Genomic DNA, 898,086 nt, shown 5'->3' on the forward strand with positions numbered 1-898,086 from the left:
TAGAGGAACGTCGTTACGCGGATATGTCGCGTTCGTGACGAAAATGTAACGGCTTTGTGGCAATCTCTTCGGGAATGTTTCCGAAGGGTAACGGCGGAAAACGAACGAGGCAGGACGGGCGCCGGAGAAAAACGAGGGAAGAAGCGAGAGAAGGAAAACAGATCGCCGTGGAGGATTCCCAGGCCGCGACAAAGGGGAAGGAGGCGCCGTGCGCTTCCTTCCCCTTCGACAGAACCGGACAGGATCAGGCGCCGTGAAACGAAAAAGACGTCAGGTCTACTGAGAGATGGCGCTCACGGGGCAAGCGGCCACGCAGGCACCGCACTCGACGCAACTGTCAGCATCAACCTGGGCTTTGCCGTCGTTCATGGCGATGGCGCTCACGGGGCAGGTGCCCACGCAGGCCTCACATCCGACACACACATCCTTGTCAACTACTGCCTTTGCCATTTGTCATCCCTCCTCTTTTTTCACAAGCGACCGAAATCGGCAACGACATCATACCATTGCGGCAATAGGGGCACAAGCGAGCAGGAACGTGTCATTTTCGTGACGGCGGAACGTTCATGACTCCAGAGACAACAGCAGAGGAAGGACAAACAGTAGAAGTACCGGCGAAGCGAACCCGGCGGAACATCCACCGCCTCCCGACCCCGAAGGATTTTCAGGCGTGGGTTCGACCGTCGGCGTGGTGACCGTCACACGGTCTCTGTTCACCGCCACGGAGACCAGAGAAAACTCCGTCGTGATGGTTCCACGGAGCCCTTCCTCGTCCAGGGAGGCGTTGTCCTCCACAGTGTAGCGAAAATTTTCCTCGATGACCCAGGACGCGCCCTCTTCGGCGACAAGCGGGGAGAAGGGGCCTTTTCCCTTCTCCGAGGGAAGAAGCAGAGAAAAGCCGTTCATCGCCCGGGTCGTCGTGTCGAAGGTGGACACGGCGAGAAAAACGCCGCGGGCGATGGTCTCTTCGCTCGGCTCCCGCTGAATGTCCATGGAGACGAAGAGCGGACCGGTCATCATGTCGGCACTGACGAGAATCGCCGGGGCGACGAGGAGAGACGCGTTGGCCCCGTTGATGTCCGGAACCCCGAGCCACGCGGCGATGAGCTCCCTTGCCCGCGCACCGTCCCCGCCCCATGCGGCGGCATCAAAGGCACCATCCCCGCCACCGCCGTTCAGGATGGCGTCCTCCACGTTCCACGCCCTCTGAAGTCCCAAAGGATCGTCGGAAATGGAGCGGACGATGTAGTGTCCGGCTCCTCCCACGAAGGCACCAACGAGACCCGGACTGAAGGGCGGTGGGGGCGACGGTGCGACCCCCGTGGGGGACGGACGGGGAACCTCCGTGGGAAGAGGCTCCTCCGGAGGACGGGGAGGAAGCGTCGGTTCGGGAGAGAGAGTCGGCCTCGGCGTCACGAAAGGCTCCGGCGTCGGTGTTACCGGGGTGGTCGGCACGGGCGTCGCGGTGGGCCTCGGCGTCGGGGACGGAGACAGAGTCGGTTCCGGCGTGGGAGCCCGCGTCGGGGTGGGGGTAGCGCAGGAGCGGACCGCCGTGAACGTGGGAACCTGCAACTCCTCATTGCCGAGGGAGACGGTCCGGATCGCCGGGGTGTATTCACAGAAAACAGAGGGAAGAACGAGAATCCGATAGGTCGCTCCTCCCTCGAGATCCTTCGAGTAGACACCGTTGCCATCGGTGGCGACGGTGTGAAGAAGGGTCACGCCGTCGCCGCTCAGAATCCTCACGTCCACGCCCTTCACACAGGCCTCGCAAGCAGCCGCCACGTCGCCACTGACGGTCCACACCAAAACAAGGAGAAGCGTCGTCTCCTTCTGGATTTCGTAGTCCGAGAGCGTTTTTTCGTTCTCCAACTCCACGCCATCGAAAAAGAGACGCTGTCTCTCCGGCACATAGCCTTTCTTATCCTGGATCTTCGCCTTCACACTCTCAATGGAGTCTCCCGCCTCCACTTCAAGCGTGATCGTGCCTTCTGCGCCCTTTTCCTTCACGAAGATCTGCATCGCCTGGGCCGCGGATCCGAACACGGCGAAAAGAGCCGCCGCGAGAAGCACCGCGAAAAAGGTGCGGCGACAGGACCGATGTCCCCGCCGACGGAGGTCGGAAAACATCGCAACATCTCCTAGAAATCATAGAGCCGGAAGGTCCACCGCTGGGGAGCGTCCTTCTCGGTCCCGTTGGTGTAGAGCGTCTTTCCGTTTTCCGCCTCCCGCAGATAGTCGTGATCCTTCGTCTTGATGAAAACGTGGATGCCCTCCCGGGGGTAAGCCGGTTCCTTGGTTTCGGTGTAGAAATCCACGAAACGGGACATGATCACCGGCACGGGCTCGAGCGTTGCCGTATCGACGACCCTGGCGTAATTGCATTTGTTTTTGTACGAGGGAAACTGAAGTTCTCCGCTGTGGCTCTTCAGAGAAAGAAGATCTCCGTAACGGACGAAGGTCTTCGTGGCATCCACGGCTTTATATCGGACGAGCCCGTGTCGTTCCGCGCCGCCGTCTTTCCGCCATCCGCCCAGGCAGGAGACATAATATCCTTCGCCTTTCAAATATTCCCAATTCGTTGCCTTGATGCCGTACTCGGCGACCGGTTCGTCCTTTTTCTCGGGCGTCGTGGCGAGCAGTGGGGCACCTCCGGCCTCGTCGGGCACCCCATTGCGAAGAAGAGCGGCGTCGGGAAGCCAGGCGAAGAGCGGGACCGTGGCGTAGGGCTTCTCTTCCGTCAGCGTGAGCCAGATGGTCGGCACTTTCGCATCGTAGCTGAAAGTGCTGTTGAGGAGTTTCTTGCCCACCGCTCCGGGAACAGGGGGTTCGTTGTCCCCGAGGTTGAAACGGCGGACCTCGCTTTCACCGGCGACGAGGGTGAAGCGGGTCTGCAGCGGCATGTCCCGGAAGATGTACCGGAGCACCACCGCCCTGGTGGGGCTCTTTCCGGGATCCTGCCAGGCAACGACGTTCACCGTGCCGTTATAGCCTCCTATCGGTGCTGATATGTCGCTTTCATTCACCCTCAGATAGAGGGGCAGCGCGGTGCCCTTGTTGCCGTCTTTCTTCGCCTCCAGGTCGCGCATACGATCCTTCATGAAGGTGAAAAAGACATTGTAATCCTTCGGTCTGGAGCCCCTCCAGTAATAGGTATCCGCCACCAGGGAATCCCAAAGGAGGCGCACCACCACCTGCGACGACGCTCCCACCGCGTCTCCGACATGATCGTCGAAGGTGAAGTAGGGCGATCCTCCCGCGTCGTGCGGCATGTCACTTCCCCGATGATAATCCATGGTGCATCCTCCCCGGGGAAGGAAGACACCCATCATCTCCACGCCGTCGAGGAAGATCTCCGACTGGGCGGCGATCCGGTCGGTGTGCTTCGCCTGCCACCGCAGCACGTTGTTCTTGACGTCCTCCGGGTCCTGAAAAAGATGATAGTGTTCGGTGATGAGGATCAATCCCTTGCTCTGGATGCCCACGAGGAACAAATAGGTCTGGAGATAGGTGTCGAGGGCGTCCTCGATAGAGGTCTTTCCTCCCCTGACCTGGTCCAGCAGATACGTCGCCAGCTTGGTGTAGAAGCTGGTTCCCACCAGAGGGGCGGTCAATTTCTCGTTGATCAGGTCGAGCCCGAGTTCCACGTCGAGGGTCTTGGCGTCGATGGCCTCCGCCTCCTTCTTGGATCTTTCGCGGTCCTTGTTTTTTGGAAGCGGCATCAAGTTGTCGTCATAAAGGGTCCGGATCAGCGAAATGGAGGAGAGCATGGTGTTGTAGTCGGCCTCCACCTGCATCTGCCGCAGCAGATCCGTCATGGCCTTCTCGAAGTCGATCAGGTTCTTGCTGATGAAGGTCATCTTCTCCGAGAGCATGTCCAGCTCGGACTGAATGTCCTTCGTCGGGTCACCGAAGATGAGTTTCTCCACCCAGCCGAGCCCCTCGCCGGTGGCCCAGCCCACCGCTCCGGCACCGATCTCATTCAGCAGCCACTTGAAGATCTTGCTTCCCGCACCCTGAACGGAGCCGGGAAAGGGGTGAGTCCCTCCCGCCTCGGCCTCGTCGATAAGGGTGTCCAGAAAGGCGTCGAAGGAAAGCCCCGAGTCGACCCAGGCCCAGCCGAAGAGCGAAAAGGAGAAATTGTTGCGATCCGACGCGCCCGGAACGAGCCGGGAGGGAGAGGCGCTGTATTTCAGCTCCAGGAACGTTCCGATGGCTTCCTCCGCCTCGGCGAGGGTCTTTCCCGTGCGAATCGCGTAGCGGGCGACCAGCGACGAGAGGGGCGTCACCCGCACCAGCGCGTCGCGTTCCTCCACCAGCGCATAGAGTGAGGAGGGTGCCGGAAGGGGTGCCTGTCCCGAAAGCGTCGAACTGGAGGTGTCCCTCGTGGTGATGTCCGTCACCACCGCGAGAAAGGGCGAGGGGAGAATCTCTCCGGGGGAGATCGCGAAGGAGCCCGTGGTGTGCACGTCATCCGAGAGGTCGAAAAGAACATCGCCGGAGAGGGTCTGCAACGTCACTCTTCCCGCGGTGACGTCATCGCTGAACGTATAGGTCAGGCCACGCACCACCGGCGGGGGAGCATCGTCGTCTCCGCCGCATCCTCCGAGCAGGAGAGAGCTTCCGACCAGCAACAACAGGAACAGTGGAAAGAGCGCCTTGAAAGAGCGATTCATCCGTGATGGGTTCCTCTCCATGAAAAACACTCCCCTCGTTTTTTCTCCGCCCCGAAGGATTTCCTCCCGTTCCCGTCGGACCTGCGGAGAGATGGGTCATTTTTTTCTTTGTTTCTCGTCGAAAAGACACAGTGAACACTGTGGTGCTCTGAAAAAAATCTCAAAAACACAATAATTTTCAATTTTTGTCTCTTTGCATTCTAGCATGCACAATGACAGGAATTCAAGAAGCTGACGCCGCCTTGTGGTCGGACAGTGAGCGTGTCACCTCTGAGCGGGGCGATGAAAATGTCACCCATGACGAACAGGGGCGACGTCTTCATGAAGACGAAGGAAGTGCGGCGGTTGCTGCTGATTGGACAGGCATCGGCCGGGAAGACCACGGTACGGGAGGCCGGCGAAAGGCTCGGATTGAGTTCTCGGCTGTGATTCGACGCAAAAACAGGTTTCGCAAGCGGAAACTTCGGGACTCATTCACAAGGGACGGGGCTGTGCGCAACATGCCTGTTTCCACTCCCGCAAAACGGAACGGAACCTTCTCCGCTTCGGGATTGGCACATTCCGATCATTTGAGAGAAAATGAAATCCCCAGGGGTTCCCGTTTGAAGATGCGGGGAAGCAGTTGCACGCACCGAAACGTGAAGTACCGGGAAGAGCGGGAAATTTGCAGGCTCCGCTCCGACGTTCCTCCGGCCGAGGGCCGGCGATGTCGGGTACGGGAAGGGCATTTTCCATCGGAGAGACCACGGTTCTTGAAGCAAGGGAGGGATCGACAACCATGCGGGTTCTCTTTGCGGACACCATTTTCGAAAAGGTCTTCGGACGGGCGGGAGTCTCCCTGGAAGGACACGAGGTGCGGATGGCCACGCCGGAGACGCTCTTCGACGAGCTTCCCCGGGCGGAGGCGGTGATTCTTCCGCCGCTTGCTTTCGGAGAGAAGCACCTCGCCGCGGCGCCGAATCTGCGCCTGGTGCAGCAATGGGGTGTGGGCGTGGAAAACATCGATCTGGAGGCGTGCCGCCGGAGGAACGTGCCGGTCTGCAACGTCCCCTCCAGGGGAACGGGAAACGGAGAAAGCGTCGCCGAGATGGTGCTTCTCCATCTCCTCCTCCTCTCCAGGCGTTTCGCCGCGAGCCAGGAGAATCTGCGCAAAGGGCGGCTTCACGCGCCGCTGGGGAGCACGCTCTGGGGAAAACGGGCCTGCGTGGTGGGACTGGGCAATCTGGGGCACTGCATCGTCGAACGCCTTCTCTGTCTCGGCGTGACGGTGGTGGGCGTCAACCGAACACTCCGGGAGGAACACGCCTTCTGGGGGATGGAGCAGGTTTTTCCTCTGCACGCCCTCGGCGAGGCCGTCCGGGGATGCCACTTCATCGTTCTCGCCGTTCCCGAGACCGCGGAAACGCGGGGACTCGTGAACGCCGAGGTGCTGAACGCCATGGAGAACGGAGCGTTTCTCGTAAACGTGAGCCGGGGCAGCGTGGTAGTCCGCAAGGACTTGGAGGAGGCGCTCCGGACGAAGCGTCTCGGAGGCGTGGGGCTCGATGTGTTCTGGGAGGAACCTCCCTCTCCGGAGGATCCGCTTCTCTCCCTCCCCGAAGTCGTTGCCACGCCCCATCTCGGCGGCGTGACCCGGGAAGCCCACGAAGGTATCGCCCGGTTCGTTCTGGAAAACCTGAACCGCGTCGCCCGAGGAGAAGCGCCGCTCTCTCGCGTCACCGACTGAGCACGCCTCCTCTCAAACGCCGCAACAGCGCGCCGGTTCGCTCCGGAACGCTGCTCCGAAGAATGAGCAGACATCATCCGGAGGTACGCGATGGCGCCCTTTTTCTTCGCGTCGTGGTCGCTGTTCTCTTTCCGAAAAAGATTGGCGTAGGCGACGTCCAGCGCGTACCTTCCCCACAGGACGCAGAGTTGTTCCGCCACCGCTTCCAATGCTTCGGTACGGCTCTTCGCCTCCGCGGCAGCGGAAAAGGGAGCAAATTCCCCGAAAAGGAACAGCGCGAGAACAAGGAGCACAAGAAGAGCAAAAAACACGGCGGATCATTTCATTGTCCACGTCACTCCTTTGTTCCTCTGGATTTCAAGAGGTGTGTCACCGTACGGCATCGCATCGTCCGTCTGAACAACCGGAAGGCTCACTCAAAGGGGACAGAAAAAGCTCCCGGAAAGGAGCGGAACGTCCTTACGCAGGAGCTGTTTCTCAGGCGTCTCCGAAGAGTTCTCGGAAAATCCCCTCCACCGTCTCGATGGAGGAACAGCGGGATACGTTGTCGCCGCAGAAGAAGAGTCCCTCCTCCCAATCGCCGCGATAGGCGTCCACGAGGGCCTGGGCGATGCAGAAGGCCTTGCGGTCCTTCTTGTAGGAGCAGTGGGAGAGGCAGTTGGCGATGCAGGGTTTGCTCGTCACGTCCCCTTCGAGATACTTCGCGACGAAGGGGTTTTTGATGGCCCGTCCCGGAATGCCCACGGGGCTCATGATGACCACCACGTCCTCGTCCTTCGCGTCGAGATAGGCCTGTTTGAAGCGGTCCGAGGCGTCGCACTCCTCGGTGCAGGCAAAGCGTGTCCCCATCTGGACGCCCCGGGCTCCAAGGGCGAAGGCGCGCTGCATGTCCTCGCGATTCCAGATTCCTCCCGCGGCAATGACCGGGATGTCCGCCTTCACTTCCTCCTCGAGGTACGCCACCAATTCGGGAACGACCTCCTCAAGGGAAAATTCCCGGGCCGTCACGTGTTCCATCTTCGTCGCTCCAAGGTGTCCTCCCGCGTGAAGAGGTGTCTCGACCACGAATCCGTCGGGCAGCCTCCCATAGGACTTCTCCCATTTCCGGAGTACGAGCTGTGCCGCCCTGGTGGAACTCACGATGGGCACCAGGGCGACCTGGGGAAAGTCCCTGGTGAGTTCCGGAAGCTTGAGCGGAAGTCCGGCGCCGGAGATGATCACGTCCGTGCCTCCTTCGCAGGCTGCCTGGATGTGGGTTTCGTAGTCCGTGAGAGCGACCATGCAGTTCACCGCAAGGATGCCCTCCGGAGCGATCCGGCGGGCATCCCGGAGCGCGTCACGCAATGCCAGTCGGTTTGCCTCGAAGTAGTTCCTTCCGTTGTAGTGCGGCGACGCACAGGCGACGCCGACACTGGCGATGGTGCCGATGCCTCCCGCTTTCGCCGCGGCGCCGGCGAGGCGGGGTCCGGAGATCATGACGCCCATGCCTCCCTGGATCAGCGGAAATACAGGTGTGTGCTTTCCCAGGGTGAGTGTCGGATTGGTCATTTTCGCTCCACTTCCTCCCGTGTAGGTACCCGCGCTGCGGACGCGGTACGTTTCCTGGAAACAGGGTTTCTATTGTACACTCTTTAGCGTTTCTTCTCCACGAAAAAACAAGGAAAAGAAGACGATGGCACCATCCCGGAAACAACGCTCTCAGCGAGAATGGCCTCCCGTTTTTCCGGGAAAGCGCTTCCGATACACCGCCATGAGCCTCGCCAAGGATTCCGCCACATCACCCCGCTCCACCTTCTCCGCGACGACATCCAGGGCGGCATGTACCTCTTCGGCCGGAACGGAGCCGAGGGGTCTGTCTACGGGAGGTGCGCCATCCCGCGGCGGTGGCGGAACTCGTCCGACCGTCACGGTGATGCCGGAGACGAGGATGTTCCACTCTCTTTCCAGGTTTTTCACGATGCGCGCTCCCCGCATGACGAGTTCCTGAGCTGCCGCGGGGCTCTCCGCCACGACGAGGAGTTTTCCCTCCACGATCCGCCTCGGGGCGCTTCGTTTCGCCAGAAGCGGGCCCACCACGCTCTCCCAGTTCCGGGCACTCGCAGCGACCCGGATCCGGACTTTCGCTCCCTCGGGAAGGGAGTTCCAGAGCAGTTCCGAAAGAGGCTTCGCCGATCCCCTCCTCACGGTGCGTCTCATGACGATCCTTTCCTCCGACGCCGTTCCAGGGCGATCCAGAGCAGCTGGAGATCCGCGGGGGTAACCCCGGAAATCCGCCCTGCCTGTCCCAATGTTCTCGGATGTACCGATTCGAGCTTCTGCAGCGCCTCGGAGGAAAGACCCGGAACGCCGCGCCACTCGAAATCGACAGGGACCTCAACCTTCTCCATGCGGGCGAGCCGCTCACAGGCCCGTTCCTGTCTCTTCACATAGCCTGCGTACTTCACCTCGATCTCCACGCGCTCCCGAATCTCTTTCTCCAACGGCTCGTCGGGAGGAGCGATGCGGACGAGAAGCGCATAATCCGCCTCGGGACGGCGGAGCAACTCCTCCGCGGTGACACTTTCCGAGAGAGGGGTGCTTCCCGCCTCCAGAAGAAGGCGGTTCACTTCAGGAGAGGGAGAAATTCGAATCGAGCGAAGCCGCTCCAGTTCCTCTTCAAGAGTTTTCCATCTCCGAAGCAGAACGTTCCAGCGGAAATCATCCAGGAGCCCCAGCTTTCTTCCCAGAGGAGCGAGGCGGCGGTCTGCGTTGTCGTGCCGCAGAAGAAGACGGTATTCACAGCGGCTGGTCAGCATGCGATAGGGCTCTCTCGTTCCCTTGGTGACCAGATCGTCCACGAGAACACCCATATAGGCCTCGGAGCGGCCCAAAACCACCGGGGACTCGCCGCGGAGAGTGAGCACCGCGTTGACTCCGGCAAGGATCCCCTGAGCCCCCGCTTCCTCGTAGCCGGAGGTTCCATTGATCTGTCCCGCGCAGAAGAGTCCTTTCACGCGTTTCGTCTCAAGCCAGGGAGTGAGCTGCGTCGGAGGAAGATAATCGTACTCGATGGCGTAGGCGGGACGGAGAATATGCGCCTTCTCGCACCCGGGAAGGGAGCGGACCATGCGCTCCTGGGCCCAGAGAGGAAGGCTCGACGAGAAATTCTGCATGTACACCTCGGCGCTGCCTCTCGCAGTGGGCTCGAGGAAGACCTGATGGCTTTCCTTGTCGGGAAAGCGCACCACCCTGTCCTCGATGGAGGGGCAATACCGCGGACCGATGCCTTCGATACGCCCAGTGAAAAGCGGCGATTCGCCGAGGGCCTCCCGGATGATTCCGTGGGTTACCTCGGTCGTCCTCGTGAGATAGCAGGCAAAACCATCGTGCACCGCTCCTTCACTCCAATGGGAAAAGCAGAGGGGATCTCTCTCGCTTTGCTGGGGGGTGAGGGACTTCCAGTCCACCGTATCCGCATGGATGCGCGGCGGCGTCCCCGTCTTCAAACGCCCAACTTCGAATCCGTGCCGTCGCAGATCCTCCGTAAGTCCCTCCGCCGCAACCTGGCCGAGAGGTCCGGAGGCAAAATTGACCAAGCCGATGTGCACCTTTCCTCCGAGATAGGTTCCCGTGGTGAGAACGACCCGAGGTGCTCCGAACCGCACCTGTTCTCTGGTGACCACTCCTTCGACACGACCTCCGGAGACGAGGAGTCCTGTCACGAGACCTTGAAAGATATCGAGGGAGGAGGTGGATTCAAGAACATGTTTCATAGTACGGTGATATTCCACAAGATCGCACTGGGCGCGCAGCGTACGCACCGCAGGCCCCTTGGAGGTGTTCAGCACCCGAATATGCAGTGTCGAGGCGTCCGTGACCCGCCCCTGCTCACCTCCGAGGGAGTCAATCTCTCTGATGAGGTGTCCCTTCGCAGGGCCTCCCATGGCGGGATTGCAGGCCATGAGAGCGGTATTGTCCAGGGAGAGATTCAAAAGCAGCGTGGAAGCGCCCATGCGAGCCGCTGCAAGAGCCGCCTCGGTCCCCGCATGACCTCCTCCCACAACGATCACATCGTAGTGCTCCTTCATCTTCCTTCGCCTTCCTCATTTCAAAGGAGAAATATGCCCTTCGTGAACTCTCCATTCTTTTCCGGGCCACTCGTAGGGCGTCCCCTCCGCCGTTGCGGCGAAGATCTGCCATCCCGTTGCAGCGAGAGAGGAGAAGAGAAGTCCTCTTCCCTCTCCATCGAGTTCCGCCGCAACTTCATCAAGAAGAAGCAGGGGGCAACGCCGCAGACGACGCTCTACCACGTATCCCGCGGCGAGCATGAGAGCGACGGCGAGACGACGACGCTGTCCCCGACTCAACACGACCGAAGCCGCCTGTTCCTCCACACCGAGAAAGAGGTCGTCCCGATGGGGACCCACAAGAGGAGAGCCGACGAGACGCTCTCTTTTTTCCAGAAGAGAGAGGGATTTCCAGTATTCCTCCATGGGATTTCCCTCTCCGACACATCCTCCTCGGGAAAAAACGAGGGACACCTCCGCGGGAAGAAGCGCATGCATCGCGGAGAGTCCCTCCACAAGGAGACGAACGGCCATCTCTCGGGAACTCCAGAGCCATCCCGCAAGAGGCGCCAGGACTCTTGCGGTGAGTTCCACGTTTTTTCCCTGGCGCAGGAGAATGACCCTCGACCGAAGAGCCCGCTTGTACTCATGAAGTTTCGATGCATACAGAGGAAGAAGAAGTGCACAGAGCTGATCCAGAAATCGTCTCCGGATTCCCGGAGATCCCTCCACGAGAGCCAAATCTTCCGGAAGAAACGCGAGGGAAGGAATCCTCGGGCGAAGATCAGCCGCACCACACCGTTTTCCGTTGCATCCGAGCTGTGTAGATCTACCTACCACGGCTGCGGACACAACCCTTTCCTCCCCCTCGAACTCTCCCGAAAGATACACCCCCCCGTCCCCTCCCCAGGCCCGCATCTGGGAGGTCTTCCTTCCAGGAAAGGGACCCCACCCGGTCATCAGAGAGAGCGCCTCCAGAGCGTTCGTTTTTCCAGCCCCATTCGGCCCCACGAGAAGATGAAGTCCTTCGCCCCATTCGATGCGCTGGACAGCAAGATTGCGAAATCCTCTCCATTCCGTCCGCTTACAGCGCATTCTCCTCCGAAAAAGCATCCTCCTCCGAAAGAGCGATGGGCATGGCCACATAGAGAAACGCATCATCGTCGGGACGCGACATGGTCATCTGCCCTACGGAACCGTTGAAGGAAAGATGCACCAGAGTTCCGGAGACCGCCTTGAGACCGTCAAGGAGGAACCGCACGTTGAAGGCGATCCGGAGAGGCTCTCCGTCTATCTCCGCGTCGAGTTCCTCCATCGCGTCTCCCACCTCGGGAGCTTGAGCGGAAATGTGGAGGTTCCCCGCAGGTGAAAGTTGAAGCACCACCATACGGGTGAAATCGCGAACGATAAGGTCCATTCTTTCCACCGCGGCAAGGAGTGCATCCTTGTCCATCACCATCCAGGTTGTTCGGTCCTTGGCGAGAAATTTCTCGTAGGCCGGAAATTTGGTATCGATACGCCTGACCGAAAACTCCCCCCCTGGAAACTGGAAGAAAGCCTGGGCTCCATCGACGAGAATCCGCACAGGATCCTCGCTCTCGCAGGAGGAGAGAACCCGGCCAAGCTCTCGGAGACCGCGGATGGGAAGAACGAGTTGTGCCCCCTGAGTCCCTTCCCTCACCATCGTTCGAGAGAGAGAGAGCCGCCGTGTATCCGTGGCAGCCACGGTGAGCCGCCCTTCCTCAAGCTGCAGGGAAGCGCCACTCAGATACTGAGGAAACTCGTCATTTACAGACCCGGAAATACTTCCTTCTCCAAGAACACGAAGCAGTTCTCCACAGGAAAGATCGCAGTAGTATTCCCCCGTGGCGGAGGAAGGAATCCGCGGAAATTCCTCAACCCTGTATGTTCCAAAACGATACTTGTTTCTTCCGGCAGTTATGAGAGCGCTTCCCTCGCTCACTTCCACAGTGAACTGCTTTGCCGGAATCTTCTTGAATATATCCCCCACAACCTTGACGGGAAACACGGCGGATCCATTCCTCTCCACAGTGATTCCTTGGGCATTGCAGGTGAGACATGTCTTCAAGTCCGTTGCCTGGAGCGTAATGTGATTTTCCTCAGCGGTACAGAGAACTCCGGTAAGAGTGTTCACAGCGCTGGAGGTTCCCACATTCCGTTCGGCGAGTTGCCAGCTTTTGAGAAAAGGAACTTTGTCGATGTTGAGTCTCATCGGCGGTCACATCCTTCCACAATTAGTACTGCTTTTTATCTCTTGAAGAACAGTCGTATAAGTAATAGGGACTGTGTGAACTGTGGAAAAGTCCTACGGAAACCTACAACGAAGGAAAAGAGCCTGTGGAAAAGAAGAAGAGGAAATCCTCTTTGTTATCCACATTATCCACAGAACTATTGTGGAAATACCCTCCTTAGTTCGTTTTCCACAGTGCAATGCACCGGGAAATCACAGCTTTTTACGGATGTTATCCACAATACTTGCCACGCGAATATTGGTCCTGACAAGTTCCTCTATTTTTCTGCAGGCATGGAGCACCGTCGTATGGTCCTTCTTGTTATAGGCGAAACCCACCTGTTGCAGGCTGGCTTCGGTGAGTTCCCTGCAAAGGTACATTCCCACCTGGCGGGCCAGGGCTATTTCAGAGGTTCGTTTGGCGCTCGAGAGATCCTCCACGCTGAGACCGAAGGCTTCCGCCGTGAGCTGTTGAATGAGGTTCACACTCACCGGGCCCCGAGAGACGTTTTTGATGATGTCCTTCAGCCATTCCGAGACATTTTCCACGGTGATAGGTTCCATGTTCAGTTGAGAGCAGGCGACGACCCGATTGAGTGAACCCTCCAATTCCCGGATGTTACTGGGAATGTTTTGGGCGAGAAAATAGATGACGTCTTCGGGGACGCTGTAACCGCGAAATTCCGCCTTTTTCTGGAGAATGGCGATGCGTGTCTCCAGGTCGGGAGGCTGTATGTCAGTGACGAGACCCCATTCGAAGCGGCTTACCAGACGTTCCTCGATGCGTTGAATTTCCTTCGGCGGTCGATCGGAGCTGATGACGACCTGTTTTTTCGCGTCATAAAGACTGTTGAAGGTATGAAAGAATTCTTCCTGGGTGCTCTCCTTGTTTGCGAGAAACTGAATATCATCAATGAGAAGAACATCTACATTTCGATACTTTGCCTTGAAGTCCTGAGTACGGTTGTTTTGAATGGCACTGATGAGTTCATTGGTGAATTTCTCGGAACTCACATAGACCACTTTTGTGGAGGGATTGCTGTCCCACACGTAATGTCCGATGGCGTGCATGAGGTGTGTTTTTCCCAACCCCACTCCTCCCCAGATGAAAAGGGGATTGTAGGCCACACCGGGGGACTCCGCCACGGCAAGGCTGGAGGCATGTGCGAGACGATTCGCTTTTCCCACGACAAAGGAATCAAAGACATACATGGGGTTGAGTCCGCCCTTGTTTCCCTGGGGAGGCTGAGCGGCGCGCTCGGCACGCTTTTGTTCGTCACCTCGAACCTCCGTCCCTACTTGAAGGATGACGCTCTCGGCAATCTCAAGCTGTTGCGCGATCTTGTCCAGAGACGGGAGGAATCTCGTCTGGATTTGTTCCTTCACGAATACGTTCGGGACGTCCAGCACAAGCTTCCTCTCGCTGAGAGAGACGGGAAGGCAGGTCTTGAGCCAAATCTCTGCCGCTCCGGCAGGGAGGTCCTCTTTCGCTGCAGAGAGAAGAGCGGTCCAAAGGGTGTTCAGTTCATCTGTCATAACAATCACTCCAAAGAAAAACGGCGATATGAGACAAAAGGTTTTCCACAGCGGTGCAGTCCATCTTACCATACAAGCCCCTTAGGGGATGATTTTTCGTGGAAAACTCGAAGGAAGAGCGTGGTCGAAAAATTGTGTATAAAGGTCCATTCTCGTTTGAATTCTTACCTTGTTTATGGATATATGCATCCCCCATGCCTCCAGTTTTCCACAAAAGAGGAAAGTTGGAGGAGAACTCTGTGGATAGAGCGGAAGACGTTGCGGGAAGGGATGAGAAAGTTGTCCACAAAAAATACCGTTTTCGATATCATCCTTAAGGCTTGAAAGCGCGAAAAGAAAGGTTATCCACACCCTTATCCACATATGTGGATAAGGCACGTCATTTTTCCCCTCGATTCCACCGTTTTTGTCTTTCTCCTTCGCGCTCTTCCTGAAAGATACAAGGAGAACTATACTTGGGGTGTGAAAACGACGATACGAGTGAAGGAGGATGGCTATGCAGCCTTTACTTCACATTGTGAGCCACACCGATATGGACGGAGTGACCGCTGCCGCCGTGGCATGGCACGCCCATTATCCGGAGAATGCACCCCTTCGAGTGAGTCTCGCCGGATACGGCGAGGTGGATGAACTCATGCTGGAAACACTTCGGGGAGATGCGAGACTCCTGGTGCTTGATCTGTTCTGTCAGCGCCGGGAAACGGTGGACGAGGTGGACACTCTTTTTCCCGAAGGAGACGAACCGTTGCTCTTCGACCATCACAAGACGACGGAGGAGCGTTTCGGCAACCGGAAATGGATGGTCATCGACACGAGTGCCTGCGCGGCCAAAGTGTATTACGACTGGGTTCTGAAGAGGGATCTTCCGGCCGCTCCGCGGCGGCGGCTTGAATCTCTTGCGGATCTCGTGGACATCGCCAACGACAGGGACCTCTGGCTCGGGAAAAGGACGGAAAGCCGTCTGTGGCAGGCTTTAGTGACTCTCTGCGGTCCCTGGAGCGTCTTCGCCCGTCTCGTGGCGAGTCCCTCCTCCACGCTGACGGAGGAGGAAAAGGATACGGCGGAGCGTTTCGTGGTTCGTCAGGAGGAGCGATTCTCCCGGGCGAGGGAAAAGGTGATCCGCTCCGGGGACGCCCTCGTCTGGGTCGGGGCGGACCTCCTGGAGTACGGGGACGTGTCCGATTTCTGCGGTCTTCTTCTCGATCGCTCGGACGATCCCCCAAGACTGGTGGCGGTGGCGAACCGCAAGGTCTCCGGCGATTGGGCCATCTCCATGCGGAGCCGGGAAGGACTCGCGGGACGTCTCGTCGGACTGCTCAGGGATGGGCGGAAGGTCCGCGGCGGCGGTCACGGGGACGCGGCGGCGCTCTACTACCCCTCTTCGTACAAGGAAGGACAGATCCGGGACACGCTGCTCTCGGGAATTCGTACCGCCGATGACCAGGACCGCCCCATGGGGCTTTCCCTGGGAGATCTTCTGCAGGCGAAGCTGGGCAAATGAAAGAGGGAAGACGGGCAATGAAGGAGCGACTTCGCAAGAGCTATGTGCTGCGCATCGCCGTGGTATGCGTTCTCTCCCTGCTTCTGGGATTTCTGGCGGATCGGGCGGTGTTCTCCCTTTGGTCCAGCGAGGGAACCTGGATCGTGCGCGTGGAGTCCATCGGCGAGAGAGAGCCGGTTCCCCTCGACATGCCGGAGCCGCAGAACGAAGACCCCCAGGGCAACGAGTCCCTCGGAGAGTGGCAACAGGTCCGCATTCCCCTGGTTGTGCGCTTCCTTACGGGCGACCGGAGGGGTGAGCAGGAGCAGGTCGTGGTGGAGCAGCTCGCCAACAGCGGCATTTCCCTGAATGACGGAGACCGCTATTTTCTGGGATGCGACACCTTCCCCGACGGCTCCGTCCAATGCTACGTGAGCGACTTTTACCGGGTTCCCTGGGTGGTGGGATTCATCTCCCTCGCCGCGGGAGGCCTCGTTGCGAGCGCCGGTGTCGCGGGCATTCGGGCTCTTCTGGGGCTTGTCCTCTCTCTCGTGGCGCTCCTCGGATGGTTCGTCCCGGCGGTGCACGACGGGGCGTCGCCCATTCCCTACTCCATCGCCGCGGTTGCACTCGTGACGGCCTTCACGGTGCTTCTCGTGGTACGGCGCAAACACTGGCGCCCTGTGGCCTTCCTCGGCGCCGTGGGTGGCGCCGTCACCGCCTCGGTCATCGGTTCCGTCATGGTCTGGTTCTGGAAGCTCTCCGGCATGGCCGGGGAGGGGGGGGCTCTTCTGGCCTCCACACTTCCCGGGCTTTCCCTCAAGGGGCTTTTGTTGGCGTCGGTCATCGTCGGCTCCATCGGTGCCGTTTTGGACGTGGCCGTCTCGGTGACCTCTACGGTAGCAGAGCTTTCTACCTACGATCCGCAGATCACGCCGACCCGTCTTTGGCAGGCGGGGCTCGGCGTGGGGCGTGAGGTGTTGGGGAGCATGGTGAACACCCTCATCCTGGCCTATCTCGGAGGTTCCCTCCCCTTCGTGGTGCTCATCGCCGAGGCGGGGCCGACCTTCTTCGGCTTCTTCAACGACCCCAGCATCGCCGAGGAGATCGTCCGCAGTCTTGCGGGAACTATGGGGCTTTTGCTCACGGTGCCAATCACGGCTTTTCTCGGTATGTGGTGGCACAGACGGGACCAGCGGAGAGAACAGGGCCGGCCGGGCATGCGAAGACCTTTTTCGAGCTGAGTTCGACGCTGCGGCGCACGCGGGAACAAGCCCGCAGCCGTTTTTTCCGCGGTCCTTGACTTTTGGGGCGGCATGGAAAAAGGGGGGAAGAAGAATGCTTTTGAGACGGGAATTCTCCTTCGACGCGGCCCATCGATTGGAACAGTATCACGGCAAGTGCGAGGCACTGCACGGCCATACCTATCGTTTTTCCGTCACCCTCGAGGGCGACCCCGATTCCGAGGGAATGGTGCTTGATTTCGTGGAACTCAAGAGCATCGTCTCCGAAAACGTCCTGTCTTTTCTGGACCACTCCTATCTCAACAATGTGATTCCCCAACCCACCGCGGAATACATCGCCCTCTGGATCTGGAGGAGGATCGAGCCGTTCCTCCGTGGACGCGGCGCGTCTCTCTCCGAGGTCCAGGTGTGGGAGACCGCCACCTGTTCCGTGATCCTCCGCAGGGAAGACCTGGAGAGAGTCTCGTCGTGACGCTCTGGGAGGAGTCTCTTGCCCGGCCGGAGGCCCTTCGCCGGAGGTTCGAGGAGATGGGCTGCTCTCCGGAGGACATGGTCAGTCCGGAGCTGGTGGAGGGCGTTCTCGCCTTCCATCTCTTTTGGGCGCCGGAGACCTTGCGGAACATCCTCTCCAGAGAGGCTGCCGCAGTGGGAGTCCGCATAGTATGGTCCCGTCCGGAGAAGGGAACGGTTTCCAAGGAAGCGCTCCTCCTCGGCACGCCGAAACAGCTCGAAGGAATTGCGGCACGTCTCGCCTCTGCATCCGAAACGGAGGCGAGGACATGGGGAGAGCAACTCCGGCGCGCTCTCGCGGGCAGAGTGATCCGGCAATGGAGGCTTCCGTTGCCCCGGGGGCGCGAGCTGCGTCTGGGAGGGCGCACTCTGATCATGGGGATCCTCAACCTCACGGAGGATTCGTTTTTCGCCGGAAGCCGCGTGACCGGCTCCTCCTGCATCTCCAGGGCTCTTTCCATGGTCGAGGATGGGGCGGACATCCTCGATCTCGGTGCCGAATCCACCCGGCCCGGTGCAGTTCCTGTCTCCGAAGAGGAAGAGACGTCCCGCCTCGTTCCCGCCCTGAGGGCGATTCGGGAACGTCTCCCTGAGGCGGTGCTCTCCGTGGACACCACGAAGGCATCCGTGGCGAGGGCCTGTGTCGCCGCAGGAGCCGATCTGGTGAACGACATCTCCGGACTCGGTTTCGACCCGGATCTCGCCTCCGCCGTAGGAGAACTCGGCGTTCCTCTGGTGCTCATGCACATCCGCGGAACTCCTGAAACGATGCAGAACGATCCGAATTACGAGAACCTGGCGGCGGAGATGAATGCGTATTTTGAAGAACGCCTCTCCAGGGCCGAAGCGGCGGGCATTCCGAGGGACCGGATCGTCCTCGATCCCGGCATCGGCTTCGGCAAGACCACGGCTCACAATATGGCACTCCTGCACCATCCGGAGTTCTTTCGCGCCTTCGGAAGACCTCTTCTCGTGGGACATTCGAGAAAAAGCTCCTTTGGCAAGATTCTCCGTCTGCCGAATCCGGAGGATCGACTGGAGAGCACTCTGGCGGTTACCGCCCTCTGTGCCTGGCAGGGCGTGGAGATTCTCCGGGTCCACGACGTGCGGGAGAACGTACGGGTGGTGCGCACCATCGAGGCGGTGAAGACCCTCGGCGCCTGACGGCGATTCGCCGGGCAAATGAGGCGTGCCCTCCGCCGGAAACTTCTTCTCCGGTATTTTCCCTTTAGAAACATGTCGTCATGTCGTCCGGATGCGGACCACCCGAACAAGCCGTCCCCTGCACGACAAGGTTTCCTCACGCCGTTTTCGTGGCATCTTCCCCGCGCCTCCCTGTTTTCCGGAGTGCGCCTTCCCCTGGATGGCTTTACACACGTCAAGCACAACAAGGGCTAAGAGAGAGAACTCCGGAAAAAGCGGAGAGTCTCATGGCACGTTCTTCGCTGAGATGGAGTCACCGCGGCAGCCGGTCAAGAGAATCCGGATCTAAAAAAGAATTTTTTGTTTGAAAAAAATGAAATTATCAAGAAAATTACTGGGGAAATCATTCGTTGACAAAATCTTTTGCATGCGTTATTCTATGCTCGCTGATGTGCTTGCAGAGCACTCTGATTTTTTGACACGCGGAGAATATATGGCTTCATTTCAGTTTTTACAAGGCGTCGCCACTCTTCGTTCTCTTCGATTTCCCTTGGATGCACTTCGAAAAGGTCCTCCGTTCTTCGTTGCCGCCATCGGTTTTTTGACTTAAAACCACCTCTTGTATGTAAAAAGACTCCCTAGAAATGAAAAAATTATAAAACCCCTCTTTTTTCTCCGGGAGGGATCCTTGGGATCGGCAAAGCGTTTCCGAAGGAGGACGCGAGGGAGGTGAGCGTCGGGAGAAACGTGGAAGGAACGGATCTTTACGCGAAAAAGGGTGGCCCGAGAGGAACTGTAGTGGATTCATTGATGGATTCGGAGGTGAAACGAGGATGTCGATCCACGAAAAGATGATCAAAGAGGCGGTCGGAGCGACGCGTTCCGTCTATGGCGTCATCAAGGAAAAGCGGGGAGGCGTGTTCAAGCTGACGGATGCCAAGCCCTACGTGGACGCGGTCAACACCATGACCGCCGAAGGAGGGCAGTGCAAGGAGGTCATCGATCTCCACGTCAAGTCCGTGAACGCTCATTATGAGATTTTGTGCGGTCTCACCGACACGATTCGTCCCGAGGACGATCCCTTCGTGGAGCACTACCAGACTCCGGCGATCCTGGAAGTCCTCTACGAGAGCGATCCGGCGTTCAAGAAGTCCATGTGGCAGTTCATCGACGCCATCGCCGCGAACAAGGCACTCATCGGCCTTGAGGCGGTACGGCGCTACGGCGGCATGTACGGTCCCACCTGCGTGGTGGACTTCGCCATGTCCGTGGGTTCCGTTCCGAACCTGGTGAACCGGATTCTTCGCAACATGGACATGCCGAAGGCGCACAAGAAGACCATTCTCGCCTCCAAGTCCTGGGGGATGAACACGTCCTACGGTCTCGGAGGAGCCTTCCGGGCGGCTCTGGAGGCGGGCAAGAGCGCCGCCGAGGCGGAACAGGCCGAGGTCGAGATGCTCCAGTTCATCTACCGGGAACCCATCGCCGCCCAGACCCACCTCATGGCCACCCACAATCTCGGTGGCCACGGCGGCCACAGTTCCTTCGACGTGGGAAAATACATGAAGCAGTACAAGGACAGGATGCGGGGCTCCATCGAGGCAGCGGCGAAAGCAGGGGTGCATTACGCGAACATCTGCGCCGTTCCCGCCTACTGTGTGGGCGACGTGGGGCACCATATCGCCCAGTCTGCCTACAACATGTTCAAGGACGACATGGTCTTCGGCATTTACGAATCGGTGATGGACGTCTTCGAAGCGACGCTCCGGAAGGGAATCGAGATGGAGGCCTTCAAGAGTGAGTGGGACGTTCTCGCGGTGGCCACGGGAGCGCCCGCGGCGGCGTCGGCCTACATCCTCTGGCTCGACAGTTTCACTGTTCCCATGGTGGTGGATCTCCTCACGAAGCGCTTCTACAATTACGCCGCCATGAATCCCAAGCGCGGCGAGGCGGACGAGCTGCACAATGTGGACTTCATGGATGTTCTGGCCAGAGGGGAGCAGATTCTGGACATTTCCCCCATCGGCGCGGGAGCAAAGATCAAGGGAATTCCCCTCGACTTCTCCCCCATCGACAAGCATCCCGTGGTGTCCAATCCGCAGCGCTACACCTACCCCGCCTGCGCCATCACGCAGCGCTTCGCCGCCCTTATGAGCCTGGCGGATTTCCCCTGCTATCTCACTCCCGAGTGCACGACGGCGACACTGATGACGAACATCATCGCCCTCAATCCCGACAAGCCCGGTGCCCCCGTCCGGGCCTGTAAAGGATGCGCCGTGACGTCTCTGATCAAGCGGAACGTTCCCTACGTGAAGGGGTGCGGCCAGGGCGACAACGGTTACTGCGAGTGGCATCTGTCGGTCTAGGTTCGGCTCCATCCCCGCGGGAGGCCGGAGCGTGCTCCGGTTCTCCCGCTTCGTTTCGGGAGGGAAGCGCATGAAAAAAATACTGCTGCAGCTCGACGCGGATGAACATCCCAGCGTGTTCGACGCGGTGACGGCCCTTGACGCGGAGGTGGATGTGCTGCTTCGCCACGGAAACGTCCGGGCAGCGTCCGTCCAAGCCCTCATTCACGGGCTGCTCTTTCCCCGTGGTCCCGAGGAACTCCATCATAGCGCCGTTTTCATCGGCGGCTCCTCCGTCACTGCGGGAGAGGAAATTCTCGACGCGACAAAGGCCGCCTTCTTCGGCCCTTTTCGCGTCTCCGTCCTCTTCGACGCCAACGGCTGCAACACCACCGCGGCGGCGGCGACGGCGAAGATCGCCGCCGCCGCGGGAGGACTTGAGGGGAAACACGTGGTGGTTCTCGGAGGCACCGGCCCGGTGGGATGTCGGGCTGCGGCGCTTCTGGCGAAGGCGGGCGCGCGGGTGTTCCTGACGTCGCGGACCTTCTCCCGGGCGGAGGCGACGGCCCAGTCCCTGCTGGAGCGCTTCGGCGCCACCGTTTGTCCCGTGGTCGCCAGGTCGCCTGAGGAAACGAGGAGCATCCTCGAAGGAGCGGAGATCGTGCTCGCCGCGGGTGCCGCAGGTGTGACGCTCCTTCCCGAATCTGTCTGGACTTCTCTTTCCGAACTGAAGGTGCTGGCGGACTGCAATGCCGTTCCTCCAGCGGGCATCGAGGGCATCAAGCCCGGCTGGAACGGCCGGGAGCGGGAGGGCAAGATTCTCTTCGGCGCTCTCGGCATCGGGGAGTTGAAGATGCGGGTCCACAAGGCATGCCTGAAACGTCTCTTCGAGGCGAGCGACCGCATCTGGGACGCCGAGGAGGTCTTTGCGGAGGCAAGGGAGCACATGACGACGTGACCATTCTTCTGGTGGCCTACAGCGCCCGCTTTCTGGCGGAGTCCGCCCTCTCCGGAGGCTTTCAGGTCCGCGCGGCGGATTACTTCGGCGACAGGGATCTCCGGGAGCGGGTGGAGAGCGCCTCGGTCCTGAGGGATCTCGGGGAGGCCTTCTCTCCGGCGGCGCTTCTCGCCGTGGCGGAACGGCTTGGTGGAGAAGCCCTCGTTTACGCAGGAGGACTGGAAAATCACCCCTCCCTTGTGGCCAGGCTCAGCCGGAGGCGGGAACTTCTGGGAAATCCGCCGGAAGTGCTTGTGGCGGTTCGCGACTGGAAACGGCTGGGTGAGGTTCTGCGGAAGGCGGACCTCCCCGCGCCGGAGATGTTCTTCCCCGGAGAGGAAGGACGAGCGGAAAGCGGAGGACGGTGGCTCGTAAAACCCCGGTGGAGCGCCGCCGGCGCGGGAATCCACTTCTGGAGGGGGGAGGTTTTGCCCCGGGGGAACGTGCTCCAGGAATTTCTTCCGGGTCTTTCGGGAAGTTTCACCTTTCTCGCGGACGGGCGGCGCGCCGTCCCGGTGGGATGCACGGAACAACTGATCGGAAGGAAGGAGTTCGGAGGAAAACCCTTTGCCTGGTGCGGCAACGTGACGCCCCTTGCCTTCGCTTCGGGCGGAGAGGAGGCGGAACGCACGGAGACGCTCCTCCGGCGGATGGCGGAGGTCCTGGCCGAGATGTTTTCCCTTCGGGGTCTCAACACGGTCGATTTCGTCCTCGCCGGAAAAAGAGGGGAACGCCTTCCCGTCCCCGTGGAGATCAATCCGCGCCCCTCCGCCTCGCTGGAGGTGTTGGAAATGCTTTTGGGACGGTCCCTCTTCGGAGAGCATGTCCGGGCCTGCCGGGGTGTGCTCCCCGAAGAGCCCTTCCGTCCGAAAAGCGGTTTCTTCGGAAAGGGGATCGTCTTCGCCAGGCGGAAGGTGACCGTCTCCGCCACCGGAGAATGGCGGGCATCGGGCCGCGCCGACATTCCCCACGACGGGGGGGTGATCGACCGGGGCAATCCCGTCTGTACCGTTTTCGGACAGGGAAAAACCCGGGAGGAGTGTCTCGAAGCGCTTCAGGCAGCTGCGCTCCGGGTCCGTAGGGAGATCGGGGATCGTCTTTTTCGCCGGGAGAGAGGGGAGGCGGAGCGATGAGATTGCGGCTCGTCCTCGTGACGGGAAGGACCCTGGAGCAGGCGGCGGGGATGCACAAGGGAAAGTGCTCGGAGGAGTATCGTGCCGCCGTCAGCCGAGGGGAGATCGCCCCGGAAAACCTGGCGGCCCTTTCCCTCGCCGAGGGAGGAGCGGCCCTTCTCCGCACGGAGCACGGTGCGGCGGAGGTGCGGCTCTTTTCCGCGGACCTGCCGGCGGGACTTCTCTTCCTTCCTCTGGGACCTTGCGCGAATGCCCTCGTGGGCGATGAGACGGAGGGAACGGGCATGCCCTCCTTCAAGGGAATTCCCGTGGAGGTGGAGCCCCTGTGATGGAACGGACGGAACACGTGACCTGCACGTTCTGCGGTTGTCTCTGCGACGACATTGCCGTGGAGCACGAGGATGGCCGCATTTCCTCGGTGAGCCGGGCCTGCCCGAACGGCAGGGCCCATTTCCTGGATTATGCCTCGGCACCTCACCTTCCCCGCATTCAGGGTGAGGAAGTCTCCTGGGAGGAGGCCCTCGCCGAGGCGGCGCGCATTCTGAACGCCGCTCGAAGCCCACTTCTGTACGGCCTCTCCTCGGCCTCCACGGAGGCGATCCGGAAAGCGGTCGCTCTGGCGGATCGCCTGGGAGCCTTCGTGGACAGCACCTCCTCGGTCTGCCACGGCCCGACGGGCCTTGCCATGCAGGCCGTGGGAGAACCCACCTGCACGCTCGGCGAGGTGCGGAGCCGGGCGGATCTGCTCCTCTTCTGGGGGTGCAATCCGGCGGCCTCGCATCCACGGCACTTCGCCCGCTATTCCACCGCCGCGAAGGGGCGCTTCGTCCCCGAGGGACGCAAGGGAAGGACGGTGATCTTCGTCGATGTGCGCCTCACGCCGGGGGCGCGCAGCGCGGATCTCTTTCTCCGGGTCGATCCGGGGTGCGATTTCGAGGTGCTCACGACCCTTCGTGCCCTGGTCCGTGAAAAACCTCTCCGGGGGACAGAGGAGGCTTGCGTCGGCGGCGTGCCTCTCGGGGTGCTCCGGGACGTGGCGACGCGGCTCAAAAGCTGTCGCTACGGAGTCGCCTTCATGGGCATGGGGCTCACCATGACCCGGGGAAGAGACGTGAACGTGGCGGAACTGTTCCGCCTCGTGGCGGAGCTGAACACCTACACCCGTTTCTCGGTGATTCCCATGCGGGGGCACGGCAACGTCACCGGTGCCGACCAGGTCCTCACCTGGCAGAGCGGCTTTCCCTTCGCGGTGAGCTACGCCAGGGGATATCCCCGGTACGGTCCGGGGGAGTTCACCGCCGTGGACCTGCTTCGCCGAGGGGACGCGGACGCGGCGCTCATTCTCGCCTCCGATCCGGCGGCGCATTTTCCGAGCAGGGCGGCGGCGCGTCTCGCATCGATACCGACGGTCGTCCTCGATCCCGAGGAAAGCCTCACCGCAAGGGGCGCCACGGTGTGGCTGCCCACGGGAAAGGCGGGTATCGACGTCTCCGGGAGCGCCTACCGGATGGATGGCGTTCCCCTGCGGCTTCGGCCTTTTCTCGCGCCTCGGCGCCCCTCCGACGAGGAGGTCCTGGGGTGGCTTCTCGAGGAGGTGGCGCCATGATCCGCATACGGGGTGGGCGCGTCGTCGATCCCGCGAACGGCGTCGATGGAGAGGTCCGGGATCTGTGGATCCGGGAGGGGCGCATCGTGGCCCCACCTCCGGAGCCGGTACCGGATGTGGAGGTGCTCGACGCGGAGGGGATGGTGGTCCTTCCGGGAGGCGTGGACCTACACAGCCATGTGGCGGGAGGCAAGGAGAATCTGGGACGGAAGCTCCGTCCCGAGGATCACCGGGAGCACGTGCGCCCCCGGGAGGGATCTCTCCGCTCCGGATCGGGGTTCACCGTTCCCTCCACCTTCCTCTCGGGCTATCTCTACGCCGAAATGGGCTACACCACGGTGATGGAGGCCGCGTCGGCGCCGCTCTTCGCCCGCCATGCCCAGGAGGAGCTGGAGGATCTCCCCATGGTGGACAAGGGGCTCTTCATCACCCTCGGAAACAACCACTTCGTCCTCGAATGTCTCGCCGGGGGGGAGGAGGAGCTGCTCCGCAACTACGTGGCTTGGCTCCTCCGCGCCACCGGCGCCTACGCGGCGAAGGTCGTCAATCCGGGGGGCGTGGAGAACTGGAAATGGGGACGCAACGTGTCCTCCCTGGACGAGGAGGTGCTTTCCTTCGGCGTAACGCCCCGGAAAATTCTCTCCGGCCTCGCCGGGGCAGTGCGGAAGCTCGGCCTTCCCCATCCGCTGCACGTGCACGGCATCAACCTCGGGCAGACCCGCAGCGCGGGCACCACCGTGGACACCGTGAAAACCCTCGACGGAATGGGAGGACACCTCTGCCATCTCCAGTTTCTGAGCTACGAGGAGGTCGGCGAGGGAAGCTCCCTCTTCCGCTCCGCCGCCTCCCGGGTGGCGGCGGCTCTGGAGACGACGGAACTCTCTCTCGACGTGGGGCAGATCGTCTTCGGCGGGGCCACGACCATGACCTCCGATGGGCCGCTGGAGTATGCTCTCCACCGCCTCACCGGGGCGAAGTGGATCAACGACGACGTGGAGGGCGAGGGCGGCGGCGGCGTTCTTCCTCTCGCCTACGACCGAAGGAGCCGTCTTTCCGCGGAACAGTGGATCACCGGTCTGGAACTCTTTCTCCTCCTTCGGGATCCCTGGCGGCTCGCTCTCACCACGGACCACCCCAACGGAGGTCCCTTCTTCTGCTATCCTCAGATCATGCGGCTCCTCATGGACCGGAGCTACCGGGAGGAGGTCATCGCCACCCTTCCGCCGAAGGTCCGCTCTGGGGCGCTCCTTTCCTCCCTGGACCGGGAGTACTCCCTCTCCGAGATCGCCGTGATCACCCGGGCGGCTCCGGCGAGAATTCTCGGCCTGCGGAACAAGGGACATCTCGGCATCGGGGCCGACGCCGACGTGGCGCTCTACGACCGGGTCTTCACCGACGGAACGCCCTGCCGTTGTGCGAAATATCCTTCCTGCCGCCGCGCTCTTTCCCGGGTTCGGCATCTGGTGAAGGGAGGCGAGGTGGTCATCCGGGACGGCAAAATCGTCAAAGAGGTCTCGGGGAGGAGGCTCTGCGTGATTCCGCCCTTCGACGAGAGCCTTGAGCCGCGACTCCGGAAACAGTTCTCCGAGACCTATTCCGTGGCCTTCGAGAACTATGCCCTGGAAGAGGGAGAATTTCCGCACCGGGAGGTGGTGCCGTGCTCGAAAACATGAACATGAACGGGGACGAGCGGATCTTTCTGAGCCTGGGGGCGAACCTCGGCGACCGCCAGGGGAATCTCCTCCAGGCGTTGCAGTACCTGGGAGCCCGGGCCACCGTACGCCGTCTTTCCTCCTTCTACGAGACGGATCCCGTTGGGTGCGAGGGAGCACCGCCCTTTCTCAACGCCGTGTGCGAGGTGGCCACGGACCTAAAGCCCCGGGAACTGCTGGAATTTCTGCTGCGCATCGAAAAGCGCATGGGCCGCCTGCGCCCCTTCCGAAACGCACCGCGCCCCATCGACATCGACCTGCTTTTCTACGGAAAGCGGTGCATCGATGAGCCGGATTTGGTGGTGCCCCATCCCCGCATCGCCGAGAGGGGGTTCGTGCTGATCCCGCTGGCGGAAATCGCTCCGGAGTTTCCGCATCCTCTTTTGGGGCGCTCCGCGGCGGAGCTGGCCGAGGCGGTGGGAACCTCTGGAGTGAAGAAGGTGGAGCGGAGCCTCCGACTTCGCCTCTCCGGCGATCCCCAGCAATGCGCTCCCGAGGTGTCCGTGGGCCTTTCCCGGGTAGGGGTGACCAACCTGGAGCGGGTCATTCGCCTCGGAGGCTCGGAGCGGTCGGATCCCGCCCTGTTTCACGCCTGGCTCGACCTCTTCGCCGACCTCGGCCCGGAACAGGCGGGGGTGCACATGTCCCGCTTCTCCGACGCTCTGGAGGAACTGGTGGAAGAGCTCACCACAAGCGCCTTTCCAGACGTGGAATCCCTGGCGGAGCGCCTCGCCCTCGCCGTCGCTCGAACGCAGAAGGCCCGTTTCTCTCAGGTCAGCATTCGTGCACGCTATCCCCTCACCCGGATCACCCCCATTTCGGGAAAGCGCGTGGAGGACATGGCCACCTTCCTGAGCATCGCCGCAAGCGACGGAGAGCGGACGCGCCACCTCGTGGGCGTCGAGATGGACGGTCTCACGGTCTGTCCCTGCGCTCAGGAGATGGTTCGCTCCTACGAACGGCGGCTTCTCCTGGACGAGGGTTTTTCGGAGGAGCAGGCCGAGAAGATCCTGGACCTGCTCCCCATCGCCTCCCACAATCAGCGGGGACGTGGCACGCTTCTCATGGGAGGCGGCGAGGGCATTCGGGCGGAGCATCTCGTGTCCATCGTGGAGGTCTCCATGAGTTCCGAGGTCTACGAACTCCTCAAACGCCCCGACGAATTCTTTCTGGTCAACAAGGCGCATCGCAACCCCCGCTTTGTGGAGGACGTGGTGCGGGAAATGCTCCAGAACCTGCTCCTCGTCTACGCGGATTTTCCAGGGAACACCTTCGTGCTCGCCCGGCAGGAGAATCTGGAAAGCATCCATCGCCACAACGCCTTTGCGGAATATCAGGGAACGCTCGCGGAGATCCGCGGAGAGATCGAGGAAGGGCGCCCGAGGGTGAAACACACCTCCCTCGATGCGTGGCTTCGGGAGGGATGGTCGTGAGGAACGGAACATGCGCGGGGCGCATCGCCTGGTGCATCACCGGGGCGGGGCACTTTCTCGAGGATTCGCTCCGGAGCGCCACATCCCGGGACGATGTGGACTTCTTTCTCTCCCGGGCGGCGGAGGAGGTGGTGCGGATGTACCGTCTCGGGGATCTCCTCGCGGGACGACAGGTGTTCCGGGACACCACCGCGTCGGTGCCGATCTCGGGACGGTTCTCCGGAGGCCGCTACCGCCTTCTGGTGGTCGCTCCCGCGACATCCAACTCCGTGGCCAAGTTTGTCCTCGGCCTGTCGGACAGCCTGGTCTCCACCCTCTTCGCCCAGGCGGGAAAATCCGGCGTTCCCGCCCTCGTCCTTCCCACGGACACGGTGACGGAAACCTGGTCCCTCACGCCCTCGGGCAACCGGGTGCGCATCCGGCCCCGGGCGGTGGACCTGGAGAATTCGCGCCGGCTCGCCTCCTTCGAGGGAGTGACCGTCGTGGCCGATCCGGAGGAGCTCGCCCGATGGCTCGCACGCTTTTTGTGACGGGAACTCTCGCCGCGGAGGCCCTGGAGGAAGTTCTTCGAGGCCTTGAGGATGTCGTGTGCTGGCGGATCGAAGTCATGCCCATCACCGTGGCGGCCCTCATGACCGTGGAATGGATCGCGGAGCGCCTCTCCTTGCCGGAAGAGTGCGATTTGGTCGTGCTTCCCGGCCTCGTTCGGGGCGACCCGGCGGTTCTGGCGGAGCGCCTGGGCGTTCCCGTGGAGCGGGGCCCCCGGGACTTGAAGGAGCTTCCCCGCCGCTTCGGACAGCGGATGGAACTGAGGGGATACGGCACCTACCGCACCCGCATCGTGGCGGAGATCACGAACGCCTGGACGCTCGATGCGGCGGCCCTCCTCGCCGCCGCCCGGGTCCGGGCCGCGGCGGGAGCGGACATCATCGATCTGGGCGGCCCGCCGAAGGAGCCCTATCCCCGGGTGGGAGAAGCGGTGTCCCTGCTGAAGCGGGAGGGATTTTCCGTCAGCGTCGACTCTCTGGATCCGGAGACGCTGAACGAGGCCTCCCGGGCCGGAGCGGACCTGCTCCTCTCGGTGCACGCGGGAACGCTCGACAAGGTTTCCTCGGACTGTCCCGTGGTGGTGATTCCCGAGCCGGAGACGGACATGACCTCCTTCCACCGCTGTCTGGAGAGAGCCCTCGCACGGGGGCTCTCCGTCGTGGCGGACCCCGTGCTGGACCCCCTTCTCTTCGGGTTTTCCGAGTCCCTGGTGCGCTTCGCGGAGGTACGACGCCGTTATCCCGGCATGCCTCTCCTGATGGGGGTCGGAAACGTGACGGAACTGGTGGAGGCGGACAGCGTGGGGATCAACGCTCTCCTCGCGGGGGTCGCCGAGGAGCTGGAGGTGGACTATCTCCTGACGGTGGAAGAGATTTCCTGGACCGCGGGCAGCATCCGGGAACTCGATCTCGCCCGACGTCTCATGCACTACGCCGGAAGCAGGCGCATGCTCCCGAAGCACCTCGTGGGAAGTCTCGTGGTGGCCAAGGAGATCCCCTTCGAGGAGTACACGGAGGAGGAACTCCGGCGGATCGCCGCCAAGGTGCGGGACAAAAACTTCCGCATCTTCGTCGGAGAGGGGCGGATTCACGCGTTCAACGGCGAGCGCTTCGTCTCCGGAACGGAGGCGGGAGAGCTTTTTCCGGCTCTGGGCGAGGTGGACGCCGCCCACGCCTTCTATCTGGGCCGGGAGCTCGAGCGGGCCCAGACGGCGCTGCGTCTGGGGAAACACTATGTCCAGGAAGAGCCGCTTCGCTTCGGCTACCGGAATGACCGTCATGATCCTTGAGGTCCTGCTCTCCACGCTGGACCAGGACGGATCTCCCCGCATCGTTCCCGCGGGGGTCCGTTGGGGGGAGACGCACCTGGAACTCGTCTCCTACCGGACGAGCCGGACCTGCGACAATCTTCTCAAGGGGCGGGGCGCCGTGGCGAACCTCTGCGACGACGCGCTCCTCTTCGTTCGCTGCGCCCTTGACGAGGCGGCGAAGAAGGAACAGCCCTGCCGCCCCTCCGGCAGGGTTCCCGGGGCCATTCTCGAAAGGGCCTGCTCCTATCGGGAGCTGCGCCTCCTCGCCGCTCTCGGCGAGGGAGAACGGATTTGTTTTTCCTGCGAGGTTGTCGGAACGGGGACGATTCGGGAGTTTCTCGGGTTTAATCGTGCGGCGGGAGCGCTCCTGGAGCTGGCGGTGGCGGCCACGCGCAGGGCCCTGCTTCCCGAGGAGGCGTGGAAGCCCCTGTGGAACCAGGCATGTCGCTGCGTGGAGCGCACCGGAGGTCCTCGGGAGCTGGAGGCGCTCTCGGTCCTTCAGGATTGTTTCTTCGGGGAGGAGGAAAAGGTGTGAAGGTTCGCGTCGAAACGGGCTCAAGGCTCCACCTGGGGTTTCTGGATCTCGAAGGAGGGGTGGGGCGTCGCTATGGCAGCCTTGGCATCTCCCTGAACCGCCCCGGTGTGCTCCTTGAGGCGGAGGAGGCTGCCGCCTGGTTCTACCAGGGTCCAGAAGCCTTCCGCGAACGGGTGGAGGAGGCTGCCGGCGCGGTGTCGCTCCTCGCGGGGAGAACGGAGGGAGTTCCACCGATCCGGCTCTGTCTTCGCAAGGTCATTCCGCCCCACGTGGGGCTCGGCTCGGGAACGCAGGTCTCTCTCGCGGCAGGGACGGCCGTGGCGGAACTCTTGGGCGTTCGGACGGACCCTCGGCAGCTGGCCACTCTGCTCCGGCGGGGACGCCGCTCCGGGATCGGCGTGGAGGCCTTCGCCGGAGGAGGGTTTCTCCTCGACGGCGGGATCCGGGGGGACGGCGGCACGCCGCCGCTGCTCCTCCGGCGGTCTCTTCCGGCGTCGTGGCGTTTTCTCGTGGTGCTTCCCGAGACGGCGCCGGGCATCTCCGGAGCGGCGGAGGAACAGGCTCTGGCGACGCTTCCTCTCGTAGATCCTTCGGTGACGGGCGAACTCTGCCGTCTCGTTCTTCTGGGCCTGCTGCCCTCCCTGGTCGAGGAGGACGGCATCGCCTTCGGGCGGGCGCTGACGGAAATCCAGCGCCTTGTGGGTTCCTGTTTCCTCGCCGCCCAGGGAGGCGTCTACGCCTCCCCGCTTTCAGAGCACCTGGTGACCCTTCTCCTGGAGATGGGAGCCCTGGGAGCGGGGCAGAGTTCCTGGGGGCCTGCGGTGTTCGGTTTCTTCGACGACCCTCTGACGGCGGAACAGGTGCGAAAGCGCCTCCTCGGGTCCAGGGAATTCGCGGGAGGGACGATTTTTGCGGCGGGGGGTGCGCGGGAGGGTGCGCGTATCCATTGCCGGAAGGATGCGGAAGGGGAGAAAGTGTCGTGCGGTTTGCCGGAGTAGAGATCGAGGATACCTACGCGGAGGCCTTCAAGATGTGGGGAACCCGGCTACTCGTCACCGGAAGTTCTCCCGAGTGGGCGAAGACCGCTGCCGAGGCCGCGGCGGGTTTCGCCCACTCGGTGATCGGCTGTGGCTGCGAGGCCGGGGTGGAACGGTTTCTTCCGCCCGAAGAGACGCCCGACGGCAGGCCTGGCGCGACGGTGCTCCTCTTCGCCTCGTCCCGGAAGGACCTGGAGAAGCAGTTGCTCCTTCGGGTGGGACAGGCGGTCATGACCTGCCCCACCAGTGCCTGCTACAATGCTCTCGCCGGAGAGGAGGAACTTTCCGTGGGAGGCAAGCTCCGCTACTTCGGCGACGGCTGGCAGGGAAGCAAGGTTTTGGAGGGGTCCCGTTTCTGGCGGATTCCCGTCATGGACGGAGAGTTTCTCGTGGAGGACCGCTTCGGCATCCGGCGGGGCATCGGAGGCGGCAATTTCCTCATCCTCGGCGCGGACGCCCGGGCGGCCCTCGAGGCCGCCGAGGCCGCCGTCCGAGTCATGCGGCGCGTTCCCGGGATCATCCTCCCCTTTCCCGGGGGGATCGTCCGGAGCGGTAGCAAGGTGGGGTCCCGCTACAGGTTCCTCTCCGCCTCCACGAACACCGCCTACTGTCCTTCCCTGCGCCCCCTCGTGGAATCGGCGTTGCCCGAGGGAGTGAACTGCGTCTACGAGATCGTCGCGGACGGCCTGGAGGAAGAACCTCTTCGGCAGGCCCTCCGGGACGGTGTGAAGGCCGCCTGCCGCGAAGGGGTCTGCCGCATTTCCGCAGGGAACTACGGAGGGAAGCTCGGGCAGTACGTCTTCGCTCTTCGAGATCTCCTGGGAGGTGATGCACCGTGAAGGTGCTGCGGCCCCGATGTGCCCTCGACTGCCCTGTGGAGGCGGAAGGTCTCGTTCCGGAGCGGCTCGCGGAGATGACGACGGAAGCACTCCTCCGGCTGCCTCTGGCGTACGGACGGTTTTCCGTTCCTCTCGGAGAGCTTTTCGACGTGGAGGCGGACGGCGCGGCGGATGCCGCGGTGGTGCTGGAGGGGGATTTTTCCCGGGTCAAGCGCATCGGGGAGAACATGGCCGGGGGCTCTCTTGAAATCCGTGGAAACGCTGGCATGCACCTTGGAGCGGGCATGTCCGGCGGGACGATCCGCGTTCTCGGCAACGTCGATGCCTGGGCAGGTGCTATGATGTCCGGAGGGCGCATCGAGATCACCGGCAGTGCCGGTCCCTCCCTCGCGGGGGCCTACCCCGGGGAGACTCGGGGGATGCGGGGCGGCATGGTCCTTGTCCGGGGGGATACGGGACTCCGGGCAGGCGAACGACTCCGCCGCGGCCTTATCGTTGTGGGAGGTTGCACCGGCGATTTTCCGGGGCTCGGCATGCTCGCAGGGACGCTTGTGGCCTTCGGTACGCTGGGCATCCGCGCCGGGGCTGGCTCGAAACGAGGCACCCTCGTGGCGCTGGGCGGTGCCCGAGGAGAGATGCTTCCCACCTACCGGGAGGCCTGTGCCTATCGGCCCGTCTTTCTGGACCGCCTTCTGCGTTTTCTGGAGCGGGAGGGGTTTCCCGTCACTGCGGAGCACCGGAGCGGTCGATTTCGGCGCTGGGTGGGCGACGCGAACGAGTTGGGAAAGGGGGAGATTCTTGTCCATGAAAAAGACCTGCAATGAACGGAGCGTCGAAGTGGTCCGTCAGCTCGTGGAGGAAGCGGATGTCCTCGGCGTGGCGGTGCACCGCCTCGGAAACGGAACTCTGTGGATCGACTGCGGCATCGAGGTGGAAGGATCCCTGGAGGCGGGAAGACTCTACGCGCTCGCCTGCCTCGGAGGCATGGCGGACCTTCGGTTCGACACGTTCGATCTGGACGGGATCACCTGGCCCTCCCTCTCCGTCTCCGTGTCGCGTCCTCTGCTGGCCTGCCTGGGATGCCAGTACGCGGGGTGGAACATCGAGGTGAAGGGGACGTCGGGGACGTATCGGGCCATGGGATCGGGTCCGGGCAGAATGCGCGGTTCAAGGGAGCCGCTGCTGGACCGGTTCGGCCTGCGAGAGCGGACGGACGATGCGGTCCTCGCTCTGGAGACCCGAACGCCCCCCGACGAGGAGACGGCCACGGCCATCGCCTTTTCCTGCGCGGTCTCGCCGGGAAAGCTTGTGCTCCTCACGGCGCCCACGGCGAGCCTTGTGGGCTCGGTGCAGATCGCTTCCCGGGTGGTGGAGACGGGAATCCACAAGATGATCGAGGTGGACTTTCCCGTGGAGACGCTTTTCGCCGCAACGGGAACCTGTCCCATTCCGCCCCTCTGCGCGGACGATACCGAGGCCATGGGACGCACCAACGACGCGGTCCTCTACGGCGGCTCCGCCTGGTATGCCCTGCGCTCCGGAGAGGATCTGTCCGTTCCGGCGGAACGGCTTGCCTCGTCGAGTTCCCCCGACTTCGGTCTTCCCTTCCGGAAGATCGTCGAGCGCTACGAGGGGGATTTCTACAAGATGGATCCCCTGCTCTTCAGCCCCGCGGAGGTGGCGGTGAACGACCTGGCGACGGGAAGGACCTATTGCGCGGGACAGATTCGTGCGGATCTGCTCCGGAAGGAGTGGCTCGGGTCGTGAGAGCGGCCCTCGTGGGCAACCCCGAGGGATGGCACGCAACCCAACTCGCGGCGGCGCTGGAGCGCCGGGGTGTCACGGTGAGCCGCTTTCCTGCCACGCGGCTCTCCGGCTCCATCGGCGCCTCTCCGGGTGCGTCCTCTCTCGGGGCATCCCTCGCTGACCAGGATCTCGTCCTGGTCCGGGCGATTCCTTCGGGCTCCCTGGAACAGGTGATCTTCAGGCTCGACATGTTGCACCTCCTCCGGCGCAGAGGCGTCCGGGTGGTCAACTCCCCGGAGGCGCTGGAGCGCTCGGTGGACAAGTTCACCACCAGCGCTCTGCTGGAGGAGGCGGGGATTCCCACACCCCGCACGGAGGTGACGGAGAATCTCGACGAGGCCCTGGCGTGCTTTCGAAGGCTCGGCGGGGACGTGGTGGTGAAGCCTCTTTTCGGCTCCGAGGGGAAGGGGATCGTCCGCCTCCGTGATTCCGAGACGGCATGGATGACCTTCCGCGCCCTGGATCTGGGGCGTTCCGTGTTCTATCTTCAGCAGTTCGTCCCCCACGGCAACGAGGACTTCCGCCTCTTCGTCGTGGGCGAAGAAGTGGCGGGCGCCATGGTCCGCCGCGGGGAGGACTGGCGCAGCAATCTCGCCCGGGGTGGCAGGGGGGAGCGCTTCGCTCCCGACGAGCATCTCCGGTCCCTGGCGATTCGGGCCGCCCGCGCCGTGGGTGCCTTCTACGCCGGAGTGGACATCCTTCCCGGTCCCGACGGTCCCCTGGTGGGAGAGGTGAACGGCATTCCGGGGTGGAAGGGGCTTGAGGCAGCCCTGGGGGTGTGCATGGCGGAGTTGTTGGTGGAGCGTCTTCTCGGCGCTTCCCTCCCCGGGGATGTGTCATGAAGGGCGGACGGACCCGGATGGAGGTAGTTCGCCACGTGGAGTTCGCCTGTCTTCTGGAGGTGGGGGCGCCCAAACCGGGCAACGTGAACCGTTTCGCCGACTTCAGCGACGCCACCCTGGAGGATTTTCTCGTGAGCGCCGTCGCCGTGGGTGAAACCTTCCGGCGGATCCGGCGCTGGTCCGTGGGAACGCTGGTGCTTCGGGGCGTCACCGCGACCCGGCGTCTTACGGGGACCAACACGAACCTGGGCATGCTCCTTCTGCTGGCTCCTCTCGCCATGGGGGCTCTCGCCTCTCCCCGAGGAAAGCTGCGACAGGGCGTTCAAGAGGTGCTGCGCGGAACGGACGCGGAGGATGCCCGGCAGGTCTACGAGGCCATCCGGCGAGCCTCGCCGGGAGGACTCGGCAACGCTTCCGCCCACGACGTGACGGATAAGACAGCAGACCCTCCCTCGTTGTCGAAGGCCATGGAAGCCGCCGCGGAAAGGGATTCCGTGGCCCGTGAGCACGTTCGGGATTTTGAGTACACCTTCGGTCTCGTCCTGCCCGCGCTGCGCGGACACCTCGCCGCCGGAGCGGACCTGAGCGACGCGGTGGTGCGCACCTTTCTGCAGGTGCTCGCGGCCGTTCCCGACACGCTCATCGCCCGAAAGGCCGGAGACGAGGAGGCACGGCGCATCTCCCGCCTGGCGGCGGAGCTTTTCGCCGCCGCGCCTTCCGCCGCTGTCTCTCCGCTGGAGCGACCGTTCCTCCGGGAGTTCGATGCCCTTCTCCGCTCCGGAGGAAACCGGACCAATCCCGGGACCACTGCGGACCTGATCGCGGCGGGACTCTTTTGCCTTCTCTCGGAGAATCCCGGCGGGCGGGACGAAACGGTGCTGCGCTTTCGCAGGAGCGCCACCGGAGAGGAGTTCCTGCAGGTGCAATAAAAAAGCGCCCCCGCGGGGGCGCGCACACTGAAAAACGGACAGATCGCCCCGGTGCTTCGGAAGCCATCGGGGTGGTTCATAAGACGCACGCGAAGTCGCCTCACGCGCCGGTGATGATCTGCAGGATCACCTCGTCCGTGTCCTTCATGCCGGTGGTGCTGATGCGTCCGAGATGGCGGATGCTCTCCTCCGCGCTGGAGACGACGATGCCGTTCTTGCCGCTCATGGCCACGCCCTTTTCGGCGAGGAGCGCCGCGAGAAGGGCCTCTCCCGCGGAGGTGGCGATCTTCAGCGCGCAGTCGTGCTTGGCCCCGTCGCAGAGCAGCCCCGCGAGGTTGCCGAGCATCATGTTGATCGCCGCTGCGATGGCGTCGTCGTCGCCGCCGAGCATCCAGGTCATTCCCGCGGCGGCTCCCGTTCCGGCGGCCACGGCGCAGCCGCAGACCGGCGAGAGCCGTCCCGTGAAGTTCTTGATGTAGAGCGTCACCAGGTGACTGAAGGCCAGCCCCCTCACGAGAACCTCTTCGCCCAACCCCCGGGCGTCCGCAAGGACCTTCAGCGGAACGACGGCGGTGATGCCGTGGTTGCCGCTTCCCGCGCTGCTCATCACCGGAAGGGGAACGCCTCCCATGCGGGCGTCCGTGGCGGCGGCGGCGACCATGCGGACCTTGCAGAGCAGGCTGTCCTCGATGACCCCCTCCTGCAGCAGCTCCCGGAAGGACCTCCCGATACCGAGTCCGGCCCCGAGACGGAGCCCCTCCTCGGCCATGGCCATGTTCATGGTCACGCCCTCCAGCAGAAATCGCAGCTCCTCCGGAGGAATCTCCCCGATCTCCCGGCGGAGCTCCGCCAGGGAGAGGCACGTCACGTCGAAGTCGTCTCCGGAATTGCCGGAAGCGCCGCTTTCCGCGCACCGAGCCGACGCGAAGACGATCTCGCCGTTGTGCGTGATGCGAACCACCTCGTCGTGTCTGTTCGCGATGACCGCCTCGGCCGCGTCCGTGGCCGTCTCGACCGTGGCTGACACGTACACGCCGGTCTTGTCCCGGTCGAAGCGGACCTCCACGAAGGGAAGCAGCTCCTCCGCCCGTTCGTAGTCCTCTTTCGAGCAGTTCTTCAGCACCTCCAGGCCGAGGTCCGGATTTCCTCCCGCGAAGGCGAGGGCCGCCGCGTAGGCGTTGCCCGTCTTGTCCGTTCCGGGGATGGTGACGCTGAAACCGTTCTTGTAGATGTTCGGGCTCACGACGACGAGAATCCGCTCCGGTTTCCCCCGGACGAATTTTCGTGCGTTCGCCGTCGCCAGAGCGACGGCGATGGGTTCCGTACAGCCCACGGCGGGTTTCACCTGTCTTCGCAGTGTCTGGAGCAGTTTCTCCCTGTACATGATGGGTGCTCTCTCCTTTGGGGACCGCCGAGAGGGAGACGAGGATCTCTCCTTTTCGATGCGGACGCGGGGAAGATCGTTTTCCGAAAAGACAGAAAAGCAGTGCTGCTTTCGGAATCCAGAAGCAACAGTACCACATCTCGAAAGTCCTCTTCAAGGGAAATGATATTTCCGCGGGGGCGCCTCTGTGGCGCAAAACCCACGAGGCGCGGACGGAGCCCAGCCCCTACCTCAACATGAACCTGTTGCTCGAACACAAAAAGGCACTCCTGGAAACGTGTGGCTCACCGCCGCAGGTGGCAGCCAGACACCATGAAAACCTTTTTTCGCAGGAGTGATCACACAGCTCGTCCTCGTCGCCGGGCGGTTTCTTCGGGGTGTGGGGGAATGTTCCTACAGAAGGCGCGAAAGGGTACCGGAAACTCCTCCGGGAAAGAGGGGTGTCCGGTACCCGTCGCCTGCGCAGTCGGGTGAAAACGAGCGCGTTCAGGCTCTTTCCGAGGCGGTGAAGGCCGGAATGGCTCTCTCCACCACCGTCGTCGCCGTTTCGAGATCGTCCAGGTTGAGCCGTTCCTGGTCCGTGTGGTCCAGTTTGCTGTCTCCGGGGCCGTAGGCCACGAGGGGGCATCCCCAGGCGGCGGCGAGATTGAAATCCGCCGTGCCCCCTTTGGCGAGCAGACGCGGAGCGGTGCCAAGCACGGAGCGCACCGCTGTGCGAAAGGCGAGCACGGCGGGGTCGTTCTTCGGGCGTTCCGCCGCGGCTACGGAGTCCAGGACCTCCAGCTCCACCTGCTGAAGCGTCGCGAGAATCTCCAGGTTCCGGGTCCATTCCTCCGGGTCCGCTCCGAGAGGAAGGCGCAGGTCCAGCTCCACCAGCGCATGCCGCGCCCCCTCCTCCCGTCCTTCCATGAAGGCCACCGAGCCGGAGGTGCGGGCCGCGAGAGGGGCCGTTTTGTCGTCCCGGAGTTCCACTTCGTCCAGAACGGCGGCGGCGGCCCGGAGGCAGGCCGTCAGAGGGCCGGAGGAACCGCTTCGGTGCGCACCTCCGTCCCGGGCGGAAAGGCGCAGGAGGAGCCGTCCCCGGTAGGCGAGGGTGACTCCGTCCGTTCCCGAGGGCTCGCCGATAACACAGCCGCACGGGGTGTGTCGGGAGAGGCGATGGCGCATGCCCAGGGAATCTCGCTCCTCTCCCACGACGCCCACGAAGGTGAGGCGCCATTTCTCGGGGAGGCGTGCACGCCCACCCCCCACGGCGAGAGCGCAGAGCGGTCCCTTTGCGTCCACGGTGCCGCGCCCCCAGAGAATCCGATCGTCCCGGCGCAGTGGAGGTCCCCCGGGGACGGTGTCCACGTGTCCTACCAGCAGGAGTTCCCGTTCGCCCCGCCCTCTCGTGGCCACCACGTTGCCCACCTCGTCCAGAAAGGCCTCTTCCCATCCGAGGGAGGGAAGGGTGTCCCGGAGATGGCGGCAGGCTCGCTCTTCCTGGCCGGAGACGCTCGGAATCGCCGCAAGGTCTTCAAGGAGCCGTTCCGCCGCGGACATGTCACGCCGCCGAGAGAAGGTCCGCGAGAGCGGCCACGGCGCGTCGGACGCTTTCCTCCGAGGCGGAAAGAGGCGGGAGAAAGCGCACCGCCTTGGGTCCTGAGGAAAGGGCGAGAACGCCCCGTTCCTGCAGAGCCGTCACGATGGGAGCTGCGGGCTCGTCGAGAGACACCCCCACCAGAAGCCCCAGGCCGAGCACGCCGGTGATCCGGGGCGAGGAAATCGCCCCGAGGGCGTCACGAAAGATCTTCCCGAGGGCATCCGCCCGCTCGAGCAGGCCTTCCTGGAGCAGGCCGAAGGCGGCGTGTCCCACCGCGCAGACCAGCGGGTTGCCTCCGTAGGTGGAGCCGTGCCCTCCCGGGGGGAAAGAGCCGAGCCGCCGGCGCCACAGAAGAGCCCCTGCGGGAAGTCCCCCCGCGAGCCCCTTGGCGAGGCAGACCAGATCGGGGTCGAGCCCTGTCCTGGAAGAGGCGAGGAGCGCACCGCAGCGCCCCCATCCGGTCTGGATCTCGTCGGCAACGAGGAGCGCGCCCCACCGGCGGCATGCCTCGGTGAGAGCCTTGCCCACCCCGGCGGAAAGGGTGGCCATGCCTCCCTCGCCCTGGACGGGCTCCACGAAGACCGCCGCCACGTGCTCGTCCACGGCGTCCGGAAGTTGTTCCGGCTCCAGATGCTCCACGGAAAGGAGCCACTCCTTCCAGGGAGCGCGGTACCGTGGATTGAAGGTCAGCCCCAACGCGCCCAGGGTGCGGCCGTGAAAGGCCCGGCGGAGAGCGAGAATGCGCCTCCGCCCGGGATGGACCACCCGGAGGAGCTTCAGCGCCGCCTCCACCGCCTCGGTGCCGCTGTTGCAGAGAAAGGCCCGGCTCTCGGGGAGCACCGACTCCAGATCTGCGAGGAAACGCTCCCGAAAGGGAGAGGAGAGCCCTGCGCCGATGGTCCAGGGAGATGCCGCGGCCTCCTCCAGCGCGAGGCGAAGGCGGGGATGAGCGTGCCCGAAGAGGGCCGCGCCATGCCCGGCGAGAAAATCCACGTACTCCCGTCCCGTCGCGTCCGTCACCCGGTCTCCCGAGCCGGACAAAACGGTCAGCCCGCGAGAACCGTAGAGGAGGGACTGTTCCATAGATGCGTTCCCCTTCCTGAGAGGGCCGCTTCCAGAGGACGCCGCACGCGACTGTCCCCGAGGATGACCCTCGGTACGCCCGCTTCGAGGGCTTCCCGGCAGGCCCGAAGCTTGCGTTTCATGTTTCCCTGGGCCGCCTTCTCCAGGGAGTCCCATGTCTCGGGACTTCCCGAGGGAATGAGCGTCGTGGCGTCTCTCGGGTCCGCCAGAAGCCCAGGAACGTTGGAGAGGATGAGCAGCACCTCCGCGCCCAGGGCGCCCGCGAAGACTGCGGCGAGACGATCTCCGTCCACGTTGAGGTTTTTTCCGCTCTCTCGGTCCCGGGCGAGCGGTGGAAGGACGGGAAGCATTCCCTTCCGCCACGCCTCCTCGAGAAGCGTCGTCTCCACCCGTGTCACGGTGCCGCTCCAGTTTCCCCGGAGCAGCCGCACCCGACCGTCCTCCACGGAGCGGAGGATGTCCTTTCGCTCCGCCTCCGCCGTGTTCGCCAGGTCGGGAAAGAGCGCGACGCCCCGGACTCCCTCGGCGCGGAGGGCCCAGAGAAGATCTCGGGACACTCGGGACGCGGCGGTCTCGAAGAGCTCTCGCTCCACCTCGCCGACAAAGCGGCTCCGATATCCCGAGGGACTCATCACATGCCGCAGCGGAACGCCCCGTTCCTCGCAGAGGGTGTTCATGGCGCCCCCCGCGCCGTGAACGAGGAGCCACTGCTCTCCTTGGCGCGTTCGCTCCGCCAGCTCCCGAACCAGCCCCTTGCACTCGTTGCCGCATGCGCCGCCGAGTTTGACCACGCCTTTCATGATGCATATCGCCCCTTTCGTTCGTTTTTTTCGTTGCAGCCGCTTCGCGCGGCTGTTGTTCCGCTAGGCCGGGAAGACCGGCATCATGTCCAGACCGAGGGTTTCGTCGAAGCCCGCCATGAGGTTCGCGGACTGCAGTGCGCTTCCCGCGGCGCCCTTGATCAGATTGTCCAGGGCACACCCCGCGAGAAGCCGCCTGCCTCCGGGATGTCGTTCAAAGCCAACTAGCACCTGGTTGCTTCCGAGGACGTAGCGCGGATCGGGAAGGCGCAGATGGGTCGGCTTCGCGGCGGTGCACCGCACGAAGGGCTCGTTTCTGTAGGTGTTCCGGTAGAGGCTCCAGATCTCCCCCTCGCTCAATGGAGTGGAAAGGCGAACCGAGGCGAGGAGTTGCACGCCCCGGACGAGTTCCACCGCCGTGAGGGAGAGGGAAAGGCACTCCTCGGAAAGCGCCAGTTCCTGGGCGACCTCCGCCAGATGCCGATGGAAGAAGGGTGTGACCACCCGTAGGCTGCGGCTCCGCATGGGATGATGACTCCCCGGAGAGGGCTCGGCTCCGCCCTCGGAGGAGCCCACCCGCAGGTCGAGATGGGCCTCCTCCACCACTCCTGCCCGGGCAAGGGGAAGGAGTCCGAGAATGGCGCAGGTGGCGTTGCACCCTACTCCGGAGACGCACCGGGCCTGCCGCAGCTCCTCCCGGTGCAGTTCGGGAAGGCCGTAGACGCGTTCCGAGAGCAGCTCCGGCGCCTCGTGGGGATGACCGTACCACCGGGCGTAGCGTTCGGGGTCGGCGAGGCGGAGGTCCGCCGAGAGATCCACCACGCGGACCCCGCGGGAAAGATAGTTCTGCACCACTGGAAGAGACGCGCCGTGGGGAAGGGCCAGAAACGCCAGATCCGGCGTATTGTCCTCGGTCTCTTCCGGACCGGAGAAACGAAGCTCGTCGTAGGCGCCCCGGAGGTGGGAATGGACGCTCGTCACGGGATGCCCCGCATGGCTTCGGGAGATAACCCGGCTCACTCGAAATCCGGGATGGCGCGCAAGAAGGCGCAGCAGCTCGCCTCCGGTCATGCCCGCGCCGCCCCAGACGGCCACGGTCAGTACATTCCGCATAGTTCGACCTCCTCTTCGGGGGTAGGGAAAAAGAAAAGACCCGCGCTCCTTCGAGTCGCGGGTCGTCGGGAAACTCCTTCCGGTATGGAAGAGAACCAAAGCTCCGGTTCCTCCTCCGCCTCCGCCCACGACCCGTCTGCGGCGCTTCGCTTGGAAGCCCGCTTACAACGCTTGTTCCGTCTCGTTTTTGTTCGTGTCCGGGAAATGTTCTCCATCACGGAAGATCCTTTTCCGGGCTGCTAGGCCGCCGCCGCAAGACTCCAGGCGTGGCGCACCACTGCGCCGGGAATGTCCACGCCGGTGGGTTCGATGGAATTGCGGAATTCCGCGCTGTCGTTCACCTCGTTCACGAGCCATCCCCGGGCGGAGGCGAAAAGATCCACCGCGAGAAAATCGCCTCCGAGAGCTTCCTGGACCTGCCGCAGCAGGGTTTCGAGTGTCGTGTCGAGAGGGTGGTTTTCCGCCCGTCCTCCCCGGGCGGTGTTGGTGATCCAGTGGTCGCTCCGTCGCCGGATGGCGCAAAGCGGCTCTCCGCCCACCACGAAGGCCCGCAGGTCGTATCCCTCCGCTTTGTCCACGTATTCCTGAAGGTAGAACAAGCCGTGTCGCCCTCCGAGATGTTCCTTGTGCTCCACCAGAGCCTCCGCGGCGTCCCGGTCGTTCACCTTCGCCAGAAGGCGTCCCCAGCTTCCCGAGACGGGTTTCATCACCAGGGGATAGCCCAGTTCGTCCGCGGCGGCGAGGGCGCCCTCCACGGAAAAGGCCACGCGGTACGCGGGCTGTGGCACTCCGGCCCGCTCCAGGGCGAGGGTCGTGGCGAGCTTGTCTCCGCAGAGCCGCATCACCGCCGAGGGGTTCATCACCCGTGCGCCCCGGGTCTCCAGGAAGGCCGCGAGGGATTCATTGTGTCCGTGGGCGATGCACCGGGCCAACACGACATCACCAGAAAGAGTCCGCGAGGGATCTCCCCAGGCGTCGTCCGTCACGTCCTCCAAAAGAACGGGAATGTCCAGGCGCCGGGCCGCCTCGGCGAGGAGCTTCTCCTCCGTGCGGAGGCGGGAATGAAAGATCCGCAAGGGGCGTGCCTGTCCCATCCTACTCGCCCCAGTCTTCCTGAACCTGGGGGGCTTCCTCCACCGCCACCGGGTCCAGGGACACCACCTCAAGCTCGGTGCCGCAGTCCCCGCAGAGGAGGATTTCCCCCACCAGAACATTTTCGGGAAGCGCCACGCTTCCCTCGCAGACCACACAGACCGCCCGTCGTTCCGATTCCGCCATCGTGCTCTCTCCTTTCTTTTTGTCGCCACTCTCCACCGCGCGCCCTCCGGTTCGGTTCTTCGTCCGTCGCCCGGCAAAGCGGTTTGCACCGGTTCCGTGCATACAAAAAGGCCCGTCCCCTCTCAGGGACGGGCCTTGAACCCGCGGTACCACCCTGCTTGAGCGCACACCTGTGCGCTCCCGCTCCCGGCCTGTCACGGCGGCCGAACTCCGGGACGCGTACTCCAGGAAAACCCCTTTCCGCTCCAGCTCCGCGAGCTTTCGGCATTTCCGGAACCTTCCCGAAGGCGCCTCGCAGCCGGTGAGCGCCTCTCTCTGGCGGGATTTTTCCGTGCCTCTCGCTTCATCGCCATTGCCTTTCCGCTCGGTTCCGATCCCCTCTTCACAAAAAAAGCGCTTTCGTGATCGCGAGTTTCCTCCGGAGGGATCCTGCGGAAATTCTGTTTGCGAAGAATCTTACACGACGATCCAAAAATGTCAAGAGGAACGAAGCAGACTTGGAACGAGGCAGGGAGAATGTCATCCCTAAGGAACCTCTGAAAAATGCCACGCCGATCTCGGAAAAACGTGATGCGATTCGAGAGAGGAGCAATTCCTGCCTGATCAGAGCGTCCCTAAAACGGGACAGGGACAATGTCGTCTGTTCTTCTCTGCGGACGATGAGGAGCCAGTGTTTCCTGAGCCTGACGGAAGCGACCAAAGCGGCGGTGAGTTGTGTGCGTCACGTGGTGTAGAAAGGTTTTCATGGTGTTCGGCGGCGAGTCGGCAATGTTCCGGCACGAAAGAACCCGAGAAAGGGCTCAGTCACTTTTCCCCAGGCTGCGGGAGAGCGTCTCCGCAGCGGTTTTCAACCCCTCCGCAAGTTCGGGAAAACGCTCTTCGGAAAAACGGAAGGTGGGGCCTGAAATGGCCAGGCAGGCCACCATGGCACCGCTTCCGTCGAAGATGGGCGCCGCCGCGGAGAAGACCCCCTCTTCTCGTTCGGCGACGCTGACGGCATAGCCGTTCGCACGCACGTTTTCCAGGCGTGATCGTATGACGGCGGGGTCGGTGATGGTGTTCGCCGTGAGGGGTTTCGCCTCGGCGATGATCTGTTCCGCTTCGTCCGGATCGGAGAACGCCAAAAAACACCGTCCGGACGCCCCTGCCCACAGGGGAAATCTCGAGCCGAGCTGGGCGGAGCGTTTCAGCGTGTGGAGGCTTTCCACCTGTTCGTAGCAGACGCGGTATTTCCCCTGCTTGATGTAGAGGTTCACCGTTTCTCCGAAGAGATTCCGGAGCGCCACCATGACGGGAAGCGCATATTTGCGCAGGTTCAGGGACTCCTTTGCGAGTGCTCCGAGATAGATCAGGCGTGTTCCGAGACGGAAAGTCTTTGTCTCCGGATCGCGGTCGAGGAAGTGCTCCTCCACCAGGGATCCCAGAATCCGGGACGTTGTGGAAAGAGGGAGGTCCAGCTTTCTGGAGAGCTCCGTCATGCTCCATTCCGGAGCTTTTCTGGAGAAGCACAGCAATACCGCGAGAGCTTTCTTGATCGAGGTGTTTCCGGCCTCGATCTCCCGTTCTTCGTGAGGCATGGTTCGTTCCTCCTCGTCAAAGAATCTTTCGCCTCCCCGGAGTGCAGGAGTCGTGTTTCTCCAGGGCTGTCGAAAGCACTGGATACCTCGAGTGTTCAAAAAATCTTGACAAGGAACTTCGAAAAGCTATACTTACGCCAAGCTTCCATATTTTAGCATATAACTTCCATATTGTGGAATTTTGTTGGACCGGAAACAGCGTTTCGCACGAGAGGGCTTTTTTCGGAAAACGATGCAGAAGGGAGGGGGAAAGGAAGGACCACGCGGAGGAGTTGAGGCATGGGTGGCCGGCGCCGCAGTCTGACGCGACAAGGGAGACGGAAAGGTTCTTCTGTCCGCGAGCGCTATGGGGATGTTGTGAGACGTTCTGGGTTGTTTGATGTTTTTCGAGAGGGTATGGGAGGTGTTCTTCGTGAAGAAATGTGCGATTCTTCTCAGTCTGATGATGCTCCTCGTTCTCTCCGCCTGTGCCGGTGCGGAGGAATTCGTCCGGATCGGCACGAGCAGTGTGGGAGGCGGCTTCTATCAGATAGGCAACGTCATCGCCCAGCTTGGCGCGAAAGTCATGCCCGAGGTGAATTTCACCGCCGTCACGGGAGGCTCCATCAAAAACTGCATCAACCTGGACAAGAAAGAGGTCGAGCTCGGCATCGTCCAATCGGGAACACTGCTCGAGGCCGTTCAGGGCGTCGGCTCCTTCGAGGGGAAGCCGATCACGTCGCTCCGGTACATTACGGCCATCTATCCCATGCCCTGCCATATTTTGGTGAACCTCGACGCGGGAATCACCTCCGTAGCGGACATGAGGGGGAAACGCATCGACTTCGGTCCCGTAGGGGGCGGTATCGAGGTGAACACGGCCCAGATTCTCGACATTTTCGGCATCACGCCCAAGGACGTGAAGGTGGAGCGTTTCGGCAGATCCGAAGTTGCGGAGGCCATGAAGACGGGCACGTCGGACGCGCACATCTGGGCCACGAACGCGCCGAATGCGGAGGTGACGGACATGATCACCTCCGGCAAGGTGGGGCTCATCGGCATCGAGCCGGAGAAAATCAACGAGATCGTGCAGAAATATCCGTCCTTCGCCGCGGACATGATCCCCGCGAAGAGCTATGCGGGACAGGACGGGGACCTCTTCACCGTTGCCGCCGTGGGTGCTCTCGTGGCAGGCGCGGACATGAGCGACGAACTGGCCTACAAAATCACGAAAATGCTCTATGAAAACGAGGCGTTCCTGAAGGAGCGGCACAAGTATTTCGCGAACTTCTCTCTTCAGAAGGCCCTCGACGGGCGATGCATTCCCATCCATCCCGGCGCGGAGAAATTCTACCGCGAGAAGGGGCTTCTGAAGTAGCGACGACGGCTTGGGAGGGATACATGTCGCTGCCGACGCGGGGCGGGGCGGAACTCCTTTTCCGTCTCTCCGGTTTCACCCGCTCCGTCCGTTTCTGTAGGATGTCATGGAGGAATGAACGATGATCGGAACGCCAAACGACGGTTCCGCGCAAATGGTCTCTTCGGAAAAAAAAACCGGGGCGGAGGAAGCGCTCCTTCGCCGGGCCCGTGAAGTACGTGGTCACTGCGCTCACGGTGCTTCTCGCCGTCTTCCATCTCTACACGGCGTTCTTCGGGCTCTTTCCTTCGATGCAGCAACGGAGCTTCCACATCGCCTTCGTGCTGGCGCTGATTTTTCTCCTGTATCCGGCGACCTCCCGTTCTCCCATGGAGCGGCCTTCGCCGCTCGACTGGATCTGTGCCGGCCTCGGGGCGTTCTGTTCTCTCTACGTGTTCTTCAACTACGACGCCATCGCCTCCAGGGCGGGCATGTATCTGGACTACGAGATCTATCTGGGGATCGTGTTCACGGCGCTCGTCTTCGAGGCGGCCCGAAGAACCCTGGGTAATGTCATGCCCGTCTTCTGCAGTCTGTTCCTGCTCTTCGCCTATTTCGGAAGGTCTCTGCCGGGACCGCTCCGGCACTTCGGGCTCTCCATCCCCCGCATCGTGGAGGAACTCTACCTCACCACGGACGGACTTTTCGGCCTCGTGGCGGGCGTGTCGGCCACGTACATCTTTCTCTTCATCCTCTTCGGGGCCTTTCTGGACTCCACGAAGACGTCCACGTTCTTCAACGATTTCTCCATGGCTCTCACAGGGCACATGAAGGGCGGTCCCGCACGGATCGCCGTACTGGCCAGCGCACTCATGGGGACCATCAGCGGCAGCACCTCCGCGAACGTGGCCACCACGGGGGCCTTCACCATTCCCCTGATGAAACGGGTGGGTTTTCAACCTCACTACGCAGGAGCGGTCGAGGCCGCGGCCTCGACGGGAGGACAGATCATGCCTCCCGTCATGGGGGCGGCGGCGTTCATCATCGCCGATGCTCTGGGGGTTCCCTACATGAAGGTTCTCCTGGCGGCCATCGTGCCGGCACTGCTCTACTTCTGGGGTATCTGGTGTGCGCTGGGTATCGAGGCGGACAAGCTGGGAATCAGGGGCCTGGACCGTTCCCAGCTCCCACGGCTGCGGGACGTGCTTTTTCGGGACGGCTACAAGGCGATTCCTTTGGCGGTGATCATCTATTTTCTGCTCCGTGGCTACAATCCCCTTTACGCTGCCTGTTGGGGCATCGGTGCCGCCGTGGTCTTCAGCTATGTGCGAAAGGAGAGCCGTCTCGATCTGAAGGGGTTGGTGGCGACGCTCGAAGCGGGATCGAAAACGGCCCTTTCCGTTGCCATCGCCTGTACCATCGTGGGTGTGGTCATCGGCATGATGGGTGCCACGGGGGTGGCCCTCAAGATCGGCGACGTGGTACTCGCCGTGACGCAGGGACGGTTCTTCCCCACCCTGGTGGTCACCATGATTCTCGCGGTGATCTTCGGCATGGGCATGCCCACAACGGCGAGCTACGTCATGACCAGTGCGGTGGCCGCTCCGGCTCTCATCCTGCTTGGGTCGGAACCTCTGGACGTGCACATGTTCGTGTTCTATTTCGCCGCCCTTTCCTCCATCACGCCCCCGGTCTGCGTCGGAGCCTACACCGCGGCGGGCATTGCCGGATCGGATCCCAACAGAACGGCGTTCACGTCGGTGAAGCTGGCACTCACAGGATTTCTGATTCCCTTCATTTTCATGTACTCCCCGGAGATTTTGCTCACCAATGTTGCCTCTCCGTGGGTCACCGGGCTCGCGGTGTTGAGCGCCTTCGCGGGGGTGTACGTTCTTGCCGTCGCCACCGAGGGATACCTGTTCTCCCCTCTGCTTTTCGTGGAGCGCCTGTGTTGTTTTGCCGCGGCGTTGTTCCTTCTTATGCCCGGATCCGCCACCGACGTGGTTGGTGTGGCGCTTTTCGGAGGAATTTTCATGTTTCAGAAATGGCGTGCGCGAAAAGGGGGCGAAAGCGGACGAGCCTGACCCGGGCAATTCCGCAGGTCTTTTTTCGCAAGGTTTTTCGAGGGCCGTGCCACATTCGGGACGTGCTCCATTCTCTCTGACGGAGGAGATTTCTCATGAAGACATCGACGAAACTCAAGGCACTCATTCAGCAGCGGAAGGCCCTGGTTGTTCCCGGAGCACACGATGTGATCTCCGCAAAGCTCATCGAAAAGACCGGTTTCGAGGCGCTCCAGGTCAGCGGCTTCGGCCTGGCCGCCACGTATCTCGGCCTGCCCGACATGGCTTTCATCACGTTCAGCGAAGTTCAGGCGTTCACGTTCAACATCATCAAGGCCGTGAAGATTCCCGTCATGGCCGATGCCGACACCGGATACGGCAACAGCATCAACGCCATGTTCGTCACCGAGGGCTTCATTCGCATCGGCGCGGCGGGCATGAACATCGAGGACCAGTATTTTCCCAAGCGGTGCGGCCATATGGAGGGAAAGCAGATCATCCCCACGGAGGAGATGGTTCTCAAAATCAAGGCCTGCGCGAAAGTGCGGAACGAACTCGATCCGGATTTCGTCATCAACGCCCGTACCGATGCCATCGCCGTCTCCGGCATCGACGAAGCGATCCGTCGGGGAAATGCCTATGCGGATGCCGGAGCGGACATGATCTTCGTCGAGGCTCCCAGAACCCGGGAGGATATCGTCAAGGCCGTGAAGGAGATCAAGGCTCCCGTGAGCATCAATCTCTTCGACAATGTGGAGGGAGGCAAGACTCCCCTTATTCCCGTGGAGGAGCTGCGCGAGATGGGAGTCGCTCGGGTGAGCATTCCCGTGGGCACGACCTTCGCCGCCTTCCGCGGCGTGGAGCGCTACCTTGAGGCCATCAAGGGCGGAGCGCTCGCGCCGGGACGGACCGATCTCGTCTCCTCCTTCGCGGAGTTCAAGGAGGTTGCGGGATACACTACCTTCCGGACCCTCGAAAAGGAGTTCCTTCCCAAGTTCGTGGACTGAGCGCAGACCGTCGCCCAGAGCGAGGGCGACACGCATTCCCACCGGTGACGCAGACGGCAGGCGGAGAGGAAGTCCCTCTCCGCCTGCCGTTTCGCTGGCGCGCTGTTCCCTCGCTTTCCAGAGCTTCGAAATTCCAGGATCCCCCCCTTGCCGTCACAGGATCCATTTGCGGCGGATGTTCCGAAGGCTCGCCGCGAAGAGCCCGATGCAGAAGGCGCCGAGGATGGTGAAGTCCAGCGAATAGGACATGGTGTTGGTTCCCGAGACGGCACCATGGAGAAGATCCGCACCGTAAGTGAGGGGAAGTGCGTAGGACAGGGGGCGGAGAAAAAGGGGCAACCGCTCCAGGGGAACGAAGAGACCGCAGAGGAAGAGCATGGGAAAACGGAAAAAGTTGGAAAAAGTCTGGGCCTCGAAGACCTCTCGCACGGCAACGGCGATGAAGAGCCCGAAGAAGGTGGAGACCACGGCGAGAAGGAGTACTGTGGGAGCGAAGATGCCCCACGCGACGGGGGGGAGAGTGATGAAAAAGCCCGCGAGAAGCACGGGGACGAAGGCACCCGCCACGCCGAAGAGGACCGCCCCTGCTGTCTTGGCGAGCATGAGCAGCTCAAGGGAGATGGGCGCCAGAAGGAGCCGGTCGAAGGCGCGCTCTTTCTTTTCGAAGGTCACCGTCACGGCCAGCATGGAGGTGCTGCCGAAGAGAACGGACACGGCCACGACGCCGGGCAGGACGGAGGGGAGATCCTCCATGCCCCTGCCGGAGCGCAGGAAGAACATGCCCGTCCAGGCGAGAGGAAAGAGAATTCCCCAGCTGATGTTGGGCGGTTTCAGGTAATAGGCCCGCATGTCCTTGACGAGGATGTTCCAGAAGGCGATCCACTGCTTCATGACGTTCCCCCCTTCGCTCCCGATTTCTCCTTTTCCCGGTGCAGTGCATCCGCCTCGATGCCCGTGATCTCCACGAAGACATCCTCAAGGGAGGGGCGGAGCCGTACCGCTTCGAGCACCTGGGCGCCGTGTTCTTCCAGAAGGCGCACGAGGGGACCGATGGCAACGGGCTGGTCCGCCTCGACGAGAAGCATGTCCTCGGCGGGACAGGAAAAGGTCAGATCGGGAAAGACTGGTGGAAGGATGTCGACAACCTCTCCGGAAAGACCGCCGCAGCAAACCCGCAGGCGATGCCGCTTTTGGAGAGGCGTGAGGAGGTGCTCCACCGAGTCGATGCGGATGATGCGCCCTTTTACCAGAAAGGCGATGCGGTCGCAGAGGCGCTCCGCCTCCTCGATGTAGTGGGTTGTGAGAAAAAGGGTCGTTCCGTCGCGATGGAGATCCGCCAGAATGCGACGGATCTGCCGGGCGCTGGCTACGTCGATTCCCGTGGTGGGTTCGTCGAGAAAGAGGATTTCCGGTTTGTGGAGAAGCCCCGCAGCGATGGTGAGTTTGCGTTTCATTCCTTTGGAATAGCCTCCGAAGAGGCGATGCCCCGCCTCGGCGAGGCCGAAGATCTCCAGGAGCTCTCCGGCACGGTGTCGGCGCTCCGTCTTGCCCATGCCGTAGAGCGCACCGCAGAAGGCGAGGTTGTCGAATCCGGACAATTCCGGATAGAGATTGCTCTCGTCGGAGACGACGCCGAGAAGGTGCTGGGCGGCCTTGGGGTTTCGTGTACAGTCGAGTCCGCCCACTCGGATCGTTCCGGCGTCAGGGCGCGCAAGCCCCGTGAGAAGGTTGATGGTGGTCGTCTTTCCCGCTCCGTTGGGGCCGAGGAAGCCGAAAAATTCACCCCGGCGGACCGAGAAGGACACGTCCGCCAGGGCCTGTACGTCTCCGAATCGCTTGCGCAGCCCTGAGGCGACCAGAACGTCCGTCATCACGAAAGGGGCTTTTCGTCCTCGTTGCAGATACAGGGATGGGGCTTTTCGTCGCCGTGACACTCCCGTATCCGTTCGGGCGAACATTCTCCGGGTTTGCCCTTCAGATGCTCAGGTTTTCTGCAGCAGCATTCCTTCTCACACATGGTCATTCTCCTTTCCCGAGGGGGTTGCCCTCATCAAGTGCTTTTTGCGCCGTTGAGACGGCGATGCCGTAATGTCCCTCTTCCGGAGGAGCTGCGCCGAAAAGTTCGAGTGCCGTGCCCCGCCATGCCGCTAGCGTCTCCTCGTTGATGGCGTAATGGACGAAATAGCCGCGCTTGTCCGCCCGGACGAGCGCAGCGGCCCGAAGGATCCGCAGATGTTGGGACACCGCCGCGGGGGTGATGGACAAAGCTCGGGCGAGGGCGTTGACGCAGAGCGGACGCTGTCTGAGAAGGGCGATCATCCGCACCCTTGTCTCCACGGAAAGCACTTTGAAAAGAGCGGCCAATTCCTCCGGAGTCGTCATGGTGCCTCCTTTTTATTTAAGTATCAACGCAGATACTTTAAATCTCCTCTCTTCATCTGTCAAGGAGGGTGATGAGGTTCGCATTCGCGCTCTTCCCAATTGAAGGACGCACAGAAACCGTTTTTTTACGAACGAATCGAGAGAGTCAAGCAAAAAGGCCCCGAGGCCGGAAAGCCCGGACTCGGAGCCTGCGTTCATCTCCATGTGGACACGTAAAATTTCTTGAGCGCTTCGGAAGACCAAGGATAGATCGATAACACACAAGATCTCTCGCACAAGTGCGAGGAACGGATCAAAGGGACTTGATCGTCCCCCCTCATTTTTTGCATGTCATGCCTTCCGAGAGAAGAAGGAAGAAGGTGCGTCTCATCGTTGCCGGACGAACAACATACGGCTGCGGTCTGGCTCGGCTCGAATTCCGGCGTTCATCGCTTCAGCAGCCGCGACACGGCGTCCCGGATCTCCTGAACTTCCTTTCCAGATTCCACCGCCAACTCCTTGAGCGGACGGTCGAGGGAGGATTCTTGCGGCCAGTGTGCCTCGGCGAGGATGGCTGCGGGGTCGAGTCCGAAGGTGGACCCTACGTCGAGAAGGGTCATGGAACCCCGGACGCTGTCAGGGCTTGACGGAGGAGTGGAGGTACTTCCGGGTTGTCCCGTAGTTTGTCCCTGCGAGGTTTCCCTGGACTCCAGGGAGGTGAAATAGGCGACGAGAGCATTCTTGACGGCCTCGTCGTTCACGCCGTCGAGTTTTTTCATGGACACGTCCCTGGGAGTGTCGTCGGGAAGTTCCGCTAGGGCGAGAACCTGTTCCACCGGCAGTCCGACGGTTTTTGCCGCCTGCTCGAAGGTCATCCAGCCGAAGACGCCCTCCACGGAACGGACCCCCGTGAGCGTACCCTCCGGCGGCGCGTAGAAGGTCGCCCAGTGTCCCGTCACTTTTGCGGTGCCGTAGGCACCAAAGAAAAAGAAAAGCCCCACGAGTCCCACCGTCAGGGTGGAAAAACGGCAGGGCGGTTTTTCCGGCTTTCCGGGAGCGGCGAATTCCAGCGTGCGCGGAACAGGACAGGCGGCGATGCAGCGCCCGCAGGCAATGCATTCGCTGCTCACAGTTCGGACCGTTGTCATCGGATCGAGACGCACCGGGCAGGTCCACGTGCAGGCGGCGCAGGAGATGCATGTCGTCTCGTTCCGCTGGATCTTGGCGAGTCCGAGTTTCTGGAGCGGAGCCAGGAGTGCGCCGAGGGGACAGAGGTAGCGGCACCAGAAACGCTCGATCCAAAGAGAGGCGAGGAGCACGGCTCCGAAGAGGACTCCGTAGGCCCAGGGGCGCTCGAGAACACCCGCCCACCCTTCCGTGGCATGCATGGCCGCCACCCAGGGATCGACATCGCGCCAGGCGAGCGATCCTGTGCGCCAGGCAAGTCCCACCACGACCGCGAGAACAAGGTATTTCAGCGCACGCAGTGAACGATCCACTGCCTCGGGAAGTTCCCTGCGCCGGATGCCCAGCCTTCTTCCCAGGGTCGCGCTCCACTCTCCCAGGGTGCCGAGGGGGCAGATCCAGCCGCAGAAGACGCGCCCCACGAGAAGTCCTCCCAGCACGATTCCCGCGAGGAGGACCAAGGTGCTCGGGGCAGTGCGGCGGAGCCAGTCTCCGGAGGTAAAAACACTGTACAGGCTCTCGACGAAGCCGAGGGGGCAGTAGGCATCCACACTCCCCACTCCCTGGGGGCCACCCCCAGAACCTGATGACGCCATCCAATCCACATGAGAAAGGCGAAAAAGCTCCCCTGTACGGCGTAGCGAAGCCATTGGGTCCGTTTCTCCGTCATTGTCGTTTTCCTCCTCTCAATGTTTCTTCTTATCAGCACTATGCTATTTCGGAGGTAATACATGCCTTTGTTTTTAAGCATACTCCTCTGGGGAACGCGAGAACAGGGGGAAACACTCTAATTCCGTGTTACAATAAATGATATTCCATATCATTTGACGTGCGGCGAGGTGACGCTCCATGGCGATCTATCTGAACAATGCGGCCACCACCTGGCCCAAGCCACCCGAAGTGGCCGAGGCCGTGACGGCTTTTCTCGTCGAAGGGGGGGCGAATTTGGCGAGGGGAAGTGCCTCCAAGCGCGATCTGGGCACACTGGATCTGGTGACTACCTGCCGCGAGGAGCTGGCTTCCTTTTTCGGCGGCTACGAAAAGGGCGATCCGCGGTACGTGACCTTCACGGGAAACGTGACGGAAGCCCTGAATCTGGTTCTCAAGGGGTTCTGCAAGCCTGGCATGACGGTGCTCACCACTTCCATGGAGCACAACGCGGTGATCCGCCCTCTGCGACGGCTTCAGGAGGAGCGCGGCCTGGAGGTGAACGTCCTTCCCTGCGACGACGAGGGATTTCTTCGCCTCGAAGAGCTGGAGTACCGCCTCGGCGAGGGGGCGGACCTGATGGTGCTGAGTCACGCGAGCAACGTCTGCGGCGCCGTGCAGGACCTGGAGGAGGTGGCATCCCTCTGTTTCCGGAACGGAGTGCCTCTGGTGCTCGATGCGGCCCAGACGGGGGGCGAAACTCCCCTTTCGGCGTCGTCGCTGAACCTGGCGGCTCTCTGTTTTACCGGACACAAGAGTCTGTTGGGACCTCCGGGCATCGGGGGTGTGGTCTGGCGACCGGACTTCGCCCGGGAAGTCCTTCCCCTGCTGGACGGAGGAACGGGGAGCTTCTCCGCGGAGGAGCGGCAGCCCCTTGTGCTTCCGGACAAGTTCGAGGCGGGAACGCCGAACCTGCTGGGGGTGGCGGGGCTTCTCGCGGCGCTGCGGGAGGTACGGGGCGATGCCATGGCGGCCCGGAGGGCCCGGAAGAAAGACCTCGGAGAGATGCTGCGGCAGGAGCTGACGCGGATTCCCGGATGCCGCATCGCCGGAGGCGGGAACGACCCGGAGCGGCGGTTGTCCGTGGTGGCCCTCAACGTGGACGGATGGGACAACGGCACCCTCGCCTTCGAGCTCGCGGAGCGGTGGGGCATCGAAACCCGTCCCGGTCTCCACTGCGCTCCCCTGGCGCATCGGACGCTGGGGACCTTTCCGGGAGGGGCATTGCGCCTCTCCCCGGGGGTCTTTACCGAGGAGAGGGAGCTGCGGGTCTGCCTTGAGGGGCTGGCGACTCTTGCGAAGGAGCGACGCTGACGGAGTGGAACTGCAAAGGAGGTTTTCTCCGGAAAGCGGATTCCGATCCTGGAAAAAAGAGGAAGCGCAGTGCACACATCCCGTCCGGGGAGATCTTTCCGGACGGGATGTGTCTTTTCAGCAGTTTTCCAGGACGTAGCGCTCCAGAGCGAGGGCGACGCCGTCCTCGTCATTGGATGTCGTCACCGCGTCGGCGGCATCTTTGAGGGATTGTCTGGCGTTGTCCATGGCCACGCGGAACCCCGCGGCCTCGAAGAGTTGCAGGTCGTTCTCCGAATCGCCGATGGCAAGGGTTTCCTCCCGGGAGACGCCGAGGCGTTTGGCGAGGAGTGCCAGGGATTTTCCTTTGTTCACCTCCGGGGAGGCCATGTCCAGGAAGAGCGGGTTGGAAATGGCCGCGAAGAGGCGATCCCCGAAATGGGCCTTCACGCTGTCCCGCATGAGAAGGATCTGCTCCTCGTCGTCGGCGATGGCCAGGAGCTTTGTGGGTGCATCCTGGGGAACATAGAGTTCGAAGCCGAGGGGAACCGGGTCGGTGAAGGCGAGGTTGCCATAATACCGGGATTTGTCGTTCTCCGTGTCCACGTAGAGCACGTCCCGGATGTAGCTTTGGATGTACCAGTGCCGCTCCCGGAAAAAGCGAAGGACTTCCTTGGCCAGATCGAGATCCATGGGATGATGGAAGATGGTTTCTCCCGTTCGGGCCGTGCGGATCAGTGCGCCGTTGTAGGTGATGAGCGGCGCGTCGAGCCCGAGAGTCTCCGCCACGGGCGAGGTGGAACGGAACATGCGCCCCGTGGCGATGGTGAGCGTGACTCCCGCCTCGCCGCAGGCCCGGGCGGCGGCGAGGGTACGGGAGGAGACGGTATTGTCCGACCGGAGGAGCGTACCGTCCAGATCGATGGCGACAAGTTTGTACTTTTGGGATGTGCATGCGTGGGTCATGAAAGTCCTCCTTGGATCGCGTCGACGCCCTTTCCGGATGCACACACACCGCCGCTCCGGTGAAACCTCACCGGAGCGGCGGTGGACGAGAGAAGGGGTTCTCGTCGAACGCGGACCGAAATGATTACATCAAGTGTACTCTTTTTTCGTTCATAACTCCAGTACAGCCCCGCGGGCACCGCTGGTGACGAAATGACGGTAGCGGTTGAGGAAGGGGCTGTCCACGGGCTGCAGCTTTGGTGTCCAGGATGTCCTGCGGACGGCGAGTTCTTCTTCGGAGACGAGTAGCTCCAGCGTTCTCGCCGGAATGTCGATCCGGATGCGGTCTCCGTCCTTCACGAGGGCGATGGGACCGCCCGCCGCCGCTTCGGGGGAGATGTGCCCGGTGCAGGAACCCCGGGTGGCGCCGGAAAAGCGTCCGTCGGTGAGAAGGGCCACGCTCTTGTCGAGTCCCATGCCCGCCAGGGCGGAGGTGGGGGTGAGCATCTCCCGCATGCCCGGCCCTCCCTTGGGGCCTTCGCAGCGGATGACCACCACGTCGCCGGAGCGGATCTCCCCTTTCAGAATCGCCTGCGTGACCTCGTCCTCGGAGTCGAAGACCCGGGCGGGGCCCTCGTGGCGGAGCATTTCCGGGGCCACGGCGGACTGCTTCACCACCGCGCCGTCGGGGGCGAGGTTCCCCTTGAGGATGGCGATGCCCCCCTCGGCGTGATAGGGGTCGCTCAGGGGGCGGATCACCGTGGGATCCAGCACCCGTGCGTTCACCACGTTTTCGCCGCAGGTGCGCCCCGTGACGGTGAGGCATTCGCCGGAGATCTTTCCCGCCGCGAGGAGCTGTGCCATGACCGCCTGGACTCCTCCCGCGGCGGCGAGGTCCTGAATGTGATGGGATCCGCCGGGGCTCATGCTGCAGATGTGGGGGACGATGCGGCCGATCTCGTCGAAGCGTTCGAGAGGAAGGGTCACATCCGCAGCCCAGGCGATGGCGGGAAGGTGCAGCGCCGTGTTCGTGGAGCCTCCGAGGGCCATATCCACGGCGACGGCATTGTCGAAGGCATCTTTTGTCAGAATGTCCCTGGGGCGGATATTCCGCTCCACCAGCGTCATGACGGCGAGCCCCGCATCCTTGGCGAGGCGCTCCCGGGCGGCGGTGACGGCGGGAATGGTGCCGTTGCCGGGAAGGGCGAGCCCCAGTGCCTCCATCATGCAGTTCATGGTGTTGGCGGTGAACATGCCCGCGCAGGAACCGCATCCGGGGCAGGCGCAGTTCTCGATCTCTTCCAGCTCTTCGGCGGTCATGCGTCCCGCCGCGTGCTTTCCCACGGCCTCGAAGACGTTGGAGAGGTCGATGTCGCGCCCGCCGTGGCGTCCCGCCATCATGGGGCCGCCGCTCACGATGAGGGAGGGAATGTTGAGTTTCGCTGCCGCCATGGCCATGCCGGGAATGATCTTGTCGCAGTTCGTGACCATCACGAGGGCGTCCAGAGCGTGTCCCTGCACCATCACCTCGATGGAATCCATGATGAGTTCCCGGCTCGCCAGGGAGAATTTCATTCCGATGTGGTTCATGGCGATGCCGTCGCAGACGCCGATCACGGGGAATTCGAGAGGAAGCCCGCCTGCGGCGTAGACACCGGCCTTGACGGCCTCGACGAGACGTTCCAGGTGAACGTGGCCGGGAATGATGGAGTTGTAGGCGTTCACCACCCCGATCCAGGGACGGCGGATTTCCCAGTCCGTGTAGCCCGCCGCCTTCATGAGCGAGCGGTGCGGTGCCCGATGGGGCCCTTGTTTTGCGAGATCACTGCGCATGTCCGTTTCCCCCTTTGCAATGTGTAGAACGAGATTCCCCCAAGCCCCTGCCGCCCCTGCCTTTTCCGCGAAAGAATGAGCGGTTGCCTCCTCCGGACTGCGCGGTCAGAGAAGCAGCCGGGGAAGGAGGAGCGTGATCCCCGGCAGGTAGGTGACGAGAAGGAGCACCGCCACGAGGATGAGCACCATGGGCACGATGGCCCGGCTGATCTGCTCCAGGGTGAGCCCCGTGATGGCGCTGGCCACGTAGATGTTGATCGCCACGGGAGGTGTGGCCATGCCGATGGCCAGGCCGATGACGAGGATGAGCCCGAAGTGGATGGGGTCCACGCCGATCTTCTGGATGGTGGGGAGGAAGAGGGGCGTGAGGATGATGAGCGCCGATGCGGTCTCCATGAACATCCCCGCCAGGAGGATGATGATGTTCACCATGAGAAGGATCAACAGAGGGCGGTTGCCCGCCAGGTTCATGAGTGTTCCCGCCACGGCCTCGGGGATCTGGTAAAAAGCCAGCCCCCAGCCGAAGAGCTTTGCCGTGGCGATGATGAACATGATCAGGGACGAGGTGATCCCCGCGCCCACGACGATGCGGTAGAACTGTTTCCACGTGAGGCTCCGGTAGATGAGGAAGGCCACGAGAAGCGTGTAGTCCACGGCGATGGCCGCCGCCTCGGAGGGAGTGAAGATCCCCGAGAAGATGCCCCCGAGGATGATCACCGGAGTCAGCAGTCCCCACAGGGCGTTGCAGAAACGGCGCCACTTCTCAACTCCCGGTACGGGATCTCCCAGGGGATAGTCGTGCCGGTGGGCGATCCAGATGGCGTAGGCGATGAGCCCCGTTCCCATGAGCGCCCCGGGAAGGAAACCGCCGAGAAAGAGCTTTGCCACGGATTCTCCGGCGATGACCGCGTAGAGCACCATGGGAACGCTGGGAGGGATGACCACGCCGGTGGTGCCTGCGCTGGCGATGAGCGCCGAGGAGAAGCAGAGGTCGTACCCCTTGCGCTTGAGCGAAGGAAGAAGGGCCGACCCCACCGCCGCCGTGGTGGCTGCACCGGAGCCGGAGATGGCGGCGATGAACATGGAGGCCATGGTGGAGACGATGGAGAGCCCTCCCTTGATGCGTCCCAGGCCGCTTTCCGCAAAGGCCACGATGCGCTCCGAAATGCCGCCGCCGGCGAGGATGTCCCCGGCGAGAACGAAGAAGGGTACCGCCACGAGGGCGAAGGAGTTGTTTCCCTCGAAGAGGGTCTGGGGCACCATTTCCAGGGGAAAGCCGCTCGCCACGAAGGAGGCCAGCGCGGCGAGTCCGATGGCAAGACCGATGGGAACGCCCAGGAGCATGAGTAGAAGGAAACTGCCGCCGAGAAGAAGCCCCATGGTCATTCCTCCTGTGGAAGGCGTTTCGCCTTCCACAATGTCAGAAGTCCCGAGAGAAGATGAAGGATGATGATGCTGCCGAAAAGGGGGTACATGAAATAGACTCAGCTCATGGAGATGCCCAGGGCCGGCGTGGTCTGGGAACCCTCGGAGCGGACCAGCGCGGCGCCGTACCAAGCCACCACGGCGAAGAAGGTCACGCCAAGAATGTGCACGAGCAGGGCGAGGAGTCTCTGGAGCCCCTGGGGAAGGCGCTGCACCAGGAAGGTCACGGCCATATGACTGCCCCTTTTGAAGGCGCAGGCAGCTCCGACGAGGGATGCCAGGACGAGGAGAAAGCAGGTGAGTTCCTCCGACCAGGCGAGGGCGGTGAAGAAGAAACGGCAGACCACCTGAAGCGTGGTGACGGCGATCATGAGGAGCATGAGGAAGAAGAGGAAACACTCGCTCGCGTCGTTGATGCGGTCGCTGAGAAGAAGGAGGAGGGGGCGAGGCCCCTCCTCCCGGTTCGTCGCTGCAGTCATGACGCCCCTACTTGGTGTCCAGGATCTTCCGGATCAGCTCTTCGCCGAACTGGGGCCCGTACTGCGCGTACACGGATTCCACGGCCTTGCGGAAGGCCTCCGTGTCGGGGGTGGTGACTTCCATGCCGTTTTGCTTCACCAGCTCCAGCCATTCCGCCTCACTCTTGTTGTTCGACGCACGCTCGAACTCCGCGGCTTCCTGGGCGGCGCTCTTCACGAGTTCCTTCTGGGCGTCGGAGAGCTTGTCCCAGGTCTTCAGGCTCATGATGAAGGGTGCGGGGGCATAGGCGTGGCGCGTGAGCGCCAGGTGTTTCTGGGTCTCGTAGAGCTTGAAGGCCACGATGACGTTCAGGGGGTTCTCCTGCCCGTCCACGGTTCCCTGCTGAAGTGCCGTAAGGGCCTCCGTCCAGGCCATGGGGACCGCGTTGGCGCCGAGAGCCTTGAAGGAATCCACGTAGACGGGGTTTTGCATGACCCGGATCTTGAGATCCTTCACGTCCTCGGGAGTGTTGACGGCCCTCTTGTTGTTCGTCAGGTTCCGGAAGCCCCGCTCCGCGAAGGCGAGCCCCTTCCATCCCTGGGGCTCGAGAGCGGCGAGGAGTTCCTGGCCGATGGGGCCGTCCAGGACCTTGTAGGCATGCTCGGGATCCCGGAACAGGAAGGGCAGGTCGATGGCGCCGAAGGTGGGCACGAAGTTGATGATGGGACCGTTGGTGATGATGCCCATGTCCACCACGCCCATCTTCATGCGCTCCAGCAGGGTCCGCTCGTCGCCGAGCGTGGCGTTGGGGAAGAGTGTCACGGAGAGTTCTCCGCCGGAGCCCTTCTCCACAAGTTCCTTGAACTTCTCCGCCGCCAGGTGGAACGCGTCCTTTTCGTTCACCACGTGGGCGAGCTTGATCTCCGTCGCCGCGAGGGCGTTCCCCGCGAGGGCGAGCAGAAGACACGCGACGGTGCACAACAGCAGAAGACGTTTCATATCCCTACACCTCCTGAAAGATGAATGCCCTCCGACCGCAAGAGGAGAGGAAGGCGCACTTCTTCGGAAGCCGCCTTCCCCCGCGGACGGTGCATTTTCTATACCTCATCATCGTAGTGCCGTCAATGGAGAGTCCCGTTGACTTTTCTCCCGGGACATCTCCGGAAAAGAATGCGACGATCCGGCGGAAACGCCGCGCATCGAAGGATTCCGTTCGGTGCCTCCCCCTAAACGATGGTGTGGAGAAATTCATCCAGAGCCGCTCCGGCGGGGACCATGGGAAGGACCAGGTCCTTCTGGGGAATGCGGAAATCCGCCACCGCAGGTCCCTCGGTGTCGAAGAGCCACGAGACGGCCTCGGCCAGATCCGCATTCGAGTCCACCCGCCGGGCGGGAATGCCGAAAGCGCCGGCCAGTTTTTCCACGTCGTACCCCTCGGTGCGAGTGAAACTGTATCGCTCGTTCCAGAAAAGCTGTTGCCACTGCCGGACCATTCCCAGAGAGGCATTGTTGAACAGGGCGATCTTCACGGGCAGTCCGTAGCGGGCGACGGTGTCCAATTCCTGGCAGTTCATGAGGAAGCTGCCGTCTCCGGCGATGCACACCACCGGCGCTGGTCCCCGGGGCGTGCTTCGGGCGAGGGAGACGCCCACCGCGGCGGGAAGGCCGAAGCCCATGGTGCCGAGACCGCCGGAGGTGATGAAATTTCTGGGGATCTCGGTTGTCCAGTACTGGGCGGCCCACATCTGATGCTGTCCTACCTCGGTGACCACCGGCATATCCTTTCCCGCCCGCTCCCGAAGGGCCGCGAGAATGTTCCAGGGGGCGAGTTCCTCCCGGGGGAACGTGGACTGCAGCGGATAGGCCCGGCGCCACTCCGCGATGGCGGCGTGCCACGCCTCCCGATTCGCCTTCGTCCGTTCCCGGCCTTTCCTCTTTGTTCCTTCCAGAAGCAGGTCGAGCACTTTTTTCGCGTCTCCCACCAGGCGGTACGTGGCGGGAATGTTTTTGTCGATCTCCGCGGGATCCCGGTCGATGTGGAGAATCCGCGCTTTCGGGGCGTAGCGGTCCTTGCGTCCCGTGCTGCGTTCGCAGAACCGGGTTCCGACGCCGATCACGAGATCCGCGCCCGAGACGGCCAGGTTCGCCCAGGGCATGCCGTGCATTCCCACGAGCCCCAGGGAAAGAGGGTGTGTCTCTGGGAACGCTCCCTTGCCCATGAGGGAGTTGACCACGGGAATACCCTGCTCCTCCGCCAGACGAAGGAGGGAGTCCCAGGCCCCGCTGAGGATGACGCCGCCTCCCGCGATGAGAACGGGTCGGGACGCGGAGAGCAGTGCATCCAGGGCGAGGTCCAGATCGGCGAGATTTTCTTTTCCCTTGGGGTCGTAGCCGGGGAAAGAGATCTCCGGTGGATAGGCGAAGGCTCCGGAGGCACGCTGTACGTCCGCGGGGATGTCCACGAGGACCGGCCCAGGACGCCCCGACCCCGCGATGTGAAAAGCCCCCCGAAGAGCCCGCTGGAGGTCCTCCGTATTCTTCACGAAGAAGCTGTGTTTCACCATGGGAAGCGTGGCGCCGAAGATATCCGCCTCCTGAAAAGCGTCGGTGCCGATGAGGCTCGTCAGGACCTGCCCGGTAAGCACCACGAGAGGAACGGAGTCCATGGCGGCGTTGGCGATGCCCGTGACGAGATTCGTCGCTCCGGGGCCGGACGTGGCGATGCAGACTCCGGTTTTTCCCGAGGCGCGGGCGTATCCGTCGGCGGCGTGGCAGGCGGCCTGTTCGTGTCGTACAAGGACGTGTTTGAACTGTGCGTCGTAGAGCGCGTCGTAAAGTGTCACCACGGTGCCTCCGGGAATGCCGAAAACCACCTCCACTCCTTCCGCCTCAAGAGCCTTCACCACCATTCGGGCTCCGGTCATCGTCATGATCGTCTCTCCTCTCTTTTCTGGAGCGTTTTTCGGAGCTTTTCGCGGATCGTCTCCGTTCCGGCTACACTGCCGCCGCCACGGCGTCCCCGACGGCGCTGCAAGTGGCTCCGCCGCCGAACTCCGCGGGAAGCGTGGCCTTGTCGGCCTTGCCGAGGACGTTTTCCACGGCACTCTCGATTCTCGCCGCCGCTTCGGTCTCTCCGAGGGAAAAGAGCATGAGCCCAGCGGAGAGAATCGCCGCGAGCGGATTGGCCCTTCCCGTTCCTGCGATGTCCGGCGCGGAGCCGTGGACGGGCTCGAACATGCCGAGCCCCTTGCCGATGTTCGCCCCCGCGGCGACACCCAGTCCTCCCGCGATGCCCGCCAGGAGGTCGCTCACGATGTCTCCGAACATGTTGGGACAGAGAATGGTGTTGTACTTCCAGGGATTCCGCACCAGGTGGTAGCAGAGGGCGTCCACGTTGGCCACCTGGAAGTCCAGCCCCTGCCCGCGCACTTCGTCTCCGGCGATGGTCTCCCAGAAGCCGTAGATCTGGGGCAGGGCGTTGGATTTGGACGCCAGAAGAACGCTCTTTTCACCCCGGCGCCGTGCGGTGTCGCAGGCGTAGGCGGCGATGCGGCGCACGCCCTCTTCTGTGGCGAGGCCGAGCTGCACCGCCGCGTTCGTCTCGGGAGAAAAGGAAAGGGTCGTGGTGCCTTTGACGGAGTAGAGGTCCCGGGAGATCTCGACGGGAAAGGAGAGATCGCCCCCCCGTCCCTCGCCGCCGATGCCCATGTAGAAATCCTCCGTGTTTTCCCGGACCACCACGGTGTCGATGCGCTTTCCCTCGGGAATGGCCACGGGAAGGGGTGTGTTGGGAAAACTGCGGGCGGGGCGCAGATTCACGAACATGTCGTAGTGGAAGCGAAGCCGCAGCAGAATGCCCCGCTCGAGAAGGCCCGGCTTGACTCTGGGGTCGCCGATGGCGCCGAGGAGCACGGCCTGGCACTGTTCGAGTTCGCCGAGGACGGAGTCGGGAAAGATTTCCCCGGTGCGCAGATAGTGGTCCGCCCCGAAGGGATAGGGATGCCACTCCACACCGAAACCGCAGGTCTCTCCCGCGGCGTTCACCACTTTTTGCGCCTCGGCGGTGACTTCCTTGCCGATGCCGTCCCCGGGGATGACGGCGATTCTGTAGGATTTCGAGGTCGACTTCATGGATGCGTTTTCGCTCCTCTCGGGATATGGGGCGGTCAGGCGGAGACGGCCTGTTCCTGCGCGGCGAGGCGCTTTTTCACATAGGGCGCGAGTCCTCCCGTGGCGATAAGTTCCTGGAGAAAGGGAGGAAAGGGCGCGACGGCATAGGTTTCGTTGCGGGTGAGGTTGGTGATGACCCCGGCAACTCCGTCCACGGAGAGACGGTCTCCGGGCTGAATCTTCGCGCTCGCCTCGGGGGAGATGAAGATGGGAAGCCCCACGTTGATGGCGTTGCGGAAGAAGATTCTCGCGAAGGAGGCGGCGATGATGCACGATACCTTCGCCCCCTTCACCGCCAGGGGCGCGTGCTCGCGGCTGGAGCCGCAGCCGAAGTTCTCGCCCCCGACGATGATGTCTCCCCCGGAGATCTTGGAGACGAACGCGGGGTCCGCGTCCTCCATGCAATGCTTACCCAGCTCCGCCGCATCGCTGGTGACGAGATAGCGGGCGGGAATGATCACGTCCGTGTCAATGTCGTCCCCGAACTTCCAGGCATTTCCCTCAAGGCGGGTTTCCCGGGGAGATGCCTGGTTGCTCCGGTTCTCGGTCTCTGCCATGAAGAAGGTCTCCTCTCAGACCTGGTCGTCCTGCCAAGGGTCTCGGTACGGTTCTCCGAAGGGGCCGCAGAAAAGTCCTCCCAGATAGTCGGTCTTCTCCGGCGCACTCCGCACGTCCTGCTTCTCCCGGGTGAAGAGCGGAGATCCGTTCTCGAAGGAGAAGGCAAAATGGGAGTAGGTCTGGGGAAACTCCATGCGTTCCTTTCTTTCCGATTCCTTGCGTGTCATCTTCTCCACCTCATTTCGTTTGTTTGTGCCGCTCTATTGCTCTGTTGCACAAAAATGAAGCCTCTAATGAAGCCTCTTCCGGCTCAAAGGCCCTTCCAAAAATCCCCGGAGACGAGTTCCCGGGGATCGGTGATGTGGCCCGTCACAGCGGTGGCCGCCGCCACGAGGGGGCCCGCAAGATAGACTTCGCTCTGAGGATGCCCCATGCGTCCCACGAAGTTCCTGTTGCTCGTCGCAAGACAACGTTCTCCCGCGGCGAGAATGCCCATGTGTCCGCCCAGACAGGGGCCGCAGGTAGGGGTGCTCACGGCGGCACCCGCCTCGATGAAGATGTCCAGATAGCCCCGCTTCATGCATTCCGCGAAGACTTCGTAGGAGGCGGGGATGACGATGCACCGTACCGAATCGGCGACGCGCCGTCCCTTGAGCAGTTTCGCCGCGAGCTCCATGTCCCGAAGCCTTCCGTTGGTGCAGGAGCCGAGAAAGACCTGTTCCACCTTGGTCCCGGAGAGCTCCGCCGCACGCCGCATGTTCCCCGGAGAGCTGGGGGCCGCCACGAGTGGTTCCAGAGCTGCTACGTCGATCTCGATGCGCTGGGCGTAGGACGCATCCTCGTCGGGGTAGATCGCCTCGAAGGAGCGCCTGCCCCGGGCTTTTGCGTAGGCGAGAACCGCCTCGTCGGGAACGAAGATCCCCGCCTTGGCGCCGCCTTCCACGGCCATGTTGGCCACGGTGAAGCGGTCGTCCAGGGGAAGATCCTTCACGGCGGTGCCGCCGAACTCCAGGGCGGCGTAGCGTGCTCCCTGAACACCTATGCGCCCCAGAAGAGCGAGAATGAAATCCTTGCCGGTGATCCAGGGCGCACGCGTTCCCTCGAAATCCACCCGGATGGTGGGGGGCACGAGGAACCAGGTCTCTCCCAGCGCCCAGGCGGCGGCCAGGTCGGTGGAACCCATGCCCGTGGCGAAGGCCCCGAGGGTGCCGCCGCTGCAGGTATGGCTGTCCGCGCCCACAACGATGTCGCCGGGAAGAAGAAGCCCCTGCTCGGGAAGGAAGGCATGTTCCACGCCCACCCGTCCCACTTCCCAGTAAAGCATGCCCATCTCACGGGCGAAGTCCCGGGCCTCCTTGGCCTGCTGGGCCGCCGCGATGTCCTTGTTGGGCGTGAAGTGATCGGGCAGAATGGCGCACCGGTCCGGATCGAAGACCTTGCGGGCGCCCATCTCCCGGAATGCGCGCATTGCGGGAGGAGCGGTGATGTCGTTGGCGAAGGCGAAGTCCACCCGGACGGAACAGATGTCCCCCTCCTTGGCGGAATCAGCCGTGTGCGCCGCCAGAATCGCGCTAGGCAGCGTTCGAGGCATGCAGTGTCACTCCCTTTGCGGCGGCGAGTTGATAGAGGCGGTTCACGGCGTTCACGTAGGCCTTGATGCTCGCCTCGATGACGTCCGTGCTGGCGCCGCGTCCCCTCGCCACGAGCTTGTCCGTTTTGAGGACGATGTCCGCTTCTCCCACCGCGTCGGACTTTTCGCTCACGGCGGTGATCTTGTAGCTCACGAGTTCGGGCTTGAAGCCAACGATGCGCATCATCGCCGCGTAGGAGGCGTTCACGGGACCGTTCCCCGTCGCGGCGTCGCTTCGCTCCTCCGTGCCATCGTGGAGGGTTACCGAAGCAGTGGCTCTTCCCTTTCCGGCGAGGTTGACGCTGAAGTCCTTGAGGACGAAACGCCGGCTCGGCACAACGGCGAGGATGTCGTCCACCACGAGGGCCTCCAGATCTCCGTCGGTGACCATCTCCTTTTTATCGGAGAGTTCCTTGAAGAGAGAAAAGGCCTCTCCCACCTGGGTTTCCGTGAGGTTGTACCCCAGATCTTCCAGGCGTTTCCGGAAGGCGTGTTTTCCCGAGTGTTTTCCCAGCACGAGCTGGCTTCCCGGAGCTCCCACGTCCTCGGGAGTCATGATCTCGTAGGTGGCCTTGTTGCAGAGCACGCCGTGCTGGTGGATTCCCGCCTCGTGGGCGAAGGCGTTGCCGCCGACGATGGCCTTGTTCGGCGGAACCTGCACGCCCGTGAGGCGCGACACGAGACGGCTCGCGCCGTAGAGGCGCTTGGTGTCCAGCCGGGTCTCCACGCCGAAACGGTCCTTCCGCGTCCGCAGGGCCATGACGATCTCCTCCAGGGAGGCGTTCCCCGCCCGCTCTCCGATACCGTTCACGGTGCACTCAACCTGCCTGGCCCCGGAGGCCACGGCCTCGAGGGAGTTCGCCACCGCGAGCCCAAGGTCGTTGTGGCAGTGCACGGACCAGATCACGTCGGGTCCCGCGTTCACCCGGGTGATGATCTCCCGGACGAAGGCGCCGAATTCCTTGGAGACCGCGTAGCCCACCGTGTCGGGAATGTTGATGGTGGTCGCCCCTTCGGCGATGGCGATTTTGAAGACCTCCACGAGAAAGTCGATGTCCGAGCGGCTCGCGTCCTCCGCGGAGAATTCCACGTCCGGAACGAGAGACCGGGCGACGGCGACGGCGCGCTTGACTTCTTCGAGGACCTTTTCACGGGTCATCTTCAGCTTGTACTGGAGATGGATGTCGCTGGTGGCGATGAACGTGTGGATCCGGGGACGAGCGGCGGGACGAACCGCTTCCGCGCAGGCCTGGAGATCCTCCGTCCTCGTTCTGGCGAGCCCGGCGATGACAGGGCCGGAAATCTGCTCGGCGATGCTCCGGACGGCCTCGAAATCCCCCGGCGATGCGGCGGGAAATCCCGCCTCGATGACGTTCACCTGGAGGCGGGCGAGCTGGTGGGCGATCTGGAGTTTTTCCGCGCAGTTCAGGTTGATTCCCGCGGACTGTTCGCCGTCCCGCAACGTGGTGTCGAAAATGCGTACGAAATCCTCGCTCATCTTCTCTCAGACTCCTTCCCTGCCAAGGCCCTTCTCCGCTCCGGCGCCTCCCGAAAGCGGAGAAGGAACGCTGTTCCTCAATCCTCCGGAGCCGATTTGGCCTCCATCCAGGGCATCATCTTGCGCAGTTCCGCGCCGACCTTCTCGATGGAATGATTCTTCTCCCGCTCCATCCACTTCTTCATGACCGGACGGCCGGACTGGTTTTCGAGGATCCAGTCCCTGGCGAATTCGCCGCTTTGCACCCGGCGGAGGAGTTCCTTCATGTTCTCCCGTACGTGCGCATCCACCACCTTGGGACCGGCGACGCAATCGCCGTACTTGGCGGTGTCGCTCACGGAATAGCGCATCCAGCCCAGGCCGCCCTCGAACATCATGTCCACGATGAGCTTCAGCTCGTTGAGGCACTCGAAATAGGCGATCTCGGGCTGGTATCCCGCGTCGACGAGCGTGTCGAATCCGGCCTTCACCAGCTCCGTCACGCCGCCGCAGAGAACGGCCTGTTCGCCGAAGAGGTCCGTCTCGGTCTCCTCCGCGAAGGTGGTCTCGATGATGCCCGCCCGGCCGCAGCCGATGCCGGAACCGTAGGCGAGGGCCACATCCTTCGCCTTGCCGGAGGCATCCTGGTAGATGGCCAGGAGGCCGGGAACGCCCTTTTTCTCTACATACATGCGGCGGACCAGATGGCCCGGTCCCTTGGGGGCGATCATGAAGACGTCCGTGTCCTTCGGGGGCTCCACCTGGTTGAAATGAATGGTGAACCCATGGGCAAAGGCGAGAGTGGCACCCTTCTTCAGGTTGGGGCGCACGTCCTCCCGATAGACCTTCGCCTGGACGTGGTCGGGCATGAGGAACATGACGATGTCTCCCTTGGCGACGGCCTTTGCCACGGAGAGTACCTCGAAGCCGTCCTTTTCGGCGGTTTTTTTCGAACGGCTGCCCTCGTGAAGACCGATGAGCACCGACACACCACTGTCGCGGAGATTCTGGGCATGGGCATGACCCTGACTGCCGTATCCGAGGATGACCACGGTCTTGCCCTTGAGTACCTTCATCTGTGCGTCCTTGTCGTAGTACACGTTTGCCACGTTTCTTCCTCCTTCAGCTTTTTCCTCGATCCGATTCGGGATCTCTCCGAAAAAAGCGCGAAATGCGCCCCGGAAAGAATGCCTTGTCCTGTCTTCGTCCGATGTTGCAGCCCTTTGAACGCGTCTTTTCCGAGACGTTCTTCCCGGGTTGATGCCGGGGTCTTTTCTCCTCCCTTCCTCGGTCGTTTCAGAGATCGCGCCGGGGAGCACATCTGCTCTCCCCGGCGCGGATTCATGCGAATGAAGGTTCGGGATGTCGCAGGGATTCCGTCTTCGTCTCGCGGACGGGAATCTCCTGCCGGGACGTGCGGGAATCGGCGGCGAATCCGGCGCGTTCCATGGCGACGGCGCCGCTGGAGGCCACTTCCAGGATGCCGAAGGGGCGAACCGCCTCGACGAAGGCATCCATTTTCCCCTGATCGCCCGTGAGCTCCAGGATCACCGCATCCTCCCCCATGTCCACCACGCGACAACGGAAGACCTCCGCGGTCTGGAGGACGTGGGGACGGACATCCATGGGAGCGTGGACCTTCACGAGCATCATCCACCGCTCCACGAAGGGATTTCTGTTCAGGCTGCGGACCTCCACGGTCTCCACGAGCTTTTCCAGCTGCTTCACGATCTGGTCCGCGGGCACGTCGTCCCCGCCTACGACCAGAGTGAACCGGGAAAGTCCAGGTTGATGCGTGCGCCCCACGCTTAGGCTGTTCACGTTGTACCCTCTCCGGGACACGAGCCCGGAAAGCCGCGAGAGAACTCCGGGATGATCCTCCGTCAGAACGCTGATGGTGGTGTGTTTGTGCCGCATGCCCTTCCCTCCTCACTCGGATGGTGGTGCACTGTCAATGCTTCCCCGCCGCCCTTCGCGGCGCTCGGACTCTCCGCAGTCGTGTCTCGAACTTTTCTTTGCTACGGTAATTGCGTAAGGCAAAACATATGAAAAAAGGGCCGGGACCCGTCTTGCGGGTCCCGGCCCTGGTAGCCCTTCGGTCGGTTACATGCGACCGAGCGCTCCGGGAGGGGACCCGCAGCGAAGAATAAGGACTACAAGCAGAATAAGGGCCAGAGAAGAGCGAATCACTGTTGCGGCCTGTGTCTCGTGCACGAGTCATCCCTCCTTTTTGTGAGCTTCGGTCATCGTTCGGCTGGGCCGTTCGAGTTGTTGGACATTCTAGGCTCCTTTGTGTTCTGTGTCAACCCTCTTTTTCAAAAGTGTCATCTTTTGTTGCGGAAGGAGCAAAAATTCCGTTCTTCCGGGAACTTTCAAAAAGAACAGGCATAGGCTTTTCGTGCAGATATTGCAAGGCCTGAGGCACCCTTCTCCTCCGGCCTTGCTCGCCTGGAGGCGAGGGAAAGGAACGGAATTTTTGTCCGCGTGTTCGCGGAATCTTTCGCGGCATCCCGCGAAATCCCTGCCGCATCGCACAATCCCGGTGAAAAAAACACCTTCGGGAACCTTGCGCTCCGAAAACAGGCGGTGCGAGGTATGTCGGAGCGGGCTGCTCTCTTCTCTCTTCAGCGCCCCAGGTAGGCCGCACGTACCTCGTCCATGGCGGCCAGGTCCGACGCCTTGCCGCTGAGGACAATGCGCCCCGTCTCAAGGACATAGCCCCGGTCGGCGATGGCGAGGGCCATGTTGGCGTTCTGCTCCACCAGGAGAATGGTCATGCCGGACTTGCGGACTTCCACGATGGTCCGGAAGACCTCCTCGACGAGGATCGGCGCGAGTCCCATGGAGGGTTCGTCGAGAATCATGAGCGTTCCCCGTCCCATGAGGGCTCTGCCCACGGCGAGCATCTGCTGCTCGCCTCCGGAAAGAGTACCCGCCTCCTGATGCCGCCGTTCCTTGAGACGGGAAAAGAGCGAGAAGACTCTCTCCATGTCCTCGGCGATGGCGGCGGTGTCCTTGCGGATGTAGGAACCCAGAAGCAGGTTGTCCTCCACGGTGAGATTGGGAAAGACGAGGCGTCCCTCCGGAACGTGGGTGATGCCGGCGCTGACGATGTCGTGAGGAGGAACGCCCACGAGGTTTCGCCCCTGGTAGAGGATCTCCCCCGTTTTGGCCGGAACGAGGCCTGAGATGGCCCGGAGGATGCTCGTCTTGCCCGCGCCGTTGGCGCCCACGAGCGTGACGATCTCCCCCTTTTCCACGGAGAAGGAGACGCCCTTCACGGCCTCGATGGCGCCATAGGCGACGCGGAGGTCCTTCACGTCGAGCATCATGCCACCTTCCCCCCTTTGCCGAGATAGGCTTCGATGACCTTCGGGTCGTTCTTGATGTCCTCGGGTTGTCCCTCGGCGATGGTGACGCCGAAGTTCAGGACGGAAATGCGGTTGCAGATCTCCATGACGAGCTGCATGTGGTGCTCGATGAGGAGGATCGTCACCTGAAACTCTTTTCTGATCCAGGTGATGGAGTCCGCCAGGGTGTCCACCTCCTGGGGATTCATCCCCGCTGCGGGCTCGTCCAGAAGAAGGAGCTTCGGCGAAGTGGCCAGGGCACGGGCGATTTCGAGCCGCCGCTGGATGCCGTAGGGCAGGTTCGTGGCCAGCGTGTCGGCGAAGGGAAGCAGGTTGAGTTTCTCCAGGAGGACGAGGCACTCCTCCTCCACCTGGCGTTCCGTCTCCGCCACGCTTCGAGAGCGCAGGAAGGCGGGAACGAGCCCGTAGGTGATCCGGGGATGCCGGGCGATCTTGATGTTGTCCAGGGCGGACAGATTCTTGAAGAGGCGGATGTTCTGGAACGTTCTGGCGATGCCCCGGATCGTGTAGTCGTGGGTGGGTTTCCCCACCAGACTTTCACCGCGGAAGAGGATTTCTCCTTCCGTGGGCGCGTAGATACCCGTGAGCATGTTGAAGACCGTGGTCTTCCCCGCTCCATTGGGTCCGATGAGCCCCGCCAGCTCTCCCTCCGGAAGGGAGAGCGTGAAGTTCGTCACCGCCTTCAGACCGCCGAAGGCGATGCTCAGGTTACGCACGTCGAGAATCGGCCGGGATGTGTCCTGTGGAGTCGTCATGGCTCACTGCCCCCCTTCGTAGCCTTCGGGACGCCGGATCTTCGGGACAAGGAAAGGAAGCTCCTTGCCGCCGTAAATGCCCTGCGGCCTGAAGAGCATCAGGAAGACCAGGGCGATGCCGTAGATGACGAGGCGCCATCCCGAGAGGAAGCGCAGCATTTCGGGAAGAATCGTCAGCAGTGTCGCTCCCATGATGGAGCCCGTCATGCTTCCCGCGCCACCCGCATAGAGGTAGACGAGAAAATCGATGGACTTGAGGTAGTTGAACTGGTCGGGATGGAGATAGCCCAGCAGATGCGCCAGGAGCCCTCCGGCCACACCGGCGATGGCGGAACCGATGGTGAAGGCCATGACCTTGTACTTGGTGGTGTTCACGCCCATGGTGCCCGCGGCGAGTTCGTCCTCGCGGCAGGCGATGCAGGCTCTTCCGAAGGCGGAGTAGATGTAGTTCCGCAGAATCCAGACGGTGGCGCCGAAGAAGAGCACGATCCAGAGGAGGTTGCTGTACCGGGGAATCCCCGAGAAGCCCCGCGGCCCGCCCACCTGGGGAATGAGCCGGATGAGGGAACGGATGATCTCCCCGAAGGCCAGGGTCACGATGGCCAGATAGTCTCCCTTGAGGCGCAGGGAGGGCTTGCCGATGAGGTAGCCGAAGATTCCCGCCACGATGCCCCCGATGAGGACGGAGACGAGAAAGACCAGGGGGCGGAGGGCCGGAACGAGCACCGACGAGGGAAGAAGCAGGGTCGTCACCGCCGCGGAGGTGTACCCCCCCACGGCCACGAACCCCGCCTGGCCTATGGAGAACTGCCCCGTGAAGCCGTTGATGAGGTTCAATCCCAGGGTGACCATGCAGTTGATCATGGCGAACATAAGAATCTGCACGTAGTAGGAGGTCAGAATCCCCGCCTTGCGCAGTGCCATGACGAGGAGGTAGAAGGCGGCGAGCCCGAGAATCGGGAGATATTTTCGTAGGGTGTCCATCGCGTTTGCCTCCTACACCTTTTCGATCTTGACCTTGCCGAGCAGCCCCGCGGGGCGGAAGAGAAGAATGAGGATGAGGATCACGAATCCCGATCCGTATCCCAGCTCAGAATAGAGGGCTGTGGCCACGACCTCGCAGATGCCCATGATCAGCCCGCCCAGCATCGCCCCGGGAACGGAGCCGATGCCCCCCAGGACCGCCGCGATGAAGGCTTTGGTGCCGAGCCAGATGCCCATGAGAACGTCGATCATGGGATAGGTCATGGAGTACAGGACGCCTCCCGCTCCGGCCAGGGCCGCGCCGAGGAAGAAGGTCACGGCGATGATGCGGTTCACGTTGATACCCATGAGTGATGCCGCGTCTTTATTGAAGGAAACGGCTCGCATCGCCCGTCCGACTTTGGTGCGGTGCACGATGTAGGTGAGTGCCACCATGAGGGCGACGGAGACGAGAATGTTCACGATCTGGATGGAGTTCAGCACCGCTCCCGTGGGAAGAGTGAAGTTCTTGAAGGGGATGAGCATGGGAAACGGCCGGTAGTTGGGACCGATGAAGGGCAGCATGCGGGGAAAATTCTCGAGAAAGATGGACACGCCGATGGCGGTGATGAGAGCCGAAAGGCGCGGCTTGTTCCGCAGCGGCCGGTAGGCGAGGCGCTCGATGGCCACGCTCAGGCAGGCGGGGATGAGCATGGCCAGGAAGATGGCCAGGGGGAAATTCGCCCCCAGGAGTTCCGCGGCGAAGTAAGCCACGAAGGCCCCGATCATGACCAGGTCGCCGTGGGCGAAATTGATCAGGTTGATGATGCCGTAGACCATGGTGTAGCCCAGCGCGATGAGGGCGTAGATGACGCCCAACTGCACGCCGTAGATGAGAAGCTGAAGTGTTTCTCGCACGTTGACCCTCTCCCTGCAGCGATTCGTCTCCGAAAGAGGGCGGCATCGCCGCCCTCTTTCGGGGTCCGGAGGATGGCGCTACGGATTGATGGTGGTAACGTAGGTGGTGTTGCCGCCGATGAACTGCATGATCACCGCCGCTTTCTGGGGATTGCGGTTCTCGTCGAACTTGATCTTCCCCGAGGGGAGATCGATGTCGATGGCGGCGATGGCGTCCCGCAGGGCGGGACCTTCCACCTTGCCCGCGTCCTTCAGTCCCTTGAGGACGATGGCCGTGGCCTCGTAGGCGAGGACTGCGTTGGAATTGGGCACCGTGCCGTAGTTCTCCTTGTACTTCTCGACGAAGGCCTGCACTTCCGGGCGCTGTGCCTCGTGGGAGAAGGCGGCGGTGAAGGCCGCGCCCTCCTCGGCTCCCGCGGCGATCTTCGGAAGGTCCGGGCTGTCCCAGCCGTCGCCGCCCACGAAGGGAACGGTGATGCCCGCCTTGCGGGCCTGGTTCATCTGGAGTCCTGTCTCGAAGAACGCGTTGGGCAGGTAGAGCACTTCCGCGTCGCTGGCCTTGATGTTGTTGAGCTGGGCGTTGAAATCCCGGATGTCCGAGCCGCCGTAGGCCTCGAGTGCGACGACCTTGCCGCCCATGGCCTCGAAGCTCTGCTTGAAGAACTCCGTGAGCCCCTTGGAGAAGTCATTGCCGTTGTTGTAGAGGATAGCGGCCTTCGTTGCCTTGAGGTTCTCCATGACATACTTGGCCATGACACTTCCCTGGAAGGGGTCGATGAAGCAGGCCCGGAAGATGTAGTCCCCCACCTGGGTGACCTTGGGGTTCGTGGCGAAGGTAGTCACCACGGGAACTTCCGCAGCCTGGGCGATGGGGCCCCCCGCGAGAGAGGTGGAGGAGGCGTCGGGACCGACGATGGCCACCACCTCGTCCTGGTCGATGAGCTTCCGAAAGGCGTTGGCGGTGATGTCGGGCTTGTTCTCGTTGTCCTCGAAGATCACCTTCACCTCGTACTTCTTGCCGCCGACCTCGAGCCCGTCGGGGGCGAATTCCTTTACGGCCAGTTCGACGCCGTTCTTGATGTATTGGCCGCCGATGGCATTCTGCCCGGTGATGGGAGCCACCACGCCGATCTTGATCTGATCGGCGGCGAAGGCCATGCCGCCGAAAAGCGTGACCACTAGCAGTGCGCACAGGGACAGGAGCAGATTTCTCTTCATGATTCTCCGTTTCCTCCCTTCAGAATTGGCACATCTTCCGTGTTGCGCGCCGGAGCGCTGCGTCGCATTCGGTTCCGTCTCGCCGCGGCTTCTTCCGTCATGTCTCACCTCCAGCCCGAGAAAAGAATGGGTTCCGGGAAATGGCAGTGTTTTCCGTGACGCGAGGCGCGTCGTTTCATGCGAGAGACGTCAGAAACGCTCTCATGCGCTCCAGCGCCGTTTCGATGGTCGTCTCCGAGGCGGCGAAGGAGAGGCGCAAGAACCCCTCTCCGGCGGCGCCGAAGGCGTTTCCGGGGACCGTGACCACTCCGGCCTTCTCCAGCAGCAGCCGGGCCATCTCCTCGGAGCTTTTGCCGAAGGCGGAGATGTCGGGGAAGGCGTAGAAGGCCCCTTCGGGCATGTGACAACGCACGCCCGGAATGGAACGGAGCCCTTCCACGAGAAGATCCCGCCGTCTCTGGTAGCCGAGGCGCATCTTCTCCACCGCATCCTGGGGGCCGTCGAGAGCGGCGAGGCAAGCTACCTGGGCGGCGGCATTGACGCAGGAGGAGAAATTCTCCTGCAGCCGCGCCATGGAGGCGATGATCTCCTCCGGGCCGTGCACGAAGCCGACTCGCCACCCTGTCATGGCGTAGGTCTTGGAGAAGCTGTTCACCGTAAGAACCCGGTCGGCCATGCCGGGAAGAGAGGCAAGGCTCACGTGAACGCGCCCGTCGTAGAGAAGGTGTTCGTAGGGTTCATCGGAGATGACCGCAAGGTCGTGACGACGGATCACCTCGGCGATGTCCGACAGTTCCTCCCGGCGAAGCACCGCTCCCGTTGGATTGGAGGGTGAGTTGAGAAGAAGCGCCTTCGTGCGGGGAGTAATGGCCTCTTCAAGGGATTTCGCCCTCATGTGGAAGGCGTCCTCGGCGTAGGTGCGCACGGGGACCGCCACCCCGCCCGCGAGGTGGACCTGGCCGAGATAGTTCGGCCAGCAGGGATCGGGGATGAGCAGCTCGTCCCCGGGATCGAGCAGGGAGGAGATGCAGAGCATGAGTGTCTCGCAGGCGCCCGTCGCCACCAGGATGTTGCGCTCCGTTCCCGGAATGGCGTTTTCCGCGGCGAGCTTTGCCGCCAGAGCCTTGCGGAGTTCCGCAATACCCGCGTTGGGGGTGTATTTCGTCGCTCCCTCGCGGAGGGCCCGGACGGCCCGCTCCACAATGTGCTCCGGTGTGGCGTAGTTCGGCTCTCCCACGCCGAGATTGGCCGCGTCGGGATAGTTTGCGGCGAGAGCGAACATGGTGCGGATTCCCGAAGGGGGGTTCGTGCGGGATCGATTGCTCAGATGCATGGCACTCGCTCCTTTCCTCTTTGTGTCAGCGCTGGACTCTGCCGCTGGCATCCCCGCCCACGAGAGTGAGCACGTCCGAAACGGAGATGCGGTTGAAGTCGCCGGGGATGGTGTGCTTCAGGGCCGAGGCGCCCACGGCGAATTCCAGCGCCTCCCGGGGGCCGGCGAGCCTGCGGAGGCCGTAGATCAGTCCGGAGCCGAAGGAATCGCCGCCGCCGATGCGATCCACGATGTCGTTGATGGCGTATTTCCGGCTCACGAAGAAATTGTCCCGGTCGGCGAGAATGCCCGACCAGTTGTTGCTGTCCGCGCTGAGGCTCTCCCGGAGGGAGACGGCGAGGATACGGAGGTTCGGATAGGCCGCGAGCACCTCCTTCGCGAGCTTTCGGTAACTCTCCGCCTCGAGTTCGCCCGCCGTGACGTCCACGTCGACCTCGATGCCCAGAGTCTTCTGGCAGTCCTCCTCGTTGCCGATGAGGACCGAGACGAAGCGGACGATCTCGGGCATGACCTCCGAGGGTTTTTTCCCCCATTTCCAGAGTTTCTTGCGGTAGTTCAGATCGCAGGAGACGGTGATGTTCTTCCTGCGGCACGCCTCCAGCGCCTCAAGAGTCGCCAGGGCGGTTCCCTCGGAGATGGCGGGGGTGATTCCCGTCACGTGGAACCATTCGGTCCCCTCCAGAATGACGTCCCAGTCAAACTCGCCGGGCATGCTCTCCGCGATGGCGGAATGGTTCCTGTCGTAGAGCACCACCGAGGGGCGGGCGCAGGCACCGGTCTGGGTGTAGTAGATGCCCATCCGTTCTCCCGAGCGCCGGATGAAGGATGTGTTTACCCCGAAGCCCCGGAGTTCCCGGATGGCCGCGTCGCCGATGGGGTTCGGAGGCAGGGCCGTCACGAAGGCCACGTCCTCGCCGTAGTTGGCGAGGGAGACCGCCGCGTTGGCCTCGGCCCCGCCGAAGGTGGCCACGAAGCCCGGCGTCTGGAGGAACATTTCGTGGTGCGGTGGGGAAAGACGGAGCATGAGTTCTCCGAAAGTGACGATTTTCGACATCGCTCCAAACCTCCTCTAGCGGTTTTTTCGAATCCGGGCGATTTCCGCCACGACACGGGCCGCCGCGTCGCGGACGGCCTGCGGATCGTTCTCGCCCCCGCCCGCCTTGGTGAGGGAGCTTCCCATGCCCACGGCAAAGGCGCCTGCCTTGAACCAGGTTTCCAGGTTCTCCTCCGACACGCCTCCCGTGGGCATCATGCGGGCGTGGGGCAGCGGGCCGTGGACGGCCTTCACGAACTCGGGGCCAAGGCATTCGCCGGGAAAGACCTTCACCACGTCCACACCGAGTTCCATGGCCCGGACGAGTTCCGTCACGCTTCCCACGCCGGGCATGTAGGGAACCCCGTAGCGGTTGCAGCAGAACGCCACCTCTTCGGAGAGGTTGGGGGAGATGATGTACCGGGCTCCCGCGAGAATGCACGCCCGGGCCGTCGGGGCGTCGAGGACCGTCCCCGCGCCGAGGATAAGCGAGGAGCCCCGGTGGTGCCCGGCGAGAAAGGCCATGAGTTCCAGCGCTCCCGGAACGGTCATGGCGACTTCGATGGCGGGAATGCCGCCTTCGTAGACGGCATTGGCCACTCCGAGCCCCTTTTCCTTGTCGCTGGCCCGAATGACTGCCACGACTCCCTTTTCATGGATCGCGTCGAGGATCTGGTACTTGGCGATGGGCAACATGCGAAATCCCTCCGAGTGAAATGTGACGTGATGGTCTTCACGGATACGATGGCGGAACGCCGTCGTATCCCAACAGTTTCGAAATCGTCCTGGCCGCTTCGAGGACCTTTTCTCCCAGGGGGCGAAGCTGATCGTCAACGAAGCGATAGGCCGGCGCGGAGATGCTCAACGCTCCAACGGGGTAGCCCTTGGTGTTCAGGATGGCCGCTCCCACGCAACGGATCCCCTCCTCGTTCTCCTGGTTTTCCTCCGCCCATCCTCGTTCCCGAACGGTGCGGAGCATGGCGAGAAGTTCCTTTTGGTTCGTGAGGGTCCGTTCCGTACGGGAGACGAGGGGAACGGAGCGGAGATAGAGATCCAGCTCGGCCTGGGGAAGGCTCGCCAGAATGGCCCTTCCCGCGGCGGTGCAGTACATGGCGAGGGTCGCGCCGATGCGGGAGCGCATGCCCACGGGATGGGAGGATTCGAGCTTGTCCAGATAGAAGGTCTCTCCGTTCTGAAACCGGGAGAGATGGATCGTCTCCCCCACTTCCTGGAGGAGGTTCTTCAGGACGGGTTTTGCCAGGGTGACCAGATCGGTCTGACGCCGATAGGTCTCGGCCCACAAAAGCGGCGCCGATCCCATCCGGTAGCGGCCGTTCTCCGTGCGGAGCACCACCCGGTGCGCTTCGAGGGTGACGAGGATGCGGTGCACCGTCGCCTTTGAAAGGGCCACGGTGGAGGCGATCTCCGTGACGCCCGCGTCCTCGCGGAAGTCCACCAGAGCGTTGAGAACGGCCAGGGCGCGGTCGAGAACCCTGATGTTCGAGGAGTCCGCAGCGCCGGTCATGCCCTGTTTCCGCGCATGATCCGCAGCGCGGTGCGGCAGGCGTCTCCGAAGATCAGGCCGTCCACGCTCCAGGCGATGTAGAGAAAGCCTTCATCGAGGCGACGAAGCGCTTCCTCGGGGGAGGTGACGAAGATCCCCGTGGGTTTTCCCGCGTTGCGGGCCACGGAGAGGACTTGGGCGATGGCGCTTTTCATGTCCGGATGGTCGATCTGTCCGGGAATGCCCAGGGACTGGGAGAGGTCGTAGGGGCCTACGAAGAGCACGTCCACGCCCTCCACGGCGGCGATCTCCGGAAGCGCCTTCAGGCCGAGCACGTTTTCGCAGTGGGTCACGATGAGGGTCTCCCGGTTGGCTTCCTCGAAGGCGCGGTCCAAGGGGATGAGGCCGTAGGAGGAGGATCGGGGAAGCGCCACGCCCCTGTTGCCGAGGGGAAAATACTTGGCTCCCCGAACGATGCGCGCCGCCTGTTCGGCGCTGTTCACCTGGGGGAGCTGGATCCCCTGGGCTCCCACGTCGAGGGTTTTGAGAATCCAGGTGTCGCTCGTCTCGGGAATGCGCACCACCGGCGTGGCTCCCCGCAGTTCTGCCCCCCGCAGGAGATTCTGGAGGGACTCCGGATCCATCGGGCCGTGTTCCGCGTCGATGATGACGAAATCGAATCCGGCGATGCCCGCGATCTCCACAAGATCCGGAGAGTTCAGCGTGATGAAGGTTCCCATGACGGGTTTTCCCGCGGCGAGCATTTCCTTGATCCTGTTCTTCATGATCGTTCCCGCCTCCTCTTTGTTGTGCCTCGGGCACGTCAACGTGGCTTGCGTGAAGATTCTTCGTTTCATTCAGCGAGACAGCATCTTGCTCTATAGAACACAGTATAAGCGACGACGAACGGCTTGTCGAGATTTTTAAAACAATGTTTCGTATAGTGGAACAACAGGGCCGATCGTCTCCTCCACCACGGCACGGTGTTGACCATCCGGGGAGAGATCTTTCGGTTGCGGAAAAAACGCCGGATGAGGTGGGTCATTCATCCTCGCCTACGGGTCAATTTCTGAGATCGCTTGACACAGACGCATGCGGTTTTTTCAGCGGGAAAATCAAGCCGCTTCGGTTGTGTCATGCTCCGGACGGTGGCTCGGCGCCCAACCTCCCTGACGCAGAGACCTTTTCACGGTTTTCCTGCCGATGCCGAGTTCTTCCACTATGCGACGGCTTCCAAAACCTTTTTGATGCAGATGAAGAATCTCCGAGACGTCTTCCGGCTTTTGCATGCCCCTTCGGTCGATCCGTCGGAAGCGTACTCCCCTTACGCACCATGACCCTCCTCTCCGGGGGCAGTTTTACATGTCGTTACCGGATCAGTTTATTCTGTCGCGTAGCACGCGACGCGGGACAGACAGGGAGAAGTGAGTTCCGATATGAACCGGAAAGGTGTTCAATGATCCATCTTGACAGAAGTGGAGATCCTCGTGTAAGAAAAGACAATCGTGATGTATCCACTTATGGATCCAAAAAACGGAGTGTTCCGGATGGAAGGATGGGTTCGTGACAGGGCCACGGTCGCGAACGTCTCGAGCCATCCAGGAGGAGAAGGAGAAAACATGCCGAGAGGACGTGTCGAATCGAAGGCCCGGGACGAGATCTTTCGTCTCATCGTGGAACGCGAACTCGCCCCGGGAACGAGAATCACCGAAGTGTTCCTTGCGGAGAAGCTGGGCATCAGCCGCACCCCCGTTCGCATCGCTCTTCGGGAGCTCATCGCCGAAGGGTTGCTGGAGCGGGACAGCACCAGAGGGTGCATCATTCCTCCGCTGGAGTCGGAGGACATGCGCCACGTCTTCTCCCTTCGGGAGAAGCTGGAGGGAATGGCTGCGGTGCAGGCTGCGGAGCATGCTTCCCCCGAGGACGTGGAGAGCCTGGAGCGGATCCTCGAGGAAGGAGCGGAGGACTACACGGGGTGGCGCAGAGAGGCCTTCGCCAGACACAACGAGGAATTTCACCGGCGCATCGCTCGCATGAGCGGCAATGCCTATCTGGAGAAATACATCGGTGAATGTTTCTGGCGGTCCCAGATCTACGTGTTTTTCTTCGATACCTTTTTCCTCTTCGGTGCCGAAAAGGGAACCCTGGAGGCCACGCCCTACTATGGAACGTCCTTTACGGAACACGGGGAAATTCTCGCGGCCATCCGGGAACGTCGCTGCGAGGATGCGGGGCTGGCCATGGAACGGCATGTGAGGGCTTCGTACACGTTGCTGATCAAAAAACCGTGAGCGCAAAGGGGAGAGTGGCGTGCGCGCCACGTCCGCCCTTTGCGCTTTTCTGGGACAAAGAAGGGGCGAAGGGCGCATGCGGAACGGACGGTGCGCGTTGTCGCTCCTTGCCGCGAGACCGGACGGGACTGGCCCGCGGCGCTCGACGGCACGGTGGAACAGCATGATGCCATTGCGGGAACGGATGTTGCGGAGATGGACAGCGGAAACTCCTGGGGGAGACGTTGCCATGAACGAGAAAGGAAGGTTTTCATGAGCGAGCGGGAACATCTTGACTTCGACGATTACGGTGAGAAGTGGTTCAGCGACGACGCTTCCTTCGAGGAGGACCTGAAGCACGTCTGGGGACGCCGCTGGAGCGTTTCCTCCGAGGTGGGCAAGCTCCGGGCGGTGCTTCTGCGGCGGCCCGGCAAAGAGATCGAGAACATGACCGATCCCGCGGCCTGGCGCTGGGGTGCCGTCATGGACTCGGAAAGGGCGCGGGCGCAGCACGACGCTTTCGCCGAGATCTACCGCAAGGCCGGCGCGGAGGTCTTCTACGTGGAGGAGCAGCGGGAGGACCGTCCCAACGCGCTCTTCATGCGGGACAACGTCCTCGGCACCCCCGAGGGGGCCATTCTCTGCCGCCAGGCCACCCGCTTCCGCCGGGGTGAGGAGCGGGCCGTGGCGGCGGCTCTGGGACGCATCGGCTGCCCCATCGTGCGCACTGTCTCCGGCCGGGGCGTCTTCGAGGGCGCCTGCGGCATGTGGGTGGACCGGCAGACCATCATCCTCGGCACGGGAGTGCGCTCCAACGAGGAGGGAGTCCGCCAGGTCGAGGAGACCCTCCGGTACATGGGTGTCACGGACATCCTCCGCTTCCAGATTCCCTGGGGACACGCCCATCTGGACGGGCTGATGAACATGGTGGACCGGAAGAAGGCCCTGATCTTCCCGTGGCAGACCCCCTACGACGTGATCAAGCCCCTCGTGGATCGGGGCTTCTCCATCATCGAGGCCCCCTCCATCGAAGAGGTGAAGCGGGGCGCGGCGGTGAACCTGGTGGCCCTCGAACCCGGCGTGGTGGTCCTTCCCTCGGGCAATCCCGAGACGCGGAAGGCTCTGGAGAAGGGCGGCGTGGAGGTCATCGAGACAGACGTGACGGAAATTCTCAAGGGGTACGGCTCCCTGCACTGCATGTCCGCCTTCCTGGACCGGGACGAGATCTGAGGTAGCGGGACGGCGCCGGAGGGCTTCCGGAACGATGGAGGCTCTTCCGGGCCACGGAAGGATGGAACGTGGGCTCGAATGGGCAGAGGGGGTTTTTCCGGGCAGCGACGAGAGGAATGAACGGAGATGGAGCGGATTGAGTGTATTGTCACCGCACCGCACGTGTTCACCATGGCCGGGGAGGGCGTGGGATACCGGCCCGATACGGCTCTCGCGGTGGACGGGGGGCGCATCCTCAAGGTAGCGCCCAGAGAAGAAATTTTCGCCCGCTATACGGCCCGCCGCATTCTGGACGGGCGGAATCACGCGCTGTTTCCGGGCTTCCTCGACGTGCACATGCACATGTCCGCCTGCCTCCTCCGGGGAATGGCCCAGGACGTGGGCAACTGGATGATGCACGGTTTCTTTCCCTTTGCCCTGCACCTCGACGGAGAGACACTCCGGGCTGGCACGCGGCTCGCCGTGCTGGAGGCGCTTCGGGCCGGAACGACCACCTTCGGCGAATACGGCATGGAGGCGGATTTCATGGCGTCCCTAGCGGAGGAGGCGGGTTTCCGAGCCCAGGTGACGGTGCATTTTCGGGAGACCGAGGACCGCGTCTACGCACCGGAGGAACTCTACGTCTTCGATCCGGAAAAGGGGCGGAAGGGGGTGGAGCGCTGCCGCGGTGTCTTCGAGCGATGGCACCGCCGCGGAAACGGACGAATCACGGTTCTCTTCGGCCCTCAGGCGCCCGACGCGGTAAGCCTGGAATCGCTGCGGCGGGTCCGGGAACTGGCTTTGGAGTGCGGAACGAAGGTGCATCTCCATCTCGCTCAGGGAGACCGGGAGACGAAACAGATGCTGTGGCGTTACGGCAAAAGGCCCATTCCCTGGCTTTTGGAGATGGGCTTCGCGGACGAACATCTTCTGGCGGTGCACCTCACGGACGCCACGGAGGAAGAGGCCCGCCTTGTGGCGGAAACGGGGGCCTCGCTGGCGCTCTGTTCCGGCTCCATCGGCATTATCGACGGCGTGGTGCCCCCCGCCAGGGTGTTTCAGGACGCGGGAGGATGGGTCGGCCTGGGGAGCGACCAGGCTCCGGGGAACAACTGTCACAACATGCTGAACGAAATGAAGCTCACCGCCCTCTTCAACAAGATCCGCTACGCAGATCCGGAGGTCATGCCGGCCTGGAAGGTGCTGCGCATGGCCACCATCGAGGGTGCCCGTGCCGTGGGACTCGGGGCGGAGGTGGGCTCTCTGGAAGAAGGAAAGAGGGCCGATTTCTTTCTGCTGGACCTGAGAAAGCCCACCATGCTTCCCGTGCATGAGGATCCTCTGCGGAATATCGTTCCCAATCTGGTGTACAGCGCCCGGGGAGACGAGATCTCCCTCGTGGCCGTGGACGGAAACGTGCTCTACGAGGAGGGGCGTTTTCACACCCTCGACGAGGAGCGGATTGTCGACGAGGCGATTCGCCTCGCACGTCCCCTCGGCGCCAAGGGAGCCGCTCTGTTCCGCGAACTCCGTGGCCCCAATGCGCGCTCCATGGAGGAGGGAAAGCTCTAGGCATCCGGTTCACGTTGCCGGGGAACTCGCTTTCCCCAGGGAAGCGGCGTTCCTCTCCGGCAACGTCACCGGGTTCGCTCACCTCGGCGGGGAGAATGTATGCCCATGACATTTCGCCTTATCTGTTCGATCTGCTCTCGTTTCTTTTCTTTCGAGGCAGATCTCTCCCCGTCCCGCCTGCGGTGTTCCACCGATCTCGACGCGGTGCTCAGGTTTCGGGGAGGTACGCTCTTCGGGTGGAAGGGATACGAAAAAAAGCCGTTCCGGGGGATCGCAGCGGACCTCCGGAACGGCTTTCTTCGCTTATTCCGCAATGTCACCTTCGTTCAGGGACGATTTCGGTCCGGGCCCAGGGCCTCCTCGACGGAAGGTGGAGTCTCTCCCGGAACGTTCCAATGAGCGTTTCCCATGAGCACGAAGGATTCAACGGGGATGAGCGGGCGACGCAGAATCTCCACCGTCTCCTGGGAGAGGTTGAGGGACGTGGCGATCTCGGCTCCGGCGGTCCGGACGGCATCGAAGTACCAGGAAAGAGTTTGCCGCATCTCCGGAACATGGAGCAGTTCTCCGGTGGTGCAGAGAAGCGAGCCCAGGAAGCGCTCGTCGTCGCCGTTCGCGAGGAGTTCGAACTCCCGCACCAGGGCGTCGAAATGATGCCGTTCGGGAAAACCGCAGTTGGAAAGAAGAAAGTTCCGTGTCGTGTGCTCGGGATAGCGAGGGGGGTGGGTATAGTGTTCCCCTTTCCGGACAAACCAGGGTTTGGCCAAAGGGAGGGTTCGCTCGAGAATACGTTTCAGGCGGGCCGTCATGCCGTAGTGATAGAGCGGTGTCGCCCAGATCGTCAGGTCCGACGCCAGCATTTTTTCGAGGACCCGGGGCATGTCGTCCTTGTGGACGCAGATACCGGGCGTCTTGTTCCAGCAGGCGAAGCACCCAAGGCAGTCCCGGATCTCCATATCCACCGCGTAGAGCGTCTCCGACGATGCCCCCTGCGTTGCGGCGCCCTCCAGCAAAGTCTTGAGGAGGATGTCGGTATTGCTGTTCCGTCCCCGGGGACTTCCGTTCAGGGCAAGGATGCGAAAGGATGTGTCCGTCACGGAGCATCCGTCCTTTCTCTACTCGCCAGAGAAGGATTTTTTGCGCGGAAGTGCTTTCCGTGCTCCGTTCACTCGCTGATGAGAGAGCCGCAGAACTCGCACTCCCGGGGATGTCCCGGGGTGACGATGTTGTTGGCGCCACAGCTCCGGCAGGTGACGAGCCGCGGAACCGGCGGAACCGCACTCCGCTCCGGCGTTTCGGAAATCCGGTGGTTGGCGGAGGGGGCTTCGCTCTGTCTCGCCTCCCCGGTTTGCGCTTCCATCCGTCGTTCCAGATCGGCCTCCATGGCGAGATGGCGTTCCACTGCGGGAACCACCACGCGCTTGGCTCCCTCGTTCAGGTAGGCGTCGGGAAGATAGCCCGTGCGGATTAAAAAGCCGATTTCCGAGGCGACCTTGTCGGGGCGCTTGGAGACGATGCGGGCGATCTCGTCGATCTCGAAGAAACGCTTGTTCACGATCACGTCCAGATATTCCCGCACCATCTTTCCTCGATAGACGAGCTTGTTGCCGAAACGCCAGAGGATGAAACCGAGAAGCGTGAAGGTGATCGCCAGGCCGACCACGAACTCCCCTTCGCGTCCGAGCGTGTCCCCGTAGAGGTTCTGCTGTTCCTGGTAATAGCTGTATCCGCCGATGGCGAAGACCAGCATGACGACGATCCCCACGACTTTGAGAATGCGTCCCGTGGAGATGCTCGCATGACGGTCCCGGGCGAGGCGCATCACGAGGAGCAGCACGCCGAGGGGCCAGAAGATCATGGACACGACGATGAAGGGCCAGGAAAGATACCAGGGAACCTGAAGTCGCTTGGCGTACTCGGAAGAAGACATGACGTATCTCTCCTCCTCGGAAGGCTCTGTGCGGAAGCGCTGGCGCGCTCGACCGGGAATCTTTTCTTCGGACCGACGCTGGGGCGGTCGGGCGGTGGAAGAATTCAGGCCCGTCTCGCCGGAGTACGCTGTCTCACTTGAGACGGAGAAGACGGGCGTTGCGCTCTTTGAGAAGGCGCTCCGCCTCGGAGAGCAACCGCTCCCCTTCCTGGGGTCCACTTCCGTCGGAAGAATCCGCGCCCGACAGGCGCAACGTCTCCAGAAGGTTCGCGAGGCGCTCCTCCTCCGCTGCCAGAGAGGGATGGCTCATGGGATCGCTGTAGCGGAGCGCTTCCGCAAGGGAGCGGAGACGTGTGGCGAAGGAGCCGGTCTCTTCGCCTAGGGAGAAGGCTTCGGCGGCCTGGTCCGCTTTTGTCGCGAGATCCGCGAGGCGGAGGCGGCTGTGGCGCGCTTCCTCGTCGTTGCGACCCGTGGAGAGGACCACCATGGAAAGAAAACCTCCGAGGACGAGGAAGAGCACGGCGCCTCCCACGTGGAGCGCCACGTAGGCCGGTACGGAGAGCGTCCAACTGCGGGTGACGAGGACTGCGGCGAGGACGAAGAGATCGTAGAAACAGATCATGGTGCCGAGAGAGAAGAGAGACGGCAACGGCGCGACCCGCTCGTCCCCCGCGATCACCTGGAGAATCCCGTAGCCGAAGGAGAGGACGGTACAGAAGGCGAGCGTGCCGAAGGAGATCCAGAAATGCGTGTTCCGCATCTCCGGAGAGGTGAGCAGAAACGTCACCACCGTCGCTCCCGCCACGGCGATGCCCAGGAGAAACAGAAGGATCAGGCTGAACGTGAGCTTTCTCATGGCGCGTCTTCCTTCCTTGAGGGGGTTTCTCACGAAGCTGTTCCGGAGGAGTCGTCCGACGGGCCGGCCATCCGGGCGCCGCACTCGGAACAGAAGCGCGTTTCCGGCGCGACCTCCTTGCCGCATTCCGGACAGAAGCGCTTCGGCGGTGTCGCCGCGCTCTTCGCCTCGTCTCCGTCCACGGCGGTTCCGCAGGAGGGGCAGAACTTCATGGCCCGCGTGACGGGCTCGCCGCACTTGGTGCAGGGAAAGGGAAGCGGTGTGGCGCACTGCATGCACGCCGTCGCCCGCTCGGGGTTGTCCGCGCCGCATTTGGGGCAGGGACGGTAGGGGTCGCCGCAGGAGGGGCAGAAGCGCGATCCCTTGGGAAGCGGATTGCCGCATTTGTTGCACAGGGGCACCTCGGAGGGAGTTTCGGGCACCTTGCGCGGAGGTTCTTCACCGCGGAGGATGTTGGCCCCGCAGGTGAGGCAGAATTGGGCGCCCGGAGGGTTGTGCGTGCGGCAGCGAGCGCAGAAGACCGAACCGCCTCCGGTCTGGAGCTGCCCTGCCATCTGTCCCGCCGCGGCACCGAAGGCGCCGCCGAGTCCGAAGCCGAGCCCGGCTCCGAGTCCGGCCCCGAGGAGCCCCGAACCGCTTCCTTCGTTGCCCGCGGCGGTCTGGAGCGTGTCAAAGGTCCGCATCTGCTGGTAGGTGTATCCCATGATCTCCATCTTGGCCCGCTCCGCCAGGGCTTTCTTGAGTTCCTGCACGGCGGGATCCTCTTCCGGCACGTTGATGGAGTTCACGAAAAAGTTCACCGCTTCGATGCCGTAGTCGGCGAAGATTCCGCCGACGCGCTGTTTCATGTGTTCGGAGATCTCGTCGAGATAGGCGTTCACCTGGAGAATGCTGATGTTCTTCTTGATCAGGTAGGTGGAGATCAGATCCTTCACTTTGGTGAGAAGCACTCCGCGGAAGAAGCGCTGGAGAGTGCTCTTGTCGAAGGAGGGAACGGCGCCGACGAGTTTCACCAGAAACTTGCGGGAGTCCTCGATGCGCACGCCGAACTGCCCGTGGGACCGCACGGGAATGAAGATACGGTATGAAGGGTCCTGCAACTGGATGGGATCGGAGGTTCCCCATTTCACGTCCAGAGAGTGCACCTTGTTGATGAACCACACTTCGGCCTTGAAGGGGGACTCGCCGCCGAAGGGAAGATTGATGAGCTTGTTCAGCAGAGGAATGTTGTTCGTGCTGAGCGTATGACGTCCCGGACCGTAGAGGTCGAGGGCCTGACCGTTCTTGAACAGAATCGCCTCCTGTGCCTCGCGGACGACGAGCTGGGTCCATGTGCCCAGTTCATCGCTCCGGGAGGGATCGGCGGCGTTCGCGTATTTCCACGCGAAGACTTCGTGCGGATCCGGTCCGAGATATTCCACGACCTCCACAATGGCCATGGGGCGGACATCTCCTTTCCTGTACGTCTACGTCGCTTCGGGCTCTTCTTCCGCTTCCGAATCCGGGGGGCGGAGCAGTGTTCTTCCGGCGCGCTCTCAGTTTTTTCGGATGCTCTTCCGCCTGTGCGCCAGGGTTCCCAGAGGAAGCAGGAGCAACAGCCATCCCGAAGGTGTCAGGCCCAGGGAACAGCCGCCGCCCTCGCCGTCTCCGCTCCCCGTTGGGACGGGAGGAGGCAGGCTACCGCTCGAAAGGGCCAGGCAGAGCGGATCCAGGAGGAGGCCGTCGTAGGCGCCGTCATAGATAACCAGATAGCCGATGCCTCCGTCGTCGAGAGCGACCACGGCTTCGTCGGGAGAATCCACGAGGAGGAGGCGGAAGGTTATGGTGAACCGCCCCGTGGCGGCATCGTAGCCCGCCTCGAAAAAGTTCCGCCAGGAATTTCCCGCCAGATTCACGAGGTTCACCGCGCCCTCCTCGAAATGTTTGAAGAGATGGATCTTTTCGAAGATGGCCGTGGTCTGGTCCTGGACGGTTTCCATGGAGGCCTCGAAGTCTGCGATGGTGGCCGCGTCCCAGACGGTGAGAAGATCCGCGCTGGAGAACTCCCAGGAGATCAGGAGGGGCAATCCAGGGTATTTTCCGGGCGGGATGGTCTGATCCACGCTGATGGAGAACTGGAACGCTTTGAAGACGTCCCTCACGGAGGGCACGTAGAGAGGGTGGACCTCCTCGAAGGTCACCGGGCCTATTTTCGTGAGAAACACCACCTCGTCCAGCCCCTGGGGAACATCCGTGCTGATGGCCTGGAGCGTCGCGCTGCCCATGGCGAAGGGGGTGAAGAGCGGCGTATAGGGGACGACGTCGAGAGAGATGTCGTAGGTGACGTCCAGGCGGTATCCTCCCACTCCCGTGAGGTGCAGGTCCGGAGAGACGGTCATGCCGAGGAAGCGGAAGGACCTGAGCAGTGCTCCGAATCCGGGGAAAACGTGAGGAACGTCGGCGCTCGCTTCACCGAAGAGGTAGCGGTTCCGGACGAGTTCGCTTCCCTCCACGTTCACCGTGTTGGTTCCCCAGTTTCTCAGACGAATCCAGAGACGGTCGTTGGGTGCCGCGAGTACCCGGAGCGGAATGGCCTGATCTACAGGTTCGAAGGTGTAGGTGCGGAATCGGGAGGGTTCGACAGAGCCTACGGCGAAGCCCACCTCGAACAGGTCAGGACGCCGGAGGAGCGTCATGACAAAGGGGAGCCGCGCCGCATCCGTGTCGGGAGAGACCGCGTCGGAGGAGACCGCGAGAAAGGCGGGAAAGGTGCCGTAGGTACGGGTGCCGAAATCCCAGGTGAGCGCGGTCTCCTTCCGGACGTCGCCGGAGACGAAGGAGAGGGAACGGGCCGTGATGCCCGTTCCGCCGAGGGTCACATCCAGGGAGCGGGCCGGATCCTCGTGGGAGACCGGAAGAGTCAGGGTGCCCTTGGGAAGCACCGTGCGCACGAGGAACGGGTCGAGCTGGGATCCGGCGCAGCGGGTGTTTCCGAAGACGACGAGAGGTGCCTCCGAAGCGACGGTGACGGAAAAGGATTCCGTCTGGGAGGCCCCGCCGTCGAAGACTTCTCCCAGGGCGAAGAGGTCCGTGTTGCTCTCCAGAGGAAAGGGCGGCAGTTGTGAGATGGAGAAGGCTCCTCCCACGGCGGCTGCCGCGAGGAGGCAGAACGCAGGAAGAAGAAAGACGCGGAAAAATGTGGTCGTCTTTTTCACGACGAGCACCATCCTTTCACGGGACATAAACCAGCATGGCCTCCGGGAGGTCCGGAAGCCTTCCGGTGTGAAACGAAGAGGACGGCAACGAATGCTTCGGCCATTATACCGCGTTCGGTTCCTCTTCGAGCGCCTCGGTGATGCGAATCTCTTCGCACGCGGCGAGGGGCATCACCATGGGAGGGGTCAGTTTTCCCACCTCGGGGTGGAACGTCAGGCTCAACCTCGGACGGTGCGGTGCCTCGGCGGGAATGGCCGTGACGAGCCCCACGTGTCCCGTGGAGAGCCGAAGCCACGTTCCCACGGGATAGGGGGCCACGACGCGGAAAAAGGCCTCCACCACCCGTGGGTCGAAGAGCGAGCCGCTCCCTTCGAGAATGAGAGCGTGGGCCTCCCAGGGAGTCCGGCAGGGACGGTAAGGCCTCGGGGAGACGAGGGCGTCGTAGACGTCCGCCACGGCGACGATGCGACTGAGGAGATGGATTTCCTCTCCCCTGAGGCCGCCGGGATAGCCGCTTCCGTCCCACCGCTCATGGTGCTGCAGCGCCACGATACGTGCGGTGGGCCAAACAAGATCATGCCCCGCGAGGAGATCCCATCCTCCTCGCGGGTGAAGGTTCACGAGAGAGCGTTCCTCTCTGTCGAGAGGTCCCTTCTTGTCCACGATCTCCGAAGGAATGGCGGCCATGCCAAGATCGTGCAGCAGGGCGCCCAGTCCGAGATTGTAGAGCTGCGCGTAGGAAAAGGAAAGCTCTTGTCCGAGCAGCAGACTCGTGGTGGCCACGAGAGCGCTGTGGGTGAAAATGTACCCGTCGTGTCCCCGGATGGCGAGAAAACGGAGGACGAGACGGTCGGAGCGGTCGAAGACGTCCTCCAAAATGTCCCGAAGGACGCTCTGAATCCGCTCCATCCGCTCCGGAGGCAGATGGTTGCCCCGTGCGGCCGTGGCGGTGGCGAAAAGATCCTGCAATTCTTTCAGGGCCCGTTGGAACGTCTCGGGGTGGAGAAGGGGCTCCTCCGCCGCGTCGGGAAAACGCCGATCCCTGATGTACACGAAGGGAACCGCCTGTTTTTTCAGGAGAGCGATGGTTCGCTCCGTCAGGACCAGGTCCTCCCGGAGCAGCAGGGCTCCCGTGGAGGAGAGTATGGGCAGGGCAAGGAGCATTCCCGCTTCCAGCGCTTCCGTCCGAACGAGGCGCATGGGATCAGCTCCTCGTCAGGACCAGGGCGGTGAGAGCCGCCAACTCCCCCGCCACGGCGGAGGCGCCGAGAACGTCCCCGTTCGTGCCGCCCAGGAGATGCCGGGCGAAGCGGCACAGCCCCCATCCGGCCAGAAAGGCCGCCGTCATGGAGACGAGCCACTGTCGCGGCCCCAGCGGAAGAAGAAGGGAGGCGCAGAGCAGCCCCCGGAAGAGCTCCACCTTGCCGAAGGGAATCACATAGTCCCGGGCCAGCCCCGTCTCCCAGGGGTAGGTGCCGAAAAAAGCCGCCGCGAGGAGCGCAAAGCGTCCCGCACAGGCCCCGAGCGCGAGCAGGAGCGGCCACGATCCGGGAGGAAGGGTTTCCGTCAGGGAAGTCCACAGGCCAAGGGCGACCACCAGAAAAATCGCGCCGTATCCACCGATGCGGCTGTCCTTCATGACCTTTCGCAGCGCCTCGCCGCGTTTGCCGCTCCCCCACCCGTCCGCCAGGTCCGTCCAGCCGTCGAGGTGGAGCGACCACCCGAGCAGGGCATAGAGCGCCAGCGCTCCCCACGCGGCGGCTCGGGGAGGCATGCCGAGAGCGCAAAGGCCGCCGCCGCCGCCGGCGAGTCCTCCCAGCAGGGCTCCCACGAGGGGCGCGAACGTGAGGGCCGACGCGGGAGAAACGGGCTGTCGCGGCCAGAAGCGGGAAGGGATGGGAATTCGGGAGAGAAATCCCAGAAGAAAGACGAATTCGGCGTAGAGACGCGCCGGAATCGCGGTGGGAATCATGGCGTGAAGATCCTTTCTGTTCCGTTGGGCTCCATTGCGCCCGCAGCACGAGGACGCATCATCGTCATAGGTCCGGCATGTCCGGGGGCGTTCCCTTGAGCCATTGCGGAATGCCCGCGACCACGAAGGCCACCGCGTCTGCCCTTGCCGCAGCGACTTGGTTCGCTCGTCCCTGAAGATCGACGAAACGCCGTCCGAGATGGTACAGAGGAATGGGAGCGTGCCCCACCTCGTTGCTGACCACGAGAAAATGAGCACTCCGGGCGGGCGCGTCGAGCAGGTGCTCCAGGAGATCCAGAATCCGCTTTTCCGCCGCGTTCCATGCGGCAGGGTCCTCTCCATCGGCGGAGGGGTCCGCCAGAAGAAGCCTGGAGAGCCAGAGGGTAAGACAATCCAGCAGAAGAACGCCCCGGATGCCCCGGATTTTTTCGGGGATTTCCTCCGGTGCTCCTTCCAGGGTCTGCCATGTCTCGGGCCGTGCGGCCCGGTGCAGGGCGATGCGGGCCGCCATCTCCGCGTCTTTGACGTCCGCTGTGGCCACGTACGTGACGGTGCTGCCGCCGAGGCGCTCCGCCGTCATCTGGGCGAGATGGCTTTTACCGCTCCGCATGCCGCCGAGGAACAGGGTCAGGGATGACATGTCTTTTCTCCTTCGTCTCCTTCTCTCCACTCTTTGCGGGGGTGATGTCCGATGTCGTTCGTGACAGAGATTCTTCCAGTTTATGCTGTATGCATCCAGGTGTCCGACTTCGAGACAAGTATAGAGCCGGGAGTGGAGAGGGCGCAAGCGCCATCTTTTTGTTACGATGGGGTGGGCGAAATCCGGTCTTTTCTGTCGGAAAAGGTCCCGCGCCGGAGGAGCACTCCCCGGCGACGAATCGGGAGAGGAGTTGGCCGATCATGGAAAGGCGCAATGGCGCAGAAATCGATCCGCAGATCACCGATGTGCTTCTGGCGAGAAAAACCCTGGAGGGACGTATCCGGCACACCCCCACGGAACGTTCCGCGCCGCTCTCGCAGGCTTGTGGCGGAGAGGTGTATCTCAAGTTGGAAAATCAACAGCTCTGCGGTTCCTTCAAGGTACGGGGAGCCTTGAATCGGATGGAGCGCCTGACGCCGGAGGAGCGGCGCCGCGGCGTGGTCACCGCCTCCAGCGGAAATCATGCCCAGGGAGTGGCCCTTGCCGCGGTGGAGCTGGGCGTGGCCGCCACGGTCTGCGTTCCCGGCGTCTGTCCCGAGACAAAAAAACAGGCCATTCTCACCCGGGGAGGTTCCCGGGTGACGCTCAAGGTAGTGGGACACTACTACGACGATGCCGAATCCGAGGCAGCCCGTCTCGCCCGAGAGGAGGGGCTTACCTACCTCTCCTCCTTCGAGGATCCCTGGGTCATCGCCGGAGCGGGAACGCTGGGACTCGAACTCTTCTTCGATCAGCCCGATCTCGATCTGCTCCTCGTGCCCGCTGGCGGCGGAGGATTGATCAACGGCGTGGCCATCGCCGCCAAGGCTCTGCGCCCCGAGGTGGAGATCTGGGGCGTGCAGTCCACGGCATCCATGCCCTGGGTCGCCTCCTGGCCTGGGGGAACCGTGGTGGACGTGACGTATGAGGACTCCCTGGCGGACGGCCTCATGGGATATATTCCCCAAAGTCTCGTCGATTTGGCGAAGAAGCGCGTTTCGGGATTTCTCGCCGTGGAGGAGAAGGACATCGCCCGGGCCATGGCCTTTCTGCATCGGGAACACCATCAGGTGGTGGAAGGTTCCGGCGCGGTGGGCGTCGCCGCCCTGCTCGCGGGGAAGATCGACGTGACGGGGCGCCGGGTGGGGGTGGTCATCTCCGGAGGAAACGTGGACGAGGCGGTCCTTCTCTCCGTGCTCGGAACGGCCCTTGACGGATGAGACGCGCTATTCCGAACTCTCTCCGGGCTTGATGATCTGCTTGATCATCTGCTCCAGGATCTGCTGCTGCACCTGATCCCCAACGTCCTCGCTGGAACCGCCGCCAGGACCGACGGGAAAGAAAAGGGTGATGCGGACCTGCTCGTTGGTGTTCTTGTTCTTCGGATCTCCCGGGGAGACGGGAATGGGCGAGACCGTCTCCCTCCGGGAGACGGAAATATCCTCCAGGGAAGGAGCGTCCAGGGTTCCCTTCACTTTGAAGGAGACCTCCCTGAAATCTTTCCGGGACGCTCCGCTCACGAGGCCGCCCAGAATCTCCTGGAGCATGAGATCCGACGAGCCTCCTGCCTGGATGAGTCCCTTCAGTGCTCCGAGAAAGGCGTTGAAGGCGGTGACGTTGATCTCTCCGTAGCACTTCAGGTCCAGCGGCCCTCCGAGAGAGACGCTGCCGTCCGCGGAGAGATAGCGATAGGCGGGGTTTCCGGGAGGCGCAGCCATGCGGCTTCCCGGGATGATGTAGAACATGCCCGTGTCGAAAGCGAAGGAGCCCTTGAGAGAGCGGAAGGGAATTTCCGTGCCTCCCGTTGCTTTTGCCATGGCCTGAATGCCTGGAAAGCCCGAAAAGGCGCCGTTCTCGACGTCCAGTGTTCCCTGAGCCTCCGTTCCGAAGAGCCTTCCCAGAGTGCCGTTTCCACGCACATGGAGGTATCCCTTGCCGGAGACGTTTCCCTCGAGGGATGCCAGGTCCGCCAGGGCGGGTGCTACGTCCACGCTCTCGATGCGCAGGTTGCCGCCCCACTCCCGGGTGAAGAGGTTCATCGTTCCCTGGGCGAAGAAATTTCCGCCGTAGGCTCCGGCGTTTGCGTCCTCCACGGTGACGTATTCGTCCTGGAAGGTGAAGGGAGCCTTCAGAGATTCCGCCCGGAACCCCCAGAGAGAAATTTGCGTGGCGTCGATGAGGCCGCTGCCGCTGAAGAGCCCCTCCGCGAAACGTCCCTTCGTGCTGAAGGAAAATCGCCCGGAAAGGACGTTTTTCGTCGGGCCGAACCACTCCTTGGAAAAGGCGGAGAGATCGAGATTCTCCCCCGAGGCGGCAAAGGCCACCTTCCACGCTCCCTCCTCGAAAAGGGCGTCCATGGAGGCAACCACCGGCGAGTCCCCGACGAACCCCTGGAATTTCTCCAGGCGGATTCGTCCCGCTTCGACGATGACGAGTGCTTCCGTTTCGGTGAAGGGGAAGCCGTTCGCCACGAGTCGCGGCGCAGTGCCCCTCAGGCTGAGTCGCGGCTCGTCGAACGTTCCCGTGATCTCAAGCTCACCGCCGGCCTTTCCTCTGAGATAGACCCCTCCCCCGTCTCCCAGCGTGGTGTGGGAATTGGCCATGTCCATGGAGGAAAGGGTTCCCTTCAGATCGAGCGCAGCGGGTTTGCCTCCGCCGGGAAGATCGAGAACGCCGGAAATGCTCCCCTTCCCCCCCCAGAGTTCGCCCTGAATGTCCTGAAGACGGATGCGCCCAAAGGGAGCCGACCCCGGTCCCTTTTCGAGGCGGAGTTTGCCTCGGAGGGACTGGACGGGAAGGGGAACGCCCGCGAGGGCGCTCACCTGAAAGGCTGTCTCCACCAGCGGGGAAGAGACGTCCCCCCTCACCGTGAGGGTTCCCGCGACGCTTCCGTCGAGGGGGGCTCCCGTGGTGCTCTTTTCGGGAAGGATGTTTTTCAGGGAAATGTCCTTGTAGGATCCGTCGATATTCAAGGCAACGGTTCCGTCGGAACGCCCGAGGCCGACCGATCCCGAGGCGCGGATCTCTCCGCCTCCGAACTGCGCCAGGGCCTTGGCGATGCGGAATTCCCTCTCCGTGAGGGATCCTTCCAGAAGGACCTTCGAGAGAGTTTGTCCCTCCACGCGTAGGCTGGGTGCCGTGACCTGAAGAGAGAGAACGGGTTGGGAGACGTTTCCCGAGAGGCGCCATTTGGCCGATCCCTTTTCGGCTAGGCTGAGGGAAAATTCCGCTCCGGACGCTCCCAAGAGGGAGGCGAGGAATTCCTGAGAAAGGTTTTTGGCGGTGCCCCGAAGATCCAAGGCCCCCTGCCCGGGAAAATCCGCAACCGTGCCGGAGAATTCCAGAGGCGCCCCTCTCCAGACGAGAGTCCCTTTCTCCAGGGAAAGCCGCTTTCCTTCGTAGGTGATCCGGAGGGCCATCGCATCGAGGGGTTCCCTGCGGAAGCGAAGTCGCTCCGTCTCCAGAAGTCCCGCGACTTTCGGCGATGCGGCGGGTCCCGTGAGCGATAAGGATGCGGTGAGGTTGCCCTCCAGCGCAAGCCCTTCCACATCGGGAAAAGCCTCCGGGAGACGGTGAAGCGGCACGGACGAGGTAGTGAGCTGCACATTCAGAGAGGTCGCGTCATCCCTCCCGGCAGAACCTGTGGCGGCGAAGGGTGCGCCGAGCCAAAGTCCCCTGCTCTGAAAGGCCACATCGAACTTCCGCAATTCCGCCTCCGCGGTGGTGTCGGTCACGGTGTATCCCGCGACGGAGCCGTCGAAATTCCTCAGGCGGACGTGTCCCAAAAGGGCTCCGTCCAGAGGGCCTTTGAGATCGAGATCGAGGGAGGCGACGGTTCCGGAAAGAAAGCTCAGAAAAGGAAATTCTCCGTGCCATGCGTCGAGGGAGAGGGACGATGCGGCGAGCGTCACGGCCATCTCCGGAGAGGAGGGCGCCAGATCCAGAGAGAGCGTTCCCGAAAGAGGCGAGTTCCTCACCAGGGCGGAACAGTCCGAGAGGGTGAAGCGTTTTTCCTGCCAGGCCCAGCGGGCGGAAGCAATCTCCAGAGGAATGTCCATGAGGGTTCCCGCCTCGAGACGGGCGGTTCCTTCAGCGACGGGTTCTGTGACGGTGCCGGAGAGGCGGAAGTTTCCGGAAAGCGTTCCCCGGGCTGAGAGGAGCGCCTTCTCTGTCTCGTCGTCTCCCGTCGGAATCGTGATCCATCTCGCCATCTCCTCCAGAGAGAGGTGGTGCAGGGTTCCCTCCAGAGAAACGGCCCCATCGGGATTGAGGGGCACCTCGCCCTGAAGGACGAGGGTGTTCTTTCCGAGAGTCAGTTCTCCTCGTTCGAGGAAGAGTGCTGTGGATTCTCCCTCGGTGCGCGTTTCGCGGAGGTGTGCCGCTCCTTCGGCGGTGAAGGGGAGTCCGCCGAAGAGTCCCTCCAGGGAGAGCGCGAAGGACGATGCGTCGCCGGCAATGCGGAGGCGTCCCCGTTCGAACAGGAGTGTTCCCACCGGAGTCTCCACGGTGCTTTCCAGAAGAGAAAGCGACAGTGGAGAGATGCTCCCCGCCTCCGGTTCGTAGGTGTCGAGGAGTGGTTCGAGAGTGCTCCAAGGGAGGAAAAGTTTCTGGAGCGTCGCCGCTCGAAGTGCGGGAGCTCTCCGGAGCAGGCTGTCCAGATGAAAGGAGAGGCGGATGCCGTCGGCGGTGATCGCTCCGTTCTTGCCCAGGAGGGTCACGCCGGAGAGCTGAAATCCCGAGAGAGGATTTCCCGAGACCTGTTCCACCGACAGTGTGCCCAAATCCTTTGTCTCGACAAGGCGTTGGAGTTCCCCAAGCAGAAGAGCCTCCCCCCAGTCGAACCTGGAAAGGGAAAGAGAGCCCGCAAAGCCCAGGGCTACGGCGATGCCCATGAGAAGAAGCGACAGGCGCACCGAACGGGACCGAAACCTTCCTGTTCCGGAGGGATCTTTGGGGGTGGATGCGGATGAATTTTTCGGGGTGGCGGGCGGATTTTTCCCGGGGCGCACCTGTCCCCCTCTCCGCTCGTCGTTTCTGTCCATCAATCGGAGCTCCTCCACTCATCGAAATCCTCGGAAGATATTGTATCATCTTGAGCCATGGAGTACGTCCGCAAGATTACCCCGGAAAGCACCTTCGCTTCCTTGGGATCGGTGCAGGTTGAAGGAAACGGCTCTTCGATCCCGAAGGAGATCCGCACGGACTGAAAGGCTCCGGCAAGTGAGGCTTCGGACGGAAGATCCCTTTTCGGCCGGGTCGGTCCGGCGAGACCGGAGCGCTGACGGTCAGACGGTCATGGCGAGGAGGAACATGCATGCTTGTTCTTGAACCACATTGCGGTGTCAGTGGAGACATGCTTCTCGGAGCACTGCTCGATCTCGGAGCTTCCCGGGCACGTCTCGAATTCCTGGAGCGATTCGAAGGGCTCGGTGTCACCGGAACGGAGATCCGCATCGCGAAGACAGTGAAGCAGGGGCTCTCCGCCACCTGCGTCGATGTGCTCCCGAAGGAGCACTACCATGCCAGATCGGGAGAGGAACTCCGGGCGCTTCTGAATGCCGCGGCCACCTTCGTCGATGCGTCGGAGGAAGTTCGCCGCCGTGCCGGAGCGGCTCTGGAACTCCTTCTCTCTGTGGAAGCCCAGGTGCATGGCAGCGATCCAGAATCGGTGCATCTTCACGAGGCGGGGAGTTTCGACACCATCGTGGATATGCTGGGGTTTTTCCTCCTTCTGGAGGATCTGGGATTTCCGCCGCTCTGCTCCCTCCCCGTCCGCGTTGGAGGCGGGACGGTGCGCACCGCCCACGGACTGCTCGCGGTTCCCGTTCCCGCCGTAGCGGCCCTGGCGGCCCGCTGCGCGGTTCCCCTTGAAGGCGGACCGGTGCGGAAGGAGATCGCCACACCCACGGGGGTGGCGCTTCTCGCATCCTCTGGGGCTCGTTTTCTGCAGGATCTTCCCTCTGTGGTGCCTCTTCGGGTCGGCTACGGCGCGGGCAGGAAGGATTTCTCCGTTCCCAACGTGTTGCGTGCACTCCTCTGCAGAGGTGATGCGGAGGGCGAAGAAGAGGGTGGCTCTCTTGAAGAGGTCCTGCTCTTCGAGGTCTCCATCGACGACATGACCGGGGAGGAAATGGGGAGAGTCCTCGCGCTCCTCCAGGAGGTTGCCCTGGAAAGCCATCTCGTGCAGGCCCTCGGAAAGAAGGGACGTCCGCTCTTTCTTCTGCGCGTCCTGGCGAAACGGGAGAACTTCGACAGCGTCGCGGACCTTCTCTTCGGGGAGACGTCCACCATCGGTTTCCGCTACTGGCCCGTGGGGCGGCGGAAAATGCGGTACACTGTGGAACGACGCCCGTTGAAGAAAGGCGAGGAGCGCTTCGTTCGTGTCAAGATCTCCCGCTTCGGGGATGTGACGAAGGAGAAGGTGGAATTCGAGGATCGTTTCGATTCTTCCCGAAAAAATGATTTGGGTCACCTTCAAGGACGATCGAGTGGTCAGGTGAAAGAAGAAAACGGAGAGGAGTGTGAGGGGATATGAAAGTTTTATTGGTGAACGGAAGTCCCCATGCAGAGGGGTGCACCTACACGGCATTGAAAGAAGTGGCTGAAACGCTGAACAACGAGGGAATCGAGACGGAGATCTTTCAGGTCGGAACGAGACCTTTGGCAGGTTGCATTGCCTGTGGCCATTGCCGGCAAGCGGGACGCTGTGTCTTCGACGATGGCGTCAACGATGTTCTCGACATCGCACAAGGCGCCGACGGATTCGTCTTCGGTTCCCCTGTTCACTATGCCGCAATGGGCGGTGCCATCACATGTTTTATGGATCGTCTGTTTTTCACCGACTTAAATTCCGGGAAAAAGGCGTTCTACCTCAAACCGGCTGCCGCAGTCGTCTCCGCGAGACGGGCGGGAACGACCGCGGCGTTCGATCAATTGAACAAATATTTTATGATATCCGAGATGCCCGTGATTTCCTCAAGATATTGGAATATGGTGCATGGATCCACGCCGGAGGACGTGAAAAAAGATTTGGAGGGGTTGCAGATCATGCGCGTGTTGGGAAGAAACATGGCATGGTTCCTCAAGTGCAAGGAAGCCGGAATCAAAGCGGGCGTTCCTTTCCCGGTGCGGGAGGAGAGGATTGCCACCAATTTCATCCGATGAAATTCAGGAAGTGCTGCTCCCTTTCGAAGTCGAAAAAGTTTCCCGAACGAGCCTCCGCGCTGCTTGAAAAGCTGTTCGGAAGGGACTCTTGTTCCGGTCGGCGGGTCTTTTTCTCAAGAACATGGGTGCGGAGAAGGCGGAAAAGAGGTTCCTCAGAAAGCCTTTGGGCACTGTTTTCGATTCTTGTGCGAGAATCGGTCTTCGGAGGTTTTTTCGGAAAGGCTTTTTTCTGAGGAGCCTCTGAAAAATGCCGTGCCGATCCCGGAAAAACGCGATGCAATCGAAAATCGAGAGAGGGCGATTCCTACCTGATCAGGCTTGGTCAGGGTTTCCCTGAAGAAGCACTCTTTGAGCGGGCATTCGCACGGAGGCACTCTCCAGAGGGCTTTCCCCGGCGTTTTTCAACTCTTTCCGCTCTCTCCGACGCCGGAAAAGGAAGAGCGCGTTTTCCAGTTTCTCTTCGCTTCCCGGTGTTCCGGAACGGAGCAGCGCTTTTGCGTCACCACTATGTGCCGAGGCATTCCTGGGAGGGGCTGCAGGGAGCGGACCACGTCGTCCGCGATGCCTTCACCCTTTTCAGAAATCACCAGTTCGAGGAAGAGAGCGTCCGAGGCGCGATCGTGGTCTCCTTCGGAGAGGAAGAGGGAGAAATCCTGTACCTGCGGAAATCGCCACAGAACTTCCTCCACGTCGTACAGGCGCAGCGGCTCGCCTCCTGATCTTCTCCGGGGGAGGCGTCCACGCACCTCCAGGCGGCGGAGGACGGAGCCGCAGGAGCAACGTCCGGGAAGAATCCGCCCTTCGTCGCCGGTCCGATAGCGGATGAGCGGCATAGAGAGGCGCGTCAGAGTGGTGAGCGTCACTTCCCCCCACTCTCCCGGTGGAAGAGTGTTACCATTCTCATCCACGATCTCCGATAGTAGATCGAGTTCCCGCACGTGACACCCTTCACGGGCGGCGCATTCCACGGCGCATCCCCATCCGGATTCGGTGAGTCCGTAGTGAACGAAGACGCGGCATCCCCACCGTTCCTCGATGCGCCGTCGCAGCGAGGGCGGAGCCATGTCTCCGCTGAGAAGGACGATTGCGGGTGCGTGGCGTGAGAGCGTTGTTATTGCGACCGTTCGAGCGGGGAGCCCCACCATCACCAGAGGACGGACCTCGTCCATTCGTGCTGCGGTCTCGACGGGGCTCTCTCGGAGGGGAAACACGTGTACGGAACAGTTCATGCGTCGCAAGGCCCGTTCGAGAAGCCCTCCGATTCCGTCGGGCCCGGTTCCCCCCATGAGGACTCCCACGGTACTTCCCGGAGGGGTGAAGGTGGTCATGCCTCGAAAGAAGAATTCCTCCGTTGCGTTCAGATCCTCGGCGGTGAAATGAAGGCGTTTCGCTGGTGACGTGGTTCCCGACGTGGTGAGCGTGATCACCCGGCGGATTGCGGACTGCGAGACCGTGAGAAAGCGGGATTCCGCTCCGGCGAGATCCGATGGGAAGGTGAAGGGCAATTCCCGAAGAGGGGCGTCCTCAAGGCCGCGAAGGCATTTCCGGTAGAAGGGGGCGTTCGCGGCGGCATGGCGGACGAGAATGCGCAACGCTCTCTCCTGTGCCGTCTCCAGGTTGTTTCGGTCCACCGGTCGAAGAGTTTCGGCGGAGTAGCCGCCCCCCGGCGTTTCGTCTTCCAGGCGGCGAGCGATCCAGGCGTCGAGGGGGGTGATGGGGATGTTCACGGGCGACGGTGCAACGGTGTACCATCTCGGGCGGTGAGGTTCCACGCGCAGAAGGGGACGAGGCGTCCGTCCGGCGCGGCTGCATGGACGCAGCAGAAGCGGAGCCGCTCGAGGTCGAGATTCTCCGCGTCCTGGAAGGCCATGGCGCTGATGCTGAAGTTGCCCCTTTTCCCAAGGCGGAGAAACCGGTCGAGATCGTCCTCCGGTGACGAGGCGGAGGCGCAGCGGTTCGCAACACCTTCTCCGGAGACTTCCCGGGAGACGTCCGCTCCCCAGCGTCGCCGGATGCTCTCCACAGCTCTGAGCGGGCCTTCCGCCCTGGGCCGTGTCCCGCAGCAGGGTTCATGTCCCACGGGGTAGATCCGGTCCGGGGCTTCCACAAGGTACACCGCGCGGAAGGAGCAGCGTTCGTGCTCGCATCGGGAGGGACGGAAGTGCGAGAGTTCGGTGAGCCCCCCGGTCTGTGCGACAAGATGCCGCAGGATCCGGGGCAGGGTCAGGCGCGTCTCGTTCCGGGGTGGGTCGGGATAGCGGCCGAAGAAGCTCAGGGGCTGAAAGTGCACGCCCCGTACCGTGGGGAAGAGGGAAAGACCGTATCGGACGATGTCTCCCATCTCGTCGTCGTTCACTCCCCGCAGAAGGGTCGGCACGAGAACCACCCCCAGTTCCGCCCCGGCGCAGGCGCGGAGAGCATCTGTCTTGACCGCTCCGAGGTGTCTTCCCCGAAGTGCGAGATGCGTCGCCTCCCGAAGGCCGTCGAACTGGAGGAACACCCATCCCAGCCCTGCCTCCCGAAGCCTTCGGGCGTATCCGGGCTCTTCGGCGAGGCGGAGGCCGTTCGTGTTGAGCTGAATTCCGGAAAAACCGAGACCGGATGCCAGACGGAGGAGTTCGGGCAGGTCGGATCGTTCCGTGGGTTCACCGCCGGAGAGTTGAAGTATCGCGCCCTCGGCTCTGTCCCGGACCTTTCGGAGCAGGGTCTCCAGGGTGGCGAAGTCCGGTTCGTCCCCGCTCCCCGCGTCGGCGAAGCAGACCGGACAGCCGAGTCGGCAACGCTTCGTCACCTCCACCACGACGGTACAGCTCCGCTGTTCATGGAATTCGCAAAGGCCACAGCCCCGGGGGCAGTCGTCGTGCGGTGTGTCCTCCGGACCGGAAAGGGGAAATCGGGAGGATGTCCAGGCGCGCAGGTCCGGCGCTCCCTCCCAGACAAGGCAGGAAAAATCTCCGTGGTCGGGGCATCGTTTCCGGAGAAAGACGTTTTCCTTCTCCGTCTCCAGAGCGGCGGAAACGCGCCTGAGACAGACGGGACAGAGGCTGTGCGTGCGTCGCAGGAGCGCCATCAGGAGGTGCGTCCTTCCTGGAGGTCGAAGCCCTGTTCTTCGAGTAATTGCAGTGTCTTTTCGAGCGTTGCGGCGACCATGGAGGAACAGGAGAGCGGATCGGGAGCGGCTGTGCCGCCCAGAATATCGCCGCAGCCCACGCGCTCTCCTCCGGCGCCCCAGCGTTCCCGGAACCAGCGGTGCAGCTCCTCCGCCATGAAGAGAAGCCGGGGGTCCTTCTGCTCCCACGATGAACCCTTTCCGGCGTAGAAGCCGAGGAGACAACAGGCGCCGCTCAGGGCGCCGCAGGTCCCCCAGGGAACGTATCCGCCTTTGCAGAGTCCCCCCAGAGAGGCGACCAGGTCCGGATTCTCCCGCCCCGTATAGGCCAGCCCAGCCAGAATCAGAATCTGGGAGCAACAGAATCCCTCCCGTGCCCATTCCATCACCGCAGTGTGAAGATCGTCCATGCTCTCCCTCCTCGATACCTAGGCGCGAATGGTTTCGACCGGTCTGTCCGGGGACGATTTTTTCCGTTCAGCGCACTTGTTCCACTGTGCTCGGAGAGAAGCACTCCTGTCGCTCCGCATCGCCAAAGCCGGATGCGTTCTTCCGTAGGAACACCCAGAGACCGTAGCCGAGGGAACGGCAGGGTTGACGCGGTGGCTCCAGGATGCCCTCCCAGACGAGTCGTGCCGTACATTCCCGGAGCAGTGCGGAGTGATCCTCGAAAAGCAGAAGCGCGAATCCGTGCTCCGAAAGGGCTGTTTCCAGCTCTTTTCGGGAACGGGCTCCCTGCGCGCAGGACTCCCCTTCTCCACCGCAGGGTTGGCCGCTACGGCGGAAGAGGTCTGTCACGCCGAACCGGCCGCCGCGTCTCAGAACGCGAGCGATCTCCCCGAGGACGGGAAAAAGCGATTTCTGCAGGGAAAGGACGCATTCGCAAATCACGCCCTCGAATGTTTCCTCCCCAAAGGGAATGTGGCGGAGATTCCCCTCCACCACCGGGCCCTTCGCCGCAGCCCGGGAAAGAAGAGCCGCGGATCTGTCCAATCCCACGGCGCGGACGCCCTGCGCTTGGAGCAGTTCAAGGGTCGCTCCTCCGCCGCACCCCGCGTCGAGAACGGCCGTTCCGGAAGAAAACCCGCACAGGCCGAGCAGCCGGAGGGACAGTGCCCTTCCACCGGGGTGCATGGCCTCTCCCATGACAGTACGCCACAGGGGGTGTTCGTAGGGAAGCGACACTACTTGTCCTCCAGAATTTTCTCCACTTCGAGCATCTTGCCCAGGGCAAGGGCTTCGGGAACGAGAACGAGCCCACAGACGGCACAGGCGGGCAGCTCCACCTCGAAGCGGCTGCCGAGATAACAAGCGGCCACCTTCCGGGGCTTGAGTTCGCCGCCGCAACCGCACCGCCAACCTGTTTCGTCCTTGAAACTGAGTCCCGTCTCTCCGCTCATGACAGAACCTCCACGGTCATGCGATGGCTCCAGGCGTTGACGATCCGAAAGGAAGCCCCTTCGGTTCGGTATTCCACCCAGAAGGTGACGTTACCGATGCGTGAGGTTGCCAGCATCCTTCCCTCCGGTGAAACGAGAAGGCGGGCCGAATTGGAGGCCTCCCAAAGAGTTCGCCGGAGATCGCTGTCGAGGATGTGGCGTTCTTCAAGGCACCGTCGTACGTCGGGAGACACGATGAGATCCACATCTTCCCAAGGGTCCGGCGGGAGATCGCAGGTTCCGAGAAGTCGTCGTCGCAACTGCTCCCGGTTGGTTTGTCTCGCGGAGAACCCCACCGCCTCGTAAGGTGCCTCGGGAGGAAAGAAGAGGTCCAGAAGGTGCGCCACCGGTTTGCCCGAGTCGGAGAGACTTTCCCGGCACATGGCGCAGTAGGCGAGAAAATCTTTGTCGCTTTCTTCGAGCCGTCGTCGCACCCCTTTTTTCGCCAGATCCGGATCCACAAGAGACTGGAGACCGCCGTAGCCGCAGCAACGTGTGGTCTCGCCCGTCATGGACAGTTCCTCGAAGGGCTGCCCCAGGGCTCGGAGAATGTCCCGAACGGCATTACGCCAGGCCGGAAGAGAGCGGGTCGTACAGGGATCGTGAAGCGCGAGTGGGTTCGGCAGGGGATGGCCCGGAGGCAGCCCCTTTTCGCGGAGTACTTCCCAGAGGGAAAGAAAAGAGGTTTCCGGAAGCAGGCGACGAAAAACGTCGCCGCAGGAGGAACAGGCAAGGATCAGCGGAGGATTTCCGAGGGATTTCAGGGTTTCCCGCAGGGTATCGAGAACTTTTTGAAGCATGTCCCGTCGCCCTGCCCACCAGGCCGGAGCGCCGCAGCATCCCAGGAGCACTCCGAGGGTTCCGGAAAAGCGTTCGTCCAAAAAGGAGACAAGTGCCTCGGTCTGCTCCGGCATGGTGCCCGCGAGCTGGCATCCCGGAAAGAAAAGGGCCTTCGTTGCCGTGCGGCCCGGGCGGAACCCCGCGGCCCGGGGGCCGTTCGCATGATCCATGTCCAGCAGGGCGAACTCGTGGGCCGAAGGAGGCATGAGGCCGCGCTCCACGAGTTCCTCCCGGGCGGCGCGGCAGAGGTCCGCCATGGAGAAGTCGTTGGGGCAGAGCGTTTCGCAGAGTCCGCAGAGCGCGCAGGAATTGATCATCCTGTTCGCCTGGTGGTATCCCTGGACGACGGCGAAGTTGTTGTAGATTTCTCTGGCGTACGCCCTGGGATAACGCTTGTACGTCTCCAGAAAAACGCACTCTCTCACGCAGTGGCGGCACTCGCACTGGAGACAGCGCTGGGCTTCCTCCGCGGAATCGTTCCTCGGAGGGATCGACGCCACATCGCGGAGCGGTGTGTGAAGTCGGGTCGCGTTGGAAATTTCCTTCTCTCTGCCCGAGGAGAGGGATGCCCCCTGGAGAAACCGGTCCAGGGAGTTCGCGGCGCGCTTTCCATCGGCAGCCTCCCAGACGGGAGAGGACGATCCGTTCCGGAGAAAACCTCCGGCGAACAAGCCTTCGATGGTCGTCTCATACGTCGCGGAATCCACTGCCCCGACGGTGGAAAGATGCGCCAGGGCGGGATCGTCCATGCCAAGGTAGGCCGCCTCGCCCTCCCGGAGGGCCGGGAGAGAGAGGGGTTCCTCGCTTGAGCGGGTTACGCCGAGCTTCTGCAGAAACGCCCATGTTTCGGCGAGGATGTTTTGCGGAAGCGTTTCCTCGGGGAGGGAGAGAAGGCGCCCTCCCGGCAGCGTTCCCGTGAATCCCAGAAGGACCCGATACCCCTTCTTGGCCAGTTCACAGGCGCAGACCAGCGAGGAAAGGCCGCCTCCGAGCACGGTGACGGTTTTGCCTTTGGCAGGAAGGCGCAGGGGCGGTGCGGCGGGGCTTGTCCTTTCGAGACAGGCCCGCTCCAGCCGGCCGAGTTCCACTGCTCCCCCCGTTTCGGCCCGAATACAGGCGCTCTGGCAGGGGTGGTCGCAGATTCGCCCCAAAATGTCCGGTAAGGACATGGTCTTTGCCAGGATCTTTCGGGCTTCGTCGAAGCGCTCCTGCGCCATGGCGGCACAAAAAGCCCGTGCGTCCACCTTGAGGGGGCAGGCAGTCTGACAGTAAGGGGGTTCTTCCTGAATACAGCGATGCTCCAGGTCCCTGAGCATATTCTGTTCCATGGATCGCCTCCGAAGGAAAAGACGTTTCCGACGGTTCGTCTCCCCCCGGGAAGGGCGGCGAGTTGTCGAAGAATTCCAGAAAATGCGGGTTCGAAGGCGTTCTGGATTCGCGACAAACACGGCCATTGAGCCGGCAGACTACGTTCCGGGAAGAGTTTAGAAACGTTCGGGCTTCTTGGCAAACCGGTTCCGGATCGAGATCTCCGGGTTTCCGGAAGAGCCGTTCCCCCGCTTTCTCGCTCAGAGGAGAAGCGGGGGAACGGAGGGACGGGACCTTGTCTAGACGTGCTCTCCCCCCAGACCCGCGAGAATTTTTTCCGGGCGGGCGGGAAGCCGATGGACCCGTACGCCGCAGGCGTTGTAGATGGCATTGCCGATGGCGGCGTGGGGACTCGAGAGAGGAAGCTCCCCCACTCCTGCCGCGCCGAAGGGGCCGAACTCGCGCGGATAGTTCTCGAAGTAGACGATCTCGATGTTGTCCGGAATGTCCTTCGCGAAGGGAAAGCCAGCACCGAGGAGCGTGGAGTGCTTCTTGATATCCTCGAAATCCTCGGAAAGAGCGAGGCCGATTCCCTGAGCGATGCCGCCGTAGATCTGTCCGTCCGTGACGAGCCGATTGTTCACCTTGCCGATGTCCGCCATGAGGGTCATCTTGTCCACGGTGACCTTACCGGTCTCGGTGTTCACCGACACCTCGGCGAGGAAGACGCCGTACATGTAAACCACGAAAGGTTTTCCCTGTCCCTTTTCATCGCAGGCCACGCCGGGAACGGTGAATTTTCCCACGTATTTCACGGGTTTTCCCGCTGCGATAGCCTCCGCGTAGGTCATGCAGGTGCCATCGGCCTTACGGAGCCCCGCCACCATTTCCGTGCAGGCCACGCGAATGGCGTTCCCCGTGAGCACCTGCTGACGTGAGCCGCCGGAAGGACCTGAATTGGGTGTTTGCGACGTGTCGGGCCAGGTGAAGCGCAGCCGGTCCGGGGTGATGCCCAAGGGGCGCAGTGCCTCGTGGGCGGTGCCAATGGCGCCCATGTCCGCTCCCTGACCGTGATCCTCCCAGGCGGAGACGATGGTGACGGTGTCGTCGGGATTGAGCACCGCCCAGGCCTCGGAGCTGTCCGGTCCGTCGAGCCCGCAGCCGTAGCAGGCCATGGCGAGGCCGACACCTTTCTTGATTGTGTCGGTGGATTCCTTCTCCGCCTTTTTCTTCGCCGCCTCGTACCGGGGTTTCAGTGCCTCGAGCATTTCTGGATAGCTGAAGACCTCCGGTTCCTGACCGCTGGGGTTCGTCGCGCCGGGGCGGTAGCAGTTTTTGAAGCGAATCTCCCAGGGATCCATGCCGAGTTTCTCCGCCAGTTCATCCATGAGAAGTTCCGACGAGTAGAGGGACTGGGGAGAGCCGTAGGCGCGGAAGGCGGAGCCCCAGGCGTGGTTTGTGCACACCGTGCGTCCTGTCCCTTTGATGTTGGGAATATTATAGCCCGCGCCCATGAACTGGGCGCCTCGAAGGGTGAGCAGGTCGCCGAACTCGGAATAGGGGCCGTGGTCCACGTTGTAGTCCGTCTCCATGGCGAGAAGTCGGCCCTCTTTGTCGGCGGCGTACTTGATGTTCACGAAGAAGGGCGAACGCTTCCCCGTGTAGGTCATGTGCTGAAAGTAGGTGTACCGGAGGAAGCAGGGTTTTCCCGTGGCGAGGGTGGCCGCGCCGACCAGGGCTTCCATGGTGGGGCTGAACTTGTAGCCGAAGGTGCCTCCCATGGGGTTCGACACGAGGGCGATCTTGTCGGGTTCCACGCCGAGCCCTGGGGCGATCATGTAGAGGTGCAGATGGGCGCCGATAGTCTTGGAGTGGATCTTGAGAATTCCGTCGTCCGTCATGTAGGCGAAGCCCACATCGGGCTCGATGGTCATGTGGGGTTGTCTTCCCACGTAGAAATCGTCCTCCACGGTGACGGCGGCCGTTTCGAAGATCGGTCCCGTGGGGTCGCCCTTCTCCAGGTTCTGAATGTAGTAGATGTTGGGCGTGCCGGGGTGAATTTCCAGGGCGTCCTCCGCCATGGCTGCGGGGGCGCTCATGTAGGCGGGAAGGATCTCCAGGTCCACCTTGACCTTCTCCGCCGCCGCGCAGGCATTCTCGTAGGTGTCGGCGCAGACGATGGCGATGGCATCGCCGAACTGGAAGACCTTTTCGTCGCAGAGAATGGGCCGGTCCCAGCCGTCTCCCTTGTTGGTCGGGAACGTGATGAGTCCCGTGATGCGGTTCTTCCCCTTCACGTCCTTGTGGGTGACCACCTTGTAGACGCCGGGCATCTTCTCCGCCTCGGACGTGTCGATGCCCCGGATGTTCGCGTGGCTCACCGTGGCCTGCACGAGCGCGAGCTGCAGCGTCTCCTCCGGAAGTTTCAATCCGAGGTCCGCGCCGTAATCGAGCGTTCCCGTGGCCTTCGCCACCGCGGTGGGGCGTGGATAGGTGCCGCCCCAGATACGGCCGTTCTCGGGGAGGCGGTATTCCAGCTCGCTCTCGCTCATTTCGCCACGAAGTACCTTCGCCGCGGCCATCACGGCATCGACGATGGGGATGTACCCCGTGCAGCGACAGGCGTTCCGGTTCACGTGGAACCACTCCCGGACCTCTTCCCGGGTCGGCTTGGGATTTTGGTCGAGAAGTGCCTTTGCGGAGACGATGAAGCCGGGCGTGCAGAAGCCGCACTGGGCTGCGCCGAACTTGACCCAAGCCTTCTGGAGGGGATGCAGCTTTTCCGGTGTGCCGATGCCTTCGACGGTGGTCACGCAATCCCCTTCGGTGATTCTGTTGATTTTGAACACGCAGGAACGAATCAGTTTCCCGTTGAGAATGACATTGCAGGAGCCGCAATGTCCCGTTCCGCATCCCACTTTGGTTCCCGTGAGACCGAGCTGTTCCCGCAATACCTTCGCCAGGGTGTCCTCCCCATCGACAATGACATTGCGCTCCACGCCGTTGACGAAGAAACGTTTCTGAATCACCGTTCTTCAACCTCCCTTGAACTCTTTTTTGTGTGTCCTGTAATTTCCCGGCTCACTCGTGCGCTCTCGTTCTGTTTCATGGGATTGGCGCAGAAGATGCGTTGCGCTTCCATTCCCCGCCTTTTCACGCCCGTCGCTTTGGTGACATGTCCTTCTTTCATCACCTCCAAACAAAAAGGGACTGCCCGTGCGCAAAGATGGCAGTCCCGAAAGAAGAACATTCTTCTCCGCCTTCCTTGCCAAACACGGGAGGCGTGTCCGTTTCCAGACACACCCTAACGGCTGCATGCCGTGAGATCGCTCTTGTAGGCGATGCAGCTCGGAAGGTTTCTTTATTTTCGGTTGTAATACCTGATACCGAGCGAAAGGGTCCGCTTATGTCCCTTTCAGTCTGATTCTCCGAAACGGAAAGAGAACTTTCTCCCGCTCCGGGAATTCAGCGGTCGGCTTACTTGAGAAGAATCGCCGCTCCTGCGTCGGCGCAACGCTCGTCCTCGTCGATGGTGCCGCCGCTGACGCCGATGGCGCCGACGATGACTCCGTCCTTGTTCTTCAGAGGAACGCCGCCGGCGAAAATAATGACGCCGTCGTTGGACACTTCGATGCCGTAGAGAGGACCATCGGGGAGAGATGCGGCGCCGAGCTGTCGGGTGGTCATGTTGAAGAAGCGAGCGGTCTTTGCCTTCTTGATGGAAATGTCCACGCTGCCGATGAACGCACCGTCTTGGCGGGCGAAGGCTTTCAGGTTGGCCCCAGCATCCACCACGGCAATGTTCATGGGCACGCCCTGGGCGACTGCGTCGGCCAGGGCGGCCTCAAGGACCATCTGGGCCTGCTTCAGGGTGAGATCTCCGGGAAGTTGAAGCTTGGAAACATCCACAGCCATCGTTGTTCTCCTCCTTTGTGAATGGAAAAACTCATGGAACTGCAAATATTTTCCTGTGAATGAAGAATTCTGTCAAGTGATTTTGAGAAGAGACGGTTTTCTTTTGAAGATGTATATTGTGCACGAAATCAAAGGGTGGCAAGATATTGATGCAAAACGTCAATATACAATCAAATAAAAAGAATTTTTCGAGATTTTTATCCTAAAAAAAGAACAAAACTGGACAAAAGAGTTCCCGTCTCGAAGAGTCCTTTGAACAACGCTTTGGAGTGGGCGCCGTTTTCGAATTTTGAAGAAGGATGCGTTTCTTGGGCGGAAAGAGCGGCGTACCAGTTCACCGGCCATGGAGCAGATGCGGATTCGCGTGCGCTCCTCTGCGGAGGAAGAGGTTTTTTGTGGACGAACCCACCCTGAGTACGCGTCTGAAGACGTGGCGTGCCCGGGGTGGGAGAAGGTCATCCCAGAAAGGGGCGTCTCCAGTTCGTGGCGGGAACGGTGGTCTCCTTGATGTTCCGGGGTGAGAGCCACCGGGTGAGATTGTTCCAGAATCCCGCCTTGTCGTTCGTCCCGGAATGACGAGATCCTCCGAAGGGCTGACGCCCCACCACGGCTCCCGTGGGCTTGTCGTTGATATAGAAATTGCCCGCGGCGTGCCGGAGGAGACATTCCGCCGTGGCGATGGCGGCGCGGTCCCCGGCGAAAACAGCCCCCGTGAGAGCGTATTCCGTGGTGACGTCGCAGAGGCGGAGCGTCTCCTCGTAGGCGTCGTCGGGGTAGACGTAGACGGTGATCACGGGACCGAAGATTTCCTCGGTCATGAGCTTCCCTCGTGGATTGGACGTGCGGATAACCGTGGGTTCCACAAACCATCCCTTCCGGTTGTCGCAGCCGCCTCCCAGGAGAAGTGTGTATTCCTCGGGATGGTTCCGGGCGTAGTCGAGATAGCCCTTGATCTTGCGGAATGCCTCCTCGTCGATGACGGCTCCCATGGCATTGCCCAGGTCCTCCACGGGGCCCATGGAGATGAGGGGAACCTCTCTCCGGAGGTACTCCTCCACGCTGCCCCAGAGGCTCTCGGGAATATAGGCCCGGGAAGCGGCGGAACATTTCTGTCCCTGCAGTTCGAATCCGCCGCGCAGGAGATTCGCTCCCAGGGCAATGGGGTCCGCCGACGCGTGGGCGAAGATGAAATCCTTTCCTCCGGTCTCCCCCACCACGCGGGGGAAAGAGCGATAGGATTCGACGGAAGAGCCGATGGTCTGCCACAGGGTGAGAAAGGTCGCATAGCTTCCGGTGAAATGGAGACCGCTCAGGAAAGGGTGGCGCAGGACCGTGGCTCCGTCGGCGCTGGAGAAGGGGACGTAGTTCACCACTCCCGGCGGCAGTCCCGCCTCGAGGAGGAGTTCCATGATGAGATAGTTTGCGTAAAGGACACTCTTCGCGGGTTTCCAGAGGACGACGTTGCCGCACATGGCGGGGGCCGTCGGCAGATTTCCCGCGATGGAATAGAAGTTGAAAGGGGTGACAGCGACGATGAACCCTTCCAGGGGACGCCAGTCGAAACGGTTGATCTCCATCCGTCCTTGAAGGGGCTGCTCCTGATAGATCTCGTGGAGGTAGAAGACGTTGAAGCGCCAGAAATCCACGAGTTCCGCGAGATCGATCTCCGCCTCGAAGGGTGTTTTGGAGAGATTGGTCATGATGGCGGCGATGTGCTCGGTGCGCCGCACCGTGGCGAGCATGTCCGCGGCACGTTGAAAAACCGCCGCTCGTTGATACCATGGTGTGGTGGACCAATCTCTCCATGCTTCGAGAGCGTTCTCCACAGCGGCCTCGAGTTCCCTCGGTCCTGCGAGATGCGCGTTTCCCAGAAAACGTGTCGCATCGTGGGGAACGCGAAGCGGAATCGTTTTGCCGGTGTACACTTTTTCCCCACCAATGAGACAGGGCAACTCCCGGGGTGTTTTCCTCACTCGTTCCAGTTCCGCGAGCAGGCGTTCCCGCTCGGGGGAACCAGGGCCATAGGTCACAAGAGCATCCGCGTCGTTTTTGGGACGATCCATTTTCCACATGGAACTCTTCCTCCTTTATGCACAGATTCCACCAGGGGTGTGGATATGTGGATAAGAAATGTGGATATCTATGGAGAAAAGAGCCTTCGAGAGGCTGTCGTTACCGAATTGTCACGCCCAACGATGCCTGTGGAAAAAGAAGTCAAAAGAAGAATGCGTCATCATGTTGTTTCTTTGTAGGGGTATGTTTTTCGAGAAAAATGCCGAAAAAAGCACAGATGTTATGGGCTCAAAGTCACGATCTGAGTGGGATCTCTGAGAATGATTTCCGCTCCTTCCCGTCCTGTTTGGACCTTTCCCATCAAGACCAATTTACCCGAGGCAAGCATGTCCAGAGAGGGGAGGTGCGGTCTGTCACTTTCGTAGACTACTATTGCCGTGTGTCCTTTCTTTTCGAGGAGAAGAGAGCGCGTTCCCTTCTTTTCCACTCTTGCCGTGCGGAACTCCAGCGTGACGAAGCAGCCTGCGAGAGTGGGCAGCTCCGCCCAGATCTGTTCTCCCGTGAAATGTCGCCCCGCGGCGGCGTTCCAGAGACCACGTCGCTGTTCTCGGGCTTCCCGAAAGGCGTCGCGAATGCGCTCCACATAACGGACGTTGGGTGGCAGGGTGAACGGCATGGCCACTCCTCGCCGAACGAGTTCCTCATTGACGAGCACTTCGCCGTCAGGTCCTTCGGTCCACACATAGGCGAGGAGGCGGTTATAACGGTCCCGGCGTTCCACGTCCTCTTCCAGTCGGACTTTTTTCCCCAGGACGAGGTTTTTGTTTTCCAACGCGGCGATCCTTCCGAGTTCCTCTTCTCCGCGGGTGGGATGGTGCAGCTCCGGCGTGTCGATGAGGAGGTAACGAACTTTCTCGCTTTTTCCATCCTCGGTGGTGACGACGATGGTGTCTCCGTCGATAACCTCTGTGACAAGGCCGAGAGAGGCGTCTCCTCTGTCAAAAAAATGAACGGTCGCGACGAGAAGTGCGAGGAGAAGCGCTGAGAGTGATTTCACCTTGCGACGGTTTCGCAGGATGTTTGACGGCATGGTGCTTCTTTTCACGGAGCAGGCCCTCCTCTCGGAGGAAAGCTCGTTTCGTTCTTCACCGCTTCCTGCCTTGTCTCTGTCTGTGACGCGTGAGGGTTGTCGCTTCTTTCCGGAGGAAAGGGAAGAAGCGACGACGAAGACGTGGAAAGAAGAGAATGGAGGCGCCAGAGTACGGAAGGACAGGACAAGGGATTTCCTCCTGCCTCGATATATGTGAGAATGGAAGGAAAGTCTCTTTTGGACCAGGAGGGGAGGAGGAGGTGTGTAATGCCCGCCTCCACCAGCACTTCCGGCGACCAGGGAATTCCAGGACCCTGAAGGATGCATCCTTCCATGGACTTGAACGTGGGCATGAGAGAGAGAATCTGTCTGTCCCGAAGCGCTTCGGCGCTGATCCATGCCCAGGAGCACGATCCGGCGAGGTGCGCTCCCGACCAGGCGGGAAAGACATCGGGAGCGGAGTGAAGGTCGTCGAAGATTGCCAGGCTCCATCCCCACTCCCGAAGAAGCGGAACCAGTTCCGCATCATAACCAAGGAGCGCCACCTTTCCCCCTCGCGGAAGGAACCGGAGTGTTTCGAGAGGAAAACCCTCTTTCGGAGGAGGAAGCAGCGCCGCCGCCGCCGCGGATGCCGCGGCGAACTCCTGAGGAAAGGGCGAGACGAGCAGTTCCGCCAATCCCTGGGCGCTCTGGCGGAGAAGGTTCTCCGTATGGGAGTGGATACTGCGGAGCACTTCGTGGCCGGGCAATGGAACAGTGCCGATGCCGCATCGCCCGTCCCGGAGAAGCACACAGCTTCCGTGCCATCCGAGAACGAGTCGTTCCACGACGCCGTCGGGAATGCTGCGGATGTGGTCGAGGATCTTCTCGTACAGTCGCATGAGGTCCTCCCTCTCGTGATGGGGGCTTTTGGCTGAACGCCCACATCATCCCGTGGTTCCTATGGTACCGTATTTTTCGAAAAAGACACGGGCAAAACCTTGAAAAATCTCCGGGTAAGTTCCATTGCGCTTCTCGTGAACGACCTCCTCTTGAAGGATGAGAAAGGTCCGTCATTAAGGTGAAACGAAGGCCGATCTTCGTCGCAGATGCGAAGACACCTTGGGAAACAAACGATCTTCTCGATTCCTCATCTTACGTCGTTGATGATTACGTCGTTGATGAAGCGTGTAACCCTTCCTTCATACATAGAACGGAGCAAAATGCTCACACGAAATGCTCATACGAGGAGAACGGCGTCATCGCGGCGGTTTTTGCCTCACCACTTTTGAAATGGGTGTGTGCAATGTCGGCGCACGCGATGTTGCGCGCTCAGAAGTCCTTGAAAGACGGATTTTTGAGGAAAAAAAGCGCATCGGGGAATCGTCGTGAAAAGCTAGGGAAGCCCTGAATAAAGACCTTTTGCTTTCCCTTGACTCGGGTCGCATTAGGCTCTGCGAGGCGCCCTGCGGGGCTGAAGCAGTCTTATTCAGAGATTCCCTAAAAAATCGAACACGCCCTCCTTTTTTTTCGAGAAGACTCGCGTCCTGAGGATGGAGAAAAACGAAAGGGGTTCCGAGCATGATCGTGTTGGATGAGAAACAGGAAGCCCTGCTGCGCCGCTATGTCTCCCTTCTTGTGGAGGCAAACTCCCGAGCCCGGTTGATTGGCCCTTCCGATCCGGAGATCATCTGGTCGGAACATGTTCTGGACTGCCTTGCCACGGTGGATGTTCTTCCCCGGGAGAGAGGACTGGTTCTTGACCTGGGCTCGGGAGGAGGATTGCCGGGGATGATTTGGGCCGTATGCCGTCCGGATCTTCAGGTCGTACTCTGTGACAGCGTTCGGAAAAAAGCGGAACAGCTGCGCCTTATGGTGGCATTCCTCGGTCTGGAGAACGTTCGGGTCGAGGCGGTTCGTTCGGAAGAACTGGCCGCACGGGAGCGCGAAACGTTCCTTCTGGTGGGTGCGAGGGCGCTGAGTCATCTCGGGACGGTTGCCGAATTGTGTGCCCCTCTCGTGCAAGTGGGTGGGAGTGTTCTCGCCATGAAAGGACCGGGTGTTGAGAAGGAGCTGGCGGAAATTCGAAATCCCTGGGCCTTGCTCGGTCTGGCATCTCCGGAGATGATGTCCTATGAACTGAACGGCAAATCACGGTATCTCGTCCTGCTGCGCAAGAATGCGGCATGTCCTTCCGCCATTCCACGAAGACCCGGAATGGCGGAGAAGCACCCCTGGTGGAGGTGAATGATTCGTGCGAGTTTTCGCGGTAGCCAATCAAAAGGGAGGCGTCGGAAAGACTACCTGTTGCATCAATCTCGCTGCAGCATTGGGCATATTGGGCGTTGAAACACTGGTCCTCGACATGGATCCTCAGGGCAATTGCACGAGTGGATTGGGCATTGAAAGAAAAAGCCTCTCGAAGAGCATCTATCATGTTCTTGTCGAGGGTACGAGCATGGAGGAAGTTCTCGTTCCCACCGCCTGGAAAGGAGTTCATCTTGTTCCTGCAACGCTCGATCTGGCCGGAGCGGAGGTCGAACTGGCGGGAGCCATGAGCCGGGAAAACCGCCTGCGCCGTCAGCTCCACTGTTCCCATCCCTACGACCTCGTGCTCATCGACTGCCCTCCCTCGCTAGGGTTGCTCACGGTGAACGCCCTTGTGGCTGCGGAAAGGATCCTTGTTCCCATCCAATGTGAGTATTTTGCCCTTGAAGGAGTCGGCCAGCTTACTCGCACCGTTCGGCTCATCCAGGGATATCTGAACGAAACGCTCACCCTCGGAGGTGTGGTGCTCACCATGTTCGACGGAAGAACCCGTCTTGCGAAGGAAGTCGCCGAGGAGGTACGGCGTCAGTTCGGCTCGGATGTCTTCGAAACCATCATTCCAAGAAATGTTCGTCTTTCCGAGGCCCCGAGCTTCGGGAAGCCCATTGCCTATTACGACCCCACAAGCGCGGGAGCCGATGCCTATGATGCACTGGCGAAGGAGGTGCGGGCGCGATGGTTCGCGGAAAAGCGCTAGGAAAGGGATTGGAGGCTCTTTTCCCGGACTCGGGAAACGGAGAACCGCAAAGGAATCCGCGCAAACTTCCGCTCTCTCATCTCGTTCCAAATCCAGAACAGCCTCGGCGGTTCATGGACCCGGACGCCCTTCAATCTCTCGCGGATTCAATTCGTGAACACGGAATCGTGCAGCCCCTCCTCGTTCGGGAGCTTCCCTCGGGAGAATACCAGATTGTGGCGGGCGAGCGGCGGTGGCGCGCCGCTCGCATGGTGGGACTTGAAGATGTTCCTGTGCATGTGCTCTCCGTTGAGGATGGAGAACTCCTGGAAGTTGCCCTTGTGGAGAACATCCAGCGGGAAGATCTCTCACCTCTTGACGTCGCCGAAGCCCTCTCTCTTCTCATCGAAAAGTTTGGACTCACGCAAGAGGAGGTGGCGACCCGCGTCGGCTGGAGCAGAAGTGCGGTGACGAACAAGCTGCGCCTACTCCACTTGCCCGAAGAGGTGCGAGCGCTTCTCAAAGACGGTGGCCTTTCTGAAGGACATGCGAGAGTGCTCCTTTCCTTCCCCCGAGAGACGATGCTTTCTTTTGCGAAAAAAATTGTGGCTCAGGGGCTTTCTGTTCGCGAAGTCGAGCGTGCGGCTCAGCGGTGCGGCATGTCTCGGAAGCGGCGATCTCCCACGGACGAGACCCTTTTCTCCGATGTGACGCAACGTTTTGCGGATCGCTTCGGCATGAAAATCCAAATCTCCGGCCGAGGATCGCGAATGCGGCTTAAAATGGAAGGGCTCGACAAAGGGCAGATTACGGCACTGCTCGAATTTTTGGAGGAGCGAGGATCGCAATTATTTCCCGGGAAATAGCTGAGAGAGAGGAGGGCGATTGGAGAGAAGAGGTCGATGAGGAATTGAATTTTTTGGTGGGGACGAAAAAGATGGCGCAAAAAACAGGACGTATCTTCAAATCATCGCAACCAGATCATGCAGGGAGCGATGCGGATCATGGAGAGAAAGAGGCAAGTGGGTTTCTCGGATTGTGATGAGATGCGGCGATCGTGTTTGATCTTGTTGAAGAAGACCTCCACGAGGTGTTTCTTGCGAGGGCATCAGGAAGTCGCACTCCCGGGGGGTTTTGGGTTCGACCGAGGTGGTGCGGCGGCGATGCTCCCGCGTCGTTCGATCGGCGAAGGCGGAAGTGTCACGGTCATTCCGTTCTCTCCGAGGGCGTAGATTTGCCTCTGTCACACGCAGCGAAAAACTCCGGAACGATGGCGATGTCTGCCGCGATTCCTTCCGTCGGAAGAAATCGAAACGGATTGCCGCATTCGTCTACGACCGCGTGAGTTTTTGAGGAAATCCACTGCGGAACCGACCGAACGCCTGTGTGTTCTTCTCCCCTTGCCGGGGTCCTATGTTGGTACGCTCAGACGGCGTGCGGTCGATCATCAGAGATTCGATGTCTGTTTCGGGACGCATCTTTTTCTCAAGAGTCCGTTGTCATATGCCGTGTGCTTTCCGTCTCCAAAAGCGCGTGAAACCCTTCTGTCAGGGACCGTGCTCGGAGAGAGTGTTCTTCCACGGGCATCCGTTCGAAGAATTCAGAGTAGCGCATTGACGCTCGCTCGGTTATCCTTGCAAGGGCGCTCATTCCTCCCGCTTCGGTCCGGGGCGGAAGTTTCGAAAAGTCGTTCCCCTGCCGCATCATCGATGTCATGTCGGCTTGTCGCTATGCATGAGAACTGACCCCACGTGCTTGTCCAATTTTGTAAACACGCCCTAATACATAAAGAGGAATGTTTCATGTTCATTGGGAAATTGTTTGGATCGCCAGAGTTTTTCTATTGTGATCGTGCCGTTGTCTTTTCTTCACGAAAAGCGCTTGCTCTCTTGTGTTACTTGTTAGTGGAAGGAAAAGTCACCAGAGAGAAGGCTGCCGGCTTGTTGTGGAGTGAAAAGGAGGAGGCGACGGCGCAGAAAAATCTACGCAATACCCTGTATCTCTTGAAAAAAATGACTCCCGAAGGATGTGTTCTGTCCGATAGGCAGTGGATTTTCCTCGGAGCCCGCGACGCAATCCGAACGGATCTTGAAAAACTCGACGAAATGGAAACGATGAGCGTTGAACAGTGCCTCGGTTTCATCCCTCCCTTTCTTGATGGCTTGTACATCAAGGAGTGTCCTGTGTTTGACGAGTGGTTGCAACAGGTGAGGTATTTCTACGAGGAGCGAGCTGCGGTCGCCTTGAAAAAAAGGGCCGCAAGAGCATGCGAAGAAGGGCTTCTTGAGGATGGGCTGAGGTTGCTGCACGCTTATTATGGAAAAAACAGACTTGATGAAGAGGCGTGCCGCCTCTTGATGACGGCCTATGGAAAACAGCAGGACAAGAACAAGATCCGGGAACTCTATCGCAATCTGGAGCGTCATTTGAAAAAAGAACTGGGAATGTTTCCAGGAAAGCGCACGAGGAATGTGTACGAAACTTTCTTGGAGGGGGAGCTTCCCGATGGCGAAACAATTTTCGTTGAGGAAAGCATGCCTTCCGAATGTCGTGATGACTGGTTTTATGGTAGGGAAAGGGAGATGGATGAGATCCGTTCTTTCTTGGACGGAGCTTCCAGGGTACTTCGTTGCTTTCTGGTCATCGGAGAAGCGGGAGTTGGAAAGAGTTGTTTGATTGGAAAATTTTTGGAAAACTCTGATAAATACCTCCTTCTCTCCGCAAGAGGGGTCGAAGAAGGCAGGGAGATTTCCCTTTTCCCGTTTCATGATCTCATGAAAAACCTTGCTGCACAAATCGATCTGGGGAAGGTTGCGCCATCCTTTCCGGAAAGAGTGAAAGTGGTTCTGGGAGAGACATTTCCGGCACTCAACCTGGAGGTCGCCTTCGAGTCGACGAGCTTTTCAAGAATCGGTCGCATGCTGGCTGAGCTGTTCAGGGAGCTGCGTGCAAACGGTCCGATCCGTCTTGTTTTGGAAGACCTGCAGTGGTTTGATGACGCATCTTTACAGGTGCTGGAAAATTTCCTCGGAGGGGATCCCGGTGAGATCGAGATCCTTATGGCCTCCAGGCTCGATGTGAGCCCTAAAATCGTGAAAACATTGAAATCTTTCGCTGGCATGGGCCTTATCAAGTACAAGATGATCTACCTCAAGAGCTTCGATATGGAAGATGTGGAGCGATTTTGCAGGAAAGGTCTCGGCGGCCGGCGTCTCTCGCCTCAAATCGTGGAAAAGCTTTACGAGTACAGCGGAGGCCTTCCGCTGTATTTGAAGAATTATTTGAGCCTTATCGTGCAAAAGAAATCTATCGAGGATATTCCGGATAATGTCAAGGAGGCGATCGAACGAGTTCTTGCCGGTCTTGGCGACAAAGAAAGGCGGATTCTGGAGTGCATGTCCGTTTTTCTTAACGAGGTGAACTGGGATCTTTTGAGAAACGTGTGCGAATGCACCGAAGAGGTGTTGGCGGAGGCCGTCGAACTCCTGTGCCGGAAAGGTATCGTAAAGGAACTCCACCATGATTCGGGGGACCGCCTTTTCTTTCTTTTTAAGCATGCGAAGGTGAAAGAACATGTTTATGGCTCCCTTTCGGAGACCAAGCGGCGCATGCTTCATCAGAGAGTAGTCCATGCCCTGAAGGTTGACGACAACAGAGATCAGTGGAAGGATTTCGAAGGGGCCAAAATGATCTTTCACTGCCGAAGAGCGGGAATGATCCTGGACGAGCTATATTTATCACTGAAGAGGCTAGATTTTCAAAATCGATTAAATTATGAATTGTTCCCCTTGTTGGATGATGATACGTTGCATCGCAGTTCGGCGGCTTTCGAAGACATCGAAGAGACGAGAAGACGCTTCCTTGAAATCCAGGGTCTTCTTGGAAAAGTACGAGAACAAATGGGCGAAACAGATGCTTACAAGAGCCTCGAAATGACCTACCGGACATTGTTGGGTGGATATCTGGTGTGGTGGGGAGAGCACTCTCGAGGAGGAGCTTTTCTGAGAAGCGCTCTCGGTTGGGCGGCGCTGAAAGACGAGAGGGAACTGGAGCTGAAATGTCTTCAGAATCTCTGTTATCTTTTCATCCAGACAGAAGAGGGTCAGAGATTGGACTCTCTTGCGGAAAGATACATGCACGCCGCGGAGCGTTGCTTTGACGAACCGGCCTATGGAGCGGCGCTACGGTTCAAGGGATTGGCAGCGGCCTTTGAAGGAGATTTTGAAAAGGCTCTAGAATATTTTGATTCGTCAAACGGTTTTTTTGAGGACATCGAAGTCGCAGGAAAGTGCTTTACTCTTCAAAAAGAGGCGGCAAGGAAATATCAAGGCGAAGTCTTCCACAAGAAGGGAATTTTTAATAAAGCTGTTGAATCTTTTAATCAATGTTTAAAAAATTGTGATTTAAAGGGTATTCACCGGGGGAATTCTAGTTTTCATAGTAATTTGGCTCATGTGTTCTTTGATATGGGAGAATTTGATCTCGCAGAGAATCATGTTCAAGAAGCGCTGGATTTTATGGAAGATCGTAAATGGTGGAGAGGGAATTCTGTAGTTTATAGCATAAAATCTTTCTTATGCGCAAGAATTAAAAACGAACGCCTGGCTCTGGAATATTTAAAAAAAGCAGATGATATTTGTTTAAAATTAAATAAAAAATATTGGCTAGCGTTGCAGTTGTTTGTTAAGGGGGTCATTTCGAAGGAGCGTTTGGAGCAGGAGGAACTGAGATCCTTCCTCTCTTTGCAACCCGTCACCTATTTTTATGAAGCTGGGAGAATCTACGAGGACATCGGTGTCGAATTCATGGCGAAGAGGATGCGGGAAATGGAGATCTCTTTTGCGCTGCCGCAGGAAGCAAAGGGGGGCGGTGAGGAGTAAGGAGCGAAACCACAAAAAATCGGTTCTCTTGTGGTTTCGCTCGCGCAAACCGGTTGCTTCGTTCAGAATGGGCCGTATCCGATTGCGGTGGCGATGAGGAGAAATCCTGCCGCCATTGCCCAGGAAAGCAGCATGAAGGGCATGATGAACCTCAGCCACTTGTTGAAGGGTACCTTGGTGTACAACAGAAAGGCCACCAGGACGCCTACCGTTGGATAGCAGAGGTTGGAGAGTCCGTCTCCGAACTGGAAGGCGAGAATGGCGATCTGACGATTAAGCTCTATGATGTCCGCCACGGGGAGCATGATCGGGAGTGTGACCAGCGCCTGCCCGCTTCCGGAGGGGATGAAGAAGTTGATGATGGTCTGAACGACGAACATTCCGATGGAAGTGACGCTTTCGGGAAGGCCGGAAAGAGGCATGGAGATGGCTCGAACCAGGGTGTCCGTAATGTTTCCCTGATCCATGATCACGTTGATGCCTCTGGCCATGCCTACGGCCACGACTCCGATGAAGATCGCCCGTCCACCCTCGAGGAGGGTCTCAGCGAGTTTGTTGCTGTTGTACCCCGCAATGACCCCTCCGACGATGGCTCCGATAATGTAGGTCCCTGACATCTCGAAGAGCCCCCACTTCCAGTTGAAGGTCCCGAAGAGGATGACGGCGATTGTTGCGGCGAAAGTCAAAAGAATCAACGAGTGCCTTTTTGTGAAGGGAATCTTCTCGTGAAGCGCACTGCTTTCGAGGTGGGAAAAATCGAGATCGCCGACAATGCTGGAGGAGGGGTCTCTTTCGAGCATCCTGCAGTATCGCAGAACGAAAAAAATGCTCAACGCGAGGAGCGCGATCCAGATCACAAACCTGTAGCCGAAACCTGAGAAGAGAGGAAGCTCGGCCAAATTTTGCCCGATGCCGACTGTCCATGGGTTTGAGGGGCCTGCGGTCCAGCCAACGACGATGGCGATCAAGGGGATGGCAATTCCGACGAGCGGGTCATATCCCAGGCTCAACGCGATTCCCACGCAGAGTGGAGCGAAGGGGATCGCTGCCTCGAGCATTCCTGGAAAGCCGCCAAGGGCGGCGAAAAAAACCATGAGTGCCGCGATGACCCACTTTTTGCGCGCCTCTCCGATGATGTCCAGAAGCTTGAAGATGGCGGCTTTGATGGCTCCCGTGCTGTCGAAGACCTGAATTGCGGCTCCGATGATGAGAATCATGAAGATGAGTGCTCCGGCGTTATGCATACCCAGAGGAATGGCCTTGAAAACATCGAAAATCCTGACCGGAGTCTGGGAGATATAGTGGAAACTGCCCGGATCTACGACGCTGCGTCCGTTCACCGTGATTTTTTCGAATTGCCCTGCCGGCACAATGTACGTCAGAATCGCCACGAAAACGATGATCCAGAAAAGGATCACGATTCCGTTGGGAAACCTGAACGTCTTCTCCATGTCAGATTTCGTGTTACTGTTTCTCAAAGTAATTCCTCCTTTATCTTTATGAATTATGAATGGCCGTCGTAGAAAAAGCGACCGGATCGCGCCTCTCGGAATTCGTGGCCGGTGCTCAAAAATCCCCGGAGCCTTTCTCTCCTTTCGCAGCAATCGCCTCTATGATTTTTTCCGGCGTGAGAGGGAGGTGTGTGAGGTGCGTGTTCAAAGCTCTGTTGACGGCGTTGACAACGGCGGCTGCCGTCGGTACGGTGCTGATTTCTCCGATGCTTTTTCCACCGAAGGGCCCTCCGGGTTCATGTTTTTCAACGAGAAGAATTTCCACGTTGGGCATGTCCTGGGCAGTGACAAGATGATACCGTCCCAGGGAGTCGTTTTTCGGACACCCCGCCGCATCGTAGAGAATTTCTTCGGAGAGAGCCATTCCGATACCCATCTGCACCCCCCCGTAAATCTGACCTTTTGTCATCTGGGGGTGAATCGCTTTCCCGATGTCGTGGACCGCAAGAAAATCTGTCACCTTGACCAGCCCCGTGAACGTGTCCACCTCGACCTCCGCGAAATGAACGCCATAAGAGGCGGGGTTCGCACGGGGAGTATAGGTGAGAAAATCTCCGACTTCCTCTCCTAGTCCATGTGCGATTGCAACGACCATTGTTCCGTAATCGGCGATATTCTTGTCTCGTATGAAGACGCGCCCGTTTTCCAGTTTGATGTCGTCGCACATTTCTCCGAAGAGCCTCCCGAGTTGCTGAATGAAGCGGCGTTTTACTTTCTCGGCAAGCGCCGACATGCAGGACCCGCAGACGTACGTGACACGGCTCGCGATACATCCGGTATCGAAGGGGGAAAAGTGCGTGTCCCCCTCGGTGACGACGATTCTTTCCGGAGGAAGATCCAAGATCTCCGCCGTAATTTGTGTCATGACCGTAAGAGTTCCGTTTCCGAGTTCATGAAATCCGGCATTGACGATCACGGAGCCGTCCTCGCAGAGACGTAGTGCAATTCCGGTGAAATCCGGATAAGGGCTTCCGTAGTATCCGTTTCCGTGGGTTCCGCAGGCGAGGCCGATTCCTCGTCGATAACGACCGTCTCCAGAGGGCCGACGGAGGCGTTTTTTCCAGTCGAAACGTTCCATTCCCAGCTGAAGACATTCTCGAACGCGGGCGTTTCCGAGCGAGGGGGCGCCCGTCGGATCTTCGTCGCCGGGATGAACCAGATTTTTCAACCGAAGTTCGGCCGGATCCATGTCAAGCTTTTCCGCCAGGAAATCTAAATTGATTTCCGTTGCCGCGTGGATTTGGGGTGAGCCGAATCCGCGACAAGCGCCACTGGGCGTAGTCGTGGTGTAGGTTGTTTTTCCGATAAAAATTTGCGACGGAATTCTGTAGAGTCGCGATGTTTTCTTTCCCATCGCCATGGTTACACGGTGACCGCCGGTTAAATATGCGCCTGAGTCGGAGAGAACCTCCACTCGCCGAAAGACAAGGGTTCCATCGGGACGGGCGAGCGTTCTCACCGCTCCGATCGTGGCCGTTCTGGTGCGTGTTGCGATGATCGTTTCTTTCCTGCTCAGCGCGAGGCGCACGGGCCTTTGCGCTTCCATTGCCATCAGTGCGCAGGCAGGTTCCAGAATGACGTCCTGTTTGCCTCCGAAAGATCCGCCTACAGGGGCTTTGATCACGCGGACCTTTCCGAGGGGTAGGCCGAGGGTCTGTGCAAGGAGATAGCGGACTGTAAAGATCATCTGGCAAGGGGATTCCACGGTCAGGGTGCCGTCGTGATCCACATAGGCCAGGCAGATGTGATTTTCCATAGCGGCGTGGTGGATTTTCGGAGTTCTGACGATGGAGTCGGCAGCGACAAGCCCGTGTTCGTCAGGCTCCTCATCCCCATAACACAGGCGTCCCTCGAGAACCTGGGGTCGCCCTTCCAGTAACGGAGGGGCGACCAGCGCCTGTTCCGGGTCCAAAATGGGTTCGAAAGTCTCATACGTTATTTTTACCAATGAGGCCGCCGTCCGTGCCGCCTGGGCATTTTCGGCGAGCACTGCACCGATGCGGTCTCCGACGAAAAGAGGAAGATCGGTAAAAATACGTTCGTCACGGAAATCCTCCTGATCGGGGAGGGAGACCTGGCTGTTGAACCGGACGCCAGGGTCATCTCTGAAGGTAAAGACTCTTTTTACACCGGGGACTTTCATGGCTTCGGAATCGTCTATCGACAGGACTCTTCCATGCGCGACCGTACTGAGAAGAAGGCAGGCGTGAAGGCTTCCGTTCGGAGGGAGGTCCGCAAGATAGTGAAAGCGGCCGTCGATCTTTCGTTCGATGTCGATTCGCACAATGTCCTTCCCGACGTACTTGAGGACGGTGTCTTCTTCTTTTGCGACGATTTGGGTGGTTTTTTCGACAGAAGACATTTCTTTGTTCATTCAATCACCTCCCCAAGGTTTCTCCATAACTGATGTCCGAGGCCTTTGACGGCCTGGCGCTTATAGGGCATGGAAGCCCTCTTCGGTATCGTTCTCTCCACCGTCGCCGAGAGAATGCGGAGAAATTCCGATTCGGAAAGGTCGTATGACGGCGCTGAGGACAAGAACTCTTCGGCCTCTGATGCCCTTATCGGCCAGGAGCCCAGGGCTCCAAGATAGAGGCGCGGTTTCACGATGTATCCTTCTTGACGTCTCCATGAAGAAGAAAGATTGATTTTTGATATGGTAACTGCTCGACGGCTTCCTATTTTGCTGAAAAAAGAAAAATCATTTTCATTGAGGGGGATGAGGAATTTCCTGATATATTCTCCATGGCGTGCGAGAGAGGTCATGTCTATCGGATTCGCTTCTCCGGCAGGGACTGTCCTTCGGCTTCCATCGTAACGTTCGATGACAACCAGGGCGTTCAAGGCGCAGAGCACGGGAGGAAGATCCGCGGCGGCGGATCCATTGGCCACATTGCCCCCTGTCGTCCCTCTGTTTCTGATCTGGCAGGAACCCACCAGAGACGCGACGCCGGAAAGAGATTTGATTCCTGAGGAGATTTCCGTGGATTCTTCGAGTTCTTGAAACGTAACGAGCGCCCCGATTTCCAGGCAATGGCCCTTTCGCTCGATTTTCTTCAGCTCTTCGATTCCTGTCAGGTCCACTAAGTGCCATTTTTCCTGCGGATTTCTGTTGAGATGCACCACAAGATCGGTCCCTCCGGCGAGAAGACGCACGTCCGTATCCCCTCTTCCGAGAATGTGTCGCAGCTCGGAAAGCTCCTTAGGACGGCTGCTTCGCATGTTCGCCCATCCTTTCCGCGGCATTCAGAACGGCTTTGATGATCGGAATATATCCTGTACAGCGGCAAAGATTCCCCTCGAGGGCTCTTCTGACATCTTCTTCGGTGGGCGTCGCGTTTTTGTCGAGAAGAGCCTTGGCGGAAATGATCATTCCGGGAGTGCAAAAGCCGCACTGGACCGCGTCGTTTTCAATGAAGGCTCTTTTGATCGGCTCAAGTTCTCCGCGTTTTTCAAGACCCTCCACGGTTACGATCTCGCTGCCGTCGGCTTGAAAGGCCATGATTGTGCACGAAGTGACGGCCTTTCCGTTCATGAGGACGGTGCAGGCGCCACACTCTCCCTCCGAGCATCCCTCTTTGACGCTGGTGAAACCAAGCGTGTCTCTCAAGAGATCCAAAAGCCGCAAAGAGGGAGAAACCTCAGAAGAATATCGGTGGTCATTGACCGTCAGCGTTATCAGCACCTCGCCCACTCCTCTCTTCGGTTGTCTCGTTGTTTTCCATATTGAGAAATCTCTGAATAAGGCTACGTCAGCCCCGCAGAGCCTGATGCGACCCGCGTCAAGGGAAAGCGAAAGGTCTTTATTCAGGGCTTCCTCGAGATTGTTGAAAAAGAACGTCTCGCAAACGTCTTTTGGGGAAATGTTCTAAACGGTGAGCATGACTCAGGAGTGACGTAAAAATGATGCGATTCGCGTATTGCTATCATCGTGCAATTGTCCGTGGGAAGAGCGCATGCGAGGAAAGGAACGTCACGGAAATGTTTATGTCTTGTCTTGCAGTTTGATTTTTTATTAGAGGAAAAGGCGGGACCGAAAGGGGGGATATTTCTTTCGCCGGATGGATTTTGAGACGGGAATTCTCGTTGTAAGCAGAAAAATGAGGGAGGTAGAGCGATGTTCCGAAGACAGAAAGGGTTCCTGGCGTTCGTGGTTGGTCTTGGTGTGTTTTTTGCACTCGCAGGAGTGGTGGCGGCGTCAGAAACGCCTCTGGTGCTGACCGGAAAGAATCTCACCATTGAGGACATCGTCAGCGTCGCGGTGGAAGGCAGAAAAGTAGCGGTGTCCGAGGAAGCCATGAAAAACGTATCGCACAGCTATGATACAGTCATGAAGGCCGCCGTTGAGGGGATGCCGGTGTACGGTCTGACGGTGGGGGTGGGCTGGAACAAGGATCGTCCCGTTTTTACGACCGTGGAGGGTAAAAAAGTCCTTTCAGATGAACTGCTTAATATGTCAAAAAAATTTAATATTATTTCCCTCCGAGCGCATTGTGCTGGTGTGGGTTCCTTTTTGCCGGTCGAGGTAGTCAGAGCGGGCATGCTCTCACGGCTAAACCAGTTTTTGACGGGGATTCCCGGTGTGCAGCCGTATGTCGTAAAAATTTATGAGAGATATCTGAATGAGGGCATCACACCGTTAGTTCCCTCAAAGGGAACCGTCGGTCAGGCGGATATTACCCTTTCTTCTCATATCGGACTCGCGATGGTGGGAGAATGGGATGTGTTGTACAAAGGCGAAAGAATGCCTGCCCTCGAGGTCATGAAGGCGCTTCAAATCGAGCCCCTGGTTCCCGTCGGAAAAGATTTTCTTTCCATCCTGAGCACCAACGCCCTTGCTCTCGGGCAGGCCGCGTTGGCAGTTGCGGAGGCCGGGCATTTCCTTGAAATCTCTTATCCCGCCTTCGGTCTTTTCCTGGAGGGGTACAACGGCAATGTGGCGCCCTTCATGAAGGAAGTCGCGGAAATACGCCCCTTTGAGGGATATGTGGAAGCGGCGGAAAAGATGCGTAAAACTCTAGAAGGTTCGTATCTTTATAAACCGAGTGAAACACGAGCCATGCAGGATCCTCTTTCCATTCGTTCGATGGCGTACACGTTGGGAAACGTGGAGGTCGCTCTGAAGCGAGCACGTGCAGCCCTGATTCTCGCAGTGAACCATACGGACGACAATCCGGCGGTGATCTGGGATGCGAAAAAGGGTAAAGACAGGGATCCGCAGACATCTCGTTACTTCCTGGGAGACGAAGGAGCGATCTTTCCGACGGCGAACTTCGAGATTCTCCCCGTCGTAAGGGAACTCGACAGTCTGAACGTTGCCCTCGCTCAGATGTCAAACCGCCTTGTCATGCAGACAATCCGCCTTGAAGACCCGAAATTCACGAACCTGACGAGGTTTCTCTCCGATCCGGAGAATCCCGGTCATGCCTTTGGAGCCATCCAGAAGCCTCTTGTTGAAATGGATACCGAAAATCGCATGCTTGCCGCTCCGACTCAACTCGGAGCCATTGCGCTGGCTGGCAATATCGAGGATACGGCCGGATGTACGTTGATATCGGTCCGCTCGCTCGAACAGATAACGGAAAATCTTTATGGTATTCTTTCGCTTCAGCTTCTGCATTCCACGCAAGCAGTGGATCTCAGGAAATCTCAGATGAAGGACGAGCTTTTCATGGCGGAAACAACTCAAAAATTGTATGATGCCTACAGAAAAGTGGTTCCCTTCGTTGATCAGGACAGACCTTTCACAAAAGATATCGCCGAAGGCATCGAATTTTTAAAAAATATGCATTAAATTGTTAAAGTCACCTTCTCGGGGAGTCGTGTCGAAAATGCGCACGTGTTCTCCCGTGCAATCGTTGGTTGGATGAAAAACCACGACGCCGGTGTTTTCTGTAGAATTGTGCATCATGTTTTTGGTCTATGTGAAGGGCCTTTCGCGAGCCGGGCGAAGGCCCTTCCGTCTTTTTCAGATTATGGGAATCTCTGAATAAGGCTGCGTCAGCCCCGCAGGGCGCCTCGCAGAGCCTGATGCGACTTGAGGTCAAGGGAAAGCGAAAGGCCTTTATTCAGAGCTTCCTATGCTCTAAAGAGTGTGCAAAAAGTGCTTGCGGAGGGGGATTCAAAAAAAGAAGGTCATGGTGTATGTAGGTTGTCTGCAGCGCACAAGCAACCCTAGCCCTTAGGAGGCGATACACCATGACCGGAAAGAAGCATAGCAGTCGTTTCGCTGGAATGAAAGCCCTTTTCGGGAACGAAACGGACGCCCTGAAGACCCTGATGAAGGAAGTGCTGCAAGAAATCCTTGACGGGGAAATGACGGAACTCCTTGGAGCCGAACGACATGAGCGCAACACAGAACGTACGGGTTATCGGTCAGGCTACTATACCCGAAGTCTGGTCACGCGAATCGGCAAGCTGGAACTGCGGATTCCCAGAGACCGCAACGGAGAATTCTCCACGGCACTGTTCGAGCGTTATCAGCGCAGTGAGAAGGCATTGGTGGCGGCTCTGGCGGAAATGTATGTGCAGGGCGTGTCCACGCGCAAAGTGACGGCGATCACCGAGGAATTGTGCGGACATCGTTTTTCCGCGAGCAGCATCAGCGCCATCAACAAAGGTCTCGATGAAGCCCTGTCTCGTTTTGCGAACCGTCCCCTTGACGAAGAGTACCCGTATTTGATTCTGGATGCCCGCTACGAGAAAGTTCGCGAGAACGGAGTTATCCGTTCCCAGGCGGTACAGATCGCCATCGGAATCAACCGGGAGGGGCAGCGGCAGATCTTGGCGGTGGAATTGGCTCCCCGTGAAACGGCAAGCAGTTGGAAAGAGTTTCTTCTCGGGCTCAAGCTACGGGGTTTGCGCGGTGTCGAATTCGTGGTATCCGACGACCACGCAGGACTTCGTTCGGCCATCGGAGAGACCCTGCTCGAAGCATCTTGGCAGCGTTGCTACGTCCATTTTCTGCGGAATGCTCTGGATCATCTGCCCCGTAAGGCCGATGACGATTGTCTCCAGGAACTCCGCTGGATCTACGACCGCCGGGACATTATGGAGGCCCACCGGGATCTGACGTCCTGGATCACCAAATGGCAGAGGAAATATCCGAAGCTTGTTGACTGGGTGGAGGAGAACATAGAGGAGACGCTGACCTTCTACCGGCTTCCCAGAGCACATCACAAGCATCTGAAGTCAACCAATATGCTGGAACGGCTCAACGAAGAGATCAAGAGAAGGACCCGGGTCGTCCGTATCTTCCCAAACACCGATGCATGTCAGCGCCTGATACGGGCACTGTGCGTCGAAACCCACGAGGCGTGGCTGGAGTCCAGTCGCTACCTCAACATGGACCTGTTGATCGAACACAAAAAGGCACTCTTGGAAAAGTGTGGCTAATCGCCGCAGACGGCCGCCAAACACCATGAAAACCTTTTTGCACAACTTGACGCACACAACTCTTTTTCAGGAGAGAATGCGCGATCGTATCGGACGCTCAGAGGGTTCGGTGCGCGAAAGAAATGGACACCCTGATAACGTATAATACGCCTAGGAAACGACTTCTCAAGGAAGAAAGTTCCTCTCTTGCCTTCAGCGAGAGCGCAGCGCTATAGGACAGCGCTTGCATCTATTGCGCTCGCCTTCTTCGATGCTCCGATGAAGTGCATCGCTTTTGTTTCACGTGAAACCTTTCGTTCGCGTTCGAAAAGGGAGGACGTTTTCGGGCGGCGAAGCCGATCTGTGGCGGAGATGTGCTCAAAAGGATTCGAGCGTGAGGAGCGGTAGAGGCGTTCGTTCTTGTGTTATTCTCTGGGGAGGCATTGTGGTTGTCTTTTCGACGGAGCCTTATTCAGAGATTCCCTATGCCACAAGAGGTGAGGCGCCAGACTCCTTGACAAAATTCGCATCCCAAGGCTGCCCCCGGCGACTTCCAAGCTGCATGCTCCTATTATGATCGCAACTCTTCGGGCTATTTCTGCTCCCCAATTGAAACAACTTTATTCTAGGAGGTGTACGCATGAAAAAAATCTTTGCTCCCTGGAGAATGTCCTACATCGGTTCGATTCCTCCGAGTGACTGTATTTTCTGCGATTTTCCCGCCCGCGGGGACGATTGCGCCACATTCATTCTCCATCGTGGAGAGACCTGTTTCACCATCATGAACATCTATCCGTACAATCCCGGGCATGTCATGGTCATCCCTTTTCGACACGTTGCCGATTACGATGGACTTCGTGACGAAGAATTGCTTGAAATGCACCGGACGGTGCGGCAATGGCTGCGTGTGATACGCAAGATCATGGCTCCGCAGGGCTTCAATTTGGGGGTCAACGTCGGAAAAGTCGCGGGAGCGGGTGTCGCTGGACATGTCCATTTGCATATTGTGCCGCGATGGAACGGGGATACGAACTTCATGCCGGTCTTCGGCGACGTCCGAGTTGTCCCCGAAGCACTGGAAGCCACGTACGGCAGGCTCAAAGAGGGATGGAACGAAGATGTCCCGAGCGACGCATAAGGTGGAACAACAGGACTGCTTTCTTGAGCCCGCCACGTCATCGGACGTGGCGCGCACCATTCGTCGATCCCTTTTTCTCGGTCATGTTCGGCGGGCCACGACGGAAGAGGAAGCGCGAGACCACATTCGAGACATTTCAAGGCAATATGCGGATGCAAACCACAATTGCTGGGCTTATCGGGTTGGATATCCCTCCGTTCGTGAATATTATTCGGATGCGGGAGAACCTTCGGGATCTGCGGGGAAACCGATCTTGGGTGCCATTCTCCGGAGTGGGCTCACGCATGTTGTCGTTGTGGTGACGCGCTATTTCGGCGGCATTAAATTGGGAGTTCGTGGCCTCATCGATGCTTACAGCGGCGTGACCACCGAAGCCCTGTCCTTGGCGGGAGTGCGGGAATCACGTCTGTCCAGCCTTTTTCGCGTGACCGTTCCTTACGAGGGGTACCAGCTTCTTTTGCGTCGCCTCGCTCCGTTTGGTGTCACGGAGAGCGATCTCTTTCCGGATTTCGGTGCTTCGATCGTCTTTGACGTTGCCGTACCGCGCTCAATGGAGGATGAAGTGGAAGCGCTTTTCGACGGACATGCGAAGCGGGGACTGCTTCTCGCCTGGGAGCGTCGATCATAAAGAATGCCTGTGTGCGCAGCGTTATCCCGTAGTTGTATGCTGTTCGGGAGTCCGGAGGAAAGATTTTTCCTTCGGTGTTTTTTTTATAGAGAACACCCATGGAGCGGGTGCCGAAAATTCCGGTGCGATGACCTTTTGTAGGCTCCGAAAGTTTTTTCAGTCGGGACGAGAGGAACTCGTTCAAATCCTCCTTTACAATGTGCTTTCTCGCGGTCTTCCAGACGTTTCCAGACTTCGCCAAGGTGACTCCTCTTCGTCAAAAGGGGCTTTTCTGATTTCGTTGATCCGGGTCATCGCGAGTATTTCCCCTTCCTTCTCCTTCGGCGTTTGAAAAAAACCCTCAAAGAGATAACGGGATTCTGATTCGGGTCGTGCTTTCAATGACCTCTGTGCGACTCCTGGGATTTCTCCTCTGCAAAATGAGAAAATTCCACTTCACAGCGTCGGCCATTTTTCTCTTTTGCAACAAACACAAACGGACCGCCAGGAGCAGCGAAATGTGGACCACTCCGGCATTTTTCCGAAAGTCTACTCTTCCTCTGTCCATGATGAGCCATGCTTTTCCGGGAGTGAGATGAATCGATTGCTCTCCGGGAGGAAAAAGGCGCTTTCGTGTGCTCTGTCTTTTGGTGGGTCGGATGGTGTTTTGGAAGCTTTCGCCAGAGGAGAACTCTTTTGCTCTGATGCTCGGGGACCGAGTACAGGGTACAGCATTTCTTTCCTGTTGCAAGGACGCGTTTTCCCTCTGGGCGTGTCACGGAAAGAGAGACGTTTCTTTATCTTTGGAAGACCCTGAACACGCTTCTCGAAAAATGTTCACAGCGGGTCGAAGAGGCGAAACTCCTCCGCACAGAACCTGTTTCCCGCACCCAGAACGGCAGAAGTGAGGAATGTTGCGGTCTTGCGGGCCTTTTTTTAAGCGCAGTTTCGATTTTTGGAGATCCCCCATGGGCAGGAGAAAGTCTCTCGTCATGGTGAGATTGCACAGAGCCAAGAGCGCGTGCACGGACACCGGTATTTTTGGCGAGACGCTTGTAGCGGACTTTGGGAAATCCGAAGACGCATGTGACGATGGAGAAGACATGTTCGGGCTTTCCGAAACGGACCTTTGAAAGAGGACGGGTTTTCTCTTTCGCTTCTTCGGGGAGCGTTTGTGCTTCGTGGCGCTCTTTTGAGTATGGTCCACGGGCAGGGGGCTGGTCCAGATCGTCTCCTCCACCACGGCACGGTGTTGGCCGTCCTGGGAGAGAACGTTCAGTTGCGGGAAAAGCACCGGATGGAGGAGGCACGAAGATGCGACGCGCAGGAAGACAAGCTGGTTTGGCGAAAAAAGTTGCACAGTTTCGTCCGGTTCATATTCGTTTGCGGCTGGGGTGGGTCAATTCTTCGTGTCGCCTACGGGTCAATTTTTGATATCGCTTGACATCTCTTTACATGGGAGCCGTCAATACCTGTCTTTTGCGGGGCGATTCTCTCGAGTCGAAAGTTCCGCAGGGGATCGCACAAATCTCTTGCCTGAAATGCCCGGAGAAAAGCGACGTCGAAGAAAAGATGCGACGTCAAAAGAACAAAAAAAGTCAAGCCTTTTCAACGCTCTCGTCTGTGAAAATCTTCCCTCAATCGCTTTCGCGTCCAAAGCACCACGTGCCGGAAGTTCTCGGAAAGAATGTCGTGTACGTCGCCTCTGTGAGGATTTCCGCAAGGGGCGTCGATGTCCGAGAGCGTGCGTTTGATGAAACAGTCTCGCTTGCGCAAAAAAAGGGTTTCTCGTATACTCTCATTGTCAACCATAAATAAAAAATAAGTTGACAATGAGGGGCGATTGTGGATGGCACGCACGCGTACAATGGTTCTTGCTTCGCTGTTCGCTGGATTGACGGCTGTGGGAGCACAAATTGTTCTTCCATTTCCGCTCGTTCCGATGACTCTCCAGACGTTTTTCGTGCTTCTTTCGGGAATCCTTCTGGGAGCGAGGGGAGGCGTCCTCGCGCAGACCCTGTACGTTCTTATGGGCCTGCTCGGTCTTCCCGTTTTTGCCGGAGGTTCCGGAGGGCCACAGACGCTTTTTTCTCCCACCTTTGGCTTTCTCGTTGGATTCATCGCGGCAGCCTGGATCGGAGGGCGCATTGTGGAGCTTCCCACGAAGAGCGAGTCTCCCTGGCGGTACATCCTCGCCAGCGCAGTGGCTCTTGTGGTCATCTACGTTTTTGGCGTGGCAGGAGTCTTCCTGAACTTGAACTATCTCGCCGGAAAGCCGATCTCAATGCTCGCGACATTGAAAATCGCCCTTCTGCCCTTTCTTGTTCCGGATCTCCTGAAAGGGACCGTCGTCTCGTTGATCGCGATTCGAGTGGGAACGAGAGTGCGTGAACTTTCGCCGCTCTCTGGAAACATCTAGGTAGGGCCTTCTTTACAGAAAAGCTCCGAGATCGAGGTGTCCGGACTGAAAAAGGGCGTTCCTTCCGTTTGATGACGGAGGGAGCGCCCTTTTTCTCTTTCTGCTCCACCGGTCAGATTGTAGAACGGTGAGGAAGAGGAAGAAGCTTGAGGAGGAACGCGGAGGGGCCTCTCTCGAAAGAGGCGGTTTCCTCGGAGTTCAGCCCAGAAGCGTGCAGAAAAAGAGCGGATAAAGGAATTGACCTATTCTGATCAAAAAAAGAGTTCCTCTCTCCGGGGCTGTCCCGAAAGAAAAGAAAGCTGCCCTGCGGAGAAAGAGCATCGTTTCACGTGAAACACATGGCGTCGCAAAAGTAAAAGAGGAGGGACGTCGGGCTCTCTGCGCGGAGGGGTGAAAGCAGGCGTTGCGTTCGTTGTTGCAGCGAGAGAGACATGCCACAGCGACAGGGGGGCTGGGCCGAATCGCTCCCGGAAGGCCTCGGGCGGTTTCCACGGTACACCGTGGGAACCGAGAGGAAAAGCTGCTCCCGGTGAATCACCTGCGCCGGGGACCAGTGCTTCTTCATTCCCCGGCGCAGGATCTCCAGAACGAAGGGATCGGACAGTTTCAGAGACCTTCGACAGAATTCGCGAACCTTGCCAGAGCGGTCCTGAGCTCGAACTCCACTGTCGTCACGGGCGCCGCCGCCTGCGCGGAATCTCCCGGCGGATGGCGCTCCTGGAACGCCCGATCCGGGAAGCGATCACCTGTGGAGATACTCCGATTCGCAGGCCGATGACGATGATGATCTCGCGCTCGTCTCTGGGAAGATGGTGGTGGCTCATGGCCGGTTTCTCCCGCTAGTTGGCTGTTATGGTGACTCCATCTTAGCGAAGGACTTGTCATGGACCTACTTGTTTTTTTCTCGGGGGAGCTCTCCCTTGGTCCTTGTTGCGTTTGAAGTGTAAATCCGTCAGTGGTAAATCCACCGAGCAAGAACGCCTCACAAAAAAGCCAAGGGAAGCTCTGAATAAAGACCTTTCGCTTTCCCTTGACTCGGGTTGCATCAGGCTCTGCGAGGCACCCTGCGGGGCTGACGCAGCCTTATTCAAAGATTCCAAAAGAGGAAGCGGTGAGGCGTGGGAGTGAAATTTCGGTGTTTCGTCTCCGTTTTTGGGGGGTGTCTCCGGGAGGGGTGTTCCTTTCGTACCGCCTGTTCAGGTGTCACGCGACGGTGTGTGTCGCCTTGTCGAGGAAATTTCCGAAGCCGCATGCCCCTGATGCCTCCTCCGGAGGAGGAGCTGGCCGGAAATCAGGAGGGGGCCACGTGGATTATCAACGCTGAGGCATCATCGGTAAGATTCCCCGGACGTGCGAGTTCAAGAAGAATCGTTTCCGCTTCCTCCAGTGAGAGGTCCGGGTGACATCGTTCCTTCGGGAAGAGCTCATGGAATCCGTCACTCAAAAAGAGGAAGGCGTCATTCGGGCCAATGGGCATGGAGTGTTCGTCGTAGGACGTGTCGGGGTCGACACCGAGGAAAAAGCCTGGGGAGCGAACGAATCCCCGAAACGAAGCCGCGATGGCGAGAAACTGGCCGCCTCCTGCGGCGGCGTAGTGGAGTGTTTTTCGGAAAAAATCGAAGAGAAAGACGATGCCGGCGACGAAGGATTCTTCCTGCATGCAGGGCACGAGTTCTCTGTTCAGAAAGGCGAGGGTCTTTTCAGGAGAGAGGTTCCGCTCGCAGCTCTGCCGAAAGAGGAGGCGAAGGGCGGAGACCTGGAGCGCCGCAGTGAGTCCGTGTCCCATCACGTCCAGAAGACATCCCTGGAGGAAACGCCTGTTCTTGGACCATCGATAGTCGAAGAAGTCGCCGCTGACGTGTTGCATCGGGAAAAAGCAGGTGCGCACCGAGGCGGGTTTTTGTCCTGTGTCGTCCGCTGGAAGAAGTTGGCGTTGGAGTACTCCTGCTACACGAAGATCTCTTTCGAGTGCCTCGTGGTGACGCTTCAGTTCTTTTTTAAGCCGAATGGTCGCGGAACTTTTTTGCAATACCTCCAGGCATTGTGCCTCCCGAATTGGCTTGAGAAGATAATGGTTTACCCCCAGGCCGATGAGCTGGAGAAAGTATTCCGTGTCACTGTAGGCGGTGGCGACAATGACGATGCACTCCCGGTCGATCCGGCGAAGGTGTTCCACGAGAGAAATGCCGTCCATGACGGGCATGCGGATGTCCGTCATGACCGCATCGGGGCGAGCCGTTCGAAAAACGGCAAGCCCTTCCTCGCCGTTGGAGGCGGTGTGCAGTTCCCGCACGAATCTGCGGAGCATCTGCACTACGTCCAGGCGAATGAGTGCCTCGTCTTCCACATAGAGTAACGAGATGTCGAGTTTATCCGACACGGTTTTCTCAATCCTTTCAGGGAGGCGGTGTGCCTTTCCCTTACTATCCTATCCTATCCTATCCGAAAGGAACGAACAGAGAAACAATCCTCGCCTCGTGGGGAAGGTTTTCTTTTTGGAGGAGATCCGTTTTCCGTGTGGAGGATGGAGCGCTCCGAATCGTACTTTGAGCGTATCGCTCCGTTCCTCTGCGCGTGAGAAGATGTTGGGTCGCTGCCGTGTCTTCGACTGCGACAAAATGTTCCTTCCGGAAGGGTGGTGGAGAGAGAGGCAAGAGAGTGTTTCAAAACGTCATGCATATTTCGCCGCGGATGGAAAAATCGAGGGAAAACACAAGAAAGGATTGTTAAGGTCATCAATGATCAACTTCTTCTCCCTCTTCTTCTCCCTCATTTTTGAAGGAGCAGCCCCCCGAAAGAGCGCCGCCGGAGGGTGAAAAAGTTTTGCATTGCCTTCCGAGAGGAGTCCGCGGCGCCGTCTTTTCTGTCGTGTCCAGGTGAGTCGCCTTTTCTTTCTTTGCGGTTCGGCGCAGAGCCTGGGCTGGGTTTGCCGGATACGTGAGAGATTGCGTGTGGAGAAGCGAAGAGGAAATGAGATAAAATCTTGTGGAAGTTCTGAACAAACGTTTCGGAAAATGTTCACGGCGGGATGAAAAGAGAAGATATCCTGCAAAGAACCCGTTTCCCGCACTTCTGGCAGCGGAAAGGAATGATTTCCTCCATCTTCCGCCCTTTTAACCCCGGCAGCGATTTTTGGAGACACCACCTCCTGTGGACAGAAGAAACCCTCTCGCCATGGTGAGGGTACACAGGGCGAAGAACACGCACATGACACCGGTCTTTTTGGCGAGGCCTTGCACGCGCACCTTGGGAAATCCGAAAACGCATTTGACGATGGAGAAGACAGGTTCGACGGAAAAACGGCGACATCGGCGTCAGCGTTTTCAGAGATTTTTTGTATAATATAAAGGAAGCTCTGAATAAAGACCTTTCGCTTTCCCTTGACTCGGGTCGCATCAGGCTCTGCGAGGCGCCCTGCGGGACTGACACAACCTTATTCAGAGATTCCTAAGGAGCCTCTGAAAAATGCCGTGCCGATCGCGGAAAAACGCGATGCAATCGAAAATCGAGAGAGGGCAATTCCTACTTGATCAGGGTTTCCCTAAAGGTATTTCTATTCAAGGAAGTGAGTTTTCCTCCGTTTTGTTGTCCTGTGCGTGTATGCCTGCGGGTCCTCCGCAGGAAAGTCTGTATGTACGCTCCTTGTTGCAAGAGCGGGTTCGCCCGAAGCGTCTTCCGGCGGACAACGGACGAGGAGAGGTTTTCAAGAGACAGATCGACGAAAGGAGTTCGATGGCCGTGTCGTGTGCAATGCTCTCCCAAGGAACTCCGATGACATTGCTCTCGGGAATGTTTTTTGCGGGAGTGCTCCGGTCGTGTGGGTTCCGCCATGCGGCGTGACGAGCAACGCGAGTATCTGAAGGTGGTGGATGCGGCGCTCCTGCATCTGGAAACGGGGGGTGAGGCGGACCTGCTCCCGCGGAACATGCTGCAACTCCCTGCGGCGGGACGTCTCGTCTGCCATTTCCTCGTGGTGGAACACGGGGTCTTTTTTTCTGATCCCGATATCCTCATTCTCTGCGGCGAGGACGGTGTCTCCGTGGCCCATGTCATGGCGCTCGTCCTTCCTCTCGAACAGCTTCTCCGAAAGACGCCCCTGAGGTCTCTCTTTTCCTCCCCGGAAATTCTCGCCCTGACCTCCGAGGAGGAAATTCGCGTGGTGGATTACCTTGCGGCGCGACGAGAGATTCTCTCCATGCCGGAGGTAATCCTGGTTCAGCCCGCTCTCTGGCGCTCGTTCAGGCATCTTGAGGAAGCGAAGGCCTTTGCCGAGTTCGTGGCGAATTCCTCCGTGATGGGACATCCCGTCGTCACCCAAACTCCCTCTCTTCTGCAGCGCCTCTGGGCCCTGGCCGCGCTTGAAGGATGGAGGGCTCCCCTGCCGAAGAAAACGGAGGACATGCTCAACGCATTTCTCCGGAACATGAGCCGGGAGGAACGCCTTTTCGTCCTGTCCCGGAACGTGCGGGACAGCTTCGCCTTTCTCTGGGGAAGTCCTCTCACGGAGTGTCTTGCAGGGCAGGAAGAGACGAGCGAGATTATCTCTCTCCGGCGTGCCCTGCAAAGACTTCCCGAGACGTTGGTGGTAGGGGAGGTGCTGCGTTCCCTCGCGGAGGGACGACATGCGGAGGAGGAATTCCCTCCCGTCTCGGAGATTCCTCTTCAAGAGGTGTTTTCCGAAGCTCGGTGCGTCTCGCCCGAGGCTGTGGCCTCTCCCCAAAGACCGGCGCACCTTCGGAAACCGGGAACGCCCCAGGAATGGCCTGCCGAGGACGTTCGGGCGGACAGAAATGGGGAGCCGCCCGACATCAGTGCCCTTCTCCGTTTGCAGCGACTGCGTCGTATGGAAGGAAAGGAGCGGTCCTCCTGAGAAGGAATCTTGCCGCAGCAGCGCTTCTGCTCTTGCTCGCGATCCTTCTCTCGGTGGTGGCGCCGGAACTCCGCACCAGGGATGTCGTGGTCGCGATCTGCACCGAAGAGGAAGGATCTCTTCTCTTCGGCGCTTCCCGCATGGAAGAGGCCCTTCTCTGGGGAATGGACTACCTCAACCAGGATGCCTCGAAAAAAGGTGTGCGGTATCGCCCGGTGCTGCTCAGGGAAAGTCGCCCCCATCTTCTCGTGGAGGCCGCGAACCGCGCAGGGGCTCATGTGTTCCTCGCCGCAGTGACATCCTCCTTCGCCGAGACCCTGCTTCCCTACCTGGACTATGCAGGCATCGCCGCCATCTCTCCCACGGTGAGTTCGGGCGTGCTGGCCCGCCAGGGGGACCTGCTTTTCCGGACGCGTTCGGACAGCGCAGAGGAAGGGGCGTTCCTCGGCGGGATGGCGAGAAACCAGGGAGCCGGTCGCTATGTGGCGGTTCTGGGCAAGACGAATTTCACCTTCTCCGGGCGGTTTCTGACCCGCTTTCGGGAAGAGCTGGGAAAGGCGCCGCTGCGGGTGTTCACCGTGAGCGACTTCCTCTCCCGGGAGGAACTCCTCTCTCTTCTTCGGGAGGAGGAGCGTCTCGACGGAGCGCTTCTGGTTCTCGTGGATTACCCAATGGCCATGGTGGCGCAACAGTTGCGTCTTTTTTTCCCCGGTCTCTCGCTCTGGGTCGCGAGCCTCGGCACGACCGAGCGGGGGTCGATGCTCCTGGGGCGTTTCGGAGAGGGGGCGCATGCCGTGCTGAGGGTGCCTCCGGACCTGCTTTCCCGGGAACATCCCTTCGCGGTGTTTCTGCGGGAGCGGTATGCGGGGCAGCTGGAGCCCGTTGCCGTCTGCTCCGCCTTCACCGCGCTGGCCATGCTGGATGAGGCGGTACGCCTCGGAGGGCCGGACAGAAAAGGTATCATCAAGGGTCTTCGGTCGCTCGAACGAGTGCAGGGCATGGACGGCCCCTTTACGGTGGATGCCGCGGGGGACGCACATCTGCCGCTCTATCCCGCCACGTTCCGCCGGGGTGTCTGGCAGGTTTGGGACAGGATCTTCTTTCCATGACTCTCCGAAGACTTTTTCTCCACCTCGTGGTTTCCATGTCGCTTTTGGGAATGGTCATCCTCGGATTCCAGGCGGTGACCGCGGTTCGTATGGAGACGGAGCACCTGTTTCAGCGGGGAAATCTTCTCGCCGAGGAAACCCGGTTGCAGCTTCGCCGTCTCGCAGAGCGGGTGCTTGCTCAGGTGGCGTTGCTCGCGTCGGGGAATCCCCGGGAGACGGAACACCTTCTGCCGGATCTTAAAATCCTCGCCGTGGTGGAAGAAAACAGGGTGACCCGGGTGATCCGGGGAGCGCTCGTTCCGGGGATCGAACTGCCCAAGGAACTCTTTTCCGCGAGGAGGGGGGATGGGTTTTCCGGATGGGTGATCTCGCCCCTTCTCGATCCCCGGGGAGAGCTGCTGCTTGTCACGGAGGTGTTCTGGAGGAACACGTCCTATCTGCTCGCCCTCCGTCCGAACTTCGACGACCTGTCCATCCTCACCGGGTCGAGCCTCGTCCCCCTGCTTCTCCGCACCGACGGCCGGGTGATCTGGAGGGCCCCCAGGGAGAGCGTGCACCCCCTGGGCAATATTGTGGCGGATCGGGGCATCCTGGAGCGGAAACTTCTCGGAAAAGAGGGGTGGCATTTCGTCCCCTTCCCCTCCGTCGGCGAGTCCCTGTGGGTTCGGGTGGAACCGCTCGACGTGGAGGGGATCGCTGCGGCGGTGATCCTGCCTTTCTCCGCGGTGCTCCGAGCGCTGTTCCGTGCCCTTGTCCCCTCTCTTCTGCTCTCCCTTCTTCTGGGAGGAGTGCTCCTCTTCTTTCTCCATCTCTGGCGGAACAATTTCCGCCCCCAGATCCTCCGTCTGGAAGGGCTTTTGCGCCAGGTACGGCAGCAGCTCGAGAGAACGAGGACATCCGAGGAACTCGCCCTCGCCATCGAACGTACCGGCGAGGCCGTGGCGCGGCAGCGGGAACGGGTTACGTTCCGGGAAATCGCCTCCGTACTGGACACCATTGCGGAGGTTTTCGGCGTCATCGCGGGGCAGCAGGAAGAGCTCAACGCCTTTCACGAGGAAGTGCACGCCATGAACGTTGCCCTGACGGAGACGAACGATGCCCTTCGTGAGCGCGAGCGCGTTTGGGGCAAAACACTCGAGGTGGCTCAGACGGTGAGTCGGAGCGGAGACATGGTGTCCGAGATGAAGCGCATCGCCGAGACGATTCTTGAGGTGGGGCACGCTTCGGGAGTGATCATCGACCGCCTGGAGGAGGAAACGCTTTTTCCCGTCGCGTGGGCGGGATACGACAGAGCACCTCTCTTGATCCCCGTGGCGCTCTCGAAATCCCTCGTCGGAAGGGCGGTGCGGACGGGAGAGCCCCAATGGATAGAGCGGGTGGGGGAGGACGAGGAATATGTGGCTGTCGTGGAAGGAATCGTCTCGGAGGTGGTCATGCCGCTGCTGCAGGGAGGCGAGCCCGTGGGGGGGCTTACCATGAGCTTCACCCGTTTTCGCGGGAAGGATAGTGAACTTCTCGATACGCTCGTTCCCGTGGCGTCGGCCCTGGCGGGTTTCCTCTACATGGAGCGGGCTCAACGGGAGATCAAGGAATCCTACCACTACCTTGTGGAAAAACTCCAGGAACTCACCGCGCTCTACCATGACGAGACCGCGGAACACCTGCAGCGCATGGGGGCCTATTGCCGGATGCTTGCGGAAGTACTCGGACGCAGCCCGGAAGAGCAGGAGGAGATGTTCTTTCTCGCCAGAGTGCACGATCTGGGAAAGTTGCGGATCCCCAGGGAACTTCTGACAAAACCCGGTCCCCTCACCGCGGAGGAGTTTGAGATCGTGAAGGAGCACGCCCGGGCCGGGGCGGAGATCCTCGGTGACGCCCGGTGGCTCTCCATGGCCAGAACCATCTGCGTCAGCCATCACGAGCGATGGGATGGCAGTGGGTATCCCAATGGCCTCAAGGGGATGGAGATTCCCTGGGAGGGGTGCGTGGTGGCTCTGGCGGATGTGTACGATGCCCTCCGTTCTTCCCGGGCCTACAAGCCGGAACTCTCCCACGAGACAGTGCGCCGCATCATTCTCGAAGGGGACGAGCGCGTGCGCCCCGAACATTTCCATCCTCGCCTGCTGGATTTCTTCCGGGAGCATTCGGACCGGTTCGCCGTCATCTACGACAGTGCCCGCGAATAGGTCGGACCTTTCCCCGCCGCCGGCGGGAAAGCTGTTACGTGGTTGCGAGAAATCCGTAAGCAAGAGATGGTACCCTTGCTGCGCAGGAATGCGGGAAGGGTGATAGTGCATGGGGCTCGCTGTGATGGCGCCGGATGTTGCGCGCGAGTGGGATGTGCTTGTGGAGACGATTGAGGAGGGGGCCGTGTATTCGGTTTTTCAGCCCATCGTCGACGTGGGAGCAGGGAGCGTGTGGGGATACGAGGTCCTTTCCCGGGGTGAGATTCCTCCTCTTGAATCCCCTGCGGCGCTCTTCAGCATCGCTGCATCCTGTTCGTTGGACTGGGAGACGGAAGAGGTGTGCCGCGAAGCGGCTCTTGCATCCATCGGAGCAATGAAGGAGAAGGGCGGTGCCCGCTTCTTCTTCAACGTGAGTCCCTCGGTGTTCATGGACCCTCGTTTTATCGACGCCTTCACTCCGGAGATCCTGCGAAAGTCGGGACTTTCTCCGGAAATGATCGTGTTGGAGATCACCGAGCAGAGTCCCGTGGAGGACGACCGGCGTTTCTCCGAAACAGCGGCCCGTTTCCGCGCCGCAGGGATTCCCCTCGCCCTGGACGACCTCGGAGCCGGGTTCAGCGGCCTTCGGATGCTCATTCTCAGTTCGCCCCAGTATCTCAAGCTCGACATGACCCTCGTTCGGGATATTCAGAACGATGGCTACCGGCGTCAGTTGGTGCGCACTCTCTGCGACTTCGCGGCCCAGGTGGACGCGAGGATCGTCGCCGAAGGAGTGGAAACCCTGGAGGAGCTGCAATGTCTCGTTCGTCTCGGGGTGCGCTATGCCCAGGGCTATCTTTTCGCCGCGCCGGCGCGGACCTGCGTCACGCCTCCGGGACATCTTCTCGAGACGGCAAAGGTGCTCTGGGCCGCCTCCCAGGGTGCGTCGACGGACACGCTGGAGAGTATCGACTTCCTTGTGCGCCGCTGTCTCGCCCTGCCCAAAGGAGGAATGCGCGGCGAGGACGTGCACCGTCTTTTCCGCAAGGACGGGAATCTGGACCACTTCGTCGTCCTCGATGGGGCGAAGCCGGTTGGTCTCGTCACGCGCGAAGGGTTTTCGGCCCGCACCGGCGGCGCCTTCGGCTATCATCTGCACGAAAAGCGCCCCGTGGAAAGTCTGGTGCAGAGTTCCTTTCTCTCCGTTCCCGAGGGGTGCGCCGTGACGGAGCTGGCGAGCCTCGCCATGGAGCGCTCCCGGGACACGCTCTATGATCCCGTGGTGGTTGTGGATGAGGAAGGCGCCTTCGTCGGTACCGTGACCATGAAGCAGATCGTCACCCGGGCGGGTGTCCTGGAAGTGGAGATGGCGAAAAACAGCAATCCCCTGAGTGGTCTTCCGGGAAACCGTCAGATCGAACGGTGGATCAAGACCATCCAGGAGGACGAGCCCCTGTTCTCGGTGGTCTACGCGGACCTGGACCGCTTCAAGGAGTTCAACGACCGGTACGGTTTTCTCCGGGGGGACCAGCTCATCCGGCTCACCGCGGAAATTCTCCAAAGAGGGCTCTCCCTTCTGCCTCCCCGGAGCCGCCTGGGGCATGTGGGAGGGGACGATTTCGTCTTCGTGGTGCCGGGAGAAGTGCCCTGCGAAACGTTGGAAACGCTATGTGCGGCCTTCGACGAGGAAAAACGGGGGCTTTTCAGCACCGAGGATTTCTGTCGGGGATGCTACGAGGCGGAGACGCGGACGGGGGAGCACTGTACCGTTCCCCTGGTCACGCTGAGTCTCGCCGTCGTGGAGAGCCGGCGCCTTCCTGGTGAGGTGCATCCGGGGCTTCTCGTAGAGGTTGCGGCTTCCCTGAAGAAGAAGGTGAAACAGATCACCTCCAGGGAAGGGCGCAGTTTCTATTTCTTCGACCGTCGCGACCACGGAAAATGATGAAAAAGGACGCATGCGCGAGACGCCAGGGGACTATCCCCGGGCGTCTCGCGCATGCGGAGGAGCGGTCGTTCCTCCCGAAGTGGAGGTTGCGCCGATTTCTTCCGCGTCGCATCTGCGCTTCAGCTGTGCTACACTTTTCAGGAAGCGAAGTTCTCACGAACCTTTTTTATCGAAGGGAGGCTTTTTCATGGAAAAACCCGCTGTCACCGATGTCCCTCTGAACGAGCTGCTTCGTCGTCGCTGGAGTCCTCGGGCCTTCGAGCCCCGTCCCGTGGAGAAGGAGGTGTTGCGACGCATCTTCGAGGCGGCGCGCTGGGCTCCCAGCGCCTACAACGAACAACCCTGGCGTTTTCTCCTCGCGTCGAGAGACCAGGAACCGACCTTTTCACTGCTCCTGGGATGTCTCGTGGAGCAGAACCAGGTGTGGGCCGCGAACGCGGGAGCTCTCGCGGTGGGGGTTACCCGAAAGTTCTTTACGCACAACGAAAAACCGAATCGTCACGCTCATCACGATCTTGGGCTCGCAGTGGCGCAGCTCACCCTCCAGGCGGTGGCGGAGGGGATCTTCGTCCACCCCATGGCGGGGTTTTCCCTCGAACGGGTACGCCAGGTCTGGAGTGTTCCCGAGATCTACGAACCGTTGGTGGCCCTGGCTCTGGGATATCCGGGCGATCCGGATACTCTGGGCGAGGATCTCCGGCAGAGAGAATATGCTCCTCGGGAGCGCAGATCCCTGGAGGAACTTGTTTTCAGCGGAGCCTGGAACGATCCGTTCTGGAAATGAGCATGCCCTGAGAGGGTGAAAAGATGGAAATGTCCCCTGAAGAAGCGCCTGAGAGTGTGGGGCGATTCAAGGCCCTGAGGGCGAAGCTGTTGGCTCCTTTCGGCCGATTCGCCTTCCTTTCCCGGCGCAAGCTCGGTCTGAGCGCGGCGGTCGTGCTTAGTGTCGCCATTTTCGGATGGGGAGCGTGGGTTCAGTACCGGGAGCGGGGTGCTCCGGGGCCGTCCTTTTCCCGCTTGAACCGCCTGGAGGAGTTTCTCTACGCGCCTCTGGGCGTGCCGCTCCGGGAGGATCCGGAGGCGGATCTCCTCGCCCTGGGGTGTCTTTCCGAGGATCTCCTGTCCTTGAAAGAAGGCTCGCTTCCCGACTTCGCGGCATTCCTGACGGTTTCACCGGAGGACGGCGCAGGAAACGGAGGCATGTCCGGCGAGGTCCCCGCTCCCAGAGATTCCCGGTTTTTTGCCCTTGATGGAGAGGGTGTGTTCGCCCTCTTCGAGCGGCGGGAGGAAAAGCCCTTTCTCCGGCTTCTCCAGGTGGAAGAACGCCGGGTCCCCGTCAAATGGGGGCTTCGGGTGGGTGAGCCCGAGGAATATCTGCTCCGAGCCCTGGGACGTCCCACGGTTTCCTCGGCGGATCTCCGGTTCTATCGGGATCGCTGGGGAAGCGAGGTCTTCATCCGTGTGGACGAGGAGCGTATCGTCGCGCTGGAGTGGCGTTATCCGGAGGATCTGCACTTCCGATGACGTCGAAAAATACAGCGCAGCTCAAGGCTGCCGTGGCAACGCTCTCCTGGGGTGCGTCCTTCGTGGCCACCAAGATCGCCCTCCGGGAGTGCGCGCCTCTGACGATCATTTGGATTCGATTTCTCCTGGGGCTTCCCGTTCTTTTCCTCCTGGCGGCGTTTTCGGAACGAGAACATCTCCGGAAGGAGGGCTTTTCCCTCGGTTGCCTCCGGTCCGCCCTTCCCGAGAGAAGAGAATGGCTTCCTCTGACAGTGCTGGGATTTCTGGGAGTGCCGTTCCACCATCTGCTGCAGTCCACGGGCCTGCGCACCGCTCAGGCCGCTACATCCGCATGGATCGTCTCCACTATTCCGGTCTTCATCGCGATCCTGGGGCGGCTCTTTCTGAAGGAACGTTTCGGGAAGAGGGGCGTTCTGGGGCTCCTTCTCGCCGCCACGGGAGTGCTCACCGTGGTGACCAGGGGGCATCCGGAGCGTCTGCTTCTCCTTCAGGATTTGGGATTGGGAGATATTCTCGTGCTCCTCAGCGCCGTCAACTGGGCGGTCTTCTCCGTGGCGTCCCGGAAGCTCCTGGGATCTTCCGGTCCGGGAAAAAGCACCTTCTGGGTCATGGCCCTCGGGTGGCTCCAGACATCGCTGCTCTTCGTCTTCAGCGATCATGTGCGGGAGCTGGTGGCCCTTTCGGGCGCCGTCTGGATGAGCCTTCTCTTTCTGGGAATCTTCTGCACGGGGTTGGCCTACGCCTTCTGGTACGATGCACTGCGCACCCTTCCCGCCTCCAAGGTGGGGGTTTTCATGTACCTCAATCCTCTTTCCGCCACGGTGGTGGCGGCGGTCTTCCTCGGAGAGGTACTGACGGGAGCGACCCTCACAGGAGTTGCGGCGATCTTTCTCGGCGTGTGGTGCGTGAACAGCCGTTGAGCGTTGGGGTTATTCCTCTTGGAGTTTTCGATTCTTCCGCAGTCGCAGTACGTAGGCTGCCACGAGAACGACACAGAGCCCCAGGGTGACGACGGTGATCTTGTGAAGGGAGTTCATCACGAGGACCTGATTGTTGCCCACCCAATAGCCCACCAGGGCGAGGACCACCACCCAAATTCCCGCGCCGAGGGCGGTGAAGAGGGAGAAGACCGCCAGGTTCATCCGGGCCACTCCCGCCGGAAGGGAGATGTACTGGCGGATGCCCGGGATCAGCCTCCCCACGAAGGTGCTGATGTGCCCGTGCCTGGCGAAGAAACGGTCGGCCTTGTCAAGTGTCTCGGAGGAGACGAGGACGTATTTCCCGAAGCGCTCGAAGAAGGGGCGACCGAAGCGAACGGCGATCCAGTAGTTGAACCAGGCTCCGAGGAGACTGCCGAGGATGCCCATGGCGATCACCACGGGAAGGCTCATTTCCCCCTGGGAGGCGAGATACCCCGCGGGAGGAACGACGACTTCACTGGGGAAGGGAAAGAAGGACGACTCCAGGAACATGAGGGCGGCGATGCCAGGATAGCCGAGTTTACCGATGGTGGCGACGATCCACGAGATGACGGCGGACAGCATGAAACACACTCCTTCACAAAACGTATGGGAAAGCGGAGGTCTTGCATGACATGACTCCAGGGCAAGCGTACCATGCCCGGAGAGATCGGGAAAGGGGATTTCCATGAGTGTTTCGTTCCTCCTCCGAATGCTCCTCCTCGCTGTGGTGCTCTTCGGACTCTGGGGTGTCCTCTTCCGAAGGAATCTTCTCTTCAAGGTCCTTGCCATGGACATCATGAACACCGGTGTGGTCAGTCTCTATGTCCTCTCCGCCCGGAGAGGCGGCGTCGCCCCCGTGGCGGGAACGGGAGGCGATGCCTTTGCCGATCCCCTTCCCCAGGCGGTGATCGTCACGGCCATCGTCATCGGCTTTTCCATTCTCGCGCTCCTGATCGTCTATGTCATGGATCTTTCCCGGCATTTTCACACCCTGGACGCGGACCGCATCGAGGAGCGCTGGCGCCGTGACTGAGGCGGGAGCGGGATATCTCTTCGTCCTCCTCTTCGTCTTTCTTCCTCTCTGCATGGGCGTCGTCGCCGCAGTGACCGGCAGAGGAGGAACGGTGCCACTCGGCCTCTGCGCGGTCCTCTCCCTCGCGGGAGCGCTCCGTCTCCTCGCGGGAGAGGAGGAGGTCCGCCTCGTCCTGCTTGGGAGCTACGGAGTGGAGCTTCTGCTGGACCGGGTCGCCGCGACGTTCATCTTCGCCAATGCGGCGGTGTGCCTCGCCGTGGCCCTTCATCTCCGGCACGGCTCGGCTCCGTCCCTGCTCGTTCCTGTGATGACCATGCTTTCCGGAACGGCCAACGCGGTCTTTCTGAGCTACGACCTCTTCAATATTTTCGTGACGGTGGATCTCTCCACCATCCTCGGATTCCTTCTGATCCGCATGGGAAGAAAACCCCGCCAGATCTGGTCATCCATCAAATACCTCTTCGTGAACAATCTGGGGATGATCTTCTATCTCCTGGGCTGTCTCGACGTGTATCGGCAGACAGGGACGTTTTCCTTGAGCGTCCTTTCCGGGGCACCCCTGTCCGCGGTGGTCCTCCTGATGGGGGGGCTCGTGGTGAAGGGCGGTCTCTTTCTTCCCGGCCTCTGGCTTCCCGAGGCTCACGGAGAGGCGGACGCTCCCGTCTCGGCCCTGCTCTCCGGAGTGGTGGTGAAGATCGGCCTCGCGCCGCTTCTGCGCATCGCGGGGGAAAACGAGGCGGCCCGGGGGCTTCTGCTCGTCCTCGGCCCGGCGGCGGCGCTCTGGGGTGTGTGTCATGCGCTCTTCGAGAAGGACGCAAAGCGCCTTCTCGCCTACCATACCCTTTCCCAGGTCGGGTTCATCGCGGCGGTCCCTTCGGTGGGACATCTCTACGCCGCGGCCCACGGGCTCTTCAAATCCTGGCTCTTTCTCTCCGTGGGGCGCCTGTCCAACCGGCGCATCGCCGCCCTCTCCCGGGAAACGGTCTCGCGCTCTCTGTGGATCGCCCTTGTCCTCGGCAGCCTCGCCATCTCCGGATGTCCGCCCCTCGCGGGTTTCGGTGCCAAGCTTCGGGTCATGGGAGGTGCGCTTCCCTGGCAGGAGCCGCTGCTGCTTCTCGCCGCGGTGGGAACGGCGGCATCCTTCGCGAAGTTCCTCTTCCTTCCCCGCAAGGGTGCCCCTTGCGTCTCGAAAGACGCGGCGGAAAAGGACCTTCCACCGGTGTCCCCCGCAGGGGGCATGACGGTGCCCTCCCGCGGGGCCGGTTTCGAGGATGTCTGGCTCGGGGCCGCGCTTTTCGGAATGGGACTCTTCCTCGGCGGTTTCGAGGCGAAGGAGATCGTCAAGGCCGTACTTGTGCTGGGAGGCGGATGGGGGATGTTCGCGTTGCTCCGGGGGTGCTCCCTGCAATTTTCCCGGAGCCTGGAGACGATGGAGAATCTTGTGGGTGTGCTGGTCCTCTTTCTGGCCGTGGCGCTTCTGGGGGTGCGGACATGGTTCTTCTGATCGGTGCGGGGACACTCTTCTGGATCGTCGTGTCGGGAGATGCCTCTCTCCGAGGAGTGTTCCTGGGGTGTGCCTTTTCGGTTTTCGCGGGGCGCCTCCTCGGCCTGAATCCCGAGGCGGGGCACATTCTCCGGTTCGCGTTGCGTCTTCTGCGGACGCTGCCCCAGGCGTTTCGGGAGGGAATCGAGCTGATGACGGGGCGTTTTTCGGCGCGCCGCTTCGCGCCGCAGAAGGCACCGCCTTCTCCGTGGAACGTTTTCGAGGAGGTCTATCTGGTGACACTCACACCGAGAACGCTGGTGGTGCACGTGGATCGGCTCCGAACGATGCTGGTGCACTGCCTCGACGAGGAAAAACGCGGATGACCGTTCCGTGGATCGCCGCGGCGCTTCTGGTACTGCTCCTCCTGCTCGTGACGGCGGCGTTTTTTCTCGCCTCCGGAGTCTGGACGGAGCTGCTCTGTTTCGCCTCCTTCTCGATCAAGGCGGCCCTTTTGGTGCTCCTCTGGGATCTCCTCACCGGAGGTGCCGCCGCGGGGGGTGTCGTGGCCCTCTCGCTGCTCCTTCTGGGAGGGGCGGGGGTTCTCGTGCTGGCCATCTTTCTGGAACGGAGGCGGCGTGAATGACGCTTCTTGGAGATCTGTTGCTCTGCGCCGGGTCAGTCCTCCTCTTCTGGGGGACCTGTGCGCTCTTCTCGAAGAAACCCGTGGTGGTGAAGCTTCATGCCCTGGGCGTGGGAGACACCCTGGGCGCGTTTCTCTTCGTCCTCGGCCTTTTGCTGCGCAGCACGGAAGGACGGGGTCTCCTCGCGGCGGCGGCAGTGGCTCTCCTGCTCTGGGGGCCCATCCTCTCCTATGCGCTCGGACGCGGTGCCGTGGGTGACGAGGGGAGGGAAGGGGAATGAAGGCGCTCCTCTCTCTTTCCGGAACGGACATCCTTGTGATCGCCTGTGCGGCCCTGTTGCCCCTGATGGCCTTCGTCACGCTCCGCCAGGAGCGGATTCTCGCCGCCGTCATCGCCCGGGGGATGCTGGGCATCGCCGCGGCGCTCCTCTACACGCTGCTCGGTGCTCCGGACGTGGCGGTCACGGAGGCTCTCATGGGAGCGCTCCTGGTGACGCTCCTCTACGTGGTTGTGTTCAAGCGTTCCGGCGAGTTCCGGGTCGGGTGTCTCGAACTGTCTCCGCTTGTTGAGACGCTTCCCGGGCGAGGCGAAGAATTTGACGGCCTGGACGTGGCCTTTCTTCGGGCCTTCGCTGCCTGGGCGGGATATCGTCCCCGGTTCGTGCGCTTTGACAGCCGGGAGGAGCTGCTCTCGGAACTGCGGGAGGGCGTGGTGGACATCGCTGCGGGTGGTCTGGTGGAGGGCAAGGACGATCTCTCCGGAACCGTTCTCTTTCCCCTTGTGGAAACACGCATTCTTGAAGGAGAGGGAGGTGTCTGGATTGATCTTCTCCGGGCCCGACAGCGGCTCGGCGCGGGAGGGGACGTTGCGGTGGGGATGGTGGAGCGGAGTTCCCGATACGGCATTCTCGTCTCTTCTTCCTCCCATGACCTGGAGGAGCAACTTCGCCGGTACTGTGACGGCGATGGCGTAGAGGAACTGCGTCGCCTGAGGGAACAGTATCTTGGGGGTGGTCCTTCGTGAACGCAGAGAAAGAGCGGAAGGATCGGCAGGGGAACCATTTCCGCCTCGTGCTCCTTCGCCGGGTGCTCTACGGGGTTGCCTCGGTGGTGTTGTTCGCGTTTCTTGTCCTTTCCTGGGCTCAGGGAGGAGGGGGCGCGCACGTGCTCCGCGTGGCGGAGGAGTCCGGAGTGCCCAACGCCGTCGCCGCGCTCTATCTGCGAAACCGCCTCTACGACACGCTCTTCGAGGTGGTGGTCTTTTCCGTGGCGGTCCTCGGGGTCGCCTTCTTCCTCGACGGAAAGGAGCGGGCCGGAGCGCTCAAAGCCCTTCGGGACGCACCTCTCCTCGCCATGGCCAGGGGAGCGGCTTTCTTCGCCTTTCTTCTCGCCGCGCTGTTCGCCTTCTACGGCCATCTTTCTCCGGGAGGGGGCTTCGCCGCGGGTGTCGCGGGGGGAACGGCGCTGGTGCTCGTTTCGCTGACGCCGGAACGGGAGCGCCTGGAGCGCTTTTTCCCCAGGGCGGTCCAGGTGAAGGGAGAAAAATGCGTCCTTTTGCTTTTTCTTGTCCTTTCCGCCCTTGCCTGCGGCGGCGTGCTTCTTCCCGCCGGAACCTACGGGAGCGTTCTCTCCGGAGGGTGGATTCCCCTGCTCAACGGGATGATCACGCTCAAGGTCGCCGCGGGAACCTGGGTGATCGGCATGCGTTTTCTGGACTCCGAGTGGCTTTTCTGATGCCCCCTCCCGGGGGTATGCGGACTGCCGGCGGAGAAACCACAGGAGTGAGAGGAGAGGATGAACATGAACGCCGAAGCGTTTGCGGAATGGCCCGCGAGGGAACTGGAACGTCTCGTGGCGACCTTCGTCGCCACGTCGCCGGAGAACTCCATGAAGACCGTTTCCGAGGAGCCCGCCTGGGACGAGCCCCTTGTGGGATTTGCCTCGGGAGCGGATCCGATCTTCGAAACATACAAGGAGCACGTGGGGCCCTTCGCCTTCACGCCGGAGGAACTCTTTGCCCTTTCCTTTCCGGAGGAACCGGTCCGGGCGGAAGAGCTGACCGTGATGGCCTGGATTCTTCCCCAACGGACGGCCACGAAGGAAGACAATCGGCGGGAGCGGCTTCGGGGGGCGGAGCGCTGGGCCCGGTCCCGCCTGTATGGAGAGCGGTTCAATGTCCTGCTTCGAGAGCATGTGGTGGCGTCTCTGGCGGAGGTTGGCATCTCCGCCGTGGCGCCGCAGCTGTCGCCCCACTGGAAGGGAGAGATCTCTCCCCTCTACGGCAGATCCTCGAGGTGGTCCGAACGGCACGCCGCCCACGCCTGCGGCCTGGGAACCTTCGGCCTCTGCGACGGGCTCATCACCCCCAAAGGAAAGGCGCACCGGGTCGGTTCGGTGGTGTTGCACCGGGCCGTGCCTCCCACGCCGCGCCCCTATGCCCATCATCGGGCCTGGTGTCTCTTCTACGTGGACGGAAGCTGTTCCGCCTGCGTTCGTCGCTGTCCCGCCGGGGCCATTTCCGAAGCGGGGCACGACAAGGAGCGCTGTGATCGTCATCTCGAAGAGGTTTGCCTTCCCTACGCCAGAGAGGTCTGGGGCATCGAAACCTACGGGTGCGGGCTCTGTCAGACGGGCGTTCCCTGCGAGAGCGGCATTCCCAAGAGGGTCGTTCTCTGAAGAAGGCGTCAGGGTGCGCAAACGACGAGGGGCGTTCCGTCAGGAACGCCCCTCGTCGTTATGGGTGTGCGTCTCCTCCTGCTGTTCTTACGGTCGGAGCAGCTCCTTGCCGACGGAAAAGGCCCTGCCCGCAAGCGCCCCAAGGCCGTAGTACCCTGCGGGGCCGTAGCAGAGAGGGTCGAGCGCCCGCACGTCCAGTTCCCCCTGGGGGGTGAGGACCGATTCCTCCGCCGCCACGGCGACGATCTCCGCCACCACGAGCATGTGGCTGCCGAGTTTCGTGGTGGACACGAGGCGACACTCGAGGACGAGGGGAAAACGGTCGATCACCGGCGCGTCCACCTCCGAGCCGGGAGTGCAGGTCATGCCGGTCTTGGCGAGCTTGTCCTCGTTCCTTCCCGAGACGAGCCCGAAGTAGTCCGTTTCCTTCACCAGATCCACCGAGGGGACATGCACGGTGAGCGCTTTTCGGCGGAGCAGATTTTCGTAGGTGAGGCGGCTCTCCCGGATTCCGATGGTGAGGCAGGGCGGTTCGGAGCAGCAGATCCCCGCCCAGGCGGCGGTCATGGCGTCGGGATGTCCCTCGGCGTCGTAGGTTCCCACGACCACCGCGGGAAGCGGGTACAGGGTCGGTTTCGTCTCCAGTCTTTTTTTCACGGTTCTGACCTCCTGAAATAAAGTAGTCGCAATTCCTGTTTGAAAAGCTCGGGGCGTCACCGTCCGGGAAGGGCGGGCGCCTTTTCCCGAGGATGCCTCCTGCTCCTCCAGTCTGAAGCTTTTGGTCATCGTGTCAAGCTCCACTGCGGGAGTGCTTGCCTCCTGCGCTCCGGCAGCCACATTCTCCATGTTCGCCGCATGTTCGTCCGTGCGCTCCGCCAGACTTGCCGTCGCGTCGATGATGACGATGATCCGGTCGGATTTGGAGACTTCCTCGCCGGTGACGGAGGAGATCTTCCCGAGTCTTTCACGGAACCCGCCACTGCGTCCAAAATGGTTCCCAGCCCCGACCCCGCCCGCTATACCAGGGAAACTCCCTCTTCCACCTTCTCGCGGCTCTCGCGCATGGAGGACACGGCAAGAAGAAATCTCCGTTTCCGGTCTGGACGGCAAGCTCCATGATGTTCCGTATGGGATGGACGATGGTGTTGTCGATGAAGAAGGAGATGCCGCTGAGGACGAGTACGGCGATGAGCATTGCCATGAGGAGCAACTTCGCGGAACGATTTGCCGTTGCGTGGAGTTCCTCCGGGGATATCATCGTGGCAAGGGAGTATCCCGGAGCGTGCGGAACGGCGAGATCCCGGAAGTCCAGTGTTTCCGAGTCCAGATGGTTGTTGCTGTCGATAGGGAAAATATGTCGGAATTTCGACGATGCCACATCATTGAAAAGATGTCTTTTCGCGGCGCCATGCGCTATAGTCGATGGTAGATGTTCGTTTGCTCGCAGGGAGGGGAATGCTTGACCTGCCCTGTTCGGGACAGGATTTGCGGCGAGGGGGCAAAAATTCCACGCCCCACTTGCTTCGTTCCCCTTCCGGGGGGCGGCGCAAGGCGAGCACGCGATGTTTTGAAGACGCAGCGGGTATCTCTTCGTTTGCTCATCGGGGTGGAGGCGTTTGCCGGTGCATTGTGGAGGAGCCTTTTCCGTTTGCGGGGAGTTCTTTCCGGTTCTTCTTCCCGTGCAAGGACTTTTTCAGGAGGGATCGCCGTGATTTCCCGAGGACTGGTGGAACTGTTCTTCTCCGGATTCAGCATCGAGCGGTGGAACGACCATCCTCGCCCGGTGCAGCTCACCGAGATGGACAAGCAGGCCCACAAATGTCTCATTGCCTGGGCCATTGCGTCATGGGAGGAGGGGGGGCACGGGAACGCCTCGCTCCATCCGTCTCAAGCGGACGGGACGTTTTTGGCGGACCTCGTGGAGGGAGCGATCTTCGAATTTCTTCATCGCCTCGTGCTCACGGACATCAAACCCCCGGTTTTCTCGAAAATGATGGAGCGGCACGGCGATGAACTGAACGCCTGGGTGATCCGGGAGCTGTCTCCGTTCCTCGAACCGCTGAAGGGAAATGTGGCGGAGCGCTTCGTCGCCTATTGGATGGAAACCGGTGCTCCGGGCCCGGAAAGGGCGCCTTTCGGAGTGCGACGGATCCTCCGGGCCGCCCACTATCTTGCTACCCGCTGGGAATTCGAGCTGCTCTATCCCCTGGCGCGGAACCTCTACGGCGCGGAGCGCACCCGGGAGAACATCAACGGGCGCCTTCGGGAGCATTTGGATATGCCTGTGGTAAAGAATGTCCTCGATTCCCTAGCGGGAATGGGGACGAGTTGCTTCGCGGATTTCGTGAATCTTCTGGGACAGCTCCGCTTCCAGAAGCGCTGGAGCCGCACTCCCCGGGTTCCCCAGACCTCGGTGCTCGGGCACATGCTCTTCGTGGCGCTCCTGGCTTATTCCGTCTCCCTGGAGGCGGGCCTTTCCAGGGAACGGGCGGCGATGAACTTTTTGGGAGGGCTCTTTCACGATCTTCCGGAAGTGCTCACCAGGGACATCATCTCCCCGGTGAAACGGGCTGTGGAGGGACTGGACGACCTGGTGAAAGAGTGCGAGCGGGAGATGATGGAGGAGACCGTCCTTCCCCTTTTGCCCAAAGAAGCCGCGGCGCGGGTGCGGTTTCTCACCGAACGGGAGTTCGAGGACCGCCTTTTCGCCCCTTCCGGAATCGTTTCCTTCCGGAACGACGAAGAAATTCCCGAGGGAGCCTTCGCCGTGAACGGCACCCTCCTGGACGGATGCGACAAACTCGCGGCCTTTCTGGAGGCGTCCTTCTCCATCCGCCACGGCATCACCTCCCCGTCCCTGGAGGAGGCCCGGACGAGGCTCTTCGAGGCCTACGCGAAGAAGACCTTCCGGGGGGTGTCGTTGCAGTATCTTTTCGAGTTCTTCCGGTGAACTCCGGAAGCCCGCCTTGTTCGGGCATCTTGACGTATACCCCATAGGGCTATATACTTCAAAATAAACAGACGAATGGAGGGAAAACAATGCTTCAGGAAAAGCGCGCGGTGAAGACCCTGATCATCGGCGGAGGACCGGGAGGACGGATGTCCTACATGATGCTCCGGAGGATGGGCGTGGATTCGGTGGCTCTTGTGGCGGACGAAGAGCCCACGGTGATCTGCAGCCTTCCCTACGGGGTGGGGCGGCGGCTCGTGCCCGACGGCCCCGAGGCCACGGTGGTGAACCTCGAAACGTCGCACCGGCTTCCTCCGGACATGAGCAAGGATGTCCTGTGGGGGCGGGCGGTCGCCGCGGATGGAGCGTCCCGAACCGTTACGGTACGCACCGCCGAAGGCGATGTGACGGTGACCTACGAAACGCTCATTCTCGCGCCGGGAGCCGTTCCCTGGATTCCACCTCTGGAGGGGATCCTTGAGGAAAAAAGCAACGTTTCCCGACCTGGACCGAAGGTGATGGTGGGCGATCGCCTTGTGGAGAAAAGCGCCCTCGCTCCTCATGTGCACGTGCTCCGGGGTGCTCAGGACGCACGGCGGCTTGACCGGTTGGCCGAAACGAAGGGCACTGTAGCGGTGATCGGCTCCGGCGCCATCGGATTGGAGGTCGTGGAGGCTCTTGTGGACCGGGGAAACCGGGTGATCCTTCTGGAGGCTCTTCCCCACGTTGTGGCCGCTCTGGATGCGGACATGGCCGCTCTCGTGGCGCGCCGCCTCGAAGAGCGTGGGGTCTCTGTGTTCACTGACGCCAAGGTCACGGGCGTGTCGCCTCGGGGGCTTTCCCTGGCGGACGGACGCGATCTTGCGGCCACTGCGGTGGTCTTCGCCGCGGGCGTTCGTCCCGATACCTCCCTCGCGGCCTCGCTGGGGCTCCGGATTGAACGGGGAATCGTGGTGAACGAGGGAATGGAGACAAGCCTCCCCGGTGTCTACGCCGTGGGAGATGCGGTGCAGATCCCAGACGGTGCCACGGGGCTGCCGGTTCTTCCTCTCATTGGCACGCTCGCGATGCGGCAGGCCATGGTCGCCGCAGGCCGCATCGTGGGTATGCCCATGGCACTGCCGCCCGCGACGGTCTGGGGAGTGAGCGAGATCTTCGGTCTCCACTGGGGCGCCGTGGGATGGTCCCGCGAGGTGGCCGAACGTGCGGGGCTCCAGGTGGACGCGCTCTCCCTGCCCGTTCGCTCCCGGGATCCCTTCATGCCCTCCGGAAAGGACGGGATGTGGAAGGTGGTCGTGGCCGCCGAGGACAGGGGAGGACTCGTCAAGGGGCAGATCCTGGGGTTCCAGGTGGTCACCGAGGGTGATTCGCCGCTCTTTCTGGCGGAACGGTTCGTCGACATCATCACCCGCAGGGAGCGCGTCTCTCACCTCTTCGGTCATTACTTCATTCACTCACCCTCGCACAACGCCGTGGACGATCCCTTTTTGGGATTTCTCCAGATGGGCATGCCCAAGGGGTATTGAGCCGAACCGGTTCGCGACGAAAAAGCGTACACCGTGCCCCGGAGTACTCCGGGGCACGGTGTACTGTAACTACGGGATTGACCGCATGGGGTCCATGGCCTTTGTTGCGTTTGAAGTGTAAATCCACCGCCGGAAAGCATCCGCCTGTTTCGGAGAGTCCCGGGGGCGGATTTCCGGAAAAGACAGTCTTTAGGACGATGTTTCCGCGTTGCCGTTCTCAGAACTGTTGTGCCACCAGCGCGGCCCCTATGCCCAGGAGCAGGGAGAAAAAGAGGCTTCGGGTAAAGCGAGTGGCAACGACCGTGACCCCGATCGCCGCAAGGCCGACGGTGCCCTGTCTCCATGCGCCTCCGGCCACGAGGGCGACAAGAATGCATCCGGGAAGGGCGTCGATGAGGCGACGGAAGGGGCCGGTCTTGGGAAGGCGCTCCGCCAGGAAAAGCCCCCCCGCCTTGAGGGTATAGTTCACCGCTGCCACAAGCCCGAAGAGAAGGAGGATCTCACTGTGGGTCATCGGGATGCCTCCGTTTCGTCCTTCCGGAAAACCGCCACGAGAGCTCCCACGGCGCCGCCGAGGAGGACGTGCCATGTTCCCGGAAGGATGGGATCCAGCAGAATGCTTCCGAGCGCCGCCGTTATCCAGGGAAGGGCATCCCGCCTGCCCCTCCAGAGTCCCACGGCCAGAACCGTGAACACCGCGAGAAATGCCACGTCGAGGCTCGCCAGAAGCGCTGCGGGAACAGCCTCGGAGAAGAGATTCCCCGCCACCGTTCCTGCCACCCAGGCGGCCATGACACACACGCCGCCGCCGAAGAGAAACGCCGGGCCGCCCCTCCCCTCCCGGAAAGCCACCATGGCCACGGCCCAATTCTCGTCCGCCACGAGGTGGAGGAGAAGGAGTTTCCGGAGGGTCGATGCGGACGCCAGCATGGGCTGCAGAGAAGCCCCCACGAGAAGATAGCGGAGATTGATCGCGAGAATGGCCGTCACGAGCCCTCCCAGGGAAAGCGCGGTGTGCCAGAGATCAAGGATGATGAACTGGGCCGACCCCGAAAAAATGGTCACGTCCATCACGGCCACCTGAAGGGCACTGACGCCCTTCCCGGCGGCGAGGACGCCCAACACCACCCCGTAAGCTCCCACGCCGACTGCGACGGGAGACGTTTCCAGGAACCCCTTTGTAAAAGACATGTTCTTCCTCCCCTGCCTCTTCCAGGATATATCCTCTCTGTTCCGCCAGGTTCTTCGAGGAGAAACCTGCCGGTGGAGGAGTGTCCTCCTGACCGGAGCGTCTTCGTGCGAAACAGGCCCGAGAACGTTTCCGGCATGTTTCGTCGTCGTTCCGCAGCGAAAGGCTTCTCTTTCTGGAGGTCTCACGGTAGCCGAAAAAACAAAAGAAGAACAGATACAGAAAAATATCAAAGACACAAAACAGTTTTGTGTCCCTCTCCGAGCCTCCATACATTACATTCGGGAAAGTACATTCGGGAAAGATGGCACCGGGCGTCTCGCGAACGTGTGCAACAGGATACAAAAAAGGGAGTCGCTTCGGAGAGCGCTCCCCTTTCTGCATCCATCTGTTTCGTGATGTGATCCGCCGGTCTCACACGTCCAGGTTGCGGACCTCTCGGGCGTGGGTCTCGATGAATTCCCTCCGGGGTTCCACCTTGTCTCCCATGAGGATGCTGAAGTATTCGTCCACCGAGACGGGGTCGTCGATCTCGATGCGTTTCACGATGCGCGAGGTGGGGTCCATAGTGGTCTCCCAGAGCTGTTCCGGGTTCATCTCTCCCAGCCCCTTGTAGCGCTGGACGGAGTACTTTTTCCCCTCGTACTTTCCGGTGATCTCCTTCAGTTGTCGGTCGTTGTAGCAGTAGTGCACGTCCTTGCCGGCCTGGATGCGGTAGAGGGGGGGCTGGGCCAGGAAGATGTGTCCCTTTTCCACGAGCTGGGGCATGAAGCGGTAGAAGAGGGTGAGGAGCAGCGTGCGGATGTGGGCGCCGTCCACGTCGGCGTCACTCATGAGAAGGATGCGATGATACCGGAGCCGGGAGATGTCGAAGTCGTCGCCGATGCCGCAGCCGAGGGCCTGAATGATGGTGCGGATCTCCTGGTTCGACAGGGCCTTGTCGAGGCGGGCCTTTTCCACGTTGAGAATCTTTCCCCGGAGAGGAAGAATGGCCTGGAAGTTCCGGTCCCTTCCCTGTTTCGCGCTGCCTCCGGCGCTGTCTCCCTCGACGATGTAGATCTCGCATTCCTCGGGGTTGCGGCTCGAGCAGTCCGCAAGTTTTCCCGGAAGCTCCATGCCGGAGAGTGCGCTTTTGCGGCGCACCAGCTCTCGTGCTTTTTTCGCCGCCTCTCTGGCCTGGCGGGCTTTGAGGGCCTTGTCCACGATGGGGCGGAGAATGTCCCGCCGCTCCTCCAGAAGGGCGAGCAGGCCCTCGTAGACGAAGGAATCCACGATGCCCTTCACGTCGCCGTTGCCGAGCTTTGTCTTGGTCTGCCCCTCGAACTGGGGTTCGGGAAGTTTCACGGAGATGACTGCGGTGAGTCCCTCTTTCAGGTCGTCTCCCATGAGGTTCACGTCCTTCTCCTTGAGGAGCTTCTCCCGGCGGGCCATTTCGTTCACGCCTCGGGTGAGGGCGGTGCGGAATCCCGAGACGTGGGTTCCGCCCTCGCCGGTGTGGATGAGGTTGGCGAAGGCGAAGATGCGTTCCAGATAGGTGTCGTTGTACTGGAGAGCCACGTCCACATAGATGCCGTCCCGCTCTCCCGAGATGCACAGGGGAGGTGCAAAGAGCGGTTCCTTGCCTCGGTTGAGATATTCCACGAAGGAGCAGATGCCTCCCTCGTAGGCGTAGGTGGTCTCCTTTTCCTGTCGGAGATCCCGAAGGCAGATGGCCACACCGGGCGAGAGGAAGGCCAGTTCCCGGAGGCGCGCGCTCAGGACTTCCCAAGAGAAGTCGATGGTATCGAAAATCTCGGAATCGGGAAGGAAATGCACTTTGGTCCCCGTGCGTTCCGTGTCTCCCGCCGGTTCGAGCGGGCGTTGGGCGATACCCCGCTCGTAGCGCTGGCACCATTCCTTGCCGTTGCGCCAGATCGTGAGGGAGAGCCATTCCGAGAGGGCGTTCACCACGGACACACCCACGCCGTGCAAGCCCCCCGAGACTTGGTAGGACTTCTTGTCGAACTTGCCGCCCGCGTGAAGTACGGTGAGCACCACTTCCGCCGCGGATTTCCCCGTCTGGGGATGGATGTCCACGGGGATGCCCCGTCCGTTGTCCTCGACGGAGACGCTGTTGTCCGGATGGATGGTCACTTCGACCCGGTTGCAGTAGCCCGCGAGGGCTTCGTCGAGAGCATTGTCCACCACCTCGTAAACGAGATGGTGAAGTCCTCTCGGTCCCGTGTCGCCGATGTACATGCCGGGGCGTTTTCGAACCGCCTGGAGTCCCTCGAGGATCTGAATATCCTTTGCTGTATACTGCTGTGCCGCTTCCGTTGCCGCGCTCATGCCGCGCTACCTCCTCGAAAAATGGGAAGCCTTGGCTGCGAGGGCCGCTTCCCGAACGAAATTCCGATGCCGTTTCGCCAGGGTCCTGGGAGTGAAGCCCGTGGCCATGACGGTTCCATCCCGGAGAACAACGGCGGTCTCGCCCTCGTCGCGCACAAGAGCCACCACGCGACCCAGATGGATCAGGTCGTCCCCTTCGAGAGGAAGAAACATGTTCACCGCCTCCTCGGAATGGAGAGAAAGGAAAAATGCACAACTGGAGATGTTTCTCCATAGATTATAGCAAAAAACAAGCCCCATCACCGAAGGCGGGGTGTTTTCTCCCGCATCCGGTGATGGGGCGTCGGATCGTTTCAGTCCGATGGGTGTTCGGAGTAGCGTTGTTCTCGTTCAGGAGATGGTGAAGACCTTGGTGAGGCGCGTGAGTTCGAAGAGTTCCTGCACGGTGCCGTGCAGGCCTCTGATGGTCACGCCGCCTCCGCGCTGAACGCAGCGCTTGTGGATGGAAATGAGCACTCCCATGCCGGAGCTGTCGATGTACTCGAGGCCCGACAAGTCCACCACGACGTTCTTGCCGTCGTTTCCCAGGGCTTCAAGGGCTTTCTCCCGCAGTTGGGAGGCATCCTCCACGTACATGTGTCCCGAGACGGAAATGTGAATGCCTGAAGTGTCCTTGTGAACGGTAAGCTTCATCTGTGCATTCCTCCCTGGTGGTGCCTCGTGGTTATGCCCTCCGGGCATGTCGGCGAATGAGTCGGTTCAACAGTGCGATGACCTTTTCCGAGTGCTGTTCCAGGTTGCGCAGGGCCTTTCGCGCTCCGGAAAGATCCCCTTCCTGGTAGGCCGCGGCCGCTTCCGCCGCGGCAATGTGCACGGCCTTATGGGGTTCGTCGAGAGCGGTGAAAAGCGGGTCCGCAGCGAGTTCCTGTCCCGGGCCGAAATACCAGGTGCCGAGGAGGCAGTGCCGATGGGAGGTGACATCCTCGGGGCGCACCGTTTCAAGTCCCTCGAGCATATACTGGATGCGCATCTTCCAGAGAAGGTGATCCGATTTGGCTCTCTGGAGAATCTGTTCGGAGGTGAGGGCGGACGTGTCCGTCTCCACCTTGAAGCGGGCCGTTCCCTCGTGAAGTCCCTGGGCCAGGGCGGCCACCTCTTCCGCGGCGGTGGAAACGGTCTCGATGGCCGCGGTGGTCTGTTCTGTCGCGGAGGCCACCTGGTGAGCGTGATCGTTGGTCTTCTCCATGATGGAAGCCATGCTGTCGATGATCTCCACGATCTTCTCCGACGTGGCCACCTCCTCGCCGGCGACGTTGAGGATCTGGCGCACGCTCTCCACCGTGGAGGTCACGGCGCCGAGGATCTGTTCCAGTGCGTCGCCGCTTCGGCGGATCTGATCCGCTCCCAGGTCCGCCTCGCCGGAACTCTTCTCCATGGAATGCACGGCAAGGGTCGCCTCGTGGCCCACCTTGACGATGTTCGTGGTCACGTCGGCGGCTCCGCGGTTGGATTCCTCGGCGAGCTTGCGCACTTCTTCGGCGACGACGGCGAAGCCGCGCCCCGCCTCACCCGCCCGGGACGCCTCGATGGCGGCGTTCAGGGCGAGAAGGTTTGTCTGCTTTGCGATGCCCGTGATCGTGCCTGCGATGGTCTGGATCTGCTGCGTATAGCCGTTGAGGGTGGTGATGACCTCCCGCGTCTCCCGAACCTGGTCACGGAGGTTGCCCATGAGATGTACCGCCTCGTCCACGGTGGCCTGCCCCTGTCTGGCGGTGCCCATGGTGACGTCGGACTTTTCCAGAGCGTGCTCCGCCTGGGTCCGAGATATCTGGAGGAGCGACGAGAGTTCCAGGAGATCCTTGGAAGCCTGAATGACCGAGGCCTCGCCCTTATTCACGCCCTCCGCCACGTCGGCAATGCTCCGGCTGATATGTTCCGCCGTGGCGGAGACCTGCTCCAGCGACGCGGCCATTTCCTCCGATGAGGCGGACATTTCCTCCACGGCTTTCTTGATCATTCCCACGAGCCGGCTTTGGTGATGGATCATGAGGTTGAAGGAGGCGTACAGTTCGCCGATTTCGTCGTTTGTGTCCACGATGCCCCGTACCGTGAGATCTCCTCCTCCCGCGGCGGCCATGAGGCGCTGGAGTGTCCTGATGGGGCGCACGAATCCGGCGACGCTGCAAAAGATGACGCCCCCGGAGACAAGCAGAATCGCCAGGGATGCGAGCCCTACCCGGAGGATGGCGGCAGTCCTGGCATTCTCGTAGGACGTGGTGGGAAGTGCCGCCTGGACGACGCCGAGAGGTTTGCCGTCGGGACCGGTGAGCGGTGCAGTACAACTGAGGAAAGAGGTGCCCCCAAGCGTGAGGTGTCCCCGGAGAGTGCTCCCCTCGGAAAGAGCGCGTGCCTCGGGCGTTCCCTCCGCGAAGGTCATCGAAGGGGGGATCGCTCCGTCTCCAAAGGTGGAGGCCACGATCTCCTTGCCAAGGGAGAGGGCGAACTCCACGCCGAAGAGGCGCTTCGCCTCTTTCACAAGGCTGTTGCTGCTCGCCACGATTCCCGTGGAAAGCGCTCCCACAAGGTTACCCGACTCGTCCCGAAGGGGAACCCCAGCGCGCACGGAGAGACGCACGACCTTCCCTTCCTCCAGAAAGGCTCCGGAGCGCCCCTGCATCGCTTCCCGGATATTCGCCTGCCCGGCGATGCTGTCGTCCGGGGCGGGACGTTTCTCCGGCTCGTGGGCGCGGACGAGAACCTTCCCCTGGGGGTCCGTGACCACCAGATATTCCATGCCGCTCGCCTTGAGGAGGAACACTGCCCGGTCACGCACCTCCTCGAAGGTGCCCGACGCGACGGCGCGCACGAGGACGGGATCGGCTGCCATCAGCGAGGCCGTTTCGAGGGCGTGCGTCTTCTTGTTCTCGAGAAAGGCGAGGAAGCGCAGGGCATTGCGTTCCGCCCTGCCTGCCGTCTCGTCGTACATGGAGGAGGTCGTGGTGCCGATGGCGAGAGCGGCGACGGCGGCGACGGCGACGACGAGGAGGAGGAGAAAGCCGAGGGAGAATTTCCACTGCAGGCGTTTCAGAATCTTCTTCATGAACATGACCGATGTCACCTCCGAAAGTCTCTCGCGGGGCGCTGTCCTAGGATCTGCGCTGTCTGTGTCATGTGGAGGAGCGGCGTTTTCGCAGCGTCACCTCGTTTCCGGCGGCACTGAACGTGACCTCGTCGGCGCAGTGGGCCATGATGTGAAGTCCGCGTCCCGATTCCTTCAGCGCCAGCGCCTCGTGAAGGAGAAATTCTTTCGGGCTCTGGGGAAAACCAGGCCCCTGATCGCGCACGACGACCAGCACATCCGCATCCGTCCATTCCACGATGAGCGTGACCAGATGAAGAACGCCATTTCTTCGACCGTGAAAGAGGGCGTTGTTCACGGCCTCGTTCACGGCGACGAAGAGCAGCATGCCCTCTTCGGGGAAAAGTCTGTTCAGCAATGCAAGGAGTTCCTCTCTCAGGGGAGCGAACGCCTCAAGGGTATTGAATGTGTAGGTTCTTCGGCGGAATTCGTCTCTCGTCATTCTCCCCTCACTCCGTCCGGTGTGTCTATGGACAGAATTATAACAAAATAATAACAAAGATGTGGAAAGTGAACAGAAAAGGGCGGCGGCATGCGCCGTCGCCCCTAGAGACGGGGAGCGGAGTCGCCTCCGGCGTCTCTCAATCTCAGCCTCCGCCCACCACGGGGAAGATGGAGATTTCGTCGCCATCCTTGAGAGGCGTGTCGCCGCCTCCCGTGTGGGCGATGTGGCGGCCGTTCACGAGAACGATGAGTTCTCCCGAGACGTCGTCCCCTTCGAGGACTTTCGTGCGGAACGCGTCGCCGTACCGGTCGGCCAGGACGTGCAGAAGAGTTTTTACGGACGGAGCCGGAGGGAGCTCGATCTGCCGCTCCTTCGTCATGTCCCGGATCAGACTGAAGAACGTCACTCGTATCAAGGGGAGCCCGCCCTTTTCAGTTCAGAGGGAAAGCCCGAGTTCGGCGAGCTTCTCCTTCGTGGGAATGCCCTGGGCATCCCATCCTCGGAGCGTGTAATACTCGGGGATGATTTCTTTCACCCGGCTCAGTTTGCCCTTTGCGGGGCCCTCGGGAATGGGTTCTTCCAGGAGGCGTTTCGGCAGCGTGTCGTCCTTGGCAGGGTCCAGACCCTCCCGGAGGTTGAAGAGACGCTCCAGGTTCCAGATGCGGTCGCCGCAGGCCATGATCTCCTCGGTGGTTCGCTCCAGCCCCGTCACGTTCCGGAGGATCGTCGCGTAGTCGTCGGCGCCGAGGGCGAAGGAGGTGAAGAGGCACATGCCCGTGGAGTCGATGACGGCGGTGAGATCGTGGAAGATCTTGCCCCACTGGGCCTTGCCCTCGATCTCCCAGGGATCGAGCTTCTGGGGTACGCCAAGGACTTCCGGCGAGATGAGGTAGCCCCGAACATGGCAGGCGCCGCGGTTGCTCACCGCATAGGTGAGGCCGATCCCCTGGACGCCTCGGGGGTCATAGGCGGGAAGCTCCTGTTTTTTCACGGAGATGGAGAACTCGGGATGGCCGAAGGCCTCGCAGAGGCGGTAGCTTCCCAGGGCGAGCTTCTTGCCGAGTCCTTGGGCGCGGCCCATCTTCTCGACCCAGTACAGAAGTGCCTCTTCCGAGCCGAACCGGAGCGCCGGGCCGCCTTCGAGTTCCGCCTCGGGAAGATGGCCCTTCTCGTAGAGTTCCATGGCGGCGGCGATGGTGGTTCCCGCGCTGATCGTATCCAACCCGAGTTTGTTGCAGAGGAAATTCGCCTTGATGATCGCGGGGAGTTCCTCGATGCCGCAGTCACCGCCGAAGCACCAGATGGACTCGTACTCGGGGCCCTCGCCCTCGAGATCGTCCACTTTCGTCACCCGTCCGCAGGCGATGGGGCAGGCGAAACAGCCGCGCTTTCCCGTGAGGTATTTCTCCGCCAGGGTCTCTCCGGCCTGTTTCTCCGCCTCGGTCATGTAAGCGCTCTGGAAGTTCTTGTAGGGATAGCTGCCGATCCCGTTCACCACGTTCACGAGCACCGCCGTGCCGTAGGTGGGAAGCCCCTGGCCGGTGACGCCGTGTTCCTTGATCTTCTGCATGACGCCACGAAGAGTTTCCTTGAGCGCCTCCGGAGCGGCTGGGGTCACGGTGCCCGAGCCCCGGACGACCACGGCCTTGAGATTTTTGGATCCCATGACGGCTCCCACGCCGCTCCGTCCGGCGGCGCGGTGCTTGTCGTTCATCACGCAGGCGATGAGGGAGAGTTGTTCTCCCGCGGGGCCGATGCAGGCCACCTTGGCCTTGTCGTCCCCCACCGCTTGGATGAGCGCGTCCGTGGTGACGTCCACGTCCTTGCCCCAGAGTTCCGACGCGTCCCGGAGTTCCACCGTGTCGTCCTTGATCCAGAGGTACGCGGGCTTTTCGGCCTTGCCCTCCAGGACGAGATAGGCATAGCCCGCCCGGGCTAGTTCGGCTCCCCAGAACCCCCCGCTGTTGCTCGAGGCGATGAGCCCCGTGAGAGGGCTTTTGGTGACGACCATATAGCGTCCTCCCGTAGGAACGTTGGTGCCGCTCAGGGGGCCGAGGGCGAAGACGAGCTTGTTCTCCGGAGAAAGGGGATCGACCTTCGGCGTCAGCTCCTCGTAAAGGAGGCGCGTGGCGTATCCTCTGCCGCCGATGAAATCCTTCAGCCACTCCTGGCGGAGTTCCTCGCGCGCGATGGTTCCCGTGGAAAGGTTCACTCGCAGCAATGCCTTGGACATGTTCCCACTCCTTCCCTGCCTCACTCTTCCGCCTTTTGGGGCGGAACTGTTTTCCCTGGGTCTTTCGAGCATCTCTCGTCTCTTGCAGCTCTTCATTTCGGGGGCCTTCACTCTCGTTCCTGTCTGTGGGGATACGATTTCTTCTCGTTCTCAGCTCTTCTGTCGCGCCACCTCCTCAGGGGCACCGCACGAGATTGCGGTCCCAGAGACAGTCGCTGCATGCCGGAGAATCACCCCAGCAGTCACTCTCGGTGGTTTTGGGATATTCGCACACGGGAAGCAGGTGGCAGTCCAGGCAGGAGGCGTAGAGAGCCCGCCGGAGGCGCCACCGGAAACTTACGTAGCGCTCGTCGTCCCAGATCGCTGGGAGGGAACGTTCTTTCAGGGAACCGAAGGAGGCGGCCACCACGCTCTTTTCTCGCCCAAGGACCCATTCGGGATAGGTGTGGGCCAGCCGGTAGCAGGGCACCACGGCGCCGTCGGAACGGATCACGGCGCTTTCGGAGCGCACGAAATTGCAGTGCTTTTCCGAGGAAAGGGCGAATCTTGGCAGCAGGGCCGTCACGCCCGCCCGTTGACAGGCGACGAAAATCTTCCGCTGAAGTCGCGCCTCCTCCTCCAGGGAGAGGGGATAGAGGACGAGTTGCGTCAATTCTTTCGTCAGGGGAACGAGATTGCTCATGGAGAGCACCGTCACTCCCACGGAGGAGAGCGTTGCGGGGATATCCGCCGCATGGTCCACATTGGATCTGGTGAGGACGAAGGCGGCACGGAGTTCCGGAAGCAAACGCCCGGCGCGTTTTTTCTCTTCCTGGAGCATGCGGAACGTTTCCAGATGTGCCGCCGCCAGGGTCTCCCGCCCGGGAAGGAGCGCCTGTTCCGCCTCGAAGGAAATGTCCACCGCGTCCACGCCGAGCGCCACCAGTTCGCGGGCCATCTCCCGGGTCACGAGCGTTCCGTTTGTGGTGAGGGAGACGCGCAGGCCCCGCGCCTTGGCGCAGCGTACCGCGTCGAGAAAGCGCGGATGCACCAGTGGTTCTCCGAGTCCGGCGAAGTGAAAGGTCTCCAGGTGGGGAAAATCGCCGACGGACTGAAGAAGATTTTCGTAGACGTTCCAGTCCAGATCACCCTCGCCGTCCTTCCGGAAGAGGCGGAAGCACATGGGGCAAAACAGATTGCACCGGGAGCTCAGCTCGAGATAGAGCTTCCGGAGACGTCGGTCCCGTGGAATGAAGATGATGCTGTCTTCCAGAGAAAATCGGGCCCCCGACGTGGAGTCCATGGGGAAATCGTTCACGCGTTCCTCCTCTTTTTTCTCTCGCTCTTTTTGCGCCTTGGACGGGGGATGGAAACGCGAGAAGGGAGGCCCTCGAGGGCCTCCCTTCTTTGCGAATCCGGCAGGCGGAAAGATTACTCCTTCCACCCATTGCCCGTAGCGCCTCGGAGAGGTGCGACGGGTCGAAGGTGCGTTTATTCTGCTTGGGATCTCTTGCTCATGCGAACAATTTATTTTATTTGGAAAGCATAGCATGTCTTCCCTTTCCTGACAAGATGATGGAAGCCGGAAGCGTGGATATCATTTTTTTGCAGAGGAGCTGCGGCGTCATTTCGGAAAGCTCCGAAAGAACGGGTTTTCTCAATCCGGAACGTGCATTTCCAGTGCGTTCCGGATTGAGGAGTCGTGCCGTGAAATGCCTACCGTGTTTTATCGTTGAAGCCGTCAAAAAAGAAAAAAGAACGCGATTTCTCGAGGAAAGATTCGAATATGACGATCTATTTTTCGGAGAAGAGTGATGGCGATCTTTTTTGACCAAAACTGATATTTGACTAATACTAACCTTTTGACTATCCTTTGACCATCACGAGGGAAAACCGCCGGAAATCCGGCGAACAATACGAGAACGAAGGAGGAGGAGCACCATGAAAAATCTTGTACGGTATTCCAGACCAGCGCCCATGAGTCTCATGCCCGAGGTTGACGAGTTCTTCAGGAGTTTTTCGGATCTCTTCAATGCGGCGAACACGTCCCTGCCGGTGGAGATGTACGAAGAGAACGGCGAAGTGGTCGTTTCCTTGGATGTGCCGGGAATCGATCCCGACAAGATCGAGGTTCGGGCTTTTCCCGATCGGCTCCTCGTCCGGTCGAGCCAGGAGACGGCGGAGGAGTGCCCCGAAGGACGGACCTACCACTGTCGGAAACGGGCGACGAAGGTCAACTACAGCATTGCCGTGCCCGCAGAGGTGGATCCCGAAAAGGTGCGGGCTTCCGTGAAGAACGGCGTCATGACAATCCGTCTTGCCCGGAAGGAGCGCGACGAGGGGCGGGTTGTGGAAATCAAAAACGAGTGACGGAGGAATGTGCCGAGAGAGGGGCGACGCACGCCCCTCTCTCTTTGTCCTTCCGGAAATGACCTGGTATTTCATGAGCCGGGGGTTTCCGGGACCGTTCGGGTGGGTGGTGCGCACGAAAAGGCCGGGGTATTCCTCCGGCCTTTTCGCGTTTCTGGAAGGATTTGGAAGGATTGGAAGAAGTGGCACGCAGCGGTTGTGCCGAATCTGTCCTCGCGCTTTATGGATTCAGGGGGACGAGCCCCTCTTGCGGAATGGTGACGCTACCGAGGATACACCGTCATCGCAAGAGCCGCCTCTGGAGAAATCCCGAAACGATGCTCCGTAAAAGGGCTGGAAGCACGGGAACGTCGAGTTCGTCCGAGGTGTGGAGCACCAGCGCCTCAGAGGGTGCCGTATCTTCATCCGGAAACCGTGACGGGTCTTTTTCGGACCGCCGGCGGCATGTGAGGAGGTGTCCCTGGATGACAATTTCGCAACACCCACTTGACATGTTGGGAAGAAGCGTGTAAAGTGCTCCACAACACAAAAATCCGAGTTGAAGGGAGGCAGGGCGATGCGTTCTCAGAACAAAGAAGTGTTCATGCAGAGGAACAGTTCTTCCGGGAACGACGCGCAGTGCCTCCGGAGTGCGGTATCTTCTCTTCCTGACTCCCGATATTATTACGTGTTCTCCTTTACCAGCGGCCAGTGGCGGTATTACGCCAGTGGCCCTTCGCATTTGGGAACACCGATATTCGGCAGACCGGGGGCAGAAAGCGTATTCTCGGGAGGAGGACGGAAGGGCCGGGTGGCCTGAAACGTCGAAGATCCTCCGAAAGCAACCGGGAAGAGGTAAAGAAGGCAAGGCCGGATTCGGGTTCCCACCGAATCCGGCCTTTTTCGTTTTCCCCTTCGGGGGAGAGAGCTTTTCGAGGAGGTGCTCGAACGATGATGATTCTGGAAGTGGACCGCAGCTGCCCCAAGGGAGACATGGCACGAATGATCCAGCGCGCGGAGGAGCGCGGGTGCTACGCTCGGCTCGTTCCCTGCGAGGACGTGTACTTCATTCTCGTGGACGCCCGCGTGGAGGAGATGGCGAGCCTCGCCGCCGATACTCGGGTGCGTCGCGTGGTGGAGACGAAGAGTTCCTTTCCGCTGGCGAGCCGGGATCTCTGGAGCGGCACCCGCCCCGTGGAAGTCGCGCCGGGGATCTCCGTGGGCGGGAGCGGTGCGGTGGTCATGGCCGGTCCCTGCTCGGTGGAGAGCCGGGAGCAGATCCTGGAGACCGCCTTCGCCGTGAAGGACTCCGGCGCGGCGATTCTGCGGGGCGGGGCGTTCAAGCCCCGGTCTAACCCCTACTCCTTCCAGGGCATGGGCAACGAGGGCATCCGTCTGCTCTGCGAGGCCCGGAAGGAGACGGGGCTTCCTCTGGTGACGGAGGTCATGGAGGCCGAATCGGTGGGGCTGCTCCTTCCCTTCGTGGACATCTTTCAGGTGGGGACCAGAAACATGCAGAACTACTCCCTCCTCAAGGAACTGGGCAAGGTGGACAAGCCGGTCCTTCTCAAGCGGGGCATGTCCGCCTCCATCGACGAGTGGCTCCAGGCGGCGGAGTACATCCTCGCGGGGGGCAACTTCCGGGTCATCCTCTGCGAACGGGGCATCCGCACCTTCGAGACCCGCACGCGGAACACGCTGGATCTCTCCGCCATTCCGGTGGTGAAGTCCCTGAGCCATCTTCCCGTGGTGGTGGACCCCAGTCACGGCACGGGGCACCGACACCTGGTGGCGCCCATGTCCCTCGCGGCGCTCGCGGCGGGGGCGGACGGTCTTATCGTGGAGGTGCACTCCGATCCCGACAAGGCACTCTCCGACGGTCCCCAGTCCCTCAACCCCGCCCAGTTCGGGACGCTCATGGGGCAGATCGAGGGAATGCTCTCCGCCCTCGGGCGGAACGTTCTCCGGGCGGACGGCCTGGAAACGGCATCCCGCCGGGGGTGCGGAGAAATACCGCTGGCAACGCCGGTGGTTTCGGGAGCGATCTGACGAAGCGGAAAGAGAACGGCGCGGACAGTGCGCCGAAGAGAGGACGAGAGGACGCCCACCGCGAAGACCGCCGTGGTGCGTCCGCTGAGGGAACGAGAACGTAAGGAGGACACGGCAATGCGGATGAAACAGGCACATGTGGGTATTCTCGGATTGGGACTTCTGGGTGGATCTCTCGCGCTGCGGCTCGGCGGATCGGGAGGAGTGCGGCGGGTTTCCGGATGGGATGCGGATCCGGCGGTGCGGGCCGAGGCGGCTCGAAAGGGTATCGCCCATGTACCGGAACATCTGGAGGACATGCTGTGCGGTGTGGACGTTCTCATCTTCGCCGTTCCCATGCGTTCCCTGGAGGAAGCGAATCGCCGGGTTCTCGGAGCGCTCCGGCGGAACGCCGGAATCGGTTTCTCCGAATGGCCGGACCTGGCTCCAATGGAACCCCTTGAGGGACCCCGGGTCGTGATGGATCTTTCCAGCGCCAAGGTGGAGCCGGGAGAGCTGCTCCGCGGAGCCTGGAGGAGCCGTTACGTGGGGTTCCACCCCATGGCGGGAAAAGAAAACGGCGGCATTGCCAACGCCACGCCGGATCTTTTCGAGGGGGCCTGCTGCGCGGTGGTGCCTTTTGCGGAGACCTCCGAAGAGGCCTTGGCTGTGGCAGAGGAACTCGCGCTCCTTCTCGGCGCCGGTGCTGTGCGGATCGATCCCGCCGAACACGATGCCATCGTCGCCACAGTGAGCCATCTCCCTCTTCTGACGGCTGCGGCCATGGTGCTCACGGCAAAGGCGGAGGGAAAATCCCACGCGGCCCTCGCGGCCCTCGCCGCCGGAGGATTCCGGGATGCCACGAGAGTGGCCTCCGGTCCGGCCTGGCTGGGGACGGACATGGTGGATGCCAACGGAGACCAGATCCGGCGCGTGGCGGAGCGGTTCATCGCCTCCCTGAAGGAGATGCTCGCCCTGCCGAAGAAGGAGCTGGAGGCCCTTCTCGCCGAGGCCGCGAATGCCCGGGATGGTCTGGTGACGGTGGTCCATAAGGGGAGGGCCGCATGAGGCGCGTCGTTCCCGCTCACTCCGTCCAGGGGACCGTGACGCTTCCCGGGGACAAGTCCATCTCCCATCGGGCGGCTCTTCTCGGCGCCCTGTCGGTGGAGGGCGTGACGGTGACAAATTTCTCCGGAGGTGCGGATTGTGCGTCCACACTCGCCTGTCTGGAGAAGATGGGGGTGATGGTCCGTCGTTGCGATCCGGGAACGGTGTACGTCGCCAAAAACGAGGCGTTTCTGGAGCCTGGGGATGTGCTTGACGCGGGCAACTCCGGGACGACGGCGAGAACGCTCTGCGGTCTTTTGGCGGGTGTTCCGGGCCTCTACGCGGTGCTCTCGGGAGACGAAAGCCTGCGGCGGCGACCCATGGGACGTGTGGTGGACCCTCTCCGGGTCATGGGCGCCCGCATCGACGGGCGCGCCGGCGGCGCCTCGCTGCCGCTCTGCATCAAGGGGACGCGCCTTACGGGAGGAACGCATCGCCTGCAGATCGCAAGCGCTCAGGTAAAGACCGCCCTCCTGCTCTCGGGGCTCTCCGCCTCGGAACCCACCACTGTCGTGGAGCCCCTTGGAACGCGGGACCACACGGAGCGGCTTTTTGATTTCCTCGGCATTCCCTGTACCAGGCGGGACGATGCCATCACGATCTTTCCCTGCGAAGAGGTGAAGGGGGGGGCATGGCGCATTCCCGGGGATGTCTCCGCCGCGGCGTTCTGGCTCGTGGCGGCGGCTATCCTTCCGGATTCGGGGGTGCACCTTCCCGGATGCGGGCTCAACCCGACCCGGACGGGAATGCTTTCTGTGCTCCGGCGCATGGGGCTCGCCGTCGAGGTGACGGAAGAAGACTGCTCCGGCGGGGAGCCCGTGGGGGATCTCCTGGTACGGAGTGCTTCCCTCGAAGGGACGAAGGTGTTTCCCGAGGAAATTCCTTCCCTTGTGGACGAACTGCCCGTGCTGGCCGTGGCGGCTACCCAGGCGAAGGGGATCACGGAGATTCGCGGCGCGAAGGAGCTTCGGGTGAAGGAGTGCGATCGCATCGCCGCCATGGCGGAGGGATTGAGGACGCTCGGAGCGGATGTGGAGGAGCTGGAGGACGGATGGATCCTCCGCGGGCCGGTGCGCCTTTCCGGAGGGCGGGTGCGCAGTTTCGGCGATCACCGCATCGCCATGGCCTTTGCCGTGGCGGGGCTCGCCGCGACGGGACCGGTGGAGATCGACGATTCCGCCTGCGTGGACATCTCCTATCCCGATTTTTTCGAGACCCTGGAAACTCTTGTCTGCCGGGGGTGTGCCGTCTCATGACCCTGCGTTTTCTCACCAGTGGAGAATCCCACGGACGGGGATTGCTCGTCGTTGTGGAAGGTCTCCCCGCAGGGCTTTCCCTCGCGCTCGAGGATCTGGAGGGCGAGCTTGCCCGTCGTCGCCGCGGCTACGGCCGCGGCCCACGCATGGCACTGGAGCGCGACGCCGTTCAGGTTTGGGGAGGGCTCCGAAACGGGCGCACCACGGGGGCTCCCGTCGGATTGTCCCTGGATAACGCCGAGGCCGCCCTCTGGGAGCCCGCCCTCGGTCCTTGGCACAACGATTCCGAGGCGGCCAGAGCGCGGCGCATCACCGCTCCCCGCCCCGGACACGCCGACCTGGCTGGGGCCGTGAAGTACGGGCACGAGGAGTTTCGGGACGTTCTCGAGCGCGCCAGCGCACGCACCACCGCTCCCCGTACTCTTGCGGGAGTGCTTGCCCGGCGCCTTTTGGCGGAATTGGACGTGGACGTGGCCGGTGCTGTGGACGCCATCGGCGGGGTCCTGGTGCGGCTTCCCGAAGATGACGAGGGGTGGCGCACCGCGAGACATTCCTCTCTGGGGTGCGCTTTTCCCGAGGATGAAAAAACCGTCGAGGAACGGATCCGTGCCGCGAAGGAGGCCGGGGACAGCCTGGGAGGAACCTTCGTGGTCGCCCTCCGGAACGTTCCCGCTGGAATCGGCAGCGGTGTAGAATGGGACCGGCGCCTGGATGGACGTTTCGGCGCGGCCCTCCTTGCCGTTCCCGGTATCAAGGGAGTGGAGATCGGCGACGGTTTCGCCGCCGCCGGAGCGGAGGGCAGTGCCGTGCACGATGAGATCATCGTTCGGGACGGGCGCTGGGAGCGTCTCTCCAACCGTGCGGGGGGCATCGAGGGAGGCATGACCAACGGGTGTGATGTTTTCCTCCGGGCGGCCATGAAGCCCATTCCGACTCTGGTTAGGCCCCTGCGCTCCTACGATGTGGAGACAAAAAAGCCCGCTTCGGCCCACGCGGAGCGCAGCGACGTCTGCGCCGTTCCGGCGGCCTGCGTGGTGGCGGAGAACATGGCCGCCTGGGTTCTGGCGTCGGCGGTGCTGGAACAGTTCGGCGGCGACACGATGGAGGAGCTGCGGGCACGGGTGGCCGCCCATCGGGAGCGGGTCGCGAGGTGGCTTCTGTGAAGAAGGAACGAACGGAAACGTCTCCGGGAACGGTCCCTGCTGATTCTGCCGCTGCTGCGGGTTGTCCGGGGCTCTCCTGCCCGGTCTTTCTCGGCGGATTCATGGCCTCGGGAAAGACCACGGTGGGGCGCCTTCTGGCGGAACGCCTCGGCGTTCCCTTTCTGGATACGGACGATCTGGTGGAGCGCCTCGCCGGGCTTTCCGTGGCGGAACTCTTCGCCCGCCGGGGCGAGTCGGTGTTTCGCGCTTTCGAGGCGGAGGTGGTAAAGGAGCTTCTGCCGTTGCGAAACGTCGTGGTGGCCCTCGGCGGGGGTGTGCCGACGAATCGCGAACTGCGTTCCCTGCTCCTGGAGCGGGGATTTCTGGCCATGCTCTCCGTCTCGGCGCCCACGGCACTCTTCCGGGCGGGCACGTCCGGATCGCGCCCTTTGCTCGATCCGGAAAGAGCGGAGGTGCTTCTCGCCTCACGGTCGGAGGCCTACGCGTCGGGGCACGTGACGGTGGACACGGAGGAGCGCACCCCCCCGGAGGTGGCGACGGTCCTTCTGCACCTTCTCGAGGAAAAGGGAATTCTCGAAAAGAACGCTCTTTCCGGAAGGGGGCACGAGACGTTCCGGAAGACCGTTTCCGGAGCGCACGACGAAGAGCCCGCCGGGGTCTTCGTGGGAGAGGGGCTCCTCTCCCGGCTTTCCGAGCTGGTCCCGACCCTTCCGCCCGAGGGACCCTTCGTGGTGAGCGATCACCTTGTCGGCTCCCTCTTCGGCGGGAGCGTTCGACCTCTTCGGGGACTGCACCTCCTTCCCCGGGGGGAGGAGGCGAAAACCCTGGACCAGACGCGGTCGCTCTACGATGCCCTCGCGGAGGCCCGGATCGACCGAGGTGACTGCATCGCCGCCCTCGGCGGCGGCACCGTGGGGGATGCGGCGGGGTTCGCCGCCGCCACCTGGCTCCGGGGAATCGCCTTTCTCCAGTGTCCCACCACGCTGCTCGCCATGGTGGACAGCAGTCTGGGAGGCAAGGTGGGGGTGAACCTTCCCCAGGGCAAGAATCTCGTGGGAGCCTTCTATCCTCCCGTGGCGACCGTCATGGATGTGGCTACGCTGCGGACGCTCCCCGACGAGGACTTCCGCCAGGGTTTGGCCGAGGTCGTCAAGTACGGCATCGGCGAGGACCAGGACTTCCTCGGGGAACTCTCGGAGAAGCGGGAGGCGATCTCCCGACGCGATCCCGAGATCCTCGTCCGCCTTGTTCGGAAGTGTGCCCTGCTGAAGACCGCCGTGGTGGCCGAGGACGAGAAGGAAACGTCGGGTGTGCGAGCCCGTCTGAATCTCGGCCACACCATCGGACACGCCCTGGAGGGCGCGTCCGGTTATGCCTGGCGTCACGGCGACGCCGTTGCGGCGGGGCTCGTGGTCGCCCTGGAGATGGGAAAACGGCGCGGGACCTGCAGTACCGCCTTTGCGGAGACCGTGGCGGAACTGCTCCGCTTCTTCGGGCTCCCGAATCGTCCCGACCGCTCCTGGGAGGAACTGTTTCCCTTCCTCAACCGGGACAAGAAATTCCGCAGAGGGGTTCCTTGTCTGGTGCTTCCCCGGGAAGGCGGGACATGCACCCTGGAGGAATGTTCCCTCGAAGAGCTGCGGCAGGCCTACGAGGCCGTTTCCGGAGGAAGAGGCTCCGTCGCGTTCTCCTGATCGGCTCCGGGGCACGGATGGGCTGTCGCAGTTCGTTTCGTTGCCGCACGCGTGGACGGCGAAGTGTCCTTCCGGGGGTGCTCCGCCGTTTTCCGCGCTGTGGTATCGTATGTCCGAGAGAGGGAGGAACGGGAAATGCGCGTGATGCCCACGAGATCCCTGACGGCAAGGGGCAAGGTTCTGGGAGGAGAGCGCCCTCTCGTGTGCGTGCCCCTCGTGGGGAGAACGCCGGAGGGCGTTCTGGAGGAAGCACGGACCGTCGCCGCCGCCGCGCCGGATCTCCTGGAGGTGCGGGCGGATGCCTGGGAATGCGCGGAGCGGACCGGCGAGGCGATGGCACTTCTGGCCCGTCTTCGGGAGAGTGTGGAGCATCTTCCGCTCCTTTTCACCTGCAGAAGTGCCGCCGAGGGAGGCTTCCGCCCCGTCGGCGAGGACGCCCGAACCCGCCTCTTCCATGCGGCCGTGGAAGAACGGCTCGTGGACTTCGTGGATCTGGAGCTCTCCTGCGGTCGGGAGCGCCTTGCAGCGCTGAAGCGCCGCGCTGCGGAGCGGGGGATTTTTCTCGTCGTCTCCTTCCACGATTTTGAGGGAACGCCCTCCCGGGAGGCGCTTCTCGCCACCGTCGCCGCTCAGGTGGAGGCGGGGGCGGATGTGGCCAAGGTGGCGGTCATGCCGCAGCGCCCCGAGGACGTGCTCACGCTTCTCGCGGCGACCCTGGAGGCACGACGCCTCTTTCCCGAGACACCCCTCGTCACCGTGTCCATGGGAGAGCTCGGCGCGGCGAGCCGCGTCATGGGATGGCTCTGCGGCTCCGACCTGACTTTTGCGGTGGGGACCGCCGCTTCCGCGCCGGGGCAGATTCCTCTGGCGGCACTCCGCGGGGTGAACGATGTGCTGCTGTCCCCGAAAGACTCTGCCTGATCCGGAAATTTCTTCTTGCGAAAAGGGTGCGGCGTGAAGTCGGTGGAGATCTGTTAGGAGCCAGCTCCGCCGCTGTTGCATTTGCATGGACAAGCCAAGCTTCTATAATGATGATAAAGAAAGAGGGATTGCATGACCTTCTGCCCCACTCCGGCCACGAAGTATGTCGTGCTCTTCGGCAACCCCCTGGCGCATTCCCTGTCGGCCCGGCTCCACAACGCGGTGTTCCGGGCATGGAAATGGGACTGTCTCTACTACCCCCTGGAGAGCGACGGCGCGGAGGCGCTTGGACGCATCCTGTCCGTGCTGCCCCTTTTTCACATCGTCGGCGCCAACGTCACCATGCCCTACAAGGAGACGGTGATTTCCTTTCTGGACCGGCTCGATGCCGGTGCCGCCGAGTGCGGCGCGGTGAACACCATTGTGGTCACCGCCTCGGGGCTGGTGGGGCACAACACGGACGGCACGGGATTTCTCCGTTCCTTCACGGAGACCTTCGGAGAGTCCCTCGAGGGAAAGCGCCTTCTCGTGGCAGGGGCCGGAGGCGCGGCGAAATCCCTCGTCTTCGCCCTGCTCCGGGCAGGTGTGGAGCGGGTCGTGGTGTACAACAACAACGAGGCCAGAGCGAAGGGACTCGTGGAGAGGGTGGAGGCGTTCCATCCGGGAAAATGCGTCTGGCATCCTTTGGAAGACAAACCCGTGCCCGCCGCGGCGGTGCGCGAGGCGGACATTCTTCTGAACACCACGAAGATGGGCATGCGGGGTGCCCTCGAAGGCGCATCTCCCTTCAATTTCGCGTCGCTGCGTCCGGGACAGTTCGTCTGCGACGCGGTCTACAATCCTCCCGAGACACGGCTCCTTGCGGAGGCGGCTGCGGCGGGGTGCCGCACCCTCGGCGGCGAGGGCATGTTCCTGCACCAGGCGGCGGAGGCGTTCTTTCTCTGGTTTGGTCAATATCCGGATGTGGACCTCATGCGCGATGTTTTCCGGGAGCACTTCCGCACGGTCCAGCATTCGGGAGTGCGGCGGACGAGTGCCGAAGTGCGTACTCCACGCTGTGACATGCCGACATAGGCGCCGCAGGACGGGTGCATCTCCTCCGCGCCGCAGGAACGCACTCTCCGTTGCTTTTCGCGTTTTTCCGGAAAAATCCCGGGTGTTCTTGTCGTCCGAAAAAACGGGGCTTCCCCGGCGTCGTAATCGGCGAGAGAAGCCGCACATCGAAGGAGGCTCCCGATGATGTCCGATTCCCTGTCGTTTCGTCCGGGGCGCGGTTCCGACGCGCCTCTTCTTTCCCGTATCGCCCTGGCTGCCAAGGCCTCGTGGGGTTATAGCGCTGAGACACTGCGGCGATGGCTTCCCGAACTCACCGTCTCGGCGGCCTTCGTCGAGGCCCACACCACGCTCGTCGTGGAGGAACCGCTCTCGGGCGCTGTTTCGCCGTCCTGCGCGGACTACGTCACGGAGGGCATGTGTCTTCTCGGCTTCAGCGTTCTCGTCCCCACCGACGAGGAGGACGTGATCGAGCTGGATCATCTCTGGATCATTCCTGAGCGGCAGCGGACCGGTCTCGGGCGTCTTCTCTTCGAGCGAACCCTCGATCTCGCCAAAGCCTCCGGAGCGACCCGGCTCCGGGTCGTGGCGGACCCCCATGCGGAGGGTTTCTACAAGAGGATGGGATGCCGGAGAGTCGCCGAAATCCCCGCCTTCGTCGAAGGGGTGGAGGACCGGGTGCTCCCCGTGCTCGAAAGACCTCTGTGACAGGCTCTTTCTCCAGGGCAGGATGCGCCCCCGTTTCTCCGACATTGCGTGACAATCCGGACTGAAACAAGACGCTTTAAGGCGCCTCAAAGCGCTTCGTCGAAGAGCCTTTCACGACACGTCCAACCCCTTTTCTCGATTGACCGACTTCTCTCCCCGCCCGTGCGGGGCCTTTTTGTGTCTCTTCCGAACAAACGTCCAGGAATTGTCAGACGACATCAGAAATTGACTCATCGGCGACATGAAGAATTACCCACCCAAGTCGCAAACGAATATGAACCGGTGGGGTCTTTTTGTGTCTGTCCTGAACAGGCGCCCAGGAATTTCCTTCTCACGCCGCCTGCGCGGATCCTTTCCTTCGATGACATGCCGCGACTCGGTTTCCAGAGAAGAAAAACGCAGAGATCGGCCGGCACATCCGCGAAAGTCCTTCGGCAACATGAAATCGCATCAGGCGACAAAAGCTCTGTCCTTGCGATGAGTCTTCCGGACTATTGCTCTAAAAATGACGAGAAATTATACTTGGAAAGAATTTGAGATGGCGAGAATTCTCTTCTTTGTCTTTCGTAATAACTGATCAGAATTAAAATTTAAAAATTAATCTCAGGAAGATTTGCCGGGAGCATTCTTTTTCAGCGATGTCTCTGGTTTTTGTCACGGCACCGACGCGGCAGGGAGGGCTGTCCGGCGGAATGGCTTTGTGCGAGCAGATTGAAAGTCCATCCGAGACCACGTTGAAGACCGATACGTGTGCCCGACGTAGCGGAGAAGGGGCGAAGAACTCCGCTCTGACGCATTTTCTGATTGTGAAGAAATTTTTAATCGAGTCGCTTTTTGATGGAGGGTATCGGGATCGTTGTTTGAGAAAAACGCATCGAAAAACATGACGGGAGACTTTGTGTCAGCGGTGGGGGGCTTTTTACGTCGTCGCTTCCCTGTCCCGTCGCTGTGGGTGCTCTCTTTTCTCCGCTCGCTCGCACGGCGATTCCCGGTCGGGCTCTGTCTGTCTGTTTCGTTTTTCCTGTGCACGGCGGCGGGAAATGCCCTGGACATGCGGCCTTCACCGAACGTGACTTCCTCCGCCTCGCCCGTGGTGCGGTACGGTATGGTGGAACACCCCCCTCTCTTTTTCCGGGATGCTCAGGGGACCTATCAGGGGTTCTTCGTCGACCTGCTCCGTTACGTGGCAGAGCGGGAGGGGTGGCGTCTGGAGTTTACTGAGGCGCCGGGAGAGCGTCTTGTGGAGATGCTGCAGGCGGGAGAGCTCGATCTTTTGAGCATGGCGCCCACGCCGCGCCTGGAAAGGCTCTTCGACTTCAACACGGTGCAGCATCATGCCACCTGGTACACCTTTTTCACCAGGCCCGGCGTACAGATGCTGACCTACGCGGACCTCAACGGCCGCAGCGTGGCCATCCAGCGTGGTTTTTACGCCGTGAGCGAACTCCGCTACCTGACGGAGCAACTCGGCCTGCGCTGCACCATTCTGGAGACGTCCAGCATGGAAGAAGCCTTCGACCTGCTCCTGCGCGGGGAGGCGGATGTCTGTGCGGCGGAGCAGCTCACAGCCCTTTCCTTTGCGCGGCGCCACAATCTCCGGCGGAGTCCCGTCGTCTTCGCCCCGTCCCGTATCTATTTCGGAACGACGAAGGGGCGGAACGCCGCCATCCTCCGCGCGCTGGACGCGCATCTTCGGGAACTGCTCGATTCTCTCACCTCACCCTACTACCGTTGGCAACGGAAATGGTTCTACGACGAAGAACTCACGTTCTTTCCTCAGTGGGCTCTCATTGCCTTTCTCTGTTCCGCCGTCTTCCTCGTTCTCCTGGGGGCAGGCGTGGTGCTTCTCGGAAGAAAGGAGAGGGCGCTCCGCAAAGCGGGAGAGCGCACGGCACGGCATCTCGCCTACGAGAAGGTCCTTTCGGACTGTGCTCGTCTGTTTCTCACCCCCGGGGAAGGGGAGGAGGTGCTCTCCCGTGTCTGCGAGCGCCTGTGCGACCTCTCGGAGGTGAGCTGGGTGGCAGTGTACCGGAATCAACGGCACGCCGAAGAAGGATATGTGGCCCAACTCGTTGCTGAAACAGGCCTGTCCCTTGCCACTCCCCACGTTGCCCAAATCGAGAGGATGCTGTTCCGAGAGGTCCCCCGGGAGTGGGTGGCAGCCCTCGCGGAAGGGCGCCCCTGGCAGGAGGATGCGGGAGCGCTTCAGGAGCGGCGGGAACTTTTCCCCGTAAACACGGGAAACGACTCCCTGCTTCTGCTTCCTCTCCACGAGGGGAAGCACTGGTGGGGAACGATGGTCTTTGCGGGCGCGAGGGAGCGCCTTTGGAATGCCGAGGTCACGGGCATTCTCGAAACGGTGACGAACATGGCGGGAACGTACCTCTCCCGCCGAAGGGCGGAGGAAAAGTTGCTGCGCCTTGCCGCGACGGACGGACTCACCGGGCTTTCCAATCGCCGGGCCTTCTTCGGTGCGCTCGAACGGGAGATCGCTCGGAGCACCCGTCACGGGAGTCCCCTTTCCCTGGCGATCCTCGACGTGGATCGCTTCAAGGAGGTGAACGACCGCTACGGTCACGATGCGGGAGACGCGGTTCTCCGGGAGCTGGCCCGGCTTCTTCTTCGGGGGGTCAGAAAAGAGGATTTTCTGGGGCGCATCGGGGGCGAGGAGTTCGGCGTGCTTTTCCCCGAGACGGCGGACGAGTTGGCCTTCGCCGTCGCGGAGCGCCTGAGAAGACTTGTGGAACAACATACATTTTCCGTGGATTGTGAACGCGGACGACACCCCCTGCATCTCACCGTGAGCATCGGCGTGGCACCCTTCCTCGGCAAAGGAGATTCGGCGTGCCATTTCTACCGCAGGGCGGACGGCGTTCTCTACGACGCGAAGACCTCCGGCAGGAACTGCGTTCATGTTTGGAGATCCCCGGACGAGCCCGGAGAAACGGAGAAGTGCACGGAGACTTTCCGGGCTGAAGAATCCAAAGAATAACGTTTCTGCTTTCCCCTCCCCGTTGTACAATGCAGGAACCATTCCGCATCGCATCCATCTGCAAAGGGGAGACGACGACCATGGACAGCGCCTTCTGGCTTGCCTTCGGACTCACCGCCTTTGCCGGTCTCTCCACGGGAATCGGCAGCGCCATCGCATTCTTCGCCAAACGGACGGACTATCGCTTTCTCTCCTGGGCGACGGGTTTCTCCGCGGGGGTCATGCTCTACGTGGCCTTTACGGAAATTCTCGGCAAGGCCTCGGAAGCCCTCGCCGCGGCCCGAGGCGAGACGGTGGGAAACTGGCTCACCGCGGCGTCCTTCTTCGGCGGAATCCTCCTCATTCTCGCCATCGACCGCTTCGTTCCCGCACCGGAGAACCCCCACGAAGTGCCGGACGTCATGCCCAAGGGAATGGCCAAGGCTTCTCCGGACCCCAAGGGAGGGCGCACCCTTGCTCCTCATCCCTCCGCCGTTCCCAAGGGAGAGGCGGACCTGCATCGCATGGGGCTCTTCTGTGCCCTCGCCATCGGCATCCACAACTTTCCCGAGGGGCTCGCCACCTTTCTCGCCGCCCTGGAGGACCCGACCCTCGGCGTGGCCATCGCCGTCGCCATCGCGCTGCACAACATTCCCGAGGGCATCAGCGTCTCCGTGCCGATCTACTACGCCACGGGCAACCGCCGCAGGGCCTTTCTCTACTCCCTCCTTTCCGGGCTCGCCGAGCCCGTGGGGGCCCTCGTGGGATATCTGCTCCTCCTCCCCTTTCTCAGCCAGGAACTTATGGGGTGCCTCTTCGGAGGGGTGGCGGGCATCATGGTGTATATTTCTCTCGATGAACTGCTTCCCGCGTCGCGGGCCTACGGAAAGGGACACGACTCCCTCTACGGATTGCTCGGCGGCATGGGGGTCATGGCGCTGAGCCTGCTGCTTCTGCAGTGAGCGGAAACGGAAGAACGGGGTGACGGATGTGGACGGGGAAAAACTCGCGGAACTGCGTCGGGACATCGACCGCGTCGATGGAGAGATCGTGGCGCTTCTTCTGGAGCGGGTCGGGGTGGCGCGACGGATCGGCCTCGCCAAGGGGGATGGGCCGGTGTACGATCCCGCCCGGGAGGCGGAGGTGCTGGAGCGGGTTCGGGGACATGCCTGCTCCGGAGATGCCGAACCGGACAGGGCACTTGCGGCCTCTCTGGGAGCGATCTACCGGGAGGTGCTCTCCCTGTGCCGGGGGGTACAGAGCCCGTTGCAGGTCGCGGTGCTCGGGCCCCAGGGTTCCTTCTCGGAGGATGCCGCCCGGACGGCTCTGGGATCGGCGGTGACGCTGCGGTACCAGGGTTCGATTCCGGACATCTTCAGGGTCCTCGACAACGGCGGAGCCGATCTCGGAGTGGTGCCCATCGAAAACACCATCGAGGGAGCGGTGCTCTTCACGCTGGATGCCTTCGCGGGGGCTTCGAAAGGTCTTCGGGTACAGAGCGAACTCTCGCTGCCCATCCGGCACGTTCTCGTCTCGGAAGCGGCGTCCCTGGCGGACGTGACGGAGGTTCGCTCCCATCCCCAGGCGCTTGCCCAGTGCCGCGTCTGGCTCCGGACGAACCTTCCCGGCGCGGTCCTGGTCGCCGCGGAGAGCACCAGCGGTGCCGCCGCATCGGTGAAGGGCCTTCGGCATGCCGCAGCCATCTGTTCCCGGAGAGCCGCGGCGCACCACGAGCTGCCCGTTCTCGCCGAGCATATCCAGGACCAGCCGGGAAACTCCACCCGTTTCTGGATCGTGGGAAAGGGACCGGTGCGCCCGGGCCCGAAGAACAAAACCTCCGTTCTCTTCAACGTGGCGCATCGTCCGGGAACGCTTTTCGCCGCCCTCGAACCCCTCTACACCGCGCTGCGGAATCTCACCCACATCCAGTCGCGCCCGCTGGCGGGCAATCCCTTCGAGTATCTCTTCTTCGTCGATTTCGAGGGACACGAGGAGGAGGAGACGGTGAAGAAGGTGCTCGCCGCCATGGCGGAACACTGCACCTTCTTCCGCGTCCTCGGTTCCTATCCCTTCCGGAGCGTGGAGGACCTGTAGAAGCTTACGCTCCCGCTCCGTGAGGCGCCGCTCCGGCCATGGCGCTCTTCACGGAGCGGACGAACTCCTCGAGCGCCGCGACGAGCGCCGGTCTGTCGTTTCCGAAGCGTTCCACGAGGCGCACCAGAGCGCTTCCCACCACGATGCCGTCCGCGTGGGGAGCGATGCGCCGGGCCTGCTCCGGGCCGTCGATGCCGAAGCCGACCACAGCGGGAATTTTCGTGAAGCGGCGGACCCTGCGGAGATAGTCCTCCAGCCCCCCCGACCCGGTCGCTCCGGTCGTCACCGTGGCGGCGAGCTTGCCGCTGTTTCCCGTGGTGCCGAGAATGGAGACGCAGTAGAGAAACCCCTCGGCGTTTTCCCCGATTTCCCTGAGGCGCTCCTCGGAAGAGTTCGGAGCCACCATGGCGAGAAGGGCGATTCCCTGACGCGAGAGGGCGGCGGCGAAGCGCCCCCTCTCGGAGAAGGGCAGATCGGGAATGAGAACGCCCGCCACGCCCGCGGCGGCGGCGTCTGCGGCGAAACCTTCACCGTAGCGGAGCAGAGGATTGGCGTAGCTCATGAGAATGCGCGGTGCCCGCAACTCCTCCCTGAGCGAGCGGAGGAGTTCCAGCACCGACGCCGTCGAGACGCGTTGCTCCAGGGCGCGGATGGCCGCCGCCTGGATCACCGGTCCGTCCGCAAGGGGATCCGAAAAGGGAATCCCCACCTCGAGGAGATCCGCCCCCGCCCTGTCCAGGGTGCGGAGAATGGTTTTCGTGGTCTCCAGGTCCGGATCCCCCGCCATGATATAGGAAAGAAGGGCCTTTCCGCCCGAAAAGGCCTGAGAAATCGCCGTGCATCCGTTCATGTCCGTAACCTCCTCGGAGTGTTCTCTCCGTCACCTGTTTTTGCTGTACGCTCGGGTCAAGTTGCCCTGCTCCGCCGCCTTGCCTCTGCGAAATCACCAGGGGAGCCTGTCCTGCCTTCGCCGAAAGGCGCGATTTTCTCCGAAGTGTGCGCGAGGGAGGACGGAGAAGCGGGTTCTCAGCTCTTTTTTCGTTCCTTCATGTAGGCCAGGATGGTGTCCATGTCCTTGTCGCCCCGCCCGGAGAGGTTCACGAGCACGCGGCTTCCTCCGGGAAGGGCCGGTGCCTCCCGGAGAACCCAGGCGAGGGCGTGGGAACTCTCCAGAGCCGGAATGATCCCTTCGAGACGGCAGAGCGTCTCGAAGGCGTTCACCGCCTCGTCGTCCGTGGCGGAGGCGTACCGGGCCCGTCCCGTGGCGGCGAGATGGCTGTGCTCCGGCCCCACGCCAGGATAGTCGAGCCCCGCCGAGAGGGAGTGGGCGGGAAGAATCTGGCCGTTCGCGTCCTGGAGGACGAAGGAGTGGGCACCGTGGAGAATTCCCGGCGACCCCGCCGTGAGGGTCGCCGCGTGCAGCCCCGTGTCCACGCCTCGTCCCGCGGCCTCCACTCCCACGAGTGCCACCGAGGGATCGTCGAGAAAGGCGGCGAAAATGCCCATGGCGTTGCTGCCGCCTCCCACGCAGGCCACCACCAGATCGGGAAGCGTTCCTTCCCGCTCCAGGAACTGTCGGCGTGCTTCGTCGCCGATGACGCGCTGGAACTCCCGGACCATGGTGGGATAGGGATGGGGACCCATGACGGAGCCGAGGACGTAGAAAGAATCCTCCACGTTGGTCACCCAGTCCCGGAGCGCCTCGTTGATGGCGTCCTTGAGCGTTCGCGATCCCGAGAGCACCGGTTCAACCCTGGCGCCGAGGAGGTGCATGCGCGCCACGTTAGGCGCCTGGCGCAGCATGTCCTCCTCGCCCATATAGACCACGCACTCCAGGCCGAACCGCGCCGCAGCGGTGGCGGTGGCCACGCCGTGTTGTCCCGCCCCGGTCTCGGCGATGATCCGCCGCTTGCCCATGCGGGACGCGAGGAGAACCTGGCCGAGGGCGTTGTTGATCTTGTGCGCTCCCGTGTGGTTCAGGTCCTCGCGTTTCAGAAAGACGCGCACGCCTCCAAGTTCCTCCGACAGGCGCTCCGCCGGAGAGAGCGGGGTGGGACGCCCGCCGAAGTCGGTGAGGAGGAGCCGAAGCTCTTTCTGAAAGGTCTCGTCCTCCCTGGCGTCGGCAAAGGCCGCCTCCAGCTCGTCCAGGGCCGGAATGAGCGTCTCGGGAACGAATTGGCCTCCAAAGGGGCCGAAATAGCCGCGTGTGTTCGGGGTCATGAGAGGCACTCCTTTTCGTCAGATTCGCCCCTCCGGGGCGAGGTTTCCCGGCGGGAAATGCCGCCGGAGGATTTTCGGGAAATTGTCGCGCCCGGATCTCCCCGGGGTGCCGTTGTTGCCTTTTCGTTCCACGCTTCGACGAGCGCGAAACAGCGTCGCAGAAGAACCGGATCTTTCTCTCCGGGAGCGCGCTCCACCCGGCTGTTCAGGTCCACCGCCCAGGGGGAGAGCGCATCGAGGGCTTCCCGGAGATTTTCCGGGCCAAGTCCTCCGGCAAGGATGAAGGGCCTCGAAAAGGCGCTCTTCCGGAGCAGCTCCCAGTCGAACCGTTCTCCCGTGCCGCCCGTGTGTCCTCCCCGGCGAGTGTCGAAGAGAATCGTCGCCTCCGGAAAGCGCGTTGCCGCAGCCAGATCCGCCGCATCCGTCACGCCGATGGCCTTGACGGCCTTCAGCGGCGACCGGGCGACCAGTTCGGGCGGTTCCTCTCCGGAGTACTGAATCCGGGTGAACAGGCCGCTTGCGGCGATGCGCTCCGTCTCCTCCCGCGTCGGGTTCACCACCACCGCCACGGCCTCCACGAAGGGAGGAAGATCCGCCGCGAGGAACGCCGCCTGGTCCGGCGTGATCCTCCGGGGTGAGGGCGCCAGGATGAAACCCACCGCGTCCGCACCGAGCGCCACCGCAAGCTCCACATCCTTCCGGCGGGTGAGGCCGCACACCTTGATCCGGACCCGGCGCGTCACGGTGTTCCCGCCTCGGCAAACTCCCGGAGGAGCCGCTCCGGCTCTTCCGCACGCACCAGGGCTTCGCCCACGAGCACCGCATCCGCGCCGCAGCGGCGCAGAAAGCGGGCATCCTCCGGAGCGCGCACGCCGCTTTCGGCGACCACCAGGCGCTTCGTCCCCGGCTCTCTGGAGCGGAGCAGGTCCAGAAGACGCTCCGTGACGGAGAGATCCACCGAGAACGTCCTCAAATCCCGGTTGTTGATGCCCAGAATGGCCGCGTCGGTGTCGAGCACCCGGAGCAGCTCCTCCGGGGTGTGCACTTCCACGAGGGCCTCCATGCCGAGTTCCGCCGCGAGAGAGAGCATGTGCTGCAGCTCCCTTGGATCTTCCAGGGCCGCCGCGATGAGGAGGACCGCGTCGGCGCCGAGAAAGCGGCTCTCGTAGAGCTGGAGGGGATCCACGAGGAAGTCCTTCCGCAGCAGCGGCAGTTCCGTGCGCGCCCGGAGCGCCCGGAGAACCTCGCCGTCGCCGGAGAAATACTCCCGGTCGGTGAGAACGGACACTGCGTCGGCGCCGCCCGCCTCGTAGGCGGCGAGGAGCGTTTCCGGCTCCAGATCGTTCCGGATCACTCCTTTGCTCGGGGAGGCTCTCTTGATTTCCGCGATGACCGAGAGCCCTGGACGGGAAAGGGCCTTTGCCAGGGATCTTCGGGGTCGCCGCAGTGCCGCCACCTCCCGGCGTTTCGTGGCGAGAATGCGCTCCAGGATCATGCGAACACTCCCGGAAAGAGCGCCCCCCTGTGGAAGAGGTCGCGCCGGGCCGCGCACTCCTGCTCCGGCACGAAGCCCATGAAACAGGGGTCTCTGAAGGCGTCCTCCCCGGTGGATTTCGGGAGGGACGTGGTGGAGAGCGTCCCCTTCCGTGCGGAGGTTCCGTCGCCCCGGGGCTCGGAGGAGGAGCCCTTTCCGGAGGGGAGGGCCGCGACGAGCCGGTCGAGAACACGCTTCGCCTCGCCGGAATCGATGCTTGCCGCGGCTTTTCCGAGGGCCTTTTTCCAGCGGTCGGTCCTTGTCTCCGGAGCGGTGTCGTCATCGTTCAGGAGGAACGCCGCCGCGGCGTTGAGGAGCACCGCGTCCCGCCTGGGGCCGGGCGTTCCCCGGAGCACGTCGAGAAGAAGGCGCGCGTTTTCCTCGGGGGTGCCGCCCCGGAGTTCCTCCAGGGAACAGCGGGAGAGGCCGAGATCCTCCGGGGTGAGGTCGTATTCCTCGATGCGGCCGTTCCGCAGTTCCGCCACGTGAGTGGTCCCCGTGAGAGAAAGTTCGTCCAGGCCGTCCGCGCCGTGCACCACCAGCGCTCCCCGGAGGCCGAAGTCGGCGAGGACCTCCGCGAGGGGACGGACCAGGTGGGGCGCGTAGACGCCAAGAACCTGATGCGTGGCTCCCGCAGGGTTCGCGAGAGGGCCGAGAAGGTTGAAGAGGGTCCGCATGCCCAGTCCCTTGCGCACCGCCGCCACGTTCTTCATGGCGCCGTGGAAGAGCGGAGCGAAGAGGAAGGTCATGCCCGCCGCGTCAAGGCAGCCCAGAACCTCCTCGGGGGAACCGGGAAAGGTCACGCCGAGCTTTTCCAGCACATCCGCGCTGCCGCAGGTGCTCGAAACGGAGCGGTTTCCGTGCTTCGCCACGGGAAGGCCGCCCCCGGCCACGACGAAGGCCGCGGCGGTGGAGATGTTGAAGGTGCCCGTGCCGTCTCCTCCGGTACCGCAGGTGTCCACCAGGGTGCTCCGTCCCGTGTCCACCCGGAGTCCCTTGTTTCGCAGCGCCCTCGCGGCGGCGGCGATCTCCGTGACGGTCTCTCCCTTGCTCCTGAGCCCCGCGAGGAAGCCCGCCACCTGGATGTCCGGCACGGAGTTCTCCAGCATGCAGACCATGGCGTGTTCCATGTCGGCGGGGCTCAGGTCGCGCCCCTGCACGACCTGTTCGAGGCAGTGCCGAAAACGGACCGCATCGGGCAGGGGTGCCCCCGGCGCTGCCTGCGGCCTGGGTCTTTCAGCCCCTTTCGGAGACGGAGGAAGAATGTGGGCGGTTCTCTGCAACGCAGGAGCGGAGCGCCCGCAGGTTCGTCGCGGTGCGGGCGGCGTCGTGCGGGTCCTGGAGGCCCCGAGGGCGCAGAAGTTCCGGAGCAGCGTACGTCCTCCCTCGGTGAGCACCGATTCGGGGTGGAACTGCACGCCGAAGAGCGGATGGTCCCGGTGCCGGATTCCCATGACCTCTCCCGCGTCGGTCCAGGCGGAGATTTTGAGTTCCTCGGGGAGCCCCGCCTGTTCCACGAGAAGGGAGTGATAGCGGCCCGCCTCGAAGGGCGTCCTTACGCCCCGGAAGAGGGCGCTTCCGTCGTGGTGGACCAGGGAGATTTTGCCGTGGCGGGGAATCGAGGCGCGGCACACCGTGCCGCCGAAGACGGCGCCGATGCACTGATGCCCCAGACAGACTCCGAGAATGGGGATTTCGCCGGCGAGTTCCGCCACGAGGCGGGGGCAGATTCCCGAATCGTCGGGGCCGCCCGGCCCGGGAGAGAGGACGATTCGATCCGGGGCGAGGAGCCGGATCTCTTCGACGGTGATGTGATCGTTCCGGACCACCTTCACCTCGTCGAGGACGGAAAGATACGCCACCAGGTTGTACGTGAAGGAATCGTAATTGTCGATGAGCAGAATCATGACCGGTCGCCTCCTTGTGCGGCAGTCTCCAGGGGTGCGGCGACGATCTCCGCGTCGCCGAGGGCGCAAAAGAGCGCCCGTGCCTTGTTCAGCGTCTCCTCGTACTCCGCGTCGGGATCCGAATCGGCCACGATGCCCGCCCCGGTCTGGAGCCGAAGGATGTTCTCCCTGATCACGAAGGTGCGGATGGCGATGCAGGTGTCCAGATTGCCCCGGAAGTCCACGTATCCCACGCCTCCGGCGTAGACCCCCCGGAACAGCCCCTCCAGATCGGCGAGAATCTCCATGGCGCGGATCTTGGGCGCTCCCGAGACGGTTCCCGCGGGAAAGCTCGCCCGAAGGGCGTCGAGGGCGTCCCGGTCGTCCCGGAGGACGCCCTCCACCTGGGAGACGAGGTGCATGACCCGGGCGAAGCGCTCCACCTCCAGATACTCGGACACGACCACGCTTTCGGGACGGCAGATCCGGGCCAGGTCGTTTCGGGCGAGATCCACGAGCATCACGTGTTCCGCCCGCTCCTTCTCGTCCTTCCGGAGTTCCGCCTCGAGCGCCCGGTCCTCCCGGGGCGTGGCGCCCCGCCTTCGCGTGCCCGCGAGAGGGCGGGAGATCACCTTGTGTCCCTGGACGCGGAGAAGAACCTCCGGCGAGGAGCCCACAAGGGCCAGCTCGGGGAATTCCATGCAGAACAGATAGGGCGACGGGTTTGCCGCCTTGAGGGACCCGTACAGCGTCAGCGGGTCCGCCGGAGCCGGACACTCGAAGCGATGGGAGAGCACGATCTGGTAGGCGTCTCCCCGGGCGATGTGTTCCCTGGCGGCCTGCACCATCTCTCCGAAACGCGTCCTCGAAACGGAAGGGACCAGGCGTACCGGGCCGGTTTTCCCGGTTTTCCCGCCATTGGTCCCATGCGCCGACGGTGCGGGCTCGGGGTCGGCAAACAGTTTTTCGAGAGCGGCGAGGCGGTGGCGGGCATTTTCGTAGCTTCGCCGAAGGCGCGCCACATCCTCCGCGGCGTTTTCTCCCCGCGGTTCGGGAGGCTCCGCCAGGACGAGAAGCGTGAGGGAATGCTCCACCGCGTCCGTCACCGCCACGACCCCGGGCACAAAGAGGACCGACGCGGGATGGTCCGGAGAGGGCAGCCTTTTTCCGGGTTGGTCGTGAAAGAGATCTTCCCAGAGTTCCGCCATCTCGTAGCCGAAGAAGCCCACCACGCCGCCGCGGAAGGGGGGCAGCGTTCCGTCGTCGTAGAGACGCACGCCTGCCAGAAAGGAGCGTATCGTCTCCAGAAGATCGGCTCCGGGAAGCAGGGATTCCCGCCCCTCCGCGTCGGTTTCGGCCACGCCTTCCGGAACGGCCCGGAAGATCCGCAGCGGCGCCGCGCCGAGAAGAGCGTAGCGCCCGCCGTGGAGGTCGCGTCCGTCTCCTTCGAGGAGAAAGACGCTTCTGTCCAGAGTGCGGAGTCTCTCGTACACATTCTCCGGGGACATTTCTCCGAGGGGGAGCCGGAGGGCGAAGGGGATCAGGGAATACTCTCCGGCGAGGGCGCAATACTCCTCCGCGCCCGCTCCCGTTCCTCCCTCTTCCGCCCGCTGCAACGCACTCTCCGCCCGGAAGAACGCCTCCTTCGCATCGGGAAAAGGCGTCGCGGTTCTGGTTTGCCTCATGTCTGCTCTCTCCTTTCGAAATCTCCGGGATGCGGGCGTTCCGCCTTCGCACCCCTTCTCTGCTCTGCTGTTCTCGCATCCCCCTCGGGGAAATGTCCGCTCGGCATTCTGCCGATCCAAAAGAAAAACGGAGGAAAGACATCCTCGCGGCGTCTTTCCTCCGTTTTGCAGTGCAAACAGAAAAGGCCGCGAAGAAGATCCCTGGAAAGGGACCTGCCTCCACGGCCTTTTCGAACGCTTCGGATCACCCTGAGGTGATCGGCGCTATGGCGTTCGCTTTATCGGCTCGGGCGGCAGGCTGTTAAGCCCGCCACCACCAGTTTCGAAGAAGAGTCTGTACGTTCACGGAAAATCCTCCCGGAAATCGTTTTGTGGCACTCTATCACGGAGAATGCGGAATGTCAATCCCCAATCTCCTCTTTATGACGAGACAGGGATCATGTCATCCTGAGGAAGCCCTGAACACGCTTCCCGAAAAATATCCACAGAGGAACGAAGAGGGGAACTCCTCCGCATAGAACCCGTTTCCCGCATTCAGAAGGGCGAAAAGGAGGAAGTCAGCGGTCTTGCGGTCCCTTTTTCAACTCCAGTGGCGATTTTTGGAGATTCTCCCCCCAATGGACAGGAGAAACCCTCTCGCCATAAGGGTGTGCGCTGTTCCGACGTGGCTGCCCCCGGGATCTCGGGAAAGAAGGCCGAAGAGTGCTCCCCGTCAGGGGCGCATGTATCGGTCTCCTCCGTCAACGGTCATCCTTTCGGATACGGTGTGCGCACGCGCTTTCCACGCCCTCGGCGGAGGAGAAACGCCCCGGGCAGGAGGAGCGGCAGGGCAAAGGGCATGGCACCGGTATTGCAACCGCCGCCGCCACTGTTTCCGCCGCCTCCGGAGGAGCGCACGGTGAGGAGGAACTCCTCCTCCGTGCCTCCCACGGCATTTCCGTGGCTGTCGAAGGCGGAAAGACGCACCGTGATGGTGCGGGCGTCGATGTCCCCGGACAGGGGAATGTCATGGCGGAATTCGTAGAGGGACGGCCGGTTGTCGACGCCGAAACGGGTCAGTTCCACCATGCGGTCGAAGGAAACGACCTCCTGCCCTTCCTCGAAGAGCGCGTAGCGTACCGTATCGATGCGGTTGTTCACGGTGTAGGTTCCGTCGGAGGAGACCACCACGTCGGAGAGAGCGGGCTGGATGGGCACGACGACGCCGAAGAGGCTCACGAGCTGACCGGGCTTGGCCTCCACGCCGTCGGCGACGTTCCAGTCCACCTGCTTGTCCGCCAGATCGGGGGAACAGACATAGTCCGCGGCGGGCACGTTCGAGATGCCGTTTCCCCGGATCTCCGCCCGGGTGAGGACGAGGCGGTCGTCGGTGTTGAAGGGGACGATGGTTCCCTGACGGATGGCGACGGTTCCGTCTCCCACGTCGTAGCTCACGGCGGGATCGCCGATGTCGTAGTGGTGACAGAGCAGCGACGGTGCCCGGAGCCGGAGGGCATGGGCCATGCCGCCGATTTCCACGACCTGGCTGGTGCTTGTGGCGTGGATGTTGTAGAGAATGGCCCGGACTTTTCCGCTCAGGTATTCCAGGGTATCGTTGGGACGCCAGCGGCGTACGATCTCGTAGAAGAGCGAACCGCCTCCGGGGAGGTCCGAGGCGCTCCAGTAGCCCGGAAAGGGGTCGAGGTAGAGGTGAGAACCCTCTGCGGCGGCGAAGGCGGTCACTTTGTCCATGTGGCTCTTCGGACTGAATCGGGCGAGGATCTTGTCCGGCACGGAACCGAAGACCAGAGGAATGCTCACGGAGGCGAGCGGCACTCCCGCGTTTCCCACGGCGGAGAGCGTGAGGGTGTAGTTCCCTTCCTCAAGGTCCGTCGTGTAGGCAAGGGCGTAGGTGCTGTCGAAATCCTTCGTTCGTCCTCCCTGGATGACCGCGGCGCAGTAGGTCTCCTGCACCACCGCCCGAATCGCCGGGTCGTAGATGCTCCCGGGGCGGGCCGGGTCGTACACCAGATCGGGAAGGGGCGCTGCCAGGATGTCCGCAGTGGTGTAGGGAGTCCGGCCGTTTTCGTACTCCGTGAGGATCGCCGCTGCCGGCGTGAGTCCCGAGGCGTCCACGGCGCTGGTCACGGTGCGCACCGGCGAGGGGTTGCCTTCTCGGTAGAGTTCGAAACGGACGTTGAAGGGTTCTTCCTCCGGTGTTTTCCCCTCTCTGTCCAGAGAACAGACGACGGTGAAGTCCCGGGTGGGAGCCAGTACCCGACCGCTCTCGGAGGGAAAGAGAACGGACATGCGAAGCGCCTCGGCCTCGCGGACGGCTCCGCAACAACAGAGAAGCGCGCAGAGCGACACGACGAGTCTCTTCATTGACGGCACCTTCTTCTTCGAGATTTTCGAGCCGAAAGAACGAAAATTTTTCCCGTCTCCGGGCGGTTTCGGAATGTTCCGGCGACAGCCGGGAAACCTTCCGGCTCGCGCCCGTTCCCGCTTCGTAAAGCCTCCAAGCTCCCATAGTACGCTGGAAAAGCCGGTGTTTCAATGCGTTCAATGCGGGCTACCGAGCTACGCCTTGGCACGTCGCGTTGTGTGCTTCTCTGAGACGAACGCAGGGGCTTTCCCCTCTTTTCGTTCGCTCCCGGATGTCCTATCCTAACAGAAAGATGCGAGGAGACATGGCGGCCCATTCATGCCATGCGTCGCCACGTTGTACCGCTCCGGAGGGAGGGAGGACCGTGACACTCGACGCGTTCACGGAGATGGCCCATCGCGTGGTGGATGAAATTCCCCCGGTGCTCTGTCGGGGGCTCTCGGGAGGCTTTCTCGTCGTGCCCCAGAGAATGACCGACCAGGGGTATCTCGTGTTGGCTCACTATGTGTCCGAGGGATCCCTCGGAAGCCGTGTCGTTTTCTACTATGGTTCTTTTCGGGAGATGCTCGCCGGAGAACCGCCTGAGGTGTGGGAGGAGGAACTGCGGGAGACCGCCTGGCACGAGATCCGTCATCACGTGGAGAATCTTGCCGGTGTGGACGATCTCGGCATGGAGGATGACCTGCAGGTGGAAGAATGGAAACGCGCCGCCCGTGAAGCGTCTGCGTCGCCCGAAGCGCCATCCCGGAAACGGAGAGGTTTCGGAATGCGCCGGCAGTGAGGGCGGTGAACGGAAAGCGCGAGAATTCCCGGAAATCGTCGTTGCAGCGGAAATGCATCGAGGAGGTGGCGAGGCCATGAGGGATACTGCACGTGGTGGAAAGCGCGTTTCGACGGCGTCTTCGGAGGCCATGTGCGGGAACGGGCATGGCACGGAGCTGTTTTACGAGTCCCCTCTGGGGGTGCTCGAGATACGGGGATGTGTCGAGGGAGTGACCTTCCTCGGATTTTCCGGAAGCGCTCCGGAGGGCGTGCCGGAGAAGAGAGGTGCCGCCCTGGAGGGCGTGTGGCGGAATGGAGGAGATGCTCTGCTGCGGGGGAAAGGGCTTCTCGCCTGTTTGGAACGCTGCGCGCAGGAGCTCGACGAATACTTCGACGGAACGCGACGGAGCTTTTCGGTTCCGCTGTGCCTGGCGGGGACACCCTTTCAGCGCAGCGTCTGGAACGTTCTGAGGCGTATTCCCTACGGAGAGACCTTTTCATACCAGGACGTGGCCCGGGCCGTGGGAAACGAGCGGGCACTCCGGGCCGTCGGAGGAGCGAACAATCGCAATCCCGTGGGCATTCTCGTCCCCTGCCATCGGGTGATCGGCAAGGACGGTCGGCTCGTCGGATACGGTGGTGGACTCTGGCGCAAGGAGTGGCTTCTCGCCCACGAAAGGTCCCACGCGGAGAAGGTGCGGCCATGACGGACGACATGGTCCGCGAGAGGGTGGAAGCGTACCTTCAACTGCTCCGGGAGCGTGGGTGCCGCCTCACCGAACAGCGCCGCATCATCATCGAGACGCTTCTTGAAAACGCCGAGGCCTCGGTGAGTGTCCGGGATCTCGCCGCGAAGGTTCACGAGAAGGATGCTTCCGTCGGTTTCGCGACGGTGTACCGCACGCTCCTGATCCTGGAGGAAATGGACATTCTGCATCAGACGAACCTGGGGGAGGGGTTCTCCCGCTTCGTTCTCTCCGAGAAGGGGGTACATGTTCATGTGCGGTGCCGTGTCTGCGGTGCCGTGACACGACTGGAGCAGGAGGACGCGAAGGAGAAAATCCTGGAGGAATGGGTCGCCGAAAAGGGATTCTCCCTTGTCCCGCAAAGTGTGCAGCTCGCCGGAATCTGCGAGGAATGCCGGCGAGCCGGACGACGTGAGGAAGACGCGTCGCCCGGCCCCGCTTTTTGTGATCGTGCCGGGCCGATGCGCCCTTTCTGCCGGCGAAGGCGTTTCAGGGGCGAGTTTGCATAAAGGGATCTTTCTCCACGACGCAGCGCCCTCCGGGAACACTCCGGAGGGCGCTGCGTCGTGGAGGGAGCGGGAGCTGCCCGGAGTGCTCCGCGTCAGAGCACTATCGCTCTTTGGAAGGGCTTGACGCATTTCGGGGAAAGGGGTAGTCTCTGTGGTAAATGATAGAGATTGTCATTATCAAAAGGAGGATGTCTCATGATCGCCGTTTCCGCAGAGGAAGCCCATGCATCGAGCGACGTTTCTTCCCGGTTTGCGCGCGCTCCCTTCGTGTTGCTTTTCTCCGACGAGGGGGTCTTTTCCGAAGCCCTTGTCGGCGAAGGAGGAGTCGATTCGGGCGCCGGAGGCACCATGGTACGGAAGCTCGCCGAGCGGGGAGTGACCGACGTGCTCCTGCCCCAGGTCGGTCCGAAGGCCGGGGCCGCACTCGCGGCGGCGGGTATGCATGCGTGGGGGCTTTTCGGCGACGCGTGGAGCGCCGAGAGGGCCGTCCGGGCGTTTCTCGCGGGAGAACTGCGGGAGATGCCGCTGTAGACATCACACATCGAGGAGGTTCTTCTTTCATGTCCGATTCTGTTGCATCGTCCTGTTCCGGTTGCCCTGAGGCGGCGACCTGCAACGAAACACCCGAGACCTGTTCTCTGCCCCCGAAGAAGGAAAAGGGCTCGGTGCGCCGGCTCGTTGCCGTGGGGAGCGGCAAGGGAGGCGTGGGCAAGAGTTCCGTCACGGCACTCCTTGCCGTGGCGCTGGCGAAAGAGGGGAAGAAGGTGGGGATTCTCGACGCGGACGTCACCGGTCCCTCCATTCCGAAACTCCTCGGGATACGGGCTCTTCCGGAAGGTTCACCGCTGGGCATGGTCCCTCCCCGGTCGCCGGAGCTTGGCATTTGCGTCATGTCGGTGAACCTCCTCCTGGAGGATCCCGCAAAACCTGTGATATGGCGCGGTCCTCTGGTGGGAAATCTCGTGCGCCAGTTCTGGGAGGACGTTTTCTGGGGCGAGCTGGATGTCCTCCTCGTGGATCTTCCTCCCGGGACGTCCGATGCGCCCCTTACGGTCATGCAGAGTCTTCCGCTGGATGGCATGCTCGTGGTGACCTCTCCTCAGGAGCTTTCTCTCATGGTCGTGGAGAAGGCCATGCACATGACGAAAATGCTGAACGTGCCGCTTCTCGGCATGGTGGAGAACCTCTCCTTCGCGGAATGTCCGAAGTGCAAGGAGCGCATCGAACTCTTCGGCCCCAGCCATCTCGACGCGTTTGCAAAAAAATGGAACGTTCCCGTTCTCGGGTGTCTTCCCTGGGATCCTTTCATTTCCCGCCTGGGAGACAAGGGCCGGCTGGAGGAGTACGCCGATCTCGCCCAGGGAGATTCTCTCGATGCTCTGGCGACGACCTTCCGGGAGATACTGCAGCTCGCCTGAAGAGAGACGGACGCAAGAACGACGGAAAGGCTCCCGAGACTCTTGGGGAGCCTTTCCGCGTCTTTGTTTCTCGGCGGGGGATTTTTCCCTGTTGGGCATCGAAAAAATGCGGAAGAAGTCCTTGACGAATGTTGACATCCGCCTTATTATTGATATAGATTTTCAATATCAAAAAAGGAGGAGTGCAGCCATGCCGGGACGCAACGGAACAGGTCCACGCGGAATGGGGCCGGCCACGGGGTGGGGGTGTGGACCCTGCGGTATGGGATTTCGGAGAGGATTCTGCAGAGGAGGAGCCTTTCGGGCCCAAGGCGGTTGGGGTGGTGGTATGCCACTGTCCCAGTGGGTGCCTTCTTCCGAGGTGGAACGCAACGCCTTGGAGCAGGAGGCGGAATACCTGGAGCAACGCTTGAACCAGGTGCGGAGCCGTATGGCGAGTTACGGGAAAACGGAGGAATGATCGTGACGATGACGTCGAAGGTGGCTTTCGCGACTGAGGGGGGACTGGTGTCGGCTCATTTCGGACATGCCCCGGTTTTTCTGGTGGTGACCATCGAGGATGGTCGCGTTCTTTCCCGAGAGGAGCACCCCAATCCCGGGCATGTGCCGGGTGCCCTGCCCAAGTGGCTTGCGAGTCTCGGAGCGACCTGTGTTGTCGCGGGAGGCATGGGAGAGCAGGCGCGTCGTCTTTTCGAGGCGAGCGGCATCCGGGTTGTCGTGGGTGCTTCGGGGAATGTGGAGCAGGTGCTCGAGACGTATCTCTCGGGAACGCTTTCCGGAACGGAAAGTTTCTGCAGCGGCAGTGGCACCTGTGGGGACCATTCCCATCACGCTTCCTGAGGAGCGGCGGAAGGTGCCCTTTCGTCTCGCCGTCGCCAGTGGCAAGGGTGGAACAGGCAAGAGCTGTGTCGCCGCGTCGTTGATCCTCGCTGCGGAGGATCGGGTTCTGGCCGTGGATGCGGACGTGGAGTGTCCCAATCTCGGCGGTCTTCTGGACTGGGAGAAGCGGGAGAGCGCTCCCGTCCGTATTCCCCGTCCCCAGGTCGATCCGGATCGCTGCGACGGGTGTGGCGCCTGTGCCGATGCGTGTCGTTTTTCCGCCATGCTGGTCTTCGGCAAAGGCCCCGCCCGGGTGAACGATCTCTGTCACGGTTGTGGCGCCTGCGCGCTCGTCTGTCCTAAAGGGGCGATTTTCGAGGAAGGCGTTCCCGTGGGGTGGATGACGAGAGGGCGCGGACGGGGCAGGGATGTTCTGGAAGGGCGCCTTTCCGTGGGGCAGGCCAATCCTGTCCCCGTTCTGGAGGAACTGCTCGCCGTGGCGGTTGGTGAAGGGCGTGATCTGGTGGTGGACTGCCCTCCAGGAACGTCCTGTTCGCTCGTGGCGGCCCTGCACTTGTGTTCGGAGGCGCTTTTCGTCACGGAGTGCACTCCCTTCGGCGCGGCGGACCTCTCTCTTGCGCTGGACGTTGCGGAAGCGCTGCAAAAACCCGCCATGGTGGTGCTCAACCGAAGCGACCTCGGGGACGGCGGCGCGGAGGAACTCTGCCGAAGGCGAAACATTCCCGTGGTGGCGCGTTTCCCCTTTTCCCGCGCTGTTGCGGAGGCCTATGCCTCGGGGATTCCTCCCTACCTTGTGGACGAGGCCTGGCGGAGTGCCATGGGTGCTCTCTGGACCGAGCTGAAGGAGCGTTCCCGATGAGTGTCTTGCGGGAGATCGTGTTTCTGAGCGGAAAGGGCGGCGCGGGCAAGACCTGCATCACCGCCTCTCTCGGTGCCGTCCTTCCGGGAGCGAAGGTGTTTTGCGACGCCGACGTGGACGCGCCGAACCTGGAGCTGCTCCTCGCTCCGGAAATTCTTGAGGAGGAGCCCTTCGAGAGCGGTCTTCGCGCGGAAATCGATCCGGGTGCCTGCACAGGCTGCGGCCGATGTGAGGTGGCCTGCCGTTTTCGTGCCGTCGCGGTTCGGGACGGACGTGCCCAGGTGGATGCTTTTGCCTGTGAGGGATGTGGCGTCTGTGCCCTGGTCTGTCCGGAAAAAGCCGTGTCCTTCGTTCCCGTCGTGCAGGGGCGCCTTTTCCGGAGCCGCACCGTTCTCGGATGTTTCGAACATGCCCGTCTCCGGCCCGGAGGGGCCAACTCGGGAAAACTCGTGCAGCTCCTGCGGCGGCGGGCCCGGGAGACGGCGCTTCGAGAAGGCGTCTCGGTGCTCCTCGTGGACGGACCTCCCGGAATCGCCTGTCCTGCCATCTCGTCCCTCGCCGGTGCGAACGTGGCCCTGCTGGTGACGGAACCCACCGATTCGGCCCGAGCCGATCTGCTGCGCATCGCCGAGCTGGCCGGGCGTTTTCGCGTTCCCTTCGGCATTGTTCTCAACAAGGCGGACCTTTCCCGCGAGGGTGCCCACAGGACGGAAGAACTCTGTGCGGAGCGCCACTGGCCGCTTCTTGCTCGGTTTCCCTTTGTTGAAGAAATTCCGCGGTGCATCGCCCGACGAGAGGTCCCGGTAAAACCCTTGGGGGAGGAGCTGCACCGCCTCGCGGAAGGTCTTTCTCTTTTGCTCACCAAAGCGGCGGAGTGCGGAACGGGAGTGTAGCGGAGGCGCTTGTTCCCGGTGAGAGGAGAACGGTGTTTCGCGCAGTTGTGTGCGTTCCGACTGCGCAAAAGGATTTTCGTGGGGTGCGGCCGCCGCCTGCGGCGGTCAGCCGCACTTTCCCGGGAGTACCTTTTTGTGGTTGAGCAACAGGTCCATGCCCGCGGTAGCGACTGGACTCCAGCTACACCTCGGAGGTTTCGACATACCCTGTCCGTATCAGGCGCCGCGCTGGTTGGGCACGTTTTTTCGGAGAAGAGCCAAGGCCGTCGTTCCTTTTGGGGCGGCGGCTTTTATCGTGAACGGTTGCTCCGGAAGGCGAAGTGTGGTACGTCTCTGGGGTCTTCCGGAGAAGAACGTGGAGAAAATGGTAAGGAAGCCCTGAAAAAAACGTTTCCATTTTACCTTGACTCGGGTTGCATCAGTGCGAGACGCCCTGCGGGGCTGACGTAGCCTTATTTCAGAGGTTGCGAACATTGAGGAAAGGACGGGGAAAGCGATGAACAGGATCGTCGTTGCCAGCGTGTGTGCAAGCGCTCGCCGGAAGGATCCCAAGTCGCCCGTGGAGGAGGGGCTCTTCGACGCGGGCAAGGGGCTGCGAAACGATGCACACTGGGGTTTTTCCGACAGGCATGTGAGCCTTCTCCGGGAGGAGGACGTGGCTGCGGCGGAGTCGGAGGCGGGGTTTCCCTTTCCTCCGGGCAGTCTCGCGGAAAATCTGAGGCTTCGGGGGCTTCCGGAGGAACTCCCGCTCGGAGCGCTTCTCAAAGGCCCCGAGGAAACGCCGGTTCTCCGGATTAGGGAGCGTGGCAAACGAGCGGACGAACCCCATTCTTACGATTACCGGGGGTGGTGTCTACTGCCGAAGGTGGGATATTTTCTCGAAGTCGTCCGAGGCGGTGTGCTGCGCCCCGGAGACGCGCTGCGTCTCGAAGAGACGGGCGGATCCGGAGAAAACCGCTGAAGGAGTGCTCCGAGGGGGAGTGTTACCGGGATGTGCTCTGGTCGAGGCACTCCACCCGGTTCTTCCCCTTGCGCTTTGCCGCATAGAGGGCCTGGTCGGCTCGGTTCAGAAATTCCGAAGCGCTCTCTCCCCGTCTGTATTGGGTGATGCCGAAGCTGGCGAAGACGGGCATGCCGCCTCCCGCGTCCAGCGAGGCGATCTCTCTGCGGAGTCGTTCCGCCAGGGTGCCCGCATCGGAGGCGTTTGTCGGGGTCAGGACGGCGAATTCCTCTCCGCCCCACCGGGCGAAAATGTCCGAGGAGCGGATGTGACGCTGCACCAGCTCGGACACGGCGACGAGAATGCGATCTCCCTCCAGGTGTCCCCGGCTGTCGTTGATGGCCTTGAAGTTGTCCAGATCGACCATGACCAGAGAGAGTGGTCGGCTGTGCTCTCGCGCACGCTCCATTTCCAGGGAGAGAAGTTTGTCGAAACGATGCCGGTTCAGGGCGTTCGTCAGGGTGTCCATGCTCGCGTCCCGTTCGAGCTGACCGATGAGCCGACGGTTGTTTTCCTCCAGAAGTTTCCGTTCCGTCACATCCTCCAGAATGAGGGCGACCCGTCCTGCCTGGGGGCGATAGAGCGTGTAGGCAAAACAGCGCCATCCCCCCAGAAGGGGCGTCTCTCCGGAGATCCGTTTTCCCGTTCGTGCGACGCGCCGCATCTGTTCGAACAGAAGGTGCGTTCGCCGGGCGAGGTCGCCTTTTTCGCCGCAGAAAAGTTCGTGGAGATGGGGAAAGAGGGTGGTGTCCCCGAGTCTGTTCTCCAGGAAGGTTGAGAAGAGAATGTCGTTACTCCTCTCCTGCGGTTTCTGCCCGGTGAGGCGCCGGAAAGCGGGGTTCGCGTCGAGAATGCGGAAATCGTCGGGAGCGCCGCCTTCGCCCGGGAGGAACTCGAAGAGGACGAAGCCGTTGTGCATGGTGTCGAAAAGGGACCGATAACGGCTCTCGCTCTCGGCGAGGGCCTGCGTGGCCCGCAGCTCCTCCGAGATATCCCGCGCGGCGACCAGAAACCACGTGGGAATGCCCTCGAGGTTCGGCACGGCGGAGACGGAGACCTTCAGAGGGAGGATTGTGCCGTCCCGACGGAGAATGCTGCAGGAAATATCGCAAAGCGCATGTCCTGCAAGAATGCGTTCGGCTCGTTCCGCAGTAGCGCGGTGTTCTTCCGGAGAAAGGAATTCCAGGACGCTCGTTCCCCGGATTGCCTCCGGCGAGGCGGCGCCGAGAAGGTTCGCGAAAGGGCCGTTGCAGAGGGAAAAGGCGAGGTCGAGATCGGCGAGAGCCATGGGAAGCGGCGATGCCTCGAAAAGTGCGAAGCAGGCAGGAACAACATCTCCTCGTTCCGGGGCGGAACAGGAGTGGTATTCCCCGGGTCCTGGTGTTCGTGCCGTCCCAGGGGTACGGTGCGGCGAATCCCTCCGGGGAGAATGGATCGTCTCGACACAGGCTGGTCTGTCGTGCAGTTCCGAAATGAGATGTCACCTCTTGCTGCGCGTGCCACTGCCGTCCCGCCGAGGGCGGCTTTTTCGCGTTTCTTCCGTCATCGTACCCGCTCGGAAAAGCGAGGTCCCAGAAAAGGCGGGATCTCTGCCTCATTCTCCGATGACGTGCGCCCTGTGGCGTGGAGACGAACGAACGAAGAATTTCCGGATAGTTTGATTGAGGAAACAAGGAGCATTATGATCCATAAGGCATTTTTGAAAAGAGTCTTGGGACTCATCTGCTTGTGAGAAGGTCGTTTTCCGTGATTTGACGGAATTTCGACAAAATCGTGTGATGGCCGGATCGCTCAAAGAACAGGATGGTTTCGGGCCGGAGATGGCGAGAAGAAGCGATCGTGTGTCGAGATGTGGGGAAAGAGTGGTGTGCGCCAGGGTGTGCAGAAAGGTTTTTCTTGTGTCCGACGACTGCCTGCTGGCGATGAACCGCACGTGCCCGGGAGTGCCTTTTTGTGCTCGATGCGTGTGTTCGGTCGGCGGGGCTCCGTCGGGAGAGTAGCCGGCCTGCCGCAGCCGGAGGGTGAAAAACGCCCGGAGGATTTTGGAAGGTCCCTCCCGTTTTTCTCGAAATGCTATACTTCGAGGCGTCAGCCCGGAACATGTGGGTCATGTGTGGCTCTTGGCTCCGGGGTGCCGGAAACAGGCTCTTTCTCCGTGTTTCATTCAAATTTGCCGGACGAGGGGGACTCTTCGGAGTGACCGGCCAGACGGAAACCCCCGCCGGAACGCAGGTGATGCATCGTGTTGGAGAACACCCGAAAAGGCATCTACACATTGCTGCTGGATCTCGTGCGGATTCCCAGCGTCTCCGCCTCGCCCTCCGGGGAGAATCAGCTCGCCGCATTTCTCAGGAACCGGCTGGCGGAGCTTCCCTATTTTCAGGAGAAGCCGCAGAACCTCTTTCTCGCGGATCTGGAAGGGGACCCGCTTCGTCGCACGTCGCTCTTCGCCTTCGTGGAGGCCGTTCCCTCAACGCCGCGGACGGTGATTCTCACCGGTCACTACGACGTGGTGGACGTGGACGTCTGCGGAGCGCTCAAAACCTGGGCCTTCGACGCCGAGGAGTACACCCGTCGGATTGGTGACGTTCCCCTTCCGGAGGATGCCGCTCGCGATCTGGCATCGGGGAATTATCTCTTCGGCAGGGGTGTCATGGACATGAAGTGCGGTCTCGCCATCCAGGCTGCTTTGCTGGCGGAGTATGCCGCCGATCCGGGAAAGCTGGGAGTGAACCTGCTCTTCCTCGCCGTTCCCGACGAGGAGAACAACTCCGCGGGCATGCGTCTCTCCGTGTCGCATCTGGTGCGCTTCGCCCGCGAACGAGGGCTCGACTATCTGGCCTGCATCGACGGTGAACCCTCCAACGCGGGGTTCTGCGGCGGCAAGGGAGGCGGGAACGCATCCCGGCGCATGTATTTCGTGGGCACCGCGGGAAAGATCATGCCTGCCTTTCTCTTTCTCGGCAAGGAGGCCCACGTGGGAGAATACTTCGGAGGTTTCAACGCCACTCTTCCCGCGTCCCGTCTCGTGCGGCTTCTCGAGGGAAATCCACGGTTCGTGGAGCGCCTCGGTACCGAGGCGCTCACGCCTCCCACGTGTCTCAAGCTCAAGGATCTTCGGGACATCTACTCCGTCACGCTTCCCGAGCGGGCGGCGGCGTACTTTAACGTCATGACGCTCTCCCGCACGCCAGCGCAGGTTCTGGAGGAGATGACCGCCCTCGCCGGGCAAGCCCTGGCGGAGGCGCTCGGGCAGGCTCGGGAGAACGCGAAATCCTTCGGGGACGAGGCGTTCCGCACCTTTACGGAGGAAACGCTCCGGGGGGGCACTTCGGAAAGGCGGGAGTGCCTGGTTCGGACCTATCGGGACGTGCGGGCCCTGGCAAGGGAAATCTACGACAGGGAAAACGCCTCCGCCGGAATGAGCCTGGAAGCGTATGAAGAGGCGTTTCTCGCCGCTCTTCCTTCCGGAATGGACGAGAGGGACCGGGCGCTGGCCCTCATGGGCGAGGTGGTCAATCTCTCAGGACTCAAGGGGCCGCTGGCGGTGGTCGGCTTCGTGCCCCCCTACTATCCGCATCGGGGCAATCTGCGCCGTTCCGACAAGGAGCACGCTCTTCTCGCCGCTCTCGCTGCGGTGGCGACAAAAGGACGCGAGGAGTTCGGCGAGGAGATCACCTATGTGGAGTATTTCGGTGGCATCACCGACATGAGCTTTCTCGGATTCCAGGGAGAGCCCGAGGCGCTTGCCGCGCTCGCGGAGAACATGCCGGGATGGGGGAAGCTCTACTCGCTTCCTCTGGAGGATCTGCTGCGGCTCGACGTCCCCGTGGCGAACATCGGTCCCGCCGGCAAGGACGCTCACAAGGATACGGAACGGCTGGAACTGGATTTCTCTCTCCGGGTGGCGCCGGAACTTCTGCGCTGCGCCGTGGAGCATCTCGGTCGTTCCTGAGGATCGCATCGATGGACCTGGCCGGGCTGGAGAGGTCCGGAACGGAAGAAGAGCGGGAGGTGCCCTGTGACGAACGGAAACGGCAGAATGAAACAGGTGGCGACGGCGTTGGACGAGCGCATCGACGCGCTCTTTCCCGCCTATCTGGAGGTGCTTCGGGAAAGCCTTCGCATTCCCAGCGTAAAGGGTGAGCCCCGAGAGGGTGCTCCTTTCGGTGTGGAAGTGCGGGCGGCCCTGGATCATGCTCTGGGTGCGGCGGCCTCTCTCGGCTTCCGCACCGTGGATGTGGACGGCATGATCGGCTACGCCGAGTACGGCGAAGGGGAGGAGATGGTGGCGGTCATCGGTCACCTCGATGTGGTGCCCGAGGGAACGGGCTGGACCGTTCCCCCCTTCGAGGGCGTGGTACGGGACGGCTTTCTCTACGGAAGGGGAACCGGCGACGACAAGGGCCCCATCTTCGGTGCTCTCTTCGGCCTGGCGGCCATCCGGGATCTGAAAATACCCCTGAAACGACGCATTCGCGTTCTCTTTGGCTGCGACGAGGAGAGCGGCTTCGCCGACGTGGCCCACTACGTGACGAAGGAGGAGCTTCCGGTGCTCGGCTTCACGCCCGACGCGGAATTTCCCCTGGTGAACGCGGAAAAGGGCGGTATGAACATGGAATTGCTGCGAACCTTCCGCGGGGACGGCGCGATCAGACTCCTCTCTTTTCTCGGCGGCAGCGCGCCCAACGTGGTCCCCGATCGTGCCGAGGCGCGTCTCCTCGTTCCTTCCAGCGAGGCCCGGGATATTCTCGCGACTCTCACCGCCGAGGCCTCCGCGAAGGGATGGAGCCTTGAGAGTGGCACCGAGCCGGCGACGGAACCGGACACGACGGTGCTCTTCCTGCGGACCCGGGGGATTGCGGCGCACGGCAGCACGCCAGAGAAGGGAGAGAACGCCGTAGCCCGCCTGCTGCTGCTCCTGACCGCGCTTCCCGGGGACGGCGAGGTGGCGCGGTGTGCCCGGGACTTCGCCGCCGTTCTCGGTGAGGAGACCGACGGAACCTCTTTGGGGGTTCCTCTCGAGGACGCCGTCTCGGGAAAACTCACGGTGAACCTCGGCATGGCTCTCTGGACTGCCCGGGGCGAGCGCGCCGGCGAAGGCGTGCTCGATCTCACCCTCAATGTGCGCCATCCCGTGACGTTCACCGCCGACGATGTGGTTCCCGCCCTGCGTGCTTCCGTGGAAAGAGCTGGGTTTGTGCTGGAGAACGTGCGGGGAAAGGCGGCGGTGCATTTCCCCGTCGAATCCGAGCTTGTGCGCAAGCTCCAACAGGCCTACACGAGCAAGACCGGCCTCGACGCGACGCCGCGCTCCATGGGCGGCGGGACCTACGCGAAGGGGCTGCCGAACGTGGTGGCCTTCGGAACCCGTTTTCTCGATGAACCGGAACTGGCCCATCAGGCGGACGAACGAATTTCCCTGGACCGCATGCGCCTTGCAATGAAGATTCTCGCCGAGGCCATGGTCCTTCTGGCGCAATAGGGCATTTCAGCCGACCGCTCCGGAAACCTCGGCACCGCCGGAGGGTTCCGGAGCGGAGAGAAGTCGCTTCTCCAAAGATTCCAGTTCCGCTCTCGTCTCCGGCGGAAGAGACTCCAGCAATTCCTTCCGCAGGTCCTTGCCCAACGCTTCCCGGGATGCTCCTTTCCGCCTGTCCGAGTCGGTCCAGCTTATCTTCCTGCGGCGGCAGTAGAGGTCGATGTCGAGAAAGCGCTCTCCCTCGGCGGAGTACTCCAGTCCCATGAGAAAAGACTTGATCCTTTCCGGGGCGTGGAAGGTGAGGAGGCGCAGCCGATAGGTCCGCACGGGAAGCAGAATGTGCGCCGTGTCGGTACCCCATCCCTCTCCGAGGACAAATCCTGTCTGGTGGGCCTCCAGCACGAGTTCCACCCGCCGGAGATGCTCTTCGTAGCGTTCGAACTTGTCGTACACGTGGATGAGCACCTCATTCCAGTCCTTGTTGCCCATGCTCTCGTTGAAGAGTTCCAGAGCCCTTGGCTGGAGTCTGCGGAAGGCCTCGTCGAAGGGCAGAGGGAGCACCAGCACCTGATCGAGGAGTTCCCGCATCAGAAGAAGGCGGTTCAGCGGTTTTGTAGTGAAGCAGACCACGGTTCCCTCCGAGGGGGTCCAGCGGAGCAGCTCCTTGAGCGTGCTCGGTGTTCCGTGGAAATCCTTTCCCAGTTCCTCCACGAGCGAGGACGTGTCCGGGCAGGTGCAGCAGAGCCGGAACAACAGGATCCGGGGGAGAAGGGACGCCGCCGCCAGGAAATGGGCGAGGCCGTCGTTCACGAAATGGCAGAGAATTTCCCCCGGCGAGGCGTTGCAGACGGCGAGGGATGGCTCCTCCAGCTCGATGTCCCAGAGAGGACGCGCCCTTCCTTCCGAAGCATCCACGAGGTAGACGACGGTCTGTCCCTCCCGGGTTTTCTCCGCAATTCCGTGGTTCCTGTGGATCTCCGCCGAGAAGACATCCGCAAGATACCGCTGCAGTGCGTCCTTTTTTCCTTGAAGCAGCAGAAGCCATGGACCTCCGCGGACGAGAGAGAGCACGAAGTCATTCTCCTTTCTTTCTTTGTGATTCTCCGGATTCTGTTTTTCCCCTTTTCGTCGGCACCGTTTTTGGGGTGCCGGCCGCCTTTTTGAAGCGTCCTGTGTGTGCAGGGATGTCAGAGAACACTGTCCCAGCGTTCCTCCGTAAGGGTTTTCCCCCAGATATAGTGCTCCTTCGTCTCCATAAGTGTGAATCCCCATTTTTCATAGAGATGTCGTGCCGCCAGCAGGTCGGACACGGTCCAGAGAAAGACTCGTTCGTATCCTTCGCTCGCACAGAAGTTCACGGCCTTTTCCATAAGACGGTTCCCGAACCCCTTGCCGCGGTATTCAGGCTCCAGAAGAAACCAACGAAGCTGGGCCGTTTTCTCCTCCGTTTCGACGACCGCGATGGAGCCTCCGAAGAGGCCGTCCTGTTCGACGACCCAGACGTTTCCCTTCCCCTTTCGGCGCGGATCGCCGCAGCCGCTCCAATCTTTCAGGAAGGATGCCATGCCCGCCATCACGTAATATTCGAACGTCGCGTCGAAACCGTATTCTTCCTCGTAGAGACGGGCGTGACGGGAGGCGATGCAGCTCAGGTCTCCGGGAAGGAAGGTGCGAATGTCCGGCTCCGGAGCGCTTCCGGCGTCGAGGAGGTGTTCGATGGCCCCCATCGAGAGGAGAAGACGGTGCATTTCCCGTGGCGACAGGTGTCCCAGCAGGGTTCCGAGCTGCCGATCCGACGCCGCTTCGAGCTGTTCCAGGGCGTTTTTGCCGTCCGAAGTGAGCTGGAGAACGGTACTTCGTCCATCCAGAGGTGACGGCGCCCTGACCACGAGACCGATGCGGCAGAAGCGCGAGAGCATGCGGCTCAGATAGCCCGGATCGAGGTGCAGAAGCGTGGACAGGTCCCTGGCGGTGCATCGTTCCTGGTGGCCGATTTCAAAGAGCACTCGCGCTTCGGCGAGAGAAAACGGACTCTCCAAAAGAAAACGGTTCGTCAGGCTCAGTATGTTCGTGTAGAACCGATTGAAGCGGCGGATGCCCGCCACGGCATCCCCAGAAAGATGTGGCATCGCCTCTTCCTCCCCGCCGGGGTGTTTGTTGTTCCGGGCTATGGTTGCATGAAACTCGACCGTTCTTTCCGCGAAAGACGGAACGATCCTTTTTGAGGTGTTGCGAAGAAGCCTAGCAAATAAACTTGACAAAGTCAATCAAATAAAAATCGAAGTGCACTGTTCTCTCCACATCACATCCGTGAAAGGTCCCTGAATCCACGACTCCTCAAGCGATCGGGGCGAGACCGGTTCGTCTTGTTCCGCCTGGCCGGGTTGAGTGCACGAGGACACCTCCAAACGCCTTGGAATGTCAACCCGAGGAAGTTCTGAACAAAGATCTTTCGCTTTTCCTTGACTCGGGTCGCATCAGGCTCTGCGAGGCGCCCTGCGGGGCTGACGTAGCCTTATTCAGAGATTTCCCCAACCAAACGTCCAAACGAAACAGAGGTGGAGCCGGTTCCTTCGTCCATGCCTCTCTGGCGGCGGGTTGCGGCTGGTCCAAATGAAACAGAGGTGGAGCCGGTTTCCGAGAGATCTCCGCCCAAAATGCGCCGAAAGAAAAAGGCGGAGAGGACTTCTCTCCGCCTTTTCGGGGAAATGCGGTTCGCGAGGTGCCGTTTTTGAGAAGACTACCGTCTCCGGAGGAAGAGCGCGGGAAGAAGGAGCAGCAGCAGGGGTGCCAGGTGGAATCCGCTTCCCGCGGAGCATCCGCCGCCACCGCCACCACCGCCGCCGGGTGTGGGCGAAGCGGTGGGGGTGGGGCCTTCGGTAGGCGTGGGCGTTCCGGAGGGGATGACGCCTCCCTCGGCCTTCACCTGGAAGGAGGTGGTGCGAAGGAAGTTCGTCGCCACGGTGGCGCCGTCGGGAGAGAAGACGAGCGCCTCATCGCCGGGGCCGGGAATGGACGGAGAGCCGTTCCGATAGGTTTCCACGGCGGCTCCCGAGGAATTCGAGGCGGTGACGTTGATTTTGTAACTTCCCTCCTGGTAGCTCGTGAGGATGGCGGAGAAGAAACCGTCGTTCGCCGTGGCGTCTCCTCCGGTCCCGTCATCGCGGAGGGTGAGCGGGGAGGTCGTGCCGTCGGGTGCGGTGAGTGTGGCCTCCATGGTCACTCCCCGCAGGGGGATGCCGTTTCGGCTCGCCCGGGCGAGGAGGCGGATCGGATCAGGGGGTGTCACGGTGCTGCCTCCGTCGGCAAGCCCCACCACGAGGCCGAAGCCTGTTCCCGTCTCGGGCTGCCCCGTGGCGGAAACGGAGACTTCGAGGCTCTGCGAGCCCGGATTGTGCAGTTCCACCCGCCATGTCCCCGCGGAGGGATTTGAAATCGCCGCGGTGTAGTCCACGATTCCTCCCTCTTCCTGGTACTCTCCCGAGGCGGTGACGTCTCCGAGCACGGGATCTCGGAGGGTGATCTCCGCGTCGGAAGAGGCGCCGCGCCAGCTCACGAAGAAGGTGACGCCGCCCAGGGTTCCGTCCACGAGGAAGGTCGCCACGTCATTTCCTCCGGCGGCGAGGGTTTTTTCCACGGCGCCGAGGTTCACCGTGTCCGAATAGTTTCCCAGGGCGGCGAAGAAGACCTCCTGGAGTTCCGTCTGGTTCGTGGGAGAGGCGAAGTACTGTCCCCCTGTCTCGTCCGCGAGCTGGGTGAGGGCCGAATTGCCGATGCCGCCCGAGCCGTAGCCGACGGTGATGAGCGGCACCTTCGCGGCCTGGTGCTCCGCGATGACCTCACCCATGGACTTGGTGGAGCTGTTGTCCGATCCGTCGGTGAGGAGATAGGTCACGCCCAGCACGTCCCCGCTCGCGGTCCCCTTGTAGGTGAGGAAATTCGCGAGCGCCGTGGAGGCCGCGTCGTAGATGGCGGTCATGTTGCCCGGGGCGAGGCCGCTGATGGCGGCCTTCGCCGTGTTCTTCACGGCCCGGGCGCCCACGTCGTCGGAGGGAATGAACGTGATGGGATAAATCTGCTCCACCGTGTCGTCGAAACGCACGACCCCGACGGCGCTCTCCTTGGGCAGGGATTCCACGAGGTTCCGCGCCGCCGCCTTGGCGTAGTCGAGGGGGCTCGGCGCTTCCGGCGTGAAGGGGTCGGAGCCCATGCTTCCGGAATTGTCGATGACGATCTGGTAGACCATGGCGGCCTTGGTGAGCCAGACGATCTTTAGATTCGCCTGGGCCGCGGCGAGGTGTGTTCCCGGCGTCACCGCCGTGGTGTACCAATCGGGGGAGGCGGGAGGATTGGCGAAGGCGTACTGGACCCGCCCCGGAGCGACCACGTCGCCGCTGACGCCGTCGGAGGAGGGATCCTGGAGGAGCACTTCCCAGCAGCTCTTGCCGTACATGCGTTTCTGGGCCGTGTCGGTGCTCGCCACGTAGATGTTCGCCGTGGAGTGGTTCAGCCATTTCACCTCGTTCTCGGACGTGGCGTTCCACTGGCGGTTCATGAGAGACGGGCCGGCGGGAGAGACGTCGGACGACCAGGGCCAGCTTCGGGGAGGATTGGTGTAGGTCGCCACGTATTCGTCGTAGAGCCCGTAGAGGAAATGCCCCGATTCGTGACCGAGGGTGTAGCCTCCGTCCGCTCGGCTCGTGGGGGTGCTCGCGACTCCCACGAAGGTGTTGCTTCCGAAGACGTCGCCGAAGTTGATGTGCTGTCCGGGTTTGCCGTAGCCAGCGATGGCTCCCGTGGGCCACGTGTCCGCCTGCCAGACCACCGACGCCTTGTCGGCGAAGGAGCCACCCTGATAGATGTAGACTGTTCCGAGCATGTGCTGGCCGTTGGACTGCTCGTAGAGTGCGTCGGACCAGAACTTGATCACCTCTTCCACTTCCTGGGCGCGGGTGCGCTTGGGATCTCCCGGGGGGATGCTGTCTGCGGAGAGGGTGTCATGGTAGCTGATGGTGATGTCGAAGGCGGTCTTGGTCACCGCCGCCGGATCGAAAGCGCCGGAAGTGAAGGTTTTCCATTCGCCGTCCACGAGCACTCTTGGTCTGGAGAGAAAGGCGTTGTCCGCGCAAGCCGGGCTCACGCAGAGCGCAACCAGGGCGACGACACAGCAGAGAAGGAGAAGGGTTGCCGGGAGTGCTTCGGAGAAGCCCTTTCCTTCGAACGGACGCGACACGACACGGAGACGTCCGCCTCTCAGTGTCTGGATGTTCTCCATGATCGCTCATCTCCTTTTCTCGTTCACACAGGTTTGATCCGGATATGCTGTCGCTGTACCAAAATGCCTTGAAAGCTCTCACATCTCTTTCCTTCATGTCTCACCGCTCTCTTTGGCCTGGTCGAAAACGCTTGCCAGTGTCGTCCCCGGGGGATGGCGGAGAAGTCGGGAGACCGGAGAGACGACAGGAGTGGAAGATGTATCGCTGCCATTATAAAAAATCATGCTGGGAAAATGTTACTTGTGCAGCGAAAAACGTCCCTATGGTTTTTATCCTGTATGCGTTGCGTGTAAAATGATATTTTCGCCTCCGGCAGGCGCTCTTCGCGTTGCTTTGTCCGTGTCGATTTTCCGAAACACGCGGTTTATACACCGTGAGACTTTGAGAATTCCGTTTTTCCTCCAGGGGTGATCGATGTTCCACGCCGCGAGGCAGCATTGAAAATCGCAGAAGTGTCCTTTTACGCGCCTTCCAGTGGGCGTACAATGGAAAAGAAAAAAGCGCGTTGAAAGGCGTCGGGGCGGAAAAATGCATTTTCGCCGCGGAAAGCGGGACGGGAAAGTCTTCTTTGCGACGGGGAGAAACTGAGCCCTGAGTGTGAAAAGAGGAGCTGACATGGACAACTACGCGAAGGTGACGCCGGAAATTCTGACAGCGCTTGAATCCGTCGTGGGCGTGCGGAACGTGTCCACGGATCGGGAAAAGCGCGAGGTCTATTCCTACGACGAGGTGAATCGGGGGTATTGGGACGGCGAGTACGTGGCGGAGGTGGTGGTCTTTCCGGAATCTCCGGAGCATGTGGCGGCCGTTCTTGCTCTGGCGAACGAGCGGCGCATTCCCGTCACGCCCAGGGGCGCCGGAACGGGACTCTCCGGCGGGGCGGTTCCCCTGCATCGCGGCATTGTGCTCTCCTTCGAGAAGATGAACCGCATTCTCGAACTGGATACGGACAATCTCACCATCACCGTGGAGCCCGGCATCGTCACGGCGGAGATCACCAAGGCAGCCCGTGCGGCGGGGCTCCTTTACGCGGGAGACCCCTGCAGCGGCGATGCTTCCTTCATCGGAGGCAACGTGGCGGAAAACGCGGGGGGAAACAAGGTGGTGAAATACGGCTCCACCGGTGCCTCGGTGCTGGCTCTCGAAGCGGTGCTTCCGGACGGCTCCGTCACCTGGTTCGGAGGCAAGCGCCGCAAGGACGTGACGGGATACGACTTCGTCCATCTGCTCGTGGGTTCCGAGGGAACCCTTGCGGTGGTGACGAAGATCGTCCTCAAGCTCCTTCCCCTTCCGGCTCGGGTGGTGGATCTTCTGATTCCTTTTCCCGATACGGAGAGCGCCGTGTCCTTCGTTCCCCGGATTCTCCGGGAGGCGAAGGTGGTGCCGTCCTCCATCGAGTTCATGGACAGGACCTCCATTCTCCTTGCCCAGCGCTATCTGAACATTCGTCTTCCCCACGACGACGCGGGAGCGCATCTCATCGTCCAGCTCGAAGGAAACGATCCGAAGATGCTTGCCGACGAATACGAGCGCGTCGGCGACCTCTGTTTCGCCCACGGAGCCCTGGAGGTCTTCGTGGCGGACAACCGAAACGTGCGGGACAAGCTCTGGAAAGCCCGAAAGTGCCTCGCCGAGGCGATCATGGCCTTTTCCGCCCACAGCTGTCTCGAGGACATCGCCGTTCCCTCCAGCGCCGTTCCGGAACTCATGCGGCGCACGGCGGCGATCACCGACAGATGGGGCATCGAGGGAGTGCATTTCGGCCACATCGGCGACGGCAATATGCACATCAATTTCATGCTCCCTGAAAAACGTTCAGACTGGCACGACCTCTTCTGCGGAGCGCTCCGGGAGCTTTACGCGGCGGCGAGAGACCTGGGGGGGACGATTTCGGGCGAGCACGGCATCGGATTGAAACGCCGGGACTATATCACGACGGTGCTCGATCCAGCCCAGGTGGAACTCATCCGGCGGGTGAAACGCGCCTTCGATCCGAACAACATCCTGAACCCCGGAAAGATCGTCCCCGAAGCGCTTTCCTGACGCGTTCTCCCGGGAAACCGCGCTTCCGGTGTCTTTCGTTCAGGGAATCTCTGAATAAGGCTACGTCAGCCCCGCAGGGCGCCTCGCAGAGCCTGATGCGACCCGAGTCAAGGGAAAGCGAAAGGTCTTTATTCAGGGCTTCCTCAGAATAGCCGGTTTCCGCCGGTTCTAGCGCCGCGTCGCGAGATCCTGGAACGTGAGATACTCCATCACGGCCTTCTTGCGCGCTCCCTCCGCGTCTCCCTGCGCATTTCCCCGCAGAATGGTCAGGTAGTCTTCGAAGGCGGTCCGGAAGCGTTCCCGGGCGATTCGCAGCGGTGCGTTCTCTCCCGGGATGGGATGACTTCCCATGTCCTCCGGAAGAGCGAAGAGGGTGACGATCACCTTGCCGCTCCGCAGCAGCGAGACGGTGAGGTCCTGGCGGCCCCGGGGAAGGTCCATGCGGATCGTCACACGTTCCCCCTGCGTGGTGGAGAGTACGCCCTCGAGCCTCTCCGCTCCCGCGGGTTTCACGGAGAAGGATGCGCCGTCCCCGGTGAGGACACGGAACTGCTCGCCTTCGAGGCGGAGCGTGAGGAGTCGGAAGGCCTCCGAGGCTTTTCCGTAGGACGTGTCCGCCTTCATGAGCACAGCCCAGGTCCCCTCGAAGGGGCTCAACGGAGGAAGGGGGATCTGGTCGGAAAGTCCCGGGCGGGAGTCCTCGGGGACCGTGGTGGGGATGGGCGGCAGTGCCACGCCGAAGGGGTCGCCCATTCCTTCGGGGAGCGGTGGCAGAGGAGGAAGGACGAGCACCCCCTGTTCCGCCTCTCCGGAGAGTGTGGTTTGATCGGGGGCTCCGCCCTCGGGCAGAGGAGGAAGGCCCACGCCTTCCGTCGGTCGAGGCACGTCCGGAGACCTGTTCATCTCGGGAAGGGCTGGCAACGCAACGTCCTCCGCCGGGGATGGAACGGTAGTCGGCGAGGACTCCGGCTCCGGCAGGGGCGGCAGTTCCACGCCCGTCTCGGAAGGCGCGTCCGGGGAGATCACGGGCGGCGTGTCCTTCCGGGACGCCGGAACCTCTTCGGAAACGGCTGTTTCGGAGGGGGCAGCGAGCTGTTCCGGTAAGGGAGGAAGCTCGGATCGCCCATCCTCCAATGCAGGCGAAACGGCTTCATCTCCGTCTCCGGAGATGTCGGGCGAGAGCAGGGCATCCACGCGCTCCTGAGGAGGTTCGGAAAGAGAAAACGGTGCCTGGTCTCCGGAGACCGCGGGCTGTGTTGTCAGTGTTTCCGGAAGGGGTGGTAGTTCCGTTGCCGTCGGCGCCGTTTCGCCTGCGGCGGGATGTGCGGCGGAAAGCGCGAGAACGAGGAGAAATGCAATGGGAGCCCTTCCTCGTGCGCGGGCAGGAAGACTGTTCCGTGGAGGGACCGGAGTCTCTGCGGCGGAGGGAAAACGCCGTGTGAACAGTTCGGGGAGGCGCGGGTTCTCCGGACGTTCCCTGTGCATGATCATCTCTCCTTTTGTTGACGATGTTGCTTCCACGGCTCATTGTAGCACGAGGCATTTCCCATCCGGCACGGCCTGTTTTCGTCCGTGTGCCTTCTTCTGTGGAGAGACAGGAGTGGCGGAGAAAGAGAAAACATGGTATTATTCAAGGTAGATATTTATCATAGCGATGCAAGAAAGGAGTAGGAGACGTGGAACTGCACGAATTCCAAGAGTATTGTCGCCTGAGGAACATTCTCGAACAGCGCTGTGAGGAGCTGTGCCATCTCTATGTGCAGATCTATTTCGATCTGGAGCGGGATGATCGGGAGATCCATGTGAACAGTGTGGAGACGGGGAAGAGCGGGCGCATTCTCATCCAGTATTCCACGGGACAGGAAGAAGAGATGCTCTATCTGCCTCCGGAATATCTCTGGCGGACCAATGAGGAAGTGCGGGTTCTCATGGAGCTGGATCGGGATAAAAAGGACAGGGAACTCAGGGATCGCCGGGCGGCGCGGACCTGAAAGGCAGCGCTCCATTCTGTGGAGGACGGTGTGGAACATCGTCGTATCCGGGAGTGATTTCCTCATGTACGGAGCCTTCGAAAAAGAGGGCTCCGTGTGTTTGTGTATTTTTTGAGATCCTTACGAAGCACACAAAAAATGATACACTGAGCGTGGACGGACATAACCGCCTCCCAGAATGAATATTGCATGGGAAACGTCGGTATCCGACAACTCCAGGGTTTTCCACGTCACGGAGGGACGACGGCCGTGGTGTTCGAATGTACAAAAAATGTACGGAAACGGAAGAGGAAGCGTTCTTCATGAATCAGGCGAAGTGTCCGCCTCCTGGTGAGACGGCGAAGACGACTCTGTCGGAGAACGAGGCGGGACAACACATGAGCGAAGCGCAGAACAATGGGGTGTTCCGTCTTTTGGGGCGCCTGGTGGAGGAGAGTGCTGTCTCCTTCGCCCTGCATGAGCACTGTGCCACCCGGACGGTGGCGGATGCGATGGACGCGCTTCGGTTCGACGTGTCGCGCCTCGCTAAGAAAGACCGTGGCGTTCCACGTTCGGGGAGGAGGTGTTGTCCTCGCGGCACTTCCGTTCCCACGGTCTACTGCGGTATCGGACGTCCCGACCGGACGCTGGAGATCGCTCCCGCCGATCTTCTGACGCTCTCGGGCGCTCGGAGCGAACGGTTTTCCCGCTGAGAGCGGAGGTGGAGGAGTCGGGGCTCTCCGTAAAATCTGTTCCGGACATCGCGTCTCCTTCGCTCTGTGGTCAACCGAAGAGGGCGGTGTGCGGCTTCATTGAGGAATTTCTTGTCGCTGCCGCCCAGCGGGAGAAGGTGCCTCATTCTCGCCGCATGAATGTATTTTCTTTCCCGATGAGTTGGTGTTCATGGTTCCGAACATGATGGTACAATACACACGGTGCGTTCCGTACTGTACCCCGTCATTGTAACGACTACAGAGGAGGTGGCCCCGGTGGCGGCCGAACAGCGACACGGCATTTCTTTGAAAATCCAGATTTTGGCGGGAGCTGCACTCATCATGGTGGGTCTCATCGCGGCGGTGTTCATGGGGAGTTATTTCGCTGCCAGGGACCGATTGCTCGAAGCATCCACAAAACAGGGGCTTGGTTCCTCATCGAGCCTGCAGATGGCCGTGGAAAGCGATCTTGCGCTGGTAAAACGCATGGCCTCGGCAAATCTCGAGATTACCGCGGGGCTCGTGCAGGGAGGGCGTCTCATGACGTCCATGAATACCGTCAAGGTCGGCGAGCGGGAGGTTCCCATCGTCTTCGTCTCCATTGGGGGGCTTCGGCAGATCACGGGGGATCACGCCATGGTGGACGAGTGGTCGAACCGGCTCGGCGGAGCCTTCACCATCTTCCAGGTCATCGAGGAGAACGGAAAACAGGAGATGGTCCGGGTGGCCACCACCATCGCCGACGAGACGGGGAAGCGCGTGGTGGGGTCGTCGATCTCCGCGGACGATCCGGTCTTTAAAGCCGTGGTGGAGCGCAAAGAGACCTTTAAGGGCGTCGTGGAGGTGCAGGGTACGATGTTTTACGGCGCGTACCGCATGCTCACCGCCGATCAGGAGGACAGTCCGAAACTCGTTCTCTTCGCCGGCATCGAAATGAGCCCTCTTCTGAATCTCATTCTCAACGCCCGCATGGGGGAAGGAAGCTACGCCTTCGCGTTCACCCAGGACGGAAAGGTCCTCGCGCATCCGGCGCTCGAAAAGGGAACGGACATTTCCTCGGCAGCGCCAGAATTCTGGGAGGCCTACGCCAAGACCGGAACAAGCGAAGAGGTCGTGAACTTCAGCTATCTTTTCCAGGGCAAACAGCGGGAGGGCTTTGTCTTTCCCATCAAGGAACTCGGCTGGAGCGTCGGCTTCTCCGTTCCGGACGAGATTGTCCTCAAACCCCTTGCGGCCATGCGGAACCAGATGCTCGTCACGGCGATTCCGGTTCTTCTCGTCGGCCTCGGAATACTCGCCCTCTTCGTGGGGCGCCTCGTGGCGCCGTTGCGGCGCGTGGTGGACACCGCCGGTGAGATCGCCCGGGGAAATCTCGCCGTCACGGTCACGGGGGACGAGACGAGCCGGAACGAGATCGCCGTCGTCCTGGGGGCCTTCGCGAGAATCACCGAATCCTATCGTGGCCTGGTGGAGAGAATGCTCGATCTGCGCCGTCTCTTCGACGAGCGTGGGGCGGACATGGCCCGCATCGGTGCCGATGTGGAGGAGGCCATCACAGGAACTCTCGATGCTGCCCAGGAAATGGTGGGAACGGTGAGTTCCATTTCCTCCGCCGCTGACGAGACGAGGGCCGGCGTGGACGAGGTGACCACCACGGCGCAGCACACCGCGCAGATCACCACGTCTTTGAGCGAAAAGGCGGGAGGCATTTCCGAAAAAGCCTCCGGCGACGGTGAAGCCGTACAGCATCTCGCGTCCGAGATCGAAAAGGTGGGAGGCGCGGGCAAACGGATCCGGGAGGCCATGAAGGCTCTGGAAGAATCCGTATCCCGCGTGTCCGATTTCGTGAACGCCATCACCGGCATCGCGGACCAGACGAATCTGCTCGCCCTGAATGCCGCCATCGAGGCCGCTCGTGCCGGAGACGCCGGTCGCGGGTTTGCCGTGGTGGCCGAGGAAGTGCGAAAATTAGCGGAGCAGTCCAATGAGGCGGCCCGGCAGGTCCAGACCATCATCGGAGAGATCCAGGAGCGTACCAAGAGCGCTACGAAGGACACGGAGCAGACCGTGACCCTCATCGGCGAGGCCATGGGCACCTCCACGACCACGGCGATGCGCATCCGGGAGATCGTTCCCCAGATCGCGGAGATCTCCGAGGGGGTTCAATCCATCGCGGCGTCCTCGCAGGAACAGCTCGCGAGCAACGAGGAAATCGCCGCCGCCATGGACAACATCCTCCATCAGGTCGGAGCGGGGCAGCGTGCGGCGGACATGGTGGAAAAAGCGTCCCGAAAGGTGGCGGAGCAGATGGACGCGCTTCGGGCCATTCGTGAGGAGCAGGGGCAGCTTCTCGAGTCGCTGGAGGAGATCCTCTCCGTGTACGTCCTAGAGGAGAAGGGCGCTCTCGGCGCGCCGCTCCCCGCTCTGCGGGGAGGAAAGAAGGGGTAGAGACGCCGCCTCCTGCCGAGGGGAACGAGGGTGGGGGCGAGCGCACGGAAACGTTTGAAAGGCTGGAGGAGACCTTCGGGAAATCCGGAGGAGAGTATGACCGGGAGGGACTTTCCCCTCCCGGTCTTGTTTTTCAGAATACCGCGTAGTCGCTGTCTTTCGGGTTGCAGAGGAACATGTGACCTGGCGAATGGGTGATCGCGAAGGGGGGACGGCTTGCCATCAGGGCCGCCTGGGGGGTCACGCCGCAGGCCCAGAAAACGGGTGTTTCGCCCTCGTGGATCGGAACGGCCTGGCCGAAGTCCGGCTGTCGGATGTCCGCGATGCCGATAGCAGCGGGGTCGCCGATGTGCACGGGCGCGCCGTGAACGGCGGGAAAGCGCCCCGTGCAGAGCACCGCCTTGGGGACCAGGGAGTGAGGAATGGGGCGCATGCTCACCACCAGAGGACCGGAGAGGCGTCCCGCGGGCATGCAGGGAATGTTCGTCTTGTACATGGGAACGTTCAGGCCGAGTTCCATATGACGTACCGGCACGCCTGCCTCGAGGAGCGCCCCTTCGAAGGAGAAGGAGCAGCCCAGAAGAAAGGCCACCAGATCGTCCCGCCAGTATTCCCGGATGTCCTCGGGTTCTGCCACGAGCTGTCCCTCTTTCCAGATGCGATATTTGGGCAGGTCGGTCCGAAGGTCCGCTCCAGGCGCGGTCAGTTTCGGCTCGGGATCGCCGGGTTCCGTGACGTCCAGAATAGGGCAGGGCTTGGGGTTGCGCTGGGCAAAGACGAGGAAATCGTAGGCCCACTCCCGGGGAAGGATCACAAGGTTCGCCTGTACGTGTCCGCGGCACAGGCCCGAGGTGGGGCGGGGCCATTCTCCGTTCCGGATCCGTTTCCGTGCCTCCTCGGGGCTTACGTGGGCCAGTGCATCCAGGGTCAGGGTCATGAAAAGAGCACCTCCTTCAGGGGGGTCACAGTGACATGGGCGTCCTCGAGTGCTTTGCGTATCTTCGCGGCGAGAGCCACCGCCTCGGGGTTGTCCCCGTGAAGGCAGATGGAGTGGGGACGCAGGTGCAGGATCGTGCCGTCCACGGTCTCCAGCGTTCCCTCCGTGGCCATGCGGAGCACCCGGGCGGCGGCCTCGTCGGGGTCCGAGATCACCGCTCCCGGACGATTCCGGGGTGTGAGCGATCCATCCGCTTGGTAGCTCCGATCCGCGAAGGCCTCCGCGGCGAAGGGAATGCCCGCCTTTCGGGCAGCCTCCTCGAAGAGTGAATTTGCCAGCCCGAGGAGAATCAGGCCCTCCGCGGCGTCCCGCACCGCCCAGGCCACGGCCTCCGCGAGGAAAGCGTCCTTAGCGGCCTGGTTGTACATGGCACCGTGAGGTTTGACGTGCTGCAGGGGAACGCCGGCGGCGCGACAGGCTGCGGCGAGACCGCCGATCTGCACCAGACAGTCCGCGTAGACTTCGTCGGGTGTGCAGGCCAGATTCCGTCGTCCGAAGCCCACGAGGTCCGGATAGCCCGGATGGGCTCCCACGGCCACGCCCGCCTCCCGGGCGGCCTTGACGGTGCGGACCATGCAGGAGGGGTCTCCCGCGTGAAAACCGCACGCCACGTTGGCGGAGGTCACGCAGGCCAGGACTTCCCTGTCCATTCCCATCCTCCAGGGACCGAAACTTTCGCCGAGATCGCTGTTCAGGTCAATGCGAGGCATGTGCACAATCACGTCCTTTCCTTTCGGAGGTTCACAGTTCCTGCCAGGAAACGTCGTAACTCTTGCCCTCCACAGTCATCCGCCATGCGCCGGAAGTCGGCGAAACCTGCAAGGGCGCAGCTTTCGGACGGCTCCGGTACGTCGAACGGAGGAGAAGAAGCTCCGCCAGGCGATTCGCCCTCTCCTGCAGCGCCCGGGCCCCTTCCTCCGGGGTAGCCCGGACGAAACGCACGCCCTGGCCTGGCATGCGCTGGGCCAGAACGGCCAGATCCGCCGTGGCCACCACGGCGATCTTCGTGTACCCTCCCGTGGTCTGGCGATCCGCCAGCATCACGATGGGCTTGCCGTGCCCCGGCACCTGAACGGCTCCGAGGGGAATGGCGTCGGAGACGATGTCCGCGCCCTCCCGGTGGGGGATGCTCGGTCCCTCCAGTCGGTAGCCCATGCGATCCGACTGTTCGGAGATCGTGTAAGCGGACTCGAAGAAGAGCCGGAGCCCTTCCTCGGAGAAGGCGTCGTCCTGTGGTCCCGGAACCGCCCGGAGGGGCGCTTCAAGGTCCCGGTGAGGGCGGAGGCGCTCGGGGCAGGAGAAGTCGAACGTCCGTTCCGCAAGCGGAGGCGCCTCGCCGCAGCACAGCAGGTCTCCAGCTTTCAGGTTGCGCCCCTCGAAGCCGCCGATGCGGGCGCGGAGATAGGTGGAGCGGCTGCCCATGACCACGGGAACGTCGATGCCCCCGGAACAGGCGAGATAAGTCCGGCACCCGCCTCCTGCAGTGGAGGTGTCCGACCCCCTGGTTCCGTCGAAGGAGAGCACGTCCCCCTCCCGCACGAAAAGGTTCGTCATCAGGGGCGCCTTTCGTCCGTTCAGAGAGAAGCCCAGATCCGCTCCGGCGACGGCCACGGCGCCCTGCCCTTCCACGAGGAGCGTCGGTCCGAGGACGGTTACCTCCAGCGCGGCGTCGTTCGGAGCATTGCCCGCGAGAATGTTGGCGATCTGGAAGAATTCGGGATCCATGGCTCCCGCCACGGGCATGCCCATGGCCTGGTATCCCCAGCGTCCCAGATCCTGCACGGTGGTGAGGAGTCCCCCCGACCGGACCCTAAGCCGAAGCGCCATGGCTCTTTTCCTCCTTTTTCTCCGTCCTCGGGACGAAGCGTCCCGCTCTGGCCTCGGCTTGAATGGAGAGAAAGGTCTCCTCATCCACAGCTTCGAAGCGGACCCAGTCACCTGCCTCGATGAGGATGGGCGGCGTCCGCAAAGGGTCGAACACGGCGAGAGGAGTTCTGCCGATGAGCTGCCATCCTCCCGGACTGTCGATGGGATAGATTCCAGTTTGCTTTCCCGCGATGCCCACGCTGCCCGCGGGGATGAGTGCTCGGGGATTCTCGAGCCGTGGCGTGGCGAGCGCTTCATCCATGCCGCCCAGATAGGCGAAGCCCGGCGTGAAGCCCAACATGAAACAGTAGAGATCACGTCCGGAATGGCGTGCGATGACCTCTTTTCGGGAAAGGCCCGTGGCGGCGCAGACATTGTCCAGGTCTGGTCCGTAAGCACCGCCGTAACAGACGGGAATGATCACGATCCGTCCTCCCGATTCGGTTGTTTCGCCGCCTTTTCTAAGAGCGAGGCGGAGAGATTCGACCAGATCGGAGCGTTTCAGCCGGAGCGGATCGTAGTAGATCGCCAGGGAGCGGTAGGTGGGAACCGTCTCCACGACGCCCGAAGGCGAGAGGGCCTCCAGGGCTTTCTTCAATGTCTGGACCCGTGCATTCAGCGCTCTGTCCACAGTGGTGCCGAATTCGACGAAGAGACAACTGTCCCCGGCGTCGCAGAGACGTGCGTCTTCGATTTTTTCCAAGAGGATCACCTCGTTTCCGTTGAAGAGGAGCGGAGAACGTCAACTGCCGCTCCTCCCCATTCTACGTCATTGTTCCGTTCAGGTCGGGGCCGTGCTCTCCGCTGTCCCGTCCCGTTTCCTTCCCGATTGTACGCCATTCTACCGGATCAGATCGACGATCTTGCTCAAGGACTGCCATCCCATCCAGGCCGTGAAGGCCACCATGACGTAGCCCGAGGCGGTGAGAAATCTGGGATGGCGGTACAGCTCGCCCACGATGTCCTTGCGGTGGGCGGCGAGCAGCATGGAGAGGAGCGACAGGGGCAGAATGAGTCCGTTGATGGAACCGGCGAAGATCAACAGGTTCACCGGTCTTCCCAACGTGGTGAAAATGGTGGTGGAGGCTACGATGAAGCCGATGATCCACCAGCGCTGATGCGTTTTCACGACCCGGAAGAGGGTCTGCAGGAACGAGATGGAGGTGTAGGAGGCACCTGCCACGGACGTGACGGCGGCGGCCCAGAGGACCACACCGAAAATCTTGTAGCCGATCATGCCCGCTCCGATCTGGAAGGCCGAGGCGGGGGGATTGGACGGGTCGAGCGGTTTGCCCATGGCCACCACGCCGAGGATGGCGAGGAAGAGGAGAAAACGCATGATACCCGTGATGGCGATGCCCTGGACGGAGCCGAAGCTGATCTGCCTTACCTTGTCCACGCCGGTGATGCCCGCGTCGATGATGCGGTGTGCTCCCGAGAAGGTGATGTAGCCGCCCACGGTGCCGCCCACCAGGGTGAGCACGGTCATCCAATCGACGGTGCTTGGAAGGATGGATTCCTTGAGGGCCAAGGCGACGGGCGGCTGGGTCTTGAAGACCATGAAACAGACCAGGGCGATCATGAGGAAGCCGAGGATTTTTGTGAAGGTGTCCATGGTCTTGCCCATTTCCTTGTTCAGGAAGATCAGAATCGCCACTCCGGCGCTGAAGATCGCCCCCAGAGCGAGGGGGGCGCCGAAGAGGACATTCATGCCCAGGGCAGCCCCGGCGATGTTGCCGATGTTGAAGACGAGCCCTCCCAGGGCGACCGCGAAGGCGAGAAAATACCCGAGGCCCGGAATGACCCGGTTCGCCACGTCCTGGGCGCGCATGCCCGAAACGCCGAGAATGCGCCAGATGTTGAGCTGTACCACCACGTCGATGAGAATGCTCGCGAGAATGGCGAAGGCGAAGGCGGCCTTGAGCTTGTCCGTGAAGACCGCCGTCTGGGTGAGAAAACCTGGGCCGATGGCCGAGGTGGCCATCAGGAAGGCCGCGCCCAGAAGGACGCTCAGCATTTCCTTGCGGGATGCCACGGCATCCCCGATGGAGCCGGGTTGGGATGGGGTAGTGCGGGTCGGATCGGACATGAGGAACACCTCCGGAAAAAGATGATAGAACTCCTGCCCGATATACAAGCAAAAAAGTTGCCGATTTCGGAAAAAACAGTGCCGAACTCCGCTTCGGAGGAGAATATCCCTGCAACGACGGAGACGACACGAAATGCGCCCTTTCTTCGGAAGCGTCGGAATGCAAGGAGAACAGGACTTCCTTCGGGAAAAACGTGCGCGGAAGGGCCGAGGCTGTGCGCTCAGGCGCGCTTTCTTCGGGGCAAGCCCAGTTCCCGCCTATGCCAGGTCACTGTGCGGGGTGGAACGCCCAGTTCCCGTGCGAGAGCGGCGTCGCTCTTTCCCTCTTCCCATCCGCGTCGGATGGCGCCCCGAAGGGCCGCGACGGTCAGGTCCGGACGGGCTGCCGTGCCTCGGGCGAGAAGCGCTGCAAGAAGGAGTGTTCCCCGGGGCGTGGAGGCCCATGTGGAGGAAGCGGTGCGCTGCACCGTAGAGGGAGCCAGACCGGACAGGGACGCCGCCTCGGAGAGCGTCATCGGCTCCGGTGTATCGACCTCGCCCCGGAGAAACCGTTCCTGTCTTTCTCCGAGAAGAAATCCAAGGCGCAGTTTCGTGCGGTACCGTGCGGCGAGGGCGCCGAGGGCGGATCGGGTGCAGCGGGGAAGTGATGCCGTCTTCCCCGTCGCCGCTCTCGCCATGCCCATGTCCAGGGTCAGGCGGGGCAGGTTTTCCCGCAGAAGCCGCACGGAAAGCGTTCCCTTCCGATCGAAGCGGAGTTCCAGCTCGGGAAGGATGAAGTGGGGGCGGCAAAAGGAGCTGCCGGGATGCGGGTCAAGGCGCCGCAAGATTCCGAGGGCTTCCTCGATGCGTTTTTTCTCCCATCCCAGGCGCTTTTGCAGGGAATGCCAGTCCCGTCGCTCCAGCTCCTCCCGCCCGAAGCGCAGCAGAAGGGGCGGGTCCGAAGCGCCTGGAAACGTGCGACGGAGCTGCAGCAGAAGGCATTCCGCAAGGTCCGGGGCGAAGAGCCCCGGAGGTTCCACCGTCTCGCGAAGACGGAGGAGAAGTGCTTCAAAATCCTTTTGGTTCACTCCGAGCGTTCTCGCCAGTTCCTCCGGCGGTGCGGCGAGATATCCCCGACCGTCCAGACAGAGGGAGAGCTTTTCCGCGGCATTTTCTCCGAGAATGTCCGCTTCGGGAATCAGCGGCAGTTGCAGGGCGAGATGCTCTTCGAGGGTTGTCGGTGCGGCGAGATGTTCCCAGAACTCCTCGTCGTGGAGGTGCTCGTCCTGGATGGACGCCGCGGAAGGAGGAAGGACCGAGAGGAGCGGATCCTCTCCGATCAGGTTTTCCAGCGCGGCGGCGAGATCGCCCGCCGGAGTGGTCAGGAGAGCGAGACGTCCCAGGAGCAGCGGCAGGGGAAGAAGGGTCAGTTTCGGTGCCGCGTCGAGCCGGAGTACTACTCCTCTGGAAGCGGGCACGGTCACACCAGGTGGTGTTTCTGAAGCTTCCGCAACAAGGCGTAGCGGGAGATGCCGAGACTCGCCGCGGCTTTCGTGCGGTTGCCCTCGTGTTCCGCCAGAACGTTTTTCAGGATGGTCCGCTCCCCCGCCACAAGGCGGTCCTGAAGGGAGCCCGTTTCCTCGGCGCCGTAGGGCTCCCGGGAGAGGGCTTCCACCATCTCCGCCGGGAGGTCGCAGAGGCGGATGTCCGTCTCTGCGGGGTTTTTCAGGATGCAGATACGCTCCAGGAGATTGCGGAGTTCCCGCACGTTTCCGGGCCAGGAGTAGCGGAGGAAAACCTCCTGCACGTCGGGGGTGAGGCCGCGAAGCGTTCCGCCCCGTTTCCGGTTGAACTCCGCGAGAAAGGTCTCGGCCAGGAGAAGCACGTCCCGTCCCCGCTCCCGAAGAGGAGGGAGTGAAAGAGGAATGGTGGCGATGCGGTAGTAGAGATCCTGCCGGAAGGTCCCCTTTTCCACCCGTTCCCGGAGATCCGCCGCAGTGGCGCAGATCACACGAAGGGAGACCTTCCGCTCCCGGGTCGCTCCGAGGGGGCGCACCGTGCGGTCGTCCAGGAAACGCAGGAGTTTTCCCTGCAAAGCCTGGGGGAGGTCGGCGATCTCGTCCAGGAAGAGCGTGCCGCCGTCGGCGCTCTCGATGAGCCCGATTCGGTCCTGGGAGGCTCCCGTGTAGGCTCCCCTGCGAGAGCCGAAGAGTTCCACCTCCAGGAGAGACTCCGGAATGGCGGCGCAGTTCAGGGCGATGAAATCCCCGGAGTCGTCCGAGACGTGGGCAATCAGGCGGGCGAGCACCTCCTTTCCCGTGCCGCTCTCTCCCGAGAGAAGTACGTTCACGTCCCGGTGTTCCGCGATGCGTTCCACCGTGTCCCGGAGAGTTTCCAAGGCGGGGCAGTCCCCCACGAGGGGAACGGTCTTGTCCCGCTGCAGCCTCGAAATGCGGCGCTTCAGCAGAATCGACTCCGCCGCCCGGGCGACGAGATTCGTCACCGCTTCGAGGGGAAAGGGTTTGTCGAGGAAATCGTAGGCACCCTCCTGGATTGCCCGAACGATGGTGGGAGAGTCGCCGTAGGCGGTCATCACCACCACCTTCGCGTCGTTTTTAGTCCGGAGGATGGAGGGGAGCGCCCCGATGCCGTCCCCGTCGGGAAGGCGCACATCCAGAAGGACCACATCGGGGGACCGTTCCTGCAAAAGCCGCTCCAGATCGGCGAGGGAGTAGGCCGAGGCGACCTCGTATCCCTCCTTTTCGAGAGCCACCGCCAATCCTCTGTTCAGGTTCTTTTCGTCGTCCACGATCCAGACTTCCATGACGTCATCGCTCCTTATCCTGTTCGGCGGTGGCGGGGAGGACCACCGTGAAGGTTGTCCCCTCCGGGGAGGTATCCACCGACACGGTTCCTCCGTGTCCTCCGACGATCCGGTGCACGATGGAAAGTCCCAGACCCGTTCCTTCCGGGCGGGTGGTGAAGAAGGGGTCGAAGATCCGCTCGAGCAGCTCCGCGGGAATTCCCGTTCCCTCGTCGGTGACGGAAAGGGCGATTCCGTTTTTGTGCCGGAATGCCCGGAGGATGACCCGTCCACCTCCGGGCTGGGCGCTCACGGCGTTCAGCGTCAGGTTGAGCAACACCTGTTTCAGCTGTTGCGCGTCCCCCCAGAGGGAGGGGCAATCCGCTTCCACCTCCCGGAGCAGTCGGATGTTCGCGGCGCTGCAGGAGGAGGCGGTCATCTGCTCCGTCCAGACGAGGAGTTCCCCCGGATCCACCGGGCCGAAAAGCGGTGTTCCCGGTCGTGCGTAGGTCAGAAGCTGGGAGACGGTCTGATTCAGTCGGTCCACTTCGCTGCCGAGCACCGCCAGATGTTCGGCGTCCCGGGGGGAGATACTGTTCCGCAGCAGATCCAGGCGAATGCGCATGCTGGCCAGGGGGTTCTTCACCTCGTGGGCCACCGCGGCGGCGACGGAGCCCAGGGCCGCGAGGCGTTCCACCCGCGCCGCCTCTTTCTGGAAATTCTGCCATTGTTGCAGATTGTCCACCATCTCGTTGAACGCCTCGTGCAGCGCCTCCAGTTCGTAGGGACTTCGGGAAAGCGGGGGAAGGCGCACCCAGCGGCCGGAGCGCATCTGTTCGCACCCCCAGGCGAGAATCTTCATGGGGCGGGTCAGGCTATAGGCCAGAAACACCGCAAGCTCCACGGCGACGAGAAATCCGATGAGTCCCACCACGAGGACATAACGCTGATGATAGACAAGAGCGGTGAGAATCGCCGTCCGGTCCAGGGAAAAGCGGCGGACCATGCCGTCGGCGCTTTTGATCTCCTCCCCCGGCTGCTCCGGAGACACCTCTCGCCAGGAAGGGGCCAGGGTCTGAAGAAGAACCTCCGTCCGGTCGGCGCGGAGATTTTCCGCGGCGGAGCGGGTGTTGTCGAAAAGAATGCGGGCCTCCTGGACGCGCTCCAGAAATCCCTGGGTCAGGGCTGTTCCCACGGTGAGGCTCGTCAGTCCGATGGCCGCCGCCATGAGCAGCGCCTTGATGCGCGTTTCCGTGCTCCATGACCGAGGGCGCCTCATCGCAGACTCCTCCAGGGGCTGAAATAGAGTAGTCCCTCCAGGGCCAGGGCGGGCAGCAGGGCCAGCTCCGGGAGAATTCCGAGGACGACCGTGAGGAACAGGTGGAGCAGAAGCGCCGCGGCGAGAGGAAAGAACAGCTCTTTCCTGCGGGGTCTCCGGATCACGTAGAGGGGGAGGAAAAAGCAGATGGCCACGACGGTCCAACTGTAGCGTCCGATGAGCAGGATCCCCGGCAGGCGGAGTTGGCTCAGAAAGAGCGCCACCGTTGCGATGAACGCAATGGCCAGACGGTTTTTGAAGAGGAACCGATCCTCCGCGACGAGATCCGCCCGTCCGCGTCCCTCCCGGGGAGAGAGATCGTAACAGAGGGAGCACGCGGCGAGGAGGAGCTGTGAGTTCGCGGTGCTCACCGCCGAGGCCAGCACCGCCAGAAAAAGCCCGAGGGCGGGAAGAGGCGGGAGCACGCTCTGGACGAGATCCGTGAAGGCCAGTTCGTCGCTGGGAGCCGAAACCCCCGGGAGAAGGACGAAGGAAGCAAGGCCGATGATCGTGAGTCCCACGTAGATGCTCCCGATGATGAGGGCCGAGAGCGCCAGGGTCGTGTAGGCGTCACGGGCGGTTCGGGCCGAGAGGAGACGGATGGCGTACTGGGGGTTCGCCGCCACGCCCAGCCCCCAGGAGAGCATCATGAGCAGCGTCACGAGGGGGCTCCATTCCTGATTCCAGGGATGCAGCATGGCCGGTGCGGTCTGTCGGAGCGCCTCGTGCACCGCCGAAAACGACCCCGCCCTGTTCAGGAGCGTCAGAGCCGCCAGTGCCACTCCTCCGGTGATGATGGCCAGATTCAGGACATCGCTCTTGGCCACCGAGGGAAGGCCGCCGAAGGTGGTGTAGAGGACGAAGAGGTAGACCAGCGACGAGGCCAGCAGGATCTTGATGTCCAGAAGCGCCCCCACGATTGTTCCGAAGGCCCGGAACTGGATGACGATGTAGAACGTATAGGCTCCCAGGAGGGACAGGGCGGAGAGAACGCGCAGACGCGGGTCTTCGAAGGTGTCGCCCAGCCATTGGGGAAGCGAGAGTGCCCGGCTCATCCGGAGTTTGCGGACGAGAAAGGGCATGAGGACCAGTCCGATGAGCCAGCCGTTGACGCTGCCGGTGAAGGCCACGTAGCCGTCCGTGTAGAGCCACATGGTGTATCCGAGGATGGACGCGGCGCTCATCCAGGTGGCGACGAAGGTTCCCACCATGGGGCCCGGACGGAGCCTGTTGCCCCCCACGTAGAAGAGCCGACGGTCCTCCTTCCAGGAAAAGGCCTGTCCCGCGAGAAAGACGAGGGCCAGGGTGTAGGCGCCGAAGGCGCACAGCTGCAGCAGCAGAACAGGCATCACCGGCGCCTCCTCCGGAGAAAGAGGCAGAGGGCGACTGGTGCCAGGACGAGGAGGGCGAAGAGCCCCCAGTCCACGAACAGAAACGAAGAGAGTGAGAACGAATCCGGAATCGTCAAAGCGTCGTCGGGCTCCCTTGCGTTGAAATGGGTGACGGCGCGAGTTTTCGCCGGTCCCCTGAAGAGGCGGCCTGTCGGAACGGAGGCGTTTTTTCCCGGGGGTCGGTTTTTCCGCGCGGACACCGCCGTCATTGTACCATCCGGTGGATTGTGGCATCATGGCGGCAAAGTACGGAACGGGGAGGGATGCTTCGTGTTCACGCTCACCGCGGAGGAACTCCGTAACATGGCCATCGCGCTGGAGGAGACGGGGGCGAAGTTCTATCGCAACGCCGCCGGACTGCTTTCGCCAGGTCCGCTTGCGGACCTGTTCAACCGTCTCGCGGACTGGGAGGACCGGCACAGAGACTTTTTTTACGAACTCGGCTTCGACACGGAGGCAGGAGAGTTCGTCATCACCGATCCCGACGAGGAGACCGCGGCGTATCTTCGGGTTCTTGCAGGATCGCGGGTTTTCTCGGCGGAACCGAAGTGCCTTTCCGGCGACGCTCCGACCCGCAGGGACATTCTTCAGGACGCCCTGGACCGGGAGAAGGAGAGCGTCGTCTTCTACTCGAGCCTCCGACAGGTCGTCACCTCCTATCGGGGAAAGGAGATGCTGGAGCGCATCACCCGGGAGGAGCTCCATCATCTCCAGGTGCTCGCCCGGGAGCTTGAGGCGTCGTCCTGATCCTGTGCGGTGCCGAAGCGCGAAGATGGAGAACGAGGAGGAACGTGCATGACGGAAATCTTTCGACGTACCACCCTGAGCCGCACCGCCGATGCCGAGCCCGTGCGCATCGCCTATCTGGAGAAGGGGCGACCCGAGCCGGGAACGCCCTCCTTCGTTGTGGCGCCGGGAATCTGGGAGCCCGCGGAGCGTGCTCTGCCGCTTCTGGAGGCTGTGGATGGCCATGCCGTGGCGGTGAGTTTTCGCGGGCGGGGTGACAGCGACACCCCGCGCCGCGGTTACGACCTGGAACATCACCTGGGTGATCTCGAGGCGGTGGTGGACGCCTCCGGAGCGGAGTGCCTGTGTCTTCTCGGATTTTCCCGGGGTGTCGGCTATGCGCTCGGCTATGCGGCGCGTCACCGCTCCCGGGTGGCGGGGATGGTTCTGGTCGATTCCAAGGCCCGGCACAGTGCGCCTCAACCCGGCACTGCGGACATGTGGAAGGGACGAACCCATCTCGGGCGCCCCATTCCGGAGTTCATTCGGGGAATCGCGCTGGACGGCATGGAACGGGAATCCCGGGAGGTCCTTTTCTGGGACGAGCTGCCTCTCCTCGACGTCCCCGTTCTTGTTCTGCGGGGAACCTGGCGGGAGAGTCCCATTCCCTCGAACGTGAGCGAAGAGGATGCGTCCCGCTACGAGAGACTGCTTCGCTTCGGAGAGGTCATCGAGTTCGAGCGCTCGGGGCACATGATTCCCGACGAGGAACCCGAACGTTACGCGGCGACGGTGAAACGTTTCTTTCACGCCCTGAGGAAGAAATGCGTTTTCTGAAGAAGAGGACATTGCTGAAGGCGGTTTTTCGTTCCCCGGAGCCGCTCTCCGGGACCGTTTTGATGCCGTTTTCCGATTTTTTCCGGCTCCGGGCTTCTCTCAGAAGTATGCGAGAAGGAGCTGTTTTCGCCCCACAGCGGGGATGTTCCGTAAAAGGAGTGACGAGGCCGCGGAGGGATTCCTCCGCGGCCTCGTCACTCCTTCGGGGCATTGCCCCAGGGTCCGTTCACCTGGGGAGGAATTTCTCGACGATCCGCACCAGGTCCTCGATGGCGACGGCGCCTGCCGTCCAGGTGAGGCAGGTGTTGTCCGCATCGGCCAGGATCATGTAGGGGACGGTGCTCACGCGGAAATCGTAGACGGCGGAACCGTCCGCGTCGAGGCATTCCACGGTCGTCCCGAGTCCCGCGGCGACTTCCCTCCATGCGGCGCCCCCCAACTGGGCTTTCAGGTCCTTTTCCTCGTACCAGGGAGTGACGCTGACGATGGTGAGGAGATCCGTGCCGAAACGTTCCCGGAGCACGGGAAGGAGCCGGAGTTCCTTCAGACAGACAGGGCAGTCGGTTTTCCAGAAGACATAGAGCGTGAGCGGTGTCTCGCTCAGCGTGGAAATCCGCTTCGTCGTTCCGTCGGCCTTGACGAAGACGCGGGTACGCGGAAGACGCTCCCCCACGTTGACCACCTTGCCCACAAGGCGGGGAAGCTGCTCCGCCTCGCAGATCCTTTCCGTCTCGGTTGCCGGAGATGTCGCTGCGAAAGAGAGCGTTTGCGCGCTCGGAAGGAGAAGGCCACAGAGCAGCACAAACACGAACAGAAGCGAAGCCGTTCCATTGTGGTGGCGAGAGAGTATGGCCTCGCCGTGGGCGGTGGATTCGTGTCGAACGGGCATAGTGGAAACATTCCTCCTCAATATCGAAGTGATGCCGAGTACTTTGTTCCAGAGGCAATCGCGTGCACTACACGCTGTCCACAAAGGGAACCCGGGCAAAACTTCCGGAGTACGTATGCTTCTCTCGGCGCATTCCCGGAAAGTGCCGGTGCCGCCGGTGCGACGTAGCGTTGCATCGGCGAAGTTTCCTTGTATGCCCTCCGTTCGGTCTTTTCCGGAAGTGTTCTGTTTTCGCCTATCCGTCGCGGCAGCAGTCGATAAAGGCTTTCACGAGCCGGGTGATGCCCGAGGTGGCTTTCCCGGTGGCATTTCCGGTCCGTCCCGACGAGATGCTCCCGGCGGAGGCGGTGCTGAAGGCGACTTTGTCGATGACGCCGGGAATGAATTCCTCGGCGCTTCTCGGGGAGGAACTCCGGGGTGTCTTCGTCTCCCTGGGCTGGGTGGAGGTTGCTCTTCCCGAACCGGTCACCTCCGCCTCTTCCGGGGCGTCTCCCGTGAAGGTCCAGAAGAGGGACCAGAGCGTGAAGGCCTTGTCGATGAGATCCCGCGATGCCGCTTCCTTGCCGTCGGCCTGTCGCTTGTTGGCCACTTCGAGCAATCTCATGGACGAGGCGAGGAGATGCTTCGAGATGCACCATCCCTCGCCGTTGCCCTCGCGAACGAGCTGTTTCATGAGGTCCCGCCGCATGTCCCGGATCTCCGGAAGCAGTTCCAGAAAGGCCTGGTCGTCCGTCCTGGCGTAGCTGCAGGCGAGATGTTCCTCGATGGAGATGAGGTTCATGAGAGCGAAGGAGAGATCCTCACCCGCGGAGAGATCGACGAACCCCTGCCTGTGAAGGACCACGGCGAGCCGCTCCGCCCAGGCCGAAGAGGGAGATTCCTCCTCCGGGACATTTCCCCCGGGAAGATTTTCGGCGAGAGGAAGGGGGGTTTCCGTTTCGGAAAGATCCGAGAGACGCTGTTCCTGTGTCATGGACGACAACTCCTTCTTCGTTTTCCTGCGGACAAGGGCGGCGGAGGGGTCTGTTTCCGCAGGTCGGAGATCAGAGATAGGTATCCGCCAGGGCTGCGACGATTCCCGCGCCCACGAGAGCTCCCACGGTGACGAGAACGGACTGGTAGGGGATGAGGGTGTGCCCTGTCACACGTTTCTGGGCCTTGCTCAACATGAGGGCGACGAAGAGCAGCACGCCGCCGAACCAGCCCCAGACGGAAACCGTGGCGAAGAAGCCGAGGCTGAGGAAGGCGTCAAACGAGGCGAGGCTGCCGGGGTAGGTGAGGAGAACATTGTTGAGGAGCACGAAGAGAAAGCTCAGCGCGACGGGGCGGTAGGGAAAGCGGTACCGCTTGGTGGCGTAATGCATCCAGAGGGCGAAGACGACGGAAATGGCTCCGCTGGTGGCGCCCACCACAGACATGCCCAGTCCGAAGGTCCTTGCGAGGAAGAGGCCCGCTCCGGCGGTGATGAAACAGAGAGGGCACGTGGCCTCGGCGGGAGGAGCGGAGAAAAAAACGCCCAGCGAGAGAAGGAGCGGTGTGAGAACGACGGCACGTCGCACTGCCGGTGTTGCTGATCGGAGTCGTGGAGAACCTGCCATGGATCTGTTCCTCCCCGTGTCGGGTTTTCGTCTCGACCGGAAATCCGGCCAAGAAAGGACGACATCCTTCATATTGTCTCCCTGAATGCGTGAGGAGTAAAGACCGCAAAGCGTGAGGATATGCACACTCTCACCTCTGGTCGATTTCGCCAAGCCTAATTCATGGTACCATGAGAGCGGAGAAACGGCTATCCGCGGTGTTGCGCCGAGGTGCAATCGTTGCGAGACGGCGTGAGGGTCGTCTTTTTTCGCTTTTTGGTGTGCCGAGGAAGGAGTTTCTCGTCAAAATGCGCGTGTTTTTTCTGGCGGAAAAGACATGGTGCGCGTATACTGCTCTGGAAAGAACGAAACGGGGCGACGACCGTATTGGTGGGCAGGCCCGATGGCGTCGTCGCGAGAAAGGGTGATAGGGTTATGGCACGGAAGTTTTTTCTGTTTTTGATGATCCTGAGTGTTTCCGTCGTTCTCGTCTCCGGAGCCTTCGCCGACTGCAATTGCGAGGGGAGCGACACGGAGGGCGGTGGGAATCGTGATGCTGCGGCGCTCGGGGGTTTCTCCGTCCTTCAGGACGGCATGAAGCTTCTCGGCGCGGGAAACTTCGTCGAGGCGGGAAAGGCTCTCGAGAAATCCCTGGCGGCGATGGACCCCAAGCTTCGGGGTGATGCGCTGCGCCTGCTCCTCTTCGCCGATCTCGGTGCCGGGGAGTACGACCGGGGAAAGGCGCGCCTGGAGGAACTGCTCTCCAGGTACGGCGATGCCCGTTCTCTTCTCGTCGGCGACGGCGAGCGGGTGCGCGGTGCGGCGGTACTCCGCTTCGTGGAGGTTGCGGCGGAGAGAGGGAACGTGGCGGACATCGACGCGGTGCGGGAAGCCCTCGGACCTGCCCTCAAGCTCGATTGGGTCACTGTGGTGGACGCAACGGGACATGCGGGAGGGCGGACAAAGCTCTTCGTTCCCGTGGAGTTCGCCCGTGCCCAGGCATTGGCTGCGTCGGGGCGGAACGCCGAGGCGGCGGAGAGTCTCCAACGGCTTTCCTTCAGCTCCGGACGGGTCCTTTGGAAAGGACGGGTTCTCGATCTGGACGAGGCGGTGGAGGAACTGCGACGCACCATGGCCGGCTGAGGCCCGGGCGGAAGGACGCAAGACGAAACGGCGACCGTCTTTGGGCAGCGGCCTGCCCTGAAGAAAACGCCGCGAGAGATGCGCGGAGGCCTTGCGGAGCAGGAAGGAAGCGGTGTCCGGCAACCCTCTCCGGAAGGCTTTCGGGACCGGGATGCGACGCAAGGCTTTTTCGGAGATGCCACGTGGCGTATGGATGGAAACATCGGGATCGGACGAAGCGGAACGGATGAAAGAGGCAAAGGCCGGATCGTGAAAAAGCGCTTCGGTCGCCCGGGGTTCTCCCTCGGGTGGCCGAAGCGCTTCGTTGTCTGCCCTTGGTCAGACCTCCTGCGTCAGGTCGTGCATGAGGTCCTTGGTACGCTCGTAGAGGTCCCGATAGATGCGGTGCGCCCTGTCGTAGAGCGGTTTCGGCGCAGGGTCCGGGGCGACCGTCTCGAGGCGCCGCACCCAGCGGGAAATGTCGCTGTAGGACGCGAAGAGCCCCGTGCCGAGTCCCGCGAGAAAGGCGTCGCCGTAGGAAGCTCCGAGCGTGACGGCGGGAACGAGCTGCGCCCTCCCGGCAATGTCGCTCACCATCTGGAGCCATGGGCGGTTCTTCGTTCCGCCTCCCACGGCGCGCACCTCGAGCGGCGCGGCGTCGATCTCGTCCAGCACGTCGAAGTGGTGGCGGATACCGTGCCCGACTCCTTCCAGCACTGCCCGATAGAGGTGTTCCCGGGTGTGGGAAAGCGTGAGGCCGAAGAAGACGCCCCGTGCCTGGGGATCGTTGAGGGGCGTTCGTTCGCCGCTGAAGTAGGGGAGCACCACCAGTCCCTCCGCACCGGGAGGGATCGCTGCGGCCAGGGCGGCAAGACGGCCGTAGGCGCTCTCGCCGCCTTTCGCCTCGGCCTCCACGAGTTCCCGGGCGAGCATGTCCCGGAACCAGCGGGTGAGAACCCCTGTGGTGGCCATGCCCGCCATGATCGCCGACGTGCCGGGGAAGAGATAGGGAGCTGACCAGAGGCGACGGTCCCGGACGGGACGGTCCACCACCTGGATGTAGAACATGGTGGAGCCGTACATGAGCATGGCCTGCCCCGGCGCGGTGACGCCAGCGCTCACCGCCTCCGCCGCCGCGTCGATGGTGCCGACGATCACGGGCGTTCCTGTCGCGAGCCCCGTGGCCGCCTCGGCCTCCGGGGTGATCCTTCCGGCGATCTCCGACGTCCAGGCGATGTCGGGAAGGCGCTCCGGCTCGATGATGCCCTCGCAGAGATCCTTTCCCCAGGTGCCCGCGGCCATGTCGTAGAGGGGGACGAAGCAGGAGGCGCTGTAGTGGTCCAGCATACACCGTCCCGTGAGGCGTGCGCAGAGGAACGTGGTGGCCGCCACGATCTTCGCCGCCTTGGCGTAACATTCGGGCTCGTGTTTTCGAAGCCAGAGGATCTTGGGTCCCACGGACTGGGAGGAAAGGGCGTTTCCCGTCCGGGCGAAGATGGTCTCCGTGCCCATCCGGGCATCGAGTTCGCGGATCTCCTCCACGGCCCTGGTGTCGATGCCGTAGAGCACGGCATTGCGCAGGGGGCGGCACGCCTCGTCCACGGGAAGCATCACCGGGCCGATGGCGCTGCACCCCACGGCGGCGATGCGCTCCGGGGCGATGCGGGAGGTCTCCAGAAGTTCCCGGGTGATGGCGCAGAAATCGCCCCACCAGGCCCGTTCCGCGTCGTGCTCTGCCCATCCCTGGCGGGGGAGGAGCAGTTCATGGGGGCGAACCGCCGTGGCCACCACGTCGCCCGCCAGGGTGACGAGCACTCCCTTCGATTCGTAGGTGCCGATGTCCACGCCGAGAAGATAGCGCTCTTCCATGGCAATCCCTCCCGCCTACCGGCGCAGGTCCGTTTCGGGGCCCCAGGAGAAAAGCAGCCCCTCCAGAAGATCCGAAAGTCCCTCCAGATCGCGAAGGTCGCAGAGTTCCACCGGGGAATGGGTGTACCGGGCGGGAAAGCTCAACTCCAGTGGAGCGACGCCCCGTCCCACGAGCTGCACGTAGGAAAGGTCCGTGAGCAGTCCCCCCGTGGCGTTACGCTGCAGGGGAATGCCCGCCGCAGCCGCCACGTCCCGGGTGGAGCGCACCAGGGCGGGGTGGGGAAGAACTCCGTTCAGCGTCCCCCGTCCGTGGAAGCTGTACATGCCGAGCACGGGGCCTCCGCCGAGTGCCGCCTCCGTGCGGTCTTTCAGGTCCGGCGTGTCTCCCGACACCACCACGTCGAGGGCGATGGCGATGTCCGGGCGGATCTGCTCCGCCGCCACCATGGCCCCTCGGAGGTTGAATTCCTCCTGGACCGTACCCACGATGAAGACCGTGCAGCGGTGAGGTTTCTTGCGCAGACGGCGGGCGGTCTCCACGAGGACGGCACAGCCCCCCCGGTTGTCCACGGTCGTGCCTGCCACCCGATGTTCTCCCAGAAGGTCGAAACGGGGGCGGTAGACCACGGGGCACCCCACCTGCACTCCCCGGGCGACGGCTTCCTCCCGGGAGGAAAACCCCAGATCGAGGAAGAGCGCGCCGTAGGGTGTGACCGAGTTCTTTTCCTCCTGGGGCGTGGCGTGGTGGGCCTTGGGGCCGATCACGCCGGGAAGAAGTTCGCCTGCCTCCGTCTCGAGGAGCATGGGAGTTCCGGGGAGCACCTTTTCCGGAACGCCCCCGAGGCGCTCCAACCGCACGAATCCTCCATCGTCGATCTTTCGCACCACCATGCCGAGCTGGTCCATGTGGGCGAAGAGCATCACCCGGGGCGCCTTTGCGTCCGTGCCGTCGAAACGGGCGATCACGTTGCCCGGGCGGTCCGTCTCGACCTGGTCCGCAAGAGAGCCGAACGCGTTTTCCATGAGGCGCATCATGCGCTCTTCCCGGCCTGACAGGGCAGGGGTGAGCATCATGGTGCGCAGCGAATCCCGCAAGGTCACCGTCGCGGATGTCATCGACGCTCCTCCGTTTCTCCGCCCGCCTGCGGGGCGGTCCCATTCTTTCGTCCCTGCGTTTTCCGGGATGCGCGGTCTCCCAGAACGTTCAGGGCCATCACCACGAGGAGCAGCGCCCCCCAGACGAATTCCTTGGAAAAATTGCTGAACCGGAGCATGGCGAAACCGCTGGAGAGAAACTGCAGCGAGAGAATAGCCAGCACGAGTCCCGCCATGGAGCCGAAGCCTCCCGCCACGTTGGTGCCGCCCAGGACGGCCACGAGAATGGCCTGCAGGGTGTAGGAGACGCCGTAGTCCGCCTTGGCCGAATTGGTCCGGGCGAACATGACGAGTCCCGCGGAGGCACAGAGAACACCGCTGAGCATATAGGTTTTCACGAGGATCGCCGCGTTGTCCAGCCCGGCGAATCGTGCGGCCGTGGGATTCGTTCCCACCAGATAGAGGGAGAAGCCGAAGGAGGTACGGCGCAGGAGCACTCCCACGAGAAGCACCGCCGCGGCGAAGAGCACCAGGGGGACGGGCACGGAGAAGAGATAGCCGTTGCCGAGGATGAGAAAGGCGTCGGGAAAGCCGTAGAGGGCGGTCCCTCGGGTGAGAACGATGGCGAGACCCGAGAAAAGCTGCATGGTACCCAGCGTTGCGAGGATGGGAGGAATGCCCACCCTGGTCACGAGGAGTCCGTTCAAGAGACCGCACCCCGCTCCGACGGCGAGGGAGATGCCCATGGAAACCGCCACGACGAGCGCCGCCCAGGTTCCTCCGCTTCCCTCGGGAGCGTAATGCAGCAGGAACTGACTTGCAAGAATTCCCGAGAGGTTGGCGATTCCCACGGCGGAGAGGTCGATCCCTCCGGAGATCATGGCCGCCATCATGGCGATGGAGAGGAGCCCGATTTCGGGAATCTGGAAGGACATGGAGGCGAAGTTCCGAACGCTGAGAAAACGTCCGGGAACGAGGAAACTCAGTGCGGCGAAGATGACCGCCGTCACCAGGAGCAGGCGCCACAGGCCGTTTTCGTCCCGAAGAAAGCGCAGCGGTATCTTCATGGCCGTTCCTCCTCTCCGGCGTGGGGTCGCTTTCTCGTTCGGGCGAGAAGAATGGGTGCCGCGGTGCCCGCGAGGAGGAGAAGGCCCACGGCCACGCGCTGCCAGTAGGAGGGGACACCGAGGAGAATCAGACTGTTGTTCATGATGACCACCAGTCCCACCCCCAGAAGCGTTCCCGGCACCGAGCCGTGTCCTCCCGTGATGCGCGCTCCTCCGAGGACGACCGCGGCGAGGACGTTCATCTCCGTTCCCACCAGGTCGAAGGGGTTGGCCATGCGGGAGAGCGAAGTGTGGATGATGCCTCCCAGACCCGCCAGAACGCCCACGTAGCCGTAGATGAAGAACTGAATGCGGGAGAGGGAAAACCCTACCCGCTCCGCCGCCACCGCGTCGCCGCCGAGGGCGTAGATGCCCCGCCCCAGCATGGAGTACCGCAGCAGCGCCCAGGTGAACAGCGCGGCCCCGAAGAGAAAGAGCACCGCTCCGGGCAGGCTGTAGAGAACCCCGTCTGGCGTTCTTCCCCGCAGAAGATCCCACTGGGAGAAGGCCACCATGGCCTGGGGAAGAACGGAGATGTGGTTGCTCCCGATGAACGCCAGCAGAAATCCCCGAAAGGCGCTCATGGTACCCAGGGTGACGATGAGCGTGGGGAGCCGGAAAGCGGAGATGAAGAGAGCGTTCACGAGACCCAGGCAGAGCCCGATGCCGCAGGAGAGAAGACAGATCCAGAGAAACGGTCCGGAGTATCCCTCGGCGAGGAGTAGCTTCGTCGTGATGTACATGGAGAGCACCGCCACGGCGGTGAAGGAGACGTCGATGCCTCCGGAGACGATGACCACGAGCGCGCCGAGGGCGAAGATGCCCATGACGACGCTGCTCCGGAGGAGGTCGAAGAGATTAGGCAGACTCCAGAAGGCGCTGTTCACGCTGCCCACGAAGAGGCAGAGCCCCAGGATGGTGAGTCCCACGAGGAACTCGTTCTTCCTCCACAGCGTGTTCCATCGGCTTGGCATGGTCATCCCGCCAGTTTCCGGGCCAGCTCGTTCTCGTCCGTGGCGGCCCCGTCGAACTCCTCCACGATCCTGCCCCGTTTCATGAGAAGGATGCGGTTGCAGTTATGCAGCACTTCCGGAATATCGTCGGACATGATGAGAATTCCCATTCCCTTCGCGGCGAGATCCTCGAGGATGGCGTGGATCTCCGATTTCGAACCGATGTCCACTCCCACCGTGGGGCCGTTGAGGACGAGCACCTTCGGCGAGAGGGCGATCCATCGGGCCAGGACGACCCGCTGTTGGTTTCCCCCCGACAGGTTTCGCACGGGGACGCTCGCCGAGGGCGCGGAGATGTGGAGCCTTCGAATCCAGTCCTCGCCGAAGCGGAGTATCGTCCGGGGAGGCAGCAGTCCGAAGCGCCCCGCGAGGCGGCGTGCCATGCCCGCGGCGGCGTTGTCGGCGAGTGATTTGCTCAGAAAGAGTCCCTCGGTGAGGCGGTCCTCCGGTACATAGCCGAGACCGTTTTGGAGGGCGTCGTGGATGTTCCGGATGGACACTTTCCGGCCTTCGATGCGGATCTCTCCCTCCGTGGCGGGTTCCATGCCGAAGAGTGCCAGGGCGAGTTCGGTCCGACCCGATCCGAGGAGTCCCGTGACGCCCAGAATCTCTCCCGGCCAGAGATCGAAGGAGACGTCCCGGAAACTTCCCCTGCGGGACAGGTGTCTCAGGGAGAGCAGGGGAATGTCCGTCCTCTCCGGAGCGGCTCTTCTGCGGGATTGGGCGATGCGCCGTCCGGTCATGCAAAAGACGAGCCGAGCCGCGTCGAAGGCGGCCCTGGGTTCGTCCGCCACGACCCGACCGTTTCGGAGGACCGTGATCTGTTCCGACACGTCCATCACTTCGTCGAGCTTGTGGCTCACGAAGAGGGTGGCGATGTTCCGTTCCTTCAGAGCGCGGATGATCTCCAGGAGACGCCGCACCTCCGGCCGGGTGAGCGCCGCCGTGGGTTCGTCCATGATGATGAGCCGTGCGTTCTGGAGCAGCGCCCTGCCGATGGCGACGAGCTGTTTGGAGGCCACGGGAAGATCCTCCACAAGAGCTTCCGGGTCGAGTTCCACGCCGAGGCGCGAGAGCGCTTCTCCGGCGATGTCCCGGATACGCCGGCGAGTCACGAGGCGGCGTCTCTCCGCGAGAAGGGTGTTCATGGCCATGTTCTCCGCCACGGTTAGGTTCGGAAAGAGGGAGAAATCCTGAAAGATCACCTGGATCCCCTCGCGGATGGCGTCGATGGGGTGCAGCCGCGAAAAGGAGTGCCCGTTGATGCGGATTTCCCCGCTGTCGTGGTGAACCACGCCCGCGACGATCTTGATGAGCGTGGATTTTCCCGAGCCGTTCTCACCCACGAGACAGCGGATCTCTCCGGGAGCCACGGAGAGATTCGCTCCATCCAGGGCGCGGACTCCCGAGAAGTCCTTGCAGATGTCCTTCAGTTCCAGGTAGGGGGTTGGCGCCATGAAGACCGTCCTTTCCTTCACGGGGAGCCCCGCGAAGGAGGCTCCCCGAACGGAACGAGATGCCGTTTCGATGCTAGAAGCTGTATTTGTCCATGTTCTCCTTGGTCACGTCCACCCAGGCTTGGCCGTAGATGACCTTGCCCTTGAGCATGATCTTCTCGTAGCCGGGGACGCCCAGATCCATGCCGTCGGTGATCTCTTTCCCCTCGAGAAGGGTGAGGGCCACCTGGTTCATGGCGTAGCCCGCATCGGCGGGATCCCAGAAGCTGATCATGTCCACTGCGCCGGTCTTGAGGTACTGTCCGGAGACGGAGACGAGGCTCGTGCCCACCACGGCGATCTTATCCTGAATGCCCATCTCCTCGATGGCGAGTCCTGCGCCCGCGACATCGACGGCGGAGCTGCCCTGGAGACCCTTGAGGTTCGGATAGGCCTTGAGCAGTTCCCGGGTCTTCGCGTAGGCGGTCTGCTGGTCGTCGTTGGTCTCGATCTTGTCCCCCACGAGCTTCATTTTGGGGTACTTCTCTTTCTGACGGGCGATGGCGGCATCGACCCATTCGTTGTGGGTCTTGGAGGTGAGGCTTCCCACCATGACGGCGTACTCGCCCTCTTCGTTCATGAGCTTCGCCAGGGCGTCCATGAAGTGCGCGCCGTAGGCGGCGTTGTCGAAGGCCTCCACGTCATAGTTCACGTTCTTCTGGTTCGAAGCCTCGTGGGTGACGACGATGATTCCCTGATCCATGGCCTTCTTGAGCACCGGTTCGAGAGCTTCCGGCGAGAAGGGGACGACACAGAGCGCATCCACCTGCTGGGCGATGAGGTCCTCGATGACCTGGACCTGCAGCGCCGCGTCGGCCTTTGCCGGTCCCTGCTGGAACGTGGTGTGCCCCGTGGCCTTTCCGAAGGCGAGAACGCCTTCCTCCATGCGTTGGAACCAGTTGACGCCGCTCAACTTCACCACCGTGGCAAGGGTGTAGGTCTCCGCCGCGGACGCGCAGAGCGCCCCGCCGAGAATCGCGCCGAACACGAGCAGACCTGTCAGGAGCACTGCGATGCGTTTCATGAATCTCCCTCCTTGAATTTCCGTCGATGAACTTCCTTCGGTCCGGAAGACGCTTCCCCCACAGCTTCCGCCGCAGGAGCGTTCCGGAAAATCTCTGCTCCGTCCCGTTTTTGCCTCCTGCCCCTCCATTCTTTTTTCCGCGCTCTCACCCCTTTCCGCAAGCGTTTCGGATCTCTTTACCGCCGCAGCTTTTTCCCGCCGGGAGCGACTCAGGCGAGTTCCACCGCCGTTCCGTGCCGTTTCAGCTCCGAAAGCACGGTCTCGTCGAGCCCCGTGTCGGTGACGATGCGGTGCACCGCATCGAGGGGACAGACGTTCACGAGAGCGACTTTGCCGAACTTGGAATGGTCCGCCACGAGGATCACCTCCTGAGTCGCCTCGACGATGCGCTGTTTCACCGCGTGCTCGGAGAAGGTGGCATTGAAAACCCCCTGCTCGGGGTGAATTGCATCGGCCCCTAGAAATGCCTTGTTCACGCGGATTTTGCGGAAGAAGTTCTCCGCCTCGGAGCCCACGAGGACGTTGAAGCCGGGGCGGAGCGTGCCCCCCGAGACGAGGACGGAGGTAGTGTCGTCGTAGTCCACCGAGCCGGCGATGAAGAGGTCGTAGGTGATGATGGTGAGGTTTTTGTGATGCGTCAGGTGGCGCGCCACCTCGATGGTGGTGGAGCCGGAATCGAGGATGATGGTCTCTCCATCGCGGACGCGGGCCGCCGCTGCGGCGCCGATACGGCGCTTCTCTTCCTGGAGTTGGGTTCGCTTCTCCGCGTAGAGTTTTTCAAAGGCGGTGCTCGTCTCGGGAAGAACCGCCCCGCCGTGGGTACGATCGATGAGCCCCCGGGCGGTGAGAACCTTCAGATCCCGGCGCACCGTGGCCTCCGAGACGTTCAGCAGCCTGGAGAGGAGCTGGATTTTCGCGCTTCCCCGGGAATGGATGCTCTCCAGGATCTTTCGCTGGCGTTCCGCGGGAAGGCTCGAAGGGCGGCGGAGTTTCATTGCCGGAATCCTTTCAGGAGGCGCTGGAGGCTGTGCTCTTTGAGCGGAAAGCGCGCACCCGCTCCATGAACTGACGTACCCGCGAGGGGTCCACCGGGTTCTCGAACACGCCGTCCTTCTTAAAGGTAGTTCCTACCACGGCACCGTCCGCGATGGAGAGCTGCTTCTCCACGTTGTCCAGGCGCATGCCCGTGTTCGCCAGCACCACCGTCTGGGGGACCGCGTCCTTGACACGTTTGAGAATCGAGGAGTCCGTCTCGGCACCCGCCACGAGGCCGGACACGCAGAGGGCGTCGGGACGGTTGTTGAACACGGTGGACCGGGCGATGCTCTCGATGTCGCGGTCCGCCAGATAGCGTGCCGCTTCGGGAACGATGTTGAAGAGAAGCCGTACGTCTTCTGCGTTCACATGGCGCCGGTGCCGCACCGTCGCGCCCACGTCGGTGTTCCAGAGGCCGAAATCACTGGCGTAGACGCCGGTGAAGATCTCCCGCACGAAGCATGCTCCCGTGGCCGCAGCCAGGTCGAGGGATTTCCGGGCGTCCCAGAGGACGTTCACCCCGAAGGGAATCCGGATGTCCCCCATCAGTTCGCCGATGACGCGCGCCATAGCCGCCACGGTCTCCGTTTCCACCCTGGTCAGGTAGGGAAGGCTGAATTCGTTGGAGAACATGACCGCGTCCACACCTCCTTCCTGGAGGGCGGAAAGGTCCCGGCGGCACATGTCCACCACGTATCCCATGCCTTTTTTCGCGTCGTAATGGGGATCCCCGGGAAGGGGAAGCATGTGGCACATGCCGATGATCGCCTTGTCCGTGCCGAACAGGTCCTGCAGCCAGCTCATAGGCTTGTCCTCCTTGAAAACATGGTGCGTCCATGATAGATCTTCCGAAAAAAACCGTCAATATCTTTCATAAAAAGTGAGCGTAAGTGATCATTTCTGAGTGATTTGATACGCGCCTCTCCTCTCCTGGCCTGGTCGTTTCCCTGTCCAACCGGTCTGGGATGGACAGAAAAAGACTCAAGGAAGAGGTGTTCCTGCGCCTCTCAGTCGCTCTTCCGTCAGGGCGTGTTGTTCGGTGCCATGGGGTGGAAACGGTGGTGTGTGCAGGTTACAGATTGTTCTGCAGAAGGCATGGAGTTCTGCTATGATGAGTTCCAGTGGTGCGGTGGTTTGTGGATGTGTGGTACATTTCCGGCGGAGAGGAGTGGAGAGCCGTGATGTGGTTTCTGAAATGGGACCGGTGGTACGGAGAGATGGAGAGGCGAAAGAGGAACGGGAATTTTGGAGGTTCGCTTCTCGTTTCGCCGAGGAACCGCACGGTTTCACCCATCCTCGTCCTTCTCGTTCTGCTCGGCGTGGTTTTCTGGAGTGGAGAGGCTCCCGCCGACGGAGGAGTATCCGGATCGGGTGTAAAGGAGGGCACGTCCCTGACGGAGCGCATCGCCCTGCTCGAAGAGGCACTGGCGGCGCGGAACGAGGGGGAGCGTCTCGAAGCGCTCGGCGCGTTCCGGAAGGCTCTCGTCTTGTATGAACGGAGTCTGGCGCTCTTCGCCGATCCGGTTCTCGCGGCCCGGGTCGCCTCCCTCCGGGAGCGGATCGGCGCGTCGGACGACGGGATGGCCGCGACCGGCGTTCCCGAATCCGTTCCGCCCGCCTCGCCCGAGGGACGTGCCCTCAAGGAGCGGATGGAACGGCTCGAGCGGGCGTTGACGCTTCGAAAAGAGGGCGAGAACGCGGAGAAGGCTGGAAGGCTTTCCGAGGCGCTCGCGGCGTACCGGGAAAGCCTGGCGCTCTTTGCGGACCCTTCCCTGGCGGAGCGGGTGGAACGCCTTGAAGCGCTTTCCGCCACAGCTCCTCCCGGAGCGCCTGTCCTTTCCTCCGAAACCGGGATCGTCGAGGCGCCACCTTCCGTGACGGCAACGCCGGTTTCCTCCGGCGAGAGTGAAGACCCTCTGCCGACGCCGGTCTACGCGGAGGGGGCGGTTCTTTTGGAGACATCCGTCCCCAAGGGCGGAACCACGGTACACATTCCCGAAGGTCCTGTCGTGACCGTTCCCGCCGGTGCCCTTTCTTCCGGCGTGTCCCTGCGGGTCGCCAGGGCCGAGGCCGCGCCGGTGCCGCTTCTGGCAGGCGAGGCGCCGCTCCTCGGAGCGTGGAAGTTCGACGCCGGAGGAGGCCTCTTCGACAGGCCCGTGGAAATGTCCCTCGCGCTGCCTGCCGTGGAGGATCTTTCGGAACTCCGACTCGTGCTCCCCGTCACCTCCCGGGACGGCCGGGACTGGACGGTGCTTCCCTACCGCAGGGAGAACAACGTGCTCTATTTTCAGGCGACGCACTTCAGCATCATCGGGGCCATTCTCATCGGCACCCTCATCGGCGGCGGTGTAGTGATTCCCCTCGTTCGCGCTCCCACGGAGCTGCCTCAGTACTTTCAGGAGGACGCGCCCTTCGTGAAGTTTCTCGCTCCCGATCCGGAGGGCATCGATCTCTCCTGGTCCCACAAACTGGGGGACGGAACGACGGGGCTCAAGGACAAGGCGGCCTTCGAGAAGGCCCTGCAGCTCGCCTGGGAAGAGCACATGCAGCGGGTCAGAGACATCTCGGCGATGCGGGACCGGGAGCTTGCCCGGGCCCGGGAGGCAAACCTCGGCCTCGCCGCGCAGGAGAAGATCCGCGCCGAAACACTTCGTCTCGCGGAGGAATCCCTCAACGCCTATGAAAAGGCCCGGTTCGCCGCCTTCGAGCGGCATGCCGTGCCCGACGAGGTATTGGAGATCCGGCGCGCCCTCTCCCTCGCTCGGACGTATCTCCTGGGGACGACCTCGGGAAATCGCGGCTTCGTCGATCCGGGACCCGTGGACGTGTACGTGACGAACACCGTTGCCCAGAACGACGGCGAGACGGTCATCCGCTGGGTGGGTGTTCCCTACCTCATCCTCTGGAAAGGTTCTCCGAGGGACGATCTCTATGTCGCGGCCCTGCACGAGTATTTTCACCACGTCCAGAGGAAGTATTTCGCCGACGACAACCGGGCGATCTTTCTCTCCGAGGCGTCGGCGGTGCTGCTGGAGCGGGAGGCGAAGGCCGCCTACGCGGCCCGGGCCGGCGTGACCGTCAAGAACTATCTGGCGGACATGAACCGCCTCAAGACCGGCCTGGACGGCCCACCTCTTCCGGGGCGTCTCGAACGTCTGGGAAAGACCATCACGCTCCAGTCCATCGACGCGAAACCCTTTCAACGCATGGGCTACGGTCTTTCCTGGTTTCTGGAGTGGCTGCTGGCGGAGGTGCGCGCCTCCGGAGGCGGCGCGTCGCCGGTGGAACAGTACCACAACTTCTTTCTCGCCTCCTGTCGCGACGCGGGAGGCGCCCAGCTCCCGGTGGACGCCTTCGCGAAGTTCGTCGGCGGCGACAGGAAAAAACTCGGGGCGCTCTTCGCCAGATTCGTGAAGGAAGCGGTTCTGGAGGGATTTCCGAAGAACACCCTCTTCGAGAAGAAATACGGAACGTCGGCGACCCAGGAAATCACCGTCTTCGATCCGGCGGTGCCCTTGTTCGCGCCGCTTTCCTTCGACGCGACGCCTATCGCGGAGTTCGCCGACGCAGCGATCAAGCCCTGGTCGTTCCAGGCCTACGCGCTCCAGCCGCCGAAGCGTCCCGCGGGAACCCCCGAGCCGCGGCTCGTCCTCTCCTTTCCCGCGGAGTGGTTCGACAAAAGCGCCACGGACGGACGCCACGTCTTTCTCCGGGAGCGGGGGAGCACCTCTCCTCGGGAACTCGTTTCCACCGCTTCGGGGGGGAAGATCGCCGCGGCGGTCTCCTTCGATCTCCCCGTTGAACTCTGCCTGGTGGACACGGGACAGACCGGGTCGGGGTGGATCTACGACTATTCCCCCGGCAGAGCCTTTCTTCTCGAGCCGCCCCTGCGTCTGAAAGGGCTTTTCTCCTCCGGAACGACGCCCCAGGAGTCGGTGGTGCGTCTTTCCTGGGAGGCGCCGCCGAGCGTGAAGGCGAAGCAGGAACTCTTCGCGGGCTACTTGGTCGAAGTTTTCCAGGACCCGAAGGAGACGACCCCACTCTTTTCGAAAAAGGTGCCCGAGGAGGAGACGTCCCTGGAGGTGCCCGGAGGCATTCCCGGGCTCGGGCCGAACAGAAACGCTCTGGTTCGGATGCGCACGCTCACCGCGGGAGACCCCTCCTTCGCGAGCGAGCCCGTGGAGACGCTTCTTCTCGCGGACGCGTCGAAGAAGATCCCCTTCTTCGAGAACCGAACCTTCTGGATGACCGCCTCTCCGCTTGGCAACGACCCGTCGGTGGTCCTTCCCTCGGTGATTCTCTCCGTCACGCCCTCGGTGGCAGGACTTTCCGGAAGCATCGACCAGAAGAGCCCCGAGTGGAAGCGTTTCACCGAACTCACCGGGCAGGTCGCCAAGGCGGAAGATTTTCTTAAGGAACAGATGAAGAAGGAAATGGAGAAGATGGGGGTCACCCTGAACGAGGCGCAGATGGCGGAGGCGATGAAGATGATGCAGCTCGCCGGCGTTGGGCTGCCCGAGACGGCCCAGCAGAGCCGAGCCGTGCTGGGAAGCGGCTATCAGGAAGTCGGAAAACCCGTGACGGTCTCCGTTACGGTGTCCCTGCCGCCGATTCCGCGAATTCCCGTGGTCTTCGGAAGCGTTCAGGACAATTCCGCCCGAGCGCTTGACGCCCAGATCAGCGTGCGAAATTGGTTTTTCACCACCGGAACGGCGTTGAGCCCGAAGGTGGAAGGAAGCTCCGGCACGACCTCTGTGACGTGGACGCCCCAGGAGACGACGCCGGACACCTTCGGTGTGGAAGTTGTCTTTACCTACGATCTGCTCTTCTTCGAGCGAGGAACGGGAAAACCCTTCGCAGACGAAGGTGTGCCGTTGCTGTACAAGGATTTTTCCGTCTCCTTCCCCGTGGGAATCTGGTTCGCGCCGTTGAAGAAACAGTGACAGCAGGCCATGAAACTGTTTTTCCCTGAGGAAGACCTTGGCGAAGGATCTGTTCCTCCCGTATCGGTCGTGGAACGCCTGCGAGGAAAAGCGATAAAGAGACGGAAGAGATATTTCGCGGGGAGGGAAGAAACATGAAGGAACCGAAAAAAGAGACCGTTTCGAGGAAGAGCGCATGCCGGCGACCGGGGCCGGGGGGGATTCTCCTGTTGCTCGTGGGGATGTGTTCCCTCGTCTTTTTCGCCGACGGAGTCGCCCGGAGAGCGTCTGCGGCGGAAGAGGGCGTTCCGGAGGGAATGGTGCTCCGGTGGGCGAACGCACTCTATCTCGCGGTTCCTCGGGAATGGAAGCCCGTTGTGGAGCGGGATGGGGTTGGTTTTTTCAAAGGAAGTCGCCCCGATGCCGGGGCGGACGGCCCGGTGACGATGGTCATGGTGGGGCTCATGGAAGCGCCTGGAGAGGGCGGCTATCGGGCCTTTCTGGAGGATATCGAGAAGGGCGCGAAAAAGGACAACGTCGCGAACTTCACGAAGCGGGAGGAGGACATCACCGTCGCGGGACTTCCCGCCCTGTTCTACTCCTTTTCCGGCGACGTGCGGAAGGGGGAGGTCTCCCGCTCCGTGGAGGGACACCTCGTGATCTGCAAGGAGCCTTGGAAGGATGACAAAATGGCCGATTCTCCCCCGGCGCTTCCCGGGGATCCTCCGGCGGAGCGCTTTCTCCTGGTGATGCTCGGCGGTGACGCCGCTTCCATCGAAGCGGAGCGGGAGACCATCAAGCACATGCTCGGCTCTGCCCGCAGGGATGCGCCGCCGCTGCGGGAAGCGGCGCGCATGCCCTACGGCACCGAGGGAGAGCGGTTCCGGTTCACCTTCGGCCCGGCCGTGGCCGCCGACGGGGTGCTCGCCCTGGGAGATTCTCGGGCCTACAGGGTGACCCTCTTCTCGCCCGATGGGGCCGTGCTCGCCGAATGGGGTTCCAAGGGAGAGGGGGACGGCGCCTTTTCCTATCCGAGGGCGCTCGCCTTCGGGCCGGATGGGTCCGTCTACGTGGCGGACGATCGTTCCGGCTATACGGGGGACGTGCAGCGCTTCTCCAGGGACGGAAGGCTTCTCGCCCGGGTGTCCGTGGGCACCAAACTGCTCGGAGAGCAGGGAATCAACTACGTCACCCATCTTGGGGTCAGTGAACGCGGAGAGATTTACCTTGCCGGACAAAACTCCCTCGGCGATGGAAATTCCGCGGGGGTTCTCCGTCTCTCCCCCGAGGGAAACGTTCTCTCACGGTTTCAGGTTCCCCAGGGTTTCCGGGCCATGACGCTCCTGCCGGAAGGAAAGATCGCCCTGGCCTACGCCCCGGAGGGGGACGTCAGGGCGGAACGCATCGCCGTCCATGCCCCGTCGGGGGAGCGTCTCGCGGAATGGAGCATCTACGGAACCGGAGCCGGCGGGGAGGACATTGACGAGGGTGTGTACTTCCGCCCAACCTTTCTCGCGGGAGACGCGGAAGGGCGTATCTACGCCTTTGACGACGCGGAGGAGGCACTCTGGATGTACGGGCCGGACGGGGTGTTTCTTCAGGTCGTTCCGCTGGGGAGGAGCTTCGGGATTCTGGAGGGGCTCGCCGCCACGCCCCGGGGAGACCTGATCCTTCAGGAGAGGCCCGGTTCCATGTCCGCCTCGCCCGCGGCGCTGGTGCGCTTCGAGAACGCCTTCCCCGCGAAGGTGCCCGAGGGTGCCCCCTCCGTGTCAGTATCGCCGCCGGTCGAGACCGCTCCTCCCGTCGCCGCCGGCGAGGATGCTCCGGGCGATCCCCTGCTGGAGGAACTGGAGCGGCTTCGCATGGCCCTGACCTTGCGGGAGGAGGGCGCGGCGAAGGAAAAGGCCGGTGACCTCTCCGGCGCGGCGGACCTTTTCCGCAGAAGCCTGGCTCTCGCCCCCGACGCGGAGCTGGAGGCGCATCTCGCTGCGCTCGAAAAAAGCCGGGAAACGTCACCCGGGAGCGACGCCTCGCCCGCGCCTCCCTCCGTGCCGACGGACGCTCTCGCGAGATACGAAGAGGGAGTGTCCCTGCAGCGGCAGGGGCGCTACTACGAGGCCCTCCTCAAGTATCGGGAGAGCCTGGCGGTCAACGAGGATGCCGCTCTTGCGGACTACGCGGACTCTCTGGAACGCCTTCTCCGGGAGCGTGCGCAGACGCTCGTGGCGCGGGCCATCGCGTACCAGAAGGAAGGACGTCTGGAAGAGGCCCTCGCGGCATACCGAAAGAGCCTGGAAAGTTATCCCGATCCGCGCATTGCCGCATATGCGGACAAGCTGGAGGCGATCCTGAAGGCCCGCAAAAATCCCTGAGCGCTTCGGGGCGCGTTTCTTCCGAGACGATTTCCCCGATGCCTTTCGGCGTTTTCCTGTTCCGGGGTGCGCTCCATCGCTTTCCGGACGCAAGGATGGAGCATCGCTTGAAAAAGCGGAGGATATTTTCCTCACGGAATGAACTTTTGGGGTAGAATGTGGCCGTGGAAGCGCACAGAGAAATTCCACACTTTGAAAGGAGATGGAAGTCGTGGCAAAGAAGGGACGTCTGGAATTCGTCAAGATGAAGCAGGCGGGAGAACAGGTCGCGTGGGTCACCGCCTATGATTTCCCCACGGCGCAGTTCGTCGAGGCGGCTGGCATGGACATGATCCTCGTGGGCGACTCTCTCGGCATGATCGTGCTGGGCTACCAGGGAACCATTCCCGTCACCATGGAGGACTGCATCCGTCATTGCCAGGCCGTGCGCCGGGGTGCACCGAACACGTTCTGCGTGGGGGACATGCCCTTCCTTTCCTATCAGATCTCCGACGAGGACGCCGTTCGGAACGCGGGACGCTTCCTCAAGGAAGCGGACATGGACTGCGTGAAGCTCGAAGGAGGCCGCCGGGTCATCACCCGCATCAAGGCCATCGTGGATGCGGGCATCCTCGTCATCGGCCACATCGGCCTCACCCCCCAGAGTTCGGGTCCTCTCGGCGGCTTCAAGGCCCAGGGGCGCGACGCCGCGAGCGCCCGGGATCTCATCGAGGATGCGCTGGAGATCGAAAAGGCCGGGGCTTTCGCGCTTCTGCTCGAGGCGGTTCCACCGGAACTCACCCAGTTCCTCGCGAAGAAGCTCACGATTCCCGTCTATTCCATCGGCGCGGGTGGTCCCTGCGACGGGCAGCTTCTCATCTGCGGCGACATGCTGGGCTACTTCCAGGCCTTCACGCCCAAGTTCGTCAAGAAGTACGCCAACGTGGCGGAGATCGAGATCAACGCCTTCAAGGAATACGTGTCCGACGTGAAGACCGGCAAGTTCCCCACGGACGATCACGTGTACCACATCCTGAAGGGCAAGGAAGACGAATTCTACGCCATGCTCAAGGAGTACGAGTAGACGGAAGCGGGAACGACAGAACGCGAAGGAGACGGGAGGCACCTCATGCGATTTGCCGAACGCGTGTTTGCCCTTCAGGGAGAGAGCGCCTTCGACGTTCTCTCGAAAGTGCAGCGCATGGAGCGGGACGGACGGGACGTGGTGAGCTTCGCCATCGGAGAGCCCGATTTCGACACGCCCGAACACATCAAGGCCGCGGGCATCCGCGCCATCGAGGAGAATCACACCCATTACACCCCCTCCGCGGGAATCCTTCCCTTTCGGGAGGCCATTGCCCGCTACGTGGAACGTACCCGAGGCATCGATGTCTCTCCCGACGAGGTGGTGGTCACGCCGGGGGCCAAGCCGATCCTCTTCTGCGGCATTCTGTGCTGCGTCAACCCCGGCGACGAGGTGCTCACGCCGAGCCCGGGATTTCCTACCTACGAGTCGGTGATCCGCTATGCCGGAGGCGTTCCCGTTCCGCTGCCCTTCGTGGAGGAAAAGAACTTCAGCTTCGATACCGAGACCTTCCGGCGTCTGGTGACGCCGAAAACGCGCATGGTGCTCCTCAACTTCCCTCACAATCCCACGGGAGGCGTCGCAAGCCGGGAAGACCTCGAAGCCGTCGCGGCCATCGCCCGCGAAAAGGATCTCTGGGTTCTCTCCGACGAGATCTACCGTGAGATGGCCTACGAGGGAGATGTGCCGAGCATCGCCTCCCTGCCGGGAATGAAGGAGCGTACTATCATTCTCGACGGGTTCTCCAAGACCTACGCCATGACGGGGTGGCGTCTCGGCTTCGCTGTTCTTCCCCGGGAACTTGCCGCACACGTTACCAAACTCGTCACCAACTCCGTCTCCTGTACGGCCGCCTTTGTGCAGATGGCGGGAATCGCCGCCCTCGAAGGCCCCCAGGACGCGGTCCGCAGCATGGTCGCCGAATACCGTGCCCGGCGGGATCTCCTCTGCGACGCCCTCGCCACGTTCCCCGGCGTCGTCTGCCAGAAGCCACGGGGTGCCTTCTACGCCTACGCCAACGTTACCGAGGCCTGCCGCCGTCTTGGCGTGAGCGACAGCAGGGCTTTCCAGGAAAAACTGCTGGAGGAAGCGGGTGTGGCGGTGCTTTCCCGGAACTGTTTCGGTTCGCGCAATGTCGGAGAAGACCAGGAATACGTGCGTTTCTGCTACGCCACCTCCCGGGAGCGCATCGCCGAGGGGCTTCGCCGTATCCGGGAATTTCTCGAAAAGTGACCCCCCGTGTCCGCCCTTTCCATGAAAGAGTGCGGGTGGGAACCGGAGGGGCTGACAACGGGGAGAAAATGAGAGGAGGGGAGCGCCATCGGCGCTCTCCTCCTGCTTTGTGAGGTGGCGCACTATGGATAGCAAGGGGAGTATAGCCTCCTGCCGCATTCCGAAATGCTAGGGAATCCCTGAAAAACTCGCGGATGTCGCCGTTTTTCCCTTGAGACCGTACAATGAATTCCAAAGCCGCCGTATTTCTGCGGCGCGACATTTCTTTAAAAAGCCGCGGCGTCTTTCACAAAGAGTCTGAGATGAGAAACGCCTTCGTCGATGCACACGCAGATCGATTCCGGATACGGACCATGTGCCGCGTATTCCACTGATTCGCCCGGAGCGGCTAGTATGCCTGGAAAACCAGAGGGAAACCTCCCTAGGAGCGGGGAGGGGCGACGCTGTCACCTCCAATTGTGTACAATTATTATCTTGCCCGTCACAGTGCCATCGGGAACGCGAATCCCGAAACCTTTGCGGTGATGTGTGCCGTTTAGCCGTGTGTCCCCGATTGGTGAGCAAGATCATTTTGCGAAAGATATTGCATGTTACCCTTTTCTTGCGGTGTCCGGTTACACTGATGGCGCTCCCGCACTTGAAGGTGGTTCCCCCTTATGTTAGCATGCGGTGTATGCGTTCTTCACGCAGGCAGCGTTGTCCTTTTCGGAGGTGGAGGTCATGTCGGCTGGTCCGGCCGCTTTCCGTGCCCTCTTTACCGGGGCTTTGCGGAAGAGTTTTTCGTGGTGCCGTGGAAGCGCATCTTCTGCAGGCGCCCGCCGCGATGACATCGGTTTCCGGTTCTCTTTGTGCGATGTGCCATGAGCGTACCCCGGGGGAGGGGAAAGATGATGAAGACGCGCTATTTTCGGGCAATCTACATCGACCTGGAGAACATTTCTCCCGAGACGGACCTCCGGCTCCTGTTGGAGGAGATCGCCCTCAAGTCCGACGACGAAGAGCTGACCAACGTTTACGCCATCAAGCTGGCCTGCGGGGACAGCAACTCCATCAAAAATTTCCGGGAACAACTTCTGCAGCTCAATTTCGACATCAGGGAAACGCCCCATCTCTCCAAATCGAGCAAAAAGAACCGCGCAGACCTGATCATTTCCATTGAAGCCTTCGAGAGCCTTTACCAGAAAAACCCCGAGATCGACCAGTACATCTTCATCACTTCCGATGCGGATTTCACCGTGGTGATGGACAAGCTCCGGAAATACGGCAGGGAGGTCTGGCTCGTCACGAAGAAGAGCGACGCGGAGCGTCCCATCTTCAACAGTGCCTGTGATGCGGTGCTCGTGCTGGAGGACTACCGGAAGGGACGCGAGCGGGAGAGCAACGATTCCGGGGGGAAGAAGTGGGAGTTCCTCTCCGACCTGGGTTTCACCCGGGAAGAGGCGAGCCAGATCAAGCTCGTCCTCGAATCCTTTCCCAAGGATGAATGGCATCACTTTTCCTCCTTCGGCAACAAGATCAGGAACACCTACAAGGCCTTCACGTACCGGGGAAAGAAACTCAACAGCCAGACCAAACTTTTCAAGGAACTCCGGGACCGGAAGATCGTGGAGATCCGCAAGAGCGACGGGGCGGATCAGTTCCGGGTGGAATAGGGTCGTTCGTGCCGCACGGGCCGTCCCCGGGTTTTTCGGGAGACGGCCCGTTTGCTGTTTCGTGGTCGTGTCGGTTTTCGAAAAGGGAAGTGATGTCCATGGATAGGTTGCGGAAGGGTGCTCACGTTTTTCTTCGGAGGCCCGTCGCGGCGGACGAGGATGAATTCCTCGCGCTGATGCGGCGGAGCCTGGAGTTTCTCGCTCCCTGGATTTATCCTCCATCGGACGGGGAGGCTTTCCGGGACTACCTCCGCGGCCGGGACGGCGAGCGGGACGACGGGTTTTTCCTGTGCCTGAACGACACGGGGGAGATCGCCGGAGTGATCAACCTCAATGCCATCGTGCGGAGGTGGTTCCAGAGCGCCTATCTCGGCTACTACATGGGTGCGCCCTTCGCGGGGCGGGGGTTCATGACCGAAGGGATCGGGCTCGTCATGTCCTTTGCCTTCGGCGACCTGGGGCTCCACAGGCTGGAGGCGAACATCCAGCCGGGAAACGCGGCCTCCATCGCCCTGGTGCGCCGCTGCGGTTTCCGCAAGGAAGGGTATTCTCCCCGCTATCTCAACGTGAACGGCGAGGGGTGGAAGGATCACGAGCGCTGGGCCCGGCTCGCCGACGACGAAGCCTGAGGTGCCCGGCACCACTCTTTCCACCGGTGCGGATGCTCTCCGCAGGCCGTTGACGCACGGAAGCCGTTGCTGTGCGGAAGCCGCAGAGGCTTTCCACCTCTTCGGGGTGGTACGCCGAAAACAATGGTGAAACGCAAGAGTCCCCTCCGCGCCTACTTCTCCGCCCAGCTTTCCGCCACAACCGCCTCGGCCACGACGGGAACGGATGCAAGAAAGCGGGCTCCCGCGTCCTCCATGGTGCGCGACAGGATTTCCGCGGCGACGGTGGCGTGCTCTTCGGGCACTTCGAGGAGAATTTCGTCGTGCACGGAGGCGACGATGCGCGCTTCCGTTCCGGAGAGGGCGGCGGGCAGCCTGCCCAGGGCCTCCTTGAGAATGTCCGCTGCGGTTCCCTGGACGGGAGTGTTGAGGCGCCCGGGAAGCCCCTCGCCGGGAGGAATGCGGCGCAGCCTGCCCGAGAGGGTCCGAACCTCCGCGGAGGGATTTTCCGCTTCCTTCCGGTGCCAGGCGGCGATACCGGAATAGGCGTCGAAGAAGCGGGAGCGGAAGTGCTCCGCCTCGCCTCCGGTCATGGCCGCGCCGAAGGTGCTCTGGGCGTAGCGCTGCAGCCCCCGTGCTCCCATGGCGTAGATGAGGCCGAAGTTGATGGCCTTGGCGAGCTGGCGTTCGCCTTTTGTCACGTCCTCCGGGGCTTTTCCCGTCACAAGCGAGGCGGTGACGCGATGCAGGTCCTCGCCCGAGCGGTAGGCCTCTCTCATCCGGGCGTCCCCGCTGATTTCCGCGGCCACGCGCAGCTCGATCTGGGAATAGTCCGCAAGGACGAGGCGCTTGCCCGGCGGCGCGGCGAAGCAGCGTCTGAACCGGGCTTCCCGGGGAATCTGCTGGATGTTGGGCGCCGCGCAGGCAAGGCGACCCGTGGGGGTGCGCACCTGTGCGTAATGGGAGTGCAGGCGCCCCGTGACGGGATGAATGTGCGCGGCAATGGCATCCCCGAAGGCAGAAGCGGCCTTGGCGATCTTTCGGTACTCCAGAAGGGCCTTCACGGCGGGATGATCCGCGAAGGGCTCCAGGTCGCTTCGGGATGTTCCCGTCAGCGGAAGGCCGCCCCGAAGCCGGAGCGCTTCGAGGAGCTGCTTCGTGCTGTCGGGGTTCACCAGAGCGCCGTCGTCGAAGAGGGAGAGCTGCCCTTGCTGCGGAAGCGCTCCGAGGGCAGCCCGGAGCGCCTTGAGGGCGGTGGCCTTCTCCTCCCCCAAAGTCGTTCGAAGGGCGTCGAAGCGCTCCCGGGAGAGGGGCATTCCTGTGGCGTGCATTTCCGCAATCGCGAAAACGCAGTCGAATTCGAGCTTCGCCGTCCCAACGAGTCCCTTGCTTCGCAGGAGGGCCACGAGGGCCTCCCGGAGGGGAAGCAGGATCGCCGCATCCCGTGCGGCGTAGCAGAGCTGTTCCGGCGACAGGAAGGCGGTGCGCCAGTCGCTGCGTCCCAGCTCTTTGGGGAGGTCCACGCCGAGATGGCGCGCCGCCAGGGCGCCCAGGCCATGACTGCCGTCGTCCTCGCCGCAGGCCGCAAGCTGGGCCGCCAGCATGGTGTCGAAAAGGGGAGGGGCCACGGGGAGTTCCTCTCCGGCGAGGAAGGCCAGATCGAAGGCGGCGTTCTGGAAGATCTTCACGGCTTTACCCGTCAGAAGGCGCCGCAGGGGCTCCCGCGCCTCCGCGCTCCGGATGCGGAACAGGTCCGCCAAAAGCACCGGGCGCTCCGGCGCGGCGATCTGCACCAGGCGGACCCGGCATCGGATCGGGTCGAGTCCCGTGGTTTCCGTGTCGATGCCGAGGAAAGGGCTCTCGTCGAGGTGGAGTTCTCTGACCGCCTCGGCCAGATCGTCCGCGGAGGAGGCCACGAGAAAGGAGACGGGCAATCCGTTGTCGTCCTGGTATCTTTTCACGGCATCGCCTCCGTCGCGGATGTTTCCGGCGGGGAAAACGCACCCTCCTGCATGGTTTCGCTGCACCTGTCATTGGAGCGCGAGGGGCGGGAGCGGCGTTGCCCCTCCGAAAGGAGTGCTCCGCATTCTGCGATGGTAACACGTGCCGAGAAGAGATACCAGCCACCCGAAGGGTGACTGGTATCGTGGTGGGGCTCCTCCGCGCACACGCTTCTTTGAAGAGTTGCTACCGAAGTGGAACCCGGATTTCCGTGAGGAGTTCCTCCGGAGGGGTGGTGGTGCAGTCGTTGAGATAGATTTCGAAGGAGGGCGTTTCCTTGGGCTCTCTGCCGCTCGCGGGAATCCATTCTCCGTAGAGCGCCCGGTAGACGCCGTGCAGGCCGTCGTAGCTTCCCTTGTGGATCACCCGGGCGTACTCGCCGCCCTCGATGGTCTGCACCTCGATGCCGTCTTCGGGGACAAAGGAGGCGTCCACGCTCACGCAGACGTCCATGCGGATCTTGTCCGCCTCGGTCACGTCGGGATCGTCGTAGCAGATGCCGATGAAAAGAGATTCCGGAGTCAGGCGTGACTGCACTGCCGGATTGCCGCAAAGGCGTCCCCAGGCCGCACCGCTTGCGGCGTAGGGATCGACCTCCCTGCGTGGTTCTACCTTACCGAATAGATCCCCGTTGTGCCTGACAGCTCTTGCGCAAAATCTATGGAAGCCCTGAATAAAGATCTTTCGCTTTCCCCTGACTCGGCATCACGCTCCGCGAGGCACCCTGCGGGGCTGACGTAGCCTTATTCAGAGATTTCCTACATCTGCTAGGTTCTTCCTTAATTTTCCGAAAGGTCATGTCGAACATCTCTTCCGAAGAGCGGTGTCGTCCGCGTTGTTCCCGGGTCAGGCACTCCGCCGTAGAGCGCCCTCGTCGTCCCTGCGCGCTCTTCTCCAGGATCCGTTTTTTCCAAGAAGACGTAGTGCCTTGTTCCGTGCTCTGTGCATCCCGATGCGAGGAGTGCTTTGCTCCGCAGTTCGGTACGGGCCGGCGCGAGGTGCACCCGTGGTGGCGACATGTCCGTTTTCGGCGTTTTGGAAAGATGTCGTTCGGTGCACATTGCGAAAAAGAGAACGTGCCGGAAAAGTCTTGACATGGTGCATTTTAATGGCTATTGTGGCTTTGAAGGTATACATAATTCGTATACATATTCGGAGGTGTTCGGCGTGATTCATGCGGCGCGATGGGGAGTGCGGAGCACCGTTCTGTCCGAGGAGGAGTTGCGTCGTATCTCGGACGCGAGTCTTCAAATTCTTGAAAAAACAGGGATGAGAATGCCTCTCTCCGCCGAGAGGCGGGATGCTCTTGCGGGAAAAGGCCTCTTTTTCGAGGAGGAGGAGTGGAACGGCTCGCCCAGTCTTCGTGTCCGATTTTCTCCCGAATCCGTGGCGACAGCCCTGCAAAGCGCCCCAAAAACGTATACGCTTTGTGCCCGCAATCCCGAGAACGATCTCTTTTTGGACGGAAGACAAGGATACCTGACCCTTGACGGAAGTGGTCTTTACGTCCTCGATGCCGAAACGGGAGCGGTGCGTCCCTCCCGAAAGGCGGATCTGGAGACGGCGGTCCGCCTCGCCGATGCACTTCCCGAGATCGCTTTTCTCTGGCCCGTGGTGAGCGCCCAGGACGTTCCGCCTCCGGTACAGCCCCTCCACGAACTAGAGGCGCTCCTTCGCTTCTCCTCCAAACATGTGCAGGCCATGACGGCGGTAACACCCACGGCAGCCCGGGGAAGCATCGAGCTCGCCGCGGCTGTCGTCGGAGGCCGCGAGGCGCTCCGCAAGCGTCCGATCCTCTCGAATTTCCAGTGCAGTTTCAGTCCCCTCTCCTATGACAGAGACAGTCTCGAAGCGGCGTTCTGTTTCTCCGAGGCGGGCATTCCCACGGGGTTTCTCAACATGACCATCGGATGCGCCACCGCTGGAGCTACTCTCGCGGCGAATCTCGCCCAGGGAAATGCGGAGGTCCTTGCAGGAATCACGCTCCAGCAGCTTCTCTTTCCCGGCACGCCCACGTTCTACGGCTCCTGCGCCACCGTGCTGGAACTTCGTCGGGGTGGTGTCACCTGCGGCGGCCCGGAGGATTGTCTTCTCCAGATGGCGAGCTGCGCCCTGGCCCATTACTACGGTCTTCCCGCCAACGTGGGAACCTTCGCTTCCGGCGCGCGGATGCCGGACTGGCAGGCGGGATTCGAGAACGCCCTCTCGGGCATGGCGAGTTTTCTCGCCGGGGCGGACATGATGTGTGGTGCGGGGCTGCTTCAGGGCGCGACGATCTTTTCCGCGGCGCAGACGGTGTTGGATTGTGAGATCTTCGGATTCCTCCGCAGGGCCGTAGAGGGCCTCTCCGTGGACGACGAGAACCTTGCCCTCTCCGTGATCGAACGTGTCGGGCCGGGGGGTAACTATCTCACCGAGGAGCACACTCTGGCGCACATGCGCAAGATCTGGCAGCCCCGCGTTTTGGATCGAAGCTCCACCCGGGATGAGTGGGAGGCTGCGGGGCGTCCCTCTCCGGCGGACCTGGCGGAGAGGCGGGCACGAAAACTGTTGGAGAAACACGAGCCGGAACCCCTTCCCGGAGAGGCGGAGGTGCGGGAAATTCTCCGGGAGTACGAGGCGCGTCTCGTCTGAATTCGGAGCGCGGAGGTTGTTCCCGGGCGAAATGGGGAGGGAATGCGTCTTTCGTGTACGAAGCGGAGGATTCTGCTCCGGGAAATGTTGGCATGCGTTCGGAGGAGCGTTGATCGTCGCGGTCTTCGGAAGGCGCACCTGCCGGAACGGCGGGAGTGCGGAAAAATGAAGGAGGGTTTGTCCATGGGTTTCGTGTATGCGGTGCTCGGTGGCGGAAGGCAGGGAACGGCGGCGGCGTATGACATGGCGAAGAACGGGGATGCCGATCGGGTCCTTGTGGGGGATGCGGATCTGGAGGCGGCGGTGCGGTCCGCGGCGAGGGTGAACACCCTCTTGGGGCGTTCCGTCGCGGAAGCCCACCAGGTGGATGCACGGGATAGCGCGGCACTCCGTCGTTTTCTGGAGCCGGTGGATTCCTTCCTCTCCGCCGTGCCCTACTGGCTGAACCCTTCGGTTCTGGAGGCTGCCATCGACGCGAAGGCCTGTATGTGCGACCTGGGGGGCAACACGGACCTGGTTCGGGAACAGATGAAGCGCAGCGACGCCGCGGAGGCGGCGGGAATCGCCGTGGTGCCCGACTGCGGGCAGGTGCCGGGAATGGGAACGGCCCTCATGAGCTACGCCATGACCTTCCTCGACCGCACGGAGGAACTGCTCATGTGGGACGGTGGCAATGACCAGCATCCGAAGCCTCCGTTCAACTACATTCTCACCTTCAACATCGCGGGCCTCACCAACGAGTACTACGGGGTGGCCCATTTCCTCCGGAACGGGAAAAGGGTGGAGGTTCCCACCTTCCTGGAGGAGGATTACGAGACGGTGGATTTCGGCGGAAAGATCGGCGTCATGGAGGCCTTCGTCGCCGGAGGCGGCACGTCAACAATGCCCTGGACCTACGAGGGAAAGGTCAGGACGCTCTGGAACAAGACGCTGCGCTGGCCGGGGCACTTCGCCCAGTGGAAGGCCTACATGGACGCGGGACTCCTCGAAGAGGAGCCTGTCGATGTGGACGGAGTGCAGGTCTCTCCCCGGGCACTGCTGCATCGGGTGCTCGATCCCAAACTGCGGGCACGTCCCGAGGACCGGGATTTCGTCATTGTCCGGGTGAAGGGTATCGGCGAAAAGGACGGGCTCCGGGCGGAGGTGCTGCTCGACCTGATCGACTACTACGACGAGGCAACGGGTTTCACCGCCATGGAGCGCACCACCGGATGGGATGGCTCCATCACGGCGATTCTGAACGCCCAGGGGGTGACGCCCCGGGGCGTGCATCCCGTGGAACTCGCCGTTCCGGGAAAGCGCTTCGCCGAGGAGTTGCGGAAGCGGGGATTTTCCCTGAAGGAGTCCTTCACTATCCATAGAGATTGAGACAGGAAAGCACTAAAGAGCGGGAGCGGGAGCGAAGGTGTTCCACCTGGAGCCCTTCGACACACGAACAGGAGGGGTTGTCGTGAAGAAAAAGGTGATTGTGTTGGGATGTGGGCTCGTGGGGTCTGTCATGGCGCTTGATCTGGCGGCGGACGATGCCTACGAGGTGACCGTGGCGGACGCCAACGAAGAAGCGCTGAAAAAGGCCGCCGCAAAGGCGAAAAATCCCGTGAAGACCACGACGGGGATCGATTTCGCCTCTCCCGCGTCCATCACCGAAGGTGTACAGGGGCATGATCTCGTCATCGGTGCCGTGCCGGGATCCATGGGGTATGCCGCCATCGGTGCGGTGATCAGGGCGGGAGTGAACATGTCGGACATTTCCTTCATGGGCGAGGAATATCGCGACTGGGACAAGGCCGCCAAGGAAGCGGGGGTCACGCTCTTCGAGGACGTGGGGGTCACCCCCGGCGCGTCGAGCATCCTCATCGGAGACGCCTGCCGACGGCTCGACCGCGTCGATGACGTGACGATCTACGTCACGGGGCTTCCCAAGAATCCCGAGCCCCCCTTCAACTATCGCCTCGTCTTCTCCCCGGACGACCTGGTGGAGGAATTCGTTCGCCCAGCCCGCATCAAGAGAAACGGGAAGATCGTGGAGGAGCCCGCCCTTTCGGGACGGCAGCTCCTCACCTTCGACATTCCCGGCATCTCCGTGCCGCAGATGGAGGGATTCTACACCGATGGTGCCCGGTCGCTCCTCGATTCCATTCCCTGTCCCAACGTGAAGGAGATTACCCTCCGCTATCCCGGGACGGCTCGGGACATGGAGTTTCTCCGGGAGATCGGCCTGTTCGACACGGATCCGGTGGACGTGAAGGGGCAGAAGGTGGCGCCTCGGGATCTCTTCGCCGCTCTTGCCTATCCCAAGATGAAGCTCCGGGACGACGAGATCGAGTTCACCTTTTTCCATGTGCTGGTCACGGGAGAGAAGGACGGAAAGAAGGTTCGGGAGGAATACGCTCTTTACGACGAGCGGGACCCCGGAACGGGCTACCATTCCATGGCCCGGACCACGGGCTTTCCCTGCGTGATCGTGGGGCGTCTGATCGCCGAAGGAGTCCTGCGCATGCCCGGCGTGAACCCTCCCGAGGCGGTGGGTACCTGCGCCCCCGCAGTGGAGCGGTTCCTCCAGGAGATGACGAAGCGGGGTGTGAAGATCATCCATCGGGTGACGGAACTTTAGGGGGGCTGGGCGAAGCCATGGCACGGGAACGGAAGAAAGGCTACGGCCCCAAAAAGCCCATCGCTCCCATACCGCGCTACTGGAATCCTCCCATCGTGCTGGTTCAGGAGGAGCAGCGCCGGGCCATTCACGGCGCCTCCCTCACGGTGCTGGAACATGCGGGCATGCGCATCGCCTCGGAGGAGGCCCGGGAGATCCTCGCCCGGGCGGGTGCCCGCGTCGAGGAGGATCGGGTCTTCTTCCCTTGGACGCTCGTGGAGGGTGCCCTGCGAAAGATTCCTTCGGTGATTCGCCTTTGTGGGCGCACTCCGGAGGAGGATCTTCTCCTGGACGGGCGTCACACCTACATGAATCTCGACGGAAACGGGATGGAAATTCTGGATTTCGAGACCGGAGTCCGCCGTCCCACTACCCTCGCCGACCTCGAAACGGCCACGCGGATGGCGGACTACCTGGAGCAGATCGGTTACGTGTGGCCCATCGCCACCGCCCGGGACTGTCCCGTGCCTGTGCAGCCCCTTTACGAAACGCGATGCCAACTCCGCAACACCACCAAACACGTCATGACCATGACCGTGGCGGACGGTTTCTGCGCCCGGGGCGTCATCGACATGGCCGCGGCGGTGGCGGGAGGACGCGAGGCGTTGCGCCGCCGCCCGCTCATCTCTCTTTTCGAGAGCGTCACCAGCCCTCTCGCGCTGGAACGGGGTGCCTGCGAGGCGCTTCTCGCCTTTGCGAGGGAAGGTCTGCCCACGGGAATCATGACCATGCCTCTCTCGGGGGCCACCGCGCCGGTCACCGTGGCGGGGAATCTCGTGCTCGCCAACGCGGAGGTTCTCGCAGGGCTTACGCTGGTGCAGTGTGTCACGCCGGGGTGTCCCTCCTGGTACGCCTCGTGTTCCACCGTGATGGATCTCAAGTCCGGCGGCGTCACCTCCAACGGTCCCGAGGACTACCTGATCCAGGCGGGAACCATCGCCATGGCGCGGATCCACTACAATATTCCCGTCATGACCGGCGTCATGGGGACCGAGGCACGTGCTCCGGGATGGCAGTCCGCCGTGGAGGATTCCCTCTCCGTGTACACCTCCGCGCTTTGCGGCGCGGACCTCATGCCCGGCGCGGGGCTTTTGAAGAACGCCACGGTGCTCTCCTACGAGGAACTTGTCCTGGGGTGCGAGATCTACGAGATGGTCCGCCGCGTCAAGGAAGGATTTCCCACCGACGCGGAGGCCCTCGCCGTGGAGGCCATCCTGCGGGTGGGGCCTCGGGGGGATTTCATGACCGATCCCCACACGCTGGAACACATGCGGGAGTTGTGGCAACCCGATGTGCTGCGTCGGTGCAGCTTCGACGCCTGGGAGAGTTCGGGACGTGCCGATGCCCTGGAGCGTGCCCGGGAGAAGGCGGCGTGGATCATGGAACACCACGAGCCGGAACCGCTTTCCGCCTCGGTGGATGCGGAACTCGACCGCATTCTCGAGACCTACGCCGAAGAAAAGGGAGGGATCTGACCCCGGCTGTATGCGAGTACGTTTCCATCCCGTTCTTTCCGGAGCGTTTCCCGGGTGCGCCGCCGCAGTTCGCCGTACCAGCTTCGGTGGCGCCGGAGCGGATGCTTTCCCGGCGGAGCGTGTTGCTCCGCCGGGAAAGCGTCCCGAGCCGAAGAGAAGAAGAGGGAGGCTGAAGAGACATGTCCAGAGAGTTGCCGCCGGAAGTGCAGGAATACCAGGAGGAAAAGGAGCTCGGAGAAAAGCGGGGAGGCCAGGGGAAGACCCCGACGCTCACCGAGTCCGTCGGCGTGGTGGTTGCCATCGCGGGGGTCATCACCGTGTGCATTCTTATGCTGGGCCTCGACGCGCACATTCCCATCTTTCTCTGCGTTCTTTTCGTCACCGTTCTCGGACTGCGTCTCAAGAATACCTGGGAGCACCTGGAGGCAGGATTCGTCTCCGCCATCAACGCCAGCATGTCCGCCTTCTTCATTCTCATGCTCGTGGGCATTCTCGTGGGCGTGTGGATGATCTCCGGCGTCATCAGCACCATGATCGACTATGGTTTGGCCATTCTCTCGCCGAAGATCTTCCTCATCGCCACCTACGTCATCTGCAGCATCGTCGCCCTCGCCACGGGAACCTCCTGGGGCACGGCGGCCTCCATCGGCGTCGCTCTCGTCGGTGTGGGAGCCGGTCTCGGCATTCCCGCGGGCATGACGGGAGGCGCCATCGTCGCCGGTGCCTACTTCGGCGACAAGATGAGCCCTTTGTCCGACACCACGAACCTTGCTCCCGCCGTGTCCGGGGCCAAGCTCTACGACCACATCGGCGCCATGATCTACACCACGGGACCCACCTGGATTCTCGCTGGGGCGGCCTTTATCGTTCTGAGCCTGCTCTACGGCGGCGGCGACTTCGATCCCACCCGGGTGAACCAGATCCGGGAGGCTCTGGCGAGCGTGCAGAAGATCCATCCGCTGCTGCTCCTGCCGCCTCTGTGCGTCATCGGCATGGCGCTCCTGAAGATTCCCGCCGTGCCGGGCATGTTCGTGGGGATCGTCATGGGCGCCCTCTGCGGCATGGTCATCCAGGGAGTTGGATTCGTCGACATGATGACCGCGGCGAACTACGGCTACGAGGGGGCCGTCTCCGCGGAGGTCTTCGGCGAAGAAATCGCGGAGCTCGTGAACGGTCTGCTCACCCGTGGAGGCCTGCAGAACATGATGTGGACCATCTCCCTTTCCTGGATGGCCATCGGGTTCGGCGGCATGCTCGAAGCGGTGGGATATCTCCACGTCATTCTCCACGCGGTGGTGAACTACATGAACCGCGTGGGAAACCTCGTGACGGCCACGCTGGCCTCTTGCTTCGCCGTGAACCTCCTCATCGGCGACCAGTATCTGGCCATCATCCTGCCGGGGCGCCTCTTCAAACCCGCCTACGAGGAACTCGGCCTGGAGCCGCGCATGCTCTCCAGGACACTCGAGGATGCGGGAACGCTCACGTCACCTCTCGTCCCCTGGAACGCCTGCGGGGCCTATATGGCGGGGACGCTCGGCATTCCCACCCTCACCTACGCGCCCTACGCGATCCTCAACTGGCTGAATCCCTTCGTCTCCGCCTTCATCGCCTACGCGGGGTTCAAGATCTTCTGGCGCGAGGGATATGGGCCGGCGGCGAAAAGCGACGCGGTTCCCGCGGCGGGCACGGGGAAATAGTGTGAGGAAGCCGTCGGCATTTTCTTTTGCCGTTCCACCGTCGGAAGATCGGTCACCGGGTGGTTCCGGCATTCGGACCTGAACATCCATGGAAGAGAGGACCGTCATGCGGAACGGAGACGAGGGAACGGACTCGCCGGAGAAGACGACACTGGAGGATCTGGCCTACGGGCGGATCCGTGCGGCCATTCTTGCCCGTAAACTCCCGCCGGGAACCCGGCTTGCGGAACCGACGCTGGCGAAGAAGATCAACATCAGCCGCACGCCCGTTCGCGGGGCACTGCGGCGCCTCGCCTCGGAGGGGTTGGTGACGATCTCCGCAAACCATGGGGCCACGGTGACCGTTCCCTCCCTCCGGGATATCGAGAACGCCTACCAGGTTCGAGAAGCCCTCGAATGTCTCGCCGCCTCCGTTGCGGCGGAGAGGGTGTCGCGGGAGGACACGGTACGGCTTCGCGAGGCCGAGCGGGAGGAGCGACGCTGTCTCGCCCAGGGAGATCTGGAGGGGTACATCCGGATCAACGAGAGGATTCATCTCCTTGTGGCCTCCCTCTCGGGCAACCGTCTTCTGGAGCAGGCGGTCGAGTCCGCCATGAACCGTACCAACGTGTACCTGTCCCTCCTGGATCCGTTTTACGAACTGGCGGATTCGGGAGACCGCCAGACCTGGGAACACGCCATCATCATCGATGCCCTGGAGGCCGGAGACAGCCTCTGGGCGGAGGCGGCCATGCGGGTGCACATCCGCTCCTCCCGGGCGGTGATGGACCTGGACCTCGCACAAAAGAAGCCTTTCCCGGTCGATGACATTTGAGAAGACGAACGAGACGGAGACAAAAAAGGAGTGACCCGGACGTGGAGAAACACTACGAGGCGGTTCGAGAGCATGTCGTGGAAGGACAGGTAACACAGACGGAAAACGCCGTCCGCAAGGCCCTCGACGCGGGATGTCCTCCCGAGGAAATTCTCCGGAAGGGGCTTCTCGCCGGCATGGACGAAGTGGGAGCCCTTTTCAAGGATGGGGAGATGTTCGTCCCCGAGGTGTTGGTCTCTGCCAAGGCCATGAAGGGCGGAATGGAGATCCTCCGTCCCTTCCTGGCGACAGGTGCGGCGGGGCAGGGCGGGCGCATTCTCACCGCCACCGTGGAGGGCGATCTTCACGACATCGGTGTGAAGCTCGTGGGCATGATGCTCGAAGGCGCGGGATTCGAGGTGCGTAATCTCGGCGTGGACCTTCCGGCGGCGCGCATCGTGGAGGAGGTGCGGAGTTGGCGTCCCCACGTGCTGGGTCTCTCCGCCATGCTCACCACGACAATGACCAACATGAAGGGTGTGGTGGAGTCGCTCCGGGAGGAAGGGCTCGCGGAGGGACTCGCGATCATGGTGGGGGGTGCTCCCGTATCGAAGGAGTACGCCGAACGTCTCGGCGTACATTATTCCGCCGATGCCGCCGAGGCGGTGGGTGTGGCGAAGGCGCTTCTTCAGAAGTTTCGGGAAGGGGCGCTTTCCGAAGCGCGCTAGAAACTCCTGGTGCCGCAGTCCGAATCGAAAAGCGCGAGAGAGAGCCGTCTCCGATCCGCCGGAGACGGCTCTCTTCTTGTCGCTTCGTGCTGTCGGGGCGTACGATTCCTGTGCCGGCGAGCCTTGCTTCAGGGAAGGATGCGGAGCGCCACGTCCACCACGGCAGGGTCGAACTGAGTCCCCCGGTGACGCTTCAGTTCCCGGAGGGCCTCGCTCTTTGCCATGGCGGGGCGGTAGGAGCGGCAGCTCGTCATGGCGTCGAAGGCGTCCGCCACGGAGAGGATGCGTGCGCCGAGCGGGATCGCCTCTCCCGAGATGCCCTCAGGGTAGCCAGTGCCGTCCCAGCGTTCATGGTGGTGCAGCACGTCCCGGGCGATTTCCCCGAGGTGTGCCGAGGAGGAGAGCACCGCGTATCCCCAGCGGGGATGCATCTTGATGATCTCGTACTCTTCGTCTTCGAGCGGGCCCGGCTTGTTCAGCACCGTCACGGGCACGAGGAGTTTCCCCAGGTCGTGGAGGAGTCCCGTCCAGTAGATGCGGGAGATGTCGTTTTCATCCATCTTCAGCGCTGCGGCGAGACGGCATGCCAGTTGGGCCACGTTCTCGGAATGTCCCTTGGTGTAGTGGTCGTAGATCTCCAGAATGCCGATCATCACGGAAACGAGCTGTTTCTGGAAGGATGACGAAGTGGCGACGTAGCGACGAATGCCGAGATAGGCCGAGGCTATGTTGCCGAAGGCGGCGAGAACCCGCTCCGACCGGAGGGAGAAGGCGCTCGCTTCGCTGCGCCCCTGGGAGATGTCCAGACAAATTTGTCCCACCATTTCCTCGTCGAGGAAGAACGAGTGCAGAAGAGACTGGCGGATGGGGAGCACGGCGGTGCGGAATTTCTCCGCCAGCGAAGGCGGCATGCGCTGATCGAGATCGTCGTAGACGAAGGGAACGACACTTGTTCCCTTCGTTACACGAAGGTGCGTCCGTTTCAGGGGGAGCGTGCGAAGGCATTCCGCGTCGTGTCCCACTGCGTCGACGATGCGCCATTCCTCGCCGTTCACCTCGGAGATGCTGCCGCAGTCTGCCTCGGGGATGAACTGGAGCGCCATGTGGAGCAGCTCCGGAAGAAACGTCTCCTCTCCGGAGGTGGCTTCGGAGGTGAGGCGTCCTGTCGCGCCGAGGATATGCTCCAGTTCGTCGTTCAGGATCCGGGTTTCTCCGTAGAGGGCGCGGGCCTGCTGCAGCGCCGCCTCTCGCTCCTCCATGGTCGCGCTGAGTTTGACCGCCATGCCGCGGAAGGTGTCGAGCAGCGCCTGAACCTCTGTCACGGAGGAGGACTTCAGGTTTTGGTCGGGTTCGAACTCCCCCGGATTCGCCGCAAGAGCCGCCATATTTCGCGCAAGCTGTTCGAAGGGTGTCGTGAGAGTGTCCACGATCCTGCCGAAGGCGATGGAGAGTCCTCCTGCCCCTAAAAGAAGAAGAAAGAGAATTCCCAGAAGAAACGCCCCGAAGAGGTTGCCCAGAAGAGTGAAATCGAGGGAGAGGAGCAGCAGTTTCGGCTCCTCCACGACAACGTTGTCCTCTTCGGGAGGGCGGACATAGAGGAGCAGGCGCCTCTTCAGGAGTCCGTCCCGGAGAAGGAGGCGCTCTTTTCCTCCCCGCACGGCCTCCCGGACGAGAGCCCAATCCTCCGAGGTCGTCAGGGTGGGGTCTCCCGTTTCGAGCCTTCTCGTGGCGAGGCTGGCGAAGGCGAGGGAGTTCACGAAAGGAAAGTTCAGCATGCCTCGGATCTTCTCCAGATATTTGTCCATGTGTTTCCGCGGCACGGAGACGCTCACCTCGAGAATCGTATCGTCCTGCAGTTTCCAGTAGGCGTACTTGTTGTAGTCGTCGGTCATGGTGGCCGATGTGGCCCGTTGGAGTCGCACCTCTCCGGGAACCATGGTGCGGAGCGTTCTCCAGAGCCGTGTGAATTGAGAAAGATCGAGCCCGAGGTCGGGAGGATGGTTGGTGCGCGTCACTCGTCCTTTGGAATCGATGAGGTAATAGCGAAAAGTTCCGGGGTCGAAGGGGGATGTGCCGGAGGCGCGGACGAAGCGTCGCATCAGAGAGGCGAGTTCCTCGTCGGGAGCTTCCGAAGGAAGCCGCCCCTCCTCTGCGTAATGCATCTTGAGATCCTCCAGAAAGCGGAGGAGAAGCGCATCGCCGTTCTCCTCGAGGAGATCGAACATGTCCTTGTACTCCGCAACCTGGCGGGACGCCAGGGTGGCGAGGTGATCCTCGAAGAAGGCCATGCCTTTCGTGGTTGCCATCCACCCTCCCCAGAGGAGTATGCTCAGGAAGAAAACCAACATGAGCGTTCCCACTGCGGAAAGAGTACGGAAAAAATGTTGTCCCAGCGATTTTGGCGTCATCGGCGCACCTGCCATGAAAGAGCGGAATTCGGACCTTTTATAAAGCATACCATAAAGGCGACATAGGGAAAGCGTTTTGAAAAGGTCGGGCATGGTCGAGCAACGAAAAGGGAAAAAGACCGCAGAGTTCCCCTTTCCAGTCAGGAGGCTTTGCGCTAGAGTTGCTTCATGCTTCTGGCCGGAGTTCCCTTTTTCCGGAGACGGACTATCGGCAGCGGAAAAAGGACGGTTCCCTTCTCTGCCGCATCCTTTTGAGGCGAAAGGGCGCGAAAGTGTTTTTCGGAAACCCCGGGAGGAGCGTGTGCATCGGAGAACTCGTCGAAGTGGGTGGGATCTGTCGGAAAAAGAAAGTGAGGGAGTTCTGATGAAATCGAAAGGAGTGCTGATTCCATTGACCTTGTGCCTTATGCTGTTGCCCGCCGCCGCCTCGGGTGCTCCGGGGACGGGCGCGCTTCCCTCCAGGGACGAGATGGATTCCCGCTGGACCTGGGACCTCTCGGTGCTCTACGCCGACGATGCCGCCTGGGAGCGGGATTTCGAAACCCTGGAGAAACGACTTCCCGAGATGGAGGCCCTCCAGGGGAAGGTGGGAGCGAGCGCGGCGGATCTTTTGACGGCATTGCGTCTCCAGGACGAACTGGGGCAGACCATGAGTCGTCTCTACGTGTACGCCCACATGAAGAGCCACGAGGACACGACGAACCCGACCTACCAGGGGTTTGCCGAGCGGGCGGTCTCCCTCGCGGTCAAGGCGGGAAGCGCCGGATCGTTCGTGGAGCCCGAGATCCTGGCGATTCCCGAGGAGACGCTCGCAAGCTTCCTTTCGGAGGAGAAGGGGCTTGAGGAGTACCGTTTCGCCCTTGCCCGGATCACCCGCATGCGGGAACACGTGCTTCCCGCGGAGCAGGAACTTCTCCTTGCCCGCTCTGGGGGCATGGCGCAGACGGCGGAGACGGTCTTCTCCATGCTCACCAACGCGGATCTCACCTTCCCCACCATCCGCGACGAGGATGGCAACGAGGTGGAACTCTCGGAGGAGCGGTACGGCAAGTACATCTATTCCCAAAACCGTCAGGTCCGCAGGGATGCCTTTCTGGGGCTCTTCACCACCTATGGGAAGGTGAGGAACACGCTCGCGGCGACCCTCTCGGGGAGCGTCCGGAAAAACCTCTTCTACACCCAGGTCCGCAAGTATCCCTCCTGCCTGGACGCCACGCTCTTTCCCAATGCCATTCCTGTCGAGGTCTACGAGAACGCGGTGAAGACCGTGAACGCGCACCTCGAGCCGCTGCACCGCTACATGCGGCTCAAGAAACGCGCCCTCGGCCTGGAGGAGCTGCACATGTACGACCTTTACGTTCCTCTCGTGGAGGAAACGCAGAAGGACATTCCCTACGAGGAGGCCCTGGAGACTGTTCGGAAGGCCCTGGCTCCCCTGGGGGAGGAATATCTGGCGGAGCTGAACACGGCCTTCGCGAACCGCTGGATCGACGTCTACGAAAACCGGGGAAAACGGAGCGGCGCCTACTCCTGGGGAACCTATGGAGTGCATCCCTTCGTGCTCCTGAACTACAAGGGAACGTTGCGGGACACCTTCACCATCGCCCACGAGATGGGGCATGCCCTTCATTCCACCTTTACGGACCGAAGCCAACCCTTCGCCTATTCAGGGCACGCCATCTTCACCGCCGAGGTGGCCTCCACGACGAACGAGGCGCTTCTCCTGGACCATCTCATCCGTACCTCCGCGGATCCCCAGGAGAAGCTCTTCCTTTTGAACTATGCGTTGGAGCAGGTGCGCACCACCGTATACCGCCAGCTCCTCTTCGCCGAGTTCGAACTGGAGATCCACCGGCGGGCCGAACGAGGAGAGCCCCTTACGCCGGATGTGCTCGCCTCGGTCTGGCGGGAGCTGAACCTGCGGTACTACGGACCGGACGTGGTGGTGGACCCCGAACTGGACGTGGAGTGGGCGCGAATTCCCCATTTCTACAGCGCTTTCTATGTGTACCAGTATGCCACGGGGTTCGCCGCCTCCACGGCGCTGTCGCGGCAGATCCTCTCCGAGGGTGCTCCTGCGGTAACCCGCTACCTGGAGTTCCTCAAGTCCGGGAGTTCCGACTATCCCATCGAGCTGCTCCGCAAAGCCGGAGTGGACATGTCCGCCCCGGCTCCTCTGGAAGCGACCTTCGCGCTCTTCGCGGCACGGCTGGACGAACTGGAGCATCTTCTGGACGAGCTGGAACCCCCGAAATAGCATCCACCCCGAAGGGCGGCGGTTCCCCGGAACATCTTCGGATTCCGGAGACCGGCCGTCCTGCGGGAGAATGCGAGGACGACCCTGTTGACTGAAACAGGAGACGGAGACAGGGAAAAAGGAGAGAGGTGGGTCGCGTGAAATTCCTGCGGTTCGGTTCTCCAAAACGGGTTTTTCTGGAACTTCTCGCGCTGCTTCGGCGGGAATGGGCAACGTTGCTCCTCATTTCCCTCGGGTCCGGTGTCGTGGCCTTCGGCATCATGGCGCTCACGCTCCCCTATCGTTTCCCCGATTCGGGGGTGACGGGGCTGGCCGTGCTGGGAACCTATGTCTGGAACATCTCTCCCGCATGGATTGTCGCGGTGGTCAACGTGGGACTTCTGATCTGGGGATGGCGGGAGCTGTCCCCCCGCTTCGTGGGATGGACTGCCTACGGCGTGCTGCTCCTCACGGTCCTCCTCAAGGTCTTCGACGGTTTTCCCGTTCCCCATTTCGAGGATCGTCTCCTCGTGGCGATCCTGGCCGGAGTGGTGAAGGGGCTGGGAGGCGGTATCGTCTTCCGCGCCGGGGGCTCCCTGGGGGGCACGGACGTGATCGTCACGGCCCTGCGAAAGCGCTACGGCGTAGAGGTGGGCATGTTCACCTTCTACATCAACATCGGTATTCTCGCCCTCTCGTCCTTCATCGTGGGCATCGAGGGGGCCGTGTTCGGCCTGGTGAGCGTCTACACCAACGGTCTCGTGATGGACAACGTGCTTCGCTCCTTTGACCGGAGGCGACAGGTTTTCGTCATCACCAACATCCCCGACGAGGTGTCGCGCTTCGTGCTGCACGAGCTGCACCGGGGTGTCACCCGCCTGGAAGGACGGGGTGGATTTTCGGGCCAGCCACGCCCGGTGCTCCTCTGCGTTCTCTCGCCGAGACAGACCATGGAGCTGAAACGCTTTCTCGCGGAGCACGACCATCGTTCCTTCACCATCGTCTCCGACGCGTCGGAGGTGGTGGGGCGGGGATTCAAGTCCTGGAAGGGACTCTAGCGGCGGATCCTGATTTTTTGCTGGAGACGTGAGACGGAGCGGAGGAGCATTCCCGTCTCACGTGCGACGTTGATACGTTGAGGAGCCGTGTCGCACCGGTTTCCTCCGACGCACGGAAGCGTCATTTTCGAAGGGGTACGCGTTCGAGGCGCGGGGAACTCTTTGTTCCCGGCAATGCGGCGCCTGCTCCGGACTGTTTGAAGAAGGGGAGACGACATGGCCGGCGAACCGATTCGACTTGGAAAACAGACCTGGGTGCTTCCGGGTTCGGTGAACATCGGGCTTTTCGAGGACGAAGGAAAGGCGGTGTTGCTCGACAGCGGCGGTGACGATTCGGCGGGGAGGAAGCTCCTCCGGGTTGTGGAGGAGCGGGGGTTGTCTCTTTCGCTTGTGGCCAATTCTCACTCTCATGCGGATCACATCGGCGGGAACGCTCTGTTGCAGAAGCGCACGGGGTGCGGCGTGGCCGCGAGTCCCCTGGAGGGAGCGCTCATCGAACAGCCGGCGCTGGAGCCGTTCTATCTCTGGTCCGGCGCGCCCCCCCGGGCGCTGCAGACCAAGTTTCTCCAGGCACAGCCGTCCCGGGTGACCCTGGAGGCCCTGCCAGGAACCCGCCTGGGGGAAACCTCCCTCGACGTGCTTGACTTGCGGGGACACGCCCTGGGAATGGTGGGGTTCCGCACTCCCGACGATGTGCTTTTCGTGGCGGACACGCTTTTTTCCGAGGATATCCTGGGCAAGTACAAGGTTTCCTACTGTGCGGACGTAGGGGCGGCGCTCGAAACCCTCGAACGCCTGGAGACCCTGGAGGCCGCCTGGTTCGTTCCCTGTCACGCCGCTCCGAGCGAGGACATCCGCGGGCTCGTGGCGGCGAACCGGAGGGCTTTTGAAACCGTGTCGGCGCTTCTGGCCGAGGCGGCCAGGGAACCGGCAATTCGGGAGGAACTCTTCGCCCGAGTTTTGGAGCGGTTGGATGTGGCGCTGGACTTCGTTCAGTACGGCCTGCTGTTCGCTACCCTGTCGGCTCACCTCACTTTCCTTCACGAGAAGGGAGTTCTCCGTCCGGAGTTCTCCGGAGGACGGCTTTTCTGGGAACGCTGCACCTAGGCAAGGATTTCCGACGGGTCAACGACAGAACACCGTCTCTCTCGCATGTGCAAAGGAGACGGCACCTTTTCTTTTCAAAAAGCGGCGGCATTCCTCTCCGGAGCGGACAAACGAGTGCTCCTCCGGACGTGGAGGCGACTCAGGGAAACATCGAGAGGATTGTCTCCACTTCTTCGGCGATGTCCCACCCCTCGTCGGAAGGGAAGATATCCCTCATCTCCTCGGTCCAGCCGAAGGGAAGAAGTGCCAGCACCTTGCCCGGGAGATACACCACCAGTGCCGCCGCGTCTTCCTGGGCTCTTGACAGCGCCTCTTCTCCGCGGCGGGCGGCGAGAACGCCACCAATCCCATCCTCCCGGAGTTTCTCCATCCCTTCCCGGATCGCCTGTCCCGCGAGGGCACGCAGGTCCAGCACGTTTCGCCTTCGCCAGACGGCACGTTCCGTCAGTTCGGCCAAATGGGGTGCCACGAGCGATGCCAGCAGGGCGAAGAGTTCCGACGTTTCCACCGAACGAAGGGGAAAATCTGTAAGGGGAGGAATTCCAAGCGCTCCCACCAGAAGGGTCCCTCTTCGGAGAGGAACGACGAGGATCTCTCCTGCTTCTGCATCCTTCCAGACCCTGGGCTCTTCGGACTCTTCGGCGAGGGAGAGGAGCTTCGCCGACGCGGGGACCGGGTTTCCCGCGAGGGCGAGGCGGATGTCCTCCGTCCGGAGGACGTTTCGCAGGATCCGGAGAAGGCTCTCCAGAAAAAGATCCGCGTCGCGGATGCGATGGATTATGTTTGCCAGCTCTCTGAGCAGTCTGGAAAGATGCATCCACCGTTCGGCGGCTTCCTTTTGGGCGAGGGTTCGCTCGAGAAGAAAGAGACGCTCCAGCCCCACGGCGATGGTGGAGGCGAGAATCTCCACCGTATCCGGGTCGCCGTAGTGCTCTCCCGTCACACTGGGGGCAAGCCCCGCCATGCCGAGAAGTCCCTCCTTGCCCTTGAAGAAAAGGGTTCGCGCCACTCTGCGCTCTTTCCAGAAGGGTGAGGCGGCGGCGAAAAGCCGTTCCGCCGCGGGTGCTTCCGGAAAGGACAGTCCTTCCGTACAGAAGGGAATCGTCTCCGCAGCGACAGGCGCCACGTTCTGGACGAGGAGACGACCGTCCCGCCGCACACCTCCCTGGGCGTTTCGGAGCGAATGGAGCACGTACCCGGAGGATTCGGGCTGCCACGTCACGAGGGTCAGGGAGGATGTCTGGGTCATCTCCCCCAGTACGTCCGTGGCGGCGGTGAGGAACTGTTCCCGGTCCTGGAGGGCGAGCAGGTAAAGGCTTGCCTCGTGGAGCCCCCGGACGGCAAAGATCTTTTCGGAGATCGCTTCGAGGCGTTCCGCGTTTTCCACCTGAAGGGCGTTCATCTCCATCGCCTTGGAGGCCACGTGGGCGAAGAGGGAGAGAAAGTGGAGCACCTCCTGTTCGGGCGGAGATGCCCAGGAGAGAAAACAGAAAAGAGTGGTCTTCCCACCCGAGAGGGGGAGGACCACGTGGATCCGTTTCTGCCGGAGCAGAAGAAGGTTGGAGGCGCCGAGGGTCTTCGCGTGTTCCTCGTCCACGGGAATCGGAGCGGGGGCGGTGCGTCGGCTTTTGAAAACGCCCTCTCTGCGGGGGAGAATGTCGCGAGCGCCGAGAAGAGGTCTCCAGGAGTGCCCTTCGTCGAGGATCACCTGCACGGAGACGGCGAAGACCCCCTCGGAGAGCACGTCCCCGAGGAAAGTCGCGAAATACTCCACGGGAAGGGGTTCGAAGATGGAGGAGAATGCCGCTTCCGTGACGAGCAGGTGGTAGGAGAGGCGGGAGAGGCGCATTTCCAGGTCGGACACGGCCAGGTGGTCCTGCCACATGGCGAAGAGCCGCACCAGGTAGGGCAACTCGGCCTCCAGGCCCGGAGGGATCTCGGAACTCCCGAGCAGCAGGTAGAAAACCCATCTCGCGCTCCGGAGGCAGATTGCCCTGGACCATGGAACGTCACCGAAGAACTCTGCCGTCTCTTCCGGCAGGAGGGTCGCAAGCGTGTGTGCCGCGGGAAAGGTCTCGCAGGGAGGGAAAAGTTTTTCCAGAAGTGCCGCGCTGTCGGAGAAGAGCAGTGATGGAGGAGAAAAACGGGTAGCCCACGTAACCACGAGATCCCGTCCTTCTCTGCGGAGGAGCAGGGCCGGTGTTTCCGTCGCATCCAACACTTCTCCGAGAAGAGAGGGAACTCCTCCGTTGAGCAGGAAATGCGTGCGTTCACATGCGTCCCGAAGAGACATGAGCGCGCCTCCTCAGCCTCGAAGGGCGACGATGCGCCGTTCGTCGGGGTCGAAGAAGAGGGTGAGAGCGGAAGCTCCGTCCCGGATGAGATCTCCGTACCCCTTGAGGCGAAGATTCACTCCCGGGGATGCCTCGCCCCTCACTCCGAAGGTGGCGTCTCCCTTCAGCTTTTGGAAAAGAAGCCGGTAGGATTCCACTCTCTCCCTGAGATCGTCGTATTCTCTGCTCATGTCCACGTAGCGGAGGATACGCTCCTTGGTGGCCTGGTCCAGCTCCTTGCCCAAGGCGAAACCGCTCCGGATCTGTGCCGTGAGGGAGACGAGAATCTCCTCCACCGTCTCCAGGCGCGCCTGGAATTCCTTGTATTCCCGGTAGAGGGCGTTCCGGGACACCCCGGAGACCTCGATCTTCGTGTCCCCGTGCCGCAAGGAGCGGATGTTGCGGGCGTGCACATGGGCTGCGGAGTGGATTTCCGACGAAGCGATGACACCCTTGCGTCCCTCCACGAGGACACCCCGTTCGGTTCGGACGATGCATCGGAGCAGGTATTCGTTCACTTCGAGCGTTTCGCACTCAATGATGGCATCCTGAGCGAAGCGAAGTCGAATCTCCTTATGCGCCTTGAGATGCGCTTCTCCCTTGCCCTGCACACCGTAGAGGACGGCAATGCGTCCCTCTCTGCTCTCCACGAAGGCTTTTTCCACGGAGCCGCGAATGTCCACGTCGCCTGTGGCGGAGACGGAGAAGCCGTCCCGAATGGTTCCACGGACGAGAACGGGACCGTTGAAGGTGATGTTTCCCGTGGAGTAGTCTACATCGCCGGAAATGATGAGGAGCGGGATGACGGAGACCACATCGCCCTTCCACTCCAGCCGTCCATCGAGCTTTGCCCGGAGGTCGTCGCCTTCCCAGGCGAGTCCCTTTCCGAAGCGGAGTCGGGCCGGTTTTCCCTTTCGCTGGGGGACGATCTCCCCCTGAACGTTCCGTCCCGGCGTTCCCGGTGTGGGGGGGATGCGGCGGGCCACCACGTCGCCCCGGCGTATTTCCTGGACGAGGTCGAGATTGTAGAAATCCACCCGACCGTCGGGGTTGTCATCGGGGCGCCCTGATGGCGGTGCGAAGAACATCTGTATGGTTCCGTCCAGGCCGTTTCGAGGAGGAATTCCTCGGGCCAGCGGCTTCCGGAGAACCTCTTTTCCCGAGCGGGAGAGCTCCAGAGCCTCCGTCAGTGCGTCCTCGTCCACGCCGAAGACGATATGGTCCTTCGCGAGAAGTTCCCGTAATCGTTCCTCGTCGCTCCATCCCGGCGGCAGAGAGAGGAGGCAAGTCATGCCCCCGTCCTCGACGAGGAGTTCGGGAAGCCGCTCCGATTTGGAAGAGGACGGTTCCAGGACGGCGCCGAGAACGAATTCCCCCCGTTGTGCGATGTACCGGATGAGTTCCTTCAGCGTGATCCGCAACGTCACGTCGAGTTCCTGGATTCTGGAGAGCACCTCCACGGCGGAAAGGGATGTGTCCCGCACGTCGAGGACGAAGGCGCCTCCTCTTTCGAGAAGACGAAAGCGCGGTTCTTCGTGGAGAATCCGTTCCCCATCACTTTCGGTCATGAGCATCCCCCTCGCTTGATTCCCGCCTGGGCGAATCATGGGGACAATTCGGACGGCGTCTTGTGAGACTAACGTAGTATTCGCTCAGTATAGTTCAAAGGCGACAAAAATGAAAAAGGGTCTCGGGATGCGTCTTTGTAGTTATTCCATCATCATGAAAGATCTTCTGTGTGGGTCTTCGGTCACGGGCCTGAGGGGATGGGGTAGTTTTACATGTCGTTACCGGGTTCGTTTATCCTGTCGCGTAACGGTGTGGCTTGTCTCTGGATGTCTCATCGTTGGTGTTTTTCTCTTCTCTATGATGCTTCTTTCCCGAAGAGTGAGTTTTCAGGTGCGCCACGTGCCCGAATATCGAAGAATGATAAAATGATCCTGAAAAAAACGAGTGACCGAGTGATCTCCGGGCGGAAGTCTGTCCGATGCCCGGGAAAACGACGTTGGAAAAAACGTTCCGGAGGAGGAATGTTCCATGGAGAAACGAGAATTGTTCCGGAAGTACACGGGCATCTTCGGCATTCTGGTGCTCTTTGCGGTTGGACTCTTTCTGTTCGGACGCCATGAACGGAAGGAGGAGACCGTCTCCAGGGCGCCGGTGGCGCGCCCCGTGAAGACGCTGGTGCTTTCCGCACCGGCGGCGCGGGATGTCCGGACCTATCCCGGCAAGATCCTCGCGTCCCAGAGGGTCGATCTCGCCTTTCGTGTCTCCGGTCCTCTTGTGGAGCTGCCCGTCCGGAAAGCCCAGAACGTTGCGAAGGGTGATCTCCTCGCCCGGCTGGACCCGAGGGATTTCGAGATTCAGCTCCAGAATGTCAAAAGTACTCTCGCGAACGCCCAGGCACAGCTTGCAGCCATGCGAGCTGGGGCCCGCAAGGAAGAGGTTTCCGCCCTGTCGTCCCAGCTTGCATCGTCCCGGGCGCGCATGGAGGAGGCGGAAGCCCAGTACCGTCGTTTCGAGCGGCTTTACAAGGAGGGTGCCATTGCGGCGGCGGAGTTCGACCGCTACAAGACCGCCTACGAGGTCTCCAAGGCCACGGTGAACGAGGCAAGCCAGGAATTGCAGAAGGCGAAAACAGGAGCCCGCCCGGAGGACATTCAGGCCATGGAGGCGACTATCCGCGGTCTCGAATCCTCGGTGAAGGCTGCGGAGAGCGCGCTTTCGGACACAGAACTTCGGGCGCCCTTCGACGGAATCGTGGCGGATCGCTACGTGGAGAACTTTCAGAGCATCCAGCGGGATCAACCCATCCTCGCCCTCCAGGATCTGAAAGACCTCGAGGTGGTCATCTCCGTTCCGGAACAGGACCTTACCCGGGCGAGGAGCGCCGACGCCGTGACAGTCCAGGTACGCTTCGAAAACATCCCCGGGAAGACTTTTTCCGCCACGTTCAAGGAGGTCGCCACCCAGGCGGATCCCCAGACTCAGACCTATCCCGTGACCTTCCGCATGCCCTACCCGGAGGAACTCATGGTGCTTCCCGGCATGACTGTGGAAGTTCTTCTGGGATTCCAGAGCAACGCCACCGGAGACGGGGGATTCGTGGTTCCCACCGAAGCGGTTGCCGCGGGTGAGGGTACGTCGCATTTTCTCCTGGTCGTGGACGAACCGGCCCTGACGGTACGGCGCGTCCCTGTGGACGTGCTCTCCTTCCGGAAAGAAGATGCGGTGGTGAGCGGCGATCTCGCTCCGGGAACCCGGGTGGTTGTTGCGGGGGTGAGCCTGCTTGCCGAGGGAGAGGCTGTGACGCTCTACGCCCCGGAGGAGACACCGCTCCCCGCCGCGGAATAGGTGGACGCCATGAATATCGCCACAGCGAGCATTCGAAAGAGCACCGTCACATGGTTCATCACCGGTCTCCTTCTCGTGGGGGGGATGCTGTCCTACACAGGTCTCGGAAAGCTGGAGGATCCCGCCTTCACGATCAAAACCGCCGTGGTGACCACTCGCTATCCCGGCGCGTCTCCCGAGGAAGTTGAGAACGAGGTGACGGAGGTGGTGGAGAGCGCCATCCAGCAGCTCGGGCAGGTGGACATCGTGCGCTCCCTCTCCCAGGCCGGAGGCTCCGTGATCTACGTGGACATCAAGGATACCTTCACCGCGAAGGATCTTCCCCAGATCTGGGACGAGCTGCGCCGGAAGGTGAACGACGTGCAGGGCAATCTTCCTCCCGGGGCGGGGCCCTCCCTGGTGAACGACGATTACGGCGATGTCTTCGGCGTGTACTTCGCCCTCACCGGAAAGGGATACACGTTACGCGAGCTCGAGAACTTCGCGGATTTTCTCCGCAAGGAACTGCTTCTCGTCCCCGGCGTGGCGAACGTCCGCATCGCGGGAGCGCAGCGGGAGACGGTCTATGTGGAGCTTTCCCGGTCTCGCATGACCCAGCTCGGCATTCCTCTCCAGACGATCTTCGACACGCTCAAGGCCCAGAACCTCGTGGTGGACGCGGGAAGTGTGCAGGTGGGGAAAGAATATCTCCGCATCGAGCCCACGGGACTCTTCGCCACGGTAGAGGACATCGGAGATTTGTTCCTCCGGAGCGGCTCCGGAACACTGCTGCGACTCCGCGACGTGGCGACCGTCAAGAGAGGGTATCTGGATCCGCCGCGGGCGCTCATGCGCTTCAACGGCGAGCCTGCACTCGGCATCGGCATCTCCAACGTGGAAGGGGGCAATGTCATCACCATGGGCGAGGCGGTGAAGAAACGCCTCGCGGAGCTGCTTCCCCAGACGCCTCTCGGCATGGAACTCGGGCTCATCTACTACCAGTCCGACACGGTCAAAGAGGCCATCGCGAACTTTCTGGTCAACCTCCTCGAAGCGCTGGTCATCGTCATCGGTCTGCTGCTCCTCTTCATGGGCATGCGCTGCGGTCTTCTCATCGGCGCCGTGCTGCTCCTGACGATTCTCGCCACCTTTATCGCCATGAAGGGTTTTCGCATCGACCTGCACAGCATTTCCCTGGGAGCGCTCATCGTCGCCCTGGGGATGCTTGTGGACAATGCCATCGTTATTGCCGACGGCGTTCTCGTGGGAATCCAGAAAGGGCGGGACCCTTTCCGTTCCTCCGAGGACATCGTGGGGCAGACCCAGTGGCCCCTGCTCGGTGCGACGATCATCGCCGTTCTCGCCTTCGCTCCGATCGGTCTTTCTCCCGACAGTACGGGAGAGTATTGCCGCAGCCTTTTTCAGGTGGTGGGAATCTCCCTTCTGCTGAGCTGGATCCTCGCCGTGACGATCACCCCCCTTGCGGGAGCGCACTTTCTCAAGGTGGCCCCGATGCGGGAGGGGGAAGAACTCTACGGATCGCTTCTCTATCGTCTCTACCGGAAGTTCCTTGAAGCGTGCCTTGCGAAGCGGCTGCTCACGCTGGCCGTTCTGGCGGGACTTCTTGTGACGGGCGTTCTCGGCTTCAACATGGTGGACAAGTCCTTTTTCCCCAGCGCGTCGAGCCCCATGTTCACCATCGAGTTCCGGCGCCCCAAGGGGGCGTTTATCAACGAGACTCTTGAGGACGTGCGGAAGTTCGAAGCGTTTCTTCGGGAGCAGCCCGAGACCAAATCCGTGACCTCCTTTGTGGGCGAAGGGGCGTTGCGCTTCCTCCTCACCTTCACCGCGGGCGATCCCGGAGACGAGTACGGAAGTTTCGTGGTCGGGACCGAAAACGCGGAGGAGACGGATTCGCTCATGAAAAAAGTGGAGGAGTTCGCTGCCCGGGAGCTGCCGTATCTGGATCCACGGGTACGCCCTTTCGGGAAGGGGACGGGAAGCGGCGCGAAGATTCAGGTGCGCTTCTCCGGGGAGGATCCGCTCGTGCTCCGCGGCCTCGCCGACCAGGCCACGGCGCTCTATCGTGCCGCGGGTGCGGTGAACATCCGCAGCGACTGGGGGGAACGGGTCAAGGTCATCCGTCCGGTCCTCGATGAGGTTCGGGCGAGGCAGGTGGGGCTCACGCGAAAGGACATCGCGGAGGCCCTGGAACTCTCCTTTTCCGGTGCGACCGCAGGCCTCTATCGCGAGAAGGACAAACTTCTTCCCATCGTGGCCCGCTTTCCCGAGGCGGAACGGGCCGATGCGGGAACCCTTCCGGAGGTGCAGACCTGGAGTCCTTCGCTGCAGCGTTATCTCCCTCTCTCTCAGGTGGTCCGGCGTTTCGACACCGTTGCGGAGGATTCCGTGATCTACCGGCGGAACCGCATGCGCACCGTCACCACGGAATGCGATGCCGCCGACGGTCTTGCGGGGCCGCTGTTCACCAGAGTGCGCTCCTCGGTGGAAAATCTTCCTCTTCCCTTGGGGTACAGCATGGAGTGGGGCGGTGAGTACGAGAGTTCCGGCAAGGCTCAGGGCGGGCTTTTGCGCATGATTCCCCTGGCCTTTGCCGCTATAGTGCTGATCCTGGTGGTTCTTTTCAACGCCCTGCGGCAGCCCGCGATCATTCTGCTCTGCCTGCCTCTTTCGGTGATAGGCATGACTGCGGGGCTCCTGCTGTTGCGGAAACCTTTCGATTTCCTCGCGCTGCTCGGTTTCCTGAGTCTCGCGGGGATGCTCATCAAGAACGCCATCGTGCTTATCGACCAGATTGATCTCGAGATCCGGGAAGGGCGCGATCCCTATGAGGCCATCGTTGATTCCGCATTGAGCCGGGCCCGTCCGGTGCTCATGGCGGCACTCACCACCGTGCTCGGCATGGTTCCCCTCTACTTCGACGTGCTCTTTTCCTCCATGGCGGTGACCATCATGTTCGGTCTCACTTTTGCCACAGGACTCACCCTCGTGGTGGTCCCCGTTCTCTACGCGCTCTTCTTCCGGATTCATCCTGCGCCGGAGGGTGAGGGCGTGCCCGGGTAAGCGTAAGGGACGGGGCATGCCGGAAGGGAGAAGGGGAGGAGGATGCTTCCATATTCCGCGAGAAGGAACGCTGCCCCAAAGCAAAGGAGTTCGTCGGAGAAAAAGCGGGAAAGGGCCTCGTCACAGGCCCTTTCCCGCTTTCTTCGCTCTCGTTCCGGTTCATTGCGGTTTTTCTCTCTAGCTTGCGGCCGTGCCCGTCCGCTCAGGGAACGTTGTGTCTCATTCCTCCTCGGAGCCGGCGATCTTCCATTTGAACCACTTGTACTGATCCTTCTCCAGCACGCGGTACCCTCGAATTTCCTTGGTGACCCACAGAAGGTATTCCTTGGAGAAGGATTCCTGAAGGGCCATGATGGATTTCCCCTTGTTGCCCTTGAGTCCGGCGTAGGTGTCCTTGAGATCCCGGTCGTCGTCGGCATCCCAGCGGAAGAGGGCCATGGCCTGGGCCACGGATTTCTCCGGCGTGTCCGCAGGGATAAGAGGAAACTGGAGCACGTGTTCCTCCCAGTTGTAGACGCCATTCCCCTTGCCGGGCACGACCACCACCCGGGGACAGCCGTGGATCCGGATCCGGCTCAGGCCGAGAATTCCCGGATCGGCCTGGAGAAGATGCTCGATCCCCTTGGAGATAGCGCTGAACGTGAGAAGATCTTTCCCTCCCGAAGGGGAAAAGAGGGGCGAAACGTCCAGATGACTCCTTTTTGCGGACATCTCCATGAACATCTTCCGGGTCTTTATGGATTCCTTCATGACAAGGCGAAGTTCACCCTCGCCCTTGCCCTTCCATTTCTCCGCGAAGCGTCCGACCTTCTGAGTTTGGCGGCGGAGTTCCTCCTGGGTCCGGACGAAGAAGATCGCCATGTCCTCGATCTCCTGGTCCAGGGCGAGAAGCTGTTCGAACTGGTTGAGGAGTCCCATCTGTTCGAGCCCGCTTCGGAGAGGATCGAGGAGGCTTTTTCGTTTTTCCAGCGCTCCTCGGTAGGCCGAGGCGGCGTCGATGATCTTCTGCCGTTCCTGGTTGTCCGCCATGCGGACCCGGAGCGTGCGCAGTGTGTTCTCCACGAAGTTCATGAGATTTCCATCGATGGTGGCGAGGAGCGTATCCGCCTCTTTCGTCTGGGGAAAGTTGATGTGTTTCAGGAGAATTCCCTGAATTCCCTTCCGCTTGCGGATGTTCACGTTCAGGACTTCTTCGAGGTGATCCGTCTTCGCCCGGAGGCTCATGCCCGCACGCGGACTCTGGAGAGGGCGGGCGTAGAGCAGGGTGAACTCCTCGGCGATGAGATCGGACAGGCGGTAGTACTGAAAACGGTCCAGCGGGGGCGCCTTCTCCGTGGAGGCGAGGAGCGCGACGGAATCTCCCGGAGTGATCCGGGAATCCAGAAAGCCGAAGTCGAGGAAGAGGCGTTCCTCGGGAGTGAAGTCGATCCGCTGTGGAGCTCCCGTGCTGGTGCGGATATGTCGTTCCACCACACTCCAGAGAAGGTTCCAATAGGCGGTGGCAAGCTTTTCCCAGAGTTCCCGCGTGCGCTTGCGGACTTCGATGTCATCGCTCGGCTGGGGCAGGAGCACATACTCCTCCACGTCGGCGCGGAGCTGCTTGAGAGTGGTACGGTCCTCCTCGTTCGAGAGGTTCTGTTCGAGGAAGATGAGCGGTTCCAAAAGCCCACCTTCGGCGTTGGTGCCGCCCGAGGTTTCCCTTTCCGAAAGCGGAGGCGCATTTTGGGCGGATTGGAGTGTTGCGGATAGTTCCTCTGCCATGGTCGGACCTCCTTGTTTCCTCGAAAAAAGAGGAGGAAACCCTAAGGAATCTCTGAATAAGGCTACGTCAGCCCCGCAGGGCGCCTCGCAGAGCCTGATGCGACCCGAGTCAAGAAAAATCGAAAGGTCTTTATTCAGGGTTTTCCTAAAATTGAGTCTCAGGACCCATTCTACTCGCTCAAGGGCGATTGTGCCAGATCAAGAACACATCGCGACGGATCTTTTTCCGCAAGGGCGTCATGAGTTCTCTCGAACGAGAGAGGCGCCGCAAACAACATTTCTCCTGTACGGATGCCCGCTCTGGTTTCTGCCGCGGCGGTCCGTTGCGGTGCCGTCAAGGAAGATCGAACTTCCGAGAGGCGAAGCGGAGAAACCGTTCCGCCCATTCGGGATCGAACTGAGTGCCCGCGCAGCGCCGGATCTCCTCCCGTGCCTCCCCGGGAGAAAGACGCGGTTTATAGAGTCGGTTCGTCATGGATTCGAAGGCGTCAACAAGGGTCATGATGCGGCTTTCCAGAGGAATCGACGTTTCTCTTCCTCCAGCGGGGTACCCCTCACCATTCCACCACTGGTGGTGGCAGCGGATGCCCTCGGCGATGTCGAAAAGCGCGGGAACGGCGAGGGCGATGCGATGTCCGATCTCGGGATGCCGTCGGATCTCCACGAACTCCTCCTCGGAGAGCGGTTCCGTTTTGGCGAGCAGGCCCGGCTGAATGCCCACCATGCCGATGTCGTGCCAGGCGGCGAGGCGGATCAGACGCTCTCGAAAAACAGGTTCAAACTCGGGTATGGTACTGATGAAATCCTCCATGATGACTGCGCAGTTCTTCATGTGGTCCTTTCGGTTTTTCTCCTCCTCGTGGATTCGGTAAAGAAAGAACTTCAGGATCGCCTCCCGAGCCTTTTTTCGGTGCTCATCCTTTTGAGCGTACATGATCTCGTCGGCATCCTTGAAAAGTTCCAGGATGCTTCGTTCCGCCGTTTTGCCCGTGCGCATTCCCCAGGAAAAGAGGACGGGCAGATGTCCCTCCGGGGCGTTGTGGAGGGAGAGTGCTTCCTCAAGCCGGAGCATCATCCGCTTTTCCGTCTCGGGTGAACTGAAGGGAACGAGAACGGCGAATTCGTCGCCGCCGATGCGGGCGACCACGTCGGCGGCGCGAAACGTGTTCTGAAGTAGCGATGCAGCCTTGCGGATCAATTCGTCTCCCCAAGCATGTCCCAGGGTATCGTTCACGAGTTTGAGTCCATCCAGATCGCAGATCACCACCGTGACGGGGTCGAATCGTCCTGTGCCGTGGCGGTGCATCTCTTCTTCGAAGAGCGTACGGTTTGCAAGGCCGGTGAGAGAATCCTGGAGCGAGCGTTCTCGGAGTTGCTGCATGGCGACCTGAACCCGTTCTTTCAGGTCGTCCACGGCGAGGGCGACGGTGCCGAGTTCCTGGGGAAGCCGTTCGACGGTTTCGGAAGGATATTTGGTGTAGTTGCCCTCTCCCACGGCGGAGACTCCCGCGAGGAGTGTGGAAAGGGCGCGGGACATGCGGGAGAAAAGAAGCAGGAAGAAGAGAACTCCCAGTGCGGCGAAGAGCGTGACGGACAGAATACTGAAGCGGACCATACGAGTTGTGGACTGCTGGTACTCCCCCAGGGTCATTTCCGCGCCGAGAATCAGGTCCCGCCCCTCAAGAAAGGTGAGGAGTCTGTAATAGTGTTCTCCTCTTTCGTCTTTCCCCTGGAGGAGGAGGGAACCTTTTCGTCCTGTCAGGAGCGGGTGGGCTCGAGGATCCTCCGCGAGGTTTGTTCCGAATATCCGCTCGCTTGCCTTCGGGCCGGACAGAAGATGACCCATTCCGTCATAGAGGAGAAAACGCCCTGTTTCACCGAAGTGCATTTTTCCGATAAGGTGGGCCAGATTTTCCAGGAGGGCCGAGCCCAAGACCAGCCCATCGAAAGTTCCCTGTCGGAAGACAGGAACGGAGAAGAGGATGAGCGTGTTACCGGAAACTCTTCCCACGAGAGGTGGTGTGATGAATTCCTCTCCCCTGTGGGCGGCCTGGAAATACTCCCGGTCCCGAAGATCCGGCGAATTTTCGGGACGTATGCCGAGACTGCTGTCGACCAGGAAACGCCCTTCCTCGTCGACATACGCCACGCCGGCCAAATCTTTCCGGCTCTCGGCGAAACGAAGGAAATCCCTGTACATCGCTTCCAAGTCTCTGTTTTCGACGGAGCTGATCCCGGCAATGGCGCGGATTTCCTCGAGATTCGCGAGATACCAGCGGGAGAAAAAGGCAACCTGAAGGTTCAGAATACTCTCGAGGCGTTCCGTGAGAGAGACGTGCGTATGGTGGCGTTCGGTCAAAAAGAACGCCAAGGGAGAAAGGGCAACCACGAGGAGGAACAGTAGCAGAAAGACAATGAACATGCCGCGAATGCTTTTCGGCGGAATCGTCATAGCGGGAAGATTCTCCCTTTCACAGAAACGGATGTCGATCGCCATCGCCGAGTAGTGGCCGAGAAGACGACGAAGTCGTTTCATAGTCCTCATGTCGATTGTACGCTCTCAAAGAGCGTTGACACAAGGTAGATCGAGGGTTTTCCCCGTGTGTCTTTTGCGGACTCTCCGTGAAGAAGGGGCCTGAAACTGGGATTCGCCTCCACCGCAAGGATGTGTCTTCTCCAAGGTGAGGAACATCGAATGGACTGTTGGAAAGACAACGGGATTGCCGACGTTGTGTAACACTTTTCCTGGTATTTTCCTGGTATTCTTGGAAGGTACAAAGGAGTGCTTTCTCCTTCTCCGACGCGTGGTCTTTGGAAAGTAAAAAACAATGGTCCGAGAGTCCTTCTGGAAGGTGAAAAACATGGAACGACAGTGACGAGCCGAACGGGGTCTGCGCATGCGAGAGCTTGAAGCGCTTACGGGAGAGACGAAGGCCACCATCCTCGGGAGTGAGAGGGTTGGCTGCGGATCCGCTTCCCTGAAAGCAGCCGACAGTGAAAGAGAAGAAAATCGAGGATGCGAGAGAGAGGGATTCGCATGTCCGTGAGAAGAACCCATTCCGTGCCGTTGCGGTGTCCTCAGGTACATCGCCGTTTTTCGAAAGAGCGTTCCGCCTGGTGGACCCATGGGATGGCCTGCCCCGAAACCTCAGGTCTTCGCGGCATTCTCGCGGTGTTTCTTTTCATCGTGGGCGTTCTGGTGGTGTCCTTTCCCGCAGTCGCTGCGGAGATTTCCCTGCCGGAGTACCTGCACCTGGTTCTCGGGGAAAACAAGGAGGCCAAGGCGTCCCTCGCCAGGGTCGAGAGCGCCCGCGCCTCGGTGGCATTCACCGCGGCGGAACAGCGCATGAACGTGGGCGTCAAGGGGGAGACCGCCAGGGTTCTTCGGGAGGAGGAGGGGCAGTACGCGCTTTCCCTGGCTCTCAGCCAGCGCATCGATCTGTGGGGAAAGTACGACCTCCAGGAACGGGCAGCTCTTCTGGCCTTGGACGCTCGCAGGGCGACGCACGCCCAACTCGTGAACACCCTGCTCACCGATGCGGAGGGTGCCTACTGGACGGCTTTCATGGCCCGCAAGAATCTGGTTCTCTATGAGAGCCTCATCCATCAGCGCGAGGAGGATCTGCGTGTCGCGGAGGAACGCTATCGCGTGGGAGCCGCTCCCCGCCTCGACGTGATTCGTGCCTCGGTGCAGCTCGAAAAAGTTCGGGGTGAGGCGACCCGGGCCGAGGCGATCCATCGCGATGCCCTGGCCTCTCTCGCGAGACTCGCGGGAGGAACGGCGGTGGAACCTCCCGAGACGCAACTGGAGAAACCGGAGCTTTCGTTCCCCGTTGACCTTTCTCGGGCGGAGAGACAGCGCCCAGACCTGCAAGTCGCCCGCATCACGGAGGAGCTGGCTAAAGTGGAGAGGGATCTGGCCAAGCTTGGCATGAAGCCCACGCTGGATGCGTCGCTTCAGTACACCATCCTCACCGATTCGTCCAAGGCGAGCGTTCCCCAGGAGGACGGCATGCTCTCCCTGGTGCTGGGAGTCACCCTGTACGACGGAGGCGCCACGAAGGCCGATACGGCACGAAAGGAACATCTCGTCGCCGCGGCGGGTTTCGACCGCGAGGACCGGCGGGATGCCCTTGTCAAGGAGCTTGCGTCAGCGACGCACCGGTGGGAGAAAGCTCTGGCGCTGGAACGGACCAAGGCCAAGGAAGTGGAGCTTGCGGTGGAGGAACTCCGCATTACCAGGCTCCGCTACGAGACCGGGGCCGGAACCCAGCTCGACCTTCTGGATTCCCAGGTGAACGAGCAGAGTGCCGCCACGGAATATCTGGATGCGGTGAAGGAGATGTACCTCGCGTTGGTGGATCTGCGGAGCGCCCTGGGGGAATACGCGGTGCAATACGCGCACGAGGCGGGATCGACCACGTCCATTCCCTGAGCGTCGGTGGCGTACGAGTGGCCATGAGGGGTGCGACGAGGCGCCCTTTTTTCCGACCATCCTGGAGGAAGAATGATTATGGCGGGGAAATAGGCGAACATCTTCCGTCAGAGGCTCTCCGGAGCGAAAGATGCGCCGTGTCGTGGAGGTGAACAATCTCACCCGTACAACAACAACATGTGGCGTGATCCCGGGCGATGCACACGATTTCCGGAGGCTTTGTCCAGGGAAGGGATGGTTCATGCCGCATTTTGAGGCGACGTGTTGAAGAACAGCGCTTCCACGGGAGTGCGACGGCTTCTCTTAGAAAGGGAAGGTGTTTTGCACTCAAGAAAGCGGCGAAGACTCGGAGGTGTTCTTTCCGGGTTTTCGCCGCTTCTTTTGGAATGTTTCGCCGGAATTTCGCTGGAAAACTCAGGCCAGGCGATCAGCAGGCGTTTTTTTGTTGGGAGAGATGAGGCTCTGAATGCGGTCCCTGGATTTTTCCAGGTGGCGTATCGATGCGGCTTTTGCCGCTTCGGAATCCTGTCTCTCGATGGCCTCCACGAGATCCCGGTGCTCCGAGAGAACCGTGTCGGGCCATTTTTCGTAGGGAAGCTTCTCCCGCTCCTGATGGCCCACGGACGCGATGGCGTCCGTGTAGAGCTTCGACAGGCCCTCGTACACCCGAAGGAGCACCGCATTGTGCGCCGCCTTGACGATCAAGGAGTGGAGGATCGCATTGTAACGGGCTCCGAGGACGCCGATGTCCGGATGGTGTGTTCTCCAAAGGTTCTCCAGATAATCCAGGGCGTCCCGGATCTGTTCCATGTCCCGGTCGGTTCTGCGGAGTGCCGCGAAGGCCGCGGTGGGGCTTTCGATCATGACCCGCAGCTCGAAGACCTGGGCGATGGAATCCACGGGCCAGGCAGTGAGGAGATTCAGGCTGTCCAGGATGCTGTTGGTGCCCTCCCCGCCGACGAACATGCCCTGGCGCTCCCGGATGTCGATGACGCCCAACGCCTCCAGGGCGATGAGTGCCTCCCGAAGATAGGAGCGCTTGACGTCAAAGTGTTCGGCCAGATCCCGCTCGGGGAGGAGCATGTCTCCCTTGGTGATTTCTCCCGCCTGGAGAGCCAGGTAGATTTTTTGGATGAGTTGTCGTTTTCCTTCGTTCATGTCTTTTTCGCTCCCGTCAATGTCGGCGTTTCCCGTTTTTGTCCGCGTCGTCGCGATCCAAACGTGAAGACAGTAGCACAGTTTTCCCCTCCTCTGCAATTTCCGTTTGCTCCGGGGCATTCCCTATGGTACGATATTTTGGAAATTTGGTCGAGCTTGGTCGATCAGAAATTTCGTTCAACAGCGAACACGTGAGGAACACATTTCTCCGGAAGTGCTTTTCTCTGGAAAATTCCGGTACAGCATCTTGGACGGGTACATATGTTGCGAGGAGGATGGGTCCATGGCCATGAAGGAAGCACTGCGCATCGCCGAAGGAGACAGCGTTGCGGTGGCTCTCACGCCCCTCGGCGAGGGAGAGGTGGTTACGGTGGGCTCGCACACTGTTCTGGTGTGCGAGCGGATCCCCGCGTATCACAAGTTCGCCCTGGAGGACATTCGAGCCGGGGAGAAGGTCTTCAAATACGGGGAGATCATCGGAGAGGCCGTCACGGACATCACCAGGGGAAGTCACGTGCACGTCCACAATGTGAGAAGCCTGCGGGGGTAGAGCGAATGCGAACGATCAGGGCGTACAAGAGGACCGATGGTTCCGTGGGCATCCGCAACAAGGTGCTCGTCCTTCCCTCCGTGGTCTGCGCCGCGGAGACGGCGCGCATGATCGCCGGACAGGTCCAGGGGGCGGTGTCGCTGCAGAACCATCTCGGATGCGGGCAGATCGGCGAGGACGCGAAAATGACCATCGACACGCTGGTGGGGCTGGGAAGAAACCCCAACGTGTTCGGCGTTCTCGTGGTGGGGCTCGGGTGCGAGACCGCAAGGCCCCACGCCGTTGCGGAGGCTATCGCCGCCTCGGGAAAACCTGTGGAGTGCGTGGTTATTCAGGAACTGGGGGGCACTCTCAACACCATCCGCGAAGGTGTCCGCCTTGCCATGGATCTGGTCCAGCGGGCGAGCATGGAGGAACGCGTTCCCTGTGACGCGGCGGATCTTTGCGTGGCGGTGGAGTGCGGCGGTTCGGACCCCACGTCGGGCATCGCCGCCAATCCCTCCGTGGGCTCCGCCTGCGACCGGGTGGTCGCCGCAGGGGGGACGGTGATCCTCAGTGAGACCACGGAACTCATCGGCGCGGAACACCTTCTCGCCAAGAGGGCCGTCACGCCCGAGGTCGGCGAGGCCCTGAAGGCGATCTGCCGCAGGATGGAGCAGCGCGCCGCCGACATGGGAACGAGTCTGCGCGGGGGCAATCCCTCGCCGGGCAACATCGAGGGCGGTCTCACCACGCTGGAGGAAAAATCCCTGGGCTGCGTGCACAAGGCGGGAACCTCGCCGCTTCAGGAGGTGCTCCCCTACGGTGCCGCGCCCACGAAAAAGGGACTTGTCATGATGGACACGCCCGGATTCGACATCGACTCCGTCACGGGTATGGTGGCGGGCGGAGCACAGCTCTGTGTCTTCACCACGGGGCTCGGAACACCCGTGGGCAATCCCATTGCGCCGGTCATCAAGGTGACGGGCAATCCCGTCACGTACGGGCGCATGCGGGACAACCTCGACATCAACGCAGGGCGCATCCTGGAGGAGGGGCTTTCCATCGACGAGATGGGGGAGGAGATCTGGAGGGAGATCCTCGCCGTGGCGGAGGGAAAACAGACCCGCTCGGAAATCCTCGGTTACTGTGAATCGAGCTTTTGGCGCTGCGGCACCTGCGTGTGATTCGGAGACCAGCGACGTCGTCCCGGAGGGGATGGCGTCGGAGAGAACGCTGACTCTGGAAAGAAGTGGATGAGGAACATGGCTGGACGAGGACAAGACGGGCGTGACATCACCGGAGCCTATTACTTGGGGCTCATGCACGGCGCGGGATATCGGAGCGGTGATCTCCGCAAACCGCTCATCGGCATCGTCAATTCCTGGACGGATGTGAATCCAGGGCACAGGCCGCTGCGAGAGTTGGCCGGATTCGTCAAGGAGGGCGTCTGGGCGGGGGGCGGCGCGCCGGGGGAGTTCACGGTTCCCGCTCCCTGTGACGGTATGGCCCAGGGGCATGGCATGCACTATGTGCTTCCCCAGAGGGATCTCATCGCCGCCTCCGTCGAGGCCATGGTGGAGGCCCACGGTTTCGACGGGCTGGTGATGCTCGCCTCGTGCGACAAGATCATTCCGGGTATGCTCATGGCGGCGGCGCGGCTGAATCTGCCCACCCTCTTTCTCACCGCGGGGGCCATGCTTCCCTTTTCCGAGGGAGGAAGAACCTTCGTGACCTCGGATCTCAAGGAGGCCATCGGAAAAAGGAACAGCGGCGCTATCGACGACGAGACCTTCCAGCGCTGGACCTGCGGTTTCTGCGCCTCCGGCGGCACCTGTTCCATGTTCGGAACGGCCAACACCATGGGCACCTTTCTGGAGGCGACGGGGGTGGCGCCCTTCGGCTCCGCCACCATGCTCTTCTGCGATGCCGCCAAGGTGCGACAGGCCCGGGACGTGGGAGAACGGATCGTCGCCCTGGTTCGGGAGAAGCGCCCGCTCTCGCTCTTTCTCAACGCCGCGTCCATGACGAACGGCATCAAATACGTTTCGGCCACGGGGGGATCGACGAACGCCGTGCTCCACACGCTGGCTCTGGCGAAGGTGCTCGGAATGGACCTCGACCTAAGGCGTTTCGATGCCATTCAGGAATCCGTTCCCGTCGTGGCCAAGTTCAAGCCCTCGGCGGAGCCCAACATCGACGACTATCATCGTGCGGGAGGAGTGCGGGGCGTGCTCGCCACCATCCGGGAACATCTGGACACCACGGTGTCCCTCGCCATGGGCGGAACGCTGGCGGAGAGCCTTGACATTCCGGGAACGCCCGTGGATCGTCAAGTCATCCGCTCCCTCGCGGAACCGCTTCACGAGAAGGGGTGTTTCTCCATTCTCTCGGGAAATCTGGCTCCCCTCGGGGCGGTGGTGAAGAAGAGCGGCGTGGATCCCCGCATGTTCCATCACGTGGGGTCCGCGGTGGTGTTCGACTCCGAGGAGGATGTCCGGACCTTCCTTCTCTCGAAAAAGGTTGAGCCCGGTTCGGTTCTGGTGGTACGCTACGAAGGACCCAAGGGAGGTCCCGGCATGCGGGAACTCTCCATACCGGCGGCCATGCTCGTGGGTATGGGACTCGCCTCGTCGGTCGCCATGGTTACGGACGGACGCTTTTCCGGTGCCACCCGAGGTCCCTGCGTGGGGCACGTGGCTCCCGAGGCGTGGGTGGGTGGTCCCCTGGCGCTCGTCCGCGACGGTGACCGTATCGAAATCGATCTGGAGCGCAAGCTCCTCCAGCTTCATGTGAGCGAGGCCGAACTGGAACACCGCCGCGGCGGGGTGAGACGTCCGGAACGGCCCCTTCGCGGCATGCTCGCCGCCTATCGCGCCGGAGTCGGATCCGCTCATGAGGGTGCGCTCTGGCTCTACCGGGAGAATTCCGAGAAATAGGACACGGACGCTACCAGGAAACGAAAAGGAGAGGACGACAAATGCGTTTGGCGACGATCCGCCTTGAAGGTTGTGAAGAAGCGGCGGTGCTGGTGGGGAGCGTTCCCGTTCCCCTGACTTCGGTGAACCGGAATCTGGGAACGAGCTGGATTCCCTCGGTCTTCGATCTTATCGTGTCAGGCGAGTTGTTTCGCATGACCGAGTGGTATCGTGCCGAGGGTGCGGCGGATCTCGAATCTCTCGCGGAGGAATGCGGCGTGAAGGACGTCACCTATGCCCCGCTCTACCGGACGCCCGGAAAGATCTGGGGTATCGGGCTCAACTACGTGGACCACGCCGCCGATCTGGCGGAAAAGGCGCCTCAGTCCGAACCGGCGAGTTTTATGCGCCCCGCGAGTACCGTCGTCGGATACGGTGATCCCGTGCGGATTCCCCTGCAGTCCGAGAATACCACCGGTGAGGCCGAACTTGGCGTGGTGTTCGGGAAATATGCCCGGAATGTTTCCCGGGAGCGCTGGCTCGACGTGGTGGCGGGGTTCGTGTGCATCCTCGACATGACCGCCGAGGACATCCTGCGGCGCAATCCCCGCTATCTCACCCGGAGCAAGAGTTTCGACACCTTCTTCAGCTTTGGTCCCCATCTCGTCACGCCGGACGAGATTTCCGACGTGGCGGCTCTCCGGGTGGCCACGGTGAAGAACGGAGAGGTTTGGGCGGAGAACACGCCGAAGAACATGATGTTTCCTCCGGACGAACTGGTGGCCTTTCACAGCCGGGTTTTTCCCTGGTGCCCCGGGGACATCCTCTCCACGGGAACACCCCGGGCGGTGTCCTTGGAGCACGGGGATCTTCTCGAATGCCGTATCACCGGCTTCGAGCCGCTGCGAAATCCCGTGGAGGACCTGAAGCGCCTCTGAGGCGAGAAAGAATGCCGGGGATTCCGGGAACTCGATTCCACGGGAACGTCCGGTCGGTGTCCTTGGAGCACTGAGATTGTATCAAATACAGGGAAGCTCTGAATAAAGGCCTTTCGTTTTCCCTTGACCTCGGACCGCATCAGGCTCTGCGAGGCGCCCTGCGGGGCTGATGCAGCCTTATTCAGAGATTCCACAGTATCATCGTCTTTCGCCGGAAGGGCTGTCGGAATGGGGAAACGCGCCCGCTCGCGGGCTTTCCTTGCGAAGGGTTTCCGGAATCGAACGCCCTTTCCCGAAGCTTCGTCGTGCGGCGGGGATAATGCGGAAGGAGGAGCGGCATGGCGTTTCTCGATCTTGTGCGACGTCGCGGGAGCGTTCGGGCCTACGCGCCCGATCCGGTTCCGCGGGAGATACTCGACCGATGCGTGGAGGCGGCGCGTCTCGCGCCGAGCGCCTGTAATTCGCAGCCCTGGACCTTTCTTTTGGTGGATGACCCGGAGCGCCGGAGGTGTCTTGCCGAGGCCGCCTTCGACGGGGTCTACCGCATGAACTCCTTCGCAGCCCAGGCTCCGGTGCTCGTGGCGGTGCTCACCGAGCGCTCTCGTTTTGCCGCTCTACTGGGGGGATTCTTCCGAGGGGTTCAGTACAGTCTTCTCGATGTGGGCATCGCAGTGGAGCATTTCGTGCTCCAGGCCGCGGAGGAGGGGCTGGGTACCTGTTGGCTCGGATGGTTCGACGAAAGAGGCGTCAAGCGCGCGCTCGACCTTCCCGCCGGGGCGAGGGTGGACGTGTTGCTTTCCGTGGGATTTCCCCTTTCCGCCGAGGGGGCGAAGCCCCGGGCCTCCCGAAAGCCCCTGGAGGAGATGCGGCGCTATTGCTGAGGTGCCGCTTCCGGTTTCTTCCTCGTACCGCCCCGTGCTCTTTTTTTCGGGAGGGCTTTCTTTTGCTGCGCCCAGTACTGGAACTGAATGCCCCCGACTCTCGACTCTCTCCGGCGCACGGTTTGCGTTTCAGCCGCGCAGGCGGAGAATGGCCGCGACGATGCTTCGAGGGGTCCCGAAGGCCCCCGCCTTGGTGACGAGAGGAAGGCCGTTCAGGTCGCCACCCTGGACGCGGAGCAGGGGGATGCCCGGCTCGATCTCCTCGGTCACTACCGTTTCAACCACGGAAAGCCGCTTGAGAATCTTTGCCGCCACGTCGCCGCCGGAGAGAAAGAGGCCGCCCAGCCGGTGGCGCCGGGCCAGGGCGCACGCGAGATCGCCGAGAAAGGTGGCGATGCGGATGGCGTCGTTGCCGCGGTGGGTTGTCGAAGAGGGATCCTCCGGGCGCGAGCTGGCGATGAGAACGTTTTTACCCTGGAGGAGCAGGGGACTCACGGTCTCGACGGCCCCTTCCAGGGCTCCCGGAGCATTTTGGAGAAAGGCGCTCATGTCGGGAATGTAGCCCATTGCGGTACCGCTGTTCAGAACCTGTTTCACCTGTTCGATGCTCCTTGGGTGAACGCTTCCCACCACGGCCAGAACAGGGAGGTCTCGCCTGACGAGGGCTTCCGCCAGGCCGGCGGAACCTGCCCACAGCACCGTCTCTGGAGCGACGGAGGCGGTCACCGCCCGGACGAGACGCCGCAAGTCCTCGTCGGTCTCGGCATCGAAGGTGTAGCACCCTTCTTCCCGCAGATTCCCGCATCGTGCTCCCCGAGGCGGAAGAAGAAATCCGCCCCGGAGTTCCTCCAGGCGGACGTGGCGGGGAGAGCACGCTCCCGTTCCGCAAAGGAGCAGGGAAATGTCCGAGGTTGTCACGGGCTTGAGGGGATCTCTGGCCATGGCCGTCTGGGAGACTGGGATTCCCTCCACGGAGAGAATCGCATTCTTCACAGTGCGTCCCATCTTGGGGAACGCCGGAGCGAAGACCACCGTTGAAAGTCCGAGACCCCGCTGTAGCGCCTCGACCTCGACCGCCGTGTTGCCCCGGAGCGTGGAATCCGTCTTCAGATAGAAGATGGTGGTGCCGACGAAACGATGCAGCTCCGCGGCAAGGGCGGCGATTCTGGAAAAGGCCTCCTCCGCGGGCAGGTTCCGCGTTTCCGTGTCCACCACTAGAACGTTCGAGGCTCCTGCGATCCCCAGGAGGTTTTCCGGGTCGAGAAGAATCCTGGGGAGGTCATTGCGGGAACGGAGGAACTGTAGGGCCGTGTCGCAGGCGCCGGTGAAGTCGTCCGCGAGGACGACGTAACGAGAGGACATGCCGTCAGGCGGCGCCGTGTCGACCGGCGATGCGGTGTCGGGCGAACCGCACGGCGAACTCGATGGCCGTGCGAAGGCTCGTGGGATCCGCGGTTCCCTTTCCGGCCTTGCCGAAGACCGTTCCGTGGTCCACGGAGGTGCGGATGATGGGCAGTCCCACGGTGATGTTCACGCCTCCCATGAAATCGAGCAGTTTGAGCGGGATGTGTCCCTGATCATGGTACATGACCACCGCAATGTCGTACCTGCCGTTTTTGCAATGAAGGAACGCCGTATCCGGCGGAAGGGGGCCGGTCACGTCAAACCCCTCGTCAAGGGCGGCCTCGATGGCGGGGACAATGTGATCCGTTTCCTCCGTGCCGAAGAGACCGTGTTCGCCCGAGTGGGGATTGAGGCCGAGCACGGCGATGCGGGGGTTTTCGATGTCCAGCCCGCGCATGGCGCCGTCGGCGAGACGGATCACGTGGAGGACTCGTTCCTTCGTCACCCGGTCGCAGGCTTCGCGGAGAGAGACGTGAGTGCTCACGTGAATCACCCGGAGCGGTCCTCCCACGAGAAGCATGGCGGTTCCCCTGGACCTGGTGAGATCCGTAAAGATCTCCGTGTGTCCCGCGTAGTCGTGTCCTGCCAGGTTGAGGGCTTCCTTGTGCAGCGGTCCCGTCACCGTGGCGTCCACCTTGTCCGCCAGTGCCAGTTCGATGGCGCGCTTCACGTAGGCGTAGGCGGCTTCGCCGCAGGAAGCCTGAATTTTCGCGAAGGAGTAGTCCTCTTTCAGGGAACCGCACTCCACCAGATTGATGCATCCGGGAGCGTAGTCGTCGGGATCCTCCAGAATGTGAAGTTTCCTCGTGGAGCCCACGATGGGCTTTACCTTTTCCACCACCAGTGCGTCGCCCACGAGAATGGGGCGACAGGTCTCCTCGAAACGCCCTTCCTCGATGACCATGAGAGCGATTTCGGGACCCGCTCCGGAAGGATCTCCAAGAGTTATTGCCACTTTCGGCTTCATGGGGAACAGTCCTTTCGCGTCGAGTGAAAAAAGTCCGACGGCCCGGAAGAGGGGGAGGCTTTGGGTACGGGCCGCCGGAAGAGGTTTGGTGGACGGAGGATCAGAAGAGATTGCCCTCCTCGTTGAAGGGCAACTCCCGAGGTTCGCCCAGAACTTCCAGGTTCGGATGTGCTTCCGCATAGGGGATGAGGTTTTCGGAGATCGCTATCTCCTCCAGGCTCACCGTGTTTTTGATGCGCACGAGACGGACGGCGTCACGATCGGCAACGTTGCTCATCTTCACTGCCGCCTGGATGGCCTGGCGGTCGTTTCTGAGAACCATGGGAATCTTGACGCTCATGGGTACCGTGGAGGTCAGGGCGTTTGGATAGGTCTGTTCGAAGTCGAACTTTCGGTAGGCCCGAATGGTGGTGAGGTCCAGAATGCCCAGACCATTTCCGTTGCCGCCGGATTTATCGGTGATGTCCAGCACCGCCACACGAGTGATCCTGGGTCCCCCCGATGCGTAGGGGGTGTGGTAACGCCCGACGATGTTCGTGTCGAAGCCGGTGCCGCAGATGTCCTTGCCGATCTCGTCGATGACCAGCACGTCCAGCTCGTCGAAGAAAATTCGTGGATAGAGTTTCCAGGCCTCCTGCAGCAGCTCAGGCTCGCGAAGTTCGATGCGATCCTTGGGAAGAACCTCCAGAAGCGCCGTCTCGTGGAAGGCATTCTCCACGACGCCGACGGCGCAGAGAACGTTCTTCTTGGCCAGCGTCACCCGTGCGACGGAGGGAATGTTCGCCGCCATTTCGCCGAAACCGAGGCGATGTGCGTGATCCGCGCCACGCTGTTTTCCCATGCCGATGGTGACCATCTTCATGAGGCCGCTCTCGTAGGAGCCCCGAAAAGCAGGGTGAGGTTTGACGCGGTTGACGATCACGATGGCGTCCGCTTCGTCGGCGTATTTATCGAGGTAGACGGGGCATCCCGTGTCGGACGTGCCGAGCTGGACCGTCTCCATGGTGGCCCGGATAGGGGCTCCCACGGACTCCTCGGTGATACCCATCTTGGCGAGGAGATGAGTCTGTCCCTCGGCGGTGGCGCCGCCGTGGCTCCCCATGGCGGGGAAGAGAAACGGCTCTCCCCCCGCGGCGCGGATCTCCCGCACGAGCACCTTGAGCATGAGCGCCAGGTTCGTCACGCCACGGCTTCCCGCGGTGACCGCCACGGTCTGTCCCGGGCGGATCGCCTGCAGGGTTCCGCTCTCTCGGAGTTTCGCGGTGAGTATCGCCTCCACATCGTCTATCCGCGGTCGGGGAAAGATCTGGCGCACCTTCACGACTCGAGGAAGCGGTATGGGTGCCAACAGAGTGTCGATGGCCGACATGGGCTTGCGCCTCCTTGCAGAACTAGATACGACGATCAGGGTTTCAGAGCTACCCGGAGACAGTCGTGACTCGTCGCGGCGAGGTTGAATCCGTCCTCCCACTGGGACAAGGGGAAGGCGTGCGTCACGAGGGGGTCGAGAACCACGTCGCCGGTGCCAACGAGATGGATGGCGGTCTTCCAGTCGTAGGGAATCTGGGAGATTTCGCCCTTCACGTCGATTTCCTTGACGATGATTTTGTGGGTGTCCACGGGAGCCGTGATGCCTCCCCGAATGCCGCCGCCCGCCCAGAGAACCTTGCCACCCTTGCGGACGATGTCGAGGGATTCCGCGATGGGCTCCACGGAACCGGTGTTCTCGAGGACCACATCCACGCCGATGCCGCCGGTCAGTTCGGCGATGCGCTTTCGAATGTCCTCTTTGTCCACATTGATCACCACGTCGGCACCGAGCTTTTTCGCCATGACGAGCCGGAAATCCGCGTCGCGGTCGAGGCCGCTCATGAAGATGGGGCCGGCACCGATGGCCTTGCAGACCTGCATGAGCAGGATCCCCCGTGCGCCGGGACCGAGAATGGCCACGGACTCTCCTGCCCGGACACCCATGCGGCTGATGATGCTGTGTATCGATCCCGCCGTGGGTTCGAGCAGCACGGCGCTCTTGGAATCCACGTTGTCGGGCAGGACATGGAGCTGGAACTCGGGCCACACAGTGTACTTGGCGAAGCCGCCGCCCGTGACGTAGTGGGCACGTCCGTCCATGGGGCGCAAAGTGTTGCAGATGTTGAAGCGCCCTTCGAGACAGGCGGGACAGTGGCCGCAGTAGAAAGTGACGATCTCACAGACCACGCGGTCTCCGGACTTCACGCGGGTGACTTCTGGACCGGTCGCGATGACCCTGGCCACGATCTCGTGCCCTTGCACCACCTTGCGGGGCGGGTGCAGAACGGCGGCCTTCTCCGCCTCGCTGGCGGTCCATTTGTGAATGTCGCTGCCGCAGATTCCGCAGTATTCCACTTCGAGCAGCACGTCGTGGGGGGCGTAGGGGTTCTCTCCCAGCTTCGGTACGGGGACTTCCTCAAGTCGCACATCCCCGTTCGGATAGGTCACAAGTCCGAGCATCGTTTTCTCCATGGTACGGTTCTCTCTCCCTTCGTGGATCATACGGGCGATGTGCCCGATGGGTCCTTCTTCCGCGAGGCCCTCCAGCGTTCGTACATGGGTGTGGACTGAACGAGCGAGAGAAGGGCGAGAAACAGCAGTGTGGCCGAAATGGGATTCGTGAGAAAAACCGTCCACGATCCCTGGCTGATGAGCAGGGACTGGTGCAGGCTCACGTCGAGCATTCTGCCCAGGATCAGCCCCACCACGAGGGGGGCCACGGGAATTTTTAGTTTGTCCATGAAGTAGCCCAGGATGCCGAAGGCGAACATGAGCCCCACTTCGAAGAGATTGTTGTTGATGGCGAAGGCCCCGATGACGCAGAGGACCACGATGGCCACGGACAGCACCCTGTTGCTGATGCGAGTGACGAAGATGCATGCCTTGGTGAAGAGCAATCCCTCCGCGAACATGAAGAAATTGGACAGGAGGATCGCCCAGAGGAGTGTATAGGTCACGCCCGCGTATTCCGTCATCAGGGTGGGGCCGGGCATGATGCCGTGGATCATGAGCCCTCCGAGAAGGATGGCCGTGGCGGAACTGCCGGGAATGCCCAGAGAGATGGTGGGAATGAGCGCTCCACCCACCACGGCGTTGTTGGCCGCTTCGGGAGCGGCGATGCCGTAGGGGTTTCCCTTGCCGAAGGATTCCTTGTCCTTGGAGAACCGTTTCGCCTCGTTGTAGGCGAACCAGCAGGCCGTGTCGCCGCCCGTGCCGGGAATGATGCCCGTGAAGACGCCGATGAGTCCCGAGCGAATGAAGGTGGGAATGAGGGGACGGATCTCTTTCCAGGGGCGAAGGATGCGGTCCTTGATGGAGTTCACCCGCTCCGTCACCACCTCATCGCTTTCGACGAGCCGCAGGGCCTGGGGAATGGAGAAGAGGCCGATGAGAGCCACCGTGAAGGGAATGCCCGAGAAGAGGTTGATGTTTCCCAGGGTGAACCGGGGAATACCCGTGATGGAATCCATGCCTACCGTGGAGAAGAGAAGCCCGAGCATGCCCGCGAGCAATCCCTTGACGGTAGATCCCTGAGAGAGAGAAGCGATGATGGTCATGCCCAGCACCGCCACGGCGAAGAGTTCCACCGGCCCGAACATGAGGGCGACGCGCCCGAGAATGGGAGCGATGGTGAGGAGAAAGAGGCTGCTCACCGTGCCGCCAACGAAGGAGGCGGTGAGGGAAATTCCCAGAGCGCGTCCTGCCTCGCCGCGCTGGGCCATGGGATATCCGTCGAGTACCGTGGCCGCCGCGGAGGGTGTTCCCGGGGTCCGCACCAGGATGGCCGCGATGGAGCCGCCGTACATGGCCCCCATGTAGATGGCGGCGAGCATACTGATGCCCGTTTCCGGGCGGAGCACGAAGGTGACGGGCACCAGGAGGGCGATGGCCATGGTGGCGGAGAGTCCCGGCATGGCCCCCACCAGGAGGCCGAGACCGGTTCCGAAGGCGACGGCGAGGAGATTCGCCGGAGCCAGAACGGAAGTGAAGCCGAGAAGAATGTTTTCGAGAATCATGACGGAAGCACTCCTTTCCCGGGCCTAGCTTCCCAGAAGAGATTCCAGGCAACCCATGGGAATGGGGAGCTTCAGGAACCACACGAAAAGGAAATAAATGAAGATCGAGAACCCGACTCCCACCAGGATCGCCCTGACGAGGCCCATGGCGCGTAGAAAGACGTAGCCGAGAATCATGAAGAGCGGTGTGGCGACGAAATAGCCGATGCGTGGAATGGCGTAGATGTAGGTAATGATTGCAACGACGTAGGCGACGACGGTTCCTTTATTGATTCGCTTCTCCGGGGAAGCGGGTTCTCTTTCTTCGTTGTTTCCGGCGGTGGACTGTCGTTGTTCCCTGATGGCCATAAGGACCATGGCGCCGGAGAGGATGAAGACGAGAATGGACACGAGCTTTGGAAAGAGGCCCGCCGAGGCGGGCATTGAGGATGCCTTGACGAAGAAATAGGCCCCGAGGCCGGTGGTGGCCAACGCGAAAAGGCTATGATCGAGAACCTGTCTCAAGATTTGTACCTCCTGTACTGCTTGATCAGAAACGTCCCGGTCAGAGTTGTTCGGAGCATCCCGCAGAAAGACGTTGTCCGAGAGGAAACGTGTTTCGCTGCGAGAACTTTCGCGGAAGGCCGGACGCCGTGACGGCGTTCCGGGCCTTCCGCGAAAAGGGTTTCTATTTCCCCTGGTACTGTTCCTTCACTTCATTCCAGATAGCCTTGAAGGCCGTTTCCTGCTCCGCGAGCATGGCGGCGTATTCGTCGCCGTACTTCATGTCGATGATGGAGGCTCGGTCGTTGCAGGCCTTCACGAATTCAGGCATCTCCGCCATCTTCTTGAATGCCTCGATAAGCGTGTCCCGGGCTTCGGCGGGAATGCCCTTGGGAGCGCTGTAGCCACGGGACGAACCGGAGACGACATCGTAGCCGAGTTCCTTCATGGTTGGCACGTCGGGCAGCATGTCCACGCGCTTCTCCGCGAAGATCACCAGAGCGCGGAGGTTGCCCGCTTTGATCTGCGGATAGGTGATGCCGAGATTGTTGAAACTGGCGTTGATCTTGCCGCCCATCGCGGCCTGCCAGGAAGGGCCGTCCCCTTCGAAGGGAACCATCTGGAACTTCAGTCCCGTGGCCTTCTCCACGATGAGGGTGGTGAAGAAATCGTCGCCGCCCACACCGGAATTGCCCACGGTGATCTTTCCGGGGTTCTCTTTTGCGGCATTCATGAATTCTTCCATGGTCTGGTAGGGGCTGTCCTTTGCCACCACCACGATTCCGGGATCGGTGATGACATTCGCGATGGGCTCGAGTTCGGCGATGGTGTAGGTGATCTCGGGGTTCATGATGTAGTTCGTCTGGAGCATCGGAGTGTTGGTGATGCTCAGGGTGTACCCGTCCTTCTTGGCGGTCTTCGCGAGCTGTGTCCATGCGATGGCGCCGGTGGCTCCGGGAATGTACTGGTTGATGAAGGATTGACCGAGGACCTTTTCCAGATAGGGTTGCGTGAGCTGCGCAAGAGTGTCGCTGCCGCCGCCGGGCTTGAAGCCCTGAAGAACCGTGATCTGCTTCTCCGGATACGCCGCGAACGCTGCCTGTCCCAACAATGCGAACAGAACAACCGCCAGGATTCCCACTACCCACTTGGATTTTCTCATAACGCGTTCCCCCCCTGAAATATGATGGAATCGGTGAAGCCGACCAGCGAAGCCTTCCGGCCCGGAAGGGCCTTCCGCTTCGCGTACGTCCCGCGCATGTCGCTCCGGAACGGTTCCCGCTCCGGAGGAACCCCATCCTCTCCTGGTTGTGACGAAAAGCCCCGTGAAAATGTGGTTTTGCGTTGTCCTGATGCGATAATTTGGCGTTGCTAGAATAGCATAAGGGATCTCTGAATAAGGCTACGCCAGCCCCGCAGGGCGCCTCGCAGAGCCTGATGCGACCCGAGTCAAGGGAAAGCGAAAGGTTTTTACTCAGAGCTTCCATAACATAAAAGGAAAGAATTTTCTGCTCGACCAAGATCAACCAGAAATGTTCCGAAACATCGACAGAATAGCCGGGAAACACACGCTTGTCAATCCTGACTTTTGCCTTTGTGTGACAAGACAGGGAGAACGTCATCCCTTAAACGGGAGGGAACTCTGATCAAGTAGGAATCACCCTCTCTCAATCTCGATCGCATCGCGTTTTTCCGAGATCGGCGTGGCATTTCTCAGAGGTTTCCGGGACAGGGAGAACGTCGTCTGTCCTTCTCCAGAGATGATGAGGAGCGATGTTCTTCAGAGCCGGGGATGCCAGACGACGCCGTCTTCGCCGGCGTAACGGGCGAAGGAGACGCCGTAGGCTTTTCGGAGGAGATCCTCCCGGAGTACCGCTGTCACGGAACCGGCGGCGAGGAGTTCGCCGTCCAACAGGACCCAGACATCGTCGCACCAGCGGGCGGCGAGGTTGACGTCGTGCACGGAGGCGACGACCGTTCGCCCCTCCAGGGCGGTCTCCCGGAGAAGCGCGAAGAGTTCCGCTCCGTGGCGGGGATCGAGAGAGGACGATGGCTCGTCCAGGAGGAGCACTTGCGGATTCTGGGCGAGAATCTGCGCGACGGCCACGCGCTGTCGTTCTCCGCCGGAGAGTTCCGCCACGCTTCGGGAGAGAAGGTCTCCAAGGCCGAGGCGGGATGCCGCCGATGCGGCCATTCGGCGGTCCTCTTCCGCATATCCCGCAAGAGAGCGCACATGAGGAAGGCGCCCGAGGAGGATGACCTCGTACACCGCGAAGGGATAGCGCAGCAGGGGGTCCTGGGGAACGAAGCCGATGCGGAGTCCGAGTTCCCTTCTGGAGAGCTTGCGGACGCGATGTTCCGAAGGAGGTGGGGCGGCTTGACCGGTCTCTTTCTTTTTCGGAATGTCCCGGAGAAAGAGGTTGCCCTCGTGGGGGAGGAGGCCCGCGAGGCAGCCGAGAAGCGTGCTTTTGCCGCTGCCGTTGGGACCGAGAAGCGCGGTGATGCGTCCTGGCTTGATCTCTCCCGAGAGGTTTCGGAGCACTGGACGTGCCCTGTAGCCGGCGAAGAGGTTTTCCAGACGGTAGCTCACGAGGAGGCGCGCCCCCGGGTGCGCAGAAGAATCCAACAGAAGACGGGGCCTCCCGCAAGGGCCGTCACGACTCCCACGGGAAGTTCGCCGAGCTGTTGGGCTGCTCCGTCCGCGCCGGCGAGGAGGAGACATCCCGCGACGAAGGCGAGGGGGAGGAGGGTGCGATGGGCAGGGCCTGCGAGAAGGCGCAGGAGGTGGGGACCCACGAGACCGACGAAGCCGATGATGCCGAAATGAGCCACCACCAGGGAAGCCGCCAGGGATGCCGCTCCCAGGAGAACGAGGCGGAGCCGCTTTTCGTTCACGCCGAGGAGCGCCGCCCGTCCTTCTCCGAGGGACATGGCGTCCAGCTCCCGCCCCCACCACCAGGCGGGAAGCGTCACGGCGGCCGCGCCGATCCAGGCGGAGCCCGCCGCGGAGGCGGAAGCGCCGGAGAATCCTCCCATGAGCCAGAGGACGATGGCGGCCATGCGCTCCTCCGAGATGGCTTTGAGGAGTGTCACTCCCGCGGAAAGGATGGCGCTTACCACGATGCCCGCCAGGACGAGATGCACGGGAGAATTACCGCCGGATCTCCAGGCGAGGGTGAAGGCGAGGGAAAGGGCGAGGGCGGCGCCGCAAAAGGCTGCGGCGGGCACCCAGATACCGCCGAGGAAGATTCCGAGGGAAGCTCCCAGGGCAGCTCCCGCGGCGATGCCCAGGGTGTAGGGCTCCGCAAGCGGATTGCCCAGCAGCGCCTGGAGGACGACGCCCGAGACGGAGAGGGCCGCCCCCGATGCGGTGGCCGCCAGAAGACGGGGGAGGCGGACGGTGCGCACCACCAGGGCCTGCTGCTGTGGCAGGGTTGTTACGTCGGCGAAGGGGTTCAGGAGAGAGAGCACTGCTCCGGGAGGGACGTCCATGGGGCCCGCGAGGAGCCGCCAGGTTCCCACCAGGAGGAGGCCGACAAGGAGCAGTGCTCCGAGCTGCAGCGCTCTTCTCCGGCGGGATGCCTCCAGAGCGGTCATGCGGCTGAGGGTGTCATCACCGGCGGAAAGAGAACCGCCCTGGGAATGTTCGGGACCGGTACTGGTGCCGGTGGCGGATTCCGATAGGGGCACGGAGCATTCCTCCCTGGGGTGTGTCGCCATGAAAAAAGCCGAATCTGTCGGGGCTCCAGGAAAAAGAGTCCGGGAGCCCCGATTTCTTTTGCGTGTCCTGGTGTTTCTAGAAGATGTGCTGCGCCGTGACGCGGAGATGTTCCACGAAGAGAGCCGCCACCTCGGGATTGCTTCCGAGCCCTTCGATGACGGGGTTCACCCGGTATCCTTTCGACTCCAGAACGCTGCGCCAGGATTCGGGATCCTCCGGATCCGCCATGTCGTTCCGGGCGTGGTCTCCCGCGACGATCATGAAGGGCACCAGGGTCACCCGCTTTGCCCCCATGGTCTCAAGGCGTTCCAGAACCATGTCGAGGGAGGGGAACCCCTCGACGGTACCGAGGGCGAAGCGTAATCCCCGCTCGTCGAAGAGAAGCTGCATCTGCGAGTAGGCGGCGTTCGCCGGATGGGGTGAACCGTGTCCCATGAAGACCACCGCGCCGTCGCCCTTCGCTCGGTCTCCGTAGGTTCTCTGGAGAATGGAGACCATCTTGCCGTAGTCCTCGAAGGAGGAGAGGAAAGGATCGCCCATGGCGACGGCCCTGAAGGAGTATTTTCGCTCCAGGCGGGCCAGGGCGTCCGTCACTTCCGCGAGATCGTCGAATTCCTCGCCGCGGATCACGTGGGTGGGCTGTACCACCACGTGGGTGAAGCCCTCGTCCTGCATGCGGGCCAGGGCGATCAGCGGAGAGTCGATGATCTTGCCCTCTTCGGCGAGGACTTTTCTGCGGATGATGTTGGACGTATAGGCCGTGCGGACCTCCGCGTCGGGGAAAGCCTTCCGTGCGGCGTCCACGAGGGTGTCGATGGCGTTCCGCGCCTCGGGTACGGAGGTGCCGAAGGCGACGACGAGAATTCCCTTTTTCTCGGGGGCCGCCTTGCCGTGTCCCATGGCGAAGGCCTCGCCGGAAGAAAAGGCCGCGAGGAAAAGAGCGCAGCAGAGAAGTATCAATCCGGAACGGGTCATGTCTGCTTCCTCCTGTTCGAGAGTCTTGTTTTCCGGGGGAAAAGATTTCGATGAACGAACGAATCCGTTCTCTCGAAGCGCATTTTTCGATCCGTTCGCGTCGAGAGATGGCCGAAACGGACGGTGAGGCGTCCGTTTGCCTTTTCTCACGAGCGATTCAACAGGACGGGACCGCGGCGTACACCGCGGTCCCCAAGACGAGCTTGGGAGCGCGTCCGCCCACGCAGACATCACCTCCTCACCCGTTTCCGGCCGGTCTCCTGACTCGCGGTCTTTCTTCGCCGCCCCTTCCCGAAACCTGGGGTTTCAGTGGTTCCATGCGGCGTCGTCGCGCTTACAGTGGCGGGGCCGTGCCGGCTTTGCACCGGCTTCCCGTTCGGAAAACTTCTGTGACGCCACCGAAGGGCACGGCGGCGGTTCTCCGAAAACCGGAAACGTTTCCTTTCGAGTTGTGGGGTGTCGCCCAAAGAGCTGGGGCGACACCGGAAAGACCCGATGCCGAAGTTCCCTTCAGAGGGTCTCATCAGGGAAAAGTATACGCGAAAACGGGACGAGGGGAACCCCCTCCCGTTCTCAATGTCCGGAGGTTTCCTCCTGAGCGATGCTCCGGGTGAGCGTCTCCGTCACGAAATCCAGTGCCTTTCGGAATCCTCCGGCGGAATCGCCCGCGAGCGCTGTTCTTTGAGCGGAGAGAGATTCCGCAAAAGCCCGACGAAGAACGGGCATTTCCACCAGAGGGCTCCGCCCCGAGGCGAGGGATTCCATCACGATATATCCCGCGTCCGTAAGCGACGGCAGAAGCGGGCCGCCGACTCGTTCGGCCACGAGTGCCCCTCGTGCCAGGGCGGCACGCCGGTACCATGAAGGTTCTCCGCTACGGTGCACAAGGCGGAAGGTTTCTCCCGGAAGCTCCGGGGAGGAGCGCGTTGTTTCCCCGTCTTGTCCCTTCAGAAGAGATTTCAGGGATGCTTCAAGGAAGGGGACGAGCCCTTGCCCGTCGTCGAGGAGATTTCCGAGAGACACGCTTTCGGTTCTTCCGTCGGGGAAAACCAGGAGGACGAAGTGCCCCTCCAGAAGACGCCCCCAGGTCGGATCGTCCACCTCCGCCGCCTGTTTTATCGGGAGAAGGGCCGCGTCCAGGGTGGTTCCAAAGGTTTGGGCAATGCGTTCCACCATGGTTTTCCATTCCGAGGACGTGGCATGCAGCCGCAGCACTCGGAGGGCGAAGGCCTCCTGCACCAGTTCTCCCGTATCGGCCACGAGTTCCCCGTCCGAGGGAAGAAGAGGAGCGGTGCGAACAAACCAGCGCTGCCAGGCCATGGTGAGCCAGGGAAGAAAATCCGCGTCCAGACGTCGGGTTTGTGCGTCAAGCCAAGCGTCGGCAAGGGTCGTGACGGTATTTCCCGTCCGCGTTGCCGACGTCGCGACGGCCTCGGAGAACGCTTTTCCGGAAAAAGCGGAGAGCGCTCCGGTGATGTGCCGTTCCCTGCTTTCCCGGAAATGGGGCGACGGTTGGAAAAGCCTGTTCCGCAGGACAAAGTGACCGCCTCCAGCAGCGAGGACGACGAGGACGAGAAAGGCCAGTCCGAGGCCGAGCCGTTTTCCGGCACCACTTCCTCGCTTCGGAGGAGAACTGCGTCTTTCCGTTTCGACGGCATCCTCCGACATGTTCATCTTCGGACCGTTTTCCTCGACGAGATCCTCCTCATCGGTCCTCCGTCTGGAAGAGACGAGGGAAAGAAAGATCCAGAGCAGCAGGAGGCTTCCTGCGCCGAGAAAGACCGAGGGTGTCCCCCAGGGAGGAAGCAGGTTCAGAAGCATGGCGGGAAGCAGGAACAGGCGACCCGCGGGAACCATGAGGCGGGCGATGCCGGGTGACACCGCTCCGAGCGAGGCGAGTCGGGTATCGCCCTCGCGGAGAGCCAGATAGGCCGCAAGACCGAAGGCTCCCTTGGGATTTCTCCGCAAGCCCTCGAGAAACGCCTGAGGTGCTTTGATTTCTCCGAAACGGCGGGAGGCGGCGAGTCCCCACTCCCGGGTGATCTCCAGAAATGCCCGATTTTCCGGGCCGAGACGTTCCAGCATGGCCGACGCGTCGGCGAGGTCCTCCCAAGAGGCGGCCATGCTCAGAATGGACCACACCGACGCGGCGTGCCACCCTGCATTGCCGTAGAGCGTCCACAAGAGGGTTGTCGCCTCTGGAGAGGATGCCGTCAGAAGCGCTCGCCCCGCCTCACCGGGCGAGGCGATGCCGCTCGTATTCGAGCCTTTGGTCGAAAGAGTTTTTTCGGCAGTTGCAAGAAGCGTTGCGAGCTCCTTGCCGGCGGAAACGATCGTCGGAGCGCCATCGCTGCCTACCGAGGCAAGAACCTGCTCCACCCGGAGAAGGTCTCCCGGCCCGTAGGCGTGCACCGTTCCGGTCGTTGCCCCGCTTTCCCGGGTACCGGTGAGCCATGTTCCGGGGAAGACGGACCACCCCAGAGAGGTATCCAGACCAAGGCGTCGTACCAGTGCCCCCCGAAGGACGTCCTCGTCAAGCGATGCTTCTCCGGAAGGAACGAACGTCCGCAATGCTCGCTCCGCCGGAGGAGGCACGAGGCGCTCCCGGAGAATTTCCAGTGATTCCACGTCGCCGATTTCCTGGGCTTGGCAGAAATCGACGAGACTGAGCGCCGCGGCAGGCCGTCCCTCCCGGGAGGTGGCGATGGCGAGGGAGACGAAATCCGACGGCGCCAGTGCGCTCAGGAAAAGTCCGAAGAAGGACGCGCCGAAGAGTCCCGCGAGAAGCAGAAAGGAAAACGCCCCCCAGAGAAGGCGCACGATTGTGCCGATCATGAAGGTCACCTCCGGTATAGCGGGCCGGGCTGAAGTCCCCCACCCTTTTCGGCAAGTATAGCCCAACTCCGCAATGCCGTCCTCGGCAAAAGCCCCCGGGCGAAGGTCCTTTGTGCAGAAATCGGTTCTGGACTTCCGCTCTTCCGTGAAAGATCCCGGGAATGTGCGGCTGTCTCGGGTACGCAGATCTGAACGTTCGGGAACGTTTCTTGACGCTTCTTTACCTTCCTTGACCGCGTCGTTGCATACTCAGGGCTACACTTTCGTCGTGGAACGCGAAGCGTGGCGGTCCGGGTCAGGACGGAGGGACCGCATCGGGTGCGACAGTATCTGGTTACAAAAGATCCTCGGATTCCGGTGATGTGCGCAAAAGAGAAGGAACGGAGACGCCTTCTCCGGGCGCGGGAGGATGCCTACGTCCGGGGGTGTGGCGCATCTCCTTCATCGATTGCCAAGGTTCCCTTGCCCTTCCGGCGCAGCGACGTGCGCCGGAAGTAGAGTACCGCTCATCGTGAAGGACAAGCGACGGAGAATTCCGAATTCCCGCGGACGCGACGCACGAGGTGAAGCCGGTCGGGGAACTGGTATGATTGATTGGAGAAACTCGAGACGTTTCTCGCCCGAGGAACGATCAACGATCAAGGAAGGTGTTTTCCGTGAAGATCTTCTCGAAAGTGCTGGTGGTGGCTCTCTGCTGCCTTGTGGGAGGAGCGGCCTGGTATGTGGCCTCGGCGGAACGGGGCGACATCACGATTCCGGAGCCAGAGGCGCGTCCCTTCGAAACGCCTCCGCCCGTGCCGGATTCCACCGTGGGGGTTCTCCTCGAAGTGCCCCTGGCGGAACTCCAGACCGTGGTGAGTCGGGAGCTTGCCTCGGATCTGGACGGAACGAGCCCCGTGAACGAGGGGGCGCTCAGGGGAACACTCGCGTACCGTGTCCGCGCCGACGGAACGCCCAAAGTTTCGGGCCAGGACGGACGACTCCGGATCGATCTCCCCATTGCCTTCTCCTTGCGCCTGGACGGGACGGCCAGCGGGCTCGGGTTGTCCCTTCCCATCCGTACCGGAACGGAGGGGGCCCTCACCGTGACGGTTTCGCTGGCACCCCGGGTGGACGAGGAATGGAACGTCCGGAGCGACCCGAAGCTCTCCTTCCGATGGCGCCGCTCGCCCCAGGTAGAGGTGCTCGGAGCACGGATTTCCATCGAAAGCGTCGCCACGGAGTATCTGGAGGGACGCATGCAGGACGTGCTTCCCCGTATCGAAGAGGCCCTGTCGGACTCGTTGCGTTTGCGGGAACGCGCCGAGGAGGTCTGGAAGGACCTTTGCGAGCCACGGCTTTTGGCGGAATCGCCGGATCTCCGGCTCTTCGTCGAGCCGAGGGCGATCTTTCTCGCCAGGCCTGAGGTAGACGGGCAGTCCCTGCGTTTCCGCCTTTCCGTGACGGCGGGGCTCTCTCTCCGCGGCGGAACTCCCTCCGGAGAACCCCTTTCCGCGCCCCCCTTGCCGCCTCTTGTTCCGTCCGGCGCACACCTGGAGGGCATCTTCCTGCGCTTCCCCGTGGCGGTTTCCTGGGAGGAACTTTCCGACTGGGCGCAGTCCGAGGCGGCGGGACGGCCCATGGATCTCGGGGACGGTACGAAGGTGATCATTCGGAAGGTGCGGGTCTTCGGAAACGGAGACCGCCTCGCCGCCGCGGTGGACGTGGAGGCGGAGCGACAGGGAGGACTTCTGGGGAGACGCGCCTCGGGGCGGATCTATCTCGAAGGGAGGCCGGACTATGATCCCGCATCGCGGGTACTGGGCCTTCGGGAGTTCGATTTCGACGAGAACACCACCTCGGGACTCGCCAGGGCCGCGGCGTGGCTCGCGAAGCCCCTTCTCGTGCGCCGCATGGAGGACTCCCTTCGTTTTCCTCTGGCGGAGAAGACCGACGAGGCGAAGGAACTTCTCCGCCGGGCTCTGGAGAATCTGACGAACGAGGAGATGTCCGTCTCCGGGGATGTGTACGATGTGACGGTGGAGGGACTTTTCGTCACGCCCCAGGCGCTTGAGGTGGTACTCGCGGTGAGCGGCGACGCCCGGATGGTGTTCCATGTCGGGCCCTAGCCTCCGGGCGGCGATGACGGTGGTTCTCCGATGAAGAACGAGGCGGACAGTGGAGCGCGAATGAAGGAGCGGTTGCCTTCGGCAGTTCACGCTCTATGGGGTTTCTTTGCCGCGGCAGGCATACCTGCTTGGATTGTGGGCGGATGCGTTCGGGATCTCCTTCTCGGGCGTTCCTTCGCGGATGTGGATTTCGTGGCGGACGCGCCGGCGGAGGCGATCCTCGCCCTTGTGGAACACTGGGGGAAAAATCGCTTCGGTCGCTTTGAAGGAACTCTCGTCGGCAAGCCTCCCGCCGCGACGGTGCTTCTCGCGGTGGAAGGAACGGGCGTGGAGATCGCACCGCTCGTCGGGGGCTCCCTGGAGGCGGATCTGGGCCGAAGGGATTTCACGGTGAACGCCATGGCGCTGGACCTGAAGGGCGCTCTGTGGGATCCCTTCGGAGGGCGGAGGGATCTCGAGGAGAAACGGCTTCGTTTCACCGGAAGCGCCGCGGATCGCCTCGCCGAGGACCCGATTCGGGCCCTCCGTCTCTGCCGGTTTGCCGCGGAACTGGCCTTTCATCCCGATTCGCCGGGGCAGGAGGCCGTGCGCGCTCTGGCGCCCTTGGCACGAGGAAGAGAGAATTTCTTCGTCGCCTCGGAACGCGTCGGTCGGGAGGTCCTGAAGGCGCTGTCCGGGCTTTCGGTCTTTCTTGAGCTGGCGGACGCTCTGGGGGTGCTTCCTTTTTTTCTGCCCTTCCTGGAGCGCCTCAAGGGGGTGGAGCAATCCCCGGACTATCACCCGGAGGGAGATGTGTTCGTTCATACGCTCCGCACCGTCCGGGCCGCCGAGGAATACGGCGTATCCTCCGTGACGGCGGCGGCGCTGCTGCACGATCTGGGCAAGCCCGAGACGTTTTTCCGCGATGGGAGTGGGCGAATTCGTTTTTTCCGCCACGAGGAGCGGAGCGCCGAACAGGCCCGGCGTATTCTCACCGCCTGGGCCTGGCCCGGCGTGCTCGCGGAGGAGACGGTCTTTCTCGTGGCGCGTCACGACATTCTGCGTCATCCCCTTTCCCTCCGGGGAGCGGTGCGTCTTCTCCGGGAACTGGAGACTGTGCCGCGCCTCTCTGCTGCGGAGTGCTCCGGAAGGGCGGCGTGGCAGATGCCTCTCGAACACCTCGTGGCCCTCACCAGGGCGGACATCGCCGGAGGGAACGGCAACGATGCGGTTCTCAAGGAAAATCTGCGGCTTCTGGACGAGGCGGCTATTCGCCTGGAGACGGTTGTTTCGCCGGGAAAGAGGCGACTTCTCTCTGGGCACGACGTCATGAAAGTGCTCTGTCTGCCGCCGGGACCGAAGATCGGGGAGCTTCTGGAGGAGCTCGATCTGGGTGTCGCCAAGGGGAGAGTGCGCACGAGAGAAGACGCTCTCGCCTGGCTGGACTCTCTGAAGCAAGAGTCAACAAGCACCCCTTCCTGAGCCTGCCCAGGGGGTGCTGCGGCGTCCACGAGAACGCTTCCGCACGAGCGCCTTTGCTTCTTCTCGCTTCGGCACGTTGCGTTGGAAGCGAAACCGGGAAAATCGGCGTGGCTCTTCCGGAAGCGTCGAGCGGGAGAGTGTCTTTTCAGACCAGGGGAATCTCCTTTTCCGCATCGCCGCTCTCCATCTTGTGCGACGAATGCCTCGAAACGGAACGCAGGCTCAGCAGGGCGCAGAGGGCTCCGGCGCCGCACAGGACCGCCGCGGTGAACCATACCGTCCGGAATGCCGCAGCCATGGCCTCGGTGGCGATGCTCCCTCCGAGGCATTGAACGTAAAGTGCCTCGAAGAGGCTGACGCCGATGGTCAGGCTGAGGCGGCTCGAGGTGCTGAAAATGCCCGAGGCGCCGCCGCGTTTTCCCCCCGGAACGCTGCTCATGACGAAGGCGTTGTTCGGGGAGAGAAACAGACCGAACGAGGCGGCGATGCCCACGAGGAAAAGGATGACATGTCCCATTCCGGGAGAGGAGAGGGTTGTGGCGATGAAAAGGCACGCTCCCGTGGCGAGGGCCATGCCTCCGAAGCAGACGAGCTTGGGGGAGAGGCGGTCTGCGAGGCGTCCCGCGAGATAGGCCGTGCTCATGTACGTGAGGGAGTAGAGGAGGAGAACGGTTCCTGCTTGCTGAGGAGAAAGTCCCTTATAATTCTGCAGGAGGAAGGGCATGAGAATGCCCACGGCGCCGAAGACCAGATAGGCGGGGACGCCTCCCGCGATGGCGAGGGAGAAATCCCGATTCCGGAAGAGGGAGAGATCCATGAGGGGAACGGGTGTGCGGACCTCCCGGAGTGTGAAAAGCGCGAGAAGGATCGCCGCCGCGAGAAAGGCCCCCAGGATGGACGGTGACGACCAACCCAGCTGACTTCCTCTGTTCAGAGCGATCAGGAGGGCGAGGAAACCGAGAAAGCTCGCGACACTGCCCGGAAGGTCGAGTTCGCCTATGCGATGCCGCAGTGTCCGGAAGGGGTGCCGTTCCTCGTCCGCGGGAAGAAGGCGCAGGGCGGCGAAGGTGGCCAGGGCTCCCACGGGAAGGTTGATGAGAAAGATCCACCGCCATGACAGTGTGCCGGTCAGGAACCCTCCGAGAGGAGCGCCGATGATGGTGCCCGCCGATGCCATCATGGCGAGCAGGCCGAAGGCCTCCCCCCGGCGTTCCCGCGGGGCGACAAAGGGAACGAGGGCGAAGGCGGTGACGGTGAGCATGGCGCCACCCACTCCCTGGATCGCTCGGGAGAGAACGAGCATGTTCAGCGAAAGCGCGGCACCGCACAAGAGCGATGCGCAGGAGAAGAGAAGCATTCCCCAGCGGAAGATCCGGGAGGCGCCGACAATGTCGGCGAGGCGTCCGAAGAAGAGCAGCATCCCCGAGAGGAAGAGGAGATACGCCAGCACCACCTCCGAACCCAGCGCTCCCTGCACGCCGAAGGATCGGGCCACCGTGGGGAGCGAGACGTTCACGATGGAGCTGTCCAGGGCGGAGACGAAGGCGGCGGTGCTCACGCAGAGGAGCGCCGGAAAGTAGGGACGTTTCAGGATGCCGACGGTGCCTGCGGAATCCTCTCCGGCGGGGTGCTTCCGAGACGGCGCGCTTTCGGGGGATTTCCTCACGGATGCCACTCCTCCTTCTGCGTGAAGGCGCATGTGGGAATATGGAATGACTTGCCTGCTCAAAAAGATGACATCCTCATTGTAGCAGAGACATCCTGTCGCCTCGCAAGAGACGGCGATGTGGAAACGGAGGCGGATCATGGAGAGGAAACGGGCGATGCCGTCGCGTCGGACTTTCCGGGAACGACCGTCCTCACCCCGTCCGTCGGCGGTGAGGTGGGGGTGGCTGTTGCTCGGTCTTTCCTTTCTCGGAGGCGTTGTTCTCGGGGTGCGTTCCCTCCGTACCGGCGGAGGTGTTCCGGAAGAAGGCACCGTTATCGTCCGGGAAGCGCCGACAGTGCCCAGGGAGGACAGCGCGTCTCCTCCTTCGGCGGGTTCGGAGACGACTTCTTCCGGAACAGAAGCGCCTCGGAACGGAACACCGGTCAAGGGTGTCCCCCGGGTTCAGGAAAAAAGTGCGCCCTCTCCGTCCCTCTCGGACACGCGTCCTCTGCGCATCACCGCACCTCCCGGTTTCGATGTGGGACCGGCGGGACGGACGGATCTCCGGGGCGTCGCGGCGGATGTGAACGGGGGCGGGAAGGAGGAAGGCTACACGCCTCCCCGCATCGTCGCGGACGTGGCGGAACAGCTTCGGAAGATCGTGGAGGAAGTGGATGCCTCCACGCTTCGGATCGCCCGGGACGTATTGGAGGAAGCGCCTTTCCTGAATCTGACGCCGGAGAAAGCGGAGCTTCGTCCGGCGGGAGACGGCGTGAACCTCAAGGTGGTCATTCCGGCGGACACGATCACCCTCAAGGGGAAGACAAAACCGGTTTCGTCGGAGCAGGTCCTCTCGAAGGACGAAAAAAAGGGGAAGTGAGGCATTCACCAACGCCTCGTGTGTGCGTGCCCGGAACGATGCCCGGTGTCGCCTGCCGTGGTTTCGGAAACATGCGACGATTCCGGCGACGTGCCCGGGGAGGAGAAACACAGGGCCTCTTCCGAAAGGAAGAAGCCCTGGAAGCGCCGGAGGCGCGGATGCTTTCGAGGGAACGCCCGTTTTCCCCCTGGGGAAAACGGTCTGAAACACGGGTGCGATTTTAGGCCCGTCTGTCCCATTCCCGGCGGTTTCCCGTCGTGCCTCTGCTTCGGGATGCTCCGGAGGAGCGCACGAGACCGCGGCGCTCGAACTCGGTGATCTCTTTCTCAAAAGCTTTCTCGGCGAGGGGGGAGAGTTCCACGAGCACATGGTCCTCCCGGAGACGGATCGAGCCCACTTCCTCGCGGTTCACGCGGAGCCCGATGCAGACTTCCCGCAGAACGCGCCCCACATCCCATCCGTCGGATCGTCCCTTTTCGAGGCGCATCACCGCGCCGCGCATCTCCGTTCGTCCGCCGCTCCGCCCGGAGGAGTAGGTTCCAATCTCCCGTTTTCCGAAGGAGCGTCCGTTTCTCGAATCGGGACGATCCTCGAATCGGCGGTTCTTCTCGCGGTTCGTCTCCCGCTCGAGCTCCTCGGCAAGAGAATAGCCGCTCCGCCGAAGATGGGTCGTGCGTCCGAGAAGGGCCGCCACGAGAGACGCGGGATCGTCGGATTTGCCGAGCAGTTCTTCGGCCCAGGCGATCATGGCCGCATCGGGATTCTCCGCCAGAAGCGTTTCCTCGAAGGCGGTCTTTCCCACGCGACCGATTTCTTCCGCGTCGGGAACGGGAAGCCACTCCACCTGCACGTCCGTGCCGCGCAGCATGGACCGGAACCGTCCCGCTTCCCTGGGAGAAAGGATGACCACGTTGCGTCCCTCGTGTCCGGCCCGGCCGGTGCGGCCACTTCGGTGCACGAAGGTGTCCAGACCGTCGGGAAGGCCCATCTGGATCACGTGCGTGACGCCCGCGACGTCAAGGCCGCGGGCGGCTACGTTGGTGGCTACGAGGACGGCGGTTCTCCCCTGCCGGAAGGATCCGAGCACGGTGTTCCGCTCCCGCTGCGTCATTTCGCCGTGGAGCGTTCCCGCGGCGAATCCCTCTTCGGCCAGTTTTTCCGCGCAGGTCATGGTGTCACTCCGAGTGGGGCAGAAAACGAGGGTTCTCTGGGGGCGCTCCCAGAGGAGGACATTCACCAGACCGTCGATTCGCCGCCGCTCGGGAGCCAGATAGACCCGATGTGCGATGTCCTCGTGCTGGACTCGCTCGGAGCAGAGAGAGATGCGCGTGGGTGTCTTCATGTAGTTCTTGGCCAGAGAGAGCACCTCGTCGGGCATGGTGGCGGAGAAGAGCCACGTGCGCGTCCGGTTCGTCGCGGCGTTGAGGATCGCCTCCAGCTCCTCCCGGAAGCCGAGGTCAAGCATGTGGTCCCCCTCGTCGAGGACCACCGTGTGGACCTGGGACATGTCCAAGGTCCCCCTTCTGATGTGATCGAGGGTCCGTCCGGGAGTGCCCACGATGATGGCACTTCCCTGACGCAGGTCGTTCGTCTGGGTTTCCATGCTCATGCCGCCTACGAGAGAGGCGGCGCGGATGCCGAGATCACGGCCGAACCACTGGGCTTCCCGGGCGATCTGGAGGGCGAGTTCCCTGGTGGGAGAAAGAACGAGCACCCGGGGGCGCCGCTCTCCCTGAGTCATGTCGTCAAAGAGGGGCAGTACGAACGCGAGGGTCTTTCCCGATCCCGTCTTGGCCTGAACGACCAGGTTGCCGCTGCGGTCTTCGAGGCTCAGCACTTCCGCCTGAACCGGCGTGGGTTCCGTGAAACCTCTTCTGTCAAGGGTTCGGAGCAGTTCGGATCTCAGGCCGAAGCGGCTCCAGTTCTTCGCGGTGCTTTCCACGGTGTTCTTCACTTCCGTCTGTTGCGTGCAGTTCATAGGTTGTCAGTTTTCCTCCCCGCGGCGTTCGCCGCACAAAAAATGGCTCCTTCCGCGGGACGGAAACAGTCCGAACCTTCAGGCGGACAGATCCGCATCTGGGAGCAGCCATTCTGCCAAACTCTCCTCGAAAGCCGTTCCATTATCCCGTTGTTTCGCCTTTTGTCAAGATACCCCTGGCGGAATTGTTCGAGAAAATGTTCCACGGTGTTTTCCGGCGGCGAAAGTGTGCGGCGGAGAAAGAGAACGGAGGTGTGCTTGTGACGATCCGCAATGAAGAGTGGAGGGGTTTTTTACCCGGGAGGGCCGGTGTGTGAAGGAGATCCGCAAGAGGGGACGGCGGCGGGAGTTTCTCGGCGGAAGAAAAGCGTAGTATTATGGAATCTCTGAATAAGGCTGCGTCAGCCCCGCAGGGTGCCTCGCAGAGCCTGATGCGACCCGAGTCAAGGGAAAGCGAAAGGCCTTTATTCAGAGCTTCCTTATAGTAAAAACGGATTCATGATGCATGCCGGGGAGGAACGACTCATGGTTGCGTACAACCTGCAGGTGCTCATTCTGGCCGGAGGTTCGGGAACACGTCTCTGGCCTCTTTCGCGGGAGGAAATGCCCAAACAGTTTCTGACCCTTTTCTCGAATCGAAGCCTGTTGCAGGACACGATCTCCCGGATGTTACGGGTGGCTCCGGCGGAGGCGCTCACCGTCGTGACCGGTGAAGAGTGGAAGGCTCTCGTGGCACATCAGGGGAGAGATGTGTGTTCCCTTGCGCCGGAGCAGGTGGTGGTGGAGCCGATTTCCCGGAACACCTGCCCCGCCATCGCTCTCGGCGCGGTGTCTCTTCTGGAGACGAAGCGCGCCTCCGAGGAGGATCTGCTCTTCGTCGCTCCCAGTGACCATATCGTGGTGGACGGAGCTGCTTTTTCCGCTGCGGTGGAACTTGCCGCTTCCGCCGCGATGCGGGGTGACCTGGTGCTCTTCGGCGTACCGCCTCTTTATGGGGAGACGGGATACGGGTATGTGGAGGCGACGGAATGTGCCGGTACTTTCCCCGGTGGTGCCCTTCCGGTGCGGCGTTTCGTGGAGAAACCCTCCCGTGAAAAGGCCGAGGAGTATGTCGCCTCGGGGAATTTCTATTGGAACAGCGGCATGTTTTGCTTCCGGATCGGGGAGTTTCTGCACGCCCTGGAAGAATACATCCCCGAAATCGGTCTTCCCGCCCGCAAGGGCGTGGCGGCGCTGCTCGAGGCGTTCCCTCGCCTTCCAAGCCTTTCCGTGGACTACGCCGTGATGGAAAAGGCCCGAAACGTCGCCATGGTGCCCCTTCGGGCTGGCTGGTCCGACGTGGGGAGTTGGGATGCCGTCTACGACGTGCTTCCCAAGGACGATTCCGGCAACGTGGTCCTCGGTGATTGCGTCCTCGACGATGCGTCGGGAAATCTCGTCTTCGCCGCGGATCATCTTGTGGCCCTCCAGGGAGTGCGGGACAGCATCGTGGTGAGCACCTCCGATGCCGTTGCAGTGCTTCCCCGGGGCGCCTCCCAGGGGATACGGAACATCGTGGCCGCCCTGCGGGGGAAGGGACGGAAAGAGGTCTCCCAGACGCCGAACAGCGTCCGTCCCTGGGGGAGTTACCACATTCTGGACGAGTCGGAGCGCTATAAAATCAAACGCATCGTCATTGCTCCGGGAAAACGGTTGAGCCTTCAGTACCACCTGCACCGGAGTGAGCACTGGATTGTGGTCCGCGGTACCGCCTGGGTTCGGATCGGTGACACGGATCGTTTCGTCCACGAGGGCGAAAGCATCTTCGTCCCCAAGGGGTCCATACACCGCCTGGGAAACCAGGGAAAGATTCCCCTGGAACTCATCGAGGTTCAGTGCGGGGAGTACGTGGGTGAGGACGACATCGTTCGCGTGGCGGACGACTTCCGAAGGCGTCCGGAACAAGAATAAATGAAGAACGTTCAGGAGAAACCTCACGGCATTCAGAGCGGGTTTGCGTTCCACACGAGCCAGTAGTAGCCGAGAACTTTCATCAGTTCAAGGAACTGAGAGAAGTCCACGGGTTTCACCAGATAGCTGTTCGCATGGTTCGCATAGGCACGAACCATGTCGCTCTCCGCTGCGGAGGTGGTGAGGACCACCACGGGGATGGACTGCAGATCCGGGTCCTCCTTGATACTCTGGAGTACCTCCAACCCGTCCACCCGTGGAAGTCTGAGGTCCAAAAGAATGAGTCCGGGACGGGGTGCGGTTTCCTGGTCCGTGTAACGCCCCTGCCGGTGGAGGTAATCCAGCGCCTCCTGTCCGTCCTCCACGTGTTCCAGGCGGTTGGCCATGCGAAACTCCCGGAAGTTCCGCCGGACGATCTCCGCGTGGGCGGGGTCATCCTCCACGAGAAGAATGACGATGGGCTCACCTTTCATGATTTTCTCCCCCCTTCTTCGAGGAATGTTGCAATGCTCCGGGAAGGGTGAAGCGGAAGCATGTTCCGCGTCCTATCCCCTCCGATTCTACCCAGACTTTTCCGCCGTAGAGTTCCACGATGCGCTTCACGATGGCGAGCCCGAGACCGGATCCCTCGCTCTTGCCGTCGAGCTTCTCGAAGAGTCCGAAGATCTTCGCGGCGAAGCGGGGGTCGATGCCCATGCCGTTGTCGCACACGAAGAAGACCACGTCCTTTCCGTGTCCTCCCACACCGAGATGGACCAGCGGAACCGGCTGGTCGCCCATGTACTTCACCGCGTTCTCCAGCAGGTTCTGCCAGATCTCCACAAGGCGCCGCCGGTCTCCGCGCAGGGTGAGCAGGACCGGATCTACCCGGACGGCCACGCCACGCTGCGCGATGGCCCCCGCGACGGCGTCGAGGGCTTCACGGACCAGCTCGTCCCACGGAACGGTCTCGGGTTCGTGCAGCATGCGTCCGATGCGGGAGATCTGGAGCAGTTCGTCCAGAAGCTTTCCCATCTTGTCCGCGGCGTTCCGGAGAAAGGTCATGTCCTGGGCGGCTTGGTCCGTCTCGCCTCGGGCCACGTCCTGTTCCAGGTAGCCGAGAAAGGTCTTGATGGTCACGAGAGGGCTCTTGAGATCGTGGGAGACGAGATAGACGAAGCGCTCCAGTTCGGCATTCTTCTCCTCCAGCTCCCGTTCCTTTCGGCGCAGGTCCGTTACGTCCTGAACCACGCCGGAGACCTTCTCGGGCTCTCCCCGTTCGTTGCGGTGGAGAATGCCCTGAGCCGCCACGATGCGCTCGCGTCCTCCGTCGGCGGAGAGAACGGGAAATTCCACTTCGTAGCTGTTGCCCGTGATGACGAGATCCATCAGGGATGCGCGCACCCGCTCCCGCTCCCTGTCCGGAATGCGCGCCGCGATCTCGTCGAAGGGCACCTTCCCCGATGGGGGCGCTTCCATTCCCCAGATGCGGAAAGTTTCCGCGGATCCCCAGATGGCATCCTCCGATGGCAGATATTCCCAGCTTCCCGCATGGGCGATGGCCTGGGCCATCTCCAGCCGTTCCTGGTGAATGCCGAGCAGTGCTGCTGCGGCCAGACGCTCCCGATCGAATCTTCCCCGGAGATGCTTCAGGAGGAGCAGAACCCCCGCGCCGGAAGCGCCCAGAAGGCTCCCGACCAGGAGATAGACGATCCAGACCTGTTCCCGCAGAGGTGCGTCTCTTTCCGCCAGATCCATGCGGGCTACGAGGAACCAGGGTGACTCGGGAACGGGCCGCGTTGCAGCGAGGACCGGCTCGCCTCGGTAATCCACGCCCTCTTCGACGCCGAATTTTCCCAGTACGGCCTTGGTGGCGGGAAGGTCCGTCTTTGTCAGCGGTTGACGCAGGGTCAACGCCGTACCCGCTTGAAAGCGGAGTTCGTTGAGGAAGACCAGCGAGTCCGCCTCCCTGCGGACGATGAGCGTTTCCCCTGTGGCGCTGGGAACGGGCCATCGGCTGATGAAGGGGTAGAGGTATTGCTCCGGGTCGATGCGCAGGGCAAGTACCGCTCCGCTCGCGCCTCCGGGGCCGGGCTCCCGGAACGGAAGTGGCGCCAGGACGGTGAGATAGATGCGACGGTCGTGTTCGTCGCGGTAGAAATCCTGGAAGGTCACCTTGCCGGAGTGGAGCGCCTCGCGGGCACCTTCCGCGACGATCCGGGAACCCGGATAGAGCGAAGCCGGGATGGAGAAGCGTTCGTTTCCCTCGGCGTCGAGGAGAAAGACCCTGTCGTACCCATAGGCGCTCCAGGTTCTCAGGAGCCAGATGCGGATTCGCTCCCTGTTCTCTTCGTTCCCGGGGTCGAAGAGAAAACGCTGCACCAAGTTGCAGAAATTCGCGTTTCCCGAGAAGAGGGAGCCGTCTCCCAGACGCTCCGTCCGCCACTGGAGGAGTTCTCCTGCCTTGAGATCCGCGATGGCGGAGAGGGAAAACGCCACCTCCTCGCGGTAGTGGAGGGCATGATGGTCGTAGTAGACTTTCGCGGCGACGATGATGCCTCCCGCGAGGACGAGAAAGAGGGCGAAAACGATCCATGAGGCGTGTTTTTCGCGGATGTCGACGGATGTCATCTTCGCTCCCTCCGATGCATACTGCCTCGGTAGCAGTCTACACGATTTGGGAAGGAAAAGACAGAGAAAGGAAAGAAGTCCGCGGTATGGGGCGAAAGGGGATTTCGGAGAAGGTCCTTTCCGATCCGCGGCGCTCGGAAAGGAACATTCCATGTGGTCAGCGGTTGAGGATTTTTCCCAGGAAATCCCTTGCCCGCTCGGTTTTCGGAGCGGAGAAGAATTCCCCGGGCGATGCCGTTTCCAGGATCTGTGCGTTGGCCATGAAGACGATCCGGTCGCAGATTTCCCGGGCGAAGTTCATCTCATGGGTGACCACCACCATGGTGATGCCCGTCTCGGCGAGGCTTCGGATGGCGTCCAACACTTCCTTGATGAGTTCGGGATCGAGCGCCGATGTCGGCTCGTCGAAGAGCATGAGCTTGGGTTCCATGGCCAGGGCGCGGGCGATGGCGACGCGCTGCTGCTGTCCGCCCGACAACTGGGCCGGAAAAGCGGAGACCTTGTCGGCGAGGCCGAGGGAGGCGAGGATCGCCGTACCCTTTTCCTCCGCTTCCGCTTTGGACATCTTTTTCACGTGCAGCGGGGCGAGGGTGACGTTGTCCAGGACCCGAAGGTGGGGATAGAGGTTGAAGGACTGGGCCACGAAGCCGATGTTCGCCCGAAGGGCGTTGATGTCCGTTTTGGGGTCCGCGACGGAAATGCCGTCCACGAGGATCTCCCCCGCCTGGATGCCCTCGAGAGCGTTGATGGTCCGCACGAGGGTGCTCTTTCCCGCGCCGCTCGGGCCGATGAAGGCGAACACCTGGGAGCGGGGGATGTCGAGGGAGACGTCCTTCAGCACCTCGAGGGTGCCGAAACGCTTGGACACGTTGCGGATGGAGACCATGACGTCGTTCATGGGAGGAACTCCTTCTTTCGGGGATGACTTCGGCGCGGTCATTGCCATTCCGCCCGGAATTTTCGCTCCAAAAGGGCGATGATCTTGGAAAGCCCGAAGGTCATGACGAAATAGAGCAGAGCGATGAAGCTCCACACCTCGAGAGAGCGGAAGGTGGTGGCCACCAGATTTTTCCCGATGAGGGTGAGATCCACCACGGAGATCACCGACACGAGGGAGGAATCCTTGATGAGGATGATGAACTGAGATGCCAGGGGTGGCAGGACTTTTCGGATCGCCTGGGGAAGGATAACCAGTTTCATGGCCTGAATGTAAGTCATGCCAGAGGCCCGGGCTGCCTCCATCTGTCCCTTGGGAACGGCCTGAATGCCCGCCCGGACCACTTCGGCCACGAATGCGCCGGAAAAGATCGCCAGTCCCACGATGGCGGACCAATAGGCGCCAAGACGCAAAAAGCGCCCCAAAACGAAGAAGATCCAGATGAGGAGCACCAGCAGGGGAACGCCGCGGAAAAACTCCACGTAGCAGGCGGAGAAAAAGGCAATGACCCTGTTGCGGGACACCCGGCACAGTCCGGCGAAGATTCCGATGGGAAGGCTCAGGACGAGCGACAGGGCCGAGATGGTGAGGGTGAGGCGCACTCCTTCCAGAAAAAGGGGCAGATTTTGGGGAATAACGCTCCAGTTTGTAGTGTACAAAAAATCGCCTCCTTAAATTCGTGGCGTGTTCGCGGAGGTTCATTGCCTCTTGGTGACGCACGTTACTGACTGAAGATGACGCGGTTCCCTTTGGCGTCGCAGAGAACGTCGGGGCTCGTTCCCGCTGCGACGGCTCCGGAGGAGGAAGCGGTTCTTCCTCCTCCGGAAGGTTCTTTCCTCCCAACGAGCAACGCGGGCGGAAGGGCGTGCGATGGGTGCCTCTACTGAGCCATCTCCTGCATCCATTCGGTGGAATTGAACCATTTTTCCCGGGATTCCAGTTCCTGGGGACTTCCCAGATAGTGGAAGAGGAAGGAGTTCAGCCACTGAATGAAGGCGAAATCGTTCAGGCGGACCGCCATGCCGAGATTCTCGCTGCTGATTAGGTCGTAGATGCCGCGCACGCCTTCCTTGTGCATGATCTCGTACATGCGGATTCCCGGTTCGTCGTAGACGATGCCATCCGCCTCTCCCTGGACCAGGGCTGCCGATGCCTCGGGAAAGGTGGGGAAATCGAGCACCGTGGCTTCCTTGTAGATTTGTTTTGCCAGAAGCGCTCCCGTGGTTCCCTGGGAGACGGCGATCTTTTTGCCCTTCTTGTCCAGGTCGCTCCAGATCGTTGTTTCCGTGTCCTTTGCGGGAACCATGAGCACCTGTCCCGTGGAGTAATAGGGGTTGGGGAAGCTCACGGCAAGGGCGCGGTCGCCCCGGATGGTCATTCCGGCGATGAGAATGTCGATCTCGCCCGTCTGGAGCGCGGGAATAAGCCCGGAGAACTCGAACTGCTTGAATTCCACCTCCACGTTCAGCGCTTTTGCCACAGCTTTGCCCAGATCGATGTCGTAGCCGATGAAGTTCCCCTTCTTGTCCTTCATCTCGAAGGGAAGGTATCCCGGCGCGGTGCCGATGACGATTTTCTTTGCCGCAAGGATCTTGTCCAGCGTGGACGGAGTGTCCGCGGCGAACGCGACGGATGCGGCGAGGATCACCGCCAGGAACAGGACGAGGCAGAGCAGCGCGAATTTCTTCATTACACACACCTCCCGATGATGGAAAGCACCGTTACATTCCGTATTTCTCCATCCCGCCGAAGGCGGTTCGGCGGGATGGAGAAATGCGGATGGCGCTCCCGTTATGGAACGAAATTTTAGCAGGCGATCTAAAAGGGAACAAGAGTCCCTTTTTTCGGAAAAAGTGAGGTTTTCCCCTTTCCGGTGGTTTTGTTCGGATTTTCAAAGACCTTCTTTCGGAACGCGTCGGTTCCCCTTCCGAGCGAGTGTGCCGGAGAGATGCCGCGCTCATCGTCACTGATCGGGGCCAAGGATGAGGGCAAAGCGCCCGAAATCGTACTTCCGCATACCTCCCTTGCCGACCGTGAAGGGAGTTTGCCCCTTCCGGATTCCTTCCGCGGCGGCGAGAACGTCTTTGAGGATCTCCTTGTCCAGCCAGGGTTCGTTGTGGCTCGGCATGATCTTGTCGTAGAGAGGGAAGAGGTCGATAAGTTTTCGGTAGCTTGCGAGAAACTGGTCGAAATCGCCACCGGGAAGAAAGGTGTAGATCGATCCGGTGTAGAAGAGATCGCCCACCCAGAGCAGGCGCGCCGTCCGGTCGAGGAGGGAGACGGAGTCCGGCGAGTGCCCGGGAGTCCAGATGACCTCCAGGACGCGGTTGCCCAGGTCGATGGTGTCTCCATCCTTGAGCCAGCGCGTGACCGAAAAGGGCGGCATATGGTACGTCGCGGGATCGAACCCTTCGGGATAAGGTTTCCACACGTTGCCGGGAGCGATGAGATCCAGAGCCTCCTCGTGAGAAAAGCCCTCCGCGGCGGCTTTTCTCGCCAGACCGAGAGGGTCGTCGAAGAGAGCCACGTCGTCGAAAAGGTAGTTCTGGGCGACATGGTCGATGTGGTGGTGGGTGTTCACCACCGAGACGGGGAGGGACGTGAGTTCCTCCGCGAGGGTGCGGATGTTTCCGATGCCGTCCCCGGTATCGATGAGGACCGCCCGTTCTTCGCCGGGGACGAGATAGCTCAGGGTTTCCTCGAACTGCCCGTCCTCGTAGATAGCGAACACATTTCCGGGAGTACGGTAGACCTCGAACCAGGGTATGCCGGTGGTCACCCTTTCCAGATTGCGGTAGGCCGCCCTGGGAAGGGCGCTCTCCCACCCCTTGGCCCTGACCACGTCCTGGTTTTGGGTTGTGTCGCTGCTGCACTCGGTCACGGAAATCCTCCTCTCGCGGTTTGCGGCCAGTCTCTGAGGTGGCCGGTCCTTCTCTGGACGAGTCGCGCTGCGGAAAGGTGAACCGGAAGGAGCGAACGCGGGCTCCGGTTCGCCTTTCCGCAGCGATGGAATGAAAATTCTCAATCCTGAGGAATCACCTTCTGGTACAGTTTTTCCACGCTGCCCTCGAAGACCAGGATTGCCGTGGGCTTGTTGTGGGGCGTGTTCGTGGCGGGATCCACCGTGAGGACGAAGTCGGGAAGCTGCAGTCCCTGCGTGTTCGCCAGGGCGTCCCGGATCTTCGCTCCGTCGTACTCGCCGGCCCGTTTGATGGCATCGGCGATCCACATGATGGTGTCATAGGCGAGGGTGCAGCTCACGATCTCCACGGGCTTCTTGTTGAAGCGCTTTTCGTATTTCTTGACGAGGGGTTGCACGTCCGGATCATCCGTGGCGATGTGGGTGAGCCAGTAGGTCCCGTTCATGGCGTCTCCGGCGATCTCCGTCATGGCTGGGCTGTAGCCGTCGCCGCCGATGAACACGGGTTTCCAGTCCATCTCCGCGGCCTGCTTGATGATGAGGGCCATTTCCTTGTACATGCCGGGCAGGAAGACCGCTTCCGCGCCGGTCGCCTTTGCCTGGGTGATCTGGGCCCGGAAGTCCACGTCGCCGTCGCGGTAGCCGTAGGTGCCGACCACCTTGCCGCCCACCTTGGGGAAGTGATCCTCGAAGAACTGCTTCATGCCTTCCGAGTAGTCGCTGCCCACGTCGTGGAAAATGACGGCGGTCTTGAGGTTCAGCGTGGTGCCGAGAAATTCCGCGATGGCCTTTCCCTGGTAGGGATCGGTGAAGCAGACCCGGAACGAGTAGGGGCGCACCTTACCGGTCTGGGGATCCACGGTGACCGCCGGGTTCGTGGCGGAGAAGGAGACGATGGGAACCTTGTGCTGTTCGCTGATGGGAACGATGGCGATCTGGCAGCCGCTGAAGTTGGTTCCCGCGATGACCTGGACTTTGTCCTCGAGAATCAGACGTCGTGCGGCGTTCACCGCATCTTCCTGGCGACCGCGGAAGTCGTAGATCACCAGTTCGACGGGGCGTCCCAGAAGGCCTCCCGCGGCGTTGATCTCTTCCACGGCGATGATGGACATGTCTCGATGGTGCTCTCCCCAGGTTGCGCCGGATCCCGTGAGTTGAACCAGGCAGCCGATTTTGATGGGTTCGGCTCCTTCGGCCACGGTTCCGACCAGGAGTACAAGAGCGCACAAAACAAGCAGCACCTTCTTCATCCCGTTACCCCTCCCCTTCTTCATCTCTTCCGACTCATCGGAGCGCTTCGGCCTCCAATCCCTTCCGGAGACCTCGGTGCCGCCGTCCCGACTTTTCCCCCGAGCGCCGGTGCTTCGCATTACCCTTCCGACCGTCCCACCTCCTCGTTTTCCGCACGATCAGGGATCGTCTCCCTACCGCTACAGAGACATTTCCTTCTCTTCGAAGACGATGCCGTTGCGTTCCAATTCCGCCAGAGTCGGTTCGTAGATCTGGGGATACACGGGGGCGACGACGCCACGCAGGGTGATCGTTCCCTTCAGAATGAGATCCGCGCCGATTGCGGGGGGAAATCCCGTGGTCACGGCGATGGCGCTGTCGCCGCCCGCCTCTCCGTAATGGACGAGCGTGGAGAGGATGCGTCGCGTCTTCGCTCCGAAGACCACCTCGTATTCGTGACGCATGATGAGCAGGTCCCGTTCATCCTTGTCGAAGCCGAGCTTGCGGGAGAAAAGATCGAAGACCACATCCCGGTTGCACCGGATTTTATCCGAGAGGAGTTCGTCACTGAAAAGGCCGAGCCATTCCAGCCGCTTGAGAGGCATTGCGAAGGCGGGCATGCCGAGAAACGCCGCCAGGGCTTGGATGAGGTCGCTTTTTTCATCGGCGCCGCAAAGCCCGGCGGTGAACTGGCGCAGCGTCTTTCCCGCGAGCGGGCGGGATGTGGTGTCGAAAAGCCCAAGCATCTGCATGGCCCGAATGGTCTCACACCAGCCGGGGAAACGCAGCGTCGCCCGGTAGATGTTTGGAGTGTTCGGGATGCCGTACAGTTCAGCGTAGGGAAGGGAATTTGCGTTGGCATACTCTTCGAACCAACCCACCCCCTCGATTTCTTTGAGGGTGGAACGCTGGAAGACCTCCTCCGCGGGGACGAAAATTTCTTTTCCGTTCCGGAGATAGTGCGAGGGGCGGACGCAGGCGTGGAGAAGGTCTCCGGGAGACCAGGAAAGCTTGTAGCCCCAGGGGTTGGTGTTCGCCTCCAGGGAGGGGAGTGCGCCGCACCAGGAGCTGAAGGACTTCACGAAACCGCCCCGCTTTTCCACTTCCCGGATGGTTCGCACCGCCGTCATGTGGTCGATGCCCGGATCGCATCCCATCTCGGCGAGGAAGGTCAGCCCCTGTCGCTCGGCATCCTTGGAGAACGCCTTCATCTCGTCGTTCATGTACGAGGCGTTGATGAAGTGCTTGTTCTCCCGAAGACAGAAGGGCGCGACGTCCTTGTGAAAGACCCAGGGCAGAAGGGAGATCACCAGGTCCGCCTGAGGAACGAGCCGGGCCGCTTCCTTCAGTCCGTCTCCGACGACGGGAATACCATTCTCGTGTCCGCCGAGAACGTGCTCCACGCGCTCGCGGACGGTGTCCACCACGGTGACGCGATGACCCTGTTTCAAAAGGTACTGCACGCAGGGGCGGGCTACCATGCCCGCGCCGAGAACGAGAACATGTTTCACGAAAACACAGCCTCCTTTATGAGGGATTGAGGTAGTCCAAAGATCGATGTCCCCACGGATCGCCGCGTCCATTTCCGGAGCTTTCGCCGGCCTTGCGGAAAGGCGGCACCGTCCGAGAAACAGAAACGGGGGTCGTTGGAGACGATCACGAACGTTCGCGCACCAGGGGAAGCGTGCTGCAGTGAATGCCTCCGCCGTGTTTCGAGATCTCCTCCCAGGGAATGAGGATCGTCTCCATGCCGAAAGACGCGAGTCGCTCCGCCGTGTACACCGCCCGGTCGTCCATGATCACCTTTCCAGGGGAAAGGGTGAGACAGTTCACGGCCATGGATCCTTCGCGGTAGTCCGCGGGGATTTTCTGGATGCCCAGTTCGTCAAGCGTGTCGAGAAACCAGTAGGGAAGGCGCTCCACGTTGAGAAGAGCCTTGTCGTGGTCCACCATGACGATGCCGCCGTCCAGATGCATGGCGTACCCCGGCAGGGGAACCTGGATCAGTTCGACCTCCTGATACTGGAGAACGTGCCGGAGTTGTTCCGCACCGCTTGGATTGCCGCGGAAACTCAGGCCGATGGCGGCGTGTTTCTCGTCGAGGAAACAGAAACTTCCGCCTTCGAGCAGGCCGTCGCCGGCGATGGTGCGGAGGATGGGCATGCCGATCTCGGCGAGCTTCTGGAGCACGAAGCGCTCTTCGCCGCGGCGTCCCGTGCCGTGGGCCTTGCCCACGGGACCCATGCGGGAGATGATCGCTCCACCCTTGACCACCATGCCGCAGTCCCGGACGAACATCGCGTTGGGATCGCGCGGTGCGCCGCCGACGGTCACGATTTCCACTCCGTGTGTTTCGAGGACCCTCACAAGGGCGGCGAACTCATCCTGCATCTTCACAAGGTCCGGCCCCCTGTCGTCCCGGAAGTACCACTGCTCCGCGTCGTCGATGAGGGCATCGATCTCGGGGTCGTACTTGTCCGATGTCATGACGAGGATTTCTTCTCCGGGCGGATGAAGGAGGATGGTCCGGAGCGTGCCGACATCGTTGTAGACACCCCAGCGACGTCCCCAGACCCGGCGTTGCATCTCCTCCTCGTGAAAGACCGGAGTGGCTCTCGGAGGAATGCGCGAGAGTACGACATGGTAGTATTGAGAACTGCTGCGAAGAGTACCCATGGAACACCTCTTTCCGTCGCTTTGCGGTCCTGCCCCCGAGGCCCTTTCCTCGGTGCCGTTCCGTCGTCTCAACCCTCATCCCCGGTCCGGGAAGACGGACATGCGGTGAGGGATCCGACATCTTTCCGAGCGTGTTCGCCACGTCCGTCTCGGTAACTTTCCCGCTGTTTTTGCAGCGTCTGTCCTGTTTCGAACCCCGCGTTTCTTTATCTTTATCGAGCGGATGTCGTCGTTTCGTTCCTCTGGGAGGGCGCTGTTTTGTTGTGTTGGTTGTATAGGCGATGTTTTATGATGCACTCTTTTTCGGATCAAAATCGAAAAAAGAACATTTCTTTTAGTAGAGAGGGTTTTTCGGAAATGTGCGAAAACCGTTACCGTCTGGAATTGGTGAGCCACTTGTAGGTGGAGAGAACATGCTTTTCCATGGCGTTCCGTGCTCGTTGCCCGTCCCGATTGCGGAGTGCCTCGAGGATGTCGTTATGTTCTGCGAAGGAGTATCCGTAGACAGGTTCGGGATCCATGGCGGAGTCGAACCCGTGGAGGAAGAAGGAGTCGAAGAAGAAAACGTAGATCTGGGAGCGCCAATAGCTCTGAAGAATGTATTTTTCCAGATAGGGATTGCCGCTCATGCGGCAGATGCAGTGGTGGAACTCCTGACTGTTCCTGGTGAAATTCTCCGTGTTCCAGTTGCGGTAGATCCGCTCCTCCTCTTCCTGGAGAACTTCGATCTGTCTGAGGGAGGTGGAGTAGCAGGGCTCTGGGCTTTCCGCCGCGAGGGCCGCCGCCATCCCTTCGAGTTTCTGTCGGATCTGGAAGACCTGGAGCATGTCCGGAGGCGTGAGAGGAGGAATGACATATCCCTTGGGTTCGTCCCGCTCGAGAATTCCCTCGGCGATGAGTTCCCGGAGGGCCGTTCTCACGGGGGTGCGACTCACTTCGCACAGTTCCGCGAGGCTTTTCTCCGTGATTCGTTGTCCCGGAACGAGTCGCCTCTTGAGGATGAGAAGCAGAATTTCCTCGCGGGCCTTGCTTTCCGCCTGACTTCTCGACATGATTCGTTCCCTCCGGCAGATGAGCTTGTGGAAGCTCTGAATAAAGGCCTTTCGCTTTCCCTTGACTCGAGTCGCATCAAGCTCTGCGAGGCGCCCTGCGGAGCTGACGCAGCCTTATTGAGAGATTCCTTGTACATGTGTTGCGGGAGTGTGGAAAACGAATGCAAAGAAGAATACTCTTTGGGATCCCAAAATGGATATATCAAGAGAAGCCCTTTTCGTCAACCTGGAAAATGAAGCTCGAAACCGCGGGGTTTTCTCTGCGAGGGGTTTGAGTAAACCCTTCCCACAAGGGCTTTTCGGAGAACATAGTTCCGCCCGGCGAGTTTCGGAGTGAAAGGAGAATACGTCGTGTTTGCAAGGAGGCAAAGGTGTTTGCGAACATGTCTGCGGATGAAGTAAAGAAGACTCTTTATCTTTGATCTATCTTGATCTATACTTCCTTTCCGGGAAGGATGCCCTGTTGTCGAGGCTAGGGCCGGGGGTGCCTTCGGAGTGGAGGTACTCCACATCTGCGGTTTTTTAAAACATCAAAGGAGGCTTGGTGCGATCATGGCTGCGCGAGAGACCTTTGCATTTCAGAGTGAGGGAAAGCAACTCCTGGACCTCATGGTTCACTCCGTCTATTCCAACCGAGAAATTTTCCTGCGGGAGCTCGTGTCCAACGCGTCGGACGCCCTGGACAAACTGCGTGTCGCCTCCCTCACGAACGAGGCGTTGCGGTCCTCTTTTTCGGATCCCCATATTCGCATTGCCGTGGACAAAGACGCGAGGATTTTGCGCGTATCTGACAACGGCATTGGCATGAACCGGGAGGATCTTGTGACCTACCTCGGCACCATCGCCAAGTCGGGAACGAAAGAATTTCTGCAGTACATGGCGGAGCGGAAGGAGGCGCTGACGCCGGAGCTCATCGGCCAGTTCGGCGTGGGCTTCTATTCGTCCTTCATGGTGGCCGATTTGGTGGAAGTGTTGACCCGAAAGGCCGGAGAGGAAACGGCGTGGCTCTGGAGATCCTCCGGGGACGGCACGTACACCATCGAGGAAGGATACCGCGACACCTGCGGCACCACAGTGACGCTTCATCTCAAGCCTGTCGCGAGCGAGGGAGACGACGACGAGGGGCGCCGCCCCTGGGAGCGCACATCCGGCGAGGACGTCGCCGACGAGTGGACGATTCGCAGGATTGTCCGCAAGTATTCGGATTTCGTGGCCTATCCGATCCGCATGGAAGTGCGGCATTTCGATAAGGATGGCAAAGAGGTGGGCACGAAGGACGAAGTGCTCAACTCCATGAAAGCCATCTGGTCCCGCCCTGAGGCAGAGGTCACCGAAGAGGAATACAGGGAATTCTACACCCACGTGAGCAAGGACTGGGCGGAGCCGCTGACGCACATCGTCTACAGCGCCGAGGGGGCGACTACCTTCCGGGCGTTGCTCTATCTTCCCTCGAAGGCGCCTATGGATCTCTTTCTCCGCGAGGGAGACCGGGGCATTCAGCTCTACGTGAAACGGGTTTTCATCATGCAGGACTGCAAGGAGTTGATCCCCGAGTATCTGCGCTTTCTCAGAGGTGTGGTGGACGCGGAGGACCTTCCCCTCAACATCTCCCGGGAGATTCTCCAGCAGGACCGACGGATCGCGGTGATCCGAAAGAGCCTCACGAGAAAAGTCCTGGACGAACTGAAGCGTCTTCGAGACGGAAAGCGCGAGACTTACGTCGCTTTTTGGAGGGAATTCGGTAAGGTCCTCAAGGAGGGCATTTTTGCCGACGAGCGGAACCGGGAGACCTTGCTTTCCCTGGCGCTCTTTCGCACCACCACCCGAGAGTGGATCACCCTCGATGACTACCTGGAGGGCATGAAACCCGAACAGAAGGCGGTGTATTTCCTCTCGGGAGGCACCCTGGAGACATTGCGCAACTCACCACACCTCGAAGCCTTCCGTGATCGGGGATACGAGGTGCTCCTCCTCGACGATCCCGTGGACGACTTCTGGACCGGTGTGGTGGAAAGCTATCGAGACAAGCCTCTGACATCCGTGGCGAAGGGCGCGGCCGACCTGGATGCTCCGAAAGAACAGGAGAAGAACCTGGAGGAGAAGGAGCGGGAAGAGGCCTTCGAACCGCTTTTAAAGGCCCTTGCGGAACGCTTGAAGGACGAGGTTTCATCGGTGCGCCTGTCGAGACGCCTCACGACCTCGCCGGCGTGTCTGGTGGGGGAGACGCACTCCATGACGCCCCAGATGGAGCAGCTCCTGCGGCAGATGGGGCAGGAGGTCCCCAAGCTGAAGCGCATCCTGGAGGTGAATCCGTCCCATCCCGTTCTGGAGCGGCTCCAGCGGCGTTTCGCCGAAGGCGGATCTTTGGGGGATGTTCCGGAGCTGCTCTACGGGCAGGCACTTCTTGCCGAAGGGGGGACGCTCTCGGATCCGGCGCGTTTCGCCCGCCTCGTGGCGGAACTGCTCGCCCGGGATCTGGAGGAGGCGCGTCGGGAAGCGTAATCCTTTTCCGTCGCTCCGGAGGCGCTTGTGCGGCGGTGATTCCCGATGGGGCGTTTGTCTCCGTCCTGCCGAAGAATCTCCGCCGCGCCGCTTTTTTCGGGGGCGGCTCACGGAGATGCGATGTTCATACTCTTGTTCCGGAGGGAGCCTTCGGGCGTTCCCCCTTCAGCCGGATGTCCCGAGGGGATGATGCCCGGGCGTTGGGAAAAAGGATGCTCCGGCGGAGGATGTTTCCGGTCATGGAGGAGGCGCCGTGGAGGAGCGGAGTACCAGACGTGTTTCGAGCACGAGGTGGCGGGGGGAAAGTGTGGAGTCGGCCATGCGCTCCAGCAGAAGTCGTACCGCCAGTGCGCCCATTTCCTGGCGGGGTTGGGCCACGGTGGTGAGGGGCGGATTGAAGAACGAGGCCAGCCGGATGTCGTCGAATCCGAGGACGGAGAGATCGTCCGGAACGCGCTTGCCCAGGTCCGCGGCGGCTCGTACGGCGCCGAAGGCCATGAGGTCGTTGCAGGCAAAGATCGCCGTGAGGCGGGAATCCTCTTCGAGGAAGCGCCGGGTAATGTCATACCCGCTCTCGGGCTGAAAGGTTCCTCGGCGGATTCGTTCCTCCGGAAGGAAGAAGCCCTGCTCGCGAAGCTCTTCCCGGAAGCCCGTCACGCGCTCCCCGCTGGGAGTCACGTGGGACGGGCCGGCAATGCAGGCCAGATGCCGGTGCCCCAGATCCAGAAGATGTCGTGCGGCCCGGCGTCCTCCCAGAGCGTTGTCGATGCGCACCGAATCCACGTTCGCACCGGGAAGGGAGCGATCCACGGTCACCAGGGGCAGATCGCCGTTTTCGAGAGCCGAAGCATCGCCTCTCGGAGGTCCCGTCTCGATGAGGACCACCCCATCGGCACGTTTTTCCGACAGCATGCCCAGAAAGGCATCCTCGCTGTTCCGTCTGCCGTCGGAGTTGCAGACGATCACCGAATATCCTTCGCTTTCCGCCGCGTCGGCGATGCTGCGGGCGATCTCCGCGAAAAAAGGATTCGTCACGTCGGGAAGAATCAGGCCGATGGTGGAGGATCGTTTTTTCCGAAGACTCCGTGCGAGGGCGTTCCGTCTGTAGGCGAGTGCTTCCAGCGCGTCCAGGACGCGACGGCGCACTTCCTCCCGAACGGGACGGCTCCCGTTGACCACGTGGGAGACGGTGGTCACCGAGACTCCGGCTCGGCGAGCCACGTCCTTCATGGTTACCATACAGTGTCTTCTCCCTTTGCGTGGAGATCGGTTCCTTCGGTTTTCATTTCTATTCCGTTTCCTCCCTTTTTCTTTTCTTGCGAAAGAGAGTGTTTTTCGGAGCGCAAACGTTTGCGCAAACGTTTGCGCTCATGCTACAATTCGCAAAACGATTCGTCAAACTCCGGTGTTCTTTTCCGCGGCGGCTTTGTGGCGGCAAAGGGCGCGAAGGAAGTGAGTCCCATGTCCCGTATCGTGGTCGTCGGTTCGGTCAACATGGATCTGGTCATGCAGGCGCCCCGCCTGCCCGTCCTCGGAGAGACGCTCGCCGCGGGTCCCTTCGTCACCGCCTCCGGAGGCAAGGGGGCGAACCAGGCGGTCGCCGCGGCTCGTCTCGGCGCCTCCGTCGGCATGGTGGGCCGCGTGGGCGACGATGCCTTCGGAGGGGCGCTTCGCCTCGCCCTGGAGCAGGAGGGCATCCACGTGGAGCACCTTCTCGTCTCTTCCGGTTCCTCCACGGGGGTCGCCTCCATTTTCGTCGTCGAAGGTGACAACGCCATCGCCATCGCTCCGGGAGCCAACGCTCTGCTTTCCCCGTCGGACGTGCGGAACGCCGCACCTCTTTTCTCCGATGCCTCCTGTGCACTCTTCCAGCTCGAAGTTCCTCCCGAAACAGTCCTCGAAGGACTTCGCCTCGCCCGCGAGAAGGGCGTGCGTACCATTCTCAACCCAGCTCCCTGGACAACGCTTTCCGAGGAAGTCCTGACGCTGACGGATCTTTTCGTGCCGAACCGCATCGAACTGGCCCAGTTTTCCGGAACGGAGGATCTCCTGGAAGGCGCCCTTGCCGCACTCGACAGAGGCGTGGGCGCCGTGGTGGTCACCGCCGGAAAGGACGGGGCCTTTCTCTTCGAGAGAGTCGGCTACGGAGAGCGTCCGGCCCATCTTGCCATTGCACCGCCGAGGATCACCGCCGTGGACAGTACCGGAGCGGGAGATGCCTTCGTGGCGGCCCTCGCGGTGACGCTCGCCGAGGGCGGGTCGCTCGCCGAGGCCGTTCGTTTCGGAACGGGCGCGGGAGCCTGTGCATGTCTTCGTCTCGGTGCCCAACCGAGCCTGCCTCGCCGTGAAGAGGTGGAACGGCTTCTGGTAGACGCCGCCGGCGAAACGGCGTGGACTTCCGCCGGAAAATGAGTCCTTGCAATCCTTTCGGGCGAGGAGTCGGCGGCGCCTCCGAGGATGGATGCAGGCTCGGTTGCGACGAAGGCTTCGGGGCGAGAGCGGAGAGGGAACATGGAGGAGGAAAAGAAGAAGATGAAGTCTGGTGGTCTGCTCCATCCGGAACTGGCGTTTCAGATCGCGTCCTGCGGTCATCGCGATCTGATCTGCATCGCCGATGCGGGGCTTCCCCTTCCCCGGAATGTGCCGAGGATCGACCTGGCCTATGCGCCGGGCAAGCCCCCCTTTTTCGACGTGCTGAAGACAGTGCTCCAGGAGATTGCCCTGGAAGAGGTCTGTTGGGCCGAGGAGGCGGAGGAAAAGAGTCCGCATCTGGTGCAGCGTTTCGAGGATCTTTTCCGGGAGCTTCCTCAGGAACGCATTCCTCACGAGGAGTTCAAAGCCCGTCTCGAAGCGGTGCGCTTCGTGGTCCGCACCGGAGAGTTCACTCCCTACGCGAACGTGCTTCTCCGCTGCGGCGTTCCCTTCTGAGGCCCCGCGGAAACCATGCTCTCCCTGCCGTGGCGCCCCGGATCGCGAACGCTGCTTCTCCTGCTCCTCGGCGGCATCATGCTCGCCGTCGGAGCCATGGAACCGCGCTTTTTCACGGGGACGAACCTGTTGAACGTGCTGCGTCAGTCCTCCATCATCGGCATCATCTCCCTGGGAATGACCGTGGTGATTCTCACGGGGGGAATCGACCTCTCCGTGGGGAGCATCCTCGCCCTGTCGGTCCTTTTCGCCGCGTCGGCGGCAAAGGCGGGAGTCGCAGCGCCGCTCGCCTGGTGCTGTGCCCTCGCGGGAGGAGCCGGCCTGGGGTGGTGCAACGGTTTCGGAATCGCCCGGCTCCGTCTGCCGCCTTTCATCGTCACCCTGGGAATGATGGGGTGTGCCCGGGGACTCGCTCTTCTCTACACGGGAGGTGCGCCTCTCACCGGTTTCAGCGCTCTGTTTCGGTTTCCCGGAACGGGGCGTTTCGGAGGCATACCCGTGCCGGTCCTGCTTTTTGCGCTCGCCTTTCTCGCGGTTTTCGTCCTTTTGGAGCGTTGTCCCTGGGGTGAGCGCGTGCGCAGCGTGGGGTCCAATTCCGCCGCCGCCTGGGGATCGGGCATCGATGTGCCCGGAACGGTAGCAAAGGCCTATGTCCTGAGCGGCACACTCGCGGCGCTCGCGGGCCTCGTGCTCATGGGCCGTCTGGATTCGGCCCAGCCCAGCGCCGGCCTCGGCTATGAGTTCGGCGCCATTGCCGGGGTGGTCCTCGGGGGCACGAGCTTTTCCGGGGGGCAGGGGACACTCGCCGGAACGATCGTGGGTGTGCTCATCATGGGTGTGCTGGAGAACGGAATGAATCTCCTCAACGTCAATCCCTTCTCCGAGCAGGTCGTGAAGGGGGTGGTCATCGCGGTGGCCCTCGTGGCCTATGGAAGCCTGGGACGAAGGAGCCGGGTTGCGGGATGACGGAACTCCGGAGGGAAGGAGTGATGCGGCGCGTCTTGCGTCGAGCGCGTCCGGAAGGTTTTTCGGGCGGAGTGGCGCGGACGGAGGCAATGTCCGCGAAAGTCTTTGAGGAGGTGTCGATGATGTTCAGGAAACTTCTCGCGGTGTTCGTGGTGGTTCTACTCGCCGCGCTGCCTGCTGCTGCGGCGGAGAAAACGATAGGTCTCGTGATTTCCACGTTGAACAATCCCTTCTTTGTGAGCCTCAAGCAGGGTGCCGAGGGGGCGGCGGGGACGGCGGGAGTGAAACTTGTGGTTCTCGATGCCCAGGACGACTCGGCGAAGATGACCGCCGCCATGGAGGATCTGATCCAGAAGAAGGTGGACGCCATTCTCGTCAACCCCACCGATTCCGATGCGGTGACGCCCTCGATTCTCAAGGCGAACGAGGCGGGTATTCCCGTGTTCACCATCGACCGAGGCGCTTCGGGAGGCAAGGTCGTCTGCCATATCGCGAGCGACAATGAGGCTGGGGGAAAGATGGCCGGGGAATTCCTCGCCAAGACCCTTGGAGAAAAGGGTAACGTGGTGGAACTCGTGGGCATTCCCGGAACCTCCGCGGCCCGCGATCGAGGCAAGGGATTCAACGACGCCGTTGCAGCCTTCCCGGGCATCAAGATCGTCGCTGCCCAGGCGGCGGATTTCAGTCGCGACAAGGGGCTCAAGGTCTTCGAAAACGTTCTGCAGGCTCAGCCGGACATTGCGGGTGTCTTCGCTCACAATGACGAGATGATCCTCGGCGCCATCGCCGCCGCGGAGGCTGCTGGACGGAAGGGAATCGTCTTCGTCGGTTTCGATGCGGTGGACGATGCCGTGGCGGCGGTGAAGGACGGCAAACTCGCCGCCACGGTGGCGCAGCAACCTGCCCTCATGGGTGCCATGGGTGTGGAGAAGGCCGTGGCGTTCCTCGGAGGAGAGGCGCTTCCGGAGTTCATTCCCGTTCCCCTGCAGCTTGTCGTGAAGGAATAGGCTTCGCCTGAGGTCCTTCCGGAGGAGAGACGGCGTCCGCGGGCCGCGGGGAGTGCTGTCCCGCTCCCTGCGGTCAGCGGCAGGGCTGTCGCGGCTCGGAAGGACATGTCGGACGATGCCGCGACGCGGAAGGAGGCACCTATGGAAAAGACACTTACCTACGGCATGGTGGGGGGAGGCGAAGGCGCCTTTATCGGCGATGTGCATCGCCGGGCCATCGCCCTGGAGGGGGGGGCCCGGCTCGTTGCGGGGTGCTTTTCCCGCAACCCCGCTATTACCCGGTCGAGAGGACTTTCGCTGGGGCTCGACGAGGAGCGGCTCTACGAAACTCCCGCGGCCATGGCAGGCGGCGAGGCGGCCCGGAAGGATCGGATCGATTTCGTGGTGGTGGTGACTCCGAATGCATCGCACCATGCCATCGCTGCGGCGTTTCTCGACGCGGGCATTCCCGTGGTCTGCGACAAGCCGCTGGTCACGAACTCCCGGGATGCGGCGGACCTGGTGCGTCGTGTGGCAGCGAAGAAGCTCCCCTTCTGCGTCACCTACACCTATTCGGGATATCCCATGGTGAAGGAGGCCCGGGCGCTTCTCCGGTCGGGGGAACTCGGTTCCGTGCGTTTCGTGAACGCCGAATACGCCCAGGAATGGCTGACCCTTCCTCTGGAGCGGGAGGGGAACCGTCAGGCCTCGTGGCGGACGGACCCGTCCCAGGCCGGAGCGGGAAGCACTGGGGACATCGGTACCCACGTGGAACATCTGGTATCCTATGTCACAGGATTGGAGATGCGCAGCCTCAGCGCGCGGCTGGACACGTTCGTGGAGGGGCGTGCCGTGGACGACAACGCCACGGTGCTCGTCGAGTACGCGGGGGGTGCGAAGGGGCTCTATTGGTTCTCCCAGGTCGCGGTGGGCAGCGCGAACGGATTGAAGCTCCGGGTTCTCTGCGAAAAGGGATCGCTCGCCTGGGAACAGGAAAATCCCAATGTCCTTCAGGTGGCTCGTCTGGGACAGCCCGTGCAGCTTCTCTCCCGGGGCCGGGACTCCCTTTCGGCGGAGGCCCTGGGTTTCTCACGGATTCCCGGGGGACACCCCGAGGGGTATTACGAAGCCTTCGCCAACATCTATCGGGCTTTTCTGGCGCATCTGCGAGATCCTTCCGAGCCCACCCCGGACTATCCGGGCATCGCCGAGGGGGCCCGGGGTGTCCGCTTCGTGGAAAGGTGTCTCGAGAGCAGTGCTGGAGGCGGTCTCCGGCTCGATTTTTAGCGTTTGCGAAAGAGGGAGGTGGCGCACACATGGCGAGACCGGTAACCATCTTCACGGGACAGTGGGCGGATCTTTCCTTCAGCGTCCTCTGCACCAAAATGGCGGAGATCGGCTACGATGGGCTCGAAATCGCCTGCTGGGGAGATCATCTCGATGTGCGGCAGGCCGCGGAGAATGGAGCGTATCTGCGACGGCACAGGGAGATTCTCGAAGAGCACAAGCTCGGTTGCTGGGCCCTCGGCGCCCATCTGACGGGGCAGTGCGTGGGAGATGCATGGGACGAGCGGCTCGACACCTTCGCGCCCGCATCCTGTAAAGGAGACCCGGAAAAGATCCGGGCCTGGGCGGTGGAGGAGATGAAGATCGTCCCCTGGGCGGCGAAGGCCATGGGGTGTGGCGTGGTGACCTGTTTCATGGGGTCCCCCGTCTGGCGCTACTGGTATTCCTTTCCTCCCACCACGGAGAGGATGCTCGAGGAGGGGTACCGGACGATTCTGGAGCGCTGGACGCCCATCCTCGACGAATTCGACCGGGCGGGTGTGCGCTTCGCCCTCGAGGTGCATCCCACGGAGATCGCCTTCGATTTCTACACCGCAAAAAGACTGCTGGAGGTCTTCGGCGAGCGGCCCACCCTGGGTTTCAACTTCGATCCGAGTCATCTCTTCTGGCAGGGCATGCGCCCGGAGCTTTTTCTCCGCGACTTCGCCTCCCGCATCTACCACGTGCACATGAAGGACGTGGCGATCACCCTGGATGGCAGGAGCGGCATCCTCGGTTCCCATCTTCCCTTCGGCGATCTGCGGCGGGGGTGGAACTTCCGCTCCCTCGGGCACGGTCATGTGGATTTCGACGCCGTCATCCGGGAGCTGAACGCCGTGGGCTATCAGGGGCCTCTTTCGGTGGAATGGGAGGACAACGGCATGGAGCGGGAGTTCGGTGCCCGGGAGTCCCTTGCCTTTGTCCGCAGAATGAATTTCGCCCCCTCTTCGGTGGCCTTCGACGGGAGCATGGAAAACTGAACCTCGTGAAAGGCGGGAGCGTCGTGGACGACGGCTTTCTCGAAATGCGGGGAATCTGCAAATCCTTTTCCTCCGTGCCGGTGCTCCGGAACATCGATCTCTCTCTCCGGCGAGGGGAAATCCTGGCCGTCATCGGGGAAAACGGCGCGGGCAAGTCCACCCTCATGAAGATCCTCGGAGGAATCCATCAGCCCACCTCGGGGGAGATCCGTTCACGGGGACAAAGGGTCTGCTTCCGGACTCCCGCGGAGGCCCGGAGCGGAGGGATCAGTCTCATCCCCCAGGAGTTCAACCTGGTGAAAGACCTTTGCGTCTACGACAACGTTTTTCTCGGGGCGGAACTGCACGGTCCCCTGGGCATGCTCTCCAAGAAGCAGATGCAGCGCCGCACGGCGGAACTTCTGGCGGAGCTGGGAGCGGACATCTCCCCGACGGAGCGCATTGCGAATCTCTCCGCGGCGCAGAAACAGCTCGTGGAGATCGCCAAGGCCCTCGCCTTCGAGGCGGAGTTGCTCATCATGGACGAGCCCACCACGGTGCTCACTTCCCACGAGGTGCAGATTCTCTTCCGGCTCATGCGGCGCCTGAAGGAAAGGGGCATGAGCATCATCTACATCTCCCACAAGCTCAAGGAGATCAAGGCCATCTGCGATCGTGTTCTCATCCTCCGCGACGGGGAGTTCGTCTGCGAGAAGCCCGCCGCGGAGATGTCCCTCGAGGAAATGGCCTCCCGCATGGTGGGGCGTGAGCTGTCCCAGATTTTCCCCCCGAAGCGCCTCCCCCACCCCGATCAGGTGCCCGCTCTGGAGGTGCGCAACCTGTCCGTGCGAGGCCTGCTGAGGAACGTGTCCTTCTCCCTCGCCCCCGGCGAGGTGCTCGGGTTCGGAGGTCTCGTCGGCGCGGGGCGCACCGAGGTGGCGGAGACCATCATGGGGTTGCGGAGGGCCGACGAGGGGGAGGTCCTCCTCGGCGGCACGCCGCTGAAGGTTCGCTCCCCCGAGGATGCGGTGAGGGCCGGTGTGAGTTATCTCTCCGAGGACCGGCAGGGAAGCGGCATCCTCACGGGTTTTTCCGTCACGGAGAACGTGACGCTCGTCTCTCTGGGGAACTACGTGCGGCCTCTTCTCGGGGGTGCCGGGAGCTTCTTCGGCCTGCTCGACAAGAGCAGGGAGCGCCGGAGCGCCTCTCACTACCGGGATCTGTTCAACATCCGCGCCCCTTCTCTCGACGCCCGGCTGGAGTTCCTGAGCGGCGGCAATCAGCAGAAGGTCTCCATGGCGAAGAGTCTCGACACCCATCCGAGGGTGCTCATCGCCGACGAGCCGACCCGGGGCATCGACGTCTCGGCGAAGCAGGAAATGTACCGTTTCATCGCTGACCTCGCTGCATCGGGTGTTTCCTGCATCGTCATCTCGTCGGAGCAGGAAGAGTTGCTCGGGCTGTGTCATCGCGTGGTGGTCATGCGGGACGGACGGATTGCGGGCGTTCTCGAAGGAGAGTCCCTCACCGAGGAAGAGATCATGTTCCATGCCACGGGCATTCGCGAGGAGGCGAGGACAGGATGAACGACGGGACACGGCAGAATCCGCCGCAGGAGGCGCCCGCAAACTGGATCCAGCGACTGAAACGGATTGAGTTCCAGCGTTACGCGCCGCTTTTTGCCCTGCTGCTTCTGGGAACCATCTCCGCCTTTCTCAGCCCTTATTTTCTCCAGGTGCAGAACCTGGTGAATATTTTCCGTCAGGTCTCGTACACGGGAATCATCGCCCTGGGCATGACCTTGGTCATCATCTCCGGCGGCATCGATCTCTCCGTGGGCTCTGTGGTGGCCTTCGTTGGCGCCTTGGCGATTCTCACGGTGAACACCCCGGCCGTCCAGGCCCTCGGTGCGGGGACCGCGGTGCTCCTTGCCTGTGTCGTCGCCGTGGGGGCGGGGTTCCTTGCCGGGGCGGTGAACGGCCTCCTCATCACCAAGGGGCGTATCGCTCCCTTCATCGTCACGCTGGGTACGATGGCGCTCTTTCGTTCCCTTACGCTCTACATGGGAAACGCAGGGGAATTCTCCTCGCGGAACGCGCTCTTCGGAGATTTCGCCGCCGGCTCCTTTCTGCTTCTTCCCGTTCCCGTGTGGGTTTTCCTGATTCTGGCGGCTTTCCTGAGCGTCCTCCTGAACGACACGAAGTACGGGCGTCACCTCCGCGCCGTGGGAGGCAACGAAAAAGTGGCTCTCTACTCCGCCATCGACGTGGACAGAATTCGCTTTTTCGCCTATGCGATCAACGGTGCCATGGTGGGCATCTCCTCAGCGCTTCTCGCGAGCCGTTTCAACGCGGTGAGTTCCTCCAACACGGGGCTCGGTTTTGAACTCGACGCGATCGCCGCGGTCATCATCGGTGGCACGGCGATGACGGGAGGGCGGGGCACCGTGTGGGGAACCGTGGTGGGGGCGGTGACCCTGGGAGTCATCAACAACATGCTGAACATGGTGGGCATCTCCCCCTATCTTCAGGGAACCGTGAAGGGGCTGGTGATCATCGCCGCCGTGTACATCCAGAGACAGAAAAACTGAGGGGACGCGTCGTCTTGCCGATGCCGCCCGATACGCGGGGGAAAGCGGGTGTTTTTCCGAGGAACATGTACGGCGAAGGAGGTGTGGCCCGGCACGGAGACGAGAGGAAATACACGATGTGCTTCGGGGATTCGGATCTTCGCCCCGTCGGGCGTGTCCGGAGACGTTCCGCAGGGAACGAAACGCGTTTTCTTACGGAAGGAGGAAGAGACTCATGAGAAAGACTCTGCTCGCGGCAGTCCTCGTGGTCGTCATGCTTCTGGGGAGTGTGGCCTTCGCCGACGCGGCCATCAAGATCGGCGTCACCATGCCCACCGCCACCCACGGCTTCATGGGCGGTGCGAACTGGTGGGCCAAGAAGGCCATCGAGGACTGGCAGAAGAAGGATCCCAATCTGGAATTTCTCTTCGTCACCGCCGACAATGTGACGAAACAGGCCGCGGACATCGAGGACCTGATCGTCAAGGGTGTGGATGCCCTTGTGGTGTTTCCCTTCGACGCCTCCGTCACCAGCGCCGTCGAGAAAGCCTACGAGAAGGGCATCTACGTGGTCGTCCTCGACCGGGGCGTCTCCAAGCCCGTGTACGACGTCTATCTCTCCAACGATGACGAGGGATATGCCCGGACCGGCATGGAGTGGATCTGCAAGGAGCTGGGCTACAAGGGGAACATCGTCCTCATCGAGGGTATTCCCACGCCCATCAACACGGTCCGCGTCGAGACCATGAAGCAGGTCGCCGCAAAGTATCCCGACATCAAGATCCTCGACAGCCAGCCCGGTCACTGGAACCAGCAGAAGGCCCTGGAGGTCATGGAGAACTATCTCCAGAAGTATCCCAAGATCGATGCGGTCTACACCGCCGACGATGACATGCTGAAGGGAGCCCTTCAGGCCTACAAGGAATCCGGCCGCAAGGACATCAGCATTTTCCTCGGCGGCGCCTGCGCCAAGGACATCGTGAAGCGGATCATGGACGGGGATCCCCTCGTCCGGGCCAATGTGACCTATCCTCCCGACGTGTGCGCCACCGCGGTCTCCCTGGGTGTGCTCGGTGTGCAGGGGAAGACCTTCGAGGGGTTCTACCAGAAGAAGCTTCCCGTGCGGATCGTTCTCGCGGCGGAGCTGGTGACGAAGGAAAACGCGGCGGACTACTACCACCCTGATTCCGTGTTCTAGAACGCGTTCTTTCCAAGAGTAAAGCGTTCTTTCGCCCTTTGCCCCGCGTGTTTGCACCGTGCCCCAGGGCGCACGCGGGGCGCCTTCTGCGAAGAGCCGCCGAGAAGATCGGAAGCCGGAGCGAGACGTCCGGAAACCTGGAGGCGATGGTGTGACCCTCTTGCTGGACATGCGCAACGTGCACAAGCGCTATCCCGGCGTGCACGCCCTGAAGGGCATTTCCTTCTCGCTTCGCGAGGGGGAACTTCATGCCCTCGTGGGCGAGAACGGCGCGGGCAAATCCACGCTCATCAAGGTGCTGGGTGGTGTCGTTGCCCCCGACGAGGGAGAACTGCTGGTCCGGGGGATTCCCGCCCACTGGGCCGGACCGGGTGATGCCATCCGGGCGGGCGTGGGCATCATCCATCAGGAGTTGAGCCTCGCTCCGCACCTTTCCGTGGCGGAGAACATCTACCTCGGACGGGAGCCGAGGCGCGGTCCTTTCGTGGACCGAAAGCGTCTTGGGGATGATGCGGCCCGGCTCGTGGCGGGATTCGGGGTGGACATCGACGTGAAGCGCCCCGCCGGAGCGCTTCCGCCGGGCGAACAGCAGCTCGTGGAGATCGCCAAGGCCCTTTCCCAGAATGTTTCTCTTCTTGCGATGGACGAACCCACGTCGAGTCTTTCCGCCCGGGAGACGGAAAGCCTCTTCCGGGTCGTGGCGGATCTCAAGGCGAAAGGAGTGGGGATCATCTACATCTCCCACCGCATGGAGGAGATTTTCGCTCTCGCGGACCGGATTTCCGTCCTCCGGGACGGGGAGATGGCGGGAAGCGCGCCGGCGAAGGAGTTCGACCCCGAGAAAGTGATCTCCCTCATGGTGGGGCGGCGCATGGAGACCCTCTACCCCAGAACGTTCCGAGAGCCCGGCGAAGAACTTCTCCGCGTGGAGGGACTTTCCAGGAAAGACGTGCTGAAGGACATCACCTTCTCTCTCCGGAGTGGGGAGATCCTCGGCATTGCGGGCCTCGTGGGCAGTGGCCGCACCGAACTCGCCCGCTGTCTCGTGGGGCTGGACGGGTTCGATGGAGGACGCATCGTCGTGGAGGGGGCGCCTTTCGTGCCCCGAAATCCCGGCGACGCACTGCGGAAGGGGATCGTCCTCGTTCCGGAGGACCGGAAGCGTCAGGGGCTTTTCCTGAACCGCACCATTCGGGACAATGTGGCGACCATGAAGCTTCTTCAGGGGCTCCGCAGAGGACTCTTTACGGACCGTGCGGCGGTGACGCACCTGGCCGAGACCTTCGTGCAACGCCTCGGAATTCGCTGTCGGAGTGTCTTCGAACCGGTCTTCGCCCTGAGCGGTGGAAACCAGCAGAAGGTCGCCATCGCCAAGGGGCTCGCGGTTGACCCGAAGGTGCTCGTCCTCGACGAGCCCACCCGGGGAGTGGATGTGGGTGCAAAGGCGGAGATCCACCAGCTCATGAACGATCTGGCAGCCGGGGGAATGGCCATTCTCATGATCTCTTCGGATCTCCCCGAGGTACTGGGCATGAGTGACGCCGTCCTCGTCTTCCGGGAGGGGCGATGCGTCGCCCGGTTCTCCCGGAAAGAGGCGGAACCGGACCGTTTGAGCGAGCGTGTCATGGCCGCAGCGACGGGAGGTGCCGCCCATGCCTGAAGGAAAAAACTCCATTCTGTTCCGCCTTCGGGAACAGGGAGTGGGGAGCGTGCTGCTCCTTCTTGCGGTGGTGCTCCTTCTCGCGGCTTTTCAACCCGGTGTGCTCCAAGGGCGGAACATGGCGAACGTACTCGCCCAGTCCGCCATCGTGGGTGTCTGTGCCGTGGGCATGACCTTCGTCCTTCTCTCCGGCGGAATCGATCTTTCTGTGGGGAGCGTCCTCGCCCTGGCGGGCGCGGTGGGTGCCTGGTCCTGCAAGGTGCTGGGACTTCCCGTTCCCCTCGCCTGGAGCGTCGCGATGCTCACCGGTACGGTCTGCGGGATGCTCTCGGGAGCGCTCGTGGCCTTCGGCGGCGTGCCGCCCTTCATGGCCACCCTGGCCATGCTCGCCGCGGCCCGGGGAACCACGCTGCTTCTCACCCAGGGATATCCCCTTTCCGGCCTCCCTCCGGCCTTCTACACCCCCGGCTGGGCTTCCGTGGGACCATTTCCTCTGTCCGGGCTGATCTTTCTCGCCCTCGCCCTCGCTGCCTGGGTGCTGCTCCGACGAACCCCCTTCGGCATTCATCTTCGAGCCCTGGGAGACAATCCCGAGACGGCCCGCCTTGCGGGGCTTTCCGCGCCACGCCTGACGCTCGCCGTGTACGGTATCTCCGGAACGCTTGCGGGTCTTGCGGGGGTGCTCATGGTGGGGCGGCTCTGGAGCGCTCAGCCCAGCGTGGGGATAGGGCTGGAGCTGGACGTCATCGCCGCGGTGGTGTTGGGCGGGACGAGTCTCTTCGGCGGTGTGGGAGGAATGGGAGGGACCGTGGCAGGGGTCCTCGTCATGGGCTTTCTCGACAACGGCCTGCGACTTTTGGAACTCTCCAGCTACGTGCAGCAGTCTCTGAAAGGGCTCATCTTCATTGGGGCGGTGCTCCTCGACCTGGCGCTGAAGGGGTACTACCGCAAGGGGCGGAGCCGGGACGCCTGACGGGAGCTTTTTTTCGGCGAATCTCCGAAAAGAGCGGACGGGGAACCGTCAATAGGGAACGCCCGAGCCGGAGGAGAACCAGAGCATTCCCTTGTCCACCCGAATTTCCCGAATCCGCTGTTTCACGAAGAAGGACGACAGGGAGATTTTCGGGGACTTGGAGGAAAGCGCTTTCGCCACGTCCGCCTTGGACACGAGAGCGTTGTCTCCCGTGGCTTCGGTGATCTCGTAATGCGCCGTTCCTGTTGCGGGGTCGATCCGATAGGACCCCGTGAAGCGCATGAGGGAACGGAGCTTCACGAGCCCTCCTTCCCTGGAATAGACGCCCTTCACCGTCACTTTTCCTCCTTCCAGCACAACCTCCGGTTCCTTCAGATTCGGAAAGGACGCGGCGACGCTGCGGGCGAAATCCTCCACGAGAAGGCTCCCCGTGACGAGGGCCTTCTCGAAGGAGTCGATCCGTAGCCCCTTCCCGTCGGGAACATAGCGAACTCCCTCCAGGTTCACCAGAAGCTTGTCGATGCGCGTTCCCTCCATGCGTATTCCCGTGAGACACAGATAGAGCTTGGGTGCGTAGCCTTTGCGGATCCGTGCGTCTCCGCCCTCGAGCACCACCGTCACGTCCTCGGCCCCGGTTCGGGACTTCAGGTGTGCCTCAAGGAGTCGCTCCACCGGAGCTTCCGTTCCGTCTCCGAGCGCGGGCATCGCGGAGAGAAGAAGTGCCGGGCCGAGGAGGACCGGAAGAAAGAAGCAACGGAGAAAACAGCGAAAAAAAACGAGGAGCGGAAGAAGTGGCGAACATGAAAGAAATTCAGTGCGGTTCATGGAGAAGATCCTCCCTTGAAAAGGGTATCGCATCGCGCTCCGAAATGTGGACACGAAGAGGACGGCGAAACGCCCGCACAGGAGAATCGCGGGGAGGGCGTTTTTTGAAGTATAGCGCAGTTCGCTCTGAGGGAAAACGGTGAGTCATGGACATCGGAGTGTTCGAAAAGGCCGCTGTGGCGTTCGAGTGAGTTGTGTCCGTCAAATTCTGCTTGGATTGTCACGTCAAACGCAACGGAAATGGAGCCAGCTCCCGATAGACCTCCGCCGAAGTGCGCTATCCGAGGCACTTTTCTGGGAGTGTTTTTTTGTGTTCGATCGACAGGCCTATGTTTCTATGTTGAAGTAGCGGCCGGATTCCGTCTATGCCTTGTGGATTTCGACATGTATGTCCCTGCCGGTCGTCGATGTGGTGCGAGACGGAACTTGACGGACGATCCGATTCCCTTCCTGCCGGGCCGACACGGAAGCGCCTTTGGACTGGCCCGACAGGAGAGAACGCGTATGTTCGGGTATTTCGGAGAAGAGCTATTTTGCGACCAGTGTCACGCTCTTTTCCCGGGCGACGGTGAAGACCGCCGCCGCATTCTGGAGCCTCCCGCTCAGAGCGAGGAGTTCCTCCGAGATGAGCGCGAGGGATTCCACCGCTTTCTTTTGCTCTTCCATCGTCTGGACGATGCGATTTGTCTGTTCCGCCACTTCCTGTCCGGAACGGGAGACCTGATCCATTCCCGCAGTCATCTCCTCGGCGCTGGCGGATTGTTCCTGCATGGTGGCGGCGATGGACTGGACGTTCTCCGAAATAGCCGCAACCTTGGAGACCACGTCGAGGATGACCTCCCTGGTTTCGGCAGTCTTGCTCACCATGGCACTGAGTTGCTCCGACGAACGTTGGGTGTTCTCCGTGGCCCCCTTCGTCTTTGCGGTCACGTCCCCGATGAGAGCACTCACCTGAGACGCGGCCCGGTTCGATTCCTCCGCTAATTTTCGCACTTCCTCGGCGACCACGGCAAAACCGCGCCCCGCCTCGCCCGCCCGGGCCGCCTCGATGGCGGCGTTGAGGGCCAGCAGGTTCGTCTGGTCCGCGATCTGCGTGATGGTTGTGACAAAACCGGAGATCTGTCCCACCGACGCGGCGAGGTCCTTGATGGCGATGCCCACGGTTTCACCGGCGACGGACATGTCCTTGATGAACAGGGTCATTTCCTCGATGGCGCGGCCTCCGCGTTCCGCCGCGAGAGAGATGGCCCGGGCCTGCTCACCCGTCTCGGCCGCGGCCTTGGCCCCCGCCTGGGCACTCAGGGAGACTTCGCTCACCCCAGCGTTGGCCTCTTCGATGGCTGCGGCTGTGTCCTGGGTGTTGGAGTTCACGCGATTTGTCATGGATGCCACCTCGGTGATGCCTGCGGTGACCTCCTCCGATGCGGCACTCATGTCCTCCGCCTTGGCGAGGAGGGTGCCGGAGGTGTCGAGAATGGCCCTTACGGAGTCGGAAACGGCGTCGATAGTGTTGTTGATGGCTTCCACGAGGTCGCGCACTTCCCGGAGGGAGGAGCGGGTGTCGATGCGGGTTGTGAGGTCTCCCGCAGCGACGCGCCGCATTCCCTCGGCGACCGAGCGGATGGGGGTGGCGATGCTGCCGCTCAGCCAGACGGATGCGCCGACCACGAGAAGAATCAGGATGCCCAGGGCGACCAGGATGGAGGTCTTGAGGGACTGTACGGGGGCCAGAATTTCCTTGGCGGGGGCTTGCAGAACCAATGCCCAGCCCGAGGTTGAAATGGGCGCGTAGGCAGCGATGTACTCGGTGTCTTTAAAAGTATATTCCACAAGTCCTCCCGCGCCTTCAAGCGCTTTCCGCACGCCTTGAGCAAGCGGAGCGGGGACGAGCTCTCCCGCCTCGGAGATGTTCAGATTTCCCACGAGTTCCTTGTTGGGATGGGCAGTGACGATGCCTCCCTTGTCCGCGATGAAAGCGTAGCCGGTTTTCCCCCAGGTCATGGATGCGACGAAGGCCGTAAGATCCTCGGTGCGCACGGTGCTCATGAGAACGGCCACGGGGTCTTCGCCGTAGCCGATCACGGGCACGGCGAAAGCCACGACGCTCTGTCCCGTGGACTTTGAGATGAGCGGCTCACTTATAGAGGTTTTTTTTGTCTCCATGACAGCCTTGAAATAGGATCGGTTCGCATAATCGCCCGTTTTTCCGGATATAGAGCGACCTTGCCCGGTGGGGTCTATAATGAAAACATCCAGAAATCCGACGCCCTTTGTTGCTTCCGCGAGCGTCGCTTTTTGCAGTTCCCAGTTCATTCCCCTGATTTCCAGACGTTGCGCCTGGGATTCCAACAAGAATTGCAGTTGTCGGACGAGTGTGTCTATTTTTATCGCCGCCGTGTCCGCCAGGGCGAGACCTTCCTTTTTTGCCGCATCCATGAGTGCCTGTCGGGACCGATCCACGGCGATATAACCCAAGATGCCGAGAGCGCTGAGGGAGAGGATCAGGAACGTGCCGATGAGGCGTCCGCGAAGGGTCTTCATGGTCTATTTCCTCCTCGAAATGAAAATCCCCCACAGAGAGGGGTTCGCCCGGTAAAAACTCCTTTGAGCATTCCCGAAAAGGCGCGTCGCATTGTTTTTGATGTAACGATATCTGTAAAAAGCCTCGCAGCGACCTGTGGTGAAAGCAGGTTTCGTTTCTGCGGCGTGGGGGTGTGTCTTCGTGAGTGTTCCGCAACGGCAAGTGTGTTTGAAGAAAGTGAAAAGATGTTTTTATGGAATCTCTGAATAAGACTATGTCAGCCCCGCAGGGCGCCTCGCAGAGCCTGATGCGACCCGAGTCAAGGGAAAGCGAAAGGTCTTTATTCAGGGCTTCCTCATGTTTTGATACCTCCTCGGTTGCTGTTGGGAGATATGTTAGCATTATAATCGATTGTTTGGGGATTGTTGCGTGAGGAAATTCCGTTTCCGCTGGGGGGATGTTTTCCTTCGGCTTTTGCCCGGCGGGAAAATGTACGGGACAAGTTCTGTTTTGATGGTGATCATGCTGATTGCGGAACTGTGGTGACATGGGTGGAGTATTGAAGGCGCGATGTGAAAAAAGCGGGATGCCGGAACCCGGCGGTGAAATAGATAGAAGAGGGCGAAGATGACGCGTGGACAAGGCAGTATACAGGCAGTATTATAAAAATGTGCAAAAATCGCGTGTTCTCGTAGTGAGACCAACCGTATCTGTTGTCGGAGAGAAGCGCGTGTTTCGGATGAGAAAACGGGCTGTTGCCGACGGAGAAGGAATTTCGCGTTGCACGGAAAAGCGCGGAGGCTTCTTTCCCCTGCTTGGGAGAAAACGTTGCGGAGGGGGCTTCAAAGTGGAGCGGAGCGTGGAGTTGGGAGAAAGACCTCTTTCATTTCGAGATTTTCTCGCCGTCGCGAGAGACGGAGCAGCGGTGATCATCACGGAGCACGCCATGAATAAGGTGCGCCGTTCGAGAGAAATCGTGGAGGAGCACCTTATGGCAGGTGTTCCCATGTACGGGATCAACACGGGATTTGGCAGGTTTGCAGATGTTTCGATTTCCGAGGAACAATTGAGCGCGTTGCAGATCAATCTGATCAGAGCGGATGCAGTCGGTGTCGGCAATCCCCTTTTGGAGGAGATCGTCCGGGGTGTGATGCTCCTGCGGGTCAACGCTCTAGTAAAAGGATACTCGGGTGCGAGACCCGAGATTGTGTCGGCTCTGGCGGAAATGCTGAATAAGCGGGTAACGCCGGTCATTCCGGAAAAAGGATCCGTGGGCGCCAGCGGAGATCTCTGTCCCTTGGCGCATATGGTGCTTCCCATGATCGGAGAGGGGTACGCTGTGTACGGTGGAGCCCTTCTTTCTGGAGCCGAAGCCATGCGTCGTGCGGGTGTGCCGTTGGTGCGGCTCAAAGCGAAGGAGGGGCTGGCGCTGATCAACGGAACGCCCGTGATGACATCCATCGCGGCGTTTGCGCTGTGTGAGGCCGAAAATCTCATGAAATGCGCGGACATTATCGCCGCGCTGACGGTGGAAGGGTTGCGGGGCATCGCAGATGCTTTCGACGCGAGGATTCACGAAATCCGCGGACAACAGGGGCAGTGCGTAAGTGCTGAAAATCTCCGGAGACTACTTAAGGAAAGCGAGTACGTTTCCAGGCAGGGAGAACTGAGAATGCAGGATGCCTATTCTTTGCGATGCATTCCTCAGGTTCACGGAGCCTGTCGAGCGGCCGTGACGTATGTCCGCCAGGTTGTGGAGGTAGAAATGAATGCCGTAACGGACAATCCGCTGGTTTTCGAAAACGGCGAGGTGCTGTCCGGAGGAAATTTCCACGGAGAGCCCGTCGCGATTGCCATGGATGCGCTCGGCATTGCCGTGGCCGAATTGGGAAATCTCTCGGAAAGGCGGATTGCCAAGCTGGTGGATCCCGCACACAATCACGGCCTGCCCGCCTTTCTTGTTGAAGAAGGTGGCCTCAACTGTGGTTTCATGGTGCCGCAATATGCGGCGGCGGCTCTTGTCTCGGAGAACAAGGTCCTCGCTCATCCGGCCAGCGTGGATTCGATTCCCACGTCGGCGGGCCAGGAGGATCACGTCAGTATGGGAACCATTGCCGCCAGAAAGGCACGGCAGATCGTGGAGCATGTGGAGGCCGTGCTGGGTATCGAATGGATGGCTGCCGCGCAGGCGGCGGACCTGAGGCCGGGTTTTGCGGCGGGAAAAGGAACTGCTCCGGCATACGGGCTGTTGCGTGAGAAGATCGATTTTCTGCAGGAAGACAGAGTCTTTTTTGAGGATCAGGCCGCCGCATCTGCGATGATCGGGAGCGGAGAACTTGTTGACGCGATAGAGCGGGTGATTGGCCCGCTGGGATAATGGAATCGAGGCAGGCGTGCCGTCGTCTCGACATGGCTCTGTTGCTCGGACATAAAAAGGAGCTCCCTGGAAAAGGCGGAGAATCGCCGCTAACGGTTGCCGAATGCCATAACGACCTTTTTGCACAATGTTCCCCACAGCTGAAAATGTGTTCCCTCCGGATAGAGGTGATGATTTTTCGCATCTGCGGACGATGTTTTTCATGGGATTTTTATTATGGAAAGAATTTCCGACGGGGCGTGAAGAGCATGATGCTGTTCGGGACATGGGGCACAAGGAAAGAAGCGAAAGGGGTTTTCCAAGGTAAATGAACGCCGTTTTTTACGGCCATGACAGAGATCGGAAACGACGTTTTACAGTGAATGGAGTGCGTTGCTCTTTTGTTATTGGTCTTGACAGTCATAATACAGAGAGTATTATGACAAGAGCGAAATGTTTCCGACGAGGAGAACCTTGGAATGATTGAAATCAAAGATTTTTCCAGCTTGCTGCAACAGCAGAAAAAGAACCATCCCCGTCTTGCCGAAAGAGCTGCGGAGGCGATACGGGATATGATCATCGGCAATGTCTTCGAGCCGGGCGAGCCTCTCAGCGAGGTCCGTCTCGGAGAAATGCTCGGCATCAGCCGGACTCCTGTGCGTGAAGCGATCAGTCAGCTCGATCAGGAAGGATTGCTCAAGATCATTCCTGGTCGTGGAGCGATCGTCGCAGAGATGACTGTGGAGGATATCAAGGAGATCAACGATCTTCGGATGGTTCTGGAGCCATTGGCTGCGGAAACGGCACTCGAAAGCATCACGCAGGAAGAGATTCGACACCAGCGTTCCATTTGGGAACATTTTCTCGAGCGGATCGGAAAAGGTGAGGAACTGTCGCCGGAACACCTTTCGGAAGCGGATACCAATCTCCATGGTGTTATCCTCAATCATTGCAAGAACAACCGACTCCGGAATTTTCTCAACGTGTTGCGTTTTCAGATCCTACGTTACGTTTTTGCATCTTGGAAAACGCAGGAGTACGTCGAGGACACGATTCACCAGCACATGGACATTCTTCGTTTTCTCGAGATGAAGGACGCGGAGGGACTCAAGGGCGCATTGCGTGCACATATTGAATTCAATAATCGGTATCATCTGAGGAAAATGTTATAAATTTTTTGTATAGTTCATAATACAGCTTGTATAATTATAAATAAATGGTCTTTTAGATTAATCTATTTTATATAGTGAAAGGTCGGTGAAAAATGAGATTGACGGAGGAGCAAGAGAAAATGTTGGCGGGAAAACATGGAAGAGCCGTGGAATACGCCATGCGTATTCAGGCTGGTGTGGGCAGAGTGTTCGGAGCAAAGCGCATGGTTCCCATCACGCGGGCTCATGTGGCGCTGAGCGCTCAGGACGCGGATCTCTGGTTTGTCGAGAAACTGGTTGGGCTCGGAGGGAAATGCAAAATTCCTCCCACTGTCAATCCCAGTATCAATCTGGCATATCTGAACAGGCATCTTGTGGAGATTCCGAAGGCCGGCATGGACATCGTGTCGGCGACGAACACAGCCTATCGGAAAATAGGAGCTGTTCTCAGCTTCAGTTGTACACCCTATCTGCAGCAGAATGTGCCTTCCTTTGGGGAAGTGATCGCCTTTTCCGAATCGAGCGCGACGCCGTACGTGAACTCCGTATTCGGCGCCAGATCCAACAGAGAATCGTCCCAGAGCGCGCTCTGCGCGGCCATCACCGGGCTCGTGCCCGAGTACGGCCTTCTTCTCGACGAAAACCGCCTGGCCGAAGTCTTGGTCGAGGTGAAGGCGGATATTCGTACCGATTTCGACTATCAACTCCTCGGCTGGTGTTATCCCCTGAAACACCCCGGCCCGGAAGTTCCTGCCTTTGTCGGTATTGAGGAACGCCCTACGCCGGAAGGGTTCATGAATTTTGGGGCGGAGCTCAATACATCGGGATCTGTGGCGATGTACCACTTCGTGGGAATCACCCCGGAAGCCCCAGATCTCGCTGCTGCTTTCGGGGGAAAGGCCCCCAAGTATCGCGTCACGATCACGAAGGACGATATCGAGAACGTGCGGAGGAAAATCTGCGGAGCTCCCGGAAAAATCGATTTTGCTATGTTCGGCTGTCCTCATCTGACGATCAGGCAGGTGGGCGACATCGCCCGAATTGCTGAGGGAAAACGATTCGCCGTCGATGTCTGGATCCTCACAAGCTCATTGACGAGAGAGCTCGCGGATCGCATGGGGTACCTCGATACCATCACCCGTGCCGGAGGGCACATCATCACCGACACCTGCATCGATGTTCCGCCCTGCTGGTATCCCTACTACGGAAAGTCCGCCGTGACGGATTCTCCCAAATGCGCCTATTACAACGAAATCAGGAAGATCGCATTCAAGGTACGGCCCCTTGAAAAAGCCATAGAGGCTGCTCTGGTGGGGGAGGTGATGGAATGAGCGGTTCCTGTTCGTTCGCGTGTTCTCCCATTTCGGGAGGACGTTGCAGCGGTCCCGCACTGGTCAGCGACGAGGCGGTTTGTTTCTATCTCGTGGAACCCGAAACCGGTGTCGTGGTGGAAAAGGGACATGCCCTGGAGGGGCGGTCCATGGAGGGGACGATTCTCGTCGCTCATGCGGGAAAAGGGAGTTCCGTCGTGCAGATGGACGGCCTTTTCAAAATCACGAAGCATGGAAAGGGCCCGGTGGGAGTCGTTTTGCGGAACCCCGATCCGGTTTTCGTGTCGGCGCTGCTCATCATGGAAATTCCGTCGGTCTATGCGGTAGAGGATTCTTTTTTCGAAACGCTCAAGGATGGACAAACGATTGAGCTGGATGCCGACGCCGGAGTGCTCAGACTGTTGTCGCGCTGAAGAAAAGAAGCGCGGGGGAATGTCACGAAGAACGCGGAATAGTAGGGCGGAAAACGGAGAAACGTCTGCGCGGGTAGGGAGGAATTTTTTCCCCGAAACGCGTGGGGACAGATATGACATCGTCGATAACGGAATCGGACATCCCGAAGGAGGTGCGCAACATGGGCAATGCGCAGATTCTTTACTCGGTGAAGGCACAGAGAGGACCTGTTCTCCGGTGCAAAGGATGGCGGCAGGAGACAATCCTCAGAATGCTCGAGAACAACATGGAGAACGCGGAACATCCGGAGAGACTCGTCATCTACGGCGGTAACGGCAAGTGTGCGAGAAACTGGGAATCCTACCATGCCATCGTGAAATCCTTGAAAGAACTCGAGGACGACGAGACGCTGGTCGTTCAATCAGGAATGCCTGTGGCGATCTTCAAGACCCATAAATACGCTCCGGTGGTCGTCATGGCGACGACGAACATTATGAAGGCCACGTGGCCCGTCTTCTACGATCTGGAAGCGAAAAACCTGACGATTTTCGCCCAGTACACGGCAGCTCCATGGGAGTACATCGGAACCCAGGGAGTTATCGAGGGAACCTTCGAGACTCTTGGTGCGGTGGCCATCAAGCATTACGGCGGATCGCTGAAAGATCGGATCTACCTGACGGCCGGAGCGGGTGGAATGGGTGGCAACCAGAGCTGGGCCATGAAAATGCACGGCGGCGTGGCCATTGTGGTCGATACGGACAGAAAAATCCTGGAGCGGCGTATCGAGAAAAAGTACATGGATGTCATCGTGACCACCATGGACGAGGCGATCACCCTGGCGCGAAAATCCGTGAAGAATGGGGAAACCCTGGCCATCGGAGTTGTCGGAAACGCGGCGGACTGCTTCGAGGAGGCCTACGAGAAGGGCTTCGTGCCGGATGTCATGAGCGAAATGTGTCCCTGCCACGATCCTCTTTCCTACATTCCCTCGGGATATACGCCGGAAGAGGCGGCCGTTCTCCGGGAGAAGGATTTCGACGGCTATCTCGCCAAGGCCCGGGAGACCATGAAGCGTCAGCTCGCAGTCATGCTGAAGTACCTGGATAAGGGCGTTCCCGTGTTCGAATATGGCACCAGCATTCGGAAGGAGTGTCGTGATGCGGGATTTCCCGAGAAGGAAGCCATGAGGCTTCCCGCGTTCGTGGCCGACTACATCCGTCCCTTGTTCTGCGAGGGGCGTGGTCCTTTTCGTTGGACCTGCATTTCCGGGGAAGTTTCAGATCTGAAACGCACCGACGAGCTCGCGTTGGAACTTTTCGGTGATGATCCCATCGTTGGTCGCTGGATTCGGCTTGCGAGCAAACATCTTCCCATAGAAGGACTGCCTGCGAGAGTGTGCTACATGGGCTTCGGTCAGCGGAAGAAATTCGCCCTCGCTATCAACGATCTCATCAGAAAGGGAGAGATCAAGGGACCTGTGGCGTTCTCCAGAGATAATCTCGATTCTGGTTCCATCGTCAATCCAACCTTCGAATCGGAGCGGATGAAGGATGGGGGCGATCTTATCTCGGACTGGCCCATGCTGAACGGGCTGTTGAACGCTTGCGGCATGTGCGACCTCATTGCCATTCAGGCCAATTACTCCATGGGTGAGGCGGTTCACACGGGAGTTACGCAGATCGCCGATGGAACCGACGATGCCGATGTTCGGCTTGAGGTTGCCATGACGGTCGATTCCGGCATTGGTGTCATCCGGCACGCCCAGGCTGGGTACGAGATTGCCCGGGATGTCGCGAACGGCAAGGGCAAACTGACCTCGGAAAGCATCAAGGTGCCTCTTTGGTGGGAGCCCGCCGACAAGGTCACCTTCGGTCCCGAAAAGAGCACTCCGGTCAGGCCGAAATAGGGGCGCTTTCCATGAAGCCTTTCATTTGGATCATCGACGAGGAGTGGCCGGACTATGCCGTCGAGGAGGCCGTGTTGAAAGAGGCCTTCCCGGAGTGCACGATCCGGATTTCCGGCTACGAATACCGGGCCGATCTGGAGGCCTTTGGGAAAGATGCGGATGCGATTCTCTCCCAGATTTATGTCAAGCTGGACGATGAGGCGTTGTCAAAACTTCACCGCTGCAAGGTCATCTCCGTCTTCGGCGGAGGATACGATCGGGTCGATGTGGCGAGCGCGATGCGCAGAGGAATCAAGGTTACATTCGTACCCGGATATTGTGTGGACGACGTGTCGGACTATGTCATCGCCGCCATTTTTCACGTCAACAAGAGAATCGACTCCTACAGAGATGCCATGCACTCCGGGCTCTGGGGCGTCCCCGCCATGAAAGAACTACCGCATCGTGTTCGCGGGTCGAACCTGTTCGTCATCGGTCTCGGCAGAATCGGACGGGCAACGGCGAAAAAGGCAGGGCTCCTCGGCATGAACATTTCCGCCTACGATCCTTATGTGGACGAGGAAACCATGGCATCCCTCGGTGTCCGCAAGACGGACCTGTACTCCGGCCTGGCTGCGGCGGATTTCGTGACCATTCACGCGAAATTGACCGAGGAGACCGATTCCATGATCGGCGAGCGGGAGCTGGCGTGCATGAAGCAAAGCGCCTTCCTCATCAACACGGCCAGAGGAAAGATCGTCAAAGTGGACGATCTGATCCGTGCCGTGACGGAGGGAAGTATCGCCGGGGCCGTGGTCGACGTGGTTCCCGTCGAGCCGCCCACGTTCCGGGAGGCGATTTTCACATGCCCTGGAATCGTGATCACGCCCCACGTCTCCTATCTTTCCCAGGAATCGTTCTTTGAACTGAAATCACGCACGGCGGGCAACGCCGTCAAGGTTCTCCGGGGAGAGCCCGTGGACGACATCGCCGAGCCCTGATCCCATGTTGCTTTGGGCCGTGGTTGTCGCACGGCGAGCTGTTTTCCGAGAGGAGAGCCGGAAAAGATGACATGTCCCGAAATCCCGAAGGCAGGTTGGTATATCGCGGGCGCTTCCCAGGTGGTGACATGTTCTTCGGTGTGCGGAAACGCCCCGGGCGTGATTGACGGCGGATGGATCGCCGGTTCCGGGGAACATTTGCTCGCGGTGGGAACGGAAAGGGAAGTCCGTGAGGCGGCGGATCTGGACGACGCCGAGAGAATCGATGCCGCCGGGCAGGTGGTGTTGCCCGGATTCGTGGATGCTCATACACACCTTGTCTTCGGGGGATCCCGGGTGGACGAATACCTTGCGAAGGCCATTCAGGAGGATCCGGACCTTCTTCGGGTTCGAGGCGTTCAGACAGGAATCGCTGCCACCGTGGCGGCGACGCGGAATGCGGACTTTGCCTCGCTCCTGTCCCAAACGGCGGGCCGTCTGTCGAACATGATCACCTGTGGGACGACGACGGTGGAAGTGAAAAGCGGGTACGGATTCACCGTGGAATCGGAAATCAAAATGCTTGAAGTCGCCAAGGCATTGGGAAACTGTCTCCCGGTGGACGTGATTTCCACGTTTCTCGGCGCCCACGGCTGGCCCCCGGAAATGGGAAAGGCGGCCTACATCGATGTGCTCCTTGAAGAGATGCTTCCCGAGGTGGCGCGCCGCCGTCTGGCGGTTTTCTGCGACGTCTGGTGTGAAGATTCGCACTTCGACGCGGCGGAATGTGCCCGAATTCTTTCCGCCGCGAGTGCGCTCGGCATAGCCTCGAAAATCCACACGGACGCATACTCCTACATAGGGGGATCCGACCTGGCTGCGGAGATTGGTGCCGTCTCGGCGGAACATCTGAATTTCACCCCTCCCTCTGCTCTGCAGAAGCTGGCGGCTGTCGGAACGATCGGCGTCGTTCTCCCGGCGACGGATTTCGCTGTTGCCCATTCCCATCCCTTTGATCCTCATCCCATGCGGCAGGCTGGACTCTCTTTGGCTGTTGCGACCAATTGTTGCCCTGGAACGTGGTGTGAATCCGTGCCGTTTGCTCTTGTTCTCGCTTGCCGACGGCACCGCATGCTTCCTGGCGAAGCCCTGATCGCGGCAACCCTCGGAGGAGCGAAAGCTCTTCGCTTGTCCGGGGACAGGGGATCGCTGGAGCCCGGAAAACTTGCGGATCTCCAGTTTTGGAACGTAGAACGCTGGGAGGACGTTTTCTACCGCTATGGCAGAAAACTAGTGACCAGGGTCATGAAAAGAGGGCGAGTTGTCGTGCAGGACGGTTGTTTGTGCGGGTGAGGTTTTGCTGCGGAAGGGATGGAGTGGGAATGACCCTGGAAGATGTGATGGCGAGGATTTACGACTCGAAGGATTTCACCGCCGGAGGCGGGGCAGCGTCTGCAGTTGCTGCAGCAATGGCTGCGTCTCTCGTGAGCATGGTTGCACGGTTGTCCGTGGGAAAGCAGTGCGGTCTTTCCGACGAAGTATATGAAAAAACCGCCGCAGAAATGGACGAGATCTCCCTTCTGCTTCGGGATGGTGCTGTGCGGGATCTCGAAGCATTCCTGGATATGAAGGCGGCCTATGCATTGCCCAAGGTGACGGAAACGGAGAAGGCGTTGCGGAGAGAGGCCATCGGGAAAGCCGCCTATGTTGCGGCCGACGTGCCCCGCCGGAATGCGTTGCTTGCTCTGAAGGTGGAGCATGCGGCGAGAGACATGAAGGGAAGGTCCAACGGCAATGCCGGGTCCGATCTGGAAGTGGGCGCGGTATTTGCAAGGGCGGCTGTAGGAGGATGTCTTGCCAATATTCGGGCAAATCTGGGGCTCATCAAGGATCCGGAGCGCGTTGCCGAACTGGAGGCGTTTCTCCAGGAGACAGAGATGGGAATGGAAACGGACGGGGTGGAAGAGCAGAAGGCGGGGAAAGCGGAATGAGAAAAGTTCTTCTTTGCGAGTTGAACATCAGCGAAGGAACCGACTCGGAAAAAATCGGCGCCATCACGGCGGCTCTGGAGGATGTTTCCGGGCTTGTCGTGCTCGACATCAATTCCAACAGCGATCACAACCGGACCGTCTACACCTTCATGGGGGCTCCGGAGGATGTTCTCGAGGGCGCGAAGCGGGTGACCGATGCGGCTCTTGCCCGAATCGACATGACGGTTCACAAGGGAAGCCACCCCAGAATGGGAGCGGTGGATGTAGTTCCTTTCGTCCCGATACGGAATGTTTCGGAGGCGGAGGCGCTCGGTATCGCCCGGGCGTACGGATCGTTTCTCGGTGGGAGGGGAGTTCCTGTCTATTACTACGAGGACGCAGCCACGAAACCGGAACGGAAGGTGCTCGTCACAATCCGGAAAGGACAGTACGAAGGGTTTGCCGAAAAGATGAGGGATCCCGCCTGGATTCCCGACGAAGGTCCTGCGGTGTTTCCTCCCAAATGGGGAGCGACGGTGACGGGGGTCCGTTTCTCTCTGGTGGCCTTCAATGTGAACTTGAGAACCGAGGACCTGAATGTCGCGAAGGCGATCGCCAAAGCGGTTCGCTTCAGCAGTGGGGGTTTCCATTCCGTGAGAGCCATCGCGCTTCCTCTGGAAGAGAACCACCAGGTACAGGTATCGATGAATCTCGTCAATTACCGGATGACCTCCATTCCCGTCGTCTTCGAAACGGTGAAAGCTCTGGCGGAATCCTACGGTGTCGCCGTCGGCGGAGCCGAACTTGTCGGTCCCGTTCCCCTGGACGCACTCAAGGATGTCGTCACCCATTATCTTCGGGTCCACGATTTCAATATGGAACAGATCATTGAGGCGAAGCTGATCGACTAGAAGCGGAGAGGCCGGGAGGAACCGGAACCCAATGCTCTCCGGTACCGAAATCGCCCACGTTTCGACGCTGAAATCCAAGGGTTGTGTTGGTGGCCTGTTCTCAAAAAACCGTGCATGAGGGGAAGGGGAAGCGAAGTGCTCCTGACGGATGAAGAGAAACGAATGCTTGACGGGCAGTGCGGCAAAGGGATTATGAAGGCCATGGAGCTTCTGGTCGCGCTGGGAAAAGCCTTCGATGCGGAGCGGTTGATTCCCGTCACGAGAGCCCATGTGGCGTTGAGTGGGCAGGAAGGGGATACCTATTGGTGTGGTCTTCTCGCCGACGGAGGAGCCCGGTGCACGGTAATTCCCACGACGAACCCTGCCTGGGACGTGGCGAGCCTGACGAAACGCTACGAAGTCACCGCAGAGGAACTCGATCTGGCTCTGAGAACAGTCGATGTCTATCGACGCATCGGTGCGGCGTTGACTTTCTGTTGTACGCCCGGTCTTGGGACGAACGTCCCCGCTTTCGGTGAACACGTTGCTTTTTCCGAGTCCAGTGCGACCCCATACGTCAACTCGATTCTGGGAGCGCGCACGAACCGGGAGTCCTCCGTCAGTGCCCTCGCGGCAGCCGTGGTGGGAAAAACTCCGCTCTACGGACTCCACCTGGACGAGAACAGGCGGGGGCAATTTCTTATCCGTGTGGAAGCGCCTCTCGAGGAACCCTACGACTGGGGCCTGCTCGGCTGGTACGTAGGGCGATTCACCGGATCGAGGGTTCCTGTTCTCCATATGCCCCATGTGGGATCGCGGCCCTCGCCGGAATCGCTTCTCTATCTCGGTGCGGAATTGAACACGAGTGGAGCTGTGCCGATGTATCATATCGTAGGGATAACCCCGGAGGCGCAGACGCTGGAGAGGGCCTTCGGAGGTTCTGTTCCGGAGGCGGAATTCGTGGTCACGAAAGGAGACCTGCAGGAGCAGGAGGATGCCGTTTCGGAAAAGGGCGGTCGCATCAATCTCGTGATGCTGGGGTGTCCCCATTACACCTACGCACAGATCCGAGAGGTAGAGAGACTGATGAAGGGACGTCACGTCAGGGACGGTGTCGCGTTCTGGATACTCACTTCCTGCGACGCCCTCGAACTGGCATCGCGCTCCGGCGAAAAAGAGAGACTGGCGGAGCTCGGGGTCGATCTCGTGGCGGATACGTGTATCGATGAGCCCTGCTGGAAATCCTTCGAGGGGGGGCTTGGGATCACGGATTCGCCCAAATGTGCCTATTACCGCGAGCGACGAGGGCAACCGTTCGTCATACGAAGACTTTCCGGCTGCGTTGAGGCGGCCGTCTGCGGGGAGGTCCTGTAATGAGCGGAGTTGAACGAACCTATCGGTGCCGATGCATCGTGAAGGGAAGCGGGTGCGGAGAGGCCATCGTCTCTAGGGAACCCATGTGTTTCTACCTGTGCGATCCCGAGACCGGGACGGTCATCGAGAAAAGTCATCCCCTGCAGGGAAAATCGCTGGCCGGAAAAGTTCTTGTGCTCCAATCCGGAAAGGGGAGTTCCGTCGTGCAGGTGGACGGATTCTATCAGCTCTGGGTGAAAGGGAAACTTCCGGCAGCCATCATCGTCAGGGAGACCGAGCCTGTTCTCGTGTCTTCGGCTGTGGTCGTCGATGCCGTTATGGTGGATCGCCTCGAAGCGGACCCCTTCGATGTCATCCGCGATGGAGACTGGGTGGAAGTAGATGCGGACGAACAGCTTGTTCGCGTCAGGGCCGCACCGTGACGGAAAAAGCTCCTTTGTTTGAAGAATAGGAGCGGAATGGGGGGACAAGGGAAAAGCGAACGAGGAAAATGACCATATCCCAGTGAAGAAGGCGTGAACATGGACATCGGTCCCGAGAGGGAATGATCTGTGCGCGAAGGAGGATATGTCTCATGAAGGCAGCCCGGTTGTTCAAGCTCCTGCTTGCGTTGGCCCTTGTCAGCCTCATCGCTGTTCCCGCCGTGGCGGCGGAGTTCACGATCAAGGTCGGAACGATTGTTTCCGAGTCCCATCCCGACTACATCTGCATGCGTGATGTGTTCAAGAAGTATGTGGAGAGCGAGTCGAATGGAAAGATCAAGGTGGAGATTTATCCGAACGCGCAGCTGGGCGGAGATCGGGAACTCTCCGAATCGGTCCAGATGGGGACGATCCAGATCGCCCTTCCCGCCACATCGGCCATCGCGGGATTCGAGAAGCGGTTCCAGGTTCTGGACCTTCCCTTCCTTTTCACGAGCAGGGAATCTGCATTCGAAGCATTGGACGGCGAACTTGGCCAGAAGCTCGATTCTTATCTGATTCCTTTGGGATTCGTGAATCTCGGCTATTTCGAGAACGGGTTCAGGCATGTCACGAACAGCCGCAGACCCGTGTTCGTTCCGGACGACATGAAAGGGCTGAAGCTTCGGACGATGGAGAATCCCATGCACATCGCCTTCTTCAAGCTTTTGGGGGCCAATCCGACACCCATGAATTTCGGTGAATTATACACCGCGTTGCAGCAGAAGACGGTCGATGGTGAGGAGAATCCTGTGGCGATCGTCTATGACGCCAAATTCTACGAGGTTCAGAAATACTATTCCCTTACGGGGCATGTCTTCTCCGCCACGATGGCCCTGACGAGCAAGGCGTTCCTCGACAAGCTGCCCGAGGACCTTCGGGAGATCGTCATGAAGGGTGGCCGTGAATTCGTGCTCGCCCAGCGAAAGATGATCGCCGAACAGGAGGACAAGCTTCTCGAGGAACTCAAGGCGAAGGGCATGGAGGTCAACACCCTGACTCCCGAGCAGAAGGCCCTGTTCGTGGAGGCGACGAGACCCGTATACGATCAGTTCAAGGACCAGCTTGGTGAGGAAATTGTCGAAATCGCAAAAAAGGTGAAATAGCGATCATTACGTATGTGCGGCTCTCGTCTCGGACGGGGGCCGCACCTATTTCCGTGCGAGGGGAAGTGCGTATGATTAAGAAGCTTGTCTATAATTTTGAAGAATATTTCATTGTCTACTCCCTGGCTTTCATGACGCTTCTAGTCTTCGTGCAGGTTGTCATGCGCTATGTCTTTCAAAATTCCCTGTCCTGGAGCGAAGAACTTGCCAGGTACATCTTCTTGTGGCTTTCGTGGATCGGAGCAAGTTATGCGGTCAAAGAGAGAAGCCATTTCAGGGTAGAGATGTTTGCGAATAAATTGACGGGAGCGAGCAGGAAGTATTTCGAACTGTTCGTGCTCCTTGCATGGTTCGGTTTCTGTGTATTTTTAGCATATCAAGGCAGTACCGTGACGAGACATCTGCTGACGAGAGGGCAATTGTCGGCGGCCATGGAGATTCCCATGGCGTACGCCTATGCGTCGGTACCGGTGGGATCGGCTCTGATGGCTCTCCGTCTGATCGTGGAAATCAAGAAGCTTTTCAGCGGAACCCCGGGCGGAAAGGGGGCCTGATCATGGAAGCACTTCTTCTTTTCGGGCTCCTGATCCTGTTCATCGGCCTGAGCATTCCCATCGGCATCACGCTCGGATTGGCCACAGGCATCTGCCTGGCCCTCACGACCGACATACCGCTGGTTCTGATCGCACAGAAGTCGTTTACGGGACTGGATTCCTTTCCTCTGTTGGCCATTCCTTTCTTCATTCTGGCCGGTGCGCTCATGTGCAACGGAGGAATTTCGAGGCGGCTCGTAGCTCTTGCGGAGAGCCTCGTGGGGTTCATCATCGGAGGACTGGCCATGGTCACGGTCCTGGCCTGCATGTTTTTCGCCGCCATTTCCGGTTCCGGCCCGGCGACGGTCTCGGCGATCGGTTCCTTCATGATTCCGGCGATGAAGGAGAGGAAGTATCATGGAACGTTTGCGGCTTCTCTGACGGCGGCTGCGGGTACCATCGGGGTGATCATTCCTCCGAGCATCCCCTTCGTCATCTACAGCGTGGTGGCCCAGACGTCCATCGGAGACATGTTCATCGCCGGTGTCGTTCCGGGTATCCTGATAGGCATTGCCCTCATGACGGTCTGCTACTTCATCGCCAGGAAGAGAAACTACCTGAGTTCGAAGGAGCCGCCGACGCTCGGAAACGTGTTTCACGCATTCAAGGAATCCCTTGGAGCCCTGATGGTTCCCATCATCATTCTGGGGGGGATCTACGGAGGTGTGTTCACGCCGACGGAGGCGGCGGTCGTGGCCGTGGTCTACTCGGTCGTCATCGGCAAATTCGTTTACAAGGAACTTGACGGAAAGGCGATCTACGAATGCCTGAGGACCTCCGGCCTCATCAACGGCGCGACGGAATTCATGATCGGCCTTTCCATGGCGTTTTCCAACTACCTTGCCCTGGCCCAGATTCCGACGACCATCGCCGAGTGGTTGGGCAGCGTGTCGCAGAGTCCTTTCGTGATCATGCTGCTGATCAACGTGTTTCTTCTCATTGTCGGATGTTTCATCGACAACATCGCCGCCGTGATCATCCTCACTCCGATTCTCCTTCCGGTGGTTACCAGGCTCGGCATGGATCCCATTCAATTCGGCATCATCATCACCGTCAATCTGGCCATCGGATTCATCACGCCACCTTATGGGATCAACCTTTTCGTGGCGTCCGCGATCTCCGGAGAATCGATCGAGGGGATCTCGAAACAAATCTTGCCTTTTGTGTTCGCCATGCTGGTCTGTCTGATGCTTTTCACGTATGTTCCTTCCGTCAGCCTGGGGCTTGTTGAATTGTTGCGTCATTAGCGACGTCTCACCTGACAATCTGAACGATCGCGGGAAAAGGCGAGGGGCAAAGCTTGACAAAAATCAAAAAGTGCCGAAAGCTGAAAAACAGGACCAATGGAATGGGCTCCCGTTTTTGTCGTGCTGACCGGCCGGAAAGGGGGATGATGCATGAAAAAAGTGAAAAAAGCAGTCGGATCTCCGGTGCTTGTTGTGATTCTTGGCGTTTTTCTTCTTTCCCTTGGGGGGTGCGGCGGCAGTGACAACGTCGCCGAGAACGGTCCGGTGACGAATCCGTATCTTTCCGCTTCGCTGTACGGCATTACCCATTTCGATTCCTCCCAGAGCGATTCTACGCCCTACGGGCCGCCCAGGGGCATATTTTCCGTGGATCCGGCTCGGCAGCCCATTTCCTACGGCGGACCCGTGAACATCATCACCCTGGCGTCGACGAATCCGGCGTACATGTGGGGGGTTGGAACCGATCGGGTATCCTACATCCGAAATAAGGACGATGCGTGGGTGGAGACGGCCCGCATCGACGCTCCGGCCTACGTCGCGCCCGGCCTCGACCCGATTTCGAGGACTGATCACAAGCTCGTGGGAGAGATGGTGTTCGAGGGGGAGACCTCCGGCGACGTGGATCAGATTCTGAAGAGCTACTACGATGAGAACTACGCCTACCGCATCCGGAACGGCGCCTACTCCGTGGTTGATCGCGACAATGTGCTCTATGCCAACTTCGGTTCCGGCGTCTATGCCTTTGCCCTGACGGATCCCGCCGATCCCTCCGCGGGAATCCGGATTCTTCGGAGGATCGATGACGTCCGGACCATCCAGGGGGAAGATCTGCCCGAAGGGGTGACGGTGTCGCTTTTCGGCTTGAGCATGACCTACGACGGATTCCTCGTGGTGATCTTCAGCAACGGCGTCGCCGTGATCGACCGGAATCTGGATCCCGCCACGGCGCAGTTCGTGCCCTTCGGCGCCGACGAGACGGTGACCAATTCCATCGCGGTGGACGAAGAGAACGGTCTGTACATCGCCTCGAACAAATTCATGCGCAAGCTCGTCTGGACCGGGACGACTCTCTCCGAGCGCGAAGTTGACGGAGCCTGGATCAGTGCCTACGACGCACCGAGCGACGCCATTCCGCCGCTGGTGAAATTCGGGACCGGAACGGGATCCACGCCGACCCTCATGGGCTTCGGTTCCGACCCGGACAAACTGGTGGTCATCACCGACGGAGAAAAACGGATGAAGCTCGTCGCCTTCTGGCGCGATCAAATTCCCGAGGGGTTTGTCCAGAAGCCGGGTACGGCATCCCGGCGGATCGCCGGGCAGATCCGGGTCACCTGCGGCCTGACTCCCCAGCCGGAGTGGATCCAGTCGGAGCAGTCCGTGGTGGTGCGCGGCTACGGCGCTTTCGTGGTGAACAACATTCCCGGGGACGTGGCGACGATGGGCGCGGTCAACAAGATTCTGGACGTCGCGGTCATGGGGCCCATCCTCGATGCTCCCTCGGGGGTGGAACGGTTCCGGTGGGACACGGAGAGCAAGGAGTGGAAATCCGTCTGGGCCCGCCCCGATGTCTCTTCCACCAGCATGGTTCCCGTGAACAGCCGGTCGTCCAACATGGCCCTCGTGAACGGCTACACCCGCGAGGACGGCTGGGAGGTCACGGGTATGGACTGGGACACGGGGGAGACGGTGCACCGGACCGTGTTCGGCAAAAAGAACTTCGGTAACGGCGCGTATGCAATTCTCCAGTATCTTCCGAACGGAAACCTGCTCTTCAACAGTCTCGTCGGCCCTTATCGGGTGCGCTACGACCAGTAGACGGCAGCTCCGGCAGGGGACCCGAGCTCCAGAAAGAGCCGGAACCGGAATGCGGACGGGAGAGAAAAAGCCGGAGGGGAGACAACCCCTCCGGCTTTTTCTCGTCGCTCCGGCGCTTTACATTCCGGGCGGTGCTGCTTTCCGCCTGCTCGGTCGTCGTTTCTCTTTTCCCTCTCACGCGCTGGGGCATGTGTTCCGGATCCGGGCGGTGAAAACATGGTCTGTGTCCCTGAGCCGTTCCCGGCTCTTGACGTGCCGGCGGAAGACGGATAGCCTGAAGCGCGGATTTCGCGCCGGTTCATCCGGCACCAGAAGAACGGCGGTGAGGGAAATGCACCAGTACAGGAGTCTGTTGTTTCGTATCGTTCTCGCGACCTTCGGTATCTACGCCTTCACGGAGGTCTATTACCTCTTCGCCAACTACCTGGCGGAGCTGGACATGTCCTCGGCCAGAGCGGGAATTCTCGTAGGAGCCTTCTTTGCCAGCACGATTCTCTGCCGTCCCTTCGGAGGAGTCATCACCGAGCGGTTGGGCGTGCGGCGCACCATGATCGCCGCAGCCTGTCTCTGCGGCGCAGGATCGCTCGGGCTCCTCGGGGCGGGGACGTCCTTCCCGGCGATTTTCGCGGCCCGGGTTGTCATGGGGGCCGGCTTCAGCCTTTTTCTGGTGGCGCTCGCCACCTACCAGGGTCTTGCGATCCCTGAACAGGTTCGAGGATCCTTCTTCGCTCTCGCCTGTGTCGGTTCGATAGCGCCGCTTTTCACGATTCTTCCGGCGGCGGAGGCGCTCCTCTTCTCCGGGCACGTGCGGCTCTATCTCGGGCTGGCGCCCCTGGCGGCGGTTCTCTGTTTCGCCATGAGTTTCTCCCTCGAACCTCTCGACGCGAGCGGGGCGTTGCCGAAGAATTGGGGTACCTTTGCCGAACTGATGGGTTCCCGGGGATATCCCACGCTTCTTCTGTCGGCGCTCTGCTTTTCCCTGCCCGATGCGGCCATTGTCTACGTGGCCCGTATGGCCTCGGAGGGAGGGCTTTCACCGTCGGCCTTCATGATTCCCGTGGCGCTCGCCGCCATCGGTGTGCGCATCTTCGGCAGAGGTCTGCTCGACCGCATACCGCGCACTTCCGTGGCTGCTCCCGCTTTCGCCCTGATGGGCGTGGCCCTTTTCGGCGCCTCCTATGCGGCATCCGCTTTTGTGCTCGCCCTCTGCGGCACTCTCTACGGCGTGGGTGTCGGCTATGCCCACCCCATCCATCTCGCCCTCGTGTCGGACCTCGCGGTGCCCTCACTTCGCGCCAAGGGAACGTCCCTGCTCTATCTCACCATGGACATCGCCTGGTTCGCCGTTCCCCTGGGACTCGGTTTTCTTGGAGGAATCACGGGGTTGCCCGACGCCTTTCGCGCCGCCGCCTTCGTGACGCTTGGAGCTGCCGTGGGTGTACACTTGCTCTGGCTCCGGGTGGGGAGGGCACGAAGCATGGAGAAGGCATCCGAGCCTGGTCTCGCCGAATAGGAAGAATCGGAGCCGTTGACGAACAGGACGAGGCGGTGCTCCATTTTCAGGGGCACCGCCTCGTCCTGTTTTCCGTGCGTTCTCTCCGCATTGGTGGTGATTGGGAGAAATGCCGCTGCGGTTGTTCGGGGCGAAGGAAGAACACCTTGTTCAGCGGTGCACGGAGCTTTCACTGCCGGAGTGCGGAACGGTTTTCCCCGACGTTAGGCCGGGAGTTCTTCCCGTTCCTGGAAGACGATGCCGAGACGTTCCAGTTCCGCCAAGGACGGTTTGTACACCTCCGGTAGTACCGGAGCGTGCACGCCCGTGAAGGGAAGTTTGCCCTCCAGAAAGAGCCGGGCACCGATTGCGGGGGGGAGTCCCGTGGTGCGGGCGATGGAGGTGTCGCCTCCTTTGATGCCTAGATTCACGAGAGTGGAGACGAAACGCTTGCGTCGGCCATCGGTGAAGGATACTTCGTAGCGATGTTCCATGACGACCAGATCCTGCTCGCCGGGCTCGAAGACGAGCTTTTTCAGATAGAGATCCGCCACGACGGAGCGGGCGCTTCCTCTGGCAAAGGGGAGAGGAGTGTCGTCCAAAAGCCCCAGCCATGCGAGCTTGTGAAGGATCGACGAATAGGGTTCAAGCTTCAGCACTCTGCAGAGGGCCGCTTCGGCGCTCTCGCAGGAAGTCGCTCCGGCGAGGCGGGCGGTGAACTCCCGATAGGTGAGTCCCGTCAGATCGAGTTCCTCCTCCTCGAAGAGCCCCAGATCGAGCATTTTCCGGATGGTCTCGCTCCAGCCGATGTACCGGATGGTGCCCCGGTAGACGTTCTTTGCCTCGGGCATGTCGTAGAGGCGGATGTAGGGCAGGGAATCCGCGTTGGCGTACTGCTCGAACCAGCCGAGGCCCTTGATCTCGATGAAACTCGTGTGGCGGAACGTCTCACCGGGAGGATAGACCACCACTTCGCCGTTCTTCAGAATGCGTGCCTCGCGCTTGCTGGCGCCGATGAGGCCCGAAGGCGACCAGGACAGTTTGTACCCGAAGGGGTTGGTGTTCGCTTCCTGGGAGGGCAGTGCCCCGCAGCAGGACCAGAAGGACTCGAGCTTGCCGCCTCTGTCGTGGATCTCCCGAATGGTCTTCGCCGCGGACATGTGGTCGATGCCGGGATCGAGTCCCAGCTCGCAGAGAAGCAGCACGCCCGCGTCCCTGGCGGGTGCGTCGAGGGCGCGCATGTCCTCCTTGATGTAGGAGACGTTGATCATGTTCGTTCTTGTGGCGACACAATCCCTTGCCACGGGGACCATGAAGGCCGCGGGGAGAAGATTGATCACCAGATCCGGTTTGGTGGAGGCGAGGAGTTCCTTCGTTCCCTGCGTGGCGTCGAAGGCGGAGGTGGTGACTCTGGAGCTGCCTCCGGCGACGGCATCGGCGTTGTGCTTGTCCTGATCGACCAGCGTGAGTGCGGCATCGGTATGCTGAAGCAGGTAGTCCACACAGGGATGGGCGACTCGCCCCGCACCGAGAACCAGAATTCGTTTCACGAAAAACACCTTCCTTAGTCTTTTAAAAGTCTATCGGGCCTCTTCGCTCCGAAAATCGGAGACTTTCGCCCCCCAGATCTTTCCGAAGACGAGAATGAACACAAGAACCAGTCCCAGGGCGAGCCCGAGGAGCATGGGCGATTCCACGTATCCCGAGGCGATGTAGGCGATGGCGCTCGCGAGGGCCACGGTCAGCGCGTAGGGAAGCTGGGTCTTCACGTGGTCGATGTGGTCACAGGCGGCTCCCATGGAGGAGAGGAGCGTCGTGTCCGAGATGGGGGAGCAATGATCGCCGAAGAGTCCTCCCGAGAGCACCGCTCCGATGGCGGCGTGGACCGGTGCTCCCAGAGCGTTTGCCATGGGGATGGCCAGGGGCATGAGGATCGCGAAGGTTCCCCAGGAGGAGCCCGTGGCGAAGCTGATGCAGGCGCCGGTGACGAAGATCAGCACGGGAACGGCCCATCCGGGGAGTGTGCCCTGGGAAAGTCCCACGATGTAGTTCGCCGTTCCAAGGGCTTTGCACACGGATCCGAGGGACCAGGCGAGGACGAGAATCATGAGGATGAACACGATCTCCTTGGCGCCCTCCATGTACATGCTGAAAGCCTGACCCGCGGTCTTGACCTTGTGCTGTACCATCAGGAAAAGGCAGGAAAGGGCTCCCAGAAAATAGCCCGTGCAGAGGGCGGTGCGGAGCACGGCGCCGGGAATGCGCTTCACCGGGAAACCGTGGGGGATGAGGAGACCGAAGATGCAGACGAAAAGCACCACGATGGGAATGACCATCATGGAAGCCCTCGGCTTCACGCCCTCCTCCAGGTTGATGGAGACCGAGGGGCGGGCGGGTTTTGCATCGGGCCACATGGGCTGTCCCGTCTCGACGGTGCGTTTCTCCGCCTTGTACATGGCGCTGAACTCGAAGCCGAGGAGTGCCACCAAGGGAATCATGAAAAGCGTGCCGATGGCGTAGAACTGATAGGGAATAACCTTGAGGAAGGCGTCGAAGTCGGTCTCGGGGATACCCAGGGCGGTGAACTCCTTCTGAATGAGCCCCATGATGTAGATGCCCCAGCCGATGAAGGGAATGAGGATACATACCGGCGAGGAGGTGCAGTCCAGGAGCCACGCGAGTTTTTCGCGGCTCACCCGGAGTTTGTCCGTGATGGGCTGGAAGGTCGGTCCCAGGATGAGGGGGTTCGCCGAGTCGGAGAAGAAGATGGCGATGCCGCCGAACCACACCGCGAGCTGTGCCTTGGCGCGGGTGTTGAACCAGTGGGACGCCTTTTCCGCGAAGGCCGCGGCGCCGCCGGAATGGGTCACCACGCCCACGAAGCCGCCGATGAAGACCATCATGACGAGCAAGCTGGAGTTGTAGCTGTCAGAAGCCTGTACGAAGATATAGTCCTTGATGAGCGTGGTGAGACCCGCCAGGGGATTGCCCCCCATGAGAATGACCACGCCGAGATAGGCACCGATGAAAAGCGAAGCGAGCACGTTCTTGAAAAGCATGGCGAGAATCACCGCCACGAGGGGAGGAACGATGGAGAGTACGCCGTAGCTCTTCGGAGGCAGACCCTTCACGGTGATCTTCGCGTCCTGCACGGCGTGAAGTGGATTGCGCCCCTCGAAGGCGAGGAGCTTGATCGGCGCGTCCTTGGCGTCCTTCAGGGTTTTGAACGTGAGGGTGAAAAGGCGGAATTCATCGCCGGGGCGCACGCCGTCGGGATTGTCCGCGCCGAAGGCGATCTTGACGTTTCCCTTGCCGCGGTTGTCCTCTTCGTTGAGGACGGAAAGTCCCAGATCAGGGGTCTTCTCGATTCCCTGCAGTTCCAGGATCGCCGGATCAAAGGTGAGGAGGGTGGTCACGCCGGGAAGCGTTTTGTCCTGGGGCAGGCGCACCAGAACCTCCGCGGAAAACGAGTCTCCCACAGTGACGGCTTCCTCGGAAACGCGGAGTTCCATGGAGGGGGCATCCTCCGCTCCGGCGGGAGGAGCCATTCCGAAACACAATACCGCTGCAAGCAGTGCGAACAACAGAGACCTTCTCATGCCGTCCTCTCCCTTCTTTCGGGAAAAAATGCATCGCTGAAGCACCGATTCCTGCGCACGCAAAAATGAAAAAGCGGGGTTATTTTTCTGTCTCGGCGACTCCGGCGTCTCTTCACCTCCTCCTGGTCTTTCCAATGGGCAAGGTTGGTAGGGTCAGGCCTTTCCCGATTGAGGTTGCAGGCATGCGGGGGTGTGATAGAGAGGCATTCTCCGCGTGAGCAGTGTGTAGGTCGTGCGGAGATGGTCGCTCATGGCGGTGGTGGCGGCCTCCTTGTCCTTGGAGGCGATGGCCTCCACGATGCGGTCGTGCTCTCGGCAACTCACGGATTGGTCGGGATCGCGGAGCGGTGCCTCTCCGCCGGGAGGGATATAGAAACGGTCGAAGAAGAAGACGTAGAGTTCGGATCGCCAGTAGGTCTGGCGGATGAATTTTTCCAGATAGGCGTTTTGGGCGAGGGATGCGATGGAGAGGTGCAGATCCTTGTTTGCCGCGGCGTAGCCCGAGATGTCTCCGCAGCGATAAAGTTCCTTTTCCCGCTCCAGAAGCACTCGGAGAAAGGCTACATCCTCGGGAATGAGCCGTCCCGCCGCCGCTCCCGCTGCCTGGCCTTCGAGGGAGATGCGGGCTTCGAAGACCTCGCGCATGTCCATGGGCGTGAGCTTCGGAATGAAGCAGCCCCGATTGTCCCGGTTTTCCAGAAGCCCCTCGGCGATGAGTTTGCGCAGAGCGTTGCGCACGGGCGTGCGCGACAGACCGAGCGCTTCCGCAAGTTCACTCTCGATGATGCGATCTCCCGGCGCGAAGTGATGGGAGAGCACGCGCTCCACGATCTGGTGATAGGCTCGGTCTTCGGCGCTCATGAGGCTCATTTGGTTTGCTCCTTTTATCACAAAATCGTATCCAATATCGTATCCGACAAAACTCTATCAAGTTTCAAGCCTTCCTGTCAAGGAGGAAGGCTGAATGTTTCGAACACTGCGGCAGGAGCCGGATTTTTCTCTTTTCGGAAAAAGACGCGTTTTGCGGAATGTACGGCGTGCAGGAAAGTCCGCTCGTAGAAACTGGAAAACGGTCGTGGTACCCGGGACGCCTCGACGACCAGCTCGCTCTATACGCCAAGCCGAAACTCCTGATTGTCGATGAACGGGGCTATTTGTCCCTGGAAAGCAGTGCAGGACAGCTCTTCTTCCAACTCGTTTCAAGGCGCTATGAGTGCGGGAGTATGCTGATGACGAGCAACCGCGCCGTCGGGGAATGGGGAATGGTTTTCGGCGATGCCGTGGTGGCGACGGCCATCCTCGATCGTCTCCTCCACCACGGCACGGTGTTGACTCTCCGGGAGAGCGTTTTCGATTGCGGGAAAAACACCGGATGGAGCAGGCACGCAGATATGACACGCAGGAGGACGATCTGGTTCGGCGAAGGATGTTGCAGTCACGTCCGGTTCGTATTCGTTTGCGGCCGGGGTGGGGCATTTCTTCATGTCGCCTGGAGGTCAATTTCCGATGTCGCTTGACACCATGCGCGGATGTTGTTGCAAACGGGGGACGGTATCTTCTGGAAATTCCTTGCCCGACCGGTGGGCTTCGAGGCATTCGGAGCGACGGAAAGCGCGATGTCGCTGCGTTGTTCCGACGGATCGGCTCCAGGATTTTTCTGTGCCATCTTGTCGGAACAAAGGGAAATCAGTACAATCATGCGGAAGCGCCACCCCTCGTGCGGAAGTCCTGGACTTCCGGGTCGTTCGCCCATGCCGGTGAATTTGGCCCGGAGAGCACTTGAGCCACCTTCCGGAAGCGCTCCGTCATGCGGGAAGAAACATACGGTCGTTGTCGTTCGTTACGAAGCCGTGAGGAGTCCGTCACATCCCGGGGCTATACTTCCCGGTGAGCGGAAAAGGAACTCGCCGCGAGATGTTGTGTTTTTCGGCGATTTCCGTGGTTCCTGTGGTTTTTCGGAAGTGGTCCACCTGAAGGTTCCTTGTTCGTCTCCGCTCCGCAGCGTTTTCCCTAGCCGCGGACGATGGGAGGGAAGTTCATGGTATTTCGCAGCCCCACCTGGGGTTCCGTCACGTGTGAGGATATGGTGGCGAAGATCCGGATGATGTCCGAGCGCACCGCAAGGGTGCCTACCATCATTGTCGGCGCCGACTCCCAACGGGCCGGAAACGGTGTGAAGTTCGTCTGTGCCGTGACGGCCTATTTCCCCGGCAAGGGGGGCATCTATTTCTACCGCGTCAAGCGTTCGCAGGCTCGGATGGGATTGGCGGAGCGCATGTTCCGAGAGGCTTCGCTGAGTCTCGAGATCGCGGATATCCTTCGCCCCATTTTGGACGTGGACAGTCTTTTTCAGTCGAGCGACGGTCACGTGCATCTGGAGATCCACCTGGACCTCGGTCCCAACGGCAAGACGCGGGATGTGCTCACTTCCGTGGTTGGGATGGTGCGCGGGTGCGGCTACACCTGCCGCACCAAACCGGATTCCTTCGTGGCCACAAAGATCGCAGACAAACACAGCAAATGAACGCCGACCCCCCTGTGGAGGTCGGCGTTCATTTGCTGTGTTTGGAGGATTTTCCCGGAAGCATGGGTGTTTCCCAGCGTCCCGGCATTTCTTTTCCCTGTCAGGAGTCGGAGGCCCGGGGCAGGTCGCGTCCTTTCAGGATGAACCACACGGTTCCCGCCAGGCCGCAGGCGGAGGCGACGAAGAAATTCAGTCCCGGCGAGATCATCCACAGAAAGGCGCCTCCGAAGGCCGCCACGGAGACCACGGTGTCCCGAAGCAGGTAGTAGAGACCGAACATGCCCGCCTTGCGCTCCTCCGGCGCAAGGTCCATGATGAGTGCCTTGCGCGTGGGTTCGCCGAACTCCTTGAGCCCCCGCACCACGAAAGCTGCCGCGAGGGCCCCGAAGGAACGGCTGAAATAGAGCATTGCGGGAAAAAGGGTGAAAAAGACGAAGGTGAGGGCCACGAAAGGTTTCTTTCCCATGCGGTCCGCCATGGCTGCCACGGGAATATAGACCAGCATGGCCACGATCATCTCCACGGTGGTGAGCAGGCCGAACTGGAAAGCACTGACGGGAGAGGAGATCTCCTTCATGGCCCAGAGCACCACGAAGGCGTAGGGAATCTGTTCGCAGAAGCGCACGAGAATGTCTGCCACGAGGAGATTCTTCAGGTCCGGACCCATGAGGGCATACAGGCGAAGGGGATTTTTCTCCGCTCCGGAGGTGCCTCCCTTTTTCGGCGGATCGTCCTCGATGAGACGCTGCTGTGCCACCAGTGCCACTCCTGCCATGAGGAGGGCCGCCACGAAGGCGAGGCGCACGCCCCAGACTTCTCCGAAGAGCCCGATGAAGGCTCCTCCCACGAGGGGGCCGAGCGCCATGGGAATGCGTCGCACCAGGGAGTGCATGGAGACGCCCATGGTTCTCTTGTTTGAGGGCAGAACCCGCGCCACCAGGCCCATGGTGGCGGGGAGAGAGATGGCCGTCCAGGAGAGAAAGAGGACGGAGCCGAGGATCACCGCCTTCCAGGAAGGAATGAGGATGACTACCAGAAAGCCCGCCATGGCGAGCACGTTGAAGACGAGCAACGCCCTTTTCGTTCCGAGCCGGTCCGAGAGATAGCCTCCCGGAAAGGAGTAGAGGGCGGAGAGCAGGTTGTCCAGCCCGTTCAGCAGTCCCACCGAGAGAGCACCGCCTCCGAGGGCGACGAGATAGATGGGGAGAAAGCGTTCCGCCATCTTCTCCCCCATGCCCACGAGGATTACCATGGTCAGAAGTCCCACCATGCTCTTCCGCAACGCGAGAAATTCCATGAGAGAACGCTTGTTCATTCTGATCCTCCTTTTCCGTGAAGATAGAATTTCCCCTCCGGTATGAAAAACACTGCAAGTACAGGTGGTTCCCCCGTGCCGCCTGATCCGGGAGGCTTCCACCGGGATGCTCCGATCCGCACGCCGACGGCGATGATCTGGTGCACTCCGCCGACAGGAAGGTGGCGGCTCATGGCAGGTTCCTCCCCGCTGGCCGGCTGTCGGGGAACTCCCTCTTGGCGAAGGGCTTGCCATGGTCTCTTTGTTTTTTCTCGGGGCGCTGTCCCTCAGTCCTTGTTAAGGAGGCTCTGATCAAGGAGGAATTGCCCCTCTCACGATTGCGATCGCATCACGTTTTTCCGAGATCGACGTGGCATTTTTCAGAGCCGCCTGATGGTTGAAGTGTAAATCTGCCCCTTGAAATGCTGTTTTTCGCTCGGTACGTTTGAAGTGTAAAGCCACTCTCCGGGCTTTGCAAACGGAAAGTCGCGCATATCGGATGGACGGAACGGAATCGCTCCGTCGTTCGGCTCGCTGTAGCATTTCGACGGAGCCTCCATCCGCCAGCATGGAGAATCTTCTTTTTCGATGTTTCGCGTCTGCGCCATGATGGGATGGTGCCGTGGCCTTTGCGGCAAACTGGAAAACCGTGTTTTTCCACCTTCTGCGCTAAGATAGGAGCGGCAGATGGGATACGTTTCGTTTTTCACGGACGCCGTATCGGTCCGGAAGGTGTACGCATTCCGCCACGCAAAAAGGTTTTCATGGTGTTCGGCGGCCGTCTGCGGCGATGCATCACACTTTTCCAGGAGCGCTTTTTTTTTATGTTTGAGCAACAGGTCCATGCCCGCGGGAGCGGCGGGACTCTCGCTGCGCCTCGGAGGTTTCGACGCACAGTGCCCGTATCAGACGATGGCATATCTGTTCTTTTATGGAGGCTCTGATCAAGGAGGAATTGTCCCTCTCACGATCTCGATCGCATCGCGTTTTTCCGAGATCGGCGTGGCATTTTTCAGAGCTTCCTTATTATTGAAACGGTTTTTCGGAACTGTCGGGAGGGTTTTTCGTACCTCCGAAAACAGAAGATGCATTCTTCGGAAAGGGAGGACGAGCCGTGGACAGAACAAAATTCTTCGCTTGCAGTTGCCGGTGGAATCCTCCGGAAGGGGGTGCTTTCTCGCCTTCTGCAGCGACGGTGTCGCAACAAACGCCTTTGCGAAAAGGGCCTTCCCGTTCACGGAGCGTTCTGAAACACGCCATCGTGGCGCTGGCCTGTCTTGTCCTGCTTCTTCCGCTCGTTTGCCCTGCTCCGGGATGGAGCGCCGCAGGCGCACTCCGTTGGAACGACGACATGCTCGCCCGCATTCCCCGGGATGTGGAGACCTTTTCCTTCCTTGTCCTCGGAGACACGCGCGGGCCTGGGTCGAAATTCCCTGCCGTTCTGGCCGCCATGAACGAAGAACGGGACGTTCTCTTCGCGCTCGACGTGGGGGATCTCGTGAACTATTCCCGTTCTCCCGAGGATTACGAAAAGGAGTTCTTCGCTCCTGCGAAAAAAGCCTCCATGCCTCTTCTTGCCGCCATGGGCAACCACGAGCGCGCTGCCGATCCCAAGGGGCTTTTGTACCAGCGCCTCGTGGGTGATCCCTGGTACGCCTTTTCCGTGGGCGACGCGGTTTTTCTCGTCCTCGACAACAGCAACGCCCACTCGCTCGGGCGGGAACAGGAGCGTTGGCTCGAAGAGCGGCTTTTCGAGGCCCGGAAGGCGCGTTTTCGTTTTGTTTTCCTGCACGTTCCACTGGAGGACCCGAGGGGAGGGCGTTTCAAACACGCCATGTCCGATCCCTCCTATGCCCGAAAGCTCCTGGAAATCTTCGAGCGCGGAAACGTGACGCTCCTCTTCGCCTCCCACGTACACGCGTATTATGCGGGGAGATGGGGAAAGATTCCCTTCATCGTCACCGGAGGCGGAGGAGCTTCCCTGTACGGAAAAGATCCCGCTGCGTCCTTTTATCACTACCTTCGCGTGGATGTGGACACGACCGTGCCGGAACCGGAGAAGGCGCTGCGGATCACGGTTCGTCCAGTGCACCCGTAAAGAGCTGGCATGGCGGGAAGGCTCTTCCCCGGGAGCGCTTTTCGGAAACATTTTGCTCAAAGATCCGGAAAAGAAACGAAACACCGTTTGATCTACGTACCCACCCCGACCGCAACGCCGAACGGGGTGCTCGGATCAAAAGTGCCTTGTCGCCGGAGAATACGCTCCACGAGGCTTGTTTGACCTGTACTACGGGAAAATCGCTCCGGAGGTGAGGAGCGATCTGCCTCTGTTTTCGTATTTTTCGGGGTACTATGAGTAAGAACTGTGGAAGCTCTGAATAAAGACCTTTGGCTTTTCCTTGACTCGGATCGCATCAGGCTCTGCGAGGTGCCCTGCGGGGCTGACGCAGCCTTATTCAGAGATTTCCTGTATTTGTCAAGGAGGAAAGAGAATGGACGAGCCCTTTCACATTCTGTTCACCACGGGCGTCCTGGTCCTGCTGAGCATCCTGGCGAGCAAGGTCTCGGACCGCTTCGGCGTGCCCGTGGCGGTGATGTTTCTCGCTTTGGGCATGCTCGCGGGGTCGGACGGCCTGGGAGGCATCTACTTCGACAATGCCGTGGCGGCGAACTTCGTGGGAACCCTCGCGCTCGCGTTCATCCTCTTCTCGGGAGGACTCGATACGAACTGGAGAGTCGTGCGCCCCGTGTTCGGAAGAGGTCTTGTCCTTTCCACCGTGGGAGTGGCGATCACGGCACTTCTGGTGGGACTGTTCACCTGGAGAGTGCTCGGCTTTTCCTTCGGCGAAGGTCTGCTTCTGGGATCGATCGTCTCTTCCACCGACGCGGCGGCGGTGTTCGGTGTGCTTCGTTCCCGTGGCGTGGGACTTCGGGGTGAACTAAAACCCCTCCTTGAGTTCGAGTCGGGCAGCAACGATCCCATGGCGGTGTTCATGACCCTCGGCGTGCTCGGATTTCTGCAGCACGGCGGTTTTGCCTGGACGTCCCTGGCAGGGGCCTTTGTCCTCAACATGGCCGGAGGCGTTCTGACGGGAGTTGCCCTCGGAGTCGCCGCGGGATGGATCTTCAACAGAATACGCCTCGACTACGAAGGACTCTACCCGACGCTGAGCATCGGAGTGGTGCTCTTCGTCTACGGGGTGAGTGAGTACGTTCACGCCAATGGATTTCTCGCGGTCTACGCCTGCGGCATGACCCTTGGAAACACGGATTTTCCAAACAAGCGCTATGTGCTGAAGTTTCACGACGGACTTGCCTGGCTCATGCAGATCGGCATGTTTCTCGTGCTCGGATTGCTGGTGTTCCCCTCCAAATTTCCCCAGGTGGCCGTTCCGGCGCTCCTCGTCGCAGGGTTTTTGATGTTTGTGGCCCGCCCGCTGGCGGTCCTCACCGCACTTCTGGGAAGCCGTTTTTCTCTGGCGGAACGGGCTCTCGTCGCCTGGACGGGATTGCGCGGCGCGGTTCCCATCGTGCTCGCCACGTTTCCGCTCACGGCGGGATATGCCGGTTCGAGCAGCATCTTCCACATGGTTTTCTTCACGGTACTTGCGTCGGTGTTGGTTCAGGGAAAGACACTCATGCCTGTGGCGAGCCTGCTGGGAGTGGACGAACCCATGTCCGCCCGGCCGAAGAATCCTCTGGAATTCGAGCGGACGCCTCAGATGCAGGGAGACGTGCGTGAGTTCGAGATCCTGCCCAACATGGCTGCGGCGGGAAAAAGCATTGCCGAACTGGAACTGCCCCGGGACGTGCTCATCCTCCTGATCCGGCGCAACGAAGGGTTTGTCGTCCCCAGGGGGCATACCCGCATAGCGCCCTACGATACCCTCATGGTGATGGCAGAGCCCGGGGGCTTCGGGCGGCGAGGGAAATCCTGTCCGCACCGTCCGTCAGGGAGCCCCTTGCCGGGAATCCGAAGGAAGCGTCCGCCGAAAAAACCAAGAAAGGAGAGAAGACGTTGCACTTCCCCTGAGATCCGAAAGAGGGAGACATCCGGAGGAAAATCGCAACGCTGCGGTCTCCGCCGGATGTCTCTTTGTTCCTTTGTTTCCTGTCTCGTTTCCTTTCTGCCCGGCGTTCCGGAAAACCTTCCGTCCTCTTCCTGCGGCGGATGTCCCTTTCAAAGGGGCATCCGCCGCAGGAAAGGTGTTCTCGAACTTTCGGCACGCGAACGCCGTGTATGACCTTTTTCAGAGGTGTTTCCTGTTGTTCAGGATCATTTCGAGAGGAGTACCCGGAATCCTTCGTCGGCACTCTCTGTCCACGTGACCTGCCAACCCTGGCTTCGGGCGAAGCGGCTCACATTTTCCCGGGATGTGACCGTGTCCACCAGGATTGTTCCCTCTCCGGAGGTACGCCCTGTCAGGGCTTTTTTCGTCTCCAGGACCGGCTGTGGGCAGGACAGGCCCCGGGCGTCCACCTCGAAACGGTGTGTCTTTTCCTCGTGTGCTGCGTTCATCGCGTATGCGCCTCCTCTCCGAAATCGGCTTCTAGTCCAGTCGTTCCCGCATGAGAAAACCGGTGGCAAGACAGAATATCAGCCCGATGCCCACCGCCGTCGGGCCGTAGGGTGAGGGTCCGGAGGCGGAGCTGGCGAGGGAGAAGTTGTGGGCGAACCCCGCCCCGACGAGCATGCCGAGAACAAAGATGCCCGCGTCACCGTCTCCCTCGCCGCTCAGAATGAGCTGGCGTCCCGGGCAGCCTCCGGCGAGAGTGAAAGCGAGCCCCGCAAGCGTCATGCCGAGAAAGTTCCACAGGTGGTTCGTGTGGGCCACCGGTTGCCCTTCGAAGCCGGGTTTGAACTGCCCGAGGGCGAGGTTGGTCGCGAAGGCGGCGAGGACGAAGGCGAGCACGCCGAAGAAGAGATGTCCGTCCCGGAGCATGAAGAGATCTCGCAGCGCCCCCACGGTGCAGAAGCGGCTTCGCTGCGCCAGCCAGCCCACCGCGAGCCCCACCGCCAGGGAGACGGCGAAAAGGGCATGTTGCGATCCCGGCCCCTTTTCCGAGAAAAAGATGGGGCCGACGGGAGTGCCTTGTGCATCTCGACCAAAGAGCGGCGCCATCACGAGGAGAACCATGATGGCCACCGCTGCGAGAGGCATGAGATATCCGGCGGCGGAGAGGTTTTTCGAATTCTTGCCGAGGGAGAACCCCTTCCAGAGGAAGCCGATGCCGATGCCGATACCGGAGGAAAGTCCTGCGATACCTGCGATGGCCGTCCAATCGCCTCCAGCGAGGCGGAGATAGGCCCGCCAGGGACAGCCGAGAAAAATCAGGGCGCCTACCATGGCGAAAAAGCCGAGGAAGAACCGCACCAACGGCGACGAGCCCGAACGGGGGCGGAATTCCCGGAAGAGCAGTGCCGAGCCGAAGGCTCCGAGCACGAGTCCGGCGATTTCCGGACGGAGATATTGCACCGCCGCGGCCCTGTGCAGCCCGAGGGCACCCGCGATGTCCCGGGTGAAACAGGCTACGCAGATTCCCATGTTGCCAGGATTTCCCCACGTGACGAGAAGCGCTGCGAGCACTCCCGCAACTCCTCCGGCGAGGACTGGGCCGAGACGGGAAAGAAGCAGCTTGTCCAAAGAACGCATGATCGTCCACCTTTCTGTCCGGTGTTGTCTGTTGTGATGTTCCACCGCCGGAATCGGAAGCCTGAGGGGGCGCTTCGTCGCCCTTGTGTGAGGCCGTTTTCCGGTGTGGAATCGGAGTCGCCGGAAGGGCGCGTCCTGTCGAGTGAAAAAGCACCAGTGTGGTTTTCGAGCCTTTTTTCGGGGTGTTCCGGAGTACTCCCCCCTTTCGACTTCGCATCGGATCAATGCAGTCCTCTTTTGTCAGGTCCGTGTCGTTTTTCCGGAGAATGCATAAACAAAAGACATAAAGAGTATAACTCCTCAGCCCCTTCGAGATATTTCGGGCATGCATCGTTTTCTTCATCCTCGCCGCTTTGCACGGCGAAGGTGTGGAGGGTTCCGAAGAGGTCCGGCCTGCCTCGAAGACCGCGCGGTGAGGCGGCGGTGCTTTCGAGGCCCTTGCGGACGCGGGTGTTTTTCCCGGGGTGAAGGAGCGACGGTTTCGCCGGAGCGTTTTTCTGCAAACATTTCCACACTGCGATAGAATTGTTGTAATCAGGTAAAATACGCTCGACAGGGGGGATGAGCTGTGCTGGACCAGGTGGATCTCAAAAAGAAACTGGACAGAAAGACCTACAAGGAGACCGCGCCTGCTTTGCGACTCCGGCTTGCGAAACTGCAGCGGGAAGTGAAGGAGACGGGCATGCCCGTTCTGGTGGTTTTCGAGGGATGGGAGACCTCCGGCAAGGGAACGGTGCTCAATCAACTTCTTCAGCCTCTCGACCCGAGAGGCTTCCGCGTGGAGAATGTCGGGCGTCCTGGAGAAGACGAGCGGTTTCGTCCTTTTTTCTGGGCTTTCTGGCGCCGAACTCCCGCGAACGGTCGCATCGCCTTCTTCAATCGGAGCTGGTATCGTCGTGTTCTGGACGACCGGCTCACCGAAGCGCTTTCGCCGCATCGCCTCGACGAGGCGTTTCAGGAGAGCCTTGAGTTCGAGCGCCAACTGACCCAGGAAGGAGCACTGCTCGTCAAGTTCTTTCTCCACATCTCGAAGAAAGAACAGAGAAAGCGTCTCAAGGCCCTTGAGGCGGAAGAGGCGACAAGCTGGCGTGTCACGAAGGAGGATTGGGAGCGGCACGAACGCTACGACGAGATGGCGGGGTATGTGGAGGAGATGCTGCTCCGCACCGATCGGGGCGAGGCTCCCTGGACGCTCGTGGAATCCCATGACCGGGAATACGCGGAGGTGAAAATCCTCGCCACGCTGGTGAAGGCCCTGGAGGAGCGGCTCGCCGCTTTGAAGGCAGATGTCTTTGGAAAAAAGCCTCTCCCTGATCCCGTTGCGCTTTCGCAGGAGACGCCTGCGTCTGTCGCGGAGGGAGACGAAGCGGACCTTTCCGGGGGGGATGCGCTTCGGAAGGAAATGGACGACGTGCTCCGCCCCACCGTGCTCGGCCGGGTTGACCTGTCGAGGAACATCTCCTTCGAGGAGTACAAAAAACAGCTTCCCCGTCTCCAGGACCGTTTTCGAGAGATTGAATACGCGCTGTACCGCGAGCGGATTCCCGTGGTGGTCCTCTTCGAGGGATGGGACGCTGCGGGCAAAGGAGGGTGTATCAAGCGCCTCACGTCGCGCCTGGATCCAAGGGGATACGAAGTGAATCCCGTGGCGGCGCCGAACGACATCGAGCGGGCCCATCACTACCTCTGGCGCTTCTGGACCGCCTTCCCCAAGGCAGGACACGTTGCCATCTTCGACCGAAGCTGGTACGGGCGCGTTCTGGTGGAGCGGGTGGAGGGGTTTTGCTCCGAAGATGCCTGGCGAAGAGCCTACGGAGAGATCAATGAAATGGAGAGCCAATGGAGTCGTTTCGGTACGGTTGTGATCAAGTTCTGGCTCCACATCGACAGGGAGGAGTGAGGTACGTTGAAAATATCGGACACCAAAGTTACTATCCAACCAAAACGGAGGTGTCTGAATGGCAAAGAACGCAACGAACGGTCGCTATTCGAAAGAATTTCGGCATGAAGCCGTCAACATGATCATTGAAGGCGGCTTGACAGCATATGAAGCATCGCGTCAACTCTCCCTGCCCAAGTCGACCCTGGAAAACTGGGTGAGAGCGTACAAGGCCGGAAAACTTTCCGATATTGGCGGCGAGCGGCGGCCTCTCACTCAGGTTGAGGAGGAGCTTGAGCGCGTCAAACGAGAGCTTGCTCAAGTAAAACAGGAGCGCGATATCTTAAAAAAAGCCGCCGCGTACTTTGCCCGGGAGTCGCTGTCCGGTACGCGGTAATCAGGCGGTTTCGATCGAAGTATCCGGTTCCTCGGCTATGTCGGGTTCTGGAGGTTTCAACCAGTGGCTACTACGCCTGGCTGAAACGACCGGATTCTCCCCGGAATCAAGAGGAAAAACGGCTCGAACTCGAAATCATAGCGGCTCATAAAAGAACGGAAGAAACCTACGGTCCGGAACGTCTGCAGAAAGAGCTTGCCTGCCACGGCGTTCACATTGGAGTTCACCGGATCAAACGGATTCGCAGGAAACTGGGGCTTCGCTGCAAACAGGTCAAAAAGTTCAAAGCAACCACAAACGCAAACCACAAGCTGCCGGTTGCCACAAATCTTTTAGAACAAAACTTTGTCACGGAGGCCCCGAATCAAGTCTGGGTAACGGATATCACTTACATCCCCACAGCCGAGGGCTGGTTATATCTTGCCGGTCACAAGGATCTTTTTACCGGAGAGATTGTGGGCTACGCCATGGGAGAACGCATGACAAAGAATCTGGTCACCCAGTCCCTGTTTCGCGCTGTCGCTGCCAAGAGGCCTGCGGCTGGTTTGATTCATCATTCCGACCGTGGCAGTCAGTACTGCGCCGCGGGCTACCGAAAACTCCTTGACCAGTTCAAAATGCGGGCATCGATGAGCCGCCGTGGGAACTGCTATGACAACGCGCCCATTGAGAGTTTCTGGGGTGTGCTGAAAAACGAACTCGTTCATCATTGCCGTTACGAAACCCGGCAGGAAGCTATACGGCAGATCACGACGTACATCGAAATCTTTTACAATCGGCAGCGACGGCAGAAGAGACTTGGTTATCTCTCCCCTGCCGCCTATGAGAAACAATTTTTCAAAGAGCAGTAGGCTGCTTACATATTTTGGTGTCCGCTATTGACGACCGACCCCAGAGCAGCTCCGGCGTTTCACCGAGCGGAGCGAAACCCCCGAAAAAATGTGGAAGATCACCGAAGAGGACTGGCGGAATCGGGAGAAGTGGCCGCTTTACGAAAAGGCCGTGGAGGAGATGCTCTGGAGGACCAGCACTCCCTGTGCTCCCTGGACGGTTGTGGAGGCGAATTCCAAGGAATATGCCCGGATCAAAGTGCTCAAAACCGTTGTCGCCGCCACGGAAGCGGCGTTGGAGAGAAGGCGAATTCCCGGCGGCGTGTGACGGTTTCTGGGACTTTTGTCCGTGTTTGTCCTGCCGGTGAAGGAAACGAGACATTTTCGTCCTCTGGAGCGGCAGTCAGTACTGTTCCGCTCAGTACCAGACGCTGTTGACGTGGCACGACCTGGTTTGCAGCATGAGCGGCAAGGGCAACTGCTTCGACAACGCCTGCGCCGAAAGCTTCTTTCACTCGCTCAAGGTCGAAACCATCCACGGCAACCGGTTCCAGACGCGGGAAGCCCTGCGCCGGACGGTCTTCGAGTACATTGCCGTCAACGACAATCGCATGCGTCGTTCCAGCTCCATGGGATACCTGAGCCCCGAATCCTTCGAGGCGAAATTTGCCGCTTAGCTCGGTGTCCACGATTGGGGGGCAAGATCAGGGGAGCTTTGAGGCGTTCAGCTGGACTTCCCCTGGGGAGAGTGCGTCCGTATCGGTGCGATTCAAAGACGAAAGCCTTTCCGCCTCGTGGGACGGAACGAAGAACGGGCATCTTGCCGGCGTGACCTTCAGGGAAGTGTTGTAAGCCCCTCTCCGGAGGGGCTTACGTTATGCCTTTATTCCCAGGCGGGTTTTCAGCCCTTCCTGAAGAACCTGGGAGTAGCTTATTTTTGCCGCCTTCGCTTCCGCATCCAGCCACCGGGGAAGTGTAACCATCCTGTTCACAGCCCTGTTGTTCATCTTCTCCCGGAACGGGGGCATGAAAACGTCCACAAGCACGATCACCTGATCTTTCCCCGGGGAAAGCTCCGTCGGGCGGGTAGGCTCCGGGATCTCGTCCCCATCCTCTTCCATTCCGAAAAGGTGCAGGGAAAGAGCTTCCCTGGCCATGCGCAACGCCTCTTCTTCGGGGGTTCCCTGGGAGACGCAACCCGGAAGGTCGGGAAAGACAACCCCGATTTCCCCACCCTCGTCGTAGCAGAAAAATGCGGGATACACGTATTTGTCTTTCATGGGAAAAACCTCCTTTGAGGCTCTATATCTTGAGCCCCGATTGTTTCCTGATACTTTCCAAAACCGAGATGTTCAAATCTTTTTTGGGATGGGGGACCGTCACTTTGCCTTTCTTTACCGGGTGTTTGAACTGATGGTGATCCCCCGTGGTTTTGTAGAGAAACCATCCGTCCTTTTTGAGCAACTTGATGATTTCCGATGAAGAATAGCTTTTGCCCATGGCCACAACTCCCTTCGAGGATAAGATAACATATGTTGAAACATATGTCAATGGATTTGGAGAGGAGATGTCGCAATGCCGCGCGGATCAAGCGCCTACAGGACTGCTGCGACGGCGGCGGAGATCACGACGGCCTGGCTGGTCGCGATTCCGTCGCTTCCGGTCATCAATGATCCATCGACAACCATCGAGCTTTTCTTCACCGACTTCCCTGGCTCTACCTCGCCGTCGTCATCGACCTCTTCTCCCGCATGGTCGTTGGCTGGGCCATAGGGAAACGCAGAACGGCGAATCTGGCGTGCGACGCACTGCAGATGGCCTTGTGGCGGAGAGGGACGCCTCGTGGCGTCATCGTCCATTCCGATCGCGGAAGTCAGTACTGTTCCGCTCAGTACCAGACGCTGTTGACGTGGCACGACCTGGTTTGCAGCATGAGCGGCAAGGGCAACTGCTTCGACAACGCCTGCGCCGAAAGCTTCTTTCACTCGCTCAAGGTCGAAGTCATCCACGGCAACCGGTTCCAGACGCGGGAAGCCATGCGCCGGGCGGTCTTCGAGTACATTGCCGTCAACTACAATCGCATGCGTCGTTCCAGCTCCATGGGATACCTGAGCCCCGAATCCTTCGAGGCGAAATTTGCCGCTTAGCTCGGTGTCCACGATTGGTGGGCAAGATCAGTGACGCGCTTTCGGGAAGCGGAGAGAGAGAGCGCATTGCGCGGTACTCGGGAACTATCCTCGACTGGGTCTGATTTCCCCGAGGTCTTGGTTTTTTTGGGCTGGCATCATCATTTGGGATTCATGAGGCGGGCACAAAAAGTTTTTTTCTGACTTTTTAAAGACTCTCTTTACTTTTCCCGATGGCCGACGTATGATCGTTGCCGTTCGTGTCATAATATCAGGTTTTTCATCGGGAGGATGGTCAATCATGAGAAAAAGGCTTTTTGCGGCAGTGTTGGCGTGTCTGTTGGTGTTGTCCGGAGTCGCCTTTGCTGGAGTGCAGGATTTTGAACTTGTGAACGCAACGGGTGTGGACATTTATGAAGTCTATGTGTCTTCGGTGAAGACGAATTCCTGGGAAGAGGACATTTTGGGTGTGGATGTTCTCGAGGATGGCGACAGTGTCATGATCAATTTCACGGGGCACGAGGGATGTAAGTGGGACCTCATGGTCAAGGATTCGGACGGGAATTCCCTGACCTGGGAAAACCTCAATCTTTGCGACATCTCCGTCGTGACGCTCCATTGGGATGGTTCCAAGGCGTGGGCGGATCTGGAGTAACTTCGGAGAAGGGAATTCACCGGGCCGGAGAACGAAAACGGTTCAAAGCGAAAACAGCACGAAGCAAAGGGGAGGCCGGAAACATTCCGGCCTCCCCTTTGCTTCGTGCTGTCCGTGTCGTGGACATGACACGAAAAGGCATGTTATTGTTTCAGTGGCTTGTGGCAGAACCACCAGTCGAAGTTCTCGTAGAGCTTGACCCGCTCCGCCGCGGTGGCGAGATCCGCTGCGGGAGGAACGATCACATGATCCTTGATCAGTTCGTTGTTCGGCCAGTTTGCGGGAAGAGCCCCCTCCTGTTCGTCCGAGACCTGAAGTGCCCGGACGGCCCGGACCACTTCGTCGATATTGCGTCCGATCTCCTGGGGGTAGTAGAGAACGAGGCGAACCTTGCCCTCGGGATCTCCCACAAAAACGGCCCGGACGGTGTTGGACCCCTTTTCGGGATGGAGCATGCCCAGTTTCTGTGCGAGCGTCTCCGTGCCGGCCACGATGGGGTAGGTGATCTCCACACCGAGAGTTTCTTTGATCCACTGGACCCATTTGATGTGGGAGAAAACCTGATCGATGGACATGCCGATGAGTTTGCAACCCAGTGCGTCGAAATCGGCGATTCGCTTCTGGAAACCCACGAATTCGGTGGTGCAGACAGGGGTGAAATCAGCGGGATGACTGAAGAGGACGAACCAGGACCCCTTGAGATCGCCGGGGATGTTCATCGGACCGTGGGTGGTGTTCACGTAGAGTTCGGGGAAGGAATCACCGAGAAGGGGCATACAAAGGCATTTCTGCTGTTCCATGTCTACACGACCTCCTTGAAGGATTTGTGGTGTGTCCGGCTCTCTTTTTCCGCAAGGAGCCTGAATGACTGAACTTGTGTTAGTATACTCAAACTTGAAATGATGTCAAGAAGAAATTCTTTTTGAAATCAAACAACGGGAAAAGGGTCCACTCTCAGGAGAGGAGATGGCGCTGGAAAAGAGTTAAAGAAAGGGAAACCCTGAACAAGCTTCTCTAAAAATGTTCACAGCGGGAGGAAAAGAGGAAATGCCCCGCAAAGACCACGTTTCCCGCACCTTTGGCAGCGAAACGTGAGGAATTATCTCCGTCTTCCAACCCTTTTTAACCCCGGTAGCGATTTTTAGAGACACTACCCCCCTGTGGACAGGAGAAAACCTCTCGCCATGTAGAGATTGCACAGAGCGAAGAGCACGTACACGACACCGGTATTTTTGGCGAGACCTTTATAGCGCACTTTGGTGAATCCGAAGACGCATTTGACGACGTGGAAGACATGTTCAACCCGCGAACGGACTTTTGAAAGAAGACGGTTTTGCTCTTTCTCTTCTTCGGTGAGCTTTTTGTGCTTCGTGGCTCTTTTTTGGGTATAATCCACGGCGCGCGGGGCTTTCGTCCGGATCTCTTCGGTTTTGCCCATGTAGGCCGAATCTCCCCGGACTTCTTTTTCTTCTCCGTGCAGGAGTTCACCGATTCGGGTGGAGTCGTGCACGTTCGCCGGAGTGGTGACGAGACTGTGGACCTGTTTGCTTTCCTTGTCCACACCGACATGGACTTTCATACCGAAGTAGTACTGGTTGCCCTTCTTCGTGGAATGCATCTCCGGGTCGCGTTTCTTCTCCCGGTTTTTCGTCGATGAAGGAGCATGGATGATCGTGGCATCCACGATGGTTCCCTCGGAGAGTTTTAAGCCCCGGGAGGCGAGATGAAGATTCACCGCCTCGAAGAGTTTCTCTGCGAGCTTGTGGGTTTCCAGAAGATGGCGGAACTTGCAAATCGTGGTCTCGTCCGGAACGGGTTCGTTGCCGAGATCGATACGGGCGAAGCGCCGCATGGACTCCACGTCATAGAGGGCTTCTTCTACACCCCTATCGCTGAGGTTGAACCAGTTCTGGAGAAAGTGGATCCGGAGCATTCTCTCCAGCCCTATGGGAGGACGTCCTCTTCCCTCTTTCGGATAGAAGGGTTCGAGACGAGCGCAAAGCTCTTTCCAAGGAACTATCTGTTCCATTTCGGCGAGAAAGAGTTCCCGTTTGGTGGGTTTTCGGTATTTCTCGAACGAAATGGCGCTCGCGAAAGTTTTCTGTCGCTTCATCGTACCTCAGCCCCCTGGAAAGAAGGTCGCACCGGAGGAACATGGTGGCTTTGGGATTCATTTTACGGTCTCAAGGAAAAAACGGCGACATCCGCGCGGAGTTTTTCAGAGATTCCAAAGGATAGGCGATCAAAAACGCGGGCGCTCGTCTCTCTTGAAGAAGAGCGCCCGCGGGACACGCTGCGGAAAGTCGCATGTTTTTTCGGAGTGCACACGGCAACCCTCGCCGTGTCGGTTGCTGAGGCTCCTATGGTGGATACCGCAGGGTTTTTTCAAATCCCCTGGCGGCGGTATTCGCTGGGGCTTTTGCCGCAGGTTTGCTTGAAGAGGGTGCTGAAATAGGCGATGTTGCCGTATCCCACCTGGAGAGCCACGTCCCGGACACTCATGCCTTGTCCGAGGAGTGCTTTGGCCCGTTCCATGCGGATCTCCTTCACCACGTCCACGAAGCGTCTCCGGAGGACCTTCTGGAAAAGACGGCTCAGATGACTCACGCTCACGTGGACATGACGCGCCACGCTTTCGAGGGTCACCTCGTCGTAGTGCTCTCGGATGAAGGCCATGGCTTGGGAAATGACAAGGGCGCCTCCGTCCTGGGCGCTCTCCCGCACACCCCAGGCACCCTCCAGGGCCTGGACGAGTATGGGATGGAGCCCCATGAAGTTGTTCGCGCCCAGGATGTTCAGCATCTGGCGGCGTGCCCAGGCCTTGACGGTGTTCAGATCGCATCGGAGTTCCAGAAGAACCGTGCAGATCTGCCCAAGGAGGCCGAGAACGAGCATTTTGGACAGCTCGACGTCATTCCAGACGGAGCGTTCCATGAGCCGGACGAGGGTATCCCGTCCCGAGGCCATGAGATCCATACGGCCGTTGCGGAAGGCTTCCACGATGTCGTCCCGGATTTCCTGCCACTCCACATCGTCGCAGCTCGCACCTTCGTCCGGAAGGAATTGGAGTTCGTCCACCCAGACCACCCGGCCTGTTCCGCCGAGGAGGCTTTCCTCGAGGGCCTCTTCAAGGGACGTCACGGTACTTCCCATGTCCTTGAGAGTGTTCACGGTCCCGCCGAAGACCACGTTTCCCTGGATGTCGTTCGCCGCCAGCACCTCGAGGATACGGGCGGCGAGTTCCTCCGCATGGGGCGTCCGGGAGACGGGAACGAGGAAGAGAATCATGGAGCGTCGCCAGGGAAGGACGATGGTGTCCGCGAAGGAACGTGCGGCAGCTTCGAGGAACTGGACCATGCTCAGATTGTTGTTCTTCAGTTCTTCGAGAGTCACCACACCCATGACATGACACGCCTCGGAGGGAGGCAGTCCCAGCTCCCGGGCGATTCCCTCCAGCGATTCCGGATCGGTACCGCCGGAGATGAGGTCCGAGACGACAGCCATGGTGAGTGGCCCTCGGTTTTCCCGCACGAAGGTCTGGATGCGCTGGAACCTCTCCTCCTCCTCGCTCTGCCTGTCCAGTTGTTCCAGCACTTTTTGCAGTGCTTCATAGAGTGTCTTGGGAGAGACGGGTTTCACCAGAAAGGAGGAGACGCCGAGTCCCATGGCGCGACGGGCATATTCGAACACGTCGTAGGCGGTGAGAACCAGGACCTTCGCTCCGAATCCCTGCTCCCGGAGTTTTTCGAGCGCCGACAGGCCGTCTCCGCCGGGAATGCGGATATCGAGGAGAACAATGTGAGGATCCCACTCCATGGCGGTTTCGCAGAATTCCGTTGCGTTGGCGCAGGTGCGTGTTTCATTCTGGAAAGGGGCTTCCCGGAGAAAGCGGGAGAGGGCCTCTCTTTCCAGGGGCTCGTCCTCGACGATGAGAATGCGCCAGTTCATGAGACGAGAACTCCTTCCCGGGCCGGAAGAGCGATGCGTACGGACGTTCCCTTCCCCGGGGCGCTTTCAACCCGGAGGCGGGCAATTTCTCCGTAGTGGAGCTTGAGCCGCTCCTGGACGTTTTCGAGCCCGACGCCTTCCTCGATCGAGGAGGGTGTACAGCCTACACCGTTGTCGGTGACTTCCACAACGAGCTGTTTCTTGTCCACCCGGCAGGAAATGCGCACCTCTCCTCCCTGGGGAAGGGGTTCGATACCGTGGATGATGGCGTTCTCCACGATGGGTTGGAGGAACATGAAGGGAACGAGAAGTTCCTCTGAGCCGTGGAGCGCCTCTACATGGCTTCGGAGGCGCTCGCCGAAGCGGACCTGATAGATCTCGAGGTAGCGTCGGATGCAGTCCAGTTCCATGCCCAGGGGGACGAGTTCTCCCTGGGACTGCTTGCGGAGCACGTAGCGGAGGTATTCGGCAAACTGGAGCGTGAGGTCCTGCGTCCTGGGGGCTTCCTCGAAGAAGGCGAGCCGGGCGATACTGTTCAGGGTATTGAACATGAAGTGGGGGTTTAACTGGCTTCGGAGAGCCCGTACCTGGGCGAGTTTGAGGTTCCGCTCGAGAGCTTCCTTGTTGCGCTGTTCATGAATGAGCGTGATGCCCCGCTGGAGAAGGCGCCGTTCGGTCAGGTGCCGTTCGCAGAGCCCGACAATGTGGGATGCCACGAGGTGCAGCAGGTCCATGGCGTCTCGAATGGCTTGTTCGTTCACCACCGAAACGGAGAGGAAATTCTCGATGAGTGCTTCCCGGTCCTTGCCCCGGGCGAAGGGCCACTCTTTGTCGGCGATCTCCTCCACCTCGGCGCGGGAGTATTTTTGAAGCAGGACCTGGCCGCAGAGGAGGATACCCACCATGCGTCCCTCCACGATGATGGGGCTCGCCATGTCCAGAAGGCCATTGCGGCAGCGATAGGCGAAGCTGTGTCCCGCCTCCAGGGATCTGCGTCCGCCGTCGGCGTCGCTCTCCCAGCAGCGGGCCCGGCCTTCGGAGAAGGTGCGTACCTTGAGGCAGAAACTCGTAAAGTTGCTCGGACTTGTCACGGGTTTGCCGTCGTTGGTGGTGATAATCGCTCCCACGCGCATGATCTTGGCAAAACGATCCTGAATCTCCTGCAGACGGGCGATTTCCGCAACCTGTTCCCACCAGGCGAGACTACCGTGCTGCATGGGTATCTCCTCCTTTCCCGAAGAAAAGGCCGAGGCTTTTCGGAGCGGATCGAAGTCTTCCGGAAGGGTGTCTTCATCCGGAGAAACGAAGCTTTCGATGTGGCGGGTACACTGGAGACACTCTTCCGAAGCGGAGGATTCCGCCTCGGGAGCTTCCGGCGCATTCGGCCAGGAATGTCGGTTCGTCTCGGAAAGGACGTTTTTTTTCATCGCGATGCCTCCGGCGTGTACAGGGTCAGGCGTTCTTCGAGAAGGGGGCGCAACGCCTCGACGAGCATTTCGTCCTTCTCCTCGGGGAAACGAAGTGTCATGGTATCCACGTGCTCCTCTCCTTTATAGACCAGAATCTCATCCTCAAGGACATCCACGAGATAGCCTCCGGAAAGGACGTCTCGCTCCAGCACCTTTTCCTCCGCGGAAGGACTTTCCAGAATGACCACATCCGCGCCTTCGTGGACGAAACCCTCTTGGAGAATGTGTTCGCTCCGGTGCTCCATCAGTCCCAGATCCACCGAGGGGTGTCGGAGAAGGAGCCGAAGCGCGTCCCCCGCCGTTCGTGGGCGGCAGAGTGGTTGCCCGTCGAGGAAGAATCCTTCTGGGCCGGCGAAGCCGAGGTGCTGCGCCGCGGCGGAGGGACAGGAGACGCTCTCCCGGATTCCCCGGAGTTCCGAAAGAAGAAGCGCCCTGAAAGTAGGAGAGAATCGGTTCCCCGCGATGAGGGGGATTCGTCGTGTGCCTTTGCCGTTACCGAACATGTTGCCTTGGGGGCAGAGGTGTTCCAGGATCGCTCCCGTTGCCTCGGGAGGAACGTTGCCCACACCGAGGTACGCTTTCGCGACGGCGAAGAGACCTTCCTTCCAGGAGATGCCCGGGTTGCGAGCGATGCAGTCCAGAACGAGCGGGGTGCTGCCGAAGAAACTTCCGAGGGCCTCCGCGAGGAGAATATTGTCCATGTGCACCAGAGAAAGCACGTCCGTCTTGCCCATGCGGGCCGCCACGCAGGCGCCTCCGGCGAGGATCATGCGCAGGACGGTTTCTTCGGTTCCTTCGGGCGATGCCGTTTGCGACGCCGAGGGGAACCCGCATCCGGCGGCGAAAGCGGCGAGTCTGTCGGGACGGGAAAGGAGAGCCAGATCGGGCACGATGTCCGTGGAGAAATGTTCTCCCGCGAGGCGGAGCTGGCGGCTTCCGTAGCCGAGAAGAAACGCATCCTCCGGGGGGAGTCGTCGGAAGGGGATCCGGCGCTTTTTCGCTTCGGCGAAGAGGGACAGGGAGAAGGGGGTGCAGATACCGGAGTCCGACACGTGTGCCAGGGTGTGTTGAAACTGCTCCTCTCCGGGAAAAGCTGTTCCCTCGGCAAGGGAAGTGAGCCATTCCGCGGCGAGGTCCGCGAAGGGTCGAACATCGAGGCCCGGAAAGTGCTCCACCGCCACGATGACATGATCTTCCCGAAGGAGCACTGCGGGAGGTGCGAGGGGGAGACCACGTCCGAGCCGACACATCTCCCTCAGGAGCGCTCCGAAAAGTTCCTCCGAAGTTTGGGGAAAGATCTCCCCAAGTCCTGGAAAGAGGCGGAGCAGGGGTTCACTGTGTGCCAGGGTGCCGAGAGTGTGGACGAGGTCGTTTCCTCCGGAGGGGTACCGCCCTCTTTCGAAAAAACACGCTGCGCACTCGTGGGGGACGAACAGATTGGGACCGTCGAAATCCATGAAGCGGGAGAATCGAAACGGGGACATGGCACACCTCCTCGCGGAATGGCCCGAATTCGCGCTCGGGGGACAAGCGCGCTCCACAGGCTTGAAACATCCTCGGCGTTTTTGTGGAAAATTTTCCTACCCTCTAGTCTACCTCATGAATCCCTCTTTGAGAGGAGACACAAAGAGGATAAGATGGCTCTGGGACAAATGTTCCGAGGAAGGTTTGTCGGATTTGGGAGGAAGACCGTGATGTGGCCGTGGAACAAGCGGAAATGGTGCGAGAGAGGCATGCGCGGAGGCGGCACAGGGGTGGGAAACGAGGAGCGGAGAGGGCTTGGGGTCGGTCGTCAATAGCGGACACCAAAATATGTAAGCAGCCTACTGCTCTTTGAAAAATTGTTTCTCATAGGCGGCAGGGGAGAGATAACCAAGTCTCTTCTGCCGTCGCTGCCGATTGTAAAAGATTTCGATGTACGTCGTGATCTGCCGTATAGCTTCCTGCCGGGTTTCGTAACGGCAATGATGAACGAGTTCGTTTTTCAGCACACCCCAGAAACTCTCAATGGGCGCGTTGTCATAGCAGTTCCCACGGCGGCTCATCGATGCCCGCATTTTGAACTGGTCAAGGAGTTTTCGGTAGCCCGCGGCGCAGTACTGACTGCCACGGTCGGAATGATGAATCAAACCAGCCGCAGGCCTCTTGGCAGCGACAGCGCGAAACAGGGACTGGGTGACCAGATTCTTTGTCATGCGTTCTCCCATGGCGTAGCCCACAATCTCTCCGGTAAAAAGATCCTTGTGACCGGCAAGATATAACCAGCCCTCGGCTGTGGGGATGTAAGTGATATCCGTTACCCAGACTTGATTCGGGGCCTCCGTGACAAAGTTTTGTTCTAAAAGATTTGTGGCAACCGGCAGCTTGTGGTTTGCGTTTGTGGTTGCCTTGAACTTTTTGACCTGTTTGCAGCGAAGCCCCAGTTTCCTGCGAATCCGTTTGATCCGGTGAACTCCAATGTGAACGCCGTGGCAGGCAAGCTCTTTCTGCAGACGTTCCGGACCGTAGGTTTCTTCCGTTCTTTTATGAGCCGCTATGATTTCGAGTTCGAGCCGTTTTTCCTCTTGATTCCGGAGAGAATCCGGTCGTTTCAGCCAGGCGTAGTAGCCACTGGTTGAAACCTCCAGAACCCGACATAGCCGAGGAACCGGATACTTCGATCGAAACCGCCTGATTACCGCGTACCGGACAGCGACTCCCGGGCAAAGTACGCGGCGGCTTTTTTTAAGATATCGCGCTCCTGTTTTACTTGAGCAAGCTCTCGTTTGACGCGCTCAAGCTCCTCCTCAACCTGAGTGAGAGGCCGCCGCTCGCCGCCAATATCGGAAAGTTTTCCGGCCTTGTACGCTCTCACCCAGTTTTCCAGGGTCGACTTGGGCAGGGAGAGTTGACGCGATGCTTCATATGCTGTCAAGCCGCCTTCAATGATCATGTTGACGGCTTCATGCCGAAATTCTTTCGAATAGCGACCGTTCGTTGCGTTCTTTGCCATTCAGACACCTCCGTTTTGGTTGGATAGTAACTTTGGTGTCCGATATTTTCAACGTACCTCAGGCTTTTTGGAAGGAATCTCTGAATAAGGCTGCGTCAGCCCCGCAAAGGCACCTTGCAGAGCCTGATGCGACCCGAGTCAAGGGAAAGCGCAAGGCCTTTATTCAGAGCTTTCGGAAGAGATACGGAAAAGAGTCCGTGATGGAGAAACAGTGGAACGGAAGGAGCGATGTGCGGTGGATGGGGACGTGTCGTGTTTTTCCGGCAAGGATGTCTCCGGGGAGAGCGAGGCCGAGTCGGAGGCGGCATCTTCGGAAGCTCTGGTGCGGTGGATGGCTGCGGGTGGAAATCCCTCGGAGGGCACGTGCGCTCCCGCCGACGAGGGAAGCACCGGCGGAGAGTCGGGAGTTTCTCCTCCGCAACGGCCCTCCTTTCTCGAAAACTTCGGGAAAAACGTCTTTATGGGCATTCTCGTTTTTCTGCCTTTGGTGGTTCTTCTTTTCATCGTTCGCTTTCTTCTGGAGATCACGCTTCAGATCGGGAGTGCTCTTTTCGGAAAGACCCAGTCCCTGGAAGCCACGGTGGGCATACTTCTCGGCATCGTGTTCTTTCTCGCCTATGCGGGGCACAAGTTTCGCTCAAGAGAAAAATGGCTTCTCACGTATATGGAGAAGCTTATCCTCTCCGTGCCGTTTCTTGGCTCGTGGTACGGCATCCTGAAGGATCTCGTCGCTTCCTTCAGCGGTGCCTCCCAGGACGAGAAATACCTAGGTGTGGTGCAGGTCCCCTTCGGCAAGGCGCATGTCCTCGGTTTCGTCACGAGGAAAGCGGAGGGGAAAGACGGTGACGCGGATCTCACCGTCTTCGTTCCCACGTCGCCCAATCCGACATCGGGACTTGTCTTTTTTTTCAAAGAACGGGATGTGGTCTACACGAATCTGACTCCGGAGGATGCCTTTACCAGGATTATTTCTCTGGGAATCAAGGCATGAGCTTTCGGAAGCAGTCGAAAGGAGAGCGTTCATTTTGAGCGAGACAGCGCAGGAAAGAGCAGCGAGACTCCAACGGGAATCCATGATCGTCGACGCCCATTTCGACCTCGCCATGGATCTTCTCTACAAGTGGGAACGAGGAAAGAAACATCCCCTTCTCCCCTGGCTGGAACGGTTTCGGAAGGGCGGATTCGGCCTCGTCGTGTCCTCGCTCTTCGTGAGTGGTTCCTTCCTTCCGGAGATGGGCCTTCGGCGGGCGTTGGATCAGTTGGCGGTGCTGGTGCGCGAGATCCGCAACACGGAAGGAGTCGCGCTCTGCAGGACCATGGAGGATATCGAAAGGGCACGCCGGGAGGGCGAGGTCGGTATTCTCCTCTCCTTTGAAGGGCTTGATCCCATCGGCAACGATCTCAACCTTCTCGACATCTTCCACGATCTGGGGGTCCGCGCCGCCGGGATCGTCTGGAGCAGAAGAAACTACGCCGGTGACGGCTGTTTCTTCTCACCGAAGCGCGAGGGAAAGAAGGGCGGACTCACTCCCTTCGGCGTGGAGGCGGTGCAGCGTGCCCAGGAGTTGGGCATGGTCATCGACGTGAGTCACCTCAACGACGAGGGGTTCTGGGACGTGATGGACATCGCGAAAGGGCCTCTCATCGCCTCCCATTCCAACTGCCGGAGTCTTGCCCATACCATGCGGAACCTCACGGACGAACAGATCCGTGCTCTCGCGGAGAAGGGTGGCGTGATGGGGATGAACGCCATCAGCTGTTTCGTTCGGGAGGATCATGCGACGCGTCGGGCGACTCCGGCGGATCTGGCGGCCCACGTGGAGCACATCGCGAATCTCGTCGGTGTCGACCACGTGGGATTGGGATTCGACTTCTGCGACGGCTTCGAGAACTACCTCACTCTGGAGGACGACATCAAGACCTACGATGTGATCGCCGGTCACGAAAACGTGTGTGACTTCACGGTGGCTCTTCTGGAACGCGGTTTCAACGACGAGGAGATGCGAAAAATCCTGGGCGGAAATTTTCTCCGCGTCTTCGGTTCCTGGCTGGGAAAATAACGCCGGTTCGTCCGGAGGATTGGAGAAGAAGGGGAACGGGCGCTTTCAAGGCGCCCGTTCCCCTTCTTCTGTTCTTTTCCGGTTTTGCCACTGGTTCTCCTCCGGTGGCGTCTTTGTCGAGGAAGCGGCATTCCCACCGAGGGGGCGGGCGGAAGGCCTCAGTGCTTTCCTGGGGCGGAAAGGGTGGAGAAAACCGCCTGGTTGAAGTGCTTCCGGAAGGGAAACAAACCGAAGGCGCCTCCGGTGTGCAGAAAAAGCACGGGCTCGTCCTTTGGAAAACGTCCTGCTGCGATCTCTCGGGAGAGGCCGTAGAAGGCCTTCCCCGTGTAGACCGGATCGAGAAGCTGTTCTTCCGTGGCGGCGGCGGTGGCGATGAAACGGAGTTGTTCGGGCGTGGTCGTTCCGTACCCCTCGCCGAGGTAGTCGTCGAGAACGGTGAGGGTTTCCCGGGGCAGCGTGCCAAGGTCGGGAAAATCGCTCCTTCGAAGTCCCTCCAGAAGATTTTGTACTGTGTCCAGGACCTGTTGCCGCGGATAGGCCACGCTGATGGCGGTGATCCTCCAGGGGAGCTTATGGAGGAGGACACCCGCGACGAGTCCCGCGAGCGTGCCTCCGGAACCCACGGCAGTGACCAGATGGCGGGGGCGGGAGGGCAGTGCCGCCATCTGAGGGATCATTTCCGTCACGGCATCCACGTATCCGAGGCACCCCAGGGGATTCGACGCACCGAGGGGGATGATGTAGGCGCGTGTGCCCTGTGTCTCGTATTCCTGGGCCAGGCGTTCCATGGTGCTGTCCCGTTCGTGTCCCTTTTCCTCCGGAAGGAAGGTGATCCGGGCGTTGAAGAGAAGATCCAGGAAGAGATTTCCCTCGGGGATCTCTTCCGGTGTGCCGTTCAGGACGAGATGGCTCGAAAGTCCCAGGCGTGCCGCCACGGCGGCGGTTGCCCTGGCGTGGTTGGACTGCACGCCCCCGCAGGTGATGAGCACCTGTGCGCCCTTGTCCAGGGCGTCGGCCACGCAGTATTCCAGTTTGCGGATCTTGTTGCCGGAAACGCCCCCGCCCGTGAGATCATCGCGCTTGATGTAGATGTCGGGGCCGCCGATCAGCCTGGAAAGACGTGGCAGCAGTTCGATGGGGGTGGGTTTTTTTGCGAGATCGAGTTTTTTCCGCTGAGTTGCCTTCATGAGCATCTCCTCCTGGATGACGGAATCAACGTTGCGATCGTCGCAGCGTGATGGATCGTCGCTCTCCATATTTCCTCCATGATACTACTTCGCCTGTCGAAAAGGTGTGCGACGGAAGAATTCTTTCGCCGCATACCCCTTCGTGAAATGGAACACCGGTTCATGAATGCTTTTGAAAAGAATGAGTGAGAATCTTTCCAGGAAGGATGTTTCAGTGGAGATTATGAAGCAAATTGTCATTGTTCTCGAAACAGAATTCGTTCGACATCTCGTTTTGTCGATAGTGCATGGCTGAAACATCACATGCCACAGAATACAAAGAGAGTGAGTCATCGTTACTGCAAGGAATGACGATGATCATTCACTTGACAGTGGCGGCTGAAATAGAGCATAGTGCTACAGTTACGTACCGCTCCTCTCAAGGAGCATCCGGCACCTTCAATTGAACTGAAAATCCGCGACAATTATTTCGGTGGTGCGAAGGAGGCGAAAACATGACGATGGCGCGAAGGGGAGAGTGGGTGCAGATCCGCCGCGTTGTGTTGTCCGCAGGTTCTCGGGCGCCTCAGGTTCCCGAGGACACGGCGGCGGTTCCCCTGGAATTGAAAGTGAAGGGGTTTCTCGTGGAAGAGACGGCCCGCTGCGGCGAAACGGTGACGGTACGCACCGCCGTTGGAAGAGAGCATCGGGGAGTTCTCATCGCCGTCGATCCTCCCTATGACGTGGGCTTCGGCCCGCCTCCGAAGGCACTGCTGGGGATCGGAGAGGAGCTTCGAGGCATGCTTCGGGGAAAGGCGGAACGGCCATGACCGGGGACTATGGCGCCGTGATGGCCCGACGTGGTGAGATCATGCGCAAATCCGTCGGCATCGACTACGAGCGTTTTGCCCGGGGGCGGCTCGCCTTCGACTATGAGGGCATGATGTGCGAGACCGGCTACTCTCTCGACGAAGTCGAGACCATTCAACGGGAGAGCAACGTGGGCAACACACCGCTTCTCGAACTGAAGAACCTCACCCGTCTGGCGCGGACTCTCTCGGAACCGGGCAGGGGAGCACGACTCTTCGTGAAGGACGAGGCGAACAATCCCGCCCGTTCCTTCAAGGACCGCAGGGCCTCGCTCTCGGTGTTCCACGCGGAGCGCAACGGATACAAAGGCGTGGTGGCTGCCACGAGCGGCAACTACGGTGCTGCCGTGGCGAGCCAGGCGGCGAGGAAGAACCTGGGCTGCATCATCGTTCAGGAGGTTTTCGATTCGAAAGGATTCGAACAGCCCGAGATCGCCGAGAAGGGACGGGCCTGCGAAGCCTATGGCGCGGAGGTCCTCCAGCTCTCCGTGGGGCCGGAGCTGTTTTACGTCTTCCTCCTCGTTCTTGAGGAGACGGCATTCTTCAACGCTTCCCTCTACACTCCCTTTTCCATCGCCGGTATCGAGACGCTGGGGACGGAGATCGCGGAGCAGACCAGACGCCTTACGGGAAGAAATCCCGATGTGGTGGTGAGTACCCACGCCGGAGGCGGCATCACCACCGGTACTGCCCGGGGACTTCTCAAGGCTGGATGTCCGGCCACGCGCATCGTGGGAGCCAGTGTGAATCTCCAGGGGCTCCACATGGCTTCGGACAGGGATTTCAATCGTAAATCCTTCACCACGGGACACACGGGGTTCGGCATTCCCTTCGCGGTGTGGCCGGACCGTTCCGATGTCCCCCGGAACGCCGCTCGGGTGCTCCGTTATCTGGACGACTACGTGACAGTCACCCAGGGGGCGGTTTTCTACATGACCGAGGCATTGGCGCAGCTCGAAGGTCTTGAACGGGGTCCTGCGGGCAACACCTCTCTCACCGCTGCCTTCGCTCTTGCACAGACGCTCCCTGAAGAGGCGGTAGTGGTGGTGAACGAGACGGAGTACACCGGCGCCGGAAAGCATCCTTACGCCCAACTCGCCTTTGCGGAGCGGATGGGTGTGGAAGTTCGTCGGGGCGATCCCGAAGAGGAGCGTCCCGGTTCGGTGATCGTCATTCCCGAACATCCTCGGCAGATCGGTGTCACTCCGGTGGATCTGAACCGTCTGCGCACATCCTATGTGCGGAATGCCTGCGCAACTCTGGGCGAGGACAAGACCGTCTCCGAAGAGGACGCGGCTTTTCTTGCTCAGGACACCCGTCTTTCGCCGGAGGAGGTCCGGCGGGTACTCCGGGAGAACGGCATCTCGGTTTCGGCGGCTCATCGGTGACGTTCGCCGGTTCCTGTTTCGGGCGGGGCCCCGCTCTCTTCCACCGGACTCGCGTGCGTGAGAAAAACCGATGCATCTCACGATGTCGTTCCGTTTCTGTTTTTGTCCCGTCGCTTTTCACGCTGCTGAAGAATCGAGGAGGAATGAAGAATGAACTGGCGCCCGACGCGCCTCGAAGTGAACCTCAACAGCATTCGCACCAACTACACCCGCATCCGGAAACACGTGGGAGGCACGCGCGTGATCGCCGTGGTGAAGGCCAATGCCTACAACGTCGGGGCTTTGCCGGCGGCGTGGGCCCTCCGGAGTGTCGGAGCGGACTTCTTCGCCGTGGCAACGCCGGACGAAGCGTTGTCGCTGCGCGACGGGGGCATCACCGATCCCGTGCTCGTTCTCGGTGCGTCCCCCTACGAGGTGGCGGCGGAATACGTGCGGTCGGGTATTCGAGCCGCTCTCACGGATACGGCCATGCTCCATGCCCTTGCAGGCGCGGCCAGGCAGAATGGAAAGCCCGCCAGGGTGCATCTCAAGGTGGATACCGGCCTTGGACGCATCGGTTTCCGGCCTGACAAAGCCCTGGAGGTCGTCGATGCCGTTCAAAGCCTCCCGGAAGTTGAATTGGAGGGAATTTTCACGCATTTTATCGCCTCCGATTCGGGGGATCTCACGGTCACGCACGAGCAATACCGGATTTTTGCCGATCTCCTGAAAACGATCGCCGCAAAGGGTATCTCCATCCCCATGCGGCATTGCTGCAATTCCGGAGGAACCCTCGAAACGCCCGAATACGCTCTTGATGCGGTTCGTCCGGGGCACCTGCTCTTCGGCATGTATCCGACGCCGGAGGTGAGACGGACCATCCCGCTCGAGCCCTGCATGGAGTTCAAGACCGCCGTGGCGGCCCTTCGGGATCTGCCTCCCGGATCGGGCGTCAGCTACGGCAGCGCTTACGTCACGTCCGGACAGGAGCGTTTCGCCGTGCTGCCTCTGGGGTACGCCGACGGATACTACCGGGAACTCTACACCAGGGGCGTTGAAGTACTCATCCGCGGGAAACGTTGTCCCGTGGCGGGAAAAATCTGCATGGACCAGACCATGGTGAACGTCTCCCACCTCGATGACGTGGCTGTGGGAGACGAGGTGGTTCTCGTCGGGCGGCAGGGAGAGGAAATGATCTCCCTTGAGGAGATGGCGCAGAAACTGGGAACACTCATCTGCGTGTTTCCCACGCTCCTCGGCGCCAGAGTTCCCCGGGTCTACAGGGACTGACGGCGGCACGCTCTCTTCAGGGAGCGAAAATTCGCCGCGGAAGAAGGAGGAGATGCACACGATGCTGGGAATCATGCACACCAAGTTCTGGAATGTCCTTGGTTTTCTCCAGAAGATGGCCATGGTGATATCCTCCCTGGCGATCCTTTTCCTGGTGCTCTTTCAGGTGTTTCTCCGGTATGTCCTGGTGAAGCCCATCATGGGAGTGGAGGAAATCGCCACGATGACGGGATTTTGGCTTTATTTCATGGGCGCTTCCTGGGGTACGGCGGAGCGGACGCACATCAAGGCGGACGTCATGAGCGCCATCGTCAAGAATCCAAAAAAACTCATCTGGATCAAGGTCTTTACGGCGTTTCTCTCGGTGGTTCTGGCGATCATGATGACCTTCTGGGGGTGGGAGTACGTCGTCTGGGGCTACACGAAAAAACAGCTTTCCCACACGCTCATGATCCCCATGATCTATTCCCAGGCCAGTGTTTTTCTGGGTGCGATCCTCATGGTCTTCTATTTCTGCGTCGAGCTTGTCGATTATTTTCTCCAGGCCATCGGGAAAAAACCCCTCGATGTTTCGCCTCAGGACGACGTACCCATTTCCGAAGCGGCCTGTCCTGTGCACACATCGAAGTAGAAAGGAGGAAAATCCGTGGTCATCGCCATCAACCTAGCAATTCTCATCGGTCTCATCGTCATCGGTCTGCCCGTTCCCCTGTGTTTCATGTCCGCCGCCATCTACATGGGATTCGTGTACAATTTCAGCTTCGGATTCCTCCTCCCTTCCGGGTACTATGCGTTGAATTCGCTCACGCTTCTTTCCGTGCCTTTTTTCATCATGGCCGGAGCTCTCATGTCCTCGTCGGGCATCGCCGAGCGGCTCACTACTTTCGCCCAGGCCTTTCTCGGGCGTCTCCGGGGAGGAATGGGCGCCGCCACCATCGTGGCCTGCGCCATTTTCGGCGCCATTTCCGGAACCTGCTCCTCCGCGGTGGCCTGTATCGGCGGAATCATGATCCCCCGATTGGAGAAACTGGGCTACCCCCGGCAGTACAGCGTGGCCATGGTGGGATGCGCCTCCGTTCTCGGCCAGCTCATTCCGCCCAGCGTGCCCATGATCCTCTACGCCTGGGTGACCCAGCAGTCCGTGGCGGCGTGTTTTCTCGCCACGGTCATTCCGGGCATTCTCACCACGATCTTCATGTGCGTGCTCAACTATTTCGAGGTCCGAAAGATTCCGAGTGTCCAGGTCGAGCCCCAGGTTCCCTTTCGGCAGAAGGTTGCCCAGATCGGACACGCGACGAAGCACGGCATCTGGAGCCTTCTCATGCCCGTGATCATTCTGGGGGGCATCTACGGGGGGATCACCACTCCCACAGAGTCCGCGGCTCTCGCCGTGGCCTATGCGATTCTTGTGGGATTCTTCATCCATCGGGAGCTTTCGACGAAAACCCTGTGGTCCGCGCTGGTCTCCTCTTCCACGACTACGGGAGTCTGCGTGCTCATGCTCTTCTTTGTGTCCATCCTCGCCAAGGTCTACACCATGCAGCAGATTCCCCAGCAATTGGCGAAATTTCTCATGACCATCTCCGACAACAAGATCGTGCTGCTCCTCATGGTGAACCTCTTCCTCATCATCATCGGCATGATGATGGACGATTTCAGCGGCACCATGCTCGCGGCGCCGCTCCTGCTGCCGCTCATGGTGCACATCGGGGTGCATCCCGTGCATTTCGCGGCCATCATGGGCACCAACCTGGGACTGGGGAACGTCACGCCTCCCTGCGCGCCCATCCTGTACCTGGCGGGGCGCATCGGAGGCGCCTCGTTCGACCAGTATTTCGGATACGCCCTGAAGTTCATGCTCTTCGCCCAGGTTCCCGTGGTCCTTCTCACCACCTATTTCCCGGACCTGTCACTGTTTCTGCCCAGGTTGCTCATGGGCATCAAGTAGAGAATGTCGCAGGCGTTTTTCTGCGGAAGAAGGAAGGGGGGAGCGGGAAAAGGCCTCTGAAAAGACGAGTCAGGTGCGAAGGGAGGGGGAGGCCCCGATTGTTTCGGGAATTTTCCCGAGGAGAGTTCCGATGAGAGCAGATTGATCTTTGGAGTGCTCGAGCGATTCGGAGGAGGTGCTGAGGAAGATGAGGAAGTATCTGGCTTTGTTTCTCGTGGCGGTGCTGACGGTGTCTTTCGCTGCCGTGGCATGTGCGGCTCCGAAATACCAGTTCAAGATGGGGCATCCGAATCCCGTGGACACCCCCTATGACCAGACGGCACACAAATTCGCCGAACTTGTCAAGGAGAAGACCAAGGGCGAGATTGAGATTTCCCTGTTTCCCAACAGTCAGCTCGGTGACTGGACGGAAACCTTCGAGCTGATCTCCCGCGGCACGGTGGAGATGGGATTCCAGATCGCCAACGCCGCCTACGATCCCAAGCTGAACTTTGCCTACTACATGCCCTATGTGGTGCGCGACCTCGAAGAGGGCAAGAAGGCCTATGCTCCCGGCGGCTGGGCCTACGACATCATCAAGGATCTCTGGGCCGAACACGGCATCAAGGCTCTTGCGGTCTATCCCATTGGCATGGCGGGGATCTCGCTTCGGGATGAACCGCCCTCCCCGGGCGATCCCAACGTCCCCAAGGGGATGAAGGTTCGGGTCATGCCCTTGCCCGCGTGCTCCATGACCTACGAGGCGCTGGGCTACATTGCCACTCCGATTCCTTATGCCGAAACCTACAGCGCCATTCAGACGGGCATCGCCGACGGCCAGATGGGCGGACCTCCCTTCCAGGCCTGGTCCTTCCGGGATGTGAACAAGGTCTGGATCCAATACAATGACTATTTCGAACAGCATTGGATCGTTATCAACGCCCAGCTCTGGGACAAGCTGGGGCCCGAGCTGCAGCAGGCTCTTCAGGAGGCTGCCACGGAGGCGTCGAACATCCGCTGGAGCCAAGTGCAGGACGAGGACCAGCACTATCGGGATGTGCTGGAGAAGGAGAATGGCTGGAAGATCATCATGCTCTCCGATGCCGAACTGGAAGCTTGCGCAAACAAGGTCCGCGAGGTAGTGTGGCCCAAGCTGAAGGAAATGCTCGGCGACGAACTCTACAACAAGATGACCGAATCGGTGAAAAAGCAGTAGTCGCAGGGTGCATTCTCTCCCGGCGGGAAAAGGTCGGCACGATGGGGGGCGGGGGGTTCTTCCGTCCCCCATTTTGATCAACCTGCGGAGACGACGAGAAATGTGTCAAAGAATGGGGAGGAACGATCATGAAGCCACTGCATCTGGAGCGCTGTTTGCGCACCGTCGAGGCCGACAAGGCGGTTCTCTGTTCCGCTGCCAGGGTGCCCTATTATCCCTTAGTTGTGAAGAAAGCTCGGGGGAGCTGGGTGGAGGACGCGGACGGCAACAGGTACATCGATTTTCTCGCCAGCGCCGCCGCGGTGAACGTGGGGCACTGCCATCCCAGAGTCGTCGAAGCGGTTCGGGAACAGGCGGAGGCGTTCATGTCCTACACGGCGGTGTACATGTATCACGAACCGCTCGTCTGCTTGAGCGAGGCCCTCTGCCGCATCACGCCCGGGAATTTCCCCAAGCGGGTGATCTACGGTCTTTCCGGTTCCGACGCCAACGACGGTGCCATCAAGCTCGCCCGGTGGACCACGGGACGCTCGAAGATCGTTGCCTTTCAGCGCTCCTATCACGGCAGTACCTACGGAGCCCTTTCTCTCAGCTCACTGAGCCTTCCCATGCGTCGCCGCATGGGACCGTTCCTCCCCGAGGTGTATCACTTTCCCTATCCCGATACGTTCCGTCCGCCCTTTTCCGGCACGGACGAGGAGATCGCCGACTACCATCTGGATCTGATCCGGAGAGCCTTTGCGGACTACATCCCCGGCGAGGAAGTGGCGGCGGTCATCATCGAGCCGATCCAGGGAGACGCAGGGATCCTCGTGCCGCCGGTTTCCTTCATGAAAGGGCTGCGGAGTCTCTGCAACGACCACGGTATCCTTCTCATCGCCGAGGAGGTGCAACAGGGGTTTGGCCGCACGGGAAAGTGGTTCGGCATCGAGCACTTCGGCATCGTCCCCGACGCGGTGATCCTGGGAAAGGCCCTTGGATCGGGTCTTCCCCTGAGCGCCATCGTGGCCCGGGAGGACCTCATGGCGGATTGGGATGCCCCGGCGCATTGCTTCACCCATGCGGGAAACGCCGTGTGCTGTGCCGCTGCCTACGCTTCGGTGCAGGTCATCGAGGAAGAAGGGCTCATCGCCCGCTCCGAAGAGATGGGGAACTACCTGATGGAACGTTTCCGGGCGCTGCAGGATTCTTATCCGCTGATTGGCGACGTGCGGGGGAAAGGGCTTTCCATCGGCGTGGACCTGGTGAAAGACGGCAAGACCCGGGAGCGTCACGGAGAGGCCGCGGCGAAGATCTGCTACCAGGCATGGCAGAAGGGGCTGCTTCTCTCCTTCTTCAGCGGCTCGGTGCTTCGGATTCAGCCACCCCTGGTCATTACCCGGGAGGAAGCGGACCGGGCCCTCGAAATCATCGAAGAGGCCATGCGGGATTTTCTTGCGGGGCGCATTTCCGACGAGGTACTCAAGACCGTGAAAGGGTGGTAGGAATCCCTGTGTGCCCCGGCGGTGCTACCGGGACACACAGGCTACGAAATGCCCTCCGTCGAGATCTTTTAACGAAGGAGAACTCTCTTTGCAGTGTGCTGATGCCTCGGGACAACGGCTGAAGAAGGCACATCCGGGCGGAGGGTCGATGGGGCTGGGAACGTCTCCTTCAAGGAGCCTCGTGGCCATCGGAGTTGGGTAAGGTCATGTTTCTCCGGTGAAAACCATGGCGGACTGCAATGAAATGCACAGGTCGGAGGTTTTGTGGATGCAGGATGTTTCTCATGGAGAAAAGGGAGGCGACGTGTCATGCCGTTTCGAAAAAATTGTGACGGTTCCCTCCTGAGGAAGGGACAAGCTTCTTCTCGGGCGCTTTGGCTCCGCAAGGGGCGAATCGTCTCTCCTGGAACGGATTTGAGTGAGAGCGAATCCCTTCTGGCCTGGGGGGAACGGATCGTCGCTGTGGGAAAGGATGACGAGGTGGCAAGGCACCCTCTCGCCAACATGGCGGAACAAGTGGACGCGGCGGGGCGACGGGTAATTCCCGGCATCGTTGATGCTCATGTGCATTTTGCCGCCGCCGTGGAGGGGCGGACCGCCGTGGATCTCAGCTCCTGTGCGACACTCGGGGAGGTTGTGGAGCGCTTGTCCCGCAGGGCGGAAACGCTTTCCCCTTCAGCGTGGGTGAGGGGCATGCACTTCGATCACAACCGTTTCGTCGAGAAACGATTGCCCGAGCGACGCGAACTCGACAGGATTTCCAATCCCGTCCTGCTCACCAGGCTCTGTTACCATGCTCATTGCGCCAACACGCCCGCACTGCGTGCCGCGGGGGTGCTGGATGCACCGGACTTGCCCGAGGGGTTTCAGCGCGATGCGGAGGGGGCGCTCACGGGGGTGGTCCTCGAGAGTGGGGCGGACCGCCTGTACCGGGCCTATCGGGCCGCAGGAGGCGACGAGGAAGCGTTGCTCGAAGGAATGGCTCGAATGATGGAGGAATGGGCATCCTTCGGCATCACCTCCTTCAATACCACCTCGGCGGAGCATATCGGCATCGTGGAGTCCCTGGGAGCGTACCAGGAGCTGCAGCGTCGGGGAAGACAGCTCCAGCGCGTGGTGGTCCACACGAACAGCCTTCCGCCTTTCGGCATGCAATCGGGCTTCGGCTCTTCCCTGCTTCGTTTCGGAGGGCTCAAACTCTTTGCAGACGGTGGCTTCTGCGCTCGCACGGGAGCCATGAGCTTCGTCTATCCCGGAGAGGAGACGAGTGGATATCGGGGCCTGCTCGCCTACGGCGACGAGGAGCTCTACGCCCTTTTCCGCGACGCCCAGCAGCGGGGGGTGCAGATCGCGGTGCACTGCATCGGTGATCGGGCCCTCGACCAGATCCTGGACGCTTTCGAGCGTGCCCAACGCACGTTCCCCAGGCCGGAACTGCGGCATCGCGTCATCCACTGCTACGTGGTGCGGCCGGACCAGCGGAAACGCATGCGCGCCCTCGGGCTTGCGGCGGACGTGCAGCCACGCTTTCTCGCCGACGAAATCGACATCGCCGAGGCGAATCTTCCCGGGCCGGTGCGTCCCTTCTCCTACGCCTGGAGATCGCTTCTCGACGAAGGCCTGCTCGTCGCGGGCAGCTCCGACTGTCCCGCCGCCCATCCCAATCCGTGGCTCGGCGTGGAAGCGGCGGTGAACCGGGTGCGTGCCCTGGAGCGGACGCCCGCAGGAGGGTGGGGGCCGGAGCAGAAACTGACCCTCGACGAGGCGCTCGCCCTGTTCACGAAAAACGCCGCCGAAGCGGTGGGCCTCGATGAGGCGGGGCGGCTCGAACCGGGTATGCTGGCGGATTTTCTTCTTCTTGAGGATGACCCCTGGGAGATGGAGTCGGAGAAACTGGGGAATGTGCGTGTCTGGCGCACCTATCGCGGCGGAGAGCTGCTCTTTGATCGCACGCGTTGACGAGAGGCAAGGGGGACCTTCCCGTGCGATCAGGGCTCCTTGGACAGCGAGGAGGCTTTCTTCTCCCGGGAAAAGAAGCGTTTCAGGGCATCCAGTGAATTGTCCGATCCCTCGAGAGTGAGCAGGGCCACGGCGCCGGCGATGGCGGCGGCGCCCAGAATGGTCTGGAGAGAGGCGTGTTCTCCCAGGAGAATACCACTCCAGAAAATGGCGAAAGCCAGCTCTGCCGTGGAGAGGATGGACGCCACCGTTCCGGGAATGACCTTCAGCGCCGCCAGAAGAATGCCGTAAGCCAAGAGCGTGGGAATGGCCACCACGTAGGCCAGAAGGAGCCATCCCTTGAGGGGGAGTCCCCGCAGACAGGCGAGGGACCCCGTTGGGACGGCGATGCACCACATGAGCACTGCACCCCAGAAGAACGTGGCGAAGTAGTTGGCGAAGGGGTCGGTTCTTCCCAGGCCGTATTTTCCGTTCAGGATGAACGCCGCGTAGGAAAACCCCGAGAGAAGCATGCAAAGAATGCCAACAAGATCAAGATGTCCCGGTTCGACTCCTCCGACGGCGAACCACACGCCCCCTAGGCCCAGGGCCAGAGCGACGAGACGGATCCGCGTGAGGGACTCCTTTCCCCAGAGGGCTGCCATGGCGATGACCCAAAGGGGAGAGGTGTAGAAGAGAACGGTGGCAAAGCCGATAGGGATGCGCACCATGCCGATGTTGCTGAGAAGATAGACGCCGACGACTCCGAAAAGACCGCTGGCAATGCGGTATGGGAGTTGCCGGAACAGTTCTCGAAAAGAATCTCGATGCCGTACCAGGGCGAAGATGGCGACGCACAGGGCGGCGCCGGTACCCCGCACGAGTCCCACGGTGATCGGTTCGACGCCGAAGGCGTAGAGGCCGCGGAAAGTGGGACCTATGAGGCCCCAGATGGCGGCGCTGGTGAGTGCCGCAAGAATGCCCAGCACGTACATGCAGGTGTTGCCTCCTTCATCGCGTCCGACGAGGGGACGGTTTTGAACGTCTTCTCTTGTTTCCCCTTCATGATATCGCGTACAATCCATTGTGTCCCGAACCAACAGCCATGATCATGAGAGAGCCATTGTTCCTCCCGCGACGACTTCCAAAAAAGAGGGACGGGCGCGTTTTTCCCTGGTCGCTCGTGGTACCATGTTTCCGCTCACGGAAGCGATACGATATGCGGGTGGATTCGGAACGAGGTACGGTGCGCCGTGCCGCCCGGCGCACCGGAGCGGAGTGCGCGGACGCACCCGAGGGAGAAGAGACGTATGATCGTTTTCATGCTCGTTCTCAATTTAATTCTCAACATTCTGGCGAGTGTCTTCATCAAGATCGGTATGCGCGGCGCTTCCGGCGAGGTGGGAGGCGCGGTGTTGCACATGCTGCGCACCTGGCAGATCTACGCGGCGGTGGCCTGTTTCGGCGGCGGCTTCGTTACCTACAGTCTCCTGCTGGCGAGAATGCATCTGAGCGTGGTCTACCCCCTGATGATGGGGAGCATCGCCGCGGGGCTCTCGTTCGTGGCGGTGTTCTGTTTCGGGGAGACCTTCAGTCTTGTGAAAGGCGTCGGCCTGGTGCTCGTCGTGGCGGGAGTCTGGTGTCTCACCAGATAGTCTATGCTTCGGGGATACGTGTTGTCGCCAAAGTCGGAAAAACGGGGTGACGCCTTCGCCCGCACGCGTTCCTCGCGGGAGGGATGGAAGGTGACTCTTTGCCGAAGAGGGAAGATGTCCGAGGGCGTGGCGTGCAGAAGCGCTGCTAAGGAGAAATACGGCTCCGCAGACCCGAAGGCTTTGGGTTTCGGAAGGAGGCTCGGGAGATGCGTGAACTCGCCGTCGTGATTCCCGTCTACAACGAGGCCGAACAGATCGCACGAACGGTGGCTGCCGTCGAGGCGGCCCTCGGGGGGTGTGCCGATCTGCGGTACCGTTTTCTTCTCGTGGACGACGGATCCGAAGATGGTTCGTGGCGGGCCATTTCGGAACTCGCCGATGGCAAGCCGCACCTCCGGGGTGTGCGCCTCAGCCGGAACTTCGGCAAGGAGGCGGCGCTCTGCGCCGGGCTCGATCTCGCCGAAGGCGTCTCCTGCCTCATCATGGACGCGGACCTGCAGCACCCGCCGGATGTGCTCCCCCGCATGGTCGCCCTCTGGCGGGAGGGATATGACGTGGTGGAGGGCGTGAAGATCAGTCGGGGAAAGGAGAGCCTTTCCTATCGCCTTCTGGCGGGTTCCTTCTACTGGATTCTCGAGCGCCTCTCGGGGTTTTCCTTCGAAAACGGCTCGGATTTCAAGCTCCTCGATGCCAAGGTGGTGGCTGCCTGGAAGCGGATGGGCGAGAGCCGAACCTTTTTTCGCGGCATGTCCGCGTGGCTTGGTTTCCGGCGTGCCACTGTCCCCTTTGCCGTGGGAGAGCGCGGGGCGGGGCGGAGCGGCTGGTCGGCTTTCAAGCTGATCCGGCTCGCCGTGGACGCCATCGCCTCCTTCACCTCGGCGCCGTTGCATGTCGTCACGATATTGGGCTTTTTTTTCTTCCTCTTCGCCGGAGTTCTCGGCGCGCAGACCTTGGCCAACAAGGTGCGTGGACTTGCCGTGGACGGGTTTACCACGGTGATCCTGCTCCAGTTGCTCATCGGAAGCATTCTCATGATGAGCCTGGGCATCATCGGCATCTACATCGCCAGGATCTTCGACGAGGTGAAGCACAGGCCCCGGTACGTGATCGCCGAGGCCACCGCCTCCACCGGGAAAGATTTCGGGGAACCCGACTGAGATGCTGTCCGGTTTTCTTTTTCTCTGCCTCTGTACCGCCGTGGGATTCGTCTTTCTCCGGGAAATGCTGCCCTCTCTTTGGGACGACGGCCTGAATGTCCATCGCCTCCTCCGGAGGCGGAGGTGCCGAGAAAGCGAAACCGGAATGGAAGACCGGGGAGCGGAGAGCGGCCTGTCGAAATACGAAGGCGAAACGGTTCGACGGTGGATGGTGCTCCTTCCGGCGTCATGGATTTCCGGGACGCTTTGCGTCACCTGGTTCGTCTATCTCGCCGCCTACGCCCTGCGGAGGACCACCGCGCCGCTCCTCTGGGCGAACGTGCTGGCTTTCCTGTTCTTCGGTACCTTTCTCTCCGTCTGGCTTCTGCGACGGCGGCGGCTCTTTTCCGGAGCCCACGGATGGAGCGTTGGGGACATCCTCGGAGAACTCACGGCCTCGAAACTTGAGATGGGCGTCCTCCTCGTCGCCGCCCTGGGGATGGGGTATCTGGATTTTCGCACCTGCTTCGAGAGCAGGGGAGATCTGGCTCTCGGCGTGTCCGCCTTCAGCGATCTCGTGACGCACGTGTCCATGATCCGCTCCTTTTCACTGGGAGCGAATTTCCCCACCGAGTACGTCTATTTCGCCGACGGGACCGTGCGCTATCACTTTCTTTTCCAGTTTCTCACGGGGAACCTGGAATATCTGGGCATGCCCCTCGCCCTTGCGCTGAACCTCACGAGCATCCTCGCCTTCGTCGCCATGATCGCACTTCTTTTCAGTCTTACCGTCGCTCTCTGCGGAGACCGGATTGCGGCTCTCCTCGCCTGCGTTCTCGCCTTCTTCCGAAGCTCCTGGGCCTTTTTCTCCTTTGCCGGAGAGGCGACATCTTTTTCCGACCTGTGGCATCGCATCCTCCGCGTGAGCGAGCACATCGGAAAAACCCCCTATGAACACTGGGGCCTCTGGAACCAGAACGTCTTCGTGAACCAGAGACACTTTCCCTTCGCGGTGGCGCTGCTGCTGTTCGTCCTGCTCTGCATGCTCCCTCCCTTCGCGGCCATGATGGATCGGCTTCGGCGGGGGCGCTTCTCCGAACGCGTCGGAGAGCTGCTGCTCGCGAGAGATGTCTGGATCCCCGGCGATCTCCGGAGAGGGTGCGCTCTGGGGGTGCTCCTGGGAGTGTCCGCCTTCTGGAACGGGGCGGTTTTCATCGCGGCCCTTCTCGTGCTCTTCGTGTTCGCTCTCTTCTCGAAACATCGTCTGGAATATCTGCTTCTGGCCGCTCTCGCCCTCGCGCTCGCCAAACTGCAGGGGGCGTTCTTTCTGGGCGATGTCCCCGCCGTGGCCCCGAAATTCTTTCTCGGCTTCGTCGCGCCGGTCAAGACGAACTACGGTGTCTTCCGGTATTATCTGGAACTCTTCGGCGTTCTCCCCTTCGCCGTGCTCGCGTCACTTTCCCTGCCCCTCTCGGGGGTCGCGGTCTTTCTGGCCGCGGCGGGAGCGCCCTTCCTCTTCGCCAACTTCGTGCAACTCACTCCGGACATCGTGGTGAACCACAAATATATCCAGATCGCGGTCTTTCTGGCGAACATTCCCGTGGCGTTTCTTCTGGCGACACTCTTCCGTGAACGGGCGACACGCCTTCTCGGGGTGCTGCTTCTCGCCGTTCTCACCGTGACGGGCGTGGTGGACCTCCGGGCGGTGCACAACATCAACGACCCCGCCCGGGCGGTGCGGATCAGGGAGCAGGATCCGGTGAAGCTCTGGGCGCTGGAGCATATCGGACCGAACGAGCTGGTCCTCACGAAGAATTACTACATGCATCCCCTCCTGGCTGCGGGGAGGAAACTCTACAATGGCTGGCAGTACTACGCATGGTCGGCGGGGTATCCCACGGCGTCCAGGGATCGGATCGTCAGAAAGATCTTCGAGGGGACCGATCCCGAGGCGGTGAAGAGGCTTCTTGCGGAAAACCGCATCGGATACGTTCTCGTCGATGGGGAGACCCGGAGGGAGTTCAAGGTGAACGAAGTGCTCCTCAACAGGGTGCTCGAAAGAGTTTTTTCCCATCCCCCCTCCGGGACGGCCATCTATCGCGTGCCGAAAAACGAGGACTGCGACGTATTGCAGGAAAAGGAATCCGCTGAATAGCAAAGGAGGGAGGAACGGAGAACGGGTGCGGGAAGAGGGCCACGGTCGCTTTCTCCGAGGAGGCGACGTGTCTCGGGACGCCCTTTTCTGCCGGGCCGACGGCGGAAAATCGAGGACCAGGGAGGAATGAACATGGCGCGGATCCAGGACAGGAGCGGGCAATCCGAGGCGGAGACGACCTCGGACATCGATCTTTCCGTGGTCGTACCCGTCTACAACGAACAGGAAGTGCTTCTGGAGAGCTACCGGCGTCTTTCGAAAGTCCTTTCCGGCATGGAGGAGCGCTACGAACTTATCTTTGTGGACGACGGCAGTCGGGATGCCACCAGAGCCATTCTCCGGGAACTCGCGAGGCGGGATCCCAACGTGCGGTTCATCGGCTTCTCCCGGAACTTCGGGCACCAGGCGGCCATCACTGCCGGCGTGGACGCTTCCGCCGGAAAGGCGGTGGTGATCATCGACGCGGACCTCCAGGACCCGCCGGAACTGATCCCTCGCATGGTGGCGAAATGGAAGGAAGGCTACGAGGTTGTCTACGGAAAGCGCACCAAGCGCAAGGGGGAGACGGCCTTCAAAAAGATCACCGCCGCGCTCTTCTACCGCGTTCTCCGCGCCATGGCGAACCAGGACATTCCCGTGGACGCGGGGGACTTTCGGCTTCTCGACCGGCGCATCTGCCGCATTCTCCTGGAGAACGTGAACGAGCGGTGCCGGTACATGCGGGGGTTGGTGAGCTGGATGGGATTCCGCCAGACCTTCATCGAATACGAGCGGGAGGAACGCTTCGCGGGAGTCACCAAGTATCCTCTGAAGAAAATGGTTCGTCTCGCCATGGATGCCATCACGGCGTTCACCATGCCGCTCAAGATCGCCACCTGGGTGGGGTTTTCCCTGTCGGGGCTCAGCTTTCTCTACCTGCTGGTGAACATCTACCTGAAGCTCTTCACAGACGTCACCTGGCCCGGATGGACGTCCCTCATCGTGGTGAGCCTCTTCTTCAACGGCGTGATCCTCATCATGCTCGGTCTCATGGGAGAGTACATCGCCCGGATCATCGAGGAGGTGAAGGGACGCCCCCTCTATCTCGTGGCGGAAACGGGCAACATGGAGGAGCGCGCCTTTCGGGACAACGGAGACCTCCGGCGGGGGGATGGGCGTTATCCTGCCTGAACGTTCGCGTTCTCCCGGGTTCTTCCTCCGACCGAATGAAGGAAGAACCCGAGAGCGGGAGTTGTGTGCGGTCAAGTTTGCAAAAAGATTTTCCTGGTGTTTGGCGGCCGTCTGCGGCGATTAGCCACACTTTTCCAGGAGTGCCTGTGCGGTGCCGATGGACAGGCACTTTCGCGGAATCGGATAGAGCGGAGCGCTCCGAGGCAAAGGGCTGGAGCGTCGCGGAAGTTCCTCGCGAGCGCATACCGTAGCGGAAGCGGCGAAGGAGAGGGAGAGGGAGTATTGCCGTCTCCGGTGCTTGGCGCACGCCCGTACCGCAGCGGTGTCGCGAAAGCGACTTTCACGTTCAAGGAAGCTCTGAAAAAACGTTACGTCGGCCTCGGAAAAAGGCGATGCGATTAAAAACGAGAGAGGCAAACTCCTTTAAGCAGAGTTTCCTCAAAGGGGTCCTGCGCTCGTGTCCTTCGGAACGCTCCGTCAGTGGGGCGTCGCTTCTTCCGTTTCGCGTTCTTCCGAGGTGGAAGGGGACGGAGGCTCCTTCCGCGCCTCCGCGGAGGGTGCCTTTCCGTCGCCGAGTTCGAGAACCACGAGGTCGCCGCTCCGGAAGACCGCGTTTCCAAGGGTGGCAAGCCCTTCCTCGTCGAGCTTGGGAAAACGCTTTCGCTCCGCCGCGCCCACCACGATGTAGCGAATGCCGTAGTGGGAAAGAAGCGCCTGGGCTTCCCCGCTCTTCGGCGCCTCGTAGATGGCGCGGACCTCCCGGGACCGGCGGTTCGGAAGGTTCGCGTCGTTCCGCCAGAGCCATTCGTGGGCGTGCCATCCGAGGATGGTGGGGAGCCCCGTGGCCATGGAGATGCGCCCGAAATCGCTGTAGCTCTCGCCGTCCGCCTCCAGAATGGGAACCTGGCCCGTCACGGTTTCGTTGAACCAGGCGATGGCGGCCCGGTCGTCCTTGGCGCGGAAATTCATGAAATCCAGGCCGTCCAGCCCTTTCCAGGCTTCCCTGGCGGGGTAGTAGGTGCCCACGGCCTTGGGAAAATAGAGCAGGGGAAGAAGCACCATGAAATAGAAGAACACGGCGAGTCCCTTGCGGAACAAAAGCCTTCGGGGCAGCTCCGCGAGGCGTACCATGACGTATCCCGAGGCGATTCCCAAGAGGATGAAGGCCTGGTAGCCGAGCTTGAACATGGTGTTCGCCCGATGGTAGTCCGGGCCGTAGATGTCCTTCACGTACACCAGCTCCGGAATGGCCACCAGGCCGATCCCCGCCAGGCAGAGCGCCCCCGCGAAGAGATCCCCCGGCGAGAGAGCCCGCCACCAGAGGACGAACCCCCTTGCCGGTCCGCGCCGTTTCATGCAGCGCCCGAGGAGAAAGAAGACGAAGCCCAGAAAGAGGGTTGCCGTGAGGAGTTTGTCTCCCCACAGGATGAGGAGTTGCCATGGCAGCGACCGGGACAGAACGGGAAAAATTCCCTTCACGAAGCTCTGGAAACGGAGCAAAAACGGCAGTGCCACCAAAAGCGACAGCGCTCCCGTGGCGAGGAGTGCTCCCGTACCCCCCGCGAGGGCGCGGAAGAACCGCCCCTTTCGTCGCCAGAGCCAGACGAAGGTGATGCCGCCGAAGAGCGCCGTGTGCACGGGGAAATCCCAGGAGTTCGTCATCTGCATGATCCCCACGAGAAATCCTCCCAGGGCGAGCCGGTCCGCCGAAGGCCCTCGTGCCGCCGTGGTGAGGAGGACTCCCAGTGAAGTCAGTGTCACGGGAATGTCCGACACGTGCCCGTGCAGATCCGCCACCACGAAGGAGTAGAGGGGAAATTCGTGAATGGTCTTGTCCTTGGCGGGAGGAAAATATCCGATATACCTTGTCGCGTCGGGATACCAGTAGCTCTTGGTCGGGCCCGCGTACACTCCCTGGTTTTTGAGAAAGGGAAGGGCATGTCCGTGGACGAAGCCGTGGAGGTTGCCTCCGCAGGCGACGAGGAGCGCCGCGATGGTTCCCGCGGCAAGATTTTTCAGGAATGCACTCTTGTCCGTCGCTGCGGCGGAGCGGACGAAACGGGAACGCCGCACCAGGGAGACGGCGGCCCATCCGAGGGAGAAGGCGAGTGTGACGGTCTGGCCGAAGAGCGTCGCGAGCATGAGGTTATAGGCCACCTGAGGCGCCACTCCCGTGAGGGTGGTGAGGAAGGCGCAGAGGTAATGTCCGAAATAGTAGTAGTTGATGGGCTCTCCCGCGAGCCACATGTCTGTGGGGGGCATGGTACCGCTTCGGAGGGCGGCGTTCACGAAGCCGAAATCCATGAATTTTTCCAGGCCGTGGATGGAGGGCTGGAATCCCCGCACCCAGGCCCAGAAAAGAAAAGCCGCGAGAAAGAGCAGTTCTGAAAAGAGAACCTGTTTCCAGGAAACCACTTTCTCCCCATCGCTTGTCGGAAGAACCGTCTTCGCGATGTGTTCCGGAGTTTCACCGCGTCGGCCGTGTTGCCACAGGAGGAACAGCGCCCCGAGCAGCGCGACGAGAGCCGTGCTCCCCAGGACGGAGGTACGGCCGAAGGAGGCGATTCCGAGCGCCGCGGCAAGCCAGCTCAGGTAGCCGGCGAAAAGAATTCCCAGAGCTTTGGCGAAGGGCCACGCACCGTCCCGGAAGACGGGAAGAAGGCGTTGGGCGAAAGGTGCCGCGGCGAGGGTCAGGAAAAGAAGTGCCACCCACCATCGGAGCGCAAGGAAGAAGAAGGGGGATTCGAGAAAGACGATCCCCTGCCGGAAAAGATGGGGAGCGTAGTCGATCACGGCACGCTCCTCCCCGGAAAGTCCAGGATCTCGGGGGAACGGAGCCCCCGCTCGATGGCGTAGTTCTGGCCCCGGTCCTCGGGGTAGATCTGGGCCATGCAGTTCAGATAGAGATTGGGAATGGGTGTGTGGTGGGGAGGAATCCGCTTTCCGTATCCCCTGGTCGCCACATGCTGGGCCGAGTCAGCCCGGAAGATGCGGATCCGTTTCAGAAGGGACGGCTCCCACCGCATCCGGCCCGGCGAGGTCCGCTCGACGGTCCTGGCGAGACGGGAGAGGCCGTCGAGAAACACTGCCGCCACGGTCTCGTCGTCCGCTCGAAAAAGCGGCGCCGAAGGGGAGAGATAACGGGAGAGATAGACCACGGAGGAGCCGTATCGGGCCGGAGGAAGCAGGTTTGTGTGCTCGATGAGGGCCACAAAGGGAAACTTCTCGTCCGCGACGGTGATCCAGTAGTAGGGCGAGAGAGGACGGGAGAGTTCCAGCAAGGCGCAAAGGTTCGCCTGGTGAGGGATGGCCGTGAGCGCTTCCCGGAATTCCTCGGGAAGCTGGGGTGCCATTCTGGCCAGTTCCGCCGGAGCGGTGGTGACGAGAACCTTGGAGAAGGGTTCTTCTCCTTCGGGGGTTCTTACCAGGAGCGTTCCTTCTTCCTGGGGTATTGCGGAAAGGGAACGGATCGTGAGGACCGGGGTGTTCAGGCGCACCTCGCCTCCCGCGGCGCGGATGCGTGCGGTGAGCGTATCGTAGAGTACGCCGAAACTTCCCCGGAAATAGCCGAGAATTTCCCGACCCTGGCCCTTTCCCCTGGTGGATCCCCGGAGTTTGGTCTTGTTCCAGAGCCAGGTGGCGCCCACCTGATCGGCGTAGTCGTCGAACTTGGAGGCCAGAAGAGGTTTCCAGATCGTCTCGTAGACCCGTTTCCCGCCGGTCTCCACGGCCCATTCCCGGGCGGTCCGCTCCTCCAGATGTTCCCAGGAACGGACTCGCCGTGCGGCGAGAACGAAGAGCCCCAGACGGATCCTGTCCATCAGGGGAAGGGCACCGAGCCGGAGAAGATCCCCCGGCGTCGTGAAGGGGTAGAGTCTCTCTCCGCTGTACAAGGCATTCCGGGGTGGGAGCCACTCCAGGCGGTCTCCCAGGCCGATCTCCTCCGCAAGGGAGACCAGGGCCTCGTCGCTGGTGAAGATGTGATGGTAGAAGGCCTCGATGCGCTCTTCTCCCACGGTGACGGTCCTGGCCATTCCTCCGGAGACGGAGGTACTCTCGAAGACCACCACGTTCGCTCCCCTTCCGGAGAGCGCGTAGGCGGCGGCGAGGCCCGTCGGGCCTGCGCCGATGACGGCGATCCGCATGGTACAGCCACCTCCGAAAATGCACGTCTGACGCGCACAGAAAGCTGAATTCGAGTATATCATGAGAAAACGAGAGATAAAGGGAGCGTCCCGAAGGGAGGGCGGTGCCGTGGAGTTGGAACAGCTTCATCTGTGGCTCTCGGGGCGGGTGCAGGGAGTGGGCTATCGCTTTCAGGTTTTCACCGAGGCGAATCGGCGTAATCTGCGTGGTTGGGTGCGGAACCTGTCCGACGGGCGGGTGGAGGTGCTCCTCCAGGGAACACGGGAAGACCTGCTCGCAATGCGCGAATGGTGCGCCCTCCGTGTCCGGAGGGCTATCGTCCTGGATGTGGAGGAACGATGGGAAACTCCCGGAATGGTTCTCGGGGAGTTCGAGATTCGGTAGCTCTTGGAGGCTTCACGGGTTTTCCCGGCGTGCCTTTCGTTTGATGGTGGTGATGTGTGGGTGACATCCCTCCGGAAAGGCCGAAGATGTCTTTTTTCGGCTTTTCCGGGTATGTTCGGCATCTCCGGAATGCCGGTGCCGGGAACCGGGACGGCGCGTTCTCCGTTCCGCAGCACCGTCGGCGTGTCCTCGAAGAAAAAACGGTGGGAGGCGAACCTGGCGAACATCGAGGAGAAGATCGGTTTTTACGAGGAGACACGCTCCGGAGGGATCGGAAAGAATCCGGCGTGACCGGAACGCTCTCTTTTCATTCCGGAGATGCCGCATGTGGCACGGAGTAGTATCTCTTATAGTCCTTTAGACTCATGTGAACGGGGACGAACTCGTCATTTTTACTCCCTTGGAGACTGCTCCGCTTTTTTGTTTCAGGCGTTACAATACAAAGAGGAAGCACGAACGCACCAGGAAGCGGGGGGAGTGGAAGCCATGGGAGATGCGCTCGATGCCTTCGAAATGGAACGGATGCACCGTCCCTATCGGGAGGTCATCAAGGTCGTGGGCGTGGGCGGTGGCGGTACCAACGCGATCAACCACATCGTTCGAAGCGGCGTGACGGGTGTGGAATTCCTCGCGGCAAACACCGATATGCCCCATCTGGAGCGTTCCGAGGCATCGATCAAGATCCCTCTCGGGCAGAAGCTTACCCGGGGGCTCGGAGCGGGTGCCAATCCCGAGATCGGCTTTCAGTCGGCGAAGGAATCCGTGCGGGAAATTTCCGAGGCGCTTGCCGGAGCGGATATGGTGTTCGTCACCGCAGGCATGGGGGGCGGCACGGGGACTGGGGCCAGCCCCGTCGTGGCGGAGATCGCCCGGGAGCGGGGCGCTCTCGTCGTGGGTGTGGTGACGCGCCCGTTCACCTTCGAGGGACGCCGAAGGGCTCAGAACGCCGCCGAGGGGATCGAGAAGCTCCGGGGAAAAGTGGATGCCCTCATCGTCATTCCCAATGACCGCGTTCTCGAACTCGTGGATAAGAAGACCCCTCTCGCCGACGCGTTTCGCCTGGTGGATGAAGTGCTCCGTCAGGCCGTCGCGGGCATCACCGATCTCATTCTCCGCCCCGGATTGGTCAACGTGGATTTCGCGGATGTACGGACCGTGCTCTCCGGTGCCGGGTCGGCCGTCATGGGCATCGGGACAGGGAAAGGGCCGGATCGGACCGTCCAGGCCGCACGCATGGCCGTCAGCAGCCCTCTCATGGAGACTCCCGCCTCAGGTGCCAGGGGTATTCTCTTCAACATCGCCAGCGGTCCCGACATCAGTCTCTGGGAGGTGAACCAGGCCGCCCAGGTGGTGGCCGAGTACGCCGACGAGGATGCGAGCATTTCCTGGGGACATGTACTGGATCCCTCCCTGGAGGGGATGGTGCACATCACGGTCATCGCCGCGGGATTTGTTCCCGGGGGCAAGGAGCGCGGCTCCGGAAAACCCGCGGAATCTCATCGGGGAGGACGGGAGCGTCGCCGTATCGAACTGGAGGAAACGGACCTGCAGGGACCTTCGGACGACGGACTGCTCTTTCCCCGCACCGACGAGGCGAGAGGACAGGGTGCGTCCGTGGACATTCCTACCATCTTCCGTAACGCCCGCCACGGCGAAAGTGGAAAACCCGTGCAGGGGAAGCGTCTCCCCGGGGGAGTTTCGAGGCGCGATGGATATACGGAGGAGCGGGGAGATCCCTCATGAGTGCTCCGAGAAAAAGGGTTTTTCCCGGAGGAAACCTTTTCGAGTTTTCCCGGGATCTGATAAGAAGCATCGAAAAAGGCGATCCCCTGGAGAAAGAGTTCATTGAGCCGTTGCTTCCGGACCGGGGAGTTCTGGTGGAGCGCATCGTCTCCTTCGGGCAGTCCTCTCCGCCCGGTTTCTGGTACGACCAGGAGCGGGACGAGTGGGTGGCGCTTCTCTCCGGCGAGGCCGTTTTGGAATGGGAGGACGGGGGTGTTCTGGAAGTGCATCCCGGAGACTGGATTTTTCTCCATGCCCACGAGAGGCATCGCGTCGCCCGCACCTCTTCGGAGCCTCCCTGCGTGTGGCTCGCCGTTCACGGGAGGATGCGAGGATGAGGTGTGCGATCACCTTGTACACGACCGTTTCTGGTGGTGTGTACCGGGCGGGTAACTCCCCGAGGGGAGCCTGCCCGGTTTTTGTTTTTCCGGGAAGGCGTTCCGCGATATAATGGTGCACAGAGACGCGAATGCCCGTCCGCCCTTTTCCGCATGCTGCGGAGGGACGGGCGGTGGAAGCCCTGGGGACGGAGGAACACGGCGGGAAAGGGAGAAAGGGTTGGTTTTCCATGGAGAAGGGAGATGAGGGAATGACACAACCGATCAATGTAGTCCAGCTCGAGGGGACGCTTCACTTCCTCAAGGGGGAGCAAGTGGGAGAGAACCGGTGCGGCAGGTACTTCCGATTCTCCGTCAGACACGAGAGCAAGGACTACAGGGGAAATGAACGACACGACTACATACTCGCCCGCGCCTACGATCCGGAGTTGCAGGATCGGCTCCGACAGTGCGGGGAAGGGGACCGGATACTTCTCGAGGGAAGCGTCCGGTCTTCTGTCGGAAGCGGCGAGATGTATGTTCTCGCCGAAAAACTGGAGCTTTCCTGAGGGGGAGTTTCATGGGGCAGGCGGGTTGTTTCTTTCCCGCGTGTCCGGCGGGGGGAGGCGACTCCCTGGAGAGGAAGGGACGATGCGGGTGTTCTCTGTCGCGGGAATGAGTATCCTTCTGATCCTGGGCGTTCTCGGCGCATGGGATCTGTCTTTTGGGGCACGGAGCGCCTTCGGAGAAGAGCCGGCGCGGTCCGAGGACGTAGCCTCCTCTCCGCCGGAAAGGGTTCACCTTTATCCAAGCGGCGCCAGAGTGGAGATCCCCGTGCCCGCCGGTGCATTTCTGGTGCGTCTCCCGGGGACCTTCGACGTTTCCCGGATCCGTTTGCAGCTTCCGGAGGGGAATTCGCCTTCTTCTCCGCCTGATATCGCGTTGCTTCCCCGGGCGGGATGGATTCCGCCTGCTCTGAAGGCTCTGTCGGAAAAAGTCGGTGAACTTCGGGCCGAGGTGGCGGTTCTCGATGCGGAGGCCGCCGCCCTTCGGCAGTTGACCGGAGCTCTTGAATCCCTGAAGCCCGAAGGCGAGAAGGCCCTCGATCTGCTCGTCGCCGCCGCCGAGCTCCGCAGAGAGCAGGAACTACGCCTCGCGGAAGTGACGGAAACGCTCCAGCGCAAGCGCCATGAAGCGGAGCTCTGGAATCGGCAGTTGCAGGAGCGTCTTCAGGAAGGCTACTCCATGGTGATCGAAGTCCGCGGCGACGGTGGGCGCGGCGGCGGCCTCCTCACCGCCTGGACGGATCAGGTGCACTGGACGTACAGGTACGTGCTCAACCTCGAAACGAAGAGCGGGAACGTTACGGGCCGTCTGGTCGCTTCGGTGATGCAACGAACCGGCATCGACTGGGACGGGCCGCTCGTCGTGCATACTGCGGATCCTCCCCGGCTTGTTCGTCCGCCCCGGTTGCGTCCCCTCGTGGTGGACATCGCACAGCCTCGCCAGGACGATTTCCGTGCGAAAGGCGCCCTTCCCGATGCAGCGCCCGCGCCCTACATGGCCGTTGAGGAGATCGCTCTCGGGAGTGCTCCCGCGCCTCCCGTCCGGGAGGAGGGCTTGCGGGGCGTGGACATCCTCACGGCAGGGCGCGTGCCTGGAGAGGGCACGTCCACCGAGATTCCTCTGGGCGACCTCGCTCTTCAGGGGAGCATGGCCATCGTTCTGGTACCGCGTTTCAGCCAGGAAGCATGGCTTCTTGCCGAGGTGGAGACGCTTCCCGAGGCCGTTCTTCCCGGAGAGGCGGAACTTTCCGTGGACGGCGTCGCCGGGGGCAAAACGACGCTTCCGGCCCGCAGCAAGGGACAGGATCTCACCGTGGCTTTCGGGACCACTCCCCTCGTCCGCGTGGAGAAGGAAAAGAGTGTTGGTGTGGAGGGAAAAAGCTGGTTGGGCAAGGGACGTCTTGCCGATGGGTACGAGCTGACCGTGACGAACGGCCTTCCCGCGGACACAGTGGTGCGCATCCTGGAAAGAGTTCCCGTCAGTGCCAACGAGTCGGTGAAGGTGGAGATCAAAACCATGGAGCCGCAGCCCTCCAGTTCCGACAGGGAAGGGTTGCTCACCTGGGAGATCCCGCTGAAGAGCGGGGAGATCCGCAAGATTGCCGTCCACTATACCCTGACCTATCCGGGGGACAAGGATCTGGTGTTTCGGGACAAGTGAAAAAAACCCATGACGTGAAGACGGAAGACTTCCCTGGGGAAGGTTTCGCCATCGCGTCATGGGTTTTGCTACGCATCTTCCCGGGAGGGTGGCGCCGGATCGGGGAATGTTGGAGGTTCCGTGCTCTTGTGAGAAAAGGCCAGCACGTCCCGCACCGTGTCGATTACCTTGATCTTGTCGAAGGGCTTGACGATGAATCCGAGAGCGCCGCTCTGCAGCGCCTTGAGAACCGTTGATTTCTGCCCCATGGCGGAAATCATGATGACACGTGCTTCGGGGTCAATGCGGAGAATGCGGTTCAATCCCTCAAGGCCGGAGAGGATCGGCATGGTGATGTCCATGGTCACCACGTCGGGACGCAGGGTCTTATAGAGTTCCGCTCCCTCGGATCCGTCCGTCGCTTCGCCGACCACGTCGAAGCCTGCATCGGTGAGGATTTTCTGCAACATGAACCGCATGAACGCCGAATCGTCCACAATAAGAATTCGGGGTGCTGTCGAGGTCACGATTCCTCACCTCCCCTTGGTGCAACGATACCGTGCCGTCTGATGCTATCAGAATACGCGCTCTCCTTCTTCCAGGCAAGGCCGTAGCGAAAATTTTGCGTGTGTTTTTTAGCAATGGAAGAAAGCGGGAAAGAGAGTTCTTGCGTTTGGTTCGACGGAATGCAAAAGAGCGAGATGTGCACAGCACTGCGAAAGGGAGTGAAATATGTGGCAGATCAAGTCGTCTACGCAGGAAAAATCAAGGATCTTCCCTCGGTAACCCTCCAAGGACACGGGGGCATCGAAAAGCGGATCGTTTTCGGTCCGGAACGCTTCTGGGAGAACTACACGGCCCGCTGTTTCACCCTGGAGGGGGACGCCGCGGTACCCCTCCATCAACACGACTGGCCCCATTACGTCTTCGTTCTTTCCGGAGAGGGGCGCGTGCGCGTGGAGGACGAGGAGTATCCTCTGGCGCCTCTTTTCTGGGCCCACGTTCCGGCGGGAAAACCCCACGCCTTCGAAAGAGCCGGCGAGGAGCCCCTCACGTTCATCTGCATCGTTCCCTCCGAGGGAGACATCACGTCCCCCGCATTCTCCTGTTCTTGCGGGTGCGACTGCGGCGGTTGAGGAATTCCCCCGGCGGTTTTTGCGGTCAGTTCTCGTCGAGGAGTGTTTGGGCGTGATCGTAGGGGGGACAGCAGACACAGAGGAATCGCAGCGTCTCTTCCGCCGCTACCCAATGATGTGTTTCCGGAGGAATGAGCGCCGCCACTCCGGGGGAGACGACATGACATTCCTTTCCAAGGGCGAGGGTTCCCCGTCCGGAGAGGAAATAGTAGATCTCGGTGCTTCGGGTGTGCACGTGGGGAATGGTGCGTTTCCCCGCGTGCACCGTGGCCTCGGCGAGGCTGTAGGGGAGACCGGGTATCCTGTCGGGATGAAAAATTTCCACGATGTCGCTGGCGTCCTTGGTGACGTAGGAGTCGGTAACGGTTTCGCTTTCGCCCGGTGAGGTTCCTTCTCTTTGAGAAGGGATGAAAAAGGCTTGCCTGAGGCTCGTTTCGACCTCTCGTCCCGTCATGTGTTTCGATCTCCTCTCTTCGCAACAACCGATTTCTCTTGATGGCGCCGATTTCGCCGTGAGCCTCCGGGAATATCCTTGCGCACGTTCTCCCATCCGCACGTTTTCCGGAAAAATCCTTGTTGTGGTCCACATCCCTCCCAAGAAAACATCCGCACAGAGATCCGCGCAGGATATCCCTTCGGGAGGTCTCCTGGAAGAACGCGGTCGCATTCCGCCGCTGCCGGCTCGGCCTGTCCCCGTTTCGACACACTTCGCTCGGAAAGGGCGCCGGATGTTCGCCTGAGTGCGGGTTCACTGCATGGCATCGACGCAGTGAAAATCATTGTTCCGGCGGCGCTGTCAGCGTCTTTTTTCCGAGTTGTTCCTCCCGAAGGAGCGACCTGGGGTTTTCCAGGCGTTCCCACGCGTCGGCGATCAGGCGCCGCACTGCGGTATGACCTTTTTCCACACGAATCGCGATGTCCTCCACGATACCCGTCTTCCGGAGTCGTTCCAGGGAAGGCGGATAGTTCAGGTCGAACACCCAGGTGAGCTGTACGAGGAGGAAGTCCGCAAGGCTCCGCACGTTCGCGTAGGAAGCGAGATGCGCGTTTTCCACTTCCCGGACAAGCGCATGTGAAAGAGGTCCCGTCTCGTCGATTCCCGGGAGGAGCTGTGTGATGCGCCCCTCCTGCACGTGACGGTGAACGATGTGGAAGACGTCCAGTTTGTCCGCGTCCCGGATGAGCCGTGCCAGAGGCAGGGCACAGAGCGGGATGGTCTCAGGGAGTGCCTTCTTGTTGTGAAGGGCGACACTCTGCAGCAGGGCTTCCCGGGTCTCTCCGGAACAGGCCGCGAGGGGTGCTTCGGTGGCGATGACGTCTCTTCCTTTTTCGCCGTGATCCAGTGAGCGCCCGTCGTAAAAGGTTCCGAAAGAGGCGTACTGGGGAAAACGCCCCACGTCATGGAGCAATCCCGCGGTTTGAGCGGCGCGGATTTCGTCGTCGTCCCATGTCAGAGCTTCCGCGAGTTCCCGGGCGATGGTGCTTACCCGGAAGCTGTGGAGGCGCTTCAATTCCAGTAGAGGTGACAGAGCGTCCCCATCCGCGAAGGAGGCCGTGAAGGCGTGAAACCACGTCACAAGTGCCTCCGCTTCGGGAGCGAGGAGTCCCCATCGTCCGAGGGTGTTCACGCTGCGTTCCATCGATGTGCTCCCAAAGGGGGTTTCAACATTTCGAGTAGCCGCAGGCATGGCACGTAACGCATCCCTCTTCCCGGACGAGAACGGCCCCGCAGCCGGGGCACATGTCCGTGGCATTGGTGTGGACAGGCATCCCGAGGGCACGTTCCAGGCATTTCGCAATGGCGTCGGGGAGAGAGAGAATGACTCCGTCCTCGTCCCACACGGGCTGGCTTCCGCCGATTCCCTTGAGCTGGTTCACGATTTCCGGTGCGGGGATACCCGTGCGGAGCGCCAGAGAGATGAGACGCCCGAGGGCTTCCGTGTGGGCCTGGGTGTCCTTGCCACTCTTGCCGAGCGTGGCGAAGACCTCGAAGGGGCGCCCGCCCGTTGTTTCGTTTACCGTGAGGTAGAGATTGCCGTAGGAAGTGGGCATTTTGATGGTCTTCCCCGTGAGAACCTGAGGGCGATCGAGAGGAAGCGTCCCCTGATTGCCCATGGGCATGACCAGTTGATGCGTCACCGTGTCGTCCTTTTTGCCGGAGGGCGTCGTGGTGAGGACCTGGCTTGCCTTGCATCCGTCGCGGTAGACGGTGATGCCCTTGCATCCCAGCTCGTAGGCGAGAAGGTAGGCCTTGCGCACGTCCTCCTTGGTTGCATCCGCCGGAAGATTTACCGTCTTGGAGACCGCATTGTCCGTGAACTTCTGGAACGCCGCCTGCATTCGCACATGCCAGGGATAGTCGATCTCGTGGGCAGTGACGAAAACCCGTTTCATTTCCAAAGGCAGAGAGTCGAGAGAGGCAAGCCCCCGACGGTGCATCTCCGCCTGGAGCACGTCGTTCACGTAGACCAGATCCTCCGTGCCGAAGGCCTTGCGGGTGTGCGTGAGGGCGAAGACCGGCTCGATGCCGGAGGAGCACTCCGCCAGGAGCGCGATGGTTCCCGTTGGGGCGATGGTGGTCACCGTGGCGTTCCGGAGCGGTTCGCCGACGCAGTTGGGATAGGGGTGCCGTTCCCGGGCGAGGTCTCTGCTCGCCTCCCGTCCGGTCGCCTGAATGAAGGCCATGACTTTCTCCGCCAGCTCCAGCGCTTCCTCGGAATCATAGGGGATTCCCAGAAGGAAAAGCATCTCCGCCCATCCCATGACGCCAAGACCGATCTTCCGGTTTCCCTTCACCATGTCCTCGATCTCCGGAAGAGGATAGCAATTGATGTCGATCACGTCGTCGAGGAAACGCACGGCGGTGCGCACGGTCTTCTCCAGACGGTCCCAGAGAATTTCTCCGTCCCGGACCATGTTCTTCAGATTGACGGAGCCGAGATTGCACGCTTCGTAGGGAAGAAGGGGCTGCTCGCCGCAGGGGTTCGTCGACGTGATGCGGCCCACGTGGGGTGTCGGGTTGTCCCTTTCGAGGCGGTCAAGAAAGATCACGCCGGGATCTCCCGTGGCCCAGGCCGCATGGACGATGCGGTTCCACAGCTCCATGCTCTTCACCGTGTCGGTGGTCTGGCCCGTGCGGGGGTTCACGAGGTGCCAGTCTTTGCCGTCCGCCAGGGCTTCCATGAATCGGTCGGTGATGCCCACGGAGATGTTGAAATTGGTGAGAATTCCTTCCTCCGTCTTTGCCCGGATGAAGGCGAGCACGTCCGGATGGTCGCAATTGAGGATGCCCATGTTGGCGCCGCGTCGGGTTCCTCCCTGTTTCACCACGTCCGTGGCGAGGTCGAACATGCGCATGAAGGAAATCGGTCCTGAGGCGACACCGTTCGTGGTGGACACCACATCTCCCGCTGGGCGGAGTTTCGAGAAGTTGTACCCCGTTCCGCCTCCGGACTTGTGGATGAGGGCGGCGCTCCGGAGCGTGGAGAAGATGGAGTCCATGCTGTCCTCGATGGGGAGAACGAAACAGGCTGCGAGCTGTCCCTCCGGGATGCCCGCGTTCATCAGGGTCGGCGAGTTGGGCAGAAAATCGAGCTGCGCCATGAGATCGGTGAAACGCTCCTCCCAGAGGGCGCGTTCAGCTTCGGGTTCCGCTGCGGCAACTGCCTTGGCGACGCGGCGGAGCATCTCCTGCGGCGTTTCGTCGCCCTTGAGGTAACGTTTCTTCAGGATCACCAGAGCGTTCTCGGAAAAAGTCATCAATGGGTACCTCCTCGGAATGGCGATACGAGAAATTCTGCGGGAATATCCTCTTCAGGCTTGTGCGGAACAAACCCATAGCAGACGGCAAGACCGCCAGCCTTTCGGAGTGCCTGCCGCAGGTTCGAGTTTGTCGCTATATATTGGGAGCGTAGAGAGTATAGCACTCTATATGTGGAAGTGTTTGGGCCTTAGGTCCCGTTCTCCGGAGGCAGCCTCCGCCTTCCGTCCCTCTTCGGGAAGGGCGAAAAGACCATGGGTGAGGCAAAGAGGAGAAAGTAAGAAAGAAAAGAGGGTGCGAACCGGATATACTGGTTGCACCCCACTCCGATGCCGCATGAAGAGGGATCCGGAGGGAAGGATCAGTGAAGGCGTCAGACGGAAAAGCGGTTGTGCTGGAACTCCGGGAAGAGCGGCCGTTTTGCCTGGATTTCTCCGTTCTGTGCGAGAACGAAGGGAAGGGCGTCCACATGTTCTCTTCCGTTCCACGCCACCGGTCGAAAAGCGCCATTGCGGAGTTCCTCCAGGAGATCCCTTTCGTTGCGGAGCGTGTTTCTGAATTCCGTGGCGAAAAGCCCGATCCGCTCGACGAGGTGCGCGTCGCTTCCGCCGAGACGAGGAAGACAGCATTCCGCGGCAAGCGCTTCCGCCTGGAGATTGTGCTTCGGAAGGGTGCTGCCGTTGAAGCTCTCCACGGCGTGGAGTGGCACGCGACTGAAAAGGGCTCCCATGCCCCTCCCGTTGTTGCGGAAAGGGTGGGCGGCAACCGAGACGCCGCCTTGGGATGTGACGTGTGCCGCGAGTTCCGGAGCTGAAAGAGGTCCTCGCGGGACCGAATCGAGACCGAAGACGAGCACGTCCCCATCGGTGGTCAGGTACTCCATGCCGACGAGGACGAGGAGTCCGAATCGTTCACTCAGGCGCTCCGCCTCGGTACGGAGAGCGAGACTTTCGTGATCCGTGATGCAGAGCCCGGCGAGACCTCGCTCTCTGGCTTTTCTCAGTGCCTGCTCCACGGGGAGTTCGCTGTCGAACGAGCCCTCTTTCGTGTGAACGTGCATGTCCAGACGCACACAGATTCCTCCCGTGTCGGAGTGAAATATTTTTATATGGAATTATTTCTATTCCAAAAGAAAGTATCTCCGAAGAAAGCACCTTCGTCAAGATGTCGGATGTCTCCGTTTCCCGGAGAGCGACGCGAGGAGGCGCGTTTTTCAGGCGACGGACGGAGAGCGACGGAGAAAGGAGATTTTCATGACGCCTCTGCTCTCGGTGGTCCTCCCCCTATTCAATAAAAAGCCTTTTGTGGAACGGACGATCGCCTCCGTGCTCGCCCAGACGGAGCGGTGCTTTTCTCTGATCGTGGTGGACGACGGCTCCACCGACGGTGGAGCCGATGTGGTGGAGCGTATTGAAGACGAGAGAATTCGGCTTCTCCGTCTTCGCCACGGCGGTGTTTCGAAAGCCCGCAACGCGGGCGTGCGTGCGGCGGAGACGGAACTCGTGGCGTTCCTCGACGGGGACGACGAGTGGGATCCAGACCACCTGGAGACGCTTCTGCGTCTCCGGCGGCGTTTTCCGGAGGCGGTCCTCTATGCCACGGCCTATCGCTTCGTTCTCCCCGGACAGCGGGTGTGTTTTCCGCGACTTGCCGGTGTTCCTTCCTTTCCCTGGGAGGGAGTTCTTTCCCGTTATTTTCGAAGCGCCGCCCTCGGTCACCCTCCCGTCTGGACTTCCGCGGCGGCGGTCGTGCGTACCGCACTTCAAGGTGTGGGGGGATTCCCCGAGGACTTTTCCCTGGGAGAAGACCTCGATACCTGGGGGCGTCTTGCCCTTGCCGGTTCCGTCGCGTTCAGCCGCAGAGGGCTTGCGACCTACCACAAGGATGCGACGGATCGTCTCTGTCTCCGCCTTCGACGGGACAAGCCCCTTCCCTTCGTCGAGACGGCCCGCAACGTGCTGGAGGAGGCACGTTGCGACGAGGTTCTGGAGCGGGACCTTCGCGCCTACCGCGGTCGCCTTCTCTCTCTTTCCTGCAGGGAGCTGCTTCGCCAGGGACGAATCGACGAAGCCCGGAACCTTCTCTCCGGGTGCGGAAGACTTCCCTATCTCGTGCCCCATGTCGTGGTAAGCCGTTTGCTCTGTGGAGTCGCACCTGTTGGTACGTTTTTTCGACGGCGTTGAACGGCGTTGCGACGACGGACGGTGTGTGCGAACGCAGTGGGCGTACTCGGATGGGACGACGTGTTCTTTTCATGACCGGGAGGGATGTGTGGTGCGGATTCTTCTGGTTTTGAGTCAACGACCCGAAGCGACGGGAAGCGGAATCTACGTCCGCGCTCTTCTCGAAGAGGCCCGGCGCCGCGGGCATGAGGCGTTTCTCGTGGCGGGCGTTCCTGTTGGGTGGGAGATCCCCTCCCTTCCCGTATCTCGTGACCGATGCCGGTTCATCACCTTCGGTACCCTGGGCGATCTTCCCTTTCCCGTTCCCGGCATGAGCGACGTCATGCCCTATGCTTCCACGCGCTTTCGGGATTTGACGACGAACCAGATCGATGCCTACGAGGAGGCGTTTTCCATCGTCTGCCGCGACGTCGTCTCCCGTTTCGAACCCCAGGTCATTCACGCGCAGCATCTCTGGCTCGTCACTTCCAGGCTTTGCAAGGACATTCCGGAACTTCCTCTTCTTGCCTCCTGTCATGGATCCGATCTTCGCCAATTTCTGCAACTTTCCCACTTGCGGGCCCGGGTACGTGCGGGATTTTCGCGTCTCGACGCGGTGGCGGCTCTCACCACGGAACAGGCGGAGGAGATCGCGACGCTTTTTGAGATTCCGCGGGGGCGTATCGCCGTGACGGGGGCCGGTTTCGACCCACGTCTTTTTTCCCCGGGGAAAACGCGGTGCGGGACGGTGCGGATTGTCTACGCGGGCAAACTTTCCCGGGCGAAAGGTGTTCCCTGGATGCTCCGCGCCTTGTTCCGTCTCCGTGCTCTTCCGTGGGAATTGCATCTTGTCGGCAGTGGCGGTTCCGAGGAGGCGGAATGCCGGGCCCTTGCGCATCCCCTGGGAGAGCGCGTCGTTCTGCACGGTCCTCTTCCTCAAAAAGCACTGGCGTCTCTTTTTCGGTCAAGCACGCTTTTCGTCCTTCCGTCTCTTTTCGAAGGGCTTCCGCTCGTTCTGCTCGAGGCCCTTGCCTCGGGATGCTGCGCCGTCGCGACGGATCTTCCTGGAGTACGGAATGTAGCGGCTTCCGTGGGCGACGACGTCCTCACCCTGGTTTCTCTTCCGGAACGAACGTGTGTTGACCAATTTTCGCCCGAGGAGGAGATCCTTTTCGTCGATGCCCTGGAGAAGTCGTTGGAGGCGATGCTGCGCCGCTGCCTTCTCGGGGACATACCGCCTCCCCACGAGGTGGCGCGGCGCGTGGAGGGGCGTACATGGGAGAAGGTTTTTTCAGGGATCGAGTCGCTTCTATTGGAGTTGTGTCATCGTCGCCGGGGGCAGTGAAGGGCTCCCCGGCGACGGAAAGCGTGTGAATGAGGAATGAGGAGCCCTTCGCGCGGCGAGGAAGACCGCTCTCATACCGCCTTTCGGAGTTCATAGGGCCAGGCGAGAATGCCGCCCTCCAAAAGAGCCACGTTGGAGAAACCCAAGCCTTTGAGAATCGAATAGGCATCCCATCCGCGCACGGAGATCTTGCAGAAGGTGACGATTTCAACATCCCGGGGAAGTTCCCCGGCGCGCTTCCACAGAGCGCCCAGAGGGATGTTCACCTGACTGTCGAAGGGAAGCCTGCCCTGGGCGGCGACCTCCTCGGGGGTGCGTACATCCAGGAGGAGAAAGCGGTCTCCCCGGGATGCCTTCGTGAGAAGTTCCGAGGGGCTGTAGGACACGAGCAGGCCGTCCATTTTGTTGCGCAGTACATTTGCCGCGTGGGTGACCGGGTCGAGGGCGGTCGAGAAGGGCGGGGCATAACCCAGATCGAGGTCCGCCAGATCGTCCACGGTGAGGTGTCCCGTAATGGCCGAAACCAGGGTATCCAGGCGCTTGTCGCCTCGGCCTGGGCCCATGATCTGTGCCCCCAGAATGCGGCGGCTCGTGCGATCGGCGACGAGGCGAATGTAGAGCGGCGCCGCTCCGGGCATGAAATGGGGAAGGTCGGGGGCGGTCACGGTGACGGCTACGGGGGCGAATCCAGCCTCGGCGGCGGCTGTCTCGTTCAGGCCGGTACGCCCCGCCGTCCAGTCGAAGGCCTTCATGATCGCCGTTCCGAGCACACCGTTGAATTTCGAATCGTGTCCCGCGATAGTGTCGGCAATAACTCTTCCCTGGCGATTTGCGGCGGATCCCATGGGTTGACGTACCCGTTTCCCCGTGAGGACATGGGTGGTCTCCACACAGTCGCCGCCGGCAAGAATATACGGATCACTTGTGCGCATCCGCTCGTCCGTTACAATGCCCCCCGTGGGACCGATGGCGAGTCCCGCCTCACGAGCGATCTCCACGTTGGGACGCACCCCCACCGCCAGCAGCACGAGATCCGCCGGGATTTCACGTGTGTCCGTCCGGACCGCCGTCACATTGCCTGCGGCGTTCCCCAGCAGTTCAAGCACACGCTCTCCTCCGAAGAAGGCCACCTGGTGTTGTGCGAGGAGTTTTTTCAGCAGATGACCGAAATCCCGGTCAAAGAGGGTAGCCAAAGGAGTTTCCAAAAGTTCGGCGATGGACACGTCGTAGCCGTTCGCCACGAGCGCCTCCACGACCTCGAGTCCGATAAGTCCACCACCGATGACGACAGCCTTCTTGCCCGTTCCGTTTTGGAGGGCCTCCTTCATGACCAAAGCATCATCGATCGTTCCAAGGGTGAAGACTCTGGCGAGATCTGCTCCTGGAAGGTTTGGCCGGATGGGAGATGCGCCCGTTGCGAGCACAAGCGTGTCGTAGGGGAGGTGTTTTTCTACTCCTGTGTCCAGTTCGAGCACGGTGAGCACACGTTTTTCCCGATCAATCCGAGTGGCCATGTGCCGTTGAAGAACTTCCACCTGCTTCACCGTTCGGAAGAACGCGCTGTCCCGAGGTACGCCAAGGGGAGTACTCAGGAGGTCACGGCTGTCCTTTACGACACCCTCGAGGAAATAGGGAAGCCCACATCCCGCGTAACTCAGGTGATTCCCCTTTTCGACGATGGTGATCTCCGCATCGGGGTCGAGACGGCGTAATCTCGCCGCCGTTTTGGTACCACATGCCACGCCTCCGACGATGACAACCCGTTTTTTCATGAGGATTCCTCCTTCCAGGATGGCATACCTTTCCCCGTATGGTATATCGTGGCGCCTCTTTTGTCCAGTGTGCCAACGTTTCGGAAGGATCGGAAACGTTGGCCTTTTTCGTGAAATCAAGCGAAGGACGGTGCGGACATGCCCGGGGATGGGGGTGTGACGGGCCGTGGATCTTTTCGGTGGCGGTGGGGACGGTAAATCCGGTGGAAATCAAGTGCTCCATAGGCGGGGGCGGATGAAGACGCTGTGACGGAAGAGTCGTATCGACCTGATGAAGAACGGATCGGGGGATCTCCTTGTCGGGACTGGACGTGGAGGGGAAGGAGCAGAAACCCTCCGTTCGACTCGGACAGGCGGTTCACGTGAGGTCGTTTCGACCGGAAACGGCGCAATTGCCGCCTCTTCTCTTCGCTTCGTACAGGAGAAGATCCGCACGGTGCAAAAGATCCGTGGGTGTTTCGTCCGGGAGCTGTTCCGTCAGGCCGATGCTCAGTGTAAGCGCGTGCCCTTCCTCCTCGATGCACTGTTCCTGGAGACATCTGCACAGGCGCTCCGCGATGAGCGTTGCGTCCTCGAGCGCTATGCCCGGAAGGAGCACCACGAATTCATCGCCGCCGAAACGTCCGACAATGTCCACGGAGCGGGTATTGTTCCGGAGGAGTTCCCCTATCTTCCTTAGGATGGAATCGCCGAAAATATGCCCGCGGAGGTCGTTCATGAGCTTGAAATTATCCACATCGATCATCATTAGGGAGAGGGGAATTCCGTGGAGTTTTCTCCGGGTCATGTGTTCCGTCAGGGCGTCCATGATGAAACTTCTGTTGTAGAGTCCCGTGAGAAAATCACGAGTGGCCTGTTCCCGCAGACTTGCCATCGCTCTCTCCAGATCCACCGTGCGCGCCGACACGAGTTCCTCAAGCTGCCTCTGGTAATGAGCCATTTCTGCATTGGCGCGTTTGATCGTCCTGTACTGGTTCTGATAGATCAGGAAAAAGGGAATGGCAAGAAAGAGGAAGACCACGGCGGTGACGAATGCCCGAAAGGTTTCGCGGGCGATGATGGTGTTCAGGGCCGAGATGTCCAGGTCGGCGCAGGCCAGGTAGATTCTCCCGCCGGGGGAGCGCTCAGAAATCGCCACGGAACGGAACGTTCCCCACTGGTCCGTGTACGTCTCATAAACGGTTTTTTTCGTGAGAAAGGCCTCCCGGAAGGATTCGGGCGCGTCCTCGTAGGGGTAGAAATACCACCGGCTCCGTGCTTCCGCCTCCTCTTCGGTCACCGTTGTCGTCGCGAAGAAAAGCGTTCCGTCCTTCTCTACGAGCGTGTACAGATAGACGAAGGGCGTCTCCATGGCGTAGGCAGCGAGACGTCGCCTCGTCTCGAGTTCCTCCTCGAGGCTGATGCTGTTTTCATCCAGGACACGGTCGTGGAAATCCGTCGGCAGCATGTACTTGAGGCTCTTTGCAGCCAAGGCGAGCGCTTTGTCCGCCTCTCCGAGCGTGCGCTGTTTCTGCTCCGCATAGGTGAAGAAGACAAATCCCGACACGAAGACGGCGTAGACGAGGAGGAAGAGCAGAAAAATCTCTTTTGAAGGAGTCTGGTGGACTTTTTTGTTCAAAAGCAGTGTCCTCCTCCCCGGGTTTGATTCTGGAGTGTTTTCTCCGGTCTTGCCGCCTTGCCGGTCAGGAAAAGAGCCTGCGAGAAGTGCGCAAAAATGTATTCATAAAATAAAAAGAAACAACAGCATTAGTTTAATTGTTATAAAACGAAAAACCTGAAGCAATTTTTAAATTTACTTCAGGCTTTAATCACTGAAAGTATAGCAGGTGCACGTAGGGTTGTCGCGTGAGTTTTGGAAATTCTTGTGAGCATTCCCCGGCTAGAGGCCCAGAAGCCTCGGTACGGTGACGGTCAGGGACGGAAAGGAGATGATCACCAGCAAAACTGTCATGGCGACGGCGATAAATGGCCAAATGGCCTTGAAAAGGTCTCCAAGCGGCACCTTCCCCACGGCGGCGACGATGTAATTGCAGGCGCCCACGGGAGGAGTGATGAGGGCGATGGTCACGTTGAGGGTCATGACGATGCCGAAATGGAAGGGGTCAATGCCGGCTCTCGTGGCAAGAGGGGCGAAGATGGGGGTGAGCAGCGTCAGCACTGCCACCTCCTCCATGAACATGCCGATGATGAAGATGATCGCGCTCAGAGTGATCATGAGCAGCCAGGGGCGTTCGAGAAGTCCCATGCCGACGATGACGGCGGCGAACTGCTGGGTGACCCGCTCCCACTTGAGAAACCACCCCACCACGGTGGCGGCGCCCATGATGAGAAAGATAGCGCTGGTGAAGCGCACCGTCTCGTAGATGGCCTCGCCCAGCTCGCGCCATGTGAGCTGTCTGGTGTAGAAAAAACCCGCGAGAAGGCAGTAGGCCACGGCGAGAGCTCCCGATTCGGTTGGGGTGACGATGCCCGTGACGATGCCTCCGATGATGATGAAAGGCGCGATGAGGGCCGCCACGGAACGGATGAGAATCGCTTTCGCCTGAGCGCGGACTGTTTTGGCGTCCGAGACGGGAACCTGATGCACCCGGGAATAATAGGCGTTGAGCAGCATGAATGCCAGGCCGAGCACAAGGCCGGGCAGTACGCCTGCGGCGAAGAGGCCGCCGATGGAGGTGTTCGTCATGGAAGCGTAGATGATCATGAAGATACTGGGAGGAATGATGGGGCCGATGAGCGAACTTCCCGCAGTGAGCCCCGCGGCGTATGCCCGGGGAAATCCTTCCTTCTCCATGGCCGGAATGAGGATGGAGCCGAGCGCGGAGGCATCCGCAGCGGCGGATCCGTTGACGCCCGCCAGAATGATTCCTCCCACGACGTTGACATACCCCAAGCCTCCTCGAACCGATCCCACCAAAAGGCGACTGAAATCGATGAGACGGTCCGTCAGGCCCGTCCGGTTCATCAGAATGCCCGAGAGGATGAAGAAAGGGATGGCCATGAGGGAGAACACATCCATGCCGCCGAAGAACTGCTGCGGAATGACCCGGAGGAGGGTCCAGTCTCCCGTGCCGGCGATGCCGAGAAAACCCGTGAAGAGAAGGGCCACGTAGAGCGGAACGCCCGTGGCCATCTGGAAGAAGAACAGCAACAGCAGCAGGATACCCGACATGAGCAGCCCTCACTCTCCCGGAGATGTTGGTGAGCCGCGTTCTTCGGAAGCGTTGTCCGAAGCGTCCGCGTCCGACGGAATGTTCGTTTTTTCGGGCACAGAGGACGAAGGTACGAGCCCCCGTTCCACCGCCAGGAGCAGGGACAGCAGGAGGAGCATCCCCATGCCCAGCGGCACCGCCGACAGAGGAATCGCCTTGGGGATGTTCAGCGCCATGGTGCGCATAGTCCACGTGCCCGCAACGTTCTGGGCGCCGAACCAGACGAGGAGCCCCAGGACGAAGACCGTCACGCCGAGGCGGAAGAGCGCGAGGGGAAGCCATGTCCACCGGGGAAACCGTGGCAGGAGAAACTCGATGGCCATATGGTCCCCCCGGTAGAGTGCTCCCGGTGCGCCGAGGAGGACGAGCCACACGAGGGAAAAGCGGGCCACTTCCTCCGTCCAGATGACGGAACTTTTGAAGATGTACCGGAAGAGCACTCCCAAAAGAATGTCCCCCACGTTGATCACGAGGAGTGCCCCCGCGAGCCATGCGCTGGTTCTTTCGAGAAACCGGGTCAGTCCTGCGATGTTTCCGAATCCGCGGCGAGGGTGTTCTTCGGGAGGAACGGAAGGAACGGCCGAGGCCGCCCCTTCCGTATCGGTTCTGTCGCAACGGGAAGCGTTCGTTTCGTTCACGGTCACTGAGCGGCTTTCTTGTTGGCTTCCGCGGCGCTTTCCAGGGACAGCTTGAGCCATTCCTCACCCACCTTGCTCTTGAGCCAGTCCACGTAGGCAGGCTGGCCTTTCTCGCGGAATGCGTCGAGCTCGGTCGGCGTCGGTGCGTAGGCGATCATGCCCTTCTCCTTGAGGAATTCCACCTGTTTGGCGTCCGCTTCCTCCACCTCCTGGCGGCTGATCTGGTTGGCCTTCTTCGCCGCCTCGACGACCACCTTCTGGTCCTCCGGAGAGAGAGAGTCGAAGAGGTCGCCGTTCATGACCAGGAACTGGTCGGAGTACTGGATGTTCGCCAGGGTAAGGTACTTCTGTACTTCGAAGAGGCTTCCCATGATGATGTACATGGCGGGGTTCATCTGTCCGTCCACGACGCCGGTCTTGAGGGCCATGTAGAGTTCGGTCCAGGGGATTGGCGTGCCGCTGGCGCCGAAGGCTTTGTAGAGCACTACCTGTCCCTCGTCCATGCCGCGGAACTTGAGGCCTTGGAAGTCCTCGGGACTCTTGATTTCCCTCCTGGAATTCGTGAAGGCGAGGAATCCTCCCTCTTCGACGGCCTCGAGGAGCAGCGCCCCCGTGCGGGCACGGAACTCCTCCTGGGCTTTCTTCCAGTAGGCGCTCTCGTCATGATAGAGATGGGCGGCTCTGTAACTGTTGAACATGAAAGGAATGGCCGAAGCATAGATTTCGGGGAAAACCGGCGCGACTCCCGCGAAGGAGGCCACGTTCATGATAGGCTGGTTCAAACCCTTCTTCATGAGGAGTTCCATGCGCTCTTCCTCGGTGCCGAGCTGACTGTCGGGGAAGAGTTGGAGCTTGACTCGGCCCTCCGTGCCTTCCTCCAGGAATTTCTGGAAATTGAGGACAAAGGCATGAACGGCGTTGTTCGCTGCGTCGGGTGGTCCGTTGTAGGAGATCTTCACTGTCACCGGATCTGCCGTGGCGGGAAGTGCAGTTGCCAGAACCGCCGCGAGGACGAGAAGGAAAAGAAAACTCCACCGGGTGGAAACGCGGGTACTGCATTTCATCAAAGATCACTCCTTCCCAAAATGAAATCACCGGGTTCCCGGAAACTCAAGGAACACGATGTCATTCTATCCGTGTTTTCCCTTTTTGGGGAGGTGGCTTTCCTTCAAAAAACTCCCACTTTTCTGCTCGAACAGAAGGAAAAGGAACACATTCCGGGGAAAGTGGAGGGTTCTCTTTCTCAGAAGCTCCTTTCCCCATGGTTATCCCGGAGAATTTCGAAAGAAATACACTCCATTTCGAAGAAAAAAAGAGGAAAACGGAAAAAATCAACAGGGAAGTTTTCTTCTTTGCGAGCCACGTCGATTCGTTCCCCTTGTCTGAAAAAGCGCAACTCCTATACTGAGAATAGGTCAAATAAGGTCAGAATTTCTCGGTGTCTCCGACGAAACCGAAAAAATGTTTCAGGGTGTGTGGATCGGAGGCCCCGGAAGGGGAGGGAAAAACCATGCCGGTCGCCTACAAAGACTACTATGCCATTCTGGGTGTGGACAGAAAGGCGTCGGAGGCGGAAATCCGGAAAGCTTTCCGTCGGCTTGCCAAGGAATGGCATCCCGACGTGAATAAAAAAACGGGAGCGGACGAGCGTTATCGTGAAATCAACGAGGCCTACGAGGTTCTCAAGGATCCGGAGAAACGCGCCCGGTACGATGCGCTGGGCGCAGACTGGCAGAATGGCGCGGACTTTTCGCCGCCTCCGGGTTGGAGTGGATTCCACGGAGGAGCGGGAGATCCGTGGCAGAACGTGGAAATTCACTTCTCTTCCTCCGATGAGAACGCTTCCTTCGGAGATTTCAGCGACTTTTTCCGTGCCGTTTTCGGAGGAGGAGCCTTCGGCGGCGGAGCGGATCGCTTTGCCGCTTCCGGGCGAAACCGGCATCGTTCCGGCGCTTCTGCGGGAGACGGTGCGGAATTTTTCGGGGAAAAACGAGGAGAGCGGAGTGACAACGGTACGGTGGAACTTACCCTGGAGGAAGCCGCCAAGGGATGCACGAAAAATTTCCTTGTGGAGACGGCTTCGGGGGGACGACGCTCGCTCGAAGTCCGCATTCCGCCCGGTGTGACCGAGGGGTCCAGGGTGCGCATCGCAGGGCAGGGGGACCCCCGCTCCGGTGGTGATCTCTTTCTTCGAGTGCATCTTCTGCCGCACCGTCACTTCACTCTAGAGGGACATGACCTTATCACTACGGTGGATATTTCTCCATGGGAGGCTGCTCTCGGAAGTGACGTTGCCGTTCCCACGTTGAACGGACCTGTTCGGGTGAAGGTTCCGGCGGGTAGTTCCAGTGGCCGGCGTCTTCGCCTTCGCGGCAAGGGCATGCCCAAGCGGAGAGGAGAGCCGGGGGATCTCTTCGTGGTGCTTCGCATCGTGGTTCCCAAATCGCTCTCCGCCAAAGAGCGGGAGCTTTTCGAGCGTCTTTCCCGGGAGTCCACCTTCGATCCCCGGGGAGAGCACAGATGATGCGCGTGAAGAAACGGGAATGCTTGCCCCGCAGGTTTTCGTTCTTTTGTCCGACCTCTTTGAGCGAAGGGCGTCCGCATGGGACGCCCTTTTGTCTGTGGACCATTCCGTGTGATCCGCGGTTTTTAAACTGTCCTGGGACGTAAATCGAGCAAAAAATCAAAACATGGCAAGGCGTGAAATCCACTGAAATGTTTCTGCCGCCGTTAGTATAAGTTGCTATAATGCAAAAAGAGTTGCAGGAGGCGGTGGAACAGAAAAAAGGAAAGGTGGGGGGGAAGCATGGATATCTCCAAGGTGGAACTGAAGGATGTCATGGACCTAGAGTTCATCCAGAAATTCCAGGATTGCTTTGCCAAAGCCATGGGAATGGCGAGCATCACCGTGGACATGAAGGGCCCCGTGACGAAGCCGTCGAACTTCACGGAATTCTGCATAGATATCACGCGGAAGAGTCCGGAGGGATTCAAACGGTGCAACGAATGCGACATCAAGGGGGGGCAGGAGGCTGCCCGCACTGGAAAGCCCTCGGTGTACTTCTGCCACGGGGGACTCATGGACATGGCGGCTCCCATCATGCTCAAGGGGCGCCAGATCGGCAGCATGCTCGCCGGTCAGGTTCTTCCGGAGCCTCCCGACGAGGAGAAGTTTCGGCGTATCGCTCGGGAGATCGGGGTGGATCCCGATGACTACATCCGTGCGCTCAGGAAGATCCGTATCGTTCCTGAAGCAAGCATCCGTGCCGCTGCGGACCTTCTTTTCCTCGTTACCAACGCCCTTTCGGAGATCGGCTACCAGCGCCTCCTCAATCGGGACAACGCGGCTCATTTCGAGGGACTTTCGGAGGAATTGCACGGCGATGTGTCGTCCATGGCGGACATGTCGAAGCGTCTTTCCGACCAGGTTGCTTCTCTCGTCACCACCTCCGAGAAACTTCTGCAGGCGTCCTCCGAAGCGCGGTCCAAGGTCTCCGAGACGGACGAAATCCTTGGCTTCATCCGGAACGTGGCGAACCAGACGAAACTACTGGGGCTCAACGCTGCCATCGAGGCGGCCCGGGCGGGTGTCCACGGCAAGGGATTCGCCGTAGTGGCCGATGAAGTGCGCAAGCTCGCCGACGTGAGCGTCAACTCCGCCGGCAAGATCGAGAGCATTCTCCAGAGTATCACCGGAGGCATGGACGCCATCGAGGACGGCATCGGCCAAACCCGAAGCGTTGTGGAGAGCCACACCGCCCACATGGCGGAGATGGCTTCGGTCATCGATCACCTCAAGGAACTCACCACCCGAATCGAGGCTGTGGTTACCACCCTTCGGGAGACTGCCACCCTGCGATAGAGAGGCGAGCCCGCTACTCCTGTTGACAGCTTTTTGTTTTCACGAAGAAAGGGCGGTTCCGGAAGGGGCCGCCCTTTCTCATGCGCAGGGGACGAGTTTCTTGGCGGAGGCCGGAAGGCTGTTCGCGCAGAAGCGCCGTTCCCAGTCGGAGAGGATGCTCAAGGAGACGCCCGTGCCACCGCAGACCACCACGAGGACGCGCCGGGCGTCTTCGAGGGCGGGAGCGTTGTCGTAGAGAACGGAGAGGGAGGCGCCGCAGGCGGGCTCCACCAGGACGCGGTGGTCGTCGGCGAAGGCCAGGCAGGCCCGGACCGCCGCCGCATCGCTCACGATGCAGGAACGGACGGGGTGCAGGGCGTTCACTTCGAGTGCTCGAGGTGTCACCTGTCTTACCGCCAACGTGGCCGCGATGGTATGGATCGTCTCCAGGCGAACGAGATGCCCAGCCTGGAGGGATGCCGCGAAGGAGGCCGCGCCTTCGGTTTCGACGGCCACGATGGGAATGTCGTTCCAGTTGTGTTTGTGGAGCCCTTCCACGATGCCCGAGAGCAGACCGCCGCCGCCGACGGAGAGAACGAGCGCGTCGGGTTTGTCCATCTGCGCGGTCAGTTCGTCCACGAGGGTGGTGTAGCCTTTCCAGAGCGAGGGATGGTCGAAGGGAGGAATGTAGGCACACCCTTCTTCCCTGGCCAGTTTCAGGGCATGGCGTTCCGCATCGTCCCAGACGTCACCCGCCGCGATGACCCGCGCCCCCTCCGAGGCGATGCGCTCCTGGGCTACCTCCGACGTGGTCACGGGAACGACGACGGTGACGGGGACGCCGAGTCTGCGTCCCGCATAAGCTACGGCGTATCCCGCGTTACCGCCGGAGGAGGAAACGAGATGGCGTTTTCCCGTCGCCACGGATTCGCTGCAGAGGCGTCCGATGCCGCGAATTTTGTAGGATCCGGCGTTCTGGAAGCATTCCATCTTGAGAAAGACGCTTCGTCCCGTGCGTTGGCTCAGAGGTTTCGACTCTACGGTGGGTGTCGTGCAGTGCAGTTTCATGGCTCTCGTCCTCCCTGTCTCTGTCGAATCAGCGTTCTGGATCGTCCCTCCGGAAAAACAAAAAAAGAGGCCGGGGCCCCTTGGTACGGGCCCCGGCCTCGCTTTCGACCATATGGCGCTAAGCGCCGGTCCTGCGAGGAGGAGCCGCGCTCGTAATAATAATGATGGCGGAGCAGAAGGAACACGTGAAAGGTGCTGTGTCGTGGTGCATGTCACTCATGTCCGTCCGCTCCTTCCGAAAAGATTTGTGCGTTTATACCACGGAATGCGCGGGAGGTCAAAGGGTTGATTTTTCTCCGAAATTCTTTGCTCTGGTTTCGTCCCACCTGAGCACGGCGTCACCATATCTGCGAAAGTCCTCAAGGTGATGTGTGGCGATGGCAAAGACCACGTTCCAATCGACGGATTTATATTCATGGATGGCGATGTTCCGAAAACCAACGGCTTTCTTCATCCGGAGCGCGAGTTCTTCCGAGAGGATGCCGAGTCCGAGGAGTCCTTCGAAGGATCCTGCCATAGACGAGGGAACTGGGGCTTTCGGCTCTTCGGAGAGGATGTGTGCTGCAATGTCTACGCAGATTTGGACGCTTCTTTGGAGGTTGAGGGCAATGATGTCCTGTGCGTCGAGGTCGTTTTTCAGCTCGGAGGCACTCTTCGGCCGTTTCAACTCGATACGGTCGATGCATCGGCGGAGGGATTCGAGTTTGACGAGGACCAGATCACGATCCATGGAAAAACCTCCTTGCGCGGGTCGTGAGAATGCGGCGAAGCAGGGGGAGTTCGTCTTCCTGAAAGGCGAGCATGGCGAGTGTCAGCTTTGTCCGTAGCTCGGGGGATTTGTTGCACAGCACGATGCCTTTCGTGAGCACCTGCGTAAGAATGAGTCCCTTGGCCGCTCCCAGATCCACCAGATCGACGTCTCGCCCCATAAGGTCCATCAGCTCTAGACGCAAGGCCTCGAGGGTATCTTGGGAAAAGGGGGTGGAAGCCGCCACGGCGAGGTCGATGTCGCTGTCGGGGCGCAACGAGGATGATGTGGCGGATCCGAAGAGGAGGGCAAGCGCAACATCGGTCCTTGCGGCAAAATAGTCCTCAAGGTGCGCGACAAGGGCCTGGAGCGTCGGAAAACGTTCCGAAAAACTCGTTTGCAGCGGGTCTAAAGGCTGGATGCTGGAATGATCGTTCTTGAGCATGTGTTCCTCCTGAGGCGGCGCGTCTGTCCCGGTGGCGGGATTGTGCGCGTCGAATCCCCTGTGAGGAAAGTATACCAGAGGGCACACTGTGTCCACGTGTTTCAAGGATAAAACGAAGCAATGCGGCGAATGAGAGAGAAAGATGGCCTTTTCAGCGAATATATTTCTGTGACGTCGAATTTTCAAGTTTGGGAGCACTTGTTTGTCCTTTACTGACCTTTATACTGGATGAAGATCAAAAAAGGTCAAAAACATCTCCGTAAAGTTGTCGAGTGTCCGCCGACGAAGGCGAGGTGCGCCGAGAAACCGGACGGAAACGTTCGGGCGAGGCGCGCGAGAAACGACACGTGAAAGGATGCTGATGCACATGGATCTGAACAGGTTGACCCAGAAATCTCAGGAGGCGCTTCTGACGGCACAGAATCTGGCCGTTTCGTCGGGGCATCAGGAAGTGGACGGGGAGCATCTGCTCCTATCGTTGCTCCGCCAGGAGGGAGGGCTCGTCCCCAGGCTTCTGCACCGCATGGAGATTCCCGTGGAGACGCTGGCCTCCGGGGTGGAACGCGAGCTCTCTCGGCGGCCCCGTGTGTCGGGCCGGGGCGTCGAGCCGGGAAAGATCTACATCTCCCAGCGTTTGCAGCGACTGTTGGTGGATGCGGAAGAACGGGCGTCGCGTCTGAAGGATGAGTATGTCTCAGTGGAACACCTCTTCGCTGCGCTCGTCGCCGAGGGGACGAACACGGCGGCGGGGCGTCTTCTCAAGGATGCGGGGATCACGGAAGAACGCTTTCTGAGTGTCCTCGCGGAGGTACGCGGGCGGGTGCGCGTGCAGAGCGCCACGCCGGAAGGAACCTACGAGGCGCTTTCCCGATACGGGCGGGACCTGGTGGAGCTCGCCAAAAGCGGCAAGCTCGATCCCGTCATCGGCCGAGACGAGGAAATCCGTTCGGTGATCCGCATTCTGAGCCGCAAGACAAAGAACAACCCCGTGCTCATCGGAGAGCCCGGTGTCGGAAAAACCGCCATCGCCGAGGGATTGGCCCACCGCATCGTCCGTGGCGATGTTCCTGAGGGGCTCAAGGATCGCTCCATCTTCGCCCTCGACATGGGGGCCCTCGTCGCGGGGGCAAAGTACCGTGGCGAATTTGAGGAGCGTCTCAAGGCGGTGCTCAACGAGGTGAAGGAATCCGACGGAAGGGTCATTCTCTTCATCGACGAACTGCACACCATCGTCGGCGCCGGCAAGGCCGAGGGCTCCCTCGACGCGGGAAACATGCTCAAACCCATGCTCGCCCGGGGTGAGCTGCACTGTATCGGTGCCACCACCCTCGACGAATACCGGGAGCACATCGAGAAGGACGCCGCGCTGGAGCGGCGCTTCCAACCCGTCTACGTGGAGCAACCCTCGGTGGAAGACACGGTGTCCATTCTCCGGGGCCTGCGGGAGCGTTTCGAGGTGCACCACGGCGTGCACATTCAGGACAATGCGCTCGTGGCTGCGGCGGTGCTGTCGAACCGCTACATCACGGAGCGTTTTCTGCCCGACAAGGCCATCGATCTCGTCGACGAGGCCTGTGCCATGATCCGCACCGAAATCGACTCGTTGCCGGCGGAACTGGACGCGGCGGCACGGAAGGTGATGCAGCTCGAGATCGAAGAGGCGGCGCTGAAGAAGGAGACGGACAGGGCCTCGGAAGCCCGGCTCAAGGTACTCCAGAAAGAGCTTGCGGAGGCTCGGGCGGCAGCGGACGCCCTGCGCGCCCAGTACGAAGCGGAAAAACAGGCCATTGCCAAGGTGCAGGCCCTGCGCGAGCAGATCGAGAAAGTGCGGCGGGAAATCGAGCAGGCCGAGCGGGCCTACGATCTGAACCGGGCGGCGGAACTCCGCCATGGTGCGTTGCCCGATCTGGAGCGGCGTCTCGCCGCGGAGGAGGAACAGCTCCGCCACAACCAGGGGACGTCTCACCTGCTTCGGGAGAAGGTCACGGAGGACGAGATCGCCGCCATCGTGAGCAAGTGGACAGGTATTCCCGTGTCGCGCCTTGTGGAGGGGGAGCGGGAAAAGCTGCTCCGCCTGGGGGACATCCTCCACCAAAGGGTGGTCGGTCAGGACGAGGCCGTGGAGGCTGTGGTGGATGCGGTGCACCGGGCCCGGAGCGGTCTGAAGGATCCCCGGCGCCCCATCGGCTCCTTTCTCTTTCTCGGTCCCACGGGGGTGGGCAAGACGGAGCTGGCCAAGACGCTCAGTGCGGCTCTCTTCGACAGCGAAGAGAACTTGGTGCGTCTGGACATGTCGGAGTATATGGAAAAGTTTTCCGTCTCCCGTCTCATCGGAGCGCCTCCGGGATACGTGGGGTATGACGAGGGGGGGCAGCTCACTGAGGCGGTACGACGCCGTCCCTATGCGGTGATTCTCTTTGACGAGATCGAAAAGGCCCATCCGGACGTCTGGAGCATCCTGCTCCAGATTCTCGATGACGGGCGCATTACCGACAGCCACGGGCGGACGGTGAACTTCAAGAACACCGTGCTCATTCTCACGAGCAACTTGGGTGCATCCCTTCTGTTGGATGGTATTTCCGACGACGGGCGCATCCGGGAGGAGGTGCGCGAGGCCGTGCTCGGGGAGGTGCGGCGCACCTTCCGTCCGGAGTTCCTGAACCGCCTCGACGAGATGGTGCTCTTCAAACCTCTCACGATTACAGAGGTGGAGCGCATCGTGGAACTCCTTGTGAACGATCTGCGGGCTCGTCTCGCCGAACGGAACGTGACGCTCGAAATGACACCCGAGGCAGTGCGATGGATCGCCCGGGAGGCTTACGATCCCGTCTACGGAGCTCGGCCGCTCAAGCGCTTTCTGGCCCGGGAGCTGGAGACGCGCCTTGCCCGGAAGATTCTCTCCGGCGAGATCCCGGATGGCGCTGCAGTGACGGTGGCGCTGGACCAGGACCGGGGGCTGACGCTCCGGGTGGCCCCTTTCGAGGCCCCCGGGAGAGAGGACGCCGGAATCAGGGAAGATGGAGGAGATGGCGCGCCTACCGTGTCCGTCGAGGGAGAGATTGTGGACTGACCCTAGCCCAAAGCTCCGGGGCGGTCCGGAGTGGGGTCATGCCGCGGCCCGCCTGCGAAGGGCATCCGCGCTGTAAAGCACCAGAGCCGCCCAGATGAAGAGAAACGTCACGAGACGTTTCGCCGAGAAAGGTTCGGCAAAGAGGAAGATGCCGAGACAGAAGGAGATGGTGGGCGACACGTATTGGAGGATGCCCACGGTGGCGAGGTTGATCCGCCGGGCGCCGAAAGTGAAGAGGAGAAGCGGCACGGAGGTGACAATGCCCGATCCCGCCAGAAGGAGCAGGCGGAGAGGGGTACCTGTGCCAAGGGCTCCGGCGCCGCCGGACTCAAAGAGGACGATGGCGCCGAGAGCGGGAATTCCGAGGAACAGGGTCTCCACGAAAAGCCCCGCGGTGGAACCGATGGGGGCTTTTTTGCGCAGCAGGCCGTAGGTGCCGAAGGAAAGGGCGAGCCCGAGGGAAATCCACGGAAGAGTGCCGAGGAGGAGGATCTGATAGCCTACTCCGACAGCGGCCAGAGCGACTGCAAGCGCCTGGAGTCGTCCGAGGCGTTCCCCGAGGAAGAGCATGCCCAGAAGAACGTTCACGAGGGGCGTGATGAAGTAGCCGAGGCTGGCCTCGAGGACGTGTCCCGTGTTGACCGCCCAGATGTAGATCAGCCAGTTCGCGCAAAGGGCAAGGCTGCTCGCCAGGAGAAGGAGCCGTGTCGGCCTCTGTGCGAGTCCTTGGCGGATCTCTCCCAGGTTTTTCGAAAAGGCGACCAGTCCCGTGAGGAAGAGGAGGGACCAGACGATGCGGTGACAGAGAATTTCAAGGGCCGGAACATCCTGCATGGCTTTCCAGTACACGGGGAGCAATCCCCAGGCGACGAAGGCCGCCGTTGTGGCGCATCCACCCCGAATGGCCTCGGAGAGGCCCGGTTCTGCCGCTGACGCAGTGTTGTGCGTGTTCTCCGATGCGTTCATTTTGCGGTGAGTCTCCTTCCCGGTCTGTCCCGTGGTAGAATAGCAAATGGTGGGAATGTCGCCAATCCTCCATAGAGAAGGCGGTTTTTCCCGCCAATGGGCTGTTCCGCGGCGGTCGTGCGACCCGCCGGGAGAAATGTTGCGAAGGATTTGGCGCAAGTGCGAAAGAAAGGACACGGCGATGGAAGGGCGACTCGGAATCATTTCCGACACGCACGGTAACCTGCGAGCCTGGCAGGCCGCTCTGAAAATCTGGGGACGGGTGGACATGATTCTCCATGCAGGGGATGTGCTTTATCACGGTCCGAAGAACCCGCTTCCCGAGGAATATGGCCCTCGGGAGCTCGCGGAGGCCATGAACGCGTCTCCCGTGCCGCTTTTTTTCGCCCAGGGCAATTGCGATGCCGAAGAGGACGCTCGAATGCTCCGCTGGCCTTTGGACGCAAGGACGGTAACGGTTTGGTGGCGCGATATGCTTGTCCTGATGCGGCACGGCGAAAATTTCAGCGCCTTTCGCGACCTGGCGCTGCGCTGCGGGGCCCGGCTTGCGGTGAGCGGACACACCCACGTCGGTTCCGTGGTCCGCGAGGAAGGGACGATCTTTCTCAACCCTGGCTCCGCGAGCCTCCCCAAGGGGCGGGATCCGGCGAGCTGCGCCATTGCCGACGGCGAAGGCATATCCATTCTCACCCTTGAGGGAACGCTCCTGCACCGCGAACCCTGGAATCTCTGAGGTTCCTCCTGGAAAAGGGGTGACGCGGCGGGCCGATATGGTAGCATGGTGTCTCCGGCCAGGTCCGTGGAAAAAATGCCCTTTGCAGCAATGAAGCTTGGGCGCCATCGTAGAAACGACAAGGCACCCGGCCTTGGAGATGCTTCCAGGGCCGGGTGCCTTGTCGTTACGGAAGCGCGGCATTGCGTGCAAGACGAAAGCGGTTCTCGCGGACTCTTCCGAGGCGTGCAGATGCGTTTCAGACCACGAGCTTCCCCGGGTTCAGAATGCCCTTGGGGTCGAAGGCCAGCTTTATCCGTTTCATCAGGGCGATCTGGGCCTCGTCGAGGAAGTGGCTGACGTATTTCTTGCGTTTGAGGCCGATGCCGTGTTCTCCCGAGAGAGTGCCGCCGAGCTGTTGCGTCACGGTGTAGAGTTCCCGGCGGGCCTCTTCCATGGTTTCCTTCCAGTTCTGCCGGTCCTCGCCGAAGAGCAGGTTCACGTGCATGTTCCCGTCTCCCACGTGGCCGAAGGTGACGGTCTCCAACCCGCGGCGCGCACAGATGTCTCCCAGGGCCTTCAGCAGTTCCGGCACGGCGCTGGTGGGAACCACCACGTCCTCCTTGGAGTACTTGCTGTAGAAGGCGATCACCGCCTCGGCGATGGATTTCCGGGCTTTCCAGAGCTTGTCCCGGCTGTTCCGGTTGTCCGCCACGAAAACCTCCAGCGCTCCCCATTTGCGGCAGAGATCGCCCACCCGTTCGTATTCGTCGGCGAGCAGTTCCGCGGAATTTCCCTCGAGTTGGATGATGAGATGCGCTCCCGCGTCGCTTCCGGGAAGCCTGGTGTTGAGAAAACGCTCCGTCAGGGAAATGGAACGATGGTCCATGAGTTCCACCGAGGCGGGAAGGATTTTCCCCTCGGTCATGATTTTCGACGCGCAGGTGACGGCACTCTCCGTGTCGGGGAAGGGAACGAGGAGATCCACCACTCTGGCGGGAAGGGGAAGGAGCTTGAGGATGATCTTGGTTATCACCGCGAGCGTTCCCTCGGAGCCCACGAGGAGGTGCGCGAAGTCGTAGCCCGTCACGTCCTTGCGGCGTTTGCCTCCGAACCAGGTGACGGAACCGTCCGCGAGCACCGCCTCCAGGGCAAGAACAGAGGCGCCGGTGGGGCCGTACTTGATCACCTTGTTGCCTCCGGCGTTCTCCGCCACGTTGCCGCCGATGAAGGAGGCGTCGCCGCTGCAGGGATCTCCCGCGTAGAGCAGCCCTTCCCGTGCGGCGGCTTTGGTGATTTCCGCCGTCACCACCCCGGGTTCGACGGTGATGGTGAGGTTCTCCGTGTCCACCTCGAGGATGCGGTTCATCCTCTCGAAGGAGAGGACGATGCCACCGCAGGCGGGAACGGCGCCGCCGGAGAGCCCCGTGCCGGCCCCCCGGGGCGTCACGGGAATATGCCGTTCGTTCGCGAAAGAGAGAAGAGCGCTCACCTGCTCGGTGGTCTCGGGGAAAACGACCACTTCCGCCAGGTGCGGTTCCTCCCAGAACTGTTTCGCCACCTCGTCGTAGGAATAGGCCTCACGCTTCTCCAGATCCGTCGCGACGTTCCGGCTTCCCAGGATCGCTTCCAGCGCGGTCGTCACCTCCGGCGTTACCGGTGCGTAGTTCATTCCCTCCCACGCGTGGGGTGTCTGTCCCCCTGAATCGTTGCCGATGCCGGTTGACGGTGCATCGCGATGAAGAACGTGCATGACGGGTTCCTCCTCAAACACCGGACCCCCTTCCGCCCTCAAGGAAGCCCTGCGGTTTCTTCTCTTCGAACGGAGATCGCCTCTCGGGTTTCGCGGTTGCCCGAAGAAGCTCTTGGCGGGCATGACAATGTTGTTCTCTTTCCGTTCCTGAACGAGAAAAAGTCTCCATTGTCTATCGTATATCTATCGTAGCGGGAGCGCGTTACGAAGCTGGTTCGCGGAATCTCTTCACCTCGAACTCGATAGCCCCTCTGGGTAGTCCGGAATTCGTGCCGTGAGAGAATTCCGGATGCTGCTGCCTGCGCTTGACAAGATCGGCTTCGGTGGGTCCTGCCCAAGGAAGCTTTGCTTCGCTCCATCCCCGGGCGCGGATAGCCCGGCCGCATCGAGCCAGGCGGAGCTTCTTCTGTGTTTATAGAGCGCAGCGATCCTTCACGAATCTGATCGACAAACCACCTGTCGTTGGCAGGAAAGCGGAAACGGCCACGCACGCCCTCTCTCTTCGTGCTCCCGTGAACCCTAGGAGCGTTTTTCCTTTTTGATGCGCTCGATGAGGCGAGGCACGATGTCGAAGAGGTCGCCGCAGAGGGCCACGTCCGCCACGCGGAAAATGGGGGCTTCGGGGTCCTTGTTGACCGCCACGATGGTCTGGGCGGTCTGCATGCCCGCCAGGTGCTGCACTGCTCCGGAGATGCCCACCGCCATGTAGAGCTTTGGCGCCACGACCTTTCCCGAGAGCCCTACCTGGTGGGGATAGGGGATCCATTTGGCCTCGACGGTGGGGCGGCTTGCGCCCACGCCGCCATCCAGGAGATCCGCCAGTTCCTGGAGGAGTCTGAACGATTCGGGGCGCTTGAGCCCCTTGCCGCCGGAGATCACCACGTCCAGGTCCTGGATGTTGGCTCCCTGTTCCTCGAGATATTCCATGCCGTCGTTGCGGATGCGGCTGGAGAAGAGATGCTCGGGCACGGCGGGATGGAGCACCTCGCCGGTTCTGCTCTCGGGGTCTGGAATGCGGAAGGTGCGTGGGCGCACGGTGGACATCTGGGGGCGGTGGTTCGGTGTCTTGATGGTGGCCATGACATTGCCGCCGATGGCGGGTCTGGTCTGGAGGAGCAGTCCCGTCTCGGGATCGATGTCCAGGCCGGTGCAGTCGGCGGTGAGACCCGTGTTCACCAGGGCGGCCACGGCGGGGAGATAGGTGCGTCCCGCCGTGGTGGCCGGGGCGAGGACGATCTCCGGTTTCTCCGTCTCGATGAGATGGGCGGTCACTTTGGCGATGATCTCCTGGTCGAAGTGTTCCAGAGAGGGATGGTTCACCGCGAGAATTCGATCCGCGCCGTAGCGGATCGGATCGGCGGGGTCATCCTTGAACTCGCCCCCGAGAAGTACGGTGGTGACGGTGCATCCACGCGCCGCAGCCAGCTCGCGGCCCTTTCCGGTCAGTTCGAGAGTGACGGAGTGGATGTGCCCGTTTCTCATTTCACCGAGGACGAAAATGCCCGAGGGCGTTCTTGTCGTTTCTGTCTGCATGGTTCTCTCCTCCCTTCTTTAGAGAAGTGCCTGTTCCTTGAGAAGCGTCACCACGCGCTCGATGCCCTCGTCGAGGCGGCTGCCGCTGAAATGTTCCGTGTTGCGGGTGATCTTCGGATAGGAGATGCGCACCACCCGCGTGGGGGAACCCGAAAGCCCCAATTCCTCCTTCGGCAGGTCTAGAGCCTCGTTTCCGGCCGTTTCCAACGAAAAGCGCCGGGCCTTTTTCTTGCCCGCCAGGGTGGGCATGGAGGGTTCGTTGAGGTCCGAGAGTACCGTGAGCAGACAGGGGAAGGAAAGAATCTGGTACTGATAGCCTTCCTCGATGGTGCGGCGCACCCGGATCTCCGTGGAGGAAATCCGTTCGAGAGCGCTCACGTAGGTGGAAAACGGGAGGTCCAGCATGGCCGCAACCTCGGGTCCCACTTGTCCCGTTTCGCCGTCGGTGGCCTTTTCTCCCGCGAGGATCAGGTCGAAGGGGCCTGTTCTGCGGATCGCCTCGGCGAGTACCCGGGAGGTGGCCCATGTGTCGGCTCCGGCGAAGGCCCGGTCGGTGAGGAGGAGGGCCTTGTCCGCGCCCAGAGCGATGGCTTCCCGGAGAGCCTCCTCCGTCTGGGGTGGCCCCATGGAGAGGACTGTCACCTCTCCGTCCCCGGCTCCTCGTTTGAGGGCGAGTGCCGCCTCCAGGGCGTTCATGTCAAGCGGATTCATGATGGCTCCCACACCCTCCCGGACCATCGTTCCCTTTTCCGGATCCATCTTCACTTCATCCGTGTCCGGAACCTGTTTGACGAGGACTGCGATCTTCATGAACCTTCCCTCCTTGTGGCGTACAGCCTGGACGAGCTTCCGCAAGTATACGGAATTTCGCCCCCCGGGCAATCCTTATTTTTCGCTTCCCGGAAAGAGTGGCTGTTCCGGCAGCGCGTAGAGAGCCCTGGCGGTTTCGTCCAGATGGGTTCCCATGGCCTTGCGGGCAGTTTCGGGATCCCTGTTCCGGATGGCCAGGAGAATGCGGCGATGTTCCTCGACGATAAGATGCGACCAGCGCCGTGACGGCTCCCGGACATGGAAGCGGCGCATGTGCGCGGTGATCCGTCCCATGACGACGGAGAATCCCTCGTAGCTCCGGAGCAGGACCCTGTTTCCCGATGCCTGGACCAGCGTGGTGTGAAAGAGCGTGTTCCAGAGCGATCCCTGGATGGCCTCGTCCGTTTCGTCCCGGGCGCCTTGTTCGCGATGGTCCTGGAGATGGAGTTGTTCCATGTGCTCCAGGCATTCCTCCATGCGGCGGAGATCCTCCTCCGAACGCCGCAGGGCGGCCAGTTCCGCCGCGGGAAGTTCAAGAACTCGTCGCATCTCCAGCATTTCCGGAAGCATTTCCTTCGGCCAGGCCAGAAGGCTCTCCAGACTTCCCGTCAGCTCCTCCAAAGGGAGACGGCGCACGAAGATCCCCTGTCGTTCCCGCACCTCGAGTTCTCCCAGCGCTTCCAGAGTGATGAGGGCTTCCCGAAGCAGAGGGCGTCCCAGTGCCAGCAGATCCGCCAATTCCCGCTCCGTGGGGAGTTTTTCTCCGGGGTGCAGGCGTCTGGAACGGACGAACTCACGGACCCGAAAGACGGTTTCCATCCTCTTGGCGTTCATGGTCGGTCTCCCTTTCCACCGGTTCTCTCACACTCCGGCGGGATATGGTTCGCAATATTGTCTGAAAAATGCGTCAACAGAGTTGTCCTTGTTTCTTCTTCATGGTACAATGCGACATGATTGGTATACCAAGATATACCACAAAACCGAAAAAAGCGCATCATTGAATTTCTTCCTTGGTTTCCGGGAGAAACGGGCGCGGAATTTTCGCGTTTTCTCCGGAGGAACGCTGCGGAGGACGAAGGAGGGAGCCTCTGTGGAAAGGCGGTACGATGTGCTCATTGTCGGTGGCGGTGTCGTGGGGTGCGCCATTGCACGGGAGCTGTCCCGGTACAGGGTGCGCACGGCACTGCTCGACAGGGAGAGGGATGTGGGTCTCGGCACGAGCTGCCGGAACAGCGGGGTTCTCCACTCGGGCATCAATTACACGCCGGGTACGCTTCGTGCCCGGCTCGCGGTGGAGGGGAACCGGCGCATGCATGCCCTCTGTCGGGATCTGCGCGTCAAATGCCGTACCATCGGCAAACTCACCGTGGCCCAGGATGAGGAAGATACGGCAACGCTTGCCCGTCTCCTCGAACAGGGCATCGCCAACGGCGTTCCGGGTCTCCGAATTCTCTGGCCGGAGGAGATGCGGCGTCTTCAGCCCGGTGTGGAGGGAATTCGAGCGCTCCACTCACCTTCCAGCGGCATCGTCTCTCCCTATGCGCTCACGGTTGCGCTCGCGGAAAACGCCGTGACCAACGGCGTCCATGTGCATCTGGGGCAGGAGGTGCTGGATATTCGGCCTCGTTTGCCCGAAGAGGGCGGCGGGTTCGTGGTGCGCACCGCCGCGGGAGACCGTTTCATCGCCCTTGTGGTGGTCAATGCCGCGGGGGTTTTTGCCGATCGCGTTGCGGCTCTCGCGGGTATCCCGGGCTTTCGGATCTATCCCTGCCGGGGCGAATACTACGTTCTGGACAAGCGTTTCAACGGCGTTCTCCGCACCCTCGTCTATCCCGCTCCCCGCCCCCGTCACCCTGGTCTCGGCATTCATCTGACACCCACCGTGGACGGCAACATTCTCATCGGACCCAGCGCGGAATATGTGGAGGACCCGGGAAATCTGGCCTGCACCGCGGCCATTCTCCGGAAGCTCCAGGAGAAAGGACGCGGTCTTCTGCCCGACCTTGCCGGGGCGGATTTCATCCGCAGTTTCGCAGGAATCCGGGCCAAGCAGTCCCCGCCGGAAGAAGGCGGCACGCGGGATTACATCATCGAAGACCGCAAGGACGTGAAGGGGTTCATCAATCTCGTGGGGATCGAGAGTCCGGGTCTTACCGCCTCGCCCGCCATTGCCAGCATGGTGGCGGAGATGGTGGGACGCCATCTGCCGCTTGAGGAAAAGGAAACCTTCGTCTCCTGCAGGGAAGGGAGACGGGAATTCTTCTGCGAACTCTCGCCGGAGGAGAAGGCGGCTCTCGTGGCGGAAGATCCGGACTACGGCGAGGTGGTGTGTCGCTGCGAGGGCGTCACCCGGCGGGAAGTGCTGGACGCTCTGGCGAATCCCCTTGGAGCGAGAACACTGGTGAGTCTCAAGTACCGCGCCCGGGTCACCATGGGTCGTTGTCAGGGAGGATTCTGTCTTCCCCGGATCGTGCGCATTCTCCGGGACGAATTCGGCTACGATCCGGAGGACTACCTTCTTCGGGGCGATTCCTCTCCGCTCTTCGTGGGAAAGGTCCGGGAGGACGCGGTACTCCGCGCGTCCGTTCCTGCGGAAGGGGTGCGGCCATGAAGCGCGAAACCCGTGGCGTGGTGGTCGTCGGCGGTGGTCCCGCGGGGCTTGCGGCGGCTCTTTCCGCGGTGGAAGCGGGATGTGGTGATGTGCTTCTCCTTGAACGGGACATCCGTCTTGGAGGCATTTTGAATCAGTGCATCCATGACGGCTTCGGTTTGCATGCTTTCGGCGAGGCTCTTTCTGGTCCGGAATACGCGGCTCGCTCTATCGACAGGGTGCGAACGCACGACATCGAGGTGCGCACGGGAAGCATGGTCCTCTCCCTGTCGCGGGACAGAGTTCTCGAGGTCAGTTCCCGAAACGGCTACGGTATGATTCGGGCCGACGCAGTGGTCCTTGCCATGGGCTGTCGGGAGCGGACCCGGGAGGCCCTGTCCATTCCGGGGTCTCGTCCCTCGGGGATTTACACGGCGGGGGCCGCCCAGAATCTCATGAACCTGGAGAACATTCTTCCGGGGAGGCGCGCGGTGATCTTGGGCTCCGGCGACATCGGTCTCATCATGGCCCGGCGCATGGTCCTGGAGGGCGCTTCCGTGGAGGGGGTCTACGAAGTGCTGCCCTATGCGAGCGGTCTTCCTCGGAACCTGCGGCAGTGTCTCGACGACTACGGCATTCCTCTGCACCTGTCCACCACTGTTACGGAAATCCTGGGTAAGGGACGCCTCGAAGGAGTTGTGGTCTCCCGGGTGGACGAGAGCCGCTCTCCAATTCCGGGGACGGAGCGGGAGGTTCCCTGTGACGTGCTGCTCCTCTCCGTGGGACTGATTCCGGAGAACGAACTCTCCAGGGGGTGCGGCATCTCGCTGGATTCCCGGACCGGCGGCGCCGTGGTGGACGAGACGTTCATGACGGATGTTCCCGGTGTGTTTGCCTGCGGCAACGCACTTCACGTGCACGACCTGGTGGACTGGGTCTCCGTCGAAGCCGCCGAGGCCGGTCGCGAAGCGGCAAATTGGGCGGCGAGCTTCCGGAGAGGCAAGGAACCGGAGGTGCCTGCCTCTCTTCCCGTAAAGGCAGGCGAGGGAGTCCGGTACGTTCTTCCCGGACGTCTCCGGGGTGGGCGGGATACCGTTTTTTCTCTGCGGGTGCTTGCTCCCGGAAGGAATCGGGATGTGGTTCTGCGCGTGGACGGCAGGGACGTGCTGCGGCGAACCTTTCCCAGGGTGCACCCGGCGGAAATGCTACGCCTTGCTGTCCCTGGAAAAGATCTTCCTCCGGGGGGGCTTGTGGAGGTGGTGTCCTCATGAGCGGGTCCCGGCTTTCGTCGCGCCTGGAATTTCTCTGTGTGGTCTGCCCGAATGGCTGTGATCTGGTCGTCGCCGTGGAGGGAGCGTCGCCGCCGAAAGTACTGGAGGTGACAGGGCATCGTTGTCCCCGGGGTGTGGACTATGCTGTCTCGGAAGTGGAGCGCCCTCTGCGGAGCATTGCGAGCAGTGTTCGGGTCCGGGGTGGAGAGATGCCTCTCGCGAGCGTTCGCACGGATCGCCCCATTCCTCTGGAAGCGGTCTTCGGCGTGATGGAGGAAATCCGGCGATGTGTCGCGGAAGCTCCCGTCCGAATCGGGGACGTGCTTCTGGAGAATCCCGCCGGAACAGTCTGCCGCATCCTGGCGACGCGGAATGTGGAGCATCTGGAGAAGGGTGGGTGTCAAAGGGGCTGAATCTGAAGGAGGCACCGCTGGAGAACACCCGGGCAACGAAGAAGTGCCGTGCGGTTTCGGGATGAGAGACGTGAGAGATCTCGAAAGGAGGACGTGTTTCATGCGGAAAAGCATTCTGTGGGCATTTGTGTTGCTCTTCTGCGCAGCGGTGCTTCTGGCGCCTCTTCATGGTGCGGCGGAAGCGCGGACGTATCGGGTGAACATTGCCACGGCCACGACTGGCGGGGCCTATTACCCCATCGGGAACGCCATGGCCCAGATCTGGACGAAGAAGCTCGATGGCGTCAAGGCCGCCGCACAGTCCACTGCGGGGACGCCGCAGAACGTGGAACTTCTGATGAACGGCGAAGTGCAGATCGCCTTCGGACAGAATGGCGTCTGTTTCTACGCTTTTAACGGAAAGGGCGTCTACGAAGGGAAACCGGGCTTTCCCTTCACCGATATTCGAGGTGTTCTCTCCCTCTATCCCAACGTGATGCATTTCATCGCTCTGAAGGACGCAGGGGTTACGAGCATTGCGGACTTCAAAGGCAAAAAGGTCGTTCCCGGACAAGTTGCAAGCGCCACAGAGATCAACACCCGCGAAATTCTTGGCATCTACGGTCTCAATTACATTAAGGACGCGAAGGACGCGGGGGAGGCGAACGTGAATGCCGACTTCGTGGGCTACAACGAAGCGGTGGACCTGCTGAAGAACCGCCAGGTCCAGGGAGCCCAGATCGCCGGAGGAGTTCCCACCGCTGCGGTGCTTGATCTCCTTTCCTCCGGGGAAATGGTCCTCGTGGACATCGAGGAGGAGAAGGCAAAGGAAATCACCGCGAAGTATCCCTGGTATTTCCCCTACACCATCAAGGCCGGAACGTATCCCAATCAGGACAAGGATGTCCACACTGTAGCCCTTGCGAACATTCTCTTCACCCGGGCGGATGTCCCTGACGAACTCGTCTATATGCTCACAAAGGCCGTTTACGACTATCATGACGACCTTGTCCGCGCTCACAAGGCCACTGAGGCGACCACCCTCGAAAACGCCATGAACGGCATGACCATCCCTGTCCACCCGGGTGCAGTCAAGTACTTTGAGGAACAAGGTATCGCCGTTCCCGACATCAAACCGGCTCAGTAAGGTTTTCCTTTCCTCGGGGGTGGCGTTCTCCTCGGGGCGCCGCCCTCACGAATCTGCAGGAACGGTCTTTCATGCCGAGGGGTCGAAGAGAGGTGATCAATGATGGCCGATGCAAGACAATCGTCAGAGATGGCGGAAAATTCCTCCCGAGCGGCAACCGGGACGATGGAGCCGGAAGCGCGGGAGATTCTCGAAGAAAAAGCGCTGGAGGAAAAAGCCGAGCGCGTTCTCGAAAAAGTCGAAGCGGAATCACGGTTCCGCCGCTACACGGGCAAGTGGGCACTCGCGGTTTCCGTCGTGGCCGTGGCCATGTCCTGTTTCCATCTCTACACGTCGGGATTCGGCGTACTCATGGCCATGAAACAGCGCAGCATCCACCTTGCGTTTCTGTTCGTGCTGACTTTTCTGCTCTATCCAGGGTCAAAGAATGCGCCGAAAAAGCGCCCCTCCGTGATGGACATGCTCTGGCTGGCCGTTTCCGTTTCGTCGGCACTGTACATCACGTTCATGTTCGATGCCTTCAGCATCCGCGGTTCCGCCGTTCTGTCCGACTACGTCATGGGGACCGTCCTCATCGTCTGCATCCTCGAAGCGACGCGGCGGTCCGTGGGAAAGGAACTCATGCTGTTGGCCATCGTCTTTCTCCTCTATGGCTTTTTCGGGGACTACATCCCCGGTGTGTTGGGGCATACGGGTTTCACCTTCAAGCGCATCATCTATCAATTGTACCTGTCGTCGGAGGGAATCTTCGGTGTTGCCCTGGGCGTCTCCTCCACGTACATCTTTCTGTTCATCCTTTTCGGCGCCTTTCTCAACGCCACGGGGATGGGGCAGTTCATCAAGGATATCTCTCTCACCTTGGCGGGGCGTACCATCGGCGGTGAGGCGAAGGTGGCCATCATCGCCAGCGGGCTCATGGGCATGATCAACGGCAGTGCCGTGGGCAACGTGGCCGCCACGGGAACGTTCACGATTCCTCTGATGGTGCAGAAGGGATTCCGCCCTGTCTTTTCCGCGGCGGTGGTGGCCGTGGCGGGAACGGGAGGCATGATCTGCCCCCCGTCATGGGCGCGGCGTCGTTCATCATGGCGGAGTTCCTGGGAATCCATTACGCCAAGATCATGCTCGCTGCCGCCATTCCTGCCGTGCTCTACTACCTGGCGGAATATGCGGTGGTCCACATCGAGGCAGTGCGGCTGGGGATGCGCAAGCTCTCCGCCGAGGAAATTCCCAGCCCGTGGAAAGTCCTGCGCGAGCGGGGTCAGCTTCTCGTTCCCATCGTGGTGATCGTCTATCTGCTTCTCGTGGGACGCACGCCTCTCTACGCGGCGTTTTACGGCATCGTAACCTCCGTGGCGGTGAGTTTCCTCAGCAAAGCCACCCGCATGTCCCTGAAGACCTTCCTTGGCGCGCTGGAACAGGGAGCCCGGGGAGCTGTTGCGGTGGGCATGGCCTGCGCGGTGGTGGGCAACGTCATCGGCGTGGTGAACCTCACGGGGCTCGGACTGGTTCTCGGGGACAACATCGTCTCCCTCGCGGGAGGCAACGTGCTTTTCACGGTCTTTCTCACCATGGTGGTGAGCGTCATCCTTGGCATGGGGCTGCCCACCACGGCATGCTACATCGTCACCGCCACCATCGCGGCCCCCGCCCTGCTGCAGCTCGGCGTGGAACCCCTGGCGGCCCACATGTTCGTCTACTATTTCGCCTGTCTCTCCAATGTGACGCCCCCCGTTGCCATCGCCTCCTACGGTGCGGCGGGTATTTCGAACCAGAAACCCGCCGAGGTGGGATGGACGGGGTTCCGTATTTCCCTCGCAGCCTTTCTTATTCCCTTCACCTTCGTGTACAATCCGCAGCTCCTTCTCGTCGGGGGCAACGCCGTCTCCATTGCCATGGCCACCGGGACGAGCATTGTCGGTGTGATCGCCCTCGCGGCGTCGCTCCAGAACTTTCTCCTCGCACCCCTTTCGCTGCTCCAGCGGGCCATGCTCTTTACTGGGGCGGTGTTGCTCATCTTCCCAGGGATCGAGACCGACGCGGCGGGGACGATTCTCGCCATTGCGGTCTGGCTCTGGCAGCGCCGGAATGTTTCCCGGGGAAGGAGTGCGCCGGAGGGCATTCCCGTCGAGGGATAACGGGTCAATGGCGCGGCAAATGTGTATACGTGTATAAATGAGTACAATGGAAGGAGCGACACTCCTTCGAGGTGCGGTGATGCTGAAGAAATTCGACACCGCGCTTCGAAGGGTTTTCAGGCTGCGAGAAACACTGTTTGAGGAGGGGCTCCGAAGGTGCTGTATTTCTTACGGTCGAGTCGGAAGAAAGGGGCGATGGTGTGTGCGGATCGGCGCGAAACTGACAGGCGCTTTTGCCGCGGTGACGCTCGTGTGTGCCGTGGTGGGATTTCTCGGATCCTTCGGTATCCAGCGGACGGCCGGGCAGGTGGAGGACATGGCGGAGGTGCGCCTGCCCCGTGTTCGCTGCCTTCTCCTGCTTCAGGAAAGCCAGCAAGGTATTCGGGCGGCGGAGCGGAGCCTCTTGAACCTCGCCGCATCGGCGGACGAACGCCGCCGGGCTTACCAGGACCTGGAGATCCAACGGAAGAAGACCGGGGAGAATCTGGAGACGCTTGCAGCTCTTCTGGGGCGCGCCACCGAGGAAGACGCGCTCTTTCAGGCTTTTCGCAGCGCCGAGGCGGAACGCACCAAGGGGATCGAGGATTTCCTTACCCTGTCCGGGAAACTCGACGAGACGGGCATTGGCAATCCCGCGGCGTTCGAGGCGGAACTTGCCGTTCTCGAGGTGGCTCATCAGAAATGGCTCCTGGACCTGAGCCGGGCGGTCATGACGGAAATGCCCTTCCGCGGCAACGTGGATGCGGCGGAAAGTGCCATGGGGAAATGGCTTGCCTCCTTCAGTGTGAAGAACCCCGCACTGGTGGATCTCTTCGGACCGCGCATCCTTGAACAATACAAGATTCTTTATGCTGCGGCGGAGGGCATTCGGGAACAGCTTAACAGGGACGACATCACCGACGAAGACATGGGCGACATCCGCTTCGCTTTCGCCTATGAATGTCTTCCTGCGGCGGATGCCATCGGGGATATCTTCGACCGGGCGCGGAAGATCGTGGGCGATGCGGTGGCGATCCAGAATGTGATGAACAAACAGGTGCTCGAAACGAACGGTGCAGCCTTCGATACCGCGATTGCCGCGCTGGATGCTCTTGTGAGCGCCGAGCTACAGGCGGTGGATGCCGCGAGGGTGGAGGCGGCTGCGGTTTCTTCCGGAGCGGGGCGTCTCGTTTTTGTGGGCATTGCCGTGGGTGCCGGACTCTCCATCCTGCTGGGATTTCTTCTCACTCGGAGCATTACGAGACGGCTGGGACGTGTCATGGCATGGCTCTGGCGAACCGTGTAAGAGAGAAGGATCTCTCCGCAACAGCGGATGCGGAGGGCGCAGCGGGGAGCGATGAACTGGGCGACCTGAGCCGGACCTTTGGCGACATGACGCTTTCCCTTCGGGACATCGTGTCGGGTATCGCCGTTGAGGCGGACGAGGCGGGGGGACGTTCCGAGGCCTTGGCTGCCCTTGCCATGGATGCGGTGACCGAGATGGTCCGGAACGCTTCCGTGTCCCTGGCCGGTACGGTGAAGGAGATGCACGCCCTCGAGGAACGGAACCGCGCGATCGTCGGTCATATGGAGCGCCTCGACGGGGCCGTGGCGGAAGTCTCTTCCTTCGTAACCACCATCACGGGGATTGCGGACCAGACAAACCTTCTGGCCCTGAACGCCGCCATCGAGGCGGCCAGGGCAGGGGAGGCGGGACGCGGTTTCGCCGTTGTCGCCGAGGAAGTGCGGAAGCTCGCCGAGGAATCCGCCCAGGCGGCCAAGCGGGTGCAGGATCTCATCGGCTCCCTGGGAACATCCGCCAAGACCTCTGTTGCCGCCACGGGAGAAATGGCGGAGGTTCTCAAGAGAACCCTGGCGGATTCCGCCGCATCAGGAGAGCGGCTCGATCTCTCGATGGAACGCATCATCCGCACGAGCGACCTGATTCGGAACATGGCTGCCGCTGCGGCGGAACAGTCCGCAGCCAGCAGTGAGATGACCGAGGCTCTCGGTGCGGTGACCCGTTCCACCGAGGCCATGGTGGAAGCCATCCGGGGCATCGAACGTGCCTCGGAGGAGACCGCGGCGGCGGCGGAGAGTGTTGCCACCGAATCCCAAGCGCTGGCGGAAAGCTCGGGGCGAATGACCGCCCACGTCTCTCAGTTCCGCCTTACCGGGGTGGAGGCACCTCGCGTCGCGCTGCCGGGTGGCAAGAGGAACGACGTGCGGACAGCGTGAGTTCGTGTCTCATCCGTCCGGAGCTTCCTCCGAATACGCCTCGACCGATGCGATGTTGCCGATGATGTAGAGTCTGGAATAGATGCGGGGGAAAAAATTGAGGCACATCAGTTCGGAGTAGATGGATCCGATCCTGCCGGGGTAGACGTTCAGATTGTAGTGGATGCCGTCGTGCATGAAGCCGGTCGCGAGTTCGGGCAACTCGTTGAGAAGGTATCGGGAAAGCGTTTCGATTGCGTCCTCGTCGAGACGGCTGACGATGCTCCCGAGATTTTTTTTCGTTATCGCGATGAGCGCGTTTCTGAAGTCGTCATTCTCGGCGTATTCTTCCTTGAAGATCTGGAGGTTGTGGCAGAAAAAAGGGTCGTAGACGATGTCCGTCCAGTCGAGGAGAACGATCTTTTCGGAGAGTTGCGGGGGAAGCGCCGACATGGCCTGATCGCACAGGAGGCGCACCTCCTCCGCTTTCCGGAAGGCCTTGTCGATTGCCGAAATCGGCTTGCTCCTGTCGAAGACAAGGTTGTTGATATGCTGAATGATGTCGACGATCACGATGGCTACGCGTTCCTTTGTTCGCACGGCGGCCCATGCCATGAAGTCGTACAGATATTCCCTCGTGAATTTTTTGTTATTGATGCTGATGCCGAGGTAGGGGTTCCACCTTCGGGATTCGATGTGTTCGAGAGTGGTATTGAAGAGCGAAGCGATTCGCATTGCCCTCACCTCCGGCTTTTCGGTTGGCGAAACGAATTCTTCGTCGGAGTGTCCGTCGAACGGGAAACGGTAGGTTCTCGCCGGGCACGCCTCATCCTCATCATGGGTTTCGCGCACGGAGTTCGGATGGGACGGTCTCTTAAGAGGAGGTGTCGAAGTCCATTCCCAGCAAAAGGTACTCCGTCGAAAGCCCATGACGCTGGTAAAAACTGCGCGCTCTTTCGTTTGCCTGCATGACTCCCACTTCAATCTCGTCCATGCTGTGTTCTCTGGCCCTGCCGACGGCATATTTCAGCAAGGAGGCGCCTGCGTTTCTGCCCCTGTGTTTTTCGGAGACGATCAGTTCGTTGATGAGGACTGTGCCGTTTCTGTGGTACAGGCTTCGGTAGAACAGGAGCGAAAGAAATCCGATTACCTCGTCCTCGTGCTCGCACACGTAGTTTTCGTATGTTTCGTCCTGTGCGTCCATGTTCGCGAAGTGACGCCGCAGGTCGTTTTCGTCGAGGGGACGGTCCTCTCCGAGGGCTGTGCTGAGTTCCTCAAGGAGCAATGCTACGCGAGGCAGGTCCGCTTCGATCATTTTTCTGACGCGCATGTTTGCCTCCACGGTGATCAGGTCTCCCGTGCGTTTTTCGATATGTACTCTCCGGGGGATTCTTTCTGTCGAGTTCCGGTTCATGTCCGTTCTTTGGGGATCGGAAAGTTCTGTTGTCTGCAAAAGGTCAGCCTGTCCCAGCAACCTCGCTGAAAAACGATTTTCGAATCGACGATCCGGAAAAAAACACACCCCCGCAGCCCCAGAGGGTCGCGCCATTCCATGATTGCCCATTTTCCATCCTTGAACATGTTTTCGACGATACAGGTCATGTTTGCGGCGGCGAAACCGTCCGTGAACATTTTTCGGATGGCCTCGCGCCCCTTGATGGGGTCTCCTGCCGCGACCTGGTGGTTGACGGTGTCATCGCTGTACAGGTTAGCCAGGGAATCCGGGTCCGCGTTGTTGAATGCCTCCACGAATTTTTGCAACACATATTTAGGGGTCATTATGCGTTTCTCCTGTGAGAGAGGCATTTCCCCTCCGGGTGATTCGTGCCGTTTTCGGCTTGACGCCGATTTGTGGTGGTGCGAATGGCACAGCATGCATGCTCAACCTGGTTCAATGGTCTGAAATAAAAGTTATCTTGTTCGCTTTATGATCACACAGCTTGCAAGGTAGAATAAAACAATGCCTACGCGTGCGTCAAGCATCAGGGATTTCAGTGGGGCTTATTGGATACATGTAGACTTCGAGATCTGAGGGATCTCTGAATAAGGCTGCGTCAGCTCCGCAAGGCGCCTCGCAGAGCCTGACGCGACCCGAGTCAAGGGAAAGTGAAAGGCCTTTATTCAGAGCTTCCCTGAAGTTGAGAAAGTTTTCGAAAGCGGAGACAGTGACAATCTCCCTCTGAAGCGGAAAGTACTCTCACAAGAGGTTCACCCCAAATACTTAATAATAAATTTAAATTTATTTTCTTAAAGATTCAATCAAGAGAGAAAGAATCCCTTGTCCTGTCTGTATAACTGGCGTACCATGGGAAAAAAGAACGCGGTTTTTCGGTGAGGGAACGGCTGACGTTGTTCTTTCCGGAAACGGCGCCAGTATTTTGTCGTCGAAGGCGATGTGTCGATTCGGTTTTCCTTCGGAAAATGTGTAATGTGTTAGGAGGTGAGCGCTGTTCATGCGTCAGGGAGACGAGTTGCGCATCGTGGTGCCCGATTCCATTGAGTATCTTGCTCCACTTCAGCGGCTGGTGGATGAGCTGGCCGCGAAGATCGGTTTTGAAGAAATGGCCCGGAGAGAGATACAGCTCGGTTTCGAGGAGGCGTTCGTAAATGTGGTGGAACACGCCTTCGATCCCGGCGAACAGGCCTCTTTCGAGGTATGCCTTCGGGCGGTTCCTTTGGGGATGGAGGTCGTGGTGCACGACGAGGGGCTTCCCTTCGACCCCGGCCTGGTGCCGGAGTACGCTCCGGAACATCTCAAGGCAGGAACACTTTCCGAGGGACAGGGAGAAGGCGGACTCGGCATCTTCCTCATGCGGCACCTCATGGACGAGGCGACCTTCGTCAACCTCGGAAGAAAGGGAAAGGAAACCAGACTGATCAAGTATCTGCCGAGAAAATCCGTGCAAGAACTCTCGCATGGAGAGGAATTGGCCGCCTGGGAGATGCCCGTCGAGGAAAAAACCGCAGTCTCCGTCTCGCCGCCGGAGCGGATCGCCTATTCCATCCGTCTTCTCGAACCTCGGGACGCGGTGGAGGTGGCTCGTTGCGCCTACCGGGCCTATGGATATTCCTACCCGAACCCTCACATCTTCTTTCCCGACCGGGTGGTTGACCTGAACGCCCGAGGAAGCCTCGTCTCCGCCCTTGCGGTGACCCCGGAGGGGGACATCATGGGCCATGCCGCGCTTGAGGTGCCTTCCGACGACCCCGGGGCCCCCGTCGAGATCGGCATGGCTTTCGTGAAACCTGCTTATCGAGGGCAGGGGTGTCTGCATGATCTGACCACCTTTCTTCTTGACGAGGCGCGCCAGAGAGGATTTGGCGGAGCGTACGTCCAGTCCGTGACCACCCATCCGGCTTCCCAGAAGGCGGGCCGTTCCGTGGGATTTCGCGAGTGCGGACTCTTCGTCGGTGCCTACCCCGAGACCATGAATTTCAAGAAGCTCGGTGGCGAGGTGGGGCAACGCCTGAGTCTGGTTCTGGCCTTCCTGCCGCTGGTTGTCTTTCCCGCTGAAACACTGCACTGTCCTCTGCGGCACCGGCGCATGCTCGAGCGCCTTTTCGTGGAACTGGACATGCACCCGCGCATGGTTTTTCCACGTGGTCTGCGCCCGGAGCTGCCCCCGGGACAGGGCGAAATGCGCGTGTCCGTCACGGAGACGACGGCGACGGCGGAGATCAACCTCGTTGCTTTCGGAATGGAGACGAAAGCGGCGGTACAGGCGGTGGTGCGGCAGCTTTGCCGAAAAAAAATCGAGTTCATCTCCCTGCGGCTTCCTCTCAGAGATCCTACGACTCCCTTCTTCTGCGACGTCCTGGAGGAAGAGGGATTTTTCTTCGCCGGAGTTCTTCCCCACGCTTCCCGGGGGCCTTTTCTTCTTTTGCAGTACCTGAACAATCAGATCATCGACTACGGCAGAATCAGGATTGCCTCGGACGTTGCGGGAGAACTGCTGGCCTACGTTCGCTCCTGCGATCCCGGTGAGGACGTGCCGTCGCCTTCCGCTGGAAACGCCTGAAATGTCTGTTGCCGGAGAGCGCGTGGTGGTGCTCCGTGCCTCGCCTTTCAGCGGGTGAGCCGGCGGGGCAATGTGTTGTGCGCCGCTATAACGGGTATTGCGAGGAGGAATGGCTATGGCGCGATGTATGGGATGTATGGAACGCCCCGAGGAGGACGCTTCCCGGAAGCGGAAGCACGGAGAGGATGCCGTTGAAATGCCTGAAGAAACAGGAAAGGATGGACTGAGAGCGTTCACCCCCGGGAACGGCGCAGAGTACGAGCGTGACGGAGGGCTTTTCCCCGTCGCGGATGCCCTCTGTTCCCTCGAGGACGCCTTTGCTTTTTCTCCGGAGAGGGATTCGCTTTTTACGGAGGCACTTTTCGAGAATTACCGGTACCAGTACGAGCGACACCCCTTTCTGCGCTTTCTTGCGGTCCGCGGCGGGTTTTCTCCGGAACGGGCGAAAGCCTCGGGAGACATCTACGACATTCCCCCCCTTTTCGTGGGAACGCTCAAGCTCCATCGTTTCTGCTCCGTTCCGGACGAGGAGGTTGTCCTAACGCTCACCAGTTCGGGGACGAGTGGTCAGAAAACACAGCTTTTGCTGGACACGCCCTCTCTCGCCAGGCTTGAGGCGCTCTCCCGGTCTGTCTTCCGGGGGCTCGGTTTTGAGAGTACCGAACCTGTGCACTATCTGCTCTTCGGCTACGAACGGGAGCACGCCGGAGCGGTGGGAACGAGCTGGAGCACCGAACAGAAGATGGTCTGTGCTCCGGCCAAGACCGTGTCCTGGCTTATCCGATGGGACGATGCCTCGCAGGAGTTCGAGTTCGACGCCGTTGCCGCGGCCCGGCGCATTGCCGAATTGGCCGAGGACGCGCCGCTCCGGTTTCTCGGCTTTCCCGCCTTCATGTACCGTGCGGTGGAAGAGCTGCGGAAGATCGCTCCCGGACTCCGGGTCGATCCCCGGAGCTTCGTCATCGCCGGAGGCGGATGGAAGAACTACGCGGGAGTTCCCCTGAGCCAGGAGGTATTTGCCCGTTTCCTCGAGGAATCCCTGGGGCTGCCGAGGGAGAACGTGCGGGACGTGTTCGGCATGGCGGAGCACGGTGTTCCCTATGGAGCGTGCCGCTATGGGCATCATCACGTACCCATCTTCGGGCGGCTCTCCGTCCGGGATCCCAGAACGCTGGAGGTGCTTCCTCCCGGTGTCGAGGGGCTCTTGCATCTGCTCACTCCCTACAACACCGCCCAGCCGAACTGCTCTCTTCTTGCCACCGACGTGGCCCGCCTCGAGGAGGACTGCCCCTGTGGTCTTCCCGGAACATACATCGCTTCGGTCCGGCGGGGAGGTACGTCCAAGCACAAGGGATGCGCCATCGCGGCTCAGGAGATCCTGGATCGCATGGCTCGTACGGGCGCGTGAGCGGAGGCATTCCTGCCCGGTGTTTCATGGATGGCTCGATGTGGGCACCGGTGTTTCGCCGTCGGGTTCCCTGTTCCGCGGTGCTGCATAGACCGTGAGAGTTCCGACAAAGACGAAATGTGAGGAGAGAGGATCATGGAAGCGACCCAGCGCCACTACTTGTTCGGTGAGTTTCTCGAGCTGCCCCAGGACCTGCCCGAGGCGACGGCGGCCCGATTTTTCAATGAGACGTTTCTGGCGGAACGATCCCGTGCCTTCGCGGCGGTTCCCGTGGACGATGTGCTTGGAGTGCTGCACCGCACGGGAAGGTTGCTCGTCGATCCCAAAGGTTCCTATCGCAGGCGCATTCTGGAGAACATGCCCGCCGTGACGGGCTATTCCCCGGCGCTCGTGGAGAAGGGTGTGGAGGTACTGGGGACGCTGCTCTCCCGGACGTTTCTCCAGGAGCGCCTCTCTTGTCTTGGGAACTACCGGGCGCTGGACTGTTTCGTCCCCTGGGGGCGGGGGAAGCTCTCCCGGGCGGTTCCGCTTGGGGCGGTCTGTCACGTCGCCGCGGGAAACATCTTCCTCGGCTCCGTGGATTCCCTCGTGCTCGGCATTTCGACGAAGAACGTGAATGTTCTCAAGATCTCCCGCCAGGATCCGCTTTTCCCGTTTCTTTTTCTCGAGGCACTTCTCGAAGCCGATCCGAAGGGGCTGGTTGCGCCCTACCTGGCTGTCACGTCCTGGAGCAGGCGCAATGCGGCGGTCGTGTCCCTCGTGAAGCGGGTTTTCGACGGCATTCTGCTTTTCGGCGGCGAGGATGCCGTGCGGGAATACAAGAAGGACCTCGCTCCGAAGACGCAGCTTCTCGCCTTCGGTCCGAAGATCAGTTTCGGCGTCGTGACGGAAGGGCTCGACGACGAGGAACTCCGGGAGGCCGCGAAGGGGTTCGCCCTCGATGTCACGCTCTGGGAGCAGAGAGCCTGCACGAGTTGCCAGAATGTCTTCGTGGAGGATGCCGGAGCGGACGCATCGGATCTCTTCGGGGACGACTCCTCCTACGTGGTGCGTTTTTCCCGCTATTTCGCGGACGCCCTGGCGGAGCAGGCGAAGGTCTTTCCGCCCGGAAGGGCGGAGCTGGACGAGCTGGTGGAGATCCGCAAGGAACGGGAACTGGCTGCGTGGAAAAGCTTTCAGGGGAAGGCGCGGTTGTTCGAGGTCGCCGGCGGTGACGCTACGGTGATTCTCCAGGAGGGGGCGGACGTGGTGCCCTCTCCGCTCAACCGGACGGTCTACGTGAACCGTGTGCGGCGGCTCGAGGATGTGACTGAAGGCAATCTCCGCGTCATGGGTTACTACATGTCCACCGTGGGTCTTGCGGCGCCGGAGGAGCGGCTGCAAAGTTCTCTGGAGGCCATGCTCGGTCTGGGCGTGCTCCGTTTCTGTCGTCCCGGCACGATGGGTCTCGGTGCCGATCCGTCCGCGCCTCACGACGGCGTTTTCATTCCTCTGCAGCTCGTGCGCTTCGTGAACCGGGAGGACATCTCCCCGGATCTGCTCGGCCAGGATTTCCTCTTTCGGGAGAGCCGGGACCGGGAGCTGCTCGCCCGGATCAACGCCATTCTGGAGACCGCCACGGCGAGTCCCTTCTATCGGGAGCGCTATGCTTCGCGTGCGCTTTCTCTTCCTCTCGCATCACTCGACGACCTGAAAAACGTTCCCTTTCTCGAAAAGGCGGACCTGGCGGCCCATTGCCCTCCCTTCGACATGACCATGCTCACCCGGGAGCCCCGGGGAGCCTATTTCTTCGCCTCCGGAGGAACTTCGGGAAAACCTCGCTATGTCGCATGGTCCGCTGAGGAGTTTGACCTTGCGGGACATCTCACGGGGCGGGGATTTCGGATGCTTGGGATCGGCCCGGAGGACACGGTGGCGAATCTCCTCCGGGCGGGGGCGCTCTGGACGGGATTTCTCGCCTTCGATCGGGCGCTCGAGGAGACGGGGTGCCGCATTCTCTCCATGACCTACAACCAAAGTGACGAGGAAACCCTGGAGATGCTCGCCACGTTTCGCCCCACGGCGATCATGGCCATGTCCAGTGCCCTCGTCTCTCTCGCGGAGGCGGTGGAGCGAACGGGCTGGAGCGGTTCGGTGCCGAAGGTTTTCTTTACGGGAGAGCCTCTTCCCGAGTCGGCCCGGGAGTACGTGTCGCGGCTCTTCCGGAGCGAGTGCATCGCCTCGCCGCTCTATGGCGCCGTGGAGATCGGTCCCATGGGATACCAGTGTCCCCACTGCAGCCCCACGGAATTCCACGTCACCGATGAATGGTGTTACATGGAACTTATGGAGGACGGAGAAATCGTGGCCACCACACTAGAGAGGCACCTTCACCCTCTGATCCGCTATCGTCTTGGAGACCGGGCGGAGTGGGTCGCGGGGGCATGTGCATGCGGCTCCCGGTCACCCCGGTTCCGCCTTCTCGGCAGGACCGACGACTACGTGCGGGTTCACTTCGGAAAACTGTATCTGGAGGAGGTCGCCCAGGCACTTCGCGCCTTTCCGGAGCTCTCCTCGGATTTTCAGATCGTTGTGGACCCGTTGGGAGAGCGTGCTCGGGTGACCTTCACCGTGGAAAGCCTTCCGGGACGCCTTTCCGGGCTTCCCAGGACTCAGGAGTCCAGGGATACGAGGGATACGGTGGAACTGGAGCGGCGCATCTGCGACGCCATCATTGCCAAGGCGAAGGTCTACGCGGATCCGCGCAATCTCAAGCTCGAGGAACTGGTAGCTCGGGTCGTTCCGCCCCAGTCCATTCCCCGGGTGGAGCGCACGGGGAAAATCCGTCGTATCGTGGACAGAAGGGTTTAAGAGAAGCCTTTTGACCTTCCTGTAAAAAATTAGTTTGGTGTGCCCAGGGGAAAATGGATTGATGGAAAGAGAGGTGTCTGATATATTACGGGACAGAGGCATCAATCCAGGCGGTTTCTTCACGAGTGATCTCATGCGTGTGCTGTGGAAAACTCGTTGTTTCAGAGAGCATTTCCTTTCTTCCTCATGGTAAAGAGGATCGTTGTTGTTTCCCGCGAGGCGGAACGTTTCTTTTTCTCGTTTGGATTCCAAGATGCGGCCGTCTCCGGTTGCTCGCATCGCGGATGTTCTTTTCATGGAATCTTTGGTGGCATGGCGGCTGCTGTTCACAGGAGCCGGGGTCTTTTGACCCCTTTCGGGTAAAGAGTTGAGATTCCTGCTACAATGTTTTTCGTGGGGGCGTGTTTGTGCCCGAGTGTTCCGTAACCGTGAGGACAAGGCGCAGCGTCGATCCTTTGCGGAAATACGTGTGGATGGAAGCGAGGTGGTGCGGGGCATCGGAATCTGCAAGGCCGGAAAGAATCCTCTTGCGCGCGGAACGGTGCACTGAAAAAAGACGATCCGGCCGCACGGAGCCGGGTGAGTGAAAAGGAGGTCGTTGCGGGTGTTCAAAAAAAGCATTTTGGGAGTCCTTGTACTTGCGCTTCTGGTGAGCCTCTGCGGCATGGCTTTCGCGGGCCAGCCCAAGGTGGGCATCATGACGGGGACCACGTCTCAGGGTGAGGAAGAGTATCGCGCCGCTCAGGAAATGATCAAGCAGTGGGGCGCGGACCGCGTCATTCACGTGACCTATCCCGACAAGTTCATGGACGAGCAGGAGACCACAATCCAGCAGATCCTCAGCATGGCCCAGGATCCCGATGTGAAGGCCATTGTCCTCGTTCAGGGCGTTCCCGGCACTGCCGCCGCCATCGACAAGGTGAAGGAAATCCGCCCGGACATGTTCTTCATCAACATCGTGCCCCACGAAGATCCGCTCATGTCCGCCCAGAAGGCCGACATCTGTCTCGAGACGGACAACCCTGCCCGCGGCATCAGCATCATTGAGATGGCCAAGAAAATGGGCGCCAAGACGTTTATCCACTACTCCTTCCCCCGGCACATGTCCTATCCGCTTCTCGCCAACCGGCGGGATATCATGATCGAGGAATGCAAGAAGCAGGGCATCGAGTTTGTCTTCGTCAATGCCCCCGATCCCACGGGTGACGCAGGGATCGCTGGTGCCCAGCAGTTCATTCTCGAGGACGTGCCTCGCCAGGTGGAGAAGTACGGCAAGGATACGGCCTTCTTCAGCACGAACTGCGGCATGCAGGAACCCCTCATCAAGTCCGTGCTGAAGACCGGGGCGATCTATCCCGAGCAGTGCTGCCCCAGCCCCTATCACGCCTATCCCGGGGCCCTCGGCATTGAAATTCCCGCCGACAAGGCCGGCGATGTGGCCTTCATTCTCGAGGCTATCAGCGCGAAGGTGAAGGAGGGTGGCGGTGCGGGACGGTTCGCCACGTGGAAGATTCCCGCCACCATGGGCATGGCCTACGCCGCGACGGAATACGCCTTTGGCATTGGCGATGGCTCCATCAAGGGATATGACAACGGCAAGATGGTGGAACTGCTGAAGAAGTACTGCGGCGACGGCATCAAGACCAGCACCTACGTCGCTCCCGACGGCAAGGAGAAGGCGGACAATTTCATCCTCTTCGTCGGCGAGTCCATCATCTTCGGTCTGTAATCCACGGGAGCAATCGAAAGCAGGGTAATTGAGGTAGTTATATTGAGGTAGTTATAATGCACGGGGCCGACCTGAGGGACGGCCCCGTGCATCGGCAAAAAAGCAGACGAGGGAAGGGGGAACCCCCTGGTGGCGGCATATCGGTTGGAAATGCGGGACATCCAGAAGGAATACTTCGGGAACCGGGTCCTCAAGGGAGTTTCGATCCGGGTCGAGCCGGGAAAGATCTATTCCATCGTGGGTGAGAACGGTGCGGGCAAATCAACCCTCATGAACATTCTCTTCGGCATGCCTGTCATCCACAATACGGGAGGATTTTCGGGGGAGATCTTCATGGACGGTAATCCCGTTCGCATCTCCTCTCCCCAGGATGCGGTGGATTTGGGGATCGGCATGGTGCATCAGGAATTCATGCTCCTTCCGGGTTTTTCCATCGCTGAAAACATCAAACTCAACCGTGAAATCACGTTCCCCAACATGGTGAGCCGTATTTTCGGGAAAAAACTCGAAAGTTTGGACATGCCAGCCATGCGGAGGGACTCGCGAAAGGCACTGGATCGCCTGGGGCTTTCGACACTGGACGAGATGCTGCCCGTGGCGGGGCTTCCCGTGGGATACATGCAGTTCGTGGAGATCGCCCGGGAGATCGACAAGGAGAAGACAAAGATCCTCGTTCTCGATGAGCCCACGGCAGTGCTCACCGAATCCGAGGCGGAGGTGCTTCTCGCTACCATGCGTCGTCTTGCGGGAGAAGGAATCTCCATTCTCTTCATCACCCACCGCCTTGACGAGGTGCTTGCCGTCTCCCAGGACATCACGGTTCTCCGCGACGGCGAGCAGGTGGCGACGCTGAAGGCAGACGAGGCCTCGGTGAGCCGTCTGGCGGAACTCATGGTGGGACGCAAGCTCGAGGCAGTGGGGTGCGACGCCTGTGCACCCAGTCCCAAGAGGGACAAGGTGCTCCTGAAGATAGCGGACCTCCGTGTGGACATGCCGGGAGAGCGGGTCTGCGGACTTGACCTGGACGTGTATGAGGGTGAAATCCTCGGCATCGGCGGTCTTGCGGGACACGGAAAAATCGGCATCGCCAACGGCGTGGTGGGCATGTATCCTGCGGAGGGCAAGCTTGTCCTCGACGGGAAGGATCTTCCCCTGAACAATACCCTCGAGGCCCTGCGGAGCGGCATGGCCTTCGTGTCCGAGGACCGGCGCGGCGTGGGCCTTCTTCTCGACGAATCCATCGAGATCAACATGACCGTCACGGCCATGCAGTGCCAGGGAAAATTCCTCCGACGGATGGGCATTCTCCTGGCCGACGGAGGTGCCATTCGCCGTCATGCCCTGAAGATGATTCGAGATCTGGACATTCGCTGCACCGGACCGGAGCAGATCGTGCGGCGCCTTTCCGGAGGAAACCAGCAGAAGGTGTGCATCGCCAAGGCGATTACGCTGGAGCCGCGGCTCATCTTCGTCTCCGAGCCCACCCGTGGCATCGATGTGGGGGCCAAGAAAATCGTGCTTGATCTTTTGGTCCGATTGAACCGAGAGATGGGCGTCACCGTGGTGATCACCTCTTCGGAACTGGCGGAGCTGCGCTCCATCTGCGACCGCATCGCCATCATCTACAACGGAAAACTCGAGGGCATTCTGCCCCCCGACGCGAGCGACGTCGATTTCGGCCTTCTCATGGCGGGTGAAATGTCCCATTCGAGAAAGGAGGCATCGTGATGGCGGATCTGGAGAACAACGGTCTGCCCCGGGAAAGTATGGGCGAACGGATCCGGGAGGCCGTCAAGGATTTCGGCATTCCCCGTTTCATCATCCTCGGATTTCTGATTCTGCTCATCGTTGCCGCGAAGGTCCTTGGGCTTTCCATGCCGCAGCTTCTGGGCAGCATCCTTACGCGTTTCGGCATGAACGGCATTCTCGTGCTGGCCATGATCCCCGCCATTCAGTCCGGAACCGGACCGAATTTCGTGCTTCCTCTGGGGATCACCTGCGGCATCGTGGCGATGACGTTGAGCATCGAACTGGACATGACAGGGCTCTCAGCCTTTCTCTTCTCGGCGGGTTTCGGAGCCCTTCTGGCGGGCATTGCGGGCTATTTCTACGGCGTTTTTCAGAACAAGGTGAAGGGACAGGAGATGACGGTTGGAACCTACGTGGGTTTTTCCGTGGTCTCCCTCATGTGCATCTTCTGGACTCTCGTTCCCTTTAAGAGCCCGGAGATGATCTGGCCCTACGGTGGTTCAGGGCTTAGGGTCACCATCACCCTTGAAAAGCGTTTTGCCGGTGTTCTCGACAACCTCTTCTCCTTCGATATGATGGGTGTCACGGTTCCCACGGGGCTTCTCCTCTTCTTCGCTCTCTTCTGCGTGCTCACTTGGCTCTACATGCGCTCCAAATCGGGCATCGCCATGATGATGGTGGGGAGCAACCCCCGTTTCGCCGAATCAGCGGGGCTCAACGTGAATCGGCTCCGGGTGTTGGGTTCCGTGCTCTCCCAGATGCTTGCCGCGGTGGGCATCGTGGTTTACGCGGAGAGCTACGGATTTCTTCAGCTCTACATGGGGCCGCTCTTCATGGCCTTCTTCGCCGTGGCGTCCATTCTCATCGGAGGTGCCTCCCTGAAGCGGGCCACGGTGACCCACGCTGTCGTCGGTACCTTTCTCTTCCAATCCATCCTGGTGGTCTCCATGCCCGTGGCCAACCTGGTCGTGGCGGACAACCTGGCCGACGTGGTGCGGATCATCATCAGCAACGGCATTATTCTCTACGCGTTGACGCGGAAAGAAGCGGGGGTGGACGTGCGATGACGAGTGCACAGGAGACCAGGACGACACAAAACGCGGTTCCACCGATGCCTCCGGCGAAGAAGAAGTTCGACCTCGCCTATGCACTTCGCAGCAACGTCGTGCCGCTCTTTTTTCTCGTCATCTGCGTGATCGGCGCTTACTACAGCGGACTTTCCCTGCCCTTCCTGCTCAACGAAATCGTGGTGCGCATGGCCCGGAATAGTTTTCTGGTCATCTCCTTGATCATTCCCATCCTCGCCGGAATGGGGTTGAACTTCGGTATCGTGCTCGGAGCCATGGCGGGACAATTCGCCTATTTCGCCACAGTGAACTGGCAGATCGCCGGACTCTGGGGGTTCACCCTCACCTGCATTCTCTCCTTCCCGTTGGCGGTCTTCTTCGGATGGCTCACGGGGAAACTTTTCAACAGCGCCAAGGGCAAGGAAATGATCACCGGGATCATCCTCGGATTCTTCGCGAACGGGGTCTATCAGCTCATCAACCTTTACTTCATGGGCAACCTCATTCCCATCCGCGTTCCCGAGATGCTCATTCCGGGAGGCTATGGCCTGCGGAACACCGTGGACCTGAAAATCATGCACTACGCGCTGGACAATCTCTGGAAAGTGCGCATCCCCATTCCAGGGTCGGTCACGCCCATCGTCGTTCCCGTCGTGACCCTCGCGATTATCGCGCTTCTCTGCGTGGGCATGCGTTTCCTCTTCAAGACCAAATTGGGGCAGGAATTCCGGGCCACCGGCCAGAACCGGCACATCGCCGAGGTCGCGGGCATTCAGGTGGACAAGATCCGCGTCCTGGCCATCATCTTCTCCACGGTCCTCGCGGCGTGGGGGCAGATCATCTTTCTCCAGAACATCGGCAACATGAACACCTATGGTGCTCACGTTCAGGTGGGAACCTTCGCCGTGGCGGCCATTCTCATCGGTGGTGCGTCGGTTTCCAAGGCCACAATTGGTCAGGCCTTGATGGGAACACTTCTTTTCCACACCATGTTCATCGTCTCGCCCCTGGCGGGGAAGAATCTGCTGGGGAACGTTCAGGTGGGAGAATACTTCCGGGTGTTCGTCACCTACGGGGTCATCGGGGTCGCCCTGGCGCTCCATGCCTGGCAGGGGAAGGCCAAGAGAAAGTCCTGACGTCTTTTCGTCGACATCCGAAGGGAATTCAGGAGCGTTTTGACTCGACGAAGTTCTTGAGCGCCCGGATTCGATGTTGAAGATCGGATCCGGGCGTTTCCTTTTCCCTCGTTGACCCATTTTCAGATATCTGATATATCATAGGACACGACAAAACCATTTCTTCCGGAGGCGGGACGCTCTTTTCGGTGTTGCCGGAGCGGAAGGCCCGACCTTCCGGAAAGGGCGCGAAGGGAGAACTGAAGATGATCAACGGCAAAGGTTTGGCGAAGTTCACGACGCTGCTCGACAAGGCCGGTTATGACGCACTGCTTGTTGGCCCCTCGCCGGACATGGAGTATCTGTCCGGGCTTGTTCTGCATCCCGATGAACGCTTCAAAGTCCTCGTGTGTTTCCGGGACGGGCGACTCTGCGCCGTTTCACCCAAGCTCTACGTGGAGCAGATGCGGAATGCCTTGGGAGATGCAGTGGAGATGGTCGTCTGGGACGATGCGGAATGGTTCGAGAAGAAGACCGTGGCGGCCTTCGAAAAATGGGGGTTGCGAAATGGCCGCATCGCCGTGAACGAGGGTATCCGCGCAGTGGACATGCTCAATCTCCAGGAGCGCTTTGCCGCGACGTTCGGAGACGGACATTTTGTCGGCGAAGAGGCCCGTCTTCGCAAGGACGCCGAGGAGATTCATCGAATGCGTCGGGCGGGACAGATCGCCGATGCGGCCCTGGAAGCTCTGACGAAGGAGATCCGCCCGGGTGTGACCGAACGGACCCTGGCGAAGCGTCTGGAGGAGCTGCTCCTTGAAAAGGGCGCGACAGATCTTTCCTTCGGATGCATCGTTGCCTTCGGCGCCAATGGTGCATATCCTCATTACAACGGAGGCGGAGCGGTTCTTCGGGAGAAGGATTCGGTGCTCATCGACTTCGGGTGTAAGTTCGAGGGATACTGCTCCGACACGACACGCACGTTCTTTGTGGGAAATCCCACGGAAGAGGAACGGTACATCTACGAGACCGTTCTCGAGGCGAATCTCGCCGGGGAGGCTGCGGTGGCGGAAGGTGCCGCCGCTCAGGACATTGACCGAGCGGCGCGGGGAGTCATTGCCAAGGCCGGATTCGGGGAGTATTTCATCAGTCGTACCGGCCACGGCATCGGTGTGGCCATTCATGAGAATCCGTATATTCGGGAGGGGAACACCCAGATGCTGGAGCGGGGCATGGCCTTCAGCGTGGAACCCGGTATCTATATCCCCGGAAAGATCGGTGTTCGCATCGAGGACGTGATGGTTCTCACCGATGAGGGCCCCGAGCCCATGAGTCGCTTCCCCAAGGAACTCACGGTTCTCTGAGCGGCTCTTGCCTGTCTCCGTGTCTTCCGGGTTTACTCCGAAAAACGGCAACGCGAAGTCCCATGGTGCTGAACCTACGGAGCTGCGTGGGGTGTAGGGCCTGCACGGGGGCGTGTTCCATGCCGGACTGAGCACGCTTGGGAGAAGTGGAGTGAAAAGAGCATGGAACATATTGCGAAGTGAAAACCCGCTCGCCGAAGGAATTTGGCGAGCGGGTTTTCTTTCGGGTGGCGGGCTTTCGGAGCCCCGTCCGGAGGGTATCCACACGCTCGGAAGCGTGTATTTTCACGAGGGGGGTTTTCCCCTTCGCTCAAGCGGATTTCTCCAACGCGTTCCACGCGGCCAGAGCAAGAACGGAAGCCCCAAAGGGAAAGGATCGTCCGCTCGAAGGAGGGGGATGTGCCAGGGATGGATCGCGCCAAGATCCGGATTGCCCCACCCCGAGCCAGAAGAAACATCCTGGAATCTGTTCCTGAAAAAGAGCGAAATCTTCGCCGCCCATAGATGGCGTCGGTACCACGACTGCGTTCGGACCGAAAAAGACACGGGCTCTTTCCCGAACCAGACGTGTCGCTTCGGGGTGGTTCAACACCGGGGGAAGATCGTGGCGAAGCGTGTTCACTGCCGCCATGAGGGGGCCTTTCTTGACGGCGATAGAACCTGCGGGGTATTCGGGATGGTTGTGGAGGCCGAAGACCATGTCCGGTTTCGGAGAGGCGAACGCGCCGTCCCGAATCATCGCTGCGGCGCCAGTGGAGCGACGGAACATCTCTTTGTGACAGAGTTGCTTCTGTGAAGCTGGGAGTGGATGGACACGGGTTTGCGAGGGAGAGAACACGCGGCGTTCTTGAGTCTGGACGATTATACCTATGATGGGTATAATATTTCCCCAAAAGATTGGAAGAAAGCGGGGAGGAAAGAACATGGCAAATCCTCTGGGAAGCGCCTGGCCGAAGGTACGGCGTATTCTGCAGGCGCAACTCGTCATTGCGTTTCTCGTAACCGTGATGATCATGAAACAATGGTGGTTCTGCGTGATGATGCTCGGGTTGGGAGCGATGCTCTCGGTGCTTCGGGGAAAAGTGTGGTGTGGCATGCTCTGTCCGAACGGAGGGCTCGCGGACCTCGTGTGGAGCCGCGTTTCTCTGCGGTTGTTTCCCTTTCCGAACTGGCTCGGAAAGGGAAACGTGCTCCGGGCGCTCTTCGTGGGAGGCATGATCGCCTGGTTCGCCGGAGTGGTCTGGTACGTAAACGTCCATTTGGGATTGCCCGTGGCCTTTGCATCCTACGATGCACACGGTCGGCTTTTTTTGTGGTTCTGCCAGAGCATGATCCTGCTCGCGGCGGTCATGGGGATCGTCTTCGAGCCCCGGGCGTTCTGCCTTCACGTCTGCCCCGGTGGAACGCTGGGGACCCTTCTGGCGGGGGCAGCGAAACGAAGTCCCGTGGCGCTGGACGTACGCAGCTGCGTAGGGTGTCGTGCCTGCACGAAGGCGTGTCACATGCCGGATCGGCTTCTGGAACCACTTTTGAACGAGGCGGCGGCGAGAAAGGCAAGGGGCGAGGATTCCGGGACGCTTCCCGTGTCCTCTTCGTGTTTCGGCTGTCTCGGCTGCGTTGCCGCCTGCCCCCGCGGGGCAATAAGGCTCAACGAGCCGAGACGACGCGAAGAGCACGGAGACGGAGAGAAGAAAACTTTTTTCCCGACTTCGCCGTTTTTCCCGAGAAAACAAGGATTTTGAAAAAAGGGATGCAGTGTTCATGGGGGTTCAGAAGATCGGGAAGCCGGAAATCAAAATGTAGTGCCTAGTATATTTGCCCTATTGACATATTGTCTTTCTCCGGATATACTTCCTTTATGTATATCCGGGTGAAATCCTCAAAGCTCAGTCCGCGAAAATCAGTCCAGATCGTCAAATCCGTCCGCACCGGGAAACGGGTCTCCCAGGTCATTCTCCAGCACGTGGGCATAGCCCACGACGAGAAGCAGCTCTCCGAGCTCCAGGAACTGGGGCGGAAGCTCATTCTGGAGATGGAGGAGAGAGAGCAGCCCTCTCTTCCGGGGTTCTCCCTCCTCGAGAACGAAGAGGCGTGGGAGCGGCCGGTCGGGGACGGGGAGCGGGTCAGCCTCCGGGGGATGAAGAACCTGGAACAGGTGACGGAAGGGCCGGGGGAAGTCGTGGAGAGCCTGTTCTCCTCCCTGGGCTTCGAGGCGATCTTCGGGGTATCCAGCCGTGGGAAGGGGAACACGGAAGTCCTGAAGAAATGCCTCGCCTGCGCCCTCGCCAATCCTTCGAGCAAGCGGGGGATGTCCCGTTGGCTGGAGGACGAGGGCGGGACGGACATGTCGCTGAACAGGATCTACCGAATGATGGACGCCCTGGCGAAGAAGACGGACCGGGTGAGGGAGATCGTGGCGCGGGAGACCGCGTCCCTCTTCGAGACGAAGGCGTCGCTGCTGCTCTTCGATGTGACCACCCTCTATTTCGAAAGCTTTGAGGCGGATGCCCTGAGGGTGTCGGGGTACAGCAAGGACAACAGGATACAGGAGACCCAGGTGGTGCTCGCCCTGGCGGTGACGCCGGAAGGATTTCCCCTCTGGTACGACCTTTTCCCGGGAAACACCTTTGAAGGGCATACTCTTGTGCCTGTGCTCAGGAGATGCATGGAGACCTTCTCCCCCCGGCAGGCGGTGGTGGTGGCGGACCGGGCCATGTTCACGGAAGAGAACCTGCACGAAGTGGAGAAGGCGGGATGCTCCTTCGTCGTGGGAGCGAAACTCCGGGGTCTCAGCCGGACCATGAGGGAGAAAATCCTGGACGCCGGGAACTACTCCCCCTGCCCGGAGGTTCGCCTGTCTTCCCGGAGAGTGAGAGAGAAACGTGCAGCCCTTCCCGTTGGTACTCCGTCCCCCTCGAAAACGGGAGAAATTTGCTCGTCACCTGGAGTGAACAACGAGCCCGGAAGGACGCCTCCGACCGGGAACGGCTTCTGGCCCGACTGCGGAAAAAACTGCAGGGGAAGAAGACTCTTCCGGGAAAAAGCCTTGTCACCAACCGGGGGACGAACAAATACCTCTCCCTTGAAAATGCAAACGGACAGGACCGCTACATCCTGGACGAAGAGAAGATCCTCCGGGACAGCCGGTGGGACGGCCTTCACGGAGTCATCACCGACCTGCCCGTGGAAAGTGCCGCGGAAGCGCAGGACATCCTCGCCCATTACGGGAGCCTGTGGCGCATCGAAGAATCCTTCCGGGTGAACAAGCACGACCTCTCCATCCGCCCTGTCTATCACTGGGTACCCCGCAGGATCGAGGCCCACATAGCCCTCACCTACCTCGCCTTCGCCCTCCTCCGGCATCTCCAGCACCGAGTGGCGGTCCGGCAGAACGCGGTGATGAGCGCCCGGGCCATCCGGACCGCCCTGCTGGATGTCCAGTCCACCCTCATGAAGGACGAAGAGACGGGGAAACTCTACCGGTTTCCGAAGGCCATGAGCGAGAGCGCCCGGAAGATCTACCGTTCCCTGGGCCTCGTCCGGGGACTGGGGAACACGGAGATCCTGTCGGTGAGGAAATACAGGAACCGGAAAGGGATCCGGAGCGCCGGGACGGACGGAGACGGAACAGCGGGGGAAGGGACGGGCAGGAACTGAACGAGCCGGGAGCAGATCTCCTGTTTCCCTTTCGAAATACCTTTCGGAGCCCCGAGACACGGTGAGACCGAAAAATCCGCCTCAAACGACAGCCCCTCTTTTCACAGAATTGAAAAGAGGGGCTGTGTAGTGCCCACCCAAGATGCACTTTCCGGTGTTTGCAAGGCTTCCCGTTTCAAACCCGGCGAAGTCGGGCGCCTGCCCCCGCGGGGCAATACGGCTCAACGAGCCGAAACGACGCGAAGAGCACGGAGACGGAGAGAAGAAAACTTTTTTGCCTGGGGCGTGAGCCGGTGTCCCCGATGTTTCGTTGAGGGCCTGAAGTGCCGGCCCTTTCCGTACCTTACCTGGGAAGTTCCTTCTCTTCTCCGATCTGGTGAAGGAGAGAAAGAGCGTCGATGATCTCTCGAAGCGCCTCGTCGAGACGGTGGCGGAGGGTTTCTTTCGCCGGGAGGAGTTCCTCGGCGATGCGGGAGGAGAGGGCGGTGCGGAAGGTCCGTTTTGCGTCGTCGAGGCACGTGTCGATGGCTTTTTCCGAAAGGAGATGTCGGGTGAGCAGTCCCGGGAGCGGAAGATTTTTCCCCGCCTTCTTTCCTGCCATGGCGAGGAAAATGCCGAACATCGCGCCGAGAAGGAGGCCGAGGGGCCCGGAGAGCAACAGGGCGGTGCCGCCGCCTCCGCAGATCGTTGCGGTGAGCATCACCGTGGCGAGGGTGGCGAATTCCACGTAGCCGCTGCCGAGTTTTCCCACATTCATCTGTGTGTGAATTCCGGCGACGCGCTCGGAGGAGAGTTCCTCCGTGTCGAGCAGCTCTTCCGGCACGTAGGCGACTCCTTCCCGGCGGAACCAGTCCCGGGACGCATCGCGAACGGCCGTGTCGAGTCCGAAGAACACCTCTTCGATGGCCTCCTCGACGATGTTCCGGAGCGATGGGGCGAATTCCTCCGCCGTCCTTTTCAGGCGTTTCTCCAGGTTCGCCACGGAACCGCCCTCGATGCGGAACTCCTCCAGGAGAGGGCGAAGTCGCTTTGCAAAGAGGCGCTCCTCCGTGTGACGGCAGATGCGCGTTTCCAATTCTCGTATCCGTTCCGCGAGGAGCGTTTTCTCCAGCGTCTCCAGGAACGCGGGAAGGCCGCGATACAGGCGCTCTTTTGTGCCTTTGCTCCGCCGTCGCAGCGCGGGATAGAGGGAGAGCCCCTCCGCCACGTTAGAATAGGGGCGTTCGCTGGTCACTACCCGCTCCGGAGGAAGCGCGAGCGTCTCGGCCACCATGGAGGGCAGGAATGGCCAGAGGCTGCTTCCTCCCGTGAGAATCACCTTGTCCACAGCGGTGATGCCTGCGCTGCCTCCGAGTCCTTCCAGAAGAGCCTCGCGGAAGCGGGCGAAAAGGTCTGTACTGCATCGGTCGGTCAGCGCGGGTCCTTGCGGTTCTTTCGAAGCGCGAAGACGTTCGAGGAATTCCCGTGACGGTGTGTAGGAGGCCGAGCGCTCCAGAAATTCCGCCTCGCTGATGTCTTCGAGACGTCCGTAGAGGCCTCCCGGTCCCACTGGAGCGTTCCAGGGAACGGAATCGCGCCCCTGTTCCCTCCGTGATGCCAAGAAGGTGGAGAACCGCTCCTTGCACTCCCGGCACCAGTGCCAGTGCACGATATATTCGTCGCCGGAGGCTTCGAGTTCCTCCCGCTTGTTCGGCTGCTGTTCCAGGTACCACTGGAAGAAGAGATCGTCGAACAGGCGTCCCCCCAGGAGCATGTCCCCCCAAGAAGAGACGAGTTTTCCCCGGAGAAGGAGGGCGAAATCGCAGGTTCCACCACCGAAATCCACAACGAGAACGCTCCGCGTCGCCTCCCGAAGCGTCAGGGAGAGGTCCTTTCGGTTCAGATGGTAGAGAATGGCCCCCCAGGGTTCCGCAAGAAGAGAGACCTCCGGGAAACCACCTTCCGAGGCGATTCGCCGGAGCGCGGCCCGATACCCCGGCGAGGCCTCGCCGGGGACTCCGAAGAGTGTTGCCGTCTTTTCCGGCGTGCGCAGAAACGTGGCGGCACATCGGGAACGAAGGGCGCCGAGAAAGAGGCGGGCGTCCTCTTCGCACTGCGGGTCACCAAGGAGATCCGGCTTGAAATGTACTCGGAGCTGCAGATCACGCCGCAAGGAAAGTGGTGTCTCACCCCATTCCTCCAGTGCCTCGTGACCGATGAGGATCGTTCCGTCCGGGCGGCGGAGGAGTGCCGTGGGAATGCCCGGTCGGCCGTTCCGGTCCAGGGAGACCGGAGAGGGGAGTGGTTCGTCGGCGCTGCAGCGGCAGAGATGGGTATTGCTCGTGCCGAAGTCCACGGCCAGAATGTCCGGGCGTGTCACGGAACTCTCCTTTTCCGGAGCAATCCCTTGGAGAGGACCTGTCCGTTCCAGAGAACCGGCTTGCGTTCCACCCGAACGGGATCTCCGGGAAGAATGTGTCCGAAGGTCTCGAAACGCGCCGCGAGGTCGTCGCTCCAGACGAGAGGCGTTTCCGGGTCGCTCTCCGCACCGGGATCGGGAGAAAAAGGCTCCAGGGAATATCCGGCGAGGGATGCCTCTTGCAAAAGGTACATCGCGGCGGCTCGAAGTGTTCCGTCTTGTTCCGTTCCTTCCGGAAGGGACTGTGCAGCAGCGGCAAGATCCTCCAGCGGACCGGCGAGACGGGAGAGAGCATCCAGAGCAGTTGGGGAGTTGGATTTTCCCGGAGAGGTTGGTGGAGGAGGAAGCGCTTGAAGGGCTCTCTCTTCCGCATTGAGAGCGGCGCGGACGCTGTTTTTGAGGGCCGCCGCCGCTTCGTGCCGTCGGAAGATCTTGCGGGGACGGCAGAGAAAGAGCAGAAAGAGAGCGCCTCCGTAGAGGAGGAGACGCCGCGTTTTCCCTCCTCCGAAGGGAGCGCCGAAAAGCCGTTTTGCCAAGGTGATCGGGCCGAATCCCGCCAGGTCGGCGAGAGTCGCTACTCCCAGCGCCGCGAAGAGTCCGCGCCACAGGCCAGGATTCTCTCCGAGGAAAAGGCACAGTTTCAAAAGGAGCCACGCTCCGAGGGGGGCGCCGAGAAAGAGTCCCATTTTGGGAATGTGCAACAGGTATGTGGCGAGTGGCTCGAGGAGAAGCATGCCGCCGAGGCTGCCCGCGGCGGCGATGGCAGCGAGACGCCCTGAAGGGATTTCATCGGCGAAGAAAGGGGCGAAAAAGTTCTCCCTTTCGCCCGCGACGGAAAAGAAATTCTCCATGACCATGGCGACGGGTTCGGAAAGACAGGTCAGGGCGGCGTTTCGGGCTTCCCGGAGCATGTCGGCCGTGGGGGGCGTTTTCTTCGCCAGGGAGTTCTCTTTCTCGGCAAGGGCCTGGAGAAACGCCTCCTCCACTCTGTCAGCGAGTTCCTTTGCCTCCTCGGGGGAGGGCAGGGCGACGTGCTTTTGGGGGATGCCTGAATCGGAAAAAGGAAACATGGAAACCTCCTTGCGAGGGATAGGGATGTTTCAGCGGAGCAAGTCCGATTTCAAGTGCTCCGTCAGTGTGGTTAAAGGAATGGAGAAGGTTGGTGTTCCATCGCAGTGGGGAGTGTAGTCTCCGTCTTCCCAGAAAAGAACCAGTGCGTCGTCGGTGAGATAAAACTGATCCGCCGTGGCCTCCACGCCCCGAAAATCCTCCAGCATTGCGGTGATCTCTCCCTTTTCCTGTTTCTGTCGGATCATGGAGGACATGCGCTCATCCAGCGCCTTTTCCCAGCCGCTGTCCGGAAGAAAGAGATCCTTCAGATCAAGGACTGCGCCGTCCTTTTCCGAGAAGGTGCGGGCGTAGAGCCACGTGCTGGGGTGGGCGGCTCCCTGAAAATAGGTGAATTGTGTGAAGAGAAGGCTCACCAGGCCCTTGTCGTTTCGTGTCGCCTCCCAGGAGAGTTCGCCAGTGAATTCCGCGGGATCCTCCTTGCCGAATTCGACGAGGACAGATTCCACAAGCTTCTGGATCTCCTCGTTGATGGCGGTTGTTGCGCCGGCATTCTTGGGGAGCAGGACGTCCGGATAGGAGAGGGTGATGCCCGGAGACGTTATGGTCTTCGAGTGCAGTGATGCTGTTTGGGCAAGGGTCATTGCAGCGAAACAGAAAAGCATCAAACCTGCCAGGAGTGAAATCAGGAACGGGAAGGCAAGGGATCTCCTCGCCATGACGTCTCATCGTCCTTTCGAAAGATGTGCTCAGTGGCAAGCCACCCCCTGCACTATATATATAATGCAGGGGGTGGCTTGCCTTTCGGAATTTCAAGGAAATGCTCTCGCCTCATGCCCCATGGAATGCCCTGGAGAGCGACGTTGCCGTGGCGGGGCGGAGGAATCGCTCCCTTCTATGCCTCCGTTGCGGGCATGGAAGCTATGTGCTTGTAGAGCTTCCACCGGGAGAGGAGGTTCTTCTGAGATGCCTCGATGAGCGCCTCCGATTCCGCCGGATGCGCCCGATGGAGCATGGCGTACCGCGTCTCTCCGTAGACGTAGTCCTTGAGGGGCAGCGTGGGGTCCTTGCTGTCCAGCTGAAGAGGGTTCTTTCCCGCCTCGGAGAGGCGCGGGTCGTACCGAAGGAGCGGCCAGTGTCCGGACTCTACGGCCTTCTTTTGCTGGCTCATGCCCGTCTTCAGATCGAAGCCGTGGGCGATGCAGTGGGAGTAGGCGAGAATGAGAGAGGTTCCCTTGTAGGATTCGGCCTCACGGAAGGCTTTCACCACATGGTTGTCGTTGGCGCCGAAGGCCACTCGCGCCACGTAGACGGAGCCGTAGCTCATGGCCATCATGGCCAGATCCTTTTTGAAGGCCTGCTTGCCTCCCGCAGCGAACTTGGCCACTGCGCCCATGGGCGTGGACTTGGACATCTGTCCTCCCGTGTTGGAGTAGACCTCGGTGTCCAGGACGAGAACGTTCACGTCGCGGCCCGAGGCGAGCACGTGGTCCAGTCCGCCGTAGCCGATGTCGTAGGCCCATCCGTCGCCGCCGACGATCCAGACGCTCCGCTTCACGAGGACGTCCGCCACGGGCAGCAAGAGCTTCGCCTCGGTTACAGTGCTCCCGGCGAGCTTGGTCTTGAGAGTCGCCACACGGTCGCGCTGGAGAGCGATGCCCTCCTCAGTGCTCTGATCCGCCTCGAGGATTCCCTTCACGAGGTCGTCGCCCACGGTACCGCCGAGCTTCGCAAGCAGTTCCCGGGCGAACTCGTTCTGTTTGTCCACGGCGAGGCGCATGCCCATGCCGAACTCCGCGTTGTCCTCGAAGAGAGAGTTTGCCCAGGCAGGTCCCCGTCCGTCGGCGTTCACCGCCCATGGGGTAGTGGGAAGATTGCCGCCGTAGATGGAGGAGCACCCAGTGGCGTTCGCCACGAGCGCCCGATCGCCGAAGAGGGCCGAGAGAAGCTTCACGTAGGGTGTCTCGCCGCATCCCGCGCAGGCTCCGGAGAATTCAAAGAGAGGACGGAGGAGCTGCACGTCCTTGACGACGTTGAGGTTCAGATCCTTGCGGGCCACGTCGGGGATGGAGAGGAAGAAGGCGAAGTTTTCCCGTTCTTGTTCCCGAAGGGGCGGCTGCGGCGCCATGTTGATGGCTTTTCGCTCCGGATTCGTCTTGTTCTTGGCGGGGCAGTTCTGCACGCAGAGACCGCACCCCGTGCAGTCTTCGGGAGCTACTTGGACGGTGAATTTCTTCCCGGGGAAATTCTTCCAGTTGGCGTTCGCGGACTTGAAAGTTGCGGGCGCTTTATCGAGGAGCGCCGGATCATAGACCTTGGACCGGATCACCGCATGGGGGCACATGACGACGCACTTGCCGCACTGGATACAGACTTCGGGATCCCATACGGGGATCTCCAAAGCAATGTTCCGTTTCTCCCACTGGGTTGTGGCGGGAGGGAAGGTCCCGTCAACGGGCATGGCGCTCACGGGGAGTTCGTCACCCTCGTTGGCGATGATGGGCCCCAGGACGTTCTTCACGAAATCCGGTGCCTCCGCGGGGACCGCGGGACGCATGTCGAACTCGGCGGACACGGAAAATCCGTCGGTCTTTACCTCGTGGAGGTGTGCCAAGGCTGCGTCCACGGCGGCGAAATTCTGCTGTACCACCGCTTCGCCCCGCTTGCCGTAGGTCTTCTCGATGGCCTTCTTGATGGCGGCGATGGCCTCGTCCTTGGGAAGAACGCCGCTGATGGCGAAGAAGCAGGTTTGCATGATGGTGTTGATGCGCCCGCCCATGCCGGTCTTTTCCGCGACCTCATAGCCGTTGATGACGTAGAAGCGTATCTTCTTGTCCAGGATCTGTTTCTGCACCTTTGCCGGCAGATGGTTCCAGACCTCGTCGGGGCCGTAGATGCTGTTCAGGAGGAAGACTCCGCCTGGCTTGAGGTTTTTCAGCATGTCGTACCGTTCGAGGAAGGAAAACTGGTGGCAGGCCAGGAAGTCCGCCCGGGTCACCAGATAAGGCGCATGGATTGGATCGGGGCCGAAGCGGAGATGGGAGATGGTGATTCCTCCGGATTTCTTCGAGTCGTAGACGAAGTAGCCCTGGGCGAAGTTGTCCGTGTCCTCTCCGATAATCTTGATGGAGTTCTTGTTGGCGCCCACAGTGCCGTCGGAGCCGAGGCCGTAGAAGAGGCAGCACTTTGTCTTGGGGTTTTCCGTGGAGAAGGAGGCGTCCACGGGAAGGCTCAGATGCGTCACGTCATCCTCGATGCCCACCGTGAAATGCTTCTTGGGCGTCGCTTTGGCGAGTTCGTCGAAGACGGCCTTCACCATGGCGGGGGTGAATTCCTTGGAGGAAAGGCCATACCGGCCTCCGATGACCGAGACAGCAGGCCTGGATTCCTTGATGACCGCCGCGACATCGAGGAAGAGCGGTTCACCTTCCGCACCTGGTTCCTTGGTGCGGTCAAGGACGGCGATGTGCTTCACCGTAGCGGGAAGGGCCTTGAGGAAATGCTCCGCCGAGAAGGGGCGATAGAGGCGCACCTTGATAACGCCCACCTTTTCGCCCGAGGCGACGAGGTAATCCACGGTTTCCTGGGCGGTCTCCGCGCCGGAGCCCATGACGATCACCACGCGTTCCGCGTCGGGGGCACCCACGTAGTCGAAGAGGTGGTACTGACGGCCGACGACCTTGGCGAAGGCGTCCATGGCCTTCTGGACGATCCGGGGACAGTCGGCGTAGAAGGGATTGCAGGCCTCTCTGGCCTGGAAGAAGACATCCGGGTTCTGGGCGGTGCCGCGGATGACCGGATGCTCCGGATTGAGTGCCCGCTTCCGGTGGGCTGCCACGAGTTCGTCGTCGATGAGGGCACGCACGTCCTCACGGGTGAGCTGTTCCACCTTCTGCACCTCGTGGGAGGTGCGGAAGCCGTCGAAGAAATGGATGAAGGGGACTCTCGCCTCCAGGGTCGCCGCTTGTGCGATGAGCGCCGTGTCCATGATTTCCTGCACCGAGTTGGATGCCAGAAGGGCGAATCCCGTGCTGCGGGCGGCCATGACGTCGCTGTGGTCGCCGAAGATGGAGAGGGCATGGGTCGCCACGGTGCGGGCCGAGACATGAAAGACTGTGGGTGTGAGTTCTCCCGCGATCTTGAAGAGGTTGGGAACCATGAGGAGGAGTCCCTGGGAGGCGGTGAAGGTAGTGGTGAGCGCTCCTGCCTGGAGTGCGCCGTGTACTGCGCCGGCGGCTCCGCCTTCGCTCTGCATTTCCGTCACCTGGGGAACGGTGTTCCAGATGTTGGTCATGTTTTTCGAGGACCATTCGTCGGCCCATTCGCCCATGGGGGACGAGGGCGTGATGGGATAGATGGCGATGACCTCGTTGGTGAGGTGCGCTACATATGCCGCCGCTTCGTTGCCGTCGAGCGTTACCTTGGGTCGTACCATTGCGAGACCTCCTTAAAAACGTTCGTAGGATCGTTCGGGAAAGCGGCGGTGGGGTGGAAGCGCTCGCGTTGGTTGTGTTTGAGGAAGGAGCCGCTTTCCTGAAAAATCCTGAAATGTGAAAACCCTCTCGGCGCCCCTCCGGGAACGCCGCCTGACACGGAAAATGCTCGTGTATCCGACCTCCGGTGCTTCTTCTTCCCCGCCCCTCTCGCTCCTGCCCGAACGAAAAAGGCGAGGAAAACCGATCATCACAAAGAGACACCTCTCCTTCCGGAGAGATGCGACCTCATGATACGCCAAAAACGTCTCTTTCACAACAATATTCCGAAAAACGCAAGGACCAAAACGTGCATGAGGGAACAACATAGAAAGAAATAGAAAGAAAAAGCGGCGTGACGTCCCGCGGCGAATAGCGTAGAATGCAAGGGACCTCCCCCGGATTGTCTGCGGGAGTTGTTGTTGTTATTTTGTAGCAAATTGCTGCATCGTTCCGGCGGCGCGTCGTCGTTTCTCCTGTTCGGCGATTCTGTTGCCGCGCTTTTCGGCGAGGGGCTGTCTGTCTGCAATGATCTGGAGGTGCATGGATGTGAAGAAAAAGCTCACCGTGCTCGTGTGCGACGATTCGATGCTGGTGCGAAAGAAACTGCGGAATCAACTGCTTGCCCTCGCAGAAATGGACGTTCTCGAGGCGGAGGATGGCGCCACGGCGGTGGAACTCTACCGGGAGAACAAGCCGGATCTGGTCTTCATGGATATCGTCATGCCCGTCAAGGATGGCATTGTCGCGCTGGAGGAGATTCGTGAGCTCGATCCGGGTGCGCGGGTCGTCATGGCATCCTCGGTGGGTACATCCCAAAACCTGAGGCGGGCCATCGATGCAGGAGCCTTCGATTTCGTCCAAAAGCCGAGCACGGATGCACGCATCGCGAACATCGTGCGTCGCATCCTGGAGGAGGGAGACCATGCTTAGCCGACTTCTGGGAGAGTACCTTCTCGAAGAGCGTCTCGTCACGCCCGAGCAGTTTCGAAGAGTACTCGACCGTGCCGCTTCCGCCAAGGTCAAGATCGGAACCCTTGCCATCAACGCGGGCTACATGGCTGCTGCGCAGGTCGAGGAGATTCACGAGCTGCAGAAGACGCGGGATCTTCGTTTCGGCGATCTCGCCGTGGAGAAGGGATATCTGACGGACGCGCAGCTTCAGGAGCTTCTGCGCACTCAGCCCAAGGAAGATCTGCTTCTCGGACAGAGTCTCGTCGAAGAGGGACTTTTTTCCTGGGGGCGCTTCGAAACCATTCTCAGGGATTACCGGGAGAAGAATGCCATCGACGAAAAGCAGTTCGAGGCGATCCGGAGGGGTGATGTGGAAGCGCTGGTGTGGATTCTCTTCCGGGGGCGGAATGTTCTGAAACAGCAGTTTTTCGTGAAGTATATCTCTCTTTTTCTCCGGAACGTGATCCGCTTTCTCGATGCGGGCGCCTCTCTCGTGCCGGAGACGGCGGATACCTATGGAGATTTTCCCCATGTGACCATACAACTGTTCAAGGGAAAAGTCTCCTTTTTCTCGGCTGTTGCGGCAAAGGAGGACGTGCTTCTTTCCCTTGCGTCCCGCTTCGCAGGAGAGAAGCTGGAGCGTTTCGACGAGTTCGCCCAGGCATCCATCGCCGAGTTCTTAAATCTCGTGAACGGTCTCTTTGCCGTGAATTGCTCTCACGAGGGCGTGGAGATGGACCTGCTTCCTCCCCTCATTGAACGGAACGTCGGATTCGGTGGAGATCTGGAGGTCGTGCGCGTTCCCGTGGGCACGAACTCGGGAGTCTTTACCCTCTTTGTCGCTCCGGAAACGCCGAGGAGCCTGCTGCGCAAGCTTGAGGGAGGGCATTGACGGGAAGTGTTCCGCTGCCGCTTTCCATTTCGGCCCGACCCTCTGGAGGAGGATCGCTTCCTTCTCCCCACAGCGCCGCTTCCGTATTTTTACGGAAGCGGCGCTGGTTCTTCCGGAGGATGCGGGAGCACGATGCGGCGGATATACTGAAACGGAACAAATCGAGGTACCCCACGCTCGCCCGGAGGAGGTTTTCGTTCATGATGCGACCGTTCCTGCTTGGCGCAATGGCGTTGGTCCTGTTGACCGGAGGCGGTCATTTTCTTGCGGCCGGTCTCGATATGGTTCTCAAGGGCATTCCCGCAGGGAAGGAGTTCTCCGTTTCTCTCTCCGAGGAGAGAGGAGGCGGCGAAAAATCCTCAAAAGCCGGTGAGGGGAGGACGAAACCCCTCTTTCAGACCTCCGCCGCGTTTGCCCGGGGGATTTACGCCGTCAGCTCCGTGCAGACCGCTGACGAGTCTCTGTCACTTATGGCGGACTGGCCTGCCGAAGCCCGTTTTGCCAGGGAGAGGGCGCTTGAACTTCGGCAGGCCGAACACGCCCTTAAAGTGGCGCTTTCCGAGCGCCCCCTGGATATCCGCACTGTGGAAGACCTGTGGCAAAAGATCGTGTTCCTCCGGAACGATCTGGGTGTTCTCTGCGCCGCGTCCACTCCGCGGACGTCCTCCCGCTCGGAACGTTCCGTCACGAATTGAATTTTTGCCGCATTGTGTCGTCGTGCGGAAAAAATGAATAATGTTTCGGAAGCTCTGAATAAAAGACCTTTGGCTTTTCCTTGACTCGGGTCGCATCAGGTTCTGCGAGGCGCCCTGCGGGCTGGCGTAGCCTTATTCAGAGATTTCTTTCATTTCACCTTCTTGCCCCGAGCGCCCAGGCTTTCGGGGTTTTGTTTTTCCGGAGGGCGACGGAGCGTACTCCACCATTGAAGAAAGCCTGTTGTTCCAGTTGATTTTCCCCGTTGCGTTCTTTCGCTTTTCTGCTACAATTCGCGTCAGAAGGGCACTTCTTTGCCCTTTGCATCAGGAGACGATGACAGTTCTCCCATATGTTCCGAGGTTTGCCTGCGGGAGTGTATGCGCGGGAGACCGCCAGAGTCAGTGGGCCGAATCGCCCTTCTCCGACAGTCGAGAAATGGACCGTATGCAGTACGTCCGAAACTGTCGGGGAAGGGCGTTGTTCGTTTCGGCAGCAAGGTAACGAGAACAGTATATCTTCACTGATGGAGGCGAGGAGGAAGGGCGAGGAGGGGTTACATGCACTGCAGAATGCATTTGCGGAGAGCGTTGCTGTTGCGTTATTTCTCATCCTCCCGAAAACGGGAGCCCGATCAATGACCCGAGGGGGCGACACCTATAATGAATGAGGGCATTCCCAAAGCGGAAGAGCCGCAACCTGCACTTACCGTGGGCATCACCTACAATCTCCGGCAATGGACCGACGACGGAGATGACCGGTACGAAGAGTACGATTCCATCGAGACCATCTCCTCTCTGGAGACGGAAATCCGCAAGATCGGTTTTTCTCCCCTGCGCCTTGAGCAGGACGAGCATTTCCTCGAAACCCTCAGCAGAGTCCGCCCGGATTTCGTGTTGAACATCGCCGAAGGGCGAGGCGGCGGACGCGGCAGGGAATCCCAGGTCCCCTGTATTCTGGAGAGTCTTGATATTCCCTTCACTGGATCCGATCCCGTGGCACTGGCGCTGACCCTCGACAAGCATCTCACGCGCACCGTTCTCGCGGCGGGACATCTGCCGGTTCCCGAGGGGTGCATGATTTCCCCGGGCGGAGAACTTTCGGAGGCGGAAATGCTTCTGAAACGGCACGGAAAGGTGATTGTGAAACCCCGCTGGGAGGGTTCCTCCAAGGGCGTTTTCGCCGATTCCACGACCACCGATGCGGAACGACTGCCCTTTCTCGTCTCCCGCATCTGGGAGCGTTACGCCCAGGCGGCTCTCGTGGAGGAATATCTTCCGGGAGACGAATACACGGTCTCCCTTCTGGGAAATCCCCCCGAGGTGGTTGGGCTCATGCGCATCCGCTCCGACAGGTATCGGGAGAATTTTCTCTATTCCCTCGAGAACAAGCGGGATCCCGACTGGATGGACCACATGGTCTACGAAGGACGGAGCGCGCTTGATCCTTCCGTGACGGCCTTTCTCGAAAACGGGGCTGTTCGGGCCTTCGAGGTCTTGGAGCTTCGTGATCTGGCGCGGATCGACTTCCGTACCGATGTGCAGGGTGTGCCCCGTATCATCGACGTAAACCCCCTTCCGGGTCTTCGCCCAGGTTACAGCGATTTCCCCATTTCCTGTCAGGTGAACGGTGTCTCCTACGAGGACGTCATTCGGGGCCTTTTCGACGCTGCGCTTCGTCGGTGTGGTCTTCTCGAACCTTTTCGTCTGCGGGTGGCGTCATGAGGCGTGCTTCGCAAAGCGACAGTCCCGTGGTGGTGGTTACCGGCCGGGAGGCGACCGAGCGGGAAGACGTGCTTGACTCGCTCCGGTGCCGCGAATCCGTGGCGGCGGCCCTCCGGGAGGAGGGGCACGAAGTCCGGCTTTTCGATGTCACCCCGGAACACCTCACGGAGGAAGGGTACACGTCGCTCCGGTCGGAACTGCTCTCGCTCCGTCCGAAGTGCGTCTTCAATCTCTTCGAGGGCTTCAGTGCCGATTCCGCCGCGGAGATTCGTTTCTGCACCGTTCTTGAGGAGCTGGGACTTGCCTTCACGGGAAATCCCCCGGAAACGCTTGCTCGCTGCCTTGACAAGGCGGAGGCGAAGGATCGCCTCCGAAAGGCAGGACTTCCCGTCGCTCCCGGTTTTTGTGTCCGAAACGACTGGAACGGTGCCATGCCCTCCCTGAAGTATCCCCTTTTCTGTAAACCCTGCTGTGAGGACGGCAGCGTGGGAATCGGTGACGATGCCCTCGTCCGAACGCCGGAACAGCTCGTGGACGTGCTGTCGTCCATGCTCGCCTCTTTTCCCGGAGGAGTTCTCGTGGAGGAATTTCTTCCCGGAAGGGAATTCAACGTGGGATTTCTCGGCAATGTCCGCTACGAGCTGCTCGGCGTTTCGGTCATCGACTACGAAGGGTACGGAGACGTGCCTCCTTTTCTCAACTATGCCTCCAAGTGGGATCCGGAAAATCCCTCGTACGCAATCGAAGTCCGCGTCGAGGAAGGAATTCCCCCCTCGCTTCGGAAGCGCATTCACTCCATTGCGGCAAAGGCGGGGAGGGTGCTCGGCTGTCGGGGATATTTCCGGGTGGATCTCCGTGAGCGGGACGGGAGACTCCATGTGCTCGAAGTGAACCCGAATCCGGACCTCAGTCCGGAAAGCGGCCTCGCCCGTCAAGGTGCCTTTCGGGGATATTCCTACCCGGAAGTGGTGTCGCGTCTTGTCCGTCTTGCCGGAAAGAGTGCTCCAAGGAGGGAAGAGCGTGAACGAAGAAATCGATGTTCTGCTGGAGATGGCCGCCCGAACTGGGGCCTTTACACCCCAGGAACTTGAGGTTCTGGAGGAAGTGTTGCGGGATGCTCTTCGAGGTGATGGGGACGCTCAGGATGAGACGGCCTACCGGCTTTGCACACTCCGAGAGCAGGATCGTCCTGCCGGTTTCCTGATCTACGGAAGGACACCCATGACCGCATTTGCCTACGATCTCTACTGGATCGTCGTGGAGCCCGCCTTGCACGGTACCGGCGTGGGACGTCGTCTCGTGGCGGTCATGGAGGATGCACTCCGGGCTTCGACGGGGCGAGGTATCGTCCGGGTGGAGACCTCCGGCAAAGAGGAGTATGCGGGACAGCGTGTCTTCTATGAACGCTGCGGATTCTCTCTTGCGGGGAGAATCGCTGATTTCTATCGCTCCGGGGATGACCTGCTCACCTACGTGAAGGTCGTGTCCTGAGAGCGAAAAAACCGGGGTGTGTCCTCTCTTTTTTGGAAGACGCTCTCTTGTTTCTGTCCATTTTGTAAAACCCTTCCGAAGACTGTTACGAGATCGGTTTGAAACAGACACGCCCTGTGGCGTCTCTTTGCAAGAGGCGTCGCAGGGCAATTCATTTTGAACGCATAAGGAAGCTCTGAAGAAAGACCTTTCGCTTTCCCTTGACTCGGCGTCAGGCTCTGCGAGACACCCTGCGGGGGCTGACGCAGCCTTATTCAGAGACTCCATAAAATTTTTCCCCACTCCTCATCCTCCGAGCTTTCTCTCGCCCGTCTGTTTCTTTTCGACATGCCTCTTCTGGCTGTCATGACAAAGCGTTACGTGTTTCCGGGACTCTCGATTTTTCCAGACACATCTTCCCCTTTGGGCTCGCTGCGTTGTGTGGTGTCAAGGCGTGCAAAAAAGTTTTCATGGTGTTCGGCGGCTGGTCACGGCCGTCTGCGGCGATGAGCCACACTTTCCCAGGAGTGCCTTTTTGTGTTCGATCAACAGGTCCATGTTGAGGTAGCGACTGGACTCCAGCCACGCCTCGGAGGTTTCGACGCACAGTACCCGCATCAGGCGCTGACATGAGTCGGCGTTGCCGAAAAAGTTTTCTATAGCCTCCAAAGGCCGACGTGAAGTGTATTTTGTATGTGTTTGTCCTTTTTGGTGAATTTTCAGGGAGAAATCACGACATCCTGGCACATTGACCGAACGAGGGCTTCTGTGTAACGTACAGAAAATATCGCGGGTGCTTTAACGAAAAAAGACCTTTGTAAAGGGAGGAGGAACACTGCGTCATGGAAGAACGAATGCAACGACTCATCGACTTTCTCCGCACGAGAAATGCTCCCTTCCTCGCTGCAAGCGACTGGATTGCCGCGCATCCGGAACTGGGACACCAGGAACATGAAGCGAGCCGCCTGTGGGAGGGTATTTTGCGGGAACATGGATTTACCGTAACGTCCTCCTACGGGGGATATGCGACGGCCTTCTGTGCCGAAGCGGGATCCGCCTCGTCACCCCTCGTGGTCTTCCTCGCCGAATACGATGCGCTTCCCGAGATCGGCCACGGCTGCGGGCACAATTGGAGCGGTGCCGCATCCGCCCTTGCCGGAGCGGCATTGGCATCTCTCTTCCCAGAGCTTCCCGGATCTGTGCGGGTGGTGGGAACACCTGCAGAGGAGACCGACGGCGCAAAGATCGGCATGGCGGAAGCCGGGCTTTTTGACGGAGTCGATCTGGCGATGATGATCCACGCCGAATCGGCACGAACGCAGGTCGTCTGCAAATGTCTGGCCATGGAGGGAGTGGAGTTCCGCTTTCAAGGCAAATCCGCCCATGCTGCGGCATCTCCCTGGGAGGGGAAAAATGCTCTCAATGGTGTGCAGCTTTTCTTTCACGCCCTGGATATGCTCCGTCAGCACGTTCGTCCCGAAATCCGCATGCACGGCATCGTCGTTTCCGGCGGAGCGGCGCCGAACATCGTTCCGGAGATCGCGGAGGCACGCTTCTACTTTCGCGCTCCCCGGAGAAAAGAGCTTGATGCGCTCCTCGAGCAGGTGTGGAATTGCGCCCGCGGCGCAGCCCTCGCCACGGACACGACCGTCACCTGGCGCACCTATGAAAAAGCCATGGACGACATGGTCCGCAACCCCACGGCGGAGCGGCTCATGACGGAGATCATCGAAGGACTGGGCTATCCCTGTTCGCTCCCGGAGGAGGCGTCGGGGTCCAGCGACGTGGGCAACGTGAGCTATCGATGTCCTACACTGCATGTCGAAATGGCCACCGTTCCGGAACGGCTCGTTATTCACTCTCGGGAATTTGCCCAGGCTATGACCTCGCCGGCGGCACACGCGTCACTTCTTGACGCCGCCCAGGCTCTTGCGACGTGTGGGTATCGTGTTCTCACGGATGCGACATTACGGGAGCGCATCCGCGCAGATTTTCGCATCTATCGAGACAAGGAGAGTGAAGGCAGATGAGCAACGAAGGCAAGGAACCAGCGGGTGTCCTTGAAAGGAAAGCGCGCAAATCCTTCTTCCAGAATCTCCATGTGTACGTGCTCCTTGTGGGTGTTCTTGTACTGCTCACGGCCCTCACGCACATTATCCCGGCGGGAGAGTTCGAGACCTACGAGGATCCCGTCACGGAGAGGACCCTCATTGTTCCCGGATCGTATCATCCCGTGGATCCCTCGCCGGTGGGGTTTTTTCAGATGGTGATGAGCATTCAGCAGGGCATGATTGATGCTGCGGATATCATTTTCTTCATCTTCTTCGCCTACGGTTTCGTCAATGTCCTCGTCGAGTCGGGCACGCTCTTCGGCGCGGTGGGTGCTTTATTGCGTCATTTCAAGGGTGTGGGTACTCTCATCATCCCATCGTTTATGTTCCTCTTCGGTGTCCTCGGTTCCACCGTGGGCATTTTTGAGGAGGTCTACGGTTTGATACCCGCCTTCATGGGCATCTTCCTCGCCCTGGGCTATGACGGTCTCGTGGGCGGCGCTGTGGTTGTCGTGGGCGTCGCCACCGGTTTTGCCGCGGCGACGCTGAACCCCTTCACCATCGGTGTAGCCCAGAAGATCGCCGAGCTGCCCTTCGGTTCGGGATGGCAGTTTCGGATCGTGGTCTTTCTCGCCTTCCAGCTTCTCGCCATTTTTTACGTGATGCGCTATGCCGCAAGAGTGAAAAGCAATCCGGAACTGAGTGTCGTCAAGGGTGTGCACTTTCCCATGGGCGAGGGGGTAAATGAGGCGCTCATTCGGGATCATCCTTTCACGGGACGGCATCAGCTGAGCGCGCTCTGCCTTGTTCTTACTGTCCTCTTCGTCATAGTGGGAACCACTCAGTGGGGATGGTACTTGGACGAGCTGGCGGCGCTCTTCATCGTTATGATGGTGGTGGTGGGGTTGATTAACGGTTATTCCCTGAACCGCATCGCCGAACTCTTCGTCGAGGCGGTAGGACGGGTGGCATTAGGTGCCCTTGTTGTGGGGGTTGCTCGGTCCCTGACGCTGGTCATGACGGAGGGGAAGATCATTCACACCGTCATCTACTGGGCCTCGGGCGTGGTGGCCGATCTCTCCCACAGCCTTGCCGCAGTGGGAATGCTGGTGGTGCAGAATCTTCTGAATTTTTTCATTCCCTCTGGGAGCGGTCAGGCCGCCGCGTCCATGCCGATCATGGTTCCCCTGGCGGACACGCTGGAGATCAAACGGCAGGTGGCGGTTTTGGCCTTCCAGTTCGGTGATGGTTTCTCGAACATGATCTGGCCCACCGCCGTAGCCACGGAATGCGGACTCATGGGAATACCCATTCAGCGTTGGTACCGCTTCATGGTGCCGCTCTTCCTGCTCATGTTCGTGCTTCAGGTGATCTTCATTCTCGTCGCCGTGGCCATCAACCTTGGCCCCATGTAATCAGTCGGACGGGAGCGGACGGAGTTTTCTTCAGGGAATCTCTGAATAAGGCTACGTCAGCCCCGCAGGGCGCCTCGCAGAGCCTGATGCGACCCGAGTCAAGGGAAAGCGAAAGGTCTTTATTCGGAGCTTCCTCAGGAAATTCCTCAGTCGATTTTCGGTGGGTGTCTCGCCGCCTCGCCCTGGCGGGGCGGGGCGGCGAGAAGGGATTCCGCAGCGAGGCCAAGTTCCAGAATGAGTCGGTCGTCTGGATTCTCCAGTGCTCTGCCGGTGATCTCCTCGATCTTGTGCAATCTGTAGACGAGGGTTTGGCGGTGGATAAAAAGTTCCTGGGAGGCACGGATCTTGTTGAGGCTTCGAAGATAGATTTTCAACGTTTCCCGAAGAGTCGTCCTGTTAGCCCTGTCGTAGTCAGCGAGAGGCGAGATGGTTCTGTCGCAAAAGCGACGCAGTTCTTCCCGGTTACGACAGGCCCGGAGAAGGTGCAATGCCTCCACGTCACGGAAGGCCGTGACGATGTCGGGGCGGCAGAGGTGCTTCCCCAGGTCCGCGGCGATGCGGGCTTCTTCGTAGCTTCTGGGGATGTCCTCGAGTTTCGCCGAGGGGTAGCCGAGGCCCATGAGACACTCCGGTGCCGAGCCGGAAAACAGGCGGGAGAACCTCTCGGCGAAAAGTTTCTTCGCGTCCTTCACGGTGGTGGAGAAGAGAACGGCAAAACAGGAGTTCCGCAAGCGCCAATGGGCGGCTTGAAAGAGGGAGGCGTCCTCCGTGAGCGATTCCAGGAGCGGAGCCTTTTTTTCAAGAAAATGAGGAATCCCCTCGGCGGAAGGGAAACGGACCACGCCGACCTGGTAAGGTAAGTCCAGCCGGAAACCGAGGGAGCTGGCGCGAACGCACATGTCGGAATAGCTCGCGGTGTCTTTCCGGTCGAGAAGATCGTCGATGAAGTTCTCCAGGAGAATTCTTGTAAGGTGTCGGGTGCTCTGCCTGCGGAGAAGGGGGGCTTCTCCCTCCTCTTCGGAGGGAAGGGCGCCGATGGCGTTGAAGAGAGCCTTGGTGATCTTGCCGAAGGTGAGCTTCGCGGGAAGACGGATGAGGGGCAACCCGTAGTGCTCTGCCGCCTCCACGAAGGCCGGAGGAATTTCGTCGATGTAGTATCCGGGTTGAAGGGCCAGTCCGGCAATGCGGTGGGAGACGAGCTGGGAGAGGATTTCCCGCGCCGAGACCGGGTCGTCCTTCAGGCCGTAGCCGGTGGAGATGAGAAATTCTCCGGGCTGGAGCTGCTCGAAGGAATCGAGAATCTCCATGAGATTGATCCAGGCGACCTGGTTGTCCACGTGTTTCTTTCCCGCGACGACTTCGACCCCCGAAACAGATCGAGGGTGAGCATGGTCGAGAGTTTCAACGCGCATCACCACCTTTCGCCTTCTCTGCGTGGCGGCCGTGGCCGATTCGCCCCGAAGGGGGGACCGTACAAAACTGTTGTACGCCCCAAGAAAAACTCGTTGGCGGAGAAGATGCCGTTCCAATGCCGCTGAAAGCGTGTTTCACTTCCGTTTTTCATAAGGAAGCTCTGAATAAAGGCCTTTCGCTTTCCCTTGACCTCGAGTCGCATCAGGCTCTGCGAGGCGCCCTGCGGGGCTGACGCAGCCTTATTCAGAGATTCCATAAAACGTCAAACGTCTCGCGGCATTGTGCCAAAAATCTTGCTCTTCATACTACGCCTTGAGCGGGGGCTTCCGCAAGCGGTGTTTCCCGCCGGGGTGTCCCTGTTGCTGTTTGCGGTGGCTTTCTCCCGATCTCGAAATACGTCGAATGAAAGTGTCTGAGAGGAGATGAGGATATGACGCGTGGAGGAAAAAAGGCAGGGTGGCTTGGCGCCGTTCTTCTCGCCCTGGTGTTTCTCTGTGGCGTTACGCCTCTTTTGGGAGGGGCGGAGGGTGGTCGTGCGGAACTTCTTCCGAGTTCTTCCCGAAGCGTTCGAGGTCCCGTTGATTTCGGGACCTTGAATTGGAATGCTTTTTTCACTGCCTCATCCGCACGGGAAAAAATGTTCGGAACGAAGGACGCGCTTCCTTCCCGCTTCGATCTTCGGGAGACGGGAAGGGTGAATCCCGTTGACCTTCAGACTCCCTCTGGGCTTTGTTGGGCCTTTGTCACGCTGGGCTCCTTTGAGTCCAATCTGCTTCCCGAGGAAAACCGAGATTTTTCCGAATGGCATCTCGCCTTCGCCGCCTTTTCCGCCACGGTCTTCGAGACCTTCGATCTCCCCGAAGACTACGACTATCCCGGAGGATTCGCCGACCACGGAGGGGACACGCTGGTGAGCGTGGCAGTCCTTGCCCGCGGGGACAGTCCCGTGGATATTGTGGATCTTCCCTTCGGAACGGATGTGGAGGGAAAGGTTCCCGAGGACTATGTGTCGCCTTCGGGCAAGAAAATCCTCAAGGAGGCCGCGTGGGTGCACGTTCTCTCGGCGAAACCCTACCCGGAATCTCTCGACGTTCCTCCTGCGGATCCGTCCCGCTTTTCCCGGGACGCCCTGAAGCGGATTCTCTCCGAGGACGGCGCGGTGTCCATCTGTTTCTATGAGGATCTTTTCTCCTATTACAACCCGAAGACCTTTGCGTACTATTGCAATGCTGCGGACGGTCCGGAGCTGGTCAATCACCTGGTGATGCTCGTGGGCTGGGACGATACCTTCCCCCGGGAGCGTTTTGTCGAAGTGCCTCCCGGGGACGGGGCCTGGCTCGCCAAGAACAGCTATTCCAGCAACTGGGGAGACGGTGGCTACTTCTGGATCTCTTACCACGACACGAGTCTCGTGGAGGGAACGGCCTTCCGTGCGGCACCCGACACCTACGCCGCCATCCACCAGTACGATCCGCTGGGGATGACCGCCAACGTCAGTCTCGACGGAGGGAAGGACGTGTGGCTTGCCAACGTCTTTGTTGCCGCGAGAGAGGAAGAGATCACCGCGGTGAGTTTTTACACGACAGACCTCGAAACGGACTATACGGTGTATGTGCTTCCAGCCTTCGGAGGATTCCCCGTTTCGGGAGGGCTCGCCCCCTATGAGGCGGCTCGGGGCACGAAAACCTACCCGGGCTACTACCTGGTGGAACTCGATCATGGTGTGACGGTTTCCGCCGGGACATTTGCCGTCGTCGTGGAACTCCACAATCCGGACTATGCCTATCCTGCAGCGGTGGAGATGCCCATCGGGGACGAGTGGTACCGGAACAATGCCACGGCAGCCGCTGGACAAAGCTACTGGAGCACCGACGGGGTGCTCTTTTCGGACCTCACCACCGCGTCCTTCGAGGGGGCGGAACGAACGAACGCCTGCATCAAGGCCTTCGCCGGAGGAGAACCGGAACCCTCGTCCGACCTGAAAGTCGACAGGCTGTACACCGACCGCACTCCCTTCGCAGAGGAGCAGGTGACGTTCGCCGCGGTTGTTGCGGGGGGAATGCCCCCCTACACGTACTGGTTCGATTTCGGTGACCGTACGGTGGTGCGCACCGGTTCCGTCCCCCAGGCCACGCATTCCTACGCCTTCGCCAAGGCATACACGGCCCGGGTCACCGTGGAGGATGCAACGGGGGCACGCGCCGTGAAGACGCTTCCCGTGCAGGTGCTCCCCTTCGCGTCTCCGGAACGTCCCGAGGAGACGCCTGACGGCGAGGCGGAACTGCCGCTCTTCTTCCGGCGGTGGAGCGGCGCCTCCAAGGCGGAGGGACGAATTGGCACCGCGGTGGAGCCGGAGGAACCACCTGAAGCGGAAGTGACCTTCTCCCTCGTGGCAGGACATCGCAATCTTCCGAACAGCGGCCCGACGGAGATCCGCATTCGTCCCGACGATTTCGACGAAGAGGACGAACGATACGGATGGGTGGACTACTACGGAAGCATCGAGGGCGCGTATTTCTACCAGGCCGCGCGCCTTCGCCTCGAGATCATTCCCAAGGAGGAATCCTACCGGGGGCCCCTCGTTCTGGAAGACCTACGTTTCGTTCTCCGGGCGGAGGCTCTCGGAAACGACTCCTCCCATCGGGGTATCGAGGAGCTGGAGAGCCATTTCGCTCTCTTTGCAGGGAAGAGCACCGCTCCCGAGGCGTTTCTCTGTCACGACTATCTGCCCGACCGCTTTGCCCAGGCGGATTCCTCCGGAACGGTGGCGCTTTTTCTGCAGAAACTCCGCGTCGTTCTTCCCGATGATCCCGAGGCGTTGGATCCGCCCTACGGCGTGCTGGTGAGCGAGGAGGCGGACCGCTATGTGGTGACCTTCACGGTGTGGGAGAAATGCGAGAGTGTTCTCCCCGCGGATGGAGGAGGATGTTCCCTGGGTATTTCGACTGGCGAGCTGCTGCTCTTTCTGTTACCCTTGACAATAACGCTGCTCTGCAGGAAAAAACGGTTTTAGGAGTGTTCCTCGAAGGGCTCACTCTCGTCTGAGAGCGTTCTCGCGGAGCGGAAGCGCATCTTCATGCGGTGGCGCGGCGAAACCGCTTTCGCTCCGCGAACGAAAGGCGATGAGATGCATCGTGGACGACGGGCATCGGCGGGGAATTTTTTCCTGGTACGGATATCTGAAGCCCCTTGAAGAACGACTGGAAAGCGTTCGCAGTGCCGGATTCGATTCTCTCATGCTCTGGTGGGGGGATGCTCTGGCCTTTTCCGAACACGGCAAGGCCGACCTGGTTCGGCTTGTGAGAAACAAGGGGCTCCGCATCGAGAACATCCACGTCCCGTATCTCGACGCCAACGACATCTGGTCCGACGACGGTGCACAGCGTCGCCGTCTTGTCGGAAATGTCACGGAATGGATCCGCGACTGCGCGGAGTTTGGCATTTCCACCCTGGTCATGCACATCTCCTATTATCTGGATCTCCCGGCGCCCACCGAGGCAGGACTCGACGCCATGATGGCGCTCGCCCTGGAGGCCCGCCGCCGCGGTGTCCGTATCGCCCTGGAGAACACGGATCGACTGGAATTTCTGGAGTACCTTCTCGACAGCGTTGACAGCCCCTGGCTTGGACTGTGTTACGACACGTCCCACGGGCGACTCCGGGAGGAGCGACCTTTTTCTCTGCTGCGGAAATACGGCGACAGGCTTTTCGCGCTCCATCTCTCCGATAACGACGGTCTCGACGACCGACACTGGGAACTCGGAAAGGGTGTGGTTGATTGGTCCGCCTTCGCCGATGCCCTTGCCGCCGGAGAACGTCCGCCGGTGCTCTGTCTGGAGGTCATTCAGGACGATCCCGAAGAGGACGAGACGACCTTTCTGCGGAGGAGCCTGGCCTTCCTCGACAGACTCGCCGGAGACGTCACGGACGTGCGGAAGGGGCGGCTCGCCGGGTGTAACGCGATGGAGTAGAGTGCGTGGAAGACGACGGGGAAAGATCTGCCTTTTTCGGGAACGTCTTTTCGGGAGCGTTGCAGTGTGGGAAGGAAGGTCTTATGGCGGTGCTCTCCGTGGATATCCAGTTCAAGGGGGCGGGAGACGTGTCCGCGGCGGTTGTCGTGCTTCTCGGAATGCGTCAGGGAACGCGGCAGTAGCGGAAGCGGGGGCGTCCCGGCTTGCCCTCCGGATCCTCCTGGATGCGGAGGGCGCTTCCCCGCTCGACCAGATATTCCAGATAGCGGTGGGCCGTGGGGTAGGCGAGACCGAGCGCGGTTGCGACGGCGCGTACGTCGAAAGGACCTTCCTCCTCCAGAAGGAGATCCTGCACACGGCGGAGCGTGGCTTCGCTGATGCCCTTTCGCGGGGTGTCTTTTCGCATGTCCCGTCGATAGCGCGCAAGTTCCCCGTGAAGGCGGATTCGGGAGGCGAAGTCCGCGAGACGGACGGGTTTGCTCACGAAGTCATCGGCGCCAGCCAGAAGAAGCTCCTTCGCCACCGTTGTCGATTCCTCCACGGTGAGCACGAGTAACACCACCGATCCCGACATCTCCCGCGCACGCCGGATGACCTCTGCACCGCTCAGCACAGGCATGTGGTAGTCCACGAGGAGGATGTCGAGACGATCCTCCCGGATCCAGGAGAGGGCTTCCTCGGGATCTGTGGTGGTGCGCATCTCCCATCCCTGGGAGACCGCCATGGCCTCCAGGGTGTAGAGGATACTCCGATCGTCGTCCAGAGCGCCGAGATAGAGGCTCAAGGTGTCTCTTTCCCGCTTTTTCCGAAGGATACAAGGGGCAGCTCCACCACAACGGCCGCTCCACCGAGCGCATCGCTCCTGCCGTATTCGAGGATTCCTCCATGTTCCCGCACGACTTCCTCAACAAAGGAAAGACCGAGTCCCGTGGAGCCCCATCCGGAGCGTCGCGGCCGTGGTGGAGTTTCCATGCCCGAGCCGTTGTCCTCCACGAAGAATTGCACCCGCCCCCGTTCCGGATCGAGGGCACTCCCCAGGAGAATCCTTGGCGTGGGATGGTTTTCCGTTGCCCGGTGGGCGTTGTCCAGGAGGTTCACCAGTGCCCTGGAGAGGCGGACCATATTTGCCGAAATCCACGCTTTTCCGGCGCTTTCGGTGTCGAGCGCGATGGCGTTGCTCCAGGGGTGGGGGCGGATCTGGCTCAGAGCGTAATCCAGAAGCCCGCTCATCTGTACCGGGCGTTGGACCCTGGGATCGAGGATCTCCGAGATCATCTGGTTCATCGTCGTGGATGCCCGGAGGATCTCTCCCACGTGATGGGCCTCCTTTCCCGGAGGAAGGGACGTGGCAAGCACGTCCGCAAGCCCTGTGACGGTGGTGAGAGGGCGTTTCAGATCATGGACGAGGCGTTGCATCTCCTCTGTGGCCCGGGCCTGCAGCTCCGCTTCGCGGAGACGGGAGAGCTCGCGTTCCTGGTTCCGAATTCGCCGGAGCTGGGCCAGCTGCTTTTCGTAGCTCGCCAAAAGTTCCGTGGTGACGAGCGCTCCCGCGAAGACGCCGAGAAAGGAGACGAGGGCCATGCCGTTCAGCACGTTTTCCTTTTCAAGAAGAAGCGCTAGGTGTTTGAGGGCCAGCGACAGTTCTCCCCAGCCGAATCCCCAGGGCGTGAGAAGAGGGATCACGTCCAGCCACTGGAAGGAGAAAAGGAGGATGCCCAGAGGGAGGGCCTGATTTACCAAGCCGGACACGTCCCTGGTGAGGATCTGGATGAGAAGCACGCTCACCAGACTCAGAATGGCGGGAATGCCGAAGTGGGGGACGCTCGGAAAGTCGAGGAAGACCACGAGCTGATAGGAGAGAGGTACGGCAAGCAGTGGAAGAAGGCGCTTCAGGATAGGACGGCGGAATGTCGATGCGGAGGCGTCGGCGAGAAGAAACCACCCTTCGTAGAGGAGAAGAGCCCGGGCCGCGTTGGTCAGCACGAGAATACCCGCCGCGGCGAAGAGAAAACCACTGTCGTCCCGCTCCGCGGCGAGTTCGAAAAAGGAAAGCACGTGGCGGACCGGCTGGTCGAAGAACTGGGAGAGGAGCCAGAGAAAAAGAAGGAGTGCCCCGACCGGGCCGGAGGAAAGGGCGGCGTGCGACGGTCTTTCGCGTTCGCGTTTCATTGTCCTGGGGACCTCCCTGGGAGACGGTGTCCATTTCAGAGTTTCAGGGGCATTATAGACGAGAGTGAGCTGAGATGGCCAATGTGTGTATGGTGTGTATGGACGGAAGTGATGGCTGTGTGAGGGTGCATGGGCGCGGGATGCCGCCCCGGGTGGATTTCGATCCGGTTTTTCGGGGAATGGCTGTGTTGGCTGCGGAAAAAGGCCGTCCCTCCGGAGTGCAACTCCAGAGGGACGAGCGCAGTGTGGCCTGTCGAATGACCGCTGTCGAAAGCACTTCACGCGTTCTTCGACGGAAAGGAACCAAGGGCCGCTGTCGCCGCCGGTTCCCCCGATTCTTGCGATGGAGAGAAAAGGGTTAGAAGTCCGCTTTTCGTGCGATCACGTCCTCGCCCTTCTCGTTGCGCCAGTAAATGCCGATGCCAAGGTAGCTCATCAGGATGGCCACGAAGGGATTGATGTAGTTGAGGAACGCATAGGGTGCGTAGGCGAGGGTGGCGACGCCGAGCACGGAGGACTGGTAGGCGCCGCAGGTATTCCAGGGGACGAGTGCGGAGGTGAGGGTTCCCGCGTCCTCCAGAGTCCGGGAGAGCATGCGCGGTGCGAGCCCCGTCTTCTCGAAGGTGGTCTTGAACATGCGTCCCGGAATGACCAGGGAGAGGTACTGATCGCCGAGGAAGATGTTGGAGATCACCGAGCTGGCCACGACTGCCGCCACGAGGGTTCCCACCTTTCGGATGTTCTTCGTGACGGTTCCGATGATGACCTCCAGGAAGCCGCAGGCTTCCATGATGCCCCCCAGGGAGAGGGCCACGAAGATGAGGGAGATGGACCACATCATGGAGTCCATGCCGCCCCGGTTGACCAGCTTGGAGATCATCTCTCCCACTTCCTTGGCTAGGTCGGGAGCGATGGTGATGCCCTTTTCCGCGAGGAGAGCCATCACGGCCGCCTCGTCCGCCGCGCCGGCCACCTCGGCGGCGAAGGTGGATTCGTAGCCGTAGTGGGCCGCGCCCAGAATGTCCGCGATGCCGAAACCGCTTGCCGCGGCCATGAGACATCCCGCGACCACACCGACGAACAATCCGGGAATGGCGGGGACCTTCAGGACCGCCGAGGCGATGACAAGGATGGGAGGAACGAGGCAGAGCAGGGAGATGGAGAACTCCCCTCCGAGCAGGGCCTGAATGGCGGCGACGCGGCTCGTGTCCACCGTGCCGCTTCCGTATTTCGTTCCGATCACGGCGAGGATGGCGAGGACGATCAGGTAGGACGGTCCGGTGGTCCAGCACATGGCCCGGATGTGGTCGAAGAGGGTCGATCCTGCCACGGCGGGTGCCAGGTTCGTCGTGTCGGAGAGCGGGGACATCTTGTCGCCGAAGTAGGCACCGGAGATGATGACGCCCGCGGCAAGGGGAGCGGGAATGCCGAGGCCGTTGGCGATGCCGAGCATGGCGATGCCCACCGTTCCGGAGGTGGTCCAGGAGGATCCCGTCGCGAGAGAGACGATGGAGCAGATGAGAAGCGTCGCCACAAGGAATATGGAGGGGTTGAGGATCGCCAGGCCGTAGGAGATCAGGCCCGGAACGACGCCTCCCAGAATCCAGGTCCCGATGAGGATGCCCACGATCATGAGGATCACCGTCGCCTGAAGGGCAACGGTGATGCTCGTGAGCATGCCTTCCTCGATGGCGGTCCAGGGTACGCGGAGGAAGAAGAAACCGACGCAGGCGGCGAAGAGGGCCGCCACGAGAATGGGCATATGGGCGTCCAGGCCAAGACCCAAGATGCCGTAGCCGATGCAGGCGGCGATGACGACGAAGACAAGGATGGAAAGGCCGAGACTCGGGGTTTTGCGGGAATCCGTGGTATTCACCGAAATGCCTCCCTTCGAGATCGAGATGGGACGTTTCGTTTCGAAGCGGTACACGGAAACATGGTGGTTTGCGGTGCGATTCCCTGCTTTTCTTTTCTTGCGCCTTCGCATCCCTCCCCTCTTTGTTTTGCGGCGCTCTTTTGGGAAATGCTCACAAATTTTTGTTTGCGCACAATGTAGCGATGTTGCACATCTTTCGTCAACGCCGCAGACATGTTTCTCCGTTGCCTCGCCCTAGGACGGTGTTTCGGAAGGATGTCTGGGCGCCGTGATTTCGCCCTGTCCAGGACGTCCTGTCTCTGGCCCGTGCCCGCTCCGCGTCAGAGGTGGAACGTTCCGGAGAGCACGATCACCGCCTCGCCGGAGATGGTCATGCGGGATTCCGTTTCCTCCGGTGCGTTTTCTCCGGGGAGCCGCAGGTGGAGCTCTCCCCCGCGTTGTGACGCCTGAAAGGCGAGAAGGCGGCGCTTACCGAGCCGTTTTGCCCAGTAGGGGCCGAGAACGGTGTGTGCGGACCCCGTTACGGGATCCTCGTCGATTCCCTCCCAAGGGCCGAAGTAACGGGAGACGAAGTCGAAGGAGGTCTGTCCCGAGCGGCTGTTCCCGCTCTTCTCCGGAGCTGTGACGATCACTCCCGTGGCGCCGTAGGGAAGGCGGATCTTCGAGAGACGCGCGAAGTCCGGAGAGAGCACTTTGACCTCCTCCGGGGAACGGAGGCGGAGGAGGAGCATAAGCACTTCTCGCCCGAGGAGGATCTCCTCCGCGGGCGAGGCGAGGCCCAGAGCGCTCGTCACCTCCTCCGGAACGTCCGCGGGAACGGGTGGGTCCTGGGGGAAGTCCAGAACGATGTGTGTGCCCTCTCTGCGTGCGGAGAGAATACCGCTCCTGGTGGCGAAACGGACGATCTCTCCCGAAGCGAGTCCCTTTTCGAAAAGGACCTTTGCCGTGGCAAGTGTGGCGTGACCGCAGAGAGGGACTTCCACAAGCGGGGTGAACCATCGGAGGTGGTAATCCTCTCCGGAGGCGGGGGTGGAACGGACGGGAGAGACGAAGGCTGTCTCGGAGAGGTTCATCTCCGCAGCAATGGCCTTCATCGTCGCCTCGGGGAGCGGGTTTTCGGAAAGGCACACGGCGGCTGGGTTACCTCGAAAAGGCGTTGCCGTGAAGGCGTCCACTTGAAAAAGCGCAAGATCAGATCCGGCTGTGCCTGGCATGGGCGGCGCTCCTTTGCGTTCCGACGTCGTTTTCTTGATCCGCTTCGGTTCGGGCGGGAGGACGAAAATGGTAACTCCGGTTGCGAAAAACAACGCTCTTTCGCTGCCGCATGCGTTCATCCCGACCGGGAAACGGATTCACGAAAGCGGTTGAATATGTTCTGAAGTATACACCCAACGTTCCCACTTTTCGATGTTGCACCGCAAAATGAGACGGAAATATGTCCGGTAGGACGCATATGTCCTTTTTTGCACGACAGTGCACACTCTGTTGACATGGTTTTGTCTCCATGTTACAAACTGAGTAGATCCTGTTCGTTGTCAATAAACAATGTTCTCCTGGAGGGAACAAGCGTGGGGAACCTGTCCAGTCCGGAAAAAGTACTCTTTCTTTTGAAGCGTCTCGGTGAGCCGCCCTACGAGATGGGGGTGACGGAGCTCGCCCGGGAGATGTGCGCGGCCAAAAGCGGCGTGCACAAGCTTCTGGCGTTGCTTGTCCGGGAGAGTTTTCTCGTGCAGAACGGAGCGACGAGGCGCTATTCCCTTGGCCCCGCGGTCTTCCGTCTCGGAAATGTCTACAGCGACATGAAGGGCATCGGTGAAGTCGCCCGGGGGGTCATGGAGGCCATTGCCAAGATCACTGGCACCAGCGTCTTCGTCGGCATTCGGGAGGGAGACGAAGCGTATCTTGCCTACAAGGTGGATAGCCCCGAGGGCTTCATCTACCAGGGGCAGGTGGGGAGACGTTTCCCCATTCACGCCGGCGCATTGGGAAAACTCCTCACGGCCTACCGTGATCCCGAAAAGGTCCGCGTTCTTCTCGCGGGCCGAACGCTCGAGAGGCGTGCCCCCCGGACCATCACCGATCCGGAGCGCATGCTTGAGGAATACGCCCGGATTCGGGAACAGGGATATGCGGTGAGCGACGAGGAAAACAGCCCTGGAGCCTATGGTTTGGCCGCTCCCATCCGGGATCGCAACGGAGAAGTTTGGGCCTGTCTCTGCATCGCCGGCCCCAAACGGCAGTTTCACGAGGAGAAGCGTTCCAACTGGCTCCGTCTCGTCATAAACGGCGCGGAGGAGATTTCCTATCGATTGGGATTTCGCTCATGAGAAACCGGGGCGCGGCTGTTTGGGTCCGTTTCCCGAAATGCCACGCTCTTTCGGGGAGGATCGGTCTTCGGCGGCTTCTCCATGCCAGATGTCGAAAGATGGATGTCGGCGAATTTTTCCACTCCGGCGTCGTGTTGTGCAGTGAGCCGCTCCTTGCGGATCGTGAAGGAGGTCGCCTGTTGTGACGGCATGGATGCAATCGCTTGTCGCCAATCCCGTTCTCGTTTTGGGTGCGGCGGTGATGTCGGGGCTTCTCGTGGGACGGATCCGTTTCTCCGGGATGACCCTCGGCGCGTCGGGAGCGCTCTTTACAGGACTACTCCTCGGTTTTGCGGGATGTTCCGTTCCGGAGACCTACTTCACCTGGAACCTGGTGCTCTTTGTCGCCGCGGTGGGACTCCTCTCCGCGGAGGACATCGTTCCGGTGGTGCGGCGCTACGGATTCCGTTTCGTCGGCCTCGGCGCGATTGTTCCCGCTGTGGGCGCGCTGGTCACCTACATCCTCGCCCGGCTTTACTCGGGGTCCGTGCCGCCTCATCTCCTCGCAGGAACCTACACGGGGGCACTCACCAGCTCCCCAGGGCTCGGAGCCGCCCTGGAAGCGACCTCCGGCAATCCCTTGGTCACCGTGGGGTATACCGTGGCCTATCCCTTCGGTGTCCTCGCGGTGGTGCTCTTCGTGCAGCTCGCCCCCAGGCTCTTCCGCATGGATCTGGAAAAGGAGCGGGCCGAACTTGCGTCAGTGCTCGCCTCGTTTTCCACATCGGCTGACCGGATCTCCCAGGAAAAGAGCTCCGTCCCCTTCACGACGCTCTCCTTTATGTTCTGCATCGTGGGGGGTGTTCTCCTCGGGAGCGTGCCGCTTCCGCTCTTCGGCTTCGGAAGCGTCTCCCTGGGTAGCACGGGAGGGGTGCTGCTCTTCGCGCTCTGCTGTGGTGCCCTTGGACGCATCGGTTCCTTGCCAATGCGCATGGACACGAAAAGCCTTGTGGCGCTCCGCGCGCTTTCCCTCGCCTGCTTTCTCGCCGCCGTGGGCATTTCGGCGGGACCGAAGGTGATCAGCGCCGTGTTGGAGCACGGAGTGCTCCTCATCGCCATCGGCACCTTCTCCGCCGTGATCGCGGAACTCGTCGGCTTTTTCCTCGGGCGGTACGTGTGGAAGCTGAACTGGATTCTCCTCGCGGGTGCCATCTGCGGTGCCATGACGAGCACACCGGGGCTCGGTGCCGCCATAGAAGCTACGGAGCGGGAGGAGTGCTCCGCTGGCTACGGAGCGGCCTATCCCATGGCCATCGTGGGCATGGTGATTTTCACCAAGCTGTTACATCATGCGTTCGACTGACGGAAATGGGGTGGCATGACGTCGTCTCGTTGCCGTCGGCATGTGAGACAAAGGGGCGTTTCGCTCTGAAGGAGGTGATGCGTCGCGGAAGACGACGCGAAGCAAGAGAGACAGCCCAGCAGCGGTAGAAAGTAGAAAGCAGGAGGAGAAAGACGCAAGAGGCAGGCGTACTCTCCGCGCCGTGTCCGAAAGAAGGGAGTGTCGGTCATGACGGAAGAGCCCCGTGTTCCCGAACAGAAGCCCCGGCGTTTCAAGGTCCCCCATACCTACGTAATTCTCTTTTCCGTGGTGATTCTCGCGGTTATCGGAACCTATGTGCTTCCCGCAGGAGTCTACGACAGAGTGAAGGATGAAAAGACGGGACGGACCGTGGTCGCCCCCGAGTCGTATCACCACGTGGAGCAGACCCCCGTGTCTCTCTTCAAACTTTTTGAATCCGTGCCCAAGGGAATGAAACAGGCGGCGGAGATCATTTTCTTCATCTTCATCTGCGGCGGCGCCTTTGCCATCATCCAGACGACGGGAGCCATCGACGCGAGCATTTCCAGGGCCGTCCTAAAGCTCAAAGGCAAGGAGAAACTGCTCATCCCCGTGACGATGGCCATCTTCTCCATCGGGGGCTTCACCTACGGCATGGCCGAGGAGGTGATCGTCTTCATTCCCATCGGTGTTGCCCTTGCCAGAGCTGTGGGGTACGACGACGTGGTGGGCGTGGCCATGATGTCCACCGGGGCCGCCGTGGGGTTCAGCGGCGGTATGCTCAATCCCTTCACGGTCGGCGTGGCCCAGGGCATCGCCGAACTCCCGCTCTTTTCCGGAATGGCTCTGCGCTGGGCGGGATATGTAGTGCTCTACATCGTGGCCTGCTGGTGGGTCATGCGCTATGCGGCGCGCGTCAAGGCCGATCCCACCCAGAGTCTCGTCTACGACTTCATGAAGGAAGATACGAAGGGACATGTCATTGACGAGAACATCCAGGTCACGGGAACACACAAGTTGGTACTCCTCGCGGTGGTGCTGAGCTTCGCCTACATGATCTACGGTGTCATCGAGGAAGGCTTCTACATCATGGAACTCTCGGCGGTCTTCCTCGCCATGGGGATCGTGGCAGGACTCATGGGCAAACTCTCCCCGAGCCACATCGCCCGCTCCTTCGTGGAGGGATGCCAGGGTATCGCCTTCGGAGCCCTCGTGGTGGGCATCGCTCGGGCGATTCTCGTGGTCATGACGGACGGACAGATCGTGGACACGGTGATCAACTCCCTGGCGAACTGGGTTGCTCAGCTTCCCGGAGGCTTTACTGCCGTGGGCATGTTCTGGGTGCAGTCCTTCATCAACTTCTTCATTCCATCGGGCAGCGGACAGGCCGCGACGACCATGCCGATCATGACGCCCCTCGCGGATCTCGTGGGCGTCACGCGGCAGACGGCGGTTCTCGCCTATCAGTACGGAGATGGCTTTTCCAACCAGATCATTCCCACCTCCGCGGCACTCATGGGCGTGCTTGGCATGGCCAAGCTGCCCTACGAGAAGTGGTTCAAGTTCATCTGGCCCCTCATGGTCTTCTGGACACTGGCGGGCTCCGTGATGGTCTACATCGCCGCCGTGACCGGCTACGGTCCCTTCTAGAAGCGCGACGATACGAAATTCCGGCGTGCTTTTTGAAAAAGGCGCGTTTTCTCAGTGGGTGTTTGTCCGGAAAGGCGAGGCGAGGGGGGAAGGAATGCTTCCCCCCTCGCGGTTTTTTCGGCGGTTTTTGGAAAAAGTGCAGCGTGGGATGGTTAGGGTGATCCATCCTGCACCTTGACTGGAAGGGGGCGGTGTCTCATGACGAGATCCTCGGAAACGGGGAACGTGTCCAAAGAGGCTGTCCGAAATCACGGCTCCATTTTTTCGGAAAGCGGATCGCGTTCCGTTTCCGAAACGGAGGGAGAGGATAAACGGGATCCGCTCTTTCTCCTCGAGGAGTTGTCGCATTTCGGGGAGCTGTTGGAACGATTCTCCAGAGCGGGAAACATTCCTCTCGCGTTGTGCGCGCCCTCGGGAGCTTCCGTGGTTAAACCCGTTACGCTTCCGCCTTTTTGCGCACGGGTTCGGGAAATTTCGTCGGGAAAGCTTCTCTGCGCGGAGAATTTCGCACGGATCGGCGGAGAGCTCTTCGCCTCCCGGAGAACCCGATTGAGCCGATGTTCCTGCGGCCTGGTTCTTGTGGGACACCCTCTCTTTTTTCAGGAGAGGCCCTTAGGTTTTCTCCTCTCCGGGCATGTCCTCTTTCGTCGTTACCGGAGGGACGAGCTGCTCGGGTTCTGCCGGCGGCGCTGGAGTTTTTCCGAGACGCCCGAGGCATTCCTCGAGGTGTTTCTGAAGACTCCTGTCGTGGACGAGCGACTCATCGGAGGGATGCGGGAATGCCTCGATTTGGTGGGGGGGCAGATTCTGGACATGGCCGGCCAGTACTCTGGACCCGGAATCTCCATACTCGGCCAGGCCAGGGTCACGCCTGCCGGAGGCGTCGCGGAAGAGCTTTCTCGTGAAGTGCGCCGGGAGATCGTCTCGCTTCGCTCTGCTGTAATTAACAGTCAACTGAATCCACATTTTCTCTTCAATACGCTAAACACCATTTATCGTTTTGCCCAGGCCGAGGAGGCCCGAAAGACCCAGGAACTGACACTGCATCTGGCGGAATACCTGCGTTACATTCTTCGTGCCCAGGCGCGGGAGGAGCTTGTTCCCCTCAAGCTGGAACTGGCTTGTGCCAGGCGCTATCTTGCGATTTACGCCACGCGCTTCGAGGAAAAAATTTCCTTTCGCATCGCGTTGGAGCCCGAGACGGAGCAGATTCTCATTCCCTTCATGCTTGTCCAGCCGTTGGTGGAAAACGCCATCCGGCACGGCCTGGAGCCCTCTCGGAATCCGGGATGTATCTCCCTCCGGGCGAGCCTCGTTGCAAAATGCTTGCTTCTCGTTATCGAGGATGATGGCGTGGGGTGCGATCTTCAGGAAATCCAGGAAGGGATCGGTTTGACGGGGGTACGTGCACGATTGAGACTTCATTACGGAGAAAAGGGACTCTTGGAATTTCTCAGCGCTCCCGGCAAGGGAACAAAAGTGTCCCTCCATGTCCCTTTCTGACGTGTGTTGTGGAAGCCCTGAGGAAAGAGAAAAGGCGGTGATGTCCTTGTCTTTCAAGGTTTTGCTGGTCGAAGACGAAGTCCACGAGCGTAAAGCGCTGCTGCGGACTCTTCAGAAGGCCTTCGAAGATTTGAAGACGGCCGAGGCGAAGGACGCGGTGGAATTTGAGGAAGCAGTGGGATCCTTTCAGCCCGATCTTGTTCTCCTGGATATCCGGATGCCTGGAGGAGACGGCCTTTCCAGCCTTGAAAAACTGCGCAAGGAAGGGTTCGATGGGGAAGTGGTTATCCTCACCGCCTTCGACATCTTCGACTACGCACGGACGGCCATGCAGCTTGGTGTGACGGCCTTTCTGGTGAAGCCCGTGACGCCCCAGGCGTTGACGGAAGCCGTAGTAAATGCCCTCGGGCACGTGAAGAACCGGAGGAATCACGAGCGGAACGTGGAGATCATGAGGGGCATGGTCCGGGAGAACCGGAGCGCTATCGCCGCCAACCTGATCCATTTCCTTCTCAGCGGCGAGGACACAGAAGGCGCCATGATGACGGTTGCCAGGGAGATCGGGCTTCTCCGGGACGACGGAGGGACGGTCTTCGGGGTGCTCGCCTTTCCCAACCATTCCGAGACGCCGCTCTGGGAACAGTTGCTCCTGTGGCACGGGCTGGAGCAGTCCCTCGGTCACGAGACGTTGGTAGTGCAGTGGAAACAGCACGCCTGTTTCGTCTTCTCCGGAGGAATGGGTGCTGCGGAGGAAAGAGAGGCGATGGCGGGAAGAATTTTCGGCCATCTCTCAGAGAAGGAAATGCAGGGAAATGTCGTCTACGGAGGAACCTGGGGTACGCTGGCGGAATTGCCGGACCTGCTTCGGGCGGTGGACACCGGGCTGGACGAGAGCGTTCTTGAAGGTTTCGGAAAAGTACTTGACCGGACGAGGGAATCACCATCGGAGATGGCTCCGTTTCCCGGTGACGAACTGGGCATCGACGAATTTCGGGCGTTGGTGTTGGAAAGCATTCGAGACGGACGCTCTTCGCTTCTCGAGGTGGTTCAGGGGCGCCTCTCGGAATCATTGAACGCCCTGGTCCGATCGGATGTGGAAATTCTCAAGGTTCTCTTCGTAGGACTTCTGGGGGGCATTGCCCAAGTGCTTCTCGATCTGAGCTGCGATCTTTCGGAAGTGCGCATCTGGTCCAGGAGAGAGCTGCTCAGTCTCTTCGCCGCCAATTCCGTTGCCGACCTGAAGAACCGGCTCTTCTTCTCCGTCTCGGGGGCACTGGAATTGCGTTCTCGCCTCCAGACGCCGGGAAATCTGGCTATCCAGGGGGCTCTCGCTTTCATTCATTCTCATTTCGAGGACGTGACGCTCGAGAAAGCTGCCGCGGCGGTACACGTGACGCCGGCCCATCTGAGCAGGCTTTTCCAAAAGGCTCTGCGGAAGCGGTTCATCGACGTGGTGAAGGAAATCCGCATCAACCGTGCCGCAGCCTACCTTGAGGCGGGCATGAGCGTCCGGGACGCCGCCATTGCCGTGGGGATGGACAATCTCTCCTACTTCAGCACTTTCTTCAAGCAGGTCATGGGAGTCAGTCCCAGGGACTACAAAAAACGAGGTGAGGTCTGAGGGATGTTTCCGCCGGAAATTTCCCGAGGGTGCCCGGGGCAAGCTTGTGGTTTTTTCTTCTTTTACTTGTAGTGCTCTCGAAAGAGTGGTCCTGGACATATCAAAAATTTGAAACTTCGAAGTGAAAACAGCGGATACGCGATACGCAACAAAAGATCCCAGGAGGACGTCACTGTTTGGAGTGCTTTCCGGAGAAACCCTTGTGAAGACGGCACGTGCCTTTTTCATAAGGAGCATGTGCGCATGGGAGAGAACAGGGGTTTGTCAGAAGGTTCATGAATGTATTTCCCGGAATGGACCGGGAAAACTCTGTGTTCTGCATGTGGTCGGAAGAATTCTCCGAAGACAAGAGGCCAATTTTTTGAAACTTTCTGAAGATGCGTTGTTCTGCATTCTTTCTACAATGGCATCAGGGAACTCGTTTGGCCAAACGAATCTTTCCCGTCCTTGATGGGAGGCGAATACCGTGCCGTTGCAAACGATCGGATTCCCGAGAATGCACAAGGAAGCTCAGGAGCGGCGGGATTTTCTTCCCGGCCTTTTCGGTCGCCTCGGAAGGCTTCAAGAAGCAGAGAGGTCGGAGATTCTTCTGGAAAAAGGATACGGCTCTGGGATGGGTCTGACGGAGGCGGACTATTTGGCGGAGAATCCGTTCCTTCGTTTCGTCTCCTACGGTGACGTTCTGAAATGTGACGGTATCGTCGTCGTCCGCTGTCCCGAGGAGGATGTCCTTCGCACACTCTCTCCGGGAAGTGTCCTTTTTTCCATGCTTCATTACGAGACGAGAGCCCGGCGGAACGCCCTTCTGAAGGAGCTCGGCGTCGTCTGTTTTTCCATGGATGGGCTCGTGGACGAGCGGAACAACCGGCTTCTCGTGAACTACGCAGGCACATCCATGGCGGGAGTTCGGGTTGCCTTTCGAGAATTGAAGACCCTCGCTCCGGACAAGTTCTTTCGGGGCGGCGCACCCCTCATGGTCACCGTGATCGGTATGGGAGAGGTGGGGCAAAAGGCGGCAAAGGCTCTTGAAATCTGCAGTGATGAGACCTTCGGCCCCGCGGCGGAAGAGGGTGCAGGGCTGGTGGTGGAGATGCTTCCTCGAAGCATCACGGAGTACCCAGAGCGGCTTGTGGCGCTTTTGGAGAGGACGGACCTCCTGGTGGATGCCACCAGGCGTCCGGATACCTCGAAAATCATTGTCCCGAACGTTCTCCTGGGCAGACTGCCCAAGCACGCGGTCATTCTGGACCTCGCGGCGGATCCCTACGACCCCGGCGCAGTCCCGCCGCAGGTGAAGGGAATCGAGGGCATACCCACGGGTACGCTGGAACGGATGGTGATAGGCCCGAACGATCCTTTGTACGAGACCATCCCCGAGGGTGTAGATTCCAGGAATCGCCGGCTTGTGGTGAGCTGCAACGCCTGGCCTGCCGTGGATGCGAAGGAATGCATGGAACTCTACGGGACGCAGATCTTCCCCTTTTTGCGGCTTCTCGTTTCCCGGGATCACGGGGATCTCGACCCCGAGAGCGACGATCTCCACGAAAGAGCGCTGGCAAGGGCAACTCTTTCCTTTTTCCTTTCCCGGAACGACGCTGCGGCCGGTCTGGAATGCGGTGGTGCGTCCTCCGGGTGCCGGCGGAAGTGTGGCTGAGTTTTCGGAGGGGGGGCGAAGAAGGTATGTACCGCATCGGCATCGATACGGGAGGCACGAATACGGACATCGTTCTGGTCGATCTTGACACGGGGGAACTCTATTCCACCAAGACGCCCACGACGACAGGCGCACTTCTCGACGGTATCAAGAAGGGTATCCGGAAGGCATCGGACATAGCGGGCATCGACTCCGGAGAGATCGGGGAACTTGTTTATGGGACCACTATTGTGGTGAACATGATTGCCCAGAAGGAGTCGGAAGCGACCGGACTGGTGACAACCAAAGGGTTCCGGGATGTACTGGAGATAGGTCGGGCGTTCCGGGACAGGAACATCTACGATTTTTTCCTGGACAAGCCGGAACCGTTGGTTCCGAGGGATCTTCGCTTCGAGGTGACCGAACGTATCGATTTTCAGGGCAATGTCCTTACTCCCCTGGACCCGGAGGAGGTACGGCGGGTGTTGCACGAACTCGTGTCCCGGAACGTGACGTCCCTCGGGGTCTGCCTCCTGCACGCCTACGCGAACCCTGTCCACGAGCAGATCATCGGCAGAATAGCCCAGGAAGAATTTCCCCATCTCTTCGTGACGCTTTCCTCGGAGATCAATCCGCAATTCCGGGAGTACGAGAGGACGTCCACCACGGTCATCAATGCCTACATGATGCCCAATATGGTGTCGCATCTGATGGAGTTCGAGAAGAAGACCGCCGTGGAGAAAATGACTCCCCGGCTCTTCATCATGCAGGGAAACGCCGGCGTTATGACCTTTCAGGCCGCTCACAAGAAGCCGGTTCACGTGGCCAACTCGGGGCCCATCGCGGGCATCATTGCGGCGAACCATCTGGGGAAGCTCACGGGGCTGGCGAACCTCATCACCCTCGACATGGGCGGAACGAGCTGCGACGTGTCGCTCATCCAGGACAATACCCTGAAATTCGCCATGAACAGTGACGTGGAGGGCTATCCCATCAGCGTCCCCACCGTGGATCTGAGCTATATCGGTGCGGGAGGGGGGAGCCTCGCCTGGATCGACGGCGGAGGCGCCCTCAAGGTCGGGCCGAAGAGCGCCGGTGCCTATCCCGGCCCGGTCTGTTACCGTCGGGGCGGCACTCTTCCCACGGTGACGGACGCGAATTTCATCACCGGAAGAATCCGCCCCGAAGTGTTCCTGGAGGACCTGACGGAAGTGCACGAGGAAACACAACAGGCCATCGGACGGCACATTGCCGGTCCTCTCGGCATGGAGATTCGAGAGGCTGCCGAGGGCATCCTTCAGGTGGTGAACTCCAACATGATTCGGGCGATCAAGCTTGTCTCGGTGGAGCGGGGACATGATCCCAGGGATTTCACTCTTGTTGCCTTCGGAGGTGCGGGAGGGCTGCATGGGGGCAAGCTGGCGGAGGAGTTGGAGATTCCCCGGGTGCTCGTGCCCTATTCGCCCGGAACCTTTTCGGCCCTCGGTCTCACTTTGGCGGACCTGAAGCACGACTACGTCCACACCCGGTTGGCGACGGAGGACATGATCGACCTGGAGAGCCTCACGGAAATCTACCGTACCCTCGAGTGCGAGGGCATGGCGGAACTCGAACGGGAGGGCATCGCTTTGGAGGATCGGGTACTCCTCCGCACCTGCGACATCCGCTATTTTGGTCAGGCCTACGAATTGAGCATTTCCGTCCCCTCGGGGGTGCTCGGCCGGAAGGAATTCGGGAATGTGGTGGAGCACTTCCATGCCCTCCACGAGCGGATCTACGGTCACAGCATGAGGGAAGATCCGCTCGAGTTCGTGAATTATCGGGTGAGTGCTCTGGGGATCACTCGGAAGCCGCTGCTGGGAGAGATGCGTTCCTGGAAAACGGGAGTTCCTTCGTTCGCTCCTTTTGCCGCAAAGGCATTTTTCGACGGCAGGGAACGGGATGTGACCGTCTTCAACCGCAACACACTCGAGCCAGGCACGATTGTCGAGGGGCCCGCCGTGATCGGCGAAATGGGGGGGACCATCGTGGTCTATCCAAACCAGAAGGCCTCCGTGGACCGGCTGAGGAACGTCCTGATCCACACGAACTGCTGACCGGCGAGGCCGGGAAGCGCATCGCGCACAACGGAGCGAAGACGGGCACGAAGGAGGGAACAGAACGTGGCCAACGCGATTCTTCTGGAAGTGATGAACAACGCATTTCGCTCCATCGCAGAACAGATGTCCGCCGCCATGATCCGGAGCAGCTATTCCACGATCGTGAAGGAAATGCGGGACTGTTCGTCCTCAATCTTCGACAGGGATGGCCGATTGCTTGCGGAGGGGGCGAATATCCCGATTCACCTGAATTGCCTCGGCCCTGCCCTGAACACGGTGCTGACGAAGTTCTTTCCGAAGGAGACGCTCAGTCCCGGTGACCTGATCGTCACCAATCATCCCTACGCGGGCGGTGCCTCCCTGGGAAGTCACCATACCAAGGATCTCATCATGGTGGCGCCCATTTTCTTCAAGGGACTCGAACTCGTCGGCTTTTCCGTCACCATGCTGCATCATCGGGACATTGGTGGCACCTGGACCGGGGACTCCTGGACCGTTGAGATCTGGCAGGAAGGGCTCCTCCTCGAACCGGTGAAGCTCTTCGAAAAGGGGAAAAGAAACGAGGCGGTGTGGAACATCATCCTCAACAACACGCGAGTTCCCCGGGATATGAAGGGAGATCTTCTCGCCCAGGTCTCGGGATGCCAGATGGGCATCCAGGGTTTCAACGATCTTGTGGAGAAGTATGGCCTTCTGGTGGTGCAGGAGACGGTCGAGGAGCTGCTGGACTATTCGGAGCGGCTGACGAGAAAGGCGATCGAAGGGATTCCCGACGGGGTCTACACCCACGAAGAGCTGCTCCTCGACGACGGCTACAAGGGCGGTCCCTATCGACTGAAGGTCGCGGCCCGTGTCGAAGGGAGCAACATTACCCTGGACTTCACAGGGACGGATCCCCAGGTCAGGGGGCCCATCAATTCGCCTCTTTCCGCCACCATTTCCGCTGCCTACTACACCATGCGAGGACTGACGGACCCGTCGATCCCGACGAATCAGGGATGTCAGCGTCCGATTCGGGTCGTCGCGCCTGAGGGGACGCTGGTGAACTGCACCATGCCCAACGGCTGCTTTCAGCGGATGGTAACGGCTCACGTGCTGGTGGATCTCATCATTGGTGCCCTTGGCAACGCGATTCCCCGGAAGGTCATGGCCGACTCCTGCGGTTGTCTCTACGATTTTTGCTCCGCCGTCAACATGGAGACTCACCCCAGGGGTGGGGAGGTAGGGCATCGCCAGTACTGGGGCGAGATCGTTCCCGGCGGACTGGGGGCACGGCCGGGAAAAGACGGCATCTCCGTCATGTCCTGCCACGTGACGAACTGCCCTGTTCCTCCCGTGGAAGCCCAGGAGATCGAAGCTCCGGTGCTTTTTCTGGAACGTTCCCTCCTGCCCGATTCAGGAGGAGCGGGGCAGTATCGGGGTGGCCTGGCTCAACGAAGGCGATGGAAGGTGCTTGGTCACGAGGCACAATTCTTTCACACCTCCCAGAAGTCCAAAGTCCCTCCCCAGGGCATGGCGGGGGGAATGCCCGGCAAACCCGGAAAATGGATCGTCAACGAGGGCACGGAGAAGGAGCACGTCCTTGAGTATGCCATGGGTGACGTGACCTTTCTGGACTACGGGGATACCGTGACCTGCGTCACCCCGGGCGGCGGCGGATACGGCGATCCCCTGGATCGGGATCTTGCGGCTCTGCGGAAAGACTTGAAGGGTGGTTACCTCTCTTCCGAAGAGGCGAGGGAACAGTACGGAGTCGTTTTCGGACCGAAGGGCGATCTGGACGAGGAAGCCACGGAGAAACGGCGGCGGATCCTGCGGAAGCAACGGAGGAGAGACACGGCGGTGGAAGGCTCTGCGGGTGTGGTTCCGGTCCGGTAGGAACGAATGGCTCCAGGGGAGTCCCCTGGAGCCATTCCGACGCTTCCGAACAAGGAAAGAAGGTGTCAGCCATGATCGGTCTTTTCTCCATCGCCCTCTTTCTCGTTCTCATTCTGCTGCGGGCACCCGTGGCCTCGTCCTTGGGATTCACCGCCTTCGTCAGCGTCTTCCTGGCGGGATATCCCGTGGAAGTCCTGATCATGACGCTGCAGAATACCGTGGAGAACGTGAACTATCTGGCCATCGTTCTCTTCATCCTGGTCGGAAACGTGGCCAACGCCACGAAACTGAGCGAGCGGATCTTCGGATTCGCCACGGACATGGTGGGACATATTCGGGGAGGACTTGCCCAGGCGAACATCCTGGCGAGCATGGTCTTCGCGGGCATGTCCGGCTCGGGCATCGCCGACTGCGCCGGTCTGGGCATCATTGAAATGAAGGCCATGACGGAGTACGGCTACAAGAGGGATTTCAGCGCCGCCGTCACCGCCGCCTCCGCCGTGGTCGGTCCCATCATTCCCCCGAGCATCAGCCTGGTCATCTATGGAGTGCTCGCCAATCAATCCATTTCGAAGATCCTTCTCGGGGGGTTGGTGCCGGGTATTTTCATCGGTGTCTCCCTCATGGCTGTGGTTTACTACCTGAGCGTGACGGGAAAGGTCCATTCTCCCCTCGTGCCGCGCCTTACCTACAGGGAGAAGGCGCGCTCCTTCGGGCGCAATCTCTCCGCGCTCTTCGCCCCGGTCATCCTTCTCAGCGGTTTTGCCTTTGGCGTCATCAGCCCGAGCGAGGCGGGCGCTCTGGCGCTGCTTTACATCGTCCTCCTCGCTCTCGTGCGACGGGAGGCGACTCTGAAGGAACTGTGGCACGAGGGATTCGCCAAGAGTCTCGTCTCCATCGCCCAGGTCATGTTCATTCTGGCCGCCGCGTCCGCCTTCACCTGGGTGTTGAGCAGGGAACGGGTCTACGTGGACCTGGCGAACTGGATCATCGCGTTTTGCGGAGGGAATAAATATTTCTTCTGGATCTTCGTGAACGTGTTCTATCTCCTCAACGGTTGTTTCATTCCGAGCATCGCCACGTTGATCATCACCATTCCCATCTTCCTGCCCCTGTTGCCCGTCTTCGGCATCGATCCGATTCATTTCGGAGTGGTCATTGTCTTCAACGACATGATTGGCATGGTCACGCCTCCGGTGGGATCGGGCATCTTCGTCATGCTCAGCGTGGGCAAGGTGAAATACAACGAACTGGTCCGTTCGCTCGTCCCTTTCGTCGTCACGCTTTTCGTCGCTCTTGTCGTACTGGTTCTCGTTCCTTCCATCACCACGTTCCTGCCGAACCTGATTTTCCGATAGGGAGGCCCGGAGCGTTTCCCGGAGGAGGTCGCGTACGCCGATTGCGCCCGAGACGGAGCAGAGAGGTATTCTGAACCGAAGGAGGTGGACGAAAGAGCATGAAAGGATTTTTCCGGATTACCGATCACCTTGCTCGCGGCGCCTTCGTCGTTGCCGTCGCAGCCCTGGCGGGAGTGTTCGTTCTCGACTGCTTCCGCATCGTGAGCAGGTACTTTTTCGGCATGCCCCAGAACTGGGTTCCGGGCATGCTTGCACTCCTGACCAACTGGGCGGTCTTTCTGGGAGTCGGATGGTATCTCTACGTTCGGGAGACCATTGTCATCGATTATTTCTACGAGAAGTGGCTGTCGCCTTCGTGGCGCCGACGGGTGGATGTTCTCACGTCCCTGGTTGTGGTCGCCTTTGCGGTGTTGGCGATTCGCTACGGATGGAACGTCTATCTCCGGGGCGATCACCAGAGTTCTCTTTCCACGCTACCCCTGGCATACAAGTGGTATACGCTCCCCTTTGTGCTAGGGATGCTCCTGGGGCTGATCGGAACGATCAAGTTTCTGGTGTTGAAACCGGAAAGAGAAGGGACGGCGTAAGGAGGTTTTCCCGGAGAGGCGCGGGAATATGCGCGCCTTTTCCCCGATGGTGCGGGGAGGCGACGGAGCGGAACGAGAGGACATGTTTCCGCTTTGCGATGTTCCACCGGTGCTCGTGGGTCGTTGGAAGGTCTTTCGGAACGGGACAAGGAGGGAAAAACATGAAGAGGAGCGGTTCGTTTTTGTTTTTCGGCGTTCTGATACTGTCGTTGGTTTTGACGCTGCCTTTCTCGGGTGTGGCCTGGGCCAAGGCAGAGTTCGAGATCAGTATGGCGACGAAGATGGGTCCTCAGAGCCCGGAGTTCAAGGCATTCGAGCGATTCGTCGAGCTTGTGAAAGAGAAGAGCGAAGGCAAGGCCGAGGTGAAGATCTTCGGTTCCGAAATTCTCGGCACGGATGAGACCGTATTTAAAAGCATGAACATGGGTGCCGTGGATCTCATCGCCGACACGCTTGTTCTGGGCGCTCGGGTGTACGTTCCCCGCATCGACTATTTCACACCTCCCTTCGTCTACGACGATTTCGAACATTTCGTTCGTTTCCTGAAGAGCGAGTACGCTCAGGAAGTCTTCAAAGAACTGGAGGAGAAGGCCGGTGTCATCTATCTCAACACGGAGTGGACCTGGCGAAGAGGACCCTTCCGGGTCATTTGCACTAAGAAACCCCTCGAGTCCTGGAATGATCTGAAGGGGCTGAAACTTCGCTTCTATCCCTCGGATCTCGAAATCAAGGTGTGGGAGTACCTCGGAACGGTCCCCACGGTGATCGCCTGGTCCGAAACCTATCTTGCCCTGCAGCAGGGACTCGTGGAGTCCGTCACGGCTCCGGTCACGCTCGTGAACGACACGAAGTTCGCGGAAGTGGCACCCTACATCACAAAAACCGACGAATATCCCCAGACTATCGCGTTTTACATGAACAAGAACAAGTTCTTTACGCTTCCCGAGGCAATTCGCAATGCTCTTGTGGAGGCCTGCAACGAAGCGGGTGCGGAATACGTCCGAGGTCTCGACGCCACGGCGGCGGCGATTCTCAAGGAGGCCGAAACGGAATACAAGGCGACCTTCGTTGACATGGACAGAAAACCGCTTATCGAGAAAGCGCAAGGTTTCTACGAAAAAGCGGAAAAAGAAGGATTGATGCCGAAGGAGTTCTGGGACGTCATTGCCGCCATCGAGGCCGCCAGAAAATAGAATTGTTGCGTTGCATTGCCAAAAGACTCCCCGCATACTAGGATGGATAAAAGTGCATTGTATCTAAGTCGCTTTTGAAAGGTGTGCACCGAGGGGGGGAGCCTCCCCCCTCGGTTTCTTCTGGAAGAAAGGAGGAGTGCAGGTGAAAGAACGAGAGGAGCGCATGTCGGAGCGGCTGTTTGCCGCGACCGGTACCGACGAGGCGATGGAATTGACCGCCCGGCTCATTCGTATCCCCAGTCACTGGGAAGTTCCGGAGAAAGAAGTCGAGGTGGTGCGGGCCATTGTCGCCTTTCTCGAGGCAGAGCGGATTCCCTACGAACTTCAGAGGGTCGAGGGTGAGCGGTACAACGTGATCGCCCGCATTCACGGAGCGGGATCAGGGAGAAGCCTTGCCCTGGTGGGACATCTCGACACGGTTCCTCCCTTCGACATGACCGTGCCCCCCTTCGACGGTCTCAGGCAGGAGAATCGCCTCTACGGACGGGGCGCGGTGGACATGAAGGGTCCCGTAGCGACCATGCTTCTCACTCTTGCCGCCTTCGCCCGCACCGGTATTGTGCCCGAGGGAGATCTCTGCTTCGCCGGAGTCCTCGCGGAGGAGACCAACAGTGACGGGTGCGAGACCCTCGTCGCCTCGGGATTTCGCACGGACGGGGCCATTGTGGGAGAGCCTTCGGCGGGGGAGTACTCCATCGGCCACCGGGGTCTGGAGTGGATCGAGGTGGAGTTTTTCGGGAAACGGGCGCATGGGGCCATTCCCGAAGCCGGGGTGAACGCCATCGTTCATGCCGCATCCTTCGTGAAGTGTGTCCAGGAAAGAATCGTTCCCGAACTGCGCCGGCGGACGCACCCCGCCATGGGGCAGTCGGTGATGAACTTTGGCACCATCAACGGCGGAACGCAGCCGAGCACCGTGGCGGATCGCTGTCTGATCCGGCTGGATCGGCGTTATCTTCCCGATGAGAGCGTTGAGAGCATCCTCGCCGAATATCAGGCGATTCTCGACGACCTTGCCCGGGAGGATCCTACTTTCAAGGCGGAACTGCGGAGAATGCCCGAGAACCTCATGCGCATCTATGATCATGTTCCTCTGGAGACGTCGCCGGAGGATCCTCTGGTGACGACCCTGCTCTCGGTCCTGGAGGATGTGAGGGGCATGCCTCCCTCTCTGTCGACGCGGCGCGGTTGGACCGATGCGGCCCTTCTGAGTCGGTACGGACGTATTCCCACCGTGGTTTACGGACCGGGGAATATCTCCCGCTCGCACACGGCGGAGGAATACATCACCGCCGAGGAACTCGCGGAAGGACTTCGCGCTTACCTGCTGCTCGCTCTCCGGTACTGCGGGGCGCGTTGACAAGGCGGAGTGGAAGTGGCAAGATGTATGCAATTCGTGCTTGCCGTGCGGCTTGTTCCCCGAGGGGTGTCTTTGTTTGTTCGGGAGCGTTTCTTCGCTGGTGAAATCTGTCGCGGCATCGTGAGAAATCGGCAAAAATCCTGGGGCTTGACGCGACGGAAAGGTTTTGGCTCGTGTGGAGAAGGAAGCGGAACGAAAGAAGATTCTTCCGCAGGAAACGCGCTTCCGACACATGGAAGAATGCGGAGCCTTTTGAAGGACCTGATGGTTTTCGAGGCCGGGATCCGTCCGAAGACGTGAAAGGATCTGAGACGACGATGGGTGCTTTGAGAAGATCTTTCGCCGAAGAGGTTCGGGCCTGTGCGGACGATGGAGAAATCGTGGCTCTCGCGGGGAAGCTGGTGTCGATTCCGAGTTGCCATGGCTTGCCGAAGCCAGAGGAGGAAATTGCTTCCTTTCTGCACGGATTCCTGCGTGAAAACGGAGTGGAAAGCTGTCTCGTTCCCCTGGGCGAAGGACACTGGAACGTTCTCGCCTCCATCGGAGGCAAGGGCGGAGGAACGGACCCCTGGAACGGCGGCGAGGCGGGACTCCTCCTGAACGGACATCTCGACACGGTGGGCGTGGACGGCATGGAGGGCGATCCCTTCAGCGGTGCCGTGGTGAACGGTATGCTCTCCGGAAGAGGTTCCGTGGACATGAAGGGGGCTGTGGCAGCCATGGTCATGGCGCTTGTGGCGTTGCGCCGCTCCGGTGTGCGTTTGTCGAAGCCGCTCCTTTTTTCCGCGGTGGCCGACGAGGAGTGGTGGAGCACGGGAACGCGGGCGCTTCTGGAGAGCGGTGTCCGGGCGCGCTACGCTATCGTTGGGGAGCCCACGCAGCTTGAGATTCACCACGGACATCGAGGGCTCGAATGGCTCGAAATCCGCGTACAGGGACGCTATGCCCACGGCGGTGCGCCCGAACGGGGCATCAATGCCATCGTGAAAATGAACGCCGTCGTGACGGCCCTGACGGAGAGGCTTCTTCCCCAAATCGCGCAGCGGGTGCATCCCATCGCGGGACCGGCGACGCTCAACCTCGGGCGTATCGAGGGAGGGCTCCAGCCGAGCACCGTGGCGGGAAGCTGTCTTCTTCAGCTTGACCGGAGATGGATCCCCGGAGAGTCCTCGAAGGGTGTCACGGCGGAGATCGCGGAACTGCTGGAGGACCTTTCCGGAAAGGATCCGGACTTTTTTGCCCAAGTGGTTCCCATGCGGGATCGGGAGGTCCATCCCGGTGACAACCCGCCTCTCTGTACGGACCCGTCGTCTCCGCTTGTGCAGTCCCTTGTGGCGTTCATGACCGAGCGTCGCGGCGGATCCCGGCTCGGACTGTTTCCCGCCTGGAGCGACGGGGGACTTCTCAGCGAGGCGGGAATCGAGACGGTGGTGTTCGGGCCGGGAGATCTCGCCCTGGCGCATTCCATGAACGAGGTCTGTCCTGTTGCGGATATCCTCGATGCCTGCGACGGCTACATCGCTGCGGCAGTGGAGCTTTGTGGCGCGCGAGGTGCCGCATGATCCGTTGTTGTGCACATGCGTGGGGTAGAAAAGGAACGGAGCACGCCCGTGCGGGGGACGTTCCATGGAGTGGTCGGACAGTGCGGAGAGACGGTCCGACCGGAAGGGGGTAATTCGCATGAGGGAGTATCGAAGCGTCGAACTGTGGAAGGATGTCGCTCCGGAACAGTGGAACGACTGGAAGTGGCAGGTTGCCAACCGGATCACCACGGTGGAACAGCTCCGGAAGGTGCTGCCCCTCACGGATGACGAGGCGAAGGTCATCGAGCAGAGCCTGAACAAGCTCCGCATGGCCATCACGCCCTATTACGCCTCGCTCATCGATCCGGCAAACCCCGAGGACCCCATCCGGAAACAGGCGGTGCCCACGCTCAAGGAGACGCACATTGCCGCCACGGATTTGGAGGATCCTCTCCACGAGGACATCGATTCTCCCGCGCCCGGGCTGACGCACCGCTATCCCGACCGGGGCATTCTCATGCTCACGGATCAGTGCTCCATGTACTGTCGTCACTGCACACGGCGGCGCAAGGCGGGGGAGACGGACAAGGCCTACACGAAGGAGTATCTCAAGCCCGCCATCGACTATCTTCGAAAGACTCCTACATTCCGGGACATCCTCTTCACCGGCGGCGATCCTTTCCTCGTGAGCGACGAGCTGATCGACTGGGTGCTCGGTGAAGTGCGCCGGATTCCCCATATCGAGATCGTCCGCTTCGGCTCCCGGACGCCGGTGGTCATGCCGCAGCGCATCACCGACGATCTCTGCTCGATTCTCAGGAAATATCACCCGCTCTGGGTGAACACCCATTTCAATCACCCTCATGAAATCACGCCGGAATCACGGAAAGCCTGCGAAAAACTCGCCGACGCGGGTATTCCCCTGGGAAACCAGTCCGTGCTCCTCAAGGGCGTCAACGACTGCCCCTACACGTTCCGGGAACTGAACCAGAAACTGCTCACCCTGCGGGTCCGCCCCTACTACATCTACCAGTGCGACCTCTCCACGGGGATCGAGCATTTCCGCACCTCCGTGGCGAAGGGTATCGAGATCATGGAATACCTTCGGGGACACACCTCCGGTCTGGCCGTTCCCTACTTCATCGTGGACGCGCCGGGTGGCGGCGGCAAGATCCCCGTTCTTCCCAACTATGTCGTCTCCATGTCGGACAAACGGGTGGTCCTGCGCAACTACGAGGGCGTGATCTGCACCTACACGGAACCGGAGGACAAGATCAGCCATTGTCCCGAGGGGTGTGAGGCCTACTGCGAGCGGCAGAAGAAATATTCCCGGGAAGGGCTCATCCAGCTTTTGGAGGGGGAGAAGATCTCCATCGAACCGTCTCACCTGGCCCGGAGGGACCGGGCGGCACACCGGGGGTGCGATGGCAAGCACTGAGAATGGTAGTGTCTGCGACGTCCCCTTTTTGACTCTGGAGAGGGTTTGAGGGAAACGGGCGGATGTGACGTTGAAGCAAAAACAGCACGGAAGGCCGCGCTCAAGGGCGCGGCCTTCCGCATTTCCGAATAAGCCCGGCTTACGACACGAAGGCGGGAACGAGAACGTGAACACTTGTGGCGGCGGAGGGGGCTGCGTTCTCCCATTCGCTCCCTGAGCCGAAGATTTGTCCTTCGACGGAAAAGGACCGCTCGGCCCGGCGAAAAGGCTCCGTCCCCGTTCGGTCAGCGTGCGAAAAGGTTCCGGATTGCCTCGATCAGCGCGTCCGCGTCCTCTTCCGTGTTGTAGCCCTGAACGGAGAGGCGGACGAAGAGACGATTTCCGTGGGAGGTCACGGGGACTTCGATGCGGAAACGGTCGAACAACGTCTCTTTCAGTCGGTCCGGGTCCGTCGGTGGAACGGGAAGGACGACCATCTGGCCGAAATCGTTTTCTCCGCAGACCGGGGACAGGCCCGTCAGGTCGCAGACGCGCCGGAGTGTTTCCGCCGCGAGCGCGTGACACGTCCGGCGCACTGTCTCCCAGCCGTGCTGTTCCTGGAAGGAAATGGCCGCGGGAACGGAGAGAAAGGGCGCGATGTCGCGCGTGCCCTGCCATTGAAGGCGGCGCTCCAGCACGGTGGAGCCCGTGTAGGCGTCGAAGCCTGTGTGCCCTGAAACATGGTCGCTGTAGCCCCAGCTCACCACGGTGGCGTCGATCGTTTCGTGGTGTTCGGGACGAACGTAGAGGAAGGCCGAACCCTTGGGAGCGCAGAGCCATTTGTGGCAGTTGCCCGTGTAGAAATCAGCGCCGAGGGTGTCGAGATCCAGCGGGATGTGGCCGGGAGCGTGGGCGCCGTCGATGAGGGTGAGGATGCCCGCTTCCCGCGCACGGTGGCAGAGTTCCGCCAGGGGAAAGATCAGGGCCGTGGTGGAGGTGATGTGGCTCAGGTAGAGCATCCGTGTCCGGGGAGTGACCTCAGCCCAGATGCGTTCGGCGAACTCCTCCGCCCGAAAGGGCAGGGGGATCGTCACGGGGAGATAGCGGGCGCCGGTGCGGCGGCAGACGTGACGCCACGTGTTGTCGCAGGCGCCGTACTCGTGATCGGTGGTGAGAATCTCGTCCCCCGGCATCAGAGCGAGCGACCGGGCCACGGTGTTGACGCCGCTGGTGGCGTTTGTGACGTAGACCAGATTTTCGGGCCGGGTTCCGACGTAGCGGGTGAGCACCTCTCGCGATTGTCGGAGCAGCTCGGCGGAGCGGCGCCCCAGAAACTCCACGGGGTTTTTTTCCATCGTTCGCTGCCATTCCTGGAAGACGGCGAAAACCTCCTTCGGACAGGCGCCGAAGGAGCCGTGGTTCAGAAAGATCAGTGAAGGATCGAGGTGAAAAAGCTCCTTCATTGCAGGTGTGTTGCTGCAGGAGTCGCCGAGAACGGTCATGTCGTTTCTGCTCCTTTTCGTGGAGTATGTCCGGGCGGAACGCCCGGCCCGTACAAGAACTCTTTTCGCCGTTGGAAGCGTGCAAATGGTACGTGCTTCATGCTCATGCGACGGATCGCCTTCCCGAAATAGCTTCCGGTTGCGTGCGGCGCGGAGAACAAGGGCGTGTTTTTCACACTGTCCGGCGCTTTCCAGAGGTCCGTTGTGTCAGGATCGCATGCTCTGTGACGGGAGGCTCCCCGGAACGTAGAGCAGGATTTCCGCGCCCTCGGGCGTGGGCGGAAGTGCTTTTTCGAAACGGAGTCCCAGCTTTTCGAGCAGGTGAATGGACGTGGCGTTGTCCTTCGAAACGATGGCCACGATTTTTTCGAGACCGAGCGTCCCATAGCCGTAGCCCAGGGTGGCGTCGGCGGCTTCGAAGCCGAACCCCTTTCCCTCGAATTCGGGGAGGAAGGCGAGACCGAGATCCACATCTTCCAGCGTGTCCCGCTTCAGCAAACCACAGATGCCGATGGGAGTACACGCCTCTCGAAGCTCCACCAGAAAGAGGCCGAAGCCGTGACGTCCGTAACTCGCGAGAGGCCCTTCCTCGATGTAGCGGCGGGCGTCCTCTTCCGTGCGGACTCCCTTGTCTCCGATGAAGCGGAGAAACGACGGCTGATTGAGCAGTCGGACGATGAACGCCGCGTCGTCGGTCGTCATGCGGCGAAGTGCGAGCCGTGCCGTTTCGATGAGAAACATGAAGGATCATCCTTTCGACATGTCGGTTTCTGTCCGGTCCATGCCTGCGTTCTTTCCGGCCTGGTCGGAGACATCCATCTCCGGTCGTGCCGCCCGCTCCCCACCGCGGTGCCCTCGCGGGGATCGCGTTCCGCATCGGGCGGAATCCTGGGATGTGCTCATAGTTTACATCCTCGTGACAAGCTTCTGACATGGCCATGACACATCCTCCCGTTCTCGGGCGTACCCTTTTCCCGGGAGGTGAGGGGTATGAAGGGAAAAGGTTTTCTGCGGTTCGGGTTGGGTTTGGGGGTGGCGGCGGTGCTGGCGGTCTTTGCCGGAAATCCCGGCGCGGTTTTTGCGGAAGAGACTGTTCCGGTTTGTTTTGAGGTACAGCCGGACACGCCGGTGGTGGAGAGTGGAAGCGGGCGGCGGGTGATCGTGCGGGCCCTGGTGCGGTCCGATGGAAGCGTGAAAAGCAGGCGGGCGCCGCTGGCGGTGGCGCTCGTGCTGGACAAGTCGGGGTCTATGGCGTCGGACCGCAAGATGGAAAACGCCAAGATCGGAGCGATGGAGGTGCTTCGGATGCTCCTGCCGAGCGATGCGGTGACCGTGGTGGCCTACGACGACGAAGCCCGGGTCCTGTTCCCCGGAAGGGAAGTCGGCAGGGGAGCGGAGGACACACGGCTGTCCCGGTCGATCCGTCGTCTGCAGCCCGGCGGCTCCACGGCCTTGTACGATGGCGTGCTCACCGGGGCAGAGGAGCTGCGATCCTTCGTGGAGGAGGGGTTTCTTCCCCGGATTCTTCTTCTGTCGGACGGCATCGCCAACGTAGGCCCCTCGTCTGCGGAGGAACTGGCCCGGCTCGGAAGAAAACTTGCCCGGGAGGAGATGACCATCACCACCATCGGGCTCGGGCTGGATTACAATGAAGACCTGATGACCGCCCTTGCGGCGGCGAGTGGAGGCAATGCCTACTTTGCCCGGCACGCGGAGATGCTTCCGGATATCTTCGCCCGGGACATGCAGGACGCGGTGACCGTGACGGCGAGGAAGGTGAGGCTTCGGCTCCGGTGCGCCGACGGTGTGCGTCCGCTGGGGATTCTCGGACGGGAGGGGACGCGGGATGCGGTGAGCATGGAAACGGTCATCGACAACTTGTACGCCACGGGCGAGAAATACGCCCTCTTCGAGCTTGAGCTGCCCCGGGGCGAGGCAGGAACGGTCCTTGACGCCGCGACGGTGGAGCTTGAGTATGTGGATGCGACCACGGGCGCTTCCCGCCGGATGACGCTGCCTGTGAAAGTGACCTTCACGAAGGACGCGAAAGAAGTGGCAGCGAACCTGGACCGCAACATTCTGGCCCAGGCGGAACTTGCGAAGAACGCCGAAGTCCGTGAGGAGGCCATCCGTCTCGTCGACGAGGGGCGCGCCGGAGACGCCGCGGACCTACTGAAGAAGCGCAAGGGAGTGCTGAGCGCTCTGCTTCCGAGCGTCGGCGCCGCCGCACCGATGATGGAAAAGGAGGCGGGTTTCTTCGAGGAACTTGCGGAGAACCTTCTCTCCATGGGAAGCCTTTCTTCCTACGAGCGCAAGCATGTCATGAACGAGGCCTACGTGCAGAAAAACCAGCAGGCACCGCTGAACCTCAGCGACGACGTGAGCGGTGATGTGAGCCCGGACCTGCACTGATTTCCGTCCGGGTCGGAAGGCGGTAAGAGCATGGCGAGAATGGGGCAAAGGCGAAGGAGGTTCTCTCTGGCGGTGGTGTTTGTACTGGCCGTACTGGGGCCCAGTGTCGGATTGAGCCTGCTTGCCCTCCGTGCGGCGAGCCGAGAGGCCCTTTTCGTGGAACGGCGTTTCGAAGGCTCGCTGCTCGCCGAGGTGAACCACGCTGCGGCCCGGATTGCCGAGGTCCTCCAGGTCGTGATGGAGGACCTCGCCGCCGAAGCGGAACGGATTGATTCCGACGTGGCGGCCCTTGCCCGCTGGAAGAAAGAAGAACCATTGGTGAGCGTACCTTTTCTGCTGCAGGATGGTCGCGTCACGATTTCCGATGCCGAGGGTGACGGAGGGGCTGCATTTCTCGCCACCTTCGGTCCTTTCCTGGAGGGGAGGTCGAATCTGCCGGTCTACGACGACATTGCCGACGTGTACCGGAAACAGATGCGGGCTGATGTTTCGGATGGGGACGGCGTTTCCGCCGGTGCCGTCCCGTTTCCGTACGACACGCCGGGGCGCAGGAACGATGGAGGAAAAGGGCAGGAAAGCGCCGCCCACGAGGAAACCGAAGGGGCGGAATTTCTCCTGGCTCCGGCGAGGGAATCGCTGTCCACCGCCGGAAAGACGGAAGCTCCCGTTTTCGAGGCGTTTGCTCCCGATCCGAGGGCAAAAATGGTCGCTCCGAAAGGTTTTGTGCAACAGCTGGTGTCGGGGTTCCTGAAAAACGACGCGGCGGTGGAGGAGGAGACCTACCAGAAGGCCGTTCGGGAAGGGTTTCAGATGCTGGAGAGAAATGTTCTTCCCCAGGCGGCGCTGCAGGCTCCGGCGCTCTTCATGGAGCGTGCAGCGCCGGTTCGTTCCAAGACGGTCGTTCAGGGGCGTCTCTTCGCCGATCTCCGGCGGGAAGGGCCGAGCGGCATCCTCCCCCGTCTTTCCGACGAAGGGTTGGAACTGCTCTTCTGGACACGGGGGCGAGAGAAGGACGGCGTGACGGGCTGCACGCTCAACATGCACCTTCTTCGGGAGCGTTTCGTCGCCGCGCTGCCGGAGATTCTTTCGGACGTGCGGGTGCTCACGGTGCTGAACGAGGCGGGAGAGCCCCTTTTCGTTCCCCCCGGAGCGGGCGGGCTGGAGTGGAAAAAACCCTTCGTGGCCCGGGAGATTTCGTCCCTGTTGCCCCGCTGGGAGGTGGGGGCCTGGCTCGTCGATCCCGGCATGATCGCTTCTCTGGCGCGGACGACGAACCTCGCGGTCTGGCTTCTCGTGGCGGTCCTCCTCGTCACCGTCGCGACGGGAGGGACCGTGGTGCTCCGCACACTCTCCGCGGAGATGCGGCTGGCGCGGCAGAAAACCACCTTTGTGGCCAACGTCTCCCATGAGCTGAAAACACCTCTCACCTCGATCCGGCTTTTCGCGGAGATGCTGCTGCAACACCGCCAGCCCGACGAGGCACGGCGCGACGACTATCTCCGTACCATGGTGTCCGAGGCGGAGCGCCTTTCCAGGTTGGTGGACAATGTGCTCACCTTTTCCCGACGTGACGCGGACAACCCGGACTGTATCAAAGAACGGTTGAATCTGGCGGAGCTGGTGCGGGAGACGGTGGAACAGCTCCGTCCCCATCTGATCCTGCATGGTTTTTCGCTCCGGGTGGAAGCGCCGGAGATGCTGCCCGTTCAGGGACACGCGGAAGGGTTGCGGCAGGTGCTGATGAACCTGCTCTCCAACGCCGAGAAATACTCCGAGGGTTGTCGCGAAGTGACGGTCATCGTATGCTCCGAAGGAGACGAGGCAGTGGTGGAGGTGGCGGACCGGGGCGTCGGCGTGCCGCCCTCCCAGGCGGCGCGGATTTTCGAGGAATTCTACCGGGGCGACGATTCGCTGACCTCCACGCGGCGGGGAACGGGGCTCGGGCTTTCCATCGCACGGCACATCGCCCGCAAACACGGCGGCGACGTGACCTTCAGGCCGAGGGACGGAGGCGGCAGTGTCTTTTCCCTGCGGATACCAGCGGGGAATGACGCGACGCGGAAGGGAGCGGGGGCGTGAACGAGCGCATTCTGGTGGTGGAGGACGATCCGGCGATCTGCACGGGGCTCGTTGATCTGCTGCGAAGCGAGGGGTACGAGGTGGAGAGAGCCCGGGACGGGGTGGGCGCTCTCGAACGCTTTCGTTCCTTTTGCCCCGACCTGGTGCTTCTGGACATCATGATCCCTCGCATGAGCGGCTACGATGTGTGCCGTTCCATTCGAAAAGAGGACCGGGTCACTCCGGTGGTGATGCTCACCGCCAAGGGGCAGGAAGTGGACAAGGTGGTCGGACTGGAGCTGGGGGCTGACGATTATGTGGTGAAACCCTTCGGCATCTCGGAACTGCTCGCTCGGGTACGGTCGGCCCTGCGTCGGGGGGCACTCGCGAAGACCGCATCGGGAGAACGCGCAGCGGAGATCTCCGAGGTTTCCTTCGGGGACGTGCGGATCGATTTCAACGGCATGTGCGGCATCAAAGGCAATGTGCACTTCCCGCTGACGCCGAAGGAAGCGGCATTGCTGCGTTTTCTCTTCGTCCACGAGGGCAGGGTGCTCGACCGCGCCACCCTGCTCGATCACGTGTGGGGCATTTCCTGCGACGTCACCACCCGCACGGTGGATCAGCATGTGGTGCGCCTGCGGCAGAAGATCGAGGACGATCCCGCGGAACCCCGCTTTCTCGTCACCGTCCATGGGGCGGGATACCGGTTCTCCCGTTCCTGACATGAACGACCTTCACGCGCTCCTCGCCGCCTCGGAGTTTCTCTTTCAGGTCATCAAATGGGCCGGTGTGGCCTTTCTTGGCCTTCGACTCCTCGGATCCGAAGGGGTCGTTCCGCTGCTCCCTCAGTTCGTTGTGGTGGAGATGCCTTGGCCTCCGCAATACCTTGTGCTCGGCGCCGTCTTCGGCGTGGTGGACTTTCTGGTGATGCTCGGATACGCCTTCCTGGGCAGGCAGGCGAGCCGCATGTGTTCTCCCCGGGGAGTTCCATGGCTGGAGCGCCTTTGCGGCGGCGTGTTCTTCATTCTCTCCGCATCGCTTGCCCTGTACCGCCGTCAGGGATGAGGGCTTTGCGCCTCCACTCCGCTCCCGGCCGATCCGTGGAGTTGACCTTGACGGAGCAAGCTGCTGTTGCGACGTGACCGAAAGCCCCCTCGCCCTTTACGGGCGAAGGGGCTTTTCGAGATTTCAGCGTTCCGCTCCGAGGGAGGAGACCAGAAAGTCGTACAGTACTTCCGCGGTCTTCGTCACCGTGTCGATCTCCACGTACTCATCGGGGCTGTGGTAGTTGGCACCTTTTGGGCCAAAGACGAGCGTTGGGATGCCGAGACGTGTGCCGAGATAATTGAAATCTCCCACGCTCGAGAAATAGGTCGGCTTCGGTTCCTTTTTCGTGACGGCGACGATGCTCCTGCGGAACGCCGACGTCCAGGGGTTGTCCTCGTCCACCACATAGGGGAGAAAACCGTCGCATTCCGGGTAGGGAGCGTTCCGAAAGGCAAGGCAGACATCTCCGGAGAGTCCGGCCCGTTCGATGGCGGCGGAGACCTCCCGCAGGATCGTCTCCTTGTTCTCGCCGGGAATCACATGGCGAAAAACGGAAAAAGACGCTTGGTCCGGCACGGAGAGCGGTGCGCCGCCGCCGGAAAAGCCCAGGGGGCAGATCGAACCGGGGCCGAGTTTTTCGTGGGTGGCGAGGGGTGTTTTCTCGATCTCCAGCAAAACCTTCGCGGCCTCGACGACGGCGTTGATGCCCAGTTCTGGATTTGCGCCATGGGCGGCGCGTCCCTTGAGAGAGACCGTGTAGTTCCATCCCCCCCGGGCGCCGAGGCCCAGATCGGGAAAGTCGCATCCGGCGAAAGCGCTGGAGGGCTCCGTCACCACCGCCACGTCCGCACCCTCCAGGAGACCGTCCCGGATCAACGCATCCGTTCCCAGGCCGAAGGGACCTTCCTCGTCGCTCACAAGGGTGTAGCACACGGATCCGCGAAAGCGCCTCACCGTTTTCGCAAAGGCTTTCATGGCGAGAAGGATTGCGGCGCATCCTCCCTTCATGTCCAGTGCACCCAGTCCGTAGAGGCGGTTCCCTTCCATTTCCGCCCCGTAGGGGTCCCGGGTCCACCCCTCGCAGAGGTCCACCGAATCCAGGTGACCGTTGAGGACGATGCGAGGCCCTGCCTCAGCCCCTTCAAGCGTTCCGAGGATGTTGACGCCGTGAAAATCGTAGATGGGCTTCACGTGGTAACGGTGCTTTTCCGCGGGAAGGCCGTGTTCGTGAAGCCAGGAGAAAGTGAAGTCCATGATCGCCTCTTCCCGGAAGAAGGGGCTTGGAATGCGCACCAGTTCCGCGAGGAGAGCGCGGCTGGCCGCGTCGGAGAAAAGAGAACCGTTCATCGGAGGAACGCACCTCCCGGTGGTGGAATACGCCGCGGAGAAATACAGGCGGCATTTTACCGTGTCCATCATAGCGCAAAGACGTCGGCTGAACATGTTCTTTGGTGGTGTCTTCGTATCTTTTTTCGAAGTGTCAGCATGTCGGTTCCAATTGACATCATGATGTCATGTCTCATAGAATGCTCGTCAGCTTCGGGTTGAACAACGGTTTTTGCCGGAAGGAAATGTGCCTTTTTATGCGATGGTCACGTCTTTGACGAGCCGATGGGTTCAAGGGTGGTGGTGCGGCGTTCGAAAGGGTTTGGGCCCAAGACGGAAAAGGACGGTTCGTATGTCGGTGGTCTGCATGCCGGAGGAAGGAGAATCGGCCGCTCTCGGGCGGCATATCCAAAGGAGGAAGAACGATGAGAAGAGTTCTTGGAGTTCTTGCGGTGATCAGCGTTCTGCTCGGTGCTTGTGTGGCCTGGGGTGCGGAGGAACCCATCCGTATCGGTTATCTCGCCACACTCACGGGAGAGGGTTCTACCTGGGGCCAACACGAGCGAGACGGCGCCGTGATGGCGGTGGAGGAGATCAACGCCGCGGGCGGCCTTCTGGGGCGGAAGGTGGAACTCGTCATCTACGACGTGAAGGGAAGGGCGGAGGATGCCATCAATGCCGCGCGTCGGCTCGTGACCCAGGACAAGGTCGTCGCCATCGGCGGCACGAACTACAGCTCTCTGAACATTGCCGCCCGACCCATCATCCAGGAGGCGCAGGTTCCCATGATTGGCAGTGCCACCACAAATCCCGTGGTGACCGTGAACCCCGACACGAATGAACCCTGGCCCTACAGCTTCCGCATCTGCTTCACCGATCCCTACCAGGGGTTGGTCATGGCTTCCTACCTGTATCAGAAGCTCGGGCTCAAGACGGCGGCCATCATCGGTGACGTGGGCAGCGACTATTCCGAAGGGATGAAGCAGTATTTCATCGAGACCTTCGAGAAATTGGGCGGAACCGTTGTGGGTTCCTGGGGATTCCGCGGCGGCGATGTTGACTTCCGCGCTCAGCTCACGGAGATCAAGGCGAAGGCACCCCAGGCACTGGCCATGCCGTATCTTTACAAGGAAATGGCCCTCACCATCAAGCAGGCGGCGGAGCTTGATTTTCACCCCGTTTTCATTGGCGGCGACGGCTACAGTCCAAACATGTACGAAATTGCCGGGGACGCAATGGAAGGATCTTGGTGGGTCTCCCACTTCGACTACGACGATCCGGTTCTCCAGCCCATTCTGGAGAAATACCGGAAGCGCTACGGCAAGGACGCCACGGAAATCGGCAACGTGGTCTTCGCCTATGACATCGTTTACTGGATCGCCGATGCGATCCAGCGCGCCGGCAAGGCCGAAGGCCCCGCGGTGCGGGACGCCCTGGAGAGCACCAAGGATCTCAAGCTGGCGCATTTTACCCTCACCCTTGACCCGAAGACCCACAATCCTCTCAACAAGCCCGCGGCAATTCTCCAGTTCCGCAAGGGCAAGCCGGTCTACGTGGAGACCTGGCAGCCTCAGGTGACGTTCTGAGCGACGTCCTTGATCGGCGCCTCCCGCGACTATGCCGCGGGAGGCGCTATCCGGTTTTTCACCATTCGCTGCAGCATGCTCGGCAAAAACAGTTGTGATGCGTTCCCGATGCGGCTATCATGGAGCAGGTTTCTGTGGTGCCTCCGAAAAAAAACGAGGTGCCTGCGGAGCTGTTTTTCGACGGAATCCCTGCTGCTGGAAAGGACCATGGCGATGTGAAGCCGTGGCGGAGGCAAGGAGAAAAGAGGACGACAGAAGGATGGACGCGAAAGAGACGAAAAAAGCCGCAGCGGAAAGACTTGCCCTCGTGAACGGGCGAGTGATCACTATGGATGAGGATCTCCCGGAGGCGGAGGCGATTTTGTTCGAGGGCGGGCGCGTTCGTGCCGTTGGGGGATCGTCGGAGATCCGGCTTCTCGCCGGGGCCGGGGCGGAGGTGGTGGATCTCCGGAAAAGAACGGTTCTTCCCGGTTTTTGCGATACCCACATGCATCTCTTGGCCTACGGCTTCTCCCGGGAGCAGGTGGACCTGAACGGCTGCCGTTCCGTGGAGGAGCTGGTCCGTCGCGGCCAGGACCATCTTCGGATGAACCCGATCTCTCCGGGAACGTGGCTTTTCGGGAGAGGCTGGAACCAGGATTTGTTCGCGGAGAGGCGTCTTCCCTCCAAAGAGGATCTGGACCGCATTTCTCCGGCGCATCCCATCCTCTTCTCCCGCACCTGCGGACACGTGGCGGCGGTCAATTCCGCGGCGCTTCGGGAGGCACACATCACGGCGGACCTCTCGGTTCCCGGTGGCGTGGTGGAGAAGAACGAGGCGGGAGAGCCCTCGGGTATTCTCCAGGAAGCAGTGGTCTTCGAGTGGATGGAGCGGTTCATTCCGGATCCTTCCCTGGAGGAGATGGTCCGGATTCTCGAAAAGAGCGCCGCAGAGGCGCTTTCCCAAGGGCTCACCACTGTGCACAGCGACGACTTTGGTGCGGGGAGAGGAGCGCGTGTTCTGGAGGCGTATCGCCTGCTCGCCGATTCGGGGCGCCTTGGGTTGCGGATTCGGGAGGAGTGTCTGTTGCCTCGCCGAGATGCGCTCGCCGGTTTTCTGGAAAAAGGTCTTCGTACCGGAGACGGGGACGACTGGTTCCGCGTCGGTCCAGTGAAAATCCTCGCCGACGGATCTCTCGGAGGCCGGACTGCGGCGCTTCGCGCTCCCTATGTGGATGATCCCTCCACATCCGGAGTGCCTATTCTTTCCCGGGAGGAGCTGACGGAGCTGGTTTCCCTCGCCCACGAGGCAGGCATGCAGGTGGCGATTCACGCCATCGGAGACCGGACCATCGAACTCTGCCTCGATGTCTTTGAAGAGATTCTGACGTCCCTTCCTCGGGAGGCGAGGCACCGCATTGTGCACGTGCAGTGCGGACATCCCGACCTGTTCCGGAGAATGGCCCGACTGGGTGTGTTGGGAGATATACAGCCCGTCTTCACCGCCTCGGACTGGCCCATGGCGGCCCCCAGGCTGGGGCCGGAGCGGGCCCGTTGGTACAATGCCTGGAAAACCATGAGGGAGTGCGGTGTCCATCTCTCCGGTGGCAGCGATGCTCCCGTGGAGCCGTTCAATCCCCTCTGGGGTCTTGCCGCCGCAGTGACCCGAAAGGACCGGAACGGCGATCCCTCCGGAGGATTTCAGCCCCAGGAGTGCCTTTCCCTGATGGAGGCACTGGAACTCGTCACCACGGGAGGAGCCTTCGCCTCCTTCGAGGAGAACACGAAGGGCAAACTCCTTCCCGGCATGTTTGGGGATGCGGTGATTCTGAACGAGGACCCCTTTACGGTGCCTCCCGAGATGATCAAGGATCTTGCCGTGGATCTCACGGTGAGCGGTGGTGTCGTTCGTTACTGCAGAACCTGAGTTCTTCTCATCCTGCTGGCGTTGACCGAAGGGGGCGGATGGATTATACTGAATTAACAGAATATAATCCGTCGTCGCCACGGTCGCTGAATAATTCGAAAACTCTGAGCGGCCCGGAGTGTCCGGGTTCTCGGAAACACGAAGGAGGAAACGTTCCATGTCCGTAACCGTGGAGGCGCTGCGCGACAAAAACCGTTTCACCATCACCGAAAAGGGCACTACGGATCTCCGCAATGCCATTGAGCATCGGGCCACGTGGTTTTACCTGCTGCTTGACGAAGCCAGAAAAAAAGGACTTTCCTGGGACGAATTCGCCCGGGCCGCCATCTTTCGCTGCGGCCGTTTTCATGGAGAACATAAATTTTCTCCGACGGACTCGCTCGTGCAGTTCGCCCGGGAGTTCGCGAACGAGGACGTGCGGAAGATTTTCGAGATGGACGTCAAGGAATCCACGGAGGAGCGGTTTGTCGTGGAATTTCACTATTGTCCGCTCCTTTCGGCATGGCTCAAGCAGGAGGTTTCCGCCGAGGATGCGGCGCATCTTTGCGATATCGCCATGGATGGGGACCGGGGGATTCTCGACGCCTTCCCCGCGTTTGCCTTCGATCTCCAGTGCACGCTTGCGCAAGGTGCGGAGGTCTGCCGGGTTGTGGTGACCCGGCGCTCCTCAACTTCTTCAAAATGATACGGCAATTTTGTGGTGTAGGGGAGGAGGTGAAGGCCACTCGAGACGGGCGCGTGCAGTTCGTTGAAACGTTGTCCGTTCCAGCCGGGCCGGGGGATTTCTGATCCCGTCGGCGTGTTTTCGGAAAATGGAGGTGCCATGTTGATGATGAAGAAAATTCTTGTCCTGTCCTTCTGCCTTCTGCTTCTCGCCTCCGCGGCCTTCGCCGCGGACCCCATCAAGATCGGGTATCTGGCCAACCTGACGGGTGACGCCGCCACGTGGGGCACTCACGAGCGGGACGGCGCCATTCTCGCCGTCGAGGAGATCAACGCCGCAGGCGGCGTGCTCGGACGTCCCCTGGAACTCATTGTCTACGATGTCCGCGCTCGTGCGGAGGATGCCATCAATGCGGCCCGGCGCCTTGTCCAGGAGGACAAGGTGGTCGCCATCGGCGGCACGAACTTCAGTGGGCTCAACATTGCCACGTACCCCATCGTTGCCGAGGCGAAGGTTCCCCAGATCGGCAGTTTCCCCACGAATCCCGCCGTCACGGTGGACCCGGCGACGGGACAGGCACGGCCTTATTCCTTCCGCATCTGCTTCACCGACCCCTATCAGGGCAAGGTCATGGCGGAATATCTCTTCAACAAGCTGGGTGTCAAGAAGGCCGCGATCATCCGCGACGTGGGCAGTGACTATTCGGAAGGGCTTTCCGAGTATTTCGTGAAGACCTTCGAGGGACTCGGCGGCACGGTGGCGGCGAACGAAGCCTTCCGCGGTGGTGACGTGGACTTCCGTGCGCAGCTCACGAACATGAAGAACAGCGGCGCCGAGGCCGTGGCCATGCCCCTTCTCTACAAGGAAATGGCCCTCATCATGAAGCAGGCCGCGGAACTGGGCTGGAAGCCGATCTTCATCGGTGGCGACGGCTACAGTGCCAACATGCACGAGATCGCCGGCGACGCCATGGTGGGAAGCTATTGGGTCTACCACCTCAGCTTCGACGATCCCATGCTGGAGCCTCTGAAGGCAAAGTTCGAGAAACGTTTCGGTGCGGCGCCCACGGAAGTTGTAAACACCGTGGCGGCCTACGACATCATCTACTGGATCGCCGACGCCATCAAGCGCGCCGGCAAGGCGGAGGGTGAGGCCGTCCGGGATGCCATCGAAGACACGAAGGACCTGAAGCTCTTCCACTTCACTCTCACGGTGGACAAGGCGACTCACAATCCGCTCAACAAGCCTGCGGCTATTTTGCAGTTCAAGGACGGCTCCGCGAAATTCCTCGAGATGTACGCGCCGCAGTCCGAGTTCTAAGTCCGGGACGGATCTTTTTTAAAGACACGCACGGCAAAAGGGGCGCCTTCTGAAAAAGGCGCCCCTTTTGCCGTGCGTGCGTTTTTTCGCCGTTTGGGTCAGTGTTCTTTGACGAGCCCCGCCAGGCGGGTGATGCCTTCCCGGATGCGATCCTCGGGCATGTAGGAGAAATTGAGGCGCATGGTGTTGCTCCCGCCGCCGTTGGCGTGGAAGGGTTCACCGGGAACGTAGGCCACTTTCCGGGAGATGCTCTCCGCGAGAAGCGCTTTTGTGTCGATTCCCTCGGCGAGGCGGAGCCAGAGAAAAAGGCCGCCTTGGGGAAAGGGGAAGGATGCGGCGTTTCCCATGGTTTCCCTGATCGCCTCGGCCATGCAGTTTCTTCTGGTTTTGTAGAGTGCCCGAATTCTGGCGACCTGAGCGTTCACGTCGAATCGCTCCAGGTAGGTGTCGATCTGCATTTGGCTGATGGTGGAGGGCTGGAGATCCGCCGCCTGCTTGGCGAGGATGATCTGTTCCAGAATGGCGGGAGGTGCGATGAGCCACGCCACCCGTAATCCTGGAGCGAGAATTTTCGAGAAGGTTCCGAGGCTGATCGTGAGATCCGGATTGCCCAGAGCGCGGAGGGAGGGAAGAAACTCTCCCTCGAAGCGGAGTTCTCCATAGGGGTTATCTTCCACGACGGGGACACCGAAACGGTCCGCCAGGTCGGTCAAGGCTCTGCGCCGTTCCAGGGACCAGGAACGCCCCGTGGGATTTTGAAAGTCGGGAATGACATAGATGAACCGTGCCTGTTTTTCCGAGGCGAGCTTTTTCTCCAGATCGTCCGGGAGCATCCCCTCGTCGTCGGTGGCGACGTCGACGAAGCGGGGGCCGTAGGCCCGGAAGGCGGAGAGTGCCGCGAGATAGGTAGGGTTCTCGCAGAGGACCACATCGCCCTCATCAAGGAAGATCTTCCCGAGAAAGTCCAGTGCCTGCTGGGAGCCGCTGACGATCTGAACATCCTCCATGCGGGTGTTTGCGTTCCAGAGTGCGCAGGATCTTTCGGCGATCTTTCGCCGCAGCGAGGGGAGTCCTTCCGCGAGGGAGTACTGCAGCGCCTTCGTTCCCGCGGTTTCCAGAACGATGGACACAGCTTCGCGGAGTTCCTCCACGGGGAAGGCTTCCGAAGCGGGAAGACCTCCCGCGAAGGAGATGATCTCGGGATTCTCCGTTACCTTGAGGATCTCCCGTATTTCCGATCTGTTCATGTGTTTCATGCGGCGTGCAAAATGAATCATGTCCGTATCTCCCCGCCTTTCCGTTGTCTCTTTTTGCATCCGTAAAATTCCTTTCCGCGGAGTTCCCTCTTGTCTGTGAAATTGTCCGTGAAAGCTCTTTGCAGAGAAAAAACTCTTCTTAAATTGACAGCATAGTGGGAATCTCGGAAAATAACAGATACAGATTTTTTGGGAAAGGACAAAACAGAAGGAGAGCTTTTCTCCGGAGGAGATGCGAAAGAAGGGATATCTTCCCGTCTTTTCCGGAAAACAATCGCACGCCTTCCGCGACAGGAAAAAGAGGTGTCGTTTCGACTGTGACGTGACAGGGCACAGGATGGGGCTCTCGGATGAAAAGGACGGGACCTTCCGGTGGAACGGAGGCAGCGGATGGAGAAGAATTTCCTCTACATGGGCGTGGCGGAGGAATTGGCAGCACGGATCCGGGGCGGCGAATTCGCCGTGGGAGACCGGCTTCCCTCTTTACGGGAACTGCGCCGCCGGACCGGCTTCGGATTGGCTACGGTCTATCAGGCGTATCTGGAACTGGAGCGGCGCGGACTGGTCGTTTCCCGTCCCCGGTCGGGGTTCGTCGTGGAAGGAGGGCGTCCTTCGCTTCCGTTGCCCGAGACGTTCCGTGGTGTTCCCGATCCCCTTCACCCCACGCGGAGCGCTCTCGCCGCAGCGGTGGTGGAAGCGGCGGCGACGCCCTCCATTCTTCCCCTCGGAGGGGCGTCCCCGTCGCCGGAATTGATGCCCAGGGCTTTTCTCGCACGCCTCACGCGAGAGGTCTTGCGCCAGGAGATGGATTCCGTCGTGGGATACGAACACCCCAAGGGCTATCCGGAGTTGCGGCGCCGCATTGCTCGGAGATGCCTGGGACGGGCCGGATTTTTGTCTCCGGAGGAAATTGTCATCACCAATGGCGCGACGGAGGCGGTTTCCCTCTGTCTTCGGGCCGTGACGCAACCGGGAGATGCGGTGCTCGTGGAGAGTCCGGCCTATCACGGTTTTCTGCAGATCATGGAGGATTTGGGACTCTTTGCCCTGGAAGTGCCCGCCCGCCCTGACCGGGGGCTTGATCCTGCCCAGGTCGAAGCCGTTCTGGCGCAACGAAAGGTCGCGGCCTGTCTGGTTGTGCCGAATGTGAACAATCCACAGGGCTTCATCATGAAGAATGAGGACAAGGAAGCTCTGGTGGAAATTCTCACCCGTCGTGACATTCCCGTCATTGAGGACGATACCTACGGAGAGCTGGCCTACGGAGAGGAGCGTCCGCGCATGCTTCGGGCCTTCGACCGCAGAGGCTTGGTCCTTTCCTGTTCGACCTTCTCCAAGACGCTCGCCGCGGGAATGCGTCTGGGGTGGGCAGCGGCGGGGCGTTTTTCCGAGAAGGTGGCGCGGTTCAAGCTCAACGCAAGCGTGGGGACGGGAAGCCTGCATCAGCGGGTAGTGGCGTCGGTGCTCGAGAAGGAGCCTACCTTCGAGCGGCACCTGCGGCATCTGCGGAACACCTTCCGCCGCTCCATCGATCTCGCGAGGCGCGGTGTGGAGCGGCATTTTCCCGAGGGAACGCGTCTTTCGGCGCCCCAGGGAGGCGCTCTCCTCTGGGTGGAACTTCCTCCCGGCGGCGATTCCCTCGAACTCTACAGGCGGGCGCTCGAGTCCCGCATCGCCATTCTCCCGGGCCTGATCTGTTCCACCACCGATGCGTACCGGAGATACATCCGTCTGAACTGCGGGCATTTCTGGAGCGAGGAGTTCGACGAGGGAGTGCGTGTTCTCGGGGGTATCGCCCACACGTTCGCGAAAGCGTGAGTGCCTTTCGGGAGGAGTCGCGTTGTCGCGTTCATTTTCCAGTGTGGTGTAGCGCGGTTTTTCCGGAAATCACGCCGGGGAGAGCGGTGGCGTATGCACTCTTCCCCCCGGCGTGGGTTCTGTGGCGGTCAGCGTCGCCGGAAGAGGAGAAGGAGCGGAAGGGCGAGCAGCAGCGCGCCCGCGGTTTCCCCTCCGAGAACGCATCCTCCGCCTCCGGATCCGCCCGGGCCCGGCGTGAGCGTCGGTGTGGTGCTTCCCGTCCCGGCAAAGGCCTTGAGGCACACGTTTGCGTTTCCGCTGATCGTGGTGAGATCATCCCAGTCGCCGCCGGTGCCGGTGGTGCTGACAAAGCTTTGTCCTGGTTGGGCGGTGGCCTTGTCGGAGTATCCTGCAACGGAATATTCCACGGGGATGAGCGTGTCGCAACCGGGAGTGGCAAGTTTTACCACGACAGAAAATTTCTCTCCCGCCGCAAGGGAGATGGGGTGAGCGAGGGGAATCGTGCGATAGCCGGGGACAGCAAGAGTACCTGCGGTATGTGCTTCTGAAACCCTTGTTCCGGAGACGGGGTCGTCGGCCATGACTCCGGTGTAGAGGTCGATCTCGTAGGTTGTGTTCGGAACGTCGGTGTAGAAGGCAACTTCCCTGATCGGTTCGGAGGATGTGGCGGTGAAGATGTTGGCGAACCACGCCGTGGAAAAGCCGGGAGAGAAGAGCTGGCCTACCCATCCGAGGGGATCGTACTGATAGATGGTTATGTCATGGGTGGCCGGTTCCGAGACATAGGCCACCACCTCGGAGGTGTTCAGGGGAGCGTCTTCATAGGAGAGCCAGAAGTACCCCGCGTTGCCCCAGGCACTTCCCCAACTGTTCTTGATGAGCCAGGCCCCATCGGAGGCGGGGGTATTTCGACCGAAATTTTCTTTGGGGAAGGCGTCGTCCCAGCCCACCACCAATACCTGGTGATCCAGATCTTCGGATCCGCCCGAGGCAACATAGAGGGCGTTGGTGACGCTGTTCCAGGAATCGGGATCTGCGGTGGCCATGTACACCGCCACGGAAAGTGCGCCGTAGGTCATGAGAGCCTGCTTCATTCTGGCTATATTGTAGCTTGATCCGTTCCGGATCGGCAGATAGAGTGCGTCCCGCACGCGAACCCGGGGAGCGCGGCTCGTGGCCGCACCGGGCAGTCCCGAATAAGGGTCGTCGCTCTCCAGGACGGGGCCGGTTCCGCGGGCGACGAGCGCGACGGATCTCCACGAATCACCTCCCATGTTGTAGGGATCGCAGGGGGCATCGCAGGTGAAAGCTGGGAGGGTGACGGTACCGGTGTCCTCGTCGGAATATCCGAACCAGGAGTGGTGTCGCTCGGAGAGGTCCAGCGTTGCTTCGCCGTTTTTGAGCAGATTGGACTCCACGGAGCCAAGGGCCGCGAAGGCCCAGCAGGTACCGTAGGCGCCCTGGTCGCGCACGGCGGTCACGTAGCTCGTTCCTCCCACGTTCCGCAGGTCGTAGCTGGCGGGGAGACTTTTTACACGGAGGTCCAGGGCCGTTTCGGAGAGGGTCGTGATGTGGCGCAGGTTCACCGGCGAGGGGACATACCCCTTTCCGTGCTCGCCTGCCGTCCGTGTGGCAAGCGTTTCTGTTTCTCCCGCCGCTTGCCATTTCAGAAAGGCCGGATTTTGGGGGGCGAAGCGAAACGGCGTCTCTGCGAAGGATGGCTGGGTCGGGAACATAAGAAGGGTGAGGAACGAGAAAAGCAACAGAGATGCTCCAATCCGGTTTCGCATGGGCGGTCACGCTCCTTGGATGAGGTGGGTGTTTCTGGAGCTTACGTTCTGTGCGCTCTTTGTGCAAGGGGGAGAAATAAGTTATCCCGAGGCTACCCGGCGGGGCTGTTTCGGCTGCGGAGAGAGACGGGGAAACTCCGGGACGGGAAATTCCGCAGAGGATAATGAGCACATGGACGACCTCGTTCTCAGGAACGAATTCCCCTCCGGGGAATATCCCAAAGCGCGTATAATGAGCATATGGACGACCTCGCTCCCTGCTCCGGAATGGACATCTACAGCATGAGGTGGTGGAGTGGTACATGAAAACGAAAGACCATGCGGCATTTTCGGGGGAAGCCGAAGACGCCGGGCGGGAATCCCTCCGGAACGCCCCGAATCGGGAGGAACTTCTCGTGCGGCGTGCCCGGACAGCGTCGCGGATCGGTACCCAGGGGCTCCTGTTGAATCTCTTTCTCACTCTGTTCAAATATCTTGCCGGGTATGTGGGACGAAGCGCCGCCATGATTGCCGACGCGACGCATTCCCTCTCGGATCTTCTCACGGATGTGGTTGTGGTGCTCGGGTTTCGCTTCGTGCAGAGGCCCGAGGACGAAGGACACGATTTCGGTCACGGAAGGATCGAGACCGTTCTCGCCCTGCTTTGCGGTGCCTTTCTGGCTCTTGTGGGTGTGGGCATTTTCTGGACCGCCGCAGTGCGGCTCCTCGAAATCCGCCGGGGTGTGCTTCCGGCCGCTCCGGGAGGCATTGCGCTGTTCGCGGCCGTTCTGTCCGTCGTGTCCAAGGAGTGGCTCTACCGCTACACACTTCTCTGGGGGCGCCGCCTCGACAGCAGCGTGCTCGTGGCGAAGGCCTGGGATCATCGCTCGGACGCTCTTTCCTCCGTGGGAACCCTGGTGGGCATCGGCGGCGCCTTTTTTCTCGGAGAGCAATGGCGCTTGCTCGATCCCCTGGCGGCGCTGGTCGTGAGCGTCTTCGTCGTCCGAGCATCGCTGCCCATTCTTCGGGAGAGCCTCCACGAACTGACGGACGGCTCTCTGGACAACGAACTGGAGACGCGCATCACCAACGTGATCCGCAATACCCCTCTCGTGACCGATTGCCACGCCCTGCGCACGCGGCGTCTCGGCTCCTACGTGGCCCTGGAGGCTCATGTTCTTGTAGGGCGGCATCTTTCCATCGTGGAAGCCCACGACGTCACCGAAGAAATCGAGGTTCGCCTCCGCCGCATGTTGGGAGAGGCGAGCCTCGTGAACCTTCATGTGGAGCCCGAACCGCAGGAAAGAGAATCCGTCCCGTCGAAGGGGACGTAGTTCGACATAGCCCCCGGTTCGGATCGCGAAAAAAGCGAGCTGTCACTTCACGGATGGCATGTTTCCCGCCTGGTTTTCGGCGTGGTTCCCGCCTCTCTCGATTTCACGTTCCGCTGCGGAGCGCACTTCCGCCGCAATGTCCTTTGCCCTGGAGGAAGCTGCGGCCACGGCCTTCATGAATGCCGTTCGGATACGGCTTTCCTCCAGTTCGTACAATCCCTCGATGGTGACGCCTCCCGGCGTCGTGACCTGGTCGCGCAGTTCTGCAGGGTGTTTCCCCGATGCGAGGAGGAGCTGTGACGCGCCGATGGCGGTATGCGCTGCGGCGCGGAGTGCAATGTCCCGGGGAAGTCCGACCCGGAGGGCACCGTTGATCATGGATTCCACCACGGTGTAGATATAGGCTGGCCCGGATCCCGACATGGCGGTGAGTACGTCCAGGAACTGTTCGTCCACCTGTTCGCATTCACCCAGACATGCGAAGGCCGCCCGGGCGAGCGTCATGTCCTCCTCCGTCGTTCGGTCGTCACGGCAGAAGACCGTGTATCCCCGTCGCACGAGCACGGCGGTGTTGGTCATGGCCCGCATCAATCTCGCTTCCGACGTCGCCTTTTTCATGAGTTCGAGCGTGACGGCCGCGGCGAAGGAGACCACGAGTTTTCCCGCACAGGCCGGAGCGATGTTCCGAAGCACGGGGATCACCTGGCCCGGCTTGACGGCCAGGATGACCAGATCGGCTTTCTCCGCCGCACTCAGATTGTTCGGAGTGATTTCCGCGCCCTTTTGCCGCAATCTCTCCAGCCTGTCTACTTTCCTTCGCGTGGCCGTAACCGTGCAGTAGGGGAGCAATGCCTCGGTGATGGCACCTCCGATGACGCCCGCTCCGATGACTGCGATCTTTCTGTTTCGAAACCGTTCCATGCCCATCCCTCCGAAGACGATTCCCCGGAGGAGCGACGGACGTTTGCAGCCCGAGCTCCTCCGGGGCGTTGGCGTGTCGATATTGCGGAAGTATAGCACTCCGAGAGAAGGGGAATGTCGTGGATATTGCATATCCGGCGGGGTGTCCGGGCATGGTGCAAAAATGTCACCGCGCTTTTGAAAATGTGCGGAAACGTTCATTGTTCATCATGCGGTAAGCGGATCATTCGCGTCATCGGCGCTTCTTTTCGGCCCTCCGGGACGCCGGGCGCCGAAGGAGAAAGCCGAGGGGAATGCTCCATGGAAACAGTGTTCCCGGGCCGATATGGCAGCCGCCTCCTCCGGTGGCATTGCTCGCGGGAGCTTCTGAGATGGGCGGGGAGGGGGAGGTGGGAGGAGTCGGCGTGCCGGACGGCACGGAGGTGATGGGTGGCGTAACGGATGGAAAGGACGTCGGTGTTCCGGTCGGCGTTCCTGTCACGTTCGGAAGCGGAGAGAAAGTGGCACGAAGCGTGTGGTCTCCGTGGAGTTCTTCGAGGTTGACGCCCAGATGTGTTTCCGCCCTCTCTACGGGAACGGAGAGACGCAGGGGAGACTGGTCCAGAAAAACCGCATCGATGCGATATCCCTGGGAGGCTGAAACGGCAAAGCGTTGTTTCTCGCCGAATCGACCTCGTATTCTTCCCGATGGGGTGATGGTTCCTCCCTGACCGGCTTCGGCGATGACGAGCCAACCCGGAGCGAACAATGCCCGTACGTACCGGTCTCGGTCGAGAAGAAGGTTCACGGACGGGCTCGTTCCCGTCACGTCGCCGCTCCATCCGTCGAAGAGCGGAATGTATTCCGCTGCGACGGCAAGGCCGATCAGGCTTCCCGCTTCATAGCTCAGGGAGTTTCTGCGCGGGTCCACTCCGGAGAACAAGTGGTCCGCCTCTTTCGCGGCGAGCGGCGGAAGAAGAGATCTCGTTTCGCGGTTTTCCGTGAAGGAATCCCCCGGCAGGCTGCGTTCCACTTCTCCCGTGCCGGAGATGCCGAGAGTGAGAATTTTTCTGTGCCAGGACTGGTAGGCCCCGATGTCGGGAGAGATTGCCTCGGGGCGTGCAACACCTCGTTGGTCGCTCGACACGACCTCCGGGGAATCGGAAATGCCCCTCGCCACAGCGGCGCTTTCCGGGAGAAGCGCACATGTCCTGGTGGGGCCGCCGTTCCAGTTCGGCGTATCCAGCAGGGGGTCGGCACCACTGTTGCCCGTGCCTCCGTAATTTCCTTCGACGATGCAGTATTCCACGACGGGCGCGGTTCCCGCATGCCGGATCTGCCCCTTGTCGTTGCTCCAGAGAATGTTGTTCCGGAGTTGTGCCGTTCCCCCGAGAATGTACAGCCCGCCGCCGTTTCCGGCGATATTTTCCACCAACGTACAGTGTCGCAGGCGTAGCGTGCCGTTCTGCTCGTAGACCGCTCCACCGGCCGAAGAGGCGCGGTTTCTGGTGAAGGTGGTGTTCACCGCGTCGAGAGTGCCCTTTGCGAGGAAAAAAGCGCCCCCGACGGAACTCGATCCCGAAGAGGCGTTTGCCATGAAATGACTGCTTTCGACGGAGAAATTCCCTCCTGAGGAGGCCGCGCCTCCACCCCTGGCGGACAGATTGTTCCGAAGAGTACAGTCTTTCAGAAGAGGCGATCCGCTTTCGTTAAAAAAGGCACCGCCTTGGCCGGAGGATGCAACAGTCGTGTTCCCGGAGAAGGTGCAGCGTGCCAGAATGGGTTGGCCGGAACTGGTGTATGCGCCACCGCCACGCTTGCCCGCAGTGTTGTCCGAAAAGAGACACCCCGAGAGCACCGGTTTCCCCGAGTGTGTGTAAAATCCGCCGCCGTAGTCACCGGCACGGTTTCCAAAGAAAAGACATGTTTCGATCATGGGGCTGCCGGTGTCGGTGTACATGCCGCCCCCGAAATTGTTCGCGGCGTTCCCCACGAACACGCAGTTGCGGATGACCGGGCTTCCCTGGGCGCTTGTGCACCCTCCTCCCGAGACGGAGGCATTTCCGCCGGTGACCACGAAACCGTCGAGGATCGTTGTCGCGTCGGCGCCGGTGACCATCGTCACCACGGTGTTGCTGTTTGCTCCGCGGACGCAGTCCGCGCTGACGGTGATTCCTCCCTCGACGCAGAGGTCATCGCCGGCGAGGTCCCCCGTGAGGATGGTGGTATGACGCCTCCAGTCCCTCTGGTCCCGGTCCGTCTCGTTTCCCGCGAAGCCGCCGTAGAGAGCGACGTTTTTCTTGAGGAGAAACGTCCTGTTCCGGTTCATTTCCAGGGAAGGGCGGTAGGTCCCCTGGGCGATGCGGAATTCGTAGGCTGTTTCTCCCCCGGCGTTCACGGCGGCAAGCGCATCGTGGAGTTCCGCCTCACCGAGGGCATTGCTCCAGTCGACGCCATTTCGCGCACCGCCGCCGGATGGAGTGACGTATCGCACCAGCGCTTCGGCAAAAACGGCGGAGGAAAAGGCCGAAGCCAGCCAGAGGAAGGCGAAGAGGATTTTCATGACCTCTTTCGTGCGTCTGGAAAAGTGGCCTGTGTGGAGGATCCTCATTTTGACTTCTTCGTAAAGAGATGCGGCGGGCACATTGACGGAAAATTTCGGAAATTGAAGAGACCGCAAGGGGATCCCTCGTTTCCTCTGTGATTTCTATCGTGATCAGTATAGCAGATACCTTGAAAATACTGGAAAAACTGGATTTAAGAGAATTTCAGTAGGGTTTTAAAAAAACATCCTGAATGCTGGCTACGTGGAGGTCATGCCTTGTAAAAGAGTCGAAATACGTATTTTGGAGGGGGTGTTGACGTATTCCTGTGCTGTTGTCTGGAAATTTACATAGCATGTTGACACGACGAATAGCATGCACAATAATGAGTGTCGCGATTTTTCCAGAAGTTCAACGGTTTATGGCACACGGACTCCGGCATTTTGCGAGTTGTCGGGAGATGGACGAATCGCTGCGGGATGTGGGGGAGAAGTTCCGGCATATCGTGGAAACGAATCGGGAGGTGTTAGGATGGACGCGAATCAGTACATCGATGAAATCATCCAGGACGTATTGACCAAGTATCCCTGGCAGAAGGAGTTCAACCAGGCTGCGCTGGAAGTTCTGGAGTCGATGCGGCTCGTCATCGAGCGATATCCGAAATATGCGGAGCACCGTATCCTCGAGCGGCTCATCGTTCCTGACAGGGTCGTCGTTTTCCGGGTTCCCTGGCAGGACGATCACGGAGGATACCAGGTCAACCGTGGGTTCCGCGTCCAGTTCTCCAACGCTCTCGGCCCCTACAAGGGCGGCCTCCGACTTCATCCCACCGTTAACCTCAGCGTTCTCAAGTTTCTCGGCTTCGAGCAGATCTTCAAGAACAGCCTCACCGGTCTCGCCCTCGGCGGCGCCAAGGGCGGCAGCGACTTCGATCCCAAGGGAAAATCCGATGACGAGGTCATGCGCTTCTGCCAGGCCTTCATGAACGAGCTGTTCCACTACATCGGCCCCGACACGGATGTGCCCGCCGGAGACATCGGCGTGGGGGTTCGGGAGATCGGCTATCTTCTCGGACAATACAAGATGCTTACCCGCATCTACGCGGGGGGCGTTCTCACGGGCAAAAGCATTCATTGGGGCGGCAGCCTCATCCGGACGGAGGCCACGGGCTACGGTCTCGTCTACTTCGTGGATGAAATGCTCCGCATCCGGGACGACGAAATCCGGGAAAAACAGGTTCTCGTCTCCGGATCGGGCAATGTCGCCCAGTACGCCATCGACAAGGTGAACCATTTCGGAGGCATTCCCATCAGTTGTTCCGATTCGAGCGGCACGGTCATCGACCTCGACGGTATCCGGGGAGAAAAGTTCGACTTCCTGCTGGACCTCAAGAACGTCCGGAGAGGGCGCATCGCCGAGTACGCCGAACGTTTTCGCACAGCGACGTTTTATCCAGGCAAGCGCCCCTGGGGGCTCGCGCCCGCGAAGATCGCTCTTCCCTGTGCCACGCAGAACGAACTGGACCTGGACGATGCGACGGCTCTCGTGGAGAACGGTTGCATGTGCGTGGCCGAAGGGGCGAACATGCCCACCACCCCGGAGGCGGTGGCCTATCTTCAGGGACACGGTGTTCTCTTCGGTCCCGGCAAGGCATCCAACGCGGGTGGCGTGGCCACTTCGGGGCTGGAAATGTCCCAGAACAGCCTGCGCCTCAGTTGGACCCGCGAGGAAGTGGACGAGAAGCTCCGGGGTATCATGCGCTCCATCCACAAGCGGTGCCGCGATGCGGCGGAGGAGTTCGGCACGCCGGACAACTACGTCAACGGAGCCAACATCGCGGGTTTTCTTCGCGTTGCCAAGGCTATGGACGATCAGGGATTGGTGTAGGCGAACCGGTTTTCCTGTTGTTGCGGTTACGGAAGAAACGAGCAAGGGCCTCCCGAAATTCGGGAGGCCCTTTTGCGGTTCTGTCGCGTGTTTTGTCTTATGCCGTGGTGTCCACATGTCGTCCGGAAGGTGCGTCCCCGTCGCTTTCGTCGGAGGCGTACACGTTTTGCCATGCCGGATTCCAGGCAGTTGGGCCGACCTGTTTTTTCTTTTTTCGGAATGTTTCCTGGAGAGCGTCTTCTTCGTCCCGAAAATCCTCCCTGCCCTCGTCTCGGGAAAAGTGTTCACGGAACACGTCATCCCAGGGACGGTTTTTCCGGGGGTCCTTCTTCTGTCCCTTCGGGTTCACTCGCCTCGGATTGACGGGGTCCACAGGAGCGATTGCAGTAACGCCGTCGATGCGCCGTTCCATGCCTCGCACCTCCTTTTCGAGGGATTGCAAAGAGGCAACACCTCTTCCCAGAGAATGTATCGGTTCTTGCCCGAATGGACCGAAGCTGTTTACAAAAATGAGTCTCAAGGCCCATGCAAACATGGATGAAATATGATAGGGTCTTCCGCTAGAAAGATAAAGGATATTGTGCCAGGATCAGCACCCTTTAATCGGGTTCCGTGAGGCCCGGAAGGAGGAAAACGCAATGCGGAGAGGGAATTGTACTCGGAAAACGGTTGCCGTGATGGCGAAGGCATGCTTTTCCGAAGGCATCTTACCGGAAGAAAAATCCGGACATATGGTGGGATCGGTAACGGTCGTGTTCTCTTCCGAAGAGGACACGACCGTTTTTTATGCATGAGGAGGGATATCCCATGACATGGCAGGAAAAGGCCCGGGTACAGACCGCCCAGGAGATGGACCGCTCTCTCCGGCGCATGGCCCACGAGATCGTGGAACGGAACAAAGGGCTCGACGGGGTGGTGCTCGTGGGCATTCAACGCAGGGGGGTTCCCCTGGCGGAGCGGATCGCAAAGCTGCTGGAGAAGTTCGAGGGCGTGCTTCCTCCTCAGGGAAAACTGGACATTACCCTTTACCGGGACGATCTCTCCCTGCGGTATCCCCAGCCCCTTCTCCGGGGGACGGACGTTCCTTTCGACCTCTCGGGACGTAAAGTGGTCCTCGTGGACGACGTGCTCTACACGGGCCGCACCGTCCGGGCCGCGCTGGATGCCCTGATGGACCTTGGACGCCCCGCGTCGGTGCAGCTTGCGGTGCTCGTGGACCGGGGACACCGGGAACTGCCTATCCATGCGGACTACGTGGGCAAGAACCTGCCCACCTCCCAGGCGGAAGTGGTGGAAGTACGGGTCGCCGAAATCGACGGTGCCGACGAAATCTGGATCTGTGAAAAGGTGGAGGAACAGGCATGAGCTGGATGCATCGGCATCTTCTCGACGTGGATGCCCTTTCGAGACCGGAAATGGAACTGTTGCTGGATCAGGCGGTGCACATGGAGGATCTCCTCGACCGCCCCATCAAGAAGGTGCCCGCTCTGCGGGGGAAGCTGGTGGTGAACCTCTTTTTCGAACCCTCCACGCGCACCCGGGTCTCCTTCGAACTGGCGGAAAAATTCCTCGGCGCCGACGTGGTGAACTGGGCCGCTTCGGGGTCGAGCACGAGCAAGGGAGAGACGCTTCGAGATACCGCGTGGACACTGGAGGCCATGGGAGCCGACGCGGTGGTGGTCCGTCACGGTATGCCCGGCGTTCCCTGGTATCTCAGGGAGAAGCTGCGAAAGGCCTCGGTCTTCAACGCCGGTGACGGCGCTCACGCACATCCCACTCAGGCCCTGCTCGACGTCTACACGGTGTGGAAGCACTGCAACCGCTCCCTGGACGGGCTTCGCGTCGCCATCGTGGGGGATGTGCTCCACAGCCGGGTGGTGCGGAGCGATGTGCAGGCCTTCCGCCTTCTCGGCGCGGAGGTGGTCCTCTCCGGGCCGAGAACGCTCATGCCCCTCGAGACGGACGCCCTCGGAGCCGTCTACGAACCCGACCCCGCCAAGGCCGTTGAGGGCGCGGATGCGGTGTACCTTCTGCGCATCCAGAAGGAGCGGGCACTGGAGGGACTCTATCCCACGGACGACGAATACCATCGCCGCTGGGGCGCCGACGAGGAACTGATGGCCCGGGCGAAGAAGGGCGCCTTCGTGATGCACCCCGGCCCCATCAACCGCGGCGTGGAGATTGCCTCCGCCGTCGCGGACGGGCCGAACAGCCTCATCCTGGACCAGGTGCGCAGCGGTGTGGCGGTGCGCATGGCCCTGCTCTATCTCTGCATGGGAGGAATGGAAGCATGAGCACGGAACGCATGGAACACTACTGCGGCGGAGAAGTGCCGCTGCTGCTCAAAGGTGGACGCATTTTCGACGGGGAACGGTTTCTCGACGGCGTTACGGACGTCCTTCTCGAGGATGGACGCGTGCGTGCCCTGGGAAAGGACCTGCCCTCCCCGGAAGGGGCGAAGGAACTTCACCTCTCCGGACTTCTGATCTGCCCCGGTTTCATCGACCTGCACGGACACTTCCGAGATCCCGGGCAGACCTGGTGCGAGGATCTCGTCTCCGGATCCCTCGCCGCGGCGGCGGGTGGCTATGCCGTTGCGGTGGCCATGCCCAATACCCTGCCTCCCCTCGACAACGATGCGCTCGTGCGGGACGTGATGGAGCGGGGGCGACGGGCCGGAGGCGCCCGTATTCTTCCCGCTGGGTGCGTGAGCAAGGAGCGTAAGGGAGAAGAGATGGCGGAACTCGCCGCCATGGCCGACGCGGGGGCGGTGTTCTTCACCGACGACGGTGCTCCCGTGCTGCGGGCGCGGCTGCTCCGGAACGCCCTGCTCTATACGAAGGATCTGGGCGTGCGGGTCCTGGAACACCCCGAGGAAAAGGATCTCACGAAGAGCGCCCAGGTGACGGAAGGGCGCTGTTCCGCCCTGAGCGGCATGCGTGGGTTTCCGATCTCCGCGGAAGTCCTTGGCGTCCTGCGCGCCCTTGTTCTTGCCAGGGAGACGAACTGTGCGGTGCACCTCACTCATGTGAGCACCGCCGCGGCGCTGGAGGCAATCCGTGCCGCCAAGGCGGACGGAGTGGATGTGACCTGCGACGTGACGCCTCATCACCTGGTCCTCTCCGAGGAGGATGTGCTTCGGAGCAATCTCAACGCCGCCTTCAAAGTGAACCCGCCGCTGCGGAGTGCCGCCGACCGGGATGCGCTTTGGCGGGGCATCGCCGACGGAACCGTGGATGCCATTGCCACGGATCATGCTCCCTGGCACGAGGATGAAAAGGATCTTCCCTTCCAGGAGGCCAATTTCGGCATCGCTTCTTACGAATGCGCCGTTGGTGCGGTGCTGGACTATCGGCGGAACGCCGAGCCGGAGGTTCCTCTCGAGCGGCTGCTTGCGCTCTGGACCTCCCGCCCCGGCGCACTGATTCCCCAGAGCGCGGCGTTTCCGGGGCGACTTGCGGAGGGGCTTCCCGCCCATGTGACGGTGGTGGATCCCGAGAGTGCTTTCCGGGTGGACCCCACGCTCTGGAGGAGCAAGGCCCGCATCACGCCCTACAAAGGAAGACATTTCACGGGGCGCCCCGTGCTCACCGTCGTGGCGGGAAGCATCGTCTTCTCCGCTCTTGAGGGAGGCGCGGTGCGTGTGTAGCGGCACGGTGGAGGAGCGCTCGGCCAGGCTGGTGGCGCGCACCTTTCTGGGGGGCGGAGCGGCCCGGGAACGCGGGCCGCTCCTTCTGGAACTGGACGCTCCGGAGATCGCCGCGAAGTCCCTGCCTGGGCAGTTTCTGCTCGTCACCTGCGGTGAGGGAAGCGACCCTTTTCTCCTGCGGCCTCTCGCCGTGGCGGGCGTCCAGGGTGAGGTTCTCTCCCTGCTCGTCCAGGTCCGAGGGGAGGGAACGCGGCGCCTCGCCGCTCTTGCGCCGGGGAGTGTACTGCGGCTTCGGGGCCCGTTGGGTACTCCCTTCACCACGCCGAAGGAAGCGGAGCGGCTTTTGTGCATCGCCGGGGGTGTGGGTGCGGCACCGCTTCTTTTTCTGGCGGAACGGTGGGGCGGTTCCGTGCTCCTTGGGGTTCCCGACGCGTCCTGGGAGGGACTTGTCCGTCACTGTGTCTCGAGAATCGGTTCCTCGAAGGTGACGGTTCTCTCTGATGACGGCAGCCTCGGCGAAAAAGGAAATCCCTGCTCGTTCCTCGCCTCCGAAAAAGGCTCCGCGTTGCTCGCGTTTCCGAACACGCGGATCTGTGCCTGTGGCCCTACAGGAATGCTTGCTGCCCTTGCGGAGGCGCTTCCTCCCTCCCTGCCCTACGAAGCGAGCCTCGAAACCCGCATGGGGTGCGGTTACGGCGGTTGTCTCGGCTGTGTCGTTCCGACGGAACGGGGGCGTCTCCGGGCCTGCGTGGAGGGGCCTGTCTTTGCCGGAAGAGAGGTGCGCTGGCATGAGCTGGGATGACGTCTGTGGAAAAAGCGAACCCGGGGTGCGCCTTTCCGTGTGTTTGGGAGGCGTGACCTTGGCCTCGCCGGTTCTTTTGGCCTCGGGAGTCTGGCCCATGGACCCCTCCCTCTGGCCGGTTCAGACCCTTCGTGGCGTCGGGGGCATCTGCTCCAAGGGACTGACCCTGGAAGCCCGGGAGGGGAATTCCGGCATCCGCATTTGGGAGACTCCCTGCGGCGTTCTGAACAGTATCGGTCTTCAGAACCGGGGTGTACGTGTCTTCGTGGAGGAAGAGTTGCCCCGCATGGCTGCGACGGGGATTCCCGTGATCGCCAACGTGGCGCCTGCGGGAAGTGCGGAGATGGAACCCCTTTTGGCGCCCCTGCGCAGTGCGGGGGCGTCTGTTGCGGCGGTGGAACTCAACCTTTCCTGCCCCAATGTGGCCGACGGCGGCATGGCCTGGGGCAAGACCCCCGAGGGCATACGGGAGGCGGTGCGAGCGGCTCGGGTGCGCTGGCCCGGCCCTCTGTGGGTGAAGCTCACGCCCCAGGCGCCCGACATGGCGGCGGCGGTGCGCGCTGCTGAAGACTGCGGTGCCGATGCGGTGGTGGTGGCCAATACCTGGCTCGGCGCCGCCATGGATCTGAAACGGCGCCGTCCCGTCTTCGATCGGGTCGTCGCGGGTCTTTCCGGCCCCGCCGTCTTTCCACTCTCTCTGCGGTGCGTCTGGGAGGCCGCGGGAGCGACGACGGTGCCGCTCATCGGCTCCGGCGGCATCGCGTCCTGGGAGAATGCCGCGGCAATGCTCCTCGCCGGGGCGACGGCGGTGCAGGTCGGCTCGGGACTCTTCCGGGACCTGGATCTTCCCGGAAAAATCGTGGACGGGCTCGCCGCCTACACGGCATCCTCGGGCTTCGGAGAAATTTCCGACCTCGTCGGAGCGGGAAGAAAATATTCCGAATATCGGTGAACACCCATGTTTCCTCTTGGGTGTCTCGACCGGTGTCGTTCCTTGATGTTCTTGCGTCGGAGGAACGTTCTTCGAGGAGCGGTTCTTTCCGTTGCTTTGGCGGCCGGTGGTGTTCCCGGCGGGAAATGGAGAGACGTGTGTCCGTGAAAGGCAGGTGCGACGCATGAGCAACGGGCATGGGATAGCGAAGATCATTGCGGCGCTGGATCTCCCGACGGGAGAGGCGGCGCTGCGTTTTCTCGAAAAAATGGTTTGCGGAACAAATGCCGGGGCGTGTGTCCCCCTCGAGTACGTGAAGGTGGGTCCCCGCCTCTTTGCCCTTGAGGGACGGCGGTTCGTGGAAGGATTGGTACGGGATGGGTACAAGGTCTTTCTCGACCTGAAACTGCACGATATTCCCAACACCGTCGCGGGTGCCGTGGACGCCCTTGCGGGCCTGGGGCTCTGGGCGTTGACGCTTCACTCCGGAGGCGGTCGCGAGATGCTTGTCGCTGCGGCGAATGCCCGGGATGCGGCGGGGAGCGCCATGCATCTTTTGGGCGTCTCCGTGTTGACCAGCGTGGACGACGCGACCTGGAAGAGTGTCGGTGGGGGCGGCTCCGTGGCCGAAACGGTGGTCTTGCGGGCCCGGCTTTGCGCCGATGCGGGCGTGGACGGTCTTGTCTGCTCTCCAAGGGAGTTGGAAGCGGTCCGACAGGCTGTGGGAGGAGCGCTTCTGACCGTCGTGCCCGGAATCCGCCCGGTCGCGGGAGGAGACGACCAGAAACGCACCGCCTCGGCGGGAATCGCCGTTCGGAACGGTGCGGACTATCTCGTGGTGGGACGTCCGCTCCTGGCGGCGGAGGATCCAGTCCTGACCTGGAAGGAACTGCAGCGCGACATGGAGGAGGCGGAAACACGATGAACGGCAGAGAAGAGTCCAGCGACGGTTGTCATTGTCACGAGGGTATGGCCTGCGGTAGTGATTCCTGTTCTCGCGGTTCCGACGACGAAGCACAGCTCCAGAAACTCTTCGTGGAGACCGGAGCGCTTCTCTCGGGACATTTTCTTCTGACCTCAGGGCTTCATAGCGGCAGTTACATGCAGTGCGCGCTTCTTCTGCGCTATCCCGAGCACGCGGCTTTTGCAGGGGTGCGTCTGGCCCGGGCACTGGCGCACCTCAAGCCCGACCTTGTGGCGGCACCGGCCCTTGGCGGGCTTCTCATCGGCCATGAGACGGCCCGGGCTCTCGGTGTGCCCTTTCTCTTCTGCGAGCGCGAGGAGGGGCGCATGGTGCTTCGCCGTTTTGCCCACCCGGGAAAGGTGAGGGTCGTGGTTGTGGAGGATGTGGTCACCACGGGCGGCTCCCTTCGTGAGGTGGGGGAGCATTTCGCCCAGGGAGGGGCCGACTGGGTCGGCTCGGGGTGTATCGTCGACCGGAGCGCGGGACGCGCCGCTTTTCCGCATTCCCTCACGAGTCTGCTTCGGGTCTCATTTCCCGTCTATGAGCCTGCGTCCTGTCCTCTCTGTGTCCAGGGACTTCCCCTTGTCAAGCCCGGAAGCCGGACCGGAAAGCGATAAACGGCGGATGGACGAATGCCGCCTCTTCTGCCAGACTAAGAGGGCTCTTCGACGGCATTGAGGACGGAGGAGAGATTCCGGAGGAGGAGATGCGGCATGGTGCAGCAGAGAAACGGATTTTCCGCCGGGAGCGCGTCGCTTCGCCCCTCCCGGGCGACGGGAGTGCGACGAGGCCGGGGAGTTCTCTCCCTGATGATTGTGCTGTGTGTGCTGGCGGGGGTGTTCTACGGAGGAAGCAGGGTCTACGGCTTGCTCACGGCGGCACGGAACGCCGGGGTGCCGTCGGCGGAAGACGGGGCCGTTTCCGCTCCGTCCGTCGTGCTTTCCTCCGACGCGCAGCCGGACAGGATCGCCGCGGGTCTTCCCGCTTCGCCCGACGTGCCCCTCGGTGCCGTGGTGGAGGGCAAAAAGGAGAGCTACTGGATCCGTATCGTGAAGAGTACTTATTCCCTGCACCTGTACAAGGGAAACCAGCTCGTGAAGACGTATCCCATCGCCATAGGGGAAAACCCCGGCAACAAGGCCCGGGTGGGAGACCGACGCACTCCCGAGGGGGAGTTTTCGGTGGAACAGATCCAGAACTCCTCCGCCTGGGTTCACGACTTCGGAGACGGCAAGGGCCCCATCGCCGGCGCCTACGGTCCCTGGTTCATCCGGCTCAAGACGGGATGGAAGGGCATCGGCATTCACGGTACCCATGATCCGTCCTCCATCGGCAAAATGATTACCGAAGGATGCATTCGTCTCCGCAACGATCATGTGGAGGAAGTGAAGGCCCGTCTCGCCCTCAAGGCCAGAGTGGTCATCGAACCCTGAGCGGCGGCTTCCGCCATTTCGGAAATTCCCCCTCGGGGGTTTTTTCTTTCATGGTATCATGGGCTGCGGTGTAGACATTCCGCGGCCCTTTTCGTCGTCGTCAACGGGATGACGGCGAAGCGAGGTGAGGCGAGACGAGAGCCGAACGTTCAGGGAGGGGTTTGTACATGGTGTTGTCGGATCTGGAAATCGCACAGGCGGCAAAGCTGAAGCCCATCGGGGAGATCGCGGCGAAGCTCGGTATTCCCACAGAGTATCTCATTCCCTATGGGCACGACAAAGCGAAGGTCGATCTCCGGTTCATGAAGACTCTTGCGGACCGTCCCGACGGGCAGCTCATCCTCGTCACCGCCACGACGCCTACCGCCGCCGGAGAGGGGAAGACCACCAACACCATCGGTCTCACCCAGGCACTGGTGAAACTGGGGAAAAAGGCGATGATCTGTCTGCGGGAGCCCTCGCTCGGTCCCTGTTTCGGCGTCAAGGGAGGTGCCGCCGGAGGCGGCTATTCCCAGGTGCTGCCCATGGAAGAGATCAATCTTCACTTCACGGGGGACATTCACGCCGTGGGCGCGGCCCACAATCTCCTGGCCGCCATGCTGGACAACCACCTGCAACAGGGAAACGCCCTCGATCTGGACCCCCAAAGGATCGTGTTCCGCCGCGTGATGGACATGAACGAGCGGGCGCTCCGGAACATCGTTCTCGGCCTCGGCGGCAAGGCCAACGGTATTCCCCGGGAGTCCGGCTTCGACATCACCGTTTCCTCGGAGGTCATGGCCATCCTTTGCCTTGCCCGGGATCTGACGGACCTGAAGGAGCGCCTCGGCCGCATCGTCGTGGGATACAGCCGGAGCGGCACTCCCGTCACCGCGGCGGATCTCAAGGCGGCGGGAGCCATGGCGGCCCTCCTGAAGCAGGCGCTGAATCCGAACCTGGTACAGACCATCGAACACGTTCCCGCCTTCGTCCACGGCGGCCCCTTCGCCAACATCGCTCACGGCACGAACTCCCTGGCGGCCACCAAGATGGCCCTCAAACTTGCGGAGTACGCCGTGGTCGAGGCTGGATTCGCCTCCGACCTCGGCGGAGAGAAATTCATGGACATCGCCTGCCGCTATGGTGGATTCCACCCCTCGGCGGTGGTCCTCGTCACCACCGTGCGGGCGCTGAAGCTCCACGGCGGTGTCGCGAAGGAGGCGCTCCGGGAGGAAAACCTGCCTGCCCTGGAAAGGGGTATCGAGAACCTGGAGGCGCATCTGGACAACCTGAACCAGTTCGGCGTTCCCGTGGTGGTCGCTCTGAACCGCTTCATCACAGACACCGACGCGGAGCTTGCTCTTGTACGCCGCACCGCGGAGGGGCGTGGTGCACGCATCGCTCTCTCCGAGGTGTGGGAAAAGGGAGGCGAGGGTGGACTGGAGCTCGCCCGTGAAGTCCTGGCGGCCATCGACAGGGGTGAGACCTATCGCCCTCTCTACGATTCCGAGCTGCCTCTTCGGGAGAAAATTCTCCGCGTCGCGACGAGCGTCTACGGTGCGGACGGGGTGGACTTCACCCCCGGTGCGGCGAAGACGCTGGAGGAGCTGGAGACCCGAGGGTACGGAACGCTTCCGGTGTGCATGGCAAAGACGCAGATGTCTCTCTCCGACGACGCGGAGTTGAAGGGACGCCCCAGGGGATTCCGCGTCACCGTGCGGGAAGTGCGGCTCTCCGCGGGAGCGGGCTTCGTCGTCCCCATCTGCGGCGCCATCATGACCATGCCGGGCTTGCCCAAGCGCCCCGCCGCGGAGAACATCGACATCGACGCCGAAGGCAACATCACAGGGCTGTTCTAGGCGGTCTCGTCGAGAGAAGTGAAGAAACGGCGCGTGTGCACGCGCCGTTTCCCATTTCGGGAAGGTGCGGTCTCTTCCATGATTGGAGCACTGGTCGGCGATATTCTCGGCTCTCCCTTCGAACGACGCCCCGTCAAACGGGAGGATGTTCCTCTCTTCGGAGCGGGAACGTGCTTTACCGACGATTCACTTCTCACCGTCGCCGTGGCGGCGACGTTCCTCTCCGGGAGGGACACGGAGGAGCGGTACGCGGCTTTTTTTCGCGAGTACGGCTCGCGCTATCCCGAGTGCGGTTTCGGAAGATCCTTCCGCGCCTGGCTCAGAGGCGAGGGGGTTCCCGGGGGCAGTTTCGGCAACGGATCGGCCATGCGTGTCAGTCCTGTCGGATACGCTTTCGAGACGCTTGAAGAGGTTCTCGACGGTGCCCGGCGGAGCGCGGCGCCCAGTCATGGGCATCCCGAGGGGATCAAGGGCGCCCAGGCCGTGGCCGCTGCGGTGTTTCTCGCCAGGAAAAGCGTCTCTCGCGACGGGATCGCCTCTTTTCTGCAGGAACGCTTCGGCTACGATCTGTCCCGCCCTCTCTCCCTTGTCCGCCAGAGCTACACCTTCGACGCCACCTGTCCCGGAAGCGTTCCCGAGGCGCTGCTCGCCTTTCTGGAATCCACAAGTTTCGAGGATGCGGTCCGCAAGGCCATTTCCCTCGGCGGCGACGCGGACACCCAGGCGTGCATCGCCGGAGCGGTGGCGGAGGCGTGGTACGGAGGCATTCCCGAGGCCATGGCCCTGCAGGCGCTCGCGTTGCTCCCGGAGGAACTGCTCCGGGTGACCGCGGCCTTTGCGGCGCGTTTTCTGCCGCATTGGCGCACTTTCCCCCTTTTCGTCGCCCTCGCCGGGAAAAAGGACGCAGAAGAGGAGAAAGAGGACAAGATGGAGCGGCTCTTCTCTGGGGAATTTTCAGGAGAGGAGAGGGACGCATGATTCCCGTGACGCGGTTTCTCCTCGGCCGTTCCGGCGGAGGAGACGGGCTTCGTTTTTCCAGGCCAGGGGCTCCCGTGGTGGTGTGGCACCTCACGCCCCGGTGTGATCTCCGCTGCCGTCACTGTTACGCCGCAACGGAGGATCGGGGTGAGCTGACGCCGCAGGAAGAGCGGCGCCTTCTGGATGAACTCGCCGCGCTGGGCGTGCCGGTTTTGCTTCTCTCGGGAGGCGAGCCGCTGCTCCATCCCCGATTCTGGACGATCCTCGACGAGGCTCGGCGCAGAGGCCTGCGGGTCGCCCTCTCGACCAACGGCGTACACATCGATGGAGAAACCGCACGGCGTCTCGGCGATGCGGGCATCGTCTACGCCGGAGTGAGCATCGACGGTGACGAGCGCACTTCCGATGCCTTCCGGGGTGTACGGGGTGCGTTCCGCCGTGCCGAGCGGGGTATCGTCGCCCTCACCGAGGCGAGAGTTCGCACGGGCTTGCGCTTCACCCTCGCCCGCTCCACCGCGGGGGCGCTGGAGGCGGTGTTCTCCCTTGCGGGGCAATGGAATGCGGCACGCCTTTGCGTCTATCATTTCGTTCCCGCGGGGCGGGGTGCGGCGGACCGGGCGGAGATGCTCTCCCGGAGTGAAACCCGTGCTGCGCTGACCCGTCTTGCGGCCCTTGCCGAAGGGGCGCCGGATCTGGAAGTCCTCACGGTGGACAATGCCGCGGACGGCATTTTCTTCGCGCTCTCCCTGTTGCGGCGGGGCGAGAAGGAAAGGGCCGGCGCGGTGTTGGAACTCCTGCGACGAAGCGGGGGTAACCGGAGCGGTGAGCACATCGTTTCCCTCCGGTGGGACGGGTTCCTCTTTCCCGATCAGTTTTCCTGGGGGCATCCGCTCGGCCGTTTCCCGGAACAATCCCTTGAGGATGCGCTGAGGAGAAGCGCGTTCCCCCTTGCCATCATGCTCCGGGACAGAAAATCCTTCGTGAAAGGGCGCTGCCGGGAGTGCCGGTGGTTCGACTGCTGCAACGGCAACCTGCGCGCCCGGGCCGAGGCGTTGACGGGGGATTTCTGGGGCGAGGACGGAGGCTGCCCTCTGGAGGACGGCGAGATTCGCTCGGCCTGACCGCAGAAGATGGGAGGAGGAGTCATGCTCATTTCCTGGAACTGTACCAACGCATGTAATCTTTCCTGTCCCCATTGCTCCCGAGACGCCGGGCAGGCCGCTCCGAGAGAACTTTCCTTTCAGGAGGGACAGAAGCTCATCGACGGAGCGGCGCGGGCGGGATTTCGTCTTTTCATCTTCAGCGGCGGTGAGGCTCTTCTGCGCTCGGATCTTCCGGAGTTGGTGCGTTACACCGCCTCCCGGGGAATGCGCCCTGTTCTCGGTTCCAACGGGACGCTCCTCGATGAGCCCCTTGCCCGGACGCTTCAAAGAGCGGGGCTTGCCCGGGCGGGGTTCAGCCTCGACAGCGTTTACCCGAAAGCGCACGATCTCTTCCGGGGTGTCGATGGCGCCTGGGACGCCACCGTGGCGGCCTGTCGCCGGTGTGCCTCCCTCGGCCTTCCCTTTCAGGTACACATGACCCTCCTCGACTGGAACGCGTCGGAACTTTCCGCCATGCACGATCTGGCGCTCGGACTGGGTGCCGCGGCGCTCCATCTGTTTTTCCCCGTCCGCACCGGACGAGGTCGGGACGCCCGGGGCATCGTGGAGTCTCCCGAGGCATACCGGACGCTCCTTGAGGAGATCGCCGTCTTGGCGGCGAAAGGCGCCCTGGACGTGAAGGCCGTCTGTGCGCCCCAGATCACGACGCTCCTCCCCCCGGAACATCGTTTCGGCAAAGGATGCCTCGCGGGAAAATCCTACTGTGTGGTGACTCCCTCGGGAGAGGTGCGTCCCTGCGCCTATCTCGACCAGGTCGCCGGAAACGTGTTGGACACGCCCTTCGAGGACCTCTGGCGGAATGCGCCGCTTTTTCGGGCCATGCGCACTCCGGAGTACCCTGGCGGTTGCGGCGGCTGTTTGTGGAGCGAACTCTGCGGAGGGTGCCGCGCCCGGGCGTTTGCCGAATCGGGAAATGCCCAGGGAAGGGACCCGCTCTGCTGGATGCCGTTATGACGCCGGGCGAGCTGGAGGACCGTCTTCTCTCGTGCCTTCAGGGCGACGGACTGCCTCTTTCTCCCGTTCCCTATGCCGACCTCGCCGAAGAGCTGGGGGTTGCCGAGGAAGAGGTGCTTCAAGCGATGGAGCGGCTTATCGGATCGGGCCTGGTGCGCTTCTTCGGCGGCTTTTTCGATGCGACGGCGCTCGGCATGCAGGGAGTGCTCTGTGCTCTCGCCGTGCCGGAAGATCGCGTCGAGGTCGTAGCGGCTCTCGTGGACGCCCATCCCGAGGTGACACACGACTACCAGCGCGAGGGAGACTATGCGCTCTGGTTCACTCTGAACGCCGGATCCTCCGGGGAGCTGGACCGGGTTCTCACCGAGATCGAGGAGGAGACGGAATGCACCGTGGCGCTGCGCCTGCCGTCGCAAGAGGTGTGGAAGCTGCGCACCGACTTCCGTCTTCCCGGGAGCCGGTCATGATCCTTTCATTCTTCGAGCGACGCGTCTTGGAGGCGCTGCAACGGGAATTCCCTCTGGAACGGCGTCCCTTCGCGGCGATCGCTTCCCGCCTCGACGCCACGGAAGAACAGGTTCTGGACGCAGTGCGCTCCCTTCGCGAGCGGGGCGTCCTGCGCCGTATCGGCGTGTCCGTGCGCCATCTCCGGGCGGGGTACACCGCCAACGCTCTTGTCTGCTGGCGCGTCGAGGAGGAGCAATTTCCCCTTTTCCGGGATCTCCTCCGGAACATGTCCGAGGTGAGCCACTGCTATCGTCGCGGAACCACCCCGACCTGGCCCTACAACCTCTATACGGTCTTTCACGGCACCTCCAGGGATACGGTGGAGCGCAGCATCGCCGCCTTCGCGAACCGCCTTGGAGATCCCGAACACCGAGTCCTCTTTTCCATTCGGGAGTTCAAAAAAAGCCGTCGCCTGCTGGCACGAGACCAGGGCGACGGCTCGGCATAGCAGGCTGTTTCTGAATCGGATCGTTCTGTAAAAGGCTGTCACGAGACTGCGAAGGATTGCCCGAGAGAGAGCGGAACTGCGGGTACTTTCAACTCCGCAGGGTCGGTCTTCTGCAAGGGAGGTGCGGTATGGGGCTCTCCGTTGCGGCGAGGTCTCGTCCGGGTTGCGTTCAGAGATGTCCTGTACGGACAAGGGGGGGGATGCGTATGGCCTGCGGGTTGGTCCTGGTGGATGTGCAGAACGATTATTTTCCGGGAGGGAGCATGGAATTGGCGGGAATGGAGGAGGCGGCCCGGAACGCGGCGGAGGTGCTCGCGTCTTTCCGGAGGACGGCTGCGCCGGCCTTTCACATACGACATGTGGCGACGCGTCCGGGATCGACCTTCTTTCTTCCCGGCACGGCGGGGGCGGACATCGCCGAAATCGTGGTGCCCCTGAAGGGAGAACCGGTGCTGGAAAAGCACTTTCCCAACAGTTTTCGGGAAACGACGCTGGCGGACCTTCTTCGGGAGAACGACGTGGAGGAAATTGTGTTCTGCGGAGCCATGACCCACATGTGCATTGACACCACCGTTCGGGCGGCCTTCGACCTCGGATTTCGCTGTGTCGTGGTGGGCGATGCCTGTGCGACGCGAAATCTCCGCTTCGGAGACGTTTTGGTGGAGGCGGCACAGGTGCAGGCCGCCTTTCTTGCGGCTCTTGCGTCGCCCTTCGCCAGGGTGATCTCCACGACGGAGCTTCTGCGGGAGCGGGCGTAGCGTTTCCGCCGCCGGGATGTTCTCCGCACTTCCGAAAACGCTTTTTTACGAGGCGGTGCCCTTTTGGGGGGATGCCGCCTCGTGCGTTTGCCTATTTTCCGACGAGAAGGAGTCCACCGGCGAGGGCGGTGAGAGGTGCCACGGTAACCAGGCCGAAGCTGCCCACGAGGGTGTTGAGGATCTCCGCCGCCACGTACTGCATGTTCAGGATGTTCGCCAGGGGAATTCCCTGGGCGATGAAGGCCATGAGCAGGCTCGAATAGCTTCCCGTGTAGGCCAGGAGGAGTGTTGTCGTCATGGTGCCCACCACGGCGCGTCCCACGGAAAAGCCTGAGAGAACGAGCTCTTTTCTGGTGATGTTCGGATTCTTGCTTCGAATCTCCGTCATGGCCGCTGCCACATCCATGGCGAGATCCATGACGGCTCCGGAAGAGGCGAGAAAAATTCCCCCGAGGAAGATCTTTGTCAAGTCCAGATGGGCGAAACCGCTGTAGAGAAGTGTCTCCGAGAAGGGTTTCACCGCGCCGTGAATGCGAAAGGCGGAGCCGAAGACAAGAGCGAGGACGCAGGTGATGCCGATTCCAGCCATGGAGCCCGCGAAAGCCACCGCGCCGCGTCTGTTCATGCCTCCCACGAGAAGGATGATGGCTGCCGTGAGAGCCGCCACGACCCCCAGAGAGGTGAGGACCGGATCCCATCCCCGCAACATCCCGGGCAGGAAGACCTTCCAGATCATCAGAGCAGTGAAGAGAAAGGACAGAAGCGCCTTCGCTCCGGTCCATCCCGCGAAGACCAGAAGGAAAAGACTGAACAGAGCCAGAACGACTAGTTCGATGTCCATGCGATAGAAATCCAGCACGTTCGCCTTGGCGACGGCACTGCCGCTCTCGTCGGGATCCAGGACGACGAAGGCCTTGTCCCCGGGCGCGAAAACCTTGTCCAACTCCAGTCGCCCCATGAGGTGATTCACTGCCTCCAGTTCCTGCCCGGCGAAACGGCCTGAAAGAACGCGGATGGTGAGTCCCTGATCGCCGGTTCGGACAATGCTGAACTGCCGCATGTTCGAATCGTCGGTTTGGAGGATCAGCGCTTTTTCTCGTTCGGCTCCGCCCGTTCCTTCGGAACGCCCCCCGAATCCCGAGGGCAGAAGGGCGAGTCCGGCAGTGAGCAGCGCCAGAAAAAGCACGAAGAGCATGTCCTTTCGCGTGGTTCCCACGAAGCGATCCCTCCCGGAGAGTGGATGTAACCGAAGGACGGCCCGAAGGCGACGTTCGATGCCTTTGGGCCGTCCTTTCGTCTGTCGTTATTGCGTTTGGTTGTTCCTTCTCCACCCGGGTGGCCTTTTCGGCGCCGGAGGGAGGAAGGTGCGTCGTTTTGTTTTCGGGGAGCGGTGGAGCTCCCTTCGAGCGACCGGCTAGTTAGGGAATCTCTGAATAAGGCTGCGTCAGCCCCGCAGGGCGCCTCGCAGAGCCTGATGCGACCCGAATCTCAAGAGAAAGCGAAAGGCCTTTATTCAAAGCTTCCTTAGTGCTTCACGCCAAGGATGGACATGGTCTTCCAGGCCACGTCGGTGTTGTCATAGTAGCCGAGGAAAAGTTCCGCGCCCACACCCATGGCGAAGAGAGGAACGGGAATTCCCGTGTGGGCGTAGGATGTCCAGCCGATGCCCGCCTTCTGGTTCAGAATATGGGTCGTCTTGACAGTGAGGGGCTCGTAGCCGCCGTAGAGAAGATAGGTCTGCTCGTCCTTGGAGCGCTCCTGCTCACCCTTCATGCTCCGGGCAAAGGCATCCTGAAGCTGCTGGAGTTCGAGTTCGGAGAGATTCATGGCGAGAAGCTTTTTCGCCTCTTTGTCGCCGCCCTTGGCCTTTTCTTCCAGCGTCTTCGCTTCGTCGGCGGGCAGGTTGGTGAGGCCGAAGACTTCCGTGATCTGGGGGAAGAATGCGTCGAAGGAGGCCTTGTCGGGGGCGTTGTTCTTTCTGAAGTCCGCCACGCGCTTGTCGAAGGCGAGGTAGGATTCCTTCTGGAAGCCGATCTTGTTGAAGAAAGTCTCGTACTGAGTTCCGGCGAAGCCGATGCTCATGCCGCCCGTCTCGTGGTCTCCCACAACGACGATGAGCGTCTCGTTGGGATGCTTTTCCGCGAAGAGCACCGCTTCCTGCACTGCGTCGGCAAAGGCGAAGGTGTCCTGAATGGCCGTGGCGGCGTCATTGGCGTGGCAGGCCCAGTCGATCTTGCCTCCCTCGACCATCATGAAGAAACCCTTGGGGTTGTCGAGAAGCTCAATGGCCTTTTTCGTGAACTCCGCGAGAGAAAGTTCCTTATCGGTACGGTCGATGTCGTAGGGCATGGCGCTGTCCGCGTCGAGAACGGGGTTTACCGCGATGATCTTTCCGTCGCCGGGCTTGAGGGCCAGGATCTCCTCCCGGGTTCGGACGACCTTGTATCCCTTGGAGGCAGCCAGTTCGTACGCGTCGGGCTGGGGTTCCTCCTTCTTGTTGCCCTTGGCCTTGTGAATGCCGCCGCCGCCGAAGAAGTCGAAATTGCTATCGAACATCTGGAGCGCGATGCCGTAGTAGTCGTTCCGGGAAGGGACGGAGGCGTAGAAGGATGCGGGGGTTGCGTGGTTCAGCGACACGGAGGTGAGAATGCCTACCTTCTGTCCCTTGTCGCGGGCCATCTGGGCTACGGTGGTGAATTTCTTTGTCTTGCCGGGATCCATGCCGATAACACCGTTGTCCGTCTTGTAGCCCGAGGCCAGTGATGTCGCCGCAGGGGCCGAATCGGTGATGAAGGAGTTCGACGAATAGGTAGTGATCATGCCCTGAACGGGGAACTGGGTGAAGGAAAGTTTCTTGATGCTGGGATTGGCGTTGCCGCCCTCGACGGAACCTGACCCGCGGTAGATTTCCGCGGCGTTCACCTGCTGCAGAGCCATGCCGTCACCGATGAACAGAAAGACATACTTGGCCTGCTCGCCTTTCCACTCGTTGTTCGTCGTCTGCCCCGAAGCCCCCCATGCGGCTCCGCAGAGCAGAAACATCGTTGCCATCACCACGCCGATTCCCTTGAGATGTCGCTTCACTACGCTCACCCTCCTCAAAATGGTTGTTCGGGAAAAGCGTACCAGCGCCATGTAACAAGGCCGAGAAAAAACCGTGTCATTTGTCCGATGGATTTACACTTCAACCGCAACAAGGGTGAGGTACGTTGAAAATATCGGACACCAAAGTTACTATCCAACCAAAACGGAGGTGTCTGAATGGCAAAGAACGCAACGAACGGTCGCTATTCGAAAGAATTTCGGCATGAAGCCGTCAACATGATCATTGAAGGCGGCTTGACAGCATATGAAGCATCGCGTCAACTCTCCCTGCCCAAGTCGACCCTGGAAAACTGGGTGAGAGCGTACAAGGCCGGAAAACTTTCCGATATTGGCGGCGAGCAGCGGCCTCTCACTCAGGTTGAGGAGGAGCTTGAGCGCGTCAAACGAGAGCTTGCTCAAGTAAAACAGGAGCGCGATATCTTAAAAAAAGCCGCAGCGTACTTTGCCTGGGAGTCGCTGCCCGGTACGCGGTAATCAGGCGGTTTCGATCGAAGTATCCGGTTCCTCGGCTATGTCGGGTTCTGGAGGTTTCAACCAGTGGCTACTACGCCTGGCTGAAACGACCGGATTCTCCCCGGAATCAAGAGGAAAAACGGCTCGAACTCGAAATCATAGCGGCTCATAAAAGAACGGAAGAAACCTACGGTCCGGAACGTCTGCAGAAAGAGCTTGCCTGCCACGGCGTTCACATTGGAGTTCACCGGATCAAACGGATTCGCAGGAAACTGGGGCTTCGCTGCAAACAGGTCAAAACGTTCGAGGCAACCACAAGCTGCCGGTTGCCACAAATCTTTTAGAATAGAACAAAACTTTGTCACGGGAAGGACCAGGGGCCCGACAGAGGACCCTTTTGAACATCCGGACAGAGCACAACCCTGAACGAGGCGGGAAACGACGATGACTCCCAAAGAAACGGGCTCGACGGAACGACACGGCGAAACGGAGAAGACGGCTCCTCCGGGGCGGGCGCGGGAGAGTGCGCCGCCGGGTGTGGAGGCGGTGCGGCGGGGAGAACGAAGCAGCAGGCGATGCGGACGGACAATGACGGCCTATGAGGCGGCGTCGGACACCCCGGCGGAGTGCGCCTGCGGTGCCGGCAACGCGGACGGAACGGGGCCGTCCGGGTTGGACTCCCGGAATTTCCGGGATGCTGTGGAAGGTGGCGCCGGGATGTCTTCGGGCGGCCCTTCCGGCGAGGCCCTTCCGTCCTTCGAGGGGTGCGACCCCGCCTGCCTCGGATGCCTCGCGGGGCGGCTTTCTTCCGCCGCGTTGGAAGAGCGTAAGGTCGCCCGGGCGCGCCGGGCTCTCGCTCCCTGGGCGGAACGCCTGGCTCCGCTGGTGACGGCCCCACCGGAGCGGCAGCTCGCCTACCGGGACCGGGTTGCCCTTGCGGCGCGCCACGACCCCGAGGCGGGGTGGCGCTTCGGCATGGAGGGGACCGCCGACCGTCGCGACGCACATCGGCGGGCCGGCGGGAGCCGCGCACGCCCTTTCGTCTCGTTGATGGACTGCCCGCTCCATTCCCTCCGGGTGAAGGCGGTGCTGCGCCTCCTCGGCGACGCCCTCTCCGCTGCGGACCCCGGAGGAGCGCTGCCTCTGGCCTTCGTCGTCCTCTCGGGCGGGCAGGCCACGCTCGTTCTCAAGAGCGCCCGCGATCCCGGCGACGCGGCCCTGGGGCTTCCGCGGCTCCGGGATTCCCTCGCGGCGGCGGGCGGAGACGGGCTCTGGCTGCACCTGCATCCCGCGGCGGGGGTGCGCCTTTTCGCCAGGAACGGGTGGCGCCTTCTCTGGGGAACGCCCCGCTCCAGGGACGAGCGGGGGCTGCGCCACGGTCCGACGGCCTTCGCCCAGCTTCTTCCGGAGCTGCACGATGCGTCCCTCGCGGCGGCGGCGGACTTTCTCCGTCCCGAGCCCGGGGACCGCGTGGCGGACCTCTACTGCGGCATCGGGGCGAGCCTCGCCCTGTGGCGCGCCCGGGGCGCCGAAGCCCTCGGCGTGGAGACCTCCCGAGAGGCCCTCGACTGCGCCGCCAAGAACGCCCCGGGGATCACGCTCCTGCGCGGAACCTGCGCGGCGCGCCTTCCCCAGATCCGTCCGTGGCTGGAGGCGGCGCCTCCCGACCGGCGCCTCGTCTACGCAAATCCCCCCCGGTCCGGGCTCGAACCGGGCCTTGCGGAGGGGCTCGCCGCCTGTCGCCCCCAGCGCATGGCCTACCTGGCCTGCAGTCCCGGCACGCTCGCCCGGGATCTGCGCCTCTTCGAGGCGCTGGGCTTCGGCGTGGCGCGCCTTCTCCCCTACGACTTCTTTCCCCGCACCGACGCCGTGGAGGTGCTGGCCCTGCTGGAGCGCTGAGAAAGCGTCGCTTCCTCCAGATGGCCGTCCCCTTGCGAAACAGGTCCTCGATGGCGGTACGCGTGGCTGCCGCCTTCATCCGGAGTGTGGCGAGAAGATCCCCGAACAGCGCTTCCCGTCGCGTTTCTGCCTCCTCGAGCGAGTCCGGCCCCAGGTCCAGATGGATTCCAGCGAAGGAAAAGCCCGAGAAGAAGCGGAGCAGGCTGAACAGGTCGTTCCGTGAGGCGGAGAGAATCCACTCGGGGTCGCCGTGAGCAGCAGCAGAAGCAGAGGTGCGGGAGCGCAACGCCGTGCGCCGCGTGCGAGTGCGAAGCCCGGCGGGTCCTGTCCCATTCCGGCCATGTCCACGAACACTCCTTCCTCCGCGGGGGCGGTGGGTGGAGCCTTTCAGAGTGCATGCTACGCAAAAAAAGCGTTTTCACAAGCGTTTCGGAAGATTCTTCCGCTCCGGAATTCCCTGCGGCCGGACAGGGCGGGTGTGACCCGCTTGTGGAACCCCGCGCCGGAGAAGGCCGGAGAACGGGGCCAGAAACCCTGCCGAAGAAGTCCCGTCTGGTCCGTTCCAGATGTGTTCCGAAAGAGCCCGTTCCTGGTACTTTTCCCTCCGTGCCGTCCCGGAGAGAATGGGGTGCGTGACGGGCCCGTCGCGCAAGACAGATCCGAGAGGAGCGACGTGATGATGAACCTGAACGTACATGCGCGGGAAGAGCGGAACGGCGGCGCGGCGGGTGACGCAGGCATGGGTGGAGATGGAGATGCGGCAGTGCCGCGGGCGGCGCGATGCGACGCGTACCCCTCCGGAAACGGGCGCCCCGGAGAGGACGATCCGTCGCCTCCCCGGGTGCGCCGGGGAACGGAGACGCTCAAGGAGGGATTGGCCCGCATGCAGGTGGGGGGCGTCATCATGGACGTGACGAACGCCGAGCAGGCCCGCATCGCCGAGAGCGCCGGAGCGGTGGCGGTCATGGCGCTGGACAGGGTTCCCTCGGAACTCCGCAAGGCCGGGGGTGTGGCCCGCATGGCCGCTCCGGAGCGCATTCTGGAGATCCGGGAGGCCGTCTCCATTCCCGTCATGGCCAAGGCGCGGATTGGCCACTTTGTGGAGGCGCAGATTCTCGAAGCCCTCGGCGTGGACTGCATCGACGAGAGCGAGGTCCTCACCCCCGCGGACGAGGAGGTGCACATCGACAAGCATGCCTTCTCGGTGCCCTTCGTCTGCGGCTGCCGGAATCTCGGCGAGGCTCTGCGGCGCATCGCCGAAGGAGCGGCCATGATTCGCACCAAGGGAGAGGCGGGAACGGGAAACGTGGTGGAGGCGGTGCGCCATGTCCGGGCCGTCGCCAGGGACCTGCGCCGGGTTCTCGCCGCCGACGGTGAGGAGCTCGTGTCGCTGGCCCGGGAACTCGGCGTGCCGGTGGCGCAGCTCCTCCGGTGCCGGGAGGCGGGGCGGCTTCCCGTGGTGCAGTTCGCCGCGGGGGGCATCGCCACGCCCGCGGACGCGGCGCTCATGATGCGGCTGGGGTGCGACGGCGTTTTCGTGGGAAGCGGTATCTTCACCTCCTCGGATCCGCGCCGTCGCGCCGAGGCCATTGTGGAGGCCGTGGCGCACTACGACGATCCGTCGGTCCTCGCCCGGGTTTCCTCGGGGATCGGCGAGGCCATGGCGGGAACGGACGTGCGCCGTCTCGCGCCGGAGGAGCGCCTGCAGGAGCGGGGGGTGTGACGGTGCGGATCGGTGTCGTGGCCTTTCAGGGAGCCTGGAGGGAGCATCTCCGTCTGCTGGAGCGGCTCGGTGCGGAGGGGTTTCCCCTCCGTTCGGGGCCGCTGCCGGAGGATCTGGCTGGGGTGGTGCTCCCCGGCGGGGAGAGCACCGTCATCGGAAGGCACCTTGCGGCCTCGGGACTTTCCGCTGCGCTGGCGGCCGGGATCGACGCGGGACTTCCCGCGCTTGGGACCTGCGCCGGGGCCATTCTCCTCGCCCGGCGCCTGGAGGGACCTGCGCCGGAGGGACGCATCCCCCGCGTGCCTTTTCTGGTCCGCCGCAACGCCTGGGGCGGTGGCGCGCCCCAGAGCGGAACCCAGCGGGACAGTTTCGAGGGCGTTCTTTCCTGGAACGACGGAAAAAGCTCCCGGGGCGTCTTCATCCGGGCGCCCCGCTTCGACGAGCCGGAGGAGGGCGTGACGGTGCTCGCTCGCTTCGGGGAAGAACCCGTGGCCCTGCGGTGGCGGAACCTCTTCGTCGCCGCCTTCCACCCCGAACTGGACGGCGGCGGGTCGCTCTATTTCCTCTTTCTGGACGCCTGTCGCCGCTTCGGGAACAACGCCGCCGTTCCGCGGAGGACGTGACGGCGGCGTCTCTTCGGTCCGTCGGTCCGTCATCCCGGGCTTTCGCCAGGGCGTTGCCCTCACCGGACGAGGATCTCCCGGGGCGGCCTGAGATCGGCGTGGATGGCGTAGTCGCACCGAAGGGAATCGAAGAAACGGTCGGGATCCGCCGAAAAGGCCGCAACCCTGTCCAGCAGGTCGATGTCGTTCCTCGAGAGTTCCTCGTCCGTGCAATGCACCAGCCGCCAGGGATGCCACGTCAGATGTTTTTCGAGACGTACCAGAAAGGGAACGGGTTCGGACTTGTTCAGCGCCGCCACATCGCGCAGAAGGTTTCCCCTGACGAACCACATGCCGTAAAGGGAATCCAGGCCGAAACGGGTGGGGTCGGCGGAGATGCCGAAGCTGCCGGGATCCCGGCGGCCGTCTCTGCACATGTTCCACGCTTTTCCCCCGGGGATGAAGTGCGTGTCGGGCACGTCGAGAGGATCGAAATCCGCACGGAGGAAACTCTGCTGGTAGGGGTCGATCTGGGGATCGACCATGATCCACCGCTCCGTGCGGTCGCACCAGTATTCGCAGGCCCAATGGTCCTCGTAGCGTCCGGGTACCGCGAAGTAGGTCGCAAAGCCGCAGCGGGCCCGCGCCGGTATGCCCTTTGCGCGCAGCAGGGCGCACAGGAGAAGGGCGTATTCTCTGCAGCAGGCGATGACCCTCTTTTCCGGCGGGCGGGGAACGGCCGGGGAACGCGGATCCAGGACGAAGGCTCTGTCGAGGAGGTCCTCCGCAAAGGCGATGTGCCCCGGGTAGTGTTGCGCCGCCGTTTCCACGGTCCCGTATCTTTCGAGCCACCTGTCGTGGACGATCAGCCCCTGAACGACCTGGAAGAGTGCCCGCACGTCGTCCGTCAGCCACGCGGCGAGATGGGCGTGCTTTCCGAGACGGGTGGTTTCCGTCGGCGTCGCGTAGAAGTCGAGAATGTCCTTTTGCATTGCATGATCATTCCTTTCAGCGGAGTGTGAAAAGCGGCGGCGTCACCTGTCGTGCCTTCGCGGACGGAAACGGTGTCTCAGGGGCGGTGGTCCTTTCGCGGCGCGAGCAGTCCCGTGGTGAGGGCCGTGCCGAGGAGGATCACCGCGGCGCCGCCGAGCATGCCCGAGGTGACCTTCTCTCCCAGGAAGACGGCGCCCCAGAGCATGCCGAAGACGGGAATGAGATAGGTCACCGCGACGGTCTTGGACGGACCGACGGTGTCCACGAGGCGGTAGAAGAGCACGTAGGCCATGCCGGGGCACACCACGCCGAGCAGCAGGGCGGAGATCCACGCTCCCGCCGGCGGGGTGACCGCAGGCCACGTCCAGACCGCCGCGGGAAGGAGCAGGAGCGCCGAGCCCAGCATGCTGCCTCCGCTGAGCACCAGCGAATCAACCCCGGCGAGGTGCTTCTTGGCGACGTTCACGCCCACGCCGTAGCAGAGGGTCGCCCCAAGTGAGGCCGCCACGGCGAGGATGCCCGCGCCGGAGGAAAAGCTTCCCTTGCTCCACACCAGCAGGATCACGCCGAAAAATCCCAGAGGCGCGTCTCTTCCCCCCGGAGAATCCGCCGCTCGAACTCCAGGAGCGCGTGTTTCAGCGCCGTTCCCGCGGCAAACCCCCGGAGTGTGCCGTCCCGGCCGAGAACGCGGTGGCAGGGAAGCAGCAGGAGCAGGGGGTTTCTGCCCACCGCGGCGCCAACGGCCCGGTATGCGGCGGGTGCGCCGATTCGTGAGGCAAGTTCCCCGTAGGAGACGGTGTCACCGAAGGGAAGGCGTTGCAACGCTTCCCAGACGCGCTCCCGAAAGGGAGTGCCCCTCGGGGCGAGGGGCAGGGTGAACTGTCGCAGTGCCCCTCCGCAGAAAGCGTCCACCTGTCTCCGCAGCTCGCGGAACAGGGGGCGGGCGTCGTCGCGCCGCCACTCCCCGCTCCGGGCGGGGGCGAAGCGCTGTCCCTCCCGGTACAGTCCGACGAGTGCCGTTCCGTCGGACAGCGCAGTGAGGAGACCCAGGGGGCTTGTCCATGTCGTGGCATGGATGGTCATTCTTCTTCCTCCAATCCGCACCAGAGGTGCATGACCGCGTAGGCACGCCAGGGGCGCCACTGTTCGTCCCCGGCGGTGTCGGAAAGGCGTTCCATTGCCCGGCGTACCGCGAGATCCGTGTCGGGAAAGGCGTCGGGCCAGGCCAGGGCGCGCATGGCGATGTACTGGGCCGTCCAGGGTCCCACTCCCGGAATGCGTTGCAGCGCGTCGAGGGTCCGCTCCACGTCGGGGCCGGGGTCCAGCGAGAACCGTTCCTCCACGAGTGCCCTGGCGAGAGCGACGAGCGTCTCCGCCCGCCGGGACGTGATCCCCAGGGAGGAAAACTCTTCCTGCGTCGCTCCCGCCACGCGCTCGGGAAGCGGAAAGAGGTGTGTCACTTCCGCATCGGCGGAGGGAAGCCGCTCGCCGAAGCGGGCGACGAAATGTCCCGCGAGGGTTCGTGCGGCTTTCACGGAGATCTGCTGTCCCAGTATGGCACGGACCGCCATCTCGAAGCCGTCGAAGGCGCCGGGGACCCGAAGTCCCGGCCTCGGTGCCGCGAGAGGGCCGAGCACCGTCTCCACCTGGTCCGGCGTGCAACCCAGGTCGAAGAGTCGCCGCACCCGGAGGAGAACCTGGGGCAGACCACCCAGAAGACTCGAGTCGAGGGCGAGTTCCAAAGCATGTCCTGTTGCCGCGGGACGAACTTCCAGCTTTCCCGCGAGGTGTTTTCCCCGGAAGGAAAGCCGTACCGATCGCCGGTAGTGTCTCTCGTCTCCCGCCTCCACGCCGGGAATGCTCCGTTTGGCCAGAAAAAGCGCGAGGCGCCGCCAATCCAGGGGTGGGCGATAGGCGAGGCGCAGTACCAGTGCCTGCGGGCGTGCGGGAGTCCCTTTGCGGAGTTCCGTGGGCGTCATGCCGTAGCGCTGCCGAAAGAGCGCATGGAAGCGGCGGAGGCTCGAAAAGCCGCTGGAGAACGCCACATCCGTTACGGGAAGACTCGTCTCCGTCAGAAGCCGTTTGGCAAGGAGGAGACGCTGGGTCTGGGCGTAGGCCACGGGGGCCACGCCGAAGGCGCGGGTGAAGAGGCGCCGCAGATGCCGCGGTGTCATGCCCATGCGTGACGCGATTCCCTCCAGTCCTTCTTCGTCGAAGACGCCCGCGTCGATGAGATCCGCGGCGAGCCGGGACAGGCGGGCTTCCTCTCCGGCGGGAGCGGCCGTTCCGGAGGGCGCCGTCTCGGGGCGGCAGCGCAGGCAGGGGCGGAACCCCGCGTGCTCCGCCGCCGCCGCGCTGGGAAAGAAACGGCAGTTCGTCGCCCGGGGCGTGCGGGAGGGACATATGGGGCGACAGTAGACTCCCGTGGAGGTGACGCCCACGAAAAAGCGTCCGTCAAACCGGGAATCCCGCGCCTTGAGGGCCTGGTAGAGTGCATCCGCGTTCATCATGGAAGGAGTATAGGTGTTTTTACGATGTTTCGCTCGCCGTTTTCGGACAGAGGGGTACGGCCTCGTCGGTGGTGGTGATAGTATATGAAAAAATTCGGAGCAGGTGCGTGTCCCCGTGTTTCGCTCCGGTGACGCGCCGTCGTGTTGCTCCGGAGAGAACCCGAAGGAGGCGTTTCGCCCGTGATGCGCTATGAGGAACTTGTTTCGCTCCTGGACCGGAACATCGCCGCGCTGTCCGGAAAGGCCTGCGCCCTGTCGGACTGGATGGCGGCAAATCCGGAGCTGTCCGGAGAGGAATTCGAGAGCAGTCGCAGGATCGTCGGAATTCTCTCCGAGGCGGGGTTTGCCGTGGAGTTTCCCTACGGGGATCTGCCCACGGCCTTCCGGGCGGTGGCGGGCCCGGGGACGGGGTCGCAGGTGGCGATCCTCGTCGAGTACGATGCCCTGCCCGAGATGGGACACGCCTGCGGTCACTGCGTCTCCGGCGCCATGTCCGTGCTGGCGGCGCTGGCCCTTGCGGACCTTGTGGGCGAGGCGGGGGGAACTCTCTCCGTGGTGGGCACCCCCGCGGAGGAGGTGGACGGCGCGAAGTGCTCCATGGCGGACAAGGGACTCTTCGACGGGTACGACCTGGCCATCATGATTCACGCCGACGCGGCGACGAGCAGCCCCGCCTTCCGCTCCCTCGCCATGGACGGCTATCGCTTCACCTTCCGGGGCAGGCCCGCCCACGCCGCCGCGGCACCCTGGGAGGGCGTGAACGCCCTCAACGGAGTACAGCTTCTGTTCCACGCGCTGGACATGCTGCGCCAGCACATACGTCCCGAGGCGCGGATTCACGGCGTCATCGACGCGGGAGGCGCCGCGCCCAACATCGTTCCCGAGGTCGCCCGGTGCCGTTTCGAGTTCCGGGCACCCACCCTGGACTACCTGAACGGCCTTCGGGAGCGCTGTCTCGACTGCGCCCGGGGAGCGGCCCTCGCCACGGGAACGGAGGTCTTCTGGGAGACCTTCGAGGCGAGCTTCGACGAAATCGTGCCCAATCCGGCGGGGGAGCGCATGATCGAGGAGATCTTCCGGGAGCTGGGCATTTCCTTTGTGCCGCCCTCTCTGCCGTCGGGCTCCACGGACATGGGCAACACGAGCCGGCGCTGCCCCGCCCTGCATCCCCTGCTCGCCATCACGCCCCGAAAGGTTGCGCTCCACACCAGGGACTTCGCCGCTGCCGTCACCGAGCCCGAGGCACACCAGGCGCTCGTGGCGGGGGCCCGGGCCATCGGTCGGGCGGTGCTGCGCACCTTCACCGACGGGGAGCTTCGGAGGGCCATGCGTGCCGTTGTGCCGCCCCGTCCCGTCGCGTAGGCGGCGGGCGGGACCGCCCGTTTGAAGCGGCACTGCACGCGGAGAATCCGGGCGGCCTGGGCGGAAACGCATCATAGGGAATCTCTGAATAAGGCTACGTCAGCCCCGCAGGGCGCCCCGCAGGGCGCCCCGCAGAGCCTGATGCGACCCGAGTCAAGGGAAAGCGAAAGGTCTTTATTCAGGGCTTCCATAGGCTTAAGGAAATCCTGATCAAGTAGGAATCGCCCTCTCTCGATTTTCGATTGCATCGCGTTTTTCCGAGATCGGCGTGGCATTTTTTCAAATGTCGAAGGAGCTGATGCCGTTGTGTTCCCTCGGCTTGAGCATGGCCTTCAGATTCGGAAACCCCTCGTCGTCCACGGAGGCGATGAAAGCCCTTCCGCTTTTTTCGATCACGGCGAGAGCCGCTTTCGACAGGTCCCTTGTCGTCATGGATCCCTCCCGTTGCTTCAAATGTTTTTCCGAAGCGCACTTTTCCGCTCTTTTTTCGCCGGAGACGACCTTACAAATCGATGGAAGAATTCAGAAAAGTTCGTGATCAGGAAACCGGAAAAAAATCCTTTCTCCGCGGTGCAGCGCCGGGGGGCGCGCGTCGTTGTAAAACGGAAAATCCTTCCGGGAGAGGTGTTGGAGAGGCGTTGCTGTGTTTCTTGCCTGGGACACCGCGAAACAGTGTCGTGCTCTGGCGGCAATCTGTCAAGATGAAAATATATCCTGATTGTTGCGTTTTGAAGGCCCGAAAAGAACGCGTTTTCGCTGGTGGTTTTTTCGGAAAGAAAAAAGAAACGACGGCGAGAAAAGATCTTCTATGAAAAAAATACTCTTGTGGAATAAAAAAGAGCAAGAGGGGAGGCTGTGGGTGTTTATTTTCAATAATTTTTTAAAAGAAATCGGGCGAGGGATTTGCGAATTGTAAAAATTGAGAACGCATGGAAAGTGCGCTATACTGAGTCAAAAATATGGGGCGTATGCAGTGGGCAATCTCCGAAAAACATTTCAGAGAAACGGAGGAGTGTCGCGTGCGAAAAAGTCTTGTCGCAAAGATCGCCCTTCTCGTTGTTGCAGGTGTGACGGTTTTGTCGGGTTCGCTCATTTTTCTTGCGGCACGGGGGCTTCAGGACATGGGGACTTCCCTGGCGAGATCCGCGGAGGTGCTTCTCGACAAGGAAAACGAAAACAAACGGGCGAGCAACGAACACTCCCTTACTGCCTACGGCGAGACGCTGGCCCAGTATCTCGCCTGGATCTCCGCAAATCCTCTCTGGAACTTCACGCTGGACATTCTCGAAGAGTACACGAAGGGCATGGAGCAGCTTCCGAACCTTGCCTACGCGGTGGTCTACGACGACAAGGGAAATGTTGCCGCGGGAGCGGCCAAAAGCGGCCAGGGGATCCGTTCCTTCTCGAAGGAGGTCGTTCAGAACGGCAAAGTCCTCGGCAAGGCCGAGATCGGCATGGACGTCTCCTACCTTGAGACGCTTCACCGGGAGAACGTGGCCACCAAGGAGGCCCTCGTGAAGACCTTCGTGGGTGGCGCGGAGGAGGCCCGAAAGGCGCTCTTCTGGAAAATTCTCCTTGTGGCTCTCGCCGGAACGGGCGGAGTCATCGCCGTCGTCATGGCGGTGTTGCTCCGCATGGTTGCGCCGCTTCGAAGGATGACGGGCATCGTGGAGGACCTCGGTCAGGGCGAGGGCGACCTCACGGTGCGCCTGCTGCTTCGTTCCGAGGACGAGGTCGGGCGCCTTGCGGCATCGCTGGACCTGTTCCTCGACAAGCTCTCCGAGCTGGTGCGGCGCATTGTGGAGATCGCCGAGGAAGTGGGTGGAGACTCGGGCCGCTTGGACGAGCTGGCCCGGAAATCCCTTGCGGCGGTGGAGAAGGTCACCGAAGCGGTGGAGCAGATCTACGTCCTTTCCGAGTCCAACGCCGCCGCCGTCGAGGAGACCAGCGCGGGCGTCCAGGAAGTGGCGGCCAACGCGAACGCCGCGGCGCGCTCGGCGGAGCAGGGGGCCGCATCCTCCGCGAAGGCCACCTCCTTCACCCAGGACGTAGTTGGGCGCATGAAGGACGTGGTGACCGCCCTGGACCGGGTGGAGAACAGTTCCACGGAGAACCGGACCAAGATCGGAACACTCTCCAAAGGGGTGGACACCATCACGGGGCTTGTGGGCGCCATCACGCAGATCGCGGACCAGACGAACCTTCTGGCCCTGAACGCCGCCATCGAGGCGGCCCGGGCGGGCGAGGCGGGGCGGGGCTTCGCCGTGGTCGCCGAAGAGGTGCGGAAACTGGCGGAGGAATCCAACCGGGCGGCCCAGGAGATCCGGGGAATCATCGCGCCGCTCCGCGCTTCCGCGGAAGAGGCGATTTCCGCCGCGTCGGAGACGGAACGGATTCTCGGAGGGGTTTCCTCCTCCGCGAGAGACGTGCAGGAAAAACTCACCGCCAGTCTCGGCGAGATCGCCGGCGTCAACGAGGTGATGCAGAACATCGCCGCCGTGGCGGCCATGCAGTCCGCGGCGAGCGGCGAAATGGCCAAGGCCATCGACGGCATCGCCAAATCCACCTCGCAGACGGTGGAACATCTGGGCGGCATCCGCGAGTCCGCGGGGGCCACCGCCGAGGCCTTCGAGGCGGTGGTGGAAGGGGCCGGAACGCTTTCCGAGAGCGTCGCGGGACTTCGGGAGCTGCTCGGACAGTTCAAAATCGCGAAGGAACAGCCCGGCGGAAAACAGGAGCTGCGGGCCCTTCCTCCCGCGTCGAGGCGGGGCTGAGCGGAACCGGGCTGGCTCTCTCGGAACGGCCCGTGCTCCGGAGCACCTGCGGAATACCCCGGGTGCGGGAAATCCTCACCGGAAGAGAACGGCGCCTCCTCCGCGGGAGGCAATGCCGAAGAGAGCAAGGGGGGATGTCCGGGATTGTGGCGAAAGGCGGCGCACGCCTCTGCGGTGGTGGTTTGCGGCTCGAAGAATCGTTTCATCGTTTCTTTGCGGCGGGAGGGTTTTTGTCGTGCCCGGCAGACCGGGCACCGAGAGCGATGGAGGTGACGCGGGGATGGTACGGCGCATTCTGTTGGCGTTGCTTGTGGTAATCCTGTCGGCAGGTTTCTGCTTCGCGGAGACGAAGACCATTACGGCGGCTTCCGATCCGTGGCCCCCCTTCATGGACCCCAATTCCCCCACACAGGGGCTGGCCATGGAGATCGTCCGGGCCGCCTTTGCGACCCAGGGCTACGAGGTCACCATGGAGTTCATGCCCTGGGCCCGGGCGGAGGACGGCGTGAAGGCCGGGACCTACGACATTCTGCCCAACACGTGGATGACCGAGTCGCGCAAGGCCTATCTGCTCTACAGCGAGCCCTACGCGGCAAACCAGGTGAAGTTCGTGAAGCGCAAGGGGGACCCTTTCGAATTTCAGGGCATGGAGAGCCTCAAGGGCAAGACCGTGGGAATCATCAAGGACTACGGCTACGGCGATGACTTCATGAACAACCCCGACTTCAAGCGCGATCCCGTGCCGGATTTCGTCACCAACGTGAAAAAGCTCGTGGCGGAGCGCATCGACCTCACCCTGGAGGACGAGATCGTGGCGAGGAATGCCATTACGGCGGCGGATCCCGCGCTGCTCGACCAGATCGAGTTCACACAGAACGCGCTCAGCGAGAACTGGCTGCACGTCACGAGCGGCCTGAAGAACCCCCGGTGCCAGGAGATCATCGACGCTTTCAACAAGGGGCTCGCCGAGATCAAGGCCAACGGTACCTTCGACGAGATTTTCGCCCGCTACGGTCTGAAGTAGTTCTTCAAGAGCCTTTCCGCAGCGCGCGCGTCCTTTTGTGACGTCGCAGATGGGAGGCTCTTGAGCGTGTTCTTTTCGTCGGGGCGGCGATAACGCCACCGGGCGCGACCGGGAGAAGCCCGCCAGGGGTCTCCCGGTCGCGTTTTTTTGCCCGGCCCAGCGGGGAGAACACGAGCGCTCCGGCCTTTCCCTCCTTCCGGAGGTGAAGCCCCCGGCATGGACCGGTCGGATTCTCGCCGCCGAAGACCATGGAACCCTTTTGACACACCTGATGCGCACGGTTGGGCATTCCGGCGTGGTACCATTGGCGCATAAGCGCAGGGTGCCCTGCGTGCGCCTGCGGCCGTGCGGAGCGAAGGCGGCGCGGTGCAGTGCATTTCGACGACACATCAAGGAGGCGATCTTCCTGTCTTTCGTGGCCGGAGTGGATGTGGGGTCCATGGGGACCAAGGCGGTGCTCTACGACGGAGCACTGGTGGACGCCGTGACGATTCCCACGGGTTGGAACTCCCGGGAGGCGGCGGAACGGGCTCTCGGAGATCTTCTCGCGCCCCGCGGGCTCTCCCGGGGCGATCTGGGCCACCTGGTGGCCACCGGATACGGCCGGGGCGCCGTGGCCGAGGCGGACGCCCGGATCACGGAGATCACCTGTCACGCCCTCGGGGCGGCGCATCTTTTTCCAAAGGTGCGCTTTGTGCTCGACATCGGCGGGCAGGACAGCAAGGTCATTGCCCTCGACGGCGCGGGGCGCGTGACGGATTTTCTCATGAACGACAAGTGCGCCGCCGGAACGGGCCGGTTTCTCCAGGTCATGGCGGCCCACCTGGAGTACGAGCTGGAGGATTTCAGCCGTCTGCCCGACGACCTGGAGCCGCTGGCCGTGTCCAGCATGTGCACGGTCTTCGCCGAGTCGGAAGTGGTGGGACTGCTGGCGGGAGGCGCGGACAAGGCCGCCCTCGCCCTGGGGCTGCTTGATGCCGTGGCCGGACGGGCCTGCGGCATGCTCGCCAAGCTGGGAGTGCGGGATGCCGTGGCCTTCACGGGGGGCGTCTCGAAGAGCCGCAATCTCGCGGCGCTTCTCGAACGGCGACTCGGGCTTCCCGTTCTCACCTCGCCGCATTCCCAGATCGCCGGCGCGCTCGGCGCGGCCCTGGCCGCCTTCGCCCGGACGCAGGAAGGCTCCGGGACCCGGGCGTGAGGACGTGGAACGCCGCACCCGGCCTTCCTCTGCATGCCCCTGCATGCCCCTCGTCGCATCGCTCCTTTTTGTGGGCTTTTCACTTCCGGGTGGGACGAGATTCTTCGAGGAGGATGTGCCGTGATGGGGAAGGCGAAGGACAAGAGTGACGACACGCGGAACGACAAGGATGTTTCGACGGAAGAGGCCCTTGGAACGGCGTGTCCGTCCTCCCGTGACGCCGGGAGGGAGAACGTTTCCCGGAGCGGGACCGGCGAGGCCGCCGGAGACTTTGTCCTGCGCCCCGTGGGAGTGGTGCGGTCGCCCCTGACGCGCCGGGAGGACTGCCCTCCCCAGGGATTCGAGGGAGCGCCCGCCGCGGAGATCCACCTCGACCCCGCCTTCGCGGAGGGGCTCGATGGCATCGAGCCGGGGCAATGGGTGATCGTTCTCACCTGGTTCCACCTCGCCCGGCGGGATCTGCTGCGCGTCCATCCCCGGGGAGACGCGACGCGTCCGCTTCGGGGCGTCTTCGCCACCCGCTCTCCGGCCCGTCCCAATCCCATCGGCCTGCATCGGGTGGAGGTGCTCTCCCTCGAAGGATGTCGCCTCCGGGTGCGTCCTCTGGAAGCGCTCTCCGGCACGCCCGTTCTGGACATCAAGCCCGTCCTCGCCGCCTCTCCCGATTTCTGAAGCCCGCTTCGGACCGCCGCGATCGTCGGGTCGGATTCGGAGTGGCACCCTCGTTCGTCGCGGTCCAGACCTGCTCGTGTCGCTTTGCCCGCAGCGATGCCCTCCGTTCTGCCGCTCTTTTCTGTGGAACCTCTGCACAAAGCGTTGCGTGCGTTCTGCCTGCGCAAAAAGGGTTTCATGGTGTTCGGCGGCCGTCTGCGGCGATTAGCCGCACTTTTCCAGGAGTGCCTTTTTGTGTTCGAGCGACAGGCCCATGCCTGAGGTAGCGGGGAGGGGCTGGGCTCCAGCCACGCCTCGGAGATTTCGACGCACAGTGCCCGTATCAGGCGCTGACATGCCTCCGCCATATGCATCGTTTGTAGCGGTTCGGACCGTCCGGACCTCGCGCAGTGGAAAGCCCTTTGTCCGTCACGAGAAGCCCGCCTGTCCTTTTCGCGCCGCCGGTTTCGTGCTATGCTTTTATGCAATACTCTGTATTCCAAAACGTGCGAGGGGGGGAATGGAAACATGGCGGACTATCACGGCATGTGGCAGGGGCTCGGCATGGACCTGGAGACGCACGACAAGCTCTGCGACGCGCTTCCGGCTCTGTTCGGGGAGGCTTTCCTCGAACAAAAGAACCGCCCGGCGGGGATGGACTACTACAACATGGTCATCGCCGAGGTGCATGGCCTGCGGATTGCGGAGCTTCTCGCCCACAAGGAGCAGGGGGGCAAGGTGGTGGGGTCCTTCTGCATCTATGTTCCGGAGGAGATCGTCCTCGCCCTGGAGGGAATTCTCGTGGGGCTCTGCGCGGGATCTCGGTTCTGGGTGCCCGCGGGCGAGGCGGTGCTGCCCCGCAACCTCTGCGCGCTCATCAAGGCGGGCCTGGGAGCCAAACTGTCCAAAACCTGTCCCTACTTCCAGTCCGTGGATCTCATCGTGGGAGAGAACACCTGCGACGGCAAGAAGAAGGCCTGGGAGATTCTGGGGGACTACGCACCCCTGTACGTCATGGACATGCCCAATCGCAAAAGCCCGGCGGGTTTCACCCTCTTCCGGGAGGAACTCGGCGCCCTGGCCCGGCGTCTGGAGGAGCTGACGGGAAAAACGCTCACCGCCGAGGGCCTGCTTCGGGGATGTGCGCTGGTGGACCGGAAACGGCGGGTTCTCGACCGCCTCTACGCCCTGCGCAAGGCCGATCCCGTGCCCCTCTCCGGTCGGGACGCGTTGCTTGTGAGCCAGATCGCCTTCTACGACGATCCCGAGCGGTTCATCGCCCAGACGGAAGCCCTTGCGGCGGAGTGCGAAGCCCGGGTTGCCAGGGGTGAGGGCGTCTTTCCCAAGGGAGCGCCGCGGATCCTCGTGACGGGAACGCCCATCGTGGTGCCCAACTGGAAGTTCCATACCATCGCCGAGACGAGCGGCCTCGCCGTGGTGGTGGAGGAGAACTGCACGGGCACCCGCTACTTCGAGCAGAAGGTGGCCCTTCCCGAGACGAAGGACGTGTCCTCCCTCCTCGACGCGCTGGCCCACCGCTATTTCGACGGCATCAATTGCGCCTGTTTCTCCCCCAACGAAGCGCGCCTCGACGACGTGGTGCGCCTTGCCCGGGAATACCGCGCCGACGGCGTGGTGAACCTTTCCCTGAGCTTCTGCACTACCTACCAGGTGGAGGAAGAGCGCCTCCGGAAGCGCCTCGCCGCCGAGGGGATCCCCTTTCTCTCCCTGGAGACGGACTACGCGCCGGGCGACGAAGAGCAGCTCAAGACCCGCATCGAAGCCTTCGGCGAGAGCCTGCGCCGCTAGCGGCGCGTCGCGGCGAACCGTGCCTCCTCCGTCCGTTCCGTGGGTTTACGCGCTCTTCGTCACCGCCTCGGACGGCATGCGTCTCGCGGCTGAACTGAAGCGGCGCGGCACGACGTGCACCCTCTGCCCCACGCCGCGCCATCTCTCCAGAAGCTGCGGCCTCGCCCTCCGCTTTGCTCCGGAGGACGAGGCCGCGGTGCGCGCCGCCGCATCCTCCGTCGCCGTCGAGGCCCGGTACGTGCGGGAAAAATAAATTGCTTGCAGCACCTATTTGCTGACCGGATAGTTCACTCCCCAGAGCGCCGCTGCCGCGGCGCTCTGCATCACCGCTCTCCTTCTCGCCCGGCAGGGCAAAACCCTCGTCGTCACAGAGGATCCGGTGCACCTCCATTTCCAGCAGACGCTGCGCCTCGCCGGGGCGGAGCTGTACCCCCTCTCCGTGGATGAAGCGGGACTACGCACGGACGAACTGCCCCGGAACGTTCGCCCCGGAGCGGTCTTCCTCACTCCCTCGCACCAGTTTCCCCTGGGAGGGACCCTCTCCGTCCAGCGGCGCATCGACCTCGTCGCCTACGCGGCGGCCACGGAATGTCTCCTCATCGAGGACGACTACGAGAGCGAGTTCCGCTTCGAAGGGCTGCCCGTGAGTTCCCTTCGGGAGCTTGCCCCGTCCGCGACGGTGTACATCGGCTCCTTCAGCAAGATTCTCTCCCCCGCCCTCCGCCTGGGCTACGCCATCGTTCCGGCGCACCTCGGGGAGGTCTTCCGGCGGATCAAGTACGACGTGAGCAACCACACCTCCTCGGTGGAGCAGCGGATCGTGGCGGACCTGCTCGACGAGGGAGTGGTGGAGCGACACATCGCCCGGATGAAACGCTTCTATCGGGAGGGACGAAAGCGGCTCGTCCGAAACCTGGCCGACGCCTTTCCCGGGCGGCACGAGATCAGGAGTGCCGGGGCCGGGGCCGGGTTGCACCTGGTGGTACGCTTTCCCGGCCTCGTCTTCGACGCGGAGCGTTGTTCCCGCATCGAGGCCAGGGGTGTGCGGATCCATCCCGTGGAGGGGCACGCGATTCGCAAGGGGCATTACGGGGAGTGGGTCATCCTCGGCTACGGCAACCTTTCCTTCGATGCCATGGACGAGGGTGTCGCACGTCTTCGGGCCGCCCTGGACGCGGAGATGGCCTGAGACGGCGAAAAACAGGAGGCGCGGCGTCACAACAAAACGCCACGGCGGTGCGGAGCACCGCCGTGGCGGAGAAGTACCGTTTCGTTCCGAGCTATTTGGTTCGATACTCGCGGAGACGCGTGTGCGTCACGAGTCGGTCGAGTGTCTTGAGCGTGAAAACCTTGCCTCGTGTCGCGAGGAGCATCTTTTTCATGTCTTCCCTTCTGACACCGAAGCCTCGGCCGCCAATGCACGCGATGACCTCGAATTTCGGGTCGTTCGGATCTCGACCCAAGATGCTCAGCTCGCCGAGATGTTGTATGCGAGTGACCTTGTCGCGGGCCGTGCCGTCGTCCTCGGTGATCTTCGCTTCGATGACGACCTTGGGAGCAAATTCGTCCGGGATGACGAAATCTGGAGTTTGGTCGAATCCGGGGAGCCTCTCGGCTCTCTTGGTTTTTCGGAAGCTGATGCCCTTGGCGGTGAGAACTCCTTCGATGGCGGATTCAAGGCCGTCTCCGACCAGCTCGCTCACGGAATCACGATGTCCCGCGAAGGGTCTTCCCAAAAAACGTTCATAGAGCAACATGGCATAGGGTGCGCCAAGATCGGCGAGAGTGCCGACGCTTTCCGCGCCGTGTTTTGTGTCGGCTTTGTCAAGGCGATGAAGGTGCTCCCCGTCAACGTCGGGTGCCCCCGTTTCGATCAAGCGACACGCTGTCTCCACAAGCGCTTCAATTCGTGCCGACGTTCCTTCGGAGAGGTTGAGCGGTTCGGTGGGGCGCATTCTGATTTTTCGGTCGAGAGTGCGAATGAATCCCTGGGGTGTCGAAACGCCCGTTCTTTGCGAGGTCACGTATCCCCATTCTGGGGGCGTGAAGCCGAGCATGGTACGCAAGACGAGAAAAGCGAGTGGAATCCGAAGGACCGCAGAGAGAACCTTCTCTGTCGAAAAGTTCCGAAAACCGGATGTGGCGCTTTTCAATGCCTCGTATCCTTCGCTGAAGACAGGATAGGTGATGAATCCCGTCCCTTTGGGCATGACGAGAAACTCTGATTCGAGGCATGAAAAAACGGCGTCCACGTAGCTTTCAGGGTTCTGCAGCAGCTCCTCCGGGGTTGCTTCAAAAGGAAATGTCGGTGTCGTCATGGTCGGCTCCTTGTTCATCCGGTCGCTTCCGGAAAAAGTTTCGTGGTTCGTGGAGACGGGAGAGATTTGCGGTATTGAGGTGAGCCTCCGTGGCCGGAGGGATGCCGAATTGCCGTGTCCAGGCATCGATGATGCTGAGTTTTTCTTCCGTGTCGATGTGACTGTCCCAGCTTTTTCGAAGGTACCACACCGCGAGCCGGATGAGATGGCCGTAGATGAGACATCGCACATCACCCAGCGTCGGCGTGACGCCGCCTTGACGAAGGTGTTCGATGTCCCTTCGGATCAGAGGAAAAAGTTCTTCCGAAGAGTCGGGAAGACTGTATCTCGAAACGGTGCCAGTGGTCCGGCAGACGAAGACCGTGTCGATGATCGACGATCCTGTTCCGTTGATGTGGATGGAAGCACCCATCTCCGCGGGGCAGGGGAGGGAGGCCGAGCAGGTCAGGCCCGCGTCGAGAAGAGCCGCTGCGATGGGGAAATAGGCTTCCAGCGAGTTGTGGTGATAGGTGAAGGCCAGCGGTGCGCCTGGTTTGAGTGCATAAGCCATACGTCGGAAGACGGCGGAGAGTCCTTCCGCGAAATGGGGTAAGCCTCTTCCTTGCTCCTGGTTTCCTGTCAATTCCCTGTCGTGTCGAGTCGATACGGGAGCAAAAAAAGCGCGTTCGGTTCCGACGAGGCGACGGAGCCAGACATAGCAGAAATCAATCAGTTCCGCGTATTGGACGTTCCCGAAATAGGGGGGATCGGTGAACACACCATCGAGAGAGGACTCGGGAATATCGAGTTCCGCTGCGTCCATACAGTGGAGAGAGACCTGTCGTCCCTCCGTGAAAGGTGCGTTTCCACCGGCCATTTCAATCTTTTCCCCGGTGATGGAAACCGTTTCTTTGTTGCGTCCCCGGTGGCGGATTTCGAAGGGGGTGAAACAATAGGTCTTTGCCTTGCGGTATTTCTCAATGATGTTTCTCCATCCCCCGCTGCCGATGCAGGATTCCTTCGCTTGGGCGGAAATCCCCAGGATGTTTGATTCGCACTGAACCAGTCCCACCGGAAAACCGTGTACCGAGAAGATGTCAAGGGACTTCAACGCCGACGTGTCGTACCGACAGAGCATGTTCTGATAGCGCAGGAGATCCGAAAGATTTGTGGCCAGTGCGTTTCGAAGGGGCGGGTCGGTGACCGCCGCGATGTATCTGGCCGAGAGTTCGAGGCCGAGCAACTGGCGGGCATTGAACATTTCCCGGTAGTGTCGATACCCCCAGCGGTGAAGACGGTTCGTTTCGTCCCCGGGTGGAATGGTGTCGTCCGGGACAAAGCGGGGGGATATCTTTCGCCACCGATCTTCACACTCTTCGAGACGGGAAAGATCTTGCTGGTCCGGGCTCTTGAAGAACCGGCCGGCATGTCCTGGCTTGCAGGCAGGACAGTGGTATTCGAGAGCGAAGAGACGATGAGAGGGGGGATTCGTCGCGTCCTGGGAAAACGAATTCCTGTCTCCGCAATGGGCACATTCGAAAGTGTTGCGGTGAGTCGTTCCCTTTGTGGAAAGCCTTTCGCCGCAATGAATGCAGTGTCCCGGTTCGTTGCGGTCGGCTGTCTCCGTCAGTTTTCCGCAGACGGAGCAGACGAAGACGTTTTTGGGATGCCGAGCGTTTCCGGCGAGGAGATAGCCGGGAAACAAGTCGGTCACCTTGCCACAGGTGCGGCAGGAGGCGGTTTTTACCCAGAGAAAATACTTTACATGCGCCTCCTCGTTGCCGCAGAGAGTGCATCGGGTGCGGTAGAGATGGCCGACTTCATCCTCAAGATGCAGAAGGAGGTCGCGTGCGGCATCCGCATAGGCCGCGAGGTCGAGAAACGCCATTTCCTGCTCCACGATCCAACAGGACATGGGGTTGATGTCGCAGCCTGTGGTGTTACATCCGATTCTGTTCGCTTCCAAAAGGGGTGTGCCGCCGCCCATGAAAGGGTCGGCGATGTTCAGTTCGTGAAACTTGTGCGGGGCGTAGAACGTCTCTCTCAAAGGGTTGCCGGCGAACTCCGCCAGCATAAGGCCCCGAAACAGTGTTCCCGGTCGCCGGGCAAACCATTTGTGAACTGCAATGATCGGTCTGTAGTTCTGTTGAATCTGTTTTTCCCGTAGTGCAAGGTCTGCGATAAAGGGGATGTCGAAATGCTTTTCAATCATCGAGGGCCTCCTGAATGTCGTGTTCGGCGGGTCCACTGCGTTCGGGAAGGATCATAACACGAATTTCAGAGCCCCCGCGGTGTGTCGCGTTCGGAGGGATGCCGTCCGTTTCCGCTATCCCACAAGCCAGAGCGCGAGGCCGGGATAGCGGATGAGCAGGGCGATCATGACGAAGAGCATGGCCACGAAGGGGATGATCCAGACCGCGAGGTCGGAGATGGAACCCCGCTGGCGCACGCCCTGGATGACGTAGAGGTTCAGCCCCACCGGTGGAGTGATGAGCGCCATCTGGATCAGGAGGATGAGGAGAATGCCAAACCAGATGGGGTCGTAGCCCAGGCTTTGGATGATGGGGTGCACCACGGGAATGGTGAGTACCATGAGCGAGAGGGTCTCGATGAAGAATCCAAGAACCACGTACATGGCGATGATGATCATAAGGGTGACGAAGGGCGTCATGCCCAGGCTGCCCACGAGCTGGGTGATCTGCTGGGAGAGTCCCAGGAAGACGAGGATGAAGTTCAGGAAGTTCGCCGCCAGAAGGATGAGCATGATCATGCCCGTGGTTTTCATGGTGCCCTTCATGGAATCCACGAGAATCTGCCAGGAGATCCTCCGGTACCACAGGGCGATGAAGAACGCCGCGAGCACCCCCAGCGCCGCCGATTCAGTGGGGGTGGCGAACCCCGTGTAGACCGACCCGATGACCACGGAGAAGATGATCCCCACGGGGAGGAGGTCTTTCAGGCTGTGCACGCGCTCGCGCCAGGACGTGCTCCGTCGGACGCCGCCCAATTCGGGCTTCACCACGCAGGCTCCCAGGATGAAGAGCATGAAGAGCACCGTGAGAATCACGCCGGGGACGATGCCCGCCACGAAGAGCTTGGGGATGGACGTGTTGGTCATGAAGCCGTAGACGATCATGTTGATCGAGGGAGGGATGAGGATTCCCAGGGTGCCGCCGGAGGCGATGCTGGCGGCGAAGAGGCCGTCGTGGTAGCCGAATTTCTTCGCCTGGGGCATGGCCACGGTGCCCATGGTGGCCGCGGTGGCCACGCTGGAGCCGGACGTGGCGGCGAAGAGGGCGCAGGTGGCGACATTGGCGTGCATGAGTCCGCCGGGCAGCCCGCAGAGCCAGGTGTCCACCGCCTTGTAGGTGCGGTCGGCGATGCCCGAATGAACGAGAAACTGACCCAGCAGGATGAAGAGGGGGATTGCAAAGAGGGTGAAGTTGGTGCTTCCCTCCCAGGAGATCTCCCCGAGAGAGCGATAGAGCGGAAAGGGTGTGAACACCTTTCCCAGGATAAGGCCGAGTCCCGCCATGGTGGCCGCCACGGGGATGCTCAAGAGGAGAAGCGCCACGAGGAGAACGAACGCCACGGCCCAGATCATCGGTCTTCCTCCCTTTTCGTTTCCGTCGCGCCGAGAGTTTTTGCCGCCAGGGCCTTTTCCTCGTCGATCTCCTCCTCGAGAAGGGGGCAGCCCGCGAGGGCCGACGCGGTTGCCGTATCCCCCCGGAGGAGGGCGGTGAGGGTTTCTCCGAGCAGAAGGAGTACCGCCCAGGCGAAGAAGGCGATGCCGAGGATCCAGAGCAGCATGGGAATCCACAGCGGGGTCTGGAGCGGCGTGTTCGCCAGGGAGCCCTTGGTGAAGGAGAGGGAGAAGGCTTTCCAGCCGTACCAGGTCATGGGGAGTGTGTAGGCGGCGAAGGCCCCCAGGGCCGCCACGTCGAGGACGAGTCGGACGTTGCGACGCAGCTTCAAATAGACCGCATCCACCCGGATGTGGGCCTTGGTGAAGAGTGCATACGAGAAGGACCAGGCGCTGAGAATCGCCAGGGCATAGCTGGAGTATTCCTCCGCCCCTCCGGTGCTGATGCGGAAGAATTTGCGGAGCAGCACCTCCACGCCGATAAACCAGGACATGCCGAAGAGCAGAAGCCCTCCCGCAACGACCGCCAGGACGGAGAATCTTTCACTCAGGGCGAGGAGCGCCGATCTTTGCCGGGGTGTTTCTTCTTTTGTCGTCGTCACGTTCGCTTCCTCCGTGTGTCGTTGACAGACCATCTCCACAGCCCAGACCGGATGTGTCGCTTTCCGGTCCGAGCGTGGATGGCTTCATGGAGAATCTCCAGGAACCCAAAAGCCTCTGCAAAACGCCCCATCGCCCTCGGGAAAAGGCGATGCGCTCGGGATAAAGTCGGGACATTACATTAAGGGAAGCTCTGAATAAAGACCTTTCGCTTTCCCTTGACTCGAGTCGCATCAGGCTCTGCGAGGCGCCCTGCGGGGCTGGCGCAGCCTTATTCAGAGATTCCTAAGGAAGAAGGAAATTCCTTTGCGCAGAGGTTTTTCAAAAGACGCGGCCAACGCGCCGTTCGTGCGGTTTCCCACGGGGGCGGTGTTTCCGCCCCCGTCTCCGTTGCCGCTATTTCGCCTTAAGTCCCGTCACCGCGCCGATGGTGCTCTCCCACCGCGCCACCGCTTCGGGGCCGGCCTTTTGTGCCCAGGCGGGAAGAACCCGCTCCACCAGGATCTTCCGGGCCAGTTCGAGATCGCCCGGGGCGACGGGGATCAGTTCAAGCGCCGCGGGAGTCTTGCCAGGGCACTCCCCCTGACCGGTCAGGCAGGCGATGCCGAGCTGGGTCTCCCGGTCCGTGGCGTTCCAGCCGGGAATCTCCAGTTCCTTTTCGATGAGCGCGGTGAGGGTCTGCTGCTCCTCCGGAGAAAGCCCCTTCCACGTGTCCATGCGCATCACGCCGATGATGTAGTCCCAGCCGCCGATGGGGAGGGGATAGAGGTACTTGGCTACCTCGCCCCAGCCGGCGTTGAAGCCGGAGAGGCTCCCCGTCACCGCGCCGTCCACCACGCCCCGTTGAAGTGACTGGGGCACTTCCGAGAAGGCGAGGTTCACTCCCGTGGCGCCAAGGGCCTCGATGAACTCTGCGGTGGTCCAGCCGCTGGCCCGGATCTTCTTGCCCTTCAGGTCTTCGAGGCTGCCGATCTTCTCGTTGGAGAAGAGCACCTGGGCGGGATAGGGCATGATCGTGAGGAGTTTCGCGTTGAAGCACCCTTCAAGAGTTTTCTCCAGCACGGGGCGGTAGGCCTCGACCACCTTGCGGGCGGTTTCGATGTCCGGCGCCAGGGCGGGAAGGTCGAGCCCGGCCAGCTCGGGGCAGTCCGAGACCACGTAATCCGCCACGGTGTGCACCACGTCGAAGAGGGACTGGTCCATGGCACGGAGCACCGCCGCGCCGGAGAGGTTCACCTGACCCAGGGAGGTCATGATGACCTCGGTCTTGCCTCCCAAGGCCTCGGGGAGTTTTTTGGTCCAGAAGGGTTCCTCCAGATTCAGATAAGCCGTGAGGTTGCTCCAGCTTCCGACGACCCGGAGCTGGGGTATTGCAAAGGCCGGGGAGGCCGCGAAGAGGAAGACCAGGATCAGGGCGAGCAGTGGATGGATTCTGCGCATGCGTATCCCTCCGTTCGTTCTCGTTCGTCGTCTTTGGAGCCCGCACAGGGGAAGCGGGGCGGGCGGTTCCGGCGGCACGCACACGGCGTCGCGCCGAATTCCGGGGCGATTCGTCCGACAGAAGCGACAAATGGGGAAACGGTGCTTTTACGTTGTTCCCTCGCGTCACCTCCTCACGCCGCACCGGCGGGTCTTTGAAGCGGGTGCGCAGATGCGATGCTCCGCGGTTTCCGGGGCGCGTTCGTCCTTTTTCGCTTCGGAGACGCTCCGTCCTGAGAAAGGCCGAAGGCGCACGTCACTGCCCCGCAGCGGCAAGGCGGTCCGTCGTGGCCTTCGGAGAGTCAGTTTCGGTCGGGAAGGACCCGGACGCGGTAGGCCCCCCGCAGTTCCCGCCCCAGGACGGGATCGGAAAGGCGTAGCTCCCACCGGGAGGCGAAGCGGGTCGCCTTGGCCGAGAGCGGGATGGTGCCGCTGAAAAGGGCGACCCGGGGCGCCTCGTAGGGGAGATCTTCCTTCGCAAGAGCGAGGAGCGTCTCCGGAGACAGAAGCAGCCCCGTCCGCCCCCGCTGGTATTCCGAGAACGGTTCGTTTCCGTTGGCGACTCGGGATTCCAGGATCAGGTCGTCCCAGTGATCCTCCAGTTCATCCAACGGCCAGACGGTGGACGAAACCACCTTGGTGCAGATCTGCTTCGCCTTCGCCACCGAGACCGCCTCGAGCTTCCGGTCCGTGTGGTCGCTCGCCAGGGCCACGTACCAGCGCCCCGCGTCGTCGGAGGCGAGAAAAAATTCCACCTCGCCGGAGGTCTCCTCACCCACGACGAAAAGCTCGCTTCCGTCGGTGATCCGCTCCGGATCGATCCAGTACATGGAAGGAATCCGAGAGGGAACGGGAACGCCCAGTTCGGCGAGTTCCCGCACGTGGGCCGCGACGCTCTCCTGATTTCGTCCCGCGTAGCCCACGGCCACGCAGGCATCCCACAGAAGGGTCACCTGGTCCACGCCCTGCCGACTCTCCACCGCGAAACTCTTGCGCATGCCTTTCACCCCGTTTCGTCGTCCGGAACTGTGGCTTTTCACATGCTGTTTCTCTTCGGGAAAGGATTCTGCTCTTCATTGTAGCATTCTCCTTTTTCAGGACAAGGTCATGTGTGCATAGGGGTTCTTTTCAGTGACGCGGGGCGGTGTGCAGCACGAGAGTGGAGCAGAATGGTATTCCGAGAAAACAAAAAGCCTCTCCGGCGGAAACGCACGTGTCGCCGGAGAGGTCGCATTTTCTCTGTCTCAGGACGTCAGAAGCTCCGGGCCGTCTCAGGAAATGCGGAAGAGGCTGTCCAGGATGGTGCCGTCCCGGTATTCGATGAGCGCCACCACGTTCTCCGGTTTCGGGTCGGGAAGGGGAGCCTCCTCGGCCTTTCCCGTCAGGCCCTCCACCTCGGCCTTGAGGTCGGCGATCTCCTTGACGGGGAGCTTCGCCTTCCGGGCCGCCTCGCGCAGGTCCGTCCGGAGGGGATTGATGCAGATGCCCCGCTCGGTGACGATGGCGTCCACGGTCTCGCCGGGAGTTCCCGGGGGTCCGTCAGCGTTCCCGTCAGGGCCGACGCGGCGGCTACCTCGGGGCTCACCAGATAGACCTGGCCCGTCTTGTGGCCGCAGCGGCCGAGAAAGCTTTGGTTGATCGTCCGGAGGGACACGCCCTCCGTGGGCGGCACGAAACCCATGCCGATGCAGGCACCGCAGCTCGATTCGAGAATGCGCACTCCCGCGGCCACCAGAGCACGCGGTCGCCGGTTTGTTGTTTTTTCGGGCGTGACTTCTTCCCCTTCGGCTGCTCCTTATGCTACGATGGAACGGTCACCAGGGAAAGTGAAGACGACGAAAAAACTCTCCGCTGCCGAGACCGGGTTCCGCCCCGTGCTTCTGGAGAGGATCGCACGTTCGGGGGCACGGATGGCTCAGTTCGAATACCGGGTCCTTGCCGGTGCGGCGGGTTTTTCGGGGGCTTTTTTTCAGTACGGACGGGAAGGGGGGTGGATCGTGTGAAGAACGGAAATCTCCTCCTCGTGGCGTCTCTCCGGGAGGCTTCGGATGTGGTTGCGACGCTCGAGAGAAATGGTTTTGCCGTGGCGGCCGTTCCGGATGTCATTCGGGCAGGGCACACTCTGGAGCGTGGTCCTTCGCCGGACCTGGCCCTGCTGGATCTCGACGTGCCGGAAAACTGCATTTCCGCGGCAATGGCGGTCCTTGCCTCCCGCCGGGAGGACGGGGCCGTGTTCGTGGACGTTGCCGACGACGGCGTCGGTTTTGCCCGCGAGGCCGTGCCCGAGGGCGGCGGAGCCGAACCGGCGGCGGACTTTCTTGTCACATCGGGAGCGGGGCTGCGCCTGCTCGATCCGCCGGCGAAACAGCTCGATGCCAGGGTGGAGCGCTTCGCCGGACCCGGGGGGAAGGGCACGTGCTTCCGCATTGTCCTTCCAGAAGAAGCGCTCGCCGGGGAAGTGGCGGACGAGGAATGAGACGGAGCGGCGACCCGAAAAGGGGCGCCGCGGAGTGGCCGAAGAAACCGGACAGACCGGACACATCAGACAGACGACTGGAGGAGGCGACCTGTTCATGGAAGGCAGATTCGGGTGGAAACGGCGTATCGGTGTGGTGCTGACGGCGCTGGTGCTGTTGGGCGTTGCCGCGGGAACGCTTTGGGCGGAGGTGCCCTCCGCCTACGAGGAAGGGTGGCGCTTCGGCGTCGCCTACCGGAGCGAGGTGGCGGGCAATCTCGCCGTAATGCATGACGCTTCCGTGGCGCGCGGGATCGACCGGACCGCCGTTCTCTCCGCGGCCCGGGAGCGGGAGGCGCTGTTCCGGGAGGTGCTCCCCGCCAAGGTGGAGTGGATGCGCGGCGTGGCCGACGGCGCGGGTGTCCCCTACGAGGACGTGCTGCTCTACAACGCAGCGGACCGTCTGATGACGGGGTTCGTGGGCGAGTGCACCACCTTCGTCGCCTCCGGAAAGGCCCTCGCGGGAGGCAAGGGAACCCTCATTGCCAAGAACCGCGATCTCGGGCCGAACACCCTCAGCGAAGTGGCCATGGAGGAGGGAGGCACCTTCGCCGCCACCGACGCCTACAAGGCCGCCTACATCGACATTCCCCAGGCGGAGACCGCCTATCGGTTCGTCGGCTCCCGTTCCGCGGGGCGCTGGGGATACGGAATGGGGATCAACGAGCATCAGGTCACCGTGGCGGACAACGACGCTCCCACCCGGGACGAACTCGCCTTCGACAAGGGGCTCCACGACAACGACTACGTGCGCCTCGTCCTCGAACGGGCGAAGACCGCCCGGGAGGGCGTGGAGGTGCTCACGAAGCTGACGGAGAAGTACGGCCAGGCCTGGAACTCCATCATCTTCGAGATCGGAGATCCGAACGAGCTGTGGATCGTGGAAGTCTCGGGAAAGCGCTGGGTGGCCAAGCAGTACAGGGACACCTTCACGGCCCGGTCCAACCAGTTCCAGATCACCGACGACTACGACCTCGCCGCGGAGGATCTGCTCTCCTTCGCCCAGTCCAAGGGATGGATCGGCAAGGATGTGACGGGCAAGATCAACTTCCGCGCCGTCTACGGCACCACCGAACTGTACCCCGAGGACAACGAGAACCTCGAGGATCGCCCCGCCGCGGAGACCCTGTACAACACGGAAATGCGGTACCGTCGGGCCATGGAACTGCTCCAGGGCATCTCCGGCCGCATTTCTCCCGCAGCCATGCTCCCCCTGATGCGGGACCACTACGACACCTACCCCCTTCCCAGCGGCAAGGTGCTCGAACTGAAGCAGGTGCCCTACTACAGCACCCCCCTCGCGCAGGACGAGCGCCAGGAGTGGATGACCGCCTTTCCCGAGGAGGACACCGTGAAAGTCTCCGTCTTCCCCAGGGCGATCTGCCACCACGCTTTCGAGGGAATCACCGCCGCAACGGCCATCCTCTCGGCCCGTCCGGACGTGCCGAACGAGCTGGGGCTGATGCTCCACGCCTACATGCAGCCGTGCAACAGCCTTTTCATCCCCTTCTACACGGGGGCCTCCTCCCTTGACGGGCGGTACAGCACCCCCGAGGCGGGATCGCGCTTCTTCCAGATCTCGAAGATGGCCTTCGGCTCCCACGAGCTCTACCACGCCCCGCTCCGCATCGTCTTCGACCCCTACGAGGCGAGCCTCTTCAAGGACATGGAGGCCATGGAAAAAGAGTACCAGCGCCTTAAAAAAGACGGTGCCGACGAGGAAGCCCAGGCGCTGCTCGACGAATTTCTCTACGCCCGGTGGGACAGCGCTCTCGCCGCCGCCGACGAGGGGCTGACCCGGATGCTCGAGGCCGCCGCGGCCTCTTCCGCCTGGTCCCGCTGACGCCCGTGCCCGCCCGGGATCTTTGTATGCCGGGCGGGCGTTTTTTCGTCGCCCTGTTTTCTGGCTGGTTTGGTTTCTTGGCCTGACGTTACCCTTTCGGCCGAGGCGGAACCCGTCGCGGTGCTGGACGACCTGGATCTTTTTCTGGCGGTGACGCGGAAACCCTCCGCGGGTGCTCGCGGAAACAGGCGGTGACCTTCTTCCTGCTTTCGTAGCAGAGTGCGTTGACGTGGTTCCTTTTCAGTGGTAGGGTTGTACTCTCTCGGTAGAAATACGTACCCGGAAGCATGCGGCGTACCGGAAAAACGGAAAGAACCGGGCGGTGAAAAAACAGGGAGGTGGCGTGGTATGGGTGGCATGAAAGGAAAGCGTCTGATCTGGCTGATTCTGGTGTTCAACGTCTTCGTTCTGGGCGGTTGTGGCGGTGGTGGCGGCGGCGGTGGCGCGCCGGACACGTCGGTGTCGGTGACATCCGTGGAAATCCTGCCCGAGGGGGATGTCCATCTCCGGAGTCCCGTGTCGTTGACGGTGGCTCTCGACAGCGCCACGGAACTGAGCGACCTCGGCATGGCCTATTATCTCGTCAGCAAGGACGAAGAAACGCAGCGGATCGAAAGCTACCACTTCGGCAGCGCATCGATTCCTCTGGTGTCCTCGGGGGAGGGGGCCTACACGCAGACCTTCGTCTTCTCCGACGATGTCCCCGCGGGAACGTACAACCTCGTGGTCCAGGTGGATCCCCTCGAATCCGTGCTCTCCCGGGCTGTGGTCTTCGAGGCTCCGGAGAGCCTCCTCGTCACCGTCGCGGACGACCGGAACCTGCCGGACCTCGTGCTGCGCGAGCTGCGTCCCCATTCAGCCTATCTGGTCCTCAACCACGACGAGCACACCGCCGACAACGTGCGACGCAGCCACATCGCCGGGACGCTCGACGTGGAATCCGTGGCATACGGCGCGTCGAACGTGGCCCTAGGAGCCTTCGTGGAAACCGACAGAGGCTACGAGGAGGTCCTGCTCTGGGATTCCGCGAGCCGTTCCTATGTGAGACACCTGATTCTTCCCTCCCTCGACGCGAACACGCTGCAGTCGCTCATGGTGGGTGTCTTCGTTCCCGAGGCCGTGCGGAACCGCCTTGCAGGGCGGACTTCCACAAATTTGAAGTTCGTTGTGGATCCCCTCGGCGCGATCGAGGAGAACGAGGCGACGGCGGTCGTTCCCACCAGGGGTGACGACAATGAGATCGTTCATCCCGTGAACATCTACGAGGGCGTGCCCGTGGCGGCCTCCGATGCGGCGGGGCTCGCCTTTCAGACGAGCTTCAGCAAAGGATTCAGCAACAATTATTTCGGCACGGAAGTGGATTTTCTGGGCAAGGCCTGGTTCGGGATTCAGGGCATCGGTGCCTCCGTCTCCGGTGGTGTTCCCGTGACGATTCTGGGGCACACCTTCGATTTCCTGAAGGCAACGTCGGACGCGCACTACAATCCGATCATGCCCACCGATTCGGCTTTCGATCTCGACGTGGAGTTTGCGGGCATGACGCTCTACAGCAAGAGCGGCAATGCGAACTTCTCCTGGGAGGAGACCTGGCAGATCGAGAAGCGCATGGGCTACTCCCAGACGTTCGTCATCGCCGTCGTGCCCGTGGAGCTGAGCGCGGGAGCGAGCGGAGCCCTGGGCATCAAGGCCACGGTGAACATCGCCGCCGCCTTCGAGGGGACCGTGTCGCCCTTCGTGGACGTCGGTGCCTACGCCTCCGCGGCGGTCAATCTCGCGGTCGCCAAGGGAGGCGTCCGGGGTACGCTCTACCTGGTGGGGTGCACCTTCGACACGACGCTGGGCGGAACCATCGCCGCCGACACGGGGGCGACGCAGCTCACGGGAACGCTCACCGAGAAGGTGGGATACACGCTCAAGGGTCCCAACGGAAAGATCGAGCTCTATGTGGACTGGCCGAAGACCTGCTGGAAATGGCACGTCATCCCCTATCCCTGCGGTTGGCACGAGGCGACCAAATCGCTCGTGAGCTGGTCCGCCTTTTCCAAGAGCGACACGCTCTTCGACAAGCAACAGTCCGTGACGGTGCCGCTCCAGTGACGGAGCTCCGCGAAGGATTTTCATGCGAGTGAACCGTCTCTTCGCCATTCTCGTGGTGCTCTTCCTCTGGATGGGCCTTTGGGGATGGTGGACTCAGCGCGAAGAACGCGAAGTACCCGAACCTCCCCTGGAGGAGGCCCCCGCGCCGGTACTGCGGTGGGAGGGCGGAGCCCGGTACGAGGTGGCGGTGCAGAGCGACATGTTTTCCGGAGAGGCGCCGGATCCTGCGGCGCCTTCCACCCTTCGTTTCTCGGGAGTGCTGCATCTCCGGGTTGCCTCGGCGGACGCGGAGTCCGTGACGGCGGACCTTCGCTTCGGGCCTCTTGCCTGCGAGGTGTTCGGGCAGCCTGCTCCCGAGATGGCGGAGCGTCTGTCCGCGCCCTTTGTCGTGCGCTTTGCCCGGGACGGACGCATTGATGCGGTGCTCCTGCCCGAGGCGATTCCCGAGGGAGAACGCATCGTGGCGGAGGAAGCGCTTCGGGCCGCCGAGATCGTGCTCTCCGGCGACGCGGCCGCCTGGACCGCCCTGGAGTCCCATCGGACGGGGGAGTATGAAGCCCGCTACGAGCGAGGCGAAGGCGGAGCGATCCGCAAGCGGAAGATACGATATCTCGATGCCGCCTCCCCGGTGCGGGTGGAGGTGCTCTCCTCGGACATGACGGCCCGGCTCTCTTCCACGGTGTGGCTTGCCTCCGCGGAGGGGGTGGAGTTCCTTGCGGCATCGAGCGGCGGCGCGCCCCTTTTTCGGACCCGCCTGGCCTTTTCGCTCCGGGAGATCTCCGGCGAGCCCGACCTGTCCGCTCCGCCGGCGAGGGCAAAGTCCGTATCCGGCAGGGCGACGTCTTCTCCGGCGCCGGGAGCGGCCACGCCCTCTTCCGGGGGGGCAGCCGCGCCCTCTCCGGCATCCGGAAGTGGTGCGGCACCGCCTTCCGAGGCCGGGCGTTTCACGTTGCTGCTTGATGCTTTCGACCGGCGCGACCAGGAGGGGTTCGAGGAGCTGCTCGCCCTGCTGCAGGCCGATCCGGAGCTGGGAGCGGAGGTGGTGGCCCGCATCCTCGACCCGAGGACCGAGGACGCCCTGCAGGCGGCCCTGGTGGATCTGCTCGGCACGAGCGGTACGCCCGAGGCGCAGCGCTTTCTGCTGGGACTGGCGGAAAACCCCGTCGCGTCTTCCATGAACGCACTGCGGGCGGTCATCGCCCTCGGCGGCGTGGCTTCCCCCACGGAGGAGGCCCAAAGCGGCCTGTGGCGGCTCGCCCGGGCGAAAGGCGACGAGCGGGTGGAGGACCTTGCGCGCACGTCTCTTCTGGCGCTCGGCGTCACCGCCGCGACGCTCGGGAGCGCCGACGACCCCGCCGCAGCCGAGGCGTCCCGGTCCATCGTGGACGGGCTGTTGGGGGTGCTCGACGGCGCGAGCGGGCCGGAGCTGCGGGTGACTCTCAAGGCTCTTGGCAACACCGGAAATCCCGCGGCGGCGGAACGCGTCGGCGCGTTTCTCCGGGCGGAGGACCCCGCCACCCGGGCCGCCGCCGCGACGGCGCTGCGGCGCATGCCTGGAGAGGCCGTGGAGACGCTCCTTCTTGCCACCCTCGCCGCCGAAGGCGTTCCCCAGGTACGGGGGGCGCTCGTGCGCAGCCTGGGTACCCGCGAGCCGGACGAGCGAATCGTCTCCACCCTCGCTGCGAGCGCGCAGGCGGAGGAGAGCCCTCTCGTCCGGGGAGAGATGATCCGCACCCTCGCGAAGGGGGGCGACCGTTTTCCCGCCGTGCGCGAGACCTTTCATCGCATGCTCGATACCGAGACGGATCCGCAGAATCTGGAGTTGCTCCGCCGGTTCCTCTCGCGGACGCCCTCCGGGCCGTGATTCCCGGGGATTCGCCTCCTCCGGGTGGAACCGCGAGGTAACTGTGCCGCCCCGCCCTTGACAGAACGACGAATCGGCCTACACTGACGGTGAGCCTGTTCTCGGGGCGGGGTGCGAATCCCCACCGGCGGTATCCCGGCTGTGCCGGGGAGCCCGCGAGCGCTCCGTTCCTCTTCGGGGGAGCGGAGGTCAGCAGATCTGGTGCGATGCCAGAGCCGACGGTGACAGTCCGGACGAGAGAGAGCGAGCCCTCCGCATTCATTTCCCTGCGGCGTGCCCTGCCCGTTGCATTCCTCCCCCGATTCAGGCCTCGACTCGATTCGAGGAGGTCGTTACCGTGAATCCCCATGTCTGTGCCTGCTCCTGTTCTTTGTCCTCTGCCGCGCCTTCACCTTCTTCCGCGGTGTCCCCGCTCCCTTCCGTTCCCGCTCCCACCTTGCCGGCCACGCCTTCCGAGCGGGTCCGCGCAGCCCTGGCGTCACTGCGTCGCGGCGAGGGTGTCCTTGTCGTGGATGACGAGGACCGCGAGAACGAGGGGGATCTGATCTACGCCGCATCATCCCTCACCGAGGCCCAGATGGCCCTGCTCATCCGGGAGTGCAGCGGCATCGTCTGCCTCTGTCTCCCCGAGGAGAAGATCCGCGAGCTGGACCTTCCCCCCATGGTGGCGAAGAACACCAGCCCCTATCAGACGGCCTTCACGGTCTCCATCGAGGCGAGCGAGGGCGTCACCACGGGCGTCTCCGCCGCGGACAGGGTCCGGACCGTCAAGGCCGCCGTGGCGGAAGGAGCCCGTCCGGAGGATCTGCGCCGCCCCGGCCACGTCTTCCCCCTCTGTGCCCGTCCCGGAGGCGTCCTCGAACGGCGGGGACACACGGAGGCCACGGTGGATCTCATGCACCTCGCGGGGCTGCCTCCCTACGGTGTGCTCTGTGAGCTCACCAACCCCGACGGCACCATGGCCCGCCTGCCCGAGATCCTGCGCTTCGGCGCGGAGCACGGACTTCCCGTGGTGACCGTGGAGGACCTCGTCGCTCACAGACGAGATGTTTCACGAGAACGCGCCGAAATCTGATTTTTTTCGGGCCGCCTTGTCGTCAGTTTTTCTCGAAGAGGTTTCAAGGAATGTGTCGAATGCGGAGGGAGACGGCGTGCGGTACCTGCGGACAGGAACTCACCTCACTCCGAAATCTTGCAAACGGCCTTGATGAACCCCCCGAGCGTGGAGACCGTATGTCACTCCGCCCGCTCCCTTCGGAGATGTGCGCCCGGGGCGTGTCCTTTGCCGGGTGCGGGGAGTTCTCTTGTGAACCCTGCGCCGCGAACCGTGGACTTTAAACAGCGGACTGCGACCGAGGCATTCTTCCCCTCAAACGCTCTTTACGCCGAACATCGAAACGTCCGCCCGCGCGCTGCGCGGGCGTTTTTTTCGCCGCCCTGTCGCACCCTTTTGTGCGGACGTCCAAAAGACGTCCGAATTCCTCCTCTAAGGTTCTCGCTCTGGTCCGATGCGAAAGAACACATTCTTTCCTATGATGCGAATGAAGGAAATGCGGCATTTCGGCGCGACCGGCGAGCGGCGTGCCCCGGCGTGTCGTGAGCGTCACGGACAACGTGCGAGAACGTGGAACGGGGTACGGAAGAGGGAAACGGATGCGGCGGTGGTGGGAAACTCCGGGGATCGCCGCGCCGGGATGGTTCGAATGCGCCGGAAGGCGCGGGGGAGGGAGGCGCATCATGCGGTTGGAACTGCACGAGGTCGTCATTCGGCGAATCCAGTGGGGAGACAGGACGGGAGCCTGGAACGGCGTCCTGACGGTGAACCGCGAGGAGGCCGCCGCGGAAGTGGCGAAGGACGAGCGTTTTGCGTCGGTATGCCTCGATCTGGCCCATCCGGGCGAGAAGGTGCGGATCATTCCGGTGAAGGACGTGGTGGAACCGCGGGTGAAACTTGCCCGGTCGGGGGAGCCCCTCGGCTATTTTCCCGGGTTCTTCGCTCCCGCGGGAACCGCGGGGAAGGGGGTCACCCTGGTGTTGCGGGGTGCTGCGGTGGTGACCTGCGGTCCCATCGTGGCCTTTCAGGAAGGGTTCATCGACATGTCCGGTCCTGGGGCGGCCTACACGCCCTTCTCCGAGACGGCGAACCTGGTTCTCACCGTGGAGCCCGATCCGCGCCTGACGAAGCACGCCTACGAGGAGGCACTCCGGCTCGCTGGGCTGCGCCTGGCGGTGTACCTCGCCACGGCGGCCAGGAACGCGACCCCGGACGCGATCTCCGTCTACGAGAAGGGCAACGTGAGCGACGAGGCGATCCGCCTGCCCGATCTTCCCCGGGTGCTCCACGTCTGCATGGCCATCACCCAGGGGCTCCTGCACGACACCTTCGTGCACGGCGGGGACATGAAGGCCTCCCTTCCCGTGCTGCTCCATCCCAATGAAGTGCTGGACGGCGCGGTGGTCTCGGGCAACTGCGTCTCCGCCTGCGATAAAAACACCACCTGGCACCACCAGAACGACCCCGTGGTGCGCGCGCTCTATCGGCGCCACGGCGAGGACCTCAACTTCCTCGGCGTGGTGGTCACCCCCGAGGATGTGCGTCTCGCTGGAAAGGAGCGGGCCGCCTCCATGAACGCGGCCCTTGCGGAGAGCCTCGGCGCAAGGGGCGTGATCGTCACCGAGGAGGGGTACGGCAATCCCGACACCGATCTCTGTCTCAACGCCAAGCAGATGGAGTGCCGGGGCATTCGCACGGTGATCATCGCCGACGAGGCGGCGGGCACGGACGGTGCGAGCCAGGGGCTTGCGGATTCCGCCCCGGAGATAGCGGCCTTTGTCTCCACGGGCAACGTGAACGAGATGATCGAGGTGCCCGCCATGGAGCGTGTGCTCGGCTATCCCGACGCCATCGCCCTTCTCTCCGGAGGCGCCCCGGAGAGCCTGCGCCCCGACGGCAGCATGTTCGTTGAGCTGCAGTCCGTCATCGGTTCCACCTGCGAGCTCGGCGCCGGTCGCTGGGGCTGCGCGGAATTCTAGGCGTGTCTCGGGAAAGGAGGAACGGACCGTGATCTATCGTATTGTCCACTACACCAATCAGTTTTTCGCGGGGCTCGGCGGGGAGGAGAAGGCGGATCTGCGCCCCCTCGTCCGCCCCGGCGCAGTAGGTCCCGCCCAGGGGCTCGAACAGGCCCTCGGAGGAGAGGCCGTCGTTGTCGCCACGGTGATCTGCGGGGACAACTACATGGCGGAGCACCTCACCTCCGCCACGGAGGAAGTTCTCGCTCTGATCCGGGAACACAAGCCCGACGCGGTCACCGCGGGACCCGCCTTCAACGCCGGGCGGTACGGAACGGCCTGCGGCGCCGTGCTGGAGAAGGTCGCCGCCGTGCTGAAGGTCCCCGTCGTGAGCGGCATGTATCCCGAGAATCCCGGCGTGGAACTCTACGGCAGGAACGTGATGCTCGTGAAAACCGGCGACAGCGCCCGGGGCATGAAGGACGCCCTGGCGAAGATGGCGGAGGTGACGCGCAAGCTCCTCCGCAAGGAGCCCCTCGGCCCGGCGAAGGAGAGCGGCCTGCTCCCCCGGGGGATCCGGCGAAACGTCCTCCACGAGAAAAGCGGCGCGGAGCGGGCGGTGGAGATGCTTTTGGCCCGCCTGCGGCAGCAGCCCTTCGTCACGGAGTACCCCATGCCGACCTTCCGTCGGATTCCCCCGGCCCCTCCCGTGGCGGATCTGCGCAGGGCCACCATTGCCCTCGTCTCCTCCGGCGGCGTCGTTCCCAAGGGCAACCCGGACCGCATCCGGGTCTCCTCGGCGGAGTCCTACGGCGCCTATGACATCAGCGCACTGGAGGACCTGACCCCAGAGAACTACGAATCCATCCACGGCGGCTACGACAGGGTATGGGCGAACGTGGACCCCGACGTGGTGATTCCCCTGGACGTGATGCGCGCCCTGGAAAGGGAGGGCGCCTACGGCAAACTGCACCCCGTGCTCTACACCACCACCGGAACGGGAACCTCCGTGGCGCACGCGGAGCGCTTCGGCCGGGAGATCGGTGCCGCCCTCAAGGAGGCCGGTGTTGACGCAGTGATTCTCACCTCCACCTGAGGCACCTGCACTCGATGCGGCGCATCGATGACGCGGGAGATTGAAGCGACGGCGAACATTCCGGTGGTGCAGATCGCCACCATCGTGCCCATCATGCTCACCGTCGGGGCGAACCGTATCGTCCCCGGCGTGGCGATACCCCATCCCGTGGGAAACCCCGCCGCGGGGCCCGAGGAGGATCGGGCGGTGCGGCGAAGCCTTCTTCTGCGGGCCTTCACCGCCATGACCACCCCCGTGACGGAGCAGACCCTCTTCTGATCGGCGGAACGCAGGCAGGGCAGCGGGAATTTTCGCCCCCCGCCTTTTTTCCGGGCGATTTTCCCGGCAGCGGGGCGGAGGTGACGCAACAACAACGAAGAGAGGAGTGCGCGGCGGCCTGGACCCGTCCGCGCAGCTTCTCCTTTTTCCGTGCCGGTTTCTTTCGGGAAGGGCACCTTTTCTTTTCGGGGCGTTTCTGCGACGATGGCTTCCGGAAACGCCCCACGCGGAGTTTGACTTCCGGACCCTGCCCCGGCGGGAATCCGGAGCGCGAAGTGACGAGGCTTCGACACGAAGAAGGGAGGAACGGACGTGAAAGTGCTGTGGCTTTCCCGCAAGGATGTGGAGGATCTGGGCATTTCCGTGCGCGACGTCACCGAGGTGGTGGAGTTGGGGTTCCGTCTTAAAGGGGAGGGAAAGGTGGAGATGCCGGCGAAGATCGGCATCCACACCAGGAAGGACTGCTTTCTTCACGCCATGCCCGCCTATGTGGGGGGCGACGTGGACCTGGCGGGAATGAAGTGGGTCGCAGGGTATCCGCCGAACCAGGCCAAGGGATTGCCCTACATCACGGGCATCTGGTGCCTCAACGACAGCGAGACGGGCTTTCTCAAGGCCATTCTTGACGCGAGCTGGATCACCGCCTGGCGCACCGGGTCGGCGAGTGCCGTCTGCGCCCGCCATCTCGCCTCGCCCGAGGCGCGCACTCTCGCCGTCGTCGGGCTGGGTGTTCAGGGGCGGACCAACTTCGCCGCCATCAAGGACGTGCTCCCCTCCATCTCCCGCGCCCAGGTGTACGACGCCTTTCCCGAACAGACGAAGCGCTTCGTGGCGGACATGTCCCCCGGCGCGCCCGACGTGGAGTTCGTCGCCGCTTCGGACGTGAGAAGCTGTGTTCGGGACGCGGACATCGTGGTCACCTGCACGCCCATCGTCGCGGACCCGCAGCGGTTCATCCCTGTGGACTGGCTCAAGAAGGACGTGCTCTGCATCTCCGTGGACTACGACGCCGCCTTCGAGGCGCCGGTCATGAAGGACGCCCGCATCTTCGTCTGCGACGACCGCCACCAGTATCTCTGGACCCAGGAGCACGGCGTCTATTTCCAGAAGGGCTATCCCCAGGAGGCGGACCTCTACGCCGACATGGGCGACATCTGCGCCGGCACAAAGCCCCCCGTGCGTGAGGGCCGCCGCGCCGCGGTGCTCATGGGCATCGCCAGCCACGACGTGATGACCGGCCACCTGGTCTGGCGCAAGGCCATCGAAGCCGGAAAAGGCATCGAGCTGGAGCTGTAGCCCCGACCGGACACACGACGTTCCCGGAATGTCCCGTGCGCGTTCTCGCGGGACTTCCGGGAATGTTTTGTTTTGGGTTTTCGTGTTGCGTTGTCGTTTTGCGTTTCCGTTTTTGTTTTCGTGTTGCGGTGTCGCACGCTTCACGGGGAACGCCCGTTTTTTCCTGCGAAAGAGAGGTGCGTTCCCCGGAATGTCGCGGTCGCGACGCATGCGGAAGCGAAAAAATCGATGCCGGCGCGTTACCTGCCGGATTTCGCCACAAAGCGAATTTCGACGGCGCAGCCTACGGCTCGGGCGTAACTCCTGAGTGTTCGCAGTGAAGGAGCGTGGTCGTTGTTGGCTTTGAGGCGCGAGACGGCGCTTTTCGTGGTCCCCATCGCTGCGGCGACCTGTTCCTGTGCGAGTCCGGCGCGCTTTCGCGCCGTCAGAAGCTCCCGTGCGAGTGCCTGTTCTTCCTCCAGCAGACCGTCCTTCATCGCCCGTGAATACGGCATTCCCAGGTCAGGGCCGAACTCCACAACCAATTCGACGGCCCGAGCGTAAGCAGCTAGAATTCCCGGCGGTCAGGATTCGATCGTAGCCAGAAGACGCCCGTATTGTTTCACGTCGGAGGCGTTTGCATAGTGCCCAAGGTGTGGGATAATTTCTCTGAACAGCAAAGAAAACTACGCAAATGGATTAAAAATTTTTTTGAAAATTCGTAAAAGCTTCGAAATGTGTTTTCATTGTTTTAGCGGCGCGCAGTCTGCTTGTTCTCCTTGCCCGCGAGCTAAGTGCGGCGGAAGTCATCGGAAAGCGGAACGTTGAAAAAAACGGAGTGGCGTATTCTTGAGGGAAGGCCTTTTTCGATTTCGGGACAAGGAGGATGACACCCTTGAGGCTGGAAGAGCTGCAACCGGATTCCGTCGTGAGAGGTATTCTTCCCGATGCCTCTGTGGTTGTCGTCAATGTCGAGTGGCACGGTTCCGAGGCGCTCACGCTGATCTACCGTAATCCGGAAGGTCGAGTGGCGGAGGAAATCCTGTACCGGTACGATGAGGCACGTCTTGAAACGACGGGATCCGGTCGTCCCTGGAGCTTCGACGGAGATGGCGCGCTCTTCCGCCTCGTTTCGGAGGCCTACCGCATCCGCCTGGCCTATCTCTTCGATCCCGTTCTCGCCGTGCACACTTCCTCCGTGGACCCTTTTCCCCATCAGATAACGGCGGTCTACGAGGCCATGCTTCCCCGGATTCCACTGCGCTTTCTCCTCGCCGACGACCCCGGAGCGGGCAAGACCATCATGGCGGGGCTTCTCATCAAAGAGCTCATTGCCCGGGGTGATCTCCGGAGATGTCTCATCGTCTGCCCCGGCAGCCTTGTCGAACAATGGCAGGACGAGCTGTACCACAGGTTTCATCTTCCCTTCGAGATTCTCACCAACGACAAACTCCAGGCGGCTCGCACAGGAAACTGGTTCCTTGAAAACGATCTTGCCATTGCGCGTCTCGACAAACTTTCCCGCAACGAGGACGTGCAGGTGAAACTCGCCGCGTCGGAGTGTCGCTACGATCTGATCGTCTGCGACGAGGCCCATAAACTCTCCGCCACCTTTTTCGGCGGTGAGGTCAAATACACGAAACGCTACCGCCTCGGCCAGCTTCTTTCACGGATCACACGGCATTTTCTGCTCATGACCGCGACGCCACACAACGGTAAAGAGGAAGATTTTCAACTCTTCCTCGCTCTCCTCGACGGTGACCGGTTCGAGGGACGTTTCCGCGACGGCGTGCATCAGGTGGATGTCTCGGACCTCATGCGCCGCATGGTGAAGGAGAACCTTCTCAAGATGGACGCCACACCTCTCTTTCCGGAACGCGTTGCCTATACCGTTCCCTATCTGCTCTCCGATGCCGAGGCGCGGCTCTACAGGGAAGTGACCGAATACGTCCGTCAGGAATTCAATCGGGCCAAGAAACTGGCCGACGACAAGCGAGCAGGGACGGTCGGTTTCGCTCTGACCATCCTGCAGAGAAGACTCGCCTCGTCTCCCGAGGCCATTTATCAGTCCCTCCGCCGCCGCCGGGAACGGTTGGAAAGACAGCTTCGCGAGCTCGAACTGCTCCAGAGGGGGACCGTGCTTTCCGTTCATACCGGTCCGCTGCTCGGGCCTGACGACGTGGAGGACCTGGAGGACGCTCCCGAAAACGAGGTGGAGAACGCAGAGAAAGAAGTCTGCGATCAGGCCACCGCCGCGGAGACGCTGGCGGAACTGCGGCATGAGATCGAAACCCTGAAGCGTCTCGAGGAACTTGCGGGCCAGGTACGTCGTTCCGAAACGGACACGAAATGGCGTGAGCTCGCCAACCTGCTCTGCGAGCTTTTTACTCCCGCCGCCATGGCGGGAGCCTCCGCAGGATGGAGGGTCGCCTCGCCCGCCGCTTCCGTGTCGAAACCGAAACCCTCTCCCAGGCAGAAACTTGTCCTCTTCACGGAACACCGGGACACCCTTGCCTATCTCGAGCGGAAGATCGGTTCCCTGCTCGGCAGACCGGAGGCCGTGGCGGTCATTCACGGCGGCATGGGCAGAGAGGAACGCAGAAAGGCACAGGAGCGCTTTCTTTACGATCCCGAGGTTCGGGTTCTCCTCGCCACCGATGCCGCGGGAGAGGGAATCAACCTTCAGCGTGCCCACCTCATGGTGAACTATGACCTCCCGTGGAACCCCAACCGCCTCGAACAGCGTTTCGGTCGCATTCACCGTATCGGCCAGACCGAGGTCTGCCATCTCTGGAATCTCGTAGCCAAGGAGACCAGAGAGGGAGATGTCTACCAGACCCTTCTGGAGAAGCTGGAGGAAGCCCGCAACGCTCTCGGCGGCAAGGTCTTCGACGTGCTCGGCAAGCTCCAGTTCGAGGGGAGGCCCCTTCGGGAGCTGCTCCTTGAGGCCGTTCTCTACGGAGATCAGCCCGAGGTCCGCGCCAGGCTCACCAGAGCCGTTGCAGACGGTGTCGATCGCTCCCGCCTCGAAAATCTGCTGGAAGAACATGCCGTGGCCAGGGATGTCATGGACCCCGGTCGCGTCGCTCGTGTTCGTGAGGACATGGAGCGCGCGGAAGCGCGCCGTCTTCAGCCCCACTACATCGAATCCTTTTTCCTGGAGGCGTTCCGAAGGCTCGGCGGCACTGTCCGCCAACGGGAACCACACCGATACGAGATCACCCACGTTCCCGCCCCCGTGCGCAACCGGGACCGGCAGATCGGCTCGGGAGAGCCGGTGCTCTCCCGGTACGAGCGGATCACCTTCGAGAAAAACCTCGTCGCACCGCCGGGGAAGGTCCAGGCCGCCTTTGTCTGTCCCGGTCATCCGTTGCTCGACGCGGTGCTCGATCTCGCTTTGGAGCGCAACCGGGACCTGCTCAAGCGCGGCACGATTCTCGTGGATGAAGAGGACTGCGGAAAGACCCCGAGAGTGCTCTTTTTTCTGGAGCACGCCGTTCAGGATGCCGCTCTCCTGGCCTCGGGCGAGCGGCGGACCATCTCCCGGCGTATGCTCTACGTGGAGCTGGACGGGGAAGGACGGACAAGGCACCTGCATTACGCTCCCTACCTCGACTACCGGCCTCTCGGGGATGACGAACCCTCTGTGGCGGAACTGCTCGCTCGGCCCGAGTGCGGCTGGATCGTCCGCGGTCTCGAACAGAAGGCCCAGAATCATGCCATCGCCACGGTGGTGCCCGAGCACATACAGGAAGTGCGGAAGAACCGTCTTGCCTGGATCGCGAAAACAAGGGCTGCCGTAAAGGACCGCCTCACAAAGGAGGCGCATTACTGGGACCATCGTGCGGAGGAGTTGCGCCTTCAGGAACAGGCGGGGAGGGCCGGAGCCCAGCTCAATTCCGCCGAAGCCAGACGCCGGGCGGAGGATCTTCGTTCCCGCCTCGAACGGCGCATGGCGGAACTGGACAGAGAGGCCCAGATATCCGCCCTGCCTCCCGCGATTTTCGGCGGTCTTCTCGTCGTTCCCCGGGGTTTGATCGAGACGATGAGAGGGCATGTCCCTCTGACGGCCGCCTCTCCGGCGGATACCCAGGCAGCGGCGGCCCGTGCCCGCGCCGTCGTGATGGAGATGGAACGTTCCCTGGGGTACGAACCTGTCGATCGGGAATTCGATCATCTCGGTTATGATATCGAGAGCCGCGCCCCCTCGGGAAAACTCCGTTTTCTCGAGGTCAAGGGACGCATTGCCGGTGCGAGGACCATCACCGTCACGAGGAACGAAATTCTCTGCTCGCTCAACAAGCCCGACGACTACATTCTGGCCCTTGTGGAATTTGACGGAGAGGGCGGACACCGCCTTCGCTACGTGCGGACTCCCTTCCGACAGGAGCCGGACTTTGCCGTCACCAGCGTCAACTACGATTTCGGGGACTTGCTTGCCCGATCCGAAGATCCCCGCTGAGGAGCTGATCCGCACAGCATGACGGAGAACACGGAGAAGAAAAAACTCATCGAGGTCGCTCTTCCCCTGGATGCGATCAACGTTGCCGCCGCCCGCGAAAAATCCATCCGCCACGGTCATCCGAGCACGCTGCATCTCTGGTGGGCCCGGCGACCTCTCGCCGCCGCCCGGGCGGTGCTCTTCGCCCAGATGGTGGACGACCCTTCCGCGCATCCCGGTCTTTTCCCCACGAAGGAAGAGCAGGACCGGGAGCGCCAAAGGCTTTTCAGGATTCTGGAGGAGCTGGTGCTCTGGGAAAGCAGCACCGACGAGGAGGTCCTCGAAAAGGCGAGGGAGGAGATACGCGCATCCTGGCGGCGGACCTGTGCGGAAAACCGGAATCATCCCCGCGCCACCGAGCTGTTCGACCCGGAGAGACTCCCTGCGTTTCACGATCCCTTCGCCGGAGGGGGTGCTCTGCCCCTGGAGGCACAGCGACTGGGGCTCGAGAGCTATGCCTCGGATCTCAACCCCGTGGCGGTGCTCATCAACAAGGCCATGATCGAAATACCGCCCCGCTTCGCCGGAAGACCTCCCGTGAACCCCGAGGCGCGAAAGGACAACAGGCTCTTTGGAACGGAGTGGAAGGGAGCGTGCGGTCTCGCCGAGGACGTGCGTCATTACGGCAGATGGATGCGCGACGAGGCGGAGCGGCGTATCGGCCACCTGTATCCCAAGGTCGGGATTACCCCGGAGATGGTGGCGGAGCGCCCCGACCTGGAGCCCTACAAAGGCGCGCAGCTCACCGTCATCGCCTGGCTCTGGGCGCGGACCGTCAAGAGCCCCAACCCCGCCTTCGCCTCCGTGGACGTGCCGCTGGTCTCCTCCTTCATGCTCTCCACCAAGCCTGGCAGGGAGGCCTATGTGGAGCCCGTCGTCGGAAACGGCGGATACCGGTTTGTCGTGAAGATCGGCAAGCCAGGCGACCCGGAAGCGGCGAAGAGCGGTACCAAGCTCTCCCGCGGGGCGCATTTCCGCTGCCTTCTGTCGGGGACGCCGATTGTCGGCGACTATATCAGGGCGGAGGGGAAAGCCGGACGGATGGGAGCCCGGCTCATGGCGATCGTCGCGGAGGGGGATCGGGGGCGGGTGTATCTTTCCCCGACTGCGGAACAGGGAAATGTTATTCGCAGTCTAACAATGCCGGAATGGGTTCCTGAAACGTCTCTCCCCGATGACCCGAGGCATTTTTCGACCGTACAGTATGGTTTAACGACATATGGCAGTCTCTTTACTCCCCGCCAGCTCGTGGCTCTGACCACTTTCTCCGACCTTGTGGGAGAAGCGATGGAGTGTGTCCGGCACGATGCGGCGGCAGCCGGTTTGCGCGACGCCTCCGCTGATGCGGAGGGTGCGGACGGCCACCTGCGGGATGGCGGCTCCGGCCCTCTCGCCTACGCCGAAGCGGTAGGAACGTATTTGGCATTTGCCGTCGATAAGGCGGCGGATTACTGGTCAACAATTTGTTCGTGGCATTCGAGCAAAGAGCTGATTCGTAATACATTCGCTAGACAGGCAATACCAATGATATGGGATTTTGCGGAGGCAAACATTTTTTCCGGATCAACGGCGAACATGTCGAGCGGAATCGAGTGGATAGGGAAGACCCTGTCCGAGCTGATGGACGGAGCGGCGGGTTTTTCCCGACAATGCGACGCTCAAGCTCAGGTGCTGAGTTATGGCAAGATCGTCTCTACCGACCCCCCCTACTACGACAACATCGGCTATGCCGATCTCTCGGATTTCTTCTATGTCTGGCTCCGGCGCTCGCTTCAGCCGGTTTTTCCGGATCTCTTCGCCACCATGAGCACGCCCAAGGACGAGGAGCTGATCGCCTCGCCCTATCGTCACGGCAGCAGGGAGAACGCCGAATCGTTCTTTCTCGGGGGTATGACGAGGGCCATGGAGCAGCTGGCCGAACAGGGGCATCCCGCCTTTCCCGTGACCGTCTACTACGCCTTCAAGCAGTCGGAGACCGATGAGGGCGGCACCGTGAGCACCGGATGGGAGACCTTTCTCGCCGCGGTGATCCGGGCCGGATTTGCCGTCACGGGAACGTGGCCGATGCGTACGGAACTCGGTAACCGTATGTTGGGCAGAGGGACCAACGCCCTTGCCTCCAGCATTGTCCTTGTCTGCCGCAGGCGCCCTGCCGACGCGCCGGTGACGACACGGCGCGACTTTCTGGCCGCGTTGAAGGACGAGCTTGCTCCGGCGCTGCGCCTGCTCCAGTCGGGAAACATCGCTCCCGTGGACCTTGCCCAGGCGGCCATCGGTCCGGGCATGGCGGTGTTCACCCGTTCCGCCGCAGTGCTGGACGCCCAGGGAAAACCGCTCTCGGTGGGAGATGCCCTGGCGCTCATCAATAAGGTTCTGGACGAGATGCTGGTGGAGCAGGAGGGGGATTTTGACGCCGAAACCCGGTGGGCGTTGGCGTGGTTCGAGCAGCATGGTTTCGACGAGGAGGAGTTCGGCACGGCGGAGACGCTCTCCAAGGCGAAGAACGTCTCCGTGGAGGGACTGGCGGAGGCGGGAATCCTCGAATCCAGGCGGGGGCGGGTGCGCCTTCTGCCTCCGGGGGAGCTGTTCCGGGAGTGGGATCCGGCGAAGGACTCCCGCCTCACGGCCTGGGAGATGGTGCACCATCTCATCCGGGTCCTCGAAAGCGCCGGAGAAACTTCCGCTGCGGAGCTGGTTGCGAAGATGAGGGGGCGGGCCGAGACGGCCCGCGACCTGGCCTATCGGCTGTACGCGCTGTGCGAGAGGAAAAAACGGACCGGAGAGGGCTTGTCGTACAACGGGCTGGTGCAGAGCTGGCCCGAGATCGTTCGTCTCGCCCGGGGCGGCGCGGTACGCCCGAGGGAGCAACTTTCGTTTGAAAGTGAGGAATAAACCATGGCCATGACGAACCGGGAGCGTGTCGAAAGAGCGATGGAGCTGTTGCGGCAGGGACTTGCCCCCTTTGTCGAGCGGGAGTTCCGCAATCAGTACGGAGTGGATCCGTCGGCGAAGGCACAGTCGCTCTTCGTGGAGGACCGCATGGCCCAGAGGCCCCTTGTCGAGTGGGATGTGTCGTTGCTTCTGAAACTCATGTGGGATGCGTGGAACGAGGTGTTTCGCCAGGTCCTCGGTTTTTCCGAGCGTTCTCTCGTGAGTGAACTGCGGGAGTGGCGCAACAAGTGGGCGCACCAGGAGACCTTCACGGGCGACGATACGGACCGGGTTCTCGATTCGGCGGCCCGGCTGCTTGCGGCGGTGTCGGCGAAGGAGGCCGACGACGTTGGGAGAATGAAGATGGAATTGCGACGCCTCATCTTCGACGAACAGGTCCGGGGCGAGAAACGCAGGATCGGGGGTTCCCTCGTGGAAGCCGCGTCGGGGGCGCTGAAGCCGTGGCGGGAAGTGATCGCCCCCCATGCGGATGTGGCGAGCGGCCGCTACCAGCAGGCGGAGTTCGCCGCGGACCTGTGGCAGGTTCACCTCGGCGAGGGTACGCCCGAATACCGGGATCCCCGGGAATTCTTCCGTCGAACTTTTCTCACGGAAAGCCTGAAACGCCTCCTCGTCGGCGCCGTGCAGCGTCTCCGGGGTTGCGGCGGAGATCCGGTGGTGCAGCTCCAGACGAACTTCGGCGGCGGCAAGACGCACTCCATGCTCGCCCTGTACCACCTTTTTTCCGGTACATCCCCGGGAGAGCTTGCGGGTGTGGAGGAGGTCCTCGCCGAGGCTGGTGAAAAGGCGCTTCCATCGGCCCGACGCGTGGTTCTCGTGGGCAACAAGATCTCTCCGGGCAACCCCGTCACGAAGTCCGACGGAGTGACGACGGTACGCACCCTCTGGGGGGAACTTGCGTGGCAGCTCGGCGGAGCGGAGGCCTATGCCCGGGTGCAGGCCGACGACGAACGGGGAACGAACCCAGGCGACGTGCTCCGGGAGCTGTTTCGGGAATACGGCCCCTGTCTTGTCCTGGTGGACGAATGGGTGGCCTACGCACGGCAGCTTCACGACCAGAGCGATCTCCCCGCGGGGAGTTTCGAGACCCAGTTCAGTTTCGCCCAGGCTCTCACCGAATCGGCCCGTCTCGCGGGGAACTGCCTTCTCGTCATTTCCCTGCCCGCGTCGGATGCGGCGGGATCTCCCCATACGAACGCCGACGATGTGGAAGTGGGGGGCATTCGTGGGCGGGAGGCTCTGGATCGCCTTCGGAACGTGGTGGGACGCCTGGAGTCCTCGTGGCGCCCCGCCACGGCCGAGGAGGGGTTTGAGATCGTTCGGCGCCGGCTTTTCGAGCCCCTCGCCGGGACGAAGTCCTTCAAGTACAGGGATGTGACCGCCAGAGCCTTTTCGGAAGCGTATCGTGCGCAGAGTTCGGAGTTTCCCCCGGAATGTCGCGAGGCGGACTACGAGGAACGGATTCGTGCGGCCTATCCCATTCACCCGGAGGTTTTCGACAGGCTCTACACGGATTGGTCCACCCTTGTGAAATTTCAGCGTACCCGGGGTGTGCTGCGCCTCATGGCGGCGGTGATTCACAGCTTGTGGGAGAAGGGAGACCGAAGTCCTCTCATTCTGCCCTCCATGATTCCCATAGACGATTCCCGGGTGCAGTTCGAGCTGACCCGTTACCTTTCGGACAACTGGGTCCCCATCATCGAAAAGGACGTGGACGGGCAGAACTCTCTTCCGTTGAGACTTGACGGAGAAAACCCCAACTTCGGTAAACTTTCCGCTGCCCGACGCGTGGCCCGCACGATCTATCTCGGCTCCGCGCCCACTGCGGCGGCGGCTCACCGGGGACTTGAGGATCGGCGTGTGAAACTCGGCTGCGTGATGCCGGGAGAAACGCCGGCGCTCTTCGGCGACGCGCTGCGCCGGCTCGCTGCGTCGGCGACCTATCTTTTTCAGGATGGTGCCCGGTTCTGGTACTCCACTCAGCCGACGGTGACCAAGCTGGTGGAAGACCGGGCCGAACAGTTGCGGCGTGATTCCGACAAGGTGGCGCAGGAACTCGACGAGCGGCTTCGTGCGGATCTCCGGCAGCGGGGAGATTTTCCGAGGATTCATGTCTTGCCGAGAGCGGGGGCGGATGTTCCCGACGATCATGTGACGAAGTTGGTGGTCCTGTCCGCGGAATATCCGTACAGCAGGGGAAAGGAAGAGACGAGCTCCGCCGAGGCGGCGGCAAAAGCCATCCTCGAATCCCGGGGAAGTGGCCCGCGTCTCTATCGGAACACGCTCGTCTTCCTCGCTGCGGACAAGGTACGGCTCCAGGATCTCGACGAGGCGCTCCGGAAGTATCTTGCCTGGAGGTCGATCCTTGCGGAAAAGGAAAGCCTCAACCTCGACCCGCATCAGGTCCGCCAGGCGGAGGAGCGAAAACGTTCCGCGAACGACGAGGTTGTCGCACGGCTACCCGAGACCTATCAATGGCTGCTCGTTCCCGAACAGGAGACGCCCCAGCCTCCCCTTGCCTGGAAGGCGCTTCGTCTGTCGAACGGCGAGGGCCTTGCCGTTCGGGCGTGCAGAAGGCTCCGCAGCGAGGAACTGCTGTTGTTCTCCATCGGCTCGACTGTTCTTCGGCAGTGCGTGGACCGGATTCCTCTCTGGCGTGGTGATTCGGTTTCGGTGAAGCAGCTCGTGGAAGATTTTGCAAGCTATCTCTATCTGCCCCGCCTCGCCGGTCCCGAGGTTCTCGTGGCGGCGGTTGCGGATGGTGTCGGTCTTCTTTCCTGGAGGAACGATTCCTTCGCTTTCGCCGAGGGGTACGACGAATCATCGGGACGTTATCCGGGCCTGAAGGCGGGAGAATCCCTTGCTCTCTCGGGCGAACCCCGCGGTCTTATCGTGAAGCCCGAGGTGGCGGAAAAGCAGCGGGAAGCGGAAAGCCGTCCCCGAAGCGTTTCCTGGGAGGAGAAAGACGGAGGGGCTGAGGGGCGGGCGGAGGAGCGCGCCGGAGAAAGCCTCGGGAATGGAGTAAGTGGAAAGAGTGGAGAAAAGAATGTCGTCGCTTCGCCTCTCGAACGGACGAAGAAGCCCCGAAGATTCCATGGCACGGTGAAGCTCGATGCCATGAGGGTCGGTCTGGATGCAAGCCTGATCGCGCAGGAGGTCGTGGCGCACCTGGCGGGACTGGTGGATGCGAAAGTCAACGTGACGCTGGAAATCGAGGCATTCATTCCCGAGGGCGCCCCCGACCACGTGGTGCGCGCCGTGACGGAAAACGGCAGAACCCTGAAATTCACCTCCCACGGTTTCGAGAGCGAGTAGCGGTGGAAGATACTCCCGACAGGAGAAAGTGCCGCGCCGGAAGACTCCGGTGCGGCGCGTCACTTCGAGAGGGGAAACCTCACGCCATGTCGAATCCCGCCACGGCGGAGAGGAGTTGCCGTGCGAAGGGGTGCGTCACGTCGCCGATGCGGCTTACGTCGCCCGTTTCCTCCACGAAGACGCCGTCGTGCATGAAGAGCACGGAGTCGCAGAGGTACGTCACCGCCTCGAGATCGTGGGTGATGAAGAGGTAGGAGAGGCCGTGTGTTTCCTTCAACTCGGCGAGCAGGTCCATGATCTGCACCTGGACGGAGACGTCCAGCGAGCTTACGGCCTCGTCCAGAAGCAGAAAACGGGGGGCTCCGGCGAGGGCGCGGGCGATGCAGACCCGCTGGAGCTGGCCGCCGCTCAACTGGTGCGGATAGCGTTCGAGAAACCCGCCGCCGAGCCCGACCCTTTCGAGAAGCTCGGCGGCCCGCTCCCGGAGTTCCCGCTTGTCGAGTCCTTCGAGAGTGCGGAGAGGCTCGTTCATGACGGCTTCGATGCGGAACCGCGGGTTCACCGAGGACGTATAGTCCTGAAAGACCACGCTGCCGCACCGGCGGGCCTTCGTCCCGCGTCGGTCGTAGAGATCCTCGCCGCACACGAGAACACGCCCCCTCTCCGGCCGGAGCAGCCCGATCAGAACCCGCCCGAGGGTGCTCTTGCCGCATCCCGATTCCCCGACGATGCCGAGGCACTGTCCCTCTCTCAGGAAGAGGGAGACGCCCTTCAGGACGGGCCTGCGCCTCCTCCGAAGGAAAAAGGGGCTCGCTTCCGGAAAGCTCACGTGAATGTCAGAAGCTTGCAGCAGCATCGGCGGTCTCCACGGAGCCCACGGCGCGGCGGAAGCGCCGCACCAGGGACGAGCGGGTTTCCATGAGATACCTGGCATGCTCGTTCTTCGGCGACAGGAACACCTTCCGGAGGTCTCCCTTCTCCACGATCTCCCCGCGGTGCATCACCAGGACCGTGTCCGCCACCGAAGAGAGGACCCCCAGATCGTGGGAGACGAAGAGCATGGCACAGGCACACTCCCGTCTCACGCGGCGGATTTCCTTCATCATTTCGAAGCGGGTGACGGAGTCGAGCGCCGTGGTCGGTTCGTCCGCGATGAGCAGCTTCGGCCCGAACAGGAGGGCGAGCCCGATCATGACGCGCTGCAGCATGCCGCCGCTCAGTTGGTGGGGATAGCATCCGAGCACGCTCGCGGCGTTGCCGATCCGCATCTGTTCCAGCATGGCGATTCCCGTCTTCACCGCATCTTTGCGGCTCGTTCTTCCGTGTGCCCGGAGCGTCTCGGCGATGTGCCCCTCCACGGTGACCATTGGGTCGAAGGATGTCATGGGATTCTGGAGAATCATGGAGATCTTCGCATCACTGCTGGAAGCACAGGTGATCATCGAAAGCTGGCGCGTTTACTACAACGAGGCGCGACCTCACCAAAGCCTCGAGTACAAAACACCCTGTGAATTCCTCGAAATCTATCGGCAAGGAGTTGATGGCATGAACGACAAAGTGCGAAAAGATCTCTCGGAAGGGGAGCCCCTTGTCACCGAAGTGCTCGCCCAGAGAGTATCGTCGTGACGTAGAGCTGATTTTCCGGGAGCTGTCGATACTAACTTTCCTCGTGGTACTCAATTTGGGGGCTGGTCAGCTCGGGTTGCTTGTGCGCTGCAGACAACCTACACCATGACCTTCTTTTTTTGAATCCCCCTCCGCAAGCACTTTTTGCACACTCTTTAGAGCATAATCGCGCTGAACTTCTCCCCCCTGAAGAAATTCTTCCACCAGCGCCCCTTCGAACCGCTTCTGCCCCTTGAATTTTCCGTCCGGGCGGGACCCGCTGCAGATCTCCCGGCACGCATCCGTCAGCGCGGAAAGGTTGTTTGTGTCGCAGACGACCACGTCGTCCGCCAATGCCACCACGGGATGCCGTTCCCCCGAGGGGGTGTATCTGTGGTAGAACTCCGGATTTCGGGTCACGAGGACAAAGCCGTGTCCCATCTCTCGTATTTTCCTGGGGAACAGCATTCCCGAGGCGAAGCACCAGCTTTCGATCATCAGAAGGTTTTTCATGAGAACCTCTTTTCGTGCAAAAATTTTACAAAAATATGAAAAAAATCATCCAAAAGACTTTTGACCAAGATGATCCACGAGAGTTTTCACGAGAACGGTTTAGTTTAGTGGATCTAACTAATAGTGTGCCTTTGCGGCTTTGTCAAGGGCGCTCCTCATGCTTCGACCCTGCATTTTTTGCGGCAGCTCCGGAGCATGCGGAAAAATCGGTTGGAGAACGTGCGTTCGGCGTACTCCACAGGTGCCTGCCTCATTGTGGTGTACGCCGTGACGGGAAACGGCGGGTCCCTGCAATGCGCCTCTCGCGATGCCGTTTTGACGGCCATCGCGGTTGGAAGTATGCTTTTCCTCGAAAACACTCGTGACGAGGAGGCGGTGAAGATGAGCAAAGTGGTTCTTGTTCCTCTCGCGGAGGGATTCGAGGAGATCGAGGCGATCACCGTCATCGACGTGCTGCGCCGGGCCGGCCTCGACGTGGTGACGGCGTCGGCGGACGACCACCTGGTTCGGGGAGCCCACGGCGTGCGGGTCGCCGCGGAGACGACCCTTGCGGCCTGCTCAGATCGGGATTTCGACATGATCGTCCTTCCCGGCGGCATGCCCGGTGCGGCGAACCTGGTGGCATCCAAGCCGTTGCAGGCGCTGCTGCGGCGGCATACCGAGGCGGGGCGTCCCCTGGGGGCGATTTGCGCCGCTCCGGCGGTGGTTTTGCACACCCTGGGCTATCTCGGAAGCGAGAAGGTCGCCTGCTATCCCACCTTCCGGGAGCGGCTCGATCCGGCGAACCGCACGGAGGAACGGGTCTGCGTGGGCGAGAAGCTCGTGACCGGTGCGGCGCCGGGTGCGGCCATGGAGTTCGCCCTCGCCCTCGTGGCGTTTCTCTTGGGCGAGGCGAAGGCGGACGAGCTGGCGGCGGCGATGCTGGTGAAACGGGTGTGAGATGAAGGGCCGGGGAGGGGCCTGTTCTTCCGGGAGTTCCGGAGACGGTTCGATTTCCCTGGAAATGGTCCGGTGGAGGCGTGCCGTGCGCGACCGTCGCGAAGGCGTCCTCCGGGTCGTGTGTTCGTGATGGACTCGGCGCGTTTGTGTTTTCCGTCTCGCCCGGTCGTCGCGGAAGAAGATTCCCCGGCGGTTCCGGCCGCCGGGTGTTTTTTTCCGCGTGGAGCGGAGAGGGTGATGCAAGGAAAGACTCCTGCGTGGAAGATGCGGAGGAAGAATGTGTGTTGCAAGGACTTTCAACGGAGCCCGGGCTCGAGGCGAACCTGAGAAACTACTTCGCGGACCTCCGGTACGAGGAGGTTGCGAAAGGGTACCATTTTGTGATGCACGAGAACCCCGACGAAGTGAACGCCCGCATCGACGCGTTCCTCAAGGACCTCCGGTAGTCGGTTAGAAGGTGCGTCAGGCGAGATCCAGGGTGAGGAGCACGTCCTTTCCGGCCGTCACGGTTCCCGAGGCGGCCGAAAAGGACGCCACCAAGGCCATGTTCGTCACCAGGACGGGAGAGAGCGCGGAGGGCGCCCGGGTCCGGATTGCGTCGAAATCACAGCGGACGATGGGATCGCCCGCCGCGACCCGGTCTCCCTCGGTGGCGAGGCGGACAAAACCCTCCCCCCGAAGCGCCACGGTCTCGACGCCGATGTGAACGAGCACTTCGACGCCCTCGGGTGTCCGGATGCCGAAGGCGTGTCCCGTGGCGAAGAGCGCCACGAGTTCGCCCGCGCAGGGAGCCACCACCATGCCGCCACCGGTGGGATCGGGCTCGACGGCGACGCCGTCTCCGGCCATGCGTTCCGCGAAGACCGGATCGGGCACCTCCTCCAGGGGAACCACCCGTCCCGAAAGGGGCGCCAGCAGGATAACGCGTTTTTTTCCGAAGCCGAACATGCAGAGCCCTCCCGTTTGTCCCGTCTCCCTTTCCGTTTACGTCCGTTCGCGGTCTCTTGCGTGCGCGCTCAGAAGAGCAGCGATGCGGCATCGTCGTCGACGATGACCGTGGCGTTCGGGTGGAGCTGCAGCACCGACGCGGGAAGATCCGGCGTCACGGCCCCGAGGACGGCGCCCCGGATGGCCTCGGCTTTTTCCGGCCCCGAGGCGAGGAGGAGAAGGCGCCGGGCGCTCATGATGGTCTTGATGCCCATGCTGATGGCACTTTGGGGAACCTCCCCTGCGGAGGCGAAGAAGCGGGCGTTCGCCTCGATGGTGCTCGGCGCGAGCCGGACCACGTGGGTTCCCTTTTCAAACTTCACGTCCGGCTCGTTGAAGCCGATGTGGCCGTCCCTGCCGAGGCCGAGAATCTGCAAATCCACTCCTCCGGCCCTTCGGACGGCCTCTTCGTAACGCTCGCATTCGGCGGCGATGTCCGGCGCGTCCCCCCTCGGAATGTGGCGCTGTTCGGGGGGAATGGAGACGAACCGGAAGAAGTGCTCCTCCATGTATCTGTGGTAGCTGTTGGGATGTTCCGGGGCGAGCCCCACGTACTCGTCGAGGTTGAAGGTTGTGACGCCGGAGAAATCCACGTCTCCTGCCTGGTGAAGCCGCACCAGTTCCCGGTAGAGTCCCTTCGGCGTGTCCCCCGTGGCGAGGCCGAGCACGCACCGGGGGTTCAGGATCACCCGGCTCGCCACGATGTAGGAGGCTTTGCGGCTCATCTGGTCATAATCCCGTGCAGTCACGACGCGCATGGTCGTCGAAGACCTCCTCTCCTGCAACGAAAGTTTTCCGCACCCGCCAGGATTCGTCGAGGAGGACGAAATCCGCCCGACAGCCCGGCTCGATGCGCCCACGGTCTTTCTCTTCCAGAAGGCGGGCGGGGTTTCCGGAGACGAGCCGCACCGCCTCCCAGAGGGGAAGTCCCGTCTCGGCGGCGAAGTTCCGCAGCGCCCGGTCAAGGGTGAGGATACTTCCCGCGATGGTGCCGTCGGAAAGTGTCGCCTCCTCGCCGCGGACCGTCACGGTCTGCCCTCCCAGGTCCCATGTCCCCTCGCCGAGGCAGGAGCCGCGCATGGCGTCGGAGACGAGCACGAGACGGTCCTTTCCTTTCATGGCCAGAACGAGTCGGAAGACTGCGGGGTGGGTGTGGACGCCGTCGGCGATGAGTTCGCAGGTGACATCCGCGTCGAGGGCGGCCCCGGACAGCCCGGGCCTGCGGTGGTGAAAGGGAACCATGCCGTTGAAGAGGTGCGTGGCGCTTTTGGCGCCGCGGCGGAAGGCCTCCATGGCCAGTTCGTAGGTGGCGGAGGAGTGCCCAAGGGAGGGAACGATTGCCGCTTCCCGCAGTGCATCAAGCAAACGCCACTCCTCGTCCTCCTCGGGAGCGAAGGTGACGAGGCGCAGCGCCCGCTGCCAGCGCCGCACGAAGTCCGGATCGGGGCGCCGCACGAAGGTGCCGTCCTGGGCCCCGAGGCGGCTGCGGCTGAGAAAGGGCCCCTCCAGGTGCGCTCCGAGCACCCGGGCGCCGCGCCGCGGCGGCGTGGTCATGGCGGTGTGCACCGCCTGGAGTGCCGCGTCGATATGGGGCTCGTCCATGGTCATGGTGGTGGGGCAGAAGGCGGTCACGCCGTGGGCGGTGAGCGCTTCGGCGATGCGTTCCAGCGAGGCGGAGGAGGCATCCATGGTGTCGGCGCCGCAGACGCCGTGGACGTGGATGTCCAGAAACCCCGGAGCGACCCAGGCGCCCTCCGCCTCCGTGACGCTCTCCACGTCGGAGGGAACAGCGCTTTCCGGCACGATGTCCCTGATGCGCTCATCGAAGAGAAGTGCCTTTCCCTCGCACCAGGTTCTGCCCGTAAGGATCTTGCCGCCTCTGAGGGCCTTCATGGCGTTTCCTCCTCCGTCTTCGTGGCGATGAGGCTTTTCGCCGGCGTGCCTCCGCTTCGGTTCCGCGGTGGCTGCTGCGTGCCCGGCGTGCCTCCGCTTCGGTCCCGCCGCAGTTCCTGCGTGCCCGGGGATCCGTCCCGCCCCCCCTTTGCCGCACCGAAGCGGCGATTTCCGGGGCATACCTGTCCGACGGGCGGAGAGCCCGCCGGACAGGCGTTCGCGCGTCTCACCGTTTTTTCAGATGGCGTTTCATGGCGAGGGCCGCCGCGGGGAGCACCGCCACGGGAAGCATCAATGCCTTGCCGAGTTTCTGCAGACTTCCGAGCATCTGTCGCACCCTCTTTTCGTGGAATTTCGGATCACTGGTCCCGGTAAACGTTTTCACCGTTCCGGGATGCCTAAATCCCGAAGGAAACCTCGTACTTGAAGCGCTTTCCCCGATAGATGCACTTGGAATACTCCACCGGCGTTTTCGGGGCTGCGTAGGCGACCCGCCGGAAGAGCAGGAGGGGCGTCCCCGGGGCGAGATCCAGGTGCTCCGCCTCGAAGTCGGAGCAGAGCACGGGCTCGATGGTCTGCCGCGCGTGGGAGAACTGCACGCCGAAACGGGTCCGCATGAGCGCGTAGAGAGATTTTCCCTCCAGAAGCTCCCGGGAGAATTCCGGAAAACGGCACGCGGGAATCCAGACATTTTCCAGCGAGAAAGGTTCGTCCTCCACGAAGCGCAGGCGAAGGATGTTGAAGACCGTTTCCTCTCCGGAACCGATCTCCAGGGCCTCGCGAATGGTCCGGGATGCCTCCTCGCGTTCGAAGAGGAGGATTTTCGTCCGCGATGCCAGGCCGGCGGCGCGGATGTTGTCGGAAAACCCCGCCAGATGGGAGGACGTGCAGGCCGATTTGGGATGGGCCACGAAGGTTCCACGTCCCCGCTCCCGGTAGAGGATGCCCTCGTTCACCAGGGCCGTGACGGCCTTGCCCGCGGTCATGCGGCTGATGGCGAAGCGCTCGCAGAGATCGCGCTCCGAGGGGACGGGATCGCCCGGGGAGAGTTCTCCGTTGTCGATCATCTCCTGGAGCGCTTCCTTGATCTGGTAGTAGAGCGGGATCGGGCTGTTCTTGTCCAGTTTGCGCAGGAAAATCACCTCCCGGAGGATGCGTGGGTTTTTGGATATATTGTCTTGTTGACATGTGGACTATGCCACTTGAGGTCCAGGAAGGCAATCCCTTTACGGGCGCCTCTGGGGTATACTGAAAAAACAGGGCGGGAGAGGCATTTCTCCAAGCGCTCTTGTGTCTCCGGTCGGGCGGGCGCCCCCGGAGACGCCCATCTTTTGCGAACGCGGGGGGACCCGGATGAACGAGAGAGAGGCTCAGGACACGAGGACGGACAGGGAGGCGGAAGCGCGGTACGCCGCCCTGGACGAGCCAGAAAAACTGGTGGTGCGCTCCGCGGGGGTGGCGTATGTTCCGCTGAACGAGACGGGGTTCTCGAAATTCTTCGGCTTCGCGTTTCCCGAGACGTTTGCCCGGACCGGCGTGTTGCGGGCGCCCCAGCGCCTGATCAAGAGCCTGGCATCGAAGGGCGTGCTGCAGGATGCGGGCAAGCTCCGGTGGCGGTGCGCTCCCGAGCTTGTGGACACGGCCTTCCGTGATGCGGTGTCGCGGAATGAGCTGACGCAGTTGCTCTACGCGGTGCGCCGGGTCGTGCCCGTTCCGCTCCGCTTCGGCCAGGAGGTGTACGAGAACGCGGACGACCTCGCCCGGGGCTTGCGCTATGCCCTCTTCAGCGGCGAAGAGGAGACGTTCCTCCGCCTTTTCAAGGGGCCGAGGCTTTCGGACGACGAACGGACGAGCCCGGCGTCGCTCGTGCGCGCGCTTCTGGCCGTTCCGGAAAATCTCCCCTTTTTTCTGGGCCTGTCCGAACGTGCCGTCACTGTGCTGGCGGGGTTTTTCACCTCGGAGGCGCTGCGGTTTCTTCGGCCGCTTCCTCCGCTGCTTTCCTTTTTGCGCGCCGCGCTGCGAAAATATCCGGGATCTTTCCACCTCATTTCCCTCGCCGCCGTCGAGGGGGTGCTCCGGGGCGACCGGGAGGTCGTGGAGGAGGCGCGTGCGCGTTTCGCAAAACTGCCGTCACCCCTTCCGGGGGAACTCCTCGCCTGGGACAGCTCCTTCGTGGCGCTGCGGCTCCTGACGGAGGAGGCGGGCGCCGCGGCGGCGGCCGCCCGGTACGAGCAGGCTCTGGAAGAGCTTTTTCCGAAGGGGAAAAAAGGTCCCCTTCCCTTTCTCTTCGCCCTTTTCTATCCCCTGGCGCGCATCGCCTGCGGCGACCGGACAAGCCTCCAGCGAGCCTATGACTACGGCGTGGCCTGCCAGGAGGCGTCCGGCAACGTTCCTTTCGCGAACGCCCCGTTCATCGCCGCGGTGACGGCGGCCTTCTTCCTGCGGCCCACCGAGCCTGTCTTTGCCCCTGAGCAGGGGGAGTCCGCCAGGGCGGAGAAGCCCGGGGAACTGCTGGTGTCCCTGCTGGCGGCGGAGGCGCGGCGGGCGGAGAAGGAGCGCGTGCGAGAGGGGGACCTTCACCCCATCGAAAGTCTGTTTCTCGCCCTCGGCGCCGCCTGGACCGGAGTGGGTGTTTCCGAGGAATACCTTGCCTTTTTGGAGAAGCTGACGAAGAAGCTCTTCGCCTGCGGCTATGCGTGGCTTGGGGGCGAGTGCGCGGCGGTGCTGCGGGCTCTCGGATACGCCGGATCGATGGAGGGCGTGCCGACGGAAGAAGGTTTTCGCCTTGTGAGGCTCTGGAAGGGCCATTCTTCCTGGGAGGTGGCGCTCTCCGGACTGGAACAGGTGGCGATGGGACCGGGAGAGGCGGAGGAGGATGAGAAACAGGCGGTGTCCAAGCGTCTCGTGTGGCATCTGATTCTGAAGTCCTCGTCGCTTCCGGGGGGACTTGCCGTGCAGATCGAGCCTCTGGAGCAATCCTTCCGGGGGCGCTGGAGCAAGGGGCGCAAGGTGGCGCTCAAGCGGCTCTCCCGGGACCGAAAGAGCGTTCCCTACCTGACGCTTCAGGATCACCGCGTCTGCGACAGCCTTGAGGAAAACAAGTACTACACTCCCTTCGGCGTCGGTTCCACCTACGACTTCGATCTTTCCCGGGCGCTGGAGGCGCTGCAGGGGCACCCTCTGCTCTTCCGGAGCGACGACCCCTCGGCGCGGCTGGAGATCGTGGCGACGGAGCCGCGCCTGGAGACCACCCGCACGGACGGGGGGATCCGCCTGCGGATCGTTCCCTGGCTCTCCTCGGAGTCCTCCTGGAGCCTCTTCGAGGAAAGCCGCTTCCGGCTCCGCTTCGTGCGTCCCCGGCAGCACCACCTGGACCTCGCCCAGCTCCTCGGCAGACAAGGGACGCTTTTTCCCGCGGAAGCGCTGCCCCGCCTTACCGCGTCGCTGTCGCAGCTTGCTTCTTTCGTGGAAATCCGCACCGACCTGGAGGGAGTGGTGACCCGGGAGGAGATTCTCCCGGGAGATCCTCGTCCGGTGGTGCAGCTCGTTCCCTCTCCGCCGGGCTTTCTGGTGGAACTCTTCGTCCGTCCTCTCGGTCTCGACGGGCCGCTCTGCAAGGCCGGCAAAGGAGGCGTCACCGTCTTCGGCCTCCGGGAGGAGGCCCGGGGCGTGGCGCAGCGCTCCTTCGCCGACGAGGAGGAGCGGGCCCGGCTCTTCCGGGAATCCTGTCCCTCTCTCGACCGGGGGGAGCAGCTCGCGCCGGACCAGTGGCGCTTCGACGATCCCGAGGACTGCCTGGAGTTCCTCCTCGAACTGGAGGAACAGGGCGACCGGGTGAACGTCGAGTGGCCCTCGGGGGGGCGCCTGGAAGTGCGGCGCCTTGTGGGGCACGGGGAGTTCCGGGCCTCCCTCCGGGGAGAACGGAACTGGTTCGCCCTCTCCGGCACGGTGGAGGTGGACGAGGAGACCGTGCTGGACCTGCGGCAGCTTCTGGACCTGATGGAAAAAAACCGGGGACGCTTTCTTCCCCTGGGCAAGGGAGGTTTTCTCGCCCTCACCCGGGAGTTCCGGCGGCGGCTGGATGAGCTGGCCCTTTTGGGAGAGGTCAAGGGAAAGGATCTGCGCTTCTCGCCCCTGGCGGCGCCGTTTCTGGAGGAGCTGGAGGCGGAGACCCCGGGACTCGTCAAGGACGAGGCATGGGAGGTGCGGATGGACCTGCTCCGGGAGGCGTCCACGCTCGCTCCGGAGCTTCCCGCCACGTTCCGGGGAGAGCTGCGCCCCTACCAGCAGGACGGCTTCCGCTGGCTCTGCCGTCTCGCCCACTGGGGCGGCGGTGCGTGCCTCGCGGACGACATGGGGCTGGGCAAGACCGTCCAGGCCCTGGCGTTGTTGCTCTCCCGGGCGCATCTGGGGCCGTCCCTCGTGGTGGCGCCCACCTCCGTGGCGGCCAACTGGACGAGCGAGGCCGCACGCTTCGCCCCCTCCCTGCGCGTGCACGATTTCCGGCGGAACGACCGGGAGCGTCTCGTGGCGGAACTCGCCCCCTTCGACGTGGTGGTGACGAGCTACGGCCTGCTCCTCGGCGAGGAGAAACTCCTCTCCCGTCCCCAGTGGAACGTGGTCATTCTCGACGAGGCCCAGGCGATCAAGAACGCCGGGGCGAAGCGCACCGCCGCGGCGTTCTCCCTGAACGCCTCCTTCCGCATGGCCACCACGGGAACGCCCGTGGAGAACAACCTGGGGGAGCTCTGGAGCCTCTTCCGCTTTCTCAACCCCGGCCTGCTCGGCTCCGCCCAATCCTTCGCCCGGCGTTTCGCCGCGCCCATCGAGAAAGAGGGGGACCGCACCGCCCGGGTGCGCCTCCGGCGTCTTCTCGCCCCCTTCCTGCTCCGGAGGACCAAGGAGGCCGTGCTGGAGGAGCTTCCGGAGAAGACCGAAGTGCTCCTCACGGTGGACCTCTCCGAAAAGGAGCGGGCACTCTACGAGTCGGTCCGCCGCCGCGCCCTGGAGACCATCGAGCAGGACGTCGGAGAGGAACGGGACCGCCGGTTCCGCATCCTGGCGGAACTCATGCGGCTTCGCCGGGCCTGCTGCAATCCCCGGCTCGTGCTGGAGGGAACGGAGCTGCCCAGCGCCAAGCTCGACGCCTTTGCGGAGCTGGTGGAGGACCTCCGGGCGAACCGTCACCGCGCCCTCGTCTTCAGCCAGTTCACGGGTCACCTGGCCCTGTTGCGCCAATATCTGGACTCGGAGGGCATTTCCTACCAGTACCTGGACGGCGCAACTCCTCCGGAGGCGCGCCGCCGCGCCGTGGACGCCTTCCAGAGCGGCAGCGGCGACGTCTTTCTCATCAGCCTTCGGGCGGGCGGCACGGGGCTCAATCTCACCGCCGCGGACTACGTGATCCACATGGACCCCTGGTGGAACCCCGCCGTGGAGGATCAGGCCTCAGACCGGGCGCACCGCATCGGCCAGAAGCGCCCTGTGACGATCTACCGCGTGGTGGCCAGGGACACCGTGGAGGAGAAGATTCTCGATCTGCACCGTACCAAGCGGGAACTCGCCGAGGGCTTGCTCGAGGGGACCGACGCGGCGGTGCGCCTCTCCACGGAGGATCTGGTGGCCCTCTTCCGGGAGGAATCCGCGTGAGCGGACCCGGCGAGTCCTACGGCCTCTTCTGGCCCGGCAAGAACGCAGCGAAAGATTTGGCGGCGGCCCCGCCCTCGGGGCGCCTCCGCCCCTGCCCGGAGGAGAGTGTGGACTGGGAGCGCACGCAAAACCGCATGATCGAGGGGGAGAACCTGGAGGTGCTCAAGCTCCTCCGGAAGGACTGCGAGGGCCGGGTGAAACTCGTCTACATCGATCCTCCTTACAACACGGGAAAGGATTTCGTCTACGCCGACGACTACCGGAGAGAGGCGCCGAAAAACGCTCCGCGGCGCGGCGGAAACGGCGGCGCGGAGGGCGCGTCCCGGCAGGAGGCGGAGGAGCGGCGCCATGCGGCGTGGCTTTCCATGATGTATCCGCGGCTTCTCGCGGCCCGGGACCTTCTGGCCCGGGAGGGAGTGCTCTTCGTCTCCTGTGACGAAGGAGAGCACCCCCGCCTGCGGCTGCTGCTGGACGAGATCCTCGGCGGAGCGAATTTCGTGGGGGATTTGGTCTGGGCGGGGGGGCGCAAGAACGATTCGCGCCTCCTCTCGGTCTCCCACGAGTACATTGTCTGCTACGTCCGGGACGCGGCGTTTCTGAGAGAGCTGGGTGTCCGGTGGCGGCAGCGCAAGAGGGGGCTGGAGGAGATCTATGCCCAGTACCGGAAGCTGCGGCGGCGCTTCCGAAGCGACCACGCCGCCGTGACCGCCGCGATGAAGGCCTGGTTCGCCGCCCTTCCCGACGAGGCTCCCGCCAAGGCGCACCGCCACTACTCCTGTGCCGATGCGCGGGGGCTCTACTTTCCGGACAACATCTCCTGGCCCGGCGGCGGCGGTCCCCGGTTCGAGGTGCTCCATCCCCGGACGGGCAGACCCGTGAAAATCCCCTCCCGGGGGTGGATGACCAGCGATCCCGAGAAAATGCGGCGGTGGATCGCCGAGGATCGGGTGCACTTCGGCGACGACGAGACCGCCGTCCCCTGTTTCAAGTCCTATCTGGCCGACCGGGAGGAGCAGGTCCCCTACAGCGTCTTTTACCGGGACGGGCGGGCCGCCACCAAGCGCCTGCGCCGCCTCATGGAGGAGGACTGCTTCGATTTCCCCAAGGACGAGGAGGTGCTGCGCGAGCTGGTGGCCATGGTCACCGATCCCGGCGACCTGGTGCTGGACTTCTTCGCCGGGTCGGGATCGACGGGGCACGCCGTGCTGGCCCAGAACGCCCTCGGCGAAGGAGACCGGCATTTCCTGCTCGTCCAGAGCCCCGAGCCGCTCGACCCCGCCAACAAGGGGCAGCGAAACGCCGCGGCCTACTGCGACCGCCTGGGCAAACCCCGGACCATCGCGGAACTCGCCAAGGAGCGGCTCCGCAGGGCGGGCCGGGCGGTGGCTCAAGACGCGACACGCCCCGGCCGCGCACGTTCTTCCGGTGAAAACGGAGCGCTGCGTTCGGAGGGAGCAGACTGCACGGAAAAGAGAGAAGCGGCCGAAAGCGGCGGAGAACGCGCGCTCCAGGACTTCGGTGCCCCTCCCGACCTGGGCTTCCGCGTCTACAAGCTCGAACCGTGCGAAAGGAGCGGCGCGGAAGACGAGGGAGCGCTTCCCTGACAGCAACAAGCGCGCTTCCGGGGGTTCTTCCTTTTCCCTTTCGCTTCCCTTTCGCGCACTCCTTTTCTCGGCCAAAATCACCCGATTCCTGGCCGATTTCCAGCCAAGGATCATTGCAAGTCGCTTTTGAGTCTGGCCGGATGTCACAGGGATCCGCGGCCTGTACGGGGTTGCACGGCCTGTTCGGATTTGGGGGCCCCTGCCACTGGTGACCGACGGTGCGCGGTCTTTTCGGGGATGTTCGCTCCACTTGTTCCATAATGGGTTTTATGGCAAACTTGCCGAAAGGACACAGGTGAGGATCCGGGAGGATCCGGAGTCGGGCACGGGTCGCCTTCTGCGGGTGCCTGGGACTTTCTTCGAGGAAGTGCCAGATCCTACCCGGCCCTGACGTCCGGAAGGTCTCTCGAGGAGGCGGAGGCATGTGGGAATTCGAAGGCAACCTGTCGAGTCCGAGGGCGCTTCCATGAGCGGAAGCGGAGACCGGCGAGGCGCGTGCCTCCCGGAATTTCTTTGCATCATGCGGTTTTTTCCCGCCCTCGCGGTCCTGCTTTTTCCCCTTCTCGCGCCGCTTCCGTTGCCGTCTTCGGCATCCGCTTGGACCTTCGCCACCGAGAACGACGGCTTCTTCCGCTCCTTCTCCGTCTCCGACGGCCTCTCCCAGTCCACGGGGCAGGACATCCTTCAGGATTCCTTCGGACACCTGTGGATCGGCACCCAGGACGGGCTGAACCGCCTCACCGGCAACGGATTCCGCGTCTACCGCAGGGAGGAGGGAAATCCCCGCTCCCTCTCGAACAACGTCATCATGGAACTTTTCGAGGACTCCCGGAAGACCCTGTGGGTCGGCACGTTCCAGGGAGGGCTGAACCGCTACGACCCCGCCTCGGATTCCTTCGAGCGGTTCACTTCCGGGACCGACGCGCGCTCCCTGCGATCCGACCAGGTGAGGGATCTCGCCGAGAACGGAAAGGGCGAGCTTCTCGTGGCCACCGACCAGGGACTCGACATCCTCGATGCGGCGCGAGAGCGGGTCCGGAGGATTTCCGCCACGGACGGCCTCTATGTGGACCGCCTTTTTGTGGACGGGGAGGGAACGGTCTGGATGGGGTGCGACACGGGGCTTGTGCGGCTCAATCCCGACGAGTCGATCTCCGTCTTCTTTCCGCCGCTGGACGGGCCGCGACAGGTGATCTCCCTCACCAGTGGTGAGGGGCGGGAGATTCTCGTCGTCTTCGAGACGGATGCGCTGTTTCTCTTCGACCCCGCCACGGAGAGGTTCCGCCCCTATGCGAGACGGCATCCGGAGCTGGCGACGGCCAACTATCTCACGGTGGAGCGCACGTCCCGGGGGACGCTCTGGATCGGGACCTTCGACAAAGGGCTCTTTCGGGACGACGGCCCGGGCACACCGATCCTCCATTTCCGAAGAAACCCCGAATATTTGGGAACCCTCGCGGGGAACGCGGTGCGCAGGCTCTACGAGGACAAAAACGGCCACCTGTGGGTGGGCACCTACTACAACGGCGTGTCGGTCTTCGCTCCGGAGCGGCAGAAATTCCACGTGGTCCGCTCGGACCCGCAGAATCCCTCCTCGCTTCTGGACAACATGGTCCGCGGGTTCTGGCTCGACGAGGAGAAGGGCGAGCTCTGGGTCGCCACGCTGCAGGGTGTGAGCCGCTGGATTCCCCGGAGTGGAGGATACCGGCGCTACACCGCCGACGACGGTTTTCCGAAAAACCTGGCCGCACGAGTGCGGGGGATGTACCGTGCGCCGGACGGACGGCTCTTCGTCTTCTGCTTCGGTGGCCTTGCCGTCTACGACGGAGCGCAGGACCGGTTCGTGCCCTACGTGCCGCCGGGGGAGTTGCCCGAGGGGTACCGGTCCGATCGGACGCTGGCGCTGCACCTGGACCGGTGGGGAAACGAGTGGATCGCCACGGAGGATGGGGTCTTTCGGCGCGATTCCCAAGGGAAATGGACTCGTTTCGTCCACGATGACGGCGACCCGAGGAGCCTGGCGAGCGACTACATCACCCGTTTCTTCGAGGACCGGGAGGGCCGGGTCTGGATCTCCTCCGAGTCCGCGGGGGTGAGCATCTGGACGCCCGGCCTGGACGGATTCGACACGCTGGCCCACCGCATGGGCGATCCGGAGAGCCTTGGGTCGAACAATCTTTTCGCCTTCGCCGAGACCGACGACGCCTTCTGGCTCGGCACCCAGGGAGGCGGTCTTTCGCGCCTCGACAAGGGAACGGGGAAAATCCGGAACTACGGTTTCGGGGAGGGCCTTCCGAACGAGACGATCTACGCGGTGCTCCCCGGCGCGGAGGGAGAGTTGTGGCTCAGCACCAACAACGGAGTCGCCCGCTTCAACCCCAGAGATGGGGCCGTGCGGGTCTTTGACGAATACGACGGGCTCCAAAGCCGGGAGTTCAATAATTTCGCCTTTTTCCGGAGCGGAGACGGCACGCTCTTCTTGGGCGGCGTGGCGGGGTTCAACTATTTCCGCCCCCAGGAGCCGGACGGTGCTCTTCCTCCCCGGGGTGTCGTGCTCGACGAACTGCTCGTTTGCGGGGAGAACCGGAACGACGCCTGGATGCTCAACACCTCCGGAACCATCGATCTCGCCTGGCACGAGAAGGATCTCACCCTGGTGTACTCTCCGATGGATCTCTCCGCGGGCGACCGCATCGAATTCATGTACCGGCTTGTGGGGTACGACGAGGACTGGAAGCGGGTGGGACACCGGCGGGTGGCGGAATACACCAACCTTCCCGACGGAGAGTATCTCTTCCGGATCAAGGCGTCCAACGGATCGGGAGGGTGGGGGGAGGACGCCGCGGAATATCGCATCCGCATCGGCGTTCCCCCCTGGAAGACGCCCTCCGCCTACGTGGTCTACGTGTTCAGCGGCTTCCTTCTCATGTTCTCCGTCTACACTGTTGCGGCCCGAAGGCAATCCAAGGCGCTGCGGAAGGCGGAGGAAGAACGGGTGCGGCTGGAGGATCTGGTCCGGGAGCGGACGTCCGAACTGGTGCAGGCCAATCGGGAGCTCGCGGTTCTCGCTTCCCGGGACACACTGACGGGGCTTTGCAACCGGCGTAAGTTCGACGAGACCTTCGCCGCGGAATTCTTCCGGGCGGAACGGTTCGACCGACCTCTTTCCCTTGCCCTGGGGGACATCGATCAGTTCAAGACGCTGAACGACCGGGAGGGACATCTCTTCGGCGACCAGGTTCTCGCCGCCGTGGCGGAAAGCCTCTCCGCGGGAATCCGGAGCACCGACGTTCTCGCCCGGTGGGGTGGGGACGAGTTCGCCCTGCTCATGCTCGAGACGGGGACCGAAGAGGCCCTGGCGGTGGTTGAACGGCTGCGGCGCGGGCTCGCCGAGGTGGGACGGCGTCTCGGCAGGGAGATTTCCATGAGCTTCGGCGTGGCGGGCAAGGTGGGGGACGAGACCCCTGAAAACCTGATGCACCGCGCCGACGAGGCGCTGCTGCGGGCCAAGCGGGAGGGACGGAACCGGGTGGTGCGGGGCGATTTTCCCGAGTGATCCCCTCTGTGCGCAGGAGATCCCCTTTGCGGAGCACCCGGTGAACGGGGCGGCGGAGAACGCAGGGAATGAAGGAACCGCAGGAAATGCAAAACATAAGGAAGCTCTGAATAAAGGCCTTGCGCTTTTCCTTGACGCGGGTTGCATCAGGCTTTGCAAGGTGCTCTGCGAGGCTGACGCAGCCTTATTCAGAGGTTCTATAAGCACGCCCTTTGAGCGGAAAGAGCTTTAGCGCTTTGTGCTCAGGGGCATTTTGTATTGTGGATCCTCAAGGGACGCCTTTTCCGCATCGCCTCCACCGTGGCGCAAGCCGCCCGCATGGCCCGGCGGTTCCGGAGGCAAGCCACTCCCTCGCCACGGCGTCGCCGCTTGGACACGGCGAGGAGCTTCCGGAAGAGGCCGGAGAATCGCCTCTTTTGCCCGCCGAACACCAGAATACCCTTCTCCGAACGATGTAACCGCCCACGACACCGCACCGATGGTTTTTCGCGGATTGGTTCGGTTCGGTTCGGTATACTTTATGCGATAGCGCTATGCTATACTGGTCTCAAAGGGCAACGTCGCCTTCCGAAAGCGATTTTTAGTTTTTGACGGAAATGCGGCGACCCGTCGGTTCGCACCGGCGAAAAAGCGACGAAGGCTCCGTTTTCGCCCTTTCCGGTTTTTTCGCGTTCTCCCTCTTCCGCCTTGCAGACGAGTGTACCCCGGGTGCTCCGCGTTACCGCCCTTCCTTGGCGCGGCGGGCACCCTCCGGAGCGGAACGGACTTTTCCCGTTTCCTACGCGCAAGGGCACTGCCCCGGGACGGAGGATCGCCATGACGCAACCCTTCCTCACCGCTCTCTGGCAACATCTGGTCATCGTGTGCACCGCCGTGGGTATTGCCGCGTGCATCGCCGTTCCCCTGGGGGTCGTCGTGTCGGACCATCCCCGGGTGGCCGGAGCGATTCTCTTCGTGGACGGCGTGGTCATGACCATTCCCTCCGTGGCGCTTTACGGGCTGCTCATGCCCGTGCTGGCCCTCGTCGGCAAGGGAATCGGCACCGTGCCCGCGGTCATCGCCATGATTCTCTACTCGCAGCTTCCCATGCTCCGCAACACCGTGGCGGGCATCCGTAACGTGGATCGTTCGGTGATCGACGCCGCCCGGGGCATCGGCATGGGGAAATGGCGGATTCTCGCCACCGTGAGCCTTCCCCTGGCCTTTCCGGTGATCATGGCGGGCATCCGCTCCTCCTTCGTCATGGGAGTGGGGGTGACGGCCATCGCGGCCTACATCGGAGCGGGGGGGCTGGGCATGTACATCATGCTTGGCATCGCCAACAGCAATCGGGATCTGATCGTCACGGGAGCCCTGGCGACCACCTTCCTGGCGCTCCTGGCGGACCTGCTTCTGGGACGACTGCAGCGCGTGCTGGAACGCCGCATGGGAAAGGGGTGACGGCCGTGGAGAAGACCACGGGCGAGATCCGGATCGTGGAGCGCACCGAGGCCGCCGAAGTCGTTTCGGAGGAGCGACCGGCGCTTTCGTCTTCCGGGGCGGATGTCGCGCCTGTGCCCGGGCACGATGGCGGAAAAGCGTGCGACGGAGAGGAAACGCCCCTCATCCGTTTCGTCGGTGTGGAGAAGCGGTACGACAACGGCGTCGTGGCGGTGCGGAATCTCGACCTTGAAGTCCACAGAGGCGAGATTCTCGTGCTCATCGGTCCCTCGGGGTGCGGCAAGACCACCACGCTGCGCATGACAAACCGCCTCGTGGAGCCCACGGAAGGAACGATCCTCTTCGCCGGGGAGGATATTTCGGGCTTCGATCCGGAGGAACTGCGCCGCCGCATGGGGTACGTCATCCAGGGCATCGGCCTTTTTCCCCACATGTCGGTCTTCGAGAACGTGGCGGTCGTTCCCCGGCTGAAGGGCATGAAAGGCGCTCCCCTCCGGGAGACGGTGGAGCGGAGCCTCGCCCTTGTGGGGCTTCCTGCGGAGGAGTACGCCCGCAAATGGCCCCGGGAGCTGTCGGGAGGACAGCAGCAGCGCGTGGGGGTGGCCCGGGCGCTCGCGGGGGATCCCGAGGTGATCCTTATGGACGAGCCCTTCGGCTCCCTCGATCCGCTCACCCGGGAGAGTCTTCAGGACGAGCTGCTCAAGCTCCAGCAGGCCCTTGGCAAGACGGTGCTCTTCGTCACCCACGACATCGCCGAGGCGATGAAGATGGGAAGCCGCATCGCCGTCCTCCGGGCGGGAGAACTCGTGCAGGTGGGGGATCCGCTGAGCCTGCTCACGGCGCCGGCGGACAGCTTCGTCCACGATTTCGTGGGGGCGTCGAATCCGCTCTCCAAGTTCGCCTTCATGAAGGTGGAGCGGGTGCGCCTGCTTACGGAGGGGCTCCCCACGGTGCGCATCGGGGAGACCTTCGCGGAGGTCCGGAAGGCCGTGAAGTCTACCTCGCTGATTTTCGCCAGAAATCCCTTCGCCTATGTGCTCGACTACGCGGGGCGCCTGCTGGGATTCGTCGATGCCGGAGCGAGCCGGGATCCCTCCATGCGGGTCGGCCCGTTCCTGCGCCGCGCCACCTCGGTGAGCCGCAACGCCACCATCCACGACGCGCTGCTTATCATGGTGACTCTGGGGATTCTGAATGTTCCCGTCCTCGGCGAGGACGGTTCCTTTCTCGGAGTGCTCACCTTCCGGAACCTGAACTCTTACATCTGGGAGCAGGGGGAGGGATCCTGATGTTCCTCGGCGTGGCCACTCCCCAGTTCATCCTTCAGTTTCTGCTGGAGCACCTGTGGCTGGTGGGGGTCGCCTGCGGCATCGCCTTTCCCCTCGCCCTGATCCTGGGCATCTGGGTCACCCGGCCCTCTTCCCGGGAGGGGCATGTGGCCCGGTACGTGACTCAGTTCGTCTTTCTCGGCCAGGCCGTGCCGAGCCTCGCCGTCATCGGTCTCGTCATGGCCGTGCTCGGCACGGGGGAGGCCACGGCGATCTTCGCGCTCACCATCTATTCCCTTGTTCCCATGGTGCGGAACGTGGTGGAGGGACTGCGCAGCGTGGACGCCTCGGTGCTCGATGCGGCAAAGGGGATCGGCATGGCGCCCCTGGGCGTTCTGGTCCGGGTGGAACTGCCCCTGGCGCTGCCGGTGATCTTCGCGGGGCTGCGCACCGCCGTGGTGATCACCATCGGCACGGCGGCCCTGAGTTCCCAGGTGGGAGGGGGCGGGCTGGGACGCATGATCTTCACGGGACTCTCCATGATGGACACGGGGCTCATTCTTTCAGGCGCGGTTCCCACAGCGCTTCTGGCGATCTTCGCGGACAAGGCGCTCGGCCTGGTGGAACGGCGCTTGCGCGGCAGTTGGTGACGCGGCGACGGAGAAGGTGGAATCCGGGGGAAGGTCCCCCGAGAGACCGAAAAAAGGAGGGATTCGCATGAGGAGAAGAGGAGGATGGATTCTTGCGGCGGTGCTCGCGGTGGCGCTCTTCGCCGCGCCGCTCGCGGCGGCGGAGAAGTTCGTCGTGGGGAGCAAGGCCTTCACGGAGCAGCTCATCCTGGGCAAGTTCGCGGCGGTCATCCTGCGCGATCTGGGATTCAACGTGGAGGAGAAGATCCCCCTGGGCGGCACGAACATCGTGCGCCAGGCTCTGGAATCGCGGCAGATTCACGGCTACGTGGAGTACACCGGCACGGCGGCGACGGTGTTCTTCAAGGCCAAGGATCCTTTCCCCAGCGGCCAGGCCACCTACGAGTTCGTCCGCGACCAGGACGCGCCGAAGGGGCTTGTCTGGCTGCCGCCCATGGCCTTCAACAACACCTACTGTCTCATGCTCCGGGCCGCCGACGCGGAACGGCTCGGTATTTCAACCACATCGGAGCTGGCGGCCTACGTGAACGCCAATCCGAAGGAACTCAAGTTCGGCGTCACCAACGAATTCTTCGCTCGCCCGGATGGACTGCCGAAGCTCCTCGCCACCTACGAAATGAAGCCCGAGCCGAGGAACCTGAACCAGATGGAGCCTGGGCTCATCTATCTCGCCGTGAAGGACGGCAGCATCGACGTGGGGACGGGCTTCACCACGGACGGGCGGATCCGGGCCTACAACCTCAAAGTCCTTGAGGACGACCGGAACATGTTCCCCGTGTACAACCCCTGCTTCGTCCTCCACAAGGACATCCTGGACAAACACCCCGAGATCGCCGAACCCTTCGCGAAACTCGGGGCGCTTCTCGACGAGGAGGCCATCACGGAACTCAACTACCAGGCCACGGAGGAAAACCGCGCTCCCGGGGAGATCGTGGAGGAGTTCCTCAAGAGGCACGGCATCATCAAGTAGACGTGCCCAAGCCCGAAACGGCGCGCCGCCGAATGCCGAGGAGAAAGGTGCGGCATGTCGCCGGAGGCGCCGCGGAAGAGCGCCCCGGAAGAAGGCGTCTCTGCAGTCTCCGTGGGTCTCCGAAGGTTTCGAAGTCCCTGAAGTTCCGTAAGTCCGGAACGTGTTCGGAAGTTGCTCGCCCCGGAGCACCGTCTCCGGGGCTCTTTTTCGACCCTGCGCGTCGCTTCTTCGAGACGGTCACACTCCCCCGGAAGCGCCCTCCCGGGATTGCTTGAAGCGGATTATGCTGAATGCTACACTGCGAGGGGTTTTTCTTTCACCGAGGAAGAAGGCTACTCCTGAAAACGCTACGAACGAAGCTCTCCCGAAAAGGGCATCGCACGACAGAACGCACGACGGAGGAGTTGAAAACGGACATGACCGACCTCATTGAAAACACGCCCCGTGGAATTTACGCACTGCTGCAGGACCTGATGCGGGTCCGGAGCATTTCCGGCACCGAAGGAGAGAACGAGCTGGTCCGCGTTCTGCGGGATCGGCTGGCGGCATTGCCCTACTTCCGGGCCCATCCGGAAAACCTCTTCCTCGCCCCGGTGGAGACGGGCGGATTGGGCCGGCACGCGCTCCTCGCCTTCGTGGAGGCGTCGCCGCGGACGGCGAAGACCGTCGTTCTCACGGGGCACTACGACGTGGTGGACGTGGATGTGTGCGGCGAACTGCGAGACCTCGCCTTCGAGCCCGAGGCCTATTCGAGGCGCATCGGTGAACGGGACATTTCTCCCGAGGCAAGGCGGGACCTGGAATCGGGAAATTTCCTCTTCGGGCGGGGCATCATGGACATGAAGGGCGGGCTTGCCATCCACGCGGCCTACCTGGCGGAGATGTCCGCCGCGCCGGAGCGCCTGAGGACGAATCTTCTCTTCCTGGCCGTTCCCGACGAAGAGGTGGACTCCGTGGGCATGCGGGGCGCGGTTTCCCACCTGGTGCGCTTTGCCGAGGAACGGGGCCTCGACTACCGTGCGGCCCTTCTGGGCGAGCCCTTCAAGCGGGGCGTCGCCGAGGGAGGAGCGGCGACCCGGGTGAGCTACCTGGGATCCACCGGCAAGGTGACGGCCCTCTTCTTCTGCGTCGGCTGTCCCACCCATGTGGGGCGCTATTTCGACGGCGTGAACTCCCTGCTTCTCGCCACCCACGTGATGGCGGAGATGGAGGGCAACCCCAACCTGCTCGACGGAGACGCCTCGGGTCCCCTCTGTCCTCCCGCGTGTCTCCGCATGAAGGATCTGCGGGAACGCTATTCCGTGACGCTTCCCGAGCGTTCCGCCGCCTACTCCAGCGTGCTCTTCGTCACCCGGACGCTCGGGGAGATTCTGGAGGAGATGCGCAGGGTCGCCGCTCAGGCGCTGGACAGGACGGCGGCGCAGCTCGCCTCGGTGCGGCGCAGCTACTGCGAGCGTCTCGGACAGGCAGATCCCGGCACGGACCTCCTCGGAGGCACCTCGGAACGGCGGGTCTACGAGGTCCGGGAGGTCTTCCGTCTCGCCGCGGCGCTTCTCGGCGGAGAGGAGGCCCTGTCCCGCCGGGTGGAAAGCATCGCCTCCGGGCTGCCCGACACGATGGACCAGCGGGAGAAGGGAATCCGCCTCCTCGACGAGGTGCTCTCCCTGTCGAAACTCAAGGGACCCTGCATCGTCGTGGGATTTCTCCCCCCCTTCTATCCCTCGAGGGTCAACGCGGGACGCACGGATCGGGAACGCCGGCTCCGGACCGCCGTGGCGGGTCTCGGCGACTACGCCCGGGAAGCCCACGGCGAGCGCCTCCAGGTTCTGGACTACTGCGGGGGCATCACCGACATGAGCTACCTGGGTTTTCAGGGCACGGAGGAGGAACTGCGCCTGCTGGAGGAGAACCTCCCAGGATGGGGAACGCTCTATGCGCTCTCCGGAAAGGACCTGCTGCGCCTCGATGTGCCGGGCTTCATCCTGGGATGCGGCGGCGAGGACGCCCACAAGGACACGGAGCGCATGGACGTTCCTTTCTCCCTGGAAACCGCTCCCAAACTGCTTCGGTACCTGGTGGAGCGCCTCGCGGCGGAGGAGTGACCCGGGAGAGCGAATGGAGGAACGTCAACGAATCTGCGGCGCATTGCCCCGAAGGGAGGCGAGCGGCATGCTTTCGTCCCTGGCGCAGGAAGTGGCCACCATCACTGCGGAGATCATCGGCCACGCGGTGCTTCTCACGGACGAGACGGCGCGGATCATCGGTTCGAGCGACCCCTCGCGCATCGGAGGACTCCACGCTCCCTCCCTGCTGGTGATGCGGGAGCGCTGCCTGGAGATCACCGACGCGGAGGAGGCGGCGCGCCTCGCCGGAGGCGTCCGCTCCGGCGTGACCCTTCCCATCGAGCTGGAGGGGCGGGTGGTGGGATCCATCGCCATCGCGGGAGATCCTTCGGTGGTGGTCAAGTTCGGCCGCCTCGTGCAGAAGCACGCGGAACTCTTTCTCCGGGAGCAGGTTCTGCTTGAATCGGCCCTGCTGCGGGAGAGCCTTGTGCAGAACCTCATGCAGGAACTGCTTTCGTCGGAGATCGCCCCCGAGGACGAACCCCGGTGGATCGAGCGGGGGCGCAGCGTGGGCGTGGATCTCACCTGTCCCCGTTTCGTCCTCGCCTTTTCCTGCCGCAGAGACGGGAAGTCTTCGGAGCGGGGGCGGAAAAGGGAGAACGCCTCGGCTGGGGGCCGCGCCCCGGAATTGCAGGCCGGAGCGCTCCGAAAGCTCGTGACGTCGAGCCTCGGGGGACATTTTCGGGAGTCCCGGACCGTGATGGTGCCCCTGAGCGAGTGCCTGTACGCGGTTCTGCTCCCTGCCCCCGGTGCGGCGGAGGGGGGAAACACCCTCTCCGGCGGCGGGGAGCGGAGAGAGGACTTCTCGCTGCTGGAGCGGATGCGCCTCGACGAGGTGCGGGCGTCCTGCTCGGAGATTCTTGCGGAACTCGCCGCCCAGGGGCTTGCGGGAACCTTCGGCGTCGGAGGAATTGCCCGGCGGCCTGCGGCGTACCCCCGGGTCTATCGGGACGCCCTGGAGACCCTGGATGTGGGGTCGCGCCTGGGCGGCGGCGTGTTCCACCGGGAGGAGCTGCTCTTCGAGCGTTTTCTTGCCTCGGCGGACCCTTCCCGGGCGGAGGAACTGCGACGGCGCTTCCTGCTCCCCCTCGAAAAGGTCGCGGACCGGGAGGAGCTGGTGTGCACCTTCGTCGCCTGGTGCGACTCGGGAGGAGCCCCCTCAAGGGCTGCGGAAGTTCTCCGCTGTCACAAGAACACCCTGTACTACCGGCTGGAGAAGATACACCGCCTCACCGGGCTCGATCCGCGGAACGTTCGCGAAGCGGGACGGCTCGCGGTGCTGCTTCAGGTGGATCGGCTGTACGCAAAGGGAAGCGACGGGCAAAACGCGGCGTCTCCGGCTTCGGTGCCGCGGAAATTCGTGCGTGGAGGTGCCCCTGAATGAAAAGCAGCAGAAGCGGAGAAAAAATGGCTGGACGGCGGTCTATCGCGGTGCGTGCCGCCGCGTCGGTGTTGGCGCTCTTCATCCTCGTCCCCCTCGCCGTTTTCGGCGGACCCTCCCGGGCCTTCGCCGCGGAGACTCAGGCAGTGCGGACCTTTTCGGGCGCCGTGGAGGAGACGGATCTTTCCACCCGGTTGCTCCGTAACCTTGTGGAGAGCCTGGCTCCGGAGAGCCTGGAGCTTGTCCTCGAAGGCGGTCCCGATGCGTCCGGGGCGGTGCGGCGGCTCTATTTCGAGGCCCGGGGGGCGAAACAGGGGGGCATTCGCATCGAGTCGCTCCGTCTCGAGGCGCTTTTCGTGAAATTCGACCTCGGAGGCCCTTCCGGAAACGACGGAAGTGTCCACGGGGAGGGGAATCTCGGGGACCTGAACGTGTCCGAGGCGGTACAGGGCTATTTCGAGGGGCGGGTTCTGGAGAAGGATCTGAACGACTTTCTCCTCGGCGCCACCCTCACGGGAGGCGGCGCGGAGTGGCGGGACCTGCGCTTCGATCTGCGCCCCGGAGGCTTTTCCGCCTCCGCCCGGTTTGCCTCGGGGGTCGTCTCCGCCCGGGTCGTGGTGGAGAGCGATCTGGAGATCGAGGATCGGGACCGCCTGCGCATGAGGAACTATCGCATCTCCGTGAACAACGCCGAGACGGACATGGCCATGATCCTGGAGGCCATCGAAAAGGCGCAGCCCCTGCTGGATTTCAGGGATTTCCCCTTTCCCGTGCGGCTCCGGGAACTTACCGTGGACGAGGACGCCCTTGTTCTCGCCACCCGGGTGGCGCCCACCCGCTTCGAAGGAACGACCCTGCGCTACGAGGCTCGCTGAAAAGCCGAAAAAAGCGTTGGCGAAAGGAGAGCGGCGCGGTGGAAAGAAAACGGAGAAAAGGCCCGGTGAAAGCCGGGCCTTTTACAGTCGCAAGTACTTGCACGTGCAATTAATAGCTGGTAGACTTTCGGAAACCCTGATCAAGTAGGAATCGCTCTCTCGATTTTCGATTGCATCGCGTTTTTCCGAGATCGGCGCGGCATTTTTCAGAGGTTCCTTTCCTTGAGGAAAACCACCTGCGCGGGGGGATGAACGTGGACCATTGGACGCCGGGAAGACTGATTTCGACGCTCTATCGCCGCTGCCAGCGCCATCTGGACCGGCGTTTCGCTGAACTGGGGATCGCCGCGGGGCACGGGCTGTACCTCTATCTGGCGGAACTGGCCCGGCGGGACGGTGTGACCCAGACCGAACTCGCCTCGTGCCTTGCCCTGGATCCCGCCTCGGTGACGCGGTCGCTGCGGCGTCTCGAAGCGCTGGAGTGGGTGTCCCGGCGGAAAGGGGAGGACGGGCGGGAGCGGCATGTCTTTCTCGCGGACCGGGGGCGGGAGGTACTGCCCCTGATCCGTCGGGTTCTAGAGGAGTGGGATGCGGCGGCGGCGAAAAACTTTTCGCCGGAGGAACGGCAGCACCTGGAAAGGCTGCTCGGAAGAATGACGGCGAATCTGGAGGAGGAAGAAAAATGACGCGAAACTGGTCGGAAGAGGCACGGAAAAGGGACGAGGCGGACAGACTCGCGCCGTTTCGCGCGAGGTTCCACGTTCCCGCCGGAACGGTCTACATGGACGGAAACTCTCTGGGGCTGGCGTCGGTGGACGCCCTGGAATCACTCGAGCGCGCCGCCCGGGAGTGGCGGGATCTGGCCATCGGCGGGTGGCTCGATGCCCGGCCCGACTGGTTCACCTACGGCGAGCGCATCGGCGCGAGAATGGCCCCTCTCGTGGGGGCCGAACCCGAGGAGGTCGCTCTGGTGGGGTCCACCACGGCCAATCTCCACTCCCTGGTGGCCACGTTCTACCGGCCAAAGGGGACGCGCCGAAAGATCCTCGCGGACGAGCTGAACTTTCCCTCGGACCTCTACGCCCTTGCCAGCCAGGTGCGGCTCCAGGGGGGAGATCCGGCGAAGGACCTGATTCTGGCGAAAAGCGCCGACGGCCGCACCCTCGACGAAGAGGCGCTCATCTCCCTGATGGACGACACCGTGGCCGTGGCGGTTCTTCCCGCGGTGCTCTACCGCAGCGGGCAGCTTCTGGACCTGCGGCGGCTTACCCAAGCTGCCCACGAGCGGGGAATCGTGATCGGCTTCGACTGCGCCCATTCCGTGGGATCCGTGGCGCACCGCCTCCACGACGACGACGTGGATTTCGCCTTCTGGTGCACCTACAAACACCTGAACGGTGGTCCCGGCTCGCCCGCGGGGCTTTTTTTGCACCGGCGGCATTTCGAGCGCGAGCCGGGGCTGGCGGGATGGTTCGGCTACGTGAAGGAGCGGCAGTTCGACCTGGCGCTTCACTTCGAGCACGCGCCCAGCGCGAGCGGCTGGCAGATGGGATCGCCCTCCATCCTTTCCGCCGCGGCCCTCGACGGAGCGCTCAACCTCTTTGACGAGGCGGGCATCCTCACGGTGCGGGCCAAGTCGCTGGAGCTGACATCCTTCCTCATCGAGCTGGCGGAGGCACGCCTCGTCCCTCTGGGATTCGAGGTGGGCACTCCCCTGGAGCCGGACCGGCGGGGCGGGCACGTGGCCCTGGAGCACGACGAAGGATGGCGGATCTGCCGCGCCCTGAAGGCCAGGGGCATCGTGCCGGATTTCCGCCCCCGGCGGGTGATCCGGCTTGCGCCGGTGGCGCTGTACTCTACCTTCGCGGAGGTGGAACACACCGTCTCCGCCCTGGAAGAGATCGTCCGGAATCACGAGTACGAGGCGTTTTCCTCCGAGCGCGCCGCCGTCTCCTAGCAAAGCGGCGGAAGGCCCGCCCGGATCACACACGCCCGGTCAACGCTTGACAAAGCGTCCGTGTATGTGGAATATCCTGCTTGAAGTTGCTCGAATTTTCTCGCCGGAAATCAAATTGTCTGCCATCATTCAAGCGACGGAACATCTGAAGATGGGGAGATTGACTGTGCCTTCAGGCGCGAAGCAGACGACCTCGGCGAAGTGCTCCGCGCCCGCAGGCCCACGCGCCTGCCCGTCGTGGTGGTTTGCGATGCAGGGAGAACCGTGCCGGTCCATCGTCGGTCCATCTTTCCGGCGACACGTGGCTGAGGTAAGACGCCCGTGGCTGTAGCCATACCCGAAAATTTCGCGAGGTGCAACATGGCGAAGCGAAAAGGCAAGGCGCAAACAGGCGGTACCGCCGGTGCCACGATCGGTTATGAGGCCGAACTGTGGCGCATGGTCGATACGTACCGCGCCTGGCGCGGCGAGAAGGGGGCCGGCAAGTACGCCGATGTGCCCGGTTTCTGCAGGAGTGTCCCGCTGGAGGAGGTGCGCAAACACGGCCACGTGCTCACTCCCGTCGCTACGTCGGCGCCGAGGTGCAGGAATACGATGGCGAACCGTTCGATGAGAAGATGCGGCGACTTGTCACCCAGCTCCGCGAGCAGCAGGCGGAGGCGGTCCGACTCGATGCAGCCATTGCTGAAAATCTGAAGGAGCTGGGGTATGGAGAATAAACCGGTGTTGGTTCCACCCGAGGGCCAGCTTCTCATCTATCAGGATGGTTCCCTTCGCGTGCAGGTGCGTCTCGACGGCGAGACCGTCTGGCTCACCCAGCGGCTGATGGCCGAACTGTACCAGGTATCAGTCAAAACGATAAACGAGCATTTGCTCAACATCTACGAAGAAGGAGAGCTGGAGCCAGAGGCAACTGTCCGGAAATTCCGGAGAGTTCAAACCGAAGGCTCGCGGCAGGTTTCCCGCGTGGTGGACCACTACAATCTGGAAGCCATCCTGGCGGTGGGCTACCGCGTCCGTTCCAGCCGCGGCGCCGCCTTCCGCCAGTGGGCTACCGCCCGGCTTTCGGAGCTGCTGGTCAAGGGCTTTACCTTGGATGACGATCGGCTCAAAGAGGGCCGCACCTTGGGGGATCACTACTTCGAAGAACTGCTCGAACGCATCCGCGATATTCGCGCCTCCGAGCGGCTGTTTTATCAGAAGATCACCGACATCTACGCCACCAGCATCGACTACGATCCCAAAGCCGAGATCGCCCAGACCTTTTTCGCCACGGTGCAGAACAAACTCCACTGGGCCATTCACGGCCACACCGCCGCGGAGATCATCTATCAGCGCTCCGATGCGAACAAGCTCCACATGGGCCTGGCCACCTGGAGAAACGCACCCCACGGTCCCATCCGCAAGGCCGATGTGACCGTGGCCAAGAATTACCTCTCGGAAGAGGAAATCCGCGAACTCAACCGCGTGGTCACCATGTATCTCGATTACGCCGAGGACATGGCGCGACGTCACAAACCCATGTACATGGCCGACTGGGTGAAAAAACTCGACGCCTTTTTGCAGTTCAACGAGAGGAATATTCTTACACACGCAGGCCGCATCTCCCATCAAGTGGCCGAAGAGCGCGCTCTGGAAGAATTTGGAAAATACGATAAAGAACGACGCAGGCTGGAAGCAGTGCAGCCCGCGAGCGACTTCGACCGGTTTCTCGAAGAGACGAGGCAACTGGCGGGTGGAAAGATAAAGGAGCCGCCGGAAAAAGACAAGGCGCTACGGAAAACAACGAGGGAAAAGAAATGAAGGACGCGCAACAAGATAGTGTCTATCAAAGGTGGGTAAGATCAGGGGCCCTTCACCATGTAGCCAGTACCGGGACGCCGGGCACACGCGGGATGTGCCGTATGAGGGTGGAGTCGTAAATCCTTCGCGGGCAGCACGGGACCGGGCGGGAGATGGTCTCTCCGGACGTGTTGCAACTCTGCCCGGAGCCGCCGTTTTTTCGCTTCCTTCAGGTCCGAGAAAATATCGCTCCTCATCGTCCGTAGAGAATGACGGATGGCATTTCCCCTGTCCCGTTTCAGGGATGACGTTCTCCCGGTTCCGTCACAAAAGGTTTTCCGGCCCGTTGACAAAATCCAGGGGGCTCTCTATACTACCCGCAACAACTGAATAGGGATCGACGCATCCAGAGCGGTGGAGGGACAGGCCCTACGAAACCGCGGCAACCTTCGCGAAAGCGAAAAGGTGCCAATTCCTGCAGGATTTCCTGGAAGATGGTCGAGGCGGTGTTGCCAATATGGTCTCTTCCTCGATTCCGGGGAAGAGACTTTTTTTGTGTTTGTGCGTTTTTTGTGCGTTCCCATGCGGCAGTTCAAGGGAAAGGAGGAGACCGACATGACCCGATGCTTCACGAAACGGTTCACGAACGGAATGATGTGCACCATGATGATGTGCGACGACGGCGGATCTCCTCCAGGAAGGACCGGCGGCTGCTGATTCGTCGCTTTCCGGACTGGCCGGGATCCGCTTGGGATCCCGGCCTTTTTTTGTGCTCTGAAAGGGAGGTGGACGCTGGTGCGGTGACGGCAAAGGCGACGGGCGGCGCACTCGGAAGAAGCGCGGAGGAAAGGATCGCCGGGGCCGGAAGACACGGCCCGGCGGGGACGATGCGGACATCACCGCAAGGGAGGAAGACGACATCATGAGAACGAATGTGGTTGTGCGTGGAGCAGTGGCTGCGGTTGCGTTTGTGCTGTGCGTTGCGGCGGGGGGAACGCGCTCTTCGGCGGAGGAGCTGGAGAAGCTCCGGGTGGGCGCCACGGCGGGCCCCCACGCGGAGGTGCTGGAGTTCGTCCGGGAGGGGGCGCGGGCGCGGGGGATCGATCTCAAGGTGGTGGAGTTCAGCGACTACATCGCGCCCAATGCGGCCCTCGACCAGGGGGATCTGGACGCCAACTCCTATCAGCATCAGTTCTTTCTGGACACGCAGAACAAGGACCGGGGCTATCACCTCGTGTCCATCGCCAAGACCGTGGTTTGCCCCCTCGGTTTCTACTCGAAGAGGATCAAGAACATTGCCGAGCTGAAGGACGGGGCCACCGTGGCGGTGCCCAACGACCCCGCCAATGTGGGGCGCGCCCTGGTGCTCCTTGAGCGGCAGGGGTTCATCAAACTTCAGGAGGGGTTGGGATACAGGGCGTCCGTGCTGGACATCGTGGCAAACCCCAAAAAGCTCAGGATCGTGGAGATCGAGGCACCCCAGCTTCCCCGCTCTCTGGACGACGTGGATCTCGGGGCGGTGAACGTGAATTACGCCGTGGAGGCGGGGCTGTCGCCCATGACGGACGCGCTGCTGATCGAGGATCCCGCCACATCCCCCTTTGCGAATCTCATCGTGGTCCGGGAGGCGGACAAGGACCGGCCGGTCTTCCGGAAGCTCGTCGAGGCCTACCAGACGGAGGACGTGAAGCGGTTCATGCTGGAGCGCTTCAAGGGCGCCTTCGTTCCCGCATGGTAGGGTCGGAAGCGACACGGGAGGTGCGGGCGATGGGTGTTTTTTCCGGAACGAGAGCAGGGGGTGTTTCGCGCCTCCGGGGACGGGCGGTCTCCGCGGGCGCGGGGGCCGCGAAAGGAGGCGGTGCGCCGTGGCGATCTCCCTGCGCGGTCTGACCAAGGTCTACGGCACCGGCACGGGGGCCGTGAAGGCCCTCGACGACATCACCCTGGAGATCCCGGACGGCGCGATCTTCGGGATCATCGGCCAGAGCGGGGCGGGAAAGAGCACGCTCATCCGCTGCGTCAATCTGCTGGAACGTCCGTCGGCGGGGACCGTGAAGGTGGGGGAGGTTGACTTCACCTCCCTCTCCGGAGATGCGCTGCGGCAGGCCCGGAAGAAGGTGGGCATGATCTTTCAGTCCTTCAATCTTCTGTCGCGTCGCACGGTCTTCGGCAATGTCGCCCTTCCCCTGGAACTGGCGGGGTGGCCGAAGGAGGACATCCGGTGCCGCGTGGCGGAGCTGCTCGCGCTCGTGGGGCTGGAGGAGCGGAGGGACCACTATCCCTCCCAGCTCTCGGGAGGGCAGAAGCAGCGGGTGGGCATCGCCCGGGCGCTGGCGAACAATCCGGAGGTGCTCCTCTCCGACGAGGCCACCTCCGCCCTCGACCCGGGAACAACCCGGTCCATTCTGGCGCTGCTTCGGGACATCAACGAAAAGCTGGGGCTCACGATCCTGCTCATCACCCACGAGATGCAGGTCGTCAAGGAGATCTGCCACGGTGTGGCGGTTCTCGAAAAGGGGCGGATCGTGGAGCAGGGGTCGGTGTTCGACATCTTCGCCGATCCGAAGGAGCGGGCTACCCGGGACATGCTGGGGCAGGACCTCGACGCGGAGCTTCCCGAGTCCTTCGCGGGGCTCGATTTTTCCCGGGAGCCCCTTCCGGGGAGCGATCTCGTCCTCCGGCTCCGCTTCTTCGGCGACATCGCCGCGGAGCCCGTCATGTGCGATCTGATCCGGCGGTTCGATCTGGACGTGAACATCCTCACCGCTCACATCGATCATCTGCGCAACATGCCCTACGGAACCCTGGTGATCGGTCTTTCCGGGGAGGAGCGACAGCGGCAGGCGGCGCTCAAGGCGCTGCGCGCGCTGGATCTCAGAGTGGAGGTGGCCGGCTATGTCGCAAAAGCTCTTCGCCGTGCTATGTAGCTCGTTTGCGGATACCCTCTGCATGGTGGGTGTTTCCAGCGCCCTCGCCTTTCTCTTCGGGCTCCCTCTGGGGGTGGTGCTTCTGGTGACCGGAAAGGGGCACATTCTGGAGAACCGTGCGGTGAACGGACTTCTCGGGAGCATCGTCAACGCGGCGCGCTCCACGCCCTTCATCATCCTTCTGGTGCTTCTTCTTCCCGTGACGAGGATGGTCGTGGGGACCACCATCGGCACCGTCGCGGCCATCGTGCCCCTGGCAATCGCGGCCACGCCCTTCGTGGGACGGGTCGTGGAGGGGGCGCTCCGCGAGGTGGACGGAGGGGTCATCGAAGCGGCCCTCGCCATGGGGGCCACGCCCTGGCAGGTCATCCGGAAGGTGCTGCTCCCCGAGGCGCTCCCCGCCATCGTGGGGGGGCTCACCCTCTCGGTGATCAACCTCATCGGCTATTCCGCCATGGCCGGAGCCATCGGCGGCGGCGGGCTGGGGGATCTCGCCATCCGCTACGGCTACCAGCGCTTCCGCCTCGACGTGATGCTCGTCACCGTGGCGGTTCTCATCGCTCTGGTGCACCTCTGTCAGGCCACGGGAGATCTGCTCGCCCGGCGCCTCCGCCGCGACGGAAAAAGCTGAGCGCCGGGGAGTTGGGTGAACGAGGGCATTGCAGACGGGGGGCGGGTGCGGCCCCGGGATGTCTCAGAGCCGCGTTCCGCCCCGCTTGCTCTTATAACGTTTCAGGAGGGTGTTGGTCTGAACCCGCCGGATTTTCTTCATGACAACGTCGACGCCCCTGCCGCGTTCATAGTTCATACGACGGCAGGGGCGTCGGCGTTGCGTGGTGTAGTCCGCGTGTGGCCCGTCGCGATTCATCCCGGCGGATTGACAGAACAAGACGGTTGGGATACAAAGAGGACACGGAGTGATGAAAAATTTTCTTCAGAAAAAATTTTTGAAGAAGAGGAGTCGTTACCGATGGCGAAGCACGTGCGAAGAACGGAAGAGCATCCGAACGGTTCCGTGCTGGAGCGCATCAGAACGATGGGGGAGCGGTTGAGCCCCAAACAGAGGCAGTTGGCTCGTTTCATCGTGGAATCCGGTTCCGAGGCGGCGTTCATGAACTCCGTCGCTCTCGCCGCTGCGGCGGGGGTCAGTGACGCCACGGTGTCGCGGCTTGCCACGGCGCTCGGTTATACGGGGTTCGCCGAGTTCCAGGCGGGAATTCAGGCGTTGCTCCAGGAGGACATTTCCTCGCTCCGGAGGTTTCCCCTGGACAGGGAGAGTTCCGGAGACACGCTCTTCGCCAAAGTTTTCGCGCTGGAGGCGGGCATTCTCAACGAAACGCGGGACGCCGTCGATGCCGCCGCCTACGACCGGGCGGTGGATCTGCTCTCCGGGGCGAAGAAGGTCCTTGTGGTGGGGTACGAGCCCAACGCCTGCGTCGCCTCCTACGCGGCGTTCTTTCTGGGTGTCCTGAGGGCGAACGTGCAGAGCGCCACCACGCTGGACGTGCGGGTCTTCAATGCCGTTCAGGACATCGGTCCCGATTCGGTGGCATTGGTCTTCAGCTTTCCCAGGTATCCCCGGCGCATCCAGACCACGGTGGAATTTCTCAAGGCCAAGGGTGTGCCGGTCATCGGCATCACGGACAGCGTGCTCTCGCCTCTGGCCCCTCTCTCGGACGTGCTCTTTCCCGTGCCCATGAAGTTCATCACCTTCATCGACCCTCTGGCGGGAGCCATGGCCCTGGTCCATTCCCTGCTCATCGGGGTTTTTCTGAAGGACGCGGAACGTTCCCGGGGGCAGGTGCGGGCCTTCGAGGAGTTCGCCGGCAAGGACCGCTATTTCCTCAGGCAGGACGTGGACATTCTCGGTCTGCTCTAGCCGGTCGGAAAAAACGGTGGCAGCAGGGAATATGTTTCAAACATCGGAGTTTTTGTGCGTTTCCGTGGTTGTGAAGGGCTCCGGTGCCTGCATCGGGTCCGGCGCGGCGGCGTTCGGGATGAACGGGAGGGGGGTGAGGGATCGGAGGGAGAGCGGGTGTATCGGTCCGAGGTGAAGGGGACGTGGCTGGCCGGCGGTGTGTCCTCCTCCGGAGGGCGATCCGGTATCGGAGGGCGCGTCGCGGAAAGGAAACCCGCAGTGGCGGTGGGTGGTTTTCGGAAGGAAGCGGAGTCAATCTTCCGCTCCGACAGAAGAAATGAGGTGACGTCATTTCATGAGAAAAATGGTATTCGGCATCCTCGTCGTTGCGTTGTCGGTTCTCTTCGCCGTTTCGGGATGGGCGGCGGAGACGGTCAAAATCCGCATGGCTGGTCAGAGCCCCATGGAACACCAGGCCACGAAGCACCAGTTCGAGTTCAAGGAAGCCATCGAGAAGCAGTCCGGCGGTCGGTTCGAGATCAAGGTCTATCCGGCGAACCAGCTCGGCGACTACACCCAGGTGTACGAAGAGATCATGCGGGGAACGCTGGAAATGGCCCTCATCAACATTCCCAGCCAGTTCGACCAGCGCCTTGAACTGACCTACGTTCCCTATCTCGTCGAGAACTATGACCAGGTGAAGACCTTCTTCGCTCCTGACGGTTTTATCGTGAGGGCCCTCGGCTCGATTCACGAGAAGCTCGGCGTGAAGCTCCTCGGCTTCAACATCGAAGGTCTCGGCGGCTTTGCAACCACGGTTCCCGTGGAGAACGCCGCGGATCCCAAGGCGAAGAAGAACGTCCTGCTCCGGGTGCCCCCCATGGACGTGTTCAAGCTCCACGCGGACGACCTGGGGTACACCACCATCTCCGTTCCCTACGCCGAACTCTACACGGCCCTGCAGACCGGCGTCGCCCAGGGATGGAGCGGCGGTCCTCCCGTTTTGACCTACCTCAGTTTCCGGGACGTGATCAAGAACTACTACCAGTACAACTCCCATCTCGAGAGCGAGTGCTGGCTCATCAACAAAAACCTCTGGGACAGCTTCTCCCCGGAGGACCAGAAGATGTTCATGGATGTCATCGCCGGACTCCAGGCCAAGAGCACCGAGATCGCCCAGCAGGACGACACGGAGTACCTCGAGAAGATGCGCGAGGCGGGCATCGCGGTGAACACCTTCTCGAACGAGGAACTTGCCGCTCTCGCGGACTACACCCGGGAGACCACCTGGCCCCGCCTGCGGGACCGCCTGACTCCCGAGATCATGGACGAACTGGCGAAGCAGTACCAGTAGAACGCTGTACCGCCGGTGAACGGCCGGGGTTCCCGGTAGAACCCCGGATCGTCCCGGCATCGCGGAAAGAAAGGAGCGTTGTCCCTTGGCGAGCGACTGCACGCCCCGGCGACGGGGAAACCCCTTCGGAAACGGCATGCTGGGGCACGCTCTTCTGGGGCTCCAGAAGGGCATCATGATCGTCTGCAGTATCGTCGTTGCCGTGGGGATCAGCATTGCGGCGGTTCTGCGCTATGTTTTCCGTACCGATCTCTACGGCAGCGAGGAGATCATCGTGATCTTCGCCTACTGGCTCTATTTCGCCGGAGGTGCCTTCGGTGCCTACGAGCGGAGTCACATCACCGCCGACGTGGTGTCGGTCTACGTGAAGAATCCCAGGCTCAAGGCGGCTCTCGCCTGCCTCGCCTCCCTGTGCACGTTCGGCCTCTCCACACTCTTCGCCTGGTGGGGGTGGCGCATGTTCGCCTGGGGGCTCGAAAAGGGGGGTGCCACGCCGGTGTGGCGCATTCCGCTGGTGATCCCCCAGAGCGCCATTTTCTTCGGCCTGGTGCTCATGTCCGTCTACTTTGCCGGCAACGTCCTCGAGGACGGAAAGGTCCTCGCTGCAGCCTGGCGGAAAGACCCGGAACATCTCCGGGAGGTGGGCGAATGATTCCGGAGGAGGATGCGGCATGATCATCGGCGCGCTTGTTCTGCTTTTCGTCACTCTCGTGGTGGGCATTCCCGTTCCCTTCGCCTTCCTCGCCTCCTCGGTGTACGTCATCGTTCTGGGAGGGTACGACCCGAGCTTTCTGCTTCCCTACGGGTACAGCAAGATGAGCACCATCGTGCTCCTCGCCATTCCGCTCTTCATCATGGCGGGGGGGATCATGGAGCGCGGCAACATCGGCGAGAAACTCATCGACGTGGTGGACCTCTTCGTGGGGCGGATCCGGGGCGGTCTCGGCGCCGTTGCGGTGGTGTCCTGCGCGGTCTTCGGCTCCATCACGGGAAGCTGCTGCGCCACCCTTTCCTGCATCGGTTCCATCATGTTTCCCCGCCTGGAGAAGGCGGGCTATTCCAAGGGGTACGCGGCGGCACTTCTCGCCAACGCCTCCGTGCTGGGCATCCTCATTCCGCCCAGCGCCATCATGATCCTCTACTCCTGGGTGGGAGGGCAGTCCGTGCTGGCCTGTTTCCTCGCCACGGTGATCCCCGGGGTGATCCTCACGATACTCTTCGCGGCGATCAACATGTGGATGCAGCGGAAGAATCCGGATCTCGTCCTGGCGGAACCCCTCGCGCCGGGAGAATTTTCGGCGCTCGTGCGCAAGCGCACCACCCGGGCGCTCCCGGCGCTCTTTCTTCCCGTGCTCGTCCTCGGGGGGATTTACGGTGGATTCATGACCCCCACCGAGGCGGCCGCCCTCGCCACGGTCTACGCGGTTCCCGTTGGGTTCTTCGTCTACAAGGGGCTGAACGGGCGGGAGTTCCTGAAGGTCCTGGTGGAGTCCGCCACCACCACGGGGGTCATCATGGTCATGCTCTATTCCGTCATGATCCTGAGCCGTCTCTACATCATGGAAGATCTTCCAGGGGAGTTGCTGGCCCTGCTTCAGTCCGTCACGAGCAGCAAGGTGGGGATTCTCCTCATGGTGAACGTCTTCATGGTCGTCATGGGCATGCTCATGGACGACGTGAGCGCGGTCATGCTCTGCACGCCCATTCTGCTTCCCGTGGTGACCGCCATCGGCGTCCATCCCATCCATTTCGCGGCCATTCTCGGCGTGAATCTCGGGATGGGGAACATCACGCCCCCCACGGCGCCGGTGCTCTACCTCAGCGGACGTCTGAACGGCGCGGCGGTGAACGGAATGCTCTATCCCACGCTGGTGCTGATCTGCTTCGGCTGGCTGCCGGTGCTGCTGCTCACCACCTTTTTCCCGGATCTCTCGCTTCTGCTTCCCAGAATGATCCTGGGCATCAGATAGAACTGACACTTCGCTCTTCGCGCTCCTGTAGAGCGCGGCCATATTCGACGGAGGTGGATCGATCATGAGAAAGACAGTCGTCACGGACAAGGCCCCGGCAGCGGTGGGCGCCTACAGTCAGGGGACCTACGCGGGAGATTTCCTCTACCTGAGCGGGCAGATCGCGCTCGACCCGGCCACGGGCAAAATGGTGGGGGACGGCGATCCCGCCGCGGAAACGCACCAGGTCATGAAGAACATCCAGGGCGTTCTTTCCTCCCAGGGGCTTTCGTTCGACCACGTGGTGAAGGCCGTGATCTACGCGGCGAGCATGAAGGACTTCCCCGAGATCAACAAGGTCTATGCCTCCTATTTCTCCGGCAGCTTCCCCGCCCGCTGTTTCGTGGAGGTTTCCGGCATGGCCCTGAACGCGAAAGTGGAGATCGACATCGTTGCCTACAAAGGATGACATGAACGGAACGATGCTTTCGAGGGAGGCCCGGGAGCCCTTTCGCCGGATGTTGCGCAGGCACACCTTCGTTACCGTGGGGTGCACCGACCCCGTTGCGGTGGGACTTGCCGCCGCCGCTGCCTACCGTCTCACCGGCGGAAACGTGCGGCGCATCGTGGTGGAGATGGACCGCAACATCTATAAGGACGCCATCTCCGTGGGCATCCCTGGGACCATGGAAATCGGTCTTCCCCTGGCGGTGGCCCTGGCGATTCTCCGGGGCGATCCCGACGAGGGGCTGCGCCTTCTCCGGGGTGTCACCGCGGACGACGTGGTCCGGGCGAAGGAGTGCGTGCGGGCCTGGCCCATGGAATTCCGTGCCGCCGGAGAGGAGCCTCCCATCTATGTGAAGGCCCTCGTGGAGACGGATAGGGGCGTGGGGGAGGCGGTCATTCGGGGCGGACACGACCGTATCGTGGAGACGGTGACGAACGGCGTGCGCACCGTCCTCGCCCAGGAAACGGCGGAGGATGACGGCGATCCGGATCTCCTCGACGTGGTCAGCGGCTGCAGCATGGAGGATCTTCTCCTCGCAGTGGAGTCCTTCGACATGGAGGAACTGGATTTCCTCGCCGAGGGAGTGGGCATGAACCTCGCCGCGGCCAAAGCGGGGGAACGGGGTGGATGCGGTACCCCCTCGTCCCCGGTCGGATTGGGGCTGGGGGCGCAGTACGCGTTTCTCGCCCGGAAGAGCTTTCTCCGGGACGATCTCGTCAACCGGGTGAAGCGCAAAGTGGCCGCCGCCGCGGACGCCCGCATGGCAGGGTGCGACGTGCCCATTTTCGGCTGCTACGGCAGCGGCAATCACGGCATCACTCTCTTTCTCACCGTGGGGCTCGCGGCGCGCCATTACCAGGTATCCTGGGAGGCCACGAACCGGGCGCTCGCCCTCTCCCTGCTCATCGTGGGGGTCATCAAGAGCCGCACGGGCATACTCACGCCTCATTGCGGCTGTGCGGTGGCGGCGGGGACGGGTGCCGCGGGAGGAATCGCCTGGCTTCTGGGCGGGCGTGCCAGGGAGATCGAGAACGCGGTGCATCTCATGATGGGCAATCTCACGGGCATGCTCTGCGACGGCGCCAAGTACGGCTGTGCTCTCAAGATGGCTACCTCGGCGGGCGCCGCCGTGGAGAGCGCTGCCATGGCGGCCCTGGGCGGAGCGTTTCTGCCCGAGCGGAATGGCATTGTGGGACGGAATTTTCAGCATTCCATGGACAACCTGCGCAAGATCACCGACGTGGGCATGCGCGATGTGGATCGGTCGGTGCTGGAAATCCTTCTCGATGGAGAGCCCTCGGAAGGGACGCGCTGAGCTTTCCCCGAGGCGCGTCGGGAGGTTTTCCGCAAGGGCGGGTGTTGCCCCGCGCCGAACCCGCTTTTTCGGTGCGAGGGGCCCGGGGCTCTGGCAAAGGGACCGGAAGGAAAAAGGCCGGAGCACGGAAAGAAAAAAAGAGCGAGGACCTTGAGCGGAATTTCCGCTCAAGGTCCTCGCTCTTTACGTTTTGCTGCGGCTGTGGTGTCCGCCTTTGCGTTCGTGGGTCGTTTTCTCAGGAGCCGCAGAACATCAGAATGGTCTCCGCAAGAACTCCCGCCGTGGCGACCACGGAGTCGAACTCCACGAACTCCTCCGCGCCGTGCAGGCCGTATCCCGTGGGGCCGAAGATGACCGTGGGAATGCCCGCCTCCGCCAGAAGGGCCGAGTCGAGCCAGCCGCTCATGCCGGAAAAGTCCGGAATGCGCCCGAGCACATGGGAGCAGGCTCCCCGGAGCGCTTCCACGATGGGAAGGGAAGGGTCCACCTCGAGGGGTGGCCGGGAGAAGAGAATCTCCAGGTTGGCCCGGAAGTTGTTGTCCCGGGAACGGATCTCCCGCAGGATTGTCTGGAGTTCCCGCTCCACCAGAGCGCTGTTCTCGCCGGGAAGCGTCCGCCTTTCCAGCTCGATGCGGCAGAAATCCGGATAGGTGGAGAGCTCACGCCCTCCCCGAATGGTCGAGGCGTGCACCGACGGCGCGCCCAGAAGAGGATGCGTCCGTTCCTTGAGGCGTTCTTCCAGCGCTTCCAGTTCGGCGAGGAATTTTCCCGCCTTCACGATGGCGTCCACGCCCTCCAGGGGACGGCTGCCGTGGGCGGCGACTCCCGCCACGTCCACCCGTGCCCAGACGAACCCCTTGTGGGCCACGCAGACTCCGAGGTCCGTGGGCTCGCAGACGATGCCCGCATCGGCCCGGACTGTTCGGAGCAACACTTCCGTGCCGAGGCTCGCGTACTCCTCGTCGGCGACGAAGCCGAGGATCACGTCGCCTTTCGGCCGCAGTCCCGCGTCCACAAGGGCTTTGACCGCCGCCAGCTGGGCGGCCACGCCTCCCTTCATGTCCATGGTGCCCCGACCGTAGAGGCGCCCGTCCCGATAGTCTCCGAGAAAGGGCGGGATCGTCATGCCCTCGACGCCCACCGTGTCCGTGTGACCGTTCAGGAGGAGCGATCTGCCGCCTCCAGTACCGCGGAGGATGCCCACGGCGTTGTAGCGGGAGGGAGCGATCTCCGCGACCTCCACCTCCAGTCCCAGGGCGGCCATGCGTTCTCCGAGCCAGGCGGCGATATCCGCCTCGCCACGCCCTCCGGGGACCAGGGAGGGGTTTACCGAGTCGATGGCGACCATGGCACGCAACGTGTCGAAGAGGTTTCCCTTGTCGATGACAGGAGCGTTCGCGGACATCGGATCAAGTCCTTTCCTTCTCGGAATGTCTCCTGTGCAGTATAGCGAATCGGTGCCCGTTCGGCATGCGCTCCCGAGAAAGGCGGAATACTCCGATTAGAGAAAAGATTCTTGTTGCCGATGAAGCACACGTTTCCTTCGGTTTTTTGCGAGACCTTTTCATTTTTTCTCAAGAAAAAGCGCACGATCCATGAAATTTTGAAAAGTCAATCGCTGCTCAGGAGGCATGGTGCTGTCCTTTCAGCGTCGTTCCCGCCAGTCCCCGTATTCCATGTACACCCGGGTTCTGTCCGCCACGGTCTTTCCGCAGAGGCGTTCCACCAGGTACAACGACAGATCGATGCCCGCGGAGATTCCTTCGGAGGTGCAGATCCGTCCGTTGTCGGTAAAGCGAAGATCCTCCCGGATGATCGCTCGGGGAGCGACCTCGCGGAGCTTGGGAAGAACCTCGTGGTGCGTGGTGGCCTCCAGACCGTCCAGAAGCCCTGCCGCGCCGAGGATGCACGCGCCGGAGCAGACCGAGAAGGTGAGTTCGCACCGCGCCGTAACATCGCGTACCCAGGCGAGGACGTTTTCCTTGTGCATTTCCGTCTTCGATCCCGCGCCTCCCGGCACCACGAGCACATCCACGGGGGGATGGTCGGCAATCCCGAAGTCCGCGAGGACCCGGAGTCCGTTCACGGCCCGGACGACCCGGGCGGTCTCGCCGATGGTGAGGACCTTGAAGAGGGTCCAGCCGCTCAATTCGCCCGTCACGGCGAACACCTCGAAGGGACCGGCGAAATCCAGCACTTCCATGTCGTCGAAAACGTAGATTCCAACTGTGCGCATTTTTTTCCTCCCTCTCTTGCGTCGGGCGGCCTCTCCGGGACGCCTCTCCGGAATGTTGTGGTGCCGTGCCCGAGGTGCTTGGCGGCGTGGAAAGGAAACGTCGTCCCCGTGCCCGTTTGTCTGGAGAACGAGGATCTCGGCGGGAAGGCGGGAGCATCGGCCTGAAACGTCGTCTCCGTCCGCTTGTCTGGAGAACGAGGGGGTTGCGAAGAGCCTTCCGCATCGGAGGAGCTCCCTCTGCCGGGGATTTTCGTGTGCTTCCGCGCTTTTCGGGAGCGCGGCGTTCTTCTCCGGGGGCAGCGGCGGTGCGCGCAGCACCGCCGGTTCGGACGGTCTCACCGGATGGTTTGCGCCTCGGCAGGCGTTTTTAGGCGCCGTTCCGCGGCGACGGTGCCGAGAACGAGGAGCAGCACCACGAGAAGAACCCATTTGGGGGAGAAGGCGAAGATGGCGAAGAACGCTCCGGCGAGGAGCAGGGAGCAGACCTTCGCCGTCGGGGACGGGAGCAGTTTCGCCCCCGCGAGGACGGCGAGCCCGGCATTGCAGATCAAAAAGGCGTTGGCGACTTCCACCGCGCCTTCGAGGGAAAAGAATCCCTGCCCCTGTACAAAGAGGACGATGCCGTGACAGGCCGCGAGAAAGAGCACCGCCGAAGCGGGAGCACCCAGGGCGTTCTTTCGGGCGAAGAGGCGGGGAAGGTGCCCTTCCTCGCCCTGGGCAAGGAGCAGGCGCGCCACGCCTCCCACGAACATGATGTAGGTGCAGCCGCAGAGAAGAAGCGCCAGGATGCCCAAAAGCGGCGCGGCGGCGGTGCCGAAGAGCGGCTCAAGGATGGCCGCCATGGTCAGGGGAGTTCCGGCATGCGGCGGGACCGCGAACTGAAGCGCTCCCACCGCCGTGCCGTAGATCACCGCCACCGCGAGGAAGGCGAGCGTCACCGCCCTCGGGACGGTGCGGCGGGGGGTTGCGATCTCCGGTGTGTAGTTGCCGAGGATCTCCCACCCGATGATGGCCCAGAAGAGAAGGAGCAGCAGCGATCCGAAGGACGACGGATCGGCGGCGGCGGCCGCATTCAGTGTGCGTTCCAGGATCTGCGTGTCCGGGGCGGTGGCCAGGGCATAGGCGCCGCCGGTGACGAGGATTCCCGCGACGAAGGTGGACGCCCAGAAGGAAAGGCTTCCCACGAAGGAGATGTTGCAGAGCAGAACGCCCGCGCACAGGGCGAGGAGAAGCGCCGAAATCATTCCCGGGGCTCCCCAAAGGCCCGGGAGGATCGGTGCGAGATAGCGCTCCGCCGTGCGGAGCACCGCCGTCGGGCCGAAGCAGACGGCGATGGTGAGGAACCAGGCGCAGAGGTTTCGCAGGGGCATGCCGAAGGCCACCCGAACGGCTCCGACGAGGCCGTCGCTTCCGGGGTAGCGGATCGCCAGCGCTCCCGTGATCCAGGCGAAGAGCCCCATGAGAACCAGCGTGACCCCCCAGGCGAGAAGAGCCGGATCTCCCACCCGCTCCAGCGCCAGCGGAGGGAGCAGGATGATTCCCGATCCGAGCACCGGACCCACGAGAAGCCCGCTCAGTGACAGCGCGTTCAGGCGCCGTGAGGATGTTTCCTTCATGTCGGTCCACCTCCGAATAGTGTGCGCTTCCCTCTTCGGAAGCGTTGTCACTATACGGGATAGGGTTCGATTGGTAAAATTGAACATAGTGATAAGAGCCATCGAAAAAATCGATGATTTGCCGGGTGCCGTCGAGGGTGGACCTTTTCGGGAGGGAAAGCTTTCCGCCCCGGACGGCGGGCCTCCGGAGTGTCTGCCTGGCGCCGGAGCGGGCGGAAATTTCCGGGAACGGGAGACAGAAAGGACGGAGAAGCGGTCATGGACACACGTTATGTCGCCACGTTTCGCAAGGTTGCTGCGCTGGGGGGGTTCACCCGTGCGGCGGAACAGCTCGGATACACCCAGTCCACCGTTTCCACCCAGATTCAGGCCCTGGAGGAAGAGGTCGGCCTGCCCCTCTTCGAGCGGTCCGGGCGCCGGGTGCTTCTCACCTCCGCGGGAAAACGTTTTCTGCGCTACGCCGAGGAAATGATGGCCCTGGAGGAACGCATTCGGAACATGGCCGGCGAGGAAGGAAAAATCCACGGAGAACTCGCCATCGCCGCGGGAGAATCCGTCACGGTGTACCGGTTGAACGGTGTCCTGGAGACCTACCGGCGAAGCTTTCCTGGGGTTTCCCTGAGCCTCCGCAATTCCCAGTGTCCCATCATGATCGACTGGCTTCGCCGGGGCGAGACGGATCTGGTGGTGCTCATTTCCCAGCCCGTGCGGCTGCCCGACCTGGAGGTGGTCACCCTCGTGGAGGAACCCATGCTCTTCGTCGCCGCCGCGGGAACGGACGAGGACCTGCTGGAGCGCGCTCTGGCGGCACGGCGCCTCGATGCCTGCCTCATCGTCACCGAGCAGGGGTGCAGTTATCGCCTTTTCATGGAGCATTTCTTCCGCGAGCGGGGCATTCTGCCGGACAAACAGATGGAATTCTGGAGCATGGAGGCCATCAAGCGCTGCGTCGAGAGCGGCCTTGGAATTTCCTTTCTTCCCCGCATGGCCGTTCGGGAGGAACTTGCCTCGGGGCGCATGACGGCGCTCCGGTGCGATGCCGAGCTGGAGCGTTTCGTCACCCAGATCGCCTGGCGGCGCAACGGGTGGATCTCTCCGGCGGCGAAGGAGTTCGCCCGCATCTGCATCGACGCCGCCCGGGAATGGCAGTGACGCCAAACGGGGGTGTTACGGAGCCGTAGGGCTTGCGTCTCTTATGGAAAGCGTATGGAGCAGGGGGCGGTTTGGATCACCGCCCAGGGAGAGCGAGGCTCTTGTCAAGGAGGAACGACATGGCTGTTTCGGTTCTGCTCGCGGATGATCATCCCCTCACTCGTTCCGGAATCGCCGCGTTCCTCCGGGAACAGGCTCCGGAACTGGAACTGGTCGGAGAGGCCGAGGATGGCGTCGAGGCGTGGCGCCTTCTCGTCGCCACCCGGCCCCAGATAGCGCTTCTGGACATTCGCATGCCCGGGGAGGACGGCATCGCCCTGGCCCGAAAGCTTCGCGCCGAGGGAGTTCCCACCCGGGCGATCATGCTCACCGCCTACAACGCCCAGGGGTACGTGCTCGCGGCGCTCGCCGCAGGGGCAAAGGGGTTCGTGGTCAAGTCCTCGGCGGTGAGGGAACTGCAGCGGGCCATCGACGTGGTGATGAGCGGCGGCATGTACCTCGACTCCCAGATCTCCCATGTGGTGGGTGCGGAGAACGTGCTGGTGGAACCCCTCACGGAGCGGGAACGGGAGGTGCTGCTCCTCGCCTCCCGGGGACTCTCCATGAAAGAGACGGGAGCGGTGCTCCATATTGCGGAGCGCACCGTCCAGGCTCATCTCGGGTCCGCCTACGGCAAGCTCGGGGCGAAGAACAAGACCGAGGCGCTTCTTCTGGCGATCAAGCACGGCATGCTGCTTCTGGACGAGCTGCTGGAGGACGGGGAGCCGTGAGGCGGCACCTGCTCCTGATCCTTTCCTTCTGGGTGGCGCTTCCCATGTTCGTGGTCTTCGCCCTCTCGGGAATCGCCCTCATGCGGCAGAAGCAGGCCGTGGAGTCCCTCGCGGCGACCTACGCGGCGAATCTCGCGGAGAGCATCGCCGCCTCCTGGAAGGACAACCAGGCCGCTCTGCAGAACGGCTCGGGCAGGAGGGGGCACGCGGTCGGTCCCGGAACGGAATCGCCCCCGAGAGGCGAGTCGCCCCGCCCTCCCGAAATTTCCCCCGGCGGGGAGTCGTTCGTCCCGCCTCCGGAGTCGCATTCCTCCATGCCCCTGCGCATGCGGGAGATGATGGAGCGGCGGCGGCAGGAGCGCCTTTTTGCCGAGGGGCCTCCCGTTCCCGGGTGGGTCGCCCTGACGACGGCGGAGGGGGGCTTTCTGCGGGGATCGCCCGGGGCCGCCGAGGCGTTTCCCGCCGTGGCGGAGCACCTCCGGTCGCTGCCGAAGGACCAGGTCACCTCTTCCGCCCCCGCCCGGATCCGGAGTCCCTTGGGGGAGCGGTTCACCGTCGCGTTTGCATCCCCGGAGGACGGGCGGTTCGTCATCGTGGTCGCCGTGTCGGTCCCTCGCATGCTCGGGCCTCTGGGGCACCAGGGGACGCTCTGGGCCGTGCTGGTGCTGGCCATGGCCGCGCTGGGGCTGGTGGCGGTGTGGTTTCAGTGGCGGTGGCTCGTCCTCCCTCTGCGCCGTCAGGCCGGAGAGGTGAAGGAACTGCGCTGGGGAGAGGAGCGGCTCGCCCCGCCCCGGGGCTTTCTTGTCGAGGAAATGCACGACCTCGGGGAGGCGCTTTCACTCCTCTCCGGCGCGGCGGTGGAAAAGGAGGAACTGCAGCACCGCTACGTGGGGGACATCCTCGCTGCCCAGGAGGAAGAGCGGAGCCGCATCGCCCGGGATCTCCACGACGGCCCCCTGCAGATCGTCTCCTCCCTGATCCAGCGGGTGCAGCTCGCCCGTCTCGCCGGGGGCGCCCGGAAGGTCGAGGCGCCCTTGGGGAACGATGCGTCCTCCGCGGATGCCCGGGAAGAGCATCTCGCCCGGGCCGAGGATGCCGCCGGCTTTGCCCTGGCGGAGCTGCGGGGGATCTGCGATGCCCTTTCCCCGCCCTGGATTGATCTTGGATTGCTTCAGGCCATGGAAGAACTGGGAAATCGTCTTGCCCGGAGCTTCGGCGTGACCGTGACGGTGACGGGCGAGGGGGGGCTCGACTGTTCGAGGGATCGCGTGCTCGCCCTCTTCCGGATCTTTCAGGAGGGGGTGGCCAATGCGGTGCGCCATGGCGGCGCGACGCACCTGCGGCTGCACCTCGTGGGCACGGAGGATGGAGTCTGTTTCGAGCTGCGGGACGACGGTTCGGGTGTTCCCGGCGGCCTCGATCCGGAAAAACTTCGCGCCGCGGGGCATCGTGGGGTGGTGGGCATGATGGAGCGGGTCGCTTTCTTCGGCGGCACTTTTTCCCTTGCCGCCGCTCCCGAGGGCGGAAGCGTCCTGCAGGTTCTTCTTCCCGGAGGGAACGGGGGGAGGATCTAGCGGAAAGGGGATGGGCTGGGCGCTCCTCGGAGCACCTCTTTGTTTCCGGGACACGTCCCGGAAGTGCAAAAGCAAGGTCCTTGCGCCGTCTCCTTGCGTGAGTCCGGGGTTTCTTTTCTCTCCGGGGAACGTGGAAAGCGCGGTCTCCCCTCACTCCGACAGAATCCGGAAAAAGTTTTCCCCCCGGAGGAGGGATGCGACGCGGGGCACCGGTGCCGGACGGATTTTCGGCGGTTGCCCCTGTCTGTGCGAAGGTCTCCGAGGGAACGGGGTGGGGTTTTCTGTTTCGGAAAGGCTTTCCGTCAGGGAAGGGGGATCTTTCCCAGATCACCCAGAATGGAGACGATCCGGGGGGCCGCTCGGTCGCTCAGATCGAGCACGGAGGTGGTTATCTGCATTCCCGCCGTGTCGTGCCAGCTCGTCTCCGAAACGAGCACCCGGGGACGTATCAGATCGCGTCCCGCGGAGGCGAGGACGATGCCGACCCGCCCGTCGGAGAGTTCCACCACCGAGCCGGGAGGAAAGAGACCGATGGCGGCGAGCAGCGTCTGGACGATGTGCGGATCGAAATGGTCCCCCGCGTGGTCCACGAGGAGATTCAGCGCCTGGCGTTTTGCGGAAGGCTCTTTGTAGACTCGTTTGGAGGTGAGGGCGTCGAAGACGTCCGCCACTGCGCCGACCCTTCCGAGAAGAGGGATCTCACTGCCGCTGAGGCGGTCGGGATAGCCGCCTCCCTGCCAGCGTTCGTGGTGGGAACGGATGACACTCAGGATGAGGGGATCCGTCACGCCACCTCGTTGGGCCAGTTCCTCTCCCCAGAGGGCGTGATTCCGCATGATGGAGAACTCTCGGTCGTCCAGTTTGGCGGGCTTGTTCAGGATCTCCAGGGGGACCCTCGCCTTGCCAAGATCGTGAAGAAGCCCTCCCGTTGTGGCTGCTTCCACCAGGTCCGTCCGGTCGGGAAAGAGCCTGGAGGCGAGAAAGCCCGTGAGAAGCGCCACGTTGAGGGAGTGCACGTAAGTGTACTCGTCGGCGTCCCGTACCGCCGCGAGGGAAAAAAGAATCTGGGGCGTCCGGGAGAGTTCCCGGGCGAGAAGGCGTCCCGTAGCGGCGAGGTCCGTGAGATCCTCCTCGGCCCCTCCGGTCTCGTACATGCGTTCGAAGACCTCGCCGATCTGGCGCACGGTCTTCATCGCAAGTTCCGGATCCACTCTGGCTACGGGAATCTCACCTTGGCGGAGCAGATTCTCCAGCTCCTCCACGGAGATGGAGAGTTCCTCCCGAACGAGGAGTGTGTCCACGCCCTGTCGCAGCAGGTTTTCCGAGACCGCCGCCGCATCCCCGTTCCAGGGATAGACCGATCCTCTCGGAAGAAGGAGGGCTCCGTCCTTTCCCACCACGTCCTCGGCGAGAATTCCCTTGCATTGATGCATGTTCGAGACAGCAACGCGTCGCACCACGTACACCGGGACACTCCCCCTCTTCCCGAAGCGTTTCTTCAATTCATGTCGAGCGGAGAATCTTTTTTGAACACCATTGTAAAGATTTTGCTTTTTTTCTGCCAGAGCAGGAATGCTCTTTGAACAGGGGCCTTTTTGCCCAGTTGGAAGCGGTGTCTTTTGTCGGTCGTGTCGTGGTGTTCCGAAAGAGGCGGGGCGTCGGGGTTTCTTTGCCGTATGCGTCACGTGGTGAAAAGGCTGTCATGGCGAGCGGCGACCAGATGTGTGCGTCACATTGTGCAAAAAGGTTTTCATGGTGTTCGGCGGGAGTCTGCGGCGATGAGCCGCACTTTTCCAGGAGTGCCTTTTTGTGTTCGAGTGACAGATTTCTGTCGGGGGGCGGATGCCCGCGGCGTTTCTTTTGCGGCGCAGGGTATTCGTGGGGCGGATTTCCGGAATCCGCGGCGGGTGATGCGCCTCTTCGTTTATAATGGAATGCAACAGCGCGGCGCGGCGGCATGTTCCCCCGAAAGGCGAGGGGCACGGTGCGCCGAAGCAATTCTGCGGTGGGGGTGCGGACTCCCTCCCGCGGGAAAGGAAATGTCCCCTCGCCCATTCGACATGAAGGAGGAGTGCGGTATGGCACGGAACACTCGGAAAGAGCAGTCGGGAACGGGCGCGTGCGTTTCCGCGGAAAATGCGGCGCGCAGGGCGAAAGCGCCAGGAGATCGGGTGTGGGGGATCTGGCTTGCGGCGGTCTTTCTCTTCGTCCTGTTGTGGGGAAGTGGCGCCGACGCGGCCCGGCTCACCATTCTCCACGTGAACGACACGCACGGGCACTCCTGGCCCTTCAATGCCGGGGGCGCGCCCGACGTGGGGGGCTTCGCACCCATGGCCACGCTGGTGAAGGCCATCCGGGCCGAAGTCGAAGCCGCGGGAGGCCACGTGCTCTTTCTCCACGCCGGGGACATCAATACGGGCGTGCCGGAATCGGACATTCAGTCCGCCATTCCGGACATCGTGGCGCTCAACATGCTCGGCCTGGACGCAGTCACCCTCGGCAATCACGAGTTCGACAATGCCAGAGACACGCTCTACCGGCAGCGGCGTTTCGCCCGCTTTCCCTTTCTTGCCTCGAACATCGTGAGCGGCGACGAACTCCCCTTCGATGCACCTCTGATCAGGGAGTTCGGCGACGTGACCGTTGCGGTGTACGGTCTCACCACCGAATCCACACCCATTGCCACCGATCCGGAGAACACGAAGGGGCTTGTCTTCCGGAACGCCGTCGAGGTCTCCCGGGCGCTCGTGCCTCTTCTGGCGAAGAGCGCGGACGTGGTGGTTGCCCTGACCCACCTGGGATGGCCCGCCGGCGCCGAGGACGAGGGGATCACCACATCGAAAGCCCTCGCCGAGGCAAAGGTCCCCGGCCTCGACGTGATCGTGGACGGGCACTCCCACACCCTTTTCGACGACCTGCAGCGCGTGGGCGATGCCATCGTCGTGCAGGCGGGAGCCTACGGGGAATATCTCGGGCGTCTGGATCTGGAGGTGGAGCAGGGCCGGATCGTCGCCGCGACGTGGAAGGCGCTTCCCATCAACGTGAAGAAGGAGATCGGAAAGGACGCGGCGGGGAAGGCTGTCTACGGGCTCGTGGGGGATTCCGTTCCCGCCGATCCGGAGGTCGCCACGGCGCTGGACTATTTCGCCGAGGTCGGCTCCGAGGGGCTCGACAGAAAAGTGGGCGAGACGAAGATCCTGCTCGACGGCGAGCGCGACCATGTGCGGAGCGGCGAGACGAACCTCTCGCACCTCCTCACCGACGCCATGCGCTGGAAGACCAACGCCAGTGTGGCCTTTCTCAACGGAGGCGGCATCCGCGCCTCCATCCCCGAAGGGGACATCTCCTACCGAAGTGTGCTCACGGTGCTTCCCTTCGGGAACACCCTCTACGCGCTCGATCTTTCCGGCGAGGATCTGCAACGTTTTCTGGACGCCGCCGCAAAGGTCTCCGCGGGCAAGGGCGGCTTCCCGCATTTTTCCGGCCTGACCGCCACCTTCGCGGACGGAACGGCCAGGGACATTCTCGTGGACGGAAAGCCCCTCGACAAGGCGAAGCAGTACCGCCTCGTCACCCTGAGCTTCCTGGCGAACGGCGGGGACGGTTATTCGGTGCTCAGGGAAATCAAGGACGCGGTGGGGCGTGGCTACGACACGGGATACACGGACGCGGACGTTTTCGTGGACTACCTGAGCTACCTGGGCGTCGTGGAGAAGACGGCGGAGGAGCCGCGCATCCGCCGGTAAAAACGAGCGTGCCGACGCTTCCTTTGGAAGGATGCCGCAGGGACTTCGAAGCCTTTTGCTCCTTGGAGTCTTCACTTGAGAGGAACGGTGGCAAGAAGCGTTCCTCTCAAGTGTCGCGGAACGTGATGATCAAAAGAGAGTTTCTGTAGTTTCTCCCATGCGAACCTTTGTATCTCCTCTATAGAATACGTATGCTTTCCGAGGCGTTCTCTTCTGAAGAAGCGCGATTTTTGAGGAGGTGAGAGGATGCGGCGCGATACGTCGGGACGTCCTATGCTGCGATCGTTGATCCTTTGGGGAGCGCTTTTCTTTGGGGCGATGGCCTTTGTCGCTCCTGGAGAGGCGGGAGAGCAGGAAAAACTTTTGGTGTGCGGTCCCTGTAGCTCCGCCTTTTTGCCCACGGCGTCCAGGGTTGTGGAGGAACTTGGGCTTTCCGACAGAATTCTCGTGAAACGGTTGTGTGCGTCAAGCTGATAACGCTCGAACAGTGCTGTGGAGAATTCTCCGTTGCGGTCTCTGGGAATCCGCAGTTCCAGCTTGCCGATTTGCGTGACCAGACTTCGGGTAGAGTAGCCTGACCGATAACCCGTACGTTCTGTGTTGCGCTCATGTCGTTCGGCTCCAAGGAGTTCCGTCATTTCCCCGTCAAGGATTTCTTGCAGCACTTCCTTCATCAGGGTCTTCAGGGCGTCCGTTTCGTTCCCGAAAAGGGCTTTCATTCCAGCGAAACGACTGCTATGCTTCTTTCCGGTCATGGTGTATCGCCTCCTAAGGGCTTGGGTTGCTTGTGCGCTGCAGACAACCTACACCATGACCTTCTTTCTTTGAATCCCCCTCCGCAAGCACTTTTTGCACACTCTTTAGAGCATAATCGTTGCATCCGCGACGGCCCGGGAGAGACTATAGTTTCTGAGCCGTCGGAACGGCAGCTATGAGTGCCGTTTCGACGTGGGAAGGCCGGAGGCTCTCTACGGAGGGGCGTAATACGGAAACCCCGGGGAGGAGTGTGCACTCCTCCCCGGGGTCTTTCGTGGTGGTGTTCCCGTTCTGCTCGCTTCGGTCTGGCGTTTCGCCTCAGGCGGTCTCGATCCAGTCGAGGCCGAGCCTGCAGAGGGTGTCTTTTTCGGGCAGGCCCGTCTCCCGGTCCCATCCCATGGCGTCGTAGAAACTGTCCAGGGCGACGGCGAGGTTCACCTTTTCACCGGCGCCCCGGCCATCCCGTCCGGGCTCGTCGGTGAAGCGCGCTGGAAGCGAATCGTCCTTGCGGGAGAATCCGAACCGGGCGTTGATGAGGCGTTCCAGGTTGATCACTGCCTCGGCCCGCTGGAGCAGCTCTTCCTTCGAGACGGGACGCCCCAGGGCACAGCTCAGCAATTTTGCCCAGGTGGAGGGTTTCACCGCGAGGGTGATGGAGGCGAACAGGCATGTCCCGAGCAGGTTCGTGGCCATGCAAAGTTCCTGGAAAGGTTTGACCCATCCCTTGTTACCGTCCTCGGTAAAACTGATGTCTCCCAGGATGTCCAGCTCGGGCTCCCTGTAGCCGAAGGCGTCGATGCTGGAGGCATAGGGGCGCAGGTGATCCGCTCCCCGGGGGGAAACGGCGTGGACCACCGCCTCGCCCTTGCTGGCCCGAACGCCGTCGGCGGCCATCTCCAGCCCTTTCACGTGCATGGCGGCCTTCTCCGCGTCCTTGCCGAGGCGCTCGGCGGCTCGTTTCACCCCCTCGGCGAGGAGGTCCCCCAGTCCTTCCCGGCGGGCGATCTTGGGCACGAGGTCGAGCATTCCCTTGACATCGCCGAAGGCGAGGGACATCCCCCAGTCGGCCTCCTTCAGGACTCCTGTCTCGAACCACTCCATGGCGGTGGCCACGGCCTGTCCGGTGGAGATCACGTCGAGGCCGAGGTCGTTAGCCCAGTGGTTTGCCGCGGTGATGGCCTCCAGATCGGTGATTTCGCACTTGCTGCCGAAGGCTGCCACGGTCTCGTACTCGGGGCCGCCACCCTCGAGTCCTTCGAAGGGGCCCTTGCGAATGCGGGTGTGTCGCCCGCAGGCGATGGAACACCCCGAGCAGGCGTAGGGCTTTACCTCAAGCGTTTCATGGTAAGCCTTGTGCCCGAGGAGGGACCGGCTTTCGGGAAACTCGTCCCGCTGCCAGTTTCGGGTGGGGAGGATCCCCAAGCCTTCGATGGCGTCGTAGAAGGAGGGGGTACCGAAGGGATGCAGCTCCTCCCGGACGAAGGTCTCGGCGAAGAGTTCCTCCCGGGCCGCCTTGGCGGCTTCACGGAGTTCCTCGGGATCGGCGATGGGGAGCGTTTTCGTCCCCCGTATCGCCACGGCCTTGAGTTTCTTGCTCCCCATGACGGCGCCGGGACCGCCCCGCCCAAAAGCGCGGTGCTTGTCCGTCATGATCGCGGCGAAGCGGACCAGGTTCTCTCCCGCGGGGCCGATGGAGGCCACCTGCCATCCCGAGCCGTCGAGCCGTGCCTTCACGGCGTCCTCCGTCTCGGCGACGCCCTTGCCCCAGAGATTCGACGCATCCTCCAGACGTGCCGCACCGTCGTCCACGACGAGGATCTTCGGGGACGACGCGGCGCCGGTGATCACCAACAGATCCACGCCGCTCCGCTTGAGTGCTGGACCGAAGTGCCCTCCGCCGTTGGAGGCCCCCAGCGTTCCTCCCGCAGGCGAGCGGAAGAAAGCCACACACCGCCCGCTGCAGGGCGCGGCTGTTCCGGAAAGCGGTCCTGCGGCGAAGATCAGGGGGTTGTCCGGCCCGAGTGGATCCGGTCCTTCCGCCGCGAGATCCAGAAAGAGCCTCGCCGCGACACCCTCGCCGCCCACATAATCCCGGAACCATTCCTCCGGAAGCCCGCGGATCTCCGCTGTGCCGTCGCTCAGGTTCACGAACAACGCCTTGCACCAGTTCCCCTTCATGCCTTTTCCCCCTCCTGTGCGGATGTCTCCGCCGGGGAATGCGCGGTCCTCCGGCGGAGCCTGTGCAGTGTCATTGTACGCCATCACGAGGGTTTCACTCAACGGTGTCTTCATGGCGAAGGGGGAAAGAATGGGTTATAATCGGCCTTGCCGAATCGGTGTCCTCGTTTGCCCGCCGAAAGAGGAATCCGCGTCCCTGCGGACCCGAAGCCGGCGGAGTGGATGCGGGTTCCGCAGAGACGCCCGTCTTCGGGAGGAGGAGCAGGCATGGATGTCCTGGAACTCTATCGCATTGCCACGGAACGCGTTCCCGCCTATCGAAGGTTTCTCGGGGAACGGCTCGGCGCCGTTCCCGCCGTCGCCACCCTGGAGGACTTCTCCGTCCTGCCCTTCACGGACAAGGAAAGCTACATCAAACGGTACGCCCTTGAGGAGATCTGCCTCGACGGGACGCTTCGGGGCAAGCACGTGCTCTGCCGGAGTTCCGGAACCTCCGGAAAGGCCACCTACTGGCCGCAGTTGCCCGAGCAAGAACGTTACGTGGCGGACTATCTCCTGAGCGATCTGGAGGAATCCTTCGCGGTGAGCGTCAATCCCGCGCTGGTGATCGTGGCCCTGGGGCTCGGTTCGTGGATCAGCGGTGAACTCACCACCTGGGGGCTGCGAAACCTGGGGGTCCAGGGCGGAAACATCACCCTCGTCTCGCCGGGACTGAACATGGAAGAGACGGTGGAGATTCTGGAAACCTTCTCTCCCCGCTTCGCCCAGACGGTGATCTACACCTATCCGCCCTTTGCGAAGACGCTCCTCGATCTGGCGGAGCAGAAGGGTATTCCCCTGAAGGAGTTGCGCATCGCCTTCCGCCTCGCCGGAGAAGGCTACTCCGAGATCTTCCGGAGTGCGCTGAACCGGCGCATGGGACGGAACGAGGGGGATCTGTCCTCCGTTCTCTCGGGGTACGGTGCCACGGATTTCGGCAGCGCCGGCAAAGAGACGCCTTTGTGTGCGGCCATCAAACGGCTGCTCTTCGAGAACGACCTTGCGGAAGCGGTGCTGGGGAGACGGGAGATTCCCTCCCTCTGCCAGTATGATCCGGAAAGCCATTTCCTCGAAACGGACCAGGAGGAGCTGGTGGTCTCCCGCTACCAGGCGGTTCCTCTGGTGCGGTACCGCACGGGGGACCGGGGTGTTCTTCTTGGATACGACGACCTTCTGGGCCGTCTCGCCGCGGCGGGGGCGGATCCTCTGGCGTTGCTCGAACACCGGGGCATATCGCACGAGACGGTGCGTCCGCTCCCCTTCGTGCTGGTCTGGGGACGCATCGACGGAGGAGTCACCTTTTTCGGCGCCAATATCCTCGTCTCCCAGGTGAAGGAAGTGTTCGAGAGCCACCCTGAGCTGGCAAGGCTCTTTACGGGGGATTTCAGCCTTCGCAAGACCGAGGACGAGCGGCTCGACCCCGTCCTGGAGATTCTGGTGGAGCCCCGTCACGGTGTTGATCCCGATCTCGGCACGGCGGCGCGGCTCGTCGCCCGGGGGCTCGAAGAGCGCTCCACGGAGTTCGCCACGGTGCGGAAGACCCAGGGGGACAAGGCGCTGCCGCGGTTGGTGCGGGCTCCGTCGGGGTTCTTCGCGGGGCACCACAAGATCCGCTACGTTTCCTGAGGAAGGAACGCCATGCCCGCCCGCGGGGCGGTGGCGCCGGGCGGGCCGTCATTCCGGAGACGTGTCCGGCCCCGGTTCTTTCAGCGCCCGCACTGCCGAGAGCAGTTCGTTCCGGATGGAGTCGTCCAGGCAGGAGAGAAGCCTTCCCAGGCAGCGAAGGGAAAGGGAATAGTAGACGTTGAGTCCCTCCTTACGGTCCCGGATGACCCCGGCGCTGCGGAGCACCGCGAGGTGCTTGCTGATGGTGGTCCGGTCGAAGGGGAACTCCGCGGCGATCTCGCAGACGCAGCGCTCTCCCTCGATGAGGCGTTCCGCGATGGCGAGGCGCACCGGATGGGCCAGCGCCTTGAAGACGGAACTCTTGCGTTCGAGGAGATAGTCGTTCATGGGATGGACCTCCCGGAAGAAGGATGAGACGGCTGTTTTTTGTGGCTTTCGTGGCTATGGTACCACGTGAAGATTACCGAGAAAACCGGCGTCGCCTGACAGGATCCGCTCTGTTTTCCGGGACGGGGTTCGGCGGAATCGGGTGGTTTTTCCCGGCGGTCGTTCCGGGGAGCGGAGGATGAAGCGCGCATGCGGATTCTGGCGCTTGCAAGGGATATTCCGGGAACGCCCCCCGAGGTGTCTCCCCATCTCGACGCCGAGGCCCTCCGCGTCTGAGAGCTGCATCAGGCGGGACTTCTGCGGGAGATCTACTTCAGAGCTTCCCGTCGGGATGCGGTGCTTCTTCTGGAGTGCGCCGGCGAGGCGGAAGCCCGGGATCTCCTCGCCTCGCTTCCCCTCGTCAGGAAAGGGCTGATCACGTTCGAGGTGATTCCTCTGGTGCCCTGCGACGGCTTCCCGAGGCGTTTCCGTTAGCGTTTCGTTGTCTGGAAATGGCTTGGCAGCGTGTATAATGATGGTGCCGCAGAGTCGTTCCCGCTCTCGGAAGTGCCCGCATGGGGCGGGGAGCGTGCGGGGCATCCGCCGGAAGAGGTGTAGTGATCCATGGATCAGCAGGACAAGACGACCCTCCGTCACTTCAAGGTCACGGCGATTCCCTTTGTGGCTATCTTTTCCCTCATTCTCGTTCTCAGCTACATGGTGGCCGTTCCTCTCGCGTCGCCCCTCGCCTGGGCGGCGCTGTTCTCCTTTTTCATGCACCCCCTGTATTCCCTGCTTTCGGAGAGGCTCTTCCGGGGACGGTTTCGGAACATTGCCGCGGCGCTTGTCACCGGAGCGATCCTCCTGCTCATCGTCATCCCCGGCGTCTTCGCGGGGACCATGCTTGCCCGGGAAGTGCTCCGCAACTACGGGCGCATCCTCGACCTGATGGTCGAGTTCTCCGGCTCCCTCGACGTGGCGGACCTGAAGGCGTTCCTTCCCCAATGGCTCGCTTCCCGCATCGGCCCCTTGGGAGACTATGTGGACTTTCTTCGGGACAATCTGCAGCAGGCGGGGGGATGGACCGCGTCCCGCCTGGCCGCTCTTTCCCGCGCGTTTGCCCAGAACGTGTTCGGTCTCGTGTGGCAGCTTGTGGTCATCACCGTGGCCTCCTTCTTCATGACCCGGGACGGCCATCTTATTGTGGAATACATCGAGGCGGTCCTTCCCCTCTCCGAGGAGGAACGCCTTGCGGTGATGAACCGGGCGAGAAAGCTGCTCCGCGCCGTGGTGTACGGCATCACCTTCACCGCGGCGATCCAGGCCGTTCTCGGCGCGACGGGATGGGCCTTCGCGGGGCTTCCCACGCCGATGCTCTTCGGCATCCTCATGTTTCTCTTCGCCATGATTCCCTTCGTGGGAACGCCTCTCGTGCTCGTTCCCGGATCCCTGTACCTTCTCGCCACAGGAGAGACGCGCACGGGGCTGCTTCTCCTCGTCTGGAGCCTCGGCGTGGTGAGCACCGTGGACAACTTCATCCGTCCCCTCTTCATTTCCGAGGGAAGCGGCGCCCACATTCTCATCGTCTTCATCGGCGTCATCGGCGGTCTCGCCGCCTGGGGGTTTCTGGGAATCTTCCTTGGACCTCTCGTGATCTCCCTCTTCGTGTTCTTCCTGGATAGCTACCGGAGGATCCTGGAGATTCAGCGGCGCCAAGAGGCGGAGCGCCCCGCGGCGGCGCGGAAGTGAACCGCCGGATGCGAAAGGGCACGCCTGCGGCAAACGGGTGCGCCTTGGGCCGTGTTGTGTGAGTGCTTTTTCTTCGAAATGCAGGGCCTGCGCCCTGAAAAAAAGCCATTGAGCACGAGAAGGAGTTGGTGTGGATGGAATCCGATCCCGCATCTATGGAGTTGTTCCTCGTGGTTCTTCTCATCGCTTTGAACGGATTGTTCGCCATGACGGAGATCGCCGTGATCACGTCCCGGAAAGCACGCCTGGAGCAGCGGGCCGCGGAGGGGGACACGGGTGCCCGGAAAGCCCTGGAGATCGGCGAAGATCCGACGCATCTGCTGTCGGCGATCCAGGTGGGGATCACCCTCGTGGGTATTCTGACGGGATATGTGGGGGGCGCCTCCCTGTCGAGGGCGCTCGCGCCCTTTCTGCGGGATCTGCCCTTCCTGGGGGCCTACGCGAGGCCCGTGGCCACGGTGCTGGTGGTGGCGCTCATCGCCTACGCGACGCTCGTCTTCGGCGAACTCGTTCCCAAGCGCATCGCCCTCAACGCTCCGGAGCGGCTCGCCTCCCTTCTCGCCCGTCCCATGTGGCTCTTCTCCCGCATCACGCTCCCGGCGGTGACCTTTCTCAGCGTCTCCACAAAGGCGGTGCTTCGTCTCTTCGGCGCGGGAGATGCGCCGGAACACGGCGTGACCGAAGAGGAAATCCGCCTCGTTCTCGCCGAGGGAACGGCGAGCGGCGCCGTGGAGGCGGAGGAGAAGGATCTCATCGAGCGCATCATCGACCTGGGGGAGCGCACGGTCGGTCGGGTCATGACCCCCCGGACCCGGGTCGTCTGGATCGACGTGGAGGAACCGGGTCCGGAGACCTTCGACCTGATTCTCCAGAGCGGCTATTCGCGCTTTCCCGTCTGCGCGGGCAACCTCGACAAGGTGCTCGGAGTCGTGCACGTGAAGGACGTTCTTCGCTCCGAGATGGGGCGGGACAACTTCGATCCGTCGAAGGTGCTGCGGAACACGCTTTTCGTTCCCCAGCACGCGAGTTTTTTCGACGTGCTGGAACGCTTCAAAGCCTCGCGCATTCACGAGGCGGTGGTCATCGACGAATACGGTGGGGTCTCGGGCTTCGTCACGGTGCACGACATCACCGAGGAGATCGTGGGGGACCTCCCCTCGGCGCACGAGGCGGACGAGCCGAAGATCGTCTCCCGGGGCGACGGCGTCTGGCTCGTGGACGGTCTGCTCCCCGTGGAGGAGCTGAAGCGGCACTTCGCCCTGGGAAAACTGCCCGACGAGGAGGAGGGACTCTACCAGACCGTGGGCGGGTTTGTGGTGGCCTTTCTCGGGTCCATTCCCGCCGAGACGGATGCCTTCGAGTGGAGGGGATGGCGCTTCGAGGTGGTGGACATGGACGGCATGCGGGTGGACAAGGTGATGCTCACCCTCGTTCCCCCCGCCGAGGAGGACGAAGAGGAAGAGGAAACTGCAGGGAAGATGTGATTTCGTCTTTTCGGTAACACTGTCCGGATCGGCTTCCTCTCGTTCGGGGATTGTCCGGGCGAAGTCGTACTTTGTGTGGATTCAGAAAGATTCCGGCCGTCGGTGTTTCACCCGATGGTCGGTTTTTTTGTCCTTTGATAGGTGGATTTTCTGCGGAGGTGGCGTTGCAAAAAGGAAAACTGTCGATTATGACAATTTTTATGATGAAAACAATGGAGGGAGTATTGGCTTTCCCGGGGAAATTGCTGGTATGCTGATGCTGGAGTTTGTGTAAAAAAACACATTTTGTCCGGGAAAGGGAGTTGAAACGCATGCTCGTCTCACGTCGTATCTACTGGCCCTCCATCAATCTTATCGGCCCCGGCTGTGTGAAGGAAGTCGGCGCGGAAGCGGCAAAGCTTGGTCTGAAGAAGGCCCTGCTGGTAACGGACAAGGTGCTCGTCCAAGCGGGTGTGGCGGGGAAAGTCATGGAAAGCCTCACCGCAGCGGGAGTCCCCTATGTGGTTTTCGACGAGGTACAGCCCAATCCCACCATGAAGAACGTGAACGACGCCCTGGCACTCCTGAAGAAAGAAGGGTGCGATTTCCTCGTTTCCGTGGGTGGTGGTTCACCCCAGGATGCGGCATCCGCCGTGTCGATTCTCGCCACCAACGGCGGCGATGTCCGGGACTACGAGGGCATCGCCAAATCCTCGCGCCGCGGACTCCCTGTGGTGGCGGTGAACACCACCGCCGGAACCGCTGCGGAGGTGACCGTGAACTACGTGATCACCGACGAGGAGCGGAAAATCAAAATGGTCATGGTGGATCCCAACTCGCTCGCCGTTGTTGCGGTGAACGATCCGGCGCTGATGATCGGCAAACCCGCTGGGCTCACCGCCGCAACGGGCATGGATGCCCTGACCCATGCCATCGAGGCCTACGTGACCAGAGGTGCTTATGAACTCTCGGACCACATCGCCTACAAGGCAATCGAGCTTATCGGCGCCAACCTTCGGGACGCGGTAAAAGACGGCTCCGATCTGAAGGCCCGCTCCGGCATGGCTTGGGGTTCTTTTGTGGCGGGGCTTTCCTTCTCCAACTGCGGCCTCGGCATCGTGCACTCAATGGCCCATCAGCTCGGATCGGAGTACGATCTGCCCCACGGTGTGGCCAACGCCATTCTGCTTCCCTATGTCATGGAGTTCAATCGGGAGGTCTGCGTGGCGAAGTTCGCCCGCATTGCCCTGGCTCTCGGCAAGAATGTGACGGGAAAGACCCCTGAAGAAGCTTCCCTCATGGCCGTGGAGGCGGTGAAGGAACTCTCTCGGGATGTGTGTATCCCCGCTCTCCGGGAGACGGCCTTCAGCCCCAAGGATGTGGACAAGCTCGCCGCCCAGGCTCTGCGTGATGTCTGTACCGGCGGAAATCCCAAGGATGTCACCGTGGATGATCTGAAGGCCCTTTATCTGAAGGCCTACGAGGGAGCGTAGAGAAGAAAAGATCGGAATTCTCCAGTCTTCTCTATAAAGGAGCGGCGCATGTCCACCGGGTGCGGGAATTTCCAGAGCCGGAGCATGCGAAACACAGGTACCGAGAGGAAGAACCCTCTCGGCACCTGTGTTTCGCTGTCCGGCCGACGACCTGCGGTCAGCGTTTCGCCTCCACGCGGTTCCGCCCCAGGCGCTTCGCTTTGTACATGGCCTGGTCAGCCCTTTCGAGAAGGGTGTCGAGAGTGTCCTGTTCCTGCCGTTCCGCCACGCCGACACTCACGGTGACGGTGAGGAGTTCCTCCCCGGAGAGGACGATCTCCGAGTGCTCCACGGCGGCCCGGAGACGCTCCGCGGCGATGAGGGCCGCATCGAGAGGCGTTTCGGGAAGCAGTGCGGCGAACTCTTCTCCGCCGTAGCGGCCGAGCAGGTCGATGGTCCGAAGCTCCCTTCGGAAGATCCCCGCCACGGCCCGGAGAACCTCGTCCCCGGCGCGGTGGCCGAAGCGGTCGTTGATGCGCTTGAAATGATCCAGGTCGAACATGAGCGCCGAAAGCGTGCGCCCGTAACGAAGCGTTCTGGTGAACTCTCTTTCTCCCTGGGTGAAGAAATGGCGCCGGTTGTCGATGCCCGTGAGGGGGTCCGTGACGGCGAGCTGCTCCATTTCCCCGAAGAGACGGACGTTTTCAAGGGCCACCGCCACCTGGGAGGCGAGGGTGCGGAAAATGTGGAGGTCGTGCTCGTCGTAAGCGTCCGGCTCGGCGCTGCGCACCCGCATGGTTCCCAGAACGCGGTCGCCGAAGAGAAGCGGCACGTGCATGTGCGATTCCGGTCGGTCCGAGACGGAGGTGTGTCGCCCGGTCCGTTCGAGAAAGGCGTCGATCTCTTCCCTGTTTCGGAAGAGCAGCGCCTCTTTGGTGGCGATGACGTGTCCCGTGATGCCGTCCTCCAGGGGGTGGCTGACCGAGAGTTCCGTGGTACCCGGTGCGGAAACGTACTGCGGTTCCCAGGTTTTTGTGACATCGTTGTAGATGGAGAGCACCAACGACCGGACATCGAGGAGGCGGGAGACCTGCTCCCGGATGGTGTCCAGGAGTGTCGTCAGATCGGTCTTCGGTGACGCCAGCGCCATCGCGGTGGAGGCGAGGGCCTCCGCGGTGTTCCTGGCGCGATGCAGTTCCGTGATGTCGTGGAGGACCACGAGCGTGCCCATCTCCTGCCCCTGCTCGTCCGCAAGCGGCGAGGAGACGAGGTGGAACCACTGACGCCCCCGATGTTCTCCAAGAGGGAACTCGCTTCGGAGCGGTTTGCCGTTGCCGTTTTCCAGAATGGTGTTCCAGGGCGGCGAGAGATCCCGGGCGACTGTGCCGAGGAGTTGCGAGCGCGGCAGGCCGACGTGGTTTTCCGCGGCGCGGTTCACGAAGGCGAGGCGATGGGTCTTGTCCAGCACGAACACAGGGTCGTTCATGATCTCCATCACCGCCTCCCGGGCTACGGGAGCCAGTTCAAAAGGACGGTAGCGGTGGAGGGAGAGGGCCACCAGAATCCCCGTGAGAACGAGCAGCGGCGGCGTGAGGTTGACTCCGGGAACCAGCCGAATGCCCAGGTTGAAGAGCGCGTCCGTGACGACCGCGAGGAAGGCTCCCGCGAGGACGAGGACCGCGTTGCCCCGGAAACGGGAAGGGACATCCCGGAGATTGCGCAGCAACAGCCACAGTGACCAGAGGAAGATGCCGTAGAAGTAGGCGATACGAAACCAGAACCAGGGACCACTGTGATAGAGCAGCGCTCCTCCGCTGCTGTCGGTGACGAGATGGAAGTTGTTCCGAACGAGAAGGGCGAAGAGGCGCGGGTCGGCGCAGAAGAGGATGTCGAGGGCGGGGACGAGCAGGAACCACCAGATGCGGCGACGAGAAAGCAGTTCGGGCCGGTTGAGGAAACGCACCGTCATGAGAAACCAGGGCAATGGGAGGAAGGTGAGCAGGGGAAGACGAAGGCGCATCCAGAAAAGTTTTTCCCCCAGCCCGACGGAGACGATGCCCATGGCGTACAGCGCGGTCCAGAGGGCGGTGGTGAACATGAAAACCGAGAACGGTGCGGCGGCGCGGTTTTGCCCCGCGTGTCCAACGCCGTAGAGGGCGAGAAAGAGAAACGCGGTGGCGGAGATCCAGAGCGGCGTGACGTAGACGGTGTGCTCCATCCGTGGAATCTCCCTTTCGCAAGAGACGCTGGAGTCGTGATCCCTTCCGCATTCCACGATGCGTTCTCCCACCGAGGGTGTCGAAAGAGGGTATGTCTCTCTTCCGGGGCGGGGTCCTTTTTGCGGAGCCCGACGAACCCCCGGAGATCATTTGTAAAAGTCCATACTCTCAAACAACAATACTATTGTACACGTTTCACTCTTTCCCTTCCAGCGAGGAAATCTCTTCCTTGCGTGAGGGTTTTTTCGGCGGTGGGCAGGGGCCCAGGCCGCATTCCGGGCAACCGCGACCGCATCCCCGGGGTTTGGTGCGCCGCCTGCCGAGCCATATGGTACCGAGCAGAAGCAGCAACGCGAAGGCGGGAAGGAGAATGGTCCGCATCATCGCCCGCCTCCTTGTCGCACCGGGGTGGTCATGACCGATCCTTTTTTTCCTGCCGGCCGGTGTGTTCCGATCCGAAACGCATGCCGATCCATCGGGAGAGAAGTCCCCGGAGTCCCGCGGTGAGACGCTGCCGGTTCGCGAGATGCGCGGCCCTGCCGATCACCTCGGCCTGAGTGGGGTAGGGGAAGGGAACGCTGTCGAGCCTGCGGAGTCCCATTCCGGCAGCCATGGCCGTGGCGATGATGCCGATGCTCTCTCCCGCGTGGGCGGACACGAGGGTCGCGCCGAGGATGGTGTCACTCCCGGAGCGGAGCAGGATCTTGAAAAATCCCTCGGGTTCTCCCTCGATGAGCGCCCGATCCACCTCGGCAAGGGAGACGCGGAGTACGGTTGCGGCAATGCCTGCTCGGGCGGCCTCCTCCTCGGTCAGTCCCACCGTGGCGATCTCCGGATCGGTGAAGGTGCACCGCGGAACCGGGACGGAACTCCACCGCCGCTTCGCGGGAAAGAAGGCGTTCTGCAGGGCGATGCGGGCCGAGGCCTCCGCGGCGGCGGTGTATTTCGTGTCGAGGCAGCAGTCTCCCGCGGCAAAGACCGCTTCGTTGGAGGTGCGCAGATGATCGTCCACGCGAATGCCGCCTGCGGGGTTGAAGGCGACAAGCCCCGTGTCGAGGTTCATGCGGCTCAGGTCGGGAACGCGCCCCGTGGCGGCCAGAATTTTTTCCGCGTGGAGCGTCTCCTCGCCCTCGGGGCGCTGGAGGTAGAGGGTTGTCCCGTTCCGGTGGAGTTCGGAGGAGCAAATCTCCGTGAAGGGCAGCAGGCGCACACCCTGCCGGACGAGGTGGGCGCCGAGAAAATCACCCACCTCCCGGTCCTCCCGGGGAAGCAGACGATTGCCGCGGAGGAGCAGGGAGACCTCGCAGCCGAGCCGGGCAAACGCCAGAGCCATCTCGCACCCCATGGGGCCGCCCCCAGGATGGCGAGCGACGCGGGAAGGCGCTCCAGTTCGAAGAGCGTCTCGTTGGTGAGATAGTCCGCCTTGGAGAGCCCCGGAATCGCCGGCTTCGCTGGGCGGGCGCCCACGGCGAGAAGCGCCCGCCGGAAATGGAGCGACGCGTCTCCCGTGGACAGGCACGCATGGGACAGGAAGCGAGCGTCCCCGAAGAAGACGTCCACGCCCTGCTCCCGCAGCCGGTGGGCGCTGTCGTTTTCCGCAAGGTCGGCCCGGATCTCCCGAACGCGCCGCATGACCTCCGCCGGGTCGGGAAGAACGTTCGCGTCCGGATGCCGGAGCGGCCATTGCCGCCCCATGGCTGCGGCCTTCGCGAGGCGGCACAGGGCCTTGGAGGGAACGCACCCCGCGTTGAGGCGGTCGCCCCCCAGGCGGCGGCGCTCCACGAGGGCCACGCGAAATCCCAGCGTGGCGGCGCCTGTCGCGGCGACGAGCCCGGCCGTTCCACCTCCCACGACGACCAGGTGGTAAAAGGGCGCCGGATCGGGATTCTTCCACTCTTCGGGGTGTACATGCTGCAGAAGCCGCCGCGTCGGGGCGTCCTCGGACGTGTGCGTCTGATTCGGCGGGGTTGTCGTGAATGGGGGTGGTGCGACCATCGGTCTTCCTCCTTTGCCGTTTGAAGTCAATTTGATTGTACTCCGTTTTTTAGGGAAGGCGCAATGCCGATGTGATGACGCGAAAAAGAGCAGGTTTTCAGAACAGGGCGGTGAACGGCGCCTTCCCGGTGAAAAGGCGAAAATCGGTGCGGCGAAAGAAATGTGGTTGTGTTTCCGGAGAGCCGCTGGTCGCCTTGATCCGACCGGAGAACTCTTCAGTTCTCGAGCACTTCCGGGCACTCTCCTTTGTGGAGAAAGGGGTGATAGAATGGCCGAAAATCGGATGCGAGGAGGACCATCATGACAGAGCGCTCGGCTTCGTCTCATGCTCATGCATGCGCGGTACCAACCGACCCGGATCGTTTTTCCGGCATTTTCCTTCCCATCCCCACCCCCTTTCGTTCCGACGAGGAGCTGGATCTCCCCGCGCTGGAGGAAAACCTTTCCCGGTGGTGTGCCACGGGTATCCGCGGCTTTGCCGTGATGGGATCCACGGGGGAATTTCCCGCCCTGTCGCGGGAGGAGAAAGGAACACTCCTCGCTGCGGTGGCGGACAAGGTGAAAGGGAAAAAGATTCTTCTCGCGGGAACAGGGTGCGAATCCCTTCGGGAGACGCTCCTCTTGAGCCGGGAAGCCGCGGCCCTCGGATACGACGCGCTTCTCGTTCTGCCTCCCCACTACTACAAGGGCAGCATGACCGACGCGACGCTGGAGCGTTATTTTCTCGACGTGGCGGATCTGGCCCCCCTGCCGCTCTTTCTCTACAACATGCCCGCCAACACGGGGATCAATCTCTCGCCGGCCCTCACGGTGCGTCTCGCGGCGCACCCCAACGTGGCGGGCATCAAGGACAGCACCTTCAGTGCCTCCCAGCTCGCGGCCATCGCCGCGGATATGCCAAAGGACTTCCGTCTCTTCGCCGGGCGCGGGAGCATGCTGCTCGCTACGCTGCTTCTCGGGGGCCGGGGCGGAACGCTCGCCGTGGCGAACGTCGCGCCGGAGTTCTGCGTCGCCCTCCACGAGGCCTGGTGCGCCGGCGACCTGGAGCGCGCCCGGCGGATGCAGTTCTGTCTGCTCCCCCTCAACGAGGCGGTGACGGTCCGTTTCGGCCCCGCGGGGATCAAGGCCGCGTTGGATCTCGCGGGATACCGGGGCGGCCCCTGCCGAAAACCCCTCCTGTCCCTCTCCTCCGACCAGAAGGAGGAACTGAAGCGCATCCTGGAACGTTTTGCCGAGGACACTCGGGACCTCCGTTAACATTCTTTCGCGTTCTCTCGCGAGGCGCCATGTCCGGAAGACGTGTCCGAAGAAAGGCACACGTTCGGCCGCGACATCGTTCTGCTACAATGGGAAAGAACAGGAAAGCGGAGGTGCGGGACAGGATAAAACGCAACGCACGCAACGCAATGCAACGGAAAGCACTTTCCGAGGGGGGGAGGTCCATGACCGCCAAGGCACGGTTTTTTCTGCTCTCGTTGGGGATCACTGCGCTGTTTCTCTTTCTCGCGGGACGGTCTTTTATGGAACTCCACTCCGCTCTGGAGGACTATGTCGCCCGGGACGGCATCGCCGCGACGGTTCAGGGCGCCCGCATGATCGACTCCTATCTGGAGCGTCTCGAGAGCGCGACCCTTTCGGCGGGACAGGTGGTTCGCCATCTCTACAGCGAGAGAGGGCTGCGCACGAAGGCCGAACTGGAGCCCGTTCTGGTTTCCCTGTTGCGGGCGAACCGGGACAGGGGAGTGCAGGACATCTTTTTCGCCTCCGAGGCGGAGGGCTTTTTCGCCGACGGCACGGCCTGGAGCCCGCCCTCAGAGTACGACCCCAGGGAACGGAGCTGGTACCGCGAGGCCGTTGCGGCGGGAAGGACCGTGCTCAGCTCTCCCTACCGGGACCTCATCACGGGGAAAATGCTCGTCAGCGTCACCGCACCCGTCCATGACGAGGGAGAACCGAAGCGGCTCCTCGGTGTCGCCGGCGTGGACGTCTCTCTCGACTATCTCGCCGGAATGGTGGCGATGCAGAAGATCTATACCTCCGGATTCGGCATCCTTCTCAACGGAAGCGGAACCTTTCTCGCCATTCCCGAAGAAGGATTCGCCCTCTCCGAGAACATCCTCGTCGCCTCGCCGGCGATTCCGGAAGAGCTTGCCCGGGTGGGAGTGCGCGTTCTCTCCGGAGAGACGGGATTCGCGGATGTCTTCTTCCTCGGTGCTTCCCAGCGCCTGTTCTTCGCCCCTTCCACGAAGGGACTCTTCTTCGCCATACTCTTTCCCAAGGCGGTGATCGCGGATCTGGTGCGCCCGCTGTTTCTTCGGTTCGCCCTTGTCGGAGGCGGTACGCCTCTGCTCGCGATCCTGCTCTTCTATCACGTGGCGAGGACGCTTCTGCGCCCCGTGAGGGACCTGCAGCGCACGGCCGGGGACGTGCACCGGGAGCTTTCCCGGGGAGTGGATCTGAGCGAGACCGCCAGATCGGTCTTCTCCCTTGCCGAGGGCGTGCGGAAGCGGAAGCTGGAGACGGCCGTCCCGGAATTTCGGGACATGCTGTCGAGCCTGGAGGAAGTGCTCGTGCTCATCTCCCGGCAGCAGGAGGAGCTCACCGCCTTCGGACAGGAGACACTGGCCATGAACATCGCGCTGGACGAGGCGAACACCACGCTCCAGAAGCGGGAACGGGTCTGGGCAAGCATTCTCGACGTGTTCCGCACGGTGGCGCATTCCTCCGAGGAAGCGCGATCTCTCGAAAACGTGGCCGGTTCCATCCGGGATGTGACGGAGGCTTACGGCGTTACCGTGGGGTGCGTCGAGGGGGATGCGATCGTTCCCTTCGCCGCGTCGGGCTACGACGGAACGGGGTCCGGTGTGGAGGAGGGGACGCCGGAAAGAGGAGTCATGGGGCCGGCGAAGCTGGAAGGTTCCGTCGCGGGCAGAGCCTTCCGGACCGGAGAGGTGCAGTGGATCGAGCATCCCGAGCAGGATCCGGAGTATCTGGAAGTGGATTCCCGCGTGGCGAGCGAGGTGGAGATCCCGATCCTCCATGGCGGCAGATCTCTCGGGGTCATCGAGATCGCCTTCGACAAAAAACGTTCCCGGGACGAGGCGCTCCTGGAGACACTTCTTCCGGTGGCGACGGCCCTGGGGGGATTGCTCTCCGCGGAACAGTCCGCCCGGGATCTTCGGGCGTCCTACCATTATCTGGCGGAAAAGCTCGCCACCGTGACGGGGATCTATCACGACGAGACGGCGGAACATCTGGGGCGCATGGAAGCCTATTGCCGCGAGGTCGCGTCCTGGCTCGGGCGCTCCCAGGAGGAGCAGGAGGAGATCGCCCTTTTTGCGCGTCTCCACGACATCGGAAAAATCCGCGTCCCCCTGTCGCTCCTCTCGAAGCCGGGAGCATTGACGCCCGAGGAATTCGAGCTGATGAGAAAGCACACGCTCTGGGGTGCGGAACTCATCGGAGACGCCCCCTGGCTTGAGGTGGGAAAGCGAATCTGTTTGAGTCATCACGAGAAATGGGACGGGAGCGGCTACCCTCTGGGGCTTTCGGGGGAAAGCATTCCCTGGGAGGGGCGCGTCGTCGCCCTGGCGGACGTCTACGATGCGCTCCGATCTCCCAGGGTGTACAAACAGGGCATGGACCACGCCAGGGCGGTGGAGATCATCCTTTCCGGCGATGGAAGAACCTTTCCGGGCCATTTCGACCCGGAAGTGCTCCGCCTCTTTCGGGAACGCCATGGCATTTTCGAGAAGATCTTCGAAAGTCTGTGAGAGTCGCCCGAGGGGACAGGCCGAGCACGCACCATCCCTTTCGGGGGATCGAAAAGACGATTCGCCGAAAAAGGAGATTCCAAGAAAACACCCCGTCGGCGGAGGGCCGACGGGGTGACATCTTTCCAGGAAAAAAGGGTGGGGGCGGTCAACAAGATAAGGGGCCTCCCAGGGGTTGCGCTATTTCAGTTCGGCGCTGCAGAGAAATTTCCGGATCCAGGCTCCCGCGTCCTTGTATTTGTCCGCGGGGACTTCGATGGCTACAAAAGCTTTTCCGCCCTGCCACGTGGCGAGAAGGAGTGCCTTGTTTCCCTTGGATTCGGGATCCTGGAAGGAGTAGAGTCTGGTCGTGCAGGAAACGGCACAGGACAGCGTGCTCGTTCCGTGCGCCCGCTTTCCCGAGCTCGCCTGGTCGAGGGCGGGGCCGATCTGTTCCGGGCTCTCCAGAACGGTGACGGCGAGCCGTGAGCCATCGGGGCCTTCGTACGTCGCGGAATCGGGATTCCGGGAGATCTCTTTCGCCCCCTCGGGGAGACGGATCCGGAACACTCCCGATGCGGCGGTGAAGACACCCGGCTCGTCGAGGTCGCTGAGGGGCGGAAGCTCGCCGATGCCTTCCGTGTCGAGCGTCGGAAGTGTTTCCTGGGATGGTGCGCCGCCGGTCCCCGTCTCGGCGGTTCCCGGAAGGGGAGGTGTTCCTCCCGTCGCGGGGAGTGGGGCCGGTGTGGCGACGAGCCCCGGTGTGGTGCTTGTCGTCCCCGGCGATGCGGCGAGATCCGCCGGTGACTGGAGCGGTGCGCCGCCCGGGACCTGCGGCGTCGGCTGAACCGGCTGCGTCTGCTGCGTCACAGGCTGAATCGGCTGGGCCTGCTGTGCGCCCTTGAAGGACACGGTTTGGAAGAAAAAGGCGTCGAACTTCGGAGCCAGGGCGGGGAACTGCTCTTCAAGGCCGTCGAAGAGCAGGACGTGTCCCATGTTGTTTTTCGAGAGGATGAAGATGCGCGCCTTGAGGCGTTTCCCCTGGTTGGAGAAGAGGAAATCGTGGATGAGCACGGGCGTTCCCTGGAGATTGCCGTTCTGGATCGACACCGGCGTGTATCCCTCGAAGGTGGCGAGGCTGTTTTTCTGCAGGGCCGTCGCGTAGTCCTCCAGGGACATGCCCTCGGGGAGCGTCTCCAGGAAGAAGAGCATCTCCGCGGCGACGACGTCGTTTTCGGAGAGGAGGAAATAACGGTGGATGCTTTCATTGGCCGGCTGGTTCTCCGTCCACCCCGGGGGCAGGGGCGCAAAGAGCAGTTCTCCGTCGGATCCGGCGGGTACCTGCGCCGTGGCGGGAAGGGAGGGCAGACAGAAGAGAACTCCCAGCGCGAGGGCGATCAGGAACGGAAGCCGGACTCCGGCAAAGGATTTTGTCCGCTGTGGCATCTGTCGGTGTGCGTACCTGTGGGACATGACGATCCCTCCTGACGGTTCGAGAGTCCCCGCCGGTCCCGGTGAAGAGCGGTCCGTCGCGGGGTGGACAAAGGTCGTGTCATTTCGCCTTGAACGTGACGTTGGGCGTGGCGCTCTCCACGAAGACGTCCTCGCTGAAGCGGCGCGCCAGTTCCTCCGAGTCCGAATTCGGAGAACGCACGTGGAGGTGGGCTTTTTCCGACGACGCGGTCAGTTCGGCGAATTCCCCGAGCACCTCGTAGCCGAGCAGTTCCACGTAGGATCGAGCCATTTCCGGGGAGACGCCGGGAACGAAGATGAGGATCGCCTCCCCGGAAACCTCCGTTCCCGGGGAGGCCGCCCTTGTCGGTTCGCCCGGCGATACGGTCCCTGTAGCGGCTGCCCGGGGAGGGGCATGGAGCGAAAGAACGAGGAGCATGCCCGCGATGGCGGTGAAAGCCGGAATCCACTTCATGATCTGTCGCCTCCTTTTGTGCGGCGAGCTGCACGGACGGTGTCGCCGGGAGAGACGCCGTCCGGAACGTCCGGATGTGGATCGCACCGCTTGCCGGAAAAAGCCGCGGCGCCGGGGCAGGAAAGAACTCCTTCTCGTGGACGAAAAACCGGCATCCCCGGAGAAGTGACCTGGAGCGACGGAGAGAGGAGATGCGTCGAGGCCGTCCTCGCTCCGATGGAATGAGCGACACCAGCACCGTAGCAAGAACGGGGAATGGCGTCAAGAGAGAATTCACGGAAGGGAAGACCGTGTCTGCGCCGGGAAAGACGATGTTCCCTCGCCTGTCTGGGGAGAAGCCATCACCGAAAAAAACGCAGCAGGGGCGAGAGTTCCCGGAGCCTGCTCCGGCGGGAGCGCCAGTCCGGAAGAAGCCGCTCCACATGGTTCCAGAAGCGGGAAGAGTGGTTCATCTCGCGGCGATGGCAGAGTTCGTGCACGAGGACGTACTCGATCAGGTCTGTTTCCGCCATGGCCAGTCCGGAGGCGAAGGAGAGGCGTCCCGAGGCGCTGCAGCTTCCCCAGCGGGATCTGCAGGTGCGTACCGAGAAGCCCGAGTAGGTAACGCCCGCTTTTTCCGCGAGGCCGGGAAGGCGGGAGGCGATATGGGGGCGCAGCCAGGCCGCGCACCAGTCCGCGAAAAGCGAGGCCCCCCGGTCCCTTCCGTCACGGCGCAGCTCGAAGCGCTCGTCCGAAAGACGAAAAAGCGGTGTTCCAGGCTCCGGCGGAATGACCGTCAGAGGAAGATGACGCCCGAGAAACGGCAGGGTCGTTGCGGAAGCGAAGGAGAATTCGGGGCTTTCCTTCATGAACGTCTCGCCTTTCTTCGAAGGGTGGAGGGTCGGTTTTCTCACCGTTGGCGGCGCTGAACGCTTTGCTCGAGGCGCGGCAACGAAATTGGGTCGCCTCTCCGTGTTGCCTCTCCCGTGTTTTACGAGAGGACCGTTGGAGGAGAGAATGGTATCATACGGCAAACGCTTTCGGAAGAAAGGACCCGAAGAAACGGTATTCGGAGCGGGCGTTACTTCTGAGCGGGACGAGAAAAAGATCACTCATGACGAACGGGGCGATGTCTTCATGATGAAGGAAGCGCGGCGGTTCTTGGGAAGTGAATAGGCGTCGATTGGAAAGAGTGCGGTGCGGAAGGCTGTTTTTGAGGAGGAGATAGTCCGGTGAAGTGGATTCTCGGTGCCCTGGCGGTGTTCGTGCTCTTCGGCGTGTATGCCTACAATCGTCTGGTGCGGTGCAAGGCGGACGTGGAAAACGGATGGAGCCAGATCGACGTGCAGCTCAAACGCCGCCATGACCTGATTCCAAATCTGGTGGAGACCGTCCGGGGATACATGATCCACGAACGGGAGCTCTTCGAAAAGGTGGCGGCCCTTCGTGCCCAGGCGCTCGGCGCGGGGTCGCTTGCGGAAGTGCAGCAGAAGGAGACGGAACTCGCCGGGGCGCTGCGAACGCTCTTCGCCGTCTCGGAAGGGTACCCGGAGCTGAAGGCCAACGCGAACTTCCTTGCGCTCCAGGAGGAACTGTCCTCCACGGAGAACAAGATTGCCTTCGCCCGCCAGTTCTACAACGATGCCGTCCGGGCCTACAATGTGGCCGTCGCGGAATTTCCCGGCAACTTGGTGGCGGGAGCCTTCGGATATGCCAAACGGGATTTCTGGATCGTGGAGGACCAGGCGGAACGGGCTCCGGTCCGAGTGAACCTTTAGAGGGCGGTGGCAGTCGCTTTTTTCCGTCCGTGACGGAACCGCACGACGAAGGAGGAGGTGCGCAGTCCATGGTGAGTTTTCAACGGCTGATCGCGCACAACAAGCGCGTGAGCGTTCTGCTTTTCGCTCTTACGCTGGCGCTTCTCGGCATCATGGGGGCCTCCCTCGGGGAATATCTCGACCTGGGGTGGAAGGGCGGCGCAGGTATCGCAGTTGTCGTGGCGGCTCTCTATTTTCTCGTGGCCTACAACTTCGGGGACTCCATGGTCCTTGCGGTGAGCGGCGCCCGGGAGATCACCCATGACGAGCACCCCCAGCTCTGGAACGTGGTGGAGGAGATGTCCATCGCCGGAGGGCTTCCCATGCCGAAGGTGTACATCATGGACAGCGATGCGCTGAACGCCTTTGCCACGGGCAAGGACCCGCAGCATGCGAGTGTGGCCATCACCCGGGGGCTTCTGGAAAAACTGAACCGTGAGGAATTGCAGGGGGTCATGGCCCACGAGATGTCCCACGTGCGCAACTACGACATCCGTTTCGCCATGCTCATGGCGGTGCTGGTGGGGGTGGTGGTGCTCCTGGCGGATGTGTTCCGGCGCAGCCTGTTCTGGGGGTCGCTCGGCGGCGGACGGAGACGGCGCGGCAACGATGGCGGGAAGGGCGGTGCCGTTCTTGCGCTTGTGGGCGTGCTGTTTTCCATCGTGGCGCCGCTTTTCGCGGTGCTCCTCCAGATGGCGGTGAGCCGCAAAAGGGAATATTTGGCGGATGCCTCGGCGGTGGAGTTGACCCGAAACCCCCAGGGACTCATTTCGGCTCTCCGGAAGCTCTCCACCGACGACAACAAACTTGTCACCGCGTCGAAGGCGACGCAGCATCTCTATATCGTGAATCCCTTCAGAAAGCTCGGAGCGGACAGCCTGTTCAGCACCCACCCCTCGCTGGAATCCCGCATCGCCGCGCTTCGTGGGCTTGCCACCGGGGGCGAAGCTCCCGGTTCCTCCGAGTAGATGCCTCCGGTGAACACGGAAGCCGGCCTGCGCTTTGGTGCGGAGGTGTCTCCGGTTCTTCCGGTGAATTACCTTCTGTTTCTCATCCCCGCCGGGGATGTGCCGGAGAACAGCTCCGATAGGGCAAGGAGGCGCTGCAGAAAGGCATTGTCTCTTTCGTTGCTCCGGGAGCGGGAGGACGTTTCGAGAAGGAGCCGCTCCTCTTCCCGGGTCACCTCCGCGAGCACCGGAAGGGGGGGAGGCGGTGCCGTTTCCGAGGGGGCGGAAGGCGACGTCTTTTCCCGGAGGAAAAGGGGTGGCGTTTCTTGCGGGATGGAACATTCGGTTTCTTTTGTTCCGTCGGATGAATCCGCCGGGAATGCCGCGGGCAACGTCTCGCCGAAAAGGATGCGCATTTCGCGTTCGGTCATGGCTCCGGGACCTCCGTTTCCATAAGCCACTGTTGCGTCGAAAGTGTAACGAAAGCGAGTTCCGCAAAAAGAAGAAACGCCGATCATTTCTTAAACCCGGAAGAGAAAATAGCACGAAGCTCGTCGCCTGCAAAGTCCGGACAGGTCCTGATTTTGTCGCCCTGAATAGGTCTTTTGGCTCATTTTTTGTTTTTTCAGGATTTTTTCGAGAGGTTTTCGGATGATTTTTTCACGTCGCGATGAAGGCACGTTTGTTTCTTCGTGGCCGACTGCGAGATGACCGGAGAGGACTGAGAGCCATGATTCCTGTGGGCAGTGTGGTGGAGATGCGTTTTCCCTCGGATGTGCGATTTCTGTCGCCCCTTCTTGCCTCCTGCCAGGACCTCAATGTCCTCTACGGTTTTTCCGCCGGGGATGGACAGCGAATCGAACTGGCTTCAACGGCGGTGGAGGCGGAAGAGGCGGAAAAGCTGGGCTATGTCTTCTGCGGTGTTCTTCCGGGAACGCCCGGAGGGGACGAGCTGCTCTATCTGCACAGGCAGGGCGTTGCCCCCCTCCTCGAAACGCTTCGCCCCAGGGGTGCCCTGGGACGCCTGCTGCGGGAGTCGATTCGGAAAGCCTGCTCGTTCTGAGACCTGAGGTAGAGTTCACGCTCCGGAGCGGATTTCGTGTTGCGGAAGCGCGCGGAAACGCTCCCGGAGCGCCGCGACAAGTCCCTGAAGATCGTCGGTGCCGACGACGAGCCGGCGGCCGTTGCGGAGCAGCAGTTCGACCCCGTCTCCGGGAGCGACGCTGTAGAGCCATCCTTTGCGGACGCTTTTCACGCCCACGGTGTACCAGGGGATGCGGGTGGGGCGGCTCTCCGCGATCTCCGCGAGGGGAATCCGTCGGGTGTAGAGTCCCCGGAAGAGAATGATGCGCAGGGCGTCCTCCGTGACGGCCACGGTCTGGCTCGTGAAGAGCAGTGTCACTGCCAGAAGGATCGCCAGGGGGGCCACGGCGTTCGCGGGCGGCAGCGCCTTGTCGGGCGTCATGGCGTCCAGCGTCTCCTTCGGGGCCAGATGGGGGGCCAGAATGATCATGCCCACGGCCAGAAACGTCACCAGCAGAAGGAGAACAAGTCCTCTTCCCGTCTGTGTCCTGCGGTAGTATTCCATGCGTTCTGCCTCCTCTTCGGGATGGGGCGTTTCGGTACGTAGCCTAACAGGGGTTCGCGCCGGGGTAAAGGGGCGTGCTTGCGTTTCGTCGGATAGCCAATGTGTGGAGAGATTTGGGCAAGGAATTTTCCGGACGACGTGTCACGCCGAAAGAAGATGTGTCATGCTGCAATGAAATGAAGGAGGGGTTCCGCAATGTCGCAGCGCGAGCAGGGCAGACGATTTCTTCGGAGCGATTTCTGGAAGACGCTTGATTTTTCCGCCACACCGCAGGCCCTGGGGGTTGCGCCACCCCCTCTGGAAAAGCCCGCGCCGCCCGAGATGGCCCGGGTGTCTCTGCCAGGCCCTGGAACGTGGCAGGGCGTGGAGCCTCTTTCCGTCGAGGCGGCCATTGCGAAGCGGACCACCCTGCGCCGCTACGCCCCGATTTCTTTCACGTTGGATGAGCTTTCCTTTCTCCTCTGGGCTACCCAGGGCATCCGGGAGGTCCTTCCCAATGGCAACGCGAGGCGGACCGTTCCCTCGGGAGGATGCCGTCATGCTCTGGAGACCTACCTGGCGGTCTTTCGCGTGGACGGATTGGAAAAAGGGGTGTACCGTTACCTTCCCCTGAGCCATGAGCTGCTTGTTCTCGGAAATCGGCCCGACCTGGAGGATGCCCTCGTGGCGGCGACGCGCAAACAGCTCTTTCCGGGACGGAGTGCGGTCACCTTCGCCTGGACCGCTCTGCCGGAACGCGGAGAGTGGCGTTACGCCGAGGCCGCGGCGAAACTCATCGCTCTCGACGCGGGACATGTCTGCCAAAACCTTTATCTCGCCTGCGAGGCCGTCGGTGCCGGAACCTGCGCCATCGCCGCCTACGACCAGGAACTGGCGGATGCGCTCCTCGGTGTGGACGGAAAGGACGAATTCACCGTCTACATGGCCTCGGTGGGGAAAAAACCCGAGGAATAACGCGCGCAGAAAAAGGAAAGGATCTCCTTCATGGCATTGCTCCCGCGCCGCATCGCCTGCCGCGGATGTCCCTCCCGGAGGGACATCCGCGGCAGTACTTTTTCCGGGAAACGAACACGCATGAAGAGTGTGCAAAAGCGAGTGCGAGAGGCAGCGGTTCCAAGAAAGAAGGGCATATGTTGGGAGACCGCCTGTGGCATGCACGTCTCCCAAGCTCCTTGGAGGCGAACACCATGACACCTTCTTTGTGTAACGCTGAGTCGTGTCAAGGGTCTTTCGCAAACAGTGAACTCAGACGAGTTTTTTCTGAACCGGAAGCTCCGTCGTAGCGCCGTTGCTCCTGTGCATTCTTCTCCAAATGCATACCCATCGATGGGGAACATCTCCAGGTATCGCTTTGTTCCCCATTGATGGGAGAGGATGTCACGGAGTCGGGCTGCAGTCTCAGGGCCGCTGTCCCTGAGTTGTGTGCGTCAAGCTGATAACGCTCGAACAGTGCCGTGGAGAATTCTCCGTTGCGGTCTCTGGGAATCCGCAGTTCCAGCTTGCCGATTCGCGTGACCAGACTTCGGGTATAGTAGCCTGACCGATAACCCGTACGTTCTGTGTTGCGCTCATGTCGTTCGGCTCCAAGGAGTTCCGTCATTTCCCCGTCAAGGATTTCTTGCAGCACTTCCTTCATCAGGGTCTTCAGGGCGTCCGTTTCGTTCCCGAAAAGGGCTTTCATTCCAGCGAAACGACTGCTATGCTTCTTTCCGGTCATGGTGTATCGCCTCCTAAGGGCTCGGGTTGCTTGTGCGCTGCAGACAACCTACACCATGACCTTCTTTTTTTGAATCCCCCTCCGCAAGCACTTTTTGCACACTCTTTAGAGCATAATCCGACTACGTCGCATCCTCTCTCATCAATGGGGAACACGGTGGTGCCTGGATATGATCCCTTTGAGGGATTGCGGACGTGGAGAAGCGCTCTTGGGACCGGCGACGCGACGGCGGAGCTTCTGGTGCGGGAACACCTCGTGTCTGACGTGTCTGAATTCAAGGAACCTCTGAAAAGCGCCACGCCGACCTCAGGAAGGCGCGATGAGATCGAGAGAGGGGAAACCCCTTTCATCAGAGCTTCCTCAATTTTTGCGAAAAGATACACGACACTACCCGTGTCGTCGTGAGTTCGCCACGGAAAAGCGTCCCTTTCCGCTCTGTTCGAAAGACGGCGGAAAGTCGGCTCAGTCCTTCCGCCCCGTCCTCTTCTCAAAGCAGGAAAGGCAGAGCGTCTCTCCCTCGAAAAGGCGTCCCCGGGGTTCCATGAAGGTCTCGCCGCAGCAGGAGCAGGGGACGCTTCGAAAGAGGCGGGCCTTGGGCGGCAGGGACTCCTCGACGGGTTTGATGTCGAAGAGTGCCTCCAGCGGCGCGGCGAGCAGGGCGTCGATCCTCTTCTGCCGGATCCGGCGCAGCTCCTCCGTTTCCTCCGGAGTGAGTTCCTGCGCCGCAGCCTTGCGTCGCAGCATATCCTGCCTGCTGCCATCGTCTCCGTCCATGCGGAACGGCTTCGCCACGAGGCGGAAGGATTTTCCGTCGCTCCGGCGATAAAAGCTGAAGGCAACCTTGCCGCGATCCCGGTAGAGAAGGTTTCCCTTGCCGAAGGTGCATCCCGTGAGAAACTGCACGGCGTCCACGCCGCACATGTCCGTCTCGGTGACCGCCACGATCTCCTCGTCGCTCGCACGGGGACCCAGCTCCCGCAGCGCCATCTCGGCGGCGCGGATGCCCAGCGTCAGGCCGGGACACGAGTGGCCGTGAAAGGCGATGACCTGCTGTAACGTTTCCTGTGACAGTGCGCATGTCATGGACGAAACCTCCCTCGTCGGGGAAAGGGGTTGCCCCATTCCTTTGCGTTCTCATCCGTACGAGCTTACTCTGCTTCGAAGAGCGCCGCCTTGTCAAGGGATCCTTGCCTTCCGGACCTCCGGAGCCACCGCGCGGGAAAGCGCGTGTCCTTCTGGGGGATCGAAACGAGTACGTCGTTCAAGGATCCGCAAGGGGCAGGAGGACGGGTCGATAACGCGCCTCAGAGAGCCGTCCTCCTCGTCTCAGAGAAAAACCGAGGAACTTCGGTTTTTCTCCAACGGGATGTCCGGGGCTGGTGTGGCATTTTTCTTTTCACGAGACCTTTCTGCGGCTCAGGGCGGATTTCAGGTACACCTGCTCTCGAAAGGCGGCGATCTCCGCCTTCAGGTTCGGGTTCGGCGAATCGCCGAAGAAGGCGTGGACCACCGGGACCAGTGCATCGGGCGAACGCCGCCGCCGCTCCCGCGCAAGGTCGTTCATGATTGCCGTGGCGACCCCTTCCTGCATGCAGGTGAAGGGTCCCACGTGGAAGTAGCCGCAGATCTCGGGGCCGTCCTCGCGACTCCGGAGCCTTCCCTCGAGGAATTCGAAGAAGAGACCGATGGAGAGGGGCGATTCTCCGGTGATGTGCCGGGAGAAGATGTCCGCTTCCTCGATGCGGGAGAGTACCGTCTCGGGAGAGGGGAGAAGCTGCCGGTCCTTCGTGATTTCCTGAAAGAGACGGGTTGCCCATCGGTCCGCCCAGCTCAGGAAGGTTTTCCCCACCAGGCGGGCCAGTCCGCCCTTTCTTTCCCCCGAGAGATGCGCTACATAGTCCATCCACTCCGAGATGGGGCCCCGCACGACTTCAAGCCCTTCTTGTTCCAGTGTGTGGATTACGAACCGCGTGTAGGGGTCGTGCTGGCGCATGTAAATTTCTCCCGCGTAGAGGACAAGGGGAAAACGAGCGGAGAAGGCCCGGGGAGCGAGGGAGGAGAAGCCTTCGAGCGTCTCCTGTGCCCAGAGGGAGAGCCGCCGGGAGAAGATGCCCTTCGTGGCGAGCACCGTCTCCAGGAGTGCGAGGCGTTCCTTTCGGTATTCCTCGAAGCGTTCCCGGTCCGTTGCGTAGGGGCGGAAGCGGAGGGCCGCGTCGTCGAAGGCGTCCGCCAGTCTGGCTGTCATGTAGAGCCCTGCGGCGAAAAGGACCTTGTCCTTGAACGAAACGGCTCCCGCGGCGTCGAGAATGTCCAGATAGGCATCGTCGCAGGAGGTGCGGAGGATGGGCAGCGTGTCGAAGCCCTGCTGGTCCAGAATGATCCGGAGCACCTCCGCGTACTTGCCCAAACGACAGGGGCCGCTCGCCGTGGGGAGGGCGAGGAGACAGGTCGCGCCGACCCGCTCTTTGCCGCCGTTCTCGGCAGCCAGTTCGTCCAGGAAGGCTGTCACGTCTCCCACGGCTCCTTTGAGGGGAAAGCACGTCTCGGTCTTGATGAGCGCCGCACCGTGCTCCCGCGACGCCGGAGTGTCCGTGGGAATCGCCCGGGCGGCGATGTTCCGATGGCGGAGAAAGGCCGCGGCGATGCGCGACGCATCTCCCATGTTGGGAACGAGCCAGCAGCGTTTCCGGGCCCATCCGGTCTGCCGCACCCGGTCTGTTCCGTCCGGGGAGGAATTGGGGCGTTTCGAGGCGCGTGTCGCCGTGGTGCCGGGTGTTGCTCCGACGCAGGGGAGAACCGGTTCCGCCCCTGCCGGGAAAGTGGTTTTTTCAAGCGTTCTCGGTTCCGTCTCCGGAGAGGGAGGCTGCCTTTTTTCCGACAGGGCGCTTCGGAGGACGATGCGTTCGTGGGCCTCCGCACGGGTCACGAAGGGAGCGTTGTTGGTCTGGGCATCGGTGACGAGATGGAGGAAGGGTTTGTCCACCCGGGAGAAAAGTGTTTCCTCCATGAAGAACTTGATGGAGTCCGGTCCGCAGGCGAAATTCATCTGTCGGATGGGATAGAGCCCGGGCGTCTCCGCCACGAAGAGTGATGCCTTGAGAATGTCCAGGCTGTGGAGCCAGTATTCATTCTCCGCCACTCCCTCCACGGAGAGATGGCGGTAGCGGTGCTGCAGGAAGATCTGGGGGATGTACCGCATGCCCCGTACCTTGGAGAACATGTGCCCCGACGAAGAGGAGGCCTTCGGATCCAGCACCACGTAGTCGCGTCCCAGTCCGACGTAGCCCGGTTCGCCGCTCGTCCGCACCGCGTCGAGGAAGCTGTCGCCGATCCGGGCCAGGTCGTTCAGAAAAGCGGCGGTACCAGCGTCGGCATCGGCGAAGGCCTCGAGAATGGTCACGTCAGGGACGGTCCTTCCGAGCTTTGCAAGGACACGCTTCAGCTCCGCCGCCATGCCCTTGCGGTCTCCCAGATACCACACGGGATCGATGCAGCGGTCCCGCAGGCGCCCCAGAGCGTCCCGGAGGATGAATCCCTCGGCCTCGCTGTAGACGCAGAACTTGAGGTGCGGAGGGCGTTCCTGACGCTCCTCGATGAAAGCGGGATTGAAGGCGTAGGCGATGCGCGGTTCCGACGCGGCGAGAAGGGCATGCCCCGTGGAGATCTTCATGGCGATGCAGAATTCCGTGCGGGCCCGCTTGATGCCCCGTTGAGCGATGTCGTCGTCCGTCGCGGGGGTGAGCACGGGGAGAAATCCCAGCCGATGGAGCACCCTCGAGGACCAGACGCCGAGGTGTCCCAGGGTGGAGTTGCTCCGCCGTATCGCCACAGTGCGCTCCGCATCCTCCGGGTCCAGTTCGGGCAGGTCCTGCCACCGGATGCCGTCGAAATGGCGTTCCATCAGGGAGTGGAAGATCTCCACGTAGTCGGGGCGCTCGCGTCCCGAGGTCTCGCTGTTGCCCCGAGGGCAGAATCCTCCTGTGAGAATGTCCTCTTCCTCCATGCGGAAGATGCGCAGTTTGCAATTGCGCTGGCCGCAGGAAAGCTCTCCGAAGTGCTCCCGGCAGAGCACCTCCGCGCTCTCCATGCGGGAACGGACCGCCTCCCAGCCCCGGAAGGCGCAGCGCGTCTCCCGTCCCTCGCTCCTGGCTTTGCGCAGCGCGTCCCGCACCACGAGGGCCGCTCCCACGGCGCCGAAAAGTTCCCGGTCGGGATAGGCGTGGATCTCCGTTCCCGTCACGGCGGCGAGTCCCGCGAGGAATGCCTTTCCCAGTGAGGGGCCTCCCTGGCAGGAGCAGCGTTCTCCCACGGCCTTCCTGCCGCCCACGAACTTGGTGAAATAGCTTTCCGCGGTGCCGCGTACCACCCCGGCGGCGATTTCCTCCGGAGGAAGCCCCTCCGCGATGAGGCGGTTCACATCCATCTCCATAAAGACGCCGCAGGTGGCGTCGATGAGGGGGACCCGTTCCGCCCGGAGCGCCGCCTCCTGCAGAGAATCCTTGACATCCATGCCGAGGATGCGCGCCAGGTTCTCCAGGGTCTGCCCGGCTCCCGCCTGGCAGGAGTAATTCATGCGGGCCTCCCGGATCTCGTCCGTGACTCCCTCGGCGGTGCGTTTGAAGGCGGTGAACTTCATGTCCTGCCCGCCGATCTCGAAGACCGTGTCGATGTCGGGGTCCCAGAACTTGATCGCCGCGGCGTGGCAGGTGATCTCGTCCACGGCGCCGTCGGCGACGATGTATCCTTCCGCCAGGGCGCTCTCTCTTCTGTTCCGGGAGAGGAGCATGCGTTCGTAGAGCTTGCGGGCCGATCCGGTGGTGCACACTCCCGCCACGGAGACGCCGCGGCGGTTTTTCTCCAGATAGCGGAAGACCTCCAGGAGTGCTCCCTCGGGATCTCCCGCAGTGGCGAGATAGATGCCGTCCAGAAGTGACCCCGTCTCCAGATCGAGCACGGCGGCCTTGGTGGTGGTGGAGCCTCCGTCCACGCCGATGACCACTTCCCGGACATGCGCTTCCGAGTCGTTTCGCGGAAAAGACGCAGGGGGCGTCCTGCCTTCGTGGAGATGCACCAGGGGAAGAAAGTTCTTCAGGGGTGGCGCGAAGCGCCGTCCTTTTTCGCTACCGGAATGGGTTTCCTGAAGGCTATCCAGCTCCGCGACGACGCTGTTGCCCGCGGCAAGGGCGCCGAGAGCGACGCCGAGGGCGGCGACGTTCGCGAAATGTGGGGGCCTGTGAAAGGCGAGTCCCGTGAGTGCCCGAAGGCGTTCGAGGATCCATGGCGAGGCAAAGACGCCTCCCGTGCAGACCGCTCCGGCGGAGAGATCGAGGTCGCGATAGCCCACCACGTCGGTGACGAAGTTCGCCGTCACGGTGGCGAAGAGCTTGGCTACGATGCGGTCCCGGGGAAGTCCTTCGTTCTGGTCGTGGATGAGGTCCGACTGGATCACGACGCCGCACCGGGCGTTGTACCCCTCCTCGGAGGGGTGGCGCGCCGCCGCTTGTTCCGCCTCGGCGAAGCAGGCCGAAAGTGCCGCCTCCCGGTCGTTCCGGGAAACGGTCGCTCTCTCCAGGTCCTTCCCGAAGAGGCGTCGTACCTGTTTTTCGAGAAGTGTCCCCGAGCCGCCACCGCATTTTGTGCTCGTGCTCCAGTCGAGCAGGACCGTCCGGGAAGCGGCGGGGAAAGAAGCGGATTCGTTCCCTTCGCCCTGGACGTCCACGGTGCCGAGAGTGAAGAAATAGGAGTCCTTGGCCCCCATGTGCGCCACGTAGGTCGCTCCGGGGACGAGGTTTCCGACTCCGCGGGGGATGGCCACACTCTCATACTCGAAGAGCGTTCCCGGAAAAAGATCCGCGAGGACGGCGGCGGCGCTGCCCGTGAAGGCCGTGGCGAGGACGGGTGTTCCGTTCAGGTCGCGGCGGAGCTCCTGCCAGATTTCGCGAAGCGTCGCCAGAGGGACTCCGAAATGAAAGCGCCCCGGCGGAGCCGCCATGATCCGCCCCGATTCGTCCAGAACAACCCAGTGGATCACCGCAGAACCCGCATCGAATCCCACGTAAACGCCCTTCATGAGTCGGCTCCCTCCTCGGAACACCCTTGAAAACACGTGTACGCACTTGACGGAGGAGAATGTTTCTGAGTGCGCAAAGTGTATCACAACGCATGCGCCGTTTCGGAACGGATGGAAAGGAACGGCACCCGTTCCGGTCCGGAAAAGGGTCCCGAAATCGCCGCGGCATCAACCGCACGAGGCGGCATCGTCGTTTTCGAGGGGGACCTTGCGTGCGCGTCGTTTCTCTGCGGAAGCCCGGGGCTTTCTCCGGAGGAATCAAAGTGCTCCGCTTCGGGGATGCAGAGGTGTTCCTCCGTGGGGATGTCTGCCGGGGGGAGTCCTGTGGAGGGTTCGGTCTTGCCCGTCTCGCACGTTTGGGCAAGAGGTTGTACGAGAATGCGCCGCCGAGGCTTTTTTCTGCGGAAAAACAGCCTTCGGGCGTTTCCCTGACCGCGACGCGGTCCTCATGCTGGTTGCGCCCCGAGGAGTCGCCAGTCTCTTCCGTTCATGGGGAACGAGGGGGCATTTGGCTATGTCCCTTTGAGGGATGTGGATTTGGAGAAGAGCGTAGAGGACCAACGGCGCTGTGGCGAAGCCGCTGATTCGGAAAAAATCGTCTGAATTCACTTTTTGCGAAGGATGTTTGACGCTCTCAGAGCGTTGGGAGGAAAAGAAACTCTCTAAAATCTCTGGAAGTCCTGAATAAAGGCCTTTCGCTTTCCCTTAGACTCGGGTCGCATCAGGCTCTGCGAAGCGCCCTGCGGGGCTGACGTAGCCTTATTCAGAGATTTTCTCTATGGAACTCTATGGAAAGGTTTCTCTTTCGGACATGTCCACCCGTGAAGGCGGTTGCGGCGTGATAGAATGATAATGAAGGCATCCTTGTCCAATGTTGTCGCGGCGGCTTCACGCGGCATTGCGCGGAAGGGGAGGAGAGGTCATGGCGGGTGGAGAGGCCCTGAGGAAATTTGTCGCACCCGAGATCGTCTTCGGCGAGGGCGCTCTCGAGCTTTCCGGTCGTTTCTCCAGAAATCTGGGCGGACGACGGATTCTCGTCGTGTCCGATCCGGGGGTGATCGCCGCGGGATGGACGGAGAAGGCGCGGAAAAGTCTCGAGGAAGCAAATCTGAGCGTCGTCGTGTACGAGAACGTGCGCAGTAATCCCTCAACCGCTTCGGTCATGGAGGGTGCCTCCGTGTTCGTCCGGGAACAGTGCGACATGATTCTCGCCGTCGGAGGCGGCAGTCCCATGGATTGCGCCAAGGCCATCGGCGCCGTGGTCTCCAATGAACAGCACGTCCTCGAGTTTGAAGGGGTGGACAACGTTTCCCTGCCGCCTCCGCCCCTCGTCTGCGTGCCCACCACGGCGGGCAGCGCCGCGGACGTCTCCCAGTTCGCCATCATCACCGACGAGGTCCGGAAGGTGAAGTTCGCCATCATCAGCAAGACCATGGTTCCCGACGTGGCCCTCATCGATCCCCGCACGACGCTCACCATGGAGAAGAGCCTCACCGTCGCCACGGGCATGGACGCCCTCACCCATGCTGTGGAAGCCTATGTCTCCGATGCCTCCTCGCCCCTCACGGATCTCCATGCTCTGGAAACGGTGCGTCTCGTGGCGCGGCATCTTCCGGGTGCGGCAGCGGAACTCGACAACCTCGAGCACCGGCGGGGCATGATGCTCGCATCCCTCTACGCGGGCCTGGCCTTCTCCAACGCGGGACTCGGCATGGTGCACGCCCTTGCTCACAGCCTCGGAGGTGCGCTCGATCTCCCGCACGGGGAATGCAACGCCCTGCTCCTGCGTCATGGATGCGCCGCGAACTATTCCGCCGTGCCGGAACGTTTCGCCCGGATTCTCCAGGCTTTCAAGGAGGGAGAGAGCATGGCGTCGATGTCTCCGGTGGCGCCGACGCCTCCGGAGAAAGTTCTGGAAGAGCTTGTCGCACGCGTCGGGGTGTTGGGCGACATCTCCGGCATTGCAGTGCGTCTTCGGGACTTCGGCTTGCGCAGGGAGGACATTCCAAGAATCGCCCGGTTCGCCTATCAGGACCCCTGCCTGCTCACCAATCCGCGGCATATGGATGCGGCGGAACTGGAGGAGGTACTCCATGGAGCCTGGTGATCCGAAGAATCGGGAGGCGTTGCGCCTCCGGCTTATGGGACTCGGGGATTCGTCCCTCCACAAGAGCTATTATCCGGAACTTCAGAAGCGTCTGGGAGAACTGGAGCGTTTTCGCACGCTCCTCGACCGGGCCAATGACGCGATTTTTCTCGTCTCCCTTCGGGACGGGTGCGTCCGCTATGCCAACGCGTCCGCCCGCCGTTACGGGCTGCTTCTGGGGGCGAAGAATTTTCAACAGCAGTGCCTTCCCCTGAAAAACCTTCTCCTCGGCGGGAACGGAGAGGGGGTCGACATGGACCGCATTCTTGCCGCGTCGGCCTTCGACTCCGGCGAGGAGGGGCGTTGCGTGCTCGAGCTCTTTACCGACGAGGGAGTGCGGCGCTGTGAACTTTCCGTCTCCGTCAGCATGCCCGAGACGAGCGAGGATGCCCATGCGGTGCTCATCCTCCGGGATGTGGAGGATCGCCTCGCCGCGGAGGACCGCCTCCGGGAGACCCTGCGCCAGGTGGAGGAGGCCCGCTCGCGCACGGTGTCCCTCACGGCGGCCATCGTGGAGCTGAAGGATTCCTTCACGGGGCAGCACCAGCGCCGCACGGCGCAGCTCGCCTCCGCCATCGGCAGACGCCTCGGCGTGAGCGGCGGAGAACTCTACGACCTCGTCACGGTGGCCATGATGCACGACATGGGCCTCATGGCGATCCCCACGGACATCCTCTTCGCACCCCGTCCTCTTTCGGAGGTGGAGTGGCTTCTCGTGCGCCGGCATCCTCTCATCGGCAAAACCCTGATGGACCGGGAAAATTTTCCCTCCTCCGTGTCGGTGCCGCTGGTACAGCATCACGAGCGCCTGGACGGATCGGGGTATCCCCAGGGACTTTCGGGGCACCACATTGTCTCCCTTGCGCGGATTCTCGCCGTGGCGGACGTGGTGGAGGCCATGTCCAGCCACCGCCCCTATCGCCCCGCCCACGACCGGAGCGTCGTGCTCGCAGAGCTTGCCGCGGGGAGGGACGTTCGGTTCGACGCCGCCGTGGTGGACGCCTGTGTGACGCTGCTGGAGGAGGGGTTCGCTTTTGCGCCCCACCCTGTGGAGGAGCTTTCGCAGGGGTGAGATAGGAGTGTTTTCCTTCCGAATGCGGTGCCGGAGTTTCGGTAGTGATGCTTCTGGCGCAGCGTTTTCGCGCTTTCCCGACGAAAGGCCGAAGACAGAGGAGTCTCGTGGGCAAGACGATGTGAAAAGCTCTTCCGGGTAAACCAGGAACAAAAAGGGGATTTTCTTTGCTTCAGTGACGTTCCCATGCCCCGCCTGCGGTTTCCCTCCGAAAAGAACTGCTCGAAGCAGCTTCGGAGAATGCATTCTCCACGAAAGTCGAGGTTTGTGGACAGTTTGTCCGGGTATTCGCACGGAGCGATCGATGGAGAGGGTTGAAGAGAGAGTGCCTTTGGCATAAAATATTACGGTACCTAAATATATTCAAGGGGAGTTCCGGATGCCGAAAGAAGCGGATGATCTGATGGAGCATATTGCCCGGCTGTTTCGGATGGTGCGTCGGCGGCCGACGGACGAACAGTGTCTTTCGCGTGGAGCGCATCGGCTCCTGCATCTGGTGTTGCAGAACGAGGGTATCCGTACCACGGATCTGGCGGAAAGAATGGGTGTTCGTCCGGCATCGCTGACCGAGCTGCTCAGGCGCCTGGACGAGGGTGGATACCTCCGCCGGGAGAAGGATGAGAACGACTCCAGGGTCATTCGCGTGTTTGCGACGAAGAAGGCTTTTGGGGAACACATGCGGCTGGAAGCGGAACACCGGGAGCGGAACGCACGACTGCGTGCCTGTCTGACGGACGACGAGGCCAGGATGTTTTGTGCGATATGCGACAAGCTGTGCGTATTTCTCGAAAAAGAGCAGCCGCCGGTTTTCGGCCGTGAACGGAGGCACGAGGACGAGGCTGCCGAGGATTCCATCACGGGAGCGAACGCCGAAAGTGCCGGGGAGACGGCGAGGGCGACGGCGACGGTACAGGAGAAGATTGCGGAGGCCATCACCACTGCGGAAGAACCGGGAGTGCGACAGGTGGCCGATGAGGCGCGGAGACGGGGCTGACTCATGTTCGAACTGATGCGGACGCACCTCAAGGGGACTGCACGGACCTGCGCGATTCTGGCGCCTTTGTGCATGCTGCTCGAGGTCTTCATGGATCTGCAGCAACCTACCTTGATGTCGGATATCATCGACATCGGAGTGGCGAGCGGTGACCTCGGCTACGTGCTCCGCACCGGTGGCCGCATGGTTCTCTTTGCATTGATCGGCCTTGTCGGCGGGGGGTGCTGTTCCGTCTTCGCCACGTATGCGGCGACGCACATGGCAGGTTCGATACGAGAGCGTCTGTTTTCGAAGATCTTCACTCTCGCGGCCACCGAGGTGGACAACCTGGAGACATCGTCGCTCGTGACCCGGACGACCAACGACGTGGCACAGATTCAGGAGATGATGGTGATGCTGTTGCGTGCGATGTCTCGCTCTCCTATGCTTTTTGCAGGGGGCATCATCATGTCGTTTCTGCTCAGCTTTCGGCTGGCCCTTGTCCTGTGCGTCGCTCTGCCTCTGTTGACGCTCGGCGCGATATGGATCATCCGGAGGGCTGTTCCTCTGTACACTGTGGTACAAAATCGGATGGATCGGGTCAACAGCATTGTGCGCGAGAATCTGCTCGGCATGAAAGTGGTGAAGGCATTCGCGCTGGAAAACCGGCAAATTGCGCAGTTCGAGCGAGCCAATGTCGATCTTGCCGACAATGGCATCAAGGCACAGAAGGCGACCTTTCTGCTCATGCCGATCGTCACATTGGTAATGAATCTGTGTGTTGTGGCAGCTTTATGGTTTGGCGGTCTGATGCAGATTCGTGGAGTGCTTCCTTTGGGGAAAATCATGGCTTTCGTGAATTACCTGGTGCAGATCACGCATGCGCTGGTGATGCTGGCGAACTCCGTGGTCAACATCTCCCGTTCCCAGGCCTCGGCCCTGCGCATCCGAGAAGTGATGCATATCCACTCCTCGCTTGCCCCTCCGGAGCATCCCCGATTACCCCGGAATGACGACATCGAGTTGCGTCATGTGAGTTTCGGCTACACGAGCGGCGAAAGGGTGTTGTGGGACATCGACCTGTACATCCCCCGAGGTCAGAAGGTCGGAATCGTCGGTGCGACCGGCTGCGGAAAAAGCACGCTTGTGGCACTGCTGGCCCGCCTCTACGACCCGAATGAGGGCAGCGTGTGTCTTGGCGGAATTGATGTGCGGGAGATCCCGATGGATGTGCTGCGGAAAAGGATAGGTCTCGTTCCACAGAATAGTGTACTGTTCTCGGGAACGGTGGCGGAAAATCTGCGCTACGGTAATGAAAGTGCCGATGAGGTCGCACTGTGGGCGGCTGTCGCAACCGCTCGGGCCGACGGGTTCGTTCGGGCTCTTCCGGGGGAGCTGAACGGAGAGGTGGCACAGCGCGGGAAAAACTTTTCGGGCGGGCAGAAACAGCGCTTGTGTATTGCCCGCTCACTGCTGCAGATACCGAACATTCTCATCCTGGACGATGCGACCAGTGCGGTGGATTCCATCACCGAGGCGCGTTTGCAGGCGGCTTTGCGCGAGAGAACGGGAGGCATCACGCTGATTCTCGTTGCACAGCGTATCTCGAGCATTATGGATTGTGATTGCATTGTGGTGATGGACAAGGGGCGCATTGCGGCGCAGGGAAGCCATGCTTGTCTCATGGAGTCCAGCGAGATATATCGCTCCATTGTGCTGTCCCAATTGGGAGAAGAGGCGTTGCTTCGTGTCTGAGAACAGAAACCCTTCCCTTCAACCCAACTTCACGGGGCGACAGAGCCCATGGCTTCACCTCGCCGCGGAGAAGCCTCGGCTGACGAACGCCACGGGTACGCTCAAACGGATCCTGGAGTATCTGCTCGGCTGGCGTTCATCGCTCCTGTTCGCCCTTGTCTGTGCAGTGGTCTCCACGGGGATCACCATTGTGGGAACACGTCTCAACGGCTACACGGTGGACACTTTCATCGCCCGCAAAGATGCGCGCATGCTGGGAATCGTCTGTCTCCTGATGGCGGGTATGTACGTCGTCGGGGTTGCATCGAGCTATGTCCAGAGCATCTTGACGATACGTGCGGCACAGAGGACATCCGCCGCTTTGCGTCGCGACCTGTTTCGACGTGTGGCACATCTGCCGCCGGCCTATTTCGATGCTCACAGCAGCGGAGATGTGATGAGCAGGCTGACGAACGACGTGGACAACATCAATACGGCGATTTCACAGACGACAGTGCAGTTGTTCACCGGCATCGTCAGCGTTGCAGGCATGCTGGCAGCCATGCTGTTTCTCAGTCCTCCGCTCACGTTGGTCTGCCTGATCACGACGCCCTTGACTTTTTTCACGACGCGGATCATCGCGAGGAATGTGCAGCGCTTCTTCGTGGAACAGCAGCGGGAATTGGGCAGGCTGAACGGCTATATCGAGGAGATGGTGTCGGGACAGAAAATACTGCGGTTGTTTTCGCGCGAGACGCGTGTGGTGGAGGATTTCGAACGGATCAACCGCCGCTACGTGGGTGATGCTTTTCGGGCACAGGCGGTGAGCGGTATCATCGGTCCGTGCAACAACATGGTCAACAACATCGCCTACCTCCTCGTGGCAGTTGCGGGAGGTTTCTGTGTCATTCGGAACATCGGGGGCGTCACGGTGGGGGTCGTCTTCTCGTTTTTGCTGTACATGCGCAATTTTACCAATCCCATCAATAACATTCTCGCTATGGCCAACTCGCTGCAATTGGCGCTGGCCAGCGCCGAGAGGGTGTTTGAAACGATGGACGGACAACCGGAGTGCGACGCGGATGGTGCGTCGGACATCGAAAGAATAGAGGGGGACATCCGGTTCGAAAACGTGCGCTTTTCCTATGTTCCCGGCAAGCCTGTGCTTCGGGGTGCGGATATCGTCGCGGAACCCGGCCAGACGGTGGCCATAGTGGGGCCTACCGGAGCGGGAAAAACGACGATCATCAGCCTGCTCACTCGGTTTTACGACACCGACGGCGGCAGGATCCGCATCGACGGCATGCCTATCGAGGCGATCACCCGCCGTAGCCTGCGGCGATCCGTGTCGTTGGTTTTGCAGGACACTTTTCTCTTTTCGGATACGATCCGGGAGAACATCCGGTACGGCCGAATAGACGCCAGCGACGAGGAGGTGGTTGAAGCGGCCCGACAGGCCCATGCCCACGAATTTATTCTGCAATTGCCGCATGGCTATGATACGGTGCTGACCGATAACGGCCAAAATCTCTCCCAGGGACAGCGTCAGCTGTTGAACATCGCCAGGAGTCTCCTGTCCAGGGCTTCGGTACTCGTTTTGGACGAAGCGACATCGTCGGTGGATACCCGGACGGAGCAGATCATTCAGAGTGCATTGCTGACACTGATGAAGGGTAAAACGAGTTTCGTCATAGCTCATCGGCTGTCCACCATCAAAAATGCGGACAAAATTGTCGTGATCGACGGAGGGCGCGTCGTGGAGCAGGGGACTCACGAGTCTTTGCTGGAGAAAAAGGGGTTTTATTTCCGGCTCTATGAAAGTCAGTTCAAAACAGGGATGCTGAATGGAGTTCCTGGGGGGTGATGCATGTGCTCGGGTGCGGAGGGTGTTGCTCGGCTTCCAGGTTGAGGACTCCCCAAGGCGGTTTGGAGCCGCGGTTGTCGTGCAGTGTGTCCCTCGTCGCCGTGACGAACGCACCGGCTGTCGAGGATTCCTTGGCCCGTCCACTTGGCGGGGGATGGAGGCAAGGAAGGAAATGGCGGAGCGGAACTTTTTTGAGGCCCTTGCGGCCGAATACGGGAGATCCTTTTCCGGCTGGGATTTTTCCTACGTCAATGAAAGGATGGTCTCGGATCCTCTGCCCTGGAATTATCGACTTGTTGTGACGGATGCCGTCTCCGCTTCCGGGTCGCTGCTCGACATGGGAACCGGAGGCGGTGAGTTTCTCGATTCCCTGCCCGCGCTGCCTCCGGTCACATTTGCGACGGAGGGATACGCGCCGAACGTGCCGATCGCGAAAGCCCGACTGCGTGAGAAAAACGTCCAGGTCGTCGAAATCGCCGCCGACGATGTGCTTCCGTTTGACGATCGCTCCTTCGACCTGGCGATCAACCGCCACGAATCGTTTGCTGCCGAAGAGGTGGCGAGAGTGCTGAGACCATCGGGAAGATTCATCACGCAGCAGGTCGGCGGCATGAATGGTCTCGACATCAACGCATCTCTGGGCGCGCCTCCACCGGGCCATGTCGGCTGGTGTCTGCTCGAGGCGAAAGAAAACCTTTTGTATGCGGGGTTCAAAATTACGACGTGTCGCGAGTACATTGGGAAAACGCGGTTCTATTATATATACAGTCTCGTGTATTTCCTGAAGTGCATTCCCTGGCAGATTGCCGATTTTTCCATCGACGCGTACTTCAGGCGACGGTGTCTCTTGAACAAAGAGATACAGGCGCGGGGATACAGGGATTTCATTCTCCATCGCTTTCTGCTCGTTGCGGAGAAATGAGTTCCGCTTCCCGATGGAATTTTTGCAACGGCAGCGGAATTCTTTCGGCACAGTCGGAATTGGAAAAGTGCGCGGATCGTGCCGGAGATGCCTCGTGGGTTTCGAAAACTCCAGGGAGTTGCCCCTGCTGCGGGAGTCCTCGACCCGGGTGGCAGGGCTCTTTCCTGGGCAACCGTGGAAGGGAATTATTTCTCGTGGGAGCGTTCCTTGCACGAAGAATCGTTTCGTCATCGGTTGCTTTCTCCGGGAACCGGCACGAAGCGTGCCTTTCCTCGGGGTGCCTTGTCGCTGTCTTTTGTGGACTCGCATTCGGGTTCCGTCCGGGCTGGGGTGACGAGGGGGAATGCGCACGTGGATTCAGCGGCGGTGCTGCCGTTCGAGACGGGAAACGGAAGGGAAGGATGTGCGCGGTGGATCGTTCGACACTGGCTCTGTACGGCCTTACGGGGGTGCTCTTCGCCCTTTCCTGGATGAAGGACAGGACGAAAACCCGGCTTGCCCTGAAAAAAGCCTGGAAGACCCTCTCGGGCATGGTCTTTCTCATGGGGTCCATCATGCTCTTCGCCGCCCTCGGGGTGGTGCTCGTTCCCCAGGAGGTGCTCGTCGCGTTCTGGGCAGAGAGAGCGGTTTCTTCGGGGCGTTTTTGGCCTCTCTGGTGGGGGCCGTGACGCTCATTCCCGCCTTCGTCGCCTTTCCCACGGCGAAGATCCTCCTCGACGCCGGAGCGGGCGTGCTCCAGATCGGCGTGTTCGTCTCCACCCTGATGATGGTGGGTGTGGTCACTCTTCCGCTGGAATCCCGGATCTTCGGGCGCAAGGCCGCGGTCGCGAGAAACGCCCTGGCCTACCTCTGGTCCTTCGTGGCGGGTTACGTCGTCTTCTGGGCGGTGCGCTGATGGTGGCGTCTCCGGTTCGGGGCATGCGGGAGGAGCAGCGGCGGCAGGAACAGCCGAAACAGGGGAAAGCCGGCTCGGAATGGGCGCAGGGTCCGTCCGGAAACGGGAAGATCCCTGCGCCGGGAGGCGGTTGGAAGAGCGGGCTCCCCGCGTTCGGCGTCGCCCTCGCGCTTTTGGGCGGCCTTTTCTTTCTGAACCCGGCCCAGGGAAGAGAGGTGGCCCGGCTCTGGAAGGAAAGTACCTACACCGTCCTCGGTCTTCTGCCTCCGGTGTTTCTGCTCCTCGGGCTCTTTGACAGTTGGGTGTCCCGGGAACGGATCATTCCCCTGCTCGGGGAGGGATCCGGCATCCGGGGCGGCGTGCTCGCCACACTTCTGGGCGCCCTCGCTGCGGGACCGCTGTACCTCTCTTTTCCCATCGCGGAGGTGATGCTCGTCAAGGGAGCGAGCCTTCGGAACGTCTTCGTCTTCGTCGGGGCATGGTCCACCATGAAAATCCCCATGTTTCTCTTCGAGGTGGGGAGCCTCGGGGGGCGCTTCGCCGTGGTGCGCTACGCCGTCTCCCTCGTGGGGATCGTGCTCATCGCGAAAGGCACGGAACTCTTTCTCGGAAAGGAAGAACGCCGATTCCTCCTGGCGCGGTACTACGAGACGGAGGCGTGAGGAAGTCGGCGTTCTTTTCTGTCTCGTGCCTACCGCATCATCGAGTGGAGCAGCGTCAGGTAGTCCTCTTTCGTCATCGGCCTGGGATTGCTGCGGTTGCTTCCGTTCTGCGCGGAGTAGGCGGCGATGGTCTCCAGGTCTTCCTTTTTGACGCCCAGGGAGGCGAAGGATGGAAGGCCTACTTCCTCGGCCAGGTGTGCCACGTGCGTCACAGCTTTTCGAGCGCCTTCCTCGTCGGTCGCGAAGGAATATCCCATGGCGGCGGCGATCCGGGCGTACTTTTTTGTGCAGTAGGGCAGATTGAACTCCATCACCGGGGCGAGCGCCACGGCGTTGCACATGCCGTGGGGTGCGTCGTAGAGGCCGCCCAGTGCTTCGGCAAGGCAGTGCACCGCCGCCACGTCGGAGTGGGAGAAGGAGATGCCCGCCAGAACGCTTCCCATGAGCATGTCCGTCCGGGCCTCCATGTCGTCGGTTCCGGAGCGGACGGCCCTCGGCAGGGAGGCCGTGATCATCTCGATGGCGTGCAGGGCGCAGGCGTCCGCGATGGGCTCCGCGGGCAGGGCGGTGAACCCCTCGATGGCGTGGGTCAGTGCATCCATGCCGGTGGCGGCGGTGAGCATCTTCGGCATGGACGCGGTCAGCCCGGGATCGCACAGGGCGACCTTCGCCGCGATCCGGGGATGTCTGATGCTGAACTTGAACTTGTCCGTCGTGTCGGTGATGACCGAGCTGAAGGTCACTTCGCTGCCGGTTCCCGAAGTGGTGGGAATGGCGACCAGGGGCAGCGTTTCTCCTGTGACCGCGTTCCGCCCCTCGTAGTCCCGTATTTTTCCTCCGTGGGTTGCCACGATGCTCATGCCCTTGGCGCAGTCGATGGGGCTTCCGCCTCCGACGGCGAGAAGGCAGTCCGAGCCGAACGCTCTGGCGGCTGCGGCGCCCTCCATGACGTTCCTGTCCTTGGGGTTCGGTTCCACCGCGCTGAAGACCTCGAAAGAAATCCCCTCTTTTTCGAGAGCCCTGATGATTGGTGTGAGAATCCCCGCGTCGATCACGCCGCGGTCCGTAACGAGAAGCGGACGCTTTTTCCCCAGCTCTTGCAGCACCGTGGCGATGGTGGCGGAAACACCAGCGCCGAATTCGATCCGCGTGGGAAGCTCGAAGCTGAAGCTGTTCCTGATGTCCAAGAGAACCCCCTCCTTTCCTGTCTTCTGTGTCTGCCTTTGTCCCCAGCCCTGTTCCTTTGGGGGCCGCTTTCCTCACCCGCCGCATCCGGCTGGATGCGGCGGGTGAACATTCGGGTCGGTGCCGGCTCAGGTTCAGGTGCCGGTGTTCCGCCGCGGCCTCTCCGTTGTGTGCCGTTTCCTCACCGGGGAACGTCCGCCGATGTCGGAACGGAAAGGGTGGTTTTGAACACGATCACCGCTTCCCCCCGGATTTTCACCGTCTCCGGTTCGCCGTTTCGGACGCGCACTTCCACGTGCACTTTTCCGGGGCGACCGATCTTCTCGCCCTGAAAACCTGTGAAACGCAAGGTTCCATCGTCCCCGGGCCGGGCTAGCCCGAAACGGACCAGGTAGCCTCCGAGCGGCCCATGGGCGTTTCCCGTGACGGGGTCCTCGGCCACGCCGATCGCCGGGGCGAACATCCTTCCCTCCGTGAGAATGCCCTCCCGGGCAGTGTCTAAGGTGAACAGGAAATAGCCGTTGCAGCCGATCCGCTTGCTGAGGGCCGTGAGTCCCGCATTGTCGGGTTCGAGTGCGTTCAGCGTTTTCGCGCTTTTCAGGCAGACCATCACCTTGGAGTGGCCGGTGGAGGCGATCCGCACGGGACATCGGGGGTCCATGTCGTCGGCCGCAAGGTGCAGGGAGGTGAGAAGCGCGTCCGTATTCTCTTTTTGCAGCGGCTCGGAGAGCTCGAATTTTCCCTGGGTCATGGAGACGGTGTAATCCTTTCCGTCGTCGCAAGCTTCCACGGGCAGGATGCCCACCCCGGTCTTGATGCGGAGGACCCGGCCGCCCAGATTTGTCTCCTTCGCCTTGGCGTAGAGGGCGGCGATGGTGGCGTGGCCGCAGACGGGAACCTCCGTCGTGGGGGTGAAGTAGCGCAGGTGCCCGTCGCACGTATTGTCCGGAGGGGACAGGAAAAAGGCGGTCTCCGAATTGTTCAGCTCCCGGGCGATCCGCTGCATGGCGTCGTCGGAAAGTCCGTCCGCGTTGGTGATCACTCCGGCGGGATTGCCTGCAAAGGGGGTTCTCGTGAAGGAGTCGATCTGGTAGAGCGTGTAGGTTTTCATGGGTGTTTTCCTTTCTCGCGTTCCTGGATGTGGGGCAGAGGGCGCCGCGCTATTCCGCGGGCTTCACCGACACGGACCACTCCGGTCCGGAGGCGATGCCGAAGGTTCCGGCAAAGCTGTCCATGTTGAGGGCCAGGGACAGCTCCATGAGGCTGTTGTAGAAGAGCAGCGGCTCTCCCTCGGGGACGTCGCCGAAGGTGTTCACGTAGGGGATGTTTCCCTTGAACACTTCCTTTCCCTCGCGGTAAATCGTCACTTCGTATTTTTTCCCGAACTCGGGTTTGAGTGTGTCGAAGAGAGGCTTGCCGATGTTGGTCCACACGTTTCCGTATTGGATGTCGAGCACGGGAATCGTTCCCAGCGCCGTCCCGTTCCGGATCTCCGCCCTCTGGTAGGGGATGCGTACCAGGTCGCCCTCGACAAGAGGCCCCACTTCCTCGAAGGTGAGTTGCCCCGAGGCGAGCCTGGCCCCCACATACGCGAAGAGGTCGCGACCGAGGAACGTGTAGGACTGCTCCGATCCCGGCAGCCGGTGTTCCGCTTCATCGATGAGGCGCACTGCGTCGATGCCCGTCCGCTCCTCGACGATGGTGAGCGTTCCGTTGTCCGGCGTGACGATGTAACGGCCGTCCTTCGTTTTTGCCACCACGGAGTGGCGTTCCGTCCCCACGCCGGGATCGACCACGGAGACGAACACCGTGCCCGCGGGCCAGTATCCCAGGGTCTGATACAGGCGGTAGGATGCCTCCCAGATGGAGTAGGGGGGAATCTCGTGGGTCAGGTCGAACAGGGGGAGGCCGGTGTCCACGCCGAAGGCGACGCCCTTCATGGCGGACACCGCGCCGTCCTTGAGGCCGAAGTCGGTCTGGAAGACCAGGGCGGTCTTTGTCGTCGCCGCCTCCGTGTGAGAGAGAAAAAAGACGAGGAGGAACACCGCGACGCACACGCGCTTGCGCAGTTTGTTCATGAAAAGAAGGCTCCCTTCTGCGTTGGAGATGGGGCGATCCGGTCGGCGGGGGCTCTCTCTTCCGTCGCTGCGAGAGGGGCTGTCCCCGGTCAAGTCGGCGAATCGCCACTGTTCGGTATTATCTGTCAGAGTGCCGGGAAAGGAAAGGTGCAATGTGTTTCCCACACACTCCACCGCAGGGATGACCGGCGGTTCTTCGCGGCGGGGTTGACGTGTTTTGGTCTTCTGGGTACAGTATGTACGGTTTAACTGGAACGAGAACCATTTCATCATATACACCTCCGAGTCCGTGTTCCTGTGGGAGCGATCCTATGGAAGCGGACCGAAGGGCTCCTTCGGAAACGAAGGCGCCTCCCGTGTTCGGAAAGGAGGAGATGCAGGCTTTTCGGCCTCTGCTGTCCATCCGTCCGTTGGCGGGTGGACATTTTTTGTCCCCGTCGTCGCATGGAAGGGACAGCCCCGGAAGGCGGAAAGGAAAACTGTTGCGTTTTGAGGAACGAGTCCTTTGAAACGATTTCTCGCGCTGCTTCTTTTACAGGATGGTGTTTTCCCCGTGCCGCGGCAGTAGCGGCACCTGCTCGAAAAGAAAGGATGAAACCGCATGCATCGGAGAAACGTTGCATTCCGTTTCCCGCGCTTTTCGTTCCTTTTTGTCCTCACCGTTGCTCTCGGCCTCGTGCTGGGCGGCGTCGCCGCGGCGAAGGCGCCTGTGCTGCGCATGGCCACAACCACCAGCACGGACAACACGGGACTTCTGGACTACCTGGCGCCCCTTTTTCAGCAAGCGACCGGAATCGAGCTTCAGTGGGTCGCTGTTGGAACCGGAAAGGCCATCGAGTTCGGCAAGAACGGCGACGTGGACATTCTCTTCGTCCACGATCCCGAGTCGGAGAAGGCGTTTCTGGACGGCGGCTTCGGCGTCAACCGCCGCCAGGTGATGTACAACGATTTCATCTTCATCGGTCCCAAGGAAGATCCGGCGAAGATACAGGGACTTTCCGCCGCGGAGGCCCTCAAGGTCATCGCTGCGAAGAAGGCGGTCTTCACGAGTCGCGCCGACAAATCGGGCACGCACATGAAGGAACTTGCCCTCTGGCAAGAGGCCGGAATCGACGTTCCCGACAAGGAACCCTGGTACATCCAGGTTGGACAGGGCATGATCCAGACCATCAACATCGCCGCCGAGCGGAACGGCTACACCCTCACCGACCGGGGCACCTTCATCAAGTACGAGGAGAACCACAAGGGCAATCCTCCCCTGGTGATCCTCTCCGAGGGTGACAAGGCCCTGCGGAACCAGTACAGCGTCATCGCCGTCAATCCCGCGAAGTGGAGCGACGCCCGCTACGACCTGGCGGTGAAGTTCATCGACTGGATCGTCTCTCCCGAGACGCAGAAGGTCATCGCGGAGTTCAAACTTTCCGGGAAGCAGCTTTTCTTCCCCAACGCGGGAGAATAGTCCCGGCAGAAGGAAAGCACGAAAGGAGTCCTTGAGAATGATTCGTCTACAGACGTGGAACAAGCGCCTTGCACTTCTTCTCTTCGTCGTGGCCGTCTCGGTGTTTGTCGCGCTTCCCGCCAGTGCGGCAAAGGAAGTGCGGCTCTCCAGCACCATCGGCCCCATCGACGCGGGCATCGTGAAGGTTTTCGCAGACACCTTCGAGAAGAAGACGGGGATCAAGGTCGTCTTCGAGGGGGCAGGAACGGGAGCGACCCTCGAAAAGGCCAAGACGGGGAACTTCGACATGGTCATGGTCCATGCCCGGAAGCTGGAGGACAAGTTCATCGCGGACGGGTTCGGCATCGACCGGCGGGATGTGATGTACAATGATTTCGTCATCCTCGGCCCCAAGGAAGACCCCGCGGGTGTGCGTGGAATGAAAGATGCCGCCGAGGCGTTCAAGAAGATCGCCGCTGCGGGTGCGCCTTTCGTGACCCGGGGGGACAATTCGGGAACCCACGTGAAGGAAATGGAAATCTGGGAAAAGGCGGGCATGAAGCCCGAGGGCGACTGGTACATCCTCTACGAGATCGGCAAGGCGGGCAACAAGGCCACCACGGAGTTTGCCAACCGCCGGAACGCCTATGTCCTCATGGACCGTGCCACGGTACTTACCCTGGGGAAGAGCATTTCCCTCGAGGTGCTCGTGGAGGGAGATCCCTTCCTGTTCAACTACATCGCCGTGATCCGGGTGAATCCCGACAAATTCCCCGGCCTGAACGTGGCGGAGGCATTGGCCTTCACGGACTGGCTCTGCGGTGACGAAGCCCAGAGCATCATTAAGGAATTCGGCGTGGACAAGTACGGGCAGCCGCTCTTCTTCCCCAATTCCGACGAGTGGAAGGCGAAGCATCCCCAGTAGACCTTCCTGGGGGTGGTGGTCCCGGTTTTTCCGAACGTGTCGGATCGCCGGCGGGGGCCGTTTCCTCTGCCGGCGATCCGTTTTCAGAGGTGAAAAAAACTCTTCTTCATGGCGTCACGTGTACCGAGGGGCGGGAGGATCGTCTTTCCCGCGAGGTGTTTCCATCATTCCGTCTGGAGGGAGTCTCCATGGACTATATCGCTGAAGGTGTTCTGCAGGCTCTGTCGCTCCTTCTTGCCGGCGACGAGGAGACCTGGGACGCCATTTTCACCACGATGAAGCTCTCGTCCCTCTCCATCGCAGCCAGTCTCGCCCTGGGCATCCCTCTGGGTTTTCTTCTGGGGTACGCGGAGTTTCCGGGGAAAAAGATCTGCCGCGCCGTGGTGGACACGCTCCTCGCCCTGCCCACGGTGGTCGTCGGGCTGCTCGTCTACGCCTTCATTTCTCGGAGGGGCCCCCTGGGGGAACTGGGACTCCTTTTCACGCTTCCCGGTGTCGCCATCGGACAGGTGATCCTCGCGCTTCCCGTGGTGGTGGCCATGACGGCCACCGCGGTGGAGAGTCTGGACCGGCGCCTTTCCCTTACACTGCTCACGCTGGGGGCGGGGCGGAGTCAGCTCGCCCTGGCGAGCCTGCTCGAATCCCGCTACGGCGTGCTCCTCGCGGCGGCGAGCGCCTATGGACGCATCATCTCCGAGGTGGGGGTCTCCATGATGATCGGAGGCAACATCAAGTGGCACACCCGGACCATCACCACCGCCATCACCCTCGAGACGGGAAAGGGGGAGTTCGCCATGGGGGTGGCCCTCGGGCTGGTTCTCCTCCTGGTGGCCTTTCTGGTGAACGGGTCCGCGTCGTTGCTGCGAAGGAGGGGGCGCGCATGACCGGAGACGCCCTCTACGAGGTCCGGAATCTCAAACGCGCCTACGGCACGCAAACTGTGCTCGACGTGGCGCATCTGGTCATTCCCGAGCGGAGCGTCGTGGGCTTCGTCGGTCCCAACGGCAGCGGCAAGAGCACGCTTCTCCGGATCCTCGCCTTTCTCGATCCGCCGAGCGGCGGTTCCCTGTCGTTCGGAGGGCGGATGTTCTGGAACGGCGGCGACGGCGACGCGGAGGGGCCGAGAAGCGAGATGGCCCTGGAGAATGCCCGGAGCGAGGTCACGCTGCTCCTGCAGGAACCCTACCTCCTGAAGCGAAGCGTCTTCGAGAACGTGGCCTACGGGCTGCGGGTCCGGGGCGGCCTCTCCGGGGAGGAGATGCGCGAAAGGGTCTTTGGAGGATTGGAGGCTGTGGGGCTCGACCCCGAGCGATTCGCCTCCCGCGCCTGGTATCAGCTTTCGGGAGGCGAGGCCCAAAGGGTGGCCCTGGCGTCGCGCCTCGTGCTGCGTCCCCGGGCATTGCTGCTCGACGAGCCCACGGCGAGCGTGGACGTGCAGAGTGCGGCGCGCATCAAGGAAGCGGCGCTGCGCGCACGGGACGAATGGGGAACCACCCTTGTGGTGGTGAGCCACGACATCCTCTGGCTGAACGAGGTGGCCGACGAGGTGGTCCATTTCTACGGAGGTAAGATCGTCGGCGTCGGCCCGGAGAACCTGGTCTCTGGCCCCTGGGAGGAAGAGGCGGGAGGGATGGTGCTCCGTCGCCTGACGGACGGTCAGATCCTGCGTGCGGCCCGCCCCTCCGGAGGCGTTTCTGCGGACGCGGTGGCCGCGGTGGATCCGGGTTCGCTTCTCCTCGCCCTCTCCCTTCCCGAGGGTATTTCCGCCCGCAATGCGCTTCGCTGTTCCGTCGCCCAAATGCTCTACGAAAACGGCACCGGACGGGTTCTCGTCAAGGTTGTCGCGGGTGGGCTCTCCCTCACGGCTCGGCTCACCGCTGAAGCCGTGCGCGAGCTGGGGCTTCATCCCGGCCAGGAGGTCCTGACCATCGTCAAGGCCACGGCCTTCCGCTGGCTCTGAGCGCACGTGCAGGGGGTGGCGCGGAGGGAACGCGTGCTTGTCCGGGCGGAGCGTTTTCCTGTAAGGAAGGGACGAGCGTCACTGCGAGCGTGTGCGCGTGCGCAGCGGCACTTCTATTTTCCACTTCGCAGGGGAACGCAGCCCTTGGTTTCTCCCGAGGGATCGGCGACGATGCGAACCGCTACACCGTAGGTGTCCAGAATTGCCTGTTCGGTGATCACCCTTTCGGGTGATGCGGGAGGCGAGAGGTGTCCCTCTTTCAGGATGGCCGCGGTGGTTCCCGCAAGGAAGGCCTGCTCCGGTGCGTGAGTGGACATGAGCACCGCCATTCCCTCGCCGGCGAGGCGTCGCAGAATCTCCAGAAACCGGATCTGGTTTCCGAAATCCAGATGGGTCGTGGGTTCGTCGAGGAGAAGAATCCGCGGTTCCTGAGAAAGCACCGAGGCGAGGAGCACGAGCTGGCGTTCCCCGCCGCTGATTTCCGTGTAGGGTTTTGCCGCCAGGGAAGAGATGCCGAGGCGCTCCAGCGCGGCCCAGGCGATGCGGCGGTCTCGGAAGCCGGGTTTGCCGAGATAGGAAAGGTGGGGCGTGCGCCCCATGAGCACCACGTCGAGCACCGCGTAGGGAAAGGACGGAACGTGGTGCTGGGGAACGTAGGCCACGTGTCGTGCGAATTCCCGGCGGGACAGGTGTGCTGTCGGGGTCTCCCCGAGGTGGACGCTTCCCTCCCGGAGCGGAAGAAAGCCGGCGATGCATTTCAAGAGCGTGGACTTTCCCGTGCCGTTCGGCCCCAGAAGACAGAACACCGCTCCCGGCTCCAGGGAGAAACTCACGTTCCGGAAGATCCACCGGAACTCGTCGCCGTGCCCGTAGGCGAAGGCCGCGTTCCGCACCTCCAGGCGCATCACCATCCCACCTTTTTCCGTGAGAGCATCCAGGCGAAGAGCGGTGCGCCCACAAGGGCGGTGAGAATTCCGAGGGGGATCTCCATTGCCGTGGCCGCCCGGGCGCAGTTGTCCACCAGAAGGAGAAAGGTGCTGCCCAGGGCGAGGCAGGCGGGAAGAAGCCTCCGATGGTCCGGTCCTACGAGGATGCGCCCCACGTGGGGGATGACGAGCCCCACCCAGCCGATGATTCCGGAGAGGCAGACCGACGAGGCCGTGACAAGGGTGCAGATCGTGAGGATCATTGCCCGCTCCCTTCCGGCGTTCACGCCCATGGCCTTGGCCTCCTCGTCCCCCATGGAGAGAATGTTCAGGCGCCACCCGAGCAGGAGCAGCAGGAGCGTTCCGCCACCGATGAAGGGGCCCACGGCGCGAAGGTTCTCCGGCGTCACCCGTGCCATGGAGCCCATGAGCCAGAACACGATGGCGGGAAGTTTCTCGTAGGGATCGGCCACGAACTTGATCAGGGACGTGAGGGATGAGAAGAAGGCCCCCACGATGACTCCTCCGAGGATGAGCACGAGTGTCGGTGCTCCCCGGTAGAAGCGACCGATGCCGAAGGTGAGCGCCACGGCGAGGATGCCGAAGAGCAGGGCCGAGAACTGGAGCACGAAGAGGCTTTCCGAGAGGAGGATCGCCAGAGCGGCGCCGAATCCGGCGCCGGAGGCGACGCCCAGGAGGTAGGGTGAGACCAGAGGATTGCGGAACACGCCCTGAAAGGCCGCTCCCGAGAGGGAAAGCCCCGCTCCGACGAGCATGGCCGCGGCGATGCGGGGAAGGCGCAGCCGGAAGAGTACCGTCTCCATGGAACTCTCCCAGTCCGGGGAGAGGGGAAGCACCCGGGAGGCGAAGATCTTCAGCACCGTCGGCAGTGGGATGGGGTAACGGCCGATGGCGAAGGAGACGAAGAAGAGAACCGTGGGCAGGAGAAAGAGGAACAGAAGCGTTTTCTTCGGAACGCCTGGAGGTCCGAGGAGTTCGCCGCCGGATGCGTCGGAAAGGCTCCCCGGATCGGAGGAGGCGGAGAGATCCGGGGAGTTCTTGGGCACGTCCATGGCGTTGCGGGGACGACGGATGCTCAGTGTTCCCCCGAATAGGGAACGCCGTAGAAGCGGGTGTAGAAGTCGTTCGCCGCTTCCTGGAGATCCACGTCGGCGAAGAGGTCCGGATAGAGTTTCTTGGCCATCCACAGCTCACCCAGGGCCATGGACTCCGGGCAGGGGTGTCCCCAGGGTTTCACGTACTCCGGCGTGAGGTAGACCTTGCCGTCTTTCACGGCGTCGAGCTGTGCCCAGGTTCCTCCCGCGCGGATTTCGTCGAAGACCTTGCGGTACCGGTCCTGCACGAAGATGACCTGGGGTGCCCAGAGGAGGATCTGTTCCATGGAGACCTGCTGGTAGCCGTCGAGTTCCGCCGCCACGTTTTTGCCGCCCGCCCGGTCCATGATGACTCCGGTGTATTTGCCGGAGCCGTAGGTGTACAGATCGGGGTTCGCCATGTAGCAGCGGATCTTTTTCTCCTCGGGGACGTCGGCGAGGCGCGTGCCCACCAGCGCGCGCTTTTCCATGATGTAAGCGGTGAGTTCCGCCGCCTTGTCCTGGGTGCCGAGGACCTCGCCCATGAGGGCGATGCCGTCCTTCATTCCCTCCGTGTAGGCCTTGTCCGGATCGACAAGCTTTGGGTTCAGCCGGGAGGCTTGTTCGTAGTCCGCCCGGTAGAACGAAAAGGCCACCACGGGGAGTCCCGCCTTTTCCATTTGTTCGATGAACTCCTTGGGGAAATAGTGGGTGACGATCACCAGGTCTGGCTTGAGGGCGAGCACTTCCTCCACGTTCACGGCCCGGAGTCCTCCGGGCATGGGCAGCTCATTGAGTTTGGGCCAGACTTTGAGGATCCCCTCGGAGAGGTCCTTCTTCCACGTGTCGAGAATGCCCACGAGACGGTCTCCCGCCTGCATCTCGAGCATCAGGTTGAGCGCGTGATGCTGCAGGCAGACCACGCGCTCAACCTTGTCCGGAATTGCCACGGTCCGTCCTAGCTGATCCGTCACGGTCCGCGCCGCTGCGGGAAGGACCGTGACGAACAGTGCCGCTGCGACGAGAAGCGCCGTGAACCCCTTTTTTCCGATGCTGCCGTGCCTTGTCATTGCGTCCTCCACTCCTTTCGGGAAATAAAAAACGCCGCCTCCGGGGCAGGAGGCGGCGTCAGAATGAGCGCCGCTTCCTCCTTTCCAAGCGGGAGGCGCACCTGTTTCCGGGTACGCCCATTGGCCGTTTCCCCTAGGCGGTGGTGGACGCCCTTAGGGAAGACGGCTCGGAGGCCGTTTTCGCGGGCAACTGTAACATGCATGCAGGATTGACGTCAAGACGCGGTGCCGATTTGGGCGGTGAAGGGAATAAAGCCGCGTCTTTCGAGAATCGCCGTTCCTTCCGGCGAAAGGAGTAGTTCCAGAAACGCCTCCGCCGCTTCGGGATGTTTCGCGCTTTCGGGAATCGCGGCGCCGTAGACGATGGGTTCCCCCCGCACGGTGATCGTTCCTCCCAAGGTATGGAGTTCCACCGAGGCCTTTTTGTAGAACGGGGCGTGTCGAGGATCGCCGAGGTTGATCTCCCCGGGAAGCGGGACGGTGCGGAAGCCCAGATCCACCGAGGAAGAGCGGTAGCGTATCATGTAATCGATCACGCCCGAACGGGCCATGGCGTTGATCTCGTGGGTCGGCGTCTCCGCCGGCAGGACGAGGCGCCGGGGGTTGTCCAGAATGCGCGCCGCAAGCCCGGGACGTCCGTAGTGGAGTTCGGCGAGCTGCAGCACCATGAGCGTGCGGTAGCCGCCTGGGTCCGCGTCGGGGGGCGTGGAGGCGAGGCACACCTCCGGGTCGGCGAGAAGCTCGAACCAGTTCGCCTCGTTCACCTGTTCGGCGAACCGGGAGGCGCCGGAGAAGCTCAAGACCTTTGCGTTGCAGGCGAAGCGCACGGCGCGGATCAGTTTTCCGCTTCCGCGGAGCAGATCCTCGATGTTTCGGTAGTCCGCCGTGAGATACAGGTCGCAAGGCGATCCCCGGAGGATTTCCTCCGCCAGAGCGACGCTGCCTCCACCTCTGCCGAGAAGGGAGAGATGCGGAAACCGCTCCGCGAGACGGTGGCGCAACTCTTCCATCACTCTGGAAAGGCTCCCCGCGTGCAGGATGTGCAGTGTCGTTTCGTGCATGGCCGTGCCTCCTCGTATGCCGTGTCATGGTTTCCCCCGCTCCGTTTCTTGGCGGAACGGCTGCATTGCCATTCCGTCGGCAGAGTCGCTTCGCCGATTCGAAGACGATCCAGTCCGTAAGGAATCCCGCGTGTTGACAGAGTGGTGTCGCAGTGCCTAGAGTGGATAAAATCACGCTTCTTTCAAGCAAGGGGGAATCCCCGTGAAATATGGCTCCTTCGAGTTTTCCCTGCGTGAACTCGCCGGTTCCATGGGTGATTTCGGCACGCTCTTTCCTCTCGCGGTGGGGTACATGGTGACCTGTGGCCTCGATCCGTCCGGTTTTCTCGTCGTGATGGGTCTCGCCAACATCGTCACGGGTCTCGTGTACCGTCTGCCGCTTCCCGTGGAACCCATGAAGGTCCTTGCCGTGACTGCCGTGGCGGGACACTGGCCCCCCTATCTGGTCTTCGCATCGACCTTCACCATGGGGCTCGTGTGGCTCTTCTTCGCCGCCACGGGTCTCATCGACCGCGTTGCCAAGATCACGCCTCCCTCGGTGGTGCGGGGAATCCAGGCATCCCTGGGGGTGCTCCTCGCCATGGAGGCGCTGCGCCTCATCGACGGGGACCTGCTGCTCGGCGTCGCCTCAGTTCTCGTGGTGCTCCTGCTTCGGGACAACGCCCGCGCCCCCGCGGCGCTCGTGCTCATGGGCATGGGGGTGGTCATCCTCGCCGTGCGGGGAGATCTCGCGTCCCTTCCGGGAATTCGATTCTCATTGCCCCCGTTGACGGGCTTCGCCCTGGGAGACATGTGGCATTCCCTGGTCCAGGGCGGTTTCGCCCAGATCCCCCTCACGGCCACCAACGCGGTGATCGCCACGTCCGCCCTCATCAGCGAATACTGGCCGGACCGGCGGATAAGCGAACGACGCCTTTCCCTGAACATGGGCATCATGAACTGCGTCGGGGCCTTTCTCGGCGGTTTTCCCCTCTGTTCCGGCGCGGGAGGGCTCGCGGGGCAGTACTACTTCGGCGCCAGGACGGGCGGGGCCAACATCATCGAGGGAGTGCTCGAGGTCACGCTCGGGCTCTTTCTCGGCAGTTCGCTGGCACGGCTCTTCGAGCGCTTTCCCGGCGCCATCATCGGCGCCATGATGCTCCTGGTGGGGCTCCAGCTCACCACGTCACTGGTCCTCGTGAAGCGCGACCGGCATCTGCTTCCCCTCCTCGCCACCCTTTCGGTCTCTCTGGCGACGAACATGGCCTTCGGCTTTCTCGCGGGGCTCTTCGCACACCACATCCTGCTCCCGCGCATTTCCGGCGATGAGAAAAAACCGGAACTCTGACACGATGCCTTCCGTGTGTCAGGGCAGCGCGTACAGATCCTCCAGAGGCAGAGGCGCGGAAAGGATTTCCGTGTCGAGAAGAAAGGTTTGCACATGTTCGAGATCCTCTCTGTCGGAAGGACGCAGCGTCGGATCGTAGTCAGAGCGTTCCGCCTGAGACCGGAGGGCTTCAATGGAAAGCCCCGTCTCTTCCGATGCCAGACGAAATGCCTCCTCGGGGTGCTCCCGCAGAAACGCCACTGCCTCCGCACGGACCTCGAGAAGACGCCGAATCAGATCGGGGTGTTTTCGAGCGAAGTCTCCGGTGGTCACGAGATAGGTGATTCCCCCGATCTTTCCCTCTCCGTTCGCGAGAATACGGGCTCCCGCCGCGGCTGCCCGATCCGCTGCCGTGCCTCCCAGAGCCGCCGCATCCGTTTTGCCGCCGAGAAGGACCGTCAGTACTTCGGGTTGCGCCAGGGAAAGCAGTGTTACCGTGGACGGCTCGATTCCCTCCTGACGAAGAGCCTCATGCAAGAGCTGATGCGGCAGAGTTCCCTTGGGACATGCCACGGTTTTTCCGGCCAGATCCGCCACGGTGCGGATCTCCGGTGCGGTGGTGAACAATGCGAATGTCTTGGGCGAGCGGGCACTGACGCCGACGATCCGGAGATCGAGTCCCGCGGCCGCGGCAGGCAGCAGGAGCGTGCCTCCCAGGGAATTGGCGAGGTCGATGGATCCGGAGGCCAATGCCTGAATCTGCAGCGGTCCCGCGTCGATCCGCCGGAGTGTCACGGTGACGTCTTCCCGGGCGAAGGCTTTTCCCAGAAGGCCGAGCCGCACTTCCAGAATGGCCGGAATGTTCAACATCGCTTTCACATAGGGAATGGAGAGCGTGCGTGCCGTTGCGGCTCCACTCGAGACGGTGCCCGTGAAAAAGAGGACGAGCAGGGCGGAGAGCAGGGAGCGTGCGCATCGCGTGCGCATGGCGAAGACCTCCTTCAACGATGTTCGGCGAGAGGTGCCTTGCCGACGATGGCTTCCAGGACCCGACGACGCAGAGGCAGAAACTCGGGGCAGCCCGTCTCCCTCGGCCGGGGAAGGGCGATGTCCAGGTGGTCCGCGATGCGGCCGGCATCGAGGACCACGATGGTTTCTCCCAGGGCCAGAGCTTCTTCCACATCGTGCGTGACGAAGAGGAAGGTCTTGCCGGTCCTTTGATGGAGCGCTGTGATCTCGTCCTGGAGACGACGGCGGGTGAAAGAGTCCAGGGCACCGAACGGCTCGTCCATGAGCACCACCTCCGGATCGAGGGCGAGGGTCCGCCCCAGGGCGATGCGTTGCGCCATGCCGCCCGAGATCTGGTCCGGGTAGGCGTCGCGGAATGCCTCAAGCCCGAGCAGCGCCAGAATCGACGCCGTTCGGTCGGCGATGGTCGCTTTGTCGAGGCGTCCCTTCAGGGCGAAAGCCACGTTTTCCCCCGCCGTGAGCCACGGCATGAGGCGGGGTTCCTGAAAGACGAACCCCACGGCGGAACGACCCCGGACCGAGATCTCCTCCGGAAGGAGGATACGCCCTTCCGTGGGTTTCTTCAATCCTGCGAGAAGGCGAAGAAGGGTAGTCTTTCCGGAACCGCTTCTGCCGAGCACGACGGTGAAACTTCCCTTCGGAAGAAAGAGAGAAAGGCCGTCGAGAGCGCTGACGGTTTCCTTCCCGAGGGGATATTTTTTTGTGATGCCCTGGAGGCTAATTCCTTCCGTGGCCGTCGCCTCCTTTCCAGGGAACGAGGTGTTTGGCCAGACGGAAGAAAAGGTCGTCCACCAGAGCTCCGAGAAAACCCATGGTGACGATGGCCACGACGATGATGTCCGACCGGGAGAGCCCCTGGGCGTCGTGAATGAGATAGCCGAGCCCCGACGAGGCGGCGATGAGCTCGGCGCCGATGAGGGCGCGCCAACTGTACCCGAGCCCCAGCCGAAGTCCCGTCAGGATCGACGGAAGCGCCCAGGGAAGACGGATGCGCCGGAGACGTTCTCCCTCGGAGAGGCCGAGGCTGATTCCCACTTCGATGAGATTTTCGTCGCAGCGGCGAATGCCGTCCACGGTGTTGAGGAGGACGGGAAAGAACGCGGCCAGGACGATGATGGCCGTCTTGGACGCTTCTCCGATGCCGAACCAGAGAAGCAGCAGAGGCAGGAGCGCGAGAGGCGGAATGTGACGTAGAAATTCGAGTGTTCCGTTGACGAACCGTCCGAGGCGCGGCCGGAGCCCCAAAAGAACGCCGAGAGGAAGGGCCGTCAGGCAGGAGAGGGCGAAGCCCCAGGAAACGCGCAGGCTGCTGGCGCCGATATGACGCGGGAGATCACCGTTCCGGATCAGCGTGACCGCGGTTCTTCCCACGGAGGCGGGAGAGGGGAGGAGAAAGACGTTCCAAAGTTCCAGGGCACTTCCGATCCACCAAAAACCGAGGATGACGAGAGGAAAAAGCAGCCCTTCAATCGGACGACCGGAAGAGCACGGAGCCGAATGCGTCCGTTCGACGTCGGCGGAGGCTGATTGCTGTGTTTTCTCCATTTCGGTCATGACGACTGTTTCCTTACCGCAGAGAACATGCCGTGTCTGATAGAGCCTGCATTTGCCTTCGCTCTCATTCTCCCGGGTTTTCTCCGTGTTTTCGATGATGTCTTGCCGACCCTCTCCGGTCTCGCCGAAAAGGCGAGACCGGAGAGGGTCGGCATTCTGCGTTCTGTCGATCAGATTCCGTGACGTTTGAAATAGTGCGTGTGCAGGAGATGGTGAGACTTCTCTCCCAGCGGTTTGCCCAGAAATTCCTCGTAGAGGCGGATGATGTCCGGGTTCTCGTGGGATTTGCGGCGCGGTTTGCCGAGGTCCTCCCGGTAGAGTGCCTCGGCGCGTTTGCGGACGATCTCCATGTGTCCGTGGTGATAGGGCTGTCCGCCGCCGCCCACGCAGCCGCCGGGGCAGGCCATGATCTCGATGGCATGGAAGGGCGCGACACTTCCCGAGCGGACCGCGTCGAGGAGCTTGCGCGCATTGCCAAGGCCGTGGGCGATGCCGATGTGGAGTGCCAGATCGCCCACCTGGAGCGTCGCCTCCCGGCATCCGTCAAAGCCACGGAGCTGGGCGAAGTCCACGTTTGCGAGGGCCTTTCCGGTGGCCCATTCCACGGCGCTCCGTACGGCGGCTTCGATGACGCCTCCCGTCGTGCCGAAGATGACCGCCGCACCGGTGGATTCACCCAGAGGTTTGTCGAAATCCTCGTCGGGAAGTCCCTGGAAATCGATGTTCGCCCTCTGGATCAGGTGCGCCAGCTCTCGGGTGGAGATGGACATGTCCACGTCGGCGATGCCGCCGGAGGAGAATTCCTCCCGGGAACATTCGTATTTCTTCGCCAGACAGGGCATGACGGAGACGACCACCAGTTTCTCCTTGGGAACGCCGATTTTCTCGGCGAAATAGGTCTTGGCGATGGCGCCGAACATCTGCTGGGGTGATTTCGCCGTGGAGGGAACGTCGAGCAGATCGGGATAGCGGTGCTCGAAGAATTTGACCCAGGCGGGGCAGCAGGAGGTGAGGATCGGCAGGCGGACCGACGTGTCTCCCTGCAGATGCCGGGTGAGACGATCCAGGAATTCGCTGGCCTCCTCCATGATGGTGAGGTCGGCGGCGAAGTCCGTGTCGAAGACATAGTCGAAGCCCATGGCCCGCAGCGCAGCCACCATCTTTCCCGTCACGAGCGTTCCGGGAGGCATGCCGAAGGGTTCGCCGAGGGCCGCCCGCACCGCCGGGGCGGTCTGGACCACCACGACCTTGTCCGGATCGGCGAGGGCCTCGATGACCTTCCATGAATAGTCCCGCTCCACCAGCGCTCCCGTGGGGCACACGGCGGTGCACTGGCCGCAGAACGTGCAGACCGATTCCTCCAGAGGCATCTCGAAGGCGGGGGCCACCACGGCCTTAAAGCCTCTGTTCACTCCGGACAGGACTCCCACGGTCTGGACGTCGTTGCACATGGTCTCACAGCGACGGCAGAGAACGCACTTGTCCATGTCCCGGATCAGCGCGGGAGAGATGTCTCGGGCGTAGTGGCTCTGCTCGCCTCCGTCGAAACGGTTTTCCCGAAGGCAGAAACGTTCCGCGAGTTCCTGGAGTTCGCAATTGCCGCTCTTGGCGCAGATGAGGCAGTCCTTCGGATGGTCCGACAGGAGCAGTTCGAGAACCGTCTTGCGCGCATTGAGGACCCTGATCGTGTTGGTGCGGACCTCCATCCCCTCGTCCGCGGGAGTGGCGCAGGCGGGAGCGAGGTTGCGCCGTCCCTTGACCTCCACAACGCAGATGCGGCACGAGGCGGATTTGTTCACCATGGGCGTTCCCTCGAGGTTCAAGTGACAGAGGGTCGGCACGTCGATGTCGAGCTTGCGGGCCGCGTCCAGGATCGTCGATCCCTTGGGGACCTCCACGTTTTTTCCGTCTATTTTCAGATGCACTATCGATTCCGGCATTCTACGACTCCTCCGATCTTCACTTCTTGACGATGGCATCGAACTTGCAGGTCGATGCGCAGGCGCCGCACTTGATGCACGTTTCCTGATCGATCAGGTGAGGTTCCCGCACCTTGCCCGTGATGGCTCCCACGGGGCAGACCCGTGTGCAGAGCGTGCAGCCCTTGCATTTTTCGGGATCGATGACGAAGGAGAGCAGCGCCTTGCATTTCCCCGAAGGGCAGCGTTTCTCCCGGACATGGGCCTCGTATTCGTCCCAGAAGTTGTCCAGCGTGGAGAGCACCGGGTTCGGCGCGGTCTGTCCGAGGCCGCAGAGGGACGTGTCCTTGATGGTCTGCGCAAGAGAGCGGAGAAGGGTGAGGTCCTCTTCAGTGCCGTGTCCCTGGGTGATCTTCTCGAGAATTTCATGGAGACGCTTGTTGCCCACGCGGCAGGGGGTGCACTTGCCGCAGGACTCGTCCACCGTGAACTCCAGGTAGAACTTGGCTACCGAGACCATGCAGTTGTCCTCGTCCAGGACGATCATGCCGCCGGAGCCCATCATGGAGCCCGCCGCGATAAGGTTGTCGAAGTCGATGGGCGTGTCCAGGTGCTTGCTCGTGAGACATCCTCCCGAGGGACCTCCGGTCTGGACCGCCTTGAATTTTTTGCCGTCCCGGATGCCTCCGCCGATGTCGAAGATGACCTCCCGAAGCGTGGTGCCCATGGGCACTTCCACGAGCCCCACGTTGTTCACCTTTCCCGCCAGAGCGAAGACCTTGGTCCCCTTGGATTTCTCGGTTCCGATGGAAGCGAACCAGTCGGCTCCCTTGGTGAGGATCACCGGTACATTGGCGAAGGTCTCCACGTTGTTCACGTTCGAGGGTTTGCCCCAGAATCCCTTTTCGGCGGGGAAGGGCGGCTTGCTCGTCGGCTCGCCCCGTTCGCCCTCCAAAGAACGGATCAGGGCCGTCTCTTCGCCGCAGACGAAGGCTCCCGCACCGTAGCGGAGTTCGATGTCGAAGGAAAATCCTGTTCCGAGAATGTCCTCTCCGAGAAGGCCCGTCGCGCGGGCGTCGTCGATGGCTTTGCGGAGGCGTTTCACCGCGAGGGGATATTCCGCACGGATGTAGACCATGCCTTTTTGTGCGCCGATGGCGTAGCCGCAGATGGCCATGGCCTCCACCACCGAGTGGGGGTCTCCTTCGAGAATGGAGCGGTCCATGAATGCACCGGGGTCGCCCTCGTCGGCATTGCAGATGACGTACTTCGTTCCCCCCCGCTGTTTCGCCGCGAAATCCCACTTGAGTCCCGTGGGAAAACCGCCGCCGCCCCGACCGCGGAGGCCGGATTTTTTCATCTCTTCCACGACGTCCTTGGGCGTCATCTCCGAGAGTGCCTTGCCGAGGGCCTGGTAGCCTCCCTGGGCGATGTACTCGTTGATGTTCTCCGGGTCGATGAAGCCGCAGTTCCGCAGGGCGATGCGCATCTGTTTCTTGTAGAAGCCCATGTGCTTGGAATCGGCGATATGCTCTTCCGTCTTGGGATCCACGTAGAGCAGGCGATGCACCTTGCGTCCCTTGAGAACGTGCTCGTCCACGATTTCCTGGGCGTCCTCGGGGCGGACCTGGACGTAGAAGGTATTGTCCGGCGCCACCTTGACGATGGGACCTTTTTCACAAAAGCCGAAGCATCCCGACAGGACCACCTTCACCTCGTCCTGCAGATTGCGGTTTTTCAGCGCGGTTTTCAGGCTCTCCACGATCCGGTCGCTCTGGGAGGAGATGCAGCCGGTACCGCAGCAGACCAGGAGGTGCATTTTGATTTCCGGCATGGGTTGTGGTTCTCCTTTCGCGTCCGTCCGACTCATTCGTGGATGGTCCGGTAGGCCGTGGGAATGATCCCGTCCACCATTTCGCCGCGGAGAATGTAGCTGTCAAGGATTTCCCGGATGCGGTCGCCCTTGACATTGCCATAGACGACGGGCTCTTCTCCCGGGCGCGTGATCTCCACGGTGGGTTCCGAGTGACAGTAGCCCATGCATCCCGTCTGGGTGAAGACGATCTCCGTCAGTCCCCGCTCTTTCGCAAGGCGCATGAACTCCGCAAGCGTCTCCCGTGCCCCGGAGGCGATGCCGCAGGTGGACATGCTGACCTTCACCTGCACGAGCCGTTCGATGTTCTGCCCTTTTTCGCGAAGATCCGTGGCGCTGGTGAGTTCTTTCTGAAGCTTTCTGAGAGCATCGAGGGATTGGATTTTTGACATGATGTTCACCTCCGGATCAGGCTTGGGCGTACTCGGCGAGTATGCCCTCGATGTCCTTGGGCACGACTCGTCCGTACACCTTTTCCCCCACGATGACCACCGGAGCCAGACCACAGGCCCCCACGCAGCGGAGTGTGTCCAGGGAGAACTTTCCATCCTCCGTCACTCCTCCGACGGAAATGTTCAACTGTTTGGACAGTTCCGCCACGATATCTTCGGCGCCTCGGACATAGCAGGCGGTTCCCATGCAGACCGAAATGGGGAAACGTCCCTTGGGTGTCATGGTGAAGAAGGAGTAGAACTTGACGACACCGTAGACCTTGGCGAGGGAGAGTTCCATGTGTTCCGCCACGAATTCCTGAACCTCCCGGGGAAGATAGCCGAAAATCCCCTGGGCTTTGTGGAGGACGGTGATGAGTTCTCCCTTCCGATCCGGAAGCGAGGCGATGAAATCCGCAAGTTCAGTGAAGCGCGGATCCTCTTTGACAGAGCATGTGCACATTGCATGGCCTCCTTTTTCTTCAATAGGGGGTGGATGATTTCCGCCCGGGTGCCTTGCGACGACACGCACCCGCTGTTTCGGCACTTTCGAAGGAAAGATGTCGAAACCGGCCCTGCAATCCCCTGCATACACCATATCGTGAAAAAAATCTCTAGTCAAGGCAAAAAAACACGCCTCTCCTCCTTTCCGCAAGGTGAATTCCCACATTCGCCTTGCAAGAAGGACGCTCGGGCGATTTTTTTACGTGTATTCGGGCTTCGAAGGCGGGAGAAAGCGAAATGTGTTACGGAGTCGGATGTCGCACGTACGGACCCGAATCAAACATACAGCCCTCCTCCTTCCTCATGGAGAGAAACAGGTTTACATAATATGTATTACAGCGAAGAATGCAACGCCGCTTTTCTTCGAAAAGGAACAGGTGTTTCCGACGGTCTTCGTCGATTCCACGGGGTGTTCCGTGTTCTCGGTTCATTCCCGCGTTGCGGGTGTGTTGCCTCCGTTGAGTCCCTTCCTGAGGGAGGACAGATCCCCCTTGCGGAGTACCGCAATGAGTTCCGCCACCACGGAGATGGCGATCTCCTCGGGTGTCTCCGCCCGGATGGGAAGGCCGACGGGCTGGTAGATACGGTTCAGATGGGCTTCCGAGACTCCTTCGTCGAGGAGGCGTTTCCGAACGAAGGCGATCTTGCGCATGGATCCGATCATGCCCACGTAGGCGGCGTCGCAGTGTTCGATGGTCTTTACCACCTCTGAATCGAGGGCGTGTCCTCTGGTGGCGATGACGACGAAACTTCGTCCGTGCAGCTTCAGCCCTCTGTCGAAAATTTCCTCCAGGGGGCAGGCGATGGTGGTGCCCCAGGGGATGTTTTCGGCGTTGGCGAATTCCTCCCGCTCGTCCCAGACGAAGACGCGAAATCCAGCGAACTGTCCTGCCTGGGCAAGGGCTTTGCCCACGTGTCCCGCGCCGAAGATCACGAGTTCCCGTTCCCGACCGACGACTTCCAGAAAGACGGAGATGTCGCCGCCACAGGCGGCGCTGTTCGGATCCGATCCGTCGCAGTGAAGTCCTTCCTTGTAAAGGGCGTGATCTCTTTCTGAATTCAGCAATGCCAATGCTTCTCGAATGGTGTGGTGTTCGAAGACGCCTCCGCCCACGGTGCCGGAGATGCTTCCGTCGGGGCTCACCCACATGGAGGCGCCCACATTTCGCGGTGTGGAGCCCTCCACGTCGACCACGGTGCACAGAACTCCCGGAACGCCCTTGGCGAGGTCTTTCATGATCTGTTCGAGAATGGCCTGATTCATCGGTACTCTCCGCTCCCTTCGAATCGCATGAACAACTCTGCATCGCCCTTTGTCGCGTGTGTCGTCCCAAAGGAACGGTGTGTTTGTTTCTCCGGTGTTTCGGATGGCGTCGTGATAGTGTTTCAACAGTGTCGCTGTGGTGTTCCCGAGAGGGCCACGTACCGTTTCGAAGGCCTGCCCACGGGTGCTACATCAAAATCGATGGTCACCTGGGATGTCTCGGCGAGATACTCGAGGTAGCGCCGGGTCGTGGAGCGCCCCATGCCGAGATGTTCCGCCGCTTCGGAGGCGGAGAGCCCCCCTGGGGCATCCCGGAGGAGTCGTTTGACCTTCTCGAGGATGCGATTTTGAATTCCCTTGGGAAACACGCTCGAATCGGGGGGAATGGCGCCTCGTTTCAGCCCTACCAGGTGATCCAGTTCGTCCTGCCGCCAGGGAGTACGGCGGGTCACCAGTTCTCGATGGAATGTGCGGTATGCCGAGAGCGCTGCCCGGAGACGGGAGGAAAGAAAGGGGCGGATGAGGCAGTCGAAAGCGCCCAGACAGATCGCGCCGCGAATCACATCGGGCTCTTCCGGACGGACAAGGACCACCCAATCCAGCCGGGGATAGTCGCTGCGGGCCTTGCGGAAGCCCTCGAGTCCTCCCAGGCCGGGAAGGGCGAAGTCGAGCACCACTAACTGGGGAGGTTCGTCGGCGAGAAAGGAGAGGAGCGTTTCACCGGAACCGACTTCTCCGACAAGGCGGTAGCCGGGTTGCTCTCGCACCAGATCGGCATAGAGGCTTCTCTGGGAGGAATCCTGTTCGGCGACGATCGCGTCGAGAGAATGGGGTACGAACGGACCTCTCATGACCGAATCTCCCGGGTGAGGTCGCTTGACCCGACGATACGCTCGAGTGCAGGAAAAACGGCTTCGAAACACGAAAAAAAATTGCACGGGAAACCGGGCACCATAGGAGGCTTCCTCCTTTCCGCACGGGAGGCGGTCGCGTTTCCACGACAACCCTATCGGTCGACATCCGTGGGCCTGGGCCGTTAGGAACGTCGACTCGGAGGCTCTATCATTTTGAACATACATTATACGTGATCCTCCGAATTCGTGCAATTTCCCCGCATGAGTGGGAAAAGGGCCTCTCTCTTGTGTCCCTGCCTTTTCACAGTGGGGCAAAGCAGCAATTTCTCCGGAGCGATGTTTTCGTGGCGCGTAGAACGGGCGGGACTCCATGCGACGAGGCTGTCCGCGTCGCATGGAGGACATCGCTGGCCGCAATTCTCCCGAGGAGACGTGGCGGGGTTTTTCTCGTTCGGTGCACGGCGGAAGAAGGGGACGCAGCCGGCTCTCCGGCGCGTCGATCAGGAGCGGAGAACCGCTGCCATGCGCGAGAAGGCTTCCTCCAGTTTTTTCTCGTCCACAGTGCAGGCGATGCGGATGAAGTCACCGCATGTCTCGCCGAAGGCGATGCCCGGGATGAGGGCGACACCGGCTTCCTCCAGCATACGGAGCGCGAAGGCGTCTCCGTTCATTCCCGTTCCGGAAATGTCGGCGAAAAGATAGAAGGCTCCCTTGGGAAGTGCGGCATTGACGCCGGGCAGTTCTCTCGCCAGGGACGCGGCGTGCCGGGTCCGTCGCCTGTAGGTGTCAACGATGGCACGTTCCGCATCCTGAGCCTCGCTCAGTGCGAATTCGGCGGCGCGCTGCACCATGCTGTTCACCGAAAGGGTCTGCACGATGGCGAGGATGTCCATGGGTTTGAGGAGTTCTTCCGGCCCCATGGCATAGCCGATCCGCCAGCCGCACATGGCGTAGGATTTGGAGAATCCCCCGATGGTGAGAGTCCGCTCCCGCATGCCCGGCAGGGTGGCGAAGGGGATGTGACTTCCCTGAAAGACGTAGGACTCGTACAGTTCGTCGGAGAGAACGCACAGGTCCTGTTCCAGGGCGACGCGGGCGATGCCCTCCAGTGTCGCCCTGTCGAAGACGGCCCCCGAAGGATTACAGGGAGAGTTGACGACGAGCGCCTTTGTTCGGCGGGTGACGGCCCGGCGCAGGTCTTCCTCGAGGGGGAGAAAATGGTTTTCCTTCCGGCAGGGGACTGCCACGGGGACGCCCTGATTGTAGCGGACCTGCTGGGCGTAGAAGGTGAAGTAGGGTTCGAGCAGAAGGACTTCGTCGCCCGGTTCGAGCAAGGTCTGGAAGGCGAGCCAGCACGCCTGGGAGCCGCCGGTGGTGACGAGGATCTCCTCCGGATCCTGGACGAAGCCGTATTTATCTGCCCAACGGCGGCTGACGGCCTCTCGGAGGCTGAGATTTCCCCGGCTCTGGGCGTAATGTGTCTCACCGGCCAGCCCGGCCTGGCGGGCCGCTTCCACAATGCGTGGGTCGGTGGGGATGTCCGGTTCGCCGAGGGTGAGGTTGATGAGTCCCGTCCGTTTCGCTGCGGCCTTGAACATTTGCATCATCGCCGAGGGTTCGAGTCGGGAGAACCTCACGGCAACGTGTCGTTCCAGGCTCACGGTGTCCCCGCCCCCTCCTTGGCGTCGTTTTTCGCCGTCTTTCGGGCGGCCCGCTCGGCCCGCATGGCGGTCTTCTTCGCGTGGGGGTCTCCGTGGGCGGGTACGATGCAGACGAACACGAAATCCTCGTCCCCCGGGTTCTCGAAGACGTGCTCCACGTCGGGGGGGACACGTCCCCACCGTCCTGCCGCGAGATCGATCGATTCACCCTGGACCACCACACGGCCATGCCCTTTGAGGGAGAGCACGAAATGATCCCAGGCGTGTCTGTGCGGAGGAATTTTCTCCCCCGGGGGCAGGGTGAAATGGCGCATCACGTAGTCGTCCCAGAACTGCCCGGGGCCGAAGATGATTCGTTTCCGCACGTTCGGAGCCAGTGCGGACGCATCCCAGAGGGGCAGATCCTCGACGAGCCCCCCCTGTCCGACCTTCGTCTCTTCCGACATGTTTGTCGCCTCCCTTTCGCGGAGTGGTACGACCGGGAGATGCGGCCCCGTCGTCACACGGTTCCGCATTTCCCGGAGAAGGATCCAAACGGATCGTTGATGGAACCCTGGGCGCCCCGTCTCGGAGACGGAGCGCCCAGCAGGTTATTTCTTCATCGCTGCGAGAATTTTCTCGGGGGTGATGGGCAGGTCCTTCACCCGGGCGCCCACGGCGTTGTAGATCGCGTTCCCCACCGCCGCGTGTGGCGCGGAGAGGGGCATCTCGCCCGTCCCGGCGGCGCCGAAGGGGCCGAATTCCCGGGGGGTTTCCATGTGGATCAATTGGATGTCGTCGGGGATGTCCTTGATGTAGGGCAATCCGCAGGCGAGAAGATTGTTGTGGGTCTTCACGTCCACGAAGTCCTCCTTGATGGCGAGGCCGATGCCCTGGGCGATGCCGCCCATCTGCTGGCCGTCCACGACGAGGAAATTGTTGATCTTGCCCACGTCGCCGCAGAGGGTGAACTTCTCCACGGTGGTTTTGCCGGTCTTGGTCTCCACGGCTACTTCGGCGAGGAAGATGCCGAACATGTGGTTGGCGAAGGGATATCCCTGCCCCGTCGCGCCGTCCATGTCGGTGCAATGCTGTACCTCTCCCTCGTTGTTGCGGAGCGTAGCCTTCCAGTAGCCTTCGTAAAAGGTGGGAATGCCCTCCGCGATCATTTCATCGTAGGTTCGGTAGGTCCCGTCATCCCGCCGCATGGCGTCGAGCAATTTCCGGCAGGATTCGACGATGGCCATCCCCACCATGACCTGGCAGCGGCTCGCCGCGGCGGCGCCGCTGTTGGGAGCCTTGGCGGTGTCGCTCAGCACCAGCTTGATCTGCTCCGGTCTGATGCCGATGGGCTTGAGCGCCTCGTGGGCGGTCCCCACGCAGCCGATGTCCGCGCCCTGGCCATGATCCTCCCAGGTGTTGTAGAGGATCACGCCGTCCCTGGTGAGTTCGATGTTGCTGGTCGCGTCGTCCGGGCCGTCATCGTTGGAGTTGTAGATGCCGATGGCGATGCCCACGCCCCGTTTGACCTCGGCGGTGGAGAGAGCGGCGGCGCGCTTTTTGGCGATGTTGTAGTAGGGGCGGATGCGGGTGATCATGGCCTGAAGCGGATAGACCTCGGATTTCTGTCCGCTCGGGAAGGTGTCTCCCGGGCGGATCAGATTCTTTTCCCGGAAGTCCAGGGGATCCATGCCGCACTTCTCGGCGAGCATGTCGATGGCGGTTTCGCAGCCCCAGTAGGTCTGGGGTGCGCCGTAGGCGCGGAAGGCGCCGCACCAGCGGTGGTTGGTGAAAAAGGTGTAGCCGCACCCCCGGAGGTCATCGACATGATAAGGAGCCAGGAAGAACTGGCCGCCCTTGTTGGTGAGGTCTTGGCTGGACTCGGAGTAGGGGCCGTGGTCCACGTACCAGGTGTGTTCGGCGCCGACGATCTTGCCGTTCTCGTTCGCGCCGATGCGGATCTTCATGAGGAAGGGGGAGCGTTTGGGCGTCCGCACGATGTGCTCCTTCATGTTGAGGCGCATGTAGACGGGGCGTCCCGTGGCGAGCACGCACGCGGCGATGAGGTGTTCGTTCGTGGGGGCCACCTTGTAGCCGAAGGAGGCGCCCATGTTGTTCTGGATCACCCGGAGCTTGGAGGGCGCGAGGCCGAGACCGCGGGAGATCATGAGGAGGTGGCGGTAGACGCAGATGCTCTTGGTCTGGACCGTGAGCCGTCCTTCCTCGTCGTAGTAGCCGAAGCCGCAGTCGGTTTCGAGGGTCAAATGAGGCTGGCGGCTGCTGTAGAATTCCTCCTCGAGGATGTGCGCGGCCTTGTCGATGGCCGCTTTTGGATCGTTGCCCTTGATGAGGGGGCGCTTGTTGAAGCAGTTCCGGATGCCGTCGATCTCCTCGATTTCGTCGTAAACCTTGGGGGCGTCGGGCTTCATGGCGTCCTTCACGTGGAGAAGGACGGGCAGTTCCTCCAGCTCGACCTTGACGGCCGCGGCGGCCTCCCGGGCCTGTTTCTCCGTGGCGGCGCAGACGATGGCCACGCACTCGCCCCACTGGCGGATCTTGTCACCCTCTTCGACGATCATCCGTCGCTCCCATCCGTCCGTGGTGGCCGTGGGAGATCCCACCTGGCCGCGGATTCGGTTGGTGCCCTTGTTGGCGAGAATGTCCCCGGCGGTGACGATCTTGGCGACGCCGGGCATCTTTTCCGCGGCGGCGATGTCGATCTTCTTCACTTTCGCATGATGCGTCTCGGGGCAGACCGGCACGGCGAAGAGAACTTCCTCGGGAAGTTTGGTGGCGGCGTCGTCACCGAAGTCCCACGTGCCGGTGACTTTGTAGACGGCGTTCGGGCGGGGATAGCGGCTGCCCCAGACGGAATCGCCGGGCTTGAGCATCTTCGCCAGGTCTTCCATCTCCTTCTCGCCCCGGAGCACCGCGGCGGCGTCCATGACGGAATCCACGATCTGCTTGTAGCCGGTGCAGCGGCAGGCCGTCCAGTGCTTCTGCAGCCAGTCCCGCACGTCCTCCCTCGTGGGGGAGGGGTTTTCGTCCAGGAGCGCCTTGGAGGCCATGATGAATCCGGGTGTGCAGAAGCCACACTGGAGACCTCCATGAACGATGAAGGCCCACTGGAGCGCGTGGAGTTTCGTGGGGGTGCCGATGCCCTCGATGGTGAGGATTTCCGCGTCTTCCGCGACACTCTTCCACGGAACGATGCAGGAGCGGACCACCTTGCCGTCCACAATGACGTTGCACACTCCGCACTGGCCGCAGTCGCACCCGATCTTTGTTCCCGTGAGTTTGAGCTGGTTTCGGATGATCTTGGCGAGCTTCTCCTCCGGATCCGCGATGACGCGATTTGGAATTCCGTTGACCCGAACCGTCTTGACGTGATATTTCTGCATGGCTCTCCGTGCCTCCTCGCAAATGGTGTTGGCCTCTTTCTGCTTCCTGCCGCAGGGCATTATGTCGAATCCAGTATGCGGAGTATGTGTTGGAGGGACAAGATTTTGTGCGAATTGTGCTCCATTTTGGCCTGTTTTGGCCGGAAGGCATTGCGGGAAACCTTTCACCGCAGGGGTTGACAACGAAGGAGTTGTTGGGTAATGTAATGAATAAGACAAAAAAGTATTCAGTATACAAAACCTCCGAGCCGGATCTTCCTAAGGGTGCGTTGGCGCCTAGGGAAACCGGACGACAGGGTGCATCCGGAAACGGATGTGCCTCCCGCTTTCGGAAAGGAGGATGCGTCGGCACTTTTCCTTCTCCGTGGTCCCGGGGAAGAAATGTCGTGTGCATCTTCCCGGCGGGACCCCGCAACGGAAAGAGGCACGCATTCATGACGACCCGATCTCTCCTTCGCTCGGAACTCCTGACGGGCAATCTCGACGACCTGCCCGCCCATATCCTTTCCTCTCTTGCGCCGGAGGCCACGAAACGAATGGTCTTTGCCCCGGGGCGCCATTGGGACGACTATGTGCTGCGCTATTTCACCCTGCCTCCCGGCTGTGCAACGCCCTCCCACCGGCACGAGTGGGAACATCTGGTGGTCGTTCTCCGCGGGCGAGGCAGGATGACGGTGGAGGACGTGCGGATATCGCTGGACCAGGGAGCCTGGGGCTATGTCCCCTCCGGGGCGGAGCATGTCTTCGAGAATTCCGGCGAGGAAGAAGAATTTGCCTATCTCTGCATCGCCCCCGTCGAGGCGGATCCTCACGCCATCAAGACGCTGCGCAGAACTCCTTCCAAGGAACGGCGGGATTTCGGAGGCGGAGGGTTCTTCTGAGTGGTTGCGTTGCCCGTGTGTCGTTCCGGCTCCTCCTGTTTTCGCCCTCTCCGACGAAACAGGGTTTCTCGGGTCGTTCTCCCGATACGTTCCGAATCCGTGCCGCCCGAGCCCTTTCTTTTTCGGTTGTTTCCGGGAAGTTCTCTGTCCCCGAAAAGGCCCCTTCTTCCGGAAGGACTGGTTCCTCTTCTCTCCGTCACGTAAACGGATGAAGTGACCGGAGACGCAGGAGAACCTGTACCTGCACTCCGGGGAGGAAATATTCGTCCATCGCCTGTTCCCGACCGATTTCCCCGTACAGGAGCGTACCGTTCACATCCAGAGCGACCGAGACCATGTCGTCCCTTTCCACGATGCTGCGCACGGAAGCGGAAAACCGGTTCAGCTCCGGTCCCGGCGGGGCCGTTCTTCCCACTCCCACCATCTCGCGAGGCGTGGTTGGAGGCGGACCATGGCCTCAACGCGGGCCTGGTGTCGAATACGAAAGAAGATAAAGAACTTCTGCAAAAGTACGAATGATCTGTGCCGTCGGATGTCGAATGCCATGGCAATTTTTTGCGCAATATGTGCACATGGCTCTGCCTCGGTAAGTGAGGAATGGCGATGAGGCATGGAGAGGCTGGAGAATATGCTTTTTCGTCGCGGCGAGAGTACCGGCGAAGGAAAGGAGAAACGGGCCACCCGTTCGTGCGGTGGGTGGCCCGTTCCTGTGCATGGAGCGGCGGAACGGAGTGGGCTCCAGGTTTGGCTGCGGTGATGTTTACTCGCTCTGAAGAAAAGGATAGGTGAAATCCCTGGGCGGAAGAAGCAGTTCCTTGATGGTGCGCAGGGATGTCCAGCGAAGCAGGTTGTAGGATGCCCCGACCTTGTCGTTGGTCCCCGAGGCGCGTGCGCCGCCGAAGGGCTGGTCTCCCACCATGGCGCCGGTGGTCTTGTCGTTGATGTAGAAATTGCCTGCCGCATGGCGCAGAAGATCCTCCGCGGCAAGGATGGCCTGTCGGTCCGTGGCGAAGATGCTTCCCGTCAATCCGTAGGGAGATGTGGCGTCGCAGAGGCGGAGCGTTTCCTCGTATTTTTCGTCGTCGTAGAGATAGACAGTCAGCACGGGGCCGAAGAGTTCCTCCTCCATGAGGCGGAATTTCGGGTCCGTCGTGAGGATCACCGTGGGTTCCACGAAGAATCCTCTGCTGTCGTCACAGGTACCCCCGTGGACGATTGTCGCGTCCTGGTGGTTTTTCGCGTAGGCGATGCTCGAGCGAAGCGTCTCATAGGATGTTTTGTCGATCACCGCGCCCATGAAATTTCCGAAATCCTCGATATCGCCCACCTTGACGCGGGAGAGCTGGGAGTGCAGCTCCTCCTCGACGCTTCCCCAGAGGGATTTCGGGATGTAGGCCCGGGACGTGGCGGAACATTTCTGCCCCTGGTATTCGAAGGCGCCCCGGACGAGTGCGGTTGCCACGACCTGCGGGTCCGCCGACGCGTGCACCATGGCGAAATCCTTTCCTCCGGTTTCGCCCACGAGGCGAGGGTAGTTTTTGTAGGTTTCGATGTTCGCCGCCACGGTTTTCCAGATCCGCCGGAAAGCCCCGGTGGAGCCGGTGAAGTGGACTCCCGCGAGATCGGGATGGGTCAGCAGCAGCTCCATGTCCTTGGAGTCGCCGGGGAGGAAGTTGATGACTCCGTCCGGAAGCCCCGCTTCAAGGAAGACCCGCATGACGAAGTGGGAGGAAAAAACGCCCGTGGAAGCGGGTTTCCAGAGGATCGTGTTGCCCATGAGAGCCGGCGATGCGGAGAGATTGCCGCCGATGGCGGTGAAATTGAAGGGGCTGATGGCGAAGACGAATCCCTCGAGAGGGCGGTAGTCGAGCCTGTTCCAGGCGCCTTCTCCCTGATGGCCGGGCTGGACCGAATAGATCTGACGCATGTTGTGCACGCCGAAGCGAAGAAAATCCGAGAGTTCGCACGCGGCTTCGATTTCCGCCTGGTGGGCGGTCTTGCTCTGTCCGAGCATCGTCGCCGCGTTCAGTGTCATGCGGTAGGGTCCGGAGATCAGCTCCGCGGCGCGGAGGAATACGGAGGCCCTGTGGTGCCAGGGAGTTCTGGACCATGTTTCCCATGCCGCCCGGGAAGCCTCCACGGCCTGCCGGAGTTCCTCCGGGCCCGCCTTGTGATAAGTGGCGAGCACTGTGCCATGTTCGTGGGGAATTCGAATTTCCCCCAGTCTTCCGGTGCGGATTTCTTTTCCGCCGATCACGAGAGGAATTTCAAGATGCAGAGAGCGCAGCTCCTTCAGTGAACGACGCAGGGCTTCCCGCTCCAGGGAGCCGGGCGCGTAGGAAAGGACCGGTTCGTTTTTCGGCGGCGGAACGACAACAACTCCGTTCATGAGATTTCCGACCTCCCAATTTTGTCGTATCGGCACACTCTCTCCGAAAGAGTGCAATGTGGGCAACCGTGTACCGGGAAGGATGATACATTGGGCCTGGAAAAAATGCAAGTTAGTTGCATTGCATCCAAAATATCTGAAAAACGAGGGGGAAGCTCTGAACAAAGATTTTTCGCTTTTCCTTGACTCGGGTCGCGTCAGGCTCTGCGAGACGCCCTGCGGGGGCTGACGCAGCCTTATTCAGAGACTCCGAAGGAATTTATCCGGATCATGACTTGGGAAACCCCAGCCCGGGAAGAGTGACACGATGCCGATCGGCTCCATATGTGGTTGGAGAATTTTTCGGAAGAAGCGTGCCTCTCGGAGTGCGCGGTGTGTCGGGAATGGAGGCGCCGGTGGAGGACGTCATGGAGAGGGTGCTCTGTTCGTGCGGAAGGCCGTTCTCTTTCTGTATGTGTTCTGTATTCTGAATAAAGGCCTTTCGCTTTCCCTTGACTCGGGTCGCGTCAGGCTCTGCGAGGCGCCCTGCGGGGCTGACGCAGCCTTATTCAGAGATTCCTTTGGTCTGTCGCCGGAAAAGGACCCATCACATTCGACGGGGATCTGACGGTAGCACCGATGCCCCGGAGAGATCTCGGGCCTTGTGGGGAGCGTAGAATGCTTTCAAACGCCCCACGTGCGTTCGAGGGGGAGTCCTCAGGTCAGGATGGCGTTGTCATGGTTACGGCGAAAGGGGGGGAGGCTGCGGTTGCGGATGCCGCAGCCTCCAGTGGCATAAGGGCACCAAACAAAAAAAGCCCACTTCCCCGCGCAGGAAGTGGGCATGCCCACATCGTGTCCTCCTTTCCAGCGGGAGGCATACCCGTTTCCGGATATACCCTATCGGCTCGCTTTCCATGGGCGTCACCTTTAGGAAATGCGAACTCGGAGGTCTTCCGAATATTGTTTTTTTCACGGCGTACCTTACCGGAAACGACAGGACTTTGTCAAGCCTTGTGTTCTCAACGGAATGTCAGAGTCTCTTGTTTTTTTCTCCGCTTTTGCGGAGTGCCTCCGACAGGAAGAGGCGGACGACCGAGTGGAGCGTTCCGAAAACGAGTGAAGCCATACCTGCGATTCGGTTCGACCACGAAGGTGCTCTTTTCCGCAGGGTGAGACACTCTTCGTAGTGCTTAGGTTTTTGGAGGTTTTCTGTATTTGCAGGGGTTGGGAGAGTTTTTGCGCGAAAGTCTGGAATCGCTTCCTTTGCCCTCGATTGTTGCGGGGGAGAGACGTATCTTTCTCGTAACGGTTTTTTTGCACAGGGTAACACACAGGGCCTCCGCGTTGTGGAATGCCCTCTCGTGGCGTGACCGGAAAAGCGGGAGATCGTTGCACGATCTCCCGCTTTTCTTCACTCGTCTTCGCTCGGTGTCGCGGATTTCCGGAGCCGGATCGGCGAACCTCGCCCGGGAAATCACTCCCGGAAGATTCGAGTGCCCACGTGCTCTCCTGCGAGGGCTCTGGTGATGTTTCCCTCCTCCATGCCGTTCACGATCTGGATGTGCTCCAGCACCTCGCTGCGCTGAAGGATTTCCAGGCAGGGGCGTTCCACCACCAGATCGTCCTGGTCCTTGTCGAGGAGTGTTTTCGCGCCGATTTCAGGAATGAACGTCGCCTTGGGGTCTTTTTTGGGATCGTCCGTAAAGAGCCCCTTTTCGTCCTTGATGAAGATGCAGGAGCGCGCCCCAATGAGATCCGCCAGGAGAATCGTTCCCACGTCCGTGCGATAGACGGGGATGCGTCCCGTCTCCGGAGGGATGGCGAAGTAGTCGTAGGGGGGCATGCCGTGCATGACGGGAATGCACCCTTGGCTGAAATAGGTGGAGAGCTTCACGATCTCGTCGTGGCCGATCTTGATGCCTCCCCAGGGAGAGAGGAGCATGGCCACGAGGAGGGCGTTCTGCTCCGAGACGGAGCTGCCGAATTTCGCGATGATCCCCGTGGGCATGCCCAGCTCGAGGCCGATGGCGTAGATATGTCGGCTCCTGGTTCCTCCGCCGGTGGTGAGAAGCATCTTGTGTTCCGTCTTATTGGCCGTGATTTCCCGGATGATGCCCGGCAGGGCTTTCACCCCACGGTCGCAGATGGACTGCCCGCCGACCTTGAGAACGTGCACGTCGGGAAAGAGGCGTACCTGAGGTGCCAGGGGGAGAGATTCCACGAAGCGTTTGCTCACGAGGCTTTCCCCCATGAGTTTGCTCTTCACGTGAAGACGTTTGCCGTCTCGGTCCCGCTGCAAAGCCATCGTCGATCTCCTTTCGCGACAGAAGCGGCGGGCGGAGCGCTTCCGCCCGCCGCCCGCGATGTGTGTCAATGCGGTGGTGTTATTCCACGTCCTTGGGGCCGCCGCCGCACCCTTCGCCGGAACCACCCTCGAGTTTCACGAGTTCGGCGCCGGCCTCCCGGGCGATCTGCTCCAGCTCCTGTCTGCGCAGATGTTGTGCGAAGAACGCCACATCCGCCCCCAGGGCCGCGACGACGCGAAAGCGGGGGCGTCGCTCCTTTTCCTCGATTTTCCGCCGTTCCCTGTAGAAAATTTTCCCTGCCACGGTAATCCCCCCTTGGTTCTCTCGTCCTTCAATCCGGAACGTGTTTGTCCGGTGTGTCGCCGGGCTTCGCCGCCGTTGTCCGCCTTTCCCGGCGAAGGGCGGGACGGTGGATGCCGTCGTCCTCAAGGATGTGCAGGACCGCGCAGCCGCCGAGAAGCATGGGGCGCAGCCATCCCCCGGTGACGACAGGAGTTTTCGGGGCTGGTGTCGCGGCATCCCGGTCGAGAAGACACACGTGAATGCCCGAGGCTTCCAGTTCCTCCACGGAGGTTGTCTCGGGAAGCGACCGGAGGCGGCCGAATTCGATGAAACGTCCGTTCCATCCCCGGGCGGTGAGCCCAACTGCCGCCGCAGCGCCGATGACGCCCCCGTTCGTGCCACCGTGTCCGGAGAGGTGCGCCTCTCCCGCAGCCCGATAGGCTTCCGCCTGGGTCACGACGGAGCGGGTTGCCAGGGCTCCGAAAGCCGCCAGGGTGGCGAGGGCGGGGTCGTCTTCACAGGCGACACAGAGCCCAGGGTCGCTTCCGGGAAGGGCGAGGTGTTCCAGATGTGCCACGGCGAGCCGGATGAGTTCGGGGAGGATGCGTCGCTCCGGGGCGTCCACGACGGCGCAGGCGGAACTGTTGTGGGACGTGTAGGGGATCTCCGGTGCCACCAGAAGTTGCTGGCGAACCACCCCCCATAGGGTGCATCCTTCCGGAAGCGCATCGCCAAACCAGCGGACGAGCTTTCCCGTACCCCGATCCGCGTCGGGCATGTCCGTGTCGTCAAAACCCAGATAGACTCGTACCGCCATACGGTTCCTCCTCGCCGGCAGTTCCGGCGTGTTGTGTCGAATTTTGATCGCTTTTAAAAAAAGTGTAGCATACCGGCTTGTTTTTCGGAATGGCGATGCCCGTTGATCGCGCCGCGAAAGGAAGAGGAACGTACACGCTCTCCGAATCGGGCGAATCCGTTCCCGCGTTCCGCGTCGGCGGATTGAGCCGCGGGAGCCGCGGGTTTCTTCCTCGGGCGGTGCGGGGAACTCCCGCGTGTTTGCGGATCCGATGTGGTTTTCGGGAGACAAAATTCGGGAGACAAAAGGTGAAAGATGAAAGAGGGGGTCCCCATTCAAGGGACCCCCTCTTTCATCTTTGTCGTGTCTTCGTAGGATCTTCCCCTGCGCTCCGTTTTCCTGGAGAACGGGCTCCGCTGTTTGGGGCCCGGCCTGGGTTTTTCTCCGGGTTGTCTCTCCGCCTCTAGGGCAGAATGGCGAAAACCCTGGCGGGGAATCCCGAGCCGAAGAAGGGCTTGGGGAATGTGACCACCACGAGGGCGCCTGTCTCGGGGACCTTGTCCAGGTTGGCGAGCAGTTCGATCTGGTATTTGTCCTGGCCGAGGATGTAGGCCTCGCAGGAGTAGTCTCCCTTGGAGGTGGAGACGCCCGGATCGGTGTCGGTGGTCTCGTGGCCGGAGGCGGTGATCTTCCGCTCCTCGTAGAGGTACTTCAGTGCGTCGAGACTCCAGCCCGGATAGTGGGCGGTTCCGTCTTCTCCGGCATTGCGCATGGCCGCCGGGTCGGGCCAGCGCTTGGACCAGTCGGTGCGCAGTGCCGCGAAGGCTCCCTCGGGAACCGGGCCGTGTTTCTTTTCCCAGGCTTTCACGTCCTCAAGGGTGAGCACGTAGTCGGGATTGGCCGCGACCTGTTCGTGCACGTCGAACACCACGAGGGGAAGCAGCATCTCCTTCACGTCGATCTGGTCGATGGTACGCAGTCCCTTGATGAAATGCGCGGGAGGATCGCAGTGCGTTCCCCACTGTCCCACGTGGCAGAAGACCTGGGCGAAAAAGCCGTGCCCCACGGAGCCGACGCCCTTGTCGTACCAGTAGATGGTCTCGCGTTTCTCCGCGGGAAAGCCCGGCCAGTGGGGGATGTCCGGATCGAAGGCGTGGGTGAGATCGACGAACTCCTTTGTCTTGAGGATCCGGTAGATCTCCGAGAGGGAAGGCTCCGCCGCGGTGGCGTTTCCCGCGAGGACAAGCAGAAGGGCAAAAGCCGCCAGCAGAGCGAGAAGCCGCAAGAGCGCGCTGTTTGCCCCGCGAGGATGCGTGGCTTGGAAGAGGAACATGGTTCTTCATCACCTCCATGAAGGCGAGTCTCTTCTTTCCGAATCTCCGGCAGAGTCTCCGAAGGAGTCCTCCGTGCCCTTTTTCGTGTGCGGGCGTCCCCTCGCGGGGAGAAAACGTCCCTCGGCAAGGGATTGTTCCCGGAGCCGCCGAGAGCGGCGATGTCCGCGGAACCGGAATCTTGCGCCGGAATGGCCCCGTAGAAGCCGCCGGGGCAGCGTTCTCAATGTTTTCCGAGGTGACGCGCATCGTCCTCCTCTCCCGTCGTTGGTGTTCCTTTCTTCGTGTTCTTTTCAGGAGAACCAACAGGCGCGGTGTCAGAAAATCATAGCAGAACAATGCTGCAACATGCAAGAAGACGGAGTGTCGTGGCAGTTGGAAGAGACGCTCTCGCGGACAGGTCGTGTCCGTACCCTTTCGTTCTCCGGAAAAACCGTGAGAAGGAAGCGTGATCCGGACACGAGCATGACGAAAAAAGCACGAGCGGGGCTCCTTTCGGATGTCCCGCTCCGGCGTCGAACGGATCCGGACCGATCCGAACCGGTTGGCCTACTTTCCCTTCGGTTGCTCGTACGTTGTGGGACCCGAAGGCCACGATGTGGTCTCCAGCCATTCCCGGGGATAGCCCAGGGGCTGGCCGATCCTGCCGCCCTCCGTGAGCAGCCCGTCGTTGTACTTCACGATGAGTTCCTCCGCGAGGTCCCACCATTTCGCCAGCGTCTCCGCGGTGTTGCGTTCCCCGAAGTCCGTGAGGAACTTTCGAGCTTTCGCGGGGTCTGTCCGGTGGAGGTCGAGAGCCTTTCGTTCGACGATTTCCAGGTTCGCGAGGAAGGCTGTTTCGAGCTGTTCCTGCAGGGCGGCGATCTCCTTGTGCATATAGCTGTACTTGAGTCCCGCGTAGTTCGCCAGGAAATTGATGGTCCACCAGGCGCTCTCCCGGGAGAATTTCGTCGTGTCGCAGACCTCCACGGAGCGGGGCAGTCCGTTCACTCCCACGTGAAAGGGGAGGAACACCGTGTCCGACGGTTTGTCCAGGCCGAGCCACATGCGGCCCCCGATGGGAGCGGGCAGCCATCCCCGGGCCTGGTTGACGAAAACATAGCCGCAATAGGTGACGGAGAGGGGACGCTCCCACGCGCCGTCGAGCTTCCGCGAGGGGTCTCCCACGTCGCCCGCACCGTCGTAGGGACCGTAGAAACGGTCGGGGTAGCCGAAGGGGCCGGCGGCGACGCCCTGGGTGAGGTCGAACTCCGTCCCTTCGTAATGGTCGCGGTGCAGGCGCATCACGTCACGGACGGAGAGTTTTCTGTCGGGCTTGACCGAGAAGGGATACTCCCGGGTGTATCCGTCCTCCACCCAGGGAGAGAAGTTTTTCGACGGGGCAACCAGAGAGAACACCCGCCACACTCTCCGGAGGGAGTAATAGGGGTGGTTGTATTCGCCGAGGCTCACCGTTTTCAGCCAGTCGAGCTTCCCCTCCTCGGGTTTCCACCAGCCGTGTTTCTGCGCCACCTCGTGGAGGTTTTTCGAGTACATCATGTCCGGATCGTCCGGATCGACCTCCCGGATGCGGAACTGGTTCGCCGCAACGAAGATCTCTCCGTCGGGAACTTTCTTCGCCACCCACAGCCCGCCCGTTCCTTCGGGAGACGGGGCCATTTCGATGACCCATCCCTCCTCCGTGTCCGCCACGGGGAGCGTCTCTCCGGTGCCGTACAGGCCGTAGGTCTCGATGAGTTCGCCGATGAGGCGGATGGCCTCCCGGGCGGTGCGGCAGCGCTCCAGGGCGATGCGGGAGAGTTCGGCGGAGTAGAGGATCCGCTTGCCCGGCTCGGGCTCCGGGGAGACCTTCGCGCCGTCGGTGCACTCCCCGAACATGAGCTGGTGTTCGTTCATGATGCCGTAGCTGCCGTCGAAGTAAGCGTAGGTCTCGGCCACCTGGGGAATCCGGCCGAGGGGGACGGACAAGGGGCCTCCCGTATCGTAACCGGGGCCTCTTTCTGCAGTGACCATGCGGGGATAAACGAACGCATTGTACTGGGGAAACTCGCCCATGGCCGCGGCGGTGCAGTAGACGCTCCGCATGGCACCGGGGGCGAATTTCCGGGCCGGGATGTAGAGAATGCGCTGGTCCATGAGATCGTTGTCGTCCGAGTGGGAGACCATGACCGATCCGTCGGTGGTGGCCCCCTTCGTGACGAGAATGGTGGTGCATCCCTCTCCGGCCGTGGCAAGAAAGAGCAACAGCAACGGCAGGAGCAGCGCGGTGGAAGGTCTTCTTTTGTTCATTGAAACTCCTCCTCGTCAGTAGGAAACCTGTTTCCAAGTATATTCGACCGACGGAGTTTTTCAAGGCCGGAGGTTTCGCGATTGCCCTGCGGAGAAACGCTGCAGGTGCGGAATGGACAAGCAGGTGAAAAAAAGCACTTTGCTTTTTTCCCTGTCTGGAGGTAGAGTAGCGGATGTCTGCGAAACGGGATCAGTTCCGGTTTCAAGGATCTCCCCAAAACCTATCCGATCCGGAGGACGTCCGATGGAGAAGAGACTGGCGGTCATCGTCATCCTCGTGACAAAGAAGGACAACATCCGACAACTGAACCTCATCCTCTCCGATTATGCCCATCTCATCCTCGGTCGCATGGGGTTGCCCATGCGTGAGCGCTCGTTGAGCATCATCTCTCTCATCGTGGAGGGAACCACCGACGAACTCGGAGCGCTTGCGGGAAAAATCGGACGGCTCGGGGGGATCTCCGTGAAATCGGTTCTGACCAAGACGAAGGAGGCCGATCATGGTGGATCCCCTGAAGAAATCCTTTCTTGACGTACCCCGTCTGCGAAAACTCAGCAGGCGCACTGCACCGACGCAGCGGGAAGTGCTTTGTATCCTCGAGAAGGCAAGGGAACTCAAGGGGTTGTCGGTGGAAGAGACCGCAGCGCTCCTGTGCGTAGACTCTCCCGAGATGATCCGTGCGTTGCTCGACGTGGCGGGATATGCCAAGGAAACCATTTACGGGAGGCGCATGGTGCTTTTCGCACCGCTCTATATCGGGAACACCTGTTCGAATTCCTGTCTGTACTGCGCGTTTCGCAAGGAAAACACCCGTCTCCGGCGCGCCGTGCTCACCGCGGATCAGATCCGCACGGAAGCCGAGATGCTTCTCCGGGAAGGACACAAGCGGATCGTGATGCTCTGCGGCGAGTCGAGCGACAATGATCTCGACCATTTTCTCTCGGCCATCCGGACGGTATACGAGACTCGCGTCGGGAAAAATTCCATCCGCCGCATCAATGTGGAAATCGCCCCCCTCGATGTGGAGGGATTCCGTCGCCTGAAAGAGGCGAAAATCGGCACCTATATCTGCTTTCAGGAAACCTATGATCCGGATTTGTACGCGGCGTATCACCCGTCGGGGCCGAAAGCGGACTATCTCAACCGCCTCATGGTAATGGACCGGGCCATGGAGGGTGGCATCGATGACGTGGGTCTGGGGGTTCTCTTCGGATTGGGGGACTACCGCTTCGAAGTCCTGGCTCTGATGGAACATGCCCTTCACCTCGAAGAAACCTTCGGCTGCGGCCCGCACACGGTGAGCGTGCCGCGCATCGAGCCCGCGGAGGGAACTCCCTTCACGGAGCACATTCCCTATGCCGTGTCGGACGACGATTTCCGGAAGATCATCGCGGTGATCCGCCTCGCCATGCCCTACACGGGCATCATTCTTTCCACACGGGAATCGGAGGGGCTGCGCAACGAGCTTTTCAGGTACGGCGTCAGCCAGATCTCCGCCGGTTCGCGCACGAATCCAGGCGCCTATGCCGACGCGGCGTCGGAGTGTTCGGGAAGCCAATTCTCCCTCGGGGATCACCGCTCTCTCGACGAGGTGATCGAAACATTGATCGACCAGGAATTCATTCCTTCCTTCTGCACGGGGTGCTATCGAAAAGGGCGCGTCGGCCGGGATTTCATGGATCTCGCCAAACCGGGACTCATACAGCGATTCTGCATGCCGAACGGCCTGTTCACCTTTCAGGAATACCTGGAGGATTTTGCTTCTCCCACCGTTCGCACAAAGGGGAAAAAGCTCATCGGAAGGCTTGTGGAGGCCGCCCATGAGGAGCAGCGACCGAAGATCGTCGATAACCTGCGCCTGATCGAATCGGGTGCAAGGGATGTGTATTTCTGATGTGGGGGGCGCCTATGAACAGCGCCGATCTGCGGGCGTTCGCCGAGGGCCGGACTCTCGACGCGCTCCGCGGCGAAGCGAACGCTCTCTGCGAATCGGTCTGGGGCAAGAGGGTCTTTGTGAGAGGACTCATCGAGTTCTCCAATCATTGCGCGAGGAACTGCCTCTACTGCGGCATCCGCGGCGCCAACACCAGGGTGTCCCGCTATCGCCTTTCCTCCGATGAAATCGTCGAAATCGTCCGGGAGGGTTTCCGCCTCGGCATTCGCACCTTCGTCCTGCAGGGAGGCGAGGATCCGTTCCTCTCGGTGCTCGATCATTGCCGCACGGTGGAGCGCATCAAGGATGCGACGGAAGGAACGGCTGCGATCACCCTGAGCCTGGGCATCCGCTCCCGGAGCGAGTACGCGGCGTTGAAAGCGGCGGGCGCCGACCGCTATCTTCTCCGTTTCGAGACGAGCGACGAGACCCTGCACACCCGCCTGCGCGACGGCGTGCCCTTCGCGGCGCGCAGGCGGGCTCTGGATGATCTGAAGGAGCTGGACTACGAAGTGGGGTCCGGTTTCATGACCGGACTGCCCGGAGAAACCGAGGAGACGTTCTACGAGAACGTTCGCCTCTGCAAGACCCTCGAACTGGACATGGTGGGCATAGGTCCCTTCATCCCCCATCCGGACACGCCGCTCTGGAGCGACGCACCTCCCTCCCTCGAAAGAACGCTCCGGGCGGTGGCGCTGGTGCGCCTGCTGCTGCCCATGGCGAACATGCCCGCCACGACCGCGGCGGGGTCCATCGATCCTCTCGGGCGAGAAAAGATGCTGCTCTCCGGCGCCAATGTGCTCATGCCCAACCTGTCCCCCTCGGAGGCGAAGCGGCACTATCTTCTCTATCCCGGCAAGGTGTGTCTGGACGAGGACGGTTCTTCCTGCCTGAAGTGCCTGAGGGCGCGCGTTCTTCGGCTGGGAAAGGAACTGGTCTTCGACCGGGGAGACTCCAGGAGTGCGGCGTTGCGCCATGTGGGATGACGTGACGTTTGGTCCCGAAACCGCCGCCGCGCTGCGTAATTTCGGCGAAGGAAGAACGCCGCCGCCGCTCGTGAGAGCGCTGGCGGAGGTGAAGCTCGCCTGTCTCCGGGCGGTGCAGGAGACGGAGCGGCGATGGTCTCCTGAAGCCTTCGCCGCGCTCGAAGCCGCCTGCGGTGACGTGGCCTCGGGACGGAGGAACGACCTCTTTCGTCTGCCGCTCTTCCAGGGAGGGGCGGGAACGAGTCTCAACATGAACATGAACGAGGTGCTGGCCTCCCTGGCATGCGCCTTCTGTGCCGGGCAAGGCCTGGAGACGCGCTTCGATCCTATCGAGGACATCAACCGCCATCAATCGACCAACGACGTGGTGCCCACCGCCGTTACCGTCGCGCTCTACCGGCTGCTCTGTCTCGCGGAGCACCAGGTCATCGCGCTGCAGGAAGCGCTGGTGGAGCGGGAGCGGCGGTTCGAAAATCTTCTGATGGAAGGGCGCACGGAGATGCAGTCCGCGCTCCCCATCACGCTGGGGCAGGTGTTCGGTGCCTGGGCTGGGGCGGTGGAGCGCGACCGCTGGCGGATGAACAAACTGAAGGAGCGCATCCGCACCGTTCCTCTCGGCGGCACGGCCATCGGCACGTGTTTTGCCGCTCCGCGGCCGTACATCCACGCGGCGGAGCGGGCGCTCCGGTCCGTCACGCAACTGCCCCTCTGTCGAAGCCAGAACCTTCCGGACGAGACAGCGCATCTCGACAAGTGGGGGGAGCTCGCGAACGGCTTCTCCCTCTGTGCGATCAACCTGTTCAAGATGTGCGGCGATTTTCTGCTCTACACGTCGTCCATGTCCGGCGAGATGGAGCACCCCAAGGTACAGGCGGGATCGTCGATCATGGCGGCGAAGACGAACCCGGTGCTCCTCGAGCACGTGCGCGGCCTCGCGGTGCACATTCAGGGCGAGGCGTGGAAGGTAGGGCAGTACGTCGCCCTGGGGACGCTGCAGTTGAATTCCTATCTGCCCCATCTGTGCGCCTCTCTGCTGGAGGCCGGGGATTCCCTCGTTCGGGCCGTTTCTTCCTTCCGCCTCGATTTCCTCGGGGGGCTCCGGGTGAATGCGACGCGGATGGATCGCACTCTCGCGGGATCCCTCGCGATGATGAACGCCCTCGGGCCGAAGCTTGGCTACCATTGCGTCAAAAGACTGTACGAGAACGGCGAGGCTCTTCCCGCTTCCCTGGAGGAGCTTGTCGCTCTGGCGGCGGAGGCCACAGGGAAAGCCCCCGAAGAGATTCGGGAACTGCTTTCTCCCGGATCCCTCGCGGGAATGAACGGAGGCGACGCATGAAAGGAACACCCCTCGCGGAACAGATGCGCATCGTTCTGGCAGGCGACCGCAACAGCGGCAAATCGTCGTTGATGAACAACATTTTCGGTCGGGAGATCTCCATCGTCGCGGAGCGCCCCGGCACGACCACCGATCCTGTGACGAAGAGTTTCGAACTCGGCGCTCTCGGCGCCGTGGCGTTTTCCGACACCGCCGGACTCGACGACGACGAGTGCGGCATCGGAGAGCTTCGCCGGCGGCGCACGGAGGAGGTGCTTCAGGAAGGACACGTGCTTCTTTTCGTCACGCCGGGGGATCGGCCGCTCTCGGCGTCGGAGAAGGCGCTGCTCGAAAAGGCCCGCGTCCGTGACCGCCCCCTCGTCGTGGTTTACACGTTCGCCGACAGGCCCCCGGACCTCTCCAAGGCGGACGCGCTGCGGGGCATGCCGTCGGTGGCGGTGGACAACCTTTCCGGCAGCGGCGTGAACGATCTGCGCAAACTGCTCCTCTCCGTCGCCGAGGAGATCGAGCCGGAGATCTCTCCTGTGGAGGGACTGGTTCACGAGGGGGATCTCGTCCTTCTGGTGACGCCCATCGATCTGGCGGCTCCCAGGGGAAGGCTGATCCTGCCCCAGGTGGAGACCATCCGCGACCTGCTGGACCGGGACTGCGGCGCGCTGGTGGTGAAGGAGCGGGAGCTGTTTTCCTTCTACCGCGCCCTTTCGGTGCGTCCCAAAGTGGTGATCTGCGACAGCCAGGTCTTCAGCAAGGTTGCCGCCGACATTCCCGAGGATCAGCCGCTGACGAGTTTCTCGATTCTCTTCGGGCGCAAGAAAGGGGACCTCGTCACGTACATACGGGGCTTGCGGGCGCTCTCAGACGTGCCGCCCGGTGCCCGCATTCTCGTGCTGGAATCGTGCAGTCATCATCGGCAGGCGGACGACATCGGCACGGTGAAGATTCCGAGGCTTTTCAAGCAGCTCGTGCGGATGGATGCGGAATTTTCCTTTGCCCGCGACCTTCCGCCCGAGGAGGAACTCGGAAAGTACTTCATGGTGATCACCTGCGCGGGATGCATGGCGACACGCCTGAAGATCGTCCATCGGTTGAACGTTCTGCGGCGGCTGGGTGTGCACGCGATCAACTACGGACTTTTCCTCGCATGGGCCAACGGGCTCCTGCCGAGAGCGCTCGAACCGTTTCCCTACGAGCACTCCGTCTTCCTGGAGCCGACGGAGGACTTTCGCCCATCCCTCTCGCAACGGAATGGCATGCAGAGCGTCTTGACGGATGGTGCTTGACGCATATCGCTCGTCGCCGAGAATAGATAGAAGAAAGGAAATCTCTGAATAAGGCTACGTCAGCCCAGCAGGGCGCCTCGCAAAGCTTGGTGCGACCCGAGTCAAGGAAAAGCCAAAGGTTTTTATTCAGAGCTTCCAAAGGGTAGAATGCTGCGTGAAGCGAGTCACGAAGTGCGATCAAAAAGGAACCAGGCGGATTCCCTCATTTCGCACTCGCGGAAACACGGTGGAACCCGAAGGAGAAACGAACCGGGCAGGATGGAGAGCGGGTACGATGGAGAGCTTGCGGAGAGAAAGGAAAGAAACGCAGGCCTCAGCGGAGACGCGAGGGCGTTTTCGATACCTCCGTTTCCTGGGGATGTTGCTTGCGGTTTTCCTGGTGCTCTGTCTTGTCGTCGCTGTGCCCGACGGCGTCTTCGCTGTTCTTCGGGAAGAAACGGTGCGCATTCCCCTTCGGGACGGAACGTCCCTTTCGGGAACGCTCTTCCTTCCCGAGGGGTGCGGTCCCTGGCCCGTCGTCGCAAGCTGCGGCCCCGACATCCGGCGGAGTCGTCCGCACGAGTCCAGTCTCCCCGTGCCGGGGGCATCTCTCTCCGAAGACGTTCTTCCCGGTTTCCTCGCCTGCGGTGCCGACCCCGAACCGTGGACATCCTTCGGCTATGCGGTGCTCCTGGCGGATTCCCGAGGGACCGGGGACTCCCCCGGGCGCTGGGCTTTTCCCGGACCCCGCAGCGGCGAGGATGTGGCGGACCTTGTGACATGGGCGGCGGGACAACCCTGGTGCGACGGCGCGGTGGGGCTTTGGGGCGTCGGGCTCGCCGCACAGGAGCAGTGGTGGGGTGCGGCGCTCGCGCCTCCCTCGCTGCGGGCGGTGATCGCCCTGGAGGGCGGCATTGACCTCTATCGGGACCTGCTCTTTCCGGGAGGCATTCCCGCGAAGACGTTTTGGCGCGCACTCTCCCGCCTCTTTCGGGACGAGAGCGGTTCGTCCTCCCCGGACGTTCTCCTTTTCCGGGAGCTTGCCATCTCCGAGAATCCAACCCACGCATCCCTTTACAGCCCGGCCTACGAGAGCTCTTCCCTTTCTCCCTCGGCGGTGACGCTGCCGTTCCTCGTGGGAGGGCGCGCCGTTCCGGGAATTCCCACCCTTCGGGGAAGTCTGGAGATGTATCGGAATGCCCCCTCGCCTGAGAAACGCCTGCTCCTCACCTCCTCGGCGACGCTGGAACCCTTCTTTGTCGGTGCCTTTCTGGAGGAACAGCGGCGGTTCTTCGATGCTTCTCTGAAGCGGCTGCCTTTTCGGGAGAATCGCGCCGATCCCGTCCTGCTGCGGTGCGGCGAATTCTCTCCGGAGGCGCGCCGCGAGACCCTGTGGCCCGGCGAGCGGACACTCTGGACGCGGTTCTACCTGAACGCCGCCGCGGGAACCCTTGAAACCTATGCCACCTCGCCCGCGGAAACGCCCTTCTCCGGCGGGCCGGAAAAAAGAGTGCTCTTCGAGAGCGCTCCCTTCGAGGAAGACACCCTGTTCTCGGGACCCGTCACGGCGTTCCTCTCCCTGTCGTCGAGCAGGACGGAGCTGGATGTGTTCGTCGCGGTGGAGGTGGTGGGCGGGACCACATGTTCCTCCGGGGCAATGTCCGGAGAAAACCCACCGGAGGGGCGCCCTCTCTCCGGAGGCTGGCTCCGGGGGAGCCTTCGCCGCCTTGATCCGCGGAAGAGCGAGCGGTATTTTCCCCTTCACGGCTTTTCCCGGACGGAGCCCCTGACGCCGGGGCACCCCACGGAGATGACCGTCTCCCTTTCGCCACTGGAAGCGCTGGTGCGCAGGGGAGAGCGCCTTCGGGTGAGTCTCTCCGCACGGCCCGACGCATCCCTCGCGTTCCTCGACCTGGAGACCTCCCCGGAAAACGGTGACGGAACGATCCACACGGGAGGAACTCCCGCACGCTCCTACCTCGTGCTGCCTCTGGTGGTCCCTCCGGAGAAGTTCGTTCCTCCCCTTCGGGAGACATGACGCATCCCCCGCCTTCCGGAGGAAGGCGATGACGGGAACAACTTCCTCGATTCCGACGAGATCCGTGCCCGAAGCCCAAAGCGGCGAGACGGCGCGTCCCATGTGCGGGTTCCGGAGAAGACCGGCGCGGAAACGGCCTTCCTCTTGCATTGTGTCGAAAAAACGTGAGCCGTCCTTCGAAAGGTGTGCCGCCCGGCGTCTTGTTTTCGTGGCGCGGAGAGCGGGCGTTTTGTGAAAGAGGCTGTGCACAGGGGATCTGTAGGAATGCGCGCTTTCGGGATGAGGCGGGGAAGATATGTTGTGTTCTTTCAATCCGGGGGTCGCGACTGAAGGGGGGTGAGGAAGAAAGGCGCGTTCCGTGTTTCCTTCCTGTCAGACGCCGTGACGGGAGCGTAGGAACTTCGCTTCGGACACGGCGGATTGGATTTTTCGAGTAAAGGAAAAGGAGCGATGTCTCATGCGAGGATTTCGTAAACAGCTCACGGGAAGCCTGTTCGCCGCGTTGCTCGTGCTTGTCGCGGCGACGGCCTTCGGATGCACCGACGTCGTGGCGGGCAAGGACGCCACCGTGGACGGTTCGGTCATCACCTCCCACACCGCCGACGGTGCCTTCTACGACGCCCAGGTTCGGACCATCCCCGGCGCGACCTTCCCCAAGGGGGCCATGGCGGATGTCTACTGGAACATCACCGCCGAGGAAGAGGGCGGTCCCGTCAAGATCGGCGAAATTCCCCAGGTGGAGACCACCTACACCTACTTCCACGTGGGCTATCCCTTCATGAACGAGCACGGCGTGGCCATCGGCGAGACCACCATCGGCCAGAAGGAAGAGCTGAAGACCTTCCGGCCCGCCGCCAAGGCGATCATGACCGTGGAGCAGCTCGAGGTCTTCGCCCTCCAGCGCGCGAAGACAGCCCGGGAAGCCATCAAGGTCATGGGCGAACTCGCCGAGACCTACGGCTTCCTGCCTTCCTGCGGTTCCGAGGGGGAGTGTCTCACCGTCACCGACGCGAGCGAGGCGTGGATCTTCGAGCTGCGCAGCGTGGGCATGATGTGGACTCCCGAGAGCAAGACTCCCGGTGCGATCTGGGTTGCCCAGAGAGTTCCCGACGACATGGTCGTGGTCGTGCCCAACATGAGCCGCATCCGGGAGGTGCACCCCGAGGATGCGGACAACTTCATGGCCTCCGGGAACTACCAGCAGTTCGCCATCGACCAGGGATGGTACGACCCCGCGAGCGGCAAACCCTTCATCTGGCAGGAGGCCTATTCGCCGCTGACGGGGAACGACGACTGGTCGCTCTCCTCCATGTGGATCCGGAACCGCCTCTACACGATCCACAGAATCCTCGCACCCTCCCGGGAGTGGGATCCCTACGCGGAGACCATGTCCTACCCCTTCGCCATCAAGCCCGAGAAGAAGATCTCCGTGCAGGACGTGATGGAAATGCTCCGCTCCCACATGGCGGACACGCCCTTCGACATGTACGAGGATCCCGCCTGGTTCATTCGGGACGGCGACACGTCCGTGAAGAGCCCCCTTGCGACTCCCTTCGTCACGAAGGACATGCGCAAGCTCCTGCGGATCCCCTACAACCGGCCCGTGTCCAAATGGGACTGCGCCTACAGCTTCGTCTCCCAGGCCAGGGCGAACGTGCCCGATCCCCTGCGGACCATCCTCTGGTTCGGCTATGACAATCCCCACACCACCTGCTACGTTCCCATCTACAACGGCGTGACCGACACGCCCGAGACGTGGCGCACCTTCGACAGGAACGCCTTCGACCTCAAGTCCACCCAGTGGGCCTTCATACTGGGGGATGAACTCGTGAACCGCCGCTACCAGGAAGCCATGGCGGACCTCACGGCGGTCCGGGCGCCTCTGGAGAAGAGCTTCTTCGACCGGATCCCCGAGATCGACAAGAAAGCGGCGGAGCTGGCCGCGGCGGATCCCGCGAAGGCAAAGGCGTTTCTCACGGACTTCACCAGGGAGTGCATGGAGAAGACCGAACAGACCTGGTGGAAGCTGAACTGGCAGCTCATCTCGACGTACAACAACAACAAGGGAAAATAGAAATCCTGACAGAAGGTCTCCGTCGGAAGGCACACGAAAGGCGCCTTCCGACGGAGGTCGCGACAGTGAAGGAGGCGTTTTTCGTGAGACGAAAGAACGGAAGGATTTTTGCGGGCCTGGTGCTTGCGGCGGTGTTCCTCTTTGCCGCCGTCGCGGTTCAGGCGGCGCCCATCGAGCCCCCCATCGCCGTCACCACCTGCGGACAGAGCCCCGGAGCGGTGATGGTGAAGATGTCCTGCGCCCAGGCGAAGCTCATGCCCACGGACAGCGACAACAAGCTCACCGCCGACGGGCTTCGGGGCAAGGGGTACAAGACACTCATCATCACCACGGGAACGAGCATGAAGGGAATGGGTGCGGCGGGTACGGACGTGAACAAGGAGATCGCCCGCATCGAGGAACTGGTCAAGGCCGCCCGCGAGGAGGGCATGCTGGTCGTCGGCGCCCACGTGGAGGGCATGGCCCGCAGGACCGATGCCTCCGACGAGGCCTCCATCAAGGCCGTCATGCCCCTGTCGGATCTGATCCTCATCATCGAGGACAGCGACAAGGACGGATTCTTCACCGCCTACGCCAAAGAGCTGAACAAACCCCTCGTGGTCGTCAAGGATGCCCTGGGCATCGGGGCGGCCTTGGCGGAGCTGAAATAAGCGCCCCCCGGGGAGGCCCCTCCGCGGGATGCCTCCCCGGAAGAGGGGAAGGTGCTGTGCGGGCGGAAACGTCCGAGATGCCCGGAAAGGAAGTCGGTCATGTTCGCGCATGCGTCCCTGGTGCTCGCCGTCATTGTGGGGGCCTTTCTCGTGGCCAAACTCTGCCGGATAAGCACGGAACTCTCCATGTTTCTCGCCGCCGTGGCGGGTGGCCTCGCTCATGGCGCTGGTCTGTCCCTCATCCGCCACCTCGTGGAGGGCACGTTCACCTATTTCGACGTGTGCCTCATCTTTCTCACCGCCACGTTCTTCATGACCCTCGTGAAGGAGTCCGGAGGCGTGGCCTTCATCGTCCGCAAAATCGTCGCCACCTTCGCGACGAGGAAGGTCATGTGTCTGCTCTTGCTCACCCTGGTCATGCTCATTCCCGGGGCGCTCACCGGCTCGGGAGCGGCGAGCGTGCTCACCGTGGGTGCTCTCGTGGGGGCGGTGCTCGCCGCCATGGGCGTGGAGGAGACCCGGCGGGTGGCCATCGTCTTTCTCTGCGCCGCCATGAGCGCCGCCGCACCGCCCATCAATCTCTGGGCCATGATGGCCGCTGCGGGGGCGAACATGCCCTACACGGGGTTCGGCCTTCCCCTGGGCATTCTCTCCGTGACGGGAGCGCTCTTCGCCATGTTCTTCCTCGCCGGAGGAAGCAAGCCCGTGGAGGTGGAGAAGGTGCTCCGGGCGCTTCCCGAAGCTCCCCAGGGCATGGGGTGGGGACGGGTGCTCGCACCCTTTTTCCTGCTGGCGCTCCTCGTGGTCGCGGGACGTCTCGCTCCCTTTTCCATGCCCGTTCTCGGCCTTCCCCTCATCTTCCTGCTCTGCGCGGGGATGACGATCCTCCTCTCGCCCAGGAAACTTCCCCTGTGGAAGATCCTCGGCGACACCGTGGAAGCACTGCTCCCCCTGGTGGGCATCATGGTGGTGGTGGGAGCGCTCATCCAGGTGATGGCCCTCTCGGGCGCGCGGGGACTCATCTCCCTGTCGGTGGTGACCCTTCCCCTGTCGGCGCTCTACGCCACCCTGTTCCTCATCCTCCCCGTCTCGGAGGGCATGCTCCAGTACGCGGTGGCGCCCCTTTTGGGAGTGCCCCTCATCATGCTCTTCAACATGAAGGGGCTCGATCCGGTCGTCGCCCTGTCGGCCATGGCGGTTCTGTGGCCCCTGGGGGACTGCCTGCCTCCCACGGCGGTGGTGGGGCGGGCGGCGGTGCTGGAACTCGGCTACAAGGGGAACTACTGGAGTGGATTCGTGAAGACCTGTCTGGTGCCGCTGGCCTTCATCGCCGCGCTGGCCACGCTCTTTCTCGTCTACAGCGCGCGCATCGGCGCCGTGTTGGGAGGATAAGCCATGATCATGCTCAATGGATTGGTCACCGCCGCCTACTATGCCATGACGGCCCTTTTCGGCGTCGTGCTGTGCCGCAATTTCTTCCGGACTCGGAACGCCCAGGACGCGGTGCTCTACTGCATCATCCTCGTTCCCTTCGTGCTGCGCCTGCTGCGCGTGAAATAGGAGGCCCGCCGTGGAACGGAGAACCTTGCTCGTGAAGGTCCTGAGCCTTCTGATAACGGTGCTCTTCATGGTCGTGGCGGGGCGGGAGTTCCGCGCCCACCGCACCTTTCGGGAGCCCGTCGTGGCCGGAGAAGGAGTCACGGCGGTGCGCACCCTCGGCGACTATCATCCAGGCGTCAAAGGGACGGTGAACGACTGCAACATCTATTTTCTGGACAGCGGCAAACCCGGCGCCACGGTGCTCGTCTTCGGCGGCACCCATCCGGAGGAGCCCGCGGCGAACCTCACGGCGGAACTCTTCGTGGAGAACGCCCGGGTGGAGCAGGGGCGTCTTCTCGTGGTGATCCGGGGCAACCGGAGTGCCAGTACCTACACCCGGAACGGCGAGGCCTATCCGACGTTCTACCGGATTCCGACTCCCTGGGGAGAAAAGACCTACCGCATGGGAGATCGCTGTTCCAGCCCCCTCGATTCCTGGCCCGACCCCGAGGTCTATCTGCACTACCCGACGAAGCAGATGCTCGCCTACATGGACATCCGCAACCTGAACAGAGCCTGGCCCGGCCGCCCCGACGGACTCCTCACGGAACGGACCACCTTCGCCTTCATGGAACTCATCCGCCGCGAGAAGGTGGACGTGTTCATCGATCTCCACGAGGCGGAGCTGGAATATCCCGTGGAGAACACCATCGTCGCCCACGAGAAGGCCCATGGCGTGGCTGCCATGACCTCCATGGTGCTCACCGCCCAGGAATTTCCCGTTCCCATCGGCATGGAGTTCTCCCCCGTGGCGCTTCGGGGGCTGTCCCACCGCGAGGTGGGAGACAACTCCGACGCCATGTCCATGATCTTCGAAGTGGCGGAACCCTTTCTGGACCGCATCCGGGGCATCACCGACGAGACGTTGCTCCTGGAGGGCAAGGACGAATTCGTGAAGAAGGCGGGGGAGCACGGTCTGCTCTACGCCCCCATGGACGACAGCGGCTGGCCCATCGCGGTGCGGGTGGGGCGCCATGCCTCGACGGTGCTCCAGACCCTGGAGACCTTCAACACCATGGAGACACCGGAGCGGCAGATTCTCGTCTCCGGCGTGCCCCGATACGCGGAACTCGTCGACAAGGGGCTGGGCGCCTTTTTCCGTGACCCCTCGGGCGTTCCCCAGGACCGTGTCTTCTACGAGTGACGTTTTCGGCAAGGCTGGCGGAGGACATCTCCTGTATCGGGGGTGATGAAGAAAAAGAGGGGAGAGGACGGCGCGGGGATGGCATGAGATTCTTCGGAAGAACGCGGAACGTCCCGGAGAGGCGAACGGCCTTTCTGGGCGGCGTTCAGAAGGAAGCCGGTTCGGACGTGCCGGATCGGAATCACGGAGGAAAAAGGGAGGAATGCTTTCATGCGCAACGGGACATGGCTTCGCAGAACCCTGCTGACGGTACTACTGGTGTTCGTCGCTTCGAGCGCTTTTGCGTGCACGGTCATGATGGTGGGCAAGAACGCCACCGTGGACGGATCGGTCATGACCACCCACACCTGTGACGGGTGGTACGATCACCGCATCCAGATCATCCCCGGAGGAACCCACAAACCCGGCGAAATGGTCCCCATCTACAAGAACATCTGCTACATGACCCGTCCCAACAAGGAACTCGTCCAGGTGGGTGAGATTCCCCAGGTGGAGAAGACCTACACCTATTTCCATACGGGTTATCCCTTCATGAACGAGAAATCGCTCATCATGGGCGAGTACACCTGGAGCGGTCGTGACGAGAACCTGAACGAGGACAAGGCATGGATGATGATCGAGCAGCTCCAGGTCCTGGCGCTGCAGCGGACCGCCACGGCCCGGGATGCCATCAGGGTCATGGGCGAACTCGCCGAGAAGTACGGTTACGCCGACGGCGGTGAAGCGCTCTCCATCGCGGACACCAAGGGCGAGATCTGGCTCTTCGAGATCTGCGGCCCCGGTCCTCTCTGGACCCCCGAGAGCGGAAAGCCCGGAGCCATCTGGGTTGCCCAGCGCATTCCCGACGATGGCTTTGCCATGGGCTCCAACCGTGCCCGCATCGCCGAGATCGACTGGAACGACAAGGAAAACTTCATGTACTCCTCGAACATCAAGAGTTTCGCCGAGGAGATGGGATGGTGGAAAGAGGGCGAACCCTTCGTCTTCCACAAGATCTACAATCCCCAACCCTATGGATCGCCCTACTACCAGCAGCGTCGGGAATGGCGCGTCTACAGCCTCGTCGATCCAGAGCTGAACCTTGACCCCGCTGCGGCGGAGCAGTATCCGCTGGTCATCAAGCCTCCCAAGAAGCTCTCCGTGCAGGACCTCATGGCGATCAACCGGGACTACCTGGAAGGCACCCGCTTCGATCTCACCAAGGGACTTGCCGCAGGCCCCTTCGGCAATCCCAACCGCTACCAGACCCCCAAGGACGTGCGCCCCGAGAATCGTAAGGGCAACGACTGGGATCGGGCCATCTCGATCTTCCGCTGCTCCTACAGTTTCGTGGGACAGGTCCGCCCCAACATGCCCGACCCGCTTGCGGCTGTGGTCTGGTTCGGTGAGGATGCACCGCATTCCACTCTCTACATGCCCATCTATGCGGGCACCACGGAAGTGCCCAAGCCCTACACCCTGGGCAAGCGCCACGTCTTCGACAAGGAATCCGCATGGTGGGCCTGGAACTTCGTCTCCAACTGGGCGGACCTCAAGTTCAGCTACATGATCGAGGACATCCGCGAGGCCCAGCGGCTCCACGAGAACAAGTATTTCCTGGAACTCCCCCAGGTGGACAAAAAGGCCATGGAACTCTACGGCAAAGACCCCAAACAGGCCGTGGCCTACGTGACTCGTTATGTCAACGAGACCCTCACGAAGGGGTTGGAGGACTGGTGGGAATTGGGCTGGACCCTCGTGGGCAAGTACTACGACGGAATGATCATTCAGCCCGACGGCACCTTTAAGAACGTGGGCTATCCCACGGAGTGGCTTGAGGCGGTGGGCTTCGGCGACACCGACGCAGAGCCCAAGAAATAGCGAGGTACAGAAGAGCGGTGGCGCGATTGTGCGCGTCACCGCAAAACAGGCGGGGCAACGGTCGTCCTTCGAGAGGAGCCCCGTCTTTCCCCGGACTTCCCCCGGGGTTGCCGTGGCGTTTTCCGTGCATGCACGCAAAACGCCACGGCTTTTTTGTAGCCTATGGCTGCGTGTGCAGTGCCGCGTGTCTTTGCGCAAAACGTCAATGCGGCAGAGTTGTTTTCGACTCCGGGCTTGCGTTTCCTCAAGGAAGGCGTGACGCGGCGAAGGGTGGAACATCTCCCGGAAAACGCAATGCCCGGGAGTTTTTGTGCTCTCCATCTTCTCCTTTGGAGCAACGACCTCCGAAGGTGGTGAGATTGCGGGGGCTTTTTGCATTTCGATGTCGATTCTCACGGGCTTTTTTGCCATAATAGGCGCGCCCTTTGGTGAAGATTTGTGTCCTCTTAAACACGGCCTTGCCACTGTTCTCCGAACATCTCCTGTCTGCGGAGTGGAATTTGTTTCTCAATGGGCACTTTGGTGGCATAGGGGTTACAATTCCGACGGAGCGCCGCGCAGGACGGCCGGAGGGGATTTTCGACCGGACAAGGTTCTTCCGCCCTGGAGAGTCCGGAAGACAACCGCACACGGTGCACCCAGGTGATTCTTGTCGGCATCCAGGCGCCTTATCGCGGGAGGCTGCGCTCAGGTTGAGCCTCGACAAAGAACCAAAAATGCGGGGGGTTGCACATGACCGAGAATCAGATCGAACACCTTCTGATAGAAAAGCTGATCGACCTCAAATACACCTACCGCCCGGACATACGCGACCGTGCGGCGCTGGAACGAAACTTCCGCCAACACTTCGAGGCTTTGAACCGTGTGAAACTCACGGACAACGAATTCGGCAGACTGTTGGAGGACATCGTCACCCCGGACGTCTTCGCCGCCGCCCGCCGTCTGCGCGAACGCAACACCTTCGAGCGCGACGACGGCACGCCTCTCCATTACACGCTGGTCAACATCAGGGACTGGTGCAAGAACACCTTCGAGGTCGTCAACCAGTTGCGCATCAGCACCGACTACAGCTATCACCGCTACGACGTGATCCTGCTGATCAACGGCGTCCCCGTGGTGCAGATCGAGCTGAAGACGCTGGCGATCAGCCCGCGCCGGGCGATGCAGCAGATCGTCGAGTACAAGAACGATCCAGGAAACGGCTACGGAAAAACGTTGCTCTGCTTCATGCAGCTCTTCATCGTCAGCAACCGCAGCGATACTTGGTACTTCGCCAACAACAACAACCGACATTTCAGCTTCGACGCCGACGAACGCTTCTTGCCATTCTATCAGTACGCGGACCAAAGCAACAGGAAGATCACCCACCTGGACAGCTTCGCCGATGCCTTTCTGGCCAAGTGCACCCTGGGCGAGATGATCAGCCGCTACATGGTGCTCGTGGCGTGCGAACAGAAGCTCCTGATGATGCGTCCCTACCAGATCTACGCCGTCAAGGCGATAGTGGAGTGCATTCATCAACACTGCGGCAACGGCTACATCTGGCACACCACCGGCAGCGGGAAGACCCTCACGTCCTTCAAGGCATCGACCCTGCTCAAGGACAACCCCGACATCGACAAATGCCTCTTCGTGGTGGACCGAAAGGACCTCGACAGGCAGACCCGGGATGAGTTCAACAAATTTCAGGAAGGCTGCGTCGAAGAGAACACCAACACCGAAACCCTGGTGCGGCGCCTGCTCTCCGAGGACTATGCCGATAAAGTGATCGTCACCACCATCCAGAAGCTCGGCCTCGCGCTCGACGGCAACAACAGCAGGCGCAACTACGCGGAGCGGCTGGAGCCCTTGCGCCGCCAGCGCATGGTGTTCATCTTCGACGAGTGCCACCGGTCGCAGTTCGGCGAGAACCACAAGGCCATCAAGGAATTTTTCCCCAACGCCCAGTTGTTCGGGTTCACCGGCACACCCATCTTCGAGCAAAACGCTTCCTGCCAGCAGATCGAAGGACAGCAGGCCAGCTATCGAACCACGGCGGACATCTTCCAGCAGCAACTGCACGCCTACACCATCACGCACGCCATCGAGGACCGGAACGTCCTTCGCTTCCATGTGGACTACTTCAAACCGGAAGGAAAGATTCCGCCCAAGACCGGCGAGCCTCTCGAAAAGAAAGCCATCGTCGACGCGATTCTCGCCAAGCACGACGCCGCCACCAACGGGCGCAAGTTCAACGCCCTGTTCGCCACCTCGTCGATCAACGACGCCATCGAGTATCATGAACTCTTCAAAACGGTGCAGGCCGAAAAAGCGGCGGCGGACGAAAACTTCCGGCCGCTGAATGTGGCCTGCATCTTCTCGCCCCCCGCCGATGGCAACAAGGATGTGCAGCAGATACAGGAAGATCTGCCGCAGGAAAAGGCCGACAACGAGCAGGAGCCCGAAAAGAAGAAAGAGGCCCTCAGGGGCATCATTGCCGACTACAATGCGCGGTATGGCACGAACCACAGCGTGGGCGAATTCGACCTCTACTCTCAGGATGTGCAGACGCGCATTAAAAACCAGCAGTACCCGAACAGCGATTTGCCGCACAACGAAAAGATTGACATTGTCATCGTGGTGGACATGCTGCTCACCGGCTTCGACTCCAAGTTTCTGAACACCCTGTACGTGGACAAGAACTTGAAGTATCACGGGCTGATTCAGGCTTTTTCCCGCACCAACCGCGTGCTCAACGACACCAAGCCCTACGGCAACATTCTCGACTTCCGCAGTCAGCAGGACGCCGTGGACACCGCCATTGCCCTCTTTTCCGGCGAGGCGAGCAAACCCGCCAAGGAGATATGGCTTGTGGAGAAAGCGCCGGTGGTTATCGAAAAGCTGGAAAATGCCGTGCAGCATTTGGGGCAGTTCATGCACTCGCAGGGGCTGGAAAACAAACCCGAAGCGGTGCCCAACCTCAAAGGGGACGAGGCTCGTGCAACGTTCATCAACCTCTTTAAAGAGGTGCAACGCCTCAAAACCCAGTTGGACCAGTACACCGACCTGACGGACGGGGACAGGGAGAAAATCGAGCAGGTGCTGCCCAAGGAGGAATTGCATGCCTTCAGAGGTGTCTATCTGGACACCGCGCTGCGTCTGAAGGCAAAACAGGGCAAGGGCGATAAAGACGCGGGGTCGGAGGGGGGGGAAATGGTCGATCAGCTTGATTTCGAATTCGTCCTTTTCGCCTCCGCGGTGATCGACTACGACTACATTATGGCGCTGATCGCGACGTATTCGCAGCAGAAGCCCGACAAGCAGAAAATGAACCGCGAACAGCTTATTGGTCTCATCCAGGCCGACGCCAAGTTCATCGACGAGCGCGACGACATCGCCGAGTACATCGAAACCCTGGAAGTGGGCAAAGGGTTGGACGAGAAGGCCGTCCGCGCCGGTTACGCACTCTTCAAGGAGCAAAAGAACGCCCGCGAGCTTGCCGCCGTTGCAGAAAAACACGGCATCGAGTCCGCCGCCCTGCAGACCTTCGTGGAGACCGTCCTGCGCCGCATGGTCTTCGACGCTGATCTCTTGGGCGACCTGCTCGCCCCGCAAGGGCTTGGCTGGAAGGCGCGCACGCAGAAGGAGCTGGCGCTGATGGAGGACATGATTCCGCTGTTCAAGAAACTCGCCCAGGGACGGGAGATATCGGGGTTGAGCGCGTATGAGCAATAATATGGAAGAAGCGGACATGACGGCGAAAACAAAGCGCGCATTGGTGCCTAAACTGCGCTTCCCCGAGTTCCGGGATGCGGGGGAGTGGGACCTTGATTTACTTGGTAATAAAACAATCTCTAAATTCATAGATGAGAGAGTATCGATAGATAAACTGAACCTTGAATCATATGTAAGCACTGAAAATTTACTACACGATTATGCTGGAGTAACGAGGGCTACTAAACTTCCAATTTCAGGTTCTTTCACATGTTACAAGAAAGATGATGTCCTAATATCAAATATTCGACCATATTTAAAAAAAGTATGGTCCGCAGATAAAGAAGGAACTTCTTCCAATGATGTTATCGTTATTCGTGCGGGGGAAAGGATCGCGAGTAACTTTTTAGTCTTTGTCCTCAAGAATGATCAGTTTATACACTATGTCATGACAGGTGCTAAAGGCGTAAAAATGCCCAGAGGAGATATTTCTTCGATGAAGGAGTATCCTGTAGCATTTCCAAAAGACGACGAACAAAAAAAAATCGCCGACTGCCTCACCTCCGTCGACGAGCTGATAACCTTGGAGGCCCGGAAGATCGACGCGCTCAAGGCCCATAAAAAAGGACTGATGCAGCAGCTTTTCCCCGCCGAAGGCGAAACCCTCCCCAAACTCCGCTTCCCCGAGTTCCGAGATGCGGGGGAGTGGGAGGAGAAGAAACTTGGGGAAATAGGCAATGTCTTAATGTGCAAAAGAATATTTGCTGAAGAAACGAATGATCGAGAAGGAGTACCATTCTTTAAGATTGGAACATTGGGTGGAATTGCGGATTCATTTATCAGCAGACAGTTGTTTGATGAGTATAGATCAAAATATAACTACCCAAAAAAAGGTGAAGTATTATTGACATGTAGCGGTACAGTAGGGAAGTGCATTCCATACAATGGAGCGGATGCGTATTACCAGGATTCGAATATAGTTTGGATAGCTAATCCCACTCGCGTTATTAGCAATGAGTTTTTATTTTATATATTATCAAGTGTTGACTGGAGCCGACTGAACTCCACCACAATAACTCGGATATATGGAGATGACTTAAGAGCCATCTCTCTTGTTTTTCCGGCAGATCCTGTGGAACAACAAAAAATCGCCGACTGCCTCTCCTCCCTCGACGACCTTATCGCCTTGCAGTCCCAAAAACTCGACGCGCTCAAGGCCCATAAAAAAGGGCTGTTGCAGCAGCTTTTCCCGTCTCCGGGCGAGGTGGGGGAATGACGCAGCTCATTCTCTACACCAGCGAAGACGGGCAAAGCCGGGTGCAACTGCGGGCCGACCGGGGCACGGTGTGGCTCGGCCAGCGGCAGATGGCCGAACTTTTCGATGTCTCGCCGGACAATATCGGCCTGCATCTGAAAAACATCTACGCCGACGGCGAGCTGCGCCGCGAAGCAACTGCCGAGGAATCCTCGGTAGTTCAAACCGAGGGCGGGCGCGAGGTGCGCCGCATGGTCACGCTCTACAACCTCGACGCCATTCTCGCCGTGGGGTATCGCGTGCGCTCGCCGCGCGGCGCGCAGTTCCGGCGGTGGGCCAGCACCGTGCTGGCGGAGTATCTGCGCAAGGGCTTCGTCATGGACGACGAGCGGCTGAAGAACCCAGACGGCCGCCCGGACTATTTCGACGAGATGCTGGCGCGCATCCGCGACATATGCGCCTCGGAGAAGCGCTTCTATCAAAAAGTGCGCGATCTCTTCGCGCTGGCTGCCGATTACAACAAGACCGATGAGGCCACACAGAGTTTTTCGCCGCCGTGCAGAACATGCTGCTGTACGCCGTCACGCGGCGGACCGCCGCCGAAATCATTCTCGACTGCGCCGACGCGGAGGATGCGCATTTCGGCCTGCTGTCCTGGACGGGCGATCGGGTACGCAGGCACGACATTCTGGTGGCCAAGAACTACCTGACCGAAGAGGAAATCGACACGCTCAACCGTCTGGTGGTGATCTTTCTCGAAACCGCCGAACTGCGGGCCAAGCGGCAGACGGTCACCACCATGGCCTTCTGGCGCGGGAACGTTGTGCGGATCATAGCCGACAACGGCTTCCCCCTGTTGGAGGGGGCGGGATCGGTCAGCCATGATCGCATGAAGCAGCGCATCGCTCCGCTGTTTTTGGACTACGAGCACCGCCGAAAAGCCGAAGAAGCCCGCGCTGCGGACGCACAGGACGAGGCCGAGCTGCAAGCGCTGGAACACAGGATAAAGGATCGCAAGGAGGCAGCACGATGACCGAACACGACAAGAGAAGACTTGGCGCAACCCTCTGGGCAATCGCCGATCAACTGCGCGGGGCGATGAACGCGGACGACTTCCGCGACTATATGCTCTCCTTCCTCTTCCTGCGCTACCTTTCGGACAACTACGAGGCCGCGGCGCAGAAGGAGCTGGGGTTGGATTACCCAAAGCTGCTTCCCGGCGACCGCCGCCCTCCGTTGGCCGTGTGGTACGGGCAAAACCCCGGCGATACCGACGAGTTCGAAAAACAGATGCGCCGCAAGACGCACTATGTGATCAAGCCGGAGTACCTCTGGAGCAGCATCGCCGAGATGGCGCGCACCCAGAACGGCGAGCTGCTGCACACTCTCGAAAAGGGCTTCAACTACATCGAGAACGAATCCTTCGCCAGCACCTTCGCCGGACTGTTCTCCGAGATCAATCTCAATTCGGAGAAGCTGGGGAAGGACTACGCGGCGCGCAACGCCAAGCTCTGCACCGTCGTCAAAGAGATCGCCGAGGGGCTGGCGCAGTTCTCCACCGACAGCGACACTCTGGGCGACGCCTACGAGTTTCTTATCGGCCAGTTCGCCGCCGGTTCGGGAAAGAAGGCGGGGGAGTTCTACACGCCGCAGCAGATATCAAGCGTCCTCTCCGGCATCGTCACGCTGGACAGCCAGGAACCGGCCACCGGAAGGAGGAAGACCCTTGAAAGCGTCTTCGACTTCGCGTGCGGTTCCGGCTCCCTGCTGCTCAACGTGCGCCGCCGCATGGGGGCGAACGGCATCGGCAAGATTTACGGCCAGGAGAAGAACATCACCACGTACAACCTGGCGCGCATGAACATGCTGCTGCACGGAGTGAAGGATTCGGAGTTCCATATCTACCACGGCGACAGCCTCACAAATGACTGGGACTGGCTGCGCGAGATGAACCCGGCGAAGATGCCGAAGTTCGACGCGGTGGTGGCAAATCCGCCGTTCAGTTACCGATGGGATCCGAACGAGGCGATGGGCGATGACATGCGCTTCAAGAACTACGGTCTCGCGCCTAAGTCCGCCGCGGACTTCGCCTTTCTGCTGCACGGCTTCCACTATTTGAAGCCGGAGGGCGTCATGGCGATCATCCTGCCGCACGGCGTTCTTTTCCGGGGCGGCGCGGAAGAGCGCATCCGCACGAAGCTGCTCAAGGACGGCAACATCGACACGATCATCGGCCTGCCGGCGAATCTCTTCTACTCGACGGGGATTCCGGTCTGCATTCTCGTGCTGAAGAAGTGCAAGAAACCGGACGACGTGCTCTTCATCAACGCCGCCGAGCATTTCGAGAAGGGAAAGCGTCAGAATGTCCTGACGCCGGAGCATATCGACAAGATTCTCGACACCTACCAGCGCCGCAGGGAAGAGGACCGTTACGCCCGCCGCGTGTCGATGAAGGAGATCGAAAAGAACGGCTACAACTTGAACATCACGCGCTACATCAGCACGCAGCAGGAGGAGGAGCCGATCGATCTGCACGCTGTCAACGCCGATCTGGTCGAGTTGACGCAAAGCATCGAGGCGGCGCGGAACAAGCACAACGCGTTTCTCAAAGAGCTGGGCCTGCCACCCTTGCCGTGATCTGAAATCGCTGGTGCTTCCCCGGAAAAGGCACCGCTTCGAACGTTCAAAGCTGTCCTGCCCGTGTGGAGAGGAACGGTTTTTGTTGGGGACATCCGGATTCCGGCACCAGGGGGACATCCACTTTTCCGAAGGTGTACGCATTCCATTGTGACGGAACAGAAATGATTCCTGACTCCGTCGGTCTTTTTCGGTGTCGTCATCCTGCTTTTCCGTGCGGCGTGCCGGACGCCCCTGACACGGGAAGAACGCTGGGCTATACTTGTACAGCCACACGACGGAGGAAAAAAACGTCGCTTCCAGAGAAAGAGAAGGAAAGGAAAAAAGACGAGGAAAATCCCAATTCGGAGGGCGATCCGTGAAGGAGGTGGCGCATGCGGAGCGGAAGAACCGATCCCCCTTCGCCGGGGAAGGATGTGCCTGCTGGGCAGGGAAATCGGCCTGTCCGCAGGGCGGTCTTTCTGAAGGATGTGTTTCTCTGTGCGCTCGGTGCCTATGGTGGCCCGGAGGCGCACATGAGCGTCTTTCTGGACCAGATGGTGGTCAGGCGGGCCTATCTCGGCGAGGCCGATCTGATCGAACTGATCGCCCTCTGCAGCATTCTTCCCGGTCCGACCAGCACCCAGACCCTTGTCGCCATCGGCCACAAGGTGGGGGGGCCGTGGCTGGCCGCGCTGGCCATGCTCGTCTGGGCGCTTCCGGCGCTCGCGGTGATGACGATCCTCTCGTTCCTCTACCAGTTTCTCGCCGCGTGGAACATCTCCTTCGGGGTGCTGCGCTATCTCGGTCCCATGGCGGTCGGGTTCATCCTCGTCGCCGCATACCGCATCGGACGAAAGGTGGTCACCGATGCGCTGACGATGCTGCTGTTCCTCTTCGGGGCGGTCACCACCTACTTCATCCGCGCTCCCTGGATCTTTCCCGCGGTGCTGCTTTTTGGGGGTGCCGCGAGCGTTCTCCTCGCCCGCGAACCAGACATGTGGAATCGGGTCCGTCTTTCGCCTCCGTGGATCTATCTGGTGCTCTTCGCCCTGTTCGCGCTGGGCGGACTCTTCGTGGAGCATCTCACCGACAGCCGCTCGGTCCTCCTCTTCGAGAGCTTCTATCGCTACGGTTACCTGGTCTTCGGCGGAGGGCAAGTGGTGGTGCCCGTCATGCACAGCGATCTTGTCCAGCACTGGAAGTTCATGACCGACCAGGAGTTTCTCACCGGCTACGGCTTGGTGCAGGGGCTTCCCGGGCCGATGTTCAGCTTTGCCGCCTATGCAGGGGGAATGGCGGCGCGGGGAGGTTCGGCGCTGCAACAGGTGTTCGGGGCGGTCGCTGGGGGCGTGGGGATCTTCCTGCCGGGCCTTCTGCTCATCTACTTTGTCTATCCCGTGTGGGAGGGGCTCAGACAGATTCGGGCGGTGCGCATCTCCCTCCGGGGCATCAACGCCGTCGCTGGAGGCCTGATTGCCGTATCCGCGGTGATCCTCATGCGGGCGAGCGGTTTTCAGCCCGACGGTCTGGCCGCAACGGCCCTTTCCGTGGGGCTGCTGGCCTGGGGAAAGATCCCCGCTCCGCTGATCGTACTCTTCGCGCTGTGTGCGGGGATCGTTCTCTGAGTGGCGCACGGTGCGGCAGAGAAGTAGCGTTGTAAAAGGCTTTTGTCATGGCGATGCCGTCCGGTCTCTTCCGCAGTGATTTTCGATCAGAGTCAGGCTGAAGTGGAGAAAGGAGAGTGAGGCCGTGAAGAAAAAAGCGCTGTTCGTCACGGACCCGCAGGTGGATTTCTGCAGTCCTTCGGGGTCTCTTTACGTTCCGGGGGCCGAGGAGGACTGCGCACGCATCGCCGAGCACATCGACCGGCGCGGGGAGGAGTACGCGAGGATTTTCGTGAGCCTTGACGTGCACACCCGGGGCTCCATCTTCTTCCCCGAGTTCTGGGAGGGCGTGGACGACGCCGCGAGGCGCCCCGAGCCCTTCACCGGCATCGACCTCGAGATGTACCTGAAGGGCGAATGTGCATGGGTCCCGAGAGATGCCGTCGTCAGGGAGCACGTGGTGTCCTACTTCCGGGAGCTCGCCGCGAAGGGAGAACGGGAGTTCACCATCTGGCCCATTCACTGCATTGCGGGCACGGAGGGCGCGAACATCCATCCCTCCGTCGCCCTGGCCCTGGAGCGGCATACCGTGAGGACCGGAAGGCCCCTCGATCTCGTCTTCAAGGGCTACCGTCCCTATGTCGAGCAGTACTCCGCCTACATGCCCGAGGTCGAAGCCGTCCTCGTCGACGGGGACATCCGGGAGATCGTTCTCTGCGGCGAGGCGCTGTCTCACTGCGTCCTCCACACCGCCGGGGACATGCGGGAAGCGCTCGCAAGGCGAGGGTATTCCGTCGCCATCGACATTTTGGACGGGTGTTCCTCGATCATTCCCGGATTCGAGACGGCGACGAGAAAGGCGCTTGCGAGCCTCCGCATCGGCACCGCTCCGTTCTGATTTGCGATTGCTCCTTGGAAGGTTGGAAGGGTGCGTGGAAGAATCTGTCACAAGGTGTCCTGAAGGGCATCCTCAATGCGTTCCGTCTTCGCGACGGGGCTGAAGAGTTTCTTGGAATCTCTCAATAAGGCTACGTAAGCTCCGCGGAGCGCCTCGCAAAACTCGATGCGACCCAAGTCAAGGGAAAGCGAAAAGCCTTTCTTCAGAGTTTCCTTTGGTTTTTGAACAGGCTCGTCGTTTTCCGCCGTCAAACGAAAAAACGGACGGCGGAGTCGCAGCTTTTCCGAGGGGGATGCAGAACGAGAGCCTCCGCATCCCCCTCGCTCGTTTCCGAAGAAGCGGACCGATCAGGCGCCGATGACTCCTGCCATCTTCCGCAGTTCCCGGCGGAGAACCTTGCCCGTGGCGGAGAGGGGGAGGGACTCCACGAACTCCAGCTTGCGGGGGACCTTGTAGTGGGCGAGGCGCTCCTTGCAATGGCGGATGAGTTCCTGCTGGGAGGGAGGATTGTCGGGCTCGGGGACGACGAAGGCCGCCACGACCTCGCCGGTGAGGCGGTGCTTGGCGCCCACGGCGCCGGCCATGCGCACGCCCCGGTGTTCCTGGATGACCGTCTCCACTTCCTGGGGGTAGACGTTGAAGCCTCCCACGATGATGAGATCGCTCGCCCGGTCGAGAATGGAGATATAGCCGTCCTCGTCGATGCGCACGATATCTCCGGTATTGAACCAGCCGTCCTGGAAGCGCTCCGCCGTCATGTCCGGCGCACGGAAGTATCCCTCCGCCACGGAGGGGCTCTTTACCCAGAGGACGCCCTCGTCGGCGAGGGTGAGCAGTTTTCCTTCGACGCTTCGGATCTGCAGCTCGTAGCCGGGAAGGGCGGGGCCCACCGTGCCGAGCTTCCGGGCGGCGAGGCTGGGATTGCAGGAGACCACGGGGGAGCATTCGGTGAGGCCATATCCCTCGACGATGGCGAGCCCGAGATGCTCCCGGAGACGCCGGTCCAGTTCGGGATCGAGTTTGCCGCCGCCGGTGAGGATGTGCTTCAGGCTCGGCGGAACGGCTTCTCCCTTGGCGATGGCGCCGAGAAGGAAGGAGAGCATGGTGGGCACCGCCACGAGAAAGGTGGTTCCGGTCGCCTCCATGGCCTCGAGGGTGGTCTTGATGGGCATGAAGGAGGGAAGCAGTACCTGGGGAATGTCGAAGAGCAGGGACAGCACGCCGCACACGGAATAGCCCAGAGTGTGAAAATTGGGGAGCACGTTCATCAGGATGTTTCCCGGGGCGAAGCACTCCACGTTCTCCGCGGTATGCCGCGTGTTGTCAAGGAGATTGCCGTGGCTGATGGGAACGGCCTTGGGGTTGCCTGTGGTCCCCGACGTGGCGAAGATCACCGCCACGGAGGGATCGGTCGGAGCCGGAGGCGTTCTCTCGGAAACGGTCTTGCCCTCGAGTCTTCGCAGCGGAGGAAGGGGACCCTCCGGGGACGCGATGGCCACGGGAAAGCCCGCGTTCGCCACGGCGTTGTGGAGTTCTTCCAGGTCTTCCGTGAACACCACGCCCTCGGGATCGACGAGGTCCAGAATCCGCAGGGATGCCTCGTGCCCCGCCCGGGTGTTCAGGGGGACCACCGTGCCGCGCAATCGCCAGGCTGCCACGGAAAGGACGAGCACAAGCGGCGACGTGGGCAGGAAGAAGGCGATGCGGCTTCCTTCCCGGAATCCCGATGCCCGAAGGCTTTCTGCGCAGCGCGCCACCTCTTCCTCGAAACGGCGCCGTGTCCACCATGTTCCCTTCCACCAAAGACAGTTTTCCTCGGGGTTTGCCGCCATGCGTTCTCCGATCCGCTCTTCAAGCCGCGCACCGAGATCATCGGGATCAGTGGCGACTCGTTCACGCTTCCTCATCACGCACCTCCAAAATCGTCAGGGATAAGGGTTATTGTACAACCTTGCGCGCGGCCTGTCGCAGGGCAAAATAAAACAGGGCTCCGGGAGCTTTCGACCTTTGAGACGGTCTGGTTCCGGGCCCTGTTCGGGAGGGTGGTACGTGCGGCTGAATCCTTTTAGGTGTCAGACCGGGGGAAGACCTTCCTTTTCGCGGATTCGGGCGAGCATGTCCGCGGTCATGCGGTCCAGGTCGTATTCCGGGGCGAAGCCCCATTCCTCCCGGGCGGCGGTGCAGTCCAGCGAATCGGGCCACGATTCGGCAATGCTCTGCCGCAGGGGGTCCACGTCGTAGTCGAGGATAAACCCCGGGAGGAACTTCCGGATGGACCCGGCGATCTCCTCGGGATCAAAGCTCATGGCGGAGATGTTGAAGGCGTTGCGGTGCACCAGTTTCGACGGGTCCGCCTCCATGAGCTGCACCACCGCGGCGAGGGCGTCGGGCATGTACATCATGTCCATGTAGGTACCCCCGGCGATGAAGCTGGTGTAATGCCCCTTTCGCACCGCGTCGTAATAGATGTGCACGGCGTAGTCCGTGGTGCCTCCGCCGGGGAGCGCCTCGTAGCTGATGAGGCCGGGGAAGCGCAGACCCCGCGTGTCGAGGCCGAACTTGCGGTGGTAGTAGTCGCAGAGCAGTTCCAAGGTTACCTTGGCCACACCGTAGATGGTGGTGGGGCGCTGGATGGTGTCCTGGGGCGTGTTTTTCGACGGCGTGGAAGGACCGAAGGCGGCGATGGAGCTGGGAAAGAAGAACGCCGCGCCGCATTCCCGGGCCACCTCGAGGGCTGTGGTGGAGCCTCCAACGTTGATGTCCCAGGAGGCGAGAGGGTCACTTTCGCCCTTGGCGGAGAGCACTCCCGCGAGGTGGAGAATGCTGTCCGCGCCGAAGGATTTCGCCAGTGCGGCGAAGGCCTTGCCGTCCCGCACGTCGAGCAGGGCGAAGGGGCCGCCCTCGCCCACGGGGCCGGAAAGGGGTTTTCGGGCCGTGGCGAGGACGTTTTCCGCGCCGTAACGGCTTCGCAGGTAGGGGACGAGTTCCACGCCGATCTGGCCGCCCGCCCCGGTGACGAGGATGCGCTTCATGGGATGAGCCCCATTTCCCGGCCTACTGCGGCGAAACGCTCCACGGCAAAGCGGAGGTCGTCTTCGGAGTGCGCCGCCGAGACCATGGCCCGAATTCGGGCGGTCCCTTTGGGGACGGTGGGGTAGACGATGGCTGTGGCGAACACGCCGGCCTCGAAGAGTTTGGCGCTGAACGCCTTGGCGTCCGCCGCCTCGCCGATGATCACCGGCGTGATGGGCGTCTCGCTGGAGGCGGTGTCGAAGCCGAGGGCCTTGAGTTCTCTCTTGAGGAAATCGCCGTTGTGCCAGAGTTTCTTCACCAGATCCTCGCTTTCCTGAAGGATTTCCACGGCGGCGAGGTTCGCCGCCACATCGGGAACGGTGAGGGCGCTGCTGAAGAGGTTCGGGCGGGCCTTCTGGCGGAGGTAGTCCACAAGCTCGGCGCTTCCCGCCGCGACGCCGCCCATGACTCCGAAGGCCTTGGAGAGGGTCCCCACCTCCACGTCCACCCGGCCGTGGAGGCCGAAATGGTCCACGATGCCTCGTCCGCCCCTGCCGAGAACTCCTTCACCGTGGGCGTCGTCCACCACGACGAGCACGCCCCGGCGCTCGCAGAGGTCCACGATCTCCGGCAGGCGCGCCACATCTCCGTCCATGGAGAAGACGCCGTCCGTGACCAGAAGGGAACGCCCCTTGACGTCCCGATTCTCGTCGAGCTTGCGCTCCAGGTCCGCCAGGTCGGAGTGGGCGTAACGCACCACCTTCGCTTTGGACAGGCGGCAGGCGTCGATGATGGAGGCGTGGTTGAGGGCATCGCTGAAGATCACGTCCTCCGCGCTCGGAGCGAGGGTGGGGATGACCGCCAGATTGGCGCAGAAGCCAGACTGGACCACGATGGCGGCCTCCGCCCCCTTGAAGGCGGCGAGTTTGCGCTCCAGCTCGATGTGCGGGCTCATGGTTCCCGCGATGGTGCGCACCGCGCCGGGGCCCACGCCGTAGGTGTCCACGTACTCCTTCACCTTCGCGATCAGCCTCGGGTCGTTGCAAAGGCCGAGATAGTTGTTGGAGCAGAGGTTGAGATACCTTCTTCCCTCGATGGTGACCCAGGCTCCCTGGGGGCTTTCGATGGTGCGGATCGTTCCGTAGAGCCCGGCCTGCTTCATCGCGTCGAGCTCTTCCGTGAGAAAGGACATGGGAACGGCCATGAACATCACTCCCCGTCGCGTTTTGTTTTGTGTGTCTTCTTCAGTATGAAAAGGAAAGAGAGGAGGTGTCAATGGCGTATAATCGAAGGGGTTTTCGTATAATCGGTGGGGAGAAAATATAACGGAACCGAACGGAAACGAACGGAAACGAAGGGAGAACGAGCACATGGCGGGGGCGAATGGAGTCGGCGGCGCGAAGGAGGACCTTTCCCTCGAAGAGCTGGCGGCGGGCATGAGCGGTAATACCTCCGCTCCCTACTACATCGCGGAGGTGCTCCGGGAGGCCATCTACCGAGGCATGCTGGAGGAGGGGCAACCGCTGCATCAGGCACAGCTCGCCCAGCGGCTCGGCGTGAGCCCCATTCCCCTCCGGGAGGCGCTGCGCCTTCTCGAGACGGAGGGACTCGTGCACTTTCAGGGATATCGCGGTGCCGTCGTGACGCCGCTCTCTCTGGAGGAGGCGGGAGAACTCTACGAAATGGTGGCCGCCCTGGAGACGCACCTTCTGCGCATCGCTTTCCCGCGCATCACCCGCCGGGTGGTGGAGGACGCGGAACGGACGCTCCTCTCGATGGAGAACGAGCGGGACTGTCTCAAGTGGCGGGACCTGAACCAGATGTTCCACAACCTCTTCTACGAACCCGCGGACCGGCCGCTCACACTGGACGTGCTCGCCCGGCTGCGGCGGAAGACCGACCGGTACATCCGCATTCATCTCGCCTCGATGCGGGACGAGTCCCAGCGGCAGCACAAGGAGATTCTGAACGCGGTGGAGGCCCGGAACTGCGAGGCCGCCATCGCGGCACTGACGGCCCACCTGGCTTACACATCCAACGATCTCCAGTCCTGTATGCGGTTGGAACATGCCGCGGACAGGCGGCGGGTTCGAGGGGGCTGAGGCGCCTCCGGTCAGGGGTGGGGGAAAGGACTCTCCGAAAGGACGTTCAAGTTCAGGAAGACGACCAGGCGGGTACACCTCGAGGACAGAAAGGAGACTGCTCGTGAAACCGAAGGTTCTCGTGACGCGCAGCATTCCCGAGGCAGGACTTGCCCTGCTGCGGGAGCGGGTTGATCTGGAGATCGGTCCCTCGGAGGGATTCATGCCCCGGGAGGTGCTTCTGGCGAAACTGCCCCTCTTCGACGGCGTGCTCTGCCTCCTGAAGGACCGCATGGACCGGGAGGCCCTGGACGCGGCGACGCGCCTCAAGGTGCTGAGCAACTACGGCGTCGGCTACGACAACATCGATGTTCCCTACGCGACGGCGAAGGGCATCGTGGTGACCAACACGCCGGACGTGCTCACCGAGGCCACGGCGGACATGGCTTTTGCGCTGCTCCTCGCCGTGGCGCGGCGTCTTTCCGAGGCGGAGCGCATCGCTCGGGAGGGGAAATGGGCCTGGGCGCCGGACTTTCTGTTGGGTGCGGATCTCCACGGCGCCACGCTTGGCCTGGTTGGATTCGGTCGCATCGGCAAGGCCGTGGCCCGGCGGGCCAAGGGGTTCGGCCTGCGGATTCGCTACACCCTGGCCCGTCCCTCCGCCGAGGGGGACGAGCTGGGGGCGGTGCATGTGCCGATTCCGGAGGACCTTCTGGCGGAGAGCGATTTCGTCAGTCTGCACGTTCCTCTGGTGGCGGAGACGAGGCACTTCATGAACGAGGAGCGGTTCCGCCGGATGAAGCCCGGGGCGATTTTCGTCAACACCGGCCGGGGCGGCCTGGTGGACCAGGAGGCGCTTGCCCGGGCGCTGAACGAGGGATGGATCGCCGGAGCGGGACTGGATGTCTTCGATCCGGAGCCACTTCCCGCGGAACACCCCCTCTTTCGGGCGAAGAACCTTCTTCCGGCGCCGCACATTGGGTCCGCCACGCCGAACGCCCGAAACGGCATGGCGGTCTGCGCAGCCACGAACCTCCTTGCCGTGCTGGAGGGGCGAACGCCGCCGAATCCAGTTCTGGTTTGAGTACGAACGCGGAGGGCTCTCAGGGACAGACTCGACGTCCGTTGCGTTTGACGTATTCTTTCAAGAAGCCTTGCGGTTCCGTTCCCCGTTCATTTCCACTCGACTTCACTTGACGTATCCAAAGAAACGAGGGCGACCTTCTCGTCGGAGGCCACCCTCGTTTGTCGTCGCGTTGACGCTCTAACAAGAGCAGGACGTCAGCGAATGGCGTAGAGAACTCCTTCGGTATCGCCGAAGAGAAGCAGCCCGTCCACGAGGACAGGAGCAGTCACGATTTCGCCGCTTGCCTTGTACGTCCAGAGTTTTCGGCCGGAGCGCGCGTCCAGGGCGTAAAGGTTCCAGTCCGTGCCGCCCACGAAGACCACACCGTTTGCGTGGGCCGGGGAGGACGTCACGGGGCCGCCCGTCGCGAAGGTCCAGCGCACGGCTCCCGTTGCGGCATCGAGGGCGTAGACGTTGCCGTCGTCACAGCCCACGAAGAGCATGCCTCCCGCTACAGCGGGCGAAGAGGCGATGGGACCTCCGAGAAGGGTTTGCCACTTGGGAATAACCCCCTTGATCTGCACGGCGTAGACCTTGCCGTCGAAACTCGCGTACCAGACCCAGCCGCCTGCGGTGACGGGAGAGGCGTCCACGGACCCCCCCGTGTAGGCACCCCAGGCTTCTTTGCCCGATGCGGTGTCGATGGCGCGGAAGCGGCCGTCGTGATCCCCGATGAAGAGGAGGTTGTCCGCCACGGCGGCGCTCCCGGCGAACCAGCGTTTTCCCTCGAAGGTCCATTTCACGTTTCCCGACGCGGCATCGAGGGCGTAGAGCGTCCCCGCGAAGTTGCCGATGTAGACCGAGCCGCCCGTCACGGCGGGAGAGGCAAAGATGGCGTCTCCCGTGTTGGTGCTCCACTTGACCTTTCCGGATGCGGTGGAGAGGGCGTAGACCGTGCCGCCGTAGGTGCCGAAATAGGCGACGCCCCCCACGACCGCGGGTGAACCGAGGATGGACCCGTCGGCCTTGAAGCTCCAGATGGGATTTCCCGTGCGGAGGTTCACCGCGAAAAACTCTCCGTCGGCATTGCCGAAGAAGACCACGTTTCCCACGACGGCGGGGGATCCTGTGATCTTGGAACTGGTGGGAAGCATCCAGGCGAGCTGCCCCGACGGCAGGGACGTCACCTGAAAATTCCCTGTGTTGCCCAGGTCTCCACGGAACTGGGGCACCGTGGTTCCCGCGAACGCGGGCAGGGCGAGGGCGAGAAGAAATGCCGCGATAATGCACACGCGAAAGCTTCTGGCGCTCATGGTCGTACCTCCCTTCGAACTGCGTCGCCTAAAACCGCGGCGACGGATCGGACGTGACCGGTTTCCGGCGGTGCGGAAAGGGTCAGATCGGTGATTTCGTACGTGGGAATATCATACTCCCCCTCTCGAAGGGAGACAACGCGCCATTTCCCCGAGACGACAGCTCGCCGAAGCGATGCGTCGTTCTCGTCGCCGCTCGAGGGAGGTGCAGCGTCCCGCGAGTGCGAGGAGCGATTCTCGGGCGCGCCTTGTCCGGTGTTCGTCCACAAGGGCGACGAAGCGGTCTCCGGCGAGAATTGTGGTTTTTCCCGAGGGAAGAATTTCGTCGGCGCCGCCGAGCTGCACCGACGGTCCCTCCCGTCCCAGGGAGAGACCCATGCACACCGCGAGGGCGCCTCCGACGAACTTGCCCAGGAGAACCCGTCCTCAGTTCATGGAGATCTGTCCCAGCGGTTCTCTCCTCCATCTGAGGAATGCCGCTTCCCGAGAGGAGCGGTTCCGCCTTGACCATTCTCCCCGGCACGAGGGCACCGAGCATCCAGAAGACGGCCGTCATGGAGTCCGGAAAGGACCGAGGCACCGAAAGACTCCGCCTTCTGGAGGATGATGCGGTAGAGGGTGGAAACGAGCCTCGCCGCGAGTCCCGCGGCGAGGCTCAGACGCAGGAGGGGGGGGGAGCCGGAGGCTGCCGAAGGCGAGAAAGCGCGCCGCAGGTGAAGGCGCGGAATGTTCGTTCATGCGTTTTCTTTGCCTTTCGCCCGGGTGCAGGCATCACAGATTCCGTAAACGATGAGCTGTTTGCCCAGGACGGTGACGCCCTTGGGAACCTCGATGCGGGGAAGGGCCTGTCCCAGGAGACAGACCATGGCTCCGCAGGAAAGGCAGAGGAAATGAGGATGATTGCCGGGGCATCCCGGCAACTCCGGGTCGGAGGCGCAGTAACGCCACTGGGCATCGATGCCCTGTGCCTTGTGAACCAGCCCGTGTTCCGTCAGAGATTCCAATGTTCGATAAAGCGTCACCTTGTCGCATTTCGGAATCTCCTCGGATCTGGCCGTGAGATCCGCGTGGGAGAGCGGGCGCCCCTCCCGGAGGAGCAGGGCGAGCACTCCCTCCCGTATGGGAGTTGCCCGAAGTCCTGCCTGAAGCAGCATTTCCCGAGGCGTCACGTTTTTCCCCTCCCTTGCAGTACGGTCCCGCCGGACTTTTCATTCTACTGGAGGGTAACGCAAAAAGGGAGCCGGCGCAATGCGACCGGCTCCCTACGGAAAAGTCTCCCTCAGCGGCGGGTGAATCCGCACCGGGGATAGGTGCAGGGAGAGCAGGAGCGGCAGAGTCCGCCCACGCCCCAGGCGCGTGCCTCTTTCTCCGTCGGAACGAGACCGGCGAAGAGGCGGTCCAGGAGAGGGTCGAGGGCGGTGCGCTCGTCGTGGACCACGCAGGCGGGAGCTCCCACCAGCGCCGTTTTGCCCGCGAATGCCAGCATGAGCATGGAGCCCGGAAGGACCGGAACGCCCCGGAAAACTACGGTTTCCGCGACGCTGCGGATGGCCCCGGGGGTGACGTCGTCGGCATCGACGCTCATGCCGCCGGTACAGAGCACGAGGTTTGCCCCCGCCTCAAGGAACGCCCGGATGGCGTCGGCGATTTCCTCCATGCGATCTCCGGCGATGCGCTGTCCGAGGATTCTTCCGCCGTAGGTTGCGACTTTGCGCTCCAGACGGGGAAGAAAGGCGTCCTTGTTTTTGCCGGAGCGGAACTCCTCGCCGGTCGTGACGAGTCCCACCGAGAGGGGAAGAAAGGGGTGCAGCGCCAGGGGCTTTGCCAGTGCTTCGGCCCGCTGCACCTGGATTTCCCGCACGGCGAGGGGCAGGACCCGAAGAGCTGCGACGCGCTCTCCGGAACGAACGGGAGTCAGCGGGGGCAATGTGGCGAGAATCCAGTCCGGATCCTCGTTGATGGCGTCCACAAAAGCGGGATCGAAGGCGAGAAGCCCCTCCGCGGTGGCGTGGAGTGAGCAGCGTCCCTCGTCGGGGCCATCGAGGCGCAGTTTCGTTCCCCGGAGACGCCCGGCGAGGCGGATCGCCGCATCGTCCTCGTGTACCTCGTCCGGTTCGAGATCGAGGATGGAGAGGTGTTCCCGCCCCATGGCGCGGAGTTCGGGAAGGTCCTCCTCCCGCACGATCTGTCCTTTCTTGAATCGGGCTCCCTTGTAGCCCGATTCGGGAACGATTTGGGTCAGGTCATGGGAAAGAGGCATACCGAGACAGTGCTCAACGGGAAGAACGCGAATCTTCATGGATGATCTCCTCCTGCTGTGAAGACGTATCCTTGTGGTAGTATAGAAGATGCAAAATTTCTTTCCGAAACGGTCCATCCCCTTCCCCCCACTGCTTTCCGTACACGGGAGAAAAAAGGATGGACGAAGAACCTGCAATGGAGTTGCAACTCGGGCCGGTTCATTATACTCGGGCACAAGGGGAGATGTCCATGCTGCTCACTACGGTGACGGATGATCTCTGCGGCAAGGCGGATCTGCTCGGAGAATGCGGACTCGCGCTCTATCTGGAGACGCCGCGGGGAACTGTTCTTTTCGATGCGGGGAGCGGCACGACGATCCTGGGGAACCTGAGAGCCCTCGGCTTTTCTCCCTCCGAAACGGATGCCCTCGTGTTGAGCCACGGCCATGCGGATCACGCCGGAGGCGTGCCGCAGCTTCTCGCTGCCGGTCTCTCCTGTCCTCTTTGGGCTTCTCCGCGCATCGCCGACGCTCATTACGCCCGCCGGGGGGGAATACCGCGCTATCTGGGACTGCATCTGGCCCCGGGGGCGCTGGTGGTGCGCCCCGTGACGGAGCCGACGCAGGTCCTCTGCGACGTGTGGGCCATTCCTGTTCCCGGAGAGAATCGGAATCCCGAGTTTGTTCCCTCCACGCCGCATCTGCTGTTGCGACAAGGCGGGGAGTACGTTCCCGATCCTTTCGAGGACGAACTGTCCCTGGTTGTGGAGGGCGCCTTCGGAATCAGCGTCATTCTCGGATGCGCCCACGCGGGAGTGGTGAACATCCTTGAGGCGGCGGCGGCTTTTTTCGGTACGCACGCTTTTCATTCCGTCTCGGGGGGCATGCATCTGAAGGGGCAGAACGCGGCCTTTCTGGAACGCACCGTGGAGGCCCTGCGGAGCCGTTTCGACGTGAAACACTGGCGTCCCTGCCACTGCACAGGTTTTACCGCGGCGGCACGACTTGCGGAAGCGATGGAATCCGTGGAATGGGCGGCGTCGGGAAGCCGGGTGGAACTCTAGAAAAAACGCCGACGGAACAGGGATGTTTTTCCGGAAATTGGCTGTGCGAAGGCGCTGCGACAGGCCCTGTCTCCACGGTTCTACCGAGGACGGAAAGGATGCGATGGTGCGGAGGTTCTTTGGGCACATCCGGAAACAAAAACGGAGGAACAGAGCAGAAGGAGGTTCGGCGACATGAAAAAGCGTCTGGAAGGTGTGCGGATTCTCATGTTCGTGGATGACGTCTACGAGGATCTGGAACTCTGGTATCCCAAGCTGCGCCTCGAAGAAGAAGGCGCCCGGGTCGTGGTGGCCGGCCCCGTGGCGGGCACGGTCTACGACGGCAAGCACGGCTATCCCTGCAAGGCCGACGCGGCCATCGACGACATGGAGGAGAAGGATTTCGATGCCCTCGTGATTCCCGGAGGGTTCGCGCCGGACAAGCTGCGCCGTCTCGAGAAAGTGAAGGAACTCACCCGACGTTTCCACGAGTCCGGAAAACTCGTGGCCCACATCTGTCACGCCGGATGGATTCCCATTTCCGCGGGGATCATGAAGGGCTTCACCTGTACGTCCACGCCGGGAATCAGGGATGATCTGGTCAACGCCGGAGCGGTCTGGGTGGACGAGCCCCTGGTCATCGACCGGAACATGGTGTCGAGCCGCCGTCCCGACGATCTTCCCCATTTCTGCCGGGGCATCCTGTCGGTACTCACGGGAGAACCTCTGTAGCCGGAGAAATCCGGAAAAGGGAGGAGGCTTAGTCCTACCAAAATCAAGGAATCTCTGAATAAGGCTACGTCAGCCCCGCAGGGCGCCTCGCAGAGCCTGACGCGACCCGAGTCAAGGGAAAGCGAAAGGTCTTTCTTCAGAGCTTCCCAGAATTTTCTTTGCCGAAGAGGCTGGAGAAAACCGAAAGTGAGGGGGAGGCGCCTCCTCGTTGCACATTTTGCGAAAGCGAGGCGACCGCGTGCCTCTCTCCAGGGAGAAACGCTGCCGCCGGAGATGCCGCGAAGGGACGGAAGACGATGACAGCACCGCAGGAAAGCTCCATCACGCTTTCTCTGTTCGACCTCTACAAGATCGGCCCCGGCCCGTCCAGCTCCCACACCATCGGTCCCATGCGGGCGGGAGGACATTTCCGGCGCGCCCTTGCGGCGCTCTCCGCGGAGGAACTGCTCCGGGGAGAGCGCATCGAAGTGCGGCTCTACGGTTCCCTCAGCGCCACGGGAAAGGGACACGGCACGGACCGAGCCGTGCTGGCGGGACTTCTCGGCTTCGACCCTGAACAGTGCGATGCCCGCGTTCTGGAGGATCTCGCCGAAGAGCCCAACAAAGCCCACAGGATCGCCGCGGGGAACCGGGAGTTCCTCTTTGCCCTCAACGACATCCGCTACGAGGGGACGATCCACAATTTTCCCTGGAACAACACCCTGGTCATCGCTCTCCGGGGAGGGTGGAGCACTTCAGAAGAGGCCGAGACGATCCTTCGGCACGTGTACTATTCCGTGGGGGGAGGCTTTCTGGTCGTGGAGGGAGAAGAGGACCCACCTCGTCCCGCTCCTCCCCACCCCTACCGTACCATGGAAGAATTCCGCTCTCTGCTGCAGCGCACGAACCGCTCCCTGCCCGACCTGCTCCTCGACAACGAAAGAGCGCTCACCGGCATCGACACCGCAGAGGTCCACCGTCGTCTGGACCGGATTCTGGACGTCATGGAGGCCGCGGTGGATCTGGGGCTCCGTACCGAGGGCGTCCTTCCCGGTTCCATCGGGCTGCGACGGAAGGCGCCTCTTCTCTTCCGCCGCAGCTATTCCCTGCAGAGCGACCCCAATCACGCGGTGGTGCTGCTCAACGCCTACGCCCTTGCCGCCGCCGAGGAGAACGCCGCCGGGCACGTGGTGGTCACGGCGCCCACTCTGGGGTCGGCGGGGGTGCTTCCCGCCGTGGCGATTCTCATGGCCCGGCAGGGGCGGGTTCCCCGGGAACTTCTCCGGGAAGGGCTTCTCGCCGCTGCGGTGGTGGGGTTTCTCGTGAAGACCGGGGCGAGTATCTCCGGTGCGGAAGTGGGGTGTCAGGGCGAGGTGGGAACCGCCTCGGCCATGGCGGCGGCGTTTCTCGCCCACGTGAACGGCTATCCCGTGTCGGTGCTGGAGAACGCCGCGGAAATCGCCCTGGAGCACCATCTGGGGATGACCTGCGACCCCGTGGGCGGATATGTGCAGATCCCCTGCATCGAGCGAAATGCCATGGGGGCCGTCAAGGCCTACAATGCCTATCTCCTTGCCTCCTGCGGCGATCCCTCGGCGCAGAAGGTGCAGTTGGACCAGGTTATCCGGGCCCTCGCCGAGACGGGACGGGACATGTCCTCCCGGTACAAGGAGACCGCCGAAGGAGGATTGGCTGTGTGCTTCCCCCAGTGCTAGCGCTCCGGGAGCTGCGGAGTTGAACGCCATGGGATTTCCGGCGCGGTGGAGCGCGGAGAAGAACGTTCCTTTCTGTCCGGGTTTGGCTGCCCTGCGGGGAGTGACGTCCCGTCTGCTCCTCGGGGTGCTCCTCCTTCTCCTCGCGGGCCCGGGAGGTGGCTTGTCCCCAGGGCTCGCGGACGTCTCCGGAGAAGCTCCCTTTGAAGCGAATGCGTCCTCCGGCGTTGACGTTCTCTCGGAGGACGCGGGGGAGCGCGGTGCGATCAGGCTGCTCTTCGTCGGGGATATCATGGCGCACGCTCCGCAGCTCGAAGCGGTGAAACGGGTGACGCCGCCCCGCAAAGAAGGGGGAGGAAAGGGCGAGACGGTCTACGATTTTGTCCCCTTCTTCGCGGAGGTCCGTTCGCTCCTCCGAGGCGCCGACCTGGTGGCGGGGAACCTGGAGACCACCCTGGGAGGTCCCCGGAAAGGATACCGGGGCTATCCCTCCTTCAATTCCCCGGATTCCCTGGCGGAGGCTCTTCGGGACGCGGGGTTCGATCTGCTCTTCACCGCGAACAACCATTGCCTCGATTCGGGAGCTTCGGGACTTGTCCGTACTCTCCACGCACTTGTCTCGGCGGATCTTTGCTCCACGGGAACCTTCGTCGCCGAGGCCTCCCGGGACATCCCCCGCATTGTCGAACGGGGAGACATTGTCCTGGGCTTCCTCGCCTACACCTACGGGACCAACGGCATTCCCGTTCCCTCGGACCGCCCCTGGCTCGTGAACCTTCTGGACGAGGCGCTCGTGAGCGCCGACGTGGCGGCGCTCCGCAAGGAAACGGACCTCCTGGTGGTGGCGTTTCATTTCGGCAACGAGTATGCCCGGCATCCTTCGGCAATTCAGCGGCGCTTTGCCTCCCTGGCCCTTCAGAACGGTGCGGACATTGTTGTGGGAAGCCATCCTCACGTGCTGCAGCGCGTCTTCGTCTCCCGGGATGTGTCGCCCGTCTCCGGGGAAAGGGCAACACCCCTCTCGGCGGACCGGATGACCGTGGTCGCCTATTCCCTGGGAAACTTCATCTCGTTCCAGCGGACCGTGCCGCGGGACACCGGAGCGGTGCTCGGCATCGATGCCGCCCGGGACGGCGACGGGGTGGTGCGCATCCGCCGGGTCTTCGCCGTTCCCACCTGGGTTCAGGCGGCGCGGCGCAAGGAGGGGCGGGAGATCCGCATCCTTCCTCTTCTGGACACGCTGGCTCGCCTCGACGCGGGGGAGAACCCGCGCATCTCCTCCGCGGAGGAGAAACGCATGCGGGCCGCTCTGGCGGAGGCGCTGGAGGCCCTTACGGGAAAGAAAACACCCCTTCCTCCGGAGGAAGGGGTGTGGGTGCTGTGGCAAAGGGAGAAGCGGTATCCGACGCCGTCTCCCTGAGGGTGTTTCGTCAGGCGACTACCGAGGCGGTATAGCCCGCGTCGTCCAGTGCGGCGAGCACGTCCTCCAGGTTTTCGGTGTTTACCTGGACCTGCTTTTCCTCAAGCAGAACCCGGAAGTCCTTCTCGTCGATGATGCGTTGCAGCGCTTCGGTGATGCGCCGGGCGCAGTGGCTGCAGGACATGTCCGGTACGGAAAGGGTGTAGTGAGCCATACGGGAGAACCTCCTTTTCGTGTCATGGCATTTCACCGCATTGTCGCCTTCGCGAGTCGCGTGCGTCCCGCTGTGGAAAAAGATGTCATGGTGTTCGGCGGCGCGTGTGCAGCTTTTTTCCGCGGGTCCTCTCCGTGGTCGAGCAGTCCCGGTCGAGAGAGCGGACGATCTTCCGCCGCACGTTGTGGGTCTGGGTGCGCCGCGCCCTTCCTCCTCGGGCGCAGGCAACGTTTTCTCGCCTCCTGCCACGTCTCTGGAACTCTTTGGAACATGTGCGTGATGCGTCATGTCAATGTTCCTGGAGGCGGACACTGCCGAAGTTGATCCTCCTGCCAAAGGCAAAAAGAAACCGCTCGGATTGGGGATCACTTGCGCAGAAGATCCTGGCTTTCCACCACGGACCGGCTGCCGAAGATCTCCATCCCGTCGGCGTACCAGTACAGCAGGGATGCGCTTTCTCCCCGCCAGTTCTTCGCCGTTCCCCGGAGCACCTTGTGGGTGCTCGTGTTGGGGTGCTGTTTCCACGCCGGGGCCTCCGACGACAGCGTGGGGGAGAGAATCGCCGGAGAGGCGGTGGCGAAGCAGAGAAGCGCCACCTTGCCGCTCGCGTAGACCACGCGCAGATCTCCGTAGCTGTCCGCCACAAGGCCCAGGTAGGTGCTCGAAATCTCCGGTTCTCCCAGTGCCTTTCGCACCGCCGCCAGCTCGCTGCCGAAGAAGACCCTGGGGAGGCCGTCCCAGCTCCCTCCGTAGAGGATCACATCCCGGAGCGAGAGCGGCGAGGGAGCCATGGCCGCGCCCGTCCCGGAGAGGAAGAGCAGTGCCGCGAGGGCGCAACAGAGAAATCCCGCCGCGAAAAATCCTCGTCGTTTCACGAAAGATTCCTCCCTTCCGCGCATGTGTTTCCGTTTCATTCGCTCTTTGCTTTTCGGGGTGCCTTTGCGTCGGGCCTGCTACGGCGCCGGTGTTGCCTCCGCCTGACCCTCTTCGGAGACTTTCTCCTCGTCCTCCTCCGGAAGTGGGTGCGTCTCCCGCCATTTGGCGACGACGGTCTCCAGGAGGGTCTGTTCCTCCGATGCGACGGGTCGGGTTGTCAGGGAAAGCCGGAGGCTCTCCATGTCCGAGGCCTCCGCACGGAGGGCGTCCAGGGACTGGAGTATCGCCATGGCGGCGATCATGCCCTCGCCCATCTCCCCCGCCTCGTCGGGACCGATGAGCTGGTCCCAGATGTCCCCCGCCTGGAGGAACTGAAGCATTTCCCGGGCGAGAACCTTCGCGTCGAGGAAGAAGAAGCCCTGAAGGTTCTTCTTCGCCAGGAGTTCCGTCAGGGCGGGATCGCTCTCCTGGGGAGTGCCGAGCTTCTGGGCGTCCAGGAAACCCGCGAGAAGGGTGGAGCCCTTCACGGCGATGGTGACGGTGGCGGGAATGGACATGGAATAGACCGTGTCCCATCCCTCCACCTTGAGTTCCTCCAACGGAAGCTGCTGCCCCCGGAGGAGTTCCGCCACGGTCGTGGCGATCTTCTTTGCCGCATCTCCAGTTCCCTCGACGAGTGCGTAGGCTCCGGGAAGCGGAGCGGACATGAAGGAGGCCCCGCCGCCGATCACGACGGAGAAGGTCCGAGCCAGATCCCGGAGATCCGCCTCGGTGATGCCGAACTGACCGAGCATTCCAAGGACCTGCTCCAGGCTGAGCTTTGCCTCGTCGTCCCCGTAGGTGCGGATGATCTCCGCAAAGGCGTCATAGTTCACCGGCGTGGAGAGAGCGAGGAGTGTTTTCCCGCCTCCGAGGAGCGGGACGGGTTTGTCGAGAGGGGCGAATCCCCGGAGACGTTCCTCCGAGAGCATTGCTTTCGGAAGGTTGGTGTAGAAGCCGAAATTCAGCGCTTCGTCGCTCTTGTCGAAGGCAAGCTCCATCTCCACGTGGGAGTTGAGGAAAATGGGCGTCGGTGCGGCGAGGAGCCCCAGCTGGAGCAGACCGTTGTCGTGGAGGATGAGGTAGTTCCGGTCTGCGAATTTGCGGGTCGGGGCAAAGCGCCTGGCCGGATCGGCCAGAGCGGCGATGGAGCCGTCGATGTCCCGGGGCGTCATGCCCAGAAGGAGCAGATTTCCTTTTGCCGCCAGGGAAAGCCCCAGAAGAGGATGTTCTTCGTCGATGGGGGAGATCCTGTAGCAGGGGACTCCCAGAGGTGTCGGCACGGGGCCGGCGATGCGGAAGCCGAAGTTCCCGGCGAACTCCAGGTCTTCCGAGGTGAGCGTTCCCCCGGCGATGCGCTTGAGAAGCTCCTCGCCTTCGGCAGTGAGGGAGAGCGCTCCCTGAACCTGCAGAACGCCCTTCCGGAGTCCTCCCGCGAAGGCTCCCGATTCCACGGGAAGGCTTGCGAGCCACTCCAGGGCCGCCGCCGCGTCCGGCTCCTCCTCCAGAGCCTCCCGGAACGGTTTCGCGGCAAGGAGATCCTTGATCAGACCCTTGATGTCCCCCAGGCGGGCCGCCACATAGTAGGATTCGTCCGTCCAGCTTCCCAGGGCCTGGGCGGGGTCGAGACGTTCCTGGCCGAACGCCGGTGCGACGAGGAGCAGAACGAGTGTGCACAGCACGGGGAAAACGAGGAGCCCTTCTCTTTTTCTCATGGTGCCACCTCCCTGAAGAAAGTCGTCGCAACCGGGATCGGCAAAGAGCCCGAAGCGTTGCGATCATGTCGGCATGCGAATGAAGTGTTGCCGGTTGTTCTCTCGGCGTGCGGACCTCGAACAGGAGTCTGGCGCCCCACCTCCTCCATGGAATCGAAACCGCCTTCACTATAGGACTTTCGCGTCGCTTTCGCAAGATTCCGCGACGTCGCGTCGCAGGTTTGTCGCAGGTGTTCTCCGCTCAGTTCCCCAGAATGTTCTTGAGGATGGTTTCCTTGATGGTATCCTCCAGCGAGGGCGATGGCTTGGGTTCCTGCGGCATTGGGGTGGACTGCGGCGACGTTGTTTCCGGAACGGGTGTCGCCCGAGGCTGTTCCTTGCCGGGAGCCACCTTGAGGTTCGACACGCCGGGCGACGCAAGAGGTCCTTGCACGGTGCAGCTCACGTCTCGGAAATCCTGGCTCCCGCCGCTCTGGGAAAATCCCGTGAGCGCACCCTGGAGGATGTCCCGGATGTTCTGCCCTCCGCCGAGGAGCCCCCCCTGAATGCCTCCGAGAAGGGCGTTGATGACCTGGATGTTCACGTTCCCCTTCACGTCCAGGTTGAGCTTTTCCGCCGTCACCGTTCCCGTGGCGCTGAGAGCGCGGTAGAGCGGGTCGTTCGGATACGGTTCGGCCTTCGTTCCCGGAAGGAGCATGAGCGTTTCCTGCTGTATCTTGAAGGGGACGGTGAGGGTCTTGTAGCGGACACCTTGCGCGCCGTGCACGGCGGCGAGGAGATCCACCCAGGAATAGCCCGTGACGGCCCCTTCCGCGGCGTCGAGGGTCCCCGTTCCGGAAAAACTGCCCGAATTGGTGTTCCCCGTTCCCTTGAAGGTAAGGTTCGCCCTTCCCCCCACGCTTCCCCTGGAGCCCGCGGCGCTGCGGATGACCTGGTCCATATTCGCGCCGGAGATGCTCAGGGTGGTCTCCCATCCTCCCGAGGCGAGGTTCGCCCGAAGGGAGAGGGTCGCCGTTCCCTCGTGGAAGCGCGCCTTTCCGGAGGAGATGGCGAGGACATCCTTGTCCACGGTGAAGGGAAGGGAGATCTCCGTCGCGGTGAGCCCAAAGGCTCCCGCCTGGGGAGAGGTGGCGCTGCCGGAGCCGCTCAGGATCCCTCCCTTTCGGGCGAGGGTCAGGGTGAGGGTGGCCCGACCGTTCACGCCCTTGCCCCGAAGGGCTTGCACGTCCTTCAGAAGAGTGGCGAGATCGAGCTCTTTTCCTTCGGCGCGCAGGTCGAAGGCCGCGTCGTTGCCCTCGGCGCGGAGGACTCCCTCGGCGGTGAAGGGAGCGCCGTTCACCGTCGCCCGGGCGGAGGAGATCGTCACGTTCCAGGGGGAGGGTGCGCCGCTCTTTGCGGTGAAGGTGGCGGAGACTGCGGCGTTCGCCAGGGAGAAGGCCGCCACCGACAACGCCGGCGAGGCGAGTTCCGCCGACCCGGCGAGATGTTCCGGAGGTCCCGAGACGGCGAAGGTCCCCCCCGCCTTGCCCGCGAGTGATACCGGAAGGTCAAGGGCGGACGCGAGGGAGCCGAGACCCACATCCTTGGCGCTGCCCTTCAGGTCCAGCGAGCCCGCGTTCTTGCCGTCGGAAAGGCCGACCCTTCCTGTGAGCGTGAGGGTGCCTCCGGCGAGGCCGGCGGTGGCGTTGTCGAGCAGGATCGCCGTTCCCTCGGTGCGGGCGCCCAGGGAGAGTTCGGTCAGGGCCAGTTTCTTCCACGCCAGGGACGCGGCCTGGATCTTCAGCGGCCCCTGGAGGGAGGGCGTTCCGCCCGTGAGAGCGAAGGCGCCTCCGATTTTGAGCTGTCTCGCCGAGAGGTTGCCCATTGCCTGGAGAGTCGGCGTGTGTGCCTCCAGCGTGCCCGTGAGGGCCTCGAGGTTTCCCTTGACGCTCCATGCCGCGCTCGCCGTTCCGGAGAGGGCGTATTCACCGAGGGCGGGAAACATGCCCGCAAGGCCGCGGAGATCCACGCCGTCCACCCGTCCGGAGAGTTCCGCCACGGGAGCCTTGGGAAGGTTGCGCACCGTTCCGGCGGCGGAGAAGGTGCCGCCCCGCCAGACGAAGGTCGCGCTCTTCAGGGAGAGCGTGTCCTTGGCGAAGGAAAACGTCGCGGAGGGTTTGGTGACGGGTTCTCCCCGGACCTGGATCTTTTCCGACGAGAGAGTCCCCGACAGGGTTGGCGCCGCGGAAGTGCCGCCGATCTGCAGTGCCGCGGTGACGTTGCCCGCCAGGGCGAGGTCGCCCGTTCCGGGCGCCAGGGCGGCGATCCGAGCCAGGTTCAGCGCGTTTCCCTTGAAGTCCAATTTCAGCACGGGGGTCTTTTCAAGCGCGATCGTTCCTCCGAGGGAGAGCGGGGAGCCCAGCCCGTTGGAGCGGAGGGTCACGTGGAGCGTCTTTCCTCCCCGAACCTTGATCTCTCCCACGGTGTCGGCGAACTCCTGCCCCGAGAGAACGAGCCGCTTCGCCCGGAGGGTTACCCGTCCGTCGGGGGAGCCTCCTTTTCCGGAGAGCGCGAGCGTGACCTCGTCAAGGGTTCCCTGCGCCGCCTCCAGTTCGGGAAAAAGGCGTGCCAGTGAGGCCAACGCGATGCCGGATCCTTTGAGGGTGACCGTCATTTCCGGAGGCAGCTCCCGAAAGACGAAGGCGGCCTCTCCCGACAGGGGAATGCCGAAGGCGTTTCCCTTCAGGTCGTTGACGTGCAGCGTGTTCTCCAGAGAGGCGAAGGAAGCGGCCACACCGTCCAGAGGAATGCCCGCGACGTTGCCTTTGTCGAGGGAGAGCTGTCCCAGCAGAACGGGTTTCTGCCACGTCCCCTCCGCCCGGAGGTGCAGGGAGAACGTGCCGGACAGCGGCCCCGGAAGGTCCGGCCAAAGGGCCGCCAGTTCCGCCCCGTCCATGTCCTTGAACGTTCCTTCCAGCGCGAGGTGGGGCGCCACCGCTCCCGCGACGGCGACGGTGCCCTTGCCCACTCGAAGGTCGAGACGGGAAACGGCGAGTTGTTCCGCGGGAAGACGGAACGTCGCCGTGCCCGTCACCGGGAGCGCGCCGTAGGCGACGTCCAGCTCGGCTTCCAGAGTGTCCTCCCTGAAGCGGAGGGAGAGCTCCCGAACCAGTACCGTGCCGAAGGGAGTTCGCACCGAGCTGTCCCGGAACGAAACCGTTCCCAGCGGAAGCGTCCCCTGGGGTTTCTCGCCTCCAAGGTCCTTCAGAAGCGCGTTTGTCGCGTCGGTGTCGATGTCCGCGCCGGAGACGGTCAGGGAGGAGACGAAGGGATTACCGGAGAGGATGGAGAAGAGTCCCACCCGGAGAGCGACTTCCTTTGCGGCGAAGACCTGTCCTCCGTTCTTGACGAGGCGCACGCCGCCGACGGAATACCCGCGCAGCGGGTTTCCCGAGATGTGTTCCAGTTCGAGCGCGGCTCCCGTGGCGTTCGTCACGGTTTCTTTCGCGAGACGTCCCACCAGGTCCGTCGCCGCATCCGTGGTGAGGAGCAGCGCCGTTCCGCCTCCGGCGAAGACGAGGAGAAGCAAAAAAACCGTGCGCCATGTCTTTCCGGCCATAACAGCACCTCTCTTTCTGAAGAATGTGCGTTGCCGAGCTGTTTCGTCACTTGATACCGTTCCGGATTATACCATGATGCCATACCTCCATCCCTGTCCGTCAGTTGTGTGCGTCAAGTTGTGCAAAAGGGTTTTCATGGTGTTTGGCGGCCGTCTGCGGCGATTGGCCACACTTTCAGGAGCGCCTTTTTGTGTTCGAGCGACAGGTCCATGTCGAGGCAGTGGCTGGACTCCAGCCACGCCTCGCGTGGGTTTCGACGTGCGGTGGTTCGCGCGGCGTTTCATTCGGGAGGCCGCTTGCAAAGCCCTCTGTGCGTTCCGGATCCGAGTGTTCCTTGCAAAAGGCCGTCGCGTTGCGTGAGGGTGTTTTCCGGGGAGTTCTTGAAGGCGAGGATGCTTGGACAGGGAGGGGTCCCCTCTCCTCCGGAGAGGATCCTCGTCGGAAGAAAATGTGTTGCGGAATGCGGCGTGCCCCGACGGGGAGGCCTGGTTTTTCAGGCACTCCCCGCCGTTTTCCGTTTATTCCTTGTTCGGTTTCTCCAGCGCCCGGGAGAAATCGGCGAGGATGTCCACCTCGTCCTCGATCCCGACGGAGACGCGCACAAGGCCGTCCCCGACACCCCATGCGTCGCGTTCTTCCTCGGGAACGCCCCGGTGGGACGTCTTTCCGGGATGGGAGACGATGGTGGCCGTCGAGGCGAGGCTCGGCACGAGCTTGGCCAGGGAGAGCTTTCGGATGAACTGCGTCGCCTCCTTGCCGCCGCCGGGGAGTTCGAAGCTGAGCATTCCCCCGAACCCGGCGTCGCCGAAGAGGCGGGTCGCCAGGGGATGCCAGGGGGACGAGGGGAGCCCTGGGTAGTGAACCCGGGAAACCCGGGGTGACGCCTCCAGAAGGCGGGCAAGGGCGAGGGCGTTGGCGGAGTGGGCTTTCATGCGCAGGGAGAGGGTGCGCGCCCCCCGGACGGCGAGCCAGGCGTCGAAGGGGCTCAGGGAGGCGCCCCAGATGCTCCGGAGTGCCTTTGCTCTGTCGATGAAGGCTTTGGTTCCCGCGAGAACGCCTCCGATGACGTCGCTGTGCCCGTTCAGGTATTTCGTGGCGCTCGACGCGACCCATGCGGCGCCCTGTTCCAGAGGGCGGCAGAGCATGGGCGAGGCGAAGGTGTTGTCCACGCCGAGCAGTGCTCCGTTCCGGGCGGCGATTTCGGCGAGGCGGGGAAGATCCGTCACCTCCATGAGCGGATTGGAGATGGTCTCCACGTAGACCAGGCGTGTCTCGGGGCGGACCGCCTCTTCCACCGCTCCTGGGTCCGTCGCGTCCACGAGGGTCACCGCCACACCCATGCGGGGCAGATGGGAGGTGAGAAAGGAGTAGACGCCGCCGTAGAGGACCCGCCCTGCCACCACATGGTCCCCCGGAGCGACGCCGGCGCTGATGGCGGTGACGATGGCGGCCATTCCCGAGGAGAACGCAGCCCCCGCCTCGCCTCCCTCCAGGCGTGCGTAGAGTTCCTCCAGTGCGTCGCAGGAAGGGTTTCCGAGGCGTGAATAGATGTGCCCCGGGGTTCTTCCTTCGTAGACGTCGTCCAGCTCTTCCAGGGAGTCGAAGCGGAAGACCGAGCTGGCATAGATGGGGGCCACCTCGGGCGGGGTGGTCCCCTTTGCTCCCGAGCGCCCGCCGTGGACAGTGAGCGTCGCGATGCGGAGGGGCAGTGTGTCGTGGTCGTTCATGATCATCCTCCTCCTTGAAAAGAACAGCGATGAGTGACATTCGGGCACGCCCGCGGTTCGGCGGGGTGCCTCGTCTCGGCCGGAACAGGCGTTCGGGATCCCTCGGTCGAGGACACGTGAGAACATTATCGTATGCTCTGAAGGGGTGCGTCAAACCGAAAAGAGACGAAGACACGACGTCTTCGGTATGATAGGGCGATTGCGGAGGACATAGTATGAAGAAGAAAAGAGTCCTTCGCCTTTCTCGGGAGAGTGCGGGGGAAGGGCGAGGAAAGGAGCGAACGGAATGGTGGCCTGCAAAGGATATTTCGACGGCGCATCCCGGGGAAATCCCGGTCCCGCCGGAGCCGGGGCGTGGATCGAGGGGCCGGACGGGACTTGCCTTTGGGAGGCGGCACGTCCTCTGGGTATGCGGACCAACAACGAGGCGGAGTACGAAGCGCTTCTTCTCCTACTTGAAGAGGCGGTGCGGAGAGACCTGAAGGAGCTGCTCGTGCTCGGAGACAGCCGGCTGGTGATCTGTCAGATGCAGGGGATATGGAAGATCAGGGAGGAGCGCCTGCGGGAACTCGCCGATCGGGCACGGCGTCTTGTCAAGGGACGCCTCGTGCGTTACGAATGGGTTCCCCGGGAACGGAACGCCCGGGCGGATCGCCTGTCCAACAGAGCGCTCGACGAGAGCGGTGGAGGGACTGGAAAGAGTTCCTCCACCGCTCCGGAAAAGTCAGGCCTTGCCCTTCCGGAATGGCTTGAACCGCTGGGAGTCCCCGGTGAAAAGCCTGCCGCGGACGGCGGGGAGCCGGTGATTCTGGAGCCGGTGGAGCCTCACATCTACCTTGCCCGGGGGAGCGAAACCTACGCGGTGGACACACTGCACAAGGCTTGTACCTGCCGGGGGTTTCTCTTTCGCAGGGCATGTCGCCATCTTCGGGCGGCTCTCGAAAGAGAGGCGACGGAGACGCGTGCCGCGGCGGCCCCACCGGAGAACTCCGGTTCCGGGAACGTGGAAGAACCTTCGCGGTGATCTCCGCCGGTACGGTCGTCCCTTTCGTTCCGCAGGGACCTGTGTGCGAAGCGATGTGGTGCCCAGACGGTCCGACGGAAGGTCGAGTGCTCTCCGCGAGGTTTCTTCGTCTCCTGCGTGAGGGTTTTTCCAAAACTCTCACGCGACGCTTTTGCGGCACAGCATGGTTTAATGCTATACTTGATTTTGAAAAGCAATGTCATTGCGAAGAACTGCCTGATTGAATGGGTGAGGAAAGGGAGGTGTCCCGATGATGTCTCCGCCCAGAGTGCTCATCGTGGAAGATGAGCTGATCATCGCCGAGGACATGAAGCGGCGGCTCGAGAAGCTCGGATATGATGTGGACGATGTGGTCCTGTCCGAAAAGGAGCTTTTTGAACGGATCCGGAAGGGACGTCCCGACGTGATTCTCATGGACATTCATCTCGGCGGCGAAACCGACGGTGTGGATCTCGCGGCGAAACTCCGGGAGGCGGAAGACATTCCCGTCATCTTCGTCACGGCCTATGCCGACGAGGCGACCGTGGAGCGTGCCAAGGAAAGTGCTCCTTTCGGGTATGTCATCAAGCCCGTGAAGGACGGAGATCTCCGCTCCTCCGTCGAAATCGCGCTCTACAAACACGCCATGGAGAAAAAACTCCGGGACAGCGAGAACCGCTTCCATGAACTCTTTGTTCATATGTTCTCGGGTATGCTGGTGCTGGAGCCCGGCGCGACCGGCTTTACCGTGAAGGACCTCAACCCATCCGCGCTCGCTCTGGAAGGAATGAGCGCGGATGCCCGGGGAAAACGTGTCGAGGAATGTCTGGCGGATGCCGCGTCTCCCGAGCTTCTTGCATTGCTCGATCGGGTCTGGCGGAACGGGGTGAGCGAGACCGTCACGCTCTCGCGGTACCGGGACGGGGAGATCGTCTCCTGGAGAGAGTACCACGCGTACCATGCCGCCTTGGGTGAAATGGGACTCGTCATCCGGGACGTGACGGAGCGGAAACGCACGGAGGAGATGCTCCGGCGGCGCACCCACGACCTGGAACAACGGGTCCGCGTGGAAGACTGCCTTGCGGAGGTGCTTTCCGTGCTGGCCGAGGACATCCTTCCTTTTCCGCGAAAGCTGGAAAAGATCGTGCGACTTCTTCCCCGGGGGGTCCATTTCTCCGAAGAGGCGGGAGTCCGCATCGTCCTCGGCAGCGAGCAGTACCGGACGGAGAATTTCTTCGCCACGCTCTGGGGAGTCTCACGCCCTCTCCTCATTCGAGGGCGACAGGTGGGGAGCCTGGAGATCCACGCCCTGGCGGGAAAAGCACCTCTCTACGAGGGACCCCTCCTGCGGGAAGAGGTGGTGCTCCTCGATCGTGCCGCGGAATACCTGGCGTGGGCAGTGCGCGCCGAGGAGAACAAAAAGCGGTTTTCCCGGGAAATGGGGTACCTGCAGGCGGCACTCAATGCGTCGGAGGTTCCCCAGCTCGTGGTGGATCGCAACGGTGCGGCGGTGTATCTCAACAACGCTTTTGAGGCCGCCACGGGGCTTTCCCTGGAGGAACTCCGCTTTCGGGACATCTGGGACGCCGTTCGTGTCCGGAGTGCTCTGGAACCGTCCTGCAGCACCGAAGGGGTTCGAAAATCCTTTCGGGACGTTTGCGAGACGGGTGCCACCGAGGAATTGCCCGATGCGTTTTCTCTCTTCCCCTGTCGGGGCGACGGCAGATGTCGGGTTCTTCGGATGGCGCCTCTGTGGGGCATGGAGCAGGAAATGTTGGGAGTGCTTTTTTCTCTTGTGTTTCCCGGGGCGAATGAAGTCCGTTTTTCCGGGGGGCGATCCTCATGAACGGCGACTGCAGAGAACAGGAACGATCGAGGGTTTTTCTGGAGAACTCCATCGAGAAGCTTCTCGCGGAGGTCGATGCCTACGCGCTCGGCGAAGATGGCCTGACCGGCGTCGAGGCGATGGACGCCTTCTTCGAGATCCAGATCACCCGGGACAAACTCAAGGCCTTCGTGGATCTCTACCCCGCCTCTGGGGGCGGTGCTCCTCTACGGTACGAGAGCGTGCGGGAGCGCTTCCGGGAAATGGGCGTGGAAGCGCTCCTTGAAGAAAGCCTTGCCGAGGCGGTGCAGCGGTGCAACGACGAAGGTAAGGTTCAGCACCGCGTTCCCGCGGCTCAGGGAATCTCTCCCGAACAGTCCCGGGAGGCGACGCTGCAGATCCTCTTTCCTCAGGAAAGAGAGCGGGAGCCTCTGGGGGGCAACGACGAGGGTGCGATCGATTATCGGGATAAGGGCGAAATCTTCGCCGTGCAGCCCGGCGATGTGCTCGCCATTCTTGATCCCGCCGTCGACGGAATCCCGGGACGGGACATTTTCGGGAACGTCATCGACGTTCCCCCGGCGAAGCAAATGCTCTTCCGAGCCGGAGAGGGGGTTGTTTCCGAGGATGGGCGCCACTTCGTCGCCGCCCGGAAAGGGCAGCCCCTCTTCTCGGGGAGCGAAGTATCGGTCAAGCCCGTGGTGGTCATTCCCGGGGACGTGGACTACGGAAGCGGCAATGTCGTTTTCGAGGGCAGCGTCATCGTCCGCGGCAACGTGCTGGAGGATTTTCGCGTGGAGGCGGGAGTGGACGTGGAGATCTTCGGCAACGTGGAGTCCGCATTCGTTCGAGCCGGGCGGGACCTTCACGTGCACGGAGGTATTCTCGGCGAGAAGGCCGACGCGGACGCCAAGGGGCGCCTGACCGCTCGCTTCGTGGAAGGAGGACATGCCGGCGCCGACGGGGATGTGACGGTCGTTTCCCATCTGCTCCACGCCGAGGTGTTTTCCTGCGGCACCGTGGAAGTTCAGGGAAGGAAAGGAATTCTCGGAGGCATCGTGGTCGCCCGGGACCGTATTGATGCCGTTTCGGCCGGATCCACCATGGGTACCCGAACCCACCTCGTCTCGGGGGTCGATTTTCGCGTCCGGGAGCAGTTGGGAGTTCTCGACGGGCGTATCAAGAAACTTCAGGACCTCGTCGCGAAAATTTCCGAGGTGGTGAAGCGCTCCGCGGCCAAATTCCTCCAGGGCGGACAAATTCGGCTTCCTCAGGAGATGCAGGTCAAAATGGACCTTCTTATGCAACACTACAACACCGCAGTAAAAGACATGAACCTTCTGCAGGACGAACGGACGCTTCTGCGGAATCGCATGGAACGAACCGTGAAATCCGCGGGATTCATCAAAGTGAAGAACCGGGTTTTCCCGGGCGTGTTGGTGGAGATCAGGGGTGTCAAAAAGGAGATCAAGGACGAACTCCGTTTCATCTCGTTCTATCTGGACCCTGACACGGGGGAACTCGTCACCGGGATTTACGGATAGTGTTTCCGACGGGAGGTCCGGTGTTGCGGAGCAGGGACGGAATGGTGGTGTTCCCGACCGGAATGGAGGTCTCGGACCGGGGTGCCTGGAATGAGGGAGAGCCCGGATACCGGGAAGAACGTCCCCGGAAAATCTGAACAAGAGGGGAGCGCGGAGGCGTTCCAGGTGATGGCTTGCGGAATGTCCGGAATGTCGCGAACGGGAGAGGGCCGAAGGATACGAAGACGAGAGGACGTGATCCTCGAACTCCAGTTCGAGGCGGAGGCCACCGCCCGGAGGGCGGAATCTCTCGCGGCGCTCTCGGAGGAGACCGTGGCTTCCGACGCCATGCAGAACATCGCAGCCTCCGCGGAGGAGCAGGCCGCCTCCGCCCAGGAAATGGCCACGGGTATCGACATAGCCGCCAAGGGAACCGCCACGATCATTTCCGCCGTGGAGGGAATTCGTGGTGCCGCGGAGGATACCTCCACGGCATCCGAGGGCGTGGCAAAGGAATCTCAGGACATGGCCGCCTCGGCGGAGCGTCTCCGAAAGCTTCTCGGGCGTTTTAGGGTAATTGCCGGAGGCGGGGCCGGCGTGACGCTTGCCCCGGCGGAGAAGTAGGCATCGAATTTCCGAGGGGAGGCCGCACGTTGCGGGGTGCTGTGGCCGTGCGATGCGGTTCCCCGAGGACGTTGATGAAGGAGGCTCGGGAGACATGAAAAAATCGGGAGGATACGTCGAGTTCGGAGTCGCTGGGGAACACTTCGCCGTTCCCCTTGAATCTGTCCGGGAGATTGTGCGTGCCTGCGCCATTACGCCCATTCCTTCCGCATCCGCTCACGTAAAGGGTATGATCGCCCTTCGGGACGAAGTGCTCCCCGTGGTGGATCTGGCGTCGCGCCTCGGCATGGTCCGAAATGCCGAGGTAGAGGGGCAGATCGTGATTCTCGATCTTCAGGGAATCGTCGTGGGGCTCCTTGTGGACGAGGCGTCCCAGGTAAGCTCTCTCGGCGATGCCGAGTTCGACGCCGGAGCGGCGCCGCAGGATCTCGGACGCAAGGGACTTGTGGCGGGAGTTCTTCGCACGGGAGAACGGCTGCTCATGCTCCTCGATCCCGAAGCGGTGCTTTCCATCGATTCCGAGACGCTCCGGCGGCTTCGCGACACCGCTTCCCGAGAAAAGCGCACGGAGAAGGAAACGGAGCGGGACGAGAATCTTTTTTCCGTGGTGACCTTCACCCTCGGAAACGATGTGTACGGGTTTCCCCTCGAGGATGTCCGGGAGATCATCCGTCCGTCCCGTCCCGCCCTCGTTCCCGAGGCGCCTCCCCATGTGAGGGGTGTCATCAATGTGCGAGGAAGCATCCTGCCCGTGGTCGATCTGGGGATGCGCCTCGGCGTTTCCAGTGGCGGCGACGCCTCCGAGGGAGCGAAGATCGTCGTCCTCGATTACGGAAGGGCACGGATTGGATTTCTTGTGGACGGCATCCGTGAGGTGCTTGAGGTTCCCAGAGATATGTTTCAGGAGGCGCCCGCGGTGACCCGCACCGCCGAGGGGCGGAGTGTCGTCTCGGGGATTCTCGACGTGCGGGGGCAGATCATCGCCCTGCTGGACAAACAGGTTCTCGTGAATTCCCGGGAGCTGGACCTCGCGGACGTCAAGGACGCCGCTGCCGGAGCGGGCGGCGGAGGAAAGGAACGGATGCGTACCTTCGTGGTTTTTCTGGAGAACGGACAGGAGTTCGGACTTCCCATCGAGACCATTCGGGAGATAACCCGTCGGAGCGTGGTGGCCCCTTTGCCGGGCGTTCCCGCTTTCGTCGAGGGTGTGATGAGCATTCGCGGCGAATCCGTCACCGTGGTGAGCCTGCGGAAACGTTTCGGAGGAGATGTCCGCGAGCGGGGGGAGGAGTCGCGAATTCTCGTGGTCAACGTGTCCGGGGTCTCCCTCGGATTTCTTGTGGACTCGGTGGCGGGGGTCGAGCAGGTTCCGGAGGACCGGCTTGCTCCCCCACCCCTGGAGGGCGTCGATTTCGGCGAGGCGAGGCATTTCGTCTCCGCCGTGGGGCATCTCGAAGGCGGACGTCTCCTGCTGGTTCTCGATGCGGAGGCTGTCTTCGGAGAGACCGCGAGGAATGTGGAGACGCGTGTTCCTGCGGGACCGAAGGTGTGACACCGGGAGTTCGCGAGGTTTTTCGAAGCTTGACAGAATCGAAAAAAAACTGTAAGGTATGCCAGTTCGGCTTGGTCCGGGCGTACTTCACAGTTTTGGGAGGCAATACATTGAGCACGCAGGGTACCGTCAAGTGGTTCAACGAGGCAAAGGGTTTCGGCTTTCTCACCGACGCGAACGGCAAGGATGTGTTCGTGCACTACAGCGCAATTCAGGGGCAGGGTTTCAAGACTCTTGCCGAGGGACAGCAGGTCAGTTTTGATGTAACCCAGGGTGACAAGGGACCTCAGGCTTCCAACGTCACTAAACTGTAGGCGCGGTAGTTTGTTCGTAAGAGTTCGTTCGGTGGCATAAAAGCACATCGACTATCCGCGAGGAGGAGGGCGTCTGCCCGCCTCCTCGTTTTTATTTCCAGATTCGCGCAATTCGCGTGCGACCTGCCCCCGCCCTTTCCTCTCCGTATCACCGAATGCCGCTCCACTGTCTTGAAGCGAACTTTTCGAGGATCATCCGTACGAACTCGGAGTGTGCCCACTCCTTTCCCGCAGGAAAGAAACGAATGGTGAGCAGCACGATGCCCAGTGCGAGAAAGACGGCCAGAGCGACCCAGAGGAGCTGGATTTCCACGTTCGGTTTTTTCTGCGGCGGTTTGTAGAGTGTTGTCATGAAGCATCCCTCCTCCATGCCCCTTCCCCGACCCACGTCTTTGTCCCCTTCGGGGGTGGACCCGAAAACGGCATTTCCCCAACGTCATGATAGCGCGTTATCCCTCTCGTTCGCAACTTTTTCGCGTGTCTTCCGTATTCATTCCTGGAATTGCCACTGGGCCTCCATCGCGGTGTGGCGGGAGAACGGCGGAAAAAAATCGGATCGCCTCTCGCGAGGTGTCTGCTGTCGTCGAAAGGATCAGATTTGCATGGACAATTGACATGCGGTTTTATTGTATGCTATATAGTACTCAAGAAATGCATTTCGCACGAGGAGGGATTTGCCGTGAAAAAAGCCGTGCAACTCGGATGCGGTCTCGTGGGGAACGTGATCGCCGCGGATATGATGGAGGATTTCGACGTCACCGTGGTGGATCTGAACACTGCGGCCCTGGAGGCGCTGAAGAAGAAATTTCCCGCCGTGAAGACCGTGACGGCTTCCGCCACGGACGCCGGAGCGCTCGCGCCGATCCTCGAAGGTGCCGACGTCGTCACTGCGGGTGTTCCCGGGCGTTTCGGACACGCCATGATGCGCGCCGTCATCGAGCTCGGATACAGCCTGAGCGACATTTCCTTCATGCCCGAGGATTTCGAGGAGCTTTCCGAGGACGCGAGGAGCAAGGGTGTTACCGTGGTGCCCGACATGGGTGTTGCGCCGGGCATGTCGAATTTTCTCATGGGGCGCGGTGCGGCACTTCTGGACGAAGTGGAGCGGGCCTACATCTACGTGGGAGGCATTCCCAAGAATCCGCAGCCTCCGTTCAACTATCAGGTCACCTGGTCCGCCAGGGATGTTATCGAAGAATTCACCAGACCTGCCCGTTACGTTGAAAATTACGAACTCGTTACGGTGGAGGCCACGTCGGGGCTCTTCCTCAAGGATTTTCCGGGGTTGGGAACTCTCGAAGTCTTCTACACGGACGGACTGCGAAGCCTCGCGAAGAACATCAAGGCCAGGGACATGGGCGAGATGACCATGCGATGGCCCGGCCACGTGGAACAGATGCGACTCCTCCGCTCCATGGGAATGTTCGACGAGACGCCCCGGATGCTCGGAGGCAAGGAGGTCGTTCCTCTGGACGTGACGGCGGATCTTCTGTTCCCCCTGTGGAAGATGGATCCGGAGAAGGGAGACCGGGATCTCACGGTGATGCGGGTGGAAGTGGAAGGATTCAAAGGGAGGGACCGCGTGACCCACACATGGGATCTCCTCGACGAGTTCGACACGAAGAGCTGGAACACCTCCATGAGCCGCTGCACGGGGTGCAGTTGCGCCATTTTCGCCCGGGCGATCGCGGCGGGTCTCATCAAGGAGAAGGGGGTTCTTCCCGCGGAGAAGCTCGCTGGGGATGACGCGCTCTATTCCTTTGTCATGACCGAACAGCGTAGGCGCGGTATCGTCTACACCGAATCCGTGAAGATCGTGAAGGACGTGCGCTAAAACCACCGGACACGGAAACCTGGTTCTTTCTTCGCGCCGGGCGTCTTCCGCGGAAGACGCCCGGCGCGAGCATTTTCTTCCGTTGTCGGGACCATTTGAAAAGAAGAGGCGCACGGCATGTGCGTTCCTTCGGTCGGGTTTGAAGATTCCCCGAAACGGAGTGCTGCCTCTCGTCATGCGCTGCTTGCGGGACAAACTCCGCCGTTCGGCGGGGTTTCGATGTGGATGTTCGGACGAGGAAGAGTTTTTTCGAATTCGGTAGACTTCACTCCGTAGAAAGCAGCGAACTTTTCACGGAGGTGTTGCACAATGAGGAAAATGAGCGTGGTCGTAGCGGTTGTAGCGGTGCTTGCGGTGGGTGGAGCGGCCTTTGCCTGGGGTGGCATGGGTATGCGGAGCGGATGGATGGGTTGTATGGACGGATGCCCCATGCTCGGTATGAGCGGCGGATTCGGCCCCATGATGATGGGCGCGGGTGATGCGGAGGGCGTCTGTGGGCAGAAGGCACTCCGGGGCAGGGCGCCTCGGATGGCACAACTTCCCGAGGATGTCCGTGCCAAGATGACGGAGGTGCAGAAGCTGTACATGCAGATGCGGCTCGTTCTTCTGGAGGAGAAGCCGGATTTTGACAAGGCTCGAGAGTTGCACGAGAAGATGCTCACGCTCCACGGCGAGCTTGCCCGGTGGCGCTTCGACCAGATGGTGAAGTTTCGCACGGTCTCGGGAGATGTGAAGAACTGACGGAATGCGGATTTCGCTACGAGCCTTTCTCGTAGCGAGTGAAAGAAGAGCCCGAGAGGGGAAGGAGCGGCGGCGTGATCATCATCTCACGCCGCCGCTCCTTCCCCTCTCGATGCTTTTCCCAGAAAAATAAGGGAAACGCCGCTCGTCGTGTGCTTTCCGTGAAATATTGCCGTCTGCCGTGTCGAAACACTTACGAGAGGAGGGGCTGTGGTATGCTTAAGGAAGCCCTGAATAAAGACCTTTCGCTTTCCTTTGACTCGGATCGCATCAGGCTCTGCGAGGTGCCCCGCGGGGCTGACGCAGCCTTATTCAGAGATTCCTTAAGGAAGCCCTGAATAAAGACCTTTCGCTTTCCCTTGACTCGGGTCGCATCAGGCTCTGCGAGGTGCCCCGCGGGGCTGACGCAGCCTTATTCAGAGATTTCTTATTCCTGAAAGCGTGCGTTGTCGTTGAGGAGGTCTTGTGATGTCGATCCGCCTGAAGACGATGATCGTTCTTGGAGTCGCCTTTCTCTTGCTCACCTTGTCTCTGTTGATCGGCACGAAGACGGTCATCTACGAGGGATTTATGGACCTCGAGAACCGCAGCGCGTACCTTGAGGTGAGGCGTCTCGAGCGCCAGATACATCGAGTTGTGCACAGCATGGAGGTCGTTGCCCGCGACTGGGCTCCGTGGGACGACACCTTCGGCTTTCTCGGCGGCGAGTCGCCGAGATATGTGGAGGCGAACCTCAATGCTGAGACCTTCGAGAACCTCGGTGTCGATACCATGCTCTTCTTCGACAGCAAATGGTGCCTCTTCTACGAGAAGACCTACGATTTTCTCTCCGGCGAAGAGATCTCTCTCCAGGAGGGGGCGGTGGAGAAAATCCGCACATCCTTCATGCGTTCTTCCGGGATCGGAAACGGCGCGGCAGGAATTCTTCTCACGGAGGCGGGCGTTTTTGCCCTGGCGATGGAGCCGATTTTGCCCAGTGATTTTTCGGGTTTGCCGAGAGGCGCGCTAATCGTGGGGCGCCGTTTCTCCGCGAAAGAGATGGCGCGCATCTCCGAGACGCTCGAGATCCCCCTCACTTTCGGCACCGTGGGCGATCCGGCCCTTTCCGAGGAGTTTCGCAAGGCAGCGGAGGACATTGACTGGAACGCAGCCTTTCCGGTGCTTCTGGAGAGGCGGTCCGACGACGCGATCTTCGCTTTTCTGGGCGTTTCCGACATGAACGGCGTGCCTGCCCTGATCGTCCGGGCCGAGTTGCGCCCCGGAGTGGCGTTGTTCGGAACCGCGGTGGTGCGTCGTTTCCTCCTTTTTGCCGTTCTCGTCACTTTCCTCTCTCTCTTCGGGATGGTCCTTTTTCTCGAAAAGAATGTTCTTGCGCGGATCATCAGGCTCATCACCGAAGTGGAAAGCATCGGAAAGGGAAACGATCTTTCCCGTCGTGTGTCCCTTTCGGAGGAGGAGAGCGACGAGGTGCATATGCTGTCGGTACGCATCAACGAAATGCTCGAATCCTTTGAAATTCTTCTGGAAAACCTGCCGGATCTCCTTGTGGTGACCGATGTCTCCGGTAGAGTGATATCGGCGAATACGAAGGCCCGCGAGAGATTGGGTTTTGTGTGGCGAACGGAGGGCGACGACGCGAAGGAGTGTTCCGCGGAGCCTCCGGCTTCCTCCGGGGAGTGCGATGTCGTCGAAGAGGGTTCGGATCGTTTCCCCCCCGTGTGGGAAGGCATGCGCGAGGTGACCCTGCGGGCGCGGGACAGAGCGCTTTTTCCCGCGGAAATCCATACGCGTCGCGTCGTCATGGGAGGGCGCGATCTGTTCCTGTCCGTTATCCGAGACCTCTCGGAGAAGAAGAATCTTGAGGATCGTCTGTCCTTTCTTGCTTTCTACGATGCGCTTACGGGACTTCCGAATCGTGTTCTTTTCCTGGATCGTCTTTCCCAGACGCTTCTCCGTTCCCGGAATGAAACGGCCTTTTTCTCCGTCCTCGTGCTGGATGTGGATCGTTTTCGTGCGATCAACGAAACGTTGGGTCATGCCATGGGAGATCGCTTTCTTGTGGAGATGGGGGTGCGTTTCCGGAGTTTTCTCCGCAGAGGGGATACTCTTGCGCGTCTTGGAGGAAACGAGTTCGGCGTCCTGCTGGAAAGAAGAGATTCCGCGGAGGAGAGTCTCCGCGTCGCGGAGACCCTCCTCCGCGGCGCCACGATTCCTCTCGTGCTGAAGGGGCAAACTCTCTTTCCGAGCGTGAGCATCGGCATGGTGCTTGCCATGAAGGAATACTCCACGTCGGAGCGGGTTCTCCAGGACGCGGAACTGGCCCTGTTTCAGGCCAAGCGGATGGGAATGGGGCAGCTCGCCATCTTCGATAAGCAGAAATACGAGAGTGCCCTCGCGGCGCTTCGTGTGGAGAACGATCTTCGCCTCGCTCTGGCACGAGAGGAGTTCTTTCTCCAATACCAACCGATCTTCTCTCTTGCGGACGGTCGCATTATGGGTTTGGAGGCCCTGGTGCGCTGGCAGCATCCCGAATGGGGTCTTGTCCCTCCCGGTGCGTTCATCACCGCCGCCGAGGACGCGGGACTCATTGTCCCTCTCGGCGAGTGGGTTCTCCGGGGTTCCTGCCGGATGCTGCGCACGTGGTACGATCGGGTGCCAGGAAGCGATGTTCTTGTCGTCCATGTGAACATCTCCGTCAGACAGCTTCTGCATCGGGGGTTCCTGGAAAATATGGAGGCGATTCTCGAGGAGACGAACATTTTTCCGCAGAATCTCTGCCTGGAGATCACGGAGAGCATGGTCCTCTTGGATGTGGAGCGGAGCGTGGGTGTTCTGCGACGGCTCGCGGACATGGGGATGTCCATTGCCGTGGACGACTTTGGAACGGGCTACTCCTCACTCAAGTATCTCCATCTTCTTCCGTTGCATTGCATCAAAATAGACAGGACCTTCGTGGAAGGGCTCGACAAGGGAAGTCCCGAGTCCGGGATTGTGCACACTGTTCTCGCCCTCGCGAAAAGCCTCGGTCTCGATGTGGTCGCGGAAGGAATCGAGACGGCGCGGCAAAAGGAAATCCTTCAGGCCCTCGGATGCCCGAAGGGCCAGGGATATTTCTTCTCCAAACCGCTGGGAGCGGAGGACATTTCCCGGTTGCTCACAAAGGTGTTGTCGTCTCCCGGCGCATCACCCGAAGAGAGTTGAGCACAGCCAGAAGAGCCACCCCGACATCGGCGAAGACCGCTTCCCACAATCCAGCCATGCCCGACACGCCCAAGGCGAGAAACAATCCCTTGGCGCCGATGGCGAGGAAGATGTTCTCCCGGACGATCCTCCGGGTGCGGCGGGCGATGCGCACCGCCTCGGCAACCCGGGAAGGGCGATCCTCCAGAAGAATCACATCCGCCGCCTCCACGGACGCGGCGGCGCCCAGGCCGCCCATGGCCATTCCCACGTCCGCTCCGGCGAGAGCGGGTGCATCGTTGAGACCGTCACCCACAAAGGCTACCACCGCCTTGTCGCCGTCGTGTTCTTTCGCGGATGCCAGGGCGGTCACCTTTTCCTGGGGAAGCAGGCAGGAGCGGTATTCCGCGAGACCGAGTTCCTCCGCGGCACGCCGGGTCGCCTCCTCCCCGTCGCCGGAGAGGAGCAGTGTGCGGATGCCCATGTTCTTCAGGTGCGACACCGCCTCCGGGGCGTCCTCCCTCGTCACGTCCGAGAGAATCAGATAGCCGAGGTAACGTCCGTTCCGAACCACGTGCACTGCCGTTCCGCTCTCGGACACTGGAGTGGGGGCGAATCCCGCCTCTTCCAGAAGAGCGGCGTTTCCCGCGAGGAACACCTCCGTTCCACGGAGAGCGCGCACGCCCCGCCCTGGAATCTCCTCGAAATGGTCGAAGAGAGGAACGTTTTCTCCAAGAGGATAGGCCGCGAGAATGGAGCGGGCGATGGGATGGTTGGACCCCTCTTCGGCCAGAGCAGCTCCCTGTGCCAGTTCCGCCTCGGTCGTTCCCGGAGACGGGACGAGGCGGGTCGGTGTGAAGACACCCTTCGTGAGCGTGCCTGTCTTGTCAAAGGCCACGGTGGTCACCGCCGCGAGAGTGTCCAGAACTTGGCCACCCTTGACGAGAATTCCGCTTCGGGAGGCGGCGCCGATGCCGCCGAAGTAGCCGAGGGGAATGCTGATGAGCAGGGCGCAGGGACAGGAGATGACCAGGAGGACGAGGCCCCGGTAGCCCCAGAAGGCGAAACTTCCCAGGCCGAGGAGTGGCGGAACGGCGGCGACAACTGCGGCGGCGATGACCACGGCGGGAGTGTACCATCGGGCGAAGCGAGTGAAAAAGCGCTCCGTGGGAGATTTACGTTCCTGGGCGGTCTCCACCATGGCGAGGATGCGGGCGATGGTGGTCTCCCGGAAAGGGGCCGTCACCCGCAGGGTGATGCTCTCCGCAAGATTGACCGTTCCGCCGAAGACGGTGCTTCCCTCGCCGATATTCACGGGAACGGGCTCCCCCGTGAGGGGGGACTGATCCACCCGGGAATTTCCCGAGAGGACGATGCCGTCGAGAGGAATCTTCTCGCCGGGTTTCACCAGAAGCACGTCTCCGGGGAGCACCTCTTCGGGAGCGACCACGCGCACCGCGTTCCCCGAGACGAGCGATGCCGTGTCGGGCTTGGTGGCGAGCAGGGCGGAGATGGAACGGCGTGACCGCGACACGGCCCGCTCCTGAAGGAACTCGCCCACGCGGTAGAACAGCATGACCCCCGCCGCCTCGGGAAGTTCGGAGAGGGCGATGGCCGCTACCGTGGCCAGGGACATGAGGGTGAATTCGCTGAAGAGATGTCCTCTGGCGATGCTGTCCACCGCGGTGTGAAGCACGTTCCAGCCGCAGAGGAGATAGGCCGCGGAAAGCAGTCCCGCGGCGAGGGAGGTCCAGGCCGGAAAGAAGGCGTCGAGGAGAAGTCCTCCCGTGAAAAGGAGAGCCGCTCCGGAGAGGATGAGGAGTTCGCTCCGGGATGTGCCCTCGCTGTCGGAACTCGAACAGGAGCAGGAAGCGCACCCTCCGCTTTCGGCGTGTTCGGAGGCATGGGAAGAACCGTGCCCTTCGTCGTGGCCGTGAGACGTGCGGCCATGGCTGTGGGTGGTGTGGTCGTGGCGGTGCGTGTTCCGTTCCCGAAGGCCGAAGGTCATGCGTTCGAGAGCGCAGAAGGGGCAGTAGGCGTGTCGTGTCATGAAGAGCACCTCTCAGTCGTGTGCCGTCGTTCTTTTCCGGAGCGTCGGCAGGAAAGAGGCGGCAAAGACACCGAAACGGACCTCTTTCGCCGCACTCTTTCGAGATTGTCCTGAAGTTATGATACCCTAACTTTCCTTTTCGCGCCAGAGAGAGCGCCCCGAAAGGGTTTGAAAGCAAAAGATCGTGATGTGCGGCGCCATTTCCGGACAGAACATCCGTTGTGTCGGACGCCGCCCCGGGGGGTGGATTTCCGGAGGACGGTCTTTGCGCGGCGCGTTCTCCCCGAGTACGGAGACGGCAATCGAGTGGGGTGTCCGGAACGTTCCTGAGGTATAATGCGCGAAGAGTTTTTTGCGACGGCGCGTCGCATTTCGCGCCTCTCCGTGATGTGGAAGGACGCGGAGGGCGAAGGGAGGAGATTCGGTGACGGAACGGGAAGGAAGGTTTCGGAAGGGATCCGGAGCGATGCTGCTTCTGCTCACGGTTCTGGCGAATGCCGTGGCGAACGTGAGCATGAAGCTCGGCATGGCCGACAAATCCGCGTCGGTGGAGGGAGGCGTCGTTTCCACCCTGACGGCGATTCTCCTCTCTCCCGCGGTCCTGCTGGGCTTCATGTTCTTCGGAGGAGCCTTCGTGCTCTACAGCGCCGTCCTCTCCCGGATGGACCTTTCCCTTGCCTATCCGGTCATGTTCGGCGGCGTTTCCTTCATCGTTCTCGTCGTAGGGGTCTGTTTTCTGGGAGAACCGGTGACGTTTCTCCGGGTTTTGGGCATGGGAACCATCGCCTTCGGCATCGCCCTGGTCTCCCGGAGCGGCTAGGAGGGGGAAGGAGCGGTGTGACTTCTGAAGAGCCATGTTTCGGTGCGGAGGGTTGCGGATGGGGCCGCGGCGTCGCGTTGTTCCGATGGTTCTTCTTTTTGCTCTTTTTTTTAATTAAGGAAGCCCTGAATAAAGGCCTTTCGCTTTCCCTTGACCTCGAGTCGCATCAGTCTCTGCGAGGCGCCCTGCGGGGCTGACGCAGCCTTATTCAGAGATTCCATATTTTAATGTGTGCGGATAGCCTTGCGCCTTGGCGGCGGGCATCAGCGAATTCCGACGGCCTCCTCAGGGAGTTCCTGCCCAAAGGAAAGGACTTCCGGAGCGTGAGCCGGAAGGAGTTGGATCAGTACGTATCGCTCCTCGACAACAGGCCACGAAAGTGCCTCGGATGGCGCACGCCGGCGGAGGGCTATCGGGTGCTGGCTCCACCTCCGTTGCGTTTGACGTGACAATTCGAGCCCGGAAATCACTCCTCGGATTGACAAAAACCGGTCGGTCTATGTATGGTTAGGCAAAGAGTAGAGTAGGGTAGGTAGCCTTACCTCGGATGGGATGGTCCGGTTAAGTTTTGCCTTTCAACCGAAAGGAACCTCTGAATAAAGACCTTTCGCTTTCCCTTGACTCGGGTCGCATCAGGCTCTGCGAGGCGCCTTGCGGGGCTGACGTAGCCTTATTCAGAGATTCCGAAAGTTTTTCCGTGAGCACTCTTTCCTTGAGAGCGAGGAGGAGGTGTGCCGTGAGAGTTGAAGCCGCATCGTCTCCGTGGATGGTGAACGAAGGTGCGTTTCCAGGGGATCTCCGCGCAGGGCGGAGCCGTGCACCGGAGGAGCCGGAGCTGACCGCTCGGGCTTCCGCAGCGGGAGTTTCCGCGGCATCGGAAACATCGCCTGCCTCCGATGGAGAACCGTCTTCGCGGGAAGCGAAGGCGGCCCTTCCTCTTTCTCTTTCCGGACCCCAAAAAGGGAGCGAGGGTGGTGCGATGCCCGTGCGGGCGGACGGCCTGAAGGCGCTCGCGGAGGAACGCGCCAAGAAGCGCCTCGGTCTCGAGCCCTGCGAAACCTGCGAGAATCGGCGTTACCAGGATGACTCGGACGATCCCTCCGTTTCCTTTCAGGCTCCCACCAAACTGACGCCACAGGCGGCTGCTGCTGCCGTGCCGGCTCACGAAGGAGAACACGTGCACAACGAACAGGCCCGGGCGAACCGGGAAGGGCGAAGGGTGATCTCCCAGTCCGTGCGCATTCACACGTCCGTCTGCCCCGAGTGCGGCCGTGTCTATGTCTCGGGAGGGACCACAACGACCGTCACCGCGTCTGAAACTCCCCGGAAAAATCCCTCCGTCGGGGAAAACGACGTTTCTTCCCTCGATCTCGTCGCGTAGATCAACAAAGGAGCTGACCGTCATTCGGAACCGAAAGGGGCTTCTCGTTGCCATAGCATTTTGCCTCGTCCTTTTCGGAGGAGCGACTCTCTGGTCTTCTTTCCGACCACGCCCCGTGGTTTTGGGCGTGGCGTACTGCATCGCTCCGGGCAAACGGGTCACGGAGGGGATGATGTTCGCTGCGGCGAGGACCTATGTGGAGTGGCACAACCGTTTTCGCGAGCCCAAGATCCGTCTCGAAGTGGCTTCCTATTTCCGGAGCCCCGTGGCGGCGTTGTTGGAGCTGCAACGTCGGGGTGCCGAGGTGGTGCTCGGCTTCACGACTTCCGACACAGGGCTGGATGCCGCCTCCGCGGCGGAACGTCTGAAAATTCCTCTCATCGCCGTTTCGGCTTCAACCTCCATGCTCGCGGGAAAGGACGACTGGTTTTTCCGCGTTCAGCCGAGCACTCGGGCCGACTCCAGCGCCTACAGTAGATTCTTCCGTTTTCGGAACATCGGAACTCTTGCGGTGGTAGCCGCGTCGGACAACGCTCCCTATGTGTTGGCCTTTATTCGTGATATTTACGTGAAAGGTTCACCCCGCATGCTCGGTCCATTTCTGCTCTCCGAAATCCAGCGAGCCGACGACGCTTTGGCCGCGCTCGATCCCGACGGTATTTTGGTGGTGGGGCCGACGTCTTTCTCCATCTGGGCCTCCCAGCGCGCGACGAAGCTCTGGCCCCGGGCGGAACTCTTCCTCTCCCTTTGGTCCATCACGGGGCTCGGCCCCCAGGAGTATCCCCTTCTCGGCAAACCGTTTCTTTTCAGCACCGCCTTCTCGCCGTTGGCGATCTCCGAGACACACCCCTTCATCGCCGCCTGGCGGGAGGAATATGCCGCGGACGTGACCTTTACGGTGGACCGCACGTTTCTTGCCCTGGAACTGTTTCGGCTCGCCGCCGAGGACGTGAGACGGGGGAACGCGACGTCCTTCCGGGAGTCCCTTGCCATGTCACGCCACATCGAGGGGCCTGGAGGCGACGTGATCATGGACCGATACGGAGATGCCCACACGCACCCCTATTTTTTCCGGTGGGACGGTGAGAGGCTTCAGAGGGTCTCGGTGCCATGAACTCCTCCCTTGTGCGGTACCGGAGACAGGTGGCGGGTTTTTCCCTCTTCGTCGTCACCGCATTTTCCCTGCTCGCCCTGTGGATTGCCTTTGCCGCCGCGGTGAAAAGCGGAGAAGAGGAGCTTGCCCGGGATGCACAGCGGCTTCGGAGGGAGCTGTCCATCCTTTTCGAGGCCCAGGTGGGGCTTCTGGTTGGGCTTCGGAACGGGAACAACGGAGAACTCCAGGCCCTGCAAAGGCTTTTGCCTCCCTATGTCGCGTTTCTCGCCCGATGCACCCCCGACGGAGAAATCCTCTCCGTTCTCCGCGGACCAGGCATCGAAGGCGCGAAATTGCCCTGGAAACTCCTCTTTCCTCAATGGAATCTCACGTCCCTTCTCTGGGAGAGCGACCGCTCCATGCTGACCTTCGCGATTTCCCGGGGCGAGGAGCGGCTTCTCGCGGGCTTCCTTCCCGAGCAATTGCTGGCGACACTGGATCCGGGATTCTCGGAGCACTGTTTCGGAGTCCTTGCCGGCGGCGGAGGCGAGACCTTCGTGGCCTGGAACGGCAGAGAACTGTTTCCCGCCGGGGGACTTGTTCCAAAAAGTTTCGGCTCCAGAAACGGCACAGTGCGGGAGTCGGTGGGAACGCTTTCCGTGCAGGCGACGGCCTGGCCCCTTCCGCACGGCCTGCGCCTCGTGACGGGACTCTGGATGGATCGGGTCTACGCGTTGGCGCTGAAACAGGGCGTGCTCGTCGGTGGGGCCTTTCTGCTCGTTGCCCTCGCGTTGCTGCTTCCCGTCACGAGAGCCTTCCGAAAAGTCTCCGTGGAGTTCGAGAGGATGGCGGTCTCCCTCGCGACCCTCCAGGAAAGCGTGCGCCTCGCGCCGGACCCCCTTCGGGCGCTGGATGTGGTGCAGCGGGAATGGCAGTTGCCCGGGGCCGGAATGGTCTTCGACGAAACACGGAAGCTCCTGGAGGCTTTCCGCGGTCTCATCGAGGAAATCGGAAGCCAGGCGGAGGAGCTGGCTGCGCTCTACCAGGAGACCACAGCCATGCAGTCCGAACTGGAGGATGTAAACCGGGACCTGAAGGGAGCACTGGAACAACTGGAGGAGCTGGCCCTCTTCTCTCAGACCGCGGTGGAGGCTCGCTCCACGAAGGAGGCAGCGACACAGCTTCTGTCCTCTTTCACGGCCTTCGGAGGCGCCCGGTGCGGGGGCATGGTCCTTCTTCGGGATGAGAACCCGACGCTCGTCTCCTATGAAGGCGATCCGGAGGCCGAGGAGGAATTGCTGCAATACCTGAAGAGCGCCGATGTCAAGACCCTTGTCCGGCCGAGCGGGGGGGACACTTCCAAGGGTACTCGGGCGAACGGTTTCGACGGAGACGGAAGGCACTGGTATGTTTTCCCCATTTCCTATCTCGGCGCGGATATCGGAGGGCTTTTCCTCGCCGAAGAGGGGCCGAGGGAAGCCGTCCTGGGAAAGGTGCAGAATGTCATCGCTCTCTTCGTCCCCCACGTGGGGGGCATTCTCCGCGCCCACCTTCTGGTGGACGAGGTCCGCCGCTCCTATCATTACCTCGCTTTGCGGCTTCAGGGGCTCACCGCCACCTATCACGACGAGACGGGAGAACATCTCCAGCGCATCCGAGCCCTCTCGCTCTTCCTGGGAGAGCGCATGGGGCTGGACGAGGAGCTTCTGGAGGATCTCGCCATGTACAGCATGCTCCATGACATCGGAAAGATGAAGGTTCCTCACGAAATCCTCTCCAAGCCGGCCCGTCTCGACGAGGAGGAGTTCCGCGAGGTCCGACGTCACACCCTCTATGGAGTGGAACTTCTCGGTGAATCGAGATGGCTTGACATGGCGCGGGACATTTGCCTCTATCATCACGAGAAATGGGACGGCTCGGGATATCCTGAAGGGCTTGCCGGAGAGGAGATTCCCATGGTGGCTCGCATCGTGGGATTCGTGGATGTCTACGACGCACTTCGGTCGCGTCGCTGTTACAAGGAACCCTTCTCTCACGAGACGGCCTGCCGCATCATCACCGAGGGAGACGACCGAGTCCGCCCCACGGATTTCGATCCCCGTATCATGGCGGTGTTCCGCGCGCATCACGCCCAGTTCGACAAGATCTACGAAGCCTACTCCCGCCTTTCCTGACGGCCTCGCAGGCCTTCCTCCTCTCCCAATGCCTTCGGCGGCGAGAGGAGGCCTCCGTTTTTTCGACACCTCCCCTCCGTGAGGGTTTTCTCTGGGTCCTGGGACTCTCTTGCGTTTTTTATGCCTACCGCGATACACTGAAAACGAAGTGGAATCGCATTTCCGGCCCATTGGAGCGGGATGCAAAAAGGTTTTTCGTCAAGGGAGAGCGTTGGCGGAATGTGGTATAATTAAAGCGCTATCAAAGCGCACATTCAGCAGAGGAGAGGTGGCGGGCATGAGACGAATCGCGGTGGCGGTGATGTTGTGTGCGGTTGTTTTGTGTGCGACGGCGGCCCTGGCGGAGGAGTTTGCTCCCGTTCTCGAGCAGACGGACAAGGCCAAGATCAACTGGACCGACGGTTTCGTGGAGGCCACGGGGCAGGCTGTGGCGCCATCGGACAAGTCGGGAACGGGACAGGGGAAGCTTCTTGCCAGAAGAGGTGCCATCGTGGATCTCCAGCGGAACCTTCTGGAGTTCGTCCAGGGCGTGAAGGTCAACGCCGAGACGACGATGCAGGACTTCATGGCCAACGATTACGTGAAGACCGAGGTCCACGGCACGATCAAGAACGTGGAGGTGGTCGATTCCAGTTGGGACGGAGAGATCTACACCGTGGTGGGACGCATTCGCCTGGGGGATCTCCGCAAGGCCGTAACGCCCGCGCTCCCCACGCAGCCCACACCCAAAAAGGAACCCGCACCGGTGAAAGGCAAGAGCACGGGGCTCGTCCTCGACGTACGCCATCTTCCCCTCATTCCGGCGATGACCTTCCGGGTAGTGGACGAAAAGGGAAAGGTGCTCTACAGTCTCGATTTCGTGGACAGGGAACGTTTCCTCGCATCGGGGCTCTGCGAGTACCAGACGAACATGAACTACGCCACGGGGGTTCCCCGGGTCACGGACAAGCCAACGGTGATCAAGGCGAAGAGCCTCGTGGGCCCGAACAACGTGGATATCGTCATCTCCAACAGCGACGCCGCGAAGATCCCCGGCGGGTACGACTATCGCATTCCCTGTCGTGTGGTGGTGGTGAAGCGGTGATGTGTTCGCCGATGGAAGGATCGCCCACCGACATTGCGGCGAGGCGGCCCCCGGGAGGTCTGAGGCTTTTGGTGTCCCTTCCGGTGATGTTACTCCTGCTTTTGGCTCCAGTCACCTTCGCAACGGCGGCGGAGCCCCAGAAGGACATCGTGGTGGACGCGGAGGGATCCGCCCTCATCGTGAACGGCGACAAGGCGCACGCGAAGGAACAGGCCAAACGACAGGCCTACCGGGACGCCATCGAAAAGGGCATCGGCGCCTATGTGGAAGGCATCACGGAGATGAAGGATTTCGAGGTGGTGAAGGACAAGGTCTTCTCCAAGGCCCAGGGGCTCGTGACGGACTTCAAGATCGTCCGGGAATGGGTGGACGAGGAAAATGTCTATCACATTCGGGCGAGCTGCACCGTCTCGACGGTGAAGCTCGACGGCGTCCTCGGCCCCGTGGTGATCGACGCCCTTGGCAATCCTCGGGTGATGGTCGTGGTGGACGAGAGCATCGACGGAGAGAACCCCTTCCTCTCCACCGTGGAGGGGGAGGTTCTTTCGGTGTTCGAGAAGGCGGGATATCTTCTCGTGGATCCTCAGACGGCCAAGGGGTTGCACGCCCGGGAGTACGATCTCGCCAAGGAGACGGGGGACACGGCGAAGCTGCAGGAATTGGCCAGGTCCTTTCAGGCGGACGTGATCATCTACGGGCGTGCCCAGGGAGTCACCTACGCGAAGCAGAAGGTGGAGGGGGTTTCCGTCTTCGGCGTTCGGAGTCAGCTTCAGCTCAAGGCCATCATCACCCAGACGGCCTACGTGCTGGGCACGGAGACTCCGGAGTTCAAGGAACGGGGAACCTCCGCCCAGGATGGCGCGGTCAAGGGACTTCGGAAGGCCGCGGCGGCAGGGGCGAAATCCCTCGTGCACAAGGTGGCCTACAGCCTCGTGAGCGGTAGCGCCGGCGGCGTGCCGGGGCGCACCGTCAAGGTACTCGTCACGGACATCGGCTTCTCCGGAGCGCGCACGCTGAAGGCGGGTCTCGAAGAGGCGAAGGGAATCACCGCCGTGTACCAGCGGGCTTTCGCGAACAGAAAACTGGAGCTCGATGTGAACACCGAGGGAAACGCGGAAGACCTCGCCGTGGTGCTGGAGTCCCTCGGTCTCGAAATTTCCTCGTTGACGGCGAATACCATCGAGGCCACAGCCAAGGAGTGAGCGCCGTGAAAACTTCGGAAAAGAAAAAATGGAAGGACGAGGCGATCTTCGCGAGGATGCCGAAAAAGGTCCTCGGAGTGGCGGTTTTCCTTCTCGTTCTGGGAGGAGCGGCACAGGCCGCCCCTCTCTCCGAGGGCGATATCGTGCGTATCTGGCGCAACAACGGAGCCGTGCAGGGTGTCCAGGAGTTCCACTTCGGCGTCGTGGACTGGCCGAACCGCGTCGTCGCCGTGGAGGGGCGCGGGCCGGTTCCATGGAGCACGGAGCCCAACGCACGGCTTCTCGCCCGGCGACACGCCGTGGCGGACGCGCAGCGCAGGCTTCTCTATCTGCTCTACGAACTCCGTTACGGCCTTCCCCAGGGCATCGATTCCATCGCGGTGGAGGGGCATGTGGTCATGGGGCATATCTACCAGGAGGGGCAGGACGAACAGGGCTACTGGGTGGATGTGGAACTGCCCCTGCAGCGTTTTCTCGAGGAATGTGTGATCTGGAAGGCCCGCGCCAAGTGATTCCTTGCCGGGGCCGCGAGCTGTGCGGAGGTGAAGGGGACTGATGAGGAAGAAGTGGAAAGGTGTTCTCGTCCTGGCGATTCTGTTGCCGTGCCTGGCCGTGCTTGGGGCGAATGCCGAGGCGGCCATGCGGATTGCCGTCTCCGATTTCGAGAACAACGCGGGAGCGGAGTCCGAGGTCAATGACGCCGTGCGGCGGGCCATCACGGACATGCTCATCACGGAACTCGCAAAAACGCCGGGAATCCAGGTGATCGAGCGGTCGCGCATCGAGGCTATCGCCAAGGAACAGCGCCTCGCCATGTCCGGCCTCGTGGAGGGGTCCACGGCGGTGCAGGTAGGGCGTCTTCTCGGCGTGGAGAAGCTCATCACCGGCGCCATCACCCAGTTCTCCTTCAAGCAGAGCGGCGGCATCATCCCGCTCCCCATCGGCGGCTTCGGCGGCGTCGCCGTGGGAAGCAGCACCGCCCACGTGACACTGGACGTGCGCCTCATCAACGTGGAGACCGGGGGCATCGAGTGGACCACCCGTGCTTCGGGCGAGGCGGACCGTTCCATGGGGGGTGTCATGCTCTCGGGCGTGACCTTCGGCCAGTCCGAAAACGGAGGCATCCTCTCCGCCGCCACCTACAACTGCATCCAGAAAGTTGTTCAGGCTCTCCAGAGTCGCCTGCAGATGACCCAGACGGTAAGTTCCTACAATGTCATCGACGTGCGAGGGGCGAACAACGTGCTCATCGACGCGGGAAACGTGAACGCCAACACCGTGCTGGGGCAGCTTTTCGTGGTCTTCGCCGATGGGGCTCCCATTCTGGGAGTGAACAACGAGATCCTCGGAATGGAACGCATGAATCTCGCGGTGCTCAAGGTGAAAGAGGTCCAGGCACGGTACGCCGCCTGCGAGGTGGTCAAGGGAAGCGCGGCGGAGCTGCAACGGGGCGATCAGGTGGCGCTCCTCTATGATTCTCCGGAGAGCGTGCGCATTTCCAGCCGAATGATGGCGGACCTGAAGAGCGATTCCGGAAAGGGTATCATTTCGGACCCTGCCACGCTCCCCGGAGGCGCGCCCTCCCAGGCCCCCCTCCAGACCACGCAGCCCGAACAGCCAACGCAGACCACGGCGCCGTCCACGCCGACGACTCCGGCGCCACAAGCCCCCCCCCAGGTCGCCTCGGCGGGAGGCATTGCGGACACGTCGGAGGAATCGAACGTGATCGATCTCTATCCCATCGACGCAAACCAGAAGAACTCTTTGAAAATAGCCCATCGCGGAGGATACACGAACTATTCCAAGGGAAACTTCTCCCAGGCGTTCAAGATGTTCGAGCACGCGGTGAACCTCTATCCCGGAAACTATCTGGACGCCTACTGGGCGGCCCGGGCGGCGCACAAGATGGGCAATAAAAAGCTCATGAACGAATGGCTCGACAAGGCTCTCGCGGTCAATCCGAACTACAAGCCCGCCATCGACTACAAGGCGAAGTTCGGCAAGTAGACGGAGCGACGGACGTGTCGGTTCCGGAAATGAATGAAGGAGGACGTCGCATGAACGGTCATCGATTCGGTATGTGGCGCATCGCCTGCCTTCTCGGTGTGGTGCTGCTCTTGGGGATGTCCTGCGCGGCTTGTGCGGAACCCCTTCCCAAGGGAAAGCCCATCGCGATTCTCATCAGCGAGACCTCCGGGAACATCCTCAATCCCGGGGCGGCCGTGGGGACCGCCGAGGCCATTGTCAAACAGGAACTTGTCGCGGCGGGTTATCCCGTGGTGAACGAGGACCAGCTGGCCAAGATCCGCCGGAGCAAGGCCGCCGCGCTTGCCCTGGACGGCAACGTGGACGCCATCCTGAGCCTCGGCAAGCAGTACGGTGTACGAATCTTTCTCTCCGGAAAGGCCTCCATGCACACTCCCGTGCTGAACGACTTCGGCTTCTACACGGGAACGGCGGCCATCGCGGTGCAGGCCTACTCGGCGACGAACGGCAAGTACCTTTTCGCCGACACGGTGACGGGGAAGGACATGGGAGCGACTCCGGACGAGGCGTCCCAGAAGGCCCTCATGGCCGCGGCGAGGCTCATGGCGAAGAACGTCATGGCCGGTGAGGGTGCTGCCGGAGCGGGACCGGGAGCGCCCCAGGAACCCGTGTCCTCCACGGCGCAAAAGCTTTTCGTGACCATTGCGAACGCGAGGAATTTCAACGTGGCGAATCAGGTACTCAGCGCCTGTCAGCAGCTTCCCCGCTGCAAGGATGCCAAAATCACCGGATTCGGCGGCGGCAATGCCACGATAGAAGTGTTGTACATGAGCAGCGCCAAGGATCTTGGCGACGCCCTTTCTCGAAAGGGTATTCCCGCGACGGTGGTGGGCATTTCGGGCAACACGGTGCAGCTTCAGGCACAGTGACCGTTCTTCCCTTACACCCGAGGTCTTTCCCTGGGTATACGGAGAGAATTTTGTTTTCCGGTTCCGCCTTTGGGCGGGCAGATGACGACGACGAGGGAGTGAGGCTCGATGCGCAAGACGGCGGCTCTTTTTCTTCTTGCCCTGGCAGTGGTGTTGGGCGTGGCCTTTTGTGCCGCGGCGGAGGTGCAGCTCTTCGTGGACAAGCAGACCGTCCGGGTTCACGATCCGGCGCTGAATACCCAGTCCATCCTCAACGATTTCCAGCCCAAGGGATGGCGGACGCACAACTATCTGGCTCTCGCTTGGAACGATACCGCGTCGTGGATCTACGACATTCGCACCCACCAGTGGCTCTCCCTTACCGGATTCGGCGCCGTGGCGGGGGTGCTTTCGGACAACTACGCCATGGTCTGGGAGCCCAAGCGGGTGGCCATCTTCGACGCGAAGGACCGTCGCTGGGTCGTCAGCGATTTCCTGATGGACCAGATCACGACGCCGCTTATCGCCCGGGGCATGGGAGCGGCGGTGACGCTCAAGGAGTTCGTGGTCTTCGATCCCGTTCTCCGGGAGTGGAAGATCCTGAACGATGTCTATCCGAAACAGGCCATCATCGGCGACAATCTCGGAGTCTGCTGGAACGAGGCGGACGCCTTCGTGTACGACACGACGGTGCATCAGTGGGTGGAGAAGCGGGACATCCGTCCCCAGGCCTGCATCGTCGAGGACTACAAGGTGAGCATCTACACCGCGGACCGGATCTTCGTCTACGACGCCATGAAGCACCGTTGGACGGATCAGCCCAGGTAAAGGAAGAAGCCTCGGCCTGAGGCGGAACGTCGTGTCCAGCGGAGCATTCGTCTCTTCTTCGTTTTCGGAGAGGAGACGTTGTAGGTGCGGGTGTGGATGTCTCCGGAGCGGTTCCGGTAAGGGAAACCGAAGGGCGGAAAGGCGAGCGACTCTTCCTTTCCGCCCTTTTTGTTGTATTCCTGTAACGAAGCCCGGTTTTCGTTGGGTATAATGAGACGAAACCCATCGCGCTTTCCAAAGGGCATGCTGTTCGAAGAGAGGTGGCATCATGGACGAATCCAGAACGAATCGATCCATCGCAGCGGTGGATGTGGAGGAACTGCTCTCCCTTTGCGATGACGATGGAGAGATGTTAGGCGAATTGTTGCGGGCTTTTGCCGAGGACGAACCTCGCCTTTACGGTGCCCTGGAGAGGGCGCTCCATGCGGAGGATTTCGAACATCTGGTGAAGAACGCCCATGCCCTGAAGGGTGTTTTGGCCGCACTGGCGGCGATTCCTGGGCGAGACCTCGCCCTCGCGCTCGAGCGGGCCGGAAGGAACGCGAATCTTGAAGAGGTGAGGCGGATCGTGCCGCTTCTCCGGGAGGAACTGGATCGGGTTGCCCGGGCCCTACATGTTCTGGAGGGAGCGTTGCCTCATGACACGTCCGCCTGATGCGTCGAGAGCGGGACGTCGCGTTTCAGCGGTGTCGTTTCCGTGCTTTTTTCTGACGGTGCTTTTTTGGGGGCTCGCCGCTGTTTTGCCCGCGGCGGCGGATGTGGCCGTACCGTCTCCGCCTTCCGGTGCGCGGGAACTCATGAAGGACGTCAAGGGGTGTGCCCTCGTCATGGATCTCCACACGGGAGAGGTCCTGGACGCCTACAACCTCTCCCGGGCCGTGGGGTACGAATATCCCTCCACGAGCGTTCTCAAACCCGTTGTGGCCCTGGGGGCTCTCCGCTACGGCGTGCTCTCGCCGGAGGAGAAGGTGGAGGGGGATCGCAAGAAGCTTCTCAAGCAGTACGGCGATGCGATGCGCTCCTATCTCAACCGGGATCTGGGTGCGCTGGATCTGGGGAGTGCCATGGCCGCAAGCGACAACCTTTTCTTCTATGTCGTGGGGGAGCGCCTGGGAGAGGAGCGGGTCCGGACTCTCTACGAATCCTTCAGCTTCGGCAAGGTCACGGGGCTCGACCCGGCGAAGGAGAAGCCGGGGCGCATTCCCAAGGGGCTCACGGGAGCTGAGAGGCTCCATTTTCTCGGGTGGGGAAGCAAGAGCATGCGCGTCACGGCGGCGCAGCTTCTCGTCGCCATGGCTGCCTTCGGCAACGGGGGCTACCAGTTGCGCCCCTTTCTTGGGCCCAAGGCGCCGAAGGTCGTGTCCCGGATCGCCGCCGAGGAAGAGTTCACTCAGGTCCGCAAGGCCCTTCGCCGGGTGGTCACCGAGGGGACCGGAAGGGACGCGAACCGTGACGGCTACAGTGTGTACGGAAAGACGGGGTCGGTGTTCCTTCCCGGGACCACCACGCCTCTCGGCGTCTTCGCGGGATTCACCGAGGGCGCTCCCCGGGACGTGGCGTTCGTGGTGATCGTGGAGGGAGCCTCTGCGCCGAGGGCGGTACGCCTCGCGGGAAAACTGCTCGATTCCCTGGAGAAGGCGCTTGGCGCCGCTTCTCGTATCGGAGCGCAGGAGTTGGAGCGATCATGACGGCCAAGAACAAACGTAGGCAGATCAAGCAAGAAGCTCGTTCCGCAAAGACGGAAAAGCGTCGCGACGACAAGGAAGGCATTTCTTCCGCATCCTCTCCGGAGAAAGGGAACGGAAAGAGCCCGGTCGAAAGGGGGATCTGCGGTCCCGAGACGCTCTTCAATCGCGAACTGAGCTGGGTTGCCTTCAACGGGCGTGTGCTTGAGGAGGCTTTTCGGGAGACGCATCCTCTCCTGGAGCGCCTCAAGTTTCTCGCCATCTTCACGAGCAACCTGGACGAATTCTTCCTCATTCGCTTTGCCGGGCTTCTGCGGCAGGTCGCTCAGGGAGTGGAGATCCCCTCGCCCGATGGCATGACACCCCTCCGGCAGATCACGGCCCTTCGGGAGGCCATCCTCCCCCAGTTGGAAGAGCAGCGTCGCTGCTGGAAGGAGCGTCTTCTCCCCCTGCTCGCCCGGGAGGGAATCCGCGTGGAGGAATATCCCCGGATCCGTCCCGGCGCACGCAGGAAGCTGGATGCCTATTTCGAACGGGAAGTTCTGCCGATTCTCACTCCCCAGGCGGTGGACGGAGGGCGCCCCTTTCCGCACGTGTCCAGCGGAAGCCTGAACCTTCTGGTACTGCTTCAGGACGAACAGGAGCGGAATCGTTTCGCCCGCCTCAAGATTCCCCGCACATTTCCCCGCTTCGTTCCCGTGGAGGAAGAGGAACAGGAGGCCCTGTCCGGAACGGCGCGGCGCCTCGCGGAGCGGAATCCCTCCACCTTCGTGTGGATCGAGGATGTGGTGACGGAAAATCTGGACGCGCTCTTTCCGGGATTTCTCGTGAAGGGTGCCTGGCCGTTCCGGGTTTTGCGGGACGCGGATCTGGAGATCCAGGAGGACGAAGCGCCGGATCTCCTCTCCACCGTGGAGGAAGGAGTGGAGCAGCGTTTCTTCGGGGTCCCCGCCGCACTGGTAGTGGGCGGCGAGATGCCCTCCGAGGCGCGAAGCTTCCTCGTGGAGCATCTTGAAGTGGCCCCCTACCAGATCTTCGAGGTGGAGGGACGCCTCGATTTCTCTTCTCTGATGGAACTCTACCGCCTTGACCGGAGCGACCTCAAGGATGCACCCTTTCTTCCCGCCGTTCCGAAGCTCGACGGTGGAGCGGAGGCTTTTCCGGAGCTTCTTCGGAAGCGGGACCTCCTGCTCTTTCATCCCTACGACGCCTTCTCGCCCGTGGTGGATTTTCTCCGGTGGGCCTCGCGGGATTCCCAGGTGCTCGCCATCAAGATGACTCTCTATCGGGTGGGACAGAACTCGCCCGTGGTGGAAAGCCTCATGGAGGCGCGGCAGAACGGCAAGCAGGTGGCGGCCCTGGTGGAACTCAAGGCGCGTTTCGACGAGGAGAACAACATCGTCTGGGCCCGGGCTCTGGAACGTGCGGGGGTGCATGTGGTCTACGGTCTCTCGGGGCTCAAGACCCACGCGAAGATGTGTCTCGTGGTGCGCCGCGAGAACAAGGGAATCCGCCGTTACGTGCATCTTGGCACGGGGAACTACAATCCCTCCACGGCGGGAATCTACACGGATCTCGGATATTTCACCGCCGATCCCGACATGGGAGAGGACGTGGCGGACCTCTTCAACGTCATCACCGGCTACGCCAGGCGAGAGGCCTACCGGAGGCTTCTCGTGGCACCCACAACGATGCGGGACGGACTTGTTTCCCGCATTGACCGGGAAATTCGGAGACACCGGGAAGAGGGGGGAGGACGCATCATCTTCAAAATGAACGCCCTCGTGGACGAGGCCTGCATCGCCGCGCTCTACCGGGCCGCCGCGGCAGGGGTCCGGGTGGATCTGCAGGTGCGGGGGATCTGCTGCCTTCGTCCCGGTCTTCCCGGAATGGAGAAAACTCTCACGGTCACCTCCATCGTGGGACGCTTCCTCGAGCATCCCCGGCTCTACTATTTCCGCAACGGTGGTGCGGAGGAACTCTTCCTCGGCAGCGCGGACCTCATGCCCCGAAACCTGGATCGCCGGGTGGAGGTGCTTTTCCCCGTATTGGACAGGGAACTTCTCCGCACGCTCGTGGATCAGGTTCTGGAGGTGCACCTGAGGGATACCGTACATGCCCGGCTCCTCGGGCCGGACGGGATCTACCGGGCGCGGATTCCCGCCGAGGGAGAGATGCCCGTGAACGCCCAGGCGACAATGCTTGCAAGGCGGGGAATCCTGTACGGGGAGTTCGCCCCTCCGGCGGTGTCGGCGCGGCTTGCGTCGCCTCTTCCGGAAGCCGGCACCGGAACGACGGGAGTTACGCCTGCGGGGGGTGACGGATCGTGACGACCGCCTCCCGTTTTTCCGGAGCTTGCGGGTACGGTGCACAGGTGGTTCTCGAACGGATCGCTCCGCTTCTGCGCGAGGTGGAGGGGGTGCGTCGCAATGAAGACCCGGAGTGCCTGCACCGTATGCGCGTGGCCTCCCGTCGGCTGCGAAGCGCTCTACTCCTGCTGGAGGGATGTGTCCCTCCGGAAACGCTGCGTTCGTGGCGCCGCGCCATGCGGCGTCTCACGCGGGTTCTCGGAGAGGCCCGTGATCTGGATGTGCAGCTTCTCTTTCTTGAGGATTTTCTCGGAAAGAGTGGAACGGATGCCTCTCTTTCCGAAGAGGACGGAGCAGCGTCAGATGCCACGGCGAAATTGCGGAAGGACATGAAGGAGGCGCTTCCTCCCGAAATGCTTCCCGGAGTGGAGCGCCTCCGCTTGCGCCTCCGAACGCGCCGGACGAGACGGCAACGAAACGTCCTTCGTGCTCTGGACCGCCTGGAAGAGGAGGGGCTTGTACAGCGCATGGGGACCGTTCTTCGGGAGATGCTCGTGCGCATGGAACTCGGTGAGGCGGATCGTGGCCCCTCCATTCGGGAACAGGCCTTCCGGCTCCTCTCCCTGCGTCTCGAGGAAGTGCTCGCCTTCGCCTACGTGGCGGACAACCCCGCCGACGAGGAGGGACACCATGCTCTTCGGGTGGCGGCCAAGCGTCTTCGTTATTCCCTGGAACTCTTCGCCCCCCTTCTCGGAGAGGCCGGAGAATCCCTCGTGAAGGAGATCAAGGTCCTGCAGGACAGGCTGGGCGCGCTCCACGACTGCGATGTCTGGCGGAACTTCCTTCCTGCCTTCATCGAGGCCGAGCGCCGTCGTACCCATCGCTATTACGGACACGGAAAGGCGTTTCCACGTCTGGAGAAGGGGCTCCGGTTCCTGCTGCACCGGCGGGAGGAGGAACGGGAGAAACTCTTCGCATCGTTTCTTGCCTGGTGGAGAGGCGCGGAGAAAAGGGACTTCTGGCAGCGCTGCCGCGAGGAAATCGCGTCTCTTCTCGCCGACGCCGGAAAGATGGAGGTGGCGACGGAGTGAAGATCGCATTGCTCGGAGACATTCACGCCAACCTTCCCGCACTCGATGCGGTGCTCGAACACGCCCGGAAGCGGAGCGCCGGTGCCATATGGTGTCTCGGCGACTCCGTCGGCTATGGTCCTTATCCCGACGAGGTGATTCGGCTTCTTCAGAGGAAGTACGCGCTCTGTCTTCGGGGCAATTACGACAACAAGGTGCTTTGCGTGGAGGAAAAGCGCGAGCGGTGGCTCCTCACGAAGGGAGAGGAGAAGGTACTCGCCTTCCAGTGGGCCTGGGACAATCTTTCCCAGGAAAGCCGAAAATGGCTCGCGGGGCTTCCCGAGACGCTGCGTCTTTCCCTCGAGGGCCATCGTATCCTGCTCGCCCACGGAAGTCCCGATTCCCCCAAGGAGTTCCTTGGGGAGGAAACTCCCCGGGAGCGCTTTGCCGAGATCATCGCCGACACCGGGGCGAACGCCCTCTTGTTCGCCCACACGCATCGCCCCTTCTGCGAACGGATCGACGGGGTGCTTCTGCTCAATCCCGGAAGTGTCGGACGCCCCGTGGATGGCGATCCCCGCGCTTCCTACGCGCTGCTCTCGGTGACGAAAAAAGGGATCGAGGCGGAGTTGTTCCGCGTTCCCTACGATGTGGACCAGTGCGTGTCGGCGCTTCGCGCCGCGGGGCTTCCCGAGGAATTCGGAAACATGTTTCTTTCCGGAACCGATCTGGGAGAGGCGCCGGTCAGCCCGGAAGAGGGCGAAGCGGAACGGTTCCGTGCGGAGGCGCTCCGGGTCGGGCAGAAATACGTGGACATGGGGGAGCACATGACCCAGGTGGCGGGCCTCGCGGTGCTGCTCTTCGATGAACTGATCCCTCTGCACGGCTACGGTCCGGAGGAGCGGCGCCTTTTGGAACTGGCGGCCCTTCTGCACGACATCGGCTGGTGTGAGGGACGCCTGAAGCATCACAAGTGGTCCGAACGACTTATCGTCGAAGACGAGGATCTCTCCCTCTCACGGCGGGAGCGTCGTCTTGTCGCCTGCATCGCCCGTTACCACCGGCGGGGGCTTCCCCGGGCATCGCACCGCCTCTTCGGCACGCTCTCCGAGGAGGAGCAAACTCTCGTGAGAGTTCTGGCGGGATTGCTCCGCGTTGCCGACGGGCTCGACAACTGCCATCTCAGCCTTGTCGAGGGGCTTTCCTGCACGATCCGGGATGATCGGGTGGACCTTCGCGTCGTCGCCTCCCAGTTTCCACAAGGGGAGGACGAGAAGGCTCTTCGGAAAGGAGACCTCTTTCGGGAATGTTTCAATCGGGAGATCGCAATCACGTGGGACCTGCACCGTTGAGCGAGGCGGGGCGTGTCCTCGCCTTTCTGGATATGGGAACGAACTCGATCCGCCTTCTTCTGGTACGGATCAATCCCAATCGTTCCTACACGCTGCTTCTGCAGCAGCGGGAAGTTATCCGTCTTGGAGAAGGCGCCTTTCAGGAGGAGCAGCTCCAGGATGCCGCCATGGAGAGGGCAATCCTCGCCGCACGGGGATTTGCGGAGATGGCCCGCTCCTACGGTGCGGAGGAACTGGTGGCGGTGGCCACGGCGGCGACGAGGGACGCGGCGAACCGCGAGGAATTTCTGGAGCGCCTCGCGAAGGAGGCCGGTGTGGACATGCGGATCATCTCCGGACGGGAGGAGGCCCGGCTCATCTACCTGGGGGTGGTGAGCGGCCTTGTTCTCGAATCCCGGAAGGCCGTTTTCATCGACATCGGCGGAGGCAGCACCGAGGTGACCGTGGGAGACCAGTTCGAACACTACTATCTGGACACCCTCAAACTGGGGGCCATCCGCCTATCCGGGATCTTTCTCCGCCCCGACGAGACCGGCCCCATCTCGGAGGACCGCTACGCGCTTATCCGGCAGTACGTGTCGGGCGCGGTGGTGCGCACGGTACAGCGGGTGCGGCACCTGGAGCCCGAGATCGCCGTGGGCAGCTCCGGGACCATAATGAACCTCGCGGAGATCACGCTCAGAAGGACGAGGAAGCGCCGTCTCGAGCGGAACGACACGGTGCGCCTCGACGAACTTCAGGAGACCATCCGCATTCTCCGGGAACTTTCTCTGGAGCAGCGTCGCAACGTGCCGGGAATCAATCCCGAGCGGGCGGACATCATCGTCCCCGGTGCGGCGGTTCTGGAGACGCTCCTGGAGGAAATGGGAGTGACGGAACTGATGGTGAGCGACCGGGGGCTGCGGGAAGGGCTTCTCATGGATTACCTCGACCGGATCGGTCTCTTTCAGGGCATGTCCGTCCGGGAGCGGAGCGTCTTTCAGCTCTCCCGTTCGTGCGGTTTCGACGAGATTCACGCCCGGGAAGTGGCCCGCCTTGCCCTGGAACTCTTCGACAGTGGAGCTGAATCGGGATTGCACCGCCTGGGCCGACGGGATCGGGAGCTGCTCTACTATGCGGCGCTTCTCCACGATGTGGGCATGTTCATCGCCTTCTCCAACCACCAGGAGCACAGCTACTACATCATCCGCAACGCGGAACTCCTCGGGTTCGACCAGAAGGAGATCGGTATCATGGCCGCGGTGGCCCTGCACCACCGGAAAAAAAGCCCTCGAAAGGACCATCCCGGCCTGACGGCTCTGGACAAGGACGAAAAGCGCCTCGTGCGGGTTCTGGGGATGTTCCTCCGGCTTGCGGAGGCCCTTGACCGGAGCCACTCCGAGGCGGTGGAACGGGTCGGTTTCGGAAAAATCACGAAGAAGGAGGCCCGGCTGGACATCTTTCGTGCCAGGGAGTGTCAGCTCGAATACTGGGGTGTGCTGGAGCTGTGCGAGGGGTTTGAACGCGTCTTCGGACGTGCGCTCCAGGTCAACCTTCAGGAGGGGAATTCTCTGTCGGCGGTCTCCGGAGAGTAGCCGGGCACGGCGTTGCCCGCCCGACTTCGCCATTTTTCCCGAGAAAACAAGGATTTTTGAAAAAAGGGATGCAGTGTTCATGGGGGTTCAGAAGATCGGGAAGCCGGAAATCAAAATGTAGTGCCTAGCATATTTGCCCTATTGACATATTGTCTTTCTCCGGATATACTTCTTTTATGTATATCCGGGTGAAATCCTCAAAGCTCAGTCCGCGAAAATCAGTCCAGATCGTCAAATCCGTTCGCACCGGGAAACGGGTCTCCCAGGTCATTCTCCAGCACGTGGGAATAGCCCACGACGAGAAGCAGCTCTCCGAGCTCCGGGAACTGGGGCGGAAGCTCATTCTGGAGATGGAGGAGAGAGAGCAGCCCTCTCTTCCGGGGTTCTCCCTCCTCGAGAACGAAGAGGCGTGGGAGCGGCCGGTCGGGGACGGGGAGCGGGTCAGCCTCCGGGGGATGAAGAACCTGGAACAGGTGACGGAAGGGCCTGGGGAAGTCGTGGAGAGCCTGTTCTCCTCCCTGGGCTTCGAGGCGATCTTCGGGGTATCCAGCCGTGGGAAGGGGAACACGGAAGTCCTGAAGAAATGCCTCGCCTGCGCCCTCGCCAATCCTTCGAGCAAGCGGGGGATGTCCCGTTGGCTGGAGGACGAGGGCGGGACGGACATGTCGCTGAACAGGATCTACCGAATGATGGACGCCCTGGCGAAGAAGACGGACCGGGTGAGGGAGATCGTGGCGCGGGAGACCGCGTCCCTCTTCGAGACGAAGGCGTCGCTGCTGCTCTTCGATGTGACCACCCTCTATTTCGAAAGCTTTGAGGCGGATGCCCTGAGGGTGTCGGGGTACAGCAAGGACAACAGGATACAGGAGACCCAGGTGGTGCTCGCCCTGGCGGTGACGCCGGAAGGATTTCCCCTCTGGTACGACCTTTTCCCGGGAAACACCTTTGAAGGGCATACTCTTGTGCCTGTGCTCAGGAGATGCATGGAGACCTTCTCCCCCCGGCAGGCGGTGGTGGTGGCGGACCGGGCCATGTTCACGGAAGAGAACCTGCACGAAGTGGAGAAGGCGGGATGCTCCTTCGTCGTGGGAGCGAAACTCCGGGGTCTCAGCCGGACCATGAGGGAGAAAATCCTGGACGCCGGGAACTACTCCCCCCTGCCCGGAGGTTCGCCTGTCTTCCCGGAGGGTGAGAGAGAAACGTGCAGCCCTTCCCGTTGGTACTCCGTCCCCCTCGAAAACGGGAGAAATTTGCTCGTCACCTGGAGTGAACAACGAGCCCGGAAGGACGCCTCCGACCGGGAACGGCTTCTGGCCCGACTGCGGAAAAAACTGCAGGGGAAGAAGGCTCTTCCGGGAAAAAGCCTTGTCACCAACCGGGGGACGAACAAATACCTCTCCCTTGAAAATGCAAACGGACAGGACCGCTACATCCTGGACGAAGAGAAGATCCTCCGGGACAGCCGGTGGGACGGCCTTCACGGAGTCATCACCGACCTGCCCGTGGAAAGTGCCGCGGAAGCGCAGGACATCCTCGCCCATTACGGGAGCCTGTGGCGCATCGAAGAATCCTTCCGGGTGAACAAGCACGACCTCTCCATCCGCCCTGTCTATCACTGGGTACCCCGCAGGATCGAGGCCCACATAGCCCTCACCTACCTCGCCTTCGCCCTCCTCCGGCATCTCCAGCACCGAGTGGCGGTCCGGCAGAACGCGGTGATGAGCGCCCGGGCCATCCGGACCGCCCTGCTGGATGTCCAGTCCACCCTCATGAAGGACGAAGAGACGGGGAAACTCTACCGGTTCCCGAAGGCCATGAGCGAGAGCGCCCGGAAGATCTACCGTTCCCTGGGCCTCGTCCGGGGACTGGGGAACACGGAGATCCTGTCGGTGAGGAAATACAGGAACCGGAAAGGGATCCGGAGCGCCGGGACGGACGGAGACGGAACAGCGGGGGAAGAGACGGGCAGGAACTGAACGAGCCGGGAGCAGATCTCCTGTTTCCCTTTCGAAATACCTTTCGGAGCCCCGAGACACGGTGAGACCGAAAAATCCGCCTCAAACGACAGCCCCTCTTTTCACAGAATTGAAAAGAGGGGCTGTGTAGTGCCCACCCAAGATGCACTTTCCGGTGTTTGCAAGGCTTCCCGTTTCAAACCCGGCGAAGTCGGGGAAAAATCACGAAGAAGGAGGCCCGGCTGGACATCTTTCGTGCCAGGGAGTGTCAGCTCGAATACTGGGGTGTGCTGGAGCTGTGCGAGGGGTTTGAACGCGTCTTCGGACGTGCGCTCCAGGTCAACCTTCAGGAGGGGAATTCTCTGTCGGCGGTCTCCGGAGAGTAGCCGGGCACGGCGTTGCCCGACGCGCTCCGGAAAAGGCTCGAAAGGCTCTTTCGCGGGCGAACCGTCCCGAAAAAAGGCGGTTCGCCTCTTTTTGTACGTTCCTGCGGCATTTTTCCCGAATCAAGACCGGAACGACACCTATGTATGCTGACCTTGACTGCAGGAACGCTCGTTTGTGCGAAAGGCGGCGTTCTTTGGAGAAATCGCCTCGGCTCCGGCGTTCGACGAGGAACGCAGAGAGACGGCGAGCAAGCTCCATCTCGGAGTTCCTGGTTCGAAAACAACGCGTCCGACGTCACTTTCCGCGGAAGAGGAGTATCGCTCCCTGCCGAAGAGAGGAAACGAAACCTTTCTTCCGGAATAGGGTGCTGAGAGCGCGCCAATCCGCGCGCGAAGCCTTTCCGGTTCTTTTCACTCCAGCCAGCGCTCCACGTTCTGGAGGAACAGGCGGTGGAGATGGCGTGCCACCGGGCCGGGACGGCCGTTTCCCACGAGAGTGTTGCCGATCCGAACGACGGGCATGACCTCCTTCATGGAGGAGGCGAGAAAACATTCCTGGGCGAGGCGCAGCTCCTCGAGCCTTGGGGTGCGCTCCTCCACGGAAAATCCCGCTTCTCTGGCGAGGGTAAGCACCACTTGGCGGGTGATGGAGGAAAGAACCCGGGAGAGCGGTGCCGTGACGAGAACACCCTCTATGGCGAGGAAGACGCTGCTCGATGCAGCTTCGGTGATCTCTCCGTCCGGGCAGTAGAGGGCCTCGAAGAATTCTGCCCTCCCTCCCTTGGCCACGGAGGGAGCGAGGTAGTCGATGGTCTTCACCGAGGGGTGCGGACGGGGCTGGGGGAGCGGAAGAAGCGTCACGCCCTCCTGGTAGCAGCGGTCGTCGAAGCGGCGAACCGGCTCGAAAAGGACAAAAAGCCGCGGCGAGGGGAAGGTGCCGTTCCGGTTTTCGTCTCCTCCGGTCAGATAGGGGCGCACGAGGACTTCTCCGTCGCCGTCCATGCGGGAGATGCCCTCCCGGATGATCCGGCGCAGCTCGTCCATACCCAGGGGGGGCGCCATGTGCACCTGTTCCGCCGAGGCGAAAAAGCGTTCCAGGTGAGGAGTGAGGGCGAAGGGGCGTCTGCCGTAGGTGCGCAGGGAGTCGAAGACGCCGATGCCCCGCTGGATGGCCAGATCCGTCACGGGGAGGCACGCCTCCCGGAGGGGCACGTAGCTTCCGTTCAGATAGCAGATGGACATGGAGATCACCTCGGAAAGAAATTGGTTCGTCTCCGTCACGTGTGTGGAGCCGGCCTGATTCGCCCCGTTCCCGAAGGGACGGGAGAGTCGCGCCGATGGTTTCCGAAGGGGCGGAGTTTCCTGAGGGAGTATAGCAGGAACGACGCCAAAGGGGCAGTGTTGCTTCGTGAAAACGTCGCCCGTGGTCTTCCGGTCACGGCCGCGAGGTTGGAAAAGGCGAAGGGTTTTCACCTGCTGCTGTGCTTCGCGGATGCTTTTTCCGTCCTTTTGGCGGGTTTTTCCGTCGGGTGGTCGCGGAGAGAGAAAAAAGAGAAAAACAAGACGGACAATGGAAGTCCGTGTAAAATTCTGAAAGAAAACGTTTTCCCGGGAAACGTAAAGAGCGAGTTTTGCGAGGGCATTTCGCCGTATCCCTGGTGTGAAATGCCGAAGGAAAGGAACAAGGAACGTGGAGAACGGGGAGGTTGTGTCACGATGAGAACGAAGAGGTTCGCGCTGCGTTTCGTCGCTGCGGCGGCAATGGTGCTCCTTCTCGCGGGGGCGGCCTGGTGTGCCGACGTGGCTCTCACGTCGGTGGGGCAGAGTCCCGATGCGACCATGGTGAAGGTGGTCCTGAAGAAGCTCAAGGTGGAGAACGACCACGACAATCTGTTCACGCCGGAGAAGCTCGCCGGACAGAAAGTGCTCCTCGCCGTGGTCGGGGGCAGTTCAAAGGGACTCGGTGCCGCCGGAATCGACAAGGACCAGGAGAAGGCCCGGGCCGTGAGCCTGATCGAGGCGGCGAAGGAAAAAGGAATGAAGGTGCTCGTGCTCCACGTGGGTGGCGCGGGGCGGCGGGGCCAGCTCACGGACATGTTCATCGAGGCGGTGGTTCCCCTTGCGGATGCCCTGATCGTCGTCAAGGGAGGCAACGATGACGGTCTCTTCGGGCGTCTCATCGAGGGGAAGAATGTTCCCTTCACGGAAGTTCCCACCGTGCGGGATACCGAGGGACCTCTCGGGGAATTCCTCAAACAGTGGGGCGTCCTGTAGGTCGCGGCAATCATGGACTGGTTCTGGCCTGAAGGGTTTTACACCCTGGTCATGGTGGGGGTGTTCGTCCTCGGGGCCTTTGCCCTGAAACTGCCCATCGCCGTGGCCATGTCCCTGGCGGCGGTCTCGGGAGCTGTCGCGGCCGGGGAGGGCATTCCCCTCCGGCATCTCGTGGAGGGCACCTTCGGATATCTGGACACGATCCTCATCATCGCCTCGGCGATGATCTTCATGAAGACCGTGGAGCGCATCGGCCTTCTCGAGGCCGTGGCGGCCCGGATGATCCGCCGGTTCCGCTCCTTTCCGCTCCTGCTCTCCCTGGGCATTCTCCTGCTCATCATGGTGCCGGGGATGATCACTGGTTCCTCCACGGCGGCGGTGCTCACCACGGGTGCCCTCGTCGCGCCGGTGCTCATTCGGCTGGGTGTGCCGGTGCTCAAGACCGCCGCGGCTATCGCCATGGGCGCCATCTACGGCATGATCGCCCCGCCCATCAACCTTCCCGCCATGATCATCGGCGGCGGCATCGACATGCCCTACGTGGGCTTCGCCCTGCCGCTTCTGCTCTGCACGCTTCCCCTGGCGGCGGTGACGGCCCTTCTTCTCGTCTATCCCGACCTGCGGCGCTTCAAGGGGGACGAGGCGGCGCTGGAGGAACAGCTCCGGGAGATGGAGCGCACGCCTCTCACGCCGCGCCTCTTTCTGCCCATCCTCGTCCTCGTGGTTCTTTTGGGAGGCGAGACATTCCTGCCCGGAGTCTGGCCTCCCCTCGGCATGCCGCTGGATTTCCTGCTCGCCGCTCTGTCGGCGTTCCTCACGGGACGGCGCTGGAATCTCCTGGAGACAGCCACCTCCGCCGTTGAGGACACCCTCCCCGTGATGGGCATCCTCATGGGCGTGGGCATGTTCATTCAGGTCATGACGCTCATCGGTGTCCGGGGATTCGTGGTGGTCTCCGCGCTGGCGCTTCCCGCGTGGCTTCTCTACGTGGGTATCGCCACGTCGCTGCCGCTCTTCGGGGCCGTCTCCGCCTTCGGCGCCGCTTCGGTGCTCGGAGTGCCTTTCGTGCTCGCGCTGCTCGGCAAGAACGAGATCATTGTGGCTTCGGCCCTGTCCCTCATCGCCGGCCTGGGGGATCTGATGCCTCCCACGGCGCTCGCGGGCATCTTCGCCGCCCAGGTCGTGGGGGAGGAAAACTACTTCCGGGTCCTGAAGCATTGCGTGATTCCCGCCGTCCTCACCGCGGCCTGGGGGATCGCGATCATTCTTGGCGCGTCCTTTGTGGCGGGCGTTCTCTATTAGGGAGGGTGGGACATGACTACGGTCTATCGCGGCATTGTCGCTCTGGTCCTCTTCCTCGTGCTTCGCTGCATGTTTCGGGAGAAGGACTTCTGGAAGCAGGTCACGGGGGCGCTCGTCCTGATCCCTTTGGTGCTGCGCCTGCTTTTGCTCAAGTAGGGGAGGCGATCCGGTGAAGATTCTGCGCGGTACTCCCGTCACCGCACTCGTGCTTCTCATTCTCGCGGGGGCGGTGTCCTTCCTGGCCGCCCGGGAGTTTCTCTCCATGCGGGTTCCCGACGTGGTGGTTCCGGCTTCCGGATACGAGATGCATTTGCTTTCCGAGTGGGAACCTTCTCTCAAGGGGACTCCGGCGGACACGCCCGTGTACATTCAGGCCGGGAGCGAGCCGGGCGGCACGGTGCTCGTCATGGGGGGCACCCATCCCAACGAGCCCTCCAGCTCGCTCACGGCGGTGCTCTTTCTTGAACGTGCCCGGGTGAACCGGGGGCGCCTGGTGGTGATTCCCTTCGCGAACATCATGGGATTTTCCCACAACGATCCCCAGGAGGCATCGCCCCAGCGGCTTCACTTCACGCTCGCCGATGGTTCGGTGCGCACCTTCAAGTACGGATCGAGGGCGACGAATCCCATTCATGCCTGGCCCGCTCCGGACGTGTACATCCATCCTCAGTCCGGGCAGGAACTGTCCGGGAAGGAAAAGAGCAATCTCAACCGCGCCCATCCCGGCACACTCGACGGAGATCTCACGTCCAGGCTCGCCTATGGGCTGCGGCAGCTCATCGTCAAGGAAAAAATCGACCTCGCCTTCGACCTTCACGAGGCGTCGCCGGAATATCCGGTGGTCAACGCCATGGTGGCCCACGAGCGGAGCATGGAACTCGCTGCCATGGTTGCCATGGAGTTGGAGGGAGCGGGTATTCCCATGCGGCTCGAACCCTCTCCGAAGAATCTCCGCGGCCTTACCCACCGCGAGTGGGGCGATTTCACGGAGACCATGCCCATTCTTCTGGAGACGGCCAACCCCAGCCAGGGACGTCTCCGGGGGCGCACCGACGAGGAGCTGGTCCTCACCGGAAAGGACAAGTGTTACACGAAGGCCGCTGCGTTGGGGCGTCTCTTCGTCCCCTACGACGGTTCCCAGAGCATTGAATTGCGTGTGGCCCGTCATACCGTGACGGTGAAGACCTTTCTGGACATGCTCGGTCTTTTCGACGAGGCGAAGGAGGTGGACGTGGAGGGAATTCCGACCTATGAAGAGCTTCTTGGACAGGGGTACGGCGCGTTTCTGACGCCCCTGCCTCTGAAAGACGCCTCTCCGGGGTCCCAGCAGGGGTAGTTCAGAAAACATCTTCCCCCGGAGAGGCGACAGGACTGAGAAGGAGGAGAGAGCGAATGAAACGGTATGGAATCGCGGTGGTGCTCGTTCTGTTGACGGCTCTTCTGGCGGGATTCGCCTGGGCGGAGCCGAAGCCCGACGAAATCTACGCGGAGAACGGCATGGTGTCCTCAGCCCATCGCCTGGCGTCCCGGGCGGGGGTGGAGATCCTCCAGAAAGGCGGCAACGCCATCGACGCGGCGGTGGCCACGGCTCTCGCGCTGAACGTCGTGGAAGCCAACGCATCGGGCATCGGCGGTGGTGGTTTCATGACCGTCCGCTTCGCCAAGACCGGAGAAGTGGTGGTCCTCGATTACCGGGAGACCGCGCCCGCGTCGGCCACGAAAGACATGTTCGCCTCCGAGCAGGCCAAAACGGAGAAGTGGAGTGAGCTCGGCGGAAAATCCGTGGGCGTTCCCGGATGGCTCGCGGGCATGATGACCGCCCTGGAGAAATACGGCACCATGAGCTTCGCCGACGTTGCCCAGCCCGCCATTCGGCTCGCCGAAGAGGGGTTCAGCGTTGCCCCCATGCAGACCCAGATCATCACGGACGAGCTGGACAAGATCCTCGCCTACAACGATCCCGCCAAGGTGGCCTTCCTGAAGGACGGTCTCCCCTATCCCACGGGAGAGACGCTGAAGCAGCCCGCACTGGCCAAGACCTTCCGCCTCATCGGCGAGAAGGGGCTCAAGGCCTTCTACGACGGCCCCATCGGCCAGGCGGTCGTTGACGCGGTGAACGCCTCGGGTGGCGCCATGACCATGAAAGATCTCAAGACCTATACGGTGCAGGTGCGCAAGCCCGTCGAGGGAACCTACCGAGGCTACGCCATCTACTCCGTGCCCCCCGCATCGAGCGGCGGTACCCACATCGTGCAGCTTCTGAACATCATGGAGAACTTCCCCGTGAAGGAATGGGGACACAACGGCCCCCGGACATTGCACTTCCTCGCGGAGGCCATGAAGCTCATGTACGCGGACCGCAGCAAATACATGGCCGACACGGCCTTCGCAAACGTTCCCCTGGAAGGACTCACCTCCAAGGCTTACGCGAAGACGCTTGCCGAGAAGATCAAGGCCGACGTGGTCATGCAGGAAGTCGTTCCGGGCGATCCCTTCGCCTTCCAGGAGAAGAAGAGCGCCTACCTCGCGGGCGACCCTCAGGAGCGGATCTCCACGAGCCACTTCTCCGTGGTGGACAAGGAAGGGAACATCGTGGCCTCCACGAACACCGTGAACTACTTCTTCGGCTCCGGCGTGTTCGTTCCGGAATACGGATTCGTGCTCAACAACGAGATGGACGACTTCTCCAGCAACCCCGAGAGCGTGAACGCCCCCGAGCCGGGCAAGCGCCCTCTCTCCTCCATGTCGCCCACCATCGTCCTCGACCCGCAGGGAAAGCCCTTCATGGCCCTCGGTTCCGCGGGCGCAACCCGAATCATCACCGCCGTGAGCCAGATCATCATGAACGTGGTCGATTTCGGCATGCCCATGGACCTCGCCATCGAGCAGCCCCGCATCGCGAACCTCGTCTCGGGCGGCAAGGCGGCCCCGCTCGCCGTGGAAAAGGGCATCTCTCCGGAGACGATCCGCTTCCTCGAGTGGCGCGGGCACAAGGTGGACGTGAAGGACTTCGGCGGCTGGTTCGGAACGGCCCAGGGCATCCTCTTCAAGAACGGCAGGATGAACGGCGGAGCCGACAGCCGGCGCCTCGGGGTTCCCGTTGGGTACTGATCACCACTGGTTTCCCCGGGATTTCCGAAGCGGAGCATGGTAAAGAGGGAAGGGGCGCGAGCGTCTTGCTCGCGCCCCTTCTCAATACGCGAGCCGGCGCGGCAGGTCACCGAAGGAGATCGTCTCCCGTATGCCCCGTTCCTTCCATGAGACGTAATCCGCGGGAAGTCATCGGGAACCCTGGGTTACGTTCCCCGTCATGATCGCAAGGCAGCTTTCCAGATATGTGTCGCTTTCCCCGGGACTTTTCCCCGTCACGTAGGGAAGGACACGCAGGTCCGCCTCCTCGGCGTTGCGTCGCGCCTCTTCAGACCTCCGGAGCGTTCCGGGAAGCGTGGCGTATGCACCGAGATCGGGCGCGACCTTGACGCCTGCAGAGCATGGAAGCATTCTGAGAAAGCGATACAGCGCCTCCAAGCCACCTCCGGCGGTGGTGCCCACGGTTACCCCCGCTTTCCTCGCCAGGGTCATCAGGTGGTATCAGACGGCGAGGTGGGTCTGGGTCCCAAGAGGTTTTCATCTGACCTGAAACGGACATGGTAGAGACCGGAGAGCCTCAGAGGACGAAGTCCGTCACGTTGCCGCGAGAGAGGTTATTGAACGGAAGACGCTGTTTGGTTTACAATATAAGACATTGCGACTCTGGAATCCCCAGGGAAAATCCGCCGTTCTTTCGTCGTTCCCTTCTTGAAAAACCCTTGCGGGATCCGAAGAAAAGGGAGAGATGCAGTTATGGGAGCCACAAAGGTTGTCATTGCCCTCGGAGGAAACGCGTTGCAGGAAGCGGGAACACCACCAACGGCGGAGGCCCAGCTCGAGGTAGTGCGGAAGACCGCCGCCCACCTCGCCGAGATCAGTTGCCGCGGCTATGAGATGGCGGTCGTGCACGGAAACGGACCGCAGGTGGGGCGCATCGTCCTCGCCCAGGAGATCGCCGCGGCGGCGAATCCCGAGACTCCCGCCATGCCCTTCGACGTCTGCGGCGCCATGAGCCAGGGATACATCGGCTACCACATACAGCAGGCCCTTCGGGACGCGCTGCGGAACCGAAACCGGAACGTTCCCGTGGTGACCCTCATCACCCAGGTTGTGGTGGATCCGAACGATCCCGCCTTCAAGAATCCCACGAAGCCCATCGGTCCCTTCTATTCCGAGGAGGAGGCAAAACGCATTGCCGAGGAGAAGGGATATGTCGTCAAAGAGGACGCCGGGCGGGGGTGGCGCCGGGTGGTCGCGTCGCCGGAGCCGAAGAAGATCACCGAAATTTCCGCGGTGAAGCGTCTCTGGGATACCACCATCGTGGTGACCGCTGGAGGCGGTGGCATTCCCGTCATCGAGAACATGGACGGGTCCCTTACGGGCGTGGCCGCAGTGATCGACAAGGATCTGGCCGCGGAGAAGCTCGCCGAGGAGATCGAGGCGGACATCCTGCTCATTCTCACCGAGGTGGACAAAGTGTGTCTCGACTTCAAGAAACCCACGCAGCGGGTTCTTTCCTCCATGACCGTGGCTGAGGCGATCTCCTACATGGAGGAGGGACATTTCGCGCCGGGAAGCATGCTCCCCAAGGTGATGGCGGCCATCAAATTCGCCAGGACCTTTCCGGGACGCAAGGCGATCATCACCTCCCTCTCCAAGGCGGTTGAGGCGCTCGATGGACTGGAGGGCACGGTCGTCACCATGGCGTGACCCCCTCGGAAGGCCGAAAGGAACGTGTGTGGGAGCGGAGCAGCCGCGGAGACGTCGGCATGCTTCCGCCCCCTTTTTCATTGCACGGTGCAACGACGGAATGTCGGGCCACTTCCACCGCGGCGAAATGCCAAAAGAATCGGAACAAGCAAAAGGCGAGGCTCCTCCACCCTCTTCTTTTCCGGCGTCAGGGCGCAACCGCCGCCGGTATCGCGCTGCCTGGTTTGGCTGAGGACGGATATGATGTCCATCTTCTTCAGGTCCGGGTCGTGTTGCGTTCTCGGCGAGCAGGAACAGCCGCTCGCTTCCGTCCGACTGTGTGCCGTTTGTCGCACTTTTTACGGAGCCGATGGCCGGAGGGCGACGGAATGAAAAATCCTCCGTTGCATCTCCGTCGTTGGACCTGTAAGGTAGAGAAACAGCTGTGCCGAGGAGGCGATGTCCATGTCCTTTACTGTTGCCGTGGAGGGAAACGGTTCTCTGGAGAGCGATTCGCCCGTTGACGGAATAGGTGTCCTGAAAACGCTTCCTTTTCCGGAGCCGCACAAAGTGGTGGCCTGGAGGGTGAACAACTTCCTCCGCTCGCTCGCGTGGAAAGTCGATACTTCCGCATCGGTGTCGTTCGTGGACACCTCCTCCTTCGAGGGAAGCGACGTCTACCGCCGGACCCTGAGTTTCCTGCTCGTCCTGGCCTGCAGGAAAGCCCTGGACGAGGACGTGGTGATCCGTCATTCCATCAGCAACGCCCTCTACTGCGAACTCGCGGGCCGGTCCGCGACGGAGACCGATGTGGAGCGTGTGCGGGATTTCCTCCATCACTTCGTGGAGATGGACATCCCCATCGTGCCGGAGATTCACACGCTGGACCGTGCGGTGGATCTCTTTCAGCGTCAGGGCAACGAGGACAAGGCGCGTCTGCTCAAGTGGGCGGGACATGATCCATTGGTGCTCTATCGCTGTGCGGACCGGTACGCCTACTTCTACGCACCGCTGGCGCCCTCAACGGGGTATGTGAAGACCTTCGACGTCATGTTCCACGATCCCGGCATGGTGCTTCGCTGTCCCTCCGTGGTCTCTCCCGACGAGCTTCCTCCGTTCCAGGCTCCGCGCAGTCTGGTGGACGTGTTCCGGGAATATGGCGAGTGGCTCGACATCCTCGGCGTGAGCACCATGGCGAACCTGCACGAACAGGTCGCCGCGGGGAAGGGACTCGATCTCATCCTGATCTCCGAGGCGCTTCATGCCCAGCGCCTCAACCGCATCGCCGAGGAGATCGTCGCCCGGGGCACCGTCCGGGTGATTCCCATGGCGGGACCTTCCGGATCGGGAAAGACCACCACGTCACGGCGGCTGCGGACCCAGCTGCAGGTGGCGGGACTGCACCCGGTGACGCTCGAACTGGACGATTATTTCGTGGACCGCGAACGGACTCCCCGGGACTCCCAGGGAAACTACGATTTCGAAGCCCTGGAGGCGCTCGATCTGGAGCGTCTCGACGAGGATCTGCACGCGCTGCTCGCCGGGCGGGAGGTACGGCTTCCCAAATTCGACTTCCGCGCCGGAAAGAGCCATCCCGGTCGGAGTCTCCGCCTGAAGGAGCGGGACGTGCTCATCATGGAAGGCATTCACGGACTGAATCAGCGCGTTGTCGGGAGCCTTCCCCCCGGAACGGCCTTCGGCGTCTTCGTCTCGCCCCTCACGGGAGTGAGCCTGGACCGGCACAACCGCACGAGCACCACGGACAACCGCCTTCTCCGGCGCATGGTCCGGGATTCGAGGACCCGGGGGAGATCTCCGGAGGTGACGCTCCAGCAGTGGCCCTCGGTGATCCGTGGCGCGCAGAAGTACATTTTCCCCTACCAGGAGCACGCAGATGCCATGTTCAATACGGCCCTCATCTACGAGCTTTCCGTCCTCAAGGGGCATGCGGAGCCGCTGCTCCGGACCGTTCCCGAGACCTCGCCCGTGTTCGGAGAGGCCCAGCGGCTCCTCTCCATGCTCCATTTCGTTCCCTTCATCCCCGAGGGCAATGTGCCGAACGCGTCGATCCTCCGGGAGTTCATCGGCGGAAGCTGTTTCGGCGACTGAGCCGAAGGAAAAAAGGGCGGGCAAAAGTGGTGTTTCCAAGACTGTGCAAGCATTCCGGCCACATGGAGATCATTTTCCGGAGAGGAAAAAAATCGTGAAAAAAACAGAAAAAACACGTTTGTTCCGTGTATTTGAGAGAACGAAGGAGGAAAGGTTGACAAAAGAGAGCAAAAGAGGCTATGCTGCTCACGTGATGAGCAGCATAGCGAGAGTGACGGCGGAAAAACACGTTGATATCGCCCCGGAGGAGTGTGTTTCGTGAGTGCTCCGCTCGGTTCCACGGCGGCATCGCTTCCGGGAGGAGGAGGCATGGGGCTTCTGCTGGACGACAAGACGCTGCGGATTCTGGAGATTCTCTCCGACAGCTCCGAACCGATGGGCTCGTGGAACCTCGTGGAGCTTCTGGAGGGAAGGGGCATCTCGGTCAGTCCCGCCACCATCGGGCGAACGTTGAATCGGCTCGAGAGCCTGGGATATCTTGAAAAAGAGAAGTTCAAGGGACGGGTCATCACGCCCAAGGGCGAGGAGGCGATCCGCCTTTCCCAGGAACTCCGGGAGCGGAATTATTACAAGGAGCAGCTCGACGCCATCATCAACACCGACGTGCTGCAGAATTTTCTCATGGTTCTTGAGGCTCGGAAAGCCATCGAACGCTCCACGGTACGCCTCGCCGCGGAGCGGGCGAACGACGCGGAAGTACGGCACATGGAGGAGATTCTCGAACGGCAGAAGGCGCTCCGAGACCAGGGGTGCAGCATCGCCGACGAGGACAGGGCCTTTCACAAGGCCATCGCCGCCGCCTCGGGAAACAAGGCTCTGGAGATTCTCTACGCCATCATCTCCATGTCGGGGCAGCAGTCCCGCCTTTTCGAGCATCTGCGGAAAAAAGTGGCATCTCCCTATGTGACGGGGCATCTTCGGATCCTGGAGGCCATTCGGGACCACAAGCCGGACCGGGCGGAGATCTGCATGGTGGAGCACCTCGACGGACTCATGGAGGACGTGAACGCCTACTGGCATCACTATCATCCCAAGTAGGCGAAAGGGGAAGAAAGGCGCCTTGCGCGACGGCAAGGCGTTTTTTCAGAACATTTAATTGCTACTCACGAGATGAGCAGTGTTGTTTTCCCGGAAGGAGCGCGACGAACGTGGACGGAGACAAGGCATTCGACGCAATCGTCATCGGTGGGGGCATCATCGGTCTTTCCTGCGGCTACTATCTCTCCCGTGAAGGCAAACGGGTGCTGGTTCTGGAGAAGGGCGAGCCCGGCTGCGGCGCTTCCGGATCCTGCGACGACATGATTCTCTTTCAGTCCAAGAAACCCGGAGTGCTTCTGGAGATGACCTTTTTGAGCCGTGATCTCTACAGAACGCTCGAAGCGGAACTCGACATGAAGGTGGAATTCCAGAACCTCGGAGGCATGATTCTCATAGAGAACGAGGCGCACCTGGCGATCATGGAGGATTTTGTCACCCGGCAGCGGGCCTGCGGCCTCTCGGTGGAGATGCTGGATCGGCGGGAAGCGCTGCGGCGCCAGCCCTGTGCCGGTCCCTCCATCGTGGCCTCCACGTATTGTCCCGACGATTCCCAGGCGAATCCCTTCAAGGTCATGGCGGCCTTCCGCGCCGCGGGCGAGCGGAAAGGCATGCGTCTTCGCAAACGTGCGGCGGTGACGGCGACGTGCCCTCTTCCCGGAGGAGGATGGGAGGTAGCCACCGAGACGGAGCGTTATCGCGCCGATCTCGTGGTGAACGCCGCCGGAGCCTGGGCGGCACAGCTCGCCGCCCAGATCGGTCTGGATCTGCCCATCGTGCCCAGACGCGGACAAATTCTCGTCACTGAGGCCGTGGGGCTTCCCGGCGAAACGAACGTCTGGAGTTCCGAGTACATCGTCTCCAAGCTTCGCCCCGATATGGCCGGGCGGGACGAGCGTTCCCGCAGGCTCGGTCTCGGATTTGCCTTCTCCAGAACCTGGCATGGCAACTATCTCATCGGCAGCACCAGGGAAAACGTTGGATTCGACAAGAGAACCACCGGAGAAGCCCTCGACGCGGTGGCCGCAAAGGCGGTGGAGCTTTTTCCTGTCCTCGGTCAGGTTCACGTGGTGCGGTCCTTCTCCGGCCTCCGTCCGGCCTGCGTGGACGGAAAGTGCATTCTCGGCGAGTCGCCCCGGCATCCCGGCTATTTCATCGCCGCCGGGCACGAGGGGGACGGCATCGCGCTGGCTCCCGTGACGGGGAAGTTCCTTGCGGATCTCGTCTGCGGACGCAAGACGGAGTTGGATCTGACGGAACTGCACCCGGGGCGTTTCTGCGACGCCAAGGTGGCGTAGGAGGTTTTGCGGAAACAGCAGCCTCTTGCAACGTGTGCGTGTCGGGCGGATGCCGCCGAAGACGGTCGGCCAGGTCTCAGGGATGCTTTGCCGAAGGAGGAGCGGGCCCCTCTTCCTGCGGAGCGGTTATGGCGTGTGGAGACGACGGAGGTGCCGCGGGCGTGCGGAAATGCCGCCATCTCTTCGTTCCACTCCGGCGGAAAGACGTTGCGTGGATTTTTCCGCCGGCGACGAGGTCGGATCGGTCATCGACGTGTCGGATTTTTCGGACGGCCCGATGATCCCCGGAGAACGTGAAAGGGGAGGATCGACTCATGGCATTGGGCACCTGGTTGTGGATCATCACCATAGGCTTCTGTCTCGCCTTCCTCGTCATTTCCTGGAAAGTGAAGGACAAGGCCACCTCGAGTTACGCGGAATATGTCATCGGCGGCGGAAGTCTGCCCTTTTTTCTCATCTTCTTCACCCAGTTCGCCACCATCATGGGGGTGGGCAATTTCGTGGGCCATGCCGCCTCGGGAGCGCGGGTGGGGTTGCCCCACATGTTCTTCATCCTCGGAGAGCAGGGATCCAAGATCATCTTCGCCCTCTTCTTCGCGGGATTGGCGGGGCGCTTCACCTACAAGACCGTGTCGGAAATGATGGACGATCTCTTCGTCCGCGACCGGGTGACCCGCATGCTGGTGGGACTCGTCGCCTCGCTCATCATGATCGCCTGGGTGGGCGGACAGGGCAAGGCCTTCGGCCACATCTTCAGCGTCATCACCGGTGCGAACCCCACCTGGATCATTCTCTTCTTCTCCGCGGTGTTCATCCTCTACACCACCCTCGGCGGCATCTATTCCGTGGTGTGGACCGACTTTCTCCAGGGCATTCTTATGTTCGTCTTCGGAGCGGTGTTCTACTACTACGCCTTCGCTCCCGTGGATTTCAGCCTCACCCAGCTGGCGACGAAACTCGCCGAGGGAGGACACGGCAATCTCTGGGCGGTGGAGCATGTGAACACCATGTCCCTCGTCACCATGTTCGTCACGGGGTGCATCGGCATCCTCGCCGCCCAGATCTACTGGCAGCGCTGTTTTGCCGCGAAGGACGGGCGTACCGCCCGGAACGGTCTGCTCTATAGCGGCATCATCGCGATTCTCATGGTGATGCTCACGGCTCTCGTGGGAATGGTCATCGTGGCGGTGAACCCGGAGATCCTGAGCGCGGACGGCAAGCTCGCCGCGGATCCCATGTCCTGGTTCCTCCAGAGCGCGCACATTCCGACCTTCGTCGCGGCCATGATCTTCGCGCTCATTCTCGCCGCGGGCATGTCCTCCGCGGACTCGAATCTCAATTCCGCGGCCACGCTCATCGTGAACGACCTGATTCTGCCTCTCAAGAAGGACGCCACGGACCAGGAACTGGTGCGCTACGTCACCATCGCCACCGTCGTGGTGGGCATCTTCGCGGCTCTGGCCGCCCTTTACGCCACCACCATCATCGGCCTTTTCTCCAAGGCCTATTCCATCGCCGGAGGAGCCCTGGTACCGCTGCTTCTCGTGGGGCTTCTCTGGAAAAAGCGCGCCGGCGAGGAATTCCGCATGGGAACCAGGAACAGCAACATCACTCCCTGGGGGGCGCGAACCGGCATCGTCGTGGGTGGTGTGCTCACCCAGGTGGAAGCCCTCGGTGCACACCGGAATCTCATCGCTCTCGGGGTGTCCGCTCTGCTCATCGTGGTGGTTTCCCTGTTGACGAAGGAAAGCATGGAGGAGAGTTCCCTGCGGGCGTGAGACGAGCCGCACAAAGAGAAACCGTGCCCCGTTCCGGGCGAGGATGGTCCGGAACGGGTTTTTCGAAAAAGCACGCTGCCCCGTGCGAGCGAAAAACGAGAGTTTCCCCGCAGTCGACGAGGTGTGTACGTTCAAAGCGCTCCTGCCCGCCGTTTCGTCCGGATCTCCCGAAAACCGAGCCGTCCGCTTTCTTCGGAGGGGGCGTGCCTATGGAGTGTTGCCGGAGAATCGGTCGCGCCGAGAAAGGACATTTCCGCCGGAAACGGGTGAAAGAAAAACGTGATGCGACGAAGCTCTTTGTCACACCGGCGCTCCTCCCGGAGGGGAGCGAAGAAAGGAGTCTGATGGACATGCGGGAATGGGGACGATTGATCACCGCGATGGCGACGCCCTTCGACGCCGCGCTCGACGTGAACTACACCGAGGCGGCGGCTTTCGCGAAAAAACTTGTCGCCGAGGGAAGCAGTGCCCTCGTCATCGGAGGGACAACGGGGGAGGCCCCCACGCTGTCGGAAGAGGAGAAGTGCCGTCTCTTCCGGGCCGTGAAGGAGGCCGTTTCCGTGCCCGTTATCGCCGGCATCGGAACGAACTGCACGAGGAGCACCGTCGCGATGGGGAAAAAGGCGGCGGAGTGCGGCGTGGACGGCGTGCTCGTGGTGGTTCCCTACTACAACAAGCCGCCCCAGCAGTCTCTGTACGAGCATTTCAAGGTCGTGGCCGAAGAGGTGAAGCTGCCGGTCATGCTCTACAACGTGCCGGGCCGGACCTCGTGCAATCTCGCGTCGGAGACGGCGGCGGCCCTCTCCCGGGTTCCGGGCATCGTGGCCCTCAAGGAGGCGAGCGGCGATCTGGAGCAGACCACGAGAGTGCTTCGGGATGCCCGAAAGGGATTTTCCGTCTACACCGGCGACGATCCGCTGACGATTCCCACCTTGGCCGTGGGCGGATACGGCGTGGTGAGCGTGGCGGCCATGATCGCGGGTCCCCGGATGAAGCGCATGATCGATGCCTTTTGCGCCGGAAACGTCACGGAGGCCGCGACGATTCACCAGGAACTCGCGGAACTCATCAAAGCCCTCTTCGTGACCACCAATCCGATTCCCGTGAAGGCCGCCCTCACGCTCCTGGGCATTCCCGTGGGAGGGCATCGCCTGCCGCTCACCGGAGCGACTCCGGAGGTGGTGGAGACGCTTCGCGCCGCTCTGGGAAAACTGGGGCTTTTGTAAGGGGGCTCTTCGGATCATGACGGAACGGATCGGTCGCGGACACAATGTCCGAGGTGTGGACGCGAAGAAGGAGGTTTTCGAGGGATGACGTTTTCCCGAAGATTCGGAAGGCTCCTACAGGTGGATCTCACCTCTCGGAGCGTGGAGGAGTTCTCGATACCCCCGGAGGAGGTGCGCCGCTTTCTCGGCGGCAAAGGGCTCGGGATCCGGCTTCTGGAGGAACTCTTGCCGCCGGGAACCGATCCGCTGGCCCCGGAGAATCTGCTGCTTTTTCTGAATGGTCCTTTCACGGGGACGCCTTTTCCAACCTCGGGGCGCTTTGCGGTGATCACCAAGTCCCCCTTGACGGGGCTTTTCACGGACAGCCACGCCGGAGGTTTCTTCGGTCCCGAACTCGCCAAGGCGGGATGGGACGGCATCGTGGTCCGCGGTGCCTCTTCGGAGCCGTGTTATCTCTGGATCGACGATGACAGGGTCGAAATCCGGGACGGGGCGTTCCTGAAGGATCTCCCCGTGAGCGCCAAGGTGGAGGCGGTTCGAGGCGTCACGTCCGAAAAGGCCCACGTGGCCTCCATCGGTCCCGCCGGGGAACGGCGTGTGCGCATCGCCACCATCACCGTGGATCGTGACGGCGATCCCTGGCGGTCCGGCATCGCCGCCCGGGGTGGTCCCGGAGCTGTCATGAGCAGCAAGGGGCTGCTCGCCGTGGCGGTGCGCGGCACGGGAAACGCACCCCTCGCGGATACGGAAAAAATGCGTGCGCTGGCGGTGCGGATGAACGCCGCCATGCGGGAGAATTCCATGATCCACATCCGCCGCACCGTGGGGACCTCCTTCTGGGTGGATTCCATGAATCGGGCGGGGATGCTCCCCACCCGCAATTTCCAGAAGGCGTCCCTTCCCTTTCACTACGGGCTCACCGCACCAAATCTGCGCTACTACACGAAACGGGACGTGGCCTGTTTCAACTGCACCATCGCCTGCGGCAAGGTGGCCCGTTTCGGTGACGTGGAGGCGAAGGTGGAGTTCGAGTCCATCGCGCTTCTCGGCAGCAACGACGGCATGAAGGACGTGGCGGAGGTCGGACGGGCGGTGCACTGCTGCAACGAACTCGGCCTGGACACCATCTCCGCCGGGGCGGTGGTGAGCTTCGCCATGGAGTGCGGCGAGAAGGGGCTCCTCTCGGGCGTTCCCGCCTTCGGAGACGGGGCGGGACAGCTTCGCCTCCTGGAGGATCTGGCCTATCGGCGCGGCGCGGGAGAACTCCTCGCGGACGGCGTGCGCCTTGCCTCGGAGAAGATCGGCGGAGGGAGCGAGTCCTGGGCCATGCACGTCAAGGGCATGGAGATTCCCGGATACGAACCCCGCGGCGCCTGGGGTATGGCGCTCGCCTATGCCACGTCCGACCGCGGAGCGTGCCATCAGCGGGCCTGGACCAGCCGGGCCGAGATCGACGGAGAGCTTCCCCGATTTTCCCGGGACGCCTTTCCCCGGTTCGTGAAGGATGTCCAGGACGAGCGCGCCGCTGCCTATTCCCTGGTGGTGTGCGATTTTCTCCCCATGACGACGGAGGATTTGGAAGAGGGGCTCGCCGCCGCCCTCGGAGAGCCCTTTTCCTATGAGGAGTATCTCCGGGTGGGGGAGCGCATTTGGAACTGCATCCGTCGCTTCAACCACCGGGAGGGAGGAATCTCGAGGCGGGACGACACGTTGCCGCCCCGAATCCTCGAAGAGGCGCTCGAACTTCCCCCCGGCCTGGAGCGCCGCTCCGTACGGCTTACCCGGGAGGACCTGGAGGCCATGCTCAATGCCTATTACGCCCTTCGTGGGTGGGATGACTCGGGATTGCCCACGGCGGAAACGCTGTGCGCCCTCGGAGTGCTCTCCTGAGAAAAGCACTGTCAGAACTGTCCTCCGGGGGCGCGTGTCCTAGGCCTCGAAGGTCCCCTTCGCAAGAAGGGTGCCGTTTCGGAGCAGGATGCGCCCCCGGGCGAGGACGGAGGAAATGTGCAAGGTCTCCCGATCCAGAAGCACGAGATCCGCATCGAACCCCCGCCGGAGGGCCCCTTTGCCCGGGAGCTTGTACACCGTTGCGGGTGTGGAGGTGACCACGGGAAGGGCCTCCGCCAGGGGAACGCCTTCTGTGAGGACCGCCTCGCGCACGGCCTCGAAGAGAGATTCCACGCTGCCCACGGTAAGCCCCTTGAGCGTGCCCGCGGCGTCGAAATCGGGGAGGCTCCCCTGTCCGTCGGAACTGAAGGAGATCCGTTCCGGCGGAACGCCGGCCTCCAGGAGCCGCCGCAGCGCTTCCGCGCAGGACACCTCGCCTTCCTCCAGGAATTTCCGGGTCGTGCTCGTGGTGAGGTCCACGAATCCCCCGCCTTGGGCGTAGCGAATCCCCTCCTCGAAAAGGCTGGGATTTCTGTTCATGTGCGTGGGCAGAAACTGGGAGAGAGGAATCTCCGTCTCCGCGCAGATCCGCCGGAGAAAATCCAGTCCCCGGGGGCCGTCCCCGAGATGGACGTTCACCACCCCCGCCTTTCCTGCGAGCATGCCTCCAACCCTGGCCGCCGCGGCCACCTTCGCCACCTCTTCCACGAGTGGTTGTGAGGAGCGGTGGTCCGAGAGGGCGATTTCTCCGACGCCGATGATGCGGTCCACGAGGACGAGATCGCCTTCCACGGAGCCCGTGAGAGTCTTCACCGGCAACTGGTAGGAGCCCACGAGGCACCAGGCGCTGACGCCCTCCTCGACGAGTCCCCGGGCTTTCGCCACGAGGTTCGCCGTCGTTCGGGTCACGCTGTCTGTTCCGAGAACGCCTACCACGGAGGTGACGCCTCCCCTGACGAGGGAGGAAAGAGCGATCTCGGGCGTGCGGGTGGCGAACCCTCCCTCGCCGCCGCCGCCGCAGAGATGCACGTGGCCGTCCACGAAACCCGGAACGGCGAACAGGTCCGACGCATCCAGCACTTCCAGGTCCGGCAGCGTGCCGTTCTCCGGAAAGTCCTGCCCCATCCAGGCGATGCGCTCTCCCGCCAGGAGAATGTCCCTTCGTCCCAGTGGTTCCGGGGCGTAGACCGTGGCGTTTTTCACGAGTACAAACATGGTCATTCCTCCCGTCTCACCGGTGCGGTGTTCCACCGGTGGGGTTTTCGATACCCTCCCCATCCTACAGATCCCGCTCCTTCTCCGCAAGACGAGAGAACGAGGGACTGTTCCGAAGGGGGCGAAACCGATAGAATGCGTAGGGGGTCGGAAACCCCGCTTTTGCGTCGTTCCGTCGGAGGAAAAAGAGTGCTTTCCCGTAGTCGGGCGACGAGGTAACCTGAGAGCCGCAAGGAGGAAGAACATGCGGGTGTGCATGATCGGAACGGGATACGTAGGGCTCGTCACGGGAGTCTGTCTCGCCGAGACGGGCAACGATGTCTGGTGCGTGGACATCGACGAGACGAAGATCACCCGGCTGAACAAAGGAGAACTTCCCATTTACGAGCCGGGTCTCGAAGAAGTGCTCCGGCGCAACCTCAAGCAGGGCCGTCTCCACTTCACCACGAGTCTGGAGCAGGGCGTCCGGTCGAGCCTTTTCGTCTTCATCGCCGTTGGAACCCCTCCCGGCGAGGACGGAAGAGCGGACCTGCAGCACGTCCTCGCCGTGGCGGAACAGATCGGGGCGTGTCTGGACAGCTACAAGATCCTGGTTCTCAAGTCCACGGTTCCCGTGGGGACCACGCTGCGGATGAAGACCATCGTGGAGGAGGCATTGCAGCGCCGGGGAAGGCGGGACATCGAGTTCGACGTGGCTTTCTGCCCCGAATTTCTCAAGGAGGGGTCCGCCGTGGAGGATTTCCTCCATCCCGACCGGGTCGTGGTGGGCACGGAGAACGGGCGCACCGCGGAGTTTCTGAAGGAACTCTTCGCTCCCTTCATCCTCCGGGAGAACAGCCTCTTCGCCATGAGCATTCCCAGCGCGGAACTCACCAAATACGCCGCCAACGCCATGCTCGCCACCCGAATCAGCTTCATGAACGAACTCGCGGCGTTCTGCGAAGCCGTTGGGGCGGACATCGAGGAAATCCGCGTCGGTATCGGCTCGGACAGCCGTATTGGCCACGCTTTTCTCCAGGCCGGGCTCGGCTACGGCGGGTCCTGCTTTCCCAAGGACGTGAAGGCCCTCATCCATTCCGCCCGGGAGAAGGAGTACGACCTGTCCATTCTTCGGGCCGTGGAGGAGGTGAACCGGCGACAGCGGCAGGTGTTCCTCGACAGGATGGAGCGCCATTATGGAGGCAGAGAGAACCTGGCGGGGAAGACCTTCGCCCTGTGGGGGCTGAGCTTCAAACCCAACACGGACGACATTCGGGAGGCGCCGTCCCTCTTTCTGGTGCGTGAACTGCGCCGCCTCGGCGCGTCGATACGGGCCTACGACCCCGTTGCTGAGGCGAACGCCCGGGCGCTTCTGGGAGACGACCCCGGCATCGTCTACACCGAGGACTGTTACGACGCTCTCTCCGGAGCCGACGCCCTTCTCCTCGTGACCGAATGGCCCTTGTTTCGGCATCCCGATTTCGACCGCATGAAGTCCCTGCTTCGGGAAGCGGTCATCTTCGACGGGCGGAATCTCTACGCGCCGGATCGAGCCCGTGCGATGGGATTTGTCTGCTACGGCATCGGCAGAGGAGGCGTGTGACCCGGGCCGGACAAAGAGCCAGGTGCCCTTCGGGCACGAAAGAGCGCCCCGCTGCGGATTTTTTCACCGGCGGGGCGCTCTTTGGCTTTGCGGGGAGTCAGGCGAGGCGGTGCATCCAGGGAACGATGGGGTCTCCCTGCAGGGCCACCGTTCCCGCACGACCGGGAAGTGTCCCCTTTTCGACGGGGCAGAGGGGGAGCTTTTCCAGCTCGACGGCGCGGGCGACATCGTCCAGGGCGGTGAACCGGACTCCCCTCGCACGGCACGCCGTGAGAAAGGACTCGAAGAGGGCGAGCTTGCTCAGTCCCTCCATTTCCGCATGGACGGTGTGGACGTGGAGGATCTGGTCCTTCGGAGTCCTCGGTTCCGGAATGTCCTGTGCGGCAGAGGTCGCAGGCGCTCGCCGGAGCAGTGTCAGATAGGCGTCTTCCAGGGAGGCGTCAGTGGTTCCGGGGGTGCCGAGGCATTCATCCAGGGTAGGGAGTGTCGTGGGAATCTGCACCGTGCGAAGAGCTTCTCCCTCCGCAACGGGAAGGAACGGTTCCCGCCCCCTGCAGTCGCTGCAGTAGAGAAATCCTTTGCGTTCCTGCATGCGGAGGCTCGCCTCCGTGACCTGCCATCCCGGAGCGGCGCAGGAGCGGGGGGCCCTTCCCGCGATCTCCTCGAAAAGACCGCAGGCGCGGTCGAAATCTGCGGCGAGTTCCTCCGGAGGAATGCGGGGCAGGAGATCCTGCCATTTCACGTGATCCCAAGCGTGGATGCCGCAGTCGTGGCCGCTGCGCACGGCGTCCCGAAGCATCTGTGGATTCGGTCCGGCGATGAGAGGGGCCGGAAGAAGCGTGCCGTAGAGGAGCGTCTTCCATCCGTAGGTGCTGGGCGCTTTCGTGCGGCACATCTTGGTCAAAAATCCCGGGCGGAGGAGACGCCGCACGGCCTTGCCGGAGTTGTCGGGCCCCATGGAGAAGAAGACGCTCGCCCGAATACCCGTCCGGTCGAAGAGACGCAACAGATTCGGTACACCTTCGCGATGCCCTCGAAGGGTGTCCACGTCCACCTTGATGGCCAGACGCACTGTCATGCCCATGCGCCACCGTCGCCGAGATAATAGTGCACGGTGTCCCGGACGATGTCCTCCAGGGAGCGCTTCGGACGCCAGCCAAGCAGGCGCTCCGCTTTGGCGATGCTGGGGACGCGGTGCTGCACGTCCGCGTAGCCCTTGCCGTAGTAGTCGTCCTCGGGAATGTCCGCGATGACCGCCGCCGCCGCGAGGGGGGCGTATTTCGGATAGGCCGCCGCAGCGTCCCGGACGAGGTGGGCCAGTTCCTTCACCGAGGCCTGATTGGCGGGATTGCCGATGTTCAGGATCTCCCCGTCGAGATTGTTTCGCTCGTTCCGGACGATGGAGAGGAGCGCGTCGATGCCGTCGTGGATGGAGGTGAAGCTTCGTCGCTGCCGGCCTCCGCCGACGAGATGGAGCGGTTTGCCGTGCACGAGATTGAAGAGAAATTGGGTGATCACCCGGGCGGTCCCCTTTGCCGCATCGGCGGGCTCGTCGAGCCGGGGGCCGGTCCAGTTGAAGGGACGGAAGCAGGTGAAGCGCAGTCCCCGTTCCTGTCCGTAGGCGGCGAGGACCCTGTCCATCATCTGTTTGCTGCAGCTGTAGATCCAGCGCATCTTGCTCACCGGACCGAGGACCAGGAGGGATTCATCCTCGGAGAGCTCCTTGTCCGGGCAGAGCCCGTACACCTCGGAGGTGGAGGGGAAGAGCACCCGTTTGTTGTGGGTCACGCACATGCGGACGATCTTCAGGTTCTGCTCGAAATCCAGTTCGAAGACGTAGAGGGGGTTCTTCACATAATAGGCAGGCTGGGCGATGCCCACGAGAGGGAGCACCACGTCGGCGGCGCGGATCCGATCCTCGATCCAGGCGCTTTCGGCGAGAAGATCGCCTTTCCGGAAAGAGAAGCGGGGATCGGCGAGGCAGTGCTCCAGGTGATGCGCGCGCAGGTCGAGAGCGGAGACGGTCCAGTCCGTCTCCGCGAGAATCCGCTCCGAGAGATGGCTTCCGATGAATCCGTTGGCTCCGAGAATGACCACGTTCATGCGTCGTGACTCCTTCCATTCCGTCGGTTCGTGTCCGTGTCGCCGGTGTGTCCGTGTTCTCCGCGGGCGCGGAAGAGCGGTTCTTTTCGAGAGAGCAGATCGACCTGGTCCTCTCGGAGACCGAGGAGATCGCCTTGGCGGAGGTACCGTTCTCCAAAGGTCATTCCATCCATGACATCCTCCTTCGAAAGCGGGGGCCTTTCTTCGGTGGAGTCGGCCCACTGCACCCGTTCGAGACGCACTGCCGTGCCGTTTCCGGCGAGCACCCGGAGCGGTGCCGTGGACAGCACGGTGCCGCAGGGAAGGGTCTTGGGGACGGTGGGGTCCTTTTCCTCGGGGAAGCACCACCAGACGAGGAGCTTCCGCCCTCCCGCGAAGGTGAAGGCCCCCGGAAAGGGATGGGTCACGGCGCGGACGAGATTGTAGATCCGTTTTGCCTCCCAGGTCCAGTCGATGTGGCCGTCCTCGGGTCGCCTGCGTCCGAAGGTGGTGGCGAGAGCGGCGTCCTGGGGAATGCGCGGTGTCCGTCCCGCCGCGAGCAGAGGCCAGGATCGTTCGAGAACGGTCACCGCCGCGTCGGCCACCTTGAGGGCCACATCCTGGGCCGTGTCCTCGAAGAGAATGGGAACCCGCTCCTGATCCACCAGGTCTCCCGCGTCGGCGCTCTTCACCATGTGGTGCAGGGTCGCCCCCGTTTCCGTCTCCCCCATGAGAACCGCCCAGTTGATGCTCGCCCGTCCCCGGTACTTCGGCAGCAGGGATCCGTGCATGTTGAACGCCCCGAGCCCCGGCAGGCGGAGAATGCTCTCGCCGATCATGTCGCGGTAGTAGAAGGAGAAGAGCAGGTCCGGGCGGAGCGCACGGACCCGTTCCTCCGTCGGAGGGCCGAAGAGGACGGGGAGTCCCGCTTCCCGGGCGGTCTGCGCCACGGAGCGGAACCAGATGGTTTCCTTCGGGTCGTCCTCGTGGGTGAAGACCCCCACCACGTGTGCGCCGAGACGGAGGAGCGTTTCGAGGCAGCGTGTGCCCACCTCGCTGTAGGCGAAGACCACGACCCGTGGTTCGCGCTCAGTCACGGCGTGTCTCCTCTCCGCCGACAACGCAGGCGAGGGGCTCCTTTTCCGGCGTTTCGTCCTGCCATGGCACCAGAGGCGGCGTGCCGCCCGGTTCTCCCTCGTAGACGGTTCGGATGACGAAGCGTGGTCTCCGCCGCACTTCCTGGTAGATGCGTCCCACGTATTCGCCGGCGATGCCCACGGAGAGCATGGTGATGCCCATGAGAAAGAAGTTGATCGCCAGGAGGGTGAACACGCCCTCCGCCTCGGGGCCGAGGAGGAGACGTCGCGCCAGCAGGAGGAGCACGAGGAGGAAGCTGGGAATGGAGACAAGCACGCCCAAAAGCGTCACGGCCTGAAGTGGAACCAGAGAGAACCCCGTCATGAGATCGAAGTTCAGCCGAATGAGGCGGTAGAGGCCGTATTTGGAGGTCCCGGCGTTGCGCTCCGCGTGATCCACGGGTATTTCCGCGGGATTGACGGCGAATTTCTTCGCCAGGGCGGGAATGAAAGTCGTCGTCTCCGGACAGGAGTTGATGTAGTCCACGATGCGCCGCGCATATCCCCGGAGCATGCAGCCGTAATCCCGAAGCCCCAGTCCGGTGATGCGATTGGTGATGCCGTTCACCATGCGGGAGGCAACTTTGCGGAAGAGGGGGTCCTGTCGGTCCACGCGATAGGTACCCACCACGTCGTGCCCCGCTTCAAGGAGCGCCACCAGGCGGGGAATCTCCTCGGGAGGGTTTTGCAGGTCCGCGTCCATGGTGATCACGAATTCGCCCCGGCTCTTCTCGAATCCGGCGAGAATGGCCATGTGCTGGCCGAAGTTGCCGTTGAAATCCACCACCCGAACGATTGCGGGATGTCTGTCCCGGTAGGCGAGGAGAAACGCCAGGGAGCGGTCTCGGCTGCCGTCGTTGACGAAGAGCACCTCGCAGGAGCGCCCCAGCCCTTCGAGGACGGGGGTGAGGCGCCGGAAAAGCGCCGGGAGTGATTCCTCCTCGTTGTACACGGGGATGACGAGGGAGACTTTAACGTGCGCGCTGGTCATAGAATCTTTCGCCTCTTCTCTGCGTGAATGGAGGTACTGTCCCTTCCGGTGTGTTCGGCCGTTTCGAAGGAGAGGTGTTTTCCTTCGGAGGCGGGAACGAAAGGGGTTGTCGCCGTTCGAGTGCCCCGATGGGTCTTCTTCCGTCCGTGGGCGTTCGGGATCACTGGGCTCCGTCGGCCCTGTTCAGAACGACGAGCTGGTTCCGCATGGCTTTCCCCAGGATTCTGCCCGGCGGAAAGCCTTCCTGGAGCAGCCTTTCGTACCGGGTCTCGGGAAGGACCATGAGCACGCGGTTCTCTCCTTCCCAGATGCCGCGGAAGGTTTCCCGGTCGAGAAACCAGGTGGTCTGGTTCTCCTGGCGGTAGCCGAATTCGAGTTCCCCCAGATAGTCCACCAGGAGAATCCGTTCCTTCAGGTAGAAGGGGAGTCCCTGGTGGTATTCCCCGACATCGGCGACGAGATCGCCGGGTCTTCGTTCGGTTTGGATGATGTCCGCCAGCTCTTTCGCGGAGAGGATGGTTCCGTAGAAGCGGAAGAGGGGTTTGAAAGCCATCCCCTGGAGCAGCGCACAGAGACAGAGCACCGCGAGAAGAGAATGGTAGCGGCGGCGGTACCAGAAAAACCAACCGAAGAGCGTTCCAAGGACCATCGTTGTTGCCAAGGGAACGCCGAGACGAAGCAATTCCTGTGCGGGGAAGCGGTCCTGGAAGAACGGATAGGCCACGAGAGCCGCCGCAAAGGGAAGCGTGAAGAGGGATGTGCAGAAGAGCCCGAAGCGAAGCGCCCTGCTGGAACCGAGGTAGCTCCAGATGTCGAGGCTCCGTGCCGCCAGAAGCGCCAGGGGCGGAAAGACGGGAAGAATGTAGGGGACCAGCTTCGACTTGGAGAAGGAGAAGAAGAGAAAGATCACCAGAAACCAGATGAGCAAATAGGCGCCCACCTCCTGGTCCTCACCCCGTTCTTTCGTTCCGAGGATGGCGTCGCTCGCGCCGGTGAGGGCAAAGCCCGTCCAGGGAAGGAGCCCTATGAGCAGAATGGGGATGAAGAACCACCAGGGTTCGAATCGGTTGTGCACGGTGGTGGTGTAGCGCACGAAGTGCTCGTGGATGAAGAAGAAGTAAGGGAATTCGGGATTGCGGAGGCTTACCAGGGTGAACCAGGGAACGGTGACGAGCAGAAAGAGAAGGATGCCCGACAGGCTGAGGCTCTCCCAGAGAAGGATCCACCTCCGCGTGTAGGCGATCCAGCAGAAGATGACGATTCCGGGGAGAAGAAAGCCGACGAGCCCCTTGGAGAGGGTCGCGAGACCGGCGGCGGTGTAGAAGACGAGCAGCCATCCCCGGTTCCGGGTGATGCCCAGGTAGTAGCTGAACAGGGCCACGGTGAGGAAGAAGGTGAGCGTCATGTCGATGATGTTGATGTGCGCCATGGCGAAATAGACGAGGGAGGTGCCGAGGATGATCCCCGAGAGAAACCCCGCCCGTCCTCCGAAGCAGGTGGCGCCAAAGAGGGCCGTTGCGGCCACCCCGGCGAGAGCGAGAAGGGCCGGGACGAAACGGGCGGCGAAGGCGTTCTCCCCGAAGAGTTTGAAGGAGAGGGCGGTCAGCCAGTAGTGGAGCACCGGCTTCTCGAAGTACTTCACGTAGTTCAGACGTGGCGTGACCCAGTCCCCCGACTCGAGCATCTCCCGGGGGATCTCCGAATAGCGGCCTTCGTCGGGTTCGAGGAGACCGTGGCTTCCCAGAAAGGAAAAATAGAGCACGCCGACGAGAAGCAGAAGAAGGCAGAGGATACCTGTGCGCAGACTGCGTTCCATGATCTCACCCCTGCTGCAGTGTTTCGGCCGGTCCGCCCGCGACGCCCCGGTCCTTCCATCTCCTGGCCAGGTAGACGAAGGGGGTGTCGGCGAGGGCCACGAGGAGCTTCAGAACGTAGGTGCTGCAGAAGATCTGGGCCAGCACCGGCCAGGAATAGATTCCGGCGAAGGCGATGGAGACGAAGACCGCCGTGTCGAGGAGCTGGGAGACCAGCGTGCTGCAGTTGTTGCGGATCCAGATGTGGCGCACGTGGGGAAAACGTTTTCTCCAGAAGTCGTAGGCCCAGACGTCGTGGTACTGGGAGATGCCGTAGGCGGCGAGGCTCGCCAGGGCGACGCGGGGCATGACGGAGAAAAGTGCCTGCATGGGTCCCTGAGCGAAATCGCTCTCGTGGGGAATGTAGAGCAGGGCGAGGTTCATCGCCCCGGTGGTGAAGATGAGGGAGAAGAAGCCGATGGCCACGGCCTGCCGTGCTGCGGCCTTGCCGTGATTTTCCGAGAGGATGTCCGTGGCGAGGAAGGATGTTCCGTAGATGATGTTTCCCAGGGTCGCCACCATGCCGAAGAGGGAGACGGTCTTCATGACCTGCACGTTAGCGAGAATGGCCGCCATGGCCACCCAACAGTAGAGCCCCGTCTTGCCCCACAGCCGGTAGGCAAGGCTGATTCCTCCGAAATTGCACACCAATGTCACACCCCAGAGCAGTTCGTTCGTCATGGACGCCCTCGGCCTTCCTTTCATTTCGTCCGCAGGGGCAAGGCTTCACTGTCGCCTTTTTCCGGACCGTTTCTCGTCGTTACGGAAATCTTATCACGAAAATCCAGCGCGACAGGACACGCTTCGGTCATGCAAAACCGGGACAGCCGCCGCGTCTGGGCATGTCGTCCCGGTCTGTCCGCGCTTCCGTTCCGGAGAACGGAGACGCCGCAAGCCTCCTGTCGCTAGAACTGAACCTTAGGAACGGCCCGCTCCTGGGCGTCCTCGATCTCGAAGAACGTGGCTTTCTGAAAGGCGAACATGTTCGCCACCAGATTCGACGGAAAGGATTCCACGAGAATGTTCTGGTTCCGAACGGCCCCGTTGTAGTAGCGCCGGGCCATCTGGAGTTCGCTTTCCACGGTGTTGAGGTTTTCCTGGAGCTGGAGGAAGTTCTGGTTCGCCTTCAGGTCCGGATAGGCCTCGGCCACGGCGAAAAGCTGACGCAATGCTCCGGTGAGTCCGTTCTCCGCCGTCGCCTTTTCCGCGACGCCCGAGGCGGAGATGGAGGCGGAGCGCATGCGCGCCACATCCTCGAAGATCTGCTTCTCGTGAGTCGCGTACCCCTTGACGGTCTCCACGAGGTTGGGAATGAGATCGTGGCGCCGTTTGAGCTGCACGTCGATGCCGCTCCAGGCCTCCTCCACGAGATTTCTTCCCCGAACGAGACGGTTGTAGGCTCCCATGAACCACAGGCCCGCTCCCAGGGCCACCGCCGCGAGAATGCCCAGTGCGATCATGCTGCGTCCCCTCCTTGTTCCTGCTGTCGTTTCCGTCCTCCGCCGCCCCAGGCTTCGGCTCGGCGACGCAAAGACCTTCAGCGCATGTCACGGCCCATAGCATACCACATTTTACCAGCCGCCACCGCCACCGCCACCACCGCCGCCGCCGGAGGAACCGCCTCCGGAATTTCCTCCGGAGAAACCCGAGGATGACCCGGGAGGAATGGAGGAGACGGTGAGCGTGGAGGCAAGGGAGTCGCCGAAGGAAGAGATACTTCGGGTGAAATCCTCCTTCATCCAGATTGTGGTGCCGTCGTGCCACAGCGGAACGTAGGTTCCCTCCTCGGTGGCTTTGCGTAACAAGTCTGCGAATTTTGCCGACCAGGCCACCTCGAGGTCGAGGGCCAATGCATAGGGGAGCAGCGCCTCGAAAAGTTCCGGCGTGCGCTCCGGTGGATGGAGCAGCTTCAGCCGCTCCTCCTCGGCGGTCTCCAGATAGAGGGCGAATCCCTCGATCTCGTCCTGCCGCTTTCGCCCTTTGTCCGTGCGGGCCGGAAGCAGTCTCCGGAAGAGGAGGATCGCGGCGGCGAGGCCGAGTGCGGCAAATGCCGCGACAAAGGAAACGTTCAGTGCCGTGAAAAAGAATCCTCCCAGAAAGAGCAACAGTACGCCAAGGGCAACGACTCCCGCGAACAGCACGGAAACGAAGGTGCGGCATCCGCCGCAGGAACGGAAGAGGCGTAGAGTGTTTCGGAAAGGCCGGAGGCGGGCGAGCCAGAAGATCGCCGATCCGACACACCACGCTGTTCCCAAAAGCCCGAAGAGAATCATGTCATGGGTGACGCCCCCCAGAAATGCCGCCAGAGAGAAGAGAATCAGGAGTGCCACCGCCAGGACGATGCCCGCGACGAACCACCCCGTGTTGGTGACGAAGTTCCGCCCCTCGTGGCGTTTTTGCAGGGACTCCCTCAGTCCGGCGGCAGCGGCGGAAATGACGGCCGCGTTGTCCGGATGCAGGAGGAGCGTCTCCGTTTCCCGGAAGAGCGAATGCAGGAGACGTCGCTCTTCCTCCCAGATCTTGTTCGCTTGCTCGATGGGCGCGGATGTGCTCTTCTCCCTTTCGGACGCGCTCCTTGTCCCGTCCAAAAGTTCTCCGTCGGAGGAGGTTGCCTCCGGGGAGTTCTCCTGTGTGTCTGGCTCCGCCGTGGAAGGGCGCATCCGGGAAATCCGGTAGAAACGCCCCTCTCGCTCGATGCGGAGCAGACGTTTGGAGGCGAGGGAGAGGAGAACGCACGCGAAAACCTTGGAATCGTAGCCGAGACGATGCAAAAAGCGCACTGACGCCGGAGAGAACCCTTGGGGTGGAGAAAAGCGCGGCACGAGAATCCCCGGCTTTGGGTCCCGGCCCCGTTTCCACCAGACAACGCTCCAGAAGAGGAGGAGCAGGAGCAAGGTGAGGACGAGGGCCGCGTCCATTCCGTAATCGCGGAGAAAGAACGTGCCGCTCCAGGGAGGCGTGACATATCCCTTCGGCCAGGCCACGGCAATGGTGAACCCCTCCTTGAGACGGAGTGGGCGGGTTGTCGTAAAGGATGCCCTATTTCCTTCCTTTTTCCCCACGAAGTCCTGTTCCTGGGATCCCCGATATCCCGTCCAGGCGTCGAGGGACAACACTTCGGCTCCTGAAGGAAGATGCACCTCCGCGGAAGCCCGGAGGATCAGAAACTCCCATCCGTTTCCCGTGACGTTCCAATACAACTCGTCGTGGGTGGGGAAAAATCCGAGCTGTCGTGACGTTCTGTAGGCGATCTCGTAGGTGTGTCGGCCCGGTGGCAAAAGAGCGTCTCGCGCTCCTGCGTAGATGCGGAGTCCTCCGGAGATGTTCTCGGTAAACCAAGGTTCGTCTCGCCCGTTCCGCCGGACTCCCGTCACCGCGAGGGGGATCGTGTAGGGGCGGCTTTCTTTTGGGTGGTAAAGGGTGGGAATGTCCCGAAAAATGCCCCGACGGATACGGTCGCCTTCGGCGTCGACGGTGATGGTCTCCACCACGACGAGTTCGCCGTTCGGCTCCACCGTGAGGTCACTTTTGTACTCGACAATTTGCTCTTTGCCCCAGGCGGGCCGCTCTAGGCCATTTTGAAGAAGAGGGCAAAACAAAAAGAGAAGGACGAGAAGAAATAAAAGAGGCTGAAAAAGCCTGAGGCGACGTTTTCCCTGTCCCTGTGGTCTCTCGTGTTGCGCTGTTCCAAGCCAGGTGACAGCGCATTTCCGCACTGTCTCCTTCGCGTCGCTTTCTTTCCGGAAGAAAAGGTCGCCCCTCGTGCTTATGCTCATGGCGCACCCCCTGTGCTTTCGCTGTGGGCGTGTTCGTGCTGCTCCGGTGTTCTCCGTCGGGCTTTCAGTGCGGACATCCCGTATGCGTCGCATCGAGCAGAGGTTTTCGCTTTTGAAGAACCATACCACAAATTGGTGCGCTGGTTCCGTGAGGGATGCCCCGGAAGAAACCGGTTTTTGCCGGAAATCGGTTTATTTTTTTGTGTAAAATGAACGAGGGTTGACAAAAGGGGCCTTCGCTGGTATATCTATCTCGTGCCGGAAATCGCCTTCGCAAGAGATGAAGCGGTCCGGCTCCGCAACAAAACGAAGGACATGGGGGTTTTATTCATGGGTTTTGTTCTTTCCTGTTCCGCCCGATTGAGATGACTCTGCGGGAAGCGCGGTTCTCTTCGGCCTGGAGTGATGTCCGGAGAGAGGGGCTTGCAGGGGCACCCAAGGGAGATGGACAGGGGAGGTTTTTTGTCATGTGGATGAAGGACAGCGAGGGAAACTGGTATCTTTCGCAGCAGGAGCAGATCGATTGCGGTCATTCCGTCGAAGGTTCCTGGCAGAAGAACGAAAAAGACGGAACATGGCATTATGAACTGAAGAGCGTGGAGAAGCAGACCTGTCACGTACCTCTTCCTCTCGTTCTTTCCGAAGGAGTGGAGCTGCTTTCCGAGGCCATCTGAGGTGTTTGTGGCCCTTGTGTCTCTCGCGGAAAGAGTTCGCGGAAGGGCTCCGTCGGAAAAAATGCTTTTCTCGAGCGTCGTCGCTTCCGAGCGGCGACGCTTTTTTTATGTCTGCACCTGTCCGAGGTACCCCTTCGAAATATGCGTGCGAGCCGTACCGGCGAAGAGAGAGAAAGCAAAACATCCCTTGTTGGCGAATCCGTTCCGCTTCGCTACAATCGTGAAACCCGTCACCCCATTTGCGCCAAGGAGGAAAAAATCATGTTCATTCTCGTCATCGGCGGTTCCGACGTCTGCAAGATCCCCGGCCTTTCCGCGGCGGGAGCGAATCCTCAGGTCGTCCCCTTCACGGCCCCTGCGGATGCGGACATGCTCCGATGGGGACATCCCCGCATCGTGGACGTGGTTCCCGTCGATCCCCAGGGACATCCCACACCGGCCGTCATCACCCGGGCGTCCATTCTGGAGGCGGGCATCCCCCATCTCACACTCCGTGCCGGATCGTATCTGCCTCCCGCCTGTCCCCATCTCGACCTCTGTGTGGAGCCCGGCAGGAACCCCGCGGAGGAAACCGCCGTTGCCCAGGGAAGAGCGCTCTTCGAAGAGGCCCGAACGCTGGCGGAGGTCTTCGCGGAAATGCGGGAGCCGCTGGTCATCGGGGAATCCGTTCCGGGAGGCACCACCACGGCCTACATGGTGCTGCGCGCTCTCGGAATCGACGGCATGGTCTCCTCCGCGTCGCCGAACAATCCCGTGAGCCTCAAAGAGTCGCTCTGCGCCCAGGCTTTCCGCCGGATGGGAAGAGAGCCCGGGGCGTTTCGCGGAAAAGGGCTCGACGCGGCGGTGGCCTTCGGCGATCCCATGCAGATCGCCGTGGCGGGGATCGTGGCGGGACTTCCGGAGGAGCACGAGGTGGTCCTCGCCGGAGGAACCCAGATGCTCGCCGTGGCGGCCATTTTACGCAATCTGGGCGTGACCCGGCCTCTCCTGGTTGCCACCACGAAATACGTGGCGCAGGATCCCGCCGCGGATTTTTCCGCCCTTGCGGCGGCGGCGGCGGTGGAGGTCTACGCGGCACCCCTCGATTTCTCCAGGAGTGCCTACCAGGGGCTCCGGGATTATGAGAAGGGCTTCGTCAAGGAAGGAGTCGGCGCTGGAGGAAGCGTGTGGTACGCAGAGCGGCGGGGCGTCTCCGTGAAGCGCGTCGTCGCGAGGGTTGAGGCGTTGTACGCGGAGATGATGGCCCGTAAAAGCTGACCGAGGCTGATCCGTGCACTTGTCTCAACTCCTCGGATCAGAGCGGGCAGCGTCGTCGGATTCTCGTGCAGTGCCTTACTCCCGGTTCGCCTTCGGTGGAGCCGGGAGATTTTTTTGAGCGCTCTCTCACCGACCCGCCAGGGAAAAAATCGCGTGGAGCATGCCTCCGGCGGCGAAGGCCGTGAAGAACATGATCCCCATGCTCGCGGCGAGGCGCCGTCCTCCCAATTCCCGCCACAGCACGATGAAGGTGGCGATGCAGGGAAAAGTCATGGCCAGAGTCACCACGGCCACCACGAGCTGCTGCGGCGACAGACCCAGGGGAACGAGCATTCCCACCGCCACGTCCTTGCGGAGAATACCCAGGAGGAGCGGTCCCGCCGCCTCGGGGGAAGCCCCAGCACTCCCTGGAACAGGGGCGCGGTGAGGCGTGCCGCGGCCTGGACGATACCCGCCATGGTGAGGAGGTTCACCAGGAGCACGCCTCCCAGTACGAGGGGTGTCGCCTCCAGAAGAAATCCCTTGATGCGGAACCAGAGTTTCAGCAGGAGCCCCGAGGGTGAGGGGAGCCGATAGGGGGGAATCTCCACGATGAGCTCCGGGCTGTAGCCGGGAAGGACCAGATGGAGGATGCGTCCCAGGATCACCCAGGAGACGGCGAGGACCGCGTAGGGGATGAGCACGTAGCGTCCTCCCAGATCGCCCAGCACGCCCACCGCCATGGCCTGGAGCCCGGCGCAGGGCACTGCCACGGAGATGAGCGTGGCGGCGATGAAGCGTTCCCGGGGCGATTCGAGCACTCGCGTGGCGAGGATGCCCGGCACGTTGCACCCGAGTCCGAGCAGGGTGGGGATGATGGCGAATCCGTGCAGGCCGAGGCGGTGCAGCAGGGCGTCGAAGAACACCGCGAGCCGGGGGAGGTAGCCGAAATCCTCCAGAAAGCTCAGCACCGCATAGAAGGCCGTCACGTAGGGGAGAACCATGACGAACTCCACATAGAGCCCCGTGGTGAGCATGCCAAAGCTCTGCTCGAAGTCGATGGCACCGTCCACGAGCCGGCCGATGAGGATGTGGTGAAGCAATCCCTCGCCGCCGAGGGCGGCGGAAAGTTTTTCCAGAAGGGGAAGAAGCAGCCGATTCGCCAGAGGGTCCAGAAGACGGTCGATGAGCCCCTCGCCGAGAAAGCGAATGGTGTTGTAACTGGTCAGAATGACCCCCAGGGCGATGAGGCCGCCCCAGACGCGGTGTACCGAGGCGTCCTCGAGCTTGTCCCGCCAGGTGTGGTGGCGATGGGTCACCCGCTGGACCCGCTGGATGACGCTGCCGATGGCGAGCCATCGCTCTTCGGCGCTCCGCAGCGTTCGCGTCGTTTCTTCAGGAGGGCGCGCCGCCTGCGCTGTGCCGCTGGTCTTTTCCTGCAGTGCCCGGACAAGTTCATTGATCCCCTGTCCCGTTACGGCCACGGTGGGCACCACGGGAACGCCCAGTGCCTCGGCGAGGGCGGAGGCATCCACGGCAATCCCCTTGTGTCGCGCTTCGTCCACCATGTTCAGGGCCACCACCGCGGGGAGGCCCCGTTCGAGAACCTGGAGGGCGAGGTAGAGATTCCGCTCCAGCGCGGTGCAATCCAGAACGACGATGACCGCTTCGGCCCCCTCGTCCACAATGCGCCGAGCCACCTCCTCCGCCTCGTTCGTGGGGTCCAGGGTGTAGGCCCCGGGGACGTCGATGAGATGAAAACAGGAATCCCCGAAGGCGAGACGCCCCTCGGAAAAGCCGACGGTCGTTCCGGGATAGTTGGAGGAAATGGCGTGCACTCCCGTGAGCCGCGTGAAGAGCACACTCTTGCCCACGTTGGGGTTGCCCACGAGAAGAATTCTCCGGTTGCAGGGAATGCCCCGGAGTTCCGCCACCAGGGGATTGCCGCAGCAGGACTCCCGGAAGGCGCGGCGTCCTTCCTCGGCCTTCACGGACGCGCCCTCCCCGGAGCCGTGGAAGAATGCCGTTTTGCTCCGTTCATGGCTCCGGCACCTCCTCCACGAGGATCGCCCTGGAGACGCCGTGTCCCACGGCGATCTGCCGTCCGTCGAGCTCTAGGGCCACGGGGCCGGAAAAGGGCATACCCGAGAGCTTCGTCACGATCTTGCCAGGGCGGATGCCGAGGGCCTCCAGGCGTGCGCCGCTCTCTCCCCGGGGCAGGGAGACGATGCGGACTCGTTGGCCGTTGGGGACTTCCCGCAGCGGAAAAGGGGGCGGAGTTCCCTCCTGTCGCCTTTGCGGAGGTGCCGAAGCTGTGGAAGTGGAAAGAGTCTCCGTCTCCGAATCGGTCATTCGGAAAAGGTTCTCCTGTTCAGGGTTGAACTTGGAAGCGTGTCTGCCCATATGCTACCGACCTTTGCTGAACGAGATGGGGCGATACGTTTCGGAAACGTGATGTTTGCGTTCTGCCGGGCCGTGTCCGCATTGTCCCCTGATCAGGAGGACGACATCACGGCGCGAACCCGAGGCTGAAGATACCCGCTCCCGTCAAAAAAAGCAAGGATTTCCGCGAAGGGTTTCTTTTTCCTCGGTTTGCTCGAACGTTCTTTTCCGTGGTGCGAAAAGGCGGAAGATCAGAGGCCGAGGCTTTTCACCAGCATGGTGGCGTAGCTTCCCCGGGGGAGCAGAAATGAAAGAGTGCTCTTGCGCTTGCCGGGATAGCGTTCGTCCTCCTCCGGTCGCGACCAGGTGAATTCTTCGGGAACGACCACTGCGGCGCGGAGAAAGGACGAAAAATAGGACTGCCGGATTTCCCGGAGGTTGAACTGGGCACGCCGGACATTGCGCTCGGCGAGGACCTCCTCGATGAGTTCCAGACATTCCGGATCCGTCGCTTCCATGCGTGACGCTACCGTGGGGAGCGAAAGTGCACCGAGGCGTGCGCCGCCCTGACGGCCCGGATTCCTGAAATGGACGTACTCCCCAGTTTTGCCTTTTACGGAAAAGGTCTCCCGGGCGTGGCGGAGAACGAGGCGCCGGAGTACCTCGTTCCAGAGAAAACTCTGATAGGCCGCGAAATGGAGGGAAAGTTCCTCCCGGGGAATGCGCTGGAGCGCGAAAAGTCCCCCCCCGGTCTCCACCGTTTCTGCGGAGGATTTCCATGATCTCCCGGTGGAGCGGCGTTGCACAGAGGGGAAGCAGCGCATCCCACTGTCCCCAAAGAGCTTCCATGGCGCGTTTGCGCTCCTTCGCGGCACTGGGCGCCTCGGGGTGAATGGTGGTGAAGTAGAGCTTGAGAGCGCCGTTGTAGTGTCCTCTGACGACCCTTTCCCCGAAGAAGGCCCCATCGTTGCCGACGCTGCCGAAGCGCTGGTCGTCGAAGTAGTTGGCGAACCCGAGATCGCGAATCTCCAGAAGTCGCCCCAGGAGATGCGTTTCGTCGGCGGGGGCGATGTCACGGAGCGTGAGAGTGAAGCGATTTCCCCGGATGAAGTGGGGGGACATGGCCTCGCTGGAGTATCCCACGGGAGAGATGGAGACGTTGGGGGACGAAAAGGAAAGATCCACCCGTGCCGGGGCGGTGAGATACTGGATCGTGTGGGCGTGACGGTCCTTTTTGCCGCCGTAGCGGATGTCCTGGAGGCTCAATCCCGATGCCCGGGCCGCTTCCCGCAGAGCATCCAGCGTGTTCCACCCCCGTTTTTCCAGACGGTACACGCGGAACGGCGCACGTCCTCTTTTCTCCTCGAGCGGAAGAGAGATCACTTCCTCGACGAAGAATTCCTCGGGTGTTCCCTTGATCTTCACTGCTTTCGCTCCTGTCCTTTGTCGTCATGCCCGCAGGGGGCGTTTTGGGGTGTCTGTCGTCCCTCCCTTCGGGGTGGGGCGGAGCAGGCCCTTCGGAACGAACGTGTCTTGGTCTCACGCGACGGAGGTCTGCTGTTTGGAGGTGCGCAGGGCCTCCAGAAGTTCCGGAAGGCTCATGTCCTCGTTTCCGCTGTAAAAATGGAGGCCGAACTGTAGATGCGGCTCCAGGGAAATCAATCGGTCATTGTCCTTCATCATGTGGGACAGCGTTTCCTTCATGCGTCCCATGACCGTTTTCGCTCCCGACTGCGGTGTTTCGGGAAGGAGGATACAGAGCGAATTGTCCTGGAGCAGAAAGGCCAGATCCGTCTCCCGGATTTCCTTGTTGAAACGGCTGCAGAGCGCCAGAAGCAGTTCCCGTCTGTTTGCCTCGCTCGTGGCTTTGGGATCGGCCTCGTTCCGTTTGAGAAAATCCAGATCCACGAGAAGGGCCGAGAGCCAGCGGCGGAAACGCCTCGCCCGGGCGATCTCGTAGGATGCCCGGGGAAAAAAGTAGGTGTCTCCGTAGAGCCCCGTCCGTGGATCCCGGGAGAAGCAGCCCTCCGCGGAGGATCCTGAGGACGTCCGGTTCGTTTCCGTGTCATCCTGTTTCTGGGCCGAGGAACTTTGCGGAAGCAGAAACACCCAGACCTCGCCGTCGAGTTCCTCTCGAAGGACGGCGTAGTGTTTTCCCTTGACGGTTATATGCTCGAGTGCGGAGGGAAAGAGCATCTCCCCTTCCTGTTTCTGAAGGTCTCCGAGGGACGTTCCCACGAGATCCAGAAGTGCTTTGCTCGCGTCCTGGAACATGCCGTTTCTGCCGATGACCGCGAAGGGCAAAGGGCAGGAATCGAGGGAGGATGTCTGCCGTTGTGCCGTCCCGCTCGTTTCGAAAAGTTCGGCCTCTGTGGTCTCGTTTGCCGGAGCGCTCCGACGTCGTGTGGGTTTCACTGCTTCGGCCTCCGGCACGGCGATGCCTCCGAGGATGATCGCTCCGGAGAAGATCAGCGCTGTTCCACCCCATGCCACAACGGGAGGAAGGCCGAAGTGCAGCGACGTGAGGGCGAGGGCCAATCCCTGACAGAGTGCCTGAAGTCCTAGAGAGGCACCGGTTCCCTTCAGCCTGCCGAGAGGAATGTAGATGGCGCTCGACACGATGTAGGCACCGCCTGCGGCGATCCAGAGGGGAAGCGGAATGTTCGCGGAAGTTCCTTCGCCTCCGGCCATCAGGGCGCCTCCGAGAAGAAGAATGGAAAGAAAGGGGGGCAGGGTGATCCAGTCGAAGAGGTGACTCATGCAGTGCACCATCCTTCGTTATGAAAAGAAGGATCTCGTGATGTGCAAGCTGTTGTCCTGTACATGAAACTGCCTCCCCGTAGTGAATGGAGCCGACGCGGCCGTCGGCTGCGTTTCTTCGTACCACAACTCGAAGGCGTTTCTCGAAAGTATTGGAAAAGCGCGCTCCGTTCTTCCGCCAGCCCCGTCCCGCGACGTGTCCCTTCCGGAGCAGCGCGGCGGCACCAAGGCCGTACAGTTATACCATAAAAGGGAAGAGGGCAAGCATGCTCCCAACACAATCCTCACGGAGAGACGGACATGTGTTACAATAAACTCCGCATTTTTTTCGGGGCAAGCCCCCAAGGAGGACGTTATCATGCAGATGCCGGTACAGTTCAGTCTCGACGAACTTCTCTCCATGCTCATGGCCCGCATGGATTCCCTTGCCGTTGCGGAAGAGAACATGAAGACCAAATTCAACATTTTCGCCCGGGTTCTCTACAAAAAGGGACTTCTCACGGACGAGGAGATCCTCGAGTCCGTCCGGGAGGAGCACCGGGTTCTCAAGGAGCTGGGACTTCTCGCCGAAATGCCCGGAGAGGACATGCTCAAGGCCGTGGCGGACAACATGCTCCAGTGGATCAAGGGAGATGTGAAGGCCATCAAGAAGGGCATGGAGGAGTACGAGAAGAAACTGCGGGAGTACGCCGCCCAGGAGGCGCGGAAGCCCAAGATCGACGTGGCTCCCTCGAACGTGCTCTCCCAGCTCGACCGTCTGAGCGGCAAGAAACCCGGAGGCGGCAAGCTCATTCTCTAGCGGAGACGCCCCGGTTTCCACCGGGATCGCCTTCCTGACGGGGTATCTCCGGAGGTACGCTCCCTCGCGGAGCGATCCGGACATCTTCGATCTGCAAGGGGGGCGTTTTGCCCGTGTCGCAGGACAGAACCGTTTTCTCGCACCTTCGCTCCGGAATCCGCAAAGCGTGGCTCGGAATGGCCCGGCGGGGACGATACGTCTTGCTCTGGGACATCATCGTCCTTGTCCTGGCGGTTTATCTGGGGTACGCTCTGCGTCTCACGCTGTTTCTTCCCCGCTTCTATCTTGGAGACTTTGTTCTCGCCGCCCTGCTCTTTCCGGGATGCGTCACCGGCGTGTTTGCCGCGGCGGGGCTCTACCGCGTGCTCTGGCCCCAGGCGAGCGTGGAGGAGTTCCTGCGCCTCGCCCGCTGGTACGCCCTTGGCGCACTTCTTTTCGTCCTCGCGGACAAATTTTTCACGCGGCTGCTCATCCCCCGAACGACCCTGGCCATCATGATCGGGTCGGGAATTCTCTTTCTGGGGGCGGTTCGCCTTTCCTGGCGTCTCTGTCGGAGCGGTGGCGGCGATGCGGCGAAGAGCCGGGCGCGAGGACTCATCGTGGGTGCCGGAGAGGCGGGAACGCTTCTCGTGCGGGACCTGCTCCGGGGCGGCGGCGATGTCCTCCCCCTCGGGTTCGTGGATGACGATCCGGCGAAAACCAACATGGAGATCGCCGGAGTGCGTGTTTTGGGGAACACCGCCAGGCTTCGGGAGCTGGTGGAGACGTTGCAGGTGGAGGTGCTTCTCATCGCCCTTCCCACCGTGGCGGGACACGTGGTGCGGAAGATTCTCGACGACGTGGCGGAGACAGGAGTGCAAGTGCGCGTTCTTCCCAGCCTTCGCGAGCTGGCGGGCGGAACGGTGAGCGTGAGTCGTCTGCGCACCGTTCGCCTGGAGGATCTTCTCTGCCGGGAGGCGATCCGGCTCGACCTGGAGGGCATCGACGGCATTCTCCGGGGGCGAAGCGTGCTCGTCACCGGAGCGGGAGGGTCCATCGGCAGCGAGATCTGCCGGCAGGTGCTGGCCCACGGTCCGCGGGAGCTGGTGCTCCTCGGGCATGGGGAACATTCCATCTACACGCTTCTGGAGGAGCTGGGAAAGCTCAGTCCGGCCCCTCCGTTGCGGGCGGTCATCGGTGACGTGGCGGATGCCCGGACCATGGAAGGCCTTTTTCGCGAGACTCGTCCGGGCGTGGTGTTCCATGCCGCCGCACACAAACATGTTCCTCTCATGGAGTTCAATGCCCGGGAGGCGCTTCGGGTGAACGCCCTCGGCACATGGACCGTGGCGCGCCTCGCCGGGGAATACGGCGCGGAGCGCCTGGTGCTCATCTCCACGGACAAGGCGGTGAACCCCACGAGTGTCATGGGGGCCACCAAGCGGCTGGCGGAGATGCTGCTCCAGGAGGCCCAGAGCGCCTATCCCGGAACGGCCTATCTGGCGGTACGTTTCGGAAACGTCCTCGGCAGCCGGGGGAGCGTGGTTCCCAAGTTCGAGAGGCAGATCAGGGATGGCGGTCCCCTGACGGTGACCCACCCGGAGATGCGGCGCTACTTCATGCTCATTCCCGAGGCGGTGAGCCTTGTGCTCCAGGCCGCGTCCATCGGCGAGGGAGGCGAACTCTTCGTGCTCGACATGGGCGAACCCGTGCGCATCGCCGCCCTGGCGGAAATGCTCATCCGCCTTCACGGCTACAGACCCAACGGGGATATCCCCATTGTCTACACCGGACTTCGTCCCGGGGAAAAACTTTTCGAGGAACTCTTCTACGATCCGGATCATGTCCTGCGGACCACGCACGAAAAAATCTTCGCCGCCCGCCTCGAAGCGAGGTCCGGCGAACGCCTGGCCGAGGCGCTCGCCAGTGCCCTTGCCGGAGGGGACGAGGAGGCGAGGGCACTGCTCCGGGCGTGGGTGCCCACCTATGCTCCCGGAGGAGGAATGCCCGCGGAGGAGTGTTCGGCGTGAGACGGGCTCCCGCGGCGGAGTCGAGGACAAAACGCTGTTTTGACGTGGCCGTCTCCGGGGCGGCGCTGATCCTGCTTTCTCCGCTCTTCGCACTGTTGGCTCTTTTGGTTCGCCTTCGTCTCGGTTCGCCGGTTTTCTTTCGGCAGATGCGCCCGGGGCTTTTGGGAAAACCCTTTTCGATGGTGAAATTCCGTACCATGACCGACGCAAGAGATGCGGAGGGGCGGCTTCTTCCCGATGAAGAGCGCTTGACTCCTTTCGGGCGTTTTCTCCGGAGTACGAGTCTGGACGAGCTTCCCGAGCTGTGGAACGTCCTGCGGGGGGACATGAGCCTCGTGGGGCCGCGCCCCCTTCTGTTGGCCTATCTGGACCGCTATTCTCCGGAGCAGGCCCGCAGGCACGAGGTGCGTCCTGGTATCACTGGTCTCGCTCAGGTGAACGGCCGCAACGCCCTCACCTGGGAGGAGAAGTTCCGCCTCGACGTGGTTTACGTGGACACCTGGACCTTTGGCCTCGACCTGCGGATTCTGGCGAAGACCGTCGTTGCCGTGCTTCGCCGGGAGGGGATCGCCGCGCCGGGGCAGAGCACAGTGGAGGAGTTCCGAGGAAACGGCGAGGAGCGGAGGTAAAAGGATGAAGCGTTTCGTGATTGGTGGTGGAGGACACGGCAAGGTGGTGGTGAGCCTCCTCCATGCGTGCGGTCTCGCCGTGGACGCCGTGCTCGACGATGCACCTTCCCGGTGGGGGGAGACGCTTCTCGGCATTCCCGTGGCGGGGCCGACGGAGCTGTTCCTTGGGCGTGACGAACCGCGGGCGATTTTGGCGATAGGAGGAAATGTTCGCCGTCTTTCCCTGGCGCGCCGCTTTTCCCGGGTGCACTGGGAGACGGTGGTCCACCCCCGGGCGTGGGTGCACGAATCAGTCCGGATCGGCCCCGGCACGGTGGTCTTCGCCGGAGCGATCCTTCAGCCGGGGTCGGAGATCGGAGCGCACTGCATCGTCAATACAGGAGCCGTTGCGGACCATGACTGCCGCATCGGTGACGGTGTACACCTTGCGCCGGGAACGTGCCTCGCCGGAGGCGTGACTCTGGGAAAGGGCGTCTTTTTCGGCGTGCGGAGCGCGGCGATTCCAGGTGTCTCCGTCGGGGACTGGACAATCGTGGGGGCAGGGGGTGTGGTGGTGCGGGATCTTCCGGAGCGCGTCGTCGCCGTAGGGGTGCCCGCCCGTCCTCTACGTCCCCTTCGGAAGGACGAGCTTCCAGAAGAGGAGTGATTTTTCGGGAGGCGAGCACTCCCGGAAAGAGCGAATCCTGGAAGAAGCGCCTCTCGGCACAAAGCGCTTCTTGTGTGTGCCGCGTTTTCGCGGCACACAGGGAGGAACGCAGAGCCTCGCGGGTTCGTGAAGCGGAAAACGACGCGAAGACGCGCCGCGGAAAAAGGCAGGAGGATATCATGAACGAGTGTCCCGGAGCACAGCAGATCCAGTCCCGCATCTATCTCTCGCCGCCGCACATGAGCGGGTGCGAGATGGACTATGTCAAGGAGGCCTTCGACAGCAACTGGATCGCGCCACTGGGGCCCCACGTGGATGCCTTCGAAAGGGAACTCGCCTCTCGGGTGGGTGTTCCGGCGGCGCTTGCCCTCAGCTCGGGTACGGCGGCGCTCCACCTCGCCATGAAACTGCTCGGAATCCGGCGGGGCGACCGGGTCTTCTGCTCCTCCCTCACCTTTTCCGCCAGCGTAAACCCCGTGCTCTACGAGGGAGGCGTTCCGGTCTTTCTCGACGCGGAGCCGGAGTCGTGGAACATGTCCCCGTCTGCGCTCGAGCGGGCGCTCGCCGACGCCGACCGGAAAGGAACCCTTCCCAAGGCGGTGATCGTGGTGCATCTCTATGGACAGAGCGCGGACATGGATCCCCTGCGGGAACTCTGCGGCAGGTACGGCGTTCCCCTCGTGGAGGACGCGGCGGAATCCCTGGGCGCCACCTACAAGGGGAAGGAGAGCGGCACCTTCGGCGTCTACGGAATCTATTCCTTCAACGGCAACAAGATTATCACCACCGGCGGCGGCGGCATGCTCGTGGCGCACGATTCCGAGGCGATCCGGAAGGCCCGTTTTTGGGCGACCCAGGCCCGCGATCCGGCGCCGCACTACCAGCACTCGGAGATCGGCTACAACTACCGCATGAGCAATCTCCTCGCTGCTGTCGGGCGAGGGCAGCTCACCGTGCTGGACGACCGCATCCGGGCTCGACGGACCATCTTCGAGCGCTACGTTGCGGCGTTGGGCGATCTTCCTGGCGTGGCTTTCATGCCCGAACCGGCCTGGAGTCGTTCCAACCGATGGCTCTCCGTGCTCACCCTCGATCCGAACGCGACGGCGCACACTCCCGGGGAACTCCTCGCCGCCCTGGAAGCGGAGAACATCGAGGCCCGTCCCGTCTGGAAACCCATGCATCTGCAACCCCTCTTCTCTGGCACTCTGTTCTATCCGCATGGCGGTGTCGCGCCCGAAGCCGCTTCCCGGGGCGAACCGGACCTCCGGGGAAGCAGCGTGTCGGACCGCCTCTTCGCCACGGGGCTTTGTCTTCCCTCGGGATCGGCGCTTTCCGGGGAAGAGCAGGACCGGGTGATCCGATGCGTGCGGCGCTGCCTCGAAGCGAGAGTGTGAGGACCGTGTCGTTCCGGGAATTCGTCCAATTCTCCTTTTCCATGGTCTCGTTTCGGGGGGCGCAGCGACGAGAAAGGGGATGGCGCAGCGTGGACGCCCTGACAGGGCGGCGTTGTGCCCCGCCCGAGGAGGCGTTTCTTCCGTGAACTCCGACGCTGCGCCGAAGCTTCTCTTCGTCGCCACCGTTTCGGTGACGCTGCGGAGTTTCCTCCTCCCCTACGCACGGTATTTCCGCTCTCTGGGCTGGCGGGTGGACGGCGCCGCCGACGGCGTCTCCGGATGTCCTTCCTGCGCCGCCGCGTTCGACGCGGTGCACGAGGTGCCCTTCTCCCGAAATCCCCTGGCCGTGCCATCCCTCGTGACGGCCGCAAGGCGCCTTCGCCTTCTCGCGGAGGCGGAAAAATATGATCTTGTGCATGTCCATACTCCCGTGGCGGCCTTCGTCACCCGCCTGGCTCTGCGGCGGCTGCGGTCCCGGGGACTCCGGATGGTCTACACGGCCCACGGGTTCCACTTTTTCGAGGGGGGGCCGCCCCTGCGGAACGCGCTGTTTCTGGCGCTGGAAAAACTCGCCGGAAACTGGACTGACCGGCTCTTAGTGATCAACGGCGAGGATGAGGCGGCGGCGCGGCGCCACCATCTTGTGCCGCCGGAACGGCTTCGCCTGTTTCCCGGAGTGGGCGTGGACACCGCCGCCTTCTCCCGGGAAGGTGTGGATCCCAGGTGCGTCGCCGCCCTACGCAAGGAATTGCAGCTCCCCGAGGAGGCGCCGTTCTTCCTGATGGTGGCGGAGTTCAATCCGGGCAAGCGCCATCGCGATCTGTTGCGGGCCTTCGCAGGACTACCGCCTCTTGCGCCTGCTCCGTACCTGGTCTGCGCCGGAGAAGGGCCGCTTCTGGAGGCGACGAAGCGGCTGGCGGTGGCGCTCGGCGTGGCGGAACGCGTGCGCTTTCCCGGCTACCGCCGGGATGTGAAGGTCTTGCTCAAGGGCGCCGCCGCCCTCGTCCTTCCCTCCGAGCGGGAGGGGCTTCCGGTGAGCGTCCTCGAAGCGCTTGCCATGAAGACCCCCGTGATCGGGGCGGATGCCCGGGGAATCCGGGATTTGCTCCAGGACGACTGCGGTCTTCTCGTTCCCGTGGGGGACACGGTCGCGTTGCGCACGGCCCTCTGCCAGATTCTCGCCCACCCGCAGGAAGCCAGGGCCCGGGCGGAGCGGGGGCGTCGCCGGGCTCTCGAAATGGACACGTCACGTCTGCTCGCCCTTACCGAGGCGCTCTACCGGGAGCTTTTGGGAACGGCATGAACGCCTGAAAAAAAGAAAAAACGGAAAACGCTTCCGGGATTGGCTCTTCGAACCGGATCGCTCGTCGGATCACTCCTTGTTCCTTCTGGGAGGACAAGGAGATGTGCGGAAAAAAGGAGTCGTGTTTGTTCATGACCTATCGCATCGGCGTTGTCGGATTGGGATATGTGGGCATTCCTCTTGCCGTGGCCTTCGCGAAAAAGTTTCCCGTCGTGGGTTACGACATCGACGAGGAACGCATCGAAGGGCTCCGGAACGGGTTCGACCGCACCGGAGAAGTCTCGCCGGAGGAGCTTCGGGCGTCGTCGCTCCGGGTCACCTCCCAACCGGAGGGCCTTCGGGGGTGCAACGTTCTGATCGTCACCGTGCCCACTCCCGTGGACCGGTGGAACCGGCCCGATCTCGGTCCCGTGATCCGGGCTACCGAGGCGGTGGGTTCCGTGCTTTCTCCCAGGAGCATCGTGGTCTACGAATCCACGGTCTATCCCGGGGTCACGGAGGAGATCTGCCGCCCCTTGCTCGCCCGGGTGTCGGGACTTGTGCCGGGCGAGGATTTCACCGTGGGCTATTCGCCGGAGCGTATCAACCCCGGGGACAGAAACCATCGGGTGCATACTATCGTGAAGGTCGTCAGCGGCGAGGACCCAAAGACCCTCGAGGCCGTTGCGGAGGTGTACGGGGCCATCGTCGAGGCGGGCGTGCATGCCTGCCCGAGCATCCGCGTCGCCGAAGCGGCCAAGGTGATCGAGAACACCCAGCGGGATCTGAACATCGCCCTCATGAACGAACTGGCCCTTCTCTTCGACCGGATGGACATTCGCACCGAGGATGTGCTCCGCGCCGCGGGAACGAAGTGGAACTTTCTTCCCTTCCGACCTGGGCTCGTTGGAGGACACTGCATCGGCGTGGATCCCTACTATCTCACCTTCAAGGCGGAGGAAGTGGGGTACATTCCCCAGGTCATCCTCGCCGGACGGCGCATCAACGACGACATGGGGCGCTTCGTGGCGCGGAAAACGGTGAAACTTCTCTCCCGGGCCGGATATTCTCCCCGCGAGGTCCGGGTGGGCATTTTCGGCCTCACCTTCAAGGAGAACGTGCCGGATCTGCGCAACAGCCGTGTGCCGGACATTGTGGAGGAACTCCGTTCCTTCGGAATCGCGTCGCTCGTGGCGGATCCCCTTGTCACGAGCGCCGAGGCGGAGCGGGAGTACGGTTTGACCCTCACGCCTCTTGAGGAGATGCGCGACCTCGACGCGGTGATCCTCGCCGTGGCGCACGACGACTACCGGGAGCGGGGAAGCACCTTTTTCGAGGAGATCCTGCGGGAGCGCAAGGGGATTTTCGTGGACGTGAAATCCCTCTTTGAACCGGAACATTTCGGCAAGGACGTGCTCTACTGGAGCTTGTAGAGCGCCTCGCGCTGGAGGTGGTGCACATCGTGCCGTCAAGGCCCATGATGCAGTCCGTGGCGGTGCGGTTTTTGCGCTGCGGCGGACTTTCGCGCATCGATGGGCGTCGGCGTCGCCGAAAGCGGCGCCCATGATGGCGTCATCGTTCGTGATCGGTGTTGCGGCGGTGTCCGCGCCGCAGCATGGCGTTGCGGCATGTCGTGTGCTTTTTGTGTCTGTGGTGTGTCCGTAACGTGGAGGAGGCGCCGAGATCTTCCGAGACGCCTCCCTGAGAGGAGCGATTTTGATGACCGAAGAAAAATTCCACGAACGCGCCGGCGGAAGTCCCCTTCCCTACGGCCTTCCCCGGTCCGTTCTGGACGATCTGCTCGCCTCACCGCGGTACTGGCTCGTCACCGGTGCCGCCGGGTTCATCGGCTCCAACCTCGTGGAGGCTCTGCTGCGCCTTTCTCAGCGCGTGGTGGGGCTCGACAACTTCCTCACGGGGCGCCGCAGAAACCTGGAGGAGGTTCTGGCCTCCTGCGGCGACGAGGCGGCGAAGCGCTTTCGCTTCGTCGAGGGAGATATCCGCAACGCCGCAGCCTGTCGCGAGGCCTGCGAGGGTGTGGACGTGGTGCTTCATCACGCCGCGCTCGGGAGCGTCCCCCGCTCTCTCGAGGATCCTCTGACCAGCCATGAGGTGAACGTGGACGGCTTCGTCCACATGCTCCTCGCCGCCCGGGACGCGAAAGTTTCCCGCTTCGTCTACGCCTCGTCGAGTTCGGTCTACGGAGACCACCCCACCCTGCCCAAGGTGGAAGAGGCAATCGGCAAACCGCTTTCCCCCTACGCACTCACCAAGCGCATCAACGAGGACTATGCGGCGGTGTTTTCCTCCGTCTTCGGCCTTTCCTGCCTTGGCTTCCGCTATTTCAACGTCTTCGGTCCCCGTCAGGATCCGGAGGGTCCCTACGCGGCGGTCATTCCCCGGTGGTTCGCGGCCCTCGCCGAGGGAAAACCTGTCTCCATCTACGGCGACGGCGAGACCAGCCGCGACTTCTGTCACGTGGACAATGTCGTGCAGGCAAATCTGCTCGCCGGAACAAGCAGTGTGCAGGGAGTTTTCAACGTCGCTGTTGGAGAGCGCGTCACCCTCAACGAACTCTACGAAATCGTCCGGGATCTGGTCGAGCCTGTCCGTCCCGATGCGGCGCTTCTCCGCCCCCTCTACGAGCCCTTCCGCCCCGGGGATGTGCGCCATTCTCTCGCGGACGTGACGAAGGCCAAAACCCTTTTGGGATACACTCCTGTTCTGACCGTTCGGGAAGGGTTGCGTGCCTGCGCCGCGTGGTATCTCCGACGGGGTGTCTGACTTTCTGACGCGGAAGGAGCTTCAAGAGCGTCTTCTGCGATGGGGAAGAGCGATTTTTGTGCTTGACATAAAGCGTATCGAGTCATATTCTTACTCGTAACAGCGCAATCCTTTGGGTGCGTTTCTTGGTAGGGGAGTTGTTCTCGTGCTCGATTCCCTCATCACCTCAAAAACCCGTATCAAGCTTCTGTGCAAGTTCTTCCTGAACCCCGAGGCCCGCAGCTACCTTCGGGAGCTTTCCGACGAGTTCGGCGAGTCCACCAACGCCGTGCGGGTGGAACTCAACCGTCTCGAAAAGGCGGGACTTCTCGCCTCCGAGACGGAGGGGCGGACAAAGGTCTTTTCCGCCAACACGCAGCACACCCTCTTTCCCGAAATCCACAATCTCGTCCGCAAAACCCTCGGCATCGACCAGCTCGTGGAACGTGTCCTCTCGCGCATCGGCAATCTGCACATGGCCTTCATCACCGGCGACTACGCCCGCGGCGTTGACTCGGGCATTCTCGACCTTGTGCTTGTGGGGGATATCGACTGGAACTACCTGCAGCGTCTCGTGAGCACCGCCGAGGAGATCCTCAAGCGGAAGATCCGCATTCTTGTCCTCAGAGCGGATGAAGTGGAGCACATGAAAGACTCGCTTTGCCTTGACAAGGCCCTGGTGGTCTGGACCGCCAACGGAGCGGAAAGCTGATTTCATGGGTGTCCGTGCGGAATTGAGAGTCCTCCATGCCAACTGCATCGGCAACCCTTCCTCCGGCGTTCTCTATCAGTTGAGAGCGGAACAGCGGTCTGCCGAAGAACTTGGTCTTCCCTGGTCTGTTTCTCTGTGGACGAACACAAAAACGTCGGAGCCTTTTGCGCATTTCTTTCCTCGGCCTTTCTCGGGAGACATGGCGAGACGATTTTTTTTCTCCAGAGAAATGCGACGTCGCAGAAAAGAATACGACGTTCTTCTCGTTCGTTATGTGACGGCGGATCCGTTTTTTGCCTTTTTTCTTGACGGGACGCGTCCATGTCTGACGGTTCATCACACGAAAGAAATCGATGAAATAGCGGCAGGTGCTCGCTCCTTCAAGTGTTGCGCTGCTCTTGCGATGGAACGCTTTTGGGGTTCGAAAACGCTCGGACGGGTCGATGGCATCATCGGCGTTACTGAAGAAATTCTGAAGTATGAGCGAAGCAGGGCTGGTTGTCCCGTGCCGGGATTTGTTCTGCCCAACGGAATCTCTCTTGCCGACGTGCCCCTTGCCTCAGACAAACGAGGTAGGGGCCCCATCCGGATCGCTTTCGTCGCATCTTCCTTTGCGCCCTGGCACGGCTTGGACAAAGTTCTCGCGGTCTTGCAAGATTTTTCCGAACCGGTGATGCTGCACCTTGTGGGCGCGGTTTCGGAGCGGGAACAAAACCTCATTGCCCGGCATCCCCGGTTGCGCTCTCAAGTGCTTCTTCACGGCCTTCTGGATCGAAACGCCCTGGCCGCCGTTCTTGAGGAATGCGACTGCACCCTCTCTTCGTTCGCCTTGGAGAGAAACAACATGTGTGAAGCGACGACGCTGAAGGTGAGGGAATCTCTTGCGGCGGGAATTCCCGTGCTCTCGGGTCATCGGGATTCTGCGTTTCCCGAAGAGTTCCCCTTTTACAGGAATATTGAGATCCGGGATCTTCCGGAAGCCCTCGAGACCGTGAAAAAATGGCGCGAAGTGCCCAGAGATCGAGTCCGTTCTCTTGCGGCTCCGTTCATTGACAAGAAAGAGATTCTTCGCCGCGCATACCATAAACTTTTGGACCTTTTTTCGTGAATGAGTGGGTTTTTCAAGAAGCGCTTTCTTCGTGAGGAGGAGTCTTTGTTGCAACAAAGAACAGTCGTTTCCCTTGTCGGTGCACGGCCACAATTTATCAAAGAAGCCCTCATTGGAAAACTTGCGAGAGAGCGACACATCTGGCGCCATGTGCTCGTTCACTCCGGGCAGCACTACGACGCCAACATGTCCGACGTGTTCTTTCGGCAGCTCGGCATCGCGTCTCCGGACTATCAACTCGGCGTTGGTTCCGCATCGCACGGCAAACAGACCGGAGATGTCCTTGTCCGCTTCGAGGAATTGCTCGTCGCCGAGCGACCAGACCTTGTTCTTGTCTATGGCGATACGAACACCACGCTTGCGGGGGCGCTCGCGGCGGCAAAACTTCGAATTCCTCTCGCGCACGTAGAGGCGGGGATCCGCCAGGCACCGAAAGACATGCCCGAGGAAATCAACCGGGTGCTCACGGATCACGTGTCGCAATTGCTCTTTTGTTGTTCCGACGCCGCAGCGACGAATCTCCGGGAGGAAAATATTCGCGAAGGTGTGCACGTTGTAGGGGATGTCATGTTCGATGTGTTCAAGGTGATGAAACCGCTCTTCGACCGGGGGGACATATTGAACAAAAACGGCCTCGTGCCCGGCGGCTTCTTTCTCGCCACCGTCCACAGAGATTTCAACGTGGATCACAAGGAGCCCCTGGAAGAAATTCTTTCCGGTCTTCGACGAATTGCCCGCCGGACGTCGTTGCGCTGCGTGCTTCCTCTGCACCCGCGAACAGCCAGAAAAATCGAAGAGTTTTCTCTCCAACCGCTTTTGGAAAGTCTTTGTGTTACGGAACCTTTGGGATATGTTGAACTGATGTCGTTACTTCTACATGCTGCATTTGTCGTCACCGATAGTGGAGGGTTGCAAAAGGAAGCATGGTTCGCTGGCAGGCGTTCTCTCGTGCTCATGCCCGACACAGGCTGGCGCGAACTCATTTCCTGCGGATGGAACGTCCTTTGCGCACCAGCGCAGGAAGAAATGGAACGCAGAGTCCTTGATTTCCTGAGCGAGCGGGTCTCATGCCCCGAGGGTGTCTACGGTTACGGTGATGCGGCGGAGAAAATCGTCGTCGCTATCAAAAAGTTTCTGACGAGCGTTTCACGGTAAAAACGCTCGTTGCTCGTTCATCAAAAGGAGATGACGTTCCCATGTCCGGAAAGAATTTCGCCCTGATCGGTGCCTCAGGATATGTTGCTCCTCGCCATATGCGCGCCATACGAGATACGGGAAACCGACTCGTGGCAGCGACGGATCCTGCGGATTCGGTGGGTATTCTCGACAGTTTCGGTTTCGACATCGCTTTTTTCCCCGAGTTCGAGCGATTCGACCGTCACGTGGAAAAGCTTCGCCGTCTCGGAGAAGAGCGACGGGTTCATTATGTAAGCATCTGTTCTCCCAATTACCTTCACGACGCTCACGTGCGCTTTGCCCTTCGCGTCGGCGCGGATGCGATTTGCGAGAAACCCCTCGTTTTAAACCCTTGGAACCTCGACGCTCTGGCGGAACTGGAACAGGAGACGGGAAAGCGGGTGTACACGGTGCTCCAGCTCCGGCTCCATCCGGTGATCCGTGCGTTGAGGGAGCGCTTTGCGCATGCTTCCGCCTCGGACAAAAAGCACGTGGTCAAGCTTGACTACATCACCTCTCGCGGCAACTGGTACTTTCATTCCTGGAAGGGCGAGGAGCGTAAATCCGGCGGCATCGCCACCAACATCGGCATCCACTTCTTCGACATGTTGCTTTGGATTTTTGGTGCCATGAGAAACTACGAGGTGACGGAGTCGAGCGAGAAGCGGATCGCGGGAAACCTGGATCTCGAGAGGGCGGATGTCTCCTGGCGGCTTTCCATCGACAACAAGGATTTGCCCTCCGAAGTGCGCGAAAAAGGAAAGACCACGTTTCGGTCCATTTTGGTCGATGGAGAGGAAGTGGAGTTCACCGAAGGATTTACCGATCTCCACACGGAGGTCTATCGGGATATCCTCGCCGGGGGTGGCTTCGGCCTTGAAGACGCCCGGCCATCCATCGAGCTGGTGTCCTTGCTGAGAAAACAGAAATAGCCAATGACGTCGTGTGGGTGTGATTTTGGAGAATGTCATGAAGTTCTTGAGGCGTCATGAGGTTGTGAAGAGGAGAGGGAAAAGATGACGACTGAGCAAAATTCCATTCAGGGCGCAAGAGTGCTTGTCATCGGCGGTGCCGGTTTCATCGGTTCCCATGTGGTGGACGAACTCCTGAAGGAAGACGTGGCGGAGATCGTGATCTACGACAATTTCAGCCGGGGGACGCAGGACAACATTGCACAGGCCCTCCGGGATCCCCGCGTCAAAGTCTTTGAGCTGGGGGGAGATATCCTTCAGACGGACATTCTCGACGAGGCGGTCAAGGGCAAGGATTACGTTTTCCATCTCGCCGCTCTCTGGTTGCTTCACTGCTACGACTATCCGCGAAGCGCCTTCCACGTCAACATTGAAGGGACGTTCAACGTCCTTGAGGCCTGTGTCCGTCACAGGGTCAAAAAGCTCATCTACTCTTCCTCGGCCTCCGTCTACGGCGATGCCGTCGAACTTCCCATGACCGAGGAACACCCCTACAACAACAAGACCTTCTACGGGGCCACCAAGATTGCCTGCGAACACATGTGCCGCGCCTATTACAACCGTTACGGCCTCGATTACGTCGGGCTTCGGTACATGAACGTCTACGGAGCTCGTCAGGATTACAAAGGAACCTACATCGCCGTTATCATGAAGATGCTCGACCGCCTCGATCAGGGACTTCCGCCTCAGGTCTACGGCGACGGCTCGCAGGCTTACGACTTCATCTACGTCAGCGACGTCGCCCGGGCGAACATCTGCGCCATGAAGTCCCCGGCCACCGACAGAAACTACAACGTCGGTTCCGGTGTCCAGACATCCATCCTCGATCTCACGAAGATGATTCTCAAGGTTACCGGATCGGATCAGCAGATTCAGTACGAGCCCGCCGGCAAGACCTTCGTCACCAACCGGATCGGGGATCCGCGCCTTGCGAAGGAAGAGCTGGGATTCACCTATACCGTGGAGCTCGAGGAGGGCTTGCGCAGACTGATCGAGTGGCGCAGTGCCCACAAGGAGCTCGTCGAACAGCGAAGAAAGAGGGCCTGACCGTGAGGACGACGATGAAAATACCCATCACGAAACCCTATTTCGACGCGGAGGAGAGGGAAAACATTGTAAAGCCTCTCGATACCGGATGGATCGTGCAGGGGCCGTATGTCGCGGAGTTTCAGGATCGTTTCGCCTTCGGTCTCTGCGCCGACCTCGTAAAAATCCACGAGCTCGCCGACCACTACGAGACCACTACGAAATGAAGATGATCGAAGATTGCGCATGCAGCTTTGGTGGATTCCTCGACGGAAGACACTCCGGCACCTTCGGGTATGCCGGGTGCTTTTCCTTCCACCCGCGCAAGGCCATCACCACTGAAGAGGGCGGCATAATGATCACCGACGACGCCGACGTGGCGCGAAGCGTCTCTTCCCTGCGGGATCACGGCGCGTCCAGATCGGATCGGGAGCGGCACGGCCAGAAGGGGAGCTTTTTTCTTCCCGAGTTCAACGTGGTGGGCTATAACTTCCGTATGACCGATTTTCAGGGTGCCCTGGGTGTCTCCCAGATGAAGAAGGCGGAGATGCTTCTCGAAGGACGCCGGGCTGTGGCGGCGTGGTATGACGAGGCGTTGCGCGAATTCCCCTGGCTTGTGCCTCCTCTCGTTCCCGAAGGCTATGTGTCGGGGTATCAGTCCTACGTGTGCCTTTTCGCCTCTCCGGAAGATCTTTCGAGCCTCACCCGGGATCGCATAGACAGTCTCCATGAAAAAAGAAACGCTTTCATGTCGTTTCTCGAGGAACATGGGGTTTCCACGCGCCAGGGAACCCATGCGGTACACACGCTTGGATATTACAGAGACACCTATGGCCTTTCCGACGAAGACTACCCCATGTCCTACGCGGCGGATCGCCTCAGCGTGGCGTTTCCTCTCTATTTCGGAATGACGGACGAGGAATTCGCCTACGTCATCGATGCCATACGGGCGGGAGGACAGCACTGATGTGCGGTATTTCCGGCGTCTTCAACGTGAACGGAAGGCCCGTCTCGCCGGTGACGCTCCGGAAAATGACCGACGCAATGGCGCACCGGGGCCCCGACGGCGAGGGATTCTACATTGACAGTTTTCTAGGGCTGGGTCATCGGAGGCTCGCCATTATCGATCTTTCCCCTCTGGGACACCAGCCCATGACATCGGACTGCGGACAGTTCGTCATCACCTTCAACGGAGAAGTCTACAATTTCCGTGAACTCCGAAAGGATTTGGAGGAAAAAGGCCATGTCTTTCGTTCCCGCACAGATACGGAGGTTGTTCTCCACGCCTATATGGAGTGGGGGAACGCGTGCGTGGAGCGGTTCAACGGCATGTTCGCCTTTGCGATCTGGGACCGGACGAGGCAGGAACTGTTTCTGGCCAGGGATCGTTACGGCATCAAACCGCTCTATTACACATTTCTCGGCCCGAAGTTTCTCTTCGCCTCGGAACAGAAGGCGATCCTCGCCCATCCCGATGTGCGGCGTGATCTGGATCTGGAAGCACTTCTGGAATATTTCACGTTTCAGAACATCTTCACGGACAGGACCCTTCTCAAGGGAATCAGGATCTTCCCTGCGGGATGCTGGGCAAGGCTTTCTCTCGGCACCCGGGAAACGACCCTGCAGGTGCACCGTTATTGGGATTTTGATTTTCGTGAGCCCGAGAATGTCTGTTCGGAGGAAGAATACGCGGAAGAACTGGATCGCCTGTTCCGTCAGGCCGTGAAGCGTCAACTCGTGAGCGATGTGGACGTGGGGGCCTATCTGAGCGGCGGCATGGATTCGGGCTCCATCACCGCCGTGGCGGCCACGGAACTCCCCTACATGAAAACCTTCACGTGCGGTTTCGATCTCCATTCCGCTTCCGGTCTCGAGCTCGGATTCGACGAGCGGGAAAAGGCCGAATACATGTCCTATCTGTTCAAGACGGAGCACTACGAGATGGTTCTCAAAGCGGGGGACATGGAGCGGGTCATGCCCCGATTGGCGTGGCATCTCGAAGAGCCGCGGGTGGGACAGAGCTATCCGAACTATTATGCCGCCCAGCTCGCTTCCAAGTTCGTGAAAGTGGTCCTTTCCGGCGGAGGCGGGGATGAACTGTTCGGAGGATATCCCTGGCGGTATTACCGGGCGGCGGTCTGTGCCGATTTTGACGACTACATTGACCGTTACTACCAATACTGGCAGCGTCTCGTTCCCAATACGGTCCTGCGGGAGCTTTTCAAGCCCGTCTGGAACGAGGTGAAACACGTCTGGACCCGGGATATTTTCAGGAACGTTTTCGTGGACCGGAATCAGGCACCCTGCTCGCCGGAGGAGTATATCAATCATTCCCTGTATTTCGAGGCGAAGACATTTCTCCATGGCCTGCTGGTCGTAGAGGATAAGCTTTCCAGTGCCCACAGCCTGGAAACTCGGGTTCCGTTCCTCGACAACGACTTGGTGGATTTTGCCATGCGGCTTCCCGTCGGAATGAAGCTCCGTAACCTCGATCAGATTGTGCGTATCAACGAGAACGAGCCGGGGAACAAGCAGAACAAGTACTTCCAGAAGACGAACGACGGGAAAAACCTGTTGCGGCAAGTCATGAAACGGTACATCCCGGACGAGATCACCTCCGCGCAGAAACAGGGTTTCTCCGCTCCGGATGCTTCTTGGTTTAAGGGGGAGAGCATGAAGTATGTGCACAAAACATTGATGGGGGATAATGCAAGAATCTTTGGATATATGGACAAGGGTGTGCTGCACTCTCTTGTGGAGGAGCACCTTGGGGGAATCCAAAACCGGCGGTTGCTGGTTTGGTCGCTGTTAAATGTGGAAGAATACCTTGGTCGGGTGATGTGATGAACAAAGAAAATTAACTTTTTGGAGGCTTTTGTGTTCTTTTGGAATCAAATGATACTAAAGTTGATGAAATTTTTAGGCTGATGCTCGTCCATTTTTGGGAAAAAAGGAGGAGAGATATAAACCACGCTTTCAAACGAACGCTTCCTTTTGGAGATTATGTAGTGGATCGCTGGGAGAAGGCTGCTTTCTTGGGATTTGGTGAAAAAACTTCCGTTTACGATTCCGCCATCGTGCTCGGGGATGTTCAAGTCGGCGCGAATACATGGATTGGCCCTTTTGTGATCCTTGATGGGAGCGGAGGTCTTGTCATCGGATCAAACTGCTCCATTTCCGCTGGTGTTCAGAATTTACACTCATGACTCCATTCAATGGGCAGTCAGCGGAGGAAAGGCAAACTACGATTATGCACCCGTTCGCATTGGCAACAACTGCTACATTGGTCCCAACACGATCATCGCTAAGGGAGTTACCATCGGAAATAGATGTATTATTGGGGCAAGGAGTTTGGTACTGAGCGATATTCCGAGTGGGAGTAAGGCATATGGAACTCCTTGCAAAGTCGCATCGAGTGATGGCGACAAAAGTGCTTTCTTGAAGAATGATGCTTTTATTTTTTAAATACTAAAATTCATAAAAATATTTTTCTATGGTCTTATGTGGGACTACCTTGCTAGCTCAGGACGAAAAGTTGCGAAGTGCTCGCTGAGAAACGGCTGGAGATATTGTCAAATCTGGTGTACGGGGAATGAATGCGGGAGGTTTTTGAAGCGCCTTACTACTTTCGGCGGAATGTGGAGGAGCATTTAACAGAAATTGAGACGGCGTTGCGTCGTTTGGAGGTGGGATAGATGTACTGGACGGAACGTATTCTTTCCAATGCGGAAACGAGAGACAACGGGACAGAATCCTTGTTTGAAGGAATGAGAGCGATCATCGGTGGCACAACCTACACGTTCTCCGAAGGAATTCTTCGGCAGGAAAGGCTGTATTCCGAGAAGCAGGAACAGACAAAGGAAGCGTTCGGTTTCAAGTGGAAGAAGAGGGACACCTACGAATCGCCTTCTGTGAAGCAGGCATGTCAGGAGTGGCTCCTGAAGCGCTATTTCGGAGGAGAATCGTCGGAAATAGCTTCGCTGCTTCATGGCCGTAAAAACTTCCTCGATGCCGGGTGCGGTTCCGGTTTTTCCTCTCTGCTGCTCTTTGGAGACCACCTTGCTTCCGTGCGCTACCTTGGCGTGGACATCTCCAATGCCGTTGATGTCGCCAAACAGCGTTTTGCAGAGAGAGGCCTTCCGGCGGAATTTCTGCAGGCGGACCTGACGAACCTCCCCTTTCGCGGCCCGGTATTCGATGTGATTTTTTCCGAAGGTGTTCTTCACCACACGAATTCAACGGAGAATGCCGTGTCCTATCTCGCCGGACTGCTTCGACGAGGAGGGATGTTCCTTTTTTATGTTTACAATAAAAAGGGGCCTGTTCGGGAATTCGTGGACGATTATGTCAGAAACCACATCCGGTCCATGAGCGACCAGGAAGCTTGGGATGCCTTGATGCCGCTTACCCGTCTCGGTGCGGCACTCGGAAGACTGCAGGTTGAAGTGGATGTGCCCGAGGCCGTTCCCTTTCTGGGGATTCCCAAAGGAAGGATCGATATCCAGAGGCTTTTTTATTGGTACGTGATGAAAGCCTATTATCGTCCCGACTGGACGGACGAAGAAATGAACCATGTGAATTTCGACTGGTATCGTCCGTCCAACTGTTGGAGGCAAACTCCGGAGGAAGTGACGCGATGGTGCGCGGAGGCGGAGTTGCGTATCCGAAAAATGGACGTGGAGGATGCGGGCATTACGGTCGTGGCGGAGAAGGTGTAATGCGTCTCCGGCAGAAAGGAGCACCTTCTTTGCTTGACAGGAAGTCGCTCCTTGCGCGTGTTGGGTGATCGACGTGGTCTTTCTGTCCCGATACGTCGATGCACTTTCCGCTCCCAGCTCGTCCAGGGGGGCTGGTCAGTGTTACTTTTCCATTGGTACGTTCTTCCATCCGGTTTAAACAGAGCTATGCGACGCTTTTTAGGAGTGCAGACCTTGCTCGCCCTGGCGTGGGGAATGCCTCTCTTCGTGTGGGGGCTTCGCTCCGAGCTGCTTCCGTGTGTTGCAGGGATGGCAAGCCTTGCGTTGCATCTCTTTTACAGTGACGCCAGAGGGTTGTGCAAAATATTGTCGGAACAGTGGCGGCCTCTGGAAGTGCTTCGTTTTCTGGTGACAAGGGTTCGAAGCGGTGTCTCGGTTTTCAGAAAAACCCAAGGGGAGTAGGAGGACGAAACCATGGTCAGAGTTGCCTTGTTGGGTGTGGAAGGATCAGCAAGAATCATGTAGAGGGGCTGTCGGGCTTGACCAACGTCGAGCTTGTGGCCTGTTGCGATGTGGTTCCTGCCCGGGCGGAGGCGCTTGCCTCGAAAACAGGTTGTTCGGCATATACGGACTATGAAAAATGCTTCTGGAGACGCAATGTGATGTGGTGTCCCTCTGCACGCCTTCGGGACTCCATCCTGCGCAAGCGGCGCTTGCCGCGAAATACGGCAGACATGTCCTCTCGGAGAAACCTTTGGGAATCCGTCTCGGTGATGTGAATGAGGTGATAAGGGCCTGCGATGCCGCGGGGGTTCATCTCTTCGTGGTGAAGCAGAACCGTTTCAACTGGACTGTTCGATTGGCACGACAGGCTTTGGAGATGGGGCGTTTCGGAAGAATCAACATGGTTCTTTCCAGTGTGCTTTGGGCGCGTCCCCAGGAGTATTATGATGCGGCCCGATGGTGGGGAACCTGGGAATACGACGGAGGATGTCTGTGCAATCAGGCGGCTCACTATGTGGATCTCGTGCAATGGATGGGTGGTGCGGTGGAGAGCGTTCAGGCCTACAGCCTCTCCGGTAAAAAGATCCTTGTGACCGGCAAGATATAACCAGCCCTCGGCTGTGGGGATGTAAGTGATATCCGTTACCCAGACTTGATTCGGGGCCTCCGTGACAAAGTTTTGTTCTAAAAGATTTGTGGCAACCGGCAGCTTGTGGTTTGCGTTTGTGGTTGCCTTGAACTTTTTGACCTGTTTGCAGCGAAGCCCCAGTTTCCTGCGAATCCGTTTGATCCGGTGAACTCCAATGTGAACGCCGTGGCAGGCAAGCTCTTTCTGCAGACGTTCCGGACCGTAGGTTTCTTCCGTTCTTTTATGAGCCGCTATGATTTCGAGTTCGAGCCGTTTTTCCTCTTGATTCCGGGGAGAATCCGGTCGTTTCAGCCAGGCGTAGTAGCCACTGGTTGAAACCTCCAGAACCCGGCATAGCCGAGGAACCGGATACTTCGATCGAAACCGCCTGATTACCGCGTACCGGACAGCGACTCCCGGGCAAAGTACGCGGCGGCTTTTTTAAGGAAACCCTGAACAAGCTTCTCGAAAAATGTTCACAGCGGGAGGAAAAGAGGAAATGCCCCGTAAAGACCACGTTTCCCGCACCTCTGGCAGCGGAATGTGAGGAATTATCTCCGTCTCCCGACCCTTTTTAACCCCGGTAGCGATTTTTAGAGACACTACCCCCTGTGGACAGGAGAAAACCTCTCGCCATGTAGAGATTGCACAGAGCGAAGAGCACGTACACGACACCGGTATTTTTGGCGAGACCTTTATAGCGCACTTTGGTGAATCCGAAGACGCATTTGACGACGTGGAAGACATGTTCAACCCGCGAACGGACTTTTGAAAGAAGACGGTTTTGCTCTTTCTCTTCTTCGGTGAGCTTTTTGTGCTTCGTGGCTCTTTTTTGGGTATAATCCACGGCGCGCGGGGCTTTCGTCCGGATCTCTTCGGTTTTGCCCATGTAGGCCGAATCTCCCCGGACTTCTTTTTCTTCTCCGTGCAGGAGTTCACCGATTCGGGTGGAGTCGTGCACGTTCGCCCCTTGGTGACGAGGCTGTGGACCTGTTTGCTTTCCTTGTCCACACCGACATGGACTTTCATACCGAAGTAGTACTGGTTGCCCTTCTTCGTGGAATGCATCTCCGGGTCGCGTTTCTTCTCCCGGTTTTTCGTCGATGAAGGAGCATGGATGATCGTGGCATCCACGATGGGCGAAGCGCCGCATGGACTCCACGTCATAGAGGGCTTCTTCTACACCGGGATCGCTGAGGTTGAACCAGTTCTGGAGAAAGTGGATCCGGAGCATTCTCTTCAGCCCTATGGGAGGACGTCCCTTTCCCTCTTTCGGATAGAAGGGTTCGAGAAGAGCGCAAAGCTCTTTCCAAGGGACTATCTGTTCCATTTCGGCGAGAAAGAGTTCCCGTTTTGTGGGTTTTCGGTATTTCTCGAACGAAATGGCGCTCGCGAAAGTTTTCTGTCGCTTCATCGTACCTCAGCCCCCTGGAAAGAAGGTCGCACCGGAGGAACATGGTGGCTTTGGGATTCATTTTACGGTCTCAAGGAAAAAACGGCGACATCCGCGCGGAGTTTCTCAGAGATTCCTTAAGATATCGCGCTCCTGTTTTACTTGAGCAAGCTCTCGTTTGACGCGCTCAAGCTCCTCCTCAACCTGAGTGAGAGGCCGCCGCTCGCCGCCAATATCGGAAAGTTTTCCGGCCTTGTACGCTCTCACCCAGTTTTCCAGGGTCGACTTGGGCAGGGAGAGTTGACGCGATGCTTCATATGCTGTCAAGCCGCCTTCAATGATCATGTTGACGGCTTCATGCCGAAATTCTTTCGAATAGCGACCGTTCGTTGCGTTCTTTGCCATTCAGACACCTCCGTTTTGGTTGGATAGTAACTTTGGTGTCCGATATTTTCAACGTACCTCATCTTCCAGTGGTCCTATTTTAGGGGAGCATGTCAATCGAGGCGGAGGATAGCATCGTGGTGAACCTCCGCTTTCGCAGTGGAGCCTTGGGCAGCATCAATGTGACGACCTTGGCGTACCCGAAGAACCTGGAGGGGAGTCTCACGATTCTCGGAGAAGGAGTGTGAAGAAAGAGATGCTCTACTTTTTCAAGAAGTTTCTACTCAAAACATTGGCTTTTCTTTGCTTTCCTATCTTTTTCTTTCTGGGGATGTTGCTTGCTTTGTTTGCGCGATACTTTTTGCCAGCATCGACAAAATCTCCCAGTTTAGTATGGGGTGTTACTCCTATAATCAGTAATGCATATTGGTCAAAGGCCATGTCGATAATGGGCTACCAGTCGCACACATTTACCAATGGTTTCTATTCTACGATAAACAAAAGGTCTGACTGGGACCTAATTCTTCAAGAAAGATATGGAAAATATACTCCAAATTTTGTAAAAATACTTTTTGCATTTTTTGAATCTATGTTTAAATATAATATTTATTTTATTTCGTCAGATGGTTTTTTTCTTGGGGGCACTCCATACTGGTGGCTCGAGAATATTTTATTGAAGATTGCAGGTAAGAAAATTGTTTTATTGCCTTATGGCTCGGACTCTTATGTATATCGCCGAATACGTTCTTTGGACACGATTCATGCATTGATGATATCCTATCCTCAGGCTGCTCGCAAACAGGAGTGGATTGCTACACGTGTCGAATATTGGTGTAGAAATGCAGATGTTGTTATACCACACTTTATGGGGCCAGATGGGTTTGGGAGGTGGGATATCCTTGTTCCCAACATATTCGCTCTTGATCTTTCATTGTGGACAAGTTCAACAAAAAAAAGCACTGCCAATGGCCATAATGGATCGGTCGTTATTGTTCATGCACCTAATCATAGAGGTTTTAAGGGAACGGAATTTATTATTGATTCTATTGAACAACTAAAATCTGAAGGGTTAAATATAGAGTTTTTGTTAATTGAAAAAAAGCAGAACGATGAAGTCCGAGAAATACTCACTCAAAAAGCAGATATTTTAATTGAGCAAATAATTGCCACAGCCTACGCGCTCAACGCAATTGAGGGTATGGCCTGCAGTTTGCCTGTCATTTCCAACCTCGAAGACGACGCGCTGTTCCGCCCCTTCCGTCGCTGGTCGTATTTCTTGGAGTGCCCTATCGTTTCCGCGAGCCCGGAGACGCTTACGGATGTGTTGCGGAAACTGGTGACGCGCCCGGAGCTTCGTCATCAACTCGGTAGAGCAGGACGTGAATATGTGGAGAAATATCATGGACTTGACTTTGCACAGCATATGTTCAGCGCGGTGATCGAACATCTATACGGCCGAATGGATGCGCACACGCTGCTCAATCTTTACAATCCTCGCACAAGCGAGTATTGCAAGCGTAGGCCAAAGGTGAAGCATCCGTTGGTTAACAACAGGATTGTGGATTAATGTTCAGAAGTTTGATGAAAGACACGTTCATTTACGGGGGTGGCGACCTCGTCCTCAGACTGGTTGCTTTTGTCTCGTTTCCAATCATTGCGGCGGCTCTTTCGCCGAAAGTCTTTGGTGCATTGGAACTATTGGGAACTGCAACAGCACTCTTTGGGCTTTTTGTGAATTGTGGTTTAAATAACGCCGTGCAGCGTTTCTATTGGGACAAGGAGACCGCTTCTCAAGATCGCCCCGTTGTTGTTTCTTCCGGCCTTGTCGTTTTGCTGTTCTTTGGTTTCCTTGCAGGTAGTTTTGCTCTTGTTTGCGTTACTCCCTTTTTTTCCGAATGGGTACATGAGGCGAATCTCCCAATGACTACCGTCGCTTTTGTTTCTGCGATTGGGTTGATGGTGTTCGCGCAGTTGCTGCAGTATATACTGGATGTACTCAGGCTCCATTTTGCACCATTCAGGTTCCTGCTCCTCTCCTTTCTGCATAGAGTGCTGGGGCTTGCTCTGGGGCTTATCGCTGTTGTCTGGCTTGGCAAGGGCGTGGACGGACTTCTCTTCGTTCAGATGATTGTGGCGTGCGCTGTCCTCCCTTTTGGTCTGTGGTTGATACGGACGGATATTACATTACGGTTCGATCTGAGCTGGGGGAGACAATTGATTGTGTTTGGCTATCCTTTTATTTTTGCTGGGCTGGCGTACTGGCTTTTTGGTTCAATAGATAGG

714 protein-coding genes, 18 pseudogenes and 10 riboswitches are annotated in these 898,086 nt (G+C 61.5%); of the genes and pseudogenes, 419 read left to right on the plus strand and 313 right to left on the minus strand.

Features of this window, described 5'->3' with window-relative positions:
• Positions 1 to 276: 276 nt before the first annotated feature.
• From K349_RS0102800 to K349_RS0102810, 3 genes are all read right to left on the minus strand, one after another.
• Positions 277 to 450, minus strand: coding sequence for a 4Fe-4S binding protein (locus K349_RS0102800; RefSeq protein ID WP_026368357.1), 174 nt, complete (start codon positions 448 to 450; stop codon positions 277 to 279).
• A gap of 114 nt (positions 451 to 564) precedes the next feature.
• Positions 565 to 2,130, minus strand: a complete 1,566-nt coding sequence (locus K349_RS19830; RefSeq protein WP_026368358.1) for a ubiquitin-like protein — start codon at positions 2,128 to 2,130, stop codon at positions 565 to 567.
• 11 nt (positions 2,131 to 2,141) lie between these two features.
• The gene (locus tag K349_RS0102810; RefSeq protein ID WP_157367261.1) at positions 2,142 to 4,697 is read right to left on the minus strand and encodes a hypothetical protein; all 2,556 of its coding nucleotides are present in this window, start codon (positions 4,695 to 4,697) and stop codon (positions 2,142 to 2,144) included.
• Positions 4,698 to 5,382: 685 nt separating this feature from the next.
• Between K349_RS0102810 and K349_RS0102820 the strand changes: the two genes are divergently transcribed.
• Entirely contained in the window at positions 5,383 to 6,402 is a 1,020-nt protein-coding gene (locus tag K349_RS0102820) for an NAD(P)-dependent oxidoreductase (RefSeq protein ID WP_051464178.1), read from the plus strand.
• 477 nt (positions 6,403 to 6,879) lie between these two features.
• Here K349_RS0102820 and K349_RS0102825 read toward each other — a convergent pair whose 3' ends face one another.
• The 6 genes from K349_RS0102825 to dnaA all read right to left on the minus strand — a co-directional run bounded on the left by K349_RS0102825 (position 6,880) and on the right by dnaA (position 14,235).
• Entirely contained in the window at positions 6,880 to 7,950 is a 1,071-nt protein-coding gene (locus tag K349_RS0102825) for an NAD(P)H-dependent flavin oxidoreductase (RefSeq protein WP_034264202.1), read from the minus strand.
• Between the two features lie 150 nt (positions 7,951 to 8,100).
• Complete coding sequence (locus tag K349_RS0102830) at positions 8,101 to 8,598, minus strand: DciA family protein (RefSeq protein ID WP_026368362.1); 498 nt, start codon at positions 8,596 to 8,598, stop codon at positions 8,101 to 8,103.
• Positions 8,595 to 10,469, minus strand: a complete 1,875-nt coding sequence (gene mnmG / locus K349_RS0102835; protein WP_026368363.1) for a tRNA uridine-5-carboxymethylaminomethyl(34) synthesis enzyme MnmG — start codon at positions 10,467 to 10,469, stop codon at positions 8,595 to 8,597. Before mnmG ends, K349_RS0102830 begins: the two co-directional genes overlap by 4 nt.
• A gap of 15 nt (positions 10,470 to 10,484) precedes the next feature.
• Positions 10,485 to 11,543: a DNA replication/repair protein RecF gene (recF, locus tag K349_RS0102840; protein ID WP_026368364.1), complete on the minus strand. Its 1,059-nt coding sequence runs from the start codon at positions 11,541 to 11,543 to the stop codon at positions 10,485 to 10,487.
• On the minus strand, positions 11,533 to 12,681 hold the full coding sequence (dnaN, locus tag K349_RS0102845) for a DNA polymerase III subunit beta (protein WP_026368365.1): 1,149 nt from the start codon (positions 12,679 to 12,681) through the stop codon (positions 11,533 to 11,535). Before dnaN ends, recF begins: the two co-directional genes overlap by 11 nt.
• Before the next feature lie 231 nt (positions 12,682 to 12,912).
• Positions 12,913 to 14,235: a chromosomal replication initiator protein DnaA gene (gene dnaA / locus K349_RS0102850; RefSeq protein ID WP_026368366.1), complete on the minus strand. Its 1,323-nt coding sequence runs from the start codon at positions 14,233 to 14,235 to the stop codon at positions 12,913 to 12,915.
• A gap of 496 nt (positions 14,236 to 14,731) precedes the next feature.
• Here dnaA and K349_RS0102855 point away from each other — a divergent pair, with 496 nt between their 5' ends.
• From K349_RS0102855 to K349_RS0102950, 20 genes are all read left to right on the plus strand, one after another.
• Entirely contained in the window at positions 14,732 to 15,736 is a 1,005-nt protein-coding gene (locus K349_RS0102855) for a DHH family phosphoesterase (protein WP_026368367.1), read from the plus strand.
• Between the two features lie 17 nt (positions 15,737 to 15,753).
• Positions 15,754 to 16,959, plus strand: a complete 1,206-nt coding sequence (locus tag K349_RS0102860) for a YibE/F family protein (RefSeq protein ID WP_026368368.1) — start codon at positions 15,754 to 15,756, stop codon at positions 16,957 to 16,959.
• Positions 16,960 to 17,053: 94 nt separating this feature from the next.
• On the plus strand, positions 17,054 to 17,431 hold the full coding sequence (gene queD, locus K349_RS0102865; protein ID WP_026368369.1) for a 6-carboxytetrahydropterin synthase QueD: 378 nt from the start codon (positions 17,054 to 17,056) through the stop codon (positions 17,429 to 17,431).
• Positions 17,428 to 18,633, plus strand: coding sequence for a dihydropteroate synthase (gene folP, locus K349_RS16210; protein ID WP_026368370.1), 1,206 nt, complete (start codon positions 17,428 to 17,430; stop codon positions 18,631 to 18,633). Before queD ends, folP begins: the two co-directional genes overlap by 4 nt.
• 812 nt (positions 18,634 to 19,445) lie before the next feature.
• Positions 19,446 to 20,978, plus strand: a complete 1,533-nt coding sequence (locus K349_RS0102875) for a DUF2193 domain-containing protein (RefSeq protein WP_026368371.1) — start codon at positions 19,446 to 19,448, stop codon at positions 20,976 to 20,978.
• Positions 20,979 to 21,048: 70 nt separating this feature from the next.
• On the plus strand, positions 21,049 to 21,915 hold the full coding sequence (locus K349_RS0102880; RefSeq protein WP_026368372.1) for a methylene-tetrahydromethanopterin dehydrogenase N-terminal domain-containing protein: 867 nt from the start codon (positions 21,049 to 21,051) through the stop codon (positions 21,913 to 21,915).
• A complete protein-coding gene (locus tag K349_RS0102885) occupies positions 21,912 to 23,087 on the plus strand; it encodes an ATP-grasp domain-containing protein (RefSeq protein ID WP_026368373.1) in 1,176 nt (391 codons plus the stop codon). Before K349_RS0102880 ends, K349_RS0102885 begins: the two co-directional genes overlap by 4 nt.
• On the plus strand, positions 23,084 to 23,416 hold the full coding sequence (locus tag K349_RS0102890) for a molybdopterin dinucleotide binding domain-containing protein (RefSeq protein WP_051464179.1): 333 nt from the start codon (positions 23,084 to 23,086) through the stop codon (positions 23,414 to 23,416). The genes K349_RS0102885 and K349_RS0102890 overlap by 4 nt, the downstream gene beginning before the upstream one ends.
• Complete coding sequence (locus tag K349_RS0102895; RefSeq protein ID WP_026368375.1) at positions 23,416 to 24,693, plus strand: formylmethanofuran dehydrogenase subunit B; 1,278 nt, start codon at positions 23,416 to 23,418, stop codon at positions 24,691 to 24,693. The genes K349_RS0102890 and K349_RS0102895 overlap by 1 nt, the downstream gene beginning before the upstream one ends.
• On the plus strand, positions 24,690 to 26,366 hold the full coding sequence (locus K349_RS0102900) for a formylmethanofuran dehydrogenase subunit A (protein WP_026368376.1): 1,677 nt from the start codon (positions 24,690 to 24,692) through the stop codon (positions 26,364 to 26,366). The genes K349_RS0102895 and K349_RS0102900 overlap by 4 nt, the downstream gene beginning before the upstream one ends.
• Positions 26,351 to 27,838: a GTP cyclohydrolase MptA gene (gene mptA, locus K349_RS0102905; RefSeq protein WP_026368377.1), complete on the plus strand. Its 1,488-nt coding sequence runs from the start codon at positions 26,351 to 26,353 to the stop codon at positions 27,836 to 27,838. Before K349_RS0102900 ends, mptA begins: the two co-directional genes overlap by 16 nt.
• A complete protein-coding gene (locus K349_RS0102910; RefSeq protein WP_245587990.1) occupies positions 27,835 to 28,368 on the plus strand; it encodes a flavoprotein in 534 nt (177 codons plus the stop codon). Before mptA ends, K349_RS0102910 begins: the two co-directional genes overlap by 4 nt.
• Positions 28,347 to 29,675, plus strand: a complete 1,329-nt coding sequence (locus K349_RS0102915) for a DUF6513 domain-containing protein (RefSeq protein ID WP_026368379.1) — start codon at positions 28,347 to 28,349, stop codon at positions 29,673 to 29,675. Before K349_RS0102910 ends, K349_RS0102915 begins: the two co-directional genes overlap by 22 nt.
• Positions 29,665 to 30,231 (plus strand): DUF447 domain-containing protein, encoded by a 567-nt coding sequence (locus tag K349_RS0102920; protein ID WP_026368380.1) that lies wholly within the window; start codon positions 29,665 to 29,667, stop codon positions 30,229 to 30,231. The genes K349_RS0102915 and K349_RS0102920 overlap by 11 nt, the downstream gene beginning before the upstream one ends.
• A complete protein-coding gene (locus K349_RS0102925) occupies positions 30,228 to 31,229 on the plus strand; it encodes a beta-ribofuranosylaminobenzene 5'-phosphate synthase family protein (protein ID WP_026368381.1) in 1,002 nt (333 codons plus the stop codon). Before K349_RS0102920 ends, K349_RS0102925 begins: the two co-directional genes overlap by 4 nt.
• On the plus strand, positions 31,211 to 32,107 hold the full coding sequence (gene fhcD / locus K349_RS0102930; RefSeq protein ID WP_026368382.1) for a formylmethanofuran--tetrahydromethanopterin N-formyltransferase: 897 nt from the start codon (positions 31,211 to 31,213) through the stop codon (positions 32,105 to 32,107). Before K349_RS0102925 ends, fhcD begins: the two co-directional genes overlap by 19 nt.
• Positions 32,104 to 32,931, plus strand: a complete 828-nt coding sequence (locus K349_RS0102935; RefSeq protein ID WP_026368383.1) for a formylmethanofuran dehydrogenase subunit C — start codon at positions 32,104 to 32,106, stop codon at positions 32,929 to 32,931. The genes fhcD and K349_RS0102935 overlap by 4 nt, the downstream gene beginning before the upstream one ends.
• A complete protein-coding gene (gene mch, locus K349_RS0102940; RefSeq protein ID WP_026368384.1) occupies positions 32,912 to 33,874 on the plus strand; it encodes a methenyltetrahydromethanopterin cyclohydrolase in 963 nt (320 codons plus the stop codon). The genes K349_RS0102935 and mch overlap by 20 nt, the downstream gene beginning before the upstream one ends.
• On the plus strand, positions 33,871 to 34,755 hold the full coding sequence (locus tag K349_RS0102945) for a RimK family alpha-L-glutamate ligase (protein ID WP_026368385.1): 885 nt from the start codon (positions 33,871 to 33,873) through the stop codon (positions 34,753 to 34,755). Before mch ends, K349_RS0102945 begins: the two co-directional genes overlap by 4 nt.
• Positions 34,752 to 35,684: a triphosphoribosyl-dephospho-CoA synthase gene (locus K349_RS0102950; RefSeq protein ID WP_026368386.1), complete on the plus strand. Its 933-nt coding sequence runs from the start codon at positions 34,752 to 34,754 to the stop codon at positions 35,682 to 35,684. The genes K349_RS0102945 and K349_RS0102950 overlap by 4 nt, the downstream gene beginning before the upstream one ends.
• A gap of 100 nt (positions 35,685 to 35,784) precedes the next feature.
• On the opposite strand, the gene K349_RS0102955 is transcribed toward K349_RS0102950, so the two are convergent.
• The 8 genes from K349_RS0102955 to K349_RS0103005 form a co-directional block, all read right to left on the minus strand.
• A complete protein-coding gene (locus K349_RS0102955) occupies positions 35,785 to 37,068 on the minus strand; it encodes an L-cysteine desulfidase family protein (RefSeq protein ID WP_026368387.1) in 1,284 nt (427 codons plus the stop codon).
• 486 nt (positions 37,069 to 37,554) lie between these two features.
• A complete protein-coding gene (locus tag K349_RS0102965) occupies positions 37,555 to 38,610 on the minus strand; it encodes a M20/M25/M40 family metallo-hydrolase (protein ID WP_026368389.1) in 1,056 nt (351 codons plus the stop codon).
• A gap of 1 nt (position 38,611) precedes the next feature.
• On the minus strand, positions 38,612 to 39,733 hold the full coding sequence (locus K349_RS0102970) for an aspartate aminotransferase family protein (RefSeq protein ID WP_026368390.1): 1,122 nt from the start codon (positions 39,731 to 39,733) through the stop codon (positions 38,612 to 38,614).
• Complete coding sequence (locus K349_RS0102975; RefSeq protein ID WP_026368391.1) at positions 39,697 to 40,533, minus strand: [LysW]-aminoadipate kinase; 837 nt, start codon at positions 40,531 to 40,533, stop codon at positions 39,697 to 39,699. The genes K349_RS0102970 and K349_RS0102975 overlap by 37 nt, the downstream gene beginning before the upstream one ends.
• A 63-nt stretch (positions 40,534 to 40,596) precedes the next feature.
• Positions 40,597 to 41,646: an N-acetyl-gamma-glutamyl-phosphate reductase gene (argC, locus tag K349_RS0102980; RefSeq protein ID WP_034264206.1), complete on the minus strand. Its 1,050-nt coding sequence runs from the start codon at positions 41,644 to 41,646 to the stop codon at positions 40,597 to 40,599.
• Between the two features lie 239 nt (positions 41,647 to 41,885).
• Positions 41,886 to 42,740, minus strand: coding sequence for a lysine biosynthesis protein LysX (gene lysX / locus K349_RS0102990; RefSeq protein WP_034264208.1), 855 nt, complete (start codon positions 42,738 to 42,740; stop codon positions 41,886 to 41,888).
• Position 42,741: 1 nt separating this feature from the next.
• Positions 42,742 to 42,924, minus strand: a complete 183-nt coding sequence (gene lysW / locus K349_RS19030) for a lysine biosynthesis protein LysW (protein WP_034264625.1) — start codon at positions 42,922 to 42,924, stop codon at positions 42,742 to 42,744.
• 800 nt (positions 42,925 to 43,724) lie between these two features.
• Complete coding sequence (locus tag K349_RS0103005; RefSeq protein WP_026368396.1) at positions 43,725 to 44,501, minus strand: IclR family transcriptional regulator; 777 nt, start codon at positions 44,499 to 44,501, stop codon at positions 43,725 to 43,727.
• 412 nt (positions 44,502 to 44,913) lie between these two features.
• Here K349_RS0103005 and K349_RS0103010 point away from each other — a divergent pair, with 412 nt between their 5' ends.
• The 3 genes from K349_RS0103010 (at position 44,914) to K349_RS0103025 (ending at position 48,907) form a co-directional block, all read left to right on the plus strand.
• On the plus strand, positions 44,914 to 45,858 hold the full coding sequence (locus K349_RS0103010) for a TAXI family TRAP transporter solute-binding subunit (protein WP_169731297.1): 945 nt from the start codon (positions 44,914 to 44,916) through the stop codon (positions 45,856 to 45,858).
• Between the two features lie 209 nt (positions 45,859 to 46,067).
• Positions 46,068 to 47,921: a TRAP transporter permease gene (locus tag K349_RS0103020; RefSeq protein ID WP_026368398.1), complete on the plus strand. Its 1,854-nt coding sequence runs from the start codon at positions 46,068 to 46,070 to the stop codon at positions 47,919 to 47,921.
• Positions 47,922 to 48,016: 95 nt separating this feature from the next.
• Positions 48,017 to 48,907, plus strand: coding sequence for an isocitrate lyase/PEP mutase family protein (locus tag K349_RS0103025; RefSeq protein ID WP_026368399.1), 891 nt, complete (start codon positions 48,017 to 48,019; stop codon positions 48,905 to 48,907).
• A gap of 153 nt (positions 48,908 to 49,060) precedes the next feature.
• On the opposite strand, the gene K349_RS0103030 is transcribed toward K349_RS0103025, so the two are convergent.
• From K349_RS0103030 to K349_RS16225, 4 genes are all read right to left on the minus strand, one after another.
• Entirely contained in the window at positions 49,061 to 49,798 is a 738-nt protein-coding gene (locus K349_RS0103030) for an ABC transporter permease (protein ID WP_026368400.1), read from the minus strand.
• Positions 49,795 to 50,778: an ABC transporter ATP-binding protein gene (locus K349_RS0103035; RefSeq protein ID WP_026368401.1), complete on the minus strand. Its 984-nt coding sequence runs from the start codon at positions 50,776 to 50,778 to the stop codon at positions 49,795 to 49,797. Before K349_RS0103035 ends, K349_RS0103030 begins: the two co-directional genes overlap by 4 nt.
• A gap of 148 nt (positions 50,779 to 50,926) precedes the next feature.
• Complete coding sequence (locus tag K349_RS16220) at positions 50,927 to 51,289, minus strand: ArsR/SmtB family transcription factor (RefSeq protein WP_026368402.1); 363 nt, start codon at positions 51,287 to 51,289, stop codon at positions 50,927 to 50,929.
• Between the two features lie 425 nt (positions 51,290 to 51,714).
• The gene (locus K349_RS16225; RefSeq protein ID WP_051464180.1) at positions 51,715 to 53,004 is read right to left on the minus strand and encodes a 4Fe-4S binding protein; all 1,290 of its coding nucleotides are present in this window, start codon (positions 53,002 to 53,004) and stop codon (positions 51,715 to 51,717) included.
• A gap of 298 nt (positions 53,005 to 53,302) precedes the next feature.
• Between K349_RS16225 and K349_RS0103060 the strand changes: the two genes are divergently transcribed.
• Complete coding sequence (locus K349_RS0103060; protein ID WP_026368403.1) at positions 53,303 to 54,475, plus strand: aminotransferase class V-fold PLP-dependent enzyme; 1,173 nt, start codon at positions 53,303 to 53,305, stop codon at positions 54,473 to 54,475.
• 117 nt (positions 54,476 to 54,592) lie between these two features.
• On the opposite strand, the gene K349_RS0103070 is transcribed toward K349_RS0103060, so the two are convergent.
• From K349_RS0103070 to K349_RS0103195, 23 genes are all read right to left on the minus strand, one after another.
• Positions 54,593 to 55,420, minus strand: a complete 828-nt coding sequence (locus K349_RS0103070; protein ID WP_026368404.1) for a Cof-type HAD-IIB family hydrolase — start codon at positions 55,418 to 55,420, stop codon at positions 54,593 to 54,595.
• A 150-nt stretch (positions 55,421 to 55,570) separates the two neighbouring features.
• Entirely contained in the window at positions 55,571 to 57,232 is a 1,662-nt protein-coding gene (gene ilvD / locus K349_RS0103075) for a dihydroxy-acid dehydratase (RefSeq protein WP_026368405.1), read from the minus strand.
• A gap of 105 nt (positions 57,233 to 57,337) precedes the next feature.
• Positions 57,338 to 58,612, minus strand: a complete 1,275-nt coding sequence (locus tag K349_RS0103080; protein ID WP_026368406.1) for a TRAP transporter large permease — start codon at positions 58,610 to 58,612, stop codon at positions 57,338 to 57,340.
• 104 nt (positions 58,613 to 58,716) lie between these two features.
• Positions 58,717 to 59,136: a TRAP transporter small permease gene (locus K349_RS16230; RefSeq protein WP_245587991.1), complete on the minus strand. Its 420-nt coding sequence runs from the start codon at positions 59,134 to 59,136 to the stop codon at positions 58,717 to 58,719.
• Positions 59,137 to 59,143: 7 nt separating this feature from the next.
• On the minus strand, positions 59,144 to 60,115 hold the full coding sequence (locus K349_RS0103090; RefSeq protein WP_026368407.1) for a TRAP transporter substrate-binding protein: 972 nt from the start codon (positions 60,113 to 60,115) through the stop codon (positions 59,144 to 59,146).
• A 227-nt stretch (positions 60,116 to 60,342) separates the two neighbouring features.
• Positions 60,343 to 62,046 (minus strand): biosynthetic-type acetolactate synthase large subunit, encoded by a 1,704-nt coding sequence (gene ilvB / locus K349_RS0103095; protein WP_026368408.1) that lies wholly within the window; start codon positions 62,044 to 62,046, stop codon positions 60,343 to 60,345.
• A gap of 64 nt (positions 62,047 to 62,110) precedes the next feature.
• On the minus strand, positions 62,111 to 63,247 hold the full coding sequence (locus K349_RS16235; protein WP_034264214.1) for an isocitrate/isopropylmalate dehydrogenase family protein: 1,137 nt from the start codon (positions 63,245 to 63,247) through the stop codon (positions 62,111 to 62,113).
• 35 nt (positions 63,248 to 63,282) lie between these two features.
• Positions 63,283 to 63,843 (minus strand): 3-isopropylmalate dehydratase small subunit, encoded by a 561-nt coding sequence (locus K349_RS0103105; RefSeq protein WP_026368409.1) that lies wholly within the window; start codon positions 63,841 to 63,843, stop codon positions 63,283 to 63,285.
• Positions 63,844 to 63,858: 15 nt separating this feature from the next.
• Entirely contained in the window at positions 63,859 to 64,071 is a 213-nt protein-coding gene (locus K349_RS0103110; protein ID WP_026368410.1) for a hypothetical protein, read from the minus strand.
• An 83-nt stretch (positions 64,072 to 64,154) separates the two neighbouring features.
• Positions 64,155 to 65,435 (minus strand): 3-isopropylmalate dehydratase large subunit, encoded by a 1,281-nt coding sequence (locus K349_RS0103115; protein ID WP_026368411.1) that lies wholly within the window; start codon positions 65,433 to 65,435, stop codon positions 64,155 to 64,157.
• Positions 65,416 to 66,972 (minus strand): 2-isopropylmalate synthase, encoded by a 1,557-nt coding sequence (locus K349_RS0103120; protein ID WP_026368412.1) that lies wholly within the window; start codon positions 66,970 to 66,972, stop codon positions 65,416 to 65,418. The genes K349_RS0103115 and K349_RS0103120 overlap by 20 nt, the downstream gene beginning before the upstream one ends.
• Positions 66,973 to 67,049: 77 nt before the next feature.
• Positions 67,050 to 68,060, minus strand: coding sequence for a ketol-acid reductoisomerase (ilvC, locus tag K349_RS0103125; protein ID WP_026368413.1), 1,011 nt, complete (start codon positions 68,058 to 68,060; stop codon positions 67,050 to 67,052).
• A gap of 232 nt (positions 68,061 to 68,292) precedes the next feature.
• A complete protein-coding gene (gene ilvN, locus K349_RS0103130) occupies positions 68,293 to 68,868 on the minus strand; it encodes an acetolactate synthase small subunit (RefSeq protein ID WP_026368414.1) in 576 nt (191 codons plus the stop codon).
• 707 nt (positions 68,869 to 69,575) lie between these two features.
• Complete coding sequence (locus K349_RS0103145) at positions 69,576 to 70,283, minus strand: ABC transporter ATP-binding protein (protein ID WP_476726741.1); 708 nt, start codon at positions 70,281 to 70,283, stop codon at positions 69,576 to 69,578.
• Positions 70,280 to 71,077: an ABC transporter ATP-binding protein gene (locus K349_RS0103150; RefSeq protein ID WP_051464181.1), complete on the minus strand. Its 798-nt coding sequence runs from the start codon at positions 71,075 to 71,077 to the stop codon at positions 70,280 to 70,282. The genes K349_RS0103145 and K349_RS0103150 overlap by 4 nt, the downstream gene beginning before the upstream one ends.
• A gap of 3 nt (positions 71,078 to 71,080) precedes the next feature.
• Positions 71,081 to 72,061 carry a branched-chain amino acid ABC transporter permease gene (locus K349_RS0103155; RefSeq protein WP_026368417.1) on the minus strand — a complete coding sequence of 327 codons (981 nt, stop codon included), beginning with the start codon at positions 72,059 to 72,061 and terminating at the stop codon, positions 71,081 to 71,083.
• Between the two features lie 12 nt (positions 72,062 to 72,073).
• A complete protein-coding gene (locus K349_RS0103160) occupies positions 72,074 to 72,958 on the minus strand; it encodes a branched-chain amino acid ABC transporter permease (RefSeq protein WP_026368418.1) in 885 nt (294 codons plus the stop codon).
• A gap of 78 nt (positions 72,959 to 73,036) precedes the next feature.
• The gene (locus tag K349_RS0103165; RefSeq protein WP_026368419.1) at positions 73,037 to 74,176 is read right to left on the minus strand and encodes an ABC transporter substrate-binding protein; all 1,140 of its coding nucleotides are present in this window, start codon (positions 74,174 to 74,176) and stop codon (positions 73,037 to 73,039) included.
• A gap of 175 nt (positions 74,177 to 74,351) precedes the next feature.
• On the minus strand, positions 74,352 to 75,509 hold the full coding sequence (locus tag K349_RS0103175) for a pyridoxal phosphate-dependent aminotransferase (RefSeq protein ID WP_026368420.1): 1,158 nt from the start codon (positions 75,507 to 75,509) through the stop codon (positions 74,352 to 74,354).
• Between the two features lie 25 nt (positions 75,510 to 75,534).
• Positions 75,535 to 76,563 (minus strand): sugar kinase, encoded by a 1,029-nt coding sequence (locus K349_RS0103180; RefSeq protein WP_026368421.1) that lies wholly within the window; start codon positions 76,561 to 76,563, stop codon positions 75,535 to 75,537.
• Between the two features lie 15 nt (positions 76,564 to 76,578).
• Entirely contained in the window at positions 76,579 to 77,238 is a 660-nt protein-coding gene (locus K349_RS0103185; RefSeq protein ID WP_051464182.1) for a bifunctional 2-keto-4-hydroxyglutarate aldolase/2-keto-3-deoxy-6-phosphogluconate aldolase, read from the minus strand.
• A gap of 37 nt (positions 77,239 to 77,275) precedes the next feature.
• The gene (locus K349_RS0103190) at positions 77,276 to 78,067 is read right to left on the minus strand and encodes an IclR family transcriptional regulator (protein ID WP_026368423.1); all 792 of its coding nucleotides are present in this window, start codon (positions 78,065 to 78,067) and stop codon (positions 77,276 to 77,278) included.
• On the minus strand, positions 78,064 to 78,831 hold the full coding sequence (locus K349_RS0103195) for an HpcH/HpaI aldolase family protein (RefSeq protein ID WP_026368424.1): 768 nt from the start codon (positions 78,829 to 78,831) through the stop codon (positions 78,064 to 78,066). Before K349_RS0103195 ends, K349_RS0103190 begins: the two co-directional genes overlap by 4 nt.
• 834 nt (positions 78,832 to 79,665) lie before the next feature.
• Between K349_RS0103195 and K349_RS0103205 the strand changes: the two genes are divergently transcribed.
• From K349_RS0103205 to K349_RS0103215, 3 genes are all read left to right on the plus strand, one after another.
• The gene (locus tag K349_RS0103205; protein WP_026368426.1) at positions 79,666 to 80,337 is read left to right on the plus strand and encodes a GntR family transcriptional regulator; all 672 of its coding nucleotides are present in this window, start codon (positions 79,666 to 79,668) and stop codon (positions 80,335 to 80,337) included.
• A gap of 252 nt (positions 80,338 to 80,589) precedes the next feature.
• Entirely contained in the window at positions 80,590 to 81,546 is a 957-nt protein-coding gene (locus K349_RS0103210; RefSeq protein ID WP_034264640.1) for a dimethylarginine dimethylaminohydrolase family protein, read from the plus strand.
• 126 nt (positions 81,547 to 81,672) lie between these two features.
• Entirely contained in the window at positions 81,673 to 83,097 is a 1,425-nt protein-coding gene (locus K349_RS0103215; RefSeq protein ID WP_026368428.1) for an amidohydrolase family protein, read from the plus strand.
• A 326-nt stretch (positions 83,098 to 83,423) separates the two neighbouring features.
• On the opposite strand, the gene K349_RS0103225 is transcribed toward K349_RS0103215, so the two are convergent.
• From K349_RS0103225 to K349_RS0103260, 8 genes are all read right to left on the minus strand, one after another.
• Positions 83,424 to 84,194: a flavodoxin family protein gene (locus K349_RS0103225; protein ID WP_026368430.1), complete on the minus strand. Its 771-nt coding sequence runs from the start codon at positions 84,192 to 84,194 to the stop codon at positions 83,424 to 83,426.
• Between the two features lie 68 nt (positions 84,195 to 84,262).
• Positions 84,263 to 85,027, minus strand: a complete 765-nt coding sequence (locus K349_RS0103230; protein WP_026368431.1) for a hypothetical protein — start codon at positions 85,025 to 85,027, stop codon at positions 84,263 to 84,265.
• 133 nt (positions 85,028 to 85,160) lie between these two features.
• Positions 85,161 to 85,883 (minus strand): hypothetical protein, encoded by a 723-nt coding sequence (locus K349_RS0103235; protein ID WP_157367264.1) that lies wholly within the window; start codon positions 85,881 to 85,883, stop codon positions 85,161 to 85,163.
• Positions 85,884 to 85,912: 29 nt separating this feature from the next.
• The gene (locus K349_RS0103240; RefSeq protein WP_026368433.1) at positions 85,913 to 87,322 is read right to left on the minus strand and encodes an SPFH domain-containing protein; all 1,410 of its coding nucleotides are present in this window, start codon (positions 87,320 to 87,322) and stop codon (positions 85,913 to 85,915) included.
• 96 nt (positions 87,323 to 87,418) lie between these two features.
• A complete protein-coding gene (locus tag K349_RS0103245) occupies positions 87,419 to 89,077 on the minus strand; it encodes a hypothetical protein (RefSeq protein ID WP_157367265.1) in 1,659 nt (552 codons plus the stop codon).
• Positions 89,078 to 89,180: 103 nt separating this feature from the next.
• Positions 89,181 to 90,278: an HD-GYP domain-containing protein gene (locus tag K349_RS0103250; protein WP_026368435.1), complete on the minus strand. Its 1,098-nt coding sequence runs from the start codon at positions 90,276 to 90,278 to the stop codon at positions 89,181 to 89,183.
• A gap of 4 nt (positions 90,279 to 90,282) precedes the next feature.
• A complete protein-coding gene (locus tag K349_RS0103255; RefSeq protein WP_026368436.1) occupies positions 90,283 to 91,050 on the minus strand; it encodes an adenosylcobinamide-GDP ribazoletransferase in 768 nt (255 codons plus the stop codon).
• Positions 91,051 to 91,114: 64 nt separating this feature from the next.
• A complete protein-coding gene (locus K349_RS0103260) occupies positions 91,115 to 91,690 on the minus strand; it encodes a bifunctional adenosylcobinamide kinase/adenosylcobinamide-phosphate guanylyltransferase (protein ID WP_026368437.1) in 576 nt (191 codons plus the stop codon).
• A 260-nt stretch (positions 91,691 to 91,950) separates the two neighbouring features.
• Here K349_RS0103260 and K349_RS0103265 point away from each other — a divergent pair, with 260 nt between their 5' ends.
• Entirely contained in the window at positions 91,951 to 92,949 is a 999-nt protein-coding gene (locus tag K349_RS0103265) for a threonine ammonia-lyase (RefSeq protein WP_051464184.1), read from the plus strand.
• A gap of 6 nt (positions 92,950 to 92,955) precedes the next feature.
• On the opposite strand, the gene K349_RS0103270 is transcribed toward K349_RS0103265, so the two are convergent.
• Positions 92,956 to 96,771, minus strand: coding sequence for a translocation/assembly module TamB domain-containing protein (locus K349_RS0103270; protein WP_026368439.1), 3,816 nt, complete (start codon positions 96,769 to 96,771; stop codon positions 92,956 to 92,958).
• Positions 96,772 to 97,043: 272 nt separating this feature from the next.
• On the opposite strand from K349_RS0103270, the gene larC reads away from it, so the two are divergent.
• Both larC and K349_RS0103285 read left to right on the plus strand, forming a co-directional pair.
• A complete protein-coding gene (gene larC, locus K349_RS0103280; RefSeq protein ID WP_026368440.1) occupies positions 97,044 to 98,264 on the plus strand; it encodes a nickel pincer cofactor biosynthesis protein LarC in 1,221 nt (406 codons plus the stop codon).
• Positions 98,261 to 98,893 (plus strand): flavodoxin family protein, encoded by a 633-nt coding sequence (locus K349_RS0103285; RefSeq protein WP_026368441.1) that lies wholly within the window; start codon positions 98,261 to 98,263, stop codon positions 98,891 to 98,893. Before larC ends, K349_RS0103285 begins: the two co-directional genes overlap by 4 nt.
• A 401-nt stretch (positions 98,894 to 99,294) precedes the next feature.
• On the opposite strand, the gene K349_RS0103295 is transcribed toward K349_RS0103285, so the two are convergent.
• The 11 genes from K349_RS0103295 to K349_RS0103360 form a co-directional block, all read right to left on the minus strand.
• On the minus strand, positions 99,295 to 100,620 hold the full coding sequence (locus K349_RS0103295; protein ID WP_026368443.1) for a DVU_1553 family AMP-dependent CoA ligase: 1,326 nt from the start codon (positions 100,618 to 100,620) through the stop codon (positions 99,295 to 99,297).
• Positions 100,617 to 101,963, minus strand: coding sequence for a radical SAM (seleno)protein TrsS (gene trsS / locus K349_RS0103300; RefSeq protein WP_026368444.1), 1,347 nt, complete (start codon positions 101,961 to 101,963; stop codon positions 100,617 to 100,619). Before trsS ends, K349_RS0103295 begins: the two co-directional genes overlap by 4 nt.
• On the minus strand, positions 101,963 to 102,412 hold the full coding sequence (locus tag K349_RS0103305; RefSeq protein ID WP_026368445.1) for a DVU_1555 family C-GCAxxG-C-C protein: 450 nt from the start codon (positions 102,410 to 102,412) through the stop codon (positions 101,963 to 101,965). The genes trsS and K349_RS0103305 overlap by 1 nt, the downstream gene beginning before the upstream one ends.
• Before the next feature lie 67 nt (positions 102,413 to 102,479).
• The gene (gene trsM, locus K349_RS16240; RefSeq protein WP_026368446.1) at positions 102,480 to 103,187 is read right to left on the minus strand and encodes a DVU_1556 family methyltransferase; all 708 of its coding nucleotides are present in this window, start codon (positions 103,185 to 103,187) and stop codon (positions 102,480 to 102,482) included.
• The gene (locus K349_RS0103315) at positions 103,187 to 103,402 is read right to left on the minus strand and encodes a DVU_1557 family redox protein (RefSeq protein WP_026368447.1); all 216 of its coding nucleotides are present in this window, start codon (positions 103,400 to 103,402) and stop codon (positions 103,187 to 103,189) included. Before K349_RS0103315 ends, trsM begins: the two co-directional genes overlap by 1 nt.
• On the minus strand, positions 103,399 to 105,609 hold the full coding sequence (locus K349_RS0103320) for a pyridine nucleotide-disulfide oxidoreductase/dicluster-binding protein (RefSeq protein ID WP_026368448.1): 2,211 nt from the start codon (positions 105,607 to 105,609) through the stop codon (positions 103,399 to 103,401). Before K349_RS0103320 ends, K349_RS0103315 begins: the two co-directional genes overlap by 4 nt.
• A 279-nt stretch (positions 105,610 to 105,888) precedes the next feature.
• On the minus strand, positions 105,889 to 108,618 hold the full coding sequence (locus K349_RS0103330; protein WP_026368449.1) for a molybdopterin-dependent aldehyde oxidoreductase: 2,730 nt from the start codon (positions 108,616 to 108,618) through the stop codon (positions 105,889 to 105,891).
• Positions 108,619 to 108,834: 216 nt separating this feature from the next.
• Positions 108,835 to 108,955, minus strand: a riboswitch (molybdenum cofactor riboswitch).
• A gap of 111 nt (positions 108,956 to 109,066) precedes the next feature.
• The gene (locus K349_RS0103340; RefSeq protein WP_026368451.1) at positions 109,067 to 109,504 is read right to left on the minus strand and encodes a GlcG/HbpS family heme-binding protein; all 438 of its coding nucleotides are present in this window, start codon (positions 109,502 to 109,504) and stop codon (positions 109,067 to 109,069) included.
• 455 nt (positions 109,505 to 109,959) lie between these two features.
• Entirely contained in the window at positions 109,960 to 111,576 is a 1,617-nt protein-coding gene (pruA, locus tag K349_RS0103350) for an L-glutamate gamma-semialdehyde dehydrogenase (RefSeq protein WP_026368452.1), read from the minus strand.
• A gap of 221 nt (positions 111,577 to 111,797) precedes the next feature.
• A complete protein-coding gene (locus K349_RS17735; RefSeq protein WP_051464185.1) occupies positions 111,798 to 112,622 on the minus strand; it encodes a thermonuclease family protein in 825 nt (274 codons plus the stop codon).
• Positions 112,619 to 113,488 carry a Rossmann-like domain-containing protein gene (locus K349_RS0103360; RefSeq protein WP_026368454.1) on the minus strand — a complete coding sequence of 290 codons (870 nt, stop codon included), beginning with the start codon at positions 113,486 to 113,488 and terminating at the stop codon, positions 112,619 to 112,621. The genes K349_RS17735 and K349_RS0103360 overlap by 4 nt, the downstream gene beginning before the upstream one ends.
• 679 nt (positions 113,489 to 114,167) lie before the next feature.
• Here K349_RS0103360 and rsmG point away from each other — a divergent pair.
• The 4 genes from rsmG to K349_RS0103385 all read left to right on the plus strand — a co-directional run bounded on the left by rsmG (position 114,168) and on the right by K349_RS0103385 (position 120,470).
• Positions 114,168 to 114,833 carry a 16S rRNA (guanine(527)-N(7))-methyltransferase RsmG gene (gene rsmG, locus K349_RS0103365; protein WP_026368455.1) on the plus strand — a complete coding sequence of 222 codons (666 nt, stop codon included), beginning with the start codon at positions 114,168 to 114,170 and terminating at the stop codon, positions 114,831 to 114,833.
• Between the two features lie 7 nt (positions 114,834 to 114,840).
• A complete protein-coding gene (locus K349_RS0103370) occupies positions 114,841 to 115,611 on the plus strand; it encodes a ParA family protein (RefSeq protein ID WP_026368456.1) in 771 nt (256 codons plus the stop codon).
• On the plus strand, positions 115,590 to 116,456 hold the full coding sequence (locus tag K349_RS0103375; protein ID WP_026368457.1) for a ParB/RepB/Spo0J family partition protein: 867 nt from the start codon (positions 115,590 to 115,592) through the stop codon (positions 116,454 to 116,456). Before K349_RS0103370 ends, K349_RS0103375 begins: the two co-directional genes overlap by 22 nt.
• A 936-nt stretch (positions 116,457 to 117,392) precedes the next feature.
• Positions 117,393 to 120,470, plus strand: a complete 3,078-nt coding sequence (locus K349_RS0103385; RefSeq protein ID WP_026368458.1) for an AAA family ATPase — start codon at positions 117,393 to 117,395, stop codon at positions 120,468 to 120,470.
• Between the two features lie 62 nt (positions 120,471 to 120,532).
• Here the strand turns inward: K349_RS0103385 and K349_RS0103390 are convergent, their stop codons facing one another.
• The 4 genes from K349_RS0103390 to K349_RS0103405 form a co-directional block, all read right to left on the minus strand.
• Entirely contained in the window at positions 120,533 to 121,948 is a 1,416-nt protein-coding gene (locus K349_RS0103390) for a YfcC family protein (RefSeq protein ID WP_157367266.1), read from the minus strand.
• Positions 121,949 to 122,036: 88 nt separating this feature from the next.
• Complete coding sequence (locus K349_RS0103395; RefSeq protein WP_026368460.1) at positions 122,037 to 124,355, minus strand: xanthine dehydrogenase family protein molybdopterin-binding subunit; 2,319 nt, start codon at positions 124,353 to 124,355, stop codon at positions 122,037 to 122,039.
• Positions 124,352 to 125,203 carry an FAD binding domain-containing protein gene (locus K349_RS0103400; RefSeq protein WP_026368461.1) on the minus strand — a complete coding sequence of 284 codons (852 nt, stop codon included), beginning with the start codon at positions 125,201 to 125,203 and terminating at the stop codon, positions 124,352 to 124,354. Before K349_RS0103400 ends, K349_RS0103395 begins: the two co-directional genes overlap by 4 nt.
• Positions 125,184 to 125,675 carry a 2Fe-2S iron-sulfur cluster-binding protein gene (locus K349_RS0103405; protein WP_157367267.1) on the minus strand — a complete coding sequence of 164 codons (492 nt, stop codon included), beginning with the start codon at positions 125,673 to 125,675 and terminating at the stop codon, positions 125,184 to 125,186. The genes K349_RS0103400 and K349_RS0103405 overlap by 20 nt, the downstream gene beginning before the upstream one ends.
• A gap of 423 nt (positions 125,676 to 126,098) precedes the next feature.
• Between K349_RS0103405 and K349_RS0103410 the strand changes: the two genes are divergently transcribed.
• The 5 genes from K349_RS0103410 (at position 126,099) to K349_RS0103450 (ending at position 133,519) form a co-directional block, all read left to right on the plus strand.
• Positions 126,099 to 127,775: an HAL/PAL/TAL family ammonia-lyase gene (locus K349_RS0103410; protein WP_026368463.1), complete on the plus strand. Its 1,677-nt coding sequence runs from the start codon at positions 126,099 to 126,101 to the stop codon at positions 127,773 to 127,775.
• Between the two features lie 440 nt (positions 127,776 to 128,215).
• Entirely contained in the window at positions 128,216 to 129,376 is a 1,161-nt protein-coding gene (locus K349_RS0103415) for an IS256 family transposase (protein ID WP_420834450.1), read from the plus strand.
• 619 nt (positions 129,377 to 129,995) lie between these two features.
• A complete protein-coding gene (locus tag K349_RS0103420; protein WP_026368464.1) occupies positions 129,996 to 130,493 on the plus strand; it encodes an HIT family protein in 498 nt (165 codons plus the stop codon).
• Complete coding sequence (locus K349_RS0103425; protein WP_026368465.1) at positions 130,474 to 131,121, plus strand: IMPACT family protein; 648 nt, start codon at positions 130,474 to 130,476, stop codon at positions 131,119 to 131,121. The genes K349_RS0103420 and K349_RS0103425 overlap by 20 nt, the downstream gene beginning before the upstream one ends.
• 1,828 nt (positions 131,122 to 132,949) lie before the next feature.
• On the plus strand, positions 132,950 to 133,519 hold the full coding sequence (locus tag K349_RS0103450) for a biotin transporter BioY (RefSeq protein WP_026368468.1): 570 nt from the start codon (positions 132,950 to 132,952) through the stop codon (positions 133,517 to 133,519).
• A gap of 671 nt (positions 133,520 to 134,190) precedes the next feature.
• Here the strand turns inward: K349_RS0103450 and K349_RS19035 are convergent.
• From K349_RS19035 to K349_RS0103470, 3 genes are all read right to left on the minus strand, one after another.
• Positions 134,191 to 134,343: a helix-turn-helix domain-containing protein gene (locus K349_RS19035; RefSeq protein WP_157367268.1), complete on the minus strand. Its 153-nt coding sequence runs from the start codon at positions 134,341 to 134,343 to the stop codon at positions 134,191 to 134,193.
• Between the two features lie 467 nt (positions 134,344 to 134,810).
• Positions 134,811 to 135,899, minus strand: a complete 1,089-nt coding sequence (locus K349_RS0103460; protein ID WP_026368469.1) for a PP2C family protein-serine/threonine phosphatase — start codon at positions 135,897 to 135,899, stop codon at positions 134,811 to 134,813.
• A 291-nt stretch (positions 135,900 to 136,190) separates the two neighbouring features.
• Positions 136,191 to 136,661: a hypothetical protein gene (locus tag K349_RS0103470; protein ID WP_026368471.1), complete on the minus strand. Its 471-nt coding sequence runs from the start codon at positions 136,659 to 136,661 to the stop codon at positions 136,191 to 136,193.
• A 675-nt stretch (positions 136,662 to 137,336) separates the two neighbouring features.
• On the opposite strand from K349_RS0103470, the gene K349_RS19295 reads away from it, so the two are divergent.
• The 7 genes from K349_RS19295 (at position 137,337) to K349_RS0103510 (ending at position 146,052) form a co-directional block, all read left to right on the plus strand.
• Positions 137,337 to 138,389 (plus strand): hypothetical protein, encoded by a 1,053-nt coding sequence (locus K349_RS19295; protein WP_026368473.1) that lies wholly within the window; start codon positions 137,337 to 137,339, stop codon positions 138,387 to 138,389.
• A gap of 32 nt (positions 138,390 to 138,421) precedes the next feature.
• Entirely contained in the window at positions 138,422 to 139,498 is a 1,077-nt protein-coding gene (locus tag K349_RS0103485; RefSeq protein WP_026368474.1) for an ABC transporter substrate-binding protein, read from the plus strand.
• Complete coding sequence (locus K349_RS17740; protein ID WP_026368475.1) at positions 139,495 to 141,684, plus strand: HD domain-containing phosphohydrolase; 2,190 nt, start codon at positions 139,495 to 139,497, stop codon at positions 141,682 to 141,684. The genes K349_RS0103485 and K349_RS17740 overlap by 4 nt, the downstream gene beginning before the upstream one ends.
• A gap of 109 nt (positions 141,685 to 141,793) precedes the next feature.
• Positions 141,794 to 143,605: a bifunctional diguanylate cyclase/phosphodiesterase gene (locus K349_RS0103495; protein WP_026368476.1), complete on the plus strand. Its 1,812-nt coding sequence runs from the start codon at positions 141,794 to 141,796 to the stop codon at positions 143,603 to 143,605.
• Between the two features lie 190 nt (positions 143,606 to 143,795).
• Entirely contained in the window at positions 143,796 to 144,392 is a 597-nt protein-coding gene (locus tag K349_RS0103500; protein WP_026368477.1) for a nitroreductase family protein, read from the plus strand.
• A gap of 23 nt (positions 144,393 to 144,415) precedes the next feature.
• Positions 144,416 to 145,132 carry a hypothetical protein gene (locus K349_RS0103505; protein WP_026368478.1) on the plus strand — a complete coding sequence of 239 codons (717 nt, stop codon included), beginning with the start codon at positions 144,416 to 144,418 and terminating at the stop codon, positions 145,130 to 145,132.
• Positions 145,129 to 146,052: a DMT family transporter gene (locus K349_RS0103510; protein ID WP_034264223.1), complete on the plus strand. Its 924-nt coding sequence runs from the start codon at positions 145,129 to 145,131 to the stop codon at positions 146,050 to 146,052. The genes K349_RS0103505 and K349_RS0103510 overlap by 4 nt, the downstream gene beginning before the upstream one ends.
• Positions 146,053 to 146,061: 9 nt before the next feature.
• On the opposite strand, the gene K349_RS0103515 is transcribed toward K349_RS0103510, so the two are convergent.
• Positions 146,062 to 146,676: a DedA family protein gene (locus tag K349_RS0103515; protein ID WP_026368480.1), complete on the minus strand. Its 615-nt coding sequence runs from the start codon at positions 146,674 to 146,676 to the stop codon at positions 146,062 to 146,064.
• A 103-nt stretch (positions 146,677 to 146,779) separates the two neighbouring features.
• On the opposite strand from K349_RS0103515, the gene K349_RS0103520 reads away from it, so the two are divergent.
• From K349_RS0103520 to K349_RS0103555, 8 genes are all read left to right on the plus strand, one after another.
• Entirely contained in the window at positions 146,780 to 147,127 is a 348-nt protein-coding gene (locus K349_RS0103520) for a cation:proton antiporter subunit C (protein ID WP_026368481.1), read from the plus strand.
• Positions 147,120 to 148,631 carry a proton-conducting transporter transmembrane domain-containing protein gene (locus K349_RS0103525; protein ID WP_026368482.1) on the plus strand — a complete coding sequence of 504 codons (1,512 nt, stop codon included), beginning with the start codon at positions 147,120 to 147,122 and terminating at the stop codon, positions 148,629 to 148,631. The genes K349_RS0103520 and K349_RS0103525 overlap by 8 nt, the downstream gene beginning before the upstream one ends.
• Positions 148,619 to 148,996: a Na+/H+ antiporter subunit E gene (locus tag K349_RS0103530; protein WP_026368483.1), complete on the plus strand. Its 378-nt coding sequence runs from the start codon at positions 148,619 to 148,621 to the stop codon at positions 148,994 to 148,996. The genes K349_RS0103525 and K349_RS0103530 overlap by 13 nt, the downstream gene beginning before the upstream one ends.
• Complete coding sequence (locus K349_RS0103535) at positions 148,993 to 149,256, plus strand: hypothetical protein (RefSeq protein ID WP_026368484.1); 264 nt, start codon at positions 148,993 to 148,995, stop codon at positions 149,254 to 149,256. Before K349_RS0103530 ends, K349_RS0103535 begins: the two co-directional genes overlap by 4 nt.
• The gene (locus K349_RS0103540; RefSeq protein ID WP_026368485.1) at positions 149,253 to 149,534 is read left to right on the plus strand and encodes a monovalent cation/H(+) antiporter subunit G; all 282 of its coding nucleotides are present in this window, start codon (positions 149,253 to 149,255) and stop codon (positions 149,532 to 149,534) included. The genes K349_RS0103535 and K349_RS0103540 overlap by 4 nt, the downstream gene beginning before the upstream one ends.
• On the plus strand, positions 149,531 to 150,277 hold the full coding sequence (locus tag K349_RS17745) for a hydrogenase subunit MbhD domain-containing protein (RefSeq protein WP_026368486.1): 747 nt from the start codon (positions 149,531 to 149,533) through the stop codon (positions 150,275 to 150,277). Before K349_RS0103540 ends, K349_RS17745 begins: the two co-directional genes overlap by 4 nt.
• Positions 150,274 to 150,987 (plus strand): MnhB domain-containing protein, encoded by a 714-nt coding sequence (locus tag K349_RS0103550; RefSeq protein WP_026368487.1) that lies wholly within the window; start codon positions 150,274 to 150,276, stop codon positions 150,985 to 150,987. The genes K349_RS17745 and K349_RS0103550 overlap by 4 nt, the downstream gene beginning before the upstream one ends.
• Before the next feature lie 66 nt (positions 150,988 to 151,053).
• A complete protein-coding gene (locus K349_RS0103555) occupies positions 151,054 to 151,929 on the plus strand; it encodes a 4Fe-4S ferredoxin (RefSeq protein ID WP_026368488.1) in 876 nt (291 codons plus the stop codon).
• A gap of 87 nt (positions 151,930 to 152,016) precedes the next feature.
• Here K349_RS0103555 and K349_RS0103560 read toward each other — a convergent pair whose 3' ends face one another.
• Complete coding sequence (locus tag K349_RS0103560) at positions 152,017 to 152,586, minus strand: flavin reductase family protein (RefSeq protein WP_026368489.1); 570 nt, start codon at positions 152,584 to 152,586, stop codon at positions 152,017 to 152,019.
• 307 nt (positions 152,587 to 152,893) lie between these two features.
• Positions 152,894 to 153,307 carry a HAMP domain-containing protein gene (locus tag K349_RS0103565; protein WP_026368490.1) on the minus strand — a complete coding sequence of 138 codons (414 nt, stop codon included), beginning with the start codon at positions 153,305 to 153,307 and terminating at the stop codon, positions 152,894 to 152,896.
• A 330-nt stretch (positions 153,308 to 153,637) separates the two neighbouring features.
• Between K349_RS0103565 and K349_RS0103575 the strand changes: the two genes are divergently transcribed.
• Together K349_RS0103575 and K349_RS0103580 are read left to right on the plus strand one after the other, a co-directional pair.
• Positions 153,638 to 154,879 (plus strand): HD domain-containing protein, encoded by a 1,242-nt coding sequence (locus tag K349_RS0103575; protein ID WP_026368491.1) that lies wholly within the window; start codon positions 153,638 to 153,640, stop codon positions 154,877 to 154,879.
• Between the two features lie 89 nt (positions 154,880 to 154,968).
• Positions 154,969 to 156,405 (plus strand): NAD(P)/FAD-dependent oxidoreductase, encoded by a 1,437-nt coding sequence (locus K349_RS0103580; protein WP_026368492.1) that lies wholly within the window; start codon positions 154,969 to 154,971, stop codon positions 156,403 to 156,405.
• A gap of 217 nt (positions 156,406 to 156,622) precedes the next feature.
• On the opposite strand, the gene K349_RS0103585 is transcribed toward K349_RS0103580, so the two are convergent.
• From K349_RS0103585 to K349_RS18510, 10 genes are all read right to left on the minus strand, one after another.
• Positions 156,623 to 156,919 carry an AzlD family protein gene (locus K349_RS0103585; protein ID WP_026368493.1) on the minus strand — a complete coding sequence of 99 codons (297 nt, stop codon included), beginning with the start codon at positions 156,917 to 156,919 and terminating at the stop codon, positions 156,623 to 156,625.
• Complete coding sequence (locus K349_RS0103590; protein WP_026368494.1) at positions 156,916 to 157,596, minus strand: AzlC family ABC transporter permease; 681 nt, start codon at positions 157,594 to 157,596, stop codon at positions 156,916 to 156,918. Before K349_RS0103590 ends, K349_RS0103585 begins: the two co-directional genes overlap by 4 nt.
• 412 nt (positions 157,597 to 158,008) lie before the next feature.
• A complete protein-coding gene (gyrB, locus tag K349_RS0103600; protein WP_026368496.1) occupies positions 158,009 to 159,922 on the minus strand; it encodes a DNA topoisomerase (ATP-hydrolyzing) subunit B in 1,914 nt (637 codons plus the stop codon).
• A 6-nt stretch (positions 159,923 to 159,928) separates the two neighbouring features.
• Positions 159,929 to 160,135: a hypothetical protein gene (locus K349_RS0103605; protein WP_026368497.1), complete on the minus strand. Its 207-nt coding sequence runs from the start codon at positions 160,133 to 160,135 to the stop codon at positions 159,929 to 159,931.
• 177 nt (positions 160,136 to 160,312) lie between these two features.
• On the minus strand, positions 160,313 to 160,615 hold the full coding sequence (locus tag K349_RS0103610) for an STAS domain-containing protein (RefSeq protein ID WP_026368498.1): 303 nt from the start codon (positions 160,613 to 160,615) through the stop codon (positions 160,313 to 160,315).
• 31 nt (positions 160,616 to 160,646) lie between these two features.
• A complete protein-coding gene (locus K349_RS17750; RefSeq protein ID WP_026368499.1) occupies positions 160,647 to 163,028 on the minus strand; it encodes a methyl-accepting chemotaxis protein in 2,382 nt (793 codons plus the stop codon).
• A gap of 61 nt (positions 163,029 to 163,089) precedes the next feature.
• Positions 163,090 to 163,503 carry an ATP-binding protein gene (locus K349_RS0103620; RefSeq protein ID WP_026368500.1) on the minus strand — a complete coding sequence of 138 codons (414 nt, stop codon included), beginning with the start codon at positions 163,501 to 163,503 and terminating at the stop codon, positions 163,090 to 163,092.
• A 145-nt stretch (positions 163,504 to 163,648) separates the two neighbouring features.
• Positions 163,649 to 163,912 carry a MoaD/ThiS family protein gene (locus K349_RS0103625; protein WP_245588013.1) on the minus strand — a complete coding sequence of 88 codons (264 nt, stop codon included), beginning with the start codon at positions 163,910 to 163,912 and terminating at the stop codon, positions 163,649 to 163,651.
• A gap of 30 nt (positions 163,913 to 163,942) precedes the next feature.
• A complete protein-coding gene (locus tag K349_RS0103630) occupies positions 163,943 to 165,739 on the minus strand; it encodes an aldehyde ferredoxin oxidoreductase family protein (RefSeq protein WP_026368502.1) in 1,797 nt (598 codons plus the stop codon).
• A 175-nt stretch (positions 165,740 to 165,914) separates the two neighbouring features.
• Entirely contained in the window at positions 165,915 to 167,036 is a 1,122-nt protein-coding gene (locus tag K349_RS18510) for a radical SAM protein (protein ID WP_157367270.1), read from the minus strand.
• Positions 167,037 to 167,104: 68 nt separating this feature from the next.
• Positions 167,105 to 167,215: riboswitch (molybdenum cofactor riboswitch) on the minus strand.
• 444 nt (positions 167,216 to 167,659) lie between these two features.
• On the opposite strand from K349_RS18510, the gene K349_RS16265 reads away from it, so the two are divergent.
• From K349_RS16265 to pheA, 12 genes are all read left to right on the plus strand, one after another.
• Positions 167,660 to 168,088 (plus strand): Hsp20/alpha crystallin family protein, encoded by a 429-nt coding sequence (locus K349_RS16265; RefSeq protein ID WP_026368505.1) that lies wholly within the window; start codon positions 167,660 to 167,662, stop codon positions 168,086 to 168,088.
• Between the two features lie 930 nt (positions 168,089 to 169,018).
• The gene (gene aroF / locus K349_RS0103650; protein ID WP_026368506.1) at positions 169,019 to 170,116 is read left to right on the plus strand and encodes a 3-deoxy-7-phosphoheptulonate synthase; all 1,098 of its coding nucleotides are present in this window, start codon (positions 169,019 to 169,021) and stop codon (positions 170,114 to 170,116) included.
• A 117-nt stretch (positions 170,117 to 170,233) separates the two neighbouring features.
• Positions 170,234 to 171,163 carry a prephenate dehydrogenase gene (locus K349_RS17755; protein WP_026368507.1) on the plus strand — a complete coding sequence of 310 codons (930 nt, stop codon included), beginning with the start codon at positions 170,234 to 170,236 and terminating at the stop codon, positions 171,161 to 171,163.
• Positions 171,160 to 172,458 carry a 3-phosphoshikimate 1-carboxyvinyltransferase gene (gene aroA, locus K349_RS0103660; RefSeq protein WP_026368508.1) on the plus strand — a complete coding sequence of 433 codons (1,299 nt, stop codon included), beginning with the start codon at positions 171,160 to 171,162 and terminating at the stop codon, positions 172,456 to 172,458. Before K349_RS17755 ends, aroA begins: the two co-directional genes overlap by 4 nt.
• The gene (aroC, locus tag K349_RS0103665; RefSeq protein WP_026368509.1) at positions 172,455 to 173,621 is read left to right on the plus strand and encodes a chorismate synthase; all 1,167 of its coding nucleotides are present in this window, start codon (positions 172,455 to 172,457) and stop codon (positions 173,619 to 173,621) included. The genes aroA and aroC overlap by 4 nt, the downstream gene beginning before the upstream one ends.
• On the plus strand, positions 173,618 to 175,315 hold the full coding sequence (gene aroB / locus K349_RS0103670) for a 3-dehydroquinate synthase (protein WP_026368510.1): 1,698 nt from the start codon (positions 173,618 to 173,620) through the stop codon (positions 175,313 to 175,315). The genes aroC and aroB overlap by 4 nt, the downstream gene beginning before the upstream one ends.
• 135 nt (positions 175,316 to 175,450) lie before the next feature.
• A complete protein-coding gene (gene aroD / locus K349_RS0103675) occupies positions 175,451 to 176,236 on the plus strand; it encodes a type I 3-dehydroquinate dehydratase (RefSeq protein WP_026368511.1) in 786 nt (261 codons plus the stop codon).
• Between the two features lie 132 nt (positions 176,237 to 176,368).
• On the plus strand, positions 176,369 to 177,310 hold the full coding sequence (gene aroE / locus K349_RS0103680; RefSeq protein ID WP_026368512.1) for a shikimate dehydrogenase: 942 nt from the start codon (positions 176,369 to 176,371) through the stop codon (positions 177,308 to 177,310).
• A 162-nt stretch (positions 177,311 to 177,472) separates the two neighbouring features.
• Complete coding sequence (locus K349_RS0103685) at positions 177,473 to 177,997, plus strand: GNAT family N-acetyltransferase (RefSeq protein WP_084460159.1); 525 nt, start codon at positions 177,473 to 177,475, stop codon at positions 177,995 to 177,997.
• A gap of 1,051 nt (positions 177,998 to 179,048) precedes the next feature.
• A complete protein-coding gene (locus K349_RS17760; protein WP_169731298.1) occupies positions 179,049 to 180,989 on the plus strand; it encodes a diguanylate cyclase in 1,941 nt (646 codons plus the stop codon).
• An 80-nt stretch (positions 180,990 to 181,069) separates the two neighbouring features.
• The gene (gene zupT, locus K349_RS0103695; RefSeq protein WP_026368515.1) at positions 181,070 to 181,930 is read left to right on the plus strand and encodes a zinc transporter ZupT; all 861 of its coding nucleotides are present in this window, start codon (positions 181,070 to 181,072) and stop codon (positions 181,928 to 181,930) included.
• A gap of 19 nt (positions 181,931 to 181,949) precedes the next feature.
• On the plus strand, positions 181,950 to 183,062 hold the full coding sequence (gene pheA, locus K349_RS0103700; RefSeq protein ID WP_245587992.1) for a prephenate dehydratase: 1,113 nt from the start codon (positions 181,950 to 181,952) through the stop codon (positions 183,060 to 183,062).
• A gap of 4 nt (positions 183,063 to 183,066) precedes the next feature.
• Here pheA and trpA read toward each other — a convergent pair whose 3' ends face one another.
• From trpA to K349_RS0103745, 7 genes are all read right to left on the minus strand, one after another.
• Positions 183,067 to 183,912 (minus strand): tryptophan synthase subunit alpha, encoded by an 846-nt coding sequence (gene trpA / locus K349_RS0103705; protein ID WP_026368517.1) that lies wholly within the window; start codon positions 183,910 to 183,912, stop codon positions 183,067 to 183,069.
• Positions 183,913 to 184,088: 176 nt separating this feature from the next.
• Positions 184,089 to 185,282, minus strand: a complete 1,194-nt coding sequence (gene trpB / locus K349_RS0103710; RefSeq protein ID WP_026368518.1) for a tryptophan synthase subunit beta — start codon at positions 185,280 to 185,282, stop codon at positions 184,089 to 184,091.
• Positions 185,279 to 186,025, minus strand: coding sequence for a phosphoribosylanthranilate isomerase (locus K349_RS16280; protein ID WP_026368519.1), 747 nt, complete (start codon positions 186,023 to 186,025; stop codon positions 185,279 to 185,281). The genes trpB and K349_RS16280 overlap by 4 nt, the downstream gene beginning before the upstream one ends.
• A complete protein-coding gene (gene trpC, locus K349_RS0103720) occupies positions 186,022 to 186,777 on the minus strand; it encodes an indole-3-glycerol phosphate synthase TrpC (protein WP_026368520.1) in 756 nt (251 codons plus the stop codon). Before trpC ends, K349_RS16280 begins: the two co-directional genes overlap by 4 nt.
• A complete protein-coding gene (gene trpD / locus K349_RS18515) occupies positions 186,774 to 188,723 on the minus strand; it encodes an anthranilate phosphoribosyltransferase (RefSeq protein WP_026368521.1) in 1,950 nt (649 codons plus the stop codon). The genes trpC and trpD overlap by 4 nt, the downstream gene beginning before the upstream one ends.
• Positions 188,720 to 190,387 (minus strand): anthranilate synthase component I family protein, encoded by a 1,668-nt coding sequence (locus K349_RS0103730; RefSeq protein WP_026368522.1) that lies wholly within the window; start codon positions 190,385 to 190,387, stop codon positions 188,720 to 188,722. The genes trpD and K349_RS0103730 overlap by 4 nt, the downstream gene beginning before the upstream one ends.
• Before the next feature lie 747 nt (positions 190,388 to 191,134).
• On the minus strand, positions 191,135 to 192,751 hold the full coding sequence (locus K349_RS0103745; protein ID WP_026368524.1) for a hypothetical protein: 1,617 nt from the start codon (positions 192,749 to 192,751) through the stop codon (positions 191,135 to 191,137).
• A gap of 365 nt (positions 192,752 to 193,116) precedes the next feature.
• On the opposite strand from K349_RS0103745, the gene K349_RS16290 reads away from it, so the two are divergent.
• From K349_RS16290 to K349_RS0103800, 10 genes are all read left to right on the plus strand, one after another.
• The gene (locus K349_RS16290) at positions 193,117 to 193,533 is read left to right on the plus strand and encodes a metallopeptidase family protein (RefSeq protein WP_026368525.1); all 417 of its coding nucleotides are present in this window, start codon (positions 193,117 to 193,119) and stop codon (positions 193,531 to 193,533) included.
• 76 nt (positions 193,534 to 193,609) lie between these two features.
• Positions 193,610 to 194,221 carry a methylated-DNA--[protein]-cysteine S-methyltransferase gene (locus K349_RS0103760; protein ID WP_026368526.1) on the plus strand — a complete coding sequence of 204 codons (612 nt, stop codon included), beginning with the start codon at positions 193,610 to 193,612 and terminating at the stop codon, positions 194,219 to 194,221.
• Positions 194,218 to 194,769 carry a Fur family transcriptional regulator gene (locus tag K349_RS16295; RefSeq protein ID WP_026368527.1) on the plus strand — a complete coding sequence of 184 codons (552 nt, stop codon included), beginning with the start codon at positions 194,218 to 194,220 and terminating at the stop codon, positions 194,767 to 194,769. Before K349_RS0103760 ends, K349_RS16295 begins: the two co-directional genes overlap by 4 nt.
• Positions 194,770 to 194,964: 195 nt before the next feature.
• On the plus strand, positions 194,965 to 195,300 hold the full coding sequence (locus tag K349_RS0103770; RefSeq protein ID WP_026368528.1) for a NifB/NifX family molybdenum-iron cluster-binding protein: 336 nt from the start codon (positions 194,965 to 194,967) through the stop codon (positions 195,298 to 195,300).
• 29 nt (positions 195,301 to 195,329) lie between these two features.
• The gene (locus K349_RS0103775; RefSeq protein WP_026368529.1) at positions 195,330 to 196,187 is read left to right on the plus strand and encodes an Mrp/NBP35 family ATP-binding protein; all 858 of its coding nucleotides are present in this window, start codon (positions 195,330 to 195,332) and stop codon (positions 196,185 to 196,187) included.
• Positions 196,188 to 196,377: 190 nt separating this feature from the next.
• Positions 196,378 to 196,647 carry a DUF5320 domain-containing protein gene (locus K349_RS19040; RefSeq protein ID WP_157367272.1) on the plus strand — a complete coding sequence of 90 codons (270 nt, stop codon included), beginning with the start codon at positions 196,378 to 196,380 and terminating at the stop codon, positions 196,645 to 196,647.
• A gap of 8 nt (positions 196,648 to 196,655) precedes the next feature.
• Entirely contained in the window at positions 196,656 to 197,027 is a 372-nt protein-coding gene (locus K349_RS0103785; RefSeq protein ID WP_034264720.1) for a NifB/NifX family molybdenum-iron cluster-binding protein, read from the plus strand.
• 13 nt (positions 197,028 to 197,040) lie between these two features.
• Entirely contained in the window at positions 197,041 to 197,886 is an 846-nt protein-coding gene (locus K349_RS0103790; protein ID WP_034264723.1) for a 4Fe-4S binding protein, read from the plus strand.
• Positions 197,883 to 198,779, plus strand: coding sequence for an ATP-binding protein (locus K349_RS0103795; protein ID WP_051464188.1), 897 nt, complete (start codon positions 197,883 to 197,885; stop codon positions 198,777 to 198,779). Before K349_RS0103790 ends, K349_RS0103795 begins: the two co-directional genes overlap by 4 nt.
• A 496-nt stretch (positions 198,780 to 199,275) precedes the next feature.
• Positions 199,276 to 199,740: an MOSC domain-containing protein gene (locus tag K349_RS0103800; RefSeq protein ID WP_026368533.1), complete on the plus strand. Its 465-nt coding sequence runs from the start codon at positions 199,276 to 199,278 to the stop codon at positions 199,738 to 199,740.
• A 22-nt stretch (positions 199,741 to 199,762) separates the two neighbouring features.
• Here K349_RS0103800 and K349_RS17765 read toward each other — a convergent pair whose 3' ends face one another.
• Positions 199,763 to 201,253 carry a sensor domain-containing diguanylate cyclase gene (locus K349_RS17765; RefSeq protein WP_338022305.1) on the minus strand — a complete coding sequence of 497 codons (1,491 nt, stop codon included), beginning with the start codon at positions 201,251 to 201,253 and terminating at the stop codon, positions 199,763 to 199,765.
• A 768-nt stretch (positions 201,254 to 202,021) separates the two neighbouring features.
• Between K349_RS17765 and K349_RS0103810 the strand changes: the two genes are divergently transcribed.
• Positions 202,022 to 203,734, plus strand: a complete 1,713-nt coding sequence (locus K349_RS0103810; RefSeq protein ID WP_026368535.1) for a M20/M25/M40 family metallo-hydrolase — start codon at positions 202,022 to 202,024, stop codon at positions 203,732 to 203,734.
• 66 nt (positions 203,735 to 203,800) lie between these two features.
• Entirely contained in the window at positions 203,801 to 205,264 is a 1,464-nt protein-coding gene (locus K349_RS0103815; RefSeq protein WP_051464189.1) for a Sapep family Mn(2+)-dependent dipeptidase, read from the plus strand.
• 6 nt (positions 205,265 to 205,270) lie between these two features.
• Here K349_RS0103815 and K349_RS0103820 read toward each other — a convergent pair whose 3' ends face one another.
• The 3 genes from K349_RS0103820 to K349_RS0103830 form a co-directional block, all read right to left on the minus strand.
• A complete protein-coding gene (locus tag K349_RS0103820; protein ID WP_026368537.1) occupies positions 205,271 to 206,332 on the minus strand; it encodes a hypothetical protein in 1,062 nt (353 codons plus the stop codon).
• A 116-nt stretch (positions 206,333 to 206,448) separates the two neighbouring features.
• On the minus strand, positions 206,449 to 207,390 hold the full coding sequence (locus K349_RS0103825) for a bifunctional helix-turn-helix transcriptional regulator/GNAT family N-acetyltransferase (protein ID WP_026368538.1): 942 nt from the start codon (positions 207,388 to 207,390) through the stop codon (positions 206,449 to 206,451).
• 611 nt (positions 207,391 to 208,001) lie between these two features.
• The gene (locus K349_RS0103830; protein ID WP_026368539.1) at positions 208,002 to 210,536 is read right to left on the minus strand and encodes a choice-of-anchor X domain-containing protein; all 2,535 of its coding nucleotides are present in this window, start codon (positions 210,534 to 210,536) and stop codon (positions 208,002 to 208,004) included.
• Positions 210,537 to 211,152: 616 nt separating this feature from the next.
• Between K349_RS0103830 and K349_RS0103835 the strand changes: the two genes are divergently transcribed.
• Complete coding sequence (locus K349_RS0103835; RefSeq protein ID WP_026368540.1) at positions 211,153 to 212,580, plus strand: FAD-binding oxidoreductase; 1,428 nt, start codon at positions 211,153 to 211,155, stop codon at positions 212,578 to 212,580.
• 168 nt (positions 212,581 to 212,748) lie between these two features.
• On the opposite strand, the gene K349_RS0103840 is transcribed toward K349_RS0103835, so the two are convergent.
• Positions 212,749 to 214,065 (minus strand): hypothetical protein, encoded by a 1,317-nt coding sequence (locus tag K349_RS0103840; protein WP_026368541.1) that lies wholly within the window; start codon positions 214,063 to 214,065, stop codon positions 212,749 to 212,751.
• 191 nt (positions 214,066 to 214,256) lie between these two features.
• Here K349_RS0103840 and K349_RS0103845 point away from each other — a divergent pair, with 191 nt between their 5' ends.
• From K349_RS0103845 to K349_RS0103855, 3 genes are all read left to right on the plus strand, one after another.
• Complete coding sequence (locus K349_RS0103845; protein WP_026368542.1) at positions 214,257 to 214,571, plus strand: hypothetical protein; 315 nt, start codon at positions 214,257 to 214,259, stop codon at positions 214,569 to 214,571.
• Positions 214,572 to 214,873: 302 nt separating this feature from the next.
• Positions 214,874 to 215,263, plus strand: a complete 390-nt coding sequence (locus K349_RS19045) for a hypothetical protein (RefSeq protein ID WP_211240319.1) — start codon at positions 214,874 to 214,876, stop codon at positions 215,261 to 215,263.
• A gap of 276 nt (positions 215,264 to 215,539) precedes the next feature.
• On the plus strand, positions 215,540 to 217,711 hold the full coding sequence (locus K349_RS0103855; protein WP_026368544.1) for a methyl-accepting chemotaxis protein: 2,172 nt from the start codon (positions 215,540 to 215,542) through the stop codon (positions 217,709 to 217,711).
• A 133-nt stretch (positions 217,712 to 217,844) separates the two neighbouring features.
• Here the strand turns inward: K349_RS0103855 and K349_RS0103860 are convergent, their stop codons facing one another.
• From K349_RS0103860 to K349_RS0103900, 9 genes are all read right to left on the minus strand, one after another.
• Positions 217,845 to 218,648, minus strand: coding sequence for a putative hydro-lyase (locus K349_RS0103860; RefSeq protein ID WP_026368545.1), 804 nt, complete (start codon positions 218,646 to 218,648; stop codon positions 217,845 to 217,847).
• The gene (locus tag K349_RS0103865; protein WP_026368546.1) at positions 218,645 to 219,418 is read right to left on the minus strand and encodes a LamB/YcsF family protein; all 774 of its coding nucleotides are present in this window, start codon (positions 219,416 to 219,418) and stop codon (positions 218,645 to 218,647) included. The genes K349_RS0103860 and K349_RS0103865 overlap by 4 nt, the downstream gene beginning before the upstream one ends.
• Positions 219,419 to 219,449: 31 nt before the next feature.
• Positions 219,450 to 220,535: a 5-oxoprolinase subunit C family protein gene (locus K349_RS0103870; protein WP_026368547.1), complete on the minus strand. Its 1,086-nt coding sequence runs from the start codon at positions 220,533 to 220,535 to the stop codon at positions 219,450 to 219,452.
• Positions 220,519 to 221,286, minus strand: coding sequence for a 5-oxoprolinase subunit PxpB (gene pxpB, locus K349_RS0103875; RefSeq protein ID WP_338022292.1), 768 nt, complete (start codon positions 221,284 to 221,286; stop codon positions 220,519 to 220,521). The genes K349_RS0103870 and pxpB overlap by 17 nt, the downstream gene beginning before the upstream one ends.
• Before the next feature lie 129 nt (positions 221,287 to 221,415).
• Entirely contained in the window at positions 221,416 to 222,591 is a 1,176-nt protein-coding gene (locus K349_RS0103880; RefSeq protein ID WP_051464239.1) for an NRAMP family divalent metal transporter, read from the minus strand.
• 293 nt (positions 222,592 to 222,884) lie between these two features.
• Positions 222,885 to 224,126, minus strand: a complete 1,242-nt coding sequence (locus K349_RS0103885; RefSeq protein WP_026368550.1) for an RNA polymerase factor sigma-54 — start codon at positions 224,124 to 224,126, stop codon at positions 222,885 to 222,887.
• On the minus strand, positions 224,123 to 225,466 hold the full coding sequence (locus K349_RS0103890) for a sigma-54-dependent transcriptional regulator (protein ID WP_026368551.1): 1,344 nt from the start codon (positions 225,464 to 225,466) through the stop codon (positions 224,123 to 224,125). The genes K349_RS0103885 and K349_RS0103890 overlap by 4 nt, the downstream gene beginning before the upstream one ends.
• Before the next feature lie 4 nt (positions 225,467 to 225,470).
• A complete protein-coding gene (locus K349_RS0103895) occupies positions 225,471 to 226,724 on the minus strand; it encodes a sensor histidine kinase (RefSeq protein WP_026368552.1) in 1,254 nt (417 codons plus the stop codon).
• Positions 226,721 to 228,112, minus strand: coding sequence for a sodium:solute symporter family protein (locus K349_RS0103900; RefSeq protein ID WP_026368553.1), 1,392 nt, complete (start codon positions 228,110 to 228,112; stop codon positions 226,721 to 226,723). Before K349_RS0103900 ends, K349_RS0103895 begins: the two co-directional genes overlap by 4 nt.
• Positions 228,113 to 228,424: 312 nt before the next feature.
• On the opposite strand from K349_RS0103900, the gene K349_RS0103910 reads away from it, so the two are divergent.
• Both K349_RS0103910 and K349_RS17770 read left to right on the plus strand, forming a co-directional pair.
• Entirely contained in the window at positions 228,425 to 228,901 is a 477-nt protein-coding gene (locus tag K349_RS0103910) for a ferritin-like domain-containing protein (RefSeq protein WP_026368555.1), read from the plus strand.
• Between the two features lie 48 nt (positions 228,902 to 228,949).
• The gene (locus tag K349_RS17770; protein ID WP_026368556.1) at positions 228,950 to 229,717 is read left to right on the plus strand and encodes an alpha/beta fold hydrolase; all 768 of its coding nucleotides are present in this window, start codon (positions 228,950 to 228,952) and stop codon (positions 229,715 to 229,717) included.
• Positions 229,718 to 229,943: 226 nt separating this feature from the next.
• Here the strand turns inward: K349_RS17770 and K349_RS0103920 are convergent, their stop codons facing one another.
• The 3 genes from K349_RS0103920 to K349_RS0103930 all read right to left on the minus strand — a co-directional run bounded on the left by K349_RS0103920 (position 229,944) and on the right by K349_RS0103930 (position 232,204).
• Positions 229,944 to 230,606, minus strand: coding sequence for a TlpA family protein disulfide reductase (locus tag K349_RS0103920; protein WP_026368557.1), 663 nt, complete (start codon positions 230,604 to 230,606; stop codon positions 229,944 to 229,946).
• Between the two features lie 235 nt (positions 230,607 to 230,841).
• Complete coding sequence (locus tag K349_RS0103925; protein WP_026368558.1) at positions 230,842 to 231,579, minus strand: hypothetical protein; 738 nt, start codon at positions 231,577 to 231,579, stop codon at positions 230,842 to 230,844.
• Positions 231,580 to 231,649: 70 nt separating this feature from the next.
• On the minus strand, positions 231,650 to 232,204 hold the full coding sequence (locus K349_RS0103930) for a hypothetical protein (RefSeq protein ID WP_026368559.1): 555 nt from the start codon (positions 232,202 to 232,204) through the stop codon (positions 231,650 to 231,652).
• A gap of 414 nt (positions 232,205 to 232,618) precedes the next feature.
• Here K349_RS0103930 and K349_RS0103940 point away from each other — a divergent pair, with 414 nt between their 5' ends.
• Positions 232,619 to 233,326 (plus strand): hypothetical protein, encoded by a 708-nt coding sequence (locus K349_RS0103940; RefSeq protein WP_026368561.1) that lies wholly within the window; start codon positions 232,619 to 232,621, stop codon positions 233,324 to 233,326.
• A gap of 318 nt (positions 233,327 to 233,644) precedes the next feature.
• Here K349_RS0103940 and K349_RS0103950 read toward each other — a convergent pair whose 3' ends face one another.
• The 8 genes from K349_RS0103950 to K349_RS0103985 form a co-directional block, all read right to left on the minus strand.
• A complete protein-coding gene (locus K349_RS0103950; RefSeq protein ID WP_026368562.1) occupies positions 233,645 to 235,174 on the minus strand; it encodes an FGGY-family carbohydrate kinase in 1,530 nt (509 codons plus the stop codon).
• A gap of 15 nt (positions 235,175 to 235,189) precedes the next feature.
• Positions 235,190 to 236,290: a M42 family metallopeptidase gene (locus tag K349_RS0103955; protein WP_026368563.1), complete on the minus strand. Its 1,101-nt coding sequence runs from the start codon at positions 236,288 to 236,290 to the stop codon at positions 235,190 to 235,192.
• Positions 236,287 to 237,336 carry an ABC transporter permease gene (locus tag K349_RS0103960; RefSeq protein ID WP_026368564.1) on the minus strand — a complete coding sequence of 350 codons (1,050 nt, stop codon included), beginning with the start codon at positions 237,334 to 237,336 and terminating at the stop codon, positions 236,287 to 236,289. Before K349_RS0103960 ends, K349_RS0103955 begins: the two co-directional genes overlap by 4 nt.
• Positions 237,333 to 238,355, minus strand: a complete 1,023-nt coding sequence (locus K349_RS0103965; protein WP_026368565.1) for an ABC transporter permease — start codon at positions 238,353 to 238,355, stop codon at positions 237,333 to 237,335. Before K349_RS0103965 ends, K349_RS0103960 begins: the two co-directional genes overlap by 4 nt.
• Positions 238,352 to 239,845 (minus strand): sugar ABC transporter ATP-binding protein, encoded by a 1,494-nt coding sequence (locus K349_RS0103970; RefSeq protein WP_026368566.1) that lies wholly within the window; start codon positions 239,843 to 239,845, stop codon positions 238,352 to 238,354. Before K349_RS0103970 ends, K349_RS0103965 begins: the two co-directional genes overlap by 4 nt.
• A gap of 73 nt (positions 239,846 to 239,918) precedes the next feature.
• Positions 239,919 to 240,908 carry an autoinducer 2 ABC transporter substrate-binding protein gene (locus tag K349_RS0103975; protein ID WP_026368567.1) on the minus strand — a complete coding sequence of 330 codons (990 nt, stop codon included), beginning with the start codon at positions 240,906 to 240,908 and terminating at the stop codon, positions 239,919 to 239,921.
• 209 nt (positions 240,909 to 241,117) lie between these two features.
• The gene (locus K349_RS0103980; protein WP_026368568.1) at positions 241,118 to 241,903 is read right to left on the minus strand and encodes a DeoR/GlpR family DNA-binding transcription regulator; all 786 of its coding nucleotides are present in this window, start codon (positions 241,901 to 241,903) and stop codon (positions 241,118 to 241,120) included.
• 13 nt (positions 241,904 to 241,916) lie between these two features.
• Complete coding sequence (locus K349_RS0103985; RefSeq protein WP_026368569.1) at positions 241,917 to 242,747, minus strand: BtpA family protein; 831 nt, start codon at positions 242,745 to 242,747, stop codon at positions 241,917 to 241,919.
• A gap of 374 nt (positions 242,748 to 243,121) precedes the next feature.
• On the opposite strand from K349_RS0103985, the gene K349_RS0103990 reads away from it, so the two are divergent.
• The 6 genes from K349_RS0103990 to K349_RS0104020 all read left to right on the plus strand — a co-directional run bounded on the left by K349_RS0103990 (position 243,122) and on the right by K349_RS0104020 (position 253,814).
• Positions 243,122 to 246,886 (plus strand): fibronectin type III domain-containing protein, encoded by a 3,765-nt coding sequence (locus K349_RS0103990; RefSeq protein WP_157367273.1) that lies wholly within the window; start codon positions 243,122 to 243,124, stop codon positions 246,884 to 246,886.
• 134 nt (positions 246,887 to 247,020) lie between these two features.
• Entirely contained in the window at positions 247,021 to 249,237 is a 2,217-nt protein-coding gene (locus tag K349_RS0103995; protein ID WP_026368571.1) for a tetratricopeptide repeat protein, read from the plus strand.
• A 211-nt stretch (positions 249,238 to 249,448) separates the two neighbouring features.
• Positions 249,449 to 250,300, plus strand: coding sequence for a 3-methyl-2-oxobutanoate hydroxymethyltransferase (panB, locus tag K349_RS0104000; RefSeq protein ID WP_026368572.1), 852 nt, complete (start codon positions 249,449 to 249,451; stop codon positions 250,298 to 250,300).
• Between the two features lie 45 nt (positions 250,301 to 250,345).
• Positions 250,346 to 251,533 carry a pyridoxal phosphate-dependent aminotransferase gene (locus K349_RS0104005; RefSeq protein WP_026368573.1) on the plus strand — a complete coding sequence of 396 codons (1,188 nt, stop codon included), beginning with the start codon at positions 250,346 to 250,348 and terminating at the stop codon, positions 251,531 to 251,533.
• An 887-nt stretch (positions 251,534 to 252,420) separates the two neighbouring features.
• Positions 252,421 to 253,185, plus strand: a complete 765-nt coding sequence (locus tag K349_RS17775) for an NYN domain-containing protein (protein WP_026368574.1) — start codon at positions 252,421 to 252,423, stop codon at positions 253,183 to 253,185.
• Positions 253,186 to 253,283: 98 nt separating this feature from the next.
• Complete coding sequence (locus tag K349_RS0104020) at positions 253,284 to 253,814, plus strand: GNAT family N-acetyltransferase (RefSeq protein WP_034264226.1); 531 nt, start codon at positions 253,284 to 253,286, stop codon at positions 253,812 to 253,814.
• Between the two features lie 152 nt (positions 253,815 to 253,966).
• Here the strand turns inward: K349_RS0104020 and K349_RS0104025 are convergent, their stop codons facing one another.
• Both K349_RS0104025 and K349_RS0104030 read right to left on the minus strand, forming a co-directional pair.
• Complete coding sequence (locus tag K349_RS0104025) at positions 253,967 to 255,754, minus strand: bifunctional 3'-5' exonuclease/DNA polymerase (protein WP_026368576.1); 1,788 nt, start codon at positions 255,752 to 255,754, stop codon at positions 253,967 to 253,969.
• Between the two features lie 226 nt (positions 255,755 to 255,980).
• The gene (locus tag K349_RS0104030; protein ID WP_084460165.1) at positions 255,981 to 256,475 is read right to left on the minus strand and encodes a GyrI-like domain-containing protein; all 495 of its coding nucleotides are present in this window, start codon (positions 256,473 to 256,475) and stop codon (positions 255,981 to 255,983) included.
• Positions 256,476 to 256,961: 486 nt separating this feature from the next.
• Here K349_RS0104030 and K349_RS0104035 point away from each other — a divergent pair, with 486 nt between their 5' ends.
• The 7 genes from K349_RS0104035 to K349_RS0104070 all read left to right on the plus strand — a co-directional run bounded on the left by K349_RS0104035 (position 256,962) and on the right by K349_RS0104070 (position 265,777).
• Positions 256,962 to 258,428, plus strand: coding sequence for a trimethylamine methyltransferase family protein (locus K349_RS0104035; protein ID WP_026368578.1), 1,467 nt, complete (start codon positions 256,962 to 256,964; stop codon positions 258,426 to 258,428).
• A gap of 183 nt (positions 258,429 to 258,611) precedes the next feature.
• Positions 258,612 to 259,796, plus strand: a complete 1,185-nt coding sequence (locus K349_RS0104045) for a saccharopine dehydrogenase family protein (protein WP_026368579.1) — start codon at positions 258,612 to 258,614, stop codon at positions 259,794 to 259,796.
• 82 nt (positions 259,797 to 259,878) lie between these two features.
• Positions 259,879 to 261,042: a saccharopine dehydrogenase family protein gene (locus K349_RS0104050; RefSeq protein ID WP_026368580.1), complete on the plus strand. Its 1,164-nt coding sequence runs from the start codon at positions 259,879 to 259,881 to the stop codon at positions 261,040 to 261,042.
• 17 nt (positions 261,043 to 261,059) lie between these two features.
• Entirely contained in the window at positions 261,060 to 262,556 is a 1,497-nt protein-coding gene (locus K349_RS0104055; RefSeq protein WP_026368581.1) for a trimethylamine methyltransferase family protein, read from the plus strand.
• A gap of 179 nt (positions 262,557 to 262,735) precedes the next feature.
• On the plus strand, positions 262,736 to 264,256 hold the full coding sequence (gene nhaC / locus K349_RS0104060) for a Na+/H+ antiporter NhaC (RefSeq protein WP_026368582.1): 1,521 nt from the start codon (positions 262,736 to 262,738) through the stop codon (positions 264,254 to 264,256).
• Positions 264,257 to 264,362: 106 nt separating this feature from the next.
• Positions 264,363 to 265,070 carry a GntR family transcriptional regulator gene (locus tag K349_RS0104065; protein ID WP_026368583.1) on the plus strand — a complete coding sequence of 236 codons (708 nt, stop codon included), beginning with the start codon at positions 264,363 to 264,365 and terminating at the stop codon, positions 265,068 to 265,070.
• A 41-nt stretch (positions 265,071 to 265,111) separates the two neighbouring features.
• Entirely contained in the window at positions 265,112 to 265,777 is a 666-nt protein-coding gene (locus K349_RS0104070; RefSeq protein ID WP_026368584.1) for a cobalamin B12-binding domain-containing protein, read from the plus strand.
• Between the two features lie 128 nt (positions 265,778 to 265,905).
• Here the strand turns inward: K349_RS0104070 and K349_RS19440 are convergent, their stop codons facing one another.
• A complete protein-coding gene (locus K349_RS19440) occupies positions 265,906 to 268,083 on the minus strand; it encodes an HD-GYP domain-containing protein (protein ID WP_211240321.1) in 2,178 nt (725 codons plus the stop codon).
• A gap of 493 nt (positions 268,084 to 268,576) precedes the next feature.
• Here K349_RS19440 and pepF point away from each other — a divergent pair, with 493 nt between their 5' ends.
• The 3 genes from pepF (at position 268,577) to K349_RS0104095 (ending at position 272,586) form a co-directional block, all read left to right on the plus strand.
• Positions 268,577 to 270,442, plus strand: a complete 1,866-nt coding sequence (gene pepF / locus K349_RS0104085) for an oligoendopeptidase F (protein ID WP_245587993.1) — start codon at positions 268,577 to 268,579, stop codon at positions 270,440 to 270,442.
• A gap of 137 nt (positions 270,443 to 270,579) precedes the next feature.
• Entirely contained in the window at positions 270,580 to 271,479 is a 900-nt protein-coding gene (locus K349_RS0104090) for a YitT family protein (RefSeq protein WP_245587994.1), read from the plus strand.
• A gap of 216 nt (positions 271,480 to 271,695) precedes the next feature.
• Positions 271,696 to 272,586, plus strand: coding sequence for an MBL fold metallo-hydrolase (locus K349_RS0104095; protein ID WP_026368589.1), 891 nt, complete (start codon positions 271,696 to 271,698; stop codon positions 272,584 to 272,586).
• A 139-nt stretch (positions 272,587 to 272,725) separates the two neighbouring features.
• On the opposite strand, the gene K349_RS0104100 is transcribed toward K349_RS0104095, so the two are convergent.
• Both K349_RS0104100 and K349_RS17780 read right to left on the minus strand, forming a co-directional pair.
• Complete coding sequence (locus tag K349_RS0104100; RefSeq protein ID WP_026368590.1) at positions 272,726 to 274,879, minus strand: hypothetical protein; 2,154 nt, start codon at positions 274,877 to 274,879, stop codon at positions 272,726 to 272,728.
• Positions 274,880 to 274,891: 12 nt separating this feature from the next.
• Entirely contained in the window at positions 274,892 to 276,487 is a 1,596-nt protein-coding gene (locus K349_RS17780) for a FapA family protein (RefSeq protein ID WP_026368591.1), read from the minus strand.
• A 469-nt stretch (positions 276,488 to 276,956) separates the two neighbouring features.
• On the opposite strand from K349_RS17780, the gene K349_RS16340 reads away from it, so the two are divergent.
• Complete coding sequence (locus K349_RS16340) at positions 276,957 to 278,273, plus strand: efflux RND transporter periplasmic adaptor subunit (RefSeq protein ID WP_026368592.1); 1,317 nt, start codon at positions 276,957 to 276,959, stop codon at positions 278,271 to 278,273.
• Positions 278,274 to 278,282: 9 nt separating this feature from the next.
• Positions 278,283 to 281,336 carry an efflux RND transporter permease subunit gene (locus K349_RS0104115; RefSeq protein WP_026368593.1) on the plus strand — a complete coding sequence of 1,018 codons (3,054 nt, stop codon included), beginning with the start codon at positions 278,283 to 278,285 and terminating at the stop codon, positions 281,334 to 281,336.
• Between the two features lie 219 nt (positions 281,337 to 281,555).
• Here the strand turns inward: K349_RS0104115 and K349_RS0104120 are convergent, their stop codons facing one another.
• Together K349_RS0104120 and K349_RS17785 are read right to left on the minus strand one after the other, a co-directional pair.
• The gene (locus K349_RS0104120) at positions 281,556 to 283,097 is read right to left on the minus strand and encodes a hypothetical protein (RefSeq protein WP_026368594.1); all 1,542 of its coding nucleotides are present in this window, start codon (positions 283,095 to 283,097) and stop codon (positions 281,556 to 281,558) included.
• A 334-nt stretch (positions 283,098 to 283,431) separates the two neighbouring features.
• Positions 283,432 to 285,633, minus strand: a complete 2,202-nt coding sequence (locus K349_RS17785; protein WP_026368595.1) for a diguanylate cyclase — start codon at positions 285,631 to 285,633, stop codon at positions 283,432 to 283,434.
• 501 nt (positions 285,634 to 286,134) lie between these two features.
• On the opposite strand from K349_RS17785, the gene K349_RS0104130 reads away from it, so the two are divergent.
• Positions 286,135 to 287,532: a TolC family protein gene (locus K349_RS0104130; protein ID WP_169731299.1), complete on the plus strand. Its 1,398-nt coding sequence runs from the start codon at positions 286,135 to 286,137 to the stop codon at positions 287,530 to 287,532.
• Between the two features lie 414 nt (positions 287,533 to 287,946).
• Here K349_RS0104130 and K349_RS0104135 read toward each other — a convergent pair whose 3' ends face one another.
• Positions 287,947 to 288,690: a FadR/GntR family transcriptional regulator gene (locus K349_RS0104135; protein ID WP_169731300.1), complete on the minus strand. Its 744-nt coding sequence runs from the start codon at positions 288,688 to 288,690 to the stop codon at positions 287,947 to 287,949.
• Between the two features lie 283 nt (positions 288,691 to 288,973).
• On the opposite strand from K349_RS0104135, the gene K349_RS0104140 reads away from it, so the two are divergent.
• From K349_RS0104140 to K349_RS0104160, 5 genes are all read left to right on the plus strand, one after another.
• Positions 288,974 to 289,240, plus strand: coding sequence for a UxaA family hydrolase (locus tag K349_RS0104140; protein WP_211240322.1), 267 nt, complete (start codon positions 288,974 to 288,976; stop codon positions 289,238 to 289,240).
• A gap of 5 nt (positions 289,241 to 289,245) precedes the next feature.
• A complete protein-coding gene (locus tag K349_RS0104145; protein WP_026368599.1) occupies positions 289,246 to 290,406 on the plus strand; it encodes a UxaA family hydrolase in 1,161 nt (386 codons plus the stop codon).
• A 78-nt stretch (positions 290,407 to 290,484) separates the two neighbouring features.
• Positions 290,485 to 292,158, plus strand: a complete 1,674-nt coding sequence (gene ilvD / locus K349_RS0104150) for a dihydroxy-acid dehydratase (RefSeq protein ID WP_157367275.1) — start codon at positions 290,485 to 290,487, stop codon at positions 292,156 to 292,158.
• Between the two features lie 41 nt (positions 292,159 to 292,199).
• On the plus strand, positions 292,200 to 293,075 hold the full coding sequence (locus K349_RS0104155; RefSeq protein WP_026368601.1) for a fumarylacetoacetate hydrolase family protein: 876 nt from the start codon (positions 292,200 to 292,202) through the stop codon (positions 293,073 to 293,075).
• 338 nt (positions 293,076 to 293,413) lie between these two features.
• Positions 293,414 to 293,956, plus strand: coding sequence for a nitroreductase family protein (locus tag K349_RS0104160; protein WP_026368602.1), 543 nt, complete (start codon positions 293,414 to 293,416; stop codon positions 293,954 to 293,956).
• A 129-nt stretch (positions 293,957 to 294,085) separates the two neighbouring features.
• On the opposite strand, the gene K349_RS0104165 is transcribed toward K349_RS0104160, so the two are convergent.
• The 11 genes from K349_RS0104165 to K349_RS0104215 all read right to left on the minus strand — a co-directional run bounded on the left by K349_RS0104165 (position 294,086) and on the right by K349_RS0104215 (position 308,387).
• The gene (locus K349_RS0104165; protein WP_026368603.1) at positions 294,086 to 295,318 is read right to left on the minus strand and encodes a four-carbon acid sugar kinase family protein; all 1,233 of its coding nucleotides are present in this window, start codon (positions 295,316 to 295,318) and stop codon (positions 294,086 to 294,088) included.
• A gap of 4 nt (positions 295,319 to 295,322) precedes the next feature.
• Positions 295,323 to 296,327: a 4-hydroxythreonine-4-phosphate dehydrogenase PdxA gene (gene pdxA, locus K349_RS0104170; protein WP_026368604.1), complete on the minus strand. Its 1,005-nt coding sequence runs from the start codon at positions 296,325 to 296,327 to the stop codon at positions 295,323 to 295,325.
• A 100-nt stretch (positions 296,328 to 296,427) separates the two neighbouring features.
• Entirely contained in the window at positions 296,428 to 297,696 is a 1,269-nt protein-coding gene (locus K349_RS0104175) for a nickel pincer cofactor-dependent isomerase, group 22 (RefSeq protein ID WP_026368605.1), read from the minus strand.
• A 35-nt stretch (positions 297,697 to 297,731) separates the two neighbouring features.
• Positions 297,732 to 298,829 (minus strand): zinc-dependent alcohol dehydrogenase, encoded by a 1,098-nt coding sequence (locus tag K349_RS0104180; RefSeq protein ID WP_169731301.1) that lies wholly within the window; start codon positions 298,827 to 298,829, stop codon positions 297,732 to 297,734.
• A gap of 26 nt (positions 298,830 to 298,855) precedes the next feature.
• Positions 298,856 to 300,373 carry a tripartite tricarboxylate transporter permease gene (locus K349_RS0104185; protein ID WP_026368607.1) on the minus strand — a complete coding sequence of 506 codons (1,518 nt, stop codon included), beginning with the start codon at positions 300,371 to 300,373 and terminating at the stop codon, positions 298,856 to 298,858.
• A 24-nt stretch (positions 300,374 to 300,397) separates the two neighbouring features.
• Positions 300,398 to 300,877 (minus strand): tripartite tricarboxylate transporter TctB family protein, encoded by a 480-nt coding sequence (locus K349_RS0104190; protein WP_026368608.1) that lies wholly within the window; start codon positions 300,875 to 300,877, stop codon positions 300,398 to 300,400.
• A gap of 163 nt (positions 300,878 to 301,040) precedes the next feature.
• Positions 301,041 to 302,018 (minus strand): Bug family tripartite tricarboxylate transporter substrate binding protein, encoded by a 978-nt coding sequence (locus tag K349_RS0104195; RefSeq protein ID WP_026368609.1) that lies wholly within the window; start codon positions 302,016 to 302,018, stop codon positions 301,041 to 301,043.
• A 618-nt stretch (positions 302,019 to 302,636) separates the two neighbouring features.
• Positions 302,637 to 303,446 carry an ABC transporter ATP-binding protein gene (locus K349_RS0104200; protein WP_026368610.1) on the minus strand — a complete coding sequence of 270 codons (810 nt, stop codon included), beginning with the start codon at positions 303,444 to 303,446 and terminating at the stop codon, positions 302,637 to 302,639.
• Complete coding sequence (locus K349_RS0104205; RefSeq protein WP_245587995.1) at positions 303,443 to 304,546, minus strand: FecCD family ABC transporter permease; 1,104 nt, start codon at positions 304,544 to 304,546, stop codon at positions 303,443 to 303,445. The genes K349_RS0104200 and K349_RS0104205 overlap by 4 nt, the downstream gene beginning before the upstream one ends.
• A 106-nt stretch (positions 304,547 to 304,652) precedes the next feature.
• Positions 304,653 to 305,552, minus strand: coding sequence for a sirohydrochlorin cobaltochelatase (locus tag K349_RS0104210; protein WP_026368612.1), 900 nt, complete (start codon positions 305,550 to 305,552; stop codon positions 304,653 to 304,655).
• Positions 305,553 to 305,799: 247 nt separating this feature from the next.
• A riboswitch (cobalamin riboswitch) is annotated at positions 305,800 to 305,955 on the minus strand.
• Positions 305,956 to 306,125: 170 nt separating this feature from the next.
• Positions 306,126 to 308,387, minus strand: coding sequence for a hypothetical protein (locus tag K349_RS0104215; RefSeq protein WP_026368613.1), 2,262 nt, complete (start codon positions 308,385 to 308,387; stop codon positions 306,126 to 306,128).
• A gap of 656 nt (positions 308,388 to 309,043) precedes the next feature.
• On the opposite strand from K349_RS0104215, the gene K349_RS0104225 reads away from it, so the two are divergent.
• Together K349_RS0104225 and K349_RS0104230 are read left to right on the plus strand one after the other, a co-directional pair.
• Positions 309,044 to 310,495 carry a DUF4403 family protein gene (locus K349_RS0104225; RefSeq protein ID WP_026368615.1) on the plus strand — a complete coding sequence of 484 codons (1,452 nt, stop codon included), beginning with the start codon at positions 309,044 to 309,046 and terminating at the stop codon, positions 310,493 to 310,495.
• 30 nt (positions 310,496 to 310,525) lie between these two features.
• Positions 310,526 to 311,956: a CCA tRNA nucleotidyltransferase gene (locus tag K349_RS0104230; RefSeq protein WP_026368616.1), complete on the plus strand. Its 1,431-nt coding sequence runs from the start codon at positions 310,526 to 310,528 to the stop codon at positions 311,954 to 311,956.
• A 145-nt stretch (positions 311,957 to 312,101) separates the two neighbouring features.
• On the opposite strand, the gene K349_RS0104235 is transcribed toward K349_RS0104230, so the two are convergent.
• The gene (locus K349_RS0104235; protein ID WP_169731302.1) at positions 312,102 to 313,622 is read right to left on the minus strand and encodes an MFS transporter; all 1,521 of its coding nucleotides are present in this window, start codon (positions 313,620 to 313,622) and stop codon (positions 312,102 to 312,104) included.
• A 139-nt stretch (positions 313,623 to 313,761) separates the two neighbouring features.
• Between K349_RS0104235 and K349_RS0104240 the strand changes: the two genes are divergently transcribed.
• Positions 313,762 to 314,484, plus strand: coding sequence for a hypothetical protein (locus K349_RS0104240; protein ID WP_026368618.1), 723 nt, complete (start codon positions 313,762 to 313,764; stop codon positions 314,482 to 314,484).
• Positions 314,485 to 314,704: 220 nt separating this feature from the next.
• Here the strand turns inward: K349_RS0104240 and K349_RS0104250 are convergent, their stop codons facing one another.
• Positions 314,705 to 316,462 (minus strand): DEAD/DEAH box helicase, encoded by a 1,758-nt coding sequence (locus tag K349_RS0104250; RefSeq protein ID WP_026368620.1) that lies wholly within the window; start codon positions 316,460 to 316,462, stop codon positions 314,705 to 314,707.
• A 525-nt stretch (positions 316,463 to 316,987) separates the two neighbouring features.
• Here K349_RS0104250 and K349_RS0104260 point away from each other — a divergent pair.
• Complete coding sequence (locus tag K349_RS0104260; protein ID WP_051464192.1) at positions 316,988 to 318,412, plus strand: mannose-1-phosphate guanylyltransferase/mannose-6-phosphate isomerase; 1,425 nt, start codon at positions 316,988 to 316,990, stop codon at positions 318,410 to 318,412.
• 32 nt (positions 318,413 to 318,444) lie between these two features.
• Here the strand turns inward: K349_RS0104260 and K349_RS0104265 are convergent, their stop codons facing one another.
• The 10 genes from K349_RS0104265 to K349_RS0104335 form a co-directional block, all read right to left on the minus strand.
• A complete protein-coding gene (locus K349_RS0104265; protein ID WP_026368622.1) occupies positions 318,445 to 318,885 on the minus strand; it encodes a response regulator in 441 nt (146 codons plus the stop codon).
• Positions 318,875 to 321,022, minus strand: a complete 2,148-nt coding sequence (locus K349_RS17790; RefSeq protein ID WP_026368623.1) for a sensor histidine kinase — start codon at positions 321,020 to 321,022, stop codon at positions 318,875 to 318,877. The genes K349_RS0104265 and K349_RS17790 overlap by 11 nt, the downstream gene beginning before the upstream one ends.
• 157 nt (positions 321,023 to 321,179) lie before the next feature.
• Entirely contained in the window at positions 321,180 to 321,920 is a 741-nt protein-coding gene (locus tag K349_RS0104280; RefSeq protein WP_338022294.1) for an ATP-binding cassette domain-containing protein, read from the minus strand.
• A 38-nt stretch (positions 321,921 to 321,958) separates the two neighbouring features.
• Complete coding sequence (locus K349_RS0104285; RefSeq protein ID WP_026368625.1) at positions 321,959 to 322,618, minus strand: amino acid ABC transporter permease; 660 nt, start codon at positions 322,616 to 322,618, stop codon at positions 321,959 to 321,961.
• 221 nt (positions 322,619 to 322,839) lie between these two features.
• Positions 322,840 to 323,649 (minus strand): transporter substrate-binding domain-containing protein, encoded by an 810-nt coding sequence (locus K349_RS0104295; protein WP_026368626.1) that lies wholly within the window; start codon positions 323,647 to 323,649, stop codon positions 322,840 to 322,842.
• A gap of 273 nt (positions 323,650 to 323,922) precedes the next feature.
• Positions 323,923 to 324,840 carry an MBL fold metallo-hydrolase gene (locus K349_RS0104305; RefSeq protein WP_026368627.1) on the minus strand — a complete coding sequence of 306 codons (918 nt, stop codon included), beginning with the start codon at positions 324,838 to 324,840 and terminating at the stop codon, positions 323,923 to 323,925.
• A gap of 140 nt (positions 324,841 to 324,980) precedes the next feature.
• Positions 324,981 to 326,129: an ABC transporter substrate-binding protein gene (locus tag K349_RS0104315; protein WP_026368628.1), complete on the minus strand. Its 1,149-nt coding sequence runs from the start codon at positions 326,127 to 326,129 to the stop codon at positions 324,981 to 324,983.
• Positions 326,130 to 326,309: 180 nt separating this feature from the next.
• On the minus strand, positions 326,310 to 327,620 hold the full coding sequence (locus K349_RS0104320; protein WP_026368629.1) for a saccharopine dehydrogenase C-terminal domain-containing protein: 1,311 nt from the start codon (positions 327,618 to 327,620) through the stop codon (positions 326,310 to 326,312).
• A gap of 145 nt (positions 327,621 to 327,765) precedes the next feature.
• On the minus strand, positions 327,766 to 328,785 hold the full coding sequence (locus tag K349_RS0104325; protein WP_026368630.1) for a dimethylarginine dimethylaminohydrolase family protein: 1,020 nt from the start codon (positions 328,783 to 328,785) through the stop codon (positions 327,766 to 327,768).
• Between the two features lie 371 nt (positions 328,786 to 329,156).
• Positions 329,157 to 329,837 (minus strand): GntR family transcriptional regulator, encoded by a 681-nt coding sequence (locus tag K349_RS0104335; protein ID WP_026368631.1) that lies wholly within the window; start codon positions 329,835 to 329,837, stop codon positions 329,157 to 329,159.
• Positions 329,838 to 330,389: 552 nt separating this feature from the next.
• Between K349_RS0104335 and htpG the strand changes: the two genes are divergently transcribed.
• Positions 330,390 to 332,339, plus strand: a complete 1,950-nt coding sequence (gene htpG / locus K349_RS0104340) for a molecular chaperone HtpG (protein WP_026368632.1) — start codon at positions 330,390 to 330,392, stop codon at positions 332,337 to 332,339.
• 237 nt (positions 332,340 to 332,576) lie between these two features.
• On the opposite strand, the gene K349_RS0104345 is transcribed toward htpG, so the two are convergent.
• Together K349_RS0104345 and K349_RS19955 are read right to left on the minus strand one after the other, a co-directional pair.
• Positions 332,577 to 333,470, minus strand: coding sequence for a LacI family DNA-binding transcriptional regulator (locus tag K349_RS0104345; RefSeq protein ID WP_338022306.1), 894 nt, complete (start codon positions 333,468 to 333,470; stop codon positions 332,577 to 332,579).
• Positions 333,447 to 333,584, minus strand: a pseudogene (locus K349_RS19955) (LacI family DNA-binding transcriptional regulator); the annotation flags it as partial. The pseudogene K349_RS19955 and the gene K349_RS0104345, both read right to left, overlap by 24 nt.
• 216 nt (positions 333,585 to 333,800) lie before the next feature.
• On the opposite strand from K349_RS19955, the gene K349_RS0104350 reads away from it, so the two are divergent.
• The 11 genes from K349_RS0104350 (at position 333,801) to K349_RS0104405 (ending at position 345,904) form a co-directional block, all read left to right on the plus strand.
• On the plus strand, positions 333,801 to 334,751 hold the full coding sequence (locus tag K349_RS0104350; RefSeq protein ID WP_026368634.1) for a ribokinase: 951 nt from the start codon (positions 333,801 to 333,803) through the stop codon (positions 334,749 to 334,751).
• Positions 334,752 to 334,871: 120 nt separating this feature from the next.
• Positions 334,872 to 335,267 (plus strand): D-ribose pyranase, encoded by a 396-nt coding sequence (gene rbsD / locus K349_RS0104355; protein ID WP_026368635.1) that lies wholly within the window; start codon positions 334,872 to 334,874, stop codon positions 335,265 to 335,267.
• 15 nt (positions 335,268 to 335,282) lie between these two features.
• Positions 335,283 to 336,233 carry an ABC transporter permease gene (locus K349_RS0104360; protein ID WP_026368636.1) on the plus strand — a complete coding sequence of 317 codons (951 nt, stop codon included), beginning with the start codon at positions 335,283 to 335,285 and terminating at the stop codon, positions 336,231 to 336,233.
• Between the two features lie 119 nt (positions 336,234 to 336,352).
• Complete coding sequence (rbsB, locus tag K349_RS0104365) at positions 336,353 to 337,240, plus strand: ribose ABC transporter substrate-binding protein RbsB (RefSeq protein ID WP_211240323.1); 888 nt, start codon at positions 336,353 to 336,355, stop codon at positions 337,238 to 337,240.
• 141 nt (positions 337,241 to 337,381) lie between these two features.
• Positions 337,382 to 338,506: a Gfo/Idh/MocA family protein gene (locus tag K349_RS0104370; RefSeq protein WP_034264245.1), complete on the plus strand. Its 1,125-nt coding sequence runs from the start codon at positions 337,382 to 337,384 to the stop codon at positions 338,504 to 338,506.
• A 29-nt stretch (positions 338,507 to 338,535) separates the two neighbouring features.
• On the plus strand, positions 338,536 to 339,525 hold the full coding sequence (locus K349_RS0104375; RefSeq protein WP_026368639.1) for a sugar phosphate isomerase/epimerase family protein: 990 nt from the start codon (positions 338,536 to 338,538) through the stop codon (positions 339,523 to 339,525).
• Between the two features lie 23 nt (positions 339,526 to 339,548).
• Complete coding sequence (locus tag K349_RS0104380; protein WP_026368640.1) at positions 339,549 to 341,090, plus strand: sugar ABC transporter ATP-binding protein; 1,542 nt, start codon at positions 339,549 to 339,551, stop codon at positions 341,088 to 341,090.
• Complete coding sequence (locus K349_RS0104385; protein ID WP_026368641.1) at positions 341,087 to 342,094, plus strand: ABC transporter permease; 1,008 nt, start codon at positions 341,087 to 341,089, stop codon at positions 342,092 to 342,094. The genes K349_RS0104380 and K349_RS0104385 overlap by 4 nt, the downstream gene beginning before the upstream one ends.
• Positions 342,095 to 342,308: 214 nt before the next feature.
• Positions 342,309 to 343,271, plus strand: coding sequence for a substrate-binding domain-containing protein (locus K349_RS0104395; RefSeq protein WP_026368643.1), 963 nt, complete (start codon positions 342,309 to 342,311; stop codon positions 343,269 to 343,271).
• A 151-nt stretch (positions 343,272 to 343,422) separates the two neighbouring features.
• Positions 343,423 to 344,931 carry a sugar ABC transporter ATP-binding protein gene (locus tag K349_RS0104400; RefSeq protein ID WP_026368644.1) on the plus strand — a complete coding sequence of 503 codons (1,509 nt, stop codon included), beginning with the start codon at positions 343,423 to 343,425 and terminating at the stop codon, positions 344,929 to 344,931.
• On the plus strand, positions 344,924 to 345,904 hold the full coding sequence (locus K349_RS0104405; RefSeq protein WP_026368645.1) for an ABC transporter permease: 981 nt from the start codon (positions 344,924 to 344,926) through the stop codon (positions 345,902 to 345,904). Before K349_RS0104400 ends, K349_RS0104405 begins: the two co-directional genes overlap by 8 nt.
• A gap of 48 nt (positions 345,905 to 345,952) precedes the next feature.
• On the opposite strand, the gene K349_RS0104410 is transcribed toward K349_RS0104405, so the two are convergent.
• Complete coding sequence (locus K349_RS0104410) at positions 345,953 to 346,729, minus strand: hypothetical protein (protein ID WP_026368646.1); 777 nt, start codon at positions 346,727 to 346,729, stop codon at positions 345,953 to 345,955.
• A gap of 528 nt (positions 346,730 to 347,257) precedes the next feature.
• Complete coding sequence (locus K349_RS0104415) at positions 347,258 to 349,270, minus strand: methyl-accepting chemotaxis protein (protein WP_026368647.1); 2,013 nt, start codon at positions 349,268 to 349,270, stop codon at positions 347,258 to 347,260.
• Between the two features lie 827 nt (positions 349,271 to 350,097).
• On the opposite strand from K349_RS0104415, the gene hutH reads away from it, so the two are divergent.
• The 16 genes from hutH (at position 350,098) to K349_RS0104495 (ending at position 368,318) form a co-directional block, all read left to right on the plus strand.
• A complete protein-coding gene (gene hutH / locus K349_RS0104420) occupies positions 350,098 to 351,627 on the plus strand; it encodes a histidine ammonia-lyase (RefSeq protein WP_026368648.1) in 1,530 nt (509 codons plus the stop codon).
• Positions 351,628 to 352,085: 458 nt separating this feature from the next.
• Entirely contained in the window at positions 352,086 to 352,778 is a 693-nt protein-coding gene (locus K349_RS16355) for a GntR family transcriptional regulator (RefSeq protein ID WP_026368649.1), read from the plus strand.
• A 92-nt stretch (positions 352,779 to 352,870) separates the two neighbouring features.
• A complete protein-coding gene (locus K349_RS0104430) occupies positions 352,871 to 354,088 on the plus strand; it encodes an aconitase X catalytic domain-containing protein (protein WP_026368650.1) in 1,218 nt (405 codons plus the stop codon).
• Complete coding sequence (locus tag K349_RS0104435) at positions 354,085 to 354,501, plus strand: aconitase X swivel domain-containing protein (RefSeq protein ID WP_026368651.1); 417 nt, start codon at positions 354,085 to 354,087, stop codon at positions 354,499 to 354,501. Before K349_RS0104430 ends, K349_RS0104435 begins: the two co-directional genes overlap by 4 nt.
• A 161-nt stretch (positions 354,502 to 354,662) precedes the next feature.
• A complete protein-coding gene (locus K349_RS0104440) occupies positions 354,663 to 356,387 on the plus strand; it encodes a urocanate hydratase (protein ID WP_026368652.1) in 1,725 nt (574 codons plus the stop codon).
• 11 nt (positions 356,388 to 356,398) lie between these two features.
• A complete protein-coding gene (locus K349_RS0104445) occupies positions 356,399 to 357,367 on the plus strand; it encodes a C-terminal binding protein (RefSeq protein WP_026368653.1) in 969 nt (322 codons plus the stop codon).
• Between the two features lie 66 nt (positions 357,368 to 357,433).
• A complete protein-coding gene (hutI, locus tag K349_RS0104450; protein ID WP_026368654.1) occupies positions 357,434 to 358,699 on the plus strand; it encodes an imidazolonepropionase in 1,266 nt (421 codons plus the stop codon).
• 29 nt (positions 358,700 to 358,728) lie between these two features.
• Positions 358,729 to 359,337, plus strand: coding sequence for a cyclodeaminase/cyclohydrolase family protein (locus K349_RS0104455; protein WP_026368655.1), 609 nt, complete (start codon positions 358,729 to 358,731; stop codon positions 359,335 to 359,337).
• Positions 359,334 to 360,227, plus strand: a complete 894-nt coding sequence (gene ftcD / locus K349_RS0104460; protein ID WP_026368656.1) for a glutamate formimidoyltransferase — start codon at positions 359,334 to 359,336, stop codon at positions 360,225 to 360,227. The genes K349_RS0104455 and ftcD overlap by 4 nt, the downstream gene beginning before the upstream one ends.
• Positions 360,228 to 360,362: 135 nt before the next feature.
• Complete coding sequence (locus tag K349_RS0104465; protein WP_026368657.1) at positions 360,363 to 361,580, plus strand: aconitase X catalytic domain-containing protein; 1,218 nt, start codon at positions 360,363 to 360,365, stop codon at positions 361,578 to 361,580.
• Positions 361,580 to 362,002, plus strand: coding sequence for an aconitase X swivel domain-containing protein (locus K349_RS0104470; RefSeq protein ID WP_026368658.1), 423 nt, complete (start codon positions 361,580 to 361,582; stop codon positions 362,000 to 362,002). The genes K349_RS0104465 and K349_RS0104470 overlap by 1 nt, the downstream gene beginning before the upstream one ends.
• 152 nt (positions 362,003 to 362,154) lie before the next feature.
• A complete protein-coding gene (locus tag K349_RS0104475; RefSeq protein ID WP_034264248.1) occupies positions 362,155 to 363,147 on the plus strand; it encodes a TRAP transporter substrate-binding protein in 993 nt (330 codons plus the stop codon).
• 71 nt (positions 363,148 to 363,218) lie between these two features.
• Positions 363,219 to 363,701, plus strand: coding sequence for a TRAP transporter small permease (locus K349_RS0104480; RefSeq protein ID WP_026368660.1), 483 nt, complete (start codon positions 363,219 to 363,221; stop codon positions 363,699 to 363,701).
• 2 nt (positions 363,702 to 363,703) lie between these two features.
• On the plus strand, positions 363,704 to 364,987 hold the full coding sequence (locus tag K349_RS0104485; protein ID WP_026368661.1) for a TRAP transporter large permease: 1,284 nt from the start codon (positions 363,704 to 363,706) through the stop codon (positions 364,985 to 364,987).
• Between the two features lie 150 nt (positions 364,988 to 365,137).
• On the plus strand, positions 365,138 to 366,805 hold the full coding sequence (locus K349_RS0104490) for a hypothetical protein (RefSeq protein WP_026368662.1): 1,668 nt from the start codon (positions 365,138 to 365,140) through the stop codon (positions 366,803 to 366,805).
• A gap of 352 nt (positions 366,806 to 367,157) precedes the next feature.
• Positions 367,158 to 368,318 (plus strand): MFS transporter, encoded by a 1,161-nt coding sequence (locus K349_RS0104495; protein ID WP_211240324.1) that lies wholly within the window; start codon positions 367,158 to 367,160, stop codon positions 368,316 to 368,318.
• 203 nt (positions 368,319 to 368,521) lie between these two features.
• On the opposite strand, the gene K349_RS0104500 is transcribed toward K349_RS0104495, so the two are convergent.
• The 3 genes from K349_RS0104500 to K349_RS0104515 form a co-directional block, all read right to left on the minus strand.
• The gene (locus K349_RS0104500; RefSeq protein WP_026368664.1) at positions 368,522 to 369,847 is read right to left on the minus strand and encodes a saccharopine dehydrogenase C-terminal domain-containing protein; all 1,326 of its coding nucleotides are present in this window, start codon (positions 369,845 to 369,847) and stop codon (positions 368,522 to 368,524) included.
• A 30-nt stretch (positions 369,848 to 369,877) separates the two neighbouring features.
• Positions 369,878 to 371,896: a Na+/H+ antiporter NhaC family protein gene (locus tag K349_RS16360; protein ID WP_245587997.1), complete on the minus strand. Its 2,019-nt coding sequence runs from the start codon at positions 371,894 to 371,896 to the stop codon at positions 369,878 to 369,880.
• Between the two features lie 153 nt (positions 371,897 to 372,049).
• The gene (locus tag K349_RS0104515) at positions 372,050 to 372,766 is read right to left on the minus strand and encodes a GntR family transcriptional regulator (RefSeq protein WP_026368666.1); all 717 of its coding nucleotides are present in this window, start codon (positions 372,764 to 372,766) and stop codon (positions 372,050 to 372,052) included.
• Positions 372,767 to 372,933: 167 nt separating this feature from the next.
• Here K349_RS0104515 and K349_RS19835 point away from each other — a divergent pair, with 167 nt between their 5' ends.
• Both K349_RS19835 and K349_RS0104525 read left to right on the plus strand, forming a co-directional pair.
• Positions 372,934 to 373,413 carry an ATP-binding protein gene (locus K349_RS19835; protein ID WP_274703375.1) on the plus strand — a complete coding sequence of 160 codons (480 nt, stop codon included), beginning with the start codon at positions 372,934 to 372,936 and terminating at the stop codon, positions 373,411 to 373,413.
• Positions 373,414 to 373,934: 521 nt separating this feature from the next.
• Complete coding sequence (locus tag K349_RS0104525; RefSeq protein WP_026368667.1) at positions 373,935 to 374,420, plus strand: ribonuclease H-like YkuK family protein; 486 nt, start codon at positions 373,935 to 373,937, stop codon at positions 374,418 to 374,420.
• A gap of 100 nt (positions 374,421 to 374,520) precedes the next feature.
• Here K349_RS0104525 and K349_RS0104530 read toward each other — a convergent pair whose 3' ends face one another.
• Positions 374,521 to 375,969 (minus strand): MFS transporter, encoded by a 1,449-nt coding sequence (locus K349_RS0104530; RefSeq protein WP_476726742.1) that lies wholly within the window; start codon positions 375,967 to 375,969, stop codon positions 374,521 to 374,523.
• A 125-nt stretch (positions 375,970 to 376,094) separates the two neighbouring features.
• Entirely contained in the window at positions 376,095 to 376,559 is a 465-nt protein-coding gene (locus K349_RS0104540; RefSeq protein WP_026368669.1) for a hypothetical protein, read from the minus strand.
• A 269-nt stretch (positions 376,560 to 376,828) separates the two neighbouring features.
• Between K349_RS0104540 and K349_RS16375 the strand changes: the two genes are divergently transcribed.
• Both K349_RS16375 and K349_RS0104555 read left to right on the plus strand, forming a co-directional pair.
• Positions 376,829 to 377,812, plus strand: coding sequence for a metallophosphoesterase family protein (locus K349_RS16375; protein ID WP_157367277.1), 984 nt, complete (start codon positions 376,829 to 376,831; stop codon positions 377,810 to 377,812).
• A gap of 394 nt (positions 377,813 to 378,206) precedes the next feature.
• The gene (locus K349_RS0104555; RefSeq protein ID WP_026368672.1) at positions 378,207 to 379,958 is read left to right on the plus strand and encodes a potassium/proton antiporter; all 1,752 of its coding nucleotides are present in this window, start codon (positions 378,207 to 378,209) and stop codon (positions 379,956 to 379,958) included.
• Between the two features lie 32 nt (positions 379,959 to 379,990).
• Here the strand turns inward: K349_RS0104555 and K349_RS0104560 are convergent, their stop codons facing one another.
• Positions 379,991 to 380,233 carry a sulfurtransferase TusA family protein gene (locus K349_RS0104560; RefSeq protein WP_026368673.1) on the minus strand — a complete coding sequence of 81 codons (243 nt, stop codon included), beginning with the start codon at positions 380,231 to 380,233 and terminating at the stop codon, positions 379,991 to 379,993.
• A 31-nt stretch (positions 380,234 to 380,264) separates the two neighbouring features.
• Positions 380,265 to 381,368 (minus strand): YedE family putative selenium transporter, encoded by a 1,104-nt coding sequence (gene yedE, locus K349_RS0104565; protein WP_034264254.1) that lies wholly within the window; start codon positions 381,366 to 381,368, stop codon positions 380,265 to 380,267.
• Between the two features lie 568 nt (positions 381,369 to 381,936).
• Here yedE and K349_RS16380 point away from each other — a divergent pair.
• The 4 genes and pseudogenes from K349_RS16380 to K349_RS0104590 all read left to right on the plus strand — a co-directional run.
• Entirely contained in the window at positions 381,937 to 383,268 is a 1,332-nt protein-coding gene (locus tag K349_RS16380; RefSeq protein WP_034264820.1) for a phosphate--AMP phosphotransferase, read from the plus strand.
• A 58-nt stretch (positions 383,269 to 383,326) separates the two neighbouring features.
• A protein-coding gene (locus K349_RS18530) for an IS3 family transposase (RefSeq protein ID WP_211240307.1) occupies positions 383,327 to 384,495 on the plus strand; the annotation gives its coding sequence in 2 pieces (ribosomal slippage) (positions 383,327 to 383,615 and positions 383,615 to 384,495; 1,170 coding nt in all).
• Between the two features lie 55 nt (positions 384,496 to 384,550).
• Positions 384,551 to 384,802 (plus strand): annotated as a pseudogene (locus tag K349_RS0104585) (phosphate--AMP phosphotransferase); the annotation flags it as partial.
• Positions 384,803 to 384,872: 70 nt separating this feature from the next.
• Positions 384,873 to 385,151, plus strand: a pseudogene (locus K349_RS0104590) (IS3 family transposase); the annotation flags it as partial.
• Positions 385,152 to 385,349: 198 nt separating this feature from the next.
• Here the strand turns inward: K349_RS0104590 and K349_RS0104600 are convergent.
• Both K349_RS0104600 and K349_RS0104605 read right to left on the minus strand, forming a co-directional pair.
• Positions 385,350 to 385,754 (minus strand): type II toxin-antitoxin system HicB family antitoxin, encoded by a 405-nt coding sequence (locus K349_RS0104600; protein ID WP_026368677.1) that lies wholly within the window; start codon positions 385,752 to 385,754, stop codon positions 385,350 to 385,352.
• Positions 385,755 to 385,776: 22 nt separating this feature from the next.
• Entirely contained in the window at positions 385,777 to 385,974 is a 198-nt protein-coding gene (locus K349_RS0104605; protein ID WP_026368678.1) for a type II toxin-antitoxin system HicA family toxin, read from the minus strand.
• Between the two features lie 212 nt (positions 385,975 to 386,186).
• Here K349_RS0104605 and K349_RS18535 point away from each other — a divergent pair.
• Both K349_RS18535 and K349_RS0104620 read left to right on the plus strand, forming a co-directional pair.
• Positions 386,187 to 386,621 (plus strand): annotated as a pseudogene (locus tag K349_RS18535) (IS3 family transposase); the annotation flags it as partial.
• Positions 386,622 to 386,901: 280 nt separating this feature from the next.
• Entirely contained in the window at positions 386,902 to 387,255 is a 354-nt protein-coding gene (locus K349_RS0104620; RefSeq protein WP_026368681.1) for a hypothetical protein, read from the plus strand.
• Between the two features lie 143 nt (positions 387,256 to 387,398).
• Here the strand turns inward: K349_RS0104620 and K349_RS0104625 are convergent, their stop codons facing one another.
• The 6 genes from K349_RS0104625 to K349_RS18540 all read right to left on the minus strand — a co-directional run bounded on the left by K349_RS0104625 (position 387,399) and on the right by K349_RS18540 (position 395,664).
• Positions 387,399 to 388,055 (minus strand): peroxiredoxin, encoded by a 657-nt coding sequence (locus K349_RS0104625; RefSeq protein ID WP_026368682.1) that lies wholly within the window; start codon positions 388,053 to 388,055, stop codon positions 387,399 to 387,401.
• A 350-nt stretch (positions 388,056 to 388,405) separates the two neighbouring features.
• Positions 388,406 to 389,368 carry an IS5 family transposase gene (locus K349_RS0104630; protein ID WP_026368683.1) on the minus strand — a complete coding sequence of 321 codons (963 nt, stop codon included), beginning with the start codon at positions 389,366 to 389,368 and terminating at the stop codon, positions 388,406 to 388,408.
• A 272-nt stretch (positions 389,369 to 389,640) separates the two neighbouring features.
• Positions 389,641 to 391,203: a response regulator transcription factor gene (locus K349_RS0104640; protein WP_026368684.1), complete on the minus strand. Its 1,563-nt coding sequence runs from the start codon at positions 391,201 to 391,203 to the stop codon at positions 389,641 to 389,643.
• On the minus strand, positions 391,200 to 392,630 hold the full coding sequence (locus K349_RS0104645; protein WP_026368685.1) for a sensor histidine kinase: 1,431 nt from the start codon (positions 392,628 to 392,630) through the stop codon (positions 391,200 to 391,202). Before K349_RS0104645 ends, K349_RS0104640 begins: the two co-directional genes overlap by 4 nt.
• Positions 392,627 to 394,156 (minus strand): hypothetical protein, encoded by a 1,530-nt coding sequence (locus K349_RS0104650; protein WP_026368686.1) that lies wholly within the window; start codon positions 394,154 to 394,156, stop codon positions 392,627 to 392,629. The genes K349_RS0104645 and K349_RS0104650 overlap by 4 nt, the downstream gene beginning before the upstream one ends.
• 339 nt (positions 394,157 to 394,495) lie before the next feature.
• Positions 394,496 to 395,664, minus strand: a protein-coding gene (locus K349_RS18540) for an IS3 family transposase (protein ID WP_211240308.1) whose coding sequence is annotated in 2 segments (ribosomal slippage) — positions 394,496 to 395,376 and positions 395,376 to 395,664 — 1,170 coding nt in all. Because the reading frame shifts where the segments join, the coding sequence is not laid out codon by codon here.
• Between the two features lie 235 nt (positions 395,665 to 395,899).
• Between K349_RS18540 and K349_RS16405 the strand changes: the two genes are divergently transcribed.
• Positions 395,900 to 396,655 carry a DUF502 domain-containing protein gene (locus tag K349_RS16405; RefSeq protein ID WP_245587998.1) on the plus strand — a complete coding sequence of 252 codons (756 nt, stop codon included), beginning with the start codon at positions 395,900 to 395,902 and terminating at the stop codon, positions 396,653 to 396,655.
• Positions 396,656 to 396,689: 34 nt separating this feature from the next.
• Complete coding sequence (locus tag K349_RS0104675; protein WP_026368689.1) at positions 396,690 to 397,724, plus strand: membrane dipeptidase; 1,035 nt, start codon at positions 396,690 to 396,692, stop codon at positions 397,722 to 397,724.
• A gap of 158 nt (positions 397,725 to 397,882) precedes the next feature.
• Here the strand turns inward: K349_RS0104675 and K349_RS0104680 are convergent, their stop codons facing one another.
• The gene (locus tag K349_RS0104680; RefSeq protein WP_026368690.1) at positions 397,883 to 398,911 is read right to left on the minus strand and encodes a 1-aminocyclopropane-1-carboxylate deaminase/D-cysteine desulfhydrase; all 1,029 of its coding nucleotides are present in this window, start codon (positions 398,909 to 398,911) and stop codon (positions 397,883 to 397,885) included.
• A gap of 494 nt (positions 398,912 to 399,405) precedes the next feature.
• On the opposite strand from K349_RS0104680, the gene ortA reads away from it, so the two are divergent.
• The 7 genes from ortA to K349_RS0104720 all read left to right on the plus strand — a co-directional run bounded on the left by ortA (position 399,406) and on the right by K349_RS0104720 (position 407,043).
• The gene (gene ortA / locus K349_RS0104690) at positions 399,406 to 399,720 is read left to right on the plus strand and encodes a 2-amino-4-oxopentanoate thiolase subunit OrtA (protein ID WP_026368691.1); all 315 of its coding nucleotides are present in this window, start codon (positions 399,406 to 399,408) and stop codon (positions 399,718 to 399,720) included.
• Positions 399,717 to 401,147: a 2-amino-4-oxopentanoate thiolase subunit OrtB gene (gene ortB / locus K349_RS0104695; protein WP_026368692.1), complete on the plus strand. Its 1,431-nt coding sequence runs from the start codon at positions 399,717 to 399,719 to the stop codon at positions 401,145 to 401,147. The genes ortA and ortB overlap by 4 nt, the downstream gene beginning before the upstream one ends.
• Positions 401,148 to 401,297: 150 nt before the next feature.
• Positions 401,298 to 402,416: an alanine racemase gene (gene alr / locus K349_RS0104700; RefSeq protein ID WP_026368693.1), complete on the plus strand. Its 1,119-nt coding sequence runs from the start codon at positions 401,298 to 401,300 to the stop codon at positions 402,414 to 402,416.
• A gap of 61 nt (positions 402,417 to 402,477) precedes the next feature.
• The gene (locus K349_RS0104705) at positions 402,478 to 403,047 is read left to right on the plus strand and encodes a TRAP transporter small permease (RefSeq protein ID WP_026368694.1); all 570 of its coding nucleotides are present in this window, start codon (positions 402,478 to 402,480) and stop codon (positions 403,045 to 403,047) included.
• Positions 403,048 to 403,062: 15 nt separating this feature from the next.
• Positions 403,063 to 404,364: a TRAP transporter large permease gene (locus K349_RS0104710; RefSeq protein WP_026368695.1), complete on the plus strand. Its 1,302-nt coding sequence runs from the start codon at positions 403,063 to 403,065 to the stop codon at positions 404,362 to 404,364.
• 187 nt (positions 404,365 to 404,551) lie between these two features.
• The gene (gene dctP / locus K349_RS0104715) at positions 404,552 to 405,559 is read left to right on the plus strand and encodes a TRAP transporter substrate-binding protein DctP (protein WP_026368696.1); all 1,008 of its coding nucleotides are present in this window, start codon (positions 404,552 to 404,554) and stop codon (positions 405,557 to 405,559) included.
• A gap of 128 nt (positions 405,560 to 405,687) precedes the next feature.
• Positions 405,688 to 407,043, plus strand: a complete 1,356-nt coding sequence (locus K349_RS0104720) for an aspartate aminotransferase family protein (RefSeq protein WP_026368697.1) — start codon at positions 405,688 to 405,690, stop codon at positions 407,041 to 407,043.
• A gap of 24 nt (positions 407,044 to 407,067) precedes the next feature.
• On the opposite strand, the gene K349_RS20045 is transcribed toward K349_RS0104720, so the two are convergent.
• Positions 407,068 to 407,232 (minus strand): oligopeptide/dipeptide ABC transporter ATP-binding protein, encoded by a 165-nt coding sequence (locus tag K349_RS20045; RefSeq protein ID WP_084460180.1) that lies wholly within the window; start codon positions 407,230 to 407,232, stop codon positions 407,068 to 407,070.
• A gap of 120 nt (positions 407,233 to 407,352) precedes the next feature.
• On the opposite strand from K349_RS20045, the gene K349_RS0104725 reads away from it, so the two are divergent.
• Complete coding sequence (locus K349_RS0104725; RefSeq protein ID WP_026368698.1) at positions 407,353 to 409,002, plus strand: amidohydrolase; 1,650 nt, start codon at positions 407,353 to 407,355, stop codon at positions 409,000 to 409,002.
• A gap of 29 nt (positions 409,003 to 409,031) precedes the next feature.
• On the opposite strand, the gene K349_RS0104730 is transcribed toward K349_RS0104725, so the two are convergent.
• Positions 409,032 to 409,976, minus strand: coding sequence for a DMT family transporter (locus K349_RS0104730; RefSeq protein WP_026368699.1), 945 nt, complete (start codon positions 409,974 to 409,976; stop codon positions 409,032 to 409,034).
• 315 nt (positions 409,977 to 410,291) lie between these two features.
• Between K349_RS0104730 and K349_RS0104735 the strand changes: the two genes are divergently transcribed.
• The 4 genes from K349_RS0104735 to K349_RS0104755 all read left to right on the plus strand — a co-directional run bounded on the left by K349_RS0104735 (position 410,292) and on the right by K349_RS0104755 (position 415,097).
• Positions 410,292 to 410,636: a hypothetical protein gene (locus K349_RS0104735; protein ID WP_026368700.1), complete on the plus strand. Its 345-nt coding sequence runs from the start codon at positions 410,292 to 410,294 to the stop codon at positions 410,634 to 410,636.
• 206 nt (positions 410,637 to 410,842) lie between these two features.
• Positions 410,843 to 411,793 (plus strand): glycosyltransferase family 2 protein, encoded by a 951-nt coding sequence (locus K349_RS0104740; protein WP_026368701.1) that lies wholly within the window; start codon positions 410,843 to 410,845, stop codon positions 411,791 to 411,793.
• A 1-nt stretch (position 411,794) separates the two neighbouring features.
• Complete coding sequence (locus K349_RS0104745; protein WP_026368702.1) at positions 411,795 to 413,927, plus strand: hypothetical protein; 2,133 nt, start codon at positions 411,795 to 411,797, stop codon at positions 413,925 to 413,927.
• Between the two features lie 132 nt (positions 413,928 to 414,059).
• Positions 414,060 to 415,097 carry a glycosyltransferase family 2 protein gene (locus K349_RS0104755; RefSeq protein WP_026368703.1) on the plus strand — a complete coding sequence of 346 codons (1,038 nt, stop codon included), beginning with the start codon at positions 414,060 to 414,062 and terminating at the stop codon, positions 415,095 to 415,097.
• A gap of 477 nt (positions 415,098 to 415,574) precedes the next feature.
• Here the strand turns inward: K349_RS0104755 and K349_RS0104760 are convergent, their stop codons facing one another.
• Positions 415,575 to 417,890, minus strand: a complete 2,316-nt coding sequence (locus K349_RS0104760; protein ID WP_026368704.1) for a DUF2298 domain-containing protein — start codon at positions 417,888 to 417,890, stop codon at positions 415,575 to 415,577.
• A complete protein-coding gene (locus K349_RS0104765; RefSeq protein ID WP_026368705.1) occupies positions 417,887 to 419,242 on the minus strand; it encodes an NAD(P)/FAD-dependent oxidoreductase in 1,356 nt (451 codons plus the stop codon). The genes K349_RS0104760 and K349_RS0104765 overlap by 4 nt, the downstream gene beginning before the upstream one ends.
• 109 nt (positions 419,243 to 419,351) lie before the next feature.
• Between K349_RS0104765 and K349_RS0104770 the strand changes: the two genes are divergently transcribed.
• From K349_RS0104770 to K349_RS0104795, 5 genes are all read left to right on the plus strand, one after another.
• A complete protein-coding gene (locus K349_RS0104770) occupies positions 419,352 to 419,627 on the plus strand; it encodes an acylphosphatase (protein ID WP_026368706.1) in 276 nt (91 codons plus the stop codon).
• A gap of 486 nt (positions 419,628 to 420,113) precedes the next feature.
• A complete protein-coding gene (gene ftsZ, locus K349_RS0104780; protein ID WP_026368708.1) occupies positions 420,114 to 421,370 on the plus strand; it encodes a cell division protein FtsZ in 1,257 nt (418 codons plus the stop codon).
• Positions 421,367 to 421,747 (plus strand): cupin domain-containing protein, encoded by a 381-nt coding sequence (locus K349_RS0104785; protein WP_084460185.1) that lies wholly within the window; start codon positions 421,367 to 421,369, stop codon positions 421,745 to 421,747. Before ftsZ ends, K349_RS0104785 begins: the two co-directional genes overlap by 4 nt.
• Positions 421,748 to 421,998: 251 nt before the next feature.
• Positions 421,999 to 422,295: a hypothetical protein gene (locus tag K349_RS19305; protein ID WP_026368710.1), complete on the plus strand. Its 297-nt coding sequence runs from the start codon at positions 421,999 to 422,001 to the stop codon at positions 422,293 to 422,295.
• An 82-nt stretch (positions 422,296 to 422,377) separates the two neighbouring features.
• A complete protein-coding gene (locus K349_RS0104795; RefSeq protein ID WP_026368711.1) occupies positions 422,378 to 423,952 on the plus strand; it encodes a DUF4139 domain-containing protein in 1,575 nt (524 codons plus the stop codon).
• A 68-nt stretch (positions 423,953 to 424,020) separates the two neighbouring features.
• On the opposite strand, the gene K349_RS0104800 is transcribed toward K349_RS0104795, so the two are convergent.
• Entirely contained in the window at positions 424,021 to 424,458 is a 438-nt protein-coding gene (locus tag K349_RS0104800; RefSeq protein ID WP_026368712.1) for a response regulator, read from the minus strand.
• A gap of 207 nt (positions 424,459 to 424,665) precedes the next feature.
• On the opposite strand from K349_RS0104800, the gene K349_RS16410 reads away from it, so the two are divergent.
• Positions 424,666 to 425,067 carry a cupin domain-containing protein gene (locus K349_RS16410; RefSeq protein WP_169731304.1) on the plus strand — a complete coding sequence of 134 codons (402 nt, stop codon included), beginning with the start codon at positions 424,666 to 424,668 and terminating at the stop codon, positions 425,065 to 425,067.
• 25 nt (positions 425,068 to 425,092) lie between these two features.
• Here K349_RS16410 and K349_RS16415 read toward each other — a convergent pair whose 3' ends face one another.
• The 4 genes from K349_RS16415 to K349_RS0104830 all read right to left on the minus strand — a co-directional run bounded on the left by K349_RS16415 (position 425,093) and on the right by K349_RS0104830 (position 429,899).
• A complete protein-coding gene (locus tag K349_RS16415; protein WP_026368714.1) occupies positions 425,093 to 425,521 on the minus strand; it encodes a cupin domain-containing protein in 429 nt (142 codons plus the stop codon).
• A 322-nt stretch (positions 425,522 to 425,843) separates the two neighbouring features.
• On the minus strand, positions 425,844 to 426,707 hold the full coding sequence (locus tag K349_RS0104820) for an HD domain-containing protein (protein ID WP_026368716.1): 864 nt from the start codon (positions 426,705 to 426,707) through the stop codon (positions 425,844 to 425,846).
• Between the two features lie 22 nt (positions 426,708 to 426,729).
• Complete coding sequence (locus K349_RS0104825) at positions 426,730 to 428,826, minus strand: vitamin B12-dependent ribonucleotide reductase (protein ID WP_051464199.1); 2,097 nt, start codon at positions 428,824 to 428,826, stop codon at positions 426,730 to 426,732.
• A gap of 374 nt (positions 428,827 to 429,200) precedes the next feature.
• A complete protein-coding gene (locus K349_RS0104830; RefSeq protein ID WP_026368718.1) occupies positions 429,201 to 429,899 on the minus strand; it encodes a PHP-associated domain-containing protein in 699 nt (232 codons plus the stop codon).
• Between the two features lie 181 nt (positions 429,900 to 430,080).
• Here K349_RS0104830 and K349_RS16420 point away from each other — a divergent pair, with 181 nt between their 5' ends.
• Both K349_RS16420 and K349_RS0104840 read left to right on the plus strand, forming a co-directional pair.
• Positions 430,081 to 431,010: a glycosyltransferase family 2 protein gene (locus K349_RS16420; RefSeq protein ID WP_051464200.1), complete on the plus strand. Its 930-nt coding sequence runs from the start codon at positions 430,081 to 430,083 to the stop codon at positions 431,008 to 431,010.
• Positions 431,011 to 431,101: 91 nt separating this feature from the next.
• Positions 431,102 to 432,334 (plus strand): glycosyltransferase family 4 protein, encoded by a 1,233-nt coding sequence (locus K349_RS0104840; RefSeq protein WP_026368720.1) that lies wholly within the window; start codon positions 431,102 to 431,104, stop codon positions 432,332 to 432,334.
• A gap of 71 nt (positions 432,335 to 432,405) precedes the next feature.
• Here the strand turns inward: K349_RS0104840 and K349_RS0104845 are convergent, their stop codons facing one another.
• The 5 genes from K349_RS0104845 to K349_RS0104865 form a co-directional block, all read right to left on the minus strand.
• The gene (locus K349_RS0104845) at positions 432,406 to 434,106 is read right to left on the minus strand and encodes an FAD-dependent oxidoreductase (RefSeq protein WP_026368721.1); all 1,701 of its coding nucleotides are present in this window, start codon (positions 434,104 to 434,106) and stop codon (positions 432,406 to 432,408) included.
• A gap of 358 nt (positions 434,107 to 434,464) precedes the next feature.
• Entirely contained in the window at positions 434,465 to 435,724 is a 1,260-nt protein-coding gene (locus K349_RS17805; protein ID WP_026368722.1) for a GGDEF domain-containing protein, read from the minus strand.
• A 261-nt stretch (positions 435,725 to 435,985) separates the two neighbouring features.
• Positions 435,986 to 437,278 carry a TRAP transporter large permease gene (locus tag K349_RS0104855; protein WP_026368723.1) on the minus strand — a complete coding sequence of 431 codons (1,293 nt, stop codon included), beginning with the start codon at positions 437,276 to 437,278 and terminating at the stop codon, positions 435,986 to 435,988.
• A 9-nt stretch (positions 437,279 to 437,287) separates the two neighbouring features.
• Positions 437,288 to 437,962, minus strand: coding sequence for a TRAP transporter small permease (locus K349_RS18550; RefSeq protein ID WP_026368724.1), 675 nt, complete (start codon positions 437,960 to 437,962; stop codon positions 437,288 to 437,290).
• Positions 437,959 to 439,020 carry a TRAP transporter substrate-binding protein gene (locus tag K349_RS0104865; RefSeq protein WP_026368725.1) on the minus strand — a complete coding sequence of 354 codons (1,062 nt, stop codon included), beginning with the start codon at positions 439,018 to 439,020 and terminating at the stop codon, positions 437,959 to 437,961. Before K349_RS0104865 ends, K349_RS18550 begins: the two co-directional genes overlap by 4 nt.
• Positions 439,021 to 439,466: 446 nt before the next feature.
• Here K349_RS0104865 and K349_RS0104880 point away from each other — a divergent pair, with 446 nt between their 5' ends.
• Both K349_RS0104880 and K349_RS19840 read left to right on the plus strand, forming a co-directional pair.
• Entirely contained in the window at positions 439,467 to 440,480 is a 1,014-nt protein-coding gene (locus K349_RS0104880; RefSeq protein ID WP_026368727.1) for a DnaJ C-terminal domain-containing protein, read from the plus strand.
• A 282-nt stretch (positions 440,481 to 440,762) separates the two neighbouring features.
• Positions 440,763 to 441,818: a PocR ligand-binding domain-containing protein gene (locus K349_RS19840; RefSeq protein ID WP_026368728.1), complete on the plus strand. Its 1,056-nt coding sequence runs from the start codon at positions 440,763 to 440,765 to the stop codon at positions 441,816 to 441,818.
• 78 nt (positions 441,819 to 441,896) lie between these two features.
• Here K349_RS19840 and K349_RS0104895 read toward each other — a convergent pair whose 3' ends face one another.
• The 3 genes from K349_RS0104895 to mntA all read right to left on the minus strand — a co-directional run bounded on the left by K349_RS0104895 (position 441,897) and on the right by mntA (position 444,058).
• The gene (locus K349_RS0104895) at positions 441,897 to 442,865 is read right to left on the minus strand and encodes a pyridoxal-phosphate dependent enzyme (protein WP_026368729.1); all 969 of its coding nucleotides are present in this window, start codon (positions 442,863 to 442,865) and stop codon (positions 441,897 to 441,899) included.
• A 277-nt stretch (positions 442,866 to 443,142) separates the two neighbouring features.
• The gene (hepT, locus tag K349_RS0104900; protein WP_026368730.1) at positions 443,143 to 443,595 is read right to left on the minus strand and encodes a type VII toxin-antitoxin system HepT family RNase toxin; all 453 of its coding nucleotides are present in this window, start codon (positions 443,593 to 443,595) and stop codon (positions 443,143 to 443,145) included.
• Entirely contained in the window at positions 443,585 to 444,058 is a 474-nt protein-coding gene (mntA, locus tag K349_RS16435) for a type VII toxin-antitoxin system MntA family adenylyltransferase antitoxin (RefSeq protein ID WP_026368731.1), read from the minus strand. The genes hepT and mntA overlap by 11 nt, the downstream gene beginning before the upstream one ends.
• Before the next feature lie 367 nt (positions 444,059 to 444,425).
• On the opposite strand from mntA, the gene clpB reads away from it, so the two are divergent.
• Complete coding sequence (gene clpB / locus K349_RS0104910) at positions 444,426 to 447,128, plus strand: ATP-dependent chaperone ClpB (protein ID WP_026368732.1); 2,703 nt, start codon at positions 444,426 to 444,428, stop codon at positions 447,126 to 447,128.
• Between the two features lie 36 nt (positions 447,129 to 447,164).
• Here clpB and rarD read toward each other — a convergent pair whose 3' ends face one another.
• Entirely contained in the window at positions 447,165 to 448,094 is a 930-nt protein-coding gene (gene rarD, locus K349_RS0104915) for an EamA family transporter RarD (RefSeq protein WP_026368733.1), read from the minus strand.
• 181 nt (positions 448,095 to 448,275) lie between these two features.
• Here rarD and yfcE point away from each other — a divergent pair, with 181 nt between their 5' ends.
• Positions 448,276 to 448,827, plus strand: coding sequence for a phosphodiesterase (yfcE, locus tag K349_RS0104920; RefSeq protein WP_026368734.1), 552 nt, complete (start codon positions 448,276 to 448,278; stop codon positions 448,825 to 448,827).
• A 238-nt stretch (positions 448,828 to 449,065) separates the two neighbouring features.
• On the opposite strand, the gene K349_RS0104925 is transcribed toward yfcE, so the two are convergent.
• The 4 genes from K349_RS0104925 to K349_RS16440 all read right to left on the minus strand — a co-directional run bounded on the left by K349_RS0104925 (position 449,066) and on the right by K349_RS16440 (position 453,736).
• Positions 449,066 to 450,559 (minus strand): FAD-binding oxidoreductase, encoded by a 1,494-nt coding sequence (locus K349_RS0104925; protein ID WP_245587999.1) that lies wholly within the window; start codon positions 450,557 to 450,559, stop codon positions 449,066 to 449,068.
• A 519-nt stretch (positions 450,560 to 451,078) separates the two neighbouring features.
• On the minus strand, positions 451,079 to 452,092 hold the full coding sequence (locus tag K349_RS0104935; RefSeq protein WP_026368736.1) for an electron transfer flavoprotein subunit alpha/FixB family protein: 1,014 nt from the start codon (positions 452,090 to 452,092) through the stop codon (positions 451,079 to 451,081).
• 18 nt (positions 452,093 to 452,110) lie between these two features.
• On the minus strand, positions 452,111 to 452,902 hold the full coding sequence (locus tag K349_RS0104940) for an electron transfer flavoprotein subunit beta/FixA family protein (RefSeq protein WP_026368737.1): 792 nt from the start codon (positions 452,900 to 452,902) through the stop codon (positions 452,111 to 452,113).
• Positions 452,903 to 452,977: 75 nt separating this feature from the next.
• On the minus strand, positions 452,978 to 453,736 hold the full coding sequence (locus K349_RS16440; RefSeq protein ID WP_026368738.1) for a FadR/GntR family transcriptional regulator: 759 nt from the start codon (positions 453,734 to 453,736) through the stop codon (positions 452,978 to 452,980).
• Between the two features lie 256 nt (positions 453,737 to 453,992).
• On the opposite strand from K349_RS16440, the gene K349_RS0104950 reads away from it, so the two are divergent.
• From K349_RS0104950 to K349_RS16450, 7 genes and pseudogenes are all read left to right on the plus strand, one after another.
• Positions 453,993 to 455,513 carry an NAD(P)/FAD-dependent oxidoreductase gene (locus K349_RS0104950; protein ID WP_026368739.1) on the plus strand — a complete coding sequence of 507 codons (1,521 nt, stop codon included), beginning with the start codon at positions 453,993 to 453,995 and terminating at the stop codon, positions 455,511 to 455,513.
• Positions 455,510 to 456,763 (plus strand): NAD(P)/FAD-dependent oxidoreductase, encoded by a 1,254-nt coding sequence (locus K349_RS0104955; protein WP_026368740.1) that lies wholly within the window; start codon positions 455,510 to 455,512, stop codon positions 456,761 to 456,763. The genes K349_RS0104950 and K349_RS0104955 overlap by 4 nt, the downstream gene beginning before the upstream one ends.
• The gene (locus tag K349_RS0104960) at positions 456,760 to 457,176 is read left to right on the plus strand and encodes a DUF1667 domain-containing protein (protein WP_026368741.1); all 417 of its coding nucleotides are present in this window, start codon (positions 456,760 to 456,762) and stop codon (positions 457,174 to 457,176) included. Before K349_RS0104955 ends, K349_RS0104960 begins: the two co-directional genes overlap by 4 nt.
• A 100-nt stretch (positions 457,177 to 457,276) precedes the next feature.
• Positions 457,277 to 458,302, plus strand: coding sequence for a TAXI family TRAP transporter solute-binding subunit (locus K349_RS0104965; protein ID WP_026368742.1), 1,026 nt, complete (start codon positions 457,277 to 457,279; stop codon positions 458,300 to 458,302).
• A 621-nt stretch (positions 458,303 to 458,923) separates the two neighbouring features.
• A pseudogene (locus K349_RS19605) lies at positions 458,924 to 460,440 on the plus strand (TRAP transporter permease).
• Positions 460,441 to 460,642: 202 nt separating this feature from the next.
• A complete protein-coding gene (locus K349_RS0104975; protein ID WP_169731305.1) occupies positions 460,643 to 461,725 on the plus strand; it encodes an MCP four helix bundle domain-containing protein in 1,083 nt (360 codons plus the stop codon).
• Positions 461,704 to 462,657 (plus strand): methyl-accepting chemotaxis protein, encoded by a 954-nt coding sequence (locus K349_RS16450; RefSeq protein ID WP_026368744.1) that lies wholly within the window; start codon positions 461,704 to 461,706, stop codon positions 462,655 to 462,657. Before K349_RS0104975 ends, K349_RS16450 begins: the two co-directional genes overlap by 22 nt.
• A gap of 9 nt (positions 462,658 to 462,666) precedes the next feature.
• On the opposite strand, the gene K349_RS0104985 is transcribed toward K349_RS16450, so the two are convergent.
• The 3 genes from K349_RS0104985 to K349_RS0104995 all read right to left on the minus strand — a co-directional run bounded on the left by K349_RS0104985 (position 462,667) and on the right by K349_RS0104995 (position 464,415).
• Positions 462,667 to 463,371 (minus strand): tRNA-dependent cyclodipeptide synthase, encoded by a 705-nt coding sequence (locus K349_RS0104985; RefSeq protein ID WP_026368745.1) that lies wholly within the window; start codon positions 463,369 to 463,371, stop codon positions 462,667 to 462,669.
• A 139-nt stretch (positions 463,372 to 463,510) separates the two neighbouring features.
• Positions 463,511 to 463,966 (minus strand): GNAT family N-acetyltransferase, encoded by a 456-nt coding sequence (locus K349_RS0104990; RefSeq protein WP_034264884.1) that lies wholly within the window; start codon positions 463,964 to 463,966, stop codon positions 463,511 to 463,513.
• Positions 463,967 to 464,046: 80 nt separating this feature from the next.
• Complete coding sequence (locus K349_RS0104995) at positions 464,047 to 464,415, minus strand: nuclear transport factor 2 family protein (protein ID WP_026368747.1); 369 nt, start codon at positions 464,413 to 464,415, stop codon at positions 464,047 to 464,049.
• Between the two features lie 674 nt (positions 464,416 to 465,089).
• Here K349_RS0104995 and K349_RS0105000 point away from each other — a divergent pair.
• The 8 genes from K349_RS0105000 (at position 465,090) to K349_RS0105045 (ending at position 477,937) form a co-directional block, all read left to right on the plus strand.
• On the plus strand, positions 465,090 to 466,655 hold the full coding sequence (locus K349_RS0105000; protein ID WP_026368748.1) for a GNAT family N-acetyltransferase: 1,566 nt from the start codon (positions 465,090 to 465,092) through the stop codon (positions 466,653 to 466,655).
• Positions 466,656 to 466,770: 115 nt separating this feature from the next.
• Positions 466,771 to 468,063, plus strand: coding sequence for a LuxE/PaaK family acyltransferase (locus K349_RS0105005; RefSeq protein ID WP_026368749.1), 1,293 nt, complete (start codon positions 466,771 to 466,773; stop codon positions 468,061 to 468,063).
• A 135-nt stretch (positions 468,064 to 468,198) separates the two neighbouring features.
• Positions 468,199 to 470,913 (plus strand): acyl-CoA reductase, encoded by a 2,715-nt coding sequence (locus K349_RS0105010; protein ID WP_026368750.1) that lies wholly within the window; start codon positions 468,199 to 468,201, stop codon positions 470,911 to 470,913.
• Between the two features lie 604 nt (positions 470,914 to 471,517).
• Entirely contained in the window at positions 471,518 to 472,642 is a 1,125-nt protein-coding gene (locus tag K349_RS0105025; RefSeq protein ID WP_026368751.1) for a DUF3798 domain-containing protein, read from the plus strand.
• A gap of 129 nt (positions 472,643 to 472,771) precedes the next feature.
• Entirely contained in the window at positions 472,772 to 474,370 is a 1,599-nt protein-coding gene (locus K349_RS0105030) for a sugar ABC transporter ATP-binding protein (protein ID WP_026368752.1), read from the plus strand.
• Positions 474,370 to 475,458 carry an ABC transporter permease subunit gene (locus tag K349_RS0105035; RefSeq protein WP_245588000.1) on the plus strand — a complete coding sequence of 363 codons (1,089 nt, stop codon included), beginning with the start codon at positions 474,370 to 474,372 and terminating at the stop codon, positions 475,456 to 475,458. Before K349_RS0105030 ends, K349_RS0105035 begins: the two co-directional genes overlap by 1 nt.
• Before the next feature lie 44 nt (positions 475,459 to 475,502).
• Positions 475,503 to 476,594, plus strand: coding sequence for an ABC transporter permease subunit (locus K349_RS16455; RefSeq protein ID WP_034264264.1), 1,092 nt, complete (start codon positions 475,503 to 475,505; stop codon positions 476,592 to 476,594).
• A gap of 245 nt (positions 476,595 to 476,839) precedes the next feature.
• Complete coding sequence (locus K349_RS0105045; protein ID WP_026368754.1) at positions 476,840 to 477,937, plus strand: M24 family metallopeptidase; 1,098 nt, start codon at positions 476,840 to 476,842, stop codon at positions 477,935 to 477,937.
• 310 nt (positions 477,938 to 478,247) lie between these two features.
• Here the strand turns inward: K349_RS0105045 and K349_RS20215 are convergent, their stop codons facing one another.
• Positions 478,248 to 478,676, minus strand: coding sequence for a M20/M25/M40 family metallo-hydrolase (locus tag K349_RS20215; RefSeq protein WP_026368755.1), 429 nt, complete (start codon positions 478,674 to 478,676; stop codon positions 478,248 to 478,250).
• Positions 478,677 to 478,860: 184 nt separating this feature from the next.
• Between K349_RS20215 and K349_RS0105055 the strand changes: the two genes are divergently transcribed.
• From K349_RS0105055 to K349_RS20050, 3 genes and pseudogenes are all read left to right on the plus strand, one after another.
• A complete protein-coding gene (locus K349_RS0105055; RefSeq protein WP_026368756.1) occupies positions 478,861 to 479,679 on the plus strand; it encodes a 4Fe-4S binding protein in 819 nt (272 codons plus the stop codon).
• A gap of 116 nt (positions 479,680 to 479,795) precedes the next feature.
• Positions 479,796 to 480,770: pseudogene (locus K349_RS0105060) on the plus strand (IS1634 family transposase); the annotation flags it as partial.
• Positions 480,692 to 481,594 carry an IS1634 family transposase gene (locus tag K349_RS20050; protein ID WP_420834451.1) on the plus strand — a complete coding sequence of 301 codons (903 nt, stop codon included), beginning with the start codon at positions 480,692 to 480,694 and terminating at the stop codon, positions 481,592 to 481,594. The pseudogene K349_RS0105060 and the gene K349_RS20050, both read left to right, overlap by 79 nt.
• Before the next feature lie 343 nt (positions 481,595 to 481,937).
• Here the strand turns inward: K349_RS20050 and K349_RS16460 are convergent, their stop codons facing one another.
• The 4 genes from K349_RS16460 to nifJ all read right to left on the minus strand — a co-directional run bounded on the left by K349_RS16460 (position 481,938) and on the right by nifJ (position 489,495).
• Positions 481,938 to 483,953, minus strand: a complete 2,016-nt coding sequence (locus tag K349_RS16460; protein ID WP_051464201.1) for an Hsp70 family protein — start codon at positions 483,951 to 483,953, stop codon at positions 481,938 to 481,940.
• Positions 483,950 to 485,062, minus strand: a complete 1,113-nt coding sequence (locus K349_RS19315) for a hypothetical protein (RefSeq protein WP_051464202.1) — start codon at positions 485,060 to 485,062, stop codon at positions 483,950 to 483,952. Before K349_RS19315 ends, K349_RS16460 begins: the two co-directional genes overlap by 4 nt.
• Positions 485,063 to 485,092: 30 nt before the next feature.
• Positions 485,093 to 485,779: a DUF3298 and DUF4163 domain-containing protein gene (locus K349_RS0105075; RefSeq protein ID WP_026368760.1), complete on the minus strand. Its 687-nt coding sequence runs from the start codon at positions 485,777 to 485,779 to the stop codon at positions 485,093 to 485,095.
• Between the two features lie 176 nt (positions 485,780 to 485,955).
• Entirely contained in the window at positions 485,956 to 489,495 is a 3,540-nt protein-coding gene (gene nifJ, locus K349_RS0105080; protein WP_026368761.1) for a pyruvate:ferredoxin (flavodoxin) oxidoreductase, read from the minus strand.
• 580 nt (positions 489,496 to 490,075) lie between these two features.
• Between nifJ and K349_RS0105090 the strand changes: the two genes are divergently transcribed.
• The 6 genes from K349_RS0105090 to K349_RS0105115 all read left to right on the plus strand — a co-directional run bounded on the left by K349_RS0105090 (position 490,076) and on the right by K349_RS0105115 (position 495,286).
• Positions 490,076 to 490,465, plus strand: a complete 390-nt coding sequence (locus tag K349_RS0105090) for a response regulator (RefSeq protein ID WP_026368763.1) — start codon at positions 490,076 to 490,078, stop codon at positions 490,463 to 490,465.
• The gene (locus K349_RS0105095) at positions 490,458 to 491,378 is read left to right on the plus strand and encodes a chemotaxis protein CheX (protein WP_026368764.1); all 921 of its coding nucleotides are present in this window, start codon (positions 490,458 to 490,460) and stop codon (positions 491,376 to 491,378) included. The genes K349_RS0105090 and K349_RS0105095 overlap by 8 nt, the downstream gene beginning before the upstream one ends.
• A 200-nt stretch (positions 491,379 to 491,578) precedes the next feature.
• Entirely contained in the window at positions 491,579 to 492,073 is a 495-nt protein-coding gene (locus K349_RS0105100; RefSeq protein WP_026368765.1) for a hypothetical protein, read from the plus strand.
• A gap of 660 nt (positions 492,074 to 492,733) precedes the next feature.
• Positions 492,734 to 493,795 (plus strand): D-alanine--D-alanine ligase family protein, encoded by a 1,062-nt coding sequence (locus K349_RS0105105; RefSeq protein ID WP_026368766.1) that lies wholly within the window; start codon positions 492,734 to 492,736, stop codon positions 493,793 to 493,795.
• Positions 493,792 to 494,886, plus strand: a complete 1,095-nt coding sequence (locus K349_RS16470; protein ID WP_084460194.1) for a D-alanine--D-alanine ligase family protein — start codon at positions 493,792 to 493,794, stop codon at positions 494,884 to 494,886. The genes K349_RS0105105 and K349_RS16470 overlap by 4 nt, the downstream gene beginning before the upstream one ends.
• The gene (locus K349_RS0105115) at positions 494,816 to 495,286 is read left to right on the plus strand and encodes a GNAT family N-acetyltransferase (protein ID WP_026368768.1); all 471 of its coding nucleotides are present in this window, start codon (positions 494,816 to 494,818) and stop codon (positions 495,284 to 495,286) included. The genes K349_RS16470 and K349_RS0105115 overlap by 71 nt, the downstream gene beginning before the upstream one ends.
• 447 nt (positions 495,287 to 495,733) lie before the next feature.
• On the opposite strand, the pseudogene K349_RS19610 reads toward K349_RS0105115, so the two are convergent.
• A pseudogene (locus K349_RS19610) lies at positions 495,734 to 495,913 on the minus strand (hypothetical protein); the annotation flags it as partial.
• 194 nt (positions 495,914 to 496,107) lie between these two features.
• On the opposite strand from K349_RS19610, the gene K349_RS0105120 reads away from it, so the two are divergent.
• Complete coding sequence (locus K349_RS0105120; protein ID WP_026368769.1) at positions 496,108 to 497,295, plus strand: amidohydrolase; 1,188 nt, start codon at positions 496,108 to 496,110, stop codon at positions 497,293 to 497,295.
• Positions 497,292 to 498,731, plus strand: a complete 1,440-nt coding sequence (locus tag K349_RS0105125) for a YfcC family protein (protein WP_026368770.1) — start codon at positions 497,292 to 497,294, stop codon at positions 498,729 to 498,731. Before K349_RS0105120 ends, K349_RS0105125 begins: the two co-directional genes overlap by 4 nt.
• A gap of 146 nt (positions 498,732 to 498,877) precedes the next feature.
• Here the strand turns inward: K349_RS0105125 and K349_RS0105130 are convergent, their stop codons facing one another.
• Positions 498,878 to 500,143 (minus strand): PucR family transcriptional regulator, encoded by a 1,266-nt coding sequence (locus K349_RS0105130; RefSeq protein WP_245588016.1) that lies wholly within the window; start codon positions 500,141 to 500,143, stop codon positions 498,878 to 498,880.
• 431 nt (positions 500,144 to 500,574) lie between these two features.
• Here K349_RS0105130 and K349_RS0105140 point away from each other — a divergent pair, with 431 nt between their 5' ends.
• The gene (locus K349_RS0105140; RefSeq protein WP_026368772.1) at positions 500,575 to 503,157 is read left to right on the plus strand and encodes a lectin like domain-containing protein; all 2,583 of its coding nucleotides are present in this window, start codon (positions 500,575 to 500,577) and stop codon (positions 503,155 to 503,157) included.
• Between the two features lie 109 nt (positions 503,158 to 503,266).
• Entirely contained in the window at positions 503,267 to 504,115 is an 849-nt protein-coding gene (locus K349_RS0105145) for a sugar phosphate isomerase/epimerase family protein (protein WP_026368773.1), read from the plus strand.
• A 163-nt stretch (positions 504,116 to 504,278) separates the two neighbouring features.
• On the opposite strand, the gene K349_RS0105155 is transcribed toward K349_RS0105145, so the two are convergent.
• From K349_RS0105155 to K349_RS0105175, 4 genes are all read right to left on the minus strand, one after another.
• Positions 504,279 to 504,899, minus strand: coding sequence for a response regulator (locus tag K349_RS0105155; protein ID WP_026368774.1), 621 nt, complete (start codon positions 504,897 to 504,899; stop codon positions 504,279 to 504,281).
• Positions 504,896 to 506,284, minus strand: coding sequence for a sensor histidine kinase (locus K349_RS0105160; RefSeq protein WP_026368775.1), 1,389 nt, complete (start codon positions 506,282 to 506,284; stop codon positions 504,896 to 504,898). The genes K349_RS0105155 and K349_RS0105160 overlap by 4 nt, the downstream gene beginning before the upstream one ends.
• Before the next feature lie 358 nt (positions 506,285 to 506,642).
• Entirely contained in the window at positions 506,643 to 508,160 is a 1,518-nt protein-coding gene (gene nhaC / locus K349_RS0105170) for a Na+/H+ antiporter NhaC (protein WP_026368777.1), read from the minus strand.
• 320 nt (positions 508,161 to 508,480) lie between these two features.
• Positions 508,481 to 509,374: a PhzF family phenazine biosynthesis protein gene (locus K349_RS0105175; RefSeq protein ID WP_034264906.1), complete on the minus strand. Its 894-nt coding sequence runs from the start codon at positions 509,372 to 509,374 to the stop codon at positions 508,481 to 508,483.
• Positions 509,375 to 509,728: 354 nt separating this feature from the next.
• Between K349_RS0105175 and K349_RS0105180 the strand changes: the two genes are divergently transcribed.
• The 14 genes from K349_RS0105180 to kamA all read left to right on the plus strand — a co-directional run bounded on the left by K349_RS0105180 (position 509,729) and on the right by kamA (position 529,651).
• Entirely contained in the window at positions 509,729 to 510,487 is a 759-nt protein-coding gene (locus K349_RS0105180) for an IclR family transcriptional regulator (RefSeq protein ID WP_026368779.1), read from the plus strand.
• A gap of 181 nt (positions 510,488 to 510,668) precedes the next feature.
• On the plus strand, positions 510,669 to 511,829 hold the full coding sequence (locus K349_RS0105190) for an aspartate-alanine antiporter-like transporter (protein WP_026368781.1): 1,161 nt from the start codon (positions 510,669 to 510,671) through the stop codon (positions 511,827 to 511,829).
• Between the two features lie 207 nt (positions 511,830 to 512,036).
• Positions 512,037 to 513,458, plus strand: coding sequence for a YfcC family protein (locus tag K349_RS0105195; RefSeq protein ID WP_026368782.1), 1,422 nt, complete (start codon positions 512,037 to 512,039; stop codon positions 513,456 to 513,458).
• A gap of 198 nt (positions 513,459 to 513,656) precedes the next feature.
• On the plus strand, positions 513,657 to 514,961 hold the full coding sequence (locus K349_RS0105200; protein WP_026368783.1) for a histidine kinase: 1,305 nt from the start codon (positions 513,657 to 513,659) through the stop codon (positions 514,959 to 514,961).
• Positions 514,962 to 515,001: 40 nt separating this feature from the next.
• Entirely contained in the window at positions 515,002 to 516,582 is a 1,581-nt protein-coding gene (locus tag K349_RS0105205) for a response regulator (protein WP_026368784.1), read from the plus strand.
• A 466-nt stretch (positions 516,583 to 517,048) separates the two neighbouring features.
• The gene (locus K349_RS0105215; RefSeq protein ID WP_026368786.1) at positions 517,049 to 518,236 is read left to right on the plus strand and encodes a Rossmann-fold NAD(P)-binding domain-containing protein; all 1,188 of its coding nucleotides are present in this window, start codon (positions 517,049 to 517,051) and stop codon (positions 518,234 to 518,236) included.
• A 26-nt stretch (positions 518,237 to 518,262) separates the two neighbouring features.
• Complete coding sequence (locus tag K349_RS0105220) at positions 518,263 to 520,311, plus strand: hydantoinase/oxoprolinase family protein (protein ID WP_026368787.1); 2,049 nt, start codon at positions 518,263 to 518,265, stop codon at positions 520,309 to 520,311.
• A 66-nt stretch (positions 520,312 to 520,377) separates the two neighbouring features.
• Positions 520,378 to 522,192: a hydantoinase B/oxoprolinase family protein gene (locus K349_RS0105225; protein ID WP_026368788.1), complete on the plus strand. Its 1,815-nt coding sequence runs from the start codon at positions 520,378 to 520,380 to the stop codon at positions 522,190 to 522,192.
• Between the two features lie 71 nt (positions 522,193 to 522,263).
• The gene (locus K349_RS0105230; protein WP_026368789.1) at positions 522,264 to 523,550 is read left to right on the plus strand and encodes a TRAP transporter large permease; all 1,287 of its coding nucleotides are present in this window, start codon (positions 522,264 to 522,266) and stop codon (positions 523,548 to 523,550) included.
• Positions 523,551 to 523,648: 98 nt separating this feature from the next.
• Positions 523,649 to 524,137 carry a TRAP transporter small permease gene (locus tag K349_RS0105235; protein WP_026368790.1) on the plus strand — a complete coding sequence of 163 codons (489 nt, stop codon included), beginning with the start codon at positions 523,649 to 523,651 and terminating at the stop codon, positions 524,135 to 524,137.
• A 161-nt stretch (positions 524,138 to 524,298) separates the two neighbouring features.
• On the plus strand, positions 524,299 to 525,330 hold the full coding sequence (locus tag K349_RS0105240) for a TRAP transporter substrate-binding protein (protein ID WP_026368791.1): 1,032 nt from the start codon (positions 524,299 to 524,301) through the stop codon (positions 525,328 to 525,330).
• A gap of 142 nt (positions 525,331 to 525,472) precedes the next feature.
• The gene (locus tag K349_RS0105245; protein WP_026368792.1) at positions 525,473 to 526,690 is read left to right on the plus strand and encodes a M20 family metallopeptidase; all 1,218 of its coding nucleotides are present in this window, start codon (positions 525,473 to 525,475) and stop codon (positions 526,688 to 526,690) included.
• A gap of 317 nt (positions 526,691 to 527,007) precedes the next feature.
• Positions 527,008 to 528,252 carry a M20 family metallopeptidase gene (locus tag K349_RS16475; RefSeq protein WP_026368794.1) on the plus strand — a complete coding sequence of 415 codons (1,245 nt, stop codon included), beginning with the start codon at positions 527,008 to 527,010 and terminating at the stop codon, positions 528,250 to 528,252.
• 118 nt (positions 528,253 to 528,370) lie between these two features.
• Positions 528,371 to 529,651: a lysine 2,3-aminomutase gene (gene kamA / locus K349_RS0105260; RefSeq protein WP_026368795.1), complete on the plus strand. Its 1,281-nt coding sequence runs from the start codon at positions 528,371 to 528,373 to the stop codon at positions 529,649 to 529,651.
• Between the two features lie 284 nt (positions 529,652 to 529,935).
• Here kamA and K349_RS0105265 read toward each other — a convergent pair whose 3' ends face one another.
• Complete coding sequence (locus K349_RS0105265) at positions 529,936 to 531,132, minus strand: aminotransferase class V-fold PLP-dependent enzyme (protein WP_211240326.1); 1,197 nt, start codon at positions 531,130 to 531,132, stop codon at positions 529,936 to 529,938.
• A 207-nt stretch (positions 531,133 to 531,339) separates the two neighbouring features.
• Positions 531,340 to 531,873: a GNAT family N-acetyltransferase gene (locus K349_RS0105270; RefSeq protein WP_026368797.1), complete on the minus strand. Its 534-nt coding sequence runs from the start codon at positions 531,871 to 531,873 to the stop codon at positions 531,340 to 531,342.
• Positions 531,874 to 532,122: 249 nt separating this feature from the next.
• On the opposite strand from K349_RS0105270, the gene K349_RS16480 reads away from it, so the two are divergent.
• From K349_RS16480 to K349_RS0105295, 4 genes are all read left to right on the plus strand, one after another.
• Positions 532,123 to 533,544 carry a vWA domain-containing protein gene (locus tag K349_RS16480; RefSeq protein ID WP_026368798.1) on the plus strand — a complete coding sequence of 474 codons (1,422 nt, stop codon included), beginning with the start codon at positions 532,123 to 532,125 and terminating at the stop codon, positions 533,542 to 533,544.
• Between the two features lie 72 nt (positions 533,545 to 533,616).
• Positions 533,617 to 535,623, plus strand: a complete 2,007-nt coding sequence (locus K349_RS17815; protein ID WP_026368799.1) for a sensor histidine kinase — start codon at positions 533,617 to 533,619, stop codon at positions 535,621 to 535,623.
• Positions 535,620 to 536,327 (plus strand): response regulator transcription factor, encoded by a 708-nt coding sequence (locus K349_RS0105290; RefSeq protein WP_026368800.1) that lies wholly within the window; start codon positions 535,620 to 535,622, stop codon positions 536,325 to 536,327. Before K349_RS17815 ends, K349_RS0105290 begins: the two co-directional genes overlap by 4 nt.
• A 1-nt stretch (position 536,328) precedes the next feature.
• Entirely contained in the window at positions 536,329 to 536,670 is a 342-nt protein-coding gene (locus tag K349_RS0105295) for a LysE family translocator (RefSeq protein WP_051464203.1), read from the plus strand.
• Between the two features lie 123 nt (positions 536,671 to 536,793).
• Here K349_RS0105295 and K349_RS0105300 read toward each other — a convergent pair whose 3' ends face one another.
• The gene (locus K349_RS0105300) at positions 536,794 to 537,999 is read right to left on the minus strand and encodes a M20 family metallopeptidase (RefSeq protein WP_026368802.1); all 1,206 of its coding nucleotides are present in this window, start codon (positions 537,997 to 537,999) and stop codon (positions 536,794 to 536,796) included.
• A 404-nt stretch (positions 538,000 to 538,403) separates the two neighbouring features.
• On the opposite strand from K349_RS0105300, the gene K349_RS0105305 reads away from it, so the two are divergent.
• From K349_RS0105305 to K349_RS0105320, 4 genes are all read left to right on the plus strand, one after another.
• Positions 538,404 to 539,564: an ABC transporter substrate-binding protein gene (locus K349_RS0105305; RefSeq protein WP_026368803.1), complete on the plus strand. Its 1,161-nt coding sequence runs from the start codon at positions 538,404 to 538,406 to the stop codon at positions 539,562 to 539,564.
• Positions 539,565 to 539,823: 259 nt separating this feature from the next.
• The gene (locus tag K349_RS0105310; RefSeq protein WP_026368804.1) at positions 539,824 to 541,470 is read left to right on the plus strand and encodes an amidohydrolase; all 1,647 of its coding nucleotides are present in this window, start codon (positions 539,824 to 539,826) and stop codon (positions 541,468 to 541,470) included.
• Between the two features lie 157 nt (positions 541,471 to 541,627).
• Entirely contained in the window at positions 541,628 to 542,155 is a 528-nt protein-coding gene (locus K349_RS0105315) for an L-2-amino-thiazoline-4-carboxylic acid hydrolase (protein ID WP_026368805.1), read from the plus strand.
• 144 nt (positions 542,156 to 542,299) lie between these two features.
• Complete coding sequence (locus K349_RS0105320; protein ID WP_338022298.1) at positions 542,300 to 543,454, plus strand: ABC transporter substrate-binding protein; 1,155 nt, start codon at positions 542,300 to 542,302, stop codon at positions 543,452 to 543,454.
• 98 nt (positions 543,455 to 543,552) lie between these two features.
• Here the strand turns inward: K349_RS0105320 and K349_RS0105325 are convergent, their stop codons facing one another.
• On the minus strand, positions 543,553 to 544,731 hold the full coding sequence (locus tag K349_RS0105325) for an aminotransferase-like domain-containing protein (protein WP_034264939.1): 1,179 nt from the start codon (positions 544,729 to 544,731) through the stop codon (positions 543,553 to 543,555).
• A gap of 369 nt (positions 544,732 to 545,100) precedes the next feature.
• On the opposite strand from K349_RS0105325, the gene K349_RS0105335 reads away from it, so the two are divergent.
• The gene (locus K349_RS0105335) at positions 545,101 to 546,528 is read left to right on the plus strand and encodes an aminotransferase-like domain-containing protein (RefSeq protein WP_026368808.1); all 1,428 of its coding nucleotides are present in this window, start codon (positions 545,101 to 545,103) and stop codon (positions 546,526 to 546,528) included.
• 128 nt (positions 546,529 to 546,656) lie between these two features.
• On the opposite strand, the gene K349_RS0105340 is transcribed toward K349_RS0105335, so the two are convergent.
• Entirely contained in the window at positions 546,657 to 548,318 is a 1,662-nt protein-coding gene (locus K349_RS0105340; RefSeq protein ID WP_026368809.1) for a lectin like domain-containing protein, read from the minus strand.
• A 302-nt stretch (positions 548,319 to 548,620) separates the two neighbouring features.
• On the opposite strand from K349_RS0105340, the gene K349_RS0105345 reads away from it, so the two are divergent.
• On the plus strand, positions 548,621 to 549,631 hold the full coding sequence (locus K349_RS0105345; protein ID WP_026368810.1) for a cation diffusion facilitator family transporter: 1,011 nt from the start codon (positions 548,621 to 548,623) through the stop codon (positions 549,629 to 549,631).
• Positions 549,632 to 549,673: 42 nt separating this feature from the next.
• Here K349_RS0105345 and proC read toward each other — a convergent pair whose 3' ends face one another.
• Together proC and K349_RS0105355 are read right to left on the minus strand one after the other, a co-directional pair.
• Positions 549,674 to 550,552, minus strand: coding sequence for a pyrroline-5-carboxylate reductase (gene proC, locus K349_RS0105350; protein ID WP_026368811.1), 879 nt, complete (start codon positions 550,550 to 550,552; stop codon positions 549,674 to 549,676).
• A gap of 232 nt (positions 550,553 to 550,784) precedes the next feature.
• Positions 550,785 to 553,094 (minus strand): right-handed parallel beta-helix repeat-containing protein, encoded by a 2,310-nt coding sequence (locus K349_RS0105355; RefSeq protein ID WP_157367288.1) that lies wholly within the window; start codon positions 553,092 to 553,094, stop codon positions 550,785 to 550,787.
• A gap of 511 nt (positions 553,095 to 553,605) precedes the next feature.
• On the opposite strand from K349_RS0105355, the gene gdhA reads away from it, so the two are divergent.
• Positions 553,606 to 554,961 carry an NADP-specific glutamate dehydrogenase gene (gene gdhA / locus K349_RS0105360; protein WP_026368813.1) on the plus strand — a complete coding sequence of 452 codons (1,356 nt, stop codon included), beginning with the start codon at positions 553,606 to 553,608 and terminating at the stop codon, positions 554,959 to 554,961.
• Positions 554,962 to 555,058: 97 nt separating this feature from the next.
• On the opposite strand, the gene K349_RS0105365 is transcribed toward gdhA, so the two are convergent.
• On the minus strand, positions 555,059 to 555,373 hold the full coding sequence (locus tag K349_RS0105365; protein WP_026368814.1) for a hypothetical protein: 315 nt from the start codon (positions 555,371 to 555,373) through the stop codon (positions 555,059 to 555,061).
• 395 nt (positions 555,374 to 555,768) lie between these two features.
• On the opposite strand from K349_RS0105365, the gene pyrR reads away from it, so the two are divergent.
• The 15 genes from pyrR (at position 555,769) to K349_RS0105450 (ending at position 569,386) form a co-directional block, all read left to right on the plus strand.
• Positions 555,769 to 556,326, plus strand: coding sequence for a bifunctional pyr operon transcriptional regulator/uracil phosphoribosyltransferase PyrR (gene pyrR, locus K349_RS0105375; RefSeq protein WP_026368815.1), 558 nt, complete (start codon positions 555,769 to 555,771; stop codon positions 556,324 to 556,326).
• Entirely contained in the window at positions 556,323 to 557,255 is a 933-nt protein-coding gene (locus K349_RS0105380) for an aspartate carbamoyltransferase catalytic subunit (RefSeq protein WP_026368816.1), read from the plus strand. Before pyrR ends, K349_RS0105380 begins: the two co-directional genes overlap by 4 nt.
• Complete coding sequence (locus tag K349_RS0105385) at positions 557,252 to 558,610, plus strand: dihydroorotase (RefSeq protein WP_245588002.1); 1,359 nt, start codon at positions 557,252 to 557,254, stop codon at positions 558,608 to 558,610. The genes K349_RS0105380 and K349_RS0105385 overlap by 4 nt, the downstream gene beginning before the upstream one ends.
• Complete coding sequence (locus tag K349_RS0105390) at positions 558,603 to 559,412, plus strand: iron-sulfur cluster-binding protein (RefSeq protein ID WP_026368818.1); 810 nt, start codon at positions 558,603 to 558,605, stop codon at positions 559,410 to 559,412. The genes K349_RS0105385 and K349_RS0105390 overlap by 8 nt, the downstream gene beginning before the upstream one ends.
• Positions 559,399 to 560,364 (plus strand): dihydroorotate dehydrogenase, encoded by a 966-nt coding sequence (locus K349_RS0105395; RefSeq protein WP_026368819.1) that lies wholly within the window; start codon positions 559,399 to 559,401, stop codon positions 560,362 to 560,364. Before K349_RS0105390 ends, K349_RS0105395 begins: the two co-directional genes overlap by 14 nt.
• Positions 560,365 to 560,527: 163 nt before the next feature.
• Entirely contained in the window at positions 560,528 to 561,268 is a 741-nt protein-coding gene (gene pyrF, locus K349_RS0105400; protein ID WP_026368820.1) for an orotidine-5'-phosphate decarboxylase, read from the plus strand.
• A 44-nt stretch (positions 561,269 to 561,312) separates the two neighbouring features.
• A complete protein-coding gene (gene pyrE, locus K349_RS0105405; protein ID WP_034264957.1) occupies positions 561,313 to 561,924 on the plus strand; it encodes an orotate phosphoribosyltransferase in 612 nt (203 codons plus the stop codon).
• 96 nt (positions 561,925 to 562,020) lie between these two features.
• The gene (locus tag K349_RS17820; RefSeq protein WP_026368822.1) at positions 562,021 to 562,740 is read left to right on the plus strand and encodes a L,D-transpeptidase; all 720 of its coding nucleotides are present in this window, start codon (positions 562,021 to 562,023) and stop codon (positions 562,738 to 562,740) included.
• Positions 562,741 to 562,907: 167 nt separating this feature from the next.
• The gene (locus tag K349_RS0105415) at positions 562,908 to 564,578 is read left to right on the plus strand and encodes a formate--tetrahydrofolate ligase (protein ID WP_245588003.1); all 1,671 of its coding nucleotides are present in this window, start codon (positions 562,908 to 562,910) and stop codon (positions 564,576 to 564,578) included.
• A gap of 78 nt (positions 564,579 to 564,656) precedes the next feature.
• Positions 564,657 to 565,556, plus strand: a complete 900-nt coding sequence (locus K349_RS0105425) for an ADP-ribosylglycohydrolase family protein (RefSeq protein ID WP_026368824.1) — start codon at positions 564,657 to 564,659, stop codon at positions 565,554 to 565,556.
• Positions 565,553 to 566,677 (plus strand): radical SAM protein, encoded by a 1,125-nt coding sequence (locus K349_RS0105430; RefSeq protein ID WP_026368825.1) that lies wholly within the window; start codon positions 565,553 to 565,555, stop codon positions 566,675 to 566,677. The genes K349_RS0105425 and K349_RS0105430 overlap by 4 nt, the downstream gene beginning before the upstream one ends.
• A gap of 24 nt (positions 566,678 to 566,701) precedes the next feature.
• Positions 566,702 to 567,673 (plus strand): radical SAM/SPASM domain-containing protein, encoded by a 972-nt coding sequence (locus tag K349_RS0105435; protein WP_026368826.1) that lies wholly within the window; start codon positions 566,702 to 566,704, stop codon positions 567,671 to 567,673.
• Positions 567,670 to 568,140: an Lrp/AsnC family transcriptional regulator gene (locus K349_RS0105440; RefSeq protein ID WP_026368827.1), complete on the plus strand. Its 471-nt coding sequence runs from the start codon at positions 567,670 to 567,672 to the stop codon at positions 568,138 to 568,140. The genes K349_RS0105435 and K349_RS0105440 overlap by 4 nt, the downstream gene beginning before the upstream one ends.
• Complete coding sequence (gene ahbB, locus K349_RS0105445; protein ID WP_026368828.1) at positions 568,137 to 568,628, plus strand: siroheme decarboxylase subunit beta; 492 nt, start codon at positions 568,137 to 568,139, stop codon at positions 568,626 to 568,628. The genes K349_RS0105440 and ahbB overlap by 4 nt, the downstream gene beginning before the upstream one ends.
• 206 nt (positions 568,629 to 568,834) lie before the next feature.
• Complete coding sequence (locus tag K349_RS0105450) at positions 568,835 to 569,386, plus strand: cysteine hydrolase family protein (protein WP_026368829.1); 552 nt, start codon at positions 568,835 to 568,837, stop codon at positions 569,384 to 569,386.
• Positions 569,387 to 569,477: 91 nt separating this feature from the next.
• On the opposite strand, the gene K349_RS16495 is transcribed toward K349_RS0105450, so the two are convergent.
• On the minus strand, positions 569,478 to 570,602 hold the full coding sequence (locus tag K349_RS16495; protein ID WP_245588004.1) for a YibE/F family protein: 1,125 nt from the start codon (positions 570,600 to 570,602) through the stop codon (positions 569,478 to 569,480).
• Between the two features lie 308 nt (positions 570,603 to 570,910).
• Entirely contained in the window at positions 570,911 to 572,470 is a 1,560-nt protein-coding gene (locus K349_RS0105460; protein WP_051464204.1) for an alkaline phosphatase, read from the minus strand.
• 177 nt (positions 572,471 to 572,647) lie between these two features.
• Between K349_RS0105460 and K349_RS19615 the strand changes: the two are divergent.
• The 4 genes and pseudogenes from K349_RS19615 to pdxT form a co-directional block, all read left to right on the plus strand.
• Positions 572,648 to 573,270, plus strand: a pseudogene (locus K349_RS19615) (transposase); the annotation flags it as partial.
• 118 nt (positions 573,271 to 573,388) lie between these two features.
• On the plus strand, positions 573,389 to 574,843 hold the full coding sequence (locus K349_RS17825; protein WP_026368832.1) for a class I SAM-dependent RNA methyltransferase: 1,455 nt from the start codon (positions 573,389 to 573,391) through the stop codon (positions 574,841 to 574,843).
• Positions 574,844 to 575,684: 841 nt separating this feature from the next.
• A complete protein-coding gene (pdxS, locus tag K349_RS0105480) occupies positions 575,685 to 576,566 on the plus strand; it encodes a pyridoxal 5'-phosphate synthase lyase subunit PdxS (RefSeq protein ID WP_026368834.1) in 882 nt (293 codons plus the stop codon).
• Complete coding sequence (gene pdxT, locus K349_RS0105485) at positions 576,563 to 577,189, plus strand: pyridoxal 5'-phosphate synthase glutaminase subunit PdxT (protein WP_034264271.1); 627 nt, start codon at positions 576,563 to 576,565, stop codon at positions 577,187 to 577,189. Before pdxS ends, pdxT begins: the two co-directional genes overlap by 4 nt.
• A gap of 59 nt (positions 577,190 to 577,248) precedes the next feature.
• On the opposite strand, the gene K349_RS0105490 is transcribed toward pdxT, so the two are convergent.
• The 4 genes from K349_RS0105490 to K349_RS0105505 all read right to left on the minus strand — a co-directional run bounded on the left by K349_RS0105490 (position 577,249) and on the right by K349_RS0105505 (position 580,671).
• A complete protein-coding gene (locus tag K349_RS0105490) occupies positions 577,249 to 578,160 on the minus strand; it encodes a transglutaminase domain-containing protein (protein WP_026368836.1) in 912 nt (303 codons plus the stop codon).
• A gap of 77 nt (positions 578,161 to 578,237) precedes the next feature.
• Positions 578,238 to 578,726: a DMT family transporter gene (locus K349_RS0105495; RefSeq protein WP_026368837.1), complete on the minus strand. Its 489-nt coding sequence runs from the start codon at positions 578,724 to 578,726 to the stop codon at positions 578,238 to 578,240.
• Positions 578,723 to 579,244, minus strand: coding sequence for a methylated-DNA--[protein]-cysteine S-methyltransferase (locus K349_RS0105500; protein WP_026368838.1), 522 nt, complete (start codon positions 579,242 to 579,244; stop codon positions 578,723 to 578,725). The genes K349_RS0105495 and K349_RS0105500 overlap by 4 nt, the downstream gene beginning before the upstream one ends.
• On the minus strand, positions 579,241 to 580,671 hold the full coding sequence (locus K349_RS0105505) for a DNA-3-methyladenine glycosylase 2 family protein (RefSeq protein WP_026368839.1): 1,431 nt from the start codon (positions 580,669 to 580,671) through the stop codon (positions 579,241 to 579,243). The genes K349_RS0105500 and K349_RS0105505 overlap by 4 nt, the downstream gene beginning before the upstream one ends.
• Before the next feature lie 183 nt (positions 580,672 to 580,854).
• Here K349_RS0105505 and K349_RS0105510 point away from each other — a divergent pair, with 183 nt between their 5' ends.
• On the plus strand, positions 580,855 to 582,033 hold the full coding sequence (locus tag K349_RS0105510) for an amidohydrolase (protein WP_034264975.1): 1,179 nt from the start codon (positions 580,855 to 580,857) through the stop codon (positions 582,031 to 582,033).
• A 279-nt stretch (positions 582,034 to 582,312) separates the two neighbouring features.
• Here the strand turns inward: K349_RS0105510 and K349_RS19055 are convergent, their stop codons facing one another.
• The gene (locus tag K349_RS19055) at positions 582,313 to 582,465 is read right to left on the minus strand and encodes a pyridoxamine 5'-phosphate oxidase family protein (RefSeq protein ID WP_157367289.1); all 153 of its coding nucleotides are present in this window, start codon (positions 582,463 to 582,465) and stop codon (positions 582,313 to 582,315) included.
• A gap of 587 nt (positions 582,466 to 583,052) precedes the next feature.
• Here K349_RS19055 and K349_RS17830 point away from each other — a divergent pair.
• The 7 genes from K349_RS17830 to K349_RS0105575 all read left to right on the plus strand — a co-directional run bounded on the left by K349_RS17830 (position 583,053) and on the right by K349_RS0105575 (position 590,678).
• Positions 583,053 to 584,807, plus strand: a complete 1,755-nt coding sequence (locus K349_RS17830) for a methyl-accepting chemotaxis protein (protein WP_169731306.1) — start codon at positions 583,053 to 583,055, stop codon at positions 584,805 to 584,807.
• 235 nt (positions 584,808 to 585,042) lie between these two features.
• A complete protein-coding gene (locus tag K349_RS0105540; protein ID WP_211240327.1) occupies positions 585,043 to 585,831 on the plus strand; it encodes a transporter substrate-binding domain-containing protein in 789 nt (262 codons plus the stop codon).
• A 331-nt stretch (positions 585,832 to 586,162) separates the two neighbouring features.
• Positions 586,163 to 587,029 (plus strand): acyl-CoA dehydratase activase, encoded by an 867-nt coding sequence (locus K349_RS0105550; protein ID WP_245588005.1) that lies wholly within the window; start codon positions 586,163 to 586,165, stop codon positions 587,027 to 587,029.
• A gap of 123 nt (positions 587,030 to 587,152) precedes the next feature.
• Positions 587,153 to 587,701: a tRNA (N6-threonylcarbamoyladenosine(37)-N6)-methyltransferase TrmO gene (gene tsaA / locus K349_RS16510; protein ID WP_026368846.1), complete on the plus strand. Its 549-nt coding sequence runs from the start codon at positions 587,153 to 587,155 to the stop codon at positions 587,699 to 587,701.
• Positions 587,702 to 588,208: 507 nt separating this feature from the next.
• The gene (locus K349_RS0105565) at positions 588,209 to 589,489 is read left to right on the plus strand and encodes a double-cubane-cluster-containing anaerobic reductase (RefSeq protein ID WP_026368847.1); all 1,281 of its coding nucleotides are present in this window, start codon (positions 588,209 to 588,211) and stop codon (positions 589,487 to 589,489) included.
• Between the two features lie 19 nt (positions 589,490 to 589,508).
• A complete protein-coding gene (locus K349_RS0105570) occupies positions 589,509 to 589,742 on the plus strand; it encodes a putative Se/S carrier protein (protein WP_026368848.1) in 234 nt (77 codons plus the stop codon).
• Positions 589,743 to 589,811: 69 nt separating this feature from the next.
• Positions 589,812 to 590,678, plus strand: a complete 867-nt coding sequence (locus tag K349_RS0105575) for an aminotransferase-like domain-containing protein (RefSeq protein WP_084460205.1) — start codon at positions 589,812 to 589,814, stop codon at positions 590,676 to 590,678.
• 91 nt (positions 590,679 to 590,769) lie between these two features.
• On the opposite strand, the gene K349_RS17835 is transcribed toward K349_RS0105575, so the two are convergent.
• The 8 genes and pseudogenes from K349_RS17835 to K349_RS20055 all read right to left on the minus strand — a co-directional run.
• Entirely contained in the window at positions 590,770 to 591,807 is a 1,038-nt protein-coding gene (locus K349_RS17835) for a hypothetical protein (RefSeq protein WP_026368850.1), read from the minus strand.
• Positions 591,782 to 593,998, minus strand: a complete 2,217-nt coding sequence (locus K349_RS0105585; RefSeq protein WP_026368851.1) for a DUF1156 domain-containing protein — start codon at positions 593,996 to 593,998, stop codon at positions 591,782 to 591,784. Before K349_RS0105585 ends, K349_RS17835 begins: the two co-directional genes overlap by 26 nt.
• 114 nt (positions 593,999 to 594,112) lie before the next feature.
• Positions 594,113 to 595,390, minus strand: a complete 1,278-nt coding sequence (locus tag K349_RS0105590; protein ID WP_157367290.1) for a TRAP transporter large permease — start codon at positions 595,388 to 595,390, stop codon at positions 594,113 to 594,115.
• Positions 595,387 to 596,031, minus strand: a complete 645-nt coding sequence (locus K349_RS0105595; protein ID WP_026368853.1) for a TRAP transporter small permease subunit — start codon at positions 596,029 to 596,031, stop codon at positions 595,387 to 595,389. Before K349_RS0105595 ends, K349_RS0105590 begins: the two co-directional genes overlap by 4 nt.
• Positions 596,032 to 596,425: 394 nt before the next feature.
• Positions 596,426 to 597,469 (minus strand): TRAP transporter substrate-binding protein, encoded by a 1,044-nt coding sequence (locus tag K349_RS0105605; RefSeq protein WP_026368854.1) that lies wholly within the window; start codon positions 597,467 to 597,469, stop codon positions 596,426 to 596,428.
• 341 nt (positions 597,470 to 597,810) lie between these two features.
• The gene (locus K349_RS0105610; RefSeq protein ID WP_026368855.1) at positions 597,811 to 598,506 is read right to left on the minus strand and encodes a DUF2848 family protein; all 696 of its coding nucleotides are present in this window, start codon (positions 598,504 to 598,506) and stop codon (positions 597,811 to 597,813) included.
• A 273-nt stretch (positions 598,507 to 598,779) separates the two neighbouring features.
• Positions 598,780 to 599,019 (minus strand): citrate lyase subunit alpha, encoded by a 240-nt coding sequence (locus K349_RS0105615; protein ID WP_026368856.1) that lies wholly within the window; start codon positions 599,017 to 599,019, stop codon positions 598,780 to 598,782.
• Between the two features lie 95 nt (positions 599,020 to 599,114).
• A pseudogene (locus tag K349_RS20055) lies at positions 599,115 to 599,189 on the minus strand (hypothetical protein); the annotation flags it as partial.
• Positions 599,190 to 599,334: 145 nt separating this feature from the next.
• Between K349_RS20055 and K349_RS19065 the strand changes: the two are divergent.
• From K349_RS19065 to K349_RS0105670, 9 genes are all read left to right on the plus strand, one after another.
• A complete protein-coding gene (locus K349_RS19065) occupies positions 599,335 to 599,511 on the plus strand; it encodes a hypothetical protein (protein ID WP_157367292.1) in 177 nt (58 codons plus the stop codon).
• Positions 599,508 to 599,984: an ATP-binding protein gene (locus K349_RS19320; protein WP_026368858.1), complete on the plus strand. Its 477-nt coding sequence runs from the start codon at positions 599,508 to 599,510 to the stop codon at positions 599,982 to 599,984. The genes K349_RS19065 and K349_RS19320 overlap by 4 nt, the downstream gene beginning before the upstream one ends.
• A 97-nt stretch (positions 599,985 to 600,081) precedes the next feature.
• On the plus strand, positions 600,082 to 601,866 hold the full coding sequence (locus K349_RS0105630) for a C45 family autoproteolytic acyltransferase/hydrolase (protein WP_026368859.1): 1,785 nt from the start codon (positions 600,082 to 600,084) through the stop codon (positions 601,864 to 601,866).
• Positions 601,867 to 602,214: 348 nt separating this feature from the next.
• Positions 602,215 to 603,963 carry a hypothetical protein gene (locus tag K349_RS0105635; RefSeq protein WP_026368860.1) on the plus strand — a complete coding sequence of 583 codons (1,749 nt, stop codon included), beginning with the start codon at positions 602,215 to 602,217 and terminating at the stop codon, positions 603,961 to 603,963.
• Between the two features lie 22 nt (positions 603,964 to 603,985).
• Positions 603,986 to 605,827: a HEAT repeat domain-containing protein gene (locus tag K349_RS0105640; RefSeq protein WP_026368861.1), complete on the plus strand. Its 1,842-nt coding sequence runs from the start codon at positions 603,986 to 603,988 to the stop codon at positions 605,825 to 605,827.
• Between the two features lie 93 nt (positions 605,828 to 605,920).
• A riboswitch (FMN riboswitch) is annotated at positions 605,921 to 606,076 on the plus strand.
• An 88-nt stretch (positions 606,077 to 606,164) separates the two neighbouring features.
• On the plus strand, positions 606,165 to 606,902 hold the full coding sequence (gene ribB, locus K349_RS0105645) for a 3,4-dihydroxy-2-butanone-4-phosphate synthase (RefSeq protein ID WP_026368862.1): 738 nt from the start codon (positions 606,165 to 606,167) through the stop codon (positions 606,900 to 606,902).
• Positions 606,903 to 607,564: 662 nt separating this feature from the next.
• Entirely contained in the window at positions 607,565 to 608,860 is a 1,296-nt protein-coding gene (locus K349_RS0105650; protein ID WP_026368863.1) for a glycine/sarcosine/betaine reductase component B subunit, read from the plus strand.
• Between the two features lie 28 nt (positions 608,861 to 608,888).
• The gene (locus K349_RS0105655) at positions 608,889 to 610,193 is read left to right on the plus strand and encodes a glycine/betaine/sarcosine/D-proline family reductase selenoprotein B (protein ID WP_084460209.1); all 1,305 of its coding nucleotides are present in this window, start codon (positions 608,889 to 608,891) and stop codon (positions 610,191 to 610,193) included.
• Positions 610,194 to 610,505: 312 nt separating this feature from the next.
• On the plus strand, positions 610,506 to 611,489 hold the full coding sequence (locus tag K349_RS0105670; protein ID WP_026368867.1) for an ornithine cyclodeaminase family protein: 984 nt from the start codon (positions 610,506 to 610,508) through the stop codon (positions 611,487 to 611,489).
• Between the two features lie 239 nt (positions 611,490 to 611,728).
• Here K349_RS0105670 and K349_RS0105675 read toward each other — a convergent pair whose 3' ends face one another.
• Entirely contained in the window at positions 611,729 to 611,965 is a 237-nt protein-coding gene (locus K349_RS0105675; RefSeq protein ID WP_026368868.1) for a helix-turn-helix transcriptional regulator, read from the minus strand.
• Between the two features lie 398 nt (positions 611,966 to 612,363).
• Between K349_RS0105675 and K349_RS0105680 the strand changes: the two genes are divergently transcribed.
• From K349_RS0105680 to K349_RS0105690, 3 genes are read left to right on the plus strand one after another with little or no spacing between them, the layout of a single operon-like run.
• On the plus strand, positions 612,364 to 615,930 hold the full coding sequence (locus tag K349_RS0105680) for a helicase-related protein (protein ID WP_026368869.1): 3,567 nt from the start codon (positions 612,364 to 612,366) through the stop codon (positions 615,928 to 615,930).
• 18 nt (positions 615,931 to 615,948) lie between these two features.
• Entirely contained in the window at positions 615,949 to 618,861 is a 2,913-nt protein-coding gene (locus K349_RS0105685; protein WP_026368870.1) for a DUF1156 domain-containing protein, read from the plus strand.
• Positions 618,862 to 618,864: 3 nt separating this feature from the next.
• Positions 618,865 to 622,236, plus strand: a complete 3,372-nt coding sequence (locus K349_RS0105690; protein ID WP_026368871.1) for a Swt1 family HEPN domain-containing protein — start codon at positions 618,865 to 618,867, stop codon at positions 622,234 to 622,236.
• A gap of 79 nt (positions 622,237 to 622,315) precedes the next feature.
• Here the strand turns inward: K349_RS0105690 and K349_RS0105695 are convergent, their stop codons facing one another.
• Positions 622,316 to 623,092, minus strand: a complete 777-nt coding sequence (locus K349_RS0105695; protein ID WP_026368872.1) for an ABC transporter ATP-binding protein — start codon at positions 623,090 to 623,092, stop codon at positions 622,316 to 622,318.
• Positions 623,073 to 623,639: an ATP-binding cassette domain-containing protein gene (locus K349_RS0105700; RefSeq protein WP_051464206.1), complete on the minus strand. Its 567-nt coding sequence runs from the start codon at positions 623,637 to 623,639 to the stop codon at positions 623,073 to 623,075. Before K349_RS0105700 ends, K349_RS0105695 begins: the two co-directional genes overlap by 20 nt.
• Before the next feature lies 1 nt (position 623,640).
• On the opposite strand from K349_RS0105700, the pseudogene K349_RS19070 reads away from it, so the two are divergent.
• Positions 623,641 to 623,742 (plus strand): annotated as a pseudogene (locus K349_RS19070) (integrase core domain-containing protein); the annotation flags it as partial.
• Positions 623,743 to 623,928: 186 nt separating this feature from the next.
• On the opposite strand, the gene K349_RS0105710 reads toward K349_RS19070, so the two are convergent.
• Positions 623,929 to 624,354, minus strand: coding sequence for a hypothetical protein (locus K349_RS0105710; protein WP_026368874.1), 426 nt, complete (start codon positions 624,352 to 624,354; stop codon positions 623,929 to 623,931).
• A gap of 381 nt (positions 624,355 to 624,735) precedes the next feature.
• On the opposite strand from K349_RS0105710, the gene K349_RS0105715 reads away from it, so the two are divergent.
• On the plus strand, positions 624,736 to 625,293 hold the full coding sequence (locus K349_RS0105715) for a DJ-1 family glyoxalase III (protein ID WP_026368875.1): 558 nt from the start codon (positions 624,736 to 624,738) through the stop codon (positions 625,291 to 625,293).
• Between the two features lie 281 nt (positions 625,294 to 625,574).
• Positions 625,575 to 625,739, plus strand: a complete 165-nt coding sequence (locus tag K349_RS0105720; protein WP_157367294.1) for an alpha/beta fold hydrolase — start codon at positions 625,575 to 625,577, stop codon at positions 625,737 to 625,739.
• Positions 625,740 to 625,755: 16 nt separating this feature from the next.
• Here K349_RS0105720 and K349_RS0105725 read toward each other — a convergent pair whose 3' ends face one another.
• The 4 genes from K349_RS0105725 to K349_RS0105750 all read right to left on the minus strand — a co-directional run bounded on the left by K349_RS0105725 (position 625,756) and on the right by K349_RS0105750 (position 629,315).
• Positions 625,756 to 626,241: a PTS sugar transporter subunit IIA gene (locus tag K349_RS0105725; protein ID WP_026368877.1), complete on the minus strand. Its 486-nt coding sequence runs from the start codon at positions 626,239 to 626,241 to the stop codon at positions 625,756 to 625,758.
• 68 nt (positions 626,242 to 626,309) lie between these two features.
• Positions 626,310 to 627,038: a glucosamine-6-phosphate deaminase gene (gene nagB, locus K349_RS0105730; protein ID WP_026368878.1), complete on the minus strand. Its 729-nt coding sequence runs from the start codon at positions 627,036 to 627,038 to the stop codon at positions 626,310 to 626,312.
• The gene (gene nagA, locus K349_RS0105735) at positions 627,010 to 628,173 is read right to left on the minus strand and encodes an N-acetylglucosamine-6-phosphate deacetylase (protein ID WP_026368879.1); all 1,164 of its coding nucleotides are present in this window, start codon (positions 628,171 to 628,173) and stop codon (positions 627,010 to 627,012) included. The genes nagB and nagA overlap by 29 nt, the downstream gene beginning before the upstream one ends.
• Before the next feature lie 398 nt (positions 628,174 to 628,571).
• A complete protein-coding gene (locus tag K349_RS0105750; RefSeq protein ID WP_245588006.1) occupies positions 628,572 to 629,315 on the minus strand; it encodes a GntR family transcriptional regulator in 744 nt (247 codons plus the stop codon).
• A 211-nt stretch (positions 629,316 to 629,526) separates the two neighbouring features.
• Here K349_RS0105750 and K349_RS16520 point away from each other — a divergent pair, with 211 nt between their 5' ends.
• The 23 genes from K349_RS16520 to K349_RS0105890 all read left to right on the plus strand — a co-directional run bounded on the left by K349_RS16520 (position 629,527) and on the right by K349_RS0105890 (position 661,339).
• Complete coding sequence (locus K349_RS16520; RefSeq protein ID WP_026368882.1) at positions 629,527 to 633,822, plus strand: DEAD/DEAH box helicase; 4,296 nt, start codon at positions 629,527 to 629,529, stop codon at positions 633,820 to 633,822.
• A complete protein-coding gene (locus tag K349_RS0105760; protein WP_026368883.1) occupies positions 633,819 to 635,426 on the plus strand; it encodes a site-specific DNA-methyltransferase in 1,608 nt (535 codons plus the stop codon). The genes K349_RS16520 and K349_RS0105760 overlap by 4 nt, the downstream gene beginning before the upstream one ends.
• 424 nt (positions 635,427 to 635,850) lie before the next feature.
• Positions 635,851 to 638,982, plus strand: a complete 3,132-nt coding sequence (locus K349_RS0105765; RefSeq protein ID WP_026368884.1) for a ligand-binding sensor domain-containing protein — start codon at positions 635,851 to 635,853, stop codon at positions 638,980 to 638,982.
• An 816-nt stretch (positions 638,983 to 639,798) separates the two neighbouring features.
• Positions 639,799 to 640,422: an ABC transporter permease gene (locus K349_RS0105780; protein WP_026368887.1), complete on the plus strand. Its 624-nt coding sequence runs from the start codon at positions 639,799 to 639,801 to the stop codon at positions 640,420 to 640,422.
• A 5-nt stretch (positions 640,423 to 640,427) separates the two neighbouring features.
• A complete protein-coding gene (locus K349_RS0105785; protein WP_169731307.1) occupies positions 640,428 to 641,711 on the plus strand; it encodes an ATP-binding cassette domain-containing protein in 1,284 nt (427 codons plus the stop codon).
• Entirely contained in the window at positions 641,711 to 642,340 is a 630-nt protein-coding gene (locus K349_RS19080; RefSeq protein ID WP_026368889.1) for an ABC transporter permease, read from the plus strand. The genes K349_RS0105785 and K349_RS19080 overlap by 1 nt, the downstream gene beginning before the upstream one ends.
• Positions 642,341 to 642,407: 67 nt before the next feature.
• Positions 642,408 to 643,310, plus strand: a complete 903-nt coding sequence (locus K349_RS0105795) for a glycine betaine ABC transporter substrate-binding protein (protein ID WP_026368890.1) — start codon at positions 642,408 to 642,410, stop codon at positions 643,308 to 643,310.
• 416 nt (positions 643,311 to 643,726) lie between these two features.
• On the plus strand, positions 643,727 to 645,412 hold the full coding sequence (locus tag K349_RS0105800; protein ID WP_026368891.1) for a M20/M25/M40 family metallo-hydrolase: 1,686 nt from the start codon (positions 643,727 to 643,729) through the stop codon (positions 645,410 to 645,412).
• A 67-nt stretch (positions 645,413 to 645,479) separates the two neighbouring features.
• Positions 645,480 to 646,817: a CdaR family transcriptional regulator gene (locus tag K349_RS0105805; protein WP_026368892.1), complete on the plus strand. Its 1,338-nt coding sequence runs from the start codon at positions 645,480 to 645,482 to the stop codon at positions 646,815 to 646,817.
• Positions 646,814 to 647,689 carry an LmeA family phospholipid-binding protein gene (locus K349_RS0105810; protein ID WP_026368893.1) on the plus strand — a complete coding sequence of 292 codons (876 nt, stop codon included), beginning with the start codon at positions 646,814 to 646,816 and terminating at the stop codon, positions 647,687 to 647,689. Before K349_RS0105805 ends, K349_RS0105810 begins: the two co-directional genes overlap by 4 nt.
• A gap of 254 nt (positions 647,690 to 647,943) precedes the next feature.
• Positions 647,944 to 648,375: a MarR family winged helix-turn-helix transcriptional regulator gene (locus tag K349_RS0105815; RefSeq protein WP_169731308.1), complete on the plus strand. Its 432-nt coding sequence runs from the start codon at positions 647,944 to 647,946 to the stop codon at positions 648,373 to 648,375.
• Positions 648,372 to 649,646 carry a kynureninase gene (gene kynU, locus K349_RS0105820; RefSeq protein ID WP_026368895.1) on the plus strand — a complete coding sequence of 425 codons (1,275 nt, stop codon included), beginning with the start codon at positions 648,372 to 648,374 and terminating at the stop codon, positions 649,644 to 649,646. The genes K349_RS0105815 and kynU overlap by 4 nt, the downstream gene beginning before the upstream one ends.
• Before the next feature lie 431 nt (positions 649,647 to 650,077).
• Positions 650,078 to 650,365, plus strand: a complete 288-nt coding sequence (locus K349_RS0105830) for an SAM-dependent DNA methyltransferase (protein WP_211240328.1) — start codon at positions 650,078 to 650,080, stop codon at positions 650,363 to 650,365.
• Complete coding sequence (locus K349_RS0105835) at positions 650,355 to 651,449, plus strand: virulence RhuM family protein (RefSeq protein ID WP_026368897.1); 1,095 nt, start codon at positions 650,355 to 650,357, stop codon at positions 651,447 to 651,449. The genes K349_RS0105830 and K349_RS0105835 overlap by 11 nt, the downstream gene beginning before the upstream one ends.
• 378 nt (positions 651,450 to 651,827) lie before the next feature.
• Positions 651,828 to 651,928, plus strand: a riboswitch (SAM riboswitch).
• Positions 651,929 to 652,350: 422 nt separating this feature from the next.
• Positions 652,351 to 653,166: a MetQ/NlpA family ABC transporter substrate-binding protein gene (locus K349_RS0105845; protein ID WP_026368899.1), complete on the plus strand. Its 816-nt coding sequence runs from the start codon at positions 652,351 to 652,353 to the stop codon at positions 653,164 to 653,166.
• A gap of 127 nt (positions 653,167 to 653,293) precedes the next feature.
• The gene (locus tag K349_RS0105855; RefSeq protein WP_026368900.1) at positions 653,294 to 654,355 is read left to right on the plus strand and encodes an ATP-binding cassette domain-containing protein; all 1,062 of its coding nucleotides are present in this window, start codon (positions 653,294 to 653,296) and stop codon (positions 654,353 to 654,355) included.
• Positions 654,324 to 654,986 carry a methionine ABC transporter permease gene (locus tag K349_RS0105860; protein ID WP_026368901.1) on the plus strand — a complete coding sequence of 221 codons (663 nt, stop codon included), beginning with the start codon at positions 654,324 to 654,326 and terminating at the stop codon, positions 654,984 to 654,986. The genes K349_RS0105855 and K349_RS0105860 overlap by 32 nt, the downstream gene beginning before the upstream one ends.
• Positions 654,987 to 655,325: 339 nt before the next feature.
• Positions 655,326 to 656,234 (plus strand): MurR/RpiR family transcriptional regulator, encoded by a 909-nt coding sequence (locus tag K349_RS0105865; protein WP_026368902.1) that lies wholly within the window; start codon positions 655,326 to 655,328, stop codon positions 656,232 to 656,234.
• A gap of 334 nt (positions 656,235 to 656,568) precedes the next feature.
• Positions 656,569 to 657,567, plus strand: coding sequence for a TRAP transporter substrate-binding protein DctP (gene dctP / locus K349_RS0105870; RefSeq protein WP_026368903.1), 999 nt, complete (start codon positions 656,569 to 656,571; stop codon positions 657,565 to 657,567).
• A gap of 85 nt (positions 657,568 to 657,652) precedes the next feature.
• On the plus strand, positions 657,653 to 658,219 hold the full coding sequence (locus tag K349_RS0105875) for a TRAP transporter small permease (protein ID WP_026368904.1): 567 nt from the start codon (positions 657,653 to 657,655) through the stop codon (positions 658,217 to 658,219).
• Positions 658,220 to 658,238: 19 nt separating this feature from the next.
• Entirely contained in the window at positions 658,239 to 659,537 is a 1,299-nt protein-coding gene (locus K349_RS0105880) for a TRAP transporter large permease (RefSeq protein ID WP_026368905.1), read from the plus strand.
• A gap of 64 nt (positions 659,538 to 659,601) precedes the next feature.
• Positions 659,602 to 659,985 carry a Rid family detoxifying hydrolase gene (locus K349_RS0105885; RefSeq protein ID WP_026368906.1) on the plus strand — a complete coding sequence of 128 codons (384 nt, stop codon included), beginning with the start codon at positions 659,602 to 659,604 and terminating at the stop codon, positions 659,983 to 659,985.
• Between the two features lies 1 nt (position 659,986).
• Positions 659,987 to 661,339 carry an L-serine ammonia-lyase, iron-sulfur-dependent, subunit alpha gene (locus K349_RS0105890; RefSeq protein ID WP_026368907.1) on the plus strand — a complete coding sequence of 451 codons (1,353 nt, stop codon included), beginning with the start codon at positions 659,987 to 659,989 and terminating at the stop codon, positions 661,337 to 661,339.
• Positions 661,340 to 661,574: 235 nt separating this feature from the next.
• On the opposite strand, the gene K349_RS0105895 is transcribed toward K349_RS0105890, so the two are convergent.
• From K349_RS0105895 to K349_RS0105905, 3 genes are all read right to left on the minus strand, one after another.
• Positions 661,575 to 662,744: an ArgE/DapE family deacylase gene (locus tag K349_RS0105895; protein WP_034264284.1), complete on the minus strand. Its 1,170-nt coding sequence runs from the start codon at positions 662,742 to 662,744 to the stop codon at positions 661,575 to 661,577.
• Positions 662,745 to 662,984: 240 nt separating this feature from the next.
• A complete protein-coding gene (locus K349_RS0105900) occupies positions 662,985 to 663,575 on the minus strand; it encodes a DJ-1/PfpI family protein (RefSeq protein WP_026368909.1) in 591 nt (196 codons plus the stop codon).
• Between the two features lie 335 nt (positions 663,576 to 663,910).
• Entirely contained in the window at positions 663,911 to 665,191 is a 1,281-nt protein-coding gene (locus tag K349_RS0105905; protein ID WP_026368910.1) for an APC family permease, read from the minus strand.
• 258 nt (positions 665,192 to 665,449) lie between these two features.
• Between K349_RS0105905 and K349_RS16530 the strand changes: the two genes are divergently transcribed.
• From K349_RS16530 to K349_RS17845, 3 genes are all read left to right on the plus strand, one after another.
• On the plus strand, positions 665,450 to 666,343 hold the full coding sequence (locus K349_RS16530; protein ID WP_034265020.1) for a LysR family transcriptional regulator: 894 nt from the start codon (positions 665,450 to 665,452) through the stop codon (positions 666,341 to 666,343).
• Positions 666,344 to 666,462: 119 nt separating this feature from the next.
• Entirely contained in the window at positions 666,463 to 667,113 is a 651-nt protein-coding gene (locus K349_RS0105915) for a response regulator transcription factor (RefSeq protein ID WP_026368911.1), read from the plus strand.
• The gene (locus K349_RS17845) at positions 667,110 to 668,687 is read left to right on the plus strand and encodes a sensor histidine kinase (RefSeq protein ID WP_026368912.1); all 1,578 of its coding nucleotides are present in this window, start codon (positions 667,110 to 667,112) and stop codon (positions 668,685 to 668,687) included. Before K349_RS0105915 ends, K349_RS17845 begins: the two co-directional genes overlap by 4 nt.
• Positions 668,688 to 668,989: 302 nt before the next feature.
• On the opposite strand, the gene K349_RS0105925 is transcribed toward K349_RS17845, so the two are convergent.
• Positions 668,990 to 670,153 (minus strand): HD-GYP domain-containing protein, encoded by a 1,164-nt coding sequence (locus tag K349_RS0105925; protein ID WP_026368913.1) that lies wholly within the window; start codon positions 670,151 to 670,153, stop codon positions 668,990 to 668,992.
• Between the two features lie 612 nt (positions 670,154 to 670,765).
• On the opposite strand from K349_RS0105925, the gene K349_RS0105930 reads away from it, so the two are divergent.
• The gene (locus tag K349_RS0105930) at positions 670,766 to 672,433 is read left to right on the plus strand and encodes a 5'-nucleotidase C-terminal domain-containing protein (RefSeq protein WP_026368914.1); all 1,668 of its coding nucleotides are present in this window, start codon (positions 670,766 to 670,768) and stop codon (positions 672,431 to 672,433) included.
• A 470-nt stretch (positions 672,434 to 672,903) separates the two neighbouring features.
• Here the strand turns inward: K349_RS0105930 and K349_RS19625 are convergent.
• Both K349_RS19625 and K349_RS0105940 read right to left on the minus strand, forming a co-directional pair.
• Positions 672,904 to 673,152, minus strand: a pseudogene (locus tag K349_RS19625) (transposase); the annotation flags it as partial.
• A gap of 355 nt (positions 673,153 to 673,507) precedes the next feature.
• Positions 673,508 to 675,367, minus strand: a complete 1,860-nt coding sequence (locus K349_RS0105940) for an aldehyde ferredoxin oxidoreductase family protein (RefSeq protein ID WP_026368916.1) — start codon at positions 675,365 to 675,367, stop codon at positions 673,508 to 673,510.
• A gap of 267 nt (positions 675,368 to 675,634) precedes the next feature.
• Here K349_RS0105940 and K349_RS0105945 point away from each other — a divergent pair, with 267 nt between their 5' ends.
• Positions 675,635 to 677,032, plus strand: coding sequence for a phenylacetate--CoA ligase family protein (locus K349_RS0105945; protein WP_026368917.1), 1,398 nt, complete (start codon positions 675,635 to 675,637; stop codon positions 677,030 to 677,032).
• Positions 677,033 to 677,080: 48 nt separating this feature from the next.
• Here K349_RS0105945 and K349_RS0105950 read toward each other — a convergent pair whose 3' ends face one another.
• Entirely contained in the window at positions 677,081 to 677,419 is a 339-nt protein-coding gene (locus K349_RS0105950; protein ID WP_026368918.1) for an ArsR/SmtB family transcription factor, read from the minus strand.
• 336 nt (positions 677,420 to 677,755) lie between these two features.
• On the opposite strand from K349_RS0105950, the gene K349_RS19085 reads away from it, so the two are divergent.
• The 4 genes from K349_RS19085 (at position 677,756) to K349_RS0105980 (ending at position 682,103) form a co-directional block, all read left to right on the plus strand.
• A complete protein-coding gene (locus tag K349_RS19085; protein ID WP_157367295.1) occupies positions 677,756 to 677,893 on the plus strand; it encodes a hypothetical protein in 138 nt (45 codons plus the stop codon).
• A gap of 129 nt (positions 677,894 to 678,022) precedes the next feature.
• Entirely contained in the window at positions 678,023 to 679,147 is a 1,125-nt protein-coding gene (locus K349_RS0105970) for an AI-2E family transporter (protein ID WP_026368919.1), read from the plus strand.
• A 134-nt stretch (positions 679,148 to 679,281) separates the two neighbouring features.
• Complete coding sequence (locus tag K349_RS0105975; RefSeq protein ID WP_026368920.1) at positions 679,282 to 680,631, plus strand: hemolysin family protein; 1,350 nt, start codon at positions 679,282 to 679,284, stop codon at positions 680,629 to 680,631.
• 311 nt (positions 680,632 to 680,942) lie between these two features.
• Positions 680,943 to 682,103: an iron-containing alcohol dehydrogenase gene (locus K349_RS0105980; protein ID WP_026368921.1), complete on the plus strand. Its 1,161-nt coding sequence runs from the start codon at positions 680,943 to 680,945 to the stop codon at positions 682,101 to 682,103.
• 157 nt (positions 682,104 to 682,260) lie between these two features.
• Here the strand turns inward: K349_RS0105980 and K349_RS17855 are convergent, their stop codons facing one another.
• The 4 genes and pseudogenes from K349_RS17855 to K349_RS20225 all read right to left on the minus strand — a co-directional run.
• Positions 682,261 to 684,300, minus strand: a complete 2,040-nt coding sequence (locus K349_RS17855) for a diguanylate cyclase (protein ID WP_157367296.1) — start codon at positions 684,298 to 684,300, stop codon at positions 682,261 to 682,263.
• Between the two features lie 196 nt (positions 684,301 to 684,496).
• A complete protein-coding gene (locus tag K349_RS0105990; RefSeq protein ID WP_026368923.1) occupies positions 684,497 to 684,685 on the minus strand; it encodes a hypothetical protein in 189 nt (62 codons plus the stop codon).
• Positions 684,686 to 684,713: 28 nt separating this feature from the next.
• Entirely contained in the window at positions 684,714 to 685,301 is a 588-nt protein-coding gene (locus tag K349_RS20220; protein WP_476726744.1) for a hypothetical protein, read from the minus strand.
• Positions 685,284 to 686,629 (minus strand): annotated as a pseudogene (locus K349_RS20225) (FAD-dependent oxidoreductase); the annotation flags it as partial. The gene K349_RS20220 and the pseudogene K349_RS20225, both read right to left, overlap by 18 nt.
• On the opposite strand from K349_RS20225, the gene K349_RS0106005 reads away from it, so the two are divergent.
• Positions 686,597 to 687,553 carry a dihydrodipicolinate synthase family protein gene (locus K349_RS0106005; protein WP_026368924.1) on the plus strand — a complete coding sequence of 319 codons (957 nt, stop codon included), beginning with the start codon at positions 686,597 to 686,599 and terminating at the stop codon, positions 687,551 to 687,553. The pseudogene K349_RS20225 and the gene K349_RS0106005 overlap by 33 nt on opposite strands.
• A 185-nt stretch (positions 687,554 to 687,738) precedes the next feature.
• A complete protein-coding gene (locus K349_RS17870) occupies positions 687,739 to 690,069 on the plus strand; it encodes an HD domain-containing phosphohydrolase (protein ID WP_169731310.1) in 2,331 nt (776 codons plus the stop codon).
• 180 nt (positions 690,070 to 690,249) lie between these two features.
• On the opposite strand, the gene K349_RS0106015 is transcribed toward K349_RS17870, so the two are convergent.
• From K349_RS0106015 to K349_RS17875, 3 genes are all read right to left on the minus strand, one after another.
• On the minus strand, positions 690,250 to 691,521 hold the full coding sequence (locus K349_RS0106015; protein WP_157367297.1) for a hypothetical protein: 1,272 nt from the start codon (positions 691,519 to 691,521) through the stop codon (positions 690,250 to 690,252).
• A 79-nt stretch (positions 691,522 to 691,600) separates the two neighbouring features.
• Entirely contained in the window at positions 691,601 to 691,975 is a 375-nt protein-coding gene (locus K349_RS0106020) for a hypothetical protein (protein WP_026368927.1), read from the minus strand.
• Between the two features lie 341 nt (positions 691,976 to 692,316).
• Complete coding sequence (locus K349_RS17875) at positions 692,317 to 692,823, minus strand: M48 family metallopeptidase (RefSeq protein WP_026368928.1); 507 nt, start codon at positions 692,821 to 692,823, stop codon at positions 692,317 to 692,319.
• A 363-nt stretch (positions 692,824 to 693,186) separates the two neighbouring features.
• On the opposite strand from K349_RS17875, the gene K349_RS0106040 reads away from it, so the two are divergent.
• Together K349_RS0106040 and K349_RS0106045 are read left to right on the plus strand one after the other, a co-directional pair.
• The gene (locus K349_RS0106040; protein ID WP_026368930.1) at positions 693,187 to 693,732 is read left to right on the plus strand and encodes a LemA family protein; all 546 of its coding nucleotides are present in this window, start codon (positions 693,187 to 693,189) and stop codon (positions 693,730 to 693,732) included.
• Between the two features lie 68 nt (positions 693,733 to 693,800).
• Complete coding sequence (locus K349_RS0106045) at positions 693,801 to 694,739, plus strand: M48 family metallopeptidase (RefSeq protein ID WP_034264288.1); 939 nt, start codon at positions 693,801 to 693,803, stop codon at positions 694,737 to 694,739.
• A gap of 68 nt (positions 694,740 to 694,807) precedes the next feature.
• On the opposite strand, the gene K349_RS0106050 is transcribed toward K349_RS0106045, so the two are convergent.
• Complete coding sequence (locus K349_RS0106050; protein WP_026368932.1) at positions 694,808 to 695,149, minus strand: hypothetical protein; 342 nt, start codon at positions 695,147 to 695,149, stop codon at positions 694,808 to 694,810.
• 299 nt (positions 695,150 to 695,448) lie between these two features.
• Here K349_RS0106050 and K349_RS0106055 point away from each other — a divergent pair, with 299 nt between their 5' ends.
• Positions 695,449 to 695,781 carry a hypothetical protein gene (locus K349_RS0106055; RefSeq protein ID WP_026368933.1) on the plus strand — a complete coding sequence of 111 codons (333 nt, stop codon included), beginning with the start codon at positions 695,449 to 695,451 and terminating at the stop codon, positions 695,779 to 695,781.
• A gap of 15 nt (positions 695,782 to 695,796) precedes the next feature.
• Here the strand turns inward: K349_RS0106055 and K349_RS0106060 are convergent, their stop codons facing one another.
• Entirely contained in the window at positions 695,797 to 696,306 is a 510-nt protein-coding gene (locus tag K349_RS0106060; RefSeq protein ID WP_026368934.1) for a hypothetical protein, read from the minus strand.
• Positions 696,307 to 696,501: 195 nt separating this feature from the next.
• On the opposite strand from K349_RS0106060, the gene K349_RS0106065 reads away from it, so the two are divergent.
• Entirely contained in the window at positions 696,502 to 697,260 is a 759-nt protein-coding gene (locus tag K349_RS0106065) for a SagB/ThcOx family dehydrogenase (RefSeq protein ID WP_026368935.1), read from the plus strand.
• A gap of 478 nt (positions 697,261 to 697,738) precedes the next feature.
• Here the strand turns inward: K349_RS0106065 and K349_RS19635 are convergent.
• The 3 genes and pseudogenes from K349_RS19635 to K349_RS0106085 all read right to left on the minus strand — a co-directional run.
• Positions 697,739 to 697,987, minus strand: a pseudogene (locus K349_RS19635) (transposase); the annotation flags it as partial.
• Positions 697,988 to 698,485: 498 nt separating this feature from the next.
• The gene (locus tag K349_RS0106080) at positions 698,486 to 699,106 is read right to left on the minus strand and encodes an FmdE family protein (RefSeq protein ID WP_026368938.1); all 621 of its coding nucleotides are present in this window, start codon (positions 699,104 to 699,106) and stop codon (positions 698,486 to 698,488) included.
• A 313-nt stretch (positions 699,107 to 699,419) separates the two neighbouring features.
• On the minus strand, positions 699,420 to 704,093 hold the full coding sequence (locus K349_RS0106085; protein ID WP_026368939.1) for a BadF/BadG/BcrA/BcrD ATPase family protein: 4,674 nt from the start codon (positions 704,091 to 704,093) through the stop codon (positions 699,420 to 699,422).
• A gap of 922 nt (positions 704,094 to 705,015) precedes the next feature.
• Between K349_RS0106085 and ercA the strand changes: the two genes are divergently transcribed.
• From ercA to K349_RS16580, 9 genes are all read left to right on the plus strand, one after another.
• Complete coding sequence (gene ercA / locus K349_RS0106095; RefSeq protein ID WP_026368941.1) at positions 705,016 to 706,200, plus strand: alcohol dehydrogenase-like regulatory protein ErcA; 1,185 nt, start codon at positions 705,016 to 705,018, stop codon at positions 706,198 to 706,200.
• Positions 706,187 to 707,311 carry an HD domain-containing phosphohydrolase gene (locus tag K349_RS17885; protein WP_026368942.1) on the plus strand — a complete coding sequence of 375 codons (1,125 nt, stop codon included), beginning with the start codon at positions 706,187 to 706,189 and terminating at the stop codon, positions 707,309 to 707,311. The genes ercA and K349_RS17885 overlap by 14 nt, the downstream gene beginning before the upstream one ends.
• A 379-nt stretch (positions 707,312 to 707,690) precedes the next feature.
• Positions 707,691 to 708,305, plus strand: a complete 615-nt coding sequence (locus K349_RS0106105) for a MarR family winged helix-turn-helix transcriptional regulator (RefSeq protein ID WP_026368943.1) — start codon at positions 707,691 to 707,693, stop codon at positions 708,303 to 708,305.
• 3 nt (positions 708,306 to 708,308) lie between these two features.
• On the plus strand, positions 708,309 to 710,039 hold the full coding sequence (locus K349_RS0106110; RefSeq protein WP_026368944.1) for an ABC transporter ATP-binding protein: 1,731 nt from the start codon (positions 708,309 to 708,311) through the stop codon (positions 710,037 to 710,039).
• Positions 710,032 to 711,882, plus strand: a complete 1,851-nt coding sequence (locus K349_RS0106115; protein ID WP_026368945.1) for an ABC transporter ATP-binding protein — start codon at positions 710,032 to 710,034, stop codon at positions 711,880 to 711,882. Before K349_RS0106110 ends, K349_RS0106115 begins: the two co-directional genes overlap by 8 nt.
• Before the next feature lie 172 nt (positions 711,883 to 712,054).
• Positions 712,055 to 712,804 carry a class I SAM-dependent methyltransferase gene (locus K349_RS0106120; protein ID WP_026368946.1) on the plus strand — a complete coding sequence of 250 codons (750 nt, stop codon included), beginning with the start codon at positions 712,055 to 712,057 and terminating at the stop codon, positions 712,802 to 712,804.
• 410 nt (positions 712,805 to 713,214) lie between these two features.
• The gene (locus K349_RS19455; protein WP_211240329.1) at positions 713,215 to 713,472 is read left to right on the plus strand and encodes a hypothetical protein; all 258 of its coding nucleotides are present in this window, start codon (positions 713,215 to 713,217) and stop codon (positions 713,470 to 713,472) included.
• Positions 713,469 to 713,699: a hypothetical protein gene (locus tag K349_RS19460; RefSeq protein ID WP_211240330.1), complete on the plus strand. Its 231-nt coding sequence runs from the start codon at positions 713,469 to 713,471 to the stop codon at positions 713,697 to 713,699. Before K349_RS19455 ends, K349_RS19460 begins: the two co-directional genes overlap by 4 nt.
• Positions 713,699 to 714,361, plus strand: coding sequence for a permease (locus tag K349_RS16580; protein ID WP_026368948.1), 663 nt, complete (start codon positions 713,699 to 713,701; stop codon positions 714,359 to 714,361). Before K349_RS19460 ends, K349_RS16580 begins: the two co-directional genes overlap by 1 nt.
• A gap of 29 nt (positions 714,362 to 714,390) precedes the next feature.
• On the opposite strand, the gene K349_RS0106140 is transcribed toward K349_RS16580, so the two are convergent.
• The 3 genes from K349_RS0106140 to K349_RS0106150 all read right to left on the minus strand — a co-directional run bounded on the left by K349_RS0106140 (position 714,391) and on the right by K349_RS0106150 (position 717,624).
• On the minus strand, positions 714,391 to 715,548 hold the full coding sequence (locus K349_RS0106140; protein WP_026368949.1) for an iron-containing alcohol dehydrogenase: 1,158 nt from the start codon (positions 715,546 to 715,548) through the stop codon (positions 714,391 to 714,393).
• 179 nt (positions 715,549 to 715,727) lie between these two features.
• Positions 715,728 to 716,657 (minus strand): PhzF family isomerase, encoded by a 930-nt coding sequence (locus tag K349_RS0106145; RefSeq protein ID WP_026368950.1) that lies wholly within the window; start codon positions 716,655 to 716,657, stop codon positions 715,728 to 715,730.
• 49 nt (positions 716,658 to 716,706) lie between these two features.
• The gene (locus K349_RS0106150) at positions 716,707 to 717,624 is read right to left on the minus strand and encodes an SAM hydrolase/SAM-dependent halogenase family protein (protein WP_051464255.1); all 918 of its coding nucleotides are present in this window, start codon (positions 717,622 to 717,624) and stop codon (positions 716,707 to 716,709) included.
• 267 nt (positions 717,625 to 717,891) lie between these two features.
• Positions 717,892 to 718,011: riboswitch (molybdenum cofactor riboswitch) on the plus strand.
• A gap of 214 nt (positions 718,012 to 718,225) precedes the next feature.
• Here K349_RS0106150 and K349_RS0106160 point away from each other — a divergent pair.
• From K349_RS0106160 to K349_RS18585, 4 genes are all read left to right on the plus strand, one after another.
• On the plus strand, positions 718,226 to 719,083 hold the full coding sequence (locus K349_RS0106160) for an ABC transporter substrate-binding protein (protein ID WP_026368953.1): 858 nt from the start codon (positions 718,226 to 718,228) through the stop codon (positions 719,081 to 719,083).
• 37 nt (positions 719,084 to 719,120) lie between these two features.
• A complete protein-coding gene (locus K349_RS0106165; protein WP_026368954.1) occupies positions 719,121 to 719,987 on the plus strand; it encodes an ABC transporter substrate-binding protein in 867 nt (288 codons plus the stop codon).
• Positions 719,988 to 720,175: 188 nt separating this feature from the next.
• Positions 720,176 to 720,871: an ABC transporter permease gene (locus tag K349_RS0106170; RefSeq protein WP_026368955.1), complete on the plus strand. Its 696-nt coding sequence runs from the start codon at positions 720,176 to 720,178 to the stop codon at positions 720,869 to 720,871.
• The gene (locus tag K349_RS18585; protein WP_026368956.1) at positions 720,868 to 721,947 is read left to right on the plus strand and encodes an ATP-binding cassette domain-containing protein; all 1,080 of its coding nucleotides are present in this window, start codon (positions 720,868 to 720,870) and stop codon (positions 721,945 to 721,947) included. The genes K349_RS0106170 and K349_RS18585 overlap by 4 nt, the downstream gene beginning before the upstream one ends.
• A gap of 113 nt (positions 721,948 to 722,060) precedes the next feature.
• Here the strand turns inward: K349_RS18585 and K349_RS0106180 are convergent, their stop codons facing one another.
• From K349_RS0106180 to K349_RS0106195, 4 genes are all read right to left on the minus strand, one after another.
• The gene (locus K349_RS0106180; RefSeq protein WP_051464256.1) at positions 722,061 to 722,852 is read right to left on the minus strand and encodes an ABC transporter ATP-binding protein; all 792 of its coding nucleotides are present in this window, start codon (positions 722,850 to 722,852) and stop codon (positions 722,061 to 722,063) included.
• Positions 722,852 to 723,940 (minus strand): FecCD family ABC transporter permease, encoded by a 1,089-nt coding sequence (locus K349_RS0106185; protein ID WP_245588007.1) that lies wholly within the window; start codon positions 723,938 to 723,940, stop codon positions 722,852 to 722,854. Before K349_RS0106185 ends, K349_RS0106180 begins: the two co-directional genes overlap by 1 nt.
• Positions 723,941 to 723,969: 29 nt before the next feature.
• Positions 723,970 to 725,037 carry an ABC transporter substrate-binding protein gene (locus tag K349_RS0106190; RefSeq protein ID WP_026368959.1) on the minus strand — a complete coding sequence of 356 codons (1,068 nt, stop codon included), beginning with the start codon at positions 725,035 to 725,037 and terminating at the stop codon, positions 723,970 to 723,972.
• Positions 725,038 to 725,099: 62 nt separating this feature from the next.
• A riboswitch (molybdenum cofactor riboswitch) is annotated at positions 725,100 to 725,222 on the minus strand.
• A gap of 30 nt (positions 725,223 to 725,252) precedes the next feature.
• A complete protein-coding gene (locus tag K349_RS0106195; RefSeq protein ID WP_026368960.1) occupies positions 725,253 to 726,098 on the minus strand; it encodes an extracellular solute-binding protein in 846 nt (281 codons plus the stop codon).
• A gap of 202 nt (positions 726,099 to 726,300) precedes the next feature.
• Here K349_RS0106195 and K349_RS0106200 point away from each other — a divergent pair, with 202 nt between their 5' ends.
• Positions 726,301 to 727,425 carry a putative sulfate/molybdate transporter gene (locus K349_RS0106200; protein ID WP_026368961.1) on the plus strand — a complete coding sequence of 375 codons (1,125 nt, stop codon included), beginning with the start codon at positions 726,301 to 726,303 and terminating at the stop codon, positions 727,423 to 727,425.
• A gap of 18 nt (positions 727,426 to 727,443) precedes the next feature.
• Here K349_RS0106200 and K349_RS0106205 read toward each other — a convergent pair whose 3' ends face one another.
• The 12 genes from K349_RS0106205 to K349_RS0106275 form a co-directional block, all read right to left on the minus strand.
• Positions 727,444 to 728,391 (minus strand): ABC transporter substrate-binding protein, encoded by a 948-nt coding sequence (locus K349_RS0106205; RefSeq protein ID WP_026368962.1) that lies wholly within the window; start codon positions 728,389 to 728,391, stop codon positions 727,444 to 727,446.
• A gap of 14 nt (positions 728,392 to 728,405) precedes the next feature.
• Positions 728,406 to 729,155 (minus strand): ABC transporter ATP-binding protein, encoded by a 750-nt coding sequence (locus K349_RS0106210; protein ID WP_034264291.1) that lies wholly within the window; start codon positions 729,153 to 729,155, stop codon positions 728,406 to 728,408.
• Positions 729,151 to 729,987, minus strand: coding sequence for an ABC transporter permease (locus K349_RS0106215; RefSeq protein ID WP_026368964.1), 837 nt, complete (start codon positions 729,985 to 729,987; stop codon positions 729,151 to 729,153). Before K349_RS0106215 ends, K349_RS0106210 begins: the two co-directional genes overlap by 5 nt.
• A 170-nt stretch (positions 729,988 to 730,157) precedes the next feature.
• A complete protein-coding gene (locus K349_RS0106225; protein ID WP_034264294.1) occupies positions 730,158 to 731,927 on the minus strand; it encodes an NADH-dependent [FeFe] hydrogenase, group A6 in 1,770 nt (589 codons plus the stop codon).
• A gap of 19 nt (positions 731,928 to 731,946) precedes the next feature.
• A complete protein-coding gene (gene nuoF, locus K349_RS0106230) occupies positions 731,947 to 733,740 on the minus strand; it encodes an NADH-quinone oxidoreductase subunit NuoF (RefSeq protein WP_026368966.1) in 1,794 nt (597 codons plus the stop codon).
• Between the two features lie 32 nt (positions 733,741 to 733,772).
• Positions 733,773 to 734,171, minus strand: coding sequence for a (2Fe-2S) ferredoxin domain-containing protein (locus K349_RS0106235; RefSeq protein ID WP_026368967.1), 399 nt, complete (start codon positions 734,169 to 734,171; stop codon positions 733,773 to 733,775).
• 16 nt (positions 734,172 to 734,187) lie between these two features.
• Positions 734,188 to 734,673 (minus strand): NADH-quinone oxidoreductase subunit NuoE family protein, encoded by a 486-nt coding sequence (locus tag K349_RS0106240; RefSeq protein ID WP_026368968.1) that lies wholly within the window; start codon positions 734,671 to 734,673, stop codon positions 734,188 to 734,190.
• Positions 734,674 to 735,141: 468 nt separating this feature from the next.
• A complete protein-coding gene (locus tag K349_RS0106250) occupies positions 735,142 to 735,978 on the minus strand; it encodes an XdhC family protein (protein ID WP_026368970.1) in 837 nt (278 codons plus the stop codon).
• 122 nt (positions 735,979 to 736,100) lie between these two features.
• Complete coding sequence (locus K349_RS0106255; protein WP_026368971.1) at positions 736,101 to 736,829, minus strand: response regulator; 729 nt, start codon at positions 736,827 to 736,829, stop codon at positions 736,101 to 736,103.
• 98 nt (positions 736,830 to 736,927) lie between these two features.
• A riboswitch (molybdenum cofactor riboswitch) is annotated at positions 736,928 to 737,046 on the minus strand.
• 286 nt (positions 737,047 to 737,332) lie between these two features.
• Positions 737,333 to 738,493, minus strand: a complete 1,161-nt coding sequence (locus K349_RS0106265) for a pyridoxal phosphate-dependent aminotransferase (RefSeq protein ID WP_026368972.1) — start codon at positions 738,491 to 738,493, stop codon at positions 737,333 to 737,335.
• Positions 738,490 to 738,939 (minus strand): cupin domain-containing protein, encoded by a 450-nt coding sequence (locus K349_RS0106270; protein WP_026368973.1) that lies wholly within the window; start codon positions 738,937 to 738,939, stop codon positions 738,490 to 738,492. Before K349_RS0106270 ends, K349_RS0106265 begins: the two co-directional genes overlap by 4 nt.
• Positions 738,940 to 739,083: 144 nt before the next feature.
• On the minus strand, positions 739,084 to 741,873 hold the full coding sequence (locus tag K349_RS0106275) for a molybdopterin-dependent aldehyde oxidoreductase (protein WP_026368974.1): 2,790 nt from the start codon (positions 741,871 to 741,873) through the stop codon (positions 739,084 to 739,086).
• 229 nt (positions 741,874 to 742,102) lie between these two features.
• Positions 742,103 to 742,228: riboswitch (molybdenum cofactor riboswitch) on the plus strand.
• Between the two features lie 79 nt (positions 742,229 to 742,307).
• Here K349_RS0106275 and K349_RS0106280 point away from each other — a divergent pair.
• A complete protein-coding gene (locus K349_RS0106280) occupies positions 742,308 to 742,754 on the plus strand; it encodes a cupin domain-containing protein (RefSeq protein ID WP_051464211.1) in 447 nt (148 codons plus the stop codon).
• Positions 742,755 to 742,950: 196 nt separating this feature from the next.
• Here the strand turns inward: K349_RS0106280 and K349_RS0106290 are convergent, their stop codons facing one another.
• The 7 genes from K349_RS0106290 to K349_RS0106350 all read right to left on the minus strand — a co-directional run bounded on the left by K349_RS0106290 (position 742,951) and on the right by K349_RS0106350 (position 752,129).
• Positions 742,951 to 743,169 carry a hypothetical protein gene (locus tag K349_RS0106290; protein WP_026368977.1) on the minus strand — a complete coding sequence of 73 codons (219 nt, stop codon included), beginning with the start codon at positions 743,167 to 743,169 and terminating at the stop codon, positions 742,951 to 742,953.
• 345 nt (positions 743,170 to 743,514) lie between these two features.
• Complete coding sequence (pruA, locus tag K349_RS0106300; protein ID WP_026368978.1) at positions 743,515 to 745,143, minus strand: L-glutamate gamma-semialdehyde dehydrogenase; 1,629 nt, start codon at positions 745,141 to 745,143, stop codon at positions 743,515 to 743,517.
• 823 nt (positions 745,144 to 745,966) lie between these two features.
• Positions 745,967 to 746,085: riboswitch (molybdenum cofactor riboswitch) on the minus strand.
• A 514-nt stretch (positions 746,086 to 746,599) separates the two neighbouring features.
• Entirely contained in the window at positions 746,600 to 747,430 is an 831-nt protein-coding gene (locus K349_RS0106320) for an amino acid kinase family protein (protein ID WP_026368980.1), read from the minus strand.
• Between the two features lie 79 nt (positions 747,431 to 747,509).
• Positions 747,510 to 747,734 carry a hypothetical protein gene (locus tag K349_RS0106325; RefSeq protein ID WP_026368981.1) on the minus strand — a complete coding sequence of 75 codons (225 nt, stop codon included), beginning with the start codon at positions 747,732 to 747,734 and terminating at the stop codon, positions 747,510 to 747,512.
• A gap of 28 nt (positions 747,735 to 747,762) precedes the next feature.
• The gene (locus K349_RS0106330; RefSeq protein ID WP_026368982.1) at positions 747,763 to 748,530 is read right to left on the minus strand and encodes a hypothetical protein; all 768 of its coding nucleotides are present in this window, start codon (positions 748,528 to 748,530) and stop codon (positions 747,763 to 747,765) included.
• A 442-nt stretch (positions 748,531 to 748,972) separates the two neighbouring features.
• Positions 748,973 to 749,842 (minus strand): cyclase family protein, encoded by an 870-nt coding sequence (locus K349_RS0106340; protein ID WP_026368984.1) that lies wholly within the window; start codon positions 749,840 to 749,842, stop codon positions 748,973 to 748,975.
• A 547-nt stretch (positions 749,843 to 750,389) separates the two neighbouring features.
• Positions 750,390 to 752,129 (minus strand): dipeptidase, encoded by a 1,740-nt coding sequence (locus tag K349_RS0106350; protein WP_026368986.1) that lies wholly within the window; start codon positions 752,127 to 752,129, stop codon positions 750,390 to 750,392.
• Positions 752,130 to 752,373: 244 nt separating this feature from the next.
• Between K349_RS0106350 and K349_RS0106355 the strand changes: the two genes are divergently transcribed.
• The 18 genes and pseudogenes from K349_RS0106355 to K349_RS0106460 all read left to right on the plus strand — a co-directional run bounded on the left by K349_RS0106355 (position 752,374) and on the right by K349_RS0106460 (position 777,081).
• Complete coding sequence (locus K349_RS0106355; RefSeq protein WP_026368987.1) at positions 752,374 to 752,661, plus strand: TM1266 family iron-only hydrogenase system putative regulator; 288 nt, start codon at positions 752,374 to 752,376, stop codon at positions 752,659 to 752,661.
• A complete protein-coding gene (gene hydG / locus K349_RS0106360; protein WP_026368988.1) occupies positions 752,630 to 754,024 on the plus strand; it encodes a [FeFe] hydrogenase H-cluster radical SAM maturase HydG in 1,395 nt (464 codons plus the stop codon). The genes K349_RS0106355 and hydG overlap by 32 nt, the downstream gene beginning before the upstream one ends.
• Positions 754,024 to 755,049, plus strand: coding sequence for a [FeFe] hydrogenase H-cluster radical SAM maturase HydE (gene hydE, locus K349_RS0106365; protein WP_157367298.1), 1,026 nt, complete (start codon positions 754,024 to 754,026; stop codon positions 755,047 to 755,049). Before hydG ends, hydE begins: the two co-directional genes overlap by 1 nt.
• On the plus strand, positions 755,039 to 756,388 hold the full coding sequence (locus K349_RS0106370; protein WP_034264300.1) for a lyase family protein: 1,350 nt from the start codon (positions 755,039 to 755,041) through the stop codon (positions 756,386 to 756,388). Before hydE ends, K349_RS0106370 begins: the two co-directional genes overlap by 11 nt.
• Positions 756,385 to 757,668, plus strand: a complete 1,284-nt coding sequence (gene hydF / locus K349_RS0106375) for a [FeFe] hydrogenase H-cluster maturation GTPase HydF (RefSeq protein WP_026368991.1) — start codon at positions 756,385 to 756,387, stop codon at positions 757,666 to 757,668. Before K349_RS0106370 ends, hydF begins: the two co-directional genes overlap by 4 nt.
• Before the next feature lie 274 nt (positions 757,669 to 757,942).
• The gene (locus tag K349_RS0106380; RefSeq protein WP_026368992.1) at positions 757,943 to 759,685 is read left to right on the plus strand and encodes a CocE/NonD family hydrolase; all 1,743 of its coding nucleotides are present in this window, start codon (positions 757,943 to 757,945) and stop codon (positions 759,683 to 759,685) included.
• A gap of 457 nt (positions 759,686 to 760,142) precedes the next feature.
• Positions 760,143 to 761,759, plus strand: a complete 1,617-nt coding sequence (locus K349_RS0106390; RefSeq protein ID WP_026368994.1) for a dipeptidase — start codon at positions 760,143 to 760,145, stop codon at positions 761,757 to 761,759.
• 83 nt (positions 761,760 to 761,842) lie between these two features.
• Positions 761,843 to 762,409, plus strand: a complete 567-nt coding sequence (locus K349_RS0106395) for a DUF6305 family protein (RefSeq protein WP_026368995.1) — start codon at positions 761,843 to 761,845, stop codon at positions 762,407 to 762,409.
• A 99-nt stretch (positions 762,410 to 762,508) separates the two neighbouring features.
• Positions 762,509 to 763,801, plus strand: coding sequence for a hypothetical protein (locus K349_RS0106400; protein ID WP_026368996.1), 1,293 nt, complete (start codon positions 762,509 to 762,511; stop codon positions 763,799 to 763,801).
• Between the two features lie 3 nt (positions 763,802 to 763,804).
• Entirely contained in the window at positions 763,805 to 763,969 is a 165-nt protein-coding gene (locus K349_RS19325) for a hypothetical protein (protein WP_026368997.1), read from the plus strand.
• 67 nt (positions 763,970 to 764,036) lie between these two features.
• Positions 764,037 to 765,152: a M14 family metallopeptidase gene (locus K349_RS0106410; RefSeq protein ID WP_051464263.1), complete on the plus strand. Its 1,116-nt coding sequence runs from the start codon at positions 764,037 to 764,039 to the stop codon at positions 765,150 to 765,152.
• Positions 765,153 to 765,362: 210 nt separating this feature from the next.
• Positions 765,363 to 767,012 carry a dipeptidase gene (locus K349_RS0106420; protein WP_026369000.1) on the plus strand — a complete coding sequence of 550 codons (1,650 nt, stop codon included), beginning with the start codon at positions 765,363 to 765,365 and terminating at the stop codon, positions 767,010 to 767,012.
• A 732-nt stretch (positions 767,013 to 767,744) separates the two neighbouring features.
• Positions 767,745 to 770,726, plus strand: coding sequence for a type I restriction endonuclease subunit R (locus K349_RS0106425; RefSeq protein ID WP_026369001.1), 2,982 nt, complete (start codon positions 767,745 to 767,747; stop codon positions 770,724 to 770,726).
• A complete protein-coding gene (locus K349_RS17895; RefSeq protein WP_084460226.1) occupies positions 770,716 to 771,981 on the plus strand; it encodes a restriction endonuclease subunit S in 1,266 nt (421 codons plus the stop codon). The genes K349_RS0106425 and K349_RS17895 overlap by 11 nt, the downstream gene beginning before the upstream one ends.
• Positions 771,982 to 772,211: 230 nt before the next feature.
• Positions 772,212 to 772,993, plus strand: a pseudogene (gene rhuM / locus K349_RS19640) (RhuM family protein).
• A complete protein-coding gene (locus K349_RS0106445; protein WP_026369002.1) occupies positions 772,990 to 774,597 on the plus strand; it encodes a type I restriction-modification system subunit M in 1,608 nt (535 codons plus the stop codon). Before rhuM ends, K349_RS0106445 begins: the two are co-directional and overlap by 4 nt.
• 374 nt (positions 774,598 to 774,971) lie before the next feature.
• Positions 774,972 to 776,204 carry a chromate efflux transporter gene (gene chrA, locus K349_RS0106455; RefSeq protein WP_026369004.1) on the plus strand — a complete coding sequence of 411 codons (1,233 nt, stop codon included), beginning with the start codon at positions 774,972 to 774,974 and terminating at the stop codon, positions 776,202 to 776,204.
• A gap of 124 nt (positions 776,205 to 776,328) precedes the next feature.
• On the plus strand, positions 776,329 to 777,081 hold the full coding sequence (locus K349_RS0106460; protein ID WP_026369005.1) for an isochorismatase family protein: 753 nt from the start codon (positions 776,329 to 776,331) through the stop codon (positions 777,079 to 777,081).
• Positions 777,082 to 777,428: 347 nt separating this feature from the next.
• On the opposite strand, the gene K349_RS0106470 is transcribed toward K349_RS0106460, so the two are convergent.
• The 3 genes from K349_RS0106470 to K349_RS0106480 form a co-directional block, all read right to left on the minus strand.
• Positions 777,429 to 778,988 carry an AMP-binding protein gene (locus K349_RS0106470; RefSeq protein WP_026369007.1) on the minus strand — a complete coding sequence of 520 codons (1,560 nt, stop codon included), beginning with the start codon at positions 778,986 to 778,988 and terminating at the stop codon, positions 777,429 to 777,431.
• 165 nt (positions 778,989 to 779,153) lie between these two features.
• Complete coding sequence (locus K349_RS0106475) at positions 779,154 to 780,113, minus strand: NAD-dependent epimerase/dehydratase family protein (RefSeq protein WP_026369008.1); 960 nt, start codon at positions 780,111 to 780,113, stop codon at positions 779,154 to 779,156.
• Positions 780,110 to 781,297, minus strand: coding sequence for a glycine C-acetyltransferase (locus tag K349_RS0106480; protein ID WP_026369009.1), 1,188 nt, complete (start codon positions 781,295 to 781,297; stop codon positions 780,110 to 780,112). The genes K349_RS0106475 and K349_RS0106480 overlap by 4 nt, the downstream gene beginning before the upstream one ends.
• Positions 781,298 to 781,463: 166 nt before the next feature.
• Here K349_RS0106480 and K349_RS0106485 point away from each other — a divergent pair, with 166 nt between their 5' ends.
• Together K349_RS0106485 and K349_RS16595 are read left to right on the plus strand one after the other, a co-directional pair.
• The gene (locus K349_RS0106485) at positions 781,464 to 782,195 is read left to right on the plus strand and encodes a GntR family transcriptional regulator (RefSeq protein WP_026369010.1); all 732 of its coding nucleotides are present in this window, start codon (positions 781,464 to 781,466) and stop codon (positions 782,193 to 782,195) included.
• Positions 782,196 to 782,298: 103 nt separating this feature from the next.
• On the plus strand, positions 782,299 to 783,258 hold the full coding sequence (locus tag K349_RS16595; protein WP_034264303.1) for a 2-hydroxyacid dehydrogenase: 960 nt from the start codon (positions 782,299 to 782,301) through the stop codon (positions 783,256 to 783,258).
• Between the two features lie 197 nt (positions 783,259 to 783,455).
• On the opposite strand, the gene K349_RS0106495 is transcribed toward K349_RS16595, so the two are convergent.
• From K349_RS0106495 to K349_RS0106510, 4 genes are all read right to left on the minus strand, one after another.
• Entirely contained in the window at positions 783,456 to 784,553 is a 1,098-nt protein-coding gene (locus K349_RS0106495) for an outer membrane protein assembly factor BamB family protein (RefSeq protein ID WP_026369011.1), read from the minus strand.
• Positions 784,554 to 784,664: 111 nt separating this feature from the next.
• The gene (locus tag K349_RS19470; protein ID WP_274703382.1) at positions 784,665 to 784,967 is read right to left on the minus strand and encodes a chloride channel protein; all 303 of its coding nucleotides are present in this window, start codon (positions 784,965 to 784,967) and stop codon (positions 784,665 to 784,667) included.
• Between the two features lie 320 nt (positions 784,968 to 785,287).
• Positions 785,288 to 785,722, minus strand: coding sequence for a Fur family transcriptional regulator (locus K349_RS0106505; RefSeq protein WP_026369013.1), 435 nt, complete (start codon positions 785,720 to 785,722; stop codon positions 785,288 to 785,290).
• Between the two features lie 110 nt (positions 785,723 to 785,832).
• Positions 785,833 to 786,852 (minus strand): molybdopterin-binding protein, encoded by a 1,020-nt coding sequence (locus K349_RS0106510; protein WP_026369014.1) that lies wholly within the window; start codon positions 786,850 to 786,852, stop codon positions 785,833 to 785,835.
• A gap of 119 nt (positions 786,853 to 786,971) precedes the next feature.
• Between K349_RS0106510 and K349_RS0106515 the strand changes: the two genes are divergently transcribed.
• The 4 genes from K349_RS0106515 to K349_RS16600 all read left to right on the plus strand — a co-directional run bounded on the left by K349_RS0106515 (position 786,972) and on the right by K349_RS16600 (position 791,678).
• Positions 786,972 to 787,856: an MBL fold metallo-hydrolase gene (locus K349_RS0106515; protein WP_084460227.1), complete on the plus strand. Its 885-nt coding sequence runs from the start codon at positions 786,972 to 786,974 to the stop codon at positions 787,854 to 787,856.
• Between the two features lie 174 nt (positions 787,857 to 788,030).
• A complete protein-coding gene (locus tag K349_RS0106520) occupies positions 788,031 to 788,567 on the plus strand; it encodes a type 1 glutamine amidotransferase domain-containing protein (RefSeq protein ID WP_026369016.1) in 537 nt (178 codons plus the stop codon).
• Between the two features lie 296 nt (positions 788,568 to 788,863).
• Positions 788,864 to 790,261 (plus strand): L-serine ammonia-lyase, encoded by a 1,398-nt coding sequence (locus tag K349_RS0106525; protein WP_026369017.1) that lies wholly within the window; start codon positions 788,864 to 788,866, stop codon positions 790,259 to 790,261.
• Positions 790,262 to 790,289: 28 nt separating this feature from the next.
• On the plus strand, positions 790,290 to 791,678 hold the full coding sequence (locus K349_RS16600; protein ID WP_026369018.1) for a CapA family protein: 1,389 nt from the start codon (positions 790,290 to 790,292) through the stop codon (positions 791,676 to 791,678).
• A gap of 10 nt (positions 791,679 to 791,688) precedes the next feature.
• Here the strand turns inward: K349_RS16600 and K349_RS0106535 are convergent, their stop codons facing one another.
• From K349_RS0106535 to K349_RS0106555, 5 genes are all read right to left on the minus strand, one after another.
• Complete coding sequence (locus K349_RS0106535; RefSeq protein ID WP_026369019.1) at positions 791,689 to 791,892, minus strand: heavy-metal-associated domain-containing protein; 204 nt, start codon at positions 791,890 to 791,892, stop codon at positions 791,689 to 791,691.
• A gap of 365 nt (positions 791,893 to 792,257) precedes the next feature.
• Complete coding sequence (locus K349_RS0106540; protein WP_157367300.1) at positions 792,258 to 792,767, minus strand: hypothetical protein; 510 nt, start codon at positions 792,765 to 792,767, stop codon at positions 792,258 to 792,260.
• 78 nt (positions 792,768 to 792,845) lie between these two features.
• On the minus strand, positions 792,846 to 794,522 hold the full coding sequence (locus K349_RS0106545) for a hypothetical protein (protein ID WP_026369021.1): 1,677 nt from the start codon (positions 794,520 to 794,522) through the stop codon (positions 792,846 to 792,848).
• 241 nt (positions 794,523 to 794,763) lie between these two features.
• Positions 794,764 to 798,120 (minus strand): hypothetical protein, encoded by a 3,357-nt coding sequence (locus K349_RS0106550; RefSeq protein WP_026369022.1) that lies wholly within the window; start codon positions 798,118 to 798,120, stop codon positions 794,764 to 794,766.
• 519 nt (positions 798,121 to 798,639) lie between these two features.
• Positions 798,640 to 799,848, minus strand: coding sequence for a trans-sulfuration enzyme family protein (locus K349_RS0106555; protein ID WP_026369023.1), 1,209 nt, complete (start codon positions 799,846 to 799,848; stop codon positions 798,640 to 798,642).
• A gap of 286 nt (positions 799,849 to 800,134) precedes the next feature.
• On the opposite strand from K349_RS0106555, the gene K349_RS18590 reads away from it, so the two are divergent.
• The 6 genes from K349_RS18590 (at position 800,135) to K349_RS0106590 (ending at position 806,689) form a co-directional block, all read left to right on the plus strand.
• The gene (locus K349_RS18590) at positions 800,135 to 800,872 is read left to right on the plus strand and encodes a ribonuclease HI family protein (RefSeq protein ID WP_026369024.1); all 738 of its coding nucleotides are present in this window, start codon (positions 800,135 to 800,137) and stop codon (positions 800,870 to 800,872) included.
• Between the two features lie 250 nt (positions 800,873 to 801,122).
• Entirely contained in the window at positions 801,123 to 802,697 is a 1,575-nt protein-coding gene (locus K349_RS18595; protein ID WP_026369025.1) for a response regulator, read from the plus strand.
• Positions 802,694 to 804,220, plus strand: coding sequence for a DUF342 domain-containing protein (locus tag K349_RS0106570; RefSeq protein ID WP_026369026.1), 1,527 nt, complete (start codon positions 802,694 to 802,696; stop codon positions 804,218 to 804,220). Before K349_RS18595 ends, K349_RS0106570 begins: the two co-directional genes overlap by 4 nt.
• 234 nt (positions 804,221 to 804,454) lie before the next feature.
• Positions 804,455 to 804,823 (plus strand): methyl-accepting chemotaxis protein, encoded by a 369-nt coding sequence (locus K349_RS0106580; protein WP_157367301.1) that lies wholly within the window; start codon positions 804,455 to 804,457, stop codon positions 804,821 to 804,823.
• 94 nt (positions 804,824 to 804,917) lie between these two features.
• On the plus strand, positions 804,918 to 806,375 hold the full coding sequence (locus K349_RS0106585) for a chemotaxis protein CheW (RefSeq protein ID WP_169731311.1): 1,458 nt from the start codon (positions 804,918 to 804,920) through the stop codon (positions 806,373 to 806,375).
• A gap of 110 nt (positions 806,376 to 806,485) precedes the next feature.
• The gene (locus tag K349_RS0106590; protein WP_026369029.1) at positions 806,486 to 806,689 is read left to right on the plus strand and encodes a cold-shock protein; all 204 of its coding nucleotides are present in this window, start codon (positions 806,486 to 806,488) and stop codon (positions 806,687 to 806,689) included.
• A gap of 148 nt (positions 806,690 to 806,837) precedes the next feature.
• Here the strand turns inward: K349_RS0106590 and K349_RS0106595 are convergent, their stop codons facing one another.
• Positions 806,838 to 807,041, minus strand: coding sequence for a hypothetical protein (locus K349_RS0106595; RefSeq protein WP_026369030.1), 204 nt, complete (start codon positions 807,039 to 807,041; stop codon positions 806,838 to 806,840).
• Between the two features lie 327 nt (positions 807,042 to 807,368).
• Between K349_RS0106595 and K349_RS0106600 the strand changes: the two genes are divergently transcribed.
• The 4 genes from K349_RS0106600 to K349_RS17905 all read left to right on the plus strand — a co-directional run bounded on the left by K349_RS0106600 (position 807,369) and on the right by K349_RS17905 (position 812,465).
• On the plus strand, positions 807,369 to 808,523 hold the full coding sequence (locus K349_RS0106600) for a saccharopine dehydrogenase family protein (protein WP_026369031.1): 1,155 nt from the start codon (positions 807,369 to 807,371) through the stop codon (positions 808,521 to 808,523).
• A 309-nt stretch (positions 808,524 to 808,832) separates the two neighbouring features.
• Positions 808,833 to 809,264: a hypothetical protein gene (locus K349_RS0106610; RefSeq protein WP_026369033.1), complete on the plus strand. Its 432-nt coding sequence runs from the start codon at positions 808,833 to 808,835 to the stop codon at positions 809,262 to 809,264.
• A gap of 215 nt (positions 809,265 to 809,479) precedes the next feature.
• A complete protein-coding gene (locus K349_RS19850; RefSeq protein ID WP_274703377.1) occupies positions 809,480 to 809,602 on the plus strand; it encodes a hypothetical protein in 123 nt (40 codons plus the stop codon).
• Between the two features lie 130 nt (positions 809,603 to 809,732).
• Entirely contained in the window at positions 809,733 to 812,465 is a 2,733-nt protein-coding gene (locus tag K349_RS17905) for a bifunctional diguanylate cyclase/phosphodiesterase (protein ID WP_026369034.1), read from the plus strand.
• On the opposite strand, the gene K349_RS0106625 is transcribed toward K349_RS17905, so the two are convergent.
• Entirely contained in the window at positions 812,419 to 814,494 is a 2,076-nt protein-coding gene (locus K349_RS0106625; protein ID WP_026369035.1) for a heavy metal translocating P-type ATPase, read from the minus strand. The genes K349_RS17905 and K349_RS0106625 overlap by 47 nt on opposite strands.
• 424 nt (positions 814,495 to 814,918) lie before the next feature.
• Here K349_RS0106625 and K349_RS17910 point away from each other — a divergent pair, with 424 nt between their 5' ends.
• From K349_RS17910 to K349_RS0106720, 17 genes are all read left to right on the plus strand, one after another.
• Positions 814,919 to 815,314 carry a DMT family transporter gene (locus K349_RS17910; RefSeq protein ID WP_026369036.1) on the plus strand — a complete coding sequence of 132 codons (396 nt, stop codon included), beginning with the start codon at positions 814,919 to 814,921 and terminating at the stop codon, positions 815,312 to 815,314.
• A gap of 736 nt (positions 815,315 to 816,050) precedes the next feature.
• Entirely contained in the window at positions 816,051 to 816,695 is a 645-nt protein-coding gene (locus K349_RS17915; RefSeq protein ID WP_026369038.1) for a hypothetical protein, read from the plus strand.
• 127 nt (positions 816,696 to 816,822) lie between these two features.
• Complete coding sequence (locus K349_RS0106645) at positions 816,823 to 817,809, plus strand: type 1 periplasmic-binding domain-containing protein (RefSeq protein WP_169731312.1); 987 nt, start codon at positions 816,823 to 816,825, stop codon at positions 817,807 to 817,809.
• On the plus strand, positions 817,806 to 819,962 hold the full coding sequence (locus K349_RS17920) for an HD-GYP domain-containing protein (RefSeq protein ID WP_026369040.1): 2,157 nt from the start codon (positions 817,806 to 817,808) through the stop codon (positions 819,960 to 819,962). Before K349_RS0106645 ends, K349_RS17920 begins: the two co-directional genes overlap by 4 nt.
• A gap of 277 nt (positions 819,963 to 820,239) precedes the next feature.
• On the plus strand, positions 820,240 to 821,046 hold the full coding sequence (locus K349_RS17925) for a hypothetical protein (RefSeq protein WP_026369041.1): 807 nt from the start codon (positions 820,240 to 820,242) through the stop codon (positions 821,044 to 821,046).
• Positions 821,047 to 821,114: 68 nt separating this feature from the next.
• A complete protein-coding gene (locus K349_RS0106660) occupies positions 821,115 to 822,248 on the plus strand; it encodes a hypothetical protein (protein ID WP_026369042.1) in 1,134 nt (377 codons plus the stop codon).
• Positions 822,249 to 822,253: 5 nt separating this feature from the next.
• Complete coding sequence (locus K349_RS0106665; RefSeq protein ID WP_026369043.1) at positions 822,254 to 822,760, plus strand: hypothetical protein; 507 nt, start codon at positions 822,254 to 822,256, stop codon at positions 822,758 to 822,760.
• A gap of 43 nt (positions 822,761 to 822,803) precedes the next feature.
• Positions 822,804 to 824,255, plus strand: coding sequence for a CsgG/HfaB family protein (locus tag K349_RS17930; protein ID WP_026369044.1), 1,452 nt, complete (start codon positions 822,804 to 822,806; stop codon positions 824,253 to 824,255).
• Positions 824,256 to 824,305: 50 nt separating this feature from the next.
• A complete protein-coding gene (locus K349_RS0106675; RefSeq protein ID WP_026369045.1) occupies positions 824,306 to 825,163 on the plus strand; it encodes a hypothetical protein in 858 nt (285 codons plus the stop codon).
• Between the two features lie 108 nt (positions 825,164 to 825,271).
• Positions 825,272 to 825,970, plus strand: coding sequence for a hypothetical protein (locus tag K349_RS0106680; RefSeq protein ID WP_026369046.1), 699 nt, complete (start codon positions 825,272 to 825,274; stop codon positions 825,968 to 825,970).
• Between the two features lie 268 nt (positions 825,971 to 826,238).
• On the plus strand, positions 826,239 to 826,625 hold the full coding sequence (locus tag K349_RS17935) for an Hpt domain-containing protein (RefSeq protein ID WP_026369048.1): 387 nt from the start codon (positions 826,239 to 826,241) through the stop codon (positions 826,623 to 826,625).
• Complete coding sequence (locus K349_RS0106695; RefSeq protein ID WP_026369049.1) at positions 826,609 to 827,658, plus strand: penicillin-binding transpeptidase domain-containing protein; 1,050 nt, start codon at positions 826,609 to 826,611, stop codon at positions 827,656 to 827,658. Before K349_RS17935 ends, K349_RS0106695 begins: the two co-directional genes overlap by 17 nt.
• Positions 827,655 to 829,985: a polyphosphate kinase 1 gene (gene ppk1, locus K349_RS0106700; RefSeq protein ID WP_026369050.1), complete on the plus strand. Its 2,331-nt coding sequence runs from the start codon at positions 827,655 to 827,657 to the stop codon at positions 829,983 to 829,985. Before K349_RS0106695 ends, ppk1 begins: the two co-directional genes overlap by 4 nt.
• Positions 829,982 to 831,055, plus strand: a complete 1,074-nt coding sequence (locus tag K349_RS0106705; RefSeq protein ID WP_026369051.1) for a CHAD domain-containing protein — start codon at positions 829,982 to 829,984, stop codon at positions 831,053 to 831,055. The genes ppk1 and K349_RS0106705 overlap by 4 nt, the downstream gene beginning before the upstream one ends.
• Entirely contained in the window at positions 831,052 to 832,386 is a 1,335-nt protein-coding gene (locus K349_RS17940) for a metallophosphoesterase family protein (protein WP_026369052.1), read from the plus strand. Before K349_RS0106705 ends, K349_RS17940 begins: the two co-directional genes overlap by 4 nt.
• The gene (locus tag K349_RS0106715; RefSeq protein ID WP_084460232.1) at positions 832,341 to 833,960 is read left to right on the plus strand and encodes a Ppx/GppA phosphatase family protein; all 1,620 of its coding nucleotides are present in this window, start codon (positions 832,341 to 832,343) and stop codon (positions 833,958 to 833,960) included. The genes K349_RS17940 and K349_RS0106715 overlap by 46 nt, the downstream gene beginning before the upstream one ends.
• Before the next feature lie 176 nt (positions 833,961 to 834,136).
• On the plus strand, positions 834,137 to 835,936 hold the full coding sequence (locus K349_RS0106720) for an IS1634 family transposase (protein ID WP_026369054.1): 1,800 nt from the start codon (positions 834,137 to 834,139) through the stop codon (positions 835,934 to 835,936).
• Positions 835,937 to 836,712: 776 nt separating this feature from the next.
• Here the strand turns inward: K349_RS0106720 and K349_RS0106735 are convergent.
• Positions 836,713 to 837,582, minus strand: a complete 870-nt coding sequence (locus tag K349_RS0106735) for an aminotransferase class IV (RefSeq protein ID WP_245588008.1) — start codon at positions 837,580 to 837,582, stop codon at positions 836,713 to 836,715.
• A 435-nt stretch (positions 837,583 to 838,017) separates the two neighbouring features.
• Between K349_RS0106735 and K349_RS0106740 the strand changes: the two genes are divergently transcribed.
• Genes K349_RS0106740 through ggt form a run of 5 tightly spaced genes read left to right on the plus strand, consistent with a single transcriptional unit; the run spans position 838,018 to position 842,988 of the window.
• On the plus strand, positions 838,018 to 838,575 hold the full coding sequence (locus tag K349_RS0106740; RefSeq protein ID WP_026369058.1) for a DUF6305 family protein: 558 nt from the start codon (positions 838,018 to 838,020) through the stop codon (positions 838,573 to 838,575).
• A 12-nt stretch (positions 838,576 to 838,587) separates the two neighbouring features.
• Positions 838,588 to 839,877, plus strand: a complete 1,290-nt coding sequence (locus K349_RS0106745; protein ID WP_026369059.1) for a TRAP transporter large permease subunit — start codon at positions 838,588 to 838,590, stop codon at positions 839,875 to 839,877.
• Between the two features lie 12 nt (positions 839,878 to 839,889).
• Complete coding sequence (locus K349_RS19330) at positions 839,890 to 840,033, plus strand: hypothetical protein (RefSeq protein ID WP_169731313.1); 144 nt, start codon at positions 839,890 to 839,892, stop codon at positions 840,031 to 840,033.
• A gap of 13 nt (positions 840,034 to 840,046) precedes the next feature.
• A complete protein-coding gene (locus K349_RS0106755; RefSeq protein WP_026369060.1) occupies positions 840,047 to 841,213 on the plus strand; it encodes a succinylglutamate desuccinylase/aspartoacylase family protein in 1,167 nt (388 codons plus the stop codon).
• Positions 841,214 to 841,269: 56 nt separating this feature from the next.
• Positions 841,270 to 842,988 carry a gamma-glutamyltransferase gene (gene ggt, locus K349_RS0106760; protein WP_026369061.1) on the plus strand — a complete coding sequence of 573 codons (1,719 nt, stop codon included), beginning with the start codon at positions 841,270 to 841,272 and terminating at the stop codon, positions 842,986 to 842,988.
• 168 nt (positions 842,989 to 843,156) lie between these two features.
• Here the strand turns inward: ggt and K349_RS0106765 are convergent, their stop codons facing one another.
• Positions 843,157 to 843,459, minus strand: a complete 303-nt coding sequence (locus tag K349_RS0106765) for a hypothetical protein (protein WP_157367305.1) — start codon at positions 843,457 to 843,459, stop codon at positions 843,157 to 843,159.
• A gap of 261 nt (positions 843,460 to 843,720) precedes the next feature.
• Here K349_RS0106765 and arcC point away from each other — a divergent pair, with 261 nt between their 5' ends.
• From arcC to K349_RS0106810, 8 genes are all read left to right on the plus strand, one after another.
• Entirely contained in the window at positions 843,721 to 844,677 is a 957-nt protein-coding gene (arcC, locus tag K349_RS0106770; RefSeq protein WP_026369063.1) for a carbamate kinase, read from the plus strand.
• A gap of 444 nt (positions 844,678 to 845,121) precedes the next feature.
• The gene (locus tag K349_RS0106775) at positions 845,122 to 846,765 is read left to right on the plus strand and encodes a nucleoside kinase (protein WP_026369064.1); all 1,644 of its coding nucleotides are present in this window, start codon (positions 845,122 to 845,124) and stop codon (positions 846,763 to 846,765) included.
• 94 nt (positions 846,766 to 846,859) lie between these two features.
• Entirely contained in the window at positions 846,860 to 847,027 is a 168-nt protein-coding gene (locus tag K349_RS0106780; RefSeq protein WP_157367306.1) for a hypothetical protein, read from the plus strand.
• Entirely contained in the window at positions 847,024 to 847,803 is a 780-nt protein-coding gene (locus tag K349_RS0106785; RefSeq protein WP_026369066.1) for an FCD domain-containing protein, read from the plus strand. The genes K349_RS0106780 and K349_RS0106785 overlap by 4 nt, the downstream gene beginning before the upstream one ends.
• Positions 847,804 to 847,913: 110 nt before the next feature.
• Positions 847,914 to 849,098, plus strand: coding sequence for an NAD(P)/FAD-dependent oxidoreductase (locus K349_RS0106790; RefSeq protein ID WP_026369067.1), 1,185 nt, complete (start codon positions 847,914 to 847,916; stop codon positions 849,096 to 849,098).
• A 314-nt stretch (positions 849,099 to 849,412) separates the two neighbouring features.
• Complete coding sequence (locus K349_RS0106800) at positions 849,413 to 850,876, plus strand: sodium:solute symporter family protein (RefSeq protein WP_026369068.1); 1,464 nt, start codon at positions 849,413 to 849,415, stop codon at positions 850,874 to 850,876.
• 350 nt (positions 850,877 to 851,226) lie between these two features.
• Complete coding sequence (gene dapA / locus K349_RS0106805) at positions 851,227 to 852,102, plus strand: 4-hydroxy-tetrahydrodipicolinate synthase (protein ID WP_026369069.1); 876 nt, start codon at positions 851,227 to 851,229, stop codon at positions 852,100 to 852,102.
• A gap of 84 nt (positions 852,103 to 852,186) precedes the next feature.
• Complete coding sequence (locus K349_RS0106810; protein WP_026369070.1) at positions 852,187 to 853,992, plus strand: aldehyde ferredoxin oxidoreductase family protein; 1,806 nt, start codon at positions 852,187 to 852,189, stop codon at positions 853,990 to 853,992.
• A 39-nt stretch (positions 853,993 to 854,031) separates the two neighbouring features.
• Here K349_RS0106810 and iadA read toward each other — a convergent pair whose 3' ends face one another.
• Positions 854,032 to 855,207: a beta-aspartyl-peptidase gene (gene iadA, locus K349_RS0106815; RefSeq protein WP_026369071.1), complete on the minus strand. Its 1,176-nt coding sequence runs from the start codon at positions 855,205 to 855,207 to the stop codon at positions 854,032 to 854,034.
• A 244-nt stretch (positions 855,208 to 855,451) separates the two neighbouring features.
• Between iadA and K349_RS0106820 the strand changes: the two genes are divergently transcribed.
• Positions 855,452 to 856,789, plus strand: coding sequence for a UDP-glucose dehydrogenase family protein (locus K349_RS0106820; protein WP_026369072.1), 1,338 nt, complete (start codon positions 855,452 to 855,454; stop codon positions 856,787 to 856,789).
• Positions 856,790 to 856,886: 97 nt separating this feature from the next.
• On the opposite strand, the gene K349_RS0106825 is transcribed toward K349_RS0106820, so the two are convergent.
• The 8 genes from K349_RS0106825 to K349_RS0106860 form a co-directional block, all read right to left on the minus strand.
• Positions 856,887 to 857,867, minus strand: a complete 981-nt coding sequence (locus K349_RS0106825) for a polysaccharide deacetylase family protein (protein WP_026369073.1) — start codon at positions 857,865 to 857,867, stop codon at positions 856,887 to 856,889.
• Positions 857,864 to 858,892 carry a bifunctional UDP-4-keto-pentose/UDP-xylose synthase gene (locus K349_RS16650; RefSeq protein WP_051464213.1) on the minus strand — a complete coding sequence of 343 codons (1,029 nt, stop codon included), beginning with the start codon at positions 858,890 to 858,892 and terminating at the stop codon, positions 857,864 to 857,866. The genes K349_RS0106825 and K349_RS16650 overlap by 4 nt, the downstream gene beginning before the upstream one ends.
• Positions 858,889 to 859,968 carry a formyltransferase gene (locus K349_RS16655; RefSeq protein WP_084460233.1) on the minus strand — a complete coding sequence of 360 codons (1,080 nt, stop codon included), beginning with the start codon at positions 859,966 to 859,968 and terminating at the stop codon, positions 858,889 to 858,891. The genes K349_RS16650 and K349_RS16655 overlap by 4 nt, the downstream gene beginning before the upstream one ends.
• Positions 859,961 to 860,998 carry a glycosyltransferase gene (locus K349_RS0106835; protein WP_026369074.1) on the minus strand — a complete coding sequence of 346 codons (1,038 nt, stop codon included), beginning with the start codon at positions 860,996 to 860,998 and terminating at the stop codon, positions 859,961 to 859,963. Before K349_RS0106835 ends, K349_RS16655 begins: the two co-directional genes overlap by 8 nt.
• Positions 860,999 to 861,158: 160 nt before the next feature.
• Positions 861,159 to 862,814, minus strand: coding sequence for a glycosyltransferase family 39 protein (locus K349_RS0106845; RefSeq protein WP_026369075.1), 1,656 nt, complete (start codon positions 862,812 to 862,814; stop codon positions 861,159 to 861,161).
• A gap of 4 nt (positions 862,815 to 862,818) precedes the next feature.
• A complete protein-coding gene (locus K349_RS0106850) occupies positions 862,819 to 863,532 on the minus strand; it encodes a queuosine precursor transporter (protein ID WP_026369076.1) in 714 nt (237 codons plus the stop codon).
• A gap of 224 nt (positions 863,533 to 863,756) precedes the next feature.
• Complete coding sequence (locus tag K349_RS0106855) at positions 863,757 to 864,311, minus strand: LemA family protein (protein ID WP_026369077.1); 555 nt, start codon at positions 864,309 to 864,311, stop codon at positions 863,757 to 863,759.
• Between the two features lie 111 nt (positions 864,312 to 864,422).
• Positions 864,423 to 866,720: a DUF2207 family protein gene (locus K349_RS0106860; protein ID WP_084460234.1), complete on the minus strand. Its 2,298-nt coding sequence runs from the start codon at positions 866,718 to 866,720 to the stop codon at positions 864,423 to 864,425.
• A gap of 374 nt (positions 866,721 to 867,094) precedes the next feature.
• On the opposite strand from K349_RS0106860, the gene K349_RS0106865 reads away from it, so the two are divergent.
• Positions 867,095 to 867,301, plus strand: coding sequence for a hypothetical protein (locus K349_RS0106865; RefSeq protein WP_026369079.1), 207 nt, complete (start codon positions 867,095 to 867,097; stop codon positions 867,299 to 867,301).
• Between the two features lie 141 nt (positions 867,302 to 867,442).
• A complete protein-coding gene (gene cobT / locus K349_RS0106870) occupies positions 867,443 to 868,558 on the plus strand; it encodes a nicotinate mononucleotide-dependent phosphoribosyltransferase CobT (RefSeq protein ID WP_084460235.1) in 1,116 nt (371 codons plus the stop codon).
• 126 nt (positions 868,559 to 868,684) lie between these two features.
• On the opposite strand, the gene K349_RS19960 is transcribed toward cobT, so the two are convergent.
• The 6 genes and pseudogenes from K349_RS19960 to K349_RS0106890 form a co-directional block, all read right to left on the minus strand.
• Entirely contained in the window at positions 868,685 to 868,891 is a 207-nt protein-coding gene (locus K349_RS19960; protein WP_338022302.1) for a hypothetical protein, read from the minus strand.
• A complete protein-coding gene (locus K349_RS16660) occupies positions 868,840 to 870,528 on the minus strand; it encodes a FeoB small GTPase domain-containing protein (protein ID WP_338022303.1) in 1,689 nt (562 codons plus the stop codon). Before K349_RS16660 ends, K349_RS19960 begins: the two co-directional genes overlap by 52 nt.
• A 46-nt stretch (positions 870,529 to 870,574) precedes the next feature.
• Positions 870,575 to 870,889 (minus strand): FeoA family protein, encoded by a 315-nt coding sequence (locus tag K349_RS16665; RefSeq protein WP_026369081.1) that lies wholly within the window; start codon positions 870,887 to 870,889, stop codon positions 870,575 to 870,577.
• A gap of 281 nt (positions 870,890 to 871,170) precedes the next feature.
• Positions 871,171 to 871,743 (minus strand): tRNA pseudouridine(13) synthase TruD, encoded by a 573-nt coding sequence (truD, locus tag K349_RS17945; protein WP_084460236.1) that lies wholly within the window; start codon positions 871,741 to 871,743, stop codon positions 871,171 to 871,173.
• A pseudogene (gene truD, locus K349_RS20065) lies at positions 871,712 to 872,344 on the minus strand (tRNA pseudouridine(13) synthase TruD); the annotation flags it as partial. The pseudogene truD (K349_RS20065) and the gene truD (K349_RS17945), both read right to left, overlap by 32 nt.
• 114 nt (positions 872,345 to 872,458) lie before the next feature.
• Positions 872,459 to 873,679, minus strand: a complete 1,221-nt coding sequence (locus K349_RS0106890; RefSeq protein ID WP_026369082.1) for a diguanylate cyclase domain-containing protein — start codon at positions 873,677 to 873,679, stop codon at positions 872,459 to 872,461.
• A gap of 358 nt (positions 873,680 to 874,037) precedes the next feature.
• Here K349_RS0106890 and K349_RS0106895 point away from each other — a divergent pair, with 358 nt between their 5' ends.
• From K349_RS0106895 to K349_RS19970, 21 genes and pseudogenes are all read left to right on the plus strand, one after another.
• Entirely contained in the window at positions 874,038 to 874,478 is a 441-nt protein-coding gene (locus K349_RS0106895; protein ID WP_026369083.1) for a hypothetical protein, read from the plus strand.
• Between the two features lie 113 nt (positions 874,479 to 874,591).
• A complete protein-coding gene (locus tag K349_RS0106900) occupies positions 874,592 to 876,487 on the plus strand; it encodes a polysaccharide biosynthesis protein (protein ID WP_026369084.1) in 1,896 nt (631 codons plus the stop codon).
• Entirely contained in the window at positions 876,484 to 877,116 is a 633-nt protein-coding gene (locus tag K349_RS0106905; protein ID WP_034265167.1) for a sugar transferase, read from the plus strand. Before K349_RS0106900 ends, K349_RS0106905 begins: the two co-directional genes overlap by 4 nt.
• Positions 877,117 to 877,120: 4 nt before the next feature.
• Positions 877,121 to 877,762 (plus strand): acetyltransferase, encoded by a 642-nt coding sequence (locus tag K349_RS0106910; RefSeq protein ID WP_026369086.1) that lies wholly within the window; start codon positions 877,121 to 877,123, stop codon positions 877,760 to 877,762.
• A gap of 179 nt (positions 877,763 to 877,941) precedes the next feature.
• Entirely contained in the window at positions 877,942 to 879,159 is a 1,218-nt protein-coding gene (locus K349_RS0106915; RefSeq protein ID WP_051464274.1) for a DegT/DnrJ/EryC1/StrS family aminotransferase, read from the plus strand.
• Positions 879,160 to 879,301: 142 nt separating this feature from the next.
• Positions 879,302 to 880,462 carry a glycosyltransferase gene (locus tag K349_RS0106925; RefSeq protein WP_026369088.1) on the plus strand — a complete coding sequence of 387 codons (1,161 nt, stop codon included), beginning with the start codon at positions 879,302 to 879,304 and terminating at the stop codon, positions 880,460 to 880,462.
• A 131-nt stretch (positions 880,463 to 880,593) separates the two neighbouring features.
• A complete protein-coding gene (locus K349_RS0106930) occupies positions 880,594 to 881,874 on the plus strand; it encodes a nucleotide sugar dehydrogenase (RefSeq protein ID WP_026369089.1) in 1,281 nt (426 codons plus the stop codon).
• 286 nt (positions 881,875 to 882,160) lie between these two features.
• Positions 882,161 to 883,225, plus strand: a complete 1,065-nt coding sequence (locus K349_RS0106935) for an SDR family oxidoreductase (protein ID WP_026369090.1) — start codon at positions 882,161 to 882,163, stop codon at positions 883,223 to 883,225.
• 145 nt (positions 883,226 to 883,370) lie between these two features.
• Positions 883,371 to 883,916: a winged helix-turn-helix domain-containing protein gene (locus tag K349_RS0106940; RefSeq protein ID WP_026369091.1), complete on the plus strand. Its 546-nt coding sequence runs from the start codon at positions 883,371 to 883,373 to the stop codon at positions 883,914 to 883,916.
• 199 nt (positions 883,917 to 884,115) lie between these two features.
• Positions 884,116 to 885,024 carry a glycosyltransferase gene (locus tag K349_RS0106945; RefSeq protein ID WP_169731315.1) on the plus strand — a complete coding sequence of 303 codons (909 nt, stop codon included), beginning with the start codon at positions 884,116 to 884,118 and terminating at the stop codon, positions 885,022 to 885,024.
• 48 nt (positions 885,025 to 885,072) lie between these two features.
• The gene (gene wecB / locus K349_RS0106950; protein ID WP_026369093.1) at positions 885,073 to 886,179 is read left to right on the plus strand and encodes a non-hydrolyzing UDP-N-acetylglucosamine 2-epimerase; all 1,107 of its coding nucleotides are present in this window, start codon (positions 885,073 to 885,075) and stop codon (positions 886,177 to 886,179) included.
• Between the two features lie 41 nt (positions 886,180 to 886,220).
• Positions 886,221 to 887,132: a Gfo/Idh/MocA family oxidoreductase gene (locus K349_RS16675; RefSeq protein WP_051464215.1), complete on the plus strand. Its 912-nt coding sequence runs from the start codon at positions 886,221 to 886,223 to the stop codon at positions 887,130 to 887,132.
• An 84-nt stretch (positions 887,133 to 887,216) separates the two neighbouring features.
• Positions 887,217 to 888,218, plus strand: a complete 1,002-nt coding sequence (locus K349_RS0106960; protein ID WP_034264309.1) for an NAD-dependent epimerase/dehydratase family protein — start codon at positions 887,217 to 887,219, stop codon at positions 888,216 to 888,218.
• Between the two features lie 2 nt (positions 888,219 to 888,220).
• Positions 888,221 to 888,424 (plus strand): hypothetical protein, encoded by a 204-nt coding sequence (locus tag K349_RS19475; RefSeq protein WP_051464216.1) that lies wholly within the window; start codon positions 888,221 to 888,223, stop codon positions 888,422 to 888,424.
• Entirely contained in the window at positions 888,421 to 889,164 is a 744-nt protein-coding gene (locus K349_RS16680) for a DegT/DnrJ/EryC1/StrS family aminotransferase (RefSeq protein WP_051464217.1), read from the plus strand. The genes K349_RS19475 and K349_RS16680 overlap by 4 nt, the downstream gene beginning before the upstream one ends.
• The gene (asnB, locus tag K349_RS0106970; RefSeq protein ID WP_026369095.1) at positions 889,164 to 891,041 is read left to right on the plus strand and encodes an asparagine synthase (glutamine-hydrolyzing); all 1,878 of its coding nucleotides are present in this window, start codon (positions 889,164 to 889,166) and stop codon (positions 891,039 to 891,041) included. The genes K349_RS16680 and asnB overlap by 1 nt, the downstream gene beginning before the upstream one ends.
• 41 nt (positions 891,042 to 891,082) lie before the next feature.
• Positions 891,083 to 891,403, plus strand: coding sequence for an LbetaH domain-containing protein (locus tag K349_RS19480; protein ID WP_211240344.1), 321 nt, complete (start codon positions 891,083 to 891,085; stop codon positions 891,401 to 891,403).
• Positions 891,333 to 891,662 carry an acyltransferase gene (locus K349_RS20070; RefSeq protein WP_420834452.1) on the plus strand — a complete coding sequence of 110 codons (330 nt, stop codon included), beginning with the start codon at positions 891,333 to 891,335 and terminating at the stop codon, positions 891,660 to 891,662. The genes K349_RS19480 and K349_RS20070 overlap by 71 nt, the downstream gene beginning before the upstream one ends.
• A gap of 230 nt (positions 891,663 to 891,892) precedes the next feature.
• Complete coding sequence (locus tag K349_RS0106975; protein ID WP_211240334.1) at positions 891,893 to 892,915, plus strand: class I SAM-dependent methyltransferase; 1,023 nt, start codon at positions 891,893 to 891,895, stop codon at positions 892,913 to 892,915.
• Positions 892,916 to 893,271: 356 nt separating this feature from the next.
• A pseudogene (locus K349_RS19965) lies at positions 893,272 to 893,660 on the plus strand (Gfo/Idh/MocA family protein); the annotation flags it as partial.
• A gap of 138 nt (positions 893,661 to 893,798) precedes the next feature.
• Positions 893,799 to 894,005, plus strand: coding sequence for a Gfo/Idh/MocA family protein (locus tag K349_RS19970; RefSeq protein WP_338022307.1), 207 nt, complete (start codon positions 893,799 to 893,801; stop codon positions 894,003 to 894,005).
• Here K349_RS19970 and K349_RS19655 read toward each other — a convergent pair.
• The 3 genes and pseudogenes from K349_RS19655 to K349_RS0106990 form a co-directional block, all read right to left on the minus strand.
• Positions 893,925 to 894,467: pseudogene (locus tag K349_RS19655) on the minus strand (IS3 family transposase); the annotation flags it as partial. The gene K349_RS19970 and the pseudogene K349_RS19655 sit on opposite strands and share 81 nt — an antisense overlap.
• 133 nt (positions 894,468 to 894,600) lie before the next feature.
• Positions 894,601 to 895,440, minus strand: a pseudogene (locus K349_RS20230) (IS5 family transposase).
• A gap of 105 nt (positions 895,441 to 895,545) precedes the next feature.
• Complete coding sequence (locus K349_RS0106990; protein WP_026369097.1) at positions 895,546 to 895,824, minus strand: transposase; 279 nt, start codon at positions 895,822 to 895,824, stop codon at positions 895,546 to 895,548.
• 89 nt (positions 895,825 to 895,913) lie between these two features.
• Between K349_RS0106990 and K349_RS19105 the strand changes: the two genes are divergently transcribed.
• The 3 genes from K349_RS19105 to K349_RS0107005 form a co-directional block, all read left to right on the plus strand.
• Positions 895,914 to 896,051: a hypothetical protein gene (locus K349_RS19105; RefSeq protein ID WP_338022304.1), complete on the plus strand. Its 138-nt coding sequence runs from the start codon at positions 895,914 to 895,916 to the stop codon at positions 896,049 to 896,051.
• Entirely contained in the window at positions 896,048 to 897,370 is a 1,323-nt protein-coding gene (locus K349_RS0107000) for a glycosyltransferase family protein (RefSeq protein ID WP_026369098.1), read from the plus strand. The genes K349_RS19105 and K349_RS0107000 overlap by 4 nt, the downstream gene beginning before the upstream one ends.
• A partial coding sequence (locus K349_RS0107005) for an oligosaccharide flippase family protein (RefSeq protein ID WP_026369099.1) occupies positions 897,370 to 898,086 on the plus strand: 717 nt, incomplete at its 3' end. The genes K349_RS0107000 and K349_RS0107005, both read left to right, overlap by 1 nt.

Origin of the sequence: Aminiphilus circumscriptus DSM 16581 (assembly GCF_000526375.1) — a bacterium.
Taxonomy (GTDB): domain Bacteria; phylum Synergistota; class Synergistia; order Synergistales; family Aminiphilaceae; genus Aminiphilus; species Aminiphilus circumscriptus.

What these genes read in the sequence shown, in the direction of transcription:
- K349_RS0104455 (WP_026368655.1), top strand. Translation starts at nt 358,729, where the DNA reads ATGACCCTGGAAGATGTGATGGCGAGGATTTACGACTCGAAGGATTTC.
- K349_RS0105325 (WP_034264939.1), bottom strand. Translation starts at nt 544,731, where the DNA reads ATGATTCATTTTGCACGCCGCATGAAACACATGAACAGATCGGAAATA.
- K349_RS16230 (WP_245587991.1), bottom strand. Translation starts at nt 59,136, where the DNA reads ATGACTGCAGCGACGAACCGGGAGGAGGGGCCTCGCCCCCTCCTCCTT.
- K349_RS0104730 (WP_026368699.1), bottom strand. Translation starts at nt 409,976, where the DNA reads ATGTACGTGCTGGGCATTCTTGCGGCACTCACCAGCGCCGCCATCTGG.
- rarD (WP_026368733.1), bottom strand. Translation starts at nt 448,094, where the DNA reads ATGAACGCATCGGAGAACACGCACAACACTGCGTCAGCGGCAGAACCG.
- K349_RS17905 (WP_026369034.1), top strand. Translation starts at nt 809,733, where the DNA reads ATGTCGATCCGCCTGAAGACGATGATCGTTCTTGGAGTCGCCTTTCTC.
- K349_RS16665 (WP_026369081.1), bottom strand. Translation starts at nt 870,889, where the DNA reads ATGACCGATTCGGAGACGGAGACTCTTTCCACTTCCACAGCTTCGGCA.
- K349_RS20215 (WP_026368755.1), bottom strand. Translation starts at nt 478,676, where the DNA reads ATGATTCGGGACGGCGCGTTCGCCTCTCCGAAACCGGACATGGTCTTC.
- gyrB (WP_026368496.1), bottom strand. Translation starts at nt 159,922, where the DNA reads ATGAGCGCGGCAACGGAAGCGGCACAGCAGTATACAGCAAAGGATATT.
- htpG (WP_026368632.1), top strand. Translation starts at nt 330,390, where the DNA reads ATGGCTGCGCGAGAGACCTTTGCATTTCAGAGTGAGGGAAAGCAACTC.
- K349_RS0104120 (WP_026368594.1), bottom strand. Translation starts at nt 283,097, where the DNA reads ATGGCAGAGGAACTATCCGCAACACTCCAATCCGCCCAAAATGCGCCT.
- K349_RS0105120 (WP_026368769.1), top strand. Translation starts at nt 496,108, where the DNA reads ATGGAAGAACGAATGCAACGACTCATCGACTTTCTCCGCACGAGAAAT.
- K349_RS0105565 (WP_026368847.1), top strand. Translation starts at nt 588,209, where the DNA reads ATGGCGGACTATCACGGCATGTGGCAGGGGCTCGGCATGGACCTGGAG.
- dctP (WP_026368903.1), top strand. Translation starts at nt 656,569, where the DNA reads ATGAGAAAAATGGTATTCGGCATCCTCGTCGTTGCGTTGTCGGTTCTC.
- K349_RS0105950 (WP_026368918.1), bottom strand. Translation starts at nt 677,419, where the DNA reads ATGAACGACTATCTCCTCGAACGCAAGAGTTCCGTCTTCAAGGCGCTG.
- K349_RS0105440 (WP_026368827.1), top strand. Translation starts at nt 567,670, where the DNA reads ATGACGCCGGGCGAGCTGGAGGACCGTCTTCTCTCGTGCCTTCAGGGC.
- K349_RS0105915 (WP_026368911.1), top strand. Translation starts at nt 666,463, where the DNA reads ATGGCTGTTTCGGTTCTGCTCGCGGATGATCATCCCCTCACTCGTTCC.
- K349_RS0106850 (WP_026369076.1), bottom strand. Translation starts at nt 863,532, where the DNA reads ATGACGAACGAACTGCTCTGGGGTGTGACATTGGTGTGCAATTTCGGA.
- K349_RS0104480 (WP_026368660.1), top strand. Translation starts at nt 363,219, where the DNA reads ATGATTAAGAAGCTTGTCTATAATTTTGAAGAATATTTCATTGTCTAC.
- K349_RS0103965 (WP_026368565.1), bottom strand. Translation starts at nt 238,355, where the DNA reads ATGACCATGCCAAGCCGATGGAACACGCTGTGGAGGAAGAACGAGTTC.
- K349_RS0103890 (WP_026368551.1), bottom strand. Translation starts at nt 225,466, where the DNA reads ATGGAAGTCTGGATCGTGGACGACGAAAAGAACCTGAACAGAGGATTG.
- K349_RS0105605 (WP_026368854.1), bottom strand. Translation starts at nt 597,469, where the DNA reads ATGCGCAGAATCCATCCACTGCTCGCCCTGATCCTGGTCTTCCTCTTC.
- K349_RS0104415 (WP_026368647.1), bottom strand. Translation starts at nt 349,270, where the DNA reads ATGAAGACCCTTCGCGGACGCCTCATCGGCACGTTCCTGATCCTCTCC.
- K349_RS0105690 (WP_026368871.1), top strand. Translation starts at nt 618,865, where the DNA reads ATGGCCATGACGAACCGGGAGCGTGTCGAAAGAGCGATGGAGCTGTTG.
- K349_RS0104705 (WP_026368694.1), top strand. Translation starts at nt 402,478, where the DNA reads ATGCTGGGAATCATGCACACCAAGTTCTGGAATGTCCTTGGTTTTCTC.
- K349_RS16235 (WP_034264214.1), bottom strand. Translation starts at nt 63,247, where the DNA reads ATGAAGTCGACCTCGAAATCCTACAGAATCGCCGTCATCCCCGGGGAC.
- dapA (WP_026369069.1), top strand. Translation starts at nt 851,227, where the DNA reads ATGCGGGAATGGGGACGATTGATCACCGCGATGGCGACGCCCTTCGAC.
- K349_RS0105610 (WP_026368855.1), bottom strand. Translation starts at nt 598,506, where the DNA reads ATGCGCAAGAGTTTCGCGGTGGAGAGTCGGCAGGGCGTGGACCAGGTG.
- K349_RS0105220 (WP_026368787.1), top strand. Translation starts at nt 518,263, where the DNA reads ATGTACCGCATCGGCATCGATACGGGAGGCACGAATACGGACATCGTT.
- K349_RS0105300 (WP_026368802.1), bottom strand. Translation starts at nt 537,999, where the DNA reads ATGAACGGTTCTCTTTTCTCCGACGCGGCCAGCCGCGCTCTCCTCGCG.
- K349_RS0106145 (WP_026368950.1), bottom strand. Translation starts at nt 716,657, where the DNA reads ATGAAAACCTACACGCTCTACCAGATCGACTCCTTCACGAGAACCCCC.
- rbsD (WP_026368635.1), top strand. Translation starts at nt 334,872, where the DNA reads ATGAAGTCTGGTGGTCTGCTCCATCCGGAACTGGCGTTTCAGATCGCG.
- mnmG (WP_026368363.1), bottom strand. Translation starts at nt 10,469, where the DNA reads ATGAAGGAGCACTACGATGTGATCGTTGTGGGAGGAGGTCATGCGGGG.
- K349_RS17750 (WP_026368499.1), bottom strand. Translation starts at nt 163,028, where the DNA reads ATGTTCATGAAGAAGATTCTGAAACGCCTGCAGTGGAAATTCTCCCTC.
- yedE (WP_034264254.1), bottom strand. Translation starts at nt 381,368, where the DNA reads ATGCGTTCTTTGGACAAGCTGCTTCTTTCCCGTCTCGGCCCAGTCCTC.
- K349_RS19850 (WP_274703377.1), top strand. Translation starts at nt 809,480, where the DNA reads ATGCTTAAGGAAGCCCTGAATAAAGACCTTTCGCTTTCCTTTGACTCG.
- K349_RS0103830 (WP_026368539.1), bottom strand. Translation starts at nt 210,536, where the DNA reads ATGGAGAACATCCAGACACTGAGAGGCGGACGTCTCCGTGTCGTGTCG.
- K349_RS0104995 (WP_026368747.1), bottom strand. Translation starts at nt 464,415, where the DNA reads ATGACCCCTAAATATGTGTTGCAAAAATTCGTGGAGGCATTCAACAAC.
- larC (WP_026368440.1), top strand. Translation starts at nt 97,044, where the DNA reads ATGCTTGTTCTTGAACCACATTGCGGTGTCAGTGGAGACATGCTTCTC.
- K349_RS0106195 (WP_026368960.1), bottom strand. Translation starts at nt 726,098, where the DNA reads ATGCACGAAACGACACTGCACATCCTGCACGCGGGGAGCCTTTCCAGA.
- rsmG (WP_026368455.1), top strand. Translation starts at nt 114,168, where the DNA reads ATGATCGTGTTGGATGAGAAACAGGAAGCCCTGCTGCGCCGCTATGTC.
- pruA (WP_026368452.1), bottom strand. Translation starts at nt 111,576, where the DNA reads ATGTGGAAAATGGATCGTCCCAAAAACGACGCGGATGCTCTTGTGACC.
- K349_RS0104095 (WP_026368589.1), top strand. Translation starts at nt 271,696, where the DNA reads ATGGCCGGCGAACCGATTCGACTTGGAAAACAGACCTGGGTGCTTCCG.
- K349_RS0104405 (WP_026368645.1), top strand. Translation starts at nt 344,924, where the DNA reads ATGCCTGAAGGAAAAAACTCCATTCTGTTCCGCCTTCGGGAACAGGGA.
- K349_RS0102820 (WP_051464178.1), top strand. Translation starts at nt 5,383, where the DNA reads ATGTCGGGTACGGGAAGGGCATTTTCCATCGGAGAGACCACGGTTCTT.
- K349_RS0102800 (WP_026368357.1), bottom strand. Translation starts at nt 450, where the DNA reads ATGGCAAAGGCAGTAGTTGACAAGGATGTGTGTGTCGGATGTGAGGCC.
- K349_RS0106510 (WP_026369014.1), bottom strand. Translation starts at nt 786,852, where the DNA reads ATGAAGATTCGCGTTCTTCCCGTTGAGCACTGTCTCGGTATGCCTCTT.
- dnaA (WP_026368366.1), bottom strand. Translation starts at nt 14,235, where the DNA reads ATGACAGATGAACTGAACACCCTTTGGACCGCTCTTCTCTCTGCAGCG.
- K349_RS0104115 (WP_026368593.1), top strand. Translation starts at nt 278,283, where the DNA reads ATGAATATCGCCACAGCGAGCATTCGAAAGAGCACCGTCACATGGTTC.
- K349_RS16295 (WP_026368527.1), top strand. Translation starts at nt 194,218, where the DNA reads ATGACGGACGACATGGTCCGCGAGAGGGTGGAAGCGTACCTTCAACTG.
- K349_RS0104135 (WP_169731300.1), bottom strand. Translation starts at nt 288,690, where the DNA reads ATGAACGAAGGAAAACGACAACTCATCCAAAAAATCTACCTGGCTCTC.
- K349_RS0103745 (WP_026368524.1), bottom strand. Translation starts at nt 192,751, where the DNA reads ATGAAGAGACTCGTCGTGTCGCTCTGCGCGCTTCTCTGTTGTTGCGGA.
- K349_RS0104140 (WP_211240322.1), top strand. Translation starts at nt 288,974, where the DNA reads ATGGCCATGAAGGAAGCACTGCGCATCGCCGAAGGAGACAGCGTTGCG.
- K349_RS0103110 (WP_026368410.1), bottom strand. Translation starts at nt 64,071, where the DNA reads ATGACACGCAAGGAATCGGAAAGAAAGGAACGCATGGAGTTTCCCCAG.
- K349_RS0106050 (WP_026368932.1), bottom strand. Translation starts at nt 695,149, where the DNA reads ATGACCGAACGCGAAATGCGCATCCTTTTCGGCGAGACGTTGCCCGCG.
- K349_RS0103825 (WP_026368538.1), bottom strand. Translation starts at nt 207,390, where the DNA reads ATGCCACATCTTTCTGGGGATGCCGTGGCGGGCATCCGCCGCTTCAAT.
- K349_RS0105860 (WP_026368901.1), top strand. Translation starts at nt 654,324, where the DNA reads ATGTCGCAAAAGCTCTTCGCCGTGCTATGTAGCTCGTTTGCGGATACC.
- K349_RS17740 (WP_026368475.1), top strand. Translation starts at nt 139,495, where the DNA reads ATGACTCTCCGAAGACTTTTTCTCCACCTCGTGGTTTCCATGTCGCTT.
- K349_RS0105035 (WP_245588000.1), top strand. Translation starts at nt 474,370, where the DNA reads ATGGCGGATCTGGAGAACAACGGTCTGCCCCGGGAAAGTATGGGCGAA.
- K349_RS0105585 (WP_026368851.1), bottom strand. Translation starts at nt 593,998, where the DNA reads ATGATTGAAAAGCATTTCGACATCCCCTTTATCGCAGACCTTGCACTA.
- K349_RS0103730 (WP_026368522.1), bottom strand. Translation starts at nt 190,387, where the DNA reads ATGAGGCAAACCAGAACCGCGACGCCTTTTCCCGATGCGAAGGAGGCG.
- K349_RS0106480 (WP_026369009.1), bottom strand. Translation starts at nt 781,297, where the DNA reads ATGGCCGTTCCCATGTCCTTTCTCACGGAAGAGCTCGACGCGATGAAG.
- K349_RS0104410 (WP_026368646.1), bottom strand. Translation starts at nt 346,729, where the DNA reads ATGAACCGCACTGAATTTCTTTCATGTTCGCCACTTCTTCCGCTCCTC.
- K349_RS0103395 (WP_026368460.1), bottom strand. Translation starts at nt 124,355, where the DNA reads ATGAACAAAGAAATGTCTTCTGTCGAAAAAACCACCCAAATCGTCGCA.
- K349_RS0105415 (WP_245588003.1), top strand. Translation starts at nt 562,908, where the DNA reads ATGGTGTTGTCGGATCTGGAAATCGCACAGGCGGCAAAGCTGAAGCCC.
- truD (WP_084460236.1), bottom strand. Translation starts at nt 871,743, where the DNA reads ATGCGCTGCTTCCCCTCTGTGCAACGCCGCTCCACCGGGAGATCATGG.
- K349_RS0106065 (WP_026368935.1), top strand. Translation starts at nt 696,502, where the DNA reads ATGTCGCAGCGCGAGCAGGGCAGACGATTTCTTCGGAGCGATTTCTGG.
- K349_RS19080 (WP_026368889.1), top strand. Translation starts at nt 641,711, where the DNA reads ATGTTCCTCGGCGTGGCCACTCCCCAGTTCATCCTTCAGTTTCTGCTG.
- K349_RS0102895 (WP_026368375.1), top strand. Translation starts at nt 23,416, where the DNA reads ATGGAACGGACGGAACACGTGACCTGCACGTTCTGCGGTTGTCTCTGC.
- K349_RS0106585 (WP_169731311.1), top strand. Translation starts at nt 804,918, where the DNA reads ATGAAAAAATCGGGAGGATACGTCGAGTTCGGAGTCGCTGGGGAACAC.
- ftcD (WP_026368656.1), top strand. Translation starts at nt 359,334, where the DNA reads ATGAGAAAAGTTCTTCTTTGCGAGTTGAACATCAGCGAAGGAACCGAC.
- K349_RS16360 (WP_245587997.1), bottom strand. Translation starts at nt 371,896, where the DNA reads ATGAGAAGGTCTCTGTTGTTCGCACTGCTTGCAGCGGTATTGTGTTTC.
- K349_RS0103155 (WP_026368417.1), bottom strand. Translation starts at nt 72,061, where the DNA reads ATGGACACCCTACGAAAATATCTCCCGATTCTCGGGCTCGCCGCCTTC.
- K349_RS0104280 (WP_338022294.1), bottom strand. Translation starts at nt 321,920, where the DNA reads ATGAACGACGTCATGGTCTCCATCCGCAACGTGTCCAAGCGTTTCGGC.
- K349_RS0104230 (WP_026368616.1), top strand. Translation starts at nt 310,526, where the DNA reads ATGAAGAACGAGGCGGACAGTGGAGCGCGAATGAAGGAGCGGTTGCCT.
- K349_RS0103375 (WP_026368457.1), top strand. Translation starts at nt 115,590, where the DNA reads ATGGTTCGCGGAAAAGCGCTAGGAAAGGGATTGGAGGCTCTTTTCCCG.
- aroC (WP_026368509.1), top strand. Translation starts at nt 172,455, where the DNA reads ATGACCCTGCGTTTTCTCACCAGTGGAGAATCCCACGGACGGGGATTG.
- K349_RS0103360 (WP_026368454.1), bottom strand. Translation starts at nt 113,488, where the DNA reads ATGCGACTGTACGAGAAGATCCTCGACCACATCCGCAGCATTCCCGAC.
- K349_RS0103260 (WP_026368437.1), bottom strand. Translation starts at nt 91,690, where the DNA reads ATGTCATCCCTGACCCTGTTCCTCGGCGGCATGCGGAGCGGTAAAAGC.
- cobT (WP_084460235.1), top strand. Translation starts at nt 867,443, where the DNA reads ATGCGTGCGAGCCGTACCGGCGAAGAGAGAGAAAGCAAAACATCCCTT.
- ercA (WP_026368941.1), top strand. Translation starts at nt 705,016, where the DNA reads ATGGCGGGTGGAGAGGCCCTGAGGAAATTTGTCGCACCCGAGATCGTC.
- K349_RS0104180 (WP_169731301.1), bottom strand. Translation starts at nt 298,829, where the DNA reads ATGGAGAAAACGATGCTCGGACTTGTGACCTATCCGAACGGGGATGTG.
- K349_RS0106975 (WP_211240334.1), top strand. Translation starts at nt 891,893, where the DNA reads ATGTACTGGACGGAACGTATTCTTTCCAATGCGGAAACGAGAGACAAC.
- K349_RS0106225 (WP_034264294.1), bottom strand. Translation starts at nt 731,927, where the DNA reads ATGCCGGAATCGATAGTGCATCTGAAAATAGACGGAAAAAACGTGGAG.
- K349_RS0105145 (WP_026368773.1), top strand. Translation starts at nt 503,267, where the DNA reads ATGAGATGCATCGTGGACGACGGGCATCGGCGGGGAATTTTTTCCTGG.
- K349_RS0103385 (WP_026368458.1), top strand. Translation starts at nt 117,393, where the DNA reads ATGTTCATTGGGAAATTGTTTGGATCGCCAGAGTTTTTCTATTGTGAT.
- K349_RS0103340 (WP_026368451.1), bottom strand. Translation starts at nt 109,504, where the DNA reads ATGGCTGTGGATGTTTCCAAGCTTCAACTTCCCGGAGATCTCACCCTG.
- K349_RS0102920 (WP_026368380.1), top strand. Translation starts at nt 29,665, where the DNA reads ATGATCCTTGAGGTCCTGCTCTCCACGCTGGACCAGGACGGATCTCCC.
- K349_RS0104845 (WP_026368721.1), bottom strand. Translation starts at nt 434,106, where the DNA reads ATGAAAAAACGGGTTGTCATCGTCGGAGGCGTGGCATGTGGTACCAAA.
- tsaA (WP_026368846.1), top strand. Translation starts at nt 587,153, where the DNA reads ATGGGGAAGGCGAAGGACAAGAGTGACGACACGCGGAACGACAAGGAT.
- K349_RS0103770 (WP_026368528.1), top strand. Translation starts at nt 194,965, where the DNA reads ATGATCGCCGTTTCCGCAGAGGAAGCCCATGCATCGAGCGACGTTTCT.
- K349_RS0105630 (WP_026368859.1), top strand. Translation starts at nt 600,082, where the DNA reads ATGGAAGGCAGATTCGGGTGGAAACGGCGTATCGGTGTGGTGCTGACG.
- K349_RS0106525 (WP_026369017.1), top strand. Translation starts at nt 788,864, where the DNA reads ATGACAGCACCGCAGGAAAGCTCCATCACGCTTTCTCTGTTCGACCTC.
- zupT (WP_026368515.1), top strand. Translation starts at nt 181,070, where the DNA reads ATGGACAGCGCCTTCTGGCTTGCCTTCGGACTCACCGCCTTTGCCGGT.
- K349_RS0105715 (WP_026368875.1), top strand. Translation starts at nt 624,736, where the DNA reads ATGAGCAAAGTGGTTCTTGTTCCTCTCGCGGAGGGATTCGAGGAGATC.
- K349_RS0104240 (WP_026368618.1), top strand. Translation starts at nt 313,762, where the DNA reads ATGGAGAGGAAACGGGCGATGCCGTCGCGTCGGACTTTCCGGGAACGA.
- K349_RS0106350 (WP_026368986.1), bottom strand. Translation starts at nt 752,129, where the DNA reads ATGAACAAAAGAAGACCTTCCACCGCGCTGCTCCTGCCGTTGCTGTTG.
- K349_RS0103795 (WP_051464188.1), top strand. Translation starts at nt 197,883, where the DNA reads ATGAGTGTCTTGCGGGAGATCGTGTTTCTGAGCGGAAAGGGCGGCGCG.
- K349_RS0105385 (WP_245588002.1), top strand. Translation starts at nt 557,252, where the DNA reads ATGAGCACGGAACGCATGGAACACTACTGCGGCGGAGAAGTGCCGCTG.
- K349_RS0105425 (WP_026368824.1), top strand. Translation starts at nt 564,657, where the DNA reads ATGATTGGAGCACTGGTCGGCGATATTCTCGGCTCTCCCTTCGAACGA.
- aroE (WP_026368512.1), top strand. Translation starts at nt 176,369, where the DNA reads ATGACCTTCTGCCCCACTCCGGCCACGAAGTATGTCGTGCTCTTCGGC.
- K349_RS19440 (WP_211240321.1), bottom strand. Translation starts at nt 268,083, where the DNA reads ATGGCAACCACGAAAGGCATGGCCTTCTTCGAGGATCACCTCGCCACC.
- K349_RS0103520 (WP_026368481.1), top strand. Translation starts at nt 146,780, where the DNA reads ATGAGTGTTTCGTTCCTCCTCCGAATGCTCCTCCTCGCTGTGGTGCTC.
- K349_RS0104630 (WP_026368683.1), bottom strand. Translation starts at nt 389,368, where the DNA reads ATGAAGCGACAGAAAACTTTCGCGAGCGCCATTTCGTTCGAGAAATAC.
- K349_RS0104985 (WP_026368745.1), bottom strand. Translation starts at nt 463,371, where the DNA reads ATGCGAATCGCTTCGCTCTTCAATACCACTCTCGAACACATCGAATCC.
- K349_RS0105795 (WP_026368890.1), top strand. Translation starts at nt 642,408, where the DNA reads ATGAGGAGAAGAGGAGGATGGATTCTTGCGGCGGTGCTCGCGGTGGCG.
- K349_RS0105175 (WP_034264906.1), bottom strand. Translation starts at nt 509,374, where the DNA reads ATGCCAGGCACAGCCGGATCTGATCTTGCGCTTTTTCAAGTGGACGCC.
- K349_RS0105450 (WP_026368829.1), top strand. Translation starts at nt 568,835, where the DNA reads ATGGCCTGCGGGTTGGTCCTGGTGGATGTGCAGAACGATTATTTTCCG.
- K349_RS0102855 (WP_026368367.1), top strand. Translation starts at nt 14,732, where the DNA reads ATGCAGCCTTTACTTCACATTGTGAGCCACACCGATATGGACGGAGTG.
- K349_RS0106990 (WP_026369097.1), bottom strand. Translation starts at nt 895,824, where the DNA reads ATGGCAAAGAACGCAACGAACGGTCGCTATTCGAAAGAATTTCGGCAT.
- K349_RS17835 (WP_026368850.1), bottom strand. Translation starts at nt 591,807, where the DNA reads ATGACGACACCGACATTTCCTTTTGAAGCAACCCCGGAGGAGCTGCTG.
- K349_RS17770 (WP_026368556.1), top strand. Translation starts at nt 228,950, where the DNA reads ATGACGGAAATCTTTCGACGTACCACCCTGAGCCGCACCGCCGATGCC.
- K349_RS0106270 (WP_026368973.1), bottom strand. Translation starts at nt 738,939, where the DNA reads ATGTCGGAAGAGACGAAGGTCGGACAGGGGGGGCTCGTCGAGGATCTG.
- K349_RS16675 (WP_051464215.1), top strand. Translation starts at nt 886,221, where the DNA reads ATGTCCGGAAAGAATTTCGCCCTGATCGGTGCCTCAGGATATGTTGCT.
- K349_RS0102890 (WP_051464179.1), top strand. Translation starts at nt 23,084, where the DNA reads ATGAGATTGCGGCTCGTCCTCGTGACGGGAAGGACCCTGGAGCAGGCG.
- K349_RS0106105 (WP_026368943.1), top strand. Translation starts at nt 707,691, where the DNA reads ATGCCGAAAGAAGCGGATGATCTGATGGAGCATATTGCCCGGCTGTTT.
- K349_RS0104620 (WP_026368681.1), top strand. Translation starts at nt 386,902, where the DNA reads ATGAGAAAAAGGCTTTTTGCGGCAGTGTTGGCGTGTCTGTTGGTGTTG.
- K349_RS0103120 (WP_026368412.1), bottom strand. Translation starts at nt 66,972, where the DNA reads ATGAGCGAGGATTTCGTACGCATTTTCGACACCACGTTGCGGGACGGC.
- K349_RS0106110 (WP_026368944.1), top strand. Translation starts at nt 708,309, where the DNA reads ATGTTCGAACTGATGCGGACGCACCTCAAGGGGACTGCACGGACCTGC.
- K349_RS0103605 (WP_026368497.1), bottom strand. Translation starts at nt 160,135, where the DNA reads ATGTTTCTTCCTCTCGAAGGGGACGACCTGATCCATCTGGGTCGCGTG.
- K349_RS0104260 (WP_051464192.1), top strand. Translation starts at nt 316,988, where the DNA reads ATGGTTGCGTACAACCTGCAGGTGCTCATTCTGGCCGGAGGTTCGGGA.
- K349_RS0104895 (WP_026368729.1), bottom strand. Translation starts at nt 442,865, where the DNA reads ATGAAACTGCACTGCACGACACCCACCGTAGAGTCGAAACCTCTGAGC.
- K349_RS0104185 (WP_026368607.1), bottom strand. Translation starts at nt 300,373, where the DNA reads ATGATTCTCGAAAACATTCTTCTCGGCTTCACTTCCGTTCTGGCTCCG.
- recF (WP_026368364.1), bottom strand. Translation starts at nt 11,543, where the DNA reads ATGCGCTGTAAGCGGACGGAATGGAGAGGATTTCGCAATCTTGCTGTC.
- K349_RS0104100 (WP_026368590.1), bottom strand. Translation starts at nt 274,879, where the DNA reads ATGTCTCTTCGGGACGCATGTGAACGCACGCATTTCCTGCTCAACGGA.
- K349_RS0105315 (WP_026368805.1), top strand. Translation starts at nt 541,628, where the DNA reads ATGTCCGTAACCGTGGAGGCGCTGCGCGACAAAAACCGTTTCACCATC.
- K349_RS0104005 (WP_026368573.1), top strand. Translation starts at nt 250,346, where the DNA reads ATGCGATTTGCCGAACGCGTGTTTGCCCTTCAGGGAGAGAGCGCCTTC.
- K349_RS0106280 (WP_051464211.1), top strand. Translation starts at nt 742,308, where the DNA reads ATGACGACCCGATCTCTCCTTCGCTCGGAACTCCTGACGGGCAATCTC.
- ortB (WP_026368692.1), top strand. Translation starts at nt 399,717, where the DNA reads ATGACCGGGGACTATGGCGCCGTGATGGCCCGACGTGGTGAGATCATG.
- K349_RS0106535 (WP_026369019.1), bottom strand. Translation starts at nt 791,892, where the DNA reads ATGGCTCACTACACCCTTTCCGTACCGGACATGTCCTGCAGCCACTGC.
- K349_RS0104735 (WP_026368700.1), top strand. Translation starts at nt 410,292, where the DNA reads ATGATCGTTTTCATGCTCGTTCTCAATTTAATTCTCAACATTCTGGCG.
- K349_RS0105845 (WP_026368899.1), top strand. Translation starts at nt 652,351, where the DNA reads ATGAGAACGAATGTGGTTGTGCGTGGAGCAGTGGCTGCGGTTGCGTTT.
- ilvD (WP_026368405.1), bottom strand. Translation starts at nt 57,232, where the DNA reads ATGCGCAGTGATCTCGCAAAACAAGGGCCCCATCGGGCACCGCACCGC.
- K349_RS0104250 (WP_026368620.1), bottom strand. Translation starts at nt 316,462, where the DNA reads ATGAACTGCACGCAACAGACGGAAGTGAAGAACACCGTGGAAAGCACC.
- K349_RS0105160 (WP_026368775.1), bottom strand. Translation starts at nt 506,284, where the DNA reads ATGAAACGCGAACGCGAAAGACCGTCGCACGCCGCCCTTTCCTCCGGC.
- K349_RS0104560 (WP_026368673.1), bottom strand. Translation starts at nt 380,233, where the DNA reads ATGAACGCAGCACACGAGGAAAAGACACACCGTTTCGAGGTGGACGCC.
- K349_RS0105905 (WP_026368910.1), bottom strand. Translation starts at nt 665,191, where the DNA reads ATGAAGGAAACATCCTCACGGCGCCTGAACGCGCTGTCACTGAGCGGG.
- K349_RS0106235 (WP_026368967.1), bottom strand. Translation starts at nt 734,171, where the DNA reads ATGTCAAAAATCCAATCCCTCGATGCTCTCAGAAAGCTTCAGAAAGAA.
- K349_RS0105345 (WP_026368810.1), top strand. Translation starts at nt 548,621, where the DNA reads ATGAAAACGAAAGACCATGCGGCATTTTCGGGGGAAGCCGAAGACGCC.
- K349_RS0106855 (WP_026369077.1), bottom strand. Translation starts at nt 864,311, where the DNA reads ATGATCGCACTGGGCATTCTCGCGGCGGTGGCCCTGGGAGCGGGCCTG.
- K349_RS0104360 (WP_026368636.1), top strand. Translation starts at nt 335,283, where the DNA reads ATGCTCTCCCTGCCGTGGCGCCCCGGATCGCGAACGCTGCTTCTCCTG.
- K349_RS0105200 (WP_026368783.1), top strand. Translation starts at nt 513,657, where the DNA reads ATGACGAGATCCTCGGAAACGGGGAACGTGTCCAAAGAGGCTGTCCGA.
- K349_RS0106515 (WP_084460227.1), top strand. Translation starts at nt 786,972, where the DNA reads ATGGACGAAGAACCTGCAATGGAGTTGCAACTCGGGCCGGTTCATTAT.
- K349_RS0106170 (WP_026368955.1), top strand. Translation starts at nt 720,176, where the DNA reads ATGGACTATATCGCTGAAGGTGTTCTGCAGGCTCTGTCGCTCCTTCTT.
- K349_RS0103535 (WP_026368484.1), top strand. Translation starts at nt 148,993, where the DNA reads ATGACCGTTCCGTGGATCGCCGCGGCGCTTCTGGTACTGCTCCTCCTG.
- K349_RS17895 (WP_084460226.1), top strand. Translation starts at nt 770,716, where the DNA reads ATGAGCAATAATATGGAAGAAGCGGACATGACGGCGAAAACAAAGCGC.
- K349_RS0102965 (WP_026368389.1), bottom strand. Translation starts at nt 38,610, where the DNA reads ATGTCCGCGGCGGAACGGCTCCTTGAAGACCTTGCGGCGATTCCGAGC.
- K349_RS19105 (WP_338022304.1), top strand. Translation starts at nt 895,914, where the DNA reads ATGTCAATCGAGGCGGAGGATAGCATCGTGGTGAACCTCCGCTTTCGC.
- K349_RS0103500 (WP_026368477.1), top strand. Translation starts at nt 143,796, where the DNA reads ATGGAAAAACCCGCTGTCACCGATGTCCCTCTGAACGAGCTGCTTCGT.
- K349_RS0103190 (WP_026368423.1), bottom strand. Translation starts at nt 78,067, where the DNA reads ATGACCGGCGCTGCGGACTCCTCGAACATCAGGGTTCTCGACCGCGCC.
- K349_RS0104475 (WP_034264248.1), top strand. Translation starts at nt 362,155, where the DNA reads ATGAAGGCAGCCCGGTTGTTCAAGCTCCTGCTTGCGTTGGCCCTTGTC.
- K349_RS0102875 (WP_026368371.1), top strand. Translation starts at nt 19,446, where the DNA reads ATGTCGATCCACGAAAAGATGATCAAAGAGGCGGTCGGAGCGACGCGT.
- K349_RS0105090 (WP_026368763.1), top strand. Translation starts at nt 490,076, where the DNA reads ATGGATGTGAAGAAAAAGCTCACCGTGCTCGTGTGCGACGATTCGATG.
- K349_RS0103530 (WP_026368483.1), top strand. Translation starts at nt 148,619, where the DNA reads ATGGTTCTTCTGATCGGTGCGGGGACACTCTTCTGGATCGTCGTGTCG.
- asnB (WP_026369095.1), top strand. Translation starts at nt 889,164, where the DNA reads ATGTGCGGTATTTCCGGCGTCTTCAACGTGAACGGAAGGCCCGTCTCG.
- K349_RS0106015 (WP_157367297.1), bottom strand. Translation starts at nt 691,521, where the DNA reads ATGTCCCACAGGTACGCACACCGACAGATGCCACAGCGGACAAAATCC.
- hepT (WP_026368730.1), bottom strand. Translation starts at nt 443,595, where the DNA reads ATGGATCGTGATCTGGTCCTCGTCAAACTCGAATCCCTCCGCCGATGC.
- kynU (WP_026368895.1), top strand. Translation starts at nt 648,372, where the DNA reads ATGACGCGAAACTGGTCGGAAGAGGCACGGAAAAGGGACGAGGCGGAC.
- K349_RS0104440 (WP_026368652.1), top strand. Translation starts at nt 354,663, where the DNA reads ATGGGCAATGCGCAGATTCTTTACTCGGTGAAGGCACAGAGAGGACCT.
- K349_RS17825 (WP_026368832.1), top strand. Translation starts at nt 573,389, where the DNA reads ATGACTCCCAAAGAAACGGGCTCGACGGAACGACACGGCGAAACGGAG.
- K349_RS0105970 (WP_026368919.1), top strand. Translation starts at nt 678,023, where the DNA reads ATGGATCAGCAGGACAAGACGACCCTCCGTCACTTCAAGGTCACGGCG.
- K349_RS0105505 (WP_026368839.1), bottom strand. Translation starts at nt 580,671, where the DNA reads ATGATGAACGCGGATGCACTCTACCAGGCCCTCAAGGCGCGGGATTCC.
- K349_RS0103145 (WP_476726741.1), bottom strand. Translation starts at nt 70,283, where the DNA reads ATGATGCTCGACGTGAAGGACCTCCGCGTCGCCTATGGCGCCATCGAG.
- K349_RS0106860 (WP_084460234.1), bottom strand. Translation starts at nt 866,720, where the DNA reads ATGCGACGCATACGGGATGTCCGCACTGAAAGCCCGACGGAGAACACC.
- K349_RS0104335 (WP_026368631.1), bottom strand. Translation starts at nt 329,837, where the DNA reads ATGTCGAGAAGTCAGGCGGAAAGCAAGGCCCGCGAGGAAATTCTGCTT.
- K349_RS0106745 (WP_026369059.1), top strand. Translation starts at nt 838,588, where the DNA reads ATGGACTGGTTCTGGCCTGAAGGGTTTTACACCCTGGTCATGGTGGGG.
- K349_RS16420 (WP_051464200.1), top strand. Translation starts at nt 430,081, where the DNA reads ATGACGCCTCTGCTCTCGGTGGTCCTCCCCCTATTCAATAAAAAGCCT.
- K349_RS0103320 (WP_026368448.1), bottom strand. Translation starts at nt 105,609, where the DNA reads ATGGAACAGAATATGCTCAGGGACCTGGAGCATCGCTGTATTCAGGAA.
- K349_RS0104430 (WP_026368650.1), top strand. Translation starts at nt 352,871, where the DNA reads ATGAGATTGACGGAGGAGCAAGAGAAAATGTTGGCGGGAAAACATGGA.
- K349_RS16440 (WP_026368738.1), bottom strand. Translation starts at nt 453,736, where the DNA reads ATGAACGCCAAGAGGATGGAAACCGTCTTTCGGGTCCGTGAGTTCGTC.
- K349_RS0105395 (WP_026368819.1), top strand. Translation starts at nt 559,399, where the DNA reads ATGAGCTGGGATGACGTCTGTGGAAAAAGCGAACCCGGGGTGCGCCTT.
- K349_RS16265 (WP_026368505.1), top strand. Translation starts at nt 167,660, where the DNA reads ATGAAAAATCTTGTACGGTATTCCAGACCAGCGCCCATGAGTCTCATG.
- K349_RS0106190 (WP_026368959.1), bottom strand. Translation starts at nt 725,037, where the DNA reads ATGACAAGGCACGGCAGCATCGGAAAAAAGGGGTTCACGGCGCTTCTC.
- pyrF (WP_026368820.1), top strand. Translation starts at nt 560,528, where the DNA reads ATGAGCAACGGGCATGGGATAGCGAAGATCATTGCGGCGCTGGATCTC.
- K349_RS0103925 (WP_026368558.1), bottom strand. Translation starts at nt 231,579, where the DNA reads ATGACACAGGAACAGCGTCTCTCGGATCTTTCCGAAACGGAAACCCCC.
- K349_RS0103270 (WP_026368439.1), bottom strand. Translation starts at nt 96,771, where the DNA reads ATGGACAGAAACGACGAGCGGAGAGGGGGACAGGTGCGCCCCGGGAAA.
- K349_RS17820 (WP_026368822.1), top strand. Translation starts at nt 562,021, where the DNA reads ATGGTGCAGCAGAGAAACGGATTTTCCGCCGGGAGCGCGTCGCTTCGC.
- K349_RS0106895 (WP_026369083.1), top strand. Translation starts at nt 874,038, where the DNA reads ATGCAGATGCCGGTACAGTTCAGTCTCGACGAACTTCTCTCCATGCTC.
- K349_RS0106935 (WP_026369090.1), top strand. Translation starts at nt 882,161, where the DNA reads ATGACCGAAGAAAAATTCCACGAACGCGCCGGCGGAAGTCCCCTTCCC.
- K349_RS0104485 (WP_026368661.1), top strand. Translation starts at nt 363,704, where the DNA reads ATGGAAGCACTTCTTCTTTTCGGGCTCCTGATCCTGTTCATCGGCCTG.
- K349_RS0103420 (WP_026368464.1), top strand. Translation starts at nt 129,996, where the DNA reads ATGAAAAAAATCTTTGCTCCCTGGAGAATGTCCTACATCGGTTCGATT.
- K349_RS0104650 (WP_026368686.1), bottom strand. Translation starts at nt 394,156, where the DNA reads ATGTCCCCGTTTCGATTCTCCCGCTTCATGGATTTCGACGGTCCCAAT.
- K349_RS0105695 (WP_026368872.1), bottom strand. Translation starts at nt 623,092, where the DNA reads ATGCTGCTGCAAGCTTCTGACATTCACGTGAGCTTTCCGGAAGCGAGC.
- K349_RS0104215 (WP_026368613.1), bottom strand. Translation starts at nt 308,387, where the DNA reads ATGATCGGCACAATCGTGCGCCTTCTCTGGGGGGCGTTTTCCTTTCTG.
- K349_RS19970 (WP_338022307.1), top strand. Translation starts at nt 893,799, where the DNA reads ATGGTTCTTTCCAGTGTGCTTTGGGCGCGTCCCCAGGAGTATTATGAT.
- K349_RS0106020 (WP_026368927.1), bottom strand. Translation starts at nt 691,975, where the DNA reads ATGAAGTGGATTCCGGCTTTCACCGCCATCGCGGGCATGCTCCTCGTT.
- ilvB (WP_026368408.1), bottom strand. Translation starts at nt 62,046, where the DNA reads ATGACGATGACCGGAGCCCGAATGGTGGTGAAGGCTCTTGAGGCGGAA.
- K349_RS0106555 (WP_026369023.1), bottom strand. Translation starts at nt 799,848, where the DNA reads ATGAACGACCACGACACACTGCCCCTCCGCATCGCGACGCTCACTGTC.
- K349_RS0105240 (WP_026368791.1), top strand. Translation starts at nt 524,299, where the DNA reads ATGAAGAGGAGCGGTTCGTTTTTGTTTTTCGGCGTTCTGATACTGTCG.
- K349_RS0103035 (WP_026368401.1), bottom strand. Translation starts at nt 50,778, where the DNA reads ATGACGGACGTTCTGGTCGCCTCAGGGCTGCGCAAGCGATTCGGAGAC.
- K349_RS0106380 (WP_026368992.1), top strand. Translation starts at nt 757,943, where the DNA reads ATGGAGAGCTTGCGGAGAGAAAGGAAAGAAACGCAGGCCTCAGCGGAG.
- K349_RS0106550 (WP_026369022.1), bottom strand. Translation starts at nt 798,120, where the DNA reads ATGGCCGGAAAGACATGGCGCACGGTTTTTTTGCTTCTCCTCGTCTTC.
- K349_RS0103950 (WP_026368562.1), bottom strand. Translation starts at nt 235,174, where the DNA reads ATGGAAGAGCGCTATCTTCTCGGCGTGGACATCGGCACCTACGAATCG.
- pyrE (WP_034264957.1), top strand. Translation starts at nt 561,313, where the DNA reads ATGGCCTGCGGTAGTGATTCCTGTTCTCGCGGTTCCGACGACGAAGCA.
- K349_RS0106800 (WP_026369068.1), top strand. Translation starts at nt 849,413, where the DNA reads ATGGCATTGGGCACCTGGTTGTGGATCATCACCATAGGCTTCTGTCTC.
- K349_RS0106005 (WP_026368924.1), top strand. Translation starts at nt 686,597, where the DNA reads ATGACAGAGCGCTCGGCTTCGTCTCATGCTCATGCATGCGCGGTACCA.
- K349_RS0102860 (WP_026368368.1), top strand. Translation starts at nt 15,754, where the DNA reads ATGAAGGAGCGACTTCGCAAGAGCTATGTGCTGCGCATCGCCGTGGTA.
- K349_RS16355 (WP_026368649.1), top strand. Translation starts at nt 352,086, where the DNA reads ATGATTGAAATCAAAGATTTTTCCAGCTTGCTGCAACAGCAGAAAAAG.
- K349_RS19315 (WP_051464202.1), bottom strand. Translation starts at nt 485,062, where the DNA reads ATGTTTCCTTTTTCCGATTCAGGCATCCCCCAAAAGCACGTCGCCCTG.
- K349_RS0104680 (WP_026368690.1), bottom strand. Translation starts at nt 398,911, where the DNA reads ATGAAGGCAACTCAGCGGAAAAAACTCGATCTCGCAAAAAAACCCACC.
- kamA (WP_026368795.1), top strand. Translation starts at nt 528,371, where the DNA reads ATGAGGGAGTATCGAAGCGTCGAACTGTGGAAGGATGTCGCTCCGGAA.
- K349_RS16455 (WP_034264264.1), top strand. Translation starts at nt 475,503, where the DNA reads ATGCCTCCGGCGAAGAAGAAGTTCGACCTCGCCTATGCACTTCGCAGC.
- K349_RS0103985 (WP_026368569.1), bottom strand. Translation starts at nt 242,747, where the DNA reads ATGAGCTGGCTGCAGGACCTGTTCGGCACGGACAAGGCGATCATCGGC.
- K349_RS0106055 (WP_026368933.1), top strand. Translation starts at nt 695,449, where the DNA reads ATGATTCCTGTGGGCAGTGTGGTGGAGATGCGTTTTCCCTCGGATGTG.
- K349_RS0104175 (WP_026368605.1), bottom strand. Translation starts at nt 297,696, where the DNA reads ATGTCGGCCATCGACACTCTGTTGGCACCCATACCGCTTCCTCGAGTC.
- K349_RS0106835 (WP_026369074.1), bottom strand. Translation starts at nt 860,998, where the DNA reads ATGACCAGCGCGCACGTTAAAGTCTCCCTCGTCATCCCCGTGTACAAC.
- K349_RS0106180 (WP_051464256.1), bottom strand. Translation starts at nt 722,852, where the DNA reads ATGCGCCTGGAGGTGCGGAACGCGGCCTTCGCCTACGGGCACGGCGAC.
- K349_RS18585 (WP_026368956.1), top strand. Translation starts at nt 720,868, where the DNA reads ATGACCGGAGACGCCCTCTACGAGGTCCGGAATCTCAAACGCGCCTAC.
- K349_RS0103840 (WP_026368541.1), bottom strand. Translation starts at nt 214,065, where the DNA reads ATGCACAGGGAACGTCCGGAGAACCCGCGCCTCCCCGAACTGTTCACA.
- hutI (WP_026368654.1), top strand. Translation starts at nt 357,434, where the DNA reads ATGACATGTCCCGAAATCCCGAAGGCAGGTTGGTATATCGCGGGCGCT.
- K349_RS0104145 (WP_026368599.1), top strand. Translation starts at nt 289,246, where the DNA reads ATGCGAACGATCAGGGCGTACAAGAGGACCGATGGTTCCGTGGGCATC.
- K349_RS0106045 (WP_034264288.1), top strand. Translation starts at nt 693,801, where the DNA reads ATGGTGAGTTTTCAACGGCTGATCGCGCACAACAAGCGCGTGAGCGTT.
- K349_RS0105230 (WP_026368789.1), top strand. Translation starts at nt 522,264, where the DNA reads ATGATCGGTCTTTTCTCCATCGCCCTCTTTCTCGTTCTCATTCTGCTG.
- K349_RS0106255 (WP_026368971.1), bottom strand. Translation starts at nt 736,829, where the DNA reads ATGAGAGGTCCGTTCGTACCCCATTCTCTCGACGCGATCGTCGCCGAA.
- hydG (WP_026368988.1), top strand. Translation starts at nt 752,630, where the DNA reads ATGGTGGATCCCCTGAAGAAATCCTTTCTTGACGTACCCCGTCTGCGA.
- K349_RS0104515 (WP_026368666.1), bottom strand. Translation starts at nt 372,766, where the DNA reads ATGAGCCTCATGAGCGCCGAAGACCGAGCCTATCACCAGATCGTGGAG.
- K349_RS0105490 (WP_026368836.1), bottom strand. Translation starts at nt 578,160, where the DNA reads ATGCAAAAGGACATTCTCGACTTCTACGCGACGCCGACGGAAACCACC.
- K349_RS0106680 (WP_026369046.1), top strand. Translation starts at nt 825,272, where the DNA reads ATGCGCAAGACGGCGGCTCTTTTTCTTCTTGCCCTGGCAGTGGTGTTG.
- K349_RS19055 (WP_157367289.1), bottom strand. Translation starts at nt 582,465, where the DNA reads ATGACGACAAGGGACCTGTCGAAAGCGGCTCTCGCCGTGATCGAAAAA.
- K349_RS0105125 (WP_026368770.1), top strand. Translation starts at nt 497,292, where the DNA reads ATGAGCAACGAAGGCAAGGAACCAGCGGGTGTCCTTGAAAGGAAAGCG.
- K349_RS0104445 (WP_026368653.1), top strand. Translation starts at nt 356,399, where the DNA reads ATGAAGCCTTTCATTTGGATCATCGACGAGGAGTGGCCGGACTATGCC.
- K349_RS0103955 (WP_026368563.1), bottom strand. Translation starts at nt 236,290, where the DNA reads ATGACATCCGCGACGGTGACCTTGCGGGATTCGCTGCGCACCATGATG.
- K349_RS0105355 (WP_157367288.1), bottom strand. Translation starts at nt 553,094, where the DNA reads ATGAAAATCCTCTTCGCCTTCCTCTGGCTGGCTTCGGCCTTTTCCTCC.
- K349_RS0105805 (WP_026368892.1), top strand. Translation starts at nt 645,480, where the DNA reads ATGCTTTCGTCCCTGGCGCAGGAAGTGGCCACCATCACTGCGGAGATC.
- K349_RS16530 (WP_034265020.1), top strand. Translation starts at nt 665,450, where the DNA reads ATGGACACACGTTATGTCGCCACGTTTCGCAAGGTTGCTGCGCTGGGG.
- K349_RS0104165 (WP_026368603.1), bottom strand. Translation starts at nt 295,318, where the DNA reads ATGTCCTCTCGTTACGTCGTCCTCGCGGACGACTTCACCGGCGCCTGC.
- K349_RS0106330 (WP_026368982.1), bottom strand. Translation starts at nt 748,530, where the DNA reads ATGGCGGTACGAGTCTATCTGGGTTTTGACGACACGGACATGCCCGAC.
- K349_RS19330 (WP_169731313.1), top strand. Translation starts at nt 839,890, where the DNA reads ATGACTACGGTCTATCGCGGCATTGTCGCTCTGGTCCTCTTCCTCGTG.
- K349_RS0103495 (WP_026368476.1), top strand. Translation starts at nt 141,794, where the DNA reads ATGGGGCTCGCTGTGATGGCGCCGGATGTTGCGCGCGAGTGGGATGTG.
- K349_RS0104990 (WP_034264884.1), bottom strand. Translation starts at nt 463,966, where the DNA reads ATGCGCGTCAGAAAAATGATCGAAGCGGACCTGCCTCGCGTAGCATTG.
- K349_RS0106890 (WP_026369082.1), bottom strand. Translation starts at nt 873,679, where the DNA reads ATGAGTCACCTCTTCGACTGGATCACCCTGCCCCCCTTTCTTTCCATT.
- K349_RS0103305 (WP_026368445.1), bottom strand. Translation starts at nt 102,412, where the DNA reads ATGGACGATCTTCACACTGCGGTGATGGAATGGGCACGGGAGGGATTC.
- K349_RS0105130 (WP_245588016.1), bottom strand. Translation starts at nt 500,143, where the DNA reads ATGCGCGTTGAAACTCTCGACCATGCTCACCCTCGATCTGTTTCGGGG.
- K349_RS0102880 (WP_026368372.1), top strand. Translation starts at nt 21,049, where the DNA reads ATGAAAAAAATACTGCTGCAGCTCGACGCGGATGAACATCCCAGCGTG.
- K349_RS16580 (WP_026368948.1), top strand. Translation starts at nt 713,699, where the DNA reads ATGGTGGCGTCTCCGGTTCGGGGCATGCGGGAGGAGCAGCGGCGGCAG.
- K349_RS0106595 (WP_026369030.1), bottom strand. Translation starts at nt 807,041, where the DNA reads ATGACAACACTCTACAAACCGCCGCAGAAAAAACCGAACGTGGAAATC.
- K349_RS0103540 (WP_026368485.1), top strand. Translation starts at nt 149,253, where the DNA reads ATGACGCTTCTTGGAGATCTGTTGCTCTGCGCCGGGTCAGTCCTCCTC.
- K349_RS0105725 (WP_026368877.1), bottom strand. Translation starts at nt 626,241, where the DNA reads ATGTTCGGCTTCGGAAAAAAACGCGTTATCCTGCTGGCGCCCCTTTCG.
- K349_RS17785 (WP_026368595.1), bottom strand. Translation starts at nt 285,633, where the DNA reads ATGAAACGACTTCGTCGTCTTCTCGGCCACTACTCGGCGATGGCGATC.
- K349_RS0105975 (WP_026368920.1), top strand. Translation starts at nt 679,282, where the DNA reads ATGGAATCCGATCCCGCATCTATGGAGTTGTTCCTCGTGGTTCTTCTC.
- K349_RS0103920 (WP_026368557.1), bottom strand. Translation starts at nt 230,606, where the DNA reads ATGCCCGTTCGACACGAATCCACCGCCCACGGCGAGGCCATACTCTCT.
- K349_RS0103835 (WP_026368540.1), top strand. Translation starts at nt 211,153, where the DNA reads ATGGACAACTACGCGAAGGTGACGCCGGAAATTCTGACAGCGCTTGAA.
- K349_RS0102970 (WP_026368390.1), bottom strand. Translation starts at nt 39,733, where the DNA reads ATGGAACAGTCCCTCCTCTACGGTTCTCGCGGGCTGACCGTTTTGTCC.
- K349_RS0104530 (WP_476726742.1), bottom strand. Translation starts at nt 375,969, where the DNA reads ATGGCAAGCCCTTCGCCAAGAGGGAGTTCCCCGACAGCCGGCCAGCGG.
- K349_RS0103185 (WP_051464182.1), bottom strand. Translation starts at nt 77,238, where the DNA reads ATGTTGCCCATCGCCAAGTACCAGATCCTCGACGCGATCCATGAAAAG.
- K349_RS0105590 (WP_157367290.1), bottom strand. Translation starts at nt 595,390, where the DNA reads ATGATCTGGGCCGTGGCGTTCGTTCTCCTCGTGGCGCTTCTCCTCTTG.
- K349_RS16340 (WP_026368592.1), top strand. Translation starts at nt 276,957, where the DNA reads ATGGAGAAACGAGAATTGTTCCGGAAGTACACGGGCATCTTCGGCATT.
- K349_RS0105310 (WP_026368804.1), top strand. Translation starts at nt 539,824, where the DNA reads ATGGACGCGAAAGAGACGAAAAAAGCCGCAGCGGAAAGACTTGCCCTC.
- K349_RS0105095 (WP_026368764.1), top strand. Translation starts at nt 490,458, where the DNA reads ATGCTTAGCCGACTTCTGGGAGAGTACCTTCTCGAAGAGCGTCTCGTC.
- K349_RS0103240 (WP_026368433.1), bottom strand. Translation starts at nt 87,322, where the DNA reads ATGGCCATTGTGGAGGTCGTGGAATATCTCGGACCGGATCCGCACGAA.
- K349_RS0103195 (WP_026368424.1), bottom strand. Translation starts at nt 78,831, where the DNA reads ATGAAGAACAGGATCAAGGAAATGCTCGCCGCGGGAAAACCCGTCATG.
- K349_RS20070 (WP_420834452.1), top strand. Translation starts at nt 891,333, where the DNA reads ATGGGAGCGGAGGTCTTGTCATCGGATCAAACTGCTCCATTTCCGCTG.
- ilvN (WP_026368414.1), bottom strand. Translation starts at nt 68,868, where the DNA reads ATGCGGCACAAACACACCACCATCAGCGTTCTGACGGAGGATCATCCC.
- ppk1 (WP_026369050.1), top strand. Translation starts at nt 827,655, where the DNA reads ATGACGGCCAAGAACAAACGTAGGCAGATCAAGCAAGAAGCTCGTTCC.
- K349_RS0106825 (WP_026369073.1), bottom strand. Translation starts at nt 857,867, where the DNA reads ATGACAGTGCGTCTGGCCATCAAGGTGGACGTGGACACCCTTCGAGGG.
- K349_RS0104820 (WP_026368716.1), bottom strand. Translation starts at nt 426,707, where the DNA reads ATGGAACGCAGCGTGAACACCCTCGGACGATGGGGACTCCTCGCTCCC.
- K349_RS17925 (WP_026369041.1), top strand. Translation starts at nt 820,240, where the DNA reads ATGAGACGAATCGCGGTGGCGGTGATGTTGTGTGCGGTTGTTTTGTGT.
- K349_RS0104965 (WP_026368742.1), top strand. Translation starts at nt 457,277, where the DNA reads ATGCGGAAAAGCATTCTGTGGGCATTTGTGTTGCTCTTCTGCGCAGCG.
- K349_RS0105005 (WP_026368749.1), top strand. Translation starts at nt 466,771, where the DNA reads ATGGCGCGATGTATGGGATGTATGGAACGCCCCGAGGAGGACGCTTCC.
- K349_RS0103255 (WP_026368436.1), bottom strand. Translation starts at nt 91,050, where the DNA reads ATGATTCCCACCGCGATTCCGGCGCGTCTCTACGCCGAATTCGTCTTT.
- K349_RS16650 (WP_051464213.1), bottom strand. Translation starts at nt 858,892, where the DNA reads ATGAACGTGGTCATTCTCGGAGCCAACGGATTCATCGGAAGCCATCTC.
- K349_RS19840 (WP_026368728.1), top strand. Translation starts at nt 440,763, where the DNA reads ATGGATATCTCCAAGGTGGAACTGAAGGATGTCATGGACCTAGAGTTC.
- K349_RS0105710 (WP_026368874.1), bottom strand. Translation starts at nt 624,354, where the DNA reads ATGAAAAACCTTCTGATGATCGAAAGCTGGTGCTTCGCCTCGGGAATG.
- K349_RS19045 (WP_211240319.1), top strand. Translation starts at nt 214,874, where the DNA reads ATGAATCAGGCGAAGTGTCCGCCTCCTGGTGAGACGGCGAAGACGACT.
- K349_RS0105500 (WP_026368838.1), bottom strand. Translation starts at nt 579,244, where the DNA reads ATGACCATCCATGCCACGACATGGACAAGCCCCCTGGGTCTCCTCACT.
- ortA (WP_026368691.1), top strand. Translation starts at nt 399,406, where the DNA reads ATGACGATGGCGCGAAGGGGAGAGTGGGTGCAGATCCGCCGCGTTGTG.
- mch (WP_026368384.1), top strand. Translation starts at nt 32,912, where the DNA reads ATGAAAAAGACCTGCAATGAACGGAGCGTCGAAGTGGTCCGTCAGCTC.
- K349_RS0104375 (WP_026368639.1), top strand. Translation starts at nt 338,536, where the DNA reads ATGGCGAGACCGGTAACCATCTTCACGGGACAGTGGGCGGATCTTTCC.
- K349_RS0104745 (WP_026368702.1), top strand. Translation starts at nt 411,795, where the DNA reads ATGCTGTCCGGTTTTCTTTTTCTCTGCCTCTGTACCGCCGTGGGATTC.
- K349_RS0103285 (WP_026368441.1), top strand. Translation starts at nt 98,261, where the DNA reads ATGAAAGTTTTATTGGTGAACGGAAGTCCCCATGCAGAGGGGTGCACC.
- K349_RS0106610 (WP_026369033.1), top strand. Translation starts at nt 808,833, where the DNA reads ATGAGGAAAATGAGCGTGGTCGTAGCGGTTGTAGCGGTGCTTGCGGTG.
- K349_RS0106960 (WP_034264309.1), top strand. Translation starts at nt 887,217, where the DNA reads ATGACGACTGAGCAAAATTCCATTCAGGGCGCAAGAGTGCTTGTCATC.
- K349_RS0105195 (WP_026368782.1), top strand. Translation starts at nt 512,037, where the DNA reads ATGACGGAAGAGCCCCGTGTTCCCGAACAGAAGCCCCGGCGTTTCAAG.
- K349_RS0104540 (WP_026368669.1), bottom strand. Translation starts at nt 376,559, where the DNA reads ATGGACCTGTTGCTCAAACATAAAAAAAAAGCGCTCCTGGAAAAGTGT.
- K349_RS0103030 (WP_026368400.1), bottom strand. Translation starts at nt 49,798, where the DNA reads ATGAAGCAGTGGATCGCCTTCTGGAACATCCTCGTCAAGGACATGCGG.
- K349_RS0106520 (WP_026369016.1), top strand. Translation starts at nt 788,031, where the DNA reads ATGAAAAAGCGTCTGGAAGGTGTGCGGATTCTCATGTTCGTGGATGAC.
- K349_RS0105045 (WP_026368754.1), top strand. Translation starts at nt 476,840, where the DNA reads ATGATCAACGGCAAAGGTTTGGCGAAGTTCACGACGCTGCTCGACAAG.
- ggt (WP_026369061.1), top strand. Translation starts at nt 841,270, where the DNA reads ATGAAACGGTATGGAATCGCGGTGGTGCTCGTTCTGTTGACGGCTCTT.
- K349_RS0105885 (WP_026368906.1), top strand. Translation starts at nt 659,602, where the DNA reads ATGAGAAAGACAGTCGTCACGGACAAGGCCCCGGCAGCGGTGGGCGCC.
- K349_RS0106165 (WP_026368954.1), top strand. Translation starts at nt 719,121, where the DNA reads ATGATTCGTCTACAGACGTGGAACAAGCGCCTTGCACTTCTTCTCTTC.
- K349_RS0104295 (WP_026368626.1), bottom strand. Translation starts at nt 323,649, where the DNA reads ATGAAGAAATTCGCGCTGCTCTGCCTCGTCCTGTTCCTGGCGGTGATC.
- K349_RS0106845 (WP_026369075.1), bottom strand. Translation starts at nt 862,814, where the DNA reads ATGGAACGCAGTCTGCGCACAGGTATCCTCTGCCTTCTTCTGCTTCTC.
- K349_RS0105305 (WP_026368803.1), top strand. Translation starts at nt 538,404, where the DNA reads ATGAGAAGAGTTCTTGGAGTTCTTGCGGTGATCAGCGTTCTGCTCGGT.
- K349_RS0105800 (WP_026368891.1), top strand. Translation starts at nt 643,727, where the DNA reads ATGACCGACCTCATTGAAAACACGCCCCGTGGAATTTACGCACTGCTG.
- K349_RS0103760 (WP_026368526.1), top strand. Translation starts at nt 193,610, where the DNA reads ATGAGGGATACTGCACGTGGTGGAAAGCGCGTTTCGACGGCGTCTTCG.
- yfcE (WP_026368734.1), top strand. Translation starts at nt 448,276, where the DNA reads ATGGAAGGGCGACTCGGAATCATTTCCGACACGCACGGTAACCTGCGA.
- K349_RS0103590 (WP_026368494.1), bottom strand. Translation starts at nt 157,596, where the DNA reads ATGTCTTTTACAAAGGGGTTCCTGGAAACGTCTCCCGTCGCAGTCGGC.
- K349_RS0103975 (WP_026368567.1), bottom strand. Translation starts at nt 240,908, where the DNA reads ATGAAACGCATCGCAGTGCTCCTGACAGGTCTGCTCGTGTTCGGCGCG.
- K349_RS0104765 (WP_026368705.1), bottom strand. Translation starts at nt 419,242, where the DNA reads ATGCGGATCGCCGTCATCGGCGCAGGCCCGACGGGCCTCGCCGCCGCC.
- K349_RS0103205 (WP_026368426.1), top strand. Translation starts at nt 79,666, where the DNA reads ATGCCGAGAGGACGTGTCGAATCGAAGGCCCGGGACGAGATCTTTCGT.
- K349_RS0104130 (WP_169731299.1), top strand. Translation starts at nt 286,135, where the DNA reads ATGTCCGTGAGAAGAACCCATTCCGTGCCGTTGCGGTGTCCTCAGGTA.
- K349_RS20050 (WP_420834451.1), top strand. Translation starts at nt 480,692, where the DNA reads ATGCTCCTTCGTCGTGGGAGCGAAACTCCGGGGTCTCAGCCGGACCAT.
- K349_RS16450 (WP_026368744.1), top strand. Translation starts at nt 461,704, where the DNA reads ATGGCTCTGGCGAACCGTGTAAGAGAGAAGGATCTCTCCGCAACAGCG.
- K349_RS0105510 (WP_034264975.1), top strand. Translation starts at nt 580,855, where the DNA reads ATGCGCTATGAGGAACTTGTTTCGCTCCTGGACCGGAACATCGCCGCG.
- K349_RS0103315 (WP_026368447.1), bottom strand. Translation starts at nt 103,402, where the DNA reads ATGAGCGGAGAGACGGGACTCAGTTTCAAGGACGAAACAGGTTGGCGG.
- K349_RS0106240 (WP_026368968.1), bottom strand. Translation starts at nt 734,673, where the DNA reads ATGTGCACATGCTCTGTCAAAGAGGATCCGCGCTTCACTGAACTTGCG.
- K349_RS0103515 (WP_026368480.1), bottom strand. Translation starts at nt 146,676, where the DNA reads ATGCTGTCCGCCGTCATCTCGTGGATCGTCGCCACCATCGGTAAACTC.
- K349_RS0104880 (WP_026368727.1), top strand. Translation starts at nt 439,467, where the DNA reads ATGCCGGTCGCCTACAAAGACTACTATGCCATTCTGGGTGTGGACAGA.
- K349_RS0105320 (WP_338022298.1), top strand. Translation starts at nt 542,300, where the DNA reads ATGATGAAGAAAATTCTTGTCCTGTCCTTCTGCCTTCTGCTTCTCGCC.
- K349_RS18595 (WP_026369025.1), top strand. Translation starts at nt 801,123, where the DNA reads ATGATGTCTCCGCCCAGAGTGCTCATCGTGGAAGATGAGCTGATCATC.
- K349_RS0104600 (WP_026368677.1), bottom strand. Translation starts at nt 385,754, where the DNA reads ATGAAAGACAAATACGTGTATCCCGCATTTTTCTGCTACGACGAGGGT.
- K349_RS0103865 (WP_026368546.1), bottom strand. Translation starts at nt 219,418, where the DNA reads ATGCCTCGCATTGACCTGAACAGCGATCTCGGCGAAAGTTTCGGTCCC.
- K349_RS17755 (WP_026368507.1), top strand. Translation starts at nt 170,234, where the DNA reads ATGCGGATGAAACAGGCACATGTGGGTATTCTCGGATTGGGACTTCTG.
- trpD (WP_026368521.1), bottom strand. Translation starts at nt 188,723, where the DNA reads ATGATTCTGCTCATCGACAATTACGATTCCTTCACGTACAACCTGGTG.
- K349_RS0106400 (WP_026368996.1), top strand. Translation starts at nt 762,509, where the DNA reads ATGTTCGCGCATGCGTCCCTGGTGCTCGCCGTCATTGTGGGGGCCTTT.
- K349_RS0104525 (WP_026368667.1), top strand. Translation starts at nt 373,935, where the DNA reads ATGGTATTTCGCAGCCCCACCTGGGGTTCCGTCACGTGTGAGGATATG.
- K349_RS0104020 (WP_034264226.1), top strand. Translation starts at nt 253,284, where the DNA reads ATGGATAGGTTGCGGAAGGGTGCTCACGTTTTTCTTCGGAGGCCCGTC.
- K349_RS0103235 (WP_157367264.1), bottom strand. Translation starts at nt 85,883, where the DNA reads ATGAGAAAGCTCACGTTCAGCCTGATCCTTCTGTTTCTCCTGGGCATC.
- K349_RS17775 (WP_026368574.1), top strand. Translation starts at nt 252,421, where the DNA reads ATGATGAAGACGCGCTATTTTCGGGCAATCTACATCGACCTGGAGAAC.
- K349_RS17745 (WP_026368486.1), top strand. Translation starts at nt 149,531, where the DNA reads ATGAAGGCGCTCCTCTCTCTTTCCGGAACGGACATCCTTGTGATCGCC.
- K349_RS0103230 (WP_026368431.1), bottom strand. Translation starts at nt 85,027, where the DNA reads ATGTCTTCTTCCGAGTACGCCAAGCGACTTCAGGTTCCCTGGTATCTT.
- K349_RS0105100 (WP_026368765.1), top strand. Translation starts at nt 491,579, where the DNA reads ATGATGCGACCGTTCCTGCTTGGCGCAATGGCGTTGGTCCTGTTGACC.
- K349_RS0103860 (WP_026368545.1), bottom strand. Translation starts at nt 218,648, where the DNA reads ATGACCCTGACCCTGGATGCACTGGCCCACGTAAGCCCCGAGGAGGCA.
- K349_RS0103215 (WP_026368428.1), top strand. Translation starts at nt 81,673, where the DNA reads ATGGAGCGGATTGAGTGTATTGTCACCGCACCGCACGTGTTCACCATG.
- K349_RS0103425 (WP_026368465.1), top strand. Translation starts at nt 130,474, where the DNA reads ATGTCCCGAGCGACGCATAAGGTGGAACAACAGGACTGCTTTCTTGAG.
- K349_RS0106150 (WP_051464255.1), bottom strand. Translation starts at nt 717,624, where the DNA reads ATGAACAAACTGCGCAAGCGCGTGTGCGTCGCGGTGTTCCTCCTCGTC.
- K349_RS0106215 (WP_026368964.1), bottom strand. Translation starts at nt 729,987, where the DNA reads ATGACCGAAATGGAGAAAACACAGCAATCAGCCTCCGCCGACGTCGAA.
- K349_RS0106915 (WP_051464274.1), top strand. Translation starts at nt 877,942, where the DNA reads ATGAACGAGTGTCCCGGAGCACAGCAGATCCAGTCCCGCATCTATCTC.
- K349_RS0106695 (WP_026369049.1), top strand. Translation starts at nt 826,609, where the DNA reads ATGACACGTCCGCCTGATGCGTCGAGAGCGGGACGTCGCGTTTCAGCG.
- aroD (WP_026368511.1), top strand. Translation starts at nt 175,451, where the DNA reads ATGCGCGTGATGCCCACGAGATCCCTGACGGCAAGGGGCAAGGTTCTG.
- K349_RS19040 (WP_157367272.1), top strand. Translation starts at nt 196,378, where the DNA reads ATGCCGGGACGCAACGGAACAGGTCCACGCGGAATGGGGCCGGCCACG.
- K349_RS0104925 (WP_245587999.1), bottom strand. Translation starts at nt 450,559, where the DNA reads ATGCACGTTCTTCATCGCGATGCACCGTCAACCGGCATCGGCAACGAT.
- K349_RS16680 (WP_051464217.1), top strand. Translation starts at nt 888,421, where the DNA reads ATGAAGATGATCGAAGATTGCGCATGCAGCTTTGGTGGATTCCTCGAC.
- K349_RS0105650 (WP_026368863.1), top strand. Translation starts at nt 607,565, where the DNA reads ATGCGGTTGGAACTGCACGAGGTCGTCATTCGGCGAATCCAGTGGGGA.
- K349_RS0103610 (WP_026368498.1), bottom strand. Translation starts at nt 160,615, where the DNA reads ATGAAGCTTACCGTTCACAAGGACACTTCAGGCATTCACATTTCCGTC.
- K349_RS0102825 (WP_034264202.1), bottom strand. Translation starts at nt 7,950, where the DNA reads ATGACCAATCCGACACTCACCCTGGGAAAGCACACACCTGTATTTCCG.
- K349_RS0103940 (WP_026368561.1), top strand. Translation starts at nt 232,619, where the DNA reads ATGGCACGGAAGTTTTTTCTGTTTTTGATGATCCTGAGTGTTTCCGTC.
- K349_RS0102950 (WP_026368386.1), top strand. Translation starts at nt 34,752, where the DNA reads ATGAAGGGCGGACGGACCCGGATGGAGGTAGTTCGCCACGTGGAGTTC.
- K349_RS0104210 (WP_026368612.1), bottom strand. Translation starts at nt 305,552, where the DNA reads ATGACCCGTTCCGGATTGATACTTCTCTGCTGCGCTCTTTTCCTCGCG.
- K349_RS0103080 (WP_026368406.1), bottom strand. Translation starts at nt 58,612, where the DNA reads ATGGGGCTTCTTCTCGGCGGCAGTTTCCTTCTACTCATGCTCCTGGGC.
- K349_RS0105990 (WP_026368923.1), bottom strand. Translation starts at nt 684,685, where the DNA reads ATGATGCGGACCATTCTCCTTCCCGCCTTCGCGTTGCTGCTTCTGCTC.
- K349_RS0105780 (WP_026368887.1), top strand. Translation starts at nt 639,799, where the DNA reads ATGACGCAACCCTTCCTCACCGCTCTCTGGCAACATCTGGTCATCGTG.
- K349_RS0106865 (WP_026369079.1), top strand. Translation starts at nt 867,095, where the DNA reads ATGTGGATGAAGGACAGCGAGGGAAACTGGTATCTTTCGCAGCAGGAG.
- K349_RS0103960 (WP_026368564.1), bottom strand. Translation starts at nt 237,336, where the DNA reads ATGAAGATACCGCTGCGCTTTCTTCGGGACGAAAACGGCCTGTGGCGC.
- K349_RS0104155 (WP_026368601.1), top strand. Translation starts at nt 292,200, where the DNA reads ATGCGTTTGGCGACGATCCGCCTTGAAGGTTGTGAAGAAGCGGCGGTG.
- K349_RS0104940 (WP_026368737.1), bottom strand. Translation starts at nt 452,902, where the DNA reads ATGAAGATCGCAGTCCTCGTCAAACAGGTTCCGGACACGGATGAAGTG.
- lysW (WP_034264625.1), bottom strand. Translation starts at nt 42,924, where the DNA reads ATGGCGGAATCGGAACGACGGGCGGTCTGTGTGGTCTGCGAGGGAAGC.
- K349_RS0103115 (WP_026368411.1), bottom strand. Translation starts at nt 65,435, where the DNA reads ATGCCTCGAACGCTGCCTAGCGCGATTCTGGCGGCGCACACGGCTGAT.
- K349_RS16470 (WP_084460194.1), top strand. Translation starts at nt 493,792, where the DNA reads ATGAGGCGTGCTTCGCAAAGCGACAGTCCCGTGGTGGTGGTTACCGGC.
- K349_RS0104395 (WP_026368643.1), top strand. Translation starts at nt 342,309, where the DNA reads ATGAGAAAGACTCTGCTCGCGGCAGTCCTCGTGGTCGTCATGCTTCTG.
- K349_RS0104435 (WP_026368651.1), top strand. Translation starts at nt 354,085, where the DNA reads ATGAGCGGTTCCTGTTCGTTCGCGTGTTCTCCCATTTCGGGAGGACGT.
- K349_RS0105205 (WP_026368784.1), top strand. Translation starts at nt 515,002, where the DNA reads ATGTCCTTGTCTTTCAAGGTTTTGCTGGTCGAAGACGAAGTCCACGAG.
- K349_RS16480 (WP_026368798.1), top strand. Translation starts at nt 532,123, where the DNA reads ATGAAGGGAAAAGGTTTTCTGCGGTTCGGGTTGGGTTTGGGGGTGGCG.
- chrA (WP_026369004.1), top strand. Translation starts at nt 774,972, where the DNA reads ATGCGGAGCGGAAGAACCGATCCCCCTTCGCCGGGGAAGGATGTGCCT.
- K349_RS0105635 (WP_026368860.1), top strand. Translation starts at nt 602,215, where the DNA reads ATGGGTGGCATGAAAGGAAAGCGTCTGATCTGGCTGATTCTGGTGTTC.
- K349_RS0103580 (WP_026368492.1), top strand. Translation starts at nt 154,969, where the DNA reads ATGCTTCAGGAAAAGCGCGCGGTGAAGACCCTGATCATCGGCGGAGGA.
- K349_RS17780 (WP_026368591.1), bottom strand. Translation starts at nt 276,487, where the DNA reads ATGACCGAAAGTGATGGGGAACGGATTCTCCACGAAGAACCGCGCTTT.
- ilvD (WP_157367275.1), top strand. Translation starts at nt 290,485, where the DNA reads ATGGCTGGACGAGGACAAGACGGGCGTGACATCACCGGAGCCTATTAC.
- ftsZ (WP_026368708.1), top strand. Translation starts at nt 420,114, where the DNA reads ATGGGAGATGCGCTCGATGCCTTCGAAATGGAACGGATGCACCGTCCC.
- K349_RS0105055 (WP_026368756.1), top strand. Translation starts at nt 478,861, where the DNA reads ATGGCAAATCCTCTGGGAAGCGCCTGGCCGAAGGTACGGCGTATTCTG.
- hydF (WP_026368991.1), top strand. Translation starts at nt 756,385, where the DNA reads ATGAAAGGAACACCCCTCGCGGAACAGATGCGCATCGTTCTGGCAGGC.
- K349_RS0103070 (WP_026368404.1), bottom strand. Translation starts at nt 55,420, where the DNA reads ATGACCCACGCATGCACATCCCAAAAGTACAAACTTGTCGCCATCGAT.
- K349_RS16415 (WP_026368714.1), bottom strand. Translation starts at nt 425,521, where the DNA reads ATGACGGGACGAGAGGTCGAAACGAGCCTCAGGCAAGCCTTTTTCATC.
- K349_RS0104725 (WP_026368698.1), top strand. Translation starts at nt 407,353, where the DNA reads ATGCCGTTTCGAAAAAATTGTGACGGTTCCCTCCTGAGGAAGGGACAA.
- K349_RS0105835 (WP_026368897.1), top strand. Translation starts at nt 650,355, where the DNA reads ATGGAGAATAAACCGGTGTTGGTTCCACCCGAGGGCCAGCTTCTCATC.
- clpB (WP_026368732.1), top strand. Translation starts at nt 444,426, where the DNA reads ATGGATCTGAACAGGTTGACCCAGAAATCTCAGGAGGCGCTTCTGACG.
- K349_RS0103105 (WP_026368409.1), bottom strand. Translation starts at nt 63,843, where the DNA reads ATGGCAGAGACCGAGAACCGGAGCAACCAGGCATCTCCCCGGGAAACC.
- K349_RS0103060 (WP_026368403.1), top strand. Translation starts at nt 53,303, where the DNA reads ATGGCGATCTATCTGAACAATGCGGCCACCACCTGGCCCAAGCCACCC.
- K349_RS0104065 (WP_026368583.1), top strand. Translation starts at nt 264,363, where the DNA reads ATGCGGAACGGAGACGAGGGAACGGACTCGCCGGAGAAGACGACACTG.
- K349_RS0106485 (WP_026369010.1), top strand. Translation starts at nt 781,464, where the DNA reads ATGGCGGGGGCGAATGGAGTCGGCGGCGCGAAGGAGGACCTTTCCCTC.
- nhaC (WP_026368582.1), top strand. Translation starts at nt 262,736, where the DNA reads ATGTCCAGAGAGTTGCCGCCGGAAGTGCAGGAATACCAGGAGGAAAAG.
- K349_RS0104955 (WP_026368740.1), top strand. Translation starts at nt 455,510, where the DNA reads ATGAAGCGCGAAACCCGTGGCGTGGTGGTCGTCGGCGGTGGTCCCGCG.
- K349_RS0106205 (WP_026368962.1), bottom strand. Translation starts at nt 728,391, where the DNA reads ATGCGCACGCGATGCGCACGCTCCCTGCTCTCCGCCCTGCTCGTCCTC.
- K349_RS0102830 (WP_026368362.1), bottom strand. Translation starts at nt 8,598, where the DNA reads ATGAGACGCACCGTGAGGAGGGGATCGGCGAAGCCTCTTTCGGAACTG.
- K349_RS0104370 (WP_034264245.1), top strand. Translation starts at nt 337,382, where the DNA reads ATGGAAAAGACACTTACCTACGGCATGGTGGGGGGAGGCGAAGGCGCC.
- K349_RS0104645 (WP_026368685.1), bottom strand. Translation starts at nt 392,630, where the DNA reads ATGAAAAAAAACGTCCTTTCCGAGACGAACCGACATTCCTGGCCGAAT.
- K349_RS0106625 (WP_026369035.1), bottom strand. Translation starts at nt 814,494, where the DNA reads ATGACACGACACGCCTACTGCCCCTTCTGCGCTCTCGAACGCATGACC.
- K349_RS0103510 (WP_034264223.1), top strand. Translation starts at nt 145,129, where the DNA reads ATGACGTCGAAAAATACAGCGCAGCTCAAGGCTGCCGTGGCAACGCTC.
- iadA (WP_026369071.1), bottom strand. Translation starts at nt 855,207, where the DNA reads ATGTTTGTACTCGTGAAAAACGCCACGGTCTACGCCCCGGAACCACTG.
- K349_RS0106910 (WP_026369086.1), top strand. Translation starts at nt 877,121, where the DNA reads ATGAAGCGTTTCGTGATTGGTGGTGGAGGACACGGCAAGGTGGTGGTG.
- K349_RS0104795 (WP_026368711.1), top strand. Translation starts at nt 422,378, where the DNA reads ATGCGGGTGTTCTCTGTCGCGGGAATGAGTATCCTTCTGATCCTGGGC.
- K349_RS0105140 (WP_026368772.1), top strand. Translation starts at nt 500,575, where the DNA reads ATGACGCGTGGAGGAAAAAAGGCAGGGTGGCTTGGCGCCGTTCTTCTC.
- K349_RS0103980 (WP_026368568.1), bottom strand. Translation starts at nt 241,903, where the DNA reads ATGAAACTCCGCCGCCCTTCGAGCCTTCCCGCGGAACGCCAGCGAAAG.
- K349_RS0106340 (WP_026368984.1), bottom strand. Translation starts at nt 749,842, where the DNA reads ATGTTCCTCTTCCAAGCCACGCATCCTCGCGGGGCAAACAGCGCGCTC.
- K349_RS0105105 (WP_026368766.1), top strand. Translation starts at nt 492,734, where the DNA reads ATGAATGAGGGCATTCCCAAAGCGGAAGAGCCGCAACCTGCACTTACC.
- K349_RS0106820 (WP_026369072.1), top strand. Translation starts at nt 855,452, where the DNA reads ATGCGGGTGTGCATGATCGGAACGGGATACGTAGGGCTCGTCACGGGA.
- K349_RS0104350 (WP_026368634.1), top strand. Translation starts at nt 333,801, where the DNA reads ATGTCCCGTATCGTGGTCGTCGGTTCGGTCAACATGGATCTGGTCATG.
- K349_RS0104490 (WP_026368662.1), top strand. Translation starts at nt 365,138, where the DNA reads ATGAAAAAAGTGAAAAAAGCAGTCGGATCTCCGGTGCTTGTTGTGATT.
- K349_RS0105685 (WP_026368870.1), top strand. Translation starts at nt 615,949, where the DNA reads ATGACGGAGAACACGGAGAAGAAAAAACTCATCGAGGTCGCTCTTCCC.
- ahbB (WP_026368828.1), top strand. Translation starts at nt 568,137, where the DNA reads ATGATCCTTTCATTCTTCGAGCGACGCGTCTTGGAGGCGCTGCAACGG.
- K349_RS0104935 (WP_026368736.1), bottom strand. Translation starts at nt 452,092, where the DNA reads ATGCAGACAGAAACGACAAGAACGCCCTCGGGCATTTTCGTCCTCGGT.
- K349_RS17870 (WP_169731310.1), top strand. Translation starts at nt 687,739, where the DNA reads ATGACCGCCAAGGCACGGTTTTTTCTGCTCTCGTTGGGGATCACTGCG.
- K349_RS0103150 (WP_051464181.1), bottom strand. Translation starts at nt 71,077, where the DNA reads ATGACGACTCCACAGGACACATCCCGGCCGATTCTCGACGTGCGTAAC.
- K349_RS19325 (WP_026368997.1), top strand. Translation starts at nt 763,805, where the DNA reads ATGATCATGCTCAATGGATTGGTCACCGCCGCCTACTATGCCATGACG.
- K349_RS0105930 (WP_026368914.1), top strand. Translation starts at nt 670,766, where the DNA reads ATGGCACGGAACACTCGGAAAGAGCAGTCGGGAACGGGCGCGTGCGTT.
- rbsB (WP_211240323.1), top strand. Translation starts at nt 336,353, where the DNA reads ATGATGTTCAGGAAACTTCTCGCGGTGTTCGTGGTGGTTCTACTCGCC.
- trpB (WP_026368518.1), bottom strand. Translation starts at nt 185,282, where the DNA reads ATGACCCCGAACACACGCGGCTATTTCGGCCCCTTTGGAGGCCAATTC.
- K349_RS0103165 (WP_026368419.1), bottom strand. Translation starts at nt 74,176, where the DNA reads ATGAAGAGAAATCTGCTCCTGTCCCTGTGCGCACTGCTAGTGGTCACG.
- K349_RS17855 (WP_157367296.1), bottom strand. Translation starts at nt 684,300, where the DNA reads ATGGAGCACACCGTCTACGTCACGCCGCTCTGGATCTCCGCCACCGCG.
- K349_RS0103895 (WP_026368552.1), bottom strand. Translation starts at nt 226,724, where the DNA reads ATGAGGCGCCCTCGGTCATGGAGCACGGAAACGCGCATCAAGGCGCTG.
- K349_RS0106275 (WP_026368974.1), bottom strand. Translation starts at nt 741,873, where the DNA reads ATGCAGAAATATCACGTCAAGACGGTTCGGGTCAACGGAATTCCAAAT.
- K349_RS0104720 (WP_026368697.1), top strand. Translation starts at nt 405,688, where the DNA reads ATGAAGCCACTGCATCTGGAGCGCTGTTTGCGCACCGTCGAGGCCGAC.
- K349_RS0106765 (WP_157367305.1), bottom strand. Translation starts at nt 843,459, where the DNA reads ATGACCCTGGCGAGGAAAGCGGGGGTAACCGTGGGCACCACCGCCGGA.
- gdhA (WP_026368813.1), top strand. Translation starts at nt 553,606, where the DNA reads ATGGACGCGAATCAGTACATCGATGAAATCATCCAGGACGTATTGACC.
- K349_RS0106355 (WP_026368987.1), top strand. Translation starts at nt 752,374, where the DNA reads ATGGAGAAGAGACTGGCGGTCATCGTCATCCTCGTGACAAAGAAGGAC.
- K349_RS0103970 (WP_026368566.1), bottom strand. Translation starts at nt 239,845, where the DNA reads ATGGCGCCAACCCCCTACCTGGAACTGAAGGACATCTGCAAGGACTTC.
- K349_RS0104055 (WP_026368581.1), top strand. Translation starts at nt 261,060, where the DNA reads ATGGCACGGGAACGGAAGAAAGGCTACGGCCCCAAAAAGCCCATCGCT.
- nifJ (WP_026368761.1), bottom strand. Translation starts at nt 489,495, where the DNA reads ATGGTACGACCCAAGGTAACGCTCGACGGCAACGAAGCGGCGGCATAT.
- K349_RS0103090 (WP_026368407.1), bottom strand. Translation starts at nt 60,115, where the DNA reads ATGAAACGTCTTCTGCTGTTGTGCACCGTCGCGTGTCTTCTGCTCGCC.
- K349_RS0105000 (WP_026368748.1), top strand. Translation starts at nt 465,090, where the DNA reads ATGCGTCAGGGAGACGAGTTGCGCATCGTGGTGCCCGATTCCATTGAG.
- queD (WP_026368369.1), top strand. Translation starts at nt 17,054, where the DNA reads ATGCTTTTGAGACGGGAATTCTCCTTCGACGCGGCCCATCGATTGGAA.
- K349_RS0104470 (WP_026368658.1), top strand. Translation starts at nt 361,580, where the DNA reads ATGAGCGGAGTTGAACGAACCTATCGGTGCCGATGCATCGTGAAGGGA.
- K349_RS0106570 (WP_026369026.1), top strand. Translation starts at nt 802,694, where the DNA reads ATGAACGGCGACTGCAGAGAACAGGAACGATCGAGGGTTTTTCTGGAG.
- K349_RS0106320 (WP_026368980.1), bottom strand. Translation starts at nt 747,430, where the DNA reads ATGGCTTTGCAGCGGGACCGAGACGGCAAACGTCTTCACGTGAAGAGC.
- K349_RS17790 (WP_026368623.1), bottom strand. Translation starts at nt 321,022, where the DNA reads ATGACATCCGTCGACATCCGCGAAAAACACGCCTCATGGATCGTTTTC.
- K349_RS0106160 (WP_026368953.1), top strand. Translation starts at nt 718,226, where the DNA reads ATGCATCGGAGAAACGTTGCATTCCGTTTCCCGCGCTTTTCGTTCCTT.
- K349_RS0103250 (WP_026368435.1), bottom strand. Translation starts at nt 90,278, where the DNA reads ATGCGCCTCGTTCGGACGGAAGCGCTGGAAGCGGGAATGCTCCTTGCC.
- dctP (WP_026368696.1), top strand. Translation starts at nt 404,552, where the DNA reads ATGAGGAAGTATCTGGCTTTGTTTCTCGTGGCGGTGCTGACGGTGTCT.
- K349_RS0103505 (WP_026368478.1), top strand. Translation starts at nt 144,416, where the DNA reads ATGGAAATGTCCCCTGAAGAAGCGCCTGAGAGTGTGGGGCGATTCAAG.
- K349_RS0106715 (WP_084460232.1), top strand. Translation starts at nt 832,341, where the DNA reads ATGTTTCAATCGGGAGATCGCAATCACGTGGGACCTGCACCGTTGAGC.
- K349_RS16220 (WP_026368402.1), bottom strand. Translation starts at nt 51,289, where the DNA reads ATGACGACTCCGGAGGAATTGGCCGCTCTTTTCAAAGTGCTTTCCGTG.
- K349_RS0105365 (WP_026368814.1), bottom strand. Translation starts at nt 555,373, where the DNA reads ATGGAACGGCGCATCGACGGCGTTACTGCAATCGCTCCTGTGGACCCC.
- K349_RS0102810 (WP_157367261.1), bottom strand. Translation starts at nt 4,697, where the DNA reads ATGGAGAGGAACCCATCACGGATGAATCGCTCTTTCAAGGCGCTCTTT.
- K349_RS0103180 (WP_026368421.1), bottom strand. Translation starts at nt 76,563, where the DNA reads ATGTCGAAAATCGTCACTTTCGGAGAACTCATGCTCCGTCTTTCCCCA.
- K349_RS0106945 (WP_169731315.1), top strand. Translation starts at nt 884,116, where the DNA reads ATGGCGAGACGATTTTTTTTCTCCAGAGAAATGCGACGTCGCAGAAAA.
- K349_RS0104640 (WP_026368684.1), bottom strand. Translation starts at nt 391,203, where the DNA reads ATGAACTGGCGCATTCTCATCGTCGAGGACGAGCCCCTGGAAAGAGAG.
- K349_RS16520 (WP_026368882.1), top strand. Translation starts at nt 629,527, where the DNA reads ATGAACGAGAGAGAGGCTCAGGACACGAGGACGGACAGGGAGGCGGAA.
- K349_RS17760 (WP_169731298.1), top strand. Translation starts at nt 179,049, where the DNA reads ATGCGGCCTTCACCGAACGTGACTTCCTCCGCCTCGCCCGTGGTGCGG.
- K349_RS17935 (WP_026369048.1), top strand. Translation starts at nt 826,239, where the DNA reads ATGGACGAATCCAGAACGAATCGATCCATCGCAGCGGTGGATGTGGAG.
- K349_RS0103410 (WP_026368463.1), top strand. Translation starts at nt 126,099, where the DNA reads ATGTTCCGAAGACAGAAAGGGTTCCTGGCGTTCGTGGTTGGTCTTGGT.
- K349_RS0104755 (WP_026368703.1), top strand. Translation starts at nt 414,060, where the DNA reads ATGGCGCGGATCCAGGACAGGAGCGGGCAATCCGAGGCGGAGACGACC.
- K349_RS0104625 (WP_026368682.1), bottom strand. Translation starts at nt 388,055, where the DNA reads ATGGAACAGCAGAAATGCCTTTGTATGCCCCTTCTCGGTGATTCCTTC.
- K349_RS0105880 (WP_026368905.1), top strand. Translation starts at nt 658,239, where the DNA reads ATGATCATCGGCGCGCTTGTTCTGCTTTTCGTCACTCTCGTGGTGGGC.
- K349_RS0105380 (WP_026368816.1), top strand. Translation starts at nt 556,323, where the DNA reads ATGAGCTGGATGCATCGGCATCTTCTCGACGTGGATGCCCTTTCGAGA.
- K349_RS0106085 (WP_026368939.1), bottom strand. Translation starts at nt 704,093, where the DNA reads ATGAAGGGCGTTTACGTGGGATTCGATGCGGGTTCTGCGGTGATCCAC.
- K349_RS0105335 (WP_026368808.1), top strand. Translation starts at nt 545,101, where the DNA reads ATGGAGAAGAATTTCCTCTACATGGGCGTGGCGGAGGAATTGGCAGCA.
- K349_RS0105940 (WP_026368916.1), bottom strand. Translation starts at nt 675,367, where the DNA reads ATGAAGGGGAACTGGTGCAAGGCGTTGTTCGTGAACCTGAGCGACGGC.
- K349_RS0104045 (WP_026368579.1), top strand. Translation starts at nt 258,612, where the DNA reads ATGGGTTTCGTGTATGCGGTGCTCGGTGGCGGAAGGCAGGGAACGGCG.
- pdxA (WP_026368604.1), bottom strand. Translation starts at nt 296,327, where the DNA reads ATGAAGCCGAAAGTGGCAATAACTCTTGGAGATCCTTCCGGAGCGGGT.
- K349_RS0103265 (WP_051464184.1), top strand. Translation starts at nt 91,951, where the DNA reads ATGGAAAGGCGCAATGGCGCAGAAATCGATCCGCAGATCACCGATGTG.
- K349_RS0105900 (WP_026368909.1), bottom strand. Translation starts at nt 663,575, where the DNA reads ATGCGCACAGTTGGAATCTACGTTTTCGACGACATGGAAGTGCTGGAT.
- K349_RS0103620 (WP_026368500.1), bottom strand. Translation starts at nt 163,503, where the DNA reads ATGACGAGAGACGAATTCCGCCGAAGAACCTACACATTCAATACCCTT.
- K349_RS0103685 (WP_084460159.1), top strand. Translation starts at nt 177,473, where the DNA reads ATGATGTCCGATTCCCTGTCGTTTCGTCCGGGGCGCGGTTCCGACGCG.
- K349_RS0106445 (WP_026369002.1), top strand. Translation starts at nt 772,990, where the DNA reads ATGACCGAACACGACAAGAGAAGACTTGGCGCAACCCTCTGGGCAATC.
- K349_RS0103415 (WP_420834450.1), top strand. Translation starts at nt 128,216, where the DNA reads ATGAAAGCCCTTTTCGGGAACGAAACGGACGCCCTGAAGACCCTGATG.
- K349_RS0106475 (WP_026369008.1), bottom strand. Translation starts at nt 780,113, where the DNA reads ATGAAGCGCATCCTCGTCACCGGGGCGGGCGGCCAGATCGGCGTGGAA.
- pyrR (WP_026368815.1), top strand. Translation starts at nt 555,769, where the DNA reads ATGACATGGCAGGAAAAGGCCCGGGTACAGACCGCCCAGGAGATGGAC.
- K349_RS0105435 (WP_026368826.1), top strand. Translation starts at nt 566,702, where the DNA reads ATGCTCATTTCCTGGAACTGTACCAACGCATGTAATCTTTCCTGTCCC.
- K349_RS0105865 (WP_026368902.1), top strand. Translation starts at nt 655,326, where the DNA reads ATGGCGAAGCACGTGCGAAGAACGGAAGAGCATCCGAACGGTTCCGTG.
- lysX (WP_034264208.1), bottom strand. Translation starts at nt 42,740, where the DNA reads ATGGGACAGGCACGCCCCTTGCGGATCTTTCATTCCCGCCTCCGCACG.
- K349_RS0103930 (WP_026368559.1), bottom strand. Translation starts at nt 232,204, where the DNA reads ATGGCAGGTTCTCCACGACTCCGATCAGCAACACCGGCAGTGCGACGT.
- K349_RS0105430 (WP_026368825.1), top strand. Translation starts at nt 565,553, where the DNA reads ATGATTCCCGTGACGCGGTTTCTCCTCGGCCGTTCCGGCGGAGGAGAC.
- K349_RS0105640 (WP_026368861.1), top strand. Translation starts at nt 603,986, where the DNA reads ATGCGAGTGAACCGTCTCTTCGCCATTCTCGTGGTGCTCTTCCTCTGG.
- K349_RS0104785 (WP_084460185.1), top strand. Translation starts at nt 421,367, where the DNA reads ATGAGTGCTCCGAGAAAAAGGGTTTTTCCCGGAGGAAACCTTTTCGAG.
- K349_RS0103870 (WP_026368547.1), bottom strand. Translation starts at nt 220,535, where the DNA reads ATGGCGCTTCGGCTTAGGGTCCGGTCGGGGGGACTCCTCACCACCGTG.
- trpA (WP_026368517.1), bottom strand. Translation starts at nt 183,912, where the DNA reads ATGAACGGATGCACGGCGATTTCTCAGGCCTTTTCGGGCGGAAAGGCC.
- K349_RS0104855 (WP_026368723.1), bottom strand. Translation starts at nt 437,278, where the DNA reads ATGTCGGGTATCCTGCTGCTGTTGCTGTTCTTCTTCCAGATGGCCACG.
- nuoF (WP_026368966.1), bottom strand. Translation starts at nt 733,740, where the DNA reads ATGCCGGAAATCAAAATGCACCTCCTGGTCTGCTGCGGTACCGGCTGC.
- K349_RS0106250 (WP_026368970.1), bottom strand. Translation starts at nt 735,978, where the DNA reads ATGAATCAGGCCATTCTCGAACAGATCATGAAAGACCTCGCCAAGGGC.
- arcC (WP_026369063.1), top strand. Translation starts at nt 843,721, where the DNA reads ATGGGAGCCACAAAGGTTGTCATTGCCCTCGGAGGAAACGCGTTGCAG.
- K349_RS19305 (WP_026368710.1), top strand. Translation starts at nt 421,999, where the DNA reads ATGACACAACCGATCAATGTAGTCCAGCTCGAGGGGACGCTTCACTTC.
- pruA (WP_026368978.1), bottom strand. Translation starts at nt 745,143, where the DNA reads ATGAACGGAGTTGTTGTCGTTCCGCCGCCGAAAAACGAACCGGTCCTT.
- K349_RS0105340 (WP_026368809.1), bottom strand. Translation starts at nt 548,318, where the DNA reads ATGCGAAACCGGATTGGAGCATCTCTGTTGCTTTTCTCGTTCCTCACC.
- K349_RS19960 (WP_338022302.1), bottom strand. Translation starts at nt 868,891, where the DNA reads ATGCTCGTTCCCCTGGGTCTGTCGCCGCAGCAGCTCGTGGTGGCCGTG.
- K349_RS0104740 (WP_026368701.1), top strand. Translation starts at nt 410,843, where the DNA reads ATGCGTGAACTCGCCGTCGTGATTCCCGTCTACAACGAGGCCGAACAG.
- K349_RS19035 (WP_157367268.1), bottom strand. Translation starts at nt 134,343, where the DNA reads ATGAGCCACCACCATCTTCCCAGAGACGAGCGCGAGATCATCATCGTC.
- K349_RS0106740 (WP_026369058.1), top strand. Translation starts at nt 838,018, where the DNA reads ATGAGAACGAAGAGGTTCGCGCTGCGTTTCGTCGCTGCGGCGGCAATG.
- K349_RS0105895 (WP_034264284.1), bottom strand. Translation starts at nt 662,744, where the DNA reads ATGTCCGCGAACGCTCCTGTCATCGACAAGGGAAACCTCTTCGACACG.
- K349_RS0103005 (WP_026368396.1), bottom strand. Translation starts at nt 44,501, where the DNA reads ATGCCTCACGAAGAACGGGAGATCGAGGCCGGAAACACCTCGATCAAG.
- K349_RS0105295 (WP_051464203.1), top strand. Translation starts at nt 536,329, where the DNA reads ATGAACGACCTTCACGCGCTCCTCGCCGCCTCGGAGTTTCTCTTTCAG.
- proC (WP_026368811.1), bottom strand. Translation starts at nt 550,552, where the DNA reads ATGGAACGGTTTCGAAACAGAAAGATCGCAGTCATCGGAGCGGGCGTC.
- K349_RS0104160 (WP_026368602.1), top strand. Translation starts at nt 293,414, where the DNA reads ATGGCGTTTCTCGATCTTGTGCGACGTCGCGGGAGCGTTCGGGCCTAC.
- K349_RS0103900 (WP_026368553.1), bottom strand. Translation starts at nt 228,112, where the DNA reads ATGCCTGTTCTGCTGCTGCAGCTGTGCGCCTTCGGCGCCTACACCCTG.
- argC (WP_034264206.1), bottom strand. Translation starts at nt 41,646, where the DNA reads ATGCGGAATGTACTGACCGTGGCCGTCTGGGGCGGCGCGGGCATGACC.
- K349_RS0104555 (WP_026368672.1), top strand. Translation starts at nt 378,207, where the DNA reads ATGGACGAGCCCTTTCACATTCTGTTCACCACGGGCGTCCTGGTCCTG.
- K349_RS0106370 (WP_034264300.1), top strand. Translation starts at nt 755,039, where the DNA reads ATGTGGGATGACGTGACGTTTGGTCCCGAAACCGCCGCCGCGCTGCGT.
- nagB (WP_026368878.1), bottom strand. Translation starts at nt 627,038, where the DNA reads ATGCGCGTCGTGACTGCACGGGATTATGACCAGATGAGCCGCAAAGCC.
- K349_RS0103400 (WP_026368461.1), bottom strand. Translation starts at nt 125,203, where the DNA reads ATGCGAAGCAGCCGTCCTAAGGAGCTTTCCGAGCTGCGACACATTCTC.
- K349_RS0103175 (WP_026368420.1), bottom strand. Translation starts at nt 75,509, where the DNA reads ATGCATCTGAGCAATCGATCCCGCACGAACCCCCCTTCGGGAATCCGC.
- K349_RS0105700 (WP_051464206.1), bottom strand. Translation starts at nt 623,639, where the DNA reads ATGATTCTCCAGAATCCCATGACATCCTTCGACCCAATGGTCACCGTG.
- K349_RS0103025 (WP_026368399.1), top strand. Translation starts at nt 48,017, where the DNA reads ATGAAGACATCGACGAAACTCAAGGCACTCATTCAGCAGCGGAAGGCC.
- K349_RS0106410 (WP_051464263.1), top strand. Translation starts at nt 764,037, where the DNA reads ATGGTCGTGGCGGGGCGGGAGTTCCGCGCCCACCGCACCTTTCGGGAG.
- K349_RS0106060 (WP_026368934.1), bottom strand. Translation starts at nt 696,306, where the DNA reads ATGGAATACTACCGCAGGACACAGACGGGAAGAGGACTTGTTCTCCTT.
- K349_RS0105980 (WP_026368921.1), top strand. Translation starts at nt 680,943, where the DNA reads ATGCTCGTCTCACGTCGTATCTACTGGCCCTCCATCAATCTTATCGGC.
- hydE (WP_157367298.1), top strand. Translation starts at nt 754,024, where the DNA reads ATGTGGGGGGCGCCTATGAACAGCGCCGATCTGCGGGCGTTCGCCGAG.
- nagA (WP_026368879.1), bottom strand. Translation starts at nt 628,173, where the DNA reads ATGAAGGCCCTCAGAGGCGGCAAGATCCTTACGGGCAGAACCTGGTGC.
- K349_RS0103450 (WP_026368468.1), top strand. Translation starts at nt 132,950, where the DNA reads ATGGCACGCACGCGTACAATGGTTCTTGCTTCGCTGTTCGCTGGATTG.
- K349_RS19830 (WP_026368358.1), bottom strand. Translation starts at nt 2,130, where the DNA reads ATGTTTTCCGACCTCCGTCGGCGGGGACATCGGTCCTGTCGCCGCACC.
- K349_RS0104865 (WP_026368725.1), bottom strand. Translation starts at nt 439,020, where the DNA reads ATGAAATGCAGTACCCGCGTTTCCACCCGGTGGAGTTTTCTTTTCCTT.
- alr (WP_026368693.1), top strand. Translation starts at nt 401,298, where the DNA reads ATGAACTGGCGCCCGACGCGCCTCGAAGTGAACCTCAACAGCATTCGC.
- K349_RS0105075 (WP_026368760.1), bottom strand. Translation starts at nt 485,779, where the DNA reads ATGGCGAGGAGATCCCTTGCCTTCCCGTTCCTGATTTCACTCCTGGCA.
- K349_RS0103585 (WP_026368493.1), bottom strand. Translation starts at nt 156,919, where the DNA reads ATGACCCACAGTGAGATCCTCCTTCTCTTCGGGCTTGTGGCAGCGGTG.
- K349_RS0105945 (WP_026368917.1), top strand. Translation starts at nt 675,635, where the DNA reads ATGGATGTCCTGGAACTCTATCGCATTGCCACGGAACGCGTTCCCGCC.
- K349_RS0104605 (WP_026368678.1), bottom strand. Translation starts at nt 385,974, where the DNA reads ATGGGCAAAAGCTATTCTTCATCGGAAATCATCAAGTTGCTCAAAAAG.
- K349_RS0106425 (WP_026369001.1), top strand. Translation starts at nt 767,745, where the DNA reads ATGACCGAGAATCAGATCGAACACCTTCTGATAGAAAAGCTGATCGAC.
- K349_RS16600 (WP_026369018.1), top strand. Translation starts at nt 790,290, where the DNA reads ATGGGATTTCCGGCGCGGTGGAGCGCGGAGAAGAACGTTCCTTTCTGT.
- K349_RS16475 (WP_026368794.1), top strand. Translation starts at nt 527,008, where the DNA reads ATGGGTGCTTTGAGAAGATCTTTCGCCGAAGAGGTTCGGGCCTGTGCG.
- K349_RS0106675 (WP_026369045.1), top strand. Translation starts at nt 824,306, where the DNA reads ATGAACGGTCATCGATTCGGTATGTGGCGCATCGCCTGCCTTCTCGGT.
- trsS (WP_026368444.1), bottom strand. Translation starts at nt 101,963, where the DNA reads ATGGCGCTCCTGCGACGCACGCACAGCCTCTGTCCCGTCTGTCTCAGG.
- K349_RS0106390 (WP_026368994.1), top strand. Translation starts at nt 760,143, where the DNA reads ATGCGAGGATTTCGTAAACAGCTCACGGGAAGCCTGTTCGCCGCGTTG.
- K349_RS17930 (WP_026369044.1), top strand. Translation starts at nt 822,804, where the DNA reads ATGAGGAAGAAGTGGAAAGGTGTTCTCGTCCTGGCGATTCTGTTGCCG.
- K349_RS0105010 (WP_026368750.1), top strand. Translation starts at nt 468,199, where the DNA reads ATGGAAGCGACCCAGCGCCACTACTTGTTCGGTGAGTTTCTCGAGCTG.
- K349_RS0104325 (WP_026368630.1), bottom strand. Translation starts at nt 328,785, where the DNA reads ATGGGTACTCTTCGCAGCAGTTCTCAATACTACCATGTCGTACTCTCG.
- K349_RS0106720 (WP_026369054.1), top strand. Translation starts at nt 834,137, where the DNA reads ATGTATATCCGGGTGAAATCCTCAAAGCTCAGTCCGCGAAAATCAGTC.
- aroF (WP_026368506.1), top strand. Translation starts at nt 169,019, where the DNA reads ATGATGATTCTGGAAGTGGACCGCAGCTGCCCCAAGGGAGACATGGCA.
- mntA (WP_026368731.1), bottom strand. Translation starts at nt 444,058, where the DNA reads ATGCTCAAGAACGATCATTCCAGCATCCAGCCTTTAGACCCGCTGCAA.
- K349_RS0106775 (WP_026369064.1), top strand. Translation starts at nt 845,122, where the DNA reads ATGTCCTTTACTGTTGCCGTGGAGGGAAACGGTTCTCTGGAGAGCGAT.
- K349_RS0104385 (WP_026368641.1), top strand. Translation starts at nt 341,087, where the DNA reads ATGAACGACGGGACACGGCAGAATCCGCCGCAGGAGGCGCCCGCAAAC.
- K349_RS17920 (WP_026369040.1), top strand. Translation starts at nt 817,806, where the DNA reads ATGAACTCCTCCCTTGTGCGGTACCGGAGACAGGTGGCGGGTTTTTCC.
- dnaN (WP_026368365.1), bottom strand. Translation starts at nt 12,681, where the DNA reads ATGAGACTCAACATCGACAAAGTTCCTTTTCTCAAAAGCTGGCAACTC.
- K349_RS0103800 (WP_026368533.1), top strand. Translation starts at nt 199,276, where the DNA reads ATGAACAGGATCGTCGTTGCCAGCGTGTGTGCAAGCGCTCGCCGGAAG.
- K349_RS0106810 (WP_026369070.1), top strand. Translation starts at nt 852,187, where the DNA reads ATGACGTTTTCCCGAAGATTCGGAAGGCTCCTACAGGTGGATCTCACC.
- K349_RS0106470 (WP_026369007.1), bottom strand. Translation starts at nt 778,988, where the DNA reads ATGAGGAAGCGTGAACGAGTCGCCACTGATCCCGATGATCTCGGTGCG.
- K349_RS20045 (WP_084460180.1), bottom strand. Translation starts at nt 407,232, where the DNA reads ATGGCCACGAGGCTCCTTGAAGGAGACGTTCCCAGCCCCATCGACCCT.
- K349_RS0104195 (WP_026368609.1), bottom strand. Translation starts at nt 302,018, where the DNA reads ATGAGAAAATCCAAGTGGGTAGTGGGAATCCTGGCGGTTGTTCTGTTC.
- K349_RS0106545 (WP_026369021.1), bottom strand. Translation starts at nt 794,522, where the DNA reads ATGAGAAAAAGAGAAGGGCTCCTCGTTTTCCCCGTGCTGTGCACACTC.
- K349_RS0105890 (WP_026368907.1), top strand. Translation starts at nt 659,987, where the DNA reads ATGAACGGAACGATGCTTTCGAGGGAGGCCCGGGAGCCCTTTCGCCGG.
- K349_RS0106420 (WP_026369000.1), top strand. Translation starts at nt 765,363, where the DNA reads ATGCGCAACGGGACATGGCTTCGCAGAACCCTGCTGACGGTACTACTG.
- K349_RS0106120 (WP_026368946.1), top strand. Translation starts at nt 712,055, where the DNA reads ATGGCGGAGCGGAACTTTTTTGAGGCCCTTGCGGCCGAATACGGGAGA.
- K349_RS0103785 (WP_034264720.1), top strand. Translation starts at nt 196,656, where the DNA reads ATGACGTCGAAGGTGGCTTTCGCGACTGAGGGGGGACTGGTGTCGGCT.
- K349_RS0103630 (WP_026368502.1), bottom strand. Translation starts at nt 165,739, where the DNA reads ATGTCCAAGGCATTGCTGCGAGTGAACCTTTCCACGGGAACCATCGCG.
- K349_RS0106080 (WP_026368938.1), bottom strand. Translation starts at nt 699,106, where the DNA reads ATGACATGCGCACTGTCACAGGAAACGTTACAGCAGGTCATCGCCTTT.
- K349_RS0104825 (WP_051464199.1), bottom strand. Translation starts at nt 428,826, where the DNA reads ATGACTTTTTCCGAGAACGCTCTGGTGATCCTGAAGAAACGTTACCTC.
- K349_RS0104960 (WP_026368741.1), top strand. Translation starts at nt 456,760, where the DNA reads ATGAGCGGGTCCCGGCTTTCGTCGCGCCTGGAATTTCTCTGTGTGGTC.
- K349_RS0102915 (WP_026368379.1), top strand. Translation starts at nt 28,347, where the DNA reads ATGGCTCGCACGCTTTTTGTGACGGGAACTCTCGCCGCGGAGGCCCTG.
- K349_RS0105675 (WP_026368868.1), bottom strand. Translation starts at nt 611,965, where the DNA reads ATGAAGGACGGTCTGCTGGAGGAAGAACAGGCACTCGCACGGGAGCTT.
- K349_RS0103555 (WP_026368488.1), top strand. Translation starts at nt 151,054, where the DNA reads ATGAACGCCGAAGCGTTTGCGGAATGGCCCGCGAGGGAACTGGAACGT.
- K349_RS0105235 (WP_026368790.1), top strand. Translation starts at nt 523,649, where the DNA reads ATGAAAGGATTTTTCCGGATTACCGATCACCTTGCTCGCGGCGCCTTC.
- K349_RS0103775 (WP_026368529.1), top strand. Translation starts at nt 195,330, where the DNA reads ATGTCCGATTCTGTTGCATCGTCCTGTTCCGGTTGCCCTGAGGCGGCG.
- K349_RS0105270 (WP_026368797.1), bottom strand. Translation starts at nt 531,873, where the DNA reads ATGTTTCTCATCGAAACGGCACGGCTCGCACTTCGCCGCATGACGACC.
- K349_RS0106495 (WP_026369011.1), bottom strand. Translation starts at nt 784,553, where the DNA reads ATGAGCGCCAGAAGCTTTCGCGTGTGCATTATCGCGGCATTTCTTCTC.
- K349_RS0102955 (WP_026368387.1), bottom strand. Translation starts at nt 37,068, where the DNA reads ATGTACAGGGAGAAACTGCTCCAGACACTGCGAAGACAGGTGAAACCC.
- K349_RS0102975 (WP_026368391.1), bottom strand. Translation starts at nt 40,533, where the DNA reads ATGAAAGGCGTGGTCAAACTCGGCGGCGCATGCGGCAACGAGTGCAAG.
- K349_RS0103995 (WP_026368571.1), top strand. Translation starts at nt 247,021, where the DNA reads ATGAAGGAACCGAAAAAAGAGACCGTTTCGAGGAAGAGCGCATGCCGG.
- K349_RS17885 (WP_026368942.1), top strand. Translation starts at nt 706,187, where the DNA reads ATGGAGCCTGGTGATCCGAAGAATCGGGAGGCGTTGCGCCTCCGGCTT.
- K349_RS0104265 (WP_026368622.1), bottom strand. Translation starts at nt 318,885, where the DNA reads ATGAAAGGTGAGCCCATCGTCATTCTTCTCGTGGAGGATGACCCCGCC.
- K349_RS0103880 (WP_051464239.1), bottom strand. Translation starts at nt 222,591, where the DNA reads ATGCTGAGCGTCCTTCTGGGCGCGGCCTTCCTGATGGCCACCTCGGCC.
- K349_RS18590 (WP_026369024.1), top strand. Translation starts at nt 800,135, where the DNA reads ATGGTGGCCTGCAAAGGATATTTCGACGGCGCATCCCGGGGAAATCCC.
- K349_RS0103210 (WP_034264640.1), top strand. Translation starts at nt 80,590, where the DNA reads ATGAGCGAGCGGGAACATCTTGACTTCGACGATTACGGTGAGAAGTGG.
- K349_RS0104315 (WP_026368628.1), bottom strand. Translation starts at nt 326,129, where the DNA reads ATGAAGAAGGTGCTGCTTGTTTTGTGCGCTCTTGTACTCCTGGTCGGA.
- K349_RS0105810 (WP_026368893.1), top strand. Translation starts at nt 646,814, where the DNA reads ATGAAAAGCAGCAGAAGCGGAGAAAAAATGGCTGGACGGCGGTCTATC.
- K349_RS17875 (WP_026368928.1), bottom strand. Translation starts at nt 692,823, where the DNA reads ATGAAGGAAAGCCCCGAATTCTCCTTCGCTTCCGCAACGACCCTGCCG.
- aroA (WP_026368508.1), top strand. Translation starts at nt 171,160, where the DNA reads ATGAGGCGCGTCGTTCCCGCTCACTCCGTCCAGGGGACCGTGACGCTT.
- trpC (WP_026368520.1), bottom strand. Translation starts at nt 186,777, where the DNA reads ATGATCCTGGAGCGCATTCTCGCCACGAAACGCCGGGAGGTGGCGGCA.
- K349_RS0105265 (WP_211240326.1), bottom strand. Translation starts at nt 531,132, where the DNA reads ATGACCGTTCTCGGCGACTCCTGCAGCAACACACCTGCAATGAAGGAG.
- K349_RS0106930 (WP_026369089.1), top strand. Translation starts at nt 880,594, where the DNA reads ATGACCTATCGCATCGGCGTTGTCGGATTGGGATATGTGGGCATTCCT.
- K349_RS0102900 (WP_026368376.1), top strand. Translation starts at nt 24,690, where the DNA reads ATGATCCGCATACGGGGTGGGCGCGTCGTCGATCCCGCGAACGGCGTC.